This is a genomic window from Homoserinimonas sp. A447 (assembly GCF_054489325.1).
Map to the genome: position 1 here is coordinate 1,133,413 of NZ_JBTMWW010000001.1, position 909,329 is coordinate 2,042,741.

General features: G+C 65.3%; 878 protein-coding genes, 6 tRNA genes, 3 rRNA genes, 2 other RNA genes, 7 pseudogenes and 1 riboswitch (2 of these 897 only partly in view). Of the genes and pseudogenes, 346 read left to right on the forward strand and 550 right to left on the reverse strand.

Features of this window, described 5'->3' with window-relative positions:
- From ACX3O0_RS05480 to ACX3O0_RS05495, 4 genes are all read right to left on the reverse strand, one after another.
- Window positions 1–528, reverse strand: partial view of a MerR family transcriptional regulator gene (locus ACX3O0_RS05480; protein ID WP_459092231.1) — the 5' portion only. Its footprint begins 21 nt before the window's first position; only the first 528 of its 549 coding nucleotides appear in the window; the start codon lies at window positions 526–528; its stop codon lies beyond the left edge, outside the window.
- Window positions 529–698: 170 nt separating this feature from the next.
- Window positions 699–1,400: a transcriptional regulator FtsR gene (ftsR, locus tag ACX3O0_RS05485; RefSeq protein WP_459092229.1), complete on the reverse strand. Its 702-nt coding sequence runs from the start codon at window positions 1,398–1,400 to the stop codon at window positions 699–701.
- Complete coding sequence (locus ACX3O0_RS05490; protein WP_459092227.1) at window positions 1,400–1,891, reverse strand: FHA domain-containing protein; 492 nt, start codon at window positions 1,889–1,891, stop codon at window positions 1,400–1,402. The genes ftsR and ACX3O0_RS05490 overlap by 1 nt, the downstream gene beginning before the upstream one ends.
- Before the next feature lie 41 nt (window positions 1,892–1,932).
- Window positions 1,933–2,529, reverse strand: coding sequence for a CDP-alcohol phosphatidyltransferase family protein (locus ACX3O0_RS05495; protein ID WP_459092225.1), 597 nt, complete (start codon window positions 2,527–2,529; stop codon window positions 1,933–1,935).
- Between the two features lie 116 nt (window positions 2,530–2,645).
- On the opposite strand from ACX3O0_RS05495, the gene ACX3O0_RS05500 reads away from it, so the two are divergent.
- Both ACX3O0_RS05500 and ACX3O0_RS05505 read left to right on the forward strand, forming a co-directional pair.
- The gene (locus tag ACX3O0_RS05500) at window positions 2,646–3,089 is read left to right on the forward strand and encodes a hypothetical protein (RefSeq protein ID WP_459107042.1); all 444 of its coding nucleotides are present in this window, start codon (window positions 2,646–2,648) and stop codon (window positions 3,087–3,089) included.
- 64 nt (window positions 3,090–3,153) lie between these two features.
- Window positions 3,154–3,828 (forward strand): Pr6Pr family membrane protein, encoded by a 675-nt coding sequence (locus ACX3O0_RS05505; protein ID WP_459092221.1) that lies wholly within the window; start codon window positions 3,154–3,156, stop codon window positions 3,826–3,828.
- A gap of 2 nt (window positions 3,829–3,830) precedes the next feature.
- On the opposite strand, the gene ACX3O0_RS05510 is transcribed toward ACX3O0_RS05505, so the two are convergent.
- The gene (locus ACX3O0_RS05510) at window positions 3,831–5,267 is read right to left on the reverse strand and encodes a flavin monoamine oxidase family protein (RefSeq protein ID WP_459107043.1); all 1,437 of its coding nucleotides are present in this window, start codon (window positions 5,265–5,267) and stop codon (window positions 3,831–3,833) included.
- A 402-nt stretch (window positions 5,268–5,669) separates the two neighbouring features.
- Here ACX3O0_RS05510 and ACX3O0_RS05515 point away from each other — a divergent pair, with 402 nt between their 5' ends.
- The 4 genes from ACX3O0_RS05515 to ACX3O0_RS05530 all read left to right on the forward strand — a co-directional run bounded on the left by ACX3O0_RS05515 (window position 5,670) and on the right by ACX3O0_RS05530 (window position 9,421).
- The gene (locus tag ACX3O0_RS05515) at window positions 5,670–7,232 is read left to right on the forward strand and encodes a sugar transferase (RefSeq protein ID WP_459092217.1); all 1,563 of its coding nucleotides are present in this window, start codon (window positions 5,670–5,672) and stop codon (window positions 7,230–7,232) included.
- Between the two features lie 73 nt (window positions 7,233–7,305).
- Window positions 7,306–7,674, forward strand: a complete 369-nt coding sequence (locus ACX3O0_RS05520) for an RNA-binding S4 domain-containing protein (RefSeq protein WP_459107044.1) — start codon at window positions 7,306–7,308, stop codon at window positions 7,672–7,674.
- A gap of 34 nt (window positions 7,675–7,708) precedes the next feature.
- The gene (locus ACX3O0_RS05525) at window positions 7,709–8,203 is read left to right on the forward strand and encodes a cation:proton antiporter regulatory subunit (RefSeq protein ID WP_459092213.1); all 495 of its coding nucleotides are present in this window, start codon (window positions 7,709–7,711) and stop codon (window positions 8,201–8,203) included.
- A 12-nt stretch (window positions 8,204–8,215) separates the two neighbouring features.
- Window positions 8,216–9,421: a cation:proton antiporter gene (locus ACX3O0_RS05530; protein WP_459092211.1), complete on the forward strand. Its 1,206-nt coding sequence runs from the start codon at window positions 8,216–8,218 to the stop codon at window positions 9,419–9,421.
- A gap of 42 nt (window positions 9,422–9,463) precedes the next feature.
- Here ACX3O0_RS05530 and ACX3O0_RS05535 read toward each other — a convergent pair whose 3' ends face one another.
- The 7 genes from ACX3O0_RS05535 to ACX3O0_RS05565 all read right to left on the reverse strand — a co-directional run bounded on the left by ACX3O0_RS05535 (window position 9,464) and on the right by ACX3O0_RS05565 (window position 20,285).
- The gene (locus tag ACX3O0_RS05535; protein ID WP_459107045.1) at window positions 9,464–10,918 is read right to left on the reverse strand and encodes a glyceraldehyde-3-phosphate dehydrogenase; all 1,455 of its coding nucleotides are present in this window, start codon (window positions 10,916–10,918) and stop codon (window positions 9,464–9,466) included.
- A 119-nt stretch (window positions 10,919–11,037) separates the two neighbouring features.
- Window positions 11,038–12,747 carry a malto-oligosyltrehalose trehalohydrolase gene (gene treZ / locus ACX3O0_RS05540; protein WP_459108450.1) on the reverse strand — a complete coding sequence of 570 codons (1,710 nt, stop codon included), beginning with the start codon at window positions 12,745–12,747 and terminating at the stop codon, window positions 11,038–11,040.
- A 49-nt stretch (window positions 12,748–12,796) separates the two neighbouring features.
- Window positions 12,797–15,103, reverse strand: a complete 2,307-nt coding sequence (treY, locus tag ACX3O0_RS05545) for a malto-oligosyltrehalose synthase (protein ID WP_459107046.1) — start codon at window positions 15,101–15,103, stop codon at window positions 12,797–12,799.
- Entirely contained in the window at window positions 15,100–17,262 is a 2,163-nt protein-coding gene (gene glgX, locus ACX3O0_RS05550; protein ID WP_459107047.1) for a glycogen debranching protein GlgX, read from the reverse strand. Before glgX ends, treY begins: the two co-directional genes overlap by 4 nt.
- Window positions 17,263–17,396: 134 nt before the next feature.
- On the reverse strand, window positions 17,397–18,092 hold the full coding sequence (locus ACX3O0_RS05555; RefSeq protein ID WP_459107048.1) for a zeta toxin family protein: 696 nt from the start codon (window positions 18,090–18,092) through the stop codon (window positions 17,397–17,399).
- A 142-nt stretch (window positions 18,093–18,234) separates the two neighbouring features.
- Window positions 18,235–18,462 (reverse strand): hypothetical protein, encoded by a 228-nt coding sequence (locus tag ACX3O0_RS05560; protein WP_459107049.1) that lies wholly within the window; start codon window positions 18,460–18,462, stop codon window positions 18,235–18,237.
- A gap of 200 nt (window positions 18,463–18,662) precedes the next feature.
- Window positions 18,663–20,285, reverse strand: a complete 1,623-nt coding sequence (locus ACX3O0_RS05565; protein WP_459107050.1) for an acyl-CoA dehydrogenase family protein — start codon at window positions 20,283–20,285, stop codon at window positions 18,663–18,665.
- A 97-nt stretch (window positions 20,286–20,382) separates the two neighbouring features.
- Here ACX3O0_RS05565 and ACX3O0_RS05570 point away from each other — a divergent pair, with 97 nt between their 5' ends.
- Both ACX3O0_RS05570 and ACX3O0_RS05575 read left to right on the forward strand, forming a co-directional pair.
- Complete coding sequence (locus ACX3O0_RS05570; protein ID WP_459092201.1) at window positions 20,383–20,829, forward strand: SRPBCC family protein; 447 nt, start codon at window positions 20,383–20,385, stop codon at window positions 20,827–20,829.
- A gap of 216 nt (window positions 20,830–21,045) precedes the next feature.
- Entirely contained in the window at window positions 21,046–22,002 is a 957-nt protein-coding gene (locus tag ACX3O0_RS05575) for a carbon-nitrogen hydrolase family protein (protein WP_459107051.1), read from the forward strand.
- A 93-nt stretch (window positions 22,003–22,095) separates the two neighbouring features.
- On the opposite strand, the gene ACX3O0_RS05580 is transcribed toward ACX3O0_RS05575, so the two are convergent.
- Entirely contained in the window at window positions 22,096–22,914 is an 819-nt protein-coding gene (locus ACX3O0_RS05580) for a CPBP family intramembrane glutamic endopeptidase (protein ID WP_459107052.1), read from the reverse strand.
- A gap of 326 nt (window positions 22,915–23,240) precedes the next feature.
- Between ACX3O0_RS05580 and ACX3O0_RS05585 the strand changes: the two genes are divergently transcribed.
- The 8 genes from ACX3O0_RS05585 (at window position 23,241) to ACX3O0_RS05620 (ending at window position 33,848) form a co-directional block, all read left to right on the forward strand.
- On the forward strand, window positions 23,241–23,918 hold the full coding sequence (locus ACX3O0_RS05585) for a hypothetical protein (protein ID WP_459107053.1): 678 nt from the start codon (window positions 23,241–23,243) through the stop codon (window positions 23,916–23,918).
- A gap of 12 nt (window positions 23,919–23,930) precedes the next feature.
- Window positions 23,931–25,520 carry a DNA polymerase Y family protein gene (locus ACX3O0_RS05590; protein WP_459107054.1) on the forward strand — a complete coding sequence of 530 codons (1,590 nt, stop codon included), beginning with the start codon at window positions 23,931–23,933 and terminating at the stop codon, window positions 25,518–25,520.
- A gap of 32 nt (window positions 25,521–25,552) precedes the next feature.
- Window positions 25,553–28,933 (forward strand): error-prone DNA polymerase, encoded by a 3,381-nt coding sequence (locus ACX3O0_RS05595; RefSeq protein ID WP_459092191.1) that lies wholly within the window; start codon window positions 25,553–25,555, stop codon window positions 28,931–28,933.
- Window positions 28,934–29,131: 198 nt separating this feature from the next.
- Entirely contained in the window at window positions 29,132–29,689 is a 558-nt protein-coding gene (locus ACX3O0_RS05600) for a carboxymuconolactone decarboxylase family protein (protein WP_459092189.1), read from the forward strand.
- Window positions 29,686–30,594 carry an RNA polymerase sigma factor SigJ gene (gene sigJ, locus ACX3O0_RS05605; RefSeq protein WP_459107055.1) on the forward strand — a complete coding sequence of 303 codons (909 nt, stop codon included), beginning with the start codon at window positions 29,686–29,688 and terminating at the stop codon, window positions 30,592–30,594. Before ACX3O0_RS05600 ends, sigJ begins: the two co-directional genes overlap by 4 nt.
- A gap of 74 nt (window positions 30,595–30,668) precedes the next feature.
- Window positions 30,669–31,160, forward strand: coding sequence for a pyridoxamine 5'-phosphate oxidase family protein (locus ACX3O0_RS05610; RefSeq protein WP_459092185.1), 492 nt, complete (start codon window positions 30,669–30,671; stop codon window positions 31,158–31,160).
- 21 nt (window positions 31,161–31,181) lie between these two features.
- On the forward strand, window positions 31,182–32,249 hold the full coding sequence (locus ACX3O0_RS05615; RefSeq protein ID WP_459107056.1) for an FUSC family protein: 1,068 nt from the start codon (window positions 31,182–31,184) through the stop codon (window positions 32,247–32,249).
- 99 nt (window positions 32,250–32,348) lie between these two features.
- Window positions 32,349–33,848, forward strand: a complete 1,500-nt coding sequence (locus ACX3O0_RS05620) for an MDR family MFS transporter (RefSeq protein WP_459107057.1) — start codon at window positions 32,349–32,351, stop codon at window positions 33,846–33,848.
- Between the two features lie 213 nt (window positions 33,849–34,061).
- On the opposite strand, the gene ACX3O0_RS05625 is transcribed toward ACX3O0_RS05620, so the two are convergent.
- Window positions 34,062–34,364, reverse strand: coding sequence for a thiamine-binding protein (locus ACX3O0_RS05625; protein WP_459107058.1), 303 nt, complete (start codon window positions 34,362–34,364; stop codon window positions 34,062–34,064).
- A gap of 149 nt (window positions 34,365–34,513) precedes the next feature.
- Here ACX3O0_RS05625 and ACX3O0_RS05630 point away from each other — a divergent pair, with 149 nt between their 5' ends.
- Genes ACX3O0_RS05630 through ACX3O0_RS05640 form a run of 3 tightly spaced genes read left to right on the forward strand, consistent with a single transcriptional unit; the run spans window position 34,514 to window position 37,261 of the window.
- On the forward strand, window positions 34,514–36,805 hold the full coding sequence (locus tag ACX3O0_RS05630) for a carbon starvation CstA family protein (protein WP_459107059.1): 2,292 nt from the start codon (window positions 34,514–34,516) through the stop codon (window positions 36,803–36,805).
- A gap of 14 nt (window positions 36,806–36,819) precedes the next feature.
- Window positions 36,820–37,026, forward strand: coding sequence for a YbdD/YjiX family protein (locus ACX3O0_RS05635; RefSeq protein WP_459108451.1), 207 nt, complete (start codon window positions 36,820–36,822; stop codon window positions 37,024–37,026).
- Window positions 37,027–37,048: 22 nt separating this feature from the next.
- Window positions 37,049–37,261, forward strand: coding sequence for a KTSC domain-containing protein (locus ACX3O0_RS05640; RefSeq protein ID WP_459107060.1), 213 nt, complete (start codon window positions 37,049–37,051; stop codon window positions 37,259–37,261).
- 164 nt (window positions 37,262–37,425) lie between these two features.
- On the opposite strand, the gene ACX3O0_RS05645 is transcribed toward ACX3O0_RS05640, so the two are convergent.
- Entirely contained in the window at window positions 37,426–38,862 is a 1,437-nt protein-coding gene (locus ACX3O0_RS05645; RefSeq protein ID WP_459107061.1) for an HNH endonuclease signature motif containing protein, read from the reverse strand.
- Window positions 38,863–39,163: 301 nt separating this feature from the next.
- On the opposite strand from ACX3O0_RS05645, the gene ACX3O0_RS05650 reads away from it, so the two are divergent.
- On the forward strand, window positions 39,164–40,216 hold the full coding sequence (locus ACX3O0_RS05650; RefSeq protein ID WP_459107062.1) for an ATP-dependent DNA ligase: 1,053 nt from the start codon (window positions 39,164–39,166) through the stop codon (window positions 40,214–40,216).
- Between the two features lie 7 nt (window positions 40,217–40,223).
- On the opposite strand, the gene ACX3O0_RS05655 is transcribed toward ACX3O0_RS05650, so the two are convergent.
- From ACX3O0_RS05655 to ACX3O0_RS05675, 5 genes are all read right to left on the reverse strand, one after another.
- Window positions 40,224–40,403 (reverse strand): hypothetical protein, encoded by a 180-nt coding sequence (locus ACX3O0_RS05655; RefSeq protein WP_459092175.1) that lies wholly within the window; start codon window positions 40,401–40,403, stop codon window positions 40,224–40,226.
- A 70-nt stretch (window positions 40,404–40,473) separates the two neighbouring features.
- The gene (ligD, locus tag ACX3O0_RS05660; protein ID WP_459107063.1) at window positions 40,474–41,493 is read right to left on the reverse strand and encodes a non-homologous end-joining DNA ligase; all 1,020 of its coding nucleotides are present in this window, start codon (window positions 41,491–41,493) and stop codon (window positions 40,474–40,476) included.
- Window positions 41,494–41,502: 9 nt separating this feature from the next.
- Window positions 41,503–42,414: an NAD-dependent epimerase/dehydratase family protein gene (locus ACX3O0_RS05665; RefSeq protein ID WP_459107064.1), complete on the reverse strand. Its 912-nt coding sequence runs from the start codon at window positions 42,412–42,414 to the stop codon at window positions 41,503–41,505.
- Complete coding sequence (locus ACX3O0_RS05670; protein ID WP_459107065.1) at window positions 42,411–43,082, reverse strand: MerR family transcriptional regulator; 672 nt, start codon at window positions 43,080–43,082, stop codon at window positions 42,411–42,413. The genes ACX3O0_RS05665 and ACX3O0_RS05670 overlap by 4 nt, the downstream gene beginning before the upstream one ends.
- 165 nt (window positions 43,083–43,247) lie before the next feature.
- Entirely contained in the window at window positions 43,248–44,225 is a 978-nt protein-coding gene (locus tag ACX3O0_RS05675; RefSeq protein WP_459107066.1) for an NAD(P)H-quinone oxidoreductase, read from the reverse strand.
- Between the two features lie 98 nt (window positions 44,226–44,323).
- Here ACX3O0_RS05675 and ACX3O0_RS05680 point away from each other — a divergent pair, with 98 nt between their 5' ends.
- Together ACX3O0_RS05680 and ACX3O0_RS05685 are read left to right on the forward strand one after the other, a co-directional pair.
- Window positions 44,324–45,841, forward strand: a complete 1,518-nt coding sequence (locus ACX3O0_RS05680) for a sensor histidine kinase (RefSeq protein WP_459107067.1) — start codon at window positions 44,324–44,326, stop codon at window positions 45,839–45,841.
- Window positions 45,838–46,494 (forward strand): response regulator transcription factor, encoded by a 657-nt coding sequence (locus ACX3O0_RS05685; protein ID WP_459092163.1) that lies wholly within the window; start codon window positions 45,838–45,840, stop codon window positions 46,492–46,494. The genes ACX3O0_RS05680 and ACX3O0_RS05685 overlap by 4 nt, the downstream gene beginning before the upstream one ends.
- Window positions 46,495–46,592: 98 nt before the next feature.
- On the opposite strand, the gene ACX3O0_RS05690 is transcribed toward ACX3O0_RS05685, so the two are convergent.
- The gene (locus tag ACX3O0_RS05690; RefSeq protein WP_459092161.1) at window positions 46,593–47,057 is read right to left on the reverse strand and encodes a hypothetical protein; all 465 of its coding nucleotides are present in this window, start codon (window positions 47,055–47,057) and stop codon (window positions 46,593–46,595) included.
- A 151-nt stretch (window positions 47,058–47,208) separates the two neighbouring features.
- On the opposite strand from ACX3O0_RS05690, the gene ACX3O0_RS05695 reads away from it, so the two are divergent.
- The 10 genes from ACX3O0_RS05695 (at window position 47,209) to ACX3O0_RS05740 (ending at window position 57,647) form a co-directional block, all read left to right on the forward strand.
- A complete protein-coding gene (locus tag ACX3O0_RS05695; protein ID WP_459107068.1) occupies window positions 47,209–49,812 on the forward strand; it encodes an ATP-binding protein in 2,604 nt (867 codons plus the stop codon).
- 67 nt (window positions 49,813–49,879) lie between these two features.
- Window positions 49,880–50,155 carry a DUF4242 domain-containing protein gene (locus ACX3O0_RS05700; RefSeq protein WP_459107069.1) on the forward strand — a complete coding sequence of 92 codons (276 nt, stop codon included), beginning with the start codon at window positions 49,880–49,882 and terminating at the stop codon, window positions 50,153–50,155.
- Window positions 50,156–50,218: 63 nt separating this feature from the next.
- The gene (locus ACX3O0_RS05705; RefSeq protein ID WP_459092155.1) at window positions 50,219–51,763 is read left to right on the forward strand and encodes a deoxyguanosinetriphosphate triphosphohydrolase family protein; all 1,545 of its coding nucleotides are present in this window, start codon (window positions 50,219–50,221) and stop codon (window positions 51,761–51,763) included.
- A gap of 176 nt (window positions 51,764–51,939) precedes the next feature.
- On the forward strand, window positions 51,940–52,662 hold the full coding sequence (locus ACX3O0_RS05710) for a hypothetical protein (RefSeq protein ID WP_459107070.1): 723 nt from the start codon (window positions 51,940–51,942) through the stop codon (window positions 52,660–52,662).
- A 70-nt stretch (window positions 52,663–52,732) separates the two neighbouring features.
- Window positions 52,733–54,751: a sensor histidine kinase gene (locus ACX3O0_RS05715; protein ID WP_459107071.1), complete on the forward strand. Its 2,019-nt coding sequence runs from the start codon at window positions 52,733–52,735 to the stop codon at window positions 54,749–54,751.
- Entirely contained in the window at window positions 54,748–55,404 is a 657-nt protein-coding gene (locus ACX3O0_RS05720) for a response regulator (RefSeq protein WP_459092149.1), read from the forward strand. Before ACX3O0_RS05715 ends, ACX3O0_RS05720 begins: the two co-directional genes overlap by 4 nt.
- A gap of 59 nt (window positions 55,405–55,463) precedes the next feature.
- Window positions 55,464–55,958, forward strand: a complete 495-nt coding sequence (locus ACX3O0_RS05725) for an RNA polymerase sigma factor (protein WP_459092147.1) — start codon at window positions 55,464–55,466, stop codon at window positions 55,956–55,958.
- Window positions 55,955–56,599, forward strand: coding sequence for a methylated-DNA--[protein]-cysteine S-methyltransferase (locus ACX3O0_RS05730; RefSeq protein ID WP_459107072.1), 645 nt, complete (start codon window positions 55,955–55,957; stop codon window positions 56,597–56,599). Before ACX3O0_RS05725 ends, ACX3O0_RS05730 begins: the two co-directional genes overlap by 4 nt.
- Entirely contained in the window at window positions 56,596–57,207 is a 612-nt protein-coding gene (locus ACX3O0_RS05735) for a DNA-3-methyladenine glycosylase I (protein WP_459092143.1), read from the forward strand. Before ACX3O0_RS05730 ends, ACX3O0_RS05735 begins: the two co-directional genes overlap by 4 nt.
- Window positions 57,204–57,647, forward strand: coding sequence for a nitroreductase family deazaflavin-dependent oxidoreductase (locus ACX3O0_RS05740; RefSeq protein WP_459107073.1), 444 nt, complete (start codon window positions 57,204–57,206; stop codon window positions 57,645–57,647). Before ACX3O0_RS05735 ends, ACX3O0_RS05740 begins: the two co-directional genes overlap by 4 nt.
- Window positions 57,648–57,687: 40 nt before the next feature.
- Here ACX3O0_RS05740 and ACX3O0_RS05745 read toward each other — a convergent pair whose 3' ends face one another.
- Window positions 57,688–58,386 carry a hypothetical protein gene (locus tag ACX3O0_RS05745; protein ID WP_459092139.1) on the reverse strand — a complete coding sequence of 233 codons (699 nt, stop codon included), beginning with the start codon at window positions 58,384–58,386 and terminating at the stop codon, window positions 57,688–57,690.
- Between the two features lie 183 nt (window positions 58,387–58,569).
- Between ACX3O0_RS05745 and ACX3O0_RS05750 the strand changes: the two genes are divergently transcribed.
- The 3 genes from ACX3O0_RS05750 to ACX3O0_RS05760 are packed head-to-tail and all read left to right on the forward strand — an operon-like array spanning window position 58,570 to window position 61,816.
- A complete protein-coding gene (locus ACX3O0_RS05750) occupies window positions 58,570–60,561 on the forward strand; it encodes a sensor histidine kinase (protein WP_459092137.1) in 1,992 nt (663 codons plus the stop codon).
- Window positions 60,558–61,244, forward strand: a complete 687-nt coding sequence (locus ACX3O0_RS05755) for a response regulator (RefSeq protein ID WP_459107074.1) — start codon at window positions 60,558–60,560, stop codon at window positions 61,242–61,244. The genes ACX3O0_RS05750 and ACX3O0_RS05755 overlap by 4 nt, the downstream gene beginning before the upstream one ends.
- A gap of 47 nt (window positions 61,245–61,291) precedes the next feature.
- Window positions 61,292–61,816, forward strand: a complete 525-nt coding sequence (locus ACX3O0_RS05760; protein ID WP_459092133.1) for a hypothetical protein — start codon at window positions 61,292–61,294, stop codon at window positions 61,814–61,816.
- A gap of 93 nt (window positions 61,817–61,909) precedes the next feature.
- Here the strand turns inward: ACX3O0_RS05760 and ACX3O0_RS05765 are convergent, their stop codons facing one another.
- From ACX3O0_RS05765 to ACX3O0_RS05780, 4 genes are all read right to left on the reverse strand, one after another.
- Complete coding sequence (locus ACX3O0_RS05765; RefSeq protein WP_459107075.1) at window positions 61,910–64,912, reverse strand: alpha-mannosidase; 3,003 nt, start codon at window positions 64,910–64,912, stop codon at window positions 61,910–61,912.
- A 36-nt stretch (window positions 64,913–64,948) separates the two neighbouring features.
- Window positions 64,949–65,770, reverse strand: a complete 822-nt coding sequence (locus ACX3O0_RS05770; RefSeq protein WP_459107076.1) for a carbohydrate ABC transporter permease — start codon at window positions 65,768–65,770, stop codon at window positions 64,949–64,951.
- Window positions 65,767–66,687 carry a carbohydrate ABC transporter permease gene (locus ACX3O0_RS05775; protein WP_459107077.1) on the reverse strand — a complete coding sequence of 307 codons (921 nt, stop codon included), beginning with the start codon at window positions 66,685–66,687 and terminating at the stop codon, window positions 65,767–65,769. The genes ACX3O0_RS05770 and ACX3O0_RS05775 overlap by 4 nt, the downstream gene beginning before the upstream one ends.
- An 88-nt stretch (window positions 66,688–66,775) precedes the next feature.
- Window positions 66,776–68,026, reverse strand: a complete 1,251-nt coding sequence (locus ACX3O0_RS05780) for an ABC transporter substrate-binding protein (protein WP_459107078.1) — start codon at window positions 68,024–68,026, stop codon at window positions 66,776–66,778.
- Between the two features lie 182 nt (window positions 68,027–68,208).
- On the opposite strand from ACX3O0_RS05780, the gene ACX3O0_RS05785 reads away from it, so the two are divergent.
- Entirely contained in the window at window positions 68,209–69,423 is a 1,215-nt protein-coding gene (locus ACX3O0_RS05785; RefSeq protein ID WP_459092123.1) for a Gfo/Idh/MocA family protein, read from the forward strand.
- 60 nt (window positions 69,424–69,483) lie between these two features.
- Entirely contained in the window at window positions 69,484–70,518 is a 1,035-nt protein-coding gene (locus tag ACX3O0_RS05790; protein WP_459092121.1) for a LacI family DNA-binding transcriptional regulator, read from the forward strand.
- Window positions 70,519–70,524: 6 nt separating this feature from the next.
- On the opposite strand, the gene ACX3O0_RS05795 is transcribed toward ACX3O0_RS05790, so the two are convergent.
- Together ACX3O0_RS05795 and ACX3O0_RS05800 are read right to left on the reverse strand one after the other, a co-directional pair.
- A complete protein-coding gene (locus tag ACX3O0_RS05795; protein WP_459092119.1) occupies window positions 70,525–71,169 on the reverse strand; it encodes a response regulator in 645 nt (214 codons plus the stop codon).
- A complete protein-coding gene (locus ACX3O0_RS05800; RefSeq protein WP_459092117.1) occupies window positions 71,166–73,187 on the reverse strand; it encodes a sensor histidine kinase in 2,022 nt (673 codons plus the stop codon). The genes ACX3O0_RS05795 and ACX3O0_RS05800 overlap by 4 nt, the downstream gene beginning before the upstream one ends.
- 110 nt (window positions 73,188–73,297) lie before the next feature.
- On the opposite strand from ACX3O0_RS05800, the gene ACX3O0_RS05805 reads away from it, so the two are divergent.
- A complete protein-coding gene (locus ACX3O0_RS05805) occupies window positions 73,298–73,720 on the forward strand; it encodes a hypothetical protein (protein WP_459092115.1) in 423 nt (140 codons plus the stop codon).
- Here ACX3O0_RS05805 and ACX3O0_RS05810 read toward each other — a convergent pair.
- The 3 genes from ACX3O0_RS05810 to ACX3O0_RS05820 are packed head-to-tail and all read right to left on the reverse strand — an operon-like array spanning window position 73,695 to window position 76,953.
- Window positions 73,695–74,318, reverse strand: a complete 624-nt coding sequence (locus ACX3O0_RS05810) for a HutD/Ves family protein (RefSeq protein WP_459107079.1) — start codon at window positions 74,316–74,318, stop codon at window positions 73,695–73,697. The two genes, ACX3O0_RS05805 and ACX3O0_RS05810, sit on opposite strands and share 26 nt — an antisense overlap.
- Entirely contained in the window at window positions 74,318–75,688 is a 1,371-nt protein-coding gene (locus ACX3O0_RS05815) for a formimidoylglutamate deiminase (protein WP_459107080.1), read from the reverse strand. The genes ACX3O0_RS05810 and ACX3O0_RS05815 overlap by 1 nt, the downstream gene beginning before the upstream one ends.
- On the reverse strand, window positions 75,685–76,953 hold the full coding sequence (locus tag ACX3O0_RS05820) for an allantoate amidohydrolase (RefSeq protein ID WP_459107081.1): 1,269 nt from the start codon (window positions 76,951–76,953) through the stop codon (window positions 75,685–75,687). The genes ACX3O0_RS05815 and ACX3O0_RS05820 overlap by 4 nt, the downstream gene beginning before the upstream one ends.
- A gap of 86 nt (window positions 76,954–77,039) precedes the next feature.
- Here ACX3O0_RS05820 and ACX3O0_RS05825 point away from each other — a divergent pair, with 86 nt between their 5' ends.
- Complete coding sequence (locus ACX3O0_RS05825) at window positions 77,040–77,921, forward strand: MurR/RpiR family transcriptional regulator (protein WP_459107082.1); 882 nt, start codon at window positions 77,040–77,042, stop codon at window positions 77,919–77,921.
- A 40-nt stretch (window positions 77,922–77,961) separates the two neighbouring features.
- On the opposite strand, the gene ACX3O0_RS05830 is transcribed toward ACX3O0_RS05825, so the two are convergent.
- Both ACX3O0_RS05830 and ACX3O0_RS05835 read right to left on the reverse strand, forming a co-directional pair.
- Window positions 77,962–78,738: a thioesterase family protein gene (locus tag ACX3O0_RS05830; RefSeq protein ID WP_459107083.1), complete on the reverse strand. Its 777-nt coding sequence runs from the start codon at window positions 78,736–78,738 to the stop codon at window positions 77,962–77,964.
- A 9-nt stretch (window positions 78,739–78,747) separates the two neighbouring features.
- Window positions 78,748–79,425, reverse strand: coding sequence for a CG0192-related protein (locus tag ACX3O0_RS05835; RefSeq protein WP_459107084.1), 678 nt, complete (start codon window positions 79,423–79,425; stop codon window positions 78,748–78,750).
- A 92-nt stretch (window positions 79,426–79,517) separates the two neighbouring features.
- On the opposite strand from ACX3O0_RS05835, the gene ACX3O0_RS05840 reads away from it, so the two are divergent.
- The 3 genes from ACX3O0_RS05840 (at window position 79,518) to ACX3O0_RS05850 (ending at window position 81,747) form a co-directional block, all read left to right on the forward strand.
- Window positions 79,518–80,522 (forward strand): PHP domain-containing protein, encoded by a 1,005-nt coding sequence (locus ACX3O0_RS05840; protein WP_459107085.1) that lies wholly within the window; start codon window positions 79,518–79,520, stop codon window positions 80,520–80,522.
- A gap of 136 nt (window positions 80,523–80,658) precedes the next feature.
- Window positions 80,659–81,435, forward strand: a complete 777-nt coding sequence (locus ACX3O0_RS05845; protein WP_459107086.1) for an SDR family NAD(P)-dependent oxidoreductase — start codon at window positions 80,659–80,661, stop codon at window positions 81,433–81,435.
- Between the two features lie 45 nt (window positions 81,436–81,480).
- On the forward strand, window positions 81,481–81,747 hold the full coding sequence (locus tag ACX3O0_RS05850; RefSeq protein WP_459107087.1) for a hypothetical protein: 267 nt from the start codon (window positions 81,481–81,483) through the stop codon (window positions 81,745–81,747).
- 4 nt (window positions 81,748–81,751) lie between these two features.
- Here the strand turns inward: ACX3O0_RS05850 and ACX3O0_RS05855 are convergent, their stop codons facing one another.
- From ACX3O0_RS05855 to ACX3O0_RS05865, 3 genes are all read right to left on the reverse strand, one after another.
- Window positions 81,752–82,246: an SRPBCC family protein gene (locus ACX3O0_RS05855; protein ID WP_459107088.1), complete on the reverse strand. Its 495-nt coding sequence runs from the start codon at window positions 82,244–82,246 to the stop codon at window positions 81,752–81,754.
- 13 nt (window positions 82,247–82,259) lie between these two features.
- Window positions 82,260–82,592 (reverse strand): ArsR/SmtB family transcription factor, encoded by a 333-nt coding sequence (locus ACX3O0_RS05860; RefSeq protein WP_459092094.1) that lies wholly within the window; start codon window positions 82,590–82,592, stop codon window positions 82,260–82,262.
- Between the two features lie 157 nt (window positions 82,593–82,749).
- Complete coding sequence (locus ACX3O0_RS05865) at window positions 82,750–82,893, reverse strand: GPGG-motif small membrane protein (protein ID WP_459092092.1); 144 nt, start codon at window positions 82,891–82,893, stop codon at window positions 82,750–82,752.
- Window positions 82,894–83,074: 181 nt separating this feature from the next.
- On the opposite strand from ACX3O0_RS05865, the gene ACX3O0_RS05870 reads away from it, so the two are divergent.
- The 3 genes from ACX3O0_RS05870 (at window position 83,075) to ACX3O0_RS05880 (ending at window position 85,933) form a co-directional block, all read left to right on the forward strand.
- Window positions 83,075–83,431 carry a hypothetical protein gene (locus tag ACX3O0_RS05870; protein ID WP_459107089.1) on the forward strand — a complete coding sequence of 119 codons (357 nt, stop codon included), beginning with the start codon at window positions 83,075–83,077 and terminating at the stop codon, window positions 83,429–83,431.
- Between the two features lie 88 nt (window positions 83,432–83,519).
- Window positions 83,520–84,146, forward strand: a complete 627-nt coding sequence (locus ACX3O0_RS05875) for a GNAT family N-acetyltransferase (protein ID WP_459107090.1) — start codon at window positions 83,520–83,522, stop codon at window positions 84,144–84,146.
- Between the two features lie 38 nt (window positions 84,147–84,184).
- The gene (locus ACX3O0_RS05880; RefSeq protein ID WP_459107091.1) at window positions 84,185–85,933 is read left to right on the forward strand and encodes a DEAD/DEAH box helicase; all 1,749 of its coding nucleotides are present in this window, start codon (window positions 84,185–84,187) and stop codon (window positions 85,931–85,933) included.
- 90 nt (window positions 85,934–86,023) lie between these two features.
- On the opposite strand, the gene ACX3O0_RS05885 is transcribed toward ACX3O0_RS05880, so the two are convergent.
- From ACX3O0_RS05885 to ACX3O0_RS05900, 4 genes are all read right to left on the reverse strand, one after another.
- Window positions 86,024–86,383, reverse strand: coding sequence for a DoxX family protein (locus ACX3O0_RS05885; protein WP_459107092.1), 360 nt, complete (start codon window positions 86,381–86,383; stop codon window positions 86,024–86,026).
- Between the two features lie 55 nt (window positions 86,384–86,438).
- A complete protein-coding gene (locus ACX3O0_RS05890) occupies window positions 86,439–87,002 on the reverse strand; it encodes a TetR/AcrR family transcriptional regulator (protein WP_459107093.1) in 564 nt (187 codons plus the stop codon).
- 47 nt (window positions 87,003–87,049) lie between these two features.
- On the reverse strand, window positions 87,050–87,508 hold the full coding sequence (locus ACX3O0_RS05895; protein WP_459107094.1) for a hypothetical protein: 459 nt from the start codon (window positions 87,506–87,508) through the stop codon (window positions 87,050–87,052).
- 166 nt (window positions 87,509–87,674) lie between these two features.
- Window positions 87,675–88,703 carry an NAD(P)-dependent alcohol dehydrogenase gene (locus ACX3O0_RS05900; protein ID WP_459107095.1) on the reverse strand — a complete coding sequence of 343 codons (1,029 nt, stop codon included), beginning with the start codon at window positions 88,701–88,703 and terminating at the stop codon, window positions 87,675–87,677.
- 108 nt (window positions 88,704–88,811) lie between these two features.
- Here ACX3O0_RS05900 and ACX3O0_RS05905 point away from each other — a divergent pair, with 108 nt between their 5' ends.
- Window positions 88,812–89,534 (forward strand): TetR/AcrR family transcriptional regulator, encoded by a 723-nt coding sequence (locus ACX3O0_RS05905; RefSeq protein WP_459107096.1) that lies wholly within the window; start codon window positions 88,812–88,814, stop codon window positions 89,532–89,534.
- 10 nt (window positions 89,535–89,544) lie between these two features.
- Here ACX3O0_RS05905 and ACX3O0_RS05910 read toward each other — a convergent pair whose 3' ends face one another.
- Window positions 89,545–90,135: a helix-turn-helix domain-containing protein gene (locus tag ACX3O0_RS05910; protein WP_459107097.1), complete on the reverse strand. Its 591-nt coding sequence runs from the start codon at window positions 90,133–90,135 to the stop codon at window positions 89,545–89,547.
- Window positions 90,136–90,225: 90 nt separating this feature from the next.
- Between ACX3O0_RS05910 and ACX3O0_RS05915 the strand changes: the two genes are divergently transcribed.
- Both ACX3O0_RS05915 and ACX3O0_RS05920 read left to right on the forward strand, forming a co-directional pair.
- Window positions 90,226–91,170 (forward strand): NAD(P)/FAD-dependent oxidoreductase, encoded by a 945-nt coding sequence (locus tag ACX3O0_RS05915; RefSeq protein ID WP_459107098.1) that lies wholly within the window; start codon window positions 90,226–90,228, stop codon window positions 91,168–91,170.
- Window positions 91,171–91,197: 27 nt separating this feature from the next.
- Window positions 91,198–91,464: a hypothetical protein gene (locus ACX3O0_RS05920; protein WP_459092074.1), complete on the forward strand. Its 267-nt coding sequence runs from the start codon at window positions 91,198–91,200 to the stop codon at window positions 91,462–91,464.
- A gap of 23 nt (window positions 91,465–91,487) precedes the next feature.
- On the opposite strand, the gene ACX3O0_RS05925 is transcribed toward ACX3O0_RS05920, so the two are convergent.
- Both ACX3O0_RS05925 and ACX3O0_RS05930 read right to left on the reverse strand, forming a co-directional pair.
- Window positions 91,488–91,889, reverse strand: coding sequence for an MmcQ/YjbR family DNA-binding protein (locus ACX3O0_RS05925; protein WP_459092072.1), 402 nt, complete (start codon window positions 91,887–91,889; stop codon window positions 91,488–91,490).
- 42 nt (window positions 91,890–91,931) lie between these two features.
- The gene (locus ACX3O0_RS05930) at window positions 91,932–92,258 is read right to left on the reverse strand and encodes an ArsR/SmtB family transcription factor (protein WP_459092070.1); all 327 of its coding nucleotides are present in this window, start codon (window positions 92,256–92,258) and stop codon (window positions 91,932–91,934) included.
- A gap of 16 nt (window positions 92,259–92,274) precedes the next feature.
- Between ACX3O0_RS05930 and ACX3O0_RS05935 the strand changes: the two genes are divergently transcribed.
- The gene (locus tag ACX3O0_RS05935; protein ID WP_459107099.1) at window positions 92,275–92,751 is read left to right on the forward strand and encodes an SRPBCC domain-containing protein; all 477 of its coding nucleotides are present in this window, start codon (window positions 92,275–92,277) and stop codon (window positions 92,749–92,751) included.
- A 12-nt stretch (window positions 92,752–92,763) separates the two neighbouring features.
- Window positions 92,764–93,615 carry an alpha/beta fold hydrolase gene (locus tag ACX3O0_RS05940; RefSeq protein ID WP_459107100.1) on the forward strand — a complete coding sequence of 284 codons (852 nt, stop codon included), beginning with the start codon at window positions 92,764–92,766 and terminating at the stop codon, window positions 93,613–93,615.
- Between the two features lie 9 nt (window positions 93,616–93,624).
- Here the strand turns inward: ACX3O0_RS05940 and ACX3O0_RS05945 are convergent, their stop codons facing one another.
- Together ACX3O0_RS05945 and ACX3O0_RS05950 are read right to left on the reverse strand one after the other, a co-directional pair.
- Complete coding sequence (locus ACX3O0_RS05945) at window positions 93,625–93,966, reverse strand: hypothetical protein (RefSeq protein WP_459107101.1); 342 nt, start codon at window positions 93,964–93,966, stop codon at window positions 93,625–93,627.
- 146 nt (window positions 93,967–94,112) lie between these two features.
- Window positions 94,113–94,550 (reverse strand): cupin domain-containing protein, encoded by a 438-nt coding sequence (locus ACX3O0_RS05950; protein WP_459107102.1) that lies wholly within the window; start codon window positions 94,548–94,550, stop codon window positions 94,113–94,115.
- 647 nt (window positions 94,551–95,197) lie between these two features.
- Between ACX3O0_RS05950 and ACX3O0_RS05955 the strand changes: the two genes are divergently transcribed.
- On the forward strand, window positions 95,198–97,366 hold the full coding sequence (locus ACX3O0_RS05955) for an elongation factor G-like protein EF-G2 (RefSeq protein ID WP_459092058.1): 2,169 nt from the start codon (window positions 95,198–95,200) through the stop codon (window positions 97,364–97,366).
- A 24-nt stretch (window positions 97,367–97,390) separates the two neighbouring features.
- Here the strand turns inward: ACX3O0_RS05955 and ACX3O0_RS05960 are convergent, their stop codons facing one another.
- Both ACX3O0_RS05960 and msrA (ACX3O0_RS05965) read right to left on the reverse strand, forming a co-directional pair.
- Entirely contained in the window at window positions 97,391–98,671 is a 1,281-nt protein-coding gene (locus tag ACX3O0_RS05960) for an MFS transporter (protein ID WP_459107103.1), read from the reverse strand.
- A 64-nt stretch (window positions 98,672–98,735) separates the two neighbouring features.
- Window positions 98,736–99,260, reverse strand: coding sequence for a peptide-methionine (S)-S-oxide reductase MsrA (gene msrA, locus ACX3O0_RS05965; protein ID WP_459092054.1), 525 nt, complete (start codon window positions 99,258–99,260; stop codon window positions 98,736–98,738).
- 241 nt (window positions 99,261–99,501) lie between these two features.
- Here msrA (ACX3O0_RS05965) and ACX3O0_RS05970 point away from each other — a divergent pair, with 241 nt between their 5' ends.
- The 9 genes from ACX3O0_RS05970 (at window position 99,502) to ACX3O0_RS06010 (ending at window position 107,664) form a co-directional block, all read left to right on the forward strand.
- On the forward strand, window positions 99,502–100,203 hold the full coding sequence (locus tag ACX3O0_RS05970; RefSeq protein WP_459107104.1) for a hypothetical protein: 702 nt from the start codon (window positions 99,502–99,504) through the stop codon (window positions 100,201–100,203).
- On the forward strand, window positions 100,200–100,742 hold the full coding sequence (locus tag ACX3O0_RS05975) for a GNAT family N-acetyltransferase (RefSeq protein ID WP_459107105.1): 543 nt from the start codon (window positions 100,200–100,202) through the stop codon (window positions 100,740–100,742). The genes ACX3O0_RS05970 and ACX3O0_RS05975 overlap by 4 nt, the downstream gene beginning before the upstream one ends.
- Window positions 100,743–100,913: 171 nt before the next feature.
- The gene (locus ACX3O0_RS05980; RefSeq protein WP_459107106.1) at window positions 100,914–101,843 is read left to right on the forward strand and encodes an ABC transporter ATP-binding protein; all 930 of its coding nucleotides are present in this window, start codon (window positions 100,914–100,916) and stop codon (window positions 101,841–101,843) included.
- 23 nt (window positions 101,844–101,866) lie between these two features.
- Complete coding sequence (locus ACX3O0_RS05985) at window positions 101,867–102,697, forward strand: hypothetical protein (protein WP_459107107.1); 831 nt, start codon at window positions 101,867–101,869, stop codon at window positions 102,695–102,697.
- A gap of 5 nt (window positions 102,698–102,702) precedes the next feature.
- Complete coding sequence (locus tag ACX3O0_RS05990; RefSeq protein WP_459107108.1) at window positions 102,703–103,989, forward strand: sensor histidine kinase; 1,287 nt, start codon at window positions 102,703–102,705, stop codon at window positions 103,987–103,989.
- Window positions 103,982–104,695, forward strand: a complete 714-nt coding sequence (locus tag ACX3O0_RS05995) for a response regulator (protein WP_459092042.1) — start codon at window positions 103,982–103,984, stop codon at window positions 104,693–104,695. The genes ACX3O0_RS05990 and ACX3O0_RS05995 overlap by 8 nt, the downstream gene beginning before the upstream one ends.
- On the forward strand, window positions 104,679–105,314 hold the full coding sequence (locus tag ACX3O0_RS06000; protein ID WP_459107109.1) for a VOC family protein: 636 nt from the start codon (window positions 104,679–104,681) through the stop codon (window positions 105,312–105,314). Before ACX3O0_RS05995 ends, ACX3O0_RS06000 begins: the two co-directional genes overlap by 17 nt.
- Window positions 105,304–106,086 (forward strand): SDR family NAD(P)-dependent oxidoreductase, encoded by a 783-nt coding sequence (locus ACX3O0_RS06005; RefSeq protein WP_459092038.1) that lies wholly within the window; start codon window positions 105,304–105,306, stop codon window positions 106,084–106,086. The genes ACX3O0_RS06000 and ACX3O0_RS06005 overlap by 11 nt, the downstream gene beginning before the upstream one ends.
- A gap of 144 nt (window positions 106,087–106,230) precedes the next feature.
- Window positions 106,231–107,664, forward strand: coding sequence for an MFS transporter (locus ACX3O0_RS06010; RefSeq protein ID WP_459107110.1), 1,434 nt, complete (start codon window positions 106,231–106,233; stop codon window positions 107,662–107,664).
- A gap of 61 nt (window positions 107,665–107,725) precedes the next feature.
- Here the strand turns inward: ACX3O0_RS06010 and ACX3O0_RS06015 are convergent, their stop codons facing one another.
- From ACX3O0_RS06015 to ACX3O0_RS06025, 3 genes are read right to left on the reverse strand one after another with little or no spacing between them, the layout of a single operon-like run.
- A complete protein-coding gene (locus ACX3O0_RS06015; RefSeq protein ID WP_459107111.1) occupies window positions 107,726–108,397 on the reverse strand; it encodes an NUDIX hydrolase in 672 nt (223 codons plus the stop codon).
- 39 nt (window positions 108,398–108,436) lie between these two features.
- The gene (locus ACX3O0_RS06020; protein ID WP_459107112.1) at window positions 108,437–108,817 is read right to left on the reverse strand and encodes a nuclear transport factor 2 family protein; all 381 of its coding nucleotides are present in this window, start codon (window positions 108,815–108,817) and stop codon (window positions 108,437–108,439) included.
- A gap of 21 nt (window positions 108,818–108,838) precedes the next feature.
- Complete coding sequence (locus ACX3O0_RS06025; protein WP_459107113.1) at window positions 108,839–109,300, reverse strand: SRPBCC family protein; 462 nt, start codon at window positions 109,298–109,300, stop codon at window positions 108,839–108,841.
- A 75-nt stretch (window positions 109,301–109,375) separates the two neighbouring features.
- On the opposite strand from ACX3O0_RS06025, the gene ACX3O0_RS06030 reads away from it, so the two are divergent.
- Together ACX3O0_RS06030 and ACX3O0_RS06035 are read left to right on the forward strand one after the other, a co-directional pair.
- Window positions 109,376–110,071 carry an NADPH-dependent F420 reductase gene (locus ACX3O0_RS06030; protein WP_459107114.1) on the forward strand — a complete coding sequence of 232 codons (696 nt, stop codon included), beginning with the start codon at window positions 109,376–109,378 and terminating at the stop codon, window positions 110,069–110,071.
- 51 nt (window positions 110,072–110,122) lie between these two features.
- Window positions 110,123–110,740 (forward strand): hypothetical protein, encoded by a 618-nt coding sequence (locus ACX3O0_RS06035; RefSeq protein WP_459107115.1) that lies wholly within the window; start codon window positions 110,123–110,125, stop codon window positions 110,738–110,740.
- Here the strand turns inward: ACX3O0_RS06035 and ACX3O0_RS06040 are convergent.
- The 5 genes from ACX3O0_RS06040 to ACX3O0_RS06060 all read right to left on the reverse strand — a co-directional run bounded on the left by ACX3O0_RS06040 (window position 110,669) and on the right by ACX3O0_RS06060 (window position 119,787).
- Window positions 110,669–112,201, reverse strand: a complete 1,533-nt coding sequence (locus ACX3O0_RS06040) for a dynamin family protein (protein ID WP_459107116.1) — start codon at window positions 112,199–112,201, stop codon at window positions 110,669–110,671. The two genes, ACX3O0_RS06035 and ACX3O0_RS06040, sit on opposite strands and share 72 nt — an antisense overlap.
- Before the next feature lie 5 nt (window positions 112,202–112,206).
- Window positions 112,207–114,069: a dynamin family protein gene (locus ACX3O0_RS06045; RefSeq protein ID WP_459092023.1), complete on the reverse strand. Its 1,863-nt coding sequence runs from the start codon at window positions 114,067–114,069 to the stop codon at window positions 112,207–112,209.
- Window positions 114,070–114,155: 86 nt separating this feature from the next.
- Window positions 114,156–115,466, reverse strand: coding sequence for an IniB N-terminal domain-containing protein (locus tag ACX3O0_RS06050; RefSeq protein WP_459107117.1), 1,311 nt, complete (start codon window positions 115,464–115,466; stop codon window positions 114,156–114,158).
- Window positions 115,467–115,640: 174 nt separating this feature from the next.
- Window positions 115,641–117,854 carry a LuxR C-terminal-related transcriptional regulator gene (locus ACX3O0_RS06055; protein ID WP_459107118.1) on the reverse strand — a complete coding sequence of 738 codons (2,214 nt, stop codon included), beginning with the start codon at window positions 117,852–117,854 and terminating at the stop codon, window positions 115,641–115,643.
- Between the two features lie 43 nt (window positions 117,855–117,897).
- The gene (locus ACX3O0_RS06060; protein WP_459107119.1) at window positions 117,898–119,787 is read right to left on the reverse strand and encodes an Hsp70 family protein; all 1,890 of its coding nucleotides are present in this window, start codon (window positions 119,785–119,787) and stop codon (window positions 117,898–117,900) included.
- A 256-nt stretch (window positions 119,788–120,043) separates the two neighbouring features.
- On the opposite strand from ACX3O0_RS06060, the gene ACX3O0_RS06065 reads away from it, so the two are divergent.
- Complete coding sequence (locus tag ACX3O0_RS06065) at window positions 120,044–122,992, forward strand: PKD domain-containing protein (RefSeq protein WP_459107120.1); 2,949 nt, start codon at window positions 120,044–120,046, stop codon at window positions 122,990–122,992.
- A 10-nt stretch (window positions 122,993–123,002) separates the two neighbouring features.
- Here ACX3O0_RS06065 and ACX3O0_RS06070 read toward each other — a convergent pair whose 3' ends face one another.
- Together ACX3O0_RS06070 and ACX3O0_RS06075 are read right to left on the reverse strand one after the other, a co-directional pair.
- The gene (locus ACX3O0_RS06070) at window positions 123,003–123,479 is read right to left on the reverse strand and encodes a nucleoside deaminase (protein WP_459092014.1); all 477 of its coding nucleotides are present in this window, start codon (window positions 123,477–123,479) and stop codon (window positions 123,003–123,005) included.
- 77 nt (window positions 123,480–123,556) lie between these two features.
- Window positions 123,557–124,330 (reverse strand): hypothetical protein, encoded by a 774-nt coding sequence (locus tag ACX3O0_RS06075; RefSeq protein WP_459092012.1) that lies wholly within the window; start codon window positions 124,328–124,330, stop codon window positions 123,557–123,559.
- A gap of 122 nt (window positions 124,331–124,452) precedes the next feature.
- Here ACX3O0_RS06075 and ACX3O0_RS06080 point away from each other — a divergent pair, with 122 nt between their 5' ends.
- Window positions 124,453–126,474 carry a DUF262 domain-containing protein gene (locus ACX3O0_RS06080; protein WP_459107121.1) on the forward strand — a complete coding sequence of 674 codons (2,022 nt, stop codon included), beginning with the start codon at window positions 124,453–124,455 and terminating at the stop codon, window positions 126,472–126,474.
- 73 nt (window positions 126,475–126,547) lie between these two features.
- Here the strand turns inward: ACX3O0_RS06080 and ACX3O0_RS06085 are convergent, their stop codons facing one another.
- The 6 genes from ACX3O0_RS06085 to ACX3O0_RS06110 form a co-directional block, all read right to left on the reverse strand.
- The gene (locus tag ACX3O0_RS06085) at window positions 126,548–127,798 is read right to left on the reverse strand and encodes an ABC transporter substrate-binding protein (RefSeq protein WP_459092008.1); all 1,251 of its coding nucleotides are present in this window, start codon (window positions 127,796–127,798) and stop codon (window positions 126,548–126,550) included.
- Entirely contained in the window at window positions 127,795–128,883 is a 1,089-nt protein-coding gene (locus tag ACX3O0_RS06090) for a branched-chain amino acid ABC transporter permease (protein ID WP_459092006.1), read from the reverse strand. Before ACX3O0_RS06090 ends, ACX3O0_RS06085 begins: the two co-directional genes overlap by 4 nt.
- Window positions 128,883–129,764 carry a branched-chain amino acid ABC transporter permease gene (locus tag ACX3O0_RS06095; RefSeq protein WP_459107122.1) on the reverse strand — a complete coding sequence of 294 codons (882 nt, stop codon included), beginning with the start codon at window positions 129,762–129,764 and terminating at the stop codon, window positions 128,883–128,885. The genes ACX3O0_RS06090 and ACX3O0_RS06095 overlap by 1 nt, the downstream gene beginning before the upstream one ends.
- A gap of 2 nt (window positions 129,765–129,766) precedes the next feature.
- Window positions 129,767–130,477, reverse strand: a complete 711-nt coding sequence (locus ACX3O0_RS06100) for an ABC transporter ATP-binding protein (RefSeq protein ID WP_459092002.1) — start codon at window positions 130,475–130,477, stop codon at window positions 129,767–129,769.
- The gene (locus tag ACX3O0_RS06105; protein ID WP_459107123.1) at window positions 130,464–131,246 is read right to left on the reverse strand and encodes an ABC transporter ATP-binding protein; all 783 of its coding nucleotides are present in this window, start codon (window positions 131,244–131,246) and stop codon (window positions 130,464–130,466) included. The genes ACX3O0_RS06100 and ACX3O0_RS06105 overlap by 14 nt, the downstream gene beginning before the upstream one ends.
- Window positions 131,247–131,386: 140 nt before the next feature.
- Window positions 131,387–132,757 (reverse strand): aminomethyl transferase family protein, encoded by a 1,371-nt coding sequence (locus ACX3O0_RS06110; RefSeq protein ID WP_459107124.1) that lies wholly within the window; start codon window positions 132,755–132,757, stop codon window positions 131,387–131,389.
- Window positions 132,758–132,946: 189 nt separating this feature from the next.
- Between ACX3O0_RS06110 and ACX3O0_RS06115 the strand changes: the two genes are divergently transcribed.
- Complete coding sequence (locus ACX3O0_RS06115; protein WP_459107125.1) at window positions 132,947–133,798, forward strand: IclR family transcriptional regulator; 852 nt, start codon at window positions 132,947–132,949, stop codon at window positions 133,796–133,798.
- On the opposite strand, the gene ACX3O0_RS06120 is transcribed toward ACX3O0_RS06115, so the two are convergent.
- Window positions 133,789–134,586 carry an NAD(P)-dependent oxidoreductase gene (locus ACX3O0_RS06120; protein ID WP_459107126.1) on the reverse strand — a complete coding sequence of 266 codons (798 nt, stop codon included), beginning with the start codon at window positions 134,584–134,586 and terminating at the stop codon, window positions 133,789–133,791. The genes ACX3O0_RS06115 and ACX3O0_RS06120 overlap by 10 nt on opposite strands.
- 107 nt (window positions 134,587–134,693) lie before the next feature.
- On the opposite strand from ACX3O0_RS06120, the gene ACX3O0_RS06125 reads away from it, so the two are divergent.
- The gene (locus tag ACX3O0_RS06125; protein ID WP_459107127.1) at window positions 134,694–135,374 is read left to right on the forward strand and encodes a GntR family transcriptional regulator; all 681 of its coding nucleotides are present in this window, start codon (window positions 134,694–134,696) and stop codon (window positions 135,372–135,374) included.
- Between the two features lie 40 nt (window positions 135,375–135,414).
- Here the strand turns inward: ACX3O0_RS06125 and ligM (ACX3O0_RS06130) are convergent, their stop codons facing one another.
- Together ligM (ACX3O0_RS06130) and ACX3O0_RS06135 are read right to left on the reverse strand one after the other, a co-directional pair.
- A complete protein-coding gene (ligM, locus tag ACX3O0_RS06130; protein WP_459107128.1) occupies window positions 135,415–136,821 on the reverse strand; it encodes a vanillate/3-O-methylgallate O-demethylase in 1,407 nt (468 codons plus the stop codon).
- Window positions 136,822–136,859: 38 nt separating this feature from the next.
- Window positions 136,860–138,254 (reverse strand): aminomethyl transferase family protein, encoded by a 1,395-nt coding sequence (locus ACX3O0_RS06135; protein WP_459107129.1) that lies wholly within the window; start codon window positions 138,252–138,254, stop codon window positions 136,860–136,862.
- A gap of 170 nt (window positions 138,255–138,424) precedes the next feature.
- Between ACX3O0_RS06135 and ACX3O0_RS06140 the strand changes: the two genes are divergently transcribed.
- From ACX3O0_RS06140 to ACX3O0_RS06185, 10 genes are all read left to right on the forward strand, one after another.
- Entirely contained in the window at window positions 138,425–139,129 is a 705-nt protein-coding gene (locus tag ACX3O0_RS06140; RefSeq protein WP_459107130.1) for a PIG-L deacetylase family protein, read from the forward strand.
- Complete coding sequence (locus ACX3O0_RS06145; protein ID WP_459107131.1) at window positions 139,126–139,836, forward strand: 4-carboxy-4-hydroxy-2-oxoadipate aldolase/oxaloacetate decarboxylase; 711 nt, start codon at window positions 139,126–139,128, stop codon at window positions 139,834–139,836. The genes ACX3O0_RS06140 and ACX3O0_RS06145 overlap by 4 nt, the downstream gene beginning before the upstream one ends.
- Window positions 139,823–140,902, forward strand: coding sequence for a 4-oxalomesaconate tautomerase (locus ACX3O0_RS06150; RefSeq protein WP_459107132.1), 1,080 nt, complete (start codon window positions 139,823–139,825; stop codon window positions 140,900–140,902). The genes ACX3O0_RS06145 and ACX3O0_RS06150 overlap by 14 nt, the downstream gene beginning before the upstream one ends.
- A 30-nt stretch (window positions 140,903–140,932) precedes the next feature.
- A complete protein-coding gene (locus tag ACX3O0_RS06155) occupies window positions 140,933–141,913 on the forward strand; it encodes a VOC family protein (protein ID WP_459107133.1) in 981 nt (326 codons plus the stop codon).
- 109 nt (window positions 141,914–142,022) lie between these two features.
- Complete coding sequence (locus ACX3O0_RS06160) at window positions 142,023–143,522, forward strand: aldehyde dehydrogenase family protein (protein ID WP_459107134.1); 1,500 nt, start codon at window positions 142,023–142,025, stop codon at window positions 143,520–143,522.
- Between the two features lie 81 nt (window positions 143,523–143,603).
- The gene (locus tag ACX3O0_RS06165) at window positions 143,604–144,812 is read left to right on the forward strand and encodes an MFS transporter (RefSeq protein WP_459107135.1); all 1,209 of its coding nucleotides are present in this window, start codon (window positions 143,604–143,606) and stop codon (window positions 144,810–144,812) included.
- Window positions 144,813–144,929: 117 nt separating this feature from the next.
- Complete coding sequence (locus ACX3O0_RS06170) at window positions 144,930–145,787, forward strand: methylenetetrahydrofolate reductase (protein ID WP_459107136.1); 858 nt, start codon at window positions 144,930–144,932, stop codon at window positions 145,785–145,787.
- A 7-nt stretch (window positions 145,788–145,794) separates the two neighbouring features.
- Window positions 145,795–146,670 (forward strand): formyltetrahydrofolate deformylase, encoded by an 876-nt coding sequence (purU, locus tag ACX3O0_RS06175; RefSeq protein ID WP_459091974.1) that lies wholly within the window; start codon window positions 145,795–145,797, stop codon window positions 146,668–146,670.
- Window positions 146,671–146,719: 49 nt separating this feature from the next.
- A complete protein-coding gene (ligM, locus tag ACX3O0_RS06180) occupies window positions 146,720–148,126 on the forward strand; it encodes a vanillate/3-O-methylgallate O-demethylase (protein WP_459107137.1) in 1,407 nt (468 codons plus the stop codon).
- An 82-nt stretch (window positions 148,127–148,208) separates the two neighbouring features.
- Window positions 148,209–148,802, forward strand: a complete 594-nt coding sequence (locus tag ACX3O0_RS06185; protein WP_459107138.1) for a PadR family transcriptional regulator — start codon at window positions 148,209–148,211, stop codon at window positions 148,800–148,802.
- Here the strand turns inward: ACX3O0_RS06185 and ACX3O0_RS06190 are convergent.
- A complete protein-coding gene (locus ACX3O0_RS06190) occupies window positions 148,799–149,035 on the reverse strand; it encodes a hypothetical protein (protein ID WP_459107139.1) in 237 nt (78 codons plus the stop codon). The genes ACX3O0_RS06185 and ACX3O0_RS06190 overlap by 4 nt on opposite strands.
- 15 nt (window positions 149,036–149,050) lie before the next feature.
- Here ACX3O0_RS06190 and ACX3O0_RS06195 point away from each other — a divergent pair, with 15 nt between their 5' ends.
- From ACX3O0_RS06195 to ACX3O0_RS06205, 3 genes are read left to right on the forward strand one after another with little or no spacing between them, the layout of a single operon-like run.
- Complete coding sequence (locus tag ACX3O0_RS06195) at window positions 149,051–150,463, forward strand: flavin-containing monooxygenase (protein WP_459107140.1); 1,413 nt, start codon at window positions 149,051–149,053, stop codon at window positions 150,461–150,463.
- Window positions 150,460–151,290, forward strand: coding sequence for an SDR family oxidoreductase (locus ACX3O0_RS06200; RefSeq protein WP_459091946.1), 831 nt, complete (start codon window positions 150,460–150,462; stop codon window positions 151,288–151,290). The genes ACX3O0_RS06195 and ACX3O0_RS06200 overlap by 4 nt, the downstream gene beginning before the upstream one ends.
- 43 nt (window positions 151,291–151,333) lie before the next feature.
- Complete coding sequence (locus tag ACX3O0_RS06205) at window positions 151,334–151,999, forward strand: DNA alkylation repair protein (RefSeq protein ID WP_459107141.1); 666 nt, start codon at window positions 151,334–151,336, stop codon at window positions 151,997–151,999.
- Window positions 152,000–152,004: 5 nt separating this feature from the next.
- On the opposite strand, the gene ACX3O0_RS06210 is transcribed toward ACX3O0_RS06205, so the two are convergent.
- Together ACX3O0_RS06210 and ACX3O0_RS06215 are read right to left on the reverse strand one after the other, a co-directional pair.
- Window positions 152,005–153,024, reverse strand: coding sequence for an NAD(P)-dependent alcohol dehydrogenase (locus ACX3O0_RS06210; protein WP_459107142.1), 1,020 nt, complete (start codon window positions 153,022–153,024; stop codon window positions 152,005–152,007).
- A 26-nt stretch (window positions 153,025–153,050) separates the two neighbouring features.
- Window positions 153,051–153,752 (reverse strand): DUF4386 domain-containing protein, encoded by a 702-nt coding sequence (locus ACX3O0_RS06215; protein WP_459091940.1) that lies wholly within the window; start codon window positions 153,750–153,752, stop codon window positions 153,051–153,053.
- Between the two features lie 89 nt (window positions 153,753–153,841).
- Between ACX3O0_RS06215 and ACX3O0_RS06220 the strand changes: the two genes are divergently transcribed.
- Complete coding sequence (locus ACX3O0_RS06220) at window positions 153,842–154,555, forward strand: TetR/AcrR family transcriptional regulator C-terminal domain-containing protein (RefSeq protein ID WP_459107143.1); 714 nt, start codon at window positions 153,842–153,844, stop codon at window positions 154,553–154,555.
- Entirely contained in the window at window positions 154,552–155,502 is a 951-nt protein-coding gene (locus tag ACX3O0_RS06225; RefSeq protein WP_459107144.1) for an NAD(P)-dependent alcohol dehydrogenase, read from the forward strand. The genes ACX3O0_RS06220 and ACX3O0_RS06225 overlap by 4 nt, the downstream gene beginning before the upstream one ends.
- On the opposite strand, the gene ACX3O0_RS06230 is transcribed toward ACX3O0_RS06225, so the two are convergent.
- Window positions 155,492–156,070 carry a dihydrofolate reductase family protein gene (locus ACX3O0_RS06230; RefSeq protein ID WP_459091934.1) on the reverse strand — a complete coding sequence of 193 codons (579 nt, stop codon included), beginning with the start codon at window positions 156,068–156,070 and terminating at the stop codon, window positions 155,492–155,494. The two genes, ACX3O0_RS06225 and ACX3O0_RS06230, sit on opposite strands and share 11 nt — an antisense overlap.
- Window positions 156,071–156,219: 149 nt before the next feature.
- Here ACX3O0_RS06230 and ACX3O0_RS06235 point away from each other — a divergent pair, with 149 nt between their 5' ends.
- Complete coding sequence (locus tag ACX3O0_RS06235; RefSeq protein ID WP_459107145.1) at window positions 156,220–157,011, forward strand: alpha/beta fold hydrolase; 792 nt, start codon at window positions 156,220–156,222, stop codon at window positions 157,009–157,011.
- A 6-nt stretch (window positions 157,012–157,017) separates the two neighbouring features.
- Here the strand turns inward: ACX3O0_RS06235 and ACX3O0_RS06240 are convergent, their stop codons facing one another.
- Both ACX3O0_RS06240 and ACX3O0_RS06245 read right to left on the reverse strand, forming a co-directional pair.
- Window positions 157,018–157,719 (reverse strand): spermidine synthase, encoded by a 702-nt coding sequence (locus ACX3O0_RS06240; RefSeq protein ID WP_459091930.1) that lies wholly within the window; start codon window positions 157,717–157,719, stop codon window positions 157,018–157,020.
- Between the two features lie 106 nt (window positions 157,720–157,825).
- Complete coding sequence (locus ACX3O0_RS06245) at window positions 157,826–158,986, reverse strand: epoxide hydrolase family protein (protein WP_459107146.1); 1,161 nt, start codon at window positions 158,984–158,986, stop codon at window positions 157,826–157,828.
- Window positions 158,987–159,152: 166 nt separating this feature from the next.
- Here ACX3O0_RS06245 and ACX3O0_RS06250 point away from each other — a divergent pair, with 166 nt between their 5' ends.
- Window positions 159,153–159,782 carry a ClpP family protease gene (locus ACX3O0_RS06250; RefSeq protein WP_459107147.1) on the forward strand — a complete coding sequence of 210 codons (630 nt, stop codon included), beginning with the start codon at window positions 159,153–159,155 and terminating at the stop codon, window positions 159,780–159,782.
- Window positions 159,779–160,366: a ClpP family protease gene (locus ACX3O0_RS06255; RefSeq protein WP_459091924.1), complete on the forward strand. Its 588-nt coding sequence runs from the start codon at window positions 159,779–159,781 to the stop codon at window positions 160,364–160,366. The genes ACX3O0_RS06250 and ACX3O0_RS06255 overlap by 4 nt, the downstream gene beginning before the upstream one ends.
- Window positions 160,367–160,380: 14 nt before the next feature.
- On the opposite strand, the gene ACX3O0_RS06260 is transcribed toward ACX3O0_RS06255, so the two are convergent.
- The 5 genes from ACX3O0_RS06260 to ACX3O0_RS06280 form a co-directional block, all read right to left on the reverse strand.
- On the reverse strand, window positions 160,381–160,755 hold the full coding sequence (locus ACX3O0_RS06260; protein WP_459107148.1) for a helix-turn-helix domain-containing protein: 375 nt from the start codon (window positions 160,753–160,755) through the stop codon (window positions 160,381–160,383).
- Between the two features lie 62 nt (window positions 160,756–160,817).
- Window positions 160,818–161,660 carry an SDR family NAD(P)-dependent oxidoreductase gene (locus tag ACX3O0_RS06265; RefSeq protein ID WP_459107149.1) on the reverse strand — a complete coding sequence of 281 codons (843 nt, stop codon included), beginning with the start codon at window positions 161,658–161,660 and terminating at the stop codon, window positions 160,818–160,820.
- Window positions 161,657–162,397, reverse strand: coding sequence for an SDR family NAD(P)-dependent oxidoreductase (locus tag ACX3O0_RS06270; protein WP_459107150.1), 741 nt, complete (start codon window positions 162,395–162,397; stop codon window positions 161,657–161,659). The genes ACX3O0_RS06265 and ACX3O0_RS06270 overlap by 4 nt, the downstream gene beginning before the upstream one ends.
- 2 nt (window positions 162,398–162,399) lie before the next feature.
- Window positions 162,400–163,734, reverse strand: a complete 1,335-nt coding sequence (locus ACX3O0_RS06275; RefSeq protein WP_459107151.1) for an MFS transporter — start codon at window positions 163,732–163,734, stop codon at window positions 162,400–162,402.
- A 44-nt stretch (window positions 163,735–163,778) separates the two neighbouring features.
- Window positions 163,779–164,714, reverse strand: coding sequence for an alpha/beta hydrolase (locus ACX3O0_RS06280; protein ID WP_459107152.1), 936 nt, complete (start codon window positions 164,712–164,714; stop codon window positions 163,779–163,781).
- Window positions 164,715–164,847: 133 nt separating this feature from the next.
- On the opposite strand from ACX3O0_RS06280, the gene ACX3O0_RS06285 reads away from it, so the two are divergent.
- On the forward strand, window positions 164,848–165,777 hold the full coding sequence (locus ACX3O0_RS06285; RefSeq protein WP_459091912.1) for a LysR family transcriptional regulator: 930 nt from the start codon (window positions 164,848–164,850) through the stop codon (window positions 165,775–165,777).
- Between the two features lie 43 nt (window positions 165,778–165,820).
- Here the strand turns inward: ACX3O0_RS06285 and ACX3O0_RS06290 are convergent, their stop codons facing one another.
- From ACX3O0_RS06290 to ACX3O0_RS06310, 5 genes are all read right to left on the reverse strand, one after another.
- Window positions 165,821–168,073, reverse strand: coding sequence for a heavy metal translocating P-type ATPase (locus ACX3O0_RS06290; RefSeq protein WP_459107153.1), 2,253 nt, complete (start codon window positions 168,071–168,073; stop codon window positions 165,821–165,823).
- A 1-nt stretch (window position 168,074) separates the two neighbouring features.
- Entirely contained in the window at window positions 168,075–168,299 is a 225-nt protein-coding gene (locus tag ACX3O0_RS06295) for a heavy-metal-associated domain-containing protein (protein WP_459107154.1), read from the reverse strand.
- 39 nt (window positions 168,300–168,338) lie between these two features.
- Window positions 168,339–168,632 (reverse strand): metal-sensitive transcriptional regulator, encoded by a 294-nt coding sequence (locus tag ACX3O0_RS06300; protein ID WP_459091907.1) that lies wholly within the window; start codon window positions 168,630–168,632, stop codon window positions 168,339–168,341.
- An 85-nt stretch (window positions 168,633–168,717) separates the two neighbouring features.
- Complete coding sequence (locus ACX3O0_RS06305) at window positions 168,718–169,635, reverse strand: 5'-3' exonuclease (protein WP_459108452.1); 918 nt, start codon at window positions 169,633–169,635, stop codon at window positions 168,718–168,720.
- An 80-nt stretch (window positions 169,636–169,715) separates the two neighbouring features.
- Entirely contained in the window at window positions 169,716–170,285 is a 570-nt protein-coding gene (locus tag ACX3O0_RS06310) for a TetR/AcrR family transcriptional regulator (protein WP_459107155.1), read from the reverse strand.
- 84 nt (window positions 170,286–170,369) lie between these two features.
- Between ACX3O0_RS06310 and ACX3O0_RS06315 the strand changes: the two genes are divergently transcribed.
- The 3 genes from ACX3O0_RS06315 to ACX3O0_RS06325 all read left to right on the forward strand — a co-directional run bounded on the left by ACX3O0_RS06315 (window position 170,370) and on the right by ACX3O0_RS06325 (window position 171,656).
- Window positions 170,370–170,549, forward strand: a complete 180-nt coding sequence (locus tag ACX3O0_RS06315) for a hypothetical protein (RefSeq protein WP_459091903.1) — start codon at window positions 170,370–170,372, stop codon at window positions 170,547–170,549.
- Between the two features lie 2 nt (window positions 170,550–170,551).
- Entirely contained in the window at window positions 170,552–171,082 is a 531-nt protein-coding gene (locus tag ACX3O0_RS06320; RefSeq protein ID WP_459107156.1) for a DUF2269 domain-containing protein, read from the forward strand.
- Window positions 171,083–171,200: 118 nt separating this feature from the next.
- Window positions 171,201–171,656, forward strand: a complete 456-nt coding sequence (locus ACX3O0_RS06325; RefSeq protein WP_459107157.1) for an iron chaperone — start codon at window positions 171,201–171,203, stop codon at window positions 171,654–171,656.
- 4 nt (window positions 171,657–171,660) lie between these two features.
- On the opposite strand, the gene ACX3O0_RS06330 is transcribed toward ACX3O0_RS06325, so the two are convergent.
- Window positions 171,661–172,107, reverse strand: a complete 447-nt coding sequence (locus ACX3O0_RS06330) for a sigma-70 family RNA polymerase sigma factor family protein (RefSeq protein WP_459107158.1) — start codon at window positions 172,105–172,107, stop codon at window positions 171,661–171,663.
- A 152-nt stretch (window positions 172,108–172,259) separates the two neighbouring features.
- On the opposite strand from ACX3O0_RS06330, the gene ACX3O0_RS06335 reads away from it, so the two are divergent.
- Window positions 172,260–173,348 carry a nitronate monooxygenase gene (locus tag ACX3O0_RS06335; protein WP_459107159.1) on the forward strand — a complete coding sequence of 363 codons (1,089 nt, stop codon included), beginning with the start codon at window positions 172,260–172,262 and terminating at the stop codon, window positions 173,346–173,348.
- A 175-nt stretch (window positions 173,349–173,523) separates the two neighbouring features.
- Here ACX3O0_RS06335 and ACX3O0_RS06340 read toward each other — a convergent pair whose 3' ends face one another.
- On the reverse strand, window positions 173,524–173,721 hold the full coding sequence (locus tag ACX3O0_RS06340; RefSeq protein ID WP_459091893.1) for a hypothetical protein: 198 nt from the start codon (window positions 173,719–173,721) through the stop codon (window positions 173,524–173,526).
- 115 nt (window positions 173,722–173,836) lie between these two features.
- Here ACX3O0_RS06340 and ACX3O0_RS06345 point away from each other — a divergent pair, with 115 nt between their 5' ends.
- From ACX3O0_RS06345 to ACX3O0_RS06365, 5 genes are all read left to right on the forward strand, one after another.
- Window positions 173,837–174,559, forward strand: a complete 723-nt coding sequence (locus ACX3O0_RS06345) for a DUF4386 domain-containing protein (RefSeq protein ID WP_459107160.1) — start codon at window positions 173,837–173,839, stop codon at window positions 174,557–174,559.
- Window positions 174,556–175,470, forward strand: a complete 915-nt coding sequence (locus ACX3O0_RS06350) for an oxidoreductase (protein ID WP_459107161.1) — start codon at window positions 174,556–174,558, stop codon at window positions 175,468–175,470. Before ACX3O0_RS06345 ends, ACX3O0_RS06350 begins: the two co-directional genes overlap by 4 nt.
- 108 nt (window positions 175,471–175,578) lie before the next feature.
- Window positions 175,579–176,193: a dihydrofolate reductase family protein gene (locus ACX3O0_RS06355; RefSeq protein WP_459107162.1), complete on the forward strand. Its 615-nt coding sequence runs from the start codon at window positions 175,579–175,581 to the stop codon at window positions 176,191–176,193.
- Between the two features lie 16 nt (window positions 176,194–176,209).
- Window positions 176,210–176,878 carry a peroxiredoxin-like family protein gene (locus ACX3O0_RS06360; protein ID WP_459091885.1) on the forward strand — a complete coding sequence of 223 codons (669 nt, stop codon included), beginning with the start codon at window positions 176,210–176,212 and terminating at the stop codon, window positions 176,876–176,878.
- Window positions 176,879–176,940: 62 nt separating this feature from the next.
- Window positions 176,941–177,288 (forward strand): hypothetical protein, encoded by a 348-nt coding sequence (locus ACX3O0_RS06365; protein WP_459091883.1) that lies wholly within the window; start codon window positions 176,941–176,943, stop codon window positions 177,286–177,288.
- A 113-nt stretch (window positions 177,289–177,401) separates the two neighbouring features.
- Here the strand turns inward: ACX3O0_RS06365 and ACX3O0_RS06370 are convergent, their stop codons facing one another.
- The 9 genes from ACX3O0_RS06370 to ACX3O0_RS06410 all read right to left on the reverse strand — a co-directional run bounded on the left by ACX3O0_RS06370 (window position 177,402) and on the right by ACX3O0_RS06410 (window position 184,133).
- Window positions 177,402–177,971: a DapH/DapD/GlmU-related protein gene (locus ACX3O0_RS06370; protein ID WP_459091881.1), complete on the reverse strand. Its 570-nt coding sequence runs from the start codon at window positions 177,969–177,971 to the stop codon at window positions 177,402–177,404.
- Window positions 177,972–178,013: 42 nt separating this feature from the next.
- Window positions 178,014–178,892 carry an LLM class flavin-dependent oxidoreductase gene (locus ACX3O0_RS06375; RefSeq protein WP_459107163.1) on the reverse strand — a complete coding sequence of 293 codons (879 nt, stop codon included), beginning with the start codon at window positions 178,890–178,892 and terminating at the stop codon, window positions 178,014–178,016.
- 78 nt (window positions 178,893–178,970) lie between these two features.
- Complete coding sequence (locus ACX3O0_RS06380) at window positions 178,971–179,519, reverse strand: hypothetical protein (RefSeq protein ID WP_459107164.1); 549 nt, start codon at window positions 179,517–179,519, stop codon at window positions 178,971–178,973.
- Complete coding sequence (locus tag ACX3O0_RS06385; RefSeq protein ID WP_459091875.1) at window positions 179,516–180,100, reverse strand: hypothetical protein; 585 nt, start codon at window positions 180,098–180,100, stop codon at window positions 179,516–179,518. Before ACX3O0_RS06385 ends, ACX3O0_RS06380 begins: the two co-directional genes overlap by 4 nt.
- A complete protein-coding gene (locus tag ACX3O0_RS06390; RefSeq protein WP_459091873.1) occupies window positions 180,097–180,585 on the reverse strand; it encodes a hypothetical protein in 489 nt (162 codons plus the stop codon). Before ACX3O0_RS06390 ends, ACX3O0_RS06385 begins: the two co-directional genes overlap by 4 nt.
- Window positions 180,582–181,691 (reverse strand): ABC transporter permease, encoded by a 1,110-nt coding sequence (locus ACX3O0_RS06395; protein ID WP_459091871.1) that lies wholly within the window; start codon window positions 181,689–181,691, stop codon window positions 180,582–180,584. The genes ACX3O0_RS06390 and ACX3O0_RS06395 overlap by 4 nt, the downstream gene beginning before the upstream one ends.
- Complete coding sequence (locus ACX3O0_RS06400) at window positions 181,688–182,332, reverse strand: ABC transporter ATP-binding protein (protein ID WP_459107165.1); 645 nt, start codon at window positions 182,330–182,332, stop codon at window positions 181,688–181,690. The genes ACX3O0_RS06395 and ACX3O0_RS06400 overlap by 4 nt, the downstream gene beginning before the upstream one ends.
- Before the next feature lie 5 nt (window positions 182,333–182,337).
- Window positions 182,338–183,423 (reverse strand): peptidoglycan-binding protein, encoded by a 1,086-nt coding sequence (locus ACX3O0_RS06405; protein ID WP_459107166.1) that lies wholly within the window; start codon window positions 183,421–183,423, stop codon window positions 182,338–182,340.
- Window positions 183,424–183,470: 47 nt separating this feature from the next.
- Window positions 183,471–184,133 carry a hypothetical protein gene (locus tag ACX3O0_RS06410; protein ID WP_459107167.1) on the reverse strand — a complete coding sequence of 221 codons (663 nt, stop codon included), beginning with the start codon at window positions 184,131–184,133 and terminating at the stop codon, window positions 183,471–183,473.
- 274 nt (window positions 184,134–184,407) lie between these two features.
- Between ACX3O0_RS06410 and ACX3O0_RS06415 the strand changes: the two genes are divergently transcribed.
- Both ACX3O0_RS06415 and ACX3O0_RS06420 read left to right on the forward strand, forming a co-directional pair.
- Entirely contained in the window at window positions 184,408–185,067 is a 660-nt protein-coding gene (locus ACX3O0_RS06415; RefSeq protein WP_459107168.1) for a ScbR family autoregulator-binding transcription factor, read from the forward strand.
- Window positions 185,068–185,141: 74 nt separating this feature from the next.
- Window positions 185,142–185,666, forward strand: coding sequence for a methyltransferase family protein (locus ACX3O0_RS06420; protein WP_459107169.1), 525 nt, complete (start codon window positions 185,142–185,144; stop codon window positions 185,664–185,666).
- An 85-nt stretch (window positions 185,667–185,751) separates the two neighbouring features.
- Here ACX3O0_RS06420 and ACX3O0_RS06425 read toward each other — a convergent pair whose 3' ends face one another.
- Complete coding sequence (locus ACX3O0_RS06425) at window positions 185,752–187,071, reverse strand: ferredoxin reductase domain-containing protein (protein ID WP_459091859.1); 1,320 nt, start codon at window positions 187,069–187,071, stop codon at window positions 185,752–185,754.
- 111 nt (window positions 187,072–187,182) lie between these two features.
- A complete protein-coding gene (locus tag ACX3O0_RS06430; RefSeq protein WP_459107170.1) occupies window positions 187,183–187,881 on the reverse strand; it encodes a hypothetical protein in 699 nt (232 codons plus the stop codon).
- A 228-nt stretch (window positions 187,882–188,109) separates the two neighbouring features.
- Here ACX3O0_RS06430 and ACX3O0_RS06435 point away from each other — a divergent pair, with 228 nt between their 5' ends.
- Window positions 188,110–189,189, forward strand: a complete 1,080-nt coding sequence (locus ACX3O0_RS06435; protein ID WP_459107171.1) for a DNA polymerase IV — start codon at window positions 188,110–188,112, stop codon at window positions 189,187–189,189.
- A 68-nt stretch (window positions 189,190–189,257) separates the two neighbouring features.
- Entirely contained in the window at window positions 189,258–189,857 is a 600-nt protein-coding gene (locus ACX3O0_RS06440; RefSeq protein WP_459107172.1) for a dihydrofolate reductase family protein, read from the forward strand.
- Between the two features lie 72 nt (window positions 189,858–189,929).
- Here ACX3O0_RS06440 and ACX3O0_RS06445 read toward each other — a convergent pair whose 3' ends face one another.
- From ACX3O0_RS06445 to ACX3O0_RS06485, 9 genes are all read right to left on the reverse strand, one after another.
- A complete protein-coding gene (locus tag ACX3O0_RS06445) occupies window positions 189,930–190,118 on the reverse strand; it encodes a Flp family type IVb pilin (RefSeq protein WP_459107173.1) in 189 nt (62 codons plus the stop codon).
- A gap of 190 nt (window positions 190,119–190,308) precedes the next feature.
- A complete protein-coding gene (locus ACX3O0_RS06450; RefSeq protein ID WP_459107174.1) occupies window positions 190,309–191,172 on the reverse strand; it encodes a type II secretion system F family protein in 864 nt (287 codons plus the stop codon).
- Window positions 191,173–191,181: 9 nt separating this feature from the next.
- Complete coding sequence (locus ACX3O0_RS06455; RefSeq protein WP_459107175.1) at window positions 191,182–192,138, reverse strand: type II secretion system F family protein; 957 nt, start codon at window positions 192,136–192,138, stop codon at window positions 191,182–191,184.
- Window positions 192,135–193,640: a CpaF family protein gene (locus ACX3O0_RS06460; protein WP_459107176.1), complete on the reverse strand. Its 1,506-nt coding sequence runs from the start codon at window positions 193,638–193,640 to the stop codon at window positions 192,135–192,137. Before ACX3O0_RS06460 ends, ACX3O0_RS06455 begins: the two co-directional genes overlap by 4 nt.
- Window positions 193,637–195,019, reverse strand: coding sequence for an AAA family ATPase (locus ACX3O0_RS06465; protein ID WP_459107177.1), 1,383 nt, complete (start codon window positions 195,017–195,019; stop codon window positions 193,637–193,639). The genes ACX3O0_RS06460 and ACX3O0_RS06465 overlap by 4 nt, the downstream gene beginning before the upstream one ends.
- On the reverse strand, window positions 195,016–195,756 hold the full coding sequence (cpaB, locus tag ACX3O0_RS06470; RefSeq protein ID WP_459107178.1) for a Flp pilus assembly protein CpaB: 741 nt from the start codon (window positions 195,754–195,756) through the stop codon (window positions 195,016–195,018). Before cpaB ends, ACX3O0_RS06465 begins: the two co-directional genes overlap by 4 nt.
- 8 nt (window positions 195,757–195,764) lie before the next feature.
- Window positions 195,765–196,733, reverse strand: coding sequence for a TadE/TadG family type IV pilus assembly protein (locus ACX3O0_RS06475; RefSeq protein ID WP_459107179.1), 969 nt, complete (start codon window positions 196,731–196,733; stop codon window positions 195,765–195,767).
- Window positions 196,721–197,110 carry a TadE/TadG family type IV pilus assembly protein gene (locus tag ACX3O0_RS06480; protein ID WP_459107180.1) on the reverse strand — a complete coding sequence of 130 codons (390 nt, stop codon included), beginning with the start codon at window positions 197,108–197,110 and terminating at the stop codon, window positions 196,721–196,723. The genes ACX3O0_RS06475 and ACX3O0_RS06480 overlap by 13 nt, the downstream gene beginning before the upstream one ends.
- A 113-nt stretch (window positions 197,111–197,223) precedes the next feature.
- Window positions 197,224–197,406: a Flp family type IVb pilin gene (locus tag ACX3O0_RS06485; RefSeq protein ID WP_459107181.1), complete on the reverse strand. Its 183-nt coding sequence runs from the start codon at window positions 197,404–197,406 to the stop codon at window positions 197,224–197,226.
- Between the two features lie 155 nt (window positions 197,407–197,561).
- Between ACX3O0_RS06485 and ACX3O0_RS06490 the strand changes: the two genes are divergently transcribed.
- Together ACX3O0_RS06490 and ACX3O0_RS06495 are read left to right on the forward strand one after the other, a co-directional pair.
- A complete protein-coding gene (locus ACX3O0_RS06490; RefSeq protein ID WP_459107182.1) occupies window positions 197,562–198,266 on the forward strand; it encodes a prepilin peptidase in 705 nt (234 codons plus the stop codon).
- Between the two features lie 94 nt (window positions 198,267–198,360).
- The gene (locus ACX3O0_RS06495) at window positions 198,361–199,869 is read left to right on the forward strand and encodes a PxKF domain-containing protein (RefSeq protein WP_459107183.1); all 1,509 of its coding nucleotides are present in this window, start codon (window positions 198,361–198,363) and stop codon (window positions 199,867–199,869) included.
- A gap of 8 nt (window positions 199,870–199,877) precedes the next feature.
- On the opposite strand, the gene ACX3O0_RS06500 is transcribed toward ACX3O0_RS06495, so the two are convergent.
- The gene (locus tag ACX3O0_RS06500; protein WP_459107184.1) at window positions 199,878–200,525 is read right to left on the reverse strand and encodes a response regulator; all 648 of its coding nucleotides are present in this window, start codon (window positions 200,523–200,525) and stop codon (window positions 199,878–199,880) included.
- Window positions 200,519–201,850, reverse strand: a complete 1,332-nt coding sequence (locus ACX3O0_RS06505; RefSeq protein ID WP_459107185.1) for a sensor histidine kinase — start codon at window positions 201,848–201,850, stop codon at window positions 200,519–200,521. The genes ACX3O0_RS06500 and ACX3O0_RS06505 overlap by 7 nt, the downstream gene beginning before the upstream one ends.
- A gap of 368 nt (window positions 201,851–202,218) precedes the next feature.
- On the opposite strand from ACX3O0_RS06505, the gene ACX3O0_RS06510 reads away from it, so the two are divergent.
- A complete protein-coding gene (locus ACX3O0_RS06510; protein ID WP_459107186.1) occupies window positions 202,219–203,175 on the forward strand; it encodes an NAD-dependent epimerase/dehydratase family protein in 957 nt (318 codons plus the stop codon).
- 63 nt (window positions 203,176–203,238) lie between these two features.
- On the opposite strand, the gene ACX3O0_RS06515 is transcribed toward ACX3O0_RS06510, so the two are convergent.
- On the reverse strand, window positions 203,239–204,081 hold the full coding sequence (locus ACX3O0_RS06515; RefSeq protein ID WP_459107187.1) for a PhzF family phenazine biosynthesis protein: 843 nt from the start codon (window positions 204,079–204,081) through the stop codon (window positions 203,239–203,241).
- Between the two features lie 84 nt (window positions 204,082–204,165).
- On the opposite strand from ACX3O0_RS06515, the gene ACX3O0_RS06520 reads away from it, so the two are divergent.
- From ACX3O0_RS06520 to ACX3O0_RS06530, 3 genes are read left to right on the forward strand one after another with little or no spacing between them, the layout of a single operon-like run.
- Complete coding sequence (locus tag ACX3O0_RS06520; RefSeq protein ID WP_459107188.1) at window positions 204,166–205,461, forward strand: aminotransferase class I/II-fold pyridoxal phosphate-dependent enzyme; 1,296 nt, start codon at window positions 204,166–204,168, stop codon at window positions 205,459–205,461.
- Between the two features lie 15 nt (window positions 205,462–205,476).
- Window positions 205,477–206,703, forward strand: a complete 1,227-nt coding sequence (locus tag ACX3O0_RS06525) for a trans-sulfuration enzyme family protein (RefSeq protein WP_459107189.1) — start codon at window positions 205,477–205,479, stop codon at window positions 206,701–206,703.
- Window positions 206,704–206,712: 9 nt separating this feature from the next.
- Entirely contained in the window at window positions 206,713–207,606 is an 894-nt protein-coding gene (locus tag ACX3O0_RS06530; RefSeq protein ID WP_459107190.1) for a dihydrodipicolinate synthase family protein, read from the forward strand.
- A 70-nt stretch (window positions 207,607–207,676) separates the two neighbouring features.
- On the opposite strand, the gene ACX3O0_RS06535 is transcribed toward ACX3O0_RS06530, so the two are convergent.
- Window positions 207,677–207,985 carry a hypothetical protein gene (locus tag ACX3O0_RS06535; RefSeq protein ID WP_459091815.1) on the reverse strand — a complete coding sequence of 103 codons (309 nt, stop codon included), beginning with the start codon at window positions 207,983–207,985 and terminating at the stop codon, window positions 207,677–207,679.
- Between the two features lie 163 nt (window positions 207,986–208,148).
- The gene (locus ACX3O0_RS06540; protein ID WP_459107191.1) at window positions 208,149–209,435 is read right to left on the reverse strand and encodes a hypothetical protein; all 1,287 of its coding nucleotides are present in this window, start codon (window positions 209,433–209,435) and stop codon (window positions 208,149–208,151) included.
- A 643-nt stretch (window positions 209,436–210,078) separates the two neighbouring features.
- Here ACX3O0_RS06540 and ACX3O0_RS06545 point away from each other — a divergent pair.
- The 4 genes from ACX3O0_RS06545 to ACX3O0_RS06560 all read left to right on the forward strand — a co-directional run bounded on the left by ACX3O0_RS06545 (window position 210,079) and on the right by ACX3O0_RS06560 (window position 214,634).
- A complete protein-coding gene (locus tag ACX3O0_RS06545) occupies window positions 210,079–210,879 on the forward strand; it encodes an N-formylglutamate amidohydrolase (protein ID WP_459107192.1) in 801 nt (266 codons plus the stop codon).
- Window positions 210,876–212,192 (forward strand): flavohemoglobin expression-modulating QEGLA motif protein, encoded by a 1,317-nt coding sequence (locus tag ACX3O0_RS06550; RefSeq protein WP_459107193.1) that lies wholly within the window; start codon window positions 210,876–210,878, stop codon window positions 212,190–212,192. The genes ACX3O0_RS06545 and ACX3O0_RS06550 overlap by 4 nt, the downstream gene beginning before the upstream one ends.
- A gap of 58 nt (window positions 212,193–212,250) precedes the next feature.
- The gene (locus tag ACX3O0_RS06555) at window positions 212,251–213,294 is read left to right on the forward strand and encodes a glutathione synthetase (RefSeq protein ID WP_459107194.1); all 1,044 of its coding nucleotides are present in this window, start codon (window positions 212,251–212,253) and stop codon (window positions 213,292–213,294) included.
- A gap of 185 nt (window positions 213,295–213,479) precedes the next feature.
- Window positions 213,480–214,634 (forward strand): IS481 family transposase, encoded by a 1,155-nt coding sequence (locus ACX3O0_RS06560; protein WP_459107195.1) that lies wholly within the window; start codon window positions 213,480–213,482, stop codon window positions 214,632–214,634.
- 271 nt (window positions 214,635–214,905) lie between these two features.
- On the opposite strand, the gene ACX3O0_RS06565 is transcribed toward ACX3O0_RS06560, so the two are convergent.
- Window positions 214,906–217,269, reverse strand: coding sequence for a penicillin acylase family protein (locus ACX3O0_RS06565; protein WP_459107196.1), 2,364 nt, complete (start codon window positions 217,267–217,269; stop codon window positions 214,906–214,908).
- 185 nt (window positions 217,270–217,454) lie between these two features.
- On the reverse strand, window positions 217,455–218,033 hold the full coding sequence (locus ACX3O0_RS06570; RefSeq protein ID WP_459107197.1) for a uracil-DNA glycosylase family protein: 579 nt from the start codon (window positions 218,031–218,033) through the stop codon (window positions 217,455–217,457).
- A gap of 213 nt (window positions 218,034–218,246) precedes the next feature.
- On the opposite strand from ACX3O0_RS06570, the gene ACX3O0_RS06575 reads away from it, so the two are divergent.
- Complete coding sequence (locus ACX3O0_RS06575) at window positions 218,247–218,696, forward strand: hypothetical protein (protein ID WP_459107198.1); 450 nt, start codon at window positions 218,247–218,249, stop codon at window positions 218,694–218,696.
- Window positions 218,697–218,720: 24 nt separating this feature from the next.
- A complete protein-coding gene (locus ACX3O0_RS06580) occupies window positions 218,721–219,347 on the forward strand; it encodes a TetR/AcrR family transcriptional regulator (protein ID WP_459092396.1) in 627 nt (208 codons plus the stop codon).
- Window positions 219,348–219,462: 115 nt separating this feature from the next.
- On the opposite strand, the gene msrA (ACX3O0_RS06585) is transcribed toward ACX3O0_RS06580, so the two are convergent.
- From msrA (ACX3O0_RS06585) to ACX3O0_RS06595, 3 genes are all read right to left on the reverse strand, one after another.
- Window positions 219,463–220,017: a peptide-methionine (S)-S-oxide reductase MsrA gene (gene msrA / locus ACX3O0_RS06585; protein ID WP_459091801.1), complete on the reverse strand. Its 555-nt coding sequence runs from the start codon at window positions 220,015–220,017 to the stop codon at window positions 219,463–219,465.
- The gene (gene msrB / locus ACX3O0_RS06590) at window positions 220,014–220,493 is read right to left on the reverse strand and encodes a peptide-methionine (R)-S-oxide reductase MsrB (protein WP_459107199.1); all 480 of its coding nucleotides are present in this window, start codon (window positions 220,491–220,493) and stop codon (window positions 220,014–220,016) included. The genes msrA (ACX3O0_RS06585) and msrB overlap by 4 nt, the downstream gene beginning before the upstream one ends.
- Before the next feature lie 315 nt (window positions 220,494–220,808).
- Window positions 220,809–221,510 carry a sigma-70 family RNA polymerase sigma factor gene (locus tag ACX3O0_RS06595; RefSeq protein ID WP_459091797.1) on the reverse strand — a complete coding sequence of 234 codons (702 nt, stop codon included), beginning with the start codon at window positions 221,508–221,510 and terminating at the stop codon, window positions 220,809–220,811.
- A gap of 408 nt (window positions 221,511–221,918) precedes the next feature.
- Between ACX3O0_RS06595 and ACX3O0_RS06600 the strand changes: the two genes are divergently transcribed.
- The 7 genes from ACX3O0_RS06600 to ACX3O0_RS06630 all read left to right on the forward strand — a co-directional run bounded on the left by ACX3O0_RS06600 (window position 221,919) and on the right by ACX3O0_RS06630 (window position 226,549).
- Window positions 221,919–222,839, forward strand: a complete 921-nt coding sequence (locus tag ACX3O0_RS06600; RefSeq protein WP_459107200.1) for a ferritin-like domain-containing protein — start codon at window positions 221,919–221,921, stop codon at window positions 222,837–222,839.
- 79 nt (window positions 222,840–222,918) lie between these two features.
- On the forward strand, window positions 222,919–223,257 hold the full coding sequence (locus ACX3O0_RS06605) for a hypothetical protein (RefSeq protein ID WP_459091793.1): 339 nt from the start codon (window positions 222,919–222,921) through the stop codon (window positions 223,255–223,257).
- A gap of 169 nt (window positions 223,258–223,426) precedes the next feature.
- A complete protein-coding gene (locus ACX3O0_RS06610; RefSeq protein ID WP_459107201.1) occupies window positions 223,427–224,008 on the forward strand; it encodes a sulfite oxidase-like oxidoreductase in 582 nt (193 codons plus the stop codon).
- Window positions 224,009–224,043: 35 nt separating this feature from the next.
- Complete coding sequence (locus ACX3O0_RS06615; RefSeq protein ID WP_459108453.1) at window positions 224,044–224,730, forward strand: ferredoxin reductase; 687 nt, start codon at window positions 224,044–224,046, stop codon at window positions 224,728–224,730.
- Window positions 224,730–225,017, forward strand: coding sequence for a DUF6510 family protein (locus tag ACX3O0_RS06620; protein ID WP_459091787.1), 288 nt, complete (start codon window positions 224,730–224,732; stop codon window positions 225,015–225,017). The genes ACX3O0_RS06615 and ACX3O0_RS06620 overlap by 1 nt, the downstream gene beginning before the upstream one ends.
- A 30-nt stretch (window positions 225,018–225,047) precedes the next feature.
- Entirely contained in the window at window positions 225,048–225,386 is a 339-nt protein-coding gene (locus ACX3O0_RS06625) for a hypothetical protein (RefSeq protein ID WP_459107202.1), read from the forward strand.
- Between the two features lie 95 nt (window positions 225,387–225,481).
- Window positions 225,482–226,549 (forward strand): sodium:calcium antiporter, encoded by a 1,068-nt coding sequence (locus tag ACX3O0_RS06630; protein ID WP_459091783.1) that lies wholly within the window; start codon window positions 225,482–225,484, stop codon window positions 226,547–226,549.
- A 59-nt stretch (window positions 226,550–226,608) separates the two neighbouring features.
- On the opposite strand, the gene ACX3O0_RS06635 is transcribed toward ACX3O0_RS06630, so the two are convergent.
- From ACX3O0_RS06635 to ACX3O0_RS06650, 4 genes are all read right to left on the reverse strand, one after another.
- Complete coding sequence (locus tag ACX3O0_RS06635; protein WP_459107203.1) at window positions 226,609–227,106, reverse strand: carboxymuconolactone decarboxylase family protein; 498 nt, start codon at window positions 227,104–227,106, stop codon at window positions 226,609–226,611.
- Between the two features lie 527 nt (window positions 227,107–227,633).
- Complete coding sequence (gene trxA / locus ACX3O0_RS06640) at window positions 227,634–228,014, reverse strand: thioredoxin (RefSeq protein ID WP_459091781.1); 381 nt, start codon at window positions 228,012–228,014, stop codon at window positions 227,634–227,636.
- Between the two features lie 74 nt (window positions 228,015–228,088).
- Window positions 228,089–228,499, reverse strand: coding sequence for a GNAT family N-acetyltransferase (locus tag ACX3O0_RS06645; protein ID WP_459107204.1), 411 nt, complete (start codon window positions 228,497–228,499; stop codon window positions 228,089–228,091).
- Window positions 228,500–228,566: 67 nt separating this feature from the next.
- On the reverse strand, window positions 228,567–229,349 hold the full coding sequence (locus tag ACX3O0_RS06650) for an SDR family NAD(P)-dependent oxidoreductase (protein ID WP_459107205.1): 783 nt from the start codon (window positions 229,347–229,349) through the stop codon (window positions 228,567–228,569).
- 265 nt (window positions 229,350–229,614) lie between these two features.
- Here ACX3O0_RS06650 and ACX3O0_RS06655 point away from each other — a divergent pair, with 265 nt between their 5' ends.
- From ACX3O0_RS06655 to ACX3O0_RS06680, 6 genes are all read left to right on the forward strand, one after another.
- On the forward strand, window positions 229,615–230,070 hold the full coding sequence (locus tag ACX3O0_RS06655; RefSeq protein ID WP_459091775.1) for a DUF5709 domain-containing protein: 456 nt from the start codon (window positions 229,615–229,617) through the stop codon (window positions 230,068–230,070).
- Between the two features lie 151 nt (window positions 230,071–230,221).
- Window positions 230,222–230,707, forward strand: a complete 486-nt coding sequence (locus ACX3O0_RS06660; RefSeq protein WP_459091773.1) for a redoxin domain-containing protein — start codon at window positions 230,222–230,224, stop codon at window positions 230,705–230,707.
- Between the two features lie 248 nt (window positions 230,708–230,955).
- Complete coding sequence (locus ACX3O0_RS06665; protein WP_459107206.1) at window positions 230,956–231,873, forward strand: NADP-dependent oxidoreductase; 918 nt, start codon at window positions 230,956–230,958, stop codon at window positions 231,871–231,873.
- 40 nt (window positions 231,874–231,913) lie between these two features.
- Window positions 231,914–232,372, forward strand: coding sequence for a GNAT family N-acetyltransferase (locus ACX3O0_RS06670; RefSeq protein WP_459107207.1), 459 nt, complete (start codon window positions 231,914–231,916; stop codon window positions 232,370–232,372).
- Window positions 232,373–232,806: 434 nt separating this feature from the next.
- Window positions 232,807–233,433 carry a hypothetical protein gene (locus ACX3O0_RS06675; protein ID WP_459091745.1) on the forward strand — a complete coding sequence of 209 codons (627 nt, stop codon included), beginning with the start codon at window positions 232,807–232,809 and terminating at the stop codon, window positions 233,431–233,433.
- 517 nt (window positions 233,434–233,950) lie between these two features.
- Entirely contained in the window at window positions 233,951–235,327 is a 1,377-nt protein-coding gene (locus tag ACX3O0_RS06680) for a hypothetical protein (protein ID WP_459091743.1), read from the forward strand.
- A 49-nt stretch (window positions 235,328–235,376) separates the two neighbouring features.
- On the opposite strand, the gene ACX3O0_RS06685 is transcribed toward ACX3O0_RS06680, so the two are convergent.
- Window positions 235,377–236,033 (reverse strand): HNH endonuclease, encoded by a 657-nt coding sequence (locus ACX3O0_RS06685; RefSeq protein ID WP_459108454.1) that lies wholly within the window; start codon window positions 236,031–236,033, stop codon window positions 235,377–235,379.
- A 71-nt stretch (window positions 236,034–236,104) separates the two neighbouring features.
- Here ACX3O0_RS06685 and ACX3O0_RS06690 point away from each other — a divergent pair, with 71 nt between their 5' ends.
- The 4 genes from ACX3O0_RS06690 (at window position 236,105) to ACX3O0_RS06705 (ending at window position 240,041) form a co-directional block, all read left to right on the forward strand.
- Complete coding sequence (locus tag ACX3O0_RS06690) at window positions 236,105–237,208, forward strand: PD-(D/E)XK nuclease family protein (RefSeq protein ID WP_459091739.1); 1,104 nt, start codon at window positions 236,105–236,107, stop codon at window positions 237,206–237,208.
- 221 nt (window positions 237,209–237,429) lie between these two features.
- Window positions 237,430–238,158 (forward strand): DUF6994 family protein, encoded by a 729-nt coding sequence (locus ACX3O0_RS06695; RefSeq protein WP_459091737.1) that lies wholly within the window; start codon window positions 237,430–237,432, stop codon window positions 238,156–238,158.
- Between the two features lie 235 nt (window positions 238,159–238,393).
- Complete coding sequence (locus tag ACX3O0_RS06700) at window positions 238,394–238,870, forward strand: hypothetical protein (RefSeq protein ID WP_459107208.1); 477 nt, start codon at window positions 238,394–238,396, stop codon at window positions 238,868–238,870.
- A gap of 334 nt (window positions 238,871–239,204) precedes the next feature.
- Window positions 239,205–240,041, forward strand: a complete 837-nt coding sequence (locus ACX3O0_RS06705; protein ID WP_459091733.1) for a restriction endonuclease — start codon at window positions 239,205–239,207, stop codon at window positions 240,039–240,041.
- A gap of 174 nt (window positions 240,042–240,215) precedes the next feature.
- On the opposite strand, the gene ACX3O0_RS06710 is transcribed toward ACX3O0_RS06705, so the two are convergent.
- Window positions 240,216–240,686 carry a hypothetical protein gene (locus ACX3O0_RS06710; RefSeq protein WP_459107209.1) on the reverse strand — a complete coding sequence of 157 codons (471 nt, stop codon included), beginning with the start codon at window positions 240,684–240,686 and terminating at the stop codon, window positions 240,216–240,218.
- A 271-nt stretch (window positions 240,687–240,957) separates the two neighbouring features.
- On the opposite strand from ACX3O0_RS06710, the gene ACX3O0_RS06715 reads away from it, so the two are divergent.
- On the forward strand, window positions 240,958–241,602 hold the full coding sequence (locus tag ACX3O0_RS06715; RefSeq protein WP_459091729.1) for a hypothetical protein: 645 nt from the start codon (window positions 240,958–240,960) through the stop codon (window positions 241,600–241,602).
- 161 nt (window positions 241,603–241,763) lie between these two features.
- On the forward strand, window positions 241,764–242,420 hold the full coding sequence (locus tag ACX3O0_RS06720) for a hypothetical protein (protein WP_459107210.1): 657 nt from the start codon (window positions 241,764–241,766) through the stop codon (window positions 242,418–242,420).
- Between the two features lie 73 nt (window positions 242,421–242,493).
- On the opposite strand, the gene ACX3O0_RS06725 is transcribed toward ACX3O0_RS06720, so the two are convergent.
- Complete coding sequence (locus tag ACX3O0_RS06725; protein ID WP_459091725.1) at window positions 242,494–242,652, reverse strand: hypothetical protein; 159 nt, start codon at window positions 242,650–242,652, stop codon at window positions 242,494–242,496.
- A gap of 260 nt (window positions 242,653–242,912) precedes the next feature.
- Here ACX3O0_RS06725 and ACX3O0_RS06730 point away from each other — a divergent pair, with 260 nt between their 5' ends.
- Window positions 242,913–243,044 carry a hypothetical protein gene (locus ACX3O0_RS06730; RefSeq protein ID WP_459091723.1) on the forward strand — a complete coding sequence of 44 codons (132 nt, stop codon included), beginning with the start codon at window positions 242,913–242,915 and terminating at the stop codon, window positions 243,042–243,044.
- A gap of 336 nt (window positions 243,045–243,380) precedes the next feature.
- Here the strand turns inward: ACX3O0_RS06730 and ACX3O0_RS06735 are convergent, their stop codons facing one another.
- The 4 genes from ACX3O0_RS06735 to ACX3O0_RS06750 form a co-directional block, all read right to left on the reverse strand.
- Complete coding sequence (locus tag ACX3O0_RS06735) at window positions 243,381–243,827, reverse strand: hypothetical protein (RefSeq protein WP_459091721.1); 447 nt, start codon at window positions 243,825–243,827, stop codon at window positions 243,381–243,383.
- A gap of 280 nt (window positions 243,828–244,107) precedes the next feature.
- On the reverse strand, window positions 244,108–244,644 hold the full coding sequence (locus tag ACX3O0_RS06740; RefSeq protein ID WP_459091719.1) for a hypothetical protein: 537 nt from the start codon (window positions 244,642–244,644) through the stop codon (window positions 244,108–244,110).
- Between the two features lie 24 nt (window positions 244,645–244,668).
- Complete coding sequence (locus ACX3O0_RS06745) at window positions 244,669–245,199, reverse strand: hypothetical protein (RefSeq protein WP_459091717.1); 531 nt, start codon at window positions 245,197–245,199, stop codon at window positions 244,669–244,671.
- Window positions 245,200–245,226: 27 nt separating this feature from the next.
- Window positions 245,227–245,592 (reverse strand): hypothetical protein, encoded by a 366-nt coding sequence (locus tag ACX3O0_RS06750; RefSeq protein WP_459091715.1) that lies wholly within the window; start codon window positions 245,590–245,592, stop codon window positions 245,227–245,229.
- A gap of 180 nt (window positions 245,593–245,772) precedes the next feature.
- Here ACX3O0_RS06750 and ACX3O0_RS06755 point away from each other — a divergent pair, with 180 nt between their 5' ends.
- Together ACX3O0_RS06755 and ACX3O0_RS06760 are read left to right on the forward strand one after the other, a co-directional pair.
- Window positions 245,773–246,219, forward strand: coding sequence for a hypothetical protein (locus tag ACX3O0_RS06755; RefSeq protein WP_459091713.1), 447 nt, complete (start codon window positions 245,773–245,775; stop codon window positions 246,217–246,219).
- Window positions 246,220–246,965: 746 nt separating this feature from the next.
- Window positions 246,966–248,174 (forward strand): tyrosine-type recombinase/integrase, encoded by a 1,209-nt coding sequence (locus ACX3O0_RS06760; RefSeq protein WP_459107211.1) that lies wholly within the window; start codon window positions 246,966–246,968, stop codon window positions 248,172–248,174.
- A gap of 30 nt (window positions 248,175–248,204) precedes the next feature.
- On the opposite strand, the gene ACX3O0_RS06765 is transcribed toward ACX3O0_RS06760, so the two are convergent.
- The 5 genes from ACX3O0_RS06765 to ACX3O0_RS06785 all read right to left on the reverse strand — a co-directional run bounded on the left by ACX3O0_RS06765 (window position 248,205) and on the right by ACX3O0_RS06785 (window position 252,966).
- Window positions 248,205–248,278 (reverse strand) — tRNA-Pro (locus ACX3O0_RS06765).
- 135 nt (window positions 248,279–248,413) lie between these two features.
- A complete protein-coding gene (locus ACX3O0_RS06770) occupies window positions 248,414–248,959 on the reverse strand; it encodes an LURP-one-related/scramblase family protein (RefSeq protein WP_459107212.1) in 546 nt (181 codons plus the stop codon).
- 67 nt (window positions 248,960–249,026) lie between these two features.
- The gene (locus ACX3O0_RS06775) at window positions 249,027–251,246 is read right to left on the reverse strand and encodes a 3-hydroxyacyl-CoA dehydrogenase NAD-binding domain-containing protein (protein ID WP_459107213.1); all 2,220 of its coding nucleotides are present in this window, start codon (window positions 251,244–251,246) and stop codon (window positions 249,027–249,029) included.
- On the reverse strand, window positions 251,246–252,463 hold the full coding sequence (locus tag ACX3O0_RS06780; RefSeq protein WP_459107214.1) for an acetyl-CoA C-acetyltransferase: 1,218 nt from the start codon (window positions 252,461–252,463) through the stop codon (window positions 251,246–251,248). Before ACX3O0_RS06780 ends, ACX3O0_RS06775 begins: the two co-directional genes overlap by 1 nt.
- 119 nt (window positions 252,464–252,582) lie before the next feature.
- On the reverse strand, window positions 252,583–252,966 hold the full coding sequence (locus ACX3O0_RS06785) for a hypothetical protein (RefSeq protein ID WP_459107215.1): 384 nt from the start codon (window positions 252,964–252,966) through the stop codon (window positions 252,583–252,585).
- Between the two features lie 233 nt (window positions 252,967–253,199).
- Between ACX3O0_RS06785 and ACX3O0_RS06790 the strand changes: the two genes are divergently transcribed.
- Window positions 253,200–254,669, forward strand: a complete 1,470-nt coding sequence (locus tag ACX3O0_RS06790) for an HNH endonuclease signature motif containing protein (RefSeq protein ID WP_459107216.1) — start codon at window positions 253,200–253,202, stop codon at window positions 254,667–254,669.
- A 68-nt stretch (window positions 254,670–254,737) separates the two neighbouring features.
- Here ACX3O0_RS06790 and ACX3O0_RS06795 read toward each other — a convergent pair whose 3' ends face one another.
- The 23 genes from ACX3O0_RS06795 to tyrS form a co-directional block, all read right to left on the reverse strand.
- A complete protein-coding gene (locus ACX3O0_RS06795; RefSeq protein ID WP_459107217.1) occupies window positions 254,738–255,208 on the reverse strand; it encodes an NUDIX domain-containing protein in 471 nt (156 codons plus the stop codon).
- 37 nt (window positions 255,209–255,245) lie between these two features.
- Window positions 255,246–256,310, reverse strand: coding sequence for an LLM class flavin-dependent oxidoreductase (locus ACX3O0_RS06800; protein WP_459107218.1), 1,065 nt, complete (start codon window positions 256,308–256,310; stop codon window positions 255,246–255,248).
- Window positions 256,311–256,451: 141 nt separating this feature from the next.
- Window positions 256,452–257,957 (reverse strand): ribosome biogenesis GTPase Der, encoded by a 1,506-nt coding sequence (gene der / locus ACX3O0_RS06805; protein ID WP_459091695.1) that lies wholly within the window; start codon window positions 257,955–257,957, stop codon window positions 256,452–256,454.
- Window positions 257,958–257,979: 22 nt separating this feature from the next.
- Entirely contained in the window at window positions 257,980–258,648 is a 669-nt protein-coding gene (gene cmk / locus ACX3O0_RS06810; RefSeq protein ID WP_459107219.1) for a (d)CMP kinase, read from the reverse strand.
- A complete protein-coding gene (locus ACX3O0_RS06815; protein ID WP_459091691.1) occupies window positions 258,645–259,736 on the reverse strand; it encodes a prephenate dehydrogenase in 1,092 nt (363 codons plus the stop codon). The genes cmk and ACX3O0_RS06815 overlap by 4 nt, the downstream gene beginning before the upstream one ends.
- A complete protein-coding gene (locus tag ACX3O0_RS06820) occupies window positions 259,736–260,539 on the reverse strand; it encodes a pseudouridine synthase (RefSeq protein ID WP_459107220.1) in 804 nt (267 codons plus the stop codon). The genes ACX3O0_RS06815 and ACX3O0_RS06820 overlap by 1 nt, the downstream gene beginning before the upstream one ends.
- A 4-nt stretch (window positions 260,540–260,543) precedes the next feature.
- The gene (scpB, locus tag ACX3O0_RS06825; protein ID WP_459107221.1) at window positions 260,544–261,167 is read right to left on the reverse strand and encodes an SMC-Scp complex subunit ScpB; all 624 of its coding nucleotides are present in this window, start codon (window positions 261,165–261,167) and stop codon (window positions 260,544–260,546) included.
- Window positions 261,157–262,026, reverse strand: coding sequence for a segregation and condensation protein A (locus tag ACX3O0_RS06830; protein ID WP_459107222.1), 870 nt, complete (start codon window positions 262,024–262,026; stop codon window positions 261,157–261,159). Before ACX3O0_RS06830 ends, scpB begins: the two co-directional genes overlap by 11 nt.
- Window positions 262,010–262,909, reverse strand: coding sequence for a ParA family protein (locus ACX3O0_RS06835; protein WP_459107223.1), 900 nt, complete (start codon window positions 262,907–262,909; stop codon window positions 262,010–262,012). Before ACX3O0_RS06835 ends, ACX3O0_RS06830 begins: the two co-directional genes overlap by 17 nt.
- Before the next feature lie 85 nt (window positions 262,910–262,994).
- The gene (gene xerD, locus ACX3O0_RS06840; RefSeq protein ID WP_459107224.1) at window positions 262,995–263,951 is read right to left on the reverse strand and encodes a site-specific tyrosine recombinase XerD; all 957 of its coding nucleotides are present in this window, start codon (window positions 263,949–263,951) and stop codon (window positions 262,995–262,997) included.
- Between the two features lie 5 nt (window positions 263,952–263,956).
- Window positions 263,957–264,625 (reverse strand): NUDIX domain-containing protein, encoded by a 669-nt coding sequence (locus tag ACX3O0_RS06845; RefSeq protein WP_459107225.1) that lies wholly within the window; start codon window positions 264,623–264,625, stop codon window positions 263,957–263,959.
- 1 nt (window position 264,626) lies between these two features.
- The gene (locus ACX3O0_RS06850) at window positions 264,627–266,375 is read right to left on the reverse strand and encodes a CTP synthase (protein ID WP_459108455.1); all 1,749 of its coding nucleotides are present in this window, start codon (window positions 266,373–266,375) and stop codon (window positions 264,627–264,629) included.
- 171 nt (window positions 266,376–266,546) lie between these two features.
- On the reverse strand, window positions 266,547–268,256 hold the full coding sequence (recN, locus tag ACX3O0_RS06855; protein ID WP_459107226.1) for a DNA repair protein RecN: 1,710 nt from the start codon (window positions 268,254–268,256) through the stop codon (window positions 266,547–266,549).
- Window positions 268,253–269,185: an NAD kinase gene (locus ACX3O0_RS06860; protein ID WP_459108456.1), complete on the reverse strand. Its 933-nt coding sequence runs from the start codon at window positions 269,183–269,185 to the stop codon at window positions 268,253–268,255. The genes recN and ACX3O0_RS06860 overlap by 4 nt, the downstream gene beginning before the upstream one ends.
- 111 nt (window positions 269,186–269,296) lie before the next feature.
- Window positions 269,297–270,136 (reverse strand): TlyA family RNA methyltransferase, encoded by an 840-nt coding sequence (locus ACX3O0_RS06865; protein WP_459091675.1) that lies wholly within the window; start codon window positions 270,134–270,136, stop codon window positions 269,297–269,299.
- On the reverse strand, window positions 270,129–270,293 hold the full coding sequence (locus tag ACX3O0_RS06870) for a hypothetical protein (RefSeq protein WP_459091673.1): 165 nt from the start codon (window positions 270,291–270,293) through the stop codon (window positions 270,129–270,131). The genes ACX3O0_RS06865 and ACX3O0_RS06870 overlap by 8 nt, the downstream gene beginning before the upstream one ends.
- A gap of 61 nt (window positions 270,294–270,354) precedes the next feature.
- Complete coding sequence (locus ACX3O0_RS06875) at window positions 270,355–271,410, reverse strand: HAD-IIA family hydrolase (RefSeq protein WP_459107227.1); 1,056 nt, start codon at window positions 271,408–271,410, stop codon at window positions 270,355–270,357.
- Entirely contained in the window at window positions 271,400–272,509 is a 1,110-nt protein-coding gene (locus ACX3O0_RS06880) for a hypothetical protein (protein WP_459107228.1), read from the reverse strand. The genes ACX3O0_RS06875 and ACX3O0_RS06880 overlap by 11 nt, the downstream gene beginning before the upstream one ends.
- Before the next feature lie 212 nt (window positions 272,510–272,721).
- Window positions 272,722–272,838, reverse strand: a 5S ribosomal RNA gene (gene rrf, locus ACX3O0_RS06885).
- Window positions 272,839–272,977: 139 nt separating this feature from the next.
- Window positions 272,978–276,101 (reverse strand): 23S ribosomal RNA (locus ACX3O0_RS06890).
- 481 nt (window positions 276,102–276,582) lie between these two features.
- Window positions 276,583–278,105 (reverse strand): 16S ribosomal RNA (locus tag ACX3O0_RS06895).
- The 16S, 23S and 5S rRNA genes sit together here, the layout of an rRNA operon.
- Before the next feature lie 616 nt (window positions 278,106–278,721).
- A complete protein-coding gene (locus ACX3O0_RS06900) occupies window positions 278,722–279,969 on the reverse strand; it encodes a DUF4190 domain-containing protein (RefSeq protein ID WP_459107229.1) in 1,248 nt (415 codons plus the stop codon).
- 48 nt (window positions 279,970–280,017) lie between these two features.
- Window positions 280,018–281,325 (reverse strand): tyrosine--tRNA ligase, encoded by a 1,308-nt coding sequence (gene tyrS / locus ACX3O0_RS06905; protein WP_459107230.1) that lies wholly within the window; start codon window positions 281,323–281,325, stop codon window positions 280,018–280,020.
- A 167-nt stretch (window positions 281,326–281,492) separates the two neighbouring features.
- Between tyrS and ACX3O0_RS06910 the strand changes: the two genes are divergently transcribed.
- From ACX3O0_RS06910 to ACX3O0_RS06920, 3 genes are all read left to right on the forward strand, one after another.
- Window positions 281,493–282,137, forward strand: coding sequence for a DNA-binding protein (locus ACX3O0_RS06910; protein ID WP_459107231.1), 645 nt, complete (start codon window positions 281,493–281,495; stop codon window positions 282,135–282,137).
- Window positions 282,134–282,688, forward strand: coding sequence for a hypothetical protein (locus tag ACX3O0_RS06915; protein WP_459107232.1), 555 nt, complete (start codon window positions 282,134–282,136; stop codon window positions 282,686–282,688). The genes ACX3O0_RS06910 and ACX3O0_RS06915 overlap by 4 nt, the downstream gene beginning before the upstream one ends.
- Window positions 282,689–282,753: 65 nt before the next feature.
- Window positions 282,754–284,862, forward strand: a complete 2,109-nt coding sequence (locus ACX3O0_RS06920) for a RecQ family ATP-dependent DNA helicase (RefSeq protein WP_459107233.1) — start codon at window positions 282,754–282,756, stop codon at window positions 284,860–284,862.
- Window positions 284,863–284,868: 6 nt separating this feature from the next.
- Here ACX3O0_RS06920 and ACX3O0_RS06925 read toward each other — a convergent pair whose 3' ends face one another.
- Window positions 284,869–285,240: a DNA-3-methyladenine glycosylase gene (locus tag ACX3O0_RS06925; protein ID WP_459108457.1), complete on the reverse strand. Its 372-nt coding sequence runs from the start codon at window positions 285,238–285,240 to the stop codon at window positions 284,869–284,871.
- A gap of 46 nt (window positions 285,241–285,286) precedes the next feature.
- Here ACX3O0_RS06925 and ACX3O0_RS06930 point away from each other — a divergent pair, with 46 nt between their 5' ends.
- Window positions 285,287–286,651, forward strand: coding sequence for a recombinase family protein (locus tag ACX3O0_RS06930; RefSeq protein WP_459107234.1), 1,365 nt, complete (start codon window positions 285,287–285,289; stop codon window positions 286,649–286,651).
- Between the two features lie 152 nt (window positions 286,652–286,803).
- Here the strand turns inward: ACX3O0_RS06930 and ACX3O0_RS06935 are convergent, their stop codons facing one another.
- Window positions 286,804–290,460 (reverse strand): hypothetical protein, encoded by a 3,657-nt coding sequence (locus ACX3O0_RS06935; protein WP_459107235.1) that lies wholly within the window; start codon window positions 290,458–290,460, stop codon window positions 286,804–286,806.
- A 914-nt stretch (window positions 290,461–291,374) separates the two neighbouring features.
- On the opposite strand from ACX3O0_RS06935, the gene ACX3O0_RS06940 reads away from it, so the two are divergent.
- Complete coding sequence (locus ACX3O0_RS06940; RefSeq protein ID WP_459107236.1) at window positions 291,375–291,977, forward strand: NYN domain-containing protein; 603 nt, start codon at window positions 291,375–291,377, stop codon at window positions 291,975–291,977.
- On the opposite strand, the gene ACX3O0_RS06945 is transcribed toward ACX3O0_RS06940, so the two are convergent.
- Complete coding sequence (locus ACX3O0_RS06945) at window positions 291,946–292,191, reverse strand: hypothetical protein (RefSeq protein ID WP_459107237.1); 246 nt, start codon at window positions 292,189–292,191, stop codon at window positions 291,946–291,948. The genes ACX3O0_RS06940 and ACX3O0_RS06945 overlap by 32 nt on opposite strands.
- Before the next feature lie 22 nt (window positions 292,192–292,213).
- On the opposite strand from ACX3O0_RS06945, the gene ACX3O0_RS06950 reads away from it, so the two are divergent.
- Entirely contained in the window at window positions 292,214–293,413 is a 1,200-nt protein-coding gene (locus ACX3O0_RS06950) for a hypothetical protein (protein ID WP_459107238.1), read from the forward strand.
- Between the two features lie 122 nt (window positions 293,414–293,535).
- On the opposite strand, the gene ACX3O0_RS06955 is transcribed toward ACX3O0_RS06950, so the two are convergent.
- The 4 genes from ACX3O0_RS06955 to ACX3O0_RS06970 form a co-directional block, all read right to left on the reverse strand.
- Window positions 293,536–294,093 carry a recombinase family protein gene (locus ACX3O0_RS06955; RefSeq protein ID WP_459108458.1) on the reverse strand — a complete coding sequence of 186 codons (558 nt, stop codon included), beginning with the start codon at window positions 294,091–294,093 and terminating at the stop codon, window positions 293,536–293,538.
- Window positions 294,094–294,216: 123 nt separating this feature from the next.
- A complete protein-coding gene (locus tag ACX3O0_RS06960) occupies window positions 294,217–295,071 on the reverse strand; it encodes a hypothetical protein (protein ID WP_459107239.1) in 855 nt (284 codons plus the stop codon).
- Window positions 295,072–295,118: 47 nt separating this feature from the next.
- The gene (locus tag ACX3O0_RS06965; protein ID WP_459107240.1) at window positions 295,119–299,885 is read right to left on the reverse strand and encodes a DEAD/DEAH box helicase; all 4,767 of its coding nucleotides are present in this window, start codon (window positions 299,883–299,885) and stop codon (window positions 295,119–295,121) included.
- Window positions 299,886–299,935: 50 nt separating this feature from the next.
- Window positions 299,936–300,433, reverse strand: coding sequence for a helix-turn-helix domain-containing protein (locus tag ACX3O0_RS06970; protein WP_459107241.1), 498 nt, complete (start codon window positions 300,431–300,433; stop codon window positions 299,936–299,938).
- A 389-nt stretch (window positions 300,434–300,822) separates the two neighbouring features.
- Here ACX3O0_RS06970 and ACX3O0_RS06975 point away from each other — a divergent pair, with 389 nt between their 5' ends.
- Window positions 300,823–300,984 (forward strand): hypothetical protein, encoded by a 162-nt coding sequence (locus tag ACX3O0_RS06975; protein ID WP_459107242.1) that lies wholly within the window; start codon window positions 300,823–300,825, stop codon window positions 300,982–300,984.
- Between the two features lie 68 nt (window positions 300,985–301,052).
- Window positions 301,053–301,385 carry a hypothetical protein gene (locus ACX3O0_RS06980; protein ID WP_459107243.1) on the forward strand — a complete coding sequence of 111 codons (333 nt, stop codon included), beginning with the start codon at window positions 301,053–301,055 and terminating at the stop codon, window positions 301,383–301,385.
- On the opposite strand, the gene ACX3O0_RS06985 is transcribed toward ACX3O0_RS06980, so the two are convergent.
- From ACX3O0_RS06985 to ACX3O0_RS07000, 4 genes are all read right to left on the reverse strand, one after another.
- A complete protein-coding gene (locus tag ACX3O0_RS06985; protein WP_459107244.1) occupies window positions 301,382–302,080 on the reverse strand; it encodes an SOS response-associated peptidase in 699 nt (232 codons plus the stop codon). The two genes, ACX3O0_RS06980 and ACX3O0_RS06985, sit on opposite strands and share 4 nt — an antisense overlap.
- Entirely contained in the window at window positions 302,080–302,271 is a 192-nt protein-coding gene (locus ACX3O0_RS06990; RefSeq protein ID WP_459107245.1) for a hypothetical protein, read from the reverse strand. The genes ACX3O0_RS06985 and ACX3O0_RS06990 overlap by 1 nt, the downstream gene beginning before the upstream one ends.
- 379 nt (window positions 302,272–302,650) lie before the next feature.
- Window positions 302,651–303,286, reverse strand: a complete 636-nt coding sequence (locus ACX3O0_RS06995; RefSeq protein WP_459107246.1) for a hypothetical protein — start codon at window positions 303,284–303,286, stop codon at window positions 302,651–302,653.
- Between the two features lie 15 nt (window positions 303,287–303,301).
- Window positions 303,302–304,693, reverse strand: a complete 1,392-nt coding sequence (locus tag ACX3O0_RS07000) for a NucA/NucB deoxyribonuclease domain-containing protein (RefSeq protein ID WP_459107247.1) — start codon at window positions 304,691–304,693, stop codon at window positions 303,302–303,304.
- Window positions 304,694–305,038: 345 nt separating this feature from the next.
- On the opposite strand from ACX3O0_RS07000, the gene ACX3O0_RS07005 reads away from it, so the two are divergent.
- A complete protein-coding gene (locus tag ACX3O0_RS07005; RefSeq protein ID WP_459107248.1) occupies window positions 305,039–305,326 on the forward strand; it encodes a helix-turn-helix transcriptional regulator in 288 nt (95 codons plus the stop codon).
- Between the two features lie 114 nt (window positions 305,327–305,440).
- Here the strand turns inward: ACX3O0_RS07005 and ACX3O0_RS07010 are convergent, their stop codons facing one another.
- Both ACX3O0_RS07010 and ACX3O0_RS07015 read right to left on the reverse strand, forming a co-directional pair.
- A complete protein-coding gene (locus ACX3O0_RS07010) occupies window positions 305,441–306,082 on the reverse strand; it encodes a hypothetical protein (protein ID WP_459107249.1) in 642 nt (213 codons plus the stop codon).
- A 570-nt stretch (window positions 306,083–306,652) separates the two neighbouring features.
- Window positions 306,653–309,826, reverse strand: a complete 3,174-nt coding sequence (locus ACX3O0_RS07015) for a toprim domain-containing protein (protein ID WP_459107250.1) — start codon at window positions 309,824–309,826, stop codon at window positions 306,653–306,655.
- Between the two features lie 1,187 nt (window positions 309,827–311,013).
- Here ACX3O0_RS07015 and ACX3O0_RS07020 point away from each other — a divergent pair.
- Window positions 311,014–312,315 carry a hypothetical protein gene (locus tag ACX3O0_RS07020; RefSeq protein ID WP_459107251.1) on the forward strand — a complete coding sequence of 434 codons (1,302 nt, stop codon included), beginning with the start codon at window positions 311,014–311,016 and terminating at the stop codon, window positions 312,313–312,315.
- Window positions 312,316–312,385: 70 nt separating this feature from the next.
- On the opposite strand, the gene ACX3O0_RS07025 is transcribed toward ACX3O0_RS07020, so the two are convergent.
- Entirely contained in the window at window positions 312,386–313,822 is a 1,437-nt protein-coding gene (locus ACX3O0_RS07025; protein WP_459107252.1) for a competence protein CoiA family protein, read from the reverse strand.
- A 135-nt stretch (window positions 313,823–313,957) separates the two neighbouring features.
- Between ACX3O0_RS07025 and ACX3O0_RS07030 the strand changes: the two genes are divergently transcribed.
- Entirely contained in the window at window positions 313,958–314,572 is a 615-nt protein-coding gene (locus ACX3O0_RS07030) for a GIY-YIG nuclease family protein (protein ID WP_459107253.1), read from the forward strand.
- 52 nt (window positions 314,573–314,624) lie between these two features.
- Here ACX3O0_RS07030 and ACX3O0_RS07035 read toward each other — a convergent pair whose 3' ends face one another.
- The 3 genes from ACX3O0_RS07035 to ACX3O0_RS07045 form a co-directional block, all read right to left on the reverse strand.
- Window positions 314,625–315,398 (reverse strand): hypothetical protein, encoded by a 774-nt coding sequence (locus tag ACX3O0_RS07035; protein WP_459107254.1) that lies wholly within the window; start codon window positions 315,396–315,398, stop codon window positions 314,625–314,627.
- 130 nt (window positions 315,399–315,528) lie between these two features.
- Window positions 315,529–316,308: a hypothetical protein gene (locus ACX3O0_RS07040; protein ID WP_459107255.1), complete on the reverse strand. Its 780-nt coding sequence runs from the start codon at window positions 316,306–316,308 to the stop codon at window positions 315,529–315,531.
- 98 nt (window positions 316,309–316,406) lie between these two features.
- On the reverse strand, window positions 316,407–316,541 hold the full coding sequence (locus ACX3O0_RS07045) for a hypothetical protein (protein WP_459107256.1): 135 nt from the start codon (window positions 316,539–316,541) through the stop codon (window positions 316,407–316,409).
- Window positions 316,542–316,758: 217 nt separating this feature from the next.
- Between ACX3O0_RS07045 and ACX3O0_RS07050 the strand changes: the two genes are divergently transcribed.
- Window positions 316,759–317,097: a helix-turn-helix transcriptional regulator gene (locus ACX3O0_RS07050; RefSeq protein ID WP_459107257.1), complete on the forward strand. Its 339-nt coding sequence runs from the start codon at window positions 316,759–316,761 to the stop codon at window positions 317,095–317,097.
- Between the two features lie 37 nt (window positions 317,098–317,134).
- Here ACX3O0_RS07050 and ACX3O0_RS07055 read toward each other — a convergent pair whose 3' ends face one another.
- From ACX3O0_RS07055 to infC, 23 genes and pseudogenes are all read right to left on the reverse strand, one after another.
- Window positions 317,135–317,353, reverse strand: a complete 219-nt coding sequence (locus ACX3O0_RS07055) for a hypothetical protein (RefSeq protein ID WP_459107258.1) — start codon at window positions 317,351–317,353, stop codon at window positions 317,135–317,137.
- Between the two features lie 653 nt (window positions 317,354–318,006).
- Complete coding sequence (locus ACX3O0_RS07060; protein ID WP_459107259.1) at window positions 318,007–318,627, reverse strand: RES family NAD+ phosphorylase; 621 nt, start codon at window positions 318,625–318,627, stop codon at window positions 318,007–318,009.
- Window positions 318,624–319,220, reverse strand: coding sequence for a hypothetical protein (locus tag ACX3O0_RS07065; RefSeq protein WP_459107260.1), 597 nt, complete (start codon window positions 319,218–319,220; stop codon window positions 318,624–318,626). Before ACX3O0_RS07065 ends, ACX3O0_RS07060 begins: the two co-directional genes overlap by 4 nt.
- Window positions 319,221–319,517: 297 nt before the next feature.
- A complete protein-coding gene (locus tag ACX3O0_RS07070) occupies window positions 319,518–320,006 on the reverse strand; it encodes a hypothetical protein (RefSeq protein WP_459107261.1) in 489 nt (162 codons plus the stop codon).
- Window positions 320,007–320,237: a hypothetical protein gene (locus tag ACX3O0_RS07075; protein ID WP_459107262.1), complete on the reverse strand. Its 231-nt coding sequence runs from the start codon at window positions 320,235–320,237 to the stop codon at window positions 320,007–320,009.
- A 163-nt stretch (window positions 320,238–320,400) separates the two neighbouring features.
- A complete protein-coding gene (locus tag ACX3O0_RS07080; RefSeq protein WP_459107263.1) occupies window positions 320,401–320,997 on the reverse strand; it encodes a DNA-3-methyladenine glycosylase in 597 nt (198 codons plus the stop codon).
- Window positions 320,998–321,043: 46 nt separating this feature from the next.
- Window positions 321,044–321,277: pseudogene (locus ACX3O0_RS07085) on the reverse strand (DNA-3-methyladenine glycosylase); the annotation flags it as partial.
- Window positions 321,278–321,284: 7 nt separating this feature from the next.
- Complete coding sequence (gene argH / locus ACX3O0_RS07090) at window positions 321,285–322,706, reverse strand: argininosuccinate lyase (protein ID WP_459107264.1); 1,422 nt, start codon at window positions 322,704–322,706, stop codon at window positions 321,285–321,287.
- On the reverse strand, window positions 322,699–323,715 hold the full coding sequence (gene argF / locus ACX3O0_RS07095; protein WP_459108459.1) for an ornithine carbamoyltransferase: 1,017 nt from the start codon (window positions 323,713–323,715) through the stop codon (window positions 322,699–322,701). The genes argH and argF overlap by 8 nt, the downstream gene beginning before the upstream one ends.
- Before the next feature lie 41 nt (window positions 323,716–323,756).
- Entirely contained in the window at window positions 323,757–324,953 is a 1,197-nt protein-coding gene (locus ACX3O0_RS07100; RefSeq protein WP_459107265.1) for an acetylornithine transaminase, read from the reverse strand.
- The gene (gene argB / locus ACX3O0_RS07105) at window positions 324,950–325,906 is read right to left on the reverse strand and encodes an acetylglutamate kinase (RefSeq protein ID WP_459107266.1); all 957 of its coding nucleotides are present in this window, start codon (window positions 325,904–325,906) and stop codon (window positions 324,950–324,952) included. The genes ACX3O0_RS07100 and argB overlap by 4 nt, the downstream gene beginning before the upstream one ends.
- Window positions 325,906–327,057: a bifunctional glutamate N-acetyltransferase/amino-acid acetyltransferase ArgJ gene (gene argJ, locus ACX3O0_RS07110; protein ID WP_459107267.1), complete on the reverse strand. Its 1,152-nt coding sequence runs from the start codon at window positions 327,055–327,057 to the stop codon at window positions 325,906–325,908. The genes argB and argJ overlap by 1 nt, the downstream gene beginning before the upstream one ends.
- The gene (gene argC / locus ACX3O0_RS07115; protein WP_459107268.1) at window positions 327,054–328,100 is read right to left on the reverse strand and encodes an N-acetyl-gamma-glutamyl-phosphate reductase; all 1,047 of its coding nucleotides are present in this window, start codon (window positions 328,098–328,100) and stop codon (window positions 327,054–327,056) included. Before argC ends, argJ begins: the two co-directional genes overlap by 4 nt.
- A 252-nt stretch (window positions 328,101–328,352) precedes the next feature.
- Window positions 328,353–330,848, reverse strand: coding sequence for a phenylalanine--tRNA ligase subunit beta (gene pheT / locus ACX3O0_RS07120; RefSeq protein WP_459107269.1), 2,496 nt, complete (start codon window positions 330,846–330,848; stop codon window positions 328,353–328,355).
- Window positions 330,848–331,888, reverse strand: a complete 1,041-nt coding sequence (pheS, locus tag ACX3O0_RS07125) for a phenylalanine--tRNA ligase subunit alpha (RefSeq protein WP_459091643.1) — start codon at window positions 331,886–331,888, stop codon at window positions 330,848–330,850. The genes pheT and pheS overlap by 1 nt, the downstream gene beginning before the upstream one ends.
- A gap of 21 nt (window positions 331,889–331,909) precedes the next feature.
- Window positions 331,910–332,845 (reverse strand): amino acid ABC transporter permease, encoded by a 936-nt coding sequence (locus ACX3O0_RS07130; RefSeq protein WP_459091641.1) that lies wholly within the window; start codon window positions 332,843–332,845, stop codon window positions 331,910–331,912.
- The gene (locus ACX3O0_RS07135) at window positions 332,842–333,489 is read right to left on the reverse strand and encodes an amino acid ABC transporter permease (protein WP_459091639.1); all 648 of its coding nucleotides are present in this window, start codon (window positions 333,487–333,489) and stop codon (window positions 332,842–332,844) included. Before ACX3O0_RS07135 ends, ACX3O0_RS07130 begins: the two co-directional genes overlap by 4 nt.
- An 84-nt stretch (window positions 333,490–333,573) precedes the next feature.
- A complete protein-coding gene (locus ACX3O0_RS07140; RefSeq protein ID WP_459091637.1) occupies window positions 333,574–334,443 on the reverse strand; it encodes a glutamate ABC transporter substrate-binding protein in 870 nt (289 codons plus the stop codon).
- 53 nt (window positions 334,444–334,496) lie between these two features.
- Window positions 334,497–335,252, reverse strand: a complete 756-nt coding sequence (locus ACX3O0_RS07145; protein WP_459091635.1) for an amino acid ABC transporter ATP-binding protein — start codon at window positions 335,250–335,252, stop codon at window positions 334,497–334,499.
- 78 nt (window positions 335,253–335,330) lie between these two features.
- On the reverse strand, window positions 335,331–336,146 hold the full coding sequence (locus ACX3O0_RS07150; protein ID WP_459107270.1) for a TrmH family RNA methyltransferase: 816 nt from the start codon (window positions 336,144–336,146) through the stop codon (window positions 335,331–335,333).
- A 15-nt stretch (window positions 336,147–336,161) separates the two neighbouring features.
- The gene (gene rplT / locus ACX3O0_RS07155) at window positions 336,162–336,548 is read right to left on the reverse strand and encodes a 50S ribosomal protein L20 (protein WP_459091631.1); all 387 of its coding nucleotides are present in this window, start codon (window positions 336,546–336,548) and stop codon (window positions 336,162–336,164) included.
- A 28-nt stretch (window positions 336,549–336,576) separates the two neighbouring features.
- Window positions 336,577–336,771, reverse strand: coding sequence for a 50S ribosomal protein L35 (gene rpmI / locus ACX3O0_RS07160; RefSeq protein ID WP_459091629.1), 195 nt, complete (start codon window positions 336,769–336,771; stop codon window positions 336,577–336,579).
- 67 nt (window positions 336,772–336,838) lie between these two features.
- Window positions 336,839–337,582, reverse strand: coding sequence for a translation initiation factor IF-3 (infC, locus tag ACX3O0_RS07165; protein ID WP_459092388.1), 744 nt, complete (start codon window positions 337,580–337,582; stop codon window positions 336,839–336,841).
- Between the two features lie 279 nt (window positions 337,583–337,861).
- On the opposite strand from infC, the gene ACX3O0_RS07170 reads away from it, so the two are divergent.
- Window positions 337,862–338,233 (forward strand): DUF1844 domain-containing protein, encoded by a 372-nt coding sequence (locus ACX3O0_RS07170; protein WP_459091627.1) that lies wholly within the window; start codon window positions 337,862–337,864, stop codon window positions 338,231–338,233.
- Here ACX3O0_RS07170 and ACX3O0_RS07175 read toward each other — a convergent pair.
- From ACX3O0_RS07175 to ACX3O0_RS07200, 6 genes are all read right to left on the reverse strand, one after another.
- Window positions 338,226–338,996, reverse strand: coding sequence for an SseB family protein (locus ACX3O0_RS07175; protein ID WP_459107271.1), 771 nt, complete (start codon window positions 338,994–338,996; stop codon window positions 338,226–338,228). The two genes, ACX3O0_RS07170 and ACX3O0_RS07175, sit on opposite strands and share 8 nt — an antisense overlap.
- Entirely contained in the window at window positions 338,996–339,745 is a 750-nt protein-coding gene (gene priA, locus ACX3O0_RS07180; RefSeq protein WP_459107272.1) for a bifunctional 1-(5-phosphoribosyl)-5-((5-phosphoribosylamino)methylideneamino)imidazole-4-carboxamide isomerase/phosphoribosylanthranilate isomerase PriA, read from the reverse strand. Before priA ends, ACX3O0_RS07175 begins: the two co-directional genes overlap by 1 nt.
- Before the next feature lie 105 nt (window positions 339,746–339,850).
- A complete protein-coding gene (gene hisH, locus ACX3O0_RS07185) occupies window positions 339,851–340,483 on the reverse strand; it encodes an imidazole glycerol phosphate synthase subunit HisH (RefSeq protein WP_459107273.1) in 633 nt (210 codons plus the stop codon).
- A gap of 33 nt (window positions 340,484–340,516) precedes the next feature.
- Window positions 340,517–341,125 carry an imidazoleglycerol-phosphate dehydratase HisB gene (gene hisB / locus ACX3O0_RS07190; RefSeq protein WP_459107274.1) on the reverse strand — a complete coding sequence of 203 codons (609 nt, stop codon included), beginning with the start codon at window positions 341,123–341,125 and terminating at the stop codon, window positions 340,517–340,519.
- A gap of 48 nt (window positions 341,126–341,173) precedes the next feature.
- On the reverse strand, window positions 341,174–342,265 hold the full coding sequence (locus ACX3O0_RS07195) for a histidinol-phosphate transaminase (RefSeq protein ID WP_459107275.1): 1,092 nt from the start codon (window positions 342,263–342,265) through the stop codon (window positions 341,174–341,176).
- Between the two features lie 114 nt (window positions 342,266–342,379).
- On the reverse strand, window positions 342,380–342,724 hold the full coding sequence (locus tag ACX3O0_RS07200; RefSeq protein ID WP_459107276.1) for a LysM peptidoglycan-binding domain-containing protein: 345 nt from the start codon (window positions 342,722–342,724) through the stop codon (window positions 342,380–342,382).
- A gap of 314 nt (window positions 342,725–343,038) precedes the next feature.
- On the opposite strand from ACX3O0_RS07200, the gene lexA reads away from it, so the two are divergent.
- A complete protein-coding gene (gene lexA / locus ACX3O0_RS07205) occupies window positions 343,039–343,734 on the forward strand; it encodes a transcriptional repressor LexA (protein ID WP_459091613.1) in 696 nt (231 codons plus the stop codon).
- Here the strand turns inward: lexA and hflX are convergent.
- Complete coding sequence (gene hflX / locus ACX3O0_RS07210) at window positions 343,712–345,244, reverse strand: GTPase HflX (protein ID WP_459091611.1); 1,533 nt, start codon at window positions 345,242–345,244, stop codon at window positions 343,712–343,714. The genes lexA and hflX overlap by 23 nt on opposite strands.
- A gap of 42 nt (window positions 345,245–345,286) precedes the next feature.
- On the opposite strand from hflX, the gene ACX3O0_RS07215 reads away from it, so the two are divergent.
- Complete coding sequence (locus tag ACX3O0_RS07215) at window positions 345,287–345,895, forward strand: class I SAM-dependent methyltransferase (protein WP_459091609.1); 609 nt, start codon at window positions 345,287–345,289, stop codon at window positions 345,893–345,895.
- Window positions 345,896–345,933: 38 nt separating this feature from the next.
- Here the strand turns inward: ACX3O0_RS07215 and dapF are convergent, their stop codons facing one another.
- From dapF to ACX3O0_RS07265, 10 genes are all read right to left on the reverse strand, one after another.
- The gene (dapF, locus tag ACX3O0_RS07220; protein WP_459091607.1) at window positions 345,934–346,812 is read right to left on the reverse strand and encodes a diaminopimelate epimerase; all 879 of its coding nucleotides are present in this window, start codon (window positions 346,810–346,812) and stop codon (window positions 345,934–345,936) included.
- A gap of 4 nt (window positions 346,813–346,816) precedes the next feature.
- A complete protein-coding gene (gene miaA, locus ACX3O0_RS07225; protein WP_459107277.1) occupies window positions 346,817–347,779 on the reverse strand; it encodes a tRNA (adenosine(37)-N6)-dimethylallyltransferase MiaA in 963 nt (320 codons plus the stop codon).
- Complete coding sequence (miaB, locus tag ACX3O0_RS07230; protein WP_459107278.1) at window positions 347,769–349,343, reverse strand: tRNA (N6-isopentenyl adenosine(37)-C2)-methylthiotransferase MiaB; 1,575 nt, start codon at window positions 349,341–349,343, stop codon at window positions 347,769–347,771. Before miaB ends, miaA begins: the two co-directional genes overlap by 11 nt.
- A 23-nt stretch (window positions 349,344–349,366) precedes the next feature.
- The gene (locus ACX3O0_RS07235) at window positions 349,367–350,062 is read right to left on the reverse strand and encodes a regulatory protein RecX (RefSeq protein ID WP_459091601.1); all 696 of its coding nucleotides are present in this window, start codon (window positions 350,060–350,062) and stop codon (window positions 349,367–349,369) included.
- A 2-nt stretch (window positions 350,063–350,064) separates the two neighbouring features.
- The gene (gene recA, locus ACX3O0_RS07240) at window positions 350,065–351,192 is read right to left on the reverse strand and encodes a recombinase RecA (RefSeq protein WP_459091599.1); all 1,128 of its coding nucleotides are present in this window, start codon (window positions 351,190–351,192) and stop codon (window positions 350,065–350,067) included.
- A 287-nt stretch (window positions 351,193–351,479) separates the two neighbouring features.
- Window positions 351,480–351,701 carry a DUF3046 domain-containing protein gene (locus ACX3O0_RS07245; protein ID WP_459107279.1) on the reverse strand — a complete coding sequence of 74 codons (222 nt, stop codon included), beginning with the start codon at window positions 351,699–351,701 and terminating at the stop codon, window positions 351,480–351,482.
- A gap of 3 nt (window positions 351,702–351,704) precedes the next feature.
- On the reverse strand, window positions 351,705–352,028 hold the full coding sequence (locus ACX3O0_RS07250) for a helix-turn-helix domain-containing protein (protein ID WP_459091595.1): 324 nt from the start codon (window positions 352,026–352,028) through the stop codon (window positions 351,705–351,707).
- 114 nt (window positions 352,029–352,142) lie between these two features.
- Complete coding sequence (locus ACX3O0_RS07255) at window positions 352,143–353,687, reverse strand: tripartite tricarboxylate transporter permease (RefSeq protein ID WP_459108460.1); 1,545 nt, start codon at window positions 353,685–353,687, stop codon at window positions 352,143–352,145.
- The gene (locus ACX3O0_RS07260) at window positions 353,687–354,259 is read right to left on the reverse strand and encodes a tripartite tricarboxylate transporter TctB family protein (protein WP_459091593.1); all 573 of its coding nucleotides are present in this window, start codon (window positions 354,257–354,259) and stop codon (window positions 353,687–353,689) included. Before ACX3O0_RS07260 ends, ACX3O0_RS07255 begins: the two co-directional genes overlap by 1 nt.
- 3 nt (window positions 354,260–354,262) lie before the next feature.
- Window positions 354,263–355,300: a Bug family tripartite tricarboxylate transporter substrate binding protein gene (locus ACX3O0_RS07265; RefSeq protein ID WP_459107280.1), complete on the reverse strand. Its 1,038-nt coding sequence runs from the start codon at window positions 355,298–355,300 to the stop codon at window positions 354,263–354,265.
- A gap of 203 nt (window positions 355,301–355,503) precedes the next feature.
- Here ACX3O0_RS07265 and ACX3O0_RS07270 point away from each other — a divergent pair, with 203 nt between their 5' ends.
- Both ACX3O0_RS07270 and ACX3O0_RS07275 read left to right on the forward strand, forming a co-directional pair.
- The gene (locus tag ACX3O0_RS07270; RefSeq protein ID WP_459107281.1) at window positions 355,504–357,126 is read left to right on the forward strand and encodes an ATP-binding protein; all 1,623 of its coding nucleotides are present in this window, start codon (window positions 355,504–355,506) and stop codon (window positions 357,124–357,126) included.
- A complete protein-coding gene (locus ACX3O0_RS07275; protein WP_459091587.1) occupies window positions 357,123–357,812 on the forward strand; it encodes a response regulator in 690 nt (229 codons plus the stop codon). The genes ACX3O0_RS07270 and ACX3O0_RS07275 overlap by 4 nt, the downstream gene beginning before the upstream one ends.
- A 21-nt stretch (window positions 357,813–357,833) precedes the next feature.
- On the opposite strand, the gene ACX3O0_RS07280 is transcribed toward ACX3O0_RS07275, so the two are convergent.
- The 6 genes from ACX3O0_RS07280 to ACX3O0_RS07305 all read right to left on the reverse strand — a co-directional run bounded on the left by ACX3O0_RS07280 (window position 357,834) and on the right by ACX3O0_RS07305 (window position 364,652).
- On the reverse strand, window positions 357,834–358,319 hold the full coding sequence (locus ACX3O0_RS07280; protein ID WP_459107282.1) for a CinA family protein: 486 nt from the start codon (window positions 358,317–358,319) through the stop codon (window positions 357,834–357,836).
- A complete protein-coding gene (gene pgsA, locus ACX3O0_RS07285; protein WP_459091583.1) occupies window positions 358,316–358,930 on the reverse strand; it encodes a CDP-diacylglycerol--glycerol-3-phosphate 3-phosphatidyltransferase in 615 nt (204 codons plus the stop codon). The genes ACX3O0_RS07280 and pgsA overlap by 4 nt, the downstream gene beginning before the upstream one ends.
- A gap of 2 nt (window positions 358,931–358,932) precedes the next feature.
- A complete protein-coding gene (locus ACX3O0_RS07290) occupies window positions 358,933–361,668 on the reverse strand; it encodes an FtsK/SpoIIIE family DNA translocase (protein WP_459107283.1) in 2,736 nt (911 codons plus the stop codon).
- A gap of 64 nt (window positions 361,669–361,732) precedes the next feature.
- Entirely contained in the window at window positions 361,733–362,950 is a 1,218-nt protein-coding gene (locus ACX3O0_RS07295; protein WP_459107284.1) for an ABC transporter permease, read from the reverse strand.
- The gene (locus tag ACX3O0_RS07300; RefSeq protein WP_459107285.1) at window positions 362,950–363,675 is read right to left on the reverse strand and encodes an ABC transporter ATP-binding protein; all 726 of its coding nucleotides are present in this window, start codon (window positions 363,673–363,675) and stop codon (window positions 362,950–362,952) included. The genes ACX3O0_RS07295 and ACX3O0_RS07300 overlap by 1 nt, the downstream gene beginning before the upstream one ends.
- Window positions 363,672–364,652 (reverse strand): efflux RND transporter periplasmic adaptor subunit, encoded by a 981-nt coding sequence (locus ACX3O0_RS07305; RefSeq protein WP_459107286.1) that lies wholly within the window; start codon window positions 364,650–364,652, stop codon window positions 363,672–363,674. Before ACX3O0_RS07305 ends, ACX3O0_RS07300 begins: the two co-directional genes overlap by 4 nt.
- 121 nt (window positions 364,653–364,773) lie before the next feature.
- Here ACX3O0_RS07305 and ACX3O0_RS07310 point away from each other — a divergent pair, with 121 nt between their 5' ends.
- Window positions 364,774–365,358, forward strand: a complete 585-nt coding sequence (locus tag ACX3O0_RS07310; RefSeq protein WP_459091574.1) for a hypothetical protein — start codon at window positions 364,774–364,776, stop codon at window positions 365,356–365,358.
- Window positions 365,355–366,191: an SDR family NAD(P)-dependent oxidoreductase gene (locus ACX3O0_RS07315; RefSeq protein WP_459091572.1), complete on the forward strand. Its 837-nt coding sequence runs from the start codon at window positions 365,355–365,357 to the stop codon at window positions 366,189–366,191. Before ACX3O0_RS07310 ends, ACX3O0_RS07315 begins: the two co-directional genes overlap by 4 nt.
- An 88-nt stretch (window positions 366,192–366,279) precedes the next feature.
- Here the strand turns inward: ACX3O0_RS07315 and ACX3O0_RS07320 are convergent, their stop codons facing one another.
- From ACX3O0_RS07320 to ACX3O0_RS07360, 9 genes are all read right to left on the reverse strand, one after another.
- Window positions 366,280–367,956 carry a ribonuclease J gene (locus ACX3O0_RS07320; protein ID WP_459091570.1) on the reverse strand — a complete coding sequence of 559 codons (1,677 nt, stop codon included), beginning with the start codon at window positions 367,954–367,956 and terminating at the stop codon, window positions 366,280–366,282.
- A gap of 91 nt (window positions 367,957–368,047) precedes the next feature.
- Entirely contained in the window at window positions 368,048–369,028 is a 981-nt protein-coding gene (dapA, locus tag ACX3O0_RS07325) for a 4-hydroxy-tetrahydrodipicolinate synthase (RefSeq protein WP_459107287.1), read from the reverse strand.
- Window positions 369,029–369,057: 29 nt separating this feature from the next.
- Window positions 369,058–369,354 carry a hypothetical protein gene (locus ACX3O0_RS07330; RefSeq protein WP_459107288.1) on the reverse strand — a complete coding sequence of 99 codons (297 nt, stop codon included), beginning with the start codon at window positions 369,352–369,354 and terminating at the stop codon, window positions 369,058–369,060.
- A gap of 12 nt (window positions 369,355–369,366) precedes the next feature.
- The gene (locus ACX3O0_RS07335) at window positions 369,367–369,882 is read right to left on the reverse strand and encodes a dihydrofolate reductase (RefSeq protein ID WP_459107289.1); all 516 of its coding nucleotides are present in this window, start codon (window positions 369,880–369,882) and stop codon (window positions 369,367–369,369) included.
- On the reverse strand, window positions 369,879–370,682 hold the full coding sequence (locus ACX3O0_RS07340) for a thymidylate synthase (RefSeq protein WP_459107290.1): 804 nt from the start codon (window positions 370,680–370,682) through the stop codon (window positions 369,879–369,881). Before ACX3O0_RS07340 ends, ACX3O0_RS07335 begins: the two co-directional genes overlap by 4 nt.
- 61 nt (window positions 370,683–370,743) lie before the next feature.
- Window positions 370,744–371,190 (reverse strand): hypothetical protein, encoded by a 447-nt coding sequence (locus ACX3O0_RS07345; RefSeq protein ID WP_459107291.1) that lies wholly within the window; start codon window positions 371,188–371,190, stop codon window positions 370,744–370,746.
- The gene (dapB, locus tag ACX3O0_RS07350; protein ID WP_459107292.1) at window positions 371,187–371,939 is read right to left on the reverse strand and encodes a 4-hydroxy-tetrahydrodipicolinate reductase; all 753 of its coding nucleotides are present in this window, start codon (window positions 371,937–371,939) and stop codon (window positions 371,187–371,189) included. The genes ACX3O0_RS07345 and dapB overlap by 4 nt, the downstream gene beginning before the upstream one ends.
- Window positions 371,940–371,975: 36 nt before the next feature.
- Complete coding sequence (locus ACX3O0_RS07355; protein WP_459091556.1) at window positions 371,976–372,578, reverse strand: histidine phosphatase family protein; 603 nt, start codon at window positions 372,576–372,578, stop codon at window positions 371,976–371,978.
- 13 nt (window positions 372,579–372,591) lie between these two features.
- The gene (locus ACX3O0_RS07360) at window positions 372,592–373,932 is read right to left on the reverse strand and encodes a M16 family metallopeptidase (protein ID WP_459091554.1); all 1,341 of its coding nucleotides are present in this window, start codon (window positions 373,930–373,932) and stop codon (window positions 372,592–372,594) included.
- Between the two features lie 340 nt (window positions 373,933–374,272).
- Here ACX3O0_RS07360 and ACX3O0_RS07365 point away from each other — a divergent pair, with 340 nt between their 5' ends.
- On the forward strand, window positions 374,273–374,947 hold the full coding sequence (locus ACX3O0_RS07365) for a TetR/AcrR family transcriptional regulator (protein WP_459107293.1): 675 nt from the start codon (window positions 374,273–374,275) through the stop codon (window positions 374,945–374,947).
- Between the two features lie 12 nt (window positions 374,948–374,959).
- Here the strand turns inward: ACX3O0_RS07365 and ACX3O0_RS07370 are convergent, their stop codons facing one another.
- The 4 genes from ACX3O0_RS07370 to ACX3O0_RS07385 all read right to left on the reverse strand — a co-directional run bounded on the left by ACX3O0_RS07370 (window position 374,960) and on the right by ACX3O0_RS07385 (window position 379,093).
- Window positions 374,960–375,991, reverse strand: a complete 1,032-nt coding sequence (locus ACX3O0_RS07370; protein WP_459107294.1) for an aldo/keto reductase — start codon at window positions 375,989–375,991, stop codon at window positions 374,960–374,962.
- 169 nt (window positions 375,992–376,160) lie between these two features.
- Window positions 376,161–377,090, reverse strand: coding sequence for an aldo/keto reductase (locus ACX3O0_RS07375; RefSeq protein ID WP_459107295.1), 930 nt, complete (start codon window positions 377,088–377,090; stop codon window positions 376,161–376,163).
- Window positions 377,091–377,093: 3 nt separating this feature from the next.
- On the reverse strand, window positions 377,094–378,746 hold the full coding sequence (locus ACX3O0_RS07380) for a SulP family inorganic anion transporter (RefSeq protein ID WP_459107296.1): 1,653 nt from the start codon (window positions 378,744–378,746) through the stop codon (window positions 377,094–377,096).
- On the reverse strand, window positions 378,743–379,093 hold the full coding sequence (locus tag ACX3O0_RS07385) for an ArsR/SmtB family transcription factor (RefSeq protein ID WP_459091544.1): 351 nt from the start codon (window positions 379,091–379,093) through the stop codon (window positions 378,743–378,745). The genes ACX3O0_RS07380 and ACX3O0_RS07385 overlap by 4 nt, the downstream gene beginning before the upstream one ends.
- A gap of 88 nt (window positions 379,094–379,181) precedes the next feature.
- On the opposite strand from ACX3O0_RS07385, the gene ACX3O0_RS07390 reads away from it, so the two are divergent.
- Window positions 379,182–379,487, forward strand: coding sequence for a hypothetical protein (locus ACX3O0_RS07390; protein WP_459107297.1), 306 nt, complete (start codon window positions 379,182–379,184; stop codon window positions 379,485–379,487).
- Window positions 379,488–379,589: 102 nt separating this feature from the next.
- Here the strand turns inward: ACX3O0_RS07390 and ACX3O0_RS07395 are convergent, their stop codons facing one another.
- On the reverse strand, window positions 379,590–381,884 hold the full coding sequence (locus ACX3O0_RS07395) for a polyribonucleotide nucleotidyltransferase (RefSeq protein WP_459107298.1): 2,295 nt from the start codon (window positions 381,882–381,884) through the stop codon (window positions 379,590–379,592).
- Between the two features lie 382 nt (window positions 381,885–382,266).
- On the reverse strand, window positions 382,267–382,935 hold the full coding sequence (locus tag ACX3O0_RS07400; RefSeq protein WP_459107299.1) for a hypothetical protein: 669 nt from the start codon (window positions 382,933–382,935) through the stop codon (window positions 382,267–382,269).
- 213 nt (window positions 382,936–383,148) lie between these two features.
- Between ACX3O0_RS07400 and ACX3O0_RS07405 the strand changes: the two genes are divergently transcribed.
- The 5 genes from ACX3O0_RS07405 (at window position 383,149) to ACX3O0_RS07425 (ending at window position 388,889) form a co-directional block, all read left to right on the forward strand.
- Window positions 383,149–385,125 (forward strand): sensor histidine kinase, encoded by a 1,977-nt coding sequence (locus tag ACX3O0_RS07405; protein ID WP_459107300.1) that lies wholly within the window; start codon window positions 383,149–383,151, stop codon window positions 385,123–385,125.
- Complete coding sequence (locus tag ACX3O0_RS07410; RefSeq protein WP_459107301.1) at window positions 385,122–385,793, forward strand: response regulator; 672 nt, start codon at window positions 385,122–385,124, stop codon at window positions 385,791–385,793. The genes ACX3O0_RS07405 and ACX3O0_RS07410 overlap by 4 nt, the downstream gene beginning before the upstream one ends.
- Before the next feature lie 266 nt (window positions 385,794–386,059).
- Window positions 386,060–387,205, forward strand: coding sequence for a Re/Si-specific NAD(P)(+) transhydrogenase subunit alpha (locus ACX3O0_RS07415; protein ID WP_459107302.1), 1,146 nt, complete (start codon window positions 386,060–386,062; stop codon window positions 387,203–387,205).
- Window positions 387,205–387,519, forward strand: a complete 315-nt coding sequence (locus ACX3O0_RS07420; protein ID WP_459091530.1) for an NAD(P) transhydrogenase subunit alpha part 2 — start codon at window positions 387,205–387,207, stop codon at window positions 387,517–387,519. The genes ACX3O0_RS07415 and ACX3O0_RS07420 overlap by 1 nt, the downstream gene beginning before the upstream one ends.
- On the forward strand, window positions 387,516–388,889 hold the full coding sequence (locus ACX3O0_RS07425; RefSeq protein ID WP_459091528.1) for an NAD(P)(+) transhydrogenase (Re/Si-specific) subunit beta: 1,374 nt from the start codon (window positions 387,516–387,518) through the stop codon (window positions 388,887–388,889). Before ACX3O0_RS07420 ends, ACX3O0_RS07425 begins: the two co-directional genes overlap by 4 nt.
- A 4-nt stretch (window positions 388,890–388,893) precedes the next feature.
- On the opposite strand, the gene ACX3O0_RS07430 is transcribed toward ACX3O0_RS07425, so the two are convergent.
- Both ACX3O0_RS07430 and ACX3O0_RS07435 read right to left on the reverse strand, forming a co-directional pair.
- Window positions 388,894–389,532 (reverse strand): FMN reductase, encoded by a 639-nt coding sequence (locus ACX3O0_RS07430; RefSeq protein WP_459107303.1) that lies wholly within the window; start codon window positions 389,530–389,532, stop codon window positions 388,894–388,896.
- Complete coding sequence (locus tag ACX3O0_RS07435) at window positions 389,532–390,647, reverse strand: LLM class flavin-dependent oxidoreductase (RefSeq protein WP_459092384.1); 1,116 nt, start codon at window positions 390,645–390,647, stop codon at window positions 389,532–389,534. The genes ACX3O0_RS07430 and ACX3O0_RS07435 overlap by 1 nt, the downstream gene beginning before the upstream one ends.
- 182 nt (window positions 390,648–390,829) lie before the next feature.
- Between ACX3O0_RS07435 and ACX3O0_RS07440 the strand changes: the two genes are divergently transcribed.
- The gene (locus ACX3O0_RS07440) at window positions 390,830–391,945 is read left to right on the forward strand and encodes a baeRF11 domain-containing protein (protein WP_459107304.1); all 1,116 of its coding nucleotides are present in this window, start codon (window positions 390,830–390,832) and stop codon (window positions 391,943–391,945) included.
- Window positions 391,946–391,960: 15 nt separating this feature from the next.
- Here the strand turns inward: ACX3O0_RS07440 and ACX3O0_RS07445 are convergent, their stop codons facing one another.
- Window positions 391,961–392,488, reverse strand: coding sequence for an adenine phosphoribosyltransferase (locus ACX3O0_RS07445; protein WP_459091521.1), 528 nt, complete (start codon window positions 392,486–392,488; stop codon window positions 391,961–391,963).
- A gap of 104 nt (window positions 392,489–392,592) precedes the next feature.
- Between ACX3O0_RS07445 and ACX3O0_RS07450 the strand changes: the two genes are divergently transcribed.
- The gene (locus ACX3O0_RS07450; protein WP_459107305.1) at window positions 392,593–393,708 is read left to right on the forward strand and encodes a baeRF11 domain-containing protein; all 1,116 of its coding nucleotides are present in this window, start codon (window positions 392,593–392,595) and stop codon (window positions 393,706–393,708) included.
- 75 nt (window positions 393,709–393,783) lie between these two features.
- Here the strand turns inward: ACX3O0_RS07450 and rpsO are convergent, their stop codons facing one another.
- Window positions 393,784–394,053 (reverse strand): 30S ribosomal protein S15, encoded by a 270-nt coding sequence (gene rpsO / locus ACX3O0_RS07455; protein WP_459091517.1) that lies wholly within the window; start codon window positions 394,051–394,053, stop codon window positions 393,784–393,786.
- 272 nt (window positions 394,054–394,325) lie between these two features.
- Between rpsO and ACX3O0_RS07460 the strand changes: the two genes are divergently transcribed.
- From ACX3O0_RS07460 to ACX3O0_RS07475, 4 genes are read left to right on the forward strand one after another with little or no spacing between them, the layout of a single operon-like run.
- Entirely contained in the window at window positions 394,326–394,502 is a 177-nt protein-coding gene (locus ACX3O0_RS07460; RefSeq protein WP_459091515.1) for a hypothetical protein, read from the forward strand.
- A 47-nt stretch (window positions 394,503–394,549) separates the two neighbouring features.
- Window positions 394,550–395,578: a M4 family metallopeptidase gene (locus tag ACX3O0_RS07465; protein ID WP_459107306.1), complete on the forward strand. Its 1,029-nt coding sequence runs from the start codon at window positions 394,550–394,552 to the stop codon at window positions 395,576–395,578.
- A complete protein-coding gene (locus tag ACX3O0_RS07470) occupies window positions 395,578–395,883 on the forward strand; it encodes a protealysin inhibitor emfourin (protein ID WP_459107307.1) in 306 nt (101 codons plus the stop codon). The genes ACX3O0_RS07465 and ACX3O0_RS07470 overlap by 1 nt, the downstream gene beginning before the upstream one ends.
- A 9-nt stretch (window positions 395,884–395,892) precedes the next feature.
- Window positions 395,893–396,651: an SDR family NAD(P)-dependent oxidoreductase gene (locus ACX3O0_RS07475; RefSeq protein ID WP_459107308.1), complete on the forward strand. Its 759-nt coding sequence runs from the start codon at window positions 395,893–395,895 to the stop codon at window positions 396,649–396,651.
- 30 nt (window positions 396,652–396,681) lie between these two features.
- On the opposite strand, the gene ACX3O0_RS07480 is transcribed toward ACX3O0_RS07475, so the two are convergent.
- The 3 genes from ACX3O0_RS07480 to ACX3O0_RS07490 form a co-directional block, all read right to left on the reverse strand.
- Entirely contained in the window at window positions 396,682–397,563 is an 882-nt protein-coding gene (locus tag ACX3O0_RS07480; protein ID WP_459107309.1) for a hypothetical protein, read from the reverse strand.
- 208 nt (window positions 397,564–397,771) lie between these two features.
- Window positions 397,772–398,416 carry an alpha/beta hydrolase gene (locus ACX3O0_RS07485; protein ID WP_459107310.1) on the reverse strand — a complete coding sequence of 215 codons (645 nt, stop codon included), beginning with the start codon at window positions 398,414–398,416 and terminating at the stop codon, window positions 397,772–397,774.
- Window position 398,417: 1 nt separating this feature from the next.
- Complete coding sequence (locus ACX3O0_RS07490; protein ID WP_459107311.1) at window positions 398,418–399,593, reverse strand: acyl-CoA dehydrogenase family protein; 1,176 nt, start codon at window positions 399,591–399,593, stop codon at window positions 398,418–398,420.
- Between the two features lie 51 nt (window positions 399,594–399,644).
- Here ACX3O0_RS07490 and ACX3O0_RS07495 point away from each other — a divergent pair, with 51 nt between their 5' ends.
- Window positions 399,645–400,694: a hypothetical protein gene (locus ACX3O0_RS07495; RefSeq protein WP_459107312.1), complete on the forward strand. Its 1,050-nt coding sequence runs from the start codon at window positions 399,645–399,647 to the stop codon at window positions 400,692–400,694.
- Window positions 400,695–400,751: 57 nt separating this feature from the next.
- On the opposite strand, the gene ACX3O0_RS07500 is transcribed toward ACX3O0_RS07495, so the two are convergent.
- The 3 genes from ACX3O0_RS07500 to ACX3O0_RS07510 form a co-directional block, all read right to left on the reverse strand.
- The gene (locus ACX3O0_RS07500) at window positions 400,752–402,980 is read right to left on the reverse strand and encodes a HelD family protein (RefSeq protein ID WP_459107313.1); all 2,229 of its coding nucleotides are present in this window, start codon (window positions 402,978–402,980) and stop codon (window positions 400,752–400,754) included.
- A 112-nt stretch (window positions 402,981–403,092) separates the two neighbouring features.
- Window positions 403,093–403,905 carry a hypothetical protein gene (locus ACX3O0_RS07505; protein ID WP_459091496.1) on the reverse strand — a complete coding sequence of 271 codons (813 nt, stop codon included), beginning with the start codon at window positions 403,903–403,905 and terminating at the stop codon, window positions 403,093–403,095.
- Window positions 403,902–404,816 (reverse strand): ribokinase, encoded by a 915-nt coding sequence (locus tag ACX3O0_RS07510; RefSeq protein ID WP_459107314.1) that lies wholly within the window; start codon window positions 404,814–404,816, stop codon window positions 403,902–403,904. Before ACX3O0_RS07510 ends, ACX3O0_RS07505 begins: the two co-directional genes overlap by 4 nt.
- Before the next feature lie 31 nt (window positions 404,817–404,847).
- On the opposite strand from ACX3O0_RS07510, the gene ACX3O0_RS07515 reads away from it, so the two are divergent.
- Window positions 404,848–405,360, forward strand: a complete 513-nt coding sequence (locus ACX3O0_RS07515) for a DUF6328 family protein (RefSeq protein WP_459107315.1) — start codon at window positions 404,848–404,850, stop codon at window positions 405,358–405,360.
- Between the two features lie 35 nt (window positions 405,361–405,395).
- Here the strand turns inward: ACX3O0_RS07515 and ACX3O0_RS07520 are convergent, their stop codons facing one another.
- The gene (locus tag ACX3O0_RS07520) at window positions 405,396–406,898 is read right to left on the reverse strand and encodes an aspartate ammonia-lyase (protein ID WP_459107316.1); all 1,503 of its coding nucleotides are present in this window, start codon (window positions 406,896–406,898) and stop codon (window positions 405,396–405,398) included.
- Between the two features lie 540 nt (window positions 406,899–407,438).
- Between ACX3O0_RS07520 and ACX3O0_RS07525 the strand changes: the two genes are divergently transcribed.
- Together ACX3O0_RS07525 and ACX3O0_RS07530 are read left to right on the forward strand one after the other, a co-directional pair.
- Window positions 407,439–408,887, forward strand: coding sequence for a DUF2510 domain-containing protein (locus ACX3O0_RS07525; protein WP_459107317.1), 1,449 nt, complete (start codon window positions 407,439–407,441; stop codon window positions 408,885–408,887).
- An 81-nt stretch (window positions 408,888–408,968) separates the two neighbouring features.
- Window positions 408,969–410,447, forward strand: coding sequence for an MFS transporter (locus ACX3O0_RS07530; protein WP_459107318.1), 1,479 nt, complete (start codon window positions 408,969–408,971; stop codon window positions 410,445–410,447).
- A 249-nt stretch (window positions 410,448–410,696) separates the two neighbouring features.
- Here the strand turns inward: ACX3O0_RS07530 and ACX3O0_RS07535 are convergent, their stop codons facing one another.
- The 3 genes from ACX3O0_RS07535 to ACX3O0_RS07545 all read right to left on the reverse strand — a co-directional run bounded on the left by ACX3O0_RS07535 (window position 410,697) and on the right by ACX3O0_RS07545 (window position 415,109).
- Entirely contained in the window at window positions 410,697–412,877 is a 2,181-nt protein-coding gene (locus tag ACX3O0_RS07535; protein WP_459107319.1) for a DEAD/DEAH box helicase, read from the reverse strand.
- Window positions 412,878–413,169: 292 nt separating this feature from the next.
- Window positions 413,170–414,699: an FAD-dependent oxidoreductase gene (locus ACX3O0_RS07540; RefSeq protein ID WP_459107320.1), complete on the reverse strand. Its 1,530-nt coding sequence runs from the start codon at window positions 414,697–414,699 to the stop codon at window positions 413,170–413,172.
- A 74-nt stretch (window positions 414,700–414,773) separates the two neighbouring features.
- The gene (locus ACX3O0_RS07545) at window positions 414,774–415,109 is read right to left on the reverse strand and encodes a DUF6804 family protein (protein WP_459107321.1); all 336 of its coding nucleotides are present in this window, start codon (window positions 415,107–415,109) and stop codon (window positions 414,774–414,776) included.
- A 41-nt stretch (window positions 415,110–415,150) separates the two neighbouring features.
- Here ACX3O0_RS07545 and ACX3O0_RS07550 point away from each other — a divergent pair, with 41 nt between their 5' ends.
- Window positions 415,151–416,503: a M20/M25/M40 family metallo-hydrolase gene (locus ACX3O0_RS07550; protein ID WP_459107322.1), complete on the forward strand. Its 1,353-nt coding sequence runs from the start codon at window positions 415,151–415,153 to the stop codon at window positions 416,501–416,503.
- A gap of 62 nt (window positions 416,504–416,565) precedes the next feature.
- On the opposite strand, the gene ACX3O0_RS07555 is transcribed toward ACX3O0_RS07550, so the two are convergent.
- The 14 genes from ACX3O0_RS07555 to ACX3O0_RS07620 all read right to left on the reverse strand — a co-directional run bounded on the left by ACX3O0_RS07555 (window position 416,566) and on the right by ACX3O0_RS07620 (window position 430,710).
- A complete protein-coding gene (locus ACX3O0_RS07555) occupies window positions 416,566–418,089 on the reverse strand; it encodes an HNH endonuclease signature motif containing protein (RefSeq protein WP_459107323.1) in 1,524 nt (507 codons plus the stop codon).
- Window positions 418,090–418,251: 162 nt separating this feature from the next.
- A complete protein-coding gene (locus ACX3O0_RS07560) occupies window positions 418,252–418,689 on the reverse strand; it encodes a VOC family protein (RefSeq protein ID WP_459093608.1) in 438 nt (145 codons plus the stop codon).
- Window positions 418,690–418,753: 64 nt separating this feature from the next.
- Window positions 418,754–419,356 (reverse strand): GDSL-type esterase/lipase family protein, encoded by a 603-nt coding sequence (locus tag ACX3O0_RS07565; protein WP_459093607.1) that lies wholly within the window; start codon window positions 419,354–419,356, stop codon window positions 418,754–418,756.
- Between the two features lie 81 nt (window positions 419,357–419,437).
- The gene (locus ACX3O0_RS07570) at window positions 419,438–420,352 is read right to left on the reverse strand and encodes a glycerophosphodiester phosphodiesterase (RefSeq protein WP_459107324.1); all 915 of its coding nucleotides are present in this window, start codon (window positions 420,350–420,352) and stop codon (window positions 419,438–419,440) included.
- Window positions 420,353–420,460: 108 nt separating this feature from the next.
- Window positions 420,461–421,330, reverse strand: coding sequence for a CAP domain-containing protein (locus ACX3O0_RS07575; RefSeq protein WP_459107325.1), 870 nt, complete (start codon window positions 421,328–421,330; stop codon window positions 420,461–420,463).
- A gap of 46 nt (window positions 421,331–421,376) precedes the next feature.
- Window positions 421,377–421,613, reverse strand: a complete 237-nt coding sequence (locus ACX3O0_RS07580; RefSeq protein WP_459093604.1) for a hypothetical protein — start codon at window positions 421,611–421,613, stop codon at window positions 421,377–421,379.
- A 4-nt stretch (window positions 421,614–421,617) separates the two neighbouring features.
- Window positions 421,618–422,472 carry an aldehyde dehydrogenase family protein gene (locus ACX3O0_RS07585; protein ID WP_459107326.1) on the reverse strand — a complete coding sequence of 285 codons (855 nt, stop codon included), beginning with the start codon at window positions 422,470–422,472 and terminating at the stop codon, window positions 421,618–421,620.
- Window positions 422,469–423,998 (reverse strand): aldehyde dehydrogenase family protein, encoded by a 1,530-nt coding sequence (locus ACX3O0_RS07590; RefSeq protein WP_459093602.1) that lies wholly within the window; start codon window positions 423,996–423,998, stop codon window positions 422,469–422,471. The genes ACX3O0_RS07585 and ACX3O0_RS07590 overlap by 4 nt, the downstream gene beginning before the upstream one ends.
- Window positions 423,999–424,062: 64 nt before the next feature.
- Window positions 424,063–425,079, reverse strand: coding sequence for a deoxyribose-phosphate aldolase (gene deoC / locus ACX3O0_RS07595; protein WP_459093601.1), 1,017 nt, complete (start codon window positions 425,077–425,079; stop codon window positions 424,063–424,065).
- Window positions 425,076–426,035, reverse strand: coding sequence for a sugar-binding transcriptional regulator (locus ACX3O0_RS07600; RefSeq protein ID WP_459093600.1), 960 nt, complete (start codon window positions 426,033–426,035; stop codon window positions 425,076–425,078). Before ACX3O0_RS07600 ends, deoC begins: the two co-directional genes overlap by 4 nt.
- Window positions 426,036–426,120: 85 nt before the next feature.
- Entirely contained in the window at window positions 426,121–426,834 is a 714-nt protein-coding gene (locus tag ACX3O0_RS07605) for an ABC transporter ATP-binding protein (protein WP_459093599.1), read from the reverse strand.
- On the reverse strand, window positions 426,831–428,579 hold the full coding sequence (locus tag ACX3O0_RS07610) for a branched-chain amino acid ABC transporter ATP-binding protein/permease (protein WP_459107327.1): 1,749 nt from the start codon (window positions 428,577–428,579) through the stop codon (window positions 426,831–426,833). Before ACX3O0_RS07610 ends, ACX3O0_RS07605 begins: the two co-directional genes overlap by 4 nt.
- 2 nt (window positions 428,580–428,581) lie before the next feature.
- Window positions 428,582–429,457 (reverse strand): branched-chain amino acid ABC transporter permease, encoded by an 876-nt coding sequence (locus ACX3O0_RS07615; RefSeq protein ID WP_459107328.1) that lies wholly within the window; start codon window positions 429,455–429,457, stop codon window positions 428,582–428,584.
- Between the two features lie 77 nt (window positions 429,458–429,534).
- Window positions 429,535–430,710 carry an ABC transporter substrate-binding protein gene (locus tag ACX3O0_RS07620; RefSeq protein WP_459107329.1) on the reverse strand — a complete coding sequence of 392 codons (1,176 nt, stop codon included), beginning with the start codon at window positions 430,708–430,710 and terminating at the stop codon, window positions 429,535–429,537.
- A gap of 110 nt (window positions 430,711–430,820) precedes the next feature.
- On the opposite strand from ACX3O0_RS07620, the gene ACX3O0_RS07625 reads away from it, so the two are divergent.
- Window positions 430,821–431,744 (forward strand): ROK family protein, encoded by a 924-nt coding sequence (locus tag ACX3O0_RS07625; RefSeq protein WP_459107330.1) that lies wholly within the window; start codon window positions 430,821–430,823, stop codon window positions 431,742–431,744.
- A 45-nt stretch (window positions 431,745–431,789) separates the two neighbouring features.
- Here ACX3O0_RS07625 and ACX3O0_RS07630 read toward each other — a convergent pair whose 3' ends face one another.
- Window positions 431,790–432,233 carry a MarR family winged helix-turn-helix transcriptional regulator gene (locus tag ACX3O0_RS07630; RefSeq protein WP_459107331.1) on the reverse strand — a complete coding sequence of 148 codons (444 nt, stop codon included), beginning with the start codon at window positions 432,231–432,233 and terminating at the stop codon, window positions 431,790–431,792.
- Window positions 432,234–432,375: 142 nt separating this feature from the next.
- On the opposite strand from ACX3O0_RS07630, the gene ACX3O0_RS07635 reads away from it, so the two are divergent.
- On the forward strand, window positions 432,376–433,320 hold the full coding sequence (locus ACX3O0_RS07635; RefSeq protein ID WP_459107332.1) for an EamA family transporter: 945 nt from the start codon (window positions 432,376–432,378) through the stop codon (window positions 433,318–433,320).
- Window positions 433,317–433,952 (forward strand): NAD(P)-dependent oxidoreductase, encoded by a 636-nt coding sequence (locus ACX3O0_RS07640; RefSeq protein ID WP_459107333.1) that lies wholly within the window; start codon window positions 433,317–433,319, stop codon window positions 433,950–433,952. The genes ACX3O0_RS07635 and ACX3O0_RS07640 overlap by 4 nt, the downstream gene beginning before the upstream one ends.
- A gap of 28 nt (window positions 433,953–433,980) precedes the next feature.
- Here ACX3O0_RS07640 and ACX3O0_RS07645 read toward each other — a convergent pair whose 3' ends face one another.
- The 6 genes from ACX3O0_RS07645 to ACX3O0_RS07670 are packed head-to-tail and all read right to left on the reverse strand — an operon-like array spanning window position 433,981 to window position 438,652.
- Window positions 433,981–435,231, reverse strand: a complete 1,251-nt coding sequence (locus ACX3O0_RS07645; RefSeq protein ID WP_459107334.1) for an MFS transporter — start codon at window positions 435,229–435,231, stop codon at window positions 433,981–433,983.
- Window positions 435,232–435,258: 27 nt separating this feature from the next.
- Window positions 435,259–436,194, reverse strand: a complete 936-nt coding sequence (locus tag ACX3O0_RS07650; RefSeq protein WP_459107335.1) for a bifunctional riboflavin kinase/FAD synthetase — start codon at window positions 436,192–436,194, stop codon at window positions 435,259–435,261.
- Window positions 436,195–436,202: 8 nt separating this feature from the next.
- Window positions 436,203–436,646: a hypothetical protein gene (locus tag ACX3O0_RS07655; RefSeq protein WP_459093591.1), complete on the reverse strand. Its 444-nt coding sequence runs from the start codon at window positions 436,644–436,646 to the stop codon at window positions 436,203–436,205.
- A gap of 30 nt (window positions 436,647–436,676) precedes the next feature.
- Window positions 436,677–437,045 (reverse strand): hypothetical protein, encoded by a 369-nt coding sequence (locus ACX3O0_RS07660; protein WP_459093590.1) that lies wholly within the window; start codon window positions 437,043–437,045, stop codon window positions 436,677–436,679.
- Window positions 437,046–437,088: 43 nt separating this feature from the next.
- Window positions 437,089–438,039 (reverse strand): tRNA pseudouridine(55) synthase TruB, encoded by a 951-nt coding sequence (truB, locus tag ACX3O0_RS07665; protein WP_459107336.1) that lies wholly within the window; start codon window positions 438,037–438,039, stop codon window positions 437,089–437,091.
- 40 nt (window positions 438,040–438,079) lie between these two features.
- The gene (locus ACX3O0_RS07670; protein WP_459107337.1) at window positions 438,080–438,652 is read right to left on the reverse strand and encodes a dienelactone hydrolase family protein; all 573 of its coding nucleotides are present in this window, start codon (window positions 438,650–438,652) and stop codon (window positions 438,080–438,082) included.
- A 142-nt stretch (window positions 438,653–438,794) separates the two neighbouring features.
- Between ACX3O0_RS07670 and ACX3O0_RS07675 the strand changes: the two genes are divergently transcribed.
- Entirely contained in the window at window positions 438,795–439,787 is a 993-nt protein-coding gene (locus ACX3O0_RS07675; RefSeq protein WP_459107338.1) for a ketopantoate reductase family protein, read from the forward strand.
- Between the two features lie 38 nt (window positions 439,788–439,825).
- Here the strand turns inward: ACX3O0_RS07675 and ACX3O0_RS07680 are convergent, their stop codons facing one another.
- On the reverse strand, window positions 439,826–440,413 hold the full coding sequence (locus ACX3O0_RS07680) for a nucleoside/nucleotide kinase family protein (protein WP_459107339.1): 588 nt from the start codon (window positions 440,411–440,413) through the stop codon (window positions 439,826–439,828).
- A gap of 34 nt (window positions 440,414–440,447) precedes the next feature.
- On the opposite strand from ACX3O0_RS07680, the gene ACX3O0_RS07685 reads away from it, so the two are divergent.
- Together ACX3O0_RS07685 and ACX3O0_RS07690 are read left to right on the forward strand one after the other, a co-directional pair.
- Complete coding sequence (locus tag ACX3O0_RS07685) at window positions 440,448–441,317, forward strand: HhH-GPD family protein (RefSeq protein WP_459107340.1); 870 nt, start codon at window positions 440,448–440,450, stop codon at window positions 441,315–441,317.
- A 12-nt stretch (window positions 441,318–441,329) separates the two neighbouring features.
- Window positions 441,330–441,917 (forward strand): phosphoribosylanthranilate isomerase, encoded by a 588-nt coding sequence (locus ACX3O0_RS07690; RefSeq protein ID WP_459107341.1) that lies wholly within the window; start codon window positions 441,330–441,332, stop codon window positions 441,915–441,917.
- A gap of 17 nt (window positions 441,918–441,934) precedes the next feature.
- Here the strand turns inward: ACX3O0_RS07690 and rbfA are convergent, their stop codons facing one another.
- The 5 genes from rbfA to ACX3O0_RS07715 form a co-directional block, all read right to left on the reverse strand.
- A complete protein-coding gene (rbfA, locus tag ACX3O0_RS07695; protein WP_459107342.1) occupies window positions 441,935–442,426 on the reverse strand; it encodes a 30S ribosome-binding factor RbfA in 492 nt (163 codons plus the stop codon).
- 229 nt (window positions 442,427–442,655) lie between these two features.
- The gene (gene infB, locus ACX3O0_RS07700; RefSeq protein ID WP_459093582.1) at window positions 442,656–445,331 is read right to left on the reverse strand and encodes a translation initiation factor IF-2; all 2,676 of its coding nucleotides are present in this window, start codon (window positions 445,329–445,331) and stop codon (window positions 442,656–442,658) included.
- Between the two features lie 141 nt (window positions 445,332–445,472).
- Window positions 445,473–445,742, reverse strand: coding sequence for a YlxR family protein (locus ACX3O0_RS07705; protein WP_459093581.1), 270 nt, complete (start codon window positions 445,740–445,742; stop codon window positions 445,473–445,475).
- Window positions 445,743–445,761: 19 nt separating this feature from the next.
- Window positions 445,762–446,772, reverse strand: a complete 1,011-nt coding sequence (nusA, locus tag ACX3O0_RS07710) for a transcription termination factor NusA (protein WP_459107343.1) — start codon at window positions 446,770–446,772, stop codon at window positions 445,762–445,764.
- 96 nt (window positions 446,773–446,868) lie between these two features.
- Window positions 446,869–448,656 (reverse strand): proline--tRNA ligase, encoded by a 1,788-nt coding sequence (locus tag ACX3O0_RS07715; protein ID WP_459093579.1) that lies wholly within the window; start codon window positions 448,654–448,656, stop codon window positions 446,869–446,871.
- 65 nt (window positions 448,657–448,721) lie between these two features.
- Here ACX3O0_RS07715 and ACX3O0_RS07720 point away from each other — a divergent pair, with 65 nt between their 5' ends.
- The 4 genes from ACX3O0_RS07720 (at window position 448,722) to ACX3O0_RS07735 (ending at window position 452,760) form a co-directional block, all read left to right on the forward strand.
- Entirely contained in the window at window positions 448,722–449,204 is a 483-nt protein-coding gene (locus tag ACX3O0_RS07720) for an Lrp/AsnC family transcriptional regulator (protein ID WP_459093578.1), read from the forward strand.
- A 108-nt stretch (window positions 449,205–449,312) separates the two neighbouring features.
- Window positions 449,313–450,425, forward strand: a complete 1,113-nt coding sequence (locus ACX3O0_RS07725) for a thiamine pyrophosphate-dependent enzyme (RefSeq protein WP_459107344.1) — start codon at window positions 449,313–449,315, stop codon at window positions 450,423–450,425.
- A complete protein-coding gene (locus tag ACX3O0_RS07730) occupies window positions 450,422–451,414 on the forward strand; it encodes an alpha-ketoacid dehydrogenase subunit beta (protein WP_459093576.1) in 993 nt (330 codons plus the stop codon). Before ACX3O0_RS07725 ends, ACX3O0_RS07730 begins: the two co-directional genes overlap by 4 nt.
- Window positions 451,414–452,760: a dihydrolipoamide acetyltransferase family protein gene (locus tag ACX3O0_RS07735; protein ID WP_459107345.1), complete on the forward strand. Its 1,347-nt coding sequence runs from the start codon at window positions 451,414–451,416 to the stop codon at window positions 452,758–452,760. The genes ACX3O0_RS07730 and ACX3O0_RS07735 overlap by 1 nt, the downstream gene beginning before the upstream one ends.
- Before the next feature lie 176 nt (window positions 452,761–452,936).
- On the opposite strand, the gene ACX3O0_RS07740 is transcribed toward ACX3O0_RS07735, so the two are convergent.
- Genes ACX3O0_RS07740 through paaA form a run of 6 tightly spaced genes read right to left on the reverse strand, consistent with a single transcriptional unit; the run spans window position 452,937 to window position 457,459 of the window.
- The gene (locus ACX3O0_RS07740) at window positions 452,937–453,707 is read right to left on the reverse strand and encodes an enoyl-CoA hydratase/isomerase family protein (protein WP_459107346.1); all 771 of its coding nucleotides are present in this window, start codon (window positions 453,705–453,707) and stop codon (window positions 452,937–452,939) included.
- 9 nt (window positions 453,708–453,716) lie between these two features.
- Window positions 453,717–454,841 (reverse strand): 1,2-phenylacetyl-CoA epoxidase subunit PaaE, encoded by a 1,125-nt coding sequence (paaE, locus tag ACX3O0_RS07745; protein WP_459107347.1) that lies wholly within the window; start codon window positions 454,839–454,841, stop codon window positions 453,717–453,719.
- Entirely contained in the window at window positions 454,841–455,365 is a 525-nt protein-coding gene (gene paaD / locus ACX3O0_RS07750; RefSeq protein WP_459093572.1) for a 1,2-phenylacetyl-CoA epoxidase subunit PaaD, read from the reverse strand. Before paaD ends, paaE begins: the two co-directional genes overlap by 1 nt.
- 5 nt (window positions 455,366–455,370) lie before the next feature.
- Window positions 455,371–456,186 carry a 1,2-phenylacetyl-CoA epoxidase subunit PaaC gene (gene paaC, locus ACX3O0_RS07755; RefSeq protein WP_459107348.1) on the reverse strand — a complete coding sequence of 272 codons (816 nt, stop codon included), beginning with the start codon at window positions 456,184–456,186 and terminating at the stop codon, window positions 455,371–455,373.
- Window positions 456,183–456,488, reverse strand: a complete 306-nt coding sequence (gene paaB, locus ACX3O0_RS07760) for a 1,2-phenylacetyl-CoA epoxidase subunit PaaB (protein ID WP_459093570.1) — start codon at window positions 456,486–456,488, stop codon at window positions 456,183–456,185. The genes paaC and paaB overlap by 4 nt, the downstream gene beginning before the upstream one ends.
- Window positions 456,485–457,459, reverse strand: a complete 975-nt coding sequence (gene paaA / locus ACX3O0_RS07765; protein ID WP_459093569.1) for a 1,2-phenylacetyl-CoA epoxidase subunit PaaA — start codon at window positions 457,457–457,459, stop codon at window positions 456,485–456,487. Before paaA ends, paaB begins: the two co-directional genes overlap by 4 nt.
- A gap of 112 nt (window positions 457,460–457,571) precedes the next feature.
- Here paaA and paaI point away from each other — a divergent pair, with 112 nt between their 5' ends.
- Both paaI and ACX3O0_RS07775 read left to right on the forward strand, forming a co-directional pair.
- Entirely contained in the window at window positions 457,572–458,006 is a 435-nt protein-coding gene (gene paaI, locus ACX3O0_RS07770) for a hydroxyphenylacetyl-CoA thioesterase PaaI (protein ID WP_459107349.1), read from the forward strand.
- Window positions 457,999–458,607 (forward strand): TetR/AcrR family transcriptional regulator, encoded by a 609-nt coding sequence (locus ACX3O0_RS07775; RefSeq protein ID WP_459107350.1) that lies wholly within the window; start codon window positions 457,999–458,001, stop codon window positions 458,605–458,607. Before paaI ends, ACX3O0_RS07775 begins: the two co-directional genes overlap by 8 nt.
- On the opposite strand, the gene ACX3O0_RS07780 is transcribed toward ACX3O0_RS07775, so the two are convergent.
- The 4 genes from ACX3O0_RS07780 to ACX3O0_RS07795 are packed head-to-tail and all read right to left on the reverse strand — an operon-like array spanning window position 458,604 to window position 463,279.
- Window positions 458,604–459,314 (reverse strand): ABC transporter ATP-binding protein, encoded by a 711-nt coding sequence (locus ACX3O0_RS07780; protein ID WP_459107351.1) that lies wholly within the window; start codon window positions 459,312–459,314, stop codon window positions 458,604–458,606. The two genes, ACX3O0_RS07775 and ACX3O0_RS07780, sit on opposite strands and share 4 nt — an antisense overlap.
- Window positions 459,311–461,206, reverse strand: a complete 1,896-nt coding sequence (locus ACX3O0_RS07785; RefSeq protein ID WP_459107352.1) for a branched-chain amino acid ABC transporter ATP-binding protein/permease — start codon at window positions 461,204–461,206, stop codon at window positions 459,311–459,313. Before ACX3O0_RS07785 ends, ACX3O0_RS07780 begins: the two co-directional genes overlap by 4 nt.
- A complete protein-coding gene (locus ACX3O0_RS07790; protein WP_459093564.1) occupies window positions 461,203–462,084 on the reverse strand; it encodes a branched-chain amino acid ABC transporter permease in 882 nt (293 codons plus the stop codon). Before ACX3O0_RS07790 ends, ACX3O0_RS07785 begins: the two co-directional genes overlap by 4 nt.
- Before the next feature lie 4 nt (window positions 462,085–462,088).
- Window positions 462,089–463,279 (reverse strand): ABC transporter substrate-binding protein, encoded by a 1,191-nt coding sequence (locus ACX3O0_RS07795; protein WP_459093563.1) that lies wholly within the window; start codon window positions 463,277–463,279, stop codon window positions 462,089–462,091.
- Between the two features lie 173 nt (window positions 463,280–463,452).
- Here ACX3O0_RS07795 and paaK point away from each other — a divergent pair, with 173 nt between their 5' ends.
- On the forward strand, window positions 463,453–464,772 hold the full coding sequence (paaK, locus tag ACX3O0_RS07800) for a phenylacetate--CoA ligase PaaK (RefSeq protein ID WP_459093562.1): 1,320 nt from the start codon (window positions 463,453–463,455) through the stop codon (window positions 464,770–464,772).
- 4 nt (window positions 464,773–464,776) lie between these two features.
- Here paaK and paaZ read toward each other — a convergent pair whose 3' ends face one another.
- From paaZ to ACX3O0_RS07885, 17 genes are all read right to left on the reverse strand, one after another.
- Window positions 464,777–466,834, reverse strand: a complete 2,058-nt coding sequence (gene paaZ / locus ACX3O0_RS07805; RefSeq protein WP_459093561.1) for a phenylacetic acid degradation bifunctional protein PaaZ — start codon at window positions 466,832–466,834, stop codon at window positions 464,777–464,779.
- Entirely contained in the window at window positions 466,831–467,727 is an 897-nt protein-coding gene (locus tag ACX3O0_RS07810; protein ID WP_459093560.1) for a 3-hydroxyacyl-CoA dehydrogenase family protein, read from the reverse strand. Before ACX3O0_RS07810 ends, paaZ begins: the two co-directional genes overlap by 4 nt.
- Entirely contained in the window at window positions 467,724–468,470 is a 747-nt protein-coding gene (locus ACX3O0_RS07815; protein WP_459093559.1) for an enoyl-CoA hydratase/isomerase family protein, read from the reverse strand. Before ACX3O0_RS07815 ends, ACX3O0_RS07810 begins: the two co-directional genes overlap by 4 nt.
- Window positions 468,470–469,654, reverse strand: coding sequence for an acetyl-CoA C-acyltransferase (locus ACX3O0_RS07820; protein WP_459093558.1), 1,185 nt, complete (start codon window positions 469,652–469,654; stop codon window positions 468,470–468,472). The genes ACX3O0_RS07815 and ACX3O0_RS07820 overlap by 1 nt, the downstream gene beginning before the upstream one ends.
- 98 nt (window positions 469,655–469,752) lie before the next feature.
- Window positions 469,753–470,901, reverse strand: coding sequence for a flavodoxin-dependent (E)-4-hydroxy-3-methylbut-2-enyl-diphosphate synthase (ispG, locus tag ACX3O0_RS07825; protein WP_459093557.1), 1,149 nt, complete (start codon window positions 470,899–470,901; stop codon window positions 469,753–469,755).
- Between the two features lie 42 nt (window positions 470,902–470,943).
- The gene (locus ACX3O0_RS07830; RefSeq protein ID WP_459107353.1) at window positions 470,944–471,996 is read right to left on the reverse strand and encodes an alpha/beta fold hydrolase; all 1,053 of its coding nucleotides are present in this window, start codon (window positions 471,994–471,996) and stop codon (window positions 470,944–470,946) included.
- The gene (locus ACX3O0_RS07835) at window positions 471,993–472,634 is read right to left on the reverse strand and encodes a CoA transferase subunit B (RefSeq protein ID WP_459107354.1); all 642 of its coding nucleotides are present in this window, start codon (window positions 472,632–472,634) and stop codon (window positions 471,993–471,995) included. The genes ACX3O0_RS07830 and ACX3O0_RS07835 overlap by 4 nt, the downstream gene beginning before the upstream one ends.
- A gap of 2 nt (window positions 472,635–472,636) precedes the next feature.
- Window positions 472,637–473,410, reverse strand: coding sequence for a CoA transferase subunit A (locus ACX3O0_RS07840; RefSeq protein WP_459093554.1), 774 nt, complete (start codon window positions 473,408–473,410; stop codon window positions 472,637–472,639).
- A 51-nt stretch (window positions 473,411–473,461) separates the two neighbouring features.
- Complete coding sequence (locus ACX3O0_RS07845; protein WP_459107355.1) at window positions 473,462–474,382, reverse strand: alpha/beta fold hydrolase; 921 nt, start codon at window positions 474,380–474,382, stop codon at window positions 473,462–473,464.
- Window positions 474,379–475,128, reverse strand: a complete 750-nt coding sequence (locus ACX3O0_RS07850) for a 3-hydroxybutyrate dehydrogenase (RefSeq protein WP_459107356.1) — start codon at window positions 475,126–475,128, stop codon at window positions 474,379–474,381. Before ACX3O0_RS07850 ends, ACX3O0_RS07845 begins: the two co-directional genes overlap by 4 nt.
- Window positions 475,125–475,787 (reverse strand): TetR/AcrR family transcriptional regulator, encoded by a 663-nt coding sequence (locus tag ACX3O0_RS07855; protein ID WP_459093551.1) that lies wholly within the window; start codon window positions 475,785–475,787, stop codon window positions 475,125–475,127. The genes ACX3O0_RS07850 and ACX3O0_RS07855 overlap by 4 nt, the downstream gene beginning before the upstream one ends.
- Window positions 475,784–477,358, reverse strand: coding sequence for an AMP-binding protein (locus ACX3O0_RS07860; protein ID WP_459107357.1), 1,575 nt, complete (start codon window positions 477,356–477,358; stop codon window positions 475,784–475,786). Before ACX3O0_RS07860 ends, ACX3O0_RS07855 begins: the two co-directional genes overlap by 4 nt.
- Entirely contained in the window at window positions 477,358–478,443 is a 1,086-nt protein-coding gene (locus ACX3O0_RS07865; RefSeq protein ID WP_459093549.1) for a branched-chain amino acid ABC transporter permease, read from the reverse strand. Before ACX3O0_RS07865 ends, ACX3O0_RS07860 begins: the two co-directional genes overlap by 1 nt.
- The gene (locus ACX3O0_RS07870) at window positions 478,440–479,315 is read right to left on the reverse strand and encodes a branched-chain amino acid ABC transporter permease (protein ID WP_459107358.1); all 876 of its coding nucleotides are present in this window, start codon (window positions 479,313–479,315) and stop codon (window positions 478,440–478,442) included. Before ACX3O0_RS07870 ends, ACX3O0_RS07865 begins: the two co-directional genes overlap by 4 nt.
- Entirely contained in the window at window positions 479,312–480,079 is a 768-nt protein-coding gene (locus ACX3O0_RS07875) for an ABC transporter ATP-binding protein (protein WP_459107359.1), read from the reverse strand. Before ACX3O0_RS07875 ends, ACX3O0_RS07870 begins: the two co-directional genes overlap by 4 nt.
- Window positions 480,076–480,831 carry an ABC transporter ATP-binding protein gene (locus tag ACX3O0_RS07880; RefSeq protein WP_459107360.1) on the reverse strand — a complete coding sequence of 252 codons (756 nt, stop codon included), beginning with the start codon at window positions 480,829–480,831 and terminating at the stop codon, window positions 480,076–480,078. The genes ACX3O0_RS07875 and ACX3O0_RS07880 overlap by 4 nt, the downstream gene beginning before the upstream one ends.
- A 22-nt stretch (window positions 480,832–480,853) precedes the next feature.
- A complete protein-coding gene (locus tag ACX3O0_RS07885) occupies window positions 480,854–482,044 on the reverse strand; it encodes a substrate-binding domain-containing protein (RefSeq protein WP_459107361.1) in 1,191 nt (396 codons plus the stop codon).
- Between the two features lie 144 nt (window positions 482,045–482,188).
- Between ACX3O0_RS07885 and ACX3O0_RS07890 the strand changes: the two genes are divergently transcribed.
- From ACX3O0_RS07890 to ACX3O0_RS07900, 3 genes are all read left to right on the forward strand, one after another.
- The gene (locus tag ACX3O0_RS07890; protein WP_459107362.1) at window positions 482,189–483,370 is read left to right on the forward strand and encodes an acetyl-CoA C-acetyltransferase; all 1,182 of its coding nucleotides are present in this window, start codon (window positions 482,189–482,191) and stop codon (window positions 483,368–483,370) included.
- Window positions 483,371–483,567: 197 nt separating this feature from the next.
- Window positions 483,568–484,191 carry a hypothetical protein gene (locus tag ACX3O0_RS07895; protein ID WP_459107363.1) on the forward strand — a complete coding sequence of 208 codons (624 nt, stop codon included), beginning with the start codon at window positions 483,568–483,570 and terminating at the stop codon, window positions 484,189–484,191.
- Window positions 484,192–484,229: 38 nt separating this feature from the next.
- Window positions 484,230–484,769 carry an RNA polymerase sigma factor gene (locus ACX3O0_RS07900; protein ID WP_459093542.1) on the forward strand — a complete coding sequence of 180 codons (540 nt, stop codon included), beginning with the start codon at window positions 484,230–484,232 and terminating at the stop codon, window positions 484,767–484,769.
- Window positions 484,770–484,909: 140 nt separating this feature from the next.
- On the opposite strand, the gene ACX3O0_RS07905 is transcribed toward ACX3O0_RS07900, so the two are convergent.
- A complete protein-coding gene (locus tag ACX3O0_RS07905; RefSeq protein ID WP_459107364.1) occupies window positions 484,910–486,238 on the reverse strand; it encodes a M50 family metallopeptidase in 1,329 nt (442 codons plus the stop codon).
- A gap of 159 nt (window positions 486,239–486,397) precedes the next feature.
- Between ACX3O0_RS07905 and ACX3O0_RS07910 the strand changes: the two genes are divergently transcribed.
- Both ACX3O0_RS07910 and ACX3O0_RS07915 read left to right on the forward strand, forming a co-directional pair.
- Window positions 486,398–487,528 (forward strand): serine/threonine-protein kinase, encoded by a 1,131-nt coding sequence (locus ACX3O0_RS07910; RefSeq protein ID WP_459107365.1) that lies wholly within the window; start codon window positions 486,398–486,400, stop codon window positions 487,526–487,528.
- Window positions 487,525–487,968 (forward strand): hypothetical protein, encoded by a 444-nt coding sequence (locus ACX3O0_RS07915; RefSeq protein ID WP_459107366.1) that lies wholly within the window; start codon window positions 487,525–487,527, stop codon window positions 487,966–487,968. Before ACX3O0_RS07910 ends, ACX3O0_RS07915 begins: the two co-directional genes overlap by 4 nt.
- A gap of 8 nt (window positions 487,969–487,976) precedes the next feature.
- Here the strand turns inward: ACX3O0_RS07915 and ACX3O0_RS07920 are convergent, their stop codons facing one another.
- From ACX3O0_RS07920 to ACX3O0_RS07930, 3 genes are read right to left on the reverse strand one after another with little or no spacing between them, the layout of a single operon-like run.
- Window positions 487,977–489,056 carry a 1-deoxy-D-xylulose-5-phosphate reductoisomerase gene (locus ACX3O0_RS07920; RefSeq protein WP_459107367.1) on the reverse strand — a complete coding sequence of 360 codons (1,080 nt, stop codon included), beginning with the start codon at window positions 489,054–489,056 and terminating at the stop codon, window positions 487,977–487,979.
- Window positions 489,057–489,061: 5 nt separating this feature from the next.
- A complete protein-coding gene (locus ACX3O0_RS07925) occupies window positions 489,062–490,057 on the reverse strand; it encodes an FKBP-type peptidyl-prolyl cis-trans isomerase (protein ID WP_459107368.1) in 996 nt (331 codons plus the stop codon).
- 30 nt (window positions 490,058–490,087) lie between these two features.
- Window positions 490,088–490,564: an OsmC family protein gene (locus ACX3O0_RS07930; RefSeq protein WP_459093537.1), complete on the reverse strand. Its 477-nt coding sequence runs from the start codon at window positions 490,562–490,564 to the stop codon at window positions 490,088–490,090.
- A 36-nt stretch (window positions 490,565–490,600) separates the two neighbouring features.
- On the opposite strand from ACX3O0_RS07930, the gene ACX3O0_RS07935 reads away from it, so the two are divergent.
- Complete coding sequence (locus tag ACX3O0_RS07935; RefSeq protein ID WP_459107369.1) at window positions 490,601–491,569, forward strand: asparaginase; 969 nt, start codon at window positions 490,601–490,603, stop codon at window positions 491,567–491,569.
- Here ACX3O0_RS07935 and ACX3O0_RS07940 read toward each other — a convergent pair whose 3' ends face one another.
- From ACX3O0_RS07940 to ACX3O0_RS08005, 14 genes are all read right to left on the reverse strand, one after another.
- Window positions 491,570–492,370 carry an ABC transporter permease gene (locus ACX3O0_RS07940; protein ID WP_459093535.1) on the reverse strand — a complete coding sequence of 267 codons (801 nt, stop codon included), beginning with the start codon at window positions 492,368–492,370 and terminating at the stop codon, window positions 491,570–491,572.
- Window positions 492,367–493,278 (reverse strand): ABC transporter permease, encoded by a 912-nt coding sequence (locus ACX3O0_RS07945; protein ID WP_459093534.1) that lies wholly within the window; start codon window positions 493,276–493,278, stop codon window positions 492,367–492,369. The genes ACX3O0_RS07940 and ACX3O0_RS07945 overlap by 4 nt, the downstream gene beginning before the upstream one ends.
- 2 nt (window positions 493,279–493,280) lie before the next feature.
- The gene (locus tag ACX3O0_RS07950) at window positions 493,281–494,477 is read right to left on the reverse strand and encodes an ABC transporter ATP-binding protein (RefSeq protein WP_459093533.1); all 1,197 of its coding nucleotides are present in this window, start codon (window positions 494,475–494,477) and stop codon (window positions 493,281–493,283) included.
- Window positions 494,478–494,479: 2 nt separating this feature from the next.
- Complete coding sequence (locus tag ACX3O0_RS07955; RefSeq protein WP_459093532.1) at window positions 494,480–495,688, reverse strand: ABC transporter substrate-binding protein; 1,209 nt, start codon at window positions 495,686–495,688, stop codon at window positions 494,480–494,482.
- Window positions 495,689–495,919: 231 nt separating this feature from the next.
- On the reverse strand, window positions 495,920–498,856 hold the full coding sequence (locus tag ACX3O0_RS07960) for an FtsK/SpoIIIE domain-containing protein (protein ID WP_459107370.1): 2,937 nt from the start codon (window positions 498,854–498,856) through the stop codon (window positions 495,920–495,922).
- Between the two features lie 93 nt (window positions 498,857–498,949).
- Window positions 498,950–500,056 carry a double zinc ribbon domain-containing protein gene (locus ACX3O0_RS07965; RefSeq protein ID WP_459107371.1) on the reverse strand — a complete coding sequence of 369 codons (1,107 nt, stop codon included), beginning with the start codon at window positions 500,054–500,056 and terminating at the stop codon, window positions 498,950–498,952.
- Window positions 500,053–502,398, reverse strand: a complete 2,346-nt coding sequence (locus tag ACX3O0_RS07970) for a transglutaminase domain-containing protein (protein ID WP_459093529.1) — start codon at window positions 502,396–502,398, stop codon at window positions 500,053–500,055. The genes ACX3O0_RS07965 and ACX3O0_RS07970 overlap by 4 nt, the downstream gene beginning before the upstream one ends.
- A complete protein-coding gene (locus ACX3O0_RS07975; protein ID WP_459093528.1) occupies window positions 502,398–503,750 on the reverse strand; it encodes a DUF58 domain-containing protein in 1,353 nt (450 codons plus the stop codon). The genes ACX3O0_RS07970 and ACX3O0_RS07975 overlap by 1 nt, the downstream gene beginning before the upstream one ends.
- A 59-nt stretch (window positions 503,751–503,809) precedes the next feature.
- On the reverse strand, window positions 503,810–504,781 hold the full coding sequence (locus ACX3O0_RS07980; protein ID WP_459107372.1) for an AAA family ATPase: 972 nt from the start codon (window positions 504,779–504,781) through the stop codon (window positions 503,810–503,812).
- 28 nt (window positions 504,782–504,809) lie between these two features.
- Complete coding sequence (locus ACX3O0_RS07985) at window positions 504,810–510,641, reverse strand: Ig-like domain-containing protein (protein WP_459107373.1); 5,832 nt, start codon at window positions 510,639–510,641, stop codon at window positions 504,810–504,812.
- A gap of 42 nt (window positions 510,642–510,683) precedes the next feature.
- Window positions 510,684–512,102 carry a serine/threonine-protein kinase gene (locus tag ACX3O0_RS07990; protein ID WP_459107374.1) on the reverse strand — a complete coding sequence of 473 codons (1,419 nt, stop codon included), beginning with the start codon at window positions 512,100–512,102 and terminating at the stop codon, window positions 510,684–510,686.
- A 195-nt stretch (window positions 512,103–512,297) separates the two neighbouring features.
- A complete protein-coding gene (locus tag ACX3O0_RS07995; RefSeq protein ID WP_459093524.1) occupies window positions 512,298–513,089 on the reverse strand; it encodes a PP2C family protein-serine/threonine phosphatase in 792 nt (263 codons plus the stop codon).
- 2 nt (window positions 513,090–513,091) lie between these two features.
- Window positions 513,092–513,631 (reverse strand): FHA domain-containing protein, encoded by a 540-nt coding sequence (locus ACX3O0_RS08000; protein WP_459093523.1) that lies wholly within the window; start codon window positions 513,629–513,631, stop codon window positions 513,092–513,094.
- A gap of 39 nt (window positions 513,632–513,670) precedes the next feature.
- Complete coding sequence (locus ACX3O0_RS08005; protein WP_459107375.1) at window positions 513,671–515,107, reverse strand: gamma-aminobutyraldehyde dehydrogenase; 1,437 nt, start codon at window positions 515,105–515,107, stop codon at window positions 513,671–513,673.
- A gap of 121 nt (window positions 515,108–515,228) precedes the next feature.
- Between ACX3O0_RS08005 and ACX3O0_RS08010 the strand changes: the two genes are divergently transcribed.
- The 4 genes from ACX3O0_RS08010 to ACX3O0_RS08025 all read left to right on the forward strand — a co-directional run bounded on the left by ACX3O0_RS08010 (window position 515,229) and on the right by ACX3O0_RS08025 (window position 519,626).
- On the forward strand, window positions 515,229–515,702 hold the full coding sequence (locus ACX3O0_RS08010; RefSeq protein WP_459093521.1) for an Lrp/AsnC family transcriptional regulator: 474 nt from the start codon (window positions 515,229–515,231) through the stop codon (window positions 515,700–515,702).
- A 2-nt stretch (window positions 515,703–515,704) separates the two neighbouring features.
- Window positions 515,705–517,135: an aspartate aminotransferase family protein gene (locus ACX3O0_RS08015; RefSeq protein WP_459107376.1), complete on the forward strand. Its 1,431-nt coding sequence runs from the start codon at window positions 515,705–515,707 to the stop codon at window positions 517,133–517,135.
- A 14-nt stretch (window positions 517,136–517,149) separates the two neighbouring features.
- The gene (locus tag ACX3O0_RS08020; protein WP_459107377.1) at window positions 517,150–518,487 is read left to right on the forward strand and encodes an NAD(P)/FAD-dependent oxidoreductase; all 1,338 of its coding nucleotides are present in this window, start codon (window positions 517,150–517,152) and stop codon (window positions 518,485–518,487) included.
- A gap of 74 nt (window positions 518,488–518,561) precedes the next feature.
- On the forward strand, window positions 518,562–519,626 hold the full coding sequence (locus ACX3O0_RS08025) for a hypothetical protein (protein WP_459107378.1): 1,065 nt from the start codon (window positions 518,562–518,564) through the stop codon (window positions 519,624–519,626).
- A 189-nt stretch (window positions 519,627–519,815) separates the two neighbouring features.
- Here the strand turns inward: ACX3O0_RS08025 and ACX3O0_RS08030 are convergent, their stop codons facing one another.
- From ACX3O0_RS08030 to ACX3O0_RS08040, 3 genes are read right to left on the reverse strand one after another with little or no spacing between them, the layout of a single operon-like run.
- Window positions 519,816–521,813, reverse strand: a complete 1,998-nt coding sequence (locus ACX3O0_RS08030; protein WP_459093517.1) for an ABC transporter ATP-binding protein — start codon at window positions 521,811–521,813, stop codon at window positions 519,816–519,818.
- Window positions 521,810–523,543 (reverse strand): ABC transporter ATP-binding protein, encoded by a 1,734-nt coding sequence (locus ACX3O0_RS08035; RefSeq protein ID WP_459107379.1) that lies wholly within the window; start codon window positions 523,541–523,543, stop codon window positions 521,810–521,812. The genes ACX3O0_RS08030 and ACX3O0_RS08035 overlap by 4 nt, the downstream gene beginning before the upstream one ends.
- Window positions 523,543–524,148, reverse strand: coding sequence for a TetR/AcrR family transcriptional regulator (locus ACX3O0_RS08040; protein ID WP_459093515.1), 606 nt, complete (start codon window positions 524,146–524,148; stop codon window positions 523,543–523,545). The genes ACX3O0_RS08035 and ACX3O0_RS08040 overlap by 1 nt, the downstream gene beginning before the upstream one ends.
- A gap of 95 nt (window positions 524,149–524,243) precedes the next feature.
- Between ACX3O0_RS08040 and ACX3O0_RS08045 the strand changes: the two genes are divergently transcribed.
- Complete coding sequence (locus tag ACX3O0_RS08045) at window positions 524,244–525,143, forward strand: NADP-dependent oxidoreductase (RefSeq protein WP_459107380.1); 900 nt, start codon at window positions 524,244–524,246, stop codon at window positions 525,141–525,143.
- A gap of 31 nt (window positions 525,144–525,174) precedes the next feature.
- Here the strand turns inward: ACX3O0_RS08045 and ACX3O0_RS08050 are convergent, their stop codons facing one another.
- On the reverse strand, window positions 525,175–526,149 hold the full coding sequence (locus ACX3O0_RS08050; protein WP_459107381.1) for an aldo/keto reductase: 975 nt from the start codon (window positions 526,147–526,149) through the stop codon (window positions 525,175–525,177).
- A gap of 156 nt (window positions 526,150–526,305) precedes the next feature.
- Here ACX3O0_RS08050 and ACX3O0_RS08055 point away from each other — a divergent pair, with 156 nt between their 5' ends.
- On the forward strand, window positions 526,306–526,809 hold the full coding sequence (locus ACX3O0_RS08055) for a methylated-DNA--[protein]-cysteine S-methyltransferase (protein ID WP_459107382.1): 504 nt from the start codon (window positions 526,306–526,308) through the stop codon (window positions 526,807–526,809).
- Window positions 526,810–526,897: 88 nt separating this feature from the next.
- On the opposite strand, the gene ACX3O0_RS08060 is transcribed toward ACX3O0_RS08055, so the two are convergent.
- From ACX3O0_RS08060 to ACX3O0_RS08115, 12 genes are all read right to left on the reverse strand, one after another.
- Window positions 526,898–527,662 (reverse strand): YaaA family protein, encoded by a 765-nt coding sequence (locus ACX3O0_RS08060; protein ID WP_459107383.1) that lies wholly within the window; start codon window positions 527,660–527,662, stop codon window positions 526,898–526,900.
- A gap of 37 nt (window positions 527,663–527,699) precedes the next feature.
- Complete coding sequence (locus ACX3O0_RS08065; protein WP_459107384.1) at window positions 527,700–527,966, reverse strand: F0F1 ATP synthase subunit epsilon; 267 nt, start codon at window positions 527,964–527,966, stop codon at window positions 527,700–527,702.
- 2 nt (window positions 527,967–527,968) lie between these two features.
- On the reverse strand, window positions 527,969–529,477 hold the full coding sequence (gene atpD, locus ACX3O0_RS08070; protein ID WP_459093509.1) for a F0F1 ATP synthase subunit beta: 1,509 nt from the start codon (window positions 529,475–529,477) through the stop codon (window positions 527,969–527,971).
- A 25-nt stretch (window positions 529,478–529,502) separates the two neighbouring features.
- Complete coding sequence (locus ACX3O0_RS08075) at window positions 529,503–530,402, reverse strand: F0F1 ATP synthase subunit gamma (RefSeq protein WP_459093508.1); 900 nt, start codon at window positions 530,400–530,402, stop codon at window positions 529,503–529,505.
- Between the two features lie 34 nt (window positions 530,403–530,436).
- Window positions 530,437–532,074, reverse strand: coding sequence for a F0F1 ATP synthase subunit alpha (gene atpA / locus ACX3O0_RS08080; RefSeq protein WP_459093507.1), 1,638 nt, complete (start codon window positions 532,072–532,074; stop codon window positions 530,437–530,439).
- Between the two features lie 52 nt (window positions 532,075–532,126).
- Window positions 532,127–532,924, reverse strand: a complete 798-nt coding sequence (locus ACX3O0_RS08085) for a F0F1 ATP synthase subunit delta (RefSeq protein WP_459093506.1) — start codon at window positions 532,922–532,924, stop codon at window positions 532,127–532,129.
- A gap of 2 nt (window positions 532,925–532,926) precedes the next feature.
- Window positions 532,927–533,511, reverse strand: coding sequence for a F0F1 ATP synthase subunit B (locus ACX3O0_RS08090; RefSeq protein ID WP_459093505.1), 585 nt, complete (start codon window positions 533,509–533,511; stop codon window positions 532,927–532,929).
- A 9-nt stretch (window positions 533,512–533,520) separates the two neighbouring features.
- A complete protein-coding gene (gene atpE / locus ACX3O0_RS08095; protein ID WP_459093504.1) occupies window positions 533,521–533,754 on the reverse strand; it encodes an ATP synthase F0 subunit C in 234 nt (77 codons plus the stop codon).
- A gap of 46 nt (window positions 533,755–533,800) precedes the next feature.
- On the reverse strand, window positions 533,801–534,631 hold the full coding sequence (gene atpB, locus ACX3O0_RS08100) for a F0F1 ATP synthase subunit A (protein ID WP_459093611.1): 831 nt from the start codon (window positions 534,629–534,631) through the stop codon (window positions 533,801–533,803).
- A 94-nt stretch (window positions 534,632–534,725) separates the two neighbouring features.
- Window positions 534,726–535,163 carry a hypothetical protein gene (locus ACX3O0_RS08105; RefSeq protein WP_459107385.1) on the reverse strand — a complete coding sequence of 146 codons (438 nt, stop codon included), beginning with the start codon at window positions 535,161–535,163 and terminating at the stop codon, window positions 534,726–534,728.
- Window positions 535,160–536,383, reverse strand: coding sequence for an MraY family glycosyltransferase (locus tag ACX3O0_RS08110; RefSeq protein ID WP_459108461.1), 1,224 nt, complete (start codon window positions 536,381–536,383; stop codon window positions 535,160–535,162). Before ACX3O0_RS08110 ends, ACX3O0_RS08105 begins: the two co-directional genes overlap by 4 nt.
- 2 nt (window positions 536,384–536,385) lie before the next feature.
- Complete coding sequence (locus tag ACX3O0_RS08115; RefSeq protein WP_459107386.1) at window positions 536,386–537,039, reverse strand: L-threonylcarbamoyladenylate synthase; 654 nt, start codon at window positions 537,037–537,039, stop codon at window positions 536,386–536,388.
- A gap of 161 nt (window positions 537,040–537,200) precedes the next feature.
- On the opposite strand from ACX3O0_RS08115, the gene ACX3O0_RS08120 reads away from it, so the two are divergent.
- Window positions 537,201–538,577, forward strand: a complete 1,377-nt coding sequence (locus ACX3O0_RS08120; RefSeq protein ID WP_459107387.1) for an L-serine ammonia-lyase — start codon at window positions 537,201–537,203, stop codon at window positions 538,575–538,577.
- A gap of 114 nt (window positions 538,578–538,691) precedes the next feature.
- Here ACX3O0_RS08120 and prmC read toward each other — a convergent pair whose 3' ends face one another.
- From prmC to argS, 9 genes are all read right to left on the reverse strand, one after another.
- Window positions 538,692–539,576 (reverse strand): peptide chain release factor N(5)-glutamine methyltransferase, encoded by an 885-nt coding sequence (gene prmC, locus ACX3O0_RS08125; RefSeq protein ID WP_459107388.1) that lies wholly within the window; start codon window positions 539,574–539,576, stop codon window positions 538,692–538,694.
- Between the two features lie 85 nt (window positions 539,577–539,661).
- On the reverse strand, window positions 539,662–540,741 hold the full coding sequence (gene prfA, locus ACX3O0_RS08130) for a peptide chain release factor 1 (RefSeq protein ID WP_459093498.1): 1,080 nt from the start codon (window positions 540,739–540,741) through the stop codon (window positions 539,662–539,664).
- 2 nt (window positions 540,742–540,743) lie between these two features.
- Entirely contained in the window at window positions 540,744–542,984 is a 2,241-nt protein-coding gene (gene rho / locus ACX3O0_RS08135; RefSeq protein ID WP_459107389.1) for a transcription termination factor Rho, read from the reverse strand.
- A gap of 189 nt (window positions 542,985–543,173) precedes the next feature.
- Window positions 543,174–544,121: a homoserine kinase gene (thrB, locus tag ACX3O0_RS08140; RefSeq protein WP_459093497.1), complete on the reverse strand. Its 948-nt coding sequence runs from the start codon at window positions 544,119–544,121 to the stop codon at window positions 543,174–543,176.
- Window positions 544,118–545,200 (reverse strand): threonine synthase, encoded by a 1,083-nt coding sequence (thrC, locus tag ACX3O0_RS08145; RefSeq protein ID WP_459093496.1) that lies wholly within the window; start codon window positions 545,198–545,200, stop codon window positions 544,118–544,120. Before thrC ends, thrB begins: the two co-directional genes overlap by 4 nt.
- The gene (locus ACX3O0_RS08150) at window positions 545,200–546,519 is read right to left on the reverse strand and encodes a homoserine dehydrogenase (protein WP_459093495.1); all 1,320 of its coding nucleotides are present in this window, start codon (window positions 546,517–546,519) and stop codon (window positions 545,200–545,202) included. Before ACX3O0_RS08150 ends, thrC begins: the two co-directional genes overlap by 1 nt.
- Complete coding sequence (lysA, locus tag ACX3O0_RS08155; RefSeq protein ID WP_459108462.1) at window positions 546,516–547,928, reverse strand: diaminopimelate decarboxylase; 1,413 nt, start codon at window positions 547,926–547,928, stop codon at window positions 546,516–546,518. The genes ACX3O0_RS08150 and lysA overlap by 4 nt, the downstream gene beginning before the upstream one ends.
- 121 nt (window positions 547,929–548,049) lie before the next feature.
- Window positions 548,050–548,766 carry an LmeA family phospholipid-binding protein gene (locus ACX3O0_RS08160; RefSeq protein ID WP_459093494.1) on the reverse strand — a complete coding sequence of 239 codons (717 nt, stop codon included), beginning with the start codon at window positions 548,764–548,766 and terminating at the stop codon, window positions 548,050–548,052.
- A 2-nt stretch (window positions 548,767–548,768) separates the two neighbouring features.
- Window positions 548,769–550,418 (reverse strand): arginine--tRNA ligase, encoded by a 1,650-nt coding sequence (gene argS / locus ACX3O0_RS08165; protein WP_459093493.1) that lies wholly within the window; start codon window positions 550,416–550,418, stop codon window positions 548,769–548,771.
- 66 nt (window positions 550,419–550,484) lie between these two features.
- On the opposite strand from argS, the gene ACX3O0_RS08170 reads away from it, so the two are divergent.
- Entirely contained in the window at window positions 550,485–551,087 is a 603-nt protein-coding gene (locus ACX3O0_RS08170) for a hypothetical protein (RefSeq protein ID WP_459107390.1), read from the forward strand.
- Window positions 551,088–551,090: 3 nt separating this feature from the next.
- Here the strand turns inward: ACX3O0_RS08170 and mgtE are convergent, their stop codons facing one another.
- A complete protein-coding gene (mgtE, locus tag ACX3O0_RS08175; RefSeq protein WP_459107391.1) occupies window positions 551,091–552,428 on the reverse strand; it encodes a magnesium transporter in 1,338 nt (445 codons plus the stop codon).
- 81 nt (window positions 552,429–552,509) lie between these two features.
- On the opposite strand from mgtE, the gene ACX3O0_RS08180 reads away from it, so the two are divergent.
- A tRNA-Arg gene (locus ACX3O0_RS08180) sits at window positions 552,510–552,582 on the forward strand.
- A gap of 813 nt (window positions 552,583–553,395) precedes the next feature.
- Here the strand turns inward: ACX3O0_RS08180 and ACX3O0_RS08185 are convergent.
- Entirely contained in the window at window positions 553,396–553,812 is a 417-nt protein-coding gene (locus ACX3O0_RS08185) for a hypothetical protein (RefSeq protein ID WP_459093490.1), read from the reverse strand.
- A 203-nt stretch (window positions 553,813–554,015) separates the two neighbouring features.
- Here ACX3O0_RS08185 and ACX3O0_RS08190 point away from each other — a divergent pair, with 203 nt between their 5' ends.
- Window positions 554,016–554,558: a hypothetical protein gene (locus ACX3O0_RS08190; protein WP_459107392.1), complete on the forward strand. Its 543-nt coding sequence runs from the start codon at window positions 554,016–554,018 to the stop codon at window positions 554,556–554,558.
- A gap of 62 nt (window positions 554,559–554,620) precedes the next feature.
- Here the strand turns inward: ACX3O0_RS08190 and ACX3O0_RS08195 are convergent, their stop codons facing one another.
- On the reverse strand, window positions 554,621–555,067 hold the full coding sequence (locus ACX3O0_RS08195) for a hypothetical protein (RefSeq protein WP_459107393.1): 447 nt from the start codon (window positions 555,065–555,067) through the stop codon (window positions 554,621–554,623).
- Between ACX3O0_RS08195 and ACX3O0_RS08200 the strand changes: the two are divergent.
- Window positions 554,957–555,820: pseudogene (locus ACX3O0_RS08200) on the forward strand (NADPH:quinone reductase); the annotation flags it as partial. The gene ACX3O0_RS08195 and the pseudogene ACX3O0_RS08200 overlap by 111 nt on opposite strands.
- A gap of 59 nt (window positions 555,821–555,879) precedes the next feature.
- Here the strand turns inward: ACX3O0_RS08200 and ACX3O0_RS08205 are convergent.
- Window positions 555,880–556,491: a TetR/AcrR family transcriptional regulator gene (locus tag ACX3O0_RS08205; protein WP_459093190.1), complete on the reverse strand. Its 612-nt coding sequence runs from the start codon at window positions 556,489–556,491 to the stop codon at window positions 555,880–555,882.
- A gap of 333 nt (window positions 556,492–556,824) precedes the next feature.
- Window positions 556,825–556,971 (reverse strand): hypothetical protein, encoded by a 147-nt coding sequence (locus ACX3O0_RS08210; RefSeq protein ID WP_459093191.1) that lies wholly within the window; start codon window positions 556,969–556,971, stop codon window positions 556,825–556,827.
- A gap of 78 nt (window positions 556,972–557,049) precedes the next feature.
- On the opposite strand from ACX3O0_RS08210, the gene ACX3O0_RS08215 reads away from it, so the two are divergent.
- Window positions 557,050–558,063 (forward strand): fumarylacetoacetate hydrolase family protein, encoded by a 1,014-nt coding sequence (locus ACX3O0_RS08215; protein WP_459093192.1) that lies wholly within the window; start codon window positions 557,050–557,052, stop codon window positions 558,061–558,063.
- 193 nt (window positions 558,064–558,256) lie between these two features.
- On the opposite strand, the gene ACX3O0_RS08220 is transcribed toward ACX3O0_RS08215, so the two are convergent.
- Window positions 558,257–558,748: a hypothetical protein gene (locus ACX3O0_RS08220; RefSeq protein WP_459107394.1), complete on the reverse strand. Its 492-nt coding sequence runs from the start codon at window positions 558,746–558,748 to the stop codon at window positions 558,257–558,259.
- Window positions 558,749–558,946: 198 nt separating this feature from the next.
- Here ACX3O0_RS08220 and ACX3O0_RS08225 point away from each other — a divergent pair, with 198 nt between their 5' ends.
- The 3 genes from ACX3O0_RS08225 (at window position 558,947) to ACX3O0_RS08235 (ending at window position 562,934) form a co-directional block, all read left to right on the forward strand.
- Entirely contained in the window at window positions 558,947–559,987 is a 1,041-nt protein-coding gene (locus ACX3O0_RS08225) for a hypothetical protein (protein ID WP_459093194.1), read from the forward strand.
- 214 nt (window positions 559,988–560,201) lie between these two features.
- A complete protein-coding gene (locus tag ACX3O0_RS08230; RefSeq protein ID WP_459093195.1) occupies window positions 560,202–562,334 on the forward strand; it encodes a hypothetical protein in 2,133 nt (710 codons plus the stop codon).
- A gap of 63 nt (window positions 562,335–562,397) precedes the next feature.
- On the forward strand, window positions 562,398–562,934 hold the full coding sequence (locus tag ACX3O0_RS08235; protein ID WP_459107395.1) for a GNAT family N-acetyltransferase: 537 nt from the start codon (window positions 562,398–562,400) through the stop codon (window positions 562,932–562,934).
- 6 nt (window positions 562,935–562,940) lie between these two features.
- Here ACX3O0_RS08235 and ACX3O0_RS08240 read toward each other — a convergent pair whose 3' ends face one another.
- On the reverse strand, window positions 562,941–563,897 hold the full coding sequence (locus ACX3O0_RS08240; RefSeq protein ID WP_459093197.1) for an EamA family transporter: 957 nt from the start codon (window positions 563,895–563,897) through the stop codon (window positions 562,941–562,943).
- A 72-nt stretch (window positions 563,898–563,969) separates the two neighbouring features.
- On the opposite strand from ACX3O0_RS08240, the gene ACX3O0_RS08245 reads away from it, so the two are divergent.
- Window positions 563,970–564,536, forward strand: a complete 567-nt coding sequence (locus ACX3O0_RS08245; protein ID WP_459093198.1) for a CGNR zinc finger domain-containing protein — start codon at window positions 563,970–563,972, stop codon at window positions 564,534–564,536.
- Here the strand turns inward: ACX3O0_RS08245 and ACX3O0_RS08250 are convergent.
- Entirely contained in the window at window positions 564,533–565,927 is a 1,395-nt protein-coding gene (locus tag ACX3O0_RS08250; RefSeq protein WP_459107396.1) for a D-alanyl-D-alanine carboxypeptidase family protein, read from the reverse strand. The genes ACX3O0_RS08245 and ACX3O0_RS08250 overlap by 4 nt on opposite strands.
- 44 nt (window positions 565,928–565,971) lie before the next feature.
- The gene (locus ACX3O0_RS08255) at window positions 565,972–566,988 is read right to left on the reverse strand and encodes a magnesium and cobalt transport protein CorA (protein ID WP_459093200.1); all 1,017 of its coding nucleotides are present in this window, start codon (window positions 566,986–566,988) and stop codon (window positions 565,972–565,974) included.
- 115 nt (window positions 566,989–567,103) lie between these two features.
- Here ACX3O0_RS08255 and ACX3O0_RS08260 point away from each other — a divergent pair, with 115 nt between their 5' ends.
- Complete coding sequence (locus tag ACX3O0_RS08260; protein ID WP_459107397.1) at window positions 567,104–568,198, forward strand: glycerate kinase; 1,095 nt, start codon at window positions 567,104–567,106, stop codon at window positions 568,196–568,198.
- Between the two features lie 5 nt (window positions 568,199–568,203).
- Here the strand turns inward: ACX3O0_RS08260 and ACX3O0_RS08265 are convergent, their stop codons facing one another.
- Complete coding sequence (locus ACX3O0_RS08265) at window positions 568,204–569,640, reverse strand: helix-turn-helix domain-containing protein (protein WP_459107398.1); 1,437 nt, start codon at window positions 569,638–569,640, stop codon at window positions 568,204–568,206.
- A gap of 132 nt (window positions 569,641–569,772) precedes the next feature.
- Between ACX3O0_RS08265 and ACX3O0_RS08270 the strand changes: the two genes are divergently transcribed.
- The 7 genes from ACX3O0_RS08270 to ACX3O0_RS08300 all read left to right on the forward strand — a co-directional run bounded on the left by ACX3O0_RS08270 (window position 569,773) and on the right by ACX3O0_RS08300 (window position 576,587).
- Window positions 569,773–571,674 carry a phosphoenolpyruvate carboxykinase (GTP) gene (locus tag ACX3O0_RS08270; protein WP_459107399.1) on the forward strand — a complete coding sequence of 634 codons (1,902 nt, stop codon included), beginning with the start codon at window positions 569,773–569,775 and terminating at the stop codon, window positions 571,672–571,674.
- A gap of 115 nt (window positions 571,675–571,789) precedes the next feature.
- Window positions 571,790–572,329, forward strand: coding sequence for a SigE family RNA polymerase sigma factor (locus tag ACX3O0_RS08275; protein WP_459093204.1), 540 nt, complete (start codon window positions 571,790–571,792; stop codon window positions 572,327–572,329).
- Window positions 572,319–573,062, forward strand: coding sequence for a hypothetical protein (locus ACX3O0_RS08280; protein ID WP_459107400.1), 744 nt, complete (start codon window positions 572,319–572,321; stop codon window positions 573,060–573,062). The genes ACX3O0_RS08275 and ACX3O0_RS08280 overlap by 11 nt, the downstream gene beginning before the upstream one ends.
- 74 nt (window positions 573,063–573,136) lie before the next feature.
- Window positions 573,137–573,880 carry a PspA/IM30 family protein gene (locus tag ACX3O0_RS08285; protein ID WP_459093206.1) on the forward strand — a complete coding sequence of 248 codons (744 nt, stop codon included), beginning with the start codon at window positions 573,137–573,139 and terminating at the stop codon, window positions 573,878–573,880.
- A gap of 4 nt (window positions 573,881–573,884) precedes the next feature.
- On the forward strand, window positions 573,885–574,913 hold the full coding sequence (locus tag ACX3O0_RS08290) for a DUF418 domain-containing protein (RefSeq protein ID WP_459107401.1): 1,029 nt from the start codon (window positions 573,885–573,887) through the stop codon (window positions 574,911–574,913).
- Between the two features lie 21 nt (window positions 574,914–574,934).
- A complete protein-coding gene (locus tag ACX3O0_RS08295; RefSeq protein ID WP_459107402.1) occupies window positions 574,935–575,798 on the forward strand; it encodes an arginase family protein in 864 nt (287 codons plus the stop codon).
- Between the two features lie 9 nt (window positions 575,799–575,807).
- Complete coding sequence (locus ACX3O0_RS08300) at window positions 575,808–576,587, forward strand: crotonase/enoyl-CoA hydratase family protein (protein ID WP_459107403.1); 780 nt, start codon at window positions 575,808–575,810, stop codon at window positions 576,585–576,587.
- Window positions 576,588–576,686: 99 nt separating this feature from the next.
- On the opposite strand, the gene ACX3O0_RS08305 is transcribed toward ACX3O0_RS08300, so the two are convergent.
- Window positions 576,687–577,919 (reverse strand): glycosyltransferase, encoded by a 1,233-nt coding sequence (locus ACX3O0_RS08305; protein WP_459107404.1) that lies wholly within the window; start codon window positions 577,917–577,919, stop codon window positions 576,687–576,689.
- Between the two features lie 75 nt (window positions 577,920–577,994).
- Between ACX3O0_RS08305 and ACX3O0_RS08310 the strand changes: the two genes are divergently transcribed.
- Window positions 577,995–578,459, forward strand: a complete 465-nt coding sequence (locus ACX3O0_RS08310; RefSeq protein WP_459107405.1) for a hypothetical protein — start codon at window positions 577,995–577,997, stop codon at window positions 578,457–578,459.
- A 91-nt stretch (window positions 578,460–578,550) separates the two neighbouring features.
- A complete protein-coding gene (locus tag ACX3O0_RS08315; protein WP_459093212.1) occupies window positions 578,551–579,129 on the forward strand; it encodes a hypothetical protein in 579 nt (192 codons plus the stop codon).
- Window positions 579,130–579,139: 10 nt separating this feature from the next.
- Here the strand turns inward: ACX3O0_RS08315 and ACX3O0_RS08320 are convergent, their stop codons facing one another.
- Window positions 579,140–580,555, reverse strand: a complete 1,416-nt coding sequence (locus tag ACX3O0_RS08320; protein ID WP_459107406.1) for an amidase — start codon at window positions 580,553–580,555, stop codon at window positions 579,140–579,142.
- A 98-nt stretch (window positions 580,556–580,653) separates the two neighbouring features.
- Here ACX3O0_RS08320 and ACX3O0_RS08325 point away from each other — a divergent pair, with 98 nt between their 5' ends.
- Genes ACX3O0_RS08325 through ACX3O0_RS08335 form a run of 3 tightly spaced genes read left to right on the forward strand, consistent with a single transcriptional unit; the run spans window position 580,654 to window position 582,670 of the window.
- Window positions 580,654–581,010, forward strand: coding sequence for a GntR family transcriptional regulator (locus ACX3O0_RS08325; protein WP_459107407.1), 357 nt, complete (start codon window positions 580,654–580,656; stop codon window positions 581,008–581,010).
- Window positions 581,007–581,897, forward strand: coding sequence for an ABC transporter ATP-binding protein (locus ACX3O0_RS08330; RefSeq protein ID WP_459107408.1), 891 nt, complete (start codon window positions 581,007–581,009; stop codon window positions 581,895–581,897). The genes ACX3O0_RS08325 and ACX3O0_RS08330 overlap by 4 nt, the downstream gene beginning before the upstream one ends.
- Window positions 581,894–582,670: an ABC transporter permease gene (locus tag ACX3O0_RS08335; RefSeq protein ID WP_459093216.1), complete on the forward strand. Its 777-nt coding sequence runs from the start codon at window positions 581,894–581,896 to the stop codon at window positions 582,668–582,670. The genes ACX3O0_RS08330 and ACX3O0_RS08335 overlap by 4 nt, the downstream gene beginning before the upstream one ends.
- Before the next feature lie 15 nt (window positions 582,671–582,685).
- Here ACX3O0_RS08335 and ACX3O0_RS08340 read toward each other — a convergent pair whose 3' ends face one another.
- Genes ACX3O0_RS08340 through ACX3O0_RS08365 form a run of 6 tightly spaced genes read right to left on the reverse strand, consistent with a single transcriptional unit; the run spans window position 582,686 to window position 586,975 of the window.
- Entirely contained in the window at window positions 582,686–583,051 is a 366-nt protein-coding gene (locus ACX3O0_RS08340; RefSeq protein WP_459093217.1) for a hypothetical protein, read from the reverse strand.
- 39 nt (window positions 583,052–583,090) lie between these two features.
- Entirely contained in the window at window positions 583,091–583,609 is a 519-nt protein-coding gene (locus tag ACX3O0_RS08345) for a GNAT family N-acetyltransferase (protein WP_459093218.1), read from the reverse strand.
- A 16-nt stretch (window positions 583,610–583,625) separates the two neighbouring features.
- Complete coding sequence (locus ACX3O0_RS08350; protein ID WP_459093219.1) at window positions 583,626–584,453, reverse strand: ABC transporter permease subunit; 828 nt, start codon at window positions 584,451–584,453, stop codon at window positions 583,626–583,628.
- Window positions 584,450–585,346 carry an ABC transporter ATP-binding protein gene (locus ACX3O0_RS08355; RefSeq protein WP_459107409.1) on the reverse strand — a complete coding sequence of 299 codons (897 nt, stop codon included), beginning with the start codon at window positions 585,344–585,346 and terminating at the stop codon, window positions 584,450–584,452. Before ACX3O0_RS08355 ends, ACX3O0_RS08350 begins: the two co-directional genes overlap by 4 nt.
- A 33-nt stretch (window positions 585,347–585,379) precedes the next feature.
- Window positions 585,380–586,060 (reverse strand): uracil-DNA glycosylase, encoded by a 681-nt coding sequence (locus tag ACX3O0_RS08360; protein WP_459093221.1) that lies wholly within the window; start codon window positions 586,058–586,060, stop codon window positions 585,380–585,382.
- A gap of 27 nt (window positions 586,061–586,087) precedes the next feature.
- Window positions 586,088–586,975: an alpha/beta hydrolase family protein gene (locus ACX3O0_RS08365; RefSeq protein ID WP_459107410.1), complete on the reverse strand. Its 888-nt coding sequence runs from the start codon at window positions 586,973–586,975 to the stop codon at window positions 586,088–586,090.
- Between the two features lie 41 nt (window positions 586,976–587,016).
- Between ACX3O0_RS08365 and ACX3O0_RS08370 the strand changes: the two genes are divergently transcribed.
- From ACX3O0_RS08370 to ACX3O0_RS08380, 3 genes are all read left to right on the forward strand, one after another.
- The gene (locus ACX3O0_RS08370) at window positions 587,017–587,583 is read left to right on the forward strand and encodes a TetR/AcrR family transcriptional regulator (protein ID WP_459107411.1); all 567 of its coding nucleotides are present in this window, start codon (window positions 587,017–587,019) and stop codon (window positions 587,581–587,583) included.
- A 103-nt stretch (window positions 587,584–587,686) separates the two neighbouring features.
- Window positions 587,687–589,222: an HNH endonuclease signature motif containing protein gene (locus ACX3O0_RS08375; RefSeq protein ID WP_459107412.1), complete on the forward strand. Its 1,536-nt coding sequence runs from the start codon at window positions 587,687–587,689 to the stop codon at window positions 589,220–589,222.
- A gap of 114 nt (window positions 589,223–589,336) precedes the next feature.
- Window positions 589,337–590,854, forward strand: a complete 1,518-nt coding sequence (locus ACX3O0_RS08380; RefSeq protein WP_459107413.1) for an MFS transporter — start codon at window positions 589,337–589,339, stop codon at window positions 590,852–590,854.
- Between the two features lie 3 nt (window positions 590,855–590,857).
- Here the strand turns inward: ACX3O0_RS08380 and ACX3O0_RS08385 are convergent, their stop codons facing one another.
- Window positions 590,858–591,649 carry an SDR family oxidoreductase gene (locus tag ACX3O0_RS08385; RefSeq protein WP_459093226.1) on the reverse strand — a complete coding sequence of 264 codons (792 nt, stop codon included), beginning with the start codon at window positions 591,647–591,649 and terminating at the stop codon, window positions 590,858–590,860.
- Window positions 591,650–591,709: 60 nt separating this feature from the next.
- Here ACX3O0_RS08385 and ACX3O0_RS08390 point away from each other — a divergent pair, with 60 nt between their 5' ends.
- The 8 genes from ACX3O0_RS08390 (at window position 591,710) to ACX3O0_RS08425 (ending at window position 600,570) form a co-directional block, all read left to right on the forward strand.
- Window positions 591,710–592,819 carry an acyltransferase family protein gene (locus ACX3O0_RS08390; protein WP_459093227.1) on the forward strand — a complete coding sequence of 370 codons (1,110 nt, stop codon included), beginning with the start codon at window positions 591,710–591,712 and terminating at the stop codon, window positions 592,817–592,819.
- 97 nt (window positions 592,820–592,916) lie between these two features.
- On the forward strand, window positions 592,917–594,245 hold the full coding sequence (locus ACX3O0_RS08395; RefSeq protein ID WP_459107414.1) for a bifunctional o-acetylhomoserine/o-acetylserine sulfhydrylase: 1,329 nt from the start codon (window positions 592,917–592,919) through the stop codon (window positions 594,243–594,245).
- Window positions 594,246–594,391: 146 nt separating this feature from the next.
- Window positions 594,392–595,597 (forward strand): homoserine O-acetyltransferase MetX, encoded by a 1,206-nt coding sequence (gene metX, locus ACX3O0_RS08400; RefSeq protein WP_459107415.1) that lies wholly within the window; start codon window positions 594,392–594,394, stop codon window positions 595,595–595,597.
- A gap of 71 nt (window positions 595,598–595,668) precedes the next feature.
- Window positions 595,669–596,328 (forward strand): response regulator transcription factor, encoded by a 660-nt coding sequence (locus ACX3O0_RS08405; RefSeq protein WP_459107416.1) that lies wholly within the window; start codon window positions 595,669–595,671, stop codon window positions 596,326–596,328.
- Window positions 596,329–596,364: 36 nt separating this feature from the next.
- On the forward strand, window positions 596,365–597,237 hold the full coding sequence (locus ACX3O0_RS08410; protein ID WP_459107417.1) for a hypothetical protein: 873 nt from the start codon (window positions 596,365–596,367) through the stop codon (window positions 597,235–597,237).
- A 221-nt stretch (window positions 597,238–597,458) separates the two neighbouring features.
- On the forward strand, window positions 597,459–598,622 hold the full coding sequence (locus tag ACX3O0_RS08415; RefSeq protein WP_459107418.1) for a sensor histidine kinase: 1,164 nt from the start codon (window positions 597,459–597,461) through the stop codon (window positions 598,620–598,622).
- Window positions 598,619–599,866: a hypothetical protein gene (locus ACX3O0_RS08420; protein WP_459107419.1), complete on the forward strand. Its 1,248-nt coding sequence runs from the start codon at window positions 598,619–598,621 to the stop codon at window positions 599,864–599,866. Before ACX3O0_RS08415 ends, ACX3O0_RS08420 begins: the two co-directional genes overlap by 4 nt.
- 29 nt (window positions 599,867–599,895) lie before the next feature.
- Window positions 599,896–600,570, forward strand: a complete 675-nt coding sequence (locus ACX3O0_RS08425; protein WP_459093234.1) for a response regulator — start codon at window positions 599,896–599,898, stop codon at window positions 600,568–600,570.
- A gap of 7 nt (window positions 600,571–600,577) precedes the next feature.
- Here the strand turns inward: ACX3O0_RS08425 and ACX3O0_RS08430 are convergent, their stop codons facing one another.
- A complete protein-coding gene (locus ACX3O0_RS08430) occupies window positions 600,578–601,405 on the reverse strand; it encodes an ADP-dependent NAD(P)H-hydrate dehydratase (RefSeq protein WP_459107420.1) in 828 nt (275 codons plus the stop codon).
- Window positions 601,406–601,427: 22 nt separating this feature from the next.
- Here ACX3O0_RS08430 and ACX3O0_RS08435 point away from each other — a divergent pair, with 22 nt between their 5' ends.
- Entirely contained in the window at window positions 601,428–602,516 is a 1,089-nt protein-coding gene (locus ACX3O0_RS08435) for an NADH:flavin oxidoreductase/NADH oxidase (protein WP_459107421.1), read from the forward strand.
- Window positions 602,517–602,537: 21 nt separating this feature from the next.
- Here ACX3O0_RS08435 and ACX3O0_RS08440 read toward each other — a convergent pair whose 3' ends face one another.
- Together ACX3O0_RS08440 and ACX3O0_RS08445 are read right to left on the reverse strand one after the other, a co-directional pair.
- Entirely contained in the window at window positions 602,538–603,578 is a 1,041-nt protein-coding gene (locus ACX3O0_RS08440) for a hemolysin family protein (protein WP_459093237.1), read from the reverse strand.
- Entirely contained in the window at window positions 603,578–604,897 is a 1,320-nt protein-coding gene (locus tag ACX3O0_RS08445) for a hemolysin family protein (protein WP_459093333.1), read from the reverse strand. Before ACX3O0_RS08445 ends, ACX3O0_RS08440 begins: the two co-directional genes overlap by 1 nt.
- Window positions 604,898–605,236: 339 nt before the next feature.
- Between ACX3O0_RS08445 and ACX3O0_RS08450 the strand changes: the two genes are divergently transcribed.
- Window positions 605,237–606,235, forward strand: coding sequence for a hypothetical protein (locus tag ACX3O0_RS08450; RefSeq protein ID WP_459107422.1), 999 nt, complete (start codon window positions 605,237–605,239; stop codon window positions 606,233–606,235).
- Window positions 606,236–606,336: 101 nt separating this feature from the next.
- Here the strand turns inward: ACX3O0_RS08450 and guaB1 are convergent, their stop codons facing one another.
- Complete coding sequence (gene guaB1, locus ACX3O0_RS08455) at window positions 606,337–607,776, reverse strand: GMP reductase (RefSeq protein ID WP_459107423.1); 1,440 nt, start codon at window positions 607,774–607,776, stop codon at window positions 606,337–606,339.
- Between the two features lie 202 nt (window positions 607,777–607,978).
- On the opposite strand from guaB1, the gene ACX3O0_RS08460 reads away from it, so the two are divergent.
- Window positions 607,979–611,815: a multifunctional oxoglutarate decarboxylase/oxoglutarate dehydrogenase thiamine pyrophosphate-binding subunit/dihydrolipoyllysine-residue succinyltransferase subunit gene (locus ACX3O0_RS08460; RefSeq protein WP_459108463.1), complete on the forward strand. Its 3,837-nt coding sequence runs from the start codon at window positions 607,979–607,981 to the stop codon at window positions 611,813–611,815.
- Here the strand turns inward: ACX3O0_RS08460 and ACX3O0_RS08465 are convergent.
- Complete coding sequence (locus ACX3O0_RS08465) at window positions 611,812–612,315, reverse strand: MarR family winged helix-turn-helix transcriptional regulator (RefSeq protein WP_459093239.1); 504 nt, start codon at window positions 612,313–612,315, stop codon at window positions 611,812–611,814. The two genes, ACX3O0_RS08460 and ACX3O0_RS08465, sit on opposite strands and share 4 nt — an antisense overlap.
- 91 nt (window positions 612,316–612,406) lie before the next feature.
- Between ACX3O0_RS08465 and ACX3O0_RS08470 the strand changes: the two genes are divergently transcribed.
- Window positions 612,407–613,030 carry an NADPH-dependent F420 reductase gene (locus ACX3O0_RS08470; RefSeq protein ID WP_459093240.1) on the forward strand — a complete coding sequence of 208 codons (624 nt, stop codon included), beginning with the start codon at window positions 612,407–612,409 and terminating at the stop codon, window positions 613,028–613,030.
- A 112-nt stretch (window positions 613,031–613,142) separates the two neighbouring features.
- Here ACX3O0_RS08470 and ACX3O0_RS08475 read toward each other — a convergent pair whose 3' ends face one another.
- Both ACX3O0_RS08475 and ACX3O0_RS08480 read right to left on the reverse strand, forming a co-directional pair.
- Window positions 613,143–613,382, reverse strand: a complete 240-nt coding sequence (locus tag ACX3O0_RS08475; protein WP_459107424.1) for an alpha-ketoglutarate decarboxylase — start codon at window positions 613,380–613,382, stop codon at window positions 613,143–613,145.
- On the reverse strand, window positions 613,379–614,053 hold the full coding sequence (locus ACX3O0_RS08480; RefSeq protein ID WP_459093242.1) for a sigma-70 family RNA polymerase sigma factor: 675 nt from the start codon (window positions 614,051–614,053) through the stop codon (window positions 613,379–613,381). Before ACX3O0_RS08480 ends, ACX3O0_RS08475 begins: the two co-directional genes overlap by 4 nt.
- A gap of 113 nt (window positions 614,054–614,166) precedes the next feature.
- Here ACX3O0_RS08480 and aroA point away from each other — a divergent pair, with 113 nt between their 5' ends.
- From aroA to ACX3O0_RS08500, 4 genes are all read left to right on the forward strand, one after another.
- Complete coding sequence (gene aroA / locus ACX3O0_RS08485) at window positions 614,167–615,573, forward strand: 3-phosphoshikimate 1-carboxyvinyltransferase (RefSeq protein WP_459093243.1); 1,407 nt, start codon at window positions 614,167–614,169, stop codon at window positions 615,571–615,573.
- A gap of 9 nt (window positions 615,574–615,582) precedes the next feature.
- Window positions 615,583–616,605 carry a ribosome small subunit-dependent GTPase A gene (gene rsgA / locus ACX3O0_RS08490; protein WP_459093244.1) on the forward strand — a complete coding sequence of 341 codons (1,023 nt, stop codon included), beginning with the start codon at window positions 615,583–615,585 and terminating at the stop codon, window positions 616,603–616,605.
- Between the two features lie 73 nt (window positions 616,606–616,678).
- Window positions 616,679–617,467: a histidinol-phosphatase gene (hisN, locus tag ACX3O0_RS08495; RefSeq protein ID WP_459107425.1), complete on the forward strand. Its 789-nt coding sequence runs from the start codon at window positions 616,679–616,681 to the stop codon at window positions 617,465–617,467.
- Window positions 617,468–617,537: 70 nt separating this feature from the next.
- Window positions 617,538–618,080 carry a septum formation family protein gene (locus ACX3O0_RS08500; protein WP_459107426.1) on the forward strand — a complete coding sequence of 181 codons (543 nt, stop codon included), beginning with the start codon at window positions 617,538–617,540 and terminating at the stop codon, window positions 618,078–618,080.
- Here the strand turns inward: ACX3O0_RS08500 and ACX3O0_RS08505 are convergent.
- Entirely contained in the window at window positions 618,077–619,537 is a 1,461-nt protein-coding gene (locus ACX3O0_RS08505; protein ID WP_459107427.1) for an MFS transporter, read from the reverse strand. The genes ACX3O0_RS08500 and ACX3O0_RS08505 overlap by 4 nt on opposite strands.
- An 80-nt stretch (window positions 619,538–619,617) precedes the next feature.
- Between ACX3O0_RS08505 and ACX3O0_RS08510 the strand changes: the two genes are divergently transcribed.
- The 6 genes from ACX3O0_RS08510 to ACX3O0_RS08535 all read left to right on the forward strand — a co-directional run bounded on the left by ACX3O0_RS08510 (window position 619,618) and on the right by ACX3O0_RS08535 (window position 623,973).
- Window positions 619,618–620,253: a TetR/AcrR family transcriptional regulator gene (locus tag ACX3O0_RS08510; protein WP_459107428.1), complete on the forward strand. Its 636-nt coding sequence runs from the start codon at window positions 619,618–619,620 to the stop codon at window positions 620,251–620,253.
- Window positions 620,250–621,878 (forward strand): MDR family MFS transporter, encoded by a 1,629-nt coding sequence (locus tag ACX3O0_RS08515; RefSeq protein ID WP_459107429.1) that lies wholly within the window; start codon window positions 620,250–620,252, stop codon window positions 621,876–621,878. Before ACX3O0_RS08510 ends, ACX3O0_RS08515 begins: the two co-directional genes overlap by 4 nt.
- Window positions 621,879–621,882: 4 nt before the next feature.
- Window positions 621,883–622,533: an IMPACT family protein gene (locus tag ACX3O0_RS08520; protein WP_459093250.1), complete on the forward strand. Its 651-nt coding sequence runs from the start codon at window positions 621,883–621,885 to the stop codon at window positions 622,531–622,533.
- A 5-nt stretch (window positions 622,534–622,538) separates the two neighbouring features.
- Entirely contained in the window at window positions 622,539–622,778 is a 240-nt protein-coding gene (locus tag ACX3O0_RS08525; protein ID WP_459107430.1) for a hypothetical protein, read from the forward strand.
- 104 nt (window positions 622,779–622,882) lie between these two features.
- On the forward strand, window positions 622,883–623,686 hold the full coding sequence (locus tag ACX3O0_RS08530) for a hypothetical protein (protein ID WP_459107431.1): 804 nt from the start codon (window positions 622,883–622,885) through the stop codon (window positions 623,684–623,686).
- Window positions 623,683–623,973: a hypothetical protein gene (locus ACX3O0_RS08535; protein WP_459093253.1), complete on the forward strand. Its 291-nt coding sequence runs from the start codon at window positions 623,683–623,685 to the stop codon at window positions 623,971–623,973. Before ACX3O0_RS08530 ends, ACX3O0_RS08535 begins: the two co-directional genes overlap by 4 nt.
- Before the next feature lie 31 nt (window positions 623,974–624,004).
- Here ACX3O0_RS08535 and ssrA read toward each other — a convergent pair.
- Window positions 624,005–624,379: a transfer-messenger RNA gene (ssrA, locus tag ACX3O0_RS08540) on the reverse strand.
- 223 nt (window positions 624,380–624,602) lie between these two features.
- Between ssrA and ACX3O0_RS08545 the strand changes: the two genes are divergently transcribed.
- Both ACX3O0_RS08545 and ACX3O0_RS08550 read left to right on the forward strand, forming a co-directional pair.
- Window positions 624,603–625,970 (forward strand): NAD-dependent succinate-semialdehyde dehydrogenase, encoded by a 1,368-nt coding sequence (locus ACX3O0_RS08545; RefSeq protein WP_459107432.1) that lies wholly within the window; start codon window positions 624,603–624,605, stop codon window positions 625,968–625,970.
- An 88-nt stretch (window positions 625,971–626,058) separates the two neighbouring features.
- A complete protein-coding gene (locus tag ACX3O0_RS08550) occupies window positions 626,059–626,550 on the forward strand; it encodes a septum formation family protein (protein ID WP_459108464.1) in 492 nt (163 codons plus the stop codon).
- A gap of 3 nt (window positions 626,551–626,553) precedes the next feature.
- On the opposite strand, the gene smpB is transcribed toward ACX3O0_RS08550, so the two are convergent.
- From smpB to prfB, 6 genes are all read right to left on the reverse strand, one after another.
- Window positions 626,554–627,030, reverse strand: a complete 477-nt coding sequence (gene smpB / locus ACX3O0_RS08555; RefSeq protein WP_459093256.1) for an SsrA-binding protein SmpB — start codon at window positions 627,028–627,030, stop codon at window positions 626,554–626,556.
- Window positions 627,031–627,096: 66 nt separating this feature from the next.
- Window positions 627,097–627,816, reverse strand: coding sequence for an ABC transporter ATP-binding protein (locus ACX3O0_RS08560; protein WP_459107433.1), 720 nt, complete (start codon window positions 627,814–627,816; stop codon window positions 627,097–627,099).
- On the reverse strand, window positions 627,813–630,680 hold the full coding sequence (locus ACX3O0_RS08565; protein WP_459107434.1) for a hypothetical protein: 2,868 nt from the start codon (window positions 630,678–630,680) through the stop codon (window positions 627,813–627,815). The genes ACX3O0_RS08560 and ACX3O0_RS08565 overlap by 4 nt, the downstream gene beginning before the upstream one ends.
- Before the next feature lie 59 nt (window positions 630,681–630,739).
- Window positions 630,740–631,651 (reverse strand): permease-like cell division protein FtsX, encoded by a 912-nt coding sequence (ftsX, locus tag ACX3O0_RS08570; RefSeq protein ID WP_459107435.1) that lies wholly within the window; start codon window positions 631,649–631,651, stop codon window positions 630,740–630,742.
- Window positions 631,648–632,403: a cell division ATP-binding protein FtsE gene (gene ftsE, locus ACX3O0_RS08575; protein ID WP_459093260.1), complete on the reverse strand. Its 756-nt coding sequence runs from the start codon at window positions 632,401–632,403 to the stop codon at window positions 631,648–631,650. Before ftsE ends, ftsX begins: the two co-directional genes overlap by 4 nt.
- Before the next feature lie 56 nt (window positions 632,404–632,459).
- Window positions 632,460–633,566: a peptide chain release factor 2 gene (prfB, locus tag ACX3O0_RS08580; RefSeq protein ID WP_459107436.1), complete on the reverse strand. Its 1,107-nt coding sequence runs from the start codon at window positions 633,564–633,566 to the stop codon at window positions 632,460–632,462.
- A 67-nt stretch (window positions 633,567–633,633) separates the two neighbouring features.
- Between prfB and ACX3O0_RS08585 the strand changes: the two genes are divergently transcribed.
- Both ACX3O0_RS08585 and ACX3O0_RS08590 read left to right on the forward strand, forming a co-directional pair.
- Window positions 633,634–634,893, forward strand: coding sequence for an MFS transporter (locus ACX3O0_RS08585; protein WP_459093262.1), 1,260 nt, complete (start codon window positions 633,634–633,636; stop codon window positions 634,891–634,893).
- Between the two features lie 8 nt (window positions 634,894–634,901).
- On the forward strand, window positions 634,902–635,546 hold the full coding sequence (locus ACX3O0_RS08590) for a LysE family translocator (protein WP_459107437.1): 645 nt from the start codon (window positions 634,902–634,904) through the stop codon (window positions 635,544–635,546).
- Between the two features lie 170 nt (window positions 635,547–635,716).
- On the opposite strand, the gene ACX3O0_RS08595 is transcribed toward ACX3O0_RS08590, so the two are convergent.
- From ACX3O0_RS08595 to ACX3O0_RS08625, 7 genes are read right to left on the reverse strand one after another with little or no spacing between them, the layout of a single operon-like run.
- Window positions 635,717–636,154, reverse strand: coding sequence for a pilus assembly protein TadG-related protein (locus ACX3O0_RS08595; RefSeq protein WP_459107438.1), 438 nt, complete (start codon window positions 636,152–636,154; stop codon window positions 635,717–635,719).
- Window positions 636,151–636,684, reverse strand: a complete 534-nt coding sequence (locus ACX3O0_RS08600) for a hypothetical protein (RefSeq protein ID WP_459107439.1) — start codon at window positions 636,682–636,684, stop codon at window positions 636,151–636,153. The genes ACX3O0_RS08595 and ACX3O0_RS08600 overlap by 4 nt, the downstream gene beginning before the upstream one ends.
- Complete coding sequence (locus ACX3O0_RS08605; protein ID WP_459107440.1) at window positions 636,659–637,051, reverse strand: TadE/TadG family type IV pilus assembly protein; 393 nt, start codon at window positions 637,049–637,051, stop codon at window positions 636,659–636,661. Before ACX3O0_RS08605 ends, ACX3O0_RS08600 begins: the two co-directional genes overlap by 26 nt.
- Window positions 637,052–637,058: 7 nt before the next feature.
- Window positions 637,059–637,253: a hypothetical protein gene (locus tag ACX3O0_RS08610; RefSeq protein WP_459093267.1), complete on the reverse strand. Its 195-nt coding sequence runs from the start codon at window positions 637,251–637,253 to the stop codon at window positions 637,059–637,061.
- 27 nt (window positions 637,254–637,280) lie between these two features.
- Window positions 637,281–638,219: a type II secretion system F family protein gene (locus ACX3O0_RS08615; protein ID WP_459107441.1), complete on the reverse strand. Its 939-nt coding sequence runs from the start codon at window positions 638,217–638,219 to the stop codon at window positions 637,281–637,283.
- The gene (locus ACX3O0_RS08620; protein ID WP_459107442.1) at window positions 638,216–639,079 is read right to left on the reverse strand and encodes a type II secretion system F family protein; all 864 of its coding nucleotides are present in this window, start codon (window positions 639,077–639,079) and stop codon (window positions 638,216–638,218) included. The genes ACX3O0_RS08615 and ACX3O0_RS08620 overlap by 4 nt, the downstream gene beginning before the upstream one ends.
- Window positions 639,076–640,308: a CpaF family protein gene (locus tag ACX3O0_RS08625; RefSeq protein ID WP_459107443.1), complete on the reverse strand. Its 1,233-nt coding sequence runs from the start codon at window positions 640,306–640,308 to the stop codon at window positions 639,076–639,078. The genes ACX3O0_RS08620 and ACX3O0_RS08625 overlap by 4 nt, the downstream gene beginning before the upstream one ends.
- Window positions 640,309–640,505: 197 nt before the next feature.
- Between ACX3O0_RS08625 and ACX3O0_RS08630 the strand changes: the two genes are divergently transcribed.
- Window positions 640,506–642,164: an FAD-dependent monooxygenase gene (locus tag ACX3O0_RS08630; RefSeq protein ID WP_459107444.1), complete on the forward strand. Its 1,659-nt coding sequence runs from the start codon at window positions 640,506–640,508 to the stop codon at window positions 642,162–642,164.
- A 4-nt stretch (window positions 642,165–642,168) separates the two neighbouring features.
- On the opposite strand, the gene ACX3O0_RS08635 is transcribed toward ACX3O0_RS08630, so the two are convergent.
- Entirely contained in the window at window positions 642,169–643,788 is a 1,620-nt protein-coding gene (locus tag ACX3O0_RS08635) for a helix-turn-helix transcriptional regulator (protein WP_459107445.1), read from the reverse strand.
- 37 nt (window positions 643,789–643,825) lie between these two features.
- Complete coding sequence (locus ACX3O0_RS08640; protein WP_459107446.1) at window positions 643,826–644,050, reverse strand: tautomerase family protein; 225 nt, start codon at window positions 644,048–644,050, stop codon at window positions 643,826–643,828.
- Between the two features lie 237 nt (window positions 644,051–644,287).
- Between ACX3O0_RS08640 and ACX3O0_RS08645 the strand changes: the two genes are divergently transcribed.
- From ACX3O0_RS08645 to ACX3O0_RS08655, 3 genes are all read left to right on the forward strand, one after another.
- A complete protein-coding gene (locus tag ACX3O0_RS08645) occupies window positions 644,288–644,746 on the forward strand; it encodes a hypothetical protein (protein ID WP_459107447.1) in 459 nt (152 codons plus the stop codon).
- A 31-nt stretch (window positions 644,747–644,777) separates the two neighbouring features.
- Window positions 644,778–644,859 (forward strand) — tRNA-Leu (locus tag ACX3O0_RS08650).
- A gap of 97 nt (window positions 644,860–644,956) precedes the next feature.
- On the forward strand, window positions 644,957–645,691 hold the full coding sequence (locus ACX3O0_RS08655) for a DedA family protein (protein WP_459107448.1): 735 nt from the start codon (window positions 644,957–644,959) through the stop codon (window positions 645,689–645,691).
- Between the two features lie 18 nt (window positions 645,692–645,709).
- On the opposite strand, the gene ACX3O0_RS08660 is transcribed toward ACX3O0_RS08655, so the two are convergent.
- The 8 genes from ACX3O0_RS08660 to murI are packed head-to-tail and all read right to left on the reverse strand — an operon-like array spanning window position 645,710 to window position 651,587.
- Complete coding sequence (locus tag ACX3O0_RS08660) at window positions 645,710–646,225, reverse strand: HEAT repeat domain-containing protein (protein ID WP_459107449.1); 516 nt, start codon at window positions 646,223–646,225, stop codon at window positions 645,710–645,712.
- Between the two features lie 13 nt (window positions 646,226–646,238).
- On the reverse strand, window positions 646,239–646,892 hold the full coding sequence (locus tag ACX3O0_RS08665) for a metal-dependent transcriptional regulator (protein ID WP_459093277.1): 654 nt from the start codon (window positions 646,890–646,892) through the stop codon (window positions 646,239–646,241).
- The gene (locus ACX3O0_RS08670) at window positions 646,889–647,758 is read right to left on the reverse strand and encodes a metal ABC transporter permease (RefSeq protein ID WP_459107450.1); all 870 of its coding nucleotides are present in this window, start codon (window positions 647,756–647,758) and stop codon (window positions 646,889–646,891) included. The genes ACX3O0_RS08665 and ACX3O0_RS08670 overlap by 4 nt, the downstream gene beginning before the upstream one ends.
- The gene (locus ACX3O0_RS08675) at window positions 647,740–648,468 is read right to left on the reverse strand and encodes a metal ABC transporter ATP-binding protein (protein ID WP_459107451.1); all 729 of its coding nucleotides are present in this window, start codon (window positions 648,466–648,468) and stop codon (window positions 647,740–647,742) included. The genes ACX3O0_RS08670 and ACX3O0_RS08675 overlap by 19 nt, the downstream gene beginning before the upstream one ends.
- Complete coding sequence (locus tag ACX3O0_RS08680) at window positions 648,465–649,388, reverse strand: metal ABC transporter substrate-binding protein (RefSeq protein ID WP_459107452.1); 924 nt, start codon at window positions 649,386–649,388, stop codon at window positions 648,465–648,467. Before ACX3O0_RS08680 ends, ACX3O0_RS08675 begins: the two co-directional genes overlap by 4 nt.
- A 15-nt stretch (window positions 649,389–649,403) precedes the next feature.
- Window positions 649,404–649,994, reverse strand: coding sequence for an RdgB/HAM1 family non-canonical purine NTP pyrophosphatase (gene rdgB, locus ACX3O0_RS08685; RefSeq protein WP_459107453.1), 591 nt, complete (start codon window positions 649,992–649,994; stop codon window positions 649,404–649,406).
- Window positions 649,991–650,722, reverse strand: coding sequence for a ribonuclease PH (gene rph / locus ACX3O0_RS08690; RefSeq protein ID WP_459107454.1), 732 nt, complete (start codon window positions 650,720–650,722; stop codon window positions 649,991–649,993). The genes rdgB and rph overlap by 4 nt, the downstream gene beginning before the upstream one ends.
- A gap of 28 nt (window positions 650,723–650,750) precedes the next feature.
- Window positions 650,751–651,587 carry a glutamate racemase gene (gene murI, locus ACX3O0_RS08695; protein ID WP_459107455.1) on the reverse strand — a complete coding sequence of 279 codons (837 nt, stop codon included), beginning with the start codon at window positions 651,585–651,587 and terminating at the stop codon, window positions 650,751–650,753.
- Between the two features lie 94 nt (window positions 651,588–651,681).
- On the opposite strand from murI, the gene ACX3O0_RS08700 reads away from it, so the two are divergent.
- Window positions 651,682–652,929 carry a nicotinate phosphoribosyltransferase gene (locus ACX3O0_RS08700; RefSeq protein ID WP_459093335.1) on the forward strand — a complete coding sequence of 416 codons (1,248 nt, stop codon included), beginning with the start codon at window positions 651,682–651,684 and terminating at the stop codon, window positions 652,927–652,929.
- 187 nt (window positions 652,930–653,116) lie between these two features.
- Here ACX3O0_RS08700 and ACX3O0_RS08705 read toward each other — a convergent pair whose 3' ends face one another.
- The 3 genes from ACX3O0_RS08705 to ACX3O0_RS08715 all read right to left on the reverse strand — a co-directional run bounded on the left by ACX3O0_RS08705 (window position 653,117) and on the right by ACX3O0_RS08715 (window position 655,987).
- Complete coding sequence (locus ACX3O0_RS08705; RefSeq protein WP_459093284.1) at window positions 653,117–653,374, reverse strand: DUF3039 domain-containing protein; 258 nt, start codon at window positions 653,372–653,374, stop codon at window positions 653,117–653,119.
- Window positions 653,375–653,483: 109 nt separating this feature from the next.
- On the reverse strand, window positions 653,484–655,052 hold the full coding sequence (locus ACX3O0_RS08710) for an ABC transporter permease (RefSeq protein ID WP_459107456.1): 1,569 nt from the start codon (window positions 655,050–655,052) through the stop codon (window positions 653,484–653,486).
- Window positions 655,028–655,987, reverse strand: a complete 960-nt coding sequence (locus tag ACX3O0_RS08715; RefSeq protein ID WP_459107457.1) for an ABC transporter ATP-binding protein — start codon at window positions 655,985–655,987, stop codon at window positions 655,028–655,030. The genes ACX3O0_RS08710 and ACX3O0_RS08715 overlap by 25 nt, the downstream gene beginning before the upstream one ends.
- 216 nt (window positions 655,988–656,203) lie before the next feature.
- On the opposite strand from ACX3O0_RS08715, the gene ACX3O0_RS08720 reads away from it, so the two are divergent.
- The 4 genes from ACX3O0_RS08720 to ACX3O0_RS08735 all read left to right on the forward strand — a co-directional run bounded on the left by ACX3O0_RS08720 (window position 656,204) and on the right by ACX3O0_RS08735 (window position 659,773).
- On the forward strand, window positions 656,204–656,896 hold the full coding sequence (locus ACX3O0_RS08720; RefSeq protein ID WP_459107458.1) for a phosphocholine cytidylyltransferase family protein: 693 nt from the start codon (window positions 656,204–656,206) through the stop codon (window positions 656,894–656,896).
- A gap of 126 nt (window positions 656,897–657,022) precedes the next feature.
- The gene (locus ACX3O0_RS08725) at window positions 657,023–657,823 is read left to right on the forward strand and encodes an ABC transporter permease (protein ID WP_459107459.1); all 801 of its coding nucleotides are present in this window, start codon (window positions 657,023–657,025) and stop codon (window positions 657,821–657,823) included.
- Window positions 657,823–658,593: an ABC transporter ATP-binding protein gene (locus ACX3O0_RS08730; RefSeq protein WP_459093289.1), complete on the forward strand. Its 771-nt coding sequence runs from the start codon at window positions 657,823–657,825 to the stop codon at window positions 658,591–658,593. The genes ACX3O0_RS08725 and ACX3O0_RS08730 overlap by 1 nt, the downstream gene beginning before the upstream one ends.
- 370 nt (window positions 658,594–658,963) lie before the next feature.
- Entirely contained in the window at window positions 658,964–659,773 is an 810-nt protein-coding gene (locus ACX3O0_RS08735) for a hypothetical protein (protein ID WP_459107460.1), read from the forward strand.
- Between the two features lie 60 nt (window positions 659,774–659,833).
- Here the strand turns inward: ACX3O0_RS08735 and ACX3O0_RS08740 are convergent, their stop codons facing one another.
- The 8 genes from ACX3O0_RS08740 to ACX3O0_RS08775 all read right to left on the reverse strand — a co-directional run bounded on the left by ACX3O0_RS08740 (window position 659,834) and on the right by ACX3O0_RS08775 (window position 668,561).
- Window positions 659,834–661,132 carry a CDP-glycerol glycerophosphotransferase family protein gene (locus ACX3O0_RS08740; RefSeq protein WP_459107461.1) on the reverse strand — a complete coding sequence of 433 codons (1,299 nt, stop codon included), beginning with the start codon at window positions 661,130–661,132 and terminating at the stop codon, window positions 659,834–659,836.
- 92 nt (window positions 661,133–661,224) lie between these two features.
- Window positions 661,225–662,529 carry a CDP-glycerol glycerophosphotransferase family protein gene (locus ACX3O0_RS08745; protein WP_459107462.1) on the reverse strand — a complete coding sequence of 435 codons (1,305 nt, stop codon included), beginning with the start codon at window positions 662,527–662,529 and terminating at the stop codon, window positions 661,225–661,227.
- A gap of 4 nt (window positions 662,530–662,533) precedes the next feature.
- On the reverse strand, window positions 662,534–663,436 hold the full coding sequence (locus ACX3O0_RS08750) for a glycosyltransferase family 2 protein (RefSeq protein WP_459093337.1): 903 nt from the start codon (window positions 663,434–663,436) through the stop codon (window positions 662,534–662,536).
- A 38-nt stretch (window positions 663,437–663,474) separates the two neighbouring features.
- Window positions 663,475–664,287 (reverse strand): CDP-alcohol phosphatidyltransferase family protein, encoded by an 813-nt coding sequence (locus ACX3O0_RS08755; protein WP_459107463.1) that lies wholly within the window; start codon window positions 664,285–664,287, stop codon window positions 663,475–663,477.
- A 3-nt stretch (window positions 664,288–664,290) separates the two neighbouring features.
- Complete coding sequence (locus tag ACX3O0_RS08760) at window positions 664,291–665,274, reverse strand: glycosyltransferase family 2 protein (protein ID WP_459108465.1); 984 nt, start codon at window positions 665,272–665,274, stop codon at window positions 664,291–664,293.
- A 242-nt stretch (window positions 665,275–665,516) separates the two neighbouring features.
- Complete coding sequence (locus tag ACX3O0_RS08765) at window positions 665,517–667,085, reverse strand: S1C family serine protease (RefSeq protein ID WP_459107464.1); 1,569 nt, start codon at window positions 667,083–667,085, stop codon at window positions 665,517–665,519.
- Window positions 667,086–667,236: 151 nt separating this feature from the next.
- On the reverse strand, window positions 667,237–667,854 hold the full coding sequence (locus ACX3O0_RS08770; protein ID WP_459107465.1) for a PKD domain-containing protein: 618 nt from the start codon (window positions 667,852–667,854) through the stop codon (window positions 667,237–667,239).
- 155 nt (window positions 667,855–668,009) lie between these two features.
- A complete protein-coding gene (locus ACX3O0_RS08775; protein ID WP_459107466.1) occupies window positions 668,010–668,561 on the reverse strand; it encodes a hypothetical protein in 552 nt (183 codons plus the stop codon).
- A 274-nt stretch (window positions 668,562–668,835) separates the two neighbouring features.
- Here ACX3O0_RS08775 and ACX3O0_RS08780 point away from each other — a divergent pair, with 274 nt between their 5' ends.
- The gene (locus ACX3O0_RS08780; RefSeq protein ID WP_459107467.1) at window positions 668,836–670,038 is read left to right on the forward strand and encodes an aminotransferase class I/II-fold pyridoxal phosphate-dependent enzyme; all 1,203 of its coding nucleotides are present in this window, start codon (window positions 668,836–668,838) and stop codon (window positions 670,036–670,038) included.
- A gap of 108 nt (window positions 670,039–670,146) precedes the next feature.
- Here the strand turns inward: ACX3O0_RS08780 and ACX3O0_RS08785 are convergent, their stop codons facing one another.
- From ACX3O0_RS08785 to ACX3O0_RS08810, 6 genes are all read right to left on the reverse strand, one after another.
- The gene (locus ACX3O0_RS08785) at window positions 670,147–671,904 is read right to left on the reverse strand and encodes a sensor histidine kinase (protein WP_459093297.1); all 1,758 of its coding nucleotides are present in this window, start codon (window positions 671,902–671,904) and stop codon (window positions 670,147–670,149) included.
- Window positions 671,901–672,983, reverse strand: a complete 1,083-nt coding sequence (locus ACX3O0_RS08790; protein WP_459107468.1) for a response regulator — start codon at window positions 672,981–672,983, stop codon at window positions 671,901–671,903. The genes ACX3O0_RS08785 and ACX3O0_RS08790 overlap by 4 nt, the downstream gene beginning before the upstream one ends.
- 60 nt (window positions 672,984–673,043) lie before the next feature.
- On the reverse strand, window positions 673,044–673,859 hold the full coding sequence (locus ACX3O0_RS08795; RefSeq protein WP_459107469.1) for a carbon-nitrogen hydrolase family protein: 816 nt from the start codon (window positions 673,857–673,859) through the stop codon (window positions 673,044–673,046).
- 82 nt (window positions 673,860–673,941) lie between these two features.
- Window positions 673,942–674,018, reverse strand: a tRNA-Met gene (locus ACX3O0_RS08800).
- 118 nt (window positions 674,019–674,136) lie between these two features.
- Window positions 674,137–677,028, reverse strand: a complete 2,892-nt coding sequence (locus ACX3O0_RS08805; protein ID WP_459107470.1) for a UPF0182 family membrane protein — start codon at window positions 677,026–677,028, stop codon at window positions 674,137–674,139.
- Window positions 677,029–677,109: 81 nt separating this feature from the next.
- The gene (locus ACX3O0_RS08810; protein ID WP_459107471.1) at window positions 677,110–678,216 is read right to left on the reverse strand and encodes a YlbL family protein; all 1,107 of its coding nucleotides are present in this window, start codon (window positions 678,214–678,216) and stop codon (window positions 677,110–677,112) included.
- Window positions 678,217–678,359: 143 nt separating this feature from the next.
- Between ACX3O0_RS08810 and ACX3O0_RS08815 the strand changes: the two genes are divergently transcribed.
- Both ACX3O0_RS08815 and ACX3O0_RS08820 read left to right on the forward strand, forming a co-directional pair.
- Window positions 678,360–679,745: a zinc-dependent metalloprotease gene (locus tag ACX3O0_RS08815; RefSeq protein WP_459107472.1), complete on the forward strand. Its 1,386-nt coding sequence runs from the start codon at window positions 678,360–678,362 to the stop codon at window positions 679,743–679,745.
- A gap of 472 nt (window positions 679,746–680,217) precedes the next feature.
- Window positions 680,218–680,646: pseudogene (locus ACX3O0_RS08820) on the forward strand (TOMM precursor leader peptide-binding protein); the annotation flags it as partial.
- Here ACX3O0_RS08820 and ACX3O0_RS08825 read toward each other — a convergent pair.
- Window positions 680,594–682,315: an ATP-dependent helicase gene (locus ACX3O0_RS08825; RefSeq protein ID WP_459107473.1), complete on the reverse strand. Its 1,722-nt coding sequence runs from the start codon at window positions 682,313–682,315 to the stop codon at window positions 680,594–680,596. The pseudogene ACX3O0_RS08820 and the gene ACX3O0_RS08825 sit on opposite strands and share 53 nt — an antisense overlap.
- The gene (gene nudC, locus ACX3O0_RS08830) at window positions 682,312–683,286 is read right to left on the reverse strand and encodes an NAD(+) diphosphatase (protein WP_459107474.1); all 975 of its coding nucleotides are present in this window, start codon (window positions 683,284–683,286) and stop codon (window positions 682,312–682,314) included. Before nudC ends, ACX3O0_RS08825 begins: the two co-directional genes overlap by 4 nt.
- Before the next feature lie 80 nt (window positions 683,287–683,366).
- On the opposite strand from nudC, the gene ACX3O0_RS08835 reads away from it, so the two are divergent.
- Window positions 683,367–684,374 (forward strand): phosphotransferase, encoded by a 1,008-nt coding sequence (locus ACX3O0_RS08835; protein ID WP_459107475.1) that lies wholly within the window; start codon window positions 683,367–683,369, stop codon window positions 684,372–684,374.
- Window positions 684,375–684,492: 118 nt separating this feature from the next.
- Window positions 684,493–684,894 (forward strand): hypothetical protein, encoded by a 402-nt coding sequence (locus tag ACX3O0_RS08840; protein WP_459093316.1) that lies wholly within the window; start codon window positions 684,493–684,495, stop codon window positions 684,892–684,894.
- Between the two features lie 107 nt (window positions 684,895–685,001).
- On the opposite strand, the gene ACX3O0_RS08845 is transcribed toward ACX3O0_RS08840, so the two are convergent.
- Window positions 685,002–688,220 carry an ATP-dependent helicase gene (locus ACX3O0_RS08845; protein WP_459107476.1) on the reverse strand — a complete coding sequence of 1,073 codons (3,219 nt, stop codon included), beginning with the start codon at window positions 688,218–688,220 and terminating at the stop codon, window positions 685,002–685,004.
- Between the two features lie 37 nt (window positions 688,221–688,257).
- Entirely contained in the window at window positions 688,258–691,365 is a 3,108-nt protein-coding gene (locus ACX3O0_RS08850; RefSeq protein WP_459107477.1) for a PD-(D/E)XK nuclease family protein, read from the reverse strand.
- 98 nt (window positions 691,366–691,463) lie between these two features.
- On the opposite strand from ACX3O0_RS08850, the gene ACX3O0_RS08855 reads away from it, so the two are divergent.
- Window positions 691,464–691,688: a DUF3107 domain-containing protein gene (locus tag ACX3O0_RS08855; RefSeq protein WP_459093319.1), complete on the forward strand. Its 225-nt coding sequence runs from the start codon at window positions 691,464–691,466 to the stop codon at window positions 691,686–691,688.
- Complete coding sequence (locus ACX3O0_RS08860; protein WP_459107478.1) at window positions 691,685–691,981, forward strand: hypothetical protein; 297 nt, start codon at window positions 691,685–691,687, stop codon at window positions 691,979–691,981. Before ACX3O0_RS08855 ends, ACX3O0_RS08860 begins: the two co-directional genes overlap by 4 nt.
- Window positions 691,982–691,984: 3 nt before the next feature.
- Here the strand turns inward: ACX3O0_RS08860 and ACX3O0_RS08865 are convergent, their stop codons facing one another.
- Window positions 691,985–692,191 carry a hypothetical protein gene (locus ACX3O0_RS08865; RefSeq protein WP_459107479.1) on the reverse strand — a complete coding sequence of 69 codons (207 nt, stop codon included), beginning with the start codon at window positions 692,189–692,191 and terminating at the stop codon, window positions 691,985–691,987.
- Window positions 692,192–692,296: 105 nt separating this feature from the next.
- Between ACX3O0_RS08865 and ACX3O0_RS08870 the strand changes: the two genes are divergently transcribed.
- Both ACX3O0_RS08870 and surE read left to right on the forward strand, forming a co-directional pair.
- Window positions 692,297–693,274 carry a 1-phosphofructokinase family hexose kinase gene (locus tag ACX3O0_RS08870; RefSeq protein ID WP_459107480.1) on the forward strand — a complete coding sequence of 326 codons (978 nt, stop codon included), beginning with the start codon at window positions 692,297–692,299 and terminating at the stop codon, window positions 693,272–693,274.
- Window positions 693,271–694,014 (forward strand): 5'/3'-nucleotidase SurE, encoded by a 744-nt coding sequence (surE, locus tag ACX3O0_RS08875; protein WP_459107481.1) that lies wholly within the window; start codon window positions 693,271–693,273, stop codon window positions 694,012–694,014. Before ACX3O0_RS08870 ends, surE begins: the two co-directional genes overlap by 4 nt.
- Before the next feature lie 5 nt (window positions 694,015–694,019).
- On the opposite strand, the gene ACX3O0_RS08880 is transcribed toward surE, so the two are convergent.
- The 4 genes from ACX3O0_RS08880 to ACX3O0_RS08895 all read right to left on the reverse strand — a co-directional run bounded on the left by ACX3O0_RS08880 (window position 694,020) and on the right by ACX3O0_RS08895 (window position 698,445).
- Window positions 694,020–694,235 (reverse strand): hypothetical protein, encoded by a 216-nt coding sequence (locus ACX3O0_RS08880; RefSeq protein WP_459107482.1) that lies wholly within the window; start codon window positions 694,233–694,235, stop codon window positions 694,020–694,022.
- 15 nt (window positions 694,236–694,250) lie between these two features.
- Complete coding sequence (locus tag ACX3O0_RS08885; protein ID WP_459107483.1) at window positions 694,251–694,463, reverse strand: hypothetical protein; 213 nt, start codon at window positions 694,461–694,463, stop codon at window positions 694,251–694,253.
- Between the two features lie 86 nt (window positions 694,464–694,549).
- Window positions 694,550–695,065, reverse strand: coding sequence for a hypothetical protein (locus ACX3O0_RS08890; protein WP_459107484.1), 516 nt, complete (start codon window positions 695,063–695,065; stop codon window positions 694,550–694,552).
- 5 nt (window positions 695,066–695,070) lie between these two features.
- Window positions 695,071–698,445 (reverse strand): DEAD/DEAH box helicase family protein, encoded by a 3,375-nt coding sequence (locus ACX3O0_RS08895; protein WP_459107485.1) that lies wholly within the window; start codon window positions 698,443–698,445, stop codon window positions 695,071–695,073.
- Between the two features lie 249 nt (window positions 698,446–698,694).
- On the opposite strand from ACX3O0_RS08895, the gene ACX3O0_RS08900 reads away from it, so the two are divergent.
- The 4 genes from ACX3O0_RS08900 (at window position 698,695) to ACX3O0_RS08915 (ending at window position 700,505) form a co-directional block, all read left to right on the forward strand.
- Window positions 698,695–699,054 carry a hypothetical protein gene (locus tag ACX3O0_RS08900; protein WP_459107486.1) on the forward strand — a complete coding sequence of 120 codons (360 nt, stop codon included), beginning with the start codon at window positions 698,695–698,697 and terminating at the stop codon, window positions 699,052–699,054.
- A gap of 39 nt (window positions 699,055–699,093) precedes the next feature.
- On the forward strand, window positions 699,094–699,696 hold the full coding sequence (locus ACX3O0_RS08905; protein WP_459107487.1) for a hypothetical protein: 603 nt from the start codon (window positions 699,094–699,096) through the stop codon (window positions 699,694–699,696).
- Between the two features lie 128 nt (window positions 699,697–699,824).
- The gene (locus tag ACX3O0_RS08910) at window positions 699,825–700,070 is read left to right on the forward strand and encodes a hypothetical protein (protein WP_459107488.1); all 246 of its coding nucleotides are present in this window, start codon (window positions 699,825–699,827) and stop codon (window positions 700,068–700,070) included.
- 3 nt (window positions 700,071–700,073) lie between these two features.
- Window positions 700,074–700,505 carry a type II toxin-antitoxin system VapC family toxin gene (locus tag ACX3O0_RS08915; protein ID WP_459107489.1) on the forward strand — a complete coding sequence of 144 codons (432 nt, stop codon included), beginning with the start codon at window positions 700,074–700,076 and terminating at the stop codon, window positions 700,503–700,505.
- A gap of 31 nt (window positions 700,506–700,536) precedes the next feature.
- Here ACX3O0_RS08915 and ACX3O0_RS08920 read toward each other — a convergent pair whose 3' ends face one another.
- The 3 genes from ACX3O0_RS08920 to ACX3O0_RS08930 are packed head-to-tail and all read right to left on the reverse strand — an operon-like array spanning window position 700,537 to window position 704,089.
- Window positions 700,537–701,367, reverse strand: a complete 831-nt coding sequence (locus ACX3O0_RS08920; RefSeq protein ID WP_459107490.1) for a hypothetical protein — start codon at window positions 701,365–701,367, stop codon at window positions 700,537–700,539.
- 11 nt (window positions 701,368–701,378) lie between these two features.
- The gene (locus tag ACX3O0_RS08925; protein WP_459107491.1) at window positions 701,379–702,578 is read right to left on the reverse strand and encodes a restriction endonuclease subunit S; all 1,200 of its coding nucleotides are present in this window, start codon (window positions 702,576–702,578) and stop codon (window positions 701,379–701,381) included.
- Window positions 702,575–704,089: a type I restriction-modification system subunit M gene (locus ACX3O0_RS08930; protein WP_459107492.1), complete on the reverse strand. Its 1,515-nt coding sequence runs from the start codon at window positions 704,087–704,089 to the stop codon at window positions 702,575–702,577. The genes ACX3O0_RS08925 and ACX3O0_RS08930 overlap by 4 nt, the downstream gene beginning before the upstream one ends.
- Window positions 704,090–704,310: 221 nt before the next feature.
- On the opposite strand from ACX3O0_RS08930, the gene ACX3O0_RS08935 reads away from it, so the two are divergent.
- The 5 genes from ACX3O0_RS08935 to ACX3O0_RS08955 all read left to right on the forward strand — a co-directional run bounded on the left by ACX3O0_RS08935 (window position 704,311) and on the right by ACX3O0_RS08955 (window position 708,714).
- Window positions 704,311–705,246: a hypothetical protein gene (locus ACX3O0_RS08935; RefSeq protein WP_459107493.1), complete on the forward strand. Its 936-nt coding sequence runs from the start codon at window positions 704,311–704,313 to the stop codon at window positions 705,244–705,246.
- Window positions 705,236–705,766 (forward strand): hypothetical protein, encoded by a 531-nt coding sequence (locus ACX3O0_RS08940; RefSeq protein ID WP_459107494.1) that lies wholly within the window; start codon window positions 705,236–705,238, stop codon window positions 705,764–705,766. Before ACX3O0_RS08935 ends, ACX3O0_RS08940 begins: the two co-directional genes overlap by 11 nt.
- A complete protein-coding gene (locus tag ACX3O0_RS08945) occupies window positions 705,763–707,850 on the forward strand; it encodes an ATP-binding protein (protein ID WP_459107495.1) in 2,088 nt (695 codons plus the stop codon). Before ACX3O0_RS08940 ends, ACX3O0_RS08945 begins: the two co-directional genes overlap by 4 nt.
- A 71-nt stretch (window positions 707,851–707,921) precedes the next feature.
- A complete protein-coding gene (locus ACX3O0_RS08950; protein WP_459107496.1) occupies window positions 707,922–708,158 on the forward strand; it encodes a hypothetical protein in 237 nt (78 codons plus the stop codon).
- 22 nt (window positions 708,159–708,180) lie between these two features.
- Window positions 708,181–708,714, forward strand: coding sequence for an O-acetyl-ADP-ribose deacetylase (locus tag ACX3O0_RS08955; protein ID WP_459108466.1), 534 nt, complete (start codon window positions 708,181–708,183; stop codon window positions 708,712–708,714).
- A 65-nt stretch (window positions 708,715–708,779) separates the two neighbouring features.
- On the opposite strand, the gene ACX3O0_RS08960 is transcribed toward ACX3O0_RS08955, so the two are convergent.
- Window positions 708,780–709,724, reverse strand: a complete 945-nt coding sequence (locus tag ACX3O0_RS08960) for an FKBP-type peptidyl-prolyl cis-trans isomerase (RefSeq protein ID WP_459107497.1) — start codon at window positions 709,722–709,724, stop codon at window positions 708,780–708,782.
- 123 nt (window positions 709,725–709,847) lie between these two features.
- Here ACX3O0_RS08960 and ACX3O0_RS08965 point away from each other — a divergent pair, with 123 nt between their 5' ends.
- A complete protein-coding gene (locus ACX3O0_RS08965; protein ID WP_459107498.1) occupies window positions 709,848–710,300 on the forward strand; it encodes a hypothetical protein in 453 nt (150 codons plus the stop codon).
- Between the two features lie 16 nt (window positions 710,301–710,316).
- On the opposite strand, the gene ACX3O0_RS08970 is transcribed toward ACX3O0_RS08965, so the two are convergent.
- Genes ACX3O0_RS08970 through ACX3O0_RS08980 form a run of 3 tightly spaced genes read right to left on the reverse strand, consistent with a single transcriptional unit; the run spans window position 710,317 to window position 712,235 of the window.
- On the reverse strand, window positions 710,317–711,345 hold the full coding sequence (locus ACX3O0_RS08970) for a zinc-dependent alcohol dehydrogenase family protein (RefSeq protein WP_459107499.1): 1,029 nt from the start codon (window positions 711,343–711,345) through the stop codon (window positions 710,317–710,319).
- A 38-nt stretch (window positions 711,346–711,383) separates the two neighbouring features.
- The gene (locus ACX3O0_RS08975) at window positions 711,384–711,839 is read right to left on the reverse strand and encodes a VanZ family protein (protein WP_459107500.1); all 456 of its coding nucleotides are present in this window, start codon (window positions 711,837–711,839) and stop codon (window positions 711,384–711,386) included.
- 3 nt (window positions 711,840–711,842) lie between these two features.
- Window positions 711,843–712,235, reverse strand: coding sequence for a nuclear transport factor 2 family protein (locus tag ACX3O0_RS08980; protein ID WP_459107501.1), 393 nt, complete (start codon window positions 712,233–712,235; stop codon window positions 711,843–711,845).
- A 281-nt stretch (window positions 712,236–712,516) separates the two neighbouring features.
- On the opposite strand from ACX3O0_RS08980, the gene ACX3O0_RS08985 reads away from it, so the two are divergent.
- Window positions 712,517–713,359: a hypothetical protein gene (locus ACX3O0_RS08985; protein WP_459107502.1), complete on the forward strand. Its 843-nt coding sequence runs from the start codon at window positions 712,517–712,519 to the stop codon at window positions 713,357–713,359.
- Here ACX3O0_RS08985 and ACX3O0_RS08990 read toward each other — a convergent pair.
- Window positions 713,269–714,057, reverse strand: a pseudogene (locus tag ACX3O0_RS08990) (IS256 family transposase); the annotation flags it as partial. The gene ACX3O0_RS08985 and the pseudogene ACX3O0_RS08990 overlap by 91 nt on opposite strands.
- Window positions 714,058–714,389: 332 nt before the next feature.
- Between ACX3O0_RS08990 and ACX3O0_RS08995 the strand changes: the two are divergent.
- The 7 genes from ACX3O0_RS08995 (at window position 714,390) to ACX3O0_RS09025 (ending at window position 723,177) form a co-directional block, all read left to right on the forward strand.
- Complete coding sequence (locus ACX3O0_RS08995) at window positions 714,390–715,418, forward strand: thiamine pyrophosphate-dependent dehydrogenase E1 component subunit alpha (protein ID WP_459107503.1); 1,029 nt, start codon at window positions 714,390–714,392, stop codon at window positions 715,416–715,418.
- Window positions 715,396–716,373 (forward strand): alpha-ketoacid dehydrogenase subunit beta, encoded by a 978-nt coding sequence (locus ACX3O0_RS09000; protein WP_459107504.1) that lies wholly within the window; start codon window positions 715,396–715,398, stop codon window positions 716,371–716,373. Before ACX3O0_RS08995 ends, ACX3O0_RS09000 begins: the two co-directional genes overlap by 23 nt.
- A gap of 229 nt (window positions 716,374–716,602) precedes the next feature.
- Complete coding sequence (locus ACX3O0_RS09005; RefSeq protein ID WP_459107505.1) at window positions 716,603–717,589, forward strand: NAD(P)H-quinone oxidoreductase; 987 nt, start codon at window positions 716,603–716,605, stop codon at window positions 717,587–717,589.
- Between the two features lie 197 nt (window positions 717,590–717,786).
- Entirely contained in the window at window positions 717,787–718,572 is a 786-nt protein-coding gene (locus ACX3O0_RS09010) for an IclR family transcriptional regulator (protein WP_459107506.1), read from the forward strand.
- Window positions 718,573–719,017: 445 nt separating this feature from the next.
- Window positions 719,018–720,244, forward strand: a complete 1,227-nt coding sequence (locus ACX3O0_RS09015; protein ID WP_459107507.1) for an ABC transporter substrate-binding protein — start codon at window positions 719,018–719,020, stop codon at window positions 720,242–720,244.
- A 68-nt stretch (window positions 720,245–720,312) separates the two neighbouring features.
- A complete protein-coding gene (locus ACX3O0_RS09020; RefSeq protein WP_459107508.1) occupies window positions 720,313–721,974 on the forward strand; it encodes an ABC transporter permease in 1,662 nt (553 codons plus the stop codon).
- A 39-nt stretch (window positions 721,975–722,013) separates the two neighbouring features.
- A complete protein-coding gene (locus ACX3O0_RS09025) occupies window positions 722,014–723,177 on the forward strand; it encodes an ABC transporter ATP-binding protein (protein WP_459107509.1) in 1,164 nt (387 codons plus the stop codon).
- A 66-nt stretch (window positions 723,178–723,243) separates the two neighbouring features.
- On the opposite strand, the pseudogene ACX3O0_RS09030 reads toward ACX3O0_RS09025, so the two are convergent.
- Window positions 723,244–723,699, reverse strand: a pseudogene (locus ACX3O0_RS09030) (transposase); the annotation flags it as partial.
- A 41-nt stretch (window positions 723,700–723,740) separates the two neighbouring features.
- Between ACX3O0_RS09030 and ACX3O0_RS09035 the strand changes: the two are divergent.
- Complete coding sequence (locus tag ACX3O0_RS09035; RefSeq protein WP_459108467.1) at window positions 723,741–724,514, forward strand: HNH endonuclease signature motif containing protein; 774 nt, start codon at window positions 723,741–723,743, stop codon at window positions 724,512–724,514.
- A gap of 419 nt (window positions 724,515–724,933) precedes the next feature.
- On the opposite strand, the gene ACX3O0_RS09040 is transcribed toward ACX3O0_RS09035, so the two are convergent.
- From ACX3O0_RS09040 to ACX3O0_RS09050, 3 genes are all read right to left on the reverse strand, one after another.
- Window positions 724,934–726,004, reverse strand: a complete 1,071-nt coding sequence (locus ACX3O0_RS09040; protein WP_459107510.1) for a DUF4062 domain-containing protein — start codon at window positions 726,002–726,004, stop codon at window positions 724,934–724,936.
- Window positions 725,914–726,420, reverse strand: a complete 507-nt coding sequence (locus tag ACX3O0_RS09045) for a recombinase family protein (RefSeq protein ID WP_459107511.1) — start codon at window positions 726,418–726,420, stop codon at window positions 725,914–725,916. The genes ACX3O0_RS09040 and ACX3O0_RS09045 overlap by 91 nt, the downstream gene beginning before the upstream one ends.
- A gap of 530 nt (window positions 726,421–726,950) precedes the next feature.
- On the reverse strand, window positions 726,951–727,778 hold the full coding sequence (locus tag ACX3O0_RS09050) for an aldo/keto reductase (protein ID WP_459107512.1): 828 nt from the start codon (window positions 727,776–727,778) through the stop codon (window positions 726,951–726,953).
- A 76-nt stretch (window positions 727,779–727,854) separates the two neighbouring features.
- Between ACX3O0_RS09050 and ACX3O0_RS09055 the strand changes: the two genes are divergently transcribed.
- Genes ACX3O0_RS09055 through ACX3O0_RS09065 form a run of 3 tightly spaced genes read left to right on the forward strand, consistent with a single transcriptional unit; the run spans window position 727,855 to window position 730,248 of the window.
- Window positions 727,855–728,535 carry a TetR family transcriptional regulator gene (locus ACX3O0_RS09055; protein ID WP_459107513.1) on the forward strand — a complete coding sequence of 227 codons (681 nt, stop codon included), beginning with the start codon at window positions 727,855–727,857 and terminating at the stop codon, window positions 728,533–728,535.
- Window positions 728,532–729,458 carry an ABC transporter ATP-binding protein gene (locus tag ACX3O0_RS09060; RefSeq protein ID WP_459088093.1) on the forward strand — a complete coding sequence of 309 codons (927 nt, stop codon included), beginning with the start codon at window positions 728,532–728,534 and terminating at the stop codon, window positions 729,456–729,458. Before ACX3O0_RS09055 ends, ACX3O0_RS09060 begins: the two co-directional genes overlap by 4 nt.
- The gene (locus tag ACX3O0_RS09065) at window positions 729,451–730,248 is read left to right on the forward strand and encodes an ABC transporter permease subunit (protein WP_459088095.1); all 798 of its coding nucleotides are present in this window, start codon (window positions 729,451–729,453) and stop codon (window positions 730,246–730,248) included. Before ACX3O0_RS09060 ends, ACX3O0_RS09065 begins: the two co-directional genes overlap by 8 nt.
- On the opposite strand, the gene ACX3O0_RS09070 is transcribed toward ACX3O0_RS09065, so the two are convergent.
- A complete protein-coding gene (locus ACX3O0_RS09070) occupies window positions 730,245–730,970 on the reverse strand; it encodes a ferritin-like fold-containing protein (RefSeq protein ID WP_459107514.1) in 726 nt (241 codons plus the stop codon). The two genes, ACX3O0_RS09065 and ACX3O0_RS09070, sit on opposite strands and share 4 nt — an antisense overlap.
- 248 nt (window positions 730,971–731,218) lie before the next feature.
- Between ACX3O0_RS09070 and ACX3O0_RS09075 the strand changes: the two genes are divergently transcribed.
- Window positions 731,219–732,661: a DEAD/DEAH box helicase gene (locus ACX3O0_RS09075; protein WP_459108468.1), complete on the forward strand. Its 1,443-nt coding sequence runs from the start codon at window positions 731,219–731,221 to the stop codon at window positions 732,659–732,661.
- Window positions 732,662–732,676: 15 nt separating this feature from the next.
- The gene (locus ACX3O0_RS09080; RefSeq protein WP_459088099.1) at window positions 732,677–733,438 is read left to right on the forward strand and encodes a lysophospholipid acyltransferase family protein; all 762 of its coding nucleotides are present in this window, start codon (window positions 732,677–732,679) and stop codon (window positions 733,436–733,438) included.
- Window positions 733,439–733,578: 140 nt separating this feature from the next.
- Here ACX3O0_RS09080 and ACX3O0_RS09085 read toward each other — a convergent pair whose 3' ends face one another.
- On the reverse strand, window positions 733,579–734,430 hold the full coding sequence (locus tag ACX3O0_RS09085) for a PHP domain-containing protein (protein ID WP_459107515.1): 852 nt from the start codon (window positions 734,428–734,430) through the stop codon (window positions 733,579–733,581).
- Between the two features lie 52 nt (window positions 734,431–734,482).
- Between ACX3O0_RS09085 and ACX3O0_RS09090 the strand changes: the two genes are divergently transcribed.
- Window positions 734,483–735,505, forward strand: a complete 1,023-nt coding sequence (locus ACX3O0_RS09090; RefSeq protein ID WP_459107516.1) for an endonuclease/exonuclease/phosphatase family protein — start codon at window positions 734,483–734,485, stop codon at window positions 735,503–735,505.
- 155 nt (window positions 735,506–735,660) lie between these two features.
- The gene (locus ACX3O0_RS09095; RefSeq protein WP_459107517.1) at window positions 735,661–737,148 is read left to right on the forward strand and encodes an aminopeptidase P family protein; all 1,488 of its coding nucleotides are present in this window, start codon (window positions 735,661–735,663) and stop codon (window positions 737,146–737,148) included.
- 152 nt (window positions 737,149–737,300) lie between these two features.
- Here ACX3O0_RS09095 and ACX3O0_RS09100 read toward each other — a convergent pair whose 3' ends face one another.
- The 4 genes from ACX3O0_RS09100 to ACX3O0_RS09115 all read right to left on the reverse strand — a co-directional run bounded on the left by ACX3O0_RS09100 (window position 737,301) and on the right by ACX3O0_RS09115 (window position 738,981).
- The gene (locus tag ACX3O0_RS09100; RefSeq protein ID WP_459107518.1) at window positions 737,301–737,735 is read right to left on the reverse strand and encodes a type II toxin-antitoxin system VapC family toxin; all 435 of its coding nucleotides are present in this window, start codon (window positions 737,733–737,735) and stop codon (window positions 737,301–737,303) included.
- Complete coding sequence (locus ACX3O0_RS09105; protein WP_459088109.1) at window positions 737,732–738,031, reverse strand: hypothetical protein; 300 nt, start codon at window positions 738,029–738,031, stop codon at window positions 737,732–737,734. Before ACX3O0_RS09105 ends, ACX3O0_RS09100 begins: the two co-directional genes overlap by 4 nt.
- Before the next feature lie 72 nt (window positions 738,032–738,103).
- On the reverse strand, window positions 738,104–738,439 hold the full coding sequence (locus ACX3O0_RS09110; RefSeq protein WP_459088111.1) for a carboxymuconolactone decarboxylase family protein: 336 nt from the start codon (window positions 738,437–738,439) through the stop codon (window positions 738,104–738,106).
- 44 nt (window positions 738,440–738,483) lie between these two features.
- Entirely contained in the window at window positions 738,484–738,981 is a 498-nt protein-coding gene (locus ACX3O0_RS09115) for a general stress protein (protein WP_459088113.1), read from the reverse strand.
- 37 nt (window positions 738,982–739,018) lie between these two features.
- Between ACX3O0_RS09115 and ACX3O0_RS09120 the strand changes: the two genes are divergently transcribed.
- The 3 genes from ACX3O0_RS09120 to ACX3O0_RS09130 are packed head-to-tail and all read left to right on the forward strand — an operon-like array spanning window position 739,019 to window position 741,942.
- Entirely contained in the window at window positions 739,019–740,344 is a 1,326-nt protein-coding gene (locus tag ACX3O0_RS09120; RefSeq protein WP_459088115.1) for a magnesium transporter MgtE N-terminal domain-containing protein, read from the forward strand.
- Window positions 740,328–740,843, forward strand: a complete 516-nt coding sequence (locus ACX3O0_RS09125; protein ID WP_459107519.1) for a DUF1003 domain-containing protein — start codon at window positions 740,328–740,330, stop codon at window positions 740,841–740,843. The genes ACX3O0_RS09120 and ACX3O0_RS09125 overlap by 17 nt, the downstream gene beginning before the upstream one ends.
- Window positions 740,809–741,942: an Mrp/NBP35 family ATP-binding protein gene (locus ACX3O0_RS09130; protein ID WP_459107520.1), complete on the forward strand. Its 1,134-nt coding sequence runs from the start codon at window positions 740,809–740,811 to the stop codon at window positions 741,940–741,942. The genes ACX3O0_RS09125 and ACX3O0_RS09130 overlap by 35 nt, the downstream gene beginning before the upstream one ends.
- 126 nt (window positions 741,943–742,068) lie before the next feature.
- On the opposite strand, the gene ACX3O0_RS09135 is transcribed toward ACX3O0_RS09130, so the two are convergent.
- On the reverse strand, window positions 742,069–743,460 hold the full coding sequence (locus ACX3O0_RS09135; protein WP_459107521.1) for an MFS transporter: 1,392 nt from the start codon (window positions 743,458–743,460) through the stop codon (window positions 742,069–742,071).
- Between the two features lie 83 nt (window positions 743,461–743,543).
- Between ACX3O0_RS09135 and ACX3O0_RS09140 the strand changes: the two genes are divergently transcribed.
- Both ACX3O0_RS09140 and ACX3O0_RS09145 read left to right on the forward strand, forming a co-directional pair.
- Window positions 743,544–745,094: a succinic semialdehyde dehydrogenase gene (locus ACX3O0_RS09140; RefSeq protein ID WP_459107522.1), complete on the forward strand. Its 1,551-nt coding sequence runs from the start codon at window positions 743,544–743,546 to the stop codon at window positions 745,092–745,094.
- Between the two features lie 46 nt (window positions 745,095–745,140).
- Window positions 745,141–745,704, forward strand: a complete 564-nt coding sequence (locus ACX3O0_RS09145) for a hypothetical protein (protein WP_459107523.1) — start codon at window positions 745,141–745,143, stop codon at window positions 745,702–745,704.
- Between the two features lie 9 nt (window positions 745,705–745,713).
- Here ACX3O0_RS09145 and ACX3O0_RS09150 read toward each other — a convergent pair whose 3' ends face one another.
- Window positions 745,714–746,067 carry a sec-independent translocase gene (locus ACX3O0_RS09150; RefSeq protein WP_459088127.1) on the reverse strand — a complete coding sequence of 118 codons (354 nt, stop codon included), beginning with the start codon at window positions 746,065–746,067 and terminating at the stop codon, window positions 745,714–745,716.
- Between the two features lie 64 nt (window positions 746,068–746,131).
- On the opposite strand from ACX3O0_RS09150, the gene ACX3O0_RS09155 reads away from it, so the two are divergent.
- Window positions 746,132–746,758 carry an O-methyltransferase gene (locus ACX3O0_RS09155; protein WP_459088129.1) on the forward strand — a complete coding sequence of 209 codons (627 nt, stop codon included), beginning with the start codon at window positions 746,132–746,134 and terminating at the stop codon, window positions 746,756–746,758.
- Window positions 746,759–746,844: 86 nt separating this feature from the next.
- Here ACX3O0_RS09155 and ACX3O0_RS09160 read toward each other — a convergent pair whose 3' ends face one another.
- The 6 genes from ACX3O0_RS09160 to dapE all read right to left on the reverse strand — a co-directional run bounded on the left by ACX3O0_RS09160 (window position 746,845) and on the right by dapE (window position 752,345).
- The gene (locus tag ACX3O0_RS09160; protein WP_459107524.1) at window positions 746,845–747,693 is read right to left on the reverse strand and encodes a DUF4097 family beta strand repeat-containing protein; all 849 of its coding nucleotides are present in this window, start codon (window positions 747,691–747,693) and stop codon (window positions 746,845–746,847) included.
- A gap of 38 nt (window positions 747,694–747,731) precedes the next feature.
- A complete protein-coding gene (locus tag ACX3O0_RS09165) occupies window positions 747,732–748,391 on the reverse strand; it encodes a LuxR C-terminal-related transcriptional regulator (protein ID WP_459107525.1) in 660 nt (219 codons plus the stop codon).
- Window positions 748,379–749,590: a sensor histidine kinase gene (locus tag ACX3O0_RS09170; RefSeq protein ID WP_459107526.1), complete on the reverse strand. Its 1,212-nt coding sequence runs from the start codon at window positions 749,588–749,590 to the stop codon at window positions 748,379–748,381. The genes ACX3O0_RS09165 and ACX3O0_RS09170 overlap by 13 nt, the downstream gene beginning before the upstream one ends.
- A gap of 87 nt (window positions 749,591–749,677) precedes the next feature.
- Window positions 749,678–749,851 (reverse strand): DUF3117 domain-containing protein, encoded by a 174-nt coding sequence (locus ACX3O0_RS09175; RefSeq protein ID WP_459088137.1) that lies wholly within the window; start codon window positions 749,849–749,851, stop codon window positions 749,678–749,680.
- A gap of 82 nt (window positions 749,852–749,933) precedes the next feature.
- Window positions 749,934–751,145, reverse strand: a complete 1,212-nt coding sequence (locus ACX3O0_RS09180) for a hypothetical protein (RefSeq protein ID WP_459107527.1) — start codon at window positions 751,143–751,145, stop codon at window positions 749,934–749,936.
- A 117-nt stretch (window positions 751,146–751,262) separates the two neighbouring features.
- A complete protein-coding gene (gene dapE / locus ACX3O0_RS09185) occupies window positions 751,263–752,345 on the reverse strand; it encodes a succinyl-diaminopimelate desuccinylase (protein ID WP_459107528.1) in 1,083 nt (360 codons plus the stop codon).
- Window positions 752,346–752,377: 32 nt separating this feature from the next.
- On the opposite strand from dapE, the gene dapD reads away from it, so the two are divergent.
- A complete protein-coding gene (dapD, locus tag ACX3O0_RS09190) occupies window positions 752,378–753,331 on the forward strand; it encodes a 2,3,4,5-tetrahydropyridine-2,6-dicarboxylate N-succinyltransferase (RefSeq protein ID WP_459107529.1) in 954 nt (317 codons plus the stop codon).
- Window positions 753,332–753,685: 354 nt separating this feature from the next.
- Here the strand turns inward: dapD and ACX3O0_RS09195 are convergent, their stop codons facing one another.
- The 10 genes from ACX3O0_RS09195 to ACX3O0_RS09240 form a co-directional block, all read right to left on the reverse strand.
- Entirely contained in the window at window positions 753,686–754,987 is a 1,302-nt protein-coding gene (locus ACX3O0_RS09195) for a citrate synthase (RefSeq protein ID WP_459107530.1), read from the reverse strand.
- A 143-nt stretch (window positions 754,988–755,130) separates the two neighbouring features.
- Window positions 755,131–755,463, reverse strand: a complete 333-nt coding sequence (fdxA, locus tag ACX3O0_RS09200; RefSeq protein WP_459088147.1) for a ferredoxin — start codon at window positions 755,461–755,463, stop codon at window positions 755,131–755,133.
- A gap of 39 nt (window positions 755,464–755,502) precedes the next feature.
- Window positions 755,503–756,636, reverse strand: coding sequence for a PIG-L family deacetylase (locus tag ACX3O0_RS09205; RefSeq protein WP_459107531.1), 1,134 nt, complete (start codon window positions 756,634–756,636; stop codon window positions 755,503–755,505).
- Between the two features lie 9 nt (window positions 756,637–756,645).
- A complete protein-coding gene (locus ACX3O0_RS09210) occupies window positions 756,646–757,122 on the reverse strand; it encodes a hypothetical protein (RefSeq protein WP_459088151.1) in 477 nt (158 codons plus the stop codon).
- 87 nt (window positions 757,123–757,209) lie between these two features.
- Window positions 757,210–759,117 (reverse strand): translational GTPase TypA, encoded by a 1,908-nt coding sequence (typA, locus tag ACX3O0_RS09215; protein ID WP_459088153.1) that lies wholly within the window; start codon window positions 759,115–759,117, stop codon window positions 757,210–757,212.
- 117 nt (window positions 759,118–759,234) lie between these two features.
- Window positions 759,235–761,022: an ABC transporter family substrate-binding protein gene (locus ACX3O0_RS09220; protein WP_459107532.1), complete on the reverse strand. Its 1,788-nt coding sequence runs from the start codon at window positions 761,020–761,022 to the stop codon at window positions 759,235–759,237.
- 41 nt (window positions 761,023–761,063) lie between these two features.
- Window positions 761,064–762,815 carry a dipeptide ABC transporter ATP-binding protein gene (locus ACX3O0_RS09225; protein WP_459088157.1) on the reverse strand — a complete coding sequence of 584 codons (1,752 nt, stop codon included), beginning with the start codon at window positions 762,813–762,815 and terminating at the stop codon, window positions 761,064–761,066.
- Window positions 762,812–763,795 carry an ABC transporter permease gene (locus ACX3O0_RS09230; protein WP_459088159.1) on the reverse strand — a complete coding sequence of 328 codons (984 nt, stop codon included), beginning with the start codon at window positions 763,793–763,795 and terminating at the stop codon, window positions 762,812–762,814. The genes ACX3O0_RS09225 and ACX3O0_RS09230 overlap by 4 nt, the downstream gene beginning before the upstream one ends.
- Entirely contained in the window at window positions 763,785–764,714 is a 930-nt protein-coding gene (locus ACX3O0_RS09235) for an ABC transporter permease (protein WP_459088161.1), read from the reverse strand. Before ACX3O0_RS09235 ends, ACX3O0_RS09230 begins: the two co-directional genes overlap by 11 nt.
- A gap of 137 nt (window positions 764,715–764,851) precedes the next feature.
- Window positions 764,852–766,465 carry a peptide ABC transporter substrate-binding protein gene (locus ACX3O0_RS09240; protein ID WP_459088163.1) on the reverse strand — a complete coding sequence of 538 codons (1,614 nt, stop codon included), beginning with the start codon at window positions 766,463–766,465 and terminating at the stop codon, window positions 764,852–764,854.
- A 290-nt stretch (window positions 766,466–766,755) separates the two neighbouring features.
- Here ACX3O0_RS09240 and ACX3O0_RS09245 point away from each other — a divergent pair, with 290 nt between their 5' ends.
- Window positions 766,756–767,511 carry a CPBP family intramembrane glutamic endopeptidase gene (locus ACX3O0_RS09245; RefSeq protein ID WP_459108469.1) on the forward strand — a complete coding sequence of 252 codons (756 nt, stop codon included), beginning with the start codon at window positions 766,756–766,758 and terminating at the stop codon, window positions 767,509–767,511.
- Window positions 767,512–767,603: 92 nt separating this feature from the next.
- Here ACX3O0_RS09245 and gcvP read toward each other — a convergent pair whose 3' ends face one another.
- The 6 genes from gcvP to ACX3O0_RS09275 form a co-directional block, all read right to left on the reverse strand.
- The gene (gene gcvP / locus ACX3O0_RS09250; protein ID WP_459107533.1) at window positions 767,604–770,525 is read right to left on the reverse strand and encodes an aminomethyl-transferring glycine dehydrogenase; all 2,922 of its coding nucleotides are present in this window, start codon (window positions 770,523–770,525) and stop codon (window positions 767,604–767,606) included.
- Complete coding sequence (gcvH, locus tag ACX3O0_RS09255; RefSeq protein WP_459088167.1) at window positions 770,525–770,902, reverse strand: glycine cleavage system protein GcvH; 378 nt, start codon at window positions 770,900–770,902, stop codon at window positions 770,525–770,527. The genes gcvP and gcvH overlap by 1 nt, the downstream gene beginning before the upstream one ends.
- Complete coding sequence (gcvT, locus tag ACX3O0_RS09260; protein WP_459107534.1) at window positions 770,899–772,038, reverse strand: glycine cleavage system aminomethyltransferase GcvT; 1,140 nt, start codon at window positions 772,036–772,038, stop codon at window positions 770,899–770,901. The genes gcvH and gcvT overlap by 4 nt, the downstream gene beginning before the upstream one ends.
- Window positions 772,039–772,221: 183 nt before the next feature.
- Window positions 772,222–772,315: riboswitch (glycine riboswitch) on the reverse strand.
- A 59-nt stretch (window positions 772,316–772,374) separates the two neighbouring features.
- The gene (locus ACX3O0_RS09265) at window positions 772,375–772,515 is read right to left on the reverse strand and encodes a hypothetical protein (RefSeq protein ID WP_459088171.1); all 141 of its coding nucleotides are present in this window, start codon (window positions 772,513–772,515) and stop codon (window positions 772,375–772,377) included.
- The gene (locus ACX3O0_RS09270; protein WP_459088173.1) at window positions 772,515–772,670 is read right to left on the reverse strand and encodes a hypothetical protein; all 156 of its coding nucleotides are present in this window, start codon (window positions 772,668–772,670) and stop codon (window positions 772,515–772,517) included. The genes ACX3O0_RS09265 and ACX3O0_RS09270 overlap by 1 nt, the downstream gene beginning before the upstream one ends.
- A 9-nt stretch (window positions 772,671–772,679) precedes the next feature.
- Window positions 772,680–773,264: a GNAT family N-acetyltransferase gene (locus tag ACX3O0_RS09275; protein WP_459107535.1), complete on the reverse strand. Its 585-nt coding sequence runs from the start codon at window positions 773,262–773,264 to the stop codon at window positions 772,680–772,682.
- A 143-nt stretch (window positions 773,265–773,407) separates the two neighbouring features.
- Between ACX3O0_RS09275 and ACX3O0_RS09280 the strand changes: the two genes are divergently transcribed.
- On the forward strand, window positions 773,408–775,159 hold the full coding sequence (locus ACX3O0_RS09280) for an acyl-CoA dehydrogenase (protein ID WP_459107536.1): 1,752 nt from the start codon (window positions 773,408–773,410) through the stop codon (window positions 775,157–775,159).
- Here the strand turns inward: ACX3O0_RS09280 and ACX3O0_RS09285 are convergent.
- Both ACX3O0_RS09285 and ACX3O0_RS09290 read right to left on the reverse strand, forming a co-directional pair.
- Window positions 775,156–775,848 (reverse strand): TOPRIM nucleotidyl transferase/hydrolase domain-containing protein, encoded by a 693-nt coding sequence (locus tag ACX3O0_RS09285; protein ID WP_459107537.1) that lies wholly within the window; start codon window positions 775,846–775,848, stop codon window positions 775,156–775,158. The two genes, ACX3O0_RS09280 and ACX3O0_RS09285, sit on opposite strands and share 4 nt — an antisense overlap.
- 22 nt (window positions 775,849–775,870) lie before the next feature.
- A complete protein-coding gene (locus ACX3O0_RS09290; RefSeq protein ID WP_459088182.1) occupies window positions 775,871–776,437 on the reverse strand; it encodes a hypothetical protein in 567 nt (188 codons plus the stop codon).
- 209 nt (window positions 776,438–776,646) lie between these two features.
- On the opposite strand from ACX3O0_RS09290, the gene ACX3O0_RS09295 reads away from it, so the two are divergent.
- On the forward strand, window positions 776,647–777,069 hold the full coding sequence (locus tag ACX3O0_RS09295; RefSeq protein WP_459088184.1) for a type II toxin-antitoxin system VapC family toxin: 423 nt from the start codon (window positions 776,647–776,649) through the stop codon (window positions 777,067–777,069).
- 17 nt (window positions 777,070–777,086) lie between these two features.
- Window positions 777,087–777,650: a GNAT family N-acetyltransferase gene (locus ACX3O0_RS09300; RefSeq protein ID WP_459088186.1), complete on the forward strand. Its 564-nt coding sequence runs from the start codon at window positions 777,087–777,089 to the stop codon at window positions 777,648–777,650.
- 83 nt (window positions 777,651–777,733) lie between these two features.
- Here the strand turns inward: ACX3O0_RS09300 and ACX3O0_RS09305 are convergent, their stop codons facing one another.
- The 5 genes from ACX3O0_RS09305 to ACX3O0_RS09325 all read right to left on the reverse strand — a co-directional run bounded on the left by ACX3O0_RS09305 (window position 777,734) and on the right by ACX3O0_RS09325 (window position 781,312).
- Window positions 777,734–777,919 (reverse strand): hypothetical protein, encoded by a 186-nt coding sequence (locus ACX3O0_RS09305; protein ID WP_459107538.1) that lies wholly within the window; start codon window positions 777,917–777,919, stop codon window positions 777,734–777,736.
- 80 nt (window positions 777,920–777,999) lie between these two features.
- The gene (locus ACX3O0_RS09310; protein ID WP_459107539.1) at window positions 778,000–779,337 is read right to left on the reverse strand and encodes a permease prefix domain 1-containing protein; all 1,338 of its coding nucleotides are present in this window, start codon (window positions 779,335–779,337) and stop codon (window positions 778,000–778,002) included.
- Entirely contained in the window at window positions 779,334–779,687 is a 354-nt protein-coding gene (locus ACX3O0_RS09315) for a PadR family transcriptional regulator (protein ID WP_459088192.1), read from the reverse strand. The genes ACX3O0_RS09310 and ACX3O0_RS09315 overlap by 4 nt, the downstream gene beginning before the upstream one ends.
- Before the next feature lie 85 nt (window positions 779,688–779,772).
- Window positions 779,773–780,684, reverse strand: a complete 912-nt coding sequence (locus ACX3O0_RS09320; protein ID WP_459107540.1) for an arginase family protein — start codon at window positions 780,682–780,684, stop codon at window positions 779,773–779,775.
- Between the two features lie 4 nt (window positions 780,685–780,688).
- Window positions 780,689–781,312, reverse strand: coding sequence for a dihydrofolate reductase family protein (locus tag ACX3O0_RS09325; protein ID WP_459088196.1), 624 nt, complete (start codon window positions 781,310–781,312; stop codon window positions 780,689–780,691).
- A 164-nt stretch (window positions 781,313–781,476) separates the two neighbouring features.
- Here ACX3O0_RS09325 and ligD (ACX3O0_RS09330) point away from each other — a divergent pair, with 164 nt between their 5' ends.
- Window positions 781,477–782,715, forward strand: a complete 1,239-nt coding sequence (gene ligD, locus ACX3O0_RS09330) for a non-homologous end-joining DNA ligase (RefSeq protein ID WP_459107541.1) — start codon at window positions 781,477–781,479, stop codon at window positions 782,713–782,715.
- A gap of 14 nt (window positions 782,716–782,729) precedes the next feature.
- On the opposite strand, the gene ACX3O0_RS09335 is transcribed toward ligD (ACX3O0_RS09330), so the two are convergent.
- Complete coding sequence (locus ACX3O0_RS09335) at window positions 782,730–783,170, reverse strand: RpiB/LacA/LacB family sugar-phosphate isomerase (RefSeq protein ID WP_459107542.1); 441 nt, start codon at window positions 783,168–783,170, stop codon at window positions 782,730–782,732.
- Between the two features lie 376 nt (window positions 783,171–783,546).
- On the opposite strand from ACX3O0_RS09335, the gene ACX3O0_RS09340 reads away from it, so the two are divergent.
- Window positions 783,547–784,074: a GNAT family N-acetyltransferase gene (locus tag ACX3O0_RS09340; RefSeq protein ID WP_459088202.1), complete on the forward strand. Its 528-nt coding sequence runs from the start codon at window positions 783,547–783,549 to the stop codon at window positions 784,072–784,074.
- A gap of 52 nt (window positions 784,075–784,126) precedes the next feature.
- Here ACX3O0_RS09340 and ACX3O0_RS09345 read toward each other — a convergent pair whose 3' ends face one another.
- Entirely contained in the window at window positions 784,127–784,489 is a 363-nt protein-coding gene (locus tag ACX3O0_RS09345) for a zinc ribbon domain-containing protein YjdM (protein ID WP_459088204.1), read from the reverse strand.
- Window positions 784,482–785,558, reverse strand: a complete 1,077-nt coding sequence (gene ychF, locus ACX3O0_RS09350; RefSeq protein WP_459088206.1) for a redox-regulated ATPase YchF — start codon at window positions 785,556–785,558, stop codon at window positions 784,482–784,484. The genes ACX3O0_RS09345 and ychF overlap by 8 nt, the downstream gene beginning before the upstream one ends.
- Before the next feature lie 135 nt (window positions 785,559–785,693).
- On the opposite strand from ychF, the gene ACX3O0_RS09355 reads away from it, so the two are divergent.
- Together ACX3O0_RS09355 and ACX3O0_RS09360 are read left to right on the forward strand one after the other, a co-directional pair.
- Window positions 785,694–786,296 carry an exonuclease domain-containing protein gene (locus ACX3O0_RS09355; protein ID WP_459088208.1) on the forward strand — a complete coding sequence of 201 codons (603 nt, stop codon included), beginning with the start codon at window positions 785,694–785,696 and terminating at the stop codon, window positions 786,294–786,296.
- Between the two features lie 65 nt (window positions 786,297–786,361).
- Window positions 786,362–787,795: a DNA recombination protein RmuC gene (locus tag ACX3O0_RS09360; protein WP_459088210.1), complete on the forward strand. Its 1,434-nt coding sequence runs from the start codon at window positions 786,362–786,364 to the stop codon at window positions 787,793–787,795.
- A gap of 3 nt (window positions 787,796–787,798) precedes the next feature.
- Here the strand turns inward: ACX3O0_RS09360 and glpX are convergent, their stop codons facing one another.
- On the reverse strand, window positions 787,799–788,767 hold the full coding sequence (glpX, locus tag ACX3O0_RS09365; protein ID WP_459089800.1) for a class II fructose-bisphosphatase: 969 nt from the start codon (window positions 788,765–788,767) through the stop codon (window positions 787,799–787,801).
- A 191-nt stretch (window positions 788,768–788,958) separates the two neighbouring features.
- Here glpX and fbaA point away from each other — a divergent pair, with 191 nt between their 5' ends.
- Window positions 788,959–789,984: a class II fructose-bisphosphate aldolase gene (gene fbaA, locus ACX3O0_RS09370; protein WP_459107543.1), complete on the forward strand. Its 1,026-nt coding sequence runs from the start codon at window positions 788,959–788,961 to the stop codon at window positions 789,982–789,984.
- On the opposite strand, the gene ACX3O0_RS09375 is transcribed toward fbaA, so the two are convergent.
- Genes ACX3O0_RS09375 through ACX3O0_RS09390 form a run of 4 tightly spaced genes read right to left on the reverse strand, consistent with a single transcriptional unit; the run spans window position 789,981 to window position 794,101 of the window.
- Window positions 789,981–791,138 carry a hypothetical protein gene (locus ACX3O0_RS09375; RefSeq protein WP_459107544.1) on the reverse strand — a complete coding sequence of 386 codons (1,158 nt, stop codon included), beginning with the start codon at window positions 791,136–791,138 and terminating at the stop codon, window positions 789,981–789,983. The two genes, fbaA and ACX3O0_RS09375, sit on opposite strands and share 4 nt — an antisense overlap.
- Entirely contained in the window at window positions 791,128–792,354 is a 1,227-nt protein-coding gene (locus ACX3O0_RS09380; protein WP_459107545.1) for an ATP-binding protein, read from the reverse strand. Before ACX3O0_RS09380 ends, ACX3O0_RS09375 begins: the two co-directional genes overlap by 11 nt.
- Window positions 792,355–792,410: 56 nt before the next feature.
- Window positions 792,411–793,007 (reverse strand): DUF6264 family protein, encoded by a 597-nt coding sequence (locus ACX3O0_RS09385; protein ID WP_459088218.1) that lies wholly within the window; start codon window positions 793,005–793,007, stop codon window positions 792,411–792,413.
- Complete coding sequence (locus ACX3O0_RS09390) at window positions 793,007–794,101, reverse strand: 4-hydroxy-3-methylbut-2-enyl diphosphate reductase (RefSeq protein ID WP_459088220.1); 1,095 nt, start codon at window positions 794,099–794,101, stop codon at window positions 793,007–793,009. The genes ACX3O0_RS09385 and ACX3O0_RS09390 overlap by 1 nt, the downstream gene beginning before the upstream one ends.
- A gap of 84 nt (window positions 794,102–794,185) precedes the next feature.
- Here ACX3O0_RS09390 and xseA point away from each other — a divergent pair, with 84 nt between their 5' ends.
- The 5 genes from xseA to ACX3O0_RS09415 are packed head-to-tail and all read left to right on the forward strand — an operon-like array spanning window position 794,186 to window position 798,392.
- Complete coding sequence (gene xseA, locus ACX3O0_RS09395) at window positions 794,186–795,412, forward strand: exodeoxyribonuclease VII large subunit (RefSeq protein ID WP_459088222.1); 1,227 nt, start codon at window positions 794,186–794,188, stop codon at window positions 795,410–795,412.
- Window positions 795,327–795,653 (forward strand): exodeoxyribonuclease VII small subunit, encoded by a 327-nt coding sequence (locus tag ACX3O0_RS09400; protein WP_459088224.1) that lies wholly within the window; start codon window positions 795,327–795,329, stop codon window positions 795,651–795,653. Before xseA ends, ACX3O0_RS09400 begins: the two co-directional genes overlap by 86 nt.
- The gene (locus ACX3O0_RS09405; RefSeq protein WP_459107546.1) at window positions 795,653–796,306 is read left to right on the forward strand and encodes a DUF4245 domain-containing protein; all 654 of its coding nucleotides are present in this window, start codon (window positions 795,653–795,655) and stop codon (window positions 796,304–796,306) included. The genes ACX3O0_RS09400 and ACX3O0_RS09405 overlap by 1 nt, the downstream gene beginning before the upstream one ends.
- A gap of 14 nt (window positions 796,307–796,320) precedes the next feature.
- Window positions 796,321–796,992 carry a carbonic anhydrase gene (locus ACX3O0_RS09410; RefSeq protein ID WP_459089802.1) on the forward strand — a complete coding sequence of 224 codons (672 nt, stop codon included), beginning with the start codon at window positions 796,321–796,323 and terminating at the stop codon, window positions 796,990–796,992.
- The gene (locus ACX3O0_RS09415; protein WP_459088228.1) at window positions 796,989–798,392 is read left to right on the forward strand and encodes a class II fumarate hydratase; all 1,404 of its coding nucleotides are present in this window, start codon (window positions 796,989–796,991) and stop codon (window positions 798,390–798,392) included. Before ACX3O0_RS09410 ends, ACX3O0_RS09415 begins: the two co-directional genes overlap by 4 nt.
- A 57-nt stretch (window positions 798,393–798,449) precedes the next feature.
- Here the strand turns inward: ACX3O0_RS09415 and ACX3O0_RS09420 are convergent, their stop codons facing one another.
- The 4 genes from ACX3O0_RS09420 to ACX3O0_RS09435 form a co-directional block, all read right to left on the reverse strand.
- The gene (locus ACX3O0_RS09420; protein ID WP_459088230.1) at window positions 798,450–799,214 is read right to left on the reverse strand and encodes a cytochrome c oxidase subunit II; all 765 of its coding nucleotides are present in this window, start codon (window positions 799,212–799,214) and stop codon (window positions 798,450–798,452) included.
- A 64-nt stretch (window positions 799,215–799,278) separates the two neighbouring features.
- On the reverse strand, window positions 799,279–800,613 hold the full coding sequence (locus tag ACX3O0_RS09425) for a PhoH family protein (RefSeq protein ID WP_459089804.1): 1,335 nt from the start codon (window positions 800,611–800,613) through the stop codon (window positions 799,279–799,281).
- Between the two features lie 206 nt (window positions 800,614–800,819).
- Complete coding sequence (locus tag ACX3O0_RS09430) at window positions 800,820–801,950, reverse strand: aminotransferase class V-fold PLP-dependent enzyme (RefSeq protein ID WP_459107547.1); 1,131 nt, start codon at window positions 801,948–801,950, stop codon at window positions 800,820–800,822.
- Window positions 801,947–802,732, reverse strand: a complete 786-nt coding sequence (locus ACX3O0_RS09435) for an isoprenyl transferase (RefSeq protein ID WP_459107548.1) — start codon at window positions 802,730–802,732, stop codon at window positions 801,947–801,949. Before ACX3O0_RS09435 ends, ACX3O0_RS09430 begins: the two co-directional genes overlap by 4 nt.
- 75 nt (window positions 802,733–802,807) lie before the next feature.
- Between ACX3O0_RS09435 and trhA the strand changes: the two genes are divergently transcribed.
- Window positions 802,808–803,551 carry a PAQR family membrane homeostasis protein TrhA gene (trhA, locus tag ACX3O0_RS09440; RefSeq protein ID WP_459107549.1) on the forward strand — a complete coding sequence of 248 codons (744 nt, stop codon included), beginning with the start codon at window positions 802,808–802,810 and terminating at the stop codon, window positions 803,549–803,551.
- A 72-nt stretch (window positions 803,552–803,623) separates the two neighbouring features.
- Here the strand turns inward: trhA and ACX3O0_RS09445 are convergent, their stop codons facing one another.
- Complete coding sequence (locus ACX3O0_RS09445) at window positions 803,624–803,923, reverse strand: hypothetical protein (protein WP_459107550.1); 300 nt, start codon at window positions 803,921–803,923, stop codon at window positions 803,624–803,626.
- Window positions 803,920–804,798 (reverse strand): mycothiol conjugate amidase Mca, encoded by an 879-nt coding sequence (gene mca, locus ACX3O0_RS09450; RefSeq protein ID WP_459088240.1) that lies wholly within the window; start codon window positions 804,796–804,798, stop codon window positions 803,920–803,922. The genes ACX3O0_RS09445 and mca overlap by 4 nt, the downstream gene beginning before the upstream one ends.
- Before the next feature lie 55 nt (window positions 804,799–804,853).
- Between mca and ACX3O0_RS09455 the strand changes: the two genes are divergently transcribed.
- Together ACX3O0_RS09455 and greA are read left to right on the forward strand one after the other, a co-directional pair.
- Window positions 804,854–805,285 carry a DUF4307 domain-containing protein gene (locus ACX3O0_RS09455; protein WP_459088242.1) on the forward strand — a complete coding sequence of 144 codons (432 nt, stop codon included), beginning with the start codon at window positions 804,854–804,856 and terminating at the stop codon, window positions 805,283–805,285.
- Between the two features lie 124 nt (window positions 805,286–805,409).
- Complete coding sequence (gene greA, locus ACX3O0_RS09460) at window positions 805,410–805,907, forward strand: transcription elongation factor GreA (RefSeq protein ID WP_459088244.1); 498 nt, start codon at window positions 805,410–805,412, stop codon at window positions 805,905–805,907.
- A 6-nt stretch (window positions 805,908–805,913) separates the two neighbouring features.
- On the opposite strand, the gene ilvA is transcribed toward greA, so the two are convergent.
- Complete coding sequence (gene ilvA, locus ACX3O0_RS09465; protein ID WP_459107551.1) at window positions 805,914–807,170, reverse strand: threonine ammonia-lyase; 1,257 nt, start codon at window positions 807,168–807,170, stop codon at window positions 805,914–805,916.
- Window positions 807,163–808,320, reverse strand: coding sequence for an AI-2E family transporter (locus ACX3O0_RS09470; RefSeq protein WP_459107552.1), 1,158 nt, complete (start codon window positions 808,318–808,320; stop codon window positions 807,163–807,165). Before ACX3O0_RS09470 ends, ilvA begins: the two co-directional genes overlap by 8 nt.
- A 164-nt stretch (window positions 808,321–808,484) precedes the next feature.
- Here ACX3O0_RS09470 and ACX3O0_RS09475 point away from each other — a divergent pair, with 164 nt between their 5' ends.
- Window positions 808,485–809,711 (forward strand): winged helix-turn-helix domain-containing protein, encoded by a 1,227-nt coding sequence (locus tag ACX3O0_RS09475; RefSeq protein ID WP_459107553.1) that lies wholly within the window; start codon window positions 808,485–808,487, stop codon window positions 809,709–809,711.
- A 22-nt stretch (window positions 809,712–809,733) separates the two neighbouring features.
- On the opposite strand, the gene ACX3O0_RS09480 is transcribed toward ACX3O0_RS09475, so the two are convergent.
- Together ACX3O0_RS09480 and ACX3O0_RS09485 are read right to left on the reverse strand one after the other, a co-directional pair.
- Window positions 809,734–810,621, reverse strand: coding sequence for a M48 family metalloprotease (locus ACX3O0_RS09480; protein ID WP_459107554.1), 888 nt, complete (start codon window positions 810,619–810,621; stop codon window positions 809,734–809,736).
- Between the two features lie 51 nt (window positions 810,622–810,672).
- On the reverse strand, window positions 810,673–811,239 hold the full coding sequence (locus tag ACX3O0_RS09485) for a LemA family protein (RefSeq protein WP_459088253.1): 567 nt from the start codon (window positions 811,237–811,239) through the stop codon (window positions 810,673–810,675).
- A 155-nt stretch (window positions 811,240–811,394) separates the two neighbouring features.
- Between ACX3O0_RS09485 and ACX3O0_RS09490 the strand changes: the two genes are divergently transcribed.
- The 3 genes and pseudogenes from ACX3O0_RS09490 (at window position 811,395) to ACX3O0_RS09500 (ending at window position 813,543) form a co-directional block, all read left to right on the forward strand.
- Window positions 811,395–812,048, forward strand: coding sequence for a TetR/AcrR family transcriptional regulator (locus ACX3O0_RS09490; protein ID WP_459107555.1), 654 nt, complete (start codon window positions 811,395–811,397; stop codon window positions 812,046–812,048).
- A gap of 11 nt (window positions 812,049–812,059) precedes the next feature.
- Window positions 812,060–812,552, forward strand: a pseudogene (locus ACX3O0_RS09495) (ABC transporter ATP-binding protein); the annotation flags it as partial.
- 256 nt (window positions 812,553–812,808) lie between these two features.
- Window positions 812,809–813,543, forward strand: coding sequence for an ABC transporter permease (locus ACX3O0_RS09500; RefSeq protein WP_459088255.1), 735 nt, complete (start codon window positions 812,809–812,811; stop codon window positions 813,541–813,543).
- 65 nt (window positions 813,544–813,608) lie between these two features.
- Here the strand turns inward: ACX3O0_RS09500 and ACX3O0_RS09505 are convergent, their stop codons facing one another.
- The 4 genes from ACX3O0_RS09505 to ACX3O0_RS09520 are packed head-to-tail and all read right to left on the reverse strand — an operon-like array spanning window position 813,609 to window position 818,057.
- Window positions 813,609–814,943, reverse strand: a complete 1,335-nt coding sequence (locus ACX3O0_RS09505) for a D-arabinono-1,4-lactone oxidase (protein WP_459107556.1) — start codon at window positions 814,941–814,943, stop codon at window positions 813,609–813,611.
- Window positions 814,940–816,175: an amino acid deaminase/aldolase gene (locus ACX3O0_RS09510; RefSeq protein ID WP_459107557.1), complete on the reverse strand. Its 1,236-nt coding sequence runs from the start codon at window positions 816,173–816,175 to the stop codon at window positions 814,940–814,942. The genes ACX3O0_RS09505 and ACX3O0_RS09510 overlap by 4 nt, the downstream gene beginning before the upstream one ends.
- Window positions 816,175–817,449: an MFS transporter gene (locus ACX3O0_RS09515; protein WP_459107558.1), complete on the reverse strand. Its 1,275-nt coding sequence runs from the start codon at window positions 817,447–817,449 to the stop codon at window positions 816,175–816,177. Before ACX3O0_RS09515 ends, ACX3O0_RS09510 begins: the two co-directional genes overlap by 1 nt.
- Window positions 817,446–818,057: a TetR/AcrR family transcriptional regulator gene (locus ACX3O0_RS09520; protein ID WP_459107559.1), complete on the reverse strand. Its 612-nt coding sequence runs from the start codon at window positions 818,055–818,057 to the stop codon at window positions 817,446–817,448. Before ACX3O0_RS09520 ends, ACX3O0_RS09515 begins: the two co-directional genes overlap by 4 nt.
- Window positions 818,058–818,212: 155 nt before the next feature.
- On the opposite strand from ACX3O0_RS09520, the gene ACX3O0_RS09525 reads away from it, so the two are divergent.
- Window positions 818,213–819,277, forward strand: coding sequence for a hypothetical protein (locus ACX3O0_RS09525; RefSeq protein WP_459107560.1), 1,065 nt, complete (start codon window positions 818,213–818,215; stop codon window positions 819,275–819,277).
- Between the two features lie 173 nt (window positions 819,278–819,450).
- Window positions 819,451–821,268 (forward strand): hypothetical protein, encoded by a 1,818-nt coding sequence (locus tag ACX3O0_RS09530; protein ID WP_459107561.1) that lies wholly within the window; start codon window positions 819,451–819,453, stop codon window positions 821,266–821,268.
- Between the two features lie 45 nt (window positions 821,269–821,313).
- On the opposite strand, the gene ACX3O0_RS09535 is transcribed toward ACX3O0_RS09530, so the two are convergent.
- The 7 genes from ACX3O0_RS09535 to hisS all read right to left on the reverse strand — a co-directional run bounded on the left by ACX3O0_RS09535 (window position 821,314) and on the right by hisS (window position 828,078).
- Window positions 821,314–821,387, reverse strand: a tRNA-Leu gene (locus tag ACX3O0_RS09535).
- 95 nt (window positions 821,388–821,482) lie between these two features.
- Complete coding sequence (locus tag ACX3O0_RS09540) at window positions 821,483–822,877, reverse strand: NAD(P)/FAD-dependent oxidoreductase (RefSeq protein ID WP_459107562.1); 1,395 nt, start codon at window positions 822,875–822,877, stop codon at window positions 821,483–821,485.
- A 10-nt stretch (window positions 822,878–822,887) separates the two neighbouring features.
- The gene (locus tag ACX3O0_RS09545; protein ID WP_459107563.1) at window positions 822,888–824,135 is read right to left on the reverse strand and encodes a S8 family peptidase; all 1,248 of its coding nucleotides are present in this window, start codon (window positions 824,133–824,135) and stop codon (window positions 822,888–822,890) included.
- Window positions 824,132–824,683, reverse strand: coding sequence for a DUF501 domain-containing protein (locus ACX3O0_RS09550; RefSeq protein ID WP_459107564.1), 552 nt, complete (start codon window positions 824,681–824,683; stop codon window positions 824,132–824,134). The genes ACX3O0_RS09545 and ACX3O0_RS09550 overlap by 4 nt, the downstream gene beginning before the upstream one ends.
- Window positions 824,684–824,726: 43 nt before the next feature.
- Window positions 824,727–825,230 (reverse strand): FtsB family cell division protein, encoded by a 504-nt coding sequence (locus tag ACX3O0_RS09555; RefSeq protein ID WP_459088274.1) that lies wholly within the window; start codon window positions 825,228–825,230, stop codon window positions 824,727–824,729.
- Window positions 825,231–825,421: 191 nt separating this feature from the next.
- Window positions 825,422–826,702: a phosphopyruvate hydratase gene (gene eno / locus ACX3O0_RS09560; RefSeq protein WP_459107565.1), complete on the reverse strand. Its 1,281-nt coding sequence runs from the start codon at window positions 826,700–826,702 to the stop codon at window positions 825,422–825,424.
- Window positions 826,703–826,848: 146 nt separating this feature from the next.
- The gene (hisS, locus tag ACX3O0_RS09565; protein WP_459107566.1) at window positions 826,849–828,078 is read right to left on the reverse strand and encodes a histidine--tRNA ligase; all 1,230 of its coding nucleotides are present in this window, start codon (window positions 828,076–828,078) and stop codon (window positions 826,849–826,851) included.
- Between the two features lie 170 nt (window positions 828,079–828,248).
- Here hisS and ACX3O0_RS09570 point away from each other — a divergent pair, with 170 nt between their 5' ends.
- Window positions 828,249–829,160, forward strand: coding sequence for an arginine deiminase-related protein (locus ACX3O0_RS09570; protein WP_459107567.1), 912 nt, complete (start codon window positions 828,249–828,251; stop codon window positions 829,158–829,160).
- A 113-nt stretch (window positions 829,161–829,273) separates the two neighbouring features.
- Here the strand turns inward: ACX3O0_RS09570 and ACX3O0_RS09575 are convergent, their stop codons facing one another.
- The 3 genes from ACX3O0_RS09575 to ACX3O0_RS09585 form a co-directional block, all read right to left on the reverse strand.
- Complete coding sequence (locus ACX3O0_RS09575; protein WP_459107568.1) at window positions 829,274–829,879, reverse strand: TetR/AcrR family transcriptional regulator; 606 nt, start codon at window positions 829,877–829,879, stop codon at window positions 829,274–829,276.
- 95 nt (window positions 829,880–829,974) lie between these two features.
- Window positions 829,975–830,505 carry a ferritin gene (locus tag ACX3O0_RS09580; protein ID WP_459107569.1) on the reverse strand — a complete coding sequence of 177 codons (531 nt, stop codon included), beginning with the start codon at window positions 830,503–830,505 and terminating at the stop codon, window positions 829,975–829,977.
- Between the two features lie 321 nt (window positions 830,506–830,826).
- Window positions 830,827–831,534, reverse strand: coding sequence for a MazG family protein (locus ACX3O0_RS09585; RefSeq protein WP_459107570.1), 708 nt, complete (start codon window positions 831,532–831,534; stop codon window positions 830,827–830,829).
- A 24-nt stretch (window positions 831,535–831,558) separates the two neighbouring features.
- Between ACX3O0_RS09585 and ACX3O0_RS09590 the strand changes: the two genes are divergently transcribed.
- On the forward strand, window positions 831,559–832,464 hold the full coding sequence (locus ACX3O0_RS09590) for a CPBP family intramembrane glutamic endopeptidase (protein WP_459107571.1): 906 nt from the start codon (window positions 831,559–831,561) through the stop codon (window positions 832,462–832,464).
- Between the two features lie 20 nt (window positions 832,465–832,484).
- Here the strand turns inward: ACX3O0_RS09590 and mfd are convergent, their stop codons facing one another.
- The 9 genes from mfd to ACX3O0_RS09635 all read right to left on the reverse strand — a co-directional run bounded on the left by mfd (window position 832,485) and on the right by ACX3O0_RS09635 (window position 844,677).
- A complete protein-coding gene (gene mfd, locus ACX3O0_RS09595) occupies window positions 832,485–836,060 on the reverse strand; it encodes a transcription-repair coupling factor (protein ID WP_459107572.1) in 3,576 nt (1,191 codons plus the stop codon).
- Between the two features lie 180 nt (window positions 836,061–836,240).
- Window positions 836,241–837,686: a glycosyltransferase gene (locus ACX3O0_RS09600; RefSeq protein WP_459107573.1), complete on the reverse strand. Its 1,446-nt coding sequence runs from the start codon at window positions 837,684–837,686 to the stop codon at window positions 836,241–836,243.
- Window positions 837,686–838,702 carry a UDP-glucose 4-epimerase GalE gene (gene galE / locus ACX3O0_RS09605; protein ID WP_459107574.1) on the reverse strand — a complete coding sequence of 339 codons (1,017 nt, stop codon included), beginning with the start codon at window positions 838,700–838,702 and terminating at the stop codon, window positions 837,686–837,688. The genes ACX3O0_RS09600 and galE overlap by 1 nt, the downstream gene beginning before the upstream one ends.
- Window positions 838,702–839,367, reverse strand: a complete 666-nt coding sequence (locus ACX3O0_RS09610) for a thymidine kinase (protein WP_459107575.1) — start codon at window positions 839,365–839,367, stop codon at window positions 838,702–838,704. Before ACX3O0_RS09610 ends, galE begins: the two co-directional genes overlap by 1 nt.
- Window positions 839,367–840,062: a DNA-binding response regulator gene (locus ACX3O0_RS09615; RefSeq protein WP_459088298.1), complete on the reverse strand. Its 696-nt coding sequence runs from the start codon at window positions 840,060–840,062 to the stop codon at window positions 839,367–839,369. Before ACX3O0_RS09615 ends, ACX3O0_RS09610 begins: the two co-directional genes overlap by 1 nt.
- Entirely contained in the window at window positions 840,049–841,212 is a 1,164-nt protein-coding gene (locus tag ACX3O0_RS09620) for a hypothetical protein (protein ID WP_459088300.1), read from the reverse strand. Before ACX3O0_RS09620 ends, ACX3O0_RS09615 begins: the two co-directional genes overlap by 14 nt.
- Entirely contained in the window at window positions 841,209–842,537 is a 1,329-nt protein-coding gene (locus ACX3O0_RS09625) for a sensor histidine kinase (RefSeq protein ID WP_459107576.1), read from the reverse strand. Before ACX3O0_RS09625 ends, ACX3O0_RS09620 begins: the two co-directional genes overlap by 4 nt.
- A 218-nt stretch (window positions 842,538–842,755) precedes the next feature.
- Entirely contained in the window at window positions 842,756–844,234 is a 1,479-nt protein-coding gene (locus ACX3O0_RS09630; protein WP_459107577.1) for a malate:quinone oxidoreductase, read from the reverse strand.
- A 20-nt stretch (window positions 844,235–844,254) separates the two neighbouring features.
- Window positions 844,255–844,677 (reverse strand): hypothetical protein, encoded by a 423-nt coding sequence (locus tag ACX3O0_RS09635; protein ID WP_459088306.1) that lies wholly within the window; start codon window positions 844,675–844,677, stop codon window positions 844,255–844,257.
- A 46-nt stretch (window positions 844,678–844,723) separates the two neighbouring features.
- Here ACX3O0_RS09635 and ACX3O0_RS09640 point away from each other — a divergent pair, with 46 nt between their 5' ends.
- Window positions 844,724–845,338, forward strand: a complete 615-nt coding sequence (locus ACX3O0_RS09640; protein ID WP_459107578.1) for a MerR family transcriptional regulator — start codon at window positions 844,724–844,726, stop codon at window positions 845,336–845,338.
- A gap of 12 nt (window positions 845,339–845,350) precedes the next feature.
- On the opposite strand, the gene ACX3O0_RS09645 is transcribed toward ACX3O0_RS09640, so the two are convergent.
- From ACX3O0_RS09645 to ffs, 10 genes are all read right to left on the reverse strand, one after another.
- On the reverse strand, window positions 845,351–846,403 hold the full coding sequence (locus tag ACX3O0_RS09645) for an aspartate-semialdehyde dehydrogenase (protein ID WP_459088310.1): 1,053 nt from the start codon (window positions 846,401–846,403) through the stop codon (window positions 845,351–845,353).
- The gene (locus tag ACX3O0_RS09650) at window positions 846,400–847,665 is read right to left on the reverse strand and encodes an aspartate kinase (protein ID WP_459088312.1); all 1,266 of its coding nucleotides are present in this window, start codon (window positions 847,663–847,665) and stop codon (window positions 846,400–846,402) included. The genes ACX3O0_RS09645 and ACX3O0_RS09650 overlap by 4 nt, the downstream gene beginning before the upstream one ends.
- Window positions 847,666–847,766: 101 nt before the next feature.
- Window positions 847,767–848,366, reverse strand: coding sequence for a recombination mediator RecR (gene recR, locus ACX3O0_RS09655; protein WP_459088314.1), 600 nt, complete (start codon window positions 848,364–848,366; stop codon window positions 847,767–847,769).
- A gap of 3 nt (window positions 848,367–848,369) precedes the next feature.
- Window positions 848,370–850,460 carry a DNA polymerase III subunit gamma and tau gene (locus ACX3O0_RS09660; RefSeq protein ID WP_459107579.1) on the reverse strand — a complete coding sequence of 697 codons (2,091 nt, stop codon included), beginning with the start codon at window positions 850,458–850,460 and terminating at the stop codon, window positions 848,370–848,372.
- 72 nt (window positions 850,461–850,532) lie between these two features.
- Complete coding sequence (locus ACX3O0_RS09665; RefSeq protein ID WP_459108470.1) at window positions 850,533–851,660, reverse strand: acetate/propionate family kinase; 1,128 nt, start codon at window positions 851,658–851,660, stop codon at window positions 850,533–850,535.
- A complete protein-coding gene (gene pta, locus ACX3O0_RS09670; RefSeq protein ID WP_459107580.1) occupies window positions 851,654–853,747 on the reverse strand; it encodes a phosphate acetyltransferase in 2,094 nt (697 codons plus the stop codon). The genes ACX3O0_RS09665 and pta overlap by 7 nt, the downstream gene beginning before the upstream one ends.
- 9 nt (window positions 853,748–853,756) lie before the next feature.
- On the reverse strand, window positions 853,757–855,034 hold the full coding sequence (locus ACX3O0_RS09675) for an MFS transporter (RefSeq protein WP_459107581.1): 1,278 nt from the start codon (window positions 855,032–855,034) through the stop codon (window positions 853,757–853,759).
- A complete protein-coding gene (locus ACX3O0_RS09680) occupies window positions 855,031–855,591 on the reverse strand; it encodes a winged helix-turn-helix domain-containing protein (RefSeq protein ID WP_459088322.1) in 561 nt (186 codons plus the stop codon). Before ACX3O0_RS09680 ends, ACX3O0_RS09675 begins: the two co-directional genes overlap by 4 nt.
- 124 nt (window positions 855,592–855,715) lie before the next feature.
- The gene (locus ACX3O0_RS09685; RefSeq protein WP_459107582.1) at window positions 855,716–856,741 is read right to left on the reverse strand and encodes a tellurite resistance/C4-dicarboxylate transporter family protein; all 1,026 of its coding nucleotides are present in this window, start codon (window positions 856,739–856,741) and stop codon (window positions 855,716–855,718) included.
- Window positions 856,742–856,763: 22 nt separating this feature from the next.
- An RNA gene (gene ffs / locus ACX3O0_RS09690) (signal recognition particle sRNA small type) lies at window positions 856,764–856,860 on the reverse strand.
- Window positions 856,861–856,966: 106 nt separating this feature from the next.
- Here ffs and ACX3O0_RS09695 point away from each other — a divergent pair.
- A pseudogene (locus tag ACX3O0_RS09695) lies at window positions 856,967–857,086 on the forward strand (helix-turn-helix domain-containing protein); the annotation flags it as partial.
- 42 nt (window positions 857,087–857,128) lie between these two features.
- Here the strand turns inward: ACX3O0_RS09695 and ACX3O0_RS09700 are convergent.
- Window positions 857,129–857,335 carry a hypothetical protein gene (locus tag ACX3O0_RS09700; protein ID WP_459108495.1) on the reverse strand — a complete coding sequence of 69 codons (207 nt, stop codon included), beginning with the start codon at window positions 857,333–857,335 and terminating at the stop codon, window positions 857,129–857,131.
- On the opposite strand from ACX3O0_RS09700, the gene ACX3O0_RS09705 reads away from it, so the two are divergent.
- Entirely contained in the window at window positions 857,249–857,878 is a 630-nt protein-coding gene (locus ACX3O0_RS09705; RefSeq protein ID WP_459108471.1) for a LysR family substrate-binding domain-containing protein, read from the forward strand. The two genes, ACX3O0_RS09700 and ACX3O0_RS09705, sit on opposite strands and share 87 nt — an antisense overlap.
- A gap of 342 nt (window positions 857,879–858,220) precedes the next feature.
- On the opposite strand, the gene ACX3O0_RS09710 is transcribed toward ACX3O0_RS09705, so the two are convergent.
- The 5 genes from ACX3O0_RS09710 to pdhA all read right to left on the reverse strand — a co-directional run bounded on the left by ACX3O0_RS09710 (window position 858,221) and on the right by pdhA (window position 863,862).
- The gene (locus ACX3O0_RS09710; protein WP_459107583.1) at window positions 858,221–858,832 is read right to left on the reverse strand and encodes a DUF1989 domain-containing protein; all 612 of its coding nucleotides are present in this window, start codon (window positions 858,830–858,832) and stop codon (window positions 858,221–858,223) included.
- Window positions 858,833–858,843: 11 nt separating this feature from the next.
- Window positions 858,844–860,307 (reverse strand): APC family permease, encoded by a 1,464-nt coding sequence (locus ACX3O0_RS09715; protein ID WP_459107584.1) that lies wholly within the window; start codon window positions 860,305–860,307, stop codon window positions 858,844–858,846.
- A 123-nt stretch (window positions 860,308–860,430) separates the two neighbouring features.
- Complete coding sequence (locus tag ACX3O0_RS09720; protein ID WP_459107585.1) at window positions 860,431–861,771, reverse strand: dihydrolipoamide acetyltransferase family protein; 1,341 nt, start codon at window positions 861,769–861,771, stop codon at window positions 860,431–860,433.
- Between the two features lie 25 nt (window positions 861,772–861,796).
- Window positions 861,797–862,798 (reverse strand): alpha-ketoacid dehydrogenase subunit beta, encoded by a 1,002-nt coding sequence (locus tag ACX3O0_RS09725; protein ID WP_459107586.1) that lies wholly within the window; start codon window positions 862,796–862,798, stop codon window positions 861,797–861,799.
- Entirely contained in the window at window positions 862,795–863,862 is a 1,068-nt protein-coding gene (pdhA, locus tag ACX3O0_RS09730; protein WP_459107587.1) for a pyruvate dehydrogenase (acetyl-transferring) E1 component subunit alpha, read from the reverse strand. Before pdhA ends, ACX3O0_RS09725 begins: the two co-directional genes overlap by 4 nt.
- A gap of 136 nt (window positions 863,863–863,998) precedes the next feature.
- Between pdhA and ACX3O0_RS09735 the strand changes: the two genes are divergently transcribed.
- Complete coding sequence (locus ACX3O0_RS09735; protein ID WP_459107588.1) at window positions 863,999–865,150, forward strand: ThiF family adenylyltransferase; 1,152 nt, start codon at window positions 863,999–864,001, stop codon at window positions 865,148–865,150.
- A gap of 8 nt (window positions 865,151–865,158) precedes the next feature.
- Window positions 865,159–865,572, forward strand: a complete 414-nt coding sequence (locus ACX3O0_RS09740; protein ID WP_459088334.1) for a molybdenum cofactor biosynthesis protein MoaE — start codon at window positions 865,159–865,161, stop codon at window positions 865,570–865,572.
- A gap of 2 nt (window positions 865,573–865,574) precedes the next feature.
- Here ACX3O0_RS09740 and ACX3O0_RS09745 read toward each other — a convergent pair whose 3' ends face one another.
- On the reverse strand, window positions 865,575–865,841 hold the full coding sequence (locus ACX3O0_RS09745; protein WP_459088336.1) for a MoaD/ThiS family protein: 267 nt from the start codon (window positions 865,839–865,841) through the stop codon (window positions 865,575–865,577).
- A 38-nt stretch (window positions 865,842–865,879) separates the two neighbouring features.
- Between ACX3O0_RS09745 and ACX3O0_RS09750 the strand changes: the two genes are divergently transcribed.
- The 4 genes from ACX3O0_RS09750 (at window position 865,880) to ACX3O0_RS09765 (ending at window position 869,311) form a co-directional block, all read left to right on the forward strand.
- The gene (locus ACX3O0_RS09750; RefSeq protein ID WP_459107589.1) at window positions 865,880–866,551 is read left to right on the forward strand and encodes a Crp/Fnr family transcriptional regulator; all 672 of its coding nucleotides are present in this window, start codon (window positions 865,880–865,882) and stop codon (window positions 866,549–866,551) included.
- 86 nt (window positions 866,552–866,637) lie between these two features.
- On the forward strand, window positions 866,638–866,886 hold the full coding sequence (locus tag ACX3O0_RS09755) for a heavy-metal-associated domain-containing protein (protein WP_459088340.1): 249 nt from the start codon (window positions 866,638–866,640) through the stop codon (window positions 866,884–866,886).
- A gap of 57 nt (window positions 866,887–866,943) precedes the next feature.
- Window positions 866,944–868,992, forward strand: coding sequence for a heavy metal translocating P-type ATPase (locus tag ACX3O0_RS09760; protein ID WP_459108472.1), 2,049 nt, complete (start codon window positions 866,944–866,946; stop codon window positions 868,990–868,992).
- Window positions 868,937–869,311: a cupin domain-containing protein gene (locus ACX3O0_RS09765; RefSeq protein ID WP_459088342.1), complete on the forward strand. Its 375-nt coding sequence runs from the start codon at window positions 868,937–868,939 to the stop codon at window positions 869,309–869,311. The genes ACX3O0_RS09760 and ACX3O0_RS09765 overlap by 56 nt, the downstream gene beginning before the upstream one ends.
- A 6-nt stretch (window positions 869,312–869,317) precedes the next feature.
- Here ACX3O0_RS09765 and acnA read toward each other — a convergent pair whose 3' ends face one another.
- The 6 genes from acnA to ACX3O0_RS09795 all read right to left on the reverse strand — a co-directional run bounded on the left by acnA (window position 869,318) and on the right by ACX3O0_RS09795 (window position 875,591).
- Window positions 869,318–872,107, reverse strand: a complete 2,790-nt coding sequence (gene acnA / locus ACX3O0_RS09770) for an aconitate hydratase AcnA (RefSeq protein WP_459107590.1) — start codon at window positions 872,105–872,107, stop codon at window positions 869,318–869,320.
- A gap of 133 nt (window positions 872,108–872,240) precedes the next feature.
- Window positions 872,241–873,065, reverse strand: a complete 825-nt coding sequence (locus ACX3O0_RS09775; RefSeq protein ID WP_459107591.1) for an ABC transporter ATP-binding protein — start codon at window positions 873,063–873,065, stop codon at window positions 872,241–872,243.
- A complete protein-coding gene (locus ACX3O0_RS09780; RefSeq protein WP_459107592.1) occupies window positions 873,062–873,865 on the reverse strand; it encodes an ABC transporter permease in 804 nt (267 codons plus the stop codon). The genes ACX3O0_RS09775 and ACX3O0_RS09780 overlap by 4 nt, the downstream gene beginning before the upstream one ends.
- Window positions 873,862–874,611: a molybdate ABC transporter substrate-binding protein gene (modA, locus tag ACX3O0_RS09785; protein ID WP_459107593.1), complete on the reverse strand. Its 750-nt coding sequence runs from the start codon at window positions 874,609–874,611 to the stop codon at window positions 873,862–873,864. The genes ACX3O0_RS09780 and modA overlap by 4 nt, the downstream gene beginning before the upstream one ends.
- Window positions 874,608–875,012 carry a TOBE domain-containing protein gene (locus ACX3O0_RS09790; RefSeq protein ID WP_459107594.1) on the reverse strand — a complete coding sequence of 135 codons (405 nt, stop codon included), beginning with the start codon at window positions 875,010–875,012 and terminating at the stop codon, window positions 874,608–874,610. Before ACX3O0_RS09790 ends, modA begins: the two co-directional genes overlap by 4 nt.
- Window positions 875,013–875,069: 57 nt before the next feature.
- Window positions 875,070–875,591, reverse strand: a complete 522-nt coding sequence (locus ACX3O0_RS09795; protein WP_459107595.1) for a MogA/MoaB family molybdenum cofactor biosynthesis protein — start codon at window positions 875,589–875,591, stop codon at window positions 875,070–875,072.
- Window positions 875,592–875,625: 34 nt separating this feature from the next.
- On the opposite strand from ACX3O0_RS09795, the gene ACX3O0_RS09800 reads away from it, so the two are divergent.
- Window positions 875,626–875,946 carry a DUF2249 domain-containing protein gene (locus ACX3O0_RS09800; RefSeq protein WP_459107596.1) on the forward strand — a complete coding sequence of 107 codons (321 nt, stop codon included), beginning with the start codon at window positions 875,626–875,628 and terminating at the stop codon, window positions 875,944–875,946.
- A 17-nt stretch (window positions 875,947–875,963) separates the two neighbouring features.
- On the opposite strand, the gene ACX3O0_RS09805 is transcribed toward ACX3O0_RS09800, so the two are convergent.
- The 3 genes from ACX3O0_RS09805 to ACX3O0_RS09815 form a co-directional block, all read right to left on the reverse strand.
- Entirely contained in the window at window positions 875,964–876,353 is a 390-nt protein-coding gene (locus tag ACX3O0_RS09805; protein ID WP_459088360.1) for a carboxymuconolactone decarboxylase family protein, read from the reverse strand.
- 79 nt (window positions 876,354–876,432) lie between these two features.
- Window positions 876,433–877,275, reverse strand: coding sequence for a formate dehydrogenase accessory sulfurtransferase FdhD (gene fdhD / locus ACX3O0_RS09810; protein ID WP_459107597.1), 843 nt, complete (start codon window positions 877,273–877,275; stop codon window positions 876,433–876,435).
- On the reverse strand, window positions 877,272–879,587 hold the full coding sequence (locus tag ACX3O0_RS09815) for an FdhF/YdeP family oxidoreductase (protein WP_459107598.1): 2,316 nt from the start codon (window positions 879,585–879,587) through the stop codon (window positions 877,272–877,274). The genes fdhD and ACX3O0_RS09815 overlap by 4 nt, the downstream gene beginning before the upstream one ends.
- Window positions 879,588–879,664: 77 nt before the next feature.
- On the opposite strand from ACX3O0_RS09815, the gene mobA reads away from it, so the two are divergent.
- Together mobA and ACX3O0_RS09825 are read left to right on the forward strand one after the other, a co-directional pair.
- On the forward strand, window positions 879,665–880,273 hold the full coding sequence (gene mobA / locus ACX3O0_RS09820) for a molybdenum cofactor guanylyltransferase (protein ID WP_459107599.1): 609 nt from the start codon (window positions 879,665–879,667) through the stop codon (window positions 880,271–880,273).
- Window positions 880,270–880,557 carry a DUF6457 domain-containing protein gene (locus ACX3O0_RS09825; RefSeq protein WP_459107600.1) on the forward strand — a complete coding sequence of 96 codons (288 nt, stop codon included), beginning with the start codon at window positions 880,270–880,272 and terminating at the stop codon, window positions 880,555–880,557. Before mobA ends, ACX3O0_RS09825 begins: the two co-directional genes overlap by 4 nt.
- On the opposite strand, the gene moaA is transcribed toward ACX3O0_RS09825, so the two are convergent.
- Entirely contained in the window at window positions 880,542–881,591 is a 1,050-nt protein-coding gene (moaA, locus tag ACX3O0_RS09830) for a GTP 3',8-cyclase MoaA (protein ID WP_459107601.1), read from the reverse strand. The genes ACX3O0_RS09825 and moaA overlap by 16 nt on opposite strands.
- A 65-nt stretch (window positions 881,592–881,656) precedes the next feature.
- On the opposite strand from moaA, the gene ACX3O0_RS09835 reads away from it, so the two are divergent.
- Both ACX3O0_RS09835 and moaC read left to right on the forward strand, forming a co-directional pair.
- A complete protein-coding gene (locus ACX3O0_RS09835) occupies window positions 881,657–882,943 on the forward strand; it encodes a molybdopterin molybdotransferase MoeA (protein WP_459107602.1) in 1,287 nt (428 codons plus the stop codon).
- Window positions 882,940–883,419: a cyclic pyranopterin monophosphate synthase MoaC gene (moaC, locus tag ACX3O0_RS09840; RefSeq protein ID WP_459107603.1), complete on the forward strand. Its 480-nt coding sequence runs from the start codon at window positions 882,940–882,942 to the stop codon at window positions 883,417–883,419. The genes ACX3O0_RS09835 and moaC overlap by 4 nt, the downstream gene beginning before the upstream one ends.
- Window positions 883,420–883,501: 82 nt before the next feature.
- On the opposite strand, the gene ACX3O0_RS09845 is transcribed toward moaC, so the two are convergent.
- Together ACX3O0_RS09845 and ACX3O0_RS09850 are read right to left on the reverse strand one after the other, a co-directional pair.
- Complete coding sequence (locus ACX3O0_RS09845; RefSeq protein ID WP_459107604.1) at window positions 883,502–886,117, reverse strand: multicopper oxidase domain-containing protein; 2,616 nt, start codon at window positions 886,115–886,117, stop codon at window positions 883,502–883,504.
- Window positions 886,114–887,277 carry a hypothetical protein gene (locus ACX3O0_RS09850; protein ID WP_459107605.1) on the reverse strand — a complete coding sequence of 388 codons (1,164 nt, stop codon included), beginning with the start codon at window positions 887,275–887,277 and terminating at the stop codon, window positions 886,114–886,116. The genes ACX3O0_RS09845 and ACX3O0_RS09850 overlap by 4 nt, the downstream gene beginning before the upstream one ends.
- Window positions 887,278–887,365: 88 nt before the next feature.
- On the opposite strand from ACX3O0_RS09850, the gene ACX3O0_RS09855 reads away from it, so the two are divergent.
- A tRNA-Ser gene (locus ACX3O0_RS09855) sits at window positions 887,366–887,453 on the forward strand.
- A 153-nt stretch (window positions 887,454–887,606) separates the two neighbouring features.
- Here the strand turns inward: ACX3O0_RS09855 and ACX3O0_RS09860 are convergent.
- From ACX3O0_RS09860 to ACX3O0_RS09875, 4 genes are all read right to left on the reverse strand, one after another.
- Window positions 887,607–888,194, reverse strand: coding sequence for a GNAT family N-acetyltransferase (locus ACX3O0_RS09860; protein ID WP_459089810.1), 588 nt, complete (start codon window positions 888,192–888,194; stop codon window positions 887,607–887,609).
- Window positions 888,195–888,206: 12 nt separating this feature from the next.
- Window positions 888,207–889,940, reverse strand: a complete 1,734-nt coding sequence (locus ACX3O0_RS09865) for a helicase HerA-like domain-containing protein (protein ID WP_459088380.1) — start codon at window positions 889,938–889,940, stop codon at window positions 888,207–888,209.
- Window positions 889,941–890,051: 111 nt separating this feature from the next.
- Window positions 890,052–891,332: a saccharopine dehydrogenase family protein gene (locus tag ACX3O0_RS09870; protein ID WP_459107606.1), complete on the reverse strand. Its 1,281-nt coding sequence runs from the start codon at window positions 891,330–891,332 to the stop codon at window positions 890,052–890,054.
- Between the two features lie 45 nt (window positions 891,333–891,377).
- Window positions 891,378–892,022 (reverse strand): phosphatase PAP2 family protein, encoded by a 645-nt coding sequence (locus ACX3O0_RS09875; RefSeq protein ID WP_459088384.1) that lies wholly within the window; start codon window positions 892,020–892,022, stop codon window positions 891,378–891,380.
- An 89-nt stretch (window positions 892,023–892,111) separates the two neighbouring features.
- Between ACX3O0_RS09875 and ACX3O0_RS09880 the strand changes: the two genes are divergently transcribed.
- From ACX3O0_RS09880 to ACX3O0_RS09895, 4 genes are all read left to right on the forward strand, one after another.
- On the forward strand, window positions 892,112–893,155 hold the full coding sequence (locus ACX3O0_RS09880) for a LacI family DNA-binding transcriptional regulator (protein WP_459107607.1): 1,044 nt from the start codon (window positions 892,112–892,114) through the stop codon (window positions 893,153–893,155).
- 134 nt (window positions 893,156–893,289) lie between these two features.
- Window positions 893,290–894,564 carry an ABC transporter substrate-binding protein gene (locus ACX3O0_RS09885; RefSeq protein WP_459088388.1) on the forward strand — a complete coding sequence of 425 codons (1,275 nt, stop codon included), beginning with the start codon at window positions 893,290–893,292 and terminating at the stop codon, window positions 894,562–894,564.
- A 101-nt stretch (window positions 894,565–894,665) separates the two neighbouring features.
- Window positions 894,666–895,556, forward strand: coding sequence for a carbohydrate ABC transporter permease (locus ACX3O0_RS09890; protein ID WP_459088390.1), 891 nt, complete (start codon window positions 894,666–894,668; stop codon window positions 895,554–895,556).
- Window positions 895,553–896,470 carry a carbohydrate ABC transporter permease gene (locus ACX3O0_RS09895; RefSeq protein ID WP_459088392.1) on the forward strand — a complete coding sequence of 306 codons (918 nt, stop codon included), beginning with the start codon at window positions 895,553–895,555 and terminating at the stop codon, window positions 896,468–896,470. The genes ACX3O0_RS09890 and ACX3O0_RS09895 overlap by 4 nt, the downstream gene beginning before the upstream one ends.
- On the opposite strand, the gene ACX3O0_RS09900 is transcribed toward ACX3O0_RS09895, so the two are convergent.
- Window positions 896,467–897,780 carry an APC family permease gene (locus tag ACX3O0_RS09900; protein ID WP_459107608.1) on the reverse strand — a complete coding sequence of 438 codons (1,314 nt, stop codon included), beginning with the start codon at window positions 897,778–897,780 and terminating at the stop codon, window positions 896,467–896,469. The two genes, ACX3O0_RS09895 and ACX3O0_RS09900, sit on opposite strands and share 4 nt — an antisense overlap.
- 130 nt (window positions 897,781–897,910) lie before the next feature.
- Between ACX3O0_RS09900 and ACX3O0_RS09905 the strand changes: the two genes are divergently transcribed.
- A complete protein-coding gene (locus ACX3O0_RS09905) occupies window positions 897,911–898,795 on the forward strand; it encodes an EamA family transporter (protein WP_459107609.1) in 885 nt (294 codons plus the stop codon).
- 42 nt (window positions 898,796–898,837) lie between these two features.
- Here ACX3O0_RS09905 and ACX3O0_RS09910 read toward each other — a convergent pair whose 3' ends face one another.
- Window positions 898,838–899,989: a cystathionine gamma-synthase gene (locus ACX3O0_RS09910; RefSeq protein WP_459107610.1), complete on the reverse strand. Its 1,152-nt coding sequence runs from the start codon at window positions 899,987–899,989 to the stop codon at window positions 898,838–898,840.
- Between the two features lie 29 nt (window positions 899,990–900,018).
- Window positions 900,019–901,374, reverse strand: a complete 1,356-nt coding sequence (locus ACX3O0_RS09915; RefSeq protein WP_459107611.1) for a cystathionine beta-synthase — start codon at window positions 901,372–901,374, stop codon at window positions 900,019–900,021.
- A gap of 142 nt (window positions 901,375–901,516) precedes the next feature.
- Here ACX3O0_RS09915 and ACX3O0_RS09920 point away from each other — a divergent pair, with 142 nt between their 5' ends.
- Window positions 901,517–902,218, forward strand: a complete 702-nt coding sequence (locus ACX3O0_RS09920; RefSeq protein WP_459088402.1) for a DUF3105 domain-containing protein — start codon at window positions 901,517–901,519, stop codon at window positions 902,216–902,218.
- Window positions 902,196–902,867 (forward strand): DUF305 domain-containing protein, encoded by a 672-nt coding sequence (locus ACX3O0_RS09925; protein WP_459107612.1) that lies wholly within the window; start codon window positions 902,196–902,198, stop codon window positions 902,865–902,867. Before ACX3O0_RS09920 ends, ACX3O0_RS09925 begins: the two co-directional genes overlap by 23 nt.
- 8 nt (window positions 902,868–902,875) lie before the next feature.
- On the opposite strand, the gene ACX3O0_RS09930 is transcribed toward ACX3O0_RS09925, so the two are convergent.
- The 5 genes from ACX3O0_RS09930 to ACX3O0_RS09950 form a co-directional block, all read right to left on the reverse strand.
- The gene (locus tag ACX3O0_RS09930; protein WP_459107613.1) at window positions 902,876–903,139 is read right to left on the reverse strand and encodes a hypothetical protein; all 264 of its coding nucleotides are present in this window, start codon (window positions 903,137–903,139) and stop codon (window positions 902,876–902,878) included.
- Between the two features lie 160 nt (window positions 903,140–903,299).
- Window positions 903,300–905,183, reverse strand: coding sequence for an ABC transporter ATP-binding protein (locus ACX3O0_RS09935; RefSeq protein WP_459107614.1), 1,884 nt, complete (start codon window positions 905,181–905,183; stop codon window positions 903,300–903,302).
- A 31-nt stretch (window positions 905,184–905,214) separates the two neighbouring features.
- Window positions 905,215–906,180: a carbohydrate ABC transporter permease gene (locus ACX3O0_RS09940; RefSeq protein WP_459088410.1), complete on the reverse strand. Its 966-nt coding sequence runs from the start codon at window positions 906,178–906,180 to the stop codon at window positions 905,215–905,217.
- Entirely contained in the window at window positions 906,177–907,307 is a 1,131-nt protein-coding gene (locus ACX3O0_RS09945) for a carbohydrate ABC transporter permease (RefSeq protein WP_459088412.1), read from the reverse strand. The genes ACX3O0_RS09940 and ACX3O0_RS09945 overlap by 4 nt, the downstream gene beginning before the upstream one ends.
- A 136-nt stretch (window positions 907,308–907,443) precedes the next feature.
- Window positions 907,444–908,781: an ABC transporter substrate-binding protein gene (locus ACX3O0_RS09950; protein ID WP_459088414.1), complete on the reverse strand. Its 1,338-nt coding sequence runs from the start codon at window positions 908,779–908,781 to the stop codon at window positions 907,444–907,446.
- A gap of 275 nt (window positions 908,782–909,056) precedes the next feature.
- Between ACX3O0_RS09950 and ACX3O0_RS09955 the strand changes: the two genes are divergently transcribed.
- Window positions 909,057–909,329: the beginning of a helix-turn-helix transcriptional regulator gene (locus tag ACX3O0_RS09955; protein ID WP_459107615.1), read on the forward strand. The gene runs 1,332 nt beyond the window's last position; 273 of the gene's 1,605 nt are visible here — the first part of the coding sequence; the start codon lies at window positions 909,057–909,059; its stop codon lies beyond the right edge, outside the window.

Here is a 909,329-nt window from a genome sequence, read left to right on the forward strand (position 1 = left end):
ACGAGCGGCAAGCTCGTCCATGGCATCCGGCTGCTGCGAGTCCAGCTCGACCAGGCTGCTCTCCACTTCGCGCAGCACCTTGCCGACGGCAATACCGAACACGCCCTGCCCCCGGCTCACCAGGTCGATGACCTCGTCGTTCGAGGTGCACAGGTAGACGCTGGCTCCGTCGCTCATCAGCGTGGTCTGGGCGAGGTCGCTGACGCCGGCCTCACGCAATTGGTTGACGGCCGTGCGGATCTGCTGCAGGGAGATTCCGGTGTCGAGCAGGCGCTTGACCAGCTTGAGAACGAGGATGTCGCGGAAACCGTAGAGACGTTGCGAGCCTGATCCGGCAGCACCACGGACGGTCGGCTCGACCAGTTCGGTGCGAGCCCAGTAGTCCAGCTGGCGGTAAGTGATGCCGGCCGCCCGCGCGGCAACAGCGCCGCGATAGCCGGAAGTGTCATCGAGGTCCGGAAGGCCGTCGGTGAACAGAAGCCCGAGGTCGTAACGAGATTCCTCGTTACGGCTGATGAGTTCACTCATTCAATACGCCTTCCCACCGAACGGCTTTGCGAAGCTGAACGTTCAATGTGTGGTTGATACTTTCGTCTTGTTCCAAAGGTACGAGTGGAATGCCGCTTCGGGTGGCATTGGCGGGTCGGACGTCGGCGTGTCGTGCCAGGTCGTCTTCCCGCGTCGGGGTGACCCCTAGCTTACGGGTCGAGACGGGACAGCGCAGAGCGGATCAGGCTGCTCCGCACGATCTCCAGCTGTCCCGCAATCTCGCGCGCAAGTTCGCTCGCCTTGGCCCGGCTGGACGCGTCTTTCCTGCGTGCAACAGGAATCAGCGCACTTTCGATGAGCCCGAGTTCCCGCTCAGCAGCACCCCGGAAACCGCGGAGGTGCCGAGGTTCGATTCCCGAGCGCTGCAATTCGACCAGTGCCCGCAGCACCAGCAGGGTGTCTTCGCCGTACGCGTCGCTCGGGAGCACCAGCGACGATGAAACGGCGTCGTTCAGCAGCTGCGGGGTCGCTCCGGCTTCTCGGATGAGCTCATCCCGGTGATAGCGGCGGTCGCTCGACAACATCGACGGCGGCGCCAGCGTTCCACTGCCCGGCAGGTCGGGCTGCCGGCCGGCGTCGAGGTCGTCGAGATACCCCCGGATGACCTTGAGCGGCAGGTAGTGATCGCGCTGCATCGTCAGGACGAACCGCAGGCGCTCCAGGTCCGCTGGGGAGAACTTGCGATACCCGGATTCAGTACGAGCAGGGCTGATGAGGTGGCGTTCCTCGAGAAAGCGGAGCTTGGACGGCGTAAGGTCAGGGAATTCTGCGGTGAGCCGAGCCAGCACCTGACCGATGCTCAACAGGTTCGGCCCTGCCGCGCCCCTCTCCTGGGCTGCTGCGCGAGGCACTACTCGCTCGCCTGGTGGGCCAGGTCAAGTCGTGACGCGTAGAAGGTCAGCCGGAACTTCCCGACCTGCACCTCGGCGCCGTCGGCCAGCATGGCCGACTCGATGCGGACGCCGTCGTAATAGGTTCCGTTGAGCGAGCCCAGGTCCCTGATCTCGAAGGCGGTGCCGTGGCGGAGGAACTCCGTGTGACGGCGAGACACCGTCACGTCATCGAGGAAGATGTCGGCATCCGGATGCCGTCCGGCAGTCGTGACGTCGGCGTCCAGCAGGAAGCGCGCACCGGTGTTCGGACCGCGACGGACCACCAGAAGCGCGGAACCGGACGGCAGCGCGCCGATGGCATCCTGCTCTTCAGTAGAGACCTCGCCATCGAGTGCGGCAAGCTGCTGCTCGAAATCCTTGCTGTGGTGTGCGGTCGTGTCGGTGAGGCGCGCATCAGTCGAGCGAGCACTGTCCGGGGGCGTTCTGTCCCGATTACCAGAACTATCCATCGCGAACCTCCAAGCTGCTGTTAGCGTCCCAGCGTATCGGATTAGTCACTCACTGCGGATAGCGGAATTTTGACCATCCGTACGGCCTGCGCGATGTAACGCCCACCGGCCCACCAGTAGAGGAACGCCCCCCACAGGGCACAGGCCCAGCCGATCGGATCGGTCGCCCAGGCCACGACAGGGAAGGCTTCGCCCACCATCAGGATCGGCAGGGCGTAGAACAGGGCGGCGGTCGCCAGCTTGCCGAGCTGGTGCACAGGGATCGGTCCGAACCGGTGACCTGCGAGAACGATCCCGAGGACGACCAGCATCACGTCACGCCCGACGATCACCGCGACCAGCCACCAGGGGACGATCCCCCGGACCGCGAGGCCGATGAGGGTGGCGAAGATGAACAGCCGATCGGCGGCCGGATCGAGAAGCTGGCCGAGCCTGGTGACCTGGCCAAGCCTCCTCGCGAGCATCCCATCGAGGAAGTCGGTCGCACTGGCGATCACCAGCACGACCAGCGCGAACACGTCTTCGCCGGCAATGACCAGCATGAGGAAGACCGGAACCATGGCGAGCCGGAACAGGCTCAACAGGTTCGGGATCGTGATGATGCGGGAACTCACCACGGCGGGAGGGGTCTGGTCCACGTTGGCATTCTAATGACCCTGACCGCCAGCACCCCGGCAGCGGAGGAAGCAGCGTGAACCTTGCCGACACGCGCCCGGGTCTGCACCGTCGCCGGAAGGCGGAGTACGGTCGAAGCATGTCGTGCATACGTTTCAACACCCCGGCGGAGCGGCAGGCCATGCGCGAGTTCGCTCCCAGCATGCTGACCGCGGAGGAAGCGGCGAAGCTTCATCCCGCTCCCCCCGTCACGGAAAGCAAGCTGCGAAGGCTGCGCATCCTGGCCGCCGACAACAACCCGAAGATCCGCGAGAGCGCGGCGAGCAGCTATCACACGCCCGCCGACGTGTTCGAGGCGCTTGCGCGCGATGCGGATGCCGGAGTCCGCGGCTGTGTCGCGCGGAACGAGGCAACGCCGTGCGACGTCCTCCGTTTTCTTGCGCACGATGAGTCCGAGCAGGTGAGGGGCTGGGTTGCCGTCAACTACTTCGTACCGGCTGACGTCATGGAGGAACTCTCCACCGACGAAAGCGAGACAGTGCGCGCCCTCGTCAGGTGGAAGGGCGCACTGGTCGACGCGTAGGGCATTCCCAGCCCTGCGTTCCTACACTCGGACGATGGGTCGATATACGCGATCGGTGTCCTGAGTGCGCAGGGTCTTCGGTGTTGCACGAATCCTGGTGGCCGTCACCGGAATCACGGCGCTGGTCGGGGACTTCAACTACTCGCTCGGGTCCAACCCGCTGGCGATCGGCAACTTCTTCAGCTACTTCACGGTGCAGAGTGCCTTGATCGCGGTGACCGTCTTCGTGCTCGGTGCCGCCTTCGGCCTGCGCAACCAGCTGGATCCGCTCTGGCTCGAAATGGTCCGAATGCTGACGACGGTGTGGATCATCGTATCGGGGATCGTTTTCGCCGTGATCCTGGTCGAAGGTTCGTTACGAGGGGTCCCGGTGTGGGCTCCATGGTCGAGCCAGCTCCTGCATTTCTGGATACCCGCATACGCCATCATCGACTGGCTCATCGCGCCCGGCCGGGACGTGCCGTGGCGTACCGTCGGGTACATCCTGATCTTCCCGCTGGCCTGGGTGATCTTCACCATGATCCGCGGTTCCCAGGTGCATTGGTATCCGTACTTCTTCCTCGACCCGCTCCTCGTCGACTTTCCGCTCGAGTTCGTGCTCTACCTGCTGATCGTGGTGGTCATCTTCACGGGTGTGGCCGCAGGAGTCGTCGCCATCAGCCGATTGCCGCGGTTGGAGCACCTCCGCCAGCGGTGGGGCCGCAGCACGCCACGGACGTCCAGGTTCGGGCTCGGCTGACCTCAGCTGTCGGTGTCTTCATCCGTTACCAGCTCCGGGTCCATGAACGGCTCAAGGCTGGCCAGGGCGGCCTCCAGCAGCTCCGCATCGGTCGCAGCGGACAGTCGGTCGGCGCTATCACCGCCGAACAACGCAACCAGCACCGGCTCCCCGGTCAGGGGCTCGAGGTTCAGCCAGAGCGGGAAGTCGGTGTCGGTCCCGACAATGTCCCACCGGGTGGCCGATGTCGACCAGAACGGCTCCTCGAACCTGAGCACCAGCTTGTCCTGCCGACCCATACCGAGGGAGTCGATCGCTCCACGGTGCGAGAACGGCAACGGCGGGTCGAATTGGATGGTTCCGGCCTTCAACACCCCCAGCGGAACGGTGACGATCACGCGGTCAGCCGACAGCGACTCTCCGCGAGCCAGTCGGAGGCTGACGCCGCGGTCGGTGTTCTGTACGGCAACCACCGTGCTGGACGGCAGGATGTCGAGGTCTTCGAGAGCGTCGACGACGAGCCGCTGGAACCCCCCGACCACCAGCAGTCCGTCTCCTTCCTCGCCGTCTTCGACCGGAGGCTCGGCGAACCAGGCCGAGAGGTCGTCGGGGTCTGCCGCGCGCCGGATCGCGATCTCCGTCTGCAGGTAGTGTTCCAGCCGCTCCGCTTCGGAGACACCACTCTCGCCGCCCTGCGAGTCCAGGTCGGTCGCGCCAGACTCGCGGAGGGCATCCGCCAAAGAGGTGTCGGACGGCTGCGAGGCCGCCCAGTCGATGGCCTCGGCCAGGGCGGTCTCTCCAACCGGTGCCGGTTCGAGAACGCTACCGGTGGCGGTGCGTTGTTCTGGATCGGCCGGAGCCGCGACGGTGTCGATGCCCAGCCGCTCCAGCTCGGATTCGATCGTGGATCCCGGCCCCTGCACCAGTGCGGCACCCAATTCGACGGGGAACGGCCACTCATCGCCGGAGAGAGAGTGGATGCGCCCTCCCGCGCGTTCCTTGCCTTCGACGACGACGACATCGAAACCATCGTCTTTCAGGCGCCTCGCCGCAGTGGCACCGGCGATGCCGGCCCCGATCACGGTCACCCTCTCCCCCGGTGACGCCACCTGTCCTATCTCGACTGCAGCGCGCAGGCCGGACACCCTCGCGCCGTAGACCGTGCCGGGGTTGGCGTCCGACGTCGCCTCGCCGGCAAAGAAGATCCGCCCGTCGACCGGCTGACGCATCGCGACGCGGTCTTGCGGTCCTGAGCCGACCGCGGCGTAGCTGAAGGCACCGTAACTGAACGGGTCGGCAGTCCAGTTCGTCCGTTCCACTGCGATCGGCCTGGGAACCAGCGCTGGGACGTTCGGAACCGTGGGCGTCGGCTCGGGCGCATCGGGGGTGCACGCCGATACGGCAAGAAGCGAAAGGCCCGAAACCGAGCCGATCAGAAATGTTCGCCGCTTGATCCTCATCCCTCGGTCACTGTAGCCGGGGGCCATGAGAACCACCAGTGGAGCGCATCCGGTACACCGCGGCGCCGCTTCAATTTGAGCTATAGCCATATCCCCCAAACGGGGGTATATTTCTCGCCACGGCGGAAACGTTACGCCGCACCAGCACCACCCGCCCCGATAAACCGACAGCCGAACCCGACGGAATTACCCGCCTCAGATCCTCAGTTGTCGGGATTGCGGCGATCGCCGACTCCCTAGTCGTCGACGATCGCCGCAGTCGCCCCGCGAGGTTGCGGGCACGCCCGCTGTCGCCTCGTACTGCAGACCCACAACCTCAGGCCCTAGCATGTACCAGACAGCGAAGACGAACCCGACCCGACTGACCCGCCCCCTGCCCGCCCGCCACCATGTGAGCGCGGCATGAGTATCAACCAGCCGGCCGACCCCGATCACGAACCAGCCGCAGACGGCGTCCGAAACGACGCCAGTCCCTCTCGCCCCGAATTGAGGCTGATCGACACCACCGGGCAAGAGCGCAGGCGGCCTCCGGTTCAGTCCTTCCCCGGCTCGTCCTGGGCCAGGCGCTACCGCTCATACCTGATCACCACAGATCTCGCCATCATCGTCGCCGCCGTTCTGGCGGCACCGGCGGCCCAACTGGGAGCGGATGCGAGCGTCAGCCAGTCGTTGAGGTCGGGAATGTTCTGGCTGGATGCAGCCCTGATGATCGCCGTCTGGGCGGCACTCCTCGGCGGCTACCACACCAGGGACCCCAGGGTGGTCGGGGTCGGTGTTGCCGAGTACAAGGGGGTTGTGCATGCGACAACCCTGGTCTTCGGGCTTTTTGCGGTCGCATTCGCGGTGCTCGGGGCAGGCATCCCGCGCGGGCACTTCGTGGTGGCATTGCCGCTCGGAGTCATCGGCCTGGTGCTGTCTCGCTGGCTGTGGCGGAAATGGCTTACCCGGCAGCGCACCTTCGGCCACTACCTTTCGCACGCCATTGTCGTCGGCGACCGCCGGGACGTTGAGTACGTCATCGGGCAGATCGACCAGAACACCGGTGCGGCCTACCTGATTGTCGGCGCCGTGCTGGAGCGGGACGACCGCAATCCGATCCAGGTCGGCTATCGGGATGTTCCCGTCGTGTGTGACATTGACCACGTTGCCCCGGCAGCCGGCGCGCTCGGTGTCGACACGGTGATCGTGGCGGGTCAACCCAAGGAGCGCACGCAGTTCATCCGCGACCTGAGCTGGGCTTTGGAGGGAACGGCGGCAGACCTGGTGCTCGCCAACCGCCTGACCAACGTCGCCGGTCCGCGCATCCATTTCCGGCCGGTCGAGGGACTCCCCCTCATGCACGTCGAGTTGCCGCAATACGCGGGCGGCAAACACATCCTCAAGCGGATGTTCGACATGACGGCATCCGCGTGTGCCCTGGTGCTGCTCCTTCCCCTGCTCGTCACCGTTGCCGTGCTGATCCGTATCGACAGTCCAGGTCCGACCCTGTTCCGCCAGGAACGGGTGGGCCGCGGCGGCCAGGCGTTCGGCATGCTGAAATTCCGCTCAATGGTTGTCGGCGCAGAAGACCAATTGGCGGGACTCCTCGATCAGAACGAGGGAGCCGGCGTGTTGTTCAAGATGAAGAACGACCCGCGGGTGACCCGGTTCGGCAGGGTGATGCGCAAATACTCTCTCGATGAACTGCCCCAATTGTGGAACGTATTGATCGGGCAGATGAGCCTGGTGGGCCCGCGGCCTCCGCTGGCCCGCGAGGTGGCCAAGTACGAGAGCCACGTGAATCGGCGGCTGTACATCAAGCCAGGCCTTACCGGCATGTGGCAGGTGAATGGACGCTCGAACCTGGACTGGGATGAGAGCGTGCGGCTCGACCTCTACTACGTGGAGAATTGGTCGCTCACCGGCGACCTGATGATCCTGTGGCGCACGCTCAAGGTGCTCAAGGAACACTCCGGCGCTTATTGACAGGGCGAGCCGAAACTCTCCGCCGATTCACACCTGACCGGACTCGCCGAAAGTCCTGGCTTAGAGTCATTGCATGGATGCCGGCAATGCTCGCGTTGACAGCTGGACCTGGGCGGTCCGCCTGTACAAGACGCGCTCCCAGGCGACCGCGGGGTGCCGTGCCGGCCATGTGCGGGTGAACGGTGAGCGCGCGAAAGCCGCGCAACCGGTGCGCGTGGGCGATGAGGTGAGGGTGCGCAGCGGAGGCTTCGATCGCATCCTGGTTGTCAAGAAGCTCATCACCAAGCGGGTGGGGGCACCGGATGCTGCACTCGCCTACACGGACCTCACACCCCCACCGCCGCCACGCACCGAGGCTGCCATGGCACCGGTTCGGGATCGCGGAGCCGGACGGCCCACCAAACGGGAGCGACGGGACCTGGAACGGCTGAGGGGCCGCTGAACAAGAAGCGTCCTTAAGCGTGTACCTTTACCGGGTGGGTGTACGCATAGAGAAGACCGAACTGCCCGGAATCGGGGTTCGCCACGACGTCCTGACCGGCGCCGGGCGCCGCATCAGCGTGGTGTCGCAACGCGACGGAGAACGGAACCTGGCGCTGTACGACATCGAAGATCCGGACTCCTGCCGCGACTCCATCGTGATGACCGATGACGAGGCGACTGCGCTGGCCGACCTGCTCGGCGGCTCTGTCATCCTGAGCCGGTTGTCTGGATTGACCGACGAGACTGAGGGCGTCTATACGGAGCAATTGCAGTTGCCTGCGGCTTCCCCGTTCATCAACCGGCCGCTCGGCGACACCAGGACACGCACCAAGACCGGTGTGTCAATCGTGGCCATCGTGCGGGGCACCGAGGTCATCCCGTCGCCCACCCCGGCCGAAGTGCTCAACCCGGGCGACACCATCGTCGCTGTCGGAACCCGCGAGGGCCTGGCCGCACTGGGGCAGTTGCTCGCGAGCGACACCCAATAAACTGGCGAAACCATGCATGACACCACCCTGCTTCTGATTGAAGTGGGTGGCCTGCTCCTGGGTCTCAGCCTGCTCGGCCGACTGGCCGCCCGGTTCGGCATCTCGCCGATTCCCCTGTACCTGGTCGCCGGACTGGCGTTCGGAACCGGTGGCATCTTTCCGCTGCGGGCAAGCGACGAGTTCTTCGTCATCGGCTCCGAAATCGGCGTGATCCTGCTGCTGGCGATGCTTGGGCTCGAGTATTCGGCACAGGAACTGGTCGACAACCTCAAGAAGTCGAAAACGGCCGGCGCCTGGGACGCCGCACTCAATGCGCTTCCGGGCGCCCTGTTCGCGCTCATTCTCGGTTGGGGTCCAGTGGCCGCAGTAGCGATGGCCGGAGTCACCTGGGTTTCATCCTCCGGCGTCATTGCCAAGATGTTGCGCGACCTGGGCCGCCTGGGGAACCGGGAGACCCCGACCATCCTCGCCATCGTGGTGCTGGAAGACCTCGCGATGGCCTTCTACCTGCCGGTGTTGTCGACCCTCGTCATCGGGGCCGCCCTGATGGAGGGCGCCGTGAGCCTGGCAGTCGCCGTGGGAGCCGTGCTGGTCATCCTGTATCTCGCCCTGCAGCACGGGCCGAAAATCTCCCGGATCTTCTCGGCCGACCATGCCGAATCATTGCTGCTCGGGGTGCTCGGCCTCACGATGCTCGTCGCCGGGCTGGCGGCGACAGTTCACGTGTCGACGGCGGTGGGCGCGTTCCTGGTCGGCATCGCGATCTCCGGCCCGATCGCCCACGTGGCGGCTCGTACCCTCACGCCGCTGCGTGACCTCTTCGCTGCCGTCTTCTTCGTGTTCTTCGGGCTGTCGACGAACCCCGGCGACATGGTGCCGGTGCTGCTTCCTGCATTCACCCTGGCGGTCGTGACCATGGGCACGAAGGTGCTCACCGGTTATCTGGCCGCGAAGCGGGCCGGGATTGCCGTGCCCGGGCGCTGGCGCACCGGGTTCACCCTCACCCCGCGTGGCGAGTTCTCCATCGTCATCGCCGGGTTGGCCGTCGCCGCCGGCGTGGAACCCGAACTGGCCGCCGTCGCCACCGCATACGTGCTCATGACCGTGATCGCCGGCCCGTTCCTGACCCGGATACCGGACACCAGGCGGTTCAAGGCGCTGGTGCGTGCACACACCCAACGGGTTGCCGCGCGATCAGCCGAACCCACAGCCGCCTGACGCCCAGTTGTCTGAGGCACAGCCGCCTGACGGCAGACCCCCTCAGGCGGTGACCGGAGTACGCGTCGGGAAGACGTGCGGGTGGTTGCCTGCCATGGTCTCCAGAACGCGAATCACCTGGCGGCTGTAGCCGAACTCGTTGTCGTACCAGACGTAGAGGATCAGGTTCTTGTCCGTGCTGATGGTCGCCAGCCCGTCGACGATCCCCGCGCGGGAGGTTCCAACGAAGTCGCTCGAGACGATCTCGGCGGAGTCGACATAGTCGATCTGCTGCCGGAGCACCGAGTTCAGTGAGAGTTCGCGCAGGTAGGCGTTGACCTCATCCTTCGTCGTGCCGTTGGCGAGGTTCAGGTTCAGGATGGCCATCGACACGTTGGGCGTCGGCACACGGATGGCGTTGCCGGTGAGCTTGCCCGCAAGCTCGGGCAGCGCCTTTGCGACTGCCTTCGCCGCACCGGTTTCGGTGATGACCATGTTCAGCGCAGCCGACCGGCCGCGTCGGTCGCCGGAGTGGAAGTTGTCGATCAGGTTCTGGTCGTTGGTGAACGAGTGAACCGTCTCCACATGGCCGTGCTGGATGCCATAGGCGTCATTGATCGCCTTCAACACCGGGGTGATCGCGTTCGTGGTGCAGGATGCCGCCGACAGGATGCGGTCATCATCCGTGATCGTCTCGTGGTTGATGCCGTGGACGATGTTCTTGAGGTCGCCCTTGCCTGGCGCCGTCAGCAGGACGCGCGAGACGCCTGGCCTGCCCAGGTGCTGCGAAAGCCCTTCGGCGTCTCGCCACCGGCCGGTGTTGTCGACCACGATCGCGTTGTCGATGCCGTACTCGGTGTAGTCGACCTCGGCCGGACTGTTCGAGTAGATGACCTGGATCAGCGTGCCGTTGGCGAGGATGGTGTTGTTCTCCTCATCGACGGAGATCGTTCCCTCGAACGGGCCGTGCACGGAGTCCCGCCGCAGCAGGCTCGCACGCTTGACCAGGTCGTTGGCCGACCCCTTGCGCACGACGATGGCGCGCAAACGGAGTCCGTCCCCGTTTGCTGCGTGGGCGATCAGGATGCGCGCGAGCAGTCGCCCGATGCGACCGAAACCGTAGAGGACGACGTCGACGCTGCGAGCAGGCCCGCCGTTCTTCGCATCGACGACCGGTGCCAGTTCTTCACGCAGGAACTCCGTGAGGTCCTTGTCGCTGTGCTTGTGGAGCTCAAGCAGGCTCGCAACGTCGATCGAGGCGGGCCCAAGGTTCAGGGTCGAGAGCGCCTGCAGCACGGGCAGGGTCTCTTCGACAGCCAACTCGTGATCTGCGCCCTGCCTGCTGAGGCGGTGGGCCTTGAGCACGCCGATGGCCGACTTGTTGATGAGGCGCCGCCCATGGATGGAGGTCACCACCTGGTGGTCGCGATAGAGGCTACCGATCAACGGGATCATCGCCTCGGCCACAGCCTCACGGTTGATCCAGCGGTCCAGCTTGCTGTCGGACTCGTGGCCCATCGACATCCCTTCGAGAGTGAATTCAGGCAGCGGCAGGCACGTCGGAATGGTGTTCCGGCGGAGGCCGAGCGGCTGGGTGGCGGAAACCGCGGCAGGAGGCAGCTGGTTCCAGTCCCATCTTAGCCGAGCGTGCCGGGAGCCTCACTGACAGCCACCGAGTGGGCGGAGAGCCGGACAAGGGTGTCCTCCGCGGTCGCAGATCCTGCCGGGAAGGCGAGGATGACCTGACCGGGTGGTGCAGGCATCCGCACGTCTGAGTCCCCCAGGTTCACCAGGAGTCTCAGCGTTCCGCGGCGGAGGATCAGCCACCGCTGTTCCTCATCGATTTCCGCGCTCGTGTTAATGAGGCGCGGGTCGGTCACGTCGGGATATTCGCGACGGATGTCCGCCAGCCCACGATAGAACCCGAGCAGGGATGCGTGCGCCGGCTCGGCCAGCTCCTCCCAGCGCAGAACCGAGCGCTCGAAGGTGGCCGGATCCTGCGGGTCGGGAACGACAGCCGGGTCCCAGCCCATCCTGGCGAACTCGGCGATGCGACCCTGCGCTGTCGCCTCACCGAGCTCAGGTTCTGGGTGGGAGGTGAAGAACTGCCACGGCGTCGTCGCACCCCACTCCTCCCCCATGAAGAGCATCGGCGTGAACGGGCCGAGCATGGTGAGCGCTGCCGCGATCGCCAACTGGCCGTCGTCGAGCGTCGCGGAGAGCCGGTCGCCCACAGCCCGGTTACCGACCTGGTCGTGGTTCTGGGATGCGACGACCAGGCGCCAGGCCGGCATCCGCTCGACGTCGATCGGCCGACCGTGATGGCGTCCCCGAAAGCTCGAGAAGGTCCCGTCGTGGAAGAATCCGCGCTCCAGAACCTTCTTCAGCGCAGAGAGCGGGACGAAGTCCGCGTAATAGCCGTCGGTCTCACCGGTGAGGGCAACGTGCACCGCGTGGTGGAAGTCATCGCTCCACTGGGCGTCCAGGCCGTAGCCTCCAGCCGGCAGCGGGGTAATGAGCTTCGGGTCGTTCAGGTCGGACTCGGCGATCAGGCTGAGGGGGCGGCCGACGGATGCGCTGAGCGCCGCGACCTCGGTGGCCAGTTCCTCCAGGATGTGGGTCGCCCGGCTGTCGACGAGGGCGTGCACTGCATCCAGCCTCAGACCGTCGACCCGGTAGTCGCGGAGCCACATCAGCGCGTTGTCGATCACGAAGCGCCGAACCTCATCGGAGCCTGGGCCGTCGAAGTTGACCGAGGTTCCCCAGGTGTTCGCCCGGCCGACGCTCAGGTAAGGCCCGAAGCGGGGAAGGTAGTTGCCGCTCGGCCCGAGGTGGTTGTAGACGACATCCTGGATGACCGCGAGACCGTGTCCGTGACAAGCGTCCACGAAGCGCTGGTAGGCAGCCGGACCGCCGTACGCCTCATGCACCGCATACCAGAGCACGCCGTCGTAGCCCCAGTTGCGCACCCCGCTGAACGCATTCACCGGCAGCAGCTCCACGAAGTCGACACCCAGCTCGACGAGGTGGTCGAACTTGCCGACAGCTGCGTCGAGGGTACCCTCCGGTGTGAAGGTGCCGATGTGCAATTCGTAGATCACCGAACCCGCCAACGGGCGGCCGGTCCAGTGCGGGTTCTTCCACGCGTAGGAGGCCCGGTCGAATCTCCGGGACAGTTCGTGCACGCCGTTCGGCTGCCACCGCGACCGTGGGTCGGGGAACGGGCCGTCACCGTCCACGCGAAAGCCGTAATCCGTTACCGACTCCCCCACTTCGGTGCACCACCAACCTCCGTTGCCTCGCTCCAGGGGAACCGTGTTCGTTGCTCCGAACACCAGCTCGACCATGGACGCGTTCGGCGCCCACACTTCGAAGAGTCCGGGCGTCGTGCCAGGCTCAGGCACGATCCGCCGCCCGCAACAAGGCAACCGGATACGGATGCAACAACTCTTCGAGCGGAAGTCGCGGACCCTCCACGACGGTTCCCGTCAGCTCATCCACCCAGCGGCGTGCCGGAATGGTCAGCGCCGTGTCACGCCATCCGCCGGCGGCCGCCAGCCCGACCGGCAGCCGGGTCGCGATCACAATGGCTTCGCCGCGGTCCACCGCGATCACGTGGGCGGCCGCCTCGCCGGTGACCGGAACGGGTAAGTAGCGGGAGAACCATTCCGGCCGGTCGCGACGCAGCCGCAGCGCCCGCGAGGTGACCAGCAGTTTGGCCGCGCCACTGTCGTCAACCGCTGGACGCCATCCGGAGTCCAACTGTGCCAGGAGGCGCCTGCGCTGCGCGAAGTCCACCGGCCGGCGATTGTCGGGGTCGACCAGGGAGAAGTCCCACAACTCGCTGCCCTGGTAGACGTCCGGAACGCCAGGCATGGTCAGCTGCAGCAGCTTCGCCGAGAGGGAATTGGACCAGCCCGGCTCCCTGACGAGGTCGACGAAGTCGGTGACCAGCCGGTTCACCTCCGGATCGTCGAACGCTGAGTCGACCATGGCGTGCATGGCCCGCTCGAAACCCGCATCCGGGTCGCTCCAGGACGTGGAGTTGCCTGCCTCGCGCGCCGCCTTCTCGGCATAAGCGTGGAGGCGCTCCCGACTGAGCGGCCAGGCGCCGATCACCGCCTGCCAGAGCAGGTTCGCCAGCGGCGGGTCGTCCAGAGACGACCGCAGTCGGAGGGCGAACAGCGTTGACGCCCACTGCATCGGCAGTTCCGACAGTGTGTTCAGGCGGGCGCGCACATCTTCGCTGCGCTTGGTGTCGTGCGTCGACAGCGTGGTCATCGAGGCCGGCAGCGTCGCCTGCCGCTGTTGCTGCCGGTCGTGGAACTCACTGACCGGGATCGAGAACTCGCCGGGGTCGGCGCCGACCTCGTTCAGGGAGGTGAGTCTGCTGAAACGGTAGAAGGCGGTGTCTTCCACACCCTTCGCCATGACCATTCCGGAGGTCTGCTGGAATCGCACGGCAGCAGGATGCGATGGGTCGGCGAGCACTGCGGCGACGGCATCCAGCTCGGCGCCCAACTCCGGTCGCCGCTGCCCCGCTTGCCGCAGGGCGGCGTGCAGGTGTTCGATGCCGAACGGCAGGTAGCTGCGATACACCGGGAAGCAGGCGAGCAGCTCGGCGATGGCATCCGCCCTGCTGTGCAGACTGTCGGCTGGCTCATCAGCGATGCCCGGCACGAGCCGTGCGACCCGGAGCACTTCGGACCGCAGGATGCCGTCGGCGATCGCCCGCTTGCCGTCGTGCACCAGCTCCGACCACGGGGCCACTCTGCCGTGGAGTTCCTTCTCCAGGGAGTCGAGGGGCCGCTGCCCATCCGGGTCCACCAGTACGCGGTCGATGTCGGCGAGCGCGTCATACCCGGTGGTGCCGGCCACCGGCCAGTGCGGCGGTAATTGCTCCCGGCCCTCGAGGATCTTCTCGACCACCACGTAGGCGCCGGCGGTCTCGTGGTGCAGCGTGCTGAGGTACCCGCCGGGGTCGGCGAGTCCATCCGGGTGGTCGATGCGGAGGCCGTGCACCTGGCCGGACTTCACCCAGCGCAGGATCTCCCGGTGCGACTCCTCGAACACCCAGGGAACTTCGACGCGAACCGCGGCCAGCGTGTTGACCGCGAAGAAGCGGCGATAGTTGAGTTCGGAGTCCGCGCGGCGCCAATGCACCAGTTCGTAGTGCTGAGCGGCATGCACCTGGGCTGGGCCGTCTCCGGCGGTGCCGGGAGCCAGCGGGAACCGGTGCTCGTGGTAGCGCAGTTCACCCCCAACCACCTGGAGGGCGTCGACGCCGTCGTCGCCAAGAACCGGCAATCGGATGCGCCCAGCTCCGGCCTCCCAGTCCACATCGAACGCCTCGGCGTAACGGGATGCCTGCCCGTGGGTGAGAACGTCCCACCACCAGGCGTTCGCACGCGGGCTCGCCACGCCCACGTGGTTGGGCACCACGTCGACCAGCACGCCCCGCCCGGCCACCGTGGCAGCGGCCGAGAACCGGTCGAGGCCAGCCAGGCCTCCCCTGGCGGGGTCGATCGCCGAAGAATCCACCACGTCGTAGCCGTGATCCGAGCCCTCCTCGGCGGTGAGCAGCGGCGAGAGGTACAGCCAGTCGGCGCCCAGGAGCGTCAGGTAGTCGACCACGGCAGCCGCGGCGTCCAGGTCGAACGATGCGCGAATCTGCAGGCGGTAGGTGGAACGGGGCAGCATCACTGCGCTCCCGACTGTGCCGCGAGCGAGGCCGCCACCGAATGGTCGTCATTCGCCTGAGCCTGGAACGCCCGCAACACGACCACCGATCGGCCGGCGATGGTGATCATCGCGTCAGCGTTTCGCGGGCCCTGGTCGGCGTCCAGGCCGGCCGTGTCGACCACCACCTCCCAGCGCTCCGAGAACTCGGCGGCCGGCAGGCGGCAGTCGATGGCATCCGGATCGGCGTTGAAATAGAGCAGGAAGTTGACGTCGATGATCCGCTGGCCACGCGCATCCCGCTCCCTGATGCCCTCACCGTTGAAGAACACGCCGACGGTGCGCGTCAGGCGCTCCTCCCAGTCGTCGGGCTGCATCGCCTCGCCCGCCTCCGTCAACCAGACCAGGTCGGGCAGCGGTTCGCCCTCACCGCGCTTGACCTGGCGCCCGTCGAAGAACCGGCTGCGCCTGAACAGCGGATGCTCGCGCCGGAGCCGCGACACGGCCGCCGTGAACTCCACCAGCGGCAGGTCGGCATCGTCCCAGTGCACCCAGGTCAGTTCGGAGTCCTGGGCGTAACCGTTGTTGTTGCCCTGCTGGGTGCGGCCCAGTTCGTCGCCGTGAGAAACCATCGGTACCCCCTGGGACAGCAGCAGTGTCGCCAGGAAGTTGCGCTGCTGGCGTGCCCTCAGCGCAAGCGCCTCCGGGTCATCGGTCGGCCCCTCCACCCCGCTGTTCCACGAGCGGTTGTGCGACTCGCCGTCCCTGCCGCCCTCACCGTTCGCCTCATTGTGCTTCTCGTTGTATGACACCAGGTCGGCCAGGGTGAACCCATCGTGGGCGGTGACGAAGTTGATGGAGGCCACCGGCCGTCGGCCGGAATGCTCGTACAGGTCGGCCGACCCGGTCAGCCGGGCGGCGAACTCCCCCAGCGTCGCCGGCTCTCCGCGCCAGAAATCGCGCACGGTGTCGCGGTACTGCCCGTTCCACTCCGTCCACTGCGGAGGGAAGTTGCCGACCTGATACCCGCCGGGGCCGATGTCCCAGGGCTCGGCGATGAGCTTCACCTGGGAGACCACGGGGTCCTGCTGCACCAGCTCGAAGAAAGACGACAGGCGGTCGACGTCGTAGAACTCGCGGGCGAGCGTCGCAGCAAGGTCGAAGCGGAACCCGTCAACGTGCATCTCGGTCACCCAATAGCGGAGGGAATCCATGATCAGTTGCAGCGAGTGCGGCTGGCGAACGTTGAGGCTGTTCCCCGTGCCGGTGTAGTCGGTGTAGTGCCGCTGGTTCTCCTCCAGCCGGTAGTAGGTGCGGTTGTCGATGCCGCGGAAGCTCAGCGTCGGCCCGAGATTGTTTCCCTCCGCGGTGTGGTTGTAGACGACATCGAGAATCACCTCGATTCCGGCAGCGTGCAGGTCGCGCACCATGGCCTTGAACTCAGGAACCTGGCCACCGGCATCCGCGTTCCTGGAATAGGCGGCATGCGGGGCGAAGAAGCCGATGGTGTTGTAACCCCAATAGTTGCTCAGGCCCTTCTCCTGCAGGGTCGCATCATTGATGAATTGGTGAACCGGCATGAGCTCGATAGCGGTGACACCCAGCTTCCGCAGGTGGTCGATGACCGCTGGATGGGCGACCGCGGCATAGCTTCCCCGCTGCTCCTCGGGAATGGCGGGGTGCAACCTGGTGAGGCCCTTGACGTGGGCTTCGTAGATGAGCGTTTCGCTGTACGGCGTCTTCGGCGCCCGGTCGCCGCCCCAGTCGAAATAGGGGTTGGTGACAACGCTGAGCATGGTGTGCGGCGCGGAATCCTCATCGTTGCGGGAGTCTGGGTCGCCGAAATTGTATGAGAAGAGCGGCTGGCCCCAGCGGATGTCGCCACTGGTCGCCTTCGTATACGGGTCGAGTAGCAGCTTGTTGGGGTTGAAACGCAGGCCATTCGCGGGATCCCAGGGACCGTGCATCCGGTAGCCGTAACGCTGACCGGGCTGAACCTGCGGCAGATAGCAGTGCCAGGTGAAAGCGTCGACCTCGGAGACCTCGACGCGGGTTTCCCCGCCAGCGCTGTCGAACCGGCAGAGTTCGACCCGCTCGGCCGCTTCACTGAAGATGGCGAAGTTGGTGCCGCTCCCGTCGTAAGTGGCACCGAGCGGGTGGGCAGAGCCGGGCCAGGAATCCATGGCCTCCACGGTATGCAGTCACGGTGCCCGGCGCCTCCCCTTGTGGGCAGTTTCTCGGCTGGCAGTCTGCCCGCCGCTATGCGGCGATTCAGCGGCTGGGGGGCCTGCGCCAAGAACATCATTCCGCCCGGGTGCTATGGCGGGTCTTGCGTCGTACGCATTTCACCGGTCAAGCCGTCAACGTGGACGACGTGAACCTGGCCCGGGTACTGGTGCTCGGCGTGACGGGCGTTAATTGCCGGCCAGCTCTTTCCGTTGGAGAGCCACGCCCGGTCTACTGCGTCATCGGGCACGAGGCGACCGCCGAACTTGGCATGCTCCGTCTCATAGTCGAAGCGTTCACGAATCCTCCGCTTAGCCACGTCCCGATCGATCATGACATTGACAATGGTCACTTGGTAGCTCGCCAAGACGAGCTTTTCGATGAGCTGTTTGGAAGACTCTGACGAGATCAGTGTGCCGTGCATGAGGATGGGTAGCTCCGCCTCAACCGCACGATCGAAGACGGCTTCCGCGACGACGAGGGACTCCTCATGCCAGAGGCCGATATAGTTCATCGGCAACCAACCCATGCTCGGAGTGGCAGGTACTGCTGCCACCACACGGTCAAACGCTCCGGAGCTCATGTCTCGCCGCAGGAGCTCTATTTTCGCCTTGTCCGAGTCGACGACGACCCATTCGCCAGGACCTACGTCGAACTGGCCTAACACGGCAGACTGGACGGTTGATTTTCCAGCACCTGGTGGACCTGCCATCACCACGGCGTGTGGGCGCCGCTCCTGGCTTTCCCTCCGCGAGCCAAACAGCAAGTCGCCAACCTCGGCAAGCACTTCCGCTCGCTCCAACGTGGGCTGACCGCGATCCCAGAGCACTCGGAACGTCGCGTTGGGACCCCACGGGTCGAGCGGGCCGCCCTCGCGACCCATGATGGAAAGAAGCTCTGTCCGCGCGCTCTCTAACCGCCGTCGGCGGTCAGCTGACACGCTCGCGGATCCGGCTGTATGCGGTTAGGGGAATCGCGCGTCGCAAGTACGCAGCCGTCACCTCATCGAACGTCCCTACCTCGGGGTGTCGCACGTCGGCGTCTTTGTCGTCTCGGCGGTCCATGCGCGGCGTGGCGTAGGTGCGCTGTGTGAGCTCACGGACGAGTTCATCCTGGTCGATCCGGTGAGCACGGTACGCATCGACAATCGCAGCCACCGAGTCAGTGTCCGGTGTGGGCTGTGAGCGCGCAGAGTTCTCCTTGACAGCACGACGTCGAGTGCTGCCGACCAATCGGAATGATCCGCGCATTTCCATATACTCAGTCTACGCTCAGCGCGGTGCCGTGGCCAGAGCAGGCGCGCTCCGGCGCGGTAGCGATGTGCTCGACTAGGAACGCTCACATTAGCGTTGGCCTGTCAGTGCCGAGCGAGAATGGCCGTCAAGTCCAGCCCGGTGGGAAGCGCTCCGTAGAGGGAGCCGCGGTTCTCCCCCAGCCGCGCGGCGATGAAGGCGTCGGAAACCGCGGGCGGCGCGGTTCGCACCAGGAGGGAAGCCTGGAGGGCGATGGCGAGCGATTCGACAAGTTGGCGTGCCTGCGCAGCGGCGTCCGAAACATCCGCCCCACGCAAAGAGGTGAGCAGGCCGCGAGTGGCCGCCACCTGCTGGTCGAGCAGCGGATGCGCGCCACTGGTCAGCGACACCTCGGCTTCGAACGCGTCGACGCTCTCCGGCTCGCGGGTGATCGCCCGCAGAACGTCGAGGGCGATGACGTTGCCGGAGCCCTCCCAGATGGCCATGACCGGCTGCTCGCGGTACCGGCGGGCTAGCGGGAAACTCTCGATGTAGCCGTTGCCGCCGAGGCATTCCAGCGCCTCCACCGCGTGCCCCGAACCGCGCTTGCACACGTAGTACTTCGACACGGCGGTCGCCAACCGGCGGAAAGCCCGTTCCTGGTCGTCGGCATCGTCGTCGTGCGCCCTCGCCAGGCGCATCGCCGTCGCCGTCGCCGCCTCAGCCTCGAGCGCGAGGTCTGCGACCACGGCGGTCATCGCAGGCTGGTCGACCAGCACGTTGCCGAAAGCCCGGCGATGGCGAACGTGCCAGAGCGCCTCGGCCACGCCCTGACGCATCCCGGCGGCTGTGCCCAGCACGCAGTCCAGCCTGGTGCGCGCCACCATGTCGATGATGGTGCGGACCCCGCGTCCCTCCTCGCCGAGGAGGAAGCCGACGGTGCGCTCGAACTCCACCTCTGCCGAAGCGTTGGAACGATTGCCGAGCTTGTCCTTGAGCCGCTGGAGGCGGAAGACGTTCCTGCTGCCGTCGTCAAGGACACGAGGGACCAGGAAACAGCTCAGGCCGCCGGATGCCTGGGCGAGCACCAGGAAGGCGTCAGACATGGGGGCGCTGCAGAACCACTTGTGCCCGGTCAGTTCGTAGCGGCCATCCCCCATGGCGACGGCCGTCGTGGTGTTGGCCCGGACATCCGACCCGCCCTGCTTCTCGGTCATCGCCATGCCGATCAGCGCTGACGACTTGCCGGCGGTGAGGGAGCCGTCGTAGTCGCGGCTCAACAGCCGAGGGAGCCACTGCTCCAGCAGCTCCGGCGTGCCTGCGAGGGCCGGCACGGCGGCATGGGTCATCGAGATAGGGCAGGCGTGGCCGGGCTCGACCTGCGCGAACAGCATGAAGCTCGCCGCCCTGGCCACATTCGCACCGGGGCGCGGATCGGCCCAGGCTGCCGTGTGGGCGCCATTCCGGGTGGCTGCGGCGATGATGCGGTGATAGGACGGGTAGTACTCGACCTCGTCGACCCGGTTGCCGTAGCGGTCGAACGCCTTCAGCGCCGGAGGGTTCGTGTTCGCCAGCTCCGCGTCATGCTGGAAATCGGCCGAACCGACCAGGGCACCGACCAGCTCCAGCTCCGGGGCCGCCCACCCGGCGTCGTAGTGCTGCACGGCATCCGTCAACGGTTCATTGCTGGTGAATTCGTTGATGTCCACCCGCAGCGGCGGCTGGTTGACGACGTCATGCGTGTTCATGCGTGCCTCCGTGCCCGGACGATGTCGCCGGGCATGATCAGTGGTCGGCTGTGACGGTTCACGGTAGCGTACAAAGCACCAACGGAAGGCGGGGGACGTGACCGAATCGACCATGGAATTGCTCATCGAACGGGCGTTCGACGCGCCGGCGGAGCGGGTATTCCGCGCCTTCACCGACCGCGCCCAGCTGGCCGAATGGATCGCTCCCGGCGGTTACCGCGTTCAGGCGGACAGCATCGACGTCGACGCGAGCGTCGGAGGACACCAGCGACTTACGCTGGTGGCCGAGGACGGGTCGACCTCCGTAGTCAACCTGACATACACGTCGGTGGTGGCGAACGAGCTGCTGGTCGGCGAAGAGCTGGTCGCTGCCACGCCGGATCGCGAAGAATACGTGTTGTCGTGGCGGGTCGAGTTCCAGGATGGCGGGGAGCAGACTCAGGTGGTGCTGCGGCAGGGCCCGTTCAGCAAGGAGTCCGGAGCCGAAGCACGCACGAACTGGGAGTCCGCGTTCGCGAAGCTGGATGCGCTGCTGGCTGGCTAGCTACATCCCCAGCTCCGCGTAAACACGCTGCAAGTCGTTCCACACGGCACCGAGCACACAGCAGCACTGAGCACACAGCAGCACTGAGACGACGCCGATGGTGAACCAGGGTCATGAAGCCCTGTGCCACGCCGACGCCCGCGACAACTGTGGCAGAACCTGCTCCTCACGGATAGTTAGTACGCTAACGAATAAGCACTGAGAGAGGACTCCCCTATGACGAGAGTGGCCGTAGCCCAGGTCGGTTCCCGCGTATTCGACACCCCGGCAACCATGCAGCGACTGCGGGACCTGGTGGCGGATGCGACGGCACAGCAGGTCGAGTTCCTGGTCTTCCCCGAAGCGTTCATCGGCGGTTATCCGAAAGGACTCGATTTCGGCGCTGTCGTCGGCTCGCGCACACCCGAAGGGCGGGACGACTACCGACGCTACTTCGACTCGGCCGTGACAGTGCCCGGCCCGGAGACCGAGGAGATCGGCGAGCTGGCTGCTGCGGCGGGCATGACCATCGTCGTCGGAGTCATCGAGCGCGACGGCGGAACGCTGTACTGCACCGCCGTCTACCTCGGTGCCGACGGGTCGCTGGTGGGAAAGCACCGCAAGCTCATGCCCACCGCCAGCGAGCGACTCATCTGGGGCCAGGGCGACGGCTCGACGCTCGAGGTTTTCGACTCGCCCGCCGGCCGGTACGCCGCCACCATCTGCTGGGAGAACTACATGCCGCAGCTGCGGCTGGCCACCTACGAGCAGGGCATCCAGTTGTGGTGCGCCCCCACCGTGGACGACCGTGAAATCTGGCAGTCGAGCATGCGCCACATTGCCTACGAGGGGCGGATGTTCGTGCTGAGCGCCTGCCAGTACCTCACCCGCGCAGACTGCCCCGACGACTACGACGCCGTGCAGGGGAACGACCCGGAGACCGAGCTGATTCGCGGGGGCAGCGTCATCGTCTCCCCCCTCGGCGAGGTCCTGGCCGGGCCGGTCTACGGGAAGAGCACGCTGCTCGTCGCCGACATCGACCTCGCCGACCAGGTTCGCGGCAAGTACGACCTCGATGTGACCGGCCACTACTCCCGGCCCGACGTCTTCCAGCTGTCCGTGAATACCGAGCCCCGGGCGTCCGTTCGCCGCGTCGCCGGTGTCCCGGCGGCCGACAGCCCCGTCAGCTCCTGACCACCTCGCGAGTCGGGTCGTTCTGCGAGTGACCCTCGCGCGAACCCGCAGAATGACCCGACTCGGGATCAGTGCTGGGAGCTCGAGCCGGCTCTAGTAGATGAAGATCGGCAGGAAGTCGCGGTTGTGTGCGTGCACCAGCGCCAGGAACAGCACCAGGTCGAACAGCAGGTGTACCGAGACGACGTAGGTGAGCGACTTGGTCAGCTTGAAGGTGTAGCCCTGCAGCATCGCGAACGGGAAAGTGAGCAGCGGGCCCCACGCCTCGTAACCGATCTCCCACAGGAACGAGCAGAAGATCACCGCCTGCAGGATGTTCGCCTGCCAGTCCGGAAAATGCCTGCGCAGCAGGGTGAAGGCCGTACAGATGAAGAACAGTTCGTCCCAGATGCCAACCGTGTTCACCCCCAGGAAGAGGCGCCAGAAGATGGTCGGATCCGAAGCATCCGGCCAGTTCTGGTAGACGCCCGTGCTGATCAGGTAGACCGGCAGGATGAAGTAGCCGAGCGCCACCACGCCCAGCAGGTAGAGCTTCGCGGTCAGCGACCACTTGCGTCCGGTGGCGATCGGGAAGCGGATGATGTTCTCGCGGTAGACGAACCGGCCCACCAGCCACGGAACCAGCACCGCCAGGGCCAGCGCGCCGCCCATGAGCGCCATGTGCTGGATGCTGAGGTCGGCATTCAGCGGAACCAGGCTGATGATGACCATTCCCGCGGCGATGAGCGCCAGGTGTCGCAGCAACTCGCGGTCGATGAACGCCGCCGTGACGAGGGCTGCAGCCAGCACCGGGTAACCGAGGTCGCTCTCGAAGACGAACAGGGGTACGGCGGATGCCGACAGCAGCGCAGCGGGCAGCAGCTTCCAGCTGAGGGCGGCGCGGACGGGGTCGGCGGTGGTCTGCTGCGTCACCGTCTAAGCATATGGATGAGCGTCGTCGGGCGCTGACTCGATGAGAATGCTAAAAGTCACCGATAGGGCGGGTCTTCGGTGACTTTTCGCCTTCTCGTGCTGGGTGAGCGGGAAGGTGTCCCTCGGGAAACCAGGCCGAGGGGAGAGAAGCTGCCCCACCAGGGCGCCGGATGGGGCAACTTGTCGGAACTCGGCAGCCTCTCACGTCGACGACCTTTGCAAGACTCGACGGGGTCGACGGATGATGCCCGAGCGGCCTGCGAATGAGCATGCCAAGACACGCCGTACCAGGTTGATTAACTCGAACACATGTTCGAACATAGGGGATGCCCGCGCTCGCTTCCACCGCTCCGTCTTCCGTGAGGGAAGACCTGCAGGCGCGCATCCAGAACATGCAGGCTACCCGCCTGGACGAGCGTTCGCTACCAACACTGCCTGCGCTGCGGACGTTGTTGCCCGGCGGACTGCGCCAGGGTGCTGCATACTCCGTGACCGGGTCGACCACGCTCGCCATGGCCATGCTCGCCGGCCCGTCGGCGCAGGGTGCCTGGTGCGGTGTGCTCGGGATGCCGGACTTCGGCATCGAGGCCGCCTCCCGGCTCGGCATCGACCTGGAGCGGCTGGTGCTGGTGCCGACCCCCGCAGGCCAGTGGCTCACCGTCGCAGCGGCGATGACGGATGTTCTGAGCGTGGTCGTCGCGCGCTCCCCCGCCCGCGTTGCCCCGGCCGAGACCTCCCGGCTGGGCGCGCGGCTGAGGCAACGGGGGTCGACCCTCGTCGTGCTGGGTGACTGGCCGGGGGCCGACGCCACGCTGACCGTGGTGGGTAACTCCTGGCGGGGGCTCGGCGCAGGCCACGGCTACCTGTCGACGCGCCGGCTCGAGGTCGAGGTCAGCGGCCGGAACGGGATGCACCAGGCGCGGCGCAGGGAGTTGACGTTCCCCCTGGAGGAGAGTCGCTTCCACGAGTTCGATAACGATGCTGCGGACAGCCGGGCGGGTTAGAAGATGTCGAGCGTGAACCCGCTCCGGGTGCTGGTGGTGTGGTGTCCCGATTGGCCGGTGGTGGCAGCGGTGGCAGCGGGCTCGCTGCCCGCGGATGCCCCAGGAGCGTTGATCGACCGTGGCGAGGTGGTGGCCTGCTCAGCCGAAGCGCGGCGTGACGGGGTGCGGCGTGGGCTGCGGCTGCGGGAGGCGCAGGCACGCTGCCCGGAGTTGGTGACCGTCGCCTACGACCCGGTTGCGGATGCCCGCGCCTTCGACCCGGTCGCCCAGGTCATCGAGGAGCGCGTGCCGGGCGTTCAGGTGCTGCGGCCCGGCCTTGCCACCGTGCGGGCCCGCGGTGCCGCCCGCTACTACCGCGGGGAGGACCGCGCCGCCAGCGAACTGCTGGGCGTCCTCGGCCGGTTCACCCCCGACGCCGACGCTCGCATCGGCATCGCCGACGGCATCTTCGCCGCCGAGCAGGCCGCCTACCGCACCGCGCAGCACCAGCGCACCCTGATCGTTCCGACCGGCGCGTCACCGCAATTCCTCGGTCCGCTGCCCATCGATGCCTTGAGTGAGCCGAAGCTGGTTCCCCTCCTGAAGAGGCTGGGGGCAGGCACCCTGGGCGACTTCGCGGCATTGAACGAAACGGATGTCCGTGCCCGCTTCGGTGAGGACGGCGCCCGCGCCCACGCGCAGGCCGCCGGCCGGGACCCCAGGCCGGTGACAGCACGTGTCACGGAGAAGGACTTCGACCAGGTGGCCCTGTTCGAGCCGCCGCTCGACCGGATCGAGACGGTCGCGTTCGCGTTCCGCTCGGCAGCTGACTCATTCGTGGCCGGCATCACCGCGGCGAAGCTGGTCTGCACGGCCATCCGGGTGGTGGTCGACACCGAGTCCGGCGCATCCTCGGAGCGGGAGTGGGCGCATCCGCGACACTTCACCGCGGCCGAGGTCCTCGACCGGGTGCGCTGGCAATTGCAGGGCGCGGGCGGCGAACTCGCCTCCCCGGTGACCCGGGTGCGGGTCTCCCCCGTACGAGTCGACGCGATCGGCAACCACGAGGCCGGGCTGTGGGGGCACGCTCCGGACGAACGCATCCATCACGGCCTGTCGCGCATCCAGAGCATGCTCGGCCATGATGCTGTGCTCACCGCGGTGGCCGGGGGCGGGCGGATGCTCGCCGAGCGTCGCGTGCTGGTGCCCTGGGGCGACGCTCCGCCGGCCTCAGCGGTAGCGACGGCAACACGTCCCTGGCCGGGCAGCCTGCCCGACCCACCCCCGGCCACCGTGTTCGAGCAGCTGCAGCCCGTTCAGGTGCTGGATGCCGCGGGCACCGTGGTCGAAGTCGATGCGCGGGGAACGGTCAGCGCTCCCCCGGCGTGGCTGTGCCAGTCGATATTGGGCCAGTCGGTATCGGGCCAGTCGGTATCGGGCCAGGCCGGCGGGGACCGGCGGGCCGTCACCCATTGGGCCGGGCCGTGGCCGCTGCAGCAGCGCTGGTGGGATGCCGCCCGCAGCAGGCGGGCCACCCGGTTCCAGCTGGTGGACGAACGGGGCGAGGCCTGGCTGGTGCTGCGGGAGAACGACCGCTGGTGGGCGGAAGCCCGGTACGACTAACCGTCGGAACCAACTACTGAAAGGGACCTGAGATGGGCTGGAACAACCCGCCGGTCAGCTGGGCGCAGCTCGAGCGCGCCCTCTCCGGTTCTCCCCTGCCCGAGGTGTGGAAGCAGCGGGAGGCGCCGGCACTCCCTGAACGCCCCACCGGGCCGGTGGTCCCCTACGCCGAGCTGCACGTGCACTCCCACTACAGCTTCCTCGACGGCGCATCCTCGCCGGAGCAACTGGTGGCCGAAGCCACCAGGCTGGGCCTGCACGGCATCGGACTCACCGACCACGACGGCCTCTACGGCATCGTACGGATGGCCGAAGCGACAGAAGTATCCACCCTGAAAACGGTGTTCGGAGCGGAGCTGTCGCTCGGGCTCAGCAAGCCGCAGAACGGGGAGCCAGACCCGCAAGGGCACCACCTGGTGGTGCTGGCCCGCCGCGAGGATGGGTACCACCGGCTGGCCGGCGCCATCACCACCGCGCAGTTGGCCGCCGACGCCGAGAAGGGGCGACCGGTTTATGACCTGGATGCGCTGGCGACTGCGGCATCCGGTCACTGGCTGGTGCTGACCGGATGCCGCAAGGGTGCGGTGCGAAGGGCCCTGGCCAGTGAGGGGGCGGATGCTGCGGCACGGGAGGTCGACCGACTGGTCGATCGCTTCGGCAGGGACAACGTGGTGGTCGAGCTGTTCGACCAGGGCAACCCGCTGGACACCACGCACAACGACGCGCTGGCCGGCATCGCCGCACGGGCCGGCCTGCCCTACCTGGCCACCAATGTCGCCCACTACGCCAGCCCGGCGGATGCTCCGCTCGCCGCAGCCCTGGCCGCCGTTCGCGCGCACCGGAGCCTGGACGAACTGGACGGCTGGCTGCCGGCATCCGATGGCGCCCACCTGCGCAGCGGAGCGGAGATGGCCGCCCGCTTCGCCCGCTACCCGGGAGCCGTGGAGCGCACGGTTGAGGTAGCCGATGACCTGTCGTTCCAGCTGCGCGCGGTGCGACCGAAACTGCCGAAGCAGGAGGTGCCGGCCGGACACACCTCGATGTCGTGGCTGCGGGAACTGGTCTGGAGGGGGGTGGACAAGCACTACCCGAACGCGGCGCCCAGTGTGCACGAGCGCATCGAGAAAGAGCTCGCGGTGATCGAGGCGAAGGACTTCCCCGGCTACTTCCTGATCGTGCACGACATCGTGCAGTTCGCCCGTGGCCGCGGCATCCTCTGCCAGGGTCGCGGCTCGGCCGCGAACTCGGCCGTCTGCTACGCGCTGGACATCACCGCGGTCGACTCGATCTTCTATGACCTGCCGTTCGAGCGGTTCCTGTCCAGCCTGCGTGAGGAGGAGCCCGATATCGACGTCGACTTCGACTCCGACCGGCGGGAGGAGGTCATCCAGTACGTCTACGAGAAGTACGGTCGCCGCAACGCCGCCCAGGTGGCGAACGTGATCAGCTACCGGCCGAAGAATGCCGTTCGGGACATGGCCAAGGCTCTCGGGTTCAGTCCGGGGCAGCAGGATGCCTGGTCGAAGCAGATCGACTCGTGGACCGACGTGTCAGCGGAGGGCACCGACATCCCCCAGCCAGTGGTCGACCTGGCCAGGCAGGTGCTGCGTTTTCCGCGGCATCTGGGCATCCACTCCGGCGGCATGGTACTCACCGATCGCCCAGTCGGCGAAGTATGCCCGATCGAGCATGCACGCATGGAGAACCGCACGGTGCTGCAGTGGGACAAGGACGATTGCGCCTGGATGGGCCTGGTCAAGTTCGACCTGCTCGGCCTCGGCATGCTCGCCGCCCTGCAATATGCCTTCGACCTCATCGACGAGTCCCTGGGCGAGCGATGGACCATCGGCAGCATCCCCCGGGAGGAGCAAGGGGTCTACGACATGCTCTGCCGGGCGGATGCGATCGGCGTCTTCCAGGTGGAGAGCCGGGCCCAGATGGCTACCCTCCCCCGGCTGAAGCCGCGCCGCTACTACGACCTGGTGGTCGAGATCGCGCTCATCCGCCCCGGCCCGATCCAGGGCGGGGCGGTGCACCCGTACATCCGCCGGCGCACCGGCGAGGAGGCGGTGAGCTATCCGCATCCGCTGCTCGAACCGGTGCTGGAGCGCACGCTGGGCGTTCCGCTGTTCCAGGAGCAGCTCATGCAGATGGCGGTGGCGGTCGGTGGTTGCACCCCCGAGGACGCCGACCTGCTGCGGCGGGCGATGGGGTCCAAGCGCGGCATCGAGAAGATCGAGACCCTCAGGGCGAAGCTCTACGAGGGGATGGCGTCCAATGGCATCACCGGCGAGGTGGCCGACAACATCTACTCGCGCATCCAGGCATTCGCCAACTTCGGGTTCGCCGAATCCCACTCGCTGAGTTTCGCGGTGCTGGTCTACGCCAGTTCGTGGATCAAGCTGCACTACCCTGCGGTGTTCCTCGCCGCCCTGCTGCGCGCCCAGCCGATGGGGTTCTACTCGCCGGCAACGCTGGTGGCGGATGCTCGCAGGCACGGTGTCGAGGTGCGTCGCCCCGACATCCAGCACTCCACGGCGGAGGCGCAACTCGAGCCCGTAAAGCGGGTCGAGCTTGTCGAGACCGGTCGAGCTTGCCGAGGCAGCGACCCAACCGGCACCCCCGCCTGCCTCGACTTCGAGCAACCCCCCATCGGCCCGTTCGACCGCAAGGCCAGCGATCCCCGCGACCACCGCCGCGATGGCGGCTACGCCGTGCGGCTGGGACTCGCCGCTGTAACCAGCATCGGAAAGGACCTGGCCGAGCGCATCGTCAGCGAACGGGACGAGTGCGGCCCGTTCCGCGACCTGGCCGACCTCTCCCGCAGGGTCGGGCTCAACACCGACCAGCTGGAGGCACTGGCATCCGCCGGGGCGTTCGACTCCCTCGGGGTGAACCGGCGGGAGGCGCTCTGGGAGGCAGGCTCCGCCGCGCTGGAGAAGCCGGACTTCCTCGAGGGCACCCGGGTCACGGTGCAGCCTCCACTGCTGCCCATCCTCACGGCGGCCGAGCAGATGGCCTACGACCTGTGGGCGACCGGTATCTCGACGGATGACCACCCCATCCGTCACGTCCGCTCCTCCCTGGCCGGGCGCGGTGCCCTCAGCATCGAGCAGCTGGAGTCGGCGGAGACCGGCCGGCGCATCGAGGTGGGCGGGGTGGTCACCCACCGGCAGCGCCCGCAGACGGCGAGCGGGATGACTTTCCTGAACCTGGAGGATGAGACGGGCATCCTGAACGTGATCGCCAGCGTCGGTGTGTGGAACCGCTACCGTCGGGTTGCCCGGGAGGCACCGGCCATGGTGATCCGAGGCATCCTGGAGCGCTCCCCCGACGGGGTGACCAACCTGATCGCCGACCGGTTCGAAACCCTCAGCATCGGCGCCAGAACCACCTCCCGCGACTTCCGCTGAGCCGACACTCCTGCATAACGCCGCCGCGCGCCCTTTTCGGTGACGCGCGCCCGAAATCATGCCCGCGAACCACTGGAGACACCGCGCGGCGGGATGGAAGAGGCACTCGTGTCACTTAAACCGAGCGAGCGGTGTCTCCCCTTGTAGCAGCCAATACTGCAGACCAGCACTTCGCTGGGTTCGTCGAAAGGAACAACCATGCCCCGCATCCCGCTCACCCACCCCCGCACACTGAAGACGCGCGTCATGGAGTGGTACAGCCGCCGCAACTACGGCGACGTGCTGGAGCCTGGGCTGGTCGCGTTCCACAACCCGAAGGTGCTCGCCACGATGATCCGGCACGAGTCGAGCGTCGCGAAGTGGAACACGCTCGACCCGACGCTGAAGGCCCTGGCCACCATGGCATCCGCAGCCGAGATCGGCTGCAGTTGGTGCCTCGACTTCGGGTTCTGGGAAGCGCACAACCACGGAGTCGACCAAGCCAAGCTGCGAGCGATCAGCTCCGGCGCGGACAGCCCCGCCTACTCGCCGCTGGAAAAGGCGGTCATCGAATACGCTGTGGCCATGACCCAGACTCCGCCCGCCGTCACCGACGATATGGTCGCCGGGCTGCGCGAGCAGTTGAGCGACGCGGAACTGGTGGAACTCACCGCCATCATCGCGCTCGAGAACCAGCGTTCCCGCACCAACGCCGCCATGGGCCTCACCAGCCAGGGCTTCAAGGACCAGTGCGAGCTGGACACCAGCCGCGCGTGAGCGACACCACCAGCAAGGCCGCCACCGGCAAAGCCATCGCCAGCAACGCTGCCCTGTTCGCCGAGCATCGCCGCGAGTTGGTGGCGGCCGCCTACCGGGTGCTGGGCAGCATCTCCGATGCCGAAGACGTCGTGCAGGAGACCTGGCTCCGCTGGGCCGAGGTGGATACCGGCAGCATCGAGCACCCGCGGGCCTACCTCCTCAAGGCCACCACCCGGCAGGCGCTGAACCACCTGAGGCATCACGCGCGCCTGCGCGAGACGTACATCGGACCGTGGCTGCCTGAGCCGCTCAGTTCCCACCACGATCCGGCAGCGGATGCCACGGTGGAGGTCGCCGAATCCGTCTCGCTCGCGATGCTCGTGGTGCTGGAAACCCTGTCCCCAGCCGAGCGGGCGACTTTCGTGCTGCACGATGTTTTCGGGCTGCCGTTTGCGGAGGTGGCGAGCGCGCTCGACCGCAGCCAGGCATCCGTTCGCCAACTCGCGCATCGCGCTCGTGAGCACGTGGAGGCTCGGGCGCCGAGGCATCCGGTCGACCACTCCACCCATCGGCAGGTCACCGAACGCTTCCTGAAGGCTGCCGTCGGCGGATCGCTGGAGTCCCTGCTCTCGCTGCTCGCCCCGGACGTGGTGATGTACAACGATGGCGGCGGCCTGCGCAAGGCAGCCCTGAAACCGGTGCGCACGCCCGAGCACGCACTCCGTTTCACGCTCGGAGTGATGACCAAACCGGATGCCCCGACCCGCTACGAACTGGCCGAAGTCAACGGGCATGCCGCCATCGTCGGCTACACCGATGCCGGGGTGGACACATTGATCTCCCTGGTGCTCGACGGCGGGGTCGTCACCGAGATCTACGTGGTGAGGAATCCGGAGAAGCTGAGACGGGTCGCTTCCGGCTGAAGCTCGGAGCCGGTTTTCAGTGTGCGCGGTTATCGTGCGCCACGACGCGAGAGTCGCGCCGACGGGAGGCCCAGATGACCCATCTTGCATCCGATGAGGAACTGAAGACGATTGCCGAGCTCATCAAGGCGTCGAAGATCGCCCTGGTGACCACACGCTCAGAGCACGGCGACCTGCACAGCCGGCCGCTGGCCACCCAGGAGGCCGAGTTCTCCGGCGAACTGTGGTTCTTCACCCAGGACCCGAGCGAGAAGGTCACCGACATCCTGGTGAACCCCCAGGTGAACGCCGCATTCGAATCGGGAAAGGGCTACCTGTCGATCGCCGGTAATGCGGAGATCGTGCACGACCGGGAGAAGGTCGACGAGTACTGGTCACCGGCCGTTGAAGCCTGGTTTCCGGAAGGGAAGGACGACCCGACCGTCGCCCTGATCCGGGTGCGTCCGGTTTCGGCCGAGTTCTGGGCACGAGACACGCCCGGCGTGGTCGCGGTCTTCAAGATGGCCAAGGCCGCTCTCACCGGCGGGCAGCCCGACGTCGGCGACAACCGCGCGGTCGACCTGTAACCACTCCCGATGATGGAGCGGATGCTTGGTACCATCCGTCGCACCCTCGCGCCCAGCATCCGCCCGGCCAGGCTGCTGCTCGCACTGAAGACGGCGATCGCCGCCGGGCTCGCCTGGCCGATCGCCCAGCTGCTGCCGGGAACGGTCGACGAGTACTCCTACTACGCCCCTCTCGGTGCGCTGATCAGCATGATGCCGACACTGATGGGGTCACTGCGAGCGAGCCTGCAGACGGTGCTGGGGCTCGCGATCGGCATCGGGTTGGCCTGGGCTGTGATCCAAAGCCCGTTGTCCGGCGTGGCGAGCGTGCCGCTGGCCGTCGGACTCGGTGTGCTGCTCGGCGGACTCCGGGGGCTGGGCGCCGGACGCGACTATGTGCCGATCGCCGCGCTCTTCGTGCTCATCATCGGCGGCGCCCAGGCCGACGACTACTCGCTGGGTTACGTGGTGCAGATGGGTGTGGGGATGGCGATCGGGATCGTCGTCAACCTGGTCATCGTCCCGCCGCTGAGAATGCGGGAGTCGGCGAACGAGATCATCGGGCTGCGACAGGACATCGCCGACAACCTTGACAGCATGGCAGGCGCCCTCATGGAGCGGTGGCCGCCCGAACATCAGGACTGGCTCGACGGGGTGACGTCGCTGGAGTCCTCCCTCCGGGCAGCCGAGCCCGTCATTGAGGATGCTCGAGAAAGCCGACGGATCAATCCGAGGGTCTGGTGGCATCGATACGACCTGCAGGAGGACTACGACGACCTTGCCGCCCTCGGGACACTCGGGCGTCACACTCGCGAGCTCAGCGAGACGATGACCGCCGCAATCTGGGCGGACCCGGTGCCGGCCCAGCTTCCCGAGGAGCTGCGGGAACCACTGAGCATCGGGCTCGCCCGGATGGCCGAGCTGGTGCGAGCCTGGAACGAGCGCCTCGGGGAAGCGGAGGCCGCGCAGGCAGCCGAGACGGCCATCGACAACCTGGACAGGAGGGAACAGCCGCCATCCGCTCCGTACGCCGTATTCGGAAGCACCACCTTCACCCTGAGGCGGATGCTCGCGGTGATTCGGGCGCGGATCGCTCCGCCGTCAGCGTAAGCACCGCCCGTGGCGGCTCCAGTGTCGGTGGAATAAGGCAGACTACTGGAGGCGTTTCCATAGTGCGCCCATTCACCCCCCTTCTCGACAGGACCGCTCTTGCCTGAAACATCCTCCTCTCCGGTCCTGGGCTCGACAGGCGCCGCCTCGACAGGAGCCGCGGAGGCCGCGCGCATCGCCTCACGGAACAAGCTGGTGATCGGCCTGCTGCTGATCTCCGCCTTCGTCGTCATCCTCAACGAGACCATCATGAGCGTTGCCGTGCCGGTGCTCATGGCCGACCTCGGCATCGCGGCGAGCTCCGCCCAGTGGCTGACCACGGCGTTCATGCTCACCATGGCGGTCGTCATCCCCATCACCGGATTCCTGCTGCAGCGTTTCCACACCCGCAGCATCTTCCTGGCGGCAATGACGTTCTTCAGCCTCGGCACGCTCATCTCGGCACTTGCTCCCGGCTTCGAGGTGCTGGTCGCCGGGCGCGTGGTGCAGGCAACCGGTACCGCCATCATGATGCCGCTGCTGATGACCACCGTGATGACGCTGGTTCCTCCGGCGTCCCGCGGCAAGACGATGGGGAACATCTCGATCGTCATGTCGGTCGCCCCGGCGATCGGCCCGACCATTTCCGGTCTCATCCTCAGCGTGCTGGACTGGCGCTGGATGTTCTGGCTGGTGCTCCCGATCGCGATTGGTGCCCTCATCCTGGGAGCGACACGCATCCAGAACGTGACCGAGCCGCGGCGTATCCCGATCGACCGGCTCTCCGTCGTGCTGTCGGCGTTCGCCTTCGGCGGGCTGATCTACGGGCTGAGCAGCCTGGGCGAGGCTGCCCGCGGCGAGGTCATGATGCCGGTGTGGATCCCGCTCGCCATCGGAGGCGTCTCACTCGCGCTGTTCACCATCCGGCAGCTGAAGCTGCAGCGCACCGATAGCGCCCTGCTCGACCTGCGCACCTTCACCTCGAAGACGTTCACCATTTCGACGTCGATGCTCGTGATCAGCATGCTGGCACTGTTCGGCACCATCATCGTGCTGCCGATCTACGTGCAGAACGTTCTCGGCCTGGAGCCGCTGGTCACCGGCCTGCTCCTGCTGCCGGGTGGCCTGCTGATGGGTCTCCTCGGCCCGGTCGTCGGCCGCATCTACGACAAGCACGGCCCCACCGTGCTGGTGGTTCCGGGCTCGATCATCGTCAGCGTCGTGTTCTGGGGAATGACCCTCCTCGATGAGGGCACGCCGTTCATCTTCGTGTTGATCGCACACCTCGGGTTGAGCGTCGGCCTCGCCGGGCTGTTCACGCCGGTCTTCACGTCTGCCCTCGGGTCGCTCCAGCCGCACCTGTACTCGCACGGCAGCGCCATCATCGGCACCGTGCAGCAATTGGCCGGTGCGGCCGGCACCGCGCTGTTCATCACCGTGATGACGGCACAATCCGTCGCCTTGAGCGCCGGTGAGACTCCGGATGTCGCGGCGACAGCCAGCGGCATCCAGGCCGCCTTCCTCTCCGGTGCGATCCTGTCGCTGGTGGCTGTCGCCGTCTCGTTCTTCGTGCGGAAGCCCGCCGATGCCCTGGAGGAGAGCCCAGCCCCGGTCCACTAGTAGCTAGAGATCAGGGCTCGACGGGCGGTCGGATCAGGCGAATACTGAGGGAATGGAACTGTACCTCTGGATCGGCTTGATCAGCTTCTTCATCGTCGGCCTGGTGCTCGGCCTGCTCGCCCTGATCGCCATGGTGCGAAACTCCGGCCGCCACTGAGCCCACCGTCACTGAGCCCACCGCTACTGACCTCTGAGCGAAGGGCGCTGCAGCCGCTAGTCCCCGAGCGCCTCGTTCAGTCGCTCCACCTTGCCGGTGAGCTCCCCGGTGTGTCCGGGGCGGATGTCTGCCTTCAGTACCAGCGAAACCCGCGACCCGAACTGGCCGACAGCATCCGTCGCCCGCTTGATGACGGCGAACACCTCGTCCCATTCGCCTTCGATCGTGGTGAACATGGAATCGGTCTCGTTGGGCAGCCCTGACTCGCGAACGATCTTGACCGCGGCGGCCACCGCATCATGAACTGAATCATCGGCACGACCGGTCCCGCTGGGGGCTACTGAGAATGCGACGAGCATCATTCCTCCTCTGATCAACGCCCAGTCTAGGCATCGCCTAACCGCGCAGAACCGTCGCCACAGAATTCTGCGCGACCGTGGCCTGCGGGATTCAACCGGCCTACTCTGTCGGTGAGCACGACCACCGACCACCGCTCAAGGGAGAGATCATGGCCTCCACGTCCCGCTACTCCGAGGGAAATTACCCCGCCGACCCGGTGCTCGAACAGGATCCGAGTCTCCCGCCGGTGGCAGTCGATCCGGAGGTTCTCGCAGCAGAAGAGCGGCGCTGGACCCCGGCGAAAATCGTGATCTGGGCCGCCATCGCCCTGCTCGGTAGTGTCAGCTGGGCAGTACTGGCCATCTCCCGCGGGGAAACGATCAACGCGATCTGGTTCGTGTTCGCGGCGGTCTGCACCTACTTCATCTTCTACCGCTTCTATTCGAAATTCATCGAGACCCGGGTGACGAGACCGGATGACCGACGCGCGACTCCGGCAGAGTACAAGGCGGATGGCAAGGACTACGTCGCCACCGACCGCCGAGTGCTCTATGGACACCATTTCGCCGCCATCGCAGGAGCCGGGCCGCTGGTGGGGCCGGTGCTCGCCGCTCAGATGGGCTACCTCCCCGGCACACTCTGGATCATCGTCGGCGTGGTGCTCGCCGGTGCAGTGCAGGACTACCTGGTGCTGTTCTTCTCGATGCGCCGCGGCGGACGCTCACTCGGCCAGATGGCGCGGGATGAGTTGGGAACCGTCGGTGGGATCGCCGCCATCGTCGCCACCCTCGCCATCATGGTGATCATTGTGGCCATTCTCGCGCTGGTGGTGGTCAACGCCCTGGCGGAGAGCCCCTGGGGCGTCTTCTCGGTGTCCATGACCATCCCGATCGCACTCTTCATGGGGGTGTACCTACGGTTCCTCCGGCCCGGCAAGGTCATCGAGGTGTCGATCATCGGCTTCATCCTGCTGCTTGCCGCCATCATCGGCGGAGGCGCGGTCGCCGGCACGGAGTGGGGGGCCGAGCTCTTCCACCTGGAGCCGCTGACCATCGCCATCGGCATCGTCATCTACGGGTTCGTCGCGGCCATCCTGCCGGTCTGGCTGCTGCTCGCCCCCCGCGACTACCTGTCGACGTTCATGAAGATCGGCACCATCGTGATGCTGGCCGTCGCGATCATCATCGTGCGACCTGAACTGGATGTTCCAGCTTTCACCGAGTTCGCGTCCACCGGCGAAGGGCCTGTCGTCGCCGGGCCGCTCTGGCCGTTCCTGTTCGTCACCATCGCCTGTGGCGCCCTCTCCGGTTTTCACGCGCTCATCTCATCCGGGACCACCCCGAAGCTGGTGGAGAAGGAGCGCCAAACCCGGATGATCGGCTACGGCGGGATGCTGATGGAGTCGTTCGTCGCGATCATGGCTTTGGTCGCCGCGATGTCGATCGATCAGGGAATCTACTTCGCGATGAACTCGTCGGCCGCAGCCACCGGAGGCACCGTAGAGGGCGCGGTGGCGTTCGTCAACAACCTGGGAATCACCGGCGTCGAGATCGACGAGGCCGCGCTGCTACAGACCGCGAAGGATGTCGGTGAGGAGAGCATCGTCTCGCGTACCGGCGGAGCACCGACCCTGTCCGTCGGTCTCGCGCATATCATGCAGCAACTGACCGGCGGCGGTCTGATGGCGTTCTGGTATCACTTCGCGATCATGTTCGAGGCGCTGTTCATCCTCACGGCGGTGGATGCCGGCACCCGGGTCGCGCGGTTCATGCTGCAGGACAGCATCGGCAACTTCGTCCCCCGCTTCAAGGACACCTCGTGGCGTGCGGGTGCCTGGTCGACGACGGCGATCATGGTGGCCGCCTGGGGCGCGATCCTGGTGCTTGGAGTGACCGACCCGCTGGGCGGCATCAACACGTTCTTCCCGCTGTTCGGCATCGCCAACCAGCTGTTGGCGGCGATCGCGCTGGCGATCTGCCTGGCGATCATGGCTAAGCGCGGCCTGTTCAAGTACCTGTGGGTGGCCATCCTGCCGCTCGGGTTCGCATCCGTGATCACCGTGTGGGCATCGATCCTGAAGATCTTCTCGCCGATCCCGGCGATCGGGTACTTTGCCCAGAACGCGGCCTTCTCTGAAGCACTCGCCAGTGGCGAGACGAGTTTCGGCACCGCCGACGGGGTGCAGGCGATGGAGGCGGTCATCCGCAACACCATGGTGCAGGGCATCCTCTCCGTGCTCTTCGTGGTGCTGTCGATCATCGTGATCGTGGCGGCGTCGTGGGCGACCTGGCGGTCGTACCGCACCCGCGAGCTTGGCACCAGTGAGGATGCGGCTGTTCCGTCGCGGATCTTCGGGCCGGCGAGCTTCATCCCGACCAGGGCGGAGCGCGCGATCCAGGCCCAGTGGGACGCCCGGCCGACGGTGAGGACGACTCTCGGTTCGAAGAAGGCGGGTCACTGATGGAGGCCAACACGATGGGCGGTGGTTCGACGCTGCGCAGCACACTGGGAAAGCTTCGCTGGTTCCTTCGGGGGGTGATGGGCGCGGATGCCTACGAGAAGTACCTGGCGTTCTACGAGTCCGCGCATGGCCCGGACGATCATCCGCCGATGACGGAGCGCGAGTTCTGGCGGGATCGCGACGACCGCCAGGACAGCAACCCGCAGGGCCGCTGCTGTTGAGAACGTCGTCGGGAGCTGACAGGTGCACCTGGATCCGATCGACTCCGACGCCCTCGATGGCGTCTCGTACGATGCTGCGTCTCGCACCCTGACGGTCAAGTTCGAGTCTGGCGGGGTGTACGAGTACTTCGACGTGGAGCAATCGCTCTTCGACGAGCTGCAACGCTCCCAGCCGCACCCCTGGTCGGTGGTGGGCGACACGGTGAAGGCGCACCGTTTCCGCCGACTCGCCTAGTCACGCACTGATCTCGCGCTCTCGTCTCGCATTCCAGGTCACGCGATCCTGGTTGCACGCTCCGGTTCACGCGATCCTGGTTGCACGCTCCGGTTCACGCGATCCTGGTTGCACGCTCCGGTTCACGCGATCCTGGTTGCACGCTCCGGTTCACGCACTCCGGTTCACGCACTCCGCCGTTGCTCCCTGCCTGCGAGGAGGTCTTTCAGTGCTGCACTCTTGTGCGGCATCGGTCGCGGCGCCTGCGCGGGGTCGATGGTCCGCGGCGGAGTCAGCCAATAGTTGCCGCCCTCGCGGTAGATCTCCCAATGGTTGTCGTGCAGCAGCAGGTGGTGATGTCGGCAGAGCAGTATCCCGTTGGCCAGATCGGTCGGTCCGTGGTCGCGTTTCCAGTGCTCAACATGATGGGCTTCCGTCCAGCTCGGCGGTCTGCCGCAACCCGGCCAGCGGCATCCGCCGTCGCGGGCCGCCAACGCCACCTTCTGTCGGCGAGTGAACAACCGCTGTTCTCGCCCCACATCGATGGCTTGTCCATGCTGGTCGAAGATGACAGGCACAGTTCCGGACGTGCAGGCGATACGCTCCACCGTCTCGATCGAGACTGGGTTCGGGTGACTTTCAATCCGGCCATGCCCGCTGCGGTCGGTCAAGCTGTCGGCGGATACCAGCACGCGGACTGCCGGCTGGGCACGCCCGATGATCTGGCTCGGGTCGGTACCGACCGCGATGGTCACGAGTTGCAGCAGACCGTCGGAGGCCAACTGGTCGGTGGTACGTGGATCCTGCTCCACCGCGGCGGCGCGTGCTTGTTCGGTTTCATCTACCATGCGCGGTCCTCCGCGACGCGGAGAGGTGAGCTGGTCGTAAACGCCGTCGACGACAGCCGCACCTTCCGGGTCGAGCTCCCAGATGTAGCGGGTCATCCCGTCGGGCTTGCGCCACCGGCGCAGGCAGCGTTGCTCGCGTTGTGCCTTCTCTCGGGCGGCGATGCCCGCTTCGTCCAAGTCATCCCGCGCGTTGCGCGCGAGTCGGTACAGTTCGTCGACATCCAGCCCCAACGCGGCGGCGGCGATGGCCGCAGCCGCCTGCGCCAACTGGTCGGCACTCACCCCGGCGTCCGGGACACCCAGCCCGGCACGGATCGCTTCTGCCCCGGCGACCAACAGCAGCCCGGCCGCGACCTCGACCCCGATTGCAGTCAACCACGGCCGGTCGGAGACCGGAGTGGCCGAACCAGAAGCAGTGTCAGTGCCGTCACCCACACTGGCGTCATGAAGCAACGCTCCAACCCGCACCAGGGTGACCGCTTCCCGCCCCGTGGACCCGGTGAGGGTGCGGACCAACGCCTCTGGTGTTCGGAACCCTTCCTTCTGCGCCAACCCGGACAGCCCCGCCTCGCGACTGGAACGTACGGCAGTTTCACCAGCCAGTCGGGCGGCGGCAGCATCCAGATTGCGACGTGCCGAGGACAGCGACCGCTGTGACTGGAGCAACGTCTCGTCCGGGAGTTGGCCAGCGGAAGCAGCTGCCTCGTTCAGTTCGGCGGTCGCAGACAGCACGGCATCGACGGATGCGGTGAAGGTGTCTACGAATGTTGGCATACACCTAGTACGCCGCCTTCGCAAGTGATTTCGAGAGAATCCCAGGATCTGTGGAAAGCTCCGCGAATATGCGGGCTGTGGAGGGAGTCCGGCGAGGAAAAGTCCAGCAGCGGCGTACGGGATGGCTACCGCGGTCTGACACAAGGTCCTTCACCATATAGAAATTCGTCATCCCGACCCCACCGGCGAGCGGATGCTGCTCAGTCTCGACGACGAAACCGTGCGCCTCGAAGAATGGTCGCGCAGAGGTGCGAAGCCCACTACCGATGCAATTTCAACGGCAGACGGGCATGATCGACCCATGGAACTCTCGGCTGCCGACCCCATCGCTCCCATGCTTGCCAAGGCACTGGACGCTGTTCCCGAACCGGAGTCCGTGACCGGCGGCCTCAACTACGAGCCGAAATGGGACGGCTTCCGCGCGATCGTCTATTTCGACGGCACCAACACCGAGATCGGTAGCCGCGGTTCCAAGATGCTGACGCGTTATTTTCCGGAACTGACGGATGCTTTTGCCCGCCTCCTTCCCGGCCCTTGCGTTCTCGATGGCGAGATCATCGTGCGCATGGGCGAGCCTGGCAACGAAAGGCTCGACTGGGAGGCGCTCTCCCAGCGGATCCACCCGGCGGAGAGCCGCGTCCGCAAGCTGGCTGTCGAGACCCCGGCCGCGTTCGTCGCCTTCGACTTGCTCGGGTTGGGGGCGGACAGCCTCCTCGACCGGCCGTTCGCCGAGCGCCGTGAGGCACTCGAAAAGCTCGCGATGGCACTGCCGGCGCCCATCCACCTTTCCCAGACGACGACGGATGTCGACCTTGCCCGCCGCTGGCTGGTCGAGTTCGAGGGCGCTGGGCTCGACGGGGTGGTGGCCAAGCCTCTGGCCGCACCGTATTTCCCCGGAAAGCGCGTCATGCTGAAGGTGAAGCACCGGCGCACTGCAGACGTTGTTCTTCTCGGCTACCGGGTGCACAAGAGTGGCCAGGGCGTCGGATCGCTACTGCTCGGGCTGTACGACGGCGAAGGCGTTCTCAGGAACGTCGGCGGAGCATCCGCCTTCAGCGATCAGAAGCGCCTGGAGCTGGTAGATGAGCTGGAACCACTGGTGACGCGCGACGAGTCGGGTGCTGTGTTGACGGGGGCGACCGATCGCAGCCGGTTCTCGTCGGGTAAGGACGTGTCGTTCGTGAAGCTCGAGCCGTCGAGGGTGTTGGAGGTTCGCTACGACCAGATGGAGGGCTCCCGGTTCCGTCACACCGTGCAGTTCGACCGTTGGCGGCCCGACCGCGAACCAACATCGTGCACCTTCGAGCAACTCGAGATCCCGGTCGCGTACGACCTGAACGAAGTGCTGGTCTAACTCAGCTCTAGGCCGCGACTGCCACTGCCGGCGTCAGTTCGGCCCAGTACTCGGCGGCGACACCAACCCAGCCGCAACCCTCGCCCTGGCATTCGAACACGATCATCGGCTCGTCCGCGTCCGCCCACAGTGCAAGCCCGCCGCTCGCGGTCTCTGCGGCGCATTCCGGGCAATTCGTGATCTCCATGCCACAAGGGTAAATCGAGGGTCCGACATCGCCGCGCAACCAGCCGGGCGCGTCACTCAGTTCGCAGGTGTCAATCCTTTTTCGCCCGGCTCGGCTGCACGCGGGGCGGCTCCCCCGGCATCTTCGGATAGTCGGGCGGGAAGGGAAGTTCTCCGAGGCCGGATGCCAGGTCCCGCTCCCACCAGCCCAGCAGCGTGTCGATCTTTCCGGGACTCTCGTGCAACTGCGCCCACGGGTCGCCAACGGTTCTCAGCCGCTCCGGCATGGTCAGGATCGTGTAGTCGGTCGGGTCCGCATTCTCCAGTTCTTCCCAGTTCACCGGGCATGACACCGGGGCGTGCGGCAGCGCCCGTGGGCTGTAGGCGCCGGCCATGGTGCGGTCCCGGTTGGCCTGGTTGAAGTCGGCGAAGATCCGCTCCCCGCGTTCCTCCTTCCACCAATTGGTGGTGACCGCCTCCGGCATCCGTCGCTCCAACTCCCTCGAGGCGGCAATGACGGCGTGGCGCACGTCGAGGAATTCGTGGGTCGGCTCGATAGGAGCGAAGACGTGCAGGCCGCGGTTGCCGGATGTCTTCACCCAGGCGACCAGGCCGGCCTCCTCAAGGACCTTCCTCAGTTCGATGGCCGCGGGGATGGCGTCATCGAAATCGGTTCCCGGCTGCGGGTCGAGGTCGATGCGCAGCTGGTCGGGGTTGTCGGAGTTCCCTGCGCGCGACGGCCAGGGGTGGAACACGATCGTGTTCATCTGCACCGCCCACACTGCGGCTGCCGGTTCATCGATGACGAGCTGCGGATGCGTCCGCGCGCTGGGGTAGACCACCATCACCGAACGCACATAGTCTGGCGCCCCCTTCGGCGGGTTCTTGGAGAAGAACTGTTCACCGTCGACGCCCTCGGGGAATCGCTGGAGGGAGAGCGGCCTGTCGCCGTTGGCGGCCACGAAAGGCTCACCGACCTCGATCAGGTAGTTGGCCAGGTCGCGCTTGGTGATCCCGAGGTCTGGCCACAGCACCCGGTCGGGGCTGGAGAGCCGCACCTCCCTGGTGCCGTTCGGTCCGTCGACGGTGAGCATCTCTGCAGCGCTGGCCATAGCGATAAGTTACCCGCGAATGGAGTCCAGCGTCTGGGTTATCGCTTCCGGGTACGGGGTCGGCGAGACGCCGAACGTCGCCTCATAGCGGGAGGAGTCGAACACGTACGGTGATGAGTTCTGGTAGCTCAGCTCCAGCGACTCTCGGGCGATCGGGACGAAGAGGGCGCCGAAGCGCATCGTTGCCAGCGACATGACGCGGTGTCGCAGGGCCCGCCCGCTGGCCATGGCGAGGTACTCCTCTCCGGTGCGGGCCGGGGCGGTCGGCAGGTGCCACACCCGGCCGCGGGCCCGCTCATCCGTGCCCAGCTTGGCAAGTGCCGGTCCGATGTCACGCGTGTAGGTCATGGAGTGCGGTTGATCGCTGTCGATGAGCCAGGTCGGTTCCTGCCCCGCAGCGACCCGGTCGAGCGCCATCGTGTTGAACGAACTGGTGCTGGCACCCGGCCCATAAAAGTCGGCACTACGACCGATGGTGAACTCGAGTCCGCGCTCCCTGCCTGCATCGAGCATCCGCAGCAGCTCAGCGCGCAGCTGGCCTTTGGCGCTGCTCGGCCTGATCGGGGTCTCTTCGGTCATCGGGCCGTCCACGCGTCCGTAGGCGTAAACGTTGTCGAAGTACACCAGGTGAGTCGTGTGCTGAATGGCAGCCGCGATGGCGTTGCGCATGATGGTCGGCCAGTCCCGGCGCCAGACTCGGGTTCGGTAGGGCAACCCGACCGTGAGATAGGCCACCTCTGCCCCTTCGACCGCGCGCCTGGTCGCATCCGGGTCGCGCAGGTCGGCCAGGATCGATGTCACCTCGCTGTTCGGATTGGGCGCGCGGCCGACGGATGCGACCTCTTCCCCTTGCGCGCGCAGGGCTGTGATGGTTTCCGCGCCGACAACGCCGTTGCCGCCGAGTATGACGTGCCTGGTCATGAGCGTTCTCCTTCGTCATCCGTGGTCGTTCCCTCGGCCGTGGGGGCAGGGAAGATCGCTGCCGTCTCGTGTTCCTGAGCCAGCCTTCGAAGGCCCGCCATCAGGGCGTCCCCCATGACCGTGCCGACGACCATGAGTTCAGCAACCAACGCCGGGCTGCTGCGCTCGGCCAGTGCCGCAAGGTCGGCCCGCGCGATGAAGCTCGCCGCCTCCGCATAGGCCTCCAGGTAGTCCGGGGAGGGCGCAAAGCCTATGGTGGCCAGGCCATCGAGCGCCCGTGCCACCAGTTCGTTCCCTGGGTTGTGTGCGCTCACCGCCCACGAACGACCGGCAACCAGGTCGGTCACGGACTGTCGTGATTCTTCGGATGCCGGCTGCGCGCTTATCGACCGCCCGGCACCCATGGCGTGCTGGGCTGCATCGAACACATGAGCGAGCGACCCCTGGTGCGTGTCGAGCACGCCGAGCACCTGGCGAGCGTCGGCGATGCTCAGCGCACCAACATCGATGAGCGCCCTGGCCAGTTTCGCGCGCTGCAGGTGCGTGTCGTTGTACTCGGTCTGGTTGCTGCTGGTGCGCCGGCCCTCTGGCACGAGCCCTTCCCTGACGTAGTACTTCAACGTGGACTGGGTTATCCCGGCCGATTCGCAGAGTTCGGAGATCTTCACCTGCTGATAGTAATACTATCGATAGCAGGAGTGCCACCAAGATCACGCTCATCGAAGACAATTGGCATGACAGCGACGAGAGTGTGAGCATCGCCATGCTCACCGGCGGAGCAGCCTCAGTGGCGTCCTGTGGTCTGACCTGGCGCGCTGAGCCATGGATGCGCGTCAGCCGACCTGCAGCAGGATCTTCCCGATGTGAGCGGATGACTCCATCCGCTGGTGCGCTGCCGTGGCATCCGCCAGTTCGAACACGGAGTCGATGATCGGCTTCACCGTTCCGGCCTCCACCAGCGGCCAGACGTGCTCCTGCACCCCGGCGACGATCTCCTGCCGCTCAGCGAGGGGGCGGGCGCGGATCGTGGCCGCGAAAATATGCCCGCGCTTCCTCATCAGGGCGCCGACGGAGAAAGTGCTCCGCTCACCGCTGCGATTGGCGATGCAGGTGATGCGGCCGTTCACCGCCAGGCAGTCCAGGTTGCGGGACAGGTAGTCGCCGCCGACCATGTCCAGGATGACATCCGCGCCGTGACCGTCCGTGCTCTCCATCACGATGTCGACGAAGTCCTGCGTCCGGTAGTTCACGCCGATGGCCCCCAGATTGTCGACGAATGCGACCTTCTCTGCTGTCCCAGCCGTGGCGATCACCCGGGAGCCGAGCGCGACGGCCAACTGGATCGCCATGGTGCCGATGCCGCTGGATCCGCCGTGCACGAGCAGGGTCTCCCCCGGCTTCAGCGCGCCCATCATGAAGACGTTCGACCAGACGGTTGCGGCGGCCTCGGGCAGCGCTGCGGCGTCGAGCACAGACACGCCAGCCGGCACGGGGAGCACCAACCCGGCGTCGACGACGACGTCCTCCGCGTATCCGCCGCCGAGCAGCAGTGCGCACACCTCGTCGCCGACGGTGATGCCGGTCACCTTTGATCCGACTTCCGTCACGACACCGGATGCCTCCAGGCCCGGCCAGGCCGGCGCACCCTCCGGTGGCGGGTAGCTGCCTTCCCGCTGGCCAATGTCTGCCCCATTGATGCCGGCACCCACAACGGTGAAGCGGATGTCGCCGGGCCCCAGCACTGGCGCCTGGACCTCCGTGAGCTCGAGAACCTCCGCCGGCCCGAACCGGGGAATCGTAATGGCCTTCATGCCATCCCACTGTAGGAGGTTCCGGTCTCGACCACCGGATGAGAACTCTCTCATCGCCTGCATTCGCCTGGCCCGGGCCCGCAGGCGATACTGGGAAGATGGCCTCTTTGCGCGTGCGAAAGCGACGAGAGCATTCTGAGCGTCGCCCTCGCCGCTCATTGTCGGTGCGTACGCGAATCCTGCTGTCGATTCTCGCCACGACGGCCTTGGGATTGCTGGCCGCCGGCGTCGCCTCCTACCTGGTACAGGGGGAACGCGTGCGCGGGGCCGTCGATGAGCGTCTGTTGCACTCCGTGTCAGAGCTCAAGGCGATTGCCGAGGGGCAGACCGCCGAGACGGCTCCGGCCACGGTGGAGGATTTGCTCAAGCTGGCGATCCAGCAGTTGGTCCCGGCAACGAACGAGGGCGTCGTCGGCTTCATCAACGGGACGCCGGCGCTCGTTCCGGCGACCAACCTGTCATTCCGCATCGAGCACGATGCTGCCCTGGTGGAGCGGGTCGTGGACGAGGCGCATCCCAGCAACGTCGTCATGGGGACGGCGAAAGCGGATGCGGGTACGCTTCGCTATGCGATCGTGCCGGTACGCGTCGCAGGCGATCCGGACACCGGGCTGTATGTTGCCGCCTACAACCTGGATGCCGAGCTCGGGGCAGTGGCGCTGTCCTTTCGCACCTACATCGTGGTGGCGATCCTCGCGCTGATCCTGGTGGGCGCGGTCGCCTGGATCGTAGCCGGCAGACTGCTCCGACCGATCAGGCTCCTTCGCGAGGCGGCTGCGGGCAGCAGCACGGCGGCTGACCTGACGGAGCGCGTTCCCAGTTCGGGGCGCGACGACGTGTCCGAGCTGGCTGAGGCGATTAACGGGATGTTCGATCGGCTGCAGGACTCGTCGCAGAGCCAGCGGCGCCTGCTTGATGACGTCAGGCACGAACTGAAGACGCCGATCACCATCATTCGCGGCCATCTGGAGCTCCTCGATTCGCAGAATGCGGCAGACGTCGAGGCCACCAGGCTCCTGACCATTGACGAGCTCGACCGGATGAGCACCTTGGTTTCGGATATCGCGCTCCTGGCGGAGACCGGAAACCCGCAGTTCATCGAGCCGGAAGAGGTCGATCTCGCGACTTTAACTGCCAGCGTCGGAGCGAAGGCGTCTGTCCTCGCTCCCGAACGCGCCTGGAATCTGGTGTCCGCCGACGGTCTGGCCGTGTTCGATCCCCGACGCCTGACCCAGGCGTGGCTCCAACTCGCGGAGAACGCAGTCAAATATTCGAGCCCAGGACAGCCCATCACCCTGGCCAGCGAAGTTGTTCAGGCCAGGACGGATGCCTGGCTGGAGTTCTCGGTGCGGGACAGCGGTCCCGGTATCCCGGAATCGGAGCGGATGCGCATTTTCGAACGGTTCCAGCGGCTGGAGGCACACGGTGCCGTGGGCGGGGCCGGACTGGGCCTGACAATCGTGTCTGCCATTGCGGACGCGCACGGGGGCGCAGTGAGGCTCGACCATTCCGCGGAGGGCGGTGCTGTCTTTGTCATTCGCATCCCATTCGTCTCCCACCCTGCCGTGGACGACGCAACGACAGGGATGCCAGAAGCAGTGAGCGCAGCGGAATGAGCACGATTCTCATCGCAGAGGACGAAACCAGGATTTCGGCTTTCATCGAGAAGGGCCTGAAGGCTGCCGGTTTCACTGTCGCGGTCGCCGTCGATGGGGCAAGGGCACTCGCCGAAGCGCAGTCCGGCAAATACGATCTGATGATCCTCGATGTCGGCCTTCCGACGCTGGACGGCTTCAGCGTCCTGGCGGCCCTGCGCGGCACAGGGAATCCACTCGCCGTCATCGTGCTCACGGCGAGGGACTCGGCCACCGACACGGTCCGCGGCCTGGAAGGTGGAGCCAATGATTACATGTCGAAACCGTTCCGCTTCGACGAGTTGTTGGCACGGGTTCGCCTGAGGCTGAAGGACACCCGCTCAGAGTCGGTTGGCACACTCGCGGCGCACAGCCTCGAGCTGGATCTGAAGACCCGCAGGATCACCGTCGAGGGTGTGGCCCACGATCTCTCGGCTCGGGAGTTTGCGCTCGCCGAGGAGTTCATCCGACACCCCGACCAGGTGCTCAGTCGCGAACAGCTGCTCAGTCGGGTCTGGGGCCTTGACTTCGACCCGGGGTCGAACGTCGTCGAGGTCTATGTTCGCTACCTGCGCGGCAAGATCGGTGCCGCCCGAATTGAGACGGTACGCGGCATGGGCTACCGCCTCAAATGAGGAACAGAAAACGGCCGGGAATGCGCAACCCGAATGCGCATTCCCGGCCGTCGGCCGGCGCCGGGGCGCCAGCGGTCCGGGACCGAGTGGCCCGGAGCTTAGCCGCGACCGTTGGCGGATGCGTCGACGCCTACTGAGACGTCCACAGATACGGCGGCGGCCGGGTCAACAGCTTCGACAGCATCCTTCTCGTGCGCCCAGGCGGAGACCGACTGGCCGGTCTCGCTGCCCTTCACCGTCGAAGCGTTCTCAGCGGCGACGCGCGGCTCGACTGGAGCTACCGTCGGCTCGACGGTCGCGTCAGCGTCGGCCTCTACTGTCGCCTCAGCATCAGCCGAAACATCACTGCCGAAAAGCCCCTTCGCGTTGGCGTCCGCATTCGCCATGGCGGTTTCACTGGCGTGAGCCGACGCCGGCCCGACTCCGCTGACCTTCAACACCTGGCCGGGCGCATCCGCCACCGTCAACGAACCGGTTGCGGCGTAGGCCGCTCCCCCGGCCAATGCGACACCGAGGATGCTCGCTGCGGCGGTGGTGATCAGCTTGGTGGATGACTTCAACACGTTATAACCCTACTTTCCAGCGCACCGTTCGGGGCGCTGGTAATACTCTCCCGCCCGGGAATGAGCTGATTGCGTGACGCGGATGAGTAAGTTCTCATCTGGCCGGATGCCAACCCCTCGATGTGCCGTTCCGGAGGCATACGATCATCCCGTGAGACTGCTCGAGCGCGCACACCTCCTCGCCACCCTCGACGAGGAGCTGGCCGCGGCCCTCGCCGGCTCCGGCCGACTCGTCCTGGTCACCGGCGAAGCCGGTATCGGCAAGACCGCGCTCGTGTCGGCCTTCCGTCAGGAACGCTCGGGCGACATCCGCTTCCTCTGGGGACAGTGCGACCCGGTTGCCGCCCCCAGTCCGTTGGCTCCCATCCGCGAGATCGCCACGGAGTTGAGCGCCGACTTCGAGGAACTGCTGTCCACCGGTGCTGATTCCTATCTCCTGGCCACCAGGTTCTCGTCGCTGGTCTCCGAACAACCGACGGTGCTGGTCCTGGAAGACCTGCACTGGGCGGACGGCGCGACCCTCGACCTGCTCGTCTACCTGGGCAGGAGGCTGGCCGATGCACCGCTGATCGTGCTGGCGACGTTCCGCTCCGATGAGGTGACGGCCGGGCATCCGCTCCAGGGCGCCCTCGGCCGGCTCGCCGGGTCGCCGCAACGCCGGGTTCCGGTGCCGCCCCTCACCCTGGCTGCGGTGACCGAGCTGGCAGCCGGAAGCGAAGTCGACGCCGAGCGATTGCTGCGGGTGACCGGCGGCAACGCGTTCTACGTGACGGAGGCACTGGCCGCCGGCCTCGAGAACATCCCGGGGACAGTCGTCGACAGCGTCCTCGGCCGCGCTGCCCGATTGGGCCCGGCAGCACACGCAGCGCTCGAGTTCGTCTCCGTATTTCCGAGCGGATGCGAGCTGGCCATCGTAGACGCGGAGTCGGCGACGATCGGCATCGACGAATGCGTAGCCGCCGGCCTGCTGCACGCCACCAGCCGACGGGTCGTCTTCCGGCACGAGCTGGCACGCCGCGCGATCGAACAGTCGATCCGTCCCGCCCACGCCCGCCGCCTGCATGCTCGCGTGCTGGAATTGCTCGAAGGCGCGCCCGAGGCCGATCCAGCCCAGCTCGCGTTGCACGCAGGGGGCGCCGGAAACGGAGCAGCGGTCATCCGCTACGGGATGCTGGCCGGAAGGCACGCAGCCCAGTTGGGGGCGAATCGTGCAGCGGTCGAACACTTCGCCGCCGTGGTCGAGCATGTCGGCAACTCCTCCGCCACGATGCGGGCCGAAGCGCTGGAGCGCCTGGGCGAGGCGAAGTCGAGCCTTGCCGAGCCGGAAGCCGCCCTGGTCGCTGTCACCGAGGCTGCGCAGTTGTGGGAAGCTGCCCAGCTGCCGCTGAAGGCGAGCAACGCGAGAGTGCGTGCGGCGGAGCACCTCTGGTCCGCCGGTCGCGGACCGGAAGCCAGGGAGCTGGCAGACCAGGTGGTGGCCAGTCTGGAAAGTGTCGGCGGCCAGCCGCTCGCCCACGCCCTCGCGGAGCAGGCCCGGCTGCAGATGCTCACACGCGATCTGACTGGGGCAGTCCGCACCGGCCAGCGCGCCATCGCCCTCGCTGAACCGTTCGGCGATCATGCGAGCATGTCGCGTGCCTACAACGCGGTGGGCTCCTCGCTCTGGTTCCTGCGTCCGGCGGAGGCGGAGCCGAACCTCCTGGCCAGCCGTCGCCACGCCGAGCTCGCCCAGGAGCCGGAACTGGTGGCCAGCGCCCTCACCAACCTGGGTTCGGGCGCTGGCGAAGTGCGGCTCTACGACACCGCGAACCGCTGGCTCGACGAGGTCATCGAGTGGTGCGAACCGCGCGATCTCGACGCGATCGGCGACTATGCCACGGCCTGGCGCGCCCGAACCGCACTGGAGCAGGGCGAGTGGGCGAAGGCCGCCCAGCTGGCCGGGCGATCAATGGCCCGCATGCCGGTGCCCATCACCCGGATTGTCGCCTTGACGGTGCTCGGTCTGCTGCGCTCTCGACGCGGAGACCCCGGCGCGGAGAACGCCCTCGACGAAGCCTGGCGCCTGTCGGTACAGAGCGGCGACCTGCAGAGGCTCTGGCCGGTAGCCGCAGCGCGGGCCGAGTCCAGGATGTGGCTTCACGGCGAGGTTGGCGGGGTGGATGAGCTCGGCGAGGCGATGCGACTTGCCAGGACCCACCGGCACGGCTGGGCGATCGGCGAACTCGGCACGTGGCTGCTGCGTGCAGGCGAGCACGTCGATAGCGAAGCGGCGGATGACTCCGCAGGCCCCTATGCGAGCTGGCTCCGTGGTAATTCTGCGGTGACGATCGCCGGCTGGCAGTCGCTCGACTGCGCATTCGACGAACTGCTGGTCCACTGGGACGACGCGACCGAGCCGTCACTGAGGGCAGGCCTGCTGATCGCTGAGACCTTCGGCGCAACGGCAGTTGCGGCACGCTTCCGCCAGGGGCTGCGAATGCTCGGCGTCAGCAGTATCCCGCGGGGTGCACGGAAGGCCACTGCCGAGCATCCGGCCGGCCTGACCGCACGCGAGTCGGAAGTGATCGGACTTATGGCTGACGGGCTGAGCAACAGCGATATCGCGGACCGGCTGGTGATCTCCACTCGCACGGTCGATCATCATGTGTCCTCGATCCTGCGCAAACTCGGCGTCACCTCCCGTCGGGAAGCGGTGAAGGCGCTTCCCACCGTGGGCGGCGGCACCGCCCAAGATAGGCAACCATCACCCATGTGACCGATGCCGCCCTGGTCGCAGACTGCTGGATGCCGGCATCTCGGCCGGCACGCGAATGGAGGTCATCATGCCCCGCTATCTCATCGAACGGACGTTCCCCGACGGCCTGGCCATCCCCATGGATGACGCCGGTGCCGGCGTCGTCGCATCCGTGGTCGGGAACAACAGCACCGAGAACGTCACCTGGGTGCACTCCTATGTGGCCAAGGACAACGGCAGCACGTTCTGCATCTACGACGCGCCGGGCCCGGAAGCGATCCGTGAAGTGGCCGGGCTGAACTCGCTTCCGGTCAACGCCATCACCGAGGTGCGGGTACTCGATCCGTACTTCTACCAGCCCTGACGTCCACGCGGCACCACGCTCGCCTCCTGCCGAATTGGGCGCGAGCGTGGTGAACTGGGGGTGATGGACGATTCAGAGCAGACGACCGCCGCCCCCGGTACCCAGGTCCGGAAGATCCCGGAGACCACTTCGGACACGGTCGAAAACGACTTCCGCATCGACCTGGAGCGGATCCGGTTCTCGCCGTACTTCTCGCGGCTGTCCGCCGTCACCCAGGTCATCCCCCAGGCGGGCTCTGGCACGGTCATCCACAACCGGCTCACGCACTCCCTGAAGGTCACGGCGGTCGCCCGTTCCATCGCGGTCAGCCTGCGCGACGGTGCCGATGAGCAGACCGCGAAGACGATCGCTGAGCTGGGCGGATGCGATCACATCGTTGCGCAGGCCGCGGCGGCCGCGCACGACCTGGGGCACCCGCCGTTCGGCCACCTGGGCGAGCAGGTCCTGGACCGCGTCGCCCGCAACCGGCTGGGACTGAGTGACGGGTTCGAGGGGAACGCGCAGACGTTCCGCATCCTCACGACGCTCGACAACGGTGACGCGACGGATCAGGGACTGAACCTGACCGCTGCGGTCCGCGCCGCCGTTCTCAAGTATCCGTGGACCCGCCACGAGTGGCGCGATGTCGAGGCGGCGGCGCCCGTGCTCCCGCGCGGGGTCGGCGTCGATCGCGCCGATGGAGCGCTGAAGTACTCGAGCTACCTGTTGAACGCCGCCGAAATGGCAGCGGTGAAGGCGCGGTATCCGAACGTCGAGCGGTATCAGCAGACGGTGGAATGCTCGGTGATGGATGTCGCCGACGACATCGCTTATTCGGTGCACGACCTCGACGACTTCTATCGTGCCGGGGTGCTGCAGCACACCACGGTTGCCGCCGAACTGGAGAACTGGCTCGCCCACCAGCACTCGCTGGCGAGCCTCGATCAGGAGACGCTGGAGACTTCGCTGCGCACGCCGGGGCACTCGCTCGAACTGGCCTGGCGCCGCACCAGCGAGAAGGATCGCTGGATCGCGCACGAGGATGCGTTCCGTGACGCCGTCATCCGGGTGCAGGACGGCCTGGTCGAGGGGCTGCTCGCCATCCCCTTCGACGGCGGTGTCGCGGCCGAGCGCCGGGTGGCCGCATTCACCCGGTTCTGGATCGACCGGCTGAAGGCCTCCATTGCGGTGGACGGGACGCCGAATGTTCGCAGCGGCCACGTGCGCCTGACCCAGGATGCCTGGCACGACGTCGTCGTGCTGAAGTTCGTGCACAACCGCTTCGTTCTCGACCGCCCGGACCTGACCATCTACCAGCGAGGCCAGGCGCGGGTACTCGAATCCCTTGTCGAGGGCTTCCACGACTGGCTCAACGATGCGGATGATGCCCTGCGGGCACCGCGCAGGCTCATCGACTCCGTCGAGTCGACCACTCAGTCGTATGTCGAACTGCGGGCATCCGGCACTCCACTCGCAGTCGACTGGCGCGACGCCGACATCATCCGCCTGGGCAGGGCCCGTGCGGTCATCGACTACGTGGCATCGTTCACGGACGCCCAGGCCGTGTCGGCGGCAGCCCTGCTGGGTGGGACCTCCGACCGCCACTGGAACGACGGCCGGAGCCTGTAAGCAGTCGCCTGAGCGGCTCAGATCCGGAATTTGGTGCTGCCAGGGCGGTGGAAGCGCCAAGTTCCGGATCTCAGTGGCGAGAACCGCGTCGACCATGGGTCAGATGCACCATGTGTCACACCCGGCGCATGAAGCACCCTCGAAGGACCAACAACCCTTCGAAAGGACGTTCCGAAATGGTTACCGTCGACACCACATCCCCTGGCTCGTTCGCCCCCGGCACGTCGCCAGCACCGTTGTCCCGCCTGGTGAGAATCACCGCCGGGGTGAGCCTGGCGTTGGCCGGGCTGCTCAACGGCCTGCCGGCTTACCTATCCCAACTCTTCGCCGGCGACCTGGAATACAGCGACTATCTCCTGTGGGGTGCATCGAACCCGGAGCTGGCCCAAGTTGAGCAGATCGCCTACGTGGTGAGCATGCTGTTCGCACCGATCGGCCTGTTGGCGGTCGCCCAGGTGACCCGTTGGCGTGCACCGGTACTCACGGCAATCGCCGCTCCGCTCGTCATTTGGGGCATGTGGGGGTTCCAGAACATCCTGAGCTTCGGGTACCTGACGGTGTCGACAGCGACACGATCGATCGGCGCGGATGCTGCTGTTGGCTTGAACGATGGCCTCGCCGCCGACGCACCCGGCCTTCTGATCTCGTTGCTGCCGCACCTGGTCGGATCGTTCCTCGGACTCGTCCTGCTGAGCATCGCCTGCTGGAAGAGTCGCGCGTTCTCACGAATCCCGCTCATCCTGATGGTCGCGTTCCTGATCTGGGATTTCCTGCTTCCGTCTGCCGGGATGCTGGAACCCCACGTCCTGCTCGTCGTCGCCTGGGTCTGGATGGGCATCGACCTCATCAGGATGCCCGGAGCGGTGTGGCGCGGCGAATTCCCCGCACGCCGGAAGTGAGCGCATCCGCTGGGAACGGTCACCACTCGCCGACCTTTCTGGCCGGCGGGTGGATGGCCATACTGTAACCATGCGACGCAATGCGGCGAGGCTGCAGAGTGCCGGGCCGCTGCTGGCCTGGAGCATCGGCGCGATCATCCTCACCGTGTCGGGTCTGACAGCAGGTCTCGCGACTGGTGCGACCGCCGAGGTGCCGTGGAAGCTGCTGATCATCGGGGTCGTGTGGGCGGTTCCCGGCGTCCTGATCTCTGCCGGGCGCCCGCAGATCGCTGTCGGCTGGCTCATCCTCGCGGCAGCCCTGGTTTTCGCTGCTGCGGCGGCCTCGAACGCCTGGGTCGCATTCGCCATCGAATCGGGAGTCGACGACGGGGTGGCGTGGACAGCCTGGTTCGCGGACCGGTTCTCTGCCGTGCTCGTGCCGCTCACGTTTCTGGCCGTCATCCTGCTGCCCGATGGCCGGTTGCCATTCGCCCGCTGGAAGCCGGTCGTTGTCCTGGTGAGCGCGTTGCAGGTGGCTACGGTCGTCGCCTGGGCGCTGGTCAGCGGCCCGGCCGGAGCACGGGATTCCGACCTTCCCCCGACCGCTCGCCAATTCGTGAACCCGGTGGGTATTCTTCCGGAGCCCGTGGAGCACGTACTCGCCGCGGTCGAGCCCTTTGTCCTCCAAGTGCCGTTGCTGTTGGCCCCGATCGTCTTCGCCGTTCGCCTGTGGAGGGCCAAGGGCTCCGAACACACCCGCATCGCCACCATCCTGCTGGCTGCCACGGTTTTCGTGCTGATGCTGGTCGTCGGCCGTGGCCTCTGGCCGGGAGCCGCCGAGGTTCTCGACATCGCGGCTGGCGTCTTTCTGGCCGCCGTGGTCACGACGGCGGTGCTCAGGCGGCGCCTGGCTGGTGTCGACGTCGTTGTCCACCACGCGGTGCTCTTCACCGTGCTCACCACCGTGATCGCAGGCGCATACACTCTCGCGGTAGCCGTGGCCGCGTTGTCCAGCCAGACGCTGCCGCCATTCGGAGTGGGGTTCATCGCGGCGCTGGTCGCGGTGGCGGCCCTTCCCCTGCGAGGGTGGCTTCAGCTGCTGGTGGATCGGCTGCTCTACGGTGACCGTCGAAAACCGTACGAGGCTCTACGCCGGCTCGCCGCCAGAACGCACGGCGCCGTAACACTCGGCGAACTCCTCGACGAGCTCGCCGCGTCGATTGCCGCCTCGCTCAGGGTTCCCTGGGTGCAGGTGGAGGTGAATGGGACCGAGGCGAGCACCGGCATCCGGCCGCTGGAAGCGACTGTGGCCCAGGCGCCGCTGGTATCCCAGGGACTTCAGCTTGGCACCATCACGGCAGCGGCCGGTCCCGGTCGCGCCCTGGGACAACGGGACTCTGCGCTGCTGGCTGTGCTCGGCGAGTTCGGCGGCATGGCGGTGCAGACCATGATCCTGGCGGAGGCCGTCACGGCCAGCCGACAGCGTCTTGTCGCCGGTAGCGAGGAGGAGCGCCGTGCCCTGTCGCGCGACCTGCACGACGAGCTGGGTCCGACGATGGCCAGTATTTCGATGCAATTGGGAACCCTGCGCCGGATTGTTCTCACCGACCCGCAGACGGCCGAACAACGCTTGGGACAACTCGAACTGGCAGCGCAGGAAGCGTTGAACAGTGTGCGGTCACTGGCGAGGGGCCTGCGTCCCACGGTGTTGGACGAGCGAGGGCTGGCCGAAGCAGTACGCAGAGCCGCAGAGAGCCTGGGACTCGACGTACGGATGACCGTGGCCGAATTGCCGGAGCTGTCCGCAGCCGTCGAGGTGGCCGCCTATCGGATCGCTGTCGAGGCGCTCACCAATGTCGCCCGGCATTCCGGCGCCCGATCGGCACAGGTTGCCGCGTCGGTAGCGGCGGATTCCCTGGTGCTGGAGGTGACGGACGCGGGCGCCGGCTTCGGGGACGGCACAACCCCAACGGGAGTGGGCATGATCGGAATGGGCGAGCGAGCCGAGGAGCTCGGCGGCACACTGGTTGCCATTTCCGGCGAACACGGTACGACAGTGACCGCGACACTTCCCTTGCACCAGGCACCAGCCAGAATGCCGCTCCCATGACCGAACGGGAACTCACCGTACTGCTCGCAGACGATCACCGGCTCTTTCGTGACGGCCTGCGCTTCACCCTCTCGCAGGAGAGTGGCATCACGGTGGTGGGTGAAGCCGGTGACGGCGCATCCGCTATCGAATTGGCAACAGCCCTGACACCGGACGTTGTGCTCATGGACATCAACATGCCGGTGCTGGATGGTGTCGCAGCCGCCGAGGCACTCACTGCCAACGGAGTGAGGTCACGAATTGTCATGTTGACCATGTCGGATGACGATGAAAGCGTGTTCGCCGCACTCAAGGCCGGCGCGAGCGGTTACGTCGTCAAGGGCTCGTCGCCGGAGCAATTACTGGCGGTGGTGCGGGCCGTGGCGGCCGGTCATGCGGTGTTCGGCGCGGGCGTGGCCTCCCGGATGCTCGATCACCTCGCTGCCCGGACTGCGAACTCAGCCGACACCTTCCCTGAGCTCACCGATCGGGAGCGGGAGGTGCTGAGACTCGTCGGCGACGGCCTCAGCAATCAGGAGATCGCCGACCGGCTGTTCATTTCGCGCATCACGGTGCGGAACCACGTGAGCAGCATCCTCCTGAAACTTCAGCTGTCGAACCGCCGTGAGGCGATCATCCGGATTCGTGACGGCGCGCGGCCCGCAGTCGACTGACCGTATTGTGGGATCGACCTCACAAACGGTGGGGCTGGCGCGTCTTCCCGGTGATGATGATGAAACAACCATTCGAGCAGGCGGTTTCCGCGCACGGGGCAACCGTGCTGCGGGTCTGCCGGGCGGTTCTCGGGCCGCACACCGACGCCGACGACGCCTGGTCGGAAACCTTCCTTGCGGCACTCGAGGCGTGGCCGAAGCTGGCGGATGACGCCAACGTCGAAGCCTGGCTGGTCACCATCGCGCATCGCAAGGCGCTCGATGTCATCCGCCGGAGGAGCCGCCAGGCGATCCCGGTCGGCGAGGTGCCGGACCGCGTGTCGACCATCGGAGTGCCAGAAGCGACCGACCACGACCTGTGGGCGGCCCTCGCCAGGCTCCCGGACAAACAGCGACAAGCCGTCGCCTACCACCACCTCACCGGCCTGCCCTATGCGGAGGTTGCGGAAATTCTGGGCGGTACGGCGGATGCCGCGCGCCGGGCAGCATCGGACGGCATCCAGGCCCTGCGCACCGCCTATGCGAACCAGGAATTGAGAGGATCACTGAGATGAACACCACCCTTGACGACCGCACTGCTGACGACCACACCGGCGCGGTTGTGACCGACCTTCGGGACCTGACAGCGCCCACGGTTAACGACCTGGACAGCCTCCACCAGCGCCTGGAGGGGCTGGCGAATGAGCGCGACCTGCTCGATGTCGCGTACACCACCGTCGACTCCCCTGTCGGCAGCCTGCTGCTTGCGGCAACCCCAGCCGGCCTGGTGCGCGTGGCCTTCGAGCGCGAAGACCACGACCTCGTGCTGGAGTCGCTGGCCGGTCGGGTGAGCCCCCGCATCCTGAAGTCCGCCGGCCGGCTGGATGCCGTCGCGCGGCAACTCGACGAGTATTTTGCCGGGCGTCGCACCGACTTCGACCTGGCGCTCGACTACCGGCTGTCCAGCGGGTTCCGCCAACTGGTGCAGCAATACCTCCCGCACATCGGCTACGGGCACACCCAGTCGTACCGCGAAGTCGCCGAATTCGTCGGCAACCCGAAGGCCGTGCGGGCGGTGGGCAGCGCCTGCGCCACCAACCCGCTGCCGGTGGTGGTGCCCTGCCACCGGGTGCTCCGTACTGACGGAACGCTCGGCGGCTACATCGGCGGCCTCGAGGCCAAGAGCGCGCTCCTCAGCCTGGAGCACGCCGCGTGAGCGATCCGATTCGCGCAGACGTGGTTGTGGGAGAGGACGGCCTGGCCCGCCCGGCATGGGCGGCCACCGACCCGATGTTGCAGCGCTACTACGACACCGAGTGGGGAATGCCGATCACCGACGAGCACGGACTGTATGAGCGCATCAGCCTGGAGGCCTTCCAGGCGGGGCTGTCCTGGGCGATCATCCTGCGCAAGCGAGAAGGCTTCCGCGCGGCATTTCATGATTTCCATCCGGAAACTGTCGCCGCGTTCACTGCGGCGGACGTCGAACGCCTGATGGAAGACACCGGCATCGTGCGCAACCGGATGAAGATCACCGCGGCAATCACCAACGCGAAGGCGACGATCGCCCTACGGAGCGATGGCGGGCTGGCCGACTTCGTCTGGTCGTTCAAACCCGTCGATACACCGCGCCCTCGTTCGTATGCGGAGGTTCCGACAACATCACCGGAATCCATTGCCCTGTCCAAAGCGCTCCGCAAGAAGGGCTTCGCATTCGTTGGACCCACCACGATGTTCGCCCTGATGGAGGCGATCGGCATGGTGGACACCCACCTGCTCACCAGCCACCGTCGCGGCACCTCTGGCGTCTGGCCGCACCCGTGAGCGCAGGCAATCGGCGGTCAGACGCGCTGATGAAGGCGATGAACCTGCTCCACCGCGCGGTGCTGAAGCTCAGCGGCGGCCGAGTCGGCTGGAAGCTCGGGCAGATGACCGCGGTCGAGTTGCACACCATCGGGCGCACGAGCGGCCGCCGGCGGTCGACCATGCTGAGTGCGCCGATCAGTGACCGCGACCGTATCGTGCTGGTCGCGTCCAAGGGAGGCGACGACCGGCATCCGCAGTGGTATCTCAATCTGGTTGCCCATCCCGAGGTCGAGCTGACTATTCGGGACGAGACCCTCCGGATGCGTGCCCGCACCGCCACTGCCGACGAGAAGGCGGAGCTGTGGCCCACCATTGTGAAGGTGAATCCCGGCTACGCGGGCTACCAGCGCAGGACCGACCGGGACATCCCGGTGGTCATCTGCGAGCCGATGGGCTGACTGGGGCCCGGCTACCGGCGGACCCCATCCCAGAGGATGATCAGACGGATGCTTTCGAGGCTTCGAGCGCGCCTTTCCTGCCGCGATGGATGGCGCCGCCCAGCCATTCGTCGTCCGTGAGACGGGCAACGCGCAGCGCTGCCAGCCCTAGCCCCACAACGAGCAGAACGGTGGAGGCGAATTCCATCACCGGATGCAGGTTGACCAACAACCCGACAATGGCGACCATGATGGCGATCGGCGCGACCATCGGCACGATGCGTGAACGCAGCATGGCGACCGCGACCACCAGAAGTCCCACGAACAGTGCAACGACGTGGACAGTCTCGAAGACTATGAGGGTAGTCGAGCCTTCGACGCTCTCGACGAGCGCTACCTGCTGCTCCTCCGGGATGTTGCTGCCGGCGAGCGGAGCGAGGTAGAGGCCCGCAGCATCGATCGGCAGAATGGCCAGCCCACCGAGCATTACGAGAAGGCCAGCCCAGCGACCGAAGAGCGTGCGGTCACCGAACAAGCGCATCAGGGCGAGCCCCGCAGGCAGCCAGGCAACCGCGGAGAGCAGGAAAAGGGTCTGTCCGAGCGCCCACGCGTCCGGTTGCCCTGAGATGAGCGAAAGCAGTTCCTGAGTGCCTTCCGCGTCCGGGGTAATGTCACGCAACATTGCTGCTGCCAGCAACAACGGGGCTGCCAGCAGCGAAGCGGTGTAGACGGTACGGGTGACTGATCGTGAACCTGACATGGTGAACCTCCTGTGGATGGTTGAACGTGACTCCAGAATCTCGCCACGTCCCGCTGCCTGTCGTCCTTCGCGTCGTCGGAATTGGTGACGGACAGGACGACGCCCACGTCATCCGCAAGGATGACGAATGGGGTCATCCTCGAGCAGGGTGTCGGTTGTCCCACCATCGAATATGGTGAACTCGTGCGATCACGGAGAGCACCTCTCGAGACCACCGGACCCGATGTCGTGCTCGGTGTGGCCCTCGGCGCGGTCGGAGTCGCCGAGACCTTCGTGGTGCTCGGTGGTTCCCAGTCGCAATTCGCCGTGGTGGCTCTTTCGATGGCCGCTCCAATCATTTGGCGGCGCGCCCACCCCTATATCGTTTCGAGCGTTTTGGTCCTTGCGCTCGTCGCCCAGCTGGCGTTCGCGAGCATTCGGGTTTTCGACCAGACCTTCACTGGGTACGTGTGCATCGTCATCGCAATGTATTCGGTGGGCCGCCACGGGGGCGACCGCAGGCCCGGCGTCATCGGCCTGTGCGTTCTGACGACTGGGGTCACGATCGCCCTGCACGATGCAAGTCTGGTATCAGGCATGCTGGCGCTGATCCTCACGCTCGTACCTGCGTTGCTAGGGGCTGCCATTCAGGCTCGGATCAGAATCACATCTGTTCTGGAGGAGCAATCCGCCTTGCTGGCCGCATCGGCCGAGGTCGTGGCGGCGGCCGAGGCGACAACCGTACGCTCACAGCTTGCGGCCCAGGTCCAGATGGTGGTGAACCACGAGGTGCTCCTGATGACTGTCCAGGCGGAGGAGGCGAAGCACCTCGCCTCCAGCGACCCGATCGGCGCAGCCGAGTTGATCGCCGCCGTGGAGCATCGCGGCCGCAGAGCGTTGACCGACTTGCGCCGACTTGTCGGCATCATGCGGGAAGGAGATGACGGTGCCACACTTCCTCCTGCTGATTCATCTGGGTCCTCGGGGGCTCCAGAGATCGACCGGACGCCGACATCCGCTGCGACCTCGCGGCCGGAGCGGCACGGGATCGCTCCGGCCGCGCGCTGGGTTTCCACTGCAGGCGCGATGATCCTCGTCGCAATAGCCGCCGCTGAATCAGGGTTTCTCGCTGGCGGGCGATCGGAACCGGTGGCTATTGCATCGCTGACCGGTGCGTTGATCGCCGCACCACTCCTGATGCGGCGGGCCTACCCACTCGGAGCCTCGGTTGCCTGCTGGGTCATCGCCGGCGGACTCGCAGCTTTCCTCCCTGTGCCTTTCTTTTCCCTCTCGCTCATCGCCGTCCTGCTGGCGTACTCAGTTGGTGCGTTCTCGGCGGGGCTACGAAGTGTGATGGGTGTGACGATCGGGCTGTGCGGCGTCATCGCGGTGAACGTTCTGTCGGGAATTGAGCAGTGGGGCGATTATGCGTTTCCGGCCGCCCTGGTCGCGGCTGCCTGGTTCGCCGGAAAGATGGTTGCCAAGCAGGGGCGCCTGACTGCCGCAGCAGTCGATCGAGCAGAAGAGGTCAAGCGTCTCCGGGATCTGCGAGCGGCCACGGCCGCTATGAGCGAGCGGCTCCTCATCGCACGAGAGCTGCACGACGTCGTCGCGCACACTCTGATGGTCATGGTGGTGCAGTGCGGTGCGGCCAGACGCACCCTGGAAGCAGGCAGGGCCGGTTGGCCGGAAGCTCTCGACATCGTCATGAGCACAGGCGCCTCGGCCTCCGCCGAACTGGACCGTCTGATGTCGGTCGATCCGGGCACCCCGGGAATTGCGGGCGTCCCTGGGCTCGATCAGGTGCCGTCTCTCGCGGAGCGAATCCGAACGGCGGGGTGCGAAGTCGAACTGCGAATCGGTGCCGACACAACCGCGCTTGGCAACGACCTGCAGTCGACCGTGTACCGAATCGTGCAGGAGGCCCTCACCAACGTCCTCCGGCACTCCGGCCCGACCCACGTTCTGGTGCTCATCGAGCGTCGAGCGGAGCACCTCGTCGTGGTGGTCAGCGACGCAGGTTCCAGAATGCCGCGATCCGACCGGCCCGATGGTAACGGCAACGGCATCGCCGGAATGCAGGAACGCGCACGCCTTCACGGCGGACAATTGAGTGCTCATCCACTGGCCGGCGGTGGATTCGTCGTGCGGGCGACGCTACCCACAAGTGTGATGGCGCAAGAGCAACCAGCATGATGCCTGATCCGAAGGGAATCGTGCGTGTGGTGATCGCGGACGATCAGGCGCTGGTTCGCACCGGACTTCGCCTCATCCTCGAGGCGGAACCCGACATCGAGGTGGTAGGTGAAGCGGAAGACGGCGCCGAGGCCGTCGAATTGGTCGCCAGATTGAAGCCGCGCGTCGCCCTACTGGACATCCAGATGCCAGTTCTTGACGGTCTTGAGGCGGCCAAGCAGATCCTGGGAGTTGCGCAACAGGAAACGGTTCGCGTCCTCATGCTCACAACCTTTGATCACCGCGAGTACGTTTACGAAGCCTTGCGCCTCGGTGCGAGCGGCTTCCTGCTCAAAGACACTCCAGCGGAGCACCTTGCCGCTGGGGTTCGTTCAGTGGCGCGTGGCGAGGCATTGCTCGCGCCGACGATCACGCGCCAACTGATCGAAGCATTCATCAGCCAGCCGTCGCCGGGAGAACACCCAACGTCGGTGATTCTCGATAGCCTCACCGTTCGGGAGCGTCAGATCTTCACGCTCCTGTCCCGGGGCCTCTCCAACCAGGAAATCGCACGAGACCTCTTCCTCGGCGAGACCACCGTCAAGACCCACGTCACACGAATACTCACCAAGCTGAACCTGCGGGACCGGATCCAGGCCGTGATCCTTGCTTATGAAGTCGGGGTTGCCAGGCCCCGGGCGTAAAGCCTGGATCCGCCTGTGCCGTTTCACGCAGTCTTAGACTCAGGACCGTGGACGATGCAGAGACCAGCGGCAGCATCCGCCGAACCATTACGACCGCGGTAGAGCGACTGCGGGCTGCGGATGCCCGTGATGAGGCCCTCGCGATCCTCGTCCCCCGCAGGCGCGTGATGCTGTTCATGAAGGAGGCGTCGTTCATACCGCTCGACCGGGTCTGGCGGCTCGGGGTGTTCCTGCTAGACCACGAGGCGACACTCTTCCGAGCCGGATCGACGACTCGCGCGGTGGCACCCGGCTATCCGGGCTTCCAGTCGAACTCAGCCGAGGAGCGTCGCGGCTATCGTGCCGCAGCGTTCAAGGGGCCCTTCTCCCCCGGCGAGACCGTGAACTTCGGTGCCGAGGTGATCGACCTCGATGTCGACGCCCTCCGCGATTCCCCTGGCCCGTTGTTCGTCGCGGACGGCAAGCCACTGGTGCGCTGGAACCCGTCAGCGACCGTCGAGACCTCGGTCCCCTTCGACGCCTACCTCGCCGAGCGGGTCGGCCTGCTCCTCGAACCGCCCGAGGGGGCCTGACCGCGCGATTGTTCCCGTGTGTCACAGTTGTGCCTGTTCGCCCTGACACGGTAGTGACAAGCGGGCACAATCGTCCCACGGGACCGACACGACTCAGCCTCGCCGAAATCGCAATGTCACCAGTTGGAACGGACGCAACTCCAGTCGCACCGGGCCGTTGGCATCCACGACCGCCCGACGTGGCGATCCGCGTTCGAGCAGATCCGTCTCGGTAACGTCACCATGGTCGAAATCCACAGTGAGCGTCGCTCGGGTGCGCGACCCGAACGCTTCATAGAGCCGCACAATGACGTCCCCGCTGCCGTCCTCCGCCAGCTTGACCGCCTCCACGACGGCACCGTCGCCCTCGACGCTGAACAGTGGCGCCAGAGAATCGGACGCCACATTGTCCACCCGCCTGAGCGGAACATGCAGTCGGTAGCCCTCGCGGACGGCATCCGCAATTCCCGATCCCGGTCGTAACGAAAATCCGAACACATGCCGACCGCGGTCAGACTCCGGGTCAGGATACCGAGGGGCGCGAGCAAGCGAAACACGTACGGTCGCGTTGGGCACACCATCTACGACATCCCTCGTCACGTCGTAGCCGTACGTGGCTTCGTTCGCCAGCGCGACTCCATACCCGCCCTCATCCAGCTGGAGCCAACGATGGGCTACCGTCTCGAAGCGGGCGGCATCCCACGACGTATTCGTGTGAATGTCGCGATACAAGTGTCCGTACTGAATCTCAGATGCCGCTCGTGTGGCATGGAGGTCGAGCGGAAACGCGAGTTTGAGGATTTTCTCGTCCTCGTGCCAATCGAGGTCCACTGCGACGTCGAGGGTAGGTGAGCCCGGCCTCAGTCGATAGGTGATAGCGATATTGGACCGGCCGAAAGCCCTGCTCACCTGCACGCCATCCGAAAGGAGCACGATAGATTCCACCGCAAGGATGTCCTCCACGCTGCGTCGGTAGCTCTCGTCGAGGTCCCAGGCGTTCCACTGTGTTGGAGTGTCCCGGTGAAGCTGGAGAAGGCCGGCGACCATCCGGTGCGGCACCAGTTCCCGACCAGCCGCATCGTCAACAAAGGAAGCGATGTTTCCATCAGTGTCGATTCGGACGCGGGACAGGCCGTTCTCAACGATCGTTCCCTCAGCATCAGACGTGACGGTGACCTGACCAACAGGGGCCACCGCAGCCGCCGCCGCGAATGCTGGTACAGCATCAACCGGGTACGGGCCGGCGTTCAGGTCTACGGCAAACTCCCCGTCCCCTAGCGCAGCCCTGGCGGCCGTGTCTATCAACGCCTCAAGTTCGGCGTGCACCTTGCGGTAACTCTCCTCCGCTTCCCTATGAACCCAGCGGATCGAGGTACCGGGAAGGATGTCATGGAACTGCAACAGCAGCACCTCGCGCCACAATCGCTGAAGCTCGGCGGTCGGGTAGTCGAATCCGGCAGTCACCGCAGCGTGGGTCGACCAGTACTCGGCCTGACGCAGCAGGCTCTCGCTCAGCCGGTTGCCACGCTTGAGCTCGATCTGGGTCGTCGCTACCCCGCGATGGAACTCCAGGTAGAGCTCCCCCACCCATACGGGAGGTTTCTCATACTCGGCAGAGGCCTCCTCGAAGAACCGCTGTGGGGTTGACAGTTCGACTCGAGGCGACCCCTCCAGATCAGCAAATCTTCTGGCGGAGGCGAGCATCTCGCGGGTCGGCCCGCCACCGCCATCGCCCCAGCCGAACGGAAGCAGGGAGACTTTGCTGGCGCCCTTGTCACGGAACTGGCGTTCAGCGCGGTGCAACTCCTCGGCCGACACCATCGAGTTGTAAGTGTCGGCCGGCGGGAAGTGCGTGAATATTCTGCTGCCGTCGATGCCCTCCCAGAGGAAGGTGTGGTGCGGAAAGACGTTGGTGTCGTTCCAGGAGATCTTCTGGGTCAGAAAGTAGTCGGCACCACCGGCAATCGCGATCTGCGGGAGGGCGCCGCTGTATCCGAACGAGTCGGGCAGCCACACCTCGCGCGGCTCGACCCCGAACTCCTCGGCAAAGAACTTCTTGCCCTCGACGAATTGGCGCGCGAGCGACTCGCCACTCGGCAGATTCGAGTCGGGCTCCACCCACTGTCCGCCAACGGGAACGAAGCGCCCGCCCGCCACGGCGGCCACGACGCGCGCGAAGAGTTCCGGATAGTCCTGTTTGATCCACGCGAACTGCTGGGCGGAGCCGGCAGCGAAGATGAAGTCCGGATGCTGTTCCTGCAACCGCAGAACATTGCTGAAGGTGCGGGCAACCTTGCGTCGCGTCTCACGTAACGGCCACAGCCAGGCGCTGTCGATGTGGGCGTGCCCGACCGCGTGAACACGGTGGGCGGAGGTCACGGCGGGACTTGCGAGCACTGTAGAGAGTGCGTCTCGCCCGGCATCGGCGGTTCCGTGAAGATCGACCGGGTCGAGAACGTCCAGCGCCTGGTCGATGGCCCGCAACACCTCGGCCAAGCGTGGTGACGCTGCTGGCAGTTCCTGCGCCAGCGAGCCCAGCGCGCGAAAGTCCTGCAACAGCTCCCACACGGCTAGGTCCAGCACGGCGATTCGCACGTCGCGCAGAACGTAGAGCGGACCCGGCTGCGCAGTGGCCTTGTCGCCGTTGGGGGTCTCACGAAATGTGAACCCCTGTGCCACGTCCGGGTTGCTCGCCGCTTCGAGGTAGAACTCGAACGGTTCGCCTGCCTGGACGGATACGGCAACCGAGCGATTGAGCGGTTCGAGGGCGCTCACGACCGAACCGTCCGGGTCGAAGACCAGAGCCTCGGACTGGAATCCGGGAATGCCGGGCGTGAAACCGAGGTCGACAACAAGCTCAAGGCGGTCTTCCGCCCCGATCAGCCACTCGGCGGGCACCGTCCCGTTCACCCGGAACCAGGTGGTCCCCCATGCGTGACCCCACGGCGTGCCAACCGCGAACTGCCGGAACTGCTGTCTGGCTGCTTCGGTGAACGGCACCGGCTCATCCGGCGCTTTCCAGCTGTGCACCTCGACCGGCGCAGTTGCGCGGTATTGCGCCGGCTCGAGGCGCTCGATCAGGAACCGCTGGAGGCGCGGCAGGATGTGTTTCGACATATCGTGCATAGTGTTTTCTCTCCCCGGTCGATTGCCCTACTTCTCGGAGCCGGCGACCATGCCCTTGATGAAGTACCGCTGCAACACGAGGTAGGCGATCAGCACCGGCAGCACCGAAAGCAGGGCCGCTGCGGCGGCAGCGCCCAAGTTGCTGCCCTGGCTGGCGAAGAAGGTGCCGATGGTCGGTGCGATCGTTCGAACGGCCGGGTCGCGCAACACGAAGACGCTCAGCGCATACTCGTTCCACACGGTCACGCTGGTGAGGATGATCACGGTTGCGGTCACCGGCTTCAGCATCGGGAAGACCACCCGGAAGAGCAATTGCAGCAGGTTGGCCCCGTCAACGGTCGCGGCCTCCTCGATTGAGATCGGAAGGCTGCGCATGAAGGCCGTGTAAAGGAACACCGCGAGCGGCAGCTGGGAGGTGACCATGATGACGATTGCGCCCCAGTAGGTGTTGGTCCCACCGATCTGGTTGAGCAGCGTGTACAGCGGAACCAGAATGCTCAGCGGCGGCACCATGATGAGCGCGACAATCCCACCCAGCACGATCTTGTTGCCGAGGGTCGGCCGCCGGGCCAGCGGGTATGCGGCGAGAGCACCGAGAATGCAGATGAGCGCAGTGCTGACCACAGTGATGATCGCGCTGTTTCCGATGGCGCGCAGGATGCCGCCATCCTCGATCGCCACCGTGAAGTTCTCCCAGAAGATGCCCTCGACCGGCGGCAACCATTGCGAACTGAGGTTGCTGCGCGGCTTGAGTGCCGTCGTCAGCGCGATGTAAAACGGCAGCAACTGGATGGTGATCGCGACCAGCAAACCGACCGCGATGCCGGCACGGATGAGGATACGCTTCACTGCGCCTCCAGCCGCTTGCGGTTCAACAGGAAGTTGAAGATCAGCGTGAATAGCGCGATGACCAGGAACAGCACTATGCCCATGGCAGAGGCATAGCCTGCCGCCTGATTGTCGAAGTACACCGCGCTGATCAGGGTCGAGACGGATTCCGTCGAGTACCCGGGACCACCGCCGGTGAGCACCTGAATCACATCGAACAGCTTCAGTCCGCCGATCAGGTTCAAAACGATGCTGGTGGCGAATGCCGGTTGCAGCAAAGGCAGGGTGATGCTCTTGAATTGCTGCCAGGCGTTGGCGCCGTCGATGCGGGCTGCCTCGAAATATTCGGTGGGGATCGATTGCAGACCCGCCAGGTAGATCACCATGGAGATCCCGACGAACTGGGCGGAGTTGACCAATACGATGATCGCTATGGCCGCCCCGGAGTCGCTGAGCCAGGCGACGCGCTCACCGCCGAACGCGATCACGAGGTCGTTGAGTCCGCCGTAGTTGTAGGAGAAGAACAGGTAGTACATCGTTCCCATGACCACTGGGGAGACAAGCACAGGCAGGTAGATGATTGCGCGTGCCAGATTTCGCCCACGCACGGCACGGTCGAGGGCGAGTGCCAGGGCGAGGCCGATCACCTGCTGAATCAGCGTGCTGCCGAAGCCGTAGATGAAGGTATTCACCAGGGAGGTGTGGAACACCTCATCGGTGAAGAGCCGCTCATAGTTCGCCGCTCCGACGAAACTGCGCGACGCGCTGTACCCGTTCCAGTTGGAGAGCGAAAGGATGACGCCGTTGATGAGCGGATACAGCGTGAATGCGCCGAAGAGGATGAGTGCGGGCAGGTAGAAGAAGTTGACTCGACGGGACGCGAGCGGAGTGCCGGGCTTGGACTTCCGGCGCTTCGCCTGGGTCGCGGTGCTCGTCATCGTCACATCCTTGTTGTCACTCTCCCGGGGCTGCGTCAGCAATCTGGATCGGGTGCGGATTTGCTAGCCATCCGCACCCGATCCCGATCTATTTGGCGCTGAGCGTCGCGTACTGGTTCTCCACCTGCTTCACCGCAGTTGGAACGTCCGACTGCCCGGTGATGATCGCATCCGTTGTCGTCACCATGGTGTCCCACATTCCGCCCGGAAGGTAGACACGGTCGAAGTACGGTTCGAGGCGGAAGTCGCCTCCCTCGACGAACTGCTCATAGCTGGCGGTGAGCGGCCCGAGGTCGGCCGTGGCGTTGGTCAGGCCTGGGATGCCGCCGATTGCGGTCGCCAGGGTTGATGCGTTGTCGGGCTCGGCGAGGAATGCCAGGTAGTCAAGGGCGACATCCTTGTGGTCGGAAGTGCGCGACACACCGTAAGCGTGGCCTTCACCGCCGATGAGGTAAGGCTCGGTGACGAATCCCGGAACGGGGAAGTAGCCCAGCTGCGCATCCGGGTTGAACCCGAGGGCACTTGCGACGAGGTAGTTCTGCACGAAAACGAAGCCGGTGGTGCCGTCAGCGAGGGAGCGTGCGATGTCGTCCTGGCTCGCTGAGGAGTAGTCGGCATTGAAGTAGCCGCTGTCCGACCAGCTCTTGACCTTCTCAAGGAAGGTGCTGTAGCCATCTGCCTGGAACTCACCGTCGGCGAGGCTCGACAGCTCATCTTCCGTGTAGGCACCCGAGGCGAGGAAGTCTGCCACATTGCCTGCGAACCAGCTGTCCTTTCCGGAGGCAGTGATCGGTGTGACCCCTGCCGCCTTCAGCGTCGCAGCCGCCTCATCGAAGGCCTCCCACGTCGTCAGCGTGGCAGGATCGATTCCTGCTTCATCCAGCACCGTCTTGTTGTAGACGATGCCCGCCACATCCGTCACCGCGGGAAACGCGAAGAACTGTCCGTCAGCGTTGCTCATGGCCGGTTCGAGCGCTTCATTGAAGTGCTCTGCCCAGGGCTGTGTGTCGAGGGGTTCGAGGAATTCGCTGTAGCGCAGCAGTGACCAGCCGTGGGTCGCCCAGATATCGGGAATGTCGTTGCTCGACAGTCGCACGGTCATGTCGGCTTCGTAGGTGTTCGTCATCGGAACCAGATCGATCGTGACACCGGGGTTGGCGTCCTGGAACGCTTCGGTGATCGTGGTCAGCTCGGTGAGGATTGGGTCGCTGGTGCCGAGTCCGGTCTGGAACTCGAGAGTGACGTCGCCATCACCACCTTCACCTGCGCTACACCCGGTAAGGGCGAGGGCGGATGCCACGACGAGCGCCGCAGCTCTTGCATAGGACTTCTTTGTCATGTCGTACTCCTGGTGTCGAGAGTGCTCCGGTGTGGAAGGGCTGTCCGGACGTGCTTAATCTACCCGCGTAGACTACTCGATGCAACAATCGTTAACTACTATCAGTTCCCGTGAGTTGACGCGCGTAGAATGGGCGTTGGCACTCACGTGCTGCGCCGACTTGAACGAGAAAGGGCACGACGATGAAGTTTTCGCTCGGATTCGTGGGCGCCGGTCAATTCGCCGGGCAGTTCGCGACATTGTTCCAGCATCATCCGGGCATTTCGAACGTCTACGCAACCGACCTGCTGCCTGAGCGCGCAGACAGCATGGTGACCGAGCTGGGCCTCGCCGGCACCTTCGACAGCTTCGACCAGATGATCGCCTCCCCCGACATCGATGCCGTGGCGATATTCACCCAGCGCTGGACTCACGGGCGCCTCGTCGTCAAAGCCCTTCGTGCGGGAAAGCACGTGTACTCGGCGGTCCCGATGGCGATCTCGGAAACAGAGATCCGCGACATCATCACCGCGGTGCGTGAAACCGGACTGGTCTACATGATGGGTGAGACCAGTTTCTACAATCCTGCAACCGTCTACGCCAGGCAGCGAATCGCCGATGGCGGCTTCGGACGTCTCTTCTACGCCGAAGGTGACTACGTGCATGACATGGACCTCGGATTCTATGAGGCCTACCGCTATAGCGGGGGCGACGGCTGGCGCGCGACCGCAAGTTACCCACCCATGCTTTACCCGACCCACTCCATCGGCGGCGTGCTCGGAGCCTGGGATACTCATGCGACGGCTGTCAGCTGCGTCGGAGTGGTCGATCGCCGAGGCGATGGAGTCTTCGACCGCGAGATCAGCCAATTCGGAAACGATTTCTCCAACGCGACCGCGTTGTTCGAACTTGCCGCTGGCGGCTCGATGCGCATTAACGAGTTTCGCCGGGTCGGATATCCGTCCCACCTGAGGGAGTCGCGGTTCCGCTTTTTCGGCACCGAGGGAAGCTTCGAACAACTGGCTACCGTGACCTTCTGGCAAACGAAAGACGGCGTCGAAGACATCTCCCCGCTGGTGGAGTCGACAGCTTCACTGCCCCTGGACGACCCTTCCCTGGTCCATGTCGACCCAGCACTGCGCGAGGGCTTCGTTTCGGGATACGCCCCGGTGCACGACTCCACCCGCATTCCCTCTGCCGTTCGCAGTCTTCCCAACGGGCACGAGGGCAGCCATCATTTTCTCGCGGACGACTTCGTGACGGCTGTCGTATCGAATTCGCTTCCACCTGTGAACGCCTGGGTTGCCGCACGTTTCACCCTGCCCGGCATCGTGGCCCACGAGTCTGCCATGCGTGGGGGCGAACGGCTCGCCATCCCCGACCTGGGCAACCCTCCGTCACCGCACAACGTGCGGTAGCGTGAGTCAATTCAGACGCACAAAGGCGAGAGCACCGGACGAACGATGGCTGGCATAGAAGTGAGCAACCCGGAAATTCCGCCGCAGTCGCGCTCGCACGAGTCACGACGCATCACGCGCACCGATGTTGCCCGGTACGCCGGTGTCAGTAGTGCCGTGGTGAGCTATGTGCTCAATGGCGGGCCTAAGCCGGTGGCAGCAGCCACCCGTCTTCGAGTTCTCGACGCCATCACAGTGCTGGGATACCGCCCGAATGCCGCCGCGCGCGCGCTCAGCCGCGGTGTCGCGGACATGATCGGCATGATCGTGCCCGACAGCCGAAACCCGTACTTCGCCGAACTGGTGCATTCGGTCGACGGTGCAGCGCAGCAGCACGGATGCACATTGCTGGTGATCAATTCCGACAGCAGGCGGTCTACGACGTCAGACCACATTGCAGGGCTCGCCTCGCACCAATTGGACGGCTTAGTCGTCGCCGATACTCTCTCGCCTGCTGAGCGCCGAGTCATCGACTCTCTTGGTGTTCCTGTTGTTCTGGTCAACCAGTTCAGCGCCGACACCACCGTCGCCGCCTTCGGCGTCGACTATTCCGAGGGCGCCCGTGCCGGCGTCGAACACCTCATCGAGCACGGGCATCAGCGGATCGCTTTCATTGGCGGCGATCCGGCGATAGACCAGCGCGAGCGGGGTTGGATGGACGCCCTCACTGCCGCTGGGCTGCCACTCGGGCCCCGCTACCGCGTGGGGTTCAGCCTGGCATCCGGGTATCGCGCGGGCCGCGAGCTCGCAGACGAGGCCGAACGGCCGACCGCAGTCTTCGTTGCATCCGACCAACTTGCGTTCGCGGCTGTGTCCGCACTGCAGGAACGCGGCCTGCGCATCCCTGAGGATGTTGCAGTCGTGTCGTTCGACGGATCAGCCGAGTCGACCTATGTCTGGCCACCCCTCACCACCGTCGCGCAGCCGATCGAACGGATGGCGAAGGCCGCGATATCGAGGCTGCTTTCAGGCGAGACCGACGCCGTTTTCGAAACGTATCCGACGCACCTCATTGTGCGCCGCTCGTGTGGTTGCGAATTCGCGAACGCGCAATAGCCGAAACTACCCGGCGCCCATCCCGACATCGCGTGCCCGGGCCACAGCCTCCGCACGGCCGGTGACGTGAAGCTTGGAGAAGACGTTCGACACGTGGTTGCGCACGGTCTTGTCGCTGACGAAGAGGCGACGGGCCACCTCCGCGTTGGTGAGCCCACGTGCGACGAGGTCGAGCACCTCATGCTCGCGCGCGGTGAGTGCCGCGAACGGCCCGGAGTCCCGGCCTCCCCTGCCGGCGAAGAAAGACAGCACCCGCTCGGCGATCGCAGACGAGAACACGACCTCCCCGCGCGCGGCGGCATTCACCGAGCGCTCGATCTCTGACCGGTCTGCCCCCTTCAGCAGGTAGCCACGGGCCCCGGCTCGCAGGGCGGCGAAGATGGAGTCATCCGCCTCGAGCATCGTGAGGACCAGCACCGCCACGTCCGGCGACGCCTGGGTGATCTGCCTCGTCGCCTCCACCCCGCTCAGAACCGGCAGGTTCAAGTCCATGATGACGACGTCGGGACGAAGCTCACCGGCAAGGCGCACCGCCTCTGCGCCGTCGGCCGCTTCGCCCACCAGCTGGGTGTCCTCCATGGTGCCGATCACCGCCACCAGGCCCTCGCGATAGAGCGGATGATCGTCGACGACCAGTACGCGCACGGTCACGACAGGACCACCTCTGGACCGCCTACCAGCGCGGGCGCGGATGCCGTTCCGGGCACCGCAACGGGGATGCGCGCCACGACGCTGGTGCCTCGCCCGGTTGTCGAGAAACGCAGCTCTCCGCCGAGTTCTTCGGCGCGCAGCCTCATGGACGTGAGTCCCAACCCCTGCACCGGGTCAGTGGGCAGCCCGCATCCGTCGTCCGCGACCTCGATCACGAGGCTGTCGTCAGTCACCTTGAGGCTCACCGCGACGACGGATGCTTCGGCATGGCGTACGGCGTTGGTCACCGCTTCAGCGACGATCCGGTACGCGGCGACGTCGAGGGCGGCTGACAGCTCGGGGAGGTCGTTGACATCCGCCAGAACCGAGACCTCCGCGGTCGTCATGCGGAAGGTGAGTTCCCGAACGGATGCTGCGAGCCCGAGTTCATCGAGGGTCGGCGGGCGCAGTTCATGCACCAGCGCGCGCACAGTGTCGACCGTCGCGTTCAGTCGCGGCACGAGACGGGCGACCAGGGCAGCCGAGGCACCCGGATCATCCGGAGCCAGCGTCAATGCGGCCTCGGCCTGCAGTGCAAGCGCAGCGAGCGCCGGCCCGATGTCGTCGTGAAGGTCCCGGCGAAGCCTCCGACGCTCTTCCTCGCGCGCCACGACCACCGCCTCACGGGCCCGCTGCACCTGGTGCGCCAGCAATACCGTGTGCGCCGCCACCGCCGCCTGGGTCGCGAGCCGGGCGAGCACGCTCCGGTCGGCAGCGTCCAGTCCTCCTGCACGTTGCACCACCAGTTCCCCGCTGTGCACGCCCCCGTAGGTGAGCGATACGCGCGTGACGCTGTCCGGGGCATCCGCCTCGATCAGGCTGCCGAACACCGCGATGGTGCCATCGATCAGGGTGAGTTCGGCGCCGGATGCGCGCAGCGACCTCGTCACCTGCTCCACGACAGCGGGCAGCACGCGGGTCGACAACTCCTCCGGGTCGGATGCAGCGGCCAGCCGGTCACCGAGACGGGCCAGCGCAACATGCGGCTCCTCGACATCGCCGTGCACACGCAGGTTCGCCCATCGCTGCAGGCGGGCGTGCAACGGCAGGGCGACGAGGGCGGCCAGCGCGGTCGCAATCACCGGTGCGCCGGTCCAATCGCCCAGGATGCTGCCCAACAGCCATACGGCGGCCAGGTAGACGCCGATCACCGCCACCGACAGGGCTGCGTAGGTGATCGAGCGGGAGATGACGACATCGATCTCCCACAATCCGTGTCGCAGAACAGCGATCCCCAGGGCGATCGGCACCGGCAGCATGGCCACGCCGGCGATTACCTCGGTAGGTCCGGCGGGAAAGACGCGAGCGAGTGCCGCGAGCACCAGCGTCGCCGCCACCCCGAGCAGAATCCATTTGAGTTGCTGGCGCGCGAGGCCCGTGGAGCGACGCCAGCGCACGGCGAGTGACGCGATGGCCAGCGCAGTGGAGACGACGAGCAGAATCCCGACGACAGCGACGGTGGCCGGATGCGTCGCGAGCGGATGCCCGATCGGGTTGACCAGGTCGCGCAATTGCAGCGGGAAGTCCTGCTGGTCGTACGGCGTGATCGCCCACACTGCGGATGCCAGAATCAGCGTCCCGAACGAGAGCCACAATGCCGCACTCCAGCGCGACGATGCAACCTCGCCGCGAGGCAGCACCTGTGGCAGCACCGAGAGGATGGCGACGTAGGAGACCACCCACAGCCAGGACCCGATCCACAGCCCGAGACCGGCCAGAGGAACGTCGCCGAGCCAGGCCCACTCCATGGCCAGGAGCGCAACACCGGCGGACAGCCCAATGAGTGCCGTCAGGCGGCGAACCCACACCGCGTCGCTGCGACGCACCATCACCGACACGGCACCGTAGGCGACCGCTGTCGCCAGTCCCATGAACCAGAATGACGGCGTGTGCACGCGGTCGGATGCCGCGTTGACGGCGTGAAGAAGCGCACCGAGCATGCCGGTGACGACGGCGACGATGCCTCCTACTGCTCCCATTCGCTCATTATGGCGGCCATCGCCTCCATCGGCACGGGACAGGAAGTCCCAATCGAAGTCAGGCCCAGCTCCCCTGCCTGACGGGACTCGTCCGGCGGCACGGTTGTGCCATGACAACCCACACCACACCAGACCACCTGCCCACCACCGCACCGACGACCCCGCGGCGCCCACCGGCGACGGTGATCATCGCCACCATTCTCACCATCCTCCTTGCCTCGGTCGGCACCTACGGTGCGATCTATTTCTCCGGACTCGACGGTTATGGTCCAGTGGATGCGACGTTCCTCTCGATGTACGGCTATCTCTCGCTCATCGGCATCGTGTCGGTGATCGCCCAGTTGCGCGGCAGAGCCATCGGTCAGGCCGGCACCATCGCCTGGGCCGGTTTCATGGCATTGTTCACCCTCGTCAAGCTGGTCACCATCCAGGAGACCGAGGCGATCAGCTTCGGCGTGATCGCGCTCATCGTCATCGCGCTCGAACTGGCCGGCCCGACGCGCCGGTTCATCCGTTCGCGGAGGTCGGCGTAAGCACGACGCTCACACCCGAACCGGTGGAGGTCGCGATGCCGTGCAGCGGCGTCGTGACCTCCTCGATCATGACGGCGTCATATCCCGCCAGGGCGAGGTCGAGGCCCAACTGCTCGACCTCAAGGTGCGCTCCCGTTGCCGGGGCCACCACGATGACCGTGCTCGGTGATCCGGTCGTCTCGCCCGGCACCGTGAAGCAGCCCTGCCCGGCCGGTATCCGCTGGGTATCGGCGGTGAACTCGCCACGCCTGACCATCACGTTGAAGTCGGTGACAGCGGATGTTCGGAGCGCGCCATGGGTCTCGGCCGCACCGTCGAAGGTGAACGGTTCGGCGCCGAGGCACACCCGGGATCCGGCAACGTCCAACTCCATCTCGTCGCCGTCCATCACCAGGATGGTCCGGGTGACACCGGGAAACACCGAGAACGGGCCATCCGCCTCCACCCGCGCCATGCTGAGGCGCCACAACCACCCATCCGGGCCGGTCAACGCGGCGATCTGGCGGGTTGACCCGCCGCCGTTGCGCCACGGCTCGTCCGTGCGCTCGGCTGCGGGCAGCAGCGTGACGCGTGGCCCACCGGTCGAGTTGACTGTCATTACGGTGCGTCCACGGTCACCGCGCTGATCGACTCCCGCAGATCTGTGCTGACGTTGGGGTAGGCGAGGTGAACGCCACCCTCGACGACGATCCGGCCATCCACCACCACCTGGGTGACATCGGTCGACGCGGCAGCGAAGACCGCGGTCTCCAGGATGCTGTCGGCACCGAACCCTGCCGTTCGCACCGAATCGAGCGTCACGGTCACAAAGTCGGCGAGGGACCCGACCGAGAGGGTTCCCAGGTCGTCCCAACCGAGCGACACTGCACCGTTCGTCGTCGCAGTTTCCAGCAGTTGCGCTGCCGAGAAGTGCCCCCGGCGGTTGGTCGCCAGGCGCTGGCCCAACTCCAGCCAGCGCGCTTCGCCGAGGATGTCGATGACGGCCTGGCTGTCAGTGCCCACGGTGATGCGCACCGACCTGTCCGCCAGGTCGATGGCCGGTCCGATGCCGTCAGCCAGGTCGGCCTCCGTAGTCATGCAGAAGCAGGCGAAGGCAGTCCGGCTGGCGAGCGCGTCGATGTCGTTCTGGGTCAGGTGGGTGGCGTGCACCGCGGTGGCCAGGTGATCGAGCACGCCGAATTCTGCCAGGTGCTCGGTCGGTGTCTTCCCGTAAACCCGGAGGCAATCGTCGACTTCGGCCGGCTGTTCGGAGACGTGGGCGTGGATGGGGGCGTTGTTGCGGTGCGCCCACTCGGCCACCGTGGCCAGTTGGTCGGCTGGGACCGCCCGCACCGAATGCACGGCTGCACCGACCTTGATCGTCGCACCGGTCAGGCGCTCCCGGGTGCGGGTGGCGCGCACGGCCCACCGTTCGGCCGTCTGGTCGCTGAATCGTTGCTGGGCGGGCGATGGTGCAGTGTGCGGCTCAGCTCCCGATCCAAAGCCACCGGCCAGATAGCAGGTGTCGAGGAAGGTCAGGCGGATGCCGGCATCCGCTGCCGCCGCCGCGATCGCCTCGGCCATGGCCGTCGGTTCCTCATACGGAACGCCGTCGGTGTCGTGGTGGAGGTAATGGAACTCCCCGACGGTAGTGATGCCTGCCAGCAGCATCTCGGTGAAGGTGGCGCGTGCCAGTCGGTAGTAGCTGTCCGGTTGCAGTCGTGCTGCGACGGCGTACATCCGCTCCCGCCAGGTCCAGAAGCTTCCGGATTCCGCCTGAGTCGCGCCGCGAAGCGCCCGGTGGAAGGCGTGCGAGTGCGAGTTGACCAACCCCGGGAGGGTCAGCCCAGGCAGCCTGCTTGCCCCGCTGGGAGGCTCGGCAACGCCGGTCTGCACGCCCACGATCCGGTTTCGGTCCGTCTCCAGCAGCACACCGGCTTCAGCGCGATCTCCCCCCAGCCAGGCGTATTGCGCCCACCACTGTGTCATCGGGAGACCACCTCCAGCGGGCCGGTGAGCAGATCCTGCAGCACCGCCGTGAGGGCGGTGACACCCTCAACGCAGTCGCTCGCTTCGGCGTGCTCGTGCGGACTGTGGCTCACACCGGTGGGGTTGCGCACGAACAGCATCGCTGTGGGAACCTTTGACGACAGGATGCCGGCGTCGTGCCCGGCGGCGGTCGGCAGCACGGGAACGCTGGTGCCGTCCGCGCCAAGCGACAGCAGCAGGCGATCCCGGAGGGACGCGTCGAAGTCGACGACCGGTGTCCACGATTCCCGGGTGACAGCGAGCTCGACACCATGGCGGGCAGCGGCTTCGGCACCGGCCGCCTCAAGGGCGCGGATGACCTGGGTCACCGTGTCTTCTTCGGCACCACGGGCATCCAGCCAGGAATCGACCTGGGCCGGGATGGCGTTGGTGCCGTTCGGGTCGACTCGCACCCTCCCGAAGGTGGCCACTGCACCGTTGTCTTCGGCGATCCGGCGGGCGGCTGCGATCACCTCGGCGAACGGCAGCATCGGGTCGCGCCGGTCCACCAGCCTGGTGGTGCCGGCATGGTTGCCCTCACCGGCGAAGCAGAAATGCCAGCGGCCGTGCGGCCAGATCGAGCTGGCGATCCCCACCGCGTCGTTGCTCAGCACCAGGTGCCTGCCCTGTTCGACGTGCAGCTCGACGAATACCCCGATGCGCTCCAGGGCGACCGGGTCGGCTCCCACGAACCGGGCGTCCAGGCCGGCGCCGGTCATGGCTTCGGCCAGTGTGGTGCCGGTATCGTCCTTCAGCGCCCGTGCCGTGTCGGCATCCGTCGTTCCGGTCATGAGCCGTGATCCCAGGCAGGCGAGCCCGAATCTGGCTCCCTCCTCTTCGAAGAAGTTCACAATGGCCAGCGACCGTTCCGGCACGAGCCCGCGTGCCTGCAGCGCGTCGACGGCGAGGAACGCGCTGACGATGCCGAGCGGCCCGTCGAAGGTGCCTCCGCCCGGAACACTGTCGAGGTGGCTGCCGGTGACCACCGAACCGGCCTGCGGCTCGCCCCACCACGCCCATTGGTTGCCGTTACGATCGATTTCGACGGTGAGCCCCCGCTTGACGCTCTCGGCGGTGAACCATTCCCGAAGCCCCAGGTCGACACCGGTCCAGGCGAATCGGTTGTAGCCGCCGGTTCGCGCATCGCGACCGAGCGGCTCAATGACAGACCAGGTGTGGTCGAAGGCGCGGCGGATGCTCTCGGCATCACTGAGGTCGGTGCTCACGGGGACAAACCCTCCTGTTGAACGCGATTGTGAATCAAACCATACAGGTTTCAAATCTGTGAGTCATACTATTCAGTATGGGGATAGTGAGCAACCGGGACACGAGCCGGGCGCCTGGCGGACAGCAGCCGACGGACCGGGCGCAGAACTGGCTGATCGACCTTGTGCACCAGCACCGGATCTCGCCGACACAGCGCCGCGTCGTTCAATACATGCTGACGTCACTTCCCGAGGTCGCGTTCGCATCCACCATCGAAGTCGCCGAGGCGGCCGGCGTCAGCCAGCCGACCGTCACCCGGCTGGGCACCGCTCTCGGCTACGCCGGCTACCCCGAGTTCCGAAGCGCCCTGAGGGAGGCTCTCCTGTCGACGACGGTCGACGGAGACCGGCTGGGGCGCGGCAACGTGCAGGCGACAGCACTCGCATCGGAGCACGCGAATCTCTCTGCCCTGGAACGCACGCTGGGAAGCGAGCGGATGGCCGAGGCCGTCGAACTGCTGAGCGGCACCCGGCCGCTGGGGATCATCGGCCTGCGCGCCTCCGCCGCTCTCGCCGACTACCTGGGCTACTTCGCCAGGAGGGTGCTGCCGGACGTGCACGTGCTGACCGATGCCGCGTCGATGGACGACTCCATCATGCAGTTGCACCGCAATGGCGCGACCGCGGTGCTGGCGTTCGCGATGCCTCGGTACCCGGCAGCAACCGTCGACGCACTGGCCTACGCCCGTCGGCTGGGCATGTCGACGATCGCCATCGTGGACACCCCGGTGGTGCCGTTCGCGGTTGATGTCGATGTGCTCCTGGTGGCACCGGTCGGCACCGATCTCGTCTTCGACTCCCACGCCGCAGCCGTGATGTTGTCGATCGCACTGCTCGACGCGCTGGGGAGCCGCAACCCTCGCCGCACCCAGGAGCTCCTTGAAGCCCACGAAGAGCTGGTCGATCGCTGGGTGCATCCGGCGCGCTGATGCGGGCGCGGTGCCAAAGCCCGCCCGCCTGGGTTTTTGGTCAGGACGGCCGAATGGTGAGGATCTGCTCCGCCCGACCGAACGGCCCGGCCTCGTCGTGCAGCACGGTGGAGGTCAGCCCGATGCCGTCCGGGCCGAAGCTGACCGAGTTCGCGAGGCCGAGCCACTCCCCGGCCGGCTCCCGGTACAGGTGCACCTGAAGGTCGACGTTCGGGAACAAGTAGCTGCCTGGCCCCGGCTTCACTCGGGTGGCGATTCCGTTGCTGGTGTCGATGAGACCGACCAGGCGGGAGACATCGGAGAATGCTGCTCCGTCGATGAGCGGATGCCTGGTTCGCACCCATGCGCGCCCGTGCCCTGCCGCGTGGCCCGGTGCCGGGTGCACGTCGATCGACACGATGTACCCACCGGGCCACTCCGAGAGGTCGAGGGGCGGCACCGACTCGTCGGGAGCCGGCATCCGCTCGTCCTCGATCACCGCAACGGAACTGGTGTCCGACCGCTGCAGCCTCCACGCTGTCGCCCGCACCGCGGTGCGCCCGGCGGAGACCAGTTCGGCCTGGATCAGCTCGATCGTGCGACCGGGGCGCAGCATGGTGGTGCGCACCTCGAACTCGCCATCCGGGATCAGCCCGAGGATGTCGTAGCTGATGCGCGCCATCCGAAGCTCGGGCCTGGGCTGGAACTGTTCGAGGCAGTGAGCGAGGATTCCGGAGACCGGGGCCATGTGCTGTTCGTGCGCATTCCAGGCGCCCTGCGCGTGAATCGTCGACTCGAACCGGCGATCACCGCGTGCGAAGTAGTAGGGCTCAGTCACCCCCACAGCCTACTGAGCCGGAGTCTGCCGGCCAGACGCGACTACCAGCACCTGAGGTTCCGGCTGATCCGTCCAGGTCCCGCTGAGGACGCCGGTCGCCGCGTCGCGCGATTCGCCGCCGCGTTCGTAGTCGCCGTCGAGCACCCGCCGCACGGCGAGAGTCAGCCCGCCCGACTCGACCACGCTCATTCCGCCATCGGAGCCGACCGAAAGCTCATCGACTGTCGGAAGGGCGGGCAACGACACGCCTTCCATCCCACTGCCGGACACCTTGGCCGTCGGGTCGCGGTGCATCTGCTGCCCGTTGATGTCGACATACAGTTCGGCCTGGCCGCCGCCGGTGATGATGACGGATGCCGCAGTAAGGAAGTAGACCGGGTCGCCGACGCCGTCGTACACCCAGCGCGTGCCGAGCACCGAGTGCTCGAGTGTGCCGATCAGCCATTCGTCGGCGTCGACCAGCGGCACCCCGCGGTAGGTAAGGGGCAGCTGCATGACCGGTCCGTCGCCGGCCTTCACCAGCAGAGTCTCGACGCCGACCTCCCCTGCCGGGTCGTCGAAGCGGTAGCTGGCCACGCTGGCCAGGCCCCCGCTGGCGTGACCGGCGAACCACGGCTGGGACGGCGCCCATCCGCCCACGAGCTCGAGCTTTGTCGGCCTGAGTTCGGCCTGATAGAGGAGTGCCATGCCTTCATGTTAACCATGGGCGTGACGCAGCAGGCCATCCGCCTCGCGCCCGGCGGTGGCATCCCGGCCGTGGCAGAGGGGATCATTGGTGCATGGATGCCACGGATGCCCTGAACGAGATCGCCTTCTGGCTGGAACGTGAGCTCGCTCCGACCTTCAAGGTGAAGGCGTTTCGCAAGGCGGCGGTGACCATCGCCGAGTTGGGCCCCGACGAGCTCGCCGCCCGCGCACGGGATGGGCGCCTGGGGTCGATGAAGGGCATCGGCAACCGCAGTCACGAGGTGATCCAGCAGGCGTTGGCCGGTCAGGTGCCCGACTACCTCGCCAGGCTGCGGGAGACCGGAGCAGCGCCGCTCGCCGTCGGCGGCGAAAGCCTCCAGCTCCGCGGGGACCTGCACAGCCACACCGACTGGTCGGATGGCGGCTCCCCGATCGAGCTCATGGTGGAAGCGGCCAGGCTGTTGGGCCGGGAGTACTTCGCCATCACCGACCACTCCCCCAACCTCACCATCGCGAACGGCCTGACCGCGGAACGGCTCACCCAGCAGTTGGCGGTGATCGACCAGCTGGGCGACGCCAGCGGCATCCGCGTGTTGAAGGGCATCGAGGTGGACATCCTCGAAAGCGGCGAACTCGACCAGACACCGGAGATGCTCGCGCAACTCGACGTGGTGGTCGCCAGTGTCCACTCGAAGCTGCGGGCGGACGAGGCGACGATGACCAGGCGGATGCTCGGAGCGATCACCAACCCGCGCACCAACGTGCTCGGCCACTGCACCGGTCGCATGGTGCAAGGCTCCCGCGGTACCCGCCCGCCATCCGACTTCGACGCCTACGCGGTGTTCGCCGCCTGCGCAGAGAACAAGGTTGCCGTGGAGATCAACTCGCGCCCGGAGCGTCAGGACCCGCCGGACGAGTTGATCCAGCTCGCGCTGGAGGCCGGGTGCCTGTTCAGCATCGACAGTGACGCTCACGCCCCAGGTCAGCTCGACTTCCTGCAGTATGGAGCGGCGAGAGCCGTCGCCAATGGTGTGCCGCCCGAGCGGATCATCACGACCTGGCCGGTCGAGCAATTGCTCGACTGGACGGCGACCTAGGCTTTAGCCATGTGCCCGTCCCGTCGGCGCGTTATTCGTCCGGGATGCGATACCGCAGGCGCAGCAGGCACTGTAAAGCTAGTCGCGCGGCTCGGTTGGGACGCCGCTCCCAGAATTGGGACCTAGCGTCGGGACCATGGATATCACCGATTACAAGATCATCGTCACCGGCTCGGCGAGCGGAATGGGCGCGGCCACGGTGCGCACCTATGTCGCCGCTGGAGCCCACGTCGTCGGCATGGACGTCGACGAGGAGAACGGCGTTACCGTCGCGGCGGATGCCAACAATCAGGGCCCGGGGACGGCCAGCTTCATGAAGGTCGACGTTTCCGACGAGGCGGATGTCACCCAGGCGTTCGATGCGGCGGTCGAGAAGCTCGGCGGCCTCGACGTTCTGGCACATCCGGCTGCCATCCAGCGCGCTGGAGCGCCGTCTGAAGTCACCGTCGAAGACTGGGATCTCATGTTCGCCATTAACGTTCGCGGAACCATGCTGGCCAACAATGCGGCCTACCGCCATATGAAGGCGAACGATCGCGGCTCCATCATCAACTTCGGGTCCGTCTCCGGGCTGCGCCCGGAGCCAGTCGCTCCCGCCTACTCGGCGTCCAAGGGAGCCGTGCATTCGTGGACGCGCACGGCCGCCGCGGAATTCGGCGAGAACGGTGTGCGTGTCAACGCTATCCTGCCTGCCATTGCCACGCCGATGTACGAGACTGCGAAAGACCGGATGACCCGGGAGCAGCAGACCGCGCATTACTGGCAGAACGAGAACTCGATTGCCATGGGACATGCGTATGGAGATGCGGACCGCGACCTCGGACCGGTCATGGTGTTCCTCGCCTCCGAGGGCTCACGGTTCATCACCGGGCAACTGCTTCCGGTTGACGGCGGGCAGACCTCAGTGCGTTGAGCCTCGTCGACGCGGAGTTGGAAAGCACGCCACAATAGGTACGCGATGAAGACGACGGAAGAAGTCACCGAGTGGCTCAAGGAGTTGAAGGCGGAACGTCGCGACTCCGTCACCAAGCAGATGCTGTTCGGCAACACCGGTGCAACTAATGCGTTGAAGTGGGTGCTCGCCACTTCGCCAGACGATGACGCGGTGCGGATGAAGATCAACGAGCTGCAGGTCAGCCTGGGCGAGGCGATGACCGATGAACTCGCCACCGTCGCCTACGGCGCCATGATCGAGGCGCTGAAGTGGGTGCTGCGTCAGGACTGACCGCTCAGGCGGGCACTTCCGTGAGAATCGCCTCGATCTGCCTGAGAGCTTCGCGGAGGCCTTCCTCCATGCCCATTTCGACCATCTTTTCGAGCTGGTCGGTGCTCGCGAAGTTCGACACGAGGGTCATGCGCGTCTTGCCGCCCGCGGGTTCGATCGTCACCACCGCGTGAGTGGTACCCAGTTCGTCCATCGGCATTCCCTCGTTGTCGGCAAAACCGTCGTCGAACTCCAAACGCGTGGGTGAGTCGATCGCGGTGAACTGCCACCAGCCTCCGGCTTTCTCACCGTCAGGGCCGGTCATGTAGTAGTCGGACCGGCCGCCCACCTCGAATTCGTGACGGGTGAAGGTGGCTGGCCAGGTCGGCGGGCCCCACCAACGCTCCAGCTTCCTGGGGTCCTCCCAGAGCTGCCACACCCGTTCGACCGAGGCGTCGAACTCCGCCACGAACGTCATCGTCAGGGCTTCCACGTCTTTGTCTTCGCTGACTACTGGCATCTTTCCGTTCCCTTCACTCTTCATTGAGGATCTGGTTCATGCGATCGGTCCGCGCGCGCCAAATCTGCTGATAGGCATCGAGCAACTGCGTGGCCCTCTGAAGCGTCGCCGGGTCACCATGCACCAGCTGCTCGCGGCCGCGCCGGACCTTGCTGATCAGACGTGCGCGCTCGAGCACCGCCACATGCTTCTGGACGGCGGCGAAACTCATCGCATACTCACGCGCGAGAGTGGAGACCGACTGCTCTCCTGCCATCACGCGCGACACGATGTCGCGGCGGGTCGCATCCGCCAGGGCCTGGAAGATGCGATCCACTTCAGCGTCACTCAAACTTTGTACAACCATTTGGTTGCATGTTACGCAGAGCCGTTGAGCGAGCGCAAGACCCAATTCTGATCCGCGCGGGCGGCACCAGACGGCAATGGGCCGTCAGGGAGCATGCCCTGGCGGCGCATTGCTGAATGTTGCGCGTGACGCGCTCACGGCACTACGGCCGCGTAGGTCAAGTGAAGAGGCTCACACCACCGGGTCCGACGAGCAATCCGAGGATGATCAATACGACGCCCCACAGAATCTGGCGGCGGAAGAGTGCCACAATTCCGGCAATAACGAGGATTACCGCGATGATCCATAGGAGTGTTGCCATGATGTTGCTCCGTTCAGGTCGGCGCCCGCAAGCAATCGCTCGCCTAGGCGTTTCGGATCTGTTATTCAGAACGTAACCGCGCCCGTCGCATCCGACCACCCGTGGGATGTCCAGAATCTCGTGTTATGAGAGAATCTTCCGTGTCCGTTCTCGCCCACGGTGGCTCCAGTAGGCTCGGCCCATGCTCTTCGTCGCTGCGTCGTTGATGGCCGCTCTGGGAATAGCCCACTCGATTCTGGGTGAGCGCTACATCATCACCTGGTTGCTGAGGCACGACCTCCCGAAGCTTTTCGGCGGCAGCGACTTCGCGGCCGGAACCATCCGCTTCGCCTGGCACATCACGACGGTTCTCGCGCTCGGCTTTGCTGCGGTACTCGCGCTAATTGCACTTCACGCATCCGAGTCGGCGATCCTCGCTGCCGTCGGCTGGACGCTGATCGCATGCGGGTTGCTCCCGATCTACTTCACCCGCGGACGGCACCTATCGTGGATCGTCTTCTTCGCCGCCGGCGCGCTGTGCCTGCTGGCGACCCTCTGACGGTCAGCTCGGTTAGCCTTACCAACCGGATGCGACGAGAGTAGACCCGAATTGTCCGCTCGGTACACCTCGCGATGGGAGCTCACCCGTGACAGCGGCTGGAGGACGTGCCATCGATCAGGGGATCGCCGTCGTCCCGGCAAACCAGGCCTCCTGGGACGACCTGCAGGCGGTTTTCGGCACGAGAGGCACTCCGTCGACGTGCCAATGCCAATGGTTCAAGATTTCCCACGCGGATTGGCGATCGGTTCCGGTTGATGAACTCCGAACCGGCCTGCGGGACCAGACCAATTGCGGAAACCCGGCCGCCCGGACCACCAGCGGGCTGGTCGCCTACCTCGATGGGGAGCCGGTCGGATGGTGCGCGGTCGAGCCGCGCACAGCGTACCTGCGCCTGCTTCGCTCCCGCGTGCCGTGGACGGGACGGGACGAGGACAAAGAGGACGATGGCGTGTGGGCGGTGACCTGCTTCGTCACCCGCGCCGGGTATCGCAAACGCGGGGTGAGCCGGGCTCTCGCCGCGGCCACCGTCGAATTTGCGCGCGAGCGCGGTGCCCGCGCGGTGGAAGGATACCCGTTGATCAATGAGCCGGGGAAGGAATTCATCTGGGGTGAGCTCTACGTCGGCAGCCGCAGCATCTTCGCCGACGCCGGCTACAGCGAAGTCAGCCGGCCGACCGTCAGGCGGGCCGTGATGCGGATCGACTTCGACTAGCGTTTCCGGTCGGTGGTTGAGCGACTACCGTTTAGACCATGACGCCTCACGATTCGACCACCACCACCGAGGCACCCGCTGCCGACGCACCGACCATGACCTTCTCCGACCTGGGACTCAGCGATGCGGTGCTGAAAGCAGTGAAGGATGTCGGCTACGAGACCCCATCCGCCATTCAGGCCGCGACGATCCCGCCGCTCCTTGCCGGCCGCGACGTCGTCGGCCTCGCCCAGACCGGAACCGGCAAGACGGCCGCGTTCGCGCTGCCGATCCTGTCCCGGCTCGACGTGACCCAGAAGAAACCACAGGCGCTGGTGCTCTCCCCCACCCGTGAACTCGCCCTTCAGGTGTGCGAGGCGTTCGAGCAGTATGCCGCCCACCTTCGTGGTGTCCACGTGCTTCCGGTCTACGGCGGCCAGGCGTACGGCGTGCAACTGTCTGCGCTGCGGCGCGGCGTGCACGTTGTGGTCGGCACTCCTGGCCGCATCATGGACCACCTGGCCAAGGGAACGCTCGACCTCTCCGAACTGAAGTACCTGGTGCTCGATGAGGCTGACGAGATGCTGAAGATGGGGTTCGCCGAGGACGTCGAGACGATCCTTGCCGACACTCCGGAGGACAAGCAGGTCGCGCTGTTCTCGGCCACCATGCCTCCGCAGATCCGCCGTATCTCCAAGAAGTACCTGAACGATGCCGAAGAGATCACGGTCAAGAACAAGACCACGACTTCGGCGAACACCACCCAGCGCTACCTGATGGTGTCGTACCCGCAGAAGGTCGACGCACTCACCCGCATCCTCGAGGTGGAGAACTTCGAGGGCATGATCGTGTTCGTCCGCACCAAGAACGAGACGGAGGCCCTGGCCGAGAAGCTGCGGGCGCGCGGCTACTCCGCGGCGGCGATCAGCGGCGACGTCGCGCAGGTGCAACGTGAGCGTACGGTGAACCAATTGAAGTCCGGCAAGCTGGACATCCTGGTGGCAACGGATGTCGCGGCTCGCGGTCTCGACGTCGACCGCATCAGCCACGTGGTCAACTACGACATCCCCATCGATACCGAGTCGTATGTTCACCGCATCGGTCGCACCGGTCGTGCCGGGCGTAGCGGGGCTGCGATCAGCTTCGTCACCCCGCGGGAGCGTCGCCTGCTCGACGCGATCGAGCGGGCCACCCGTCAGCCGCTGACCCAGATGCAGCTGCCGTCGGTGGAAGACGTCAACGTCACCCGCCTGGCGCGGTTCGATGACGCCATCACCGAGGCCCTGAACCAGGAGAGCCGGATCTCGGCGTTCCGCGACATCGTGGGCCACTACGTCAAGCACCACGATGTGCCTGAACAGGATGTCGCCGCCGCGCTCGCCGTTGTCGCGCAGGGCGAGACACCGTTGCTGCTTTCAGCGGATGATGCCCGATACCAGCGCCAGGAGCGGGAAGACCGTGGCGCGCGCGTGCCTGCCGGTGAACGGGCGGAGCGACGCGGTCGGTCGACCAAGCCCATGTCGCCGTACCGCATCGAGGTCGGCAAGCGGCACCGGGTGGAGCCGCGCCAGATCGTTGGTGCACTCGCCAACGAGGGCGGCCTGAGCCGGGACGATTTCGGCCACATCCAGATTCGCCCCGACTTCTCCATCGTCGAACTCCCGGCCGATATGCCCGGTAACGTGCTGGCGAAGCTCAGGGACACCCGCATCAGCGGCAAGCTGATCGAGATCAAGCCCGACCGTCGTGCCGCGCCTCGCCGTGGTGACCGGGAGGGTCGGCCGGCGCGCCAGCCGCATCGCGACTAGCCTGGAGTCGCCCTCAGCAGGACGGACTCGCCGGCGCGGCGGTGGCACGGCCATCCGGCGCGGAGTGTTCCGAATCCACCCTGTTGACGGTCAGGCGAGGAAGCAGAACACTCCGGTTGCCACGCAGATGACCAACATGCCGGTGGCGTTCACGAAGAGGTTGCGGCCGAAGTCATGGGCAGCGATGTGCATGCCGATGGCGACCAGGAAGTAGGCGATCAGCGCCGCGCAGGTCAGGGCACCCAGATAGGGAATCCAGACGCCCGCGATCAGCCCCGCCGCAGCCGCGAATTTGATCGGCGGCATCATCCACCAGTACTTTCGCGGCCACTTCACGCCCTCGAAGCACTCCGCGATGAACGGAACCGGCTTGATGCACAACAGCGCGTCCACCAATTGGATGAGTGCGAGAACGATGACCGGCCAGACCGGGTCGGGCAACGCTGACATGGGTCCTCCTCACAGACTGTGAAATGCCATTCCATACTATACCGTATGGTACTAATCAGTCTCCGAGGACCTCAGGGACGAGCGGCAAGAGGATCCGATACACGTCCTGAAGCTCCTGTGCCTCCACCGGAGGAACGATGACAGTCGCCCCCACTCCGATCAGATAGGGCAACAACGCGGCCGCGCGCGCTGCATCGTCACTATCGACGTGCGGTCTCCAGACACGCTGAAGAGCTCCCAGCCGAGCGGCATCGATCCGGGCCTGCACCGCTCCGACCTCCGCGTCCCAGGTGGCCCAGGCCCTTACGGCAACTTCCAGCCTCGGCCGATAGAACCCGCTGCTCGGGCGCACCAGCTCGGTGAGGTGACTCAGTATCCCGCGAGCATCACCCGGGTCGCCAGCTTCGCTGATGGCGCTTTCCAGCGTTTCGATGGTGAGCCGCTCGAAGTGGGCGAGCAGGTCTCGCTTGAAGCCATCGGCACCCTGGAAGTGATGGTGGAAGGACCCCTTGGATAGCCCGAGCCGGGCGGCGATGCGGTCGATGCGGACGCCGGCTGCGCCATCCGCTTCCAGCACCGTAAGGCCCTCGTCCAGCCATCGGTCACGCGCGTCACTCACACGAGCGACCATACCAGTCGGTATGTTCCGGCCGCGCGAATGCGTCGCTACGCGAGGATGGGAATCGAGCTCGTCGGCGTCTTGTCGCCCACCGCCACCGAAGTTTCGGTGGAGATGATCGGGATGGACGCGGTAGCCACCTCGACGACCGACGCCTCGATCGTCGCACCCGCTGAGAGCGGTTCGTCCATGGCGATAATCGACACCGACCTCACCGTCGGTGCAAGGCGCCTGCCCCGGTGAATCAGGATGATCGTCGCGAGAGCCAACGGCATGCTGACGGCGCTTGGCGCAGCCACCCAGTACGACTCGATCAGCAAGCCGTACGCACCCCACAGGAGGTAGCCGATGAGGAGCAGCCACTGCGTCGCTTCCGAGATTCCAGCGAGTCGCAGCGGGTCGTTCCGGTTCTGCCAGGTCGTCCTCGCCTGAGGAACCCACATCATGAAGGAGAAGGCTGTCGCGGCGAATCCGAGCGCATTCAGGAGTAGTACGTCGATGTCCATACGGGTCGTTCTGTTCTTTCTGACGGTCCGCGGGAGAACCCCATTTGGACGGCATTTTGCGAGGGCATCAACGATGTCACAGAGATCATAAGCATGCCGGATGCCATCCGTCGAACGTTGATGTCACATTGCCCGAACTGGGGTGGTGAGGCGCATCCTGGGGCTGTCACCCGACCGTGATGACGATCTTCCCGCGCGCGTGCTTCTCGACCAGGTGACGGATGGCATCCGGCACCTCGCTCAACGGAAAGCTGCGTTCGATCGCCGGCGTGACGCTGCCTGATTCGATCAGGTCTCGCAGTTGGTCGAGGGCTTCCGTGCCGAGGACGGCCGGGAAGACGCCGAGTGTCTGGCTGACGAACGGCGACACCACCATGGCCTTCAGGATGCTGCCCATCGGGCCGAAAACGGCACTTCCGGTTCCGCTCGACAGCACGAGGATCCCGTCGCGGGCCAGCGACCTCCGCAGCCGCTTCAACGAGTGGTTCCCGATCAGGTCGAGGATCACGTCGTAGCGCCCCTCAGCCTCCGTGAAGTCCTCCGCGGTGTAGTCGATGACATGATCGGCACCGAGGGAACGGACCAGGTCGGCGTTCCTCGTGCTGCACACGGCAGTCACCTCGGCGCCCATAGCCTTCGCGATCTGCACGGCGTAGCTGCCCACTCCCCCGGATGCACCGTTGACGAGCACCTTGTCGCCGGCCTTCACCTTGCCGCCGTCACGAAGTGACTGCAGGGCGGTTCGCGCGGAGAGAGGCACTGTGGCCGCCTGGGCGAAGGTGAGGTTCTTCGGCTTGCGACCGACGAGTTTCTCCGGAATCGCAACGTACTCGGCGAACGAGCCAGCAACCACTTCGGCATACACCTCATCTCCGACCCGGAAACCGGTGACATCCGCCCCCACAGCGGCGACCACGCCTGCGACATCCTTGCCGCGCACCGGATCCTTCGGTTTGGCCATCCCGAACGCGAGCCGGGCGATGAGCGGACGGCCGCTCACGTACACCCAGTCGGCGTGGTTGACTGCTGCTGCCTGCACCTGCACGAGCACGTCGTCGGCAGAGATCTCCGGCCTCGGGACTTCTTCGTAACCCAGCACGTCGGCCGAGCCGTACGCATGCTGCACGACTGCCATCATGGTGGCGGTCGTCGGCCTCCTGCTGGCGATGCTGGTGGAGCCTGATGCTTCGTTCACTGACGTTGCCCTTCCTGGCGAGTGCGATGGGTTAGATAACCGTACGATGTAAGGTCACGAGAGCAATGTACCATACGACGTAAGGCAACACCAGAGAATTGGAGTCACGTGGCACCGTCAAAGTCCACTCAGGCGAAAAACCCCCAGTCGAAAACCACGCAGGCAAAGACCACCACATCGAGGAAACCGGTTACCCGGGGTCGCGCGGTGCAGCGGGCCATTGCCATCGCGGATGCCGGTGGAATCGCGGCACTCAGCATGCGCAAGCTCGCAGCCGACCTCGACGTGGAGGCGATGTCGCTCTACTATCACTTCATCAGCAAGGACGACCTGATCGACGGAATGATCGGTGCCGTCGTCGGCGAGATCGCCTTGCCGTCCGCCGCCATGAAGGCGCGCGAAGCGCTCCGTGAACGCGCCGAGTCGTCCCGGGAAGTGCTGGTCAGGCATCCGTGGGCCATCGCCCTGCTGGATGCCCGCACGACGCAGGCGACGCTTCGCCACCACGATGCGATGATCGCCACCCTGCGGGATGCCGGCTATTCGATGCCGATGGTCGGGCATGCCCTCTCGATCGTGGACAGCTATGTGCGCGGGTTCGCGATGCAGGAGGTTTCGCTTCCGCTCGACGAGGCAGGCGACATCGGTGCGGCGACCGAAGACATCATGGCCGGCCAGCAGCGGATGGCCGAGGATTTCCCCCACCTGACCGAAATGGCCATGACCCTGGTGCTCCAGCCCGGATACGCCTACGGAAACGAGTTCGCGTTCGGGCTCCAGCTCATCCTCGACGGCCTGGATTCGGCTCACTCCGCCGAGCGGGATTCGTAGTCGACCCCTGTCACGAGGTGGACGGCTTGGGTCGAGCACGAAGGTGGATGCGCTCACCCTGCTTGCCGAACATACTCAGGATCTCGACCGGTGCTGCACCTGCCGCCCCGAACCAATGCGGGTTGCGAGTGTCGAACTCGGCAGCCTCGCCCGCTGCCAGCACGATGTCGTGTTCCCCGATGACCATCCGCAACCGACCAGAGAGCACGAAAAGCCATTCGTACCCGGTGTGGGTGCGCAGTTCGGGGTCACGCTCGGTCGCCGGGATGGTCACCTTGAACGCCTGCGGTTCCCCCTGATGACGCGATAGCGGTGTCAGGATTCGGCCGTCGCGACGCGTCGAGTTCTGCGGCACACGAGGGTCTTCGACGCGCGGAGCGGTGACGATCTCGTCCAGCGGAATGGTGAGGGCCGCCACGATGGGGAGCAGCAACTCGAGGCTCGGTTTCCGTTGCCCGGATTCCAGCCGGGACAGTGTGCTGGTGGAGATGCCGGTTGCCTTCGCCAGGTCGGCCAGCGTGAAATCCTTCTTCTCGCGCGCCCGGCGAAGCCGCGGAGCGATCTGACTCAACGCGCTCTCAATCCTGGGTGTGGCCGTCATAGCACCATCGAACCAAGTTGTCCCGGTTTTGGCAACAAAGTTCCCACAATCGGCGCCGCTGGTGACACCGTATTCGTGGAGGTGGTGACGATGACAAGCACAACGCACCATGACGTGATCATTATCGGCGCAGGAGCCGCCGGCCTGAGTGCCGGTCTCGTGCTGGCGCGGGCACAGGCACAGGTGCTCGTGATCGATGCCGGGGAGCCGCGCAACGCGCCGGCATCGCACATGCACGGGTTCCTGTCGCGGGACGGCATGTCGCCCGCAGAGCTTCTGGCCGTGGGCCGGAGGGAGGTCACTGGATACGGCGGCGTGATCGCATCCGCCACCGTGTCTGCGGTCAAGCGCCGGGCGGATGACCGATTCGAGGTGACCCTCGACAGCGGCGAAGTCGAGGTTGCCAGGGCTCTCCTGGTGGCGACCGGCCTGCGAGACGAGTTGCCCGATCTCCCCGGCATCCGTGAGCGGTGGGGCTCGCAGGTGCACCACTGCCCGTACTGCCACGGGTTCGAGGTGAGCGGCCAGGCGATCGTCGTCATCGGCGGCCCGGCACCGGCGCTCTCGCTCAAGCAGGCGGGCCTCCTCCTTCGCTACAGCGACCGGGTCACCTTCGTCACCAATGGCATCATGCTGACGCCGCCGGACCGCCATCGTCTGGAGGCATTCGGCGCTCGCGTCATCGACGGCACCGCTTCCGGCTTCGTCGGGAAGGACGGTTCGCTGGCCGGCGTCGCCCTGACCGACGGGTCGACCGTCGCCTGTGAGGCAGTTTTCGTGGCGCCGCGTCCTCACCCGGCCGACGGCATCCTGCACTCGCTCGGCTGCGAGACCGACCCGGCCACCGGGTTCATCGCCGTCGATGCGGCGGGCCAGACGAGCGTGCCTGGCATCTGGGCGGCTGGCAACGTCGTCAACGCGAACGCCCAGGTCATCACGGCTGCCGGGGCTGGCAGCTCCAGCGCCATGGCGATCAACGGATGGCTGCTGCAGCTCGATATGGACGCCGCATCCACCGACCACTCCCCCGAATAACACCTTCATCAACCGAACGGAACGTCAATGCAAACCATTCACCCCACTCCCACACCAGAGCCCGCACGCGTCACCAACGCGCCACCCTCGGTACACGTCAGGGCGGTGATCACCTGGATCGCCATCTTTCCGCTGGTCGCCCTGGGAATGCTCGCGATCGCCCCGTTCTCGGGCGACTGGCATCCGATTCTGCGCGCCCTGGTTCTGTCGGTGCTCATCGTGCCGGTCGCGGTGTACCTGGTGGTACCCCAGCTGATGCGAATCTACGGAAAGCTCCGCGCTCGGAGCCTGTGAGCTGACGCCGGCTCTTCGAACCCCTATGGGCCTCGTGGGAGATCGAGCAGGGCGACGAGCCTGGCGGGCGCGGTCACCCGATACGACTCCTCGATCAACTCGGTCACCTCGTCCCAGTCGCTGCCGCCATCCAGGTCAACACCCGTCCAGCCGGCCACACCGAGATAGGCCGGCACATACGATCCGGGCATCCGGCGCAGGACCTCGCGCTCTGCGGTATCGGCCTGGACGACCAGCGACTGTGGATGCTGCACCCACTCGCCATCGACCTTGAGCGATCCGCTGTAGTAGGCGAACACCTTGTGGGTAAAGAATGCCGGGCGCCCGTGCGAAATCTTCTCCTGGGCCTCCGGCAGCGCCAGCGCGATGCTGCGCACCCGGGCCAGCACAGGGTCGTCGTCCTCGAACATGAGTTCATGGGTCATCGTGAGCTCCCCGCTCTCTCAGCACTATTGTGCACGCTGCCCTCAGCCGCGGTCGAGGCGATCCAGCAGCTCGACCGCGGCATGGGCGTACTCCCCGATCCAGCGGTCGTGGATCCGCTTGATCGGCAACGGCGCCAGGCTGAGCTGGCGTTCCCGCCCGACCTTGCGGCCGGTCACCAACTCGGCCCTCTCCAGTACCCGCAGGTGCTGCAACACCGTCGTGCGGTCAAGCTCCGGGAGCTGGGCGCACAGTGCACCCGTCGAGCGCGGAGCGTCTTTCAGCACATCGAGCATCCGCCGTCGGGTGCTCGAGGCGAGAGCCTTGAAAACCAGGTCATCTCCCGAAGCCTTGTTTCCCGCATCCAACATGTTGTAAAATTACCACATGAATAGCGACCATTCACTCAAAGAACTCAGCTTCAACGTCTCCGGCCGCATCGGGCGGCCCTGCGCCGAGGTGTACGAGGCTGTCGCCGACCCGGAGCAACTGTCGAAGTACTTCACCACCGGTGGCGCGCGCGGCCGGTTGGAGTCCGGTACCGAAGTCAGTTGGGACTTCCACGACTTCCCCGGACGATTCCCGGTCACCGTCCTCGAAGCGGACCCGCCCCGGCGGATCGTGATCCAGTGGCGCGGAACGGAAACCACCAGCGAGGACGACAAGACCACGACGACCTTCGAGTTCGAACCCATCGATGACGGCGCTCGAACCCTCGTGACCATCACCGAGTCGTCCTGGAAGCCGACCACCGATGGTGCGGCTACCGCTTTCGGCAACTGCGAAGGCTGGACCGGCATGCTCGCCGCCATGAAGGCCTGGCTGGAACACGGCATCAACCTCCGCGAGGGCTTCTACCAGTAGCCGGAGGCGATGATGGCATCAGTCAGAGCCACGCTGCATGACGGCTCGCTCATCGACGTGGTCGTGCGCGGTGAGGGACCCGCGGTGTTGATCCCGACGCGGACGACCCCGGTGGAGCCCGAGACGGCAGAGAAGATGCGGGCGTGGGGCGCGGAACCCGACGCCGGTGAGGTGGTCGCCGACGGGCTCGCCGATTCCGGTTTCCGGGTGATCACCGCGGACCTTGAGGCGCATCGGATGGCGCACCCCGCCGAGAGGACGCTCACTCCCGACGCCCTAAGCAACGACCTTCTGTCCATCGCCGACGCCGGCGGTGCGGGTCAGTTCGCCTATGCCGGGTACTCCTGGCTCGGGCTGTGTGGCCTGCAGCTTGCCCTGCGCACCCAGCGGCTGTGGGCCCTCGTCATGGGCGGCTACCCACCGGTTGACGGGCCGTACCGCGAGATGCTCGCCGTCACGCGGGCCGCCCACGCCTTATCGACGGCTCCCAAGCAGCCCGGGAACGACCAGGTGGCGGTCGAGCCGGGCGACTGGGACTCCGTGCAAATCCAGACGGATGCCGCGCAAACCGGCCAGTTCGTCACCCTGTACGAGGCGTTGCAGGGGTTCGACGACAACGAGGCGGCGCGCGGGTTGACCGTCCCGCGCCTCGCCTATGCCGGCGCCGATGACGAGATCGCCTACGGCGCGAACTGGGGCGACGTCACCGTCCGCATCGCCGCTCCGCTCCTTGAGCACCGGGCACAACTAGAGGCGGAAGGGTGGAGCGTGGAACTGTTCCCCGACCGCGACCACCTGACCGCGATGCACAGCGATGTCGTGCTGCCACTCCTCAGAACCTGGCTCCACTCCGTTCGGACCTAAGCACGTCCGTCACGAGGCTTTCGGGCTTCCCAGCGTGCGCATGAAACCTGCCAGCTCCTCGGCCATGGAGTCCGGCTGCCAGGTGTGCTGCGCACCTGCTGTGCGCCTCCAGCTGGCAGCATGGGGAACCGATTCCGCCCACGCCAGTGATTCCGCGTCCGGCCGGAGGCTTCCGGCCTGCTCGATCATGGGAGGGAAACTCTGCACGGCTTCCAGGATCTCCGGCGGCATGTCCTTCAGGTAGAGCTTCAGTGCACCGGCACGGTCACCGGCATCGATGAGGCGCTCGACCTCATCCGCCCATTCGCGTGCGCCACTCGGTTCCGGGCTGAGCGGAGCCTCCCATGACACCCGTCGACAGGCAGACCCTTCGCGGTCGCGTAGCGATGCCGCCTAACACGGCAGCGGGGCACGGATGCCAAGCCGACGGTCATCGCCGGACTGCGCGATGCAGGGATTTCTCGGGTAGGGCGGCGACGCGAATTCAGCCGACCGGCTCAGCGAGGCGCCGCCCAAACGGATGCTCCCTGCCAGTCCACGACGACGACCGTTTCGTCGCCGACCACCCAGGCATCATGCCCCGGTGGTAGCGAGATGACATCTCCCGGCCCCGCCTCCATCTCCGTTCCATCCTTCATCTTCACGTGGACGCGTCCGGCGATGTGGTACTCCTGATGGGGTGCTTCGCATAGCTCCGTCCCGGCCACCGGTTTGACGTCCGTTGACCATCTCCAGCCAGGCTGCAGCGTGAGCCTGCCGACCTGAGCGCCGCCCGCCAGGTTGACTAGTTCGAGGCGCCAATTCGCCCCCTCCCGTACATCATCAGGTTTCTCAAACGATCCTGTTTCCAGCGGTTGCGCCACGATCACCACTCCTCGATATCGGACGTCGATGACCGACCCGGATGGCCCGGTCGCCTGCAGATTAAGCCTCATTGTCTAGTGCCAGGAGGTCTTCGGAGGATACTCACAGCACGACGTGATGGATCTCCGTTTCGGCTTCCAACGCGGGTATGCAGACAAATGTGAAAAGCTTGAACGACATGGTTGAGAACAAGGCGTTCCTTCGTGACTCCCGGGTGGTGAAGGCGTTCAACCACATGGGTTACCACGATCTGGATGACGAGGCTCGTCCGGCCGGTGAGCCCGGGCGCAAGGCCCTGGCCATCGCCGGGGATGACCCGGCCGACTTGGCAACGGTTGCCGCCCTGGTCGATGCACTCCGCTTCGACCCCGTGATCGCAGGACCCCTCGCTGAAGGAATCCGTCTGGAACCGCACACCGAACTGTTCGGCGCGGATGTCGACGCCGCCGAAGTTCGGGCCATGCTCGAGCGCTTCCCCAACTCGGCTCGCGGACGGGTGGTCGCCCGCGCCCCGCCCCGACCATGGCGGCGCCGCCGCGTAGCGGTTCCAGGGACAGCGTCCAAAGACATCCGCGATCGTGTCCTCGGCGACGCGCTTCTGCTCGTTCTGCGTCGGCAATGGCCGCGGTTGGCGGGCCGTGTGCCCCTTGCCGCCGGGTCGCCCCAGGGTGTCAAATCTACTCATACGATCCAGCGGTTGGCGGCGCAGGGAGTCCTCATGTCGGCGAAAGGTGCGAACGGCACGACGAAGGGTTCGGGCCGGGACAGTTCGGAGCTTCATCGAGTCGAAGCGTTGCCGGGGGTCTGGGCGAACCATACGGAGCAGATCCGCAATATCGCGCTCGTTGGGCGTTCGGGTTCCGGGAAGACGATGCTCGCCGAAGCGCTGCTCGCCGCCGCGGGCGTTATCACGCGCATGGGGTCAATCGTGGACGGCACCACGATGAGCGACTCCGACCCGTCCGAGGTGCACCAGCAGCGCTCCGTTGCGCTGTCAGTTCTGCCGTTCGCAGTCAACGAGATCAAGGTGAACCTGCTGGACACTCCCGGCTACGCGGATTTCATCGGCGACTTGCGTGCCGGGTTGCGTGCAGCGGATGCGGCGCTGTTCGTCGTGTCCTCCGTCGACGGCGTCGATGCTGCAACCACGGCCCTGTGGGCCGAATGCGATCGCGTCGGGATGCCGCGCGCTGTCGTCATCAGCCGGACCGATCACCCGCGAGCCAGCTACGAGGCGGTCCTGGCCGCGTGCCAGGAAGCCTTCGGGGCTTCCGTGCTCCCTCTCCACCTTCCCATCCGTACGGCGGGGGCGATCACCGGATTGCTCGGACTGCTGTCCGGCACAGTGTCGGACTACGCGGATAGCCGCCGGCCCGCCACCCGACCGGCGAGCTCCGCCGAACTCGCCGATTCCGAGGCGGCACGGGGCACGCTCATCGAGGGCATCATCGCCGAGAGCGAGGATGAAACGTTGATGGACCGTTACCTGGGCGGGGAGGAGATCGGTCCAGAAATCCTGATCAGTGACCTGGAGACCGCGGTCGCCGGTGGGGCGTTCTTCCCGGTGCTGGCGACATCCGCCGACACCGGTGTGGGCGTCTCGGAATTGCTGGAGGTGATGACCGGGGCGTTCCCGTCTCCGGTCGAACGGACAGTTCCGCCGGTAACGGATCTCAGTGGCACGCCGGTGCCACCGCTCAACTGTGACCCAACCGGGCCGCTGGTCGGTGAGGTGGTGCGCACCACCATCGATTCGTTCCTGGGCCGGGTCTGCATCGTGCGGGTGTTCTCCGGCACACTGCGCGAGAACTCAGCTGTGCACATCGGCGGACACGGGCTGGCGGATCGGGGCCATCAGGACCACGACAGCGACGAACGGGTCACGCACCTGCAATCACCGCTCGGCTCCAGCCTGCGGGCGGTGCCGCATTGCGTGGCGGGCGACATCTGCGCCCTCACCAAGCTGGGCAGCATCGAGACCGGCGACACCGTGTCGGACCGGGATCGGCCGCTCCTGGTGGAGGCGTGGGACATGCCAGAGCCGCTGATGCCGATGGCGGTTCGCGGGGCGTCGCACGGCGATGAAGACGCCCTGGCCAGGAGCATGGGCAAGATCGCGGCGGTCGACCCGACACTGCGGGTTGAACGCAACCCCGAAACCCATCAACTGATCCTCTGGTGCATGGGTGAAGCCCACGCCGAAGTGGTGTTGGACCGACTGCGCAGCCAGGGGGTGAAGGTGCAGACGGTGGAGGTGATTACGCCATTACGGGAGACTTTCACAGCGCCGGCATCCGCCCGTGGACGGTACATCAAACAGTCCGGCGGCCACGGCCAGTTTGCCGTCTGCGACATCGAGGTCGAACCGCTCATTCGCGGGGCCGGGTTCGAGTTCGTCGACAAAGTCGTCGGCGGGGTGGTCCCCGGCCAGTACATCGGGTCAGTCGAGAAGGGCGTACGGGAGCAAATGCAGAGAGGGGTGTCCGCCGGATTCCCGGTGGTGGACATCCGCGTGACGCTCGTCGGCGGCAAGGCGCACAGCGTCGACTCGTCGGACGCCGCGTTCCAGGCCGCGGGAGCGCTGGCCCTGCGCGAGGCTGCATCCCAGGCCCGCATCCAGTTGCTGGAACCGGTCTCGGTGGTCACGATCGGCGTGCCGGACGGCTATGTCGGCGCCGTCATGACCGACCTGTCCTCCCGTCGCGGCCGCCTGACCGGAACGTCCTCGACCGGCGGCGAGCGCACCGAGATCAGCGCCGAGGTTCCGGATGCCGAACTCCTGCATTATGCGCCTGAGCTTCGCGCCCTGACCGCCGGCACCGGCGGCTTCCGCCGCAGCCACCTGCGACACGAACCGGTGCCGTCCAAGGCCAACGTGCATCCGTGAGTTCCAGGCTTGGCCTACGCCACGTCACGGCGCCTCAGGCGCGGCCGGGAGGGCATCGGTGCCAGCCCTGTTCATGTCAGCGGGTTCGTGCTGTCGGCGACTGGCGAACAACAGCGGGATCCCGATCAGCTCGACCGCGCCACCAATCACCAGCGACGTCCCGTAGCCCCAGAGGTCGGCAGCGCGGCCGAGGGCGGGTTGGATGCCCACTCCGCCGAGGCTGCCGAACAGCGAGTCGAACGAGAGCACGGTCGCACGCTGCCTGGACGGGATCATGTCGTTGAGGTAGGCCGCCCGAACCGGCTCGGCGACCGTGGCCACGAACCCCCAGACCACCAGCGCAACGATGGCAAACCAGAAGAGGTCGTTCAAGCCGAGGACCACGAGCGCTGCGACGCTGGCGAGGGACGCACCGATCACCGTGGTCGTCCGTTTGGCGAACAGACCACGGATCCGGGGCGCCAGCACTCCGCCGGCCACCTGCGACAGGGACAGCACCGCCGCGGCCAGGCCGGCAATGGAGTATGCCGATTCGTCCCCGTACAGCTCCAGCAGGTAGGGCTGGAGGGCGTAGAAGGCGTAAAAGGCGACCCCGGAGGCGAAGGGTGCCGCAAGAATCACGTAACGCACCGAGCGCCTCCGGAGCCCGTGCTCAAGCGATTGCTTCAGCACGTCCCGTGTCGCCGTGAGCGGCCCCTGCGAGCGGTCTGGCGTGAAGCCGAGATCCCTCATGGCAAGGAACGCGAACACGAACATGAAGACGAGCACTCCGGCGCGCACCAGGAAGGGAACCCCGAGATTGGTCGCTTGGGCGATCACGCCGCCCAGCACCGATCCGGTGAACATCGCGATGCCGGTCACGACGAGACCGCGGCCGAACACCGTCTCCAGGCTGCCGGTGTATTCGTGAAACGTCAGCGCGTCAACGAGCCAGGCCTCCACCGCTCCAGAGAAGAAGGTGAAGCCGAGACCGAGCAGCACGGACACGATCGCCCACCAGACGAACGGGGCATGCCAGACCCACAGCATCCAGTAGAGAGCGGTGGTGACCGACAGCGTGATCGTCCCCAGCAGGTAAGACGCCTTCCGTCCGACCGTGTCGGCCACGACACCGGTCGGGATCTCGAAGATGACCATGCCAGCGGTGAAGAAGGCGTTCGCCGCAAACGCTTCGAAGTTCGACAAGCCTGCATCGAGCAGAAAAAGAGTGTTGATACCCCAGATGAAGGACGCCGCGAGCGTGTTGCCCAACAGAAGGGTCAAGTAGATGCGCTGGACGCGCCGCGCCGCCGAGCGATCGCTCATACTCGACGGTAAACCGGGTCAGGCCGCCCGTGGCTGCGTATCTACTGCGAACCCGCGCACCGGGTCAGCTCGCCGCGGCTTCACTTTCCCGATGCGGAAGCTTCCAGCCTGGCCGCACGTAGTGGCAGTTGTAGCCCTCGGGGTACTTCTGCAGGTAGTCCTGGTGCTCGTCCTCAGCCTCCCAGAACGGACCGGCGGCAGTTACTTCGGTGACAACCGGTCCGGGCCACAAGCCTGACGCGTCGACATCCGCGATCGTGTTCTCGGCGACCCGCTTCTGCTCATCGTTGCTGTAGAAGATGGCGGAACGGTAACTCATGCCGACATCGTTGCCCTGACGGTTCTTTGTCGTCGGGTCGTGGATCTGGAAGAAGAACTCGAGGATGTCGCGGTACGAGATCTGGGCAGGGTCGAACACGATCTCAACCGATTCGGCGTGGGTGCCGTGGTTGCGGTACGTGGCATTCGGCGTGTCTCCGCCGGAGTATCCGACGCGGGTGGAGATGACCCCCGGACGCTCACGGAGCAGTTGCTGAGCGCCCCAGAAGCATCCGCCGGCCAGGATTGCGGTTTCGGTTGTTGCAGCCATCGTCTTCTCCTCTGTACCAAATGCTCTGTGACACCGACGCTAGTGAGAACAGCGTATGCCTCTCTGCTGTTCCCGAGCTGATCAAACCTGTCTAGCACCGGGGTACGAGCCGGGTCACAAAGTCGGTACCACACTCCGATTCTGACGAGGGCAAAGCTTCCTAAGTTCAGACCTGCGGTTCCGCATCCGGTTCCGAAAGAAACGAAGGAAGAGTAACCCGTTGATTGATGTAACTGCACGAATGAGAAGCGCCTGGGTCGTTTCCGGCCTGTTGGCCCTGCCTGCCTATGGCGTGCTGACCGCCTGGTCATCCCTCCACCCCCAACCCGACCAAACCACCGATCCTGGAGCCTGGGCCCAGTTCGTCAGCACGGACTCGTACCTGGTGAGCCACCTGCTCGGCAGCACCGGCGGCACAATCCTCGCCATCCTGGGGTTCTTCGCCCTGGGCGTGTACCTCGCCAGGAGTCGTGTGCGTGGGCTGGCCCTGACTGCCATGATTCTCACCGTCGCCGGGCAAGCCCTGCTTCTGATCCCAGCCGCGATCTCCACTTTCGTCACCCCGGCAATCGGTCAGCTGTACCTGAATGGGGTCACGGATGTCATGCAGCTCCAGTTTCCAGATTCCATGACCGTCGCCTTCATGGTCGGCCTGCTTCTGGCATTCGTGGGGAACATCCTGTTCGGTGTCGCCATGTTGCGCTCGCGAACGGTCGCCAAGTCGGCGGGTGCGGTGTGGATGATCGGCACAGTGACGTTCTACGTCCTGGGCGTCGTCCTGGGGCAGGCCACGACGGGCAGCAGCCTGCCAACGCAGTCCGCCGGCGCACTACTGTTCGCGCTGGTCGCCGGGTGGATCGTCTGGGGAGCTGTGCGCCAGCGTCCCGGCAACGGCAATAACTCTCACGCGCAGCCGTTCGCGGATGCGAAGATAAACGCATGACGGTCACCGCCGAGCCGTGGGTATCCGCGGCGTCCAGCCCCCTGCAACTCCAGCTCGCGCGAATTCCGGCCGCCGTTTTGCGTGCGCTCGGTGGCGACGAGCCGCAGACAGCACCCGCACTGTCCAGCATCACGTTGTCTCCCTACCTGCTGAGTGACAATTGCCTCTGGCTTTGGCGGATTCGAAGCGAGCAGGTTGTTGCCAAGCCTGCAGATGCCGACTGGATCACCCGAATCGTCATCGACACGAAGACGAATACGGCGGTCGGCGCGGCCGGCTTCCATGGCGCACCGGATGATCGGGGCATGGTCGAGCTCGGGTACCAGGTCGACCCAGCCCACCGCCGCCGCGGTTACGCCCGTGCCGCCCTCGAAATCCTCCTCGAGACGGCGAAGAACGACCCACGAGTGAACGTTGTCCGAGCCACGATCAGCCCGGACAATGCGGCATCGCTGGCGCTGATCGAGCAATTCGAGTTCGCGGAAGTGGGCGAACAATGGGATGACGACGACGGTCTCGAGATCATCTTCGAGAAGTAGCGAGACGCCCGCCCTTCGAGGCGGGCGTTTCGTCTTTCCGGCGATCTAGTACCTCGGTACGAGGCCAGGAAAAAGCCGGTACCAGGCTCCGATTCCCTCAACCTCCATGATTTCTAGATTCGTTTCTGCGGTTCCGAAACCGGTTCCGAAAGACACGAAAGCAGAACTCAGATGATTGAAGTAACCGCCCTGACGAAGAAATTCGGGGCCACCACCGCCGTGGACGACATCTCGTTCACGGTCCAGCCCGGCCGGGTGACCGGCTTCCTCGGCCCGAACGGCGCCGGCAAGACCACAACGCTTCGCTCGATCGCGGGCCTCGACCGACCAACCGCCGGCTCCGCCCGAATCAACGGTAAGGCGTTTGCCGAGCACGCTGCCCCGCTGCACGAACTGGGGCTGCTGCTCGACGCAGGCAACCTGCAGCCGGGCCGGAATGCGCGGGCACACTTGCGGGCCATCGCCGCCACTCACGACCTGCCGCGCACCCGCGTCGAGGAGGTCATGGAGCTGACCGGCATCACCGAGGTGGCTCGCCGACGGGCGGGGTCCTTCTCGCTCGGCATGAGACAGCGCCTGGGCATCGCCGCAGCGCTGCTCGGCGACCCCAAGACGCTCATCCTGGACGAACCCATCAACGGGCTCGACCCGGATGGCGTCATCTGGGTGCGGAAACTGCTGCGACACCTCGCGGCGGAAGGCCGAACGGTCTTCCTCTCCTCGCACCTGATGAGCGAAATGTCGCTCACCGCCGACCACCTGATCATCATCGGCCGGGGCCAGTTGATTGCGGATGCGCCGCTGGACGAGATCCTGGCAGCTACCAGCGACGCCAGGGTCACCGTGCGCACCCCGGATGCCACACGTTTGGCATCCGAGATCGCCGCCCCTGACGTCACGGTGACGACCGTCGCATCCGATCACCTCGAAGTCGTCGGACTAGAGGCGCCAGAGATCGCCAGCGCCGCCAGCCGGATCGGAGCCCGGCTCTATGAGCTCACCACTCACACGACCTCGTTGGAAGAGGCGTACCTCTCGCTCACCGAATCCTCGGTGCAGTACCGCGCGGCATCCGTCGCCCAAACCGCTTCATCCCACTAGAGCTCACGAAAAGGAAAACAAGAATGTCAACTGCAACACTCACCGATTACCCCGCAACGGAGCGCGTGCGCTTTCGCGGCCTGATGCGATCGGAATGGATCAAAGCAACGTCCGTACGCGCCCCGATCTGGACAGCCATCCCCACGGTCGGCGCCGCCGCCCTGTTCGCCGGAACCGTCCCGCTCATCGCCCTGGTCTCGCCGCTGGAAGGCGCCGACCCACGGGCGCTGATCGTCGAAAACTTTGGCGAGCAGCCCAGCCTCCAGGTGTTGATGTTCGTCTTCATCCTGGTTCAATCGCTCATCGCCCTGATGGGCGTGCTCCTGGTCAGCGGCGAGCGCGGATCGGGCCTGATCAACGTCACGCTGGCGGCTGTGCCCAGCCGCACGCCCGTTCTCGTCGCCAAGCTCCTGCTCAGCGGCGTGGTCGGGTTCGCCGTTGGGCTCGCCAGCGGCCTCGGTGCCATCCTGGTCGCACAGCCGGCCCTCGCGGCACTGGGTATGGGTGATTCGCTGTGGACGGTAGCCGGTCTGCAGGTCATCGCCGGCGGCGCACTGTCCCTGGCCCTGATTGCTGTCGTCGCCACCGCGTTGGCGTCGCTGTTCTCCAACACCGCGGCGGCTGCCGGAGTAGTCCTTTCCCTGGTACTCATCGCTCCCAGCGTGATCGGACTCATCCCGGTAATCGGTGTCCCGCTTTCCCAAATGCTGCCGAGTTCTGCCGCTATGCTCATGATCCAGCCCGCCGACGTGGTCGGGTCGGGCACGGTCGTGAGCGGTCTGCTGATCCTTCTTGGATGGGTCGCGGTCACCAGTGTGATCGCCGGACTGCGGTGGAAGAGACGAGACGTCTAGTGCGGATGCCAGGCAGTGACCGCCGTCGGGAAGGTTCCACATCTCCCGCGGCGGTCGCCGCTGGTGTGGAGTGGGAGCCGAGGCGTTCCTTCTTCGAATCCCACCCCTGGCTAGTCGACTGGGCCGTCGCCGGGATCTACACGGTGTCGCTCGTTCTCAGCCGGGTCTACGGCCTCATGCTGGGCGACCCGAACTCGACCGTCTGGCACATTGTCGTCGCGGTTCTCACCGGAGCGGCCCTGCTCTTCCGCCGCTATCGGCCACTCGGGATACTGGTCGCTGTCGCGATTCTCACGACCGTTGTCACCTGGTCCCTGGACGCCAACAACGACATCCTGGCTGTGCCGATCGCGCTGTACTCCGTTGCGGCGTTCCGCAAGCCACGGACCGCGTGGCTCAGCGGCATCGGCGCGCTGGCCCTCGCTGCTGCCGGCCTGGCCGTCTGGTTTCCGCTGCAGGCTGCAGGTGGCGAATACGACTACTCGAATCTGCTGCTCATCTTCGCGCTGCTCTCCCTCATTGCCATCCTCTTCGGATCTCTCACTTACGCCCGACGGGACCGGCTGCGCGGCCTCGAGCAGCGCGCCGAGCAGTTGGTCCGGGAACGGGACAGCCAGGCCACGATCGCAACTCTCGCCGAGCGCTCCCGTATTGCCCGCGAGATGCACGACATCGTCGCGCACAGCGTGTCGATTATGGTCGCGCTGTCCGATGGCGCGATCGCCGCAGTCGACCGGGACCCGACGGTTACCAAGCAGGCACTCCAGCAACTCAGCGAGACGGGCCGTTCAGCACTCGCTGACATGCGGAGCGTTCTCAGCGTGCTGCCAGAGACCTCAGCGCCGGATGATCAGCGTCGACCGGCGCCGGGCAGTCGCGATCTGCCCGATCTCATCGATCGTTTCCGCGCGGCCGATCTCCCGATCAGGTTCACCGTCAGCGGCGTGGCTCCCGACGACCCTGCCCTCGAGTTGACGGCCTACCGGATCGTGCAGGAGTCCCTCACCAACGTGCTGCGCTACGCGGTGAATGCGACCAGTGTCGACGTGACGATCGTGCACTCCGATGACACAACGACAGTGTCCGTGATAGACAACGGCCATCATCGCGATGCCGGGCTCGCAGAGAAGCACGGCTCAGGTCGCGGCATCATCGGCATGACGGAACGAGCAGTCATGCTCGGCGGCCACGTCGAGACGGGCGCGCGTCCCCTCGGTGGATGGGAAGTGCTCGCCACTCTCCCCCACCCGGGCACCCACCACGACGTTCAACAAGGAGAGCGACATGACTGACGACCCGACGGGCATTACGGTGCTTCTGGTCGATGACCAACCGCTCATCCGCCTTGGTTTTCGCATGGTTATCGAGGGTGATACGGGATTCACCGTTGTCGGCGAGGCGGACGACGGGGCCTCGGCTGTGCGCGCAGTCGCCGCCCTCGCGCCAGATGTGGTGGTTATGGACGTGCGGATGCCCGGGGTCGACGGTATCCAGGCGACCGCCCTGATCACCGAGCGGCATCCAGACACACGGGTGCTGATCCTGACCACCTACGACATCGACGAGTACGCCTTCGCGGGCCTGCGCGCCGGTGCCAGCGGCTTTCTGCTGAAGAATGCCCGTCCCGCAGAACTCATCGACGCGATTCGCACGGTCGCGAGTGGCGATGCCGTCGTCGAACCGCGAGTCACCCGGCGGCTGCTCGACCTGTTCGGCGATCAGCTTCCCGACGGGTCGGCCACCGATAGGAGACCGGCACAGAGTCGGGCGCTCGACTCACTGACCGAACGGGAGCGGGAGGTGTTCACCGCCATCGCGCGTGGGCTCACCAACACCGAGATCTCCCGCAGTTTCCACCTCTCCGAGTCCACGGTGAAGACGCACGTCGGACACATCCTGTTGAAGCTCGGACTACGAGATCGGATCCACGCCGTCATCCTCGGCTACGAAAGCGGAGTGGTAACCGCCGCGGAGGGTGAGCATGATTCACAGGCCTGATACTGACGCAAACGAACGGAAAGAGACAACCGTCATGCAGCAATCACTCACTTTTGATCGAGCCGGACTGGAAGCCGCAGCGGTGGAGTTCTTCGACGAACAAGTGGAGAAATGCACTCACATCGGGATCGATACCTCGACATTCTCGATCAGCCATCTGGCGGTGAGGACGGCAACGTGGCGCGAGTACGTTGAAGCGCGAAGGGAAATCGAAACCTACGCGACCGCGAACCTCGAAAACGTCTGGAATGGGAGGCCCATCTCCAAGATCGTGCTGAAAGACCCCCTCCGCGTCACCGCAGACCGAAGTATCCCCCTCATCGAACTCATCCCGCCATACCATCAGCGTGTCTACCGAATGGGCCTGGAACACCTGGGCTTTACCGTCGGCGCGGGTTTCGCTGAATTCGTGGAGGAACACCGCGAAGCACTGACCGGACAGCAGTTCCAGAGCAGGTTTTGCATGCCCGTCTACAAGCTCTTCTCCGACTACACGCACGTGAAGTTCTACGAGCGATCGCTGGGCGATGTCTGCCTCCTGGAAGGGATGACTTTCGAAGGGTTTCAGCACGCGGAGTGGACACCCGGCGACCCGGAGTCTGGTCCATATGAGCTCTGAAGACGACAGCACAGCAAAGCCTCTGGCGGGACGCACCGCCCTGATCACGGGTGCCGGGGGCGGGCTCGGTGCCCAACTGGCGCGCGCGCTGGCCGACGCTGGCGCAGACCTGGTGCTCCACGGGCGCCAGAAATCCGCTTCGCTGAAGATGCTGGCCACATCGCTACACGCTGCCTTCGGGACGACCGTCACCACGGCGTTCGCCGACTTGGCGGATGAAGCATCGATCGACGCGATGTTCGAACCGGGCGGGCCGGCATTCACGGCGAACCTGCTTGTGAACAACGCCGGAATCTACCCGACGCGCGACTTCGCGGATCTCGACCTCAGCGACTGGGAGGACGTGATGATAATCAACGTTTACGCGGCGGCGCGCTGCATCCAGCTGATCACGCCGGCCATGATCCGCTCGGGCGGCGGTAGCGTCGTGTCCATCGGCTCAATTGCCGCGCAGCGGTCGCCGAGCGACCAGATCCACTATGCCGCTTCGAAGGCGGCACTCGGTGCGCTCAGCCGAGGCGCGGCCGTCGCGTTAGCCCCTCACCGCATCCGCGTCAATATGGTTTCCCCTGGCTTGCTCTCCCGCCCCGGAATTGGGGAGTCATGGCCGGACGGCGTTACTCGGTGGCGCAACGCTTCTCCGCTCGGAGAACTCATCTCGCCGGATGCTGTCGCGCGTGCCTGCCTGTTCCTCCTGTCCGATGCGAGCGAGTCGATGACCGGGCAAGAACTGATTGTCGATGGCGGACTTTCCGCGACATCCGACTATTGACCAACTGCCAAGCAGCAAGCGGATATCCGCCCGTCCACAACCCGGACTGGTTGGATCAAATCTCTTCTTGACGGGGATACCCCCTAGGGGTATATATTGATACCCCCACCGGGTATGGTGTCCGGTCTTGATCAAGGAGCAGAAATGAGTTCGCTAACAGACCGCAGTAGCGGGCGGCGATGGTTGGGCCTGGCCCTCATCGCCGCCGCGCAGTTCGTGGTCATCATGGACACGTCGATCATCGGCGTTGCCCTACCGGACATCCAGCGCGAACTCGGGTTCACCCCCGAGTCCCTGTCCTGGGTGTTCAACGCTTACGTGGTGGCCTTCGGGGGACTGCTACTACTCGGAGGCCGGCTATCCGACCTCTTCGGCGCACGAAGGATCTTCATCAGCGGTTGGGCGGCTTTGCTCGTCGGTTCCGTGCTCGCCGGAGCGGCGAGCACGGTGGCGGTGGAGATCGCCGGCCGGGCCGTGCAAGGCGTGGGTGCCGCCATGATCGCCCCGGCCGCACTGACCTTGCTGATGACCCTCTTCGGCGGAACACGTGACCTGCCGAAGGCATTCGCCATCTACGGAGCGGCCGCACCGATTGGTGGAACCGCGGGCGTCTTCCTCGGCGGAGTGCTCACCGAGTACGCCAGCTGGCCGTGGGTGTTCTACATCACGATCCCCATCGCCCTGCTGGTGATGGTTGCGACCCCCTTCGCCCTGCCGGCCATACCGGCGGCGCGCACCGGATCGATCGACGTTGCTGGAGCAGTAACCGGCACGACCGGCCTCACCGCCCTGGTCTACGGTGTCGTTCGTGCGCCCGAAGTCGGGTGGATGGCGACGGAAACGTTGGCCGCTCTCATCGCGGGCGTCGCACTGCTACTCCTGTTCTTCGCCATCCAGGCGCGTAGCCGGCAGCCTCTCCTTCGCCTCGGCATCTTCAAGGCGCCGCAACTCGGGGCAGCGAACCTGGCCCAACTGCTCCTCGGTGCAGCATGGATTCCCATGTGGTTCTTCCTGAACCTATATCTTCAGCAGGTCCTCGGAGCAGGAGCTTTCGCATCCGGAGCCGCCCTGCTGCCGATGACCGCGCTGATCGTGGTCGGCATGATCGCCCTGGCCCCCAGGCTCCAAGCCCGATTCGGGGCCAAGCCGATGATCGTCAGCGGCCTCCTCCTGTTGAGCGCCGGCCTGGTCTGGCTGGCATTCGCGCGACCGGACGGCAACTATGCGGTCGACGTACTTCCAGCGTCACTGCTCGCGGCACTCGGAATGGCCCTGGCCTTCGTACCGTCACTAGGAACCGCCATCTCCAGCGCACGACCGGAGGAAACCGGCGTCGCAGCCGGATTGGTGAACACCAGCTACCAGATCGGATCAGCAATTGGTCTCGCCGCCCTCACCGCAGTAGCAGCCATCTTCACCGGCCCAGCCGGTGATGCGCCCGCGCTCACCGACGGCTACTCCGCAGCCTTCGTCGGCGCAGCCATCATCGCCCTAACCGGAGCCGCAGTAGTGGCGGTAGCCCTCAAAACTATCGCCGTCGCAGCGCCAGAACCAGCCAGATCGGAAGTCGCGGCCTAACTGAGCAGTGGGGCACCGCGAATCCCGCCGTGCCCCACTGACTCTGTTCAGGGCTCGTCGCCTACTGAAGTTCAATCGTTCTATGGTCGTCCCATGGCACCGTCCACTCCAGCGCCGTGAACATCCGGTCCAGCACCAGCGCCGTGAACCCCCACACCAGGATGTCGCCGACCTGGAAGGCCGGCGAGTTGAACACCTCGCGGTCGTTGTGCAGTACCAGCGTCACCCGGTTGGCTGGTGCGAGCAGGTCAGCCACGGGCATCCGGAATACCTCTACTGCCTCCCGATGGTCGACTGCTGCGACTTCCGAGACACGTTCCCACCATGCCAGCACTGGCGTGACCAGGTTGTTGCTGACCGGGATCCCGAGTACCGGGAGGGTTCCGAGCACTTCGACCCCGGTGGGGTCGAGTCCGGTCTCTTCAACGGTTTCGCGCAATGCTGTTGCCGTGGCATCGACGTCGGACGGCTCAACCCCTCCGCCGGGGAACGAGATCTGCCCCGGGTGGTGTCCCATGGTGGCTGCGCGGCGCTGAAGCAGCACGTCCAGGTCGGCTGGCACCCGTCCGGGCGACGCTGCAGGCACCGAATCGAGCACGCCGAACAACACCAGCACAGCTGCCTGTCTGGCTCCGCCCAGGGCATCGCGGTCGCGTTCCGGCGCATCCCAGTCGAGGCCGCGTTTCGTCAACGCGAGCAGCTCGGCGCGGGCGTCCAAGCGGGAACGGGCCATGCCTGCCAGCATATTCACCGGAGGCGCGACCCCGCCGCTTCACTCGAGGATCTTCCAGAATGAGTCTTTGCGTATGATCTTGCCGTGTTGGTCGAACTCCAGGAGGTCGACCCCGCGCACCTCGATCTGCTGGCCCGAGGCGGCGGTACCGGTGAGCGTCCACTCGGAGACACCGAGATCGTCGCCGCAGAACCAGTGCTGGTCGTTCCCATAGTGCACGTCGGGGATGCCCTGGAACCGTTTCGCGAGACCAGCGCGAACCTCTGCCTTACCCCGATACTGATCACCGCGAGGCTTCGCACCCCTCGGCATGTAGAACACGCAATCGTCCGCGAAGTAGCCCATGATGGCATCCAGGTCGTGGTCGTTGAAGGCCTTCAGAAACCCCTCGAGAACTGCACGCGTCGGTTTCTCGTCCATGCCGCCACCAATCTCCGAACGTTACTGGGCTTCTGCAGCCTTCTTGATGGCGGCGATGGTGTCGTGGATGCCGCTGCGCGCCGTGTCCGCACGCTGCTGGACCTCCGCCTCGGCATCCGCCCCGAAGCGTTCCTGGAAGTACTCCTCACCGGCCGGGAGAATCTCCCACGACTCGGTCAGCCGCGTTTCGTCACCCGTCGGCTCAAAGGTGTAGCCCCAGCGGGTTCGGTTGCCGCCGACCACGAAGGCGAACTCGCGGCCTGGCTCGTCCGCCACCACCTGGGACCGTGTCTCCCAGGTTTTCCCGGGCATTTCGTTGCGACCGGTGAACCACGCCCCGACACCACGGGTGTCATCGTCCCACCAGCACCCGGTGCAGACCGGACTCCACTCCCCCATGCGTGTCACGTCGGAGACGAGGGCGTAAAGCTCCTCCGCCGGGCGTGACACCATGATCGATTCAGAATGCTTCCAGCTGCCCATGTCCGAAGTCTAGTGACGCAGCCGACGAGCGCTACGGATGCCTGCTTCCAGCCAAATGTGAAAAACTGGGCTGACATGGTTGAGATCACGACGATTGGCATCCTCGGCGCCGGCAAGGTCGGCACCGTGCTGGCCCGTCTCGCCGTCGCGGCGGGATACCACGTGCTGATCGCCGGATCGCGTGACCCGGCGAGGATTGCGCTCACCGTCGACGTTCTCAGCGAAGGGGCCGTCGCGAGCACCGCTGCGGATGTCGCCACCAACGCCGACGTGGTCATCCTCGCGCTCCCCCTCGGCAAGTACCGCACCGTCCCCGCCGAACTGTTGCGCGGAAAACTGGTCATCGACGCAATGAACTACTGGTGGGAAGTCGACGGTATCCGCGACGAGTTCACCAACGCACGAACCTCCTCCAGCGAAATCGTGCAGGAGTTCCTTCCTGACTCGCGGGTCGTCAAGGCGTTCAACCACATGGGGTACCACGACCTGGAAGACGAGGCCCGCACGGCCGGCGAGCCCGGGCGCAAGGCGCTGGCCATCGCCGGGGATGACCCGGCCGAGCTGGAGACCGTCGCGGCATTGGTCGATTCCCTGGGTTTCGACCCGGTGATCGCAGGACCACTCGCCGAAGGCATCCGCATGGAGCCGCACACCGAATTGTTCGGCGCCGATGTCGACGCTCCTGAGGTGCGTGCGATGCTCGAGCGCTTCCCGACCTCCGCCCGCGGGCAGGTGGTCGCGCGTGCCCGCGCCAACGGCGCCGCAGCGTAGCGCTCGCGGCACGCTGCCCGGCATGACCCGAGTCGGGGGTACATTGCCTGCATGCCTCCACAAACGGATGCCACCGAGCCCAACGAAGACGGCTTGCCTTTGACGCGGGCCGGCGTGCCATTGGACAAGCCGCCGAGACCGGAAATGTCGGACCGCACGCCGGCGCCGGTACTCCAGCCGATCGTTCCGACCCGTCAGGTGAAGGCGGCGCGCACATTGTGGCTGGTCAGCTTCGCTGCCGGTTTCATCGTGATCCTCTTCACCTTTGTCTCCCGGGATGACCAATTGGAGCGCTTGCGTGAGTTGGTCACCGACCTTGCCCCGGAGCGGGACTCCGAAACGCTCACCGCGCTCGCATCACTCGTGTTCTGGGGAACGCTGGGCCTGCTCGTGCTGGTGATCGTTATCGAGGCGATTGCCTTGCGGGCGATGATGCGCGGGCACGGTGGGGCGCGGTGGGCGCTCATGCTCATCCTGTTCGCCAACGCCGGCGTCCTGCTCATCGCCGATGCGCTGCTGATTGCCCCCGGCGAGGAGGGCCTCTACCTCCGAATCAGCCTGGTGGCAGAGCTGGCGCTCGCCGGCGCCGGGCTGGTGCTAAGCCTCTTCCCGGGCGCCAGCACCTGGTTCCGCGCCCAGAAGAAGAGACGTCGTCGCTGGCACACCTGAGCCGTCGCCGGGCTGGACCAGGATGCCCTCGCAACTTCTCACCACTATTCGGCACAGTTCTGCCGTGGCTCGGTCAGTCAGCGGGCTCTCCGATCTGGCCCTCCAACGGTGTACCTCGGACAGCGCACGGGAGTGCACTTCGGCCGGGGGCGCATCCGGCTCCAGTCCCAGCCTCTCCACCGGGGAGAGTCCCTGGCTGCCGGCGAGTCGAAGCATCTCGGCAGTGAGTTCGGGCGGCAGCGCAATGCCGGAGGTGTGGGCGGTGGCCATCAGCCGCAGCTCACGGAACTCGTGGGTCTCCGCCAGGATGCGTTCGATGGTCGTTGCGAGCGAATCGGTACCGGGACGCGGATGCTGGTGCAACAGGTTCTCCACGCCGACGATGGCCGCCCGGGCCTTCAGCTGGGCGTCGCGCACCCGGAATTGGGTGGCAATCAGGCTTACCAGGTCATCGAGTCCGCTGCGGCGGGCCAATTCGCGTGCCAGTGATTCGGGCTCGGAGAAGCCGCTGTGGATGAGCACGGTGGCCAGCCGGATCCCGAACAGCCCGAAACGGTCGAGCAGGGCACGTCTTTCCTCCATGGTTCCGACCGCTGCGCCCTGTGCCTGCACGAACCGGCCGGCCGAGATCAGCATCCGCTCGCGTGTCTTCCGGTCAAGGGCGGCAAGCTCGGCCAAGACCTCCACCTCGGGCTGCTGCAACGTTCGCGCCGTCTGTGCGAGCCTGCCCGCGACCGGCAGCACGCCGATCGCCAGGGAGCGCAGGGTCTCGTCATTCCGGTAGCGCTTGACGATGTCGCGGGCGGCGAGAAGGGAGTCTATTCGGCCGGCCCCGATCTCGTCGGCCCGCGACAGCACTGCGAGGGCGTTGACCGCACCGGATTGGGTGCCGGCGGCTTCGCGAAGCGACTTCAGGAAGGTCAGGTCGGCCTGATGCAGGTGCCGCAGCACGTAGATGATCGCGTCAGCCTCCGACGACCCGTTTTCCGGGATGAAGAAGCGGTTCGAGCGTTCCGAGATCTCCCCGGACAACGAGGCGATCCCGGGAGTGTCGATGAGAATCAGGTTGCGCAGGCTCTCGGCCGGCCACTCGACCACGATTCGGCGCACGTCCGCTGGGCGGATGCCGGTGAGGTCGAATGTCGGCCGCCCGTCGACCTGCTGGATGGGCAAGTCCTCCGGTTCGCCGACAATCGGATGAACGGATGCGCGGGGCCCGTCGCCGTAGCGAAACCACATCACGGTCGTGGTGCACTCCCCCGCATCGGTCGGTGCCAGCTCCTCCCCCAGCACCGCATTGATCAACGTCGACTTGCCCGCCTTCACCATGCCGGCGACAGCGATGCGCAGCGGTTCCTCCAGCCGGCGCACGTGTCCCTCGAGCAGGCGCACGGCGATCGGATCGTCCTGGTAAACCTCGATCGCATCCCGAATCAGGCGGAAAACCGCTTCACGCAGCATCCGGCTCACGGTTGCACCGCGCTCACCGGCTTCGGGTCCAGCGCGAGCGCGCTCTTGCGCAGCTCGACTGTTCTGGCCAGCTCCGCCTTGATCTCCTTGACGCGCTGGTCGCTCTCCTGGTTGAACGTGGTGGCCGCCTTCTGCGCGGCGATGACGGATGCCCCGAGCGAGCGGTGGTGCTCCTCCGCGATCTCGCTGAAATGGTCACGCGTGCCACGCTGTACGAGTCTCAGGCGGTCCTTCAGCTGCTTGCCGACCTGGAAGATGACGTCATCGATGTGGCTGCGCACGAGAGCCTTCGCCTCGACCCTGCGGCGCTTGAGTCGGGCATCCTGCTCGTCCTTGTACACCTTTGCCCCGATCAGGATTCCTGCGCCGATGGAGATCGGGTTGATCAGTGACATGCCGGCGAGACCGGTCAGCAGGCCGAACATCAGCACGCCGCCGTAGGAACCGCGCATGCCGATGAAAAGCTTCTGCACCACGCTGAGCTTCCCCGAGTCGAGCGTGTCGACCGGCTGCACCGGGTCGAGCACGTCTTCTGTGCTGTCGATGTGCAACAGCCGGGGCAACTGCACTTCGTCGCGATTGAAATGATCGGCGACCTGTTCCGACAGCCACTGTGCCCGCTCGTTCGTCCACACGAAGGTGTCGGAAACCGCCGCCGCAACTCGCTGGTCCAGCCATTCGACGGTCTCCTGCCAGATCGGGCCGGGATCGGCTCCGTCAATGGCGCGCTCCGCGTCCCGCTGGATGCGACGCATCCGGTCGCGGAGGTCGTATTCCATGTCGGAGATCAGGTCGGACACACCGTCGTTGAGCGTGGTCTGCCACCGCGATGATCGGCGCCGGAGCTCATCCGCCCGTTCCTTGGCGGTCTCCAGCTCCGCGATCATCTGCGGCATGCTCTCCGGATGTTCGATCGCGGCCAGCTCTGACTGCAGCGAGAGTTGAAGATGCTCGGTGATCGAGCGCAGGTCGAGCGCGACCGACCGGCGCTGCAACCGCTCCGCCTGGCCGAGGATGCCGGCCCGGAGATACCTGATCAGGGGAAGGAACCCCGACTCGGTGTTGAGCTCCTCGTCCTCGAGCCGGGCGGCCTGCAACCGCAACTCTGAGGAGACCGCGAACAGCGGGATGTCCGGGTCCACGTCGTCCAGGTGCTTGCGGTCCAGCTTCGCGACCTCTTCCCAACGTGGGTAGAGATCGATCTTCGACAGCACACACGCCACGTTCGGTGAGATGCGCATCGCCTGGCGCAGGAATTGGATCTCAGGTTCGGTGTATTCCTGCGACGCGTCGGAGACCAGCAGCATGGCATCCGCTGTCGGCAGCGTGGTGAGGGTGGTCAGCGAGTGCACGGAGTCGAGCCCGCCCAGGCCGGGAGTGTCAACGAGCGAGAGCCCGCCCGAGAGGATCTCACGTGGGAGGTAGACCTCGGCGGCCACCAGGTTGTCGCGGTTTCCGGGGTTCCCCTTCTCCGACACATGCTCAGCGACCGTCTCGATAGGGATCACCTCGCTTTCCAGCGACTGCTCCCCACCGGCTGGCGAACCACCGCCTTTAGCGAACATGATGGCGGCGGATGGCACGGTGCCGTGCCTGACCACGGTGGGCACGGATGTCGCGATGTCGTCATCGACCGGGCACACCGGCGCATTCACCAGGGCGTTGATCAACAAACTCTTGCCCTGCTTGAACTCGCCGACGACCACAACGCGGGTGCTCGGGTCGAGGAGGCGTCGCCTGGTCTGCTCCAGGCGCCGTCGCAGATCCGGTCGTTCCCCCGCGCTGACAAGTTCGATGCCTTTGTCCACCAACTTGACAAGCTCAACCACGAGGCTTCCTTCAGGTTCTGACCCCTCCATCAGACCACACACAACCGCCCAGTAGGAAGCGAATGCTCCTACTGGGCGGGTGTCGGGTAATTGCCAGGTGTTACTTTTCTCGCAGGTTAGGACATGGGATCCATATCGGGCACGATCACCACGTTGTCTTCGACATCAAGCGAATTGTCGGTCGAGTGGTCGTCGTTGAACGACTCATCGAACTCCACGTCGATGTCCGTCTCGAACTCGGTTTCCGTCTCGGTCGAGTTGTCGTTGAGCGAATCGTTGAGGGTGACGCCGATGTCGTCATCCGTCGAGTTGTCGGAGTTGTCCGAGTTGTCCGAGTTGTCGGAGTTGTCCGAGTTGTCGTTCAGCGAGTCTGCCAGGGCGACATCGACATCAACGTCGTCGTCGGTCGAGTTATCGACGGAGTTGTCCGAGTTATCCGAATTGTCGGAGTTGTCGGAGTTGTCGTTCAGCGAATCCGTCAGGTCGACATCAACATCGATATCGTCATCCGTCGAATTGTCGACAGAGTTGTCCGAGTTGTCGGAGTTGTCCGAGCTGTCATTCAGCGAGTCCGTCAGCGTGACACCGATGTCGTCATCCGTCGAATTATCGGAGTTGTCCGAATTGTCGTTCAGCGAATCCGCCAAGGCGACATTGGTGGAGTTGTCGCTGTTGTCGGAGTTGTCTGAATTGTCTGAGTTGTCCGAGTTGTCGGTGGAATTGTCCGAACTGTCGTTCAGCGAGTCCGCCAGGTCGATGTCCATGTGCACCGAGTTGTCCGAATTGTCCGAGTTGTCCACCGAGTTGTCCGAGTTATCGGAATTGTCAGAGTTGTCAGAGTTGTCAGAGTTGTCGGAGTTGTCCGAGCTATCGGAATTGTCGGTGTTCCCGATCGCGACGTTGGCTCCTTCTCCGGCAGTGACGTTCGTCGAGTTGTCGGTGGAGTCGTCGGTCGAGTTGTCGACCATCGCGTCTTCACCGGCAGCGGCCGCTCCGTGTCCGGAGGCGATCATCGCGTCGTTGTCGAACATCTGGGTCACGTCGCCGTCAGTCCAAATATTCTGGTTGACCGACAGGTCAGTGATGGTGTCGTTGTAGGAGTAGTTGTTGACGATGTGGGTCAACTGCTGGACCGCGTTGGCGTTGTCCTGCAGGGCGCCGACTCCAGCACCGCCACCGCCGCCGCTGGCGCCGCCGGTGTTGCCGGTGCCGTCACCGCCGGTGTTGTATTCGCGGTCGAACGAGCTGTTGATGGTGGATGAGTCGAGCACGATGGGAATCACCGCGTCGACGTCATCGCCGGTAATGTCGCCCAGCCCGGCGTCTTCGAGGGCTCCTTCGGGATCGTCGAGGAAGTCGGCCGCTGCTTCGGGATCCCCGAGCAGGCTCAACAGGAAGTCGAGCAACATGGTGGTTATGGCGGTCATGAGGATTTCCTTCAGTTTGAAATTCACGGGTGCCGAGCAGAATTACCCGGCTTCTGCACCAGAAGGTATTCGCCACAGAGCAAAGGAGACATCGGGGACCGACCCCCTGCCGCCGACGCACTGCTGCGGGCTGGCGCCGCGTCGCGTTAGGGGATTGGGCGGACCCGATAGGGGTTAGGCCCCGTCTTCGCCCAGCACGACACGCAGTTCGGCAAGCATTTCCGACCGAGTGGCGACACCCAGCTGCCGGCGGATCCGGGCAACGTGGTGCTCAACGGTGCGCGGTGAAATGAAGATCGTTTCGCCGATCTCCTCATACGTGTTTCCTTCCAGGACAAGCCGCGCGACCTCGCGCTCACGGGCGCTCAACCCGGCCTTGTCCCGCGACCCTGCAACCCCAGCGGCAGTTGTTCCGACGGATTGGTGCGGTTGCGCAGAAGCGCTCATTGTCGCGGTGCTCGGACGAAGGCTTCGCGCACAAGCCAGCAGTCGTGCCATGTCCTTGCGTTCCGCCGTGCGAGCTGCCGCGTGCCCGGCCAGCCTGGAACCGTCCCAGGTGAGTCCGACGGATGCCAGACCCCGGGCCGCTTCTTCCACAGCTGCGACCTCGAATTGACCGGCGCGGACGGCCACCCACGCTCGGCCGGCAGCGGCGAGCACCGAGGCAAGATGGCTGTCGGCGGATGCCCGAACCAGGGCAGCGGCGTGAGGCACAAGTTCCTTAGGCCGGTCGGCCAGGATCGCGGACTGCACAGCAGACCAGTGCAGCGGAACCGACCACAGTGGCGGGTTGCCCAGCCGGTCGAGGAGAGCCCACGCCTCCGCCAACGGCGCCTGAAGCCAGGCGGAGTCTCGCAGCCGGGTGGCGGTCACCATCAGCTCGCCAAGCGGCATCAGGCTGAACAGGTCGATCGGCACATGCAGGAGGCTCTCCCTTGCCCGCTGCCATGCGCGCACCAGCGCAGGCGCATCATCCGCCCGTCGCGCCAGCCCCACCTCCAGCGCCCGGAAGAGCAGCTCGTTGCGGGGGGTGAGTCTCCGGGCATCCGCCATTGCCTGATCGATACCGGCCCGCGCCAGCTCAGAGCGATCCGCATTCATCGCGACCCAGGACCGCAGCAACTGCAGCCGTTGCCGCGCGGCAGACCCCCCCTGCTCCCCGGCGAGTGCGCGCTCCAGGATCGAGTCGGCGACTGGTAGTTCGCCACTGTGCAGGGCGACCAACGTGGCCAGTGCTGCTGGCAGCTCGGGAACCGGCGTCACCACCCCAGAAGCCGTCATCATGTCGGAGGCACGGATCAGCGCCGGAAGCGCGGCGTCGACCGAACCGCTCACCGAACTGCGCAGCCCCTGCCCCATGAGCGAGACCGCTACCGAGACCAGTGTGGGTGAGCTGCTGGTGGGCGCCGCAGCCAGCATCGCGTCGGCTCCTTCCGGATCTCCGACACCGATCATGGCGACTGCGGCGAGGGGTGCGGAGGAGCCGATCCGGTCGGGACCGAGCCAGCCGTATATCTCCGCGCTTCGCTGCAGCATCCCTCGCTGCGCCCATACGGCAGCCGCGACATCGACAGCCCTGATGAGGTCTGGCGCATTCTCGCGGGTCAGGAGGTCGTCGAGAATCCGCGCGGCAAGGTCCAGGTCGCCCAGGGCGGATGCTGCCTGCGCACGCCGCGCCGCGATGGATAGTTCGTCGCAGCCGGCCGCCCCGGCCTCGTCGTACAGCGTGAACGCGACCGCGGGCCTGGTGCTCAGCGCGCTGTCGCCCGCCCGCTCCAGCGTGGTCGCGACTCTCGGGTCCCTTAGGCCGGCACGCGCCAGGGCCTCAGCGACATCCCCCAGGGGGCGTCCCTCAGCGAGCACCGCGTCCACCAACGCCAGCTGGAGCGAACGCACCCGATAGGCCGGGGTGGTCTCCAGCAGGGCTTGACGCACGAGGGGAACCAGCCGTCCGTGCGCCAGCACCAGCCCCGCAGCCCGCGCCCTCGTCATCAAGTCGTCGACTCTGCCACCGTCGCCCTCGAGATTCGGAGGCAGCCGGCCGGAGAGGTCGAAGCCGACCGCGAGGGCGAGAAGCAGTTCCCGGAGTTCGCCGTATGCTGTGTCGAGCTCGTAGCCGAGCATGCCGATCAGGCCAGGCGAGGCAGCCTGCTTCGAATGGACTTCGATGCCATCGTCCACTGCCGAACCGAGTACCAGCTGTACCAGCCAGGGCACGCCACCGGTCATATCGGCAACGTGGTCGATGAACGCCTGCGGCACCGGTCGGCGCAACGAGGCCTCGGCGGCGGCGGCGATCTCAACTCGGGAGTGGAGGCCGATGGTAGCCGCCGATTCGTGCTCCTCGCCTTGCGCGGATGCCCCTGCGTTGGCGGCGGTTCCGCGCACCGATCGCAGTGACCTTACGCGTGATGGTTCGGCAGCCATGTTTTCACACCACCGGGTCTGCCGGGGGTTCGATGACAGGGGCCGGTTCAGGATCCGGGTCAGGAACGGGTTCAGGAACGGGTTCAGGAACGGGTTCAGGATCCGGGTCAGGAACCGGCTCCGGCACGGGCTCAGGAACGGGCTCGGGCTCTGGTGCCGGATCCGGATCAGGGTCAGGCACTGGGTCCGGTGGCGGGTCGGGAACCGGATCTGGTACAGGTCCGGGCTCCGGCTCCGGAGGCGGCGCTGGCGTGGTGTCCGCCGTTGTTGTCGGAGGGGGCTGGGTTCTGGGCTTCGTGACAGTCGGTTGTGGCAACGACGCCCGCGTGGCTTCATCGGTTGCCTGTTGTCGGCTCCTGGACGGCGCGCGCTTCGCCTGGGGGCCAGGCTCGGCGGCGCCGGCTTGAGGTGGCGGGGTGAGGAACGGCGTGGCATCCGTTTTCTCGTCGGGCTCGCCGGTACCGACCCCGAACGGGAATCCCGGGATTCCGTCCGCTCTGAGCGACTCCGGCTTGAACCATTCGCCAGCACCCATGTCTGGCCGTCCGTTCTGCCCCTGGGACAGCGCGCTGAACCCGGCACCCTGGGCTGCGACCACCGTCAGGATCAAACCCGCGACAACTGCCGCTGCTCCGACCGGAACCGCTCTCGCGGTAGCCCGTGCAGCCCTGGGCCCGAGGCGGAATGGGTGCGGCACGGCGGCCGCCACTTGACGGCGCACGCCATGGCGCACCTTCTTGCTGGGTGACGGATGTTCAACCGGGACAGGGGGCTGCTGGTTGAGCTTTGATTCAGCAGCGCGGGCGGCGAGCATGCTTATTGCACCTGTCTGCGCGGCACCGAGGGCGAGTGCGGCGGCCGGGTCGGAGTCGGTGATGACCGGCCTGTCGAGTTGGCCGGAAAGCTGTCGGGCGACGAATGGAGTGTGGGATGCGCCGCCGACGAGGAGAACCGAACCGATATCTTCGGCTGCAAGCCCGGTTGCCTCGAGTGCCTGGTCGAACAGGTCGATGCTCTCGCGGACGGCGCCATCGATCATGGTCTCGAACTCCGAGCGCATTAATCGCACTGCGGTCCGAATGCCCGGAAGGGCGACCGGGACGGTCGCTTCCGTCCGGAATGAGAGCGTCTCCCTCGCCCGGGTGCACGCCCGGCGAACGTCTCGGAAGGCCTGCAGCGCATCCTCGTCTGCGGGGTCGATCTCGGTGGGCGCGAAGCATGCCCTTTCGGAGACACGACGGAATACCAGCTCATCGAAATCGGTGCCTCCGAGCCGTTCGACATGGCCCGGATCTCCGAGCACACGGCAACTGCCCGAGGCGCCCTCCTCCAGAATGGTGACGTCGCAGGTGCTCCCGCCCAGGTCATAGACCGCGACGACGCCGCCCGGCCCGTCCGCCTGACGAGTGGAATGCCTGAGAACCGCGGCCTCGGCTTCGCTGACGAGGCTGACATCCGTCAGTCCGACGTCGGCAAGCGCGCCGCGCACTTGCTCGGTCCTGTAGTCACCCCAGCCCGTCGGATGGGTGATGCTGATGGCATTCGGCGGCGCACCTTCGCGTTCCTCGGTGCGGCCGACCACCCAGACCACCACGAGCGCGAATACCTGTTCCGCGACCACGCGAAGCTCATCGACGGCGATGGGTACCGGGTCGCCAACCCGCTGGCGAAAATCGCGAACCAGGCGTTCTGGTCGGTTGAGACCGGCTTCCTCTGCCGCCTCGCCGATGAGCACCAGTCCGTCGTCCGTTACGAAGGCAACCGACGGAACCGGGTCACTCGTCAGCCCGAGTTGGACCGGATGCGCGGCGAACAGCTGATTGTCCGTGTTGAAGTGGGCGGTGGCCGCAGTGGTGAAACTGTTGCCGACATCAACGCCAAGAACGTAGGGCATCGTTCCTCATAGCAAATGATCATTCAACGTCAGCAGCGCTAATAGGGGCAACGCTGCGTGAGTTACACGTCAACAACCTTCTGCGCACTCGGAGAAAATGTCAATGCTTTTGACCCCCGTTCGGGGGTACGAAGCTGGGGCTGTTCGTTTCACTTCGAGAGGTGTAGCATTCGGCTCACTATTCGCGGTTCAATGACGATCCGCGGAGAAACCCGAGGCCTCCCCCATGCCACGATTTTCGAATGAACCCGCCCGCATGCCCTTGCGGGTGGGTGCCGGGGTCGCGCTGACAGCGTTGATCGCCGGACTACTCGTTGTCGGCACACCGGCCGCCTATGCGGCCCCCGCGAACACTCCCACCCTGGTGGCTCCCGCCACGAACTCGACCGTCGCGGGCGATTCAGCAGAACTCCGCGTGGTCGCGAGCGACCCCGACACGTCAACGCTCTCCGTCGGCTTCTACGGAAGGGAACGCGGGGCGACTGTGGTCGTGCCCTCGAACGAGCCCGATTTCACCTTCGCCGTGATCCCCGACACCCAGAACTACACCTGGTCGACCTTCCAGGAGACGATCCGCGCCCAGGCCGACTGGATCGTCGCGAATCGCAGTGCCCTCAACATTGAGTTCGTGAGCCAGCTGGGCGACCTCGTGAGCGAATACACCAGCACGATCCAGTGGCAGCGGGTGTCGGAACGGCTGGCGGTGCTCGACGACGCGGGGGTGCCCAACAGCGTGTTGCCAGGCAACCACGATCTCAACGTCACCACGGGCGAGTCTCCGCTCTACCACCAGTACTTCCCGCCCAGTCGTTATGCCAACGCCGACTGGACGCCCGCTTCCGCACAGTACGGCGGCTACCTCGGACAAGACCTGTTCGGCACCGATCCGGTCGACCGTGGCAACATGAACAGCTTCTCCCTCTTCACCGCGGGCGGAGCGGACTACCTGGTACTCTCCCTCGAGTTCGGCACGCCGAACTACACCGTCGATTGGGCGCGAAAGGTGCTCGCCGCGCATCCGGATCGCAAGGTCATCCTGGTGACGCACTCGTTCATCAACTACAACTCGAACCGGCCCACGGCCATCGAGCGCCCCGGGGGAATGTCGCCTCAACAGCTCTGGACCGATTTGGTCTTCCCGAACTGCAACATCGTCATGGTGCTGAACGGCCACTTCAACAACGGGGACGCCGGCGAAGGGCGGCGCCTCGATCCGAACAGCTGCGGTACGCCGGTTCCGCAGATGCTTTCCGATTACCAGAGCCGAGCAAATGGCGGCAACGGCTGGATGCGCTACTACACCTTCAAGCCGAGCCAGAACCTGGTGCAGGCCGTTACCTACTCGCCTACCCTCAACCAATACGAGACGGATGCCGACTCCTCCTTCACGGTGCCGTTCACCATGAGCGCCACCCAGCCGGCCCCCTTCACGCTCCTCGGCACTGACTCGGTCGCCTCCGGTGGCACCGCATCCGTAACCTTCGACGGCCTGGAAACCGACACCGAGTACGAGTGGTACGCGGTGGTGCGGGACGGCACGGATGCGACAACGGGGCCGACCTGGCAATTCACCAGCGCACCCCCGTCGAGCTATGCCAGTGACGAGTTCTCCCGCACCGTCGCATCCGGCTGGGGCACGGCAGACTCCGGCCAGGCATGGTCACCGTCCGCTGGCACCGGTTACGCCGTGTCCAGCGGCGCAGGCCGTTTGACATCTCCAACAGGAGTCACCCGAACGATGACGCTACCCTCGGTGACCGTCGATGATGTCAGCGTGGGCTCCCGCTTCTCCATCGACAAGGCCGGCACCGGATCCGGTACCTACCTGTCGTTCCTGGCCAAACAGGTGAACCAGGACAGCTACCGGGCGAAGGCCCGCTACGTCCCCGGCGGCGCCGTCAACCTGAGTCTCATCCGCTACCAGAATCGCACGGATGTCTCCCTTGCCAACCTGACAATCCCTGGTCTGAGCGTGGTTCCGGGCGACTCGCTGAGCATCCGCGTCGAGGCGGAGGGCACCAATCCGACGAGCCTCCGGGCGAGATTGTGGCGTTCGGGCCAGCCAGAGCCGACAACCTGGATGGTGACGGCCAGCGACTCCGCGCCGGTGCTGCAGAGCTCGGGCGTGCCGGGCGTCAGCCTCTATGTTTCCGGAAGCGCCACCGCGGTGCCGGTGACGGCGGCGATCGATGAGTTGACGTTCGGCCGGATCGGGGCGGTGCAGCCTCCCCCTCCACCACCGCCGCCACCGCCGCCACCGCCACCGCCCGAAAATGCCGCACCGGTCGCGGTCATCACCACACCAACGATCACCGAGCGCAGTCTGCAGGTGAGCGGCACCGGGTCAAGCGACTCCGATGGCACCATCGCCGGCTACTCCTGGGATTTCGGCGACGGCACTCCTGCAGTCACCGGCCCGACCGCCAACCACCTGTATGGTGCGGATGGCACCTACACGATCACACTTACGGTGACCGACGATGACTCTGCCACGGCAACTGCCACCCGGGTCGTGACGGTGGCGGCAACACCGCCACCACCGCCTCCACCTCCGCCTCCGCCGCCACCTCCTACCAGCGCAGCTTCGGATGACTACGAACGCACGGTGGCTTCTGGCTGGGGTACCGCCGACATCGGCGGCGCCTGGACCACCCATACGTCGAGCAGTCGCTTCTCAGTGGGTTCCGGGGTCGGGGCGGTCCGGGCGACACCGGGAGCCACAGCGGAGGTAAGCCTCCCAGGGGTGCAGTCCAGCAGTACCGAACTGCGGGCGCGATTCTCCTTCGACTCACTGGCGACAGGGGGCAGTCTGTACGTCTCATTCGAAGGTCGGCGGGTCGACAACTCGAACGATTACCGGGCGAAGGCGATCATGGAGACGAACGGCAGGATCCAGCTACAGCTTGTGCGGCGGGCCGGTGGAGAAACGGTGATCGCCAACGTCTTCCTGCCGGCGAGCTTCACGCATAGCGTGGGGAACAGCTATGAGATCGCGATGCAGGCGGTAGGAAGCAGTCCGACGACCCTGAGAGCCAAGATCTGGCGAACCGGAACCACCGAGCCCGATTGGCAGCTCACCGCGACCGACTCGACTGCGTCCCTCCAGCGAACCGGCTCCCCCGGCTTGCTCTATTACGCTTCCCGCAGCTTCACCGGCGCCGCGGCCACGCTGAGCGTCGACGCACTCAGGGTTACCACTCCGTAACCGCGCATCGTCATAAAGAGCGGCGGCGGTGAAGCTCTCGAATCTCCGCAGTCAGTTCCGGCACCGGTCCGGCGATGGGGATGCCGGGCGCGACAACGCTGATCGCTAGCGGTGCGACCGGCCCGGGCGGAAGCTGCCACTCGGCACGCCACTCAGTCAATTGGGAACTCGAGGCTGCGTACACGATCGGTCCGAGCCCCACCCAGGCGTGGGCAGCAGCGCACATCGGGCAGTGCTCACCGGAGGTGTAGACAGTCGCTGACGCGCGCTGCTCCACAGTCAGGTTGGCGGCCGCCCAGCGTGCGATTTCGAACTCCGGATGGCGAGTCTCGTCACCGCCACTGGTGCGGTTGCGGTCCTCGAACCGCACGACCCCGTCGCCATCGACAAGAAGCGACCCGAATGGGTCATTGTCGGACTCGAGGGCTTCGCGAGCCAGTTCGACACAGCGGCGAAGGTGGGCGAGATCGGTGGAGGTGATGTGCATAGCCTGATTCTGCTACACGAGGCGACGGATGCCCCGGTCGCGGGACCAGGGCATCCGCTGCGAAAGCTAGCTGAGGATCAGGCTTCGCTCATCGCGGTGGTCTCCGCCTTGCCCTTGGCCGCGTAGTAGGCGGCACGCGCGGCAAGGCGACGCGTCTGCTCGGCCTGGCCGGCATCCAGAACGTCCTGCGGAACCTCAACGTTCGGCACCCGGCTCTTGCCGTTGTACTTGGCGATGTAGGCGTCGAGCTCTGGGCCGGACTCCCACGACGTGATCAGGCAGTAGCGCGGCGTCTCACTGTTGTGGGTGGTCGCGTGCCACAGGCGCTGGGTGTCGACGATCAGCTGGGCGCCGGCAGGCAGGGCGATGCGGTACTCGACGCTCGGGTCGGTGCGGTTGTCGCGCAGCACGAAGTAGCTGTCCTTGTCGTCGGTCAGGTTGAAGAAACCGCGCACGATCCAGCCGGTGCCGTCCGGGTTGAGGCGGTTGTTGTCGTCCTGGTGAAGGTTGTAGAGGCAGTCCGCGTAGTCGTTCGGCATCAACTCGATAGTGCGGCAGCGACCGACGTTCGCGCCTGGCTCTTTCGCCCGGGCGGTGAGGGTGGGGGCCTTCTCAGTCTGCGAGTCGATCCAGACGCCGTCCTTGTCGGTGCGCGGCGGCTTGTGGTTCCAGAAGCCGTTCACCTCGATCTCACCCTTGGCGCTGGCGAGCGGTGCGAAGCGGGTCTCACCAGACGACTTCCAGTCCACATATTCGATGTCGAGCCATTCCTTCGGGTCGATCGGCTCGTTGTAGCGGTCCAGCACGACATAGCCGGTCTCTTCAAGGGCGGCAGACTTGATGTAACCCATAATGCGGTGGTGCCTTTCGTTCAGGGGCCAGCACGTTTTAACAGGCCCTGGTAAGGCCACCCTAACATTGGGCATCCCCGTAAACTGGGAAGTCCGGCGGCGCTAAGGAGCGAATCACTCAGATGGTCAGAGCCACGAATATCGATGCGACGGCAGTCAACACGATCCGCTGGCTCTCCACCACCGACGCGACCATCGTGGTTCCCGTCTACCAGCGCCAGTACCGTTGGGACATCGGCGGATGCGAGCAGTTGCTTGCCGACATCCGTGCCGCCGCCGACTCCGAGCACCGGTACACCCACTTCATCGGGTCGATCCTGTCCAGCGCCAGCGCGGACAGCACGAACGCCGAAATCGAGGCCCGGGAACTGGTGCTGATCGACGGCCAGCAGCGCATCACGACGCTGATGCTCCTGGTGGCCGCCCTGCACCACACCGTGAAGGATGCCGACCCCTCCCTGGCCGCGGAACTGCAGAGAGTGCTGGTGTCCTCGGACGAGCCCGATCGCACAAAACTGCGACCGCACCGCGCTTGGGCGGACGTGTTCGAGAAGGTCGTGCTGGACCGGCGAAACGGTGGCGAACCCCGCGATTCACGGTTCGACGACAACTACGCCTTCTTCCGCAGCCAGGTGCCGGCCGAGGAGGTGCCGCAGGTCTGGCAAGGCCTGCAGCGCCTGGAGCATGTCTCGATCACGCTCGGCGGCGATGCGAACGCCCAGCAGATCTTCGAGAGCCTGAACTCGACCGGTGAACCGTTGCGCGACCACGAGTTGATCCACAACTACGTGTTGATGGGCCTCACCCGTGCCGAGCAGGGCGAGATCGAGGACACGTTCTGGCTGCCGATCGAGCAGAACACGGGCGAATCGATCGCCAGCTTCTGGCGGCACTACCTGGTGATGACGACCGGACGCGGCATCGACGTTGTCGGCGGACGCGGGGTGTACGACGCGTTCCGGCACGAGTTTCCGCGGCTTCACCTTGACTCCCTGCGCAACCTGGCAACAGAGTGGCGCGACTTCTCGGCGATCTACCGCACCCTGATGGAACCCTCGCGGGAGAGGGATACCGAGATCGCAAAGCACCTCGGTCACCTGAACACGTTCGGCCAGACCATGTACCCGCTGGTCATGCGGGCTTACCGCGACTTCCAGCGCGGCGAATTGTCGAAGGATGCCCTGCTCGCTGAGCTGGCGAACCTCCAGTCGCTGCTCATCCGCCGAACGGTGGTCGGGCTCAGCAATGACCACCTGGTGGCCAGGCTCTGCCGCGCCCGCGCCGATGGCTCCGACCCTCTGGTATCGGCGATGGCGCGAATCATGCCGTCCGACGAGCGGGTGCGGATCGCCCTCAAATACGGGGAACTCCCCCACCCGGCGTATGTGCTGGGCAGGCTGGCGGATGTCACGAACCTGGCCGAACTGGACATCGAGGCAGTCTTCCCGCTCGCGCCGGGCGACGCCTGGAGTGGCGACGGCCAGCGCCAGTGGGCCGACTTCAGCGAGGACGAGCAGAACAGCCACCGTGCTCTCGCACAGACGCTGGGCAACCTGACGCTGCTCGAGGAGCACCTGGCCGAGCGCGCCGCCGACGCGTCATTCTCGGTGAAGCGGGCATCCGTCTACCCAAAGAGCGCCGTGGCCTTGACCCGGGAACTGGCCGAAGCGTCATCCTGGGGAACCGCCGAGATTTCGGAGCGCACCGCCCGACTGACTACCGAGTTCCTTGGCATCTGGGCGAAACCGGTGACGGTCGGCATTGACGACGACGGGCTCACCCCGATCCTCGACGCGAAGCGCCGACCGGGCTGGCCACGAGGCTGGCAGCGCGAGTTCGAGTACGTCGAGTACCGCGGCGAGCACTGGGAGGTCTACGACGTCAAGTCGCTCTTCAACCGCATCTTCAAACGGCTGTGGGCGGACTCCCGAGCGGATGTCGTCACCTTCAGTTCGCACCGCGGCGGTCCCATCTTCCAGGCGCAGGCGTGGAACGGGCACTGGGACCAGCTGGACGACTCCAACTTCCTCTACATGGGCTGGGACTCCAAGTACATGCTCACCGCGGTGCAGGGCGTGCTCGAAGAGTCTGGCCTGGCATCCGAGGTGTTCGTGAAGTATTCCTACATCGGCGAGGCGATGTAGCGACGCACCGCGTCGGCATGCGAAAGGGCCGGGATGGCCTGTCAACAGGTCACCCCGGCCCTTCCAGCTCAACTCACTCGAATGATTCGGCCGGCGCGTAACCAGCGCCGTTGTACTTCACCACCTGCACGGTGGAGACTGCCGCCTGGCCGTCCTTGGCCGTGTCGATCGGGATGCCATCCAGTCCGAGCGGCGCATCGAACCCGGAGATGGTGCGCAGCTGCTCCATGAAATTTGCCCGGGTCGGCTCGGTCATCTTCTGGAAGACCTGGTCGAGCGTGGCACCCACCATGTAGCTCCAGACGCAGTGCGGGAACGATGGAACCTCATCGATACCCGCGTACTCCGACATGTCCGCGAAGAACTTGACCATGTCCTCGTCCTCGGCGGTTGCTGGGCTCGCCGCGGACTTGGAGAACACCGTCGTGTAGACGCCGGGGTAAGTGACGGCATTGCCCGGGCCGAGGATGGCTGGGCTTGACGTGTTCGACGGCAGGAACCAGTTCGGCAGCCAGCCGATCTCCTGCGCCTTCAGCAGTGATTGACCGACGAGGTTCGTCTGCGAGTTCGCGCTGACGAAGACGTCGGCATCGGTTCCGGCAAGCTCAGTGATCTGCGCGTCGATGTTCGTGTCGCTCGCCTCGTAGGTCAACTCGCCGACGACCTCAATGTTGTCGGACCCTGAAATGGCCTCCTTGAAGCCTTCCACGTAGCCCGCACCGAAGTCATCGTTCTGCGACAGGATGGCGACCTTGTGGTCCCCTCCGGACGCCGCCAGGAGTTCACCGAATGCAAAGCCCTCGGTCTGGTAGACCGGGACGAAGCCGAGTTGCCATGGGCTCTCGTCCTCATCACTGAAGATCGGGTCACCCGTCATGATGAGCACCTGAGGCACCTCGTCCTCGATGGCCGCCTCACGGAACGCCCGGTTGGTGGGTGTGCCCAGGCCTGAGGTGATCGCGAAGACGCTGTCCTTCAGCGACTGATAGTTCGACAACGACTTCTGCGGGTCATAGGTGTCGTCCATCGCCTCGATCTCGACCGTGCGGGTCTTCCCGTCAGCGAACTCGATCCCACCGTCGGCGTTGGCTGCGCCGAAGTAGGCCGTGAGCCCGTCGACCGTGCAATTGCCAGGTCCTGCGGTTGGTCCGCTCAGTGGGGTGATGACTCCCAGGGTGATCGTGGTGTCGGTGATTCCGGGGCTCGCCGAAGCTTCGCCGGGACCGGCCTCCCCGCCTCGGGCACAGCCCGTCACGGTAAGGGCGGCGACCGACGCAACGGCGACGATTCCGATGATGCCCCCTGTTCTCCTTCGAATGTTCATGCTTGACCTTGCCTCTCTGTCTTGGCTGTCTCTTCGGGCCGCTCCACTGCGGAGTCCAGGGTGGGATTCGGTGGTGGAGGGGTCTGTGGGGAACTGTCGGTTCCCGGCGAAGGTCGACCTCGCAGTCGCCTCGCCATCCGCTTGATGGTGCGAGGAAGGGTCACGAGCCCGCCGGGGAGCAGGAAGAGGACGGCGAGCAGGACGACGCCCTGGATGATCGCCGTGAGGTTCGGGTTGATGGCGTTCGTGATTTGCGGAACGAACACATAGTAGGCACCGCCGATCAGTGAGCCGGCGATGCTGGCAGCGCCACCGATGACCATCGCAACCACGAGGTTGATGGAATGGATGAAATGCAGCGTCTCGGGTGAGGTGTATTGCACCGCGACGAGGTAAAGAAAGCCGCTCGCTCCTCCGAATACGGAAGCGATTGTGAATGCCATGACCTTGTAGCGGTACGGCGAGATGCCGGTCGCGGCGGCGACGGCCTGGTTGTCGCGAACCACGGCCAACGCCCGACCGAATTTGCCGCGCACGAGGTTGTAGGCGAGCAGGAACGCGATGATGGCGATCACCGCGACGATATAGAACTGCCACTGATCGTCAGCGAGGCCCGTCCAATCCGGAGCGCCCGAGAACCGCGCCGACGTGCCTTGGGACCCGCCGGTGAATTCCGAGAGTCGCTTTGCCAGGGGAACTCCGACGATCGGCAGCGCGATCGTCACCATCGCGATGGCCAGCCCTCCAAGGCGGGCGGCGGCCAATGACACGAACAACCCGGCCAAACCAGGAACCACACAGCTGAGCACGAAGACGAGCAGGATGTTCCAGTCGTTCGCGATGCCATACGCGGCCACATACGCCCCGAGGCCGAGGAAGAAGATTTGACCCAGGTGGATCTGCCCGCTGTATCCCATTGCGATGTTGAGACCGAGTACCGCCACCGCGTACACGCCCACCTTGGTCAGTGTCTGGTTGGCGAACACGGGAAGCACGAGTGGCGCGATGAGCAGGATGGCGGCCAGCACGATCCACGTGGCGACAAGCACCCACTTGTTGCGGAACAGCGCCTTTGTCGTGGCCATCAGACTCGCACCACGTCTTTCCGGCCGAACAACCCTTGAGGGCGCAGGAACAGGATCACGAAGATCAGGATGAACGGCACGGCGATTTTCAGGTCATGGCCGATGAACGGCACGTAAACCGCGGCGAGGTTTTCGAGCACCCCGATCGACCAGGCCGCCACCGCCGTCCCGAGGGGACTGTCGAGACCACCGAGGATGACAGCGGCGAGCGCGTACACCAGAGCACCGTCGAGCATGCTCGGCATCAGGGTGAGCTGCGGCGCCACGAGTGATCCGGCGATGGCCCCGAGTACGGCGGCCAGGCCCCAGCCAACCATGAGGAGCCTGCCGACCGGCAGACCGGAGAAGGCAGCAGACTGGGGGTTGATGGCAACGGCTCGAAGTGCCAGCCCGAGCTTGGTCCGCTGGAACATCAACTGCAGGAGCAGCATGATCGTGATGATCGTGAGCGTTGTGCTGATCGATTTCACGCTCACGGTGGCTCCGAACAACGAGATGGTGTCGGACGGGAAAAGCGAGGGGAAATTGTAGAAATTGTAGCTCCAGAACCAACCACACAGACCGGTGATGAGGGTCAGCAAGCCGATGGTCACAACCACGGCGGTATCGGGGTCGCCCCCTTCGAATCGGCGCATGATGAATCGTTCGATCAGCGCCCCGATGATGAACGACGCGACGATGGCGAGGAGGATGGCCAGGATCAATGGCATTCCGAGCCCGAAGAATGCGAAAGCGATGTAAGCCGCCAGTACAGCCATGGCCCCCTGGGAAAAGTTGATCAGGCCAGTGGCCTGGTACACCAGCACGATCGCGAGCGCCAGCGCAGCGTAGATCGAACCCGCCGCCAGGCCGTCGATCACCAGCTGTATGAAGGTCCCCATGGTCATCCTCCCAGGTAGGCGCGTCGGATCTCGTCCATGCCCATGAGCTCGTCCGAGGTGCCAGTCAATGCGTTGCGACCTGTCTCGAGAACCGTCGCAGTGTCGACGAGGGTGAAGGCAAGATTGGCGTTCTGCTCGACAACCAGCATGGCGATGCCCGATTCACGACGCAGCCTCTTGATCGCTTCGAAGACGTTTTTCGCGGTGCTGGGCGCGAGCCCGAGGGATGCTTCATCGAGTAGGAGCAGTCGCGGCTTTGCCATGAACGCCCGAGCGACCGCGAGCATCTGCTGCTCACCACCGGACAGAGCGGAACTGCTCGACTTGATTCTGTCCTTCAGCTGAGGGAAGAGTTCGAGGCAGTACTCGATGTCGGTGCTGATCGCTTTGCGGTCCTTCCGCAGGTACGCCCCGACCAGCAGGTTCTCCTGTACCGTGAGTCGCCCGAGTGTGCCCCGGCCTTCCGGTACGTGGGCAATTCCGAGCGCGGCGACCTGGTCAGGACGCAGGCCGAGGATGTCGCGCCCGTCGAAGACGATGCTCCCCCGCGCCCGCACGGTTCCGCTGATGGCACGCAGTGTCGTGGTCTTGCCTGCGCCGTTCGCGCCCAGTATGCCGACAGCGCCACCGTCTGGCACGCTGAGCGAGACGCCGTCCAGCACTTGCACAGGACCGTAGGAGGCAGTCACGTCGCTGAGCTCAAGCAGCGTCATCGGCGGCATCCTTCCCGAGATAGGCCTCGATGACCTGTGGGTTGGACTGGGCTTCGGCAGCGGTCCCCTCCATGAGCTTCCGACCGTGATTCAGCACAACGACTCGATCCGTGAGGGCGGAGATGAGTCCCATGTGGTGTTCGACGATGACGACGGTGATGTCTTCCTCTGTCCGCAGTCGCTTGATGGCTTCGATGAACTGGCTGACCTCCCCGTGGGAGAGGCCGGCGGCAGGTTCGTCAAGCAACAGCAGCGTGGGGTTCGAGAGGAGTGCCCGGCAGAGTTCGACTCCCTTGTGGAGACCATGGGAGAGCTCATCGACCGGGAGGTGGGCAGCCCAGCCGAGTCCGTTGCGTTCGAGAAGCTCGAGGGCGTCTGCTCGCAGTGCACGCTCTGCGCGCACAGTGAACGGCAGTCGAAGCGACCAGGCGAGGGCGTCGCCTGGCAGCCGGGTATGCCCGCCGAGCAGGACGTTCTCAAGCACGGTTGACGTGAGCTGCAGCGCCGGGTGCTGGAACGTGCGCGCCAGGCCGTAGCGGGCGAGGCCTGATGCCCGCGTGCCGAGCACCTCGGTTCCGTCGATCGTGATGGAGCCTGCACTGGGCTTGTAGTGCCCGCTGATGCAGTTGAACAGCGAGGTCTTGCCAGCCCCGTTCGGGCCGACAAGACCGAAGATCTCCCCCGGCTCGACGTCGAAGCTCACCTCTTCGAGCACCTTGACACCCCCGAAGCGGAGGCTGACGTTTTGCAGGCTCAGACGTGCGGCCATCCTGTACCTTCCTGGTCGCATCGTTGCTATCGAAGGGCTAAAGCGTTGCTCGTCGTGCGTGTGATCTGCTTTGACTCACGAGAAGGATGTTACGGATCGCCACCGAGATTGTCAACGATTTTGGAACGAGTCTTCCTTTTTTATGGCTGGGTGGGTGAGGAGGCGCGGTACCCTCCGCGCGCATAGTCGTAGTACGGGGCGGGGGCGACGGTTGCACGGATTTCGACCTGTCGATGCGGTTCGACCTGCGCCTTCCGGGAGACCGGATCCTCACCCCAGACGACGGTGACCTCGGTTCCCGTCGCCGCGAACTCCTTGGCGATCGTGGCGAGGGACAGGAACACGCGCTCGTTCGCAAGGTAGCCGACGTCAAGAGAGAGACCGACCAACTGGCCGTCCTTCAGCACTTGATCGGTTTGGTAGAGCGCGTAGCGCGACTTGGGCAACTCGATGTACTTCGCCGGAAGCTCGTCATCGCCGAGGACAGAGCCGAGGGCACGCGTGACGTCGTCATCGTTCCAGACCAGCGTCACCTTGGTACGACGCTGGTTCTCAGCGTGCTGCTGCAACGCCTCCTTACCAAGGAACTCGTGGTCGAACGACACCGACCGTCCGAGGCCGATGTCGTATGGGGTCAGGTAGTAGTCGCTGATGTCACTCGAGAAGAAGCTGCCGCCGAGCGAACCCGCCTTTGACAGTTCGAGCCACTCACGGTACGGCTTCAGCTCCGGCTGGAAGATCGCCGGCGGCGGCGATGGCACCCACCCAGAACCCAGGTTGGCGGAGGAGTAGCCTTTCGCCCCGACCTGGGTGATCCCGAACTCCGCGCCATCCGCCAGGAGTGCCGCATGCACGGTTGCTGCCTGCGCCCACGGCCCCCACAGTTCGAAGCCGGGCTGCCCAGCCATGCCGTGCCGCAGCACGCCGACTTTCCCGCCCGCGATCTCGACCTCACCCATATGGAAGAACTTCAGCTCCGGCGCCGGCTGGCCGGTGACCTTTTCGATGATCTTCAGCGCGTTCGGTCCCTGCAGCTCGTAGCGAAACAGCTTCGGATCGCCCTTGCGGATCAGGGAATGGTCGTCGCGCTCCAGGCTGACGTCCCAATCGCCAGTGCGTATGTTGTACTCCACCCAGTCGCTCAACATTGGCAGGGCGACCAGATCGAACGAGTTCTCGCCGAGATGGAACAGGATGCCGTCGCCGATGACAAACCCGTCGTGGTTGACCGCGACAAGCTGCTTGGCGCGCCCCACCTGGTAGGCGGACGCCGAGTTCGTACCGATCCAGGTGAAGAATTTCGTGGCATCCGGCCCGCTGACGAACAGGTCGGCCATGTGATGCGACTGGTCGAGGAGAGCGCAGGAGTCTTTCCACGACGCCTGCTCGCTGCGCCAGTTGGTGAATTCCGGGGTGACCGGGAAGGTGAACGGCCGCGATGTCGCGTTCCGCAGCACTTCAACGGGATTCCCGGTCTTCTCGATCGCGGCCTGCAGGTTCTGAGTTGTCATGTCGCTTCCTTCTGGAGGGGCGGCGGCACAGGGTTGAAGCCGTGAACGCCGTCGTTCTGCTCGTGCGGAAAACACTACGTCCCGCGGGTCGCCCTCGGATGCCCAATTTCCGTTCAATAGAAATTAGCGAGGGTAGGCTGTCGGCAACAGCCACGACACAGGCAGCCACTCTGAGCAGGAAGCGGCACAATGGCACGAGCATCCGCGGGCGAATCCGTGCTCAGCAAACATCTTCGAGTTCTCGGCTCGTTCGAGGCGGCCGTGCCGTTCCTCACCCTGTCCGAGCTGTCGGCCAAGGCGAAGCTTTCGCCGTCGACTGCCCACCGGATCGTCGGGGAGCTGGAACGAGAGGGACTCCTGGAGCGACTGCCCGATCGCAGCTACCGGCTCGGCGTGCGGCTGTGGGAGCTCTCCTGCCGAACCCCTGGCGCACTGGGACTGCGTGAACTTGCGCGCCCCTACCTGGAGCAGGTGCACGCGCGGGTCAACCAGCATGCCCAACTCGGGGTCCTCAGCGGCACGGAGGTGTTGTTCCTCGACCGGCTGTCGGCACGGGACGCCGTCGTCAACGCCACCCTGATCGGCGGGCGCATCCCGCTCCACGCCTCGTCGAGCGGTCTCGTGCTGCTTGCGCACGCTGGGCAGGGCCTCGTCGACGAGGTGCTCGCGGCGGGCCTGCGACGCTACACCGACCAGACGATTCAGACCGAGGACGAGTTGCGCTCGGCGCTGCGGAGTGCGCGCGCCGATGGCTGGGCGGTTTGCGACGGCCATATCTACGAAGCGTCGCGGGGCATTGCGGTGCCGGTCTACGGGGCACACCGCGACGTCATCGCCGCAATCGGTGTCGTCGTGCCCAACGATGAGACGTCACCACTCAGATACATCGAACCGCTCGTGCACGCCGCCAGCCAGATCTCGGCGGCGATGCGCTCCGCCTATCTTCCGGCTGGGCATCCCGCTGCGGCGCCGGGAGGGCGGCTCCGGCCGCTCGTCAACTCCTCAGTGCATTCGATGGAGTACCTCGCGGCTCAGCTCTGACTGGCGGTGGTGTGAAGGGAGTCACGCCGCCCGGCAAGCTCATGGAGCCACTCGATGGTGCTTACGGTCATCCAGGTGGGTGACCCCAGAGATTCGAGGTATTCCAAGGCATCGCGCATCTCGGCCTCCCTGCGCACCGCATGGACCGGTGTGCCCTCTACCAGCCGTTGCACGAGCTCGCCCCCGGTAGGCCCCAACTCCGAAGCGAGTTGCTGCTGCACCCAGTCCCGTGCTCCGGCGGACTCCGCCGCGCTCAGGCTTTCGAACACCAGCGCAGCCAAGCCCTTCATGAAGACGCTGCGCAAGAGTTTCATCCCGGCCGAAACGCCCGCCTCAACACCGACGTCAGTCGCGGAAACCCCGAGCGTCTCCAAGCGCGACAACAGCTGCGCTGCCCCGGGGCCGCTCAGCAACAGCGGCGTCGCGATCCGCGCGCGCGGTACGGGAGCCAGGATGGCGACATCGACGAAGGCGATCCCCTGCGCCTCGCAGCGCGCGGACATCATCCGCTTCGCTTCGGGCCCGCCAGTGTTCATGTCCGCGAAAATAGCGGAGGCTGCCAGCTCCGGCAGGGCATCTTCAAGCACAGACGCAGCTGCACCCGCGCCAACCAGGCTCAGCACGACATCCGCCCCGCGCACCGCCTCAGCCACGCTCGGGACCAGTGACGCACCGTCTGGTGAGTCGGCGACGAGCGGGTCTGTGGCCACCACTGTTGCCCCGCGCTGCACCAGATCGGCGGCATAAATGCCGCCTGCCTCCCCTAGACCGAGCACGGCGACCCGCATAGTAGACTCCCAAAAGTCAATACATCCGATAATATTGTAGACGATACTGGATCGAGTCCTACGCCGATCGAACGCCCCACGGCGTCCAAGAGAGTGATCTTATGTCGATGACCGTGAAATCGCCCCTCCTCCCCGCCGAAGCCGAAGGCGGTGATCCGCGTCAAACCCACGTCAGGCAGGTCATCGACGTCATCCGCAGCGCCATCGTGCGAGGGGACTACGCAACCCACCAACGCCTGATCGAGGTCGACCTGAGCACCACCTTCTCGGCGAGCAGGGCCACGGTGCGAACTGCCTTGCTCGAGTTGGCGAGCGAGGGGCTCGTCGAACGGCTCCCGAACCGTGGATCACGCGTGCGGGCGATCTCGGTCGACGAGGCCATCGAAATCATCGAGGTACGGATCGGAGTCGAGGCCCTGTGCACAGCGAAAGCGGCGCAGGCTGTGGGCGACGAACAGGTAGAAGAACTCCTGCGCCTGCGCGATGCAATGCTCGTCTCAGTCGCCGAGGGTGACCTGGTCGAGTATTCACACCTGAACCAGCTCCTCGATCAGCGCATCCGGGAGATGAGCGGCCACGCCACCGCAGCTGACGTGCTTTCCCGGCTCCACGCCCAGAGCATGCGGCACCAGTTCAAGCTCTCGTCACGGCCGCAGCGAGCCAAGGTCTCTGTTCTCGAGCACGCCGAGATCATTGACGCGATCGTTGCCAGGGACCCCGAGCGGGCTGAGCGAGCGGTGCGCACCCACCTGTTGAACGTTATGGATGCACTCCGCGAGATCGCCTGAACACCGCCCGGCACCGCTCGGGTGCCGGACGGCAATCAGCTCACGCCGTAGATGCGGTGCGCCAGCCTCCGTGATACTCCGTGCGTGCGGTCACCGCGTACGGCACCGGGCTGACCACGGCACGCACGCTGAACTGTTCGTGCGGCTGCACCGTTGTCTTGCGCGAGCCACCGTCAGGCTCACCCCAGATCACCTTCACCTCGGTCCCGACCTCGACGTCCTGGCTGACGGTGGCCAGTGAGAGGCCGCGCCGCTCGTTCGCGCTCACGCCGGTGAACAGCGACAGGCCGACAGTCGTGCCGTCCGCGTCGACGACGGCATCGAAGTTGGATGAGCCGTAGTTCGCGTTCGGCAAGTCGAAGAACTGGTATCCGGGGCGGTCCCGGTCGAGGAATGACGTCATGACCTTGCCCAGATCTTCGTCGTTCCAGGCCAAGGTGACCTTCTTGCGCTGCGTCGCCGGATCGATCTTCTCGAGCGCGTCGCGGCCGATGAAGTCGTGGTCGAACTTGACGAACGAGCCGTATCCGAGCTCCCACGGGTTGAGGTAGTAGTCCTCGATGTTGTCGGACACGAAGCTGCCGGCGATCGCGTTGATCGCCTCATAGCTGTCCGGAGCCAGCCATTCGCGGTAGCCGCGGAGGTCTTCGCCGGTATAAATCGCGGGCAACGGCGACGGGATCCAGCCCGACTCCAGCGTGTTCGACGAGTACGCACGTGAGCCGCACGGCTCGATGCCGAACTCGGCACCCGCCTCGAGGATGGCGTCGCGGATCTTGCCGTGCTGTTCGTAGGGTCCCCAGATCTCGAGCCCTGGCGCTCCCGCCATCCCGTGACGGAGCGTGCGGACACTCTCGCCTGCGATGGTCGTGTGCCCCATCCGGAAGAATTTCACCGGCTCGACCGGTCCGCCCGCGAGTTTCTGGATGATGTCCCACGCACGCGGTCCCTGGATTTGGAACCGGTATACCTCGCGCGAGACGGCCTTGCCATATGGACGCGAGGGCGAGCGGTCGTCGTAACGAAGCTCGACGTCGTAGCCACCGGTCTCGGCCTGGTACTGCAGCCAGTTGGCTGCGGGAGCGCGCCCGACGTAGACGAACTCGAGTTCGGAGAGGTGGAAGAGGATGCCGTCACCGATAACACCGCCGTTCGGCGCGGTGGGAACGAACTGCTTCGCCGTGTCGACCGGGAAAGTCGCGAAACTGTTGATGCCCGTGTCGGAGAGGAGCTTCAGCGCCCCAGGGCCGGTGATGAACAGGTTCACCATGTGGTGCGTCTGGTCGTACAGCACAGCGGTTTCGCGCCACGCGCGCTGCTCGCGACGCCAGTTGGTGAACTCGGCCGGCACGACCGGATAGATGTATGCGCCGAGTTTCGAGTTCCGCAGGAGCTCGACAGTGTCTCCGGCCTGATCGAGCACTTCTTGCAGGTTCTTTGCTGGCATGGCTGTATCTCCTTCTTATTGGATGGGTGCTGCGATGGCTAGGTGGTGCGGTAGCTTTCCCTGGCGAACTGGACGAACGGGGCAGGCGCCACGGTTGCGCGCACTTCAACCTGACGATGGGGCTCCACCTGGGGCTTCGTGGAGTTGGGACTCTCACCCCACAGAACGGTGACTTCGTCGCCAATCCGGACGCTGCCGGCTTCGAGTGTCGCCAGGGACACGAACGACTGCTCGTTGGCGAGGTAGCCGCAGTCGAACGATTGGCCGATTGGCCTGCCGTCGCGGAGCACCTGGTCGACCTGGTACAAGGCGTAACGGGCCTTGGGCAGGTCCAGGTACTTGGCGGGCAAACCTGGTTCGACCAGAGAGCCGAGAACGCTCTTTACGTCGTCGGGATTCCAGACGAGCGTCATTTTGGCGCGGTGGGATGAAGCCGCCAGCTTCTCCAGCGCCTCGCGGCCCACGAAATCATGGTCGAATGCCACGGACCGACCGTAGTCGAGGTCGTACGGCGTCAGGTAATAGTCCTCGATGTTCGGCAAGTCGAAGCTCCCGCCGAGCGAACCGGCGCTGGTGGCAGGGAGCCACTGGCGATAGGGACGGGTCGCCTCGCCCGAGAAGATCGCCGGCACCGGCGATGGAACCCAGCCGGATTCGAGGTTTGCCGTTGAGTACCCCTTGGCTCCGACCGGTGTCAGCCCGTACTCTGCGCCTGCCTCGAGCAGGGCATCGCGTACCCGACCACTGTCCGCCCAGGGGCCGAACAATTCATAGCCGGGCTGGCCGGCCATGCCGTGGCGAATGGCCCGGACCTCGAGCCCCGCCATGGGAAACCGACCCATGTGGAAGAACCCGATCGCCGGCACCGGACCGCCGATGAGCTTCTCGACGATGGCGGGGGCGGTCGGACCCTGCAACTCGTACCGGTACAGCGTGGGGTCACCGGCCCGCACGATCGAGTTGCCGTCACGCTCGAACTCGACATCGAAGCCACCGGTCTCGGCATGGAACTGTACCCAATCGATGACCATTGGGTGCCCGACGAGGTCGTAGTAGTCGCTGTCGAGGTGGGCAAGAATGGCGTCGCCGATGAGGTGGCCGTCGTCGTTGACGGCGATGAACTGCTTTGCCCGGTCGACCGGGAAGTTCGCGAAGCTGTTGACCGCAAGCCCTCGCAGCAGCTTTTCGGCGTCAGGGCCTCGCAGGAACAGATCGGTCATGTGATGCGATTGATCGAGCAGGGCGCAGGAGCTCCGCCACGAATGCTGCTCGGAGCGCCAGTTGCTGAACTCCGGCGTGACCGGGAACACGTGGGGGCGAGCTTGCGAATTTCGCAAGAGGCCAACGGCTGAACCCGCCAAATCAATGGCCTGCTGAAGTGAAATCGGCACGGTGAACTCCCTCGTCCTGTTTGCCTGGCTGCATGGCGCCACCGCTGGCGTGCAACCGATATTGGTGACAATAATGTATCGTACACCTTGACCATAAGACTAGACCGTGATTGTCTGGCATCGTCCACAGCCTGAATACCGGATGTGACGACAGCGACATCCGCCCGGAGAGGACCCACATCATGACGAGTGCAGAACGATCAGTTTTGGTTGTGAGCGCGCACGCAGGAGACTTCGTCTGGCGTGCGGGAGGGGCGATCGCCGCAGCCGTCGCCAGAGGCGAGCGCGTCGTAATCATCTGCCTCACCTACGGGGAGCGAGGCGAATCAGCCAGCCAGTGGCTCGCAGGCAAGAGCCTGGACGAGATCAAGGCGATCCGCCGCGAAGAGGCTGAAGCGGCGGCAGCGGCGCTCGGAGCCGAGATCGAATTCCTCGACGCCGGCGACTACCCGCTCATCCAGACTCGTGAGTTGCTCGACCAGCTCGTGCAGGTATATCGGCGCGTTCAGCCCACCGTGGTGTTGACGCACCCGCTGCTCGATCCATACAACGGCGACCACGCTGCCGCCGCGCGCATCGCGATCGAGGCACGCATCCTCGCCCAGGCGATCGGCTACGACGCTCCAGGCGAAGTGCTGGGTGCGCCACCCGTATTCTTTTTCGAGCCGCACCAGCCGGAACAATGCGACTTCAAGCCGGACGTGCTGCTCGACATCACCGACTCCTTCCCCGCCAAACAGCGTGCGATGGAATGCCTGCCCGCCCAACGGCACATGTGGGAGTACTACACGTCGCTCGCCGTACGTCGCGGTGTTCAACTCAAACGCAACGCGGGGCCGAATCTCGGCCTGCCCGTCGACACCATGGGCGAGGCGTACATGCGCTACTACCCCCAGGTCACGGACGTCCTCCGATGAGCCCGGTCATCGTCACCGACATCACCCGGGCGGATGCGACGGTCATTGCGGCCCTCGGCGCGCACGGCGTCGCCACCGCCCACGAGGCGATGGGACGCACCGGGCTTGTCGGCACGTCGCTCCGGCCGATCCAGGACGGCACCCGCATTGCGGGCTCGGCGGTGACCGTGCTGTGCTGGCCGGGTGACAACCTTATGATCCATGCGGCGGTCGAGCAGTGCCAGGCCGGCGACATACTCGTCGTCACCACTGTCTCGCCGTCCCTCGACGGTTCCTTCGGTGAGCTCTTCGCCACTGCGCTGCAGCGGCGCGGTGTGCGCGGGCTCATCACCACTGGGGGCGTGCGGGACGTGGCGGACCTGCGCGCAATGGACTTTCCGGTGTGGGCCGGCGCGGCGAACGCGCAGGGCACCGTTAAGGCGACCCCGGGTTCGGTCAACGTGCCGGTTAGCGTCGGCGGGGCGATCGTGCGGCCCGGAGACGTGATCGTGGCCGACGATGACGGTGTGCTCTGCGTGCCACGTGCTGAGGCTTCCGCCGTCGTCGCGGCGTCCGACGCCAGGGTCGCCAAGGAGGCGGAGTCTCGTTCGGCATACCAGCGCGGCGAGTTGAGCCTCGATCGCAACAAGTTGCGGCCGGTGCTGGAGGGACTTGGAGTCGTGTACGTCACCGAGGCGGACTATGAGGCGGAGCATGGTTCCCGGTAGCGGCATCCCTTGCCTCCACCTGCGGGGTGGAACGTCGAAGGGGGCGTACTTTCTCGCATCAGACCTGCCCTCCGATCCCGCAGAACGGGATGACTTGCTGATGCGCATCATGGGCACCCCTGATGCGCGACAGATCGACGGCCTGGGTGGAGCGCATCCGCTGACCAGCAAGGTGGCCGTCGTGTCGCCGTCGGACTCCCCCGGCATCGACGTCGACTACCTCTTCCTGCAACTCGGCGTCGACGAGGCGTTCGTCACCGACCGCCAGAATTGCGGCAATATCCTCGCCGGCATCGGACCATTCGCGGTCGAGCGCGGGCTCGTCACCCCGACAGGCGACCGCACCAGCGTGCGCATCAACATGACCAACACCGGCAGCACCGCGACCGCGACGTTCGCGACGCCGGGAGGTGTCGTGGACTACGACGGCGACCTCGCGATCGACGGCGTGCCCGGAACCGCCGGCGCGATCGCCCTCGACTTCGACGGCACGGCAGGGTCGTCGACCGGTTCGCTGTTTCCCACCGGACACCTGGTGGACGAGGCCGACGGCATTCAGGTGACCTGCGTCGACAACGGGATGCCCAGCGTGCTCATTCGAGCCCAGGATCTCGGCGTGACCGGCACGGAGCCGCCAGCCGACCTCGAGAACGATGCGGCGCTCACCTCACGACTCGAACGGATCCGGTTCGCCGCCGCGGAACTCATGGGCATGGGAGACGTCTCGGAGGCGACCGTACCGAAACTGGTGCTGCTCTCCGCACCCAGCGCGGGAGGCGCCATCTCCACGCGCAGCTTCCTGCCGCATCGGGTGCACAGCTCGATCGGAGTGCTGGGCGCCCTCACGGTCGCCGCCGGCATCATCCCGGAAGGAACCGTGGGGCACACGCTGGCAGCGCTGCCCACAGCGGGCGAACCGTTCTCGATCGAGCATCCGACCGGCCACTTCGACGTGGATGTCACAGTCGAGGCATCCGGCGGCAGCTGGACGGTCACGCGCTCAGCAGCCCTGCGCACGGCGCGCAAGATCTTTGACGGTCTCGTCTTTCCCCGCCCCAGGCTCTAACACCGATCCGCATTTTCGAGAGGACCGCGCATGACCCACCACACATCATTCGATATCGCCCACCTCGGCAACGTCGAGTTGTTCACACCCACCTTCGATGAGAGCCTCTGGTTCTTTCGAGACCTGCTCGCCATGCGCGTGGTCGCCGAAGACGGCGACTCCGTCTTCCTGCGCTGCTGGGACGAGTACCAGCGCTACACGATCAAGCTCACCGCTTCCGACAAGGCCGGCGTCGGCCGACTCACCTTCCGTACCACGAACCAGGAGTCACTCGAGCGCCGAGTCGCAGAGATCGAGGCGACCGGGTTCGGGCTCGGCTGGCGTGACGGCGAGCAGGGGGTTGGCCCCAGCTACGCCTTCACCGATCCTGACGGCCACCCGATGGAGATCTACTACGAGACCGAGCGGTACGTCGCCACCGACGACAAGCCGGCGCTGAAGAACCAGGCGTCGCGCTACCCGGGGGTCGGCGTGAACGCACGACGCCTCGACCACATCAACTACCTCGCCCAGAACGTCGAGGCGAACGGCGAATTCGTCCGTGACGCGCTCGTCGGACGCGAGAGCGAACGGATCCGCCTGGACTCCGGCCGGTACGCGGCGTGGTGGTTCCACTTCAACAACAAGTCGTACGACATCGTCTACTCGGGCGACTGGACCGGAAGCAGTGGGCGCCTCCACCACATCGCGTTCGCGACAGACACCCGTGAGGACATACTGAAGGCCGCCGACATCTTCCTCGAGAACGGGATCCATATCGAATCCGGCCCTCACAAGCACGCCATCAACCAGACCTTCTTCCTCTATGTGTGGGAGCCGGGAGGCAACCGGATCGAGTTCACCAACTCGGGCGCCCGCCTGCTGCTCGACCCCGACTCTCCGGTCGTGGAGTGGAGCGAGGAGGAGCGCAAGAAGGGCCAGGCCTGGGGCATGAAAACCATCGAGACATTCCACACCCACGGCACACCGGCGGTCGACGGCAGCGACCAAATTGCTACTCCTCGCCCCTGAAGGCCCTGCCAACATCACCGTGAATGGTGGTTGGATGGTCTCGACCCAGGTCTGAACACGACCCGTTCGGAGTCCAAGACAACTCGAAGAGCACAGAGAGGTGTGAGAGATGACTGACACATTGAGCACAACCGCCCCGGTCACCACCGGCTTGTACATCGGGGGCGAGGCCAGGAACACGGCCGAGACCCTTGCGGTGGCTGATCCTGGAAAACCGGGCCTGGTGGTCGGGCATGCCGCAGCGGCCAGCGCGGCGGACGTCGATGATGCGATCGCTGCGGCCAAGGATGCGTACCCGGCCTGGTCGGCGCTGACCGCCCAGGAGCGAGCCGCTGCAATGCGGACCGCCATCGAGGGCATCGCCGACCTGCGCGACGAGGACGCCGCCATCCTGTCCCAGGAGAATGGGAAGGTGCGGATGGAGGCGTGGATCGACGCGCTGGTGTTCGAGATCCGCTGGAACCTGGCCCTGATGCACACCGACGAGGTGGATGCCACGCAGGTGCTGGAGTCGGCGCCCGGGATCCCGGTGACCACCACGGTCCAATACCAGTCGTTGGGGCCGGTGACGATCATCGTCCCGTACAACTGGCCGATCGCGATCCTGGGTGCTTCCCTGCCGCATGCGTTGCTGGCCGGCAACACCACGATCGTCAAACCACCGCCCACCACCCCGCTTGCCACCACCCGCGTGGTGCAGCGCATCGCCGAGAAGCTACCGCCGGGCGTGCTGAACGTCATCACCGGCAAGGACGAGAACATGTCACAGCTGATCACCAGCAGGGACATTGCGAAGGTGTGCTTCACCGGCAGCGTCGGCGGCGGCAAGCGGATGATGGAGATGGCATCGAAGTCGTTGTCCCGGATCACCCTGGAGCTTGGCGGGAACGATGCGGCCGTGATCCTTGAGGATGCCATCCTCGACGACGCGCACCTGGACCGCCTGTACGCCGGGATCTACGACACCACCGGGCAGATCTGCATGAACGCGAAACGCGTCTATGTGCACCGTTCCCGGCTGGACGAACTGGTTGCCGGCCTCACCGAGCGACTGGAGAAGGTCGTGATCGGTTACGGCCTCGACGAGAGCACCACCATGGGACCGCTGCACGCGCCTGCGCAGAAAGCCTTCGTGACAGACATCATCGAGGAGGCTAAAGCCGCAGGCGCCGACGTGCGCGAGTTCGGCGAGCTGCCGAGCGACCCGGACCTTCAGGGCGGAAACTTCCTCCGCCCCGCCATGGTGATCGATCCCGACCCGCAACTGCGGGTCGTCACCCAGGAGCAGTTCGGACCCGTCATCCCGATCATCCCCTTCGACACCGAGGAGGAGGCGGTCGCCTGGGCCAACGACACCTGGAGTGGGCTGTGCGGATCCGTCTGGACCGCCGATGCCGACGCGGCGAACCGCGTCGGAAGCCAACTCGTATGCGGTTACGTCTGGGTCAACGACCACGGCGCACCGCGCCTCGACCTGCGCGCGCCGTTCGGCGGCATGAAGCAGTCCGGCATGGGTCGCGAACAGGGCATCCACGGAATTCGTGCCTTCCAGGACACCCGTTCCATCTCCCACCTGGATCTCGAGGCCCTGGCGGCACAGGCGCACTGAGGACTTAGGTCCGCTTCGGATGGGCTCCCGCTCGATTGAGTGGGAGCCCATTCCTTCATAACTTCAGTCCAGGGGGCGCAGGTGGAGAGGACGGCTCGAAGCGATCCCCGGCCGACGGTCTTCCTCTTCCTGGCGGTGTGCGTCATCGCTGCCAACATGCGGGCGACGATCACCGGTATCGGCCCATTACTCGAACAGATCAGTGTCGGCCTCGGCACAGACATGGCAACGTTGGGCCTCCTGGTCGCGGTGCCACTGATCGCGTGGGCGCTGGTGTCACCCTTTGCCCACGACCTGAGTCAGCGGTTCGGCCTGTCCCGGGTCATCCTCTGGTCCCTGCTGATTCTCGCGCTCGGAACCATCTGGCGCTCTGTCGCCGGCCCGGCCGCCAACGTCTGGATCGGCACGGTGCTCATCGGCGTTGCGCTCGCCATCGCGAACGTGCTGATGCCCGCCGTGGTGAAGCAGGGATTTCCCGGGCGCGTTCCGGCGGTGATGGCGATCTACACCGCCCTGCTCGGCGGCGTCGGGGCAATCGCCTCCGGCGTGGTCGTGCCGATCTCGCACGTCGATGTGGGTGGGCAGACGTGGGGGTGGCGCACCGCACTGGTGGCAACAGGCATCCTGCTGCCCCTCGCAGTCGTGTTGTGGGCCTGGGCGAGTCGTCGTGGTGGTGAGAACCCGAAGACGGGGCTGACGTCGGGCCGTCGTCAACGCACCGGAATCTGGTCGGACGCCCTCGCCTGGCAGATCGCCGTTTACACGGGGCTGCAGTCTTCAGCGTTCTACATGCTGGTCACTTGGCTCGCCACTCTCTCGACATCCGTTGGTCGCAGCGAGACCGTCGCGGGATTCGACGTCATGATGTTCCAGATCATGAGCGTCGTCGGAGCGCTCGCAGTCCCGTTCATTCTCCGCGGGAGGGCGATTCGGTGGGTGCCGATCTTCCTCCCGACGCTCGCCATCATCGGAACCCTGGGCTTCATTCTCGCCCCGCACGGCCTACTCATCTGGGCCTGCCTGTCTGGTCTGTCAAGCGGGTCGTCCCTCGGCATGACGCTGACGCTGATGGCCCAGCGCGCTCGCACGCAGGCTCTTGCGTCAGCGTTATCCGGGATGGCCCAGTCAATCGGGTACGTCATCGCAGCGATGGGTCCATTCGCATTCGGCTGGTTGCTCTCGCTTTCAGGCGGATGGAGCGCCCCACTCCTCCTGCTGCTTGCGGCGCTGCTCGGCCAGGCCGGAGTCGGCTGGTTCGTTGGGCGCGAGCGCTATGTCCTGGAGCGTTGAACGAGTTTCCCGAATTAACTATGAACATAGGTACTCGACAATACCTATGTACATAGGTATTGTCGGAGGTGGGACACACCGCGGTGGCCCAGGCTGAGAGCGGAAGGACCTCGATCAGTGACATCAACAACTCCCCCAACGCTTGCTCTGCTCCCGGACTACTCCCTGGAGATGACAGGGAAAGACGTTCCCGGGCTCGAAGAAGCCGAGAGCCGAATCCCATCAGGAGCCCGGATCAACGTCACCTTCTTGGGCAACGAAGACCTCGACATGCGCGTCGGGGCGTCCCGCGCTGTGCGTCAAGCTGGATTCGTGCCGGTGCCTCACATCTCGGCACGCCGCCTGACCTCGCAGGCCCAACTTGAGGAGTTCCTCCAGCGGTTGCAGGAAGTGGATGCCACCGAGAGCGTCTTCGTCGTCGGCGGCGACCCGCACACGCCGGAGGGGCCATACGCCGACTCCTTCCAGGTCATCCGCACCGGCATCCTGCAGCGGTACGGCGTGAAGCATGTCAGCATCAGCGGCTACCCGGAAGGGCACCCCGATATCGCGAACGACGTGCTCTGGAAGGCCCTCGACGACAAGTCGGCATCGATCCGGGAACAGGGACTCACTGGGACGATCATCACCCAGTTCGGGTTCGACACCGCTCCGGTGATCGAGTGGATCACGGCGGTGCGCGAGCGCGGCATCGACTTCCCGATCCGAGTCGGCGTGCCCGGCCCGGCCGGCATCAAGCGGCTGCTCGGCTATGCGCGACGGTTCGGCGTGGCATCCAGTGCCGGAATCGTGCAGAAATACGGGTTCTCGCTGACCAACCTGCTGGGTACTGCCGGTCCAGACAAGTTCGTCGCCGACCTTACCCAGCAGCTCGAGGGCGCCGACCTCGGAACCGTCAAGCTGCACTTCTACACGTTCGGCGGCCTGCGCGCGACTGCCGATTGGGCCACCGAATTCAGCCGGCGCGAAGGTTGAAGATCCGATGACTCACCCCGAAATCACGCTTCCTCTGGACCATGCCAGCCTGATCGTGCACGGTAGCGACCAACCGGGCATCGTCGCAGCTGTCACAGCCCTGATCACCCGGCAGCGCGGCAACATCGTCTCTCTCGACCAGTACACCGACGACCCCACCGGCGGCGCGTTCTTTCAGCGAGTCGTGTTCCACCGTGCGGACCTCAGCGTCGCGATCCCCGAGATCGAGGCCGACCTTGAGAAGACACTGGGCGCGTTCCAGTTGCAGTGGACCCTGCGCGACATGTCGACGCCGAAGCGGATGGCGATCCTCGCCTCCACGTCCGACCACTGCCTGCTCGACCTGCTCTGGCGTCACCGTCGCGGCGAGTTGCCAGTCACCATCCCCATGGTGATTTCCAACCACATCAACGCGGCCGAGGATGTTCGCAGCTTCGGCATCCCGTTCTTCCACATCCCCTCCCAGAGTTCCGACAAGTCCGCGGCCGAAACCGAGATCCTCAAATTGCTGATCGGCAACGTCGACTTCGTCGTGCTTGCCAGATACATGCAGATTCTCTCCAATGACTTCCTGGAGCAGGTCGGGGTTCCCGTGATCAACATCCACCACTCGTTCCTCCCCGCATTCATCGGCGCCGGTCCCTACCGAAAGGCGAAGGAACGCGGCGTGAAGCTGATCGGCGCGACGTCCCACTACGTCACCCAGGAGCTCGACGAGGGCCCGATCATCGAACAGGATGTCGCCCGCGTCACCCATGCCGACACGGTCACCGACCTGCAGCTCCGTGGCGCAGATGTCGAACGCGCCGTCTTGTCTCGAGCGGTGCTCTGGCACGCCCAGGATCGCGTCATCCGTCACGGCTCCCAGACCGTCGTGTTCTAGCCCATCCGTACACCGCCACACCACAACACCGAAAGAAAAGAGGTTCCTCGTGACACCAAAGAATCTGCAGGAAGTGCTGGACGGGGCGTCCCCCGTCGAGCTCCTGCGTAACTCGCAGATCGGCTCGTACATCTACCCTGTCGTGCCGGCCGACTTCCAGAACTGGATCAAGGAGCAGACCGCCTGGCGTCAAACCGCGGTGCTCTACGACCAGTCGCATCACATGGACAACCTCTTCATGAAGGGGTCGGACGCCATCAAGCTGATCTCCGACACGGCGATCAACTCGACCGCAGTCTTCCCGGTCGACAAGGCGAAGCAGTACGTTCCGACAACCGCCTCCGGACACGTCATTGGCGACGGCATCCTGTTCCGCGAAGCGGAGGACGAATACGTCTACGTTGGTCGCTCACCAGCGGCGAACTGGCTCCTGTTCCACGGCGAAACCGGCGGATACTCGAACCTCGACATCACGGTGGACCGTCGCTCCCCCTCCCGCCCGTACGGGCACTCGGTCTCGCGCCAGTACTACCGCTTCCAGATTCAGGGACCAAGCGCGTGGGCCGTCATCGAGAAGCTTAACGGCGGACCACTTGAGCAGCTGAAGTTCTTCAACATGTCGACCATGACCATCGACGGGATGACGGTTCGCACCCTTCGTCACGGGATGGCTGGGGCGCCTGGCCTGGAGATCTGGGGCCCGTACGCCGACCACGACCGCATCCGCGACGCCATTGTGGACGCCGGAGCCGAATTCGGGCTGGTTCCCGTCGGCTCCCGTGCCTACCCGTCCAACACGCTGGAGTCCGGCTGGATCCCATCACCGTTGCCTGCCATCTACACCGGCGAGGAAGAGCGGGCCTACCGCGAGTGGCTTCCCGCCGACGGCTACGAGGCGACCGGAACGCTCGCCGGTTCCTTCGTCTCCGACAACATCGAGGACTACTACCTCACCCCGTGGGAGCTCGGATACGGCACATTCGTCAAGTTCGACCACGACTTCATCGGCCGCGACGCGCTTGAGAAGGTCGACCCCACGACGCAACGCAAGAAGGTCACCCTGGCCTGGGAGGGCGAGGACGTCACGAAGATCTTCGCCTCGCTGTTCGACGCCGAAGGCGAGAGCTACAAGTTCTTCGACCTGCCGCTTGCGAACTACGGCTCGGCGAACTACGACTCTGTCGTGGACGCCGAAGGCACTGTGGTCGGCTTCTCGATGTTCACCGGTTACAGCGCCAACGAGCGCCGCGCGCTCTCCCTCGCGACGGTCGACCCGAACGTGCCGGAGGGCACCGAGCTCAAGGTCGTGTGGGGCGAGCCGAACGGCGGCACCAAGAAGGCCGCCGTGGAGCCGCACAAGCAGCTCGAGGTTCGCGCGGTCGTCAGTCCGGTCCCGTACTCGTCGGTTGCGCGCGCAACCTACAAGGGCGGATGGCGCACCGGCTACGACTCCTAGGCCAGCATCCTGGTCGGAGGGGGCCCGAGCCGATGCCTGGCCCCCTCCATCCTTTCCACCGACCGACAGCTAGGAGGTCCTCGTGAGCCTGCGGTACGCGCTCCTCGCCCTGCTCCGCGCCGGCCCGCTGTCGGGGTATGAGCTCAAGAAGCAGTTCTCGCTCTCGGTCGGCCATGTCTGGCATGCCCCCGATTCTCAGATCTACCCGGAACTGCGGAAGATGGAGAGCGAGGGGCTCGTCGAAGCTGAGGTACAGGCTCGAGGCGAACGCGGCATCCGGCGGTTGTATCACCAGACGAATGACGGGGAGCGTGCCTTCCTCGACTGGATGCAATCCCCGCTGGAGTACTCGCGCGTCCGCGACCCAGCCCATCTTCGTGCGGCCTACCTGGAGGCGACCACCCCGGATGCCGCGCGATCGTTCCTCAAGGCGCACGTCGAGCAGTGGGAATACGAACTGGAGCAGTGGGAGAGCGAGTTGGTTCGCATCGACGCCCGCGACAATCCAATGCTCGCGCGCCGCTTGTCGGCCACACCTGAGTCAGAGCAAGAGCGCACGGTCGCGTACAAGCGGTTCACCTACGAGGGGCTGGTCGAACGTGCAAAGGGCGAGATCGAATGGGCGCGGCGCGGGCTGATGCTCGTCGACCGGCTGGAGGGCGACGGCGCTCACTAGGTCGTGCCCGGATCCTCCGGCCGGTTCAGTACGATGTCGGGAGCCTCACCTATTCCGGCATCCCGCGCTTTGGCGACGGCCTCGGCGCGGGAGGTGACGCCGAGTTTGAACAGGTCGCCAAGTTGAACCGTCGCGAGCGCACGCTCAATGTCGTCATGGCCCGCGCCCTTGAGCAGGTAGCCGCGCGCACCGCCGCCCACATAGTCGTGGCGTCGCAGTGGAGCAGTTTTCACTGTGATAATGCCCCCATGGCCTATTTGGTGAAGCCCGAACACCTCGCTGACGCGGTGACGGCGCCCATTCCCGTGAACCCGTCCCTGCCTCGCGCCTGCATCATCGGCGCGGGCTCGTCAGGGATCGCCGCGGCCAAAGCACTTTCCCTCGCCGGTGTGCCATTCGATTGCTTCGAACGCGGCAGCGCCATCGGCGGCAACTGGCTCTTCGACAACCCGAACGGCCTGTCGGCCTGCTACGAGACGTTGGAGATCAACACCTCCTGCCCCAGGATGGCGTTCTCCGACTTTCCGATGCCCGACGACTATCCGGCCTATGCCCGGCACGACCAGGTGCACGCCTACTTCGAGAACTATGTCGACCACTTCGGTTTTCGGCACGCCATCACCTTCGACACCCAGGTCGAGGAGGTCACCCGCGACTCCGACGGCAGCTGGCTGGTGCGCATCAGCGGACCACACGGTGAACGGGTCGAAAGGTACGATGCGGTGCTCGTCGCGAACGGGCATCACTGGGACCCACGGTGGCCCGACCCGAGCTACCCCGGCACGTTCGACGGCGAACAGCTCCACGCCCACGACTACCGGTCGGGCGACCAACTGGACGGTCGCGACGTTGTCGTCGTCGGCGCGGGCAACTCCGCCATGGACATAGCGGTCGAGGGTTCCCACCGCGCGAACAGCGTGGCTCTCTCCATTCGGCGTGGCCAGTGGGTGCTGCGCAAGTTCCTTCTCGGGTTTCCCAGCGACCAGGTCGCACTGCCCGGATGGATGCCGTGGTGGGTGACGGCGTTGCGGCTGCGCATCGGGGCGCTCACCTCGGGCAGCCTTCGCAACTACGAGTTGCCGAAGCCGCAGCACAAACCCGGCCAATCGCATCCGGTTCAATCGGATCACATCCGCGCACGGATCGCTGCCGGCCGAGTCGCCGTACGACCTGGTATCGAGCGCTTCGACGGTGACGGTGTGGTGTTCGTCGACGGCACCCGCGCGAAGGCCGACCTGATCGTGTGGGCGACGGGATACAAGGTGACGTTCCCGTTCCTTGATCCGGCCCTGGTCGCCGCGGAGGACAACGAGCTGCCGCTGTGGAAGCGGACCGTGCACCCGGACCTTCCCGGCCTGTTCTTCATCGGGCTGGTGCAGCCGGTCGGCGCGGTGATGCCGCTGGCAGAGGCGCAGGGAGCGTGGGTAGCCGAAATGCTGAGCGGGCAGTACGTCGCCCCGTCCGACGACGAGATCCGCGAACAACTGGCCACAGACCACGAGCGCAACAAGCGCCAGTTCTACACGTCGCCGCGGCACACCATGGAGGTCGACTTCGACCGCTACCTCTGGGACCTGGCACGAGAACGGGGTCGAGGCCGAAAGCGATCCGTCGCTCACTCCGCTACGACCGAGCGTGCAGTCGCCAGGGAGAACGGATGACCCGCCCGGCGGACCTCACCGGCACAGTGGTCGCCGTAACCGGGGGCGCGAACGGAATCGGCCGCGAAATCGCGAGCCTCCTGGCCTCGGCCGGCGCCAGGGTCGCGATCGGGGACCTCGACGGCACCGCGGTGAGGCGCACGGCGGACGAACTCGACGGCATCCTGCTCGGCCTCGAGCTGGACGTCACCGACACGGAGTCTTTCGCCGACTTCCTGACCACCGTCGAAGCAGCCTGGGGCCCGATCGACGTGCTGGTCAACAACGCGGGCGTCATGTGGGTCGGTCCCTTCGACGCTGAACCGGATGCCGCGGCGGAGCGGCAGGTCGCGGTGAACCTTCTCGGGGTGATCCGCGGCGTGAAACTCGCGGCACCCGCGATGGTGGCCCGTGGTTCGGGGCACATCATCACCATCGCTTCCGCCGCCTCGATCCTGACCACCCCGGGCGAGGCGAGCTATGCGGCGAGCAAGCACGGCGTTCTCGGTTACCTCAAAGCCGTGCGCGCGGAATTGCACCGCTCCCCCATCCGCTTCTCCGTGATCATGCCCGCCGTGGTCGACACAGCCCTCGCAACAGGAACGGCCACGGGCGCCGCCAAGTTGCTCCTGCCAGCGGATGTTGCTGCCGCCGTGCTGCGCACCATCATCCGCCCGCGCTTCGAGGTCACGCTCCCCGGCTACATCGGCCCGGTGCTGCGCTGGGTCAACGTGCTGCCCGGATGGATGCGCGACCCACTGCTGCGCCGGCTCGTTCCCGACCAGGTTCGCCAGGCCGACCGCGGCGCCCGCGCCGGATATGAGGCCCAGTTCGGCGACCGGAAGTAGGCTGGGGCGATAGCCCATCCACCGAGTTGAGACGCGAGGGCTCATGTCAGACACACGTACGGCCGAGCTTCTGGCGGAATTGGCTGGGCTCGAAGACCCCAGAATGCGCGAGGTCAACGAGAGGCATGGCGACGACCACGGCGTGAACCTCAGCAAGCTGCGGCTTGTGGCGAAGCGACTGAAGACGCAGCACGATCTGGCTGGCGAGCTCTGGGCGACGGGTGACACGGCGGCGCGATTGCTCGCGCTTCTCGTGTGCCGCCCCAAGCTGTATTCGACAGGCGAGCTGGACGGGATGCTGCGGGTCGCCCAGGCACCGAAGGTGCAGGACTGGCTGGTGAACTACGTCGTGAAGAAGAATCCGCATGCCGAGGAGTTGCGGCTGAAGTGGTTCTCCGATCCGAATCCGATCGTGGCGAGTGCCGGCTGGGCGCTGACCTCGGAGCGGGTGGCGAAGAGCCCGGAAGGGCTGGACCTTGCTGGGCTGCTGGACATCATTGAGTCGCAGATGAAGGATGCGCCGGACCGATTGCAGTGGGCGATGAACACCTGCCTGGCGATGATCGGTATCAACAACCCTGACCTGCGCACCCGGGCGATCGACATCGGCGAACGGCTGGAAGTGCTGAAGGACTACCCGACTCCGCCGAACTGCACCTCGCCGTTTGCGCCGATCTGGATCACGGAGATCGTGCGCCGGCAGGGGTAGCTGGCTCAGATCGTGATGACGGCACTGCCCGTCTTGTGCCCGGTGTCGACCAGGCGGTGTGCTTCGGCCGCTTGCTCGATCGAATGCGTTGCCCCGATCACCGGGACGTACTGACCTGTTTCGGCCAGCCCGGCGATGAAGGCGAGGTTTTTCGCCAACTCGGCCGGTTTGGCCAACCCGGTGAACGCGATTGCCGCCTTCTTGCGGCCGAACCGCGAGGTCCAGAGCATCTGAAACAGGATGGCGGGCGACGGCTCGGTGGTCAGGTAGATGCCGCCGCGCTTCAGAGTCCTCCGGCTCCTCCAGAACGAGCTGGCGGCGACCGCGTCGAAGATAACGTCGTAGGAGTCGAGATTTCGGGTGAAATCGTCCGTCGTGTAGTCGATCACGGCATCCGCCCCCAGCGTGCGCACCAGCTCGAGGTTCGCGGTGCTGCACACGGCGGTGACGGTGGCGCCGAGGTGTTTGGCAAGCTGGATCGCCGCCGTACCCACAGCGCCGGATGCACCGATGACCAGGATGGACTGGCCCGCCTGAAGCCTGGCGGTATCCCGCAGGAACGGCAGGGCCGTGACCGCGCCATCGAAGACGGCTACCGTCTGCGCGTCGCTCAGGCCGGCCGGCTTCGGGACGATCGCGCCGGCATCCGCTACCACCAGGTACTCGGCGTGGGCACCGAAGTTCGTGGCGTTGGTTCCGGCGACACGGTCACCGACCTTGAAGCGTGTTTCGGCACTCCCTACGGCCTCGACCACCCCGGAGAAGTTGGTGCCGAGGATGGGCCACTTCGGTTTTCTGAGGCCAAAGTACAGCCGGGTCGACAGGTCGGCGCCGACCCGGGCGTGGCACAGGGCGGCGGTGACGACGGAGGCGTGGTTTCGGATCAGCAGCTCCCCCGCCTTCGGAACAGGCTTGGCCACCTGTTCGATCGCCAGGACCTCGGGCCCGCCATAGCGCCGGGAGACCAGGGCTTTCATGGTGGCGATGTTCCGGATGCTGGAGGTTTCGATCGCGGGGATGGTCATCAGGTCTGCTCCTTCAGCTTCGGGTGTCAGTTGGCGGGAAGGCGGCGGCCGCGAATGAGCAGCCAGAAGATGATGGCCACCTCACCCACGAACAGGAACTGGGCGAAGACGGCCGTGAAGCCGGGGATGAAGGCCATGCCGAAAGAATCCGCCAGGTATCCGACACCCGCGACGGCGAGCAGGATGCCGAACACCTTCGCGATGAAACCGGAACGGAAGGCAAGGTAGCCGATCAACAGCAGGGAGACGCCGAACAGGCCGAGGCTGATAACCCAGATGGTGTTGAACGACACCAGCACCGGGAGGGCGGCTTCCGGATCGCCGAGCATCGTGTACCCGAGCACGAGTTGGCTGACGGCGCCCAGCAGAAGCACTGCGTAGATGGTTCTCATCCAGGCGGCTGCCGCTGAGAGCCGGCGGCTGACCGGCTTGAACAATGTGTACAGGGCACCCGCAACGATGACGTCGAGGATGGCAATGACGACGAAGCCGGCGACGCCCGCCAGGAACAGGATCGGCGAGCCGGTGATGTTGTCCGCAGTGTGGGTCGCGTCGCCCGGGGCAATCAGCGGAACGAGCGCCCCGAAGTTGGCAAAGCCTCCTAACGCTGCCATGACGGCGAGGGAGACTCCGGCGACGAGCGCCGATGTGCGTTGCGACCAGTTGGTGAAGCGAAGCGGATGCCGAGGGGCAGCGGTCCTGGTCGAGGCGAGCATGTTCGGGTTCATGGGGGTTCCATTCCTTACGTTGTAAACTTATGATGTAAGCAAGTTACAGATACATGGTAAGGTTGTCAATAGATCCGACGGGGGAAAATATGGCGAGACCATCAGGCAAAGCAGGCAAAGCAGGCACAGCGACACGGAGCCGGCTGAATCGCGACCGAGTACTGAGCACCGCGATCGCGCTTGCCGACACGGCAGGCATCGAATCGCTGACCATGCGCAGGCTCGGGGAAGAGCTCGGCGTGGAAGCGATGTCGCTGTACAACCACGTCGCGAACAAGGAGGACCTGCTGAACGGCATGGTCGATGCCGTTTTCAGTGAGATCGAGTTGCCGTCGCACAGCGATGACTGGATGACGGCAATGCGCAAGCGGTCGGTGTCGTTCCGCGAGGTGCTGTCGCGGCATCCGTGGGCCACCACCCTCAAGGACTCGGGGACGAACCCCGGGCCCGGAACCCTGCGGCATCACGACCGGGTGATCGGCACGCTCCGCAATGCCGGTTTTTCCATCGCGATGGCTGCCCACGCGTTCTCAGCGCTGGACAGCTACATCTACGGCTTTGCCATGCAGGAGAAGAGCCTGCCCTTCACGACCGAGGAGGAGACCGCCGCGATGGCGCATGTGATGCTCGCGCAGCTCCCGGCGAACGAGTACCCGTACCTCGCTGAACTGACCACGGACCATGTTCTTCAACCGGGCTACAACTACGGCGACGAGTTTCCGCTCGGCCTCGACCTCATCCTGGACGGCCTCGAGCGCTGGCTGGAGCGCCACCGGCTGGAAGATGAGCCAGGCACCCGATGAGGGCCATCGTCTACGACCGCTACGGCCAGCCCGACGTGTTGCGGATGGCGAAGCTGCCGACGCCGTCGCCGCGCGCCGGCCAGGTGCTTGTCGAGGTCGCCGCGACATCCGTCAACCTCACTGACTGGGAGGGACTGACCGGAACTCCGGGGTACGCGCGCCTGGGCGGGCTGCGCTCCCCCAGGCGCCGGGTGCTCGGTTCCGACATTGCCGGACGCGTCGCTGCGGTCGGCTCCGGCGTCACTCGGTTCACGGTCGGCGATGAGGTGTACGGCGACAACCTGGAGCTGATGGGCGGCTTCGCCGAGTTCGCGGTGGCCCCGGTGAAAGCGCTCGCGCACAAACCGTCCGGGTTGACGTTCGCCGAGGCCTCGACGCTGCCCCAGGCGGGCGCAATAGCTTTTCAGGGGACGGCTCACGCACGTCACGGGCAGCGCGTGTTGATCAATGGCGCAGGGGGTGGCGCGGGTACGTTCGCGATCCAGCTCGCCAAGCTCTCCGGAGCGCACGTGACCGGAGTCGACAATGCGGGCAAACTCGACTACCTGCGCCAGCTCGGAGCGGATGACGTGGTCGACTACCGCAACGAGGACTTCACCAGGCGAGAACCGTTCGACCTGGTGCTCGATCTCGTGGCGCACCGATCTGTATTCGCCTACCGGCGTGCGCTGGCACCAGGCGGACGCTACCTCTGCGTCGGCGGAACCGTGCGAACACTGCTGCGGGTGGTGACTGCCGGTGCCGCGCTCGGCCTGCTCAGCGGGCGCCGGCTGGGCATTCTGGTGGCACGACAGGGGCCACCATACTTCGAGCCGGTCGCCGAGCGTTGCGTCGCCGGAGATCTGCGCATCCACATCGACCGCACGTTCTCGCTCGACGAGGTACCGCAAGCGCTCGCCTACGTGGGTGCGGGGCGCGCCCTCGGCAAGGTGGTCGTCACGCCGTAGGAGCCGGTGCGCTCGTGACGCCGTAGCGCAGATACACCAGGCCGCTGCCGAGTCGGTGGTCATCCAACAGTTCCAGGTTCGCCGAAACGTCGTCGGGGAAGAACCGCTTGCCGCCCCCGGCGATCACCGGGCTGACGTACACCTGGTACTCGTCGACCAGTCCGGCGCGGATGGCCTGTGCAGCGAGGGTCGGCCCGTCGATAGTCAGGTCAAGATCGGATTCCGCCTTGAGCTTGCGCACGGCATCCGCATCGAAGGTGCGCTCGATCCTGGTGCGCTTGCTGGAGACCTCGCTCAACGTCGTTGAGTAGACGACCTTGTCCGCCGCCTGCCACGCCAGGGCGAAGTCAACGACGTACCGCGGCTGGTCCGGCTCCAGGTGCGCGGTCTCCCAGTAGACCATGAGCTCGTACAGGCGGCGGCCGTTCAGATAGGTGCCGACGGATGCCATCCGCTCGGTCACGAAGTCGTGCAGCTCTTCGTCTGCGCCACCCCAGTCGAAGCTGCCGTCCGGCCCGCTCACGTAGCCGTCGAGTGACGTGATCATCGAGTAGATCAGCTTGCCCATGGGTGGACCTCCTATTGGATGAGGTACACGATAAGGCGATTCGTCCGGATAGTGCCAGCAGTTTTAGTGGCTGAACCCGTTGGCTCCGTCACTAAACCCGTGGATAAGCTCGAAACAACGCTGACCAGCAACCTCTGAAGGGAAATCAGATGCCTGAAGTCGTCTCTCAGGATGGAACGTCGATCTCGTACGAGACCGTTGGATCCGGTCCCGCCGTGATTCTCGTCGACGGTGCGATGTGCTTCCGCGGCGCCGGACCCACGCGAAGCATTGCTGAAGAGCTCGCCGCAGAGTTCACGGTGTATCTCTACGATCGCCGCGGACGAGGGGCGAGCGGCGACACCCTGCCGTTCGCCGTTGAGCGGGAGATCGAGGACATCGGCGCGCTGGTGGCGCAGGCCGGAGGCAGCGCTGCGGTGTTCGGCATATCTTCGGGCGCTGCTCTCGTTCTCAGGGCGGCCGCGAGCATCGGTCCGCAGCGCCTTTCCCGCATCGCCCTCTATGAGCCGCCCTACATGCCGGAGCCGGCGCTTTCTTCGGCGGAGCAATACACGAACCAACTGACCAGCTTGCTGGCCAGCGGCAGGCGAGCGGATGCCGTCGAGCTGTTCATGCGCCGGGTGGGAGTTCCCGAGGTGGCCATCGAGGGAATGAAGGCCTCACCTAGTTGGGCGGCAACGGAGGCGCTCGCGCCCACCCTCGCCTACGATGATGCGGCGATGGGCGACAGTAGAGTACCGGTTGCGCTCGCTTCGCAGCTAACGGTACCCACGCTTACGCTGGCGGGCGAGTTGAGCCCGGATTTCCTGCGCTACGGGGCGGAGGAAGTCGCGGCGGCCGTCCCCGGGGCCCGGTTCGAGATCATCGAGGGACAGACCCATGATATTTCCGCCGAGCCGCTCGCAGCGCACCTGGTGAAGTTCTTCGCTGTCCAGGTGTGATCTTCGTCAATCACGAGCGACGTACACGCTGTTCGAAGACGTGCCGCCCGTCACCGGGTTCGCGAACTCGACCACGTGGGCAACCGCCTCGGAGAAAACGGCCGACAGCACGGACATGAACTCGTCGTCCGGCGGATCATCCGACCACAGCGCGAATACCCCTTCGCTGTTCAGGTGAGACTTGAGGGCTTGCAGCCCGGAGACAGTGTAGAGATCAGCGTGGCTGGGGTCGAGAGAATGGCGGGGCGAATGGTCGACATCGAGCAGGATGACGTCGTAGCGCTGAGCGCCCGCGACATGGACTTGTCGCATCACTGCGAAGAAATCGCCATGCACGAGGTTCGTTCGCTGATCAGCGGTCAGGTCCGCTGACACAGGCAACAGGCCACGCTTGTGCCAGTCGATCACGGCGGGTAGTGCATCGATCACGGAGAGAGCGCGAACCCTGGGGTCACGCAACGCAGCGGCAGCGGTGTACCCGAGTCCGAGCCCCCCGACAAGAACATCCAGGCCGGGTTTCTCGGTGGCTGCGAGCCCGAGGGTTGCCAGTTCCTCTTCGGCGACCGTGAAGAGGCTCGACATCAGGTACTCCTCCCCCAACTTCACCTCGAACACCTCACGCCCGACTGAGGGTTCGAGCCGACGGCGCAGCGTGAGTTCCCCCATCGCCGTCTGCTGCCAGTCCAGCTCCTCGAATCGCATGCTCATTGCTCTCTCACCCTCCGGCGCCGCACCAAGACCAGCCGACGCCGGCAGGTGCCAACACCGAGGGTACTGGTCCTGTGGAGCTCACGTTGCGGTCAGGAAACAGACGCTACGGCGATGGGTGGAGCAGTTCCGTGAAGAATGCGCGTATGTCGTCGCTGAGGATCGCAGACTGTTCGATGGGTGCGAAGTGCCCGCCAGCGGCCAGCTTCGTGTAGCGCCGGACGTTGTGGCTGCGCTCAGCCCAAGCTCTCGGAGGCTGCTGCAAGTCGGCGGGGAACAGCGCCAGCGCGGTAGGCACGGTGACGTACTCGTGAGGGGAAAGTGCCTCGTAATAAGGACGGAAGGACGTTCCGATCGTGTTGGTGAACCAGTAGAGGCTCGCCTGCGTGAGCAGGAAATCATCGGTCAGCCCGAACGCCTGGCCTGAGCTGCGGTCGCTCCAGGTTCGGTACTTCTCGAGGATCCACGCGAGAAGGCCGACCGGCGAATCCGAAAGCCCGAATGCCAGGGAGAGGGGACGGGTGCGGTGTTGGTGCATGTAGGCGCCTTCCTCACGGTTCCATACCTCGATGCGCGCCAGGTGTGCGCGCTCCTCGTCGGCCAACGAGGCCTCATCCCATTCCCGGGGCATTCCCACCGACATCACGTGGATCCCGATCAGAGCTTCCGGATGCCCGGCCGCAAGCCGCGATGTAATCCCGTTGCCCAGATCTCCGCCATGCGCAAAGTACTGGTTGAACCCGAGACCCAGCATCAATCGATGCCACAGCTCGTGAGTCGGTATTCGCGGCGGCGAGGTGGCTGAGGCGTCGGAAAAGGTGAAACCGGGCAGTGAAGGAACGACCGCGGTGAAGGACGGGCCTGTCTCCCCGTACGTGGAGGGAGAGGACAGCCGTCGCGCAAGCTCCACCATCTCGAAGAAGGTGCTCGGCCAGCCGTTGGTCAGCACAACCGCTGGTGCATCCTGGTCTTCAGCGTCGAAACGGAGGAAATGAACTTTCTGCCCCTCGAACTCCGCAACGTAGGAGGGAAGCGCGTTGATCTGCGCCTCGTGAACGCGCCAGTCGTATCCGTCGCCCCAGTAGTCAGCCAGGCGCCGCACTTCCTCGACATCGCTCCCGGCTGTCCATGGCTCGACCGGCCAGGACTGTGGCCACTTGGTTGTGAAGATACGATTCTGCAACTCATCCACATCCCGTTGATGAACTGAGATCAGCGGGTCACTCTTCACGGCAAAGCTTCTTGACCGTCCCGACATCTGAACCATCCTCCCGAGCAAACAATCAAATAAGCGCGAACCGTAGAGCGTTCGACGTCAAGTAAACATCAACGTCAGGGCCCACGTCATCCGTTGCTTTCTCCTCTGCTGAGGGCTGCTCTGCTGTCGGCAGATTCGCTCGCATCACCCCGAAGAGCGGGCGCAGGGTGGGTACATGAGCGATTCCCCGAAGCAACCACTGTTCACCGAAACGATCCGACGCGAGTTCTATGAGCGGCGCGTGCTCGTGCTGGATGGACCTCTCGACGACGACAACGGAACCTTGCTGGCCACTCAGCTCATCGCGTTGGCCACGGAAGATCCATCCGCCGACATCTCCTTGTGGATCCACTCCCCTGGCGGCTCAGTGCCGTCGATGCTCGCGATCCGGGACGTGATGCGGACGATTCCCAACGACGTCTCGACCCTCGTGTTCGGCATCGCGTACAGCGCCGGGCAATTCCTGCTCTCCGCCGGGACGAAAGGGAAACGCAAAGCTCTCCCGAACGCTCGCGTGCTGATGCACCAGGGGTCAGCGGGAATCGGAGGCAGCGCTGTCGACATCGAGTTACAGGCGGATGATCTTCGCTACACCCGAGACACGGTGCTGCGATTGATCGCGGAGGACACCGGACAGCCGATCGAGCGGATCTTCGAAGACTCCCTGCACGACCACTGGTACACCGCCGAGGAGGCCCTCGAGTATGGCTTCGTCGACGCTATCGTCGACTCCTTTGACGACTTCAGGCCGCGAGACCGCGTCAGCACTGGATTCAGCGTTGCGATTGATGGGAGCGTCCGATGAGCAGTTACACCATTCCGAACGTCTTCTCGCAGCACCCTCGCGGAGATCGAGTGACGGATGTCTACTCGCACCTGTTGACCCAGCGGATCGTCTACCTGGGAACAGCCATCGACGCCGGCGTCGCTAACGCCCTGATCGCCCAATTGCTGTACCTGGAGTCGGACAACGCGGAGGGCGACATCCAGCTGTACATCAATTGCGAGGGTGGCGACCCCGGGGCGATGCTGGCCATCTACGACACCATGCGATACATCCGCCCGCAGGTCGCCACCACTGTCGTTGGCGAGGCGGTTGCGGTCGGCGCCGTCCTCCTCGCCGCCGGTGCCGAGGGAAAGCGGGCTGCGCTCCCCCACGCCCGGATCGTGCTTCACCAGCCTGCCGCTCAGGGTCGGGGAGCCATCCCTGACCTCATCCTGCAGGCTGACGAGGTGGTGCGGATCCGCTCGGACATCGAGTCGGTCCTATCCCGGCACACCGGGCAGAGCGTCGCGACGCTGCGCGCCGATACCAACCACGACCGGATCTTCACCGCGGCCACCGCACGGGACTATGGCCTGCTCGATCACGTCATCGAGGAGAGATGACAACGATGCCGCAGCTACGCGGCCAACGCGAAGTTGGACCGGTTGGCCGAGAGTTGCGTGGTGGGATGCTCCCGCGCGGCGATCAGGCGCTCGGCGATGTCGAGCGTCAGGTCGACCAGGGTGGTGTCCAGAGCTCTGGTCACGGCCGCGATCATCTCGCTCGACGGCTCCTTGCGCCCTCGCTCGATTTCGGACAGGTATTGGGGAGAGACGCCGGCACGGGTCGCGGTCTTACCCAGGGTCTCGCCGCGCTCGTGCCGGAGCCTGCGCAGTTGATCACCGACCAGGTGTCGCCACAAGGGCTCGCGGGGCCTCTGAGTCTGAGGGGTAGCCTCCGCGGGCTGCTCGCCAGCGCTCTGAGAGTTCAGGGATACGACGATATCGGCCATGCTTGATCGTAAAGCGTGACCCAGGGCTGGGGGCCCGATTCTGCTCACAGCAGACATGGCCCTCAGCCCCTGGCTGCCTGCTCAGGGATGGTTCCTGCCCGCTGTCCCACATAGGTGTAAATGCCGGCCCCGATCATGCCGCCATCGACGGCGAGATCGGTGCCGGTGATGAACGACGAATGCGGCCCCAGCAAGAACAGGGTGGCGTCCGCAAGTTCGTCGGGTGATGCACCCCGCCCCAGCGGCGTCATCTCCCGATTGCCCTCATACCAGCCCTTGATCTGGTCGGCGTCGTGGCCCGGCTTGACTGTCAGCGCCATAGGGGTGTCGACCAGCCCAGGGCAGATCGTATTCACCCGGATGCCGCGGGGTGCGAGCTCGATCGCTGCCGCCTTCGCGAGCCCCCGCACGGCCCACTTGCTTGCCGTGTACGCGGCCGAGAAGTAGCCGGTGAGGCCGGCGGTGGACGAGACGTTCACAATTGCACCGCCCTCCGCCATGGCATCCGCCAGCCGACGGATGCCCATGAAGCTGCCGGTGAGGTTGACCCGGATGAGGTTCTCCCACTCCGCAAGCGAGGTCTGGGTCACCGTCTTGCGCAGGGTGATCCCGGCGTTGTTGACCAGCCCGGCAAGGGGGCGACCGAGCCCGGCAACCGCCTCGAGAACGCGATCCCAGGTCGCGTCCTCGACGATGTCGCCGGAGACTGTCACCAGGCGCAGGTTGGCGTCGACCGACTCGCGGAGCGCCGCCCACTCTGGAGCGTCGTCCGGGAGCCTGTCGATCGCCACCACGGAGGCACCGAGCGCGATCAGGCTCCGCACTTCTGCAGCACCCTGTCCGCCTGCGCCGCCCGTAACGACGCAGGTGCGCGTGCTCCAATAATCTCTCTCGCGGTCGCTCATGACTTGGCGAACCCTCCGTCGACGAGCATGACCTGGCCGGTCACATACGAGGAGTCGTCCGACGCAAGGTAGGCGATGGTTTTCGCCACTTCGCTCGTCTCACCGAGTCGTCCGAGCGGAGAACGACCCTTGAACCATGCCATCTGCTCTTTGTCGGCGTGCATCCAGGCGCTCATCGGGGTGTCGATATAGCCGGGGGCGACGCCATTCACGCGGATGCCCAGGGGACCCCATTCGAGTGCGAGGCACTCGGTGAGATGAGCGACACCGGCCTTGGCCGAGGCGTAGTCGGCGCAGTTCGGGCGGGCTTTAAGCCCGGCGTAGCTCGACAGGTTGATGATCGTCCCCTTGCCCCGCTTCGCCATGTGGCGCGCAGCGGCCTGTGCGCCGAAGAATGTCGCGGTGAGGTTGACGTTCAGTGTCTGATTCCAGGCATCCTCTTCGAGGTCCAATGATGGACTTCGACCGAGCATGCCCGCGTTGTTCACCCACACGTCGATGTGCCCGTACCGTTCGACGATTTCGTCTGCGATGGCACGCACCCCGGCAATGTCGGTGACATCGACAGTGCGGCGGTCGACCCCCTCAGCGGTGGAACCTTCTGGGAAGGCGCGGTCCAGCCCGATGACCGTCGCCCCCCGCAGTAGAAACTCTTCGCACGTTGCCGAGCCGATACCGCCAGCGGCACCGGTCACGACGACCACAAGGTTTGCGGAAACTTTCGAAGTGCCGGCCACGATCAACGCGTCTCCGCCGCCGTGTGGATGTCGTTGAGCGGAACACCCTTCGTCTCCTTGATGATGAACGAGGCGATCACGGCGAGGAGTCCCAGTAATCCGACCCACACCGAGAACACCCATGAAGCTCCGATGGAGGTCAGCCAGGTGTTCAGATACGGGGCGGTTCCGCCGAAGATCGCAACAGAGAGCGAGCTGAGGAAACCGACACCGAACGCGCGCTGCTTGGTCGGGACCTGCTCAGCGACGATCGCCGGGTAGATCGATGCGATGATCGCCCACACCGCCAGGCCGAGGCCCTGGGAGAGGAACAGCGTCCAGGGCTGGTCGGACAGGATCATGTTGATGGGGAACACGACAACCATCACCAGGACGCCGTAGACCAGAACCATGGGTTTGCGTCCGAAGCGGTCGGCGAGGTGCCCGAAGAACGGAAGCAGGAACAGTACGACCACCTGGGCGAGGATGCTCGCCGTGAATGCTCCATTCGGGTCCATTCCGTGACCGGAGATCGCGAAGCTGGGCGCGAAGGTGACCCAGGTGTAGTACGCGGCGTTGGATGCTGCGGACAGGAGAACAACCTTGGCGACGATCGTCCACACCTGGCGTGCGGAGAGCTTGCTGGGGGCGGCGGCTTCAGACTTCTCACCGGCCTCCTCGAAGACCGGGGACTCGTCGGCGGCACGGCGCAGGTACAGCGCATAGATGCCGAGCAGGGCACCGAAGACGAAGCCGATGCGCCATCCGAAAGCCATCATGTCGGTTTCGGTGAACAGGGCGGTGAGCAGGATGCCGACGAAGGTGGCACCCATCACGCCGATCGTCACGCTGATGAACACCGAGCTCGACCAGAGGCCGCGGTGCTTCGGCGGTGCCAGTTCGGCGACGTAAGTGTAGGAGACACCCGATTCACCGCCGTGTGCCAGTCCCTGCAGCAGTCGCGCCGCAAGCAGCAGCACAGAAGCCCAGACCCCGATCGTCTCGTAGCTCGGGATGATCGCGATGATGAGGCTTGCTGTGGCCATCGTGATCATGGTCGCCACGAGCGTGGTCTTGCGGCCGATCCGGTCGCCCAACTTGCCGAAGATGATGCCGCCGATGGGGCGGGCGACGAACCCGACGGCGAACACTGCGAGTGTTGCGAGGAGCGCGGATGTCGGGTCACCGGCCTCGAAGAAGTTCGCGGCCAGGTAAACGGCGAAGGTCGCGTAGAGGGTCCAGTCGAACCACTCCAGCACGTTGCCCATGACGGCGGCGCGAAGGGACCGCAGTCTGGATTTCAGCTCGGGTCTGGTGAGTTTCTGGTCAGTAGTCAATTCGGGGGCAATGGTACTCAATGTGTTGTCACTCCTTTGTGGTGGGGTTTCGAGGGTCTTGCGGTCTATGAGTTGGTGGATTCGAGGTGTGTGCTGAACCAGTCGGCAGCGGCCACGCTCGTTGTGTCGAAGTGCTCTTGGTAAGCCGAGTAATGGCCACCAGGAAGCAACATGAGTTCCTTGGGGTGACGAGCCTTCGCGTAAGCCTCAAGTTGCATGTCTGACGGGGTGGTCAAATCGCCGGTGGCGACAATCATGAGAAGGGGCTTGGGTGCGATCCTGTCTATCCAGGTGCCCGGCTCGTAGGCGCGGGCAGCGTCAAGGGACCGAAGCGTGACCTCGTTGCGCCACTCCGGCACGATCTTGCCTTGGCCCGACATGTAGTCGTAGGAGTCGGCTCCCGGATAGGCGACGTTGGTCTCATCCGGTGTGCCGACGGTCTGGATCATTCCTGGTGCCTCGCCGTTCAGGCGAGCAAGCCGGTCGGCATGGAACACTTCGCGCAAAGCATCGAGCTTTTCAGGGTGGGTCTTTCGAAGTCCCGCCTCGTAGCCGCTGATGGTGGGAACCTGTGAAACCACAGCTTTCACCCGGCTGTCAGTCGCGGCGACGATCAGGACGTGCCCGCCGCTATAGCTGCTGCCCCAGATGCCGATGTTCCGTGAAGCGACCTCGGGCCGTGCGCTGAGCCAGGTGATCGCCGTGCGGTAGTCCTCGACCTGCCAGTACGGGTCGATGTCTTGTCGGGGCAGGCCGTCGCTCTTGCCGAGTCGACGAAAGTCGAAGGTGAGCGCAGCGATGCCCCGCTCAACAATGGCCCGCGCATAATCCTCGAGGTCACCACCTGCGCACATACCCCAGCCGTGGCCGAGCACCACGCCGGGAATTTCGCCATCGGCATCCGCCGGCAGGTAAAGCGTGCCGCGGAGCCGCTCTCCCGGGGCACCGAACTCCACAGCTTCGCTGGTGAATGGTACCGGGGACGGTTGGTGCGCTGACACTGTGCTCTCCTTTGAGGTTGCCGTTCTGGCGCATAATCCCTTGCGCGTACCGATAGCCTCACCCAGATGATCTCTGGCGATCAACGAGCATTCGGTCGGCTATCATTCGGCTTATCCGATTGATGGGAGTGGGATGGAAACGCGAAAGCTTGAGATCTTCGTCGAGGTGGCTCGTGAATTGCATTTCGGGCGTGCTGCCGAACGCCTGTACATGAACCAGTCGACCGTCTCGGAAGCTGTCCGTTCGCTTGAAAAGGAACTCGGTAACGCCCTGTTTGAACGCACCAGTAGGAGGGTGACGCTCACTCCGCTCGGAGAGACCCTGGTCAGGGAGGTCGAACCCACCCTCATCGCACTGAATGCAACCCTTGATGCCGCGCGCAAGCAGGCGCGTGGCGAGCGCAGTGAGCTCCTCATCGGATACCTGGGCGGCGGCTTCTACGAGTTCACCGCGCCACTGCGGGCAGAGTTCGAGCGACTCCGCCCCGACGTGAACATGACCCTGGTCGAGCTCACCTACATCGACCAGATCGAAGCGGTGCGCAACGGCTCCGTCGATATCGCCTTAGTGAGGTTGCCGGTGGGGCTGCCCGAGTTGCGGCGCGGGGCGATCCTCTTTCAGGACCAGCGGATGCTCGCACTACCAGACGGTCATCGGCTCAGTCAGAGCGCCCTGGTCGACCCGGAAGAGTTGCGAGAGGAACGCATGGTGCGGCTGCCACCTGGTGTGGCGCCACCCGCATGGCTCGCGTACCACTTCCCACCGGCAACACCGGCTGGGGCCCCGATCGCCGAGGGTCCGACCATCCACACGGTGCGCGAGGGACTTGCTGTGGTCGCCGCCGGCCAGGCTGTCATGACGATCACGGCCCGCGCCCAGGACTACTTTCGGCATCCGGGTGTCACCTTCGTCGAGATCGACCTGCCCCCGATCCAGAGCGCGCTGGTTTCTCGGGTGTCCGACCACCGTCAGGTCATTCGAGACATCGAGGCGGCTGGGCGAAAGGTTGCCACACGCATGGGAGTACTGGTGTCCCAGCCTGAGCATTTCGTTCCGGCATAGCTCGCTGCGCCGTCCACCGGGCTATTAGGGAGTGTTGTTGAACTCAGCCAGTCGAAACCTGGGTCTGCTCCCGCTTGAACCCCCGCAACCGCAGGCTGTTCGTCACCACGAACACCGACGAGAACGCCATCGCCGCCCCCGCCAGCAACGGGTTCAGCAGGCCGAGCATCGCCACCGGGATGGCCGCTGTGTTGTAGGCGAACGCCCAGAACAGGTTGCCCTTGATGGTGCCGAGCGTGCGCCGGGCCAGCCGGATCGCATCCGACACCACCAGCAGGTCCCCACTCATCACCGTGAGATCACTCGCCGCGATCGCCGCGTCAGTGCCTGCACCCATCGCAATGCCCAGGTCGGCTGCCGCCAAGGCTGCCGCGTCATTGACACCATCGCCAACCATCGCGACCACACGACCGGATGCCTGCAACGAGCGGATGGCCTCCAGCTTGCCGGCCGGGGTCACACCGGCACGAACGTCCTCAATGCCCACGCTCGCTGCCACATTGGCCGCAGCACCGGCATTGTCGCCGGTCAGCAACACCGGCGTCAGTCCAAGCTTGCGGAACCGGGCAATCGCCTCTGCACTGGTCGGCTTGATCGAGTCGCCCACGATCAGCAGGCCGCGCACGGCACCATCCCAGCCGACCACCACGGCCGTGTTACCGGCCGCCTCCGCAGCATCGAAAGAAGCACGCAGCGCCGCGGGCAACGGCAGCGCCCAGTCACGTTCGATCCAGTCCGCCTTGCCCACCGCCACGGCACGGTCGCCGACCGTCGCCGCCACACCCTGCCCCTGGTGCGACGTGAACGACGCGGCGTCCGCCAGACCGATCCCCTTGGCCACGGCGCCGGCAACGATGGCTCGGCCGATCGGATGCTCAGAGCTATGCTCCACCGCGGCAGCCACCTCCAGAACCTCAGCCACTGTCTCGCCGTTTGCGACGACCACCTCGTGCAGGCGCATCTCGCCGGTGGTGACCGTGCCGGTCTTGTCCAGCACGATCGTGTCGACGCGGCGAGTTGACTCGAGGGTCTGCGGTCCGCGAATCAGGATGCCCAGCTGTGAGCCGCGGCCGGTGCCGACCAGCAGCGCGGTCGGCGTGGCCAGCCCCAGCGCACAGGGGCAGGCGATAATGAGCGTCGCAACCGCGGCCGTGAACGCCGCCTCCACCGACCCGCCCAGCAGCAGCCAGGCGACCAGGGTCAGGATCGACAGCACGATGACAACCGGGACGAAGATTGCGGAGACCCGGTCGGCCAGGCGCTGCACCTCGGCCTTACCGGTCTGTGCATCCTCGACCAGGCGACCCAACCGAGCCAGCTCGGTGTCGGCCCCGACGCGAGTGACCTCCACGATCAACCGCCCGCCCACGTTGACGGTTGATCCGACAACGCGGTCGCCCGGTGCGACCTCGACCGGAACCGACTCGCCGGTCAGCATGCTGAGGTCCACGGCGGATGCGCCATCCGTCACCAACCCGTCGGTGGCGATCTTCTCCCCCGGTCGCACGACGAACAGGTTGCCCGGTTTCAGTGCGCTGACGGGGACAGAAACCTCGGCACCGTCGTGCAGCACGTTGGCGTCCTTCGCGCCGAGCTCCAGCAACGCACGCATCGCGGCTCCCGATTGCCGTTTGGTGCGAGCTTCGATGTACCGTCCGCCGAGGATGAATACCGCCACCGCCGCCGCGACCTCGAGGTAGATCTCGCTCGCGCCGGAACCCGGTTCGGCGAACCAGGTGAAACTCATCTGCATGCCGGGCATGCCGGCGGTGCCGAAGAACAGCGCGTACAGCGACCAGGCCAGCGCAGCCAGCACGCCAACGCTGACCAGAGTGTCCATGGTGGCCGCCCCGTGGCGCGCGTTCACGAACGCCGCCCGGTGGAACGGCATCGCGCCCCACACCGCGACCGGGGCCGCGAGGGTCAGGGCGAGCCATTGCCAGTTGGTGAACTGCAGCGCCGGAATCATCGACAACAACAACACCGGCACGGTCAGCACGGCTGAGATGATCAGCCGCTGCCGCAGTTCGGAAAGCCCATCGGATGCCGGCACGCTGACGCCGGGCGACTCCTCGACCGGCGGCGCCGGCAGCTCGGCGGTGTAACCAGCCGACTCCACCGCAGCGATCAGCTGCTCGGCGGTCATGCCCTCCGGAGCGCTCACCCGCGCCTTCTCGGTGGCATAGTTCACCGAGGCTTCGACCCCGGGCAGCTTATTCAGCTTCCGCTCGACACGGTTGGCGCAGGAAGCGCAGGTCATCCCGCCAATGTCGAGTTCGACATCCGTCACCGACAACTCAGACCTCCGTGAGCGAGTAGCCTGCCTCGTCGACGGCGGCACGAATGGCTGCCGGGTCGAGGGCGGATGTGCTGGCGACCGTGACCGTGGACACGCCGCCAACATTGAGTTGCACGTCGACCGACTCCACGCCGCCGAGGGCGCTGAGCTCTTCGGTGACGCTGGACACGCAGTGGCCGCAGGTCATCCCGGTCACGCCGAGTGTGTTGATTGCGTTGGACATGGGTGTCTCCTCTTGTTGTGCGTGGTCAGGAAATGAGAGTCAGGAACGGACGAGGCGCGCGATGGCGGCGGATGCTTCGCGAATCTTCTCGTCGGCAACCTCACCGCCCTGCTGGGCAGCCTCGGCGACGCAGTGGCTGAGGTGGTCGTCCAGCAATTGCAGGGCGACGGTTTCGAGGGCCTTAGTCGCGGCGGAAACCTGGGTGAGGATGTCGATGCAGTAGACGTCCTCGTCGACCATCCGCGCGATGCCGCGCACCTGGCCCTCGGCACGGCGGAGCCGCTTGAGTAGCTCCTCTTTGTCGTTCACGTAACCGTGTGCTGTGTGGTCCATGGGTTCTCCTCGATGCGCTTACATACCCTGTAGGGGTATAAGTATTACCCCTAGGGGGTATGTGCGTCAAGCCGCAAGCGCAAAACTAGGCCAGCGAGCCGAGAGCCGCCCGCGCCCTCTTCAGGGACGAGCCGAGACCCCACTCGTCGGATAGCCGCTCCAGCTCGACCGTCTGCTCGGACGTGCTCGGGCGAATGCGAGCGTCAAACTCGGGCAACTCGAGGTCACGCACAACCTTCACGACCGTCGGGGCTACCACCAGGTAGTCGGCGGCGGCACCGATTTTCGCGCGCATGGGCGCCGCCATTGCAGATGCGGGGTCCGCGGCAGCCGCGATGATTCCGTCGAGGTCACCGTAGGCCGACAGCAGCGTGACCGCCGTCTTCTCCCCCACGCCGGCGACACCCGGCAGCCCGTCAGAAGCGTCCCCGCGCATGGCCGCGAAGTCTGCATACTGCGATGGTGCGACTCCGTATTTGGCCTGCAGCGTGGCATCCGTCAGAATCTCCAGCTTCGACATGCCGCGACCGGTATAGATCACCCGCACCTCGCGGGAATCGTCGACCAGCTGAAACAGGTCACGATCGCCGGTCACCACGTCTATGGGCATCGGCGAGTGCGATGCCAGCGTGCCGATCACGTCGTCCGCCTCATGATTCGGTGCACCGACCACCGGTATCCCGAGCGCGCCCAGCACATCACGGATGATCGGAACCTGGGGTGTCAGCGAGTCGGGGACCACCTCGATGGAGGCGGAAGCATCCGTCGGCTCCACCGCGACCCGGTGAGCCTTGTAGGTGGGGATCAGATCCACCCGCCACTGCGGTCGCCAGTCGTCATCCCAACAGGCCACGATCTCGGTCGGCTTGAACTCGGAGGTCAGCCTGGCGATGATGTCGAGCAGCCCGCGGACCGCGTTCACCGGCATCCCATTCGGCGCCTGCACCGTGTCTGGCAGCGCGTAGAACGCCCGGAAATACAGCGCGGCGGTGTCCAGGAGCATCCGGCACTCACGTTTATCGTTCACGGCGGCATCCTGCCACATCGACCCTCAGACCGGCGCTGATTAGAGGGAGACTCCGATCATTCGTTGCCGCGCAAGCCGTCCAGGGTCACCGCGACGAGTCGGCGGACAGCCTCATGCGACGTCAACCCACTCGCGGCCGAAAGCGCGTGAAGGCAGTAGATCGCCAACTCCTCGGGTGCCACATCCTTACGAATCGCGCCAGACGTTGCGCCGCCAGCCAGAAGATCCCGCACGAAATCGGAGAGTTGCTGCAGCGCCCGATTCACGTGTTCGCCCTGATGCAAGAGGGAGGCTGCTTCCATGCCGTGGCGGTGATGTGACATGAACGCATACGCCATAAGCACGGCCTCCAGCCGCCCGATAGCATCGCCCGCCGAGTCTCTTATCTCGTGCAGCTGGCGAAGGTGGCCGGCGATCAGGCGCTCATGCCAAGCCGCTATGACCGCATCGACATCTGCGAAGTATTTGTACAGCGTCGCCCGGCCGATACCAGCGTCTTCCGCCACCTGCGACATGGTCACTGCCGCGAACCCCCTGCGTGCCACGAGGCTGTCAGTCGCGTCCAATGCGGCGTCTCGAACAGCCTGACGGTGCGCTTCGATCGATTCGCTCCACAGCTTCGGCATGCCATCAGATTACATGATGCCGCTCCTATCAACACATTGCGCACTACGATGACATACTGTATTGATAAACGATGGGAGATGGTCATGGCAGGTTCACACGAAACCTCACCGGGATCCGACCGCGATTCCGGCACCGGAAGGGATAATGAGTCGGCAACGGGCACCCCTCGCTGGGTGATTGTGTCCGGGATCATCGTGCTCGTGCTCATCGTGGCGTTCGCCGCGCTCCACTTTGCGGGCGGCGGCTTCGTCGGGCACCTATGATGATGTCGCTCGGGATCCGCCGGCTCGCCCTTACTGCGCACGTCGCCGTCTCCGTCGGCTGGCTTGGTGCCGTCGCGGGATTCCTCGCCCTGGCCATTGTCGGGCTCACCAGCCCGGACGAGAAAACTGCGCTGGCCGCCTACCTCGCAACGGACCTTGTCACCTGGTGGGTCATCGTGCCGCTGAGCCTCGCTTCACTCGCCACCGGCATCGTCCAGTCGCTGGGAACGCGGTGGGGGCTGTTCCGGCACTATTGGGTGCTCGCGAAGCTGCTGTTGACTGTTGTCGCCACCGCGTTGCTGCTGCTGCACACCGGGCCGATCGGCCATCTGGCGAAGGTTGCTGCGGAAGGCGCCCCATTCGACAGCGCTCTGGACGGGCTCCGAATTCAATTGATAGCGGATGCCGGCGGCGGCATCCTCGTACTTCTCCTCGTCGTAGCTCTCTCGGTATTCAAACCACGGGGCATGACACCGTACGGGCAACGTAAACAGCGTGAGCGGCGCGCGAAGCTCGCGCGGAGGGACCCCTGAAACGGGCGCCCATTCTTCCATTCCGGCGAAACCGGCTCGCACATCGATCAGTTTTCAAGAAGCCGTCAACGTGTCGGGCTACTAATGTCGACCCCATTGATGAGAAAGGAAACCCCCGATGAACGACAAGGTGAAGTCGACCAAGGCTAAGAGCAAGGCACCACAATTCTCGGATGATGAAAAGGCCGCCATGAAGGAGCGTGCCAAGGAGCTGAAGACAGAGGCGGCCCGCGGGAAGGACGCGGACGCAGAAAAGGACCTGCTCGCGAAGATCGCCGAGATGCCGGAAGCGGACCGCGTGATGGGCGAGCGAATTCATGCCATCGTCAAGGCCAGTGCGCCGGAGCTCAAGGCGAAGCTCTGGTACGGGATGCCCGCCTACGCCAAGGACGGCAAGCTCATCTGCTTCTTCAAGGCTGCATCGAAGTTCCAAACCAGGCACGCCACTTTCGGCTTCGAGGAGGCAGCAAACCTCGATGAGGGAAGCATGTGGCCGACCTCCTACGCCATCACGAAGCTGACGTCCGCCGATGAGAAGGAGCTCGGCGAGCTGGTGAAGAAAGCGGTCAGCTAGCGGGTCACACCGTGTTCCAGCGGCGCACCAGCTCGGGCTGCAACTGAATCCACACCATGCTGATCCGTCGCCCGGTGAAGTCCAGGTTGATGGCCGCCGTGACTTCTCCACCACGGCTGAGCGTCAGGCCTGCCTGACCGTTGATTGCGCCCTCTGCAATCTCGAGGCCAGGCTGGGCGCCCATCCCGTGCACCAGTAACGGGATCGCGTCAAAGGTTCCGTGTACCACCCTGATTGTTTGGTGTTCCGTATCTCCGGAGTCGACGACCACCGCAACGCCGGGATCCAGGAGCGCCTCCAACCGAGCCCCGTCGCGCCGTTCAGCCGCAATGCGGAAGTCATGTACCGCCCGGTGATGGATGGGCCGCGTCAGCCATTTCCGGCCGGCAGCCCACAGTGACGCGGCGTCCGCCCGCTCTGTCCGCGCCTTCCCTGTCGATGTGGTCGGCATAGTGCGCCTCCGCTCCGTCTCGATTTCCCCGGCGGCAGCTCGCAGCCGGGTCTACACGTTAAGACTCGACAGGCAGACGTTTTGTGACACAGCGGGACAGTCCACACCGGTCGGTAAGATGCGAAGGTCGAGAGTTGTGGCTGGCGAACAGTATGCGACTGCTCGGCGCCGAAGCGGCTCAGACCGCCAATGACGGAGGAGTGACGCTGGTGGGTTTGCTACTCGATGACCTCGGCATCACGCTCCCGGTGCTTGCCGCTCCGATGGCCGGTGGTCCGACGACGCCCGCGATGGCGATCGCCGCATCAGCTGCGGGCAGCTTCGGCTTCGTTGCCGCCGGCTACAAGTCGGCGGATGCCGTTGCGGATGAGATCCGTACAGTACGGGAGACGACCCCACGTTTCGGGGTGAACCTCTTTGCGCCGAACCCGATCGCCGTCAACCCGACCGAGTATGCCGAATACCGCCGCAGCATGCAGCGGGAGGCGGAACGATTCGGGTTCTCGATCGAGCTCACCGAACCGATCGAAGATGACGACGCCTGGCAGCAGAAACTGGATGCGCTCATCGGCGATCCGGTGCCTGTCGTGAGCTTCACGTTCGGCATCCCCGACGCCGCCGCGATGCGCGCGCTGAAAACGGCGGGAAGCGTGATCCTGCTGACGGTGACGTCGGCGGATGAGGCGAGCGCCGCCATTGAAGCCGGAGCCGACGCCCTCATCGTGCAAGCCTCAGCTGCAGGCGGGCATTCCGCGACGCTCACACCGCGTGTCACGCCGCCAGTGGTTCCCATTGGGGAACTGCTGCAGGGCATCCGCTCGGTGACTTCGCTCCCCCTCATCGCCGCCGGCGGGATCTCCACTCCGGAAGAGGTCACCAGCGCATTAGCGGCAGGGGCGGATGCTGCCACCGTAGGAACTGCGCTGCTCCGGTCTGCAGAGAGCGGGGCATCCGAAACGCACCAGAACGCGCTGGCGGACCCCAGCTTTTCGCGGACCGTCATCACGCGCGCGTTCACCGGTCGGCCCGCTCGCGCGCTCAGCAACGACTTCACCGACCGCCACGATGCGTCCGCGCCATCCGGCTATCCCGCGGTACATCACCTGACCAAGGCCATTCGACGCGCTGCCGCAGCCGCCGGAGATCCGCAGTCGCTTCACCTCTGGGCGGGCACCGGATATCGCGCGGCTACCACCGGCGCTACAGGGCAGATTCTCACCCGACTGGCTTCTTGGGTGTAGAACGCCTTTGTCAACGAGCGGGGCGCAGCTCCTCCGGAGCCGGAAATGGGACTGAAACCGTCGGCCTCCGGTACGATCCAGCCCACCAATTCGCGGTCCCCGCGGCGGTGTTCGATCCAGTTCTCAGGCAGCACGGTTAGCGACGCTAGCTAGAAAGGCGCTGCCCGGTGAGCCGTTAGGCGCCGATCAGCCGCAATACGTGGAAGACCACGTAGACGGGCCACACGATCGCCTGGAGCAGCCCCAGGATCACGCCCCAGAACGTGCCGTTCGACTCGGTGATGAAGTAGATGGCTGCTCCGACGTAGGCCAACAGGAAGATGAAGCCCCATTGCCCGTCCCGCACGATGCGTGCCTGACCGTTCCTAGCCATCTGAGCCACCGTCTCCGCTTGTCATTCTGATCGCTTCTGCGAACGAGGCTACAGGTTTCGGGACGATCACCGGCGTTAGAGCGTACGATGCACATCACGAACGAGGCGGGATCGCATGACAGAGAATATTGACCCTGCCCTGACCGCGACCGCGGGCATCCTGCTCATCGCGATTCCGGTGGCCTTCAACGCAGCGTTCGCAGCCCTGGCCGCCACCTTCGATTATCCCGACATTCTTCGCCGCCCAACCGCCGAGATTCTGGAGAAGTTCAGGCAAGGCGGGTCGCGCCTCGTCCTGCTCTGGTGGGGTTTCGCCATGACGGCGGTGTTACTCACCCCGCTTGCCATCCTCGTGGCAGCATCGCTTGAGGGAGTGCACCAGTGGCTCACCCTGGCCGGAGCGATCACTGGAGTCATCGCGAGCGTCGTCCAGTTCCTTGGTCTGATCCGCTGGCCCTTCCTGGTGCCCTACCTGGCGCGTGAGTCAGCGGATGCCGTTTCACCGGCCCGCAAGGACGCCATCGACATCACATTCCAGGCCTTCAACCGCTACCTCGGTGTCGCGGTCGGTGAGCACCTCGGCTTCCTGCTCACCGGGGGCTGGAGCATCCTCGTCGGTGTCGGAATCCTCCAGAGTTCCAATGTGCCGGGCTGGCTTGGCATCGTCGGCATCGTCATCGGTGGCGCATTGGCGTTGTGCTCGCTGGAGTTCGTCGGACCCTTCGAGCCGAAGGGCTGGCGTGTCGCAGCATCCGCTACCCCCATCGTCTACATCGTGTGGTCGCTGTGGTTGATCGCCACCGGCATCGCTCTCCTCCTACAGCCAGGACAACCATGAAGACCGTGACCCGGACCACCGACTGGACAACGGCCCAGATTCCGGACCTCACGGGCAAAACCGTGGTGGTGACCGGGGCGAACAGCGGCATCGGCCTGGAAGCTGCCCGCGGATTCGCGGCCCACGGCGCTCACGTGGTGCTCGCGGTGCGCGACGCGCACAGAGGGCGCACGGCCGCAGCAGGCATCGATGGCTCCACCGAGGTTCGGACGCTCGACCTCTCCGACCTCGCGTCGGTGCAGCAACTTGCCGCCGACTGGCGCGGCGGCATCCACGTACTCATCAACAACGCCGGCGTGATGATCCCTCCGCTCGGCCGGACCGCAGACGGCTTCGAGCTCCAGTTCGGGATAAACCACCTCGGCCACTTCGCCCTCACCAACCTCCTGCTGCCCTTCATCAGCGGGAGAATCGTGACGGTGGCGAGCGGAGCGCATCGCTCCGGCACCATCGACTTCGACGACCTCAATTGGGAGAGCCGCAAGTACGGCAACGGCTCAGGCGGGTACGCACAGTCCAAGCTCGCCAACCTCCTGTTCACTCTCGAGCTGCAGCGGCGTCTGAAGGAATCCGGCTCGGCGGTTCTCGCCATGGCGGCGCATCCGGGGATGGCAGCAACGAACCTGGGATCCCACTCCGGCAGCGCCATCATGACCTTCCTGGCGGAGGCCATCGTGCCGTTCTTCGCGCAGAACGCAACGGCTGGCGCAGCCCCCACGCTCTTCGCGGCCACCGCTGACATCCCCGGCGGAAGCTATGCCGGACCACGGAAGCGCCGCGAGTTGGTCGGCTCCCCCATCCTCGTCGGTCGCTCGAACGCGGCGAGCGACGTAGCGGCTGCCCGGCGTCTGTGGATCGCATCGGAGGAGCTCACTGGCGTCAGCTTCCCGGCGGCTCTCGAAGACGTGTAGCCGCCGGGGCTGGTCCACGCGATCCGGTTGTTCGGCAAGGGGCGGAGTGGCAGGCTTGACGTGATCCTGTCGCCGGATTGACGATGGGCGACCGAAGTGGAGCACGCCATGGGACTCATCCACATCGACCTGTTCACGACGCTCGATGGCGTCGCTCAGGCGCCGGGCGCACCCGACGAGGACACTGACAGCGGTTTCGCGTTTGGTGGCTGGCAAGCGCCTCTCATCGATGAGGTGGTCGGCGAGCAGGTGGACTCCGAGATGGCGGGGATGGACGCGCTGCTGCTCGGGCGCCGAACCTACGACATCTTCGCCGCGTATTGGCCGCACGCGAGCGGGCACATCGCCCAGCTGTTCAACCGTCTCCCGAAATACGTGGCTTCGCGCCACACGCCGACCCTCGAGTGGGCCGGCTCCAGTCTGCTCGGTCCTGATGTCGCATCCGCCGTCCAAGAACTGCGCGACCGGCACGCCGACACCCACGTCATCGGCAGCCTCGACTTCGTGCAGACCCTGTTCGCGGAGCGGCTCTTCGATCGGCTCACGCTCTGGGTGTACCCGATTCTCCTCGGAGAAGGAAAGAAGGTTTTCGCCGACGGGGTGGTCCCGACGAACCTCAGACTCATCGAGCCAGTCGTCGCATCCCCGCACGGCGCGGTGATGCAGCGCTACGCGCTCGCCGACGGCACGCCCGGTGTCGGCGACATGTCGACGGCCACCTAACTACAACCAGAAGGCCGTGAGAACCATAATGGGCATCGTCGAAGAACAGCAAGCGGCCGAGCAGGAATGGCTCGACGCCTGGCACCGCGGTCCACAACGGATGCGATGGGACCGTGTGCCACTGCAGGTCGGCGACGCAACACCGGATCTGGAACTACCGGATCACACTGGCGAAATGGTGCGACTGTCGTCCTTGTGGGCTGACTCCCCTGCTTTGATCCTGTTCTGGCGTCACTTCGGCTGCAGTTGCGGGAATGACCGTGCCGCCCGACTCAAGGCCGAGTACTCGCAATACACCGACGCCGGGGCTTCAGTCGTGGTGATCGGGCAGGGCGAACCCGCCCGCTCAGCGCAATACCGAGAGCACACCGGTATCCCGTGCCGCGTGTTGTGCGACCCGGATCGAACTGTGTACCAAGCATTCGACCTGCTTGAGGGCACGGCCGCCCAGGTGCTTTTCGATGCGCCAGACGAGTTTCTTCGTTGCGAAGCGGTTGCCGGTGAGTCGCTTGCCGCTTCCCGGCACGGCACTGACCGTGCGGCCGTGGATAGTCCGTGGCAACTTCCCGGGGAGTTCGTGATCGACCGCGGTGGCATCGTGCAACTCGCCTATCGATACCAGTACTGCGAAGACTGGCCCGATCCCCGCGTGCTCACCGCGGCCATCCGCTTCGGTGGCGTTTAGGGCTAAAGGAGGCCTAACCCAGAATTCCCCTGAAGACTGATCAGGTGTGAGAAGCTTTCAACATGTTCCTTCTGATCTGGCGCCGATGGGGATGGATAGCCATCCTGTTTCCTGTGTTCGGCTTCGTGTTGTGGCTCGCTATCGGCGCAGGAATCCGGTCCGCAATGCACATAGACGCTATTCAAGGCGTCTGGAATCTGATCGCTCTCGTTATCGGATTCGGTATTGCCGGGATCGCAAGTTGGGTAGTCGCGGTGCGCTTCATCGAACCGGTACTCGACGACCCGAGCAAGAATCTTCCACGCTCGACGTTGTTCTTCCTGCCCGTCCGATACTGGGCCTTCGTGACTGTTGCAGTAGGGCTAGCGCTCCTCGTCCCGAACGCCATCGAGATCTTCACCACCACCTGATCATCCCGTGCTACTCACCAGATAACTCGGATGGTGACCCAGAACACGACGCGTCCATTTTGCTCCTGAAGTTCGCGTTCGTCCGATCCATAGAGGATGGACCGAGCGCCGGTTCAATCGGCCAGTGAGCGCAGCACCCGTGCCGGCGAGCCGACAACGATCGTGTTTTCCGGTACGTCCTTCGTCACCACGGATGCAGCCGCCACGACCGCGTTGTCGCCAATCGTCACGCCGGACAGAACTGTCACGTTCGCCCCGATCCAGACGTTGCGGCCGATGACGACGGGAGACGGATGCATGTCAGCGCGCCGAGTCGGGTCCAGGTCGTGGTTGAGTGTGGCAATCACCACGTTGTGCCCGATCAGGCAGTCATCGCCAATGGTGACACCGCCCTGGTCCTGGAACTTGCATCCGGAATTGATGAAAATCCGCTTCCCGAGGGTGATGTTCTTACCGAAGTCTGAGTAGAACGGCGGGAATACCGTCACCGTCTCGTCGACAGGTTTTCCGGTCAGCTGAGCCAGTAATCCCCGCACCCGTGGAGGTTCGTGGTATCCGCCGTTGAGTTCACCGGTGATGCGCAGGGCGTCCTGGCTAACTCGGTGCATGACCTGGTGCAACGGCGAGGCCCCCGTGATGGTACGGCCGGCATCCAACGCTTCCAGCAGATCTTCGAGTTCCATGGTGACCTTTCAGAGAGTGAGCAGCACTGTGGTGGCCGGGCGTCACGCGACGATCCGCGCGACCTCTCCAACCGCGCGAAAGAATTCGGCCAGATCGGGTTCTCCCGCTGCGGGAAGGAGCACCACGTCATCGATGCCCACGGCCGCGAACCGCTTCACGGCCGCCGCAACAGCGTCAGCATCGCCCCACACCGCACGGTCGCCATCGATTCCGCTGTCACCTAGATCCGCCCGCACCCGCGCTTCGGCACCGTCGCCAAAAGCGGCGGTCACGTACGCAATGATCTTGGCTGAGTCTCCATGGGTCGCGCGAGAGCGGCCCTCGTTGACTGCACGGATCTGGTCACTGAATTCGGCCGGAGTGCGCCCGGCAACGAGAATCGTGCCGTCTGCGACCTCACCGGTCAGGCCGAGAGTCTTCGGCCCCTCCCCCGCGGCGTAGACCGGCGGAGCATTCTCCGGCGGATACTCGAGTCGCACCCGATCGAAAGTCACATACCGCCCCGAAACCGTTACCTCGTCACCGGCCAGAAGCGAACGGAGAGCTGGGATGTATTCACGCATCAACGTGAGCGGTGAAGCGACTCGCGCACCCACCTGCGCCATCCACGGCAGCACGCCATGCCCTATCCCCGGGTAGAGGCGACCCGGGAACATCCGCTCAATCGTCGCGATCTCCATCGCGGTGACCGCAACGTTGCGCAGGGGCATCGGCGAAATACCGATACCGATGCGTAGCCGGTCCGTCCAGGCGAGGGCGGCGGATGCTGTAGCGAACGCTGACTGGCGGAAGCAGTCCTCCCAGAGCCACAACTCCGGCACCCCGGCCTCCTCAGCCGCCTCCACTGCCGCCCGGAATGCCTCCGGCGCGTTCTGGTACGGGCTGAAGACCGCGCCGACGCGGATCCTCGGTTTGTCCATGGTCCGACGATAGTCGAGAGCCCAGACAGCCGCTCCCCGCGCGGCTCGCTAGGGCGCAGTCGGCGGAGCCATGCCGTGTTAGTCAATCGGCCGGTCGTAGAGCATCGACGCCGGCTTGCAGGTGCTATCGGCTTCCTCCGTGTCCTGACGCGACCCGACCTGCGGCACGATCTGGGTGTGCGGGAGCAGGAAGCCTTCGCCCTCCGCTGCGGAGTAATAGGTGTCGATGTACACCTGTTTGGTCGGCAACTCGATGACGTAGCCGAGGCCTTCGAGACACTCTTTCACCTGCAGTTCGAAGTGATATTGCTCGCCGAGTTCTTCATCCGTCATCTTCGTCATCTTGTCGAATCCGTAGCGCGCCTGGCACTCGACGTTCGCCGCATGGTATTTGTCGGCCTGCTCAGCCGGGACACCCACGACGATCCCATTCCCCTGGATGTCTCCCTCGAACCCGAACTCGCTGAGGCATTCGGCCATCAGCGTGCCAAAGTCCCCGGTTGATGGGGAGCGGTCTGTTTCTTCGGGCTCGCTAGAGGTGCACCCGGCGACTGTTGCCGCACAAAGAAACACGAGCAGGGTCTTCGCAACCAGAGCCCTCATGGTGATGTGGTATCTGGTCGTCATGGTGCGTAGTACCTCGCGCTTGGATCAGGGCACTTCAGTTTGAGTGCAGCCAAGTCGGCCCTGCTGATGTGGGTTTCAGTGATGACTTCCCAGTAGGGGCTCCACAGCCCGACCGTAGTGCCGTTCACCCACTCAACCCAGGTTTGTTCTGACGGAGGCTCGCTGATGTCGTAGCCCTGCGCGATCAGGCACTCTCGTAACTCCAGCTCGTAGCCGTACTGCTCGCGGAGGGCTCGATCGGTCGGTGGTGTGATCGGATAGGCTTCCTCCCCTTGAGCTCGGCATTCCGCTTCATCGGCCTTCCACTGGTCTTCCTGCTCTGGGGGAACATTCCACCCGCCAGTCTCCAGTTCGGGCCAGCCGGCGTCTTCCATGCAGCGGGTATGGGCCTCGTTGATCAGGTCATAGACGCTCTTGCCGTCGATCAGGCCATCGGGGCCAACCTGTTCTACCCATGCAGGCGGGCCCGATGCATCAGGTGAATCGGATCCGCCAGGCGGGTCAGCTCCCGGGCTCGTGCAGGCGGCCAGCAGCCCGATCACGAAGATGGCACCAACTGTCGCCAGCTGGACGGGCTTCATGCGCCGAACGTCAATGCGAAAAGGGCCAGGGAAGCCACCCCGACGGCAGAGGCCAGGCACATGGAGATCCGAATGAGCCACACCTGGTGTATGACGATCTCGATGACGACGGAGACCACGAGCACCGCAGGCAGGAGGAAGGCCGAACCAACAACTACTGAATAGAGCACGTAGCCGTCACTATCGGTGAGCGACCCTACTAACGCGATGAAGGCAAGCCCGGCGACGCAAATCGCCACATCCGTCAGAACGACGATCGCCGGGTTCTCCGTGCGCCTCCGGAGCAAGCCACTCAGCCCTCGAACCGCTGCCGCCGCGGTGAACACCACGGCCACCCCGGCTGCGATATCTCCGAGGGCATCCTGCGGCGGTCGTGCCGAGATCCAGAAAACGGCGGTGGTTATTGCCCACAACACGACCGCGACGCAACCGGCGATCATCGCCCGGGCTGCAATGGAGGTCGGCAGCTGGTTCTGTTCAGTCATGGGACTCTCAACTCCTTGAGCGGGTCGCGGCGGGCGGCGGCGAGGGCGGGGATGAGGGCGGCGGCGAGTCCGGTGATGATCGCGAGAATGCCGACGGCGGTGAAGAAGTCCCAGCCGGGCAACGGGTCACCGGTAGCGACGAGGCCGATCGCTGCTCCCGCGCTGCCGACGACGGCACCAACCGTGCTGAGCACCACCATCTGGGTGAGGAGAAGTCCAACAATGAGGCTTTGGGATGCTCCGAGGGCGCGGCGGCGGCCGAAGTCCTTGCGGCGGAGCATGACCAGGCCGTAGAGGATGGCGGCGACCAGCACAGCGGTCAGGGCGAAGATCACCACGACCAGATTCCGGCCGAAACTGCCGAGCTGGCCCTCCACCAGCGCCCGCAGTTGGGCGAGGGATTCGCTGGTGGACAGCTTGACCTTGCTGGGGTCATCGACGGCGAGCACCGATTGCACCGCCTGGGAGACGGGGGCGACCAGGTCGGGCCGGGCCGCAATCACCACCAGCACGCTGACCGGCGCTGGCGTCGCATCCGCCGCCTCGGTTTGCGGAACGACGACCAGGGGTTCCAGGAAGCGCAGGTAGTCGGGCACGTCGATGCGGCCGGTGATGGCGTAGTCGGCGCCGGTATCGGAGAGCACTCCCCCGGCCTGATCGGGCATGCCGAGCTGCTGCAGCGCGATCGCGGAGGCCAAGGCTGACCCGTTGGGCACGGGGAGGTTGCCGGTCAGCCGGCGGATGTCGTCACCGTAGGCCAGGCGCACCGGCACGCGGGTGCCGTCGCCGAAGGCAGCGTTCTGCACGTCGTGGGCGGTGCCGAACGCGCCGGCCCATTCGATGCCATCCACGTTGGCAAGGCGCTGCAGAACGGCGGTGTTCAGCCCGGCGCCGGCCTCGGCGCGAACCACGACGGCGCGGGTGCCGGCGGAGTCGATGCTGCCCAGCACCGCCTGTTCCGCGCCGACGGTGCGGCCGGTGGTCAGCAGCACAGTCGCACACATTCCAGCGACCATGATGATCGAGACAACGGATGCCACCGGCTGGCTCCGCGCGGATGCCATCGCCTCCCGCACCACAGCCAGCACCCGGCGCAACGCGTTCATAGGGTGATCACCCGGTCGCAGCGGGCGACCAGGGCCGGGTCGTGGGTGGCGACAACGACGGTGCCGCCGCCGTGGGCCTGGGCGCGCATGGCGTCGACCACGATGGTGGCCGAGTCCGGGTCCAGGTTCCCAGTCGGCTCATCCGCGAGCAGGATGCGCGGGTCGTTCAGCAACGCCCGGCAGAGTGCGATCCGCTGCGCCTGCCCACCGGAGACCTGCCCGGGCTTGTGGTTTGCCCGCAGGTCGACCCCGAACTGGCTCATCAACTCCAGGGCGCGCCGCTTCGCCGGCTCGCGCGGCTCGCCGCGGTAGAGGGCGGTCTCGATCACGTTGTCCAGCACCGTGCGGGTGGCATCCAGCGCCGCATCCTGGAACACGAACCCGAACCGGGAGGCCCGCATACGTGCCCGGCGCGCATCCGCCAGCCCCGCAGCATCCGCCCCATCGACCAGCACGCGACCGGCGCCCGGTTTCAGCATGAGGCCGAGCAGGTAGAGCAGGGTGGACTTGCCGCGGCCGGAGGGGCCGGTGATCGCCACCACCTCCCCGGCTGAGAAGGTCGCATCCCAGCCGGTGAGGATTTCGGCGCTGTGCCCATAGCCGAAAGTGATCCCGCGGGCTTCCAGCAGTACGGTTCCCATGGGTATTACTCGCCGGAGGCGGGCACCCGCACGCGGGTTCCGCCCGGCACCCCCTCGATCACCGACATGCCCCGGGCGCTGGTGACCACCGTCACCGGATGCGACACCGCCTCCGCATCGGTGACCGTGACCCTTCCGTCGGCGGAGCTGAGCAGTGCCGCGGACGGCACCACCAACCCGGCCACCGTCTCCACCGTGACAATCCGCGACTGCAGCAGCGTCTGCCCGGTCACCGGAATCGTTGCGCACTCCTCACCGCAGATGACCGCACCATCCTGGCCGGCGAGGATGATCGTGGTGCCGGCCATCTCATCCGTCACCTGGTCCACGACTACCGCCTCCCACTTCGCGTCACCATTGGTGATTTCCACCCGGGTGCCGTTCGGCATCATCGAGGTCTGCGATTCGGTCACCGGGATGACGAACGTCGGTGCCGCGGGCAGGCCCTTCACCACCGCCTCCCCGCCGGTGACGATGGCGCCGCGCTTGATCACCTCGATGTCCAGCGCCAGCCGGGTCGGCAACGTGGGGACGAACACCAGGTCCCCCGGCTGCACCACCCCATCCTGCGGAACACCCAGGCTCTTCTGCCACGACTTCACTGCCCGCTCGGTCGCGGAACCGAATTCTCCATCCGGTGTCGCCCTGAAGTGTCCGAGGGCGGCCAGCATCGCCTGCACCTGCGTCACATCCGCACCCTTGGAACCACGGGCCAGCGGCTGGAACGACGGGATCGAGCCCTGCGCGACGACCACCGGCCGCAGGTTCACCGTGTACAGCACCGTCCCGTGAGTCACCTCATCGCCGGCAGCAACGTTCACCGTCGTGACGGTGCCGGATGCCTGATTCGTCCCGACCGGAACCGGTGTCCACTCCGCCACCGTGTTCAGGTTGATGCTGGAGCCGACCTCACCGTCCACCACCTCGACGAAGGTGAACGCCGTCGAATCCAGTACGTCCTTTGCCGGGGTCAACACCGTCGCACCAGCCCACCCGACACCAGCGCCGACCAACAAGGTGACCAGAGCAAGCCCGACCCACATAAGCCACCGGCGTCGAGCAGGAAGATCTGAGGCATCAGCTTGTGGCATATCGAGATACTTTCAGACTTGGGCGGCGAACGGGTGCCATTGCGCGCTCAGCCATAGATTCCATCCGGTATCTGCGGGCACTTCTTGTTCAGGTCGATCCAGTCCAACTTGCCCTGCGAGGGCGTACGGCCAAGGGAATCGTAGGGGCTCCACGGATGCGTGTAATACTCCTCGACGAAGGTGGCCCGGCTGGGCGCGGGGTCGACGCTGATGCCCTCGCCCTCCAGGCATGGGGTCAAGGTGTCTACGAAGTAGTCGTAAAGGAATTCCAGCTGGGCGTCGTTCAGCGGCTGGGTGTATTTCGGATGCGACGGGTATTGGATCCGGCAGGTCAGGCTCGCAACGGTGTATGGCACTATCTGTTCCTCCGTGTACGAGCCGCCGTACCCACCGTCCTCGCTCACGGTCGTCTCGAACCCGAGCCGGGTCATGCACTCCGCCATCGCCTTCGGGAGCTCTTCCGGCGACACGAAGCGGATGCGCTTGATTGCGTCCACGTCCACGGTGCGGTCGGTGTTCCGCAGGTTTGCCCGGACCTCCTCCATTTCGAGATCCGACAGGCGGAATGCCTCCGCCTCCGACATCTCGGGGATGCCGAACCTGTTCTCGGTGCCTTCGGCATCCGGGGAGGACGCGCATCCGCTCATCAAAAGAGTCAGCATGACAGTCGCACCGATCACGCCCAGGCGAATCGGACGTGAACTAGTCAACGGATGGCACCGATTCTGCTTCCCCGCCGTCTGGTGGTGTCAAGTTCATCGACGAGGTGATGTCCACCGATCGGGTGGCCGGAAGCGTGAGGGATTCTGGTGATATTCGTGCCGCCGCGCTCTTCGAGTCCATCTCATTCCTTCCGGTTGAGGGTGACGCTATAGGAGCCTCGAGGAATGCACAATAGAAACATAGTGGACAGTTGGTTTTCGTTATAAGATCGCAGAACTGGTCTTCCGCTGCATCCGTGCGGCCAACTAGGCAGGGAGTTTCATGGTCAGGCAGGCTCGAGCCGAGGTGACACGCGAGGCGCTCATCCGTTCGGCTGGAGCTGTTTTCTCCAGGACCACCTACGCCAGCGCAACTCTCGCCGACGTGATCTCCGAGGCCGGAGTGACTCAAGGGGCGCTGTATTTCCACTTCGAGTCGAAGCACGCTCTCGCCCTTGAAGTCATCCGCCGCCAGCACGAAACCTCGATTAACTCCGGTCGGATCTTTCTCGAAGGCGAGGTGCGTGGCCTTGAGGCGATGGTGCTGCTCTCAGTGGAACTCGCTCGCCAGATCACCACCGACCCGATCGTTCGTGGGGGGTTGAGGCTCAGTACGGAATCGGCTGAGTTGTTCGGCGAGCACGCGAGTGGGCCCTACACCGACTGGATCGCCGCCGCCGACCTGTTCCTGAGGCAGGCCGCGGATGACGGGGACGTGGACCAGTCGACGGACTTTCCGGCTGTCGCCCGTTTCGTCATCTCCGCATTCACTGGAGTCCAGGTCGTCTCGCAGGCGACGACGGGCTGGGCAGACCTCAATGAGCGGCTGGAGGAGATGTGGGCGATTGTGTTGCCCGCGATCGCGCGCCCGGAAAAGCGAGGCGGCCTGGAGCGACTTCCAGCGCTGGTGAGACCGGACAGAGCAGAGCAGATCTCCGTTTAGTTCTTGACTTTGAACCCACGGGACCCCAAAAATCCCAGTCGCGCGGTGCGGAGATTCGGGCTAGCCTGACGCGCATGGCCCAGGCCGCCTCGCTCGCACGTGCGTGGATCGGAACGATCGTCTTCCTCTTCCTCGCGCCCGGCGTCGTCGCCGTCCTGATTCCATGGTTCATCTCCGGCTGGCGGGTTCACGACTGGGGTGCCGCGACCTGGGTCGTCGTGCCGATCGCGGGGGTCGCGATTGCTGTCGGCGCATTCTTCCTCCTTCACGCCTTCGCCCTGTTCGCCCTGCACAGTGGAACGCCTGCGCCGATTGCCCCTACCAAGACGCTCGTCGTGACAGGGGTCTATCGGTTCGTGCGCAATCCGATGTACCTCGCGGTGCTCGCGATCATCTTCGGCCAGGCGCTGCTGTTCGGAAGTTGGTGGCTCGTGCTCTATGCCGTGATCGCCTTCGTTGCGGTCTTCGCCTTCGTGAAGGGCTATGAGGAGCCGACCCTCACCGGCACCTACGGCGATCAGTACCTCGACTACAAGCGCCACGTTCCCGGGTGGTGGCCACGGTTCACTCCGTGGCGCGGTGACATCACGCGAGGGTGAGCACGACGTGACCGCGCTCTCCACGCCAAGGTGACGGTAGGCATCCGCGCTCCGTGCACGCGGGTGGGTCACGTCGAGGGGCGAGTCAGGAGTCCCAAATCGGCCCGAATGCTGGAACGCCGCGGCGTTCGAATTCGCCCACGACCCGCCCGGTAACGGACTTATTCGAGACGCAGATGACGGCATCCGCCCCGGAGGCGAAATACGCGTCATAGGCGAGCCCGAACACATCGGGTTTCCCCTTCTCGGACGTGTTCCAGATCACGGCTTCGGGTTGCGCCGCGGTCACCTCGGCGAGGAGTCCGTTGCCGTAAGTCTCTCGCGGCGCCTTGGTGACCCACACGAGCCGGGCACCCTGCGTGTCCGTGAGGAGGTGGCCGAGAACAGGCCCGATTCCGCTTCCGGTAACGACATACAACACCCGGGAAAAGAGCCGCTTCGCGTTCGCGACGCCGGCGGTAGGGATGCCCCTGACCCACACATGCGTGGGCGGGTGGTCGATGAACCGTGACGTCCAGCCTCCGGCCCGAGATACCACCATCCGATATCCGGACTCCCCCGCGGTCGCCGGCACGCAGGCGAAAGGGTGCCAACCGAACAGCGGATGCCGGCTGATCGCCCGCGTCGTACCCACCGGCGGGACGTAACCATAATCCAGCCGTACGATCGCCGCGTGGTCGGAAGGACGCTCGACCGTGATTGCCACTCTGCGCAGCAACAGCCAGGGCCATACCGCCAGCACGGTCGACACCACGAGCATCCAGAAGATCGGCGATGTCACGAGTGCCTCGCCAAACGTACGGGCAGCCGTCTGCAACTGGGCGAGAATCAAGGCGTTGACCCAGGCCAGAGCGAACACGACCCAGGTGCCGAAACGATGCGACGCCTCGAACACGTCGTGGTGGAGGGTGCGAAACCTTGGTGCCGCCAAGGCGCAGATGGCAAGTAACACGATCACGATGAGGAGCGCCAGGAGCACTGAAATGTCGTCGTATCCTGTTACCCCGTCAGCCCATGCGGGGATGAGAAGTACGACATACACGACGTACCAGACGGTACCGGCGATGGCGCCGCCCACGTGCAGTCCGCCTACGTGGTAATACTGTGCGAGCCGCCAGCGCAGGCCTAGGGGCCAGGAGGTGGGTGCCCGTGTCGCCAGCCAGGAAATGAGGTTCACGATCCAGTGCTGGCGCGGCAGAATCGCGAAGAGAAGGTTCAGCTGGGAGATCGCCGCGATGACCTGCAGGCTGAGTGCGCGAGGCTGCCACCATCCGGCCGCCATCCCCCAGATGAAGACCCCCGCGTTCACGGCGAGCACGCCAACAATGAGAACCAGGTAAAGCACGACGCGGGCGCGGCCACGTGGACGCGGGTCGGCGGCCGGAGTCTCGTCCATTCGATTCATGAGCCACAGTCTGGCGAACAGTAGCGTTTTCGGCAATTCCTCATCATTGGTCGACCCAAGTCATCGAACCAAATCGACGCTTGACGGTGGCCCGCCGTTTCACGATTCGGCTTATCCAGCCGACGTATGGGTCCGGCCCGGGCGCTGCACCGAGTCCTCGCTCATCAACGCGGACGGGCGGATGATGATCAGGACTCCGGCGATTATCGCCCACAAGCCGAGAAGCAACGACACCGTGTCCGCGACCTCGAAGAGGAGACCCACAAGGGAGGCGAACTGGACCAGACCGAGAACGATCGCCGCCCACGCCAGCCAGCGTGGGAGCATCCGCGCCTGAAGCAGCAGCGCACCGAGCACGACGAACATGACTCCGAAGGCGAGCATGTCGAGCCAGTGCAGCCCGATCCGCAGGTTGTTGAAGAGAACGACAACCGAAGCAGGCAGTTCCTCGGCAGCGCCGCTGCGCGCGAGCGCCACGAGCGGAGCGATCCCAGCCGCGGCGATGGCCGCTGATGCTGCGGCCAGGGCGACAGCCAGAGTGCCGAACCAATCCGCGACGCTGGTCGTCCGGCGGGCCACCGATGCGACCCTGGCGACGAATGCGAGCAGGCACAGGAACGATGTAGCTTCTATGGCTTCGCCGACCCAGGCTCGCTCCTGGCCCACAGTCGCGTAGAACTCGACCGTCTCACTCTCCGGGTCGCTGATGCCTGGCGAGAACCCGACGATCAGTCCGAAGCCGATGAGGAGCAACGGCAGCCACAGCACGGCGAGCGCTCCAGCGAGGCGATTGGCGGTCAAATCCTTCATCAGGTCCTCCAAAAACGCGTCGCACACTCAAGTGGCGAACACGTGAAATACAAGGTACTCGGGGATGGTGCGCTGGTAAATAGCTAAAGCGATGAAAAATCGGGACTGCAGGCGGACCGGCCCCATCGATGAACACTGGAGAATCCACGACGACCGCATCGACAAAGTTGGCGCCATGAATAACGGTCGACGCTTTGCACAGCGAGATGCGGGCGTCAGACTGGTCGCGTGGACCAAGGGCGGAACTCCTGGGTGCTGCACGTCGATCTCGACCAGTTCGTCGCGGCGGTCGAGGTGCTGCGGCGGCCAGAGCTCGCGGGCAAACCGGTGATCGTCGGCGGTCGAGGCGACCCGACTGAGCGGGCAGTGGTGTCCACCGCGTCGTATGAGGCCCGCGAGTTCGGTGTCGGTTCCGGGATGCCTCTGCGCATCGCCGCGCGCAAGGCACCGGATGCGGTGATCCTGCCGGTGGACGCCGAGGCCTACACCGCGGCATCCGAACAGGTCATGGCGACTCTGCGAGCGCAGCCCGGTGCGACCGTGCAAGTGCTCGGCTGGGACGAGGCGTTCATCGGCGTACACACAGCGGATCCGGAAGGCTATGCCCGGCAGGTGCAGCAGGCCGTACTGGAACGGACCCGGCTGCACTGCAGTGTCGGAATCGGCGACACGCTGGTCCGTGCCAAGGTCGCGACGGGGTTCGGCAAACCTGGCGGGGTGTTTCGACTCACGGCGGACAACTGGCTGGACGTCATGGGTGACCGGCCGACGATCGACTTATGGGGCGTCGGAACGAAGATCTCGCGTCGGCTAGCCGAGTGCGGCATCACCACGGTCGCCGAGCTTGCCGCCGCCGAACCGGACAGCCTGGTTGCCGAGTTCGGGCCGAAAATGGGTCCGTGGTACGTCCAGCTCGGGCGCGGCGATGGCGAACGGGTCGTGGATGACACGCCCTGGGTGGCCCGCGGCCACAGCAGGGAGACGACGTTCCAGCGCGATCTGACCGAACCGGCGCAGATCGAGGAGGCGGTACGCGAGCTGGCCGACCGGGTGCTGGCGGATGTCGCGGCTGAGGGCCGGCCGGTGGTCGGGTTGACACTCAAGGTGCGGTACGCGCCGTTCGTTACCAAGGTCCTCACCAAGCGGGTCGCCGAGACTTTCGACCGAGAGACCGTGCTGGCTGCGATTCTGGGACTGGTCGGACGGATCGAACCGAACCGGCCCATCCGGCTGTTGGGGCTGAGGGCGGAGATGCCGATGCCGGAGGATGCACGGGAGGGGCACACTCCCACGCGCAGCGGCTGGTGACTTGCTTTGTCTGGCGGTGACCACGGTCCCTCTGAATAACACCAATCGCGAACTAAAGGAGTAACACCATGAGCACCACCTTCACAGTCGACTTCTTCTGCAGCCTCGATGGCTACGGCTCGGCCAAAGGATGGCCCGGATATTGGGGAAAGGAAGGCCCCGAGGTCCGCGAGGACCGGGTGCGCACGTTCGCGCAGGACCAAGTGCTCGTCTTCGGCGCGACGACGTTCCGGCAGTTTCGGAAGTTCGTCGCCGAGTACGACGAGCCCTACTACGACCGCATGAACGAGCTGCCGAAGATCGTCTTCTCGAGCACGCTCGAGGAGCCGCTCGGCTGGCAGAACTCGACACTGACCAACGAGGACGCGGTGACGGCCATCGAGCGCCTCAAGCGCACCACCGATGTCCCGATGCGCTCGCACGGCAGCATCTCGCTGAACCGCGCTCTGCTCGCCGCCGGCCTCGTCGACCGGCTCGAGGTCATGGTCTTCCCCGCCATCACCGGCAAGAGCGGCTATGCCTCGCTCTTCCATGACGGGGCGGAGTTCGACCTGGAGCTCATCGAGTCGACCGTGCTCGACGGCCGGACGATTAAGCTCGTGTACGCCCCGCACCTGCACGAGGGCATCCCGGAAGGCGTCGGGCCGAAGCCCCGCGCGGCGGGCTAGTCGAGTTCAACGACAAGCTCCGCGCCGGCGGCCATTGCGTTTCGTCTTGCGGCTGTTCTTTGAAGCATCGTCCTACGGCCCCGTTACAATCGCGGCGCCGACCCCGTCGTACATGAGGTCGAGGTTCGTTCCGATGAGGGCGACGGCGGTGATGATGACGACCGCGATCAGCGAGACCATCAGTCCGTACTCGACGGCGGTCGCGCCGTCTTCGGCGCGCATGCTGTTGAGACGAGCCTGAATTCGGGTGTAGAGGTTCATTTTCTTTCCGTTTCGGTAGCGGCTGGCCAGGGGGTTGACCGAGCGAGTGCCCGTAAAGCTACGCTTGGTCGCCACCACCCCGGCGTTCAAACCCCTGAACTTTCGGGGCGATCGGTGTTTGAATGCCTAAACGAGAACAATCCGGCGTGAACGCCTGCGGAGGACCCAGAGGGTGGGGCTTCCTTGCTGCTTAGGTGAAAGCCTCGATCATGCTGAGCACTGCGGGGGTGAGCAACACGATGAACAGCACCGGGAGAATGCAAAAGATGAGCGGGAACAGTACCTTCACCGGGATTTTCATCGCTGCCTCTTCGGCGCGCTGCCTGCGCCTGAGGCGCATCTCCCCTGCTTGCACCCTCAGCACCGCGGCGATGGCGATGCCGTAGGTGTCTGCCTGCACGACGGAGCGGGTGAACCGGCGCAGATCTGCGGAGGATGTGCGGTCGCCGAACGCGAGGTACGCATCCTTTCGCGTGCGGCCGATGCTCATGTCTTGGAGGGTGCGGATAAACTCCTCGGCGAGCGGTCCCTTCCCGTTCGTCGCCGCCTTTGCCATCGCCGCCTCGAAGCCGAGTCCGGCTTCCACTGAGATCGTCATTTGGTCCAGGGTGTCGGCGAGGGCATCCTGCATCTTCTGCTGCCGTTCCTGACCGCGGCTGATCAACAGCAGGTCGGGGACGAAGAAGCAGAGCACGATGAGCGCCATCCCGAGAAGGAATCGCACGGCTCCTGGGTCGGTGCTGATCCACCAGACAGCGAGCATGCCACCACCAGCAGCCATGACCGGCTTTGCGACGAGGATCTTATCGATCGTCCAGGTGGGCGGTCGCCCGGCGAGCGCGAGCCGGCGGTCCAGCATGCCCAGGTAACCCTTGGGGACTCGTTCCCGGATGCGCTCGACGAGGGTGGTGTCGTTGGTAGCGGCACGGGCGGAATCGGGGATGCCTGGCAGCCCGGACGGCTGGGACGTCCGGCCCGACACCAGGATGCCGATGAGCGCACCGAAGCCACCGGCGATCGCAATTGACGCGAGGAGGGCAATCATGGATGGCATTCGGTTCTCCTAGAACTTGACCTTGACGACGGCCATCATCCACAGTGAGCCGGCGACGAGCAGCACGGCAGAGACAATGAGCGCGATGATGCCCCAGATGTTGGTGGTGAATCCGCTCAGGTACGACCTTTGGGTCAGGATGAGGAAAGTGAACACGCCCACCGGAAGCAAGATGAGAATCCAGGCGGATAGTTTGCCTTCGGCGGCGAGTGATTTCACCTGGCGGCGGATCTCGTTGCGTTCCCGGATAGTGTGGGCCACCTGATCGAGCACTCCCGACAGGCTGCCGCCGACTTCACGGTTGATCGCGATTGCCTGGGCTACCCACTGGAAGTCGTCACTGTGCATCCGCCCCGCGGTGTTGTCGAGGGCATCCCCGAGGTCGCGACCGATTCGGGTCTCGTTCACGACCCGGGCGAATTCGTCCGCGGTTGGCGACTCGGATTCCTGTGCGGCGGCATCGATTGCTCGTAGCAGGCTGTGACCCGCGCGGAGCCCGCCGGAGAGGAGCCCGAGTGATTCGTCGAGCTGGTCTGCGAACTTCGCCCGTCGGCGACTGGTGCGGACGTTGAGCAGGATCCTTGCGCCGAGTGGGGCGAGCAGGGCGAAAGCGATCATGAGGGGGATGGTCCAGGGTGACCCGCCGCCGAGCAGCAAACCGGCCAGGGCAAGTACCAAGGCGGCGGCGATGACCATGAGCACGAACGCCGGCGGTTGCATCCGTATTTTCGCCTGCTCGAGCTGATCGGAGTTGAACGGCGCGCGGCCGCGGCGACGGATACCGCTCTCAATGGCACCGAGGGTGCGATCCGTCAGCTTGGTGAGCGTGGACGGGGTGGACTCCCCCGGTGCCCGCCGCCTCTCCAGCGGAACTTTCACCGCTGGAGGTGAGATGACCAGGAACACGATGACCAGCAGCGCGAGCAGTCCCGCAGCACTTCCCAGGTAGAGCACGATGTCGTTCATCGCTTGTCCCGGGTGACGAGCTGGGACTGGAAAACGCTGGGCGGGAGTGGGATGCCGAGGTCGCCGAATCGGTCAGCGAAGCGCGGCCTGACCCCCGTTGCGATGGCGTGGCCGAGGTGTCGGCCGTCCGCGTCGACACCCGCTGCGTAGTCGAAGACGAACGCATCCTGCAGGGTGACGATTTCGCCTTCCATCCCCTGTACTTCGGTCACATGCGTGATCCGGCGGGTGCCGTCTTTCATCCGGCTGATTTGAACGATGATATCGATGGCGGAGGCGATCTGTTCCCTGACTGCCCGCAGCGGCAGGTCGATTCCGGCCATCAGCACGAGGGTCTCCAGGCGGGCAATCGCGTCTCTCGGCGAATTGGAATGCACCGTGGAGATGGATCCCTCGTGGCCGGTGTTCATTGCCTGCAGCATGTCGAGGGTTTCGCCGCCGCGGCATTCACCGATGACAATGCGATCCGGACGCATCCGGAGCGAGTTGCGTACGAGGTCGCGAATGGTGATCTCGCCCTTACCCTCGATGTTGGACGGACGTGATTCGAGACGGATGACGTGTTCCTGCTGGAGTTGCAATTCGACGGCATCCTCGATGGTGATGATGCGTTCTTCTGCTGGTATGTAACCGGACAGCACATTCAGCAATGTCGTCTTTCCGGTGCCGGTACCGCCGGACACGATGATGTTGAGCCGTGCTTTCACGCACGCGTCGAACACTGCGCCCATGTCTTCGGTTAGTGTCCCGAACCGGATCAGGTCGCTGGCCGTGTACGGTTCTCGGGCGAATTTGCGGATCGTCAGCGAAGACCCGTCCACGGCGAGCGGGGGGATGATCGCGTTCACGCGCGACCCGTCTGCCAGCCGGGCGTCGACCAGGGGCGACGACTCGTCGATGCGGCGGCCGACCTTCGAGACAATGCGCTCAATCACCCGCCGAAGCTGGGCTTCACTGGTGAACCGGGCATCGTCACGACGTAAGACCCCGGCGCGCTCGACGAAGATCTGATCTGGTCCGTTCACCATGATCTCCGTCACGGCGTCCTCCGCGAGTAGCGCCTCCAGCGGGCCAAGTCCGAGAACATCGGCTCCAATTTCGGTGATGAGCCTGGTACGTTCCTCTGTGGTCAGCGGCACCTTCTCCGCGGTGACGATGGTGGCCAGTTCGGCACGGGCATACGCGTGCAGTTGCTCCTCGGAGAGACTGGGGTCGTTCAGCCGGAACCCGATCTTCTCGAACAGGTCCTGGGCCGCCCGCTCCTTGAGGTCCGCTAGGGGATCGGCCTCGACGACCGCCGCGGGCGGCTGTGCCTTGACCGTCTTGGGAACCTGAGGTGCCTCTTTGCTGGGCAAGGCGGATTCTGGTCCACGCACCTCTTGTACGACGGGTTGGGGTGTGGCTGCAACGACGGGCGGTCTGGGGGCAACCGTTGACGTCTTCTGAAGTAGGTGCTGGGGCCCATCGCGGTGTGTCGCATCGACCCGCTCGGTGAGTTTCACTTCAGCACGACCCTTCGGTGACGCCAGTTCCGCTGCTTTCTGGCGGCGGGATCGAAACGCTGCACAAGGGCGGCGAACGCTTTCGATGTGGGGTTCTTGGCCGTGTTCTCAAGGATCGGGTGCCCCAGATTCGTCGAGAGCACAACGAGGTTCGACCTCGGGATCGCGATATCGACGGGCTGTCCGGTTATCGCCTCGACATCTCGGATCGACATTCCACTGTTCCGGTCTGCGAAGTTGAGCACCAGGTGCCGTGACGGCGGCGTCAGTCCGATGCTCTGAATTGCGGCAAGGTGGGTGCGTAAGCCGCGGGTGCTGGTGACCGACATGCCGCAGACGAAGACCACGTCGGTCGACTGTTCGATTGCGGCGAGAGTGTGCTCACCGAGCCCTGGCGTCGTGTCGACGATGACGTATCGGAACTCGTCGCGGAGTTGCGCGATCAGGGCACCCAGTTGGTCGCCCGTGACGCGGTCGCCGTCGATCGGTGATGCGGCTCCGCAGACGGCGTAGAAATTGGCATCATGGGCGGTGAGATACGTCTTCAACACCATCGTGTCGCCGGCCGCCGCCTCCGACACTGCATCGGGGAGCGTGTAGGCCGGCTGAAGGGCCAGCGCCGTCGCGACATCTCCGAATTGCACATCGCCGTCGATGAGCACAACGGATTTTGGTGCAAGGCCGGCCAGGCCGACGGCGAGGTTGGTAGCCACCGTCGTCTTGCCCATTCCGCCCTTCGGCGACACCACGGCAATCACCCGTCCGGACCATGCGGGCAGCTCACTGGAGTGTCGGGCGGGCGCCTGTTCGGGCTTGGCCGACTCGGTCGCGGGAGGTTCGGCCGACGGCACCGGTTCCGCCACGATTTCGCGTTCGGATTCGGATTCGGGCTCGGGCTCGAGCTCGACGTCCGCCACTGTTTCGGACTCGGGTGCCGGCGCCACCGAAGCAACTTCCGGCTCGAGTGGCCGCACGAGTGGCACCTGTCTGGTCCGCCGGCGTGGAGGGTCGTGTCGTCTGCCGAGCTTCTCCACCGCCTTCAGCAGGGAGGCGTCGTCCAGGCTCGGACTGGCGACCGCGTCAACCTTCATGTCGGACACCCATTTGTCCATGGTGCGACCTCGCTCCATCACGAGCATGATTCCGGCCTTCGGATAGAGAGCGGACAGCCCGGCGGACAGTTCATAAGTCTGCGCATGGGAGAGGGACGGGCCGAGCAGCGCGATGTCCGGACGGTCCTCTGCGTTCAGGTTCGCGAGCACCGCTGAGGAGCCCCTGGCCAGGGAGGTTCCCATGATCGTCTGGAAGTCGTAGTCGAGCAGCGACCGCAGCCGGGACTCGAACTTGCGGCTGCGACTGATCAACAGCAGCCGGCTCATTCGAACACCATCCCGCCATTGACGGCCCGCGAGCCGGATTCGTCGGCGCCGTCGGGCTCGATGGTCAGCCAGATCGAGCCGAATTCCTGACCCCACACGATCTTCTCGATATCGGGCGTCGTGCGGGCCAGCGTAACCATGACGGCGCTGACTGGTTCGCTCGGCGCATCCGAGTCGTCCTTGTTCGGACGCGTGGTGGTTCCTTCCTGTACGGCTGTCACCAGCACCTTGTGGAAGACCTGCTTGCTCAGCGATACCTCGGTGCCTCCGGCTGTGTCTTTCAGCGTTGAGGAGATCACGATCCCCACGGTGTCGCCTGCCGCCACGGTTCCACCGACCACATGTTCGACCGGCAAGGCGATGGTCAACGACTGCATGCCATCCGGCACCGGGACATCGCCCCGCGCGGCGCGCGTTGTGGGGTCGACCCATCGGGATTCGAGCAGCAGCTCGCCGGGCATGAGAGCCACGTCGGCCACCCGCCCGGCGAGATCGGCCAGATCGGTGACCCGGCCCTCGGCCACCGCCATGGCGGGCAACTGTCGTTCGGCGATGAGCTTCTCGATGTCCTTCGCGGCTGTGCCGGCCGGGATTTCTCCGGCGACGACATAGACGCTGACCATTTCTGCCCCTGCAGAAGCGCGGGCATCCGCGCCCCTCACGTAGGCGGTCAGCGCGACGGTGCCGGCGAGGGCCAAGACGATGGCGAGAATAGCGCCGATGAGTCGGGTTTTCATGAGATCTCCTAGTCGATGAGTCTGACGATGGTCGCGCCCAGGTTCGGGCCGCCGAGCTCTGTTGCCGCGTCCTCAACGGAGACCCAGCGCTCGAAGAAGCCCTGGATGCCCCGGCAGTTGCCGTTGCAATTGGGCGCAGCGGAGTCGATGTTCACTGCCGGGAAGGTCTGACCACCTGAGAACTTCCAGCCCGTGATCGTGAACGCGGCGAATCCATAGATGTGGTACGCGGCGTCAACACCGTTGGTCACCAGCGCGCTGTCGAAGATGGGGACCAGAATGGTCTGGCCTTCCATGTCGGTCAGCGTGTCGTCGCAGATTCCGGGATAAGAGTTACCGGGTTCATTCGGCATCGATTCTTCATTCAGGTCGAGGTAGGCGGCGCATTGGTCCTCAAGCCTCTCTATCCAGCCGAAGCCGCCGGGAATCGGCTGGCCGTCAGGCCCCTCGCACTCGCGTTCCTCGTCATACCGGATCAGCACGAGAGTTCCGTCCAGGGCAGGGGTGAACTCGCAGTAGGAGATGGCAAGCGGAAGGGTCACCATGGCAGCAAGGGGTGCGCCCCATTCAGCCGTGGCGACAGCGCCGACGCTGCTCGAACTCGTGCCGATGAGGGCAGCGAATGGGTGGCTGATGGCGTCTGCGTTGGTGCCCGCCACGCGAGTGGTCGCGGTGACGGTCACGCTTGTTGCGGTGGGAAAGGTTGGCGTGAGCACGCTGGCGGCACCATCGTTGGCATTCTGATCGGCGAATGCCGCAGCGCGGGCCGAAGGATCGTCGCACGTACCGTCCGCACAGTCCTGGGCGATGGCGAGTGCCGCGGCATCCGCCCCATTCTGGAGTTGCGCGCGCTCGGCGTAGAGAGCACCGACATCGAGCGCGATGGCCAGGAAACCGATGAGCGGGATGATGAGGATTGCCATCATCACCGCGCTTGCTCCGCGTTCTTCGCGAAGCTTTGCGTTTATCCACCGCATAGCATGACTCCTCTGCCTTCCAGGGGTAACGTGACGCCGAAGAATCCGGTCAGGAGACCGGCGTTGTAATTGATGGTCACGGTCACGGTGGTCCCGGCCGTGCAATCTGTTGGGGTGATGGTGATGTCGCCTGCAGCAATAGCCGGGTTGACGGACGGTGCGGCGTTGATTGTTGCCGCCTGCGCCACCGCTGGGTCATTGTGGATCGCCATGGTGCGTGCGCCCTCGCGGGCGGCTTGTGTCAGCGAGATCTGGGTGTTGAAGAGCAGGCTGAATTCGATGAGCCCCATCAACAGAAGGATGAGAACGGGCAGGATGAGCGCGAACTCGACTGCTGCCGCGCCGCTGTCATCTGCGGCCTTCTGCGAAGCCGTCATCGGAATGCCCTTCTGGATCAACGGGGGACAGAACGACGGTGGTGCCTGGGTATCGGCGACCACCGTCGCTCACGAGTTCGGCGGACAGGTGCCAGCCGGTTTGTGACAACTGCTTACGGTGCGAGCTCGAGGCCGACCACGTCGAACATGAGGTCGAGGTTCGTTCCGATGAGGGCGACGGCGGTGATGATGACGACCGCGATGAGCGAGACCATGAGTCCGTACTCGACGGCGGTTGCGCCGTCTTCGTCGCGCATGCTGTTGAGACGAGCCTGGATTCGGGTGTAGAGGTTCATTTTCGTTCCGTTTCGGTAGCGGCTGGCCAGGGGGTTGACCGAGCGAGTGACCGTAAAGTTACGCCGGGTCGGCACCACCCCGGCGTTCAAACCCCTAAACACCACGGCCGGTGGCGTTTGATTTCCTAAACGGCGAGCCCGAACCGCCTGCGGTAGTGTCACGGCATGCGCGTGCGCCGGATGACACTGAGGATGGCCACCGGGATGCCACCGTGCTAGCCCCATGGCTGCCCTTGATCGCCGCGGTGGCGGGGGCCGCGCTCGGAATCCCGCTCAGCCTGATTGCCGAGCGGATGCTGCATCGGAGACGGCGCTTCGCCTGGCCGGCGCGAACGGGGGCATCCGCTGCCACCGCTGCACTCTTCGCCGTCGTGGCCGGTGTGTTCGGGCTGGTGTGGGAGTTGCCGGCGTACCTCTGCCTCGCCGCTGCCGCGGTGATTCTCGGCACCGTCGACCTAGCCGAGAAACGCCTGCCGAACGCGGTCGTTTATCCGACGCTGCTCGTGATGGTGCTGCTGCTCACCGGCGCCGCCGCGATGAGCGGCGCCTGGCCGGCATTGCTCGGTGCAGGAGCTGGCGCGGTCGGCCTGTTCGCGGTGTATTTCGTGCTGGCCCTGATCTCGCCCGCCGGCATCGGAATGGGCGACGTCAAGCTCGCCGCCGTGATCGGACTTGCGCTCGGCTATCTCGGCTGGGCGACGTTCCTCGTCGGCGCGACGGCCGGCTTCATCGTCGGCGGTGGGATGTCCGCCGTCGCCCTACTCACCGGCCGGGTGAACATTAAGGGGTCTACCCCGTTCGGCCCAGCCATGCTCGCCGGGGCATTTCTCGCGCTCGCCCTGTACCGTTTAGACCTTTGAACACCGGGCCCGGGTGCAAACCGCATCCCGGGCAATACAGTCATCGCATGGCAGCCCACCCGAGAGCTGCCCCTTAAGCGCGAAGGCGAAGAACATGACTCGAATCTGGAAGCGGACCGGCACGGTAACCGCCATCACCCTCCTCACCACCCTCGCCGTGGTCGCCACCGGCGGCATCGCGCACGCGGACAACATTCAAGACACCATCGCGGACACCGGCACCGGCGTCACGCTGGTCGCCGGAGCCGCCACCGGCGCCAGCGCCGGTATCCGCCTGATCGGAAACAACTCGGGCGGCGACACGGATCCAGGGTGCAACATCGACCTGGGCGAAGCGCCACTCGTTCTCGACATCGTGACTCCCGCCGGCGTCACCGCCAACCCCGACCCACTGTCGATCACCGCGTGTGGCACCGAGTTCCCAGTGACATTCACTGCCAGCAGCAGCGCCCTGAGCGGCAACGCAACCGTCAGCATCGTATCCGGCCCTGCCGGATCCGGCAGCTACTTCAACCAGGTGCTGATCCCTATCGCGGTCACCCAGCCAACGCCCACCAACACGAAGCCATCCGTCGCGGTGACTGGCGTTGTTGACGGCGCAAGCTACGAGATCGGTGTCGTTCCCGACGCGACGTGCGCTGTGACGGATGCCGAAGACGGCGCCAGCTCGACGGCAGCGGTACTCAACGGAACCCTGTTCCACGGTCTCGGTGCGCTGGTCGCCACCTGCGACGCCATCGACACCGGCGGCCTTTCGGCCGACACGGCTTCGGCCACGTTCACGATCGTGGACACCGGAAGCCCGACGATCGACCATGCGCTCCTCCCCGCCGCCCCGAATGGCGAGAACGGCTGGTACACCACCGACGTGGCGGTCAGCTTCTCCTGCTCCGACTCCGGTTCCGGCGTCGACAGCTGCGTCGGCGACACCACCCTCGGCGAGGGGGCCGGCCAGTCGGTGACCGGTACGGCGACGGACTGGGCCGGCAACACGCAAACCGATACCGTCACCGGCATCAACGTCGACAAGACGGCGCCGACAGTTGGCTTCGTCGGCGGGCCCGACGCCAGCTATTACTTCGGAGCTGACCCTGCCGCGCCGACCTGCAACGCGTCCGATGCTCTCTCCGGCCTGGCATCCTGCCTAGTCACCGGAGGCGGCACCACCGTCGGCGCCCACTCGTACGTCGCAACCGCGACAGACAACGCCGGCAACACGAACATCGCAACGCTCGGATACACGGTCCTGGCCTGGACCCCGATCGGCTTCTACTCCCCCGTCGACATGGGCTCGGTGTGGAACACGGTTAAGGGCGGCAGCACGGTGCCGCTCAAGTTCGAGGTGTTCGTCGGCACCACCGAGTTGACCAACACGTCGGCGGTGGACACGTTCCGGGCCACCCCGGTCGTCTGCCCCGGTGCGGCGGCCGCGTCCGATGCGATCGAATTCCTCACCACCGGCGGCACCAGCCTTCGCTACGACGCAACGGCCGGCCAGTTCATCCAGAACTGGGCGACACCGAAGAAGCCCGGCGCATGCTTCGTCGTCACGATGACCACCGACGACGCTTCCAGCATCTCCGCCAACTTCATCCTGAAGTAGCGGGAACGCTACTCCTCACGAAGCAGCCGGAAGGCGCTCTCGCGGTCCTTCACAGCAAGTTTGCGGAGGACCGCGGAGACGTGCACCCGCACCGTCGTCGGGGAGACGAACAGGCGGCGTCCGACCTCTTCAGTGGCTTCGCCATGGCTGAGCAGTTCCATCACTTCCCATTCGCGGGCGCTGAGCACGGTCGCGACGGCGGATTTGCGTACGAAATGCGGTCGCGACGGGGCGCGGAATTCTTCCAGGATCCGCTGCACCACGCGGGGCGGCAGAGCGGGCTCTCCTGCCAGTACGCCGCGGAGCATGCCGGGCAGAGCGGCCGGATCCGTGTCTTTGAGCAGGTATCCAGCGGCGCCGGCACGTAGGGAGTCGAACAGGTCGTCGTGTTCCTTGGACTGCGTGAGCATCACGATCGCGACCAGCGGCATGCTCCTGCTGATCTGCTGGGCGGCATAGATGCCGTTGCCGGGCATGTGGATGTCGAGCAGCACCACATCGGGCCGCAGCTCGGCAACCAGCTGGATTGCATGTTCGGAGTCGCCTGCCTCGCCGCAAACTTCGCAGCCATCCGCCTCCAACGCCGTCCGGAGTAGTGCGCGCATCGGAACGTGATCGTCCGCCAGGACGACTCGGATGCTCTCGTTCACTACCATTTGACCGTCACCACGCTTCCCGCACCTGTCGCAGCTTCCACGCTGAATGATCCGGGCAGTGTGCGTGCCCGCTCCCGCATACTGATCAACCCGTACCCCGCGTTTCTCGAGACGGTCTCGGCAACGTCGAACCCGTCGCCATCATCGTGGATGGCGAGCAGTCGATGGCTGCCGTCCTTCATCAGCCGAAGGCGCACGTTTCTCGCTTTGCCGTGGTGCACCGCGTTGGAAACGGCCTCCCTGGTTATCCTCATCAGCGCATGCTGTTGATCCGGCTCGACGTAGACGGTTCCGTCGAGCTCGACCTCAAGGTCCACCTCATACCGCGCTGCGAGTTCCCGGGCCACCCGGTTCAGCATCGCGCCCAACGGCTCATCGCTCGGTCGGCCGAGCGCCTGGATTGCGGAGCGCACTTCGTCGAGCGCGCGGTCGCAGGCGGCGATGATTCGGGAGGCGGATGCGGCATCCACTGGTATGGAATGGCTCACGGAGCGGATGTACACCAGTTCCTGAACGACCCCATCATGGAATTCCCGGGCTAGCCGGCGCCGGTCATCCTGCACGGCCGCGCGGGCGCGGGTGCTCCAGAACTGGCGTATTTCGCGGGTCGCCCCGATCATCAGTAAAAGGTAGCCTCCGCTGCGGAGAAGGTCACCGGTGGCAATCCAGTCGGCAAACAGCAACGGGGAAAGCACCATGTTCACACTGGCGAAACCTACGAGCGCGAACGCCGGGGCGAGCCAGCGGAGAAGTTCGTTGTCGCGGCGTTTCATCTGGGAGGCGAACGCGATTGACGCGACCAGGAACCCGAGCGCCGCCAGCCCCTGCATGATCATGGGCACGGGCTGGCTGAGGAACAGGTTCTGTACTGTCACCGGAACCTGGTCCTCGATCGACTCTGCTGACGGCCCGGCCGTCCAGAGGGCGAGGAAAACCACAGTGATCACGGCCACCGGTGCCAGAATCCACACCTGCCGCGTGGCGGGTTGTCTGGCGGGTCGCTGATTAGCCAGGGCCGCCCGGGCGATCAAGGCCGCTCCCGCCAGGCGGAGCGCGAGTAACAGCCAGGCTTCCGGGGCACCAGTGCTGATGACGCCCAGGATGTCAATCACATAGGTGAGGCCAATTCCCGAGACGGCCAGCAGCACGAGGCCATATGTCAGCAGTAGATCCTGCAGGGCGCCATGACGGATGTATCGTCCGTGAACCAGATACGCGACCAGGAGCGCGGCGCCGGCGTCAATGGACGCCAGCACCAGATGTGCTAACGGGTTGTGGTACGCATAGGCCAGGTAGGGGCTCCACAGAATCAGCGCGGTGATCACGGCGCCCACGGTCCACGCGGCGATGGTCAGCCCTGAGTTGAACGGCTTAGTCTGCGTGGATGCCCGGCCCGCATGTACTTGACTGACATTGTCACTGCGGCGCCAGTTCCATCTCGCAGCGTACAGGGCCAGTGCGCGAGCACTCTTGGTTCTAAGATCCCCCATGATGCCTGAGTTCGGGTCGTGAGCAACTGTCGGGTCAGGCGCTCGAGTGTGGGCGAGTATACACCGTCCACGCCCATCGGCGATACTGTCTCAGGTCTTCTGATCAGACGGATCATGGCGTTATCCCCTTTGCGGTACTACCGGGACTGGTCGGCCGGATCGAGCCGGACCGCCCTATCCGCGTGCTGGGGCTGAGGGCGGAGATGCCGAAGCCGGAGGATGCGCGGGAAGGGCACGTGACGAGGGATCGCGGTTTACGCCATAGTCGGATGATGAGAGTAGCAATTACTGGTGGAACCGGATTTGTCGGCAGCCACCTGGCGAAGCGTTACCCGGCGACGGATGTGGCGGTTGTGTCGCGCCGGTCGGGCACGCCCGTTGACGACGTGGACGCGCTGACGCGGGCGTTTGAGGGCTGTGAGTCGGTAGCGCACTGCGCAGGCATCAACCGCGAAATTGGTGAGCAGACTTTCGACCGAGTCCACGTTCGGGGCACGGCTGCGGTGATCGAGGCGGCCCGAGCCGCGGGCGTCCGCAAGATTGTCATGCTCAGCTTCCTGCGCGCCCGCCCAGGGTCGGGCTCGCCCTACCACGAGTCGAAATGGGTGGCCGAAGAGATGATTCGCTCTTCCGGTCTGGAGTACACGATCGTGAAAGCCGGGATGATCTACGGCCCTGGCGACCACCTCGTCGATCACCTGAGCCGTACTATTCAGACGGTCCCGCTCTTCGCCTCCGTGGGACTTCGTGAGAAAACCATCAGCCCGATCCCTGTAGATGAATTGGTCGACGTCCTGGTCGCCGCCCTCGGCGACCGCCTCCCCAATCAAACCGTGGCCGTCCGCGGCGGCGAAACCTTGCTCTTGAGCGAAGCCGCTCGTCGAGTCGCGCGAGTCCTCGACCGCCGCCTGATCGTCATCCCTGCACCCGTTGCATTCCACCAGATCCTCGCCCAGTTTGCCGAATGGACGATGAAGGTACCCCTCCTGGCAAAAGCTCAAGCGAGGATGCTGGCCGAAGGAGTCACGGATGCCGCTACGCCGGCCACAGAGCTACCTGATGATCTTCGCCCCAAGCTTCCTTTCGACGACAGCCAGATCCGCAGTGCGCTACCCGAATCGGGGGCGTTCGGCTGGCGTGACTTGCGAATAAGCCGGTAACGCTAACGCTGTTGCGCGGTTTCCTCACCGCGCCATTGCTCAAGAACGATGCGGGTCGGATCGCTACAGGTCGGCCGATCCCGAGAGGATGACCTCGGCCCGTCCACCGACCCACAGCTGGTCGTCCTCGTCGCTGACATAGATTCTCCCCTGGCGACCCATAGCGGTGCCCTGGGCCGCGACATACGGTGCCTGAACACGTCCGGTCTGGATAAGCCATTCCGCGGCTGCGGCGTTCAGGCTCCCCGTCACGGGATCTTCGCGCAGAGGCTCCTCGCCCTCGGTGAAAAAGGCCCGCAACTCGAACGCCGCCTCTGACCCCGAATCGTGGGCGCCGACCACGCCGATGTCCCACCGGCCGGGATGCGCCGACACGTCCGGGCGCAGAGCAAGCACCGTGCGAGCGCTATCGAGTAGCAGGCCGACCCAGCCGGGACCGTTGTCCAGCCACTCGGCATCAACGACCTGCTCGGGTTCAATGCCGAGGATTTCGACCAGCGTGGCTACAGTGTCGGCATCTACCGGGCCGGTGCGCAGCCGCGGAGGTGCGGCGAATGCGAGCCGATTGTCTTCGATGCGCACGGGAACCAGCCCGGCCCCGCATTCCTGCACCACCACGCCCGGTGTCGCTGGGACGCCGCCGGCATCCAGCCACGCTCGGGCTGTTCCGAGAGTTGGATGCCCGGCGAACGGCAACTCGGTGTTCAGGTTGAAGATTCGAACCCGATAATCCGCACCGGGCTCCGTCGGAGGCAACACGAATGTGCACTCGGAGAGATTCGACCAGACCGAGAACCTCCGCAGCGTCTCATCGTCGAGCCCGTCCGCGTCAAGCACCACCGCGACCGGATTCCCCGTGCAAGAACCTTCCCCGAACACGTCCACCTGACGAAAACGACGACTCATGTCCCGAACCATATCCACTGCCCTCCCACTTGACCTTGCCACTCTACAACTCTAAGTTATGTCCTAGGACATAGAAAGGACACCGTGAACATCGAGGGCAGCAGCGCGGAGGAGCTGACGCTGTCCGTGCGCGCTCACGTCGATTCCGGCAGCCTCTTGCCAGGGACCTCTTTGCCGTCGATTCGAGCGCTGGCTGAGGAGCTCGGCTTGAACCGGAACACGGTCGCCGCTGCCTACGCGCAACTGGCGGCTGCCGGCGTCGTCGAGTCCCGGCGACGCGGCGGCACGATCGTCCTCGGGGCGCCGGCAGTGGACGGCGAGGGGCGCACCGCGGGCACCGAGCTGATCAACCTCGCCAGCGGGAATCCCGATCCCGAGCTGCTGCCGAGCCTGACCCGCCGCTCCGACGAGGCCTACACACCCTTGCTCTACGGGGCAGCTCCGATCAGTCCGCGGGTTCAGGAATGGGCGGATGCGCACCTCAGCACCGATGTAGGCGAACCACACCGCCTGGTGCTGACCCATGGGGCGATGGATGGCATCCAGCGTCTGCTGACCGCACACCTGACGCGAGGCGACCGGGTCGCCGTTGAGGACCCCTGTTTTCTCACCAGCCTGGGCCTGCTCAAAGTCGACGGATACCGTGGCGTCCCGGTTCCCGTCGATGCGGAGGGCATGACCGTCGCCGGTCTGCGGGCAGCGTTGGAGTCGGGGGCTCGCGCCGTCGTGTGCACGCCGCGGGCGCACAACCCCACCGGGGCAAGTCTCACCGCCGAGCGCGCGATGCAGTTGCGCAGCCTGCTGGCCGGGCATCCCAGCGTGCTCGTCATCGAGGACGACCACTTCTCGGCCATCTCCGCTGAGCCCTACCGACGCATCACCCCGGAGGGGTCGCGACACTGGGCACTCGTGCGGTCGGTCTCGAAGTTTCTCGGACCTGACCTGCGGCTCGCATTCGTGCTCACCACGCCCGACACGGCGAGCAGGCTGGAGAGCAGACTCAGCGCGGCATCGACCTGGGTCAGCCACATCCTTCAGAACCTCGTCATCGACACCCTTACCGACACCAGCACCGCGGCGCTCCTCGAGGGTGCCGGCACCGCCTATCAGGAACGGAACCAATCGCTGCGGACAGCGCTGGATGCGCACGGGATCGCCACCTGGGGGCGCAGCGACGGACTGAACGTGTGGGTGCCCGACCTCACCGACCCGGTGGCGACGGCCGCCGACCTTGCCGAACTGGGATGGGCGGTACGAACCGGCGAGAGCTTCGCCGTCACCGGGCATCCGCCTTCTGCCATCCGCGTCACGACATCCACCCTCACCCCAGACCAGGCGACCCGGTTCGCCTCCGACCTCGCCGCGGCGCTCGGCGCATAACGAAAGACCACGACAATGACCCACACACGTCCTGACAAGCACGACCCCACCTCGGTGTGCGACACAACCTGGGCAGTACACGGCGGCAACCGGGTCGACCCCGGAACGGGTGCGCTGCGCACTCCGGTGGTGATGGCGAACTCGTACCTGCTCCCCGAAGACCCGTCGGCGATGAACTGGTCCTCACCCGAGCAACTGGTCTACACCCGCAACGGCGCCGTGAACCAGCAAGCATTGGAGACCAAGCTCGCGGCATCGGACGGCGGAGTCGGTGCGGCGGTGTTCGCCACCGGAGTGGCCGCGTTGCACGGCGTTTTCTTCACCCTGCTGCGTAGTGGGGATCACGTGATCGTCTCGGATGTCAGCTACGAGGCGGTGTGGCGCTTGTTCACCGAACTGCTCCCGCAGCGCTATGGCATCGAGGCGACCTTCGTGGACACCTCGGACCTCGACGCAGTTCGTGCCGCCGTCCGTCCGAGCACCCGACTGGTGCACGTGGAGAGCATCGCGAACCCCACCACTCGGGTGGCGGATATCGCCGGCCTGGCAGCGATCGCGCATGGCGCGGGCGCGCTGCTGAGCGTGGACAGCACCTTCACTCCCCCTCCGCTGTACCGCCCGCTCGATGACGGCGCCGACCTCGTCGTCCACTCGTTGACCAAGTACATCAACGGCCACGGCGATGCCATGGGCGGTGCCGTGATCGGCAGCGCCGAGCTGGTCGCTCGCATCCGCGGGGACGCGCTCATCGACGTCGGCGGAGTCATCTCGCCGTTCAACGCCTGGCTCATCATGCGCGGCTCGGTGACCCTGCCGCTGCGGATGCGCCAACTCCAGCCGAGCGCGCAGCTCATCGCCGAGTTTCTCGATGCCGATCCCAGGATCGCGTTCGTTGCCTACCCGGGTCTCGCCTCGCATCCGCAGCACGAACTGGCGACCCGCCAATTCGGCGGGCGCGGCTACGGGGGCGTACTCGCGTTCGCCCTCGATGGTGACCCGGACACGCAGAATCGCTTCGTCGACCAGCTGCGGCTGATCACCTCCGCGGTATCCCTCGGTCATGACGAGAGCCTGATCGTGCACACCGGTCCCCACAGCCGCGGGGGTGGCGAGAACTATCCGGAGCCGTTTCAGCGCTACGGCCACCTTCGGTTGTCGGTCGGGCTGGAAGACGGAGACGACCTGCTCGCCGACATCCGCGCCGCCCTGGACGCCGCGCTTCCATCCCACCACCAGCAATAGGAGCCACCCATGTTCACCGGCCACAGCGCCTTCCCCCTCACCCCGCTGTCAGAAGACAGCATCGATGAACCCGCCTTCGCGCGTCTGATCGAGCGCTTGGCGGATGCCCGCGTCGACTCGATCACCGCGCTGGGTTCCACCGGCTCCTACGCCTATCTGACCCGCGAACAGCGGGCCGGCGTCGCGTCGCTGGCCGTCGCGCATGCCGGTGACACCCCGGTCTTCGTCGGCATCGGCGCCCTACGCACCCGCCAGGTGCTGGAACTCGCCGAGGACGCCCAGGCCGCCGGCGCATCCGCGGTTCTGCTGCCGCCCGCCTCGTACCAGACCCTGACAGCGGATGACGTGTTCGGGCTGTTCGAGGACGTCACGCGCAACCTGTCGGTGCCGCTCATCGTCTACGACAACCCCGGCACCACGCATTTCACCTTCACCGACGACCTCTACGCGGCGATCAGCCGCCTGTCCCACGTTGCCTCGATCAAGATCCCCGGTGTGCCCACCGATCCGTCTGCGGCTGCGGCGCGCGTGCAGCAGCTGCGCGGTATCGTGCCGGCGGATGTGACGATCGGGATCTCCGGGGACAGCCTCGGCGCGACCGGGCTGAACGCGGGTTGCGAGGTCTGGTACTCCGTCGTTGGCGGCACCCTGCCCGAGCCCATCCAGGCGATCACCAATGCGGCCCGCTCCGACGACGCAACCACCGCTGTCGAGTTGTCGGACCGGCTGCAGCCGCTGTGGGACCTGTTCGCCCAGCACGGCAGCCTGCGGGTCACCGCGGCGATCGCCGAACAGTTCGGTCTCGCGCGCCGCTCTTGCCTGCCGTTGCCCATCCGCGGACTCGGCGACGCCGACCGCGCCACGGTCGCACAGACGCTGGAAGGGCTCGGGATCACCGCTTGACCCCGCACACTCGCCAGTCAGCCCCGGCGCATTGTGCTGGGGCTGACTGATTGTTCGAACAGTGGTTCAGTTACTCCTCGAACTCCAGGTTGCCGCGGCAAGCTTCGCCCGGTGAAGGAAAGGCGCTCTTCAACCCGTTGCTGACGTACATTCCGTAACTCTGTACGTGCCCGTTTGTGACAAAGTCGTCATCGAAACCGGGCGGGTTGCCCTCGATCGAGTCGGGCAGATCCTGCCCGGAGAAAGCGCATGCCGAATGGGCATTGTGTGCGCCGGGGATGGGATCACCATTTCCATTTGTCTCGCCCGCGAATGCCGTTCCGGCTCCGCCGAGGACGAGACCGAATGCAACAACGCATCCGATGATCGCTCGCTTCATAGTCGCCACCTCTCTGTGGTCTTTTACGGATTCGATATCGAAGCTTGCGACCGCACGAGGCGACCGTTGCGCCACCGACAGAGGCGAAGGTACCCTCCGGTTCAATCGATGGCAAGTGCCAGTTTTGATGGCGGGACGTACTGGCGCGCTCTTATCGCGAGACTCACACTTCGGCGCCGGCTTTGTGCCAACGCTCCATGTGGTGCTGGTGCGTGGGGAGGTAAGCGCCGGCCTGGTAATGGGCGTCGTAGAAGTCGGTGTCGAGGTGCACGGCCTGCACGTAGCCGGTGAGCACCATCGTCGTGAAAGTGTTCGGAAACTTTCCGTAGGTGTCGTAGATGTATTGAGCAGCCTCACTCAGACAGTCGATGAACTCGTCGGAGTAAGGCGTGACCCCGTGCTTGATTGCCTCGGCATCCTGCCATGCGCCGGGGGTGCTGGGATCGTAGGCGCCCTCGGAGCCGAACTTGCGGTGCACGAAGAGATTCACCGCCTCACGCATGTCGGAGACGTACGGCGGGCATAGGGCTTCGAAGTGACCGTCGAGCCCCACGGGGTTGGGCAGCACCCAGCGGGGGTCGTGGACGAATCGAAACCCGAGCCCCTTGACTCCGCTCTCGTTGAACGCGCCCAGGATGCTCCACCGGTTCAGCCCGGTGAAGTACAGCCCGCCCAGCCCCATGGCCTGCATGGTGAGCACGATGTTGTGGCCCATGAAGGCTAGTTCCGCGACGTTTGCCTCGTAGACCATCTGGTGCAGCACCGTCAACGGGACGCGCTTGTCCTCCTGCAGCAGGCCACTCCGGACGAAAGGCGCCAAGTTGCCGGCGAGGCGACCGGCCACATCGTCGACGAGCATGCTCCCATTCGCCAGCGCCATGGCCATGAAGCCGAGCATCTGCTCGCTGGAGTCCCCCACCGGCATGAACAAGGTCGAGCCCGCAGCGTTGGCCATCCACAGGTTTGGGTCAAGCATATGAGGTGGGGCTGCTGGGAGGTCGAGCCGCCGTTCGGACACCCGCACAGTGTGTGCGCGGACCGACTCGACCATGGCATCAAGGGCGCTGTCTCGGTTCCCGCTGGTCCCAACAGGGCGGGCGGGAAGGGCATCACGCGTATTGGTGAGATATGTGCCGGAGTCGTCGGTCGCGAACAACATCGGGGTGCCGATCCCAGAGGCGGTCGGTGCCGTGCGGCCCGTGAACCGCTGCGTGTAGTGGGCATGCTCTTGCGGGCGATCCGGGCCGTACGGCACTCCGAAACTCCACCCGGTTACGCCGGTGCCGGCGGCCACCAGGATCGACCGTTCAAGCTCCGACAGGGGCACGGGTTCAGCCTGGGACCGGAAGGCGAGGGGACCGTTCGGCAGCTCCATGCCCAGCCCGAAACGGCGGGAGCGGCGCCCCGCGATGGCATCGATGAGGGGAAACTCGGTGAAGTCTGTCTGCACAATGACTCCCAGGGCATGCGTCCATCACATGAGACACGCGATGTTACGCCTGAATCAGTCATCGGTCCACCAACCCCAACGAAAACACCCCCACCTGAATAGGTGAGGGTGTCCTTGATGTCTCGCGACATCTGTCCTCAATGACTGAAGACATCACACTGTTTTGTGGGCTGTTCCAAGAACTCAATGTGCCCTGTAAACACGGGACCCTTTTCTGTGCCTGAAATGCATTTTCCTCCTCGCCCCTCCGGATTTTCCTCTTTTTTGCGCGGGCTCCCGCCGTGACGGGCAACCGCATGGGTCGCAGCGGCGCCAATGGCGTTCCTGCTGTCAGCTGCGAAGGAACCGGATGAGAATCCAGATCAGCCAGAGCCCCGCCAGCGACGAGAACTACACAAAGTCGAGCACGAGGTGTGGAGTCGAGGAGTGCTTCTTCTTGACGCCCATGAAGAATTCTCCCCTTCTGATTCGCATGGTTTCATCGTCCACCAGGTCAGCACCCTCATGATCGCGCTGCTAGCCGTAATAGTTAATGACTCATTTCGGGACATGCTTTGACGAGTCTGCTTTCATCCGCCTCGCAGGAGTCGACGGCGCGGTCAACCTCCATGTATCTCTCATATGCGGCGGTAATAATGTCCCAATGCGTAAAATGGAGCTTCCCCCGTTCGAATTTCTCGGCAGCTGGGATCGACAATTCGTCGCCACCGCTATCCACAATGGGCACGACGTGCGCCCTGACTTCGCCGCGGAGCTGATTCTTCCCGAGCCGGACCGACTGCGGGAGGAGGACCCGCACACTGCCGAGATCGGGGCCCTCATCCCCGCCCGCGTCATCGTGCATCGGTCCCGATTCGAGGTGGATCTGAATCGCGAGCGCGAAGAGTCTGTCTACCGTTCCTCGGAGGAGGCGTGGGGGCTGGATGTCATCCGCAATCCTCCGCTCGACGATGCCGTCGTCGCCGACTCCCTCGACGTCTACGACGCCTTCTATGCGGAGCTCGGCCGGTATCTGGACGTGGTCGCTGAACGCGGACCGTTCGTGGTGTTCGACATCCACTCCTATAACCACCGCCGCGATGGAGCTGACGTCGCCGCGGGCCCGGATGAAGAGAACCCTGAGGTCAACGTGGGCACGGGCTCGCTGGATGACCGGTTCGCCCCTCTGGTGAACACCTTCATGGAGTCGCTGAGGGGCGCAGATACCTCGACCGGCGTTCTTGACGTGCGAGAGAACATCCGCTTCCGTGGTCGACAGCTCGCGGCCTGGACGCACGCCCGTTACCCGGGCCGCGGCATCGTGCTCGCGCTCGAGTTCAAGAAGACCTTCATGGATGAGTGGACCGGAGAGCCTGACCGCGACAGAATCGACGAACTTGCCCGCGCGCTGGCCGGCACTATCCCGGCGGTCGAGGAATCGCTGCGCGCGGTGGTGACGTCGTGAGTGCTGGCCCGGCTCCCCGCGGCAACGCCACGGATGCGTCTGACGCCCTCGATCCTGCGCGCCCGCGCGCCGATAACTCCCCGGTACCGTCCGCCGGCGCCGTCAAGCCGCCAGTTCGCCCGCACGATGCCGCCGCCCCGGAGACGAGCGCCATCGACGTGGGAGCTCTCACTCCCGAGGACCTCGCGGCGGACCATGCCATGGCCACCCTGGCGGGAAGCGTGCGGTTCCTGCTTGAAATGACCCCCGTGAACGCCGACGACGTTCGTGCGAAGTTCCTCGCGCATCCGGAGGTTGACCCGGTGTTCGAGTACCGCAAACTGGATGTTGACCCCAACGTGCTGGATGCGCAGGTGGCCGCGCTGCCGCTCGACGACGTCGCTGACGCCACCCTTGCCGCGTTGCTGCGCAACCGGCAGCGGGAGATGTCGCTGCGGATAGAGATGCTGCGGGCGCGAAACGCGCCAGACTTCCTTCAGTTGTCGATCGCCCAATACGGCGCGGTGCGACCCGCCCTGGTGAGCTGCGCCGAAGACTTGCTGCGCCGACTGCCGAGCGGCCGGCTCGAGTATGACTCCGTAAACGCAGAGACGTTCCTGGCTGCAGCGCAGGCCGAAATCGACTACTACCGATCGATTGACCCGGACGTCGGGATCCACGCGGAGATTCGCGATGACATCTCGGGCGTGCTCGTTGATGGCAACATGCTACTCATCTCGAACAACGCCGCGGTGGCCGCCCCCCGCGTCAACGCACTACTGCAGCACGAGGTGGGCACGCACCTGGTGACCCAGGTGAACGGCATGGCACAGCCGATCCGGATGTTGGGCTCGGGCCTCGCCCACTACGACGAGACGCAGGAAGGCCTCGCTGTGCTTGCGGAGATCGCGTGCGGCGGGCTCACCGCCACCCGGCTGCGCCAGCTCGCCGCGAGGGTGATTGCCGTGCAGTCGCTGGTGGGCGGCGCGACTTTCGTCGAGACGCACCGCCTGCTCACCGGTCATGGTCTGCCCGCCGGAAGCGCCTACGGCGTCGCGATGCGGGTGTACCGGGCCGGCGGCTTCACCAAAGATGCGATCTACCTGCGCGGACTACTCGCGTTACTGCAGTATGTGGCCGACGGTGGCGCGCTTGACCTGTTCTTTCTCGGCAAGTTCTCGCTGGAGGATTTGCCCCTCGTGGAGGATCTCGCCGCGCGCGGATTGCTCTCCGCGGCACGGGTCATGCCCCGGTACCTCTCCGACCCAGAGGCCGCCGCTAGGCTCCAGAATGCCGCCCGCGCGGAAGATCTGGTGACCCTCGTCAACGCGTAGATCGTTCGCCGCAGCCCAAACCTCCCCAACCACACACGACCATCCACTTAGGAGTCCCATGAAGATCGGTTTCGTCGTCAACGACATCGCCACCGAGAAGCCCGTGTACACGACCACGCGTCTCGCGATGACCGCCAATCGGCTCGGCCACGACGCCCGCCTCATGGGGTTGCGGGATTTCGGCTACGAGCCAGACGAGTCGCTCTCGGCGATTGTGGCATCCGTGAGCACTGGCAAAGCGTACCGCTCGCGGGAGCGGTATCTCGAAGACGTGCAGGCGGCCGACCGGGAGAGGGTTGCGCTCAACGACTTCGATGTAATCATGCTGCGCTCCGACCCGGCGATGGACGCTGAGGAGAGCCCGTGGGCGAACACGGCCGGCATCGCATTCGGCAAGCTGCTCGCCGACTCCGGCGTGCTCATCGTCAACGATCCTGGCTCCCTGGCCGACGCCACGTCGAAGGCATATTTTCAGCGCTTCCCCGAGGTGGTGCGGCCACGAACGTTGATCTCGCGAGATGAGGACCGCATCCGCCAGTTCATTGACGAGTTGGGCGGCCACGCCGTGCTCAAGCCCCTGCAAGGCTCAGGTGGCTCCGGCGTGTTCCTGGTCAACCTGAAGGAAGCGCCCAACATCTCCCAGATTGTGGAGGCGATCGCTCGTGACGGCTATGTGGTCACACAGGAATACCTGCCCAAAGCCAAGGACGGAGACGTGCGGATGTTCGTCATGAACGGCCGCGCTCTCGAGGTTGACGGCGTCTACGCCGCCTTCCGTCGGCGGCCCGGAGAGACCGACATCCGGTCCAACATGTCTGCCGGCGGCAGCGCCGAAGCGGTGAAGGTGACCGACGAGATGCTGCAGATCGTGGAGGCGGTGCGCCCCAAACTGCTCGCGGATGGTCTGTTCCTCGTCGGCCTGGACATTGTGGGCGACAAGCTGATGGAGGTCAACGTGTTCTCGCCCGGTGGCCTTGGCTCCAGCGAGGCGCTCTACGGCGTGGACTTCACGCCCGCCGTCATCGATGATCTGGAGCGTAAAGTCAGGCTCCGAGAGCACTACGGTGCGGAGCTCTCGAACATCAGGCTGGCAACAATCTAACGCCGCCAGCTCGAGAAGGTACGACTGGTCAGCTCACCGACGCGCCGCCCTTGCGGCTTCAGCCGGGCAATCCAGCGTCCGCGTTTGTTTTGTTTTGTTTTGTGTTCTGTTTTGTCGGGCTGACAGTGTCTGGTGTCAGGACATAGTGCGCTCATGTGTCGAGACATCGTGCACAGTCGGGTGCTGTGTCGAAGAATCGGGTCATCGTGTCCAGTGTCGTTCTCGAGGGCCGCTCGCCGAGCGTGGTTGCCGCCGATTACGGCGTCCAGCGACGATGGGTGCACACCCTCGTCAAGCGCTACCGGGAGGGCGGCTGGGACGCGATCGAGCCCCGCTCCCGAAGACCTCACACCAGCCCCACCCAACTGAGCCAGGCCCTCGAAGAGGAGATCGTGGCGCTGCGCACCGAGCTGGCCGTCCAGCGGCATGATGCCGGCGCCGAGACCATCGCCGCGCATCTGCACCACCGGCACGGGAGCACCCCGGCGACCTCGGCGATCTGGCGGGTACTGCGTCGCCACCAGCTGGTCACCCCACAACCGAAGAAACGCCCCCGCTCCTCCTACACCCGCTTCGAAGCCGACCTGCCCAACGAAACCTGGCAATCCGACTTCACCCACTGGCGGCTCAGCGGAGCCGGGATCGAGATCCTCACCTTCCTCGACGACCACTCCCGCCTCGCCCTGTCAATCACCTGCCAACCGGTCGTCACCGGGCTGACCGTCCTCCACGACTTCCGCAAGAACGTCGAGAACTACGGTCCGCCCGCGTCCACCCTGACCGACAACGGCCTCGTGTTCACCACTCGATCCCGCAAGGGCCGCAACAAGTTCGAGAACGAACTACGGCTGCTAAACATCACCCAGAAAAACGGGAGGCCCAACCACCCGCAAACCCAAGGCAAAGTCGAGCGGTTCCAGCAAACCCTGAAGAAATGGTTAGCCGCTCAACCGCCAGCCGACACCATCGAGGAACTTCAGACCCGGCTCGATCAGTTCCGGGACTACTACAACCAGATCCGCCCGCACCGGTCCCTGAACCGCAGGACCCCCGCACAGGCCTACACCGCCCGCACCAAGGTCGGCCCAGCCGGCACCGTCGGCGGCCACTGGCGAATCCGCGAAGACCACGTCGACGACTCCGGCGCCGTCACCGTCCGCTACCACTCACGCCTGCACCACATCGGCATCGGCCGCGCACACAAAGGCACCCGAGTGAAGATCCTCATCCACGACCAACACATCCGGATCATCGCCACAGAAACCGGCCAGCTCCTCCGCGCACTGATCCTCGACACCACCCGCGATTACCAACCCCAAACGAAAAACACCCCCACCTGAATAGGTGAGGGTGTCCTCGATGTCTCGCGACATCTTTCCTCAATGTCTGAAGACATCACAATTGTGGGCTGTTCCAAGAACTCAAGCAGCCGCGGAAAACTCTGGGCACTCTTCGACCCCCTATAGGCCTTTTCCTCCACGCCCCTCCGGATTTTCCTCTTTTTCGCCAGCGCACGCAGACTTCCGATGAATCCGCGCAGCGGCGACACATGGCCCCGCTAACGTGAGGGCAGCCTCGCAGGAAGTGTCGCAAGCTACCGCTGCACACTCTTTACTTATTGGCTGGAGGTGTGAGCTTGATGATGTGTTCGGCGGCGGCTTCGATACTCTCGCGCGCGTAGAGCAATGGAAACGCCTCCCCTCGCGCCCACACCTCGAACAAGTCGGTATAGTGCGGACTTTGCATGTTGCCAGACTGGCCCGGGGCGTTCATCGCAAGTGAAGCGTCCCAGTTGCCGACGTCGATAACAATGCGGAACGTTGATCCTGCGCTTTGAACGAAGTTCGGCCCGTACGCGGTGTTTCCCACAGTGTCGCCGCTTCCGCCGCGCGGCAGGGGGCCGGCCGTCAGTTTGCCCTTGTCAATGCCCTGCATGATCGCCTTCAGGGGATGAGATGCACGCGTCACGTGAAGGCGGCCCCACGCCCACCCGTTGCGGTCAGTCCCAAGCAGGTCCTCGACATCCGCGACCGCCGCCGGGAGCGTAACCTCCACTGTTGCCGCGAGGAATCCCGCCGCATCGGGCCCCAGCCGGCCCCCAGGCGTTTCCATCAGGTCTAGGTCGATACGAGCGTCTGCAAGCAGATCTTCGTTATTGGCAATCCTCCTCAGGACGTCGACCGTGTCGGTATCACCCGTGATTTCGCTGACCGCTCTTGCGAGCAGTGCGGGCCGCAAGTGACGCCGGTACCAGACTTCAAACAGAGCCGCAGCCGGCGAGTCCGCGCCGAGGACGTTGTTCCAGTTGAGAAGCAGGTCCAGACCATCTATATCGCCGGGATTCTTGATAGGCAGTTCCCTGACCACGTTGAGAATTCGACGAGCGGGAATGCTGAGGTGGTCGTTCTGGAGTGCGACCATGTCCCCAACACTCGCGGTCGTGGTCCGTTCCAGAACTTCATCAATGCGGTGTTTTCTGTACGGTGCATACCAGTCGTAGCTGATGTGGCGTTCGCGAGGATAGTCCTCTGGCAAATTCATTTCATTTGCCGTCGAAAGCCATCCGGTCGCGGGGTTGAAGTCACCAGGCAGTTGGTCAACGTCGTAAAAGCCTGCCCACTCGTACCGGCCGTCTCCCGGTACCGGAAGCGTGCCGTCCCAGTTCGGGCGAATTGGGGCAAGGCCACCCGTCTTCCAGCCAATGTTGCCATCGGTGTCTGCGTAAAGCTGATTTTCAGGAGGAGCTCCCCATCTGTTCATCGCCCCGAGGAACTCGTCCCAGTTCTTGGCGCGCATGTAGTCCATGCTTCCTAGGTAGGGGGCCATGCCGGGCTCCAGCCAAGCCGCTCGCACTGCGAAGGCGACCCCGGTTCTCTCATTGGAATGTATTAGCGGTCCGTGGCGGGTGAACACGAGTTCCACTTCAATGGCATCCCCATCCTTTACCTCGATCGTTTCGCGTTCCACGCGCATGGGTTCCCACCGGTCTTGGTAGCGGTACTCGCGGGGGTTTTCAGGGTTCAGCTCGTAAATGTAGAGTTCCTCTTGGTCGATCGCGAAGATCGTGAGTCCAAACGCGATCTGGCCGTTGTGCCCGATGCTGATCCCCGGGAGTCCCGGCTCTCCACCACCGACAACGTCAAGACCGGGGGTGCTGAGGTGAGCGAGGTAGCGAAGCCCCGGAAGGGCGGCAGCGGCTCGGTGGGGGTCATTGGCGAGCAGGGGCCGACCAGTCGCCGTCCTGCCGCCTGCCAGAACCCAGTTGTTGCTTCCCTCCGGAAGAACCTTGCCTTGGGCAGCGTCGGGGTCATCGGTAGCGAACGGCGGCGGGGTCGTTGCCAGATCATAGACGGCGAGAACGTCATCCGGAATCAGATCGATGTCCAGTCCCTCAGGAATCGTTAGGTCGTTGTGCGGCTGGCGTCTGCGCCGCAATTCCTCGACCGCCGGTCCATGATCGCGGATCGTAAGGGCGCGATTTACCTTCTCCCGCACGTTGTAGAAGAGGCCATGGCTGCGGATGCGAGAGACGTCTTCCGGTTCCCAGAATTCGGGTTCGTATCCGATCTCCTTGAACTCATCAGGCAGCAAGCTGGTGTCGTCGCGGGTCATTTGGATGAAGGCGTTGATCCCCTCAACAAAGGCTGTGGTTGCCCGCTTTGCATCTGAACCGTACGAGAGCCAGTCGTGATGCATGTCACCGCGGAACAGGAATAGCCGTGCCGCCCGATCCCTTTCGACATGACTGGTTCCGAACACCCTCGACAGCCGTCCCAGGCCGCGCCGTCGCCAAAAATCGATCTGCCACAGGCGATCGCGGGCTGCGTTGAAGCCCTGCACCCTGAAGGCATCGTACGTAGTTGCGGCGTAAATATGAGGCACGCCCCATTGGTCCACGATGATCTCCGCTAGCCCTGTTAGGCCCGGCAACACCATCGCCTCACTTGTTGTTTTCTTCTTTTCCGGCGACAACACCTGGAACTCCCGTCATGATCTCTGTTCACTCCACCGGAGGATGCATGTTCGGCACTAGCCTCGCTGGAACAAATCGAACGGCTCTACTCGATGCGCTACCGCAATTGAAGCAGAGACAAAACAAGCGGGCGGCTAGACGACCCGCCCCGTCCGGCACGCGCGTCTTCGCCGAGTGCAGACTGAGGTCAGGCAAGCGCGGCGACCACGTACTCTCGGACAACGGGCAATAAGTTGGTGACAAACCACGGGTTGCGGGCCTGCCACCGAAAATTCAGCGGAGACGGATGAACCAGCGGGATGATGCCCGGTAGATACTCGTCGAAGGCATGAACCGTTTCGGTGAGGTTCCGTTTGGTGCAGCCTGCGAGGTAGTGCTGTTGGGCGTACTGGCCGATCAGAATGGTCAGCCGGATCTCGGGCATCAAATCGAGGAGCGGCGCGTGCCAGCGACCGGCGAACTCCTTTCGGGGCGGCAAGTCGCCGGCGGCGCCTTTGCCGGGGTAGTAGAAGTCCATGGGAAGCAGTGCGAACAGGTCGGGATCACGGAACTGGGTCTCAGACACGCCGAGCCAGTCGAAGAGTTTGAATCCACTAGCGTCATTCCAGGCGATGCCGCTCTCCTGGGCCTTGCGGCCTGGCGCCTGGCCAATCACAGCGATTCTCGCGTCCGGCGCCGCCGCGTAGAGCGGCAGGTAGCCGAGCTCCCTCGCCCAGGTGTTCTCCGGATCGGTGATAATTCTGTCGTGAATCGTCTCGAAACTCACGGCTGCTCCTTCTGATCACGGCTGGGCGCAATGTTGCCTGGGCTCATCCACATACCCCTACAGATGAGTGAATTGTGGACCTTATAGTCTGTTCAGTGTCGGCACATAGCCCATGTCCTCGCCTCTGAAGCGCCATCTAAACCATACTATGGGACTATATAGTCCCATAGCATGGAAGAGTGCGTAAGCAGCGTGACCAGTTGGGAGGGTTTGATGAGTACACACTTCGCGGAAGTCTTGGCCAGCGAAGGTGCATACCTGACTGGAGTGACCGACGGAGCAATGCTGGCCTGCTGGCGCCACCGCATCGTCGAGGAGCTCATGACCCCGCAGTCGCCGTATTTTCTGGCAATGCAACAAACAGATGAGGTGTCCGAGCGAGCCGACTTCCTCGACCAGTGGCGCGAGCTCATCGCCGAGACGGTGGACCGGTTGCTCCAGTCCAGCACCACAGTTGACGCCCCCTGGTCCTCCGCCCTGGCCGCGAGCGCCGACGTCGATTCCCAGAAGACTGCCGTGCTGATTCTTGCGGCGCTTCATGGAGGCAGCACCCTGAGTCAGCTTGCACAAGACCCGCGGCCGCTCAACGCCGCGCTCGACCTCGCGCTCGCGCCTTTTGCTGCAAGCGAGGGTAACTGCCGCGTAAGGACGGCGATCGAGTAGCCCACTTAGTAGCATGGACCTGTGATGACGACCGCTGACTTGCACAATGGCAGACGCCTGACGTCGCGTGGTGCAAAGACACGGTCAAAGATCGTCGCCGCGGCAGCTGACCTAATGTACATCCGAGGAGTCGGGGGTACCACGCTCGACGATGTGATCGCGGCGAGTGGAGTGAGTAAGTCGCAGTTGTACCATCACTTCGACGGAAAGGACGCGCTCGTGCGGGCCGTCATCGACCTCGTAGGAGAACGCGTAATAGCTCGTGAGCGCGACGCCCTCGGTCATGTTTCGACGCTCGCAGGCCTGCGACGCTGGCGGGATGCGTTGGTACAGAACAACGCTCTACGGCACGGCGCTTACGGCTGCTCGCTCGGCACGTTGGCCTCCGAGGTTTCAGATAATGACGATCTCGCGCGCCAAACCCTGTCTCAACTTTTTGGCGAATGGCAAGAGCTCCTGGCAGGTGTGTTGCGCAAGCTTCAAGACAGTGGTGCGCTTCCGCCCGAAGCTTCGATCGACCAGCTTTCGACCGGGCTTATGGGTGCCGTCCAGGGCGGGTACGTCTTGGCCCAGACAGCGCGCGATGTCACGCCGATGGCAACATCGATTGACATGGCCCTTGCACATATCGAGAGCCTGTCTGCGAGTTAAGTTCGCCGCGGACCAAGCCACAGACTCCGGCCAGGGTGCAGCCATCGCCGTTCGTGACCAAACCGTTGAAGGCGCGTCCATCGCTTCCGCAGTGAACGCGCCCTCACAGTAGGCGTCAGGCGGTGGTTGCACTGCGCCGGGGAAGCACCCAATCCGGGCGCAGGAAGTGGCAGGTGTAGCCGTTCGGGTACGTAATCAGGTAGTCCTGGTGCTCGGGTTCGGCCTCCCAAAATAGCCCCGCCGGCTCGATAGTTGTGACCGCACTGCCCGGCCACAGCCCAGATGCATCGACATCCGCGATCGTGTCCCGGGCGACCCTCTCCTGTTCGAGGGTGAGCGGAAAGATTGCCGAACGGTAGCTGGTCCCAATGTCGTTGCCCTGGCGATTCAACGTTGACGGGTCGTGGATCTGGAAGAAGAACGCCAGAATGTCACGGTAGGTTGTCTGCGTCGGGTCGAAGACGATCTCGACGGCTTCGGCGTGGCCGGGGTGGTTGCGGTACGTTGCGTAATCGTTCTCGCCCCCGGTGTACCCGACGCGCGTGTCGAGCACTCCGGGCTGGCGGCGAATGAGGTCCTCCATACCCCAGAAGCATCCGCCGGCGAGAACGGCTGTCTCGGTGTCTGATGTGCGGGTGATCTGCCCGGTGTCGATAATTCCGCTGGTCATGATGCGTGCTCCTCTGCGTTGGTAGTTTCGGGTGTCTCGAATAGCGAGCGGTACTCGCCGTAGCCTTGTGCTTCGAGTTCGGAGGCTGGGATGAAGCGCAGCGCGGCCGAGTTCATGCAGTACCGCTGGCCGCCCGCGCCTGCGGGGCCGTCATCGAAAATGTGGCCGAGGTGACTGTCGGCCCCGGTAGACCGCACCTCTGTGCGGGTCATCCAAAGCGATTTGTCCGTCTTCGTTCGAACAGCATCCGCCACTATCGGTCTCGTGAAGCTCGGCCATCCGGTGCCGCTTTCGTACTTGTCGGTCGACGAGAACAGGGGCTGCCCGGAGACCACGTCCACGTAGATGCCGGGCTCATGGTTGTCCCAGTACTCGTTTCGGAATGCAGGCTCGGTCCCGTCCTTCTGAGTGACGCGGAACTGGCTGTCGGTGAGGCGACTGAGCGCCTCCGGAGTCTTGCTGTAGTCGTGTGACACGATTGCTCCTTTTCTAACTTCGCTGGCTGCGGTGTCACAGGGGATAACACCGCAGAAAGTCGTTTTGGTCCCAGAATCCTGAGAACCCGCTGTGACTGCGATCTGACGCGTCACGGGCAGCCTGATTGTCCGCCCCTCTAGAGATGCAGGTCATCGTCTTGCACAGCAGCCAATAGCCCGCGCACATCCTCAGCACACGATTCGCATGCAGCAAGATGCGCCGCCACTCCGGGATTGTGCTCCGCAGCATCGACTCCGGCCGCGAGTAGCTCGACATAGACATGCACAATAGCCCGCGCCCCATCGCACCCGACGTCACGCGAGTCGGCGGCTAGGAATCGCTCGACCCACCTCCACCACCCGGTCATGACCTTTCACCTCTACCTGTTGCTCAGTAGGCTGGGCAGCCGTCGATTCACCCTCCAGATATCCGTTAGCGGCCAGGTAGGAGCGGATCTTACGGCGTGCATCGAAAACGGTCTTGTAGATCGCGCCCCGATTCGATCCAGACTGAGACACCATCGCTTCTATCGGAACGCCGTTGACGACGATCGCGACGAAGAAATGGCGTTGGTGATCTGTCAACGTTTCGGTCATGGCTTGCCGCACGGCTTCGATCAGTTCCCGCTGCTGTGCCTGTGCGAGCGGGTCGGCAGCGAACCGTGCAGGGAGCCGTTCCCAATCCTCGGCGTCGAGCGACACGGATGGCTTGCGCCAAAAGTGGCGGCCGAGTTTGTTGGAGACCTCCAGCACCACGAAGCGATACGCCCAGGTCGTGAATCGGCTTTCTCCACGGAAGGTACTGAGCTTCCCGAGCAAAGAGACCATCGCATCGTTGGCAGCCTGATGCGCGAGGTCGTCGAGTTCCGGTCCGCCGATGCGGAAGATCGGTCCACGGCGATACGCCTCACGAACGGCCACCCTCAGCAACATCTCATGCAGTCGGGCCAAGGCCGCGTCCCGTTTGGTTCCGGCATCGTCGAGCGCGGTCAGCCACGCTGAGGAATCGATATCCATGCCGGTAAGTCCAATCCGGTGAGTGCGCCGACTTGTGTCGCGGATGATCCAGCATCAGCGCAGTCGGCTTTGTGGCTGATGGCTCCTGCGTTCTCCATTGACGAGCTTCGGCGCGTGTCCGGCCGGTGATCCTGGCCTGTCTGCCGATCAGTCGATCACGAAGTAACAGAACTATTTCGTCCAGAATACGATGCCGCGGTACGATCGGCAAGAGCGTGCCCTCCTTGGGTTGAGCTATCTGGTAATCGAGGGCGTGGCACGCCACACTTCACTGGCAACTCTCAGTCTTTAAATCTGGACGACAGGGTCCATTGTGGGGTAGAAAGATAGCAGTGTCTCGACAGCCGATTCGAGCACACGGCGGTCGGCCTTCGGCGTGGCCGGAATCATCGAACAGCAGGAGTCAGGATGTCTGAGAACCGCTTCATCAGTGATGCCATCAGCGCCAGCGCGGAGACAACAGCGGACCGCGTCAAGCTGACCGACATGGTCGCCGAAGCCGCGACCGGCGCACCGGCGGCTGCGACGGCCGAGGACGGGCCCAGCGATGCTTCGATCCTGAACTTTGCGCTCAACCTTGAATACCTGGAGGCCGAGTTCTATCTTCGTGGCTTAACAGGGCACGGGCTTCCCGATGACATGGTGGGAGGGACGGGGACGCCCGGTCAGGTATCCGGCGGCCGTCAGGTCGATTTCCGGAGTCCCTTGATCAAGAACATTGCCCGCGAGATTGCCATGGATGAGCGAGCCCACGTTGCATTCCTCCGCGACGCACTCGGTGACGCGGCTGTTTCACGCCCGCGGATCTCTCTCGATCACAGCTTCACCGCCGCGGCGACCGCAGCGGGTTTGATCAAGCCGGGAGAGATCTTCGATGCCTACGCGAACGACCGCAACTTCCTCTTCGCCGCCTTCCTCTTCGAAGACGTGGGAGTCACCGCTTTCAAGGGCGCGGCACCGTTCATCTCAAACAAGACCTACCTGGACGCAGCAGCGGGCTTGATGGCGACCGAGGCCTACCACGCCGGGATCGTGCGGGCCACACTTTTCAGCGAAGGGCTCGCAGACGACTCCGTGTTCGACGTCGTGCAGAAGATCTCCGCAGTTCGCAACTCAGTCAGTGGCCCCATCGACGATGATCAGGATCTCGGCACCAAGGACATGGCCAATCTCGTTCCCACCGACGCGTACGGTCGGACGTTTGGCCGGAGCGCAGCCGAGATCCTCAACATCGTCTACCTCGATCCCCAGGCGGGAGGCTCCGGTGGCTTCTATCCGGATGGGCTCAACGGCGACATCGTCCACGGCACCGGGGCGATCGCGAAGTGAATGCGTGCCGTCTGCCGATGACCGGAAATCCGTGTCGCTGCATACGTCCAGAGGGCACATCATCTGAAGGGAGCATGTCATGTCCAGAGCGGAGAGACCTGCGATCAAGAATGGCGACCGCATTGATGCAGGCGACATTGCTGAAGCGTTGACGAGAGCACCATTCACCTACGCCGACGGGGCAACTCAGGTGTTCACTCCTGACGGCCGAACTACCTACACCGAGAACGGGCGCCCTACCTTCGGAGAGTGGGGAGTGGACGCTCAGGGGCAGTTCTGGTCGTTCTGGCCACCGACCTATCGCGCCACCTATGACGTCACTTGGATCACCGACGCCGATGGTGCCGTTGGCGTCCGGTTCACCGACCCTTATCGTGGAGCGACTTCTGAGGGACGATACACCCCTGAGGACACCTAAGGACGTCGTCGCGTCGGGACGTGAACAAGGTAGAACCGGCCGGGGATCTCTGGAAGAAGAGGAGCACCGGGACTACCTTTAAAAGTTCCACCCCGACTATGCGCGAAACCCCGTCGACCGGCCGGCCGGCAAAGAGATCTGTATGCGAATTGTTTGAGGGAGAGAGAAGATGGCCACTTTCGGAGGTCGCCGGCGCGACGACAACCCTGCGCTCCCACCTGGGCAACATTTGACAGAGTCTTTTCCGGTGCTGTCGGCAGGCCCAACCCCCTCGATCGATACGAAGGACTGGGAGTTCTTCATCCGTACCGAAACCGGACAGACCCACCGGTGGACTTGGGACCAATTTCTCACTCTCCCATCCGAGGACATTACGGTCGACATCCATTGCGTGACTAGCTGGTCAAAGCTCGGCACCGGCTGGAGGGGAGTGTCATTAGACACCCTGTTCGCCGAAGTGGAGACAGGCTTCGAATTCGTGATGGCCCACTCCTACGGTGGTTACACCACGAACCTTCCGTTAGAGGAAATCCTCGACGGGCAGGCATGGATCGCCTACGAATACGACGGCGACGAGCTTGACCCGGAACACGGCGGCCCGGCACGCCTCCTTGTGCCCCACCTTTATTTCTGGAAGAGCGCCAAGTGGGTGCGGGGACTTGTCATGCAAGGCGAGGATAATCCGGGCTTCTGGGAAGAGAATGGCTACAATCTGCACGGCGACCCTTGGCGAGAAGAGCGCTACGCGTGACCCGCCCGGCCGTCGGTTGGCTCACCGGCAGGCTCGTGCGCGCAAACTCGCTAACCGCCTCGGCGCGGAGCATCACCTTCGCTGTGCCCAGCTGGCCAGGTAACGATGCCGGGCAGCATGTCGATGTCCGGCTCACCTCACCGGACGGGTATCAGGCTGTCCGGTCTTACTCCATCGCTAGCGCTGGCCCGGGTGAGGAGATCGAATTGGCAGTCGACCGACTACCGGATGGTGAGGTCTCCCCGTTCCTCGTCAATGACCTCGAACTCGGTGACACGGTCGAGCTCCGGGGCCCACTCGGTGGATGGTTTGTATGGCGGCCGGAACAGACCCCTCCCATCCAACTGATCGCCGGCGGCTCCGGTGTTGTCCCATTCGTCGCGATGATCCGCACACACGCCAACGCCTCCAGCCCCGTGCCGATGCAGCTGCTCTATTCGCTCCGCACAGCCGATGACGCGTTTTTCCGTGATGAACTCTCCCAGCCCTCCGCTACCGCTCGGACGACCTGGCACTACACCCGCACCGTTCCGCCGGGATGGTCTCGATCAGCCGGACGGCTCACAGCTGAAGACCTGAGGGGCGAGACGCTGCCACCGGAACAAGCACCGCTTACCTACGTTTGCGGCCCAACCGGTTTCGTTGAAACAGTCTCCCGCGCCCTCATCAGCCTCGGGCATGCACCGGACACCATCCGCACCGAACGCTTCGGAGGAACCTGATGGATCACCTCGATGGCAATGTTCTCGCTGGCCCGATCACCGAACTCTTCGTCTTCGAGCCGACGACGACGCAGGGCCAATGTCAGTCCTGTGGTGATATCGCAACGCTGGGTCAAGCCTTGGTGTATGGCCAGCCAATGGGTTTCGTCGCCCGCTGCCGCAACTGCGACGACGTCCTCATCGTCATCGTCGAACGCGCCGGACGGAAACTGCTCAATATGCGGGGCCTGCGTTGGCTGCAAGTCCTCGACTCCCTTGAGCGCGGCGACGACGAGATCCAACACTGAGAGTACAAATAGGAAGCTGGTGCAACGAACGTGAAGCAGAAGAAAGTACAGACATTTCCCGTGATGGACAGGGCTCTGGGTGCACCTCGCGAGGATCAAATCGCCGGCATTGTCCAGCGGGTGTGGGCGGACTCAAAAGTTCATCACGGCGATGTGGAGCCACTGCTGCGGGAGTGGCTGAGCGCAGTGGGTTGCGTGGTGAGCGACAACGAGTTTCAGGCCCTGCTCGCCAAGGCCCGTGGCGAGTTTGCTCGGGTGGCGTCGGCGTCGGACACCGACCCTGCTCCGCATTGCCCGGCGGGAACGTTGGTGGCATGCCTCTACTGGGATGTGCAGACACTTGAACGCGGCGGGACTCTTCAACCGTGACCATCCGCGGGCGGCCCAGCCACCTGGGTTGCCCGCTCGCTGCGAGGCAGCCGAGCCCGGCCACCTCATTCGGAAAGTGAAAGGGTGAAAAGCGGATGTTGTTGCTTCCGTTTTGGCTCCTTGTCCTGATCTTCGCCATTGCTGCCGGCGCAATCTGGGGCGCCGGCGTTCAACTTAGCCGCTACGCCGACGTTCTTGCCGAACGTTTACATCTCGGTGCGGCATTCGGCGGCCTGATCCTTCTCGCCATCACCACGAATCTTCCCGAGGTGGCAATCACCGTCAGTGCCGCAATCCAAGGAGATCTCTCGATCGCTGTCGGCAACATCCTCGGCGGCATCGCCATCCAGACGGCAGAGCTGGCACTTATTGACCTGATCGGGGTACGGGGCGCTAAATCGCTGAGCTATCGAGCCGGGTCGCTATCGATCATTGTCGAAGCAGCGATGGTGATCGCGATCCTTGCCGTCGTCATCGCAGGCAGCCAGATGCCGGCCGACCTCATACTCTTCCGTCTCACCCCGGACACCGTTCTCATTGCAGCGATCTGGGTTATCGGTCTCCTGCTGGTGAACCGCGCCGGGAAAGGCATGTCATGGCACGACGACGGCCAGGCCCCGGACTCCCAGCCTGAACCGATGGGCCACAGCCGTGCGATGCGGGAAGAAATCGCAACCTCAACCCGGACCAGCACCACCAAGGCAGTCGCCATCTTCACCGCCGCGGCACTCGTCACCCTCGTAGCAGGCATCGCGCTCGAACGCAGCGGAAGTGCCATGGCCGACCAGATGGGGCTTTCCGGCATCCTCTTCGGAGCCACTGTGCTGGCTCTTGCCACGTCCCTTCCCGAGATCTCGACTGGGCTTGCCGCAGTTAAGATGGGCGACTACAAACTAGCTGTCAGCGACATCTTCGGCGGAAACGCGTTCCTACCAGTGCTATTCCTCCTCGCGACCGTTATCTCAGGGAAGGCTGTCCTGCCCGCGGCGCAGGGCACCGATATCTACCTCACCGCGCTCGCCATTTTGCTCACACTCGTCTACCTGCTGGGGATCGCGTTTCGTCCCCGCCGGAAAGTCTTCGGCATGGGAATCGACTCGCTACTCGTCCTTATCCTTTACGCAGTTGGCATAGCGGGACTCTTCGCAATCAGCAGAGCTTAACGCGCCCTGCCGAAAGGGTAGAACCGGGTGGTGACAGCTCTGCGGATCGTTGAGGTCCGTCACCGACCGCTCCGGTCCGCGTCGTTCGGCCTTACTTCGTCCAGTACCGGCACTGCCCCTTGCGCAAGTTTCAGCCGAGTCCAGACATTCATGTTGATAACCACAGCAGCGATTTCAGCGACAGCGTTTTCGTCAAATAGTCGGGCGAGTCGCTCGTGATGTTCAGCGAAAGCGGACAGGTCGAAAACTGTGAGCGCCTCCGTGTATGCGAGAGCCGCAACCTCGTCCTCAGCGAACATAGTGCTCTCTCGCCAGCTCGCAAGGTGAGCGATCTTTGCCGGAATAAGACCCATGTCCAGCGCAGCGTCGGTATGCAAGATCAAGCAGTACGAGCACGGATTCAGCTGAGCGACACGAAGCCGCAGCAACTGCGCCAACCCAGCGTCCACAGAAAGCGTCGCCGTATAGCCAACTGCCGCGGCCATTTCTTGCGCAATCGCGTGAAATCCAGTCACATCGGGATCAAATCGCGTGTTTTCGAAGCGCACTTCGTCCATGCTTATTGCCTCTCACTCACAATCTCATGCGTTATATCTACAGTGGGAGATCTCACAGCAACGATGTTTGTCTTATATGCCCGGGTCGCACGTGACGGCATCGTCCAGACGCTAGATACCTGGCACGCCGATGCTCCCCGGTGCTATGCCGCTGCCGGGACGAAGCGGGAAGCCCGAGTTCGCTCATGCTGAGAATGTTGTCGCCGCAGCGCGTAGAAACTGCATAACCTTTTCCGCCGGCACCTCACAGGGCCTGAGAGTTGCGCCCTCAGACGTGAACCAAACGTTTGCCCCAAGCTGTTCGCTGTCGCCCAGGCGTTCCGCATCCACCGAGATTACGTTGCCCCCTGCACGAGTGACACGCGTTAACCCCCAGCTCCGGCCCGCTATGCGCACACGGGACCACCCCTCCGGGATAGCCCGTATCAGCGTGTCAAGCTCTTGATCCCGAGATCGGTCCATGTCTTCCATCCTCACCGTGAATCAGGCTCGAGCTGTGAAAGGAAGCGCATCTTCTCTCGAGTGCATCAGCGCTCTGACGCAGGCTTATCGTTTTGTGCTGCGATCTCTGTGCGGACCTCGCGCATGTCGAGGTTTCTGACGGACTCTACGACCTGTGCGAGAGCCGGGGCCGGCAGTGCGCCCGCCTGGTTGAAGACGAGGATACCCTCACGGAACGCCATCAGAGTCGGAATCGCAGTGATCCCTGCGGCCGCCGCAATGCGCTGCGCGGCCTCGGTGTCGAGCTTGCCGTGGACGACGTCGGGATTGTCTTCTGCAGATCGCTCGAAGATTGGGGCGAACTGATGGCAAGGGCCACACCACGTGGCCCAAAAATCAACGAGAACGATGTCGTTGTCGTTGATGGTGGTCTCGAAGTTGTCATCCGTGAGTTCGACGGTTGTCATGGTGTTCTTCTCCTCGATGCGGCGGTCATATAGTTTTCGTCACAAATTGTGGGCGTGAAATCGGGCGTATGCGGTCAATGTTTCCGCCTCGCAGTGGTGTTGCCCGGGATGGCCGAATCGCGAAAGTCGGCATACTCGGGATGGGCGCTGACGAATGCTGCTGCAAACGGACAGGTGATAGTTACGCTCTCCCCTTGCGCCCGCAGCCTGTCAAGGACGCCGCCGAGGAGCCTTGCAGCGATCCCCCTACCTCGAAACTCGGGGAACACCGATGTCGCCAGCAGGGTGATGTGGCTACCCGTCTTGCTGTAAACGACCCCAGCGACGGTCACACCTTTCAATGTGGCCTCGTAGATACCGACCTCGCTGTTTTCGGTGATGATCAGGCCTTCCATATCGGGCGTCGTCGGTGCCGACGGATCCGTGTCTGCACCGTCTTGATCCAGGCCGGTCAGGGTGACCATGCCCTCAGCGTTGTCTGCCATGCTGCCTCCTAATCGTTCGTCTGCCCGGCGGCCGGAAGCGCCCGAACAGCCGGATGAAGCGTTTCTTCTACGGGGTGACGGTGTCACCGAGGTCCCAGATGGCGCCCGTCTGAAGGGCGTCCGCGCCAAGGAGATGGCTGAGCAGGGCGTGGGCGGAGTCCTGCGCGGCGATCAGCCCACCGGAGTCGTACCTGCTGACAAAGCGGTCGCGCAGGCCGGCACCGATGCGTTCGGGATCCTGCTTGCGGATCCAGCCCTGCATGGCGGTGTCGACGCCCCCTGGCCGGTAGACGTTGACCGTCACACCCGTCCCGTCGAGTTCGGCGGCGAGATTACGACTATGGATTTCGAGAGCAGCTTTCGTCGCTGCGTAAGTATTGCCACCGATCATTGAGCCAGGGTGACGGACGACGCTTGACGAGACGTTAACGATGCGACCCCACCCAGCCTGCGCCATCCGTGGGGCGAGTGCAGCAGTAAGCGCTGCGGGAGCGATCACATTGAGCTCAAACGCCTGACGTAGCTGGTTTGGGCTGATTGTGCCACTGTCGCCGAGAGGTTCGACAGTGGCTGCATTGTTGATCAGAACATCAACTGGGCCGCCGGCCAGCAAGTCGTCGATGGCGGTGGCGCGTTTCGTGTCGTCGGCCAGATCGGCAGTTACTACGCGAACTTTAACAAGAGGTGCACTCGCCCTGATGGTGTTAGCGATCTCGTCGAGCTGGTCTGGGGTGCGGGCGAGAAGAATCACATCAGCTCCAGCCTTGGCCAGCTCAGTCGCAATCGCCGCGCCGATGCCCCGGCCAGCACCGGTGATAAGTGCCGTCTTGCCAACAAAACCAGCTCTCATGCTTGACGGTTCCTTTCACGGGGTATGGAGCACGCCCTCACCCAAGCCGCATGGCGCACCATGCGGTCCGAAGAGGAAAGGCACAGCAGATGTCACCTGCGCCCACTTAGTGAGCGTCGACCTTTCGCCCCGTCTTACCAAAGGACCTCAATCGCGTTCGTCCTCCCCGGGCCACAGGTACCACAACCCGTCCGATCAACTTTGTAAGACCTCGTGCTCTGGCGCCGCTAACGCTTCAACAAACGGAAATGAGAGGCGAACGGACATGACTAACACCGATGATGGCAACGGCTTCGAGAATCCGGCCGATGACTACGGCTTACTTCCACCCGACGAGAGCCTCGACACCGATGAACTCGGCGACGATATAGACGAAGCGGGATACTCACCGTTGGATTGGCGCCCAGCCGAACTCTCCTGGGGGTTCACACCGCGCGAGGCGCGGTCCCACGAGCCTCTATCCGCCCGCCTCGCCCGCGAGATCCCCGAGGAGACAGAAGAGATCATCGGAGATGGCATCGGAGACACCACTGACACGGACGGGGAGGTCATCGATGACCAGGTGGGTTCGGTCCGAGCTGGCCGTCTAGCCTGGGCTGCACCGGCCAGCTTCGACCCGGCCGCGGACTACTGGGCGAATGACGTCGGCATTGACGGAGGCGCTGCATCAGCGGAAGAAGCAGCGGTTCACATCGTCCTTGATCAGGACGACCTGGACTGACGTGAACATCCAACCAAGACCAAGTAGGGCACGGTCAAGATACACGTAGCAATCACAGTGCCCTTCGGCCCACTGAAGCATAGGAAATCGCGCCAATTCAAATCATCGGCCGCGTCCTGATTAAGTTCGCACAACCCGTAAGGAGACACTGATGCCGTTGCTCAACCCGGGGGACCCATTCCCAACTCTCACGATAAAGCAGCCAGGTGGACAGACACTTGCCCTTCCTGATGCCTTCGCTGGCAGCTTCGGTGTGGTGCTGTTCTATCGCGGATCGTGGTGCCGCTACTGCGTTGAGCAACTGCGTGCATTCCAACGATCCGCTGTCCGTCTCGCAAGAGCAGGTATCAAGGTAGTTGCACTGTCAGCAGATGACGAGAACACTACGAGAGAACTGATTGGTATGTACGGTTTGACCTATGCCATCGGTCACGGTGCCGATGCAATGGAAATTTCGGAGACAACGGGTGCATTCGTCAGCCTCGACCCTCCCTTCCTGCAGTCGACCGGGTTCGTGCTCGGCCCGTCTGGAAACGTCATAATCAGCGTCTATTCCTGCGGAGCAATCGGGCAGCTTATACCGGACGACGTACTCGAACTAGTCAGTGACCTAGCTGACCACCCGGAGCTACTCTGAGAGCCCGTTCGTCAGCGCTCATTTCTATGTGCCTGCGCCGTTGATCACAACTACTTCGCGCCGCGAAGCAATGGCGCAGACATGTCCAACACTCCAGGGCACGCTGTACTCGCAACGCCGCATCGCCCCGAGGAGGCACTTGACTACAACTCTTCCCCATCCGCGCGGTAAGACCCTGCGGCCTGGGGTCGCTAACGATCTGCAAACCTAAATGCCGTGCAGGCAGGACTGAAACCTGGAGGTGTCTGATGAAGGCAATTGTGGTTATGGATAAGGCCGCGGGAGCGGCCGGGATGGCGCTGGTGGAGCGCCCTGAGCCGTCGGCAGCGATAAACGACGTCATTGTCGAGATTCATGCATCGGGGTTCGTCCCCACTGAGGTCGAGTGGCCCTCGACCTGGACCGATCGCGCCGGCCGTGATCGAACACCGTCAATCATCGGGCACGAGTTGGCTGGTGTGGTGACCGCGCTCGGCTATGGCACGACGGGGTTGTCTGTGGGGCAGCGGGTGTTCGGTCTCTCAGACTGGCATCGCAACGGCACCCTGGCGGAGCGTGTGGCGATCGAGGCACGCAACCTCGCGCCGCTACCGGGTGATGTCGACTTCACGGTGGGCGCGAGTCTGCCCATCTCGGGTCTGACCGCGTGGCAGGGGTTGTTCGTCCACGGCCGCCTTCAGCCCGGGCAGACCGTCCTCGCACACGGCGCGGCCGGCGCAGTCGGATCGATGGTGACGCAGCTCGCCCGCGAGGCTGGCGCCTACATCATCGGCACCGGGCGCGGCCCCGACCGGCAAAAAGCACTCGACTTCGGCGCCCACGAGTTCGTCGACCTCGCCAACGACGAGCTCAAGGACGTCGGTGGAGTCGATCTGGTATTCGACGTGATCGGTGGTGACATCCAGAAGCAGTCCGCGGGCCTTATTCGAGCTGGAGGCACACTGGTGACAGTCATCGGACCACCCGAGGCGCGGCCTGCCGACGGCCTGGCGGTCGACTTCGTTGTCGAGTCTGATCGTGGACAACTGGGTGAGATCGTCCAGCGGGTGCGGGACGGAAGACTGCGCACAAACGTCGGCACTGTCTCGGCCCTCGACGACGCCGTCGCCGCCCTCAACCCCACCGAGCGCCGCGTAGGGAAGACGATCATCCGCGTTCGTCCTTGACGCGCGTATTCCGGACATGAAATCAACGTAGGGACACTTTATGAACAGCCCAACAGAACCGACCCGGTACACCTTCGAATACCCCGACGAGGCCGGATACCCAGACGGTAAAGGCACTCTCACTCAGGACCAGATAGTCCTCATCGACGAGTTGATCGATGATCCACATGCCCCCGCATTCGACTTCTACGTTGTGAAGGACGAGAAAACCAGCAGCTACGAGGCAATCGTCGGCGACGCCCAGATCGGTGGGCTGACCTACAACGTTGCCGACGACGACCGACTCGTACTGCTGGACACCTCGGTGTTTCCCCATTTCCGCAAACAGGGCATCGCCACCGAACTGATCCGACGCGTCCTGGACGATGTTCGCGTGCAAGGAAAGACGGTCACCATCATGTGTCCAATTGTGCGCACCTTCATCGAGCGCAACCCTGAATACGCCGACCTCATCGACCCCAAGCATCCGGGCGTGTCCATAGCATCACGCCGGTCCTAACCAACCGACTGATGCACTGACAGAAAGTACGATAATGACGACCAATATCGAGGCCGAGGCGCGGCGGTACTCGTTCATGTCCCCACGCTAGCCGCCACCACTCTCTTCAACGAGCAAGCTTCCAGCTCGTAGCAGAGACTTCATCGGAGTCACCCCGGGCTATTCGACCTATTTAATTGCACCGGCGAATCCGATAGCGATGTCGGCATGTCCGTCGACAGCGTTAGAGCGTCACGGTGGACATCGCCCCTCTCTCTTGTTCGGTGGGCGTCGGCTCGCAGCCGACTCAATGTCGGCGGGGCGCGCCAGACTCTGGTAGTTCTTGCTTACCTATATGGTTCGAGGGGACTTGACGCTGCGATCTATTGCGGCCGTTCCACACCGCAGAATTCCGAGGGCGTTTCGACGTCGAACAAACTGGAGACTGAATCGTCATGACGTTTTTCAAAGCAAGGGTTCTGCTCTGGCCTCTCCTGCTGGTCATCGTGCTGGTTGTCGCAGGAATGGGCGCAGCCTTCACGTTCGGTGGATTCAACGCCCTCGCTCTTGGCTCGCTGTTCTCCAGCAGCTCGAACGAACGAGATTCGCAGGTGATTCAGTCCGTCACACGCCAGCAAGAGGTTGCCCTGCTCAGCCTTCACATCCAGGGTGTCGATAGGCACGAAAACAATGGAGAGATTTTCGGCATCGCCGTGCCCGCGAGCGAAAAAACGACGCTGATCCAGTACAAGTTCGACGCAAAGCTAGGCATCGATGGGTCACAGGTGAAGATCAACCCAACCGGACCAGGGTCGTTTAGGGTGACTATCCCTGAATTTATTGGCATCGGCTACGACGATCCCGTGTTCGAGGACCCCATAGAGAGCAACAACCCGCTCAGCTGGCTGGCACCGCCAGCGGTTCAAACTCGCATCATCAACAACATTCTCAGCGACGAGAACAAGCAGAAATACATCACCCAAAACGAAGCAGCGCTGAAAGAGCAGGCCCAAGTGTTCTACTCCGGAATCATCAAGAGCATCGATCCCGAGATCACCATCGAGTTTGAGTTCGCAGGGTAAACGCCCGCAGCGCCCCATCTCGCCCCCTCCACTCGCGCGCAGCACAGGATCGGGCATCCCATTCGTGGTGTGACACCTATAAGGCATCCCGCAGACCAGTGCTTGAAAGCGGCAGGCTTGAAAGTCTTCCGGTTGACAGGCGGTTTCGAGCCGGATCGGTTCCAACCGGTATCGAGGCGCTATGAGGCGTCGGGATAGCAAAGCCTTCAGCCAAGGTGGGCTAGTTGTAGATCCAGAAAGACATCGTCAGTCGAGTTGCCGCTACCCGCGAGCGGGCCGCGGACACGCTGATTCGTGCCGGCATGTTGCGCCGCCTCGTTCCAAGCGATATCGCCACAAGGCCGAAGCGGGGTATCTGCTCCTACATATAAGGGGTGGCGAGGATGGCCCTCTTTGGTCAAGTCACCAAGAGACACCCGAGACGACGTCCAACAGATCAGTTGAGGACCATGCGCAGGCGACGGCGACGACGTGGGCCCTAAGGTGAGAGAGAACCCACGAGCGACTGGAGCGATGAATGGGCAACGAGATCGAATTGGTGAGCGACGGCGACGGTCTCGTGGCTCTTGGCGCTTCAGCCGACGTCGAACGGTTCTTGCTATCGACAGGACTGGACCAGGCTCCGACGCGGGAAATTGATCTTCATCGGCTCTGGTCATTCTCTGGCACAGGCGCGACGGCCGTCCAAGTCGGCGCGAATATCGCAGCGAATTCAGGACGTTGGGTGAAACTGACCGCTAGATCCGCCGAGGCCGTCAAGAAATACGGGTTGATGCCAACCAAGTCCCCGGGCGTCAGTCACGCAATGATCGGCGATCCCGGCGATATCAAGCAGTGGCTCCAGATCGTGCAAGCCCCGTCCATATTGCTTAGTGGACCGTTTGCCCTAACAGCGCTTTCCACGATGATGCAGCAACGCGCGATGCAGCAGCAGATGGATGAGATCGTCGAGTATCTCCAGGAGATCAATGAGAAGGTCGACGACATCCTGCGGAATCAGAAAGACGCCGTGCTGGCAGACATGATCGGGGTCGACCTGATCATCGACGACGCCCTGACGGTCCGTGACCACGTCGGTCGGGTCTCTGAAGTCACCTGGTCGAAGGTTCAAGCGACTGGGATGACACTCGCGCGCACGCAGGCATACGCGCTTCGCCAGCTCGACACGATCGCCGAAGAACTCAAGAAGAAAGCCGACCTCGGTGAGATCGCAAAGGCGACCGAGGAGGCCGAGCCGAGGATTCACGAATGGCTTGGAGTCCTCGCCCGCACGGTTCTGCTCCAGGACGGCGTCTCGATACTCGAACTTGATCGGGTGCTCGATGCCACACCTGATGACCTGGAAACCCACCGACTCGGTTTGAGCAGGGCCCGCCAGAATCGTCTTGAACTCATTGCTCGCAGCACGGCGCGCATTCTCTCCCAGATGAACGAGACCGTCCAGCGCGCGAACGCTGCGGTGCTTCTCAACCCGTTCGATTCCCCCGCCGCGGTAAAGTCGAGCAACCAAGTCGTGGTCGGCGTACTCGATTTTCGTGGACGGCTTGGGCTTGAGCTAGGTCACGAGCCCAAGGTCGCAAAGCGCTGGGGTCAGGCCGTTGCTGAGGTGCGTAATAAGGCTCTTGCTACGGCATCGGTAGGAGTCTCTGCCGCCGGGCGAGTTGGAGTCGAAACCTTCGATCGGGCTACAGAAGCGTTGCGCGCGGTCGATATTGACGGGGATGGTATCCCGGATATACAGCGGGCAGTGGTTGCTGCCGAGAATGCCAGCGCCGCGGTCAAGGGTGCCGCTTTTGGTGTTACTGGCTCGATTGGCTCGATGCTGAGTCGCAAGACAACCGAGAGGGCCTCCTCCGAGAAATCGACCTCAGAGACCACTTCTAGAGAGACTTGATCCTCCCCGGGACCCAGATGTTTGTCGAAAGCATCGGTCGCGAAGTGACCTACTCCGTAGAGACGGAATGCTCTTCCCACGCCTTCACGTACCGCCGCGACCAGTCGCGGTGATACCTATGGCGGGCATCTCCGGCACCAGCAGCGATGAGCGCGGGGTACGAAGAAACAAGACCGTCCCAGCCATCATCGTGTCGGCGAAGAGGTGACGGCCGCTGAACTTCGCCGTCCGATTTCCGCGTATTGCAGGCAGCGTGAAGCGTTGTGAGGTTTTCAAGCACGTTCAGACCGCCTCGGCTGTGCGCGACGACGTGGTCGGCTTCCGGAGCCATCGCCCAGAACACTGGGTGGATATGGCCACGCTTGTAGTGAATGTCGTAGGGCAGCTGCTCGGGAAACAGGTCGTGAATTGCGACCAAGATGCACCGCGGGACTGCCCGCCCGCCGCAGGCTGTGCACCGAAACCGATCGCGAACAAAAACCTGAGCGCGGAGCGTCTCGTTCCGCAACCGAGTGCCAGCGACCACTTCCCTGCCCGGCTGGGCACCGAGCACCCTCAGATTTCCCATCCAGATCTCACCGGCAATCGGCTCAAGCGCACCGGTAGCATCCTTCAATGATCCGGCTCGAACCGCAGCGACCGTGCTGCTGAGGCAAGTCGCGTACCGATCGATGTCGGAGTCGTCGAACCTGAAAATGTCCACCATAAGGCCGAGAATACAAGAGTCTCGCCTCACCACTCCGCGCCGCTCTTGGCACGTCCAGTACGGTGGGCGTTATGACGCTCGACTTGTCGTTCCTTGAGGTTTCGTTGTCGCCAGCACGGAGTGTCCCGCGGCCGGTCAATGTGTACGACATCCTCCGTGAGGGGTGGCGGGAGACCCGTGTCGATATGACAATGCAGTTCTTCCTTGACCCCACTGAGCGCCATGGCCTCGGATCCCTCGTCATAGACGCTCTTCTGCGCCTCCTCGACGGAGCACCAAGCATTGACCCTGGCGGTCACAGCAGCAAGAGGCTGATCGCAAAGGACGCGGAAGGCTCTGACGCGTGGGAGATCGCCGCACAGGTCGATTTCATCGACGTGTACGCGGCGAACCCGGATCTGGGGATTGCGCTCGTACTGGAGAACAAGATCGGCCACGTGCTGAATAACCCTCTGAGGAAGTACGCGGAGTTTGCCCGAAACGACGGTTTCGACACAGTACTTGTGGCGGTGCTCGCCCCCGAAGCGCGAGAGCACATCGACCCAGCACAGAAGAACTACTTGTCTAGGGCTGTTACATACGCCGAGCTAAGCGCTGAGATCAAGCGTGCACCAGAGTTGGTCGAGTTCCTGATGAGCCCCGGAGATCGGGACCAGCGGCGCAGCCTTGACCTCCTACAGCAGTTCATCGAAGCCCGACACGGGGAGACAGAAATGACAGACCTTGAAGATGAAGCACAGCGGCTCGATGAGTGGCGGCGCATCCTCGAAGAACACAGGCTCGCGATCACCGCGTTCGAGGAAGCGCGCAGCAGTATCGGCCGCCTCATTCGCGATCGAAGGAAGCGGATCGAACCTCTGATCGCCGATCGTCTCGAAGCGCTGGGCCTGGAGACCGGATGGGAAGCGCACGGTGGCATCCGAGAAGAAACCTGGAATGCATACCACTTTCAAGCCGCAGATTGGACTGTCGAGCTCAAGTTCTCAGCCGACCCGTCCCGCCCGATGATCTACGTCTATGACCGACGTGGACTCACCTACAAGGATTCCACCATAGAGCCGCTCGGCCTGACTTGGACTGACAGCGAGGAGAAGATCGCCGACGCCTTCATCGAACGTGTTGTTCAGATTCTCGATCAGGTGAAGGCTGGTACCCGCCTCGCACCCGGCGGGTGAGACGCGGTGCCACGGCAACTGAACGCGTCAACGAACACGTTCCCGTACTCCACGTCCGGGCACAAAGCTTCTCGTCAAGTTGGTGATCGAAAGGTACTGACACTTGGCACGGCGATGGATCGTCTCCCAGCCCAATTCCACTTCGTGTAGCGACATGATTAGAAGACCCGAAGCGGCTCGTCACCACGTCAATGACGTACCCCGCAGCTAGGGTTACCGCCATGAGCATCCGCCCGATTGATACTTCGTTCGATTTCAAGACGGAGCCAAACTGCAAGCTGGATCCAGACCGGCGCAGCCCTACGTTGCAGCGGTACCAGAGGCTCTTGTTCAGCAAACCACTTCCAACGGGTGCGATGTTTACTCTGTCGGAGAAGACCTCCGGCCTGGACCGAGTGCTCCGACATGAATCGGACTTGGGTGCCTTCGAACTGTCGAGCGACACGATCCTGAACTCCAACAAAGGACCCCTCAACTCCTTTTACGAGCAGATGCCAGCGGAGGTCAATAGTGCGTGGCATCGGAGCTCGATCGGTGCTCGGTTATTGTTCCCGAGCCTTCAAGTGGCTGGGAAGCGGACAATCAATCAAGAGCGAGGAATGAGCAGAGCAATTCGGGACCGCTTCGATCTCACCCTCGAAGCGATCCGTCGTCACTACTTGGGTGTGGCTTCGCCATTGGCCGACGTGCTGGCTCGGCACGGCGACTTCTTCACACTGTTCGAGACCTTCAAGGGCTACGTGCAGTTCTTTCTTCTCGACGACCTGGTCAGCCACCAAGGGGCGGTCCGCTTCTACCTTCCGTTCGATGGCTACGAAAAGCCGCCGCTGCCCGCAACCTTCGACGAGTATGTCGCCTTCAGAGAAGCGCAGCTCGATTTCCTCGCCGCGAGAACCACTCGCATTGAGGCCTACCATGCGGCCCATTTGATGCCTGCGGTGCCGGCATAGGCGGCGGCCCCAATACTGCGCGGATAGAGCCGCTTCCGTGGTGGCGCCGAGAACATCTCAAACGTCCGGGGCCAGCGCTCCGCGGTACGATTCCCCCGTCGTTTGCTGCCTGCGCCGCTGGCTTGGCGACCAGAAAATGGCACAGGTCCCCCGCTACGACCGCTTGCCGCTACCGGGTGCGCCGCCCTGTACGAAGCGCACCGCAATGTAAGTATTTATCGTCGAGCTCTTGCGCTTGAGCTTTTTGTCCTTGGCGATTCCCTTCGTCAGCTTCGTCCGTTGCTCTGGGGTCAGTTTTTTCAGCCAGTTGTTCGTGGGCTTCTTAGGCGCGTATGAACTCCGGGCCGCCCGTGATGTGAAAGCCGCGGCCGAGACTGCGGCCAACCGGGTCAAGATCGAGGCGTTCCGCGCCGAGAAGGCGCTGCGCCTGGACCAGACACGCGAGGTGGGCAGGCTGTTCCGCGCCGCGTTCCGCTTCGAGACCGGGGTACTCGGTCCTATCCCGCGCGACGCCGCGGCGCTCACCGCCTGGACGTCTAAGGCGGCCCAGTACTGGAATGCAGGTGCGGGGCAGCCAGAGGTAGGGCCAGATCTGGTAGAGGCGGCGCGGGATCTGCTTCAGCGCAATGTCGTGGCAGCGGGGCACCCGGTAGAGGCGTCGGCCAAGGTAGCTGCCTTCGTATTCCGCGAACCTGTCGTCGTCGCAGCGTAGCTCCGGCCTCGCAAGCTCGGCCCCGCGCTCTCCACGCCATCCGCGCCGCTGTCTGCCTGCTGACGTCCCGGCTGCACGGTGCTGCTCGCTCGCCCCAGCGCCTGCGCAGCGACCCCTGCCCTCGCCAGGCTCGGGCCCGCTGGCGCAACGCCGACCGTTCCGCGGGCGGCCCGCCTTCGTCACGGTCCTACGTTGCTGATTGTTTGCTCGCCGGCCGCTGGACGGGCCCCGCCCCCGCTGGTGCTCGGCCCCGCTGATGAAAGACCAATCACCTCACCGAGAGCAAGCGTCACGTGTCGGGTAGAAAGTCGTGCCCCTCCGCCATACTGATCCCATGATTGATGAGCCGAGCGCAGAACCACCACTACTTTCTTCTTGGTACGAAGCCGAGTTACTTGCCGGTGTTCACATGCGACAGCTCGGGTTTTCTGACGCATTGACCACTGCGGGCGGTGCTGACGGTGGAATAGATGTAGTTGCTACGGGAGCGGTCGCTCAGGTAAAGCACTATTCGAGTGCCCCTATCGGGTCCCCCGCCATACAGCGACTACACGGTGCTGCGTTGGGGAGGCGGGCGATCTTCTACTCGTTGATCGGGTACACCATGGCGGCAAAGCGGTTTGCGACGGAGGCTGAGGTGACGCTCTTCTCCTATGACCTCATGGGCGTGGTCCGACCGGAGAACGACTCGGCAGAGCTATTAGTCGAGCACCATCATGTGCCGGTTGATGTGAGCATGGCTAGTGAGTCGCGGCTCCAATTCATCGCCGAACTTTCCCGGTTCGGCCAGGGTGTGATTGATTCCGGGACTGTGGTGCTGAACGTCATGCAAAACCTGATGATGACCGATCTGGAGACAATCCAGAACGGCCAGGAGGGGCAATACGTCAGGCCCGAGAATCTGCCAGAGATAACGGCCGAGATATTTGCGCTTCAAGAGTCGATGCAGGAAGTGGGGCAGGACGAAATGCCCATTTCCCAGGCAGTCCAGGCGATTATCCGGCTTGAGGGACGCGTCCAAGCACTGTCGCAACGTTTCGGACTGTCCTACGAGGACATGGCGCGAGTGGGCGCCTCGTTGAGGGCTGAGGGCATTCTCGGATCTGATGCAGTCGACCTCGAAACAATCGTCATGCAGCGGATATCAGAGCAACGCGATATCGAGGAGTGAAGAGCGGGCAGTCTTAGCGATTAGCCCCGTTGCGGGAGCCGGGACGGGACCGTTGTGGCGGCCGACTCCCCGTCGGCTGGCAGCTGGCGAGGCGTGGCTGGCGCAGGCACCGGTGTTGCCCAGGGACGCTGGACGTGGTGACTCACACCGGTGGTTGCTGTTTCTTCTCGTCCTTTAGTGCCGTGCTGCCGTATTCACCCGGGCCGCAAATTTCCGGGCCTCTGCGCCCTTCTTCGGGTTGACGTCGACGGCCCACGCGTATTCGCTGCCTTCGACGATCAGGTAGAGCTCTCTCTCGTCGATGCTCCCTTTGACAAGCGCTCCGATGATGGCGCCGACCGGACCGAATAGCAGCCCACCGGCTACCGTCTGGGTGAGAGACGTGCGCTCTCGAATCTGCCCCGCCGTCTCGACTGTGGCACGTGTGCTGCTCACTGCCTGCATCTCCACGCCGTACGTGATGTTGCCGTTGCGCACGCTGACGCCGGCGAAACGGAATGAGTCTGAGGAACTGCCGGTTGTCGCCGGGCGTGCCTCATATTGCGCGGATGCCTGCCCGGCCTCCCGGGCGAATCTTTGAAGAGCTCGGCTCGGCGTTTCACCCTCTGCGACGATCACCTCCTGGCCGGTCTTCGGGTCGACCACTCTTGGGCGATTGTCCGGAGCTTCCGGCTCGTCGGCCGGACCATGCGGCGCGGACCATCGACGCCGCTCATGCGCTTCAAGTGCTTGGCGCCGGGCCTTCGTCGAAGTGCGGGAGCTCCACAGGAGCAGAGCGACGACAGCGACGACCGCAGCTAGCAGCAGAAATTCCATTGGTTCTCCGAGCGGTCGATTAGCTTGACCGTATCGCAACGGCGTAGAGCACAAGGGTTAACTCGTCGCCAGAGTGACGCGTCGCGATAGTGTGGCGCCCATGTTAATCGCTGGCTCCGTGGACCTCGCTGAAGTGCTTGCCAAGTTGTCAGAACGGCGCCCAGTGTTCCACTCCGAACGCGACTTCCAGTTCGCGTTCGCCTGGCAGGTTCAGCTGACCGGACCGGAGATCGAGGTTCACCTTGAAGTCCCGCAGCGACCGGGAGTTCACCTCGATCTTGAGTTCGTTTCTCCCGACCGGAAACGCACCACGGGGATCGAATTGAAGTACCGCAAGGGGTTCTGGGCAGGTCCGGTTGGCGGCCAGCAGTTCCGCCTGACCGCTCAGAGCGCTCACGACCAGGGCCGGTACGGGGTCGTAAAGGACATCTCTCGCATCGAAGAGTTTGTGCGCGATCGCCCAGGGTCCAACGGCGCCGTCATCGCGTTGACCAACGACAAGACTTACTGGAACCACTTTCCGGACTCGACAGCGATCGACCACGACTTCCACATCCACCACGGTGCGGTACTGAACGGCGACCGTAGGTGGAACCGTCCACCGGCAAGCGATGAGCACGCGACGGACTTGCGGCTCATGGGCACTTACGAAATGAACTGGTCGGAGTTCTCCACCTTTGGCGAGGATGGTCGATTGCGGGCACTTGTCGTGGAAATTGCTAGCGCTCCCGCTGGCGCCAATTAGCCCGCAGGTGGCGGTGAGTCACCTCGGCGATCACGCGCCGCTGCCGGGGCAGTGCGCAGGCCCCCAGCATTGGGGCGCTCGTCTGGTCGGTGCAGGTGTGCCAGGGCGATAGCCTCTGGGTTGGATTACCGACTGCGTCACCTGTGGAGGAGTAGGAACTGATGAAGCTCTACGACAGGGGAACTGGCACGTGCTTCAACCCGCCGATGTCCACTACCGCGGCACATGCCCTGGAATTCTGGTCAAGCGTCGAGATCCCAGACGCGACTATTGCCAAGGCCCGGCGCTTGTTCAACGAGCAGCAACGCAAAGACTTCCTCGACCACTTCCAGGCACTGACCGAGCAGCATCTCAACGCATGGACGACGGCGAACCCCCGCCCCAAACACAGCGACACCAAGCAAATGAAGTGGGAAGCGGACCGCGAGGCGGAGAAAACCAGATTCACCGAAGCCGAAGTGGCCGCTCATTCAGAAGGCAACAAGTTTTTCCACAGCGAGAACCCTCAAACCATGGGCTCTATCGACGCGCAGCAGGTGGTTCGTGCTTGGTTCATGCTCAGAAATGGACCCCATCCCGATCGATTCCCCGACGAATCAGCGAAGTTGGACGATCACCTGATCGAGATCTACGACGGCAGCGAGAAGGCTCTTCCGCTCGTCAAGAAGTACCGCCTGTACAGGTTCGCCGATGAAATCAAGAGCGTTCCGAACCCTGCAGCCGACGCCATCCACCAGATGCATGATGCTCTGGCCGAGCTACTGATCGGCCTGTCGCAGGACATTGACCGCTTGGCTGAGGTCGTCGAATCGGACTAGCCCTCCGGGCTTTGCGACCGTTGCGACGTCGATGCGGGCATCCGGCGGTTCGCCCACTTTGAGCGAAAGAGATCTAGCCGAGGCCGTCGAGCCCATTCAACAGGTTGTCGACGTCTGTGCTGATGGCGTCGTCGGCGATGCGGTCGCGCTCCGCCTCGATGCGGCGCTGAAGGTCCGCCTCCGATTCGCCAGGGATGGCTGGGACTTTGAATTCACTGGGCAGGTTCGTCATGCGGGGCTCCTTTGCCTTGGTTGCCGAAGCCTAGCGAGTGGACGCTCGCTACCTGGGCCGTGCGCTTGAACGGTATCCGCGCAAGCTCTAGTATCGAACATATGTTCGATCAAGGTTTGGAGTGAGAACTATGCCCCACGTAGTCGATGCCGTCGCAATCAGCCTCTCCCCCACAGGTGTTCCACGTTCTATCGGATGGCAAGGGCGCGAATATCTCGTATCAGATATGCCGACACAGCTGGAGATAAATACCGCGGCCCATGAGGCATTTAACGCACCCGCCGACGGCTGTCACCGGCTGGCGCTTCCAGGCTACGTCCGACTCGGACACGCTGGTGTTCGATGTCGTACGCGATCGGGACGGGTGGACGTTGCTCGATGTCTACGTCTAGTGCCGCCTGAGCATGGGCCAAAATAATCGCTACCCGGGGCATGGCTTAGACCGTGCGATAGAGGCAGTAGTCGTGCGCGCCAAGCCGATCAGTCTCAGTGACGCCGAGCTTGACTTAGAGAACCACCCGCCGCGTCGCGCCGCCCAACCGATTCCGGTCCGCGCTTGTTTCTGCTTATGATTTCGATAACTCAGACAAGAACAGGGTCGGGGAAGACCTCATCGAAGAAATCATTATTCCGGGCAATCTGGCGACGCCGACCTTTACGTTTGTCGTCGAGAACGGCAAGGTAAAACTCGCCGACGTCATTCGCGGCGGAACCTAACGAGGCGGGACCTATCCGCCTAGCAGCGTCCGTTTCGCCGCAGCGAACTCGGCGTCGTCGAGAGCCCCCTCACGGTGCAGTCGGCTGAGTTCCGTGATCTGGCTAGCTATCGATGTAAAGGGCGCAGGCTCTGCGGCCGCCTGTTGATTTCGGCCGTTCCGACGCACAAGCAGGATGACTCCGCCCACGATCGCAGCCACACCGATCACCATCAAGACGATGGCCAGTGCTCTAAGCGTTCCAACCGCCGCAGAGCAGTCGCCGAGCACGTCGAACCATACGTCGCGCGGTATGAAGGCAGAGCCGCAGGGCTCCCGCTCGAAGAAACCTGCACCAACGCCCAAGAAAAGTGCGACGCCACCACTAGCGATCAGAATTAGAGACGGTGCTGGACCCGGACCCGGGGTGGAGAGTGCGTCGCGGACAGGCATCGAGCCGTCGTTATCAAAGAGGGTCATGGCGCGAGCTTAGCGGCGACCGTTGGTGTGGCAGGCGTTCTGGCCGGCTGCGGGTTAGGTAGGCGCATTGGGCGGCCAGGAGACGTCCCGGGATGCGACATGAAGCGGGCTGCAGGAAGCGGGTCGGGGTTTCGGGACGGGGCGGGCCGCTGGTCGGCGAGGCGATCAGAGCGCCGCCTCTGAGCTGACGGGGAAACTGCGGCTAAGTAGGTGGCGGGGCATCCGGGGCCGGTAGCCGTGGTAGGACCACTCCGGAGGTCCCGGGTAGTTGCGAACGCCCTTAGAGGAAGATCGGCGCCACACCCTTTCGCGGTGGGCCGGTGTTCGCGTAAGGAGCCCGATTCATCGTCTCCATGAATCCGAGAATCAGCGCGCTCTCGATCAGATTGGCCTCACCTTCGGGAACTGCCTTCCATGCAACCAGCAGACTCTCGACGTCGTCGACCTGCCAGATGAGTTTGCCGCCGTGGTGGTTCGAACCTCCGGCCAGCCCGTGGCGCCGATATTCATCGATCCGCTGGGCGAGACCTTTTCGCTTGCCCGACTTCGACGGTTTGCGCAGCGGGGCCTTGCCGAAATAGAGGAGCTGACAGTTCTCGACCCAAAGCTCGGTCGCCTCGGCTGCGGTTCGGGCCAGGCGGTGCGGAACCGGGCGCACGTCATCGGTGAAGGTCGGGGTGGCCGTTGACTCGCGGACTATCGCATAGATGCCCTCGACGTCGTCCCCTGTGCCGATGACATCGGACTTAGTCCAGGTTGAGAGCGGGACGAACCCGACGAATCCGAAGCGGCGCAGGTCGCTGATCGAGTAGGGCATGGGCGGAGCTTAGCGAAGCGCGGTCTACGAGCGAATGACCATCTTCGTGTCGTCCGAGAACTCCTGTGTGCTGTCGTCTTCGTTCCAGACGACTCTGAACGCCGGTGTCGGACCGTTACCAGTCGCAAGAGCGACGAACTCAAGGTAGTCCCCAGGACGAACATCTCGCGGTGTCGATGACTCTGGTTGGATGAAGCCTGCGGGTTCTGTGATGTCCACGAGAACCGCTGAGCGGGCGACTTTCGTGCCCCTATTGTGAAGGACCCACTGCACGCCCCGGACGTTCTCGTACATCCATGAAACTTCCGGTTCGGGCACCAGTGACAGTGCAATCTCGTTCGCTTTCTCCTGCGCCTCCGCTTGCCTGACGAACGCCAGATTTGCCTCCTTGCTTAGCCGGACCGCTTCGTCGCGGGCTGTGCGGGACTCATCGCGGGCAGCCTCCGAGTCAGCCTTCGCGGCGGTTGCGATTCGCGCCTGGACGACCGTGGCCACGGCGGCTGCGCCCGAGACAATCAAGACACCCAAGGAAATGATCAGCGCGGCAAGTTCCATGGCCGAAGCCTAGCGATACACCGGACGCTAGCTTCCGTCCTCGGGACCAATCCCCTGCTGCATCAGCTCTTCTTGAGCGGTCTTCGTCAACTGGCGAACAAGCGGCACATAACCTTCCACTTGGCGTAGTCCAACGCTGCCACTGACCGCAATGCTCCCCAGCATGACTTTCCAAAGCACCTCCAATTCGGCGGCGGATAGCGGGCCGAAGCGATCCACGAGATCTTGGCCGAGTTGCTCCATGCGTTCGGCGCGCTCCTCATAGGCAGCCTGCTCCGCGGCGGCGGCGCGGCGCTGATCTCGGCGTTCGATGGCGTTGGAGATTAGCCACCAGGGCAGTACGAGGAACACCACGACGAGCACCCCGATGAGGCCGATTCTTTCGAAGTCCATAGTCGGAGCCTAGTGGTGAGGCATGTTCGATTCGAGGTGCACCTGCTGGTCCGGGGACACCGATGCGTGATATGCGCAGGCGCCGCGCTCATAACGTCTGTAGCCGCATTGCGGCTGCCACCCGACAAAGCGTTTCGTTCTGCCCGGGTGCACTCCCAGTAGAAAAAGGTAATACCCGTAATGAATATCTCCAAGCTCTCCCTCCGCGCCGCCGCAGCTCGTCAGAAGTTCGCATCTGCCAAGGCCCGCGGTTTCAAGGCCACAGCCGCAGAGACCGGTGCCATCGACCTCGCATCCATCATGGTCGGTGTACTCGTCATCGGAATCGTTGGCGGCGTGATCGCCGCGACCGTATTCGCGGTCATCCCCTGGTCGCAGGATCAGGCAGCACAGCAGGCGCTCTCAGCGGTGAGCACGAGCCAGTCAGTCGGCTACGCCGGCTCCAGCTCTGAGGGCCTCGGCGCCTACCTCGACAAGGCTGGGCTCGTGAACAGCACAGGGACCAGCATCGCCGCCGACGGCCTGCAGGCCCGTCGGTCTCGTACCGGTCTCGGACCGCAGCGGATTCGTTTTCCATGCCAGCGAGCCTCGTGTCTTCGAGTTTCGTGTCACCGTTTTTGGCGGTGATGGGTACCGGGTCTCGGTCTCGGACGTGACCGTCGTGACCGCCGGGGCTGCTGAGGCGGAGCCGGAGGCGTTCGGTCCTTCCGATGACCGGTTCAGAATAGACGCGCTCGGCATCGATGCGGAGCTCAAAGCAATGTCGGTGAACTCGGAAGGGCGGGTCAACCCGCCCACGGCCATAGACGTCTATGCCATCCGCGGCTATGGAGACCCTCGCGTTCTCGACTCAGGCACGATTTATCTGGCTGTGCATAGTGGCCGTGGAGGTGTCGTGGGCAACAAGCTCGTCGATGCCGCGGGCGCGGCAATTGCCGTCGAGCCGGGAACGCGGGTCATCGTTGCAGGGGCGCCGTTTGTCGTCACGGGGTCGGCTGTGGTCGACAAGAACGGGCTTACCTCAGATGACGAGATGTGGTCGGGCAAGCACGACCTCATCATCTTCACCTGCCTTCCAAGCGGCTCCAAGAGCGTCGACAACGTGGTCATCGTCGCCCAGCGGGCGTCGCACGGTCCACGGTTTACAACTGGCGGACAAGCCCTGGCACCGGCCCAAAGGGTTACCGGGTCGGCGGGTACATCCGGTACCGGCGCTCGGTCGTTGACCTGTGGCTCGAAGGGGAGGCCTCCTAGTGGCGCGCCAATCACTCGGCCTCGGTGCTGTCCGACACGGAAAAATCAGTACCCGCCCCAACCGGCGCAGGGGCGGTTTCGTCGCCCAGTGCCGGGTCAACGGAGGCAAGGGCACCCAGGTGGTTACTGCCCAGGGGCAATCGGAGCTCGAAGCCGAGGACGCTCTCCTCACCAAGCTCAACACCTGGGTTCCGCCGAAGAAGCGGCGGGCGGAGAAGGTCGGGCCAGATGGTGAGATTCTCGGCCCCGAGGTAGACGTCGACATCGAGGAGAGCGTGGCATCGACCACGCTCGGCGAGGCCACCCGGCTGTGGCTCGCGGAGGTCTCCGCCGACACGGACCGGAAACGTCAGACGCGCGACTACTGGCGTCGAGTAGCCAGGCAAACGGTACTCAAGGACGAGAAGCTGGCGTCGACCGCTCTCTCTGATGTCACCGCCGGGCAGCTGAACCGATACCTCAACAAGGTGAAGATGAAGACTCCGTCGCAGGCGAAGAAAGCCAAGATGCTTGTCCGCCAGGTGCTCGAAGCCGCAGTCCTCGACAACGCAGTGCCCTACAACGTTGCGCACAACATTCCGAAACCCAGAAGGAAGGCAAGGGCGGAGCGACGTGAGAAGGTCAAGGCCCTGACCCTCGGCCAGTACTACGAGTTCGCTGACGCCCTGGAGCGCTGGGTTGAGGAACCGAAGAAGCACCGTAAGGGCGGTGCGCCGAGGGACGCGTCTTATCTTGTGCGCGACGACACTGCTGTGTTCGCCGGCACTGGGCTACGGCACAACGAGGCCCTGGGCCTTCGCCCGCAGGACGTGGACCTACAGTCGGAGCCCCCGACGATTACCGTTCGTGGAACCCTCGTCGAAATCCGGGGCTACCCGATTGCCTACCAGGAGGAACCGAAGACCGCGGCGGGTGAGCGGGTCATCACCATCCCGGCCACAGTGGCCGCGGCGCTGCGCCGCCAGATGGAGATTAACCAGTCTCCCGACTTCGTGTTCACAACCGGCCCGGAGAAGCCGGTGTCGGAAAGCCACATCACGCGCACCTACCGAAAGGTCCGGCCGGAGCATCTGGACTTCCTCACCCCGCAGACGTTCCGGCGCTCCGTCGCTACGTGGTTGAAGCAGGCTGACTCCACGGCAGCGGCTACCGCGCAACTCGGCCACGAGGATGAGAGCACCACCGAGGAGTTCTACATCCAGCAGCAGGAAGAAAGGGTTGGTCGACAATTCGGCGACCTTGGAAGGCATCCTCAGAGGCACAGAGCCAGGGGCCTAAGCGGCGACCAAAACGGCGACCGGCCAAAAACAGAGCAAAAGCCCTGGTGAGAATTCAGTCTCCCATCAGGGTTTTTCGTGTCGGGCTGACAGGATTTGAACCTGCGACCCCGTGACCCCCAGTCACGTGCGCTACCAAGCTGCGCCACAGCCCGTGGCTTGTTGCTGGAGTTTCACTTGGTCTCGGCAAGCTCGACTGGTCTCGACAAGCTCGACCCGCCTAACCGACCACCTCGCGGCTCTCTGGCAACTGGACAAGCTTACCTAATGAAGCGAGCCCTCCGCGCGCGCTACCGCTGCAGCAGGGCGTCGAGCCCGACCGCCATGGCGGCGGCCAGCCGGAAGTCGAGCCGGGCATCCGGAACCGTCACCGTGTAGCGGTCGCGCAGCGAGAACTGGCGCTCACTCGACATGACGACCGCACCTGTCTGCTTGTCCGTGAAGTCGAAGTGAAACGCCAGCGGAACCTCAACGAAGCGGCGGATGATCGCCACCGCCTGGTTGCGCTCCTGGCCGCGCGCCTCGATGCCCGGCCCGCCAAGGTTGAAGGTCGAACGCAGCAGGCTCGCACCGAAATCCTTCTGGAACCAGCCCAGCGACTGGCCGGCACCATCCGTCACGTCGTAGACGGCTGCCAGATCGAGCGCCTGCCGAGCCTTGAACGAGAACACCGCCTGCGTGACCTGCTCCTTGAACGCCATCCGCTTCTGCTGGGCGATCGCCACGATCCCACCCTCAGACCCATCGGCATTCGCCTCACGAATCTCGTAGCGGTTCACCATCATGGTGATCCGCTGCTTGACGAAGAAACGGTCGCGGTGCTGGACGTCGGTCATGCGGTGGTGCCGCAAATGAGAACGATTCGGGTTGTCATGCTCGTCAGAGTAGCGGAACGGACGCCGCCTACTTGAACGACTCCCCAGCTGCAGCCATCGCCACCAGCGATGCCGGCGGCTCGAAGTGCGGGCCGTACGACTCCGCCAGTTCGCGCGCACGCGCCACGAAGCCCGGCAGCCCTCCCTCGTACTGGTTGATGTACTGCAGTACACCGCCCGTCCACGCGGGGAAACCGATTCCGAGAATCGAGCCGATATTGGCATCCGCTGCGGATGTCAGCACGCCGTCAACCACGCACCGCACCGTCTCCAGGGCCTCAGCGAACAGCATCCGCTCCTGCAGGTCGATCAACGGAACGTCGACAGAACCCGCGTTGAAAGCGTTGCGCAGCTCCGGCCACAGTCCGAGCCGCCGCCCGTTCTCGTCGTAGTCGTAGAAGCCCGCGTGGCTGGAGCGTCCCTTGCGGTCGAGTTCGAGCATCCGGTCGACCACGGTGGCAAACGGATGCGCCACCCAGTTGGCGCCGGACGCCTCCGCCGCATGCTGCGCTTCCCTGGTCAGCTTCTGGCCGAGGGTCAGCGTCAATTCGTCGAGCAGCTGCAGCGCGCCCACCGGGTAGCCGGCCTGCGTCGCCGCCTGCTCCACCGTCGCCGGCTCGACGCCCTCGCCGACGGCCGCAACGGCCTCCGCAATGAACGTCATGATGACGCGGGTCGTGAAGAACCCGTGCCCGTCACCCACCACGATCGGCGTCTTGCGGATCTGCAGCACGAAATCGAACACCTTCGCCAGCACTTCGTCGGAGGTGTTGCGTCCACGCACGATCTCCACCAGCGGCATCTTGTCCACCGGCGAAAAGAAGTGGATGCCGATGAAATCTGCCGGGCGGCTGACACCCTCAGACAGTAGCGTGATCGGCAGGCTGGACGTGTTCGAGCCCAGCACGGCATCCGGCTGCACCACGTCCTGGATCTCGCGGAACACCTGCTGCTTCACCTCCACGCCCTCGAACACGGCCTCGATCACGATGTCGACACCCTCGAAGTCCGCTGCGTCGGCGGTGGGGCGGATGCGTGACAGCAGGGCTTCAGACCTCTCCGCCGTCGTCTTTCCACGCTCGAGTGTCTTGCGCTCCAGCCCTTCGGAGTACGCCTTGCCCTTTTGTGCCGCCTCCAGCGTCACATCCTTCAGCACGACGTCGATGCCGGCCTTCGCGCAGACGTAGGCGATAGCGGCGCCCATCATGCCGGCGCCCAGAATGCCCACCTTCGTGGCCTGCCACTTGGGCTGGTCCTTCGGTCGGCTGCCTCCGGAATTGATTTTCTGCATGTCGAAGAAGAACGCGCTCGTCATGTTCTTCGACACCTGCCCGATCAGAAGGTGAACGAAGTAGCGGGTCTCGATCAGGCTCGCGGTGTCGAAATCGACGTGCGCACCCTCGACTGCGGCCGCCATTGCGGCACGCGGAGCCTGCAGTGGCGCACCCTTCACCTGCTTGCGCAGGTTCGCCGGGAACGCCGGCAGGTTCGCCGCCAGCGATGGGCTCGTCGGGGAACCGCCGGGGATGCGGAAGCCCTTTTCGTCCCACGGCTTCACCGGCGTGGGGTTGGCCTTGATCCATTCTTTCGCGCGATCGGTCAGCTCCTCCACAGAGTCGACGACCTCATCGATCAGCCCGAGTTGCTGCGCGTCATCCGCGCCGTACTTGGTGCCAGACAGGATCAGTTTCGTGAGCGCATCCTGGAGCCCGATCATCCGCACCGTGCGGGTGATGCCTCCCGCGCCCGGAAGCAGGCCGAGGGTGATCTCAGGGAAGCCGAGTTGCATGTTCTTCGCCCGCAACGCGATGCGGTGGTGACAGGCGAGTGCCACCTCCAGCCCGCCGCCGAGAGCCGCCCCGTTGATCGCGGCGACCACCGGGATGCCCAGCTTCTCGATGCGGCGGAACTGGTCCTTGATCTCGGTGAACTCTTTTGTGAGGCGTTCCACGTCTTCGCGTTGGCTCTGGATGAGCAGCGCCAGGTCGCCGCCGGCGAAGAAGCTGCGCTTCGCGCTGGTCAGGATCACGCCGGCGATCGAATCGCGCTCTGCTTCCAGGCGGTCGAGGGTCTCCCCCATGTCCCTGGCGTAGCGGTGGTTCAGGGTGTTGACGGATGCGCCAGGGTCGTCCATGGTCAGCGTCACGATGCCATCGGCATCCTGCTGCCAGGCGAACATGTTCGTGTCGTTCTCGATCAAGCTGTCGCCCTTGTCCTCGCTCAAGCTGTCGTTCATGCTGTTGCCCATCAGGAGTCCAGCCTTTCGATGATGGTGGCGATGCCCATGCCGGCGCCGACACAGAGGGTGGCCAGTCCGTAGCGCTGGTCGCGACGCTCCAGCTCGTCGAGGAGCGTGCCGAGGATCATCCCGCCGGTCGCGCCGAGCGGGTGCCCCATGGCGATCGCTCCCCCGTTCACGTTCACCTTCTCCTCCGGAATGCTGAGGTCGCGCATCCACTTCATGACCACCGCGGCGAACGCCTCGTTCAGCTCGAACAGGTCGATGTCGTCCACCGTGAGGCCCGCCTTGGCGAGCACTTTCTCAGTGACCGGGGTGGGGCCGGTGAGCATGATGGTCGGCTCGCTTCCGACCACCGCGGTAGCGACGATGCGGGCGCGCGGACGCTGCCCCATCGCCTCGCCGGCTTCACGGCTGCCGATCAGGAGAGCGGATGCGCCGTCCACGATCCCGGACGAGTTGCCACCCGTGTGCACATGGTTGATGTGCTCGATCCAGTGGTACTTCTGCAGCGCAACAGCGTCGAATCCAGCCTGCTCCCCCATGGCGGCGAAGGCCGGCTTGAGACCCGCGAGGGACTCGACGGTCGTGCCGGGACGGCGGTGCTCGTCGTTGTCGAGCAGGAGCAGCCCGTTGATATCGCGAACCGGAACCACGGAGCGATCAAAGTGGCCCTTTTGCCAGGCGGCGTCGGCCTTCTCCTGCGAGGCGACGGCGAACTCGTCGACATCCGCTCGGGTGAAGCCCTCGACGGTGGCGATCAGGTCGGCGCTGATCCCCTGCGGAACGAAGTAAGTGTCGTAGGCGGTGGTCGGATCCTGTGCGAACGCCCCGCCGTCGGAACCGATCGGCACCCGCGACATCGATTCCACCCCTCCGGCGACTATGAGCGAATCCCAGCCGGATGCCACCTTCGCCGCTGCCATATTGACCGCCTCCAGACCGGATGCGCAGAAGCGGTTCACCTGCACGCCGGCAACCGACTCCGGCAGCCCAGCGACCATGGCGGCGGTGCGGGCGATATCGCCGCCCTGCTCGCCGACCGGGGAAACCACACCGAGGATCACGTCGTCGATCAGGTTCGGGTCCAGGTTGGGGTTTCTCTGCTGAAGCTCGGTAAGCAGGCCAGCAGCGAGGTCGACCGGCTTCACGCTGTGCAGCGAGCCGCCCCTGTTTTTGCCGCGCGGAGTGCGCAGCGCATCAAAGATGTACGCGTCATTGGGCATGCCACCAGCTTATGGGTGGACTCTGGGAGTGCTGGCCTGCGCTGGTCCGGCTTTGCACTTGCCTGCCCGTTGAGCGTCCCGAATGCCGCCCGCGAGCTGACCCTATTCAGCAACGCCAGTCAAATGGCGGATGATCGAATCCGCGAGCTCTCTCGCCTTTCCATTGGATCGGCGCCGCGCCCCCCGCTCATCAGGTCCCCACCTGGGGTCGTCGGAATTCGATTCGCCACAGCCGCCCACCGGCGCAATTGTTCCACGATGAAGACCCAGGTGCTCGGGTCGAGCGTGATTTCGAGGTAATCGTCAAGGGGCGGCCAGCTGCCCCACCCGTCGGCCTTCCGTGGGTGTCGACGAGCCTGCGCACCACCCGCCTGACGGATTCCACGTCCGAGCTGCACGACGTTGGTGTCGCCACCGACGGCTTCCATCGCAATCGTGTTGTCGATGGTGGCATCAATTATCAGCCAGTCCCGAACCTGCATCGTTATCTGAGTCCCTGGCACGGGTTCACAGTAGCAACGTGGCATTTACCACGTGCCCCTATTGTCATGACGCCAACACCAACCAGGGCACGGTGCCGTCACAATGGCTCCCCTCAGCCAACGTTCGATAGCGTGCGCTCATCGCGCGTCTTCTCCTCCCCAACCCCACTGGTTCCCTTTATCCACAGCAAATCTGTGGAGAAGAAGTACTCAAAAACACTAGAATAAACCTTCGAATGTGGGAGAATAAGAGCATGTCCCAGTTCACCGATTCCCTCAGCAGCATCGCGGCCGCCGCCGCCCTGCTGCCCCGGGATTCGGTAACGCTGGCCGGCCTGCCCGAGGACGAGTTGTTGGCCATTCCGGCCTTGTTCGCGAACATCACCCGCCAGCTGGAACCATCGATCGCCGCCACCGCCGGGGAGATCGCCCGCCGCTCCAGTTTCGAGTTGGGCTATGCCGGTCTGGCGCAGAAGACCGGGTTCCGCACGGCGGAGAAACTGGTGCAGCATTTGACCGGGTCGACCAGCCGGGAGGCGGTCAAGCTGGTGCGCACCGGGGGGATCATCCACGAGGCGGAGATCCTGACCGAGGCCGAACGCACCGGGGAGGTTTCTCCGGAGTTGACCGAGCCGTGGCTGGCACCGGTCGGCCGGGCGGTCGCCGCCGGCACCCTGTCGTTGGATGCGGCCGAGGCGATCCGGGTCGGCCTGGGCACCCCCACCGACGACATCACGGCGAACCTGCTCGCCGAAGCCGCCTCCCACCTGGTCGATCTTGCCAACCCCAACCCGGACCCGTCCGACCCGGATGCCCCGGTCTCGGATCCGTTGAATGCCGACCAACTATTGAAGCGGGCCCGCGCCGTGCGGGATGAACTGGATGAGGCGGGGATCGCCGACCGGGAGAAGGCCCGGCACCAGGCCCGCTCGTTCAAACGGTACCTGCGCGGCGATGGGATGACCGTCTACACGTTGCTGGCGGATCCGGAGAACGCCGCCTATGTGGACGGCATCTACGACGCGTTGACCTCACCCCGCCGCGGCGGTCCGCGGATGGTCGACCTGAACGATAAGACCCGGGCTGAGGCGATCGAGACCGACCCGCGGAGCACCGAGCAGCTTGCCTTCGACGGGGTGATGGCGGTGTTGCGGATCGGCGCCGACACCGACGCGAAAACCGCCACCCGCTCCGTCCTCGGCACCCGGCGGCCCGCCGTCCGAGTCCTGGTCACCCAGACGAGCCTGCAGTCGGGCACCGGGCACGGCCGGATCGAAGGCCAGACCGCCCCGGTATCGATCGAAACGGTCGAACGCCACCTCTGTGAGTCCGGGATGGTACCGGTCAGCTTCGACCGTAACGGCCAATGCATCGACCTCGGCCGGGAACAACGCCTCTACAGTGCCCTGCAACGCATCGGCCTCGCCGCCAGGGACGGCGGCTGCCGGTGGCCCGGCTGCGACCGCCCCGCCTCCTACACAGAGGCCCACCACATCAACCACTGGGCCCGAGACCACGGCAAAACCGACCTCGCGGACGGGATCCTGCTCTGCCGGCACCACCACATGCTCCTGCACAACAACCACTGGGACATCACCCGTGACGGCGGAACCTACTGGCTGCACCCACCCGCCAGCATCGACCCGACCCGAACACCCAGGCTCATGCCCCACAAATCCGCCGCCCTGGGCGACCTCCAACGAGAACACCGGCGCACAGGGTAGAGCTCTGCCCAACGGGAGGCCATGGACGCAGGTTTCGGCAAGCTCAACCGGCAGGGTGCGTTGAACACTCAGAGCTGGGACCGCAGCTGCGGCCACGACTCCTCAAATCGCGGATGCAGCGGCAACCTGTCCACCTCGCTGAGCGACACCCACTGCAGGTCGAGGCTCTCCGGGTCGGCGATCACCGGCTCGAAGGTCCGCACCGCCCGCACCACGACCGTCGTGTACGACCAGTAGCCCAGGTCGAGCACGGTCTCGAACAGCAACTCGCAGGCATCCGCCGGAACCGACGCCTCCTCCCCCGCCTCGCGCAAGGCCGCTTCAACCGCGGATTCGTGCTCGTGGCGGGCACCGCCGGGAAGGCCCCAGGTTCCGCCGAAGTGGCTCCACACTGCCCGATGCTGCAACAGGATGCCACGGTCAGCGTCGTGAACGAGAAGGCCGGCAGCACCGAACCTGCCCCAATACTTCGACCCATCCGGACCGTGAACCCAGGCATCCCCGGAGTCGCGCGGCACGATCGGCGGCTTTCGGGTCATGCCTCCAGCTTGTCACGCGATTCCGCGTGTCGAGCGGTCACGCCAGCAATTGCCCAGCAAGAAGCTCCAACGCCTTCACCCGCGCCGGTGCCGAAGCCCTATCGTCAGACTCATGGGCGGACAGCCCAGGAACAACCATCACCTCGTCGACACCGAAGGACTCGGCAAGCGAGCGGATGCGCATAGCGGCGGCAACCGGCTCGTCGATCACCCAGCGCTCCAGCATCCCGTCGACCAGCTGTTGCTGGGCTGGCGGCAGAACGTTCGCCGCCGCCTCCTCGATGGTGGCGAGCGGTCCGAGCGGCAGACCACTGCGCAAGCGCGCCATCTGCTGCAGTTGCGGCAGGGCAGCCGCGGTCGCCTCGGCGACGGTGTCGGCTACGGAGACGTTGAGGGTGAGGAAGGTGCGTGGTTCCTTCAGCGCGGTGCCTGTCAGCTGCGTCGACGGCACGAATCCATCGCGGTAGAGGGCGAGGATGCGCGCGGTGCCCTCCCCGGAGAAGTGGTGGGCAAAGACATACGGCAGCCCGAGCGACGCGGCCAGGCGTGCCGAGTACTCGCTGGAACCGAGCAGCCAGAGGTCGGCGGTCGATCCCGCCTGCGGGGTAGCGCGCAGGCCGTAGACCTGACCGGAAGGCAGACGCAGGTTCGCACCCGCGGGGTCGATCAGGGCGGCGATGTCCTGCACGTTCTGCGGGAAGGCGTCCACATCACTGGTGGTGCCGGTCATCCGCAGGAACGAGGTGATCACCGGGTCGCTGCCCGGCGCGCGACCTATCCCCAAATCGATGCGACCGGGGAAGGCCGCCTCGAGGATGGCGAACTGCTCTGCCACCACCAGGGGCGCATGGTTCGGCAGCATGACACCGCCCGAACCCACCCGAATGCGCTGGGTCTTCGCGGCGAGAATGCCGATCAGCACGGCTGGATTCGTTGATGCCACTGCGGGCATATTGTGATGCTCCGCCACCCAGTAGCGCCGGAACCCCAGTTCGTCCGCGCGCTTCGCCAGGGTGATGGATGCCGCAAGCGCGTCCGCCGAGGACTGGTTGCTGCGAACGGGGATCAGGTCGAGCACGGAGAGGCTCAGCGGAGTAGTCATCGGTTAAGCCAACCACGGACGAGCACAGGTATTCCGGGTCCCAGCTTTAGCCTGTCGACGCGACATGCAATCCGTGGGGGTTTCGACAAGCTCAACCAGCTCAACTTAAGTTGGTCGAGCTTGTCGAGACCACAGAGGTGGTTAGCGCTTTCGCTTCTCCCGCACTCGCATGTTCACGTTGATGGGGCTGCCCTCGAAGCCGAAGATCTCGCGCAGGCGCCTGGTGATGAACCGGCGGTACTGCGGGTCGAGGAAGCCGGTCGTGAACAACACGAATGTCGGCGGGCGACTGGTCGCCTGCGTCCCGAACAGCACACGCGGCTGCTTGCCGCCGCGCACCGGGTGCGGGTGCTCCATGGTGAGTTCGGCGAGCAGGGCGTTGAACTTACCGGTCGGAATCCGGGTGTCCCACGACTCCAGCGCCAGCTCGAGCGCGGGCACCAGCTTCTCCAGGTGTCGCCCGGTCTTCGCCGACATGTTGACCCGTGGAGCCCAGGCGACGTGCGAGAGGTCCCGCTCGATCTCCTTCTCCAGGTAGATGCGGCGTTCCTCGTCGAGCAGGTCCCACTTGTTGAACGCGAGCACCAGCGCACGACCGGATTCGAGCACCAGGTCGATGATCTTGAGGTCCTGCACGCTGACCGGTTCGGTCACATCGAGTACGACGATGGCCACTTCGGCCTTCTCCAGCGCGGCACTGGTGCGCAGCGAGGAGTAGAAATCGGCACCCTGGGACAGGTGCACACGACGACGGATGCCGGCGGTGTCGACAAAGAGCCACACCTTGCCGCCGATCTCGACCTGCTCGTCGACTGGGTCACGCGTGGTTCCGGCGAGTTCATTGACGACAACGCGTTCCTCACCGGCCGCGCGGTTCAGCAAGCTCGACTTACCGACGTTCGGTCGCCCAAGGATGGCGACACGGCGGGGTCCGCCGACCTCATCCTTGGCAACGGCAGACACTTCGGGAAGCACGTCCAGCACGTGGTCCAGCAGGTCGGCGACACCACGCCCGTGCACGGCGGACACCGGCCACGGCTGGCCGAGCCCCAGGCTCCACAGCACGGTGGCGTTCGGCTCCTGCCTGACGTCGTCCACCTTGTTGGCGACCAGGATGACCGGTTTCTTCGTCTGGCGCAGCATCCGCACCACGTGCTCGTCGGTTGAGGTGGCGCCGACGTTGGCGTCGACGATGAAGAGCACGGCATCCGCCAGTTCGACGGCGACCTCCGCCTGCATGGCGACGGATGCGTCGATGCCCTTGGCGTCCGGCTCCCACCCGCCGGTGTCCATCAGCGTGAAGCGGCGCTCGTTCCACTCGGCCTTGTAGGCGACCCGGTCGCGCGTGACACCGGGGGTGTCCTCCACGACGGCTTCGCGGCGGCCCAGGATGCGGTTGACCAGTGCGGACTTGCCGACGTTCGGCCGACCGACAATCGCCAGCACCGGCATCGCCGGCAGGTAGATGACCGCATCCGGGTCCTCGTCGACAGACTCGAGGATGTCGAGGTCTTCGTCCTCGAGGTCGTAGTCGCTGAGCCCGGCCCGCAGCGCGGAAGTGCGGATCTCCGCATCCTCCTCGTTGATGGCGGCGATGCGCTCGGCGAGCTTCTCATCGAGGGCGGGGAAATCGTCCTGGTCTGACATGGGGAAGGTCCTTTGCGGGGGTTCAACCAGCGGTTGAACGGATGAGGTCGACCACCGCCTGGATGGTCGCGTCGAAGTCGAGGTTTGTTGAGTCGATGGTGGTGACACCATTCGCGGCGTTCATGAAGTCGATGACCCGGGAATCCTGGTTGTCCCGGGAAGTCATCTCCCGGCCGGCATCCTGGGCCGACTGGCCGACGATCTCGGCGGCACGCCTGGCTATTCTAGCTTCCTCGCTGGCTGTGAGCAGAATCCGCACCGGGGCATCCGGTGCCACCACCGTGGTGATGTCCCGCCCCTCGGTGATCACGCCGGGGCGGGCGCCGGATGCGATGACGTCACGGAACAGCTGCACCATCCACGATCGCACTTCGGGCACCCGGGCGATGTTGCTGACCACGGCCGTGACCCGCGGTTCGCGGATGGCCTTCTCAACGTCGGTGTCGCCCACCCGCACGTAGTAATCGTCGGGGTCGATTCCCAGGTGATAGTCGAATTCCGGAAGCAGGCGGATGATCGCGTCGGGGTCTGTCGTGTCAATTCCGTGCTCCAGCGCGAGCCACGCGAGGGCACGGTATGCAGCACCGGTGTCCTGGTAGTCGTAGCCGAGGGCGCGGGCGGCCGCCCGGCTGACGCTCGACTTGCCGCTGCCCGCCGGCCCGTCGATGGCGACGGCGATGCGCCCGGTCACAGGTAGGCTCCGGCGATCTTCCAACCCCGCTGCTCGAGTTCGGCGACCAGCTTCTCTTCGGCTTCCGGCAGCACCGAGATCTCGGCCAGGCCGATCTGCGCGCCCGGGGAGTGCTCGAGCCGCAGGTCCTCCATGTTGACCCCGGCCTCGCCGATCTCGGTGAGCAGTCTGCCCAGCTCGCCCGGGGTGTCGTCCACCTTCACCACCAGCTGGGCGAACTTGCGGTCCTGCCCGTGCTTGCCCGGAAGGCGGAGAGCGCCGGTGTTGCCTGCGGACATGGTGTCGGCGATCGCCCTCCTGGATCCGGTCGCGGTGGGGTTTTCCAGCGCGGCGATCACGCCGTCCAGGTCGCTGCGGAACTCCTTGAGGATGCCCACGACTGGTGACGCGTTCGCGCCAAGGATCTGCACCCAGAGTGACGGGTCGCTGGAGGCGATCCTGGTCACATCCCGCAAGCCCTGGCCGGTGAGGGCCAGGGCGGCGTTGCTGCCGTCGCGCAGCCGCACGGCCATGAGCGTTGAGATCATCTGGGGAACGTGCGACACCAGCGCGACACTTTCGTCATGGCTTTCCGCAGTCATCTCCACGGGTACAGCACCCAGGTCGAGGATCATGTCCTCGATCGGCGCCGCCCGCTGGTAGCTGATGTCGTCGTGCCCGGCGATCACCCATGGTCGGCCGATGAACAGGTCGGCGCGGGCGGCGATCGGGCCACCGCGTTCGCGGCCGGCCATCGGATGCGTTCCCAGGTAGCGGCTGAGGTCGGCCCCCAGGTCGCGCAGGTCGGCGAGCGGTGCCGACTTGACGCTCGCGACATCCGTCACCAGCGCATCCGGGTAACGGGCCAACTCGCGGGCGACCACCTGAGCGGTGACATCGGGGGGCACGCAGACGACGATGAGTCCTGGTGCATCGTCGATGCCCGGCAGTCGCCCGGCACCGTAGTCGATGGCCAGTTGCAGGGCGGAAGGCGACGCGTCATCGAGGATGACGTCGACACCGTGCTCGCGCAGCCCGAGCCCGATGCTGGTTCCGAGCAGGCCGCTTCCGACCACCCGCACCTGTTCCTTCAGCCGTCGCTCAGGCATCACGAGTCCTCCGTGTCAGTGTTCGGCTCGCCGCCGGATGGCGTGCCGCCCGCCTGCGCGTTGCGCGAGATGGTGAGCAGCTCCCCGAGCTCCGCCTTGGTCAGGTCACGGATTTCGCCGGGCGCCAGGGTGCCCAGGTGCAGCGGGCCGAACTGCCTGCGGACGAGGTCGATCACCGGGTGGCCGACCTCCTCCAGCATCCGCCGCACGATGCGGTTGCGTCCGGAGTGCAGGGTGACCTCGACCATGGTCTCGGTCTTGCCTGCGCTGAGGATGCGCGCCTTGTCGGCGGTGATCGAGCCGTCCTCGAGCTCGACACCGGTGGTCAGGCGGCCGACGGTCTGCGCGGACATCCGCCCCTGAACCTTGGCGATGTAGGTCTTCATGACACCGAACGACGGATGCGCCAGAACGTGCGCCAGTTCGCCGTCGTTGGTGAGGATCAGCAGGCCGGAGGTCTGCGCATCCAGCCGCCCCACGTTGAACAGCCGCTCCTCATACTTCGACACATAGCGCTGCAAGTCGGGGCGACCGCGCTCATCCTGGAGCGACGACACGATGCCGACCGGCTTGTTCAGCATCAGGTAGCGACGGCTGGTGTCCAGCTGGATGGCGACGCCGTCGACCGAGACCAGGTCGCTCTCCTGCACGCGGCGGCCCAGCTCGGTCACCACCTCGCCGTTCACCTCGACGCGCCCGGCGCTGATCAGGTCTTCGCTCACCCGGCGTGAGGCGACACCGGCGGCGGCCATCAGCTTCTGCAGGCGGATGCCGTCCGGCTGGTCTGCATCATTGGAGGACATGTGTTTAGAGGACATCGTCGAACCCGTCCGAACCGTCGGTCAGCAGCGGCGAGATCTTCGGCAGCTCGTCGATCGAGTTGATGCCCAGCTGCACCAGCATGAGGTCGGTGGTGGCGTAGTGGATCGCCCCGGTCTCACTGTCGGTGTACGCCTCGGTGATCAGGCCGCGGCCGAGCAGGGTGCGCACGACGGAGTCGACGTTGACAGCGCGGATCGACGCCACAGCACCACGACTGATCGGCTGCTTGTAGGCGATAACCGCCAGCGTCTCGAGGGCGGCCTGCGACAGCCGGGTCGGGTTCTGGGTGAGCACGAAATCGGCGACAGCCTCATCGTGCTCTGGACGCACATAGATGCGCCATCCGCCCCCCACCTCCCGAAGCTCGAAGCCGCGGCGGATGCTGCCGTCGACACCATCGAAGTCGGCGACCAGCGCCTCGATGGCGCGGGTGACTTCCTTCACCGGCGCGGACAACACCGTGGCCAGGCCGATGACGCCCTGCGGCTCGTCGGCCACCATGAGGATCGCCTCCAGGCGCCGCTCGATATCGCTCCCCGCTACAGCCGGCACCGCGGCCCCTGCATCGGTGAGGGTGGAGTCCTCGGTCTTCACAGTCTCAGTTCCCATAGTCCGTTCCCAGATTAGCGAGGCTCTCCTCTGACCACTGTTCGGCCGTCCAGCGTACGGTCAGCTCCCCCAGCGGTTCCAGCTGCTCGAAGGCCAGGTAGTCGCCGCGATACAGCTCGAGGATGGCCAGGAATCGCGCGACGACGACACCCTTCACGTCGACGCCGGCGACCAGTTGCCGGAAAGTCAGCGGCTCACCGCGGCGCAGTTGCGACACGACATGTGCCGCCTGTTCGCGGATGCTGACCAACGGTGCGTGCAAATGGCCGAGCCCAACGCTCGGCAGCGCCCGCGGCGCCATGGCGAGGGCCGCGAGGGCAGCGAAGTCGTCCAGGGAGAGGGTCCACACGAGCTCCGGAGTCTGCCTGCGGTATTTCTCCTCCAGGCGCACCGAGCGCACATGCCTCGTCGACTCTGTGGACATCCGGTCGCCGAACCAGCCCGACGCCTCCTTGAAGGCGCGGTACTGCAGCAGGCGTGCGAACAGCAGGTCCCGCGCCTCCAGCAGTGCGACATCCTCAGCATCGACCAGCTCACCCTGCGGCAGGAGGCCGGCCACCTTGAGGTCGAGCAGCGTGGCGGCGACCACCAGGAACTCGCTGGCCTGGTCGAGCTCCTCGTGACTGTCCAGTCCGCGCAGGTAGGAGATGAATTCGGTGGTCACGATGCTCAGTGACACCTCGGTGATGTCCAGCTCGTGCTTGGAGATCAGGGAGAGCAGCAGGTCGAACGGCCCGTCGAAGTTGCCCAGCGTGACCGAGAACTTGACTGCCTCCGGTACGGCCGGGGCTGTCTCTTCGGCGGATGATGCTGCCTGGGTCGGTTCGGCTGCCGTCACGGCCCTAGGCGACTGCGCCACGGACGATCAACTCTCGAGCGAGCTGACGGTAGGCCTCCGCCGACGGGTGCTCCGGGGCGAACTGGGTGATCGGGGCGGCTGCCACCGAGGCATCCGGGAACTTCACGGTGCGGCCGATCACAGTCTCGAAAACCTGATCGCCGAAGGTTTCGACAACACGCTCCAGCACTTCGCGGGAGTGGAGAGTGCGGGAGTCGTACATGGTGGCCAGGATGCCGTCGAGCTTCAGCACCGGGTTCAGCCGGTCGGTGACCTTCTCGATGGTCTCCACCAACAGGGCGACACCGCGCAGGGCGAAGTATTCGCACTCCAGCGGGATCAGCACGCCGTGGCTGGCGGTGAGGGCGTTGACCGTGAGCAGGCCGAGTGACGGCTGGCAGTCGATCAGGATCACGTCGTAATCGCTGCTGACCTTCCGCAGCACGCGGGAGAGGATCTGCTCGCGGGCGACCTCGTTGACCAGGTGCACTTCGGCGGCGGACAGGTCGATGTTGGCCGGGATCACGTCGAATCCGGGCGTCGAGGTGTGCTGGATGGCTTCCGCCGGGTCTTTCACCGTGCCGAGCAGCAGGTCGTAGATGTTCGGTACGTCGTGCGTGGGAACGCCCAGCCCGGCTGACAACGCGCCCTGGGGGTCGAAGTCGATGGCAAGAACCCGGCGACCGTAGTCGGCCAGCGCTGCGCCCAGGCTGATGGTGGTTGTCGTCTTGCCGACGCCGCCCTTCTGGTTGCAGAGGGCGATGATCCGCGCCGGACCGTGACCCTTCAGCGGCTTCGGTTCCGGGAAGACGGTGCGCGGGCGGCCGGTCGGACCGTTGGGTACGGTAACGGTCTCAGCGTCGAACCCTTCGAGTTCTACTGTGTCCTCGCGCTTCGTGCCCATGCGCAAGATTCTATCCGCGCTCTCCTGATCGCCATTTCACCACGCGCGTGCCGAAATCAGGTCACTTCGACCACAGGTTGAAGGTTCAGCTGCGACGGGCGCGCGGGTGCGCCTGCGTGTACATGTCGCGCAGGGTGTCCGCCGTCACGAGTGTGTAGATCTGGGTCGTCGCAACGGACGAGTGGCCGAGCAGTTCCTGGACGACACGCACATCCGCCCCGCCCTCCAGCAGGTGGGTCGCGAACGAGTGGCGGAAGGTGTGCGGAGAAATCTCCAAGCCGATCCCCGAGCGTTCGGCCGCCGCCTTGATGATCAGCCAGGCATTCTGCCGTGACAACCGCTGGCCGCGCATTCCGAGGAACAGCGCAGGGGTTGCTGCTCCGCGAACCGAGAACGCGGGCCGAGCACGCACCAGGTAGGCGTCGAGAGCTGTTCGAGCGAAGCTGCCGACCGGAACCAACCGCTGCTTGCTGCCCTTGCCGAGCAGGCGGACCACATCGGATGCCCCATCCTCGGTACCGAGCACGTCGTCCACGTTCAGCGCGACCACCTCGGAGACGCGTGCGCCGGTGGCGTAGAGGAGTTCGAGCAGTGCCTTGTCGCGCAGGGATTGCAGGTCGTCGCCGCCGGTCGCATCCAGCACCCGGCCCATCTGCTCCACCGTGATCGCCTTGGGCAGCCGCTGCGCCAGCTTGGGAGGCTTCGTGTCGGCAGCGACATTCGCCTCGACAAGGTTCTCGTCGACCAGGAACCGGTGGAAGCCGCGCACCGTCGAGAGCATCCTGGCCATCGAGGATGCCGTCAGCGCGCCCTCAGGGCGGCTGCGCAGGTCGGCGCCGAAAGCCGTGACATCCGCCTCGCTGATGCCTTCCGGTGTCGAAACCTCGCGTTCGGCCAGCAGCCTGGCGTACGCGGTCAGGTCGCGTCGATAGGCGGCAACCGTGTTTGCCGAGAGCCCGCGCTCGATGGTCACATGCCGCAGGTAGTTGCTGACCGCCCGCTCCAGCGCAGTGGTCCCGGTGGGTATCGGACTGCCGTCCACGAGGTTCAGTCCCGGAGCTTCGGATGCCGTGGCCAGGGGGCGTCAGCGCTGCCGTCCGGGCCAACACCGCTTGAATCAGCATTGCCGAGCCCGACGCACCCGCGGCCCCGCATGGCGTGCGCCGTGAGCAGTGCGATGCAGGTGATCGCGTTGCCGATGCGACGGTCGAGCACCGCCTCGACTGCTTCATCGAGGCTGACCCAGTGAAGCTCGATGTCTGCTTCCTCGCTGTGGCGGGCGAAGGTGGGCGTCGCGCTCAGCCCACGCGCCAGGTACACCGTGATCGCTTCACTGCTGCCGCCGGGCGAGGTGTAGAACTCGGTGAGCAACGCCCACTCGGAGGCTTCGAGGTCGACCTCCTCGGCCAGCTCGCGTTGCGCGGCTACCAACAGGCTCTCCCCGTGGATGTCGAGCAGCCCGGCCGGAAGCTCCAGGTCGCGCATCCCGATCGGGTGGCGGTACTGCCTGATCAGCAGCACGCGATCCTGGTCGTCGACAGCGAGCACCGCGACGGCGCCCGGGTGGTCGACGAACTCGCGAACCAATTCGCCAGCGCCGTATTCGTCAGTGCCGTACTCGAAACGTTCCCGCTTGACGTTCCAAACCTTGCCTTCGAAGGCGGCTTCACTCGAGAGCACCGGTGCCGCGAAGGGCTGGTCTTCGAGCGTTGTCACCCTAGAAACCGGCCGGCTCGGCGAACTCGGCGGCGTTCAGCTCAGCGCTGCTCGGCCGACCGCCCTGAGACCCGGCGCCATCCACCTCGAACAGGCGACTGGCCTCCTGCCGTGCAAGCGCGGCCGAGATAAGCCCCCGGAACAGCGGATGCGCACGGTTCGGCCGTGACCGCAGTTCCGGATGCGCCTGGGTGCCGACATAGAACGGGTGAACGTCGCGCGGAAGCTCGACGTATTCGACCAGTGTGCCGTCGGGCGAGGTTCCGGAGAAGGCCATCCCGGCATCCGCGATCTGAGCGCGGTACACATTGCTGACCTCGTAGCGGTGCCGGTGGCGTTCGGAGATTTCGGATGCCCCGTACAACTCTTCGACGATCGAGCCCGGTACCAGCGCGGCTTCGTACAGCCCCAGGCGCATGGTGCCGCCAAGGTCTCCCCCGGCGATGATGTCGACCTGCTCGGCCATGGTGGCGATCACCGGGAACTCGGTCTCCGGGTCGAACTCGGATGACGACGCTCCGGCCAGGCCGACAACGTTGCGTGCGTACTCGATCACCATGCATTGCAGGCCGAGGCAGAGCCCCAACACCGGAATGGCGTTCTCCCGGGCGAACTTCAGGGCACCCAGTTTGCCTTCGATGCCGCGAACGCCGAACCCGCCGGGAACGCAGATGCCGTCCAGGCCGGAAAGGTTGTGTGCGGCGCCGGTGGGGGTCTCACAGCTGTCCGAGGGAACCCAGCGGATCTTCACCTTCGCCTGCTGGGCGAATCCGCCGGCCTTCAGTGCCTCGGTGACCGAGAGGTAGGCATCCGGCAGGTCGATGTACTTGCCGACCAGCCCGATGGTGACCTCGTGGCGCGGCTCGTGCACCGCTTCGAGCAGCTGCTCCCAGCCGGACCAGTCGACGCCGTTGGCCGACAGGCCGAAGTGCTCGATGATGTAGGCGTCCAGCCCCTGCGAGTGCAGCAGCGTCGGGATGTCGTAGATGCTCGCCACGTCGGGGCAGTTCACCACGGCCTCCGGGTCGACGTCGCACATGAGCGCGATCTTGCGGTTCATCGCCTCGGGGACCGGTCGGTCGCTGCGCAGCACGATCGCATCCGGCTGGATACCGATCGAGCGCAGTGCTGCGACGGAGTGCTGGGTCGGTTTGGTCTTCTGCTCGCCGGCAGCGCTCAGGTACGGAACCAGGGAGACGTGGACGAAGAAGCAGTTGGCCCGGCCGATCTCGTGGCGCACCTGGCGTGCGGCTTCCAGGAACGGCAACGACTCGATGTCGCCGACGGTGCCGCCGACCTCGGTGATGATGACGTCTGGACGCTCACCGGTCTCATCCGTCTCGGTGGCCTGCAGGCGCATCCGCCGCTTGATCTCGTCGGTGATGTGCGGGATGACCTGCACGGTGTCGCCCAGGTACTCACCGCGACGCTCACGCGCAATCACCGTCGAATAGATCTGACCGGTGGTCACGTTGGCCGCCTGGCTGAGGTTGATGTCGAGGAAGCGTTCGTAGTGCCCGATGTCGAGGTCGGTCTCTGCACCATCGTCGGTGACGAACACTTCACCGTGCTGGAACGGGTTCATGGTGCCCGGATCGACGTTCAGGTACGGATCCAGCTTCTGCATGGCGACTCTCACGCCGCGCGCCGTGAGCAGATTGCCCAGACTGGCTGCGGTGAGCCCCTTGCCCAGAGACGATACGACGCCCCCGGTGACGAAAATGTGCTTTGTTATGCCCGTCTGAGAAATGTCCACCACGGGATTGCAGTCTATCACCGGGTTTCGCGCGAACGTGAGGCGCGGCGCGCTGGGGTTATCCGACCAGTTGAACGCCTCGGCAAGCTCGGCTGGTCACTTCGACGGGCTCAGTACAACGCTCGACGAGCTCGACCCGCTTAAGGGGTTCGACCCGCCTGAGGATTAGGAGACTCGCAGCTCCAGCAGTTCGCGGGCGTGCGCGAGTCCGCTTTCGGAGTCCGGCAGCCCGGAGAGCAGCCTGGCCATCTCGGCCACCCGCTCCTCCCCGTCCAGCCGGCGGACGCTGCTCGCGGTCACCTGCCCGTCGCTGTCTTTCACGACGCTGAGGTGGTTGTTCGAGAACGCCGCGACCTGGGCGAGGTGGGTGACGACGATCACCTGCGCCGTCTCGGCCAGCCGGGCCAGTCGCCTGCCGATCTCGATGGCGGATGCGCCGCCCACGCCGGCATCCACTTCGTCGAAGATGAAGGTGGGCACCGGGTCGCTGGCGGCGATGACGACTTCGATCGCCAGCATCACGCGCGACAGTTCGCCGCCGGATGCCCCGCGACCCAACGGGCGCGCCTCAGCCCCCGGGTGCGGCTGCAGCAGGATCGCCACCCGGTCACGCCCGCTGAGCGAATAGTCGTCCCGAGGGTCGACCTCCACCACCAGGCGGGCGTCCGGCATGGCGAGGGCGGCCAGTTCGGCACTCACCTGTTCGGCGAGGTCGGTCGCATAACGGCGGCGGATGCCACTGAGCTGCTCCCCGAGTTCGGCGATCCTCGTTCGGTCGGCCTCCACCTCGGCGCGCAGCAGCTCGATGCGGTCGGAGTCGTTGTCCAGTTCGAGCAGCCGCCGGCTGCCGGTGTCGAGCAGTTCGATGGCGTCGTCGATGCTCGGACCGTACTTGCGCGCCAGGGTCGCCAGTTGTGCCCTGCGCTCCTGGACCAGTTCCAGTTCCCGTCCGCCGTCGGCGTCGAGCCCGGAGAGGTAACTGGAGAGCTGCACGGCCAGGTCGGACACCACGAACGAGGCGTTCGCGACCGACTCAGCGATCGGAGCCAGGCTGCTGTCGTGCGAGGCGACGCGCTCGAGTTGGCGTCGTGCCGCATCGAGCAGGCCGACGACATCCGCTCCGCCGGCATCGTCCACGGTGTCTGCTGAGATCAGGCTGTGGGCCTGGGCGGCAGCCATCCGCAGGTCTTCCAGGTTGCTCAGCCGGTCGGAGCGGCCGGCGAGCTCCTCGTCTTCGCCCCGCCCGGGCGCAACCGCCTCGATCTCCTCGATGGCGGCGCGAAGTTCCTCCGCCTCCCGCGAGCGACGGTCCTGTTCGGCGATCAGGACATCCAGTTCGCCCTGGTTGGACTGCCAGCGGCGGTACACGGCCTGGTAGTCGCCGAGCACCCCGGCGAGTTCCGCGCCGGCGAATCGGTCGAGCGCGTCACGCTGAGCGGTCGCACTGCGCAGCCGGATCTGGTCGGACTGACCGTGTACGACCACCAGGTGCTCACCGATCTCGCTGAGGACGCCGATCGGGGCGCTCCGTCCACCGACGACGGCACGGCTGCGGCCCTCAGCGGAGATGGAGCGTCCGAGAATGAGTTCTGCACCTGCTGCGCCGGCCTCGTCCAGCCCGCCGCCCGCTTCGACGACACGGTCGGCAACGGCGCCCTCCGCTGAGACCAGCCAGCGGCCTTCAACGTCGGCACCGCCGCTCCCCTGGCGAACGACAGCGCTGTCCGCGCGGCTGCCCAGCAGTAGCCCCAGGGCGGTGACCACCATGGTCTTGCCCGCACCGGTTTCACCCGTCAGCGCGGTGAAGCCCGGGCCCAGCGGCAATACGGCATGCTCGATCACCCCGAGATTGCGTATCGAGAGCTCTTCGATCATGGGCGGGGTGCCTGAGTCTCGTCGAGGGCGGACTCTTCCGGCCCGACGGGCCCACGCCAGCCGGTCACCGGAAGGTGGAACTTGTTGACCAGCCGGTCGGTGAACGGTGCCTGGTGCAGGCGGGCGAGCCGCACCGGGATGGGCGAACGACGCACAACCACGCGGGCACCGCGCGGCAGGTCACTGGTGCGCCGGCCATCGCACCACAGGACACCGCTGCCCTGCGTACGGTCGAGCACTTCGACGGCGAACACGGAGTCTGGCCCGACCACCAGCGGCCGGGCGAACAGCGCGTGCGCGCTCAGCGGCACCAGCAGCATGGCGTCGAGGCTGGGCCAGACCACCGGACCGCCGGCGGAGAACGAGTACGCAGTGGATCCTGTCGGGGTCGACATCACCACCCCATCGCAGCCGAACGACGACAGTGGACGGTGGTCGACCTCGATGACGACCTCAAGCATCCGCTCGCGACTGGCCTTCTCGACCGTCGCCTCATTGAGCGCCCAGGTGGAGAACACGACTTCAGCGTTCACCTTCACCCGCACGTCGAGCGTCATCCGCTCTTCGACCAGGTAGTCGCGCGCGACGGCACTCTGAACCGTCTCGGCGAGCCCGGCGCGCTCACTCTCGGCGAGGAACCCGACGTGGCCGAGGTTGACGCCGAGCAGGGGGGCGGATGAGCCGCGGGCGAGCTCTGCCGCGCGAAGAATGGTGCCGTCTCCACCCAGCACGATGACCAGTTCGAGGTCGCCGAGCCTGACCGGATCGTCGAGCACCGCAATGGAGTTGAGCTCAGGTGCCTGGGCGAGGATGTCCATCCGCTCGGCGGCAGTGGTGACCGGGATGACGCCAGCAGCCACCAATTGGCGGCAGACCGTGGCGGCGGCGAGCAGCGAGTCGTGCCGTCCGGTGTGCGATACGACCAGCATGTGGCGCGCACCGTCGGGTGCGGGCGACGGCAGGTTCTGCGCTGCTGGCACGTGGCTCCTCCTGCTGATTTGTCGAACGGTGGCGGGGCGCGGCAACACTGGTGAGCCGGCTCAGCGGCACAGTTCGGTGACGCGGTCTAACCATTCTGTCGGATTGCTCCCGGCAGCGGCACTCAGCCAGACCAGATACTCGCGGTTACCCGCCGTTCCGGCGATTGGTGAGGGGATGACCCCGGCGGTGGGAAGGTCGAGGTCCCAGGCCGCCCAGAGCACGCCGGTGACGGCATCCGTTCGCAGGCCTGGGTCGTGAACGATGCCTTCGCGGATGCCGGTGCGCCCGACCTCGAACTGCGGTTTCACCAGCAGCACGTAGTCGGCGGTCAGGCCGACGGTCGCCACGACGGCCGGCAGCACGATCGGCAACGAGATGAAGGAGAGGTCGGCGACGACCAGCTGGACGTCAAGCGGATGCCCGGCAGCAGCCTGCAGCGCGTCGGGTGTCAGCTCCCGGGCATTGAACCCCTCGATCACGCTCACCCGGTCGTCGCGGCCGATCAGCGGGTCGAGTTGCCCGTGTCCGACGTCCAGTGCCACGACCGACCGGGCGCCGCGCTCCAGCAGCACCTGGGTGAACCCTCCGGTGGACGCTCCGACATCCAGCGCCTGCCGACCGTCGACCTGTACCGGGAAGGCGTCCAGCGCCGCGCTCAGCTTGTGCGCCGCCCGGCTGACGTAGTGGTCGATGCCGACGACGGCGAGCGACTGGTCGTCACGGACCGGGGTGGATGCCTTCACGACGGGCGCTCCGTCGAGCGTGACGAGCCCGTCCGCGATCAGCCGTGCGGCCTGCGTGCGCGAGCGCGCCAGCCCGCGAGCGGCCAGGGCGGCATCCGCTCGCTGGGTCTCGGCCGGCTCGGCCTTGGCGTGTGCGCTTCCCCAGCCGTCAGGCATGGCGTTGTGGACTGTCTCCGCCTTCGAGGGTCGACCGCAGCCGGTCGTGGATCTGGGTGAACGCCGACGCCCGGGCGTCCAGCGGCTGGTCCTCGATCACGCGCAGCTGTGAGACGAGGCCGTCGACCTGGTCGATTTCGTTGCCTTCAGCGCTCATACCGCCACGTTACCCGACAGTGAGAGCAGGTCCGCGATGGCGTTCCGTGATCTGCACGCTGTCACTCGTAGAGGCCGGGCTCGACGTCGAGCACGTGGATGGAGCGTCCCGAACCCCAGATTGCGGCAGCGCCGGCCCGCAGAAGGTCGATGCGCCGGTTGCCGGCGCGTTCGATCCGCACGGTCGTCTCGGACATCCGCACCCTGGATTTTCCGACGGTGACCAGTCTTGATCCTGAGCGGTCCACCGTCTCGGTGACCTCCGGGTATGGTTCGTGCAGTTGGCGCAGGTCGTCCACCACGAAGGTGGGGCGGGACTTGGCGTCGGCCGCGAGTACCTGCTTAGGACCATCGACGCCGGTGAGGACCAGCACGGATGCGATTCCCGCCCGATTCGCGCCGAGGATATCGGTGTCGAGGCGGTCACCGATGAACAGCGGATGCGATGCACCGAACCTCATCGCCGCCTCCTCGAAGATCGGCGTCTCCGGCTTGCCGGCAACCACCGGCAGGCGCCCCACGGCGAGGTGGACGGCGGAAACGAGCGTGCCGTTACCCGGTGCCAGCCCTCGCTCCTGCGGCAGGGTCCAATCGGTGTTGGTCGCCACCCAGGGGATCCCGGCACCCGCGCTGCCGCGGGCGCCGTTGCTGCTTGTGCTGCCACTGCCCAGTGCGAAGGACGCCTCAGCCAGGTGCTTCCAGCCGACGTCCGGCGAGAACCCCTGAATCACGGCCGCCGGGTTGTCCAGGGCGGAGTCGGTGACCGCGAAACCGGCTCCGGACACCGCTGTGGTGAGGCCCTCTCCCCCGACCACCAGGATGGTCGACCCGGCCGGAACCAGGTCCACGAGCAGCCGCACGGCAGCCTGCGGCGAGGTGACGACGTCTTCCGGGGCGACGGTGAGGCCGTAGCCGTTCAATTGGTCGGCAACGGATGCCGGTACTCGGGAGGCGTTGTTGGTCACGTAACCGACGCGCATCCGTTCGGCCGCCCGGTTGATGCTGTCCACCGCGAACGGCACTGCGCTCGAGCCGGTGTAGACGACGCCGTCCAGGTCCACCAGCAGAGCGTCAACACCGTCCAGCGGGGTGCCGCTGAGCGAGCCCTTACGCCTCATCGGGCGTGGTGTCTTCGGTGTCCGGTTCGGAATCCTGTTGAACCGCTGCCGGCTTCTCTTCAGCAGGGGAATCCTCGAGCTCCTCCTCGAACACCTCTACCGAGTCGTCTTCCTCGTCCGGGTTCCACGCCTCGGCAGCGACATCCGCCCGGCGGTACCAGTCTTCGGCGTCAGCGGCACGGCCCAGGTCTTCCAGTACGGCGGCGTACGCGGCGAACAGGGCGGCACTGTAGGAGTACGCGGTGTTGGGGTCGAGCTGAGGGATCTGCAGCTCGGTCAGTGCCGAATCCGTCTGGCCGAGATCGAGCCGAGCGCCGGACATGGCGATGGCCAATTCGACCTGTACGTCAACGGGCAGTGTCTCCCGCGGCACGGAGCGACCGAGCTCGAGTGCCTTGTCGGGTCGGCCAAGCCCGCGTTCGCTGTCCACCATCATGGGGAGTTGGTCATTCAGCCCGGAGATCCGGCGGTAGGTGCGCAATTCGCGCAGCGCCATGGCGAAGTCGCCGATCGTGTACGCGGCAATGGCCAGGGTTTCCCGCACCACCGCGATTCGGCCGGCGCGACGGGCAGCCGATACCGCGTGCTCGTAGGCGAGCTTCGGGTCGGTGTCGATCAGGCGGGCAACCATCACCAGGTGATTGGCCACGCCCTCGGCGTTGTCCTTGCTCAGGGTCTTCAGCTGGGCCCGGGCAACCCGGTCCAGCTGGTTCGGAGTGACGTCTTCCGGGATATCCGGGTCATCGTGACGTGACCGCACCGACTTGGTGCCGTAGGGGTCGCGATCCTCAGGAGTCTCCCGCTGGCTCGCCGACCGGTCGCCGCGTGCCGGTTTCCCGTCGCGGGTCCAGACGCGCTTCTCGTCGGCACCCTTCTCACCTGGACGGCCACGGCCGGCTCCGCCACGCTCAGGACGTCCACGGTCTGCTCCACCGCGGTCGGGACGCCCGCGATCAACTCCACCGCGGTCGGGTCGATCCCCGTCGCGCCGTGGACCCCGGTCGCCCTGGGGCGCTCCACGAGCGGGACCCTTGCGGTCAGGGCGCTGTCCGTCCGGCTTGCCGCCTGGACGGCGGTCGCGGTCACCTGAATCGGTCACGGTTGCTCCTGTTGAGTTTGTTGTGCGGTGCTGGTCGTGCGGGTTCCGGTAAATGAGCGTGACCCGTGGGGTCTCGATGCTTCGACAAGCTCAGCACAGGCCTCGCTTCGCTCGCGCGACCAGCCTAAGGCTCGACCCGCGGAACACTCGTTAAAAGCGAAATGGCCACCCGCTGCGTTCAATAAACACAGTGGTGGCCATTTCTAAATATTGTCCGGCGGTGTCCTACTCTCCCACAGGGTCCCCCCTGCAGTACCATCGGCGCAGAGAGTCTTAGCTTCCGGGTTCGGAATGTAACCGGGCGTTTCCCTCTCGCTATGGCCGCCGAAACTCTATTGATTTATCAATCAGTTCGCGGACAATGCGCTCAGCCCTGGGCTGAGGATTGTCAGCAGTTCCCGACCGTAAATCGGGAACCACAAAGTGGACGCAAGCACGCAAATCGTTCGTATTCACGAAGAATAAGTTGTTATCAAGTTATCGGCTTATTAGTACGGGTCAGCTCCATGCGTCGTTAGTCCGCACTTCCACACCCCGCCTATCAACCCAGTAGTCTAGCTGGGAGCCTCTCGACCTAAGTCATGGAAATCTCATCTTGAAGCTGGCTTCCCGCTTAGATGCTTTCAGCGGTTATCCATTCCGAACGTAGCTAATCAGCGGTGCTCCTGGCGGAACAACTGACACACCAGAGGTTCGTCCATCCCGGTCCTCTCGTACTAGGGATAGATCTTCTCAAATTTCCTGCGCGCGCAGAGGATAGGGACCGAACTGTCTCACGACGTTCTAAACCCAGCTCGCGTACCGCTTTAATGGGCGAACAGCCCAACCCTTGGGACCTACTCCAGCCCCAGGATGCGACGAGCCGACATCGAGGTGCCAAACCATGCCGTCGATATGGACTCTTGGGCAAGATCAGCCTGTTATCCCCGAGGTACCTTTTATCCGTTGAGCGACAGCGCTTCCACAAGCCACTGCCGGATCACTAGTCCCGACTTTCGTCCCTGCTCGACTTGTCAGTCTCACAGTCAAGCTCCCTTGTGCACTTACACTCGACATCTGATTGCCAACCAGATTGAGGGAACCTTTGGGCGCCTCCGTTACTTTTTAGGAGGCAACCGCCCCAGTTAAACTACCCACCAGGCACTGTCCCTGATCCGGATTACGGATCTAAGTTAGATATCCAATATGACCAGAGTGGTATTTCAACAATGACTCCACCGACACTAGCGTGCCAGCTTCACAGTCTCCCACCTATCCTACACAAGCCACACCGAACACCAATACCAAGCTGTAGTAAAGGTCACGGGGTCTTTCCGTCCTTCTGCGCGTAACGAGCATCTTTACTCGTAGTGCAATTTCGCCGAGTTCGCGGTTGAGACAGCTGGGAAGTCGTTACGCCATTCGTGCAGGTCGGAACTTACCCGACAAGGAATTTCGCTACCTTAGGATGGTTATAGTTACCACCGCCGTTTACTGGGGCTTAAATTCTCAGCTTCGCCTTGCGGCTAACCGTTCCTCTTAACCTTCCAGCACCGGGCAGGCGTCAGTCCGTATACATCGTCTTGCGACTTGGCACGGACCTGTGTTTTTAGTAAACAGTCGCTTCCCACTGGTCTCTGCGGCCATACGGCGCTCCGGGAGTAAATCCCTTCACGCTTCAGGCCCCCCTTCTCCCGAAGTTACGGGGGCATTTTGCCGAGTTCCTTAACCACGATTCTCTCGATCTCCTTGGTATTCTCTACCTGAACACCTGAGTCGGTTTGGGGTACGGGTGACTAAAACCTCGCGTCGATGCTTTTCTTGGCAGCATAGGATCACTGATTTCCCCCTTGCGGGGTACGCATCGTGCCTGGGCCTTATATGGGGGACGGATTTGCCTATCCCCCGGCTTACACACTTACACCGGGACAACCATCGCCCGGCTCAGCTACCTTCCTGCGTCACACCTGTTAATACGCTAACCGCACCAGAACGGGGTCGAGCGTTAGGCCGGAAGCTTCACCCCGAAGGGATCCGTCATCCGGATTAGGACTCTTAGCACTACTGGATTGGTTTGGGCGGTTTTTCGTCAGTACGGGAATATCAACCCGTTGTCCATCGACTACGCCTGTCGGCCTCGCCTTAGGTCCCGACTTACCCAGGGCGGATTAACCTGGCCCTGGAACCCTTGTTCATTCGGAGGACGGGTTTCTCACCCGTCTTTCGCTACTCATGCCTGCATTCTCACTCGTGTGGCCTCCACGGCTGGTTTACACCGCCGCTTCGCTGGCCACACGACGCTCTCCTACCACTCCGTGCGCCTGGACACCCTTGCGGATGCCTAGCTAATACACGAAATCTACAACTTCGGTGGTGTGCTTGAGCCCCGTTACATTGTCGGCGCGGAACCACTTGACCAGTGAGCTATTACGCACTCTTTCAAGGGTGGCTGCTTCTAAGCCAACCTCCTGGTTGTCTATGCAGCTCCACATCCTTTTCCACTTAGCACACGCTTTGGGACCTTAGTTGGTAGTCTGGGTTGTTTCCCTCTCGACGATGAAGCTTATCCCCCACCGTCTCACTGCTGCGCTCTCACTTACCGGCATTCGGAGTTTGGCTGACGTCAGTAACCTTTTAGGGCCCATCGGCCATCCAGTAGCTCTACCTCCGGCAAGAAACACGCAACGCTGCACCTAAATGCATTTCGGAGAGAACCAGCTATCACGAAGTTTGATTGGCCTTTCACCCCTATCCACAGCTCATCCCCTCCATTTTCAACTGAAGTGGGTTCGGTCCTCCACGCGCTCTTACACGCGCTTCAACCTGGCCATGGATAGATCACTTCGCTTCGGGTCTAGGACATGCGACTGAATCGCCCTATTCAGACTCGCTTTCGCTACGGCTTCCCCACTCGGGTTAACCTCGCCACATATCACTAACTCGCAGGCTCATTCTTCAAAAGGCACGCTGTCACCCCTACTAAGGAGGCTCCAACGGTTTGTAAGCAAACGGTTTCAGGTACTATTTCACTCCCCTCCCGGGGTACTTTTCACCTTTCCCTCACGGTACTTGTCCGCTATCGGTCTTCTGGGAGTATTTAGGCTTATCAGGTGGTCCTGACAGATTCACACGGGATTTCTCGGGCCCCGTGATACTTGGGATACTTCTCGCGCCATTGGAACATTTCGACTACGGGGTTGGCACCCTCTATGACTGGCCTTTCAATACCATTCGTCTATATTCCTTTGTAACGCTTGCAGTACGGCAGTAACTGCTGAAAAGTCCCGCAACCCCGACCATGCAACGCCTGCCGGCTATCACACATGATCGGTTTGGCCTCTTCCGATTTCGCTCGCCACTACTCACGGAATCACTGTTGTTTTCTCTTCCTGTGGGTACTGAGATGTTTCACTTCCCCACGTTCCCTCTACCCGCCCTATATATTCAGGCGGGAGTCACTGGGTCACATTGCTGTGCCCAGCGGGGTTTCCCCATTCGGAAATCCTCGGATCAAAGCTCTATTATCAGCTCCCCGAGGCTTATCGCAGATTTATACGTCCTTCTTCGGCTCCAGAAGCCAAGGCATTCACCGTTTGCCCTTAAAAACTTGATGACAAAATTTGCACAAAGACCCAGCAGTTGCATTGAATAAACAATGCAATTTTGCTAGATCATTGAATAGACATCACAAAGTCACCCAGGACAAGTCCTGAGTTCGTTTGCGAGTCTAAGATGCTCGCGTCCACTGTGTAGTTCTCAAATTACGGGCGGTACCCCTTCGTCGTCGCAAACGTGCGACTCAGACCAGGGTCCGAAGACCGTGACACCCGAAGATGTCGTCGGTCCCGAGATTCCAGTCAGCCCGAGGTTCCCCTCGTGCCGGCCCGGTCCCTCAGGACCCAACAGCGTGCAGAAGACCAGGCTCGCATCCGCTTCCGTTCCAGTCATCCGAAGATGACGTACTGAGAGGCAAGATCCTTACCTGGTCACAATGTCAATGTTCCACCCATGAGCGCCACCGGAGAACGTATGTCTCCGAAATGGCTACGAGGTCAATAGCGCTGTATACAGACGCATCCTCGAGTGCTCCTTAGAAAGGAGGTGATCCAGCCGCACCTTCCGGTACGGCTACCTTGTTACGACTTAGTCCTAATTACCAATCCCACCTTCGACAGCTCCCTCCTTGCGGTTGGGCCACTGGCTTCGGGTGTTACCGACTTTCATGACTTGACGGGCGGTGTGTACAAGGCCCGGGAACGTATTCACCGCAGCGTTGCTGATCTGCGATTACTAGCGACTCCGACTTCATGAGGTCGAGTTGCAGACCTCAATCCGAACTGAGACCGGCTTTTTGGGATTCGCTCCACCTTACGGTATTGCAGCCCTTTGTACCGGCCATTGTAGCATGCGTGAAGCCCAAGACATAAGGGGCATGATGATTTGACGTCATCCCCACCTTCCTCCGAGTTGACCCCGGCAGTCTCCTTTGAGTTCCCACCATTACGTGCTGGCAACAAAGAACGAGGGTTGCGCTCGTTGCGGGACTTAACCCAACATCTCACGACACGAGCTGACGACAACCATGCACCACCTGTATACCGACCTTGCGGGGCGACTGTTTCCAGCCGTTTCCGGTATATGTCAAGCCTTGGTAAGGTTCTTCGCGTTGCATCGAATTAATCCGCATGCTCCGCCGCTTGTGCGGGCCCCCGTCAATTCCTTTGAGTTTTAGCCTTGCGGCCGTACTCCCCAGGCGGGGAACTTAATGCGTTAGCTGCGACACAGAATCCGTGGAATGGACCCTACATCTAGTTCCCAACGTTTACGGCATGGACTACCAGGGTATCTAATCCTGTTCGCTCCCCATGCTTTCGCTCCTCAGCGTCAGTTACGGCCCAGAGATCTGCCTTCGCCATCGGTGTTCCTCCTGATATCTGCGCATTCCACCGCTACACCAGGAATTCCAATCTCCCCTACCGCACTCTAGTCTGCCCGTACCCACTGCAGGCTGGAGGTTGAGCCTCCAGTTTTCACAGCAGACGTGACAAACCGCCTACGAGCTCTTTACGCCCAATAATTCCGGATAACGCTTGCACCCTACGTATTACCGCGGCTGCTGGCACGTAGTTAGCCGGTGCTTTTTCTGCAGGTACCGTCACTTTCGCTTCTTCCCTACTAAAAGAGGTTTACAACCCGAAGGCCGTCGTCCCTCACGCGGCGTTGCTGCATCAGGCTTGCGCCCATTGTGCAATATTCCCCACTGCTGCCTCCCGTAGGAGTCTGGGCCGTGTCTCAGTCCCAGTGTGGCCGGTCACCCTCTCAGGCCGGCTACCCGTCGTCGGCTTGGTGAGCCGTTACCTCACCAACTACCTGATAGGCCGCGAGTCCATCCCAGACCGAAATTCTTTCCAGCTCCTAGCCATGCGGCTGAAGCTCGTATCCGGTATTAGACACCGTTTCCAGTGCTTATCCCAGAGTCTGGGGCAGGTTACTCACGTGTTACTCACCCGTTCGCCACTAATCCAGCCAGAGCAAGCTCCGGCTTTCATCGTTCGACTTGCATGTGTTAAGCACGCCGCCAGCGTTCATCCTGAGCCAGGATCAAACTCTCCGTAAATGTTTGATTGCACACTCCACACGCTAAAGATTGCTCCCTAGCAGCGCAGTGGCACATCTAGTGTGTCAAGCCGCCGGAATGGGCGGACATGGCACAAGTTTGAAACTGACAAGAACAAATCATTACTGACTTGCTTGTTTTGTTTATATCTTTTCCAAAGGAATCTCCTGCATTTCGCCTAGCTAGAAACTAGGTTCAATGCACGAGGTTTTTGGCATTTGACATTGTGCACGCTGTTGAGTTCTCAAGGATCGGACGCTCCTGGTGCTTTACCTTGCGGTTCGGCTGCCAGGGCAACTTCTCTAACTTACCACTCTGAATCTCAGTGTCAAATCGACCCGCCGGCTTCTTTCGAAGCCGCCGATCGGTCGCCTGACCGAGCCCCAGACAGCGCAAATTATCTATCTCGAACTGTTTGGGAGAGTGGGGTATTCATCCTATGCCTAGATTCACGCTCATTCAAGATGAGATGTGGATCAGACCGGATTTAGTCCCTCTTGAGGCCGGTAAGCTCTTCCGCTTTCCGCACCTTTGGGGTGACAAGTAAGAACTTTACGCGGCGGGCCGGGGCGTGGCAAATCTGCCGCCATCCCGGGCGTGTCGCCGCCCGCTTTCCTTATTCCACGGGGGTTTCGGGCGCAGGGACCTCGGGTACGTCGCAGTACTCGACGTACCAGGACTCCACCGTGGCGAGGTCGTTCTGCGCGTGCAGCCCCAACAGGTCACCCGCGCGGTTACTGGCGCCCAGGGCGTTGGCGATGTTGACCACTCCTGCCACTCGGGCGGAAATCGCTGCGGTCTCTTCGGCGATGCCTTCGGGTGCCACGGCGGCGAGCTCTGCCCAAACGGCAGCGTAGTTCGCGATGGCGGCGTTGTAGCCTTCCGGCGCATCCACTGCCGGCCACCCGTAGTCCGGGTCTGCCGTCGCGTAGATCGTGGGGTGTGCAGCGAGTACGCCGCAGAACGGTTCGCTGGCGACCTCGACGAGCTGATGTGCCCGCTGATCGGCCTTCAACGCGGCCAGCTGCTCCGCCTTCTCTGTCTCGGACGCCCAGACATACGCGCCAACGCCGGCGAAAACCACCGTCATGACCAGGGACACACTGATCGCCGCGCGAGCCAGGTCGGACCCCCATCCGCGTAGCTGCTTGCCGCGGACCAGGGCGACGATCGCGGTGATCAAGCCGATCGGCGGAAGGATGACCGCCATGACCAGCGCGGCGACATCGAGGCCGGCCAGCCCGGAATGCCGTGCAGGCGGCATCGGAGCCAGCGGGCCGAGCCGCGGATGGCCGGGACCGGAGAAACCACCGGGCGGCACATAAGGCTGGGCCGGGACGGGAGCGCGCACTGCCGCGGCGACGTCAACCGGACCCTCAGAGGATTGCCTGGACCTCCGGGAATTGCCGAAGCTCAGGAAACGCCTGGCCCGATGCGCCTCGTTGGACGGCTCCGCGTCATCCGTATTCGGGTCGTCGTGGTCGGGCGCATCCGTTCGGGGCGCATCCGTTCGGGGTGTTATCGGGTCCAGGCTCGCGGGTGCTGCGCTCATCGGTACCGAGTTCGTCGGTACATGGTGCATCGGTACCGAACCCAGAGGTTCCGGCGAGATGGTCGACGCCGGCATGGCCTGCGCCGGAAGGGAAGCCGTCCAGGCTCCGGCGAACAACTCTTCCACCGGCGTCAGTTCCGGCTCACGCAACTCCTCGACGGGAACGCTCGAGCGCGCGGCAGGAGGTTCGGTCGGGGCAGTGGACCGCTCGGGCGGCGGCTCCGAGCTGCGGAGGCGCTTGCGGTCGCGTTTGAGGGGTACGTCGAGACCTGGGCCTGAGCCCGGCGTCTCACCGCGTGTCTGATCGTCCACGAACTCCCCTAGATCTTCCAGCCCACATCATAGTGATCGAACTCAGCGTCACCTGACAGTGACCCCCGCCAACGTCTTCTTGCCTCGCCGCAGCACGGCGGTCCGGCCGTGCAGGAGGCTGCCCTCCAGCGTTTCCGCGGCACTGGCCACCTTTCGGTTGTTGAGGTAGACGCCACCCTGCTCGATCGCGCGGCGCGACTCCCCCAGGCTCGCGGTCAACCCGGTGTCGACCAGCAGCTGCGCGACAGTGGCGTGCAAGCCAGCCTCGACCGTGGGCAATTCCGAAATCGCAGCGTCCAGGGTCGGCTCATCCAGCGTGGTGAGGTCGCCCTGCCCGAACAGCGCCTGGGCAGCGGCAACAGCGGCAGAGGTCGCCTCCTCACCGTGAACGAGAGTGGTCACTTCGTGCGCCAGGGTGCGCTGGGCCTCGCGCTTGAACGGCTCGGAGACCACAGCATCCGCCAGCCGTTCGATCTCCGCCCGGCTGAGGAAGGTGAACACCTTGAGGCGGTCGATCACATCGGCGTCGTCCGTGTTCAGCCAGAACTGGTACAGGGCGTACGGGCTGGTCAGGTTCGGGTCCAGCCAGATGGCGTTGCCTTCGCTCTTCCCGAACTTGGTGCCATCCGAATTGGTGACCAGCGGAGTGCCGATGGCGTGGGCGGTGCCGCCATCCGCCTTATGAATGAGATCAGTCCCACTAATCAGGTTGCCCCATTGATCTGACCCACCGGTCTGCAGCACGCAACCGTATTGGCGGTTGAGCTGGAGGAAATCGAAGCCCTGCAGGATCTGGTAGCTGAACTCGGTGTAGCTGATGCCCTCGCTCGAGTTCAGCCTGGCGCTGACCGCATCCTTCTTCAGCATGGTGCCGACCCGGAAGTACTTGCCGACGTCTCGCAGGAAGTCGATCGCGCTGAGGGAAGCGGTCCAGTCGAGGTTGTTCACCAGGCGAGCCGCGTTGCCCCCCTCGAAACTGAGGAACCGGGACACCTGCCCCTGCAGGTAGCCGACCCACTCGGCGACCGTGTTCGCGTCGTTGAGAGTGCGCTCTGCGGTGGGCTTGGGGTCGCCGATCAGGCCGGTCGATCCTCCCACCAACCCGAGCGGCTTGTGTCCGGCCAACTGGAGGCGCCGCATGACCAGGAGTTGCACCAGGTTGCCGAGGTGCAGGCTCGGCGCGGTGGGGTCGAACCCGCAGTAGTAGACGATGGGCGGCCCGGCGAGCAGTTTCTTCAGTTCGGACTCATTGGTCGAGACATGAACATGGCCACGCCAGACGAGTTCATCCCAGACGTCGGCAAAGGACTCGTCGTTGCGTTGATGGGCAAGGGCAGCGGATGGGGGTGTCGACACGGGTTACAGGGTATCCGAGGTTGTCCGAGTACCGTCTTCACGCTGCCATCGATCAAGGATGGAGGCTTACTTCACGAAGGTTAGGCTTTAAGGCTTGATTTGACGACGTTAGGGATGTAGCCTTGTTTAGCCGCAGTACGATGTGCAGGCTTGATGCTGGAGGTTCCATGTTCGTCATCTCAGCCGACCAGAAGTCGAGTCGGACCACTAAAGACCTCGTCGGCCATTGGCGTGAAGTCCTCAACGACGACTACTCGGAAACCCTCACCCTGCCGGCCGACCGCAACGCCGGTGACGAGATACAGGTGCTTACCGACGACGCCGACACCGTGCTGCAGATCGCCCTCCGGCTCGCCCGCAGCGGAAACTGGAGCGTCGGGATCGGGGTGGGCGCTGTGCGCCGCCCCTTGCCCGCCGAGACGCGCGAGGCATCCGGACCCGCGTTCAACGCTGCCCGGGATGCGGTGAGCGAGGCCAAAAAGCGTCCCACCCGCTTCGCGGTTCGTGCCGACGCCGCCGGCGAAACCGCTGACGCCTGGCCGAACTCCCGGGATGTGCAGAGCGTGATCGACCTGCTGCTGGAGGTCCGCAAGAAGAGGAGTCAGCAAGGATGGGAGCTCCACGACACGTTGGAGACCACGAGCACCCAGGCAGAGGCCGCGCGCGTTCTGGGGATCACCCCGGCCGCGGCCAGTGCCCGTGCATCCGCCGCCGCGCTAAAAATCGAACGGCAGGCGTTGCCGACCATTGTTAGGCTCCTCCACAACCTCGACCGGGTAACCGGGCCAACCGAAACCAAGGAGCACCCATGACGACATGGCTGGCGATCCTCTACTGGGTGGCCCTGTTCCTGTTCACCGGGGTGTCCCTGACCCTGGCCATCCTGGCGTGGAACGCGAAATCGCACTGGCTGATCGGCGGAGCCGCGGCCGCCCTCCTGGCTGCGATCATCGTGGCTGCCCTTCCCGGCCCTGGCAGTACACCCATCCTCTCGGTCCTCCTGAGCCTCGCGGGAGTCGCTCTGGCCGTCGTCGGCGGTGGTCCGGCCGCGACCACCAGCCTGAGGCTCGCCACCAGGGGCAGCGTGCCGAACGGCCCGCACGGCGGAATCCTGGTCGAATCCGAGCCTCGAGAGGTGTTGCGCGGGGGTCTCGCGATCGGGCTGCTCGAACGCCTGGCCGTTGCGAGCACCATCGTCGCCGGACTCCCGGCTGCGCTCGCCGTCATCGTGGCCGTCAAGGGCGTCGGGCGGTTCACCGAACTGGATGCCGCAGAAGCCAGGGAGCGTTTCATCATCGGCAGCTTCGTCAGCTTGATCTGGGCAAGCGCGAGTGCCGCGGTCGTCGTACTCGCCCTGAGCTAGCTGGGTCGCCGTCGCCTGCGGCATCGACAACACCCGTTGTCAGGGGACGCTGACAGGGTGGGTACATGACCGACGCGACCCGAGCATCCGCCCTGACCATCCTGCGACGGCTCGTCGGGTCGGATACCGCCGACTTCCATGACGGGCAGTACGAGGCAATCTCGACGCTGGTCGACGACCACCGCCGGGCCCTCGTCGTGCAGCGCACCGGCTGGGGCAAGTCTGCCGTGTACTTCGTCGCAACCCTGCTGATGCGCCAGCGCGGCGCGGGACCGACCGTGCTGGTCTCGCCCCTCCTCGCACTCATGAGGGACCAGATCGAGGCGGCCGGCCGCGCAGGGGTTCGCGCGGTGGCCATCAACTCCACCAACGCCCACGAGTGGGCTGATGTGGTGCGACAGCTGGACCAGGACGAGGTCGATGTGCTCCTGGTCTCGCCGGAGCGGCTCAACAACCCGCAGTTCCGGGAGCAGCAGCTTCCGGCGCTGGTCGCACGAATGGGCATGCTCGTCGTCGACGAAGCACATTGCATCAGCGACTGGGGCCACGACTTTCGGCCGGATTACCGGCGGTTGCGCGACCTCATCGGCCAGCTGCCTCCTGGCATCCCCGTGCTCGCCACGACGGCGACAGCCAACAGCCGGGTAGTGGCGGATGTCGCCGACCAGCTGGGAGCTGATGGAACTCACGTCGTCACCATCCGCGGCCCCCTTGCTCGCGCATCGCTGCGCCTCGGCGTGCTGCGCCTACCGGACTCGAAGACACGCCTCGGCTGGCTGCTCAGCCACCTCGACCAGCTGCCAGGATCCGGCATCATCTACACCCTCACCGTGAGTGCGGCGGAAGACACCGCACGCCTGTTGCGCGACGCGGGCCATGCCGTGCGTGCCTACACCGGGAAGACCGACACGGGCGAGCGTGAGGAGTCCGAGGGCATGCTCAAGCGCAACGAGGTGAAAGCACTCGTCGCCACCAGCGCGCTCGGGATGGGTTTCGACAAGCCGGACCTCGGTTTCGTACTGCATCTGGGCGCACCCTCATCACCGGTCGCCTACTACCAGCAGGTGGGACGCGCCGGCCGGGCAACCGACAACGCCGACGTGCTCCTGCTTCCCGGAAGCGAAGACCCCGAGATCTGGCGCTACTTCGCCACGGCCTCGATGCCGGACCGCGAACGGGCGGAACGGGTCATCGCCGCACTGGACCGGCAATCAGCCACCTCGACGCCGGCGCTGGAAGCCCGCGTGAACATCCGTCGCACACCGCTCGAGCTCCTGCTCAAAGTGCTCGATGTCGACGGCGCCGTGCAACGGGTTCAGGGCGGCTGGATCTCCACCGGGCAGCCATGGACCTACGACGCCGAACGCTACGAGCGGATCGCCGCAGAGCGCGTTGCCGAGCAACGTCACATGGTCGACTACGAACGAGGCGACGGTTGCCGGATGGAGTACCTGCAGCGATCACTCGACGACGAGACCGCGGCACCGTGCGGGCGTTGCGACAACTGCGCCGGAGCCTGGTACCCGACGTCCGTCGAGCCGACCGCCGCCGCTTCGGCAAGCGCCTCCCTGGACAAGGTCGGCGTACCACTTGAACCGAGGGCGCAGTGGCCCACGGGTGCGGATCGGCTCGGTGTACCGGTGAAGGGCCGGATCAACGCTGATGAGCGGATGCTGGAGGGCCGGGTGCTCGCCCGGCTCACCGACCTCGGCTGGGGCGGCACCATGCGGGAACTCTTCGCCGCGGGCGCGGTCGATACCGCCGCTTCCCCCGCCATGATCGACGCCTGCGTGCGGGTGCTGGCGGAGTGGGGGTGGGCGGAGCGCCCGGGTGCCATCGTCACGGTGCCCTCCCGTACGCATCCGCTCCTCATCGAATCAGTGGCTGCCGGCTTGTCAGCGGCGGGGCGGTTGCCCCACCTCGGCTCCCTCGAACACGCGGGCGGCGGGCCGAGCGGTGAGCCGGGCGGCAACAGCGCGTACCGCCTGGCTGCCGTGTGGGACCGGTTCGCTGTCCCCCAGGACCTGGCGGACGACATCCGGACCCTGGAGCGGCCCGTCCTGCTGATCGACGACCTGGTGGACAGCCGGTGGACCATGACGGTCGCGGCTCGTACGCTGCTCCAGGCCGGCGCGCCGGCGGTGCTCCCGTTCGCCCTGGCAGTGCGCGGGTGACCGCGGCTACCGCAGCTTCGGCGAGTGCCGCTTGTACGGCGAGACGCTCTTCTTCCCGGGAACCCAGAAGCGCCACGGGTAGTCGTCTCCCCCGCCCGGCCCGGACAGCCCGGTGCGGGGGCCGGTGAGGAAGTCGCTCTCCTCGTCGGCCAGCTGAAGCCGGATGCGACCCGTCTCCAGGTCCACTCCCCCGTCTCTCAGCACAATCCCCATGGCGACCGTGAGCCTGGCCGGCCCGCGTGCGAGGTCTGCATCGTTGCGCGTCGTCAGCCGTCGGCTGCGGGCCAGTTCGATGCCCTCCACCACCTCACCGGCACGCAGCAGGAGGCCGGAAGCCGTCCCGTCCGGTGAGCAGACCACGTTCGCGCAGGTGTGCATGCCCAAGGATGCATACTTAATGCCAATGTCGGGATACGCTCGCTAGATGTCCAAAACGAAGGCCCCTGTCCAGGCTGCGATCTACCTCAGAATCAGCCTAGACCGGAGCGGGGAAGGCGCTGGAGTCGACCGGCAACGGGAAGCCTGCATGAAGTACCTCTCTTATAAGGGGTGGGAACTTGCCGGGGAATACGTCGACAACTCTGTCAGCGCGACCGCGAAGAAGCCGCGCCCCGAATACCAGCGTTTGATCGAGGACGTGAAGAACGGCTACCTCGACGCTGTCGTCGTGTGGAAGATCGACCGGCTCACCAGGCGGCCGATAGAGATCGAAGACTGGATCAACCTTCATGACGAGCACGGGGTGATCCTCACCACCACCGACGGTGACCTCGACCTGTCCTCAGCCGCCGGACAGATCACTGCGGGGGTCTTGGCGAGTGTCGCTCGCGGCGAAATGAAAATGAAGAGTGACCGGCAAAAGGCCGCCCACGACCAGCGGGCCAAAGCCGGCAGACCATGGGCGAACACTCGCGCATTCGGATTCGAACGCGACGCCATCACTCACCACCCGACAGAGGCGGACCTCCTCAGGGAGGCGTACCGCATGCTCATCGCGGGATCGAACCAGTCACAGATTGCCCGGTGGCTCACCGAGCGAGCACCGACAACAGCCGGCAACCCGTGGCGTCAGACGACAGTTCGAACCATGCTCTTGAATCCGCGGAACGCCGGACTGATCGCACACCACGGAGAGATCATCGGTAAGGCGATTTGGGAGCCGATCGTCGAAGAGAGCAAGTGGCTGGTAGCGAAGAGGATGCTCACCTCAGGCGCCCACCCGGGAGGCGGCGCCCGCAAGCACCTGCTCGTCGGCGTCACGTTCTGTGGTGTTTGCGAAGGACCGGCTCGCACTGCCTACACCAGCCGGAAGGTGCGCATGTACGCGTGCAAGCCAGCCCAGCATGTCGGCCGGAATGCTGAGCAGCTGGAGGAGTACGTCGTGCAGGCGGTCATTGCCCGGCTCACACGAGAGGACACCCTCGCGGCTGCCCAGGAGAAGCCGGTCGAGACAGCCGGGCTTACAGAGGAAGCAACAGTCCTTCGGGCCCGCCTCGCCGGACTCGGTGCCGACTACGGCCTGGGAGGCATGACCCTCGTGCAGGTCCGCGCCGCCAACGAGGCCATTCTGGGCCGGCTCGACGCCATCGAGCTGGAACTGGTCAAGGCAGAGGGGAGCCGTGTTGTAGCACCGCTCCTGGCCGCTGCCAATGTGACGGAGGCGTGGGGCCGGTTGACCACCCCAGCGCGACGGGCGGCGATCCTCTCACTGCTCACCGTTGGCATCCACCCGACCGGGCGAGGCAACCGGTTCAACCCAGAAGCGATCGAGCTTCGGTGGAAAGCCTGAGCACCCGGTAGAGGGTGGATCGCCCACGGCTCGTTCGGCAGACAAGAAAACGAGCAAACGCACGTCGAGGAGTGACCCGTCCACATCGAAGAGCACCGCACGACTGCCTGGCGCCTCCTCACCTGACTGAATGCCAACCTCACCGCTTCTGATTAGGGCAGTCCAAACAGTGTCGGAGCGGTATCGCGATCGATATCCCACTCCAGTGCCATGAGCCGCACGGTCGCCAGTGCGATCGTCAGTTCCGTCTGATGGCCTTGTGTCACCATTCGCAGCAGCTGGCTAGCGATGTCCCCGCCGACGGATTCGCCGGCCTCCTCGCTCGTAAGCGCCTCTTCAAGTGCGTCGAGAAACAAAGCGATTTGCTCGGTTATCGAGTCCGTGGGCGCTTGTTCAACTTTCCGCCTAGATCGGGCGAATCCCTGCTTCGCGTCTCCCAAGACCTTAGCGACAGCACTGTGTGTTCGCTGTAACTCAGGCAGCGCCAAGACCCCCGACGCGACTTGAACTGAAGTTACCGTCTCATCGAGCGCTTCGGTCAATGGAGTCTCATGCGGTTGGGCCAGATTGGTCGCCCAGTGCCCGAGCGCCCCGGCTGGTATCAGCGAAGCGATCAAGGTCATCGCAAGTGACTCGACAGGCTTCCCATTGCGGATCGGAACAAGAACGAACTTCTCTTCCGGCGCTCCCGCGTTCTGGAGGGCCACGCCAATCTCTGCAAGGGCATTGCTCCAGTCAATGAGTGACGGAACGTCGAGGGTTATGAGTCGCTCGGGGACGAGCTGATAGCGATCTTCCTTTGGCATGTGGACTCGGAATCGCCAACCAGTCTCCTTGCCGACTTGCTCTAGTTCAGCTTTCCTGGTTTGCAGTCTGCGCCTCGTGAAGCCACGGGCGGCATCCGCGGCTCTGGCAAGTGAGCCCTCACGCCGTCCAGCGCGTGCCGCGCGCACGAGAGCCGTGTTTGATGCTGGGTCGGCGGCAAGTGCGGCGACGACGGCGAGGAGACTATGTAGATCGGTTTCGAGAGTCGCAAGGCTGTCCGGGAATGTGTCGTAGCCGAGCAGGTGCCACGGCTCTTCTTGCGCGCGGTGGAGTGATTTCGCGATCACATGATCGCTGAGGTGCGCTGCGAGTGCCGCAGGGTTGTCTAGGTTCGTGAGCCGTGGGAATATGTTGCCTGTGAGGTCCGTGACAAGGCCCGAGAGTGGATCTGCGATCAACGACGCAGACTCTTTACCCCCGTCGATGTCGGACCCCCGTGGACGTCCATTGAGGCGTGGTCCGATCTGATTGGCTCGCTCGCCCAGCGCGTTGATCTCATCCGCAAGCTGATTCGTGTCGACATTTCGAACATCGGCAGCGGTGAAAGCGCCACTGACGATGCGAGTGAGTCGGGATGCGGCCTCGATGAGGGGAAGCGCGGCAGCGAGACGTTCCGTGTCAGTGGCACCGAGGACTGTGTTGGTTACGCGTATGCGTTCTTGGTTCCATGCCACCTTTAGTTCGGAGTGGTCATACTCTCGGCGGAGGTTGGTGGAACCAAGTTGGTGCTGACCGATTTGGTAGTCGTGTCCTCCTGGGAGCACCAGCTTGACGTCAACATGCGTGGTTCTGGGAAAGCAGCGCAGGAGGAGTCGCCCGAGTGCAATCACTCGATCGTGCGGGTCGCCGTGGATGGCATCGGCGACATGAAGGACACGAGCGTAGGCGACCGCCTCGTTGCCAGATTCGTCAATCCTGAGGTCGATGATCCATGGGTCAGCACTCTTGATCTTGGCCTCTATTGCGGATTCCCCTCCGCACGACTCTATGAGTGTCTGGGTGAGGTCCGGGTCAAGAGAATTCGTCGTCGCCAGGATGTTTGCGACTTGCTCTATCGGCGCGTGTTGCATCGCTTCGGCGAGGAGGCTGGAAGCCGAGAGCGCGGATCGGCATTCAGTTGCGATGTCGATCTCGCTTCCTTGGAGTTCGAACAGCAATTCATTCGCGAGATCGACATCGTCCGCTGTGACGAGCGCCTCGGCGAGTCGCCGAGCACCGATCGCGGCGATCAGCGCTGATCCTCGTGAAGCCTCGGGCGCGGCAGCCATTTCCGACACAGCCCGGTTGAACTCCTCCGGAAAGAAGTCAGGAAGGACGGTACCTGTGATCGCGCACAGTTGAGCCATGGGCTGATTCGCGGGCGGGATTCCATGCCGTTCAGCTATGCCGGTCCAGTTGACCGCCCGCTCGTAGAAGTCGAAGAGACGTAGTCCTCGAAGATACGCGGTCAGCTTGACGGCATCGCTGCATTCGTGCAGCGCGGCGTCGTGAATCAGCTGGTCTAGCTGAGGCTCGTCTCTGAGTGCATTGGGGATGAACCGTCTGACTTGTTCAGGTGCGAGAGCAGGGAGCAGCCGACTGATCGTGTGGTCGAGGGTCGGGGGCGGTTGGTCATGGATTGCGTTCGAGATAGCGGTCGATCGCAGTTGATGCACGCCCGAGATCGTGCCGTTGCGCTCAACTAGAAGGTGCTCCTCCGCCAAGCGCGCAAGCGGTTCCCGGAGTTCGAGTTGCGATACTCCGCAAGCTTCCGCGGCTTTGTCGACGGGCAGCGTGGCAGACCATCGGTCTGCTGTTGCGGAAAGACTCAAGAGGTCGAGTTCGACGTTGCGTCGCTCAGAGACGCGCCGACGCACTTGGTCACCAATCACAGAGCTGAGGCGTTCTCCACGCGTGAGAATGTGGGTGAACTCAAGGGTAAGTCCCTCGGCCTGTTCGAATGCTTCCTTCCAATGGGGCGAGTCGGTGGCGTTTCGATCGCGCAGACCGTTGAAGATCGCCTCGGCAGCGTCTTCATCCAAGGCCACGGTGATGGTCGTGCATCCCGACAGATCGCCGAGCGACATGAGGTCTTCGTGCCGAGCGGTTGAGATGATGAAGAGCCCTGGGGTCGAGGCCGCTTCCTCGCGTAGCTGAGACCACCCTCTGAACTGTCCTGTGCCAGCTGCGTCGATGAGGAGACCAATGGGGCTCGTGTCGGAAACCCGGTGGGAGCGACACAGCCGTAGTACCTCTGGGACGTCAGCGGGAGATAGACGATTCACACGGAACCACAAGACGCCGGGTAGGGCATGCGGAACCGACCAGAGTAGGGCGCTTTTTCCCACACCAGATGGTCCGGTCAAAATGACGGACGAAGTCTCCCGAACACCGGTTACTGCTTCGCCCATCAGGTCTGCCCGAGGTACGACCAGGCCGGCAGCGACGTGCCCCGGCTGTGTCGCAACACCCTCGTAAAAGCGATCATCGTGTAGCGCCTCGGTGAGAGACAAAGGTGAACAGATGCCGAGGGCGATAGCTCTTTCGAGTGCGTCCAGGTCCACTTGCTCGATGAAGTGCTGGCTGCGCAGTATCAGCTCACTCCGGGCAAGAGACTGTCTGCCCAGGTAATCGACTGGTGCGTTCAACCTGGCTGTCTCCGCTACGACAGTACGAAGCTCGCGTGCGAGATAGTTGAGGGCCGCTGGCTGTAACCTCTCGAAGGCCGTCCCAAGTAGCGTTCTGCTGCTCTCATCGAGAGAGGCCCAGGAGACTCCGAAGACGGCTGTACGATCAAGCAACTCTTGAAGGTCACCTTCACCGAGACCTTGCTTGTTGGCCGTGGCGGCGATGCTTGCCTTTAGCACCGAGTCCTGCCCCAGGGATTCGCTGAGTGGTCTGTCGAATTCTCCCAGTCCGGTTTCGCCTTCGACACCGCGCTCCAACACGATGGTGAGGCTGTCCGACTCACCGCCGCGTTCGCTGTGTCGGAGCCATGCGTCCACGATGTGTCCGCTCGCCTTCCCCGCAGGGAAAGCTCCTAAATGCTCGCCTCGTGACTTGATCTGGACATGCCGAGAAGTCTCTGACTCGATAGTGACGTCCTCGAATCCCTCGGGAACAAGCGCTTGAGCTTGAAGATCGCCGGCAATCAGCCGGACGGCAAGCCAAGCTGCGACTGTGTGTTGAAAGTCGAAGCCCCTACTCGCCCAGGCTCCGCTTCTTGTTCCACTCCACTCATCAATGAGGCGAGCCGACGTATCCGGATCGTTAGATACTGCTAGCGATATCGAAGACGCAGTCGAAGTCGGACGGAGGTGCTGTGGTCTCGGCTTCCCACGTTTCGATTTCTTCTTTCTAGGCACGCCACGATCCTCTCAGGTGGCGCCGACAGACACATCGAATACATCGTAGATTCGCTTGCTCGGGTGATCGGCCAACTGCGAACACGGGGTTAAAACAACGGTGTTGAGTCTCTCGAAGTGGACACAAGCGAGATCGAACTAATGAGATCCACGGTGTAAACGTGTTGGCCGTAGGAGCAGTTGCGGTCGATCTCGCGGTTCCTCAAGCGATTCATGGGCGACGATAGCCTTGCCGTTCTTGCAATTCGCCGCAATTGGGGGCAGTTTGTGAACCTTCACCGGCACCACACCGGCACGCAAACGCGAGGGGGCCGCCATTGTGCCGAGGGCGCATCAGTCCTGACTGCGGCTTAGGTGACTAGGAAATCGTCGCCGAGCGTCCGCCGAAAACGCAATCGTAGAACTTGTGACCCCAGATGTGGGGAGTAACTTTCATCTATTTGTTCCTTCTTAGTGAGACGTGTATTGCGTTCACATACGGTTGTGCTACTTTCAAGCCATAGCTCCCCACCGTCCTCCGGGCCTGGTGGGGCTTTTTCTTACCCGGGACGACAATGACTGAATCTGCAACGGCGCACCTCTTCATCGATTATCAAAACCTGCATTTGTCGGGCCACGAAAGCTTCGGTGGTCTCCAGGCGCCGCTTCATAGTTCGTTAATTCACCCGGGACTTTTCGCGAACGAACTCCAGCTCTTGCGCAATAGCAAGGTGCATCAGCTGGCTCGGATTACTGAGATACATGTGTATCGGGGAGAGCCGAGTAGCCAACAGGACGCGGTTGCTGCAGCAAGGAACAAGGCCCAAGCAGCGGAGTGGACGCGCGACCGCCGGGTTAACGTGCACACTCGCACGCTTCGCTATTCGCGCGATGGTGGTCCTCCGCGCGAGAAGGGAGTGGACGTGATGCTTGCGGTCGACCTCGTGCGGTGCTCAATCAGCAAGTCCGCCGACGTCATCATTCTGGCGTCCCGTGACACTGACCTACTTCCAGCGCTCGAGACCGCATATGACTCCGACGGCGCAATCGTCGAAGTCGCTGGATGGCATGGCCAGAGCCGCCTCAGATTCAAAAACAATGAGGGACGTCGTCCGCTGTGGATGACCTCGCTCCATGCCGACGAATTCAATCGCTGCCGGGATCCTCGCGAATATTAGCGGCATTCTGGTCCCCGTCTGATTCAGCCCGTTTCGCCTCGGCCTTCTCGTCCAGCCATGCTGCGTCGAACTTGCCCTCGCTCTGTTTGCGGATCATGGCATCCGCGTTCATGACCACCTCTAAGAACTTCTGTTCTTCAGCTGGAGTCGCTGCATTCCCCGTTTCATAAGGACTCATCCCGCCAATCGCTCGTAGTTCCTTGCGCACGTACATGCTTTGACTGCTAAGAAGCATCATGGTTAAAGTGATCGATCCTGAAAAATTTGCAAGGGTGCGGCAAGCGACCCCTGCTATCGGCCCAGAAACGGCAAGGTCTAACGCTTTAGACGACACCGTCTACAAGGCGCACTCATTCAGTCTCACCTCGCAGGATCTGCCTCTTCCGTCCATCGCGAGGGCGACGCTAATCGGCCTCGGTTGCAAGGACGTCGGACGCGCAGAGAAGATCGCCTGGCGTGTGTATTTTGAATTCGAGGGCATCCGGTGTTTTCTTGAAGATCGGAAATTCGGACCGCGGTTTCAGATCTGGCTGCCCGACGTCTGCACTGAAGTGGAAGCAGCAAAGGTGAAGGTCCGATTCCTTCGCGTACTCATGTCGGCGATCAAGTTGTCCGAGACCCATGTCTTCGGCCCGGCCATCAAGGGGGAAGTTGATGTAGGCCGAGTCGGTATGCGAAACCTGGCTGGCACGCTTAGATCCACCTACCTGTATTTCCGCGAATCAGCCCGGCTATCGTTCGCAGGTGAAGGACGACTGTTCCCGAAACCTCCTGCCCCATCTGACTCGGAGGAAGAATACCGGCGGCAGAATTTCATGTTCGATTACAACGCTCAATGCGCCCGCATCCGGGAAGGTTCCGTGAACGCGTCCGCGATGGTCAACGCGTACTTCAGCTACCTCGAGCACTACCTTATGCTTGCCCTTCCTTTCACCGACGTTGACCTTCGGCTAGTCGATTTACGACGCTTATTCGGAGACCGGTGGGGGGCCAAGTTCAAGACCGTGTTGCAGATCGGTCAGCCCGGTCACGGAGAGGCGAAGGTCCTTTATGATCGGCTGCTGCACATTTCAGAGACCTACCGGAATCCGATGGCTCATGGAGGTCACGACAAACAAGGCTCGATTGTCAGCGTTTTTTTCGACGACGTCGGCCGGATACCACTCATGCTGTCGGGTATCGAGAAGACAGCGTCGTTCAAAATGGACCCGTACGAAATGGAGACATTCGACCAGGTCATCGGTGTGTTTGACCGGGTCGACGACCTGCTCGAGGGTCCAGCGCTCGGGAACGCCCGAACCTGGATAGGGAACGGGTTCGACGTCAAGTTCGATAGTAAAAGTCGGGTGAGCTATCGCATGCTCGGTACAAAGTTCGATCGGTTCGTGGAACGAGAGATAGAGGAATGGGAGCGCGCAGTGAACATGGATTGGTAGAGAGTCGACCCGCGGCGCACCCACGAAAAATCATCAGATTTAGGGTTTCTTGACCCCTACCGCTCTGGTTCCAAGACGGCCCTGCGCCACCGCGATGGTGCCCCGTTCAAGCGCGATCGAACTCAACCTGAAGAGGTGAGCGCCCGGTAGATAGTCGACCGGCCAACTCCGAGTTCGGCGGCAACTTCACCTGGCCGACGTCCGGCAGCGATCATCGTCCGTGCGACTTCCACCATCGCTGGCGTGAGTGCTGGGGGCCTACCGCCTACCCTCCCCCGCTCACGAGCTGCGGCGAGCCCCGCCATAGTACGCTCGCGTGAAACGTCAGCTTCAAGTTGGGCGAAGGCGGCGATGATTGTGATCATTGCGCGACCCATCGGCCCGCCCGTGTCGATCGATTCAGTCAAGGAGCGAAATCCGATGCCCCGCGCATCGAGCTGATGCAGGAGCTCGAGCGTATGCCTAGTTGAACGACCCAACCGATCGAGCCGATACACAGCCAAGGTGTCCCCCTCGCGGAGGAAGTCCAGACAGGCATCGAGCCCCGGGCGGGAAGCAAGCCGCCCGCTCACTCCATGGTCCTCGAACACTCGCTCGACGTTGACTGCGGCGAAGGCATCTCGCTGGAGGTTCAACGACTGCTCGCTAGTGCTTACGCGAGCGTACCCAATAATCCCGATGACTTCCCCGTCTCATTGCCATGACCGAAAGCTGCACCTACTGGTCACGAGTTATGACCCGATTTTGAGGCCTACCAGTGACATTGACGAGGCCGTCCCCCAATCCGTCGATTGTGGGATCGGTCACGGGGCGATCAGATCGCGTTTCCTCAGCAGAATCCCTTTCGCCAAGAACAGGGCTGGCGTGCGCTCACGGACGTACTCGACCAACTCTGGGGTTTCGCCACCGTCCCCTCCCCAGAGCCATTCCTCGGACAGCGCAAGCGGTGAGGTCATCCAAGGCAACGGTTCCACCCCACGCGTCACTAGGGCAAAACAGAACGCTGTGGCGATAAGCACGTCGTAGCGTCTGTCCCCTGTGGTGCTCGGCTCTGCAACCGCCTTGTCCGGGATCTCCCCGTGCGACATGACGATGCGACTGACCGCTTCGGTGATGACCCGGTCAGCTGGCTCAACCTTCCCCACCTCAAGGGATGCTCTCACCCAAGATGCTGCAGCTCGAGCCGTGATCAGGCGACCCTCAGCCGATTGGATCACGATGCGGCCCTGCGCGTCAGCTTCAGTCCAAGACCGGCCCTCCATGATGAGCCCTGCCTCCAGGTTCAAATCCGCGCGTCGCGATTCCAGCTGCTTTTGCCAATTTTTACGAACCGCCGCCTGCTCCCCATCGGAAAGGTCGTCGTAGCCACGCTCGCGCTCCCCAGCGAGTACCCAGCCGAGCAGTTCCTCGTCCGTCGAGTCTTCGACCAGAGCTACGATGTCACCGTTGCCGGCATGACTAGGCGTCGAAGAGATCCGGGACCAATCTTGCGCGTACTCACGGAGGGCATTGATCAGATCGATGAGTACAGCGTCACGACTGGAGGCATCGCAGGTGATTGGCGGCCGGTCTAGCGTGGCGCCCCAGTGGCCACGCTTCTGGAACAATTCCAAGTGAGGTGACGAAGCAGATGCCGCACGGCGAAACTCCTCATTCATGCGACCATCTTCCCACCGGTGTGGGTCGCCACGTTCACTGCAACGGGCTAGTCGATGATGTCCAGCGGCGGCAGCGACTTCACGATCTTCACCGTCTCGACGCTGACAGTAACGATGCGCGCGAGCAGATCGAGGATGTAGCGCGGGTTCCCCTGTTCCTCAGCCCAGTCGTTGGGGTCATTGACGATTCCCGACGCCTTGTCGGTCTTGACCTGATAACGCTCGAGGATCCAGTCGATCGCCGAGCGAGAGCCGAGCATGTACTCGTGCGCTTCTTCCGGGATGCCAGAGACGGTGATTCCGCTGTTGTAGACGATGGTCGATTTGTCGGTCATCCGCCCAGTCTTTGCGTACCTCATCTTTTCGACTCGGTAACTCGAGTTCACCGTCCGCTGCTCGTCAAGCGGATACAACTCTGTTTTCTCATAGCTAAGGTGCAACTCGGAAAGCTTTCGCCCAGCATCGCTGAACGTACGAAACGCCTTCACCTTCGGGATGCGGGGAAGCATCTTCTTGAGATCGTCCTCGAACTGCTCGCGGTAGTCGGCGCTATGAAGCAGGCCATAGAGGTAGAAGTAGACGTCATCCTTCGTGACATCGGAGCCGAAACTGCCTTGATAGTCCGCCAAGATTTCGTCGGTGACATTGTCGATACGAGCGTATCCTTCGGTATTTGTGTCGCCGAACAGGTCAAGTTGGCTCTCGTCAGCCCGACGCTTTTCGTATGTGTAACGCGGGAAAAACTGGACAGCGTATATGAAAGCCGCCAGGTCTGGCATCGAGTCCGTCATGAGCACCGCGAAGTTTGCCACTGGCCGTGGGGCCATGACGGTAATGCCGAAGTTTTCTAACGTTGGAGTCGGGAAAGCGCGATCAATTTGGTAGATCATGTCGTTAAGTTTTCGATTGAAATAGACATGCTCACGGTTGAAGGGTCGATAGGTGGCTAGCCGGTACGAGTCTTCCTCTACGGAGTACCTGACGCCACGTCCGACGCGCGAGAAATCGGCTCTGTTCCAAGACATTTGCTTTGGGTCGAGGTTCGGCTTGAATGCAGCACCGTGCTCTTCTGCAACGTCTACCTGAGAGTTGTAGAAGTCGACCATCCGATCGACATTCTCTTCCAATTGCTTGCTGGAGAAGTTGTAGAGCCAAGCGTCGCGAGCGGTCGCCAACCCTCGGGAATACTTGGAAAAGAAGCGCATTCCACCCGTATCGTCCGTGTCCTTCGATGCGATCATCGTGAACGAGCCGAAATCTGCGCTTCGTTGATCAACCCAGTCGCCTGCGTCGTTGGGGGTGATCGACACCCACTCCATTCCGGTATGGCTGCCAGATTCCCGGACGATGTCAAGCTTCTCCTCGCGGGTGAGGTAGCCGCCGATGTCGCGATAGAAGACCTTGCCCAAAGCTGGGTCGTCAGGGTTCTTGATTAGGAGATAGATTGCCACCGTTGCACGACTGCCGCTGCCAAAGACCTTGCCGCCCTCCATGCGGGATTTTTCGCCTGCGGTGCGCTGGTTTCCTCGGAGGTTGAAGATGTAGATGCTGCTGAACTCGGTAGCAAAAGTCTTGCGCAGGCCGTCGGCGGTGTTGCCGTCGATGAATCCGCCGTTGGAGACGAAGGAGACGATGCCGCGGTCCCCAATGCGGTCGGAGGCCCACCGGATGGCGCGGATGTAGGAGTCGTAGAGGCTGTTCTTGTTCTGCGCGGTTGATCGGGCGGCATAGGTTTCGGCGATCTTCGCATCAAGGGATGGGTACCTCACATTCTGCTGATCGTCATTGCCCGATTCCTGTCCTTTGGAATATGGGGGGTTGCCGATCACTACCCGGATGTCGAGCGCCTTCTGTGCTTCGGCACGTTCGTTATTCTCCGGAAAGACGCCGTGGTTATCCAGTTCGTCGTCGGCTTCGTTCATTTGGAATGTGTCGGTCAGGACGATGCCTTCGAACGGCACATAATCGCCGCCTGCGAGGTCGTGGTATGTCTCTTCGATGTTGATTGCGGCAACGTAATAGGCGAGGAGCACGAGTTCGTTGGCATGGAGTTCGTACCGGTATTTGTAGGCGAGGTCTTCCGGTTTGATGAGGCCGGATTGGAGGAGCCGGACGATGAACGTGCCGGTGCCGGTGAAGGGGTCCAACACATGAACGCCCTTGTCGGAGAGGCTGGCCCCGAACTCGGCTTTGAGCGCGGCATCCACAGAGTGGATAATGAAGTCGACGATTTCATTCGGGGTGTAGACGATGCCGAGACGGTCACTGGTTCCCGAGAACGCGGTCTGGAAGAACTTCTCGTACAGTTCCTTGACGATCTGCTGCTTTGCCGCAGCATCCGTAATGCCGGCAGCGCGGGTGCGGACCGAGTCGTAGAATTTGTCGAGCTTCTCGGTTTCCTTCTCCAGGTTCTGTTCTTGGAGGGCGTCGATCATGCGCTGCATGACCTGGGAGACGGGGTTGTGGTCGCTGAACGCGTATCCCACGAAGAGGGCATCGAAGACCGGCTTAGTGATGAGGTGCTGGGAGAGCATTTCGATGGCGTCGTGTTCGGTGATGAACGGGTTGAGGTTGTCCTGCAGTCCCTTGAGGAATCGAGCGAACTCGTCGCGCAGGGTGGGGTCTGAGCCGTCAACGAGTGCCTTGATGCGGGTCATGTGGTCGGAGGCGATCCCGGCGACGTCTTTGGCCCAGTTCTCCCAATAGCGACGCTCGCCGACCTTCTGGACGATCTTGGCGAGGATCGCGTCTCGCCACTGGTCGAGGGCAGGAAAATCGAGGGTGACTGAGCCGTAGTCTTTCGCGTCGCCGTCCCGGTCCTTGCCTCCGCCACCAACGCCGATGACGGAGAGTTTGCCTTCGGTTGACTTGGTGAGGTCGATCTTGTTGACCATGGCGTCGAAGCGTTCATCGTGTGCGCGGAGGGCCTGAAGCACCTGCCAGACGACCTTGTATTTTTTGTTGTCGTTCAGCGCGGTCGCGGGATCCATGTCGGCGGGGACCCCGATGGGCAGGATAACGTAGCCGTATTTCTTGCCTTCGAGCTTGCGCATTACCCGGCCGACTGACTGCACGACGTCGACGACGGAGTCGCGGGGGTTGAGGAACATCACGGCATCCAGTGCAGGTACGTCCACGCCCTCGGAGAGGACTTTTGCGTTGGTGAGGATTCGAGCGTTGCCGGCGCCTGGATCTTGTTTCAACCAGTCGAGTTCTTTGTTGCGGTCGAGGACGTTGTAGGTGCCGTCGACGTGGTGCACCTCGACATCGAGCAAATCCGAGGCGGTCTCGTCGGTCTCGCGGTCGATTGCCTCGATCTCTGCCTCGACGACCCTCTCGAACAGGTTCGCGATCTTCTTTGACTCGGCGATGTTCCGGGCGAAAGCGACAGCACGTTTCATCGGTTCCGGGTCGAGCGCGAACTCCTCAGGACTTAGGGATCGCTTAGAGAGCCCGTTCCAGCAGCCGACAATCTTGGCGGCATCGTCCAGAGTGAGCTCGTTGTTCTCGTCGGCCAAAAGGCGCTGGAAGCGAGTGGATACATAGGACTCGTCCACGGCCAAGACCAAGACCTTATAATCGGTGAGCCGCCCCATGGAAACTGCTTCGCCGAAGCCGAGCCGGTGGAACTCTTCGCCATAGAACTCGGGGCTGTCCATGTCGGTAAGTACCGCACCGGCCTCTTCGGCTTTCGACCGGCTGGCATCCGCGTAGATGCGAGGCGTAGCCGTCATGTAGAGCCGCTTCTTGCCCTTGACATAGTCCTGGTTGTGCACCCGCACAAAAGCGGATTCCTCTTCGCCTGCGAGCGTTACACCGGTGGTGCGGTGCGCTTCATCGCAAACGATCAGGTCGAACTCGGGGATGCCCTTGCCTTGCGCCTGCGCAACAACATCGATGGACTGGTAAGTGGAGAACACCACGGTGATTCCGCCGAACCCCTCCGGGATCTCGGAAAACTTGGCAACGAGCTTGGATGTGTTCGTGGTCGCCGGGTAGGCGAGATCAGTGACCGGGATGTCTTCATCGTTCTTGCGCTTGCCCACCGACACGTCCGAACACACCGCGAATGCCCGCAGCGGCACGGCCGACTCGATAGTCCACTCCTTCAGCGTCTGCGCCAATAGCGAGATGGACGGTACCAGGAAGAGCACCGTGCCGCCGAGAGGCACCATCTCCTCAACCAGCTTCAGCGAGGTGAAGGTCTTGCCGGTGCCACACGCCATGATCAACTTGCCCCGGTCGGCGGACTGGAAGCCCTCAACGACCCGAGAAATCGCTTTCACCTGGTGCGGGAATGGCTCCTTCGCCGGCTTCCGCGTCAACTCGCCGGGATTATTCAGCGAAAACTGCGACCAGTCGATCGAGGAGTCATCGAGGTCCTGCACCCGCAATCGCTGGACTGGCGGGTTCTGGTTCTCAACCGCGTCTTCCGCGTTCCCACCCCAGTTGTCGCTGGTGGAGATCACCATGCGGCCGGCGAATTCGGGTCTGCCGTCCAAGTTCTTGCTGGAGGCAGCCAGGAAGGAATCCAGCATCGGCTTGGTGACCTGGGTGGAAGGGTCGTAGAACTTGCACTGGATTGCCACCCGCTCACCACTGTGTGACTGGGCCACCAGGTCGATACCGGTGTCGGTGCGACTTCCCCGGTTCGGGTAGTCCTTCCACATCCACACATCGCTGTACTCGTCCGCGTACATCGGCTCAATCGTCAGATACGCCTGCATCAAACGCTCAAAGCGTGTGCCCTTGTCATGCTCGTCGTAAGCGACCGACCGCAGCTCGCTCAGGATGTCGTGGATGCTCGCAGCCATGGTGCCTCTCGGGTGATGCGCAATGATTGAACCAAGCTATCGGTAATCAGTCAGTGAGCCCGCTCGATCGCGGCGAGCCGCTCATCCTGGGTGAGAGCACCAGCGAACGGAGAGTTCTGTCGAAGCTCCCGTCCTTGTGGGGTGTCGGCGAGCATGCCGGCGATGAGCACGTCGAGCGGGCTGTTGATCAGTTCGGCCCATCGGTTCACCCATGACTGACCGATCGGGGAGGTTAGCCTTGTGCGGAGGCGGTCCAAGTTTTTCGGTGCTACCGCGAGAACTCGTTGCGGATCCTCGCGGAGCTTTCGTGCGAGCTCCCGGTGCAACTCCATCGTTACCCGTTCCTCTCGGCGGTTGTTGAAGACCTCGATGTGGGGGCTGCGTCCCATAATGTTCAGGGCACGCTGGAGCGTTCCAAGTTGGATCCGGCCGTCCCGTTCGGACTGCTCCATGCGGGTGACGGTGCTCGGAGCCACACCCAGGTTCTCCGCGAGTTCACGCACGGTCCACCCCACTGCGCGGCGGGTGTCCGCGATCGTTGTCGACATCTTCACATCCTTTGTTGCATCGTAGTGCAACAAGTTCGATCGTGCCCAGATTCCGTGTCGGCTCACAGAGAACCTCCGTGTGGCACTTCGACGAACCGGCGGACGGTTGTCGCGGGCTGGTGCGCAACGTACATTCAAGTCATGGAGGACCTAGATACCCCCAACTGTCCGCAGTGCCTGACCCGATGCGAGCCGCACGGCGAAGACATCCTGGCCTGGTGGTGCCCTCTGTGTAAAATCGTGCGCTCGGTGTAGTCATGGATCCGGTCATCGAACTCGCCTTCATCGCCCCCTGGGTGAGCGGTGGCCTGCTCGTCCTGACCACGATTACAGCGGTCCTGGCCGCGATACTTCGCCGAAAGCACCTGTGATGCCGGGAGAATAGGGTCATGAACCTTGTCGCCGCAATCGCCCCGAAACTGCACGAGCCTGACGGCACACGGGAGATGCGGGAGATCCCGTCGGTGGGTGCCGACTACGACTCGGCGAAGGCAGGCCTTGATTCGCAGGTGCCCGAGGGGTGGCTGCTGCTCTACATCCGTCAAGCATGATGTCGGCCTGACGGCCTACACTTTCTAATCGCAGAGGCCGGCTGCTCGAGCGGAAGGAACCGAGCATCATGGCCATGCACCACTCCCAGCAGGATGCTGTCGGCGCTGCAGCGCGACGAAGGCTCGACCCCCGCCCGGCATGGCACCCAATCCTCGCCGCACGCGAAACAGAACCCGGCGTCTGGTACCTAGTCGACACCCTGGAGAAGTGCTATGGCATCATCAGGATTATCCGCCGTGGTGGTGAAGTCGGCTACCGGGCCGTGACGTGGGCACCAGAACCGGCCGACCGTCAGTTGATCGGCTGCTACCGGTCGTTGCGGGGCGCATGCGAGGCAACACACCATCGGTTCCTGCGTGCCGGCCAGCCGGGTCGACACCCCAACGGATTGGCGGGCTAGTCCAGGTCGATCGGCTCCACCAGCTGGGGCCCGTCGTTCTTCACGCCATTTACCGCTTTCGACACCGGGTAGTAGGCGAGCCTGTGAGCCATCTCCAGCGACGCCTGGTCGAGCATCGCCAACCGGTCCCCGTTGTCGAGGTGGTCACCCAGCCAGTCGTCGAAACTGTCCGGGGTGAGGCACGCCGGCATCCGGTCGTGCACCTCCCCAGGGGCGACGTGGGCGTCTCGGGTGATGATCGCCATCGACAACCGCCACCGGTCTGGATCATCCTCCGCCTTACTGCGGTCCCGCCACGGCCGGATGATCCCGGCCATTGCCAAATCGTCGCCCGGTTCATGAATGAAATAGGGCTGCTTGCCACCGTTCTGCAGCTGCCACTCGTAATAGCCGAGAGCGGGCACGATGCACCGGTGCGAGGTGAATGGGTCCCGGAACAGTCCGTTGGTGGCCACCGTCTCCATGCGAGCGTTGATGATCGGCTTCCCGCCGCCGAACGTGGGTGACGAAGGGGAGACGATGCCCCATCGCACCATGGCCACCTCCCGCTGACCGTCGCGCTGCCGGATCACCGGCACCTGATCGGTCGGGGCGATATTCCAGGCCGGCCGCCAATCCCGGAAATCGCCACCGCGGGCCACGTACTCCTGGATGAGGTCATCGACCTCCTTGTTCATTGCGAAACGACCGCACATCAGGGTGTCTCCAGCCCGCCCGGCAGGTATGGGATATCCCGAGCGCCTTGGTTAACGAGTTGGTCGCGTACAGATCGCAGGGATGGCAGCATGCTGTCTGTCCACCGGTCTACCTCGCCCATCAGGATTTGTGAGTCCATCAGGGCGAGGACGTCGACGGCTTCCTGCTCTGTGATGTTGATCTGGATCATTCCCCCATCCTCTACCACGGCCACCTCCGCGAGGTATCACGAATGAGAGACAGGTCCACGATTTCAATGAGATGAACTGCTAGCCAACATCGCGTTGACTACCCGCTCATAAGCCGGGCCCATGGATCAGACCTGACCCATGAGCGTCCTCCAGTCCGGACACTGGGCCACGGTTTCGTCTGATTGCGTCGAACCAGGGAGCATCTGGCAGTGATGTTTCCTTGACCGGCGGGTATGCGACGCCGGCGCGAATGAACTCGTGGGCCCGACACCCGTTCGAATGTTTGGCCGCATCTGGTGCGCGGTGGCATGCAGCGTCGGCGCGTGGCGGCGGCGTAGACGTCTGATACAGAGGAGGCATAGTTTAAGTCGCCGTGACTCAGTGGCCGTTTGTGCTGTCTGTGCCCTCTTCTTTGTCGTACCGTATGACTGCGTGTAGCGGCGGGCTGGGCGGCCCGATGGGTACTGGCCGCGCTGGCGTGAGGTGGCCACTTGCCCCATCGAGCATTGATCGCACTTTCTCTTCAGAGAGGATCACCCCCTTACCCACCTGCGACACCTGGGATATCAGTGATGGAGGACTTTCCTTTTCCAGCCAGCTGACGAGCAGATACTCTTCCGTCGCTTCCGACACTGCACCGTCGTAGGCGACGTCTCGACCGCGAGCGTGCACCCGGACCCGGTAGGTGCCGGGGCCGAAACCGTCGAGCCGAGGCCAGTCCGGCATCGGTTTCTCCCAGATTCCGCAGAGAACCAGTGGACCGTCGTCGACGATGACCGAGAACTCCGCTACGTCTTCCCACGACGCTTCGACCGCCTCCGGACGACTTGGCCGGCACTCGACCGTGACGCCAATGGGTCCGGACCACACGCCGGTGACGAGTTCCAAGTACTCCACCCAATCGCGGACGAGACCTGTTTTCTCGACGCCTGAACCAAGGGGAGGCAGAGGCAGCTCACAGTTCAGAAATCGCACACTATGCCATTGAGCCTGAACTTCGATTCGCTTGCTCACCTCTGCCTCCCTCTCTCAGCCTGTGACAGTGACGTAGAATTGGTCGCGGTCGATTATCCGATAGGGCAGGAAGACTTTGCTTTGCAGGTCGGACCCTGCCTTGCTGTTCTCAGCAGCGTTGATCATACAGACGCTGTACCCCAACGCGCCGGTAGAGGATTCACCTGGCAGCGTGATTTGACACCAGTCGAACGTTCTCGCGGTGCCCCCGCCTGTATAAGCCCCTTGGTAAGTAGAAGCAAACGGGTATTCATCGCAGTTCGTGTTGATGTCCGGCCGAGGCATGCTGCCGTCTAGCGGACATGCGGTGTCCCGGTTCAATTGTTGCAACGCGGGATTGACCATTCTGTACAGCGGATTTGGATATTCCCCTGGAAGCCCGGACGCTTGGGCCGCAGCGACGTGCGCGCCGAACGTCGGGAATTGCGACATTGAGTAGTAGCCGGTGCCGGTTACGTAGCCGGGGACTGCGCATCCGGCCGGCCCGCCCGGGAGAGCGTCGTCGCAACGTACGTAAGCTGGGTCACCGGTGCGGATGATGGTCGAGTAACCGACTGCGGAATCGAAGTAGAGACTCCATTGGGGTTTGACCTTTGTCACTTCGTCGGGCCCGCCGAGCCAGGTGTAGTAGGACTCGCCGTACGCACTCGTTGTTAGCGTTGGCTGTTGCGGCAGAAACGTGGTGCCGGGAAGCATATTAGAGCAGGACCAGACGCAAGCGGCGGACCCTGATACGGTCATTCCCGCTGCTGTCCCGGTGATGCTCCATGGCGAAATTTCTATCTGATTTCCCCATGTGGTGTTGTCCCTCACGGTGTAGATGTAGTTGTACATCACGAAATCCATCCTGCCAGTGGTCCTCCATTTCGTCTTGTTGACTCGTTCCTGCACTTCGACGAAACCTCCGAAAGCACCGCACTGCTCGAAGCGGTTCACCCAGTACGTGTTGTCTACCCCGTGACTTTTGCACCAGCTCGGGAGCGGAAGGACCGACGAGGTGGTCATGTCCCCCTCAGATCTCATGGAATTGTCGTCGTTTGGTCTGACCTGCGCTCTAGGATCCGGCGTTCCTATTCCGACGCAGATGGAAATTCCATCTCTGTCGGCGGGAGTGCAATCTCTCGTGGGCTGGGACTGCAACTCCTCGATCCGGACCGGCTGGCCGGGCTCAAGCACCTGGCCACTACTAACACTCACCGCGTCGACGGTGAAACCGTCGTTCGGGTCGAGGTCCGAGGGCACGGTCGGGAACACTGGAGGGGCGGTGTTGTCGGCCTGGGACACCATCGCGCTCGGGGCGGTGCTGTCAGCGGTTGCGGGAAGCGAGGCAGCGCCGATTGCCGTGAATGTTAGCGCGGTGATCCCGATAATGCTCAGTAGTGCGCGTGGTTTATTGAGGGTGTTCAACGTTCCTCCCAGTCACTTCAGGTTGAGACCTGAATAGGCCTCACACTCGTGACCGTAGCGTGACCCTGCCGTGGACGGCAATACCCCACTTTTAATCCATCCTCACGTTCGGACGCAGAGCCCTTCCGTGCCACCTAGGACATCGACGAGACGTTTGCTCGCTGAGGATTCCAGTCACACAAGTGCGGTCCGTTTTCGTCAAAGTGCATCTCACTGAAATCGTGTGCCCGATGAGAGATAGCATGCGGTAGTCCGCGAGGCACGACGCGATACGCGGGATCATGCCTGCATTTCCACTCAATAGGGCAAGATAGACGGATAATGACTGGAATTCCAATCCCTCGAATGAGGACCTCAGAGTGGGAAGCGTCCATTGGCGAGACGCTCAGGCAGCTGCGCATCGAAAACGAGTTCACCCAAGCGCAGCTGGCTGAGCGAGCCAACCTCTCGCGCTCCGCAGTCCAAGGGCTTGAGCTCGGCTCCGGATCAAGGTTGCACACGCTTATTGCAGTTCTGAGAGCGCTCGACCGTCTCGACCTGCTTCTCCAACTCCTGCCCGAGGAAGGCCCGTCGCCAATGGAACTACTCAGGCTCGCCAAGAAGACGCATCCGGAGCGCTATCGATCCAGGTAGAAGCCGAACCTCCGAGTCGTGCATCACGTAGACCAACCATGAACACTGAGAGGCGCGCCACGCTCGACTGGAACTCAGCTTCCGCACGGGTTGCTACTTGCGGTCGATTGCTAATCAATGGTCGGCGCACTCCGTGTCATCACACACGCACGAGCGAGCTGAATTTGTTAGCGCCTTGTACTGGCCCCCGGCAGCAGCGGCACCGGTGCGAAGGCGAATCATCCGAGCCTCATCGAACGGCACACCGTTGACGATCTTGGTGGTCCGGTCTGCCCAGGTCTTCGCCGCTAACGGGAAGAAACCGTCACCGTCCAGCGCGTATGCCTGGCGGCGCAACAGTGCCCACCGGGTGGCGTCTTCAGCTGCCTCGAAGACGTCCTGGTGGAGGTCCTCGGTCTTGTTTCGGAGGCTCAGCACTTCCAAGTAGTCGCGGGTTCGCTCCCAAGAGTGGGACGCGCGAAAGAAGATCTCCACGGACTCGTCCGAGAGCGGCTCCGTCATCGGTGCGAGGGAGATGTCACGTCCGATGTCGGAATGGGATGCAGGCATCATGTCGGTTGCGTTGTGCCAGGACCCGAACGCTTCCCCTCCGGGGGTGCGGATGGCGCCGGTGCTGTCGCGGTTCATGCGCCGGAACGGGTCGTCGTCGTCGAGGGTTGAAATGACATCGTGGAGTAGGCCGGCCATCAGGACGGAGTGGTACTCGGGCATTCGCCGGGCGAAGGTGCGCATCTCCGTGTCGATCTCTTTGCGCATGCGCAGGGAGTAGAGAGGAGTGGTTAGTGCGATCGCCCAGCGTTGAACCCAGTCTTTCGGGCCGAATGTTGAGGTTGATGGGGTTTCATGGATGTTCACACTTGAACTGTCACCGGAGCCGTGGCGAGAGTGTGTCGCCGTCTACCTGAAAGAGCTTTCCGGCCCCGGCAACGATGTCAGGACTCGATGAAGCCCCTAGCGCTGTTCCCTCCTCCCCGATTTCCACCGGTTTCAACCGCGGCATCGAAGGTTTCCACCAACTGGTGGATGGCGATATCCCAATCGAATAAAGGCAAGCAAGGTTAGTGGAATACCTATTTCAACCATTTCAACCAACTTTTCTACTACTTACATAAAGACTCAGTGAGTGTGTGTCTACTGACGTGACACTGTCTTGTCTTCCTATGTAGGAGTGCTTTTGTTGGTCGAAATGGTTGAAATGACGCTTCGAGGTGCCCACATCCCAGCATTGGCGGGGCTGCAGCAATCCACCTGCCGGTAGAAACGGAAGGGAAACGGGTGGAAAGGCGGTGGATTTCCGAGCGCGGGAAGCCCGCCGGTCAGCTCAGTTCAGTTCTGGTCGTCGCCGAGGTCGTCGCTGGTCTCGTCGCCCTGCTTCAGCAGGTCCTTGACGGCGACAGGAACGCCAGATACTTCCTGAAATCTCCAGGTGTTGAGCGCGGGTTTGCCTTCTGGCGTGCGCCGCGTGAGTCCCTCCGGCGTGAGCCCTTCGTCCCAGACGCTGTTCCAGGCGCCTGTCTGCTGCTGACCGTGCTGGATCATCTCCGGGTAAGCGTCCTGGGCGGCGTTGAATGCCACGGGGTAGAACAGGATTACGTGCCCGAACTTGGGTGAGTTGACCACCCGGCCGATGCACTCTCCGTTCGGCTTCAGCCCGCCCTCGATGCCGGTGTTCTTCACCCAACCGAGCGACATGTTGATCAGGGTGTTCTCCGACAAGTCGTCGGTCACTGGTGGGATCAACGGCGCCGCAGCGTTGATGACGTGGGCGCGACCGGACTCCAGGAGGGCTGCGACGGCACGCAGCGTGGAGCGTCCCGGAGAGTACTGCTGGTTGTCCATATGGGCGTTGTGGACGCCGTCGACGAGGTCTTTCACCAGGCCCTTGTCGGTCAGCATCGATATGGTCTTCGCGTCCGCTCCGACCGTGATCGCGAGCTTGTGCAGGAGTGAGATGCTGAGGATGATGTCCGCAGCGAGGCTGGAGACACGCTTCAGAGATCCGGGCGGGGTGCCCAGTTCCTTCATCATGATTTGGACCTTGTTCTGGGTGCTGAGGACCCGGTCCTGCATCTCTTCGATGTAGGCCAGCCATCCGCCATCCATGCGGCTTGAGGTGTAGATCACGTACTTGATCAGGTGCGCGGTCAGGCGTGCGGGGGTGCCATCCTCGAACGCGATCCGCTCCAGCTCATCCGTTGGTTCGCGCGACTCGTTCAGCTTGCCCGGGCCGAGGAACGCCGGGATCAGACGTTCCTTCACAGACGGGGTGGTGAGGGTGTGCTCCGCTGTGATCACGAACTGTGCGATCGGCTTGTTCGACTTCCGGGAGGTCATGTTCGCGTTCATGCGACCCTTAGCGGCGTTGTTGAAGATGTTCCGAGTCAGGTCAGCAAGCTTCGCGTTCTCAGCCTCAGCCTGAGCCTTCACCGCGGACGGCGCCATGTCATCTGCGACCCAGATCGGGGTGCGTGCGACACAGTGCTCGATGAAGGTGATCGTGTCCTTTGCGGAGCCGGGCAGCTGGTCAACCCAGCAGTGCTTGTTCCGTGCCCAGAACGCCATCATCCGCTGCGCGCCGAAGCTCTTACCAGAGCCCTTCGGGCCCCACAGGAAGATGGTCGCCTTCGGGCGGAGTGGCACGACCGGGCGGAGCGCCCCGCCGAGGATGAGCGCGGTGGTTGACGCTTCCGTGAACGGCTTGTTTCGGACGTACGCGTCGAGGACAGCCTCGAGATCCACCCGGACCTTCTCCCGGTACTTCGGGTCGTCGTAGTCGCCGACTGGGAGCTTCTCCCCGACACCGTACTTCGAAGCCACGTTCAGCTCGCGGTTATCGACTCCTCCGATAGCAGCGCCCCCAGCGGCATCGCCGACGACCTGGTCGCCGATGAGGAACACGGGGTGGCCTCCCGGTACCGGCACCCATCCCATCTGCATCCAGCGGGTGCGCTTGACGATTTCGTCGTCGCGGTGGCTTTTCATTGCCTTCAGCCACTTCTCAGCGTCCCTGTTGGTTGGTGGCCATTCCGGGAGGTGGAATACTGCCGATGGGATGCTGACCTCACTCTTACGGGCCCACTCTCGGGGAAACTCGTTCAAGACCACGCTCTCCGGTCCGGTGATCGTCGCTGTTTCCACCCGGCCGTCGGCGTTGAGCCAGGCGATTTCGACCTCGGTTTGGGTGTCTTCGATCTCATGGGCACGGACGTTGTTGTCGAACTCTCCGGTGCGCAGTTCGTCGTCGGTGGGCTGGCGGCGCTGTTCGCTGATTGAGATGCGACCGCCGAAGTTCAGCACCCTTTTCCAGTGGTAGGCGGTGACTTCGCCGTTCGGGCCGCCCTTGATCGGAACGCACTCCTCGGTGGACAGACCGTCCTTAGAGATCCGCCAGGCGCCGGGGATGTCTTCTGCGTGGACGACGGGCGCGTCGGGGAGCCCGCTGGTCATGTGCTCGAGCAGATCATCCCAGGTGCCGACCTTGGCGAGGAAGTCGTCGATGCCGGCCTTCTCGATTCCGGCGCTCAGAGCCACCATGGGTGACAACAGTCGGACCCGGTCGACGTTCTCCCGGGCCTCGAGGTTCTCCCACAGCTTTGCCGCCGCTCTCCAGACGTGGATGTTCGAGTCGAGGTCAGCGTCGAAGGCGATCCATGCTTCACGTCCCCGGAGCTTGATGTGCCGCCAGTCTGCCGGGTTCTGTCCGGTGTTGTTGATCCCGGCGATGGAGACGATGAGGATGCGCTCGGCTTCCGGGATGTTCCTCAGCAGCTGGAGGAGGCGCTCGCTTGCGCCTTCGCTGCCGTCGCTGAGTTCCGCCCAGGTGGCACCGTACTTGTGCAGGTAGGCGGTGAGAGCGGAGTCTCCCTTGAGAAGGCCTTCTGTGATCATCACGACCGGTGTTGTGTCGATCCAGGAGGCCGGCACGGTTGGGTGGGCATCGAGGGGCGTACCGCTGCCGGCGATGAACTCGTACTTCACGGGCTTGCCATAGTCGTTGTTCTCTGGCCGGCCGGGGCGCACCTGGAAGGTGAACGGGATCGCCGGCTCACCGGTCTTGTCGGCGTCCTGAATGTCGGCCAGGGAGTACCACGGCATCTGCATGCCGTTGCCTCGACCGTTCAAGATTCGCTTCAGCCGCATGCCCTGCTTGGTTGCGCCCTGCACTCCCATCAGGCGCATCTCCGGGGCGAAGTTCGACGAGTCGAGCCTCTTGTAGCCGCGGGCGGCTGCTACCAGCGGAGCCACCCCGGAGTCAGCGAGCTTCTCCGCGCCGGACCCGGTGATGAAGGCGGAATAGTCGGCTGCCACGAACGGGGGCAGGTCGACCTCCACAGCCGGTTCCAGGAGCGGAACAGCCGAAGCGGTGTTGGCCGCGTCCAGCTCCGGCTCTGCGCGCGTCACCTCAGCTGGACCGGCGATTGGGTTCACCGGCTCATCGGGCCGCGGTGCACGAGCAGCCTCGTCCGAGTCGTGGTCCTGTGCTGATTCTTGGTTGGACAATTTGTCCCTCTCTGCCACTGCACGAAGCGAGTGGTCGGCGTGTAGAGGATCGACTGGTGTCGATCCCTCGCCGTGAGACCTATGCGCAATGTTTGAGGAGGTGGGAGTTTCGAAACCCGGCAGTCAAATACAGGCTTCGAGTGCGCCCTTTCCGGCTCCTGCCAGCTTGGGCGGAGCACCCGGCGATGACCGACCCATGCCGCGGTCGAGTCGGCGGTAGCCGCTGACACACTCCATTCGAATCGTTAACATCAAGCAAGTGGCAACAGGGTGCTACTAAGAGGGGTACTACTAGAAGTGCAGTGCCGCTGCGCAGCGCGACACCCTCTCGACAGTGGACTCTTCCCTGGTGGTGACCACTGCCGCCCAAGCCCGGCCGGGACTCAACCTTCGAAGGCGTCGCTAGTGCGAGGTCGCGGGACAGTGCACCTCGCGAGAGCATTCTCGAATCGCAAAGCGCGCCACCAGTCAACGGCACGTCTCAGGGGCTCGGCGACCGTGACGGTGACGGAACGGTCAGGCTGACCGTGCGCGACATCGTCAGTGGTAGTACCACCTGATGACAGCTCAGCGGTGATGGGTCAGCGCTCGACGCATCAGACTCGATGCTCTCCGCACGACCTTGTGTGTCGCCAGCGACTATCAGCCTGAACGGGTCGGCCTCTCAAGAACAGGGTGCTGCGATGCGAAAGCGCGGGGTCCGTCTCCCAACCGTTGGCGGAATCAGACCGGCCGAGGGAGACGGGGCCAAGGCAGGATGCTCCAGACTGGCGTCGCCTGGTTGTCCACCGTGGAAGGTCTGTTTTTGTAGGGAAGACGCAACTCTCCCCTTCCCATCTCCTCAGGGGATTTACGGCATCTCTGGAACCTCGGTCCATGTTCCTAAGTGGCCGTATATCCCGAAGCTTCGGCGAACCGCCGGAGGTCGCCCGAATCTACGCATGCTGGGTTATATGACCGATCAAAGTCCTCGTCTCTCTCCCGGCTCTGCTCAGGATGCCGCCGCACCCACCGGCACTCAGGAGTCCTCACTTCCCCCTTCGACGGTGCATGAGGATTGTGTGCCCAAGGCTGTCCCGAGTCTTGCAGCAACCCGCCGAGGACCATCCTCGAGCGCCCGCCCTATGCCTGCTGTTCATGCCTCGAAAGTCCCCACGCGTAATGGCTCGATTCACTCCACCACCGCGATGCGGCGCGACCCGTACTGGGACGGTTTGTGGGCCCCGGGAGCGCAGGCACATTGGTCGACGCGGGCGTCGCTGGAGCGGCGGGCAGAGATCGATGGCGCCCGGGTGAACCGCAGGTTTCTCCTCAACGAAAAGGAAGCCATAGAGGTTCTCACGTCCCCACGAAATCGACGGGAACGCCTCGCCTTCTGGGGCGTTCTGGACTCCTGGCGCACGGTCACCGCACAGCAGGCTGCTGCCTTCACCGGATGCGATGCCCTTGATACACCAACCACCAAAATGGTGGCTGCATCGTTCAGTCTCGGCGTCATCGACATCGCAACTTTCCCGGCCGCGCTAACAGCACAGCCCGGCTTCGACGGACGCTCCCTGTTCCGGCCCAGCGCCACCGACGCGTACAAGCGTCTGATCGCTCCGACCTTGACGTGGCCAGAGCGTGTTCAAGTGACCGCCGGCTATCCGTGGGCGACCGGTGGTCAACACGATCGCCACAACGTTCTCGCCGCAGAGCTCGCACTGCGCGCCACGGAGCACTTGCACATCGCCGGTACCCTCGGCGAGAAGCTGGCCAGCGTCGACCTCCTCGCTGGATCCGGGCTTGGCAAGAGGCTGAGCAGACCCGACAACCGGCGTGCGGATGGTGTACTTATCCGCCCAGACGGAATGCGTATCGTCCTTGAGGTCACCGCATCGGCATCGAAGGCACTCAAGGAAAAGGTTCGCCGATGGGCCAAGCTACTCTCCGAACGGCCACTCGAAACTTCCGGACTCGTTGTGGCCTTCGTCGCCGCCCCCCACCCGGAACGACTCCGCACCGGCCGCGACCCCCGCTCTGAGTTGATAACGGCGATCGCGGAAGTACTCCGTGAGTTTCCGGGCACCGGCCGGGACTCGGCCGCGGCGCGGATCGGTGTCGTCTCCTGGGACAAATGGTTCCCCGGCCGCCACCTCATGTCGAAGGAGTTCTTCGAGCTGCGGTGCGACTTCGCGTTGAAACCTGAGGTGCACGGTGCCGGCAAGTGGGTGTCTCGGTCGCTGCTGAACGAGTATCCGTTCGAGCCCTGGCGCACCTTCAACCCGATCGCGGTGCTGCAGAATCAGGCGCTGCTTGGTGCAACCCCGTTCTGGTTCCGGAAGGGCGACCACACGCACCTGATCGGCACCCCAGCGCAGCGCGAAGGATTACGAATCCCGCAACCCACCCCAGCCCGAGCATACCGAGCGGGCACTGGTGTCGCCGGCCAGCCCCGTGGTGCTGTCGGCAAGGTCACTCTGCCGGAACGGCTGCGGATCGTGTTCTAAACATTGCCGCACATCGAGCTTGAACCGACGAGCCACCTTCACCGCGACCGGCCGTCCCGGGGTCTGTTTTTTACGGCCGCAGCTGAGTCGGCGGCAGCAGCGGCGGCGTCTCGTCGTCCCGGAACCGGGTGAACCCGTAGTACCCGAGCCGTTTGATGAGGACGCCGGCAGCGTGCTGGTGCCATTCCTTGACCGCCCAGCGGAGCGTTCGGAGATCCAGCGGTGCGGCTCCTGGCAGCTCCTCCCCCGCGAACTCCGTCAGGAGTTCGCTGATCACCGCTTCCTCATTCATAAGCGTGCCTGGCGGACAAGTCAGCACGAACCGTTCGTAGATTAATCCCTGCCACTGGTGGGTCGGCAAAGGGAGAAGGACCGGCCACATTGGAAGCCCGGCGGGCCAGACACCACCGAGCCGCATGGTCATAGCTTGGCCATTCGGAGTCTCGAGCCATCGGAGTCCAGCCTCGTGAGCGCGGTTCCGAGACTCGGCTGAGTCCGGCCACGCTCCTGCGCTCCCACTGTCGCGCCGCTCCGACATGTGCAACGCGCCACGAGACGCTGTAGAGGTTGACTTTGGCTGGGCCTTCAGTGCTTTGTCCCACGCGTTCTGCTGCACCGCGGCGTTGATCGGGATGGTCGGCGCCGTTTCCGCCCAGGAGAACTCCTCCGACGCCGGCTTCTCAGCCTCTTCGACAAGAGTAGCCCTTCGTTTCTCTGTCTCTCGGATCAGTTCAGTCAACTGAGCATGGCAGCGGTCGATGTCGGGATGGGTGAGCCCTTCCTTGGTGAGCTCACACTCGTCGACCGGGATCAGCAGCAGCCGGCCGCGGATCGGTTCCGTGCCGTTCCAGCGCCGCATCACCGACACATCGATCGTCGCCACCTGCTCCTGCTGCGGGTTAATCCACAGTATCGGCCTGGTGCGGGACGCGGCGAGTTGCACAGCGTTCAACTTCACGATGCCTTCGGCGCCGGAAGTTCTGAGCTGACTGCCGCCATGCCCAAACAGCCAGACGTCCGGAATCCGATTCTTCTCGTACCAGTCGTGACGCTCAGTCCAGTTGTCGATGGTGACGTTCGAGTACTGTGGCTCGAACGCGACCTGAGAGCCGTCTGGCCACTCGACAAGGATGTCGGTGCGCCGCGCCCGGGTCCCGTCAGGGTCTCGCTCCAGCCTGGCCACAACTGTGGCGTCCTGCGCGGCCGCCCAGCGCTGGATAACCCCTTTCGCAGCGATGTGGAACTCGGACTCTGGTCCGTGGTTGCCGGCACCGTTGGTCTTGTGCGCAAACCCTTGCCGCTTCGTTCTTCGGGCGATCACGATAAGGTCCGCGTCAGCACAGTCCGCAACCGCGCATTTCAGTGCCGTCCTCGTGAAATCGCGGATGGCCTCCGCGGTGCCGTTCTCAATGAAGTAAAGGTCCTGCCGGCCGTCCCGGTATGCAGCGAACAGGTGCCGGCGCTCACCGCGTCGGAACTGTTGGATCTCTTCGACTGTGTGGGTCATGTTCGGATGCTACCGGCCAGCCATGACATTCCCTCAGCGGTCTGTGCGACGAAGCCCGGACCCGGTCGCCAACGGGTTGGCGAAAACGAATCGGAACCCTCACAAATTCTTGATGAGATCGGTTAGCCTCCGGGCATGGATGTGGACGCCCTATTCGACGCCGCGATCGCCAGCTTGTCTGGCCGCAAGTTCTGTATTGCCTATGCCCCGGCCATCGTGCCGTCGAAGCCGGGTCTGTATGCGATCTACGCGCCTGAAGCTGTGTGGACAACCCTGGGCGTGACCTCCAGCGTGGATGATGGGCCTCTCTATGTCGGCAAGTCCGAAGACGACCTTCTCGGGCGCGAGGTATTCACTCATTTTAACGCGACCGCTACCCGCAAACCTGCCACCGGTTCGTCGACGGTGCGCCGCTCGTTTGCTGCCCTCCTCCGTGCCGAACTGCACCTGAAATCGCAGGCCAGGAATCCGGAGAAACCAGCTGACTTCGCCAGTTACGGCCTCGTCGGCGATGGAGACCGCAACCTCACAGCCTGGATGGCCGAGAACTTGGAACTCGCCATCTGGGAGAAGCCCGCCATTACAGATCTTGCGCTCAGAGATATTGAGACCCAGGTCATCCGCCATTGGGATCCGCCAGTCAACATCCACAAAGCCCCCACAAGCCGACACCAGCTGAAAGCCCTTCGGGCGCTGCTCGCACGCGAGGCACGTGAACGGGCGAACCTCGCCGAAGTGTTCAATACCTGAAGTCGAATATCTTTGCGCGCAGGCGAGATGGTGCGCAGCACGGTCAATCGTTCTAGAGCACTACGCCCCTGCGTGGCTCTTTGTCCATCCAGGCTTCTCCGAGCTGCCTGTCTCCGTTGGCGTCGGACCACCGCAGGACGAACTTGACGCCGAACGACTTGCCGTTGCGCATGCGCTCGCCCTCGAACTCGATATTCTCCTCGAACTCACCGGGCCAATACTTCGGTCCATTGAACTGAAAATCACCGAGCGGCGCTTCCATTGATAGGTCGCGAACGACGACGCCGGGCTGTGTGTTGCTCAACGTGTACACATCGTTCGAACGTACGGCGTCGATCCTCCACGCAGGTCGCGGTAGCGGCACGCTGCGCTCAGCGTCAATGCGTGCCTGTATCTCCTCGCGGCCTTCGGCCAGGCCGGCAGCGTACCCCCGCTGATAGGCATCAAGGTCAGCGGCGGCGACCCGCTGAGAAACAAGCGTGTTCAGCGCCTCGACCTCTTCGCGCGCCGCTGCAAGATTAGCTGCCGCAAGGTTGCGGTCACTCTCTGTGTCCCTCTGGAGTCGGACAATCTCCTCGACGGCCGTTCCACTAATGCGCACGGCGTCAGCGCGGGCGGCAACGAGCTCGTCCCGAGATGCGCGTTGCTTCCCTGTTGTCGTTGGGCGCACGGTCGCCAGCCAACGGAACGGACGCAGGATCGGGCGCCAGAACTTCTTTCGCACGGTGTCACTGAAGACCGCTAAAACACCAGCCAGAACCAACCCGCCCACGACTACGACGCCAAGAGGCAGCCACCAGAGCCTGAGCCAGTCGTCAGCAGTCACGATCCAAGGATACCGATGAGCAACGAGGAAGATTCGGACGCTGACTCAGACCGTCCTTCGCACTGACCTCCCGAGGAGCACGATAGTTCGGGCGATGTCTCCGCTCGGTGGAGTCGCGGGAAGTCAGGTGTCAGGTTTCGGGGTTCGTGTCCTCGCCTGGAAAGCGTCGTCGGTCGTCGGTGAGGTGCGTGTCGAGACGCCACGGAACGTGCAGCCGCACGGACATTTCCTTTAGCCGAATTACCTCGGCGTCGTCGCCCTCAAGCCTGGCGTGCAGCCAAGCGACCAACATGCAGAACCCGGTGAGCGCGTACATCACCTCGGCGTGGTTTTCAGCCTCGGGTTGTTTTCGGAGGCGCACGACCCCTTCCGTCTCGACAATGAAGTCCAGTGGTGCTTGATGGGTCACGTGCCCGACCTGGGAAAGCACTCGATAGCTCACGGCGAGAAAGCTAATGGAGTCGAGCGCGGCCATGATGCCATCCGTGCCGGTGAACTTCGGAAGCCCCGGGCCGGGAGGGATGGCGTCGCGGAGTTGCCGCTCACGAGTGACCCATTCGGGGTCCTTTGAGTAGCTGGTCATGCCGCTGGCGAGGTCAGCCTGGGCTCGTGCGAGCGTGACGTGCAGCCGATCGACACCGCCAGGAGTGAGGTAAGCCCACTGCGCGGTCACAGCATGCTCGAGCGCCGCGCGGACTAGGGCGCTCGCCTCGTTGCCAAACCCCGCACTGTCTAGTCGGAGGTAGGCCTGCGCGAGCCGCCTAACCCTTTGCACTAACCCAAACAGCACAAGAAACTCGCGCTCGTTGTCGGTCGGGACTGTAATCAACTCTCGATGCCTCGCGTCCTGAATGAACCGGAGCAAGAAGGCACGCATTTCGACGTCAGACGGCAGCGCGGGATCGGTCACCCGACAAATATCCCACGAGGCGGGCACGGCTGTCCCGTGCACGGACAATACACCTCACAACACCTCGCCGCTCCAAGGGACGCGGCGACGGCGTTAGGTCAGTTGGCCAGCGTGATCCCGAACTGCTCCATCAGCGGCTCAAGCGGGGTGGCAGGACCAGCAGCGGTGCGTTCACGCACGAGCTTCGCGATTTCGAGATCCTCAAGGAACGCTTCGAGCCGGTCATCATCCATGTGGTGGTTCTAAGCGCGCCGAGCGCGCGACGATAGGGAGTTCCCGAGAGGCCAAGACGTGGTTACGCGCGATAAGCCGGAATCCATCCTTGAGGCCATCGGCGCGCCTGGGGAGCGCCGATGGCAAGATAGGCCCGCTACAAGCGCGGTGCGGCCGATCCGACGTTATACTTTGCGGGTAGGTCGCTTATACTCGTAAAGTAAGAAGGCCCCGTTCATGGGACGTCAACAGATTCAACTGAGCCGCGCAGCCGCTGATGCCGCAGCGATCCTTGGCCAGCAGGTGCGGCTCGCCCGCCATGAGCGCAAATGGACTGCTGCGGAGTTGGCTGACCGCGCAGGTGTCTCAGCCCGTACTGTCACCGCTATGGAGAAAGGCTCCTCCGCCGTGTCGCTGGGGAACGCTCTGAACCTTGCAGTCACCGTGGGCGTCCCGCTATTTGGAGACCGGTCAGATGTCATTGCTGAGCGCCGCCTCGGTGCCGCGAAGCTCGCACTCATGCCATCCCGCGTCTACCGCCCGCGAAGCGATCCAGCCGTCGACCTCGATTTCTAAGCCGACGCAGGCGGAAGAGGTAATGCTCCCGCCGCTGTCAGCTCGGTGCCAAGGGCTGCTTCTCGTCGCGTCGATCACGGACGGTCGTCTCTGCGAGGGCGAGAACCGCTGGGGCACTCATGCCTAGCGCATGGCAAATGTCGACGAACTGCTCAACGCCCATGCGTCTCTCCGCCGCGAGGAGCCGCGCCAACTGTCGGAGGGAGATGCCCGTCATGTCGGCCAGCGTCACCTTGGCGATTCGTTGCCGAGCCATTCGTTCGCGAATGCTGGCCGCGATCTCAATTGAGAGAGCGGCTGGCTCTGATCTCGGCTCCCCTGACATGCTCACATACTGGCAGACCATAGCGGCTCTTCGGGATGCCGGCGCCAGCACGAACCACGGAAGAGGAACGGTCGGCCGCATTTTAGGCACACCACCCGACGCACAGTCAGGCTCCGTACCTCACTAGTGACCCACCTTGAGCCTTGACCGAAGGACCCATCAGCGCCCTCCAGCCAACCTGACTCTCCCAAAGTAAAGGTGAACCCTCTCTGCATCTCTGCTCGTCCTGGCCAATCAAACGACGACTCGGCAGAGCCGGCTCCTCGCCATCGACGAGCCATCGGCCTTCGCCACCGGTTGCTGTCATCGGTGATTCGGATGACGGTCTCCCCCGCGGTTCGGATCGTGATGACACCCTGCACGCCCATTCCGGCCATAATCTCGACCACAGGCTCCGCAGGACCGAGACGGACGTGAAAGAGCACCCCGGCCAAAGCGCAACGCACACCGTCAAGGACTTCACGGCCGAGTTCCATCAGGTCCTGTCGATGCATGCTTGATCTTTGCACCGACCGCCGACAGGGCAGAACTTGGCTCCTTTATTTGGAGGCCATCACCGGTTGCCGGCTGAGGGCGTGCGTGATTTAGAAAGGCAGCCGGATCTGGACCCGGAGTTGCCCGGCCAGTGTGATCAGCTTGGCGATGCCGTCGACGTCATCGAAGGACCACCAGTACGACGTGTCGACGCTGAGATCAGAACGGTCGACCCGGTCACCGAATAGTACGTGCGCTTCGCGGGCGCTAGCTTTAGTCGATGGGTAGACGAGTCCGTCAAATCCTGCGGTGTGTGCTGCTTCAGCCCAACGGACTGTTTCCGGGTAGGCGTCGGCTCCGGTGGAGCAGGCGTCGGCGGCGGCGACCCCGAGTGCCCGGTCGTCGACGCTTACCAGGGATGCCAGGGACAACTCCCGGCCGACCACGAGCCGGGAGCAAGATCTGTTTCTGTAAGTTTTCGATTCGAGCGCACCTCCAGCCTTCGGCAGGTCATGGAGGATGCTTTCGGCGAGGGCGGCTTCCTCGTCGCCTGCCGTGTAGAAGACAGGAACGGGCGGGGCGCCGATGAACGCGAACCTGGTGGGGGCGCTCGGCCCCGGGTTGTCCTCGTTCGGCTCGAACCGGTTCGAGTGAACCCGGTAGATCGTCGTCCCGATAGAGAGGACCCTTGTCCGTGCCGTGAAAGGCGACGGCGAGGTCGGAACTGTCACCAGTCTGCTCCCCAAGTTCTCACTGCTGCGTCAGCCACAGCTTCTGGATCATTTAGGTGATCCACCGGCCGGCCCTGGTCAGCGAAGTGCGTCCGCGAGGAGCACAGCCAGTAGATGAGGTCTTTCTCGGAGACTTCGTGGTTCGCGGCGATCTGGGTCAGCTGCTTGACGACAGGACGAACCGCACCCCCGTCGAACTGAAACCCTGGGTAGAGAAACTTGTTCAGGCGCTCTACCGCGATGAGCCTGCCTGCTTTCCGCGCGTCGGAGGCGTAGGATCGACCGGCCTTGGAACCCACCATCTCAGCGACTTGAGTACTGGTAAGCAGTCCGAACTCCGCCTCAATATCGCGCCAGAACTGCTCAGTCTGTGCCAGAGCCAAAGCGATCTCCGGCCTCACTGGAACCGCTGAGCGCTCCAGTACTCGCCTGAAGTTGTCCGCGCTGGCAATGCTGCGCACTTGTTTGGCGATGTACATCTGGAACTCGGCTAGTTGACCGGGCTCAGATTTCGTCATCTCGCGAAGGGCTTTGGCGAGGTCTGGGTGCAACTGGTCCTCTAGCTGCTTTGTCGCTTTATTTTTCACAGTCATCTACGGGCCTCGTTTCCTACAACCCGAGCATACTGTGGGGTTCGTGGGATAGGGGCCGGCACCCGATGCCGAAAAGGGCTCACGCTGACCGAGGCGATCGCCTGGGCGACAAAGCAGTCCAGGTTCGGTGGACGGGTTACGAAACGAGGTATTCACCGCTTGGGTGTAGGCCAGTGCGGTTGAGCGAAGAGAGCCGCGAACGAGGTAGCCGATGGGCCTCCAGCGCATCCTGCCGAGCTTTTCGAAGCGGTCGACAGACGCGTCACTCCAGTTGCCAGCGTCACTCGTCCCAGCCAGCTAGTACGAGCAGCATGCCGTGTCGCACCCGTCGGAGTGCGCATGTGGCCAACCGGGGTGATGGTAGCCATGTGGGCAGGTCGGGTGCTGTCCGTCGAGTATGTCCGAGTCGGCGTCGTGGCGGGCCCCGACGACCTCACGAATTTCGGTCTGCTGGTTGTTGACAGTGTGGCGGGCCCGCTGCAGCTCGGGGAATGAATCCTCCCAATGTGAAATACAGCGTGCGGGGAGGACCAGGTCTGGCCACGCCTCGATGAGGCTGTCTCGGTTCAGCCACTCCACTTGCTGGGCCACAGTCCCCATCCGTACGAGTGCCTGATACATCCGCCGGATATCCACCGGGTCGGCTAGGTCGACGGTCTCTTCTGGTCCCCAGTAGATGATTCTGGGCAAGTTGATCACACCGGTGGATGGACCTGTGAGATCTGCCAGTGAGCCTGGCACTTCGTAGGTCACCGCATTCCGGTACACAAACTTCTTCGGGTCCACCTATGACTCTCCTCCATCGTCCAGCCATTCGATCGGCTGCCCCACGAGGCCCTCGGCGTAGGCCTGAGCGGTAGCCCGCCAACCTCGCATCAGGCCAAGGATCTCTGTCGCGAACGCGTTGAGATCAGACTGGCTCAGTGCTGCAGCCCATGGGAACTCCTCGATGATTTGGGCGGATGAGATCGCAGTGCCATCAGCGGCAGCTTCGAGCAGTGTCGGGGTGTGGCTCATTGGATCAAAGTACACCTGACCACCTCGCGGGACACCTTGCATAGGTCCCGGGCATGAGTATCCTCACCCCCGCCGTCCTCGCCCATATCGAGCGTGAAGTCGACAAAGCGCCACCCGCGACGGCCGACCAGCTGGCCGCGATCCGCACGGTGTTCGCCGGCGCTTACGCCTGACGCTTCTTCGGAACGTGCGCCTTGTACGGCGACACCGAATGCTCTCCGGGCACCCAGAACCGCCACGGGTAGTCTGACCCACCCCCGGCACCGGATACCCCCGTGCGGGGTCCTGTCTCGAACGGCTCCGATGACGCTGGCAACTCCAGCCGCACGCGCCCTGACTCGAGATCCTGCCCGAGATCATCCAGTTGGATTCCAAGCGCCACGGTTAACCGCGCCGGTCCGCGCGCCAGGTCGTGATCACTCCGACTGGTGACCCGCCGCGCCCGCGCGATCTCCACCCCTTCGACAACCTCACCAGCACGCATGAGCACGCCCTGGGCGGTTCCCTCTGGCCCTGTCACCACGTTCGAGCAAGTGTGCATTCCGTACGTGAAATAGCAGTAGAGGTGCCCAGCCTCGCCGAACATGACGCTGTTTCGCGTGGTCCGTCCACGGTACGCGTGCGATCCGGGATCATCCGCGCCCAGATACGCTTCGACCTCTGTGAGCCGTACCGACACGCCCTCACAGGATAGGACCGCACCAAGAAGAAGCGGTGCCACCTCCAGGGCGGATTGACCCAGCAGACCCCTGTCAAACAAAGGGATGCGCCTTCGGATCCAACGTTGGCATTTGACGCATCTCCTTGCCGTAGGTGAAATACGTGTACAGGTGCCCGGGCTCGCCGAACATCACCGCGTTCCGGTTCGTCTTGCCGCGGAAGGCGTGCGAGCCCGGATCCTGCGCCCCGAGATACGCCTCGACCTCGGTGATTCGAATGGCCACCCGGCCCTCCGGCGAGTCAGCGGTGAGAGTTGAACCAAGGATGCGCGGGGCCACCTCCAGGGGAGAACGCGCCAGGAAGTCACGATCGAACGACATGCCGGCCCTACTGCCCCTGGACCAGGACGCGAACCCGTTCGGTGAGCGCAGCGAGCTGCTCACTCACGCGCTCCGGGGCGGTACCGCCTGCCCCGGTTCGGGACGCAATGGACCCGGCCACCGTCAGCACCGAACGCACGTCAGGCGTGAGTAGCGGTGAGACCTGGGCGAGTTGTTCGTCACTCGGCTCGTGCAGTTCCAGCCCGTTGGCCTCACAGAACGAGACCAGCGCACCGCTGATCTCGTGCGCCTGGCGGAACGGGACCCGCTGGGTGACGAGCCATTCCGCCACGTCAGTGGCCAGCGAAAAGCCCTGCGGCGCCAATTCGGCCATCCGTTCGACATTGAACCTGAGCGTTGCCACCATGCCGGTGAAGGCGGGAAGGAGCACTTCCAGGGTCTCCACCGAGTCGAAGACCGGCTCCTTGTCCTCCTGGAGGTCGCGGTTGTAAGCCAGCGGGAGGCCCTTCAGCGTGGTCAGGAGGCCGGTCAGGTTACCGACGAGCCGACCGGACTTCCCGCGAGCGAGCTCAGCGATGTCGGGATTCTTCTTCTGCGGCATGATCGATGATCCGGTCGAGTAGCCGTCATCCAGGGTCACGTAGCCGAACTCGCGGGTGTTCCAGATGATGAGCTCTTCGGCCAGGCGAGAAAGATTGATGCCGATCATCGAGGCGATGAAGGCGAACTCAGCGACCACGTCGCGGCTGGCCGTCGCGTCGATCGAGTTCTCGGTGACACCGCTGAGGCCCAGGTCGGCTGCCACCAGTTCCGGGTCGAGGCCGAGCGAGCTGCCGGCCAGCGCACCAGCGCCGTACGGCGACAGCGAGGCCCGACCACGCCAATCACGCAGCCGTTCGAGATCCCGCACCAGCGGCCAGGCGTGGGCGAGAAGATGATGGGACAACAGCACCGGTTGGGCGTGCTGAAGGTGCGTGCGGCCCGGCATTGCAGCGTTCGGATGCGCATCAGCCTGGGCGGCGATCGCGTCGATCAGGTCAACCACCAGGTGACCGATCGTCGACGCATGGTCGAGCAGGTAGAGGCGGATGAGCGTGGCAATCTGGTCGTTGCGGCTGCGGCCGGCCCGCAGCTTTCCACCCAGTTCCGCGCCGGCGATGGCGATCAGGTGCCGCTCCAGCGCCCCGTGGACATCCTCGTCGGACTCCTCGGCCGTGATACTGCCATCGTCGATAGCCGCGGCGAGGGTGTTCAGCGCTGCGAGCATCCGCTCCTGTTCCTCGCCGGTCAGGTAGCCGGCGGCCGCCAGCGCTGTCGCGTGGGCGCGGGAGCCGGCGATGTCGTACGGCGCCAGTTGCCAGTCGAAGTGCGTCGACTTGCTGAGCCTGGCGAGCTCGGGAGACGGACCGCCGGAGAAACGTGCGCCCCAAAGGGAGCCGGCGTTGGTGGTGTGGTTGGAGTCACTCATGTGTTGATTCTTGTCCTGTCTCGGCAAGCTCGACTGGTCTCGATACTTCGACAAGCTCAGCACAGGCCTCGCTCCGCTCGCTCGACCCGCTCTTCTCCAGGAGCCAGAGCAGGAGGGCCTTCTGGGCGTGAAGGCGGTTCTCCGCCTCATCCCAGATAACACTCTGCGGCCCGTCGATGACGTCTGCCGTGACCTCGAACCCGCGGTCGGCGGGCAGGCAATGCAGGAACAGCGCGCCGGGGTTGGCCAGCGACATCAATTGCTGGTTGACCTGGTACTCGCCGAGCAGGGCGACGCGTTCGGCCTTCTCCGACTCCTTGCCCATCGACACCCAGGTGTCGGTGACGACGACATCCGCCCCGGAAACCGCCTTCACCGGGTCTGTGTAGAGCGTGACGGATGCGCCGGTCTTCTCGGCGGCCTTCCTTGCCGAGGCGATGACGGCCTCCGTCGGTGCGTAGCCTTCCGGCGACGCGACCCGCACGTGCATCCCCGCGGTCGCACCGGCGAGCAGGTAGGACTGCGCCATGTTGCAGGCGCCATCCCCGAGGAATGCGACGGTGAGCCCGGCGAGCGTTCCACGGTGCTCCCGGATGGTGAGCAGGTCGGCGAGCAGCTGGCACGGGTGGAAGTCGTCGGACAACGCGTTGATGACGGGCACCGTGGTGCCTGCCGCCATCTCCTCGAGCCCGCTCTGTGCGAAGGTACGCCAGACGATGGCCGCGACCTGGCGCTCGAGCACCCGCGCCGTGTCCGACGGGGTCTCCTTGCCGCCGAGCTGACTGCTCTCGATGCCGAAGATCAGTGGAACCCCGCCGAGGTCGGCAATCCCGGTGGCGAAGGACACCCGGGTGCGCGTGGACGACTTGTCGAAGATGACGGCAACCGTCTGTGGCCCGGCGAGTGGCTTCTGTGAGAAGCGGTCGGCCTTCAGCTCCGTAGCCAACTCGAGGATCTCGGTCTGCTCTGCCTGGGTGAGGTCGTCGTCCCGAAGGAAGTGCCGGGTCACGGTGTTTGTTTTCACTGTGTTCGTTTTCCCTGTGTTTGTCTTCATTGGGCCGCCTCCAGGGTCGCGGCGAACAGTTCCAGGAACTCCGCCACTTCGTCGTCACCGACGATGAGGGGCGGCGCCAGGCGGATGCTCGACTCGTTGGCCGCGTTGATGATCAGCCCTCGCTCCAGGGCCGCCGCCGACAGCTGCTTCGCGATCGGGTCGACCAGGCCGATGCCGATGAGGAGTCCTTGACCGCGCACCTCGGTGACCAGAGGCGAGCCGAGAGCCCGGATACCGTCGCTCAACTGCTTGCCGCGACGCTCAGAGTTGCCGATCAGGTCAGCACGTTCGATCTCGTCGAGTACGGCGAGCGCGGCGGCGGTGACCAGCGGGTTCCCCCCGAAAGTGCTGCCGTGGTGGCCTGCCTGGTACAACCCGGATGCACGGCCGAAGGTGACCAGCGCACCGATCGGAACACCGCCACCCAGCCCCTTGGCCATGGCAACCGCATCCGGAACAATGCCGTGCTTCTGGTAGGCGAACCAGGCGCCGGTGCGCGCGATTCCGGTCTGGATCTCGTCGATGATAAGCAGGGCACCATGCTGACTGGTCAGTTCGCGCGCCCGGGTGATGAAGCCCTCCGGCAGGTCGACCACCCCTGCTTCGCCCTTGATCGGCTCGAAGATGAGGGCGGCGACGGTGTCGTCGATCGTGGCCTCGAGAGCCTCGAGGGTGCTGTCGATGTGCTCAACACCGCCGGGCATCGGACCGAATGGGTCCTGCAGCGCCGGCTTTCCGGTCAACGCGAGGGAACCCATGGTGCGGCCGTGGAACGAGTTGGTCAACGAGATGATCCTGGTGCGCTTGCCGCTGCTGTTGAGCCTGGCGAGCTTGAAGGCGGCTTCCATCGCCTCAGCCCCGGAGTTGCCGAAGTAGGCCCGCCCTTCCACTCCGGCCCCGGTGATCTGCTGAAGCCTGGCGGCCAGGCCGATCTGCGGCGGGGTCGCGAAGTAGTTGGAAACGTGCGAGAGCGTCGCGATCTGGTGGGACACGGCCGCCACCAGCACCGGATGCGCGTACCCGAGTGAGTTCACTGCGATCCCACCCAGGAAATCGAGGTACCGCTTGCCGTCAACATCCCAGACGTGGCAGCCCTCACCACGCTCCAGCACCGCGAGCGGGCGCGAGTATGAGCCCATCATGACGTCGGCATAGCTATCCCGGTAGGCGTCGCTGGTGACGGGCAGGCTCATGAATTGCTCTCTTCTGCTGATGGGGACTGTGCTGGTCTACTGAACTGGTCTGTACCTGCCTGGTCGGGCACGACTTCGGTGCCGACGCCTCGGTCGCTGAAAATCTCCACCAGGGTGGAATGGGGAACGCGGCCGTCGATTATGGCGGCCTTCGCCACTCCCCCGACGACAGCATCCAGGCAGGCGGTCATCTTCGGGATCATCCCCGCTTCCAGACTCGGAAGCAGCTCGGTGAGTTCTGAGACAGTGATCTGGGAGACCAGGGAGTCGCGGTCGGGCCAGTCACGATACAAGCCGGCGACATCCGTCAGCATGATGAGCTTCTGAGCGCCCAGGGCGACGGCGAGCGATGCGGCCGCTGAATCCGCGTTGACGTTGAGCGCCTGGCCGGGCTGGTCGGCGTCCGGAGCGATGGACGACACAACGGGAATCTTGCCCGCCGCGATCAACTCGCGCACAACATCGGGGTCGACAGCGTCGACATCGCCGACGAGTCCGAGGTCGACCGGCTTGCCATCGACCACCGTTCCCCTCCTCCGCCCGGAGAACAACCCGGAAGTCTCTCCGGACACTGGCACAGCGAAGTCCCCGTGCTGGTTGATCGCCTCAGCGAGCTGGTGGCTGACCTGGCCGGCAAGGACGTCCCGGACTACGTCGATCGCCTCCGGGCTGGTCACCCGCAGGCCGCCGCGGAACTCACTGGCGATGCCGCGACGATCCAACTCGGCCGAGATCTGCGGGCCACCACCATGGATGACGACAGGGTGGATGCCGACGTGGTGCAGGTACACCATGTCCTCAGCGAACGCCCGCTCCAGCTCGCGGTCGACCATCGCGTTTCCGCCGAACTTGATGACGATGACCTGGCCGTGGAAGTGCTTCAGCCAGGGAAGTGACTCCACGAGGGTTTGCGCCCTCGCGGTGATCTCCTGGCTGTTCGGTGAGCCGGCCATCAGCTGGAGTACGCGCTGTTCTCATGCACGTAATCGTGCGTGAGGTCGTTGGTCAGGATGGTGGCCGTCTCATTGCCGGCGTTCAAAGCGATCTCGAGATGAACCGCTCGGGGGGTGAGGTCGACGAGTTCGCGGGGCTGGTCCGGTTCCCCGGCGTGGCACACCCGGACCCCGTTCATCGTCACATCGACGGTGTACGGGTCGAACTCTGCCGACGTGGTGCCGATGGCGGCGAGCACCCGTCCCCAGTTCGCGTCGTTACCGAACATGGCCGCCTTGAACAGGTTGTTCCTGGCCACCGACCGGCCGACCTCGATGGCGTCGTTCTCGGTGACCGCCCCGGTCACCTCGATGGTGATCTCGTGGCTGGCCCCCTCGGCATCCGCCATTAACTGCTGTGCGAGGTCGGTGCACACCTGGTCCAGCGCGCTCTGGAACTCGTCGAGGGGTGGGCGGATGCCCGAAGCGCCGGATGCCATCAGGGTCACCTGGTCGTTGGTGGACATGCAGCCGTCTGAATCAAGCCGGTCGAAGCTGAGCCGGGTGGCCGCCCGCAGTGCCGTGTCGAGGTCGTTCGCCTCGAGCACGGCGTCGGTGGTGATGACGACCAGCATGGTTGCCAGTCCGGGGGCGAGCATGCCTGCACCCTTGGCCATGCCGCCGATCGACCAGCCGCTGCCCGACGAGACGGACATCTTGGGGTGGGTGTCGGTCGTCATGATGGCCGTGGCGGCATCCGTTCCGCCGTCAGCGCTGGCGGCGGCCGCTGCAGCGCGCACGCCGCCCAGGATCTTCTCGCGGTCCAGTTGCAGTCCGATGAGCCCGGTCGAGCACACCAGCACGTCGCCGGCCGACACGCCCAAGGCTGTCGCAGTCTCCTCGGCGGTGGCGTGCGTCACCTGGAAGCCTGCGGTTCCGGTGAAGCAGTTGGCCCCGCCGGAGTTGAGCACGATGGCCGAGGCGACGCCGTCACCGATCACCTGCTGCGACCACAGGATCGGGTTCGCCTTGGCCCGGTTCAGCGTGAACACGGCGGCGGCGGCGTTCAGCGGACCCTGGTTGACGACGAGGGCGACATCGAGCCCACCGGAGGATTTCAGTCCGGCGGCAACTCCGGCGGCGGTGAAACCCCGGGCTGCGGTGACGCTCACGGTGCGACCCCGTTCGTGGAAAGCCCTGCCGTCTCGACCAGCCCGAGCGCCACGTTCATCGACTGGACCGCAGCACCGGCTGTGCCCTTGACCAGGTTGTCGATGGCCGAGACCACGATCACCCGGCCGACCGCTTCGTCGACCGCCAGGCCGATGATGGCGGTGTTGGCGCCGAGCACGTCAGCGGTCTTGGGAAACTGGCCCTCTGGGAGCACGTGCACGAACGGTTCATCGGCGTAGGCAGACTCCCAGGCCTCGCGTACCGCCGCGGCGCTGACGCCTGGGGCGAGCTTCGCGGTGGAGGTGGCGAGAATGCCGCGGGACATGGGCACCAGCACCGGGGTGAAGGAAACCGTGACATCAGAGCCGCCGGCCGCGACCAGGTTCTGGATGATCTCCGGAGTGTGCCGATGCGTGCCGCCGACGGCATAGGGCGCTGCTGAACCGTGGATCTCACTGGCCAGCAGGTGCGGCTTCAGGGCCTTCCCTGCACCGGAGGTGCCGACTGCGAGAACCGAGACCAGGTCATCCGCCTGGATCACACCCGAGCGGATGCCCGGGGCGAGCGCCAGCGTGATGGCTGTGACGTTGCAGCCGGGGACCGCGATCTGGCCGGCCCCCACCAGCTTGCCGCGCTGGGTGCCGCCATCCGCCAGCAACAATTCGGGAAGGCCATAAGCCCAGGCGCCGTAGTAGTCGCCGCCGTAGAACGCCGCCCAATCATGCTCGCTGGTCAGCCGGTGATCGGCGCCGCAGTCGATGACCAGGGTGTTCTCGCCGAGCTCGGCGGTCAGCTCCCCGGACAATCCGTGCGGCAGCGCCACGAAGACCACGTCGTGGCCGGCAAGGTTCTCCGGCGTGGTATCGACGAGGTTCAGGTGGCTCAGCGACCGCAGGTGCGGCTGCACCTGGATGAGCGGCTGGCCGGCGTTCGAGTGCGCGGTGACAGTGGTGACGGTGACGTCGGGGTGGCCTGCAAGAAGTCTCAGGACCTCCCCGCCCGCGTAGCCGCTAGCGCCGGCGACGGCGACGGAAAGAGACATTTCTCAACCTTAATGCGAGTGAATGGACAGTCGGCCGGAGGCGGCGACGCTGCGTGACCTGCTGACGGGAATAGTCAGCGGCGCGGCGTCGCCGAAAGTCGGCGCGCACGCAGAACAGCTGGGCGACGGTTGCCCATAATCGTTCCGCGAAGGTTGTCCACGGGTTCAGATTAGCGGCAGCCGTACGCAATTACGAAATCCGCGTGTGGATCAGCACGCATGGATCAGCACGCGTGAATGAGCACAGTGAGATCACTCTCGCAGAGTCGCCCCGAAGCGTTCGGTCGCCAGGGCAACACCGGCCAACTTGGCTTCGGTTGCCTCGGCGGCTGTCAGCGTGCGATCCCCGGCTCGGAATCGCAGGGCGAAGGTGAGCGACTTGTGGTCGCCATCGACGCCGGACCCGCGGTAGTCGTCGACCAGCCTTACCTCTTCCAGCAGGTCGCCCGCTCCCTCCGCGACGGCCGCTTGCACGGTGCTGGCGGGGATGTCGCGTGACACCACGAGGGAGAGGTCCTGGGTGGCCGCCGGGTACGACGAGATCGGCTTCGTCGCCACCTCGCGCATCCCGCTGTCGATCAGCACGTCAAGGTCGAGCTCGAGAACAGCGACCACGCGCGGGAGGTCGAGCTCGTCGGCGATGGACGGCAGCAGTTCCCCGGCGATTCCCACCACGGTGTCACCGGCATACAGTTCGGCGGTGCGGCCGGGGTGCATTGCCGGGTGATTCCCTTGCTCGACCCGCAGGCTGGCGCCCACAGCGGCAGCGAGTTGGTGTGCCGCCGCAACAGCATCCGCGACGGATGACGGGACCGGGCTGAGCGCCGGCTGCTTGGATACCCGGTCGCCGAGGAACAGCGCGCCGGCGTGCCACGGCTGGGGTGGAATTCCATCGTTCAACTCGGACAGGCGTTCGTCACCCGGATGCTGGTTGCCCACCGGCAACCGACCGCTGCCGTAACGACGATCGGCCTCTGGGAGGAACACCATCCCGACCTCGAACAGCGCCAGGTCGGTGAGGCCCCTGGACAGGTTGCGGCGGGCGGCGTCGAGCAGGCCGGGAAGAACGGTCCGGCGAAGCAGCGCCACCTCGGCGTCGAGCGGGTTGGCCAGCTTCATCGCCGGGGCGTCGCCACTGAACATCCGGTGCGTGGATTCGGACAGGAACGGGTACGGCTGCACCTCGGTCAGTCCGTTCGCCGCCAGCATGTTCGCCACCGACCGGCGCAATCGCTGCGACCGGGTCAAACCGCGCCCGGGAGGGGCGACCGGGAGTACGGAGGGGATGCGGTCGTAGCCGACGATCCGGGCGACCTCTTCGGCAAGGGTGGGCTCATCGGTGAGGTCCGGGCGCCAGCTCGGCGGTGTCGCCTGCAGCCCGCCGTCCACGTCTTCCAGCTGGGCGCCGATCGCCTCGAGCGCCGAGCCGATCTCCTGGTCTGTGTAGTCGACCCCGACGAGGGCTGAAACGAAGCCGTCGCGGAGCACGATCGGCGTGGGCGCCGACGCCTCGAACAACGATGACCCGACAGCGTCGATGGTTCCGCCTGCCAGTTCGACCAGCAGCTCGGCGACGCGGGCGGCTGCGACGGCAGCGACCTTCGGGTCGACGCCGCGCTCGAAGCGCTTGGAGGCCTCACTCGGAAGCTTGTGGCGCCGCGCGGAGCGGGCGATCGAGATCGGGTCGAAGTTCGCGGCTTCGATGAGCACCGACGTCGTCGTGTCGGAGATCTCCGTGTCGGCACCGCCCATGACTCCGGCCAGGCCGATCGGGCCGGACCCGTCGGTGATCAGCAGGTCTTCTTCGTGCAGCTTTCGGGTCTGGTCGTCGAGGGTGACCAGTGTCTCCCCGGCGTTCGCCCGGCGCACGGTGATGCCGCCGGTGAGCTTGTCCAGGTCGTAGGCGTGCGTCGGCTGGCCCAGTTCGAACATCACGTAGTTGGTCACGTCGACCGGCAGGGAGATGGACCGGATGCCGGCCAGGCGCAGCCTGGACGCCATCCACGACGGCGTCGGCCTGGTCGGGTCGATGCCGCGCACGACGCGGGTCATGAACACCGAGCAGCCAACCTGGCCGCGCATCGGGGCGTTGTCTTCCACGGTGACGGTGAATCCGGTTGCTGGGGTTCCGGCAAGCTCTACAAGCGAAGTCCGCAGGGCGGGGTCGTGGAACGCTGCTCCGGTCGAGTTGGAGTATTCACGCGCAACGCCTCGCATCGACAGGGCGTAGCCGCGGTCCGGGGTGACGTTGATCTCGACCGAGTAATCGTCCAGTCCCAGGAGGCTGATGGCGTCTAAGCCGACCTGAGGATCAAGTCCGAGCTCGGTCAGGCGCAGGATGCCATCGTGCTCATCGCCGATGCCGAGCTCCTTGACGGAGGCGATCATCCCGTCGCTCACGTGACCGTACGTCTTGCGGGGGAGAATCGGGAACGGTCCGGGCAGCACAGAGCCCGGAAGCGTCACCACGACCTTGTCGCCGGCGAAGAAGTTGTGGGCGCCGCAGACGATTCCCCTGATGTCGCCCTGGCCCACGTCAACCTGGCACCAGCGAATGGTCTTGCCGTTGGCCTGCGGCTCGTCGACGAACTCGACGACCTGCCCGACCACGATCGGACCGACCAGTTCACTGCGGTGGATCGCTTCTTCTTCCAGGCCGACGCGAACGAGCGCCGCCTGGATGTCTTCGGCCGTGGCATCCGCCGGAATCTCGACGAATTCACGCAGCCAGGAGATCGGGACGCGCATCAGACCACCATTCCGAACTGCTGGGAGAAGCGGATATCGCCCTCGACCATGTCGCGCATGTCATTCATGTCGTTGCGGAACTGCAGGGTGCGCTCGATGCCCATTCCGAAGGCGAAGCCCTGGTAGACCTCGGGGTCGATGCCGGCCGCTCGAAGCACGTTCCGGTTGACCATGCCGCACCCGCCCCACTCCACCCAGCGGGCGCCGCCCTTGGCGTTCGGCTGCCAGACGTCCATCTCGGCGCTCGGCTCGGTGAACGGGAAGTAGTTGGGGCGCAGACGGATCATCGCCTCGTCACCGAACATGGCGCGGGCCAGGTGTTCGAGGGTGCCGCGCAGGTGGGCCATGGTGAGGCCCTTGTCGATGGCGAGGCCCTCGATCTGGCGGAAGACCGGGGTGTGCGTGGCGTCGAGCTCGTCGGTGCGGTAAGTGCGTCCGGGCGCAACGACGTAGACCGGCAGCGGGCGCTCCAGCAACGAGCGGATCTGCACCGGTGATGTGTGCGTGCGCAGCACCAGGTGCGCGTCGACCGGCTCGACGAAGAAGGTGTCCTGCATGGCGCGGGCCGGGTGGTCCTCGTCGAAGTTCATGGCATCGAAGTTGAACCACTCGTTCTCGAGCTCCGGCCCTTCCGCGATCTCCCAGCCCATGCCGATGAACACGTCGCTCATCTGCTCCTGCAGCAGGGTGAGCGGATGGCGGGCTCCCGGCGTCCAGCGGCTGGCCAGCGCCGTCACGTCCACGGCCTCGGCGGCGAGCTTCTCGGTCTCCTCCGCGGCCAGGATCGCGGCTTCCCGCTCGGAGAACGCCTGATTCACCCGCCCGCGGGCCGTGCCGATCAGCTGGCCTGTGGCCGCCTTCTCGTCCTTCGGCACCTCGCGCATCAGCGCGTTCAGGCGCGACAGCTCGGATGCCTCGCCGAGGTGAGCGGAACGCACCGCCTTCAATGCGGCGGAGTCGGTCGCCGTATCGATGGCCTCGAGGGCTGCGGCAACCGCGGCGCCGACGTTCTCTTCAGTAATAAGTGGGGATGCAGACACGAGGCCCAAGTTTAGCTGGGACTAGACGCCCGCTCCGCCGCCCGCATATCCGCTTCCCGGCCCGTCCCCCCGCAGCGGGAGGATGAGCGCCTGAGTGCCATCCGCTCCGGGAACCTTTGGTCCGACGGTCGTGCTGCCGAGCTTGGGCCCGCTGCGACGTGCAACGAACCGTGCGATCCACGACACCGTGAGGTTGATCGCCAGGTACATGGCCAGGCCGATGATGAACAGGGTGAACAGGTAATTGTTGCCCAGGAAGTTCTGCAGGTTCTTGATGGTGCGCGACAGTTCGCTGTAGGCGACGACGTAGGCCAGGGAGGTGTCCTTCAGCAGCACAACCATTTGAGCGATGATGATCGGAAGCATCTGGCGGAACGCCTGCGGGAACTCGATGAACACGCGAGTCTGCACCGGGGTCAGTCCGACCGCCAGGCCGGACTCCCGCTGCCCGCGCGGCAGGGACGCGATTCCGGCACGCAGCGCCTCACCGATGAGGGCTCCGTTGTAGATCGCCAACGCGGTGACGCCGGCCCAGTACGCCCCGGTCGAGAAGACCAGGAAGATGAACAGGATCATCAACAGCAGGGGCATGCCGCGGAAGAATTCGAGCAGGATCGCAGTGGGAACTCGGACCCACCGGGACCGGGCGGTGCGTGCGAACGAGAAGGCGATGCCAACGACCATGGCGAAGAATGCCGCCACAGCAGCCATCCGCAGGGTGTTCACCACTCCCTCGAGGAATTGCTGCCAGAGGAGCGGCTCTGAAACGATGTCCCAGCGCGACGGGGCGAACATGCCCGGCGTCTCGTTGCCGTTCGCCGAAATCCGCGGTGCGGCCAGCGTCAGGATGATCCAGGCGAGCAGGGCGACGATGAGAACGGCCCCGACAATGGAGAAGATCCGGTTGCGGCGACGAGCCTTGGGCCCCGGCGCGTCGTAGAGAACACTGGCACTCATCGCAGCACCGCAACTTTCTTCTCGATGCGTCCTGCTATCTGTCCGAGCGGGATCGTAATGAGGAGGTAGAGGGCTGCGGCGTACAGAAGAACCGGAATGACAGCGTCACTCTGGTCCCGTGCCGCACGGTTTGCTGCCCCGAACAGCTCCACGACGAAGAAGATCCCCGCCACCGAAGTGTTCTTGGTGAGCGCAATGAAGACGTTGATGAGGGGTGGCACGACCATCCGCACGGCCTGCGGAAGCACCACCAGGGAGACTGTTTGGCCGAAGTTCAGCCCGATGCTGCGCGCGGCCTCAGCCTGTCCGATAGGCACGCCGTTCACTCCCGAACGGACCGCTTCGGCGACGAATGGCGAGGTGTATGCCGTCAGCCCGATGCAGGCGAGGACGAAGAAGTCGAGGTCGACCCCCAGGATCGGGAGGACGAACGCACAGAAGAATAGAACCAGCAGGAGCGGGATATTGCGCAGGATCTCCGTGTACACGGTGGCGAAGGTCCGCAGTGTCGGAATTGGCGAAATCCGCATCGCCGCGATGAGTACCCCGACGACGAAGGCCCCGATGCCGGAGATGATGAGCAACTGGAGCGTCGCGAGAAGTCCCTCAAGGTAGAGCGGCGTGCTCTCGATAATGGCGTCCATCAATCACTTCCTGGTGGGCAATACGGTGGTGCGGTATGCCGACCCACACGGGTTTCCCCGGTGGGTCGGCATCCCGACAACTAACTAGTAGCGGTTGACAGCCGGCGGCTCAGGGGTCTTCAGGACCGTGCCAGCGGTCTTCTCCCAAGCCTCAGCCCAACGGCCGTCCTCGTAGATCTCCTCGAGGACATCGTTGATCCAGTTGCGGAACTCGGTGTCATCGTGAGCGAGGCCGATACCGTACGGCTCCTCGGTGAACGGGTTGCTCAGAACCTCGAACTCGCCGGGGTTCTGGTCAGCCAGTCCGGCCAGGATGACGTTGTCGGTCGTCACGGCCACCACCTGGCCCGAGCGCAGCGGCTCGAGGCAGTTGGAGTAGGTGTCGGTCGTGATCAGTTCGACGCCGTACTCGAGGATGTTCTTCTCGGAGGTGGAACCGGCGACGGAGCAGACCGGCTGGCCTTCGAGGTCCTCAGGACCCTTGATGCCCTCGGGGTTGCCCTCGAGAACCAGGATGTCCTGGCCTGCGTTGTAGTACGGTCCGGCGAAGGAAACGACTTCCTTGCGCTTGTCGTTGATCGTGTAGGTCGCGATGACGATGTCAACCTCGCCGTTCTCGATGAACGGCTCGCGGTTGGCCGAAACGGTCTCAACCCACTCGATGTTGCCTTCATCGATCCCCAGCTCTGAGGCGATGATCTTGCCGATCTCGACGTCGAACCCGACCGGGTTGCCATCGAGGCCCTTGAGACCGAACAGCGGCTGGTCGAACTTGGTGCCGATGGTGATGCTTCCGGCTTCGTTCAGATCGGCCATCGTCGTGCCGGCCTCGAACTCGATCGTCTCTTCCGGCGCCGCGGGAGTTTCCTCCGCTCCGCCGCCCGCACACGCGCCGAGAGCGAGGATGCTCGCGGTGGCGATGGCGGAAATCATTAGACCCTTTTTCAGTCTCATGGTTATCTCCTAGATTGCTGGTGCTCTTGCTGTGGCAGTCCTTACCCGCTGGGTTAGTGGGTAAGTATTTTCGAGAGGAAGTCTTTTGCTCTCGGCGTTTGGGGGTTGGTGAAGAACTGTTCCGGTGTCGCCTCTTCGACGATCTCACCGTCGGCCATGAACAGCACGCGATTGGCGGCCTTGCGCGCGAAGCCCATCTCATGGGTGACGACGACCATGGTCATGCCGTCATGTGCCAGCTGCACCATGACATCCAGCACCTCACTGATCATCTCCGGGTCGAGGGCGGAGGTCGGCTCGTCGAGCAGGATCAGCTTCGGCTCCATGGCGAGAGCACGGGCGATCGCCACGCGCTGCTGCTGGCCGCCGGACAGCTGGGACGGCATCTTCGATGCCTGGTTGGCCACGCCGACTCGGTCCAGCAGCTCCATGGCCCGTTTGTCGGCGGCTGCCTTGGATGTCCCGCGAACCTTGCGCGGGCCGAGAGTGACGTTCTCGAGAACGGTCTTGTGTGCGAAGAGGTTGAACGACTGGAAGACCATGCCGACGTCGGCGCGCAGCCTGGCAAGGCCCTTGCCCTCCTCCGGCAGCACGTTGCCGTCGATGGTGATGCTGCCGCTGTCGATGGTCTCGAGCCGGTTGATCGCCCGGCAAAGGGTCGACTTGCCGGATCCGCTCGGCCCGATAACCACGACAACCTCGCCCTTGGCGACGGTTGTGGAGATTTCTTTCAGCACATGCAGGTCGCCGTAGTGCTTGTTGATGCGGTCAATGACCACCAGGGCGTCACCGCTGTGTGAGGGCTGCATTCCGCAAGCATAACCACAATGCGAACACCGCAGCCAACCGACCCGGACGCCGTAATCGACCTGTGATGAGGCCTGGTGTTAAGAACGCTGGGCGAACGCCGATTCGTAGAGGCAGACGGATGCTGCGGTCGCCAGGTTCATCGATTCCGCCTTGCCGTAGATGGGCACCGTGATGGCCAGGTCGGCGGCGGCAAAGTGTTCGTCACTGAGCCCGCGGGCCTCGTTTCCGAACACCCAGGCGGTCGGCCGTGAAAGCACTCCATCGTGGCGGGCCTGCAGCAGGTCGGAGCCCTTGATGTCGGCGGCCAGCACCTGCAGGCCGGCGCCCCGGGCACGCTCCAGCACCGTTTCGAGTTCCACCCCGGTGGCGACCGGCAGGTGGAAGATCGACCCGGTCGTGGCACGCACCACCTTCGGGTTGTAAAGGTCGACGCTGCGACCGGTGAGGATCACCCCATCGGCCCCGGCAGCATCCGCGGCCCGGATGATCGTGCCGGCGTTCCCGGGGTCCCGGACCTCCTCGAGAATGACCACCAGCTTCGGGCCCTCGCCGTCGGCATCCGCCCGCAGGATGTCCTTCACGGAGACCGGGAACTGTCGGCACACCGCGATCACCCCCTGCGGCGTCACCGTGTTCGCCATCGAGTCGATGACCTGCTCGGTGCAGAACTCCACCTCGAGCCCGGCGGCAACCGCGGCGTCGGACAGCTCCGAGTAACGCTCCAGCGCGGTCGGGGTCGCGAAAAGCTCGACCAGCAACTCCGGGCGGAACGCGAGCGCTTCGGCGACAGCCTGGGGGCCCTCCAAAAGAAAGTGCCCGGTCTCAGACCGGGCATCTCTCTTGGCGAGCTTGGCCACGCCGCGGACACGAGGTGAACGCGGGTTGTCAAGCAATATCGTGCTCCAAACTCAGGCGGAAACCCTCGGTGCTGAGGTGTCAGCGGGAAGGGCGGCCTTGGCCGTGGCAACCAATGCCGCAAACGTCTTCGGCTCGGTGATGGCCAGGTCGGCAAGGATGCGACGGTCAACCTCGACGCCGGCCAGGTTCAAGCCCTGGATGAAGCGGTTGTAGGTGAGGCCGTTCGCGCGGGATGCGGCGTTGATGCGCTGGATCCACAGGCGACGGAAGTCGCCCTTGCGGCTGCGGCGGTCGCGGTAGGCGTAGACGAGCGAGTGGATGACCTGCTCTTTGGCCTTGCGGTACAGGCGCGAACGCTGGCCGCGGTAACCCTTGGCGCGCTCGAGGATGACCCTGCGCTTCTTGTGGGCGTTGACAGCCCTCTTGACTCTTGCCATGTTCGTATTCCTCTTAGTTCCGGTCGGCTTACTTGCCGAGAAGCTTCTTGATGACCTTGGCGTCGGCCTTGGCCAGCACCTGGTCGGTGTTCAGGCGACGCTTGCGCTGCCCGGACTTGACCTCCAGGTTGTGGCGCATACCGGCCTGCTGCTTCATGATCTTGCCGCTACCGGTGACCTTGAAACGCTTCTTGGACCCGGAGTGGGTCTTCTGCTTGGGCATTTCTCTCCTTGTTTACTGTCGTACTGGTCATCGTCATGGCACCGAGAGGGCCGACGAAATTCGTGGGTCAGCTTGCCGCTGTGGCCTGGTCTGCCGACTCTTCGCCGGCATCCGTCGCAGGCTTGGCGGCCTTGGCGGGCTTGTCGGCCTTCTCGGGCTTGTCCGTCTTCTCGGCTGGCGCATTCGGCTTCTCGGCTGGCGCATCCGGTTCGCCGGAGGAGTTCCTGGACTTGCTCGGCGCCTTCTTGGCATCCGTCTCAGCCTTGACGTCGGCCTTGGTCTTGAGCGGGCCGATCACCATGACCATGTTTCGGCCATCGATCATCGGAGTGGACTCGACCGAGCCGAACTCGGCGACGTCCTCTGCGAACTTCTGCAGCAGGCGCACGCCCTGCTCGGGGCGGGACTGCTCGCGGCCACGGAACAGGATCATCGCCTTGACCTTGTCACCGCCCTTGAGGAAACCCTCGGCACGCTTGCGCTTGGTCTCGTAGTCGTGCTTGTCGATCTTGAGACGGAACCGCACCTCTTTGAGGATGGTGTTGGTCTGGTTGCGCTTGGCCTCTTTCGCCTTCTGCGCGGTTTCGTACTTGAACTTGCCGAAGTCCATGATCTTCGCGACGGGCGGCTTGGAGTTGGGAGCAACCTCAACCAAATCCAGGTCGGCCGCTTGGGCAAGGCGAAGGGCCTCCTCGATGCGGACGACGCCAACCTGCTCGCCCTGTGGGCCAACGAGACGAACCTCCGGGACGCGGATTCGGTCATTCGTTCTGGGATCGCTGATGCGTTTCTCCTCGTACTGTGGCTTCACTGTGGCCGAACTGCCGACGGATGCCGACAGGCGACGAGAGGAGAGAATTTGTGCGGGCAATCACTGCCGGCACAGCACCCTGGTCTACCTCAGCGCACTTGCGTGCACGTCGGCGGGGTGCCAACTACCCGGTAACCTTGAGGTGTTGATCAACACGTGTTGGTGAACGTGTGTTGATGAACAACGCAGGCGGTCAAGCGCGGGTGGGAGAATCTCCACTTGTCGTTCCGAAACCTTTGACGGCCTCGGAGCCCGCACGAGTCTAACAGAGGAAGCTCCATGAGTGATACCGGGTACGCACACGCACATTCGGACGATGAGTCTCGCGAGAACGAGGCCGCCCGCGACATTGCGGACGTGCCGGCGATCGAAATCATCAACACCGCGGCGGTGCACCTGCTCAGTGCCGCAGCCATCAAGTGCGGCCTCGCCGACGACCCGGAGAACCAGCTCGACCTCGACGAGGCGCGCAAGCTGATCAATGCGCTGGCCGGCCTGATCACGGCGGCCTCCCCAGACCTCTCCGACTCGCACGCGCGGCCGCTGCGTGATGGGTTGCGCTCGGTGCAGCTGGCGTTCCGCGAGGCGTCGTCTATTCCGGATGCGCCTGGCAAGGGTCCCGGGGAGAAGTTCACCGGCCCGGTCAGCTAGCCGCAACCAGCTTTACGGCCAAGGAGTCAACGCGGGCGGCGATCAGGTCGCTGGCAGCCCAGCGCGACTGCAGGCGTTCCAGCAGACCGGTGAGCGCCGACTGGTCCAGGCCCGGCTGAAGCGCCAACTGGACGATCAATTCAGGACCCCGCAGTGTCGCATCCGGATCCCCCGCCGCCAGCCTGATGGCGACGACGGCGGGCTCGCTGCTCACACTGCGCTCGAACTCGGCAGCGACCTCGGCATCACCGTGGCTCGGAGCCCACGGCACTGATTGCGCGATCGCCCAGAGTGCCGGCCGGCGGATGACGAACTCGGTCTCCGAGGTGGGGTCGAGCACGACCAGGTCGGTCCCCTCATCCGCTGCCGCGAGCGCGACCCGGATTCCGTCGGCCGGGACGGGTCGCGCAGCCGGATTCCAGTGCTGCATGGCCGCGACAGAGCTGAACACCGGCAGGACATTCCGGCCGTCGGGGCCGGAAACCGTCACGATCGACAATTCGGCACTCTTATCGACAGTGACACCGTGGTCGTTGACGCCGGACTCCCCCAGCGTTGCCATCAGGGGAATGAGGAGCCTGACGGTCCGCACGGCATCCACGACGACCGACTCATCGTCGTCGCGCCCACGAAACCGCTGCAGCGCCTCAACCAGCGTGGGCGGAGCCGAGCCGTCATCGTCCGCGAAGGCGGTCTCCCCGAACGAGCGGCCCTCCCAGGGCTGGCCCGCAGAGTCGGTGGCCCTGCCGTGCCGGTCGTGCATCAATCGCCGGCGACGTCGAGCGCCTCAGCCAGCGTGAACGCCTTGTTGTAGAGCGCCTTGCCGACGATGGCACCTTCCAGGCCGAGGGGAACGAGCTCACGCAGCGCAGCGATGTCATCGAGATTCGAGATGCCGCCGGAGGCGATCACCGGCTTGTGCGTGTGGTCCATCACCTGGCGGAGCAGGTCGACGTTCGGGCCCTGCATGGTGCCGTCCTTGGTGACATCCGTCACGACGTAGCGGGCGCATCCGGCCTCTTCCAGACGGTCCATCACCGTCCACAGGTCGCCGCCGTCTTTCGTCCAGCCGCGCGCGGCCAGGGCGGTGCCCCTGACGTCGAGGCCGACGGCGATCGCCTCGCCGTATTCGGCGATGACGTGCGCGGACCACTCCGGATTCTCCAGCGCGGCGGTGCCCAGGTTGATCCGCTTGGCCCCGGTCGCCAGGGCCGCTTCCAGGGACTCGTCGTCGCGGATGCCACCGGAGAGTTCGATGTTGACGTTGTTGCCGACCTGGCGAATCACCTTCCTCACCAGGCCGTGGTTGTTCCCGCGGCCGAAGGCGGCATCGAGGTCGACCAGGTGGATCCACTCGGCACCCTGGTTCGCCCAATCGGATGCCGCAGCAACCGGATCGCCGTAGCTGGTCTCGGTGCCGGCCGCCCCCTGGGTGAGACGTACCGCCTTGCCGTCGGAGATGTCGACCGCCGGGAGCAGGGTCAAACGCGGGGTTGTGCTGAACTCAGACATGAGTCGCCTTCTGAAACCGATGGGTCATGCGCGATGTGCGGGCAGCATATGCTCCGCGCGCTGGACAAGCTATAGATACTACTCATAGTTGTGGGCGTCGGGAACTCACAGGTTGTCGATCCAGTTCTTCAGCAGGCGGATGCCCGGCTCCCCCGACTTCTCCGGGTGGAACTGCGTGGCGGCCAGCGGTCCGTTCTCGACCGCGGCGAGGAAGCGTGTTCCATGCTCCGCCCACGCCAGCTTGGGCTGGGGGAACGGTGCGGAGACCTCCAACCGCCAATCGTGAGCGGCGTAGGAATGCACGAAGTAGAAGCGCTCACGCTCCAACCCGGAGAACAGTACCGAGCCCTCATCCGGGTGTACGAGGTTCCATCCCATGTGGGGCACCACCGGTGCCTCCAATGGCGCGACCGTGCCCGGCCACTCGCCGAGGCCTTCGGTCGTGACCCCCCGCTCGACCCCCTGCTCGAACATGACCTGCATGCCGACACAGATGCCCAGCACAGGACGACCGCCGGCAATCCGGCGCTCGATCAGCTCGGGCCCGCCAACGGACTGGAGCGCCGCCATGACGGCGGAGAATGCGCCGACCCCCGGGACGAACAGGCCATCGGCCTCCGCGACCTTCCGGCGGTCAGCCGTGAGTTCGACGCTGGCACCGGCCAGCTCCAGGGCCTTGATGGCGGAGTGGATGTTGCCACTGCCGTAGTCCAGGACCACAACGGAAGGAGTAGACAATCGAATCCGATCAGCTGGTGAAGCGGACGCCGGTCAGAGGGCGCCCTTGGTGGATGGCACGCCGGAAACTCGCGCATCCGGCGTGATCGCCTGACGGAACGCGCGGGCGAAGGCCTTGAACTCCGCTTCGGCGATGTGGTGCGGGTCGCGGCCGGCCAGCACCGTCAGGTGCACGGTGATGCCGGCGTGGAAAGTGATCGCCTCGAAGACGTGACGAACCATGGACCCGGTGAAGTGCCCGCCGATGAGGTGGAATTCGAACCCGGCAGGCTCACCGGAGTGCACCAGGTAGGGACGCCCGGATACATCGACGACCGCCTGCACCAACGCTTCGTCCAGCGGCACCAGGGCGTCCCCATAGCGGGAGATCCCTGCCTTGTCGCCGAGTGCAGAGCTGATCGCCTTGCCGAGGACGATTCCCACGTCTTCCACGGTGTGATGGACGTCGATTTCGACGTCACCACTGGCGCGGACGGTGAGGTCGACCAGCGAATGCTTGGCGAACGCCGTGAGCATGTGGTCGAAAAACGGCACTGAGGTGGAGATGCTGGAGGCGCCGGTGCCGTCGAGGTTGAGCGAGAGGTCGATGCTCGACTCGCTCGTCTCCCGCGAAAGCTGGGCGGTTCTGGTCGGTTCACCCATTCGGCTGTCCTCTTTTCACTATGCAAGTCTAACCAGCGTGCGCGTGTGTTACTCCCTGCCGACAGCGGCGCCGAGTCCTTCGATGGCGTTCAGGAAGGCGCTGGTCTCCGCCTCGGTCCCCGCCGTCACCCTGAGGTGGTGCGGGATGCCGAGGTCACGGATGAGGATGTCCTGCTCGAGCAGGGCGGTGAACACCGCGTGCGGGTTGGCGACGCCACCGAAGAGCACGAAGTTCGCGTCGCTCGGCCACACCGTGAACCCCAGCTTCGGAAGCTCTTCGAGGAGGCGATCGCGTTGGCGCTTGATGTCGTCGACCATCGCGAGCATCTCGCCGGTGTGCGCCAGGGCGGCGACCGCGGCCGCCTGCGTGAGGGCAGAGAGGTGATAGGGAAGGCGAACCAGGCGGATGGCATCCGTCACCGCCGGGTCGGCGGCCAGGTATCCGACGCGGGCCCCTGCGAAGGCGAACGCCTTGCTCATGGTGCGCGACACGATCAGCCGCTCACGGCCGGGAAGGAGGCTGAGTGCCGTTGGGCGCTCGGCCGGGGCGAACTCGACGTACGCCTCGTCCACGACGACCACGCCCTCGGTCGCCTCATAGGCCGCCTCGATCGTCTCCAGGGACAACGGCGTTCCGGTCGGGTTGTTGGGGGCGCAGAAGAAGACAACGTCGGGCCGGTGCTCCTCGATGGAAGCGACGGCGAGGGCCGGTGAGATCTCGAAGTCGGCTGCACGCTCGACGGAGATCCACCTGGTGTCGGTTCCGGCGGCAATGATCGAGTGCATCGAATAGGTGGGCGGGAAACCCAGGACACTGCGACCCGGCCCGCCGAACGCCTGGAGGAGCTGCTGGAGAACCTCGTTCGACCCGTTCGCCGCCCAGATGTTGTCGCGGGTCAGGCCGTGGCCGAGGTATCCGGCAAGGCTGTCCCGCAGGGCAGTGAACTCGCGATCGGGATAGCGGTTGATGCCGAGCACTGCGCCGGCCAGGGCCGTGACGATGTCGTGAGCAACCGCCTCAGGAATCGCGTGGGTGTTCTCGTTGACGTTGAGAGCCGTACGAACCGCCTTCTGCGGTGCACCGTACGGCCTCAGGCCGCGGAGGTTGTCGCGGATGGGGAGATCATCAAGGGAAGCCACCCTGCCATGTTAACTGTGACCGGGAGCGCCTTTCGTCGTGCCGGGTCGGGCGGCTCGCCAGTGGTACGTACTCAGCAGTACGTCCTCAGCGGTACATGCTCAGCAGTACGTAGCTCAGCGGTACTGGTTCGGCAGCGCCAATTGCTGTCCGGGGAAGATTTCCGCACTCTCCAGCGCGTTCACTCGCAGCAGCTGGGCAACCACTTCGCGAACATCCTCGCCCGGCGCCACCTCTTCCGCGAGTTGCCAGAGCGACTGGCCTGCCTCCACAGTGACGTAGGTCGTCGACCCCTCTTCCATGGTCGCGGTCGCAATCCCACCGTTCAGCGCGAAGACGAGAGCGGCGAGGACGAGAGGCGTCGCCGCAAGCGTGGTGAGCACGGTGCGCCCCCTGCGGGTCAACCGAAGCCGGGAAACCGGAGTGGCGCGGGTCGTGCCGGCGTGGAGGGTATCGCTCATCATCGTGGCCTTCCTGTTACGCATTCGGGTAGTTGTTACGCGTTCGGGTGCTGTTACACATTCGGTGGAGCGGGGCTGAACTTCGGCATCCGGTGCTCGGCCGGGAGCACCGGATGCGAAGCTGTGTTCCGAACATACATTCGATTTCTCCCACTTTCAAGCCCCAGTTTCGATATCCGACCAAAGAACCCGCCGACACACTCGAACAAACCTTTGCTTATCCGCCAGATCGCGGATACAGTTTCGATTGTCTGAACACCACACAAGCAGCAGCCACTGACATTCAGATCGAACCGTCGACAGAGGAGCCCCAGATGGACGACAGCACACCCCGCGCAGTACCGGCCCCCCGGGGAACGACCCGTCGCCGAAAGAGCCTGAGCGAGAAGCAGAAGGCCATCCTCGAGTTCATCCAGCGAGCAGTGGCCGGACGGGGATATCCGCCGAGCATGCGTGAGATCGGCGACGCCGTCGGCCTGTCCTCCCTGTCGAGCGTGACCCACCAGTTGAACCAGCTGGAACTGAGCGGCTACCTTCGCCGGGATCCCAATCGGCCCAGGGCGCTCGAAGTGCTGATCGACCTTCCCGGCCGCGACGCGGGCGCCGTCGAGTCAGATCACCCCACGCCGATCGGTGACGCCGCCATGGTGCCACTCGTCGGCCGCATCGCTGCCGGCATCCCGATCACGGCTGAACAGCAGATCGAAGAAGTCTTTCCGCTGCCACGGCAGCTGGTCGGCAAGGGCGACCTGTTCATGCTCAAGGTCGTCGGAGACTCCATGATCGACGCCGCCATCTGCGACGGTGACTGGGTCGTCGTACGCCAGCAAAAGACCGCAGAGAACGGCGACATCGTTGCCGCCATGCTCGATGACGAAGCCACCGTCAAGGTGTTCCGTCAGCGCGACGGGCACACCTGGCTGCTGCCGCGCAACAGTGCTTTCGAGCCGATCGTCGGCGACTATGCCGAGGTGCTCGGCAAGGTCGTTACGGTGCTGCGGTCCCTGTAGCCGAGACGGTGAACTCGCGCAGCAGCGAGGCGTCGGCCGCGTTCACGAGCACCCGAACCCGGGTACCGGCTTCCTCGTAGTCCGTCGACAGGACGACAGCGCGATCGTGCATTGACGACACCACGTCGCCGCGTTCGTACGGCACGAGGAGCGTCAGCTCGATGGACGGGGATGGTAGTTCTTCGCCGATCCGCTCGAGGAGTTCATCGATACCCTCGCCGGTGCGCGCCGAGACGAATACCGCACGCGGTTCCAGCCCGCGCAGCAGCAGCCGCTGGTCGTCGTCAGCCAGGTCGCTCTTGTTGAAGGCGACGATCTCCGGGATGTGACGTGCGCCGACCTCCCCGATGACATCACGCACGGTCGCCAGCTGGCTCGCCGGATCGGGGTGCGAGGCGTCGACAACGTGCACGATCACATCCGCATCTCCCACCTCTTCCAGCGTGGAGCGGAACGCCTCGACCAATTGGTGCGGAAGGTTTCGAACGAAACCGACCGTGTCGGTGAGGGTGTAGCCGCGTCCGTCCGCGGTCGTGTTCCGGCGAACGGCAGTGTCCAGGGTGGCGAACAACGCGTTCTCCACCAGCGCCCCCGCGCTGGTGATCCGGTTCAGCAGCGAAGACTTGCCGGCGTTGGTATAGCCGGTGATGGCGACCGACGGAACCTCGTGGCGGTTGCGGTTGGCGCGTTTGGCCTCCCGCGCCGGAGCGAACCCCTTGATCTGCTTCCTCAGGCGCGCCATGCGGGTGTGGATGCGACGACGGTCGAGCTCGATCTTGGTCTCACCTGGACCACGGCTGCCCATTCCCGCCCCGGCACCACCCACCTGGCCACCGGCCTGCCTGGACATCGATTCACCCCAGCCGCGCAGGCGGGGAAGCAGGTACTCGAGTTGGGCCAGTTCGACCTGCGCCTTGCCCTCCCGGCTCTTCGCGTGCTGGCTGAAGATGTCGAGGATGACTGCAGTCCGATCGATCACCTTGACCCTGATGACGTCTTCGAGCGCACGCCGCTGGCTGGGTGCCAGTTCACCGTCAACGATCACCGTGTCAGCACCGACGGCCGCCACGACATCGCGAAGCTCGATCGCTTTGCCTTTACCGAAGAACGTGCTCGGGTCGGGGGTCGCGCGCTTCTGCAGCAACCCGTCGAGCACGACCGCGCCGGCCGTCTCGGCAAGCGCGAAGAGTTCCCGCATCGAGTTCTCGGCCTCCTGCGCGTTGCCCTGCGAGTAGATCCCGATAAGCACGACTTTTTCCAGGCGGAGTTGCCGGTACTCGACTTCGGTGACGTCTTCCAGCTCAGTGGACAGGCCGGCGACGCGACGCAGCGCCTGGCGGTCCTCCCGGTCGAATTGGTCGCCATCGGCAGAAAATGGCTCCGCTTCGGCATCCGCCTGCAACGCCTGGGCGCCGGAGGTGAAAATGGCGTAACCGGACGAGCGCGAACCCGCGTGGGCAAGCACCCGGTCGATCACATCCTGACTCTCGTCTGGTTCTACTTCAGTCATCGGGTTAACCCTAGCTCCTGGTATTTCGATAAGTTTGCCTTCATGTCCAATGAGCATTACTTCTCCTCCACCCCGGAGAGTGAGCTCAAGCTCCGCCACATTTCGGTCGTCCTCGCTGGGCGGCCGGTTGAGGTGACGACGGCCGGGGGAATCTTCTCGCCGGAGCGAATCGATGCCGGTACCCAGGTGTTGCTGGCCAACACCCCGCCCCCGCCACCCGGCGGAGACCTGCTGGATCTCGGCTGCGGCTGGGGCCCCATTTCGTTGAGCCTGGCCATCGACTCGCCGCGCGCCACGGTGTGGGCGGTTGACGTGAATGAGCGGGCACTGGACCTGGTGCGCCGCAACGCCGAGAAGCTCGGCCTCACCAACGTCAACGCTGTACGGCCCGAGGATGTTCCCGCCGACATCGGGTTCATGTCGATCCGCTCCAACCCGCCGATTCGAGTGGGCAAAGCCGAACTGCACAAGATGTTGAGCTTCTGGCTCCCCCGGCTGGAGGTTGAAGCGGATGCCTGGCTGGTGGTGCAGCGCAACCTCGGCTCGGACTCCCTGCAGCGCTGGCTGGAAGGCGCCCTTCCGGAGGGTTTCCCGGTGTCGCGGGCGGCGACACACAAGGGATATCGAGTGCTGAAGGTGCGACGGCGCTGAAAGCCGCTTGCCGGGCGCTTTGACAGGCTCGGTGACCGTCAGGCGAGGCTGAGGTCGCCCTCATAGACGAGCACGGCTGGACCGCTCAACGAGACGTGCTCGCCGTCTTCGGCAGCCCACATCCGCACGCCGAGGGTGCCTCCCGGTACGTGCACCTTCCACTGGTTGGGCGCCCCGCTGCCCGCCCAATGGCGGGTGGCCAGCGCTGCGGCAGCCGCCCCGGTGCCGCACGAAAGGGTCTCCCCGCTCCCGCGCTCATGCACCCGCATAGTGATCGTGCCGACGCCGTCCTTCACCATCGGGTCAGCCGGGACGACGAACTCGACGTTCGCCCCCTCGGCTGGTTCCGGGTCGAGTTTGGGAATGTAGGAAAGGTCGGCGGATGCCAGCTCCTCCTCACTGGACAAGGCCACCACCACGTGGGGGTTGCCGACGTTGATGCCGAGCCCAGGGCGGGCGACACTGAGGTTCCTGGCACGCACCAGGGCATCCCCGCCGTCAAGGGACCAGCGCCCCAGGTCGACCTGGAAGCCTTTCAGGTTGCGCTGCAGGTCGCGAACTCCCCCGCGAGTGCCGATCGACAACGTGTCGGTCGGATCGAGTTCGACCAGCCCGTTCTCGACCAGGTATTGGGCGTAGACGCGGATGCCGTTTCCGCACATCTCCGACGGTGTTCCGTCTGCGTTGTGGTAGTCCATGAACCATTCGGCGGTGTCGTCTTCGGCCAGGGAGGCCTCACCCTCCGGGAGGCTTCGTGACCGTACCGCCCGGATCACCCCGTCGGCTCCGACCCCGAAGTGGCGATCGGCGATGGCAGCCAGCTGGGCCGGCGTGAGGTTCAGTTCACCGTCCGGGTCGCTGAACAGCACGAAGTCGTTGCCGGTGCCGTGGCCCTTGGTGAAGTGGATGTCTGGCATGCGCCTAAGGATACTGGTGGGTGGGGGCAGCGACGGCGGCGAAGGCCTGCTCGACGCGTGCCGGGTCATCATGTTCCAGCCAGGTCGTGTTCGAGTATCGCTTGAACCAGCTCACCTGGCGGCGCGCGTATTTGCGGGTCAGGGCGGCCGTCTGCTCGATCGCCTGGGTTTCGCTCATTCCACCGGCGAGCTGTTCCATGGCCTGGGCGTACCCGATTGCCCGCCTCGCGGTGATCCCGCGTTCCAGTCCGAGCGGGATGAGGCTTTCGACTTCGTCGAGCAGGCCGGCGTCCCACATGTGCCGCACCCGCGCATCCAGCCGTGTCACCAATTCCGGTCGCGGTGCGCTTAGCCCCAGCACGATGGTGTTCGGGTGCCAATGTGCGTTTTCGTCCGGCAGGCCGGAGCCGAACGGCTCGCCGGTCAGCTCGATCACCTCGATGGCGCGGACGATCCGCCGGCCGTTGTGCGGCCCGATGGCCTCTGCCGCCTGCGGGTCCAGGGTGCGGAGTCGCTGGTAGAGCATGCCGGGTCCGTGCTCCGCCAATTCGCTTTCCAGCCGAGCCCGCACGACCGAGTCGGTTCCCGGGAACTGGAAGTCGTAGATGACCGCCGAGACGTACAGCCCGGACCCTCCCACGAGGATCGGGGTATTCCCACGCTCGATCACGCGTGCAATGGCGGCACGGGCATCCGCCTGGTACCCGGCGACGCTCGCCTCCTCGGTGACGTCGAGCACGTCGAGGAGGTGGTGCGGAATTCCGCGGCGCTCGTCGAGCGGCAACTTGGCGGTGCCCACGTCCATTCCGCGGTACAGCTGCATCGCGTCGGCGTTGACGATCTCGGCCGTGCGCCCACTGGCCGCAAGGTGTCCGGCCAGGTCGAGGGAAAGCTCCGACTTGCCGGTGCCGGTTGCTCCGACGACGACAACGAGTGGAGTCGCGGGGTCCGGCTCCCTAACGCTCACCGTCGGCCGAGTCGTAGATCGGGGTTGTCGCCACGCGCAGGGTCGGAAGGCCGAGCGACACCCGCCCCGAAGTGGAACTCTGTGGCGATGCAGCCGGAACGGCGCAGGAGGCGGCCTGGGCGCGGTCCCAGGCGTCTCCGGCTGTGGTGCGGCGAGTGTGGAGCGATGTGCCGTCGACCGGGTCGGCGATGAGATAGAACGGCTTGGCATCCGTGACGGTCACCGTGACCACGTCGCCTGGCCGTGGGGCTGCGCTCCCGTCTGGCACGGAGAAATGCACCAGCCGGCTGTCTTCGGCACGCCCGCTCAGCCGGTGGGTTGCGGCATCCTTGCTGCCCTCGACCGAGACCATAACGTTGACGGTGGTGCCGACAAGCTTCTGATTCTCTTCCCAGGAGATGCGGTCCTGGAGGGCCACCAGCCGCTCGTAGCGTTCCTGGACGACGGCCTTTGGCACCTGGTCGGGCATGGTGGCGGCCGGGGTGCCCTCGCGGATGGAGTACTGGAAGGTGAAGGCGGAGGCGAACCGTGCCCGCTCGACGACGTTCAGGGTGTCCTGGAAGTCCTCCTCGGTCTCACCGGGGAAGCCGACGATGATGTCGGTGGAGATGGCCGCGTTCGGGATCTTCGCGCGGACGCGGTCCAGGATCCCCAGGAACCTGGTCGACCGATAGCTGCGGCGCATGGCCTTCAGCACGCGGTCGGAGCCAGATTGCAGCGGCATGTGCAGCTGGGGCATGACGGTGGGGGTTTCGGCCATCGCGTCGATCACGTCATCCGTGAAGGCTGCCGGGTGCGGGCTGGTGAAGCGGATTCGCTCGATGCCCTGGATCTGGCCGGCCGCGCGGAGGAGCTTGCTGAAAGCCTGGCGGTCTCCGAATTCGACGCCGTAGGAGTTGACGTTCTGCCCGAGGAGGGTGATTTCGATGGCACCGTCGTCGGCGAGTGCCTGGATCTCGGTGAGGATGTCACCCGGGCGACGGTCTTTCTCCTTGCCGCGGAGGGTCGGGACGATGCAGAAGGTGCAGGTGTTGTTGCAGCCGACCGAGATGGATACCCAGCCGCTGTGCGTCGACTCCCGTCGGGTGGGCAGCGTGGACGGGAACGTTTCGAGGGATTCCAGGATTTCGAGCTGGGCTTCACCGTTGTGCCTGGCGCGTTCGAGGAGGGCCGGCAGCGATCCCATGTTGTGGGTGCCGAAGACCACGTCGACCCAGGGGGCCCTGGCCAGGATGACGCCCTTGTCTTTCTGGGCGAGGCAGCCTCCGACGGCGATCTGCATGCCTTCGTGTTCCCGCTTCACGGAGGCGAGGATCCCCAGGTTGCCGTAAAGCTTGTTGTCGGCGTTCTCCCGTACGGCGCAGGTGTTGATGACGACGACATCGGCCTGCCCGCGCTCAGCGCGGACATACCCTGCCGCTTCCAGCGAACCGCTCAGTCGCTCGGAGTCGTGCACGTTCATCTGACAGCCGTACGTGCGCACCTCGTAGGTTCGGGGTGCGTCCAGGGCACCGGCTGATACCCGGGATAGTTGTGCGCTGGGGACTGGGGCTAACTGCGTCATGATGCGCCAAGCCTAACTTGCGGCTACCGGAACTGGACGCCGCTGCCGCGCTCCCCCAGGGCGACCGCGGCAGCGGCCTGCACCACTGAGGACGAGTACCCCTTGCGCATGAGGAAGCCGGTAAGCCGGCGTTTCGCGGTCGCCTGGTCGTAGGACGACAACGCCCGCGCCTTCTTCACCGCCAGCTCGTTGGCTCGTTCCTGTTCGGCGTCGTCGTCGCTGTCTTCGGTCTGGAGGGCGGCGTCGATGAGGTCCTGGTCGATGTGGCGGCGGCGGAGTTCTGCGATCAGCGCCTGCCGCCCATGCCCCTTGCGCTCACGACGAGTGCGCACAAGAGTCTCGGCAAGCGCCGCATCGTCGATCAACCCGACGCCCTCGAGCCGCTCTACCTCTGCTGCGATGACCTCTTCGGAGAGGTCGCGCGAGGTCAGCAGCTTCTCGATCTCCCAGCGGGACATATTGCGCCTGGTCAAGCCGTTCAGGCTCACGTTCTCGGCGCGACGACTCGCCCGCTCGGAACCCTGGGGCGCCTGGGGGGGCTGCCCATCGGCGCCGTGAGGCGTGGACTCCTCCGCCGACGGTGCGAACGCTGCGGTGCCTTGGTCGTATGTGCTTTGGTCGCTTGTGCCCTGGCCAACTCGGGGGCTGGTCCCGAAGAGATAGGTCACCGGAGCGATCGTCTCACCGTCAGCGTTGCCACCATCAGCGGAGGTTGTCACGCTCAGGCGCCCTTGCGGTCTGCCAGCTTCGCGGCGATCGGGCTGACCCCGCCACCTTCCAGCGCGGCGGCCTTCGCCTCGGCTTTTGCCGCGGCATCCGTTGCAGCCTGCGCAGCCTTGGCGGCCTTCGCTTCGGGGGTGAGCCCCAGCTTGGTGAGGATCTTGTCTTCGATCTCCTTGGCGACTTCCGGGTTCTCAGACAGGTAGCGGCGCGAGTTCTCCTTGCCCTGGCCCAACTGGTCGCCGTCGTAGGTGTACCAGGCGCCGGACTTGCGGACGATCTCGTGCTCGACCCCGAAGTCGATCAGGCTGCCTTCGCGCGAGATGCCGATTCCATAAAGGATGTCGAACTCGGCCTGCTTGAACGGCGGAGCCATCTTGTTCTTGACCACCTTGACCCTGGTGCGGTTACCGACCGCGTCGGTACCTTCCTTGAGAGTCTCGATCCGGCGGATATCGAGGCGTACGGACGCGTAGAACTTGAGAGCCTTGCCTCCCGCTGTGGTCTCCGGACTGCCGAAGAACACGCCGATCTTCTCACGCAGCTGGTTGATGAAGATCATGGTGGTGCCGGTCTGGCTGAGGCCACCGGTGAGCTTGCGAAGCGCCTGCGACATGAGGCGCGCCTGGAGGCCGACGTGGGAGTCACCCATCTCACCCTCGATTTCCGCGCGGGGCACAAGGGCGGCGACGGAGTCGATCACGATGAGGTCGATGGAGCCGGACCGCACCAGCATGTCCGCGATCTCCAGGGCCTGCTCACCCGTGTCGGGCTGCGACACCAGGAGGGCGTCGATGTCGACACCCAGCTTCTTGGCGTACTCCGGGTCGAGGGCGTGCTCCGCGTCGATGAAGGCGGCGATACCGCCGGCTCGCTGGGCGTTCGCAATCGCATGGAGGGTCAGCGTGGTCTTACCCGATGACTCCGGACCATAGATCTCCACGATGCGCCCACGCGGAAGCCCGCCGATGCCGAGCGCGACGTCGAGCGCCACCGAGCCGGTCGGGATGACGGCGACGGGGGCGCGCTCATCACTTCCCAGGCGCATGACGGATCCTTTGCCGAATTGCCGGTCGATCTGTGCGAGTGCGGTGTCGAGCGCCTTCTCGCGATCAGTTGCTGATGCCATTTCTTCTGCTCCCTGGGAGTCGTGGTTGGTCCGCCTATAGGCTGCCGCTGGCACTGACCGACCGGTGAAGCAAGGTCAATCAGCGTGTGCGACAAGGCATTGTTGGCAGTGTCGCTAACGGATCCGACAGTACGCTCGGCGTCCGACATTGAGGCGGATCGACGTGCCGACTGTGCACAACTCGTTTTCGACTGCTGCTAGGAGGGAGCCTAGCGAACATCCGAAGCCATGTTCGAACATCCGCTCACGGCGTGTCGAAGCGGCTGATTGCGGATATCGGCGCGAGGTCAGCCGGGTGGAGTCGTGAGCCGACCGTGCCAGCGCTGGGCGGGCACATCGGAAGCACGGCACAGCGCAACCCAGATCTCGCGCGGCGCCTTGCCCGCGCGGATCGCCTGGTCGGCGGTCAGCCCACCCAATTCGGTCAACACGAGGTCCTGCGTCAGCGTACGGCCGTAGGCAGCGCCGAACTCATCGTCAACGGCAGCCCGGAACTCGCTGAGCCGCACCGGCTAGCGGGTCAACACGTCGGCCGCGAAGCCCGACGCCGTATAGCCCGAGAGCAGGTCATCCGGAACGCTGTCCGGAATGACATCGAGGCCCTCGAGAACTGCGAGGCGGTCTCCTACCTCGCGCATGATGACAGAAATGGGGGTGTCCAGTGCATCGGCCACCGAGGCGAGGATCTCGGAGCTGGCTTCTTTCTGCCCGCGCTCCACCTCGCTGAGGTAACCCAGCGCAACGCTTGCCTTGCCTGCGACCTGACGGAGGGTGCGCCCCTTCTGCAGGCGGAAGTCCCGGAGTACGTCCCCGATTTCTTGACGAACGAGAACCATTGGACCCTCCCCAAATGTTCAGTGACTGAAAAGCATACCGTTTCGAAAACTCTAGCCAGTACAGTCTGTGCGGACCTTGTGAATACATAGGCTGTAACACGATCGTAGTGAGGTCTATTCCCGGGCCGCCGCCGCTGCCGAGGAGTCGGCGAGCTGCTTCTCCACCTGGGCCTGCCGGCGCTTGAGCCACAGTCCGACGCCGAGGAGGACGATGAGTGCGACGTAGGACACCGCCGCGAATGGGCTGGTCACCAGCGCGGTCAGATCACCCTGGCTGATGGCGAGCGTCTTGCGCAATTGGGTCTCGGCCATCGGCCCGAGGATGCCACCGATCACCATGGGCGCAACCGGGTAGCCGTACCGCCTCATCAGGAAGCCGACCAGGCCGATCACCAGCAGGATGAGCACGTCCAGATAGTTGAAGTTCATGGCGAACGAGCCCAGCGCAGCGAAGAGCATGATTCCGGCGTACAGGTATGGCCGTGGCACCTGGAGGACCTTCACCCAGATGCCGACCAGGGGAAGGTTGAGCACGAGCAGCATGACGTTGCCGATGTAGAGGCTCGCGATCAGTGCCCAAACCAGCGCGCTCTGGTTCTGGAAGAGCAGCGGGCCGGGCTGGATGCCGTACGACTGGAACGCGGAGAGGATGATCGCGGCCGTCGCGGTCGTCGGCAGCCCCAGCGTGAGCAGCGGTACCAGCACGCCGGCGGCCGCAGCGTTGTTCGCCGCCTCGGGACCTGCAACGCCTTCGATCGCGCCCTTGCCGAACTGGGCCTTGCGCGCCCCCTTCGCGAGGCGTTTCTCCGCGGCGTAGGACAGGAAGGTTGCGACGTCGGCACCACCGGCCGGGATGGTTCCAATCGGGAAGCCGATGGCGGTGCCACGAAGCCAGGGCCGCCAGGAGAAGTTCCAGTCCTCCTTCGTCATCCAGTTGCGCCACCCTTTGCTCACCGGGATCACCGCGATGGCACCGCCCTTGAGCCGGGATGCGACATAGAGCGACTCTCCGACCGCGAACAGTCCGACGGCGATCAGCACGACGTCGATGCCATCGGCAAGAACCGGCAGGCCGCCGGTGAAGCGTTGCTGCCCGGTGAGGACCTCGGTACCCACCAGCCCGAGGAACAGGCCGAGCGCCAGCGAAACCATACCCCTGGAAACCGAGCTGCCCAGAAGGGCGCCCACCGTCATGAACGCGACGATCATCAGCGCGAAATAGTCGGGTGGGCCGAGCGTCACGGCCCACCGCGCCAGGAAGGGCGCCAACAGGGTCAGCCCCACGGTGGCAACGCTGGCGGCGACGAACGAGCCGATCGCAGCGGTCGCCAGCGCGGATGCGCCTCTCCCCTTCCTTGCCATCTTGTTGCCTTCGAGGGCGGTGACGATCGAGGCCGACTCCCCCGGTGTGTTCAACAGGATCGAAGTCGTCGACCCGCCGTACATCCCCCCGTAGTAGATGCCGGCGAAAACGATGAGGGCGGCCGCCGGGTCCAGCGTGTAGGTGATCGGCAGCAGCAGCGCCACCGTCATCGCCGGACCGATCCCCGGCAGGACGCCGACCGCTGTGCCGACGAGCACGCCGAAGAACGCGTAGAGGAGGTATTCCGGCTGGATCGCGGTCGCGAAGCCGGCTAGTAGTGCGCCGAAGTTGTCCATCAGAGGAATGGCATCCAATCGAGGAGTGGCCCGGCAGGCAGGGACAGGCCCAGCAGGCTGCCGAAGATGACGTGGATGGTGAAGCCGAGCGCCAGGCCGATGAGGGCAGCGCGCCACAGCTTGCGCGCGCCAAGCGCCCAGGCTGACCCGGTGAACAGCAGCGCGGCGGCGAGCGGCCACCCGATGATCCCGATGAGGTAGGCGTGGATGGTGAAGAATGCGACCAGCTTGCCGACCGTCACCCAATCGGTCGGAACGGTGCCGTCGACGTCTTCACCCTCCTCGGCCTCACCCAGGCGGCCGCGGCTCACGCCGATGACTACGGCGACTGCCGCGATGATCAGGATCGCCCCCACCAGATAGGGGAACGCGCGTGGGCCCAGGGTGTTGCTTGAAACCGGGACACGGATGAAGCCGGCCGCCACCACGACGTAGATGCCAAGCGCGGCACACACCAGGGAGAACAGGTACTCGCCGACCGGCAGCGACGGTCGTTCACCGGTGGCGGGAGCAGGGTACCGCTCGTCCGGCGGCAGGATGCCACCGGACGAGCGGGAGGACAGCGGATTCATCAGCTAGCCGATCAAGCCGATGTCCTTGAGCACGGCCGTGACGTCCGTGATGTTCTCATCGAGATAGGCGTCGAACTCGTCTCCGCCGAGGAAGGCGTCAGCCCAGCCCTTGGTCTCGAGGATGTCCTTCCAGGCCTGGGTCGCCGTCAGTTCGGTGACGAAGGCCACCAGCTTCTCGCGGTCGGCGTCGCTGATGTTCCCGGGTGCGATGACACCGCGCCAGTTGGTGATCTCCAGGTCATAGCCGGACTCGATGATCGTCGGCACGTCGGGGAGCAGATCGCTCGGCTCCGCACTCGATACGGCGAGCGCCCTCAGCTCCCCAGCCTTGACCTGCTCGGCGAACTCGCTGATGCCGGAAATTCCCGCGGACACCTTGTCGCCGAGCAGCAGCGTCACCGCTTCTCCACCGCCGGAGTTGGGGATGTAGTTGAGCTTGTCGTTGATGTCGGCTGCGCTCTGGCCCGCCTCCTTGAGCAATTGTGCGGCGAGGATGTGGTCGACACCGCCGGCCGAACCGCCGGTGATGGTGACTTCCTTCCCGTTCTCGATCATGTCGTTGACCAGGTCTTCCAGCGTCTCGTAGGGAGAACCGGCAGGCACGACGATCACGCCGGCCTCCTCAGTGAGCCTGGCGATCGGGGTGGTGTCCTCGAGCCGCACCTGGGAGCCGTTGGTCTCCACCGCGCCGACCATGACGAAGCCAGTCAGCATCAGGGTGAGCGGATCGGTCTCATTGGCAAGGGATGACAAGCCGATGGTGCCACCGGCTCCGCCGATATTGGTGACAGGCGCCGATGAGACGAAGCCTTCCTGCACGGCCACCTCGGCGAGCGCGCGACCGGTCTGGTCCCAGCCGCCTCCGGGATCAGCCGGCACGATGATCCCGAGGGAGCTGATCCCTTCTGCTTCAGCCTCGCTCCCGGCATCCGGATCCGCTGCTCCTGCGGCGCAACCGGCCAGGAGCAGCACGGACGCGCCCGCCGCTGCGGCGAGCACCCCTTTCCTGCCGCGGTGCTGTGATGTGGTGAAAACTCGCATTGCTCCTCCTCGAGCTGATGTGCGCTGCCTCCCCGGGGACCCGGGATGCGCAATGGCGACGTTCGACAGGCTAGGGATCGCCCGCCCAGCGGGGAACGATGCGGAAGTACTGGTTGTTTTGGTCGTTCTGGACACAGATCACCCATGGCCGGATATCGCGCACCACCCGCCGCGTCCGTCACACTTGTCAGGTGATCCGGTCGATGAAGCTGCGCACGCAACTGCTGTTGCTGCAGCTGGCGATCGTGCTGGTCACTGTTCTCGGCACCGGCCTGGTGGCCAGTTGGCTGCAGGAGCAGCAATTGCGCGACTCGTACCGGGACCGGATGATCGCGGTCGCCCAGTCCGTCGCAACGCTGCCGGCCATCATCGACGCGCTCGACGACGCGGAGCCGAGCGAGACCATCCAGCCGATCGCCGAAGTGGTCCGCGAAGCATCCGATGTCACCTACGTCGTGGTGACCGACGATGCCGGGATCCGCTACTCGCATCCGAATGCCAGCCGGATCGGCGAACGGGTGTCGACTGATCCGTCGATCGCCCTGAGCGGGCAGATCTACGTCGGCACGCAGACCGGCACCCTGGGGGAATCGTGGCGGGTCAAAGTGCCCATCATCGCCGGGGACAGCGTGGTCGGAGTCGTGTCGGTCGGAATCCTGGAGTCGGACCTCCGCAGCGACTACCTCGGAAACGCCACCTGGCTCTTCATCACCATCGGGGTCGCCGCCGCGTTCGGCGTGATCGGCGCGGCCTGGGTGAGCTCCATCATCCGCCGCCGCATCTACGGGCTCGAACCGGATGAGATCGTCGGACTGCTCGAGGCTCGCGAAGCCATGCTCCACGGTGTGCGTGAGGGGCTGGTCGCGCTCGACGAGCGGGGCCGGATCGCGCTGGTGAACGATGCCGGTGCCCGGCTCCTGGGACTCGACAGCCAGCAGGACGTCGTCGGTCGCGCTGCCGAAGAAGTACTCGACGCCGAATTGGTGCGGATGCTCAACGAGGAGGATTCCCAGCAGCGCCTGGTTCTCTCCGGCGAGCGGGTACTGCTGGTGCAGCGCGATACCGCCCGCATCGACGATCGCACCATCGGCTCCGTGTTCATCCTGCGGGACAACACCGAACTGCACGCCCTCATGCGTGACCTCGACGGAGCGCAGAGCCTCGCCGACGGGCTCCGCGCCCAGGCGCACGGGTTCGCCAACAAGCTGCACGTGATCAGCGGGCTGCTCGAGCTCGGTCACATCAACGATGCCGTCGCATTCATCGAGCGGGTCGGAGAGGGCGGCACGCTGTCCAGCGTGACCAGCGCCACCGGCATCCGCGACCTGGAGATCGCCGCCCTGCTGCTGGTCAAGCAGACCAGGGCGCACGAACTCGGCATCGGTGTGGAAATCGCCCAGGATTCCGTGCTTGCACCGCTTACCTCCCACGGCGACTCGGACCGGATTCGTGACGACGTGCTGACGGTCGTCGGCAACCTCGTCGACAACGCGGTGGAGGCGTGCTCCAGCGGTGCCACCATCACGGTCGCCATCATCGAATCCGAGGACGGCATCCTGATCCGTGTCACCGACACCGGACCGGGAATCCCGGCGCGCCTGCGCGAGCGAGTGTTCAGCCCTGGCTTCTCGTCGAAACCGCCCGGGCCAGGACGGCTGTCGACGGCCCGCGGAATCGGATTGACGCTGGTGCGCCGCATCGCCCGACGACACGGCGGTGACGCCGTCGTCGCCGGCTCGCCGTCGGGAGGCACCGACATCACGGTCCACCTGCCGTTCCAGGTCGACTCCCGAACCCGGGTGCCGTTGCTGGAGGGACGTCCATGAGCGCTCCCCTGCGAACGCTCATCGTCGATGATGATTTCGCCGTGGCACGGATTCATCGCCAATTCGTGGATGCCCATTCCGGGTTCCAGGCGGTTGGCGAGGCCCACAGTGGCGCGGCCGCGCTGGAGGCGATCGAGACTCTCGACCCAGACCTCGTGCTCCTCGATGTCTACCTGCCGGACTTCTCCGGCCTCGAGGTGCTGAGCCGATTGCGGCTGGAGAGGGCCAGGTACATCGAAGTCATCGCCGTGACGGCCGCGCGCGACCTGGCCAGTGTGCGTGAAGCCCGTGCGAACGGCGTGCGCCATTACCTGGTCAAGCCGTTCACCGCGTCAGCGCTGCGTGAGCGGCTGGACGACGTTGCCCTCCAGCACGCGAAACTGCACAGCACCAGGCGTGGTGAACCGCTGGACCAGCACACCGTCGACGACATCCTGAGCGGGGTGCCGGCCCGGCGTCCTTTGCCGCCGAAAGGGCTGTCTGCTGCCACGCTGGAGTTCGTCACCGACACGCTGCAAGCAGCATCCGGCGACCTGTCAGCGACCGAGGTGGCGGAGATGATCGGAATGTCCCGGGTCGGCGCGCGCCGCTATCTCGAGCACCTGGCACACACCGGCGTCGCAACGGTGGAGCCTCGTTACGGCACGGCCGGCAGGCCGGAACACCGCTACCGCGCGAAGCCCTGACGGCGGGTCAGTGCTCGCTGATCAGTGCTCGCTAACCCTCGCGTAGACCTCGTTGATGGCGAACTCGACCACCTGGCGCCTGATCGATTCGCGGTCCCCCTTGAGGGTCAGCGGCAACACGCGCACATCGCCGGTGATGGACACCCCGATGAACACGGTGCCGGCCGGATGCCCATCCTGCGGGTCCGGACCTGCAACACCGGTCGTCGAGACGCCGACATCCGCTGCCACCCCACCGACCGCGAGCACCTCCCGAACGTGCGTGGCCATCTGCATGGCAACGTCCGGGTGCACGGCGCCGTGAACGTTCAGCACGGCGGTGTCGACCCCCAGCAGGGTCTTCTTGAGTTCGGTGTTGTAGGCGACAACGCCACCGAGCACGGCGGCGGATGCGCCGGGAGTGTTGATGAGTTCGGCGACGAGGAGTCCACCGGTCAGCGACTCGGCCACCGCTATCGTCATCCGCCGCTCGAGGAGCAGCCGGATCAGGTCACGTCCTGAGGTCACTGCGCCTGTCTTCCGTGGCGCACGGCCTTGACCAGGTAGTCGATACCGCTGAGCACGGTGGCGATGACCGCAGCCGTCATCAGGGCGCCATTGACCCAGTGCATCCAGTCACCCAGGAAGGTCCACAGCGGGGTGAGGAAGAACGCGATGGCCACGGCCTGCAGGATCGTCTTCAGCTTCCCCCCGCGCGAGGCGGGAATAACCCGGTTGCGCAGCACGGCCATCCGGTAGGCGGTGATGCCCAATTCGCGCACCAGGATGAGCGCCGTCACCCACCATGCCAGCTCGCCGAGGATCGACAGGCAGACCAGCGCGCCCCCGGTCAGCAGCTTGTCGGCGATCGGGTCGAGGATCTTGCCGAGGTCGGTCACCAGGTTCTGCCGCCTGGCCAGGATGCCGTCAACGCTGTCGGTGGCGATGGCCAGCACGAACAGCGCGGCCGCCGCGTAACGGATGAGACCGAGCTCTCCGTCATCGAGGAACAGCAGCCAGAAGAACAGCGGTGCGAGGAGGATGCGGATGACCGTGATCAGGTTGGCGAGATTGCCGTTGCTGGCTGGCGTCTCCCCCGAGCGCACGAACCGGCCCCGCAGGGCTTTGGGAGCTTCCACGATCAATCCCTGTCGGTCAGGTTCCAGGCGTCCTCGTCGGAAGAAACCTCCACCTCATCGTACCCGCTGGTCGATTCGGCGACCGCGTCGGCACCGTAACGGTCGGCTGGTGGCTGCGCGGCTGGCGGGGCGGTGGCGGGGGCGGACGGCGCAGTGCCGACGTCCCCCCGGAGCCTGGCCAGGACATCCGCCAGCTGCTCCGGTGCGACCAGCACGTCCCTGGCCTTCGAGCCCTCCGACGGCCCGACGATCTCGCGGGACTCGAGAAGGTCCATGAGCCGACCGGCCTTGGCGAATCCGACCCGGAGCTTGCGCTGCAGCATCGAGGTGGAACCGAACTGCGTGCTGACGACGAGTTCTGCCGCTGCAAGCAACACCTCGAGGTCGTCGCCGATGTCGGCGTCGATGTGCTTCTGCTCTGCTGCCACTGCGACGTCCTGGCGGTACTCCGGCCGCGCCTGCCTGGTCACGTGCTTCACGACAGCGCTGACCTCGGCCTCGGTCACCCAGGCGCCCTGCACCCGGATGGCCTTCGAAGCACCCATCGGCAGGAACAGGGCATCGCCCTGGCCGATCAACTTGTCGGCCCCCGGCTGGTCCAGGATGACGCGGGAGTCGGTCATGCTGCTGACCGCGAACGCGAGGCGGCTGGGCACATTCGCCTTGATCAACCCGGTCACCACGTCGACGCTGGGGCGCTGGGTCGCCAGCACCAGGTGAATTCCGGATGCCCGGGCGAGCTGCGTGATGCGGACGATGGAGTCCTCGACATCGCGCGGGGCGACCATCATCAGGTCGGCCAGCTCGTCGACCACCACGAGGAGGTACGGGTAGGCCTTGAGCTTGCGCTCGCTTCCGGTCGGCAGCACGATCTCGTTCGCGATGACGGCGGCATTGAAGTCGTCGATGTGACGGAATCCGAAGCTGGCGAGGTCGTCGTACCTCATGTCCATCTCCTTGACCACCCAGGCGAGCGCCTCGGCGGCCTTCTTCGGATTGGTGATGATCGGCGTGATGAGGTGGGGAACGCCGGCGTACCCGGCCAGCTCGACCCGCTTCGGGTCGATCAGCACCATCCGCACTTCCGATGGCTTCGCCCGCATCAGCAGCGAGGTGATCATGGAGTTCACGAAGCTGGACTTGCCGGAACCGGTCGAGCCTGCCACCAGGAGGTGGGGCATCTTGGCGAGGTTCGCCACGACGAAGCCGCCCTCGACGTCCTTGCCCAGCCCGATCGTCATCGGGTGGTGGCTGGAGGTACTGGCCTTGGAGCGCAGCACATCGCCCAGCGACACGATCTCGCGGTCGGTGTTCGGAATCTCGATGCCGATGGCGCTCTTGCCGGGGATCGGCGACAGGATGCGCACCTCGTTGCTGGCGACGGCGTAGGAGAGGTTCTTGCTGAGAGCGGTGACGCGCTCCACCTTGACCCCGCGGCCGAGCTCGATCTCGTACCTGGTGACGGTGGGGCCGCGGCTGAAACCGGTGACCTTGGCATCCACCTGGAACTGCTTCAGCACCTCGGTGATGGAGGCGACGACATCGTCATTGACCTGCGACCTGGCCTTCGGCGGGGTCCCTGGAGCCAGGGTGGATGCTGCCGGCAAGCGGTAGGGCGCGCTCGGCTGCTCAGCGGCGGCGGCAGCCGCAGCGTCGAAGTCGCCGTGCCCGCCCTTGACCGATGCCTTGTCGGAGAAGCCGGGGAGCAGTTCCTCCTCCGGTCCCCCATCGTCACGGATGCCGGTCGGACCTGCGGTCTCGACCTCGCCGGTGAACTTCTTGACGGCGTCCTCGGCCTTGATGAGGTCTTCGATCAGTTCGACCCCGAAGTGTTCGCCGTCCCGGCTGATCACATCCGTCCGGTCACTGTCGCGGCCGATCACCGGGCTGTCGAATGCCGGGTCGGTCTCGCGCTGGGACTTGTTCCTCCGCCACCAGGGAAGGGTTGCGGCCTCCTCCGGATCGATGCCGAGGTCGCCGAAGGTTCCGAAGGTGCCAGTCTCGGCGTCGGTTGCCTTCTTCGCCGCCCGCTCATCGGCATCCGGAAGCTGGGCGCCGAACAGGTAGTTGTACAGCTCGCGCAGGCGGTCGCCGATGCGGTTCGGCGGGGTCTTGGTGATGATGAACAGCGAGAGCAGCAGCCCCAGGATGAAGACTGCAGCAGCACCGGGCGCGGTCAGCACGGTGATCAGCGAGTTACCGAGGATCCAGCCGATGATGCCGCCGCCAAGGGCCAGCGCCCCGCCCGGCTGGGGTTGCCCGCCGAAGACGTGGCACAGGCCGCTCACCGAGACCAGCAGCAGGCTGAGCCCCACGCCGATGCGCCCGTTGTCGTCGACGGACGACGGATGCCGGAACAGCCAGATCGCGAACAGCAGCATGATGACCGGGAGCGCGAAGGCCAGCCGGCCGAACAGGCCGCCGAAGGTCCAGGCATCCAGCGCGATGGCAACCGGGTCGCTCGGGTTGAACCACTCGACGAACGCTCCGGCAACGGCGAGCAGGAAGATGAAGAACGGGACGCCGTCGCGGCGCTCATCCTTCGACAGGGTTTCGCGGCCGAACAGCCGTGCCGTGGCACCGACGGTGTGGGCCAGGCCCAGCCAGGCGACCGTGAGCAGCCCCGGCTCCGCCGCCGGAGGTGTCTTCTTCGCCGGTGAGCGGCGCGCCGGAGTCTTGGAGCCGCGGCGCGCAGTCGTGCTGCGGGCACGCGAGTTCGAAGTGGTGCGCGTAGCCATGGGCTCCACGGTACCGGGGTGCGCCGTCACCGGCCGGTTACTCGGTAGCGTGTCTGTGCTCAGGTCAGAAGCGGATGGCGTCGATCACCTTCACCCGCACGGCCACGATTGCCGGGAGCAGCCCGGCGAGCGCTCCAACCGCGGTCGCCGCACCCAGCCCGATCAACGCCGCCTCGATCGGGAACGGCGGAATGTCCATGAGCCCCTGCGCCAATTGCTGCAGTACCCAGGGGTTGGTCACGATGAGGATCGCCGCAATCACCCCGATCACTCCGGCCGCGAATGATGCGACCACGCTTTCCATCATCACCGAGAAGAAGACCCGCCCGGCCGTCGCGCCGAAACTGCGGCGGATGCCGATCTCCCGAATGCGCTGCCGGACGGTCACGAGCGAGATGTTGACCAGGCCGAGTGCTCCCAGCAGCAGTACGAGCGCCGCAATCCCGCCGATCAGCAACTTCATCGGAAGCAGCGGGTCCTCGCCGCCCCACGCCGCGTAGTCGTGGCGGTTGACGTCGACCTGGAACCCTTCGCCCAGGGCGCCGGCGACATCCCGCTGGATCAGCGGTGTCAGTTGGTCGGACAGCTCCGGCGGAACCCACATTTCGTAGTTCGGCGGGTTCGCGGCGACGACCGCCGGCGTTGTCACCCGTTCGTATGCCGAGTTGAGGATGTACCCGCGGGCAGCGTCGTACTGCGACGACGGGATGACGCCGATGATCACCGCGGTCACGGCGGTGTCGCCCACGAGCTCGATGGTGGGGTGCGTGCTCAGCTCCGGAGACCCCAACCGCTCCATCAGCAATGAGTTGACCACCAGCGCAGGCGCGAGCCGATTCTCATCCCGGTCGGTGAACCACTCGCCGTCACTCAGCTGGACGCGGTGCATCGTTCCATAGGAGACATCGACCCCCTGCACCTCGAGCGGGCCAACGCCGTCGACGAATTGCGCGCTCAGCTGCATCCAGCGGTTCGCCCCGGCATGCCCGATCTCATAACGCTCGACCACCGTCTCGAACGCGTCCCGAAGCTCCGGTCCGCCGGCCGGCATGCCACTCTCGGGGTTGAACGCGGAGATGTTCAGGGTCGCTGGGCGACCGCTGCCGCGCTCCATGCTCTCCGTAGTCGACTGCTGCACCATCCCGCCGAGTCCCACCACCGTGGTGATCGCGGTGACGGCGACACCGACACCGATGAGGCTCAGCAGCACCCTCGTCTTGTGGATGCGCAACTCTGCCCAGGCCTCGTCAACGGCGCCGACCAGGCCGGTGAGCATCCGCATCACAGCGAAACCTCCGGGGCGGCCATGGCCAGCACGCGGCTGACGTCGACAGGTGCGAGCACTCCCTGATCGAGACGGTAGTGGCGCCGCGCCAGGGCGGCGACGTTGGCGTCGTGGGTGATGGTGATGAGTGCGGCACCCGATTGCTCGGCCACCTCGTCGACCAGTGCCATGATGGACGCTCCGGTTTCGATGTCCAGGGCGCCGGTCGGCTCATCCGCCAGGATCAGGCGTGGCCCGCGCACCAACGCACGGGCGATCGCCACCCGTTGCTGCTCTCCCCCCGACAGCTTCTCGGGCATGGAGGTCATGCGCTCCCCCAGCCCAACGCGCTCCAGCATCTCCGCCGCCAGTTGGCGACGCCGCCAGAACTGCCTGCCCGTCGCATAGAGGAGCGGAGTGACCACATTCTCGAGGGCGGTGCGTCCTGGCAGCAGGTTGAACTGCTGGAAGATGAAGCCGATGTCGGTGCCGCGGGCCCGGTCGCGGGCCCTGGCCCCCAGCGAGGAGACCGGCTTGTCGTCGAAGATGATCCGCCCCGACGTCGGGGTGTCGAGCAACCCGAGAAGGTTCAGCAGCGTGGTCTTGCCTGAGCCGCTTCGCCCGACGATCGAGACGTGGTCGCCGACGGCCACCTCCAGGTCGACTCCCTTGAGGATGTGGAGGTCGGGGGCATCCGGAAGCTCGACCGACCGGGTCACCGCCTCGAGGTGGAGGAGGCTCATCCGCCCATCCCGCAGGCCATCCCCCCGGGAATCGAGTAGCAGCCCTCCTCCATGCCACCGGGAACCTCCACGGCGCCCGGCACGAATTGCAGGATGAGGTCGCCCTCAACCACGCCCTCCTTGATCTCGACTGAAATCCCGTCGTTGAGCCCCAGGGCCACCGGGCGCAGTTCGGTCGCTCCATCGGGGAGCACGACATAGACGTTGCCGGTCTCACTGGTGCCCTCGACCGCGGTGATCGGTGCGGTGAGCACGTTCTCCGCGATGCCACCGGCGATGGTGACCTCGGCCCCGAGGCCCGAGAAGACGCGAACCTCGGCGGGCACCGCACAGCGGAGCGTGGTACCGGAGGCGGTATCCCCGCCAGCTGAGACTGCACCGGCAAGCGCGCTCGAGATGGTCAGGCCCGTACAGGTGAATGGTGCCGGGCCGCCGAGCACCTGCACCTGGGCTTCGGTCGGCTGGTTGAGGAGGCGATACTGCTGTTCCGGTGCCAGCGTTGCCGAAATGTGGAAACTGGGCGGTGCGATCTTGGCAATCGCCTCACCGATCGTGGTGGATTGCCCGACGATCATCGTCACGGAGGAGAGGGTGCCGGACACGGGCGCCGCCACCTTGATATCGCGTAGCCAGGATGTGCCGTCGTCACGCATCACCTGCTCACGGATGACGAAGAGTTCGGCACCGGCTTCAACCCAGGCGCCCGCCCCGGCGTTGATGGTTCGCAGCACGCCGGGAGCCGTCGCCTTGACCTCAACGGCCTCATCCGCCGCAACGGTGCCCTTGAGCACGACGTCGTTCTGGATGGTGCCGAGGGCGATCGGGATCTGCGGCTCGGTGATGGTCGCCGTGGGCACTTCCGGATCGCTGGTCTGGGCAACATCACCGAAGAACGCGATCTTCACCAACGCTGCAGCGATGGCCGCAAAAATAATGATCCGGATGATCGGAAAGATCCATTTGCGCCACACGCCCACAGGTGCCCCTCTTGTCGGTTTAGGAGAACCCTATCGGCGCACCGGACACATCCTCATCAACCTGGAGGATGAGTTGCCGTTCACAAGTGGCAGTTTCTGCCACTTTTGATACACTTGAGCCATGGTGACTCAACGACAGGCCGCGGCGGCCCTCCGGGCATCCGAAGACTGTGCGCAGTTATACATCCAGTTCGGCAGCACCGACCTGGTGGCCGCGGAGATCGCCAAGCGGATCGGGACTGCCGAGCGCACGTTCTATCGGCTCTTCCCGCGCAAGCGGGACACCATCCGGCCGCTGCTCGACCGGGCCGGCGCGGTGATGGCCGCGAGCATCCGCGAATCAGTGGACCTGTCAGTCGAGCAATCGCTGGAGCAAGCATTCCGCGAAGCGTTCGGTGGAGCGCGGGAGGAGCAGACCCGCAAGCTGTTCCCGCTCATCTTCCGTGATCAGGGCATGTGGGCGGTTGTACTCCAGTCCGTACACGACGGCGAGGCCACCACGCGACCGGCGATCGCCGACCGGCTCGCGGTTCCGGCCGACAGCATCCAGGCGAGGGCGGCAGCCACCATCTTCGTCTCGTCGATGCTCATCAGCCTCGAAATCATGGTGCAGCACGGAGCCGATCCATTCGCAACATTCTCTTCAGTTCTCGCCGCGGCAACAAGCAACCCGCTGCGGCAATCAAAGAAAGGCAGGACCCCATGAATAAGCTCACGGACAAAGTCGCGATCATCACCGGCGGAACCAGCGGAATCGGACTGGCAAGCGCCGAGCTCTTCGTAGCCGAGGGCGCGAGGGTCGTGGTCGGCGACATTCAGGACGACCTGGGCGCAGCGCTCGAGAACAAGCATCAGGGCAATCTGGTCTACATCCACACGGATGTCACGGACGACGCGGCGGTCGAGAAATTGGTCGCCACCGCGGTCGAGAAGTTCGGCAAGCTCGACGTCATGTTCAACAACGCCGGCGCGGCGGGCGATCCTGCCTCTCTGGTGGACCTGAGCGCTGACGGGTTCGACAAGACGCTCGGACTCCTGACCCGGTCGGTCGTCTCCGGGCACAAACATGCCGCGCGGCAGTTCCAGAAGCAGGGCACGGGCGGATCCATCATTTCCACGGCGAGCGCCGCAGCCATCCAGGGTGGCTGGTCGTCGGCCGGCTACACCATCGCCAAGCATGCGGTGGTCGGGGTCGTGCGCCAGGCGACAGTAGAGCTGGCTCCGCTGGGCATCCGCTCGAACGCCATCGCGCCCGGGATAATCATGACCCCGATTATGGCGCGCTCGTTCGGGATTCCTGCGGAGAACGCCGAGGAGTTCGAAGCACTGCTCAGTGAGCGCCTGGCGGACAGCCAGCCGATTGGCCGAGTGGGCCGGCCGGAGGATATCGCGGAGGCCGCTGTGTTCCTCGCCAGCGACTCGTCATCGTTCATCACCGGCGTGACGCTGTCGGTGGACGGCGGCGCAACTGCGGTCACCCAGAGCGGCTTCGCCGGGATCGCAGCCCAAGCGGCGACCGACTTCCAGGCGCGCAGCTAGCCTTCCGCGGTGATGGGCTGTCGCAGGGAAACCTGCGACAGCCCCTCTGCTCTGTGGCTAGTTCGCTCCGCGGCTCATTGTTCTGCGGCTACGCTTCGATCACGACTGGCACGATCATCGGACGACGCCGGTGCTGCGTGTTCACCCAGCGCCCGACAGTGCGTCGGATCACCTGGCTGAAGGCGTGCGTGTCGCTGGTGCCGTTCTCGGCCGCCTCGGTCAGTGCCTTGATGATCATCGGCTTGACCGCCTCGAATACCTGCTCGTCCTCGGCGAACCCGCGTGCCTGCACCTCCGGACCGACGATCACCCTTCCGGTCTGGGCGTCGATGGCGACGAAGATGGAGATGAAGCCCTCCTCGGCGAGGATACGGCGATCCTTCAGGTCGGCATCCGTGATCTCGCCGACAGTCGAGCCGTCCACGTAGACGAAGCCGAGGTCCAGCTGGCCCACGACGGTGGCCTGACCATCACGCAGGTCGATGACGGTACCATCTTCGGCGATGATGGTGTTCTCTTCCGGAACGCCCGTCTGGATCGCCAATTGCTGGTTGGCGACGAGGTGGCGGTATTCACCGTGCACCGGCAGCACGTTCTTCGGCTTCAGGATGTTGTAGCAGTACAGGAGCTCGCCGGCGCTGGCGTGACCGGAGACATGCACCTTCGCGTTGCCCTTGTGAACGACATTGGCGCCCAGCTTGGTCAGTCCGTTGATCACGCGGTACACCGCGTTCTCGTTGCCGGGGATCAGGCTTGAGGCGAGGATGACGGTGTCGCCCTTGCCGACCTCGATCTGGTGCTCCCCATTCGCCATGCGGGCGAGGACGGCCATCGGCTCGCCCTGCGAACCGGTGCTCATGTAGACGATGCGGTCATCCGGCAGGTCGGCGGCCTTCTTGGCGTCGATGAGGATGCCCACCGGCACCTTCAGGTAGCCGAGGTCGGCGGCGATTCCCATATTACGGACCATCGAGCGGCCCATGAAGGCGACGCGGCGGCCATTTGCCTGCGCGGCATCCAGCACCTGTTGTACCCGGTGAACGTGGCTGGAGAAGCTGGCGACGATGACGCGACGCGGAGCCTTGGCGATCACGGCTTCGAGTACCGGGCCGATGTTCCGCTCGGGCGAGGTGAAGCCCGGAACGTCGGCGTTGGTGGAGTCCGGCAGGAACAGGTCGACGCCGGCCTCCCCCAGCCTGGCGAATGCGCGCAGGTCGGTGATGCGGTCGTCCAGCGGCAGCTGGTCCATCTTGAAGTCACCGGTGTGCAGGACCAGGCCGGCAGTGGTCTTCACCGCGACGGCCAGGGCATCCGGGATCGAGTGGTTGACCGCGACGAATTCGAGGTCGAACGGGCCGAGCTTCTCGTGCTGGCCCTCTTTCACGCTCAGCGTATACGGGGTGATGCGGTGTTCCTTCAGCTTCGCCTCGATGAGCGCGAGCGTGAGGTTGGAGCCGATCAGCGGGATGTCCTGGCGGAGCCTCAGCAGGTAGGGCACAGCCCCGATGTGGTCTTCATGTCCGTGGGTGAGCACGATGCCCACCACGTCGTCCAGGCGGTCCCTGATCGGCGAGAAGTCGGGGAGGATCAGGTCGACGCCGGGCTGGGTCTCTTCAGGGAAGAGCACGCCGCAGTCGATGATCAGGATCTTGCCATCGATCTCGTACGACGTCATGTTGCGCCCGATCTCGCCGAGGCCGCCGATCGGGATGACGCGGAGGGTTCCGGGGAGCAGCGGGGCTGGATCGAAAATAGGAGAGTTCATGGCATCCTGTGCTGTTTCGGCCGGGTGGCCGTATTGGTAGGGCCGTTAGCCCTCGGTTTAAGTTGTAGTCCGCACTGTGCCCACTCGGGACTCAGCGGGTGGTGCCGGCGATCTTCGGCAGCGCCCCGCCCGCAGCGGCGTTGCGATCCGGGCGGAAGTTGCTGAGGTCGAGTCCTGCGATGTCACCGACGAGGGCGAGCTCGTCTTCGATCATCGCCGCTTCGGCGTCTTCCGGGCCGACCAGGGGAAGCCGTACGCGCGGTGATCCGATCCTGCCGAGCCCGTGGAGGATGTACTTCGCCGCGACCGTGCCGGGCACGTGGGTCATGACCGCGCGCACCAGGGGTTCGAGCGCCTGGTGAGCCGCCGTCGCGGTGGCCAGGTCGCCGGCGTTGACCGCATCGACGATGTGCCGGTACGGGGTCGCCGCGATGTTCGCCGTGACTCCGACCAGGCCACTTGCACCGATTGCGAGGTGGGGCAGCACGTTGGCGTCGTCGCCGGAGAAATAGAGGAGGTCGGTCTGGTTGAGCACGCGGCTGACCTCGCTGAAGTCGCCCTTCGCATCCTTCACCGCGCGGATGTTCGGATGCTTGGCCGCACGCAGGATCGTCTCGTACTTGATCGGGATCCCGGTGCGGCCGGGGATGTCGTACAGGATGACCGGAAGGTCCGTGGCATCCGCAATCATGCGGAAGTGGGTGAGAACGCCGGCCTGGGTCGGCTTGTTGTAGTAGGGCGTAACGATCATGACGCCGTCGGCGCCGGCCTTCTCGCTCGCCTGGTAGAGCTCGATCGCGTGGGCGGTCTCGTTCGATCCGCCCCCGGTGATGACCTTGGCCCGCCCGGCGGCGACAGATACAGCGACCTCGACGAGCTTGAGCTTCTCCGGGTCGGTCAGCGTGCTGGTCTCGCCGGTGGTACCGGTGACAACGATGCCGTCGGCGCCGGCGTTGATCACGTCATCGATGTGCTTCTCGACGTCTGCCCAGTCGACTTCGCCGTCAGCGGAAAAAGGCGTGACCAGGGCGACAAGCACCTGGCCGAATGGATTCTCGCGACTCGACACCATTACAGGTTACCGGTCGCCGTAAGCGCGTACTACCTGCTCCGCCTTCGGCGGAATGCAGCGTTACCCCGCAAGCCGACCGACATCAGGGTGGCACCTGCCATCCCCAGGAGCGTCAGGATCATGAGCATTGCGGAAAACCCAACAGGGGAAGCCGACTCGGATCCCAGGATCACGACTATCAGGACCTCTCCGCTCACCACCCTTTCGCCATCGAGCAGAAGAACGACGATGCCGAACACCGCCACGAGGAGCCACGTGGCGGAGAAGGCGAAACCGATGTACGGGTTACGAGGACGGACCTGGGCCGCCGTGGGCTGGTCATTCATTTGTGGGGGCCACTACCGCCGGGCGTAGCTGAGGTAGCGGTACTGGATCCCGGTTCGGGAGGCGTGCCATCCGCTTTCCGGCTCAGTCGAGACCTGGCGCCAGGACTCGTCGATGGCTGGGGCCGTCGTGTCGCCGTCGAACCAGTCGCGAATCTGCGTCACCTCGAGGCGGTCTGCCCGGTCGATCGCGGACGCGAAGACCTGAGCGCCGCCGATCACCCAGACCGTGCCTGCTTCGGGCTCCCCCGCTGCCAGCGTGATGGCCTGCTCGACCGAGTACGCGACCTCGGCGCCATCCGCTCGCCAGTCCGGGTTTCGGGTGACCACGATGTTGCGCCTGCCCGGCAGCGGCCGGAACCGCTCGGGGAGGGCGTCCCACGACTTGCGCCCCATGACCACGGGACTGCCGAGTGTCAGTTCCTTGAAATGTGCCAGGTCTTCCGGCACGTGCCAGGGCAGGGCGCCATCGCTGCCGATGATCCCGCCCTCGGACTCGGCCCAGATCAGGCCTACGCCCGGCTGCGTCATACGGCTACGGCGGCGCGGATGGCCGGATGATGCTGGTAACCCTCGACCTGGAAGTCCTCGAAGGTGTAGTCGAAGATGCTGTCGCGCTCCGTAGTGATGCGCAGCGTCGGAGCCGGGTATGGCGTGCGGGTGAGCTGCTCGGTGACCTGCTCGACGTGGTTGTCGTAGATGTGGCAGTCTCCGCCGGTCCACACGAAGTCGCCGACCTCGAGCCCGGTCTGGGCTGCGACCAGATGGGTCAGCAGGGCGTAGCTGGCGATGTTGAACGGGACCCCGAGGAAGAGGTCGGCGCTGCGCTGGTAGAGCTGGCAGGACAGCTTGCCGTCCGCGACATAGAACTGGAAGAACGCATGGCACGGAGCGAGCGCCATGTTCGGGATGTCTGCCGGGTTCCAGGCCGAAACGATAAGGCGACGCGAGTCCGGTGTCTGCTTGATGGCCTCGATGACCTCGCTGACCTGGTCGATCTGCTCGCCGCTCGGGGTCGGCCAGGATCTCCACTGCACGCCGTACACGGGGCCCAACTCGCCAGCGGCATCCGCCCACTCGTCCCAGATGGTGACGCCGTTCTCGCGCAACCAGCCGACGTTGCTCTCACCGCGCAGGAACCACAACAGCTCATAGGCGATCGACTTGAAGTGCACCCGCTTCGTGGTGATCAGCGGGAAACCCTCAGCGAGGTTGAAGCGCAGCTGGCGGCCGAAGACGCTCCTCGTGCCGGTTCCGGTGCGGTCGGACTTCTGCACTCCGTTGGCCAGCGTGTCACGGAGGAGGTCTTCATAAGGCGTCGCAATGGTCACAGGTCCCACATTACCGCCGGGCCGCCGACGAAGAGCCCAGCGGCGCCGGGCCCGACCGCGATCAGCTCCGGCTCTGCCGTTCCAACGCGATCGCCCGCCGGATCGAATGCCGAGCACGACGGCGATCACCGCTGGCATCGTAGGCCAGCCCGAGCCTGAACCAGGCACGCCAATCATCCGGATGCTCTTCGACCTCGCTGCGGTAATGCGGGAATTCGGCGTCGGCGGCCGCACGCTCCGGGCGACCGCTGCTGCGCTTGGGCAGGTCGTCGACGGGCAGTTCGCCCTCGTCACCCAGCCGGTCCGCCAGCTTCTCGCTGCGCAACCCGAACGCCAGTTCTGCAACCATCGCCCAGGCGCCGATCAGGGGAAGCACCAGCAGCGCAACGCCGACGCTCCTGGCCAGCAGGTCGTCCGCCGAGATCAGGCTGAAGGACAACTGCGCAACCGCCACCAGGTAGAGCAATAACAGCGCGGACATGACGATGACGCCCAGCTTGGTGCTCATCGGTCGCTGGTCCGTCCTGGGGTCAGGTCGATCAGCGATTCCAGCCCGACAACCACCCCGCGTGCGTCCCTTGCTGCGGCCAGGCCGAGAAGGATTCCGGCTTCATACGACTGCGGCGACGTGGTCTCGTGGCGCAGGGTTACGAGCTCTCCGGCGGCGCCGAACATGACGTCCTGCCTGGCGATCACCCCGCTCATCCGCACGCTGTGGATCGGAACGCTCGACACCTGCTGGCCGCGAGCGCGCTGGTCGGTGTGCGGCGCGGCTACCGGGCCGAGCGATGCGCGGGCGAGCCCGATGAGTTCAGCGGTGCGCACGGCTGTGCCGGACGGCGAATCGACCTTGCCTGCGTGGTGTGCCTCGATGATCTCGATCGAGTCGTAGAAGCGGGCGGCCATTGCGGAGAACGCGCTGACCAGCGCAGAACCCAGGGAGAAGTTCGGGATGATGACCACGCCGACCTCCGGAGAGCCCTCGAGCGTTCGGCGGAGCGAGACGATGCGCTCGCTGGACCAGCCAGAGGTGCCCACGAGCACATTCATGCCCGCGGTGATGGCATGCTCGACAACCCGCGGGCTGACCGCAGGATGCGTGAAGTCGACGACGAGGTCGGCGCCGTCCAGGTCACTGAGCTCACTGGTGGACGACAGCGACGCGACCACCTCGAAGTCCGCTGAATCGCCGATGAGCCTCGACGCCAGCCTGCCCATGGTTCCTGTCGCGCCGGCGACGGCGACCGTGGTTGTCATGGGCTCCAATCTACCAAGGGCAGGGCGCGGCTCGGGTCAATAGGGCTGGTCGACCGGCATGCCCGTTCGGAGTTCGACCGGAAGGTGTCCGAGGTCGTTGTGGGTCACCAGCTCCGGTGACTTGACCGACCGGACGCGGATGATCGTGAGGCCGCAGTTCGCCTGGTTGATGCCCATCCAGCGCCAGGCCGGTGCCTCGAAGACCTCCCGGACGAACCAGCCGATCACGAAATTGTGCGTGATCAGCAGGGAGTGCCGGTCTTCGATCGATGGTGTCATCCACTCGGAGACCGCATCCGTCATCTGGGCCTTGCCAGCCTCGATCTGAGCCTCGGTCACCGACCCGAAGAAGGACTGGAAACCGGCAGGCATGTCGGGCGTCGGGCCGGAGGGGATGCAGTCGAAGAGAAGGGCCGACGGAATGGATTGCACAGCCGTGAGGCTCTCGGTGACGATACCCGCGGTGGCAGCGGCGCGCTGCAGGGGCGAGTGCCACACACCAGTGAAGGGGACGCCGCTCAGCCGATCCGCGATCAGCTTCGCCTGCCGGGTTCCCCGCGGTGAAAGCGGGCCGTCCGGCAAGCCGTGTTGGGCGTCCTGCTGCTCGCCGTGGCGAACCAAGTAAAGGAAATGAGACATCGTTGTCCTGGTTTCAGCCGCTGAACGCGGCAAGGGTGCTTTCCTCGACGCTACCAACTGCTGCCATCGAGATCGGGTGGGCGGCCAACTCGGTGGCCAGGTCCTGCACTTCGCGGGCTGTCACCAGGGACAGCCGACGGAGGGTTTCATCGAGGTCGATGAATTCGCCGAGGGTGATCTCGGCGCGCCCCAGCCGGGACATGCGGGTGTCCGAGTCTTCCAGGGCGAGGGCGGATGCTCCTCCCATCTGCCCGACGGCGCGCTTCATCTCGTCGTCGCTGACGCCGTGCTTGCCGAGGCGGCGGAACTCGTCGATCATGAGCTCGGCGACCTGGGCGGCCTTTGACGGCGAGCATCCGGCATACATGCCGAACATCCCGGCATCCGAGTAGCTGGGCGAGAACGAGTAGACGGAGTATGCGAGCCCGCGCCGCTCGCGGATCTCCTGGAAGAGGCGGGAGGACATCCCGCCGCCGAGGATCGAGTTGAGCACCGACAGGGTGTTGCGCCGGGAGTCTGTCGCGGCCAGTCCCGGGACGCCGATCAGGAGGTTCGCCTGCTCGATGGGCCGCTGGACGACCACCAGGTCGCCGCCCTGACTGAACAGGTCCTGCCCGGCTTCGCGGCGGGCGACCGGCGACGCTTCCACCGAGAGGTCCCACCCTGCGCTCAGCAGTGACCGCTCGACCTGCGCGACGATGGCGTCGTGTTCCACCGCGCCGGCCACCGTGATCACGAGGTCCTGGGCGCGATAGTTCTCCCGATAGTGCGCCCAGACGGCGTCCCGCGACACGGCATTGATTGTTGTCGGGTTCCCGCCGATGGGGCGACCGAGCGGATGCGCTCCGAACACCACTTCATAAAGGCGCTCGTTCGCGACATCGGTGGGGTCGTCATCCGCCATCGCCAGCTCTTCCAGGATGACGCCGCGCTCGTTCTCGAATTCGTCCCGATCGAGCAGGGATGAGGTGACCATGTCGGAGAGCACCTCGACCGCCATCGCCACGTCTTTGTCCTGCACTTTGGCGTAGTAGCAGGTGTACTCCTTCGCCGTCATGGCGTTGTGCTCACCACCGACGGCGTCGAAGCTGACCGCGATGTCGAGGGCGCTGCGGCTGGCCGTGCCCTTGAACAGCAGGTGCTCCAGGAAATGGGTCGAACCGTAGGTGTCCGGATGCTCGTCGCGCGAGCCGACCGCGACCCAGTAACCGATGGTCGCGCTGCGTGCGCCCGGGACCTGTTCGGTGAGGATGCGGACCCCGCTGGGGAGCACGGTTCGACGAACGAGCGAGTCCCCGGATGCCGTGAAAGAGAGTTCTGGAGTGTCGAGGGGGAGCTTCGGTGCGCCGTTCATCAGACCGAGCCTAGGGCACCCGAAGTGTGCTCCTGGTCGGGTCAGAACACCCGCGAGAGCCTCGTTGACCCCAAATTGTCCCCCGTTTATGAGGACAAACAACTCTGTCTGTCCCCCAAGCGAATGCTAAAGTTCTAACCGTTGAGCAATCAACTCCACCACCCGAAGGTGGATGCACCAGCCCGAGTCGGATACCCCTCCGAACCGGGCGCACAACCCGAAAAGTACAACAAATCGCGAACCCGAATCGCGCAGGTGCCTGGAACGGTATGCCCGTACCGAACCGACACCGACAAACGGCTCGAGAACACCTAGCCGAACTGCCCAAGGGAGTCACGCTGTGACGGTTATCGACAATGTCACCGCACAGCGTGACCCCGCAGCATCCGGAGGCCACTCCCCGAGTACATCCGGGGGCGCACCTGACGCCGCTCCCCACGGTGGGGTGGGCGCCAAAGACCGGATCATGGCGACCGCGAACGAGTTGTTCTATCACGAGGGCATCCGCGCGGTGGGCGTCGACCGCCTGATCAGCGAATCGCGGGTCACCAAGGCGACGTTCTACAAGCACTTCGGCGCCAAGGAGACCCTGGTCGTCGGCTACGTCAATGCTCGGCACGACACCGCGCGTGAGCTGCTCGGCGAGCTGGTCGCCTCCTCGGCCACCACCGAGGACGCCATCCACGCCATCGTCGACAACATCGTCGACCAGGTGCGCAGCCGCCGATTCCGCGGGTGCGCGTTCATCAACGCCGCCACTGAATTCCCGGACGGCCACCATGTGGTCCGCGAGGTCGTCGCCGCACACCGGGACTGGTACACGGCATTCGTGGCAGACCTGCTCCGGCGTCTGGGCCATCCCATGCCGGGTGACGCGGCAGACGAATTCATGCTGCTTCGCGACGGCACCATGTCGGGCGGATACGCCAGCGACCCGATCGCGGCAACCGCAGCCCTGCAACGGTGCGTCAGCCGCCTGCTGCGTGAATCAGGTGCACGCGAAACAGGCAACTGATCTGAGCGTGCCTCACCGCGAAAGGCGGTCGAGTTCCGATGTCTGCTGCCGGGTGAGTTGAAGCCTGACGGCTGCCATGACGTCGTCCACCTGGTCCGGGCTACTCACGCTGACGATCGGCGCCGTCACATTCGGCCTGGTCAATAACCAGGCCACCGCGACCGCTGGCATCGTCACGCCCAGTTCTGCGCCGATGCTCCCCAGCGCGGTGATCAGTGCCGGCCAGCGCTTCGGTGGCAGGGAAGTCTCGATGCCCTGCCTCCTCAGTCGAGCCACCTCGTGCTTGGTGTGCGGCCTCCCGGCAAGTACACCACCAGACAGCGGCTGGCGCGGCATGAACCCGGTCTGCTGAAGGGCCGCGATGCGCGCGACCTCGGGCTCGTACAGCGCGCGATGGGTAAGGCTGTACCCGCCCTGGATCGCCACCAGCGGCGATATCTCCGACTGTGCGGCGATAACGCGGGCCTCGATCAACTGGTCTGCCGTTGGGGCGGAGGCTGCGGCGTAACGCACCTTGCCTGCCCGGACGAGGTCGTCGACTGCAACCAGCACCTCGTCAGCCGGCGAGCGCGCATCCAGCCGAATGGACAAGAGGTCCAGATGATCCGCCTTCAGCCGGATGAGTGATGCATCCACTTCCTGAACAATGGTCCGCGTCGGGTCCTGGGACAGATCCTGGTGGTCCCCGACAGTCGTCCCGACCATCACCCCGGTGTGCCGACTCCGTCTTCTCTTCCAGTTGCCCACCGCACGTTCCGCTCGTGCGTCTTCGTGCGAACCCGTTGCATCGATGAAGTTGCCACCCAGGTCGATGAACCGTTCGATGACGCTTGCTGCGCCGCGATCATCCACCGACCGACCGAAAGTTCCGGACCCCAGGGCGAGCGGGAACAGGTGCAGCGCCGACTGCCCCAGGCGCCTGCCCCACAAGTCGAGCCCGTGCGGCGACTGCGAGGCCGGGAGTACGGCGTTCGGCAGCAGCGGTGTTGGTGCGGTCAGTGTGCTGACCGCCTGCAGGCGCGGTTCGGTCGGCTTTGAATCCACAGCACCCTCGCTTCGTTATCTAGCAGAGTGCCCGGGGTAACCGTCGGGTGGCCATTCGCTGGACTGGCACGACGATCGCTTCGGGTGAGCACTCGTCATTAATGGCGAGAGTAGTCCGCGGTACCGCGTTGTGTACGCGGAATTGGCGAATCGTTACTTTTCTCGAGGCTCAGCGCTCGGAGGCGCGGTCGAGGATGGAAACCTGGTGGCGGGTGAGAGCGATCTCGCCCTGCCCGGCCAGCTCGAGCAGCTGCTCAGCGCTCTTCACCTGGATCGCCGTCGCCATCACCGCGGGTTTCGTCAGGGCCCAGGCGATCGCGATGCGCCCAGCGGACTCATCCTGCTCGGTCGCCACCTCGTCGATCGCATGCAGCACCCTCGTGCCCACCTTGCCGACGTGGTCCAGTGCTGCTTCGAAGAGCGGGGACGACGGCTGGTCCTCCTTGGTTCGGAAACCGCCGGAGAGGAAACCGCCCGCCAGTGGAAGCCTGGCCACGACGCCGATGCCGAGCTCATCGACGACGGGTGCCAATTCGCCTTCGAACTCTGTGCGCTGCATCAGGTTGTACGCGACCGAGATCAGCCTGACCGGTGGGTAAACGGCGGTGTCGGCAAGTTCATTGATGTCGCGAAGCCTGGCCGCCGGATACCTGCTCACCGCCAAGTACCGCACCTTGCCGGAGCGCCGGAGCATGTCAATCGCCTCGAGCGTCTCATCTATCGGCGTCGCCTCATCGATCCCATCCAGCGTCAGGAAGTCGACGTAGTCGGTCTCCAGCCGCTGCAGTGACGCTTCCGTCGCGCGCACCACATTCCGGGCGGACAGCCCGGGTGAATCCGGGTGCCGGCCGATCTTCGTGGAGAGCACCACTCGACTGCGGTCGGATAGACCAGCGAGCCAGGCGCCGATCATGACTTCGCTGCGGCCCCCCGCATAGTGGTCGGCTGTGCTCACCAGGTTGCCGCCATAGCCCGCCATCGCGTCGAGGATTCTGGCAGTCTCCTCGACGCCGGACGCCCACCCGAAAACGCTGCCATCGACGGCGAATGGGTGCACTGCGATGTCGGTCCCCGGTACCTTGCGCAGTCGGACGTTCACCGATCACCGACCTCGGTCGATGCTGCGAGCATGTGCAATGGCTTCCGGTGTGTCACTGAAAACCCTCCCCGCGTTCTCCAGCCGGCTCAGCGCGCCGAGTGCTGTCAATACCCGCCCATGACCGGGACGGATACCGGAGAGTAGCACGATGATCCCCCGCCGTTCGAGACGCGAAATGGCATCATCGAGCATGGCCGCGCCGGTGGCGTCGATAGTACTCACGCGACTCATTCTCAGGATGATGACCGAGACATCCGTCACCTGGGTGAGTTCCAGAAGGAAGCGATGGGCTGCCCCGAAGAACAGCGGCCCGTCCAGGCGGAATGCGATGATGTCGCGCTCGAGCGGCTCACCCGCCCTGCCCCCTTCATCCAACGGCACCTGCTCCAGGTAGGCCGCCCGCGACACCGACCGGAGGGCCAGGAGGGCAGCGACGATGAGACCGACCACCACCGCCGTCACCAGGTCGATCGCCACGGTCACGCCGAAGGTGAGCACCAGCACAATGGCGTCACCTCGCGTCGATCCGAGGATGCTGCGGATCGCGCCCACCTGCACCATCTGGATGGTCACCGCCAGCAGCACCCCGCCGAGCGCCGCCATCGGGATGGCGCCGACCACCGGAGCTGCCACCATGACGAACACCAGGAGGATAACCGAGTGGCTGACGGATGCGAGCCTCGACCGCGCCCCGCTCCGCACGTTGACCGCAGTCCTGGCGATCGCCGCCGTGGCCGGGACCCCGCCGAAGAATGGGACGACCAGGTTCGCCAGCCCCTGCCCGAGCAACTCGCGGTCGGGGTTGTGGTGCTCACCCACCGTCATTCCATCGGCGACCGTCGCGCTCAGGAGGCTCTCGAGGGCTGCCAGGGCCGCAATCGCGAATGCCGACGGCAGGAGCGCGGCCAGGAGGTTCGGGTCGAAGAAGCCCGCATCCGCCGCCGGGATCCCAGCCGGAAGGTTTCCGATGATCTCGAGATCGAAATTCAACCACTGTGTCAGCGCCGTGGCGATCGCCACCGCGACCAGTGAGAGCGGAATTGATGGCTTCCATCTGGCACCCAGGAGGATAACCGCTGCAACGCCGAGCGCGATGAGCAGTGGCACCGGATCCGGGTCGGCCAGGTAGCGGATGACCGCGTCGGCCGCCACTGCCCACACCTGGGCCTGGTCGCCAGCAGCAACGCCGAGCATGTTCGGTACCTGTTGCAGGGCGATGACCACGGCGATGCCCGCGGTGAACCCCTCCACCAGAGAGGTCGGCAGGTACCGCACGTACCGTCCGAGTCGTGAGACGGAGAGCCCGATCAGGATCACGCCGGCCATCAGCCCCACCTGCAACAGTCCGGCCGCGCCGAACTGGTGCACCACCGGGATGAGCACGACAGTCATCGCACCGGTTGGCCCGGAGATCTGCACATTGCTGCCGCCGAAAACGGCGGCGATGATGCCGGCGATCACCGCTGTGGTGATGCCCGCCTGGGCACTGAGCCCGGATGCCGCTCCGAATGCGAGGGCAAGTGGTAGCGCGACGATGGCGACGGTGAGGCCGGCAAGGAGGTCTCGCCCCGGCGCCTGACGCGCTCGCGCGAAGTCCGCCTTCCCCGGCAGCAGGCCGACGAGAAAATGTGCCTGGGCCCCGAGTCGTCGTCTCACTGCTTCTGCTCTTCGCCGACCTCGAGTGCGGCAAGGAGGGAACTCGAGGTCTGAAGTGAAGCAACGATCAACTCGCGTGCGGTGGCCAGCAGTGCGGCGATGCCGGGGTTCTGCACCGAGTAGTAGATCGTGTTGCCGTCGCGCCGGGTGACCACGACGTCGGATCGACGCAATACGGCGAGCTGCTGAGACAAGTGCGAGAGGTCGACGTCGAGCGCCGCCGCCAACTCCCCGACCGACCGCTCGGCCTGCACCAACAGCTCAAGCGCCCTCACGCGGACCGGGTGGGCAAGCGCCCGGAACAGTTCAGCCTTGACCTGCGCGATGGGAAGGGACGATTCGACCATCCTCCAACTATATAACTATTCCTATAATTTGTTAAATAGTCGAGAAGACCCGCTGGCATTGCCGGGTCGATAGTGGCACGGTTGAAGGGTGTCCGAATCGCAGAAGGTAACCAAGCAACCGGCCCTGACCACGGCATCCGGAGGCATCTGGCTGGTCGTGGCGGGGATCATCGCGTTGTTGAGCCTGATCCTGCTGTGGCTCATGCGGGACCTGGAGCCTCTCGGCGCATCCGTCACCGGCATGGTGATCATCGTCGTTGCCTACCTGGCCATGCTGGCCATCAGGTACGGCGTGCGGGCGCCACGGGTACGGCTGTGGAGCCTCGCCATCCTCACCATCGGCATTGCCATCACGTTCATGACGGTCGCCATCATCATGGTTTACGCGGCCTGACGCGCAGCGGTCCAGGCAAGCAAAAGGGCCCACCCCCGAGGGGAATGGGCCCTTTCGTCTTACCCGCGGCCTGGCGAGAGGCTACGGGCAGACCTGGCGCTCCTAGCCTTCGGCCGGAGCCTGAGCGTGCTCGCCGGTTGCCGCCGAGCTGTCGGTGTCCGCCGCTTCGGTCTCATCCTGGACCGGGGCCAGCGACAGCTTGCCGCGGTCATCGATCTTGGTGATCTCGACCTGGATCTTCTGGCCGACACCGAGCACGTCTTCGACGTTCTCGACGCGCTTTCCACCGGCAAGCTTGCGCACCTCGGAGATGTGCAGCAGGCCGTCACGGCCGGGCATGAGCGAGACGAACGCACCGAAGGTGGCGATCTTCACGACCGTGCCCAGGAACCGCTCCCCCACCTCGGGGTTCAGCGGGTTCGCGATGGCGTTGACCGCCATGCGGGCGGCCTCAGCAGATGGGCCGTCAACCGCACCGATGTACACCGTTCCGTCATCCTCGATTGAGATGTCGGCTCCGGTGTCATCCTGGATCTGGTTGATGTTCTTGCCCTTCGGGCCGATCAGCTCGCCGATCTTGTCGATCGGGATCTGCACGCTGATGACGCGCGGCGCGGTCGGCGCCATCTCGTCAGGAGCGTCGATCGCGGCGTTGATCACCGAGAGGATCGCCGTGCGGGCTTCCTTGGCCTGCTTCAGCGCGCCATCGAGCACCGACGACGGGAGCCCCGCGAGCTTGGTGTCGAGCTGGATCGCGGTGATGAACTCGCTCGTACCGGCGACCTTGAAGTCCATGTCGCCGAGGGCGTCCTCCGCACCCAGGATGTCGGTCAGCGCCGCGTAGCGGGTTTCGCCGTCAACCGTGTCGGAGACGAGGCCCATGGCGATGCCGGCAACCGGGGCGCGCAGCGGCACACCGGCATTGAGCAGGGACAGGGTGGACGCGCAGACGGAGCCCATCGACGTCGAACCGTTGGAGCCGAGAGCCTCGGACACCTGGCGGATCGCGTACGGGAACTCCTCGCGGCCCGGCAGCACCGGCACGAGGGCGCGCTCGGCGAGGAAGCCGTGCCCGATCTCGCGACGCTTCGGAGAACCAACCCGGCCGGTCTCACCGGTCGAGTACGGCGGGAAGTTGTAGTGGTGCAGGTAGCGCTTCTTGGTGATCGGGCTCAGCGAGTCGATCTGCTGCTCCATCTTCAGCATGTTCAGCGTGGTGACACCCAGGATCTGGGTCTCGCCGCGCTGGAAGATCGCTGAACCGTGAACGCGCGGGATGACCTGAACTTCAGCATCCAGCGGGCGGATGTCGGCCAGGCCGCGGCCGTCCATGCGGACGCCCTCGGTGAGGATGCGGTCGCGAACGATCTTCTTGGTGACCGACTTGTAGGCGGCAGACACCTGTCCGTTGGCAGCCTCCGGCAGTTCCCCGGCGGTGACCTTGGCCGCGATGGCGGCCTTGACCTCGTCCTTGAGCGCGTCATCCGCGTCCTGGCGTTCGGTCTTCGCGGCGATCTGGTAAACGTCCTTCAGGCGGTCGTAGGCGAGACCGGCGACGGCGTCGTAGGTCTCCTGGTCGTACGCGGTGAAGACCGGGAAGTCCTGGATCTCCTTGGCCGACTGGGCAGCCATCTCGGACTGCGCCTTGGCCAGCTGCATGAGGAACGGCTTGGACGCCTCCAGACCCTGGGCGACGACTGTCTCGTCGGGCTTGGTGGCGCCGGCCTTGATCAGGTTCCAGGAACCCTCCGTGGCCTCGGCCTCGACCATCATGATCGCGATGTCCTCGACGCCATTGGCGTCGGTAACGATGCGACCGGCGACGGTCAGGTCGAAGACCGCGTCTTCAAGCTGCGTGACGTTCGGGAAGGCGACCCACTGGTCTGCGCCGTTCGAGTTCGGGATGAGCGCCATGCGGATGCCGGCAATCGGGCCGCTGAAGGGCAGGCCGGAGATCTGGGTCGACGCGGAAGCCGCGTTGATGGCCAGTGCGTCGTAGAACTCGCCGGGGGCGATGCTCAGGACGGTGATGACGATCTGCACCTCGTTGCGCAGGCCGTCGACGAACGACGGGCGCAGGGGGCGGTCGATGAGACGGCAGACCAGGATGGCTTCCGTCGATGGGCGGCCTTCGCGGCGGAAGAACGATCCGGGGATCTTTCCGGCTGCGTACGAACGCTCTTCGACGTCGACGGTGAGCGGGAAGAAGTCGAAGCCCTCACGCGGGTGCTTTCCGGCGCTGGTGGCGCTGAGCAGCATGGTTTCTTCGTCAAGATAGGCAGCGACGGCACCCTGTGCCTGCTGGGCGAGGCGGCCGGTCTCAAAACGGACCGTACGCTTGCCGAACTTGCCGTTATCGAGAACGGCTTCGGCGAATTTGATTTCTGGACCCTCCATAAAGGGTGTCTCCTTTGTTTTACGTCGCAACCCCGTATTGGGCCGCGACTCATCAAGGAGCAGGAGCGGGTTCGATGACACGTAGTCCTGGACAGGCGTCCGGCTGTGTACGTGCGAAGGTCCCTAGAGTGGGGCGCATGTCTGGCCAACAGTAGAAATCCGCCAGACCTCATGTCTGGAAAATCACCACCGGTGACCAGCGTCTTGCCGGCCTGCTCCATAGGTTGCTCAGTATTAAATTGTGCTCAGTTCAATGTGACTGAGCGGATGCCCTTGGGCAACCTCGTAGAGCTTACCAGTCTCCCCTTGTAGCGCCTAGCGTCATCGCGGCGCGCCGTCCTGGTCGGGACAGCGACACCGCGACAACGTCAGCGACCACCGCTCAGCGGCGGCGAAACAGAACCGCGATCGAGATGGCCAGCGGCCAAAGCGCGAACGCGAAGATTCCTGCGTAGAACAAGGGGTCGACCGCCAGTGCGGCCCAGGTCAGGGCGCCGAACGCGAGCCCCAGCCATCCCACCCAGGCAGCGAGGGCGCGGGTACGGAGAATCACCAGCGACGCCGCAACCATCACCGCGCCCTTGACGACGAAAGCAGCTGTACCCACCATGTCTCCAACTGCGCCGAGTCCCCAATACGAGATAAGGAGGGTGTCATCGAGTGCGGCGAAGTCGCTGAAGGCCAGCGAGCCGGTGAAGCCGGCGGCGATAAGCAGCCAGGCCGCGCAGAGCACTCCGCCACCGAACACGAAATCGGCACCATAGCCGGTGTCGGCGGATGCCCGGCGCAGCACACCTCGAAGGTGGGCACTGAAGAACGCGACGGCCGTCGCGGCGACCGCAAGCAGGAGGGAGTAGACCTGCAGCGCGTCACCGGATGCCTCCAGGTACTCGCGTAGACCGGCGGGCGAGGTGTCCGTCGCGGGGTCCGGGGCCCAGGCGGCGAACAGCAGGGCGGTGACGAGTGCGCCGCTGAATGCGCCGAAGGTGATTCGTCGCTTCGATCGTGGGTACGTCGGCCGATCGGCCTGGGTTTCAGCAGGGACTGACATGGGTTCTCCGTTCTGCACGGTCACGGTGGCCGCACCCTTCGAGACTCGCCCCTGGCGTCGGGTGGCCGCGAGTGGCATCCGTCCTCATCGCGTCCTCATCAGCCCGACGGCTGTCCCGGGTAACCGGCGGCGAAGTCGGGACGAACGTCCCCTGTGCCGGGCGAGGTTCACTCATAGACTGACGCGAAACCACCGGACCACGCCGAGGATCACATGCGACAACGCGTTCGACACGCTCCGCTCACTGCGTTCGCGATCACTGGCGCCCTCATCACCACCCTGATCGCCGTCGGTCTCGCCGAAGGGGAAACGCAGCTCTCCGACCTGATCTGGCTCAGCAGCTTCGCGGTGCTCGCGCTGATCGGCTCGGTGATCGTCGCAGCCAGGGCACGCAACGCCATCGGCTGGGTTTTCGTCGGCTCAGGCGCGGCCACCATGCTCGCCGCGATCATGGGTGAGCTTGCGAGTGATGGCTGGGTGCTGCTGGCATCTCTCGCGCTGTTCGGCATCGCCTGGGTCACCCTCACGACGCTGCCGCTTCTACTGTTCCCGGATGGGCGCATCCGAGACCGGTTGGGACGGTGTCTGACTTGGGCGGTCGCTGTGCTCGTGCTGGCTCTCCTGGTGCTGGTCGCGGTGAATCCGGATGAGCTGGTACCGGGCATCGCATCCCCACTGGCCGTTCCGGCGTTTGCCGGCATCGCGAGCGCCGGCATCGACCTCCTCCTGGTGGCCAGTGCACTCGTCACCCTGACAGCCGCAACCGCGCTGGTGCTGCGCTGGCGCGGCGCAGCAGGCCAGTCGCGCAGACAGCTCTCCTGGTTGGGCCTTGCGGCACTGCTCATCATCGCCCTGGTGGTCGTCGGATTCTCGCTTGGACTGGCATTCCCGTCGCTGGACCCGGCCGTTGGTGCCGTTCTCGAAGGATTGCAGGTCGTCGCTCTCCCGCTCGCCACCGCCGCGGCGGTGCTGGATGCCAGGTTGTTCGACATCGACGTGGTGTTCAAGCGGTCGGCGGTGTACGCCGTCGTGACTTCGGCCGTGGTCGTCGTGTACGCAGGGGTGCTCTGGGGAGCGACCAGCCTGATCGGGTTCGAGGCATCGGCCGTGGCCACTCTGGCGGCGAGCGCCATCGTCGCTGTCGGGATATCGCCGCTCAAGGATGCCGTCACCTCGCTGGTTGAAAGGCGGCTGTTCCGGGACCGGAGAAACCCCCAGCGCGCCTTGACGGCTGTGGCGACCGGCGTCGGAGCTGCCCACGAACCGGACGAACTCGTTGCCGCCGCGGTGGCGCAGATCGGGGAGAGTCTCCACCTCGGATACGTCGGGATCGAGTTGGATGGCAAGCCCGGATCGCACTGGGGTGACAGCACGGCGGAACGCGCAGGGTTCGATCTCATCGCGTTCGGCACCCAGTTGGGCCGGCTCACCGTCGCTCCACGAAATCGCGGTGACTCGCTGACGCCGGCAGATCTCGCGGTCGTTGCCGCCCTCACCCAGCAGCTTGCGCTTGTCGCGCACGCGGCCACGATGAGCGAGTCCCTGCAGGCGTCACGCGCGGCCCTGGTCGTTGCGCGTGAAGAGGAGCGGCTGCGACTGCGCCGAGACTTGCACGACGGGCTCGGGCCAACGCTTGCCGGCATGACACTGCAGGTGGATGCCCTCGTGGACTCGGTCGCGGCCGACGCCGAAGCCGCCGCCGACCTCGCCCGGCGGGTGAAGCAGTCGCTGCAGGGTGTCATCGCCAGCCTTCGCCGGAACCTGGACGGCCTTCGCCCAGCAGAGCTGGACCAGCTCGGTCTCGCCGAATCCCTGGCCGAGCATGCTCGTTCGCTCTCCGCCGGCGGGCTGCCGGTCGAGTTGGTCTTCGCCCCGCTGCCGAGAATTCCCCCAGCCGCCGAGGTTGCCGCCTATCGGATCGCGACTGAAGCGCTCGCGAACGTCGTTCGCCACGCCGGTGCGACCACGTGCACGGTTCGAGCACACGTCCTCGAGGGCATCCTGGTCATCCGCGTCGACGATGACGGTCGCGGGATCGACACTGCGGGAAACGCGTCCAGGGAGGGGGTCGGAGTGCCATCGATGAGAGCACGCGCGGAGGAGATCGGTGGTCGCCTGCGCATCACCGAGCGTTCCGGGGGCGGAACGACGGTGACGGCGGAACTGCCGCTGGCGGTGATCGTGCAGTGATCACCGTCCTCGTCGTCGACGACCATCCGATCGTCCGTGATGGTGTGAGCGCCGCGCTGGCCAGAAGCGAACTGCGAGTCGTCGCTGAGGCCGCAACTGCGGGCGAGGCCGTCCGCCTGGCCGTCGAACACCGGCCGACTGTGGTGTTGATGGACCTCTCCCTGCCCGACTTCTCCGGCATCGAGGCGACCCGGCAAATCCTTGAGAAGGTGCCGGACACCGCAGTCGTCGCATTCACCATGTCGGATGACGACGCATCCGTTTTCGCAGCGCTTCGGGCAGGCGCGATGGGTTACCTGGTCAAGGGCGTCGGTAAGGAAGAACTCGTGCGCGGAATCGAGGCGGTTGCTGGAGGCGAGGTACTTCTGCTCGGGCAGGGAGTCGCCAAGCGCGTGCAGGCGCACTTCGCCGGCCTGCCGGGCAGCAATACTGCCGTCGACGCCGACGATGGTGTTCTGGATGCGGCAGGGCTGACGCCGCGCGAGCGGGATGTGCTGGGTTTGATGGCCGAGGGATGGGGTAACCAGACCATCGCTGCCCGCCTGTTCCTCTCGCCCAAGACGGTGCGTAATCACGTGTCGACCATCATCGGAAAGCTGCAGGCGACCGATCGTGGCGAAGCGGTGGTGCGGGCTCGCAAACTTGGCTTCGGCACTGCCCGCGCCTGATGCCCCCTGGATGATCGCGGTCTCAGCTCACCGCATCGAACGCCTCCCTCCGCCAGGCGACCACCTCGTCGTCGATGTCATCGACCGTGGACAACTCGAGGTGGTGCCACCACACCTGGTCGCTGGCCTGCGCGCATGGGCCCGAAACATCCAGTGGTGGACACCGTGGACGAAATTTCGACGTTTCTTTCGCGGCGGACGCGCGTCATATCGCCGGACAGCCGCCTCGCTGTCGATACGCTGATGCGCGTCAGAGAGGACTTCGAATGCGAGTTGGAATAGTGCGGGAGAGCCGCGCAGGAGAACGACGGGTGGCGGCTACGCCGGAAACCGTCGCGACATTGGCGGCGCTCGACCTGGAGGTCATCGTCGAATCCGGTGCCGGCGTGGAATCCGGGTACGCGGACGGAGCGTACGAGGCTGCCGGGGCATCCGTCGTCCCGAAGCTCGAGTTGGGGACGCTCGATGTCTACTGCCATGTTCGCGCGTTGTCTCCAGCGGATGCCGCCCGGCTGAAGGAACAGGCGGTGACGATCGGGCTCGCCTCCCCGGCATCCGAACTCCCCACCGTCAGTGCTCTCGCGGCACGAAACGTGACGTCGTTCGCGCTGGAGCTGCTCCCCCGCATCTCCCGCGCCCAATCGATGGACGCGCTCAGCTCCCAAGCCCTGGTGGCCGGCTACCGCGCCGTGCTGGAGGCGGCCACCCGGTTCCCGCGCTTCTTCCCCCTGTACATGACCGCCGCCGGAACCATTCCCCCGGCCAAGGTTCTCGTGCTGGGCGCCGGCGTCGCCGGGCTCCAGGCCATCGGCACCGCCAAGCGGCTGGGTGCCCGGGTCTCAGCCAACGACATCCGCCCGGCATCCGCCGACGAGGTGAAGTCGATGGGCGGCACCTTCATCAACCTCGATCTCGACGCGGCTGAGAGCGCCGGCACCGGCGGCTACGCCCGAGCGTTGAGCGACGACCGCGCGGAGCGCCAGCGTCAGCTGCTCGCACCCCACGTCGCTGCTGCAGACATCCTGATCACCACGGCTGCCATCCCCGGCCGGGCCGCCCCCCTGCTGGTCACCGCCGACATGGTGGCCGGGATGCGCGCCGGATCCGTGGTGGTGGATCTGGCCGCCGAGAGCGGCGGAAACGTCGAGGGCGTCGTCGCAGGCAGTGACGTGAAGGTCGCCGTCGACGGTGGTCACGTGACCCTCGTCGGCCTGGCGGATGCGCCGTCGGCCATCCCGACGGACGCCTCGCGCCTCTACGCGAAGAACGTTTCCAACCTGCTCACCCTCATGATCGCCGACGGTCAGCTGGCGCTGGATTTCGATGACGAGGTCATCGCCGGCGCCTGCCTCACCCACGAAGGCACCGTGCGCCACGCACCGACCGCCGAAGCCCTGGAAGGACAGAAATAATGGATGCTGTCACGCTCTTGACGGTGGTTGTGCTTGCCGTCTTCGTCGGCTTCGAGGTGGTCTCCAAGGTGACCAGCAAGCTGCACACGCCGCTGATGTCCGGTGCCAATGCCATCCACGGCATCATCCTGATCGGTGCGATCATCGTCGCCGGCCAGACCGGCGATCCCCTGCTGCTCACGGTTGCGCTGATCGCCGTGGTGCTCGCAACAGCGAACCTGGTCGGCGGCTTCGTGGTCACCGACCGGATGCTCGAAATGTTCCGTGGCCGTAAGAAACCGGCTTCTGCCTCGTCGGAAGGTGACGCCAAGTGAACATCCTCGCTCCCGAGATCACCGCGCTCGCCTACCTGGTGGCCGCAGTCTGCTTCATCCTCGCCCTCAAGGGGCTCAGCTCGCCGCAAAGCGCACGTCGCGGAAACCTGATCGGGGCCGCCGGCGCCGTACTGGCCGTCGTCACGGTGTTCCTGTCGATGGAACTCGACAACGTGGTGCTCATCATCGCGGCCATCCTGGTGGGCTCGGCGATCGCCGTTCCCATCGCCCGCAAGGTGCAGATGACCCAGATGCCGCAACTGGTTGCGCTGTTCAACGGTGTCGGCGGCGGCGCGGCCGCACTGGTCGCGGTGCTTGAGCTCGGGCACAACGAGGACCTCTGGGTTCGGGTCGCAATCGTGTTCACGATGCTGGTCGGTGCGGTGTCCTTCGCGGGCTCAGCAGTGACGGTGTTGAAGTTGCAGGAACTCATCACCACCCGCCCGATCCTCTTTCCGGGGCTCGCCTGGGTCATGTCGATCGTGTTGCTCGCCTCGCTCGCCGCCGGCACACTCGTGGTCATCACCGGGGCCTGGTCCTGGGCCGTCGGGCTCCTGCTGCTCGGGCTGGTTGCCGGAGTTCTCCTGGTTCTGCCGGTCGGCGGGGCGGATGTGCCGATCGTCATCTCGCTGCTGAACGCCTTCACCGGTCTCGCCGTCGCGGCATCCGGTGTCGTGCTCGGCAACGTGCTGCTGCTCGTCGCGGGAACTCTCGTGGGTGCCAGCGGAACCATCCTGACCCAGGCGATGGCGAAAGCCATGGGCCGAAGCGTCAGTGGGATCATGTTCGGCGCCTTCCGCGGCGGTTCCACTGCCGGGTCCACAACCGTCAGCGACCGACCGGTCCGGTCCTCGTCCGCTGAGGACGTCGCTGTTCAGCTCGGCTATGCGCAGCGAGTGGTCATCGTTCCCGGCTACGGCCTGGCCGTTGCACAGGGCCAGCACACCATCGCTGAGCTGGCCGAAGCGCTGGAGGAGCGCGGCATCGACGTGACGTTCGGCATCCACCCGGTGGCCGGCCGGATGCCCGGCCACATGAACGTGTTGCTTGCCGAGGCGAACGTGCCGTACGAACTGCTCAAGGAACTGGATGAGGTGAACGCCGAGTTCGCCCACACCGATGTGGTGCTGGTCGTTGGCGCCAACGATGTGGTCAACCCCGCGGCGAAGACCAGTGCGGGATCCCCCATCTACGGCATGCCGATCCTTGAGGTCGGACAGGCCGGCCAGGTGGTGTTCCTCAAGAGGTCGATGCGGCCAGGGTTCGCCGGAATCGAGAACGAGTTGCTCTACGACCCGAAAACCGCGCTGCTGTTCGGCGACGCCAAGGCGTCGCTCACGCAGGTACTCGGTGCGGTGAAGGCGTTGTAACGCGTCAGTCGATCACGTAGGAGCCGGTCGGGCTGAACGAGGCGTCGAGCGCGAACGGGTCACGGACTTCGCTGGAGCGGGTGGACGCCTCGACCAAAGAGGCAAGCTCTCCGGCAGCGCGCTCCACCCGGTCGTGCAATGTTTTGACCTTGTCGGCACCGCTGCCCCAATCGGATGATGCGGCGAATACCCCGGTCGGTGCGACGATCGCGTGCAGGTAGGTGAACAGCGGGCGCAGGGCATAGTCGAGCACCAGCGAGTGCCTGGCCGTTCCCGCGGTGGCCCCGATCAGCACCGGCATGTCGACCAGTGCCTGGTTGTCGATCACGTCAAAGAACGACTTGAACAGGCCGTTGTAGCTGGTCGTGAAGATCGGAGTCACCACGATGAGCCCGTCGGCAGTGGTCACCTTGTCGATGACCTCCTCCAGCGCTGGGCTGGGGAACCCGGTCAACATGTTGTTGGTCACGTCCTGCGCAGTGTCCCGCAACTCGAAGGTCTCGACGGTGACGTCGTAACCCTTCTCGACCAGCCGGGACACGACTGCGTCGGCCAGGCGGTCGGCCAGCATCCGCGTGGATGACGGCTTGCTGAGCCCGGCGGAGACGACGGCGATCCGGCGCTTTTCCTTGACAGCGCCCATTACTTCACCCCTACGTTCTTCTCGGCGGCCGCGACGGCTGCTGCCGCATTCGCTGCCTTCACTGATTCGTGGGTCGGAGCATCCGGAACCTCGGCCGGGCGGTTCTTGGCCATCTCCTTGCGCAGCACCGGAACCACCTCGCCGCCGAGAAGGTCGAGCTGCTCGAGCACGGTCTTCAGCGGAAGTCCGGCGTGGTCCATCAGCCAGAGCTGGCGCTGGTAGTCGCCGACGTAGTCGCGGAAACTGAGCGTGCGGTCGATGACCTGCTGCGGGCTGCCGACGGTCAGCGGCGTCTGCGAGGTGAACTCCTCCAGGCTGGGGCCGTTTCCGTAGACGGGTGCCTGGTCGAAGTACGGGCGGAACTCGTTCACCGCGTCCTGCGAATTCTTTCGCATGAACGCCTGGCCGCCGAGGCCGACGATCGCCTGCGCTGCCGTGCCGTGGCCGTGGTGCTCGAACCGCTGGCGGTAGAAGCCGACCATCTTGGCGGTGTGGCTGCCCGGCCAGAAGATGTGGTTCGAGAAGAATCCGTCACCATAGAACGCGGCCTGCTCGGCGATTTCGGGGCTGCGGATGCTGCCGTGCCAGACGAAGGGCGGCGTTCCGTCGAGGGGGCGCGGCGTTGACTGGAAGCCTTGCAGCGGCGTGCGGAACTGGCCTTCCCAGTCGACGTAGTCTTCGCGCCAGAGCTTGCGCAGCAGGGCGTATTTCTCGAGCGCGAGCGGGATGCCCTGGCGGATGTCCTCGCCGAACCACGGGTACACCGGTCCGGTGTTGCCGCGGCCCAGCGTGAGGTCCATTCGTCCACCGGAGAGGTGTTGCAGCATGGCGTAGTCCTCCGCCAGGCGCACCGGGTCGTTGGTGGTGATGAGCGTGGTCGCGGTCGACAGGATGATGCGGTTGGTCTTGGCGGCCAGCCAGCTGTTGATCGCCACCGGGCTCGAAGGGAAGAACGGCGGGTTGTGATGCTCCCCCATCGCGAAGACGTCGAGGCCGACCTCTTCGGCGTGCTGCGCGATGGTGAGGACGTCCTGCAGACGCGATGCATCGGTAGGTGTCTTGCCGGTGGTGGGGTCGGTGGTGATGTCACCGACGCTGAAGATTCCGAACTGCATCTGCCGATTGCCGGCAGCGGGTGTGGCGTTCATACGCTCAAGCCTTTCTATGCGTTTGCATATACATTGTATGCCAACCCGGTCGCATCCGAAACTATTCCCTTCATTTCCCCCAGCACACTCCCAGCCCTCGTCCCACACGACTCAGGAGCTTCACCGCTCACCTGCGTATGGTCGGATTCATGCGCCTTACGCTTCCCACCCCTGCTGATCTGTCCGAGCTGACCGACCACCGCGATGAGCCCAGTGTCAGCATCTACCTGCCGTCGTCGCCGTTGCCGACCGAGACCGATGCGGTCAAGATCGCTCTCAAGAATGCCATCAATGATGCCGAGGCCCAGCTGGCCGAGATCGGTATGCCGAAACCGCGGATCACGGCGTTGGGCGACACCCTGCGCGCCCTCGAATCGGACCGGGAATTCTGGCAGAACCAATCCCGCGCAATCGCCGTCTTCGCCGCCCCCGGCGTGATGCACGCGTTCCGGTTGGCGAACGATCTCCAGAGCCAGGTCAGCGTCGGGGACCGCTTCGACATCGGCACCCTGCTGCGGTCAGTGACTTTTCCCCACGGCGGTTTCGTGCTCTCGGTGACGGAGGGCGATGTGCACTTGCTGGAGCTGTCGGCCAACCAGCACCCCGTCGAACTCGACCTTCCCGGGCTGCCCGCCGACCTCCACACGGTGCTCGAGTACACGACGACGAGCGGTCGGTTCGACCGCGAAAGCGCCGACGGCGCAACCGGGCAGAGGATCGAGCAGCAGCGCTACTGTCGATTGGTGCAGGACGCCGTGCTGGACCGCATCGGGGACACAGCCTTACCGCTCGTCCTGGCAGCAAGTCGTGCGCTGGAGCCGGCATATCGGGAAATCAACAGCTATCCAGGGCTGCTCGATCGCGGAATCCAGGCGAACCCCGAGTCGTTGACGATCGACGAACTGGATGCCCGCACGCGGGAGATCCTCGACGGACACTATGCCGCTGAATTGAGCCAATGGCGGGAACTCTTCGGGACGCAACGCAGCAACGGCCTCGCGACCAGTCAGCTCAGCGAAGTGGCCAGGGCGGCCACCGTGGGAGCCGTAGACGGGCTGCTGTTCGATATCGATTCCACGCTGGAGGGAACCATCGACGACGTCGGGGTGGTCCATTCCGCTGACGCGCCTGGGCCGATGACCTACGGCATCGTCGACGAGGTTGCCGCACGGGTACTGCGCAGTGGCGGCACCGTCAAGGCCGTGCGCGCGGGTGATCTCCCGGACGACTCGCCGGTGGCCGCGAGCCTGCGCTACGCGCTCTAACGACCAGGCACAGCCCTACAAGCTGAGAATTGAGTGCAATCGGAGGTCGCCGACCCGTTCTCGGCCGCCCAGGCCCTCCAGCTCGAGAACAACGCCGACGCCGGCGATCGTGCAGTCGGCCCGCTGCAACAGCCGGGCAGTGGCGTTGACGCTTCCGCCGGTGGCCAGCACGTCGTCCAGGATGAGCACGCGGCACCCCGTCGGCACATGCCCTGGCTCGATCTCGAGAGCAGCCTCGCCGTACTCCAGCGAATACCGCTCGGTGATGACCGGCCCGGGAAGCTTGCCTGCCTTGCGCACGGCAATCACGCCCGTGCCAGCGCGATAGGCGACGGCGGACGCCAGAAGGAAACCTCTGGCCTCCACCCCGGCGACGGCGTCGAATTGCCCGGCAAAGGCATCGCCGAGGTTGTCGACCACCGCGGCAAAGCTCCGAGCATCCGCCAGCACCGGCGTGAGATCACGGAACAGGACCCCCTTCTCGGGGAAGTCGGGAACAGTGGACAGGCGGGAGGTCACAGCCGAAGCGGCAGATTCTGGCACAAGACAACGTTACCGAACGCTCGACGGGGCGCCCGCCTCCGCGCAAACCTTGAAGATCCATGAACTTGGCTGCACCTTCAGGGCCTCCGGCGTAGCGTGAATGCATGATCCCCGCAACGATTCCGTCCACGACTCAATTGACCGAACTGACAGATCACCGGGATGACGCAAGCGTCAGCATTTACCTGCCATCGTCCCCCCTCCCCACCGAGAACCAGGCGATGCGCCTGGCGTTGAAGAATGCAGCACGGCAGGCCGGCACACGACTTGAAAGCCAGCAGGTGGACAAGGTCGTCATCGACCGTGTCCTTGACCTGGTCTCGGAGCTGGACGATGACCCGGAGTTCTGGCAGAACCAAGCGGAGGGCCTCGGCATACTCGTCGCGCCGGATGCCCTGCACGCTTTCCGGCTGCTCTACCGCGTGCCGGAGACGGTGGTCGTCGGCGACCGTTTCCGGGTCGGACCCCTGTTGCGCTCCCTGGGAACGGCGAATGCCGGTTATGTGCTCGCCGTGACGGAAGGTGACGTCTGCTTCTACGGGATTGCCGCCGGGAGCCGGCCGATCAAGCTCGACCTGGCGCTGCCGTCAGATCTTCACAGCGTGCTCGAGCATGCCGACAACGATGGGCAGGCCGACCGCGGTCGCGCGATGGGGTCCCACGGCCAGCGCATCGAGCAGCAACGGTACTGCCGCATCATCCAGGACGCGGTTCTCGAGCAGATCGGCGACAATCGGCTCCCGCTGATCCTCGCTGCGTCGAACGACTTCGGGCCAAGCTATCGCTCCGTGAACACTTACCCGGCACTGCTTCCCGAGGGCATCGAGGTGCATCCGGACTCGCTGAGCCGGGACGAGCTCGACACGAAGGCGAAGGCCATCCTGGAACAGCACTACCGTCGGGAGCTGGTGCAGTGGAAGGAGTCCTTCGGCACCAAGCGGAGCCAGGGACTTGCCACCAGCAGGTTCGACGACGTCGCCCGCGCGGCAACCTCTGCCGCGATAGCCACGCTCCATTTCGATGTGGAGTCCAGTATCCAGGGAACGATTGACGACCAAGGTCAGGTGACAAAGGCGAGCAAACAGGGCCCAGACACCTACCCGCTGGTCGATGAGATCGCATCGCGAGTGCTGCGCTCCGGTGGCGCCGTGATGGCGGTACGGAACAAGGACCTCACCGATGGGTCGCCCGTCGCCGCGGTCCTGCGCTATCCCCTCTGAACGGGAACGGGTTGAATAGAGAACGGGCCGCCACCCGAAGGTGACGGCCCGTCCTTAAGAAGGCAAGAGTTCTTGCTAGCGGCGCAGTCCGAGACGCTCGATGAGCGAGCGGTAACGGTTGATGTCCACGTCGGACAGGTAGCCGAGCAGACGGCGGCGCTGGCCAACCAGCAGAAGCAGGCCACGACGTGAGTGGTGGTCGTGCTTGTGCTCCTTGAGGTGCTCGGTGAGATCCTTGATGCGCTGGGTCAGCATTGCGACCTGCACTTCGGGGGATCCGGTGTCACCGGGCTGGGTTGCGTACTCTTCGATGATCGCCTTCTTGACATCTGGTTCGAGTGCCATAAATTGATCCCCTTTTCTCTCGTTGCGCGGTGCTGGTCGCCGAATGCGCCAGCTCTCTTTATCCGCGGCCGTTGAAACGGCAACCTTGAGAGTTTAGCACCACCGGGGCGGGGGCTGGAGCTGGACGGTTGGACACGAACTTGGGCAACTCCCGCGTGTCGTACCGGGTTATCTCAAGCTGAGGTTGAACCTTAGTTCACCACTAGTAACACCAGTACCATGCGCACCATTCTGTGAAGAGTCTGCAACGGTCGGATCTGAGAGGCGACACCATGGCCAGGCACCGCGAGATCACCACCTGGAAATTCTCCCGCGCCCGCCACCGCGCCCCGGGATCGGTGGAGCAATTCGTTCAGCGGGGCCGCCACGCCCTCATCGTCTCCCTCGCCTCGGTCGTGCTCGCCACCGCGCTGGTGACGTGGGACCCCGCCTTCGAACAGCACATCTAGGCGCGCGCTCCCTCGACCCGGGACGCACGGCGTGACAGGATCGAGGCATGGGTTGCACCATCGTTCCTCCTTACCTCCTGCTGCGGATCGCCGAGACGAAGGAACCCCACCTCGCCGAGGCGGCAGCTGCAGCGCGCCGGGCGTTACTGCACGACATTCCCTTTCGCAGCATCCGCCGAGTCGCGCCGAACGTGCCGCCGACGGGTTCAGGCGCGGGGCTTCAGCGCACCATCTCGACCGCCGACCACGCTGAGACGCTGCCCGGCCGGGTCGTTCGCCGGGAAGGCGAAGAACCGACCGGGGATCCTGCGGCCGACGAGGCGTACGCCGGCCTCGGCCACACCTACGACCTTTTCAGCACGCAGTACCAGCGCAGCTCCATCGACGACCGCGGCCATCCGCTGAACGCCACGGTGCACTACGGCGACGGGTACGACAACGCCTTCTGGAACGGCGAGCGCATGGTGTTCGGTGACGGCGACGGGCAGGTATTCACCCGGTTCACATCATCCCTGAGCGTCATCGGGCACGAGCTCGCCCACGGGGTGACGCAGTACACCACCAACCTCATCTACGAGGGGCAGTCGGGCGCGCTCAACGAGTCGGTGTCTGATGTCTTCGGCGCCCTCGTCGAGCAGTATGCGAAAAAGCAGATGGCGGATGCCGCGAGCTGGCTCATCGGGGAGGGCCTGTTCACCGAGCTGGTGCAGGGCAGCGCGATCAGGTCGCTCAAGGCACCGGGGACGGCCTACGACGACGACGTGCTCGGCAAGGACCCGCAGCCGGACAACATGAGCGGCTACATCGAGACGTTGGATGACAACGGCGGAGTGCACCTGAACTCGGGCATCCCGAATCACGCCTTCTACCTGGTTGCCGCCGAACTCGGCGGGTTCGCCTGGGAACGGGCAGGCTCCATCTGGTACGACACCATCACCGCAGGAACACTTCCGGCGGACGCGGACTTCAGCCGATTCGCACAGGCGACGAAGGATGCCTCTGTCGCACGCTTCGGCGACGGGTCAGCCGAGCATTCAGCGGTGGAATCCGCCTGGGAAACGGTCGGGGTGGCCTGATGCGCATCACCGTCATCCGAAGCGGGGGCTTTGCCGGACTCAGTCGCCAGTGGAGCGTACGCGTGGAAGAGCAGCCGGACGAGGAGCAGTGGCGAGAGCTGATCGACCGCCTGCCCTGGGACCGGGAGACGGCAGCGCCCGATGAGCCCGACCGGTACGTCTACCGCGTGCGGTGTGCCAGGCGGGAGACGGTGATTCCCGAGCGCCGGCTCGACGGCCCGTGGCGCGAACTGGTCGAGAAGGTGAAGGATGCCGGTGCGGCGGAGGCCCCCGGTTCGCACGAGGACGACGCTCCGGCCGGATAACGTGGGGACATGACACGCATTGCCCTCATCACCGGAGCGACCGCCGGGCTCGGCGCAGAATTCGCCAGGCAGCTCGCCGCACAACGCTGTTCGCTGGTCCTGGTCGCACGTGATCGCGATCGCCTGCAGGCAACGGCTGCCCAGCTGACCGAGGAGTTCGGCGTGACGGTGGAGCTGTTGCCGGCCGACCTGGTCACGGCGGCTGGACTCGCTGCAGTCTCCGCCCGATTGGCGGACCCCGTGCAGCCGGTCGACGTGCTGGTCAACAACGCCGGCTTCGGTCTCGTCACCACCTTCCACGAGAGCCCGATTCAGGATGAGAACCGTCACCTCGACCTGCTCGTCGCAGCGCCGATGCGGCTTGCCCACGCGGCCCTCGGCCAGATGGTTCCCCGCCGTACCGGCACCATCATCAATGTCGCGAGCGTCGCCGGCTACACGCCCCGGGGCACCTATGGTGCGGCCAAGGCCTGGGTGCTCAGCTTCAGCCGCTGGGCGAATATCCACTACCGCCGCAGCGGCGTCACGGTGACGGCGGTCGCGCCCGGCTTCGTTCGCACCGAGTTCCACCAGCGGATGAAGGCCAGGACCGACAACATCCCGGAAGCCCTGTGGCTCACCCCCGAGCGCGTGGTCGCCGACGCCCTCCGCGGTGCAGCGAGGGGCAAGGCGGTGACCGTGCCCAGTTTCCGGTACAAGGTCATCGTGGCGCTCAGCCGGGTGCTCCCGTCACGGTTGGTGGCGGCGGGCGCCCTGCGCGGGCGATAGCAGGAGGCGGTCGCCGGCACCGGGCAGTCGCTAGAGCGGCGCGTTCGTCACCAATTGCAGGATGCCGATGGCGACCAGCGTGCCGGTCAGCGCAACGGTGGCTCCGATCGCCCAGACGGCGCGGATGATGCGCGCTATCGTCACGTCACGGCGAACCTGCTCGAACTCGGCCCGCTCCTGCTCGCTGACCTCGACGGCGGCAGCCACTGGCACGTCCGGCCACGTGCTCTCGAGTCGTGCGTACCCGGCCAGTTCGGCGACCATCGCCGGGTCCAGCTCACACTCCCTGGTCTTCAGCCAGGTGGCGATGGATGCCGCGGCGACGACGAACACATCCTTCGGCAGGCTGCGCACGTCAAGCGATCCCGGGTCGATGACGGCGATGATGGTGCTGGCCCGCACGCCCCGGCCGGCAGCCGCCTCCAGCATCCGCTCGACGTGGCCGACCACTGCCTCCGCCTGGCGGATGTGCTGCACCCGATGGCCGTCGACGACGAAGGCTCGACGGCTGACCCAGACGTTCTGCCTGGTGTGGTCGTGAATCGCAACCGAGAAGACCCCGGCTGGTCCGATGATGAGGTGGTCGACGGTTGAAGCGCCGGACGAGAGCCCGGCTGCTGTTGACGACTCAGCCTCGTCGGCCGGCGCCGGCGCCGGCCCTGGCAGTCCGTGCAGCACGCACCACTCCGGCCCCAGCCGGTGAAGCCCGGCCACGACCTCCAGCTCGCCGACGGCAGCCCAGAACCAGTGCGCGCCCGACGCCGAAATCGGGCTCTCCCCGAACAGCCGGGAACGGATGCCGCGGGGTGGAAGCGTGCGATGCACGTGCAGGAACTCGCGGATGGCGACCTGCGCGGGCGCCCGCAGGGCTACCGGGGCGCGCGAGTCCTCGCGGGATCCATCGAATGTCATGGGCAAAGGTCCTTGAAAGGGCCGCGACAGTGCGGGGCGCGACCGCATCCACCGTATTGCTCCGCCGGCCGGTGGGGACATCCCCACAACGGGGCAGCACGAAACCGCAGACGGTCTTGATTTTCGCGGACGACAGGCGCAGGCTGGAGGTAGATCAACTCATCGCCCGGAAGAGCCGCACCAAGTGCCGCACCGGGCGATGAGTCTCTTAAGACTCGTTCAACGTGGCGCGGAGGAACTGCGCGACATCATCGACTTCTTCGGCCGAGATGGAATGGCCGATACCCGGGTAGGTACGGGCGGTCAATCGCGACCGCGACGGTAACCATTGTTCGGCGCGGGCCATCGCGGACTGCGGGATCACCGGGTCGGCCGGGTCCCTCCCCCAGAACACCGGCGGCAACAGCTCGGGCAAGCGCGAGTCTGCCGGTGCATCGCCGGGCACGATGAAGCCGGCCAGGTTGACGTAGCAGGCGAATCGGTCGGGGTCGTGCCGCATGAGGTTGGTGGCCATCGCGCCGCCCTGGGAGAAGCCGGCTGCAGCGACCGGTCCGGTCGGCGCGACCCGATCGAGCCATTCCAATACGGCGATCGCGGCAGCGTCGACGCTGGCGACCGGCGGCTCCCCCGGAGCACCCGCCGCGAACCAGGTGTGGCCGCCACCGTCGAACCGCAGCGGCGCACGCAGCGAGGCGTAGGCGTACTCACCCGGCAGGAGCGGGATGAGGCCGGCGAGGTCCTGTTCGTGTGAACCGCGCCCGTGCATGAGCACCACCAACGGTCGGTCGGCCAGCTCTTCCCGGGGAAGAGACCAGACGACGAGCGAGTCATCGATGGTCACGGTTTCAGTCATGTCACGCCTCCAGGGGTCCGAGCAACGCTGTCGCCACGGTTTGATGAACGGAATCCTCGTTGCTCGGGTGGAAGCCTCCGGCCAGCACATCCCGATACAGCCGGCCGAGCTCGCTGGCGGTGAAATAGCTGGAGCCGCCAGAGACTCGAATCGCCTGGTCGACCACGAAACGCGCGTTCTCGGTCGCCCGCAGTTTCAGCCCGGTCAGCTTGCGGAACCACTGGGTGCCGTGGTCGACCACGTCGTCGACGTCGCGGGCGATCGTCTCCAACTGGGGCACCAACCCGTCGAGGGCGATCGCAGCATCGGCGACCTTCCAGCGCGTGTCCGGGTTCTGCGCCCCGGTCAGCCCGGTCTTCCTTGATCGCCTGCCCGACGCGTTCTCGACCGCGAGCTGCAGTGCGCGCTGGGCGATGCCGGTGTACACCGAGGACAGGAGGATCTCGAAGTTCGCGAAGATGGCGAAGACCAGCGGGTCGGCACTGGGTCCAGGGTCGCGGAACCCGAACACCCGCTCCGGAGAGGCGATCGCGCCGTCGAGGCGCGTGGTGTTGCTCTGGGTGGCTCTCATGCCGAGAGTGTCCCAGTCATCGAGGATGGTGACGCCGGGCGCCGCGCGGTCGAGGAAGGCGTGAACGAGTTGCGGATGCTCGGCATCCGCGGCGTCGAGGCCGAAGACCCCCAGCCGGGTCCAGACCGGCGAGAGGCTGGTGAAGATCTTCGTGCCGGTGAAGGCGTAGCCGCCGTCCGGCTGCCGCCGGGCATCCGTCGCACTGTCGAACAGCACCAGGTCGTTCCCCGGCTCACTGATGCCGAACCCGAAGACCTCCCCCGACGCCGCCTCGGTGAGCACGTAGTCGAGGCTGTTGTCGCCGCGATCCCTCAACGCCTTCGCGATACCGGTCCAGATGAGGTGCATGTTGACCGCCAACGCGGTCGCCGGTGCTGCGGCGGCCAGGCGCGCCTGCTCCCGGGTGACCTCGAGCAGGCTGAGGCCCGCGCCGCCGAGCTCGGTGGGAACCAGCGCCGCCAGGTAGCCGGCAGCAGCCAACGCCCGAAGGTCCTCGGTCGGGAACTCGTTGTCCCGGTCGTAGCCGGACGCCCTGGCATGGATGCGGTCGAGGAGGTCATCGCCCAGCAGCGACTGGCCGGGCGTTGCGGTGAGGGAGGAATTCACCCCTCCAGCATGTCATGCCGGCCAGGCGAGCCTCTACGACAGAATGAGCGGGTGAGTGTTGACTACCGACCGCTGTTCGCCCCGGTGAGCCGCGACGAGGTCGCGCAGTTCAAGCAGATGTCGCGCGCCACCGGCCAACCGTGGGCGCACGCGACCTCCGCCGCGACCATCCTCACCGTGGTGATCGGTGTCGTCGCAGCCGTGGTGGTCTTCGGCGTGTTCGCCACGTCGCCTCCGGTCGCCGTCGCCTCGTTCAGCTCCGCCGGCGCGGTTTCCCTGCCATTCCTCATCGCCCCGGTCGTCCTGGTGGCGATCGGGGGCTACACGGGGTATCGGTACTTCCGTCAGGCATCCGGGCGCTGGGAAAGCCTGCTCCGCCGCACCCGATTCGCGTCACTGAACCAGCTGGCCTATTCCACCGGAACCCGGAACCCTTCTTATCCCGGCCTCATCTTCTCCCTCGGTGACGCTCGGCAGACGTCGGACAATTACCACTCCCTCACCCGGCCGCAATTCGATCTCGGAAACTACCGCTACACGACCGGGTCAGGGAAGGAGAAGACAACCCACACCTGGGGGTACCTCGCGGTACGTCTCGATCGGAAGCTTCCGCACATGGTGCTCGACGCGAAAGGGAACAACAGCATCCTCGGTGGGAGCACACTGCCCACCAGTTTCCGCCGCGACCAGAAACTCTCCCTGGAGGGAGACTTCGACAGGCACTTCACCCTGTACTGCCCGCGCGAGTACGAACGGGACGCCCTCTACGTGTTCACGCCCGACCTGATGGCCCTCCTGATCGATGAGAGCGCGGCCTTCGATGTCGAGATCGTCGACGACTGGATGTTCATCTATTCGGTGCAGCCGTTCGCCCTCGATCAGGCAGGACCGGTGCACCGGATGTTCCGGATCATCGACACGGTCGGCGCCAAGACGCTGCGCCAGACCGACCGCTACGCGGACGAGAGAATCGGCGACAGCACAATCGACCTGGTCGCTCCCCTCGGCCAGAGGCTCAAGAAGAGCACCACTGTTGCCAGTGTCGGCTTCCTCATCGTCTTCGCCTGGATCACGTTCAGCTTCGTCCGCGCCTGGCTGTAGACCGGCCTGCCCTAGACCGGCCTGCTCTAGACCGGCCTGCTCTAGACCGGCTCGGCTCTAGACAGGTTCGGCTTCAGGCAGCTCGCCGACCAGCGTGAGCCTCTGCGTCGGCCTCGTCATCGACACGTACAGGGCACCGGCCCCACGCTCGCTCTCGGCGACGATCCCCGCCGGGTCCTGAATGACCACGGAGTCGAATTCCAGGCCCTTCGCCTCCTGCGGGCTGAGCACCGTGATGGGCGTCATCAGGCTGTCCGAGCCGAGCGCCACCTGATCCCCATACTCCTCGCGGAGCCGGTCGTGGGTTGCCCCGATCTCGGCGACCGGTGCGATCACGGCCAGGGTGCCAGTGGCATCCAGCTTCCGATCGATACGCACCGCCTCCACCACGTCATCGGCCTGCATGATCGGCCACTCGCTCTCGCGGACCGACCTGGATCGCGTGACGGGCAGCCCGTGCTCGATCGCCCATCGTTCCGCAGCATCCGCGATCTGGCTCGGGGTGCGGTAGTTCACGGTCAGTTCCTCCAGGCGCCACCGGTCGGCCTCGGGTGAGCGGCCCAGCAGCGGGCGCAACGCTTTCTCCCAGCTGGGGGCGGCGGATGCTGCGGCGGCCTGGGCAATGTCGCCGACGATAGTGAACGACCGCAGCGGGCTCCGCCGCAACAGTACTCGCCACTGCATGGGCGACAACTCCTGCGCCTCATCGACCACGATGTGGCCGTAGGTCCAGCTGCGGTCACCGGATGCCCGCTCCGAGGTGGTCGCGGTGATGCTGGACTCCGCGAAGTTGGCCGCGAGGTCTTTCGCGTTGACCATCCCGCCGACCTGCATGTTGGCGATGGCGGCCTCGGCGTTCTCGATGTCGCGCCCCCGCTGCAACTTCTCCTCGCGCTTGTGGGCGGCATCCACCACGTCGTATTCACCGAGGTGCTCTGCCGCCTCATCGAGCAACGGCACGTCGTCGATGGTGAAGGGTGCGCTGCGATCGCGTCGAAGCAGGGCGCGCTGCTCGTCGCTCCAGCGTGGGGTCAGCTCGGCCAGCCAGTGCGGCCGTGCGTAGAGGTCCTGCAGCAGCTTCTGCGGGGTCAGCGGCAACCACGCAGTGTTGAGCGCCACCCGCACATCGTGTGAGGTGCGCAGGTCTTCGCGGAGCATCGGATAGTCGCTCTCATCGATCGAGTTGCCCTGCGCCTTCAACTGCTCGGCCCACTGCCTGGTCAACTGATTCAGAGCGCTCTTGACGAAGGCGACTCTCGCCTCGTTGTGCGGCTTGTGAGAGTTGCGCGCCTTCGCGATCGCCTGCTCGATCGTTTGCGGCTGCAATACCACTGTGTCTCCGCTGACCTCCAGCGACTGCGGCCCCGCCGGTACCCGCTGCCGCGAGCGAACCGCCCTCGACACCAGGTCGGCCATCATGGTGCGCCCCTTCAGCAATGAGACCTGCGGGACATCCTGCACCGTCGCATCCACTTCCGGGAACAGCTGGCCGACGCTGGCCAGCACCACCCCGGTCTCACCGAGGGAGGGCAGCACGGCTTCGATGTAGTTGAGGAACGAACGGGATGGGCCGACGATGAGCACCCCGGAGTTCCGCAGCCGTTCGCGATGCGTATAGAGAAGGAAGGCGGCGCGATGCAGGGCGACAGCCGTCTTACCGGTGCCCGGCCCGCCCTGGACCACCAGGATGCCCTTCAGTTCCGAGCGGATGATGCGGTCCTGTTCGGCCTGGATGGTCGACACGATGTCGGACATCCGCCCGGTGCGCTCAGCGCTCAGCGCCGCCAACAGGGCTGACTCACCCTGCAGGTGTTCTACGCCATCGCGGTCGAGCAGGCTGGGGTCGAAGATCTCGTCTTCGATGCGCACCACATCCTTGCCCTGGGAGATCAGGTGGCGCCTGGCGCGGATCCCGAGCGGCGTCGCTGCGGTCGCCTGGTAGAACGCGCTGGCCTGCGGCACCCGCCAGTCGAGCAGGACCGGCCGCTGGTCCTCGTCGCGCAAGCCGATGCGTCCGATGTAGTGGTGTGTCGCGCCGTCTTCGTCACCATCGTTCAATTCGATCCGGCCGAATGCCAGGCGTTCGGTGACCTCCCTCAACTGGACGATGCGGTCCTCGTAGAGGCGGGCAAAAGTATCGCGCTCGCTCCTGGCCTGGTGGTGACCGCCGACGTTGAGCGCCCGCACCGCCTCCAGCTGCCGTTGAGCTTCGCCTTGAAGCTGACCCAGCCGCGCATAAAGCCTGCGCACGTAACGTTGCTCGTGCTCCAGATCGTTGTCGATCACTAAACCGCCCTCGAAAAATTCCAGCACACTAGCTTAGCTGTGCTTGCCGAACGGTGGCCGCGGACAGCGCTTCACCGTCCGTGACGCCGGTTCAGTCAGTGGCGGATGCCGGTCAGAGCTGCTGTTCGCGAAGAATCTGCAACGCGCGGTTGACCCGGTCGCTGAGACCGGCCACCCCGCGGCTCGTGCGTCTCTCGAGCTCGTCCAGGGTCTTCACCACTTCGGCGCGCTGCTTGCCGTTCACCAGCGCCCACGACGCCCGCGCCCGCAGTGAGATCCGGGCACTCCGGATGGCGAGGAAGATGCTGGCAGCAGGAATGAGCACGGCGGCGAATCCCATGACCATCGCGCCCCACGCGTTCTCCGCGTCACCCAGGCCGGTGATGATGGCCACCCAGATCGCGGCGAGCGCCAACACCGCCAGCGCGATCGGAATGATGCGCAGGAGCCGGGCGATCTTCTCGTGCCGCACCGCCTCGCGCTCATCGATGACCCGCAGCTCTGAGCGCCAGGCGTCGACATCGGCCTTGGTGAGTTTCCTCGCCTGGGCGTCACCGATTGCGAACCTGAGCAGGGCGTACGACTGGATGTCCCTGGTCAGCAGGGCAACGGTGGCGACAACGGTGACCGACACGACGAGGACGACGACGGCGAGCGCGAGCAGGATGCCCACCACCACCAGCACGTCGCGGTCGAAGACGAGGCTGGCAGCCAGGTCGATGCCGAGGGCGAGCGCCAACGCCAGCAACGCCGCGGTGGGTGCCACCCAGAACAGTTCGTGGGCACGCCGCCTGGCCAGCTGTCCGGTGCTGGTCCTCGCGTTGCGCAGGTCGAACCAGGCTGTTCCCACGTCGGCGATCTGGAACAGCAGCCCGCCGAGCCACAGCGCCACCAGCCACAATGCGATCTCCCAGGCCATCGTCACCAGCGTTCCTCCAATATGGCCTCGATCTTCGCTCGGGGCGGTATGGACGATACGGCACCCAGCTGTTCGACGGACAGAGCCGAGGCCGCGGTCGCGAAACGGACGGCGTCCGGAAGGTCCCGGCCTTCGGCCACCGCAGCGGCGAATGCGCCGCAAAACGTGTCGCCGGCGCCGGTCGTGTCCACCGCGTCGACTGGCGGTGGGGTGACGGTTGCCACCAGCGCACCGGCCTGGAAAAGCTGCGCGCCACGGGCGCCCAGCGTGACGATCACGGTGTCCACTTGCGCTGCAAGCGCCGATGATGCGACTGCCAGGTCGTCGCTGCCGCCGATGAGGCAGGCTTCGTGCTCGTTGACGATCAGGTAGTCGAGCAGCTCGATCAGCTCGTCGCTGAGGGCGGCCGCCGGTGCGGCGTTCAGCATGACGGCGCAGCCGGCCGCCTGCGCGGCGGATGCCGCCTGCACCACCAATGGGACAGGCAATTCGAGCTGCATGAGGAGCACCCGCGCGGAGGTGATCGCGTCCCGCTCCGGCCCGGTGAGTTCGGTCATGGTCGCGTTGGCACCGGATGCGACGACGATCAGGTTCTCTGCGGCCCGATCGACCAGGATGAAGGCCTGGCCGGTGTCCCGGTCGGTGCGGCGGACAAGCCCACTCGACACGCCCGAGGCTGCCATGGCATCCGCCAAAGAGTCGCCGAAGATGTCGGTGCCGAGCGCTCCGATGAAAGTGGTGGGCGCTCCGGAGCGCGCCGCCGCGACCGCCTGGTTGAGTCCCTTGCCGCCCGGGTGGCGCTGGGCGCTCTCGGCCAGGAGGGTCTCGCCGGGGGCCGGCATCCGCTCGAGCGTGAAGACGACGTCCATATTGGCGCTGCCGACGATCACGACGCGTGCAGGATGCTCGGAGCTCATGTCAACGAGGATACCGGCGTACCATCTCGGCATGACCCGAACCAGTCAGCACGGCAAGGCCTATGAGCGCGAAGAGACCGAGAGCGAGCGGCTGGATCGCAACTGGAACGAGATCCTGCAGGAACTCCGGGTCACCCAGACCGGAACGCAGATCCTCACCGGGTTCCTGCTGACTGTCGCCTTCCAGAACCGCTTCACCGAGTTGGACGGCGTTCAGGTCACGCTCTACCTTGCGCTGGTCGCGGGCGCGATCATGACGACCGCGCTCGGCCTGGCCCCGGTGAGCCTGCATCGGCAGCTCTTCCGGAAACGGGCCAAGGACGAGATCGTGAAGATCGCCAACAGCAGCCTGCAGTTGACGCTCTTCGGCATCGCCCTGGTGCTCAGTGGTACAGCCGCGCTGATCTTCGATGTCGTCGTCGGCAGGGCTGCCGGGATCATCGTCGGCGCGGTGACCCTCCTCATCGTGCTGGTGCTGTGGCTCGTCGTCCCGATGGTGCGCCGCCTGCGTCGCGAGCGGCGCAACACCGGGGTCGAGAGCTAGGTGACATCTACTGCTGGCCGTCTACTGAGGGTCGGCTACGGCTGTGGAGCGGCATCCTCGATGACATCGATGACACCGGTCACCGGAACCAGTCCGCTGAGACGCTCCGGCCGCAGCACCCGCTTGACCTCTTCCTCCGTCATCAGGCCGTTCTCTACAACGAGTTCCGCGATCGACGCGTTCGTGGTGAGTGCGGTGTGCGCCAGCGTGGCTGAGGCCGTGTAGCCGATGTACGGGGTGAGAGCGGTCACGACGCCGACGGATGACTCCACCTGGGCAGCCAGACGCTTCTCGTTCGGCGTGATGCCGTCGATGCAGTTCACCCGCAGCGTGTAGCAACCATTGGTGAGCCAGGCCAGAGACTGGAGGATGCTGTGGGCGATGACCGGCTCGAAGGCGTTCAGCTGCAGCTGTCCAGCCTCCGCAGCGGCCGTCACGGTCGCGTCGGCTCCGATAATGCTGAAGGCGACCTGGTTGACGACCTCAGGAATGACCGGGTTGACCTTGCCCGGCATGATCGACGACCCCGCTTGCTTGGCTGGGAGGTTGATCTCGCCAAACCCGGCCTGGGGACCAGAACTCAGGAGACGCAGGTCGTTGCAGATCTTGGAGAGCTTGACGGCCGCCCTCTTCAGGTTGCCGCTCACCGTCATGAACACGCCAACATCGGAGGTGGCTTCGATGAGGTCCATTGCGGTGACGGTCTTCACGCCGCTCACCTCCGCAAGGTGGCGGCAGACGGCCTCCGCGTACCGGTGGTCGGTGGTGATACCGGTGCCGATCGCCGTTGCACCCATGTTGATCTCGCTGAGCAGTGGCATGACCTCGGTCAGGCGGTCGTAGTCCTCGGCGAGGGTGTGCGAGAAACCGGTGAACTCCTGCCCCAGGGTCATCGGGACGGCATCCTGCATCTGGGTACGGCCGACCTTGAGGATTCCCGCGAACTCCTTGCCCTTCGCTGCGAACGATCCGGCGAGGAGGGCGTGTTCCTTCAGCAGTCGCTGGATGCTGAGGATCATCGCCAGCTTGATCGATGTCGGGTAGACATCGTTGGTGCTCTGGCTCCGGTTGATGTCGTCGATCGGGTGCATGTGCTCGTACTCGCCGTGCTCCTTGCCGAGCAGCTCGAGTGCACGGTTGGCGATCACCTCGTTCACGTTCATATTGGTCGAGGTGCCTGCACCGCCCTGGATCACGCCGACCAGGAACTGGTCGTGGTGCTTGCCTGCGATGAGCTCATCGCACACCTGGTCGATGACGTCGGCCTTCGCCGCATCGAGAACGCCGAGCTCCTTGTTCGCGCGGGCGGCAGCCTGCTTGACCTGGGCGAGGGCCACGATCAGGTCCGTGTAGACAGAGATCGGCCGACGGGTGACCGGAAAGTTCTTCAGCGCCCGTGCCGTGTGGATGCCCCAGAGGGCGTCGCGGGGAACCTCCATCGATCCCAGGGAGTCGCGTTCGACCCTCGTTGGACCTCCCCCAGTTGTAGGGACACCCTTGACCGGTTCCGATTCCGAATAGGGCTCTGTTGTGTTCACGTTGATTGGCTCCGTCGCCTGCTTGGTGGTGGGTAAATGACCCCACCAGCCTACCAACCCCGGATGCGTCACCAACCGCAGGAGATTCACCGAGAGCCCGCAGTCAGACGCCAGAAAACTGCGTATAGCCACGCAATTCCGCGGTAATTCAACGCCAGACGGTGTTTCTGTTGCGATCGCGCCGGAGGCGGTCCGCGGTCTGGGTGCCGTGATCGGTTGTACCCCGCCACGTCGACCCTGCTTCGTGCTCGGGCTGCCCGCCCGTCGGCCAGACCTCGAAGACCGTCCGGAAGCAGCCCTCCAGCCGACGCCCCCTGTGCGGGGGCGTCACCCGGACCGGGGGCAGATATTCCTGCCGAAAACTACCGGCCAGCCGTTACTATTCGATAGTTGCAGTTGTATTCCTCTCGTTTTTTGTTACGGGAGTGAATGTGCTGCACAGCGGCATTCCACGTGGGGATGGATTGTGAGCGGCTCGCCAATATGGATGAGTCGCCGGGACGAGAGGTCAAAGCCTTGCTAGACGACGACATTGTGACGGTGCCCGCAGGTTGGTACCCGGACCCGATGGGGCTGCCGCAGCTTCGCTGGTGGGACAACTACGCCTGGACCGAGTTCACGTCCGCGGCACGCACCCCGCTGATCATGCAGGACGAGCCCAAGCTCGCCTACGCCGACGACGACCTTCCGTCGCGCCGGTCCCAGCGCGAGCAGCGCCAGCAGGACGGCAACCGCCAGCAGAGCGGTAACCCGGCGGACCTGGCCACCACCCTGCGCCAGCTCGAGCCGCCAAAGCCGCAGAACATCGAGCTGAGCCAGCCGGCGCCGAACATCGCCGACACCTCCGTGCCGGCCGGCCCCACTGCAGAACAGCTCCACGAAGAGCAGCGTCAGGAGCAGTATCGCCAGGAGCAGTACCGGCGCGAACAGCAGCAGGAGCAGCAGCGCCAGCAACAGGAGCAGCAGCGCCAGCAACAGCAGTACCAGCAACAGCAGTATCGTGCGCCCGAGCCCGAGGTCGACCCGTTCGCCGAGTTCCTGAACGAGCCTTCCGCACCCCGCGACACCAGAACCCATGGCAGCTACCCCGAGCAGCCACAGTTCGGTGCCGACGCCTTCACCGAGCCCGCATTCGACCAGTCGCTCTACGCCGACCAGGCCACCTCAGCGGGCTACGGGCAGCAGCAGCAGCCTGCCGCCCAGTTCGCGCCGCACTCGGCCAGATTCGGAAACGAGCACGACGCATCCGCCCAGTTCGGATACGGACAGCAGCGTCTCGGCGTTCACGCGCCGCTCGCGTACACGCCGTTCGTCTGGATCATCGCGATGATCCCGCTCATTCAGCTGGTGGGCATCCTGCTCGTCGTCTCCGCTGTCGACGTGGCCATGGCGCTTCCCTTCCTGGTTGCCATCGGCGTCGGCCCGTACATTGCAGGCATCCCGCTGGCCCTCGCGGACCAGCGACAGCTGATGCGCATGGGACACCAGCGGCCGGCGCACTGGGCCTGGTCGATCCTGACCTCCCCCGCCTACCTGGTGGCTCGTGCCATCGCGGCCAGCCGCGAGCACGGCAAGGGATTGACCCCGCTGTTGGTCTGGGCCTCGCTCAGCCTGCTGCAGGTCGCATCCATCATCGCGGTACCCGGCATCCTCATCTCAGCCATGCCCGCCGTCTTCAGCGCCGAGGTCGAGGAATCCATCGAGGCGGACTCCGCCATCGCGGGACGCGAACTCGCAGTCGATTGCCCGGCCACGCCGCCGGTCCAGATCGGCGGAACGTTCAACTGCACGGGCGTCCTCGCCTCGACCGGCGAAGAAGTCGGCATTGTCGTGCGACTGCAGCGTGCCAACGGCTGGATCGACTGGCGCGTGTACGGAATGGTGTGGGAGAACGCCACCCCGGCGGGCGCCAGCCCGGATGCCACCGAAGACGCGCCGACCGATTCACTCGAGGGCGACGCTGTTGAGGGTGAAGCCGTCGAAGGCTGACCAGAACCGCGCTACTGAGCAACGTGAAGAAGGCCATCCCGCTGGGGTGGCCTTCTTCACGTCACGGCTACAGTAGGGACGGTGGATGGCGAAACCGGTGCGTGGCTGAGCGATCGGGAACGCCGAAGGCTGACCCGGCTCCCCAGTGATCGCGCCAAGGTGGCCACCCTGGCCAGTACCGGCCTCATCGCCGCGTTCATGCAGACGCTTGTCACCCCGATCTACCCGCACCTGCCCGCCTTCCTGGACACCACTCCAGCGGATGCGTCGTGGGTGCTCACCTCGACGCTGTTGGCAGCCGCAATCGCGACCCCCATCGCCGGCCGCCTCGGCGACATGTTCGGCAAGCGTCGCCTGATCCTGACCCTGCTCCTCATCATGACCGCCGGGTCGATCATCGCGGCGCTCTCCAACACGCTCATCCCGATGGTGATCGGGAGGTCACTTCAGGGAGTCGGGCTGGGAGTGATCGCTCTCGGCATCAGCGTGCTGCGTGACATCCTTCACCCCAAGCGGCTGGGTGCCGCAATCGCGCTGGTCAGCGCCACCCTCGGGGTTGGAGGTGCCGTCGGCCTGCCGATCGCCGCCGTCATCGCCGAGAACTTCGACTACCACTACCTGTTCTGGCTGGCAACGCTTCTCAGTCTGGGGGCGTTCGCCCTGGTGCTGGCCATCATCCCGGTGAGTACGCTGCGCACGGGTGGGAGGTTCGACTTCGTGGGGGCGGTGGGCTTCGGCATCGGACTCGTCGCCATCCTGCTCGCTATCGCGAAGGGCAACGAGTGGGGCTGGCTGAGCCCCGTGACCCTCGCTCTGCTCGGCGGCGGAGTCGTGGTGTTCATCGCGTGGACGTTCTACGAGCTGCGGACAACGGATGCGCTGGTCGACCTGCGGGTGGCCGCCCGCCGGCCGGTGCTGCTGACCAACCTGGCCTCCATCTCGGTCGGGTTCGCCTTCTTCGTCACGGCGGCCTCCCTGCCGATCCTGCTCGAAGCCCCGGCGTCGACCGGTGTGGGGCTCGGCCAGAGCCTGCTGGTCGCCAGCCTGTGCCTGATGCCGAGCGGGTTGGTCATGTTCTTCATCTCGGGCACCGCCGCCCGGCTGTCGGCCGCGCGGGGGCCGCGCACGAGCCTGGTGCTGGGCGGCATCATCCTGACGGTGAGCTTTCTCGTGGGCTCATGGCTGATGACGGAGCTGTGGCACGTGATCCTGCTGTCCACCATGGTCGGCTTCGGAACGGGATTCGCGTACGCCGCCATGCCGACCCTGATCATGCACTCCGTACCGCCCACGGAGACGGCCGCGGCGAACGGGCTCAACTCGGTCATGCGCACGCTCGGGTCGACGGCGGCCGCGACGATCGTCGGAATCATCCTGTCCACCCAGGTACAGGTGGTCGGCGGCATCTCGGTGCCGACGCACGAGGCGTTCCGCCTGACCTTCCTGCTCGCAGCGGGCGTCTCGCTGGTCGGGTCGCTGATCGCCGCGTTCATCCCGCGACGGGAGATCCGCTACGAGGACACGGCGAGTATCCCCGTCCAGCGCAGGCCTGAACCCTGATACCGGATCCGGCGCTGACGCCACCGGGCAGGAATGGCCCGTTAAACGGGCCTGGGTGGCGGGGCCGAAAGCGGTGATCGCCGATCTGCGGATATACCCCCGTACTCCGCGACCGACTCTCGCCTAGCCACCGCCACCCAGCTGCCCCCGTGTTGCGTGATAGTCACAGTAGCCCCGTGCGCCCCAGAGGTTCTGCCCCCAAAACGCGGGTCAGCTATATAGGGGACACTGCGGAGGCTCGATTCCGCCCTATTCTGCGGCGTCCATCGCCTGCTCCAGCAGGCTGACCAGTGCATCCAGCTGCACGTTCGACGCGTCGACCACGTCCTCGTCCGAACCGTCGAGTGCGCGTGCCGCGAGGCCCGCCTTGCTGTCGATGAGCTCGGCGATCTTCGCATCGATGGTCTGGGAGGCGATAATCCGCCACGCGGTCACCGGCTCGGCCTGACCGATGCGGTGGACCCGGTCGATGGCCTGGGTCTGCTCAGCCGACGTCCAGCTCAGTTCGGCCAGGACGACGTTGGATGCCGCCTGCAGGTTCAGGCCGACCCCTGCTGCGGTGAGCGACGCCACCACGACGGAGACTTCCGGGTCGTTGTTGAAGGCGTCGACCTGGGTCTGGCGGAACTTCGCGGTCTGGTCGCCCCGGATCGACACGGTCTTGAGCCCTCGTTTGGCCAGGACCTCTTCTGCCGTGTCCATCACGTCGATGTGCTTGGCGAAGAAGACCACCTTGCCGACCGAGCGGGCGAGCTGCGCGGTGTAGTCCGCGGCGAGCACAGCCTTGGCCTGTCCGATCTTGCGGACCATGGTGAAGACGTTCTCCCCCGTCTTGGCAGCCTTCGACTCGTCGAGTTCCGCCCGCGCCACCATTCGCATGAGTTCCGGGTGCCGGTCGCTGTCCCCGGCTTCACGGCTGAGGTTCGGCGACGACTTGACGAGAGCGTTGTACCTGGCGAGCAGGCGCTGCCCCAGTTCGAACTCGGCCTGGCGGATGCTGCGCCCCAGGTCGTCGTCGAGCTCCACCGGCAGGTCGGCGATGCGCTTGGCCGGCAGGTTGGCGGCAACGTCCAGCTTCTTGCGCCGGACGATTCCCATATCGATGACCGTCTGGCGTGCTTCGGCGAAGAAACCGAAGTCGGCTGGGGTCAGCCCGTTCTCTTCCAGTGCTTCCATCAGCGCGGCGGTCGGCTTCTCGCCGTCGATCCAGCCGAGGAACTGCCAGATGGCCCTGAAGTCCTCGATCGTGTTGATCAGCGGGGTTCCGGTCAACGCGATCATCAGCGCGTTGCGACGCGACTTGCGGATGCTGTCGGCCAGCGACAGCACGTGCTTCGAGCGCTGGGACTCGCGGTTCTTGATGAAATGGGCCTCATCGACCACCATGCCCTTGAACCCGAGGGTCTTCAACCAGCCGACGTGTCGATCGAGTACGTCGTAGTTGACGATGACGACGTCGGCATAGGCGTCAAGGTCCTCACCGGAGCCGTGGATGACCGTCGCGGTCTTATTGGGCGTCCACAGCTGCACCTCGCGGGCCCAGTTCATCTTGACCACGTTGGGCACGACCACCAGCAGGGGGTAGGAGCCCGTTACCGAGGCGGCGAGCAGCGCCTGGGCGGTCTTGCCGAGTCCTGGCTCATCCGCCAGCAGGTAGGTGCGGTGGCCCTCCCGGGCGCTGGCCACGAACGCCGCCTGATGGTTGAACAACGTGAGGTCGTCTGGCACGGCCCGGTCGGCCGGCGCAGGCTCCGGAAGGCCCATGCTGGCGACGTTGCCGCCTGAGCCGTACTCGAAGGCCCGGAACAGCGGCTCGAGCAGCTCCCAGTTGGCCAGGCGCCTGGCCACCGGCTTCTGCTTGACCGGCTGGCTGAAGTCGGGCGCCAGGAACGGGTTGCTCAGCTGGCGGGAGATCACCGATTGCGGGACGACCTGCTTCTCGGCGGCCACCGTGGGTTCAGGGGCCTCGGATGCGATGATCAGCTCGTCGGGGCTGAGTTCGGCACCCGAGGCCATCAACATGTCACGACGGAGTTTGCGTGCGGCGTCGGAGATGGTGGCGTCCTCCGCGAGGAGGGCGATCAGGGAGGTGTCCCGCGCTGCCGTCTTGGCGAGGATCGTGGCAACACCGTCGAGGCGCTTGAGGGTCTCCACCCGCTCCGCGTCGGTGAGGGAGCTGTCGTTTTTGGCGTGCGCGCGCTCCTCGCGCATGAGCAGCGCGATGACCTGGAACTTGGTGCGGTTGGACGGCCCGACCTTGCCGCGCTCGGCGGCACCCTCGATCTCGCGAACGGCGCGCGCGAGCACCGGGATGAGTCCCACGTCGTCTCCCGGACGGGAACGACGATGCGGCGCCTTGCGTGAGCTTGAACGACGCTGGGTCGTCTTGCCTGACGCGGCGTTGCCGTGTGATTGGCCGGAGCGGGCCATGATCCTCCTGAATCAAGTGGTGTCACTGCCCCCTGGCAATGACAGCGCCGCATCCAGTGGATGCGCTCGATCGGCCTGACACTGCACAACAAGATCAGCGGCCTGCCGATGGGCGGCGATTCTAGACTCAAGCAGCGCGTGAACCCAGACTGTGTAATCGTTTGAGAGCGAATACAGCCTGTGCAATACGGTCGAGACGGTGATCGGAATCGTCAGCGCCCACCCAGTTTAGGGCATCCGCGCCGGAATTGCTTGAATGCGTCGGCGTGGTCACCAGGCGAGTTGCCGCGCTCTAGCCCAGGCGCTTCAGGTCGCGCAACGCTGGGCCCTCCAGCCGGGCACCGGTCGCGGTGAACCGCGAGCCGTGCAGCGGGCAGTCCCAGCTGAGCTCAGCGTCGTTCCAGGAGAGCACGCCGCCCAGGTGCGGGCAGACGGCAGACACCCGATGCACTGCCCCATCGACCCGGCAGGTGCCGACCGGGCGAATTCCGTCGTGGGTGACGGCACCGGTCGCCTCAGGCAGCACGGGAGGAAGGTCACAGGTCCAGGCCTTCCAGTAGCCGCGGGCGAAGTGAACGGCGACCGAGGCGTTCGCCCCCAGGAAGGATCCGACATCCGCAGCGCTGGTGACTCGATGGTGGAGGGTGCGCGCCCACGGCAGGTGCCCACCCAGGATGTCCGCCGAAAGCGTCAGGGCTGCCGCCACCGCGTTGGCCATGCCCCACTTGTCGTAGCCGGTGGCGAGGAAGATGCGTCCACGGCCGCGGGGCAGCCAGCCGACGTATGGGATGCGCCCGACCGGCTCGTAATCCTGGGCGGACCAGGAGTGCGTGCGCTCGGCCCCGGGAAAGTTCTGGAGGGTCCAGCGGTGCAGGTCGCTCACCGCCGCCTTCGGCGACGGTGACCGCCCGACAATGTGGCCGTTGCCTCCGACAATCAAGTGTTGCCCGCTTTCCACCGGCACGGCGCGCAGTGACCGGCCCGGGGAGTCCACCGAGACGTACATGCCGGCGGGAACCGGTCCCGGCACAGTGAAGGCGAGCGCGTAAGAACGCTGAGGGACGACCTTCGCGAAATAGAGCCCGCGGTCCAGCACCGGAATGCCGGTCGCCAGGATGATCTTGCCGGCAAGCAGGTCACCCCGGCTGGTGCCGACCACGGTGGGGTCGCCCGCTCTGGCGCGAGTCAACCTGGTGTGTTCGTGGATCACGCCGCCGCGGGCTTGCACGTCGTTCGCCAACTCGGCAAGCACATCCATCGGATTGATCTGCGCCTGGTCCGCCAGGCGCACGGCGCAGTAGGTCCGGTAGGGCAGCTCATCTGCAGCGGCCATGGTCGCGTCGAGTCCGAGGCGACGTGCCGCTCGCAACTCGCGTTCGACCACTCGAGCGCCATCCGGGGTTCCCGCGTAGCTGTACGCGTCGCGACGCTGCGTCGGAATTCCGTGGTCGTCGCAATAGCGGAGCAACCACTCCATGCCCTCGCGATTGGCCTCCACGTAGGCACGGCCGACGCGAAGGCTCTGGTGGCGCAGGATGGAGCTCAGGCGGGTTCCGTGCAGCAGGCTGACCTTCGCTGTTGTGTTGCCGGTGGTGACCGCGCCAACCTCCCGTGCCTCGATCACGGCAACCGAGAGACCCGAGCGTGCGAACAGGAGTGCAGTGGTGAGGCCGGTCAGGCCGGCGCCCGCCACCACCACATCGAAGCGTCGACCCGCCTCGAACGGGTTGCTGACCACCTCCGGCCGCTGGTGGCCCGGCGTGGTTTGGGTCGGGTCGAGCCACAGCGACGTCATCGTCGACGATTCAGTTGTGCTTGTCATGCTGCACACGGTAATGCGCCGCGGTGCGTCAAGCATCCGCTTTCAGCGTTCTTTGACGTCGCCCCTGCGGGGTGTCAGCTGTCTTTGCGGGGAACCTTGATGAACACGCCGGATGCGATGAGCACGAGTGCCGCGACGAACTGGAGGGCGACCCAGCCCTGCCCGCTCAACTCGATCACCCAGGCGGGGTTCCAGATGACGGCGATCGGCCCCAACCCGATGAGCCACCACCAGGCGCCAGACTGCCACGCGTAGACGGCGACGATCACCGACAGGATGCAGACACCGAACCGGATGAAGAGGTAGGCGTCCGACTCCAGGAGCGCGAGACCAGCGAACAGCACCAGGGCGGCGAGGATGCCCGGCGCCAGGGCCGGTCGGGTGAAGTTCGGCGTCGTGGCGGTAGGCATGCCACAAGGCTATGGCAGATGGCGTCCCCTAGAGTCGGCATGTGACCGCGAACCAAACCGCAGCCGACTCCCGGGCGATCGCCCATCTTCAGGAACTCGTGCGCATTCCCACGGTGTCCCAACTCGATGAGACCACCACCGATTGGACCCAGTTCAGCCGCTTCATCGAGACGTTGCCGACGTTGTACCCGCTCGTCCACGAAAGCCTGGAGCGCGAAGTGGTTGGCGGATACTCGCTGCTCTATCGGTGGCCCGGACGCACCGCAGGTAGTGCGTCCGTGTTGATGGCCCACTACGACGTGGTGCCGGCCACCGCCGACGGCTGGACGCATCCGCCGTTCTCCGGTGAGTTGACGAACGACGACGCCGGCACGCCGGTGATCTGGGGACGCGGAACGCTGGACGACAAGGGGTCGCTGGTGGTGACGCTCGAGGCCGTCGAGGCGCTGCTCGGCGACGGCTTCATACCGGAGCACGACGTGTACCTGAGTTTCGGGCACAACGAGGAGACGGCGGGAGACGGCGCCCAGGAGATCGTTGACCTGCTGGATGCGCGCGGGGTCGTTCCCGCTTTCGTCCTGGACGAGGGCGGTGCCGTCGTGGAGGGTATCTTCCCCGGTGTCGATGACCCGATCGCGGTCATCGGTGTGGCAGAGAAGGGCATTCTGACCCTGACCATGACGGTCGACCAGAACGGTGGGCACGCGTCCACCCCGCCGAAAATGACGGCGACCGCTCGGCTGGCGAAGGCGATCGTCGCCTTGAACCGCAAGCCGTTCCGGGCGGGGTTTTCCGTCACCAACCTGGAGATGATCCGGACGCTGGGTGCGCACGCTCGCCAACCCTTGCGGTTCGCGTTCACCCGGCTGTGGCTGACCCGCGGGCTGCTGCTCTGGCTGTTCCGGCGCCTCGGCGATGAGACCAGCGCGATCGTGCGCACCACGCAGGCAGTCACCCAGCTCTCCGGAAGCCAGGCGTCGAACGCGCTGGCCGAGCGCGCGGTGGCGACCGTGAACATCCGCGTTGCCGTCGGGTCGTCGGTGGCGGATGCCGTCGAGCATGTTCGCCGCGCGGTGGCAGACCCGGCTGTGCGCCTCGAAACCCATCAGCCGTCGGAGCCTTCACCGGTCTCCCCCACCACCGGCCCGGCGTGGGAGCGACTGCGGGGCGCGGTGGAGGCCACCTACCCCGGCACGATCGTGACGCCGTACGTCATGCTCGGTGCCAGTGACAGCAGGCACTTCACCCGCATCAGCGAACACGTCTACCGCTTCAGCCCGTTCGAGATGTCGAAAGACGAGCGGGGCACGCTGCACGCGATGAACGAGCGCATCACCGTGTCGACGTTCCTGCGTGGGATCGAGTTCTACCGGAGGCTGATCGGCGGGCTCTGAGTTCTCGCTCGGTGGTCTCGATACACGTTCTCGCTTCGCTCGCCCGCACTCGACCCGCAGAACTATGATTTTTCACGTTTGCTGTCGCGTTTTCGTTGTTTCTGTTTTAGTCGTTCGACGTGCCGGGTGGGTGATCGGCTGGCGGGGTGCCAGAGTCCGTCGCCGCGCAGCCAGGCGGGTGCTTTCACGTGGGGGGTCTTGTTGATCATCTTGATGTGCCAGCCGGAGGTCGCGATGGTGCGGTGGTGGTACCAGCAGAGCAGGACGCCATTATCTGTGTGGGTGGGTCCGTTTTCGCTGTCGGGGGTGACGTGGTGGATTTCGGTGGCGGCGGCGGGGATGGTGCAGCCGGGGATGATGCAGCCGCCATCGCGGAGGGTGATGGCGCGGCGTTGGTTCGGGGTGAAGCAGCGTTGTTCGGAGCCGAGCTGGATGATGGCGCCGTTTCGGTCGAGGGTGACCTGTTGGGTGCCGCCGGTGCAGATCATCTGGTGGACGGCCCGCAGGGAGAGGGGGACGGTTTGACCGCCGAGTCCGCCGAGGGAGACGAATCCGGCGCCGTGCCCGGAGTGCAGGGTGTCGGCGGTGACGGAGACCAGAACGGTGGGGGATGCTCCGCCGATGGTGGGGGCGGTGCCGGAGCGGGCGAATCCGTCGATCATCGCAGCGAACACGTCGTGACGTTGCTGATCCGGGGTGCGCGGGTCGACCGGGCCGGGTACAGCCTCGGTCGAGACGCCCCCAGTCGCGACGCCCCCGGTCGAGCTGCCGTCTTCGGTGTCTGGCGGGGTCCCGTCGGGGAGGAAGGCTGGTCCGGTTTTGGGGGTGAGGCAGGCGTCGAAGATTTTCCCGAGCCGGGCGTGCACTTCGGGCATCAGCGCGTACCGGCCGTGGACCAGGCCATCGGCGCTGTTATAGCTGCCCGGGGAAAACATCCGCCGGCCCATCGCCTTTTCTTCGGTGGGGAGGGTGCCGTCCTGGTCGAGGAATACCCGCCACACCGATGCTTGGCCGCGGATCTCTTCCGCCGTGCACGGCACCGGGGAGTCCGGGCTGGTGCCGGTGGCGGCGGCGACCAGTTCGGCTTCGGCTCGCTGCACGGCGGCGACGTCGGCGCGGACCAGGGTCGGGGATAGTTCGGTGACGATCGCGCTGGCCGCGTCGACGCCGAGGGTGCCGTCGTGGAGGGCGGTGGCGATGTGCGGGAACCGGGGCGGGAACAGGTCTCCGGATAGGGCTTCCTGCACCCGGGTTTCGGTGCCGAGCTTCAGCCGCCGCCGCACCGTGCCGGTGGAGGCGAGGGTGACCCGGCGGAGCAACTCGACCGCATCTCGGCAGCCCTTGCGCACGGCGAGGGAAGCGGAACCGAGGGTGGGGCGGGACCGGTGCTGGAGTTCTCCGGCGGCTTCCACCCGGCGGGCATCCACCACCCGGCCGAGGCGTTCCAAATGCCCGGTGGTGACCAGCAACGTGTCATCCGAGACCGGGCGCAGCGCCCCGGTCGGCAGCACCGTCTCCAACGAGGTGACGAGAGTGTCGATCAGCTGATCGACCTCGTCTTCGAAGATAGCAACGGAACTGGACATGCATCTATCCTCCCACTTTCGCACCTGTATCTGAAGGAGATTCAGCAATCTGTGGAGAACAAATCCACCGACAACTGGGGAGGAGAAGAGCCGGCGAGGGCTGGCCCGGGCGGACTTGCTTACAGTGCTGCGAAATTCGCGTGCTAATCGGACAACGGCCCGTCAGTTTTTCTGCAGCTCCTCGGCGAGCATCACGATGATGCCGCTGGGGCCGCGGACGTAGGTGAGCTTGTAAACGTCCCGATAGGTCGCCACTCCGCGAAGCGGGTAGCATCCGTGCCTCGCGGCTATCTCAAGGGCTGTGTCGATGTCGTCGACCGAGAAGGCGACGCGGTGCATGCCAATCTCGTTGGGACGAGTGGGCTCCGACTCGATCGCCTCGGGGTGGATGTACTCGAAGAGCTCAATACGGCCATGACCGTCTGGCGTCTGGAGCATCGCAATGTTTGCGCGGTTGCCGTCAAGGCCGACCGCCGTGTCGGTCCATTCGCCACTGACCGTGTCGCGGCCGACGACAGTCAGACCGAGGTCGGTGAAAAAGGAGATCGTTGCGTCCAGGTCGCGAACGGCGATGCCGACGTTCTCGAGCTTGATTGTCATACCCTGCATGCTACGAGCCCAGCCGGCTACATGCACCGCCCCCGGGCAGCTGAAAGCACACGCGCTAAGCCGGGCGGGAGTACTCGTCTTTTCGGATGACCCTGATCGGGCTGGTCATCGGAGGACGTTCGCGCAGGCGCTCAAGTGCTGGCAACAACTCGGCAAGCCACGCCTGGTAGCCCTCGGCGTTCAGGTGCAACTGGTCGTCCGAGTATTGCGGGTTGATGCTGCCATCTTCCAGGGCCAGCGCCGGCCACAGGTCGAGGTACTGGGCGCGCACGGTCGCGCTGAACTGGCGCAGGTGGATGTTGGCGTCCTTGATGCTGCGGGCGAACTCGCGTCCGCGCGGCAAGATCGAGTGCACCAGCACACGTGACTCAGGCAGCGCGCGACGCAACTCGATGAGCATCGACTCGATGTTGCGCACCAGGTGCTCAACCGTTTGCCTGGTGCCCAGGTCGTTGGTGCCGATCAGGAGCAGCACCTCATCCGGCCGGGTCTCGATAACGGAATCGAGCCTCGCCAGGGCGTCATCAGTGGTATCTCCGCTGACACCGAAGTTGTGAACCGTGTTGCCACCGATCCAGTCGGCCCAGTCGCCCTCGCGAACCAGAGAATCGCCCACAAAGGCAATTGTGTGCGCTTCTGCGGAGTCTGTCGTTGCCATGTCGGCACCTCCCGGATCGCACTGTCGTCGCTCCATCATGTGCGGTGTGGCTGGGAAACGCCAGTGTACCCGGGTCGAACGTTACGTTCCCGGTGCCGTTGCGGCCAGCCAGGAGTCGAGGGCGCTCGGCTGGTCGGTGATGATCCCGTCAACGCCGAGGGCGAGCGCTGACCGCCAGCTCTGCTTCTGGTTGAGCGTGTACAACAGGATGCCGAATCCGTCCTGATGGATGCGGTCGACCACCGTGGCATCTGCCTCCACCGACGGCGGCGAGGTCACCACGCCGATGGCACCGAACTCCCGGATGAGCGCGACAGGGTCCGCGGGCAGGTCGCGGATGATGATCATGCGCGGCAGGTCGGGAACCACCTCCTGCAGCCTGGTCAGCGTGTCGGTGTTGAAGCTGGCCACCACAACCCGGCGCGCCAGGCCGTGGGACTCGACGAGGGTGCTGACCGCGATCAGGGCCTCTTCGGTCCAGTCTCCCTTGAGCTCGAGCATCGCCTTCTTGTTCGACTCGGCCAGTAACCCGAGGAACGATTCCAGGGTCGGAATCTGCAGGCCGGCGAACACCTTCGCAAACCAGGACCCGGCATCCAGCTGCTGCAGTTCCGCCAGAGTCAACTCGGACACCCGCCCGCTCCCGTTGGTGGTGCGGTCAACCGTGGCGTCGTGGATCAGCACCGGCACGCCGTCGGAGCTCAGGCGGATGTCGGTCTCCACGTAGACCATGGTGCCGTCCAGCGCGCTCTGGAGCGCTGGGATGGTGTTCTCCGGCGCGGCGGATCGGTCGCCGCGATGCCCTGCGATCAGCGCGGAGTCGCCCGGCTCACGCAGCGTCCCGAACATGCTGGTCGCATGGCTCTTGTTGGCGGACGGCCCGAGAACGAGCACAAGCACGAAGGAGAGCGTGAGCGCCGAGGCCACTATCAGCCTGAGCATCGGGCCGGTCATCGGGGTACCGGACACCGGGTGGAACGCTGTCGCCATTGACATCGATCTTCCGTGGGTCGCTAGGGCCCGCGGATGCGGGTGAAGCCACTCTAGTGGAAGCCGTTACCTTTTCGTTACCTAACTCCTTGCCCCCGAAAGAGGGTCAGCAACTCAGCGAGCGTGGCTGAACCGGAACCATCCTGAAACGGCGACGATGAGGGCGCCGACAAGGCCGGCTCCGAGCGACAGCTTGGTGGCGATGGATCCGGATGCTGCTGCCGCCGAGTCGCCCTGGGCACGTTCGGCGTGGCGCTCGGCCCGCTTTTCTGCACGCTTGTCGTCAGCAGCGGATGCTTCGCCATCAGTTTCCGACAGGAACGCCGAGACCTCTGCCGGCGCCTTTGCACTTCGCTGTGGCACGGCCGCCGCGTCGGATGCCTCCGGAGCGGCGGGAGCCGGCTGGGCGGCGTCAGCGGCGGGCACCGGTGCGGGGGCGGGGGCAGCTGCCTGTGGTGGTGGTGGCGCCGGCGCCGGAGCCGGGACGCTCGCACCGTACTTGGCGAACACCTGAACGGACCACGTCGTTCCCCCGGACGAGACATGGGCGATGCCGATGTCGGTGAAATCGCCCATGATGTTGGCGCGGTGACCCGCCGAGTTCATCCACCCCTGGTGCACTGCCGAGCCGCTGGGGTAACCCTGGGCCACGTTCTCAGCGGCCTTGCTCCAGCCGCCCGGAATCTGGCTGGAGTAATTGGGGTTGTGGCTCATCGTCCCGTTTGCCGCCATCTGGTTGGCCCAATTGGCTGCTACCTGGCTGAGAGACGCGTTGAGGGTGAGCGGGCCGAGCCCGCCCGCCGCGCGGCTCTGGTTCGCCAGTGAGTGAATGGTTCCCTCATCGAAAGCCGCGGCCGCCGTCGGCGTGCCGAGTGCGCCGAACAGCCCCAGCGCGAGAGCGCCGACCAGCACCAGCAGTCCACGCAGGCTCCGACGGGCGACGGCAGGTTCGTGGGCAGGGGCAGCGGCAAGGCGTTCAGGCATCGGAACAGAGTAGCCACCGACCCTGAGACCGGTTCTCAGGATTTGCTTAGCGCTCGTTGCCCTGCTTGTAGTTACCGGTCGCCTTCGCCAGCAGCAATTGCTCACCGGCCTCATCGGCCTTGGCGAGCGACTTCAGGAGGGCGGCCGCCCGCTTTCCTCCGAGGGTCACCACCACCCGCCCGCCTCGCGAGATCATCAGCTCCCCGGCCTTGGTCTCGCGATAGTCGAACGGGTCAGACTCCAGCCGGCCGCGGGCATCCGTCTCACCTCGTTTGCGGGCCATCTGCTCAGATCAGCGCCTTAGTGTGCCAGACAGTCTTCGTCTCGGTGAAGAAGGTCACCCGCTGCACGGAAGGCGCAGGAACGCCGGGCTCCGGCGGCAACACCCGCTTGAGCGTGTCGGCCGCGGCAATCTGAAGGTCGACCCAGTCCGTGTCCCCCGCGCCCGCCAGGTCGATCGCGTTCACGTCAGCGTGGCCGGCCAGCCAGGGGGCAAGCTCCGCCGCCGAGCCGGTGAGCACGTTGACCACCCCGCCCGGAACGTCGCTCGTCGCCATGACCTCACTGAGGCTGATGGCGCTGAGCGGCGACTTCTCGCTGGCGACGACGACCACCGTGTTCCCGCTGACCAGGGCGGGCGCGACGACGCTGACGAAACCGAGCAGCGACGACTCCTGGGGGGCGATGATCGCGACCACACCGGTCGGCTCGGGCGTTGAGATGTTGAAGTACGGACCGCTGACCGGGTTGCCGTTGCCGGCCACCTGCACGTACTTATCGGCCCAGCCGGCGTACCAGACCCACACGTCGATGGCGGCGTCGACCTGCTGGCCGGCCTCCTGGGCTGAGACGCCCTCCGACTGCACGATCTCGTCGACGAATTGGGCACGGCGCCCTTCGAGCAGTTCCGCGATGCGGTAGAGCACCTGCCCGCGGTTGTAGCCGGCGGCTCCGGACCAGCCGGCGACCGCCGACCGTGCAGCACGCACCGCATCCCGGGCATCCTTGCGCGACGCCTTCGCGACGTTCGCGAGGAAGGTTCCGGATGCCGACACCAGGTCGTACACGCGGCCGGACTCACTGCGCGGGAACTTGCCACCGATGTAGAGCTTGTACGTCTTGGGGACGGCGAGGCGGGTCATTTCTTGGCTCCCTTTGCCGGCTTCTTGGAGGGTTTCTTGGTTTCGATACGCTCGCTGCGCTCGCTACTCAACCCACGGGTTTCTGAGAGCGTGGCGGATTGAAGGTAGGCGGCCAAGCCGTGGCGTCCGCCCTCGCGGCCGTAGCCGGACTCCTTGTACCCGCCGAACGGGCTGGCCGGGTCGAACCGGTTGAAGGTGTTCGCCCAGACAACGCCCGCACGCAACTGGTCGGCGACGGCGAGGATCTTGCTCCCCTTGTCGCTCCAGATCCCGGCGGAAAGCCCGTAGGGCGTGTTGTTCGCCTTGGCGATCGCCTCGGCCGGGGTGCGGAAGGTCAGCACAGAAAGCACCGGACCGAAAACCTCTTCCCGGGCGATGCGGTGGCTGGTCGACACGTTGGTGAAGATGGTCGGCGCGAACCAGAAACCCTTGTCGGGGATCACGCAGTCGGCCGTCCAGCGGTCAGCCCCCTCCTGCTCGCCGACATTGCTGAGCTCGCGGATGCGTTCCAGCTGCTCCTTCGAGTTGATGGCTCCGATGTCGGTGTTCTTGTCGAGCGGGTCGCCCAAGCGCAGGGTGGACAGCCGCTGCTTCAGCCGGTCGATGACCTCGTCGTGCACGTTCTCCTGCACCAGCAGCCGGGAGCCGGCACAGCAGACGTGACCCTGGTTGAAGAAGATCCCGTTGACGATCCCCTCGATGGCCTGGTCCATCGGCGCATCGTCGAAGACGATGTTGGCCGCTTTGCCGCCGAGCTCCAGGGTGATCTTCTTGCCGGTTCCCGCGGTCGACTTGGCGATGGCCCGTCCAACGGCGGTCGAGCCGGTGAAGGCGACCTTGTTGACGTCGGGGTGGTTGACCAGGGCAGCCCCAGTGTCGCCGGCGCCCGTGATGATGTTGACGACGCCATCCGGAAGGCCGGCTTGCTGCAGGATCTCGGCGAAGATCAGCGCGCTGAGCGGGGTGGTCTCGGCGGGCTTGAGCACCACGGTGTTCCCGGCGGCGAGCGCCGGAGCGATCTTCCAGGCCAGCATCAGCAGCGGGAAGTTCCACGGGATGACCTGCGCCGCCACCCCGAGTGCCCGGGGGTTTGCACCAAGGCCGGCGTAGTCGAGCTTGTCAGCCCAGCCGGCGTAGTAGAAGAACCAGGCCGCGACCAGGGGCACGTCGACGTCCCTGCTCTCCTTGATCGGCTTGCCATTGTCCAGGCTCTCGGCGACGGCAAGTTCGCGGGCGCGCTCCTGCACCAGGCGGGCGATCCGGAACAGGTACTTTCCGCGGTCCGCTCCGCTGAGGCGGGACCACACTGTGTCATAGGCGCGGCGGGCCGTGGCGACCGCGAGGTCGACGTCTGCGGAGTTCGCGTTCGCGACCTCGGCGATCAGCGATTCGTCCGCCGGCGAGATCGTCTGGAACGGTGTGCCGTTGCCGTCGACGAACTCCCCGCCGATGAAGAGCCCGTAGCTCTTCTTCAGGTTCAGGATCGCCTTCGACTCTGGGGCCGGGGCGTATTCGAGGAAACTCATGGGGTGCTCCTTAGGGCGCTTCGACCCTTCGACAAGCTCAGGGGAACCAAGCATAAAATGATTGTTAGTCGATGGTGACGTAGTCGGGGCCGGAGTAGCGGCCGGTGGTCAGTTTCTGGCGCTGCAGCAGCACGTCGTTGAGGAGACTGGAGGCCCCGAACCGGAAGAGGTGCGGCTGCAGCCACTCCTCGCCCACCGTCTCGGCGACCGTCACCAGGTACTTGATGGCGTCCTTGGAGGTGCGGATGCCGCCGGCCGGCTTCACGCCGATCTTCTCGCCAGTGAGGCGGTGCCAATCGTTCACGACCTGCAGCATGAGGAGGGTGACCGGAAGGGTTGCGGCCGGCGACACTTTTCCGGTTGAGGTCTTGATGAAATCGCCTCCGGCGAGGATCGACAGCCAGGACGCGCGCCGCACGTTGTCGTAGGTGTTCAGCTCACCCGTCTCCAGGATCACCTTGAGGTGGGCGAAGCTGCCATCGGCGCGACGGCAGGCATCTTTGACGGCAACGATCTGGTCGAAGACGAGTCCATAGCGCCCGGACAGGAACGCACCCCGGTCGATGACCATGTCGATCTCGTCCGCACCGTTCGCGACAGCATCCCTGGTGTCGGCGAGCTTCACCGACAGGGAGGCGCGACCGCTGGGGAATGCCGTGGCGACCGCGGCGATGTTGATGCCGCCCCCTGGCTGGTCGAGGCCCTTCAACGTTCCGAGCGCTTCGGCCGCAACCGGGACCATGTCGCCGTACACGCACACTGCTGCGGGCCGCGGGCAACTCGGGTCACTGGCATCCGGTGTGATCGCCTTGGCGACCAGTGAGCGCACCTTGCCCGGCGTATCCGCACCCTCGAGCGTTGTGAGGTCGATCAGCGAGATGATCTTGTCGAGCGCCCAGGCCTTCGAGGTCGTCTTGATCGAGCGCGTGCCGAGTCCGGCGGCGCGGGCCTCCAGCCCGACCGCGTCGACTCCGGTGAGTCCGTCCAGGTGCAGCTTGAGACTCTTCTCGGTGAGGTCGGAGCCGATCAACTGGATCGCTCGCTCGGCCGGGGCGAGGGCGATGGCCTGTTCTACAGTCATTTCGTGCCTTCCACTGGTGACCGCGTCTCAAGTAATGAGTGGGCGGTCGCTTCGTCTGTCACGATCACGGTGCACAGTCCGGTCGAAACGACAGCCCTGGCCACGGGGTGTTTCGCCTCCCCTGCCACTACGAAGATCGCGGTCTGTGCTGCTCGCAGCTGGTCGTGTCCCAAGCCAACGGTACGCTCATTGAGCTCGGCGTCAACGGTGTCTCCAGCGGCGTCGATGAACCGCCCGACAACGTCGCCGACGGCTCCCTGGTTGCGGAGTTCGGCGACCTCGTCGGCGGTCAGGTAGCCGCTGTCGACGAGCACCGAATCCTCGGTCGCGACGCCGGCGCTGTACAGGTAGGCGGATGCCGTGGCGGCCATGCTGAGCACGCCGGCAACCGTGCGGTCGGCTTCGATCGCACGCTTCGTCTCCAGGCGCTCGAGGATGGCCGGGCTTGGCAGGATGACCGCCTGGCCGGCGGCCTTGTTCGCAATGGTCATCGCCGTGTCGGCCGCGGTACCGGCCTGCCGGTTGACGCTGACCCCACCATTGATCTGCACGACGGTGACGCCCTGCGACCACCCGCGGGGAAGCCTCTCGGCCAGCTCCCCAAGAGTGCGTCCCCACGAGACGCCGAGGGTGCGCGGCACCGGACGCAGTGCGGTGAGGTAGTCGGCGGCGGCCCGCGCGACATTCGCGTTCAGGTCTTCGGCGTCCGGGGCGGGGATGACCACAGCATCCTTCAGCCCGAACCGGGCGCAGAGCTCACGCTCCAGGCCGAGCCTGCGTGCGCTGGGGTGAACGATGTCGATGCGAACGATGCCGGACTGTCTGGCCTGGGTGAGCAGGCGCCCGACCTTCCAGCGGGTGATTCCGAGGAGGGCGCCGATCTCATCCTGAGTCTTGTTGTCGTCGTAGTAGAGCTCGGCAGCTCGCACCATGAGCAATTCGTTGTCGTCGGACATGCGTCTCCCCTCCGCCATCCCATGCTCGCATCCGCGGAAGGCAAGTGCAACATCCGTTGGCATCAGTGCTCAGATGAGCAGCCGCTCAGCTCAGGCCGAGGTACGCCTCGATCACCCGCTCGTCATTCAGCAAGTCGCCGGCAACCCCCGAGTGCGTGATCTCCCCCGACTCGAGCACGTAGCCGACATCCGCTGCGGCGAGCGCCCTGCGCGCGTTCTGCTCGACCAGGACGACCGTCGTTCCGCCTTCGCGGATCTCGGCGATCACGGAGAACACCTCGTCGACGATCTTCGGCGCGAGCCCCATCGACGGTTCATCCAGCAGCAGCACTTCCGGCTCGGCGATCAGCGCCCTGGCAATAGCGAGCATCTGCTGCTCCCCACCGGACAGCGCGCCGGCCTGCAGCTTCCGACGCTCGTGGAGCACCGGAAACCTCTCGTACACCTTGTCGATGTTCGCGCCGAGCGTGCCAGAGCGGTGCCAGCCGCCGAGACTCAGGTTCTCGGCAACCGTCAGGGTGCCGAGGATCTCCCGTCCCTCAGGCACCTGCACCAGCCCGGCCTTCACCAGGCGGTGGGCCGGCCACTTGGTCACGTCCTCGCCCTTGTAGCGGATGGTGCCGCGTCGCGGCCGCAGCAGGCCGGATACCGCGCCCAGAATGGAGGTCTTTCCTGCGCCATTGGCTCCGACGAGTGCGACGAGCGACCCGGGTGCGACCGCGAAGGTCACGTCGCGAACCGCTTCCACCCTTCCGTAGCTGACGTGCAGCGACTCGACGCTGAGAATCGGTTCAGTCATCGGCCGGCCTCCGGGTTGGCGTCGTGCCCTTCGATGGCGGCCTCGGCAAGGCCCTCGACGAGTTCGGCAGAGCTGTCGTCGCCGGTGGCCGCCGAGCCGAGGTAGGCCTCCAGCACCGCCGGGTCGCGGGCGATCTCGGCCGGCTTGCCCTCGGCGATCACCTCACCGAAGTTGAGCACCATGATCCGGTCGCAGGTGGAGAGCATCATGCGCACGTTGTGCTCGATCACGAGCACTGTGACCCCATCGGCGGCGAGGGAGCGAATCAGCGCCGACAGCCGATCGGCCTCCACATGGTTCATTCCGGCGGCAGGCTCATCGAGCACCAGCAACGAAGGGTGCGAGGCGAGCGCTCGCGCAATCTCCAGCCTGCGCTGGTCGCCGTAGGAGAGGTCACCGGCAGGGGTTGCCGCCTTCTCCCCGAGGCCGACCCTGATCAATTGGGCGGATGCCATCGCCACCGCCCGACGTTCGGCCCGCCGCGCAGACGGGAGGAAGAACATCCGCCTCAGCAGCGTGTCTTCGGTGATCCGGAATCCGCCGACCAGCACATTCTCCAACGCCGACAGCCGGTTGAACAGCTTGATCTGCTGGAAGGTGCGCGCCACTCCCCTGTTCGCCAGCTTGTGGGCCCTGGTCCGAACCGTGAGGGGGGTCCCAAGGACGCGCCCGCTTCCGGTGGTCGCCGGCGTCAGCCCGGTGACCATGTTGACCAGGGTGGTCTTGCCTGCGCCATTCGGCCCGATCAGGCCGAGCACCTCCCCGGCCGCTATCGTCAGGTCGATCTGGCGAACCGCGTGCACACCGCCATACGACTTCCCGAGCCCCTGGAGGTTCACCAGTTCCGTGCCAGGTGCCGGCAGGGCGGGCAGCTCAGGCAACTCGGCCGGGTCGTCGATCAGCCGAGCGGATTTTCGCCGCGGGATGAGGCCGGAGAGGCCGCCCGGAAGGAACAGGATGACGACCAGCAGCAGCACTCCGGCGATCGTGGGGCGAATCCAGCCGGCATCGATTCCGAGTGTGCGCTGGAGTTCCGGGAGCACCGAGAGGAATACCGAGCCGAGGATCGGCCCGAGGAACATGGTCATCCCACCGACGACGGCCGTCACCAGGCCGTCGACAGCCGCGACGAAGGAGAACTCGTTGGGGTCGGCGAACCGGGAGAAGTACGCCAGCATCACGCCGTAGAGGCCGGAGATGGCTCCGGCGATGACGAAGGATGTCATGCGATACCGCGCGACATCGATTCCCATCGTGCTGGCGGCAAGTTCGTCCTCACGAATCGCGTCCAGGGCCCGGCCCGTTCTCGATCCCGCGAACCGCCAGAACCAGAATGCGACGACGACCAGTGCACCAACGGCGATCCACGGCCCGACCAGTTTCGGAAAGCTCAGGCCCTGTGCGCCGTTGGTCCAGGTCTGGTTGATCAGGAAGATCCGGACCATCTCGGCGAAGGCCAGCGTGGCGATCGCGAGGAAGACCCCACGAAGCCGGATGACCGGCAGGCCGAGGATGAAAGCGGCGATCATGCCGACGAGCATTCCGAACACGATCGCAACCACCAGGGGTGGAATGAAGCCGAACAGCGGGTCTTCGGGAACGACGAGCGATGAGGTGAACGCCGCGAGCGAGGCGAGTCCGAGTTGCGCCAGGCTCAGCTGGCCTGCCAGCAGCACGGCATAGAAGCTGTAGGCGAGGATCGCCGTCAGTGCGACCAGGGTGATCAGTGCCGAGTATTCGCCCATGCTCAGACCTCCCTCGCCTTTTTCGCGCCGAACAGGCCTTGCGGGCGAAGGATGAGGATGAGGAAGAGCAGGCCGAACGCCACCATGTCCCGCCACGAGCTGCCCACGGTGTTGACCGCGTACACCTCGGCCAGGCCGAGGAGCAGCCCGCCGACCAGCGCTCCGGGGAGTGACCCCATACCCCCGACGATGATGACGGCCAGCGCCTTCAGCTCGACGGCATGGCCGACACCCAGGCTGGCGGCGTTCACATTGAGGGCGAACAGCACGCCGGCCACCGACCCGAGCGCCGAGGAAATCGCGAAGGTGGTGCTGCTGATCCGCCCGACGTTCAGGCCGAGAACCGCTGCGGCATGCGGGTTCTCGGCGATGGTGCGCATTCCGCGTCCCAGTTTCGTGCGGGCGACCAGCCAGGTCAGCACCACCATCAGCCCGATGCTGATGACCAGGATGATCAGCTGGAGCAGCGAAATCGTGGCTCCCAGGAATTCGATGCGCGTGGTGGGGAACGCATCCGGTGGGAACCGCCTGGTGTCCGGTCCGTAGAACGCCAGCAGCACCGAGAGGATGATCGCGCCGAATGCGATCGACGAGATCAGGCCCGCGAAGTGGGCGTCGTGTCGACCGCCGAGCGGTCGGAAGGCAATGCGCTCGATCAGGATGCCGAGCACCGCCCCGAGAATGAGCACCAGCGGGATTGCCAGCCAGATGGAGATGCCGAATCGGCTGACCACCTCGATGCCGACCAGGGCTCCAGCCGAGAACACGGCGGCGTGCGCGAGGTTCAGCCGGTCCAGGATGCCGAACACCAGCGTGAACCCGATCGCGAACAGCGCGTAGATCGAACCGAGGAAGATCCCGTCCATGAAGATTTGCACAGTAAGTCCTTGACTCGGGGTCGTGCGCCGCCTTTCGGCGGCGCACGAGATCGGTTGGCAGTCTGCTGCGGCCGTTATTACTTCAGAATGGCGAACTTCCCGTCTTCGACGACCTGGACGAGAGCCTCGTGGACCGCGTCGCGGTTCTCGTTCAGGCTCACATCTCCCAGGACGGTGGGTACGTCGGTCACATCGCCGAAGTTCTCCTTGATGTCCTCGCGCTCGCCAGAGCATCCGGCTCGAACCGCGTAATCGATGATCTGCATTCCTGCATACGCCTGAGCCGAGAACTGATCGGGAGCAGCGTCATAGGCTGCGGTGTAGTCCTCGATGAACGCGACGTTCTGGTCGTTGTCCGAAGCCGAGTTCCAGGCGGCACCGACGATGACGCCTTCGGCGGCGTCACCTGCGCCGGAGATCAACGCAGGTGAGTTGAACCCGTTGCCTCCGATGATCGGGACGTCGATACCGATGTCGCGAGCCTGGGTCACCAGCGGAACGGCTGCATCGATCAGCGCCGAAACGACGATCGCGTCAGCGTCCGAGCTCTTGACCTTGTCCAGGAGTGCGCGGAAGTCGGTGTCCGCCTTGGAGAACGTGATCGTCTCGGCGACCTCGACGCCTTCCTCATCGAGCGCCGCGGCGAACGCCTGGTAGCCGGATTCGGTGAAGGCATCGTCATTGCTGTACATGACAACCACCTTCTCAATGCCGAGACTCGACACGGCGGCCTTCACCGTCTGCGGGATGACGGCGTCCTCGGTGAGCGAGTCGCGGAAGATGTAATCACCGATCTCGGTGATCCCCGCTGCCGTGTTGGAGACACCGAGTACCGGAGTCTGGGCATCCTGCGCGACGGGGTCGGTCTGCTTCGCCGTGTTGGACAGCGTCGGTCCGATGATGATGCTCGCACCGTCGTTGATGAAGCCTTCGAACACCTGGATGGCCTGCTTGGGGTCGGTCTCGTCGTCCTCGACGGTGAGCGCGTAGGTGACGCCGCCGACTTCGTTCAGGTTCTCGACCGCGAGTTCCAGCGCGTTCTTCTGGCTGGCACCGTATTGTGCTGCCGGGCCGGTGAGGCTGAAGGCGGCCGCGACGGGGATCTCGGCGGAAATCGTGCAATCCGCACCGGAGCCCGTACCGGTCAGCCCTTCGCCGTCCGGGGAATCGCCGCCGCCAGGTGAGGCGCAGGCCGCGAGCGTGAGGAGCAATGCCGATCCGCACGCGGTGGCAACAAGCAGTTTTCTGTTCATGTGATTCTCTCCCTGGGCTGGTGCGTGATCATTCGAATGTACTCCGGCCAGCCCCGCCCGCGCGCCCACGCCGTGAGGTATTTGCCGTCGGACGCAACTACGCTTGCCTCATGTCCGTTGCCCTCGCCGTCGATCTGGGCGGCACGAAAGTCGAAGCGGCACTGGTCGACAGCGACGGAAAACTGCTGCCGGCAAGCCGCTTTCGCGAAACAACCGGCCGGGCCGCGACGTCTGAGGAATTGGTGACTGCCGTCACCGGCGCGGTCACGCGAGCCCTGGCATCGCTGCCGATAGGCGCGTCGCTGGCCGGCGTGGGCATCGGAGCCGCGGGACCGGTCGTCGAGGACGCCGGCCTGGTCTCCCCGCTGAACCTTCCAGCCTGGCGAAACTACCCGCTGCGTCAGCTCGTGACTTCCCTGGTGCCGGATGTTCCCGCAAAGCTGCGCATGGACGGCCTGTGCATCACGCTGGCGGAGCATTGGGTAGGTGTGGCGCGCGGCTACAACAACGTCATGGGAATGGTGGTGTCGACCGGCATTGGCGGCGGGCTGATCCTGCACGGCAACACGGTCTCCGGCCCTACCGGGAACGCCGGCCACATCGGTCATGTGGAGGTCGCCGGCTTCGACGACCCGTGCGCCTGCGGTGGTACAGGCTGCCTGGAGGCGATCGCATCCGGCCCCCGGACCGTCGCCTGGGCGGGGGCGCAGGGCTGGACGGGCACCACTGGCGAAGAGCTCTCGGCCGGCTACCACTCCGGCGACCCGATCGCCAGGCGAGCGGTCGAGCGCTCCGGAATGGCCATCGGCCAGGCGATCGCATCCGCAACCTCCCTGGTGGACCTCGAACTCGTTGCGATCGGCGGCGGGTTCTCACAGGTGACGCCGGACCTGTTCGACTACATTCGCGCCGGCATCGCCCGGCGTCGGTTCGCGTTCGTCACCAAAGTGCTTGTCGTGCCATCCGGCCTCTCCGCAGATGGCCCGCTGATCGGCGCGGCCGCGCTCGTGCACCGCGCCGGCATCATCGCCTGAGCCGATCATGAGACTCGGGAGCGAAGCGAGTCGTCGGTCGTCGCGCTAGGCGTGGCTCTCCTGGTTGTGGAGGAGTGCACGCAGAAGCTCTTCCAGCTGCTCACGCTGCGCACCTGTCAAAGCGCCGAGCAGGCGCTCTTCATTGGCGACATGGTCTTGCAGGGCGGCATCGATAATTTCTTTCCCGCTCGGTGTGAGCGCAACGCGAATGGCGCGACGGCTGTGCGGGTCCGTCTCTCGGGTGACGAACCCCTTGGCGACGAGCCGGTCAAGCCTGTTCGTGATCGCGCCCGAGGTCACCATGGAGCTGATCGTGAGCTCACCCGCGGTAAGACCGTGCCCTTCGATGTCAGCGCGTCGCAGCGTCGCGAGGATGTCGAACTCTCCTGGTTGCAGACCGTGTTGAGAGAACACCGTTTGTAGCTCGCGTTCGAAGAGAAGCGTGAGACGGGAGAGCCGGCCGAGCACACCCATCGGGCTGACGTCCACGTCTGGCCGCGCCTTCGCCCACTGACCGATGATGCGGTCAACACTGTCCTCCATGGAACCTCTCAACCTTGAACTGTTTGACGCTCGCCAGCATATCACCTACATTCTTTAACGTTGAATAGTTTGATGCTAAGGAGTTGCAATGAGCAGGCTGCGAACAATATTGCTGACGGCGATCGTGCCAGCAGTGTGGGGAACGACGTACATCGTGACGACGGAATTGCTACCACCAGGGCATCCACTGTTCGCGTCGCTGGTGCGAGCGCTGCCCGCGGGACTGATCGCAATCGCACTGACCCGCGTGCTGCCTACAGGCGCGTGGTGGTGGAAGGCCGCCGTGCTCGGCGTACTGAACATCGGAGCATTCTTCCCGCTGCTCTTCGTCGCCGCGTACCACCTGCCCGGTGGTGTTGCCGCGACCCTGGGAGCGGCGCAACCACTTGTCGTCGCCATCCTCGTCGTCGTCATCCTGCACGAGCGGTTATCCGCATGGCGGTTGGTCTGGGGTGGCGTTGGGGTCATCGGTGTCGCCCTGGTGGTGCTGCGTTCGACCGCGACGCTCGATTCGGTTGGCATCAGCGCCGGACTGCTGAGCGCAGTATCGATGGCGTTTGGTGTCACGCTTACCAAGAGATGGGGTCGACCCGCCGGGATCCCGGCGATGGGTTTCGCCGGATGGCAGCTCACCGCCGGCGGCCTGTTCCTTCTGCCCATCACGCTGATCGTCGAGGGCACTCCCACGAACATCGACGCCACAGCCCTGGCCGGCTATGCCTGGCTCGGGCTCATCGGCGGGCTCGTCGCCTACACCCTCTGGTTCAGCGGCATCGGCCGCCTCCCGGTTGCATCGGTCGCCGTGCTCGGGCTGCTGTCACCGCTGGTAGCTGCAGCGTTGGGCGCGCTCCTGCTCGGCCAGAACCTCGGCGCCGTGCAATTGCTCGGCTTCGCGCTGGCATTGACCGCGATTGCCGCCGGCCAGATCACCCCGAGTCTGAAACAGGGAAAGACCACCGATCTCAGCATGGCCATCGATTCTGACGCGACTGGGCCGGCGATGGCCGCCACAATGACACGGAGCGCATCATGAGGATCGCTGTTATCGGGGCAACCGGAATGGCTGGCTCTCGCATTGCTGCCGAAGCAGCCCGTCGAGGACACAGCGTCACAGGAATTGCTCGTTCAGTCAACGACGCACGAACTCCGCCGAGTCTGACCTCATTTCCTGCCGATGCGACCAACTCGGACGCCATGCGCCGCATCGCGGCCGGGCACGACGCCATCGTGCTGGCCACCCGGCCGGCGCCCGAGGCAGACGACGATGTCAGGCTTCCCGTGACCACTGTTCTCGACGCAGCCCTGCACTTCGGGCGTCGGGTCATCGTGATTGGCGGTGCTGGCCCGCTTAGGAGCCCCGACCGCCCAGATCGACTGGTGATAGACGATCAGCGCTTCGTCCCCAGCCAGTGGCGCAGCATTGCGCAGGCCAGCGTCGACCAGTTTGCCGCCTGTGTGGGACATCAGGCGAACTGGACCTATCTGAGCCCTCCCGCACACTTCGCACCTGGCACGCGCACAGGAACCTACCGAAGCGGAGGAAACCGACTCCTCGTCGGCGCGGACGGCGCCTCGCGGATATCCGCCGAAGACCTGGCCGTCGCGACCGTGGACGAACTCGAGGGTCCCCGACGGGCTCAGCGGCATTTCACCGTGGCGTACTAGGCCTGATGCGTTCCGGGGCCGGCATGGATCAGGGCCGGACCGGCTTCTGCGCGATCCTGGCCAACTCGTCCTCGATGAACTTCGGCCGCCGCAGCGCGATCGCCGGGCCGATGCAGGCAGCGGTGACGACCAGCACCATCAGCATGGGCAGCGTCCATCCTCCGCTGAGGTCGTGAAGTACACCGACCAGCAGCGGGATGGCTGCGGCAATTGCATAGCCGAAACCCTGAACGAACCCACTGAGCGCCACCGAGCCCTGATGAGTGCGGGAGCGGAGATTGATCAGGACCAGCGAGACCGGGAAGATCAGGTTTCCGGTGCCGACGAACACTGCCCACAGGATCGGTGCGGCCGCCGGGGCCAGCAACAGCCCCAGGTATCCCAGGATGAAGAACAGCAGCCCGAAGAGCACCATCCAGCTGACGTTCCTCATCCTCGCGGCGAGAATCGGCACGATCAGCGCCGTCGGAACGCCCACCAGGGTGAAGATCGCCAGGATGCCACCCGCTTCGAACGCGTTGACTCCGGCGGTATCCACCAGAAGTTCGGGGAACCAGGCCGCAGCCGTATAGAAGTGGACGGAGGAGATCGCGAAGACAACAGCCAGCATCCAGGCCATCCTGGAATGCCAGATACGGCCGAGGACCGACGTGTCGACTGCCGCCAATTCCGGTGCGACATCTGCATTCGCCGCAATCCGGCGATGCTGCGCCAGGACCACAACCCAGGGAAGGAAGCTCAGCAGGGCCAGCACCGACCACATGCCGATGGATACCTGCCAGCCGACGGCATCCGCCACCGGCACTGCCAGGGCTGCCGGGAGTGCGGCGCTGATCGCCAGCAGCAGGGCGTACAGGCCGGTGAGGAGTCCGATCCGGTCGGGGAAGTAGCGCTTGACCAGCGGAGGAAGCAACACGTTGCCGATACCGGCCGCGCCGAGAGAGACGATGGTTCCGATGAAGAACACCGGGTAGGAGCCCGAGAAGGCCCGGATCAGGTGGCCGATGACCATCGCGACGATGGACAGGGCAACCAGCTGCTCCAGTCCGATCTTCTTCGCCGCCGCCGCACCGAAGAATGCGGACAGGGAGAAAGCCACCGCGGGCACCGCTGCGATCAGGCCGATGCGGACGCCGTCCAGCGGGATATCCGCCTGGATGTGCCCGATGATCGGCGAGAACGCGACCGCAGCAGTGCGGAGGTTGATGGCCAGCAGCAGCACGCCGATGAAGGCCATCGCCCGACCCGCCCACAGTGGGAGTGTGGGCGTTTCAGGCATTGTCCCAGCCTAGCTGCGTGACGACGTTCAGTTGATGCCGAGCGCCGCCCTGGTTTGCCGCACGTCATTGCCAAGCTGTTCGATCAAGCCTTCGACGGAGTCGAACTTCACCATGCCGCGCAGGTGATCGGCGAACGCCACCTCCACAGTCTTGCCGTAGAGGTCGAAATCCTCATCGAGAACGTAGGCCTCCACCTGCCGGGCAGGGACACCCTCGAAGGTCGGATTGTTGCCGACAGAGATCGCGGCGGCGTAAGTCTGCGAGTCGACCGTCAACCAGCCTGCGTAGACACCGTCGGCGGGGATCATGCCCTCCGGCCCCGGCTTGAGGTTCGCGGTGGGGAACCCGAGCTCCCTCCCTCTCTTCTCTCCCGGAACAACGACGGATCGAATGGTGGGTGCGTAACCCAGAATCTCACCAGCCTCGCGAACCTTGCCTGCGGCGAGCGCTTCACGCACCCAGCTCGAGGATGCCCGGCGACCCGGCACGGTCACCACGTCGTCAACCAAACGCACCTCGAAACCGTTGTCGGCCCCGGATTCCATCAGCGTCTCCAGGTTTCCGCTGCCTCGCACGCCGTATCGGAAGTCGCTCCCCACCAGCACGAGTCGCGTGTTCAGCGCCTCGACCAGTACCTTCGAGACGAAGTCTTCCGGCGAGCTCTGGCTGAACGCCCGGTCGAACGGGATCACCAGGGTTGCTTCCACCCCGGCTTCCTCCAGCTTCTCCAGCTTCTGCTGCGGGCTGAGGAGGCTTTCCGGGCAACGCTCCGGATCGAGCACGGCGAGCGGATGCCGGTCGAAGGTGATCGCGGTGGCTGTCAGGCTCTGCTCGCGCGCGAGCATCCGCAATTCGTCGATGACGGCCCGGTGGCCGGTGTGGACGCCGTCGAACTTCCCGATGGTGACGGCGCTCGGCCCGAAACCGGCCGGGACCTCGGCCACTGACGTGAACACCTGCATGGCCGGGCTCACCGCTGAGCCGCGGACCGGCCGGTGGTGACGGGGTGCGTCGCCGATGGCCTGCGGGAGTACAGCCAGATCAGGCCGAGAACGGGAATGACCAGGGGGACAAAGAGGTACCCGCGACCGAAGAAGGACCAGACGGATGCGTGGGCGAACAACTCGGGGTGGGTGATGCTGAGAGTACCGACCACCAGGACTCCGGCCAGCTCGAAGCAGATGGTGATCCAGGCGACCAGGTACCAGGCGCGACCCGGCGCGATCAGGGCAACGGTGGCGACGATGTAGACCACCGCGGAGAGGGCCGACAGCGAATAGGCGACCGGTGCCTCCTCGAAGCGCTCTACGATCTGCACGAAGGAGCGCGCTGTCGCCCCGAGGGCCAGAATGCCGTACACGGCGATCAGCAGGCGGCCGATGCCGACCGCGCGTGAAGAAGTGTTTGTAGCCATCCGCTTAAGACTATGGGTTACGGCGAGGCGCTAAGCCAACGCGAAAAGCCAGATCTCGTTCATCCGGTACACCATGATGGCGACGGCGAGGCAGGCGACACCGAGGATCACCGTGCTCCACCGGTTGCGCTCCATCAACGCCCAGACCCCAGCCAATGGGAGCAACAGGATGGCCGACACCAGGTACAGGTAGAACTCGAGCACGCTGCCGGTCGGATTGTTGCCAAACGCCGGCGCCGCCAGCGAGACGACCAGTTGCACCACCAGCAGCACCTCGACAAGCAGTGCTGCACCCATCGTCAGATCCTGCGGTGCACGTCCCAGCAGCCCGAGCACAGCACAGATCAGTCCAGCCACGACGGCTATTCCCACCTGGGCATATGTGAACCACTCGATCATCCGGGCTCTGCTCTTTCCACTGCTTCTGTTGTGCGCCGAGGGCCTAATGCCCGCGATCGACCGGGAAGTTCACGAGCACTCTGGCCTGGTGGCCGATCGGCTCGATCAATCCAACCAGACGACCGTCAGGAGCTATCGCAGCGACAGGCCCCGAATAGCCAGCTGTCGCCTTCGCGGCCAGAGCCGGAGTATCGATCCTTTTCCCATGCTCCAGGTCTATCGCCTGCTGCGCGTCCAGCGCATGGCTGGGGAACAGGGTGGTTGCAACGGAGGCCGGCGACAGCAGTTCGGCGACCGGCAGGTCTTCGACACTGGTTGCCTGCTCGAGACCGAAAGGGCCCACCCGCGTGCGCCTGAGCGCGGTGAGGTGCCCGCCGACACCGAGCGCACGACCGAGGTCACGGGCCAGTGCCCGGATGTAGGTTCCGGAGGAGCACTCAACGCGCACCGAGACATCCCAGTACTGCCGCGGGCCGGATGCCGTGTGCTCTGCGACGAGCTCGTTCCCGATGATCTCGAAGGCGGAGACCGTGACGGTGCGGGGCGCGAGTTCGACGACTTCGCCATCCCTGGCGCGGGCATAGGCTCGCTTGCCGTCGACCTTGATGGCACTCACGCTGCTCGGGATCTGCTGGATCACCCCGGTCAGCGCGCTGATGGCAAGTTCCAGATCCAGCGGGATGAGGGCGTCCACCGCTTCAGGATCAGCGATCTCGGTGAACTCGCCTTCGGCATCATCCGTGTCGGTCGCTGCCCCCAGGCGGATGGTGGCCAGGTACTCCTTGTCAAGGCCGACCAGGTAGGTGAGCAACCTGGTCGAACTGTTCACGCCGAGCACCAGGAGGCCGGTAGCCATCGGGTCGAGCGTTCCGGCATGCCCGACCTTGCGGGTGCCGATGGCACGCCTGGTACGGGCGACCACGTCGTGGCTGGTCACGCCCTGCGGCTTGTCGACCAGCAGAATGCCGCTGCGGGAACCATCGAAGCCAGTCACGCTAAGACGGTACCCCACCGCGGCACGCCCGGCTCGCCCGCTACGCGGCGAGAAAGGCGAGAACTCGCTCGAGGACCAGGGCTGTGGCATCCGGATCGTAGGACGGCAGCGAAGAATCCAGGAACAGGTGTTGCTCTCCCGGATACAGGAACAGCTCGGCTTCGGTCACCCCTCGAACCAGTTCACGCGCGGCTTCCAGGTCTCCTTCGGTGGCAAAGAACGGATCTGCATCCTTACCGTGCACCTGCACCCGAACGCCGGGCGGCCAGGTTTCGCTGAATTCGGACACCGGGAGACAAGCGCTGAAGAACAGGGCACCAGCGGCACCGGCCCGCGTCTGGGCCAACTGCTGGGCGGGCATGACGCCGAGCGAGAATCCGGCGTAGACAATGTGCTGCGGCAGCTCTTCGGCTGCGGCCAGGCCACGCTGGGTGACCACGCCGAAACCGGTGTCGCGCGCGAAACCGAGCCCCTCATCCAGGGTGTCGAAGGTGTGCCCGCCGTACAGGTCTGGAACGTGCACCGTGTGACCAGCGGCACGCAACTCCTCGGCGAACACCTGGACGCCGCTCGTCAGCCCGTGGGCGTGGTGGAACAGCAGAACTTCAGCCATCATTCCTCCATCAATCCATAACTCTCAAACGTCTGATCATGTTAGTGTGAGCGCCGCACGCGCTGACGGCCAGAGCTGACGCGATGCTGAAGCTGACCACCGCAGCCCGGCACCCCAGCCAGCCACATCTAGGCTTGCCGGTATGGACGTAGCTGTGATCGGTGCCGGCGCTATCGGCGGAACGATCGCCGCCCTCCTCGATCGGTCGGGCCACAGCGTGGAGATCACGGCCAGGGGTAAGCACCTGCATGCCATCAGCACCCGCGGGCTCCGGCTCAGCGGAGCCTGGGGCGAGCACACCGCGAAGCCGGCCGCCGGCGAGACGCTGCGGACCAGACCAGGCCTTGCGGTGCTGTCGACCAAGGCGATGGACGCCCCCGCAGCGGCAACTGCCAACCACGCGATGCTTGCCGGCGTCCCGGTCGTGGTGGTGCAGAACGGCCTTGGCGGCCTCGAGTCCGTCGCCACGACGTTGACGGAGTCCCCGATCATCGGCGCCTTGAGCCTGATCGCCGCATCATTGACCGCCCCCGGCGAGATCGAGGTGACGACTGCCGCATCGACCTGGCTGGGAATGGTGGATACCGGGGTCGGCGACGAGCCTGCCAGGTTCGCCGCCGACATCCTGAACCAGGCCATTCCCTGCGAGGTGGTAACGAACTTCGAGGGAGCCCGCTGGACGAAGCTGATCATCAACCAGGTGAACGCGCTGCCAGCCGTCACCGGGCTCAGCGTGCAGGACGTGATAAATCATGCGGGCCTCCGCCGCCTGATGACCGAGAGCATGCGTGAGGCGGTGGGCATCGCCCTCGCGCGCGGCGTGCACTTCGAGGAGGTCAACCGGGTCAGCCACGATTCCCTGCTGCGACTGGTCAGGGCGGATGCGGCTGAAGCGGAGTTCCTGACCCTTCAATTGCGCGACTACCTGGGGGACGTACCGAATCCCGGTTCGACGCTGCAGAGCATCCGTCGGGGCCAGTCGAGCGAGATCGACTACCTCAACGGGGCGGTGGTGCAGGCGGCGGCCGAGCGGGGGCTAGATGCGCCGGTGAACGCTCGACTGACCGAGTTGGTGCACGAAGTAGAGGCCACCGGCAGGCACCTGACCCCCGAGGAGACACTCACCCGATTCTGAAGTCTCAGCAGGAGCCTGATGTCAGCAGGAGCCTGACCTCAGCAGGAATCAGCGAAGATGCGGCGCGGATGCTCGGGGTCGCTGTTGTCGTAGATGGCCGTCGCCCGCGCGCTGGGGGTCTCCGCAGCGAGGTAGACGGCGTCGGACTCGTCTTCCGTTGACGGGTCTTCGAGCCAGAGCGAGTAGTTCCAGATGCCGGACAGTTCCGGCCGGTTCAGGAAGACACCGCTGACGATGAGCACAGCGTCGAGCCCTGCGCTCTTCCACTTCGGCTGGAACACCGGCTCGTCACGGTCGGCGTCGAACCCCTTCAACGCGAATCCCGTGCTGCCCGCAGTGCGGAACGGGTCGATGAGCACCCGCCTGAGCAGCGAATAGTCGTAGCCGTCCGTGTAGACCCCGCGCTGGCGCTCCGACCGTGGGCGTTGGAAGTCCTCGATCGACGCGTGGAACACTGCACGATCATCACCGTGCAGGGCAACCGCAAGGTCGTCACCGAATCGGTGCATCCCACTTGCCCGTCGGCCATCGACCGCGACGATCGCGCGGCCATGCCCGTAGTTGTGGAGGATCTCGGTGGCGAGCGCCTCCATGGTGTCTTTCTTCTCTGGTGCCCATCTGGCCATGAACCCAGAGTATCCCTGCGGCCGTTAGGGTGACGTGGTGAGCATCGCAGAACCGGTCATTGCCTGGTTCGGGGCGCACGGCCGTGACCTGCCGTGGCGGCGTCCCGGATTCACCGCCTGGGGAACCCTGGTGAGCGAGTTCATGCTGCAGCAGACACCGGTCGTCCGCGTCATCCCGCGGCTCGAGGAGTGGCTCGCCAGGTGGCCGGCACCCTCCGATCTCGCCGCCGTTCCGGTCAGCGAGGCGCTTCGCGCCTGGGACCGGCTCGGCTATCCCCGTCGGGCCCTGCACCTGCACGCCTGCGCCGTGGCCATCACCGAACAGCATGGCGGCGTCGTGCCCGAATCCGTCACCGACCTGCTCGCACTTCCCGGCGTTGGTGAATACACCGCGCGTGCCGTGGCGGCCTTCGCCTACGGTCACCGGCATCCGGTGGTCGACACCAACGTGCGGCGGGTGCTCGCCCGGGCGGTCGGCGGTCAGGCGGAGGCCGGTCCGCCGTCGACCAGGCGGGACCTGGCTGCGATGGAGTCGGTGCTCCCGGAGTCGCTGGCGGATGCCCGGCTCACGAACGCCGCCGTCATGGAGCTGGGCGCAATGGTGTGCACGGCGCGCTCGCCCCGCTGCGACGCCTGCCCGATCGCGGACCGCTGCGCCTGGCGAATGGCCGGCTATCCGGCCTATCAAGGTCGGCCGGCCGCCGTGCAGAAGAAGTTCGAGGGCTCCGACCGCCAGGTTCGCGGCCTGATCATGGCTGAGCTGCGGGCATCCGACGTGCCGGTCGACCTGGCCTCGCTTGAACGTGTGTGGCCGGATGGCGTGCAGTTCGCACGCGCGCTGGCCGCTTTGCTTCGCGACGGCCTTGCCGTCGCCGACCCTGGCGGTTACGCCCTGCCGGAGTGAAAGACTGGAGCCATGGTCTTCGTGAAAATCTGCGGGCTGCGGCAGCCGGAACACGTCGATGCTGCGCTCGAGGCGGGGGCGGATGCGATCGGCCTGGTGCTGACGGCAAGCCCCCGTTTCATCGAAGCGGCTTCAGCCCGGGTGCTGGTGGATCGCGTCGGAACCCGCGCCATGACCGTGGGCGTCTTCCGCGGAGAGGCAGTCGATGAGGTCGAGCGGCTCGCAGCCGAGTCCGGCGTCTCCTGCATCCAGTTGCACGGCAACTACAGTCCTGAGGATGTCACCAGGCTGTCAGGCCTGGGCCTTCCGGTGATTCGTGCCGTGTCGTTCACCGAGCCCGGCGATCAGCTCGGTGCGGACATGCTGCTGGTGGATGCTCCCCGTGCCGGCTCGGGCGAGGAGTGGGACTACGCGGTGATGGTGGAGCGGGGTTTGACCGGCCGCTGGCTGCTGGCCGGTGGGCTCACTCCGGGCAACGTTTCCGCGGCGATCGCGGCGGCTTCACCGTGGGGCGTCGACGTGTCGAGCGGCGTAGAGACGGCACCGGGCCAGAAGGACAGCGCCCTCATCCGCGCCTTTCTTGTCAGGGCAAAAGGCTAGCCTGCTGGCCGCGAAGGCTAGCGCCCGGAGGCGCCTTCTTCGTCGTCGAGCTCATCATCGTCGACGTCATCGGCCTCGTCGGTTCCGATGACGCGCGGCTTGACGTACGGGTCGGCGTCGCCGGCGTACTGCGCGGTGGCGGCCTGGTTCTCGGTCGCGTTGTCGCGTTCGCGGGCCTCGGCGAGCAGCGATTCGATGTGCTTGGCGTTCTCGGGGATGGCGTCCGCGAAGAACTCGAGTGACGGCGTGAGGCGGGAGGTGATGTTCTTACCCACCTCGCTCCGCAGCATGCCGGTGGCCGACTTGAGGGCGGCGGCGGTGTCGCTGCGCTCCTCGTCGCTCCCGTAGACGGTGTAGAAGACGGATGCGTGCTGCAGGTCGCCGGTCACCTTCACGTCGGTGATGGTGACGAACCCCAGCCGCGGGTCCTTGAGCCCGCGCTCGAGCGTCTTGGCGACGATCACCTTGATGCGGTCGGCCATCTTGGCCGCGCGTGCTGGATCAGCCATGGTGCTGCCCTGCCCTTCTACTTCAGTGTGCGTTCCAGTCTCGACAAGCTCGATTGGTCTCGACAAGCTCGACCCGCTTTTTCGCCGTTCCTTGCAGTCGGCGATCGAACTCCGGCTGCTGCCTTACGGGAACTCAAGGCTCAGGATGCCGGTATCCGGCTAAGGAACCTCGGGGTCGGGGCCCCGCAAAGTTCCGTGCCGGATGCCGGCATCCTGAGCCAATCACGAGTTACACGCGCGGCTTCTCCTTGAGTTCGATCGTCTCGATCTCGTCCCCAACCTGGATGTCGTTGAACTTGCCGAGGCCGATACCAGCCTCGAAGTCCGTACGCACCTCGGTGACGTCGTCCTTGAAGCGGCGAAGCGACTCGATCGCCAGGTTGTCCCCCACCACGACGCCTTCGCGGATGACCCGCGCCTTGGCGTTCCTGGTGATGGTTCCGGAGCGGACGATGACACCTGCGACGTTGCCGAACTTGGAGGAGCGGAACACCTCGCGGATCTCGGCGACACCGGACTGCACTTCTTCGTACTCGGGCTTGAGCATGCCCTTGAGTGCGTTCTCGACGTCTTCCAGCGCGTTGTAGATGACCGAGTAGAACCGCACATCCACGCCTTCCCTGGCCGCGCGATCGCGGGCCTTCGGGTCGGGGCGCACGTTGAAGCCGATGATGATGGCGTTGTCGACCGTGGCGAGGTTGATGTCGCTCTCGGTGACCGCACCCACACCACGGTGGATGATGCGCAGCTGAACCGAGTCGTCGACATCGATCTTGAGCAGCGACTCTTCGAGAGCCTCGACGGCACCGGAGACGTCACCCTTGATGATGAGGTTGAGCGATTCGACCTTGCCGTCTTCGAGGGCCTTGGTGAAGTCCTCGAGGCTGATGCGCTTGCGGCTGCGGGCGAGCAGGGCGTTGCGCTCTGCTGCCTCACGCTTTTCGGCGATCTGGCGGGCGGTGCGGTCGTCGTCGGTGACCAGGAACGTGTCACCAGCGCGGGGCACCGAGGTCAGGCCGAGCACGGCCACCGGACGAGCCGGGGTCGCCTTCTCGACGGATTCGCCGTTCTCATCGAACATCGCACGAACGCGGCCGTGGGCCGTTCCGGCGACGATCGGGTCTCCGACTTCGAGGGTTCCCGACTGGATGAGCACGGTCGCAACCGCACCACGGCCCTTGTCGAGCTTGGCCTCGATGGCCACGCCGCGCGCATCCTTGTTGGGGTTTGCGCGCAGGTCGAGTCCGGCATCCGCTGTCAGCAGTACCGCGTCGAGCAGTTCCGGGATTCCGATCTTGTTCAGCGCTGACACGTCGATGAACATGGTGTCACCACCGTATTCTTCGGCGACGAGGCCGAATTCGGTCAGCTGCTGGCGCACCTTGGCCGGGTTGGCGTCTGGCTTGTCGATCTTGTTGACCGCGACCACGATGGGCACGTTCGCCGCCTGGGCGTGGTTCAGGGCCTCAACCGTCTGCGGCATGATGCCGTCGTCGGCTGCGACCACCAGGATGGCGATGTCGGTCACCTGCGCACCACGGGCGCGCATGGCGGTGAACGCCTCGTGACCCGGGGTGTCGATGAAGGTGATCTTGCGGTCGACGCCTTCATGCTGCGCCATCACCTGGTAGGCACCGATGTGCTGGGTGATGCCGCCGGCCTCGCCTGCACCGACCTCCGCGTTGCGGATGGCGTCGAGCAGCCTGGTCTTACCGTGGTCGACGTGACCCATGACGGTGACGACCGGCGGGCGTGCCGCCAGGTCTTCGTCGTCTTCGTCTTCGAGTTCCTGGTCGAGGTCGAGGTCGAAGCCGGCGAGCAGCTCGCGGTCCTCGTCCTCCGGAGAGACCATCTGGATCTTGAAGCCGAGCTCTTCGCCGAGGATGTCGAAGGTGGCCTCGTCGAGGGACTCCGTCGCCGTCGCCATCTGGCCGAGGTGGAACAGCACCGTGACCAGGTTGCCTGGGCTGGTGTCGATCTTGTCGGCGAAGTCGGTGATCGATGCGCCACGACGCAGGCGGATGACCTGCTTGCCGTCACCGCGGGGAACGCTCACGCCTCCCAGCGATGGGGCCTCGCGCAGCTCGAACTCTGCCCGCTTCGTACGCTTCGACTTGCGGGCCTTGCTCTTGCCGCCTCCGCGGCCGAACGCTCCAGCGGTTCCACCGCCGGGGCCACGGCCACGGCCGCCACCACCGGCTGGGCGGTTCGGGCCGAAGTTGGATCCTGGTGCACCGGCCGGTGCTCCGCCTGGGCGGAAGCCGCCACCGGCTGGGCGTGCTCCGCCTGGGGCTCCCGGACGGAAGCCACCGGCGCCTGGACGGCCTGCACCTGCGGGGCGCGGAGCCCCTGGGCGCGGGCTGCCCGGACGCGGTGCCGCCGGACGCGGGATCCCGCTCGGCGACGGCGTCGGACGGGTGTTCATGCCCTGGGCGCTCGCATACGGGTTGTTGCCCGGGCGGGGCGCGCCCGGGCGCTGCATGCCCTGCGTGCTCGCGTACGGGTTGTTGCCAGGACGCGCGGCGCCCGGGCGGGGAATGGATGATGGGGTGGTGCCGGGCGTCGGGGCGTCGCCAGGAGCATCCGCTGCCTTCTCGGCTTCCTGCGCTTGCGGCGCGGCCTCCTGGGGTGCCTCAGCCTTCGGGGCAGGCGCCGGAGCTTCAGCGGCTACCGGGGCGGCCGGTGCCGGCTTCGCCGGTGCCTTGGGGGCAGCCTTGGGCTCCTCCTTGACGGGGGCCTTGACGCCGTCTGCTTCCAGCGCAGCGCGAAGCTTGCGAGCCACTGGCGGCTCGATGCTGGACGACGGTCCCTTGACGAACTCGCCCATTTCCTTGAGTTTCTCAAGGGCCTGCTTTGATTCAATGCCGAGTTCTGCTGCGATCTCGTGCACGCGTGGTTTTGCCACTGTTCTCCTGTCTCGGGCCCACTCCGGACAGGAGTAAGCCGTTAATTACGGACGGGTCTCATTTCGAGCCGCTCATTAGTTGTCCATAGGTCAATCAGCCTGTTCTTCATGGAACTCCGGACGGAGCTCCGACTGGTGGTGCTATTGGTGGGGCGAATTGCCTGCCTGAGACGCGATGTGCAGTCTCAGCTTGCGCGTGTCGAGTGAGTCGGCGACTTTCAGCGCCCGCCCGAAGGCTCGGCGTCTGATGGAGCTGTCAACGCATTCGAGGGTGGGATGCACCCACGCACCTCGACCAGGAAGGGCTCCGGAAGCATCCGGTACCACTTCACCGTCTTGCGCCACACACCTCAATAGAGTTGAGGCGGCGGCCCGCTGTCGGCAGCCAAGGCAGGTTCTTACGGGGACCATCCTACACGCCTAGCTGGGACTAGGCCGGGTCCTCGAGGATGCTGTCCGGCTGGATGTCTATGCGCGCGCCCGTCAGCTTCGCGGCGAGGCGGGCGTTCTGGCCCTCCTTGCCGATCGCCAGGGACAGCTGGTAGTCGGGCACCAGTGCCCGAACCGCCTTCGTCGACTGGTCGATCACGAACGCCGAACTCACCTTTGCCGGGGACAGCGCGTTGGCGACGAAGGTCGCGAGGTCTTCGGAGTAGTCGACGATGTCGATCTTCTCGTTGTTCAGTTCCGCCGTCACGGCTCGAACCCGCTGGCCCAGCTCGCCGATGCACGCGCCCTTGGCGTTGATGCCCGGCTCGTTGGCGCGCACCGCGATCTTGGTGCGGTGGCCGGCCTCGCGCGCCAGGGAGATGATCTCCACCGCGCCGCTGGCGATCTCCGGAACCTCGAGGGCGAAGAGCTTGCGCACGAGTGACGGATGCGTGCGTGACACTGTGATCTGCGGGCCCTTGACCCCCTTGCTCACACCGGTCACGTAGACCCGGATGCGCGAACCGTGGGAGTACTCCTCGCCGGCGACCTGCTCTTCCGGAGGCAGGATGGCCTCCACCGAGCCGAGGTCGACGTGGATCATCCGCGGGTTCGGCCCCTGCTGGATCTGCCCCGCGACGATGTCGCCCTCGCGACCGCGGAACTCGCCGAGGACGGCGTCATCCGCTATATCGCGCAGCCGCTGGTTGATGACCTGTTTCGCCGCGAACGCCGCGATACGGCCGAAGTCGCTGGGGCTGTCCTCGGACTCGCCGACGACGTTGCCCTCCTCATCCAGCTCAGGAACGAACACCGAGACGTGACCGGTCTTGCGGTCCAGCACGACGCGGGCCTGTGGTTCTTCATCCGCGCTGTGCTTGTGGTGGTCATCAGGGGCGGTGTGCTTGAGGTAGGCCGTCAGGATGGCCTGCTCGATGATCTGCACGAGTTCCTCGAACGGAATCTCGCGCTCGCTCTCCATGAGCCGCAGCACTCTGAGGTCAATGTCCACGGAGGGCCTCCACTATTCAGGTCTGAACGCCGGGGAAGTCTTCTCCCGCAGTCGTCCTTCTACGGTACCCGAGTCGCGCTGGGCTGGCGTACCGCCCTACTGGTCGAGGGCGAGGTACGCCTCGACCAGGCCGTCGAGTGCGACCGGTGTCTTCACACCGGTGCGGCGGTCCCAGAGCTCGACCATGCCGTCGGCTGCGCCCTTGCCGACGATCACGATGATGGGCACGCCAATCAGCTCGGCATCGCCGAACTTCACACCCGGTGACACCTTGCGGCGGTCGTCGAACAGCACGTCGGCGCCACGTGCCTCCAGGTCGGCGACCAGCTTCTCGGCCGCCTCGTAGACGACTTCCTCCTTGGTCGCCGCGACAACGTGCACGTCGAACGGGCTGACGTTTCGCGGCCAGATGAGCCCGCGCTCGTCATTGTTGGTCTCGGCGATCACGGCCATTGCGCGGGTGACACCGATGCCGTACGACCCCATGGTCACGGTGACCAGCTTGCCGTTCTCATCGAGCACCTTGAGGCCCAGGGCATCCGCATATTTGCGTCCCAGCTGGAAGACGTGGCCGATCTCCATGCCTCGTGCGGTCTCCAGCGGCCCTGAACCGTCGGGCGCCGGGTCGCCTGCGCGAACATCCGACACCTCGACGACGCCGTCGCCGACGAAGTCACGCCCGACGACCAGGCCGAGCACATGCTTCTGGTCGACGTTCGCGCCGGTGATCCACCGGGTTCCGTCCACGATGCGGGGATCGAGAAGGTAGCGGATGCCGGTGGCTGACGCCGGGCGGTCATCGGACGCTCCGAGCACTGCGCCCGCCGGCGACCACGGCCCGATGTAGCCCTTCACCAGCCCGGGGTTCCTGGCGATGTCGGCCTCCGTCGCGGTCTCCACCTGCGCGGGCCCGAAGGCTGCCTCTGCGCGCTTGAGGTCGACGTCACGGTCGCCGGGGAGCCCCACGACGACGAGCTCACGCGTGCCATCGGGCGACACCAGGGTGAGCACGACGTTCTTGAGGGTGTCAGCGGCGGTCCACTCGCGATCCGGGCGCGGATGCTCGGCGTTGACCAGCGCGACCAGCGTGTCGATCGTCGGAGTGTTTGGCGAGTCGAAGACCTGCGCCTCGGGCAGCCCGTCGATCGGAAGCGCATCCGGCACCGGCGTGACGTACGCCTCAACATTGGCAGCGTACCCACCGGCGGTGCGCACGAAGGTGTCTTCGCCGACCGGGGTGGGGTGCAGGAACTCCTCGCTGCGCGAGCCACCCATGGCACCGGCATCCGCCTTCACAATGACGTACTCCAGGCCGAGGCGCTGGAAGATCCGCTCGTAGGCATCACGCTGCGCCTGGTAGCTGGCGTCCAGGCCGGCGTCGGTGTAGTCGAAGGAGTATGCGTCCTTCATCGAGAACTCACGGCCCCGAAGAAGTCCGGCGCGAGGACGAAACTCATCGCGGTACTTGTCCTGGATCTGGTAGATCGACAGCGGCAGGTCCTTGTATGAGGAGTACAAGTCCTTCACCAGCAGGGTGAACACTTCCTCGTGGGTCGGCGCGAGAAGATAGTCGGCCCCGTGGCGGTCCTGGAGGCGGAACAGCGCGTCACCGTATTCGGTCCAGCGGCCGGTCTGCTCGTAGGGCTCCCTGGGCAACATCGCCGGGAAATGGACTTCCTGTGCACCAGCAGTGGCCATCTCCTCGCGGATGACCTGCTCAACCTTGCGGCGCACCCTGAGTCCCAGCGGCAGCCAGGCGAAGATGCCCGGAGCCTGGCGGCGGATGTAGCCCGCGCGTACCAGCAGCCGGTGGCTGGTCACTTCTGCGTCAGCCGGGTCGTCACGGAGCGTGCGGACAAAGAGTTGCGAAAGGCGAGTGGTCACAACAGGTGATTCTACCGGCGCGAGGCGAGCGGCCCCGGCGCGGTGCCGCCGGTACGCTGTGGAGCATGGAGCGCACCCGCAAACACGAGGTTGACGCGATCGACCGGCGGATCATCGCCGAACTCGGCCGCGACGCCCGGCTGTCGGTGCGTGCACTCGCCGAACGGGTGCACATCTCCCGCACCGCGGTGAACACCCGGCTGAACACGCTCATCGAGCACGGCGTGATCACCGGCTTCACCGCCACCGTCGACCGGCAGGCGCTGGGCCTCGGCGTTTCAGCGATCGTCATCGTCAAGGTGGACGCCGACTGGCCGACCGTGTCCGCAGCGCTCGCCTCACTGCCCTTCGTGGAGAAGGCACAGGCGCTCAGCGGCGACATCGACATCCTGCTCACCGTGAGCGCCCCCACCCAGGAACAACTGTCCGACACCATCCTGCGTCGCATTCACAACATGCCAGGCGTTGCCTCGACCAGGTCGTACATCGTTCTGGAAGAACTGGCCGGAACCGCCCCCGAGCAGTCGACGGACAGTTGGGAGCTTTAGGCCCGGAAATCCGGACGAATGGCACACTTAGGTACAAGTAACGAGCCACTCGTGCTGACCTGATTTTCCGGGTTGGCACCAGCCGTGACGGCGACCGACTATGGGGTTATGAGCCTCAAAGTAGAGACCCCGGATTCGGTGACGCTTCCGAGCGCAGAGCCGCTTCGCCTGATCGATGATTCCGGCCACGCAGCGCCCGCCGCGCAGTCCGGCGGCTTCGTGCTGCCCGACCCGCAAGCGCTGATGAACCTCTACCGACGCATGGTCATCGCGCGCCGCTGGGACATTCAGGTGAGTGCCCTCACCCGCCAGGGACGCCTGGCGACCTATCCTTCGGCGCTCGGCCAGGAGGCATCCGAAATCGGTGCCGTGCTGGCCATGGAGCAGACCGACTGGCTGTTCCCCACCTACCGCGACTCCATCGCCGTGATGACGCGCGGGGTTGCTCCCGGCGAGATCCTGCAGGCGTTCCGCGGCGACTGGCACTGCGCCTTCGATCCGCACGAGCACCGCACCATGCCCCAGTCCACCCCGCTGGCGACTCAGGCCCTGCACGCGGTGGGCCTCGCCACCGCCGCCAGGCTGCGCAAGGACCCGGTCGCCGCCCTGACTTTCGTCGGTGACGGCGCCACCAGTGAAGGCGACACCCACGAGGCGTTCAACTTCGCCGGCGTCTGGCAGGCTCCCGTCGTCTTCCTGGTGCAGAACAACCAGTTCGCCATCAGTGTGCCCATTTCCAAGCAGACCAGGGCTCGTGCGCTGTCCGACCGCGCGATCGGCTACGGCGTGCCGGGGTACTACGTCGACGGCAACGATGCGGCAGCCGTGTACGCCGTCGTCTCGGCGGCCATGCAGCGTGCACGCAGCGGAGGCGGCCCCAGCATCGTCGAATGCCTCACCTATCGCATCGAAGCACACACCAACTCGGATGACCCGAGCCGGTACCGGGGCAAGGAAGAGGTCGACGTCTGGAAGGGGCGCGACCCGATCGAGCGCCTCGAGAAGTACCTGCTGAGCGAAGAGATCCTCTGCCAGGAAGACCGGGACTCCATTGCAGCGGAGGGCGAGGAACTCGCATCCGCCACCCGCGACGCCATGAACGTGGAAGCGGTCGTCGACCCGATGGAACTGTTCGCCAACGTCTACGGGGCACCGCGCTCCAACCTGGCCGAGCAGCGCGCGCTGCTGGAGCAGGAACTGTCTGAGGTGGGCGCCGAATGACTACCCAGGCAACCGCATCCGTCACCATGACCGCCGCGCTGAACACCGCGTTGCGCGACGCCATGGCCGAGGACGAGAGCGTCGTCGTCTTCGGTGAGGACGTCGGTCCGCTCGGCGGGGTGTTCCGCATCACCGACGGCCTGCAGGCGCAGTTCGGCGAGGAGCGCATCTGGGACTCGCCGCTGGCGGAATCCGGGATCGTCGGAACCGCGATCGGCATGGCCATCTACGGCCTGCGCCCGGTCGTCGAGATGCAGTTCGACGCCTTCAGCTACCCCGCGTTCGAGCAGATCGTCTCCCACCTGGCCAAGATGCGGAACCGCACGCGGGGCCGCGTCACGCTGCCCATCGTCATCCGCATCCCGTGTGCCGGCGACATCGGCGGGGTGGAGCACCACTCGGACTCCTCCGAGGCCTACTGGGCGCACACCCCTGGGCTCACCGTCGTCACGCCGTCGAATCCGGCTGATGCCTACTCGATGCTGCGCGAAGCCATCCGCTCCGACGATCCAGTCATCTTCATGGAGCCGAAGAGCCGTTACTGGTCGAAGCAGGAACTGACGCTGCCGGTCACCACCGAGCCGATGAACACCGCGGTGGTGCGCCGCGAGGGCACGGATGTCACGCTGATCGCCTACGGGCCGACCGTCAAGACCGCGCTGGAGACCGCAGAACTCGCCGAGGAGGAGGGACTCTCCGTCGAGGTCGTCGACCTGCGCAGCCTCTCCCCCTTCGATGACGCGACGGTCGGAGCATCCGTTCGCAAGACGTCGCGCGCCGCCGTGCTGCACGAGGCAGCCCAGTTCGGCGGCTACGGCGCCGAGGTGGCCGCCCGGGTGACCGAACGCGAGTTCTACCACCTGGCGGCGCCGATCCTGCGGATCACCGGCTTCGACATCCCCTACCCCTCGCCGAAGCTGGAGAAGTACTACCTGCCGACGCCGGAGCGGATCCTGAACGCGCTCAACACCTGGGTCTGGGAGGCGTGATGGGCAAGCAGTTCATCCTGCCCGACCTCGGCGAGGGCCTGACCGAGGCGGAGATCGTCAGCTGGCTGGTTGCGCCTGGCGACACGATCAGCATCGACCAGCCGGTCGTCGAGGTCGAGTCGGCCAAATCGGTCGTCGAGCTGCCGAGCCCGTTCGGCGGCGTGGTCGAGACGCTTCACGCCGAGGCGGGCACCACCGTGCATGCCGGACAGCCGCTGCTCACCATGGCCGGGAACGCCGAAGAGGCAGGGGCACCGGACGTCGTGCCCGGTACGGCGGTGCGTGAGGTGGCGGATGCTGCGGAAGAAGGCTCCGGCGCGGTGCTCATCGGCTACGGGACGCAGGCGCGGAAGCGCGGGCCCAGCAAGGCCGGGTCGGGGCGGTTCGGTGCGCGAACGGCCGTGGCATCGGAAGCACCGACATCTGTCCCAACCGTTGGGACAACTGAGCAAGCGACCTCCGGCCCCTCCCCCGTCGTCTCCCCGCTGGTGCGCAAGCTCGCCCGCGACCACGGCTTCAATGCCAGTGACCTCGCCGGCAGCGGCCCGAACTCGCTGGTCATGCGGGCCGATGTCGAGGCCCGCATCGCGGAAGGTGACGCGCCTGCTGTGGTGCCGACACCATCCGTTGACCAGGGCCTGCCACTGCTGGGGCTGGCTGACCGGAGGATTCCGATCAGCGGCCTGCGGAAGATCGTGTCGGAGCGGTTGTCGACGTCGCGGCGGGAGATCCCGGAAGCGACCATCTGGCTCGACGTGGACGCCACCGCGCTGATCGAGGCGAAAGACGCCCTGCAGCGCAGCACCGGGGAACGGTTCAGCCTGAACGCGCTCATCGCCCGCTTCGTCGTCGCCGGGCTGAAGCAGTACCCGATCCTCAACTCCTCGGTCGACACCGAAGCGGGCGAGATCGTGCAGCACGGACAGATCAACCTCGGCCTGGCGGCGCAGACTGCCCGCGGCCTCATGGTGCCGGTAGTGCACGACGCCGGTTCGCTCACCACTCGGCAATTGAGGGACAGTATCGGCGAGCTCGTTTCCACGGCGGAGACCGGTTCGTTCAGCGGTCCACAGCTCAGTGGCGGAACCTTCACGCTCAACAACTACGGCGGGTTCGGGGTTGACGGTTCGGCCGCGATCATCAACCACCCGGAGGTCGCCATCCTCGGCATCGGACGGATCATCGACCGCCCCTGGGTGGTCGACGGGCAGGTGGTGGTGCGCAAGGTCGTGGTGCTCTCACTCGTGTTCGACCACCGGGTCTGCGACGGCGACGTGCCGTCGCAATTCATCACCTTCGTGGCGAGCTGCATCGAGAACCCGATCTCGCTGCTCGCCGAGCTGTAGCCACCGCAGGTGTCACGCGACGCCTTCAGCAGTTGAACCCTGAAGTTCGTTACTGAGCACTTCGTGGCCTAGTTGGCTTCCCAGGAGCCAACGCTCGGCTTCCGATACGGAAACTGGCCCTTCCAACCCTCTGGAGCCGCCAATTTCCGGATCTCAGCAGAACGGGCACGCGAGATTCAGCGGCCGATGAACGTCGGCTTGCGCTTCTCCTGGAACGAACGGAAGCCCTCCGCGTAGTCCGAGGTGCGACCGAGATCGCCCTGCGCCGCGTTTTCCGCCTCGACGGATGCCCAGAGACCGACCCGTTCGTCGCGCAACTGGGCGATCATCCGCTTGCTGGCGAGAAACGCCTGCGTGGCACCGGATGCTGCTGCCCGCGCCTTCCCCCGCGTGAACTCGAGGAGCTCGTCATCCGGAACCGCGCGGCTGAAGAGCCCAGCGTCCACCGCATCCGCACCACTCATCATCTCGCCCGTGTAAATCAGGTCAAGCGCGCGGTGGGCACCGAGCCGCTCGAAGAACAGCGCATGCCCGCCGGAGTCGAGGGCGGCGCCGAGGGACGCGAAGGGAGAACCGAACATCGACTTCTCCCCCACGTAGACCACGTCGGTGGCGATCGCCAGCCCCAGGCCGACCCCGAGGCATCCGCCCTGAACGGCTGCGAAGGTTGGTGCAGGGAACGCAGCAATAGTGCGCAACACCGGGGTAACGATGTCGCGCAGGAACGCCGTACCGTCATCGTTTGCGGCGTCGACCTGGGAAATGTCACGGCCGGCACAAAACGCGCGGCCCTCACCGCGCAGCACGAGCGCGCGAACATCGGCATCCGCTGCCTCAAGATAGGCGGCACCGAGCTGGTCGAGGTCGTCAGCATCCAGCGAGTTGAGCTTCTTCGGGGCGTTCAGCGTGATCTCGGCCAGGCCGTCGGTGATGGTGAGGTCGATCAAGCGGGCTCCCTAGCTGTCGTAGTTCACGGTCACGGTTTCGCTGGTGGGGTGGGACTGGCAGGTGAGGATGTACCCGCGCTCCAGCTCTTCCGGCTCGAGCGCGTAGTTCTCCGCCATGTCGACCGTACCGGTGACCAGCTTCGCGCGACAGGTGCCGCAGACACCGCCAGCACAGGCGAACGGCACATCGGACCGCAGTCGGAGGGCGGCGTTCAGGATGCTCTCCTGACCGTGAACCGGAGTGGTGACGGATGCCGTGCGCCCGTCGAGCGTGAAGGTGATGGTGTGCACTCCCGCACCGTCATCGACCGGGGCGGAGCGGCCGTGCGACCCGGACGGGCGGTCGGGGCGATCCGTGGTGAAGAGCTCGAAGTGCACCTGACTGCGTGGTGCGCCCGCTGCCTCGAGGGTGTCCCGGACCAGCTGCACCAGGTCGAATGGGCCGCAGATGAACCACTCATCCACATCCGCGGGCCGCACCAGGTGCTCGAGGAAGGTCGCAAGCCTCTCCTCGTCGACGCGGCCGGACAGCAGCTCGGAGTTGCGGTGCTCGCGTGTGAGCACATGGAACAGGGCGAACCGGTCGGGGTAACGGTCCTTCAGGTCGGCGAGCTCTTCGAGGAACATGACGTCCTGAGCCGTGCGGTTGGAGTAGACCAGGCTGAACCTGGCTCCCGGGGATGCCGCGAGCGCGCTCCGCGCCAGGGACATGATCGGGGTGATCCCGGAACCGGCGACGATCGCGGCGAAGTGCTTCCCAGTGCCGAGCTCGGTGGTGAATGTACCCTGCGGGCTCATCACGTCGAGCACCTCGCCCGGCTTCAGCGACTCATTCGCCCAGGTGGAAAATTCGCCGCCGAGGTCCCGCTTGATCGCAACCCGGATCTCCCCCGCCGTCGGAACGGCGCAGATCGAGTAACTTCGCCTCAGCTCCCGTCCGTCGAACTTCTTGCGAAGCGCCACATACTGGCCGGGCAGGTAGTCGTAGTGGCCGGACAACTCCTCCGGAACCTCGAACGCGACCTCGATGGAGTCCTCGGTCAGCCGTCGTACGTCGCTGACCGCCAGCGGGTGGAACTCGGCACGCTTCCGCGTGCGGATGGGATCGTTAGCCAGCACAGGGGTATCCGTCATCAGATCACCTTGAAGTAGTCGAACGGCTCCTGGCAGGCCTGGCAGGCGTAGAGCGCCTTGCAGGAGGTGGAGCCGAATCGCGACAACTCCCTGGTGTCGAGGGACCCGCACTGTGGGCACTTGACGGACATTCGCACCCTGATCGGTCCGCTGTGCGCTGCTTTTCCGGTCGGCGCGGCGATGCCGTACTCGGCCAGCTTGCGCTTGCCGTCTTCTGACATCCAGTCGGTGGTCCAGGCCGGGGACAGCACGATGCGTACCCGAGCCTCCTCGAAGCCGGCGGCCTTCAGGGCGCTCACCACGTCGTCGCGGATGGCGTCCATGGCCGGGCACCCGGAGTAGGTGGGGGTGATCGTCACCTCGGCAACACCGTCGACCACCTCGGCCGAACGCAGCACGCCCAGGTCTTCGATGGTCAGCACCGGCACCTCGGGGTCGGGAACCGTCGCGGCGATCTCCCATACCCGGAGAGCCTCACCCTCGGCGGGCTTGGGTCGGGCGGTTCTCTCAAGCGTGCTGTCCATGGCGATCACCAGGTGGCTTCCGGATGCGCGCGGGCCAGCACCTGCAGCTCCGCCAGCAGCGGCCCGAGGTGCTCGGTGTGGTTGCCGATACGGCCGCCACCGCGGGCGACGAACCCGGTCGGGACCTCCAGGTCGGCTTCGGTCAGCACAGTGCCGACGAGTCGGTCGAAGTCTTCGCGCAGTTCAGACGGCCGAACAGCGACGCCAGCCAGTTCGTCGATGAGCGCGTCGTCGCGGAACAGTTCGTCGACGTACGGCCAGGTGTCCGCGAGCGCCACCGTCATCCGGCGGCGGGACTCGTCGGTGCCGAGCGCCAGGCGCAAGACCCACTGCCCGGCGTGGTCGCGGTGGTAGTCGACCTCTTTGACGGCCTTCGCCGCAATGGCGGCGAGCGTGGCATCCGTCGACTCCGTCAGGCGGCGGTAGAGCTCGTATTGGTAGAACGAGGCGACGAAGCTCCGGGCGATGGTGCGGGCGAAGTCACCGTTCGGCTGCTCGAACAGCCAGGCACTGCGGAACTCGTGCTCGTCGCGGAAGTAGGCCAAATGATCTTCGGTCTTGCCCCAGGCTTTCGCGGCGTAACTCAGGAATGACCGCGCGTGCCCGAGTTGGTCGAGGGCGATGTTGCCGAGGGCGACATCCTCTTCGAGTTCGGGCGCGCGGGCGATCCACCCGCCGAGGCGCTGAGCGAGGATCAGCGCGTCGTCGCCGAGGCGGAGGGCGTACTGGGCGACAGCATCCGTCGGCACTTCGCTCGACTCGATGACATCTTCCGGCCGCAGCCCGGTGCCGGGGGTGATGCGGGTGGCGGTCTCGCTCACAGGTGCTTCACCCCTTCAGACTCCTTGTAGTAGGTGGCGTGGCGGTAGTCCTTGCCCTGCGGCGACTCGAAGAACGCGCCGCGGGCATCCGGATCTGACGCCGTGATGTCGCTGGCCGCGACCACCCAGATCGACACGCCCTCGTTGCGGCGGGTGTACAGGTCGCGGGCGTTGCGCACCGCCATTTCGGCGTCTGGGGCGTGCAGGGAGCCGGCGTGCACGTGCGACAGCCCGCGGGAGGAACGGATGAACACTTCCCAGAGGGGCCATTGTTCTGCAGCGGATGCGCCGGGGCTGGTCATGAGGCGATCCTCTCGGTGCGCGCGGCCATTTTCGACGCATAGGCTGCTGCGGCTTCCCGAACCCAGGAGCCGTCCTCGTGGGCGGTACGGCGGCGCTCCAGGCGCACCGCGTTCATCGGCCCGCGGCCCTTCAACACCTCGGTGAACTCGTCCCAGTCGAGCTGGCCGTAGTCGTAGTGGCCGCGCTTCTCGTTCCACTTCAGGTCGGGGTCGGGCAGGGTCACACCGAGCACCTCCGCCTGGGGAACCAGCATGTCGACGAAACGCTGGCGCAGGTCGTCGTTGCTGAAGCGCTTGATGTTCCAGGCCATGCTCTGGGCGGAGTTCGGGGAGTCGCCATCCGGCGGGCCGAACATCATCAGTGCCGGTGCGTACCAGCGGTTCACTGATTCCTGGGCCATCTGGCGCTGGGCATCCGTGCCCCGCATCAGGTGCAGCAGGATCTCGAATCCCTGGCGCTGGTGGAACGATTCCTCTTTGCAGATGCGCACCATGGCGCGACCGTATGGTCCATAGGACGCCCGGCAGAGCGGCACCTGGTTGCAGATTGCCGCCCCGTCGACCAGCCAGCCGATGGAGCCCATGTCGGCCCAGGTCGGGGACGGGTAGTTGAAGATCGAGGAGTACTTCGCCTTGCCGCTGATCAGGTCGGCGGTCATCTGCTCCCGCGGGGTGCCGAGGGTCTGCGCGGCCGAGTAGAGGTAGAGTCCGTGGCCGGCCTCATCCTGCACCTTGGCCATCAGGATGGCTTTGCGCTTCAGGCTCGGGGCACGGGTGATCCAGTTGCCCTCCGGCTGCATACCGATGATCTCGGAGTGCGCGTGCTGGGAGATCTGACGCACCAGGGTGCGGCGATAGTCGTCAGGCATCCAGTCGGTCGGTTCCACTCGCTTGTCGGCCGCAATCAATTCGTTGAACCGGGCCTCGCCCGCTTCGTCGACCTCGGCGGTCACAGTGTTGTCCGTCGCCATGGGAAATCACCTTCGATCGTGGCCCGGCCGGATCAATGCTAGGCAACTGACCGACCGTTCGTTTAGGCTTGTGGTGGCTTTAGGCTAACACCGAAGAGATAGGCGGTCAACGATGAGCGACACACGGTCGGATTACACCCCACCAGACACCATGCTGCGCGACGATCGCGCATCCACCGAGCTGCTGGGCATGGAGGTCGTCGAGATGGCGGAGGGGCACGCGGTCGTGACCATGACCGTCCGCGACGACATGCTGAACGGTCATCGGATCGCGCACGGCGGCCTGGTGTTCACGCTGGCGGACACCGCATTCGCCATAGCCTGCAACGAGGAGGGCAGCGTCACCGTGTCATCCGGCGCCGAGATCACCTACCTCGCTCCGAGCCTCCCCGGCCAGACGCTCACCGCGACAGCCAAGCTGAGGTCGAAACGGGGCCGCAGCGGAATCTACGACGTTGACGTGCGCTCGGAGACCGGGCTGGTCGCCGAGTTTCGTGGTCACAGCCGCACCATGCGACCCGCCTCCAATGCAACCGACAATGGTTGACGTACCGGTCGCCAGGCGCAGCAGATCGCCGCGGCCCAGCTACGACCAGGAATCGATCCTCACGGTCGCCGTCGAGGTGTTCAACCGGCACGGCTACGAGGCGACCTCGATGGGCGTGCTCGCCGAGAACCTCGGCATCACCAAGTCGGCCATCTACCACCACGTGCCCAGCAAGGAGTACCTGCTGGAGCTTGCTCTCGAGCAGGCTCTAGGCGCCCTGGAGGCGATCCTCGCCGATGATCGGGCGGCGAATGGGGCAGCGGATGCCCGGCTCGAGTTCGTGCTCCGCTCCGCTGTCGCCGTGCTCACCGAAAGGCTCCCTTTCGTCACCCTGCTGCTGCGGCTCCGCGGCAACACCGAGATCGAGCGAACCGCCCTGGAGCGTCGCCGTGCGTTCGACCGCGCGGTGTCCGCGCTCGTCGACCAGGCCCGCAGCGACGGCACCCTGCGAAGCGACATCGACGCCAGGACCACCACCCGGCTGCTGTTCGGCATGATCAATTCGATCGTCGAATGGTTCAACCCGACCGGACCGCTCACCGCCCAGAAGCTGGCGGACGACGTGGTGAAGGTCGCGTTCGGTGGGTTGCGAACTCCCTAAGAAACGACGGGGTTGCCCAGGTACGCATTCCGCACCTCGGGCAGCTCGACCAGTTCGGCCGGAGGGCCGCTCAGCGCCACCTTCCCGCGCTGCATGACGACTGCCCGGTCGGCGATCTTGAATGCCGCCCGAACGTTCTGTTCGACCAGCAGCACGGCCAACTGGTTCTCGGTGCGCAGCCGGCCGAGAACCTCCATGATCTCCGCGACGATCTTCGGGGCGAGACCGATCGACGGTTCATCGAGCAGGATGGCGGTCGGTTCTGCCATCAATCCGCGACCGATGGCCACCATCTGCTGCTCCCCGCCCGACAGCGTTCCGGCAAGCTGGCCCAGCCGGGGTTTCAGCCGGGGGAAGAGTTCCAGCACCGGGTCGAGGTTGCCGCTTGCCTTCTTCGTCCACGCTCCAAGCGCGAGGTTGTCGCGCACCGACAGGGTGGGGAAGCAGAGTCGGTTCTCGGGCACGTGGGTGAGTCCGAGCGCTGCCATCTTCTCGGCGGGACGCCCAGTAATGTTCCGCCCGTCCAGGGTCACCGTCCCGGCGCTCGGCCTGATCAACCCGCTGACCGCCCGGAGCAGGGTGCTCTTCCCCGCGCCGTTCGATCCGACCACCGCGAGGATTTCCCCGGCGCCCACTTCCAGCGAGACGTCGTGCAGCACCTCGAGCTGGCCGTAGCCGGCATCGAGTCCCGCGACGACGAGGCTCACGAGTGCTCCTCCAGTTCGATCAGTTCGGACTCGGCTTCATCGCGGTCGGTGCCGAGGTAGGCGACCACGACCGCTGGATCGTTTCGCACAGCTTCGGGCAGGCCCATGGCGATCAGCACACCGTCATCGAGCACGGCGACCTCGTCGGCGAGAGACATGACCTGCGCCACATCGTGCTCGACGAGCACGATGGTGAGCCCCGCATCCCGCAACCGCCTCAGCAGCGCTGCCAGCGCGTCCCGTTCCGCCCCGCTCAGCCCGGCCATTGGCTCATCCAGGAGCAACAGGGCAGGCTCGGTCGCCAGCGCCCGGCACACCTCCATCATCCGTTGCCGGCCGAACGGCAGCGAGACGGCGGCGAAGTCCGCGACATCCGTCAACTCCATCGATTTCAGGATGTCGCGGGCGATGGCACGGTTTCGGTTCTGTTCCGCTCCCTGCAGACCCAGCATCCCGCGAACGATCCCGGACCGGCCCTTCCGGTACCGGCCCATGTAGACGTTGCCCAGGACATCCGTCGAGGTGAACACCTGCAGGTTCTGGAAGGTACGGGTCAACCCATGTTCGGCGGCTACGTGCGGCTTTCTCCCCTGTATCTGCTTCCCGAGGAAGGTAACGGTGCCCTCGGTCGGCGCCAGGGCGCCGGAGATGATGTTGAAGCAGGTCGTCTTGCCTGCACCGTTTGGTCCGATGAGGCCGAGGATCCTGCCGGCGGGAACGGTGAAGCTGACGTTGTCCAGGGCGACCACCCCGCCATAGCGCTTGGTCAGGCCGGAGACTTCGAGCATCGGTTCACCGACAGCGAGGGGCACGCTCACCGCCGGAAGGGGAACGTCTTCCCCCTCAGCGCCGGAATCCGCTGCGACAGCCGGCCGCTGCCTGCGAATCAGCCGCCATACTGTCGTTGCCGCCTGGTGGAGCCCACCAGGCAGAAGGAGGATGACCAGGATCAGCACGAGGCCGTAGCCGAGCAGCTGCACTTCGCCGGTCGCGCCGGGGATGAGGGTCGGAATCAGTTCGCGCAGGCCGTCCCCCAGCAGTGTGATCAGGAACGCGCCGGCAAGCGCCCCCCACACCGAGCCGAGGCCGCCGATGACCACCATCAGCAGCATCTCGACGGAGAGTTCGAAATGGGCGATCTCCGGAGAGACGATTGCCACCTGGTAGGCGTAGAACACGCCGCCGATGCCAGCGAATCCGGCGGACAAGACGAACACCTTGAGCCGGAGCGCATAGGTGCTCACGCCGAGTGATTCCGCCGCGAGCTCTGAATCATTGATCGCGGACAGCGCCCGTCCGGCCCGGCTGCGGGTGAGGTTAAGCGCCAGGATGATGCCGATGATCACGAACGGGGCGACGAACCAGAAGAAGAACCCGTTGTTGCTGATCGTGATTCCGAAGATTTCCGGCCGCTGGATGCCATAGATGCCGGTGGTGCGACCGGTGAAGTCCCACTCGCGCACCGCGATGGTCACGATGAAGCCGAGGCCGAGTGTCGCCAGGGCGAGATAGTGCCCACGGAGGCGCATGAGCGGGAGCCCGACGAGCAGTGCCACGAGCATCGCCGCAACGATCCCGGCGATCGCGGCAAGGACCCCTGGCACGTCGAACTTGGTCAACAGGATCGCGTGGGTGTATCCACCGACCGCGAAGAATGCCGCCTGGCCGAGGCTGACCTGCCCGCCCAGCCCCATCAGCAGGTTCAAGCCGATCGCCGGGAGGGCGAAGATCATCGCGAACACCGCAATGCTCATCATCGACGTGCTTGCGGTGAACGGAATCGCGATGATCACCGCGAGGAAGATCCCGCAGCCGATGATGGTGCCGCGGTTGATCGCCCAGAAGCTGCTTGCCGCCGCTTCCCCGCGAATCAGGCCCGGTGCCACCGTCATGACGCCACCTTCCGGCGGTCGCGCGGCTTCAGCACGAGACCTTCGGTGCGGAAGACCAGCACCGCGATCAGGATGAAGAATGCGACCGCGTCCCGGTAGCCGGAGTGGAGGTATGCCGCCACGTAGGACTCGAGGACCCCGAGCAGCAGCGCCCCGACGATCGCCGCCCGGAAGGACGTCAGCCCGCCAAGCACGGCGGCCACGAAGCCCTTGAGCCCCAGCAGCAGGCCACCAGACCAGATGGTGAGGTAGATCGGCGAGTAGACGACTCCGGCAACCGCGCCGACCAGCCCGGCGATGGCAAACGCGATGACGGATGCCATCACCGGCGAGATCCCGACGATCCGGGCCGCCACCGGCTGCTCCGCGCAGGCGCGCAGCGCCTTGCCCCAGCGCGACTTCTCGTAGAAGAGCACGATACCGCCGCCGACAACGACCAGCGCTCCGACCATCCACAGGTCCTGGGAACGGATGCTCACGCCACCGATGAGCATGTCTTCACCCGGCAAGGCCGGCAGCCGCCGGGCCTCGGGCCCCCAGATGACGAGCATCGTCGCCTCGAGCAGGATCGACACGCCGAGCGTGACGATGAGCGATACCAGCACCGTCATGTTCTTCACGCGCGCGATCACCAGTCGCTCCACCAGGATCGAGACGAGGATGACCGACAGGATGGCCACCAGGATTGACAGCAGCAACGGCATGCCTGCGACGGTCAGCCAGATCGCGCCGAAACCGGCGAGGGTTGCGTAGTCACCTTGCGCAATGTTGATCACATTGCGCACGGTGTACACCGCGATAAGGCCGACCGCGAGCAGGGCGTACACAGTTCCCTGCGACAGCCCTGCCACCGTCAACTGCAGGAAGTCGGTGAGCACCGGGTCAGTCCTTGTACAGGTTCCAGCGACCGTCCTTCGCTTCGGCGAGGATCAGGGCGGACGCATCCAGTCCGGAGTGGTCCTCTGGCGTCATGGTGAAGATCCCGGAGATCCCGACAAAACCGTCGGTCTTCTCGATGGCGTCGCGGAGTTCATCCGGGTCGGTGCCCACCTCGGAGATCGCGTTGATCGCGATGTGCCAGGCATCGTAAGCGTGTCCAGCGAAGCTCGACGGCTGCTCGCCGAACTCGGCACTGTAGTCGGCCTTGAACTGCTCGATGACCTCGCGCTGCGGGTCGTCGGACGGGAGTTGGTCAACCACGAGCAATCGGCCCATCGGCGCGATCGCACCGGTTGCCGCGTCCCCGGCCGCGTCGAAGAACGCCGCGTTGGCGACGCCGTGCGACTGGTACACCGGCTTGTTCACGCTGAGCTTCATATACGCCGCTTGCGCGAGTCCGGCCGACGGGGTGATGCCCCAAATGAGGACGGCGTCGGCATCCGAACCGCGGACACTCGTCATCTGCGGGGTGAAGTCCGTCGCGCTCGGCTCGAAGGCCTCGGTCATGACCAGTTCGACGCCGTGGTCTGCGCCAAGCTCGGTGATGGTGTCGGCAACGCCCTCACCGAATCCGGTGGCGTCACGAATCAGCGCCAGCTTGGTATAGCCCATCTCCTCGGCGTCGGCGAGGATCCGCTCAAGCACGATGACATCGTTCTGCGCTGTCTTGAACACCCACTCGGAACCCTCGACGATCGCCACGTTGGCCGCGATCGAGATCATCGGGATCTCGGCGGATTCCGCGATCGGGCGCATCGCGATGCTCGGGCCGGTGCGGGAGGCACCGATGATCAGGTCGACATCGTCGCCTTCAATGAGCTTGGTCGTCGCCCGTGCGGCCCCGTCCTCCGTCGACTGGTTGTCTTCGATGATGAGCTCGACTTCGCGTCCGTCGAGGCCGCCATCCTCGTTGAGCTGGTCGGCGAGCATGTTCAGCGTGTTCTGCTCCGGAACGCCGAGGCTGGCACCGACACCCGTGATGTCGAGCACAGCGCCGATCCTGATCGGGCCGTCATCGGAAGTCGCGTCGTCGTCGCCACCACCCAGGTTGGAGGCACCGCACCCGGTGAGCGCGAGGGCGACGGATGCCATGACGGCGATGGGAACGAATGAACGATTACGAGACTTCTTCATTGGAATCTCTTTCCTTGACGACAGCGATCGAGGAACCCGAACGCCCGAGCTTTCATTATGCCCGCGATCTGGCCCCCACGGCACCAATTCGGGGGACAGCCTGACGGTTTGACGAACATGCCGGTTGCAGGAATAGAGTCGCCATAGAAACGATCGAACCAATGGAGGTATCGATGACAGGCACTGAGAAGTCCCGACTCAGGGCTCCCGAGCGAGAAGAGCTGGACCCGGAGGAGAGACTCTCCCGTGACGAACTCGAGGCACTCCAGTTACGTCGTCTGCAGCAGACTGTCCGGTCCGCGTATGAGAATGTCCCGCTCTACACCGCAAAGTTCGATGAGGCTGGAGTGCATCCGGATGACATCCGGGAACTGAAGGATGTCGAGAAGTTGCCCTTCACCACGAAGGAGGACCTGCGCCAAACGTACCCCTTCGGCATGTTCGCGCTGCCGAGGAACCAGATCGCGCGCATCCACGCCTCCTCCGGCACCACCGGCCGGCCCACCGTCGTGGGGTACAGCGCCAACGATCTGAAGAACTGGGCGATGCTGATTGCCCGCAGCCTGAAAGCGAGCGGGGTGCGCCCGGGAATGATGGTGCACAACGCCTACGGCTATGGGCTCTTCACCGGCGGGCTTGGCCTCCACGGCGGCATCGAGGCGCTCGGCGCGACCGTCGTCCCGATGTCCGGAGGACAGACCGCCAAGCAGGTGCAACTGATCCGCGACTTCGAGCCGGATGTGATCCTCTGCACCCCCAGCTATCTCCTGACCATCGCGGATGCCATGGAGGAGGCGGGCATGGACTCCCGCTCATCGAGCCTCAAGGTCGGGGTGCTCGGCGCTGAGCCCTGGACGAACCAGATGCGGCAGGAACTCGAGGACCGCCTCGACATCGACGCACTGGACATCTATGGCCTGAGTGAGGTGATGGGGCCCGGCGTCGGCAACGAGTGCATCGAGACGAAGGACGGACCTCACCTCTGGGAGGACCAGTTCCTCCCCGAAGTCATCGCCGAGGACGGAACGACCGTTCCGGACGGCGTGCGCGGCGAGTTGGTCTTCACCACTCTGGCCAGGGAGGCGATGCCGGTCATCCGCTATCGGACACGCGACCTGACCAGGTTGCTGCCAGGGACGGCCAGGCCGAACATGCGGCGCATGGAGAAGATCACCGGCCGAAACGACGACATGATCATCCTTCGCGGCGTGAACCTGTTCCCCACCCAGATCGAGGAGATCGTGCTCGCAGTCAGGTCCCTCTCGCCGCATTTCGTGCTGGAGTTGACTCGGGTGCGGCACCTGGACGAGTTGACCGTGCGGGTCGAACGGCGCGACGGTGGACAGGAGGCCGAAGGGGTCGCCGGTGGTCGGGAACTGGCTCACCGGGTGAAGACACTGATCGGCTGCAGCGTCCAGGTGGTCGTGGTGGCACCGCGATCACTCGAGCGGAGCGCCGGCAAGCTGAAGCGCCTCTACGACCTGCGGGAGTAGGCGCCTAGTTGTGCTTCGCGACGAGGGTCAGCACGTCGTAGGTGGCGACGATCTCGTCGTTCTGGTTGTGGATGATGGCGTCCCAGCAGACCTCGCCGTACTCATCCGTCTCCCTCGGCGTGATCTTCTTGGCGGTGAGCGTCACGCGGATGCTGTCGCCGGGCGAGACCGGCGTGATGAACCGCAGGTTCTCCAGGCCGTAGTTTGCCAGGACCGGCCCAGGCTCGGCGTCAACGAACAGCCCTGCGGCCCACGACACCAGCAGGTAGCCGTGCGCCACGATGCCGGGGAAGAACGGGTTCGCAGCCGCCGCCTCCGCGTTGGTGTGGGCGTAGAACTTGTCTCCGGTCTCCTCGGCGAACGCGCTCACGTCGTCGAGGGTGACCTCGCGCAGGCCGGACTCCAGGGAATCCCCCACCCGCAACTCGGCGAGGGACTTGCGGAAGGGATGCACACCGTCGGCGCGCCTGGCGGAACCGTTGACCCACTGCCCGGTGATGGCCGTCAGCATGTCAGGCGAACCCTGCACGGCGGTACGCTGCATGTGGTGCATGACCGAGCGGATGCCGCCCAGTTCCTCCCCGCCACCGGCACGCCCCGGGCCACCGTGAACGAGATGCGGCACGGGCGAACCGTGGCCGGTGCTCGACCGGGCGTCATCGCGGTCGAGCACCAGGGTGCGTCCGTGGTGGGCGGCGATGCCGATGACGAGCTGGCGTGCGACGTCCTGGTCGTGGGTGGCGACGGTCGCCACCAGTGATCCACCGCCGAGCGCGGCCAGTTCGATGGCTTCGTCCACACTGCGGTAGCCGATCACCGACGACACCGGTCCGAATGCCTCGATCTCGTGGACGGCGGGGGTGCGGGCATCCGCGAACTTCAGCAGGATCGGTTCGAGGAACGCACCATCCGGGGCGACTCCGGTCGACCCGTCCGCGAGGCGGACTTCCGGAGCGTCCAGGGAACCGACGGCGAGTTCTCCCCCGGCCGCCAGCAGCTCGCGAACCCGCGCGACGACCTCGTCACGCTGGCCGCGGCTGACCAGGGCACCCATGGTGACCCCATCGGCCCGCGGGTCGCCGACCACCACGCGACTGGCGATGCGGTCGCGAACGGCGGCGATCACGTCATCCACCGACTCGGCAGGCACGATGGCGCGGCGGATGCTCGTGCACTTCTGCCCGGCCTTGACGGTCATCTCGGTGACCAGTGACTTGACGAAGGCGTCGAACTCCGGGGTGTCCGGTGTTGCATCCGGCCCCAGGATGGCGGCATTCAGCGAGTCGGTCTCCGCGGTGAAGCGCACTCCCCCGGTGACGACGCTGGCATGCGCCTTCAGCGTGTTGGCGGTCGATGCCGAGCCGGTGAAGCCGACCAGGTCGCGGTAGTCGAGGAAGTCCAGCAAGCCACGGGCAGGCCCTGCGACCAGCTGGATGGAGCCTTCGGGCAGGATCCCCGACGCGAGAATGTGGCGGACAGCGGCCTCGGCCAGGTACACGGTCGGCGTGGCCGGCTTGACGATGGTGGGGACACCGGCGAGGAATGCGGGTGCGAACTTCTCCAACATGCCCCAGACCGGGAAGTTGAAGGCGTTGATCTGCACCGCGACACCGGGGATGCGCGTGAAAATATGCTGCCCGAGGAATGAACCATCCTTGGACAGGATCTCGGCCGGCCCGTCGATGACGATCTGCGAGTTCGGCAGCTCCCTGCGACCCTTGGAGCCATAGGCGAACAGCACGCCGATACCGCCGTCGATGTCGACCATCGAGTCGATCTTCGTGGCACCAGTCTGGGCGGAGACCTCATACAACTCGTCCCGCACGCCGTTCAGGTACAGGGCGAGCTCCTTGAGCTTGAGCGCTCGCTGGTGGAAGGTCAGCTTCCCGAGGCCCGCCTGCCCGACACTGCGGCCGTACTCGACGGCCGCGAACAGGTCGATGCCGTCGACACTGACCGACGCGAGCGACGCGCCAGTGCTGGCGTCGAGCAGCTCGGTCGCATCCGCTGCATGGCTGGGGGTCCACCACGAACCGCTCACGTGGCTGGCAACTAGCGTCATGACTTGTCTCCTTCGTTCCAGGTGTAGAAACCTTGGCCGGACTTGCGCCCGAGTTCTCCGCGCGCGACTTTGGCGCGCAAGACTTCCGGTGGGCTGAACCGCTCGCCGAGCGACTCCTCCAGGTACTCGGCGATACCGAGGCGCACGTCGAGGCCCACAACATCGGTGAGCTTCAACGGGCCCATCGGATGCCCGTAGCCGAGCACCATTGCAGCGTCGATGTCTTCAGCGCTGGCCACGCCGTCCTCGAGCATGCGCATTGCCTCCAGGGACAGCGCAACGCCCAGGCGAGAGCTCGCGAATCCGGGCACATCTCGCGCCACGATCGGCGTCTTGCCGAGTGCGGCGACCCAGCCCCGCGCCTGGGAGATCAGCTCGTCAGCACTCGACTCGCCGACGACGATCTCGACCAGCTTCGATGCCGGCACCGGGTTGAAGAAGTGCAGTCCGCAGAACCGCTCAGGGCGGGACAGGTTGGTCGCCAGCGAGGTGATCGAGATCGATGAGGTGTTGCTGGCCAGCCAGGCGTCAGGTGAGATGACCGCCTCGACGCCCGCGAGCGCGGGGAGCTTCAGCTCCAGCGACTCCGGAACAGCCTCGACGACCAGCCCGGCCGGGGCGAAGTCGGCGTAGTCGGTCGAGTAGCGCATGCGGGCGTTCAGCGCATCCGCGCTCTCCTGGGTGCTGCCGCGCTTCACGCTGGCGGCAATGGACGCTTCAACGCGCTCCCGAGCCTGGTCGCTGCTGGCCGCATCACGTTCCACCACGGTGACGGATGCTCCGGCCAGGCAGAAGGCGTGCGCAACCCCGGCGCCCATCCGCCCGCCGCCCAGCACGCCGACATTCCTCGGGACAGTGCTGCCTGGGACGGCGCTGTTGGGGACCCCGGTCATTTCTTTCGCTCCAGGAATGCGGTCATCCGCTCGTACTTGGCGTCGGATTCGAACAGGATGGACTGCTCCTCGAGGTCGATGGCCGGGTGCGCCGACCGCGGTGCGGCCAGGGCGCGCTTGGTGGCCTGCAGCGCTGCGGGGTCGCCGCGCAGGATCCGGTCGGCCAGCGCATCCGCTGCCTGCAGCAACTCGTCGGCCTCATGGATCTCGGTCACCAGGTGCAGCGCGAGCGCCTCATCGGCGGTGAGCACGCGCCCGGCAAGCAGGATCTGTTTGGCAACGGGTTCCCCCACCAGCTCAGCCAGGCGCCAGGTGGCGCCGGCTGCCGCGATGATGCCGAGGGAGACTTCCGGGTTGCCGATCTTCAGGCTCGGTGTCGCAATCCGGAAGTCGGCCGCGTAGGCCAGCTCAGCGCCGCCGCCCAGCGCATACCCGTCGACGGCGGCGATCACCGGCATCGGCAGCGCAGCGATCCGGGAGAACAGGGTGGTGTTGATACCGGCCAGCGCGTCATCACGGCGACGATCGCGCAATTGGCGGATGTCCGCGCCCGAGGCGAAGATGCCGCCGCCGCCCGAGATGACGAGCACCTTCGGCTCGCGCTCCAGCCGCCCGCACACCTCGTGGAGTTCGTCGACCATCGCCTGGTCGATCGCGTTGCGAGCGTCCGGGCGGTTGAGGGTGACGAACAGGCGGTCCGGCCGCTCATCAACGATCAGGGTCTTGCCGGGCTCAGCGGCCATCAGGCGCGCTCCACCGCGAGGGCGGCACCCTGGCCGACACCGACGCACATGGTGGCGAGTCCAACGTTGGCACTCTCACGGTCCATCCTGCCCAGCAGGGTGACCAGGATGCGGGTGCCGGATGCGCCGAGCGGGTGCCCGAGGGCGATCGCGCCGCCGTCCTGATTCACCAGGTCCGGGTCGAGGCCGAGCCGGCGGATGCAGGCCAGCGACTGGGTGGCGAACGCCTCATTGAGCTCGATGGCGTCGAGGTCGTCAATCGAGAGACCCAGTCGTGCGAGCAGCTTCTGGGTGGCTGGGACCGGGCCGAGGCCCATGATCTCCGGTGCGATTCCCGCGCTGGCGCCGCCGAGAACCCGAGCCCGCGGTGTGAGTCCGTAACGCTCGACCGCTTCGGCGCTGGCGACGAGGATCGCGGCAGCTCCGTCGTTGAGCGAGCTCGCGTTGCCCGCCGTGACCACGCCGTTCGATCCGACGACCGAGCGCAACCCGGCCAAAGTCTCCAGGCTGGTATCCCGACGCGGCCCCTCGTCTGTGCTGACGTCGCCCTTCGCCGTGGGCACGGCCACGATCTCGTCGGCGAACCGGCCGGCATCAATGGCCGCGACCGCCCGCTGGTGGGACGCCAATGCGAACTCGTCGGCATCCGCCCTCGTAACCTGGTCGACTGTGGCGACTTCTTCTGCCGTCTGCGGCATGGAGTAGGTCGCCTTGTCGCGGTTCGCGAATCGCGGATTGGTGAAGCGCCAGCCGATCGAGGTGTCAAACTGCTCTCCCGGCTTGGCGAACGCCTTCTCGGGCTTGGCCTGGACCCAGGGAGCACGGGTCATTGACTCGACACCGCCGGCCAGGATGAGGTCTGCCTCGCCGGCCTTGATCGCCTGCGCGGCCATGGTCACCGACTGGAGACCGGATGCGCACAGCTGGTTGACCGTCACGCCCGCGATGTGGTCGGGGAGCCCCGCGAGCAGGGTGGCCATGCGGGCCACGTTGCGGTTGTCCTCGCCTGCCTGGTTCGCAGCGCCGAACAGCACCTGGTCAATGGCGTCGGGGTCGACACCGGTGCGGTTCACGACCTCACGGAGCACCAGCGCGGCCAGATCGTCGGGCCGGACGCCGGCCAATACGCCGCCGTAGCGGCCGATCGGGGTTCGTACGCCGCCTACCAGGAATGCTTCAGCCATCTGTCCGCCTTCACCGCCGGATTGGGCCAGCAACTGACTGACCGTTCGTTCTGTAAAGGATGTCATGCCGTTCGACGCCGGTCAACCAGCGTGCGGCATCAGCCCCGGGTTACTACCGGCTCGCCTACCGGGGCATCCGGCATGGAGGCGGCGATGCGGTTCGCCTCCTCGATCAATGTCGCGACGATGTCGGCCTCCGGAACGGTCTTGATGACCTCACCCTTGACGAAGATCTGGCCCTTGCCGTTACCGGATGCGACGCCCAGGTCGGCCTCGCGAGCCTCACCGGGACCGTTCACCACGCAGCCCATCACGGCTACCCGCAGCGGAACGCTCATACCCTCCAGGCCCTTGGTGACCTGATCGGCGAGCGTGTAGACATCCACCTGGGCGCGCCCGCAGCTGGGGCAGGAGACGATCTCGAGCTTGCGCTCACGCAGGTTCAGCGATTGCAGGATCTGCAGGCCGACCTTGACCTCCTCGACCGGCGGAGCGCTCAGGGAGACCCGGATGGTGTCCCCGATCCCCTCCGAGAGCAGGATGCCGAAAGCGGTCGCCGACTTGATGGTGCCCTGGAACGCCGGCCCGGCCTCCGTGACGCCGAGGTGCAGCGGCCAGTCGCCGCGCTCGGCGAGCTGCCGGTACGCCTTCACCATGACGATCGGGTCGTTGTGCTTGACCGAGATCTTGAAGTCATGGAAGTCGTGCTCCTCGAACAGGCTCGCCTCCCAGACGGCGCTCTCAACGAGCGCCTCCGCCGTCGCCTTGCCGTACTTCTGCAGGAGCGACGGTTCCAGCGAACCGGCATTCACGCCGATGCGGATGCTCACCCCGGCGGCCTTCGCCGCCTTCGCGATCGCCCCGACCTGGTCATCGAACTTGCGGATGTTCCCCGGGTTGACCCGCACGGCGCCGACCCCGGCGTCGATCGCCGAGAACACGTAGCGCGGCTGGAAGTGGATGTCGGCGATCACCGGGATCTGGCTCTTCGCCGCGATGATGTGCAGCACGTCGGCGTCGTCCTGGTGCGGGACAGCGACACGCACGATGTCGCATCCGGATGCCGTCAGCTCGGCGATCTGCTGCAACGTGGCGTTGATGTTGGTGGTCTGCGTCGTCGTCATCGACTGCACGCTGATCTGGGAGTCGCTGCCGACGGCGACCTTGCCGACCATGATCTGGCGCGTCTTGCGACGGGGAGCCAGTACGGGAGGGGTTGTCGGGATACCTAAGTTGATTGCAGCCACGGTCCCAGCTTACTTCGCGGCGCTGGAGGGATTGCTGGACGGTCAGGCGATGTGGGCGTGGAACGCCTCCGCGAACGCGGTCGGGTGCTCGAGGTGCGGCGAGTGACCGCACTCGGCGAGTTCGACCTCGCGGTACTCCCCGCCGTTCGCCTGATAGCGGTCGAGCACCGCCCTCGTCTGCGCCTTCATCGGCTGCGGTGGCGCTACCTTTTCGCCGGGCCAGCCGGGGATGGCTCCGAGCTGACCCAGGTAGTTGAGGTCGAAGAACGAGGTGTCTGAGGCGATCGCGTCATCGGTGCCGTGGATCCACAGGATGGGTGGTTTCGCTGCGGCATCGGCAATGCGGGAAACGTTGAAGCGGGTGGGCGCCATGGTGTTGAGTACCCCGGAATTGCCGGGGGCGAACCCTGGCCAGCTTTCCGACGGAGTCGAGTTGCCCGGGTAGTTGCCGTCGCCGGTCTTCGTCGACAGCATCGACTGCACCCACACGTCCTCGAAGGGCAGGCTCTCGCCGTTCTTCACATACGCCGAACGAAGAACCGAACGGGGCGACGTCGGCTCGTCCGCCGAGGTGTCTCCTGCGGCCAGCCGCGCCACGAAGTCGGGGTTCGCCCCACCACCACCGGTTCCGGCGCCGTCGGCGGTGAGCATCCGCCCGTCCGGCCCGGTGGTGCCGCCGAATCCGTAAGGGGACACCGGCGCCACCAGGGTGAGGGTCGCGAACAGCTCCGGCCGGTCGAGCAGCAGCTGCATTGCGACGCCACCACCCATGCTCCAGCCGACCAGGTGTGCCGAGCGGATGCCCAGCTCGTCGAGCACGGACGCAACGTCGTCCGCGTAGTCGCCGAGGCCCCGCGCGGCATCCACCGGCAGCGTCTCGCTGTCACCGAAACCGCGAAGGTCCACGGCAAGCGCGCGAACATCATCCGGCAGCGCCAGCATGGTGGGCTGCCAGAACAGCGAGGACGACACGTTGCCGTGAATGAACAAGACAGTCTTCTGCAGCGCAGTCGACGGACGCTCCAGAACGGATGCCCGGAGGCGCGGGGTTCGCACCTCGTGCTGGGTGATCCCGTCGAAGATCGTGTCGGTCATGCGCTGAGGGCGACGGTCAGCGGCGGCTCGGTCGCTGCGATGACTTCCTCCACGGTCACTCCCGGAGCCAGCTCGGTGAGCACCAGTCCCTCAGGGGTGACGTCGATGACGGCCAGGTCGGTGATGATCCGGTCGACGACCCCCCTGCCGGTCAGCGGCAGCGAGCAGTCGTTCACGATCTTCGCCGAGCCGTCTTTGGCCACGTGCTCCATGAGGATGATGACCCGCCGGGCTCCGTGCACCAGGTCCATCGCGCCGCCCGGGCCCTTCACCATCTTTCCCGGGATCATCCAATTGGCCAGGTCGCCGGATGCCGACACCTGCATCGCGCCGAGGATGGCCGCGTCGATCTTGCCGCCGCGGATCATCCCGAAGCTCATTGATGAGTCGAAGAACGCCGAACCGGGAAGGACGGTGACCGTCTCCTTGCCCGCGTTGATCAGGTCGGGGTCCACCGCATCCTCTGTCGGGTATGGCCCGACTCCGAGGATGCCGTTCTCCGACTGCAGCACGACGGTCAGGTCGTCCGGAACGTAGTTGGGCACCAGGGTCGGAAGCCCGATGCCGAGGTTCACGTAGGAGCCGTCGGTGAGCTCAAGCGCCGCGCGGGCCGCCATCTCGTTTCGTGTCAAAGCCATGGTTACTTTCCTTCCCTGACCGTGCGGCGTTCGATGCGCTTCTCGATGTCGCTGCCGACCTCGACAACGCGGTGGACGTAGATCCCGGGAAGGTGCACCTGATCGGGGTCGATGGCGCCGGCGTCCACCAGCTCTTCGACCTGGGCGATGCAGACCTTGCCTGCCATGGCGGCCAGGGTCGCGAAGTTGCGCGTCGCCTTGTTGAACACCAGGTTGCCGTGGCGGTCGCCGCGAAGGGCGTGCACCAGGGCGAAGTCGGTGGTGATCGACGTCTCCAGCACGAAATCGTGCTCCTCGCCGCGGTACTCGTAACTGCGCACTTCCTTGGGTTCGGATGCCAGCGCAACGCCTCCTGATCCGTCGTACCGAACCGGCAGCCCGCCTTCCGCCATCTGCGTTCCCACTCCGGTCTGCGTGAAGAACGCAGCGATCCCGGAGCCTCCGGCCCTCAGCTTCTCGGCCAGCGTGCCCTGCGGGGTCAACTCGACCTCGAGCTCGCCAGACAGGAACTGCCGTTCGAACTCCTTGTTCTCCCCCACATAGGACGAAGTCATCTTGCGGATGCGACGCGCTGCCAGCAGCACGCCGAGGCCCCAGTCGTCGACACCGCAATTGTTGCTGACGATGCGCAAGTCTTCGGCGCCTTGTTCGAGCAGCGCGTTGATCAGCACCATCGGGTTCCCGGAGAGCCCGAATCCGCCTACCGCTATGGATGCTCCGGACGGGATGTCCGCTACCGCCTCCAGGGCCGAGCCAACCTCTTTGTTGATCGTCATTCATGCCTCCATGGTTCTGATGTGGGGTGCGGCTTTCGCATCGTCGCTCGGTTAGCGGGCCCGGGTGTCGGCGTCCTGTGTCGCCCGTGCCAGTGCATCCGTGACAAAGGTGCCGAGCTGGTCGGCTCCTCGCCTCGACATCACGATGGTGTAGTGATTGACGTCGGCGATGTCATAGGCGGTCAGGCTCGGTACGCGAGCCTCCCACTCTTCGACAGTACTCGCCGAGTAGAGCGCCTGTGGCTCATTGAGCAGGCCGCGGGGCGCCCGCAGGAAGCTGATGCGCACCGGGGTGGCCGCGAGCGCATCCGCGTATCCGACATCTCCGCTGAGCTGCAGGGTGTCTTCGAGCACCGCTTGGTAGCTGGCTGACGGGGACATTTCCGGGGCTGTGCCGCGCAGGTCGTAGTCGATGTAAGCCTCGATGGCGGGCGACCAGTCGGGGCTCAGTGCCGGATGATTGCGCCAGAAAGCGCGATACGCCTCCGGACTCTCGAAGGTCATCGACAGGCGTTCTGCTGCTGGCCCGATCAGCGCCTTCGGCAGGTCCTCAGCCGACACCCCGACTGGAGCGGGAATGGGAAGCCCGCCGTCGACCAGGATCACTTCTGACACGGTGGAGGGATAGCGCCGGGCGAGCGTCGACGCCACGAAGGCGCCCATCGAGTGGCCGAGCACGACGGTGCGTGCAACGCCGAGCTCGTCCAGCACGGCCTTCATGTCATCAGCGTGGGACGGCATGCCCCACGGGCCGGGAAGCTCACTGCTTCGGCCGCGCCCCCGAAGGTCCGGGGCGATGATGCGAAGGTGCGGCATGACCTCCGCCAGCGTCTGCCAGGCCTTGTGTGTCGCCGTGATGCCGTGGATGGCCAGGATGGCTGGGCCGGTGTCCGGCCCCCACAGGCCCACCGCGAGCATCCCGCCGCGAACCGGCACCTGCACCGTGCGATAGCTGATGTCCGTATTGCTCATCGTGCGCTCCATCCGCCGTCCATCATGTATGAGGCTCCGGTCACCATGCCGGCGTTATCGCCGCTCAACCACAGCACCAGGTCGGCGACCTCGCTGGGCTCCAACAGGCGCTTGATCGCGCTTTCGGTGAGCATCACCTTCTCGACCACTTCCGATTCGGGTATGCCGTGCAGCGCCGCCTGGTCGGCGATCTGCTTCTCGACCAGCGGGGTGCGAACGTAACCGGGGTTGACGCAATTGCTGGTCACGCCGTGCTCACCGCCTTCGAGCGCGGCGACCTTGGACAGCCCTTCCAAACCGTGCTTCGCCGCGACATAGGCGGACTTGAACTCGCTGGCCCGCACCCCGTGCACCGAACTGATGTTGACGATGCGGCCGAAGCGGTTGCGGTACATGTGCGGGAGCGCCGCGCGGACCAGCAGGAACGGCGCCTCGAGCATCAGCGTCATGATCAGATGGAACTTCGCCGGATCGAATTTCTCGATCGGGCTCACATGCTGGATTCCTGCGTTGTTGACCAGGATGTCCACGTCGAGTTCCAGGGACACGAGGGCGCTCGTGTCTGCCAGGTCCACCTGCCAGGCCTCCCCGCCGATCTCCGACGCCACCGACCTGGCAGCATCCCCGTCCAGGTCGGCGATCACGACGTGGGCCCCTGCCGCGGCTAGTGTGCGCGCGCAGGCGGCCCCGATGCCGCTGGCCGCACCGGTGACGAGCGCCTTCTTGCCGCTCAGATCGATTGTCATCGCCCAGTCTCCTCTTCCTGCCCGGCGGCTGAAGTCCCCAGCCCGCCCCGAATGAACCGCATCATCTCTTCGAGCACGGCCGGGGGGACCGCGCTGGTGCCGCTCGCCGACGGGTCACTTCCGTCGCCCTCGACGGATCCGTCACCCCACAGCACCCACCGCATGCCGATCATCTCGCCGATGCCCATCAGCATCCAGGCGGCGACGGTCGGGTCGATGCTGCTGATCTCGCCGGAATCCCTGGCCTTGCCGAGCGCCTCGATGTAGCCCTCCACGATGCGCGTGTAGTGCAATCGGAGCGCTCGTGGGGACACCCACTCCGCTTCGCGCACGATCCGGTAGAGGGCAGGATGCTCGGCGGTGAATTCGAAGAAGCCCAGGAACCCGAGGCGTTCGGCCTCCAGCCGGGTGGTTCCGCGGGACGCCGCCTCGGACATGGAGTGGCGCACCCGGCGGTTCAGGTCTTCGACCAGCTCCTCGAACACCTGCAGCTTGCTCTCGAAGTACAGGTAGAACGTGCCTTGCCCGACGCCGGCCTCTTCGGTGATGCGCACGATCGACGCCTCGGTATAGCCGAGCCGTGCGAAGACTGTCTCTGCTGCGGCAAGGATCTTCGCCCGGGTGGCGGTGCCCCTGGCGGTTCTGGGCGTGCGGTTCATCGGATGACCTCGTTCTCGGCCGGCTGCTCGGCGCTCCACCGCTGCAGTAGTTCGCGTCTCAGTACCTTTGCCGAGGATGATCGGGGAATCTCCGCGACGAAGCGGATGTACCTGGGCACCTTGAACCTGGCGAGTTGACTCTCACACCAGGCGATGAGTTCCTGCTCGTCGGTGGCGACACCTTTCCGCGCGACGATGTATGCCGCACCGGTTTCTCCCCACCGGTCGTCAGGAACACCGATGACGGCTGCGTCGGCGACGCCCGGGTGTGCGAACAACACCGACTCGACTTCGGCAGGGGCGACGCCCTCTCCACCCGAAATGAAGATGTCCTTGATGCGATCGACCACCTGGTAGTAGCCCTCGGCATCGCGGATCACCAGGTCGCCGGTGTGCAGCCATCCGCCTCGGAGCGCTGCGTCGGTGAGTTCGGGCTCACGGAAGTACCCGGCGAAGACACTCGGGCCGCGCACCAGGAGTTCACCCTCCGCTGCGCCATCCACGTGTTCCCCGGTGACCGGGTCGGCGACCGCGACCTCGACGTGCGGGTACGGCTTCCCGGCCAGGCCGATCTTGGTGCGGGCGTCCTCGTCCGGCAGGCAGAGCACGTTCGGGGAGGCCTCCGTGAGCCCGTATCCCTGGGTGAGGGCGACGCCGCGCGAGTGCCACGTGCGAAGCAACGGTTCCGGCATGGGTGCGCCGCCGACGACCGCGTGCTTGAGGCTGGTCAGGTCGGCAGCCTGGAAGGACGGATGCTCGGCGAGGAACAGGTAGTTGGCCGGCACGCCCATGGTGGTCGTGATCCGGCGTTCCTGGATGAGTTGCAGGATGCGACCGGGGTCGAAGGTGCGCTCCAGCACCACGGTCGCGCCGGTCCACCAGGCGAGCAGGGGTTGAACGTTCCAGCCGCCGACGTGGTACTGCGGCATGACAGCCAGGACAACGTCGACGCTGGTGATCTCGACCGTGCGCGACAACGCCAGGTTGGTCCAGAAGCAATTGGCGTGGGTCAGGATCGCGCCCTTGGGCCGATCGAGCGTTCCCGAGGTGAAGACGATGATCAGCGGGTCGTCATCCTGCACCGGGCGGCGGATGAGCGCGGCATCCAGTTTGCGGCTCGGTGCCGGCACGCTTCGCTCGATGCCGTGTGCTCCGGGGCTGGAGACCGCAAGGGTCTGGGGCAGCCTGCGGTAGGCGGCGCTTGCCAGGGAGGAGAACTCTTCCTCCACCAGCAGGAGGGCGGGGTCCGCGGTGTCCAGTTGTATCGCCAATTCGCGCGGCGAGAGGCGCCAGGACAGGGGAACGAGCACCAGTCCGGCCTTCGCACAGGCGAAGAACACCACGACGTGGTCTGAGCTGTTGCCGGTTACGGTTGCCACCCGGTCGCCTACCCCGTAACCGGCGTCGAGCAGGGCTGCGGCGAGCCGGGAGGCGCGCGCGTCGAGCTCGGCGTAGGTCACCACGACCCCGCGGTCGTCGACGGCGACCCGGCTGGGGGTTGCGAGCGCGCGGTCCGCCGTCCAGCGGCCCAGGGTGTGCAGGCCGTCGCTGCTGCTGTCGTACTGGGGCATCAGACGACCTCTTCCAGTGCATCACGGTCAGCCGTCGTGTTCCGGCGCGGGTTGCCGGCTCTCCTGGCCAGGCCGGCAAGACCTCCTGGGAGGAACAGAACGACCAGGATAAACAGGGTACCGAGGATGAACAGCGGCTCGGACAGCGGGATCCGCAGCACCGCGGGAAGCCCTTCGATGAAGTCGGAGCTGGCCAGCGTGGTCAGGCGCTGGTCGAGGATCGTGTAGACGATGCCGCCGACGACAGCGCCCCAGCGCGACCCGACCCCGCCGAGCACGACGATCACCAGGATGGTCAGCGTGAAGTCTGCCGACGTTGCTCGCGGTGTCGCCCCGCTCTGCAGCAGCATGTAGACCATTCCGACGAGCGCGGCGAGCGCTGATGCGATCACGAAGGTGATCAGTTTCACCACGAATGGGCGGATGCCGATCACGCGTACCCGCAATTCGTTCTCCCGGCTGGCGGTGACGACGTGGCCCGCCCTGGAACGTTCGAACCAGGTGACGATCAGGAACACGACGACGACGAGGACGAGCGCCACCCAGTAGAGGTTGCGGGTGTTGAGCACCCCGACGAGGAAGTCCGGAACGTTGTCGGTGTTGAGGGTCAATCCCTCCTCACCGCCGGTCACCTGCGGGTTGCGTCGCACCAGCACCGAGCCGGCCTGCGCGAATGCGAGAGTCACCATGGCGAACGAGATTCCGGTGACGCGAAGGCTGACCGCTCCGAGTAGGTATGCCACGATGACCACCCCGGCCAGGGTCAGCCCCATGGCGGGCACGAGGCCCAGGTCGGTGTTCTTCAGCAGGATTCCGAGGCCGTACGCGCCGGCAGCGAAGTAGAGGGCATGGCCGAACGACAGCAGGCCGGCTGTTCCGAAGAGCAGGTGGTAGCTGAGCGCGAGCGACGCGAACAGCAGGCTGAGCGCCAGGAGCTGCAGGGTGCCCGGCAGGTATGTCGGCCCTGGCAGCACTCCCGGTATCGACACGTTCAGGAACGGGATGATCGCGAACAGGGCAACCAGGGCACCACCGACGATCCAAGGGGTGTAGCGGCTTTCCATCAGCGTGCGGACCTTGTTCATGCTTTGCTCCCCAGTAGTCCGGAGGGTTTGATCAGCAGCACCACGGCGAGCAGCAGGACGACTACCAGGTCACCGGTTCCGGCGAGGTAGAAGTTGGCGAACTGCTGCAGGATGGCGACGACGACGGATGCGATGGCAGCCCCGGCGAGGGAGCCAAGACCACCGATCACGGTGACGATGAAGGCGAAGATCAGCAGCGATCCGCCGATGTGTGGTGAGACGTAGCCGAAGTAGTGCGACGCCAGCACACCGCCGAGCCCGGCTGCGGCACCACCGATGGCGAACATCAGCGTGAAGGCGCGGCGCACGTCGATGCCGAGGGCCGTCACCATCGAACGGTTCTCCACGCCGGCTCGGATGATGAGCCCGTACCTGGTGAACTTGAGGAACAGCACGAGCGCGAGCAGCACCAGGACCGCGGCGATGATGAGCACGAAGCGGTCGTTCGGTATGAGCGCCCCGAGCACGTTCGTGGTCTGCCCGAACCACTCGGGTCCGGTGACGTAGATGGGGTCGACTCCCCAGATGCCCTCGAACAGGGCGACGGTGGCGAGCGCGAGCCCGACCGTCACCAGCACCTGCTCGATGTGGCGCAGGTACAGGGGCCGGATGAGGAAGAACTCGGTCGCGGCGGCGATCAATGCGCCGACGATGGCTCCGACCGTGATCGAGACGAGGAAGCTCGCCCAGCTGCCGTCACCCATTCGGCGGGCGACCTCCCAGCCGGCGAAGGCGCCGAGGGTGAGGAAGGAGCCGTGGGCGAAGTTCAGCACGCCCATCAGTCCGTAGATGAGCGAGAGGCCGGATGCGACCAGGAAGTAGAGCGCTCCCAGGCCGAGTCCGGTGATCAGAAGAAGGATGACGGTGCTCATCGGGTGGCCTCGCCATCGGACCGCGCGCTGCGCGGATCGCTCGGTGTGGCATCCGCAGTGCTGGAGTGCACGCCGAGCAGTCTCCTGGTGAGTTCGTCGTCGTCCAGTAGTTCGCTGGCGAGCCCGGTGAACGCGACCCTGCCGCCTTCGATGACCACCACCGTGCTTGCAAGCTGCCGCACCACCTGGAGATTCTGTTCCACCAGCAGGATCGGTGCCGTTTCGGCCGCTTTCGCCAGGGCGACTGCTACGTCCTGAACGATGAGCGGGGCGAGGCCCTTGGTCGGTTCATCGACCAGCAGAAGCCGGTTCGCATTGAGCAGCGCCCTGGCCAGGGAGACCATCTGCTGCTGTCCGCCGGAGAGCGTGCCTGCGGCCTGTGCCGCGCGCTGGGTGAGGTCGGGGAAGAGTTCGGCGACAAGCGCGCGCCCGGGCGCGCCGTCCCGCTCCGCCAGGCGGAGATTCTCAGCCACGGTCAGCTTGGAGAAGACCTCCCGGTCTTCAGGGACGTAGCCGACACCGCGCCTGACGATCCGGTGAGTCGGCTCGGAATCTATGCGGTCGCCCGCGAAGTGCACCATCCCCTTGCGCTCGATGAGGCCGAGGATGGCCTTGATCGTCGACGTCTTGCCGACGCCGTTCCTCCCGAGGAGTGCGGTTACGCCGATGGCTGGCACTTCGAAGCTCACATCTTCAACCACCTGCTGACCGGCGACCCGGGCGCTCAGGTTCTTCACGCTCAGGATGGGCGCGGTGGTGCTCATACGGTCTCCCCCAGGTAAGCGCTCTGCACGGCCGGGTTGGCCATGATGGCGCTCGGTGTGTCGATGGCCAGCAGCTGGCCGTGGTGCATGACGGCGACCCGGTCGACCAGGCCGAGCACGACATCCATGTGGTGTTCGACCATGAGTACCGTTCGACCGGACCGGTGCACCTGGCGGATGACCGCCACCAGCCCCGGCACGTCAGCCGAACCGACGCCGGCCATCGGCTCGTCGAGCAGGATCACCTGAGGCTCCGTTGCCAGCAGCATCGCGATCTCCAACTTGCGCTTGTCGCCGTGCGAGAGAACGCCGGCATCGGTGGCGTGGTGGTGGGCGAGCCCCACCTCATCGAGCCGCTCCCTGGCAACGCGGGTGGCATCATCCGTCGATCGCGGGAAGCGGATGACAGACACCTCGTTGCCGAGGGCGACCTGCGCCGCCAGTCTCACGTTCTCCAGCGCGCTGAGCGCCGGGAACAGGCTGGAGGTCTGGAAGGTGCGGCCCAGGCCAGCCCGTGCGCGCCGGTGGATCGGTTCGGCGGTGACATCCCTGCCCTGCAGCTTCACGGTGCCCTCTGTGGGGATGAGCACTCCGGAAATCAGGTTGAACAGGGTTGTCTTGCCTGCCCCATTGGGGCCGATCACTCCGAGCAGCTCGCCTTGCGTCACGGCGATCGACACGTCATCCATGATGCGTGCGCCACCGATCTGCAGTCCGAGATGGTCGACGGCGAGCACGGGCTGGTTGGTCATTGCCTATTCCTAGCTGAGGTGATTACTTGACAATGGCCGGCGCCACGGTTTCGGCGTCGACTACCTCGACCAGTTCAGGCTTCCAGGTGTCACCGTCGGCGACAAGCTTTGCCTGGTACATCGGCTGGATCATGGCGTGGTCTTCCGCCCGGATGGTGGTCTCACCCTTGGGCCCGGTGAAGCTCCAGCCCTCGAGCGATTCGATCATCTTGTCGACATCCTCGCCGCCGCCCTCTGAGATGGCACGCACGATCATGAGCGCCGCGTTGAAGCCGTCCGGTGAGAACAGGTCGGCCTGGTGACCGTTCGCCTCGAGGTACTCGATCATCGCCTGGTTCTCGGCGTTGTCGCTGGCGCCTGCGAAGTAGTGGTTGAGGAAGCTGATCTTGTCGCTGGCCTCACCGTAGGCTCCGAAAGTGGAGATGTCGCCGAGTCCGGTCACTACCGGCATGGCATCGAAGACGCCCTGCTGCGACAGCGACTGCCACATTGCACCGGATGTTGCGCCAGCCCAGGCGACGAACACCAGGTCCGCGTCGGACTGCAGCACCTGCTGGGCGAACGGGGTGAATTCCGTCGCGTCCTCCGGAACCAGCACGCTGGAAACAGTCGCGCCCTTGGCACCGAGAACGGCGTCAACACCGGCGACGTTGCCCTGCCCGAATGCGTTGTCCTGGGCGAAGACGACGATGTTCTTGCCGGACGGGTCGCCGACGAACGTTCCGGCAGTTGCCACATCCTGCTGGGTCTGGCGGCCGGAACGGAAGGTGTACTCATTGATGCCGGTGATGGCATCCGCTGCCGCCGGCCCTGAGATGTAGAGAATCTTGTTCTGCTCCGCCTGCTCGGCGACCGCGAGCGCGATGCCGGACGATGCCGTGCCCGCGATGATCTTGAAACCCTGGCCGATGTAGTCCTTGACCAGGCTGACGGCCTTGTCGGCGTCGCCGGCGTCATCCGCCCGCTCGATGTTCAGTTCGCGGCCGTCGACCTCTCCGGTGCCCTCTGTTGCGTAGTCGAGGCCGGCTTCGAAGCCGTTGATGTAGGCCTCGCCGTAGGCGGCGAGTGGTCCGCTCTGCGAGTAGACCATGGCGATGTTGACTGGGGCGAGGTCGTCGGTGATTGCTTCGGGGGTGGTCGGGGCGCAGCCGGCCAGCGCAATGCCGGCCGTCGCGATGATTGCCGGTATCAGGTACTTCTTTGTAGCCCTCATGGAGGTAGCCTTTCCTGCTGTCATTGAAGGAGTCGGTGCTAACCTGACAGTTGATTCAGGTTTCAGTAAAGATAGGTCCGCTAGGGCGGTACTGTCAAATAGGTTCACTAGAATTGCCGTGGATCACAGGCAAAGGAGCTCACCATGTCGAACGACGTAGTCATTGTCGCAGCAGCGCGAACCCCCCAGGGGCGAATCCTCGGGCAATTGGCACCCCTCTCCGCAGTGCAGCTGGGAGCCATCGCCATTTCGGGCGCGCTCGAGCGCTCCGGTGTGGCCGCGGGCGAGGTGCAGGCGGTCATCATGGGCCACGTGCTGCAGGCCGGCGCCGGGCAGAACCCCGCCAGGCAGGCTTCGATCGCGGCCGGCATCGGCTGGAATGTGCCGACGGTCACCATCAACAAGGTGTGCCTGTCCGGGCTCGCGGCCGTCATCGACGCTGCCCGCATGATCCGCGGCGGTGAAGCGGATGTCGTGGTGGCCGGCGGTATGGAGTCGATGACCAATGCGCCGCACGTGCTTCCCGGCTCACGCAAGGGCTGGAACTATGGAGCCATCTCCGCCGTCGACTCCGTCGCGCACGACGGACTGACGGATGCCTTCGACAACGAGTCGATGGGAAGCTCAACAGAGAAGTACAACGAGAAGCTCTCCATCAGCCGCACCGAGCAGGACGAGGTGGCGGCGGCGTCGCACCAGCGCGCCGCGAAGGCGATCGCGGACGGCGTGTTCGACGCCGAGATCGCCCCCGTGGAGATCACCGACCGGAAGGGCGACAAGACGACCATCACGGCGGACGAGGGCATCCGGGCCGAGAGCACCGTCGACACGCTCGCGAAGCTGCGCCCGGCGTTCAGCCCGGACGGTGCGATCACGGCAGGAAACTCGTCGCCGCTCAGCGACGGCGCATCGGCGCTGGTCCTGACCAGCCGTGACTACGCCGAGAAGAACGGGCTCACCATTCTCGCGGTGGTGGAGGCGTCAGGCCAGGTTGCGGGGCCGGACAACTCGCTGCACTCGCAGCCGTCGAACGCGATCAACTCCGCGCTGACCCGAGCCGGCTGGTCGGTGTCCGACCTCGACTTCATCGAGATCAACGAGGCCTTCGCCTCCGTCGCCATCCAGTCGACCAGGGATTTGGGCGTCTCCCACGACCTGGTCAACATTCATGGTGGTGCGATCGCCATCGGGCACCCGATCGGGGCATCCGGTGCCCGCCTGGCCGTTCACGCGGCGCACGAACTCGCCCGGCGAGGTTCGGGTCGTGCAGCCGTCGCACTCTGCGGCGGTGGAGGCCAGGGCGAGGCGCTCCTGCTCTCCCTCTAGCTCAAGCTGCAGGTTGAGGGGCGCGAGCTCGTCGAGATCCAACGATGACGGCCTCTGTCGTCGATGACGGTGTTTCAACTCGCGTCATCGACGACAAAGGCCGTCATCGTCAGCGTGCAGTGGTGGAGGGTGGGACGTTTTCGGCTTAGCCGGACATGAACAGGGGTAATAGCCTGATTCACCGGCAAGGAGAGCCCATGGACAGCAAACGCGACGATCTCGATGCGCTACTCGCGCTCAGCGCGGACAGCAGCGTTGACGAGGATCCGGCCCTTGCAGTCCGGGTGCGGGAAATGGCGCTCGGCGTTGAAGCCGAGCAGCGGAAGCGCACTGAACTTCCGTTCTGGAGGAGGCGACGCGTTATTCTCGCCGCTGCTGGCATCCTGGCTCTGGGAACCACGGCTGGAACGGTGATCCCGCAGTTGAACCTGGACGGCTGGACTTCGGACGGCGTACCGATCGAGGCGGATGCCGTCATTCCGATCAACTATCAGACGGCTTCCGGGGTGGTCGTCTCCTGCAGCTACGCCATTGCTGTCCCGCCGCAGGACAACCCGGGCGACGTAGCGGAACTCAGTGCGTTCCTCGGTGAACACGACTGGACCGGCATAGGACAGGAGATCTATGAGGAGGCGGTCCGCAATCCCTTCGTCCCGGGCCCGAATGACCACGGTTTCGAGAATGCGTCGCAAGAAGTCTTCGACTCCTTCTCGTACCGCAGCGCCGAGTCCAGGGTCATCTACGGGGAGATTCCCGAAGAATTGACGCCAGCCGGTACCTCCAGCGCCGGGACGAGCGACTGCACGGGCCAGTTGAGGTGAGTGCCTCGTCGAGTCAGGAGACAATAATTCACGCCACTGTGGCGCGCACGGCGCCCAGAACCAGTGCCGAGCGAGTCACCGCAGCTGTCGAACTGAACGCCACGGCCCTACTTCGATTCTTCTCACGGCGGGTCGAGCAGCCGGAAGATGCCGCCGACCTGCTCGGCGAGACGCTGCTTGCTGTCTGGCGGCGCGCCAGGTCGATCCCGGGCGATGACGCAGGTGCGCGAATGTGGATGTACGGCATAGCCAACAACGTGCTCGCCAATCACCGGCGCAGCCGGGTGCGTCAATTCGCGCTTGCCGACAAGCTCCGATCCGACCTAGCCCACCGCGTGGGCGGAGGAGATGGTCAAGCGGGCGGCGCTGAGGCTGATCTCCTTGAGCACGTCCGCGGACTGATCGCAGACCTCGACCCGAGAGAGCGTGACCTGGTGTCGCTTGTGCACTGGGAGGGGTTCAGCATCATCGAGGCCGCCAAGATCTTGCAACTCAACCCCTCGACCGCACGAACCAGATATTCGCGAGCACGAGCACGACTCAGAGACGCGCTTCGCGAATCAGGAGACGTGGGGTAGCGAGGCAGTCGAGCTCTTCGAGCCCAAACGATGACGGCCTTTGTCGTCGATGACGGTGTTTCAACTCGCGTCATCGACGACAAAGGCCGTCATCATCGAGCGGGAATCCAGAGACGCGGGGTAGCAGGAATGCGCCGCGACTACAGGATGCTGATCGGCTTCACGATGTCGGCGTAGATGAGCAGCAGGCTCATGCCGCCAAGCAGGATCACCACCGTGAACGTCAGCGGGATCAGCTTCGCCGCATCTACGGGTCCAGGGTCGCGCCGCTTGAACAGTTTGGCGAAGAAGCGCCGGATCCCCTCCCACAGCGCCCCGGCGACATGGCCACCGTCGAGTGGCATGAGCGGGATGAGGTTGAACACGAGCAGCGCGATGTTGACCGATCCGATGAGCCCGATCAGGTAACTGGCCCGTTCGGCGATCGGAATCGTGTCGATGCTCGAGATCTCGCCGGCGATGCGGCCGACACCGACCACGCTGAGCGGACCGTTCGGGTCGCGTTCCTCCGGCCCGAAGGCCGCCTCCGCCACGTCGATCAGCCGCTGCGGCAGGTTCAGGATGATGTTGAAAACCGATGCAATGTTGTCACCGACCGCAGGCAGCACCGCCGTCACCGGCTGGGGCGCAAGCTCCCAGGCGCCGGTGATCCCGAGCATGCCGACTTCTTCGGTGACCGGGTCTCCCGCAGCATCCGTCTTGATTCCGCCGTCATCGGCCGCGACGTAGCGCTCGGTGAGGAACGGCGTCGCGGTCAGGGTCTCCTGGGAGCCATCGCGCTCCACGACGATGGTCAGCGGCTGGCCTGGAGAGGTGCGGATGAATTCGGTTGCCTGCTCCCACGAGGTCACCTCCGCGCCGTTCACCCTGAGCAGGGTGTCCCCCGGCTTGAGTCCGGCTTCCGCTCCCGGCGCCATGGGGTCGCCCGGTGCGCACTCCTGCCGCTCGCTGGTCGCAGGCAGAAGGCACTCGTTGACGCTCCCCACCGTGGTGCTCACCTGCTGCACGCCGAACCCGCAGAGCACGACGGCGAACAGAACGACCGCGATGACGAGGTTCATGAATGGCCCGCCGAGCATGATGACGACGCGCTTCCAGATGGGGAGGCGGTAGAAGGTCCGCTCCTCCTCGCCCGCCAGGATGGTCTCTGCATTGGCGGAACGCGCATCCTGCACCAGGGTCTGGAAGAACCCGGTGCTCGCCGTCCTGCCGTTGCCGCCTGAGTCGACCGGAGGGTACATGCCGGCCATCGAGATGTAGCCGCCCAGCGGGATCGCCTTCACGCCGTACTCGGTCTCACCGCGCTTCTTCGACCACAGTGTCGGCCCGAACCCGACCATGTACTGCCCGACCCGCACTCCGAAGAGCTTCGCCGGAACCAGGTGCCCCACCTCGTGCAGCGCGATCGACACCGCGAGGCCGACGAAGACGACCAGGATGCCGAAGATATAGAGCAGGGCCGTTTCCACCTGCACAGACTACCTTCGGCTCGCTCGGAACTTGCTGCCAGGCGGCGCGGCGATTCGAGTGCGACGCCGTGACCGGCGCGTAACGGCGCACGCAGAAGACCGCGCGGGCACGATCCAGCGAGGGTGGGTAACCTGAAAGGACAACATCGTGAGGTGCGAATGACCGGAACAGATGTAGACAACCTGATCGGCAGCCTGCTGGCGGGACGTTTCAGGATCTCGGCCCTCCTCGGCCGGGGCGGTATGGCAACGGTGTACCTTGCCGACGACGAGGCGTTGGGGCGAGCGGTGGCCGTCAAGGTATTCCGCCGCGACCTGGCCGACGGGGACGACCTGCAAAGACAGAACGATGAGATCCAGCTGCTGGCGGCGCTCAACCATCCGAGCCTGGTCACCCTGTTCGATGCGTCGACCGATGAAACCGGAAACGCCTTTCTGGTGATGGAGCTGGTCGACGGCACGGACCTTCATTCACGCCTGCGCGAAGGCGCGCTCGAGCGCGTGCTGGTGGCGACCATCGGCGCGAACCTGGCGGACGCCCTCGTCTATGTGCACGCCAACGGGGTGATCCACCGAGACATCAAGCCGGGAAACATCCTGCTTCCCGATCCTGATGCCGACCACAGCGGCCCGAGCGCGAAGCTCGCCGACTTCGGAATTGCACGGATCGTCGACGGCGCCCGGCTGACTGCCACCGGGAAGATCCTCGGCACCGCCACGTACTTCTCTCCAGAGCAGGCGCTCGGCGATCCGCTCACTCCGGCGAGCGACGTTTACTCTCTCGGTCTGGTGCTGCTCGAGTGCCTGACCGGCGAGAAGGCCTTTGCCGGGTCCGCCGTCGAGTCGATGATGGCGCGGCTCGCGCGCGACCCTGAGGTGCCGGCCGAACTGGGCGACAGCTGGGTCGGCCTGCTGAAGGGGATGACCCACCGGGCACCGGAAGCCCGCCCCACCGCGCGCGATGTTGCCGGCGTGCTCGGACGCCTCGCCGACACCGGTGCGCCGACCGAGGTTTTCGCGGCGACGGATGCTCCGACGAAGGCATACGCCCCGGTGGAGGACCCGCTCATGCCGAAGATGGCGAAGAACCCGCTGCCGCGCCGCCCGCGGCGCCGCACGGTGCTGATCGTGGCAGCGGTCGTCGCAGCCCTGCTGCTGGTGTGGCCGGCCACCCTCGCCGTCTCGTCGATGTTCCCGCCGACCGAACCTGACACCGGGGTCGAGTACCCGCCCGTGGACGGCACGCTGGGTACCCACCTAGAACAACTGCAGAGGAGCGTTGAACCATGACGCCCACCACGATGCTGCGCGGAATGCTGACAGCCGTCGTTTTCGTGGTCGCCGTCGCGCTGACCGGATGCGCGCCGCAGCAGTCCGGCTACGGCGCGGACACGGCAGAGCTCCTGCAGGGTGAGGTGCTTGAAATCTCGGAGCTGTCGGCAGGCTCCGACTTTGCGGCGGCGTTGCTCGCACTGAGCGAACTGGAGGTGTCGCTGAAGGATGCGCGTGCGCGTGGGTTGCTCACCGAGGAACGCTTTGAGAGCATCACGGCCGCCCTGGCACTGGTGAAGGCCGACCTCGAAGCTGCGATTGCGGCTCAGGCGCCGCCCCCGGCCCCTGAACCAGAGCCTGAGGAGGGCGGCGACGGTGGCGACGACGAGGGCGAGGGCAATAGCGGTAAGGGGAATGGAGACAAGGGCAAGGGCAACGACAACGGAGACGACGACTGACCCGGTTGTCAGTTGCCGGCAATGATCCGGTCCGCCGTCTCCCGCGCCCAGCGTTCGGCTTCAATGATCCCCGGAAGGCTGACGTCGCCTCCGTCGTGGGCGTCCACCACTTCTGCGACGGTGTCGACGATGCCCAGGTAGCCGACGCCGCCGGCGTGGAACGCCTTCACAGCCTGCTCGTTCGCGGCGTTGAACACGGCAGGGTAGGTCCCGCCAGCGCGACCGACGGCCTTGGCCAGCTCGACCGAAGGGAAGGCCGCAGCATCCAACGGCTCGAAGGTCCAGCTGTGCGACGCCGTCCAGTCCAGCGGTCGCCCGACCCCGGCCACCCGGTTCGGCCAGTCGAGTCCGAGAGAGATGGGCAGGCGCATGTCGGGCGGCGACGCCTGTGCGATGGTGGACCCGTCGACGAACTCCACCATGGAGTGCACGACGGATTGCGGATGCACCGTGACCTCGATGCGGTCGTATGGCACGTCGAAGAGCAGGTGCGCCTCGATCACCTCGAGCCCCTTGTTCACCAGGGTTGCCGAGTTGGTGGTGATCACCAGCCCCATGTCCCAGGTCGGGTGGGCGAGGGCCTCACGAGGGGTGACGTCGATGAGGCTCTCGCGGCTCCTGCCCCGGAACGGGCCACCGGATGCGGTCAGTATCAGGCGGCGAACCTCGGCTTCCGTGCCGCTGCGTAGTGCCTGCGCGATCGCCGAGTGCTCCGAGTCGACCGGCACGAGCTGGCCCGGGGCCGCCGCACGTTTCACCAGGTCCCCGCCACAGATCAGGCTCTCCTTGTTGGCGAGCGCCAGCGTGGCATCCGTCGCCAATACGGCCAGGGTGCAGCCCAGGCCGATCGACCCCGTGATGGCGTTGAGCACGACGTCGGCCTGTACCGAGCTGACCAGTCGTTCGGACTCCCCCGCCCCGATGGCCGTGTCGGCCACACCGAACGCGGCGGCCTGCTCGGCCAGCAACTCCCGGTTGGAGCCGGCGCTGAGGCCGACCACCTCGAAACGATCGCGGTTTGCGCCGATCACGTCGAGCGCCTGCACGCCGATCGACCCGGTGGAGCCGAGGATGATGACGCGTCGCACGCGGTTCACTCCCCTTCCCCAGGAGTAATCGGCGCAGGCGTAATCGGCTGCACCACGGCCAGGATGTCGATCACGTAGACCATGGTGTCAGCCGCGTCGATGCCGAACTCGCGGCTGCCCTCGTCACCGAACCCCAACGCCGGCGGGATGATGGCGAGCACCTGGGATCCGACCGTGTTCCCCACGATTGCATCCCCGAACGCCTTCATGAAGCTCGATGTGGGCATTCGGACGGGATCGTCCCGCTGCCAGCTGGAGTCGAAGGTCCTGCCGCTCGCCCAGACAACCCCGCGGTACTCCACGGTCACAGTGGCGCCCTCGGTGACCACCAGCCCTTCGCCCTTCTTCAGCACGGTGGCCGAGAATGCGGTCGGTGGCGACTTCGGGGGGATCGTGACCTGCGGCTCGCCGGTTGCCCCGACGTGCACCTGCGGAAGGCTGTCCATCACGGGCTGGCGCTCACCCAGGGCGCGGTCAGCGGCAATGGAGACGACATCGACGATGAGCACGACAGAGTCGGATGCTGCGATGCCGTGCTTCTCGCTCCCGGCGTCGCCGAACGCTTCCTCCGGAGGAACCACGGCGGCGATCCGGGAGCCCTCGGCCGAACACCGGAGCGCGTCTTCCAACCCGGACACCATCGACCTGCCGTCGAGGACGACCTGTGCGTGCGGGGTGCCATACCCGACGGCGTCGATGACGTCGCCGGTCGCCGCATCGAACGCGGCGTAGGCGAATGTCACCTGCGACCCAGGCTCGGCCAGCCTGCCCTCACCGGGATTCACCACGGTGCGCTGCGTTCTGGCGGGTGCGAGCGCTTCCTCGAAGCGCACGCTCGGCACGGCATCGGCACCGCCCAGCACCACTACTGCGTCGGAGGCGGTGCCGGGCGCGGTCGGCTGGCAGGAGAGGTCGCCGACGAGGTCGCTCGGCGCGCTCTGGCATCCCGCGAGCAACAGCGCCATGCTGGCGATTGCCACGAGGGCGAAGGGTTTCTGCACGGTTGTTGCTCTCCGGATCGGGTTGAGTAATCAGCCTACGGCCACAGTCACCCGCGGCTCGTGACCCACCGGAAAGTTCACCGACGCCGCGATGAAGCACTTCTGTGCCGCATCGTGGTGCAGTGCCGTGGCCCGTTCTGCCATGTCGGCGCTGGCGACGGTCACCACGGGGCGGAGCGTCACCGAGGTGAAATGGCCGCCGCCATCCGCGCCCTGCTCCATGACCCCGACCGGCTCGTCGCGGTAGTCGGTCACCACCACGCCGGCGGATGCGGCAACGTGGAGATAGCTGAGCAGGTGACACTGGCTGAGGGCGGCGAGCAACATCTCTTCGGGATTCCAGCGGTCGGCGTCACCGTGGAATGGGCGGTCGCTCGACCCGGCGATGTCATGCTTCCCCGCCGACGACAGCACGTGGTCCCGACCGTACGCCTTGTAGTTGCTGGTTCCCGTTCCGCGGTTGCCGGTCCAGACCAAGCCGATTGCGTAGTGATGTTCCAACCCCATAGGGGCAGGTTACACCGGCGCTAGGCTCGGAAGATCATGACCTCCCAACCACTCACCACACGCGACACCGTCGAACTGGCCGTCCTCGAACGCAGCGGAATGATCGAGTCCCGCCACCTGGGCGCAGCCATCGTGCTGTCCCCGGATGGCGAAGAACTGCGGATGCTCGGCAACGCTGATGCGCTCATCTACCCGCGGTCCTCCCTCAAGCCGCTCCAGGCCGTCGCGGTGCTGCGCTCTGGCGTCGATCTCGACGGAGAGCAGCTCGCCCTGGCGACCGCCAGCCACTCCGGTACCGCCGCCCACCAGCGCGTCGCGGGCGAGATGCTGGCCAGGGCCGGGCTGGGCGAAAACGACCTGGGCTGCCTTGAGGACTGGCCATCGGACCCGGCGGCCGAGGCGACGGCACGGACCTCCGGCGGGCCACGACGACTGGCCATGAACTGTTCGGGTAAGCACGCCGCGTTCCTCCTGGCCTGCGCGCACAACGGGTGGTCGATCGACGACTACCTCGATCCGCTGCATCCGCTGCAGAGGCGCATCCAGGCTGTGGTCGAAGAATTCACCGGAGCACCGATTGCCCACTTCGGCACGGACGGGTGCGGCGCACCGCTTTTCGGCATCAGCCTGCGTGCCCTGGCGATCGCCCTGTCGCGGGTGGCCCGCGGCACGGAGGACGCCACCGCCCGCCTGGTGTCGGCGCTCCTGCAGCACCCCTGGGCGATCGACGGTCCAGGCAGGTCGAACACCATCGTGATCGAGGAACTAGGGCTGGTCGCCAAGCTGGGTGCTGAAGGGGTCAACGTCATGGCTGCCAGGGACGGCACATCGGTCGCCGTGAAGATGCTGGACGGCAATGGACGAGCGACCACCATGGTGGCGCTCGAGTTGCTGGCCTCCGTCGGCGCGGTGGACGCCGCGCAGGCAAGGCGCGTCGCCGAACTCGCCACGGAGCGGGTGCTCGGTGGCGGAGAGCCGGTCGGCGAGCTGCGCGTGGCGTTCTAGCTACCTGGACCGCATGCGCTTCGCCCGCAGGGCGGAGGTCACCTGCTGGCTGACGACCAGGATGATCGCGAGCAGGAACACTGCCGACGCGATCACGTTCGCCTCAGCCGGGATCCCGCGAGCGGCCGCCGTATAGACGAACTTGGGGAACGTCGTCGCCGAGCCCGAGTTGAAGCTGGTGATGATGAAGTCGTCGAAGCTCAGGGCAAACGACAGCAATGCCGCTGCGACGATGCCGGGAAGCAGGAGCGGGAAGGTGATGCGCCAGAAAACCTGGCGTGGGGAGCCGTACAGGTCGCGTCCGGCCTCCTCCAGCGCCGGGTCGAGGCTGGCCACCCTCGCCTTCACCGTTACCACCACGAAGCTGATGCAGAACATGGTGTGCGCGATGATGATCGTCACGATGCCCTTCTGCATGCCCACCATGAGGAACTCGGCTGCGAGTCCGGCACCGAGCACGACCTCCGGGGTCGCCATCGGCAGGAACAGCAGCAGGCTGATCGAGGAGCGGAACCTGAACCGATACCGCACCAGGGCGATGGCGATCATCGTGCCGAGCGCTGTCGCGATGACAGTGGCGGTGACTCCGACCAGGAGGCTGTTTCCGAACGCCTCGCAGACATCCTGTTTGTTGCAGACGTTCAGCCAGTTCTCCCAGGTGAAACCGCGCCAGGCGATGTTCGACTTGATCGAATCGTTGAACGAGAACACGAAGGTGTAGACGATCGGAACGAGCAGGAACGCGAGCGCCAGCACGGCGTAGATCGGCAGTAGCCACTTGCCGAAGGAGAACCGGTTCACAGCAGGTCCTCCGTTCCACTTCGCTTCACATAGGCGACGACCATCACCAGGATCGCCGCCATCAGGATGATCGAAAGTGAAGCCGCCGCCGGATAGTTGAGCACGATCAGGAAGTTGCTCTCGATCACGTTGCCCACCATCGCCGTACCCGAGCCGCCGAGGAACGCCGAACTGGCGTTGATGTAGTCGCCGGCCGCCGGGATGAACGTCAGCAGCACGCCTGCGACGATGCCGGGCATCGACAGGGGCACCGTCACCGTGAAGAAGGTGGTGGCCGGCTTCGCATACAGGTCGCTTCCGGCCTCCAGGTAGCGGGTGTCGAGGCGCTCGAGCGATGCGTAGATCGGCAGCGTCATGAAGGGGATGAAGTTGTAGGTCAGGCCGAACACCACCGAGAACGCGGTACCGGTGACATGGGCGTCCGCCGGCAGGATCGTCAGGTTCTTCAGGATGCCGACGAGCGGCGATTCATCGGACAGCAGCTGCTTCCAGGCGAGCGTACGAAGCAGGAAGCTGATGAAGAACGGGGCGATCACCAGCACCAGCGCGAGCTTCTGCACCAGCGGCCACGGGCGGGCGACCACACCGATGAAGTAGGCGAGCGGGTAGCTGAAGAGCAGGGCGAAGATCGTCGCGAGGATCGCGTAGACGAACGAGCGGATGATGTGCTCGCCGTAGAGGCCGATGACGGTCTGGTAGTTCTCCCACCGGAAGGCCGTCTCGTACTCGCCGATGTCGCCGAACTCCGCAGGAGCCTGCAGCGAGGTGATCAACAGGGAGACCAGCGGTACCAGGTAGAACAGCGCCAGGTAGAGGATGCCCGGCAACAGCAGCAGGAGCGCGATCTTGCTGAATCTCCGTGGCTTCTGCTCTACCTCGACGCCGGACGCGAATGCACCGAATGCCATGCTCAGGCTTCCCCGAGCTCCGAGGCGAGCGCACGCTTGCGCTCGGTGGCGATGGTGGCCGTGTCGGCATCCGCCGGGAAACGGGGAGCGGCCTCCGGTTCGTCTTCCAGTCCGAAACCGTGCTCCACCTGCCACGACACCCAGACCTCGGCGCCCTCGTTCACCGTCGGCCCGAAGGCCATGTTCTGGGCGAAGACGACGACCCTGCCCGCCCCGGGGACCTCGATCAGGTACTGGGTGCTCACGCCGCTGAACGAGACGTCGATCACGCGGCCGGGGCCGAGCGAGTTGCGGCTGGCGGATGCGGCTGGTTCGGTTTCGTGGAGGCTCAGCTTCTCAGGTCGCACTCCGACGGTCACGTCCCCGGTGTGGCGGTGGGCCCTGGACTTCGGTACCACGATCTTGCCGCCGGCGACCGCGACGGTGATGCTGTCAGCCGTGGTGGCGACCACCTCCCCGCCGAACAGGTTCGACTGGCCGAGGAAGTTGGCGACGAAGGCGGTCCGCGGCAGCTCGTACAGCAGCTCAGGTGCACCAAGCTGCTCGATGCGGCCCTTGTTCATGACCGCAACCGTGTCAGCCATGGTCATGGCCTCCTCCTGGTCGTGGGTGACATGCAGGAAGGTGAGGCCGACCTCCTCCTGGATCGACTTCAGCTCCAGCTGCATCTGCCTGCGCAACTTCAGGTCGAGGGCGCCGAGCGGCTCGTCCAGCAGCAGCAGGGCTGGGCGGTTCACCACGGCCCTGGCCAGGGCGACCCGCTGTTGCTGCCCGCCGGACAACTGGGAAGGCTTCCGGCCGGCCAGGTGATCGAGTTCCACCAGGCGCAGCGCCTCGTGGGCCTTGGCAACGGCATCCGCGATCTTCCGTCGCTTCAACCCGAACGCGACGTTCTCGAGAATGGTCATGTGCGGGAAGAGTGCATAGCTCTGGAACACGGTGTTGACCGGACGCTGGAACGGCTTGGTCCTGGTGACGTCCTTCCCACCGATCAGGATCTTGCCTGCGGTCGCGTCCTCGAGCCCGGCGACCAGGCGGAGGGTCGTGGTCTTGCCACAACCGGACGGCCCGAGAAGCGCGAAGAAGGACCCGGCCGGGATCTTCAGGTCGAGTTCCTCGATCGCGGTGAACCCGGGAAAGCGCTTGTGGATGCCGATCAGTTCCAGGTCGGCGCCGGCCTCAGCGAATGAACCAACCATGATCAGGAGCCCAGGAGCACAGCCTGGAATGCCGCGCCGTATTCGCTCTCTTCTGAGCCGTCCAGCGTCTTGAACATCTTGGTGGTTGCCAGCGTTTCGTCGCTCGGGAAGATCAGCTGGTTGTCGGCCAGCTCAGGGTCGATCGCGATGGCTGCCTCCTTCGCACCGACGACCGGGGGAATGTAGTTCACCCAGGCGGCAACCTCGGCGGCGACCTCCGGCTCGTAGTAGTAGTTGATCAGCGCTTCAGCGTTGGCCTTGCGCGTCGAACCGATGGGAACGACGAAGTTGTCGTTCCACAGGGTTCCTCCCCCGGAGGGGATGGCGAACTCCCACTTGTCGCCGGCCTCGGCATTGATAATGGTGATGTCACCGGACCACACGATGGCGGCCAGGGTGTCTTCGCTCTTCAGGTCTTCCAGGTAGGCGTTGCCCTTGATGTTGCGGATCTGGCCGTTCTCCACCTGCTCCTTGAAGGTGTCCAGTGCGGCGTAAAATTCGTCGCCACCCCAGTCGCTGCTGATGTCGACGCCGTTCTCGGCCATCAGCACGCCCATGGTGTCGCGCATCTCGGAGAGCACGCCGACTCGCCCCTTGAGCGAGGGATCCCAGAGGTCGGACACCGACTTCAGGCCATCCGGCAGTTTCTCCTTGTTCCAGGCGATGCCGGCGAAGCCGCCCTGCCACGGAATGGACTTCTTGCGTCCAGGGTCGAAGTCCGGGTTCTCCAGGTCAGGGACAAGGTTCTTGATGTTCGGGATGTTGCTGTGGTTGAGGTCCTGGACATACCCGAAGCGGATCAGGCGGCTGATCATCCAGTCGGTCAGGCAGACCACGTCCGCACCGATGTCCTGGCCGAGCGCGAGCTGGTCCTTGACCTTGCCGTAGTAGGTGTTGTTGTCGTCTACCGCGACGTCGTAGGTGACCTTGATCCCGGTCTGTTCCTCGAACTTCATGATTGTCGGGTAGTCGCCATTGTCGTCTTCGTCAATGTAGGCGGCCCAGTTCGCCCAGGTGAGGGTCTTGTCGTTGGCGGAGTTGTCCTTCGCGGCGCTCGGTGCCTCGTCTCCACCGGTGGAGCACGCGGCGAGCGCCAGCGCGGTCGCTCCAGCACCGGCACCGGCGAGTACCGTGCGGCGGGAGAGTTGGGCCCGGCGTGCTTGCCTGATCAGCTCGCGGATCATCGGGTCTTCTGGCAGTTGCCTCGTCATGGCTGCTCCTTCTCGACGTGCTGCTGACCTACTCAGCGCCGGGTAGCGGAACTGCAGTGTTCCGTGTCTGTCGATACTGGCACAACCGCGGGGAGAGTTGTACCCGAAAACTTCGGAAACATCCTCGATACCTTGAATTTCTAACGAAATCAGCAGAGTTGGGACGGTTTTGATGCGGAATCAATTGCGATCGAGGAGGTTCAGCATGCGCCGGTGCGGAAATGTCATCCACTAGGGCAATTGTGCGCGGATGACGGACCCGTCACGTCCCAGGACCCACGCGGCCCCGGGGGCGGAACCCAGCGGCGGCGGTAGTTGCCTGGTACCGACCAGCGTGCGGAATTCCGCGACAGTGCAGCCGACGAACACGACGGGGCCGGTGGACCTCGCCGTTGCGAAAAGGCCCCATTGCGACTGCCAGTCCCCCGGGTTGGCCGCCAGAATGAGCGCCTGCGCACCCCTGTCAGCGGTGATCTGGAGGCTTCGATCAGGCTGGCCTGACACGTCGATGACCGTGAGCGCTGCCGGCTCCGGATGGTGCGCGGACCGAATCCGCTCGGCGGTCGCCGCTGGAGCCGGGGCGACCAGCGCGAAACCCTGCTCGCGTTGTAACGGCCATTCGGCCCTGGCCGAGCCGGCGGATGGCGATCGCAGCGGCTCGGCAGGGCCCAGGGCGACCTGCATCCGGTGACCGCGCCATACGCCCGCCCCCGGCGCCGACTCGACGTTGAACAGTGCCGCATCGGCGCCGGCCAGCAGGTGCTCCTGGCGGTTCTGCATTCGCAGGATGAGCCGGGTGTCGCAGCCCGCCACCACCGACTGGATGCTGGAGGTCACCCTGCCGGCGCTCAGCACCGTCGCGCGTCCCCGGCCCGCGCCTTCTCGCATCAGGCGGGTCAGCAGGTCGATGAACGCCGATTGGTGATCGACGCCGAACCGCCCGACCAGCGTGTCGACGTCGTCGAGCAGGTACAGCCTGGGGGCTCCCGCGGCCACGCCCAGCTCATCGACGGCGCCGAGCTCATCGACGGCGGCAGCGACTGTGTCCCATGCGCCCTCGACGTCGGACGGGATGAGCACCGTGTTCAGGGATCGCACCCGGCACGCCTCCTGAAGGGTCGACAGGGTTCCGGTCTTCCCCGAGCCCAGCGCGCCCAGAACGACCAGGTTGCCGTCCTTCTCCGGGTCGTAGACGGCAGGAGGCTGGCTCTGCGCCTCCGGAACGTCTGCCAGGCCGAACGGCAGTCCGGGTCCGGTGTACCCGGCGAGGACGACGTCGAGCGGAAGGACCGGCGGCAACGGCTCGCACCACGGCCGGCGCACCGGATGCCGGTCGGCACGGTGTCGATCAGCGGCGTGTCGTTCGGAGGCGTGTCGTTCGGAGGCCTCGGCGACATCGTCGCCTGTGGCGAGCGCGACCTGGATCGCAACCGGCGGCCCTCCGCCGATACTGACCAGGCAGCGGCCGGCCGGGTGCACCGGAAGCTCGGCAGCATGTGGTGTCCCGACAACGGCAGTGCTGTCCGCGCCGTTGTTCACCCGCAGCGACAGGCGCAGCGAGCAGTTGGCGAGAACGGAGTCGCGAACGACACCTGCTGGACGCTGCGTGCACAGGATGAGGTGGATTCCGAGCGAGCGCCCCCGGCTGGCCAGATCGGCGAAGAGCGCCTGGAGCTCGGGAAACTCGCTCACCACGACGGCGAACTCGTCCACCATGATGACCAGCCGTGGCATCCGTTCGTCACCGGTGAGCTCGTCGAGCGACCGGGCGCCTGCTGCTGCGAGCACCCGTTCGCGGTGGCGCAGTTCGGCCCGGAGACTTGACAGCGCACGCTCGGCTGCAGCCTGGTCGAGGTCGGTGAGCAGCCCAACGGTGTGCGGGAGTCGGCTGACCGCCGCAAACGACGAGCCCCCCTTGAAGTCGACGAGCAAGAAATTCACCTCCGCCGGAGATGCGACCCGCGCCAACGCCAGCAGCCAGGACACCAGCAGTTCGCTCTTGCCGCTGCCGGTCGTTCCGCCGATGATGGCGTGCGGGCCGTCGCGCACAATGTCGATCGCCATCGCACCGCCCGCCCCGATACCGAAGACGGCGGGGAGCGCACCGTCCGCTGCGGCTGCGGGGGTGAGGTCGGCGAATTCGACCGAAGCTGGCAACGCATCGGCAGTCGTGAAGCCTGCGGATGCTGCGCAGGCCATCGCGTGCGCAGCCAGCGCCCTGGCCTCGGGTTCGGAGGTGAACCAGGGGCGAAATCCCGGGATCGGCACACCGGAGGGATTTCGCTCGACCGAGGCGAAGCCGCTCGCGGACAGGCGCACGACCACCCGGCAGGCGCGCGGCAGCCCACCGTCATAATCCGCAACGACGCAGCTGGCCTCGACGCGGGCCGGCTCCGATCCGCTGCTGAGCGGAGCGAATCCGACGCGATGGCCTCCGCTGGCCCGGGTGGCAACCGGATGCGGAAGGCCGCGTACCCAGTCAAGGCCCCCGCCAGCATCCGCAGTGATTTCAGAGTCCGCCGGGGACAGCCGGAAGGCGAGCTGAGCGACGATCGCCCGTGCCAGCGCGAAGGCGGTCACCGGCGGCCCGATGATGCCAATGCCATCCCTCGCATCGACGCACACCGGTGCGTCCACCAGCGTGCCGGCTGCAGCCCTCAGCCCGGCGTACGCCTCGGCAACCAGCGGATCCGCAATCGCGTCTGCCGCCTCCAGCTCCACGCTGCTGGGAATGGCGCCGGTCCCGAGGCAGATGGGAACAGGAAGGCTCCAGTCCTGGCGCCACCACTCGGGGTCCCTCGCGGAGCTCCCCTGGAGCTGGTGCGGCGACAGCGCCACCTCGGAAAGCGCGTCCCGCTCACGCAGGTGGGCGGCGTCGATCGCGCGAAACGCAGCCTCGACGTCAGCGCGGAACCGAACCCCCTCGGCCCTGGCGTTGCGCCTGGACTGCCGGCCATCGTCGATCAGGCTGCCGACGGCGACCACCGGCCCGAGAAAGGCGAACACCAGGGCGAACGGTGACCCGGTGACCGCCCACATCACCAGGGAACCCACCACCGGTGCAGCGGTGGCAAGCAGGGGAAACTCCCGGCGGCGGCGCTTCTCGGGCGGGGTTGGGAGGGTGATGCGATCGGGCTTGTAGCCGGAGGAGTGGTACAGGGCAGCCATGCGGCCAGCCAAGCAGGAGCGCTGGGGCGGCTTCGCGGCCGCGACGAAGATGGCGGAGTGTGGCGCGCGGCCCGCTGTCGGGGGGAGGAGTGCTCAGCTGACCACGAAGAATTGTTCGCCGATGTCGATCCTGGTACCCCGGATCACGCGGTAGCGACGGTCGGACTCCGCCCTCCTGGCGCTGATGTCGGGCTCCCGGATGATGGTGCCGTTACCGGAGAACCTGTCTTTCACCCAGAAGGCTCCCCCCTCCTGGCCGAACTCGAGGTGGGTCTTGGACACGGACTTGCCGGTGTCGAGCACCCTAACGAGATGCTCGAAGAATTCGCCCGGTTCCGGCTGGGGGTTGCGTCCGATCAGGCCGCTGCCGTGGACGGTGAAACTCTCCCCCGTGCTGAACTGGAGCACGAAACGGTCGCCGGACACCCGGCTGACGATGCGGGTGGCCTCGAGGTCGTCGTACTCGCCGGCGACGTCATACTCGCCAGTGTCACGGAACCGCTGCCGCGCTGCCGCCGGCGGAGCGGGTGGTGCCGTCGGCGCCGGCGGGGTGCTGGGCACAGCCGGCCGCAATGACGCCGGCGGAACGACCAGCTCGGGCCGGCTGGCTGCCCACAGTGGTCTCGGCTCTGGCTTGGCCTCCTGTGTCGGCTCAGGCCCAGGGTCCGACTCGTGGTCCGCTGGTTCTGGTTCTGGTTCTGGCGCCGGCTCGAGCTCCGACTCCGACTCCGACTCCGGCTCCGGAAGGAACTCCCGCACCCGCTCGATCGAGGGCTCACGGGTCATCGGTGACAGGTCGAGTTGCCGGGTCTCGCCGGTGAAGTCCGACACCGAGAACGCGCGGGTGATCGATCGTGAGACGAAACCGCATTCGCCACAGAAGATGTCGTCGCTGCTCATGACGTTCTGGCACTGCTCGCAGCGAAGGTCGCCGGCCGAGAGCTCGACATCGATCTCATCCGCGTCATCCGTCAAGGAGTCGCCGGTGACCGGGTCCTCAACCCAGCGCGCCGGGGTCGTCTGCCGAACCTCGGCTGACCTCCGCTCGACCGAATTCGCGGGAGCCGACCTGAGCACCGGATGTGACTGGCCGCCTGCATCCGTCACGGCGGTTCTCGGTGCACTGGCGACCGACCGACCGCACTCTCCGCAAAAGAGCGCGCCGGGGGGCAGCGTTGTGCCGCAATGCGTGCAATTCACCTGCGCCCCCTGACGTTCAGCCGCGAATCCTTGCGCCTGAACAGGCTCTTGACACTATATCCACCCAGTGATCGCACCGACACGAGCGCCTTGATGCGCTGCCATCGGGTGCGCCCCTGCCCGAGCGCCTGCCGCAGCTCATCGACGGCCCGCCACACCTTCTCCGCCTCGGAGTCCTCGGTCGAATCCGGCGAGAAGACGGCGCGATCCGCAACGGATGCCAACACCAGGGAACGGGTTCCGCCCACCGTTCGTGCGACCTCGGCCCTGGTGGGCATCGGCGGGGGGTTGTAGCCGTGGTCGAGAACCGCGTCCTCGAACTCCTGCCATCCGCCGGCCACCCGGGTGATCGGTGACGTCGCACGCCTTCGCAACGACCTTCTGCGCAGCTTGGCCACCGCCACGGCCAGGAACGGCGACATCAGGATGGCGGCACCGAGGAGGACCATCCCGGTGACCTGCGCAATCGCCAGCAGGATCGCGAGGACCTCGTTCGGCAACTCCGGGTCCTCCTGCGAGCTGTCCGGCTGCACCTGCTCCACGGTGAAGTCGGGCTCGGTGGGCGGTGGCTGCACCGGCGACTGCGGGCGTGCGACCTGGGTCGGGTCTTCCGGCTCCTCTTCCGGGATCTCCCGCGGATCCGGATTCGGGTTGATCGCCACCCAGCCATGCCTCGAGGTGTTGACCTCGATCCATGCGGACACGTCTTCGCCCAGTACCGTCACCACAGAATCACTGTCCTGGTGATCGGGAGCGAACCCGAGCACCACCCGGGCGGGGAAACCCAATTGGCCGGCCATCAGGGCTGCCGTCACCGCATACTGCTCCGCATCGCCGATCATCCGCTGACCGGTCAGCAACTGGGTGATCCGGTCGGCGGCATGACCGGACCTGCTGGCCGGCTCATCCTCATCGACGCCGTGACTGATGTAGCCGTCGGCACGCAACCCGTCGATCATGGCCTGGAGCCGGGCACCGGCTGTCTCGGCTTCGCCGACGTAGCCGCTGAGGGCCAGTGCCAGCTCATCCGGCAATTGTGCCGGCTGCGGAACGGTGGCACTTCCCGGTTCGAGTGCGGCCAGCTGCCCGGGGGTCGGCGACGACGGTACCACTGCCTGGAAACGGTAGGAGTCCCCTTCAGAGAGCCCTTCGACGACTACCGCTGTGCCGCTGTTGTCGTTGTAGAAGAATGAGCCGCGCAGGTCGGCGGCGTCCGGCCCTGCGAAGGTGACGCTCTCGAGCTTGCCGATGGACGGCATCCAGATGCCCTGATACTGGTCGACCGTGACCTGCACCGAAATCTCATCGCCGGCAACCCCTGACTGGTCGAAGGTGGTGGGAACCCTGACGAACGAGCCGGACAGGCTGCTCACCTGGTCGCTGCCGACCGAGTAGACGATCCCGTCATAGGTGTCGAGAGCCGCGACCCGGAGCATTGCGCCCTCGGGAAGCCCCTCCACCATGAACATCGGCCGGTTGGCCGACTGCACCTGGTGGTAGGCACGGAACCCGCTGAGCGGACTGGCATGATCTCGGGGATCGAACGGCTCCTCGACGGCCGCACGCAGCACCTGCCGCCCGGTGTCGACCGGGAACAACCAGACGCCACCGAGTGCGATGCCAACGGCCAGCGTCATCGTGAGGGCAGAACCCAGAAGGGCGCGAAAGCCGAGTCGGGTGTCCCGGGACTCGACGGCCCTCCCCTTACCTGAGGCGGGCTGTCCGACCAGGAGGCGAATCGACGCCCGCCTCCGATACCACCGGGCCCAGATCAGCCAGACCAGGATGAGAACGAGCAACGCGAGCGTCAGCGGCATCGGCCAGTCGGTCGACTCGGGGCCGAAAGTCACGGCAAGAACCAGGATGATGGCGGGAACGATGACCGCGACCTCGCCGTACCGGGCGCGAAGGGCGATGCTCAGTCCGATCACCGTGCCGAAGAGCATGAGCAGCAGAGCCGGGACCAGGAGCGCTTCGAAACTGCCGACCGGCAGGGTGATGGTGAGCAGCTGCTTCCAGCCCACCGCGGACCCGGCGAGCAGGTCGACCATTCCACCGAGGCTGGGAAGGACGCCGTAGAGTGCCTGATCGGGCACTGCGAGTGGCACCCCCAGAAGCAGGTAGGACGCGATGGCCACCAGCATCACCACGATGCTCGACCAGCGATAGACGGCCCCGAGGATGGCAATCGCAGACCCGGCAATGAGCGAGGCGGCGATCAGGATGATCAGGCGCTCAGACTGGTAGATGGGCCACAGCGTCGCTCCGGCGACCGCGAACGTCGCCCACACCATCACGGTGTTGATGGCGATGAACCCGGGAGAAACTGTGGACCTGGCCATCAGGCGGCTGCTGCCTTGGCGAGGCTCTTCTGGAGGTCTTCGAGGTACCCGATGGTCAGCACGCTGAGGCCGGATACCTGGCGGAGGCCCGGAACTGTCTCTGGATCGCACACGATGGCGACGACCTCGACCCCCACCGAGAACTGGGTCGATGCAGAACGGAGCTGGCCAGGCGTCGGAAGTGAGCCGCAGACCAGGAAGGCGACCGAGATTCCGGTGACCTGCTCCGCCGTCACCCGCGCGACATCCGTTATGGCCAACGCGGACTGCGAGTGCCCGACGACGGCCAGGTCGTCAAGCAGCCTCGCCCTGGTGAGCGTACTGAGCTGCCGGACCGCGAGGGTCTTACGCTTGGCGAATTCCGGAGTCTCGGCGCTCGCGACGACAGAGACGTTTCTCACATCCCGGATGGCGCGCACGCCGAGGGACCCGGCGACGCTGACCGCAAGCTCGAACTCCTCGTCGCCCGCGTAGTCGCCCGACGCGAGGCTGAGCGCGACGACCAGGTGGCTGCGCCTGGTCTCCTCGAATTGGCGCACCATGTACGTACCGGTCTTGGCCGTGCTTTTCCAGTGGATGTAACGACGTTCATCCCCCGGCATGTACTCACGGAGTGCGTGGAATGCAACATCGCTGTTCGTCAGGTCGCGGGTGGCGTTTCCCTCCAGGTCGCGAATGAGCCCAGTGCTGGTGCTCGGGATCGCTATCGTTCGCGGGTGGACGACGAGTTCTGCAACGTCGGTCCAGACGAGTTCGCGTCGCACCAGGCCGATCGGGTCTGCACGCACGGTTCGTACCGGACCGACCTGGTAGACCCCTCGCCTGGTCGTCGGCACCGAGAATTCCTGCTCGAAGGAGGAGCCGCGCGCCACGCTCGGCAGGACGATTTCAGTCAGGCCCCGTCCCACCGGGATCTCGACCTTCACACCGAGAACCCGTCTCCTGGTTGGGTTCACCACCGAGACGATCCCACTCGCGTCGTCGCCGATCACCACGCGTCGGTGGGGAAGGTCGAGGGTGAGGGTGAAGGAACTGCGACCGATCAGGTAGACGGCGGCGATCAGGATCATGACACCGCCGGCAAATCCGACGGCAACCAGCTCTGTCCATCCGAACCGGTAACCCGCCAGCAGGCTCACCGGCACGATAACCAGCATCGCCCAGCCGAGAGGCGTGATGACGGTGGCCATGCGCCCGGTCCAGATTGCGACGCGGGCTCCGGCGGTGCGCGTGAACCGCACCAAGGACACGATGGCATCGGCAAGGATGCCCTCGCGATAGCCCACGATACGGGTGCGCGCGTTGGTGAGGCCGCGAGTCTCGGTGCTGGTGTGTTCCGCTCGCCCGGTCAAAGCCGTTCGGCTGTGAGCGGATAGGGCCTGTCGCGCCTGTGGCGATCCTGTGTTCGGTGTCAAACCGCCTGCCTCTCGCTGGGCGGGGAGGTCTCCATCAGGATCTGCGCAATGATGCTCGACGAGGTGACACCGTCGAACTCTGCTTCAGGGTCGAGCACCAGGCGGTGGGCAAGCACCGGCTCGGCGAGGGCCTTGACGTCGTCCGGCACGACGTAGTGCCTGCCGCTGGCAGCAGCGAGTGTCTTCGCCGTGCGAATCAGGGCGAGCGCCCCTCGCACGCTGACGCCGAGGCGCACCTCGGTTGCGCTCCTGGTGGACTCAACCAGCCGGGAGACGTAGTCGTTGATGGTGGGGTCGACGTGAACTGTGCGCGCGATCGCCGCCATCTCGGTGACGACCTCCGCGGTGATGATCGGCGCCAATTCGGTCTCGTGCGCTCGCACTCCGGCACCCTCGAGGATGCGCAGTGTTGACGCGTGATCGGGGTAGCCGATCGATGCCTTCATGATGAACCGATCGAGCTGCGCCTCGGGGAGACGATAGGTTCCAGCCTGCTCGATCGGGTTCTGGGTGGCGATCACCATGAAAGGCACCCCGGCCGGGTGCGTCACGCCGTCGACGGTGACCTGCCCCTCCTCCATCACCTCCAATAGTGCGGCCTGGGTCTTCGGGCTCGCCCGGTTGATTTCGTCGGCCAGCACGATGTTCGCGAAGATCGGCCCGGCATGGAACTCGAAGGACCCCGACTTCTGGTCGTACACGCTCACCCCGGTGATGTCACCGGGCAGCAGGTCGGGGGTGAACTGGATGCGGCTGGACGTGCCTTCAACGCTCTCGGCGATTGCGCGCGCGAGTGACGTCTTGCCGGTGCCCGGAAAGTCCTCCAGCAGCAGGTGTCCTTCGCTGAGCAGCGCGGTGAACGACAGCCGGATGACGAACGTCTTGCCCAGGAGGACCTGGTCGACGTTGGCCACCAGACGGTTGAAGATGTCAGCGAACCAGCTGGCCTGCTCAGGGGTCATGCTCATTGTGTTGCCTTTCCGGCGCTTGTCGGTGTCATGGAGTCGGGCATCGCGACTCGGCGAAGTCGGGGTCGGTGCGGGTGGTTCCGTCGATGGTCACGGTCGCTTTGACCCGGATTCCCGTGGCGTCCCAAGGTACCGTTTCGCCCGGGTCAGGAGTTCTGAAGGCGCCCCACAGAAGTCCGAGGTGCTCATAGGACACTTGGTAGGTCACTGTGCTGGCGCTCGCCCCGGGGTTGAGCGGAAGGATGACGATTCCCTCAAGCGGGGCTCCGGAGGCACAGCTCGCGACATCAGCCCGCGTTGCCATGGGCATCGCGGAATACACACTCGATGACGCTCCGCAGTAGCTTGCCGACGCGTCGCGGCAACCTCTGAATTGCACGTTTACCGTTGACCCGTACAGAGACCCGGGAACGGAGATGAATGCGCCGACGGTCGCATTGTGCCATACGCCATCACCCAGCGAGTACTCGTACCGAACAGCGGTCCCGGATGCCACCGAGAGCGATGTGATTGCAACATCATGGAATCCGCCGCCCCTATGCGCCACCGCGACACTTCCGCTCGCCTGGCCGGGGGGCCGCTTGCTCTCGACCGGTCCGGAAACCGTGGGTGTGCAATACATTCCGTTGTCCGCATAGACGATGTAGACATACTGGTCGCCGTCGTTGACGTGGGTGTCCACCCAGCCGCTGGACGCGGGGCTCACTCCCTTATTGAGGCCGGTACCGTCGCAGCTGGTGGGAACCGGGTCACCGACGTCGACCCTACCGATCGAGTAGGTACCTGAGACTGCGCCGTTCCAGGAAGCCGGCGCCCACTCCACCCTGATATTGCCCGAGGTGTCGTGCACGACGGCAGCGAGCCCTGGCACGGCAGAAGGCGGACCGACCGTCGTGACGGTGACCGCCGGGTTACGGTTCCACTGGGCATCAGAAGCCTGCGCGCTGTTTCGCGCATAGACGGTCACCGAGTACTGCTGATTCGCAACCAGCTGGCCGCCGGCCGTGGTGTCGACCAGGGAGTTGGCGCCCGGCCCGACGTTGATGGCCGCATCGACGTTGCTGCCGGTGATCCTGACGGTGTAGCCGGAGACCGCGGTTCCCGGGTTGGGGTCGGCTACCCGGTTCCAGTTGACGGTGATCGCCCCGCCGGCGGGCGCGGCGTTGGTGGCAACAGCGGTGATACCTCCGACTGGGGCAGGCAGGTAGTCGGCGCTGACCGGGGTACTCGCCGGGCTCGGCTCAGAGTCGCCGATCCCGTTGGTGGCGATCACGCGGAACTCGTACATCGCACCGATCGTGAGGTCAGTCAGGTCACAGCGGAGCTGAAGCCCGCAATCCTTGCTGTAGCCGCCGTTGTTGGTGCTGACGACGCGATAGCCGGTGATCGGGGAGTTGTTGAATGCTGGAGCCGTGATCCTCAGGGTGACGACGCCTCCGACATACTCCGCGACCGCGCGGGTCGGCGCGATCGGTGCGTCGGGCACATCCTGCACCGACAGGGTTACCGTCCCCCAGACGCGGCGGTCCGGGTCGCTGGTGGCGTCTGCGACCTGGTACTGCAACGAGGTGTCGATTGGGAGGGCACCATCCGAGACGGTGACCGTCAGACGGCTCCGATCGGCGCTCGGCACGACCGTGACACCGTCAGGCAGGCTTCCACCGCCCAGCCCGCGGATGTCGACCACCTTCAGTGCCCGGCCGGGGAACGGGTTGGTCGCTTCGTCGTTCGCCAGCACATTGACGACGGTGGTCTCTCCACGCTTCACGATCGCGGTATCCGGCGCCGGTGAAGCGAGGGGCCGGCTCGACGCCACCACGTTCAGCTGGATCCGACCCGGTTGGCCAACGCTCAGGTCGTCCCGAACTCCGAGGGTGAGCCCGGTACTCGCTCCCTTGCTGGCGTCGGCGTTCGCGCGCAGAGTCAGGGTGTTCTCACTCAGTGAATAGCTGAAACCGACCGGCAGGGGTTCGATGACCGTGTAGGCGAGTTCATCGATGTCGTCCTCGTAGGGATAGTTGGTCAGCTTGACCAGGTCGAGCACCTTCTCTTCTGCAGGTTCGAAGTCGATGACCCCGCCGGTGAACACCGGTGCCTGGTTCTCGCGCGGCGTTACCGTGATCGGCAGCACCAGCGTCGCCTTCCGCCCGTTCGGATCGGAAGCGGATGTGCCGTCCGTCACCTCGAACGAGATGGAGGCCGGGCCGAAATACTTGTCTGCCGAGGTGAACTTCAGTGTGTTCTCGTCGACGACCAGGTCCCCGCCGTCGGAGTGTGTCGCCCGCACGGTCGCGCTGTCGGTCAGGCGCACGGCTTGCCCACCGATCGTGATCACCCGCTTGCCAAGCTCGATGATCAGTTCGGACTCGCTCTCCACCGTGAGCGGGTTGGCACGCCGGTCGAGCTGTGGCAGTGCGTCGTCGTAGCCAGGCACCCATACGAAGGCATAGGAGACGATGTCGGGGTCCTCTGGGTGAGCGACCGAGAACGGGATGATCTGGCTGGCATCCTCGACCGTGACCTGCATGCGCTTGTCAGCGGTGATGACCGCGGAACTCCGGTAACCGGCGAGCAGGCCGAGGCGGAGTGCCGAGGAGTTGCCATCCGCGAAGAAGACATTGCGAAGCACGTCCACATCGATGACTTCACGGTCGAGGATGTCGGTGAGAGTGAGCACGGTGTCCAACGCGACCGGGTACGCCAATGGCGCGACCGGGTCGACCTCGACCGTGATGAAGTTGGAGCTGGTGCCGCCGAACTCATTCTCGATCGTGTAGACGAGACCATAGCGAGCCGGCTCCTCCGGCGGCGTGATGGTGACGATGTTGTCCTCGATCACGGCGACGATGTCTGGCGAGTTCGGCTCGACGCCGGTCACCGTCAGCGGCGACCCGCCTGGATCCGAGTCATTGGCGAGCACCAGTACCGACACAGTGCCCCCTGGCCGCACCCGCACAACATCGGGGTTCGCCACCGGGTTGCGGGGTCCGCTGGTGACGGGGCTGATTCCGACCCGTACCGTTCCGATGGACCGGGCACCCAGGCCATCCATCACGGTGTAGGTGAAGGTGTCGGTTCCAGCCGAGTAGCCACCGGCCTCGTACGCGATGAAGTCGGCTCCGACCTGGCTGACGGCGCCTTTCTCCGGGTTCGATTCCTGCCCAATCAACTGGACGGAGTCCCCGTCCGGGTCGATACCGGTGAGCGGGATCCGGATGCTGACCTTCTCCCCTGCCAGCACCCGCGCCGTCACCACTTGTGGCACGGGCGCGGTGTTGGTTGCCTCGATGGCCTCCCGCACGGCGATACGCACCTGCGCCTGCGCTACCTGCCCGTCGGGCCCTGCGACTTCATAAACCGCAGTGAAGTTGCCGGTCTGTTTCGGCGCCAGGTAACGCAGCTTGTTCCCGGATGCGAACAGCAGTCCGGAACCCTGCTTCAGCCCTGAGACCAGTTCGGGGTTGAGCGTCAGTTCTTCGCCATCCGGGTGCACGTCATTGGCCAGCACCGGGATGTCGATAGCGTCACCCAGCCGCACGGAGACGGTGTCATCCGTCGCCACCGGCGCTTGTGCCCGCACCGGCTGTGGCAGTTCGACCACCGTGACCACGCCCTCAGACTCGGCGAGGCCGTTGCTGACCCGGTATCCGAAGCTCAGCGTGCCGGCGTCGAGCGGCGCGGTCAGCGTCACCCGGATGGCCCGCTGCTCGAGCACCTCCGCCCGCACTCCGGATGCCACGCCCAGGTCGTCGACTCCGGTCACCATGAGCACGCCGCCGGCCGGATCGATATCGGTGGCAGCCACGCGGATGGTCTCGCTGCTCAGCGTCTTCACGAAAATCGTCTTCGGGATGGTGATCGGCTTCGAGTTGGCGTCTGGTGGCGCTGCCACATCGATTCGTACCAGTCCCGTGGCGGTCTGGTCGCCATCCGTCACCACGTATTCGATGTAGTGCGTGCGGATCTGGTCGCTGGTGAATCGGAACGTGCCCGTCTCGACACTCGATTCGATGGTCGCCCCGGTCTTCGCCGGGACGCCGCTCAGCCGGATGACGCCGGTTCCGCCGCGCACATGGTTCAGCGGTTCTACCGTGGCTTCTCGGCCCGCGTAGGTCTGGACTACGAAGGGGTCGGCGATGATCGGCACATCGCCGGCGGCACGAACGGTGACCGACATAGATCCGGAGCCCAGCGCCGACCCGTCTGACACGGTCAGCGCGATCGAGCGAAGCTGACCCGCTGCACCGCCCTCCTGGAAGACGACGGTTCCCTCCGGCTTGTGGCTGACCTGGTCGGGAAGGGATCCACCCGCGTCGGCCAGGTAGAACGCATCGCCGTCCGGGTCGAGCCAGTCGCCGAGCACGGGGGTGGACACCCTGCCGTTCTGGGCGACGGATGCCTTCGTCGGCCGGACCTGCACCGGTGGCGAATTCTCTTCAGGGCTGCGGATGGTGACGGTTGCTGTGGCCTGCGCGACCCCACCGCGTCCGTCGCTGATCGTGTAGCCGAACGAGATCTCGCCGCTTGCGCCGGGCGCGAGACTGAGCTGTGCCTGCTGACTGTTGTTGATCACGTCGATGCGGCCGAGGTTCGGATCGATGGGGACGACCTCGGTGATGACCAGCACGTCGCCGTTGGGGTCGTAGTCGTTGAGCAGCAGTGGAAGCACGCTGGTTCGCCCGGGGCGGGCGCCGAATGCGTCGTCGATGGCGACCGGTGGTACCTGGTCCTTCTCGAACTCCGGCGGCGTGTCCTCTTCGATCTCCTCTACCTCGCGCTGGTCTTCCTCCGCGAGGATCAGTTCATCCCAGTTCGCAATGAGTTCACCGCCCTGCTGCACCGCCCAGGCGTTGCCACTGGCCGGATCGCTCAGCACGACGCGATCACCGTTGACCGCGAACGTCGTCCGCCTGCTTCCCGCCTCCAGCCCGATCAGCGCCAGTGTCGTTCCTTCAGCGCCGGCGCACTGGCGCCAGGCGTTCCCGCCGGTCCAGGCTGCGAAGCTGCAGCCGTCGACGATGACGGGCGCAATGGCGTTGCCGGACTGCCCGGAGACGAGTTCGCGAATCGTTCCGCCGTCCAGGGGTACGGACAACAGGGCCGGCCCGGTCGCCACCAGTACGGAATCGTCGGCTGGCGACGGGCGTTGGATGGCAGCATCTTCCGTGGACGGGGCTGCGTCGGCAAGATCGATGGTTCGTTCCTGGGTCACCAACTCGCGAGTGGTCTGGTTGAACAGCACCCAGGCATCCCCGACCGAGGTGATCTCGAAGTCGTCGCCCGGAGCCGAAACATCGACATCCTGGCTCTGGCTGACGACGGCGGGCGCGGTCGCGTCGACCCGGTAGACCTTGCTGGTGTCTGCCGAGAATGCGAAGACCACACCCTGGTCGGACACCGTGGCGATGGAGTCTTCACCGAAGTTCAGGGTCGGCTCCGTTGCCGCGTCAAAGTTGGCCAACTCGGTGTACGGGAGAATCCAGACCGCTCCCGTCCTGGTGGCGTGGATGACGACGTTGTTGCCGGCCAGGTAGACCTCGGGAGAATCGGTCGGCATTGGCGCACTGTCTTCAATCGTGGATGTCGCAGGGTCGACGATATCGACGGTGTTGTTCTCGCGGTCGAAGAGCAGCACCTCGGTGCCGCGCTGCACCACCTCGATCTCATTGCCGGCGGCCTGCACGACGGTGTTGAGTTCCAGCACCGCGGTGTTGGCGCGACCGATCACCTGCTCTGTGCCGTTCGCGACCCACACCGACGAGTCGTTCAGGTCCATGCGCTGCGACGCATAGCCGGTGGAGATCACCGCAATGGTCGCGATCAGCGATGCGATCACGAACCCGCTGGCCACCGTGGACACCAGTGACCTGTGCCGTGCGGCCCACCTTCTAAACATCGTCGGTCACTCCGAGAAGATGACGCACTTTTGGCTGCTCGCGGGACCCGTCGTACCTGAACGGTTGACACTGACGGTGATGCAGACACGTTCTCCCGGCTGCGCGTCGACCACGAAGGATGGCGCCTTCTGCGGACTGAGCGTGCCATCCGGCGTCGTGATCTGGTACAGGTCGTCCGCGGCGATTCCCGGGTCCTCCCAGGTGAACTCGATCGAATCCTCCGACTGACTGGCCTGAATGCCCTGCACAGTCGGAATCGTCGAGGTCCCGGACTGGATGAGCACGAACGTCGCCGTGATGCCGAGAGCGAGCACCAGGAGCGCGATGACCACCATGCCCCAGGCCAGGAGCTTGATGCCCTTCGGGTGCGTGGCGATACGGGATACGGTGCTTGCCCCGCCCTCCGTCGGACGGTGAACGGTTCCGATGGGCGCGAAACTCGCATCCTGGCGCGATCGACGGCGCCGGCGCTTGCCGCTTCCTGTCACTGCCCCGGCAACCCCGCGAACCCGAGTGCGGTCTTCCAGGTCGGCGACGGTCGCGAGCGCCCAATCGTCCATCGCGACCTCGATCGGTGTCTGCGCGAGCCCGAGTTCCGTCTCGATCGACTGCAGCTCGCGCACCACCTCCAGCACGCTGTCCGGTCGGGAGGCCGGGTTCCGCGACATGGCCCTCTTGAGGATGCGCTCGATGCTGGCGGGAACATCCGGTCGGCCGATCGGTTGCATCTTCGCCTGGCTGATCCGATTGATGAGGTCGGCCGACTTGTTCGGTGACCCCGGCACCTCGAACGGCGATCGGCCAGCCAGCAACGAGTACACGGTCGCCGCGAAAGACCAGACTTCGCTCTGGACCGTCCCTGGCGTCTCATCCAGCAGCACCTCGGGGGCGGTCCACGGTATGGACATCCCCACCGACTCCTGGTTCTCGGCCTCGCTCAGCGTCGCTGCGATGCCGAAGTCGGACAACACCGGATGCCCGTAGGCGGTCAGGAGAATATTGGACGGCTTGATGTCGCGATGGAGCACCCCGGCGCGATGAGCGGTCTCGACCGCGCTTCCGATCTTGACCGCGATCTTCAGCACTTCGGGAACCGGAACCCGCTCTCGGCGATAGCGCTCGCTCAGGGCGGAAGAGCACATCTCCATCACCAGGTACGGGCGTCCGTCCGATGAGACGCTCGCCTGGTACACCGTGAGGATGGAGGGATGAGCGCTCAACTGGGCCATCAGGTTCGCTTCGGCCTGGAACATCTGGCGCACCTGGTCGTTGACGATCTCGCTGAGCATCACCTTGACTGCCACCTGGCGCCTGGGCATGTTCTGCTCGTACAGGAAGACGTCGGCGAATCCGCCGGATCCGAGAATGTGGATGTGCGAGAACCCGGGCAACACGGGAGGCTGCGACGGCAGTCTTCTGACCATGTTCCCCCCAGAGTTACTCTCTCGTTCCGGCCGCCTCAACAGACAGCGCGATTGACGCTGTGCAATCGCCCCCGTCGCCCTTCATTCTAAGCATCGCGCATCGCCATATAGCGGATGTTCACCAACACCGCAGGGTATCCCTCACCCCCCAATCTGGGGACATGGACATCCGGAATCATGCCAGCAAAGAGTGGGTCACTCGTCGTCGCCGGTCGGACCTTCGACCACATCGACGATGAGCACCGTCACATTATCGCGACCGCCGGCAGCCAGGGCGGCGTCGACGAGCAGCGACGCGGTCCGGTCCGGGGGGTGTCCAGCCGCCAGGTGCTGTTCCAATTGCTCGAAGGCAACCTCTTTGGTCAAGCCGTCGGAGCACAGAAGCAACCGCATGCCCTTGCGCAGCGGGATCAGCCAGTAATCGGTGACCGGATCGGCGTTGAACCCGACCGCACGCGTGATGATGTTGCTGTCGGGATGCTGTTCAGCCTCGCCCGCGCTGATCATGCCCGCATCGACGAGTTCCTGGACGACCGAGTGATCCACGGTCACCTGGTTCAGCTTCCGGTTCTCACTGAGATAGACCCGGGAGTCGCCGACGTTGAAGATGGCCCAGTGCGGCACTCCCCCCTTCGCCATCAGCGCCGCGCCGGTCACTGTCGTGCCAACGCCGAGGTGCGAATGATCGGCTGCGAGGGAGATGTCGCCGGTGGCGGCTTTCAGCGCAGCGTCGATGATCTCTGCGGTGGTGACCTCACCCTCCGCAGCCTCGCCGAGCCGCGTGACAACCGCCTTGCTTGCCACGTCTCCGGCTGAGTGGCCCCCCATACCGTCGGCGACGGCGAAGATCGGCGGCTTCGCCACCAGGCTGTCCTCGTTGTGCCTGCGCCGGTAGCCGGTGTGGGTGTCGAGCCCCCAGGACAGCACCGCCGGACGCTCTGCACCCGGCACCTTGACGGTGTGGTTGGTCGTACTCTGTCCGATCACGGTCACGAGTGTGTTGCTCCAGGGTGGGGATCGGGCGGGTAGGACCGCCTCAGTGAATGGATTTCGATCACGTTGCCATCGCCGATTTCTATCACGGACCCCGGAGTGACGACGACGGATTCGCTTTGGCGTAACCGGATCGGTGCTGAGCCCGGCTGCCGCACCTGGGTTCCGTTCGTCGACCCCAGGTCGGTCGCGATCACCACGGTACCCACCTGGCGCAGTTCGAGGTGGGTGCTGGAAACCTCGCCGAGCGGTGACGGGACGCGCACCAGGCGCGGAGTGCTGCCGGTCGTGATCCGCGGAGCGCTCGGCTTGCGGCCAAGGTACGCCGGCCGGTCGAGTCCGATCGGCTGGTGCGAATTGACGACGAAGCCGTAATCGGCCGAACCGTGCCGTGGCTCTGAGCCGAGAGACGAGGATCGGTCGACCCCCTCCTGGGCGGGATGTCGCATCCGCACAAAGGTGTCGCTCTCGTCGGGAAGGCGATGGTCCAGCGGGCGCGGTGGCTTGATGACGGTGTCATCAAGATCTTGCTCCACAGGGCAAGCCTAGCGACAGTGCCGGAGTATCCGGCCGGATTATGCCCCGATGAACGACATGACGTGCTTGATGCGGGTGTAGTCCTCGAAGCCGTATTGGGACAGGTCCTTGCCGTAACCCGAATGCTTGAACCCACCGTGGGGCATTTCGGCAACGATGGGGATATGGGTGTTGATCCACACGCATCCGAAGTCCAGGTTCTTGGCGCAGCGCATGGCACGACCGTGGTCGCGGGTCCAGACCGACGACGCCAATCCGTATTGAACGTCGTTCGCCCAGGCGAGCGCTTGTGCTTCGTCGCTGAACTTCTGCACGGTGATCACCGGCCCGAAGATCTCGTTCTGCACTGCGTTGTCGTCCTGCCGCAGGTTGGAGACGATGGTGGCCTCCAGGTAGTACCCGTTCGTGCCCTGTCGTTTTCCGCCCAGCTCCAGGTTGGCGTGGTCGGGAAGGGCGTCGATCATTCCGGAGACCCGCTCGAATTGCCCGGCATTGTTGAGTGGACCGAACAGAATGCCGGAGTCACCGGGCGCCCCGGTCTTCGCGTTGTCACGCGCGTAGGCAGCGAGCGCCGCCACGAACTCATCGTGGATGCCCTCCTGCACGAGCAGCCGGGTTGCCGCGGTGCAGTCCTGCCCGGCGTTGAAGTATCCGGCCGCCGTGATGCCTTCCACAGCCTTCTGGATGTCGGCATCGTCGAAGACGATGACCGGAGCCTTGCCTCCCAGCTCAAGATGCACCCTTTTCAGGTCGGCCGACGCCGCCCTCGCCACCTCCATGCCGGCTCGCACGGAGCCCGTGATCGAAACCAGCTGCGGCGTCTTGTGCTCGATCATCGCGGCACCGGTCGTGCGGTCGCCGGTGATCACGTTCAGCACGCCTGGCGGCAGGAACTCGGCGGCGACCTCGGCGAGCAGCAGAGTGGACAGCGGGGTGGTGTCGCTCGGCTTGAGCACGGTGGTATTCCCGGCCGCGAGCGCGGGGGCGAACTTCCATACGGCCATGTTCAGCGGATAGTTCCAGGGGGTCACCTGCCCGACAACACCGATCGGTTCTCGCCGGATGAAGGAGGTGTGGTCTTTCAGGTACTCACCGGCGGACTTGCCCTCGAGGTTGCGCGCCGCCCCGGCGAAGAAGCGGATCTGGTCGACCGACAGCATGATCTCGTCGTCGACCAGGGTGGCGCGTGGCTTCCCGGTGTCCTGGGATTCGGCATCCGCGAATTCCTCTGCGCGGGCCTGGATCGCATCCGCTATCCGGAACAGGGCGAGCTGGCGCTCGGAAGGCGTGGTCTCGCGCCACCCGTCGAATGCCGCCTCAGCGGCACGGTAGGCGTTGTCGACGTCGGCGGCATTCGACACCGGCGAGGACGCATAGACCTGCTCGGTGGCCGGATCGATGACGGGGAAAGAAGAATCGGACGTGGAATCGACGTAGTCGCCGCCCACGAAGTTCTGGAGTTCGCGTTCGCTCATCCATCCACGATAGCCAGCTTGTACTCGCGGCGCACTACCGCGACCACTGATTTCGTTGAATATCAGCTGTGAGCGTGCGGAATCACTTGTCTGAATATCATTTCACTGACACAATCGGAATATGACACCGGTTCCCAAGGCCAAGCACAATCAGCTGGACGATATCTCGAAAGCGATCATCGAACAGCTGCAGGTGGATGGCCGACGGTCGTACGCCGAAATCGGCAAGGCGGTCGGGCTGAGCGAAGCCGCCGTACGCCAACGCGTGCAGCGACTCACCGAATCCGGGGTCATGCAGGTGGTCGCGGTAACCGACCCGATGCAGCTGGGCTTCTATCGACAGGCGATGGTCGGCATCCGCGTATCCGGAGACACGACCGACGTCATCGAACGCCTGGCACGCATCCCGGCGGTGGACTACCTGGTGATGACGGCAGGCAACTTCGACGTCCTCGCCGAGGTGGTGTGCGAAGACGACGAGCACCTCATTGACCTGCTCAACAAGGAAATCCGCGGGATACCGGGCGTGCAATCGACCGAAACGTTCGTTTACCTGAAACTCGAGAAACAGTTCTACAACTGGGGAACACGATAACCATGACAATCACAGAACAAGCAGTCACCCCGTCCGGTAGCGACGCCACGGATGCGGTACTCCAGCAGAAGGCGAAAGACCACCTCTGGATGGCAATGTCCAGGCAGTCCGTCATGGAAGACGGCCACGGCGTTCCCATCATCGTGCGCGGTGAAGGCCACCACGTCTGGGACAGCCGGGGCAAGAAGTACTTCGACGGGCTCAGCGGCCTCTTCGTCGTCAACGTGGGACATGGCCGCAAACGCCTCGCCGAGGCGGCAGCCAGGCAGGCGGAGCAGCTGGCGTTCTTCCCCACCTGGTCGTACGCGCATCCGACCGCCATCGAACTCGCCGACCGGTTGGCCGCGGAGGCCCCCGGCGACCTGAACCGCGTGTTCTTCTCCTCGGGCGGCGGTGAAGCCAACGAGACCGCGTTCAAGCTGGCGAAGTACTTCTGGAAGCTCCAGGGCAGGCCCACCAAGCACAAGGTCATCTCCCGCGCGATCGCCTATCACGGCACGCCACAGGGAGCGCTGGCGATCACCGGCATTCCCGGGATGAAGGAGATGTTCGAACCGGTTACCCCCGGAGGCTTCCGGGTGCCGAACACGAACTACTACCGCGCCGATGAGATGGGGTTCGACACCTCGAGTGACAAGGGCTCGCTCGAGCACTTCGGGCTGTGGGCGGCCAACCGCATCGAAGAGATGATCCTGTTCGAAGGCCCGGAGACGGTCGCCGCGGTGTTCCTGGAGCCGGTGCAGAACAGCGGCGGATGCTTCCCACCGCCCCCCGGCTACTTCCAGCGCGTTCGCGAGATCTGCGACAAGTACGACGTGCTGCTCGTCGCTGACGAGGTCATCACCGGGTTCGGCCGCATCGGCAACACGTTCGCGTCGACGACCTACGGGTTCGTTCCGGACATGATCACCTGCGCGAAGGGACTCACCAGCGGCTACTCCCCCGCCGGCGCGACCATCATCAATGAGCGGATCTACGAGCCGTTCAAGCACGGCGACACGACGTTCTACCACGGCTACACCTGGGGCGGGCATCCGGTGTCGTCTGCCGTCGCGCTCGAGAACCTCGACATCATGGCCGAGGAAAAGCTGAACGAACGGGTTCGCGAGAACTCGCCGATCTTCCGGGCGACCCTCGAGAAGCTGCTCGACCTGCCGATCGTCGGAGACGTGCGCGGTGACGGTTACTTCTTCGGTATCGAACTCGTCAAGGACAAGGCGACCAAGGAGACCTTCACCGACGAGGAATCGGAGCGCCTGCTCCGCGGCTTCCTGTCGAAGGCCCTCTACGACGCCGGCCTGTACTGCCGGGCGGATGACCGTGGAGACCCCGTGATCCAGCTGGCGCCACCACTGACCATCGGGCCGGCCGAATTCGACGAGATCGAAGGCATCCTGCGCGGTGTGCTGACCGAGGCGTGGTCCCGGCTCTGACCGAGGCACGCAGCGTGGGTGACCAGTACCGGTCACTGTCGTATTGGCATGACACCGTGCCGGGCGACCTGTCGCCGCGCACCCCGTTACCTGGTGACCTCACCGCCGACATAGCGATCGTCGGCGGTGGGCTCACCGGGCTGTGGACCGCCTACTACCTGGCCAGGCGTGACCCATCGCTGAACATCGTCATCCTGGAGAAGGAGATCGCCGGTTTCGGGGCGTCCGGCCGCAACGGCGGTTGGTGTTCCGCGCTGTTCCCGACCTCGACAACGGGACTGGAACGCCGCCACGGCCGAGACGCTGCCATCCGAATGCGGCGGGCGATGGTGGAGACGGTCGATGAGGTCGGCCGGGTCACCGCCGAGAACGGCATCGACTGCGACTTCGCCCGAGGTGGCACGCTGACCTTCGTGCACTCGGACGCCCAGCGCACCCGCGCCGAGGCCGACATCGCGGAAGCATCTGCGTATGGCGTCGACCTGCTCAGCTGGTCCGAAAACCGCGACTACGTGCTCGACCCAGCCTGTGCACGCCTGCACCCCGCCAAACTCGTCCGCGGCCTCGCGAGCGTGGTCGAACGGCTCGGCGTGACCATCTACGAGCAGACCGAAGTACTCGACTACTCACCGCGCGCGGTGGTCACCACCCGGGGAACTGTTCGCTGCACTACGGTCGTGATCGCAACCGAAGGCTACGGCGCCTCCCTTCCCAAGACACACCGACGGGTACTGCCGCTCTACTCGCTGATGATCGCGACTGAACCCCTGACCGACGAGGCCTGGTCTGAGATCGGAATCGAACACGGCCAGACCTTCGCCGACTATCGGCACCTGCTGGTCTACGGGCAGCGCACGGCCGACAACCGGTTCGCCTTCGGTGGGAGGGGTGCCCGGTACCACTGGGGCAGCAGCATCCGCCCGGAATACGACCGGGCACCCCGGGTCTTCGAACACCTGCGGAAGACGCTTATCGAGTTCTTCCCGCAGACGGCGGATGCTGCGATCACCCACACCTGGGGCGGCCCCCTGGGAGTACCACGTGACTGGCATGCCACCGTCGGCTACGAGCCGGAACGGGGACTCGCCTGGGCGGGCGGCTACGTCGGGGACGGGCTCAGCACCACGAACCTGGCCGGGCGCACCCTGGCAGACCTCATCACCGAAACAGAGTCCGACCTCACCCGACTGCCCTGGGTCGGCCACAACTCACCAGCGTGGGAACCGGAGCCGCTGCGCTTCATCGGCTCCAACCTCGGCCTGCTCGCCATGACCATCGCCGACACCGAAGAGAGGCTGACCAGGCGGCCATCCATCGCCGCGATGGTCATGGCGCCTCTCACCGGGCATTGAGCGCGCCCGTCGTGCTCGCCCGGCGTCGGTGCGGCTTGGTATCCTGTAAATCGGCGTAGAGGCGAGGGGCACCGGTGACACTGTTCGAGTCCGAGCCGTTGCTTCCTGTGCGGAAAGGTCGCCGCAAGCGTGCCCGGCGCGCCATGGTCGCCAGCGGGCTCTCCACCGTACTGGCGATCGCTGTGGTGTTCGGCGGAATCTACCTGGTGCAGCATCCGCAACCCATCATCGACCAGGTGACCGTCTGGCAGTATGAGCCGACCCCGGTCGTCGAAGGGCACGTCGAGCGCCTCGGACTCACCGAGCACGGCACATTCCTCTACTACGCCAGCAGGCCGAGCATCGAGTCATCGATGGCGTTCGCCGAGTCCTGCCCAACGCACGAGGGCGAAGACGGTTTCGGCATTCTCGGCTGTTACCTGCCGTCGAACAAGACCATCTACCTCTACGACGTCACCGATGAGCGACTGGACGGCACGGAGGAGATCACGGCAGCGCACGAGATGCTCCATGCCGCCTGGGACCGGATGGGAGCCGACGAACGAGCACGGCTCGGCGCACTCCTCGAGGCGGAGTATGAGAAGCACAGCAGCAACGCGGCCTTCAGCGAGCGGATGGCGATCTATGCGCGGATCGAGCCGGGCGAACACGCCAACGAGTTGCATTCCATCCTGGGAACGGAAGTCGCCGAGCTCGGAACTGAGTTGGAGGAGTATTACGCCCAGTACTTCACCGACCGCGCAGCCGTGACCGCGCTGCACGCGTCGGCCAATGCGGTATTCGTCGAGCTGAAGGCGCGCACCGACCAGCTGGTCGCCGAAATGGATGCGCTCCGCGCCGAAATCGAGGCCGACTACGCCAGGTATACAGCCGGCACCGATGACCTGAACCGGGACGTGGAGGATTTCAACTCGCGCACGCGGGCGAACAGCCCGGAAGAGTTCCGGCAGTTGCAGGCAGAACGCGAGGAGTTGATGCGCCGGAAAGCCGAGCTGGACAGCCTTTACGCCTCGGTACAGGAACGCTCCGACCGGTTCGACGCCACGATGATCGAACTTGAGGGCTTGAATGAGGTGAGCGCCGACCTGCAGCGGGGCCTCAACATCGGCGGCGAGGCCAGCGTGGAAGAGGCCGGCTAGGGCGCGCCCGCCCCGAAAGCGGCGCGTCGCATCCGCTCGCGCAGGGTGCGCGCACCGATCGGTGGGCCGCTAGCAGATATGCACCGGCGCCCCGCGGATCGGACCGCGCCGCTTTCCACGCGCCGCGGATCCGTACGCGCGCCAGCGATGCGTGCGCACCAGCAACCGCTGAGCCTCCCCTGAAAACAGCTACACCTCGTCGGTCACCGGCCCCGCGAACTGGGCCTCGTAGAGGCGTGCGTACGCGCCATCCGCCTCCAGCAGTTCCGTGTGGGTGCCCTGCTCGACGATCTGCCCGGCCTCCATCACCAGGATCAGGTCCGAGTCACGAATAGTCGACAACCGGTGAGCGATCACGAAACTGGTGCGATCGGACCTCAGCGCCGACATGGCCCGCTGCACCAGCACCTCGGTGCGGGTGTCCACCGAACTGGTCGCCTCATCCAGGATGAGCACACTCGGCTTCGCCAGGAACGCCCGTGCAATCGTGAGCAACTGCTTCTCGCCGGCGCTCACATTCGAGGCCTCCTCGTCGAGCACCGTGTCGTAGCCGTCCGGCAGGGAGTGCACGAACCGGTCGACATAGGTGGCCCTCGCCGCGTCCAGGATCTCCTCCTCCGTGGCATCCGTGCGACCGTAGGCGATGTTGTCCCTGATCGTCCCACCGAACAGCCAGGTGTCCTGCAGCACCATTCCCATGCGCGACCGCAGGTCGTCACGGGTCATCGACGCCACGTCGACGCCATCGAGGGTGATGCGCCCGGAGTCGAGCTCGTAGAAGCGCATCATCAGGTTCACCAGCGTGGTCTTGCCCGCGCCGGTCGGACCGACGATGGCGATGGTCTGACCGGGCTCCGCCACCAGGTTCACCGACTCGATCAACGGGACATCCGGCTGGTACCGGAACGACACGTCCTCGAAGACCAGCCGTCCGCGCGTCACGCCGACTGACTGGGCGGGCGAGACATCCGGTGACTGCTCCTCGGCATCCATCAGGTCGAAGACACGCTCAGCGGATGCGACACCAGACTGCACCAGGTTGGCCATGCTTCCCAGCTGGGTGAGCGGCTGCGTGAACTGCCGGGAGTACTGGATGAACGCCTGCACGTCACCGAGCCGCATCGAACCATTCGCGACCTGCAGGCCGCCGACCACGGCAATCGCAACGTAAACCAGGTTTCCGACGAACATCATCGCCGGCATGATGATGCCGGACACGAACTGGGCACCGAAACTGGCCGCGAAGAGTTCCTCGTTCTTGTCCGCGAACACCTTCGACACTTCCCGCTGGCGACCGAACACCTTCACCAGGGCGTGCCCGGTGAAATTCTCCTCGATCTGCGAGTTCAGTTCGCCGGTGTGCTTCCACTGCGCCACGAACAGTTTCTGCGAACGCTTGGCGATCAGCCCGGTGATGAGCACGGTGAGCGGAATCGTGACCAGGGCGATCACCGTCAGCAATGGAGACACGATGAACATCATCACGATGACACCGATCACCGTCAGCAGCGACGTCAGCATCTGACTCAGTGTCTGCTGCAGGCTCTGGGCGACGTTGTCGATGTCGTTGGTGACCCGGCTCAGCAGCTCACCCCGCTGCATCCGGTCGAAGTAGCCGAGCGGCAGCCGGTTGATCTTCGCCTCGATGTCTTCACGCAGTCGATACACGGTCCGCTGAACCACGAAGTTGAGGACGTACGCCTGCAGCCAACCGAAAACGGACGCCAGGATGTAGAGGGCGAGCACCCAGAAGAGCACGGTGCTGAGCGCCATGAAGTCGATCCCAACGCCGGGCGTGAGCTCCATCCCAGCCAGCAGGTCGGCCATCTGGTTGTCGCCCTGGGCGCGCAGGCCCTCCACGATCTGCTGCTGGCTCAGGCCATCCGGCAGACCGGCAGAAATCGCGCCCTCGAAGATGAGCGTGGTCCCCTCGCCGAGGAGCTTCGGGCCGATGACCGTGAACACCACGCTGGCGACCGTGAGCAGGAACACCCAGGCCAGTGAGAGCCACTCGGGCGCCAGCTTGGAGAGCAGCCTCTTCGCCGACGGCCAGAAGTTCAGCGGCTTCTCCGGCGGGAGCATCCCGTGCGGTCCCTGCCCGCGGGCCACAGCCGGGCCACGAGTGCTCGAAACGTCGGCCTCCGGCTCTTTCCCGGAAGGAGTCTCTTCTACAGCTGTCTGGCTCATAGGGCTTCCTCGGCGCTCAATTGCGACGACACGATCTCCGCATAGGTTTCATTGCCATCAAGCAGCTCCTGATGGGTTCCGCGACCGACGATCGCACCATCGTCGAGCACCACGATCTGGTCCGCGTCCACGATGGTTGACACGCGCTGCGCGACGATGATCATGGTGGCATCGGCAACGTTGACGCGCAGGGCCTGCCTGAGCCGGGCATCCGTCGCCGAATCCAGCGCCGAGAACGAATCATCGAAGACATAGGTCTCTGCGCGTTTCACCAGCGCGCGTGCTATCGCCAGGCGCTGGCGCTGCCCGCCGGAGACGTTGGTTCCGCCCTGGGCAATGGCAGCGTCAAGTCCGCCGTCCATGGCCTCGACGAAGCTTTTCGCCTGCGCGATCTCGAGCGCCTCCCAGAGTTCGTCGTCCGTGGCATCCGGATTCCCGTAGCGGAGGTTGGTCGCAACCGTGCCGGAGAAGAGGTAAGGCTTCTGCGGTACCAGACCGATCCGGCTCCACAGCAGGTCGGGGTCCAGGTCGCGCACGTCGACACCGTCCACCAGTACCTGCCCGCCGGTCGCATCGAACAGCCGTGGCAAGAGGTTCACCAGGGAGGTCTTACCGGCGCCGGTGCTGCCGATGATGGCAACCGTCTGACCGCCGTCCACCTTGAGGTTCAGGTCGTGCAGCACCGGCTTTTCTGCGCCGGGGTAGGCGAACGATGCCCCCACCAACTCAACAGTCCCGTGTTCGACCAGCTCCGTCACCGGGTTCGCCGGCGGAACGACCGAGGTCTCGGTCTCCAGCACTTCGCCGATACGCTCGGCGCTCACCGCAGCGCGCGGGAGCATCACGGCCATGAAGGTGGCCATCATGACCGCCATCAGGATCTGCATCAGGTATTGCAGGAAGGCCATCAGCGTCCCCACCTCGATGTCGCCTTCGGCGACGCGAAGGCCGCCGAACCAGATGACGGCCACGCTGGACACGTTCATCACCAGCATCACCACCGGGAACATCAGCGCGAACAGCTTCCCGACCCCGAGGGCGACATCCGTCAATTCGCGGTTCGCGGTGGCGAACCGTGCCGTCTCGTGCTTCTCCCGGACGAACGCCCGCACAACGCGAATGCCGATGAGTTGCTCCCGCAGCACCCGGTTCACCGTGTCGATGCGCTCCTGCATGATGCGGAACATCGGCACCATGCGGATGATGATGCCCCCGATCGAGAGCAACAGCACCGGAATACTGACGGCCATCAGCCAGGACAGGCCGACATCCTGCTGAAGCGCCATGATCACCCCGCCGATCGCCAGGATCGGCGCGGAAACGAAGAGCGTGCAGGTCATCAAGACGACCATCTGTACCTGCTGCACGTCGTTGGTGGTGCGGGTGATGAGCGATGGCGCCCCGAACAGCGACACCTCACGCTCGGAGAATTCGCTTACTCTCGCGAACACCGACGACCGCAGGTCACGCCCCAGCAGCATGGCAACCCGTGCGCCGAAATAGACGGCGGCGATGGCACAGGCCACCTGCAGCAGCGTGACTCCGAGCATCATGCCGCCGACGGCGATGATGTAGCCGATATCGCCCTTGGCGACACCCTGGTCGATCACGTCGGCGTTCAGGCTGGGCAGGTAGAGCGAGGCCAGCGACTGTGCCAGCTGCAGCACCCCGACCGCGACGAGCAACTGCCCATAGGGCTTCAGGTGGTTGCGGAGTATGCGAAGGAGCATCAGTTGCTTTCTGTGTGGGCGCAGGGCGCGCTTCCGGCGACGCCGTACAAGACGATCGCGCTGAGTTGCTCCGTCGTGAACTCCACCCCGTCGTTGAGTTGTGGGAACGCGGCGGAGAAGGTGATGAGGCGGATGACGTGGCCCACCTGTTCTGGCGGCCAGTTCAGCCGGGCAAGGTCCGGGGCGAGGCATTGCCCGATGATCTCGGAGTAGACCTTTCGCTGGCTTGGCATCGGCGGCCGCTCCGCACCCAGGACCGCCATGATGCGGAACACCAGGTTGAATCGCTCTCGCAGCACGTGGACGATGGCGAAGATCTTGGTCTCCAGCGGCAGGTCCGGGTCGATCGCGCGCAACGAGAACCGCATCGGCTCCGGGTCGAGGTAGTGCGCGATCGCCGCCTCGATAAGCGATTCCTTGTCGCCGAACGCCCGGTAGATCGTGCCCTCGGCAATACCGGCGGCTTCGGCCAGCTGGCGGGAGGTCACGTCACGTCCGTGCGTCAGCAGCAACGGCGTGATCGCGTGAATGATCATCGCCCTGCGTTCATCGACCGGAAGCGGGCGGGCCCTGCCGGAGGGTGCCATCGACGTCGCAAGGTTCACCCGCCGAGTCTAACTGAGTGAGCGCTCACTCCCAAGTCGAGCCTTCTGCGGCGCCGTAAACTGGTGTTTCAGTACCGAACAGTGGGGGTCGCAGGATGTCGTTAGCCGTCAAGTATGCCGAGCATGGCGATGTCGGGGTGCTCCAGGTCGTCGATGTTCCGGAACCGCAAGCGGATGCCGGACAGGTCCGGGTCGCCGTCAAGGCAGCCGGCCTCAACCCCTACGATTCCAAAGCCCGTCGCGCGGTCTATGGGGAGCGAAAACTGCCCAGTGGACAGGGGGCAGAGTTCTCCGGAATCGTCGACCAGGTCGGCGACGATGTGACGGGCGTTTCGGTGGGTGATGAAGTACTGGGCTGGACCTCCTTCGCGGCCCAGGCCGAGTACGTCGTCGTCAAGGGCGAGAGGGTCGCCCCCAAGCCGGCAACGCTCGATTGGGCAGTCGCCGGTGGGATCGGACTGGTCGGCAATACTGCACTGCGCTCCAGCCACTCCCTCGGCCTCGGTCCGAAAGACACGGTTCTCATCTCGGCTGCAGCCGGGGGCGTCGGCTTGCTTGCCGTGCAGTTCGCCAAGGCCACCGGGGCAACCGTGATCGCCACGGCCAGTCCCTCGAACCATGAGTTCCTCCGAAGCATCGGCGCCATTCCGGTCGCCTATGGTGAGGGCGAGCTGCAGCGCCTTCGTGATGCCTCGCCGCACGGTTACACCGCCATGCTCGACAACCACGGGCGCAGCAGTGTGCTTCTCGGTCTCGAGTTGGGCATCCGCCCGGAGCGCATCAACTCGATCGCTGATTCTGGTGAACTAGGCATCCAGACGGTGGGGGGCGGCGGGAAAACTGCAGAGGAACTCGCCTGGCTGGCGAACAGTGCGGCAAGCGGTGAACTGCAATTCCCCATCCTCGCAACGTTCCCGCTCTCCGAGGTGCAGGATGCCTACCGGCTGCTCGAAACCGGCCACGGTCTGGGGAAGATCGTTCTCACCGTCCCATAACCCGCACTCTGGCCTCGGCTACGCGAGTTCGCTAATCGGCCGCCGCGTCGAAGAAGCCGCCGATCTGCTCGACCTCATCGGCGTCGGGTGTCCACGCGGTCCCGGCTGCCGCATTCTGGGTGACCTGCTCGCGGCTGGTCGCACCGGCGATCACGCTGGTGAGGTTCGGCTGGGCGAGCAGCCAGGCGAAGGTCGCCTCGACCATCGTGATTCCCCGCTCCGCGCAGAAGGCCTCGTAGGCCTCCAGTGCGTCCCAGGGGGCATCCTCCAGGAGGTGGGCCTTCTGAGCGGTGATGCGAGCATCCGCCGGCTGGGAGTCACGCCGGTACTTGCCGGTGAGCAATCCATTGTAGAGGGGGAAGAACGGCAGGAAGCCGAGCCCGTACGCGCGAACGGCCGGTAGCAGGTCGAGTTCCGCATCCCGGACGATCAGGCTGTACTCGTTCTGGGCGGAGATGAACTTCGGATGCCCGTTCAGCTGGGCGGTGAACTCGGCCTCTGCAACCTGCCAGCCGGCGAGATTGGAGTGGCCGATGTAGCGGACCTTCCCCTCGGTGATGAGGTCGTCGAGTGTCGCCAGGGTCTCTTCGATCGGGGTGAGCGGGTCGGGCTGATGCAGTTGGTACAGGTCGATCCAGTCGGTCTGGAGCCGCCGCAGGGAAGCCTCAACGGCACGCCGGATGTACCGGCGGGAGCCGCGCGCCTCCCATTCCGGGCCGGCGAGCCCGTCCATCTCCATGCCGAACTTGGTGGCCAGCACCACGTCATCCCGCCTGCCGGCCAGGGAGTTGCCCATGAGCGTTTCGCTGAGCCCGCGTTCGGCGCCATAGATGTCCGCCGTATCGAAGAAGGTCACGCCGGCGTCGATGGCGGCGCTGATCACCTCATCCGTTCCCTCCTGGGTCTCGGTTCGCGTCTTCGCGCGACCGAAGTTGTTGCATCCCAGCCCGATCGTCGACACGACGAGCCCTGAGTTTCCGAGTCTGCGGTACGCCATATCAGCCATGAACCCACTCTATTCCGCCCGAAGCATCCACTACCTGCCCCCCGCCGACGCGCTCCACTGTCGCACCCCTCCTCCCCACTGTCGCCACCGGAAACTCTCTCCCCGGCCGCACCGCTCCGGCGAATCGCCGGCTGCTGCCGGCGTTAGCCTCGAGCCATGGCACAGCTCACCTCCCCCACGTACATCCGTCGAGTCGACAGCCCGATCGGGCGCCTTGAACTCACCAGCGACGGCAAGTCGATTACCTCGCTGACCATCGAGCGGAAAGGCCACCTTCCGCTGGAAGAGCTCGACGAGAACAGCAACGGCGTGCTCGATCGCGCGGTGAAGCAGTTGTCGCAGTACTTCGCCGGTAAGCGTCACACCTTTGCCCTGCCGACAGCTCCGCGTGGCACGGAGTTCCAGCGCCAGATCTGGAGTGGGCTGACAGAGGTCCCCTGGGGTGAGGCCACCACGTATGGGCAACTGGGTGCCGCAACCGGGAGGGCGACGGCCGGCCGCGCCGTCGGTGGCGCTGTCGGCGCGAACCCGTTGCCGATCATCGTGCCCTGCCATCGCGTACTCGCGTCGAACGGGAAGATCACCGGCTACAGCGGAGGGAACGGTGTGCCGACCAAGGTTTGGCTCCTCGACCACGAGGGCATCGTCCACCGGTCTTAGGCCCGCACGCAGACAGGGCAACCGCCCGGAAACCAGCCCAGGCGCAACAGGAATGGGAACGCGTGGTGCAGGCCTGTTCGGACCGGGCTCAACCGGCCAGCGAGTTCACGACTTCGAGCTGCAGTTCGCCGGGTTTGCCGGGGCCCAGAGCGTGGCCGGAGGACGTCGCCCAGTCGAGGAGCGAATCGACGTGCGGATGATCGACACCGGACAGCAGCACGGAGCGGACAAACTCGCCCTTGCCCTTCTTGTTGAAATGGTTGAGCGCCCGCTTGGCGCCGTCGCTCCCCTCAGCGACCACCCGCAGGTAGAAGGAGCGTGGCCCGGACGGTGCCGGCCCCAGCGCCACGTAGGCCTCAGACCGCAGGTCGAGAATCAAGCCCTCGTAGCCGTCCAGCACCCGGGACACCGGCTCACGCCACACCTTTTTCAACGACAATGTCGGCATGCGCGAGTCGTGGGACAACCGGTACGCGGGTATCGGGTCGTCAGCGGCAACCAGCCCGAACAGGGCGGAGTGGATGGCGACATGACCGCTCGCGAAGTCCCGGGCATCCGCCGGCAACGATGAGGCGCCCAGAGCGTCGTAGAGCACACCGGTGTAGCGATCGATCGCCGGCATGGTCGGCGACGTGCGCACCACGCGATTGCGCAGAAGCTCATCACGCTGGCCGGCGCCCACCTTCAGCGCCGCCGCCATCGTGGTCAGGTTGCCCGATAGCTTGCGCAGCTCGACACTGACCGCCCGACGAGCAGCCCCGAGCTCGGGAAAGGCCAGGGACGCCAGCTCAAGAGCGGTGCCTTCCACTCCCCCGTCCCGCTTGGTCTCGGACGGGGGCAGCAGAATAAGCATCAGTCGTGCAGAGAAGGCGGAAAGCCGCCGGAGGCGCTTAGTGCTCTACCAGTGCAGCGTGACGCGCCACAATGGTGACGGTGTCGTGCTCCACCGACAGGAAGCCGTCATCGGCGTTAGCCGTCACGGTCGTGCCATCGCCCAGGGTCAGGCGGACCTCACCGGTCGACAGGATGCCCAGCATCGGTTCGTGGCCGGGAAGGATCCCGATCTCGCCCTCAGTGGTACGGGCGACGACCATCTTCACCTCGCCCGACCACACTTCGTGGTCGGCCGAGACGAGACTGACGTTGAGACCGGCCATTGCTAGCCGTTCTCCTTCTGGATCTGAGCCCACTTCTCTTCGACGTCGGAGATGGAACCGACGTTGAAGAATGCCTGCTCTGCGACGGTGTCGAAGTCACCACGGGTGATCGCGTCGAACGACTCGATGGTGTCCTTGAGCGGAACGGTCGAACCCTCGACACCGGTGAACTTCTTCGCCATGTAGGTGTTCTGCGACAGGAATTGCTGGATGCGACGTGCACGGGCAACCGTGATCTTGTCTTCCTCGGAAAGCTCATCGACACCGAGGATGGCGATGATCTCCTGGAGTTCCTTGTTCTTCTGCAGGATCTGCTTGACGTTGGTCGCCACACGGTAGTGGTCCTCACCCAGGTAGCGCGGGTCGAGGATGCGCGAGGTCGAGGTCAACGGGTCGACGGCCGGGTACAGGCCCTTCGACGCGATCTCACGGCTGAGCTCAGTCGTGGCGTCGAGGTGGGCGAAGGTGGTCGCCGGGGCCGGGTCGGTGTAGTCGTCAGCAGGAACGTAGATCGCCTGCAGCGAGGTGATCGAGTGGCCACGCGTCGAGGTGATGCGCTCCTGGAGGATACCCATCTCATCCGCCAGGTTCGGCTGGTAACCAACAGCAGAAGGCATGCGGCCCAGCAGGGTCGACACTTCGGAGCCGGCCTGCGTGAAGCGGAAGATGTTGTCGATGAAGAGCAGGACGTCCTGCTTCTGCACGTCACGGAAGTACTCAGCCATGGTCAGTGCAGACAGGGCGACGCGAAGACGCGTTCCCGGCGGCTCGTCCATCTGGCCGAACACGAGGGCTGTCTTGTCGAAGACGCCCGCCTCTTCCATCTCGTGGATGAGGTCGTTGCCCTCACGGGTACGCTCACCGACACCGGCGAACACCGACACACCACCGTGGTTCTGGGCGACGCGCTGGATCATCTCCTGGATGAGCACGGTCTTGCCGACACCTGCACCACCGAACAGGCCGATCTTTCCACCCTGCACGTACGGGGTGAGGAGGTCGATGACCTTGATGCCGGTCTCGAACAGTTCGGTCTTCGACTCGAGCTGGTCGAACGCCGGGGGCTTGCGGTGGATCGGCCAGCGCTCGGTGATCTCGATCTTCTCGCCGGGCTTAGCGTTCAGGATCTCGCCGATGACGTTGAATACCTTGCCCTTGGTGACATCACCGACCGGGACGGTGATCTGCTCGCCGGTGTCGCGCACTTCCTGGCCACGGACGACGCCGTCGGTCGGGTTCAGTGCGATGGCACGAACCAGGTCGTCACCGAGGTGCTGTGCGACCTCAAGGGTGATCTCGTGCGATTCGCCGGCGATGGTGATCGTCAACTTCAGCGCGTTGTAGATACCGGGGATCTCATCGTGTGCGAACTCGATGTCGACGACCGGGCCGTTGACTCGGGCGACGCGACCGATTGCGGCCGGGGCAACCGGCTTCGCGGGCACAGCGGCCTTTTTGGCCGGCGCCTTGCGGGTTGCCGGCTTCTTTGAAGCTGGGGTTGTAGTAGTCATAGGGCTTCCCTGTTTCTCCTGATACTTACTTCGAGCTTGAAAGGGCGTCTGCTCCGCCCACGATTTCTGAAATCTGCTGCGTGATCTCGGACTGGCGGGCGTTGTTTCCGAGGCGCGTGTAGTCCGTGATGAGCTTGTCAGCATTGTCGCTGGCCGACTTCATCGCCTTCTGGGTGGCGGCGTGCTTGGCCGTCGCCGACTGCAGCATGGCGTTGAAGATACGGCTCTCGATGTACACCGGCAGGAGTGCGTCGAGCACATCGCCGACCTCCGGTTCGAACTCGTACAGCGGGAAGATCTCGTTGCCTTCAGGCTCCTCGATCCCCTCGACCACTTCGAGCGGAAGCAGCCGCACGACTTCCGGCGTCTGCGTGAGCATGCTGACGAAGCGGTTGTAGACGATATGGATCTCGTCGACACCACCCTCGGCCGCCGGAGTCACGAAGGACGACACCAGGGCGTCACCGATCTCCTTCGCCGTATCGAACTCCGGGTTGTCTGTTCCACCGACCCAGTTGTCGACCGATGCGCGCTTGCGGAAGTTGAAGTACCCGACCGCCTTGCGCCCGACCAGGTAGTAGACGACGTCTTTGCCCTGGCTGCGCAGCAGTGTCGACAGCTCCTCAGCCTCACGCAGCACGTTCGCGTTGAACGCGCCGGCCAGTCCGCGGTCGGACGAGAAGATGACGACAGCTGCCCGTTCGACCGTTTCCGGCTCGGTGGTGAGCACGTGGTCGACGTTCGAGAAGGTGGCGACAGCGGATACCGCGCGCGTGATGGCGCGCGAATATGGAGCGGATGCTGCCATCCGGGCCTTCGCCTTGTTGATGCGCGATGCTGCGATCAACTCCATGGCTCGGGTGATCTTCTTGGTCGTCTGGGCAGAACGAATCTTCTGCCGGTAGACCCGAAGTTGCGATCCCATGTTTCTCTCTCTGTCCTGGTTCTGCGGTCAGCGCTTAGCGCTTGCCCTTGACGATGCGCTCCTGGTTGACGTCTTCTTCTTCAAGCTCTTCGAAGACCTCCTTGCCGGCTGAGGCAAGCGGCTTGCCCTCACCGGTCTGGAACTCCAGCTTGAACTTGTCGACGGCGGCATCCAGGTCGGCGACGGTCTCGTCGGTGAGGACGTTCGTCTCACGCAGCGTGTCGAGCACCTTGGTGTTGCGACCCAGGTAGTCGAGCAGCTCGCGCTCGAAACGCAGGATGTCTTCCACCGGAACCTCATCCAGCTTGCCGTTGGTGCCGGCCCAGATGGCGACGACCTGGTCTTCGACCGGATACGGCGAGTACTGCGGCTGGCGGAGCAGCTCGGTGAGTCGCTCACCGCGTGCAAGCTGGCGGCGGCTGGCCGCATCCAGGTCGGACGCGAACAGCGCGAACGCCTGCAGCGAGCGGTACTGGGCCAACTCGAGCTTCAGGGTTCCGGAGACCTTCTTGATCGACTTCACCTGCGCGTCACCACCGACACGGGAAACCGAGATTCCCACGTCGACCGCTGGACGCTGGTTGGCGTTGAACAGGTCGGACTGGAGGAAGATCTGGCCGTCGGTGATCGAGATCACGTTGGTCGGGATGTAGGCGGACACGTCGTTCGCCTTGGTCTCGATGAGCGGCAGGCCGGTCATCGACCCGGCACCGAGCTCGTCGGACAGCTTGGCGCAACGCTCGAGCAGGCGGGAGTGCAGGTAGAAGACGTCACCCGGGTAGGCTTCACGGCCCGGCGGACGACGCAGCAGCAACGACACGGCACGGTAGGCCTCGGCCTGCTTGGACAGGTCATCGAAGACGATGAGCACGTGCTTGCTGTCGTACATCCAGTGCTGGCCGATGGCCGAACCGGTGTACGGGGCGAGGTACTTGAAGCCGGCCGGGTCGGAGGCCGGCGAGGCGACGATGGTGGTGTACTCCATGGCGCCTGCGGCCTCGAGCGCACCGCGGACGGCGGCGATCGTCGAGCCCTTCTGGCCGATGGCGACGTAGATGCAGCGAACCTGCTTGTTGGTGTCGCCTGACTCCCAGTTGGCCTTCTGGTTGATGATCGTGTCGATCGCCAGGGCGGTCTTTCCGGTCTGGCGGTCACCGATGATCAGCTGGCGCTGTCCGCGGCCGATCGGGATCATCGCGTCGATCGCCTTGATGCCGGTCTGCATCGGCTCGTGCACCGACTTGCGGGCCATGACGCCCGGGGCCTGGAGCTCGAGCGCACGGCGCTCGGTGGTCTTGATCTCGCCGAGGCCGTCGATCGGGTTGCCGAGCGGGTCGACCACGCGGCCCAGGTAGCTGTCGCCGACCGGCACGGAGAGAACCTCACCGGTGCGGGTGACTTCCTGGCCGGCCTCGACGCCGCTGAACTCACCGAGGATGACGACACCGATCTCGCTCTCGTCGAGGCTCAGGGCGAGGCCCAGCGTGCCGTCGGCGAACTTGATGAGCTCGTTGGCCATCACGCCGGGAAGGCCCTCGACGTGGGCGATGCCGTCCGCGGCATCCACCACATACCCGACCTCGGTCTTGGTTGCCTTGGTGGGGTCGTAGGACTTGACGAAGTCCTTCAGAGCATCGCGGATCTCGTCCGGGCTGATCGTTACGTCTGCCATTTGCGTTTCCTTGTCTTCGCGGTGCAATCCAGCACCGACGGATGTGGCGCTGTTAGCCAGCGAGTTGAAGTCTGAGTTCCTTGAGCCTGGATGCGACGCTGCCGTCGATGACGTCGTCACCGATCTGCACACGGACGCCGCCGACCAGGGACGGGTCCACGACCAGGTTGACCCTCAGCTGACGGCCGTAGCTGGCCGAGAGGCCGGACTGCAGCCGTGCGAGCTGATCTGCAGCAATGGGCGTTGCCGTGGTGACGGTGGCGATGGCGTGACCGGTCTGGTCCGCCACGATTGCCGCTGCGTTGCGCACCAGCGAGTTGATGCGACGGCCTCGGGGCTGGCGTACCAGGTGGCGCAGGATGGTCAACGACTGCGGGGACACCTTGCCCGAGAGCAAGCGGTCGATCAACGTGACCTTGGAGGTCGCGTCGCCGAGCTTGCTGCTGATGGCCAACTCGAGTTCCGCGCTGGAGGCGACCGTCTTGCCGAACGCGAAGAGCTCGCCCTCGATGTCGGTGCCCGCCTCAGCGGAGTCCGCCGCCGCACGCAGTCCGAGTTCCTCGATGCCGGCCAGCAGGTCATCCTCTGACGACCAGCGGTTTGCCGCCACCGTGCCGAGAATCCCGAAAACCGGTGAGCTGATGGACGATCCGAAGACGGCCTTCAACGCAGCGACCTTTGTGTCTGGCTCGGTGGCCGGGTCGCTCAGGACCGATTGGAGCTGGCTGGAGTCCCCGATGATGCGACCGGCGGACAGGAGTTGTTCCGCGATGGCCAGATCTACCGTGCCGCTGATCGCGGCCAGAGCCGCTTTCGACGCGGCAAGAGCGTCCCTGGTCGTTGATCCCATTACTACTTGCTCACCTTGCTCGTCGAGGATGAACTCACTGCACGCCTGTCGGACGACTCAAGGTCGGCCAGGAAGCTGTCAACGAGCTTCGATGCCTTCTTGTCGTCGGACAGGCTCTGCCCGATCACGCCGGAGGCGAGGTCGAGAGCAAGACTGCCCACTTCGGCTCGGAGGGAGACGAGGGCTGCCTGACGTTCCGCCTCGATCTGCGCAACTGCTGACGAGGTGATGCGGGCAGCCTCAGCGGATGCCTGCTCTTTCAGTTCGCTCAGGATCTTGGTGCCGTCAAGGCGCGCCTGCTCGCGGATCTTGCCTGCTTCGGAGCGAGCTTCCTTGAGGAGTTCGTTGTACTTCTCCAGTTGCTCGGCGGCCTCGGCCTGGGCGTTCTCAGCCCTGGCGATGCCGCCCTCGATGACCTCGGCACGCTCATCCAGCAGCTTCTTCAGCGCCGGCAGCACCTTCCACCAGAAGACGCCGAGGATCAGCAGGAAGCAGATCGCCGACCAGAAGATGTCATAGGCCGCAGGGAACAGCGGGTTGGGCGCCGCCTCCCCTTCGGCTGCGGCGTGAATCAGTGCGTGAAGCATAGAGATTCCTTAGTTGGTGAAGATGAAGTACGTCGCGATACCGATGAACGCCAGCGCCTCGGTAAAGGCGATACCGATGTACATGAGCACCGTGAGGCGACCCTGCAGTTCTGGCTGGCGTGCGACGGACTCGATGGTCTTGCCGACGACGATGCCGATACCGATACCGGGGCCGACAGCGGCGAGACCGTAACCGACCGTCGCGATATTGCCGGACAGTTCAGCGATGTTAGTTACATCCACGTTGGGTGTTTCCTTCCGTAATGAGCAGATTCGACGGGTGCCGGATCTAGTGTTCTTCGAGCACTGCCAACTGAATGTAGACGGCAGTGAGAAGGGTGAAGATGTATGCCTGCAGCACGATGATCAGGATCTCGAACAACGTGAATGCCAGGCCGAAGGCGAAGGTGCCGATGCCGAAGAGGGAATACCAGCCCCCCGCCGTGAAGATGAAGAACTGCGTGGCAGCGAAGAACAGCACCAGCAGGAGGTGTCCGACCACCATGTTCATCAAAAGTCGAAGGGTGAGCGTAATCGGTCGCAGGATGAAGGTCGAGATGAATTCGATCACGGCGATCAGCGGCATCAGGGCTTTGGGAACCCCGGGCGGGACCAGGGAGTTGCGGATGAACGCCTTCGGGTTCTGCTTGAGGCCCGCGTAGATGAACACGCCATAGGCGATCACGGCCAGGAGCAGGGGAATGCCGATGACGGATGTACCGGCAATGTTCAATCCCGGGATGATTCCGGTGAGGTTCATCCCAAGTACCATGAAGAAAATGGTCGTCAGGACCGGCAGGAAGCGGTCGCCGGTTTTTTCACCCAGCAGGTCGTGAGCGATGCTCTTGCGCACGAAGGAGAGCCCCATCTCCACCAGAGACTGGCCGCGGCCGGGCACCAGGGTCATCTTGCGGGTGCCGAGCCAGAAGAGCACGCAGATGAGGACGGCGACCAGCAAGCGCATCATCATGATGCGGTTCATGGCGAAGATCGTGCCGTCGAAGAGCACCACGTCGGGGAAGAACTCCATGATCGTGGGTGGGTGGAAGCCACCATCCTCGTGACCGCCATCGGTGGCGAACGGGATCAATGCGGTGAGAGCGTTTACTAGCAGCTCTATCTCCAAGATCGGGGCGTGCAACCACGCGGCGAGAGAATGGGTGGGATGTCCGTTAGAAACTCTATCAAGAGATTTCGGCGCCCATGAACGGTCGTCAGCCCCGCTGTGCCGGCTTGTCGTCGCCCGGCAGTTCGATGTCGCTGACGTACGACATCCGCGACCTGGCCACGACCACGACGTCAACGACGAGCGTCCCGACGACTGCTGCGACGATGCTCAGGAACATGACCTGGGCGTTGAGCCACGGCTGGTCTTTGAGGATGAAGATGAGCACGAGGAACAGCACGAACTTGAGCAACCAGGCACCCATGACGATGCCGAAGAAGGCCCCCAGGCTGTACTTCCCCGCCACCAGGATGCTCAGCGCGGTGATGGCGAGGAAGACGACCGCCATCACGGTGCCGATCAATGCGCTGGAGATCCCGACCGATCCGACGGTCACGTAGCCGACGATCGAACCGATCACGGCAATGGCGACGGCGAGGATGGCGCCGTAGAGGAGCACCTTCTTCAGGATGGGGGCGGCGGTCATGGGGTCTCCTGGTCGGAAGGGGTAGAGGAATTGGCGGATGCGGCATCCAGTGGGTCGAGCTGGGCGGCGATCATCGAACCAGGCTGGTCGGCACTCATCGACTGGACGTCGAGTTCCTGCCGTTTGCGCTTGGTCATCGGTGCGACGGTGAACCAGGCACTGACAATGAACCCGACGGCGATGAAGCCGATCGCCACCCCGTTGTGGACGTTCGGGACGAACACGAACAGCAGGGTGCCGATAGCGAAGACGGCCGTCCAGCTATAGAAGATGAGTACCGCCTGGAAGTGGGTGTGGCCCATGTCAAGCAGGCGATGGTGGAGGTGCTTGCGGTCGGCGGAGAACGGCGACTTGCCTGCACGCAGTCGGCGGCTGACCGCCAGGGAGAAGTCGAGCAGCGGCATCACCAGGATCGCCAGTGGCAGGAGGATCGGGATGAATGCGGGAAGCAGCTGCCGCGAAGAGACGAGGGTGAATGGGTCGACCGACCCGGTCACCGAGATCGCCGACGCTGCCATCATGAGCCCGACGAGTAGGGCGCCGGCGTCCCCCATGAAGATCTTCGCCGGATGCCAGTTGAGCGGCAGGAAGCCGACGCACGCACCAATCAGGACCGCGGTGATCAGGGATGCGATGTTGAAGTACTCCGACTCGCCGATGCTGGTGGTGAGGATGTAGCAGTAGACGAAGAACACGATGTTGGCGATGATCGCGACACCGGCGACGAGGCCGTCGAGGCCGTCGATGAAGTTGACCGCGTTCATCACCAGCACGACCGCGAACACCGTCACGACGAGGCCGATCACCGGGGGCACCACGGTGACTCCGCCGATGGGCACCGTCACGAGCTGAACGCCCTGCCAGGCGAGGATGCCCGCAGCGAGAATCTGGCCGGTGAGCTTGGTGAGCCAGTCGAGGTCCCAGAGGTCGTCGGCCACACCGATGATCACGATCAGTGCCGCGGAAGCCAGGATGGCCAGGACCGGACCCGGGTTGGCGAAGACCACCTGGAATTGCGGGAGCTGGGACGCCACACCGAACGCGACCAGGATGCCGAGGAACATCGCCACTCCACCCAGCCTCGGAGTCGGGCTGGTGTGGACGTCGCGTTCCCGGATCTTGGGGTAGAGGCGGTACCGGTTGCTCAGCTTGTAGATGGCGATGGCAAGGCTGAAGGTCACGATGGCGGAGATTCCGCCGGCGAGCGCGTAGAAGACGATTCTCATTCGTCCGCCCTGCCGATGACCTCCGAAATGGCTTCGTCCGAGATGACGCCGTGGCGCACGATCGTCAGCTCGCCACCCTCCTTGAGCAGGCCGGTCGCGTCGACGATGGTCGAGCCGGCCGCTCCCCCGGCACCGCCGTCGAGGTAGACGGCGACGGAGTCGCCCAGCATCGCCTGCGCCGCTGCGGCGGTCGTTGCAGCCAGCTCGCCGGTGAGGTTGGCGGAGGAGACGGCGAGCGGGCCGGTCTCCGAGAGCAGTTCGAGCGCGACACGATTGTCGGGCATCCGCAACGCCACCGTGCCACCGGTCTCGCCGAGGTCCCATTGCAACGAGTCCCTGGCGGGGAGGATGACCGTCAGGCCGCCCGGCCAGAACGCGGCAACCAGGGCACGCACCTGGTCCGGCACCTCGCTGGCCAGGGCATCCAGGGTCGGAATGCCCGGAATCAGCACCGGCGGCGGGGACTGCCTGGTGCGCCCCTTCGCGTCGAGAAGGCGCTGGACAGCGGCCGGGTTGAAGGCGTCGGCTGCAACACCGTAGACCGTGTCGGTCGGCAGTACCACGAGCTCCCCGCGACCGATCGCCACTCTGGCGAGCCGCATGCCGGTGAGGAGCTCGTCGGGGTTCGAGCAGTCGTGAATGGTCGCCATGTCGGTAGCCATCCTACTTGGCCGCCGAGAACGCGACCCTGAGCCCGCGGGCGTTGCCAGTGTCGAAGGCACGGACGATAAACGTCGGAAAATCGGTCGTCACGCAAGAAACCGCCATCCCAGCAAGAAAACCGCAATGGCAGCCGCCGTACGATACAGCCATGACCGCGTATGTCTCTGCCCTCGACCTGTTCTCCATCGGGATCGGTCCATCCAGCTCCCACACGGTGGGCCCGATGAGGGCGGCGCGAGCGTTTGCCGAGAACCTGGTCGCCACCGGCAACCTCCAGTCCGTAACGCGAGTCACCTGCTCCCTCTACGGTTCCCTGGGCGCGACCGGGCTGGGGCATGGCACCCCGGATGCCGTGCTGGCCGGCCTCGCCGGATTCCGCCCCGAAAGTTGCGAGCCGGATGACGTGCGAGGAGCGTGGATGAACCTCGCGGAGGGCGCCACCCTCAAGATCGCCGGAGTCCACGAAATCGCCATCAGCAAGGACGACGTGTCGCTCGTCCCGCGCACCCGGCTGCCGGGCCACCCCAACGCCCTGACCTTGTCGGCCTGGAGCGAGGCGGATGCGCTCCCCATCTACGAGGAGACCTATTACTCCATCGGAGGCGGCTTCATCCGCCGCGACGGGGACCCCACCACCACCGAGTCGCCCATCTCCCAGCCCTACCCCTATTCTTCCGGTGCCGAACTGCTCGCGCTCTGCCGCGAGACCGGACTGAGCATCAGCGGTATCGCCAGGGCGAACGAGGAAGCCGTTCACGGCGCCGAGAAGCTGAACGCCGGGCTGGACGCCATCTGGGCGGCCATGCACACCTGTGTCGAGGCCGGGCTGAATGCCGACGGCACACTCCCGGGCGGACTCGGGGTTAAACGGCGGGCCGGCGCGGTGCGCGCCACCCTGGACCTCTACGACAAGCTGCCGCAGCGCGAACGGGACACTTCCACCGAGTGGCTCCACGCGTTCGCGCTGGCGGTCAATGAGGAAAACGCCGCGGGCGGGCGAGTCGTCACGGCACCCACCAATGGGGCCGCCGGGATCATCCCCGCTGTCGGCCACTATTACCTTCGGTTCGTTCCAGGGGCAGACGCGGAAGGCATCCGCAACTACCTGCTCACCGCTGTTGCAATCGGGTCGCTGGCCAAGGCGAACGCCTCGATTTCCGGTGCGGAGGGCGGATGTCAGGCCGAGGTCGGCTCCGCCTGCGCGATGGCATCCGCTGGCCTCTGTGCGGTGCTCGGCGGAACGCCTGAGCAGGTCGAGAATGCCGCCGAAATCGCCATGGAGCACCACCTGGGGCTGACCTGCGACCCGGTCAGCGGACTCGTCCAGATCCCCTGCATCGAACGGAACGCGATCGCATCCTCCACTGCGGTATCGGCGGCAAGGCTCGCACTGCACGGCGACGGGACCCACATCGTCTCCCTCGATATGGTCATCGAGACCATGCGCCAGACCGGGGTGGACATGATGACCAAATACAAGGAGACCAGCGAGGGCGGACTCGCCGTCAACGTCGTCGAGTGCTGAGTCGCTCTTTCGCCTGGCGCAATTGAGGGCTCTTTTGCGAAGACCTCAGCGAAAGAGGGAACTTTTTCCCAGGTCGGTGACGTTTTCCCTCCTTGGCACGAGCGGCAGATCGACTCAACGCTGCGAGGGAGTCGCGGCTCGGCGGAGGGCGGTCGCGGCGCGGTCGCGACCGAGCAGGTCGCGGTGTGAAGCGACGGCAGCCCAGCCGTCGGCGCGCAGCAGTGCGGCGATTTCCGCAGCCTGAAGCTCGCCATGCTCGATCACCAGGGTGCCACCGCTGTGCAGGAGTCGGAGTCCGGTCTGTGACACCTTGCGCACAGCATCCAGACCATCGGCTCCCCCGTAGAGGGCGTGCTCCGGATCGAACAGTCGAACCTCCGGGTCGCGCGGAATCGCCTCGGCAGGGATGTAGGGAGGGTTGGAGATGACAACGTCGACGGTTCCATCGAGTTCTGGGAAGGCATCCGCAAGGTCAGCGAACACGAGGTGTGCGTTCACTGCGCCGGTCTCCTCGAAGTTTCTGGACGTCCACGGGAACGCCTCCGGGGAGTTCTCCGCTGCGTAGACAACGGAGTGCGGAACCTCCGTCGCCATGGCCAACGCGATCGCCCCGCTGCCAGAACCGAGGTCGACAGCGATCGGATGCTCGGACGGGATCGCCCACAGCGCATCGATCGCGAACTGCACGACCTGCTCGGTCTCGGGCCGGGGCACGAAGACGCCGGGACCGACCGCCAGTTCGAGGTTGCGGAACGGCGCACGCCCGGTGATGTGCTGCAGCGGTTCGCGTGCCTCGCGACGGGCCACCAGCATCCGGATGTTCGCTGCGTCCTCAGCGGAGACGGCCGCCCCGGTCACCGCTTTCGCCTGCACCTCGCCGCGACTGACGCCCAGCGCGTGGCCGATCAGCAGCTCGGCATCAACGTCAGCGGATTCGATGCCGGCGATGGCGAGCTGCTCGAGCGCCTCGGTGCGGAGTACGGCGATGGTGGTAGTCACAGGCTGATTCTCCTTGGCCGCGGGTCTCGACAAGCTCGACCAGCCTTTCGGATCGACCAGCCTGAGTTGCCTGACCGATGCTCGGTCAGGACTGATCGCCGATGTCGGCCAGGCGTGCTTCCTCATCGAACTGGATACACGACTGGATGACCGGCTCAAGAGCGCCGTCCATCACGGTGTCGAGGTTGTACGCCTTGTACCCGGTGCGGTGGTCCGCGATGCGGTTCTCCGGGAAGTTGTAGGTGCGGATGCGCTCGGACCGGTCCATGGTGCGGATCTGGCTCTTGCGCGCGACGCTGTCGAGGGCCGCCTGGTCTTCCTGCTGCTTGGCCAGGATGCGCGCACGGAGGACCCGCATGCCGGCTTCACGGTTCTGCAGCTGGCTCTTCTCGTTCTGCATGGCGACGACGATGCCGGTCGGAAGGTGGGTGATCCGCACGGCGGAGTCCGTGGTGTTGACTGATTGCCCACCGGGACCGCTGGAGCGGTAGACGTCGATCTTCAGGTCGTTCTGACTGATCTCGACCTCCTCCGGGGCGTCCACTTCGGGAAACACCAGAACGCCAGTGGTGGAGGTGTGGATACGCCCCTGCGACTCCGTGGCAGGCACCCGTTGCACACGGTGAACGCCGCCCTCGTACTTGAGGTGCGCCCACACGCCCTGCGAGGGGTCAGAGGCGTTCGACTTGATCGCGACCTGAACATCCTTGTAGCCACCGAGGTCACTCTCGGTGCGCTCCAGCAGTTCCGTCTTCCACCCCTTCGACTCCGCGTAGTGCAGGTACATGCGCAGCAGGTCGGCGGCGAACAACGCACTCTCGGCGCCGCCCTCGCCACCCTTGATCTCCATGATCACGTCGCGACCGTCGTCTGGGTCACGCGGGATGAGCAGGCGGCGCAGTTTCTCCTGCGTAGTCACCAGCAACTCTTCCATGGCCGGGATCTCGGCGGCGAAAGCGTCGTCCTCCTTCGCCAGTTCCCGCGCTGCCGCGAGGTCGTCGGCCGCCTGCAGCCAATGCTCGTGCGCTGCCTTGATCTGGCTCAGTTCGGCATACCGCCGGTTGATCTTCTTGGCCCTGGCCGCGTCCGCGTGAACGGCGGGATCCGACAGCTGCGTCTGCAGATCCTCATGCTCGGCCAGCAGCACCGCTACTGACTCGAACACGGTTAGTCGTCCTTGCCCGCGCTCGCGGCGCCCGGGAGGGACTTCTGGATCTGCATGAGGAACTCGACGTTGGAGTTGGTCTCCTTGAGCTTGCCGAGAACGATCTCGAGCGCCTGCTGCTGCTCGAGGCCGGCAAGTGCGCGCCGCAGCTTCCAGGTGACCTTGACCTCGTCGACGCCCATGAGCATCTCCTCGCGGCGGGTTCCGGATGCGTTCACGTCCACAGCAGGGAAGATGCGCTTGTCGGCCAGCTGGCGCGACAGGCGGAGCTCCATGTTGCCGGTGCCCTTGAACTCCTCGAAGATGACCTCGTCCATCTTGGAGCCGGTCTCGACCAGCGCGGTGGCGAGGATGGTGAGCGAGCCACCGTCTTCGATGTTGCGCGCGGCACCGAAGAAACGCTTCGGCGGGTAGAGGGCCGCAGAGTCGACGCCACCGGAGAGGATGCGACCGGATGCCGGCGCGACCAGGTTGTATGCACGCCCCAGTCGGGTGATCGAGTCGAGCAGCACGACAACGTCGTGGCCGAGCTCGACGAGGCGCTTGGCACGCTCGATGGCGAGCTCGGCGACCATGGTGTGGTCTTCTGCCGGACGGTCGAAGGTGGATGCGATGACCTCACCCTTGACGGTGCGCTGCATGTCCGTGACTTCTTCTGGACGCTCATCCACCAGCACGACCATGAGGTGCACCTCGGGGTTGTTCTTGGCGATGGCGTTGGCGATCGCCTGCAGCACGAGCGTCTTGCCCGCCTTCGGGGGCGACACGATGAGTCCGCGCTGGCCCTTGCCGATCGGCGACACCAGGTCGATGATGCGGGTGGTCAGCTTCTGGTGCTCGGTCTCGAGGCGCAGGCGCTCCGACGGGTAGAGCGGTGTGAGCTTGCCGAATTCGACCCGCTCACCGGCCTGCTCGATTGGGAGTCCGTTGATCGAGTCGATCTTGACGATCGCGTTGTACTTCTGGCGACCGCTGTTCTCGTTGTCGCGCGGCTGGCGGATGGCGCCGACGACGGCGTCACCCTTGCGCAGGTTGTACTTCTTGACCTGGCCGAGCGAGACGTAGACATCGTTGTTTCCGGGCAGGTAGCCACTGGTGCGCACGAAGGCGTAGTTGTCGAGGACGTCGAGGATGCCGGCCACCGGGATGAGCACGTCATCTTCGGTGATCTCCGGCTCGAACTCGTCGCCGCCGCCCTGGCCGCGCCGCTTGCGGTCGCGGTAGCGTCCGCGGCCTCCGCGCTCGTCGCCATCCTGGCGGTCACGGTCACCCTGGCGGTCACGGTCACCCTGCTGGCGATCAGCCTGCTGACGGTCACCCTGCTGACGACGCTGACGGCCGCCCTCGCCCTGCTGGTCGTCGCCATCCGACTTCTGGCGGTCGCCACCGTTGCGGCCACGGCCGCGTCCACGGGAGTTGCGCGAAGGACGATCGGAACCGTCCTCATCGCCGTGGCTGTCGCCGTTCTGGTTAGCACCGTTCTGGTTAGCACCGTCATCTTCGGACAAGTCGCGCGAGCCGGCCTCATCGGAGACCTGGTCGTCGTGCTTGGCCTGCTTCGAGTCTTTCTTCGCCGAATCGCGCTTGTCCTGGCCGGCCCCCTGCTTGGTGCCCTGCTTGGTGCCCTGCTTGGCGTCGTCGTGCTTGGCTTCGTTCAACGACGCTGCCTGGCCGGCTGTGTCGTCGGCAGACTCCGAGCCGCTGGCGGCAACCGGGGTCGGGGCGGCGGTCTCGCCACCGTTGGCGTGCTCTGCGGCCCGCTTCGGCGCGACCTTGCGGGTGCGCTTGGGCGCAGCGTCGGCGGTATCGGTCGCTGCCGGCTCGTCGCCGGCCGGCGCCTGTGCCGGTGCAGGCGACTGAGCCGCCTCGGACGGCTGCGCTGACTCGACAGGCTGTGCCGACTCGGCAGGCTGGGCCTTCGTTGGCTGCACTGTCGTGGTCACGACACCAGCGGTCGCCGTGGCGCGGCGCGGTGCACGCTTCGTGGCCGGCGCAGCGGATGCTGCCGGAGCCTGCTGCGGGTCTGCAGTGGTGGTGGTGCCTGCTGAATCGGCGGCGCTTGCTGCGCCATCCGTCGGGGTGTTCTGGTTCTCGTCGATTGCGTTCACGAGGTCTCCTTTACGAAGTTTGGATGCGCCGGTGATACCGCGTTCTGCAGCCAGAGCCTGAAGCTCAGGAAGGCGCAGGGCAGCCAGGTCGGCGCGTGAACTCGGCCTCATGGCACGAGCAGTGGGATCAGTCACTAAGAGGATTCCTTTCTCCGAGCTTTCCGCCAGCGTGAACAATGAACGCGCGGGGGGATTTGTCGGAGAGCTAGACGCCCATCGCGGCTACTGGTCTGTGCGGATGCGCAGGGTAAGCGACAGATGAGGCGATGCTAGTGATTGTGCAACCCTGGGCCTGGCCAGTTGGCTGTTGCCCGCTGGCCGCGACTAGCCGGATTCGGCTGGGTGCAAATTCACTGTAGCACCTTTGAAGTCGACGGCCAGCATGAGCGGTTGCCAGCGCGCTGCGGTGTGTTGCCGCACCATTTCGGCCGCCTGAAGGCGCTGGGCAGGGTCGCTGCACAGCACCAGGATGGACGGGCCTGAGCCGGAAACCACGGCCGCGTGACCGGCCGACCGCAACTCGTCGATCAGGGCAGCCGTATCGGGCATGGCGCTGGCCCGGTAGCTCTGGTGGAGTTTGTCCTCGGTCGCCGCGTGCAGCAGTTCCGGGCTCTGGATCAGTGCAGCGATCAGCAGTGCCGAGCGCGAGACATTGAAGATCGCATCCTCGTGCGGGACGGATGCCGGGCGCAGGCTCCTGGCGAGAGCGGTCGACATCGTGCTCTCCGGCACGCAGATCAGTGGTGAGACACCACGGTGCACCATCAGCTTCTTGTGCTGTGGCCGATCATCCGCTGTCCACACGATGGTGAGCCCACCGAACAGGGCCGGGGCGACGTTGTCTGGATGCCCCTCGAGTTCGCTGGCGATCGCGAGCAGCGTTTCGGCATCCAACTCCACGATGCCGTCGAGGAGGCCCTTGGCCGCCATGACGCCGGAGACGATGGCGGCACCGGATGACCCGAGTCCCCGCCCATGCGGAATCGAATTGGTGGCCACGACGTCGAGGCCGGGGAGCTCCTGGCCGAACCTGGCCAGTGTGGCTCCGATCGACTGCACGACGAGGTTGGTCTCGTCGGTCGGCACCTCACCCTCGCCGACACCGCTCACCCGAACCAGGACGCCCGGCTGTTCGCGAACCGTCACGGTCAGCTCGTCGTACAAGGACAGGGCGAGGCCGAGGGTGTCGAACCCTGGACCGAGGTTGGCTGTGGTTGCCGGGACTTTCACCGTGACCGTTCGCCCAATGAGCGACGAAACGGTGGTGGTCATGCGCTGTTCTTCGCCAAGCCGAGCACGCCGGCGATCTCGTCCGTGTCGACCGGCACGATCGTCGGCGTGACGTCGGAGCCGTCTGCTGTACGCAACGCCCACTGCGGGTCTTTCAACCCGTGCCCGGTGACGGTGAGCACGACGGTCGCTCCCTGCGGAATCTCGCCTGCAGCCGACCGCTCCAGGAGGCCGGCGACGCTGATCGCGGAGGCCGGCTCCACGAAGATGCCGACCTCGGCGGAGAGGATGCGGTGTGCTTCCAGGATCAGCTTGTCGGAGATGGCGCCGAAGTAGCCATTGCTGGTCTCATGTGCCTGGATCGCCAACTGCCAGGATGCCGGGTTTCCGATGCGGATGGCGCTGGCGATGGTGTCGGGCTCGGTGACGATGTGGCCCAGTACGATCGGTGCGCTGCCCTCGGCCTGGAATCCGAACATCCGTGGCAGCCTGGTGGTGCGTCCGCGCTCGAGTTCTTCGCTGTAACCGCGGAAGTATGCGCTGTAGTTGCCCGCGTTCCCGACCGGCACGATGTGGAAGTCCGGAGCGTCATCCAACACTTCGACGACCTCGAATGCCGCCGTCTTCTGCCCCTCGATGCGGTCATTGTTGACCGAGTTGACCAGGTGCACCGGGTAGTTGTCCGCCAGCTCGCGGGCGATCTCGAGGCAGTCGTCGAAGTTGCCCTGCACCTGCAGCAATTGTGCGTTGTGGGCGATGGCCTGAGCCAGCTTGCCCATCGCGATCTTGCCTTCCGGCACCAGGACGGCAGAGGTGATGCCGGCGTGGGTGGCGTAGGCGGCGGCCGATGCCGAGGTGTTTCCGGTCGACGCGCAGATGACCGCGCGGGCACCGGCCTCTACGGCTTTCGACACCGCCATGGTCATGCCACGATCCTTGAACGACCCGGTCGGGTTCATGCCCTCGTACTTGACGAAGACCTTCGCGCCGGTGCGCGCGGACAGCGCGGGTGCCGGGATGAGCGGTGTGCCGCCCTCCCCCAGCGAGACGATCGGCGTGGCATCCGTCACATCGAGACGATCGGCATACTCGCGGAGGACTCCGCGCCACTGGTGGGCCATTACAAACCTTCCACTCGCAAAACAGAAGTGATAGAGCTGACAACGTCGTTGCGCTCGAGACCTTCGACTGTGGCCGACAGGTCTGCTTCGGATGCCTCGTGAGTACCGATTACAAGGGTAGCGGTGGCCGCGGCCTCTCCACGACCGACCGGGCGAACCGATTGCGCCACCGTCTCCACCGAGACCCCATGGTCGCTGAACAGCGCGGCGATGCGGGAGAGCACTCCGGGCTGGTCGATCACCTCGAGGGTGATCTGGTAGCGCGTGGTGACGCTGGAGATCGGGAGCACTGCCAGGTTGGCATGGGTCGACTCTGCGACGCCTGGGCCACCGACCACGTGACGACGGGCGGCGGAGACCAGGTCGCCGAGAACCGCGGATGCGGTCTCCTTGCCGCCGGCGCCCGCGCCGTAGAACATCAGGTCGCCAGCCGATTCCGCCTCGATGAACACCGCATTCTTCGCCTCACGCACGTTGCCGAGCGGGTGGGAGCGGGGAACCAGCGCCGGGTACACCCGCGCGCTCACGCCCTCGGTGCCGCTCGCATCCGTCAGCCGCTCGCAGATGGCGAGGAGCTTGATGACGTAACCGGCGCTGCGGGCGGCCGCGACCTGGTCGGCCGTCACCGAGGTGATTCCCTCCCGGTGGACGCTCTCGATCGGCACAGTCGTGTGGAACGCCAGACTGGCGAGGATGGCCGCCTTCTGCGCGGCGTCATAGCCCTCCACGTCTGCGGTCGGGTCGGCCTCGGCATAGCCGAGCTCGGTCGCAGCAGCCAGTGCGGCCTCCATGCTGTCGCCCTCCGAGTCCATCCGGTCAAGAATGAAGTTGGTCGTGCCGTTGACGATGCCGAGGATGCGCTTGACCCGGTCGCCGGCCAGGCTGTCACGCAGCGGGCGGATGATCGGAATGGCACCGGCAACTGCTGCCTCGTAGTAGATCTGCGCGCCGACCTGCTCGGCGGCCGCGAACAGTTCAGGGCCGTGGGTGGCGATGAGCGCCTTGTTGGCGGTGATGACATCCGCCCCGGAATTGAGCGCCTGCAGGATGTGGCTGCGGGCCGGCTCGATGCCGCCCATCAGTTCGATGACCACGTCGGCTCCGAGGATCAGCGACTCGGCGTCGGTGGTCAGCAGGTCGCGCGGGATGTCCGCGGTGCGGGGCGCGTCGAGGTTGCGCACCGCGACGCCGACCAGCTCCAGCCCGGCACCGGCGCGACCGGCAAGGTCGTCACCCTGCTCGAGCAGCAGGCGCACCACCTGAGCGCCGACCGCACCTGCTCCCAAGACGGCGATTCGCAGGTTCCGGTACTCGATCATGTGGTCATTCCGTTCGGGGTTGGGGTCGATAGTCCGGCGTCGCGGGCCAGCAGATCGGATTCGGTCTCGCCGCGCACGATCACGCGAGCGGATCCGTCGCGGACCGCGACGACCGCGGGCCGGGTGAGGTAGTTGTAGTTGCTCGCCAGGGAGAAGCAGTACGCACCGGTCGCCGGGACTGCCAGCAGGTCGCCTGGTGTGACGTCGGCCGGCAGGTACTCGGCGTCGACCACAATGTCGCCGCTCTCGCAGTGCTTGCCGACCACGCGCGACAAGGCAGGTGCGGCATCCGACACCCGGTTGGCGATGCGCGCCGAGTAGTCGGCGCCGTAGAGGGCGGTTCGTGCGTTGTCGCTCATGCCGCCGTCGATGCTGACATACCGCCTGACGGCCGAGCCATCGACGAGCACGTCCTTGATGGTGCCGACTTCGTACAGCGTGAAACCGGCGGGGCCGATGATCGCCCGGCCGGGTTCCACGGCGACGACCGGCACCGGCACGCCGAGGCGCTCGGCCTCCGCCGCGACCATGTTCGCCAGGGCTGCGGCGATCTCGTCGAAAGACAGGGCCGCATCAGAGTTCGTGTAGGCGATACCGAAACCACCGCCCAGGTTGAGCTCCGGAACCGGCCCGTCCTGCAGAAGTTGGGCGTGCACGGCCATGAGCCGCCTGGCCGACTCGGCGAATCCGTCGGTCTCGAAGATCTGGGAGCCGATGTGGCAGTGGAGCCCGAGGAATTCCAGTTCGCTGTGGGCGCGGATGATCGCCACCGCATCCGGGGCATCCGTCAGCGCGATCCCGAACTTCTGGTCTTCCCGCGCGGTGGCCAGGTATTCGTGGGTGTGGGCGTGCACGCCGCTGTTGACCCGGAGGCGAACGGGCTGGTGCCTGCCATGGTGCCGTGCGGCATCCGCGATCCGCTCGATCTCGATGAGGCTGTCGATGATGATCACGCCGACACCGGATGCCACGGCGCGGTCGATCTCGGCGACCGACTTGTTGTTGCCGTGAAGCCCGATCAGGCTCGGGTCCACACCGGCGGCCAGGGCGACGGCCAGCTCTCCCCCGCTGGCGACATCCAGGTGCAGTCCCGCCTCAGTCACCCAGCGGGCGACCTCGGATGAGAGGAACGCCTTACCCGCGTAGTAGACGCGGGCGGCGCTGCCGACGCGGGCGAACTCCCGGTCGAACGCGGTGCGAGCGTGAAGGGCGCGGGCACGGGCATCCGCTTCGTCGATGACGTAGAGCGGCGTGCCGAACTGCCTGGCCAGCTCGACTGCCGAAACGCCGGCGACGTCGATCGCGCCCACCCCGTTGCGGGCGGCGTTCCGTGACCACACAGCCGGTGCCAACGCGTTCGGGTCCGACGGAACCTGAAGCCACTGGGGGGCAAGGGGGTTGCCGTGCAGCAAGTCTTCGGACAAAAGGGGAACCTCGAAGCTGTCGCGGTTTGTTGTGGTGAACCGGGCGTGGTTCCTGACCCTATGAATTGTATGGGCTGGAGCCGTGCCCGGGTTAGCTGGGGCGGGGTTATTCGCAGCTGCCGCGCGTGCGCAGCTCGGACAGGTTGACCGGAACCTCCTGGCCGGACACCGCGAAGTGCAGCTCGGAGCCGACAACCTCGACGCTGGTCAGGTCCAGGCTTTCCGGCAGGCGGCTGGCGGCACAGGCACGGACGGTGAGCGCACTCAGGTCGATGAGCTGGCTGAGGTCGACTGAGGCGTTATCGGCGTTCGCTTCGACCGCGGTCGGTGTCAGCACGATCGCTCCTCCCTCGACGCTGGGTTCCAGTGTGACCGTGTACCCGATCTCGAGTCCGAGGAACGCAACCGTGCCCACCTTGGTCATGACACCGTCGGCGAACTGCAACCCTGACGCCGCGTCAGTTCCGCCGGCGAGCGCGAGGATGGATTCCGCGTCGAGCGAGAACGATACGTCGAGTTCGTCCAGGGTGCCGGAGAAGAACTGCGGTAAGAAGGCAAATCCGCCGATCGTCGCCTGCGTGGGCCCGGCGCTAGCCGGAAGACGGTCTGCAAGCTCCGATGCGACCACGTCTTCCGCAGCAGCCCTGGCCGCACCGTCCGCCCAGACCGCTATACCCGCCAGGATGGCGAGGATCACGACGACGACTATCGCGGTCACACCACGTCGCTTGCGCGACACTCGCACGTCCGACTCGACGAACAGTCCGCCGAAGTCACCGTCGTCGACAGCACTGCCGCTTCTGCCGCCGGCCCTTTCGCTCACAGTCACATCCGCTCCGGTGCACTGACGCCGAGCAGGCGGAGACCGTTCCTCAGCACCTGACCGGTGGCGTCGTTGACCCACAGTCGGGTGCGGTGCAGGTCGCTGACCGCCTCGTCACCCAGTGGCGTAACGCGGCAGACGTCGTACCAGCGGTGGTAGGCGGCAGCGAGCTCTTCGCTGTAACGGGCGATCCGATGCGGTTCGCGCAGCTCCGCCGCCTGGGCGACGACGCGCGGGAACCCGGCCAGGATGCCTACCAGGTTGTTCTCGGTCTCGTGGGTGAGCTGTTCAGGGACGAACACCGAACGGTCAACGCCGAGCGACGCCGCATTCTTCGAGACCGAATGGGTGCGCGCGTGAGCGTACTGCACGTAGAAGACCGGGTTGTCGTTGGTGCGCTTGCGCAGCAGTTCGGGGTCGAGGGTGAGGGGAGAGTCCGCCGGGTAGCGTCCGAGCGAGTAGCGCAGGGCATCCGTGCCCAGCCACTCCCGCAGGTCGTTCAGCTCGATGACGTTTCCGGCGCGCTTCGACAGGCGCGCCCCGTTGATGCTCACCAGCTGCCCGATGAGAATCTCGACGTCGGTTTCCGGGTCATCCCCGGCAGCACCGGCGAGCGCCTTGAGGCGGTGCACGTAGCCGTGGTGGTCGGCGCCGAGCAGGTAGATCTTGTGCGCGAAGCCGCGGTCGCCCTTGTCCAGGTAATAGGCGGCGTCCGAGGCGAAGTAGGTGTAGACGCCGTTGGCGCGGCGGATCACCCGGTCTTTGTCGTCGCCGAATTCGGTGGTGCGAACCCAGACCGCACCGTCCTTGTCGTAGACGTGGCCCTGTGCACGCAACCGTTTGACGGCGGACTGCACCGGGCTGGGATCGCCTTCGTGCAGGCTGCGCTCGCTGAACCAGACGTGGAAGTTCACGTTGAACCGCTCAAGGGATTCACGGATCTCGGCCAGTTGAAGCTGGTAGCCGGTTTCGCGCGCGATGGCGAGTGCGTCATCCGCCGGCAGTTCCAGGATGTTCGGGTGCAGTTCGCTGACCTTCGCGGCCAGGTCGGCGATGTACTGGCCCGGGTAGCCGTTCTCGGGGGTCGGCTCCCCCTTCAGCGCCGCGGTGATGGATGCTCCGAAGTTGTCCATCTGGTTGCCGGCGTCGTTGATGTAGAACTCGCTGACCATGCGGGCACCGGATGCGGTCAGCACGCGGGCGATCGAATCGCCGAGGGCGGCCCAGCGGGTGTGCCCGATGTGCAGCGGCCCGGTCGGGTTCGCGGACACGAACTCGAGGTTGATGGTCTGGCCGGCGAGTGCGTCGTTGTTGCCGTAGCTGTCGCCAGCCTCCACGATCGCCTTCGCGACGGCACCTGCCGCAGCGGCATCCAGCGTGATGTTGATGAAACCGGGGCCCGCGACGTCGACGGATGCGACGGCATCGATGGTGCGGATGCCTTCAGCGAACTCAGCGGCGAGCTCGCGCGGGTTGATCCCGAGGCGACCGGCAAGCTTCATCGCGATGTTGGAGGCCCAGTCGCCGTGGTCGCGGTTCTTGGGCCGCTCCAGCAGCACGTCGTCGATGGCTATGGTGATCGAGTCGTCACGGGCTGCGACCGCGGGGGCCACGATGCGGAGGATTGCGGCGGAAAGTTCGGCTGGAGTCACTTCAGAATTCTACCGGGAGGCGTTTCGGCATCCGGACCCTGCCGATAATCGGCAAGGATGGACCCCATGCGTTCACTCCCCGCCACCCTCACCGTTGCCGCCGTCCTGGTCCTGGGGCTCTCGGGGTGCGTCCCGCAGGGAGCGCCGGAACCCGTTGATTCCTCTGGTCCGGCCGAGTACGAGCGGCCCACGCCACCAGCGGATACACCAGAACCGGCGGTAACCGAGGTGCCGGCGGATGGCTTCAGCTCTACGCCGGTGACGATCGACTGCAACGAGCTGGTGTCGCCGCAGGCCGTGTACGACTACAACCCGAACTACGGTCACCAGCCGGCGTTCACGGCGCCCGCCAATACGGATGTCGCCACCATCGTGGCGAACCAGGGTGTTGCCTGCAACTGGGTGAACCAGACGAGTGGGGTGACCTTCGTCGTCGCGGTCGCCCAACTGGCGGCAGATGACCTGGCAACCGTCGAGGCAGACGTGGCTGCTGGGAGTACCGCTGTCTCGGGGATCGGCGACGCCGCCTATTTCACGACATCCGGTGGTGTCGGCGTGGCCCAGGTCTTCGACGGGCCGTATTGGGTGGTCGCTACGTCCGCCGCGTTCTACGAGGTAGCCGAGCCGAAGCCGCTGGTGGAAGCCGCATTGGCTGCATTTGCGGGCTAACGGTCAGATGCCGAGCACGGCCCGCGCGATCAGGAAGTAGATCACCAGACCGGATGCGTCGACCAGCGTGCTGATGAACGGTGCAGACACGATCGCCGGGTCCACCCTCGCGGCGCGTGCTGCAAGCGGGATCGCACCACCGGCTGTGGCGGCCACGGCGCCGATGCACGTCACCGTCAAGAGCAGCACCAGCGCGATCTCCGGCCCGACCAGGATTGCGGCCGGGATGCAGCCGAGGAGTCCCAGGGTGGCGCCGAGCAGCACTCCAACCCGGAGTTCCCGGAATGCCACGCGTGCCAGATCCCGCGGCCGTACTTCGTGGAGGGCGAGCGCCCGCGTGAGTGTTGTTGCTGCCTGAGAGCCGATGTTCCCGCCGGTGCCGATCAGCATCGGGATGAACAACGCGAGCGCGAGCGACTTCTCCAGTGTGGGGGCGAACACGTCCTGCACCGCGACAGTGAGGGTCGACGTCGCCACCAGGACCAGCAGCCACACAGCTCGGGAGCGCACCAGGTCCAGCACTCGTGCGGCCAGGTAGGGACGACGCAGCGGTTCGGATGCGCCGGTGCGAGCGGCGTCCTCAGCCTCGGCGCGCCCCAGGATCGCAGCCGCGTCATCGAAAGTGAACAGGCCGACCAGCAGGCCCTCAGAGTCGACTACTGCGGTGGCGATGACGTTCGCCTCGATGACCAGGCGCGCGGCATCCTCTTCCGGGTCGTCGGCACGGATCAGGATGGGCTCGTGCATGAGGTCGCCGACGATGGCAGCCGGCTCGGCGAGGAGAAGATCCCGCAACTCGATGGCGCCGACCACCTGCCGGTTGTCCCCGGCGACCGGAAGGAAGTAGATAGTCTCCGCTTCAGCGCCGGTCGCCCTAATGTGGTCGAGCGCCTCACCGGCGGTCATCGACTCCAGCACCTTGACGTACTCCTGGCTCATGCGCCTCCCGACGCTTCCGACCGGGTACCCGAGCAGGGCAGCGGTGAGCTCGTGCTCTCGGGGTGAGAGCCCCAGCAGGAGCCTGCCGGCCACGTTCGCGGGCAGCTCGTCCAGCAGGAGCACGCGATCATCCGGATCGAGGCGCTCGATCAGCTGGCCGACCCGTTCGTCCTTGAGTTCGGTGAGGAGCGCGGAGGCGAGCCGGGCGTCCAGTGACTCGAAGACCGCAAAGGCCCGCGCCTTCGGCAACAGCCGGAAGAGCAGCGCGCGTCGTTTGGCGGACACCCGCCCCAGCAGCGACACGATCTCGCTGGTGCGAAGTTCTTCCAGCGCCCGGGACTGCGCGAGCAGATCGCGCCCGGAGTTGTCGCTGAGAATCTTGAGTGCGTCATCCGCGACCATGGCAGCCTCCCCTGTGACAGGGTAGCCGGGTGAATGGCCACTGTGCCGGGTCAGTGCTGGTAACCTGTTCAGGCACTCCTGGCCCCCATAGCTCAGGGGATAGAGCGTCTGCCTCCGGAGCAGAAGGCCGCAGGTTCAAATCCTGCTGGGGGCACCTTGTGTCACGTGTCGGGCTAGTTCGGACTTTTGCCACCTAGTTCGGACAATTGGGCGTTCATCCGTCGCTCAACGGAAGTTCGCGGTTGCGGGCGTCCATGAGTCGATCACTGGGCAGTACTGGAACAACGCGAGGCTCGCGAGTTTTGGGACGAGGTTCGGTGGGACTCATGTCGGCGGCAGGTTCCTGCCACATCTCGATGAACCGGGGCAGGCTTTTCCCGCTTTGTGATTGCGAGGAAAGAACTGACACGGGTGCTTGCGGTTCTTTCCAGAACTGGACGAGGTGCCCGCTCAACGGGCGATTCCACAACCCCGTCCCATGCTACGTCCCGGCCGCTGGCGTGGAGTCGCGCACGATAGCTGCCCTTCTCATCACCCATGATGGTCCCGACGTCCTTCCTCTCGAAGCTTGCCGACCGGTTGAAGTAGGCACGTCCCTCCGGAAGCATCAGCGACAACTCGTGGATGTCTTCCCACTCTGGCGCGGTTGCCTCCGGCCTCGCGTCGAGGACCTCGACAGTCAAATAGATGGGACCTGAATATACGCCCGTGAAAACCAACGGCACCATCAGCGCAGACTCGTGCATGTCGCCGCGTATCGACGCCTGCAGGGCAGCTACCGGGTCTGCCGGAGGAAAGGGCGCTATGACGAAGTCAACGACATGGTGCCATGCACTAATCACGAAGGTTGCGGATTCGATCACGGCGCTGCCTCTCTGGCAAAGCCGAGGTGGAACGTGCGTGCTTCACCGTCCCGCAAGAGGTCGGAGAACCAATGCAGCGCAGCATGGGGACCCGCTTGCCCGCCCTACGAAGTGGCCCGAGGGTCGCCGGCAGCGTGCAGTTGGATGTATTCCGGAGTGACGATTCCGTATTCGTCGTCGTCTGCTCCGAAGCCGTGCCACAACCGGGCTTTTAGATTGTGAGCCAAGCGCACAAGATCGCTCAGGATTTCCCGGATCTGTTCTGCGCCAGCATTAGATTGGATGTGTAAGTCTCCGGTCAGCACGCGGGCCTTGCCGTCCTCGGTGCGCATGATTGTGAAGTCCCAAAATACGGAGGCCCTATCCATGATGCCCTCGTCGCCCTGGGAGTCGTACAGACGGACCCCCAGTTCGGACGCAAGTCTGTTCAGCTGACGCTCGTTCAGGGCCGGAATCTTGCTGAGATCTCCTTCAAAAAACCGATGGAATGGGCCTCGAAGCACTGAAAACTGCTGTGCCATTTCACCTACCAGCCTTTCGCTCGATACGGCAAGTGTGGCGCTTCCGCCTACATTGAACAATGACAGCCGCTCACACAAGTGGGAGAACCGATCGTTACAACCGTTCAGGGGCCGAGGCGTGGAAGCGAGATTCGCGCTACGGGATCAACGCGTGACCGTTGATCCATCGTTCAAAGTTTTGCTCAACGCTGTACCGTGAGCAAATGAAGTACCTGACGTACGCCTCCTCGGAGGAGATCGATGAGTACAACCGAAGCTACCTTCAGCAGTTACCAATCGCGCTCGATCGGTTGCGGGAGAAAATAGGCAATCGGCCCGAGGTACGGCTCGATGGAAGCTTGGCAAGCCTCAAGCCGCTTGGCGAATGGTTCGTTGATCAGTTGCTCGCAAGCAAGGAAGATGGCCACAATGACGTGCCGGTCTGGTGGGACCCTCAGTTCCCGCCCGCCGGTACCGGCTCCGATCGGGACGGTCCGTTCACAGCACAGCAGCTGCGGCTGATCGACGAAGTACACGCCTACATGGCCGATGTTCTTCTGAGCGAGTCTCCCCATGCCCGCTGGGCCATCTATCAAGGGGAAGCGCGAGACTACCGCAACGGCAAAACGCTGCTAGTACTTGAGGATCCGGATTGGCCTGCCAACCCCTTAGGCACGCTCTACGCGGCCACTATGAATATTTTCGAAGGAGAAAAACCTGAACCTGCATGGCTGCAGGACTTGATCCTCAGAATGCTGGGGAAGTAACGCTCTGCGCTGTAGGTCCACCTCGCTGGAGGAACGACCTTGTCGCCTGCAATTCTGATTGGTCATGTCGATAGATCCAGATGTTCCTGCACCGCGATGGTGAAGAAGTCTGAGTCGGATTTAACGTCTATCAGTGCTCTCATGCAGTTCTGGGGGACGAGCGAAGCCGCTAGAAGCAGGCTGTCTAGTCTTAGGAAGACCTTGTCCGAAGTAGGTTGGCAAGATTCCGAGAGGGGCGATGCTTCAAATCCCCGGTTCTTCAGTTGTCCGAGATTGGCAAATTGTCCGAACCCCGCGGTCACGCGACACCTTGTGTCGCGTGACCCGCTATTCCGGACTTCTGCCTTGTAGTTCGGACAACCAGCCCTCATCGGCTGTCGTGGTTCAAGCCCGTCGAGTTCGGAGAGGTTGTCCCGAACCAGGATGGCGCCGGCGTCGTCGATGCTGTCGGCTCGGATGTCGAGGATCTGAGGATCGGCGACCGCGTATGGATCTTCCTCGCCGCCCACCAGCGTCCGACGGGGACAGCGCAGGAGTTCACGGTCGTGCCGGCTAGCCGCGTCGTCCGTCTGCCCGACGGTATCGGGTTCGACGTCGCCGCCAGCCTGGGCGTTCCCGCGATGACCGCCCACCGTGCGCTCACCGTGCACGAGTTCGGCCCGGCGCGTCTCGCACCCGGCACCCTCGACGGCCGTGTGGTGCTGGTGCAGGGCGGAGCAGGGGCCGTCGGGCACGCCGCGATCCAACTGGCGGTATGGGCGGGTGCGACCGTGATCGCCACGGTCAGCAACGACGACAAGGCAGCACTCGCCCGCGCAGCGGGCGCGCATCACGTTTTTCAATACCCGGATGGCGAGCTCTCGGCCAAGGTGTATTCCGTCGCTCCAAGCGGCGTCGACCACATTGTCGAAGTCGCGCCCGCTCAGAACGCCGCGCTCGATGTAGAGGTGCTCGCCAACCACGGCAGCATCGCGTACTACGCGAACAACAACGGCGACGAGTTCACCGCTCCGATCGTGACTAGCTTTGCGAAGAACGTTCGCTGGCAGGGACTGCTGCTCTACACCGTCGGGCGGGAGGCACTCGCCGTCGCCGCGGAAGACATCACTGCCGCGCTCGAGGCGGGTGCTCTTCCCGTGGGCGCAGAAGCCGGGCTGCCGCTGACGTGGTTCTCACTCGAGGACACGGCATCCGCTCACGATGCCGTTGAAGACGGAGTCACCGGAAAGGTGCTCATCAGCGTCGCGGACGACCTACGCTGAAGGATCCCCACGCACGGTAACCGAGGACCACGCGGCTCGGGTGCACCCTGGTTTCGCTGTCATTGACCGGTTGACACGTCGGACGGGTCGTCAACCATGGCCGCGATCTTGTTTAGCGACCGTTTCAGGAGGGCTTCCACAGTCTGCCGGTCGAGGCTCTCATCGTTGACCCATTCCAAGCAGATAGTGATGACGAAACCTGTCCAGCCGCGTATGGCCAATCGGGTCACGGGATCTGAGTGCGGGGTGCGAAGAAGGCTTAGCACGGTCCGTTCGATGTGGGTTCGACTCTCCGCGATCAAGTCTCGGACTTCGCTATCGAGACGAAGTGCGCCTTCGTGCAGTAAGCGGTAGCCATGGGGATGGGACTCGACGTAATCGAGATAGGCAGCCAGCGCAGCAGATAGCTCTTGTCCTTCGATCGCTTCGCGCAGGGCAGTCGCCTCATGCGCGACAACCGCTCGCACAAGTTCTTGTTTGGACGAGAAATAGTGGTAAAGCAGGGCCCGTGAAGCACCGGCATGCTTGGCGATCTCATCAATCGAGACCTCATCGTCGGGTCGGGTGCCCAATAGATGGGCGGCGGCAGTGATCAATTCCTCGCGCCGCCGCGCGGTCGTCAACCGTCGACGCATTGCGGAAGGTGCTGGTCGCTCAATTTTATTAGACATCAGTTCAATAGTGTACGCTCAGTCTTATTGAACACGGCATCTAATAGTGGAGGTCAGCATGTCCGAGAGAAAAAGGTACAGGCAAACGACCGCCGCTCTTTTCGCGGTGTATACGGTGTCCCAGGTGAACATCGCAAGGTTGCTCTTGCCGCTGGGTCGTGATGTCGCTCGATTGCAAAGCACCGCCGACGCCGCGGTTTTCCGCGAGATTATGGGTGGCTGGACGCCCGCGCAACGTGAGCAATATCGACGCCATCTGGGTCCCGATACTGTGCACCCACTGCTGTATGCCGCAGCGTTGATCGCGGCGGGGCGTACAGTTCAGCACCCCGCTCAGTCGCGATGGGTGAAGACGACTTTGATCGTGGCGCCGGCGATCTCGGCTCTCTGCGACTTGATCGAGAATGCCTTCCACGCGCGGTTTTGTGCCAGCCCACAGGAGATCACACCGCGTGCCGCGGCCTTATCCGGTGCCGCCACACGTACGAAGTGGGTACTCGCTTTAGGCAGCGCAATCTGGATTAGTGCCCAAGCTGCGCAGGGGCGACGGAGACGTTCATGAAGCTCGTAACCTATCGACTTGCCCGCACCGGTCGACCTTCTGAGATCGCCTTCGGTGCCGTGCGCGGTACCGAGGTCGTCCGGTTCACGTCCGCTCTCGATCATGATATTCGTGGCCTGGAATCTGTAGAGGCTTATCTCGCCGGTCTCCCAGGTACTTTCGACCGCGCCGCGGCCATCGTTGGCGACCCGTCCCTGCCCGCACTGCCGCTCACCGAGGTCCAACTTCTTGCACCGGTGCCGAACCCGGCGGGGCTACTGGACTGCGGCCTCAGCCCGAAGCATCTGCGCGCATCAACCCGGACGCTGCTGCGCCGCAGTCTGCCCTCCGGGCTCGGGCGACCACTCGGCGCGATTCTCGGACGCGTGGCGTCACGATCCCGCACGGTGCGATTCTACAAAGGGAATCACCACTCCATCAGCGGTCCCGGCGACACGATCACCTGGCCCGACTACACCGCCTACCTCGACATCGAACCCGAGCTGGCCATCGTCACCGCTTCTGAGCAACAACAACACTCTGACTGGGTTGAGCCTGCCGGTTACGTCATCTACAACGATGCCAGTGCCCGAGACGTGCAACTAGGCGAGATGCTATTCACCGGACCCTCCACCAGCAAAGACTTCGATACCGGTAACGGCATCGGCCCCTACCTTGTCACCCCCGATGAGATACCCGACCCGCTCGATCTTGCCGTGACAGTGACGTTCAACGATCGCCCCGACTGGACCGGGACCACCAACGACTATCTACTCCACCCCGCTCAGCTACTCGCCCACATCCTGCGCCGTCGCTCGCTCCCGGCAGGCACGCTCATTGGCATGGGGGCCATCCCAGGCTGCTGCGGACTGGACCGCGACGAATGGCTAGAACCGGGCGAAGAGTACACCATCGCGATCGACAATCTTGGCAGTCTCACTCAACGATTCGGCACTCCCACCACCTTGCCGCTCACCGGCTGGGGCACCCGTGTTTCCGCGGGCGGTCGAGGCACGCAGGGGTTCTCCTGACAAGGAACGGGTGAACGGGTACCGGTCAGCTGCGCGCCAAGATCAGAGGGAACAGCTTGCCCGACCTCCTCGCGTGAAAACTCCCGTCCCGATTCCCGCGCAGTTGGCGTGTCCGGACTTGGCAATATGTCCGAACTGGCCTGTCACGCGACAAGCCGAGGCTCGCATGCTACGGGGCGTGGTTCGGTGTGGTTCATGCCGGTGGGAGCTCCTGCCACATCTCGATGAAACGGGGCCGGCTCTTGCCGCTCTGTGAGCGCGAGGAGAGAACAGACAAGGGTGTTGGCGGTTCCTTCCAGAACTGGACGAGGTGCCGCTCGACGGGCGACTCCACAACCCCGTCATATGCTGCGTCCCGGCCGCTGGCGTGGAGCCGCGCACGATAGCTGCCCTTTTCATGACCCGTGATGGTCCCGACATCCTTCCTTTCGAAGCTTTCCGGCCGGTTGAAATAGGCCTGTCCTTCCGGGAGCATCAGGGACAGCTCGTGGATGTCTTCCCACTCTGGCGCGGGTGCGTCCGGCCTCGCGTCGAGGACCTCGACAGTCAAATCAATGGGACCGGAATATACGCCTGTGAAAACCAACGGCACTATCAGCGCAGACTCCTTCATCTCGCCGCGCATCGCCGCCTGCAGGGCAGCTACGGGGTCTGCCCGCGGAAAGGGCGCTATGACGAAGTCCACGACATGGTGCCATGCACCAATCACGAAAGTTGCGGACTCGATCACAGGCGCTGCCTCTCTAGAAAAATCGAGATGGAACGTGCGTGCTTCGACTACTACAGCATTGGAACACAAAGTACGGCGGCCAGCACAGAGCAAACTCCGGGCGTCACGGGACACCATTTTTCCTGAGAGTTTCTCGGCCGATAGTCTCGTGCCGTGAGCGACGATGAATTCGGCGACGGCCTCCTGAGCGGTCCGCGGGGGCGCCGTTTCTGCCTGAGCCTGCTGACGTCGGCTGAACCGTCATTGTGGACGCTTACGTTCCACGCGGCGAGAACTCCAGCGAACACAGAATTGGTGACCGATCTCGCCGATCACATCGCAAAGTTCGCACCGCCGGAAGTATGGACTGATGCCGCGCTCATGGATGCTCTCGTTGCCAGTACTGGTGCCGCGCGGTACTGGCAGGAACCCGACGAAGAGGACGTGCTGCTGCAGGATCCACAGCTCCGCGCTGCGCTCGAACCCGTTTCGCTCCAGGTCAGTAGCCAGCCCGCGACACAGTGGTGGTCGTCGCCGATGGCAGCAGCTAACCAACACTTCGTGCAATGGACCGATCAGTCGCCGCTTGACTCACCACCCGAGCTGACCGGTGCGGCCGTTCGCCTTGACCGGTGGAAAGCGGGTGCTCTCGAGAACGAGCGATTAGCAGCGATGCGCCCGAAGCCGGTCACGGCCAACCTCAGCGGCGAGTGGTGGTCGACGCCGGCGATTGTCGGCCTGGTCATGACCACGCGGAGCCTGCCGGGGCTGGCTGCGGTGAAGCTGATGCTCGTGGAAGATGGCTTCGGCTGGACCACGGCAGACGTCTGGCCGATGAAACCTGCTGACGACTGCCGGGTTTACGAGATCACCGGGCCTCGCGCCTGGGTCGAGCTGGTTGCCCAGTATCCGATGGACGTGACATTCTCACGCCGCCAGGACTGGTGGCGGTCGGGCGGTCACGACGGCTCCTGGCTGCTTCCCGACTGGTCTGCTGTCGCATCCGATTTCGATGCCGTTCACCTGAGCGTGACCGGCTACCTGACCACAGCAGGAAGGGCGCTGCCGGTTGGCGAGTCCCGAACCATGCTGGCCGGTTGGAATGCAGATGAGACGTACTGGTTGAGTGATGTTCTGGAACAGAACGGGGACCCGGTGCTGTGGGAACGGGACACCTCCCAGTCGAGCGACGGAAACTGGCACGCTGCCCGTTGAGTGACACGCGGCAACGGATGCTGGCGCGCAGCACCGAAAACACGGCGCAATGCCGGAGGCGGCATCTGCCACCAATTTCGATCCGGCCTTCCGGCGAAGGCACTTTGGGTGTGTACTGGCAACCATCGGCAGGCATTCGTCTGCCCCTCATCGGTCCCACCCTGCGGAGATCACGAGTTGCCGACGGTTGGGACCTTCATCAGGAGGTACAACTGTGCATAAGCCCCGCGCACGCGCACTCGGTGTTTCACTGGGTTGCGCGTTAGCTTTCACCCTCGTCGCCACGGCGACGGTTCCGGCGGTCGCCGACGACCACGAGAACCTGCCAGGCGAGCCGAGCATCACCCTGCCGATCAACGACAGTGAGGCCGGCGGCACCTACGATCAGGACTTCGACCGCGCCTACGCCGGCACGACTCCTGACGGCACCCCGGTCTACATCTACGTTCCGGAAGGCACGCCACTCGACGGGTCAGAGCCGACCGGCGTCGCCAGCCTCGATCCGGCGTTCGACCACAACCCGGCAGACGAGTTCGCTCCGTGTGCTGACCACGCGGCATCCGAATACGTGCTCACGCAGGCGCAGATCGACTATATGGGCAACCAGCTTTCCAGCCAGATCGTGGCCGTCGATGAGGAACACTTCGGCCCGATGGATGCGGCGGATGCGGACGTGCCGGCCAGCGATTCGCTGGTGATGGTCGTCTACAACGTGCAGGATGCGAACTACTACGACTGCGCGGAGACCACCTACACGGCGGGATACTTCGCCCCGGACTTCATCGAATCGGCCGGCATGAACGTGATCGTCATCGATGCCTTCGACTGGGCGAACCGCGTGGGGCCGGATGACTCCGAGTGGCGGGACGACAACCCGGACAACGACCAGGCGACGCTGTACGAGGGTGTCATCGCCCATGAGCTCGAGCACCTGCTGCACAACTACAGCGACCCGGGCGAACTGTCATGGGTGGATGAGGGGCTCGCCGACTTCGCAGTGTTCCTCAACGGCTACGACGTTGGCGGCTCGCATCTGACCTATCACCAGGTGTTCTACGCCGAGACATCGCTCACCCGCTGGGGTGGCGGCCTCGAGAACTACGGCGCCGCGTACACCTTCTTCCAGTACGTCTGGGAGCAGGCAGGCGGCAACGGTGACGGCACGTTCACCCCAGACCTCCAGAACGACGGAGCCGCTGGTGACCTGCTGATCCAGCGGATCTTCGAGAACCAGGCCGACGGTATGGACGGTGTCCAGGCGGCGATCGACGCGTTCAACGCGGAGACCGGCGCCGACCTGCGCTCTGCCGAGGAGCTGTTCCAGGACTGGGCAGTCACCGTCTACCTCGACGATGAGGAGTCGGAGCTCTTCGACATCAAGGCTGTCGACTTCGGCGACCCGGCGTTCACGACGTGGACGATCGACATCGCCGACGACCAGTTCTGGGGTGACCGTGGGAACAGCCAGGGCGCCCAGCCTTCGCCGAAGTGGGACAAGCGCACCAACGCCCAGTCGCCGACGGCACTGCCGTACGGGCTGCAGGTCGAGCGGTTCCGCAACCCGGGTCCGAATGTGACGGTCTCGCTTGACGGTGAGGACACCACGCAGGTCGCGCCCCACTCCGGGGACACCCACTGGTATGCGGGTTATGAGAGCCAGTCCGACAACGTGCTCGACGTCGAGGTGACCGGGGAAGCGACGACCCTCGACTTCTGGACCTGGCACTTCATCGAGGAGGGCTGGGATTACGGTTTCGCTGAAGCCCTCGTCGGTGGCGAGTGGGTCACCGTTCCCCTGGTGAACGACGCGGGAACCGTCGTCACCAGCAACGACGACCCGCACGGCAACAACACCGAGGGCAATGGCCTCACCGGAACCTCCGGCGGCGCCTACTTCGTCGACGAGCCGGTCTACGTGCACTACACGGCGCAGCTTCCCGAGGGGGCAACGGATGTTCGCTTCCGCTACTCCACGGACGCGGCCTACCTGGACACCGGCTGGTTCATCGATGACGTGCTTGTCAACGGAGCAGCTGCAGCGGTGAGTTCGGCCGAGGGCGAGTGGTTCGAAACGACGGGGCTCCAGGACAACAACTGGACGCTGCAGGTCGTGGCGAGCTGCGACCTGACTCCCGGCACCGACTCCGACTTCGAGATCACGGATGGCGCGGGCAACTACGTCTACAGGCTCGAGGGCGATGCCATCAGCCAGCCTTTCAACACGATGTGTGCGAACGGCCCGAACCGGGACTTCGCAACCCTGGTGTCGAACCTTCCCACCGGTGACCTGATGTTCCTCGACGCGGAGTACACGCTCACCGTGAAGAACACCGGGAACGCCAAGTAGTAACAGGGCCATTGTGGGCCCCTCCACCAGGTGGGGCCCACACTGGCTTGCGAAGGAGGGCGGATGCTGAAGGGCACGTCGATCGTGCTGCGTCCGGTCAGGGAAACCGACCTCGACGAGCTCTACGCGTTCCACGTCGACATCGACAACCGCGGCGAATTCTTTCCCCGCAACATCACGTCGCACGCAGCGTTCCGTAAGCAGTTCGACGAGGACGGCTGCTGGAGCCGGGACGAAGGCATGCTGGTCATCGCTTCCCCGGACGACAAGGTCCTCGGCCATATCGAGTTCTTCAAGACGGTCAACTACCTGGATGAGTTCGAGTTGTCCTACCAGGTCTACGACCCTGAACAACGCGGCAAGGGCATAGCCACCCAGGCGGTGAAGCTGCTGACGCGCTACCTATTCGAGACCAAACGGGTCAATCGCATCCGTCTGGTTATTCACCCGGACAACGCACCCTCCCGAAAACTCGCCGTCACCTGCGGCTTCCGGCACGAGGGCACCTCGCGCGGCGCCTGGTACAACGGCGGACGGCACCACGACGTGGAAATCTACGCCATCCTTCACGACGAGGTCATCCGCCCCGACGCTTCCTGAGCTTCGTCAGGCGGCGCGCTCCAGCGTGATCGGCCCGGTAGGGGTGAGCAGGTCGGCATCCGCCTTCTCTGAGCGCACAAAACCGATGCCAATGAGAATGAGCAGCCCGCCGATGAGCTGCAGCACGGTCATCTGTTCGCCCAGGAGGAGCCACGCGTAGAAGGTGGCAGCGACAACCTCGAGTAAGCCGGCGAAGGACGCTAGTCGAGACCCGAGCAACTGGCTCGCCTTGATGCTGGTGGCATAGGCGATTCCGGTGGCCAGAACCGCGACGATCAGCATGGGAATCCACCAGGCCGTCGAGCCGCCGAAGAGCTGGACGGTGCCGAACGTCGCCGTGAACGGCATCAGGCCGGTCAGTCCGACGAGCCCGATCGCGATGCCTCCGAGAACCAGGCTGACGGATGCCACGGCGACCGGATGCAGGTCGTCGTCGACCCTCGCCGCAGCGACGAAGTAGACGGCGCATCCGACCGTCGCAGCCGCAGCGAAGGCGAGGCCGAGCATGTCGATGCTGCCGTCGCCTCCCGGCGACACCACCATTCCGAGCCCGAACAACGCGAATACCGAGCCGAAGAGAACGACGAGCTTCGGCGCCTTCCGCGTGCGGGCCCACACGAACGCGACCAGCAGCAGCGGCGCCATGAACTCGATGAGGATGCCGGTGCCGACCGAGATCCTCTCGATCGCGGCGAAATAGGCCAGTTGCGTTGCCGCGACGCCGATCAGGCCGATCGCCAGGATGCGGGAGCGTGCCCGCCACAGTGCAATCCAGCGTCCGCGCAACGCGATGAGGGCGAATGGGGCGAGCACCAGGCCGCCGACGAGCGCACGAACGGTCACAGCGGCACCCGGACTCCAGCCCGCCTCGAGGAGCGGCTTGACGAACGGGCCGGACATTCCGAAGGCGAGGGCTGCGGCCACGGCGATACTGAGGCCGGTGAAAGTTGAGGAGCGTGACATGGTGCGGCCTTCAGGACGTGGTTTGACTGTTCAGGATCACCACGTTAGTGTGCAGATCGGTAAGGAGTCAATTTGCATTTTGCCCCTGACACGGTCGACACTCTGGCGTTCACCGTCGCGCTCGCGAATACGGTTCCTGGAGCGTCCCGGAGCGGCGAGGACGAACTCGCCACCCCGCCCCAGTTGACCGCCCTGCTGACCGAGCATTCCTACAGTGGCCGTTTCGATCGTGACCTCACAGAGCTCGCCGAAGTGACCGAGACCCGGGAGTTGTTGCGGCACATCTGGACACACAGCCGGGACGAGGCGGTCCCCGTCGTGAACCGGATGCTGCAGGAGGCGAATGCGCTCCCGCACCTGGTGAAGCACGACGGACTCGACTGGCACCTGCACGCCACGGAGGACGCCGCGCCGCTGGCCGAACGCATCCGCGTCGAGGTGGCCTTCGCCCTCATCGACGTTATCCGCGCGCGCGAATGGGAGCGCCTTCGCTACTGCGCCGCCGGTGATTGCACCGGGCTGTTCGTCGACCTCTCGCGCAACGGGTCCAAACGGTTCTGCAGCATCCGCTGCGGAAATCGGATGAACATGGTCGAGCACCGGGCGCGCGCCGCCTCGGGCGACCCGCAGCAGGCCTAGCCGCCGAGCAGCTCGGCCGGGTGGGTCAGGCGCCACCAGTCGTCCGGCCCGACGATATCGCCGTCCAGTTCGAGCGGGACCTTCACGAAGTACTCCCCCGAGACGAAACGGGCCGAGCCGACCACGCTTCCGGAGCGGGCCGTCGACACGTCATCGACGGTGACGGCGGAACTGACCGGCATGTCGGACCAGGTGAACACGGATGCGTCCTCCGCAGCGACGACGGACGCCTCCTCACCCCACGGCGTCGAGTACGAGCCCAGCTTCTGCCCCTTCGTCAAGACCGGCACCTCGTGGAATCCGCCCCGCACGCTGCCCAGCATGGCGCGCACCGCGTTGTCGACCTGATAGTGGTTGTCCCCGCCGAGCACCACCCCGACGACCGTGAGCTGCACGCCATGCCCGACGTCGATCACGGCGGAGAACAGCAGGCACGCCCCGGACTCGTCGAGTGTTCCGGTCTTGATCCCGTTCACGCCGTCGACACCGAGCAGGTCGTTGGTGTTCGCCCCCGCCCTGCCGTCGGCGCCGGCAACGGATCGCGTGCCGACGATCTCAGCCAGCACCGGGTTGGCCATCGCCAGTTTCCCGATCGCGATCAGGTCGGTCGGCGTGCTGAGGTTCCTCGGGTCGAGTCCGGTCGGTTCGACGATGGTGGTGCCGGTGAAGCCGTTCGCATCGAGCCAGGTGCGTGCTGCACTGCGGAAGTTGGCCGGCGACCCGAACGCCCAGCTGCTGACGGCATCCGCATAATTCGTGGCCGAAATCACCAGCATCACCTGCAGCGCATCGCGCAGCGGCATGCTCGAGCCGGACTTCATCGGCCAGATGCTGGTCTGCTTCACGTAATACTGGTCGTAGAGGGCGGCGTCGGCCTTGCTGAAGGTGATCATCGGCCCCGACTCGGTTGGCCCGATCGGCTTGGCGTCGAGGATGACGAGCGCGGTGACGATCTTGGTGATGCTCGCTATCGGTCGGGGATCGTTGCCGCCAGTGGCCGCCAGGATGCCGTCAACGCCTGCGACCCCCGGGAAATCGTCGGCTCCAGCGATGCTGATCGCGCTGGCACCCACCTCCGGGAGAACCACGGTCGCTGGGTCCGGAAGGTCGACGCTCACCGCCTCCCTGATCGCCGACGAAACGGTGACGGGGGCCAGGAGGGTGAGCGGGATGTAGGTGCCGACCATAGCCGCGATGACCAGCACGATGGACCCGGTGATGATGAACCTGCGCCGGCGACGTCTGGTGCGCGCCGCGACAACCTCGGGCATCAGCTCGTTCTCACGCTGCCGTTCGGCGCTTTCTTCGGCCCGCTCGATCAGCCCGGACAACTCCAGGAACTCCTCGGGAACGGTGTCGTTCACAAGTGAACGATCGTCAGGGGCGCGCACAGCATCATGCTAGTGGCACCCAATGACGCACCGTGCGACTGGGTTCAGAGCCACTTCCGGGATTTGAACACCAGGTAAAGCGACACGCCCATCGCCACCATCAACGCCATGGCGAACGGATAACCCCACGGCCAGTGGAGTTCCGGCATGACGTCGAAGTTCATCCCGTAGACCGTGCCGATCAGGGTCGGCGCGAACAGTATCGCGGCCCAGGATGAGATCTTCTTGATCTCCTCGTTCTGGGTCAGGTTGAATTCCGTCATCCGCTGCACCTCGTCGTTCTGGCGCTGGGCGACCAGAGTGGAATGCACGATCAGGGCGTTGTCGAGCAGGGCGCGGAAGCCGTCCGCCCGCTCGCCCACCCGAAGCACGTGGTCATGGACGTCGCGCAGCAACCGCTGAAGCTCGAGTTCGAGCTGGTATTTTTCAGCTCCGCCCAGCAGTGCCTCCAGCATCGTCGCCAACGGATGTGCCGCGCGTTGAAACCTGATGACCTCGCGGGAGAGCTCATAAATGCGTCTGGAGACATCCGGATCCCCGCCGAACAGCTCATCCTCGATCTCGTCGATGTCGTTCTCAAGCCCGGCGATGACCGGACCGTACTCGTCGACCACCTCGTCGAGGATCGCGTAGAGCACCGCATCCGGCCCCATCGCCAGCAATCCTGGACTGCCCTCCATTCTGTGACGAACCCGGGCAAGATCCGGCGACTCCGCATGGCGAATGGTGACGACGAAATCGGGACCGGCAAAGATGTGCAGTTCGCCGAATTCCACGCGCTCGTCGGCATCGAGATAGCGAGCGGGACGAAGGACGATGAAGAGGGTGTCCCCGTAGCGTTCCAGCTTCGAGCGCTGATGGCCGGCCAGCGCATCCTCCACCGCCAGGCTGTGCAGGCCGAACTCGTCAGCGATCGACCGGATTTCCTGTTCGTTCGGACGGTAGAGCCCGATCCAAGCCATGCCGTTCCGCTCGCGCATGACCTCGAAGGTCTCCTCGAGGCTTTTCGGGTCTTCGGTGCGGTGGCCAGCCACATACACGCCGTTGTCGATCATGGGCATGACATGACGGTATCCCGAGATCCCTCCGATGGAACGGTGCGAATTGCGGGTGTCCCGGCTCCGCGACCCGCCATTCGCACCGTCCGGCCCGCTGGGCGGGACCTACAGTGTCGGCATGGGCCTTTCAGTAGTCATCGCACCGGACTCGTTCAAGGGGTCACTGCCGGCCGACGCGGCAGCATCCGCCATTGCAGCGGGGTGGCGCGAGGTCCGGTCATTGGACGACGTGCTCCTGCTGCCGCAGGCTGATGGCGGCGAGGGCACCCTGGACGCCATAGCGGCTGCGGTTCCGGATGCCAGGAGACACCTGGCGCGCCAGGTCACCGGGCCGGATGGCCGGCCCGTCGACGCGGCCTGGCTGGAGTTGCCCGGCGGTATCGCCGTCGTGGAGCTTGCCGAGTCGAGCGGTCTTCCGCTGATGGCAGCACCGGATGCCCTCGGTGCCACGACCCGCGGCCTCGGCCAGGTCATCCGGCTGGCGCTTGAGGCCGGCGCCGACTCCCTGGTGATCGCCCTCGGCGGCTCGGCCAGCACCGACGGTGGGGCGGGCGCGTTGCAGGCACTCGGCCTGCGCGTACTTCATGAGGACGGTTCGGAGGTCGCCCATGGCGGCGGCGGGCTCTCCCGCGTGCACAGCATCGACACCGGCACCCTGCTCCGACCCCCGCCTGGTGGCGTCACAGTGCTGACCGATGTCACCGCTCCCCTGCTCGGCATGACCGGCGCTGCCGCCGTGTTCGGTCCGCAGAAAGGCGCGACCCCCGACGACGTGCGGCACTTGGAAACCGCTCTCACCAGGTACGCCGAACTGCTCGGCGGCGATCCGGGTGTGCCGGGTGCCGGTGCTGCCGGGGGCACCGCCTACGGTTTCATCGCGGCCTGGGGTGCGACGGTCAAGCCCGGCGCCGACTGGATCGCGGAGGCGACCGCACTCACCCGAGCGATCGGGGCAGCGGATGTCGTGATCACCGGCGAGGGACGGTTCGACTCCACCTCACTCACCGGCAAGGTCGTCGGCAACGTCATCCGGTTGGCGGGCGCTGCCCGTGTGGGCGTTGCGGCCGGCTCGGTCGCGATCGAGCACGACGCGTGGACGGTGAGCCTCACCGAACTGGCCGGCTCAGCGGAGGCCGCGATGGCCGAGCCGGAGCACTGGCTGAGGGCGGCCGGCCGCAGCGCCGCGCTCCACTTCGGCCACTCCGACCCCTGAATGGGTTAGTCGGCCTCGCCGGAATGGGCGTCGAGAAAGGCGTACAGCTCGGAGTCGTCGACGCCGGGAAACGTTCCCTGGGGCAGCGGCGACAGGATGTGGGCGTGCAGCTTGGCGCTGGCCCAGGCCCGGTGTCGCCACCGCTCGGTCAGCTCCGTGCCCGGGCGTCGGCAACAATTGGCATCCGGGCACTTGGAGGCCTGCCGGTTCTTGGTGTCGCGTCCGCGGAACCACTTCGCGTCGGCGAACGGAACACCAAAGGTGATCGAGAACTCTTCGGCAGACGCGGTACCGGTCTGGGTGGAACACCAGTAGGTTCCGGTCGGGGTGTCGGTGTACTGGTAGAACTCGGTGGTGCGGTTGGTGCGCAGGAACGCCGTACGGGCGCTCCAATGGCGACACACCGGCTGCCCCTCCGTCGAACCAGTGATGTCGGTGGGTAGGCGCAGGCCGTCGTTCTCGTACCCCTTGTACAGGGCACCGTCGTCGCCGACGCGAAGGAAGTGCACCGTCATCCCCAGGTGGCTGGTGGCCAGGTTGGTGAACCGCAGGGCGGCAGCTTCGTGCGTGACGCCGAACGCATCGCGGAAATCCTCGACGGCAAGGTTTCGGTCTTCTTTCGCCCCCGCGAGGAATTCGACGGACTGCTGGAGCGGCATCAGGCAGGCGGCGGCGTAGTAGTTGATCTCGAGTCGCTGACGAAGGAACTCCGCGTAACTCTCCGGCTCGTGGTGGTCCAGCAACCGGTGCGCCATCGCCTGCAACGCCATCGAGCGCAGGCCGTGCCCGCCGGGAATGGATGCCGGCGGCAGGTAGATGCGCCCGTTCTCCAGGTCGGTGACCGACCGGGTGGAGTGCGGCAGGTCGTCGACGTGGATGAGGTCGAAACCGAGTCGTTTCGCCATCAGGTTGACCTCGCGGTGGGTGAGTGCGCCCGTCGTGTGGCCGACCCCACGGAGGGATTCCTCGGCAAGCTCCTCGATCTCCGGCAGGTAGTTGTCCTGGGTGCGCATGTACTGACGCAGTTCGGTGTTCGCCCGCCTCGCCTCCTCTGGCGTTGCGATCGCCTGCCTGGCGCGCCTGGCCAGTTCCTTGTGGAGCCCGACGAGGGCCTCCAGTGTTTCGTCCGGTGTCGACCGGAGCGCCTTCACGGTGGGAAGGCCGAGTCCGGCGTAGACGGGGCTGCGCTGCATCCGGTCGAGTTCGATTTCGAGCGCCGCCCGTTTCGTTGGGGGTTCCTCACTCAGCAGGTCGGAGACCTGCACGTTCAGGTTCCCTGCGATCGTCTGGAGCAGAGACAGTCGGGGTTCGCGCCTCCCGTTCTCCATCAGGGAGAGCTGGCTACCGGCGATTCCGACCTGCGCGCCGAGTTGGTCCAGTGTCATTCCGGCACCGGTGCGGTAGTGGCGGATGCGCTGGCCCAGGGTGGCAAGGTCGGTCATGATCTTTATCGTAGCGAAAGAAGCGCACTTCTTTATGCCTCATTAGGGGTGGGAATGGTCAATTCGGGGCGCAGAATGGAATGAGACGCCATTTCTTACGGTGGCGGCGGAATCGAACGGACGGACAAGCTCATGACACTCACCCCCACGAGGCCAGCGACAGCAGACGACCAGATTTCGCAAGCCGAACCGTACGGCGTCCGGCCGGCCGGCACAACGAAGAAGGTCGCCGATTGGGTTGATTCGATCGCGGCCCTCACCAAGCCGGAGCAGGTCGTCTGGTGTGACGGCTCCCCCCAGGAGTGGGATCGTGTCACCCGCGAGATGGTCGCCGCCGGAACCCTCACCAGGCTGAACCCGGAGTTCCGCCCGTACAGCTTCCTGGCGCGCAGCAACCCGGAAGACGTCGCACGGGTCGAATCGCGTACCTTCATCTGCTCCGAGAACGAGGCGGATGCCGGCCCCACCAACAACTGGGCCGACCCCGCCGAGATGCGCACCACGTTGAACGGGCTTTTCGAGGGCAGCATGCGCGGGCGCACCATGTACGTCATCCCGTTCTCGATGGGTCCGCTCGGCAGCCCACTGGCGAAGCTGGGCATCCAGGTGACCGATTCGCCCTACGTGGTCGCCAGCATGGGCATCATGACCCGCATGGGCAGTGCCGCCCTATCCCTGATCAACGCCGGTGAAGACTGGGTTCCGGCCGTCCACAGCGTCGGCGCCCCCTTGTTCGACGCTGAAGGCAATCACCTGGACGAGAATGACGTCTCCTGGCCGTGCAACTCGAAGCACAAATACATCACCCACTTCCCGGAGACCCGCGAGATCTGGTCGTTCGGCTCCGCCTATGGTGGCAACGCCCTGCTGGCGAAGAAGTCCTTCGCCCTGCGGATCGCATCCGTCATCGCCAGGGAGGAGGGCTGGCTCGCCGAGCACATGCTCATCCTGAAAATGACCAACGAGGCCGGACGGGTCTTCCACCTGGCCGCGGCGTTCCCCTCCGCCTGCGGCAAGACCAACCTCGCCATGCTCCGCCCGACCCTTCCCGGATGGAAGGTGGAGACAATCGGCGACGACATCGCCTGGCTGCGTCCCGGTGCGGATGGCCGCCTGCGCGCCATCAACCCGGAAGCCGGCTTCTTCGGCGTCGCGCCCGGCACCAGCCCCAAGACCAACGCCACCGCTGTCGAAACGCTGTGGGGCAACACCATCTTCACCAACGTCGCCCTGCGCGAGGACGGCGACGTGTGGTGGGAGGGCCTGACCGACCGCGCCCCGGACAACCTCACCGACTGGAAGGGCAACCTCTGGGACCCGAACTCCGGTGAGCCGGCCGCCCACCCGAACTCCCGCTTCACGGTGGCCGCCCACCAGGCCCCGTCGATCGCCGACAGCTGGGACGACCCGGAAGGTGTCGTGCTCGATGCCATCATCTTCGGTGGTCGTCGCGCCCACAACGTGCCGCTCGTGGTTGAGGCGCGCGACTGGGAGCACGGTGTGTTCCTCGGTTCGACCGTGTCGTCTGAACGCACCGCTGCTGCGGAAGGAAAGGTCGGCGAGTTGCGCCGGGACCCGTTCGCGATGATGCCGTTCTGCGGTTACAACATGGCCGACCACTGGTCGCACTGGCTGAGCGTGGGCGAGAACCTGCGCAAGTCGGGCAGCATGCCGCGGATCTTCCAGGTGAACTGGTTCCGCAAGGGCGAGGACGGCAAGTTCCTCTGGCCCGGCTTCGCCGAGAACGCCCGCGTTCTGGAGTGGATCCTGAACCGCGTTGACGGCCAGACCCCGGCAGCGGAGACCCCCCTTGGTCTCTCCCCGATCGCCGGCGGCATCAACGTCGACGGCCTGGACCTGGACGACGGCGATTGGGACCAACTGTTCGCTGTCGACCCGGATGCCTGGCTCGCGGAGCTCGATGACACGGAAGGCTTCTACGCCAAGTTCGGCGACCGCCTCCCGGAGACCCTGACCAGGCAGCTCGCGGACATCCGCCAGCGCCTGGAGAAGGCGAAGGAAGCTGGCGCGTAGCCCTCGCCGGGTCCATTTCACAACGTTTTCGGCATGTCGTTCGTCTAACCCAGTAGACGTGCGACTCTGGTCACATACCGATGACCTGCACGCGTGAAACGAAGAGGACTGATTCTTGGCAGGGGCCGACTGGGAGAACGTCGTCACCACGCTGGTGGCTGAGCGTGGTGACGCGCTGACCCGTTACGCCTACCTGATCAGCGGGAGCCGAGACGATGCGGCCGACCTGGTTCAGGATGCCCTGGTGAAGACGTTCGGACGCCTCCGCAACGGCTTCACGGTGCGCAGTGCCGAGGCGTACGTGCGCCGGGCGATCCTCAACACGTACCTGGACGGCGGCCGGCGCACCAGCCGGTGGCGCAAGATCTCGCACCTCACGGCGGTTCCCGAAACGGTCGAGTCGACCGCGCCGGCCACGGAGAGCCGCATCGACCTCAGCGGCGAGCTGATGAAGCTGGCCCCACGCGAACGCGCCTGCCTGGTGCTCCGCTACTACGAAGACCTCAAGGTGGCCGACATCGCCCAGACGCTCGACATCAGCGACGGTGCCGTGAAGCGTTACCTCAGTGATGGTCTCGCCAAGCTGTCGAACTCGATGGCCGACCAGAAGGATGCCGTTCCCGAGCTTTCCGAAGGAGCACACCATGCCCACTGACGCCGAACTGCGCAGCCTGTTCCACGACGCAGCCTTCCATAACGCTGCGGCACCGGTCGCGTCCCTCGATGCTGCCGCGATCATCCGCCGCAGCAAGCGCCGCCGGCTCCCCCAGCAGGTGGGTGCTGGCAGCGTGCTGACGCTGGCCGTCGCGGGTATCGGGGTGGCGAGCCTCAATGGCCTGCAGGGGCTGGCACCGATGGGCGCCTCCCAGACGATGGCGGATGCCCCGGCGAGTGAGTCCTCGGAAGAATCCGGGCAGGGGGCAGACGGTGCGGTTCCATGGATGGACAGCGGGACGTCACTCCGCCAGACCTCGTGCGACGTACCGGTCGCCGACGGTCGGGTCGATGAGGCCCTCGAGATCACGCCGGTGTTTTCGACGGTCGCGCCAACCGGGGAGGCGGTTGTCGGCACCCTCAACCTGACAAACACCGGTTCTCTGCGGATTGTGGGCGTTGCCGCCAACCCGACAGTGACGCTGGTGCGGCACGGCGAGCGCATCCTGTACAGCGACCGTGGGGCAACTGAAACCCGTGTCGACCTGGCTCCGGGCGAGTCGATCTCCCTCTCCTTCTCATTCGACGCCTTCCAGTGCGATGCGGAGGGCGGAGCGACCGGTGCGGCGCTCGAAGCGGGCGCCTACACGCTGTCGGCTGAGGTCGAGTTGCGTCCGGATGCCGGACCGTCCAGATTGGTCAGCGGACCGGTATCCGCCATCACCTTGCGCTAGCCGACTCCCTTCGCAGCCACAGGCCAGTCCAGTACAGTCGGTTCCGGCAACAGAACTCACCGAAAGGACGACGCATGGCTAAGCAATCGATCTTTGGACGTATCGCCCAATTGGCGAAAGCCAACATCAACGCGCTCCTGGATTCCGCGGAGGATCCTGCCAAGATGCTCGACCAGATGGTTCGCGACTACTCGAACAGCATCGCCGAGGCTGAGAGCGCGATCGCGCAGACCATCGGCAACCTGCGCCTGCTCGAGCAGGACCACGCCGAAGACGTGGCCAACGCCGAGGACTGGGGCCGCAAGGCCATCGCAGCCAGCCGCAAGGGTGACGAACTCCGCGCGGCAGGCAACTCGGCAGACGCCGACAAGTTCGACAACCTCGCCAAGGTTGCGCTCGGACGCCAGCTGGCAGCCGAAAAGGAGGCCAAGGACGCTGAGCCGACCATCTCGTCGCAGACCGCCGTCGTCGACCAGCTCAAGCGCGGCCTCGACGCCATGCGCGGCAAGCTCGGGGAGCTGTCTGCCAAGCGCGACCAGCTCATCGCGCGCGCGAAGACGGCCGAGACGCAGGCGCAGGTGATGGATGCCATGAAGAGCATCGACCTGCTCGACCCGACCAGCGAGATCAGCCGGTTCGAGGAGAAGGTGCGCCGCGAGGAAGCCAGGGTGGTGGGGGCCCAGGAGCTGGCGGCATCGAGCCTTGACGCACAGTTCGAGCAGCTGGATGCCTCGGATGAGTCGGTCGAGCTGGAGGCGCGGCTGGCCGCGTTGAAGGCCGGCTCCGGCGGGCCCAGGGCGCTCCCCTCTGGCCAGTAATCGGATGAGAGTTCGGGCCCCGCGCATTGTCGGCATCGACGTTGCGCGGGGCCTTGCCGTTCTCGGCATGTTCGTGGCTCACACCTTCCCGCAGGAGACCGACCAGGAGCTGATCGTCGATGGCCGCTCGGCCATCCTGTTCGCCACGCTGGCCGGGGTGTCGCTCGGGCTGCTGACCGGCGGGGAGAACCCCGACCGCTCCTGGCGCAGGGCCGCCCGCCGCGGCGTCACCATCCGGGCACTCTTCCTCTTCCTGCTGGGGATAGCACTCACGATGCTCCCCAGCCACATCGCGATCATCCTGGACTACTACGGCGTCATGTTCGCGCTGATGATCCCGGCCCTCTTCCTGCCGCGGATCGCCCTCGCAGTACTTGCGGCGCTCCTGGCCGTGGCCGCGCCGCTCGCGGCGGCCGCGGTGACGGATGCCGGCCAGCAGACCGGCTGGGCGGGTGTCGGGGCGGAGTACTTCCTGGTCGGCAACTACCCGGCGCTGGTGTGGTTGCCCTTCCTGCTCATCGGGTTGTTGTGCACCCGCTCCGGCCTGACCAGTCCGGTGACACAGCGCTGGATGGTGCTGGGCGGTGTCACTGCCATGGTGGTCGGGTACGGCAGCGCTCTGGCGCTGCCTGCCGTCTCCGCCGAGGCCCACTCCGGCAGCACCGCCGAGATCGTCGGTTCCGGAGGCTTCGCGATCGCCCTCATCGGCGTGCTGCTCTGGCTCGACCGCTTTCGGGCGAGCCGTCTCGTACTTCAGCCGATCGCGGCGACAGGGTCGATGCCGCTCACCATCTATACCCTGCAGATCCTGCTGCTGGCCGGCCTGGTCGCCTTCGCCGACAGCGCCGCCTGGATCCCCGAGTACCCGAGCCTGCCGCTGATGTTCGGCCTGATCATCGCCTCCATCGTCTTCAGCCTGGTGTGGCGCCGGTTCCTGGGGGCAGGACCGCTCGAGCGGATGCTTCGCCGCCTGGCCGGGTTCGACCGGGTCCCAGAGCGCAGAGGGCCGAGGACGAACATCCGGCGGCCCTGATCGACGCGTCATACTGGTCGGATGGCCTCCAGCTTCTTTGTCGTCCCCCAATGGCAGGGTTCCAGCTCCTCCCGGGCGATGCAGCTCGTCGAAGGCGCAACAGCGATCGGCGGCGACCTTCCGTTGTCGCGCACGGTCGTTGTTCCCATTCCTCCCGGAGCGGGCAGCGACCAGGGCAGTGGCGTGAGGCGCCTGTCCTCCGTCGAGACCGTGCGCGACGAACTTCGCACGGCGTTGGCTAAGGCGAACGGCACCCCGATCGTCATCGGCGGCGACTGCGGGGTCGAGCTCGCAGCCATCGCCCATGCGGCGGGTACGCACAAGCTCGCGGTCGTGTGGTTCGACGCCCACGCCGATCTGAACAACACGCAGACCTCGCCGTCCGGCGCGTTCCACGGCATGGTGTTGCGCACCCTCCTGGGAGATGGCCCGGCCACCCTGGTGCCGGAGACCGCGCTGGATCCGGCGCGGGTCGTCCTCGCCGGGACCCGCGCGCTCGATAGCGGAGAGCTGGACTTCATAGCCGACAGCGGCATCCGCTCATTGCCACCGGGCGAGCTGACCCCGGCAGCCCTGGCCGAAGCCCTGCGCGATTCCGGCGCCGACGCGGTGTACCTGCACATCGACCTTGACGTGCTCGACCCCGGCGAGTTCGGGGCGCTCGATTTCCCAGAACCGTTCGGCGTCTCGGTCACCGAACTCATCGAACTCATCCGCACAGCGAAGGCGACCCTCCCGCTCGCCGGGGCCGGACTCACCGAGTTCTCACCGCGATCACCTGCGCAGGCGGATGACGAGCTGCCGACGATCCTCCGCATCATCGGGGCGCTGACCTCTGCCTCGGCGGGCTCGTCCAACAACGGTCGGTCCAACAACACCGTCTAGCATCGGGGCATGACACCACGAATCACCGTCGAGCGTGACGGCCACCTGCTGCTGATCGGTTTCAACCGCCCCGAGAAACGCAATGCCGCAGACTTCCAGCTGCTCCAGGAGCTCTCCCTCGCGTACGGCGAACTCGAGCGGAACCCGGAGCTGCGTGCCGGGCTGGTGTTCGCGCACGGCGACCACTTCACCGGCGGACTGGACCTGGCCGATGTCGCACCGCGCATCGGTGCTGACGGCCTGAATATCGTGCCGGATGGCGGAATCGACCCGTGGCAGGTGTCGGGCTCACCGCGAACCAAGCCCGTCGTCATCGCGGTGCAAGGCACCTGCCTGACCCTCGGGATCGAGCTGATGCTGGCCAGCGACATCGCAGTCGCCGCGGCCGGGACGACGTTCGGGCAGATCGAGGTGGCCCGGGGGATCCTGCCGTTCGGTGGCGCGACGCTGCGGTTCCCCCGGGCGGTCGGCTGGGGTAACGCCATGCGCTGGATCCTCACCGGTGACACCTTCGACGCACAGGAGGCGCACCGCATCGGGCTGGTGCAGGAGGTTGTGGCGGATGGCGAGCAATACGCTCGCGGCCTGGAACTGGCCCGCCGCGTTGCAGCGCAGGCACCGCTCGCCGTGCAGGCGACTCTGGCGAACGCCAGGACGGCGATCTCGGATCAGGCCGCGGCCGCTGCTGCGCTGCAGCCGGAGCTCGTGCGCCTCGCTCGGAGCGAAGACGCGCGCATCGGAATGGAGTCCTTCGCGACGCGCACGCCTGCAGAGTTCGTCGGGCGCTAGCAACCCGCGACAAACCGCTGCGCAATAGTGCCCGTTCCGGCGGATTGTGACCGTTCCGCGGGGCACATCCGTCCGGAACGGGCACTGTGAGGAGGGTTGTTAGCCGACGAGGCTGGTGTAGACCCCGAGCAGTGCGGTGGCCGTCGCGGCCCAGGTGTAGCCGAGCGCGTGCTCGCGTGCCGTCTCCGCCAGGCGCGAGCGCGCTGTCGGGTCGTCGAGCAGTGCGACCATGGCGCGCGCCCAGGCGTCCGGTTCCCGCGAGTCGATGAGCACCCCGCTCCGGCCTTCCGCGATCGATTCGACCAGCCCGGTGCCGCGGTAACCGATGACAGCGGTGCCGCTCGCCGCGGACTCGAGCGCCACCAGCCCGAACGTCTCGGAGTGGGAGGGCACCAGGGTGATGGATGCGACGGCGAGCAGGTCAGCCAGTTCGTCACGTCCCAGGGCGCCGGCGAACCGCACCTCGTCGCCCACTCCCAGCTGCGCCGCAAGGGTGCGCAGTGATGCAAGATAACCCTCGTCCCCCGGTGTCGACTCCCCCGCGATGACCAGAACGGGCGCCCAGCCACGTAACGCGTTGAGTGCCCCCAGCGCCCGCACGCCCAGCTCCTGGTCCTTCAGTGGCTGTACGCGGCCGACGACCGCAACGATCGGGCGACCCGGTTCGATGCTGAACCGCTCGCGAATCCGTTCGGCAGCTCCGCCGCGGTTCGGTCGGAACAGGTCGACGTCCACCCCGGGTGGGATCACCCAGATTCGATCGGCCGGCGCCCCGACCTGATCGATCAGGCTCGTCACTTCAGACGCCGAGGATGCCACGACCGCGTTCGCCTGGTTGGCCAGATAGCGTTCGGCCAGCAAACGGCCGGCCGGCTCCGGCTCCTGCCCGGGAGCCAGGTGGCTGTTCTTCATGGCGCCCAGGGTGTGGAAGCTCTGCACCAGCGGGGTGCCGAGCTCGATGGCCACCGGCAGCGTAGCCAGGCCGCTGAGCCAATAGTGCGCGTGTATGAGGTCGTACCGGGATCCGGGGCGACCTGCCACCCTGGCCACGGCCTCACCGAACTCATCAGCCACCCCCGGCAGTTCGGACTTGTCGAGCACGGTCGGCGGCCCGGCCGCCAGTTCCCGGAGAACCACCCCATCGCTGAGTTGCGTGGTTTGCGGAACGGAGGTTGCCCTGGTGAGCAGGTCGACTTCGACCCCTCGGGCGGCAAGTTCCGTCGCGGTCGACATCAGCGACACGTTCAGGCCGCCGGAGTCCCCCGTGCCAGCCTGTTCCGCTGGTGACGTGTGCATTGAGACGAGGGCAACTCGCTTCACGCTCCCGGCCATGCAGCCAACTGTATGCTGCCGCGCGGTGATCCAGGTGCAACGCTGATCGCCGATTTCGCGTGCTACAAACGTGTTATGGCTCCAGCGTTCTCCCGGCTCGAATCCGGCGTTCGCCGGGTGACGGTCGCTGTCGCCCGCGTCCGGTGGCTGCGAGCCGTGCTGCTGCATCCGGTCGTTGTCCGGCCAGGGTACTGGTTCGCGACCTGTGCCGCCGTGGTGTGGGGAACCATACTGAGCCTGGGGCGGCTCAGCAGGCATGACGGGCTCATCGTTGCGCGAAAGTGCCCGCGGTGGGCCTTCGGCCGGGGCGGCACGACGATCGGCGCGGTCTACCTGACGCACGATCGCCTCACGCCGTGTGTGCTGGAGCACGAAGAGGTGCACCGAGCGCAGTGGCGTCGCTACGGGCTGGCATTCATCCTGCTCTACGTTGCGGCAGGGCAGGACCCCTTCGGCAACCGCTTCGAAATCGAGGCCGGCCTGGCCAGGGCGGGCTACACGAGACCACAATCTCGTAACGGGTCTGACGGCAAACGCTGATGGCGCGAGCGCGTGTAATACCCTCACGGTAGACCGATTGTTCGCGATGGTCTGCCTTCGCTGTCACTCAGCGATGACACCAAGGAGAAGGATGAGCAAGAGGTTCGCCGGGGCCGTGACCGCCCTGGCATTGGTGTCCATGGTCATCACCGGCTGCGCGGCCTCGCCAGAACTGGAAGCGGAAGCACCAGAGGCCACCAAGGCGCCGTCCTCCGAAACCCCGACACCCACGCCAACGCCGACGCCCTTCGTTCCCGACTGCCTGACCATCATCAGTGAGGACACCCTGGCGACGCTGCAGGCCGAGGGATTCGTGCTGATCGAGGAGCACGAGCACAAGCTCGCGGTGGAACAGCGGGTCGAGACCATGTTCTTCGACAATGGAGGCGTCGACTGCCTGTGGGGTATCGCCGGTGGTGGAGACAGCCTGGTCGCGTTCGGATACTCCGAGATCTCACCAGCTGACGCCGCTATCGCGCAGGACAGACTGGCCGCAGACGGTTATCTCCGCACCGAAGAGGGCGCTGACGTCATCCTCAGCGTCGACCCGGAAACGGGACCGATGGGAGTCGGGGATGTCTTCCTCTTCACCGCCAGCGAGTGGTTTCACTCGACAACGCGTGAGGCGGTCGACCAGATCCGCCTGAACATCGAAGAGGTCGCGCGCTAACTGCTCGCTTTCACCACTGCGGCGGATGGCGGTGCTGCCAGGCGAGCTTCCGCTCCAGCTGCGCACCGAGCGACAACAGCGTCGCCTCGCCGCCCGGCCGGCCGATCAACTGCACGCCCATCGGCAATCCCTCCTCAGTTTGGTGAACCGGGAGCGTGATTGCCGGAAGCCCGCTCACGTTCACGAACGAGGTGAACGGCGTGTACTGGACCTGCTGGGCGAAGTTGCGTTCACCATCCGCTGCGTCGTACCAGCCGAGCGGCCGGGGGGTCATCGCGAGCGCCGGGGTGAGCACGACATCCATTCGGGAGAATTGGCGGATGACCGAACGCTCGAACAGCGCGAGGCCGCCCAGCGCCTCGGCCAGCGTCCTGGCACTCAGCTCGCGGCCCCTCGCCACCAGCCACTGTGTGAGCGGTTCGAGCAGCTCCACCTGGTCACCCTCGGCGGCGATACCGGCCGCCCCGGCCTGCCAGATGGTACGGAAGTTGGGTGCGTAGTTCTCGTCCGGCTCCAGGGCGAACTGCTCGATGCCGTGACCCAGGCCATCCAGTTCACGCAATGCAATCTCCAGCGCCGCGGTGGCTTCAGGAGCGATACGGATGTCATACGCGTCATCCCAGGGCGAGGTCGTCATGACTCCCACCTGGAAGCGTCCCTCGCCGCGGATTGCTGCGTTCAGCAACCGTCCGCCATCCCACCGGGGCGCCCGCAGGGTGTACGGGAAATCGTCATCGCCGATCATTGCATCGAGCAGCATTGCGGCGTCCGTCACCGTGCGGGCGATCGGACCGGCAACCGACAGGCCGCCCAGGCCGGCGTTCCCTGATCCACCGGGCACCAGGCCCCGGGACGGCTTCAGCCCAACGAGCCCGGTGGCTGCTGCCGGTATGCGGATGGAACCTCCACCGTCTGAGCCAGGTGCGAACGGCAGCAGCCCGGCCGCCACGGCGACCGCAGCGCCACCGCTGGAGCCTCCAGCTCCGCGGCTGGTGTCCCATGGGGTGCGGGCCGGCGGGCCGACCATCGTCTCGGTGTACGACGGAAGCCCGAACTCCGGCGTGTTCGTCTTGCCGAGGCTGATTCCCCCGGCGGCGTCGAGGGCGGCTGGCAGTTCATCCGTCAGGTCCGGAACGAAGTCCGCCATGAGTCGTGACCCGTACCGGGTGGGCACTCCGGCGCGCTGATACAGGTCCTTGTCGGCGAACGGGAGTCCCCAGAGCATGGCAGTCCGGTCGTCACCATCCGCCAGACTGCGGGCACGGTCCCTGGCAGCATCCGCCGTCACCGTGACGAACGCCCCCAACTCCGAGTCCAGCCGCTCGATCCTGGCGAGGTAGTGGTCGGTCAGCTCGGCGGGCGTAATCTCGCCGCGCTGCAGCCAATCCCATTGCTCCTGGGCCGTGAGGTGGTGAAGTTCGAACACCCTCCGAGCCTATGCCAGCCCACCACTTGACCTGCGGCCGGTTAGGTGGTTAGTTAGTTCAGTAGCTAACCAATAAACAAAGGAAGGAGGAAGGCGCAGTGGATGAAACCAGGCCGATCTTCCTTCAAATCGCTGAGCAGATCGAGAACGACATCATCAGCGGTGCCCTTCCGGAGGAAACCCAGGTGCCGTCGACCAACGAGTTCGCCGCGTTCTACCGCATCAACCCCGCCACGGCCGGGAAGGGCGTGAACCTGCTCGTCGACGCGGGAATCCTGTACAAGAAAAGAGGAATCGGCATGTTCGTCGCTGAAGGCGCACGATCCACCATCATTGCCACGCGCCGCGACCAGTTTCAGCGCGAGTACGTGCAACCACTCGTCGCGGAGGCCGCCAAGCTCGGCATCACCCACACGCAGCTCGCCGACATGATCAAGAGAGAAGGAACGCGATGACCGCAATAGTCGAGGTCACCGGCCTCACCAAAACCTTCGGCACGCTGAACGCTGTCGGCAATGTCAGCTTTTCGATCGAGGAGAACAAGATCTACGGGCTCCTCGGCCGCAACGGCGCCGGGAAGACCACGCTCATGCAACTGCTCACCGGGCAGGACTTCCCGACCAGCGGCAGCATCAAGGTCTTCGGCGAGAATCCGGTTGAGACAGCCAGAGTGCTGCAGAACGTCTCATTCATCAAGGAGAGCCAGAAGTACCCGGACGACTTCCAGGTGAAGCACGTGCTGAAGAGCGCCCCCTGGTTCTTCCGCAATTGGGACGCCGACTACGCCGACCGCCTGGTGGCAGACTTCCGCCTGCCGGTGAAGCGCCGGATCAAGAAGCTTTCCCGCGGACAATTGTCGGCGGTCGGTGTCATCGTCGGCCTGGCCTCGCGCGCGCCACTCACCTTCTTCGACGAGCCGTACCTGGGGCTGGATGCGGTTGCACGCCAGATCTTCTACGACCGCCTCCTCGAGGACTACGCCGAGCATCCGCGCACCGTCGTGCTGTCCACCCACCTGATCGACGAGGTCAGCAACCTGCTGGAGCACGTGCTGGTCATCGACGATGGCCGCATCATCATCGATGAAGATGCCGAGGATGTTCGCGGGTCAGCCACCACGGTGGTCGGCACGCGTACCGCCGTCGACGCCTTCGTCGGGCGCCGCGAAGTGCTGCACCGCGAAGGCATCGGCGGCCTGGCATCCGTCACCATCGGCTCACTGAGCCCCGCCGAGCGACAGGATGCTTCAGCCGCAGGGCTGGAACTGTCGCCGGTGTCCCTCCAGCAACTCATTGTCCGCAAGACGAACACGTCGAACACAGAATTCGAGCAGAGCGCATGACAACGACAACCACACCAGGAACCGAGGCACAACGCTCCGGCGGAGAGCTTCAGCGAATCCTGAACGTCACCCGCCTCCACCTGACCAATAAGTTCCCGATGATGGTGCTCCCCCTGCTGATCCTGGGGTTCATCTTCCTGGTGAACCTGACGATCTGGTGGCTGATCTTCTCGGCGGTCGGCACCGACGATGCCGCCGACGCATCGCAGGGAATGCAGTTCAGCGGGGCATCCACCTTCATCTTCGTGTACATGATGGTGGTGGCTGTGCAGGCGGTGAACCTCACGTTCCCGTTCGCGCTCGGCTACAGCGTCACCAGGCGGGACTTCTATCTCGGCTCGTCCCTGATGTTCGTGCTGCTGAGCGTGTACTACGCCGCCATCATGACCATCATGGCGACCATCGAGCGGGCGACGGACGGCTGGGGCTTCGGCGGAGCCATGTTCGACGTGATCTACTTCAGCGCCGAGAATCCACTGCAACAGTTCGTCCTCTTCTTGCTGGTGTTCCTCTTCTTCTTCTTCGTGGGGGCCGCAACAGCATCCGTCTACGTGAGATGGCGGGCCAATGGGATGTACGTTTTCTTCGCGGCGCTGACCATCATCCTGGTCGGGCTGGTCGCGCTGACCACGTTCACCGAGAGCTGGCCGCTGGTCGGTGAGTGGTTCCTTGCCAACGGCGCCATGGGTGTCGCGCTGTGGAGCCTGATCCCGACCGCGCTCGCGGCGCTCACCGGATTCAGGTTATTGCGGAAGGCGACGCCGAAGAACTGAACTGCGCCTCTGCGCTCATTCCAGCTCGAGACGCAGTTGCCGCAACAGCTTGGCGAACTCGACCGGTGCGTCCGCGATGACCTTCCGTCCGGTCCAGGCGCCCAGTTTGTGACCCCTCTGGGCGACGTTGAGGATGACGTGCTCGACGTGGGAGCCATGGTCATCCGGCACCACCCGGTACTCGCCGCGATACCACCAGCCGCCCTGCGCGATTACCAGGTAGGCCCGCGGATCGGCGGTGAAGTAGCTGCCCGAACCACTTCCGGGGTCGAGCCGCCGGGCGATCGCGTCGAACACGTCGCGCGGCCGCGCTTTCACGTGGCCGCTGAACGAGTGGAGCAGGGTGTAATTCTCGGGGCGCTCCCGGGGTGCTTCGGGCATACACCGATGGTAGCCACGTCCCGCGCCGCCCGACTCGGGTCAGTCGGCGTGCAGCGATTTCTGCATGAGGATGGTTCCCAGCCAGCGCTCGAACTTGTAGCCGACCGTCGTGAGATGCCCGATCTCGCGGAACCCGAGCTTCCGGTGGAGGGCGACCGACGCCTCAGCGCCTTCGTCGGCAATCACGGCGATGAGCTCCCGGATGCCCGCCGTCCGGCTCCGCTCGATCAGCTCCGTGAGCAGCGCACGTCCGAGGCCACGACCGGTGGAATCGGCCGCCAGGTAGATCGAGCATTCCGCCGTGTGCCGGTACGCCGCCTTGGGCCTCCACCCGGACGCGTAGGCGTACCCGAGAACGTCGCCACGGGCATCCGTCGCCACGATGAAGGGAAGGCGACGCTCCAGCACCTGGTCCACCTTGGCCTGGAAGGCGGTGGGTGACAGCGGATGCTCGTCGAAGGTCACCGTCGACGTGGCCACGTAGTGGTTGTAGATCGCGAGCACCTGCGGGAGATCCTCATCACGGAGCTCCCGCAGGCGGGGCGATTCGCCAGTCATCGCCGGGCGTACGGCATCAGGTGACGTCCCGGCGCCAGGCGACCAGGTAGCCGACGACGGTGGTGACGAGGGCGTACGCCAACAGGAGCAGTCCGCCATGCCACCACTCCAGCGCCGGTGTCTCTCCGGTACTCATCCCGAGCGCCGTGAAGATGCTCGCGCCGGCCAGCGTGTCGCCGGCCGCTCCCGGAAGGTAGTTGCCGATGGTGGCCGCCCAGTCGACGACGGCTGCCACGGTGCGGAGAATCGGCTCGATGAACTGTGTGAACGCGAGCACCACCACGATGGCGGCGACCTGGTTGGGGATCAACGCGCCGACACCGACACCGATGATCGCCCACAGCGCCATGGCGAGCACGATCCTTGCGAACATCGACCAGAGGTCACCATCATCGAGCCCGGTGACCCCATCATCGATCGAGAGGATTGCGGCGCCGGGACCGACTGCCGCGATTACGGCGACCACCCCGTACAGCGCGCCGAAGAGCGCCATCACCACGAGTTTCGCGGCCAGCACCCTCCCCCGCCTTGGCGTGGCCAGGAAGGTCGGCGTGAGGGTCTGGTGCCGGAATTCACCGGTCACGGCGAGCGTCCCCAGCAGCAGCGGGAAGACGTAGCCGATCGAATGGGCGATGCTGTAGATGATCGGTGGGAGGGCATCCGCCGGCAGTTGCGGTGCGCCCTGGCTGGGCATTCCACCGGCGTCTGCGGAGGTCGTGCCGGAGCTGAAGGCGAAGGCCAGGATGGTGGCGGTGAACGCGACGTAGGCCAGCAGCACGACGAGCAGTATCCACCACATCTTGGTGGTCACCAGTTTCACGAATTCTGCGCGGATGGCGTTCATGGCTGGCTCCCTTCTCCGACGAGATCGAGGAAGGCCTTCTCAAGCCCGCCCTGCTGGGTGTGAAGCAGGCTCAGTTGCACGCCGGCACGGTGTGCGATGGCCCCGACCTCGAGTGCAGTGAGGGCAGAAACCATGACTCCGCTCGCTGATGATTCGATCTCGGCGCCGGCTGCCAGCAGCGCGGCGTCGAGCATGCCGCGGTCTGGCGAGTCTGCGATCACGCGGGTCTCGGTGTCGAGGCCGGCCAGGCCGCCCTCGTAGACGAGCTTGCCCTTCGAGATGACGACCAGGCGGTCGACGCTTTGCTGTACTTCGCTGAGCAGGTGGGACGAGACCAGCACGGTGCGCCCTTCTGCCGCCAGTTCGCGCAGGAAGGTCCGGATCCAGCGGATGCCCTCAGGGTCGAGTCCGTTGACCGGCTCGTCGAGCACCAGCACCTGCGGGTCGCCGAGCAGTGCCATCGCCAGGCCGAGGCGCTGCCTCATCCCCAGCGAGTATCCGCCGACGCGACGGTCGCCGTAGGCGCCGAGGCCGACCGTCTCGAGCACGGTTCCGACCCGGGCACGCGGGATGCCTGCGGCAGCCGCGTACACCGCGAGGTGGTTGCGCGCTGTGCGGCCGGGGTGGAAGCTTGCCGCCTCCAGGGCGGTGCCCACCGTGGCGATGGGCCGACCCAGGTCGCGGTAACTGGTGCCGCCGATCGTGGCGGTTCCCTCGGTGGGTCGCACCAGCCCGAGCAGCATCCGCAGCGTGGTCGTCTTGCCTGCACCGTTGGGGCCGAGGAAGCCGGTGACGGTGCCGGGTTCCACCCTGAAGGTGAGGTCGGAGACGGCCTCCACAGCACCGAACCGTTTCGATAGTCGGTTGATCTCTATTGTTGTTCTAGTTGGCATATAACAACTATAACCATTCTGCGAGCGTCGCGCTCACTCGAGTCTCCAGTCGATCGGGTTGGCACCCTGTTCCACCAAAAGCCTATTGGCCCGGCTGAACGGACGGGAACCGAAGAATCCCCGGGAGGCTGACAGCGGGCTGGGATGGGCGGACGCGACGACAGGCGTGCTGCCGAGCAGGGGCTGCATGCGTGCCGCGTCGTTGCCCCACAGGATGGCGACCAGCGGGGCGTCTCGTTCGACGAGGGCGCGGATGGCTGCCTCCGTGACAGCCTCCCAGCCCATGCCCCGGTGCGAGCCCGAAGCACCGGGCTGCACCGTCAGCACCCGGTTGAGCAGCACCACGCCGTTCTCGGCCCAGCGGCTGAGGTCACCGTGCTGCGGAACCTCGATGCCCAGATCGTCGTACAACTCGCGGTAGATGTTCTGCAGGCTCCGCGGAACGGGTCGCACTGCCCGGTCGACGGAGAACGCGAGCCCCACGGCGTGGCCGGGGGTCGGGTACGGATCCTGTCCGACGATCAGGAGCCGGGCATCCGCCATCGGATAGGTGAACGCGCGCAGCACGTTGGGCCCGGCGGGAAGGTAGCCGCGACCTTCCGCAACCTCGGCGCGGAGGAAGTCGCCCAGCCGCGCCACATCGTCGGCAACGGGTTCAAGCGCCTCGGCCCACTGCGGGTCGACAAGCTCCCGCAATGGGCTAGCTGGCACCATGCGTCGAGCCTAATGTTGAGTGAGTGATCATGCCGACCGCACCCACTGGGATGTCCAGTCACGTAACTCGGAGACCACGACGTCGGGCTGACGCGCCCAGCCGAAGTGGGGCGACTTCTCCGTGTGCACCGCCACGTGGCGGCGGGTAACCTGAGCGCTCGGCAGGAGCGCCGCCAGTCCGTCGGCGGCCCGCTGGGGGGCAAGGGTGTCGCCCTCAAGGGAGAGAAGCAGCACCGGGAGCTCCAGGCCGGCTAGCGCATGACCGGCGTCAGCGGGAGGGCGGCCATAGCTGAGGCGGCCGGAACGCGCCAAGCGAGCCCAGTCTCGCATCACACCGCGCGCCTCCCGACCAGCGAAGCCAAGAAGCTGCCCAGGGAAATATCCGACGATCGTGGAGAGGACAACGAACAGCTGAGTGATGAGGAGATAGCGGCGCGGCCACAGTCGCCAGTACACCGACCCAGCAGCGACGAATGCCAGTGCGTCAACCGCACTATGCCCGCGTGCCACGCTCACGCACGCCACATGGGCACCCAGGCTATGACCCGTGACCACGATAGGAGAATCGGGTGCGCGTACACGCACCTCATCTATCGCGGCGTCGAGGTCATCCGCCAGATCCGCATAGCCGAAGTCACGCCGACGTCCCGGGATCGACGGGTGAACCTCTTCGTGCCCCCGCTGCTCCGTGACGGCAACACCGCAACCGCTGCCAGCAAGCGCAGTTGCGAACGGTCGATAGAAACGCGCTCCGACTCCCATGGCCGGTACCACGAGGTAGACCGGTGCTCGCGGTGTTGGTGGCGGCCACCACTGGAAAGAAAACCTTGAACCATCTGGGCGCGAAGTGCGCACGCTCTCTTGTTCGATCATTGCATTTCCCTTGTCGCAGCTGAGGGGTTGATGTGGAATCATTCATTCAACACACGTTCAATGAATTGGTCAAGGAGGGCACCATGGCTCGCTCTGTCGACTGGCAGCGGCGCGACGAGTTGCTTAATGGCGCGGTGGACCACGCCGTGTCAGTGGGTCTGGGCGATCTCAGTCTGCGAGCAATCGCTCGGGCAGTCGGGGTCGACCCATCGCTGCTGACCCATCATTTCGGTGGGAAGCAGCAGTTGCTCTCCCTGGTGATGAACCGCGTCCGCGACCGATTGAGGAGTATCGCGGACGAGGGCGGTGTGCCAGCGACCCCCGCGACACCGGGCGAGATGCTGGATCGAGTGTGGCGATGGGCTACGGACCCTGCGCACCGGACTCTCTACGTCTTGTTCTTCGAGGTGTATGGGACAGCCCTCCGAAGGCCGCAGGAGTACGCACTGTTTCTCGACTCAGTGGTGTCTGATTGGCTCCCACCCCTCGAAGGCGCTTACCGGCGTGCGAACCTGCCAGAGGGCATGGCTAGATCACGAGCAACTCTAGCGATCGCTATCGTGCGGGGCCTATTGCTGGATTTGCTGGCTACTAATGACCGCGAGCGTGTGGAAGCCGCTCTGCTCGAAGCACGGTCGATGCTGCATTGAGACGCGACTCGCCGTCTTCTCCTCCCCAGTTGTCGGTGGATTTGTTCTCCACAGATTGCTGAATCTCCTTCAAATACAGGTGCGAAGGTAGGAGAATAGACGCATGTCCAGTTCCGTTACTACCTTCGAAGACGAGGTCGATCAACTGATCGACACTCTCGTCACCTCGTTGGAGACGGTGCTGCCGACCGGAGTCCTCCGCCCGGTCTCGGATGACACGTTGCTGGTCACCACCGGGCATTTGGAACGCCTCGGCCGGGTGGTGGACGCCCGCCGGGTGGAAGCCGCCGGAGAACTCCACCACCGGTCCCGCCCCACCCTCGGTTCCGCGTCACTGGCGGTGCGCAAAGGCTGCCGCGATGCGGTCGAACTGCTCCGCCGGGTCACCCTGGGCTCGACCGCCACGGTCCGCCGCCGGGTGAAACTCGGCGCCGAAACCCGGGTGCAGGTCGCCCTGTCCGGTGACCTGTTCCCGCCCCGGTTCCCGCACATCGCCACCGCCCTCCACGACGGAACCCTAGGCGTCGACGCGGCCAGCGCGATCGTCACCGAACTATCCCCGACGCTGGTCCGCGCCGACGTCGCCGACGTGCAGCGGGCCGAAGCCGAACTGGTCGCCGCGGCCACCGGCACCGGCCCGGACTCCCCGGTGCCGTGCACGGCCGAAGAGATCCGCGGCCAGGCATCGGTGTGGCGGGTGTTTCTCGACCAGGACGGCACCCTCCCCACCGAAGAAAAGGCCATGGGCAGGCGGATGTTTTCCCCAGGCAGCTATAACAGCGCCGATGGCCTGGTCCACGGCCGGTACGCGCTGATGCCCGAAGTGCACGGCCGGCTCGGGAAAGTCTTCGACGCCTGCCTCACCCCCAAAACCGCACCCGCCTTCCTCCCCGAAGGGCACCAGCCTGTGGAAGAGGGTGCCTCGACTGGGGGCATCACCACCGGAGATGTATCCACCGAGCCGGCGCCCGGGCCGGTGGATACCCGCACCCCGGATCAGCAACGCCACGACGTGTTCGCTGCCATGATCGACGGATTCGCCCGCTCCGGGGCGGCGCCCACCATCGGCGGCGCCTCACCCACCGTCCTCGTCCAGGTCACCGCCGACACCCTGGAATCCGGGCACGGCGCCGGCTTCGTCTCCCTCGGCGGACTCGGCGGTCAAACCATCCCCATCTCCCTGCGGGCCGTCCACCAGATGATCTGCACCGGCGGCACCCAACAGGTCACCCTCGACCGAAACGGCGCGATCATCGAACTCGGCTCCGAACAACGCTGCTTCACCCCGAACCAACGCCGCGCCATCACCCTGCGCGATGGCGGGTGCATCATCCCCGGCTGCACCATCCCCGCCGCCTCCACCGAAATTCACCACGTCACCCCCGACAGTGAAGGCGGCCCCACCCACACAGATAATGGCGTCCTGCTCTGCTGGTACCACCACCGCACCATCACCACCTCCGGCTGGCACATCAAGATGATCAACAAGACCCCCCCACCTGAAAGCACCCGCCTGGCTGCGCGGCGACGGCCAATGGCACCCCGCCAGCCGATCACCCACCCGGCAAGTCGAACGACTCAAACAAGAACAACGAGAGCGCTACAGCAAACGAGAACAACAACAGCGCGTGAAGAGTGAACGCGAACAACAAGCGCAGTCAGAGCCCGACCCACCCAAGCGCGACGAGCCCGAGCAACCGCAAGACAACGCCGCCTAACCGGTTGTACGGTGCAGAACCACTAGCATCCGTACATGACTTCACAGGTGAAGGGCGAGTCACTCGTCGCCAGGGCGTTCCGTGGAAAAGCCGGAGCAGTCACTGCAGCGCTCATCGGCTACCTCTTCTTCGTTGAGATCGTCAGCGGAATGCTGCAGGGGTACTACGTGCCCCTCATCCCGGACCTGGTGAACCACCTGGACCTCGACAACGACGCCGACTTCAACATCTTCGAAGGCACACAACTGCTGCTCTCGGCGATCGTCGTGCCGGTGCTGGCCAAGCTCGGCGACATGTACGGGCACAAGCGCATCCTGCTGGTCTCCACCGCCCTCACCGCGGGAGCGACCTGGTGGCTCGCATTCTCCGGCGACTTCACCAGCTTCCTCATCGCCTGGACCCTCCAGGGCTTCTACACCGTCTGGCTCCCCCTCGAAGTGGCGCTCATCTTCGACCGCGGGCGCACCACCGGAACCGGCGCATCCCAGACCAGAAAGGCGGCAGGACTCCTCGTCGTGGGCCTGGAAACCGGTGCCATTCTGGGCGCCCTCGGCGGCGGCATGGTTTTCGACCTCTTCGGTGGTGCGGATGCCCTGTCCACGGCCATCGTGCCCACCATGGTCGTCCCGGCCATCGCCGTCACCCTGGTGTTCTTCGTCATCCTGTTTGGGGTACCGGAGTCCACCCCGCTGCCGGACCGCAGCCTCGACTGGGTCGGATTCAGCATCCTCACCGTCGGACTGCTGATGATCACCTCAGGCCTCAGCCTGCTGAAGATCAACCCGATCGACACCTGGTGGGTGTGGGTGTTGATCATCGCCGGCGTACTCGCATTCATTCCGTTCACCCGCTACGAACTGCGGCAGAAAGACCCGGCCATCGACCTGCGCGTCCTCGCGCAGCCCACCATGTGGCCGGTGCAGCTGACCGCCGGACTCATCGGCATCAGCCTTCTCGGAGCCCAGGCCCCGCTCGCCGCCTACGCCGGGACCGACCCGGAGTTCAACGGCTACGGCCTCGGGCTCAGCACCAGCCAGCGCTCCATCCTGATCGGTGTCTACCTGATCTCGATGATCATCGGCGCGCTGATCTTCCCCTGGCTGTCCAGGAAGACCTCGCCACGGGTGGCGTTGATCATCGCGGCGTTCCTCGTTGCAGCCGGATACTTCCTCTTCATCCCGTTCCACCTCGAAACCTGGCAGGTCTTTACCAACATGTTCATCGCCGGCCTCGGCTCCGGGGTGCTGGTCGGCGCCATGCCCGCCGCCGCGGCCGCTGCGGCACCGCGCGGCCAGACCGGCATCTCGGCTGCGCTCACCAACACGACCAAGACCATCGGAGGTTCGTTCGCCTCATCCGTGTTCGCCATTGTGCTGGTGATCGGTGCCGTCCAGGTCGCCGGAAGCACAGCATCCAGCCTGTTCGGGTACATGCTCGTCTGGATCATCTGCGGCAGCGGGGCCCTCGTCGCAGCGCTGCTGCTCTTCGTGGTGCCGAAGCTGGCGTTCGCCGATGTGGCTGACGAGCTGGAGGATGAGCCGGCCACGGTCTAGCGGTCAGAGGCGGGGGGACAACTCACCACGGATGACCTTGTGGGGTGCCGCCTGCGCCACCGGCTTGATGGTCACCACATCGAGGTTGACATGCCCTGGCAGTTCGACCGCGTGCACGATGGCGGATGCGACGTCCTCGGCATAGAGGGGATTCGGCACGTTGTCGTAGACGGCGTCGGCCTTGGCACGATCACCGCCGAGTCGCACCAGGGAGAACTCCTCCGTCTTCACCATTCCCGGAGCGATCTCGATCACTCGGATCGGCTCGCCCGCCAGCTCGAGACGCAGCACGCCCATCAGCGAGTGGGAGGCGAACTTGGCGGCGTTGTACCCGCCGCCACCCTCGTAGGCCACGTGCCCGGCGATCGAGGTGACGGTAACGATGTCGGCGTGAGCGACGCCGTCAGCATCCGGTTCAGCCGCGGCGCGCCTCAGAAGCGGAAGCAGGGCACTCGTCACCCGCTTGACCGCGACCACGTTGACGTCGAACATGCGAGTCCAGTCCTCCGGATCGCTGTGTTCGACGGATGCGACACCGAGGGCGCCGCCCGCGTTGTTGACGAGCGCGTGAACCGGGCCCAGTGATTCCAGGTAACCCCGCAGGGCATCCACCTGGGACTGATCGGTCAGATCTGCGGTGAAAACGTCTGCACCGGTCTGGGCGGCAAGCTCCTTCAGCCGCTCGGTTCGGCGGGCGACCCCGACGACCTGCCAGCCGCGCTCACGGAACAGGCGGACCGTCGCCGCACCAATTCCGGAACTCGCTCCGGTCACCACCACACGCCTGTTGCTCATCGCATCCCCTCAGAGTCCGGACTCCCAGCCTTCCACAACGAAGCGGGTTACGGTGGGCAGGTGACGGATACGGGGACCGGTCAGGTAGCGGCGAGAAAGAAGCGTGTCCCGGTGTGGGATAACGCCCGATTCCTCTGCGTGACTCTCGTCGTCGTCGGCCACGGCATCCAGCGGATCACCTACGACGATGACTATGCCCTCATTCTGTACCTGTTCATCTACGCGTTCCACATGCCGGCATTCGCGATGATCAGCGGCTACTTCTCTCGGCCGGGACCGCCCAGCGCGCGCCAGATGAAGAAGGTGCTCACCGACATCCTGCTGCCCTACTTCATCATGGAGACGATCTGGACGCTCGTGCAGTTCCTGGTCGAAGGCAAGCGCGAGTTCAACCCGTCGCAACCGTCGTGGACGCTGTGGTTCCTGCTCGCGCTCGGAATTTTCCGGCTCATCCTGCCCTACCTCGCCCTGCTCCGCCTGCCACTGGTCTGGGCCCTGGTGTTCTCAGTCGGGGTCGGCTACCTGACCAACGTCGACAGCACCTTCTCCCTCTCCCGCGCGATCGGGATCCTTCCGTTCTTCGTGCTCGGCTGGAAGCTCAAGGAGTGGGGGCTGGTCGACAAGTGGCGGTTCGCCGAACGGCCAACGTGGTGGGTGCGGACGGGCGCCCTGGTGGTGTTCGCCGCCTGGCTCGTCGTCGTCTGGGTCTTCATCGACACGTGGCGCACCATCGACCTCCGGTTCTGGTTCTTCTACGACGACTCCTATGTCGGACTCGGCGAGGACAGTTGGTATGCCGGCCTCATCCGCCTTGGCCTGATCGTGCTCGCCACGCTCCTCAGCGCCGCATTCTTCGTACTGGTTCCCCGCAACAAGACCTGGCTGACCCAGTTCGGCCAGGCGACCATGTACATCTACCTGCTGCACAGCTTCGTGCTCTACCCGCTGAGGGAGACCGGCGTGCTGCGCGGCGACCACCCCACCTTCCCCTGGCTCGGCGGCATGATCGTCGTCTGCATCCTGATCAGTTTCGCGCTCGCCTCCAGGCCGGTACGCAGGCTGTTCCGGCCGCTGATCGAACCGAAGCCGCACTGGCTCTTCCTGGCGCCCGACGACCGCCAGCCCGCCGCGTCCCGGGTCGACCCCACCGGATCCCGCCGCGACCGCTAAGGCAATGGTTACGTCATGTTTCGCCCGGCGTTGACCCGGCACTCGGCGGTTCTTAGGCTCGCTGCACGAGACTTGCAGACAATCTAAGGAGCACCCGATGAGCGACACCTCAGCGAACTGGCAGTTCGAGACCAAGCAAATCCATTCCGGTGCGCAGCCGGACCCGACGACCAACTCGCGGGCGACACCGATCTACCAGACCACCGCCTACGTCTTCAACAACGCCGAGCACGCGAAGAACCTGTTCGCACTGGCCGAGTTCGGCAACATCTACACGCGCATCCAGAATCCGACGCAGGACGTCGTCGAGCAGCGCGTCGCGGCGCTCGAGGGAGGCACCGCGGCACTCCTGCTCGCCTCCGGCCAATCGGCGACGACCCTCGCCGTGCTCAATATCGCCCAGGCCGGCGACCACATCGTCTCGTCGTCCTCCATCTACGGCGGCACTTACAACCTGTTCAAGTACACGCTGGTCAAGCTCGGCATCGAGACCACGTTCGTGGAGAACCAGGACGACCCGGAAGAGTGGCGCCGTGCCGTTCGCCCGAACACCAAGCTGTTCTTCGCCGAGACGATCGGCAACCCGCGGATCAACGTGCTCGACATCCGTGCGGTTGCGGATGTCGCCCACGCCAGCGGGGTCCCGCTGATCGCCGACAACACGATTGCGACACCGTTCCTGATCCGCCCGCTGGAGCACGGGGCGGACATCGTCGTGCACTCCGCCACCAAGTTCCTCGGCGGCCACGGAACCGTCATGGGCGGCGTGATCGTCGATGGCGGAAAGTTCGAGTGGTCGAAGAACGTCGAGAAGTTCCCCGGCCTGACCGAACCGGACCCGTCGTACCACGGCGCCAGCTACACCACCGTGCTCGGCGACGCGATCGCCTACATCATCAAGGCCCGCGTGCAGCTGCTCCGCGACCTCGGCCCGGCGATCGCTCCGGCGAGCGCCTGGCAGCTCATCCAGGGTCTGGAAACGCTGAGCCTGCGGGTCGAGCGTCACGTGCAGAACGCCCAGGAGATTGCCGAGTGGCTGGATGCTCGTGATGACGTCGACACCGTGTACTACGCCGGCCTGCCGTCGAGCCCCTGGTACAAGCAGGCGAACGAGTACGCGCCGAAGGGCGTTGGGGCCGTGCTGTCGTTCGAGCTGAAGGGCGGTGTGGATGCCGGGCGCGCGCTCGTCGATGGCGTCAGCCTGTTCAGCCACGTCGCCAACATCGGGGATGTTCGCAGCCTCATCATCCACCCGGCATCGACCACCCACTCGCAGCTCACGCCGGAGCAGCAACTCACCGCCGGCGTCACGCCTGGGCTGGTGCGCCTGTCGGTGGGACTCGAGAACATCGCGGACATCAAGGCCGACCTCGAGGCCGGCCTGGCCGCAGCACGTGGCGTCGTGGAGCTGGCACGCAACGCGTAAACAGCAGGTACGCGGATCCGTCCGTCATCACGAGAACGCGAAAAGTCACCCACAACTCTGTGTTTGGGTGACTTTTTGCGTTCTCGCGGCGGAAGCGATGTAACAAATTCCTGCGAGCGGCGCACACCGGCGATACTGGCTAAGACATGGATTGGCAGACCCCAGAAGACAGCGTTCCGCTCAGCTTCGTCACCGAGGCGAACAGCCGAGCGCTGCTCGGGAAGCCCCCGGCGACCGGAGCCTGGCGCGACGGCGACCCACCCGGAGACCGCAAGTTCGTCGGAATCGGCGCCCTCGACCTGGAGCGCGGCGGTCACCTCCCGTTCGTGCGCATCGCCTGGGAGTCCTGGGGCGACCTCAATGAGGATGGCACCAACGCCGTCCTCGTGCTGCACGCCCTCACCGGCGACAGCCACCTGATCGGGCCAGCCGGCACCGGGCACCCGACTGCCGGCTGGTGGTCGGGCATTATCGGTCCGGGCAAGTACCTCGACACCGACAAGTGGTTCGTCGTGGCACCGAACATCCTCGGAGGGTGCCAGGGCAGCACCGGGCCCGCATCGCACACCGTCGACGGCTTCGAGTGGGGCTCGCGGTTCCCGTACGTCACCATTCGCGACCAGGTTGAGGCGCAGGCGCGATTCTCGACGAACATCGGCATCGACCGCTGGGCCGCCGTGGTCGGCGGTTCGATGGGCGGCATGCACGCCCTCGAGTGGGCCGTCGGACATCCGGAGCGAGTCGAACGGGTTGCCGTCCTCTCCGCCCCGCCGCTGGCATCCGCCGACCAGCTCGCCCTCAACTCGGTGCAACTCGAGGCGATCCAGATGGACCCCGCCTTCCACGGCGGCGAATACTACGAAGCCGCAGACGGCGACGGCCCGCACCGCGGCCTCGCACTGGCCAGGCGCATGGCCCTGCTCAACTACCGCTCCCCCGCCGAACTGAACAACCGTTTCCAGCGCAGCTGGCAGAGCGGCATCGACCCGCTCGGCGGCGGCGGCAAGTTCGCCGTGGAGAGCTACCTCGACTTCCACGGCAACAAGTTCAGCCGGCGGTTCGACGCCAACAGCTACATCGTGCTGGTGAATGCGATGAACTCGCACGATATCGGCAGGGACCGCGGCGGGGTGGCCGCCGCACTCGCAGCGGTGACAGCGAAGAGCCTGGTGCTCGGCATCGACAGCGACCGACTGTTCCCCGTCGAAGGACAGACCGAGATCGCCCGGCACCTCGGCAACAACATCGACGGCGGCAATGCCGTGGTGATCCACTCCGATTTCGGCCACGACGGATTCCTGATCGAAGAAGACATTGTCGGCACCGAATTGCTGCGGCTTCTCGCCAGTTGATATTAGAGTGACCCTCAGTGAGTAGGTCGTGACCCTGCCAGCGGGTCGCCAGCTCGTGAGGGGGCACCGTCGTGGGTAGCGAACCGGCCCGGGAGTCCGCCATCCGCGTCGCGGTGGTGGACGATCACGCGCTGGTCCTCGAGGGCATCACCGCCCGGCTGGCGAACCAGGCCGGCATCCGCGTCGTCGCCAGTGAGGCCACCTGGGTCGGCCTCCTGTGCCATGCGGAGTTCCCGGTGGACGTGGTCGTGCTCGACCTGCACCTGCGCGACCAGCTCTCGATCGGCACCAAGCTGAAGACGCTGACGGCTGCGGGTTCGCACGCCGTGGTGATGAGCCGTCACGCCGACGCGGCGACGATCTTCACCGCGATCGGCTACGGCGCCAAGGGCTTCATCCCGAAGAGCGAGTCGACCGACGAGTTGGTGAAGGCGATCGAGTGCGCGGCGGCCGGTCGCCAATACGGGAACCGGCCGATGGCGGAGGCGCTCGCCACTGTCGGCGACGCTTCGACGCCTCGGCTCGGAAACCAGGAGCGGCGCGCGCTCATGCTCTACGCGGCCGGCCGGCCGGTGAAGGAGGTCGCCGTCGCGATGGGCACCACTGAGGACACCGTCAAGTCGTACATCAAGCGCGGCCGCCGCAAGTACCGGGCTGCCGGAATCGATATCGGCACCCGGATTCTCCTCCGGCGCCAGGCAACCGTTGAGGGCTGGCTGAGCCCCGAATAGCTGCTGCGGGCCAAGCCGCGGCTCTACCATGTGTGCATGCCTGTTCGGATGCTGCGGACCGCCGTTGTGCCGCTGCTCGCCGTCGCCCTGTGCCCGCTGTTCGGATGCTCGCCGAGTGCCCAGGCGAGCCTGCCTTCCGGCGTGCAGGTCAGCGTGCACCAGAACCGACCGGATACTGAAGACCGTCGCCTACAGGTGCGGATCGTCAACGGGACGGATGCCCCGCTCACCGTGACCGCGATGGCGTTCTCCTCTCCCCGTTTCGCCGAGCCAGCGCGCTACGCCAAGGCACCAAGCACGGTCAGGGCCGGCGGCACGCTGGACCTGCCGGTCTCCCTGACCGCGCCGGTGTGCGACAGCAGCGAGGGAGCAACTGAAGTGCGCCTCGACTTCGAACTCGAGTCTGGCCGCGCCGGAAGCATCGCGGTGGTGCCGGACGACCCGCTGGACCAATTGGATGGCGTGACCGAGCGCGACTGCCTCCAGCACTCGATGGACGAGGTCGCCACCCTGGCCGAACCCGACCAGCTCAGAGTCGAGTCGGTCGACGGCCGGTTGGTCGCTTTCGTCGACCTGACGGTGACCCCGACAGGCGCACCAGGCTCCTTCACCATCGAATCGGTCGACGACACCGTGCTGTTCGGGCTTTTCGACCCGGCGAGCGCGACACCGCGGGACTCGCTGCCGGTCGACCTGATGGTCGACGGAACGGACGCGCCAATGCGGCTCACCGTCCCGCTCGTGCCTGCCCGTTGTGACGCCCACGCTGTCGCCGAGGACAAACGGGGCACGCTGCTCCCCTTGAGGGTGGCAATCGGGGATGCCACCGGCATCCGCTATTTCGCACTTTCCGATGACCGCAAGGGCGAGCTGTACTCGTACCTGGGCGACGCCTGCACCGATCGCTGAACAAGAGGGTCGCGGGAACGGCAAGAGGGTCGCGGTTTCCCGCGACCCTCTTCGCAACGTGCGCCAACAACCCGCAGGCTGTTTCGCACCCCATTTGGCCCTACTGTGACGGTCGGTTACCCGACCTGCCCCTCTTGTACGAATTGACTGTACGCGCTTGCAATGCCCGTATGGACGGCGTTGCACCCCCAGTTGAGGTCACAGTATGTGACTATTGCACGGTGGAAACCCTTGCCAAGGAACGGGATCGGCTCCTGCAGCGGTCTTCACGGATGGTTGGCATGAGCTTCAGCATCGTCTCCTTGGCGATCTTCCTCGTGCCCGGCGTTGTCGAGCCGGGGCGTCTCGTCGCAATCGTCCCCCTGTTCATCGCCCTGCTGGCCAGTCTCTACTTCGTGGCCGCGACCAGGGCGCTGCCGCTGGTGCTCGGGGGTATCGCCGCCGGGCTCGGCATCGTGGCCGCCACCCTCTACCCGTTCACCGAACCGGCAAGCTCCGCAACCCTGACCGCGATCATCCCGCTCACCGGCGGGGGCGTGGCAGCGTTCGCGATGGTCCTTCTCGACACCCGGATCCGGATGCTGGCACTCCTTGTCGCGGTGGCAGCGACGACCGCCGTGGTCTCCTGGACGGCAACCGGGGAGACGCTGGGCCGCGTCTGGTTCATCACCATGGTCGGCTGGGCGATGGTCGCCATAGTCGCCTATTGGCTGAGTTCGAGTATTCCGCTGGCCGCCCGCCGCATCTACAGCATCGGCCGCGCCCACCGGGCCGAGCGCCGTGCCAGCGAGACTGAGGCGCAACGCCGCCAGTCGGCCCGCCTGCTCCACGACACTGTGCTGGCAACGCTCACCCTTCTCGCGCACTCCGGTGTCGGGGTCGCCCCGGAGGCCATGCGGCAGCAGGCGGCAGACGACGCACGGCTCCTGCGCCAGTTGAGACTGGGGACGGTGCCGATGCCGTCCGCATCCGGCGACTACAACCTCGAACCGGTCGAGGAGACGGCGCTCGGAACCACCCTCGAATCGGTGAAGCAGCGTTTCGGGCGGATGGGGCTCGAGGTGAGCTGGCACGGCACCGGGCAGGTGTTGCTGCCGAGCGACGTGCTCGACGCCTTCCTGCTCGCTCTCGCGGAATGCCTGGAGAACGTCAGGCGTCACTCCGGGGTGACGGATGCCCATGTCACCATCACCGACGACGACACCATGATCCGCGCCATGGTCACCGATTCCGGGGTGGGGTTCGACATCAAAGACGTCGACGAGGCGAGACTCGGCCTGAAGGACTCTGTTGTCGGGCGGCTCAAGGAAGTCGGCGGCAGCGCCCGGCTGTTCTCGGCCGCCGGTGCCGGCACCACCGTCGTGCTGGAGGTACCACGCGCGTGAGCTACACAGAAGAGAACACCCTCGGCGTGATCGTCGGGCGCCGACGCGGCCGTAACGGGCAGGGCGGCACCACGACCACGCGGGCCATGCGCCAGGCCAAGGCGATGGGAGCCAGGCTCGGCACCGGACGGCTCGGCATCGGGACCGGCATCGTCGCAGGACTCCTGGTGCTGATCGGCCTCGCCCGGTTCGCCTGGTCCTACGACCACTACCCGGACATCCTCCTCGTCTCCGTCGCCTGGTTGTTGCTCATCTCGTCACTCGGTACCGTCGCGGTCACCATCGCCGCCCGTGGCGAAAACCTTCCGGGCTGGATGTATGCGGGCATCCTGGTCATGATCGCCGTCGTCATCGCACTGGACTTCATCGCCATCTGGCCGCTCGGGAACGTCGCCGCCTGGTCGTCAGCATCCGCTGCCGCCGGGGCCGGGCTCCTGATCGCCGTCACGTTGCGGTCGACCAGGGACATCCTCATCCCGACGGTCGCGCTCGTCGCCGTGTTCGCCGTCGCGTTCCCGCTCAGCTCGCCCCCATCGGTCGAGACCCTCCCCTCCCAGCTGGCCGTCGTCGCCCTGGCCGCCGTGCCTCCACTGATCGGGGTGTACATGGTGCGGATGTTCCGCCACCTGGTGCAGACCGAGCTGGACCGGGTACTCGTTCAGAGCACCGTGTCTGCCCCGAGATTCGCGGTGGGCATGCTCGCATCCGAGGAACTGGCCAGGCTCGACCTCGCGGCAGAAGAGCTGCTCGATTCTGTCGCGACGGGACGCACCAAGCTTCCGCTGACGCCGAAGATCGCCTCGACCGCGGCGTCGCTCGCCACCGAGTTGCGCCTGCACCTGATCGAAGGCCGTCGGGAGACCTGGCTGTACCACGCGGTCACGGAATCCGAGACGCTCGGGAAGTCGGTGGTGCTTACCGATCCCGGCAGCCTCGCCGGCCTGCTGAACCCCGGTCAGCGTGACGGATTGTTCGCTGCCATCTGGTTGCTGGTGAGCGAGAAGCGCAAGTCCCCAGCAAACATCAAGCTCACCCTTGGCCCGGCGAACGCGGCTGTGCCCGGAATCCCGATGGGCAAGATCTGCGTTCCCGTCGTCGTCAGCACCACCGGGGTGGCACGGAATCGGGTGGGACCCGCAGTATGGGAAGCACTCAGCCGCGTTGGCGACTTTAACGATGGCGTCGAGTCGTCCAGCCTGCGTGTCGACATCCAGTGCATCGTGGAAAACCCGGCAGACCAATAGCATGCCTGTAGTGAAGAGATAGGAATCCCTTGTTCCCAGCATCCAACCCCATCCGGCTCGCCATAGTCGACGACCACAAGATGCTGCTCAGCGCCTTGACGGAGTGGGTCCGCACTGCGACGGACGATCTCACCATGGTGGCAGCAGTCTCCAGCTGGCCGGAACTGCTCACTCATCCGGAGTTCCCGGTCGACGTCGTGCTTCTCGACCTCGACCTCAAGGACAACATCCCGATCTCGCTGAAGATCTCGACCCTGAAGACCACCGGTGTCAAGACCGTGCTGATGAGCACGTACTCAGACCCGAACGTGGTGCGGGAGGCCCTCGCGGCCGGTGCACTGGGTTACCTGGTGAAGAGCGAGGATGCGACGATGATCGTCGAGGCGATCCGCGCTGCGGCCAAGGGCGAGTCGTTCGTCTCGGCCGAGCTCGACCTCGCGCTCAATTCTGGTGACATCGGTGGCTCACCGAAGCTCAGCGCACAGGAGCGACGCGTCATGGCGCTGTACGGGGGCGGTGAGCCGGTCAAGGCCGTCGCCTACCAGCTGGGCATCTCGGAAGAGACCGCGAAGTCGTACCTGAAGCGCATCCGCGAGAAGTACCGCATTGCCGGAATCGATGTCGGCACCAAGGTGGGGCTGCGCAAGCAGGCCATCACCGACGGCATCCTGCTGAGCAGCGACCTCCCGCGGTCGGACTTCTAGCAGCCACTCACTGTGGCGGATGCGTCCGCAACAGGTGCGCCACGACCTCCGGCAGGGCGTCGGCGACGTCCAAGGCAGCCAACGGTCCGCCGGCGCTCGCCAACTCCGCCGCAGCGGCATGAAGGTGGGCGGCGGATGCGGCCAGCCTGGGCAGCAGCTCCGGACGCGCCAACACGGCTTCGGAGTGCGTCGCCAGCAGAGCGCCCAGCACCCCGCCGAGCACGTCCCCGGTCCCCGCGCTGGCCAGCCAGCCGGTCGCCGGGCCGGCCACCAGCCGGGAACCGTCCGGGCCGGCGACCCGGGTGTAGGTGCCCTTGAGCAGCACGGTGACGCCGAGTCGGTCTGACGCCTGCGAACACCAGAGTGCGGGATCAGCGGCGACCTCGCCGGCATCCGCCCCCAGCACGCCGGCCAGCTCCCGGAAGTGCGGGGTGATCACGGTCGGGCCGGTCACCCGGTCGATCAGGTCGAGGGCCCCGGAATCGATGACGGTCGGCAGGCCCTCCGCGATTGCGGACAGCAGTTGATCGGTTGTCTCCCGGTCCCGGTCACCGGAGTCGATCCCCGATCCGAGCAGCCAGGCCTGCACGCGCCCGGGAACGATGACGGCCTCCGGACGACGCTGAAGCACCAGGTCGGCGGCGGCGCCCAGGTAACGGACCATGCCGACACCGGTGCCAATCGCCGCCTCCACACCGAGCACCGCGGCACCCGGATACCGCTCCGAGCCGGTGACAATGCCGAGCACGCCGCGCGAATACTTGTCTGCGTCCGGGCCGGGCACCGCGATCAGCGCCGCCGACTCCGCATCCGTCCACTGCCGGTAACCGGTCATGGTGACACGATAGTTTGATCGGGTGACTTCCGGCCTCTTCTCGCCCTACGGCATCCGCTCGACCACCTTTCGAAACCGCCTGTGGGTGTCGCCGATGTGCCAGTACTCGGTCGACCGCGAAGACGGCGTTCCCACCGATTGGCACCTGGTGCACCTCGGCTCATTCGCGCGCGGGGGTGCCGGACTGGTCATGACCGAGGCCACCGCGGTCACCGCGGAGGGACGCATCTCCGCCGAGGACACCGGAATCTACACGGATGCTCAACGCGACGCCTGGACCCGCATCGTCGCCTTCATCCACTCGCAGGGCGCTCAGGCGGGCATCCAGTTGGCGCACGCCGGGCGAAAGGCGTCAGTCTGGCGCGAGTGGGGCCCGCGCAAGGGGACCCGCCCGGTCGCCGATGGCGGCTGGCAGACCATCGCACCCTCCCCCGCACCGTTCGCCACCCTCGACCTTCCGCGGGAACTCGACGCCGCGGAACTCCCCGCGATTGTCACAGCTTTCGCGGATGCCGCCCGCCGCGCCGTCGCCGCCGGGTTCGATGTCGTCGAGGTGCACGCCGCGCACGGCTACCTCCTCCACCAATTCCTCTCGCCGCTGTCGAACACCCGCACCGATGACTACGGTGGCACGCTGGAGAACCGGGCCGGGCTGCTGATCGACGTGGTCTCTGCAGTTCGCGCCGCAGTCGGCGAGACCGTACCCGTGTTCGTGCGCCTGTCGGCGACCGACTGGGCGCCAGAGGACAAGAATGGCTGGGACCCGGAACAGACGGCGCGTGTCGCGCGTTGGGCGGCGGATGCTGGAGCCGACCTCTTCGACGTGTCCTCCGGTGGGATCCTGGGCCGTGCGAACATCCCGCTCGGGCCCGGCTACCAGGTGCCACTCGCCGAATACGTGCGGGAGCAGGCATCCGTTCCGGTGAGCACCGTCGGCCTGATCACCGAGGCGAAACAGGCCGACGCGATCATCGCCGAAGGCCGGGCCGACGCGGTCATGATGGGTCGGGAACTGCTGCGCGACCCACACTTCCCGTTGCTGGCAGCGCACGAACTGGGAGCCGAGATCGACTATGCACCGCGGCAGTACCACCGGGCGCACCGGGGCTAGATCCGACGCGTAGCGTCCTGCCTAAATGCGACGCGTTGCGTCCTGGACCTCGCCGACCAGCTCTTCGATGATGTCCTCGAGGAAGAGCACGCCGGTCGTTGCACCGTCCTCATCGAACACCCGCGCCAGGTGCACGCCTGAGCGTCGCATGGCCGCCAGGGCGTCCTCCAGGTCGGTCTCGCGGAAAATCGTGATCAGCTGGCGGATGCGCTTCGGTGGCACCGGTTCGTGGAACTCGCCGGCGTCCTCCAGGTCGATGACGTCCTTCAGGTGGAGGTAGCCGCTGGGCTCACCGTCGTCGCCGACCAGCACGTAACGCGAGAAGCCGTGCTGCGCCACAGCCCGCTCCACCTCGGCCGGAGTCGCCGCCTCAGACAGGCTGACGAGGTTCGCCATGCCGACAGCGACGTCCTTCGCCTTCTTCTCGGAGAATTCGAAGGCCGCCGACAGCGCACCGGTGTTGTCGGTCAGTACCCCCTCGCGGGTGGAGTGGGCAACGATGTTGGCGACCTCATCGAAGGTGTAGGTGCTGGTCGCCTCGTTCTTGGGCTCGACGCCGAACAACCTCAGCACGCCGTTCGCCGTCGCGTTGAGGCTGAAGATTACCGGCCGGAACAGGGTGGCGAAGGCGACCAGCGGCGGCGCCAGAATCAGCGCCATCCGGTCGGGAAGCGAGAAGGACAGGTTCTTAGGAACCATCTCGCCGAGCACCACGTGCAGGAAGGAGACGATCGCCAGAGCGATTCCGAAGGCGACGCCACCGATGACATCCTCGTGCCAGCCGGTCAGGGCCAGCGGCGCCTCCAGGATGTGGTGGATGGCAGGCTCAGACACGTTGAGGATCAACAGCGAGCAGATCGTGATGCCCAACTGGCTGGTGGCGAGCATGAGGGTCGCGTGCTCCATCGCGAACAGGGTGGTCTTCGCTGCGCGACTACCAGCCTCAGCCCTCGGCTCGATCTGCGACCGCCGGGCCGAGATCACGGCGAACTCAGCGCCGACGAAGAACGCGTTCACCACGAGCAGGATGACCAGCCAGGCGATACCCCACCAATCCGACATCAGCCCTCACCCGCTTCAGGATCGGGTTCGACCGTCGGGGTGAACCGAACGCGGTCGATCCTCCGGCCCTCGAGACGCTCAACCCGGAACTCGCCGGCATCCGTTGTCACCGTGTCCCCGACCACCGGAAGCCTGCCCAACTCGCTCATGATGAACCCGGCGACCGTCTCATACGGGCCGTCCTCCGGAACCACGACATCGGCGCGCTCGCGCAGCTCATCCGGGCGGAGAATCCCGGGGAAAGTCAGCCAGTTGCGGGAGCGCACCACGCCCGCCCTGGTGCGGTCGTGCTCGTCGGACACCTCGCCGACCAGCTCTTCGACGAGGTCCTCGAGGGTCGCAACGCCAGCCGTGCCGCCGTACTCGTCGACCACGATCGACATCTGGTAGCCGCGCTGACGCAGCTCGGCCAGCAGGGTGTCGAGCTTCATCGTCTCGGGCACCCGCAGCGCATCCGTCTGCAAAGCGGATGCCGGCACCTCCGCCCGCTTCTCCCTCGGCACCGCGACGGCCTGCTTGACGTGCACCAGGCCGACAACCTCGTCAATGCTGTCGTCGATCACCGGGAAGCGGGACAGTCCGGTGCGCTTGGCCAGGTCGATGACCACCTGCGCCGAATCGCTGCGGTCGACGCTGGCCACTCGCGGGCGTGGGGTCATCACATCCGACGCGGTGTGGTCGCTGAAGATCAGCGTTCTGGCCAGCAGTGTCGCAGTGTCGCGTTCGAGCGTGCCCTCCTTCGCCGACCGGCTCAGGAGCGAGGTGAGTTCCTCCGCCGTGCGAGCGGACGACAGCTCCTCCTTCGGCTCGATTCCGATCGACCGCAGGATGACGTTGGCCGTGTCGTTGAGCAGCACGACGGCCGGGCGGAACACCCAGGTGAACGCCACCTGGAACGGGATGACCAGCTTTGCCGTGCCCAGCGGCAGCGCGAGGGCGAAATTCTTGGGGACCAGCTCACCGATGATCATCGACAGCAATGTGGCGATGACGATCGCGATGATGGACGCCACCACCGAGACCGCTCCGGCTTGCAGGCCCAGGCCGGACAACGGCCCCCGAAGCATGCTGCTGAAGGCGGGCTCCAGCGTGTAGCCGGTGAGCAGCGTGGTGAGCGTGATGCCCAGCTGCGCGCTGGAGAGGTGGGTCGAGGTGATCTTCAGGGCGGCGATCGTCATCGCCAGCCTGGTCTCCCCGCGAGCCTGTCGCGCTTCGAGGTCGTGGCGGTCGAGGTTGACCAGCGCGAACTCGGAGGCGACGAAAAGTCCGGTGCCGATGGTGAGGATCAGACCCGCGCCCAGCATGAGCAACTCATACATCGCGGCCACCGGCACAGTAACTAGAGGGGGGGTCGTCCATTATTCGACTGAGTATATCCGGATGCGCCGCGCGGAGCGCCCTGCGGCCGTCGCCCGCCCGATCCGACCGCCCCCTCCCGTCACCTCCCGCCGGTCCCCACCCGCCGGTCCCCACCCGTCGGTCCCCACCCCTCGGCGCTCCCCACCCGTCAGTTACGGACACGGCTGTACACGCACCCTGAGCGGGTGAGTCCGTAGCTGACGGGTGAACTCGTCCCGCACAAGTGGGGCAACCAAGATGCACCCACGAAAGGGCTTGCTTCGACGAGCAGCTGGCATAAGTTCCACCATGCTGGCGCCATGCATCCCGTTGCCGTCCCTCGACAAGGTGTCCTCCTCGCATCCGATCTGCGGCGGCTCGGCTACGACACTCGGAGCCTCTCGCGCGAAGTGGGCAAAGGAACCATGCGTCGCCTGTTGCGAGGCGCCTATGCCGAGAGTGCCGTCTGGGCAGAGGCGGATGCTCGTGAACGGCACATCCTTCGACTGCGGGCCATCGATGGAACCCGCGCGGTACAACCGGTTTTCAGCCACGCGTCGGCAGCTGCCTTGCATGAGCTTCCCGTTCTCGGCGCGTGGCCCAGAAACGGTCACGTATCCGCAGACCCTCCTGGCCGATCGCGAAATGGCGTTTCATACCACCAGGCGCTTGCCGGCAGGACTCCAGCCTTGATCGGCGGACTCGCCTGCACCTCACTCGCCGACACGCTGGTAGATGTGGCCCTCAGCTCAGGCTTCAGGTCAGCGACGATGAGCATCGACCACGCCCTGCGTAGCGTCGCTCTGGCGGCGAATCACGGGGTGCGCAGTAAGTCCCTCGTGTCGCCGGAAGCCACCCAGGCTGCGGCAGAGTTCAAGGACCTGCTGATGGATGCGCTGCACCAGGTCGCGCCCGTGCGCAATCTGCGGCGTGCGGAGAAGGCAATCGCGTTCGCGACCCACCTTTCCGAGTCGCCGGGAGAATCGTTGAGTCGCTGCGGATTCCACCTCCTCGGCTTTCCTGCGCCTGAGCTTCAGCACGAGTTCTACGACCGGCAGGGATTCATCGGGCGCGGAGACTTCTGGTGGCCGGGCATCCGCCTTCTGGGTGAATTCGACGGAGAGGACAAGTACAAGAACCCCGTATTCCTCGGTGGCCGAACACCGCACCAGGCCTTCATGGATGAGAAGCGGCGAGAGGACCGCATCCGGGCGACCAAGGTCGACGTTTCACGCTGGGACTGGATGACGGCGCTTGAGCTTCCCCGGCTGTACGCACTGCTGTTCGCGGCTGGTTTGCGCCCCACGAACCACCGCTAACCCGTCAGTTGCGGACACGCTCGTACACGCGCCGCGTGCAGTTGTGTCGGCAACTGACGGGTGAACGCTGATGGTGGCGCGGGAAGGCAGCGCCGGCGGGCCTACCAGGAAACGGGGAGCGCCTTGCCCTCCTCGTAGCCGGCAGCAGACTGGATGCCGACCAGCGCGTTCTCGTGGAACTCCGCCACCGAGCGGGCGCCCGCGTAGGTGAACGAGCTGCGCAGGCCGGAGGTGATCATGTCGAGCAGATCCTCCACCGACGGCCGCAGCGGGTCGAGGTAGATCTTCGAGCTCGAGATTCCTTCGGCGAACAGCTCCTTGCGGGCGAGCTCGTACGGGTCGAGCCGCTCGAACCGCTGCTGCACCGCCTTGGTGGATGCCATGCCCCAGCTTTCCTTGTAGAGGCGCCCCTGCGCATCCGTCTGCAGCCTCCCCGGAGCCTCGATGGTGCCAGCGAACCACGACCCGATCATGATGGATGCCGCCCCGGCTGCCAGCGCGAGCGCCACATCGCGGGGGTACCGCACACCGCCGTCAGCCCAGACGTGGGCTCCGGTGGCGCGGGCCGCCTCAGCGGTCTCCAGCACGGCGGAGAATTGTGGCCGACCGACGGCGGTCATCATGCGCGTCGTGCACATGGCTCCCGGTCCGACTCCCACCTTGACGATGGTTGCGCCTGCGGCGACCAGGTCGTCCACCGCATCCGCCGAGACCACATTGCCCGCCACAATGGGCAGCCCGAGCTCCAACGCGGCAACCTCCCGCACGGCTCGGACCATGGCCTCCTGGTGGCCGTGGGCGGTGTCGAGGACGAGAACGTCGACGCCGGCCGATGCGAGGGCCTTCGCCTTCACCCCCACGTCGCCATTGATGCCGACCGCCGCCGCCACCCGAAGCCGCCCTGAGCCGTCGACGTTCGGCTGGTACAGGGTGCCGCGGAGGGCGCTGCGGCGACTGAGGGTTCCGATCACCTTGCCGTGGTGGAGCACGGGCGCGAACTCGAGTTCGGCGGCCACCATCAGGTCGAAAGCGGCGCGATCATCCGTCACGTCGTCGGCGTCGATGGCGGCGAGCTGCCCGTGGATCAGGTCACCGAGCCGGGCATCCTCGAGGGCGGTACCCAGCCTGGAGGCCGGAATGCAGCCGAGGTACTCCCCGTCGCCGTCGCTCACCACGATGCCGTGCCCGGCAACGGCGGGGAGAAGATCGAGCGCGTCGGCCACCGTCTGGTCGGCTGCCAGGTGCACCGGTGTGTCGAAGGCGGCCGGCTGTTCCTTCACCCAGCGGATGGCGGCATCCAGTTCCTGCAGCGGCATGTCCTGGGGCAGCACGGATAGTCCGCCGCGACGGGCCAGCGATGCCGCCAGTCGTGGCCCGGTGACCGAGTTCATGTTGGCCGACACGATGGGGATGGTGGCGCCGGTGCCGTCGCCGGTGGCGAGGGAGACGTCGAGGCGACTGGTGACATCCGATCGGCTGGGTACCAGGAACACGTCGGAGTAGGTCAGGTCGTGGGTCGGCGCCGCCTCGTAAAACTTCATGTTTTTAAGGGTAGCCCCCGCGGCGGCGGGTCGGCGGGCCCACAGTAAAACGATTACGCTTGAACAGGCGTGTTGGCAGCTTTTCGCCGCATGCATGACATAGACACTGACAACGGAGAGTGGGCGGTCGGCTGTGCCTAGCCTAGAGACTCCAGAGGGCGAGACCTCGGAGTTCGGAGCCAACGAGTGGCTCGTTGACGAGATGTACGAACGCTTCAAGGTCGACAGGAATTCTGTGGACAAGTCGTGGTGGCCGATCCTCGAGAACTATCACCAGTCGAAAGTGTCGACGGATGCCCCGGCGGGCACCCAGCAGGAGGCAGCGACTCCGCGCGAACCGGCCGAGCAGCAAGCACCCGCCGGCACCGCCGGTGCCGAGCCGACCGCTGCGCAGACGGCGGAGGTCACCGCAGAGGAGCCCATCTCCGAGTCACCGGAACCCGCCGCTGAGGCCGTGAAGGACGCCCCGGCACAGGAGCCGCAGGCACCTCGCGCCGTCACCGGTGAGAACGGCACCAGCGAGACCAGCGCCGCAGCTGAAACGGCTTCCACGAACGGGTCGCAGCCGGTTGCGAAGACCACATCCATCCAGGCCAGGCCGCAGCCGATCCCGGCTGAGGCGCCCGCCAGCGCACCGCAGGCGGCGGACGAGCCTGAAGAGCCGCAAGACAAGGTAACCCCGCTTCGCGGCGCCGCCAAGTCCATCGCCAGCAACATGGATGTCAGCCTCACCGTGCCGACCGCGACCAGCGTGCGCACCATGCCGGCCAAGTTGATGGTCGACAACCGCATCGTGATCAACAACCACATGAAGCGGGCCCGCGGTGGGAAGATCTCGTTCACGCACCTGATCGCCTGGGCCATGATCCAGACGCTGAAAGAGTTCCCGAGCCAGAACGTCTACTACGACGAGATCGACGGCAAGCCGTCGGTGGTCTCGCCTGCGCACATCAACCTCGGCATCGCAATCGACCTGCCGAAGCCGGATGGCACCCGCAGCCTCGTGGTTCCGGGCATCAAGCGCACGGAGTCCATGGGCTTCGGCGAGTTCCTCGGAGCCTACGAGGATGTCGTCAAGCGCGCGCGTGAGAACAAGCTCACCATGGCGGACTACCAGGGCAACACCATCTCGCTGACCAACCCCGGCGGCATCGGCACCGAGCACTCGGTGCCTCGTCTGATGAAGGGGGCAGGCTGCATCATCGGCGCCGGAGCCCTCGAGTACCCGGCAGAGTTCCAGGGCACGTCGCCGAGGACGCTGGCGAACCTGGGCATCGGCAAGACGGTCACCCTGACCTCCACCTACGACCACCGGGTCATCCAGGGGGCGGGCTCGGGCGAGTTCCTGAAGATGGTGCACGAGCGCCTGATCGGCCAGCACGGCTTCTACGAGGAGATCTTCGCCTCCCTGCGCATCCCGTACGAGCCGATTCGCTGGGCCGCGGACATCCACGTCGACCTCGCGTCGGCCGTCGACAAGACGGCGCGCGTGCAGGAGCTCATCAACTCCTTCCGGGTGCGCGGTCACCTGATGGCCGACATCGACCCGCTCGAGTATGTGCAGCGCTCGCACCCCGACCTCGACATCGCCACCCACGGGCTCAGCTTCTGGGACCTTGACCGGGAGTTCATCACCGGTGGTTTCGGCGGCAAGCGCACTGCGCTGCTGCGCGACATCCTCGGAATGCTGCGCGACGCCTACTGCCGTACCGTCGGCGTCGAGTACATGCACATCCAGAATCCGGATGAACGCAAGTGGCTTCAGGACCGCCTGGAACGGCCGTACACCAAGCCGACCCACGACGAGCAGATGCGCATCCTGGCCAAGCTCAACGAGGCTGAAGCGTTCGAAACCTTCCTACAGACCAAGTACGTCGGCCAGAAGCGGTTCAGCCTCGAGGGCAGTGAGTCGATCATCGCGATGCTCGACCGCATCCTTCAGGGCGCTGCAGAAGCCAACCTCGAAGAGGTCGCCATCGGCATGGCCCATCGCGGTCGCCTCAACGTGCTGACGAACATCGCCGGTAAGACCTACGGCCAGATCTTCCGAGAGTTCGAGGGTACGCAAGACCCGAGGACCGTGCAGGGGTCCGGCGACGTCAAGTATCACCTGGGCACCGAAGGCACCTTCACCGGCGCGACCGGCGACCAGATTCCGGTGTACCTTGCCGCCAACCCGTCCCACCTCGAGGCTGTCGACGGTGTGCTCGAAGGCATTGTGCGGGCAAAGCAGGACCGTAAGCCGATCGGCACCTTCCAGGTCGTACCGATCATGATTCATGGTGACGCCGCCATGGCCGGCCAGGGAATCGTGCTCGAGATCCTGCAGATGTCGCAGCTGCGCGGCTACCGCACCGGCGGAACCATTCACCTGGTGGTCAACAACCAGGTCGGATTCACCACCCCGCCGGAGGAGGGCCGAAGCTCGGTCTACTCCACCGATGTCGCCAAGACCATCCAGTCGCCGATCTTCCATGTGAACGGCGACGACCCTGAAGCTGTCCTGCGCGTGGCCGAGCTCGCGCTCGAGTTCCGCCAGGAGTTCCACAAGGATGTCGTGGTCGACCTGCTCTGCTACCGCCGCCGAGGCCACAACGAGGGTGACGACCCCTCGATGACGCAGCCGCTGATGTACAACCTGATCGAGGCGAAGCGCTCAGTGCGAACGCTGTACGGTGAGGCGCTGGTCGGTCGCGGCGACATCACCGAAGCGGAGTACGCCGGGGCGCAGGCCGACTTCCAGGATCGTCTGGAGCGCGCTTTCGCGGAGACCCACGCGGCACAGACGAATTCGACGCCAATCGTCATCCAGGATGATTCCGCGATGTCCGACCTCGAACGGCCGGACTCCCAGAGGGATGACAGTGCAGGCGAGCCGGAGACTACCGGCGTTGCCGAAGGCGTCATCACCACCATCGGTGACGCCCACGACAACCCGCCCGCAGGCTTCACCGTTCATTCGAAGCTGCAGCAGTTGCTCAAGAAGCGGGTCGACATGAGCCGCAACGGCGGGGTCGACTGGGGCTTCGGCGAGCTGCTGGCACTCGGATCCCTGCTGCTGGAGGGCACCCCGGTGCGGATGGCTGGCCAGGACAGCCGTCGTGGAACGTTCGTGCAGCGGCACGCTGTTCTCCACGACCGCGAGAACGGCCAGGAGTGGCTGCCGCTGCTCAACCTGAGCGACAACCAGGCCCGCTTCTGGATCTACGACTCGCTGCTCAGCGAGTATGCGGCGATGGGCTTCGAGTACGGCTACTCGGTGGAGCGAGCGGATGCGCTGGTGCTCTGGGAGGCCCAGTTCGGGGACTTCTCCAACGGTGCGCAGATCGTCATTGACGAGTTCATCGCCAGTGCCGAGCAGAAGTGGGGCCAGCGTTCCAGCGTCGTGCTGTTGCTCCCGCACGGTTACGAGGGCCAGGGCCCGGACCACTCGTCCGCCCGCATCGAGCGTTTCCTGCAGCTGTGCGCCGAGAACAACATGACGGTCGCGCGTCCGTCGACCCCGGCGTCATACTTCCACCTCCTGCGCAGGCAGGCTTACGCCCGTCCGCGCCGCCCCCTCGTGGTGTTCACCCCGAAGGCGATGCTTCGCCTTCGCGGTGCCACCAGCGACATCGCGGCGTTCACCTCAGGCAAGTTCGAGCCGGTGATCGACGACGCGTCCATCACCGACAAGGCGGCAGTGAAGCGGATCGTGCTGCACGCCGGCAAGCTGCACTATGACCTGCTGGCGGAGCGCGACAAGCGCGGCCAGACGGATGTGGCGCTGGTACGCGTGGAGCAGTACTACCCGCTCCCGCTGCGCGAGCTGGTCTCGGTCGTTCAGCAGTACCCGAACGCCGAGCTGCTGTGGGCACAGGAAGAGCCGGAGAACCAGGGCGCCTGGCCGTTCATCTGCATGGAGCTGTTGCGCAACCTGAAGAACCTGGAGCTGAAGGTGGCGTCACGCCCGGCATCCGCCTCACCGGCGACCGGTTCGACGAAGCGCAGCGCGCAGGAGCAGGTTGACCTGATCAACCGCGCCTTGACGATCGACTAGTGACGGGGCCGCAGGATCTCGCCCGGGTCCGTCCCGGGCGAGACTGCGCCGAGGATCGCTGCTGAGATCTCGTAGAGCTGTTCGACCTGTTCTTCACTCAGCCGGTCGAAGACGTTGTCAACGACGGTTGTGACGTGGGCGGGGGCAGCATCCGTGAGCACCCGCAGGCCCTCCTCCGTCAGGCAGGCGTAAGTCACCCGGCCGTCGGCGGGGTCGGCATCCCGGCGGATCCACCCGGCTTCTTCCAGCTTCCGCACGGCGTGCGAAAGTCGGGAGACGGATGATTTCAGCACTTGGGCGAGTTCGGTCATCCTGATCCCGTGCCCCGGGGCCTCCGACAGCATGGCGAGGATCATGTAGTACGTGTGCGGCATGCCGCTCTGTGCCTGGAGGTCGCGATCAAGTACTTCCTGCAGGCGGCTGCTGGCCACCAGGTAGGCGCGCCAAGCCCGCTGCTCGCGGTCGTCCAGCCAGCGAAAAGGCTTCGTCTCTTCGGTCATGTGACCATTCTAGTCATTTACTTGAACATTCAACTAGATCAGGCTAGGGTCGGATTAGTTGAACATTCAACTAAACACCCTGGAGGAGAACATGAGCACCATCAGCATCGTCGGAGCAGGAAACGTCGCCCGCGGAATCGCCACTCGCGCCATCGCAGCAGGCGACGACGTCCAGCTCATCGTCCGCGATCAGACCAAGGGCGAGGCCCTCGCCGCAGAGCTCGGCGGTTCCGTCACCGTCTCGGCCATCGGATCCTCCGTCTCCGGAGACCTTGTCTTCCTCGCCATCCCCTACCTGGTCGCCTCCGAAGTCGTCCCGGCCCTGGGCGACCTGGCCGGCAAGACCCTCGTCGACGCCACCAACCCGCTGAACGAGGAGTTCACCGGCCTGGCCACTGCCCCCGACACTTCGGGCGCCGAGACCATCGCCGCCCTCGCGCCGAATGCGAACGTCGTCAAGGCGTTCAACACCGTCTTCGCGACCAACGTCATCGCCGGCAACAAGAACGGCCAGCCGCTCGACCTGCTGGTGGCAGCGGATGATGCTGGAGCCAAGGCAGCGCTCGTCGCCTTCGCCGAGAAGGCCGGCTTCCGCGTCATCGACACCGGTGCCCTCGGCCAAGCCGCCACCCTCGAGGCCATTGCCTGGCTGCACATGCAGCTGCAGTTCACGCGCGGAACGAACTTCGCCTCCGCCATCGTGATCGTCGACTAGTCCTCTGCCGGCGAATCCCCGCCGCGAGAAGGCGAAAAGTCACCCAACCGAGCGTGGTTGGGTGACTTTTTGCATTCTCATCGGATTCAGGCGATCGAACCCCGGCTGGAGCTCAGTGGGTCTGGATCTGCCTCAGCTTGAGCAGAACCTGAGCACGCAGGTCTTCCGGCGCAGTCTCGCGGCACGCCCGCTGCACGGCGAGCGTGAGCACCTTGCCGACCTCCGCCTCGCTTGAGCACTCGATGCAGTTCTTCATGTGGTCGGCGATGTCTGCGGCGTCTTCTTTACGCAACTCGTTGTGCAGGTACTCTTCGAGTTCGGCTTTCGCTTTCTCGCAACCGCAATCGGTCATTTCTTCACTCCGGAACTCGGCGCGGATGCCACGCCGCGACTTTGTGCATATTCAGCCAGCAGGCCGCGCAGGAGTCGTCTGCCACGATGCAGGCGGCTCATGACGGTTCCCACCGGCGTTTTCATGATGTCGGCTATCTCCTGGTAGGAGAAGCCCTCGACGTCCGCGAAGTAAACCGCGAGACGGAAGTCTTCCGGGATCGCCTGCAGGGCATCCTTCACCGCACTGTCCGGCAGGTGGTCGATCGCCTCAGCCTCGGCAGACCTGGTCGACCTGGTCGACGACGATGTCGCCGACTCCGCTCCGCCCAGCTGCCAGTCCTCGAGCTCATCGATGGTGCCCTGGTACGGGTCGCGCTGCTTCTTGCGGTACGTGTTGATGAAGGTGTTGGTCTGGATGCGGTACAGCCAGGCCTTCAGGTTGGTCCCCTGCGTGTACTGGCGGAAGGCGGCGAAGGCCTTGATGAAGGTCTCCTGCACCAGGTCGGCTGCGTCTGATGGGTTGCGGGTCATCCGCATGGCAGCGGCATACAGCTGGTCCATGTACGGGAGCGCCTGCTCTTCGAAGAGGGCGCGCAACTCGTCGGCGGAAGGCTCCGGAAGGGCAGCCCCCTCGGCTTCGACATCCGCCAGAGCGTCACCGGACTGCGGGTCTTCAGGCGTGTTCGTCATCGCCGACCAGCTTAGTTGCCCGCGGTGGGGAGCGACTGTGGGTGCATGCTCCAAGACGATCACGAACAACTCTCCTGCCTGACAGCGGCCGACTGCCGATACTCTGGTAACCAATGTTGATCTCCAGATATTCCAACCCCGAGTTCGACCCGTACGAGAATGACGACCTGGTCGAGGTCATCGCCGACGGGCCGTGGGCCGCGCCGACCGCATCCGGCCCCATTGCCGCTGAGCTGTCGCTTCCGGGCTCGAAGTCCCTGACCAACCGGGAGTTGGTGCTTGCCGCGCTGGCGGGCGAGACGACGATCCTCCGGTCTCCGCTGCACTCGAGGGACACCGCGCTCATGATGCAGGCGCTGCGCGCGCTCGGCGTCATCATCGAGGAAACCGGCCAGGGACCGTACGGTCCTGACCTTCTCGTCACCCCGGGAGAGCTCGAAGGGGGAACCTTCATCGACTGCGGTCTCGCCGGCACCGTCATGCGATTCATCCCCCCGGTCGCTGCCCTCGCGCTGGGTCCGGTGGCTTTCGACGGTGACGAGTCGGCTCGCCGCCGCCCGATGCGCCCCACCATCGATTCGCTGAGGGCGCTCGGCGTCGACGTCAACGACGACGGCCGGGGCAAGCTCCCGTTCAGCCTCTACGGCACCGGCAGCGTTGCCGGCGGGGCAATCGAGGTCGACGCCTCCCAGTCGAGCCAGTTCGTGTCCGGACTGCTCCTGGCCGGTGCCCGGTTCGAGAACGGCCTGCAGCTGACTCACACGGGCGACACCCTCCCGAGCCTGCCCCACATCGAGATGACCATCGCCACGCTTGCCGGTCGTGGAGTCACCGTCGTCAACCCCGCCCCCGGCCAGTGGACCATCGCGGCTGGCCCGATTGCCGGCGGCTCGATCGACATCGAGCCCGACCTGTCGAATGCCGCCCCTTTCCTGGCCGCCGCTCTGGTCACCGGCGGAACGGTGACCATCACGGGCTGGCCGGATGCGACAACGCAGGTCGGTGCGCACCTCGAGCACCTGCTCCCCCTCTTCGGTGCGACGGTGACCAGGGCCGACGGCAACTTCACGGTGGATGGCGGGGTGGGGCTCGCCGGCGGCGGGCGCATCCGCGGTGTCGAACTGGACCTCAGCCTGGGCGGAGAACTCGCGCCCGCCCTGGTCGCCCTGGCCGCCCTGGCGGACGGCCCCAGCCGCATCACCGGAATCGGCCACCTGCGCGGCCACGAAACCGATCGCCTGGCAGCGCTGACCGCTGAGCTGAACGCCCTGGGCGGTTCGGTCACCGAACTCGATGACGGCCTCGCCATCGACCCGAAGCCGCTGACCGGCGGCCTCTGGCACAGCTACGAAGACCACCGGATGGCAACAGCCGGCGCGATCATCGGCCTCGCTGTTCCGGGCCTGGAGATCGATGACATTGCCACCACCGCGAAGACGCTGCCACAGTTCCCTGAACTCTGGCAGCGCTCCCTCCTGGGCATCGGCGCAGAGCCCACTGACCCGTTGAACCTCATCTGATCCCTCCCCATGAGCTGGCTCACCGATGAGGACGATGAGGACGACAAGTACGCCGACTATGAGGCGCGGAATCGCCCCAACCCGAAGGGCAACAAGCCCCGCACGAAGATCCGCCCGGAGCACAGCGACGCCGTGACCGGGCGGGTGCTCACGGTCGACCGCGGGCGCTACACGGTCCTCATCGATGAGGACGGCGCGGATGAGCGCGAGGCCACCGCGTCCAGAGCCTCCGAGCTGCGCAAGAAGGCGATCGTCACCGGCGACCGCGTCGACCTGGTCGGCGACACCTCCGGCTCCGAGGGAAGCCTCTCCCGGATTGTGCGCATCCAGCCGCGCACCACGGTGCTGAGACGGAGCGCCGATGACTCCGACGAGGTGGAGCGCATCATCGTGGCGAACGCCGACCAGATGCTGATCGTCGTCGCGGCCGCAGACCCGGAGCCGCGCCCCCGACTGGTCGACCGGTACCTGGTCGCCGCGTTCGACGCCGGCATCTCCCCCATCCTCTGTGTGACCAAGACCGACCTGAAGGATCCGACCGAGTTCCTCGCGAATTTCGCCGCACTCGACGTGAAGGTTGTCACGAGCGGGCACGGCGCGATGCCCACCGAGGAGATCAAGAAGCTGCTCACCGGCCACACCACCGTCGCGGTCGGCCATTCCGGCGTCGGCAAGTCGACCCTGGTGAATGCGCTCGTCCCGGATGCCCACCGGGCGATCGGCCGGGTGAACCTGGTGACCGGTCGCGGGCGGCACACCTCGTCATCGACGGTGTCGTACCGGGTGGCAGGCGGATGGATCGTCGACACGCCAGGCGTGCGCTCATTCGGCCTGGGGCACGTCGACGCCGCGAACATCCTGAAGTCGTTCACCGACCTGGCCGCCATCGCCGAGGACTGCCCGCGCGGCTGCACCCATCTGGCGGATGCGCCGGACTGCGAGCTGAACGAGAGGGTCGGGGGCGGTGAGCTGGGTGAGACCGGCAAGCTCAGGCTGGACTCGTTCCAGCGGCTCCTCGCGTCCCTCGCCTGAGCAGGCGCGAATTCTGCGGGCTGAGTGGGCGCGAAGCGCCGTATCGAAACGAGGCTGGCGATAGCCTTGGCAGGTGCCTGAATATTCCCTCGCCGACGACCTCGCCCTCGCCCACGAATTGGCCGACGCGGCCGACGAGATCTCGGCCACCCGCTTTCGCGCTCTCGACCTGGAAGTGACCACGAAGCCCGACCGCACGCCGGTCACGGATGCGGACCGCGCCGTCGAGCACGCCATCCGGGGCCGGCTTGCCGCCGACCGCGCGGACGATTCGATCCTCGGCGAGGAGTTCGGCACCGAAGGTTCCTCGTCACGCCAGTGGATCATCGACCCGATCGACGGCACCGCGAACTATCTTCGCGGGGTGCCGGTCTGGGCGACCCTGATCGCCCTCGCCATCGACGGCACCCCGACCGTCGGCGTCGTCAGCGCGCCGGCGCTCGGCAAGCGCTGGTGGGCCGCGGCGGGGAGCGGCGCCTGGGTCCGCGACGTCGACGGCGAGCGGCGGATGCGCGTGTCAGCCGTCTCGCGGCTGGCCGACGCGTCCATCAGCTACAACAGCATCCAGCAATGGGACGCGCACGGGCACCTGGACCAGTTGGTCGCCCTTACCCGCCAGGTGTGGCGCACTCGTGCCTACGGCGACATGTGGTCATACATGATGCTGGCGGAGGGCCTCATCGATGTCGCCGGGGAGTACGACCTGCAACCGTACGACATGGCGGCCCTGGTGCCGATCGTCGAGGAGGCCGGTGGCCGGTTCACGTCGATGGCGGGCAGGCCGGGCCCGTGGCACGGATCGGCCCTCGCGACCAACACCCTGCTGCACGACGCCGTTCTGCAGGTCGTCTCGGCCGGTTGACACGAAAGTCGCCGAAACCTCAATAGGATGTAGCCGTCCGTTCGAGTGCCAGCAGAAAGCAGAGTCCCTCTTGACCTTCTCCCTGCGCTTCGCCCGGCCGGTGGCTCTCGTCAGCGTACTGCTGGCATCCGTCGCCCTCACCGGATGCAGCCAGGTGTCCGCTGTCGTCGAACAGGTCCTGCCCGAGCGCATCGGCGCCCACACACTGGTGGTCGGCGAATGCTTCAACAACACCGTGAGCATCCTGACCGCAGAGGACGCCGTAGTGGATGTTCCGCGCGAGAACTGCACGCTCGATCACGACAACGAGGCCATCGCCAGCATCCAATTGGATGCCGAGAAGTTTCCCGGCGACGACACCGTGACCCTGCAGAGCACCGCGGACTGCCTCGTTGAGTTCGAGAAGTTCATCGGGGTGCCGCTCGCGGAGGCCGGCACCCTGACGTTCGACTTCTTCGCACCTAGTGCCGCCAGTTGGAAACTGGGCGACCGCGAGGTGCTCTGTTATGTCTACGATTCGGCGGCGCAAACCACGTACAGCCTCAAGGGCAAGGGTGCCGAACGTGCAGCCGCGGTGGTACCGGTTGAAGGCGAGCCAGCGGGCGACTCCTAGCGAATTTCGACGCCCGCAGCCGGCTTCTTCAGGTCGAGCAGGCTGAACACCAGCGCCACCACCACCAGCCCCAGCGCGACATACAGCCCGTTGTGGAAAGCATCCGCGTACACGGCGATCGCTGGTGCGCCGGGCTCGCCGTAAATGGTGGCGAAGTAGGTGGACGTGGCAGCCGCGACACCGATCGCAGTTCCAGCCCGTTGCCCCACCTGCGCCACCGAGCCGGCGACACCTCCCTGCACGACAGGCACGTCCTGCAGGGTGAGGGTCTGGTTCGGTGAGATGACCAGTCCGCCACCGGCACCGGAGACGATCATCGCGGCCGACAGCAGCCAGGGCACCAATTCGTTCGGGGCATACGCGGAGATCGGGAGGGCCAGCCCGAACCCGGTGATGACCAGGCCCAGTCCGGCGAGCACGAGCCACCGTCCGAATTTGTTCACCAGCCGCCCGCCGATCCACGAGGTGTACGCCGAGACGAGCGCGAAGGGGATGGTGACCATCCCGGCGAAGACAGCGGCCAGCCCGAGCCCCTGCTGGAGGTACAGGGTGGTGAGCAGGAAGATGGCGGGCATTGCCGCGAAATACGCGGTGGCGACCAGGATGCCGTTCCGGTACGACTGCAGGCCCAGCAGGCTGAAGCGAATCACCGGCGACTTTCCCCGAGCCAGGAAGTTCTTCTCCCAGAGCACGAAGGCGACGCCCGCCACCACGAAACCGATCAGCCAGTACCAGCGGTTCGGGTCGTCGTCGGGCCCTCCGGTGGTGAGCACGAACGGCAGCATGAGGCTGAAGATCGCAGCACCGAGGAGCAGGATGCCGACCACATCGAGCTCCGTCTTCAGCGACTCGTGCTGCTGCTGGGCTGGCAACAGCCGGATGGCGAAGATCAGGGCAAGGATTCCCAGCGGTACGTTCATCCAGAACATCAGCCGCCAGCCGTCCACTTCCCCACCGATCGCGATGAGGAGACCGCCGAGTGTCGGCCCGAACGCGGTGGAAAGCCCAATGATCGCGCCGAACAGCCCGAACGCCTTGCCCCGCTCGTGCCCTTGGAACAGCTGCTGGATGAGCCCGAGCACCTGCGGCATCTGGATGCCGGCTGCCACCCCTTGCAGGATGCGCCCGATGACGAGGACCTGGATGTTCGGCGCCAGCGCGCACAGCACGCTCGCCAGGGTGAACGAGACCAGGCCGATGACGAACATGGCCTTGCGGGATCCGACGTCTCCGAGCCGGCCGGCCGGCACCAGCGCGAGGCCGAATGCGAGGGCGTAGCCGGCAACGATCAGTTGCAGTTCGGTTGGCCCGCCGCCGAGGGAGAGCTCGATGGTCGGCAGGCCGACGTTGATCTTGGACAGGTCCATGATGGTGAGCGAAGCGACGGCCGCGCAGACGGCAAATGCCTCCCAGCGGACCCTGTCCGCATGCCTGGATTCTGGGCCGTCGTCTCTCATCAAGGGGCAATCCTATGCTGGACACCTTCTGTAGATAATTGCAGTTGTGCAAAATTGCACACTATGCAAGAATTGGTCGAATGACCGTGACGGATGATGGCCTGCGAGCGCGCAAGCAGCGCACCACCCGAGAGGCCATCCATCGCATTGCGGTACGGCGCGCGCTGGCCGACGGGCCACAGAGCGTGACCGCTGCGGAGATCAGCGCTGAAGCCGGCGTATCGGCTCGCACCTTCTTCAACTACTTCCCCAGCAAGGAAGACGCCATGCTCGGCTTCCACGAGGCTCTGCCGACCGACGATGAACTCGAAGAGTTCACGGCATCTACTGGGACCGACCTGTTGCATGAGCTCGTGCTGCTGATGCGGAACGTGTTCTCGTCGTCTCCCACCGACCATCACATCATGCGCGACCGACGGGAGTTGCTGCGCCAGCATCCGGAACTCCTGCAGCGCCAGATGGCACGGGTCTTCGCGGTCGAGCAGAGAATCGTGCCCGTCGTCGCACAGCGGATGCGCACGCTCGCCACCTTCGCGGACGTGACCGATCACGAGGCTTCCGCCCAGATGCTGGTCATGCTCGCGACCAGCAGCATCCGTATCGCCATTCGAAATGTCACCCAATCCCCCGACCTGTCCTCGACCGACGCTGACGACGATCGCGCGCTCGAGGCATCACTTTCCACTCTCCGAGAGGTAGCTGCACGCATCCAATGAGCGCCACCACCACCAAAGGTCCACCAGCCCGATCGCACGAATCCAGGCGCGGCCTCATCCTGCTGTTCATCGGCCTCATGCTGTCTATGCTTCTGGCCTCCCTCAGCCAGACCGTCCTCAGCGCCGCCATGCCGACCATGGTCGGCGAGCTCAACGGCGTCGACAACATGCTCTGGATCATGACCGCCTACATCCTGGCGTCCACCATCACGATGCCCATCTACGGCAAGCTCGGTGACCTGATCGGCCGCAAGAGCCTGCTGATCGCGGCGATCCTGCTGTTCATGGCCGGGTCCGTCGTCGGCGGGCTGGCCGGTGACATGAACGTGCTCATCATCGGTCGCGTTGTTCAGGGGCTCGGGGGCGGAGGACTGCTGATCCTCTCGCAGGCGATCATCGCCGACGTCGTGCCCGCCAGGGAGCGCGGCAAGTACATGGGCGTGATGGGCGCGGTCTTCGCCGTCTCATCCGTCGCTGGACCGCTGCTCGGCGGCTGGTTCACCGAGGGCATCGGCTGGCGCTGGACCTTCTGGATCAACATTCCGCTGGGCATCCTGGCTCTCTTCGCCGCCGTCTACTTCCTGCACCTGCCGAAGCGTGCCCCGGGCAAGGTGCGGATCGACGGCTGGGGCATGGCCCTGCTCGCCGTGGCGACGACCGCCCTGGTGCTGGTCGCCTCGTGGGGCGGAAAGGATTACGCCTGGGACTCGATCACCATCATCGGCCTCGCGGTGCTGACCGTTGTCGCCGCGATTGCCTTCGTGCTGGTCGAGCGCAAGACCGCGGAGCCGATCATCCCGCTCCACCTGTTCAGGGACCGCAACTTCAACCTGACCACCATCGCCGGGCTGCTCACCGGTGTGGCCATGTTCGGCGCGATCGGCTACCTCCCCACCTACCTGCAGATGACCTTCAGCGCGGATGCCACCCAGGCCGGCCTCCTGATGATCCCGATGATGGGTGCGCTGCTGATCACCTCGGTCGGCACGGGTGCACTGGTGAGCAAGTACGGACGGTACAAGTGGATGCCCATCGTCGGCTCCCTCGTGGTCGCCGTCGGTATGGGGCTGCTGGGCACGCTGACTCCGGACACGCCGCTCTGGTTGTTCTGCACCTACATCGCGATCATGGGTATGGGCCTCGGCACGAGTATGCAGATCCTGGTGCTGATCGTGCAGAACTCGTTCCCGAACAGCCAGGTCGGAACGGCGACCGCCTCGAACAACTTCTTCCGCCAGATCGGCGCGTCCCTGGGAAGCGCCGTGGTGGGGAGCCTCTTCGCCACCCGGCTCAGCGACCTGCTGATCGAGCGGCTGCCCGCCGGCGGGCCATCCGCTGTCGGCGGCATCAACTCGCTGACGCCCGGTGCGGTGAAGGAGCTTCCTGGCCCACTGCGGGAGGTCATCGACCTGGCCTACAACGACGCGCTGGCTCCCCTGTTCCTGTACATGGTGCCGCTCGCGCTCGCGGCGTTCGTGCTGCTGCTCTTCGTCAAGGAGGTCCCACTGGCGACCACCATCGAGCGCGACATCATGCCGGAGTCGGTTGCGGAGGGCCAGTTGCTGATCACTTCGGACAACCCGGTCGCCACCCCCTCGGACCGGAGCGGCAGTACGCGAGAATAGCCGCATGGCGGACGTGACGTTGCGCGGCGGGGTCGGCGTCCGCGTCGACTCCGAAATCGAGGTCAAGCGATCGCGATTCCTCTGCCGGCTGGTCAGGGTCGAAACGGAGGAGGCAGCGCGCTCGGTTATCGATGACGCCCGTCGCGAGCATTTCGCCGCGAGGCATCACTGCTCAGCGTTCGTGCTCGGCCCGGCATCCGCCCCCACCCAGGTGCGGCGCTCGAACGACGACGGCGAACCGTCCGGAACGGCCGGTCGGCCGATGCTCGAAGTACTCAGCGGCCGAGGCTTCATCGACACCGTTGCCGTGGTGACACGGTACTTCGGCGGAACCCTGCTGGGTGCCGGCGGCCTGGCGCGTGCGTACTCCGACGCAGTGCTCAGCAGCATCGACGACGCCATCGTCGCCGGCCTCGTTGTACAACGCCAGCGGCGCGAACTCTTCAGCCTCTCGCTGGCCCACGCGGATGCCGGACGCGTCGAGGCTGAGCTTCGCCAGCGCGGCGTCACCGTCCTCGGCACGGACTATGGGCGAACGGCGATGTTACGGATGACGGCAGGCGACCGCGTTGACCTCGCATCGCTGGTTTCCGGTATCACCTCAGGCGCGGGCACCGTCGAGCCGGCGGGCGAAGAGTGGGTCGACGTAGGCTGATGGCCATGGCAAATCCGGCCGAGTTCATCAGGAATGCGCCGCTGGGAACGCGGATGACGGTGCGCAAACGCATCGAGGACGGATTCACCGACGCAGTCGGTTACCTCCGCGAACGCAGCGACCACGAATGCACCATCGAAACGCGCCGCGGGATGGTCACCATAACGCTGAGCGAGGTCACCGCGGCCAAGGCTGTACCGCCTCCTCCACCGCGACGAGCGCCTCGATTCTCCCCGATCGATTGATCGAGCCGGGATGAGCGTCCGCCGCGCGGACCGATCGGTCTGTCCCCAGGTGCGGTACGCGCCCAAGACTGCTACGCTCCGAATATTCTTCGTTTGGGGGCATCGTGAAATCGTGGGGAATTCTTCGGCCGGCCGGGATGGCGTTGGCCCTGGTGGTCGGTTCAGTAGCACTTGGCGCGGCACCGGCGAACGCGGCCACCGAGCAAGATGTCGCCGCCTGGATCACTGAGTCGACGCTGGAGAACCTGAACGTCACCGCCCCGGACGCAGACCTGGCTGCGGCCCTGCAGGCCGCCATTTCCGCCGCGCTCGAAGCCGGCGTGATCTCACTCAGCGTGGAAGAGCTGGCCGAACAGGCCATCGATGACCCGGAGTCCGTTGACAAGGGCGAGATCGAGGAAGCACTCGCCGAAGAACTCGGCGAACAGGGCGACGCCTGGGACGAAGTCGCGACTGCCTGGCACGCCGCCTTCGACACCATCAAAGCCGACTTCGCCGAGTGCCGCGAAGCTGCGGAAGCCGGAGCCAACCTGTGTGCGCACCAGTTTCGCTACGAGATGCAGGTGAACCACGTCACCGCCTGGCTGGCCAGACACGCGGCAAAGGTCGGCGACATCACCGCACTGCCGGAAGACGAGCAGGCCGCAGCCCTGGCCAAACTTGAGCGTCAGGGCGAGCACGCCGCCGCTCGCCTGGACCGTGCTCGCGTCCAGCTCGAGAAGAAGACCGGCGAACCGCTCGAGGATGCTCCGATCTCGCTGGACGGGATGTCCGACGACGTGACCGACACCAAGCCAGGCAAGGCGGATAGGGCGCACAAGCCTGACAAGGCAGACAAGCCTGACAAGACAGACAGGGGCAACGGAAACGGCAACAAGGGTTCCGGGAACGGCAAGAGCGGACGATGAGTCGGCCGCGCCCCACCGGCGCCATGGTCGCTATTATGCTGGCGACCGCCCTGGCCCTGACCGGCTGCGGTCCAGGCGGGACAGCCGCATCCGTTCTCCCGGTCAGCGACACGGTGAGCGCTGAAGGCGTCGTGCTTGCAGCCGTACTGCTGTCGACCGCCGACATCGAGGCATCCGTCGCGGAAGGGCTGGTCACGCCCGACGAAGTCGATGAGGCTCGACGCGCAATTGAAGACGGCACGCTCGATGAATGGCGCGAACTGGCCGAGCAGGCTCCAGCGGGATAGGTGACTCGAACAGCGCGCGATAGCAATCCCATGGTGGAGATGCGGGGAATTGAACCCCGGTCCACTGCTGTGGTCATGTGCCTTCTACGGGTGTAGTCAGTGAAATCGTTCTACTCGGCTCCGGAATTTGCCACTAACAGCCAAACCGACAAGCCCAGTCAGAGTTCAAGTCCCTCGTAGCCCTCTGACGACTCTACGAAGCAATCTCTCTAGATAACGCCAGGACCCGGGTAGAGAGCATTCCCGGACTGACGGACTTCTTTAGTGCGCTCGCTTAGGCAGCGAGGGCGAAGTCAGTGCGTGATTTATTGGCACTTATAGTTTGCAGGCATCGTTTACGAGATAAGCCGGCATCCTCGACCCGCTTCTCACAATTGCGCAGGCAATGTCGAAACCGATCATCCCCATGCAACCCTGTGAAGAGTTAGTCACTATCGCGCGCTGTTGAGTTGTCAAGCCGCCGACGCTTCAGTGTGCCCCGGGCAGCCCTCTAGTCTACGTCATCGGGACCGGATGCGCCACTGGCCCGCCAGGTCGACATCCGCTGTCCCCACCGGCTCCGCAGACATGATTAGCTCATACAGAAGGATTTCGGGTAGTGCTGCCCGAGACGTGAAAGGAGATGGCTCGTGAGCCGTTATGCCGTTGTCAACCCCGCCACCGGGGACACTGTCCAGACGTTCCCGCAGATCACGGATGACCAACTCGAGCAAGTGATTGCCACCGCCCATGACGCCCACCGCACCTGGTCCCGCAACTCGTCCATCGACGATCGCGCCGCCATGCTGCGGAAGGTCGGCGACCTGCACGAGGAGCGCCGCGACGAGCTCGCGGCGATCATCGTGCGCGAGATGGGCAAGCCGGTCGACCAGGCACTCGGCGAAGTCGACTTCTCGGCCGACATCTACCGCTACTACGCCGACAACGCGCAGGAGTTCCTGAAGGATGAGCCGATCACCCTGCTGGGCGGGGAGGGTTCGGCGTTCATGCGCACCAACTCCCTCGGCGTGCTGCTGGGGGTCATGCCGTGGAACTTCCCGTACTACCAGGTGGCCCGCTTCGCCGGCCCCAACCTGATGATCGGCAACACGATCATCCTGAAGCATGCCTCCCAGTGCCCGGAATCAGCTGCTGCCATCGAACAGGTCTTCCGGGACGCCGGATTCCCGGAAGGCGCGTACACGAACGTCTACGCCGACAGCAAGCAGGTCGCGAAGGCCATCGCCGACCCGCGGCTGGCCGGCGTCTCCCTCACCGGTTCGGAGGCCGCCGGCGCCGCCGTCGCCGAGGTTGCTGGCCGTCACCTCAAGAAGGTGGTGCTGGAGCTGGGCGGCTCCGACCCGTTCATCCTTCTCAGCACCGATGACATGGACGCCACGGTGGAGGCAGCCATCGCCGGTCGCCTCGACAACAGTGGCCAGTCGTGCAACGCGGCGAAGCGATTCATCGTGCTCGACGAGCTGTTCGACGAGTTCCGCGACAAGTTCACCGCGGCCCTCCTGGACAGCACCCCGAGTGACCCCACCGTCGATGGTGCCGACTACGGGCCGCTGTCGTCGCTGGATGCCGCAGAGCACCTCGAAGAGCAGGTGAAGCGGGCGGAGGCGCAGGGCGCCACTGTCGCCGTCAAGGGTGAGCGCAATGGCGCCTTCTACCCGGCAACCGTGCTCACCGATGTGACGCGCGACAACGACGCATTCCACGAGGAGTTCTTCGGCCCGGTCGCCACCCTCTACCGGGCGGCATCAGAGGAGGACGCTGTCGAGCTCGCCAACGACACCCCGTTCGGGCTCGGCTCCTACCTGTTCACCACTGACGAGGAGCAGGCTCTTCGGGTCGCCGACCGCATCGAAGCCGGCATGGTTTACGTGAACGTCGTCGGCGCGGACAGCGCAGAGCTGCCGTTCGGCGGGGTGAAGCGCAGTGGAATGGGCCGCGAGCTGGGTCGTTTCGGTGCTGCCGAATTCGTCAACAAGAAGCTGATCCGCATCGGCTGATACGGTGAGGGGTCGTCAGCTCCCTTGCGGAGTTGCGTCGACCCCTCATCACGACTGACCAACCCCGAAAGGCATGCCCGTGCCGAAAATGCTGCTCGCTACCGCCACCACCGGTGCAATTCTGGCTTTCGGCCTGACCGGGTGTGCCTTGGTCACCCAGGTGACGGATGCCGCCCAGGGCAAGAAGGATGTGTTCAGCATCCAGGTCGGTGACTGCATGAACGATGACGACAGCGAAGCGACCGAAGTGACTGCGGTCAGGGACGCGTCCTGCGACGACCTTCATGACAACGAGGTGTACCTGACCTGGGAGTTCGACGCCGATGAGTTCCCCGCCGGTACCGCATATCCCGGCGACGAAACGGTTTCCGGTGATGCCGACAACGGGTGCTTCGCGGACTTCGGGAGCTGGATCGGCGCACCATACGAAGAGACGTCACTGAACTACTTCCCGTACTACCCGAGTGAGCAGAGCTGGGATCAGGGCGACCGTGAGGTGGTCTGCCTGGCATTCGACATGAACGGCCCGGTCACCGGCTCACTCGAGGGCAAAGGCGCCGAGTACCCCTACCTCGGATAGGCCTTACTCGCCGAGATTACGGCGGGCCGACATGGCCCTCTGCGCCTCGCGGGTGTCCTGCCGCTCACGCAGCGCCTGGCGCTTGTCGTACTCGCGCTTGCCCTTCGCGACGGCGATCTCCACCTTGGCGCGGCCGTCGCTGAAGTACAGCGAGAGCGGCACCAGCGTGTATCCACCCTCCTTGACCTTGTTGTGGATCTTCAGGATCTGCGCCTTGTGCAGCAGCAGCTTGCGCTTGCGCCGCGGCGGGTGATTGTTCCAGGTGCCGCCGGTGTATTCGGGAATGTGAACGGCATCCAGCCACGCCTCCCCGCCATCGATGAACGCGTAACCGTCGACCAGGCTCGCCCGACCGGCACGCAGCGACTTCACCTCGGTGCCCGTCAAGACCAGGCCGGCCTCATAGGTGTCTTCGATGGTGTAGTCGTGGCGTGCTTTGCGGTTCGACGCGACAACTTTCTGTCCACGTTCCCTGGGCACGATTCACTCCTGGTTGGTTGATGCTGCGTTCGGCAGCCCATCAGTCTAACGCCCTGCTCGTGCCCCTCAGGCAAGCCTGGTCGTGCTGTCGGCCGCCGCGATCAGGTTCTCATCGTGGGCGGAGACCAGCACGGTGATGCCATCCGCCGACAGTTCTTTCAGCAGTCGGATGACCGAGTCGGCACTTGCCCGGTCGAGACTGGCCGTCGGCTCATCCACCATGAGCACCCGTGGGCTGAGCAGCAGCGATCGGGCGAAAGCCACCCGCTGCCGCTCCCCGCCACTGAGCTGGTCCGGCCGGTTCCTGGCCTGCCCGCCGATTCCGAGCACATCGAGCAGGTCGAGGGCGACGGATGCCAGTTCGCGGGTTCGCCGCGCGGCGACAGCAGGCAGCAGCACATTCTCGATCGCGCTGAGGCCGGGAATCAGGGTCCCGTTCTGGTCGAGGTAGCCGACGAAATCGCGTCGCAGGGCGGTGATCCTGGCGTTGCCGAGCGCGGCGATGCTGTCGCCGTTCCAGCGCACCTCCCCGGTGGTCGGCGCGGCGAGGCCGGCTGCCACTCGCAGGATGCTGGTCTTGCCCGAACCACTCCGCCCGGCCAGGCAGTGCATCTCACCGCGTACCAGCCGCAGGTCGTAGTTGGTCACAATGTCCAGCGGATGCCCGTCAGCCCTTGGGTAACGGATGGTCACCCCCGCCAGTTCGACGACCGGGGCACTGGTCGCCGACGACACCGACTGCCTCCGTGTCGACTGCAGCGGACCTGCCTGGGCCTGATCCGTCATCGTTTCTCCCTCCAGCCGGCCAGCACGAGCGCGACCGTCAATACTCCTGCCGCACCGGCGGCAACCGGCAGGCTCAGCTCGCGGAACTCGATGGCAACGGCTCCGACATAGATCCAGGCAGTGGCGCCGGCCAGGGCGAGCGACGGCAGCCCGGCCAGGAGACCTTCGGCCAGCTGCACCATCCGAAGCTGGCCAGCGCTGAACCCCATCGCGCTCATCGTCGCCCACTGTTCACGCCTGCGTGTCAGCCCGATGCGGCGGGCGATCACCGCAAGGACGATTCCGGCAATCAGGGCGAGGAGCCCAAGGCCGGCCTGCGAGACGAAAGCCTGGGTGAATGCGAACTCGCCGAGGACCGAGTCTCCGGCTGCCCTGCGACCCTCCAGCACCGTCACAGCCACCGCAGCTGCGGATGCCCCGACAACGACGGTCGCGAGCAGTTGGACAATGGCGCTCGTCGGATGCACCACCAACTGGCGCACCGCGAAGCGTGGGCTCGACGTCACCCACGCGTCCAGCTCGCCTTCCCCTCGGACGCGCGCACCGCGTTGCCACCACCGGGAACCCTCCGTCGTCGGGCGCGCTCCGAGCGCAACGGCAAGCGCTGAGGTGAGCACCAGCACCGCCGTCGAGGCGCCGACCACGAGACCCACGCTCGGTCGCATGCCCGACACGACAAGCGCGGCAATACCGGCCAGTGCTATCAGCGCGAGTGAAACCAGCTCTTCGGCCGCCATCCAGCGGAACACCTGCCTGCGGTCCCAGCCGATGGTACGCATGACGGATGCCTGCGCCCGGCGACCAGGAACCGACGCCAGCAACAGCGCGGATGCCGCGAGCGCCACGGCGAGTACGCCGAAACTCGAGAAGGAGACGGCCAGGTCGACGCGGGATGCCGCACCCAGTTCCGACCACCGCTGGGTGACCGCGCCCAGATACCCGATCTCCTGCTCGTCATCGGCACTGGTCACACCGAACGCGTAGTCGTCGACGTGCAGCGTCACATCCGTCGGCGACGATCCAGCCACAATGGTGGCCACGAACCCGAGATCCTGCAACTCCTGCGCGACGGTGGCAATGGTTCCGAACCCGGCGACGGAGGGTGCGTCCACGTCCGCGACCCGCACCCGCACCGCATTGATCGGCGAAAGCTGGCCCATTGCGACCGCGGAATCGACGGATGCGATCGCCACGGTATCGGCGCTGACCAGCCCCAGGCCGGAAACGCTCGGGTTCAGCTCCACTGTGCTGGTTCCGCCGCGTGGTGTCTCGAGCGCGACCGTCGACCCCAGGGCGTGGTAGGCACCGAGCGGAACGTGGCCCAGTTCGGTCTGCAGGTCGGCGATGCCGTCGAGGGAGAAACCGCCGACCGGGACGGCCGCGAACCCGTAGCCGGAGGTGATCGCCCTGGCCCGGAGCTCTGAGATGAAGGTACTCTCCACCCCGGCCACCGTGCCGTCCTCCTGCAGGGGGACCATATTATTCGGGTCATGCATCGACAGGAGGGGGGCCAGGTATCCGCTCGATCGCACGTCGACTTCGACGCCGTCCTTCTCGTCGCTGGTCACCCGGTAGTTCGGGGGCTTAGCGCTGCCCAAGGCATAGATGTTCATTCCGTACGGTGAGAGTCGCCCCTCCCCCACCTCCGTCGAAGTGCCGGGCCACGGGATCCGGACTTCCCGGTCATTGAACGGGTTGAGGAGGGCCGACGCGTCCACTGTGGTGGATCCGATCGGTCTTCCCGGGTCGCCCGCTTCCAGCGCCGCGGGGAGTTCGAACAGCTGTGACGCGAATGGGGCTGGCGGCCCTGACGCGATCGCCGGGCCGAACGCCTCCACCGTGATGGTGACCGTCAGCGGAGCCGGCCCGGTCTTCCGCACCACCAGCGGGATGTATTCCGCCTCAGAGGACTCGAAGTCGATGGTCGAACCGTTGTCCTCATAGAGTTGTTTCAGTTCAGCAAGCCAGCGGTAGTGCCCGCTCTGCAGGGCATCCAGCGCCTCCTTCTGCTGTGCAAACGCCCGGGTGAAGTCGTTGTCGACCGATGCGCTCCAGGCTTCGACCGCGGCCGTCGACGCTGGCCCGTCTCCCGAGAGCGCCTCGAGCGGCTTCAGGAAGTCGCCGGCCTCGCCGAGCAGTGCACGCTCGGCGACCGGGTCGACGAGGGTGACCCGGGTGCTGGCGTTGACGGCGCTGCCCAGCGTGAACAACACCTGGTCACCGTCGATCTCACCGCCACTCGCCCAGCCACCGCCAATCGGATAGGAGACGGTCGCCTCAGGCGTGCGGTTTCCGCAGCTGGCTGCCAGCAGCGGATACTTCTCCGGGTCGACTTCGAAGTCGTCGAAGACACAGGGCGGCCACTCCTGCTCTGGATGATCGGTCTCATCGACCACCAGCGGATACACCTCGGCGGAGACCAGGCGCTCACCCAGTCCGTCATCCGTGTGGCGGGTCACCGTCAGGCGGAACGCCTGAGGTACCTGATTAGCCCCGGCAGCACCCCGGGGCAGCACAAACCTCTCCTGCCGCGACGCGAGCGCCGGGATGATGACTTCTCCGATCGGCGCCGCAACGTCGATTCCGGCGACAGAACGGATGCTCGCGAGGTCTTCCAGCGTCATGGTTTCGGAGCCCCCGGCCAGCGCGTTGGGCGCCAGCAGTCCAGCCACCTCGCTGCCCTCTGCGGTCACCAGGATGTCGTAGGCACCCCGCCAGTTCTCATCGAGCAGAGATTGAAGACGGTCGGCGGCGGTGACGTTGATCCCGGCTGCCGCAAGGCTCACCAGCGCGAGAATGGCGACCGCAATGACACGCGCGCGATTGCGCACCACCCTGCGAACAGGGCCGGGGACGACCGCCATGCAGCTCCCCCTTTAGCCGAACATCACTCAGCACGCTATCGGGAAAGAACCGCCCGCCGCTAGACCTTCAGGTAGCGGCTGATCGCCACATTCGCCGAAACGGCCGCGAGCACCGCGCCGATACCCAGCAGGATCGGCACCACCACGAACGCCTCCGACAACCCGACGAACGAAGTGGACACCATCAGCGAACCGAGATAGCCCTGCACGAAGAAGTGCACGATACCCACCGTGGCCGCACCGGCCAGCACGGACCCGATCAGCGCGGCGATCACCCCCTCGAGGATGAATGGCGTCTGGATGAACCGGTTGGATGCGCCGACCAACCGCATGATGCCGAGTTCCCGGCGGCGACTGAACGCACTGAGGCGGATGGTCGTGGCGATGAGCAGCACGGCGGCAACAAGCATCAATGACGCAATGCCGATCGCGGTGAAGCTGGCGGCGTTCAGCGCGTCGAAGATCGGGTCGAGGTATTTGCGCTGGTCGACGACCTCTTCGACACCGGGTTGACCGGAGAGGGTCTCCACCAGCACGTCGGATTGGGTCGGGTCGACCAGGTTGACCCAGAACGCTTCGGCCATCAGTTCCGGGGTGATGAAGTCGGCGTCGCCGGCATCCGTGAACTGAAGATACCTGGCGTACGCCTCATCATGGTTCTCGAACTCGTAGTGGTCGATGAGCGGCGCCAGCTGCGGCGATTTCAGCACGCCGGCCACAGCATCCTTCTCCGCCTGTGTCGCCTCGGTCAGATTGCAGGCTTCGGATCCGGTCGTCGCCGTGCACAGGTAGACCGCCACCTGCGCCTTGTCGTACCAGTAACCCTTCAGCTCGCCGATCTGCATCTGCAGCAGGATCGCGGCGCCGACGAAGGTGAGCGAGATGAAGGTGACGAGCACAACGGAGATCACCATGGACACGTTGCGTCGCAGGCCGTTGCCGACCTCCGACATGATCAGGCTGAACCTCACAGTGCTGCCCCCGACTGTGCTGGACCAGCCTTTGTTGTCCCTGTACCGAAGCCCTGGATCGGAACTGCCTGCGTCTGGTAACCGCCATGGCGCTCATCGCGTACCACCTGCCCGCTCACCAGCTCGATGACGCGACGCTTCATCTGGTCGACGATGCCGGCATCGTGGGTGGCCATGATGACGGTGGTGCCACTCTGGCTGATGCGCTCCAGCAGGGTCATGATGCCGGCGCTGGTGGAAGGGTCGAGGTTACCGGTCGGCTCGTCAGCGAGCAGGATGGCCGGCCGGTTGACGATGGCGCGGGCAATGGCAACGCGTTGCTGCTCACCGCCGGAAAGCTCGTGCGGGAGCCGACCGGCCTTGCCTGCCAGGCCGACCATCTTGAGCACGTCGGGAACGGCCTCCTGGATGAAGCCCTTGCTCTTGCCGATCACCTGCAGCGAGAACGCCACGTTGTCGAAGACCGTCTTCTGCGGCAGCAGGCGGAAGTCCTGGAACACCACACCCAGGTTGCGGCGGAAGTACGGCACTTTGCGGCTGGACAGCGAGCCGAGGTTCTGGCCGAGCACATGGATCTGCCCCTTGCTCGGGTTCTCCTCCTTCAGCACCAGGCGGAGGAAGCTGGACTTCCCGCTGCCGGATGCGCCGACCAGGAAGACGAACTCCCCGCGGAGGATCTCGAGGGTGACGCTGTTGAGAGCGGGTCTCGTGTTACCCCGGTACAGCTTGGTGACGTTGTCAAGGCGAATCATGGCTCTACGAGCCTAGGCAAGCATCCGCCTTTCGCCCGGAGCGACAGGCCGCGCTACTACCCCTTGTCGCGCTTTCTCCACTTGATACCGGCGTTGATGAACCCATCGAGGTCTCCGTCGAACACATTGGACGGGTTGTTCACCTCGAACTCGGTACGCAGGTCCTTCACCATCTGGTACGGCGCGAGCACGTAGCTGCGCATCTGATCGCCCCAGCTGGCGGTGATGATGCCGGCCAGTTCCTTCTTGGTTGCGGCCTCCTGCTCGTGCTGCAACACCAGCAGCCGGGACTGCAGCACTCGCATGGCCGCCGCGCGGTTCTGAATCTGGCTCTTCTCGTTCTGCATGGAGACGACGGTGCCGGTCGGGATGTGGGTGAGGCGCACAGCAGAGTCTGTGGTGTTCACCGACTGGCCACCCGGTCCGCTGGAGCGGAAGACGTCGACCCGGATGTCGTTCTCCGGGATCTCGATCGCCTCCTTCTCCTCCATCAGCGGGATCACCTCGACGGCTGCGAACGACGTCTGGCGCTTGCCTGCCGAGTTGAACGGACTCATCCGCACCAGGCGATGGGTTCCGGCCTCGACGCTGAGCGTGCCGAACGCGTACGGGGCATCCACTTCGATGGTGGTCGACTTGATGCCGGCCTCCTCCGCGTAGCTGGTGTCGAGCACCCGGGTCGGGTGGCCGTGCTGTTCGGCCCAGCGCAGGTACATCCGCTGCAGCATTTCGGCGAAGTCAGCGGCGTCGACTCCACCGGCTCCCGCGCGGATGGTGATGACGGCCGGGCGCGAGTCCCACTCGCCGTTGAGCAGTGTTTGCACCTCCAGGTCACCGAGGATCTTCTGGATGCTGGTCAGCTCGGTCCGCGCTTCGGCGGCCGCGTCGGAGTCGCCCTCCTCGTTGGCCAGCTCGACCATGATCTCAAGGTCGTCGAGGCGGCCGGCGATGCTGGTGATCTTGGCCAGTTCCGCCTGCCGGTGACTGAGGTCGCTGGTAACTTTCTGCGCCTTGTCGGTGTCGTCCCAGAGGTCGGGCTCGCCCGCCTCGGCACTCAGCCTGACGATCTCCGCCTCGAGGCGCTCAACACCCACCACCGAACGGATGTCGTTGAAGGTCGCGCGGAGGGCGGCGATCTGCCCGGAAAGATCTAGCTCGTCCATGTCGAGACAAGCCTACCGGCCAGCACCACGGCGTTGATCGCGGGTTGATCGCGCCTAGTGTTGATCCGTGAGCACCGCGCCGGACCCGTCATTCCGCTGGCGGTCCATCGCGCTACCCGCCCTGGTGCCAACCCTGCTGTTCTCGATCGGCGAGGGCGCGATCATCCCGATCATCCCGCTGTTCGCCGAGAACCTGGGGGCGACGCTGGCGGTCGCGGGCCTGGTGGGCGGCATCCTGATGATCGGGGAGCTGGTCGGCGACATTCCGAGCGGCTGGCTGGTCAGCCGCATCGGCGAGCGCCCGGCGATGATCGGCGCGGCGTTCCTCAGCGTGATCGGCCTGGTGATCTGCCTGCTCTCGGCCAGCGCGGTCGCCCTCAGCTTCGGTGTCTTCCTGGTCGGCCTGGCCACAGCCGTGTTCGCCCTCGCCCGCCACGCCTTCATGACCAGCTTCGTGCCGATCACCCACCGCGCCCGTGCCCTCTCGAGCCTGGGCGGCATCTTCCGGTTCGGGTATTTCATCGGGCCCTTCATCACGGCTGGCGCCATCCACCTGTTCGGCACCGTGGCATCCGCTTTCTGGATCCACATCGTCGCCTGCCTGGCCGCGGCCGCCGTGCTGATCCTGGTGCGGGACCCGACCGCCGCGTTCGGCACGCTGAACACGGTGCGCGCCGAAGACGGAAAGCGGATGCGCGAGGGTGAGGCGCTGGTCGCCGGCGAAGCGCGCGGGCTGTTCCGTACCATCTATGCGAACCGCGCTGTTCTCACCAAGCTGGGCTCCGGGGCCGCCCTCATCGGCGCGCTGCGGGCCAGTCGGGCGGTCATCCTGCCGCTGTGGGCGGTCAGCATCGGCATCGGGGACGCCAACACCGCCCTCATCATCGGGATCGCCGGCGCGGCAGACTTCGCCCTGTTCTACGCCAGCGGCCAGATCATGGACCGCTGGGGCCGCCTGTTCACCGCCCTCCCGTCGATGGTCGGGCTCGGCCTCGGCCACCTCGTGCTCTCGCTCACCCACGACCTCCCCCAGAACGTGGAGTGGTTCATCGCCGCGGCCATGTTCCTGTCGCTGGCGAACGGCATCGGGAGCGGCATCCTGATGACACTGGGGGCGGATCTGGCCGACAAGCGGAACCCGGCGCCGTTCCTGGGCGCCTGGCGCTTCACCGGCGGGATCGGCTCCGCGGGAGCCCCGCTCGCCATCGCCGGAATCACCGCTCTCGCGTCGCTCCCGTTCGCTGCGGCGACCATGGGAGTGCTGGGGTTCGTGGGCGCTGGAATCCTGCTGCGCTACGTGCCGAAATACGTGCCGCACCGGCGTTAGCATTGCTTATGATTCCTGCCGCCAACCTCATCGCGTTCGGCTTGGCATCCATCCCGTTGATCATCATTCCGGGGCCGAGCGTGCTGTTCACCATCGGTCGTTCCCTGTCCCTCGGGCGCGTGGGCGGGCTGCTCACCGTGGTCGGCAACTCGATCGGTGCGTTCATCATCACGGTGGCGATCGCATTCGGGCTGGGCGCGATCCTCGAGGATTCCGTCGCGCTGTTCACCATCGTCAAGGTGCTCGGAGCCGCCTACATCGCCTTCCTCGGCGTGCAGGCGATCCGGCATCGCAACCAGAAGGCGGACGCCGCCACCACCATCGCGGCTCGGCGCGGGCCGGTACTCACCCTCTGGGAGGGTTTCGTGGTCGGGGTCACCAACGTGAAGACGATCATCTTCCTGGTCGCCGTTCTTCCGCTGTTCGTGGACCATTCGAGCGGCGGCATCCCCGGGCAGATCATGCTGCTGGGGGCCGTGTTCGTCGCAGTCGCGCTCACCAGTGACAGCATCTGGGCGTTGGTCGCCGGTTCCGCCCGCGAATGGTTCGGCAGGTCACCGAACCGGATGGCCGGGCTCAGCGCGACCGGTGGCGTCATGATGATCGGGCTGGGCGCATCCGTTCTCTTCCTCGGGCACGGCAAGGCCGCCTGAAGCAGCTTGCGTTCAGCGTGGGAGCGCCCATGCATCGCAGGCACACGTACGAATCCGCGGCGGGTCACACCACGGCGCGCACGGATCGGTGGCGGGCGGGTGCATATCCACCGGCGATCCACCGATCGGTGCGCGTGGACCCACGAAGCGGGTGCCGTGGTCCCAGGCAGCTACGAGAAGACTGAGCGGGCGACAGCGGTGACGTCGATGCGGATGCCGTCCGGCACCAACAGGGACACCATCGGTGGACGCCAATCCGCGGAGAGTTGCACGGTGGCGCTGCGCCCGTCGACGGTCTCAGCCCTCTCGACCGCGAGGTTCTGGAACGCGTGCGGCGCGATGGAGAGATACCCGCTCACCGCGTCCGTGACATCCGGCGAGCGAAGCAGCGGGCGCGGCCCGTCGGGAGTCATGGTGACACTGTCGAGCTCGAACGCCTCCGCGCCGGCAAGGGCGGCACCATCGGCCAGCGTGAACAAGCGCTTGCGTTCGAGGTAGAGCGAGGTGGCCGCGACGACGAGCAGCACCAGCACGAGTGCGAGGAACCCGTAAAAGATGGTGAGCAGCAGCGTGGAGCCGGACTCGTCGGAGAAGTCGGTGCGTTTCATCGTCCGCTCCAGAAACGGGAGACCTGCTGGGTCGCAGTCGCCTCCAGCGGAACGGCGAGCGGCACGTCGAGGGTGAGGCCAGGAGGCACCAGCGGCAGGGTCACCTCGACGCCGACGTTGACGGTCACTGTTCCCAGCCGGGTGAGGCACTGGGAGGGGTTCGGTGCGCAGTTGACCGCCACCGTCGCATCCGCCGCGTCCAGCCCGTAGTCGGCGAGCGCGAACTGGATGGCCCGCTCGGCTTGTGCGGTCGCACTCGCCACGGTGTCACCCTGCACGAACACGCGCGCAGCCTGCCGCGCTGCACCTTCAACCGCGAGCGCCCCGGCCTGCAGGGCGGACATGACCAGCACCAGGTAGACGAGCGGCAGCAACAGCAGCATGCCGGCGGTGATGAACTCGAGCGACGCCGATCCTTCTTCGCTGCGATAGTGCCCGTTCCGGAGGGATGTGCCCCGCGGAACGGGTGCATCTCTCCGGAACGGGCACTTCGGCGAGACGGGTTCAGTCGAGGGTTTCGATCGCCGCATGGCCGACCACCTCCAAACCGCCGTCGATGCCGACCAATCCGATCAGCGGCAGCGGCGTGCGCACCGTGACCGCGGCCGCCGGATGCCCGAGATAGCTTCCGGTGGACGCCGTCACGTCGGCGGCATAGTCGGGCCCGAGCGCGACGCTGATCAGGTCACGGGTTCGGGCGACGCCATCCGCCAACTCGTTGTCGGCGAGCGCGGCGAACCGAGCACCCTCGGCCGCAGCATCCAGCACCGTGTTGCGGATGTGCAGGGCGAGCCCCAGCTGGATCACCGACAAGGTGAGGATGGTGAGCAGGGCACTGACCATGACGAACTCGGCCACCGCGGTGCCGGTGTCATCTGCAAGCCTGCCCCACCGCACGGTGGCTTCAGAATCCGGTGACGCGTTCGATGGCCTGCTGGAACACACTGCTCAGCGCCGGCCCGGCCAGGCTCCAGATGATCACGACCAAACCAGCAGTCATGAGTGTAATGAGAACCCAGCCGGGAACATCCCCGCGTTCTTCGGCGAGCAATCGGTCAGGGTTCAGCGCCAGCGCGTTCTCTGGGACGAGATCGTTCATCACGGGGTTCCTTTCGGGTTGACGGGTTCAGAATCCGACCTGGAGCACGAGGATCCCAGGGAAGATGGCGAAGATGATGGTGGTGGGCAGAATGAGGAAGACCAGCGGAATGAGCATGGCGACCTCCTTCTTCCCGGCGATCTCGATCAGTTGCCGTTTGGCATCCTCGCGAGAGTCCTGCGCCTGAGCCCGGAACACTTCGGCCAGCGGCGTCCCCCGCTCCAGTGCCCCGGTGATCTGCTCGACGGATCGGGTCAGGGCGGGGAGTTGCACGCCGGCCGCCATCCGGGTCAACGATTCGGAGAGCGGAAGCCCGGTATTCACCTCGGAGATGACCCGGCCCAATTCGGAGGCGAGTTCGCCGCGGCTGATGCGGGACACCCGGCGGATGGCGTCGAGCACTCCCTCTCCGGCCGACATGCTCAGCGTGAGGAACTCGAGAACGGTGGGAAGCTCGCTCGCCATCCGGGCCAAGCGGGCGGAGGCGGCCCGCTGCAGCACATGGTCGCGGCCCACGAGACCCGCAGCGGCGAACACGACAACAACCAGGACATGGGCGATGAGTGGCAACGATTGGCTGCGACTCAACGCGAAAGCCGCGAGCACACCAACAGCACCACCGGCGAGTGCCCAGGCCAATTGCCGTGACCGGAACGCATCGACGCCCAGCGTCGACCCGGATTGGCGCAGCCGCAGCGCGATGGTCGCGTTGCCACCGAGCACCTGCGAGAGCGCGCTCCGCGCACGGTCGACCCCGGGCGAGAACAGCGCACCAATGATCGGCAACGGGTCCACCGTGCGCCTCCCCAGCATGGCCCTCGCCCCGTCGGAGAAGTCGGCGACATACGGGGCAACCCGACTGGCCAGGCTCGGCCGGCCGAGCCTGGGAACCAGGCTCACGAGGGACCACAAGCCGAGACCGAGCATGGCCCCGAGCAGCACGCCCCACCCGATGAGTGGGTTCATTGGAACCACCGCCGTTCCTCCGGCAACCTGCCCAGCGCGACCATCACCCGGTAGGCCACAAACGTCACGGCCGCGCCGGACGCTATGAGCACCGCCCCGGCCGCCGTGTTGTAGGCGGCCGCAGCCTCAGGCCGCGTCGCCAGCAGGAGGAGGATCACCCACGGTGCGGCGATACCGAGCCGCGCCGCATTCAGCACCCACGACTGGCGGGCCTCCACCTCGGTGCGGATGGCGGTCTCCTGCCGGAGGTAGGCAGAGAGGTTGCGCAGGACCGTGGTGAGTTCGCTTCCGCCAACCTCACGGGACATCCGCAGCGTTTCCAGGATGCGATCGGCGACCGGGTCGGCCAGCCGCGCCTTGGCGTTGTCAAGGCAGGCACCGAAGTTGGCTGTGGCGCGGTAGTCCCGCTCGAAGGCAGCGAATGCCTCGCGAGTTGGCGCCGGCCCGCTGTGCGCCAGGGTGACGACACTGTCGGGCAGCGCGAGGCCCGAGCGCACCGCGGAGACCAAGTGATCGACCAGGTCGGGCCAGAGAATCCGATTCGCCCGGCGGTGGGCTGCCGCCCGCCAATTGACGATGGCCGCCGGCGCCAGGGAAACCACGATTCCGGCGGCAACGGCGAGGGCGAGCACCGGCACCAGGGCAAGCGTCGCAGCGCCAGCCGCCAGGCCGAGCACCATCGAAACCGCAATGAGCCCTGGCACGCTGACCGCGTGCAAACCTGCCAGCGCGATGCGCTGCTCGAGCGCGCCGACCTTGCGGGGGTGCAGCCGGACGCGGCGATCCCGGTTCGGCCACAGGAATGGTGACGCGGCCAGGAGCAGCCCGAGACCGAGCGCGCATCCGATCAGGAGGGTCACGATGCCGCCCGCGCCAAGACCGTGATCGGATCGAGCCCGGATGCCCGGAACTTCGACGTTCGCACCGGGTAGCTGCCGGTCGGCTCCAGCACGCCGTCCTGCAGGGTGAAGATCGTGCTGGTTTCGATCACCGACCCGCTGACCTGACCGCTCGGCGCGACGACCTCGGTGATCCTTCGCTTGCCGCTGCGCTCCAACTCGCAGTGCACCACCATGTCGATGGTTGAGGCGACGGTCGGGACGACGAAGGACGAGTCGATGTTGCGCCCGGCCAGGAGCGGCAGGGTCGACAGCTTCGACAGGGCGTCCCTCGCCCCGTTCGCGTGGATGCTGCACATGCCGGGCAGGCCGGAGTTCAGCGCGATGAGCAGGTCGAGTGATTCCGCCTCACGCACCTCGCCGACGACCAAGCGGTCGGGGCGCATCCGCAGCGCTTCCTTGATGAGCCGGCGCAGCGTGATCTCACCGGTGCCCTCCAGGCTCGGCTGGCGGCACTGCATCGACACGACATCTCGCGCGGAGAGGTCGAGCTCGAAGGTCTCTTCCACGGTGACGATGCGCTCGGTCGGGCGGGAGGAGGAGAGAAGCGCATTCAGCAGGGTCGTCTTGCCGCTCTGCGTCGCACCGGAGACGAGGATGTTCTGCCCCGACAGCACGCACATCCGCAGGAATTGGGCGGCCGGCACCGTCAGCGAACCGAGTTCCACCAGGTGCTGCAGGTCTTTGATGCGCTGGGTGAACTTGCGGATGTTCACCGCCCAATGCTTCTGCGTCACATCCGGAATCACCACGTGAAGTCGGGAACCGTCCGGAAGCGAGGCGTCCACGAACGGCGATGACAGGTCGACGCGGCGCCCGGTGGACTGCAGCATCCGCTCGACTAGGTCCCGCACCGCGGAGTCGGTCAGTTCGATGGGCGTCTGCTCCGGGATGCCGTTGCGCGCCACGAACACCTTGCTGGGCCCGTTGATCCAGATCTCCTCGATCTCCGGGTCGTCGAAGAGCGGCTGGAGTACGCCGAACCCGGCGATCGCCGCGACGACGTCGCGGGCGGCCTGCTGCTCATCGACCAATAGCGGCAGTGAGCCTCCGAGGGCGTGCTCGCTGTAACGCTGCACCTCGTCGTGCACGTAGCGACCGGCGAGCGTGCGGTCCGCAGCGAGGTCGACCCCGTCCAGGCGGATGCGCTCGCGCACGCGGTCAGTAATGATCGCCACGGCCTTGGACATGCGGCAATCATGGTGCAAACCCGGAACCGCCCGTGCCAGTTATCCACAGCCCAGAATGTCTGCTATTGCTGATGTTTGTACAGTGTCACTTGACAGCGAGCGCTCGGCGATCCCATAATTCAACTACTCCCCCGCCTCGGCCCAAGGCCCCGCACAGCGGACGCGAGCACCTCTTGAGAAGACAACGGAGTCACAAGATGAGCGACACTGCAACCACAGCGGACCAGGAAGTACCCGTACTCATAGTCGGAGGAAGCCTGGTCGGGCTGACCACCTCCCTGCTGCTCTCCAAGTACGGGGTGCCGAACCTGGTGGTGGAAAAACACCGCGGAACGGCAATCCACCCCCGAGCGGCGTCATTCCACCAGGGGACCATGGAAGTGTTCCGCCACGCCGGCGTGCAGGACGTCGTCGAAGAGGCGGCCGCGAAAGAGTTCGTGCAGAACGGCGCGATCGTCGCCGTCGAGAGCCTCTGCGGTAAAGAGCTGCAGTACTTCTACAAGTCCTGGAACGAGGGCGTCGAAGACCTCAGCGCCACGTCGCGGCTGTTCATCACCCAGGTCGGCCTGGAACCGGTGCTGCAGAAGGCCGCCGGCGATCACGGAGCGTCCCATGCCTTCGGCACCGAACTGGTCTCGCTGGAGCAGGAGGACAACGGCGTCACCGCGGTCGTCAAGGATCGGGATTCAGAGGCGACCAGCACCATCCGATCCCAATACCTGGTGGCGGCGGATGGCGCCCACAGCTCGATCAGGGAACAGCTGGGTATCGCGATGCAGGGGCACGGAAGCTCCGAGTGCATCACCATCTACTTCAAGGCCGACCTCACCGAGATGATCGGCGACCGCAACCTGAGCGTGATCTACGTACTCAACCCGAACCTGCTCGGTTTCTTCCGGTTCTCCTTTGACCGCGGTTCCGGGTTCCTCTCCGTATTCTCGGCGAACGACCCTACGACCGGCGAGAAGAAAGACCTCATCGCCGACCTGAGCGATGAGACCTGCGCCAGCTATGTGCGAACCGCCCTCGGCTGCGCAGACGACACACCGGTCGACATCGAGAGCGTGCAGCGCTGGGAGGCGTCGGCGACCTCAGCCGAGCGTTACAGCGACGGCCGCGTGTTCCTGGCCGGTGATGCAGCCCACACCATGCCACCGACCGGCGGCTGGGGCGGCAACACCGGGGTGGCGGATGCCCACAACCTGGCCTGGAAGTTGGCCATGGTGCTGAACGGCCACGCCGACCCCTCACTGCTCGACAGCTACGACGCCGAGCGTCGCCCGGCCGGCCTGATGACCATGGAGCAGGCCTACGCGATCTACGCGGGCCGCTATGCGGAGAGGGCAACCGACGACACCAAGCCGTTGGCCACCCCTCGCGCAGCCGAAGCGGTCGAGTTGGGAAGCGTGTACCGCTCATCGGCGGTCATCGACCCGAGCGGCGGCCCGGTCGACCCGGACCGCGAATCCGCAACAGTGCACCCGCGCGAACCGCTGACCGAGGTCGGTGCACGGGCCCCCCACCTGACCTTGCGGCAGGGTGGTGCCGACGTGCCGATTCACGACCTGTTCACCGATTCCTTCGTGCTGCTGGCAGCATCCGCCGGACAGGCGTGGTCGGATGCTGCGGCCGCCGTCCAGACGAAAAGCTCGGTGCCGCTGCGCTCCTACCGCGTCGGCGACGGCGCGGATCTCCTGGCTGAAGCGGACACCTTCGAACTGGCGTACGGCTTGTCCCCTTCGGGGGCAGTCATTGTGCGACCGGACGGAGTCGTGGCCTGGCGCTCACAGGGCGAGGGAACGAATCCCGAACAGCAGCTCGAGAAGGCGATGGCACAATTGCTAGGAGCTTCGTAGCCACTCAGATAATCCTCCGGTTGACCGCGTACGCGGCGGCGGCGGCGCGGGAACCGAGGTCGAGTGCACTGTAAATGTTTGCGATGTGACGGTGCACGGTGTGTTCGCTGAGGTGCAGCGCCGCGGCGATCTCGACATTGGACAGTCCGCGCGCGACCAGGCGGAGAACTTCGGTCTGGCGCCCGGTGAGCGGGCCGGCATTGTGTTGGCCGAGCAGGCGTCGTGCGCGATCAATGGCCTGGCCCGCCTGGAGCGGCAGAAGCACGTCAAGGGCGAGCGCGGCGTGCTCCCGGGAACCGGTTCGGTCACCCAGGGCAAGCATCACCTCGGCGAGTTCGAGTCGGCAATCGGCTTCGTCGAAGGGCAGTCTCGCGGCGTTGAGCCGCCGGACCGAGACCTGCCAGAGCACCACTGCCTGCTCTGGTTCGCTCAACCGAGCCTCAGCCGCCGCGGCCGCTCCGACGAGGAAATCGGTGCGAATCCGCTCTGCGATGGCTCGTAGTTCCCGGGCGGCATCCTGTGCCTCAGCGGTATGCCCGGCTGTCACTCCGATCTCGACGGCCGCGGCCAACGGGTCAACCCGCTCCAGTTGCTGCTCCGGGGGCACGGAACGGAGCAGCTCGCTGATGATCGACCAGGCGCTTGCCGCGTCTCCCTGGGCGAGCTTGACCTGGGCCAGGCCGGTCATGGCACGCGTGTCGAACCCGCCCTGTCTCAGGAGCGATTCGGCATCTGCGAGCCGGCCCTGGCGACGGCGGAGCTCCCCCAGTTGGACGACCGCATCCAGTCGTCCGACCCGACGGGAATGCTCAAGCAGGGCCAGCACGTCGACCAGCTTCTCCTCCGCCTCCGCGTATTCCCCCTGGGCGACGAGAACTGAGGCGTAGAGCGTGCGACACGCGGCGAACAGCGGTGCGAGTTCCTGTCGGGTACAGAGTTCATCGACCCGGGCGCACCACTGCGTGGCACGGTCCACATCATGAGTCTCCTGACAGGCGCTGATCAGCCAGCAGCAGATCTTGCCGATCCACATGATGTCATCGACATCACCGGAAGTCGCCGCAGTGGCGGCCGCATCCAGCAGCGGCATACCCGCGGACACGTCACCGAGCCTGACCAGGGAGAGCCCGGCAAGAGCCTGCCCGACCACGACCAGGTCGTCGTCGTCGGTGCCGCGGCCGACCCGTTGCGCCGACGTTGCCGCCGCGAGCGCCTCGGTGGCGTTGTGGTCTATCGCGAGTGCGACTTCGGCCTTCCTGACAGCAAGCCACCCTGCCTCAACCAGGTCTGAGCGTCCGTCGAGCAGGTCCGCCGCCCGGCTCAGCCATCCGCGCCCGACCGCGATGCCCATGCTGAAGAGCATGGAGTCGTAGCCGAGGGTGGCGGCGGTCCGCACCGCGTCACGATCCTTGCCGATCGCTCGAAAACCGCGGTATGCCGCCTCCCGAGCCTGGAGGGTCGTCTCTGAGTCGTCAAGCCACCAGCTTGCCTGAGCGAGACCGTCATGGGCGCTCGGATCGTCGGTCGCTACCGCGAGCGCTGAGTACGCGGCCGCAGCCTCTGGCCAGCGACCCGCTCTCAGGGCGGCCTTGGCGGCAGCCACGTCCTCGGGTGTTACGGACACCCCGCAATGGTGTCACCGGGGCCCGGCTGCCACAAGCTCAGACTCCTACTCCGGCAGCGAGGGCTTTCACGTCGTCAGTGGTGAGTGCATTGCCCGCGATTCCCCAATCGCCGCTCGCCACTTCGCGAACGACACACCAGGTGACCGGGCGCATGTTCTCGCCCTCGATTCCGACCATTGCATTGGTGAGGTTGGTGATGATCTCCCGCTTCTGCTCAGGGGTGAAGACATCCTTGATCACATTGACTTCGATGAACGGCATGAGCCGGTCCTTTCTGAATTGACGTTCCCGGATGGGGACGACTGCATCTAGTGTCCGCGGCGTTGCCCATTGCCTGCTTCGCCAGCACGGGCCATTTCAGCTGACGGCGGCGGATGGCCCGAACAGGCCACTCTGCCCGCAGCACAGACCCGTTCTGGGGCCCCCCAAGCGCTGACACGGCATCCGCCCTCCCCTAGGCTGTAACCCCGGTCTTGTCGGAAAGCAGGGGGAACGACGTTGAAAAAAATCTCACTCGCGGCGGTCGCCGTGCTCGCACTGACCGTCACCGGATGCGCGAGCGGCGCCAGCGAAGGCGGCAGCGACCAGTACCTTGAAGCGGTCTGCCCGTCCGAGCTCGCGCTCACCGAATACCAGGCAGCCCTCGACGCCCAGGACCTGGCGGCGGCCACCACGAAGGCCGGGCTCCTTGCCACAGCGCTGGAGACGACCATCGCCGACCTCTCCTCGAGCGCCACCTGGGCCGAGGGGATCGACCCCGCAGACGTGGCAACCCTCCACGATGCCTACGCCCAGGACCTGAAGAAACTGCAGGCCCTGGCCGCACCGGGCACCATCGGGGACAAGCCGTTCGTCTTCGCCTACCCGGGATCGGATGAGGCGACCTGGCGCATCCACAAGACGCTGGAACTGCCGAAGACGCTGGCGGATGCCTGCAGCGCCGCCGACGCATCCTGAGCGGTAGCCGCCCGCTAAACTGGATTCTCCCGCGGGAGTGGTGAAATTGGTATACACGCCAGATTTAGGTTCTGGTGCCGAAAGGCGTGAGGGTTCAAGTCCCTTCTCCCGTACTGAAGCCCAGGGTTAACCCCGAGGTGGTTCCGACCATCGTGCCGTTACCCTTGAACCACCCGCGTTCCACCAGCTCACCGACTGGAGTCCCCCCGCTTGTTGCCTTACGCACTCATTCCCTGGCTTGACCCTGAGCAGCTGATCAACGGGTTCGGCGCATTCGCCCTGATCGGGGTCTGCGCCATCGTGTTCTCCGAGACCGGCCTCCTCGTCGGTTTCCTGCTGCCGGGTGACACCCTCCTGGTCATCACCGGCCTGCTCACCTTCGCCGGCGTCATCGAAATCGACATCTGGTGGGTGTGCCTGGCCATCGGAGTGGCCGCTTTCCTGGGCGGTGAGGTCGGCTACCTGATCGGGCACAAGTTCGGCCCCAAGGTCTTCGAACGCAAGGAGAGCGGCCTGTTCAGCCGCAAGAACGTCGAACGCACGAACGCCTTCTTCGTGCGCTTCGGCGGACTCGCCGTCATCCTGGCCCGCTTCGTTCCCATCCTGCGCACCTTCGTTCCGGTCGCCGCCGGCGTCGGGCACATGAACTACAAGAAGTACTCGCTGTACAACCTCATCGGCGCGATGATCTGGGGCGCCGGGCTCACCTTCTTCGGTTACCTCCTCGGTTACATCCCGCCGGTCGCCGACTTCGTGCGCGAATACATCGACGTCATCCTTCTCGGTGCGGTCACCATCACGCTGATCCCGACCGTCTGGCACTACGTGCAGTCGACGATGAAGGCTCGGAAGGCGGTGCGCGACGGCGTGCAGCCCCTCACCGCGGAAGAGGTCGTGCTCGACCCCGCCCTCTTCGACCAGGACCGCCGCAACGACCCGAAGTAGCGAGACGATCCGAAGCGGTCAGGCCAGCGCCTTGAGCGCCTCGCCGGCTGCCCGCCGCACGTCTTTGTCGGGGTCGCGAAGCAGGGGTTCGAGCAGGGGACTGTCATCCGTCGTTCCCACCGCAGCGAGCGCATGCGCTGCAGAAGCCCGAACCCGCGCGTTCTCGTCCGTCAGGCGACGCTTCAGCAGCCCGGCATCACCGAGCTTTCGCACCGCACACACCTTCAGGCACATCTCGCGGACCCGCCACGCCTGATTCTGCACACTCTCCAGCACCGCGAATGCTGCGGAGTCGTCCCAGACGTGGAGCAGCGCCCGCGCACCCCACACTTCCGGCCAGTACAGCGCGGGTGCACCGTCCAGGATCCCTCGAGCATGCCGGCCACCAAGGTAGAGGAGGGTCTCCTCCCCCTCGTTGCGGCCCCGGAGCAGGCCGATCGCGTGCTTCACCAATGCGTCCTCCCCGAACCGTTCGACGGCGAGCGCGATGCGGGTGGCGAGGGGGGCTTCGAGGTTGATCTCATTGTCATTCATGGCACCCTCAACGCTAGTCGAGCGAAATCCAGATGGCCGCCGCAGCCTCGTGACCCACGTCGTGCGCGGACTCGTCGACCCGGACCGCGAGAGCACCACCGAACGGCTTTCGCCCGACGACCTCTACCGAAGAATCCAGGCGGATGCCCTCCGCCTCCAGGTAGCGCAACAGTCCGGGGTCACGGTCGCTGATCCGTACCACCCTGCCCCGCCGGCCGTCCGCGGCAATTGCCAGCTGCACGGCATCCGGTCGCACCACCACGCCATCCGCCGACGGAATCGGGTCCCCGTGCGGGTCGCGAACCGGGTGCCCGAGCTGGTCCGCGATCGCCTCGAGCAACCGGTCCGACAACGCGTGCTCCAGCACCTCCGCCTCGTCGTGCACCTCATCCCAGCTGTACCCGAACGAGTCGACCAGCCAGGTCTCGATCAGCCGGTGCCTTCGCAGCATCCGGAGGGCGAGCATCCGGCCGCTCTCGGTCAGGGTGACAGCCCCATACGGCACGTGCGTGACCAGGCCGGATGCCGCCAGCTTCTTCACCATCTCCGTCACCGACGAGGCGGCCAGCCCCAGCCTCGCGGCCAACTCCGACGGGGTGATCGGGTCATCCTGCCACTCGGTGTGCGAGTAGATGGTCTTGACGTAGTCCTCGATCACGATATTCATGTCGCCAGGGCCTTCCGCTCGCGCACCAACGTCGTCACCACTCCGCCCCGCGCTCCGAACAGGTAGGCGAGCATGAACGCCGCGGCCTGCGCGATGACCACCGCACCACCGGTGGAAACATCCAGGTAGTAGCTTCCGTACACGCCGAGCACCGAGGCGATCGCCGTCACCGCGATGGCCAGCCAGAGCATCCGGTCGAACCGTTTGGTCAGCAGGTAGGCCGTCGCGCCGGGGGTGATCAGCATCGCGACGACGAGCACGATGCCCACCGCCTGCAGGGCGACCACCACGGTCAGTGCCAGCAGGCCGAGCATCACGACTGACAACCAGCGGGTGCTGATGCCGATCGCGTTGGCGTGCGCCGAGTCGAATGCGAACAGCGTGAAGTCGCGCCGCTTCACCAGCAGCACGGCGATCACGACGGCGCCGATCACGACCACCTGCCAGATGTCGCTGTCGCTCACCCCGAGCACGTTGCCGAAGAGGATGTGCATCAGGTCGGTCTGGCTGGGTGTGGCCGAGATGATCACCAGGCCGAGCGCGAACAGGCTGGTGAAGACCACGCCGATCGCAGCATCCGACTTGATCTTCGTGGTGGCCCGCACCCCGCCGATCAGGGCGACCGCGCCGGCACCGAAAATGAAGGCGCCGACCGCGAACGGCCAGCCCAGGATGTAGCTGATCGCGACCCCGGGCAGCACCGCATGCGAGACTGCGTCGCCCATCAGCGACCAGCCGATCTGCACCAGCCAGCAGGACAGCAGCGCGCAGGTCACCGCGGCGACGACCGTGACCAGCAGAGCGCGGGTCATGAACTCGAATTGCAGCGGTTCCAGAATCCAGTCGATCATGTCGTCGGCTCCCATCCGAACGCCATCGCCAGCCGCTCCGCGTTCAACGCCTCCTCCGGCGGTCCGTGGAAGAGCACCCGGTTCTTCAGGAGGACCACCTCATCGCAGAGCTCAGGCACTCCCGCCAGGTCGTGGGTGGAGATCAGGATGCCACGGCCCTCGTCGGCGAGGGCTCGCAAGAGCTGGATGATGGTGTGTTCTGATCCCTTGTCGACGCCGGCGAACGGCTCATCCAGCAGCATCAGGGACGCCTCCTGCGCGATGCCGCGGGCGACGAACACCCGCTTGCGCTGTCCGCCGCTCAACTCGCCGATCTGCCGGTCGGCGAACTCGCTGAGGCCGACGCGTTCGATCGCCTTGGCGACCGCGTCGCGGTCACCGGCACGCGGCCGCCTGGTCACGCCGAGCCGGCCATAGCGGCCGGTCATGACGACGTCGGAAACGGAGATCGGGAAGTCCCAGTCCACCGCCTCGGACTGGGGAACGTACGACACCAGGTTGTTGCGGCGCGCCTTGGCGGGGTCTCCCCCGAACAACCGGACCGTGCCACCGGCCACCTTCACCGTGCCCATGATCGACGCGAACAGCGTGGACTTGCCAGAGCCGTTCATTCCGATGACGCCGATGATGCGCCCAGGCAGCAGCTCAAGAGACACGTCGCTGAGCGCCTGCACGGTGCCGTAGCGAACGGCGAGGCCGGTGACAGAAATGATCGGCCCGGTCATTGGGACAGCCCCTCTGCGATCAGCTCCACATCGAAGCGCAGCAGGTCCAGGTAGCTGGGCACCGGCCCGCCCGGCTCGCTGAGCGAGTCGACATAGAGCTTGCCGCCAAACTCAGCGCCAGACTCCCTGGCCACCTGGAGTTGGGACTCGTCACTCACCGTTGTCTCGCAGAAGACCGCCGGGACATCCGCTTCCCGCACCAGCTCGATCGCCGCCTTGATCTGCTGCGGCGTGCCCTGTGTGTCGCTGTTGACCGGCCACAGGTAGCCCTCGGTGAGGCCGATGTCCCGAGCCAGGTAGCTGAACGCGCCCTCGCAGGTCACCAGCACCCGCTGCCGCGTCGGCATGGCATCCACCGCTGCTTTCAGCTCATCGGCGAGGGACTGCAACTGGGCCTTGTAAGCATCCGCGTTGGCGGTGAAGGTCGCCGCGTGCTCTGGCACCAGTTCGCTCAGCGCCTCGGCGATGTTGTCGACGTAGCGCTGTCCGGCCAGTGGCGACATCCAGGCGTGCGGGTTCGGGCGACCGGCATAGTCGCCCACCTCGATGTCGATCGGCTCGATGCCATCGGTGAGCACGGCGTGCGGAACGTCCAGCCGTTCGACGAATGACTCGAACCAGCGTTCCAGCCCGAAACCGTTGTCGAGAATGAGGTCTGCGGATGCCGCGCGCTTCAGGTCGGAGGGCGTCGGCTCGTAGCCGTGGATCTCTGCCCCCACCTTGGTGATGGACTGGACGTCGACGATATCTCCCCCGACGACGGATGCCATGTCAGCGATCACCGTGAAGGTCGTCAGCACGACCGGTTTGCCGGTGTCCTGCGCTGCCGGCGTGGCCACCGGTGCACACGCCGTAAGCACCCCCGTCAGCACTACGACGGTGAACAGGTTTCGGCTGACACCGGACCAAAGTTTCGGCATACCGAAACTTTAGCGCTATCGGGAGAGCAACCGCTCGCGTACCACCGGCAGCAGCGCCGCGAATGCACGCGAACGATGGCTGATCGCGTTCTTCTCGTCGGCCGTCAACTCCGCAGAAGCCACCTCGAGCCCGGCCGGCTGGAAGATCGGGTCGTAACCGAAGCCTCCGGACCCCGCCGGTTCGAGCAGCACGGTCCCCGGCCAGACGCCGAGTTCGACATGCTCGAAGTCGCCATCGACGAACGCGGCGGCGCACATGAAGTCGGCGTCACGGTTGGTGCTCTCACCCAGGTTCTTGAGGAGCAGCCGGTAGTTGTCTGCGTCGTCCCGCGTGCCCGCGTAACGGGCGGAGTGCACGCCCGGTGCGCCGCCCAGCACGTAGACGCTGATCCCGGAGTCGTCGGCGATCGCCGGCAACCCGGTGTGAGCGGATGCTGCGCGGGCCTTGATCAGCGCGTTCGCCTCGAAAGTCTCGCCATCCTCGACCGGCTCAGGTCCGTCGTAGCCCACCAGGTCCAACCCGGCGAGCTGCTCCCCCAGGATCCTGCGCAGTTCAACGACCTTGTGCGCATTGTGCGTCGCGAGAACCACCTTCACACCGGTCACGATTGCAGGGACGCCTTCTGGAACTCGGTGAGCACGGTGGTGCCTGCCAACGCCAGGTCGAGCAGCGCATCCAGTTCGGTGCGGTCGAACGGCGCACCCTCGGCTGTGCCCTGCACCTCGATGAACAGCCCGCGGCCGGTCGTCACCACGTTCATGTCCGTTTCGGCGCGGACGTCCTCGGTGTATGCCAGATCGAGCATGGGCGTGCCGGCGATGATCCCGACCGATACTGCGGCGACACTGTCGATCAAGGGGGTGGCCCTCTGGGCGATGAACTTGTTCGCGCGGCCCCAGTCGAGGGCATCCGCCAAAGCGACATACGCACCCGTGATGGCGGCCGTGCGGGTGCCGCCATCCGCCTGCAGAACGTCGCAGTCGATGACGATGGTGTTCTCCCCGAGTGCCTTCATGTCGACGACGGCGCGCAGCGAACGGCCGATCAGGCGGGAGATCTCGTGGGTGCGGCCACCGATCTTGCCCTTCACGGACTCACGGCCCATCCGCTCGTTGGTGGAACGCGGCAGCATCGCGTACTCGGCCGTGACCCAGCCCTTGCCCTTGCCAGCCATCCAGCGCGGTACGCCGTTGGTGAAGGATGCCGTGCAGAGCACCTTGGTGCGGCCGAACGAGATCAGCGCCGAGCCTTCCGCCTGGTCGCTCCAGCCTCGTTCGATCGTGATGTCCCGCAGGGCGTCGTTGGTGCGGCCGTCGGCGCGGAGTTCTGTCATGGGTGGCGTCTGCTCTCAGGTTGGTGTTCTAGTTCGTGACGGGAAGGTGGATGGCGCCGGTCTGCACCAGGTCGACGGTAGAAACCTCGGGGCCGAGGAACCGCCTCGCCAGGGAGGTGAACTCGCTCTTGCTCTCCCCGGTGGCCTCGAAAGTGTAGGTCGGGGGCTCCGGGGCTGTGCGCTGGAGCCCGTGCTTGACCAGCTTGCGGTAGACGTCGTAGGCGGTCTCCTCCGCACTGGAGACCAGGGTCACGTCACGCCCCATCACGTACTGGATGGCGGCTGACATGAGTGGATAGTGCGTGCAGCCGAGAACCAGGGTGTCCACCTCGGCATCGACGAGCGGCTTCAGGTACTCGCGGGCGACCGCGAACAGCTCGTCGCCCGAGGTGACGCCGGCTTCGACGAACTCCACGAAACGGGGGCAGGCCTGGGTGAAGATCTGCAGGTCGGGAGCTGCGGCGAAAGCATCCTCGTACGCCTTCGACTTGATGGTGCTGTGGGTGCCGATGACACCGACGCGCTGGTTGCGGGTCTGGCGCACGGCGGCGCGCACGGCCGGCTGGATGACCTCGACCACCGGGATGCCGTGGGCCTCGGTGAACCGCTCGCGGGCGTCACGGAGCATGGCAGCGGATGCCGTGTTGCAGGCGATGACCAGCAGCTTGACACCCTGCGCGACCAGGTCGTCCATCAGCTCAAGCGCGTAGCCACGCACTTCGGCGATCGGCTTCGGCCCGTACGGGGAATGGGCGGTGTCGCCGACGTACAGGATCGACTCGCCGGGAAGCTGGTCGATGATCGCCCGGGCGACGGTCAGCCCGCCGACCCCGGAATCGAAAATGCCGATCGGCGCGTCAGTCACGCGCTCCAGTTTAGTGTTCGCCCGTGAGTAGGCTTGCCGAGTGACCAGCGCGAACAGTGTTTCCTCACTTTTGACCGACCGGTATGAGCTCACCATGGTGGATGCCGCCATCCGCGCCGGCACCCATGAACGCCAGTGCGTCTTCGAGGCGTTCGCGCGGCGCCTGCCGGGCGGACGCCGCTACGGGATCGTTGCCGGCACCGGCCGACTTCTGGACCTCATTGACCGGTTCCGGTTCACGGATGCCGAAATCGGCTGGCTGCGCGACAACGGCGTGCTGCACGACAAGGCCGCGGACTGGCTGGCCGACTACCGCTTCACCGGCGACATCTGGGGTTACCAGGAGGGCGACGTCTACTTTCCCGGTTCGCCATTGCTCATCGTCGAGGGCACCTTCGCCGAAGCCGTGGTGCTCGAGACCCTGGCACTCAGCGTGTTCAACTACGATTCCTCGGTCGCCAGCGCGGCCGCCCGCATGGTGAGCGCCGCGAACGGGCGCCCCCTCGCCGAGATGGGTTCTCGCCGCACCGGCGAGCACAGCGCGGTAGCCGCCGCCCGGGCTGCGTACATCGCCGGCTTCAGCGCCACCAGCAACCTGGAGGCCGGCCGCACCTGGGGTGTTCCGACGATGGGCACGGCCGCCCACTCGTTCACCCTCCTCCACGACAGCGAAGAGGATGCCTTCCGCGCCCAGGTCGCAGCCCTCGGCGCCGGGACCACGCTGCTGATCGACACCTACGACGTCACCACCGCGGTCGACCTGGCCGTCAAGGTCGCCGGGACGGGGCTCGGCGCCGTCCGGATCGACAGCGGCGACCTCCCCGGTCAGGTCGCAGCGGTTCGCAAGCAGCTCGACGGCCTGGGAGCCACCGGAACGAAGATCACCGTGACCAACGACCTCGACGAGTTCACCATCGCTGCCCTGCGTGCGGCGCCGGTCGACTCTTACGGCGTCGGGACATCCGTCGTCACCGGGTCCGGATCCCCCGCCGCCGGGATGGTCTACAAGCTGGTGGCCCGCCAGGGTTCGGACGGCGAATGGGTGGCCGTCGCCAAGAAGTCGGCGAACAAGATCTCCGTCGGCGGCCGCAAGTTTCCCGTGCGCACTCTCGAGGGCGGTGTAGCAGTCGAGGAGACCATCCACGTCGGCAAACGCGACGATCATGGCGGGCGCCCGCTGCTGGTGCCGCTGGTGACCGGTGGGGTGGCGGATGATCGCTACCGCGGGCCGGCCGGAACGGTGCTCGCCCGCGAGCACCGGGCATCTGCCATCGCCGAGCTCCCCCCGGAGGCCTTCCGGCTGGGCCGCGGTGAGCCGGTCATCCCCACCGTCTACGCGTAGCCCGCGCGCGTCGCTCGCGGCTCGAGCCTGCCCAGATCTTCAGCAGCACGCACCGATCCGTGGCTCGCTTGCGCATATCCTTGCGCGGCTCATCGGTCAGACCGCGCCACCTGTTCCGGCCTCACGCATTCGTTCGCACCACGGAAGCGTGCGCGCCAAGCATCTCTCAGGGAGAAGCTCGCCCGGGCTACTTTTTCAGGCCCTCGTAGATCTCTTTGCAGGTGGGGCAGACGGGGAACTTCTGCGGGTCGCGGCCGGGAGTCCACACCTTGCCGCACAGCGCGATGACCGGCTTGCCGCTCAGCGCCGACTTGAGGATCTTCTCCTTCTGCACGTAGTGCGAGTAGCGCTCGTGGTCGCCATCGTCCACCTGCTCCTGCTTGAGGAGCTCCTCGAGCTCGCGGTCGATGGTGGTGGTGCCGCCTCCGGGTTCGGTGTCACTCATGGCATCCAGTCTAGGCACGGCTGCACCGAGAAGGTATCGGTTGCCAACTGGCACAGGCGCGCCAGCACGTGCACGAGCTGGTGCATCAGAAATGCGCGAGACGCCGCGGTCAGTTGCGCAGGTTGAAGGCGAGCAGTTCGGGGGCGCGCTTGGCGAACGTCCGCGCCCCGATACTCACCCCGAGGGTGTAGCTGCCGACGCCGATGGCGAGCCCCGCAATGAGCGCCAGCCGGTTCCAGTCCTCACCGACGCCCAGCCCGAGGCCGGCGAGCACCAGCACGGGCGAGGTGACCAGGATGGTGCCGAAGAATGAGAGCGCCTGCCCGGGCGACGACGCAGTCGACTGCGGTTGCGCGAACGGGCTGTCCCCTGGGCGCACCGTGGGGTACGGATGCCGGGCAGACACGACACTGGAGATTCCCAGCCCGGCCAGCAGCAGGCAGACGCTGACTCCGAAAACGGCTGGCAGGACATCCGGAACCCCGTAGAGCCGCGCGGTGATCGGCGCTCCGATGGCGATGAGCGGGATGCCCAACAGCAGCGGGGGGACGGTTCGGCCGATACGGTCGGCCCAGCCTGAGGTCTCGGTCGCCAGGTGCAGCCAGAGGGCCGTGTTGTCGGTGGAGATGTCGTTGTGGATCATCCAGCCCAGGAAGAGACACATCACCGGAAGGGGAATCAGGGCGAGGTTCTGCCACCAGACCCCCGCGATAAGCAACGGGACGATCAGCAGGATCGGGACGACGGGGACGACCAGCAGGGCAAGCCGGTACCGGCCGTCGCGCATCCAGTAGCTGAGGCTGCGGGCGGCGATCGCGCCGAGCGGATTGCCCGGCATCACGGCGAACCAGCCGAGCCCGGTCGCGCGAATCACCGTCTCCGGCCGGTGGGGGGTGACCAGCATCCGTGCGACCAGGAGTTGCCAGAGAATCCACAGCACCAGGAGAACGACCACCCCGTACAGGAGCAGCAGCCAGGCTCCCTCCGAGTCGCCGCCGGCAGCCAGTGCCGGAGCCGCCCACGGCGCGCCGAGGGGTGTCTCGCTGAGCGTCTGCGCGACATCCGCCAGCCTCGACCGCGCGTCGCGAGTCGACCAGTCGGTCGACGCGATGGCGATCAGGCCGGGGCTGACCACCAGCAGCATGCCGGTCACGATCAGCCCGACGATCTCGCGGGCCCGCCTGCCGTGCAGCCAGAACGCGGCGATCGACCGGGTGAGCCTGGCACCGAGCACCCCGGTAGCGACGATGACGATGGCAGCGACGACGGCGACGACCACGGCATCCGGATGCTCCAGCCAGGCACGGACCTGCGAACCAGCCAGAACTGCCAGCAGCAGCGCCGGGACGCTGAGAAGCGCAGAAACGGCCAGTCCGGTGGCGATCTGCCGCGGCTGCAACCCGCTGGTCGCGCAGGCGCGCGGGTCTGCCGGGTCGTCAGACCCGAAGAACAGTGGGATGAAGAGGAACAGGAAGATGGTCAGTGAGCCGCAGACGACGATCACGCTTGCCGCGAAGTCGGTGTCGGCCATGCGCAAGTCGTCAACAGCGCCCAGAGCGGTCATGGTGCCGGCGATGGCGTAGCCGAGCAGCACGGCGAGTCCGAGCAGGTGCACCGGCGGACGACGCAGCGAGTTCGCGAGTTGCGCGAGCCTCAGTCGGAGAAAGACCGCAACCACTCCAGGTCCTCCCCCGCATTGTTCGTCTTGACCAGGTCGACGAACCGCTCCTCCAGCGACTGGTCACCACGAACATCCGCCACCGTGCCGGTCGCCAGGATGCGTCCGTCGACGATCACCGCGACCGCATCGCAGATGCGCTCGATCAGGTCCATGCTGTGGCTGGACAGAATGACCGTTCCGCCCGCAGCGACGTAGCGGTTCAGGATGTCGATGATGCGCTCAGCGGAAACCGTATCGACTGACTCGAACGGCTCATCGAGCACCAGCAGGCGCGGGGCGTGGATCATCGCCGCAGCGAGCGCCACCTTCTTCGTCATGCCCGCCGAGTAGTCGGTGACCAGGCGGTGCTGCGCCTCGTCCAGGCCGATGGTGGAGACCAGGTCGGCGGTGCGCGCCTTCACCGTCTTCGTGTCCATCCCGTGAAGCAGGCCGGCATAGTGCAGCAGCTGGCGGCCGGTCAGGCGGTCGAACAGGATGAGGCGGTCGGGCAGAATGCCCATCTCCCGTTTCGCTCGCGAGGCATCCGCCCACACGTCGGCGCCGGCCAGCTTGATCTCGCCGGCATCCGGGCGCAGCAGCCCGGTGACCATCGACAGCGTCGTGGTCTTGCCCGCACCGTTCGGGCCGACGATGCCGAAGATCGTTCCGGGACGCACGTCGAGGTCGATGCGGTCGACGGCGACAGTGTCGCCGAACGACTTCACCAGGCCGCTCACCTGCAACACCAACTCGCCGGTGGGGCGCTTCGCCGGCCTCGTGACCGGGGCGCGCTCCTCGATGACGGGCTCAGTGGCATCCGCCTGCAGTTCATCGACCTCGTCGGTGACGGCATCATCCGTGGCCGACGACAGCTGATCGATGAGGGTGTCGAAGCGGGCCAGCGCATCCTCCAGCGAATACCGGGTCTCGGATGCGATCGGTTCGGTGGCCACACAGCAACCGTACCAACGCGGCCGGGCATCGGGAGCCACGCTGACGGGCTCATCACAAATTGACTACAAGCACCTGTGAATCCTGTGAGAACGGTGAATCCGCCGGTAACGTACTTAGAGCACAACGAGGTGTCTAGTCAACAGTCGCGCCCCCAACAATCGGTGAACCCCACGGATTGCCGAGTGCGGCAGGTCACAGACATTGAGGAGAAACTCGTGAGCACGCAGATCGTCATCCTGGCAGCCGGAATGGGCAGCCGTCTCGGTCGTTCGCTGCCCAAGCCCCTGACTGAACTCAGCGACGGCCGCACCATCATGCAGCAGCAGTTCGACAACATCCGTTACGCGTTCGGAAACAACGCGAAGGTGACGATCGTCGTCGGCTACAAGCTCGAGCACATCATCGAGGCGTTCCCCGAGGCAAACTTCGTCTACAACGAGCAGTACGACCAGACGAACACGTCCAAGTCCCTGATGCGCGCGCTGCGGGCATCCGCCCCCGGTGGCGTGCTGTGGATGAACGGTGACGTCGTCTTCGACCCCGAGACCCTGGAGCGTGCCGCCAAGCTGGTCGCCCGCGACCAGTCGTTCATCTCCGTCAACACCTCACGGGTGGCGGATGAAGAGGTCAAGTACACGACGGATGCTGAGGGCTACATCCGCGAACTGTCCAAGACCGTCAAGGGCGGGCTGGGCGAGGCCGTAGGAATCAACTACGTTTCACGCGACGACAAGGCCGTGCTGCTCCGCCAGCTGGGCCGGGTCGGCGGTCAGGACTACTTCGAGCGCGGCATCGAGCTGGCGATCGAGCAGAACGGCCTGCGCTTCGAGCCGGTCGACATCTCCGACCTGTACGCGGTCGAGGTGGACTTCCAGGAAGACCTGGAGCGCGCGAACCTCTTCGTGTAACCCGCATTCCTCATGCGGGTCGAGTAGCGCCTGAGCGCAGCGAAGACGCGTATCGAGACCTCGGTTTCGATACGGTCGCTAAGCGACTTACTCAACCCGCATGCGCGAGACCATACGATAGTGGTCGTGTCCGCACTCGCCCCAACCCGACCAGCGTGGTCGCCGTTCGAACGGTATCGCCATTCCCTCTGGCTGCTGACCGTTCGCGACCTCCGGGTGCGGTATTCGACATCCGCCCTTGGCTATGTCTGGTCGATCCTCGACCCGCTGGTCATGGCCGGGATCTACTGGTTCGTGTTCACGCAGGTGTTCGAACGCCCGGTGGGCGAAGAGCCGTACATCGTGTTCCTGCTCACCGCGTTGCTGCCGTGGATGTGGTTCAACGGCGCCGTCTCCGACAGTACGCGTGCCTTCCTGCGCGAGGCGAAGCTGGTACGCTCCACCAAGATCCCACGCACGATCTGGGTGAATCGCCTGGTGCTGTCGAAGGGCATCGAGTTCATCGCCAGCATCCCGGTGCTCGTCGTGTTCGCGGTCTTCTCCCCCGGGGCCCAGCTGCACTGGCAGGTCGTGTTCTTCCCGCTCGCGCTGCTGTTGCAGGCGATGCTGGTGACCGGCATCGGCCTGATCGTCGCACCGCTGGTGGTCTTCTTCCGCGACCTGGAGCGCGCCACCAAGCTGGCGTTGCGGTTCCTCTTCTATGCCTCGCCGATCATCTACGGCGTCGTCGACCTTCCGGAGGACCTGCGCTTCTGGGCGTCCTTCAACCCGCTGGCCGGCATCTTCAGCCTGTACCGCGCGGCGTTCTTCCCCGACCAGCTCGACTGGCTGACCGTCGGCATCGGGGGGGCGATGTGCGTGCTGTTCCTGGTGTTGGGCCTCATGATCTTCAAACGCACCGAGCGTGCCGTGCTGAAGGAGATCTGATGTCCACCACGGTCAGCGAGCACGTCGAAGGGGCGCCGGTCATCACGGTGGCGGATGCCGGCATCCGCTTCAAGAGGAATCGTCGCGCCCGCCGCTCGTTCAAGGACCTGTTCGCCGGCAGCAGGCGGCGCAGCCGGCCCGGCGAGTTCTGGGCGCTGCGCGATGTGGACTTCACGGTGGCCGCCGGCGAGGCTATCGGCGTGGTCGGGCGCAACGGCCAGGGCAAGTCGACGTTGCTGAAGCTGGTCGCCGAGGTGATCCTGCCCGACGAGGGTTCGGTGAGCGTGCACGGCGGTGTTGCGCCGCTGATCGAGATCACCGGCGGTTTCGTCGATGACCTCACCGTGCGCGACAACGTGTTCCTCACTGCCGGGCTGCACGGCATGAAGCGGCACGAGATCGAGGCCCGCTTCGACGAGATCATCGACTTCGCCGAGATCGGCGACTTCCTGGACACCCCGTACAAGCACCTGTCGAGCGGGATGAAGGTGCGCATCGCGTTCGCCGTGATCTCCCGGCTGGAGGAGCCGATCATCCTCGTCGACGAGGTGCTGGCGGTCGGCGACAAGGCCTTCCGCGAGAAGTGCTACCGCCGCATCGAGGAACTGCTCACCGGTGGTCGCACCCTGTTCTTCGTGTCCCACAACGAGAAAGACCTGAAGCGGTTCTGCACCCGCGGCCTGTACCTGGACAAGGGGGCGCTCGTGCTGGATTCCTCGATCGGCGAGGTGCTCGACCGCTACAACGCCGATTACGGCGAGCCCGCGTAACTTCAGTTCGTCGAGGCTCACAAGCGAGTCGTCTGACGATGACGGTGTTTGTCGACGATGCGCCTGTTCTAAACACCGTCATCGACGACAAACCTCGTCATCGTTACGATCAAAAGTCGGCTGCGACGCACTCCCACAGTTCGTCTTCTCCGGACTGCTCCCATTCAGCCCAGGCAGCGGAGTAGGAGTCGGTAAGCGATTGGGGATTCATGGTGTCACCACGGTAGTCGCTGAAGCGTGCCCTCGCTTGTCTTCGATGAACCCGGCATAACCTCTCATCGATGAAAGGCCGGTCATCGTTGGCAAGTGGGGGCAACCGACAACCCATCAGCGCGGCGACTTATGATGGTGAACCCAGCGAGAGGATGCCATGCAGGTCGTTGACCCGAACCAGATCAACCCTGAGCACGTCGCCGAGCATCCGATGGCGGTGCGCGGCTTCGACCGGCTGCTCACCACACAGCGGCCGGCCGTGCTTGCGCATGTACGCAACGTTCGCCGGCGGCATCCGGATGCCTCGCCCGAGCAGATCATCCGTATCCTGGAGCGCCACTTCCTCACCGCGGTGACGGCCGGCGGTGCCGGAGTTGGGGCATCCGCCGTCATCCCTGGAGTCGGAACCGGCATCGGGCTCGCGCTCACCGGGGTCGAGACCGCAGTATTCCTGGAGGCGAGCGCCCTGTTCGCGCAGTCGGTGACCGAGATCCACGGCATCGCCGTCACCGACCCCGACCGCGCACGCACGATCGTCATGGCCATGATGCTCGGAACGTCTGGCGCCGACCTGGTGCGCAACCTGGCTGCACAGGCCACGGGTCAGGCCGTGCCGCGCACGCGTTTCTGGGGCGACGTGATCGGCCGGAACGTGCCGCAAGCGTTCATGGGGCCGATCGCCGACCGGGTCAAGCGCGCGTTCCTCGCCCGGTTCGCACGGACCACCACCACCAACGCGATCGGACGTCTGCTTCCGTTCGGCATCGGCGCCGTCATCGGCGGAGTGGGCAGCAACATCCTGGGGCGCAAGATCGTGCAGAGCTCGCGGCAGGCGTTCGGCCCTGCACCGGCCGGGTTCCCGGCAAACCTTGAGCCGCGGGTGAGGGTACTGCGGGAACCCGGCGCGAAGCGACGGATGCGTGTGGTGCCGTTGCGGAAGCAGTTGCCGCCTGGGACGAACGGGTAGTCCGAAGCGCGGTTTCGATACGCCCGCTTCGCGGACTACTCAACCCACAGGGGCGTGGGGCTAGGTGGCGGGGAGGCCCTCCTCGTGCTCGGCGTCCTCCACGAAGGGGTCGGGCTCACGGGTTCGCGGGTCGTCCACGTGCAGCCTCGCGTGCCGCTCCCACTCGGCGACCAGCCGGGCGACGGCGTCGTGCAGGCGCTGGGTTGCCACTCCAGAGGTGGTGTCGCCGAAGTACCGTTCCACCCAGAACTGCAACCGCTCTCGAGCATCCGGATTGTTCAGCACCGCGTGCACCTGGGAGATCACGTCCCGCGCCCCGTCGACGGTGAGCCATTCGCACGCACCCAGGTAGCCGGAGTCGTCGATCTCGGCGTCCGGCGACACCGGCCGGGTGATCAGGATCGGCTTTCCCGTCGCCAGTCGGTCGTAAACCATCGCCGAGACATCCGAAATAGCGACATCCGCCACCACCAACTGCCAGCCGATCGCGCCGCCGTCGTCGTACACGTGGTGGGCATCCGGGTCGGTCGCATTCGCCTTGCGGATGGCTGCGATGATCTGCTCGTTGGCGCGGCCATACTCACGGTCGACGACCCCGCTGCGCGGGTGTGGCCGGTAGATGAGGCGATAATTCGGGTCGGCCAGCAGCGAGCTGGTCAGCTCCACGCCGTGCGACGCGACGGACCCGTAGTTCATCGACGATCGGTCGCCCTCCCAGGTCGGCGCGTACAGCACCACCGTTCGGCCGTCTGGCGGGAAGGGCGGCTCCCCGGCAAAATAGTCCGCCTGGGGCCGCCCGATCATAAACGTGCGAGCGTCGACGTCGTAGTTCCATAGGGCGTGGCGCAGGCGGTCACTTGCGGCCTGCCCTGCAATGAAGGCGTAGTCGTACGACTTGTACTGGTTGCTCGACATGTAGGCCTTGTCGCTCTCACCGTGGTTGATGAAAACGTGCCACATGCGCCCGTACCGGAACATCTGAAGATTGCGGGCGTTCTGGTTGACGTACAGCACCGCCGCCAGGTTCTGCTCGAGCACGAAATTCTCGAGGTCCACGATCTTGCGGAGGTAGACGACCGGGAGCGGGCACTCCTCGAGCAGGCGCAGCATCGCCCCCGGGGACCGGGCGATGACCACCACTGGCCAGGTCTTCGACAGCTCCAGCAGCGGCGCGTACCACTGCCTCACTTGGTAGAGGTTGACGTTGCTGTCCGAATAGTAGACCGCGATTCGTACGGAATTGGGGGGCGGATGCTCCAACGCACCCGGCATTGCGGCCAGCCGGTTTCGCGATCGCATAGACCGCCAGCCGTTGCGCAGGACCCGCTGTGCGGCGCGCACATCGTCTGCGAATGACATTGTTCGAGCGTAGGAGCCGAAGCTGAGAAGGAGTTCAGCGTTGGGGCCTCGGCGTGGGCCAGGGTCTCGACGAGCTCGAGCAGCCTTGGTGCTCAGTCGGCGGAGGGGCTGTCGTCTTCCTGATCGGCGTCGGCGTCGAACGGGTCGGACTCCCGAACCCGCTTCTCCCCGACGTGCAGCGCGGCGTTGCGGTGCCACTCGGTCACGAGTCGCTCGACCGCCGCATGGAACCGGGCGGTGGTTACGCCGGGCGTCGTGTCGCCGAAGTGGCGTTCCACCCAGTACTCGAGACGCCGTTGCGCCTCGTCACTGGTACGCACACGCTCGATCAGGTCGATGATGTCACCGGCCTGGTCTGCGTTCAGCCACTCCGCTGCGCCCAGATACCCGCTCTCATCGATTTCGGCAGTCTCCGATACCGGGCGCGCGACCAGGAGCGGTTTGCCGGTGGCGAGGCGATCGTAGACCATGGCCGAGACATCCGTTATCGCGACGTCCGCGGCGGCCAGCTGCCAGCCGAGAGTCGGGCCGTCGTCGTACACGTGCTGGGCCTGGGGGTCGCGGGCGTTAGCCGCCGCGATGGCCGCGATGATCTGCTCGTTCGCCCGCTTGAAGCCCGGGTCGAGCACGCCGCTGCGGGGGTGCGGACGGTAGATGACCCGGTGCTTGCCGGAAGCCAGCAGCTTGCCCATCAGGGTCACGCCGTGCGACTGCACCGAGCCGTAGGCCGCGGCCTCGCGGTCACCTTCCCAGGTGGGGGCGTAGAGCACGACGATGCGATCATCCGGTGTGTATGGAAACTCGCCGGCGAAATGGTCGGCCTGTGGCCGGCCGATCTTGATGGTTCGCCCGTCGACGTCGAAATCCCAGAGCTTGCGACGCAGCCGCTCCACTGCGGCATCGCCGGCAACCAGGCTGTAGTCGTATGCCTTGAACTGGTTGGTGGTCATGTACATCTTGTCGCTTTCACCGTGGTTGATGAAAACGTGCCACATGCGCCCGTACCGGAACATCTGGAAGTTGCGCGCGTTCTGGTTCACGTAGAACACGATCTTGAGATCCTGCTCGTTGACGAAGCTCTCCAGGTCGGCCACCTTGCGCAGATACAGAGTGGGAACCGGAGCCTCATCGATGAGGCGGAGTGCCGCGCTGGGCGAGCGGGAGATGATGGCGACCGGCCAGCTCTTCGACAGCTCGGCGAGCGGCGCGTACCACTGCCGCAACTGGTAGAGGTTCACCTTGGTGTCGGCGAAGTAGACGGCGATCTGGATGCTGCCCGGGCTCTGGGGGGCGAAGCTGTCACGACGGTTGGCCAGCTCCCGGCGCGTCCGCCGCGATCGCAGCAGGTTGCGGGCGACCCGCGTCGCGGTCTTCACATCGTGGATCAAGGGCACCATGACATTAAATCAACGGGGGGCGACCGGCGAGCGTCATCCGCCAAACCGTTACCCACCCGATGCTCCGTCGCTCGCCTGCGCTCTCCCGCCAGCCGGCCGCCCAGCCGCCGAACCAGGCCTTCAGCGCGGCGGGCCTGCGCGCCCAGCGGATGACCTGCACACCGGTCCAGCATCCGACATACAGCGGCACGAACACCGCTGGCAGGTTCCGTTTCGCCAGCCACACGCGGTTACGCGCGTTCAACCGGTAGTAGTAGCTGTGCCTGGTGGGCTCGATCGCCGGATGATGCGCCACCAGCTCGCCCGCGTACCAGGCCCGCAGTCCCTGGTCCCACACCCGCCAGGCCAGTTCTATGCCTTCGTGGGCATAGAAGAACGGCTCGGCCCAGCCTCCGGTGGCGTCGAATACCGCGCGCGGCAACAGCACCGCGCCCTCCCACACCGAGAAGACGTTGCTGGAGTGGGTGGCCTCCCCCTTGCGGATGCGCGGAACCCAGCGCCGCGGGTTGGTGACGCCAGACGGGTCAACCACGCGCGGCTGCACCAGGCCGATGCCCGGGTCCGCTTCGATCAGGCCGATCGCATCCGTCAGGAAAGTCGGCGACGGAACGTTCGCGTCATCGTCGAGAAAGAAGATGTAGTCGCCGCTCACCTGGGCGACGCCGCGGTTGCGGCCAGCCGGAATGCCCAGGTTCTCGTCGAGGGCGAGGGCTTTCACCCCTTTGGGGAGTCCGGTCGGCTGCCATCCGTTGCCCACCACCACCACGTCGAGGGCCACCCCGGTCTGGGCGAGCACGCTGCGGATGCCCGTTGCGAGGTCATCCGGACGCGTCCCCTGGGTGAGTACCACCACCCCGACACTGCGATTGTGCCCGTTCCGGAGAGATGTGCCCGGCGGAACGGGCACATCTCTCCGGAACGGCAACTCTGGGTGGTTCTCAGCGGTCACGCGCGCACCCGACGCGACGCCATGATGGCGACGAAGTGCCCGAGCAGCGCAAGCAGCGCGAGGGGAACCAGCACGAGCAACAGGGCCCGGTCGGCCACCTCGGCGCCGACGAAGAGGCCGACGATGGCGGCCAGGAACGCGAGCATGGTCAACTCGACCGAGTGGTACAGGCGGTGGAAGGGCACGAAGCGGGCCGCGCGACGAAGCTTCGCGATCATCCGCTGGCTGGGTTCCGCCTCCCCCTTGCGGTCGGCCAGTTTCGGCAGCCCGGCGTTGGCGCGGGCGACGTGCACCATGTCGTTGAGCGCCTTGTTGAGGATGATGAACACCGCCAGGGCGAAACCGAGGGTGGTCCAGAAGAAGTCGTCGGGGGCCTCGAAGGGGTAGCCGGCGGCGCGGATGCCGATCACGATCGGGATCAGCGCCTCCGTCGTGTAATGCCCGACCTTGTCGAGGAAAACCCCCGCTGGCGAACTGGTGCCGCGCCAGCGTGCCACCTCGCCGTCGCAGCAGTCCACCAGCATCTGCAGCTGGCCCATCACCAGCGCCAGGGCGGCACCGGCGATCCCCGGCACGAGCAGCGAGAGTGCGGTCGCCCAGCCGACCAGGATCATCAGCCCGGTGACGCCATTCGCCGAGATCGACGTTCTCAGCAACAGCCAGGTGAGGTACGGCGACACATCACGCAGGTAAAGCGATGCGGTCCAGTGCTCGGCGTTCGCACGCGAGCGCACCTCGGGCGGCTGCGACACTTCACGCAGTTGCGCGATGGACGTGGGGCGGGCGGTGCCGCCGGCGGATGACGTCAATTGTCACCTTCCCGTGTGTGCCGTGATGTTGCGCGTGAGCTTGAGGAACCCGAGGATGAAACCGGTTCCCCACCCGAAGTGTATGCAGGGCAGCACCACCAGGTACCACGCAGCGGTGCGGATGCCATGGGCGGTCAGCACGGGGATGGTCGCCGCCAGCACGAAGAGGCCGTAGACCACCGGCGGGATGAACGCGAGCGTGAGCCAGTTGTTGTTCACGACCCCGACAATCCCAAGCACGATCCCGGTCAGCACCGTGAGCACCATCGCCGGCGGGATGAAGTAGCGGATGCCGTTCTCCCGAGCGAAACGCCTCGCCAGTTCGCCGCGCCAGATGCCGGTCGCGACGAATTGCCGCACCAGCTTCGACAGGCTCGACCTGGGCCGGTAGACGACGACCAGTTCGGGCGTGAACCAGACGGTCCCGCCGCTAGCCCGGAGCCGCCGGTTCAGTTCCCAGTCCTGTCCGCGCTTGATGCCCTCATCGAAGAGGCCGACCTCGACCAGGCGGTGCCGCTGGAAGATGCCCAGGTAAGCGGTATCCGCCGGCCCTTCTTTCCCGCCGACGTGGTGCGGCGTGCCCCCCAGGCCCGCCTTCGCCCCGTAGGCGTGGGCGACCGCCTTCTCGAACGGGGTCACCCCTTCGGCCTTCATGATGCCGCCAACGTTGTCTGCACCACTGCGAAGGAGTGTGGCAACGCCGAGCCGCGTGTAGTCGCGCGGAAGCACGGAGTGCGCATCCACCCTGACCACGACCGGGTAGCTGGATGCCCGGATGGCCGCGTTCAGTCCGCCCGGTGTCGAACCTAATTCGTTGGGGATGCTGCGGATGCGCGGGTCGGCTTTCGCCAGTTCGTCGATGACCTGGTTGGTTCCGTCGACGCTGGGGCCGAGCGCCAGCACGACCTCGAACGGTCCGGCATAGTCCTGGTCGACGAGGCTGAGCACGGCGGCCTCGATGTGCTCCACCTCGTTGAGCACGGGCATCACGTAGGACACTCCGGGCAAGGTGTCGGGGTCGGCGGGCCCGTCAGCGTGAGGTGTCCCGGCGTTGTCGGGATGCTCAGGGGTTCCGCGCGTCATTCTGTCCAGTCGTCGCCTTGTCATGGGTGGCCCGGCAGGTGGGCCAGGCTAAGCCTAGTATTCCGTACCTCGGTGATTCCGGTACGTGAACACGACCGTGCCGCCCACCGAAGCGGGCGGCACGTCGCTGTCTGGCTGGTGCGTTTCTACAGTTCGCCGAGGGTCACGGTGACCGTCTCGGTGCGGTCGCCGCGCACGTAGACGAGTTCAGCATCCGCCCCGCCAGGAAGCACGCGCACCTGTGCGGTGAGGTCGGTGCTGCTGGTGATCGGCATACCGTTGAACTGCGTCACGATGTCGCCAGGCTGCAGCCCCGCGGCATCCGCAGCGCCACCGGGCGTGACCTGCTTGATGACAGAGCCGACGGTGGCGCTGATGCTTGACGCCTCCTGGTCGTCGGAGACGCTGAGCACGCTCGCGCCCAGCAGGCCGTGGCTCGCGGTTCCGTCTTCGATCAGTTCCTCCGCGACGCGTTCGGCTAGGTTGGAGGGGATCGCGAACCCGAGGCCGATGTTGCCGGATGCCTGCTGCGAGCCTCCCGCGCTGGCGATGGCCACGTTGATGCCGATCACGTTGCCGTCAGAGTCGAGCAGCGCACCACCGGAGTTGCCGGGGTTGATGGCGGCATCCGTCTGGATCACCGGGAGGGCGATCGTGGCGGTGGGCGCCGGGCGCTCCGCCGAATCGTCGTCGAACTCCCAGAAATCGAACGGGCCGTTGTTGTTGCCGTCATCCTCGGGCGGCGGCGCCGAGTCTTCGGTCTCCTCCGGAACGGCGGACGACGAGACGGTGATGCTGCGGTTCAGCGCGCTGATGATCCCGCTGGTGACCGTATTGGGGAGGCCGAGCGGGGCGCCCAGTGCGACCACCGTGTCACCGACGTTGAGGTGGGACGAGTCGGCGAACTTCGCCGGCTTGAACTCGACCCCTTCCGCGTCGATCTTCACCACGGCGAGGTCGGCGATCGGGTCGCTGCCGACAAGCTTTGCGTCGTAGAGGTGGCCGTCAGAGGTCTGCACCTTCAGCGCAGGGTCGGCCGTCGCGCCACTCAGGGTGGCGACGTGGGCGTTGGTCAGAACGTAACCGTCATCGCTCAGGAACACGCCGGAACCGCTTCCGGATGCTCCTTCGCCGCGAACCGAGATCGTCACGACTGACTGGGCGGCTTCCGCAGCCACCGCAGTGATGGTGGTCGCGTTGCCCGGGTCGTTGACGGTGATGTTGGTGTCGGTCGGGCTGATCGTGGAGCTTTGGCCGCCATTGTTGTTGAAGGCGATGGCGGTCACGCCGGCCCCGGACACACCACCGATCAGGGCACCGACGGCGAGCGCGGCGATCACGCCGACGTTGCCGTTGCGCTTCTCGGCTGGCGCCGTTTGTGGCGCTGACGCCGATTGTGCCGGCGACGGGTGTGCCGTGGACTGGTGTGTCGCGGACGCTTGCTGCGGGTGCGACCCGGTCGGCGGTACTGGCGGAGCGGGGGGTGCCGGTGGCGCCCCGGGGCTCGGTGCCGGCGTGGTCGGCGTGGTGGGGTCTGGTGCGCTCGGGTTGCTGGGTTCCCTACGCGGGGCGTCGGGCTCAGTGCTCGGCGTTGTTTGCGGAGTCTCGGGCTCGGTCGGGTCCGGGTTCGGGTTCGGAATGCTCGGGTCGGTGTTCGGTTCGGTGCTCGGGGTCTCGGACTCGGGCTTCGGCTGCGACGGTGTGTTGTCGGACATCGGGTGCTCCTTTCAGGCGGCGCAGCCAGCTTTCACCGGCAACCTGAGCATTCTATTTGCGCACACTGAGAGCGCGCCGCTCGTTGGTTGAACGGCGGCGCGGGCAGGGGCATTTTCGCCAGCTGCGCTCGTTCGAGGGCGGATCGGGTTGTCAGCAGCCGGGACCGGTCGGGTTGAGCGTGCACTCGTGCTCGACCAGCACCGTCTTGGCTCCGCCGGCGGTGGCGACCAGCCGGTTCGCCGGCACCGGGATGGTTCCGGCGATGGTGGTCCAGCCGCCCCCGGCCCACCGGTATTCGGCTGCGAAGTCGATGGTGAGATCGATGTAGTAGGTGCCGGATGACGTGTAAACGTGGCTGGTCGGCGTCGGATCGAACTCATCGACTCCCAGAGCGCGCCAGGTCGTGCCTGGCATCGAGCGTGATGCTCGCGTGCCGTCGCCGTAGGTCCAGTGGTAGCGCACCGGGGTGAAACGAACGGATGCCGGCTCCCCCAACAGCAGACCGTCCTGCACCTGCACGGCGGACCTGGCATAGAAGTTGGTGTCGAGGCCGACGATCATCCAACCGTTGGGCTCCATATGGTCGACGCCCGGCGCAGGCCGGAAGTTCACCAGGTCACTCAGCGTCACCGGACCGGTCACCGTGGGGGCGCCGCGATCGCTGCCCGGCAGCCATTGGCCCGGTTGCGGCGGGGCGACAACCGGGGTCGTGCTTCCGGTACCCCCGGGGCCGTTGCCGCCACCGTTGCCGGATCCAGGGACTGCCACCTCACCGCCCAGCTCCACGCCACCGTCAACGATCTCTCCGCCGACCGTGGGACAAATCCCTGCGTAGGATTCACCCAGCGAGCAGCCAGACGGCTCTGCAACGACTGGAGACGCGCCGAACACCAGAACCAATGCAGAACAAAAAACCAGCCAAGTTAACAACCGTCTTCGCGGACCCATGGATCATTCCCTGCTAATAGAAGATGGTCAGCAGCCGGATCTACTTCGAACGTGACCTCAGATTTCCACGGATCGGCAAGGGCCGGAGGGGTCACGTCCATTCCCGAACTGTCGAAGATCCGAACGCCTGTCGCGTCGTGACACACGTACACGGTGACTGCCTTGTAATCGATCGTGTCCTCAACGTGCTGAAGCGTTACGTCCTCAAACGCTGATGCGCCCACTTGATGCCGTGTCGAGTTCGAAATTGCACTGAAGCCAGTCAATTCGCGTTCCAACCACTCCTCAGTCACATACGGGGCAATGCGCTCCGGGTTCACCCCACCCTCCTGCGCTATCAGGTCTGACATCGCCAGGTACGCCGCATAGGCATCCGTCGCGGCGGCGAGCGCCTCCTCGTCGGAGGCGAAGATCGGCTCGGTGCTGGGCTCGGGTGGTGGCGTGACCTCAGGGTCTACCGGAACGCATCCGCTCAGAAGCACCGCAACCGCGATGGTGACGGCCGCGAGTGGCAGGGCTGAGCGCATAGGAACGAGGGTAGGGGGTGCGGCGTTGACTGCGCGCGAATTTTCCACAGGGGCCGAGAAGGGGTCGGGTTGCCCGTGGGGGTTTCGACAAGCTCAACCAGCGAAACGCAACGGGCTCGAACGGCGGCCGCGATAGGTTGGTCTCGACAAGCTCGACCAGCGAAAACAAGCTCGACCTGCGGAAAACAAGCTCGACCTGCGGAAGTCAGGTTCGACCAGCGAAACACAGGTCGGCGAGCAACGCACAACAACGGCAGACAGCGAAGGGGCGACAGTGACGGTTGCAGGGGCGTGGGCACGGACGGCCCGCGGGGCGATGCTCCTCAGTGACGACGGCGAGTTGAAGCCGACCATCTTCGCGGAGATGTCGGCGCTGGCCCACACCACGGGCGCCATCAACCTCGGCCAGGGTTTTCCCGACGAGGACGGCCCCAGCGAGGTGCTCGAGGCTGCCCGCCAGGCGATCAGCGACGGGATCAACCAGTACCCGCCTGGCGTCGGGCTCCCCGTGTTGCGTCACGCCATCTCCGACCACCAGCGACGCTTCTACAACCTCGAGATCGACCCCGACACCGATGTGCTGGTCACTGCGGGCGCGACGGAGGCGCTGGCAGCGACGATCCTCGCCCTCACCGATGAGGGCGACGAAGTAGTCACGCTCGAGCCGTTCTACGACTCCTACGCCGCGGTGATCGCGCTCAACAAGGCCGTGCACCGCACCGTGCAGTTGCGGGCGCCGCACTTCCAGCCGGACCACGACGACCTGCGGGCCGCCGTGAACGACAACACCCGGCTCATCCTGCTGAACAGTCCGCACAACCCGACCGGCGCCGTGCTCCCCCTCGAAACGCTCGAGCTGGTCGTCGAGCTCGCCCACAAGCACGACGCGATCATCGTCACCGACGAGGTGTACGAGCACCTCACCTTCGGCGTTCCGCACATCCCGATCGCCACGCTGCCTGGAGCGCGTGAGCGCACCGTCACCATCTCCAGCGGCGGGAAGACATTCAACACGACCGGGTGGAAGATCGGCTGGCTCACCGCCCCGGCCGAACTGCTGCAGCCGATTCTCGCCGTGAAGCAGTACCTGACGTTCGTGAACGGAGCCCCATTCCAGCCGGCGATGGCGGTCGGACTCGGCCTGCCAGACAGCTACTTCCACGGTGTTGCCGACGACCTGCGCGCCAAGCGCGACATTCTCGCCGACGGCCTGAGGCAGGCCGGCTTCACCATCTCACTCCCGGATGCCGGCTACTTCATCGTTGCGGATGCCGCGCCGCTGGGCGTGACGGATGCTGCGGACTTCAGTCGCAGACTTCCGGGCCTGGCCGGCGTGGTCGGCATTCCGGTCACCGCTTTCGTACGCCCGGGAACGCGGGAGTCGTTCAACACGCACCTGCGGTTCGCGTTCTGCAAGAAGCGGGAACTGCTGGAACGCGCATCCGCTCAGCTCGCCGAGCTTCCACCCGTCAGCTGAGGACACACCCGGCGCGGGCGCCTGTACGAGCGTGTCCGTAGCTGACGGGTGGGCTGCGGGACCTCAGGACGAGCAACATCAAGACGCGCAACACCAGGCTGCACGGGGTCAGGCCGCGTGCTCCTCGTCGGCCATGCGAATCGGCAGCACCACCCGGAACGTCGTGCCGACGCCGACCTCGCTCTCCACGTCCAGCTGGCCGCGATGCGAGGTGACGATCGCCTTGGTGATCGACATGCCGAGGCCGACGCCCTGAACGGCGTTCCTGGTGGCGGTGGACGCCCGGAAGAAACGTGAGGCGAGCAGCGAGAGCTCGTCAGCCGGGATCCCCATACCGGTGTCCTTCACCGAGATGGTGACCGTGTCATCCGCCTGGTCCAGCTTGACGGTGACCGTGCCCCCACGGGGGGTGAACTTGATGGCATTCGACAGCAGGTTGTCGACGGCCTGGCCGAGCCTGACCACGTCCCCGCGAATCATGATCGGTTCCGGAGCCTCCTTATAGAGGAGAAGAACGTTCGAAGCCTGCGACGACGGGCGCGCGGTGTCGATGGATGCCCCGATCACCGCACAGAGGTCGACGTCGGCGATCTCGATCGGGAACTTGTCGGATGCCACCTGCGCCGTGAACAGCAGGTCGCCGACCAGGTGCAGCAACCGCTGCGCGTTGCGCTCGGCCACCGCCAGGTACTGCTTTTGCACGTCGGACAGCGGCTCGGTGGCGTCATCGCGCAACAACTCGAGGTAGCCGAGGATCGACGTGAGAGGCGTTCGGAGTTCGTGCGACACCAGGCCGACGAAGTCGTCCTGCAGCTTGGCGACCTCCTTGTGCTCAGTGATGTCGGTGCCCAGGAAGATGTAGCCGACGACCTTGCCTTCTTCGTCCAAGCGCGGGGTGACAGCGACCTCGACCGGGAAAGGTGTGCCATCCGCCCTGATCCAGGTCCACTCGTGCTGTTCGGCGCCGCCCAGCCTTGCCTTCTCGACCAGCGCAGAGAACCCGGGGTTCAGCACCGTCGCACCAGCCGGGTAGTTCAGTTCGCGCGCACGCGCCTCCAGCTCATCCGGATCGTGGAAGTCGGAGATGTGCCGCTTGAACTTCACAGCGGCAGCCTCAAGTCCGAACATCGACTCTGCACCGTCGTTGAACGCATCGATCAGGCCGGTCAGGTTGGTGGCGATGACCGCCTGCAGCGTGACGGAGTCCAGGATGCTGCGGGTGAACTGTTCCGCCTCCTCCAGCCGCCGCTCGTTCTCGCGAAGCCGGCGAACGTACTCGACTGCCTGGGCGAGCATCGTTTCACGCTGCTCCATCAGTATTCGGTTCGCCTTGATGCGTTTGCGGCTCTGACGGGCGATCTCGTTGATGACCAGCGCGGCGAGACCGAACACCAACGGCGTGAAGATCGTGCTGGCAAGGTCGCTATCGGTCGGGGTCTCGCCATGCCAGGTGGTTTCCAGCGAAAGCGACGCGGCGGTGGCGACGATGGCGAGCACCACCCAACGACGGCCCTCCTCGGAGGCGATCCAGACTAGCGGGAGGATGGCGACGACGGAGAACAGTCCGCCTGCACCAGCGCGCAGCACGCCGATTGCCATCAGCGAGATCACCGGGATGATGATCGTCCAGTGCGTTTTCGACTTGGTAGTCGAGAAGGCCACCGAGAACGCGACGGCGAGCACCATCAGGCCAATGGACGCCCAGATGCTGAACCAGTCGGTGATCTCATACCCAGGCACCGTGAACACGATGTAGAGCGCGAATGCGAACGCGAGGGTGGTCGCAGCCTGCTTGATGACCGGGGAGACGTCTTCCGGCGTGAACGCCTGCGCCAGCCGACGGAATTTCATGCGAGGTGCGGTCACTGCGGGAGTTGACGGAGCCGGCCCTGGGCAAGCCGGTGCTGCTTCAGGGCCTGGGCGACATCCTGGGTGCCAGCCGAGACATCCGTCGAGTCGCGAACGATCTCGAGCGGTTCGCAGTAGTCGCCGTCGCCGAAACGGGACCAGTAGCGGGCGGTGGCCGTGACGAAGTCGAGCGCGTAGTAGCGGCTGGTCTCCACCTGCGACTTGTGGCATCCGACGAGTTCGGCCTTAGCCTCGATGAAACCGTCGACATTCATGAACCGGTTGGGGCGGAAGTCGGCGGTCGATGACGCGCTCTGGTAGCAGGAGACCGTCCGCACTCCGCGCGTGGCGAGCAGAGTTGCTGCGTGCACGGCACGGTGGTCCTGGTGCAGATCGCGGTCGCTGTGCACGTAGACGATCGTCGGGTTGACCTCTCGCACGGCCTTGTCGATCAGGCCGACGGTGGGCTCGGCGCTACTGATTTCGGTGTCGACCAGGTCTTCGAGAATGAGCCTGGCACCGAGCAACTCTGCCGACATGAACGCCTCGTTCTGCCGGGAGCCCACGTTTCCCTTGCGTCCGCCGCGGGACATGATCAGCAGGTTGATGTTGTCGCCGGCCGCCTTGTGTGCAGCCAGGATGCCGCCGACACCGACCTCGATATCGCTCGGGTGGGCGCCGATCGCCAGTACGGTTTCGGGCTCGGTCATGGTGCCCTTCGCGGCGCGGAACTCCTCAGCCAGGCGGGACACGATGGAGATGAGCTCGGCGGATGCGATCGGCTTGGTCAGGAATTCATCGGCGTTGTTGCGCAGCGCCTCAATGGCATAGTCGGCTGATGCGTGGGCCGTCATCACGACCACGGGGGTTCCCGGCCGGACCAGGCGTACCAGGTTGATCAGTTCCAGGCCGCTGATGCCGGGCATCTCGATGTCGGTGATGACAACATCCGGTTCATACAACCTCATCGCCTGCTGGGCGAACGCTGGGTCTACGAACGTCTGGACGATGCATCCGTTCTTCGTCAACACGGTCTTGATGTAGAACGCGACGTCGGGGTCATCCTCGACAACGATGACCCGATAAGGCTCAACCACGATCAAACTCCCCCTGCCACCCCTCGAGTGCCTCTACCGAGACTATCGGCAGCAGGTCGTCTACAGTTCGGAAATTCTGAACCTTCTTAGGTTGAGGGCGGGGTTGACTCGCCGCACCTCAGCCAATCGGGAGGTTGACACCTTGGTGACTGCGACATCCGTGGTGTCGCCGATAGTCACCAACTCGACGCCCATCGGGTCGACCACCATGCTGTTTCCGACGCCGACCGGTGGGGCGTGGTCGGCCGCCAGCACGTAGATGGTGTTCTCGAGCGCGCGCGCGATGACCAGTGTTCGCCAGTGGTGCTCCTTGAGCGGCCCGCGCACCCACTCGCTCGGCACGGCAACCACGTCTGCCCCGGCGTCGACCAGCCGCCTGGTCACCTCCGGAAAGCGGAGGTCGTAGCAGGTCTGCATTCCGACGGTCACGCCTTCCACGTCGAACGTCTCGGGCGCCTCGATCTCGCCGGGCACCACCCAGTCCGACTCCTTCTGGCCGAAGGCGTCGTAGAGGTGCATTTTGCGATACTTGGCGACCCGCTCCCCCTGCGGGTTGACGGCGATGACAGTGTTCGAGACGCGGTCAGCGGATGAGGCCTCCTCGAGCAGGCCGGCGACGATGTGAATGCCGAGCACCTTGGCGAGGGCGCCCAGTGCCGTGGCGAACGGACCGTCGATCGGCTCGGCGGCTGTGACTGAGTCCGGTCCCAGCGCCGGGATGAAGTGGGAGGAGTACTCGGGAAACACCACCAGCTTCGCGCCCAGCTGGGCGGCTTCGGTCGCGAGGTCCCTCACCGCGACGAGGTTGGCTTCCTTGTCTGCGCCGGGGGCGAATTGCGCAACGGCGACGGCAAGCTTGTGCGAGGTGTCAGGCATACGACCAGCCTACGGTGGCGTGCTCGGTGCACGAAAAAGGCCCGGAATCACGGGGATTCCGGGCCTTCTCTGTACTGCGTTTTGGTTGCGGGGGCAGGATTTGAACCTACGACCTCTGGGTTATGAGCCCAGCGAGCTACCGAACTGCTCCACCCCGCGGCACAAGAATCAATCTTAGCACAGGGTTTCGGACGAGGTTTCGATACGCCGGCTCGCTGCGCTCGCCAGCTACTCAACCCGCAGAGCGCACCCTGCGGGTCGAGTAGGTCGCTCGGGGCTAGCTGGACGCTGCGAACAGGCGCTCGAGGGCATCCTGCAGGCGCTCATCCGCCTGCGCCGCCGCCACCCGGTCGTTGGCCGCGTACGCTGCCTCACGATCCTGGAGTGCCTTCTTCGCGTCGGCCAGAGCCGCGTCGAACTCCGGCGTGGTCTCGCCGCCCGGCTCGGTCGGCTCGGTGGGTGTCGTCGGGTCTTCTGGCAGTTCCTCGCCCGGCTCGACCGGCGTGGCCGGAACATCCTCATCGCCGGCGTTCGCACCGGAGTCGCCACCGAAGATCACGTCGAGCGCGGCATCCAGTGTCGACTCGAAGGCGATCTCATCACCGAACGAGACGAGCACCTTCTGCAGCACCGGATAGCTCGTCTCACCCGTCGACTGCACGTAGACCGGCTGCACGTAGAGCAGACCGCCGCCGACAGGCAGGGTGAGCAGGTTGCCCTTGCGCACGGTGGTGGAGCCCTGGTCGAGCAGGTTCAACTCGGTGGAGACCACCGGGTCGGCGTTGAAGTCGTTCTGCACCTGGCCCGGGCCACGCACGGTCGTCTGCTTCGGCAGCGCCAGCAGCGTGAACTTTCCGTAGTTCTCGCCCGGATCCGCATTCACCGACAGGTACCCGGTGAGCACGTTACGCGTGCCCTCACCGAGGGAACGCGGGATGTAGGTGGAGTACAGCTGGAACGCCGACTGCTCCTGGCCGGGGAGCCTCATCGTCAGGTAGTACGGCGGCTGCGACTTGGCCGTAGCAGCCGGCTGGGTCGGGTCGACCGGTGCCACCCACGCGTCGTCACCGGAGTAGAACGAGTTCGTGTTGGTGACGTGGTACTTGCCCAGGATGGTGCGCTGCACCTTGAACAGGTCGGCCGGGTAGCGCACGTGGTCGAGAAGCTCGTCACTCATCTCGCTCATCGGCTCCAGCGTGGTCGGGAAGATCTTCTGCCAGGTCTGCAGGATCGGATCCTCCTTGTCCCAGGCGTACAACGTCACCTCACCGCTGAACGCGTCGACCGTGGCCTTCACCGAGTTGCGGATGTAGTTGATGTTGTCGAGCGCGAGACCAGTCTCCTGGGTGTGCGTGTCGGCAATGGCCGAAGACAGCGACTGGATGTCCGAGTACGGGTAGTTCGCACTCGTGGTGTAACCGTCTACGATCCAGACCACCCGCTCATCGACGATGGCCGGGTAGGCGTCACTGTCGAGCTGGAGGTACGGCGCGGCCTTCTGTACGCGGGTACGGGGGTCGCGGTCGAAGAGGATCTGCGACTCCTCGTTCACGAAGTTCGACAGCACGATCTGCTCGGACTGGAACTTGATGGCGAAGATCAGCTGCTTGAAGAAGTTGTCGAGCTTCGGCCCGCCATCGCCCTCGTACGTCGTGGTGGCGTTCTGGCTGTCTTCCTCATCGCCTGACGGGAAGTCCAGCTCGACGGGAGTGCTGCCTGCCGGGGCGCCGACTATCGAGTACGGCGGGGAGTTCTCCCCGAAGTAGATACGCGGTTCGTATTCTCCGAGGACACCGGTGCTGGGGATACCCGACTCGAGGAACGATGGCAGGCCGTCGGCCGTGCGCTCGTTGCCCGCGGCAGCCACGACGCCGTAGCCGTGCGTGTACACGACGGTGTCGTTGTCCCAGGTGGCGGCCGCACCGGTGTTGTTCACGTTCAGTTCGCGCACCGCGATGATGGTGTCCTGGATTCGCCCGTCGATGTCGTAGCGGTCGACATCGAGGTGGTCTGCGAAGTCGTAGTACTGCTTGATCTGCTCGAGCTGGGCGAAGGTGTCAGACACCAGGGCCGGGTCGAGGATGCGGATGTTGGTGGTCGTCTCGGCGTCGTCCCTCAGTTGGCCGGGCTCGGCATCCGTCGTCGCCGCATACGGTGTCTCGACTACGTCGGCGATCCCATAGGCGACGCGGGTGGCCTCGATGTTGCGCTCCAGGAATGGGGCCTCGTACGAGCGCGCGCTCGGGTCGACCTGGAAGCGCTGCACGATCCAGGGGTAGGCCGTACCCAGCAGCAGGGCAACAACGATGAGCAGCGCGGTGCCGACGATCGGCAGGCGCCAGCGGCCGACAATCGCCGTGACGATGAAGAGGATGGCGACGAACGCCGCGGCGCCGGCCAGGATGGCGCGGGTGGGGATGGTCGCGTTGACGTCGGCGTAAGAGGCTCCGACCAGGAGGCCACTGCTGCTCGTCGTGAGGGTCGCGTACTGGTCGAACCAGATGCTGGCACCCTGCAGAAGCAGGTAGATCGCGCCGGTGATGGCGAACTGGATGCGCGCAGTCTTCGAGATGCGAACCTCACGGCCGTTGAAGCGGAGGGCACCGTACAGGTAGCTGGTGGCGACGGCCGCGATGGCGGAGAGCAGCACAACGGCCGAAGCGAAGGCGAGTACCGCCTGGTAGAAGGGCAGCTCGAACAGGTAGAACGAGATGTCCAGCCCGAACTGCGGATCGGTCTTGCCCGATGGAGTGCGGTGCAGCCAGGTCAGCGCCAGCTCCCAGGACGACGCCGAAGCGACACCGGCGAAGAAGCCGAGCACGGCCGGGATGCCGAGCATCGCCAGGCGACGAAGCGGTTCGATGACCTGCTGGTAGCGGTCAAGCTGCGAGTTGAGCTTCGCGTAGACCGGTCGGAAGCGGAACGCCACATCGATGCTGATCCAGACCGGGATCGCCATGGCAAGGAACCCGACCAGGAACATCACCGCACCGGCGATCCACTCAGTAGCGAGCACGCTCTGGAAGCCGAGCTGCTCATACCAGAGCCAGTCGGTGTAGAGGCCGGCGAAGATGAAGAATGCGATGACGAACGCGGCGATGATGATGGCCGCGATGACCAGTGTTCCCCGGGATCGGGGCGCTGGCTGCTGTGATGCTGTTGACGACAAGCGGATGCTCCTGGCACGAGAGGACGGGGTTCACCCATCTTAAGGGGGACGTGCTGGTAAATAGTGCCTGTGGGTTTCGCCCTAAGCTGATCGGCCCTCGTCGGCGCAGGTCGACAGCGCACTCGTGTCGTCCTCACTGATCGCCTCGACCGCAGTGATCGCCTCTTCGAGGGTCGCGACAGAGAACACCGTCAGTCCGTCGGGAATGTGGCCGATCACCTCGTCGCAGTTCTGCTCTGGCGCCAGGAACCAGCCGGAGCCGGCGTTCACTGCACCGTACAGTTTCTGGCGGATGCCGCCGATCGGCCCCACCTGCCCGCTCGCAGTGAGCGTTCCGGTTCCGGCAATCTCCTCGCCACCGGTCAGCGCACCCGGCGTCAACTTGTCGACGATGCCGAGCGCGAACATCATGCCGGCGGATGGCCCGCCAACGTCGTCGAGCTGGATGTTCACCTCGAAGGGGAAGTCGTAGCTGGTCTCCACCGAGACGCCGATGATCGGGTGCGGGGCGAAACCCTCGGCTGGGGTGAGTGCGAGCTGCAGCTCCTGGCCGTCGCGGATCAGCGTGAGTTCGATGTCCTCACCTGGCACGCTCTCCGCGACCTCCGCCTGCAGGGTGGCGGCATCCATCAGCTCGACACCGTTGGCGCTGACGATCTGGTCGCCCTCAAGAACTGCGCCATCCGCTGGTGAATCCGGCACAACGGAGCGCACGGTCAGTACCGTCTGGATGTCGTGCCCGAGTTCCACCAGCGCGGCGGCAGCAGCCGCCTGCTGCGACTCGTTCATGAGCAGCTCGTTCTCCTCGTTCGACTGCTCGACGGTCTGGCCCATCGGGTAGGCGACATCCACTGGGATGACCGCCTTGCTGGGGTCGAACCACGCCCTCACGATGTCGAGCCACGGAATCGGTGTCCGGCGGCTCCCGACGACGCCGACCGTCAGTAACCGCAGCGAGCCATCGGTCGGGTAGACGGTCTGGCCGGGGACCTCGATCAGCTCGACCTCTTCGTCGTCGATGGTCACCGAACCGAGGGTGTCGAAGGTCGTACCGGGTTGCTGGATCACATACGACGATGGCATCCACGCCAGCGTCGTGGCGCCCAGGATGGCGACCAGCAGCAGGGTCCAGCCAACCCGCACGCTGCGCCGGCGTGGGCGCGGCTCATCATCGAAGAAGAAAGCCACCGCCGTCCTTTCGCTGCAGCCCGAGGTTGATCGGAGCGGTTTGCACTATCGTGTCGGGCTGTTCGCCACAGGCGCACATTCTCGCCGCTACAGCCTAGGTCAAACTCAGCAAAGCGAGCCTCACAGCGGCTAGCGTGGATGACATGCCAGACGATGACAAGCAGGAGCCGGATGAGGACTTTCTCGCCATGCTGCGGGAGATGTTGTCCAACCAGTCCGGGCTTGACCCGCAACAGCTCGCCAGCGCCGCCGGCCTGCCGAACGACCCTGAGCTGATCGCCCAGCTGATCGGGCAATTGCAGAGCGCCCTGCAGAACAGCGGCGATGGCATCAATTGGGGCCTTGCCCTGGAGCAGGCGAAGGCTCGCGCCGCCATGGAGCCGGCTGCGGCAGTCGACGACAGCGGCCAGCTGGAACAGGCTTTCAACGTGGCCGCCCTGTGGCTGAGCGAAGCAACCTCCATCTCGGAACTGACGGCGACGCCCCAGCTGTTGAGCCGCGCCCAGTGGGTCGAAGCGACCATGCCGGTCTGGATCCAGTTGGCTGAGCCTGTCGCATCCAGCATTGCGGATGCCATCACCGACGTTCTCGAGGAGCAGGCGTCTGAGGAGATGTCGAGCATGATCTCTGGCGCGAGCAGTGTTGTGCGCAATGTCGGCGGCACGCTGTTCGCGATGCAGCTCGGCCAGGTGGTCGGCCAGCTCGCCGCCGAGGTGGTTTCGGGCGGGGACATCGGCATACCACTGCTCGACGCGGGCGCGGCATCCGACACCCAGGCGGCGATCGTGCCGCAGAACCTGGCCGTTTTCGGCGCCGGGCTCGACATCCCCAGCGACCAGGTGCAGCTTTACATCGCTGTACGCGAGCTCGCTCACGCGCGGCTGTTCCGGCACGCCAAGTGGCTGCGGCTCCAGTTCATGACCTCGATCACGAAGTCGGCCAGCGGCATCGGCATCGATACCGCCCGCCTGGAGGAGTTGGCCAGCGACTTCGACCCGAACAACGCGGCCGACCTGCAGCAGGCAATGGCGAGCGGTGCCCTCATCCGCCCCAAGTCCGACGAGCAACTGGCTGCGCTGGAGCGGCTGGAGACCACACTCGCGCTGGTCGAGGGCTGGGTCGACGTCGTGACCGCCCAGGCGACCTCACGCCTTCCCAAGGCGGTTGCCGTCGCCGAGACGGTCCGCCGCCGCCGTGCTGCCGGCGGGCCGGCCGAGTCCGCCTTCGCGACCCTGGTGGGCCTGGAGCTTCGCCCGCGCCGCCTTCGTGAGGCGGCTGCCATGTGGCAGGCGGTGACGGATGCCGTGGGCGCCGAACAGCGCGATGCCCTGTGGTCCCACCCCGACCTGGTTCCCACGCAAGCGGACATCGACGACCCGCAGGCGCTCATCGTCAGGCTGACCGCCGGGGAGCCCGAGCTGGACGACATCGACCGCGCGATCGAGGACCTCCTCGGCGACGACCGCGGCGACCGCCCCCGCGAAGGCAGCAACGGCGCGGCAGAGGATCCGCCGCCGCCCGTCGTGTAGCCGCCGCGCTGCCCTTTCGGTGGAACGCCGTCGCATCCGTGGCCGCGTTCCACTGAAAACGGCGCGCGGCTGAGGGAGGCGGGCTGGCTGTGGAAGGTTTGCTCGCGGCATCCGTCGTTCCGGCATCCTCGGGGGCATGGTCCTGCAACTGAATCCCCGTTTTCCCCTCGTCTGGCGCAGCCCGAACAGCCTGCAGTTCGGGGTCGAGTCGCCGCCCGTGCGCATCGACCAGGTCACCAACGCGCAGGAGCGGCTCATCGCCGCATTGGTCAGCGGCGCCACGCGCCCCGGCCTTGACCTGATCGCCACGACAGCGCAACTCGGAGAGGCCGAGCTGGCCGAATTGCTCACGCTGCTCGACCCGGTGCTCGGCAAGACTCCGCCGCCGCCGAAGGGGCACGTCTCGGTGATCGGCACCACTGCGACCGCTGCGCGCCTCCGCTCCTCCGTCGCCTCACTCGGGTTGACGCTGATGCCGCCGGATGCCCACGCCGACCTGGGAATCCTGGTCAGCCACTACGTGGTGGAACCGGAGTTGTTCGGCTACTGGCTGAGCCGCGACGTGCCGCATCTGCCGATCGTCTACTCCGACACCGGCGTGCATGTTGGGCCGTTCATCGAGCCGGGCAATGGCCCGTGCCTGTACTGCCTGGAACGCCACCGAACTGATGCCGACCCGGCCTGGCCGGCGATCGCCGCCCAACTCTGGGGCAGAACCAGTGCGGTGGAGAGTGCGCTGGCCGTCTCCGAGGTTGCTGCGCTGGTCATGCGGATGATTGTTCAGAGGCTGGCCGGCGCGGCTGCAGATGTGGCGACATCCGCTTTCCTGGATGCGGCCTCAGGTCAGGTCACGCACCACGAGTGGGTGCAGCACCCGGATTGCGGTTGCGCAGCTCTTCCAGAAAACGGCTCGGCGCCCGGTCGCCGGAACGCCCCTGACCGGCCTGCGACCAGGAGAGGTGCAGTTCTTTCCGTGCCCGCGTGATGCCGACGTAGAGCAGGCGACGCTCCTCGTCGATGGCCTCGAACGTCTTGGCGTAGGTGATCGGCACCAGCCCCTCGCTGAGGCCGACCAGGTAGACCGTGTCCCACTCCAGGCCTTTCGCGGAGTGCAGCGTGGCGAGGGTTACCGCCTCCATCGTCGGTTCGTGCTGGGCGGATGCCCGCTCGTACAGGTCCTCGACGAATTGGCGCAGCGTGGTTTCGCGCGGCGCTGACTCGGCGAGGCCCATGACCGCGTTCAGCGACTCCCAGCGATCGCGCACCGCGCCTCGGGTCTCTGGTGCGTCCTGGGTCCAGCCGAGTGAGCGCAGCACGTCGCTCACCGTCTTGAACAGCGGCTCACCGACGGATGCGATGACAGCACCCTTCAGCATCATCAGCGCCTGCTTGACCTCGGGAAGTTCGAAGAAGCGCCGGCCGCCCCGCAGCTGGTAGCTCACCCCGGCATCGTTCAACGCGGTCTCGAGAGCTGCCCCCTGGACGTTGATGCGGTAGAGAACGGCGATGTCCTGCGGACGTACCCCGGCGGCGAGCTGCTCGGTGATGCGGCCGGCGACCGCGCGTGCCTCCGCGCTGTCGGTCGGGTAGGAGCGCACCTCCGGTTCGACACCTCGCGTTGACTCGGCAGCGCTCAGCACCAGCGCACCGGGGCGGTCGCGCATCAGGCGGTTGGCTGTCGCGACGATCGCCGGCGTCGACCGGTAGTTGGACTCCAGCCTCACCACCGTCGCGTTCTGGTAGCGGCTGCCGAACCCGAGCAGGAACGACGACGAGGCACCGGCGAACGAGTAGATGGTCTGGCTGGCATCGCCGACAACGCACAGGTCCTGCCGATCTCCCAGCCAGAGGTCGAGCAGGTGCTGTTGCAGGGGCGAGACGTCCTGGTACTCGTCGACCACGAAGAAGCGGTACTGCTCGCGCACCTGCTGCGCGACCCACGGCTCCGACTCGATCATGCCCGCCGTCGCCAGCAGCACATCCTCGAAGTCGAGCTGCCTCCTGGCATCCTTCGCCGCCTCATAGGCCTGATGCAGCGCGATCATCTTGTCGGCATCCAGCGCCGCCGGAATGGTGCGCCCGGGCAGGGCGGCGGCGTACTGGCCGAGGGTGAGCATCGACACCTTGCGCCACTCGATCTCGGCTGCGAGGTCGCGAAGGGTGGCGGTGTCGAGCTTCAGGCTCACCGAATCGGCCGCCTGGGCGATGACTCGCGCCTTGCTGTCGAGGATGCTGGGCATGGTTCCGCCGACCACCTGAGGCCAGAAGTAGCCGAGCTGGGAGAGGGCGGATGCGTGGAAGGTGCGGGCTGCGACACCGGTCGTGCCGAGCATCCGCAACCGTCCGCGGAGTTCCGCCGCCGCCCGGGCGGTGAAGGTCAGGGCCATCACCCGGCTGGGCGGGTAGACGCCGGTGGCGACGCCATAAGCGATGCGGTGGGTGATGGCCGTCGTCTTGCCGGTGCCGGCTCCAGCGAGCAGGCAGACCGGGCCGAGGGTGGCTTCGGCGGCCAGCCGCTGGTCGGTGTCCAGCCTGCCCAGCAGCGATTCGGCGCCTGCGGCAATCGTCATGCCCGCTCACCGTCCTCGATCGGGCCGCCGTACCACTGCTCAAGAATGGCGCGGGCAATCGAGCTGTGGCCGGGGAGGGTGATCTCGCCGAGGGCTGCACGCAATTCGTCCCGGCTGAACCAGCGCAGCTCGAGTATCTCGTCGCCGTCGGGGGCAAGCGTCGACTCCCGGTCGGGGTCGACGCGGGCGGCGAAACCCAGCATGAGCGACGCCGGGAACGGCCAGGGCTGCGATCCGAGGTACACCGGGTCGACCACGCGGATGCCCGACTCCTCGAACACCTCGCGGGCGACGGCAGCCTCCAGGGACTCGCCCGCCTCAACGAAGCCGGCCAGCAGCGAGTACCGGTTCGCCTCCCACTGCGAGTTGGAGCCGAGCAGGATGCGGTCGTCGTCGTCGATGACCGCCACGATCACAGCCGGGTCGGTGCGCGGGAAGACCTCACCGCGCGAGTCGGTTCGCGCCCAGCCGCCCTGCGCCACGATAAGCGGCTCACCGGTCTGCGGGGAGAAGCGGTGCGAGTCGTGCCAGTTCGCCATGGCGACCGCCTGGGTGAGCAGGCCGGCATCCCGGTCGCCCAGACTTCCAGCAATCTTGCGGAGGTCACCCCAGGATTCCGGACCGTCATCGAGAAGGCCGGCGACAGCATCCGTCACCACCGCCGCAACAATCGGCGTGCCCTCCGGCAGGTCGGCGGAATCGGTGATCGTGCGCCCAAGGTAGACGAGCACCTCAGCGGTGCGGGTGGTTTTCGGCGGCAGGTCGCCGACCGACAAGAGTGCCAGCGAACCACCGGCCATCAGCGCCTTGCGCTTCCACAGCGGCAGCACCCGGGTTTCGGACTGGGCCATCAGGACCTCGAACAGGTCGGCGCGACTGCGGGACAGGTAGTCGCGGTCGAGCTCGTTGCGGGAGAGCGGAAGCTGCGAGGTTGCCAGCGCGTGAAGCCGCGGAGGGAACCGGTCTTCCATGGGCGGCCAATCTCGTGAAGGGAGCGGGAACAGCGTGGCGTTGGACCCCGGGCGGCAGATGTCGACCTACCCTGTCAGGTATGGCCAGATCCCATCTCACTCTAGCCGCGTTGGCCACCTCCGCTGTAGACGGGTTGGACGCCCAGGGCGCCAGCCGGTTCGGCTCCGGCGCGAACAGCGACTTCGATTCTGCGCTGGTCACCGGCACTGACGGCCGGCACTGGATTGTGCGCGTGCCCAACTCCGAGCGGGCGGAAGCCGAGCAGTCTGCGGACCTGCAGGCGCTGCGTGCACTCAGCCAGGGTATCCGCACCCGCCTCCCGTTCTCGGTGTCGTCGTACGCCGGCCAGGCGCCGGTCGACAACACCCGAGCCGTCGTCTACGAGTTCGTGTACGGCACCAAGCTGAGCCTTGCAGCGCTGCGTCCGGATGGTCTCGCCGCCTCCGTGGGGCGGGCGATCGCCGCAATCCACCTGCTGCCGACCAGCTTCGTGGCGGATGCCGGACTCCCGGTTCTCGCCCCGCACGACATATTGCGGAGCACCGTAACCATCATGGACCGCGCGTCGGCCACCAACCTGGTTCCCACCACCCTGCTCGGCCGCTGGGAGAAGGCTGCCGACGACTCCGCCCTCTGGCAATTCGCGCCGACCACCGTGAACGGCGAACTGACCGCCGACTCGTTCCTGCACGCCGACGGTGAGGTGAGCGGGGTACTCGGCTGGCACGGGCTCAGTGTCGGTGACCCGGCCCGCGACCTGTGCTGGCTGCTCGGCTCCCCCGACGAGGCCGTGATCGACACGGCGATCGACGCGTACACCCAGGTGCGCGGCGGTACCGACCGGCAACTCAGCAAGCGCGCCAGGCTCTACGCCGAACTGGAGATCGCCAAGTGGCTGCTGCACGGAACGCAGGAGCGCAACACCGAGATCGTGGACGATGCGGTTCGGATGCTGCACGGCCTGGTCGACCGCGTGGACGGCAACCTCGACCAGACGATCAGCCACAACACCATGCCGGTGATGACGGTGGACGAGGTCGAGTCGATGCTCGACGAGCGTCAGCGCGCCGCCGGTTCAGCGGAGTAGTCGTTCCGAGGGTCAGCGGGTCTCGCTCCCCACCGCACGGCCGCCCGATGCTGGCGCATCGTGCGGAACCGGCGGCGTGGGCCCAAGCTCGACCAGCTTTAGTGAATAAGATCACTCCGTGACCAGCGCGCAGGAAGTCCTCGGGATCGCTGCGGAGTTGTTCATCTGGTTGGGTCTGGGCGGCGCAGCGCTCTGCTTCCTGATCCTGTTGTTCGTGCGGGCGTTCCAGGGAAAGTCGGTTTCGTCGGAGGGCGTGCTCGCCGAGTCGGAGGACGGCACGCAACTCCGCTGGCTGGCCGACGACGGACTACTGCGCAGTCGCCCGCTTACCGAGGCTGAACGCGCCGAGATCGGCGACCCCGACGAGCTGCTCGTCTACTATCGGCGCCACTCCCCCGACACCGTCGACCTGCAGCCGGTGGACCACGCTGAAGGGGTGCTGCGGATGCTCGGGCTGATCCTGCTCGGAGTCGGGGTGTTGGCGTTTCTGGTGTCGTTTGTCGCGTTGCTGCTTCCGTAACGGTCACTTCGACAAGCTCAGTACGGCGCTCGACAAGCTCGAACGGTCACTTCGACAAGCTCAGTACGGCGCTCGACAAGCTCGACCCGCCTAAGGGCTCGACCCCCTTACGGGCGGGAGGCGCGCCAGAGGGACACCAGCTCGGCGCGACTGAAGATGCGTTCCGGGCGGATGATCGCATCATCCGCCACGTAGTAGAAGACGGCGTCGATGCGCTCCGGGTCAATGCCCTTCCACTCGGCGTACGCCTGGCGGTACAGCGCCAACTGCAGCTGCTTGTCCTGCAGGTCCTGCGCATCCTTCGGAGCCTTGCCCGTCTTCCAGTCGACCACCTGGTACCGGCCGTCCTCCAGTCGATACACGGCGTCGAGCTTGCAGATGATGATGCGGTCATCCAGCGGCAGGTGAATTTCACGTTCGACGTCGACCGGGCTGAGCGTCGCCCAGGGTGACCGTTCGAAGGTGGCCTGCAGCAGTTGCAACTGTTCCTGCTCGAGCGGCACCTCGTCGGCGTCGAGTTCACCATCGAAGGCGTCGAGCGCCTCGATGCTGCCGTGCACGCCGTAGCGGTTCTCCACCCAATCGTGGAACAGGGTGCCGAGGCGGGTGGCCCGGTAAGGTCGCTCCGGCATGGGGCGACGAAGGGCGGCGGCAACGGATGCCGGGTCGGTCACGTAGTCCTTGAAGCGGGAGGCGGGCACCCGGCTGGGCACCTCCACCTCGTCGCTCTCCGTCAGCCGGCGACGCCGTTCCTCGAGCAGCAGGTCGAGATCCTGCTCCCAGCGCCCGGCGTTCCCCGGTACGGCGGCGCGCACCAGTTCCGCCGAGCGCTCGACGGCCTCCCGGCGGTGACCGAGCGGGTCCATCGGCCAGGTGAACAGGTTCACATCCTCCCCCAGCGGGTTCGCTTCGTGCTCAGTGGAGTCGGGCATCGGCCCAATGACTCCCGCTTCGGAGAGGGCACGCAGGAACGGGCTCGGCACCCGCGGCTTGGTCTGCGTGGCCCAGAATGACCCGGTCAGCAGCAGCGAGTGCCTGGCCCTGGTGACGGCGACATAGGCGAGCCGCCGTTCCTCGCGCCCGAAGTGCTCGCCAACCTGTAGCTTGAAGGTCTCGAAATTGTCCAGCAGCTCCTTGCGGGTCTGCACGTTCTGCCAGTCGAATTCGGGGAGCTCCGCCGCATCCCCGCGGAACTGGTACGGCAGCTCACCGAGCGTCAGCCACGCCTTCGTGCCCCCGTTGGGTTTGCTCGGCAGCTCGTCGGCGACCATCCGCGGCACGACGACGAAGTCCCACTCGAGCCCCTTCGAGCCGTGAATGGTGAGCAGCTGAACCGTTCCCGGTTCAGCGTCTTCCGGCCGGGGCGACAGCCCGTCACGCCACTCCGCCTCCTTCAACCAGCCGAGGAACCCTCCCAGGCTCGCGTTGTCATCCACCGCGAGGTAGCCGGTCAGCGCGTCGAAGAAGGCCTCGATGTTCGCCATGCCGAGCACCCGGGACTCGTTGGCGGCAACCTCGATGTCGAGCAGCAACTCCTGTTCGACCACCGTCACGAAGTCGAGCAGGTCGAGGCCTGCGCGGGAACGCAACCGTGCCAGCGTCTGGCCGGCTTCGCGCATCCGCTCGAGGCCCACATCGCTGAACAGGGGACGCAAGCCGAATAGGTTGTGGTCTTCGCGCATACCGCCGATGAAGTCGAGTGCGTCGACGACGGAGCCGCCCTCCCCGTCGGTGACGGTTTCGCGCATCCGCTTCTTCAGGTCGTCTTCGAGTGGGCGGTGGGCATAGTCCCTGTCGCGAAGAACGGATGCGAGCCGGCTGAGCGCGCGCAGGTCTTTCGCACCGATGCGCCACCGCGAACCGGCGAGCAGACGCACCAGTTCCGAGCCGGCGGCCGGGTCGTTCAGCACGGTGAGCGCGCTCACCAGGTCGGCGATCTCCGGTTCGCTCATCAGCCCACCGATGCCGAGAACGTGGAATGGTACGTCGTGCTTGCGCAGCGCTTCGATGAACACCGTCTGGGTCTTGCGCGCCCGGAACAGCATGGCTGCCGTCGGCTTGGCCTGTGCCTGTGCCTGTTGGGAGAGCTTCGCCTCGGCCGGCCCGGCCAGCTTCGCCTTCAGCCACAGGGCGGCAGCCTCCGCCTCCTCGGGAAGGGTCTCCTCGACGACAACGTCGATCGGGAGGTTCGATGCGTTCGGCCCCGCCCCGAGCGTCTCCACGCGCACCCGGGTCTGGGCCATCAGCGGTTCGACCAGGGTGTTGGCGGCGGCGAGAACCTGGTGGCCGTTGCGCCAACTGGTCGAGAGGGTGAAGTTCTGCACCGAACCCCCACCGAATTGCGTTGCGAAGTCCTCCAGGTTGGCTGCGCTGGCCCCGCGCCACCCGTAGATCGACTGGTTGGGGTCGCCGACCGCCATGACCGGATGCCCGGCGAACATCTCCGAGAGCAACCAGGTCTGCACCACTGAGGTGTCCTGGTACTCGTCGAGCAGGACCACCTTGTACTTGCTGCGAAAGTCTTCCGCGACCTGGGGCACCCGCCGCACGATCTGGAGGGCGAGCGCCACCTGGTCGGCGTACTCGACGAAACCGCGCCTGGCCTTCATGCCCGAGAACTCCTCGGCCAACTCGAGCAGCAGCGGGAGGGCGCCGACGGTGCGGGCGAGTTCGACCGCCTGCTCCCGGGCGTGACGATCGCCCGACGGCAAGTCCTCCAGCTGGGCAAACCTGGTGGCCATGGCGGCGACCTCCGAAGCATCCGCCACGTTCTCGCTGAGGGCGTGGCTCAGCTGCAGCACCGCCCTGGTGACCACGTCGACGCTCTTGCCGAGCTCGGGCAGGCGCGGGTCACTGCTGGCCACCACGATCTTGCGGGCGAGCTGCCAGGCGGAGGCTTCCCCCAGCACCGCGCCGTCGCTCTCCCGCCCGAGCAGGATGGCGTGGTCACGGAAGATCGTGTTCGCGAAGGAGTTGTAGGTGGCGACAGCGGGCGGGTCGAACTCGTCGTAGCCGCCGGGAATCAGCCCTTGGTGTGCGAGTTGGGCGACACGCTGACGGATGCGTTCCGCCAGTTCACCGGCCGCCTTGCGGGTGAAGGTGAGCCCGAGAATCTCACCCGGCTTCACGTGCCCGTTGGCTAGCAGCCAGAGCACGCGCCCCGCCATCGTCTCGGTCTTGCCGCTGCCCGCACCCGCGACGACGAGGGCAGGTGACAGGTCGGCCTCGATGACGGCCCGCTGCTGCTCGGTCGGGCGGAACATGCCGAGGGCATCCGCAATCTCGTTCGCGCCGATCGTGACCGGCAACGCTGTCTGCTCAGTCACTGCCTGCTCGGTCACCGCCTCAATCACTGCACTGTGCTCAACCACTGCTTACTGCCCCCACCCGGTGCAGCATCCGTGCTGCCGTGTTGAATCCGCCCCAGGCGTCCAGGTCGGCGACGCCGGTGAACTCGGCGGCGGCCATCGCCATCGCCGCCTGCCGGATGCGACGGCGGAATCCCTCCAGGTGCTCGTCGTCGAGTCGGGCCTGCACGCCTTCGCGGTAACTCTTTCCGCGAATGCCTTTCTTCACGTAGAGCAATTTCGCCCCACCGCTGTGGTGTTCGCCGAGCTCGTCGAGGAACGGGTCGAGCACCCCCTCCGCGTAGGCGAGCTGGTAGGCGCCGAGCTGCGGATGCTCGTTGATGGCATCCTGCCGGGTGATTGCCGACCCGGTCTTCAGGTCGACGATGACGACCGAGCCGTCTGGCGCACGTTCAACGCGGTCGATCGACCCGTTGACCTTGGCGGTGCCGATCTCCAGCTCGAAGCGCTTCTCCGCCCCGACCAGCGCCTTGCCGTCCCGTTCGAAGTCGCCCAGGTATTCGGCGACGCCGGCGGCCAGGATGCGCGCCGCCCGCTTCTGCTGCTCACCCACCCAGGGGGCCTCGAAGAGCAGTTCGTCCCAGCGGCTCTCGATGTTCTGCCAGACGGTATCGACGCTGGGGTCGGTGGCATGCTCCATCGCCCAGTGAACGATAGTGCCGATACCCATCGCGGTGCTGCTCTGCGTGCCGGACACCGAATCAATGAACCAGTCGACCGGCGAATCCTCGAACGCCTCCAGGCGCGACGGGGAGACCGGCACTGTGTCTTCCTCGCCGAAAATGGGTCCGGTCGTGGACGGTTCGATGAGCCCATGCCACTCGTCAGGGCTGGCCCCTGGCACGCGTTCGGAGGCGAGTCGGGAGAGGGCGGATGCCGCCGCCTCCCGCTCGTACAGCAACCTGGCCCTGGTCGCCTCGCGTCGCAACCGGCCGGTGAGCCCGCGCAGCGAGCGCGGCATCAGGCTCGCGGTATCGGCAAGAGTGGCGCCTGGAGGCACCAGCGAGAACAGCACGCTGGGTGCTTCGTCATCGCTGGCGACGGCGGAAAGAATGACCCGGTATCTCGCGCGGGAGACGGCGAGCGTGAACATCCGCAATTCGTCGTCACGCACCTGGGCGCGGGCGTCGACGTCAGCGGACAGCCCGGTTATGGCATCCACCAGCTGCTGGGGTGCGAGCAGTGAACCGCGGATGCGCAGGTTCGGCCAGACCCCCTCCTGGAGGGCGGAGACGACGACGGTGTCGAACTCGAGGCCGACCACCCCGGACGGCGTGGTGACCAGCACGGCGTCGCCACGCGCCTGGGGCGAGAGTGTGTCTTCTGGCACTTCGGCGTCGAGTACCGCTTCGAGGAAGTTGCGGGCCGGCGCCCCCGGCGTGCGCTCGACGAAGCGCTTCGCCGCGGAGAAGAGGGCGAGCACGCCGTCGAGGTTGCGGTTCGCCTCGGCTGCGGCGATTCCTGCCGTGAGGGAGGCGTCGAACCAGGTGCGGGCCAGGCCGCTGCGTTCCCAGACCAGCCAGAGCAGTTCTTCGATCGTCGCCCCGCTGTCGGCGGCCTCGCGCAGCGCCGCAAGCGTCGCCGCCAGCTTCTCGGCCTGACGCCCGACGCGATGATCGATGGTGGCGAACCGCCCGGGTGCGGAGAGCGCCTCGACCACCAGTTCGTCGGCCGGCCGGTTGTTGTCGCCTGCGAGTTCCTCGGCACGCAGGGCGAGGCGCAACCGGCGGAGGCCAAGGCGGTCGAGCCCCCCGAACGGCCCGAGCAGCAGGCCGGATGCCAGTTCTGCGTTCAGCGGCGTGCGCCCCATCCCGACATCGACCATGGTCAGCAACGCGCGCGCAGCGTGATCGTCACGCAACGCGCGTGCCCCGACGGAGGTTCGGGTCGGCACTTCGGCGAGCGCGAGAGCGCGGGCGATCGCCGGCACCTGCGCCCCACTGCGCACCACGACGGCCATGTCGTTCCAGCCGACGTTGTCGATCAGGTGGCGCTCGCGCAGAAGGCTGGAAACGGACGCCCACTCCCGGGCCTGCGTCGTCGCCTGCACGATGGTCACCGACCCGTCGCCGGTCGCGGATGCGGTTGCCTTTCGTTGCGTGCCCGCGGCTGCCGTGCCGACGCGGTCGGTTACCCGGCTGATCAGCGCGCGGAGCTGGCTGCTGTGCCGGTGGACGGTGGACAGGGTGAGAGTCTGCACCGGGATGCCCAGGTGCGTTGCCAGCCGGCCAGGCGCATCCGGTTCGCCACCACGGAACGCGTTGGCGGCGATATCCGGGTCGCCGAATCCGATCACGGTGACGCCGCGGGCGGCCAGCGCTTGAAGCAGGGACAGCGTGGACTGCGTGACCTCCTGCAGGTCGTCGACCATGACCAGCTTCAGGCGCGATACAGTCTCGCTGAGGACGCCGTCGGCAACGATGTCGATGGCCTGCTGCACGAGCTCGGTGGAGTCGAGCTGGTCGGGGCGCAGCCGCTCGAGCACCTGCCGGTATTCGGCGATGAAGCTGCCTGCTGCGACCCACTCCGGCCGGTCGAGCTGCTTGCCGAGTTCGGCCAGGCGGCGCGGGGTGACTCCGAACTCTGTCGCGCGCATCATCAGCTCGCGCAGCTCGGTGCGGAAGCCGCGCAAGCGGCGAACCTCCGGGCCGAGGTGCACGGGCCAGGCCGGCCCGGTGCCGTCCTCCAGGTGGCCACCGAGCAGCTCGGCCACGTCGCTGTCCTGCTCGCCACCGGTGATCAGCCGCGGAGGGGTGCGGCCGGCCTCGCGGGCCGCGTGCCCGACCAGGTCGAACGCGAGGGAGTTCACGGTGCGGGCGAGCGGGCCGGTGCTCGGCCGCGCCAGCCGCAGAGCGAGCCGGTCGCGAAGTCTCGTGGCGGCAAGGCGGCCCGTGGTGAGCACCAGGAGTTCGTTCGGCGCCCAGCCGCGGTTCAGCACGCGGTCGGCAGCCAACTCGACGAGGGTGGTGGTCTTGCCGGTGCCCGGCGCCCCGATGACGGTGGCGGATGCGACATCGGCCAGCTCGATCACGGCACGCTGGCTGGCGTCGAGGGTTGGCACATCCTGCAGGGCGGCGTGCGCGTCGTCAGGAAGGGTGGCCATGGCCTCCAAGCTATCGCCTCGCTACGACATCCCCGGTTGGCGTTCCGCCGCGGGCGAACGTGTGCCGGGCATCCGCCGGATTGTCGTAATCTGGGGTCGTGGACATAAGCATCGGTATCGCCAACAGCCCGCGTGAGCTCAGCTTCGAGACGGAGCAGACCGCTGCGGAGGTTCAAAAGATCGTCACGACCGCCCTCGAGTCCGGCGCGAAGTTCTTCACGCTGACCGATTCGAAGGGTCGCGTCTTCGTCGTCCCCACCGAATCCTTCACCTACATGGAGGTCGGTTCGGAGATGTCCCGCAAGGTCGGCTTCGTCGCGTGAGCATGGAACTGCTGTTCGTCGTGCTCCTGGCGACATGCCTCTCCCTCGCGGTGCGTTACATCTTCCGCGCGCGTGAGACCTTCGGCGAGGCGATGTTCCCGGCGGTCGGTGCGGCCGTCGCAGCCGTCGTCTGGGCCGGGCTCACCTGGCTCGGGTGGCCGTTCGACGGCGGCTGGATCTGGGTCGTTTCGCTCATCGCCGGCCCCGTGGTGTGCGTGCTCATCGGCCTGTTCCTCCCGAAGCGGCGGAAGAAGGCGGATGCCGCCATGCTCGACTCGCTCAGCAAGGCCTGACATTTAGAAGGGCCAGCCGGCCATTCGGGCCGGCTCTGTCTCCCGCTGTGCCGCGCGTGCCGCCTGCTGCTTGTCGTTGAAGCTCGCACCCCAGGAGTAGCCCAGTCTGGATCCGAGCCTTCGGTCGCGGTGCTCACGCCAGGCCAGGCGCACGGTAATGAACACCACCACCACGGCGGTGCCGACGATCAGCGCGAGGAATGCGTCCACGATGCGGTTCTCCGATGTAAATTTTACGCTCCGGTTCCCCGTTCTGAACTTGCGAGTTGGCCGAATATTCAGCGCCCGCTGTCAGCCTCGACCTAGCCTCTCGGTATGACTGAGGTAGTGATTTTCGCCCCCTCCCCGGTTCTGACGGTCACCGTTGAGGACCAGCCGGACGGCCCGGATCTGCACCTTCACGCGGGCGGCCAGGGCGTCTGGCAAGCCAGGATGCTGCTGCGGATGGGCATCGACGTGGCCATGTGCTGCGTGCTGTCCGGTGAGAGCGGGACGGTGCTTCGCCACCTTCTCGCCGATGAGGGTATCCGCGTCGTCGCGGTGGAGCGCGACGCCCGCAGCGGCGCCTACGTGCACGACCGCCGGGGTGGCGAGCGGGTGAGCATCGTGGAAATCGACGGCGATCCGATCTCCCGCCACGACTTCGACGAGCTCTACGGTGTGACCCTCCGCGAGGGTCTGGATGCGGGGCTGGTGATCCTGAGTGGCCCGGCCGGTGACGACACGGTGCCGGCGGATGTCTACCGACGCCTGGCAGCGGATCTTCGCGCGGGCAAACCGAAAGTCGTCGTGGACCTCTCCGGCGAACGCCTGACGGCGGCGTTGGCCGGCGGCGTGACGCTGGCGAAGGTGAGTGATGAGGAGTTGCTCGCGGACGGGCGGATCAAGGAGAACACCACCGAGCGCATCCTCGCCGCCATTCACGCGATCGCCGAGGAGGGCGCCGAGTCGGTCATCATCACTCGGGGGGACAAGCCGATCCTCATGCTGTCCGACGGGGTGGTGAGCGAGGTGACCACGCCGACGCTGGAGGTCGCCGACACGAAAGGCGCCGGGGACTCCCTGACCGCCGGCGTATCGGCGGCCCTCGCGAACGGCGCCACCATGCAGGAGGCGATCACGCTCGGCGCTGCGGCCGGGGCGCTCAACGTCACTCGCCACGGGCTGGGCACGGGCGACCCGGAGGCGATCGAGAAGCTCCGTGCGTTGGTCACCGTGCGTCGGTACGGGGAGTCCGAGGCATCCGCCAGCTTCACACCGGATGAACTGGCGGCCAGGGCGGTGGAGGAATGACGACCGCACTGATCACGAACGATGACGGCATCGAGTCGCCCGGTCTGCTGAGCCTGGCACGGATGGCCATGGCTGCCGGACTGGACGTGACCATCGCCGCCCCCGCTGCCCAGTCCAGCGGCAGCAGCGCATCCATTCTGGGCACCGAGGCCGACGGCCGTGTGCCCTTCGAGCACCGGAAATTGGAGGGCTTCGACATCCCCGTGTTCGCCGTGCACGCGGCCCCGGCGCTCATCTCCCTGGTGGCCGCGCACGGTGCGTTCGGCACCGCGCCGGACATCGTGTTCTCAGGGGTGAATCGCGGCGCGAACGTGGGCCGGGCGATCCTCCACTCCGGTACGGTCGGCGCTGCGCTCACCGCGGGCGTGAACGGCGCCCGCGGGCTGGCGGTGTCGCTTGACGTCGGCATGGATCCGGACGTCTGCCACTGGGACGTCGCCGCGCCCTTCATCGAGCAGCTCGTCCCCGCGCTCCTCAAGCAGCCAGCCGGAACGGTGTTCAACCTCAACGTGCCCAATGTCACCACCCCGCTCGAGTTGCGGGAGGGACCGCTGGCATCCTTCGGTATCGTGCAGACGCTGATGGCGCAGGCCGGCGATCAGCACGTGCGCCTGTCCGTCTCGGACACGCCAACCGACCAGGACGTGGGAACGGATGCCGCACTGCTGCAGGAGGGCTACGCCACCGTCACGAACATCACCTCGGTCAGCGAGTCGCGGGTGCCGGTGTTCTCGAGTTGAGGACTCTAGGCGCCGAGGTGCATCCAGCTGGCCTTGCGCACCTTGTCGATCACCTGGGCGGAGTCATCCGCCGCTTCCTGCCGGGCCTGATCGCTGGACGCCCAGGCGTGCCCGCTTCGCGCTTCCGCGCGTTGGTTACGGCGACCCTGCCAGGCGAGAACGAGGGTGATCACGATCACGGGGATGGTAGTGAATCCGACGAGCAAGAGAAACTCGGTCACTGTTCTGTCCCTTCCCTAGTAGCCCAGGCTGTTGCCACCGCGGGAGATGTACGCCGCGTAAGCGGCCGCCCTAGCCTCGATGTTGCCGTCCAGGTGCTCGGCGGCGCCGGCCGGACCGGCATGGCTCTCGATGCGGCGGTCGCGGGCTTCACGGCGGAACTGCACGACGACGGCAGCGATCACCCCGGCTACCGGTATGCCGACCAAGATCATCAACAGAAAATCCATGAGGAGTCCTTCCGTTAGGGGAAAGGGTACCGCTTAAGGCGCTATGTCTGCCTAGCCGCATGCGTCGACCCATATAGCGAGCGCCCTTATGCGAGGTCGCGGAGATCCGAATCAGCCATGGCTAGGAAGTACTTCTTGTGCAAGCGCCGATCGACCTTCCTGAGCTTTGACTGGAATGAGGACCATGCGGTTTCGTCCATGATGCCGAGCTTCTCGCCGTAGAGATTTCGAATCACGATTATGTTGTTCACAACCTCGTCAAGGTTCCAGCGCAAGAACTTGTCAGAAGTAGATGGCAGGTAGAAACCCATCGCAAGCTTGAGGTTACCTACGCGTTCAACAGCGAAAAGGAGCACGAAGTAAGCGCGAATAACGTCTTCGGATTCGAACTTCTTCAGTCCGTGCTTTCCGTACAACACTGTTCCAATTACATGCCGGGCGTATTCCACCTCTCCGGTTGTCAGGTCCCTGTGAATCTGCGCAAGAGCCTGCCTGCGCTCACGACCGTGCAGCCCCGCACCGATGATGATTCCCGCTGCAGCAGTACCTACTGCAGCGATTGAGCCGACCCAAGTTGCCCAATCTCCGATGTCTGCAACCAACAGCATCAGGATGCCTCAGCAGATTCCCGAAGTCGCTTCAGCGTCGCGATCAGCGCGATCACTTGCGCCCCGGTGAAGAGGCCTTCCGGCCCGGTAGGCGCAACCGCGGTGAAGGGCGCTTCGTACAGCAGTCCGGGGTCCACGTCACCGCTACGGGTCAACTGGTCGACAATGAGGTTTACGAATGTGAGCTGATTCCCGCTGAGTGTCGTTCCAGCGGCGAATGCGCTCAGAGCCACCGTGGCAGCGGTACGGTCCATACCGATCAGCGAACGCACGAAGCGACCGAGTCCGTGCGCCTCGGCAACAGCGGATGCGAGTTCGTCCGGACGGAAATCGCCGCTGGCGAGCATGATGCGTTCGAGTTCTTCCAGATCGACGGCGGTCAGCTGGCGGCCCATCCGAAGTTTCGCGAGCACCACATGGTCTTCGTGGGCGCGGAGGAACGCCAACGCCTTGTCCCGAAAGCGCGCCCGATCAACACCCACCGCGACATCCTTGATGGCAACCTCCGTCGGCGAGGCGGCGGTGTCCTCGAAGTTCGTGTAAACGATGGCTCGCTTCTTCGAATCGATCAGGTAGACGAGTCCGCGCAGCCGAATACGCATCATCTCTAGCATCGGTACTGTGATGTCGTCCCACCATTCTTCGCTGGCGACGGCCGCAATCAGGGTGAGGTTGTCAGCGATCTTCGGGATGCTCTTCTGCTCCGCCAGCGCGTTGGCGATTGCCTGGATGCGGGCTTTCGCCGCGGCATAGCCGGGGTCGCCGAGAAGAATGCCGAGCTGGGTTCGAAGCGCGAACAGGTCGAACCGTTTTGCCTGTTCGTCGGTGTCGAGGACATCCGCTGCCGATGGCAGCCCGGCCAGCCCGGCTGCTTGCTCGTAGTCCTCGCCGCTCATATCCAGCCAAACGGCGGGGTCTGAAAACCGCTCGACTGCCCGCCGCCTGGGCCGCACGACGAAGTTGTCGAGGCTCATGCCTGCGACGTTGCCGTGCATGCGGGCGGCAAGTCCCTCACGGAGCGCCGTTAACTCTGCGTCCCCATCGTTCGAATCGATTCCGGCCAGCAGTGCCAGACGCGAGGTGAAGAGTCGGTGGCCGAGGGACTCACCAGCCGAGGTTTCTGCCGATGGGTAGTCCTCATTGAAATATTCGATGTTCTGGCAGACATCGAAGATGATGAAGTCTTTCTTGTGCTCGCCCGGGCCGTAGAGATCCTTCCGCAACCGCGTGCCACGCCCGACCATCTGCCAGTACTTGGTCTTGGAGTGCACCGGCTTGAAAAACACCAGGTTGACGATGTCTGGCACGTCGATGCCGGTGTCGAGCATGTCCACTGATATCGCGATCTGGGGCAGCTTGTCGGTGAGCGAGAAGTCGTCGATGAGGCTCTGGGCGTACGGGAGACCGCTGACGATGATTCGCGCGAAGTGCCCTGCGTATTCCGGGTAGCTCGCGTTAAAGCGCCGTTCGATGAACTCCGCGTGTTTGACGTTCTTGGCGAAGATGATGGTCTTGCCGAGGCGGTCTCCCCCGGCGACCTTGCGGCCATCCGTCATCAGCGTCGCCAACACTTTGTCGACCGTGTCTGCGTTGAACAGCCAGGTGTTCATGGCGCTGGAGTCGACCTCATCCGGAACGACGTTATCGTCCCAGTCGAGGAGGTCCCACGCCTCCTTCTCCTCGTCGCTGAGGTCCGCGTAGCGGATGCCTTCCCGCACGAATTGGGTGGCGACCGAGCGTCCGACCGGAGGCACCAGGTAGCCCTCGGCGATGGCATCCGTCAGGTCGTATGAGTCGGTCGGCACTCCGTCTTCGAGGTTGAACAGGCCGTACGTGTTGTGGTCGATCTCGTTCTTCGGCGTTGCGGTGAGGCCGACCAGTAACGAGTCGAAGTAGTCGAAGATGGCGCCGTACTTCTGGTACACCGACCGGTGGGCTTCGTCGACGACGATCAGGTCGAAGTAGCCTGGCCCGAACCGGCGCAGGCCGTCCTCACCAGAGTCGATGAGCCCCATCATGGTCGGGTAGGTGGACAGGTAGATCCGCCCCTCGGTGTCTTTTTCGGTAACGAGGTTCACCGGCGGAGCGTCGGGCAGCAGGCTCTTGAATGCGCCGGTCGCCTGGTTGACCAGCGCAACGCGGTCGGCCAGGAACAGGATGCGTTTGGCCCGGTTGGCGCGGATCAGCAGATCTGTGAGCGCAATCACCGTGCGGGTCTTGCCACTGCCGGTCGCCATCACCAGCAGGGCGCGGCGTTCTTTCTGCTCGAAAGCTTCAGCGACTTTCCGAACCGCTCGCTGCTGGTAGTGCCGGTCGGCGATCTTCTCGTTGATGGTGAGTGACGCGAGCGGCTTCTGCGCGCTGCGCCGCTGGATGAGCAGGGCGAGCTGGTCGCGCGTGTAGAACCCGTGAACCTGACGCGGCGGGTAGGTGCTGTCGTCCCAGATCCAGTGTTCGTAGCCGTTGGTGTAGAAGATGACCGGCCGCTGCTGGTACCTGGCCTCCAGGGCATCAGCGTAAAGCTTGGCCTGCTGCTGGCCGACGTTCGCGTCTTTGCGGGTGCGCTTGGCCTCAACGATGCCGAGCGGCAAGCCGTCGTCGCCCCACAGCACGTAGTCGATGTAACCGTCGCCGCTGTTGTTTGGCATGCCGACGACAGGGAACTCGCGATCGCGTTCGTCGCCAAGCGCCCAGCCTGCCTCGCGCAGCAGGAGGTCGATGAAGAGGTCGCGCGTCTCATCCTCGCGGTAGTCGTGGGTGTCGGGAATGACCGCGTTCTGCGCCTTGGCGAGGGCAACCTCCGCCTGGAGGGCGCTGAGTTCGGCGGCCAGCTTGGCGTTCTGGTCCTGCGCCGCGACGAGGGCTTCGTCCTTGGCCTTCAGTTCGGCCGCGAGCTCCTGAAGCTGCGCCATGGTCCTGGCCGCGGCTCCAGGTTGCGGCCTGGGAATGGCAGATGCGTCGAACGGCTGGCCTGGCTGCGGCCGTTCCACCGTGCTGCTCGCATAGCGTGAGGCCAGCCAGATGAGCACGTGGAACAGTTCGCGAACGATGGGCAGACTGTCCGATGACGTGACCGGCGTGGTGCGGTGCACGGCGTGGTTGCCGCGTTTGCGGATCAGGTCGAGCTTCGTGAGGATGCTTGGGCCGACCAGCTGTTTGAAGGTGGGCTCGTACAGCAGGCTGACCAGGTCGTCTTTGTATGGCGGCGTCAGCGTGGCATCCGCCCGGTACAGCCAGTGGACCATCAACTCGGCCGTACGCCGGGCGTAGAAGACGGACGATCGCGGGTCGCCGTGAGTGTACAACTCGGCTCGGAGCGCTTCCTCGGCGATCTCCGGCCAGCCGGCGCGCACGAAGTCGAAGTTGCTGGGCACAGGCTTCTCCTTCGACGCTCGCTGCTTCCACAGTCAGACTATCCGGCAGGTTCGGTCGAAGGCGATGGTGCGCGGGTTCGTTGTCGTGGCCACACCCCCAGAACGAGGGTGAGGAGCTGTGATTCACTCAGCAATGTCGGTGGCTGCTGGTCAACTGCTCTACTTGCCTCCGATCGGGCGGCAGGTGACGCGAGCGCAACGCTGGCGCCCCACGCTTCCGGCTCCCGGGAGCCGTTCGAAGGAGTAACCATGTCAACCAATAACGACGAGAACCCGGAGGGCCAGCCGGCGGAAGCGGGCAAGTCGACGACCGTCGTGACGGAACCGGCGGTACCTGCGGCCGCTCCCGCCGCAAAGGTGAAGAGCCCGCTGGCAACATCCGCCATGGTGGTCGGAATCGTGGCAATGGTGTGCGCCGTGATCCCTGGCCTCAGTTTCGTTGCCTTCCTTCCGGCGATCACTGCCGTGGTTTTGGGCATCATTGCCCTCGCGACGAAGAAGCCTCGGCGCGGCCGTGCGCTGACCGGAGTGATCCTCGGCCCGATCGCCCTCTTGGTGGCGATCATTGTGAGCGTCGCCGCGATCTCCGCTGGTGTGAACAGTGCCTAGGACGCCGACACTGCTGGCGATACTGCGATCGGCGAGCCGGTGGACGAACCGGTCGAAGAAGTCGAAGAGCCGGAGGAAGTCACAGAGCCTGAGCCGGTGGTTGTTCCGGCCGACGCCGTCTATAGCGGCACCGGCGACTCGATTCTCCCGATCACGCTGCCGGATGGCGTGGACAGCGCTGCGGCCGCCACAATCTCGCATGTCGGTTCGAGCAACTTCGCCATCTGGTCGCTCGATGCCGCCATGAACCAGGACGACCTCATGGTGAACACGATTGGCAATTACAACGGAACCGTGCTGTTCAACAACAGTTCGGGAGTCGACATTTCGTCTCTGGAGATCAGTGCGGACGGCGCGTGGACGGTGACGGTTCGCTCGCTGCTGTCGCTGCGCGAGTTCGACGGTGCTGCAGTCACCGGTGTCGGAGACGACGTCGTCATCTATCGGGGCGGCGCGGGCGCAGCCAGCATCACGCACGACGGTGCCAGCAACTTCGCCGTGTGGACCTATGGCGATGGAAGCGATCTCGTGGTGAACGAGATCGGCGCATACACGGGCACCACGCGCTGGATGGCCGGACGTCGCTGGTCGTCGTCTCTGCTGATGGGAATTGGAGCATCACGGTGGGATAGCTCCTCATGAGCGAGGGGTCGTCGAACCCGAATCGGCGGCCCCTCTTATCCCTCCCACCGCTGCCATTCGTCGACTCTTCACCCATCCCGATCGACGGTAAGAATACTGCTAGCAGTATCGGATGATAAAGTGTGGCCATGAAAACGACGTTCGACCTGCCGGAGTCGCTGGTGCGTGCTGTCAAGAAGATCGCGCGCGACCGCGGAACTACTGCCCGGGCGATCGTTCAGCAGGCATTGACTCGTGTGGTCGAGGAGCAGCACAATGTGACGCCGTTCCAGTTGGCGGATGCGAGTACCGCCGGTTGGCAGTCGATGAACCCGGAGGTGCGCAATACCTCCTTGCACGACCTGGTGCTTCGCTCGTACGACGAGCGGCCGTAGCCCATGAGGGCCGTCGACACCAACGTGCTGATCTACGCCTTCTTCGCCGACTCCCCGTTCCACGAACCGGCGAGCAAGGTCGTCACTGAGCTCGCTGAAGGTCCAGCACCATGGGCGATTCCGTGGCCGTGTGTCCACGAGTTCTACGCCGTGGCCACGAACCCAAAGATCTTCACCACCCGGGGACTACCCGCGAGGGCACGCCGCCAGGTGGATGCCTGGCAGGCCTCACCGTCACTGCAATTACTCGGCGAGACTGCAGACCACTGGATGGCTCTCAAGAGACTGCTCGCGGATGCGAAGATCGCCGGCCCAGCCGTTCACGACGCTCGGATCGCCGCCATCTGCCTCAGCCATCGGGTCACCGAGTTGATCACTCTGGATCGAGACTTCAGCCGGTTCCCTGAGCTGAAGGTGCGCAGCATCCTCGTTTAGATCCCGTATCACGGTCGCGCCAGTCACGGGTTTACTGGGGCGGCACCAGCCGCGCCGTGGTCAATTCGAGCGCATCTGCGAACATTGCCTGGGCAGCCGCGAGCGCGTGCAAGGTTGTCGACGCACTGGGCAATCGGGCAGACAGCACAGAGCCGTCTTCCATCTCCTGCAGCGGGTGATGTATTGAATGGCTATTGAACCTGCTCGTGTACGGATGGGCGAGGCCACTGATGAGGCGCCAAACGGTGACAGTGTGACCGATGTCGTCACCGGTGTGCCTGGCCCCATCGCGGACGATCTCGGAATAGCTGAGCTGAACCTTCTCATATTCTTTGAGCGCGATATCCAGGCGATCGGCGATGGCGGCTCGGGCTGCACGTTCTGCGTCAGCTCTCTTCTTGCCAAGCTCATCGAGTCGGGCAGGAACGCCCGGGATGGCCCCGTACAAGACTTCGTCGTGCCTGCTTTCGGCATGGCGGGCCCGCAAATTTCGGATGACTCGCAGCCTTCGGTCGTCTGGTCCTAGTAGCCAAAGCACCTGGGTGGACGCCTCAATGACCGCTCTCAAGAGCGGGTATTGCGCGAATGAGTAGAGGAAGATGCCGTCGTCCTCGACGAGCAGCAACTCAATTGCCATCAGGCAATCGGCTGCCGCGACGAGGCACGTCTCGACCAGCTGGCTCGCCGGCAGCGGAGCAAGCACCGCGTCGTCTTCGGCGAGTTCCGAACCGAGTCCCGGCTTCAATGGCGCGAGCTTGGCGTAGTCCTCAATTTGGTCCGGGAGCTTGGCCAGCAACTTACTGATCGAGTTTGCGGCGTCTTGCTCGTCTCTGCTCGGCTCGTAGTCTTCGATGGACGACATGCTTCTGTCCGCTACAGCTGGCCGGTGAATGCACGGCGTTGAAGCGAGGCGAAGAGTTCGTCGAGCTTGGCCAGGTGCGCTGCGTGGTGTTGGCGAACGCTAGAGATCTCGCGCAGTTGAGCTTCGTGCTGATGTTGAAGCCACAGTGGCGGCAGAGCAATTTCCGTTTGCTTTAGGTGGCTCGGGCCGAAGTTTTGCTGCGCCGACCCAGTAACAAGACGCGAAATTTGCACCCGGAACGACTTCGAAGACAACCAGCTTCGCAAGTAAGCGAGAGTCGAAACGCCCTGTTTGGCCTTGAACCGGATGGTGCTTGTGTTCATACACAGAGGTAGGTCCGCGCCCGTTACAAACGCGCCTCGGGTGCGCAAGAGACCATCGTCGTCGAAGCTGATGCCGGAACTAGCAACAACAAAGTCACCCGCATCAACCAAGAAGTGCTTGTACTTGCCGTGGGCTTCGAAGTCCGAGACATGCTTGTTCGTTCGAGACAGATCGAGTTGGCCGGACTTCAATATGTTTCCGACATTAAGAAGCTTGACTCCGGAATCGGTGAACTGCCATTTTCGAATCCCGGGTCCTTCTTGGAACCAGTAAGCATCCGAAAGGGACATGGTTCGCCAGTCGCTTGTGGGGACCCGCTCTGGTAGCCCCTGAAAGATTGACCCTTCCAGCTCCTCGAGGATTTTGAAAGTCCGGCGTCGCTTGGCGCGGAGGTCGTCGGCCTGATCGAGGATTGCGGCGATTCGGCGCTGCTCGGGAAGTGGCGGAAGGGGCACGCGAACTCCGGCAACGATTGACTTCGACACCTCCTTGAATGTGGCGCCGACTCCCAGCCCCTGCAGGTACTCTTTGTTCGACTTCAGCCACCAATAAAGGAATTTTGCGTCGAGCTTGTCGCGATCCGGTACGAAACTCTTGAAGCCTTGGTTCGTCGCCATTGGCACGCCCGTTATAGCAACATGTCCGATGGGAGCGCGTGAACTAAACAGCACAGAGTTGACCGGCAGCAGCCGCGCACCGCAACTAGCCAATCCCGACTTTGTGAGTTTGCGAGGGGTGTCGTCTATCGTCTGGCTATTCAGTTTGGTCAGGTCGGCCGGCGTGACCCAAGGAATTTGGCCGTCCCAATAATCCGGAGTTCCCGTTTTCGGTGTCGAACCACTGACGATTTCGGCCACGTCACCGAGCGTGGCACTGCTCCACCTCACTTTGACGAACTCAAGGAGCGGGTCAGGGCAGCCGTCGCCTCCGCTATTTCCTGCTCGAGGGCAGCGAGGTCGGCAAGGATCTCGGCGGGGGCTCGGTGCTCCACTTCCTCGTGCTCGACCTCCTTGTAGCGGTTGAGGCTGAGGTCGTAACCCTGGGCGGCGATCTCCTCCTTGGGGACGAGGAAGGATTGGGCAGTGCGGGTGCGCGCGTGTTCCGGGGACGTCTCGACAAGCTCGACCAGCGAACGCCAGCGCGTCAGCACATAGGGAAGATCGTTGGAGTCTGTGGGAGTGCGCTTGTCATCGAGGGTGAAGCCGTCTGCCTGCACGTCGTAGAACCAGACGTTGTCGGTTCCGCCCGAGCTTGTCTTGGTGAAGAACAGGATCGCGGTCGAGACTCCGGTGTACGGCTTGAATGTTCCGCTTGGCAGTTTGACGACGGCGTCGAGTTTGTGGTCTTCCACGAGCATCCGCCGCAGGTCCTTGTGCGCCTTCGACGAGCCGAAAAGCACGCCGTCGGGGACGATGACGGCGGCACGCCCTCCGTTCTTGAGCAACCGAAGCATCAACGCCAGGAACAGCAGCTCCGTTTTCTTCGTCTTGACGATCGCGAGCAGGTCTTTGGCCGTGGTCTCATAATCGAGACTGCCAGCGAACGGCGGATTGGCGAGCACGAGCGTGTACTTGCCCTCGGCATCCGTGTGTTCCTCGGCAAGGGAGTCGCGGCGCTCAATCGTCGGGTTCTCGACTCCGTGGAGCTGCATGTTCATGCTGGCGATGCGGCTCATAGCAGCATCCGAATCGAAGCCGGTGAACAGGGTGCTGTTGAAGTGGTCGCGCAGCTTCGCATCGGCCCACAGCTCGGGGTGGTGCTCGTGCAGATACTCTCCTGCCGCCACCAGGAAGCCCGCGGTGCCCGCCGCCGGATCAATAATCGTGTCCTGCGGTGTGGGCGCGACCATGTCGACCATGAGTTTGATGATGTGGCGAGACGTGCGGAACTGCCCGTTCTGCCCAGACGTCGCCAGTTTGCCGAGCATGTACTCGTAGATGTCGCCCTTGGTGTCGCGATCCTCCATCGGGATGTCCTCGAGCAGGTCGGCAACCTTAGACAGGAGCGCCGCGGTGGGGATGGTGAAGCGGGCGTCCTTCATGTTGGTCGCGAAGCTGGAACCGGCCTCGCCCAGGCTGCGGATGAACGGGAAGACGTTCTGGTCAACGACTTCGTACATCTCCTGCGGGGAAAAGTGCTTGAAATGAGACCACCGCAGGTCGGCGTAGGGGCGCGGTCGACGTCCAGTGTCGTCCATACCCTCGGGGAAGACCGGCTTCTCGATCGGCTTGCCCAGCGTGTTCGCCTTGTTCTCCGCGAGCGTATGCAACTCATCGAGGCGCTTGATGAAGAGGAGGTAGGTGATCTGCTCGATCACCTCAAGCGGGTTGGCAATGCCGCCGGACCAGAAGGCGTTCCAGACTTTGTCGACCTGGGATCGTAGTTCGCCTGTTACCAAAACATTCCCTTCATCAATCGACCTGTGTTTGCCGCGAGGCCGCTATGAGTCTGACAGAGGCATGATGCTCGTATTGATCAGGCACGCACACTCCGCTGAGCCCCAATGTGATTAATCAAACTGAAGACATGCAATCATCAGCTATGGGGCTGATACGCGAAGTCGGTGTAGGGATCGTTGCGCGGGGTCCGGCAAGTTCGAGTGTTGGATAGGAGGTTTAGATGAGCGGGCGGCTATCCGGATTCGAAACACTCAGCGGGGATGAATGGCAGAGTCTTTGCCTCAGGATTTTGCGCCAACATCACGGTCCCGGGAATCTCATCGAGATCCCGGATATGGATCGCGGGGACGGCGGCCTAGAAGCCTTCGGTAGTAACGGTCATGCATACCAGTGCTACGCACCGGAAATGGAGCCCTTGTCAGTCAGTTCTAGGCGGAAGAAACACCTGACAAAACTCAACGATGACACTCAGAAATTCATCACCAACCGGGCGCTACTTAGCAGAATCATTACTCCTGGGTTAGTAATCGAACGCTGGATTCTCCTGGTGCCTTTCCTGAGCAGCAAGGCTGTCACCGTCAAATGCAATGAACTGACTGAGAAAATACGAAACGCGGCACTTCCATACGCCTCACCAAGCATCACAGTCACTGCGTTGACTCTAGATTCATTCGAGTTGGCCAGGCGCGCCGTGCTCGACAACGCACTTTCGCGGATGAATCTCCCGCTCGCACCAAAGGTCTCTTTCGCCGACCTTGGCGACCCGAGGAGTGAGACGATGGCAGGAAAGCTGGCAAACACATCGATTTTCAGTGACAAGGTTCGCCGAGGAGAGATGGTTTCCCGCTTGCTTGAGAATCATCTGGCTGGCCGAACGCACAGGGAGTTCATCCTCGACCAATACACCGAGGTCGGGGATGCGCTTGAGTCGGAGTTCCGAGACCTCGAGCAACGACTGTCCTTGCAATACTCCCTCCTAAACAACGGAAATGATGCGCTACTCTCCACAATCCTCGAAGACACCGAAGCGATCATTCGCTCCACGGCCAACGTTGCACCAGATCAGGCACGAATAATTGCAGAAGGGCAAGTTGCCGAATGGCTGATGAATTGCCCGTTGGACTTCGTTCAGAATGGCGACGAAGATGGTCATTGACGAACCTGTGGAAAGCTCGCCCTACTGGTTGGAGAATGCCCGGCCGATATTGGAAGAGGGCGACGGAGCAAGCCTCCAAGTTCAATTTCGGCAGCAACGTCGAATTCTGCCAGCGCGCAATCGAATAACGCACCGGACAGCACTACTAGTTGTTGTACTGAACGCCTTCTCCCGCAAAACGGCGAAAGTGGCCAACCTCCATATTTTCTTATGGGCCCTGAGATCAGCAAGAACACGCCGAATTTTCGTTAACTGGTGGACTAAACCCAATTCGATCGATTTGGTGACCCAGCGTATTGACCCACTTCTCGATTCAAGCATCCGCCTTTCCCTCGCCGACGGGCTCGTGACACTCGCTGGATCTCGACGCGATCGCCTCAAGTTGACTGTCAGTGGTCAAGAGTTGGCTAAAGCCGTGGAGGGAGCAGACTCCCTTCTCAGGATTGAAAAGCAATTTCTCCTAGGCCTCGGGGCAATAAGCGACTCGGGCATTGACCGAAGAATGGACCGGCTCTCATGACCTCAGTCACTATCGAAGCCATAGAGATCTTTGTGGCTACACCCACACGCAACCTCGGCACCACCGTTGAACTGCGGAGCGGTCTGAATGTCATCCGAGCGTCGAACAATCGCGGCAAGACTCAAATTATCCAGGCTCTCATTTACGGGCTTGGGATGGAGCGGATGCTAAACGCACGCGCAAACGCACCCATGGGTAGCGCTGTGACAAACGAAATCGCAATTAATGGTTCAGAAACCACAGAGGCAGTCGTGGAGAGCTGGGTGGTCATCCAACTGCGAAACGACCGCAACGAATTCCTCACGGTTCAGAGGATGGTTGCCGGCGAAAACATCGAGCGAAACTTGGTCCGGTTCTGGCGGAGCCAACAGATCACTGGGACGTCCCGTCTTGAAGACGGTGAATATGCATTCCTCCATGCACCTGGAAGCGCATCCCATGACGCTGGGTTTCACACAATCCTCGAGCGATTTTTCGGATGGGATACGCCGAACGTCGACACCTTTTCATCGCGAGACATCAAGCTTTATATGGATACGATTTTTCCGTTTCTTATCGTCGATCAACAAGCTTGGAATGGGGTTGCGCCCAGGAAAGTAAGTAGATACCAGATCAGGGACGTTCACCGCAAGGCTGCTGAATTCCTGCTATCACTCGATGGACCAATCGCGGAACGCCAGGTAAGCAAGCTTGAGAGAAAGATCGCAGAGGAGACCGCGAGTTGGAACGCGAGCGTTAGCGCGCTCAACGCGATCACCCGCGCAGTTGGGGGGCGCGTCTCTGGTTTACCTTCGAGTCCGGCAGGGTCAAGAAGATCGAGGACGACGGTATCCGCGACGCACTTAGAGGGGATAACAATTCAAACCCTCATGGGTGACGAGTGGGTCGATGCGGACGTTGAGCTTGAAAATCTAAACTCCGAGCTATCGAGAATCGAAGCGGACGAGCGGTTGGCCACAACCGAATCGTTGGACGGAGCTTCCGCAGCGAGGTTTTCCGAATTGCAGGGAACCTTAAGAGAGATCCAGTCCGCAACGCAACTTGTGCAGCAGAACCTCGACTTGAACCAGGCAAGGCTCTCGGCCCTCGACGGCCGTTTGGTCTCCCTGCAAGAAGAACGCAACCGAAATGTTGATCTTCGAACCCTAGAAAGGCTCGGAGCGGAAATCAAGGCTGAACACCTAATGCACCATAGTTGCCCAACTTGCAGTCAGTCGCTGGACAATCTTGAGTCAATCGATCCAGATTCAGTCTTGACGGTGGGGGACACTGTCCAACTACTGAATGCACAAATACTGACAACTCAGCGTATGCATGAACGTTCAATTCATGCGGTGGACGAGTACGTAAGCCTCGAAGCCGCGCTTACAGAGCGGGCGAGCGGCCTGACTATCGAACTTGCCGCTCTGCGGCGGGATACGCTTAATGGTTCGTCTCTGGAGTCGAATGTTGCCCGAAAAGTACGCCTCAAATACAGGGTGAATGACCTAGGTCGAGCGCTCCTTTCCGCACAGGAGCTACTGTCTTCCCTTCAGTTGGCGGCGGCCGCAATCGCAGAGAGCCGAAACGAAGTGATCGCGCTGGAGATCACGACACCACCGAGCGATCAGGCTCGACTGGGTGCCCTTTCCGCGCGAGTGCAGCAGTTACTTGCGGGTTGGGGGTTCGGTAGCTATGGGTCGGACAGGATCCAAATCGATCCGGACAGCTTGGTACCGTCGCGCGAAGGGTTCGACCTCAATACTGATGTCAGCGCTAGTGACATCGTGAGAGTGAAACTCGCGTACCTAGAAGCACTCCGGGAGCTTGCATCAACTGTTGGGAACCACCCTGGAGTTCTTGTCCTCGATGAGCCGAGGCAACAGGACATGGAAGCATCCGACTTTGAGGCACTCATGCAACATTTCCTGGAGGTCGGCGCGGCGTATGGGCAAGTGATCGTAACGACGTCGTCGCCAACAGCCGAGTTCTTCCCGTCGGACAGTCACGATGCGCGCGTAATCGATTTCGGCGATCATAGAGTCCTGAGAGAATTGGCAGGCGCTTCGCGATTTGGACCAGTTACCGGAAGCGCCTTCATCTGACAACATCAGACGTCCTGTCGCGTCGAAGCCCGAACTTCCGGATCTCAGTGAGCCCGACGTAGCCTTGCGGCATGGAATTCCTGATCGTCATCGCGGCCGCGGTTGCCATCGCGTACGTCGCCGTGGTGTCCGAGCGCCGAGCCCGCGCCAAGGGCAAGCGCCGGCGTGGCGGGCTGGCTGGGGCGTTCGGAGCGCTCGATGAGGCGTTCCGCCCGGCCACCGCTGAGGCCAGCACCATCCAGGAAGCCGAAACGCGGATGCCTGCGCCGGCTCCGCTCGCCGGCGATCCCGCTCCGGGTGAGAAATAGGCACGGGAACGATTGCATGGCCGTGGACATCCGCTTGCATCGCGGTGACCTGACCCGCTTCGAGGCGGATGCGATAGTTAACGCGGCCAACAGCTCCCTGCTCGGCGGGGGCGGGGTCGACGGTGCCATCCACCGGGTGGGCGGGCCGAGCATCCTGCGGGAGTGCCGGGCGCTGCGGGAGACGACGCTTCCCGACGGGCTGCCGGCCGGCCAGGCGGTCGCCACCGGTGCCGGAGACCTGCCCGCACGCTGGGTGATCCACACCGTCGGGCCGGTCTACAGCCGCAGCGAAGACCGCAGCGCGACCCTCAGCTCGTGCTACACCTCAGCGCTGGCCGTCGCCGACGAGCTGGGCGCGAGAACTATCGCGTTCCCCGCCGTCAGCGCCGGGGTCTACGGCTGGCCGATGGCGGATGCCGCCCGCATCGCGATCAGCACGGTTCGCGACGCGGACACCGCTGTCGAACTGGTCACCGTCGAGCTGGTCACCTTCGTACTCTTCAGCGACGAGTCGTACGGGGCATTCGAGAGCGCGCTGCGTTCATCCGTCAGCTAGCGACACGCAGGTACCCGCAACGCGGTCGGGTGTGTCCGCAGCTGACGGGTGGGCGCGGCATCCGTCTAGCCGACGCCGGTGATCTCGATCAGGAAGACCAGGCTCTGGCCACCCAGCTCGTGGGCGGCGGGGTCCGGGCCGTAGGCGTGCTCGGCCGGGATCGTCACCAGCAGCGTCGAACCGACCTTCTGGCCGACGAGCGCCGCAGTGAAGCCTTTCACGAAGCCGTTCGCCTGCAGGGTGATGGGCTCCTTGCCGTAGCTCTGGTCGAACACCTCGCGGGTCTCCCAGCTGGTGCCCTGGTAGTCCAGCGTGACCGGGTCAGTCGCCTCGACAACCTCGCCGTCGCCCTCCTCCAGCACCGCCAGCAGCAGCTCGGCAGGAGCGTCGCCCTCAGGAAGGGTCACCACCGGCGCATCACCCAACTCGACCTCGGGAACGTTGTCCGCCCAGGTTGCAGGCGTCAGCGGCGGAACGATGCTGACGACATCCGCCACCATCACCACGCTGTCGGTGCCCTCGATGCCGAGGTCGGCGTAGCCCTGCTCGCCCCACATCTCAGCCGGCGGGATGACCGAAATCACGCGCGAACCGACGGTCGAGCACTGGAGCGTGCTGACCAGGCCCTCGAGGATCGAGTCGGTGCTGACCGTCAACTCGGCGGCCTGGCCCTCGGCGATGCTGTTCGAGATCTCCTCGCCGGTCGTGGCGTTGTACATGGCGAAACCGGTGGAGATCACGTCGCCGGCCGAAACGACGTCGCCGTCGCCCTCCAGCAGAACGGTGCGCTCAGTCTTCTTCACCTGAACCGGGAAGTCGAACTTGACCGTCGGGCTGGCACCGAACTCGCCGTCGACCTTCACCGCTTCGGAGCTGGCGCCGCTGGCTGCCAGGCAATCGGATGCGCCAACAGCGGCATCCTTCTTCTCCGGAGCCTCCTCCGGTGCGCTGCACGCGGTCAGCCCGGCGACCAGGCCGAGAACGACGAAAAGTGTGGCAGATTTGCGCACAGGGGACCTCACAAAGAAAGAAACGGGATGCGTCCAGTCTGGGGTACAGGCGCTCCACTCCTCGACCGCAGCGGTCGATTCTTATGACATTCACGGGAATCGCGACCCAGTATGTTGAGAAACATGGCCCGTTCCCCTGAACAGTTTTTCCGCATCCTTGGTGCAGGTTGGGTGATCGCCGGCGGCCTGGTCGCCGCGGTGACCGGTCCGCTGCAACTGGAGAACGGATCCTGGGCGGCGGCGTTCTGCGTGCTCGTGGCGGGCGTCGCCCAGTACGCCATCGGTGTTGTGCAGGCAGCGCTGGCATCGAAGCAACCGACCCGGCGCGTGGTTGTCGCTCAGCTGGCGACCTGGAACGGCGGATGCGCGGCCGTCATCCTCGGTACCGTCCTGACCATGCTGGCACTGGTGCACGTCGGCGGCCTGCTGCTCATCACCGCCCTCGTTCTTCTGATCGTGACCGTGCGGGGCAACGCCAAACCGCGTTGGGCCCTGGTCACCTACCGCGCGCTGCTGGTCATCATCCTGGCCAGCATCCCGATTGGGCTGGCCATCGCCCACGTGCGCGCTGGATAGCACCCGCCGACTGCGGCTACGACAGCTCGATGACCGTCATGCCGGGGTGCGCGCCGTCCATTCCGGCGAGCGCGGAGGGCGCCTCGTCCAGGCTGATCGTGCGGCCGACGAGCAGCTGCGGGTCGATGCGGCCGGAGGCGATCGCGTCCAGCATCTGCGGATACTCGTGCGCCGCCATCCCGTGGCTGCCGAGGATCTCGAGTTCGTTGGCCACGACCAGGTCCATCGGCACGGGCGGCGACGAGTGCTCCCCAAGCATCAGCCCCACCTGCACATGGCGCCCGCGCTTGCGCAGGCTGCGGATCGAGTTCACCGCCGTCGCGGTGCTCCCGTAGGCGTCCAGCGAAAGGTGGGCACCGCCATCCGTCAACTCCCGGACAGCGGATGCCACGTCACCGGCGCCGGCAATCGTCTCGGCTCCCAGCCGCGCCGCCAGCTCCAGGGCCGCCGTCGAGATGTCGATGCCGACAACGTGTGCGCCAGCAGCGACGGCGATCATGATCGCTGACAGGCCGACACCGCCGCATCCGTGCACCGCCACCCACTCCCCGGGCTGCACCCTGCCCTGCGTCATCACCGCGCGGTAGGCGGTCGCGAACCGGCAGCCGAGAGCCGCCGCCGAGACGAAGTCGATGGCATCCGGCAGTGCGATCAGGTTGACGTCAGCCTCGGCGATGGCCACCGACTCGGCGAAAGAGCCCCAGTGGGTGAAACCGGGCTGCTCCTGGTGGTCGCATACCTGGTGGTTTCCGGTGGTGCACTGCTCGCACCGGCCGCAGGCGCAGATGAAGGGGACGGTCACCCGGTCGCCGACCTTCCAGCGGGTCACGGCAGAGCCGACCGCCTCCACCACGCCGGCCAGCTCATGACCCGGAACATGGGGCAGACGGATGCCGTCATCATGACCCATCCAGCCGTGCCAGTCGCTGCGGCACAGCCCGGTCGCCTTCACCGCGATGACGGCACCGGATGCCCGGGCCTCAGGCTTCGGAACGTCGACCAATTCGGGCACACCACCGAACTCACGGAACATGACAGCACGCATGCCATCAAGCTACTAGTCGACAGCCGCCGGTCAGGCCGTCAGCCGACGAGCGTGCGCTCCGCAGCATCCGCTCGGACAGAACCCCTGGACCTCAGCACAGTGACCATGAGCACCAGTACCACCCCGATACCGGCTCCGATCGAGTTGGAGATGAGATCGCGCGGGTCGGTCACCCGGTCCGGCAGGAACAGCTGCACGAACTCGATGGATGCCGTCAATGCGAAGCCCAGCAACGCTGCCAGCCACCAGAGACGCCAACCGAGAAGCAGCACGAAAAGCACGCCGACGGGCACGAACAGAACCACGTTGGCGGTGAACTCGACGAGGGCGTAGGTGATCCAGTCGAGCGTGTTCTCACCGCTCAGATAGCGGATGATGCGGTGCAGCAGCCCCCGGCCGTTGGCGTCCAGCGGTTGGGGTCCCAGCGTCAACCAGCCGACCCACGCCAGATAGCAGGCGGTCGCCACGGCGAGCAGAGGTCGGCGAAGACGCATCCGTCAATTCTCTGCCGGATCCTCGCTGGTGGGATTCTGCGCCATCCACCACTCGGTGAAGCTGGTCGCCCGCCCATCGTTCGCGAAACGGATCACCCAGACGTTGTGGTAGGTCGCGCGGCCGGTGTACGGAGTGATGGCGCGAATCACCCCGGTGTCGCCGTCGACCGCGACGACTTCCCAGCTGAAGGTGGTGTCGCCCGGCTCGTCCCTTGCCTTCAGCCACTGGGCGACGATGTCATCGTGTCCGCGCCACGGCTGCTCCCACGGTTCGGTGAAGTACTCGGCGTCCTCCGTGAACAAGGCGCGGATGTCGTCCGGCTCGTTCGACTCCCAGGCCCGCCGATAAGCCTCCACCCACCGGGTGAGCGTGCCCCGATTCGTTGTGTCAGTCATGCGAAAGGTCTACACCTGTGTGCTGTGAAAGGAAAGGCAGGTGCTTGGCGCGCTCGGCGCTTCGGCTCCGTGCGTGCCGGCTCCTGAGCGTGCCCGCGTATTCAGGGTTGCTTCGGCTGGTCGAGCCTGGCTTCGCTGGTTGAGCTTGTCGAAACCCGCCGAGGTTCGCATCTCGTCTTCTCCTCCACAACCCGCTCGCTTCCCTTTATCCACAGCAAATCTGTGGAGAAGAAGTACTCACATTCACTAGAATAAACCTTCGAATGTGAGAGAATAGTGGCATGTCCCAGTTCACCGATTCCCTCAGCAGCATCGCGGCCGCCGCCGCCTCGCTGCCGCGGGATTCGGTAACCCTGGCCGGCCTGCCCGAAGAGGAACTGTTGGCCATCCCGGCCCTGTTCGCGAACATCACCCGGCAACTGGAGCCCTCCCTCGCCGCCACCGCCGGGGAGATCGCCCGCCGCTCCACCTACGACTTGGGCTACCAGGGTTTGGCGCAGAAGGGTGGGTTTCGCACTCCGGAGAAACTGGTGCAGCATTTGACCGGGTCTACCTCCCGGGAGGCGGCGAAGCTGGTGCGCACCGGCGGGATCATCCACGAAGCCGAACTGATCACCGAAGCCGAACGCACCGGCAAAGTCTCCGCCGAGCTCACCCAACCGTGGCTGGCCCCGGTGGGTCGGGCGGTGGCCGCCGGGGTGTTGTCGATTGAGGCGGGCGAGGCGATCCGGGTCGGCCTGGGGGTCCCGACGGAGGACATCACCGCCGAGCTGCTGGCCGAAGCGGCCGCCCAACTCGTTGAATTGGCCAGCCCCAGCGGTCTCGACTCGTCGGACCCGGATGACCCGGAGCAGGCAACCGCGGGTCCGTTGAATGCCGACCAGTTGCTGGATCGGGCGAGGAGCCTGCGGGATGAGTTGGATGAGGCGGGCATCGCCGACCGGGAACGCGCCCGCCACCAGGCCCGCTCCTTCAAACGGTACCGGCGCGGTGATGGGATGACCGTCTACACGATGCTGGCGGATCCGGAGAATGAGAGCACGTTGCGCATGAAGTGCACCCGGCAACGCTGCCAGGACGCCCCTTGGGACACGGTGGCGATCGCCTTCTTCAATCCGCTGTGAGCGTCGGACATTACCAGCTTCACCCCATCAAGTCTGCGGGTCTTCATCGACCGCAGGAACGCCGTCCAGAAGGCCTCATTCTCGGTGTCGCCGACATCGAAGCCGAGGACCTCGCGGCGCCCGTCGGCGGCGACTCCAACAGCGACAACGACCGCCTGAGACACCACTCGATGATTCACCCGCGCCTTGCAGTAGGTCGCATCGAGGAACACATACGGGTAGTCCAGCGCTGCCAAGTCGCGGTCACGGAACACCGCGATCTCCTCGTCCAGCCCCGCGCAGATGCGCGAGACTTCGGACTTAGAAATACCGGACTCGGCACCGAGCGCCTTGACCAGGTCATCGACCTTCCGCGTCGAGACGCCGTGCAGGTAAGCCTCCATCACTACCGCGAACAGCGCCTGGTCGACGCGGCGGCGCCGCTCCAGTAGGGCTGGGAAGAATGATCCGGCCCGCAGCTTGGGGATCTTCAAGTCCAGATCTCCTGCGGTCGTGGTCAACACCCGCGGGCGGGTGCCGTTGCGCTGCGCGGTGCGGTCGCTGGAGCGCTCGAACGGGGCGGCGCCGATGAACGCGGTCGCCTCGGCACCGATCAGCTCCTGATAGAGCTTCTCGGTCGCGACCCGGATCCTGTCGGTGACATCGGTGAGTTTCAACTCCGCAAGCAAGTTGAGCAGGGCAGACTGGTCTAGAGCCATCGTGTGTTTGTGTCTTTCTGTGAGTGACTTTGATCGGTTCTCACTGACCATCGCACGATGGCTCGCTACGTCGACGACGCGACGCTCACCAGCCGAGATTTACACCACCCCACGGGACGCGACCCCGATCACATGAGTGGTACGCACTGCCGGAGTTCCCCATCCGCTGGATGTCGAAGCAAAAATCAAAGGAGATTCCCTACGGCGTTCTGTCGCCGTTCATGGGGTGACAAGTCGCAGTGCGACTCATTTGCTCGCATGGTGATCGTAGTATGTAAACTACGAGCACACGTATGCGCTGTGTGAACAAGCAAGAGTTACGGGAGACAATGGTGACTACTGATGCAGAGATGGCGTCCGAGACGTCGACGCCAACTGAACTCGGACAAGTTCGGCGAGATCTTTATCGCATGATGATTCTTATCCGTGGCGTGGAGAACGGTATCGAACGGTCTCATCGCTCCGCGAAAATTGACGGGTCATTCCACTCGTCACTTGGGCAAGAGAGCTGTGCGGCAGGTGTCTGCTCAGCGCTTCGCTTGCGAGATATTGTGACGAGCACCCACCGAGGACACGGTCACGCGCTCGCCAAAGGCGTGCCGCCTGAAATGTTGATGGCTGAGCTGTTCAAACGCGTGGAGGGAACAAGCGGTGGTCGCGGCGCTTCGATGCACCTGCACCACCGCGAAAGCGGGTTCTACGGAGAGACCGCCATAGTAGGAGGAGGCCTGCCGTGGGGTGCGGGGGCAGCTTGGGCTCGGCGTCGCTTGACCGGAAGCGATGACATTGCGGTCGCCTTTGCCGGAGATGGCGCATTCGCACATGGGGTCTTCAGTGAGACTATTCGCACAGCACGGCTGTGGGAGGCCCCAGTTCTCTTCGTATGCGAGAACAATGGCTGGGCCCACTCGATGCAAGCTGAACGGATGTTCGGACCGCCCGGGTCGATCGCGAAGTCGGTGAAAGCGATGGGCATTCGAGCTGAATATGTCGATGGACGCGATGCCATGGCGGTGCGTGAGGCTTCCCTCGAACTTGTCGAGTATGTGAGAGGCGGCCGCCCCGCATTCCTGGAATGTGCCGTCTACCGTGTTCGAGCCCACAGCCTTAACGATGCCGATTACCGCTACCGCGCAAAGACCGACGGAGCGGATTGGCTAGCAGCAAACGACCCAGTTGCTTCCCTTCGACTCTCACTTGCGCCACAAGAAGCCGACAAAATTGACTCCGAGGTAGCAGGCATCGTCGCGGAGTCCATTGAGCTGGCCGAGTCCGGCTCGCATCCCCCAATTGACTCAATCTATAACCACATTTACACCAACGAGGAGCTGAACCGCCGTGCCCGAGCTGAAATTCGCTGAAGCAATTCGCCAAGCTCTGAATGATGAAATGGAGATCGACCCCACGGTAGTCGTCATGGGCCAGGAGGTCGGCACACTAGGGGGAGTCTTCACCGTGACCAAAGGGCTACTTGAAAGCTTCGGTCCCGAGCGCGTGTTTGACTCAGCGCTTGCCGAGGGTGCACTCGCGGGGTTCGCCGCCGGAGCGGCAGCCGAAGGAATGCGTCCTGTGGTTGAGATCATGTTTAGTGACTTCGTAACCTTGGCGATGGATCAGCTCGTCAACTTTGCGGCCAAAGCGCGATATATGAGTAACGGTCAGTTCAGCATGCCTCTCGTCGTGCGACTTCCGGGCGGTGCTGGCACGAACCACGGCCCTCAACACTCCCAGAGTTTTGAGACGTGGTTTGCTGGCATTCCCGGGATTGTGGTTGCGATGCCGAGCAATCCGGCAGATGCATATTGGATGATGCGAAATGCTATTCGACTTGATGACCTAGTGGTCTTCTTCGAAAACAAGGCATTGTATTTGGCGACGAAGGGCGAAGTCGACTTCTCAGATGAACGTATCGGCTTTGACGCGAGAATTGCTCGTCACGGCACAGATATCACAGTGGTAAGCGCCGGGCGCATGGTGGGGCGCACGTTAGAGGCCGCGGAGCTGCTCGAGGCCGAGGGAATCTCGATCGAGGTTGTAGACCTCCGCTACCTGTGGCCGCTTGACCGGGACACGATTGCCACATCATTGGCTCGAACGAGCCGACTCGCCATAGTGCACGAGGCTGTTAGTTTCGCCGGATGGGGCGGGGAAGTAGCCGCCTGGGCGGCCGACGAGCGATTCACTGACCTCGATGCGCCGATAATTCGAATTGGTGCCGCCCGCGTGCCTATCCCAGCCGGAAGCCGTTTGGAAGAAGGCATCATCCCGACCGTAGATCGCATAGTGCGCGAACTTCGCGAACTTTCAATCTTCTAGGAATGGAAGCGGCCCGATGCAACCGAATATCCCGTCTGGCTGAGGCGACCCCGTCAATGGGGGAACTGGTTTCCCACGCCCGCGTCAGATTGAACCTGGAAAGCCCTCCTCTTGATCAGCATCGAGTGTTAACGCGGCAGAAGATTATGAAATCTTAAGAAAGTGGTATTTGCTTTCGCTTACTTCGGACTAGAGGTACACGCCTTTGTCCAGATGAAAGGAGATCATCATGAAGGCAATTGTGTGTTTAGAGCGGACTTCACAAATGAGCTGGGTTGAAGTCGAAGACCCAGAGCCGCAAGACGACGAGGTCGTCATCGAAGTTGCTGCGACGGCGCTTAATCGAGCAGACCTCGCCCAAAGGAAAGGCAACTATCCCGTGCCAGCGGGGGCCAGCCCCATCCTCGGACTTGAATGCTCCGGCATCATCTCCGAGGTCGGGAGCGCGGTGACGGAGTTTCGCGTTGGGGATCGAGTTATGGCGCTGCTAACGGGCGGTGGATATGCTCAGCGCGTCGCTGTTCCTCGAGGACAGGTCATGCACGTGCCCGCAAACATCGACATGGTGACCGCTGCTGCCTTTCCGGAGGCCGCATGCACTGTCTATTCCAACCTAATTGTGGACGGTGGGTTAGCCGAGGGTCGAACTGTTCTGATCCACGGTGGCGGTTCAGGCATAGGGACGATGGCGATCAGCGTTGCGAAGGCATTCGGGGCGAAAACGATAGTGACAGCGGGATCTGACCAACGAGTGGAGCTTTGTCGCAATCACGGCGCCGATCTGGCGGTCAACTACAACTCCGTCGACTTTGTAAGTGAAGCGCGTTCCTTCACTGGCGGTCGTGGCGTGGATATGGTCCTAGATTGCGTTGGCGCGGACTACCTTGAGCGAAACCTCAGCGCGACCGCTGACGACGGGACCGTACTGGTGATTGGGCTTCAGGGCGGGGCTGAGTCGGCGATCGACCTTTCGCCACTTATGCGTCGTCGGTTGACGCTGCGGGGCTCCACGATACGGGCACGCAGCGTAAGCGACAAAGCGCGCATCGTCGATGGCACCCGTTCAACCATCGTGCCCCTACTTGTGTCGGGAGAGGTGAGCCCGGTCATTGACTCTTCGTATGAAATCGAAGCAGTAGCGGAGGCCCACCAGTACATGGAACAACGTCGAAACTTCGGCAAGATGGTGCTCCTCGTTAACGTGTCGATCGAGTGATGTTTGAGCTGGAACCTCCATGTGGTGTGGAAGTGGCCTTCGATGGTTCCGCCTCCGGCAACGCCGCGAGATCAACTATCCCCGACCTGGCTTACTTACACCTAGCCAAGCACTACTAGACAACCCACGATGGCGGTCTGAGAGGATTTGGACAGGACAAGATATAATGCAGGCTGGCGAGCCAGAGGGGGCCACGAATGGGTGAAGAGCCAAGTTGGCTGATTCAGTCCGTCGAGAGGGCAGCCGCAATACTCGGCCTTTACTCAATTGATAAGGCCTCATGGACAGAGCAGGAGATCGTTGCTGCGACGGGTCTCACTCGGGGTACCGTTTATCGGCAAACGCAGACGCTTCGTAGACTTGGGTATCTAGTCGCAAGCGGCTCTGGCCGTTATCGACTTGGCCTTCGAGCTGTCACGCTGGGCCAAGTCGCGCTGCGCAGCCTTGATGTTGCAGAGTTGGCAACGCCGGCGCTGATAAAGCTTCGCGATGAGACAGGCTACACGGTGAGTCTCACGACGCTCGACGACAAGGACATCGTTTACGTTGCGCAAGTACGGGGCACGAGTCTGATGGACTTGCGGGCCGAGGTGGGTAGTCGACGACCCGCCTTCTGCACGTCAATGGGGCGCGCGATGTTGTCGTGTTTGAGCGATAGCGAAATAGAGTCATTTCTAAACGCCACAACATACGAGGCATTTACTGTGAGGACAGTGACCGACCGCGAAGAGTTGCGTGAGGCGATAATGCGAGTGCGCGACAACGGGTATGCAGTCAATGACGGGGAGCTTGAACTCGGTCTGCGCGGCATCGCTGCTCCAATTCGCTACATAAACAATCGGCCTGCCGCCGCGGTGAATGTGGCGCTCAGCAGCCAGGCACCGGTGCGCGAATTCGAAGAGCGAGTGGCACCGCTAGTGCTAAAGGCTGCGGCGTCCGTGACGCAAATTCTCGCTGACTCCGCGAGTTCAACGGTTTACTAACACCCATAAGTTGAGTTCGCCGAAAACGTTTTCTTGGCTTTTGGTCGAATAAGGGCGCGTGGTCAAGTGAATTCCTTCCAGTCCTCAGATGTGTACTGAGATACTCATACTTGTAGTTGACTGAAGGTCACGTCCCGTGGAGTGGTGTAAATCTCGGCTGGTGAGCGTCGCGTCGTCGACGTAGCGAGCCATCGTGCGATGGTCAGTGAGAACCGATCAAAGTCACTCACAGAAAGACACAAACACACGATGGCTCTAGACCAGTCTGCCCTGCTCAACTTGCTTGCGGAGTTGAAACTCACCGATGTCACCGACAGGATCCGGGTCGCGACCGAGAAGCTCTATCAGGAGCTGATCTAGATCCACCTTGGTTGGTGTCCTATAAGGGTGGTCGTGGTCGGCTCTCGCGGGCCTCCCCTTGACGGCTTCCCTCGGCGGCGGGTCGATGGCTGAAACCCCGGAACTCACATCTCCAACAGAGGGCAATCAGTTGAAAGTGCTCGCAGTACGGTATAGGTTCGAGAATTACGAGCTATTGGTGAACCAGCGTCGTCTCAGCAAAGGCGCTGATTTAGCAATGCATCCCCTGCCTCGACAAGAAGAGTGGAGCAAGTTCATGAGAGCAAATAAACCAAATCGGCCCCGACTGTTTGGGCTGATCGCGACCGTAGCGATTGGCACGCTGGGACTCACCGGGTGCGCTGGCGGTACCGAACCGGATGCGCCCGCCAATGTTGGATCGTCAGGGTGGGATGCGGTCGTCGATGCTGCCAACAAAGAAGGCGCGGTGACTGTGTACTCCTCGCAGGCCGGTAGCGACGAGATCTTCAAGCAGTTCGAAGACGACTACCCCGGGATCAAGGTGACGGTTCTGAGGCAACCCGCTGGGGCCCTCGTTGCACAAGTTGATCAGGAGCTAGACGCAGGTGTTGCAAGCGCAGACGTGATTTTCCACAGCCAAGTTCCCTGGTACGCCCAACGCGGTGAGCAAGGGTTGCTCGCGCCGATCGTCGTAGCGCCGGAGAATGAGGAGGCTTACCGTGCATATTCTGGCGACTTCCGCGCACCTATCGTGCGGTACCCCTTCCTGATCGCGTACAACACGAGCACAGGAAAGGCAGTAAAAAACTTGGAGGACCTTGCGGATGCGGCATCCGAGACGGGCGGGACTATCGGTTATCTGAGTGCAGAATCATCCATCGCCACCAAGAACCAGTTCTATACGTGGGAGGAGGCCTATCCTGCGCTGTTCGACAGGCTGATGAGTCTGCCGCATGCAGTATTCGGAAGTTCGGTGCCGATGGGACAAAGCCTCGCCTCCGGTGAGATTGCTTACGCTGTCGCACTGATCCCTGGTGTCATTCCCCCATTGACCGAGCAAGGAGCCCCGGTCGCCGAGGTCGTCCCCAACGAAGCAGTGACCGGAGTCGAACTCGGTGCCGGTGTGCCTGCTAACGCTCCCCACCCGAGCGCTGCGCAAGTGTTTGCCAACTGGCTAATGAAGCCAGCTTCCCAGCAGGTATTCTCCAATGTATGGGCCCCAATGGCAGGCTTCCTCGTACCTTCAGGGGATCTCGCCTTCGAAGACATCGAAGTCTACGATTCCGCAGATTGGCCACAAGATCGTCAGGATCAATTTATGGCTGACTGGAATGTTATGTTTCAAGAGTAATGATCACTTTAGCTGAAGGGTCGTCCCCCACCAGTACGGAGTTCACTACTGGTGGGGGCCGGGGAGTCATGCGCCGATTCGCGAGAACACCTGCTTGGTATTTGACCGCGATAGCGGTCGGGGGATTTGTTCTAGTACCGATCGTCATTTACTTCGTGCAGGCGTTCGCAGACGGTGCCGCAGGATTCAAAGCCATGATGGCTTTGCCGAATCTTGCGCAGATCATTGTCAACACCCTCGTTATTGCCTTGGGATCGACATTGGTTGCGACAATTGCTGCCATTGCCCTTGCGAAAGCCGTTCTACATATTCCCCGGCGCTTGCAGGGGCTCGCGACGTTTATTCCCCTCCTCCCTTTGGTGGCCCCACCTATAGCCATCGTGATCGGTTGGGTCTTTCTGTTCTCGCCAACGGTTGGGTATGCCAACGTACTACTGCGCAGTTTGCCGTGGCTATCGGACATGGCGGAGGGGCCAATCGACATATACACGCTTCCCGCCATCATCATTGTGACCGGGTTCGATATGACTGGAATCGTGTTCCTACTTGTGTCGGCACGGCTCATGGAGATACGTGGACCGTTGGAAGCCGCAGCTCGGCTGGCTGGGGCGAGCGCGACAAAGAGCTTCCTCACCATTACGCTCCCACTCTTGAAGCCTTCGGTGATTGCAGGAGCAGTCCTAGTGTTCCTCATGGGGTTAGGGCAATTTACCGCGCCACTACTCTTAGGTAGCAGACAGGGTATCGATGTCGTCACGACGACCATCTTTTTCATGCGCGAATCGTTCCCAATTCCTTACGCGACAACTGCAGCCTTGGGCTTTCCGCTTCTCCTGCTCGGTGCTGGAGCAGTTCTACTCCAGCGTCGAATTATTGGAGACCAACGTAAGTATGTGACCCAGACCGGCGCTGGTGGCGGAGCTGCTGAGAAGTCGTCGGTGTGGGCATTTATTGTGGTGGCGACATATGCGCTTTTTGCTGTCGTCTTGCCATTCGCGGCAATCGTCCTTGTCGCTTTCTCGCCGTACTGGTCTGGGGACCTAAGTTCCATTGACTTCACGCTCAGTCATTTCGCAACCACGATGGCAAATGCAGGTGTATGGGACTCGGTCGCGACAACGCTAGTCACGTCACTGATTGCTGTCGCAATTGCGCTACCTATCGGATTCATTGCGGCCTTGGCGACAACTGGTCCGTTCCGTGCCCCGCGTCTCGCTCAGATGATGTTCGAGTTCGCGTTTCAGTCGCCCCTTGCGATACCGCGTGCAATTCTGGGTATGGCGATCCTCTTTGTGTTCCTCCGGCCACCGTTTTCTATGTATGGCACTATCTGGCTTTTTGTCATTGGGTACGTGTTCGTCATCCTGCCGTTCATGCTTCGAGCACAACAAGGCAGTCTCGTTGGGCTTAGTCCTTCGCTCTTCGAGTCTGCGCGTGTCTCAGGGGCGAGCTCGGTGCGAGCCGTGTTCGACATCGCTTTGCCACTTGTGCGGCGCGGCATGGCGTCCGGAGCAACACTAGGTTTAATGCTCCTTTCTCACGACTTTGCCGTTTCTGTGATGGTTCGTTCCCCCGGAAAACATGTAATGGGCACAAAACTTTATGAGTTTTGGGAGAACGGGGTATACCCAGAGGTCGCCGTAATGTCGGTGATCATGACAGCTGTGACTGGAGTCATCCTCGCTGCATCTCTCTGGGCCGGTGGCCGATCGGCACTAAAAAATCTTTGACTCAAACTTTGGAGAATCATGACTAATAGTCTTACGCAGTTGGATCGTGTTGACGGACATGGACGTTCGCCATCCATCGCAATCGCAGCCTCGATTGAAGGCGTTGACAAGACGTTCCAATCCAAGAATCGATCGGTGGCGGCACTAAGCGGGATCGATCTTTCTGTACGCTCCGGTGAGTATGTCGTGATCCTGGGTCCAAGTGGTTGTGGAAAAACTACTTTGATTCGGACAATCGCCGGCTTGGAGAGCCCCACCGCGGGCCGTGTGGTATTGCAGGGGAAGACGGTTTTCGACCGCGGGACGTCGGTTGATTTGGCGCCTGACAAGCGAAACGTGGGACTAGTGTTTCAAAACTATGCGCTATGGCCGCATATGACGGTAGAACGAAATGTTGGCTATCCATTGCGCATGCGCAAGGTTCCGCGCAACCAGCGACCGGAGCGTGTCGAGACGGTGCTGGGGGCTGTTGACTGCCTTCAATTGGCTAAACGGCTTCCCTCTGAACTCAGTGGAGGCCAACAGCAACGTATTGCGCTCGCACGAGCTCTTGTGTCCGAGCCGGGGATCCTCCTATTAGACGAGCCATTGAGCAACCTTGACGCATTATTGCGCGTCTCATTGCGCGCAGAACTTCTTCGCCTACACCGGAAAATTGGATTCACTGCAATCCACATCACTCATGATCAGGAGGAGGCCTTGGAAATGGGTGACCGGGTGGTGCTCATGCGGGAAGGACGTATTGAGCAGATCGGGCACCCCGCTGAGGTGTACGCGCGACCGGTGTCGCCGTACGCCGCGACTTTCCTTGGCGTTCGGGATCGCCTTGATCTAGTCGTTGGTGACGGACTTGAGTACCAGGGCGGCCGAATTTGGGGTGCATTCTCGGGAGTGAGTCTCGTCAAGGGTGAACGCCTCACTCTGTTTGCGCGCGATCAAGACGTCACTATCGGCCGGGAGTCAGGACTCATGCCTAAACCGGGCTGGCTGACGTTAACGGGTGAATTGACCCAGATAGTGCTGGGTTCTGGCGGGAGGCCTAGGTACATCGTCGACGTCGGAGGCACGTTATGGTTTGCGGACAATGCTTCGGCGGACTCTCTCGTCCCCGGCGAGCGTGTCTTCGTCACCGTACCCGCCGAGCGCTGCTTGCTGTACCGCGGTGATGAACTCATTTCCTCTCGCGAAAGTGACTCACTCTGACGGACACAAGGGTCACGTCCCGCTGAGTGGTGGAGTTTCTCGACACCGTGCGGTCAGTTGTTTTGATTATGCCGCAAGGAGTTCGGGGATGGGCGTCACCTCCTCGATCAACTCGCTGACCGGGGCGGTCATAGCCTGCAGCTCGAGCATGGAGGCCTTGGAGAAGTAGCGGCGGTCGCCGGCTTCCTATTCGTCGTGTTGCTCGACCAGGACGGCTCCAGCGAGCCGCAGCGGGGCGGCCGGGTTCGGGAACACGCCCACGACGTCGGTGCGGCGTTTGATCTCCTTGTTGACCCGCTCCAGCGGGTTCGTGGACCAGATCTGACGCCAGTGCCGCTGCGGGAACCCGGCGAAAGCAAGGAGATCGTCGCGGGCTTCATCGAGCATGGCGGCAACCTTGGGGTGGGAGCGGTGCAGCATGCGGGTGACCTCGGCGAACTGGGCCTGGACGTGCTCGGCGTCGGGCTGGGCGAAGATCGTGCGGATGATCGAGGCGACCATGTCCTGAGAGCCTTTCGGCACGACCGAAGAATGCCGCCTACCTGGACTCCATCTACGATTCCCTGACCTCGCCCCGCCGGGGAGGTCCCCGGATGGTGGATGTCACCGCGAAAGCCCACGATGAGGCGATCGAGGCCGACCCGCGCAGCATCGAACAACTCTCCTTCGACGGGTTCATGGCCGTGCTGCGGATCGGGGCCGACACCGACGCGAAAACCGCCACCCGCAGTGTGCTCGGCGCCCGCCGGCCCGCCGTCCGCGTCCTGGTCACCAAGGACACCCTGGATGCCGCCGGCGAACCCGCCGAACCCAGCGACGACGGCACCGCTGACAGTCTCGGCACTGGCCGCACCGCCGGTACTGGCGGCGCTGGCCGTCGCGGGCATGGCCGGATCGAAGGCCAGACCGCCCCGGTGTCGATCGAAACGGTCGAGAGGCACCTGTGTGAATCCGGGATGGTGCCGGTCACCTTCGACCGGGACGGGCAATGCATCGATTTGGGGCGGGAGCAACGCCTCTACAGTGCCCTGCAACGCATCGGCCTGGCCGCTCGGGACGGTGGCTGCCGGTGGCCCGGCTGCACCAGTCCCGCCTCCTGGGCAGAAGCCCACCACATCCACCACTGGAAACGCGACCACGGCACAACCGATATGGCTGACGGGACAAGTTCTAAGTACGTCCTCGCCTACTTCTCATCAGAAGCGTCGCTCCAAGGCACGGCGAAATCCTTGTCGCTCCATCCCGCTGTGCGGATAAGCGCTCTTACATGCGGTCCGGATATTTGTTGCTCCGTTGAGAGCGCGAGCTTGGCGTTGCCCTTTCGCCAAATCGTGTAGCCGTTCAGATTTCGATCCTTGATCCACTTTCCTTCGATGAGCTTCGCCTCAATCACATCGCGGGGTTGAGCGATCCACTTCGAGCCAAGTTTCTGACCGTAGTCCTTGAAGAACTCCTCGCGCTCGGATGACCGCTCCATTCGCTGTATGACGGCATAATCGTCTGCCTGCCGCACTAGCCGCTGACCGATAGAACGTTCGGCCACGAGAATCGGGACCAGTAGCAGGGCCACTGTTCCCAACTGGAGAAGCACGTCCTGGAGGTAGGAATCCTCGAGAAAGGCACCACCAACAACGACCACCAGTCCAACTACCCCCAGTATCCAACTCCAAACAGGAATCATTCTCATGGCTACTTCCTATTCTGCTTGCGGCCGGTCAGTTGACGCGGCGCACTCCCCCGAAGCACCTCTGCGTTGCTAGTTGCGCCTGATTGCCCGTAGCTTCATCATCTGGTCTTGGCCAAGGTTGGTCAGGGCCCAGTACTTGCCCTTATCGCTCACCGTTCGCTTCTTCACTCCGCGAGAGATCACATCAAGGGCATAGAACTGGACGAGGACATCCTCAACCACACTGCTCGACACAACGAGCGCCCCTTTTTGCTTCGCCATCGCCTTCGAGTGAACCTCCGGATTCTCCTTCCACTTCTGACTTAGCCATGTCTGGAAGAACCGGGTCAGTTCTGGCTCGCTCGCCTCGTGCAAGAGAGTCGGGCCCACTGCCTGGAGTAGCTCGTTCCACGTCACCGAGATATACGACGTCCAGGTGAATGAAGGCGCGTCCCAGGCCGTACTGCCATCCGCAAAGACGGCATCCTCCTTGTAACCACTCGCCTTCACTTGCGCCCTGTAAATATCCTCTCCTTGCGCGAGGTCCGAAGTATCGTCGAAACTCTTTGATGATCGAGATTCCGCCTCGTGAGTAAGCTCGGCCACCAGTGCCCGAAGCTCTGCGATCTCCGTCTTCTGTTCAGGAGTCATCGCCTGACCGGCCCGTACCCAGCCTTCTGCTGGGTACTGCTCACGCGTCTCCATCATCGAGAGGGCGACATGGCCCGGCAACTCCGCCGGATTGGTCCAGTAGCGGACCACGCGACCCGCTTCGACCTTCCTTCGGAATGCGTCGAGCTTCTCTCGCCTGAGGGTCTCCAGCTCCAGCTGATCTCCCTTGAGTAGCCCGGGCTCGCCATGCAAGAACGCCATGATAGGCATCCCAATCGACTCGGCGAATTCGTACTCCATTTCGGTGTAACTCAAGTCCGTCGTTGGGTCGATCGACCCGTACTTTCCACCGATGACGAGGACGTAGTAATCGCATTCGCTGATCACTCTTTGGATCAGGCGCCACTTCTCATCATTTCCGGCGACGAATAGCTCCATGCCTGCGGGTATGCAACCTGCTATGAGAAGCGCCTGGATGACGGATTGTCGCTCGTCCCTGAGGTCGAGGTAGGTCGAACTAACGAATACTTGTTCACGACGGCCAGCCACGGGATGAGCTTAGCTCGGCGCACGGATCGAGCGAGGATGCGGGCCATGAACATGCCGTCGTCGTTTCCGAGGTCGATGTCGGCGGTGACGGTGGCGAATTGTCGGACTCCTGCGGTCTCGCAGATTCCGACGAACTGTTCCAACTCGATTGGGCGGCGGGTCAGTCGGTCGGTGTTGTAGACGACGACCGCGTCTCGTCGACCGGCGGTGATGTCCTCGAGCATGCGCTCGTAACCCTCGCGGCGCTTTCCACGATAGGCCGAGATGTCGTTGTCGACGTACTCCTCGGCCACTGTCCACCCTCGAGCGTGGGCCAGTTTTCGGCAGTCAGCGAGTTGCCGCTCGACGCCCATTCCCTCGCCAGTAACGTCACGAGAAATACGCGCATAGATGGCAGCCGCTTCGCCTTCGCTCATGAGGTCACACTAACGACTAACCGCCGATGGAATCCTGCTCTGCCGCCACCACCACATGCTCCTGCACAACAACCACTGGGAAATCACCCGTGACGGCGGCACCTACTGGTTACACCCACCGGCCAGCATCGACCCCACCCGCACCCCCCGGCTGATGCCGCACAAATCCGCCGCCCTCGCCGACCTCCAACGAGAACAACAAGAACGGCAAGAGCGAGACGGGCGAGAACGAGAACGGATCCCGCTCACCGGGTAGGACTCTGCCCCACACTCTGCCCACCATGCGGAACCCCGAAGGCTCAGCAGGTTTCGACACTTCGACAAGTTCAGTACACCGCAAGCTCAACCAGCGAGGGCGGGGTTCCGATGAGCTCAACCAGCAGCGGCCGGGTTTCGATGAGCTCAACCAGCAGCGGCCGGGTATCGACGAGCTCAACCAGCGGAGCGCATTGACCCCGTTCAACACGGCGGGTTTCGACAATTCGACAAGCTCAGTGCATCTCACGCTCAGCGAGCGAGAGGGAGGTACCTCAGAACTCCTCGTTCGTCTCCGGGTCCCCATCCCACAGGCGACCCGACTCGAGCGACGAGATCGACGCGATCTCGGCGTGCGACAGCTCGAACCCGAACACATCGAAGTTCTCCCGCTGCCGTTCCGGCGTCGAGGATTTCGGGATTGGCACCGCCCCCAACTGCACGTGCCACCTCAAGACCACCTGCGTCGGGGTGACCCCGTGCGCTTCCGCGATCGCGGTCACAACCGGCTCCTCCCGCACATCGTTCCCGCGGGCGAGAGGGCTCCAGCTCTCGGTGACAATGTTGTGCCGAGCGTGGAACTCGCGAAGATGGCCCTGCGGGAAGCGGGGGTGCAGTTCGATCTGGTTGACCGCCGGAGTGACCCCGGTCTCATCGATGACCCGGGTCAGGAACGCCTCGGTGAAGTTGCTGACGCCCACCGAACGCACCAGCCCCTCCTCCCGCAGCTCGATCATCGCGCCAAACGTCTCCACATACTTGTCAACGCGGGGAAGCGGCCAATGGATCAGGTACAGGTCGACGTAGTCGAGCCCCAGGTTCATCCGCGACTCCTCGAAACTGAGCAGCGTCTCATCGAAACCGTGGTGACGTCCAGGCAGCTTCGTGGTGACAAAGATCTCCTCGCGAGGGATACCCGAACGCCTGACCGCCTCCCCCACCTCGTGCTCGTTCTCGTAGTTGAGCGCAGTGTCGAGCAGGCGGTAACCGGTCTCCAGCGCCGAAACGATCGCGTCGATCCCCTCATCGCCGCGCAGCTTGTAGGTGCCGAAACCGAGGGCCGGCAGCTGGTGTCCGTCGTTGAGCGTCTTCATCGGGATCATGCTTCAATCCTGCCCCGCATTGCGATGCAAGCACACCATCTTGACCCAGGCTGAACAAGTGTTTAGTATTCTGAACATGCGTTCAATGCCGGCAGCGGATGCGACCACCCGGTCGCGAATCAGGGATGCCGCCATCGGGCTATTCGGCCACAACGGCTACACGCCCACGAGCATCCGCGCCATCGCCGTTCAGGCCCAGGTGAGTCCCGGACTGGTCATCCACCACTTCGGGTCCAAAGAGAACCTCCGTCAGGAGTGTGACCAGCACGTGGTCACCGAGATCTTCGGACGCACCACCGACCTCGACCCCGACCCCGACCAGAGCAGCGACGCGCTGGCCTCCACCATGCAGCGCTGGCTCGCCGACGTCGACACCCACCGGGTCACACTCGACTACCTGACGCGGATGTTGACCGACGGTTCCGCGCTCGGCGACCAGCTATTCGACCTGCTCGTCGACCGCACCGAAAAGATGATCGGCGACGAAGTGGAACTCGGGCGGATGCACGCCAGCAGTGACCCTCGCATGACCGCGGTGCTCGTCGCCAGTCAGAGCCTCGTGCCGCTCCTCCTCGAGCGCCACATCGGCCGGGTGCTCGGCGCTGAGGGACAACCCAGGCAGGTCATCAAGCGGATGACCGTCCCCACCCTCGAGCTCTACACTCACGGCCTCTACACCGATGACACCTTCCTGAACGCCGCGCGTGCCGCATTCGACAGCACCGAAGACAACACAGAACAGGGGAACACGGCATGAGCCTCGCCATAGAGACAAGCCAACTGGCCAAGCACTACGGCAAGCATCCCGCCCTGTACGGGCTAGACCTGTCCGTCGAGGAGGGCACCGTGTTCGGTGTGATCGGGCCGAACGGCGCCGGGAAGACCACGACCATGCGGTTGCTGCTCGACATCATCCGCCCGACCTCAGGGTCGGCGCAGGTACTCGGGAAGGACCCCCGGCGGGCCGGCCCCGCCATGCGTCGCCAGATCGGCTTCCTTCCCGGCGAACTGCGGCTGGAGGGACGCGTCACCGGTCGCCAGTTACTGCGCCACTACGCCGACATCAGCGGGCCGGTCGCACCACGGGCGGTGGACGCGCTGGCCGACCGCCTCGGCCTCGACCTCGGCCGCCAGGTGCGCACCCTGTCGAAAGGCAACAAACAGAAGCTGGGCCTGGTGCAGGCGTTCATGCATCGACCCAAGCTGCTGATCCTCGACGAACCGACCAGCGGGCTCGACCCGCTGGTGCAGCAAGAGTTCCTGGCCATGCTGCGGGAGGCACGCGCCGAGGGCCAAACCGTGTTCCTCAGTTCGCACGTGCTCAGCGAGATCCAGCAGGCGGCAGACACCGTGGCAATCCTCCGCGCCGGGCGGGTTGTCAGCGTCAGCGACGTCGAATCACTGCGATTGACCGCCATCCGCCGGGTGAGGGTGGGGGTGGTGGATGCCACGGCGCAAGCCGTGCACGCCGCCATCGCCCCGCTCGCTGGAGTAACCGACCTGCGGGTGACGAACGGTGACGGAGCCAGGGTCAGCGCCACCATCGAGGGCGACATCGACCCGTTCATCAAGGCGGTCGCCCGTTTCCACGTCAACGACCTCGTGGTCGAGGAACCGGACCTGGAGGAGTCGGTCCTGCGCCTGTACGGGCCGACGGAAGAGGAGTCCGGCAATGAGTAGCCTCCCCCTGTTCCGGCGCACCCTGGCCGACACGTGGCGTTCGCTGATCGCCTGGAGCCTCGGCGTCGTCGCGGCCATCATGCTGTACCTGCCGCTGTTCCCCTCCCTCGGGGGCAACCCGGACATGCAGGAGCTGCTGAACAGCCTTCCTCCAGAGCTGGTGAACGCGCTCGGTTACGACCAGATCTCCACCGGTTCCGGCTATGCGCAGTCCACCTTTTATGGGCTGATCGGCTTTGTGCTGCTGACCATAGCCGCGACGTCCTGGGGCACCGCCGCTGTCGCCGGAGACGAAGAGACCGGCTCCCTTGAGTTGACCCTCGCCCATGGCGTCAGCCGAACCCAGGTGGTCCTTGAACGCAGTGCCGCCCTGGTCATCCGCCTGGCGTGGCTCGGCGTGCTGAGCGCCCTGCTCGTGATTGCGATGAACGAAACGGCACAACTGGACATCTTGCCTGTGAACGCTTTCGCCGGCGCCGCAGCAATCGTGGGGCTCACCCTGCTCTCCGGAACGACCGCCGTCGCCGTCGGTGCCCTGACCGGGCGGCGCCTGTACGCCACAGCCGCCGGCGCCGGCATTGCGGTGCTCGGCTACGCCATCAACGCTGTGGCGAACCAGAGCGAAGAACTTGAGGCGCTGCATACCTGGTCGCCCTACCACTGGGCATTCGGCGAATCCCCCCTGGCCAATGGCGCTGACTGGGGCGGGCTGGCCTTGCTGTACGGTCTGGCCGCAGTGCTGGTCCTGATTGCCGTGGTGGCGCTGAATCGCCGGGACTTGAAGAGCTAGGCGGTCAGCCCGAGGTCATCCATCCGGCGGGTGTGTGCTGCGATGAGTTCGGTGAAGACCGGCTCGAGGCGGGCCTCATCCGGGTGCTGGTCCTCGGGAACGGCCAGCGCCGACCGAGCGATGAGCAGCGTGTCGCCGACCAGCCTCCGCCCCCACAATGCCAGGCGGGACGCGAGTCGCGGGTTGGTGGCAGTCGAAGCACTCAACTGCTCCACGATGATGCGGCTACCCTCATTGCCGGACAGAAGGGTGCGGATGCGCGTGGCCGGGCCATCCGGAAGCCCCTCGGCCAGCGCGATGAAGAAGTCGTCCAGGATGCCGGCGGTCACGTAGCTGGTGACCAGCCCCTCGTACCAGTCACCGCCCTGCGTCGCCTGCTGGAAGCTCTCGATGCGGGGTGCAAACGGCTCCAGGTAGCCGGCGGCGGTTCCCCCGGCGACTTCGATCTCGGTGACCAGTCCCTCGTACTTCTCCAGCGACAGGGAGGCCACCCTGGCCAGCGCGGTCTTGTTCTCCAACGTGGGCGCCGAAGCGATGAGTCCGGTCAGGTTCTCGAAATTGAGGAGCTGCAGGCAGGTCGCCTGGCCCAGGTAACGCGAGAGCACCGGGGTGAGTTCGGCCAGCGCAACGCGGTTCACGCTGACCGCAGCGACCGCCGACGTACGCGGTTTCAGCTTGGGTGCAACGACCGCTTTTCTGGGCCGACCGAATAGCTTGAACACGTGCACTAGCGTAGCGGGGCAGGCCCGTACCCCTTTAATGTCGGCTCATTCAGGTACTTCGACTAAACTGGCCGCAACGCCTCCCATTTCTGGTGGAGGCTTCTACGCCCCAGGTGAAAGCGGGCGTACTCGCTGTTAGACAGGGCACAATCACTTTGACTTTTTCAGAAACCACCATTCCCGCCGACCTGCCGCTGGACGAACCGGTCGAATCCAGCTCCTTCTCCGACCTGGGGATCGAACAGGACATGGTCGACGCATTGGCGACCAAGGGCATCCTTTCGCCGTTCCCGATCCAGACCCAGACCATTCCGATGGGGCTCGCCGGGCAGGACATCATCGGCCAGGCGAAGACCGGAACCGGCAAGACGCTCGGGTTCGGTCTCCCCCTCCTCCAGTCCCTCGGGCTGAACCCCGAACCGGGCGTGAAGGCGCTCGTCGTCGTTCCGACCCGCGAGCTGTGCGTGCAGGTTGCGGAAGACCTCGTCCTCGCCGCATCCAACCGTGGCACCCAGGTCGCGGCCATCTACGGCGGCAAGGCGTACGAGGGCCAGGTTGAGCAGCTCAAGGCCGGCGCCCAGGTGGTCGTCGGCACCCCGGGTCGTCTTCTTGACCTCGCCAGCCAGCGGATGCTGTCGCTGAAAGACGTGAAGGTCATGGTTCTCGACGAGGCCGACAAGATGCTCGACCTCGGGTTCCTCTCCGACATCGAGAAGCTGTTCGCCCAAACCTCCCCGACCCGCCACACCATGCTGTTCTCGGCCACCATGCCCGGGCCGATCGTGGCCCTCGCGCGCCGCTTCATGAACAAGCCGATCCACATCCGCGCCACCGACCCCAATGAGGGCCTGACGCAGGCGAACATCAAGCACGTCATCTACCGCGCGCACAACATGGACAAGGACGAGATCATCGCCCGCATCCTGCAGGCCGAGGGCCGCGGGAAGACCGTGGTCTTCACCCGCACCAAGCGCGCCGCCGCCAAGCTGGTCGAGGAGCTCAACGACCGCGGTTTCAACGCCGCCGCCGTGCACGGTGACCTCAACCAGGAGCAGCGCGAGCGCGCCATGGCCGCCTTCAAGGCGGGCAAGAAGGACATCCTGATCGCAACGGATGTCGCGGCTCGCGGTATCGACGTCAACGACGTCACCCACGTGATCAACCACACCATCCCGGATGATCACGACACCTACCTGCACCGCGCGGGCCGCACCGGGCGCGCCGGGAAGACCGGCATCGCGGTCACCTTCGTCGACTGGGACGACCTGCACAAGTGGGTCCAGATCAACAAGGCGCTCGACTTCGGCCAGCCGGAGCCGGTGGAGACCTACTCGTCGTCACCGCACCTCTTCACCGACCTGGACATCCCGGAGGGAACCAAGGGCCGCCTCAAGACGGCCGGTCCAGCTCGCGAGCGCGAGCCGCGTTCTGCCACGGCTGGCGTGTCCCGCGGCGGACGCGACGGCAACCGCGGTCGACGTCCGGAGGCCGGACGTTCAGAAGGCGTCCGCTCAGAGGGTGGCCGCCAGCGCAGCCGCACCCGCACCGGGTCGGCGGATGCGCCCCGCTCGGAAGGCGGAGAGCGCCCAGAGGGCTCGGGCACCCACGACGGAGCCGGCCCAGCGCGCCGTCGCCGCAACCGCACGCGCCGCCCGAGCACCGGAAACACGCCGCCACCACCAGCCGCGTAACCGATTGACCCGACCATGAAACGCCGCCGCGAGCCCATCTACACCGCTGCGATTGTGGCCGGGCGCGCGCTGTTCGGCTTCTGGCGCGTCAAGCGCGTGGTGACCGGAGCGGAGAACATTCCTGCCTCCGGCGGGGCGGTCGTCGCCATGACGCATTTCGGCTACCTCGACTTCGCGTTGGTCGAGTGGGCGACCTGGCTGCACAACAAGCGTCGCATCCGCTTCATGGCGAAGAAGAGCGTGTTCGACAAGCCGGTCGTCGGTTGGTTGATGCGGGGAATGCGGCACATCCCGGTCGACATGAAGGCGGGCGCTGACGCGTACCGAGCAGCAGTCGACGCGTTGCGTTCCGGCGAGCTGATCGGGGTCTTCCCGGAGGCCGGAGTGAGCGCATCCTTCTCCGTCCGCGACCTGAAATCGGGGGCGGTCCGCCTCGCTGCTGAAGCCGGCGTCCCGATCGTTCCGGTCGCCATCTGGGGTGGCCACCGGCTGATGACGAAGAACCGCAAGATTCGGTTCGGCGAGCGGTTCGGCATGCCGGTCAGCTTCGCGTTCGGCGGGGCCATCCGCGTGGAGCCTGGGGCGGATGTCCGCGAGGCCACCAGCGTGCTCAGGGATGGACTGCAGCACCTGACCGACGAGTGCCAGCGCGCCTACCCGGTCGACGGCACCGGCCAGTGGTGGCAGCCTCGCGACCTCGGCGGCACAGCGCCGACACCTGCCGAGGCCGCGGCGGCGGATGCCGAGCGCGACCGGCGGCGCGACGCCGAGCGCTAGCAGGTTGCGTCTGGGAATGGACGGCTTGCTCCTCAGCTCAGACATTGAACGATTGGGGCAGCCGAAAAGCGTGGCCGCCCCAATCGTTCAAAACTCGACACCCCGCAACCCATCCACACCCAGCCGCTCGGGGCTGACACCTACGGCAGGAACGGCTTCGAACCGGTGCCCTCGGCGATGATCTGCTCCAGCACCTCGGGCGCTGTGGTGTTCTCGCCGAGCACGTTCGGCTTGCCTGCGCCGTGGTAGTCGCTCGATCCGGTAACGGCCAGGCCGAACCGGTCGGCCAGTTGCCGCAGCCGCTTCTTGCCGTCCTCGGTGTTCTCGCGATGCTCGATCTCCAGGCCGAACAACCCGGCGTCCACCAGCTGGGACAGGCGTCCCTCTGGGATCACCCCTGAACGCCCGTGCGTTGCCGGGTGGGCGAGCACCGGCACGCCACCGGCTGCCCGCACCAGCTTGACAGCCGTCAGCGGGTCGGGTGCGTAGTGCGGTTCGAAGTACCCAGTGCTCGGGTGAAGGATGCTCGCGAACGCGGCGCTCCGCGTCGGCACGTGCCCCTTGGCCACCAGGGCATCCGCAATGTGCGGCCGCCCGACGGTCGCCCCATTCGCTGTCTGGGCGAGCACGTCCTCCCAGGTGAGGTCGTAGTCGGCTGCGATCCGCCCCACGATGCTCTCCGCCCGGGACAGCCTGGCCGCGCGAATCCGCGCCGTCTCCGCAATCAGGTCGGCGTTCATCGGGTCGAGCAGGTAGGCGAGCAGGTGAACGCTCTGCCAGCCGTACCGGGTGCTGAGTTCCATCCCGGGAATCACCGTGAGACCGGTTCCGGATGCTTCCGCCGCCGCCTCGTGCCATCCCGCCGTCGAGTCGTGATCGGTGATCGCTATCGTGCCGAGCCTCGCCGCGAGAGCGGCCCGCACCAATTGCGCGGGCGTTTCCGTTCCGTCCGACACACTCGAGTGAGTGTGAAGGTCGATTGCTCCAGGCATGATGCAACTCTAGGCGGAAGCTCGGGGGCTCACCGGTTAGGGTTGCTAGGCCATGATTCGTCGTCTCCTTGCCGCAGTGTTCATCCTCGGTGTGGCCGCGGTGCTGCTCGTGGCGGCCTGGCCCCAATTACTCGGGCTGCAGCGAACACCGCTGGTCGCGCATGCCGTCTCGTTTCGCGCCATGGCGTCCTGTGTGGCAATAGGGTTTCTGCTTCTTGTGGTGGTGGGCGCGACACTCGGCCGCGGGTTCCGCAGTATGGCGGCATCCCTGGCGGTGATGTTGATCGCGTTCGTGCTGGTCAACGCCGCGGTGCTCTCCACGCGGGGCTTCGGAGGAGACCAGCCGGTGAGCGGCCAGGCTTCCGACAGCGCGGAGCTCACCGTGCTGTCCTGGAACACGCTCGGTCCGGCTACCACCCCTGAGGTCATTGCGGAACTTGCACTCGACACCGGGGCCGACGTCGTGGTGCTGCCCGAGACGATCCTCGAGAACGCGACCCAGGTGGCCGTGCTGATGCGAGAGGGAGGTAGCCCGATGTGGGCACACACACTCGCCTACGACCAGATCTCCCCCGCCCGGTCCACGTCGGTGCTCACCAGTGCTGCCCTGGGCGAATACGACTACGACAGCCTCGCCGAGACCACTGCCGTGCTGCCAACGGTCGTCGCAACTCCCCGCGACGGCAACGGCCCCACCATCGTGGCCGTTCACGCGGTCGCACCCCTGGTCGAACAGTTCGACAATTGGCGGACCGACCTCGAACTGCTTGCCGGGTTCTGCAGCGGTCCCAACGTGATCATGGCCGGCGACTTCAACGCCACCATCGACCACATGACCGGCCTCGGCGCCGAACCGGGCAAGACGTTGGGCGAGTGCACGGATGCTGCCATGGTCACCGGCAATGGCGCCCTGGGAACGTGGCCGACCCGGTTGCCCGCCATCCTGGGCGCGCCGATCGATCACGTGATGGCAACATCCGATTGGACCGTGAGCGACATGGAGGTCATCCAGTCGCTGGATGACAACGGCAGCGACCACCGGCCGGTGGTGGCCCAGCTGACCAGGCGGGACTAGCTTTCGGTTCAGCCGGCGTCGCGGAACTGCTGGATGAGCATCCGCGCCATGGCTTTCGCACGCGCATGCACATTTCTGGCCAGCCCCATCCGCTCGTACTGCCGGCGAGAAAGAGGAGTGGAACATTGCCCAGCGATCAGGGGGACAATAGAGGCATGTCTTCCACCGACCTCCCCACCGAAGCTCCCCGCGCCACCTCGAACCGGTCCACCACCCCGGCGTCCGAGCAGTTCAAGGACTACATCGGATCGAATTGGGCCGAGCGAACGGACGTCGTCCCCGAGACCCGTGAACACGCCCGGTTTGCGGCCGACCGGCGGGCAAAGCTGTCCGCGCTTCACACCGGCCAGCGGTTGATCATCCCGGCCGGCTCGGCGAAGGTGCGCTCCAACGACACCGATTACCCGTTCCGCGCGCACTCCGGCTTCGCCCACCTCACCGGCTGGGGCTCGGACTCCGAGCCAGGTGCGGTGCTCGTGATGGAGCCGAGCGCCGATGGCCACGAGGCGACGGTGTACTTCCGCGAGCGCGCCGGTCGCGACTCGGAGGAGTTCTACGCCAACCCGGAGATCGGTGAGTTCTGGATCGGAGCCCGCCCGTCGCTCGCTCAGGTGGCCGGCGACCTGGGCCTGGCCACCCGGGGGATCGCAGAGCTGGAGAGCGAACTTTCCTCCACCGATCTGAACACGCTCATCGTGCGCGACGCCGACCGCAACGTGACCGAGCAGGTCGACAGCGCCCGCCTCATCGCCAGCGACAGGGAAACCACTACCTTCGACGACCACGCCGGCGATGCCGAGCTCAGCCGCAACCTCTCCGAGCTCCGTCTCGTCAAGGACACCTACGAGATCGAGCAGATGCGTCAGGCGGTGGATGCCACGAAGAAGGGCTTCGACGACGTCATCGCCGACCGGCCGGCCATCGTCGCGCATCCGCGGGGTGAGCGACTCGTTGAGGGCACCTTCAACCGGCGAGCACGCGCCGACGGCAACACGGTCGGCTACGACACGATTGCGGCGAGCGGGCCGAACGCCTGCGTGCTGCACTGGACCCGCAACGACGGACCGGTGCGTGACGGTGACATGATCCTGCTCGACGCCGGCATCGAACTCGACAGCTACTACACCGCAGACATCACCCGCACACTGCCCATCAGCGGAACCTTCACCCCGATCCAGCGGAAGATCTACGAGGCCGTGCTGGAGGCGGCGGATGCGGCGTTCGCGATCGTGCGTCCTGGCATCCGGTTCCGCGAAGTGCACGCTGAGGCGATGCGGGTCATCGCGGAGAAGACAGCCGAGTGGGGCATCCTGCCGGTGTCGGCCGAGGAGTCGCTCAAGCCGGACAACCAGTACCACCGCCGCTACATGGTGCACGGTACCAGCCACCACCTCGGCATCGACGTGCACGACTGCGCCCAGGCGCGTCGCGAGTTGTACATCGACGGGGTGGTCGAAGAGGGAATGGTGTTCACCATCGAGCCAGGGCTGTACTTCCAGCCCGACGACCTGACCGTGCCGGAGGAGTACCGCGGTATCGGCGTGCGCATCGAAGACGACATCCTGGTGACGGCGGATGGCGCCGAGAACCTGTCGGTCGGCATTCCCCGCACCGCCGACGACGTGGAGGCCTGGCTGCGCTGACCGGTTCGCGCTTCTTGGCGGGTCGAGCCCCTAGGCGGGTCGAGCTTGTCGAGCGTTGTACTGAGCCTGTCGAAGTGACCAGGCGAGCTTGTCGAGCCTCGGCCCAAGGACCAGCACCGATCGGCGGTGTCGGAAGGGAGCGAGCGCTGCGTTCACGGCAGCAGCGTGAAGCCGCTCTGCGCGGCAGCAGTTCGCAATTGGTCGTCGAAAGCGGCAACTACTGAGCACTCGGGATCAGCGTCTCTGGCTGCGTGCGCGCTCGCGAGTTGCACCGCGTCGTAAGCGCGCAACCCAGTGCTGGCCAGCAGTCGGGTTGCACCAACGATGATGTCACTGGTGACGGCTACCGGGAGAAGCAGTGTGCCGGTCAAGGCGTGTCCGGCGAAGTCTCCCTCGAACAGGCGCACAAGGGTGCCGACCGACCCGAGTGACAGTTCTCCCATTCGATGTTTACGCCAGAAGGCGGCGCACACTTCGACTCGCGCGATCTCGGAGACAGCGAACACTGTGCGGGCTCGGATGGTCTCCGAACCTTCTTCGTCGGCGTATAGCTTCACCAGCGCCGACGAGTCGGCGTAGACACTCACCGGCGATCGTGCGAGACCAGGTCGGAGAGTGCAGTACCCGAGCCGGCCTCCTTACGGGCGGCTTCGACCTCCGCGGCGCTGGGAACAACCTGGTCCCAGTGCATTGGCACGACGAGTAGCCCGGCGCGCTCCAACCGCCCCCGCAGGCGGACCTCCTCAGGATCCACAGCGTCGGGAGACGTAGCGACCTCGAGAACCTGCGTGATGAAATCGTTCATGCTGCGCTTTTGGGCGGCAGCCGTCTTCTGCACCCGCTCCACAAGTGCATCCGCTGCTCGCCAACTGACCTGACCCATGCAAGCATGCTAGCACTCATGCTAGCGCTTCAGCAAAATCAGAGCTTGCCGCGGCTCAGTGTTTGCGGAGGCTCAGTGTTCGTGCGGCACGAGCTTGAACGCCTGCCTGCCGTGCGTGTACGACGACCCTGCGCCGATAGCCGACGCGACCCAGATGGCCTCGGCGACCTCCTTCTCGGTCGCGCCAGCCTTCACCGCGGCCTTGGTGTGCGCTTCGATGCAGTACGGGCACTGCATGGAGATCGAGACGGACACGGCCATCAGCTCGCGGTACTTCTTGGGGATTTCGCGCCCATCCTCCGCGAACACCGCGCCGCTGAAGTCGGTGTATGCCTTGAGCAGGTCCGGGCTGGCCGTCTTGTAGTTGCGCATGTATTGGCGGTCGGATGGTTCGATGTTGTCGCTCATCGTTGCTCCTTCAGTTGAAGCACAGCCGCCCCGGTGGCGGCCGGCTACTCGGTGGGCGCCGGGCGGGCCAGCAGTTCCTGCGCCCGCACCAGCTGGCCCGGATCGATGATGATCTGATAGTTGCTGGCCAGCACCTGGTGGATCGAGGTGAAGTCCCGGCGACGACGGCTCATCGTGTAGCTGACGATGCCGAAGATCATTCCGAAACCGGCACCGATAAGCACCGCAGCCCCGACGAACGCGAGGGAGTTCGGGTTGCTGGTGAACAGGAACAGGATGAGCCCGAAGAAGAGGCCGAACCAGGCGCCGCTGGCGGCACCCGCCCCTGCCGCGCGTGCATAGGTCAGCTTGCCGGTGACCCGTTCGACCGTCTTCAGGTCGTTGCCGACGATCGCCAGTTGCTTGACCGGGAACTCGGCCTTCGACAACCGGTCGACGACCGCCTGCGCCTCGAGGTAGGTGTCGTAGGTTCCCAGCACCTCACCCTTGGGGAGGCTCGGAAATACCTGACCACGACGCGAAAAAGGACTCTGGTTGCTCACCAGGCCATTCTCCCATGCGGCGGCTAGGGTTGTTAGTGTGAGCGCGACCAGAGTCTTCGTCGCCCGCTTGGCCGGGTGCTCCGTTTTCGACCCCGCCGGCGACAAGGTCGGCCGGGTACGCGATGTCCTGGTCGTCTACCGCGCCAAACAGTCGCCTCGCGTTGTCGGATTGATCGTCGAGGTTTCCGGTCGCCGCCACGTGTTCCTGTCCATCGGACGGGTCACCAGCATCGGCTCAGGCCAGATCATCACGACCGGCCTGATCAACCTGCGCCGTTTCGAGCAGCGCGGCGGCGAGGTGCGCGTGATCGCGGAGGTTCTCGGCCGCAAGGTGAGCCTGGTCGACGGCTCCGGCACGGCCACCATCGAGGACGTCGCCATCGAGCAGAACGGCCCTGGCGAGTGGCAGGTGTCCGAGCTGTTCCTCCGCCGGCCCAAGACCAGCGCCTCCCCCTTCGCGAAAGGCCACACCATGTTCGCCCGGTGGGCATCCGTTCGGGAGGACACCGCAGGTGGCGAGGCCCAGTCGGCCGCCCAACTGCTGGCCACCTACGAAGACCTGCTTCCCGCCGACCTCGCCAACACCCTGCTCGACCTGCCGGAGCAGCGGATGCTGGAGGTCGCAGAAGAGCTGAGCGACGAGCGCCTGGCCGACGTCCTGGAGGAGATGCCCGAAATCGAGCAGGTGGGCATCCTGAACCAGCTCGAAGACGACCGCGCCGCCGACGTGCTCGACCAGATGCAGCCGGATGACGCGGCCGACCTGATCGCCCAGCTTTCCCAGGAGCGCCGGGAGGCCCTGCTCGAGCTGATGCAGCCCAAAGAGGCCGAAGACGTGCGGATGCTGCTGCTCTACGAGCCGGACACCGCCGGCGGCCTGATGACCACCGACCCGATCATCGTCTCCGCCGACGCGACGGTGGCCGAGGGCCTCGCCCTGATCCGCCGCCACGAGACCGCGCCGGCGCTGGGCGCTGCTATCTGCGTCACCCTCCCGCCGTACGAGCCACCGACCGGCCGATTCCTCGGCATGGTGCATTTCCAGCGGATGCTGCGGTACCCGCCGAACGAACGCCTGGGCACGCTGCTCGACCTCAAGCTCGAACCGGTCCAGGATGACGCCTCAGCGGCCGAGGTCGCGCGCATCCTCGCCACCTACGACCTGGTGTCCGTCCCGGTCGTCGACGAGAACCACCGACTGGTCGGGGTGGTGACAATTGACGATGTCCTCGATTATCTGCTGCCAGACGACTGGCGAAGTCACGACGATGAACCCGGCGTTGTGACGGTTTCAGCCGACACCCGCCCGCAGCCGATAATCATCCCCACCGGAAGGAGGAACGTCAGTGGCACGCCGAACTGATCGAGGACTGGATTCGCCCAAGGGCCTGAGGACGTCGTTCGTCCCGTTCCTCGGTGGGCGCAAGGACCGCATGGGCCGCTTCTCGGAGGCGTTCGCCCGCGGGATGGGCACGCCGTGGTTCCTGGTCGGCATGACCCTGTTCTGCGTCGCCTGGCTGACCTACAACACGTGGGCGCCCGAAGAGGCGCAGTTCGACCCGCGCGCGCTCAACTACACGCTGCTCACCCTCATCCTGTCGCTTCAGGCGTCGTATGCGGCCCCGATGATCCTGCTCGCGCAGAACCGGCAGGACGACCGCGACCGGGTGCAGATCGAACAGGATCGCCAGCGTGCCGAACGCAACCTGAACGACACCGAGTACCTGGCCCGCGAGGTGGTGGCGCTGCGCCTGGCGATGAAGGATGTCGCCAGCAAGGACTTCATCCGCGCTGAACTTCGGGCACTGCTCGAAGAGCTGAACAGGGATGACGCCGACAAGGACCCTGATCGGGTTGACTGACCAGGATCTACCCACGCTCATCCACCGCGCCCTCACCCGCGTCATCGACCCGGAGATCCGCAAGCCGATCACCGACCTCGACATGGTGGGCTCCATCGCGGTCGGCGCGGACGGTGCCGCCACGGTGGGTATCAAGCTGACGATCATCGGATGCCCCGCGGCGGACACCATCGAACGGGACGTCCTGGATGCTGTCGCCGGCGTGCCCGGCGTCACGAGCACCGCGGTCGACGTGACCATCATGACCAAGGAGGAGCGCCGCGCCCTCACCGAGAAGCTGCGCGGCACCGGGCGGGTGATGCAGTTCGGGCCGGACTCGCTCACCCACATCTTCACGGTCACCAGCGGCAAGGGTGGTGTCGGCAAGTCCACCCTCACCGCCAACCTGGCGGTCGCGCTGGCGGCGCGGGGCCTGAAGGTCGGGCTCATCGACGCTGATGTCTTCGGGTTCTCGATTCCGGGCATCCTGGGCATACCGGATGCGAAGCCCACCCGTGTGGGCGAGATGATCCTGCCGCCGATCGCCCACGAGGTGAAGGTGATCTCGATCGGCATGTTCGTGGAGGAGCGCACGGCGGTGTCGTGGCGCGGGCCGATGCTGCACCGCACCATCGAGCAGTTCCTGACCGATGTGTACTTCGGCGACCTCGACGTGCTGCTGCTCGACCTGCCTCCCGGCACCGGGGACGTGGCGATCTCGGTCGGCCAGCTGCTGCCGCAGGCCGAGGTCATCGTGGTGACGACACCGCAGGCGGCCGCCGCGGAGGTCGCCGAACGAAGCGGGCTGGTCGCCCGGCAGACTGGCCAGCAGGTGCTCGGCATCGTGGAGAACATGGCCGGACTGGTTCAGGATGACGGCACGGTGCTCGACCTGTTCGGCACCGGCGGCGGCGAGGAGGTTGCCAGGCGGCTCGGGGTTCCGGTACTCGGTTCGGTTCCCCTGAGCGTCGCGTTACGCGAGGGCGGAGACTCCGGACGGCCGGTCGTGCTCGAGCGGCCCACGGATGCTGCGGCTGTCGCCATCGACGCGATCGCCGCCCAGCTGGCCACCCGCGGTCGGGGCCTGGCCGGGCGCAAGCTGCCGCTCACGCTGCGGTGATCAGGCCCGTACTGCGGGTTGAGTAGCGCGCCCGCGCGTATCGAAACCTTGCACGCCGACGGTTTCGACCCTTCGATACGGGCGCTAAGCGCCCACTCAGGGGAACTACGGCCCTGGCGGGCCTACTCAACCCACAGAAAGCGAATCGTCGATGTCGGCTCGCCGCAAGCGATAGCGTGCCAGTGACAGCAAGCTCCCGCCGATCAGCACCGCCGGCACCACGCTGAAGCTCACGACGATGCCTGCGACCGCAGCGGCGGGCTGCTCCACCAACTCGCTGCCGGTCGTCGCCACGTACCCGGTGACGGCGAGCACGACGGTTAGCGCAGTCGCACCGAGCGCCATCCCGGTGGTCTCGCCCGCCGTCCACACCCCGCCGAAAATGCCGGCCTGGCCGTCCCCGTGGCTGGCGGCATCGTGGGAGATGACGTCCGGCAGCATTGCCATCGGAAGCGACTGCATGCCGGCGTAGGCGGCCCCGGCAACAGCGACCGGCAGGTAGACCCACTCCCCCGGCGCCCAGATCAGTGCCGTCATCGACAGGGCAGCGAGAGCAAACACGGCGGATGCGAGGGCGAACCCGCGCTCTTTGCCCGCCCTGCGCGAGACGGCCTGCCACACCGGTGCGAAGAACACTGCGGGCGCGATCAGCGCGAGGAACAGGAAGGTGACAGCGCCCTGGCTGTGCAGCACGTACTTGGCAACGTATTGGGCACCGGCCAGCATCATCCCGGTCGCCAGCCCCTGAAGCACGAAGGTCAGCAGCAGTGCGCGGAAGGCGGCGCTCCGCTTCAGGATGCGTGCACCATCCGCGTACTGCGCGGCGATGGAAGCGCGAGCCACCGGGGCGCCGGCCGGAGCGCCGATCTTCGGTGCGGAAAAACTCGAGCCGAGCATCCCGGCACCGATTGCAAGCCCGGCGACGACCGCCATCAGCAGGTAGCCGAGGTTCTCGTCAGCCGTGATGTCGCGCAGGGCCGGACCTCCGGCGCCGAACAGCAGGATCGCGACCGTGAGCACGACGACGCGCCAGGTCAGCAGGCGGGTGCGCTGGTCGTACCCGACGGCGATCTCGGCGGGGAGGGCGATGTACGGCACCTGGAACAGGCTGAACGCCGTCGCGGTCAGCAGGAACGCCACCAGCACCCACAGGCCGGAGAGCAGCGGCCCGATCCCAGCAGGCACGGCGAAGGTCAGGATGAAGAAGACCGGCAGCAGCAACGAGCCGAGCACCATTCCCCGGCGACGAGTGCCGGTGGTCGCCTGAGCGTGATCGCTTCGACTCCCCAGGATCGGGTCGATCACCACATCCCAGACCTTGGCGGCAGTGACGATGAGGCCGGCGGCCAGCGCCGCGACCCCGAGGGTGTCTGTCAGGTAGAACACCAGCACCAGCCCCGGCAGTGTGGCGAAACCGCCGGTGCCGAGTGAGCCGAGCGCGTAGCGCGCGACAGTGGTCCGGGTGAGCGGCTCGGGCGCCGGCCGGGTCGGATCGAGGGTGGGGTCCGCATTGACCATTTCGTGAGCGTAGCGCACGTCATGCAGCTGCCGGAGCCGACGCTCCCGGAGCGCCGGGGCACGCTGCACCTAGGATGAGCACCATGTCCGGTTCCCTTATCCCGCCTGCCATCGCCGATGACCTCGACCGTGACCTGACGGCGTCGAGCGGCACAACAGCATCCGTCGTCGCCCCCTTCACCGGTGAGGTGCTGCACGACCTCCCACTGAGCACAGTTCGCGATGTAGAGGATGCCGCGGCGCGCGCCCGACTCGCCCAGCTTGCGTGGCACCATGCCGGCTTCGCGCATCGCCGGGCGGTGCTGCTGAAAGCGCACGACCTGCTGCTGGAGCGGCGCGAACTGCTGCTGGATGCGGTGCAGTCCGAGACGGGGAAGACCCGCGGGCAGGCCTTCGAGGAGGTCTTCCAGGCCGCGAACGCGACCCGTTACTACGCGGTGAAGGCGCGCGGAACCCTGCGCACTCGCCGTCGTCGCGCCGGCATCCCGTTCGTCATCCAGACCAGGGTCGGCTATCGGCCGAAGGGCCTGGTCGGCGTCATCACCCCGTGGAACTTCCCCCTCAGCCTGTCCGTCATGGATGTCATCCCCGCCCTCGCCGCGGGCAACGCCGTCGTGCAGAAGGCCGACCATCAGGGTGCGCTCACCATCCTGGCCTCACGGCGCGCGTTCATTGAGGCCGGGGTGCCCGAGGGGGTCTGGGCGGTCGTCACGGGAGATGGTGCCGTCATCGGCACTGCGGTCAATGATGTCTCCGACTACGTCTGCTTCACCGGGTCGACGGCGACCGGTCGCTCGGTTGCCGAGCGCGCAGCATCCGCCCTGCGCGGGGCATCGCTCGAGCTGGGCGGTAAGAACCCGATGATCGTGCTGGACGACGTCGACCCTCGCAAGGCTGCCCGCAGCGCGGTGTACGCGAGCTTCGCCGCCCTCGGCCAGCTGTGCGTCTCGATGGAGCGCATCTACGTTCAGCGCACGGTGGCGGATGCCTTCATCCGCGAGTTCGTTGCCGCAACAGACGCGCTCGTGCAGGGGGGCGCGTTCGACCACTCGACAGACGTGGGCTCCCTCACACTGGCGAGCCAAATGGACAACGTGAATCGCCATATCGACGACGCCGTCACCAAGGGCGCGACCGTACTCACCGGCGGCAAACCGCGCCCAGACCTCGGGCCGCTGTTCTTCCAGCCGACGGTGCTCACCGGAGTGACCGACGACATGGACTGCGCACGCGGTGAGACGTTCGGGCCACTGGTCGCCATCACGATCGTCGACACCGAAGAGGAGGCCATCATTGCGGCGAACGATTCCGACTTCGGGTTGAACGCATCCGTCTTCAGTGCCTCCAGGAAGCGGGCACGACGCGTCGCATCAGCGCTCGCCGCCGGCAGTGTCAACATCAACGAGGGTTACCGGGCCAGCTTCTCCTCCATCGATGCGCCGATGGGCGGAATGAAGCAGTCGGGCCTCGGACGCCGCAACGGACCGGAAGGCCTGCTGCGTTTCGTCGACTCACGCACCATCGCCGAGGCCACCGGATTGGTGCAATTGCCGAGGTTCGGAAAAGAGTTTGCGACCCTAACTGGGGTAATGATCGCGCTGCTTTTCGCACTTAAGTTGTTCCGTCGCGGTTAAACTCTGCTCACCCAAGTCTTTCTGCCCGAAGGAAAGGACACCCGACATGAGCAAGCTGGTTCGCGCGGGACTGGAAGCCGTCGTCACGATAACCGCCACCTTGGCCGTCATCATCGGTGCGTTCTCCGCCCTCCTCGGCATGGACAGCCTGATGGCCCTGAGCGGCATCTACTACGCGATCTGGGCGGGAACCATCCTGCTGATCCACCTCGCCTTCGCCAGGCGCCGCCGCCACTACCGGCTGAGCCTCAGCGTCGGCGCGAGCGTCGCCGTCATGGGTGCACACCTGGTGATGTTCTTCACCGGGAACATTCCCGTGGAAATGAGCCTGGTGCCGGTCATCATGCACGACTTCGGCCTCGCGCTGGTCGCCCTCGTGGTGCTCAACGTTGTGCACCTGGTGCTCTTCCGCCGTCGTCGTCCGACGCAGGCTGCCGCCCCGGCGGCACCAGCGGCACCGGACTTCTCCGAGCGCGTCGATGACATCCCGGCGCCTACGGCCGCCACGCAGCCGCCGGTCGACGCTGAGCCGACAGCCGCAGGCTCGACAGCGGCAGAAGAAGCCGAAGCCGACAGCGAGCCGGAACCGCAGCACGCCACGACGGCCTGACCGAACCGGTCAGGTCGCCTCGGAGTCGAACGGGGTCGGCGCGCCTTCGGCCAACTGCCGCTTGCGCCTGGCGTACGCCGATTCGATCACCGGCCTCACCACCGGCTCCGGCTCATCGACCAAGGCCTCGCGGATGATGCGCCTCGGGTCGTATTGCCGGGGGTCCAGCTTCTTCCAGTCGACGTCGTCGAAGTCGGGGCCGAGCTCGTCGCGCATCCGGTCTTTGGCGCCGTTCGCCATGTCGCGCAGCGACCTGGTCAGCCTCGCCAGTTGCGCGGCGTAGTGCGGAAGCCGATCCGGGCCGAGCAGGAAGACGGCAATGACTCCGATCAGGAGGATCTTGTCGATAGTCAGGCCGAACACTCGTTCATGCTAACCGGTAAGACAGGTCATCACCTCTATCGTTGAGGGGAACAAGGAGTTGCCCGTGCCTGACAAGGAATCCGCCTGGAAGTACGCCGAAGAGTTCGTCTCCGAGAGCGATGCCATCTCGGCTGCCCGCGCGCAGTCGATCGAGTTCGGGGTCGAAGCGGTCTCCCCTGCGACAGGTGCCGCGATTGCCGTGCTGGCCGCCGCATCCGCAGCCGGCAATGTGATCGAGATCGGTACCGGCGTCGGGGTCAGCGCGCTGTGGCTGTTCGCCGGAGCACCGCAGGCCACGCTGACCTCCATCGACATCGAGCCCGACTTCCAGCAGGCTGCCCGCAAGTCGTTCGGCGACGCCGGCGTGCCCGCGAATCGCGTGCGGCTGATCACCGGTCGCACGCACGATGTTCTCCCGCGCATGAACGAGCAGTCCTACGACCTCGTCCTGGTCGATGCCGACCCGTTGTCGGTCATCGAGAACGTCGAACACGGTCTTCGCCTCGCGCGACCGGGCGGCACCGTGCTGGTGCCGCACGTGCTGTGGCGCGACCGCGTCGCCGACCCGGTGAAACGCGACGATGTGGTCACCGGCTTCCGCACCCTGTTGAACGAGGTGGCGGCATCGGATGCCGTGCTCAGCTCGCTCTCACCGGTCGGCGACGGCCTGCTTCAGCTGGTGAAGCGCTAGCCGCAAGTGGCGCGCGGTTTCGATACGGTCGCTTCGCGACCTACTCAACCCACAGAAGTTGCGGGTTGAGTAGCTCGCATCCGCGGCTAACGCTCGTTCAACTCGATGTTGCCGGCCGTGGTTTCGAAGCGGTAGACGCGGTCGGAGTTCTGGTCGCTCGACACGTTCTGCCGCACCTCGCCGGCCGTGGTGTCCGTCTCGATGCGGTAGCTGCCGCTCGGCAGCGCCACCCGAACGTCACCGGCAGTGGAGGTGACCTCCATGCTGTCGGGCAGCGAACGGAACTCGAAGGTGCCGTCGCCCGCGGTGCTCTCACTGCGGAACGACCCGTTCACCGCGACATCGTCCAGCCGTACGTCGCCGGCCGTCGTGGAGATCTGCAGGTCGTCGGTTGCCCCGGACATCCGCAGGTTGCCCGCCGTCGAATCCACCGTCACATCGCCGTAGTCGCCGGACAGGTTCAGGTCGCCGGCGGTGGTCTCGATGGCCAGTTGGATGCCGTCGCGTTCCATCGCGGCCGGGAGGGAGATGTTCACCTTCGCGTCGTCGTTCCAGCCCCAGCCGTCGAAGCCCCAGCCCCACCAGCCCCAGCCGGGGTGGCCGACGCGAACGTTCAATACGCCGTCGGAGACCTCGTAGTCGAGCCTCAGGTTCGTCCCGCCCTGGTCGAAGCGGATCTGCGGCTCGTCGACGTCGGTGTACTGCACCTTGACGTCGGCCGCGCTGGTACGGAGCTCGACCGTGTCAAAGGCGTCCTCGACCGCGAAGGTGCCGGAGGTGTCATCGCGGTTCAGTGAGAACGCCACCCGAGCAACCGTGCCGACGAGGATGATCGCCAGCACGATGGATCCGACCACCAGCAGCACGGTGCGGAGGGTGTTCGGCTGCCGGGGAGCGGGTGCCGGGGAGGGCGCGGTCTGGTCTTGCGTAGTCATGTTCTGTCCTTGGTCTGTGAGTTGGGGATTCGGGTAGGTCAGGTGCGGTCGGGCTGGCTGTTCAGGTAGCGCAGCACCGCCAGCACGCGGCGGTTGCCGCTGTCTTCGATCGGGAGGCCGAGTTTGGCGAAGATGGCCGAGATGTGCTTCTCGACCGAGCCCTCGGCGATGAACAGTTCTTTGGCGATGGCACTGTTGGAGCGTCCCTCAGCCATCAGCTGCAGCACGCCTCGCTCCCGGGTGGTCAGCGCGCCCAGGTCATCGCCCCGCCGGGAGCGGATGACGATCTGGGCTACCACCTCTGGATCGAGAACGGTTCCACCTGCGCCCACCTCAGCGACCGCTGCCAAAAACTCGTCGACGTCGGCCACCCGGTCCTTCAGCAGGTAGCCGAGCCCGCTCGAGTTGTCGGCGATCAGCTCGCCGGCGTAGCGCTCCTCGACGTATTGCGAGAGAACCAACACGGCGACCGCGGCACTCTGGGCGCGGATGAGTACCGCCGCACGGATGCCCTCATCGGTGTACGTGGGCGGCATCCGCACGTCGACGATGGCGAGGTCTGGTGAGAACTCGGTGACCGCTTGAAGCAGGTCCTCCGCGTTCTCGACCGCCGCCACCACCTGGTGGCCGGCGTCGCTGAGCAGCCGCTCGATCCCCGCCTTCAGCAGTACGGAGTCTTCGGCAATTACGATGCGCATGGCACCTCCACGGTGATGAGGGTCGGTCCGCCGTTCGGAGACTCGATGAGCATGGTTCCGCCGGCAGCTCGCACCCGGTCGCGCATGCCGGCCAGGCCACCCTGGCCGAGACCGTCGCCCAGGTGGGCACCGCCGACTCCGTTGTCGCGGATGCGGGCGATCAGCCGGCAGTCCTCGGCATCCGCCCCCTCCTGCACGACGGTGACCGTGCACTCGGATGCCGCGGAATGCTTGGCGACGTTGGTGAGCGCCTCAGCGACGGCGAAGTAGATGACCGCCTCGGCCTCGGGCGCCGCACGCCCGGGAACGGTGACTGAGATGGTGGTGGGGACCAGGCAGCGGGAGGCGACGGCCGACAGGGCGGCGTCCAGCCCGCGATCGGTGAGCACGGCCGGGTGGATGCCCCTGGCCAGTTGGCGCAGTTCGGTGATCGACGCCTTCGCCTCGGTGTGTGCCTGCTCGAGGAGTGCTTTGGCCGCTTCAGGATCGGAGTCGAACTTGCTGCGCGCCATGCCCAGGGTGAGCGCGACGGAGACAAGTTGCGGTTGCACGCCGTCATGCAGATTGCGCTCGATGCGCTGACGCTCGATACTGGCCGCGTCGACAGCGCCCTGACGGGCATCCGCGAGGGTGTCCACCTTCTCGAGCAGCACGGCGTTGGAGCTGGGGCCGAGCAACGCCACCGACATCCGCCGGTCGAGCCGGCCGGCCCAGTAGATGTAGCCGAGCAGGACGGCCAGGAAGGCCAGTCCGACGAGCCAGGCGAAGCCGCCCTCCGTGATCGTGACCAGGCGGATGCCGAGCCCCCACAGCGCGACCATCAACGACCCGAGCAGCATGCTGAGGAAGTGGTGCAGCACGGTACGCCAGGTCACCGGGTCGACGAGGTCGACGAACGCCTGGGCCACATAGCGGATGCCACCGGTCTGCCTGGTCTGCCGGCGAACCGGCGGCGCGATGGTCACCTCGTAGAGTGCCATCGCCCGGTGCCGCTCCACCCAGCCGCTGGCCCTGGTCAGCGCGCTGGCCGCGAGCAGCAGGATGATGCCGATGCCAAGTGCCGGCACGGTGAAGATCCCGGTGGTGATCAGCGTGATGATGACGGTGAACCACAGCGTTGCGAGCACCGAGTCGATCAGGAGGTCGATCGTCGATGCCCACAAGAACGCAGCGTGGTTTCGGATTGGCTTATTTCTCACAGGTTCACCGTACGGGCATCCGTACCAGCCGGGTGAGCCGGTCAGCAGTCGATTCTGGCGGGGGTTAACCCCCGCATCGGTCGGGGGTTACCTGCCCGCGACGACTCCTGCGAGCGCGTCGTGAAGCTCTTTCGCCTCTGCGTCGTTCACCGACACGACCAGGCGGCCACCGCCTTCGAGCGGAACACGCACAATAATGAGCCGACCCTCCTTAACAGCCTCCATTGGTCCGTCGCCGGTCCTCGGTTTCATGGCCGCCATGAGTGGTCCCCTTTCGTGGATGTCCTTCCATTATCCCGTATGCGAGCCAATCCCATAAATCGTGATGATTTCTGGTATCCGCTTACGGCGGCGTCCAGTCGTATCCGTCGACCCACCAGCACCAGTGCAGCCACAGCACCTGGCCGGCAACCGAGGCGATCACCAGGGCGATCCGGAAGATTCGGGACCGCGGTACGGCGAGCGCTCCCAGCAGCGGGAAGATCGGCATCAGCAGCCGGAAGGTGCTGGATTGTGGGAAGAACACGGCTGCGAGGTACAGCACGTAGCTGATCACCCAGGCCCGCAGGTCGAAGCCGAGCCGGCGCACCCACGGGGTGACCATGAACAGGATGAATCCGACGGCGACGATACCCAGCACGATCGGCCCGAGAGCGCCGCCGAACCAGAATGCCGCCCCCTGCGGCCACGCGGTGAACGGGATGAGCTCCTGGTAGCCGATGTATGGTGCACGCCAGGCCAGTTCTGTGTCGGTGTACGCGGTGGGCGAGCCGGTGACCGCCCAGGCGATCAGCAGCCAGGCGAGCCCCATCAATCCGCTGAAGAAGGCGAGGCCGACGGATGCCCAGCGCTGGCGCATCGGGAACGGGTCACGATCCCGGGTGAACCAGCGATACCCGACGTGCAGGGCGAGGGCGAGGGCGAAAGCCAGTCCGGTGGGACGGGTGAGCGCCATGATGGCGACGACAGGGAACAGCGTCCAGTACCGGCGCTTGAGCAGCAGGTAGAGCGAGGCCGTCAGCAGGAACGCGTGCATCGACTCGGCATACGCCACCTGGGTGATCGGTGTCAGCGGGGCGACGCAGAGCAGCACGACCGCGAAGAGGGAGTTGCCTTCAGGCAGTACCTGCCGCATCAGTTTGTAGAAGACGATCGCGGTCGCGAGCGAGAAGGCGAACGACACGATCACCGCCATCTCGTGCCAGGAGAATCCGGTCACGAACATCAGCCCACGGACGAACATCGGGTAGACCGGCATGAACGCCCAGGCGTTCTCGGCGATGTGCCCGTCTGCGGTGACCGGCAACTCCGACGGGTACCCGGAGACGGCGATGACGTAGTACCAGGTGCCGTCCCAGAGGGAGGCGAACGAGAAGTAGTCCGGCTGGGCATCCGTCCAGGCGTTGTTCGCCTGGTGGCTGGCGAGCCACAGCAGCAGGCCGGTGGTGACGATGCGGGACGCCACCCAGATGGCGATCACCCGCACCCACCAGGGGGTGAGCCGGTACCAGACGGTGAGGGAGACCGGCCGTCTCAGCAGCCCGTCGCTCACCATGCGACCAGCCTAAGGGACCCGCTGCCGTACCTCAGGTCCCGCGAAAGTGCCCGTTCCGGAGAGAAGTGCCTGTTCCGCCGGGCACTTCTCTCCGGAACGGGCACTATTGCAACTCGGTCAGGCGGTCAGCCAGGCACGCAGGCCGCGCTCGCAATCGGTGATCTGGGTCAGCTCGACGCGTTCGTCATCGGCGTGTGCCTTCAGGGGGTCGCCCGGTCCGTAGTTGACCGCCGGGACGCCCAGCGCAGAGAAGCGGGCGACATCCGTCCACCCGTACTTCGGCTTGGCCACCCCGCCGACCGCTTCCAGGAATCCTGCCGCCAGCGGGGCTGTGAGGCCCGGCCTCGCGCCCTCCGCCTTGTCGACGACCGTGACGTCGTAGCCGTCGAAAACCTCCCGCAGGTAGCGCTCGGCGTCATCCGCCGTCTTGTTCGGGGCGAAACGGTAATTGATATGCACCATGCACTCGTCCGGGATGATGTTGCCGGCGATGCCCCCGGAGATGCCGACCGCATTGAGCCCCTCGCGGTAGACGAGGCCATCGACCTCCACCTCCAGCGGCTGGTAGTCGGCCAGGAGCCCGAGGATCGGCGCCACATCGTGGATGGCGTTGTGCCCGACCCACGCCCTGGCCGAATGCGCCCGCAGGCCGAAGGTGCGCACCTCGACGCGCAGGTTGCCGTTGCATCCGCCCTCGATCTCCGACCGCGTGGGCTCCCCCAGAATGGCGAAGTCGCCCAGCATCAGGTCGGGCCGGTTCAGGGCGACGCGGCCGAGGCCGTTCTCCCACTCGGCGACCTCCTCGTGGTCGTACCAGATCCAGGTCACGTCGACGGATGGCGCCGTCAGCTCGGCGGCGAGCTTCAGCTGCACTGCGACGCCGGCTTTCATGTCCACGGTTCCGCGGCCCCAGAGGTAGTCGATGCCGTCGATGGTCTCGAAGCGCGTCGGCAGGTTGTTGTTGAGCGGAACGGTGTCGATGTGGCCGGCGATCACCACCCGCTGCGCCCGGCCCAGGTTGGTGCGGGCGATCACCGCATCATCGTCGCGGATGACCTCCAGGTGCGCGCATCCGGCAAGGCTGGCCTCAATCGCATCCGCTATCCCGGTCTCGTTGCCGGACACCGACTCGATGTCGCACAGCTGACGGGTGAGGTCGATGGATGACCCGGCGAGGTCGAGAGGCGCGGTGGGAGACATCCCCCGAGTTTATTCGTCGGTAGCCTTGAGGCATGACTTCACCCGCCTGGGGCCAGGGACTGGCCACCACCGCCGCCGACGGTACCGTGCTCGACACCTGGTTTCCTGCTCCGCAACTGGGCGCCCGGCCGACGACCATCGACCCGTGGATCGCGCCGGCCGAGCTGGAGTCCCTGACGGGGGCGGATGATCGGCGAAACGTGACCGTCGAATTCGTGACCGTCGACATCGACCTGGATGTGGCGCCAGCCTCCACCCCGGATGCCTACCTGCGGCTCCACCTGCTCAGCCACCTGCTGGTGAAGCCGAACACCATCAATCTGGACGGGGTCTTCGGCCAGCTGGCGAACGTGGCCTGGACGAACGCCGGCCCGGTGCTGGCCGCCGACTTCGAGCGACTGCGCCCGACCCTGCAGCGCGCCGGAATCGTCGCCCACAGCGTCGACAAGTTCCCGCGGCTGGTCGACTACGTCGTCCCTGCCGGTGTGCGGATCGGCGACGCCTCCCGCGTGCGACTCGGCGCGCATCTCTCTCCCGGCACGACGGTGATGCACGAGGGCTTCGTCAACTTCAACGCCGGCACGCTCGGCTCCTCCATGGTGGAGGGTCGCATCTCCCAGGGTGTCGTGGTCGGTGACGGCGCGGACATCGGAGGCGGAGCATCCATCATGGGCACGCTCAGTGGCGGAGGTACGCAGCGGGTGGCGATCGGGGCTCGCGCCCTGCTCGGCGCCAACTCCGGCGTCGGCATTTCGATCGGCGACGACTCGGTCGTCGAGGCCGGCCTGTACGTGACGGCCGGCACGAAGGTCGTCGTCATCGGCGGTGCTGATGGTCAAGAAGGGGCGGATGCCCGCACCACCGTCAAGGCGGAGGCGCTGTCCGGTGTGCCGAACCTGCTCTTCCGCCGCAACTCGCAGACGGGTGCCGTCGAGGTGCTCCCGCGCTCCGGCTCGGGTGCCGAGCTCAACGCCGCGCTGCACTAGCCCGCCGCTGCACAAACCGCACTGCACACACCGCACTGCTAGCCGCTCTGCACTCCGCGCCGAGACGAATCCACCCCGCTGCGCGGCCTTTTCAGGGGATCGCGGGGACGGATGCGGCAGCGTTCCGCTGAAAGCACAGCGCTGCAGCAGGAGGCCGAGAAGCAGGCGCGGCGCGTCTGGCCGCGGGGGCCGGGCCAGACGCGCCCTCCGCGGGGGCGGCGGAGCGTCATGCGCGGCGAACCGCGCACAACTGTGGTGCAACTATGCCAGTCCGCGCAATCCGCAGAAAGACCGAAGGCCGATTTGTGCCCACAATTGGGGTACAAGACCGACCTCATAACGGGGGACGCCCGGTTAGCGGCCGGTCGGCCACTCCCTTGCCGGTGCACCGACATAAAGCTGTTGAGGCCGGCCGAGCTTAGTCGTAGAATCCTCATTCATCTCGCGCCAATGGGCGATCCAGCCCGGAAGGCGGCCGATCGCGAACAGGACCGTGAACATCCGCGTCGGGAAGCCCATGGCCTTGTAGATCACGCCGGTGTAGAAATCGACGTTGGGGTACAGCTTCCGTTCAATGAAATAGTCGTCGGCGAGTGCGACTGCTTCGAGCTCCTGCGCGAGGTCGAGCAGGTCGTCCTTGATACCGAGCGCGGCGAGCACCTCGTGCGCGCTCTCCTTCACCAGGGTCGCGCGCGGGTCGAAGTTCTTGTAGACCCGGTGGCCGAAGCCCATCAGGCGGATACCGTCTTCCTTGTTCTTCACCCGCTCCACGAAGCGTTCGACGCCCTCGCCGGAGTCGCGGATCTTGGCCAGCATCGTCAGCACGGCCTCGTTCGCCCCGCCGTGCAGCGGACCGTAGAGGGCATTGATGCCGGCGGAAACGGATGCGAACAGGTTCGCCTCGGTCGACCCCACCAAGCGCACGGTGGACGTCGACGCATTCTGCTCGTGGTCCTCGTGCAGGATGAGCAAGCGGTCGAGCGCGGAGGCGAGGATCGGGTCGACCTCGTACGGTTCCGCCATGTTGCCGAAGTTCATCTTCAGGAAGTTCTCGGAGAAGCTCAGGCTGTTGTCCGGATACAGGAACGCGTGACCGAGGCTCTTCTTGTGTGCGTACGCGGCAATGGTCGGCAGCTTGGCGAGAAGGCGGATGGTCGAAATCTCCACCTGCTCCGGATCGTGCACGTCGAGCGAGTCCTCGTAATAGGTCGAGAGCGCAGACACCGCGCTGGACAACACAGACATCGGGTGCGCGTCGTGCGGCAGTGCGGAGAAGAAACTACGCAGGTCTTCGTGCAGCAGGGTGTGGCGACGCACCTTCTCTTCGAATTCCGCCAACTCGGATGCTGTGGGCAACTCACCGTGGATCAGCAGCCAGGCCGACTCGAGGTAGGTGGACTTCTTGGCGATGTCTTCTATCGCGTAGCCGCGGTAGCGCAGGATGCCCTTGTCGCCATCGATAAATGTGATCGCACTCTTCGTCGAAGCGGTGTTCACAAAGCCGTTGTCCAGTGCCGTGTAGCCGGTCTGCCTGGTCAGCGACGACAGGTCGATACTGTCCGCCCCGTCGGTTCCCCTCAGGATGGGGAAGTCGGCGGAGCCACCGGGAAACGTGAGGGTGGCCTTGTCGGCAGAGGAGTTGGCAGCGTCGTTCACCTCTACAGCCTAATTGGGGGAAAGGGTCATCGACGCAACCGCCAAAGGATGCCACCAGTTGTTGGGGCAAACCTCTAACGGTTTCGACACGCTCGCTGAGCGAGCTACTCAACCCACAGAACTAGCTACCCACCGCGAAGAGCTCAGGGGGTTGCGGGAGTCAACTGCGGCGGCAGTGCCGCGACGATGGGATGGTCCTTGTGGATGATGCCCACCTTGGCTGCCCCACCCGGGGAGCCCACGTCGTCGAAGAACTCCACGTTCGCCTTGTAATACTCCGCCCACACCTCAGGGGTGTCATCTTCGTAGAAGATCGCCTCGACCGGGCACACCGGTTCGCACGCGCCGCAGTCGACGCATTCGTCCGGATGGATGTACAGCATCCGGTCGCCTTCGTAAATGCAGTCGACCGGACACTCGTCGACACAGGCACGGTCCTTGACATCGACGCACGGCAGCGCAATGACGTAGGTCACGAGGAGGTTCCTTCCACAACGGGTCTCTGGAGTCCCAGCTTAGCCGCCCGGCCGAACGTGGAGCCTGGGCCACACGATCACCAGCGCCGCGATGAGCGGAACGCCGAACGTCCAGAGGTAGCCCGGCACGTTCGCCGGGATCAGGACGGAACCGCCGGGGCCGGGCTGGGCGAAAACCAGCAGCACCCCGACCAGGCCGAGTGCGGCGAACGTCGATGGGGCCCGGCTGCCGAACACCAGGCGCAAACCCACCATCAATGCGGCAACCACGACCATCGCTGCAACAAGGCCGGTGGGCAGGTCCGCACCAGCCACCGTGATCGTCGCCGGATGGGTGACGGTGCCGAGCAGTCCCACGCCGAGGCCGAGCACCAGCGACACGACACAGGCCAGCACCCGCGAGCCCAGGGACTGCTGCCTGAACGGCACCACGGATGCCTCGACCCGACGGTACGACTCCTCGGCCGGTATCGTCATGCTGGGGCCGCTCGACAGCGCGTAGTGGCCGCCGTCGACCGTGATCTGGGTGTGGTGCGCCTGCAGTGCCCGGGTCTTCCGGTCGAGCACGGCGCTCACGTCGACACTGAAGCCTCCTGGCCGCGCCCCAGCGGCCGGCGACTCGATCTGGAAGAACGGGACCGCCATGGCGGCGGCGGCCTCCCTGGCGGCGTCGTGCGCCCTCACGTGATCGGGATGCCCGTAGCCGCCGTTCGCGTCATAGCTCACCACTGCGCTCGGCTGCACGTCGGCGATGACGGATGCGATGTCGCCCACCACTTCGTCCAGCGGCGCCGCGCAGAGGGACTCCTCATCGGGATCCGTGACCGGTTCCGGCCCGGCCTCGCCCCAGACCATGCCCGAGTCGAGGTACCGGCGCGGTTCCAGTTCGAGAAGCCGGGCATCCGGCTCCCCCAGGTAGCGCTGGTCGGTGACGCCGAGCACCCGCATCGCGTCGGCCAGCTCGCCGACACGGTGCTCGGCCAGGCTCGGTCCATCACCCTCGAGGTGTGCCAGGTGCGGCGGGATCACTTCGCCTCGTTCACCCCTGGTGCAGGTGAGCACCGTCACACCGATGCCGGCATCGACCAGCGTCGCGATGGTTCCGCCGGTGGCGATGGTCTCATCATCCGGATGCGCATGCACGAACAGTACGTGCCGGGAAATGCTGCGCATCCGGCAAGACTATTCGACGGCCGGCGTCACCGTGTACGCGGCAGCCCACCCGCCGTTGCCGTCTTCCGCGACCACGACGAGCACCGCGTAGTTGCCGTTCGAGTACATGCCACCGGTGATTCCGCCGACCGCCGCATCATCGACGTCATTGGTGAACCCGGCACCCTCCAGTTGGGTCTTGATCGTGTCCAGGGCGGATGCGTCCGGCACCTTGATGGTGACGTTCCAGATCTTCTCCGGTGCCTTTCCGACAGCGAACGCAGCGGCGACTTCACCCTCGATTAGAGGAATCTCGGACGGGAAGTCATCCGGCACAGAAGTACCTCCGACGTCGACGTTGCCCCCGGTGACCCCTTCGATTGCCGACTCGAGGGGGTTGAACGAGCATCCGCTGACCGCTGGGGCGATCAACACGGATGCCGCGATGACGGCAGCCCAGACGCGCCTGCGGCGCACCGGCGAATGGGCGTCAAGGGTGCGATTCATCACGGCTCTCCGATCGTGGATATGCAGGGGTGGTCACACTCTAGCGACGTTCCGCGCACCCGAAAAGGTTGACGGGACTTAGCGCTGCTAAGCGTTCTGCTTCTTCAGGCGCGAGGTCTTGCGGGCGCGGGCGTTCGCATCCAGCTCCACCTTGCGGATCCGGATGAACTCCGGGGTGACCTCGACGCACTCGTCTTCACGGGCGAACTCGAGGCACTCCTCCAGGGTCAGCTTGCGCGACGGCGTCATCCGCTCGAAGGTGTCGGAAGTCGACTGGCGCATGTTGGTCAGCTGCTTCTCCTTCGTGATGTTGACGTCCATGTCGTCGGCGCGGGAGTTCTCGCCGACCACCATGCCCTCGTAGACCTCCTGGGTGGGTTCGACGAAGAACGACATGCGCTCCTGCAGCGCGACCATGGCGAACGGCGTTGCCGAGCCGGCGCGGTCGGCGACGATCGAGCCGTTGGTGCGCGTCACGATCTCGCCGGCCCACTGCTCGTAGCCGTGCGAGACGGCGTTGGCGATGCCGGAGCCGCGGGTGATGGTCATGAACTCGGTGCGGAAGCCGATCAGGCCACGCGACGGAACGATGAACTCCATGCGTACCCAGCCGGTGCCGTGGTTGGCCATGCCCTCCATGCGGCCCTTGCGAGCAGCGAGAAGCTGGGTGATCGCGCCGAGGTACTCCTCCGGAGCATCGATCGTCAGGTGCTCGTACGGCTCGTGGACCTTGCCGTTGACCTGCTTGACGACAACCTGCGGCTTGCCGACGGTCAGCTCGAAGCCTTCGCGGCGCATCTGCTCGACCAGGATGGCCAGTGCCAATTCGCCGCGGCCCTGCACCTCCCAGGCGTCCGGGCGGCCCACGTCGACCAGTTTGAGCGAGACGTTGCCGACCAGTTCGCGGTCGAGGCGGTCCTTGACCATTCTCGCGGTCAGCTTGTGGCCCTTGACCTTGCCGATCAGCGGCGACGTGTTGGTTCCGATGGTCATCGAGATAGCCGGGTCGTCGACCTTGATGGTCGGGAGCGGGCGCACGTCGTTGGGGTCGGCGAGGGTCTCGCCGATGGTGATGTCCTCGAAACCGGCAACGGCGACGATGTCACCGGGGCCGGCGCTGTCGGTCGGGTAGCGGTCGAGTGCCTTGGTGATCAGCAGCTCGGTCACGCGAACGTTGCTCACGCTTCCGTCGTACTTGACCCAGGCGACGGTCTGGCCCTTCTTAATCGTGCCGTTGAAGACACGGAGGAGGGCGAGGCGGCCGAGGAACGGCGAGGCGTCGAGGTTGGTGACGTGTGCCTGAAGCGGATGCTCGTCATCGAAGGTGGGCGCCGGAATGTGCTTGAGGATGGCGTCGAAGAGCGGCTCGAGGTCGTCATTGTCGGGGAGGGAGCCGTTCTCGGGCTTGTTCCAGCTGGCGGCACCGTTGCGGCCGGAGGCGTACACCACCGGAACGTCGAGAATCAGGTCGAGGTCGAGGTCGGGCACGTCGTCGGCCATGTCGCTGGCGAGGCCGAGGAGCAGGTCCTGGCTTTCCGAGACGACCTCGTCGATGCGGGCATCCGGCCGGTCCGTCTTGTTGACCAGGAGGATCACCGGGAGCTTCGCCTCGAGTGCCTTGCGCAGAACGAACCGGGTCTGCGGCAGCGGGCCCTCACTGGCGTCGACCAGGAGCACGACGCCGTCGACCATGCTCAGCCCACGCTCGACCTCGCCGCCGAAGTCGGCGTGGCCCGGGGTGTCGATCACGTTGATGGTGATCGGAGAATCGCCGGCGTGGATGCCGTTGTACGAGACCGCCGTGTTCTTGGCGAGAATCGTGATGCCCTTCTCGCGCTCGAGGTCGTTGGAGTCCATCGCGCGCTCTTCGAGGTGTTCGTGGGCGCTGAAAGAGTTCGTCTGGCGGAGCATGGCGTCGACCAGGGTGGTCTTGCCATGGTCAACGTGGGCGACGATAGCCACATTTCGCAGGTCGTTACGGGTGGCAATTGCCATAGGGATAGTGTCCTTGCACAGAAATGGGGAGTGTGAGAAAGGTCACGTCAATGGTGCCCTTACACGTCAAGTGTACTCTTCGCGGAAACCGGGCCCGTTCAGCCGGCTCCCATGCGATCAGTCGGCCTGGACCGGCTCCCACCGCCACGGGCTCCACAGTGCTGTTCCGGCGAACGGCGAGCGAATGACGCCGGCCACCTGGCCGCTCGTCACGGTCAGCGTCGGGAACTGGTAGAGCGGGAGCCCTGCGGCGTCCTCCCAGAGCTGTCGATCGAGTTCGACCAGCAGGTCCCGGCGTTCTGCAGCACTGGCCGGCGCCGTGGCATCCGCCAGCAGGGAGTCCGCGACGGGATTCGCGTAACGGGCGTTGTTGTTGAGTTCCGAGTCGCTGGCGAAACTCGCCCGGGTGGCCGAAACGGCGAGGTTCGTCTCCCGTAGTGCGTAGAGGGAGGCGTCGTAGCTGTGCGGAGTTCCCAGCAGGTTGCGCCAGTCTGGGCTGGAGCAATTGGTGACGGTGATGGCGGCCATCGCCGCCGACTCCTGGATGAGCTGGAACTCGGCCACCCTCCGCGGGTTTGCCGGGTCGAACAGCAGGCACACCGTCGGTGTCGCCAGGGCGGGCGCGAGCTTTGCGGCCTCGGCCAGCATCCGCTTCGCCTCATCGATGTCGACATCGGCATAGTCGCTCGAGCCGTTCTCCTCGATCGCGTCGGTATAGCCCTTCGCGCCGGGCAGGAAGATGTGGGAGTCGCGGAGTTCGGCATCCGGGCTGATCGGGCGGATGAGCGTGTCCAGGATGCGTTCCCGCGGCACCGTGTGCAGGAACGCCTGGCGCACCAGTTGGTTTTCGACGTAGCCGTTCTTGCTCTGCGCGAATTGCACATCGAGCCTCTCCCAGGTGCCGGAGAAACCGTGCTCTACCCCTGCGCCATCCAGCTCATCGAGGGCGGTCAGCACATCCGCGGTCGTCTGCGGCGCGATCACGTCGACCTCGCCGGCCTCAAGCGCCGTGACCGCCTGCAGCGGGTCGCTGATGAAGGTGACGATCACTTCCTCGAAGTGCGGCAACTGCTCGCCCCGGTACTGCGGGTTCGCGGTGAGTGTCACGTGCTCCCCCGGCTCCACCGCGCTGATCACGTATGGTCCGCTGCCCACCAGCAGGTCTTCGTCTATCCCGTCTTCTGAGAGGTTGAAACCGGAGTTCCAGAACCGGGAGATCGCCGCCAGATCCGCGCGGTTTCCGCCTTCTATGGCGGCAAGCAACGCATCCTTCGCCTCCTGCGGTTCGTCGATCCGCAGGGCATTCCCGGCCACCACGTGAGCCGGCAGCCCCAGGTCGAACACCAGTTCCCAGTCGGCGAAGTACTCGTCGAAGGTCATGGTGATCGAGCGGCCGTCCTCGCCGACGGCCGGGGTCTGCGTGACCAGTTGCAGTCCGTTGCCGGTGAACCCGTCGAAGTAGACCACGTCGCGCGGGAACTCGTCGGAGAACCTGCCGCTGTCCCGGTCGATGAACCCGGCCGGGTCGAACTCCGGGTCGTTCAGGCTGGTCGAGTTCGCGGCCCAGGCCAACAGCAGGTCGGCCGCATCGATGGGCGTGCCGTCAGACCAGCGGATGCCGTCGGCAACCGTGTAGGTGACCACCAGAGGCTCCGTGCTCACCACCTCGTAGCTGCCGAACGACGTGTCCTTGGTCAATTTCGGCACGTCGTCGTACGAGGCGAACGACGAGTTGGTCGCGGCGAAGACGCTCGCGTTGGTCGCTGTCGCACTGCCGAACCCGGTATTGGGGTTGTACGACGTCATTCCCTGGTCGACGGCGACTGTCACCGACGTCCCCTCGACCACCTCGGACAGCGGGGTGCAGCCGGCCAGCGCCAGCATGGCCGCCAGTGCGGCGACCATGCCGACGCGGATGGGACGGGAGGCAAGACTCAGAACGACGGTTACCGCCCGAAGACGAAGTTTCCGCCGGGGATGGCTTCGAGCAGCTCCTGCGTGTAACGCTCGCGGGGGTTGTCGAACACTTCGTCGGTCGTGGCGGCCTCGACGACCTTGCCACGCTGCATGACGCAGACGTTGTCCGCCACCAGTCGCACCACCGCGAGGTCGTGCGTGATGAACAGGTAGGTGAGGTCGAGTTCGGTCTGCAGCTCGGTGAGCAGGTTGAGAATCTGTCCCTGCACCAGCACGTCGAGCGCGGATACCGCCTCATCGAGCACGAGCACGTCAGGCTTCAGCGCGAGCGCTCGCGCAATGGCGATGCGTTGGCGCTGCCCACCGGACAGCTCGCTCGGGTACCGATACCGGGTGGCAGAAGGAAGCGAAACCTGATCGAGCAGTTCGGTCACCCGCGCGAAGCGTTCCTTGGCATTGCCGACGCCGTGCGCCACGAGTGGCTCGGCGATGGTGTTGCCCACGCTGTACTGCGGGTCGAGCGATCCGTACGGGTCCTGGAATACCGGCTGAACCCGGCGACGGAACTTCAGCAGCTCCGCGCCCTTCAACCCCGCGACGTCCTTGCCGTCGAAGGCGATCGAACCGCTGGTGATGCTCTCCAATTGCAGGATGAGCTTCGCCACCGTCGACTTGCCGGAACCGGACTCCCCCACCAGCGCGGTGGTGGTGCCCTTCTTGACGTCGAAAGAGATGTCGTTGACGGCGAGCAGCTCGTCGTACTTGAACCCCTGCTTGCGGATGCGGTACTTCTTCGTGATGTTCTTCACGGAGATGAGGTTTCCGGTATCGGCAGTCTCCCGCTCACTCGCCCGGGCGATCAACTTGTCGTCGATCGAGCCGCCGGAGTAGATCGCTGCATCGTCATCTTCGGGCTTTGCCGTCTTCGCCGCCTGAATGCGCCGCGAGGCGAGGCTCGGTGCTGCCGCGACCAGACGCTGGGTGTACGGATGCCGCGGGTTGGCCAGGATCTCCTGCGAGGGCCCGGACTCCACCACCTTGCCCTTGTACATGACGACCAGCTGTTCTGCCCGCTCGGCAGCAAGGCCGAGGTCGTGCGTGATGAACAGTACTGAGGTGCCGTAGTCACGCGTGAGGGTGCCCAGGTGGTCGAGGATGGTGCGCTGCACGGTCACGTCGAGGGCTGAGGTCGGCTCATCGGCGATCAGCAGCTTCGGCCTGGCCGACAGGCCGATCCCAATGAGAACCCGCTGGCGCATACCGCCGGAGAACTGGTGCGGGTACTGCTTGAGTCGGTCTCCCGCATCGCTGAGCCCGGCCTCCTGCAGTACCTGGATGGTGCGCTTGCGCGCCTCCTTGCCCTGGGCCACGTTGTTGGCCTTGATCGCCTCCTCGACCTGGAAACCAATGCTCCAGACCGGGTTGAGGTTCGACATCGGGTCTTGCGGGACATACCCAATCAGGTTGCCACGGACATCCTGGATAGCCTTCGCCGAAAGCTTGGTCAGGTCGCGGCCCCCGAACAGGATCTCCCCGGCCGTGACCTTTCCCGTGCCCGGCAGCAGGTCGATGACCGCCTGTGCAGTCGTCGTCTTGCCGGACCCGGACTCCCCGACGATGGCGAGGGTCTGGCCCGCATACAACGTCAGGTCGACGCCGCGTACTGCCGGAATCAAACCCCGCTGGGTTTCGAAGGCGACCTCGAGGCCGCGGATCTGCAGCAGCGGAGCGTTATCGTTCAGAGTGTTCTGGTTCACAGTCTCCGTAGTGGCCTGGCTCATCGGCGTGCCCTCGCTTCCGGGTCGAGGGCGTCACGCACGACGTCGCCCAGCATGAGGAACGACAGCACCGTCATTGACAGGGCGGCCGACGGGTAGAGCAGCACCTGAGGCTCAGTCCGCAGCGACGTGCGTGCCTGACTGATGTCGTTGCCCCAGGACATGACGTTGGTGGGCAACCCGATACCCAGGAATGACAGTGTCGCCTCGGCGACGATGAAGATTCCGAGGGACACGGTGGCGATGACGATCACCGGGGCGATCGCGTTCGGAATCACGTGGCGGATCAGGATCTTGAACTTCGAGACCCCGAGCGCGATGGATGCCGTCACATAGTCGGAGTTCCGCGCGGTCAGCACGGCTCCGCGCATGATCCTGGCGATCTGCGGCCAGGCGAACAGCGACAACACCAGGGCGACGGTCGCGGCGCTGCGAACCGGAAGTACCGACATCAACACGATGGCACCGAGAACGGTGGGAACCGCGAAGAAGATGTCGCCGATGCGGGAGACGAGTGCGTCGAAGAATCCACCGTAGAACCCGGCGAGGGCGCCGACGATTCCACCGAACAGGGAAACCAGCACTGTGGTCAGCACACCGACCGTGACGGATGCCTGGGTGCCGAAGATCAGGCGGGAGTAGATGTCGCAGCCCTGGCGGGTGAAGCCCAGCGGATGGCCGGCCTGCGGCCCGCCGTTGCTGTTGGACAGGAAGCACTCCGAGTTCGGCGGGGCCCAGGCGAACCAGGACGGGAACGCTGCGACGACGAGGATGATCAGGATCATCACCGAGGAGATCCAGAACATGGGGCGACGGCGCATCGAGTCCCAGGCATCCGCCCAGGTGCTGCGGGCCTTGCCGGTCTCATCCAGCTTGTCGATCGCCGCGACCGGAGTCTCCTCCAGTGGGGCGATGTAGTGCTCCTGACCGGTGCGCGTTCGCCCAGCGGTTCTGTTGTTGGCTATCGGCGTGTTATTTGGCATAGCGGATCCTTGGGTCGAGCGCGGCGTAGAGCAGGTCGACGAGCAGGTTGGCCAACACGAAGATGATGACCATGACGGCCACGAAGGATACGACGGTCGGCCCCTCACCGAGGTTGATTGCCCGGTAGACCGTTCCACCGACACCGTTGATGTTGAAGATGCCCTCCGTCACGATGGCGCCGACCATGAGCGCCCCGACATCGACGCCGAGGTAGGTGACGACCGGCACGAGCGAGTTGCGCAGCACGTGCACCGTGACCACACGGCGCCGTGACAGCCCCTTTGCTGTCGCAGTTCGAACGAAGTCGGCGTTCAGGTTCTCGGCGACGCTTGCCCGGGTCAACCGCACGATGTAGGCGAACGAGACGGATGCCAGCACCAGCGCGGGCAGGATGAGTTCGTTCCACGGGGCGGCGCCACTCACGGTGGTTCGCGCCCAGCCCAGCTGGACGCCGAACACGAGTTGTGCGACGAAGCCGATGACGAAAGTCGGCACCGAGATGAGCAGCAGGCTGACCACCAGGGCACTGGTGTCGAACAGCTTTCCCCTGCGGAGTCCGGCGATGAGACCGACCACGATGCCGGCGATCGCCTCGAAGGCGAGGGCCAGCATGGCCAGGCGGAAGGTGATCGGGAAGGCCTGGGCCATAACGTCTGCGACCGGCCGGCCCGAGTAGGTGGTTCCGAAGTCGCCCTGGAACAGTCCGCCGATGTAAAGCAGGTACTGGATGATGAACGGCTTGTCCAGGTTGTATTCGGCCCGGACAAGTTCAATGACGCCCGGTGCCGGAGGGCGGTCTCCGTAGAGTGCCGCGATCGGATCGCCCGGTAGCAGGAAGACCATGGCGTAGATCAGGAATGTCGCCCCGATGAAGACGGGGATCATCTGGAGGACGCGCCTGCCTGTGTACCACAGCATCAGGTTGTTCCCTCATTGGAACGAATAAGCATAAAAATCACAATCGCTAAGTGTGCCTACTCAGTGTAATGTCCGGGGCATTTCCATGCCCCGGACATCACACATTGAGTTGATCCTTCTGGGTTAGTCGGTTACGACTACTCCTTGGTGATCGCGTGGTACAGCGGGACGGAGTCCCAGCCGAATACCACGTTGTCAACGGTCTCGGCGGACACGCCGGTCACGTTGGAGTACCACAGCGGGATGGACGGAAGGTCCTTCAGCAGGAGTTCCTGTGCTTCCTGGTACTTGGCAGTTGCCTCTTCGACCGAAGGCGCACTGGCGCCCTCGGCAAGCAGTGCCTCGAACTCGGCGCTTGCATAGCCTTCCTTGTTGGAACCGGCACCCTCAACGTAGAGCGGGCCGAGGAAGTTGTACAGCGACGGGTAGTCCGCCTGCCATCCAGCACGAACCGCGCCGGTCAGCACCTTGTTGTCACGGTCGTCCAGTGACGCGGCGAACGTGGGGTAGGACTTTCCGACTGCCTGGATGCCCAGGGTGTTGGCGATGCTGTTCGCAACAGCGTCGACCCAGGCCTGGTGGCCGCCGTCGGCGTTGTACGCGATGTCGAACACGGTGTCACCGAACGGTGAGATCGCGTCGGCCTCAGCCCACAGTGCCACGGCTTCTTCCGGGTTGAAATCGAGGACTTCAGAGCCCTCGAGGTCATCGGAGTGACCAGCGATAACCGGCGACGTGAAGTCTGTTGCCGGCGTGCGGGTGCCCTGGAAGATCACGTCAGTGATCTCCTGGCGGTCGATCGACATCGAGATGGCGGCGCGACGCAGTTCGCCTTCCTCGCCACTCCAGTGCTCGAGGTAGTACGGCATGTTGAACGCCTGGAAGATGGCTGCCGGCTGGTTCACAGCGCGGTCACCGAAGTCGGCCTCGAAGGTCTCGAACGCGGAGTCCGGGACAGCATCGAGAACGTCAAGGTTTCCAGCCTGGGCATCCGCGTATGCAGCATCCTGTGTGGCGTAGAACGTGAAGGTCAGGCCACCGTTGACCGGCTTGCGATTTCCGTCGTAGTCAGGATTGGTGATGAGGTCGATACCCTGGTCGTGAACCCAGGCGCCCTCTTCGGCCAGCATGTACGGGCCGTTGCCGATCGGGTTCTCGCCGAAGGCATCCATGTCTTCCCAGGCGGCCTCGGGCAGCGGCATGAACGCCGTGTAACCGAGACGCAGCGGGAAGTCTGCCTCAGGAGTCTTCAAGGCGACCGTGAAGGTCTTCTCGTCGACGACCTCGAGGCCGGTCAGTTCAGACTCTTCGTCGTAGCTGAAGCCCTCGATGTTGTCGAAGAAGTAGGAGGAGCTCTGAGCGTTGCTCAGGAGTCCGCCGAACTGCCACGCCTTCACGAATGACTCGGAGGTGACGGGCTCGCCATTGGTGAACTCCCAGCCCTCTTCGAGGGTGACGGTCCAGTTCTGGGCGTCGTCAGACTCCAGGGACTCCGCGACCTCGTTGTGGATGTCGCCGTTCTCGTCGTATGACACCAATCCGGCGAAGATCGAGGTGAGGATCTTGCCACCACCGGTCTCAGTCGTGTTGGTCGGAATCAGCAGCTGCTGTGGCTCGCTGCCGTTCGCCGTGATGATGGCGGCGCTGTCGCCGCCTGCAGGCTCATCGGCACCAGGCGCGCAGCCGGTGAGCGCGAGTGCGCTTGCCGACACGAGCGCAAGGGCACCAACGCCAATGCGTGATCTCTTCAATTTTCCTCCTGTGCAAGTGGAATACATGGCGGGACCGGATTGAGTCTCGTCATGTGTGTATCTGTACCCTAAACAGGGCCCAACCCGCTCACCAAATCAATTGGCCGAATAGTTACCGAGCGGCAACAAAAGTGGACAAAAGTTTGTGTGAAGGTGCGTAATCGTGCGCTGTGAGAGTGCGGCTGCAACTATACGCCGCTCCGACGCACTTTGTGGACCCGGGCAACACTTGCTCATCCGCGTAGCATGGGGTGGTGATTCGTGCCCCGGGGACCACTGCGCTGACTGCGATGGCTGCGCCGCCTCGAACGATCCGCGTCGAGATCGCCATCGTGCTCGGGCTGTCACTCGGAGCATCCGCTGTCTACTCCGTCGTTGCCATCGCCAACCGGCTCACGCGGGAGCAGGCACTCCGGGAGCAAACTGCGACGCTGAACCCGTCGCTCAGCGAGCGCCCGGTGTTCGACCTCATCTACCAATTCCTCGCAATCTTCTTCGACCTGGTACCCGTCGTCCTGATCGCCTACCTGCTCTGGAGTGCCTCGCGCCCGCACCTGGGACGACTCGGGATCGACTTCCGGCGCCCGGGGAAGGATGCGCTCTGGGCGCTGGGGCTGGCGCTCGTGATCGGGCTGCCCGGGCTTGCCCTGTACTTCGGCGGTCGCGCATGGGGGGTGACGGTCAACGTGGTACCCACGGCCCTCGACGCTGCATGGTGGACGATCCCCATCCTGCTGCTGTCCGCAGTGCGCGCCGGGGTCACCGAAGAGGTCATCGTGGTCGGCTACCTGTTCGCCCGCCTGAGGGACCTCGGCTGGGGGCGCTGGCAGATCATCCTCAGCGCAGCGCTGCTCCGCGGCACCTACCACCTGTACCAGGGGTTCGGCGCGTTCGTCGGGAACGTGGCCATGGGCATCCTGTTCGGCTGGTTGTACGACCGTTACGGCAGGCTGCTGCCGCTCGTGATCGCGCACGTGCTGATCGACGCCGTCATCTTCATCGGGTACCCGTGGGCGTACACCGCTTTCCCCGCCCTGTTCGCCTGATTGCAGGTCGCTTGTTCCCCTGCGATAGTTCCCGTTCCGGCGGATAGTTCCCGTTCCGCGGGGCACTATCCGCCGAAACGGGCACTATTGGCTTACTCGAAGGCCTCGGGCGGCGGGCAGGAGCAGACCAGGTTGCGGTCGCCGAACGCATTGTCGATGCGACGCACCGGCGGCCAGTACTTGTTCCGCAGCACGCCGGGCAGCGGGTAGACCGCCTGTTCGCGGGTGTACGAGTGCTCCCACTCCCCCACAATCGCCGAGCGTGCGGTGTGCGGCGCGTTCCGCAGCGGGTTGTCGTCGGTCGGCCAGGTTCCGGATGCCACAGCATCCGCCTCCACCTTGATCGCGATCATCGCGTCGATGAAGCGGTCGATCTCGACGAGGTCCTCGCTCTCGGTCGGCTCCACCATGAGAGTTCCCACCACTGGGAAGCTCATCGTCGGTGCGTGGAACCCGTAGTCGATGAGCCGCTTGGCGACATCGTCGACGGTGACGCCGGTTGCTGCGGTCAGCGGCCTGAGGTCGAGGATGCACTCGTGGGCGACCAGCCCGTTATCACCCGAGTAGAGCACCGGGAAGTGGTCGCGCAGCCGAACAGCGACATAGTTCGCCGCGAGCACGGCCGCACCGGTGGCTTGCTTGAGACCCTCGGACCCCATCATGCGGATGTACGCCCAGGTGATCGGCAGGATGCCCGGGCTTCCGTACGGCGCGGCCGAGACGGCATTCTTGTGCGACGGACCCTGGACCGGGAACGGGTTGGGGCGCTGCGCGAGCGGATGGCCGGGCAGGTAGGGCGCCAGGTGCGCCTTGGCCGCCACCGGACCGACGCCGGGACCACCACCGCCGTGAGGGATGCAGAACGTCTTGTGCAGGTTGAGGTGTGACACGTCGCCGCCGAACTCGCCGAACCGCGCGTAGCCGAGCAACGCGTTGAGGTTGGCCCCATCGACGTAGACCTGCCCGCCGGCGTCGTGCACCGCCTGGCAGATGTCGGTGACCTCGTGCTCGTACACCCCGTGGGTGGACGGATAGGTGATCATCAGGGCGGACAGCTGGTCGCGGTGCTGCTCGATCTTCGCGTGCAGGTCGTCGAGGTCGACGTTGCCCAGCTCGTTGGTCGCCACGACGACGACCTTCATGCCGGCCAGCACCGCGCTGGCGGCGTTGGTGCCGTGGGCGCTCGACGGGATCAGGCAGACCGTGCGCTCGGTGGCGCCGTTGGCCCGGTGGTAACCCCTGATCGCCAGCAGGCCGGCCAGTTCGCCCTGGCTGCCGGCGTTCGGCTGCAGCGAGACCGTGTCGTACCCGGTGACCTCGGCCAGCCACGTCTGCAGCTGGTCGATGAGGCCCAGGTAACCAGTCGCATCCGCTTCAGGCGCGAACGGGTGCAGCCCAGCGAACTCGGGCCAGGTCACGGATTCCATCTCGGTGGCCGCGTTGAGCTTCATGGTGCAGGAGCCGAGCGGGATCATGCCGCGATCGAGCGCGTAGTCCTTGTCGGCCAGGTATTTGAGGTACCGCATCATGCTGGTCTCTGAACGGTGCGTGTTGAACACCGGATGCGTCAGGTAGTCGGAGGTGCGCAGGATCCGCTCCGGGATCCAGGCGCTGATCTCCTCCCGTGCGGCATACTCGCGCTCCGCCCCGAGCACCTTGGCGATGGCGGCCACGTCGTCGTCGCTGGTTGTCTCATCGACGGAGAACTGAATGCGATTGTCGTCGACCTTGTGCATGAGGAAGCCGGCACGGTACGCATCCGCGATCAGGCGGTCGGCGTCGCGGTCGGTCTCCAGGGTCACGGTGTCGAAGTAGTTGCCACAGACGACGGTGTGACCGCCGTCTGTTGCCGCTTCGGCCAGGTAACGGGCACGGCGAGTGGTCTCTTCGGCGATGCGCTTCAGCCCGACTGGCCCGTGGTAGACGGCATACATGCTCGCCATGATGGCGAGCAGCACCTGCGCGGTGCAGATGTTGCTGGTGGCCTTCTCCCGGCGGATGTGCTGCTCGCGCACCTGCAGGGTGAGGCGGTAGGCGGCGTGCCCGTCGGCATCCTTCGACACTCCGACCAGACGGCCGGGGAGCTGCCGCTCCAGGCCGGCACGCACCGCCATATAGCCGGCGTGAGGGCCGCCGAAGCCCATGGGGACGCCGAAGCGCTGGCTGGTGCCGACGGCGACATCCGCTCCCAGCTCGCCGGGGCTCTGGATGAGGGTGAGTGCCAGCAGGTCGGCCGCGACGACGGCGACGGCGCCGGCATCCTTCGCTGTGGCGATGACCTTGGCCGGATTCCAGACACAGCCGGAAGACCCGGGGTACTGCACGAAGATACCGAAGGCTGCGGGGAGCTCACCCGGGTTCTCGGCGAGGTCCGCCAGGGGCAACTCGACCAGGTCAATGCCCACCGCCTCGGCGCGGTTGTACAGCAGCGCCTTCGTCTGCGGCAGGGAGTCGGCGTCGACGATGAAGACGTTCGACTCGGACTTCGATGCCCGACGGGCGAGCAGCATGCCTTCGACGACAGCGGTGCCCTCGTCCAGCATCGATGCATTGGCAGTCGTCAGCCCAGTGAGGTCGGAGACCATGGTCTGGAAATTGATCAGCGCCTCAAGGCGGCCCTGGGAGATCTCCGGCTGGTACGGCGTGTAGGCGGTGTACCAACTCGGGTTCTCGAGCACATTGCGCTTGATGACTGCCGGCGTGATCGTGTCGTAATAGCCGAGACCGATCAGGGAACGGTTGACCTTGTTCTGCCGTGCGAAAGCACGAAGCTCTGCGAGCGCCTCTCGCTCGGTCGCTGCCGGCGGCAAGGAGGATTCGGCGAGCTTCTGGGCGCGGATGGAGCTGGGTACAGCCGCCTCCACCAATTGCTCGGTCGAGGTATAGCCGATCGCGTCGAGCATCGTCCTCTGGGCATCCGCCTCGGTGCCGATGTGCCGGCTCGCGAAAGAAGACGGGTCGAACAGCGGTGCGGTCTTCGAGCGCGGTGTTGTCGACGTTGGGGCGTTGGCCATTACTCGCCGACCAGTGCGTTGTACGCCTCGACGGTGAGGAATCCGTCACCCTCGAGCACGGCAACGTCGGCCACCTCGACCTTGAACAACCAGCCCTTCTCGAGCGGGGAGTCGTTGATGAAGTCGGGGTTGTCGGTGACGTCGTTATTGACCTCGGTGATCGTGCCGGAGACGGGGGCGAACACCTCGCCGACCGACTTGGTCGACTCCACTTCAGCGACGACCTTCCCGGTTTCCACGCTCGCACCAACGGCGGGGAGCTCAGCGAAGACGATCTCACCCAGCTTGTCCGCGGCATACGCGGTGATTCCCACGGTCAGCACATTGCCTTCGACGCGGATCCACTCGTGGTCCGCGGTGTATTTGAGCTCGGTCATTCTGAGGCCTTTCGCTTGTAGAAGGGGAGAGCGGTGACGGATGCCGGAATTCTCTTCCCGCGTACGTCGATGAACAATTCGGTGCCGGGTTCTGTGAGTGACGGGTCAACGTAGGCCATCGCAATGGGGTGACCGAGCGTCGGGCTGAGGGCGCCACTGGTGATCATGCCGACTTCGGTGTCGCCATCCGACTCGCCTGCGAAGATCGGATAATCGGCCCTGCCGGCGCGACGACCCTCCGAGGTGAGGCCGACGAGAACACGGGCACCCTCCGGCGGGCCGATCTCGCTGGCGGCGCGACCGACGAAATCGCCTTCCTTCTTCAGCGCGACGACGCGGCCGAGACCCGCCTGGGCCGGGAAGATGTCGACGGACAGTTCATGCCCGTACAGCGGCATGCCCGCCTCGAGGCGGAGTGTGTCGCGGCAGGCGAGCCCGGCAGGCACCAGGCCGTGATCGGCGCCCACCGTCATCAGGTTGTTCCAGAGCGCGACGGCCTGGCTCGCCAGCACATAAAGCTCGAAGCCGTCCTCGCCGGTGTAGCCGGTGCGGGCCACCAACACCTCACCGCCGTTGTACTCTCCGAGCACGCTCCAGTAGTACTTCAGCTCTGCGAGGGGGCTGGGCAGCTCGAGCCCGGGGAGGGCTTCCAGGATGGCCCGGGAGCCCGGGCCCTGCACGGCGATGAGGGCGAGTTGGTCGCTCTCATCCACGACCGTGGTATCGAAGTTCGCCGACCTGCTGGCCAGAGCCCCGGCGGCCTGGAACCGGTTGCCGGCGTTGGCGACCACCCCGTAGCGGTTCTCGTGGGTGCGGTAGACGATGACATCATCGATGATCCCGCCCTCTTCGGACAGCAGGAGGCTGTACTTCGCCTGGCCGATCGCGATGGCAGAGATCTTGCCGCAGAGCGCGTAATCGAGAAAGGCGGCGGATTGCGCGCCGGTGACGATGATCTCAGCCATGTGCGAGAGGTCGAAGAGGCCGGCCGTGTTGCGAACGGCGTGGTGCTCCTCCAACTCGCTGCTGTAGCGGACGGGCATCTGCCAGCCGGCGAAGTCGGTGAAGCTGGCACCGGCATCCACGTGCACCTGGTGCAGCGGGCTGAATCTGGCGGGTACGGCGTTGTCAGTCAAGAGTTCTCCAAATGGGCGTCGTCGACGCGGGAACTCTCCCTCTGTCATGGAGCCTGAGAGTTTCGTCGACCGGTAGGTCGGCTTTCACCATGGGCGGACTCTGCCTTCGTTGCTCGAATCGAGTGCCAAATGATTTCGACGAGCTCAATCCGATTCGCGAAGCGAATCGCTTTTCAGAGTGGCCTCATCGATGCGGTACGCGTACCTGAGAGATTGGTGGAGAGAATTGCTCCTTCGGTGCCCGACTGTCTTCGTCAGGCTCTCCCGCATCGCCTCTGCGGCCGTATTCGGTTGTCCGCTCAGCCTAGCAAGAACGGCGCCGGCTTATCGCTGGGTTCAGTCGTCGCGGTGGTCCCTGAAGTAACGCACCGCCTGCCAGACGATCACCACGAACACGGTGATCGCGGCGAGGCCGAAGACCACGTTGATCCAGGGCGGCGTTCCCGGCGGTGCCGGAATCGGGAACAGCGGAAGCACTACCGGTGGTCCAGCTCTTCGGGGGGTAGCGAGCCGCCCTCGTCCTCCCAGCGATCGATCTGCTTCTTCGGTACCGTCGGCTTACGTCGAGGCCAGTGAAGCGACTTCCCCATTTTGTTGGCGAACTTGCGGACGCCATCAGCGACTTTGCCCATGTGGACAGCCTACGCGAGGGCGCCTCGTCCTGCTGGTCCGACAACATCGCGCCACTCCGAGCAGAGCATCGCAAAAACGAGTTCGGTCGCCCGTTGCCCCTCGCGCAGGTCGCTTTCGACCAGACGCGCTTCCTGTCTCATCCCGAGCCGTTCCGCGACCCGCGCTGACCCGGTGTTCTCTTCGTCGATGCGGGCGAAGATGCGATGGAAGCCATACGTCTCGAAGCCGAGCCGGAGCATCGCGCGCGTTGCCTCCGTCGCGTACCCGCGACCGGATGCCCATGGTGCGAGCGTGTAGCCGACCTCACCCTGGTCGGCAGCCCGGTTGGCAAGCTTGAGCACGGCCTCCCCGAGGAGGGCTCGATCATCCGCTCCCTCAATGGCAAGAGCGAGGACCTGGCCGTCTTCTTCGAAGGCGAGCGTCGCCGCCTGCTCCACGACCTCCCGGCATTTGTCACGCGTGTGCGGTGCCCGGTACAGGTAGCGGGCGACCTCCGGCAGTTGCTGATACGCGTAATAGGCATCCGTGTCGTCAACGCTGAACGCCCGGAGGACGAGGCGCTCGGTCACGATCGGGAGGGTGAGTTCGGCCATGGTGGAACCATTGTCCTCGGTGCAGCATCATCCACAACAAAAACCTGACCGTGGCGTGCATCTGCTGAGGTTCGGAACAACGCCCTTCAGACCCGACAGCGGCTGACACTACGCTGGCGAGCGTGACTGACTACCGACCCCCCATGAATGACATCCTGTTCTCCCTCGAGCACGTCGTCGGCTACCCCGGCGTCGCCGAGCTTCCCGGGTTCGAGCACGCCGACCTCGACACCGTTCGCGAAGTGCTCGCCGAGTGCGCCGATTTCATGTCGGAAGTCGTCGCCCCCACCAACCGCGACGGCGACCAGGTGGGCGCGCAGCGCCAGCCGGACGGCACCGTGACGACGCCGGACTCGTTCAAGAGCGCGTACCAGGGCTACGTCGATGCGGGCTGGGGCGGCGTGCCACTGCCTGAGGCGTTCGGCGGTGGCGGGTTCCCGCGCACGGTGGGGCTCGTCATCCAGGAGATGATGACATCCGCCAACATGGCCTTCGCGTTGTGTCCGCTACTCACCCAGGGCGCGATCGAGGCGCTTCTCCACTACGGCGACGATGAGCAGAAGCAGCGCTACCTGCCGAAGATGGTCACCGGCGAATGGACCGGCACCATGAACCTGACCGAGCCGCATGCCGGTTCGGATGTCGGCGCACTCACCACCCGCGCCGTGCCGCAGGACGACGGCAGCTACAGGATCACCGGCCAGAAGATCTTCATCACCTTCGGCGAGCACGACCTGAGTGAGCAGATCGTTCACCTGGTGTTGGCTCGCACCCCCGGCGCACCCGCCGGAACGAAGGGCATCTCCTGCTTCATCGTGCCGAAACGCCTGGCGAAGGAGGACGGCTCGCTCGGCGAGCGCAACGCCGTCGAGTGCCTCTCCATTGAGGAGAAACTGGGCATCCACGGCTCCCCCACCTGCGTGATGAGCTACGAGGATGCGACCGGTTACCTGATCGGCGAAGAGAACAAGGGCATGCGCATCATGTTCGTCATGATGAACAGTGCCCGGCTCTCCGTCGGCATGCAGGGTCTCGCCGTTGGTGAGCGCGCCTACCAGCAGTCGCTCGCGTTCGCGCAGGAGCGCCGGCAGGGCCTGGCGATCGGCGCATCCGGCAAGGACTCGGCGATCATCGACCACCCGGACGTGCGCCGGATGCTGATGACCCAGAAGGCCTACCTGGCGGCGCTCCGCCACCTCATGCTGCTCAACGCCATCTATGTCGACCACAGCACCAACGCCACCGACGAAGCGGAGCGCACCCGCGCCGACGAGATCGTCGGCCTGCTCACCCCGATCTGCAAGGCGTTCGGCACCGACCTCGGCAACGAGCTCACCTCCATCGCGCTGCAGATCCACGGCGGCATGGGCTTCGTCGAGGAGACCGGCGCCGCCCAGCACTACCGCGACGTGCGGATCGCCGCCATTTACGAGGGCACCAACGGCATCCAGGCCGCTGACCTGGTCGGTCGCAAGCTGGGGGTGCGCATGGGCTCGTCCTTCAGTGAGTTCATTGCCCAGATGCGCGAGATCGACGGCGAGTTGGCGGATGCCGGCGACGAGTTCTCGAGCATCCGCACCGAACTTGCCACCCAGCTCGACGCACTCGAAGACGCGACGATCTACATGCTGCGCACTGGGATGCAGGATCCGGACGCCGTGTTGTCCGGCTCAGTGCCCTACCTGCGGATGTGGGGCCTCTGCCTGGGCGGCTGGCTGCTTGCCAAGGCCGCGGTTGCGGGCGCCGCAAGCGGCGACGCTGCGGTGGCAGAGGAGAAGCTGGTGACGGCGCGGTTCTACGCCGAGCAACTACTTCCCGCGAGCGGCGGTCTGCTGGGCGCGGCAACCGCCGGCTCACGGGACCTTTTCGCTCTCGACGCGGCGGCGCTCGGCTAGCGGCCGACGCCTCGCGGACGATCACCGCTTCCGAGATGTTCGACGAGTAGCTCCAGCGGTCGCGGCGCAGGGTTGTCGCCGAGTGCTGTCATGAGGGCCCTCGCATAGCGCGCCTTCCGTCCTCCGATGGAACCCATGAAGCGTCGAAGGTGCTGGTCGACCGTCCACCCGCGCTGGGCCGGCTGCCGTTGCAGGGTGCGCAGTGACCTGAGGTCGCCCTGTTCTTCGATCACCCTCTGCACAGCGTCGACGCCGAGGCAGCGGATGAGTTCGTCTTCAAGGTCTGTATCGCAGACGAAGAACCCGAGTTGCTGCAGGTCGGCCCGCGTAAGCCCCTTACCCAGCCCCACGCGCTCGAGGCCTCGGATGAAGTGGCGCTCCTCGCCGACATCACACAGCCCGGCCAGGTCGATGCCCAGCCCCGGCGGACCGACGATGTCGAGAAACCTGCCAACACTCGTGGCGCCGCCAAGAGGCAGAACGGCGATCCCCCGCGCGGCGAGGTCAACGCCACGGCGACCTGCCAGGGTTTCCACCGCGACCTGGTCACTGACCCCCTCCACCAGGACGACGAGACGGACGGGCAGGTCGGCCGCGATGGCCCGCGCGCTCGCCTCGGCTCCGGGCGCCCCAGGGCCGCCTGCCGCCCACTCGAGCACGGCGGTACGGAACTTCGTCAAACCATCCACGGCATCCGCTATCGCATCGCGCTCACTCGGCGGAGTTGGCGGCCAGCCTGGCCAGGTCCCTTGAGACTTGGCGCATCCGCCTGGCACGTTCCTTCAGGTAGTTCTCGTCGACGACGATGGTCGAACGGTCCAGGGAGTCCCCCATGGCGCGGGCGATGTCGCTCCAGGCGTCCTGCCGCGCCGACTCGACCAGGTTGAGAAGATACGCGTCATCGTCGCGGCGGGTGCGGAGGGCGCCAACCAGGGAGTCGAGCACGGCCTCGCGGTGCCGAAGGTTGGCCGCATCGCCCGACCGATAGTCGTGGGCGTGCACGGCACTGCCTCGCAGGTGGGCGATCGAGGAGATCTCCTTGGAGATGCGCTCGGCGGCACCCGCGAATTCCGAGGCCAGGTGCTCCAGGGCATCCGCCGCCGCCCCGACGTAATCGCCGGAGTTGTAGGCGTCGCGCCGGGTGAGCACGCCGACGATGATCTCGTTCTTCACCCGCATGCGACTCGCGTACTCGGCGAGCATCAGGCCCTCAGAGGTGGACTCCTCCACGGTTGCCGGTGCCGCCGATGGCAGCGTCGACTCGTCGAACGGCGTCATCCTGCGCCGCCGCTTCGTGCGACGAAAGAGCTTCACTCTGCGCTCACAAACTCCCTGTCCGTGGCCGGAGCGCGACGGTGCATCGCGCCCCATCGAGCCTAGCGGGGCGCGGCCGTTCAGCCGAGGCTGAGGCCGTGCTCCTCGAGCGCTTCCTGCAGGATGCGCAGTGCTCGTACACTGAGGCGCACCCGCACAGGAGGAGGTCGCGGATGACCAGGTACGGCATCGATGCAGGCGTGGCGATCCGGTTAGCCCAGGACGATGTCACTATCCCCGCCGAGCACGACCTCGTCGCACCGGCGCTTCTGCGGTCGCAGGCACTGTCGGCGCTTCACGAGGCGGCGATGCGCGGTGAGCTGACCGAAGCTGAGGCGCAGGGCCTGCTCGCGCGCATCAGGACCATGAACATCCGCCTGCTCGGCGACCGGGTGCTGCAGAGCGTCGCCTGGAAAATCGCCGACCAGCTAGGCTGGACCGAGACGTTCGACGCGGAGTACATCGCGGTGACGAAGCTTCAGGCGGATGCCCTCATCACCCTCGACGAGAAGCTCGCCGCGAGCGCGCGGGAGCTCGTCGACGTGGCACCCATCGAGGTGCTCTACCGCGGTAGCAGAGCCGGCAGCAGAGGGTAGGCGAATTGGCGATCCAGGTGAAACCAGCACACGATTTCGACGACCTGGCGACCATGTTCGCGCCGAAGAAACCGGAGTCTTCGGTGTGCTGGTGCCTGTCCTGGAGATTGAGTTCGAAGGAGAACCGGGAGCTCACGGGCACAGGGCGGGCAGACAAGGTTCGGGATCTCGCGGCTCGGGACCACGCTCCCGGTGTGCTCGCCTACCTGGACGGCGAGGTGGCCGGGTGGGCGGGCGTTTCTCCGCGCGCTGAGCTCTATCCGATTGCGAACTCGAGGAAGATCCCGCAGGTCGATGGCCTGCCGGTGTGGTCGATCTGGTGCGTGCGCGTGCGGCCCGGGTACCGCAAGCGAGGAATAACGAGTGCGCTCATCGACGGCGCGGTCGAGTACGCGCGTGCGTGCGGTGCTCCGGCCGTCGAGAGCTACCCGGTGGACAACGGCGACCAGCGGGTCGACATGACGATGGCGTTCGTCGGCACCCGTGCCATGTTCGAGCGGGCAGGTTTCACGAAGGTGGCCGATACCGACTCGGTCTCCGGCGGCATCCCGCGAATCCTGATGCGGCGGATGCTCGGCTGACTATCTGCGACGATGACGGGGTTTGTCGATGATGAGCCCGATCCAAACGGCATCATCGTTGACGAACTTGGTCATCGTTGAAGTCAGTCGCCGTCGAGCCCGGCGCCGATGTCGCCGGTCTCCGCCGCGGTCGGCTCCCAGTCGTCGACGATGGTTGCTGTTGAGATGCCGAGCGAATCTCCGGCGCGGAGGTTCGCGGCTTCAAGCGCACGCTCAATGGCCAGGTCGAGGTCCGACCCCGGCTCAACACCCTGATCCTTGACTGTCACGCTGCCTCCCATTCGGTGTCATGCCAACAGTAAGAGCCGGCGTTCCCTTACGTCCAGCCCTGTCGCATCCGCTGCCTCGATCAGGCGAAGCCGAACAGCGGAGGCAATGCAAGCACCACGAGCAGAACCCAGACGGCGAACACCGGGAGGTAGCCGGTCTGCCAGCGCTCGAGGCGGATCGCCGGGGACCGGCCGGCCAGCATCCGCGCGATGAGCCAGGCCGCCACGGCCAGATTCACCAGGAGGAGGACGTTCAGTCCGAGAGCGGCAACCCGGTTGGGTGTGAAACCGAACTCGCCGACGCGAGCGAACATCGAGGCGAGCACGAGCAGGTCCAGGATGATCGCCGCACCGACGGCGACCAGGCGGAGGGCATCCGCCAGCCCGGCCTGCCGGGTACGGTCGCGCGCGGAGATGCCGTAAACGACGAGGCCGAGGACCACGAGAAGAAGCACGTCGAACACGATCAGCAGGTCGCGGTCGAACTCGCGCCCAATCCCACCGATCGTGTAGACGACGGCGGACACCAGCAGCATGACCGCGAACAGCGGGGTGAAGATTGCCGTCAACACTGGTGCAAGGTTCTCGATGATGCTCTTCTTCGCCTCGACCAGCCAGGCCGCGACGATCACGGCTCCTGCGGCGCCGGAGGGCAGCACCCAGAGGAACACCTCCTCTACTGCTTCAGGTGCGATGGGTGCGAGCACCAGTCCGGTCAGCCCGAGCAGCACACCACCGCCGAGCGCGATCAGCGCGTAGTAGATCAGCCACTCCCCGGTGAATCGGATGAAATTCATGCGGGCAGCGGATGATCGGACGTCGCCGCCTACGTAGGCGGCGCCCACCACGAACCAGAGCACAACGGGGAGGTGGATGGCCACCAGCAGGTCGGTGCTCGACCCGGGTGGGAAGGGAAACAGGTTGACGGCGAGCGCCAGCACGGCGACGACGCCGGTGAGCGCGAGAGAACGCGACAACGACAGGCGCCTGACGATGGCGAAGTAGGCGGCGAGCACCGGAAGCACGAACAAGGTGACATCGCGCATGAACCAGGGGCTGCTCACCTCAGGGACTCCGGCCAGAAGTCGCGCCACCTGCACGAGCACCGCGGTCAGCACAGCGAACCCGAGCATCAACAGAACTGGACGAGGCCGATCATCCGCCTGATGGGTCATTGCCAGCTGCTTCCACAACCGGTCGCTGTGTTCGCGGGCGAACTCGGCGGTGATGAGGTCTACCTGCCCCAGGCGCCGGACCGCGATCAGGAACGCCTCATCGTCGGCCAGCCCGGACGACTCGAGGTCGGCGATCTGCTCGCGCAGGTGGCCCTCGAGTTCATCGGCATCCGCCTCATCGACGGCACCCCCGCGCAGGATGGCGGCGCGCCACTGGCCGATCTGGGCCTCGAGGGTACTCATGCTGGTGCTCCTGCCGTCGTTGGGGCCATGCCCCACAGTCCGCCGAGGGTTCGGTTGGCGGTCTCCCATTGCTTGCGTTGCTCGGCTAGCTGGCCGCGTCCGGCATCCGTGACCTCGTAGTACTTACGGCGGCGTCCTTCAGGGGAGACTCCCCACTCGGCGCGGATGTATCCCAGTCGCTCCAAGCGGTGGAGGAGCGGATAGAGCATGCCGTCGGTCCATTCCAGGTCGCCCCCGGACAGCTCGCGGACGCGCTTGAGGATGGCATAGCCGTAGCTGGTGCCCTCCACCAGGATCGCCAGCACCAGCGGCGTCGCCATGGCGGCGACCAGGTCTTTGTCGATGTTCATGGGACCTCCTCGGAGGTCCAGTGTATACCTAACAGTTCTAGGTACATTGCACTGCTAGGTGTTGTTCAGGAGATCGACGCTAGCTTCACCCGGCCAGCGCCTGGGCGAACTGGCTAACCAAGGCGTTGATCGTGCGCACACACGTCTGGTCAACGTCCTGGGCGGGGTCGTAGATGGCAATGCTGAGGCCGATGAGCCCGGGATGCTGGCCGGCGGATGCCAAGGCCGTACCAAGTTGGTCAGGAGTGAGACCGCCTGGCTCATCGGGTACGTCGGGGAGCCCCTGAGCAGGGAAATATTCGGGATCGAGCACATCGAGGTCGATGTGCAGCCACCAGCTCCGATTCGTGTGGGTGACGGATGCGACCGCTTCGCGCGAAACCCGTTTGGGATCCGAGGACGCGGCGGATGCGTCACGAACGTAGGCACCGAGACCGGCGACCGAGGCGACATTGAACCGCTGCCGCCACGCGTCATCTCGAGGTCCGATGATGGCGAGACTCTCCGGCGAAATGGTTCGCAGCAAGGCAGGTAGCGGACCCTGCATGGATCTCCCAGTCACACCCAGGAGCAGTCCGATCTCCGTGTTGGCAGCTTCGCCATCCTCCGAAGCGTCCAACGGGATGCTGTCCTCGTGCCCGTCGAACGCCACCAGCCCGACTCCGCCCGGATGGTCCCGTGCCCCCGCCATGATGCCGAGCAACGAAGAACAATCGCCGCCGATCACACAGGCGAAAGCACCGGATGCCACGGCTTCAGCGACCCGGACAGAGAGGTCCTGAGTCATGGCAATGATGGCTGCCTCGTTCATGAGGGTGGTGTCCCTCCCGCGCTCGGAGGTTTGCGCGGGAAGCAGCACGTCTTCATCCGAAACCACGTGCAGCGGAGACCAGGCATCCGCAATGCCGGCGTCCCTCATCGCCTGCGCGGCCGAGGCCTGATGCCCCGGGCGGCCGTAGCCGTCAAAGGGGACTCCGATGATCGCCACTTGCCTCATGGCATCAGGATGTTGATGTCAGTGGCGGGCCGTCGATCGGGGTGGGCACGTACTCGAGCAACTGCAGCCGACCGTCGAAGGTACGTGCCTCGACGAGGTCGAGTGCGTAATCCTGGTAGCCGTCATAAATCCGTTCGCTCCCGGATTTGCCGGTGATCACGGGGAAGAGGACCACGCGGAACCGGTCCACCAACCCGGCCGCCATCAGTGAGCGGCACAAGCTCAGGCTGCCGATGGTACGCAACGATTTGGTGCCGCTCCGTTTCAACTCGGCGACGGCATCCACCGCATCTCCGCCAATGACCTCCGTGTTGGGCCAGGCATACGGTGGCTGCAGGGTGGAGGAGAAGACCACCTTGTCAGACTTGGCCAGGCCGTCGATGCTGGCTTCCTCCTCCGAGGTGAACCCGGAATCCGCCTTGTCGAGTTGTGCGCTGAAGCCAGACATCTGTCGATAGGTATTCGCCCCCATCAGGATGGTGTACTCGTTCTCGGGTTGCTCATCGAGCCAGCGCAGGTACTCCGGCCCCTGGAGCCCCCACCAACCTGGCCAGCCTTCGCCGGATGCGTATCCATCGAGCGTGATGATGAAATCCACCAGCAGTTCTGGTGTAGTTTTCTCCGGCATTCGCTGTTCCTCGTTCTCTGTTCGGAGATCGTTCGGGAGTTGTGGGAGCCCAGCATACGACCCGCCCATCCCGTTGGGAATGGCTCGGCGAACCGTTCCGGCGCATCATCGGACGGGTGGCCGTAGACCTGTCGGTCGAACGTTGACACGGTTACGTTGTGAGCATGAGCCCCACTGCGAGTAAGGCCGAGGTGCTGGAGATCGATGGGCGCGAGGTGCGGATCTCCAGCCCGGACAAAGTGGTGTTCCCTGAGCCGGGCATCACGAAGCTCGAACTTGTGCAGTACTACCTAGCCGTCGCGGACGGCGCTCTCCGAGGTGTCGCGGGTCGTCCGATGGTGCTGAAGCGCTTCGTAAAAGGCATTGAGGAGGAGGCGTTCTTCCAGAAGCGCGCACCCGAGAAGCGGCCAGAGTGGATCGATACCGCCACACTGCACTACGCATCGGGCAACTCCGCCGAGGAGGTTGTCGTGCGGGATGCCGCGGCGCTGGCCTGGGTCGTGAACCTCGGATGCATTGACCTCAACCCGCATCCGGTCCGCGCCGACGACCTCGACCACCCGGACGAACTCCGGGTGGATCTCGACCCCATGCCGGGCGTCGACTGGCGACAGATCGTGGATGTGGCAATGATCGCCCGCGACGTGCTGACTGACCATGGCCTGGTCGGCTGGCCGAAGACATCCGGCTCTCGTGGCATCCACATCTACGCACGAATCGAACCTCGCTGGAAGTACCGGGAGGTGCGCCTCGCCGCCGAAACGCTCGCCAGAGAAGTCGAACGGCGAGCGCCAGGCCTGGCAACCGCAAGGTGGTGGAAGGAAGAACGCGGCGAAAGCGTTTTCGTCGACTTCAATCAGAACGCGAAGGACCGCACCGTGGCATCCGCCTACTCGGTGCGTCCGCTTCCGGATGCCCGCGTGTCGACGCCGCTCGACTGGGAGGAGATGCCGAAATGCCGGCCGGAGGAGTTCACCGTGCGCACTGTCCTGGAGCGATTCGCGGAACGGGGCGACCCGGCATCCGGAATCGATGACGCCGTCGGCAGCCTGGATGCGCTGCTCGCCCTGGCCGACGACCTCGGCCCGGCCGAGAAACCACCGAAATCATCGGACGGATCAGGAAGACGGGCGTCAACGATGCCCCTCATCGAGATCGCCAGGGCGAAGACCAAGCCGGAGGCTCTCGAGGCGCTTGAACGGTGGAAGTCGAAACACCCGAAGGTCGTGAAGCTGCTCGAGCCGGCCGACGTGCTGGTCGACGGGATGCGCGGTTCCAGTTCGCTCTGGTATCGCATCCGGGTGAACCTTCAGCATGTGCCCGAAGATGAGCGACCCGAACAGGCGGAACTAGAGGCCGACTACGACCCGTGGGCGGGGAAGAACCAGGGGCAGCCTTCTTAACGCCAGTGGCTACTTCAGCGCGATTCGTAAGCAGTGATTTCTGCGAGTTTCTGCCCGTAGGCGCTCGACGGGTCGTGGCGCAGGTCCAGCCACACATCAACGAGCGCCTTGGCTGCAGCGGGAGCGATCACGTTCTCACCCATGCAGAGAACCTGGGCATCGTAGTTCTCGACCGCACCGCGGACCGTGATGAGGTCATGAGCTGTCGCGGCCCGAACACCCGTGACCTTGCTCGCTGCGATCGCCGAACCGACGCCGGTGCCGCAGACGAGGAGCCCACGGTCGGCCTTCCCGTCGCGGATGGCCTCTGCCACCTGGAAAGACACGTCGGGATAGGTGATTTCCGCGGTCGATAGGTCCACCACGCCACTGACTCGGGGGTCTGCCTCGAGCAGCGACTTCAGCTCGTCTTTCAACGCCGCACCATTGCCGGGAGCCCCAATTATGATCCGCACGTCTACCCCATCCCTGCCGACATCCAGTCTATGCGCCGACTCTCTCGAGCCGCATCAACGCTGCCCGGGCGACGGCGCGCTGATCTGCGCTTGGATCTCCCGGATCGTCATGCCGAGGATGCCACGTGACAGGAGGCCGGCGCCACGGCTCGTGCCGCGGCAGCACCGGCCGACGTGGTGACGGCGTTCGCTGCCTTCACCGCAACGAGCCGCTTGCTGATCTCATCTGCGGCGTTTCCCGCACCGGCGCTGTATGCACCCCATTGAACCGGAACCTGACTACACGTTGAAGCGAAACTCGACTGAGCTACGGCGCCGAGTAATCATGATGGATCCCCCAGCTAGTCATCCTCTCGACGCGAGATAGCATGCTGACGTGCGAGCCGAATCCCAAGCCAAGACGACGATAGAAATGCTGGACACGGTAGCCCTCGCCGAACTTCTCCAATTCGAGCGAGAGAATCGCGACTACTTCGCTGAGTGGGTACCTGACCGCGGGGACGACTACTTCACGCAATTCCAAACGCGCAATCAGGCGCTCTTGGACGAACAATCGGCGGAAGGGTCATTCTTCTTCGTCGTCCGCGACGAATCCAACCAACTAGTCGGCCGGGTGAATCTGGTGGACGCCACGCACAGGTCCGCCTCACTTGGCTACCGCATCGCACAGAAAGCCACCGGCGTCGGCCACGCTGGCCGCGCAGTGAAACTCGCGACCGTTTTTGCCCGGGACTACGGACTAGAGATGATCACAGCTATGACCACACTCACCAATGTCGGATCTCGGAGGGTGTTGGAACGGTCGGGGTTCGTCGAAATCGCCGGGCGCCCAGCATCCGTTTTGCAGAACGGCGCCGAGCAGGAAACAGTGCACTACGCGCTCGATCTGGGATCTCTCGTCTGAGGGTTGCTCGGAAGGAAGCCCTATGAGCACGCGCGATGCCAGCGCCGACCGCTCAGAGAACCTTTTTCACCACGCTGGACTTCAATTGCATCCGCCCAAACCCGGGAACGGTGGCGTCAATGTCGTGGTCGCCCACGCCATCCTCGATGAGCCGGATGCCGCGCACTTTCGTGCCGACCTTTACGACGCCGCCGCCCGCGCCTTTGACCTTGAGATCCTTGGCAATCGTGATGGTGTCACCATCAGCGAGCACATTACCGACGGAATCCTTGATCTGACTCGCGTCGGACGCACTCTCGTCCGGAGCCGAGCCGGAGGTCCACTCGTGGCCGCACATGGGGCACACCAGCAGCGCACCCTGCTCGTAGGTGAACGCCTCCTGGCATTCAGGGCAGGCCGGCAGCGCGTCAGACATTGAAGCGGAACTCCACCACGTCGCCGTCCTGCATGACGTAGTCCTTGCCCTCGACGCGGGCCTTGCCCTTGGCGCGCGCCTCCGCAATGGAGCCGGTCGTGACCAGGTCGTCGAAGCCGATCACCTCGGCTTTGATGAAGCCCTTCTCGAAGTCGGTGTGGATGACACCCGCCGCCTGCGGCGCCTTGGCCCCCTTCGGGATCGTCCATGCCCGCGACTCTTTCGGGCCGGCGGTCAGGTAGGTCTGCAGGCCAAGGGTGTCGAACCCGATGCGGGCGAGCTGGTCGAGACCGCTCTCCTCCTGGCCGGTGCTGGCCAGCAGCTCCGCAGCATCCGCCTCATCCAGCTCGATCAGCTCGGACTCGAGCTTCGCGTCCAGGAACACGGCCTTCGCCGGCGACACCAGAGCGGCGAGCGCCGCGAGCTTGGCGGAGTTGCCGAGAACGTCCTCATCGACGTTGAACACGTAGATGAACGGCTTCGCGGTGAGCAGCCCTAACTCACGAATCGGCTCCAGGTCGAGCTTCGAATTCGAGGAGAGCGGATGCCCGTCGTTCAGCCAGGCGACGGCAGCCTTCGCGGTCTCCAGCACGATCGGCTCTGCCCGCTTCGTCTTGACCTCTTTCTCATACCGCTCGACCGCCTTCTCGAGGGTCTGCAGGTCGGCGAGGATGAGCTCGGTGTTGATGGTCTCCATGTCGCTGGCCGGGTTGACCTCGCCATCGACGTGAACCACATCCGCATCGCTGAATCCGCGGATGACCTGAGCGATCGCATCCGCCTCACGGATGTTCGCCAGGAACTTGTTGCCGAGTCCCTCGCCCACACTCGCGCCCTTGACGATTCCGGCGATGTCGACGAACGAGACCGGGGCGGGCAGGATGCGCTCACTCCCGAAGATCTCAGCCAGCTTCCCCAGTCGCGGGTCGGGAAGGTTCACCACGCCGACGTTCGGCTCGATCGTCGCGAACGGGTAGTTCGCGGCGAGCACCGAGTTCTTGGTCAGGGCGTTGAAGAGGGTGGACTTGCCCACATTGGGGAGTCCGACGATTGCGATAGTGAGAGCCACGAGAGTCAAGGGTACCGTGCGCGGTGGAACGCGATCCGCGACGCCGGCGCGGCGACCAGTTCGAGGTCGTCCCGTTTCGCAACAGACCGGGCGCGCTCCGATCTGGCGTCGGATGTGCGTGAGACGATGCGACGCATGGCACTGAACTTCACCGCGATCGACTTCGAGACAGCCAACTCCTCCAGCGCCTCGGCGTGCTCGGTCGGCCTGGTGAAAGTGCGCGATGGTGCCGTCGTTGACAAGGCGAGCTGGTTCATCCGCCCGCCGCTCGGTCACGACGCGTTCACCGAATGGAATACGCGCATCCACGGCATCATGGCGGCGGATGTCGCGGACGCCCTGCTCTGGAGCGAACAACTTCCCGACCTGGTCGCCTTCGCCGACGGCGACCACCTTGTCGCCCACAACGCCGGATTCGACATGGGAGTGATCTCCGGAGCGTGCGCCGCGAGCTTCATCGAGACCCCCAACTTCAACTACCTGTGCAGCCTCCAGGTCGCCCGCAAGACGTACCACCTGGACTCCTACCGACTGCCGGTCGCCGCCATGGCCGCCGGTTTCGAGGACTTCAACCACCACGACGCGCTCGCCGACTCCGAGGCCTGCGCGGCGATCATGGTTCACGCGGCACGGCGGCACGCGGCCGACTCACTGGAGCACCTCGCCACCATCCTCGGTCTGAGGGTCGGCGCGATCGGCGCTGCGGCGGCGGATGCTCGCGCGATGGCGCTCGGCTAGCCTCACTCCCCGCGCGGGCGGCGCGTGCGCGACGGGATGTCTGCGGTCGCTGCGACACTGGATGCATGGACCCGTTCATCGCACTGCTCATCGGCCTTTTCGTCGGCGTCGCCCTCGGCGGCATCATCGGCATGCTCGTCGCCCGAAGCCGCAAGACAGCAGTCGATGGCGTCGACCCGGCGGTGCTCGAGGCACGCCACCAGGTCGCGCTCAGCGAGGTTCGGGCACTCGAACAAGCCGCCAGGTCGGAGCTCGCTGCGGAACTCTCTGCCGTGCAGGCGACCGAATCGAGCCTTCGGGAGCGGCTGGCCGAGCTACAGGAACAGAACCGTGGCCTGATCGAGCGTCAGCGAGCTGAGCAGGTGGCCCTGACTGAGCGGGAGCGCGCAGAAAGCAAAGTACTCCAGGCCCTCACGCCCGTGCAGGAAAGTCTTCGCACCATGCAGCACAAGGTGACCGAGTTGGAGAAGGATCGAGCGACCCAGTACGGCTCGATTGCCGAGCAGTTGAAACAGGCGCAAGTGTCCGACGAGCAATTGCGTGCAACTACCGAATCACTTGCAAGCGCCCTCCGATCCAACAGCACACGCGGTGTCTGGGGGGAGACGCAGCTGCGCCGGGTGGTTGAGGCGGCCGGGCTGGCCCAGTATGTGGACTTCGACACCCAGACGAGCATCTCCACCGATGCCGGGGCGGGACGGCCCGACATGGTGATCAGGCTTCCTGGTCGCAAATCCATCGCGATCGACGCGAAAGTGCCTCTCGAGCACTACATCGAGGCCAGCCAAATTCCGCTCTCCGCCACCGGCGAAGAGGGATCTCGGCGGACGGCACTCATCGATCGCCATGTGAAAGCCGTGCGGAGCCACATCGATGCCCTGGCCAAGAAGACCTACTGGGAGGGACTGGATGCGAGCCCTGAGTTCGTCATCGCCTTCATCCCCAGTGAGTCGCTACTGTCTTCGGCGCTGGAGGCCGATCCTTCCCTCCTCGAGTACGCGTTCAGCAAGCGCGTCGCTCTGGCCTCGCCGGTGAATCTGTGGGCGGTGCTGAAGACAGTCGCCTTCACGTGGCAGCAGCAGGCCGTGACCGACGAAGCCAAGAAGCTCTTCGATCTAGGTAACACGCTCTATCAGCGTCTGGGAACCCTCGCCGGACACGCTGAGGGAATGCGCAAGGCCATCGAGCGCACTGTTGACAGTTACAACAAGTTCGCCAACTCGCTGGAGACTCGCGTGCTGGTGACTGCCCGGCAGTTCCCAGGGATCGACGAAACCAAGATCGCGCTCATGACCGAACCCGCCGCTATTCACGACACCCCGCGCAAACTGACGTCGGCTGAGATGACGGAGGATGGCGACTCTAACGGCTCGACGGAATCCAACGAGCCGCTTGAACTACACGAGTTGCGCGAACTGACGGAACTCAACAGCGCCTTCGATGATCAAATGACCGACGGCCAGCTGCTCGACGACGAAGCGTTCGCCGGGCGAGAATAGCGGCTACTCGTCGAGCCACTTCTCGATGAGGTGATCCGCCGAGACGCGACGGATCGTGCCGGAACGAGAGCGCAGCACAATACTCTCGGTGCGGATGATCGGGCCCTTGCGTCGCACGCCGGCAACCATCTCGCCATCCGTCACCCCGGTGGCGACGAAGAACGTGTTGTCGCCGCTGACCAGGTCGTTGGCCTCATACACGTGGTCGAACTTGAGCCCGGCGTCAATCCCGCGCTGCTTCTCCTCATCTGAGCCAGGCGCCAGCCTGCCCTGGAAGAACCCGCCCAACGCTTTCAGCGCCGCAGCAGTGGCAACACCCTCCGGGCTGCCGCCGATGCCGACACACATGTCGATGCGGCTCTCGTAGCGGGCGGCGTTGATCCCGCCGGCCACGTCGCCGTCGAGCATGAGCCTGGTCCCAGCGCCGGCCGCGCGAATGTCGTCGATCAATTGCGCGTGGCGCGGCCGATCGAGCACGGCGACGCGAAGGTCGGTCACATCCTTGCCCGACGCCTTGGCCAGCGCCCGCAGGTTCTCACCGATCGGCTTGCGGATGTCGACCACTCCTACGCCCTCCGGACCGGTCACCAGCTTGTCCATGTAGAAGACGGATGACGCGTCCAGCATCGAGCCGCGATCGGAGACCGAGATCATCGAGATCGCGTTCTGCCGGCCGGCGGCGGTGAGCGACGTGCCATCGATCGGGTCCACGGCGATATCGCACGACGGGCCGTGGCCGTTGCCGACGTGCTCGCCGTTGTAGAGCATCGGCGCCTTGTCCTTCTCGCCCTCACCGATGACGACCACCCCGTCGAAGTCGACGGTTCCCAGGAACTTGCGCATGGCATCCACCGCCGCCTTGTCGGCCGCGTTCTTGTCGCCACGGCCGATGAACGGGTAGGCACGGATGGCGGCTGCCTCCGTGGCGCGCACCAACTCCATCGCCAGGTTGCGGTCGGGTTGCAGGTACATGGATGCGGTGTCAGTGGTGACCACGAGTCGTCCTTCGTTGGAGGTTGGCCGGGCGGGGATGCACTCCCGAAAGCCGGGGCATCCGGGCTCAATCCTATCGGCGGGCGGCTCCGTCACACTGGCCCGGCCTCTCGGTAGACTGACCACAAGCCCCCGCACGAAGTACGAGAAGAACCGCCAGAGGAGACGACATGCCCATCGCAACCCCCGAGCAGTACGCCGAAATGCTGGACAAGGCCAAGCGTGAAGGCTTTGCATACCCCGCGATCAACGTGTCGTCGTCGCAGACCGTGAACGCCACCCTGCAGGGCCTGGCCGAGGCCGGATCAGACGGCATCATCCAGGTCTCCACCGGCGGTGCAGACTACTTCGCCGGGCAGAGCGTCAAGGCGCGGGCATCCGGCGCCCTCGCCTTCGCGGCGTTCGCTACGGAGGCCGCCAAGAACTACGGCGTCACGGTTGCGCTGCACACCGACCACTGCCCGAAGGACGCCCTCGACGGTTTCGTCATCCCCCTCATCGAAGCCTCCGAGGCTGAGGTGAAGGCGGGGCGTGGACCCATCTTCCAGTCGCACATGTGGGACGGCTCAGCGGTTCCCCTCGACGAGAACCTGGAGATTGCAAAGACCCTTCTCCCCCGAATGAAGGCCATCCACTCGATCCTCGAAGTGGAGATCGGCGTGGTCGGCGGCGAGGAAGACGGCGTCAGCCACGACATCAACGAGCACCTGTACACGACTCTCGAAGACGCGATCGCCACCGTCGAGGCGCTCGGCTTCGGAGAGAACGGCCGCTACATGGCTGCACTCACCTTCGGCAACGTGCACGGCGTCTACAAGCCGGGCAATGTCAAGCTGCGCCCGGAGCTGCTGCAGGAGATCCAGGATGGGCTGGCCGCCAAGTACGGCACCGACCCGCGGCCCCTCGACCTGGTCTTCCACGGCGGGTCAGGATCGAGTGACCAGGAGATCGCCACCGCGGTCGCCAACGGCGTTGTCAAGATGAACGTCGACACCGACACCCAGTACGCCTTCACACGCAACATCGCTGACACCATGTTCAAGAACTACGACTCGGTGCTGAAAGTCGACGGCGAGGTCGGCAACAAGAAGGTCTACGACCCGCGCTCCTGGGGTAAGAAGGCCGAGACGGCGATGGCCGCGCGCGTCGTCGAGGCAGCCACCCAGCTGGGCTCCGCTGGCAAGTCGATCGGCTAGTCCTGGTTGCGATCCGGCGCGGGAATCCGGAATCGCATGCTCAGCTCGTCGCGATCATCCCAGGTCAGGTCATCGACCGTTGCGCGCAGGGTGAGGTAATACGGAGCCAGCAACATCATCCGCTTGCCTTCCGGCAAGTCCAGGCGCATGGTCAACCCGACGGCGACCCCACCCTCGGGGCTGTCACGAAGCTCGATGGACAGCGTGTCCGGAATGAGTGCCGCACTGTCGAGCACGGCAACGATGAGACTTCGCACGGCGCCACGCTGCGCCTGGGTCAGGCGACCCGCACGATTGCCCGGATCCACCACCCGCAGCCCGTGCTCTGAGGCGAGCGACTCCAGCCAACTGCGGTCCACTGTCTCCAGCAACGCGTCTCGAACCTCCCGGCCCAACTCCGCGGCGAGGGTACGGTCACGCGCGGCGATGAACCCGTCGTGCGCCATCTGTTCGAGGAACGGGATCACCCGGTCGCTGAGCAGCTTCAACTCACCGCGGCCGGCATTCCACTGCGAGAAGTCGAACGTGCGATTGGTCGACAGTTCGGCCTGGATCGGCAACGTCGACCAGCGCACCACCCGTTCGACGACGAACGCGCTGAACATCGCGGTCGCGGTCGTGGCCTGCACCGGAACCAGCGCGGCGATCACGACGATCGAGACCAGCGACTTGGCGTCGGCGCTCGGATGGAAGGCCATCACCCCTACAACGGAGCAGACCACTGTGCTCAGCAGGCCGAATACGGTCAGAAGCACAGCGGAGTTGAAGGGCGCCAGGGCAGCCAACACCAGCGCCATCCCGAGCGGCGCCCACCACCGCCCGACATCGCCAGAGCCCACCCCCAGCCCGGAAGTGACAACACCCAGCCACGCCAGCGCCAGCGGCAACGCGGCATGTCGAATCAGGAACGGATTCAGCCTGGGCTTCGCCGGACGATGGATCGTCAGGCAGGCCAGCACAAAGCACAGCACGGCGGTGAGCTGAAGCACCGGACTATCGAACTCCCGCGCGGTGCCGAGGACGAAGACGCCACCGGAGACCGCCATCGCCAGCGCGAACGTCACCGGGAGGAATGGCCTGATGAACCAGCTGAGGGGATCCACCGATTGCGGCGATCGCGTGATGGTGGTCAGCAGCGGCCGGTCAGATGCCATGACTGTCTCGCGTTCCCTGACTCCTCGGTATTCCCTGACTGCTCGGTGGCGTTTTCGGCAGTGACAGCAGCACCGACGTTCCAATACCCGGCCTGGACCACAGGGTCGCTCGCCCGCCGGAGTCCTCGATACGCTTCACGATCGAGAGCCGCAGGCCCAGGCGGTCGTCACCGACAGCATCCGTTTCGAAGCCGTTGCCCTGGTCGACGACCATGATCATCACCTCGTCGGCGTTGTCGTCGATGAACACGTCGGCCGACGTGGTGCCGGCATGCACGAGCACGTTCTCCAGGGCTGCGCTGATCGCACTGAGGGCGGCGGAACGGCTGGGCGCATCCAGCAACGACAGGGCGGAACCGGAACCACTGATCTCGACAGTGAGGCCCCGCCACCGCAGGTCGCTCACCACACCGAGCAGCTCGAGATCGACCCGGCCGGACGCCGTCGGCTCGGTGGTACCCGCCATCGCCGAGGTGAGCCGCTGGATGTTGTCACGCAGGTGCCTGCGGTCATGGGCGGTGAGCACCACCCGGCCGTGGACGATCGCGGCCAGGTCGCTCAGCACGGTGTCGTGGACGATCGCCGCGGCCCTCGCCTCAGCGTCGCGCTCCTCGTCGAGCCGCTTCGTCTCCTCGTCGATGCTGCGGCCGTCCGGCATCCGCGCCGCCTGGTTGGTGGCACTGCGCCGAAGCCACAGCATCAGGATGACGATCAGGAGGGCGGCCAGCAGCGGTCCGATACCCAATTCGACGCGAAGACCGAGGGCGAGCTGCACCAGGGCGCTCGTCGCCTCTCCTGCCAGCAACGCGCCGGTCGTCCACTGGATGCCGCCGATCGGCCTGGCCGTGACGGCCCCGATGACGCAGAGCGCGACGATCGGGCGGTTGAGGAGGTATTGGTACGTCTCCCCGATCGTGGGGTCGGCCGTGAGCAGGGCCCATTGGTATCCGGCGATGCCTACAACGCTGGTCACCACGTAGATGATCGCGGTGCGCGGCCGGGGCCGCAGGAACAGCAGGATCAGCGCGGCAAGCTGGGCCGAGATGAACCCGATCGGCGCGATCACCGCCAGGCCGAGGCCCCGGTTCGTGAATTCGTCCGCCACCAGCACGACCGTGGCCACCAGCAGCACCGCCGCAGCAGCCCACCCGGCCTTTGTGATGGCACGCAGGATGACCAACGACGCAACGTCTCGTGGTGGTACCTGCAGGCGCACACTGCGAGGCTACGGGCTGGACGCCGGGGCGCGACGAGCCACGCTGTGAGCAGGAATCAGAACGAGCTCTGCGGCAGGTTCTCCGACGAAACGTTGTCGATGAAGCCCGGGTCGGCGAACAGGGCGACCGACACGATGACCATCATGGCGATGAAGGCCAGAACTCCCCCGAGGAGCGCGATCCACCACGCCAAACGTCCCCGCTTCATGGCGAACCAGGCGGATGCCGCGGTGGCGACCCAGATAACCACCTGCACCACCAGGGCGGTTATGCCCAGGCTGGCCGCAACATCCGCTGCGGGGTAGGTTCCGGCACCCAATTGGTCGTAAACGGTTTGCATGGCCTCGGGCATCGCCAGGTAGCCGGGGATGCTGTTCAGTACCAGGAACAGCCCGACGGCGAGGAGTACCAGGGTCACGACACGGTCCACCGGGTGCGCGGAGCCGGTAGCGGCCGGGCGCGCGGCAGGCTCGGCGCCTCGCGAGTCGCTGTCCCAAACCGGGGCGGGTGCGGGTGCTGCCGCTTCGGCAGGCCGCGGCTGAACGGCCTCGCTCGACGGCTCGGGCAGACCGCGTGCACGCTGCTGCTCCTCCGGAGTCGCGTACTCGCCGTACTGCGCGCGGGGGCGGGGCGTTTCGGCGGCGCCGGCCATTACTGGAGCTGCCAGTCGAGCTTGCGGTTCCGGCCGCCGAGGGCGCGTTCGTCCTGGTTGCCGTTCACGTCCTTGCGCAGTTCCTTCGGCAGCGAGAACATGAGGTCCTCCTCCGCGGTGACGACCGGCGAGACATCCGTGTAGCCGGCGTCGGCGAGGTCGGCCAGGACTTCCTGCACCAGAACCTCGGGAACGGATGCCCCGGAGGTCACCCCGACCGTGGCGACGCCGTCGAGCCACTCCTGCTGGATCTCGCTGGCATAGTCGACCCGGTAGGCGGCCTTCGCACCGTTCTCCAGAGCGACATCCACCAGGCGAACCGTGTTGGAACTGTTGGCGGAACCGACCACGATCACTAGGTCGGCCTCGGCGGCCACCTTCTTGATCGCCACCTGCCGGTTCTGGGTGGCGTAGCAGATGTCATCGCTGGGCGGATCCTGCAGGTTGGGGAAGCGCTCGCGAAGTCGGCGAACCGTCTCCATGGTCTCGTCGACGCTCAGCGTGGTCTGGGAGAGCCAGACCAGGTTGTCCGGGTCTGTGACCACGATGGTATCGACATCATCCGGACTGTTGACCAGGGTCGTGCGTTCCGGGGCGTGCCCCATGGTGCCTTCGACCTCTTCATGACCGGCGTGGCCGATGAGCAGGATCTGGTAGTCGTTCCTGGCGAATCTCACCGCTTCCCGGTGAACCTTGGTGACCAGGGGGCAGGTCGCGTCGATGGCCTGCAGGTCGCGATCTGCAGCTCCCTGGACAACGGCTGGCGAAACCCCGTGGGCGGAGAAGACCACGTGCGAGCCGCGCGGCACCTCCTCGACATCATCGACGAAGATGGCACCCTTCTTCTCCAGCGTCGACACGACGTGGATGTTGTGCACGATCTGCTTGCGCACGTACACCGGCGCCCCGTAGTGCTCGAGCGCTTTCTCGACGGCGATGACCGCGCGGTCCACTCCTGCACAGTAGCCGCGGGGCGCGGCAAGGAGCACACGCTTGTGCCCGGCGACGGGGGTATCCGTTAGCCTGTTTCGCACGGCTGGAATTCGGGGCGTCTCGACGTGCACTGCGAGAGCGCCGTTGGTGATGTTGCTCACATACCCGATTCTAGGCTGACCCGGCTGGTCGAGTGCTGGGCACGAACGTCGGCAGCACATTTCCACGAGGCAGGGAGCCAGCAGATGACGAACACGGATGCCCCGCCCACGGTTGACACGCCATGGCCGGTCGCCCTGCTGTCGGCCAAGATCAAGGGCTGGATCGACCGCCTGGGCTCTGTCTGGGTGGAGGGCGAGATCGCCCAATGGGGGGTCTCCGGCGGCAACATCTACGGCAAGCTCAAAGACCTCGAGGCTGACGCGACGGTCGGCTTCACCGTGTGGTCGTCGGTGCGGGCCAAACTGCCCGCCGACCTGAAACAGGGTGACCGTGTCGTCGCGCTGGTGAAACCCAACTACTGGGTCAAGGGCGGAACCCTCACCATGCAGGTGTTCGAGATGCGCCATGTCGGCCTCGGCGACCTGCTGGAACGACTGGAACGCCTGCGGCAGAAACTCAAGGCGGAGGGCCTGTTCGATTCCGGTCGCAAGCGCGCCCTGCCCTTCCTCCCTGCCGTGATCGGCCTGGTCACGGGGAAGGACTCCGACGCGGAGAAAGACGTACTCCGCAACGCACAACTGCGCTGGCCCGCGGTCGAGTTCCGGATGGCGTACGCGTCTGTGCAGGGCGACCGTGCCGTCGGCGAGGTGATCGCCGCCATCCGCCGACTGGATGCCGACCCGGACGTCGAGGTGATCATTGTCGCCCGAGGCGGGGGCGACTTCCAGAACCTGCTGGTCTTCAGCGATGAGGCGCTCGTTCGCGCGGCGGCAGAGGCAGTGACCCCACTGGTGAGCGCGATCGGGCACGAGGCCGACCGGCCACTGCTCGACGATGTCGCCGACCTGCGGGCGTCCACCCCCACGGATGCCGCGAAACGAGTCGTGCCCGATGTCGCGGAAGAGCTGAACAACGTGCGCCAGGCCCGAGCCAGGATCGGCACGCGGATGACAGGGATGATCTCCACCGAGATCGACCGGCTGGAGCAGCTGCGCTCCCGCCCGGTGCTGGCCGGGAGCGCCTGGCTGGTGGACTCGCGCGCGGAGGAGCTCTCGCGCTACGTGGGCCGCGGGCAGGAACTCATCGACCTGATGATCGAGCGGTCGGTCGCACGGGTCGACGACCTCCGATCCCAGCTGAGGGCACTGTCACCACAGGGCACCCTGAATCGCGGCTATTCGATCGCCCAACTCCCCGATGGCAGCGTGCTCAGACGGCAAGCGGATGCCCCGGGCGGCACCCGTCTGCTCCTCACCCTTGCCGACGGTTCAGTGCATTCCACCGTTGAGGCGCGCAGCGAATCCGTCTAGGGCGGCGCGGTACAGTGGAGGGGTGGCAGCGAACCCGGTAGACGTAGAAACCCTCAGCTACGAACAGGCGCGAGACGAGCTTGTTCGCGTTGTGGCAGAGCTGGAGCAGGGTTCGTCGACTCTCGAGCAGTCGCTCGCATTGTGGGAGCGGGGTGAGGCACTTGCGAAACGCTGCGAGGAGTGGCTCATCGGGGCGAAGGCCCGGCTGGATGCGGCACGCAGCGCCGCCAGCGGGCAGTAATGTCCCGAGGGAATGACCGAGCGCCCGAGAGGCCGATCGTCGCAGAACTGGGTCGCCCGGAGACCCCGCAGGAGACGGCGGACCGGAAGGCCGAGAGGTCCCGGCTGCACCGCTCGAACCAGACCGCACTGAACCTGGTTGCCGCACTCATCGTCTGCCTGGTGGTCGTGCTCCTGATCGTGCTCGTTGTGGTGCGGCCCGACCCCGAACCGCGGGAGCCAATCGATTACGCGGCGGCCGCGGAGCAGGCCCAGCCGACCGTCTCGGCACCCCTGCTCAGGCCTGAGCTGCCGGACGCCTGGGCCGCCAACTCGGCAGAGTTGAAAACCTCGTCAGGCGTGACCAGCTGGTACATCGGCCTGATCACCCCGAGCACCCAGTTCATCGGGATTCGCCAGGGCATCGACGCCAATGAGACATGGCTGGCCGCACAACTCGAGTTTGCGCGGGTGACGGGTGAAGCAACGATCGACGGAATCACCTGGCAGCTCTACGACAACCGCGACGCACGAGACGACCCGGGAAACCTGGCGTACGTCATGACGACAGAGCACGGCGAGAGCACGGTAGTCCTCTTCGGAACCGCGCCGACTGGCGAGTTCGAAACCCTGGCGGCATCCGTGTCGGCTGAATTGAAGGAAGGCGAGCAGTGATCGAAAGAACCGTCATGGGACCAACCACCCCGGCAAGAGCCTGGGAAGAGATGGTGGAGGGCAACCAGCGTTTCGTCGCAGGTGAGCCGCGGCATCCGCGTCAAGACGTCGACCGGCGCAGCAAGCTCATGCAACAGTTCCCGCACGCCGCCCTCTTCGGGTGCAGCGACTCGCGACTGGCCGCAGAAATCATCTTCGACAAGGGGCTGGGCGACCTGTTCGTCATCCGCAACGCCGGCCAGGTCATCTCTGACTCCGCGCTCGGTTCACTGGAGTACGCCGTCGAGCTGTTGCACGTGCCGTTGATCGTCGTACTCGGGCACGACGAGTGTGGCGCCGTCGCTGCCGCTGTGCAGTTGAGCCAGCCGGATCCCCCATCACTGCCCCCGCACATCCGCAGGCTCGTCGACTGCATCGCCCCAGCGGTGACGCGGGTGAAAGGACGACTGGTGGAGGGCGCCCCAATCGACCCGCTCGAAGTCGGCCGCGAGCACCTGCGCGATACCGTCGCCGACATGCTCACCGGCTCCGAGCTGATCAGCGCCGCCGTGGCCGCGGGTACGCTGGCTATCGTGGGCGCGAACTACCGCCTGCTCGAAGGAGTGGTGGTGCCTGACGTCGTCGTCGGAGACATCGAAGCCCCCAACCCCACATCCGTCTTGATAGAAGAGAGCGCAGCGCCGTGAGCAGCACCCCCGAATACCGCATCGAACACGACACCATGGGAGAGGTACGCGTTCCCGCGAATGCGCTCTACAGCGCGCAGACCCAGCGCGCGGTGGAGAATTTCCCGATCTCTGGCGCAGGCCTCGAGCCCGCCCAGATCGTGGCGCTTGCGCGGATCAAGCGCTCCGCTGCCGTCGCCAATGCCGAGCTCGGCAAGCTGGAGCAGAAGCTGGCGGATGCGATCGTCGCCGCCGCAGACACCATCATCTCGGGCGAGCACCACGACCAGTTCCCCATCGACGTCTACCAGACCGGTAGCGGCACCTCGTCGAACATGAACATGAACGAGGTGCTGTCCACACTCGCCACCCGCATCGCCGGTGAGAACGTGCACCCGAACGACCACGTCAACGCGTCCCAGTCGTCGAACGACGTGTTCCCGACATCGGTTCACCTGGCAGTCACCGGTGCACTGCTGAACGATCTCGTACCGGCCCTCGACCACCTGGCAGGCGAGCTCGAGGCGAAGGCCGACGAATGGAAGACGGTCGTCAAGGCCGGCCGCACACACCTGATGGACGCCACCCCGGTCACCCTCGGCCAGGAATTCGCCGGCTACGCCGCCCAGGTGCGCTACGGCATCGAGCGTGTGCAGTCGTCGATCCCCCGGGTTGCCGAGGTTCCGCTGGGCGGGACCGCGGTCGGCACCGGCATCAACACCCCGGCCGGCTTCTCCCAGCGGGTCATCGAGTTGCTGGCCTCGGACTCCGGCCTGCCCATCACCGAGGCACGCGACCACTTCGAGGCGCAAGGCGCACGTGACGGGCTGGTGGAGGCATCCGGTGCCCTTCGCGTGCTCGCCGTCAGCCTCACCAAGATCGTCAACGACCTGCGCTGGATGGGTTCCGGCCCCAACACCGGTCTCGCTGAGATCGCCATTCCCGACCTGCAGCCCGGCTCTTCGATCATGCCGGGCAAGGTCAACCCGGTCGTTCCGGAAGCGGTCGCCATGGTGTGTGCCCGTGTCATCGGCAACGACGCCACCATCGCCTGGGGCGGAGCATCCGGCTCGTTCGAGCTGAACGTCGCCATCCCGGTGATGGGTACCGCGCTGCTCGAGTCGATCCGCCTGCTGGCCAACTCGTCGCGCGTGCTGGCCGACAAGACGGTCAACGGGCTGGTAGCCAACGTGGAGCGCGCTCGCGCACTGGCGGAATCCTCCCCCTCGATCGTGACCCCGCTCAACCGGGTGATCGGCTACGAGGCAGCGGCCAAGGTGGCCAAGAACGCGGTCGCCAAGGGGATCACCATCCGCGAGTCGGTCATCGACCTCGGCTTCGTCGAGCGCGGCGAAGTCTCCGAGGAGCAACTCGACACCTACCTTGACGTGCTCAGCATGACAGTGCCGCCGAAGGCGTAAGCCGGGCTGGTTTCGATACGCTCGCTGCGCGAGCACTCAACCCACGACTTCGTCGCGCTACTGGCGGATTTCCTTCACCTCGGGGATCGGCGTCCCATCGAGGGTCTGCACTTCCCGGTCGCCAACCTCCGCGGCCAGGTCGATCGGCATCAGCAGTGAGTTCTGCACGAATGCCGGTCGGTCACACGCCAGGTGATCGACCGGGATGTCGTCCTGCCGGTTCGACATCCCCACGTAGAAGCCGACCTGCACGGTCGTCTCGGTTTCAATAACCACGGCATCACGCGGAATGCAGTCGCCCCAGGTGCGGATGTTGACCACCAGTTCTGCGCTGTCCAACGCCGGGAAGTCCTCCCCCGGTGTAACGCCGACCATGCCGCTTCGGGCAAAGTCGCCGGGCTCGAAACGCTTCAGCAGGTGCAGGTAGCGGGGCTGGTGCTCCTCGTTCTCGACCAGCTGGTATCCGCCGATCGGTGCCTCCACCAGTCCGGCGGGAACCGCATCCTCAGCCACGACGATGCGGTTGACCACCTGCGGCTCCGGCGCGACGCCCCACATCTGCTGCAGGGCGGTGAGCGGTGGCCGTGGCGGTGGAAGCTCCGCCAGGTACTGCACGACGCCGACGGCACCGATAGCGCCGAAGAAGATGACGCCGATGCCGGAAATCACTCGTTGGACAGCGAACGCGAACGAGCTCGGCTCGTCCGCCTGGGGGTTGCGGTAGCTCCACGCTGCGAGCACCTTCCACTGGCTGCGCGGCGAGAACAGTCCCCAGAGGAACACGAACACGACGCTCGCGATCACCACTGCCCAGAACCCCACACATCGAGACTAGGCGGTGCCGCGGGGTGCGCTGCGCCCCGCGGCACGTTTTGCGCCCAATCGGTCAGGCCAATTCGTTGGACTCCAGCATTTCGGTCACCAGGGCGGCGATCGCACTCCGCTCCGAGCGGGTGAGGGTGACGTGTCCGAACAGCGAGTGGCCCTTGAGGGTTTCGATCACTGAGGCGACACCGTCATGGCGTCCCACGCGGAGGTTGTCGCGCTGGGCGACATCGTGGGTGAGCACCACCCGCGAGTTCTGGCCGATCCGGCTGAGCACCGTGAGCAGCACGTTCCGCTCCAGCGACTGCGCCTCGTCGACGATAACGAAGGCATCGTGCAGGGAGCGACCACGGATGTGCGTGAGCGGCAGCACCTCGAGAAGTCCCCGGTCGATCACCTCGTCGAGCACGTTCTGCGAGACCACGGAGCCGAGGGTGTCGAACACTGCCTGCGCCCACGGGTTCATCTTCTCGCCGGCGTCCCCGGGGAGGAACCCGAGTTCCTGGCCGCCGACCGCGTACAGCGGACGGAACACCATGATCTTGCGGTGCTGCTGGCGTTCCAGCACGGCGTCCAGGCCGGCGCAGAGCGCCAACGCCGACTTGCCCGTTCCGGCCCGCCCACCGAGCGAAACGATTCCGAGCTCCGGGTCGAGCAGCAGGTCGATGGCGAGCCGTTGCTCGGCGGAGCGCCCGTGCAGGCCGAAGATGTCGCGGTCGCCGCGCACCAGCCGCAACTCGCCGCGAGCGGTGACCCGCCCGAGGGCGGAGCCGCGGTCGGAGTGGATGACCAGCCCTGTGTTGATCGGCAGGTCCCCCACGGCGCGGGTGCTGAGCTTCTCATCCTCGTACAGGGAGGCCATCTGGTCGGAGCCGAGGTCGATCTCCGCCATCCCCGACCATCCGGAGTCCGGAGCCTGCTCAGCCTTGTACTCCTCCGCTGCCAGCCCGATCGACGCCGCCTTCACCCGAAGCGGGAGGTCCTTCGAGACCACGGTGACGGCCAGGCCGTCGTTGGAGAGGTTGAGTGCGACGGCGAGGATGCGCGAATCGTTGTCGCCCAACTGCAGGCCGGACGGAAGCACCGCCATGCTGGAGTGGTTGAGTTCGACCCGCAGCGACCCTCCGCTGCCGACGGAGATCGGGAAGTCGAGGCGCTCGTGTTTCACCCGCAACTCGTCGAGGTTTCGCAGGGCCTGTCGGGCGAAGTACCCGATCTCGGGGTCGTGGCGTTTCGCCTCGAGTTCGCTGATGACCACCACCGGCAGCACCACGGCATGTTCGGCGAACCGGAAGATCGCGCGCGGATCGGAAAGCAGAACGGAGGTGTCCAGCACATAGGTGCGCTCGGCCTGCTTGGCCGGTGACGACGCCTTGGGCGACTTCTGCTTCTGGATTGCTGACTCGGTCACGTGCGCTCCATCCCCGGGGCACTCAGGCCGCGGTAACAGTTTGCAAAGGGCCACAATCAACGCGAAACGAGCTTATGTGGCCGCTTCGACCAGGCGCCATACCTGATGACTTGAAACTACGTGCAGGCCGCGGACAGCCCAGCAGCGACACGCCAGAATCAGCGAGCACTCCCCTTTTGGGGGCAAGCGCATCAGGCGCTGGCCGCGCTGAGGTAGCTGGCGAATGCGCTGCGCAGCAATTGCAGCGTCTCGTCGTCGGTGCTGGCGTGCACACTCAGGCGGACCGTGCCGGAACGCGCAGTGACCGTCACACCGTGGTTGTACAGTGACGCGCTCAGCACCGTCGAATGGTCGTTGTCCGGCGCGAGCACCACGATCCCGGCACGCTCGGCGGCGCTCCGCGGCGAGACGACCGGAATGGCGAACTCGTCTGCGAGGGCGATCACCTGATCCACACCGGCGGCCACCGCCGCGCTGATCGTATCGACCCCCACCGCGGCGACCTCCTCCAGCGCCGCGGCGAAACAGGCCTGGTCGCGCGGGCTCGGGTGGGTGATCCGGAACGCCGCCGCCCCGCGAACCACGTCACGAACCTCATCGAGTGGCATATCGCCATCGTCGGCGACCCACCCGGGGAGCACCGGATCCAGCTGCTCGGCCGCTCGCTCGCTGAGCGCGAGGAAGCCAGTGCCGTGGCCGGCGCGAGCCCACTTCTGACCACCGGAGACGACGACATCCGCCACCGCCCAGGCAGCCTCGGTGACCGTGAAACCCTGCACGGCGTCGACAATCAACATCCGGTCGCCGATCACCTGCCGGATGCCTTCGAGGTCGGCCAGGTAGCCGGTGCGGAAATCGACCAGGCTCACCGCGACCGCGGTCACGTCATCGCTCAGCTGGTCGCGCACCGTTCCGGGCGTGACGCGGCCGTACTCGGTCTCCAGCCAGCGGATCTCGAGGCGCCCAAGGGCGTCGGATGCCCTGGTCGCCGCATACGGAAGGCTCGGGAACTCGGCGGGAGACATGGCGACAACGCCGCTCAACCCGAACATGGCGTGGACCAGCCCGCTGCTGGTGTTGGGCTGGAATGACACTTGGGTCTCGGGGAAGCCGATCAGGCGGGCCACGGCCACCCGCACCCGGGAATCCTGGTTGAACGCCACATCGAGGCTTCCGAACCTCGCGCGGCTCAACGCCTCCGTCTGCGCGTGCTGCTCCGCGATGACGGCGTTGCCGAGCGGGCCGAAACGGGCGAAGTCGAGGTAGCCGGGTTCTTCAGAGAACCCGCCGATGTAGTCGTCAATCGTGCGGGAGCCGATCATCCGCCGAACCGCCGCTCGCGGGTGGCATACGCGCGCAGCGCGCGCAGGAAGTCCACCTCACGCAGGTCAGGGCCCAGTGCCTCGACGAAGTATAACTCGCTGTGAGCGCTCTGCCAGAGCATGAAGTCGCTCAGCCGCTGTTCACCCGACGTGCGGATGACCAGGTCGGGGTCCGGCTGGCCGCCGGTGTACAGGTGCTCGGCGATCATTTCCGGGGTGAGCACCTCAGCCAGGGCATCGAGGGTGCCACCCTTCTGCTCGTGCTCATTTACGATGCTGCGCATCGCATCCGCGATCTCCCGGCGCCCGCCGTAGCCGACAGCCAGGTTCACGTGAAGGCCCTTGTTGCCGACCGTCCGGCGCTGCGCCGACTCGAGCACGTGCACCAGCGGCTCGGGAAGCCCCTCCGTGGAACCCACGTGCTGCACCTTCCAGTCGCGGTAGTGCGAGAGGTCTTCGGCGAGGTCGGCGATGATCTCGAACAATCCGTCGAGCTCGTCGGTGGTGCGGCCGGTGAGGTTGTCGGTGGACAGCAGGTACAGGGTGGCGACCGAGATGTCGAGGTCATCGCACCAGACCAGGAACTCGCGGAACTTCGCCGCCCCGGCGCGATGACCGTGCGCGGCAGTGTCCAGCGAACGCTGCCTGGCCCAGCGACGATTGCCGTCGAGGATCATCGCCACGTGCCTGGGGAGCTCCTGCTTGCTCAACCACCGACGGATACGATTCTGGTACAGGCCATAGAGGATGCCGCGGCCTGACGGAACTTCCTGCTTTCGCACAGGCCTACGCTAGTCCACTCCCGGGCCGGGCGGTGTGCAGCACATTCCGCACCCCGCTGGAATAGGATCGCACCCATGGCAGCTGGGGACGCACGCACCGGAAACGACTCGGTCAGCACGGAGCCGGGCAGCGACCTGCCGAACGTTCCGCTCGTTGAAGACGAGGTGGCGCATGCGGAGGCGAAACCGACTTGGCGCGGCTGGATCCACGCCGGCACCTTCCCGATCGCCATCGTGCTCGGCGCCGTGCTCATCATGCTGGCGGATGGCGCTGCCGCCAAGGTGAGCTCGGCGATCTTCGTCGCGTCTTCCCTCCTGCTGTTCGGGGTTTCCGCGCTCTACCACCGGCTCAACTGGAGCGACAGATCGCGGCGCGTCCTCAAGCGCCTCGACCACGCCAACATCTTCCTGCTGATCGCCGGCTCGTACACCCCGATCACCGTGCTCAGCCTCCCGCAAGAGAAAGCCGTGCTGCTGCTGTGCCTGGTGTGGGGCGGCGCCCTGGTCGGCATCGGTTTCCGCGTGTTCTGGATCGGGGCACCGCGCTGGCTCTACGTGCCGTTGTACGTGCTGCTCGGCTGGGCAGCCGTCATGTTCATCGTCGACTTCTTCAACGCCAACCCGCTGATGATGACGCTGATCATCGCCGGTGGGCTCTTCTACACGCTCGGCGCGGTGTTCTACGGCCTGAAGCGCCCGAACCCGTTCCCCGGAAAGTTCGGGTTCCACGAGATCTTCCACACGCTGACCCTGCTGGCGTTCCTCTGCCACTGGACGGCGATCCTGCTGGTCGCCATCAACCCCCCGGTACTCTCTTGAGCCCGCTTCCACGATGACGGTGCTCGTCTTCGATGAGCCTGTTTATTGCGGCGTCATCGACGACAACAAGCGTCAACGTTCGGGTGTATCGGCGTCCGGCCCATCGGCGGGGCGGTCCTGCGTGCCATTCTCCTGGTCGAACAGGGCGGCGGCCTCGGCATCCAGCCTCTCGTTGACCTCCGCACGGTACTGGGTGCGCCGGATCCGCCGCACCATGTCGGTCACCAGCAGCACGACCAACGCGATGACGAGGAACGTCGCCACGAAGCCGATCACGCCCGGGGTCACCGAGTTCGGGTCGAACTTCGGCTTCTCCTCCGCCCAGAGGACCGACGTCGGCAGGAGCGCGAAAAAGCTGTTGAGCAAGGTCATACCGTGCCATTCTCGGGGTCAGTGATCCCGGCGAAGAGATCGTTTTCGGGTATGGGCGACTCCACCAGTGTTGTCACCAATTCGTAGTCCTCAAACGGCCACGCCTTCCGCTGCAGGTCGTTCGGCCAGAAGAAGAACGAGCTGTCCGGGGACACCTGGCTGGCATGGGCGCGGAGGGCGCGGTCGCGATGCTCGAAGAAGTCGCCGCACGGCACCTGCGTCGTCGCCAGGTACGGCCGGTCTCGCATCCAGCCCCGCATCTCCTCGAACTCGGCGATCAGCGGCGACTGCGGGTCGTGGGCGACCAGAGCCTCATACATGGCTTCCATGCGCCTGGTGCTGAAGATGCGGTCGTAGTACAGCTTCGACACCCGCCAGGCCGGCCCCGCCTCGGGGTAGCGACTCGGGTCGGCAGCCGCGGCGAACGCCTCCACCGACACCTCATGCGTGCGGATGTGGTCGGGGTGCGGATAGCCGCCGTTCTCGTCGTAGGTCACCAGCACCTGCGGCCGGAACTCGCGAATCACCTTCACCAGCGGTGCGGCAGAGTGCTCGAGCGGGATAAGGGCGAAGCAATCCGGCGGCAGCGGGTCGCCCTCGTCAGGAAGCCCGGAATCGAAGTAGCCGAGCCAACGGTGCTGGATGCCCATGGCATCCTGTGCCGTTGCCATCTCACCGCGACGAAAACCACCCATGTCGCGGTCGGCCGCAGCGCGATTGGCCAGCCCCTCGTTCAGCACGTCGCCGCGCTCGCCACCGGTGCAGGAGACGACCATCACCTCGACGCCGCGCGCGGCATAGTAAGCGTAGGTTGCGGCACCCTTGCTCGACTCGTCGTCCGGATGCGCGTGCACGGCAAGCAAACGCAGTGTCACCTGAGGTCCTCCAATGCGAATAGCCTTGATACAAGAGTAGAGGGACGAGACGACAGTGACGGGCCACCCGACGACATCCGCCGCCCCGGCAGGCGACGGCGGCCTGGACGCGCGCTACGGGCGCACCAGGCAGAAGAGCCGCCGCGACCGCACCATCGCCTGGGTCGGGGCCATCGCCTTCGTGCTCGTGTTCACCGCCTGGGTGGTGTGGGTCGCGTTCGACGGCACTGGCGACACCATCGGCTCGCGCGACATCGGCCACAAGGTGATCGACGACCGCACGGTGAGCATCAGCTACGACGTCAGCATGCCGCCAGGCACCAGCGCCAGGTGCGCACTCCAGGTGCAGAACGAGAGCCACAACATCGTCGGCTGGAAAGTGGTCGATATTGCCGCCTCAGACAGCTACACGCAGGCGTTCACCGACATGGTACGCACGACGCAGTTGGGCGTCACCGGCTTGATCTACCGGTGTTGGCTGCCCTAGACTGACGTATTCGATCCGGAGATCGGCCAATGGGCCGGTCTCATTTGTTTATCCTGTCTTCGTACAGGCCCGTGGACCGTACCGCAACCAGCGCAGACGGTCCCTTTTCTTTTAGGAGTGCACTATGTCTCAAGAGCTCACCGAAACCTGGTTGACCACCGAGGCCTTCGAACGTCGCACTGCCGAGCTTGAGCGCCTCACCGGCCAAGGCCGTTCTGAGATTGCGAAAAAGATCGAGGCGGCCCGTGAAGAGGGTGACCTGAAGGAGAACGGTGGCTACCACGCCGCCAAGGAGGAGCAGGGCAAGATCGAAGCCCGCATCCGCGTCCTCACCGAGCTGCTGCGCCACGCCAAGGTTGGCGACGCCCCCGAGAACTCGGATGTCGTCGCATCCGGAACCGTGATCACCGCCAAGATCCAGGGCGACAAAGAGGTGTTCCTGATCGGCAGCCGCGAGATCGTCGACGAGAACGACGACGACGACCTCGACGTCTGGAGCGAGGGCAGCCCGCTGGGCGAAGCCATCATGGGGCTGAAGGTCGGGGACAAGACCACCTACATCGCGCCGAATGGCAAAGAGATCAAGGTCGAGATCATCGCGGTCAAGCCTTACCGCGTGTAACTCTCCCTAGGTGTCGACGCGCGGGTCGTAGCCCGCTTCCTGAAGCCGTTCCAGCACCCGCTGGGCGTGCTCGGATCCGCGCGTCTCGACACTCAGCTCAATCTCGACCTGGCTGATCAACGAGTTGCGCCCACGACGGGTGTGCAGCACCTCGACCACGTTCGCGTTCGCCTCCGACACCAGTTCGGCGACGCGCGCCAACTGGCCGGGGCGGTCGGGGAGCTTGATCCTGATCTTCAGGTGGCGATCGGATGCCGCCAGCCCCAGCGAGATCACCCGCTCCATCATCTGCGGGTCGATGTTCCCGCCGCTGAGGATGACAACCGTGTCGCCGTCCGCCTTCACCTGCCCACTGAGGATTGCGGCGACGCCCGCCGCACCGGCCGGCTCGACCACCAGCTTGGCGCGCTCCAACAGGATCAGCAGTGCCCGGGCGATGTCGTCATCGCTGACCGTGACGACGTCATCGACCATGTGCTTGATGATGTCGAAGTTCAGGATGCCCGGCTTTGCCACGGCGATACCGTCGGCAATGGTGGGGTGCAGCTTGACCTCGGTCGGGACGCCGTTCGCGAGCGACGGTGGGTATGGGGCGGCGCCTTCCGCCTGCACGCCGACGATGCGCACGGTACGTCCGGTCTGGGCGAGCTTCTGCTTGACCGCGCTGGCAACCCCGGAGAGGAGCCCGCCGCCACCGATCGGCACGACCAGGGTCTTCACCGTCGGAAGCTGGTCGAGGATTTCCAGCCCGAGTGTCCCCTGCCCCGCGACGACATCTGCGTGGTCGAACGGCGGGATGAGAACGGCACCGCTCGACTGGGCGAACTCGGCGGCCGCCCGCAGCGGCTCAGTGACACTGTGGCCGCGCAGCACGACCTCCGCGCCGTAGTGTTTCGTCGCCTGCAGCTTGGGCAGGGCGACACCCACCGGCATGAAGATGGTCGCCTTGATGCCGAGCTCGCGGGCCGCCAGCGCTACACCCTGGGCATGGTTTCCGGCCGACGCCGCGACGACCCCGCGCTCGCGCTCCTCGCCAGTCAGCTGGGAGATGCGGTTGTAGGCGCCGCGGATCTTGTACGAGCCGGTGCGCTGGAGGTTCTCGCACTTGAGGAAGACCGGCACGCCCGCCACCTCGGAGAGGAACTGCGAACTCTCCATAGGGGTCACCTTGGCGACCTGTGCCACCCGCACCCGGGCAGCCTCGAACTCGGGCAGGGTGGGTCCGGCCACGACCGGGCGCTCCGGCATCCGCTCATCAAGCATGGCGATCGCCATCCCTCGTGGTGATGACGACCTTGCGGATCGGCGGCGCATCCGATCGCCAGGTTCCCCGCGCGATGTACAGGACCATCGCGTTCAGGGTGGCCACGAACGGCACGGCGAACAGCGCGCCCGGAATCCCGGCGATGTAGCTGCCAGCCGCGACGGCGAGAACGACGGCGACCGGATGCACCTTCACGGCGTTGCCCATCACCAACGGCTGCAGTACGTGGCTCTCAACCTGCTGCACCACGAGCACGATCGCCAGCATGAGAAGCGCGATGAACAGGTCCTTGTAGACGAGAGCAACGAAGACCGCAAGCGCCCCGGTGAACACGGCGCCGACGATCGGGATGAACGACCCCAGGAAGACGGCAATAGAGATCGGGATGACCAGGGGAAGCCCCAGGAAGAAGGCCCCGATACCGATGCCGACCGCATCCACCGCCGCAACAAAGATCTGCACCTTCACGAACTGGGTCAGGGTGCGCCAGCCGGCGTCGCCCGAGCCGCTGATGGCCGGCCGTGCCCGGCGAGGGAGCAGGCGGACGATCCAGGCCCAGATCCGGTCGCCGTCGATGAGCATGAAGAGTGTGATGAACAGGACGAGGAGAACGCCGGCGAGCAGGTGCCCCGCGGTCGAGCCGAAAGACAGGGCGCCACTGATCCACACCTCGCTGTCGCGCTGGATCGCCTCCCAGAGCTGGTCGCCGTAGGCGTTGAGCTGCTCGCCGGTCAGATGCAGTGGTGACTCGAGAAGGAATTGCTTGAAATCATCCCAGGCCTGAAGCGACTGCTCCTGGAGATCGGGAATGCCGGTGCGGACCTGCCACACCACCAGGTAGACGAGTCCGGTGACGATGCCGATCAGGCCGAGTTCGGTGACGATAACGGCGAGCCACTTCGGCCAGCGGTGGCGCTGCAGGAATTGCACCAGCGGAACCAGCAACGCGGCCAGGAGAAGCGACACGAGAAGGGGGATGAGGATGAGGCGCAGCTGGATGACCAGGTACACGAACAATACTGCGACGCCGGCAATCGCCAGGATCCGCCAGGACCAGGCGCCGGCGATGAGCATCCCGCGGGGCACCAGCTCTTCCGGGGCAGACTGGCGCGCAGCGCGAGCCTCGCTTCTCCTTCTGCCTATCAGCACCGGTTCAGTCTAAACGTGCCCGGCATACCGAGACAGGCATATACAGCGCGCTGGAGCTCAGGGGAAGGCCATTTCTGGCCTTTCCGCGACGCCAGCGCGACGGTCGCCCCGACCGTCGGCCACGATAGCCCCATTGTCGGCACCCCTCGCTATTCTCGGAGGTGATGCACGAGACAATTTCCGCAGCACAGGCGCGGCGCATCGCGCTGGGCGCCCAAGGCCTGGGCCGACCGCGCCCGCCCCAGCCGGGCACCCGCCAGTTGAACAGCCTGATCGAGCGGCTCGGGCTATTGCAGCTCGACTCGGTCAACGTGTTCGAGCGGAGCCACTACCTGCCGGCGTTCGCCAGGCTCGGTGCCTACGACAAGGCCACCCTCGACCGGTTGACCTTCACGAAGAAGAGTCCGTACATCGAGTATTGGGCGCACGAGGCCGCGGTGATCCCCGTCGACAACTGGCCGCTCATGCGCTGGCGGATGGACGACTATCGGCAGCGCATTGCCGACGACGACAGCCACTGGGCACACGACAACCGTCAGATGATCGGCTGGCTCAAGGCCGAGCTTGCTGACAAGGGTCCGTTACCGGCCAGCGCGATCGAGCACGACGCCAACAAGCGCAGTGGCCCATGGTGGGGGTGGTCTGATGTGAAGCGTGGCCTCGAGGTGCTGTTTGCCTGGGGCGAGCTGGTGAGCGGTGGCCGCACCCGCTTCGAGCGCACCTATGCCCTGCCAGAGCAGGTTCTGCCGACGCGTGTGCTGAACACTCAGGTGCTGAGGGCGGATGCGGTCAGGCGCCTGGTCGAGCATGCCGCACGCGCGCACGGCATCGGGACCGCGAGCGACTTCGGCGACTACTTCCGTCTGAAGTCCAGGGACGCCCTGCCTGCCCTGCAGGACCTGGAGGACGCTGGCATCCTGTTGCCGGTCACCGTTCGAGGGTGGGAGCGAGCCGGTCGCCCGGCGCGTGCCTGGTTGCATCGGGACGCGCGAATCCCTCGCCGCATCGAGGCGACCGCACTGCTGTCCCCGTTCGACCCGGTGGTGTGGGAGCGAGCCCGGGCAGAACGGATGTTCGGCTTCCGCTACCGCATCGAGATCTACACACCGCAACCGAAACGGGTCTACGGCTACTACGTGCTGCCGCTCCTCATCGATGACCGGCTGGTCGGTCGCATCGACCTGAAGAGCGATCGGCAGAACAGCCTGTTACGAGTGCAGGCCTCCTGGACGGAGCCGGATGCCCCGGCGGACGCTGCGGCCCGCCTGGCACCGCTGCTGCGGGAAATCGCCGCCTGGCAGGGACTCGAGCGGGTCGAGGTGATGGCGCGGGGCGACCTCGCCGGTGCGGTCGCCGCCGAACTCGGCCAGCGGGCGCTGCTGCCCGACTGATACTGCTGGAACACCGAGCTGGCTAAAACTTGGTCGCGTTGTCCAGCAGGCGACGGATGCGATCGGGCAGCGGCGGGTGCGTGCTGAACATCCTGTCGATGATGCCCGGCTTCGTCGGGTCGCTGATCCACATGTGGGCCATGGTGGAGTTCTGCCGCTTCATCGGCCGCCCGTACTCGCCGAGCTTGTGCAGGGCGCTGGCCAGCGCTTCAGGATGCCGCGTGGTCAAGGCCCCTGTCGCATCCGCCAGGTACTCGCGCTGCCTCGACACCGAGGCCTGCACCACGGTGGCGACCAGCGGTGCAATGATCATTGCGGCGAGGCCGAGGACCAGCATGATCGGATTGCTGTTGTTGTTATTCCGGTTGCCGCCGCCGAACCACATCATCCGCAGCAGGATGTCGGCAATCAAACCGATCGCCACGACCAGGCCGAACACGATCATGGTCACGCGGATGTCGTAGTTCTTGACGTGGCCCATCTCGTGGGCCATCACGCCTTCCAGTTCGGAGTCGGTCATCAGGTCGAGCAGACCGGTGGTGGCCGCGACGATGGCGTGCTCCGGGTCACGTCCGGTGGCGAACGCGTTCGGTGCCGGGTCATCGATGATGTACACCTTCGGCATCGGCATGCCGGTGGTGATGGCGAGGTTCTCGACGGTCCGGTACAGGCGCGGGTTGTCCGCCTTCTGGATCTGCTTCGCACCACTCATCGCCACAGCCTGGCGGCCGGCGGCGAAGTACTGGATGAGCGCGTAGACGCCGGCGCCGATGATGGTCCCGATGGTGATGAACCAGGGGTCGCCACCGAGCATGACGGATGCCGCCCAGCCGAGAACGCCGATGATCACCACGAACAGCAGGATGATGAAGATCGTGTTGCGCTTGTTCTTGGCTATGGCGCTATACATCTAGGCCTCTTGTATCGCATCGCGAGGTCTCGACAAGCTCGACCAGCGGTTTCAGAACTGAACTCTCGGCGGCTCGGCGATGGCCGCAGAGTCGGAGACCTCGAAGAACTCGCGCTCCGAGAAGCCGAGGCCGCGAACGAACAGGGTGTTCGGGAAGACCTTGATCTTCGTGTTCAGCTCGCGCACTCCACCGTTGTAGAACCGGCGGGATGCCTGGATCTTGTCTTCGGTGTCGACCAGCTCGCCCTGCAGCTGCAGGTAGTTCTGGCTGGCCTGCAGTTGGGGGTACGCCTCAGCGACGGCGAAAATGCTCTTGAGGGCCTGCTGCATGTGGTTCTCGGCGACGCCGGCCTCGGCCGGTGTGCCCGCGGTGAGCGACTCGGCGCGCGCCTTGGTCACTGCCTCGAAGACGCCCTTCTCGTGCGCCGCATAACCCTTGACGGTCTCGATCAGGTTGGGGATCAGGTCAGCACGCCGCTTCAGCTGCACCGTGATGTCGCTCCACGCTTCATCCACTCGCACATTCAGGGTGACCAGTCCGTTGTACGTCGTCCACAGGTACACGCCGACAATCACGACGAGTAGGACGATGATGCCTACGACGATTAGTAGTTCCATTACTGAAAGCTCCTCTGTGCTGCGTTCCCCGTGCGCTGCACGGACCTGCTTCGGGTGGGCGCGCTTCGCTGCACGCTGAGAATAACTATAACGAGCCTGAACCGCTATTCGACTGTGAAAGCATCCGCGCCCTCGGCAGAAGCTAGGCTCGCAGCGTGACGGTGGAGAAGGATGGCGCGAAGCCGGCCCGTCCTCGCGGTCGGCGGGGCGGCGGCACTGATTCGCGTGCCGAGATCGTTGCGGCCGCGAGCAGGGAGTTCATCGACCACGGCTACGACGCCACGTCTTTCCGCGGTATCGCCCGTCGTGCAGGCGTCGACGCGGCGCTGGTTCACCATTACTTCGCAGACAAGGCCGAGCTCTTCACCGAGACGGTTCAGGCGCCCATCCGGCCCGACAAGATCGTCTCGCAAATCCTCCAGGGCCCGCGCGACCAGGTCGGCGACAGCCTGGTGCGGATGCTGTTGTCGACCATGGAGGCACCCAAGACCCGTGACCGCGTGATCGGCCTCATCCGCACCGCCCTCGGCCACGACTTCGCCGCCACCATGCTGCGGCAGTTCCTGTTCCGGGAGGTGTTCCACCGCATCGCGGAGGGGCTCGGCGTTCCGGACGGCGAGCTTCGGGCCACCCTCGCGGCCACCCAGATCGTGGGCCTCATGGTGGTGCGGTACGGGGTCAGGGCCGAGCCGCTGGCATCCGAGTCGGTCGACGAGGTGGCCAGACGGGTCGGACCGGTGATCCAGTGGCACCTCACGGGGTACCCGGGCGACCTTTCCATTGACAATCCGGCTGGTCACGCAGAATAATTCATCGCATGATGAATTCAGTGGATGCGGCCGTCGACATTCAGGGGCTTCGGGTTCGCCGCGGGAAGAATGAGGTGCTTCACGGCATCGACGTTCGCGTCCCGCGCGGAAGCCTGGTCGGCCTGCTCGGCCCCAGCGGCTGTGGGAAGACCACCCTGATGCGCGCCATCGTCGGGGTGCAGCGCGCGGTGACCGGCCGGGTGACGGTGCTCGGCTCACCCGCCGGCGAGGCGTCGCTGCGGCATCGCGTCGGGTACATGACCCAGGAGGTGAGTCTGTATGACGACCTCACCGTGCGCCAGAACGTCGCCTACTTCAGCTCGATCCTCGGCTCGGACCGGGCGGATGTCGACCGCGTGATCGAGGCGACCGACCTTACTCCGCAGGCGAACCAGTTGGTGGCGACGCTCTCCGGAGGAGAGCGCAGTCGCGCCTCCCTCGCCGGGGCGCTGCTCGGCTCCCCTGAATTGCTCGTGCTCGATGAGCCCACCGTCGGTCTCGACCCGGTGTTGCGGGTCGAGCTGTGGACCATCTTCCACCGGCTGGCCGAGCAGGGTGCAACACTGCTGGTGTCCAGCCACGTCATGGACGAGGCGACGCGCTGCGACCGCCTGCTCCTCATGCGTGACGGGGACATCCTCGCCGACGACACACTCGACGGCCTGCGCGACAAGACCGGGGCGGCCGACGCCGAGGGGGCGTTCCTCGCCCTGATCAGGAGCCATCCGAAGCACGCGGCGGCCAGCCAGGAGGAGGCATCATGAACGTCATCCGAACATTCGCCACCGCCGGGCGCGTGCTCGGGCAGATCCGCCACGACCCGCGCACCGTCATGTTGCTGCTGGTGGTCCCCAGCCTGCTGATCGGGCTGATGGCCTGGCTGTTCGACGACACCCCGGTGTTCGCGCAGGTAGGCCCGGCGATGCTCGCACTGTTCCCGTTCATCATCATGTTCCTGATCACCAGCATCTCGACGCTTCGAGAGCGGCGGAACGGCACGCTGGAACGGTTGCTCGCACTGCCGCTCGGCAAGCTCGACTTCATCCTCGGCTACACGCTGGCGTTCGGCCTGCTCGCCATCCTGCAGGCTTCGATCGCCGTCGGATTCGCCGTCTGGGTGTGCGGCCTCGAGATCGAAGGGTCGCTCTGGTTGCTGCTGGCGGTCGCTCTGGCGGATGCCGTGCTCGGCACCACGCTCGGCCTGCTGGCGAGCGCGTTCGCGCAGACCGAGTTCCAGGTGGTGCAGTTCATGCCGGCGCTGGTGTTCCCCCAGGTGTTACTGGGCGGCGTGTTCCTCCCCCGCGATCAGATGCCGGATGTGCTGTATGCGATCTCGGACTGGCTGCCGCTCTCGCACGCGATCGACGCCCTCAACGCGGTGTCGCGCGGCAGCGAGGATGACGCGTATATCGGCGGCAAGCTGCTCATCATCGCGGCGTTCGCGGTGGGGGCCGTCGTGCTCGGGTCGATCACGCTGCGCCGCCGCACCCCCTAGCCCTCATAGTGCCCGTTCCGGATGGATGTGCCCGGCAGAACGGGCACATCCATCCGGAACGGGCACTATGAGGGGCCGAGGATGCGGGCCAGGTGCGGGTTGGCGAAGACGCGATCGGGGTCGAGGCGATCCCGCAGGGTGACGAAGTCGCGGTGGTGCGGATACAGCTCCCCGAGCGTCGTCGAGTTCAGCGTGTGGATCTTCCCCCAGTGCGGCCTGCCGCCGAACTGCCGCATGATCCGCTCCACCGCGGCGAAGTACTCCCGGTAGTCCTCGCGCCAATACCGGTGCACCGCAACGTACCCGGTCGCACGCCCATAAGCGGTCGACATCCACAGGTTGTCGGATGCCGCCGCCCGCACCTCGATCGGGAACGAGACCTTCCAGCCGCGACTGTTGATCAGCTGGCGGATGTCCCGCACAGCCTGCGGCACGGCGGCCAGGGGCAGCGCGTACTCCATCTCTCGGAACCGCACGCTGCGCTGGGTGGTGAACACCGACGTCGACAGGTCGGTGAATTCGCGGTTGCCGGTGAGCCGTGTCGCCACGCGGTTGATGGCCGGCACAGTGATCGGGGCTGCCCGCCCCACGGCGCAGGTCACGGCGAAGACCCCGTTGGCGAGCAGGCGGTCATCAATCCAGCGGCGGGTCGCCCCCAGCGGCTGGCGCACAGCATCCGCCGGTAACCGGGTGTTGGTCTTGGTCAGCACTGTTTCGGTGTGCGGGAACCAGTAGAACTCGAAGTGGTCGACCGCAGCGGCGCGTGCCTCGAAGTTGTCGACGACGGATGCCAGCGGTTCCGGCTTCTCGACGGCGTGCAGCAGGAAGGCGGGCACGCACTGCACCGTCACGTCCACGATCACGCCGAGAGCCCCGAGGCCGAGCCGCACCGCCGGGAGCAGCTCGGCGTTCTCCGTCTCGCTGACCGTGAGCACAGAGCCATCCGCCGTCACCAGGGTGACGGCGACGAGTTGCGCGGCCAGCCCGCGGAAGCCGGCCCCGGTGCCGTGGGTACCGGTGGAGGTCGCCCCGGCGATGGTCTGCGTGTCGATGTCGCCCAGGTTCTCCATGGCGAGCCGGTGCGGGGCGAGCAGGGCAGGAAGCTGGTGCAGGTTGGTGCCGGCAGCGATCCTGACGCGACCGGTCGCCGCGTCGACGTCGAGCAGGCCGTCGAGCCCTGCGAGATCGAGTTGCAGGCCGGGTGCTGCGGCGATGGACGTGAAGCTGTGCCCGGCACCGACCGCTTTCACCGGCAGGCCGAGGTCGCGTGCGAAGAGGATGGCGGCCTGCACCTCGCCGACGTTCGTCGGCTGGACGACGTACTGCGGCACAATGCTCTCGCTGCGGCCCCAGTTCTGCCAGCGCGTGCCCGGCGTCGCGGTGATCCCGGTCGTCGTCATGCGAATGCCTTCCCTTCACCGCGGTAGGTGGGAAGCATGGCGACGACCTCGCCGCCGTCGACCAGCGCGAACTCGTTCAGGTGCTCGGACAGCTCCCCGGCCTTGGTGTGGCGCCACCACACCCGATCGCCGACCTGCAGGCGGCCGGCCGCATCACCGATCACCGGCGTCTGCACCTCGCCGGTCATCTCCCTCGCCACCAGGCGAAGACCCTCCGGCCACACCGGGCGGGGCAAACGGTCGGATGACGGCGGCCCGGATGCGATCCAGCCTCCCCCGAGAATGGTCGCCTTGTCAGGTGCCGGCTTCCGCACCACCGGGAGCGCGAAAGCGGCCGCTGGTGCCGGGCGAAAGCGCGTGTAGTTGTCGAAGAGGTGCGGACCGAACAGGCCGCTTCCGGCCGCGATCTCGGTCACCGCCTCCTCGGCGCTGGTGGTCTCCAGCGAGCCGGTTCCTCCGCCGTTGACGAACTCGAGCTGTGCAAGCTCCCGTACGGCGGCCACGGCAAGCGCACGACGCTCGGCCAATTCGCGAACCGATTGACGCTGGATCCAGCGGACGGCAGCACCCATCACCGGCTTGCCCGCGGGGCGATCGGCCAGCCCGGCGACCTGCCCCTCGTACGCCATCATCCCGACCAGGGAGAAGCCGGGTCGCGTCACGATCCGGGAGGCGAGCGCACGGGCATCCGCTGCCGAGTGCACCGGGGACCGCCAGGTGCCGACGTGACCGAGCAGGCGCGAGTTCCAGGATGCGTCGAGCTCGAGGCAGACGCGGATCGGGTTGCGTGCGTTCGGCGCGATCACGGAGTCGATGAGGTCGAGCTGGTCGAGCGAGTCGACCATGAGGGTGACCCTGGACGCGAGGGTCTCGTCGCGGGCCAGCGCAGCGATGGCAGTGCGGTCGGCGGTCGGGTAGCCGACAACCACGTCGGCGATGCTCCCTCCCGCCAGCCAGAGCGCCTCCGGGAGCGTGTAGGCGAGCACGCCGCGGTAACCGGGCAGAGCGAGCACCGCGTCAAGGACCTGCCGCACCCGCACCGACTTGCTGGCGACCCGGATGGTGGTTCCGCTCGCCCGGTCGAGCATCGAGTGGGCGTTGTGGGCGAGCGCGGCGAGCGAGATCACCCCGAACGGCGGATCCAGCTCAGTGGTGGCCGCCTCCAGCGCCGGCCAGTAGTCGGCCGGACGCTCCCACGGTGTCGCTGTTGGGCGTTCGAGTGGGAACGACATCAGCGCACGCCCTTGATCGGGAGCACGGCGAGGGCCCCGAGCAGCGCGACAGCGGCGGCCAGCAGGAACAGCCCCTGGAAGCCGGCCAACGCGGCAACGATGAATGCACCCAGCAGCGGCGCGATGGCTTGAGGCACGGCGGATGCGATGTTCATGATCCCGAGGTCTTTCCCGCGGCTCTGCGCATCCGGCAGCACCTGGGTGGCCAGCGCCTGGTCGACCGACAGGAAGGTGCCGTAGCCGAGGCCCAGGATGCCGGCGGCCACCATGGCTACGGTGAGGTCAGGAACCAGGGCGAGCAGCAGGGCGGCGACCGCCTGCAGGGCTCCGGCGAGGAAGACGAACATCTTGCGCCGCCCGAGCTTGTCGCTGAGCCGGCCGAAAATGAGCGACGACGCGATGACGAACACCATGTAGATCAGGGTCAGCACGATCAGGCTGCCCTCGGCATCCGCTATTCCCAGGTCGAGCCCGTAGGCGAGGAAGTAGAGCAGCAGGGAGGTGCCGAACGCGTTGCCGAAGTTGACCAGGATGCGGCTCGCGAGGGTCCAGCCGAAGTCGGGGAATCGGGTCGGGCTGATCCAGAACCCCTGGATCAGGGTGCGGAGGGTGAGCTCGGTGCGGTACTCCAGCGGGAGCACTTCGTCCTTGATCCTCAGCAGGAATGGGAGAACCAGCAGCACCAGGAGGGCCGCCATGACCGCGTACCCGAGGAACTGCCCGACGAAGAGCTCGGTGACCAGGATCAGCCCCAGGATGGTGCCGACCGCTTGAGGTGCGGAGATCCAGCCGGAGATGAAGCCACGCTGGTTCACCGGAACCTGGTCGGAGATGGTGGCGGTGAGCGCCGCCGTCAGCATGCAGAACCCGATCAGCGCGAGCGACCAGAACAGCCCGATGCCGAACATGGACTTCTGGGTGCCGAGGGCGAGCAGGGCGAACGCGAACAGCAGCGCTCCCCCGAGAATCCAGGGCCGGCGCCTTCCGAACCGGGACACGGTGCGGTCGGACAGCGCGCCGGTGAGCGGGTAGGCGACCAGTGCACACAGCCCGGCGATTCCGGAGATGATGCCGAACGCCACGACGTTGTCCACCCAATAGTTGGAGCCGAGCTGCGCCTCCACCTGCACCGGCAACAGCAACTGCACCGGGGTGAGTTGTGCCATCCAGATTCCGAGCCAGGCGGTCGCGAACAGGGCGATCCACCCGCCCGTCACTGCCCTGGTCGGTTCAGCGAACGGGGCCGGTGCGACGTCAACGTTGACGGTCATCATGGGGTCTCCTTGCGGTCGGGTACGGCGAGGGCGGTGATGGCGGTTGTGGCGAGGTCCAGGGTGCGGGAGGCGGCATCCGCGTCCCGATCGGCCAGCCAGGCGAGGGTCACGCCGTCGGTGAAGACGACGACGAGCCGGGCGACATCGTCGACCGGTATGGCCCAGCGCATCCCGGTGAGCTGGGCTCCCACCTCTAGCACCTCGCGAACGGTGGCGTGGTAGCTCTCGTACTGGGCCCGCGGGAGGTCGGCGAGGTCGTCGGTGCGAAGGCTGTAGTGGAACAGTTCGAACATCGCCTGCTCGTGGGCCGGCCGCGCGACCACCAGGTCGAAGTAGGCCTGAAGACCGGCGCGCACCGTGGTGCCGAGGTCGGCTCCGGGCTCGAGGGAGTCGACGGCGGCGGCCCTCTCCCCTTCGACGACGGATGCCACGACCTCGCGAATCAGCTCGTCCCGAGACCGGAAGGCATAGTGGAAGCTCGCGAGCGGCATGCCGGCCTCGGCGACGATGGCACGGGTGCTGGCGGCGTGCACGCCGTCGCGGTCGATCACCCTCAAGGCGGCTTGCACGAGCGCAGCGCGCCGGTCGGCGGATGACACGCGTGCCATGGCTTCCCTTCGTCGCGGCGGTGCGAACAGGACTTGCCTGCAAACTGGGTCAGTCGTCCAAGACGGTCGACCGAGTTGGTTCATAATGGCGTGGCACGGGTTGTGCTGTCAACCGGCCGGCCGCTCGCATCCGTCGTCTGATCATGAGACAGCCGATGAGAACCGTGAACTTTCCGGGTGCCGCGCTGGTGCTCGGATGCCTGCTGCTGGCCGGATGCGCATCCGCACCCACCGAAGGCCCGCCGTCGATACCGGATGGCGAGACTGCTGCCGAGACTGCCATCGGCCCGGTTCCACTCCTTTCCATCGGCTGCGAAGAGCTGATCGAACTGACGGCCGTGCAGGAGGCCCTCGGTTCGGTGGAGCCGGGCACCGACCCGGTGCGGGTGCCGGGCGGTTCCTGGGCGCTCAGCCAACTCGGTATCGCCCAGGCGGGAGCGCTCGAATGCTATTGGGGCGATGACGCCGCACCGCAGGGCGAGTACGCGCGCTACCTGATCGTGACCGTGCTGCCCGGTGCCGCGCAGGCGTGGCAAGCCCAGCAGTCCGAACTCGCGTCGTGGAGCCAGCCGTTCGCCGGGCACGGCGATGCCGGGTTCGCCGATTGCGACGGAAGTGCGAACTACCGCTCCTGCACATATGACGTACTGGTCGGAGCGAACTGGCTGCACGCGGAAGTGATGAACCTGGACGCCCTGGAAGACGCCGCCCCGATCATCCGCATCCTGACCGACTCGGTAGCCGCTGCCGACCCGGTGGAGGCGACCTGGTCCGCGACCACGATATTGCCGACGGCCTGCGGCGACTGGTTGACCGCCGAAGAGATCAACACTGCCCTTGGTATGGAAGGAATCGCTGAGAGGGACTACCCGCTGTCGATGCCGATCATCCTGAACGAGGGGCTCAGCGGAGGCCTCGCATGCTCATGGAGCAACTCGTACTCGTCAGTCCAGGCCATGCCGGTCGGTGCCGCAGCGCTACCCGATGCAGAGTGGGCATGGGACGCCGCCTGGGCGAAACCGCGACCCGACCGCAACCCGGCGACGCCGCTGGGCGGCATAGGCGACCAGGCCTACTCCGGATGCGCGACAGACGAGAATGTCTGCTTCGTCGACGTGCTGTCGAATGGCACCTGGATCACCGTGCACGGGAACAAGGAGGCCGGAATCGATGGCCTGACGCAGATCGCGGCGTTGGCACTGGCGAACCTCGGCGGTTGACCCCTACGTATCGATTCCTCATCCTTTAGATGGATTCGCCGCCCAGCGGCACTATCGCTGGCTGCTGTCAGTTTCGCTCATTAGATTGAATGACAGTGCCCCTTCACACAGCAGCCAGGTCAGCGCGTCCCGTTTGCCGCCGCAGACGTCACGCCAGACTTCGCAGTGCCCGGATGCTCATGGCCACCCTGGCCCTCACGGTCGCCTTCGGCGGAGTGGGCGCGTCCGCGACATGGGCAGACGAGACCCCTCCACCGACGTCCACACCGTCAGCCACCCCGCCTCCGGAAGAGCTCCAGCCTGCACCCGCTGTGACCATCACCTCGCATGCCGATGACGACTTCCTGCCGAGCAACGCAGCCACCGTCAGCGGGAAGAAGTCCGCTGGAGGCAGCGTTGTCGTGACCGCCGGCGGGAACACCTTCTGCAGCACGCCGGTGACCGATCCGGCGAGCACCGACTGGGGCTGCTCCGGGACTCTTCCCAACGGGTCAGACCTCACCCTCACAGCGACCGAAACCCTCGCCGACGACAGCACCAGCCAGGCAACGGTGACCGTGCACGTACTGGGCCCGCCCACCCTGACTCCGACATCCCCCCAGGAGACACGCGGTGTTGCCTCCGGTATGGGATATCCGGGATCGGCCATCACGCTGTTCGTGAACGGGGCAGCTCAGAGTTGTAATGCCCTGGTTGCCCCCAACGGCAAATGGATCTGCACCATCGCTGGCGGCCCGGGAGAATACGACGTCCAGGCAGAACAGACCACGATGATGGGTGGTTTCGGCAGGACTTCGAACCCGAGCAGTCAGGTGACCATCGTGGTGAACCCGGGGCCGCCCACCGCGACCCCGGCCCCGGTGATCCCGCCGCCGGCACCCATCCGCCCCCCGCCTGCACCGGTGGTCCCGGAAGAGCCGGCTCCCACGCCCACACCGTCACAGACCCCTGACGAGCGGGCGGATTCCGGAACCCTTCCCTGGCTCGACCGCCCCATCTTCCCGGGGCCGGGTGGGGAGGGGCCAACGGCCAGAGAGGCATTGACCAATTGGGGCACGTCGACCGGTTTCGGGTCGCGCCTCCCCACCCCGCAGGAGACGGTCACAACTGGCAATTGGTTGTGGGCGCCACTGCTCGCCATCGCCTTCATCGGGCTCATCGCCCTGCCCCTCCGCCTGCTGGCAACTACGCTCCGCGGAAGGTTCACCTTCCGCAAACCGCAGTTCGCCGGACGCAATCGGGGAGCAGTGGTCGCTGAAGAGCCGGTTCCACGCAATCCGTGGCTGATGGGAGCCGTGCCGCTCGCCGCCACGGCCGGGCTGATCGTGCTCGCCCAGGGGCTCAACGGAGAGGTGCGCTACCTGAGGCTGCTCTTCGCCGTCGGCGCGGGGCTGGCAATCCTCAACGTCGTCGGTGTCGCGATCGCCACGAGATTCGCCTCCCGAGGCCAGGGGGTGACCGGCCGGCTGCGGTTCCTCCCGCTCCTCCTGCTCATCGCAGCAATCGCCACCGTGCTGGCCCGCGTCACCGGAATGGAAACGCCGCTGGTCGGCGGCGTGCTGATCGGCGTCGGCTTCGCGCTCTCGGTGCCGGCCAGACCGCGTGCCCTCGTCAACCTCGCCCAGGTGGGTGGGGTGCTTGCGCTGGCAATGGTGGCGTGGCCGTTGCACAGCCTGATGGGCACAGTCGAAGGATTCTGGGCATCCGTTCTCTACGAAATGTTGGCGACCGTGAGCCTTGCCGGACTCGGATCCGCGCTGATCCTCATGCTCCCGATCGGCGCACTACCCGGCCGGGTGGTGCTCGAGTGGTCGCCGAAGGCGTGGTTCGCCGCCACACTCGTGGTCGGCACGGTAGCCGCAGCCGTACTGTTGGGCGGCATCCAGCCGACCTTCCCGATGCTCGCAACGCTGCTGACCGTCATCGGGTTCGCTGCAGTGTGCGTGGCCGTCTGGGCCTGGACCAACTACGTCGAAGTGTCCCGCGTCTGACACTGCGGCGCCGAGCGAGTACACCGAGCCAGTGCTCCGTGCGAGTACCCCCAGTGGGACTCGAACCCACACTTGGACGATTTTAAGTCGTCTGCCTCTGCCAATTGGGCTATGGGGGCCCGCGACCAGCCTGCCCTGCAGATTACGGCAGCTGCAGACTACAGCGGCCTGGACTTACAGCAGTTGCAGACTACAGCGGCTCAGACTACGGCTGCTACCTGCCGGCCGAAACCTTCTCCTTGGCGGATGCCGCCGGCCCCGCGGGTGCCGCCTTCTTGGCCGGGGCCGCCTTCGGGCGCGCGGCGAACTCCTCGAAGGAGGCACGAGGATAGCGGCGAGCCTCCAGGGAGACGATGTCGCGGCGCAGGAAGAAGTTGAGGAACCAGACCACGAAGACGCGGATCTTGCGCTCCCAGGTGGGGATGGCGAGGCCGTGGTAACCGCGGTGCATGAGCCAGGCGATCAGGCCCTTGATGGCCAGGTTGCCAGCCTGGAAGACACCCTCACCCAGGCCAATGCCGGCAACGGCACCCTGGTTCTTGTGGAAGTAGTCCTTGGGCTCGTCGCCGCGGAGGGTGGCCACGATGTTCTTGGCCATCAGCTTGCCCTGGCGCACCGCGTGCTGGGCGTTGGGAACGCAGAAGCCGCCAACGCCGCCACCCGACAGGTCGGGTACCGCGCTGACATCACCGGCGCCCCAGGCATCCGGAACCACCTCGCCGTCTTCGGTCACGACGCGCAGGTCGGTGCCGACGCGCAGGCGCCCACGCTCCTCCACCGGAAGATCGGTGTTGCGCACGACCGGGTTGGCCATGACGCCTGCGGTCCAGACGATAGTGTCCGACTCGAACGATTCACCGGTCGACATTTCGATGACACCGTCGACGGCAGACGTGAGCTGCGTTTCGAGGTGCACGTCAACACCGCGCGACTCGAGGTTCTTGATCACCCAGTGGCTGGTCTCCAGCGACACCTCCGGCATGATGCGCCCCATGGCCTCGATGAGGTGGAAGTGCGTGTCGTCGAACGACAGCGTCGGGTAGTAGCGCAGCAGTGAACTGGCCAGGCTGCGCATCTCGCCGATCGCCTCGATACCTGCGAATCCGCCACCGACCACCACGAAGGTGAGCAGGCGGTCACGCTCGGGGCCGGCCGGGAGGTTGGATGCCTTCTGGAAGTTGGTGAGGATGCGGTCGCGGATCTCGACGGCCTCCTCGATGTTCTTGAGGCCGATCGCCTCGTCGGCGACACCCGGAATCGGGAAGGTGCGGCTCACAGCGCCTGCGGTCACGACGATCACGTCGTACTGCTGCTGCCACGGCTCGCCCACCTCGGGGGTGATGGTCGCCGTCTTGTTGGCGTGGTCGATCGCGGTGACCTTCGCGGTCACGACCTCGGCCGACTTCGAGAGGTGCCTGCGCAGCGGAACCACGGCGTGACGCGGCTCGATCGACCCGGCAGCCACCTCAGGGAGGAACGGCTGGTAGGTCATGTAGGGCAGAGGGTCGACCACCGTGACTTCCGCTTCACCGCGGCGAAGCCACTTGTCAAGCTTCAGGGCAGTGTAGAAACCGGCATAGCCGCCGCCGACAATCAGGATTTTAGGCACGACCTATAGCTTACCGCCTGTCGCGAACCCGCCTGAACGAGCGAACGGCGGCCACAGCGGATGCCGTCAGCAGCCCCCCGAAGGTGCCGTAGACCAGGAGCGGCACGCCAACCGTCCTCAGCGAATCCACCGTCGGCAGTAGCGTGCCCAGCGGATTCTCCGGCCCGGCAATCGGAGCCGGGGCGGGCGTCGGCGTGGGAGTGACGGTTTCCGTGGGCACGTCGGAAGGCTGCGAGTCTGCGCGCCGGTAGAGGCGGATCCATTCCTCCAACTGGTCGGCAGGGTTGTCAGTGACCGGCGCGACATTGGCAAGCACGGCGGCGGCGGCATTGATGCGGCCGTGCCCGTAGATCGGGCTCACTTTTTCGCCGCCGACCTGCGTCGCGGTGGCGGTGATGCGGTTGATCACGTTGCCGGCATCCAGCTCCGGATGCGCCGAGCGCACCAGGGCGACCAGGCCGGCCACCAGCGGGGTCGCCCCACTGGTCCCGTTCCACAGCACGTACTCGCCGCCCGGCACGGCACCCACCAGTTCCTCGCTCGGCGCCGCAACCGAGATGGTGATCCCCTGGGATGATGCGTCGAAGCTGGCCGAACCGTTCCGGTCGACACCGGCAACCGTCAGCACGCCGGGCATGGTGGCCGGGGCGCCGACCTGCGTCGTCCCACTCCCCCGGTTGCCGGCGGCCGCGACGATCACAACGTCGTGCTGCATCGCGTAGAGGAACGCGTCGTCCCAGCTCTCCGGCCACTCCAGCGTGTTGCGGGTGAGGGACATGTTGATGACATCCGCACCGTTGTCGACCGCCCACCGCACCGCCGTCGCGATCTGGTCGTCAGAGCTGACGTTTCCCGCACCGAACCCCATCGAGATCGCCAGCAACTTCGCCTCCGGCGCGACGCCGATGACGCCGGCCCCGTTGCCGTGACCGTGCCCGGCGAGCAGTGAGGCAACCATGGTCCCGTGGTTGCTGGACTCGCCGACCGGGGCCTGGCCGTTCGCTGCCCCGACGCCCGAGACATCCGTTCCGGCAATGACCTGACCGGTCAGGTCCGGGTGGCTTCCGTCGATACCGGTGTCGATCACCGCGACCGTGACGCCGGCACCCCGGGTGGTGTTCCACGCCTGGCTGATGCCGTACTGGTCCAGCCAGTATTGGCGGTCGCGGATGGAGTCGGCCGCCGCCGGGGAGGCAATCACCAGCACCGAGGCGACGATGCCCAACGAGGCCAGCGCTGCCAGCCAACGCCTCATCATCCGGCGCTGCTGTCCGGCTCAGCTGTTGAATGGCCTGTTGCCTTCGCCGAATAGTCGGCGCACTCGCAGACGCTCGGTGACCAGGCGCAACGCTCGAGCGCGAGGTCGCCGATCGGGTTCACCCCGGGGCCGGCCGCGAGGGAGTGCCCGACCAGCGCGTGCAGGCACTTGACCCGGCTGGGCATTCCGCCGGCGGAGATGCCGGCGATCTCCGCAACATCCTCGATGCTGGCGCGGTCGGCGAGGTACGCCTGGTGCGCGGCCTCGTACGCCACCGCCGTTTCGCCCTCGAGCAGTGCAGCCAGCTCAGGCATCACCCCCGTCGCCTCCAGGGTGGAGACGGCTGCAGTCGCCGCCGGGTGGCTCAAGTAGTAGAGGGTCGGGAACGGTGTTCCGTCGTCGAGGCGCGGCTTCGTGGCAACGACCGTCGGGGCGCCGCACACACAGCGCGCCGCGATACCGATCACGTTGCGCGCGGGACGGCCCAGTTGGTGCGACACCGTGGCGATGTCGGCATCCGTCGGAGCGTCGAAGGGTGGCGTGGTCACGAAAAGTCCTGTCTCGGCGTTCTTGTTCTCTCTGGTTCTATTCTCACTGCGCACCCTGGATGACCGGGGCGATGATCTCATCCGGAGCAGCCTCGGTCAGCCCGGCTGTGAGAACCGACGACAGCATGGTCTTCACCCAGTCCACCTCGGTCGTCTGCAGCTCGTCGCTGATCGGAACACCGTTCGGGGTGACGACGGTCGCGCCGTCATCGATCACCAGGTAGCTGAACTCCCCCGGCTTCACGTAGTAGAGACGTTCGCGGGCCTGGGTTTCGACGTAGCTGGGGTCATCCCAGCGGGCGCGCTGGTCTTCGAGCTCGTCGAGTGCGTCCTCCGCAGCCTGCACCTGCGCCTCGAGGGCGGCGATCTCCTGCCGCTGGTCGACCCAGATGCGCAGCGACGGTGCCAGCACCACGATGAACAACACGATGATGGCGAGGGTCATGATCGTGAAACCGGACAGGCGGATGCCACGCAGCCAGTTCGCGCTCGCCCCGGGTGCGGGCATGGCTACGGCAACCTTCTGGGTACGCGGCCGCCTGGTCATGCGAAAAGCCTAACTTGCGGCAGCCGGGAGACCGCCGCTGACCCGCCCCTTACCCGGCTGACGACCGCAGGACAGCGGGTCGAGCTTGTCGAGCGTTGCACTGAGCTTGTCGAAGTGACCAATCGAGCTTGCCGAGATGTGGTGCGAGGCTTCGGCAGGCTCAGGTGGTCTGGGCAAGCTGAAACCGAACGTCAGCCCTTGAAGCGCGGGAAGGCGCTGCGTCCCGCGTAGACCGCGGCAGCGTCGAGTTCCTCCTCGATGCGCAGCAGCTGGTTGTACTTGGCCACCCGCTCAGAACGTGCCGGTGCACCGGTCTTGATCTGGCCGCAGTCGGTGGCGACGGCGAGGTCGGCGATGGTGGTGTCCTCCGTCTCACCAGACCGGTGGGACAGGATCGCGGTGTAACCGCTGCGCTGGGCGAGCCGAACGGCATCCAGGGTCTCAGTCAGCGTGCCGATCTGGTTGACCTTCACCAGGATCGAGTTCGCCGTACCCTTCTCGATGCCGGTCGCCAGACGCTCCGGGTTGGTGACGAAGAGGTCGTCACCGACGATCTGGGTCTTGTCGCCGAGCTCGCTGGTCAGCTGCGCCCAGCCCTCCCAGTCGTCTTCGGCCAGCGGGTCTTCAATCGACACCAGCGGGTAGGAGGCGACGAGGTCGGCGTAGTATGCGCTGAGGTCGGCAGCCGTGAGCTGCTTGCCCTCGAAGGTGTACTTGCCCTTCTCGAAGAACTCGGTGGCGGCCACGTCGAGGCCGAGTGCGATGTCCGTGCCGACCGTGAAGCCGGCCTTGGTGATCGCTTCGACCAGCAGGTCGAGCGCGTCGCGGTTGCTGCCGAGGTTCGGGGCGAAGCCGCCCTCGTCGCCGAGACCGGTGCTGAGCCCCTTGCCGTGCAGGATGCTCTTCAGGGCGTGGTACGTCTCGACGCCCCAGCGCAGACCTTCGCTGAACGTCTCGGCACCGATCGGCAGGATCATGAACTCCTGGATGTCGACGTTGCTGTCGGCGTGCGATCCACCGTTGATGACATTGAGCATCGGCACTGGGAGGGTGTGGGCGTTCGGTCCGCCGAGGTAGCGGAACAGCGGGAGGTCGGCGGAGTCGGCCGCGGCTTTCGCCACCGCCAGGCTCACCCCGAGGATGGCGTTGGCGCCGAGTGCCTTCTTGTTGTCTGTGCCGTCCAGTTCGATCAGCGCAGCATCCACCAGTCGCTGGTCGGCGGCGTCGAAGCCTTCGAGCTCCGGGCCGATCACGTCGATGACCGCGTCGACCGCTTTCTGCACGCCCTTGCCGAGGTAGCGCTTCTTGTCGCCGTCGCGCAGCTCGTACGCTTCGAACGCCCCGGTGGAGGCCCCGGAGGGGACGGCGGCGCGGGAAACCGTGCCGTCTTCGAGCAGTACCTCGACTTCGACGGTCGGGTTACCCCGGGAGTCCAGGATTTCGCGAGCTTCGACGGCCTCGATCAACGACACAGGAGTTCTCCTTCAACGCAGTGGGGGTGGATGCCCCTAATCCTAACCGCGCGGCTGGAGCTCGAGACCGCAGCTTCGGCCCGAAAACAGGCGGGGGTGGGGCCGTTTCTGCGGTCTCGCGGGATGGAACGGGAGGGGACGGCGGGCTAGGCGAGGGGGCGCGGCTCCAGTGTGTCGGGGGTGGTCGCATCCGTCACGGTTGCGAAGTGGGTGTAGCCGGATGCTGCCAGCTGGTCGAGCAGAACCCGCAGGTTCTTGACGCGCGGCTCCAGGCGCACGCGCTTGCCGTCGGCGATCAGCGACTGCTTCAGCGCGACCAGGGCGGCGGGGTCGGCGTCGCGGTCGTGCAGGAGGGCTATCGACGCAACGTCTTCCGTCGAGTCGAGCGTGACCAGGTCGACCAGGCGCTCGAAGCCGAGCGAGAAGCCGGTGGCGGGAACATCCGTTCCGAGGAATCGCCCGATCATGCCGTCATAGCGGCCACCTCCACCGAGCGAGTAGCCGAGCGACGGATGCGCGACCTCGAAAATGGTGCCGGTGTAGTAGCCCATACCCCGCACCAGGGTGGGGTCGAACTCTAGCGTTGAGCCGGGAACGGCTGCGCGCAGGTCCAGCAATTGCCGGTAGGCGTCACGGTCGAGCCACTTGAGTTCGCCCTCCAACAAGTCCCAGCCACCGACCTCGAGCGCGTCGGAGAGCCCGTCGGTGTTGATGCCGAGCTCGGCCAGTTCCGCGGCGACCCCGCCTGCCCCGATCTTGTCCAGCTTGTCGATGGTGATGAGCGCGCGCTCCTGCAGGTCGGTCGGCACTGCCCAGTGGTTCAGAAGCCCGGTGAGGATGCGGCGGTCGTTGATGCGGATGCTGCAGTCGCCGAGTCCAAGCGCGGTCAGTGCTGCCTGGGTCGCCGTGATCAGCTCGACTTCCGCCAGCGATCCCGCCTCGCCGATTATGTCGATGTCGCACTGCACGAACTGCCGGAAGCGCCCCTTCTGCGGTCGTTCCGCCCGCCAGACCGAGCCGATCTGGATGGAGCGGAACACGCTGGGGAGCTCCGCACGGTGGGTGGCGTAGAACCGGGCGAGCGGCACGGTGAGGTCGAACCGGAGCCCCAGGTCGGCCAATTGCAGGGCATCCGTCGCAGCGTGGAGGTCTTCGGGAGTCAAACCTCGCTTCAGCACACCGAACGCCAGTTTCTCGTTGTCGCCGCCGAGACCGGCGTGCAGTCGTGAGGAGTCCTCCATGACCGGGGTTTCGATCTCGTCGAAGCCGTGGGCGCGGTAGACGTCCCGGATGACGCCCAGCACCCGTTCGCGTCGTTCTTTGTCTGCTGGCAGGAAGTCGCGCATGCCGCGAGGCGGGTTTACCGGGGAGGCCATGAGCCCATTCTGGCAGGTGCGGCGGGCCGGTCCACCGCGACTCCGGATGCGCCTTCTGACACCCGTTCTGCTGGGTTGCGGGCCGAGGGGGTCGTCGCCGGGCCGATTGACGCAAGATTGTTGCTTCGATCATCACTTTTTCGCGCGTTCGGCTCTCTATGATCAGCGGTGTGATTACCCGCGATTCTGCGGCGTTCCTTGAGTTCGCCCGCACACTCGACACCGACTTCGGTCCGGCGACTGCCCGCGCCGCGTTCCTGGTCTCCCCCGACGGTTTTGTCCGTACCGATGAGTCCGCCGAGGACAACCGCTACATGGCCGAGGCGGATGCCTATGACCCGGCACGCGCGGCTCGCCAGCATCGCGAGTTGCACCGTGCCCTGACTGCGGTGATCCCGACCATCACCTTCGCCGGTGACCCGGTGACGCCCGATGCGGTGTTCCCGAACAACGTGTTTGCGACGGCGGCCGGTCGTTACGTCGTGGGTCGAATGCATCACCCGGTGCGGCGCGCCGAGGCGGATCGCACGGACATCCGTGACTTCTTCGGTGATGTGCTGGGCTACCAGGAGGTCGACCTGTCGACTCAGCCGCACGCGTGTGAGCTCACCGGTGCTCTCGTGGTGGACCGTGCCCGCGGTATCGGTTTCGTCGGCCTTTCGGAGCGTTGCGACGAGGAGGGCGCCCGGCTCATGCACGAGGCGTTCGGCCTGCGTGCGACGCTGATGTTCGACCTCTCCCCGGAGGAATACCACACGAATGTCGTGCTTGCGGTGCTGGCCGGGCGGGCTGTGATCATCGGTCCGCACGCGTTCGCCGATCCGGCCGTGGTGGATGCGATCGCGTCGTTGTACGCGCCTCACACGATCATCCTGGAGCCGGAGGAGCACCTGGCCTTTGTCGGTAACTCCATCTCGCTGAATGAGACGCAAGTTTGGATGAGCGCTGGTGCGGATGCTGCACTCACCGACCAGCACCGTGCCGACCTGGCGGATGCCGGCTTCCGCGTCGAGTCGGTGGAGTTGGACGGCATCGAGGTGGCCGGCGGGTCCCTGCGTTGCTGTGTTGCGGAGATCTTCTAGCTCGGTCGTTCGCTGGTCCAGCTGGTCCTGCCTGGCACCGACGATGACGTCACTTGTCTTCGATGAGCCTGTTGCAAGCGGCGTCATCGAAGACGAACTGCCGCAACGTATGGTCAGGCCGAGGAGCCCGGCTGCGCAAGCAGTACGTCGACCCTGGTACGAACGGCAGCCATCATGTGGCGGAACGCGGCGGTGGCCCGCTCCACATCCTGGTTGACCACCAGGTCGTACTGGATGCCGAAGACGGTGTCGATGAGCAGCCGCGATTCCAATTCGGCATCCGCTTCGCTCAGCCCCAGGCTGCGTAGCGCTTGGGTGCTGATCGCCAGCCAGTCCGCATGCAACTCTCGGGAGAAGGTGTGATCGGGATCCAGCACCTCCATCATGGAGGCCTCGAACTGCAGCCGCTGAAGTTTCTGATTGCGGGGCTCCACCGACCACTCCCACGATCGCTCCAGCCTCTTGAAGTAGGCGTCAACCGTGCCGTAGTCCTCGCGAAGTGCCGGCTCGATGTCCTGCTCGCTCTCCGCGATTGCAGCCACTATGTCGCTCAGCAATTGGGCGCGCGAACCGAAGTGGTACACGAGGGTGAACGTGCTGACGTCCAGTGCCTTGGCAACGGTGCGGAAGGAGAGCGTGGCGAGCGGCTTGTCGAGCAGGTAGTCCAGGATCTGGGCGAGCAGCACTGGCTTGCGTGAGGCATCCGCTTCTCTGGTCACGCGGTTAACATAACAGTCGTTTGCCACGAAGTGTGACTATTAGTCACCATCATTGGCGCGGAGACAGCCCCAGTTCGGGGCGGATGCTGGACGGGCTAGATTGCTCCGCCGGCAGCCTGCGGCGCATCCGCTTCCATTCGGCCGTTGCCGACGTTCTCGCGCACCAGGTAGTTCTCGACGTCGAACAGGTTGCCGGCGCGCTCGATGATGGTGAGGAGCGTCGCCATGGAGGCGACCTCTTCGACCTGTTCCTTCAGGAACCAGAGCATGAACTGCTCGCCCAACGCGTCGTTCTCCGCGCGGGCCGCAGCGAACAGGCCCTCGATCTGCGCGGTGACGCGCTTCTCCTGCTCGAGGGCGAGAGCGATCGGCTCACGCTCCGAGGCGAAGTCGTTGCGCACCGCGGGAACCGCCGGAATGACGATGCCCATGTCGCGGTCGAGGCGGTACTGAACCAGCATCATCGCGTGATTCCGCTCCTCCAGCGACTGCTGGTAGAAGTGCTTGGCGAGCTGCGGCAGGTCGCGGTTGTCGTACCAGACGGCGATGGCGATGTACTGCTGGGACGCCTCGAACTCATTGCCGATCTGATCCGCGAGTAGTTGGTCGAAGGTGGAATTCGTCATGGCTAGACGGTACCTTCTCGCGGGATGCGTCGCATCCGCCCAATGCTCAGGACTCCCGGTGAGCTCGCCATAACGGTCGTTTGCACTAACGGTCGTTATGTTATTCTTGCTTCGCGCCGCACCGCTCTCGTTGACGTGTCCGAGTCGAACTGGCACACAATCCCTGAAAGAACGTCGCCGTCCTTTCATTCAAACATGGCCGGTGATCGGGTAAATCGCCGGCCAGAGCCGGGGCCAGACGTTTGTTGTGAAATTTCCAGCAAAATGAGGCCCGGGCTGGGTGCCCTCTCCATTCGGGTTGGAGAGGGCACCTCACTTTAATCAGCCGACCGTCCCGATCAACCCGGCGTCGAACGGGTCGCCAGTTTCTGCTTCACGAATCTCGTCCTGCAACCCGCGCAGCGTCCTACGCAGCGCTCGCTCGGCATCGAGCCCCTGGCTGCGGGCGGATGCGACGATCGCCAGCAACAGTCCGCCCAGTTCGTCTTCAGACGCCACCGGAACGGATGCCCCGGCATCCGCGCCGAGAACGCCCAGCTTCTCGGCCCGGCCGACCACCTTGTCGGCGAGCGCCAGCGCCGGCATGCCCTGCGGAATCCCGTCGAGCACGCTGGTTCGCGCCGGCTTCTCTGAGGCCTTCAGCCCATCCCAGGCGGCGACCACATCATCCGCCGACCGGATGTTCATCTCAGCCTGCACCGTCTCATCGCCGAAGACGTGCGGATGCCTGCCGATCATCTTCTTCGTCATGTGGGCCGCGACATCCTCAAGCGTGAAGTCCTCGCCCGGGGTGTGTGCGGCAATATCGGAGTGGAAGATGACCTGGTAGAGCACGTCGCCGAGTTCCTCGATCATCTCGTCGCGGTTGCCGCTCTCGATCGCGTCGATCAGCTCGTAGGTCTCCTCGACCAGGTACTTAACCAGGGATTCGTGCGTCTGCTCACGGTCCCACGCGCATCCGCCGGGTGCCCGCAGCTTGTGCAGCACCGCGATCAGTTCCTCAAGCCTGGGGTGTGCAGTGTCAGTCATGGCATCCATCATTCCATCCGTTCGGTGGCTGCAAACCGCGGCACGTTGCCGCTTGAACGTCATGGACCCGGCAATGTGACGCAGGTGGGCGTCGGAGCCGGCCTGCCCGGGCTGAAAGAATGGAGCGTGCTCTCCCCCAGCCTCGCCGCCACTCCCGCCATCGCCGCGGCCGTGCTGGCGGTGCTGCTGGCCTGGCTGATGGTGCGCGCGATTCGGAAGGACCGCCGCGAGTACGGCAGGTTCAAGCGCTACCGCACGACGAAGCGTCGCCAGGCGCTCTACCGCAAGTGGGTGTTCGAGTCGTTCCTGGTCTTCGGCGGCAGCGCGCTGGTGGTGACGGTGCTGGTCTGGCAGCACATCCCGCTGTTCTTCGACGAGTTCTACGCGCTGCCCAGTATCGTGGAGTTCGGGCACCTGGTCTCCGACACCGGCGGGCTCATCCCCGGCCTGGCCATTGGCCTCACGGTCACTCTCATCGTCGGCAGTGTCGTCGGCATCTACCTGGCCCGCCACAGCGACGAGGTGCCGGCGATCGGCGACATCGCCGCGCTCCTGCCCCGCAACCGGATGGAGCTGCGCTACGGCGCCCTACTGTCGGTGAATGCCGGCGTGGTCGAGGAGCTGCTGTTCCGGCTGGCCTTCCCGGTGCTCATTTTCGCCGCAACGGGCAACGCCGCCGTTGCGGTCGCCGCGAGCATCGCCCTCTTCGGGCTCCTGCACATCTACCAGGGCGTCTGGGGCGTGATCGGGTCACTGGTGATCGGCACGCTGCTGATGGCCGTCTTCCTGGCGACCGGCAGCATCCTGATCGCTGTACTGCTGCACGCGCTCATCGACCTGCGCTCGCTCGTGCTGATTCCGGTGGTCGTCTACCGCGTGCACCGCGTCACCGTTGGAGCACACCGAACGACAGCACCGGCGGCGCGATAACGATCGCCACCAGCGCGACGTTAGTCGACGGGAGCGACGACGACGGATGCCGGCGCAGGCTCGAAGATCGCGGTCAGCAATTCGCCGGCCCAGGCGATCAGTGCCGAATCCTCCAGCCGCTCGCCGTGCAGTGACGGAAGCGGCACCAGCACCGAACGGGTCTGGGCCAGGTAGCGGGCTCCGGCGAACATCCGCTTCAGCCGCACCTGTCGGGAGTCGGGCAGTTCGGCACCGACTACGCGCAGGTTCGGTCCGACCGCGATCACTTCGCTCAGCCCGCACTTCTGGGCGAGCAGGCGAAGGCGGGACACGGCCAGCAGGTTGAGCACCTGCTGCGGTGGCTCGCCGTAGCGGTCGGTGAGTTCCTCGAGAACGTGGTCGATGGCATCCGGGGCTGCCGCCGGCGATGACGCCGTTGACAGTTTCTGATACGCCTCCAGGCGCAATCGTTCGCTGTCGACATACTGCTCGGGAATTCGGGCGTCGACCGGGAGCTCCAGCCGCAGCTCGGTCTGCCCCTCCGCCACCTCGCCGCGGAACGTGCTGACCGCCTCGCCGATCATCCGCAGGTACAGGTCGAAGCCGACACCGGCGATGTGGCCGGACTGCTCTCCGCCGAGCAGGTTGCCCGCGCCGCGGATCTCCAGGTCCTTCAACGCCACCTGCATGCCGGCGCCCAGCTCGTTGTTCGCGGCAATCGTTGCCAGCCGGTCGTGCGCCACCTCACCGAGCGGCTTGTCGCCGTCGTACAGGAAGTACGCGTACGCGCGCTCGCGCCCACGCCCGACTCGGCCGCGCAACTGGTGCAGCTGCGACAGCCCGTACTTGTCTGCCCGGTCGATGATGAGCGTGTTCGCGTTGGTGACGTCCAGCCCCGTCTCGATGATGGTGGTGCTCACCAGGACGTCGAATTTGCGCTCCCAGAAGTCGACCATTACCTGCTCGAGCACACCCTCCGGCAGCTTTCCGTGGGCCACCGCGATGCGCGCCTCCGGAACCAGCTCCGCGATCTGGGCGGCCACCCGGTTGATGCTGGACACCCGGTTGTGCACGAAGAAGACCTGCCCTTCGCGCAGCAGCTCCCGCCGGATTGCCGCACCGACCTGCTTCTCGTTGTACGGCCCAACGAAGGTGAGGATCGGATGCCTGTCCTCCGGTGGCGTCGCCAGCGTGGACATCTCACGGATGCCGGTGACCGCCATCTCCAGCGTGCGCGGGATCGGCGTGGCGCTCATCGCCAGGATGTCGACGTTGGTCTTCAGCTTCTTGAGGGCGTCCTTGTGCTCGACGCCAAAGCGCTGCTCCTCATCAATGATTACCAGCCCGAGGTTCTTGATGACGATGCCCTTCGACAGCAGCCGGTGGGTTCCGATGACCACGTCGACCGTGCCATCCGCCAGCCCGTCGATGACCTCCTTCGACTCCTTCTCGGTGTTGAACCGGCTGAGCCCGCGCAGGTGCACCGGGAAGCCGGCGAACCGCTCGGAGAAGGTCTCGAGGTGCTGCTTCACCAACAGTGTCGTCGGCACCAGCATGACCACCTGCTTGCCATCCTGGATCGCCTTGAACGCTGCGCGAACCGCGACCTCCGTCTTGCCGTAGCCGACGTCTCCCGAGATGAGCCGGTCCATCGGGATCGGCCGCTCCATGTCGGCCTTCACCTCGTCGATGGTGGTCAACTGGTCATGGGTCTCGGCAAACGGGAAGGCTTCCTCCAGTTCGCGCTGCCACGGGGTGTCCGGCCCGAAGGCGTGGCCCTTGCTCGCCATCCGCGCCGAGTACAGCTTGACCAGTTCGACCGCGATGTCGCGCACCGCCTTGCGGGCGCGACCCTTCGCCGCCGCCCAGTCGCTGCCGCCCATCTTGCTGAGGGCCGGCGCCTCGCCGCCCACGTAGCGCGAGATCAGGTCGAGCTGGTCCGTGGGCACGTACAGCTTGTCACCCGGGTAGCCGCGCTTGGACGGCGCGTATTCGATCAGCAGGAATTCGCGTTCGGTCTTGACCGGATTCCGCCCACCCGAACTCACTTCGCGGCGCACCAGTTCCACGAATTTTCCGATGCCGTGGGTCTGGTGAACGATGAAGTCGCCGGCCTTCAGCTGCAGCGGGTCGACGACGTTGCGGCGGCGGGATGCCAGCTTCTTCACCTGCCGCGCATCGTGACCGACCGCGCGTCCGTAGAACTCCGACTCGCTGAGCACGGCCAGTTTCAGCTCGGCAGACTCGAAGCCGGATTCAACGGATGCCTGCAGCAGGTACGCGACGCCGGCATCCACCTGCGCGGGGAACGCTTCGACGTTTCGGGCAGCCAGCCCTCGTTCGCTCAACGCCTCAGCTGCGCGTTCGACCAGGCCGGTGCCCTGCGCCGTAACGGCGACTGTCCAGCCTTCGGACAGCCGCTGGGCGACGTGCTCGATGGCACCGTCGGCGTGACCGGTGAAGCTCGGCACGGTGGTCGCATCGATGCGGATGTAGTCGTCGTCGTCAGCGGCACCGGAGTCGAAGGAGCTGAGGGTCCACCAGGCGCGGTCTCCCGCCGCGTCCTTCAGCGCGCTCACCGACAGGAAGTCGCCGGCGTCCAGGTCGATCGGCGCCTCGGCGCCGGCGGTCGCCGCGTTCCAGGCGGCACCGAGGAACTCCCGGTTGGTCTCCACCAGGCTGAGGGCTCGGCTCGCCACCCGCTCAGGTGCGACGACCGCGATGGCCGCATCCGCCGGCAGGTAGTGCGTGATCGGAACCAGCCGGTCGACCAGCGCAGGCGCGAGGGACTCCATGCCGTCGACCGGGATGCCCTCCGCGATCTTGGTCAGCAGCTGCGACAGGCTCGGGAATTCGTGCTGCATCTCGCGGGCACGCTGTCGCACCTGCGGGCTGAGCAGCATCTCGCGGCAGGCCGGCAGGTCGAGCTGGGGCAGGTCGTCGCCGATGCTGCGCTGGTCGGAGACGGAGAAGAACCGCATGCTCTCCACTTCGTCGCCGAAGAAGTCGGCCCGCACCGGGTGCTCGGCGATCGGAGAAAACACGTCGAGAATGCCGCCGCGCACAGCGAACTCGCCACGGCGGGTGACCATGTCGACTCGCGTATAGGCGAGGTCGACCAGCTGGGCGGACAACTCTGCCAGGTTGTAGCCCCGCCCGCCGGCGATCAGGCTGATCGGCTGGAGCGAAGTCAGGTTGTCGGCCAGTGGCTGCAGCGCGGCGCGCACACTCGCCACGACGATGACCGGATGCTGCGGCTCGACCGCTTCGCGTTCCGACCACGCTTGCAGGCGGCGCAGCGCATCGATGCGCTTGCCGACCGTCTCGGTGCTGGGGCTCAGGCGCTCGTGCGGAAGGGTCTCCCAGGCCGGGAACTCGATGACCTCGGCGGTGGGTGCGACGCACGCCAATGCTTCCCGCAGCGACTCGGATTCGCGGCCGGTCGCGACGATCGCGAGCAGCGCCTTCGCCTTCGCCCTCCGGCCGAGCAACCCCGCGAGGAGCGGCGCTCGCAAGCCCTCGACCAGGGAGAAGTCCGCGTCACGCGACGAGTAGGAAAGGGAATCCTCGAACGTTTGGGCGCGCGAAAGGGCAGCGATTAAACCTTCGAGTATCACCGCACAAGTCTATGTTGCTCGTCTGGGAGCAACTCGACGTGTGTGCGCGAGCAGGCGGCTGGGTGTGGATGGGTTGCGGGGCGCCGAGTTTTGAGTGATTGGGGCGGACACGCTTTTTCGTCCGCCCCAATCGCTCAATGTCTGAGCTGAGGAGCAAGCCGTCCATTCCCAGACGCGGCCTCAACGGCGACGCGGTTGCGACACGACTGCCGAGAACAACTCCGCCATCCGCCGCATCGAGTGCTCCGGCGTGTGTTGGGGCGCGGATGCCAGTGCGCCGACCGACAGCGCGGCCCCCCGCTCCGGGTCCCCGAGCACAGACCCGATGGCACCGGCCAGCGCGTCGACGTCGGCGTTCGGCACCAGGATGCCGTTCTCGCCGTCTACCAGCATGTCGGACGGACCATAGTTGACGTCGTAGGCCACCACCGGGCATCCGCGGGCCAGGGCCTCCAGGATCACCAGCGGCTGGCCCTCGTAGGTTCCGGTGAGGACCAGCGCGGCGGCCTCGTTCAGCGCGTCGGCGGCGTTCGGCTGGTGCCCGCGGAATTCGACGGACTCCTGGATGCCCAGCTCTTCGGCGAGCGCCCGCAACCGCGGCTCATCCGGGCCTTCGCCGTAGAGGGCGAGGCGAGCGTCCGGGTTCGCCTGCAACACCGTGTGAAGCGCTCTGAGGGCGTGATCCAGCCGTTTGAGCGGCACCAGCCGGCCGATCATCACAGCCAGGTGGGGATCGCGCTGAACCCCCGGGCGCGCCTCGACGTCGACGGCGTGCGGCACCACCCAGAAGTTGTCTCGCGCGCCGAAACGCCGTTCGACCGCGCGCCGCTGCGTCTCGGTCAGCCAGATGACGGCCTCGAACCGGTGGATCACGTCGAACCAGCTGGCCCACAGGCCGTCGACCGGGGAGTCCCATTGGTACGGGGCGGAGGTGTGCGCGTTGTGCACCGTGTGCACGATCCGCAGTTCGTCGGCCGGGAGGTCGACGAGCAACTCCCCCACCTGCCGCGACTCGCACACCACCACGGATGGCCGACCACCCGGGCTGGTGTCGATCACATGCTGCATCCAGGTGCGGTACAGCTCGCCGAAACCGTCGAGGGAGCCGGCCGGGTTCCCGTCCTCACCGAAGACGACGATGCGGATGGGGGCCTGGTGCCAGTCGGCGCGTCCGGTGACGTAGGGCACCCGCAGCACGACGCGACCGCGCACATCAAAGAAGTCGGTGTGGACGATGGTGCCGCTCTGCGCATCCGTCGCGATAACCCGCCAGGGCCTCCCCTGCGAGTCGAGTTCCGGGTCGCCGAGCACCACATTCCCGGCTTCGGATGCTGGAATCTCGCCGGTGGCCGCCCGCGCGCGCAGGAAGGACGGCGTCTCGCGCGCATCCTGCAGCAGGTTGCGCACCACGGTGTCTCCGCTCATCAACCCGATGGCCGTGAACTCGTCGACCACCCGGTCGTAGTCTGGCCAGAAATCGAAAGTCAGCAGCACCGGGTTCACCCCGGCGTGCTCGGCGAACTGTTGCGCGCGGCGCAGGGTGGAGACGGTGTAGCCACCGTCCATCCCGGGGCGAAGACGGCTCGACGCGATGAAGTAGTTGGCGCCCGGAAAGCGGATGCCCATCAGCGCTTTTCGTAGCCGTGCGGGTTCGATGACTGCCAGTTCCAGGAGTCGACGCAGGCGTCGTCGATGGTTCGGGTCGCTGACCAGTCGAGTTCGCGCTTGGCGAGGGACGCGTCGGCGAAGGTTGCGGGGTCGTCGCCGGGGCGACGACCAACGATTTCGAACGGGATCTCCCGGCCGACGGCACGACTGTAGGCGGCAATGAGCTCAAGAACGGATGTCGCGGTACCCGATCCCAGGTTGTAGAGGCGCGCTCCGGGCGACAGGTGTTCCAGTGCTGCCACATGCCCCACCGCGACGTCCATGACGTGGATGTAATCGCGAAGACCTGTGCCATCCGGGGTTGGGTAGTCGTTGCCGAACACCTGCACGCGGTCCCGGCGCCCGACAGCGACCTGCAGGATGAACGGCGCCAGGTTGTTCGGCTTTTGGGCAGGGTCTTCTCCGATGCGCCCACTGGGGTGGGCGCCAATCGGGTTGAAGTAGCGCAACAGGCTTACCTCGAGGCGGTCATCCGCCACCGACAGGTCACGCAGGATCTGCTCGATCATGTACTTGGTCTTGCCGTAGGGGTGTGAGATGTCCAGGCCGCCGGGGTTTGACTCCACGAATGGAGGATCGACCTTCGTCCCGTACGCTGTCGCGGTCGAACTGAACACGATCTTGCGCACACCGCGGTCCCTCATCACTGTCGCGAGCGTGAGCGTGGATTCCAGGTTGACCCGGTAGTACTCCAGGGGGTTGGCAACAGAGTCGCCCACCGCCTTCAACCCGGCAAGGTGAATGACCGCCTCAGGGTGCTCAGTCTCGAAGACCGCACGGAGCCCGGCTTCATCGCGAAGGTCGACTGGGTGGAATGGCAGTTCCGAACCGGTCAACTCGCGAACGCGCCGCACGGCTTCCTCGCTCGCGTTGACCAGGTTGTCGACGATGATCGGGGTATGGCCGGCCGTCGCCAGTTCGATCGCGACGTGACTGCCGATGAAACCGGCTCCCCCGGTGAGGAGTACCCGCATCAGGTGAAGTCCGGGTCGGGAGCCGAGTCGTAGACGAAGTCTGCCTTCGCCCGGCGACCATTGTTCAGCACGCCGTTGCTCTCCTCCAGATAGCATGCGCCGCACAGCGACTCGTAGCCGACGTGAACGCCATCGATAGCCACCTGGTCGCCATCGAAGACGAACTGCCCGTCGATGGTGCGGGCGTTGAAGACCGCCTTGCGACCGCAGCGACAGATCGTCTTGAGCTCTTCCAGGGAGTGCGACACCTCGAGCAACCGCCGACTTCCAGGGAAGGCGACCGTCTGGAAATCGGTGCGGATGCCGTAGGCGATCACCGGAACATCCTCCTGGATGGCGATCCGCAGCAGGTCATCGACCTGGCTCTCCGTCAGGAACTGCGCCTCGTCCACCAGCAGGCAGCTGACATCCTTGCCGGTGCGCTGCTTCACCTTCGCCCGGTGCGTTTCGAACGCGAAGTAAATGTCTTCATCCGGTGCCACCGTGAAGTCGACCGGACGCCGCACGCCCAGGCGCGACACGATGTCACTGTCACCCCTGGTGTCGATCTGCGGCTTGACCAGGAGCACCTCCTGGCCGCGCTCCTCATAGTTGTACGCGGCCTGGAGCATCGCCGTGCTCTTGCCGCTGTTCATCGCCCCGTACCGGAAATAAAGCTTGGCCACTACTGCAGGTATCCATCCTCGGCAGCGCGGCGGATCAGTTCCGCCTTCTTGCTGGCCGGTCGATTCGCCTTGGCGTACTTCTCACGCACGCGGCGAAGGTAGGTTTTCGCGGTCTCATACTGGACGTTCATCTGGTTGGCCACCTCAGTGGTGCTGTAGCCGGAGACATAGAGCTTGAACGCCTCCACCTCGCCGTTGCTCAGCTTGGGGCGCGAGTGGTTGGTCGCACCGACCGGAAGTGGTCGCCAGTCCTTCTGCAGGTGACCGCTGCGCTCGACGCCCATGACGCTGCGTGCGGTATCCATGACCTCGTGCATCGGCAGCGATTTCGACAGGAATGCGGCGGCACCGGCATCCAGTGCCCGCTCCCTCGCCTCCCGGGTGTCGAGGCTGGTCAGCACGATGACCTTCGCGCCGGCCGCACGGCAGGTGCGAACCCGTGCCTCGATCGACACCGGCTCCTTCAACTGGAAGTCGATGAAGACCAGGTCGGTCGGGAATTGGTCGCTGTGCACGAGCTGGAGCCAGGTGTGCGCACTGAGCACCAGGTCGAAGTCGGTGGCGTTCGCGTTGATCCAGCTGCTGAGGCTGTCAAGCAGCACTTCGTGGTCGTCCAACAGGGCAAGCCTGACCCGTCGGGCCAGGGCGTGATCGCCCGATGCGGGTGTCCCGTCGCTCTCGTTAGCGCTGCTCATACGAAAAGCTTAGTGTGAGCACCCCGTGCAGGTACTCGAGGCGCAGGTCGGTGAACATCACACGGAGTACCGCGAAGTACGGTGCGAAGCGCGATCTGATGGCGTAGTCGGCAATCTCCAGCTCGGCGATCATGACCGCTCGGAACACCGCGCCGTCCCGGAACAGCTCGATCTTCATGAAACCGGCCCGGTGCGCAGAGCCTTCGTGGAGGGCAACGATGAAGGCGCGGAGCGCTGTGCGCTGGTCGTACGACATCTGGTTGGCGACGTGATCGTCGTCGCGCACCAGCGGTTCTGCGCTCACCCCTCCACCGACCCGGTCGGATGCTGTCAATTGGTCGACGGCGTGCTCCAGCCAGCTGCGGTCGACCTCGGCGACCATGACCTTCCTGATCGAGGATGCAATGTCGCGGGCGCGTTCGCGGTCCCCATTGGAGACCGCCGGTTTCTCGATGATCTCCAGGAAGAAGGGCAGCACCTCGCGGTTCAGGATGGTCACGCGGTCTTGCTGCACCGAGCGGGCGATGCCGTCCTCATCGTCCCTCGACACGACCCGGCCGGGTCTCATCAGCTTGCGCTGCCAGCGCTCCAACCCGTCAACGACGGCCTTCGAATGGGCCGCCGCAGCGAACGCGAAGGCGAGAATCGGCATGATCGTCACCGCGACCATGGCGAGCACCGGAGCCCGCCCATCGGACGAGCCGGAGTGCACGACGGTCAGGAACCCGAAGAAGGTCGCAGCGATGGATCCGGCCGCCACGAGTTCCCGGGCCGGCCGATACGGTCCCATGGCAAGCAGCAGGAGCCCGAGCGCGATGGGTCCCCATCCGTTCACGGTGCGCGCTTCGTCCCACTCCGACGCGAGCTCGAACCCGCAGGCGAGGAGGCAGGTGAGCAGGATGATCGTCATGGTTCGCCTGGTGAACGGTGCACGGATCGGGTTGGAGGCGAATACCAGGTGGGTGCAGCTCACCCCGAGCAGCAGCAGGGCGACTATCGCCAGTGGCGGGGTGCTTATCCGGTCGAAGCCGTTGGAAACCATCGTGGCGGCGATAGCGAACGCGCTCATGGTGAACAGGGCGGTCGCCAGGTTATTGCCGAAAGTGCCGATCGGGTCGAGTTGCTGCCGGCTTCGCTCCTGAGTGCTCATCCGCGTTCCTCGGCGGGCTCTGCCGTATCGAGCGAGACGACATCGTCCGCGCCGTCTGCGAGCGGGACGACATCGCCCGCGCCGTCTGTGAGCGGGACGACATCGCCCGCGCCGTCTGCGACCGGTGCGGCGGCTCCCGGCTTCGGCGCAGCGACCGGCACGCGGATGAGCACGGAGGTTCCGTTGCCTGGCGTCGACCACACCTGCACCGTTCCGCCTACGGTCTCGATGCGCCGGCGAACGGATGCCCGCAGCCCGAGCCGGTCCGACCCAACCGCGGTCACCTCGAAACCCCGGCCCTCATCAACGATCATGACCGAGACTTCGGCGTCGGAACCGTACACCGCGATTTCAGCCTTCATCGTTCCTGAGTGCTTGATGACGTTGGCCAGGCACTGCTTGGCGGCAAGCCCGAGCGCGTTGGAGCGCGCGCGGTCGAGGCGCGACACCGCGGCGATGTCGCCGGTTCCGTCCACCACGAGACCCTGGAGCTTCGCATCCTGGACCGCGAGGAACAGCGGTGACTTCCGCCAGTCGGCGGCGGCTGGTGCAGGTTGCTCGACCTCGCGCAGCCACTCCTCCCCGACGAGTACCTCCAGGTCGCGGCGGATCTGTTCGGCCAGTTCCGGCGTCAGCTCCGTTTTCGGCGTGTTCGCGATCGCTGCCAGGTGGCTGAGCACTGTGTCGTGCAACAGCGCGGCCGCCTTCAACTCCATGCCGGACCGGAGCGCGGCAATGCGTTCGTCGCGGGCCGCCCGGTGAAGCAACGGCTGCGCCTTGCGGGCCCGGGACCGGGAGAAGACGGACAACACAATCGCCACCAGCGCAATCACGGTGGCGGTGAAGGTGTAGCTGTCCAGCCCGGTGCGTGCACCGGCCTGTGCGGCCGAGACCAGGGCGAGCGTTTCTGCCGTGGCGTACCCGGTGACCGCCCAGGCGATCGCCGACCAGGCGCTGACTCCGGCGCCGGCGACCATGACCAGGGCGATTTTCGGCAAGGCGAGCCACACTGTGTCGGCGGCGACGGCATCCGGCAGCTGCGTATAGAAGGTCATGCAGTACCAGTAGATCCCTGCCGCGCCAACCGCCACATAACTGACGTCGAAGAGCACCGACTCGAACCGGTCGTTGAGCCACAGCGCGATCGCCATGCCGACCACGGCAGCCAGCGCCGGCCAGAGCGTCAGATCCGGCCGGTCCGCCATGTAGGCGACCACGACCAGTCCGGCGCACAGCAAAGAGGCGAATGCGACCGCGTGGAACGCCTTCTGGAAGGCGATCGACAGCGTGACGCGTGCCAGGTGGCTGGGTAGACCGAGTGACAAGTACTCCACCTCTCCAGCTCGGGTAACTGGATTGAGTATGACAGGACAATCGCTCATCGACGTACCCCGAATTCGCGGGTATTCGAGAGTTAGATCGGGCGTTCTCGACATCTTGTACCCCGAAACAGCGGGATTCAGCTTTTCGGCGTGTCCTGCCGTGAGATGTCGCACCAGAGCCTAGCGAAAAGCCGGCCGCCCGGGGGATCCCTTGTGGATTACTAGCCGATTGCGAGAGACTTCGCCGTGCTCGAGAGGAGCTTCGCGGCGAGCTTGGGGTTGTCAGACAGGCGAGTGCCGTACGTCGGGATCATCTTCGAGATCTTCGGACGCCACGATTCGATCTGCTCCGGGAAGCACCGCTCGATCAGGGCCAGCATGATCGGCACCGCGGTCGAGGCGCCCGGGGACGCTCCGAGAAGGCCGGCGATGCTGCCATCAGCGGATGCCACCACCTCGGTCCCGAACTGAAGCACGCCACCCTTGGCTGCATCCTTCTTCATCACCTGCACGCGTTGTCCGGCGGTGATCTGGTACCAGTCGTCGGGGTTCGCATTCGGCATGAACGCCTTCAGGGCATCCAGCTTCTTGCTGCGGGTCGCCAGCACCTCCCCGACCAGGTAGCTGACCAGGTCGAGGTTGTCTTTCGCAACTGCGAGCATCGTCACGATGTTGCCCGGCCGGATGGAGAACGGCAGGTCGAGGATGGAACCGGTCTTCAGGAACTTGGTGCTGAACCCGGCGTACGGCCCGAACATCAGGCTCGGCTTGCCGTCGACCACACGCGTGTCGAGGTGCGGCACCGACATGGGGGGAGCACCCACCGACGCCTTGCCGTAGACCTTCGCCGTGTGCCTGGCAACGACCGCCGGGTTGTCGGTGCGGAGGAACTGGCCACTGATCGGGAAACCCGCGTAGCCGCGGATCTCCTTGATGCCGGATTTCTGCAGCAGGCTGAGCGCGCCACCACCGGCGCCAACGAAGACGAAGCGGGCGCGGTAGATCGCCGGAGTGTGGCCAACCGTGTGGCGGGCCTTGATGCGCCACAGGCCGGAGCGCTCCCTGGCGAGGCCGACCACCTTGTGCTCGGTCTTCAGCTTCACGCCGTTGTCAGTCAGGTAGGAGACGAGGTTGCGGGTCAGGGCGCCGAAGTCGATGTCGGTGCCTGCGGTCATCCGCGTGGCTGCGATCTTCTGGGCCTTCTTGCGTCCCGGCAGCAGAACCGGTGTCCAGGAGCGGATGACCTTCGGGTCATCGCTGAACTCGAGGCCGGCGAACAGTGGATGATCTTTCAACGCGTCATAGCGACGGCGCAGGTAGTCGACATTCTCGTCTCCCCAGACGAAGCTCATGTGCGGCACGGGGGTGATGAAACTCTGCGGGTCGGGGATGACGCCGGCGCTCACCAGGTGCGCCCAGAATTGGCGGGAGACCTGGAACTGCTCGTTGACGGTGACCGCGCTCGAGATGTCGAAGGTGCCGTCCGGCTGCTCTTTCGTATAGTTCAGTTCGCAGAGCGCCGAGTGGCCTGTGCCGGCGTTGTTCCACGGGTTCGAGCTCTCCAGCGCGACATCCGACAGCGTCTCGAAGATCTGGATCGACCAGTCCGGCTGCAGCTGCTTGATGATGGCACCCAGGGTGGCACTCATGATGCCCCCACCGATCAGGGCGACGTCAATGGGTGCGGTAGATGAACTCACACCCACCAGTTTAGGCGAGGCTAGAGGGCGTCGATGCCCGCGACCAGGATGCCGAGCCCCGAGGCCAGCAGTCCGACCGTCAGGGTGGCCGCGCCGAGCCAGAGCAGGATGATGAGCCGGTTGGGCTTCTGTGGGTCCTTGCCGATCACAGAGAGGAAGAAGCCGGCCGGCATCAGGATGGCCGAGATGAGCACGAGGTTGCGGGCGGCGAACTGCCAGAGTCCGCTCAGTGCTGTCTGGTCGATCACCATGAGGATGACGATGCCGAGGATGAGGAGCACCGCCGCGTGCGCGTGTCCGGCGCGGTAGAAGTTCTTCTGCAGGGCGTTGGTCGGAACGTGCCCGCGCACCACCTTGGTGAGGAAGTAGCCGCCCGATTCGACCGTGACCAGGGCGAGGAGCAGGATGCCGATGGTGATGAGAGTCTGTGGTTGGATAGTCATAGTGTCTAATATTAGATAGTTTTCATATCTAGTGTCAAGGGGTGTCATGCGCATTTCAGAACTGGTGAGGCGCTCCGGCGTACCGCTCGCGACAATCAAGTACTACATCCGGGAGGGGTTGCTGATGTCCGGGGCGACGACCAGCGCCACGCAAGCCGACTACGGCGATGAGCACCTGCGCCGGCTCCACCTGATCCGGGCGCTGACGGATGTCGCCGGCCTCCCCCTGCAGAAGGCCGGCATCGTGATCGGCCTGATCGAGCATCCGCAACCCCATCTCTTCGACACCCTCGGCAAGGCCGTCGCAGCACTGCCTCCCTACGCCGAGGCGAACGAGGACGCGGAGTACCCGCGGGCGAAAGCGGCGCTGGAGAAACTCGGTCAGGTGTACGACCCGGAGTACGCGGCGGTCGCCCAATTCGAGCGTGCGCTGGCAGCGGCCGAAGCGGTCGGGCTGCCGATGAGCGACGAGCGGCTGCTCGGCTACGGTCGTCACATCATGGGCATCGCCGAACTCGACATCGACCAGGTGCCGACCAGCAGCGTGCTCGACGCCGTCGAGCACTCAGTGCTGGGAACCGCCCTCTACGAGCCGGTCATCCTGGCGATGCGCCGGCTCGCCCACCAGGATCTGGCGGCGCGGCGGTTCGGGGCAAGCTGACTCGGAGCGCTGCTACGCGGCGAGCACTCGCGCCGCCACGATCTCGGCAATCTGCACAGCGTTGAGCGCGGCGCCCTTGCGGAGGTTGTCGTTGCTGATGAACAGCGCCAGCCCGCGACCATCCGGAACACCCTCGTCCTGGCGGATGCGCCCGACGAAGCTCGGATCCTTCCCGGCTGCCTCCAGCGGAGTCGGGACGTCCGCCAGCGAGACGCCGGGAGCATCCGCCAGCAACTCCGTCGCGCGCGCCGCAGACAGCGGCGACGAGAACTCGGCGTTGATCGACAGTGAGTGCCCTGTGAACACCGGAACGCGCACACAGGTGCCGCTCACCAGCAGGCCCGGAAGCTCAAGGATCTTGCGGCTCTCGTTGCGCAGCTTCTTCTCCTCGTCGGTCTCGTTCATACCGTCGTCGACGATGGACCCGGCGAGCGGAATGACATCGAAGGCGATCGGTGCTACGAACTTCTCGGGCGCAGGCATGGTGACGGCCGAACCGTCGTGAACCAGGCCGATGGCATCCTGCTCGACAGCCGCCCTGGTCTGCGACAGCAGTTCCTCGCCACCTGCCAGCCCCGCGCCGGACACCGCCTGGTAGGTGCTGACGATCAACCGGGTCAGGCCCGCCTCGGCGTGGAGCGCCTTCAACACCGGCATGGCGGCCATGGTGGTGCAGTTCGGGTTCGCGATGATCCCCTTGACCGCCTGATCGATGGCGTGCGGGTTGACCTCGCTGACCACGAGTGGCACGTCGGGGTCCATCCGGAAGCCGGACGAGTTGTCGATCACGGTGACTCCGGCAGCGGCGAATCGCGGGGCCTGCGCCTTCGACGTCGTCGCCCCAGCCGAGAAGATGGCCATGTCCAGGCCGCTCGGATCGGCAGTCGAGGCGTCTTCGATGACGATCTCTTCGCCCTTCCACGGCAGCGTCGAACCGGCCGACCGCGCAGACGCGAAGAAGCGGATGCTTGCCACCGGGAAGTCGCGCTCCTCCAGCAGCCGGCGCACCACCATGCCGACCTGACCGGTCGCGCCGACCACGCCGATGTTCACGCCGGGGGTCATCGTCCGGTCCCTGCGTAGACGACGGCCTCGATATCGGCGTCCAGGTCGAACGCCTTGTGGACGATACGCACGGCCTCGTTGATGATGTCGGACCGCATGACAACGCTGATGCGGATCTCGCTGGTGGAGATCATCTCGATGTTGATGCCCGCCTCATACAGTGCCGTGAACAGCTTCGCTGAGACACCGGTGTTGGTGCGCATGCCCGCCCCCACCAGGGCCAGCTTGCCGATCTGGTCGTCGTGGATGAGGGTCTCGAAACCGATCTGCTCCTTGGCGCCGTTCAGCGCGTCGAGCGCCGCCTGCGACTGGAACTGCGGGAGCGTGAACGAGATGTCGGTCCTGCCGGTGGCGGCACTGGACACGTTCTGCACGATCATGTCGATGTTGGCATTCGTCTTCGCCACGATGGTGAAGATCTGGGCCGCCTTGCCTGGAATGTCCGGCACTCCGGCGACGGTGATCTTGTCTTCACTCAGGTCGGCCGCGATGCCCGTGATCATCGGTTCTTCCATGGGGTCTCCATCCCTTGAGCTGACGACGAGGGTTCCCTCGTTATGACTGAACGACGAGCGGACGTGGAGCACGACACCGTGCCTCCTCGCATATTCCACTGCGCGAATATAAAGGACCTTGGCACCGGCTGCCGCCAACTCCAGCATCTCTTCGCTGGTGACGACATCGACTTTACGGGCCGTCGGAACGACTCGGGGGTCCGCTGTGTAGATGCCATCGACATCCGTGTAGATCTCGCAGACATCCGCCCCCAGCGCTGCGGCCAGCGCCACCGCGGTGGTGTCCGATCCGCCGCGACCGAGCGTGGTGATGTCGCCCGTGATGCGGTTGAACCCCTGGAAGCCGGCGACGATCGCCACCGCTCCGTGGTCGAGCGCCGCGCGGACGCGTCCCGGCGTCACCTCGACGATGCGCGCGCTGCCGTGCTTTTCGTCGGTGATCATGCCGGCCTGGCTGCCGGTGTAGGAGCGGGCCTCATCGCCCAGACGCTTGATCGCCATCGCCAGGAGCGCCATCGAAATGCGTTCGCCAGCGGTCAGCAGCATGTCGAGCTCGCGACCGGTCGGGGTTTCGGTGACACCGTGCGCCAGGTCGAGCAGTTCGTCGGTGGTATCGCCCATGGCCGAGACCACGACTACGACCTCGTTGCCCGCGCGGTGCGTCTCCACGATGCGCGCGGCCACCCGCTTGATGCTCTCCGCATCCGCTACGGATGAGCCACCGTACTTCTGCACGATCAGGGCCACGCGAAACTCCCAGCACTAGTGAAAGGGTGATCCGATCGCCAGCTGGTCATTGGTAGCGGTCGAGAAACCGATTCTACCGGCTGCCGTGCGCTGGTTACGTGTCAGCCCTCAACGAGTCGCCTGCCCTCGAAGGCACGGCCGAGGGTGACCTCATCCGCATACTCGAGGTCGCCGCCCACCGGAAGCCCGGACGCCAGGCGGGTGACCCGCAGTTCCAGGTGCATGAGCAGCCGGGAAAGGTAGGTGGCTGTCGCCTCCCCCTCGAGGTTCGGGTCGGTGGCGATGATGACCTCCGTCACCGTGCCATCGGCGAGTCTCTGCATCAATTGGCGGATGCGCAGATCGTCCGGTCCGATCCCGTCGATGGGGCTGATGGCGCCGCCGAGCACGTGGTACAGGCCGCGGAACTCCCGGGTGCGTTCGATGGCGACAACGTCTTTGGCCTCTTCGACAACACAAATAGTTGCAGGAGAGCGCCGCGGATCGCGGCACACGGCACAGGTGTCCTGTTCGCTGACGTTTCCGCAGATTTCGCAGAAACGCACCTTCTCGCGTACCTCGGTCAGTACCGCGGCAAGCCGCGAGACGTCGAAGGATTCCGTTTGAAGAATATGGAACGCGATGCGCTGCGCCGACTTGGGCCCGATGCCGGGCAGGCGCCCCAGCTCATCGATGAGCTCCTGGATGATTCCCTCGTACACGGCTTAGTTCGCTCCCGGAATCACCCGAGGGCTGTGCGGCTGCTCCTCGATGAAGCTCGCCCCGAGGATCTCGCGGACGACAGCTTCGCCGTACCGTGCGCGGGATCCCCCGCCACCGCTCGATGCCTGCGGCGGGCGGCTGCTTGTCTTGTTCGACTTACTGCCTTGCGGTGAACTCTGCGGTGCGCTCTGGGCCGGTGCGTCTGTTGCGGGCGCAGCGCTGTTCCGTGCTGCCGGTGGCTCTTCGGCCGGCGGTTCGTCCGGTGGCGGGGCGTCCTCGTCCCGCGGCTCGGAGCCGGGGATGGCGACGGTGGCCCAGCCGGCAGCATCCGTCGCCGGTGTCGCAGTCGACTGAGGCGTCGTGGCCACTTGCGCAGGGGCGGCGGGTGCGGTCGCTCCGGCATCGACGCTCGCGAGGAGCAGCGGCGTGAAGCCGAGAATTTCGGCAACGGCCTTCTTGAGGAAGTCGGCTGTGCCCTTGCCCGGGTTGGAGCGGTCCTTCAGGTCGTCCACATCGCGCTGGCTCGGCAGCGTGAGCACCAGGATCTTCCCGTCGCGGAGGTCGCGCACCTGGGCGGTGGCCAGCACCATCCACGCGCTGCGCTTCAACTTCTCAAGGGTCTCGAGGATCTGCGGCCAGGAATCCTTCACCTGTTGCAGCGTGACCGGAACGGCCTGGGTCGGTGCTGCGACGGGGATCGGCTTCTCAGCGGCAGCAGGAACTGGTTCAGCGGCGGGCGTACGGGCATCCGCTGGTGGCAACGGAGCTTCCGTCTTCAACGCAGGAACCTCAGTTGCGGGCGCCGGCTTCGAAGGCGCGGGTCTCGTTGGCGCTGTTTCCGCTGGCATTGCAGCGGCGGGTGTACTCACTGCGGGAGCTGCGGGAACTGCGGGAACTGCCGGAGCCGCCGCAGCACCCTCAACCCCGACCCGGCGTTCGAGCCGCTCCACGCGAGCCAGGGTGCCTCGCTCACTCTCGTCGGATGCCGGAACCAGGATGCGGGCGATCATGAGTTCGAGGTGCAGTCGGGGGGACGTCGCGCCGGTCATGTCCGTGAGGGCCGCACCGATGACATCCGCTGCCCTGCTGAGCTCCGCGGAGCCGAACCTGGCCGCCTGCTGCGCCATCTGGTCGAGTTCGTCCTGCTGCACGCCGCGCAGCACAGCCGCCGCCTGCGAGCTTGCACCTTGCGGGAATGCCGCCACGATGACCAGGTCGCGGAGGCGCTCGAGCAGGTCTTCGACGAAACGGCGTGGGTCCTGACCGGTCTGGATGACGCGGTCGACCGAGGAGAAGGCGGCAGCGGCGTCCCGAGCGGCGATCGCATCGATGACCTCGCTGAGCAGCGAGCCGTGCGTGTAACCGAGCAGCGCGACGGCGCGCTCGTACAGCACCTTCGCGCTGTCGGAGCCGGCGATCAGCTGGTCGAGGAGCGACAGGGTGTCGCGCACGGAGCCGCCCCCGGCACGAACGACGAGCGGCAGCACGCCGGCCTCGACTTCGACTTTCTCGCTCTCGGAGAGCTGGGTCACGTACTCGAGCATCTGGGCGGGCGGCACCAGCCGGAACGGATAGTGGTGCGTGCGCGACCGGATGGTGCCGATCACCTTTTCGGGTTCGGTCGTTGCGAAGATGAACTTGATGTGCTCCGGCGGCTCTTCGACGATCTTCAGCAGGGCGTTGAACCCCTGCGGCGTCACCATGTGCGCCTCGTCGAGGATGAAGATCTTGTAGCGATCGCGGGCCGGCGCGAACACGGCGCGCTCGCGCAGGTCGCGGGCGTCGTCGACACCGTTGTGGCTGGCCGCGTCGATCTCGACGACGTCGAGGGATCCGCCGCCGTCGCGACTCAACTCGACGCAACTCGGGCAGACACCGCACGGGGTGTCGGTCGGGCCTTCCGCACAGTTGAGGCAGCGGGCGAGGATGCGTGCGGACGTCGTCTTGCCGCATCCGCGTGGCCCGCTGAACAGGTAGGCATGGTTGACCCGGTTGGTGCGCAAGGCCGTCATCAGCGGATCGGTCACCTGAGCCTGCCCGATCAGCTCGGAAAAGTTCTCTGGCCGATAACGGCGATACAGGGCGGTAACCACCCCCTCAGGATAGTCGGCGCCGCTGACCTTCCGCTCGGCTGCTCCACAGCACGTTCTTCACGGTGAGCGGGGTCAGGCTGGGGCGAAGGCGGCGGCCTGCCTGGCGATTTCGAGTTCCTCGTTGGTGGGGATGACCAGCACCGCGACGGATGCCCCGTCGGGCGAGATGAGGCGCGCCACCTTCGACTGCAACTCGTTGCGGTCGTCGTCGACTTCGATGCCGAGAAACTCCAGCCCGGCCAGCGCGCGCCGCCGCAGCAGCGCGTTGTTCTCGCCGATCCCGGCGGTGAAGACCAGCGCGTCGAGGCCGCCGAGCGTCGCAATGTAGGCACCGATGTAGTGGCGGATGCGATGACGCCAGACCGCAAGCGCGGCAAGAGCCGCCTCGTCACCGCGGGCGGCGGCCTCCTGCACGTCGCGCATGTCGCCGGTTCCGGTCAGGCCGAGCAGGCCGCTGCGCCGGTTGAGCAACTTGTCGATCTCGTCGATGCTCATTCCGGCGACCCGGGAAAGGTGGAAGATGATCCCCGGGTCGATATCGCCGGAGCGCGTGCCCATCACCAGGCCCTCCAGCGGGGTGAGGCCCATCGACGTGTCGACCGAGCGTCCGCCGTCTACAGCGGTGACGGATGCGCCGTTGCCCAGGTGCAGCACGATCGTCTTCAGCGACTCCAGAGGGCGGCCGAGGAAGACAGCGGCCTGCTCCGAGACGTATTGGTGTGACGTTCCGTGGAACCCGTAGCGGCGCACCTGGTACTTCTCGGCGACCTCGGCGTCGATGGCGTACGTGTAGGCATCCGCTGGCAGCGTCTGGTGGAACGCGGTGTCGAAGATGGCGACGTGCGGGAGGTCGGGCAGCGCCGCCCTGGCCGCACGGATGCCGAGCACATTCGCCGGGTTGTGCAGCGGCGCCAGGTCGGAAAGCTCGTCGATCTCACGCTCGACATCGTCGGTGATCAGCGTGGCCTCGGTGAACCGGGGGCCGCCGTGGACGACCCGGTGGCCGACCGCCGCGAACGAGTGGTCGCTGCCCAGGTCGTCGAGCACCAGCTTCATGCCGGCGGTGTGGTCGGATGCCTCACCGCCCGGCTCACCGATGCGCTCGATCAGCCCGCTGACCGTCGCCTCACCCGTGTCGAGGTCGACGAGCTGGTACTTGATCGAGGAGGAGCCGGAGTTGACGACGAAGACTTTCACGATGTCGCCTCCAGTGCCTGAGCCTGGATGGCGGTGATCGCGACCGTGTTGACGATGTCCTGCACGAGGGCCCCGCGCGAGAGGTCGTTGATCGGTTTGCGCAGACCCTGCAGCACCGGTCCGATGGCCACAGCACCGGCACTGCGCTGCACCGCCTTGTAGGTGTTGTTGCCGGTGTTCAGGTCGGGGAAGATGAACACGGTTGCCCGGCCCGCCACTTCTGAGCCCGGCAGCTTCGACTTGCCGACCGCAGCGTCCACTGCCGCGTCGTACTGGATGGGGCCGTCCACCGCGAGGTCCGGCCGCCGCGACCGCACCAGCTCGGTCGCCTGACGCACCTTGTCGACGTCGGCGCCGCTTCCTGATGCCCCTGTCGAGTACGACAGCATCGCGATGCGCTGCTCGATGTCGAATTGCGCTGCGGTCGCCGCCGACGACACCGCGATGTCGGCCAGTTGCTCCGCGTTCGGGTCGGGGTTGACCGCGCAGTCGCCGTAGACGAGCACCCGATCCTCCAGGCACATCAGGAAGACGCTGGAGACGATCGACACCCCCGGCTCGGTCTTGATGATCTCGAAGCCGGGTCGGATGGTGTGCGCCGTGGTGTGCATCGCCCCGGACACCATGCCGTCGGCCAGCCCCAGGTGCACCATCATGGTGCCGAAGTAGGAGACGTCGGTGACGGTCTCGCGCGCAACCTCATGGGTCATCCCCTTGTGTTCCCGCAGCTTTGTGTACTCGGCCGCGAAACGGTCGCGCAGCTCCTCGTCGAGGGGGCTCAGGATGCGCGCAGCTGAGATGTCGAGGCCGAGCTCGGTCGCGCGGGCGCGGATCTCCGCCTCCTCGCCGAGGATGGTCAGCTCGGCAACACCCCGGCGCAGCAGTGTGCTGGAGGCACGGAGAATTCGATCGTCCCTGCCCTCCGGCAGCACGATGTGCTGCGGATCCTTGCGCGCGCGGTCGAGGAGGTCGTACTCGAACATCAGCGGGGTCACGACGTCCGAGCGAGAGACGTCGAGCCTCTCCAGCAGCAGCTCGCCGTCGACATGCTGCTCGAACAGGGCGAGAGCGGTGTCGAACTTGCGGGGCGAGTCCGCCGCCAGTCTGCCCCGCGTACGGGTGATGATGCGGGCCGTGTCGTAGGTGCCGAGTTTGGTGCGGATGATCGGGAGCGACGAGTCCAAGCCGTCAATGAGCAGCTCGATCTGCGGCAGCAGGTCGAACCCGCCGTTCAGGATGATGCCGGCCAGCGACGGGAACGTCTCAGCCGAGTGCGCCATCAGCATGGCGAGCAGCACGTCGGAACGGTCTCCGGCGACGACCACCACCGACCCCTCGATCAGCCGGGTGAGCACGTTCTCCATCGACATGCCCGCCATCACCACGCCGAGTGCTTCGCGGAGCAGGAGGTCGGGGTCGCCCTTCAGCAGCTCGCCATCGACCGCCTCCAGCAGTGCGCCCATGCTGGGGGCGATGAGGAACGGGTCTTCCGGGATCGCCCAGACCGGCACGTCCTCGCCAACCGCTACTGCCAGGTCGGCGACGATCTCAGCGAGGTTGTCGGGATCCGACCGGTTGGCGATGACCCCCAGCAGGTGGGCGTGGGCCGCATCCAGTTCCTGGCGGGCCAAACCGTAGACCTGGGCGAGATCATCTGCTGTTCGGCTGCCGGCCTCAACCTGCCCGCCCAGCACCAGCAGCACCGGGGCGCCCAGGTTGGCGGCGATGCGGGCGTTATATGAAAGCTCGGTCGGGCTGCCCACATCCGTGTAGTCGGATCCGACGATCACCACGACATCGCACCGGGCCTCGACCGCCTTGAACCGCTCGATGATCAGGCTGAGCGCGGCATCCGGATCATCGTGAACCTCGTCATAGCCGACCCCGACACAGTCCTCATACGGCAGGTCGACGCCGTCGTGGGCGAGCAGCAGCTCGAGTACGTAGTCGCGCTCGTGGCTGGTCCGGGCGACCGGGCGGAAAACGCCGAGTCGCTCCGTTTCGTGGCTGAGGGTGTCGAGCATGCCCAGGGCGACGGTGGACTTCCCCGCGTGCCCCTCGATCGAGGTGATGTAGATGTTGCGAGCCACCTGTCCAGCCTATGTCGCGGGGCGCGCATCGAGGCCTTTCCACGATTTTCCGACCAGCGGCGCCAGCGTCACGATCCCGTAGGCGACCGCGATGAAGACGAGCACTGGAACCAGCGAAAACGCCTCGACTGCAGCACCGCCGAGCAGGGCGCCGAGCGGCATCCCGGCCGTGACACCCGTGGTCAGCGCGCCGAGCACGCGAGCCCGCATGGCCCTCGGCAGCTGCTCGAACAGCACCGTGTCGAGCAACGGGTTGATCGAGCCGGCCAGCAGTCCCGAGAAGGCGAAGGTGGCGAGCAGCAGCGGCACCGGAACGTCCAGGGCCATGGCGATGTATGGCGGCGGGCCGCACAGCACGAAGCAGACGACGAGGGTGCCCCGGCGGGGAAGGCGGTGGCCGAACCAGCCGAACAGTCCGGCTCCGGATAGCGCCCCGAAGGCGAAGCAGGCCAGCATGATCCCGAAGATCTCTCCGTCCGGCGTGATCGTTTTCGCGTAAACAGGCTTCAGCACCAGGATCCCGGCCGCATCGAAACAGTTGGTGATCACCACCATCAGCACGACGTTGCGGATGATGGGCGTGCGTGCCAGATAGCGGATGCCGTCCTGGAACTCCCGCCAGAATCCCGCCGCGGATTCGGCGAGGTCTTCATCCGCCGTTCCCTTGACCTCCCGTGACACTCCGCCCCAGATGAGTGCCGCGGAGATGGCGAAGGTTGCGGCATCCAACAGCAGCGCGTTGAGCGGCCCCAGCCAGACGACGGCGAGCGCGGCGACGGATGCGCCCACCATCATGGCGCTGCGGGAGATGGCGCCGGCGGCACCGGTCGCGCGGGTGAGTTTCACCTCGCAGAGTTCGGCCAGGTCGGGCACGAGTGCGGCTTTCGCCGTGTTGCCGGGGGTGTCGAGCAGCCCACTGAGGAAGACCAGTGACAGCAACGCCCAGAACGGCAGGCCGACGGTGGCGGCGAGCACCGGGATGGCCAGAACGGTGACCCCGCTGGCGAGGTCTGCCGCGATCGCCGCACGCCGGAAGCCGAGGCGGTCGACGACCACACCGCCGAGCGCTCCCCCGACGATCATCGGCACGGTGGCGAACACTCCGGCCACGCCAGTGGCGAAGACCGAACCGGTGTCGTGCAGGACGTAAAGCGGCACCACGACCATGGTGATTGCGTTGCCGGCGAGCGATAACCCGTGGGCGGACAGCAAAGCCACCAGCGGAAGCAGGCGAATTCGCGGCTTGACCGGTGTGATCGTGGCGCCCGGCGTTGTTGGGGTACTCATGGCATCCGCACCGCGTGGGCGATCAACTGCACGACCTCGGCGCCTTCCCTGTTGCGGTCGCTGCGGGCGTGCCACTTCTGCAGCACCGCCAGGAGTTCGTCGCTCGCCTTGGCGAACTCCTCGGCGGTGAGATATGCAGCGATATCGAAGGAGCCGGATGGCTTCGCCCATTCCGGCGGCAAGGTCGCCTCGGCGTCCACGGCCCGGTGAAGGGTTGCCGAATAGGTGTCGATGACTTGGTGCAGCACGACAGTGATGGCCAGGCGTTCGTCGGCCGGGGCATCCGGTTCGACCGTGATGTTGGTGAACTCGTGGACCGCCCGCCACCACCGTTCGCGACGGTCGGTGGTCAGTTCGGGAGCTTCTTCGACGAAGCCGAATTCGGCCAGCTTGCCCAGGTGGTAGCTCAGCGTGCCCGGCGCCTCGTCGAAGACGTCGCACAGGCCGCCAACCGTGCGTGGCCCGTTGATGCGCAGTTCGCCGAGCACGCGCATCCGCAGCGGGTGGGCCAGGGCGCGCATCTGCTTGGCGCTGGTGAGGTTGATGGCGCTTTCCATGCGCCAACGATAACTCCACAAGGACTCTTGTGCAATACCTCTTGTGTAATTTAACCCATCGTCGACCTGAGAGCTGTTGCCCCACAGATTGGCCTCATGGGGCAACCGTCCTCAGCTCGACCGGCTAGCGGGGCTGAACCATCCGTCGGAGGGAGAGAACCATGGCCGCGGCCACCACCAGCCACGCGACACCGGCGATCCAAACCCCGACCTCCCCCATGGTGACAATCAGTGGCAGGCCAGTTTCAGCGCCGAAGTGGATGCTCGCCACCGAGTACATGCCCAGCGGGAACACGATGCTCCAGAGTTCCGATTCGTAGCGGAGCGGAACCCGCCGAACCGCGTGCCGCCAGACGCCGAAGATCACCAGCAGCGGCACCCACCACACGCCGAACGCCCACAGCACGAAGGTCAGGCCCGACACGATTCCGGAGGTGGCGGCCATGATCGGAAGATCATCGGAGAGCACCAGGATGCGCGAACCGGCCAGCACCGTGATGGCCGTCGCGCCCATGTAGATCCAGTACGACGCACCGAGGGTCAGCGGGTCGCTGCGCACCGTGAGCAGGCGCAGGGTGACCAGGGTGGCAAGGATCACGTAGAGCATCACGCCGATCCCCCACAGCGCGACGGCGATGGCGGCGAGCGCCTGGTTGCCGGAGATGGGCGCGATCGCGGCGGCTGCCGTGGCCAGCGACTGCGTTCCCACAACCCACAGGAACCAGCCGCCATTGACTTCGGATGCGGCCGACTTCTCGCTGGAGCGCAGCATCAGCGCCGCCGGCACACCGTAGGTGAGCACCAACCACAACGGCACGCTGATGATCGCGAGGATGATCGTGGCGAGCGGAGCTTCTGGGGTGAAAAGCCTGACGCCGACCACGTTGATGCCCGCGACGATCGTGAAGTAGCCGAACGCCTTGGCCGGGTTGACGGCGTCAGCGAGCACTGCCTGACGGTGTGCGACGAGCCGCCATCCGGTTGCCACGGTCAGCACGACAAGACCGCCCAGGGCGATCACCAGCAGGACGACGGATGCCGGTTCCCACCCGACGGCGAGGAACGCAGTGGACACGATCCCGGTCGCCATGACGAACGCGAAGGAGCCCGGCGGCAGCGTGCGCACCGCGTCTGCGAGTCTGGAGTTCACCCCACCCATGATGCCCGGAAAATGTAGCAGCCCCCCACGCACCCGCCAGAGCCCGGTTACCCTTGCTACGTTTCCGTCCTGGGGGAGTTGGCCTGGATGGCGCCACGTGGGGAGCCGTTCCCTAGTTTACAGACCGCGGAAGCAAATGGGTTCCGCACCCGGATGGTGAGTACCTGAACTTGCCCTTGCGCGGTGAAGGCCAACGGATAAGCTCCGGTGATGGAGATGAGGCAGCTTCGCTACGCAGTGTTGTTGGCCGAGGAGCGTCACTTCGGCAGGGCCGCCAAACGTGCGTTCATAACCCAGTCGGCATTCAGCCAGCAAATTGGCCACCTCGAGAGCGCTCTGGAGTTGCGTCTCTTCGATCGCAAGTCGAAGGGGGTTGATCTAACCTCTGCGGGCGAACGCTTCGTAGCGCATGCGCAGGGCATCCTCGCCGGCCTCCTCGCCCTCGAAGGCGACCTCCATTCGATCGCTCGCGGATTCACAGGCCTGCTCCGCATCGGCATGTTCGGGGCGGGAGCGGGTGAGTTGACCCCGCTGCTGATCGGGGAATTCCGCCGCGCCCTCCCAGAGATAGAACTCGAGTTCCACGAACTGTCAATGACAGACCAGTTCGATCAGCTCCGGTCCGGGCGGGTCGACGTCGCGATACTCCACCCCCTCTACGACAATGACGACATCGATCTATCGGTGCTATTCGAGGAGCCGCGGTGCGCTGCCGTACCAATCCATCATGAAATGGCGGATGCCTACACCCTGTCAGTGAGCGACCTGGCGGCGGAGCCATTCGTTACGGCCCGCGCCGGTACCCCGGTTTCGTGGAGACAGTTCTGGTCGCTCGGGGAGGCGGGCGATTCCACCCATCCGAATAGGGCAGAAATGAACTCCGTGAACGAGGGTCTCGCAGCTGTAGCCTTCCTCAACGTCGTCGATACCATGCCATTGACAGCGACCCGATACCACCAGCACCCGGGCGTCAAGTTCGTGCCACTCGCCGACGCAAGCTTCTCGTCAGTCGCTTCGGCGCGTCGCCGAGGAGACTCGCGGCCAGCAGTGGAAGCGTTTCTGGAACTTGCGAGCCGCCTATCAGAATCTCACTACGGCGTAGTTCCCGGAGCTGGCAGACCGTCGTGACGGCGCAGCTCCTCTTCGACCTCGACAGAGGTCACGACGCGCCCAAAGAACGTGCCAATCGCGCGCTTTGTTGCCGCCTCCGGTACAAATGCGACCTTGTAGTCGCGCATGAACGCCGCTGCGGGCCGTCGACTCGCAGCACACCTCAGTGAGAGTGCCTGTGATGATGACGGTGTCAATCGCGTTGAGCCCACGGATCGACCGCACGTCGACGACAGCTCTCGGATGCCTGTGATCGCGTCGCGCGCAGCTGGCCCCTCCATCGGCCGGCCCTCGAGCACGAAGTCGTTTTGCATGTCGATCACAAGCTGAGCCGTGCTTGCAGTATGGATTCACCACATGCTATTCGTCCAGTCTCCGCGATATCTCCAACCGGATGCTCGTGAGTTTGCCCCCGTTGCAATCGTTAGTGTCTCCAGCGCACGCCGACACTGCGACGATTAGGTCTCGCTCGGCGCGCAAGTCAATGTGGTCGCCTGCGCTGCTCGTCGGCAGCAGAATCGTCATCTTCTTGTCATCCCCGATGCGCGTGTTCATAAACACGTTGAATGGATCAGTGACTTGATAGAAGCCGATGCCATGCTCCGACAATGCCTCCGCCAGGTGCTCTCGACACCCCGTCTTGCCGACGACCCCGAACACTCGCTCGTACATGACGGTGTTGCACGGTGGGAAAACGATGTCGTGCACCCCGACGGTGTCATCAACGATCGTGAGCAGCGGATTGTTGTGGTTCGAGAACAAGCTGTCCCCGACCCGCATGTCTACCCGGTCGAGGAGCAGCCGTGTGAAACCTTGCGAGAAGTGCTCCTGGGTGTCCTCAGCGTCGAAAGCGACGAGATCCGCGACCTGGCTTCCCTCTACGTCGATCACCCGAAGGATGTCTCCGCGCCTCAGCGTCAACGCTCGACCAGAGGCCGGAAGAATGTCGATGGCTTCGATCGTGATGCCCATGTTCTAGTCTCCTATCCCACTTCTTCTGATGCTCGTGTCCGCTCTGGCGTTATGCCCATTGCTATGGGCGCGTCAACCATCCAGGCCGGCTCTGGTCCGCGCTTCCATGCGAGGCCGACAATCGCCGCCACAAGCAGCAGAACCGGCAGGTAGGGCACCAGCCCGCCTGCGTCCATTGTCTGCAGGCCCCAGTTGGCGATCAGCAGCACAACCTCAGCGCCGAGCGCGAGCGCCGCCAGAACAGGGGCTACGACCACGATCCATGGATTCGTCTCGCGCCGGCTGCGTACGAAGTAGACGACAACCGCGACCGAAGTGATGGCCATGAGAGCAATGAGCCCGAGTCCACCCAGGGCGATTAGCCACGTGAACATCTGCTCATAGGGATGCGCGCCCGCGAAGAAAAAGATGAGAACGACGACGGCGGCTATCACTGTCTGCACCATGCTCGCAATGAATGGCGACTGAGATTTCGGGTGGACGCGCTCGAGCACTCGCGGTGCCCAGCCGTCACGCGCCAGGGAGAACTGGTATCGGGCGATTGCATTGTGAAAGCCGAGGTTGGTCGCGAAAGTGCTGATAATGAACAGCACGAGCATCACCGCTACACTCCACTCGCCCAGATACGTTGCCGCAGCTCCAAAAATGAAGTTCCCGGGATCGTCCATAGCGATGCCTGCGGCCTCCTGCACACCCCACGCCATCGATAGCGACCATGACGTGAACATGTAGAAGCCAGCAATGACGAGCACGGCGATGATGGCCGCGCGGGGAATCGTCTTGCGGGGTTCGCGGGCCTCTTCCGCGTAGATCGCTGTTGCCTCGAATCCGATAAACAGCATGAGTGCGAACATGAGGCCGATGGCGGGGTTGCCGACGAGTAATTCTCCGATTGAGAAGGGTTCTGCGCTCAGACCCTTCGCACCGCCCTGGATCACAATCGCGAAGTTCATCGCAAGAATCATGCCGATTTCCAGGACTACAGCGACACCGAGCACCTTGGCGCTGACATCGATCTCGGAGTATCCGAGGATGCCCATTGCAACGATGCCCAGGAGGACCCACACGATCCACGGGAGCTCGAAGCCAAAGTATTCGGCGGTGAAGATGTTGCAGAAGAAGCCGAAGGTGCCCCAGATCGCCACCTGGAAGACGTTGTACGAGAAGAACGCGACGTATCCCGCAGCACGGCCCATGCGCATCCCGAGCCCCTTGCCGATATAGACGTAGAAACCCCCGGCGCTAGAGATGTGGCGGCTCATGGCCATGTAGCCCACGGTAAACAGGATCAGTACAACAGCAACTATGCCGAATGCTGCGGCAGTGCCCGAACCCGTGCCAAGCCCGAAAGCCAACGGAAGGGCGCCGATCGTTCCCGACATCGGAGCGACGGTTGCGATGATGAGGAACACGATCGCGGCAAGTCCGATTGAGTTCGGACGCAGCGCTCGCTTCTTAGGAAGTGTGTCAGCCATAAGCCCAGCATGGCGTCGACGGCATCGCCGAGCTATCGCCATTCTCCGATAGCTCGATTAGCTGAGCTAATCGCGTGGACAGCTGATGGGCCCACATAGCGGTTCAGGAATAGACCAGATGGGTCACACCAGGATGCGCAGCGGCTGCTCCAGGATGCCCTTCAGGTCGCGCAGGAACGCCGCACCGGTCGCCCCGTCCATCGCGCGGTGGTCGACGGTGAGGGTGATCTTCATCTTCTGCACTTCCACCAGTTCGCCGTCCCGCAGCATGGGCACCGGGCTGGCCGCTCCGATCGCGAGGATGCCCGCTTCGGGTGGGTTGAGCATGGCGGTGAACTCGTCGATGCCGAACATGCCCAGGTTGCTGACCGAGAACGTCCCGCCGCTCATGTTGTCGAGGCCCAGCTTGCCGTCACGGGCCTTGCCTGCGAGCTCGACGATCTCCGCGCCGATCTCGCTCAGCGACTTGCGGTCGGCACCTTTCACGACGGGCACCAGGAGTCCGGCATCCGTGGCCACCGCGACCCCGACGTTGACCTGACCGCGACGGATGATGCTGTCGCCATTGAAGGACGCGTTGGCTTCCGGGTGCAGCCGCAACGCGATGGCGACGGCCTTCACGATGAAGTCGTTGAGGCTCACCTTGATCCCCTGGTCGGCGAGTCCCTGGTTGACGTCGGCCCGGAGTGCGATCAGCCGATCGACCTCGACCACGTTGGTGAGGAAGAAGTGCGGTACTGCCTGGCTTTCGGTGAGCCTCTTGGCGGTGACCTTGCGGATCCTGTTGAGCGGGACGACCTCATCCTCTTCGCTCGCAGACGGGCCGGCTGCCGCACCTGCCGCAGCCGGCTCCGCGGACGGCTTCTCGCCCTTGGCCTGGATGGCGGCCTCGATGTCGGCACGGATGATCCGGCCTTCCGGCCCGGTCCCCTTCAGGGAGCCCAGGTCGATGTCGTTGTCATGCGCGAGTTTGCGGGCGAGTGGCGACATCCGCAGCTTGTCGGCGCTGGAAGGCGCCTTGTCGGCATCCGCCGGTTCACGGGCATCCGCTGTTTCTTCCGGCTGCGCCGCTTCAGCTGGCTGCCCAGGCTCTTCGAGGTCTCCTTCTTCACGCGCGCTCGACTCGGTCTCGCCCTCCGCTTCAGCAGCGACGGTGTCCTTGTCCTTTGAGGACTCACCAGCGGCATCCTCAGCGGGCTCGTCGGCAGAAGGCTCAGCCCCGCTCGAGCTGCCATCTCCGATCACGGCGACGGCCTGGCCGATCGGCACGACGGTGCCCTCCTCGACCAGTTGCTTCTCCAGCACGCCGCTCTCGAAAGCCTCAAGGTCCATGGTCGCCTTGTCGGTCTCGATCTCGGCGATCACGTCGCCCTTCTCGACCATGTCGCCGACGTTCTTCAGCCAGCGCGCGAGTTCACCCTCCTCCATGGTGTCGGAGAGCCTGGGCATCGTCACTTCTGACATGGTCGCCTCCTTTTGCTTGAATCAGCTACTGCGTGAACCGCGTGGCGTCGAGGGTTTCCTGCACGACCCTGAACAGGTCTTCGGCGTGCGGCATGGCCGCCGTCTCCAGCGGCTTCGCGTAGGGCAGCGGGACTTCGGATGCCGCCACCCGGCGTACCGGGGCATCCAGCCAGTCGAATGCTCCTTCGCCGATGGTCGCCGAGATTTCCGCGCCGATCCCATAGCTGAGCATGTCGTCCTCGAAGATGACGGCCCGGCTGGTCTTGCGAACGGATGCGCAGATCGTCTCGCGGTCGAGCGGGCGCAGGCTGCGCAGGTCGACGACCTCCACCGAGACGCCCTTCTCCTCGAACTCTGCTGCCACCTCAAGCGCTGTGACCATGCCGCGGGAGTAGCTGACGATGGTCAGGTCGGTTCCCTCTCTGACGACGGCGGCCTTGCCGATCTCCGCGACCTGCTCGCCATCCGGTACTTCGCCCTTGAGGTTGTACAGGGCGAGGTTCTCGAGGAAGATCACCGGGTCGTCGTCGCGGATGGCGGCAGTGAGCATCGCCTTCGCCTCCGCCGGCGTCGACGGTGCCAGCACCTTCAGCCCGGGAATGTGGGCGTACCAGACCTCCAGGTTCTGCGAGTGGGTGGCCGCCAGCTGCTGGCCGCCACCACCCGGGAAGCGGATGACCATCGGCACCTTCACCTGCTGGCCGAACATGGCGTGCATCTTCGCCGCGTGGTTCACGATCTGGTCAATGGCGACCAGGCTGAAGTTCAGCGTCATGATCTCGACGACCGGGCGGAGGCCCAGCATGGCGGCGCCGATGGCGGCGCCGACGAAGCCTTCCTCCGAGATCGGGGTGTCGACGACCCGCTTCGGCCCGAAGTCCTTGAGCAGGCCGGCCGTGATCTTGTACGACCCCTCGAACACGCCGATCTCCTCACCGATGAGGAAGACGTTCTCGTCGCGCTCCAGCTCAGCCCGCAGCGTCTCATTGAGCGCCTGCCGGTAGGTGATGATCCTCGGTTCGCTCATGAGTTCACCATCAACGGCTGACCGGGGAACAATGCCGGTGCGTTGGCGACCGGGCTGGCGTAGACGCCGGCGAAGAGCTCGTCGACGTCCGGGTCCGGGCTCTCGTCGGCGAAGGCGACCGCCTCGGTGACGACGGTGTCGGCTTTCTCGTCGATGGCATCCGCATCATCTTCGGTGAGCACCCCGTCGGCGATGAGTTTCGCGCGGAAGGCGGGCACCGGGTCGTTGCTCTTCGCCTCGTCGGTGTCTTCCTTGGAGCGGTAGCGCGAAGGGTCGACGACCGAGTGGCCCTTCAGCCGGTAGCTCATCAGCTCGAGCAGCCCCGGCTTCCGTTCTTCGCGGGCCGTCTTGAGTGCGGCGCGGGCGGCGTCCCGAACGGCGACGGGGTCGTCCCCATCCACTCGCACGCCCTCGATGCGGTAGGCGCATCCGCGCTTGTACAGATCGGGTTCAGCGGATGCCGCATCCACTGTCGTTCCCATGCCGAGCCGGTTGTTGACGATGACGTAGACGATGGGAAGGTCCCAGATGCCGGCGAGGTTGAGCGACTCGTGGAAGGCCCCGATGTTGGTGGTGCCGTCGCCGAGCAGGCACATGACGGCCTCCGACTCCGGCCCGGCCTCGCTGCGGTAGCTGATCGCGAGAGCCGCGCCGGTTGCCGGCGGAATCTGCCCCCCGACGATGCCATAGCCGCCGAGCATCCGCTTCTCGTAATCGAACATGTGCATGGACCCGCCCCAGCCGCCGACCACACCGGTCGCCTTGCCGAACAGTTCGGCCATCACAGCTGACGGTTCCATGCCGCGCAGGATGGCATAGCCGTGGTCGCGGTAGGTCGTGTAGAGGTAGTCGCGGTCTTCGAGCGCCTCCATGAGGCCGACGACCGTGGCCTCCTCACCGAGGTTGAGGTGGCAGTATCCACCGATCTTGGCGCGGGCGTACATCTCACTGGCACGCAGTTCGAAGGCGCGCACGAGGGACATGCGTTCGTAGTAGCTGCGCAGTTCTTCGGCAGTTCCGCCGGTGCTCGCAGGTTTTTTCCTGGTACGACTTGTGGTCGCCATGACAGTCTCACTTTCAACGAGATGCTCCATCCAGACTATGCCTCTTGACGGGGAAGGCCACCGGACAGGTTCCTTCACACACGCAGCCGGTAGATTCGATACGTACAACCGCGGCCGGCTCGGCCGCGAGAGGGAGATGTCCGTGCCACAGCCACTCGTCGAGCCAGGCGCTCCCCTGAGCGCCGCCCAGTCGGCGCGCTACAGCAGGCAACTGCGCCTTCCCGGTTTCGGGGAAGACGCCCAGCGGCGCCTCGCGAACGCGCGCGTGCTCGTCGTGGGCGCTGGCGGGCTGGGCAGCGCCACCGTGCCGTACCTCGCATCCGCCGGCGTCGGCACGATCGGCATCGTCGACACGGATGTCGTCGAATTGTCGAACCTGCACCGGCAGGTCGCGCACGGTATGGACGACCTCGGCCAGTCGAAGACCGCGTCACTGGCGGCAGCCGTCGCAGCGAGCAACCCCGAGACGACGGTGATCCGGCACGAGGTGTGGCTCGACTCCACGAACATCCTCGACCTGCTGGCCGACTACGACCTGGTGCTCGACGGCAGCGACAACTTTGCGACGCGGTACCTGGTGAACGACGCCGCGGCCATCGCGCACAAGCCGCTGGTGTGGGGCGCCATCCTGCAGTACTCCGGGCAGGTCGGCGTGGCGTGGGCCGACCACGGCCCGACCTATCGCGACCTGTTCCCGACACCTCCAGACCCCGGCTCCGTCGTCAACTGTGCCGACGGTGGCGTGCTGCCCGGTGTGTGCGCAGCCATCGGAGCGATCATGGGATCCGAGACCGTGAAGCTCGTCACCGGAATCGGCCGTCCGCTGATCGGACGAGTAACGGTGTACGACGCGCTGGATGGCACGTTCCGCGAGGTCGAGTACCAGCCGTCACCGGATGCGGATGCGATCACCGGCCTGATCGACTACGAAGCCTTCTGCGGCACCCCGGCCATCGAGGCCGAAGAGCTGATCGGAGACGAGATCGGGCCTGTCGAACTCGCCGAGCGCCTTCGCACCGGTCGCGTGCAGTTGATCGATGTCCGCGAGCCCTGGGAGGCCTCCATCGCCAGCATCGAGGGCGCCCAGCTGATCCCGCTCGGAATGCTGGGCCAGTCGTTCGAGAGCCTGGATCGAGATGCTCCTCTCGTGCTCTACTGCCACCACGGTTCGCGCTCTGCCCGCGCACTCGAACTGCTCCGGCGCAGCGGATTCACCAAAGCCACCCACCTGAGCGGCGGCATCGACTCCTTCGCCACGAAGGTCGACCCGTCGCTCGCCCGCTACTGAGGACTCCGATGCACACACCGTTCGCCACCATCACGACCGAAGCGATCAACGAGTCGTCGGTCAGGGACGCGGTCAGCGCGCCAGAGTCGGGTGCCGTTGCCATCTTCGTCGGGGTTGTCCGCAACCATGACGGGGGACACCGTGTCAACTCCCTCGAATACGAGGCCCACCCGGAGGCCGAGAACATGCTCGCCGAGTGTTGCCGCTCCGTGGCGGAGGAGACCGGCCTGATGGTGGCAGCTGCTCACCGTGTTGGCCACCTGACGATCGGTGACGTCGCCCTCTACGCCGCCGCATCCGCCGCCCACCGCAAGGAGGCGTTCGCCGCCTGCGAGCTCCTGGTCGAACGGATCAAGGCGACCGTGCCGATCTGGAAGCGGCAGTTCCTGGCCGACGGCGCGACCGAATGGGTCGGGTTGTAGGGCTAGCCCCCGGCGAACGGCGGCAGGACGTCCACGCGTTCGGACAGCGGATGACCGGCGTCCCGGCGCACGACCTTGTCGACCAGGAATGAGCCAGAGCGGAGCACCCGGGCCATCGGTTCCCCGTAGCGCTCCTCGAGCGTGTGCTTGAGGTCGCCCAGCGTCGACCCGGGGGCGAACCCGAGATATTCCTCCTGGCGCCCGGCCGCTTCCGCCGCAGCGGCGAAGTAGCGCACGGTGACACGCAGCTCAGTCAATACAGTGTCCATCGACAGCAGCTTAGATGGTCCCCTGATTCAATGGTGGCATGCACCAGCACACCCTCGAGCACCTCGTCTCTCAGGTTCCGATCTTCAGCCAGCTGAACGCGGAGGAACTGCACGAGGTCGCGACACGGGTGCGTCCGCGACAGCAACCGAGCGGCACGCAACTCTTCGGTGCCGGCGACGACAACCCGAACCTGATGATCATCCACAGCGGCTGGGTGAAGGTGTACCGGCTCGCCGAGTCCGGACATGAGCAGGTGGTGCGGGTGCTCGGTGTCGGAGACTTCCTCGGTGAGGCGACGTTCATGAGCGACCGCACCGCGGACAACTTCGCGGTGACGCTGCAGGATTCCGAGATCTGTTCGCTGCATCGCGACGACATGCGTGACTACCTGCTGCGCTCCCCTGGTGTAGCCGTCAAGATGCTGGAAACCCTCAGCGCCCGACTGGAGAGCACCGAGAGCCAGCTGAGTTCTGTCACCGGCGAGGAGGCCGGGCACCGCGTCGCCGGCTACCTGGTGCGGCTTGCCGAGGAGTCGGGCACCAGGAGGGTGACGCTGCCGATCTCGAAGAAGGATGTCGCCTCCTACCTCGGCATGACGCCGGAGACGTTGAGCCGACGGCTGGCCGCCTTCGAAGAAGCGGGATGGCTGCGCCTGGTGGGCAACCGGCGCATCGACCTCCTGAACGAGCAGGCACTCGCGAAAGCGTGATTCCTCCCGCTTGACCTGGGTCAAGGAACTGTTTCGCCTGCTCGCCTGTAATTGGGGTATCAGTTCAATCACAGGAGGTAGTTCACATGCAAACCACCACATTCAACACCGAACCGCTCATCCACACCACCCTGCGTGCCGAAGGCTTTTCCTGCCCCTCCTGCGTGTCGAAGATCGAGAAGCAGGTCGGGCGCGTGGAAGGCGTCTCCGCCGTCAAGGTCCACTTCGCGTCCGCCCGCGTCGAGGTCGACCACGACCCGACGGTCGTGAGCGTCGATGATCTGATTGCAGCTGTCGCGAAGGCCGGCTACACGTCACGCCCGGCCACCTTCTGACGGTCTACACCCGGCGTTACCAGAGAGGCAAGTACCGTGAGCCCGCTACGCAGCTGGATGAATAACCCGTGGGCAATCCCGGTCAGTTCCGGGTTCCTGATCATTGCCGCGCTGGTGGTCCTTCAGGTATCTCGTATTGATACTGTCGGCAACCTCGTCATGGTGGCCGCCGCAATCGTGGCCGGCACCCGCATCGTGATAAGTGCTGTACGCGCGCTCGGCGCGAAGATCGTCGGTATCGACCTGCTGGTCTCCGTTGCGGCCATCGGTGCAGTGATCATCGGCGAATATTGGGAAGCCGCCGCGGTGACTTTCCTCTTCGCGATCGGTCACGCTCTCGAGGCAGCAACACTGAACAAGACTCGATCCGCTCTGGCCGCGCTGGTCGCGGTTGCACCCGACGTCGCCGTCGTTCTGCGGGACGGCGAGCAGGTGGAGGTTTCTGCCGGCGCCGTGATCATGGGCGAGACCGTCCTCGTCAAGAACGGTGCCAAGGTACCGGTCGATGGCGAAGTCTCCGGCGGCACCGGTGCCGTCGATGAAGCATCCATTACCGGTGAATCCATGCCGGTAGAGAAGGTGATCGGTGACCGGGTTTTCGCCGGCACCATCTCGCGGAGTGGCTTCCTGCAGGTGAGTGCCACCGGTGTTGGCGCAGACACCACCCTGGCCAGGATCATCCACCGCGTCGAGGACGCACAAGACGCCAAGGCCAAAACACAAGTGTTCATGGACCGCTTCTCGGCCTGGTACACACCCGCGATCATGATCCTGGCGCTCGTCGTCGGTGTTCTGGCCAATGACGTTGTCCTGGCGCTGACACTGCTGGTCATCGGCTGCCCGGGAGCGCTCGTCATCTCCATCCCCGTCTCGATCGTCGCCGGCATCGGCCGTGCCGCGAAAGACGGCATCCTGATCAAGGGTGGGGAGTTCCTGGAGACCTCCGCGAAAATCACAGTCGTTGCGGTGGACAAGACGGGCACGCTGACCATGGGCCGCCCCCGCGTGACCGACGTGATCGTCCTGGATCAGGACATGACCCGCGAGCAGGTATTGACCTGGGCGGGACGCGCCGAAGCCGGCTCCGAGCATCCGCTGGCCCGCGCAATTCTGGATGCCGCAGTAAGCGAAGGCCTCAGCGTCACCGGTCTGCCAGAGTCGACCGAACCTGTCCCGGGGAAGGGCATCGCGGTCACCACCGCAGGCCACCGAATTCTGATCGGCAACCTGGCCCTGCTTGAGCAGTACCAGATGGCCGACACCGTTGCCGCCTCTCGCGCTGCGGACGAGCTGGCCCAGGCAGGCCGCACGCCGATGATCGTCGCAGTCGATGACGCCGTCGCCGGCGTGGTCGGCGTCGCTGACGAAGTTCGGCCTGATGCCGCCCAGATGGTGACGAACCTGCACGCCGCCGGCGTCCACAAAGTCATCATGCTCACCGGCGATTCACCACTGGTGGCCAGCGCCATCGGGTCGATCACCGGAGTCGACGAGATCCGGGCCTCACTGCTGCCCGAAGACAAGCTCGACATTGTCAGCGCACTTCAGGCTGACGGCCACGTCGTGGCAATGGTGGGAGACGGCGTCAACGACGCTCCCGCCCTGGCTACGGCGGATATCGGGGTCGCGATGGGTGCGGCCGGCTCTGCCGTGGCGGTGGAGACGGCTGACATCGCCCTCATGGGAGACAACCTTCTCAAGCTCCCCGAAGCGATCTGCCTCGCCCGGCGCACGGTGAACAATATGCGTCAGAACATCACAATCGCCGTGGTCACCGTCTCCGTGCTTCTGCTCGGCGTACTCCTCGGCGGAGTGACAATGTCGGTTGGCATGCTCGTGCACGAAGCGTCAGTCCTGATCGTCATCGCTAACGCCATGCGCCTGTTGCGCCGCAGCCGGCAGGACACCACTGGCATACCGGCCAGTTCCCTGGCTCCCTTGGCTTGGAGCTCAGCCGCGCGGTTCCCGCTCAAACGCGCAGGAGAAGCCATCGCCGCCGTCGACAGCGGCACGCCACCGGCACGGTCATCGTCGCCCGTACACTGTCCGCATGACGAAGATCTCGATCAAGGCGCTCGCACTCCAACAACTCCAGGCTGCGTCTGATGCGGACGGCGGGCGTGCTGCAGACACTGTTTTTGGCGGCCACGAGAAGTCGCTGCGCCAAACCGTTATCGCGATGGTGAAAGGCACCACTCTGGGTGAACACGACAATCAGGACGACGCCACCGTCTATGTGCTCCAGGGTCGAGTTCGGCTACGAGTGGGCGAGGATTCGTGGAAGGCCCGCGCCGGCAGCCTCCTCATCGTGCCCCACGCCCGTCATAGTTTCGAAGCGCTCGAAGACTCCGCTGTGCTCATGAGCGTAGCCAAGCGCCCCTATCCACCTGGCCAATTCCTACCGGAGCCCGTGGGCCACATCTGACGACCGTCAGCTCGCAAGCAGTTGCCGCAGCACATACTGCAGGATGCCGCCGTGCTGGAAGTATGCAGCCTCGGCTGGGGTATCGATTCGCACGATCGCCTCGAATTGCCGAGCCTCACCTTGGTGCTCCACGTTCACCATGACACGCTTCGGAATCTCCTCCACTCCTTCAAGACCAACGATCGAGTAGACCTCTTCGCCGGTCAGTCCGAGCGAGGCGGCTGATTCTTCGGGCAGAAACTGCAGCGGAAGGACGCCCATACCGATCAGGTTCGAGCGGTGAATCCGTTCAAACGACGTGGCGAGTACGGCCTTAACACCCAGCAGAAGAGTGCCTTTGGCCGCCCAGTCCCGTGAAGAACCGGAGCCGTACTCCGACCCGGCGATGACGATCAGGGGCACGCCGTCCTCTGCATAAGCCGTCGAAGCGTCAAAGATGCTCATCTGCTCGTCACCGGGGAGATGCCGGGTGAAGCCTCCCTCGACACCCGGGACGAGTTGATTGCGGAGGCGGATGTTGGCGAACGTGCCACGGATCATCACCTCATGGTTGCCGCGTCTCGACCCGTAGGAGTTGAAGTCCCCGAACGCGACGCCGTGGTCTGTCAGGTACCGGCCCGCCGGCGAATCGCGTTTGATGGCTCCGGCCGGTGAAATGTGGTCGGTCGTCACCGAGTCCCCGAGTAGAGCGAGCACTCGCGCGCCAGAAATATCGCGCAGTGGCTGGGGATCGCGCGGCATTCCCTCAAAATAGGGCGCCCGGCGCACATAAGTGGATGTCTCGTCCCAGCCGAAAATGTCGCCGGCTGGAATGTCGAGGCCGCGCCAATTATCATCGCCGTCGAAAACATTCGCGTATCCGTCGGCGAACATCTCCGCCTCGAGCACCTCACCGATGATCTTGTCGACCTCTTGGGTGCTGGGCCAAATATCGCGAAGGTACACCGGTTCGCCCGCCCCATCGTGCCCGAGCGGGTCACTGAGCAGGTCGATATTCATTGTTCCGGCCAGGGCATAGGCGATGACCAGGGGCGGGGAGGCAAGAAAGTTCATCTCGGTTTCAGCATGGATGCGACCCTCGAAGTTGCGATTGCCGCTGAGCACGGATGCCACGGTGAGGTCGTTGTCGGCGACGGCTTTGCTCACTGCGGGGATGAGCGGGCCCGAGTTTCCAATGCAGGTCGTGCAGCCGTAACCGACCAGATCGAAGCCGAGCTGGTTGAGGTAAGGGGTGAGCCCGGCTCGGTCGTAGTAGTCGGTGACGACGCGCGAACCCGGAGCCAGTGTGGTCTTGACCCACGGCTGGGAAGTCAGTCCGCGTTCTACCGCTTTCTTCGCCATCAGCCCGGCTCCGATCATCACAGACGGGTTGGAGGTGTTGGTGCACGAGGTGATCGCGGCGATGACGACATGACCGTTGTCCACGCTGGTATCCCGACCATCCGGAAGCTCGACGCTCGCAGGATTCGACCGCCACTCGCGCTCCAGCCCCGGCCTGGACCGATCCACCGGCTTCTGCCCCTGGCCGAGTTTGTCGAATTCAATGGGATCGCTGGCCGGGAAGGAATCGGCTGAGGCCTGATCGAGACCGCTGAGTTCTTCCGGCGCACGCGAGCCGTCGGCCAGGATTTCGCTGACCACGCTCCGGGCGTTGACCAGTGGGACGCGGTCTTGCGGACGCTTCGGCCCGGCAATCGATGGTTCGACATCGGCCAGGTCGAGTTCAACCGTCAACGAGTATTCAGCTTCATGCTCCGGATCGTGCCAGAGCCCCTGCGCTTTGGCATACGCTTCGACAAGCTGCACCTGCTTCTCGGGCCGGGCAGTCAATCGGAGATAATCCAACGTCACGTCATCGATCGGGAAGATGGCGCAGGTCGACCCGTATTCCGGGCTCATGTTGCCCAGCGTCGCGCGGTTGGCCAGCGGGACGTTGGCAACGCCCGGACCGTAGAACTCGACGAATTTGCCCACGACGCCGGTTTGCCGGAGCATCTGGGCAACAGTGAGCACCATGTCGGTCGCAGTCACGCCCTCTCGCAGCTCGCCGCTGAGCTTGAAACCGACCACTGGTGGAACGAGCATGCTCATTGGCTGGCCCAGCATGGCCGCCTCGGCTTCGATGCCGCCTACCCCCCAGCCAAGGACTCCCAGTCCGTTGACCATCGGCGTGTGCGAGTCGGTGCCGACCAGCGTGTCGGGATAAGCCTGGGTGACCCCCTCGCGCTCTCTTGTAAAGACGACACGGGACAGATACTCCAGGTTGACCTGGTGGCAGATGCCCGTGTCCGGCGGAACAACGAGGAAATCGTCGAACGCTTGTTGCGCCCAGCGCAAGAGTTGATAGCGCTCCTGATTGCGTTGGAACTCCAGGTCGGCATTGATCCGGAACGCGCTCTGGGTGCCGAACGCGTCGGCGATGACCGAATGGTCGATCACCAGTTCTGAGGGGATGAGCGGATTGATTTTCTGCGGATCACCGCCGAACGACAGCATGGCGTCGCGCATCGCGACCAGGTCGACAACGCAGGGGACACCGGTGAAATCCTGAAGCAGCACCCGGGCTGGCGTGTACTGGATCTCTGCGCCGTGCTCGGCTGCGGGATCCCAGTCGGCGACAGCGCGTATCTGGTCGGAGGTGACCAGCCGGCCGTCCTCGTTGCGCAACAGGTTCTCCAGTAGCACCTTGAGGCTGTATGGCAATCGCGTCGAACCGTCCACCGCGTCGAGCCGGTAGATCTCGTAGCCGGCGCCATCGACTGCGAGCGTTGCACGGGCGCCGAAAGAATCCGTCATGACAGGCCTCCACCGGCTTTCGCCGGGCTTGTTAGCGAAGATGCGCTATCACCCCATCGTTGCCGCGCCCTCGCAAACTGTCAACGAAGTCGAGCGTGCTGGGGGTCATCCTGAACGCGTTGCGACTGGTTCGCTATCGCGACAGGATGTCGATCCAGACGCGTTCACCCGGTTCGGCCCCGACCTCCAGGCGCACGGAACCGTCCGCGCCGGCGATGGCGGAGACTGGGCCGGTACCGACGAGATCGCGCGCGAACTGAGTCACCGGCGCATCGACCAGCCGGCCGGTGTCGCCTTCCTCCACGATTCGCCCCTCATCGAGGATGGCGACCCGGTCCGCCAGCACGATCGCGTCGAGCACGTTGTGGGAGACCAGTACGGCTGGTATTCCGGTATCGGCAAGCCGCTCCTTCAGCAGGGCCCGGATCGCGGCGGCGGTCTGGACGTCAAGGGCGGCCATCGGCTCATCCAGCAACAGCACCGCGGGGCGAGCGGCCAGCACGCGGGCGATCGCCACTCGCTGCTGCTGCCCTCCGGACAGCGCGTCCGGCTTGCGATTCTCGAGACCTTCGAGTCCGACTGCGGCCAGCCACTGCTCGGCCGCTGCCAGCGCTTGGGCGGGGCGGATGCCCTGCGCTCGCACACTGAATGCGACATTCTGGGCGGCGCTGAGGTGGGGGAAGAGCAACGGGTCCTGCCCGAGGAGCCCCACTCCGCGGTGCCGGGGTGGCACGAACACCGGTGTGGAGGAGCCCCGCCTGGTGAGGGTTCGTCCGGCGACGGCGACTTCACCGCGTTCGGGGATCAGCAGCCCGGCGACGACCTGCAGCAAGGTTGACTTGCCTGCTCCGTTGGGCCCCAACAGGGCCAGTACCTCGCCCGGGGCGACGTTGATGGAAGCGTCCAGCAAAAAAGTGCCCCTGCGCGCGATCACCCTGGCCGACAGTTCGCCGTTCATCGCGGCAACTCCGTCCGCCAGCTGCGCATGAGCAGCAGGATGACGATGGCGACAACGACCAGCAGCAGGGAGAGCGCGATCGCCGAGTCCTGCGTCACGCCGGCGCCGTTGAACGCGGTGTAGATCGCGAGCGGCATGGTCCTGGTCACGCCCTGCGCGTTTCCGGCGAAGAGGGCCGTTGCCCCGAACTCGCCCAGCGCCCGAGCGAAGCAGAGCACTGTTCCGGCGAGAAGGCCGGGCCAGACCAGCGGCAGGGTGATGCGGTGGAACACCGTCCAGCGCCCCGCTCCCAGCGTCGCTGCGACAGTCTCGAACCGGGTACCCGCGGTGCGCAGCGACCCCTCGAGCGAGATCACCAGGAACGGCAGCGCCACGAACGATTGCGCGATGACCACGGCCAGCGTGGTGAACGGGATGCTCACCCCCCAGGCCGCCAGGGACTGGCCGGCCAGGCCGTTCCTGCCCAGCAGGGAGAGCAGCGCGATGCCCCCGACCATGGGCGGCATTACCAGCGGCAACGTTGTCAGGGCCCTCAGGAGGCCTGCGATGCGCGGCCCGGATCGCGCCATCACCACGGCCAGCGGGATCCCGAGCACCAGGCAGAGCCCGGTGGCCGCGAACCCGGTGCGCAGGGACAGCCACAGGGCGTCCATGGCTTCCGGGGAGGTCAGTGCGGCGGGGACCGTTTCCCAGTCGACCCGGGCAACGAGTCCGACGATCGGCAGGGTGAGCAAGGCGAGACCGACCACGGCCGGCAGGTAGAGCATCCGCGGCACAGTGCCGGGGACCGAGCGCGTCATGGCTGTCCGAACCCGTACCTGGCGAGGATCGACTGCCCTTCACTCGACTGGACCCAGTCGACGAACAGCCCTGCCGCGTCCGTGTGCCCGGATTCGATGACGCCGATCGTGTACCGGTTGACTGCCGACTCGGCACCCGGAATGGCTATGCCATCCAGTTCGCCGTCTACGCCGCGGATGTCCGTGGCGTAGACCAGGCCGGCGTCGGCTTCACCCAGCCGCACCTTGGTGACGACTGCGGTGACGTTCTGCTCCTCGCTGACCGGCACCACGTGGCCATCGACGCCGGACAGGAGCTCGCCCGCGGCAACACCGCAGGGGACTTCCGGCGCGCAGAGGACAACAGCGATCTGCGGGTCGGCCAGGTCGGCCAGCGAATCGATGCCGAGCGGATTTCCCGGTGCGACCGCGATCTGCAGGATGTTGGTGGCGAACACCTGCGGTTGACCGTGGATGAGCCCGGCATGCTGGACCTTCGCCATCGTCTCCTGATCGGCGGAGGCGAACACGTCCGCCGGTGCGCCCTCGATCACCTGGGTGGCGAGGGTGGATGATCCGTCGGACACGATTGGGAGCACCTCGACCTGCGGGTTCGCCTCCGCGAAAGCACCGGCCAGCTCGGTGAATGATGCGGTGAGGGATGCCGCGGCGTAGATCGTCAACGGGGGGCGGGCCGCCTGCTGCACACCGCATCCGCTCACCAGTGCTGCCACAACAAGGGCGACCGCTCCCCAGCGCAGCCTCATCGCCGGTCCGCGGGGACCTCGACGATGACCGTCGTCGCCTTCACCACGGCGACGGCGAGCGAGCCCACTTCCAGCCCCAGGTCACGCACCGCCTCCGTCGACATGAGGGAGACCACCCGATTCCGGCCGCATTGAAGCTCGACCTGCGACATCACGGTGTCGCTGGTGACTTTCGTGACCAGGCCGGTGAACCGGTTCCGAGCGCTGCTGCCGATTCCGGTGGGATCGTCGGGCGGTGACGCGATCCGCGCGGCCTCCGCAGCGAGGTCGGCTCCGTCGACGACCTGACGGCCGGCGGCATCCTGCGTCACGTCCAGCGCGCCGGCCGCGACCCATCGCCGCACCGTGTCGTCGCTCACGCCGAGGAGCTCAGCCGCCTCGCTGATCCGATAATGCGCCATGTTTGGCAGGTTATCACCGCAAATACGGCAACACCAACGGTTCGAAGACGTCTGCGGTTAGTGGTCTCCGCCGCGCAACTGATCCAGGATGTGCCCAGTGACCGGCAGCAGCACGGCCAGCCCCTCCTCCACCGCCGCGACAGAGCCAGGCAGGTTCACGATGAGCACCCGAGCGTTCCCTGCGGTGACGCCGGCGAGCCCGCGGCTGATCACGGCCATCGGATTGTGGAGTGCACCTTCGCGCCGCAGCAGCTCGGCGATGCCGGGAAGCTCCTGGGCGATCACGGGACGGGTTCCCTCAGGCGTCAGGTCTCGCGGGCCGAGCCCGGTTCCGCCGGTGGTGATCACGAGACTCGCCCCGGAGCGGATGCCGTCAGCCAGCGCCTGCTGCACACTCTCCACGCCGTCCGGTACCACTGCGGAGTCGACGTCGAACCCTGCTGCGCTGAGAAGTTCGACAGCGCGGGGACCGGAGCGATCGGCGCGTTCCCCGCGGGCGCTTCGATCGGAGACCGTGATGACCCGAGCCGTCATGCGAGTCGAGGTGTGCGCGTGGTGCCCGTGCTCGTGGTCGTCCATGAATGCAACGCTACGACAGGTCTATGGTGAAGTCATGGCTGTTGAACCGATCGAATTGCACACCTCCGCTCAGGCTGCCCAGCATCCGTCACCGACAGGCAGCAGTTGCGCCTGCGGTCACGAGGATGAATCCGAGATCGTGCTGGACACCCGCACGATCCCGCACGCCATCCGTCACGCCACGATTTTCGGGGCACTCGGTGCCATCGCACCGAGTTTCAGCCTCGACCTGGTGGCGAACCACAATCCGCTCCCCCTGATCGCACAGCTCGAGGCGAAACAGCCGGGCGACTTCACCGTGACCTACCTCAGCGATGGCCCGGATGAGTGGAAGCTCCGCTTCACCCGCTCCTGACCCGCCGAATTCCGTAGCTAGTGCGCGGCGGCCTGATGGGCGCCAGTCCCATGAGCGCCCGGCTGATGCGTGGCGGGCTGATCCTCGCCGAGCGCGTGCAGCGCGAGGATCGAGTGTGCGTAGGCGCCGCCCGCTCGCATTTCTGCGGCCACCCAGATGGACTCCATGACCTCTTCACTGGTCGCCCCCTTGCGCTTAGCCAGCTTCGTGTGGCCGTCGATGCAATACGGGCATTGGGTCACATGCGCCACCGCAACCGCGATCAGTTGCTTCGTCTTCTCATCGAGCGCGCCCTCGGAAAAAACCTGTCGACTGAACGCCTCGAATGCTTCATGCGTTTCGGGTGCAAGCTCCTTGCGGCGAGCAACGAGCTGCGGCGAACGGGCGGGATAGACGGATTCAGACACGAAGACACTCCTTGGGCGTTAGCGCTCGGCGACGACCGCCGGCTCCTCCACCATATTCCCGAGGGTCCTTCGACCTGTCTCAGGCACGCACCGGCAAGCCGACGATGCGCTCGGCCCCGGCATAGGCGACCATCGACGTTCCGCGCAGGAACCCGACCAGGGTCATCCCGGATTCGGTCGCGAGCTCCGCGGCCAGCGATGATGGCGCCGAGACGGCGGCGAGAATCGGGATTCCCGCCATCAGCGCCTTCTGGGTCAGCTCGAAGCTGGCCCGGCCGGAGACCATGAGCACGGTGCGGGCCAGCGGCAATCGGCCATCCTTCAAGGCCCAGCCGACGACTTTGTCGACGGCGTTGTGCCGCCCGACGTCTTCGCGCAGCACGAGCATCCGCCCGCTCGCCGCGTCGAACAATGCTGCGGCGTGCAATCCGCCGGTCTTCTCGAACACCGCCTGCTCAGCGCGGAGCACGTCCGGAAACCCGGTGAGGGCGGATGCATCGATGGTCACGTCATCGTCGCGCACCTGGAACGCCGACTGTGTTTTCACCGCGTCGATGCTCGCCTTGCCGCACAAGCCGCAGGAGCTCGTGGTGTAGAACGACCGCTCCAGGCTGGGGTCGGGTGGAGCGACGCCCGGTGCGAGCGACACATCGAGCACGTTGTAGGTGTTCAGCCCCTCCTCCGTCGCACCGGCGCAATACCGGGCGGCACTGAAGTGGTCGGAACTGGAGATGACGCCCTCGGAGACCAGGAAGCCTGCGGCCAGGTCGAAGTCGTGGCCGGGGGTGCGCATGGTGACTGCGAGCGGACGGCCGCCGACGCGGATCTCCAGCGGTTCCTCGACGGTCAGCACGTCCTCCAGCACGACCGGCGCAGAACCGACGGTGATGCGGGTGACCTTGCGCCTGGCGGTGATCCTCACTCTGAGGCCACCGGCTCTTCCGCCCGCGGGACGAACCGCACCGCCATCGCCTTATAACCGGGCGTGTTCGACTCGCGTGCGATCAGCTCACGGTGGACGAGTGCATTGGCCTCGGGGAAATAGGCCGCCGCGCATCCGCGAGCCGTCGGATACTCCACGAGCCGGAAGCTGTCCGCCCGACGCTCCGCCCCCTGGAAGGTGCTGATGACGTCGACCAGGTCGCGGTCCTTGAAGCCCAGCTCGGCCAGGTCGTCCGGGTGGACGAGGATGACCCGCCTGCCGTTGGAGATGCCGCGGTACCGGTCATCCTGGCCGTAGAAGGTGGTGTTGTACTGGTCGTGGCTCCGCATGGTCTGCAGGATGAGATGCCCGGGCGGCGGTGTCAGGTACTCGAGCGGGCTCACCGTGAAGCGGCCCCTGCCGATGTCGGTGGCGAACGAGCGGGTGTCGCGCGGCGGGTTCGGCAACACGAATCCGTCCCGTCCGCGCAGGCGGCGGTTGAAGTCATGGAAGCCCGGGATGACGCGCGAGATGTGGTCCCGGACCACGTCGTAGTCCTCGGCCATCGCACGCCAGTCGACGGGGTGATCCTCGCCGAGGGTGGCGACCGCCATCCGCGCGATGATGACGGGTTCGGCCAGCAGGTGTTCGGACACCGGCGCCAGTCGGCCCTGGGTCGACCGGACGACAGACATCGAGTCCTCGACCGAGAGGATCTGGCGCCCACCAGGATGCTTGTCGTCGGTGTCGGTGCGACCGAGCGTCGGAAGGATCAGCGAGGTGCGGCCGTGCACGACGTGGGAACGGTTCGGCTTGGTCGACACGTGTACCGTCAGGCCCGCGCGCTGCATGGCGGCCTCGATCGCACCCGTGTCCGGGCAGGCGAGGGCGAAGTTGCCGCCCATCGAGACGAAGACATCGACCTGGTCGTTCTCGAACGCTTCGACCGCCTCCACCGAGTCGTAGCCCTGTTCGCGCGGTGAGCGGATGCCGAACTCGGCATCCAGGGCGTTCAGCATCGACTCCTGTGGCTTCTCCCACACACCCATGGTGCGGTCACCCTGCACGTTCGAGTGCCCGCGCACCGGGCAGGCGCCGGCACCAGGCTTCCCGAAGTTGCCCTGAAGCAGCAGGATGTTGATGATCTCTTTCAGGGTGTTGACCGAGTGCGGTTGCTGGGTGAGGCCGAGCGCCCAGCAGATGATCGTCGCCTTCGACTCGATCAGCATCCCAGCGACCTTCGTGATCTCGTCCCTCGCGAGGCCGGTCGCTGTTTCGACTTCGGCCCAGTCCAGCTCTGCTCGGGCCGCACGATAGGCCGCGATGCCATCGGTCTGGGACTCGATGAAGTCGTGGTCGAGCACGCTTCCCGGTGCTGCTGCTTCCGCCTCGAGCAGCAGGTGTCCGAGCGCCTGGAACAGGGCGAGGTCGCCTCCGACCTTGATCTGCAGGAACTCGTCGGCGATGGCGGTGCCGTTACGGAGCACGCCCGACACGGTCTGCGGATCCTTGAACCCGAGAAGGCCAGCTTCCGGCAGCGGGTTGACGGCGACGATCCGACCGCCGCCGGCCTTGCACTCCGCGAGGGCTGAAAGCATCCGTGGGTGATTCGTCCCGGGGTTCTGCCCCACCACGAAGATCAGCTCCGCGGCGTGGATGTCTTCGAGGGAGACGGTGCCCTTGCCGATCCCGATGGTGGGATTCAACGCTGTTCCGGACGATTCGTGGCACATGTTCGAGCAGTCGGGGAGGTTGTTGGTCCCCAATGACCTGGCGAACAACTGGTACATGAACGCGGTCTCATTGGCAGTGCGGCCGGACGTGTAGAAGACGCAGCGGTCGGAGGTGGTCTGGCGAATCCGTTCACCGATCAGGGAGAAGGCATCCGTCCAGCTGATCGGAGAGTAGTGGGTGTCGCCCGGCCGGATGACGACCGGTTCGGTGATTCTCCCCTGGTTGCCCAGCCAATACTCGGTCTTCCCGGCCAGGTCGGCGATGGAATGCTCGGCCCAGAACTGAGGCGTCACCGTGCGAGTGGTGCTCTCCTCGGCGACCGCCTTCGCGCCGTTCTCGCAGAACTCGGCCGGCTTGCGGCGGCCGGTGATCGACTCGGGCCAGGCACATCCGGGGCAATCGGTTCCACCTCGCTGATTGAGCCGCAACAACGAGCGGGCGGTGCGGGTCACACCTGCCTGGGCCACCCCACGATCCAGCGCGACCATGACGGCCTCGACTCCGGCCGCCGTGGTCTTGGGAGGCTTAACCTTCAGGTCATCTTCATTGATGTCGTTGACGGGCGCTGCACGCTTCATGGTCCCATCTTGCCGTGAAACAGCGAGCCGGACTATCGACGCGCCTCCCGGGAGCGCGCGCTGGCTAGGGTGGGACCGTGTTCATCGACGCGATCGTGCTGGCCGGGGGTCGCTCCAGCCGCCTCGGAGAAGTGCCGAAGGCTGGGCTGGCCTATCGGCAGCAGACCCTCCTGGAGCACACGGTCGGCGCAACGCGATTCGCCCGCACCACGGTGATCGTCGGCGACCCCGCAGGAATCCGCATTCCCGGTGTTCTCATTGCGCGGGAAGAACCTGCTTTCGGTGGCCCTGCTGCCGCCGTCGCCGCCGGCATAAACCGGCTCGCGCAGGACCAGGCGGCACCCAGCGAGTTCACCTTCGTGCTGGCCTGCGACATGCCTGGCATCTCCACCGCCACTGCCGCCATCCGCGAAGCACTGGGCAGCGGCGTCACGTCGGACGGCCTCATCGCGATCGATGCCGACGAGCATCCGCAGCCCCTCGCCGCCGTGTACCGCACCGCCAGCCTCGCCTCGGCCATCACGGCACACGGTCGGCACCTGGAGGGGTTGTCGATGTTCCGGTTGATCGCCGGACTTCAGCTCACCGACATCGCGGTTCCGCCCGGATCAACGGATGATGTGGATACCTGGGACGACGCGGCCCGCTTCGGCATCACCCGACCGGAAACAATGGAGGAACCATGAGCGAGCAGGCCGACAGAGAAACCCTCCTGGCGAGCTGGGCGGAGACGCTCACCGCCGCACTCGATGTTCAGGGCCTCACCGTCGATGTATCCGGCGTGCTGTCGTTGGCGGCGGATGCGGCGCATTCCGTCGTCCGCCCGGCGGCACCGTTGACGACATTCGTCGTCGGGTACGCGGCCGGCCTGGCGGCAGCGGGTGGCACGACACCGGAAGCCGCGGTCCAGGCGGCGAGCGAGGTCGCGCGGCGCCTGTGCGGCGAGCGTGCCGGTCAGCCGCCGATGTAGGACATCTCGATCCGCTTACCGGCGGCCCGCAACCCTCCCGTGCTGGCGCTGCGCAGCTCTGAGTAGCGATCGGTGCGGGTGCGCCAGATCGACGCCATCATCGCCGACAGTTGTTCGTCGGAGCCGCCTTCGCGCATCAACGCCCTCAGGTCATGGCCTTCGCTGGCGAACAAGCAGGTGTACAGCTTGCCGTCGACCGAGATTCGCGCGCGGGAACAGGAGTGGCAGAAGGATTCGGTGACGCTGGAGATCACGCCGATCTCGCCGCTGCCGTCGGCGTAGCGCCAGCGCTTCGACGTCTCGCCCGGGTAGGTGGGGGCTACTGGCACGAGCGGGAACACCGCGTCGACCCGCTGGATCACCTCGCTGGATGACACCACTTCGTCCAGTTTCCAGCCGTTGGTGGTCCCCACGTCCATGAACTCGATGAACCGCAGCACGAACGGAGTCCCCTTGAAATGCCTGGCCATGGCGACAATGTCGTGGTCGTTCTGGCCCTTCTTGACGACCATGTTGATCTTGACCGGTCCGAGGCCCGCCTGGTGCGCCGCCTCAATTCCCGCCAGCACTTTGGCGACCGGGAAGCGGATGTCGTTCATCGCCTGGAACGTCGCCTCGTCCAGCGAGTCGAGCGAGACGGTCACGCGGTTCAACCCGGCGTCCTTCAGTGCCGGGGCAAGGAGGGCGAGCGCAGAACCGTTCGTGGTCAGGGCAATATCGAGCGGATGCCCGGCGAGAGTCCGCACGGTGCCGAGCATCTCGATCAGCTTGGGCAGTTCCCGGCGCAGCAGCGGCTCACCACCGGTGAGCCGGATCTTCTCCACCCCGTGGGCTGCGGCGATTGTCGCGATCCGCGTGATCTCTTCGAAACTGAGCAGCTCCTCGCGGGGCATGAAGGCGTAGTCGCGGCCGAAGACCTCTTTGGGCATGCAGTAGACGCACCGGAAGTTGCAGCGGTCGGTCACCGAGATCCGCAGGTCATGGAGCGGGCGGCCCCTGGTGTCGGTGAGCGGCGCATCCGCCGTTGTGGTCATACCGCCAGCCTATGTGGTCCACCGGGGCGAGTCCTCGGTGGAGCGTCCGTCGCTAGAGTTGGGTCATGGCCCAGGCGTCGGAGAGTCCTCAGAGCAGCAGCGTTGAGGAACACCTGAACCGCATCCTCGGTTTCGTGAAACCGCTCTCCCCCGTGGCAACGCCGCTCGCCGCGGCACTCGGGCGCACGCTGGCTGCCGATGTCGTTGCCCACGTTGACGTGCCGGGGTTCGACAACTCCGCGATGGACGGGTATGCCGTCCGGCGCTCCGACGTTCTCGAGATCCGCGAAGGGGCTGCCCTCCAGCTGCGAGTGGTTGGCGATGTTCCGGCCGGGTCCGGCTCCAACCCCCGGCTGCTGCCGGGCGAGGCCGTGAGGATCATGACCGGCGCACCCCTCCCCGACGACGCCGACGCCGTCGTCCCGGTGGAGCACACCGATGCCGGCACCCACACCGTACTGATCTCGCACACCCCGGAACCGGCAGCCCACATTCGCCGGGCCGGCACCGACATCCGCCGTGGGGAGCTGGTGCTGCCGGCCGGGCGAGTGCTCCGCGCCACCGACCTCGCAGCGGCGGCCGCAGCCGGCGTCGCCGAACTGGTGGTGCACCCGGCGCCTCGCGTCGGGGTGCTGTCGACCGGAGACGAGCTGAAGGCACCGGGTGCGGCACTGGCCAGGGGAGAGATCCATGACTCGAACTCGCTGCTGCTCGCCGCAGCAGTCATCGAGGCCGGCGGTATCCCAGTGCAGCTCGGTGCGGTCTCCGACGACAACGCGCTGCTGCACCAGACCTTCGCACGCCACGCGTCGGAGGTTGACGCGTTCGTCACCTCCGGCGGGGTGAGTGTCGGTGCTTACGACGTCGTCAAGGCGGTACTCGCCCCTCTCGGCGTCTGGTTCGGACCGGTGCGGATGCAGCCGGGCAAGCCCCAGGGCGTTGGCACCTGGCTGGATGGCACCCCGATCTTCACGCTGCCGGGCAACCCGGTGAGCGTCTTCGTCTCGTTCGAGGCGTTCGTCCGCCCCGCGTTGCTCGCCCTCCAAGGGCGCACGGACGTTCGTCGCCCGCTCGCCAGGGCGGTCGTGAGCAGCGGCTGGAATAGTCCGCGGGGTCGCGCCCAGTACATGCCGGCGGAGGCGAGCAGGTCTGCCGACGGGCTGCGGGTGCGACCGGCGAGTAGCGGCGGCTCCGGCTCCTACCTGGTGACGAGCCTGGCGCACGCCAACGCCCTGGCGATCACCGCCGAGGACCAGGCCGAGGTGGTCGAAGGCGAAACCGTCGACGTTCTGCTCTTCGGCGAGGTTCCATTCGAGGCACCACCAGCATCCGCACCCTGGGGAGAACCATGACTGACCAGCCGTTCACGCACCTGAACTCGGCCGGCGAAGCGCGCATGGTCGACGTGACCGCCAAGACGCCGACCGTTCGCGAGGCGACCGCCGTCGGCTTCGTCCGGTGCAGCGATCAGGTCGTCGCCACTTTGCGGTCGGGGACCGCCCCTAAGGGCGACGTTCTGGCCGTCGCCAGGATCGCCGGCATCCAGGGCGCCAAGCGCACGGCCGAACTCCTACCGCTCGCCCATGTGATCGGCGTGCACGGCGCCGTGGTCGACCTTGCCGTACAGGATGACGGGGTGCGGGTCGAGGCAACAGTCCGCACCGCCGACCGCACCGGCGTGGAGATGGAGGCGATGACCGCGGTGTCGGTCGCCGCGCTCGCCATCGTCGACATGGTCAAGGGCATCGACCGCACTGTGGAGATCAGCAGCGTCAAGATCGTCGCCAAGTCCGGCGGCCGGTCAGGCGACTGGCGCCGACCGGAATAACCCGTCGCCATAGTGCCCGTTCCGGAGAGATGTGCCCCGCGAAACAGGCACTATCCTCCGGAACGGGCACTATCAATGCGGGCTAGCCGGTGACGCGGACGATTCCGGATGCCCCGCGCTCGGCGTCCGCCATCGCGTGCGTGACGAAGGGGTAGTTGCCCGCTTCGGGAAAGACCAGCTCGACGAACCCGCCCTGCGCCGGGTGCAGCCCGAGCGTCTGCGACCCGCCGGTTCCGGTGCTGCCGCCGTTCCTCAGCCGGTAGTCGCCCTCGCTGTAGACGGTGTCGAACTGCCCGCCGATGACGTGGAATGAGCTCGCCAGGTTGGGCCCGGCATCCAGTACCCACAGCCGCACCCGCTCGCCGACCTTCACCACCAGCGGGTCGTGCTGGTACTGGTTCGCGTACCCGTTGAAGACGACCAGGTCAGGCGTTTTCGCCATCACTTTGGCGGCATCCGCCGGCTCTCCCTGCGGACCCAGGTAGTACTCGGACTGCACCATCAGGTATTCGCGGTCGACCTCATCCAACCCTGGTGGGTCGATGATCACGGCGCCGAACATCCCGTTGGCGACGTGCACCGACATGGGCATTGTCGAGCAGTGGTAGAGCCAGATGCCGGACCGGTTCGCGGTGAAACTGAAGCTGAGGCTCTCGCCAGGATCGATGGTTCGCATCGGCTGGTCGGGGGCCAGCGACCCGGCGTGGAAGTCGATCGAGTGGCCGATCCCGCCATCGTTCACCAGGGTCACGTTGAACCGGTCGCCGACCTTGCCGCGCAGGGTCGGCCCCGGGGCTGTGCCGTTGAAAGTCCACAGCGTCTGCGTGACGCCGGGCGACACCTCCACGTCGACGTCCTCAGCCGAGAGTGTCACGTCATGGACGGTGGCGGATGCCGCCGGCGGCAGAACGGCATCCCGCGCTTTGAACCCTGGCTCGGGTTCTGCCATCAAGTCGAGGTCTTCAGCGGCTGAGGGCTCATCCGAGTCACCGTGGTCGTGTGCAGACGGAGGCACATCATCGCCCGCGGTGCTGCCGGTCACGATGACGGTCAGCACCATGCCCATCAGGCGGTGGCCGGCGATCGAGCACCAGCCGTCCAGGTTGCCGGCGATCACGCCAGCATCCACAGTGACCGCCTCTCCGGCCGGTACACGACCCGAGGTCGTACCGTTCTGAAGCACGAGGTCGTGCACCTGGTCGTCGACGTTCGCCAGCTCGATCACCAGGCGGTCGCCAACCGGCACTTCGATGACATCCGGTGTGAAGCGCATGTCCTTCATGGACACTTCGACGGTGGTGGTGTCACCGGTCGGTTCCACGACGGCTGAACTTACCGCCGTCGACAGACCCGCGGACGCCGGGTCCAGTGCCACGCCCACCGTTGTCGCCAGGATGAGGGTGCTCACCGTCATCAGCACGGCCCCGCTGTGCCGCTTCGGTGCCGCCTTCGTTCCGGCCGCGTTCTTGCGAGTGGCGGCATCCGCTGGAATGGTCGGACCGCCCCTCGACTTCCTGCCCGCCAGCACCGAGCGCACCGCGAACACCAGGAACGACAGCAGCACGGTGTACACGACGAACGAGATGACAACCTTGACCAGGCTCGGCACCGGCAGCAGGTAGACGGCGATACCGGCATTGATGACGAGCACCCGGAAGAGCGCACCGCGGTCGAGTTCGGCCGCCGACGCCCTGGCCGCGAACGGCCCACCACCGAGAACGACCGGCAGCAGGTAGCTGAGCGCTCCCAACACGATCTGGGCGGCGAATCCGACGGCGAACGGCGCCACCAGCCAGTCGAGGCCGTCGACCGCTGCCTCCCAGCCGTCCGCGAACAGCACGATCACGCCGAGGGCCATCGTGCACACCAGCAACCAGCCGGCCGCCGCCGCGATGCTCCAACCGGCGTAGGTGGTTGCCGGCGCAGCACGCCAGGAGCGGATGCCCTCGGCAACCACCAGTCCGAAGCCGGCCAGGTAGCTGAGCACCGCGGCGGCGACCACCAGCGGTACGCCCATCAGGCTGCCGGCGATGAAGACCACCACCCCGACAAGGAGAAGCGGCAGGGCGCGCCTCGCCGAAGCATCCGTCGTCTCGCTCACCCGGGTGTGCAGCACGGTCGGCCATAACAGGATGACCGTGCCGATGACAGTCAACCCGACCCAGCCGAGGAGGTTGGCGCCCAGGTGGGCGACCACGAAACGCTCATGGAGTTCGGGCGGGAGCGACGCGCGAGCCAGGATGACACCGAGCGTCACCCCGGCGGCCAGGCTGAGGCTGGCGAACACGTAGTAGCGAACCAGCGGGGCGAAGCGGGCAGGCAGCCCACCGCGCCCCTGCACGAGAAGGCTTCCGGCATGCACCAGGGCGTTCAGGCCGATCAGGATGCCGCCGGCGAGAACCACAGGCCAGGCATCCGCCACGATTCCCGCGACCACGGCAGCCGCACCGACCGTGTGGGCGGCCAGCCGCACGCCGTGGAAGGCGCGGCCGCCCCAGGCGGTGCGCCTCAGCAGGGTGTCGGCGAAATGCTGGCTCCAGACCAGGATGGCCGTGCTGACGGCGCCGAGCAGCAGCAGGTGCAGCATCAGCCAGCCGCCTGCCGGAACGAACCGGTGGACGATCACGACCACCGCGGCGGCAACCAGCCACAGCGCGATCAGCGAGTTCATCGCCAGGTACCAGGTGCGACGGTTCACGGTGCACCCTCGCGTTCGGCCCTGGGCGCTGCCTTGGGCGCTCCGGCGATTGCGGATGCTACCGCGAGCACCACGAAGAGCAGCACGGCTACGACGTTCAGCGCCCCGCCCCACTGCACCACTTCGGCAATACCGCGACCGTCCCCGACGAGCACGCGAATGGCAAGCGACACGTGCAGCAGCCCGACCGGCAGGTAGAGGAACCACCGGTACGGCAGCGGGCGGCGGATGACCGCGGGCAGGATCACCGGGGCGTGCGCCATGATCATCGACATCACGAAGCCGAGGAAGACCGAGTGCAGCACGGCATCGTAGGCGGCGCCGGAGGTCACCGGCCCCCCGACCAGCCAGATGCCTCCCGCTACCAGCAGCCAGGCGTAACCGAGGAGCAGGCACACCGCCATGTAGCGGGCAAGCCCGGTGGAGCGCACCAGCCGCGTTGCGACGTCGTGACGGAACAACCAGACGACCAGGGCCAACATGGCGACACCGAACAACGGGTAACCGACCGAGGGCCAGAGCGGCGCGGCGAGCGCTGTCACCGCCATGGCGATGCCGCAGGCGAACGCGGAACGCTCCACCTGCGCGTTCACGGTCGGCGAGACGCGAGCCAGTTCGAGGCGTTCACCGACGATGGTGAGAACCAGGAACGCGGTCATCGACGGTGTGAGCAGTGGGATGACGACGCCGGAAAGCCACAAAATGGCGGATGCCAATCCGGCCACTGCGCCGAGCGACTGGATGGCGATGGCCATGCTCGGCTGGCGCGCCCAGACCACCCGGTAGACGGCAAGCAGCGCAACGAACCCGACCACGAAACCGGCCTGCCCGACGGCCAGCGGCAGTGGCGAGAGCAGCGCGAGACCGCCGAAGCCGAGCGCTGCCGGTGCGAAGAAGCCCCACCAGCGGCGGGCGGCGACAGCCCGTTCGAGCACCACCAGGGTTCCGATGAAGGCGAACACCATCAGCGGTGCATGGATCAGCGGAAGACGCTCGGTGGTGAAGGGGGCCGGCAGGCCGAGAAGCAGCAGCGCGGCATCCAGCCCGCCGATGAGGGCGACCCCGCCCGGGATCAGGAAAAGAAGCCGACGGGCGACAAGAGTCCGTTCGGGCGCACGTGTACTGCCAGGGCGACCGGTCGGTCGCAGAACCGAACTCACGGTCCCATGCTAGCCGCAGCTGAAACTGCTCTCGCGGTTATCCCGTATGCTGTGGGAGGTCGAAAAGCGCGCGAGCGCACGACTGCCAGGAGAATTCGCCTAGTGGCCTATGGCGCACGCTTGGAAAGCGTGTTGGGTGCAAGCCCTCGGGGGTTCGAATCCCCCATTCTCCGCCAAGAACCAGCGTGTTGGGTGCAAGCACAGCGCCCACAGCCCGAGTTCATATCCCCACTCCGCTATCTTCTCCGCTATCTGCGAGCCTGTTTGTCATCCGCGCGGCGCCTTGTTCCCCTCGCGGTCAACAAACCGAGGCGCCGTCGGCTGGGCGCTCAGATTGCGATGCCGAGCACCAGTTCCGTTGGCGTGCTCGACGGCAACTCCCGGAAGCCGAGCCGGTCGTAGAATGCACGCGCCGACCGGTTGGCCGGGTCCATGCCCAGGTGAAGACCGCGGATGCCGCGCTCGCGCAGTGCGGAAAGCAGGGTGCGCAACAACTCACGCCCCAACCCCTGCCCCTGCAACTCAGGCAGCAGGTCGATGTGCAGGTGGGCCGGAAAGTCGTCGACCTCAGGGATGAGCATCCGCTCGGGGCGGTAGCCCAGGTCGACGATGGCGTCCTCCGGCGTCAGCGGCGGGCTGACGTGCTCGAATCGGGACAGCCGCGGCAGCCACTGAAGGCGGTACCACTCGACGAACGCCCTGGTATCCGAAGTGGCGAGCACGTACCCGGACACCCGCTGGCCGGTGTCGACGACTAACGCCAGCTCCGGCTCGAACTCCAGGTACGGCCCGGCGAAGATATCCGGCATGAGGTCGTCGTCCGTGTAGTTGCCGGTGGCGTCGTTCCCGGCATCCGCCGTCCTTCGGCACACCTCGTAGACATCCGTCCGGTCGGTCGGGCGATAGCTGCGGATCATGCTCACGGAAGTTCAGCGACGCTTCAAGGTGCCGAAGATCCCTCTGACCACAGCGCCAACGATCGACCTACCCTCGCGCGATCCGAGAAAGTCGGTCAACGGGTTGTCCGGCGCCCGAGTGGACGTGCGGCGATTCGGCGCCGGTTGCGGTCGGTTCGCCCGCTGCTGCTTCTCGAATTCCCGCTGCATGCGGTCATACTCCGCCTGCGCCCTGGCCGCATCCTTAGCCTGTGACTCCGCCTGGGCGCGGGCGGCCGCAGCGTTCATCTTCGCCGCCAACATCTCGTGGGCGGACTCGCGGTCGACGACCGTACCGTACTTCGGCAGCAACGGGGACGCCTTCACCGTCGCATCGACCACGGCGTCCTCACTCGGCGACATAGAGCCCTGTGGCGCTCGCAGGCGCGTCCAGGCAACCGGGGTCGGCGCGCCCTTCTCGTTCATGACCGTGACGATCGCCTCGCCGGTTCCGAGCTGGGTGAGCACTTCCTCCAGGTCGTAGCCGGAGTGCGGATAGGTCGACACCGTCGCCCGCAATGCCTTCGCGGCATCCGGAGTGTGCGCACGAAGCTGGTGCTGGATGCGTGAGCCCAGCTGTTCGAGCACCTCCCCCGGCACATCCTTCGGCGTCTGCGTGACGAAGACGATGCCGACACCCTTGGAACGGATGAGCCGCACCGTCTGGGTGATCGAGTCGACGAACTCCTTCGAGGCACCGTTGAACAGCAAGTGTGCCTCATCGAAGAAGAACACCAGCTTGGGCTTGTCGAGGTCGCCCACCTCTGGCAGGTCATTGAACAGGTCGGCGAGCAGCCACATCAGGAAGGTGGAGAATAACGCAGGCTTGTCCTGCACGCTCGGCACCTCGAGCAGGCTGATCACGCCCTTGCCGTCCACGGTGGAGCGGATGAAGTCGGCCGTGTCGATCTCCGGCTCGCCGAAGAAGACATCCGCCCCCTGATCGCCGAAGGTGATCAGCTCCCGCAGGATCACCCCGACCGTCGCCGACGACAGGCCGCCCAGGTTCTTCAACTCGACCTTGCCATCATCCGTTGTCAGGTACTGCAGCACCGAGCGCAGGTCGGCCAGATCGACCAATGGATAGCCGGCGTTCGTGGCGTAATGGAAGACCAGCCCGAGCGAGGACTCCTGCGTGGCGTTCAGGCCGAGCACCTTGGAGAGCAGCAGGGGACCGAAGCCGGAAATGGTCGCCCGGATCGGCACCCCGTGGCCGAGACCACCCAGGCTGAAATACTCGGTGGGGAAGGATGCCGGCACCCAGTCCTGTCCGATGCCCTCCGTTCGCCTCAGCAGCTTCTCGCTCGACGGACCGGGTGTGGCGACCCCGGTCAGGTCTCCCTTGATATCGGCGGCGAACACCGGCACACCCTGCGTCGACAGTTGCTCCAGCATCACCTGCAGGGTACGGGTCTTGCCGGTGCCGGTCGCACCGGCCACCAGGCCGTGGCGGTTGAGCATGGCGATCGGGATGCGCACCGGCACGTCGGCGAGCGCCTCACCATTGACCAGTGCCCCCACTTCGATGGCGTGGCCCTCGATGGCGTAGCCGGCCCGGATGGCGTTCACTGCTGTCGCATCGAGCGGGCCGGAGTCGGCTTCCGCCGGTTCTTCCTTCCCGGGCTCGGCTGCGGCCTGTTCGGCCTGCGCCTGGGCTTTCACTAACGCCGCCTCCGCGTCCGCCAGAGCCTTCTTCGCTGCCTCAACCTGTGCCGCTGCATCCGTCATAGCGAAAGCCTATGTCCAGCCCGTTACCGCGCGCGAGGCGTTTTCGGTCAGGTGCCTGCACAGCGGCGGACTCGCCGTGCCGAGAACGGCTCGCGGCCATACGACCCGTCGCTAGCGATCGGCTGCCAGGCGATCTTCCATGCCCCACTGCTGGCCGTAACCGCCCTGCGACTCCGGTCTGGCCATGAGCTCGAGGAATGCGGTGGCGTCGAACGCCTCCGGGCCGAGTACGCCGTGCCCGGTCCACGCCCCGGAGGAGAGCAGCTCGAGCGCGATGACCGGGTTCAGCGCCGTCTGCCAGACGACGCACTGCGACTCGTACTCCGCCATCGTCCACTCGTTGTCGCTCACGTGGTACAGGTATACCTCCCGCGGATGCCCGTCGACTCCAGTCCCGGTGACCCACACTCCGGCACAGGTCTTGCCGGTCATCCGTGGCCCGATCGTGGCCGGGTCGGGCAAACCTGCCGCGACGACGTCACGCGGTGAAACCATGACGGGACCATCGGCCGAGCGCACCTGCACCGGCTCGGTCTTGTCGAGCCCCAGCTGGTTCACGGTCTTCAGGATCCCGATGAAGTGGTCCCCGAGTCCGTACTTGAAGGTGACCCGTTTCGCGTCCAGCCACCGCGGCATCAAGAGCACCTCTTCGTGCTCGACGTTGACGCACTCGACCGGGCCGATCCCCTCCGGGAACTCGAAGATCTCCGGCTCGCTGAACGGCGGAGTCGTGTACCAGCCGCGGTGCTTCTCCCACACCACCGGAGGGTTGAGGCACTCCTCGATGGTGGTCCAGATGCTGAAGGATGGCGCGAAGATCTCATTGCCCGCCTCATCGCGAACGACCAGGTTCGCCCCGTCGCGGGTGCCGAGCTCATCGATATCGCTGAACAGGTGGTCGGCGGCGTAGCGGGCGAAGACGTCACTCAGGCCGGGCTCGACCCCCATCCCGACCAGGGCCAGGCGACCGGCCTTCTCCCAGTCCGGTGCCTGGGCGAACTGGTCGTCGCCGAGCTTGATGCCGGTCTCCTCGTGGGGGTTGGTCGGGTGCGGCTCAGACAGGCTCATTGCCATGTCGAGGTAGTCCGCGCCTGCGGCGAGGGCGCCGGCGAAGATGGTCGGCACGAATTTCGGCTCGACCGCGTTCATGACGTGCGTGACGCCGTGGTCCCTGACCAGTGCCGCCACATTGTCGGGGTCGGATGCGTCCAGGCGGGCGGCGATGAAACGCTCGCCCCGGTCGGGATGCTTCTGCTCGATCCAGGCGATCGTGGCCTCCGCCCGAGCCAGGTCGTAGTCGCTTACCACCATGAGATCGAAGAAGTCTCGTCGTGCGGCAATCTTGGCGATCGCGTTGCCGACGCCGCCGGCACCGACCAGGAGGATTCTCATGTCGGCCACGCTATCGGCTCCGGTCGGACTGGTCGAGGCCTGCTGCTACCGCCGCCTGGGTCGCTCCCGATCCAGGCGATAGGCGAACGGTGCCCACACGATCACGGCGATCCCGGCGCCGATCAGCGCACCGGCAGCGGTGTCGCTAACCCAATGGGCCCCGAGGTAGGTGCGACTGAGCGCCATCAGCACGACGTACCCGATGCCGACGAACCAGACCCACCAGCGGTTCACGATGATCGCGACCACGACCGCCAGGGTCGCCGCGTTGGCGACGTGCCCGGACGGGAACGAACCGGCATCCGTCGCCACCAGAAGCTCTTCAGGGCGCGGCCGGTCGAGCACCGCCTTCAGCAACTGAACCAGTCCAACACTGAGCACGGCCGCGATCGCGTAGTACGCCGCCCCCCAGAACCGGCGAGCCAGGCACAGCACCACCACGATGCCGAGCGGCACCACGAGAATGCCGACCGGGCCGCCACCCAGCCAGTCCATCACGCGGGCCGGTACGTCAAGCCAGATAGAGCGCTCGTCGAGCACCTCTTCCATCCAGCCGGTGTCGAATTCGAATGGCAGGTTGCCGGCGCGCTGCGCGATCAGCACGCCGAGCGCTGCGGCAAGAACGACGGCCACAATTCCGCTCACCAGCGGCCAGCGGCGGGACACTTTCCGGGAGTCGCGCAGGTTCATCCGCTCCACGTTAGTCGCCGGTTTCCGGCTGGAACGGATTCATTTGGTAACGTTTCCAAGAAATCACGGCAACTCGCGAAAAAGGTGACATGACGAAGGACAGCATCACGTCGTCTCCCGGCGGCGTTCGCGGTGGCCAGCGAGCGACCATGCGCGATGTCGCCCGGCGGGCCGGAGTCGGCCTCTCCACGGTCTCGCGTGTCGTCAACGGCGACGGCAGCGTGAGCCCGAAACGCACGCAGGCGGTCGAAGCCGCCATCATCGAGCTCGGCTTCCGTCGCAACGACTTCGCCCGGCACCTTCGAATGGGCGCCGCAGCCAGCATCGGCCTCCTCATCGAGAGCGTCGCCGACCCGTTCTTCTCCCTGCTCACCCAGGCAGTGGAGGAGGTGGTGCTCGGGCGCGATTCCCTGCTGCTGTCCGCGTCGTCGCACCAGGACGCCGAGCGGGCGAAGAAGCTGGTCCTCGCATTCGGTTCACGGCGGGTGGACGGCCTGATCATCACGCCGTCCGACTCCCAGGACGTCAGCTACCTGCGCACGGAACTGGCCGCCGGCGTTCAGATGGTGTTCGTCGACCGCCCGGTGCCCGGCATCGACGCGGACACCGTGCTCACCGACAACGTTGGCGGTGCTCGCACCGGGGTCGAGCACCTCATCGCGCACGGCCACCGGCGGATCGGTTTCTTCAGCGACCGGGCGAGCCTGTACACGACCGTCCATCGGCGGGGAGGCTACGCCCAGGCGCTCGAGCACGCCGGCATCCCGCTCGACCCGTCCCTGGTGCACTCGAGCGAGGACGGCCTCTACGACTTCACCGCGCCCCTCGCCACAATGCTCGCCCTGCCTAATCCGCCGACCGCCTTGTTCTGCAGCAACAACCGGTCGACCGTGGGGATCCTCCGCGAGCTGGCCAAGCTGCCGCAGCGGCCCGCCCTGGTGGGCTTCGACGACTTCGAATTGGCGGATGCCATGACACCGGGCATCACGGTTGTCGCCCAGGACGCATTGGCCATGGGCCGCACGGCGGCCGAACTTCTCTTCGCTCGGCTCGATGGCGCCACCGGGCCGACGCAGACAATCAGCCTCGGCACCACGCTGATCCCGCGCGGATCCGGCGAGACGCATCCCTGACGAAGTCACAGTCCCGCATCTTTTTGGCCCCCATCCGAGTGACAAACTTGTTATGGGAACGTTTCCATTGTTGAATGGCAGAACCTGGTTCGTTCGTGGACCCGGCACACAGCAATCCAACGGAGGAATTGCCCATGCGAAAGTCATTGTCAATAATCGCTGGAGCTGCCGCACTCGGCCTCGCTCTGGCCGGATGCGCGGGCGATAGCGGCTCGCCGGATCCCGAGAATGCCGACCAGGTCGAGGTCTTCACCTGGTGGGCCTCCGGTTCTGAGAAGGTCGGTCTCGACGCCCTGGTCGAAGTCTTCGGGGAGCAAAACTCGGACGTGGAGTTCATCAACGCATCCGTCGCCGGTGGTGCCGGCTCGAATGCCAAGGCAGCACTCGCATCACGCCTCGAGGCCAACGACCCGCCGGACACGTTCCAGGCGCACGCCGGAGCCGAACTCACCGACTACATCAATGCCGGCCAGCTGCAGGACCTCAGCTCGTTCTACGACGAGCAGGGACTGACCGACGTCTTCCCGGAGAGCCTCATCGAGCGCTTGACGGTCGACGGTGCGATCTACTCTGTGCCCAGCAATATCCACCGCGCCAACGTGGTCTGGGTGAACACTGCGGTGCTTGAGGAGGCAGGACTCGATCCGAGTGAGGCACCAGCCGACATGGATGCCTGGATCGATGACCTGCAGACCCTCAAGGACGCCGGCGTGGAGTCGCCGCTCTCGCTCGGAACCGAGTGGACCCAGATGCAGCTGCTCGAAAACGTCCTGCTCGCCGACCTCGGCGCCGAAGGTTACTCCGGCCTCTGGACCGGCGACACCGCCTGGGACAGTGACGGCGTCAAGACGGCTGTCGAGCACTACGGGGAGCTGCTGAACTTCGTGAACAGCGACTATGCCGGGCTCGAGTGGGATGCGGCGACGCAAATCCTGATCGACGGGAACGCCGGTTACAACCTGATGGGCGACTGGGCTGAGGCCGCGTTCGCCCAGGCCGGAATGACCTACGACCAGGAGTACACGACCTGGCCGACACCCGGCACGGATGGCGTCTTCGACTTCCTGGCGGACTCGTTCACGCTGACAGTGGGCGCACCGCACGAGGAGGCCACCAAGGCCTGGCTGACCACCATCAGCTCGGCTGACGGGCAGAAGGCGTTCAACTTGGCCAAGGGTTCCATCCCGGCTCGCACCGATGCTGACGCCGGCGATTACCCGGCGTACCAGCAGACCGCGATCCAGTCGTTCGCTGAGGACACCGTGGTGAGCTCGCTCGCCCACGGAGCGGCCGCCAGCATCTCCTGGTCTGGTGATATCTCGTCCGCGGTGGGCAAGTTCGCCACGGACAAGGATGCGAATTCACTGGTCAGCGCGCTGGTCGCAGCGGCAGAAAAGGCCCTCGGCTAAGCAGTACCGAAGGTAGACAATGGTGGGTGGGAGTGCCGGTTGCTCCCACCCATCATTACGCGGGCGAGCACCGTCAGCCAGACACGAGGAAGTGAGTAAGCGTGCGTAAGGGAATCCGCAACTGGGGGCCGCCGCTCCTCCTCGTCTCGCCGACGATCATCATTCTCGGCGTGTTCGTCTACGGTCTGATCGGCGCCAACATCTCGGTGTCGATGAGCGACCGCCACAGCCTGCAGCCGGCCGAGAACTTCGTCGGCATCGAGAACTACATCCGGCTGTTGACCGAGGACCGCTTCCTCCACTCCCTGTACAACCTGGGCATCTTCACCGTCTTCTTCATCGCCGGAACCATGGTCTTCGGCTTCCTCTGGGCCTGGATGCTCGACAAGGGGGTGAGCGCGGAGGGCGTGTTCCGCTCCGTCTACCTGTTCCCGATGGCGATCTCCTTCGTCGCATCCGGTGTCGTCTGGCGCTGGCTGCTGAACAGCGCAGAGGGCGACCGGGCATCCGGCCTCAACCGCATCTTCGAAAGCCTGGGGCTCGGGTTCCTGCAGAACCCCTGGTGGAGCGACCCGACCTGGGGCATGGCTGCGATCGCCCTTCCGGCGATCTGGCAGCTCTCCGGCTACGTCATGGCCCTCTTCCTCTCCGGCTTCCGCGGGATTCCGGAAGAGTTGCGCGAGGCCGCGCGCATGGACGGCGCCTCAGAGTGGAAGCTGTACCGGCACGTGATCTTCCCGCAGCTGAGCCCGGTGGCACTGTCGGCCCTCATCATCGTCGGCCACATGTCGCTCAAGGTCTTCGACCTGATCATGGCGATCACCAAGGCCATCTACCAGACCGAGGTTCCGGCCACCTACCTGTGGATCGCGCTGACCGCCAACGACTACGCGAAGTCGGCGACGATCGCCACCATCCTGCTGCTGCTCGTCGCGGTGCTCATCGTGCCGTACCTGATCTACACCGCGCGCGCGGAGAAGGCGAACCGATGACGATCACGACGGGAATCGAGAAGAAGCCGACGGTCGCCGCGCCGCCCGCCGGCACCCGGGCGCGGTTCCGGCTGGGTCGCACCGGCAAGTACGTACTGCTGGTGCTGTTCCTCGTGGTGGTGCTGATGCCGGTCTACGTGCTGGTCGTGACCAGCCTGAAGCCGCCACAGGATGTCAACCCGGCCACCTCCTGGGGCCTGCCGGTTCGCTGGCCGTGGGAATCCGTCGCCGAGGGCGGGCCGACCGGCTTCGACAACTGGACCATCGCCTGGGACGCCCTGGGGCCGGCCATCGGCCGAACATTCGCGCTGGCGATCCCCGCCGCGCTGATCTCATCGTTCCTCGGCGCCATGAACGGGTTCGTGCTGTCACGCTGGCGGTTCCCGCGTGCGGACTGGGTCTTCACCTTCATCCTGTTCGGGATGTTCATCCCCTACCAGGCGATCATGACGCCGCTCGTGCAGATGAAGACCTCGCTCGGCCTTCCGAGCGGCATCAGCACCCTTCTGCTGGTGCACATCATCTACGGCCTGCCTATCTGCACGCTGATCTTCCGCAACTACTACGTCGGTATCCCGATCGAGCTGATGGAGGCCTCCCGCGTGGATGGTGCAGGCATGCTCCGTACTTTCCGCAGCGTCGTGCTGCCACTGTCGCTGCCCGGTTTCGTGGTGACCATCATCTGGCAGTTCACCTCAGCCTGGAACGACTTCCTGTTCGCGCTGTTCCTCTCGAACCAGCGCGAGGGCCCGGTGTCGCTCGCCCTGAACAACCTGGCCCAGGGTGCGCAGCTCGCCAACTACGGTGCGGCAATGGCCGGCGCGCTGCTGGCCTCGCTGCCGACTCTGGTGGTCTACATCGTGCTCGGCAAGTACTTCATCGGCGGGCTGATGAGCGGGTCGGTGAAGAGTTAGGCCGCTCGGCTCAGCGCCGTGCGCCGGCGCCACGCCCTCGCAAGAGTGACCACGGTCGCCGCGGCACCAAGAGCCACCGGGACCAGCAGATTCGCCCCGGCGAGCACGACCAGCCCGGCAACCAGCACGACGGAGATCACCGCCAGCCACCAGCCGACCGTCCAGCGTTCGAGCAGCCGCACAGCGGCGATCATCCCGAGCACGTAGATCGCGATCATGCAACTGGTGTGCACGAGGATGAACGGCGTCAGATTCAGCCCGAACGCGACCAGCGCACCAAGGTAGATCGCCACCACGCCCGCCACCACGGCCAGGCTGCGCCTCGGGATGCCCCCCGATTCTGCGCCGGCCGCCATCCACTGGGGCAGGTCCCCGTCGCGCCCGAGCGACGCACCGAGCTTCGCGAAGGCACCGAGGTAGAGGTTCAGCACGCCGAGGGCGACCACGGCGGCGATCACGGCCACGGCGACGGGTCCGACCCCGGGGGCTGCGGATGCCACGAGGTCGAGCAGCGGGACGGCGCTGTCGCCGGCCGCATCACCGAGCACGCCAACGGTGACCACTTGCAGGGCGAGGTAGGCCACGCCAACCGCGGCGATCGCGATCGCTGTCGCCAGCGGGATGGTGCGGCGCGGGTTCTTGAACTCTCCGGCGATGTGGGTGACCGCCTCCCAGCCGGCGAACGCCCAGACGAAGAGGCTGATCGCGGCGCCGACGCCCGCGAAGCCGTGCGGCAGGAATGGCTCGAAGTTCTCTGCTCGTGACTCAGGGGCGGCAACCAACACGACACCGACGACGATGACGACGAGAGCGCCGGTGAGCGCCAACTGCACCCAGCCGGCCATCCTGAGGCCATAGAAGTTGGAGACGAACGGCGGGACGAAGATCAGCGCCGCCACCAGGACGACGACCCAGAGCGGCCCGCCGAAGACATCCACGATGTAGGACGCGCCCAGCACGGCGACCACCGGCGCGCCGACCGCGACGCCGAAGAAGAACCAGTACCCGGCCATCCGTGCTGCCGTCTTACCGAGGGCCAGGCGAACGAACGTGGCAACGCCCCCGGCATCCGGATACCGCGCTGCCAGTGCCGCGAATGTGCCGGCGAGCGGGATCGAGAGCAGCAGCACGGCGGCGACGGCGAGAATGGATGCCGGACCGGCCGCGGTGACCGCGAGTGCCGGCAACACCAGGATGCCCGTTCCCAGCACCGACGCGATGTACAGGGCAGAACCCTGCAGCAGGCCGACGGTTCCCGCATCGTGCGCAGGGACTTCGACCGCGGTATCGGTGGTGAGGGCTTGCAACATGGCTCCATGGTCTCAATGGCAGGAATTCGGCGTCAATCGAAAAACGGTCAACTGGCGGCGAGAACACGCCATTCATCTCCTGCCAGCGTGATGGTGACCACTGACATCATCACACCCATAGAGTCGTCTGGTGAGTACCAAGCGAGACCGCACCATAGGAGCGGGCACCCAGATCTTCACCGAGTTCAGCATCAACTTCGGCTCGGCCCTCGCCGGACTGCTCATCCCCCTGGTCGGCGTGGTCGCCGTCGTCACTGCGCGCCAGCTCATGACAGCCATCTTCGTACTGCCGTTCTACCGGCCGAATCTGCGCAAACTGTCGCTGAAGGTGCTGTGGCCGGCCATCGCCCTCGGCGTCGTGCTGGCCGTCATGAACTTCACCTTCTACGAATCGGTCGGGCGTCTCGGACTCGGCATCGCGGCCACCATCGAGTTCCTGGGCCCACTCACCCTCGCGCTGGCAGCGTCCCGCCGGCTGCTCGACATCGCCTGCGCTATCGCGGCGGGCGCCGGGGTGGTGCTCCTGACCGGCATGGAAGGCGAACTCGACCTGCTGGGCGTGGTCTTCGCGCTTATTGCCGCGGCATCCTGGGCCGCCTACATCCTGCTCACCCGTCGCGTCGCCATGCAGCTCCCCGGGCTGGAAGGGCTCTCCATCGCCACCATTGTTGCGTTGGCGATCCTGCTGCCGATCGCACTGTTCGTCGTCGATTGGTCGACGTTCAGCTGGTTCGCGATCGGCCTGCTGCTGGCGGGCGGCATCCTCTCGTCTGCGCTCCCCTACAGCCTCGACACCTTCATCCTGCGCCGCATCACGCCCCGCCTCTATGCGATCATCACCAGTTGCAGCCCGGCGATCGCGGCTCTCTTCGGAGTGCTCATCCTGCGCGAATCGCTTGGCCTGCTGCAGGTCCTCGGCATCGTCGCGGTGTGCGCTGCAGCCGGAGTCGCCATCGCCACCCAACGGGACCGGCCAACCAGCGAGCTGGAAGCATCCGCGCACACCATCACCTGAGCGCGTCGCCCCTCCCAACTACCCACCCGGTCGGATAGTGGGTTACGCGCGCGGGAGCGCCGCGAGCAGGTCGCCCAGCAGGTCGTCGACGCCCTCGATGCCGACCGAGAGCCGCACGAGGTTGTCAGGCACCTCGAGCGCGGTTCCGCGAACGGATGCGTGAGTCATTTCGTACGGATAGCTGATGAGCGACTCGACCCCACCGAGCGACTCGGCGAGATGGAACAGCTCTGTCGACTCCGTGAAGGTGCGCGCGGCATCCGCCCCACCGCGGAGTCCGACCGAGATCATGCCGCCGAATCCGCGCATCTGGCGGGCGGCCAGTTCGTGGCCGGGGTGATCCGGCAGGCCGGGGTAGTAGACGCGCTCGATCGCCGGATGCCCGACCAGGGCCTCGGCGATGTGCTGGGCGTTGGCGCTGTGGCGTTCGACGCGCACCGCGAGGGTCTTGATGCCCCTGGTGGTGAGCCAGGCATCCATCGGACCGGACACCGGGCCGACCGCGAACTGCAGAAATCCGACCTTCTCGGCCAGCTCGTCGTCGTTCAGGATGACCGCTCCGCCCAGCACGTCGGAGTGCCCACCCAGGTACTTGGTGGTCGAGTGCGTGACCACGTCCGCGCCGAGCGCCAGCGGGTTCTGAAGGTACGGCGAGGCGAAGGTGTTGTCGACGACGACGAGAACTCCGGCGGCGTGACCGATCTCGGCGAGCGCCGCGATGTCGCTGATCTTCATCAGCGGATTGCTCGGCGTCTCGACCCAGAGCACCTTCGTCGCCGGAGTGATGGCGGCGCGCACGGCATCCAGGTCGGTCATGTCGACGGTGTCGAGCCCGATCCCCCACGGCACGAACACTTTGTTGACCAGCCGGTGAGTGCCTCCGTAGACGTCGTTGCCCATGACGACGTGGTCGCCTGGCCTCAGAGCGGCACGCAGCAGGATGTCTTCACCGGCGAGCCCCGAAGAGAAGCTGTAGCCGTACTTTCCCCCCTCGAGCGACGCGAGCTGGGTTTCCAGCGAGCTGCGGGTCGGGTTGGTGCCGCGGGAGTACTCGTTGCCGTTCCGCAGCTTGCCGACCCCGTCCTGCACGAAGGTGGACGTCTGGTAGATCGGCTGGATGACTGCGCCGGTCGTCGCATCCGGTGTCAGCCCGGCGGTGATGGCGCGCGTGCTGAAGTCGAGGTTCTGGTTCATGGTTCGTCCGTTTCTGGGAGGCTCCGCGGTCAGCGGGAGAGGAACGCGAGCAGGTCGCGATGGGTGAGGATGCCGAGCGGCTTGCCGTCGCGGGCCACCATGACGGTGTCGACCTCGGAGAAGGCGTCGCGAAGGTCATCGACGGACTGGCCGGTTCCGACCAGGCGAATGGCGTCGTCCATGACGGATGCGACCGGGTCGCCGGGTCGCACTCGTCCGGAGGCAATCGCGTTGCTCAGCGACTCCTCGCTCACCGATCCCAGCACCTCTCCCATGACGACGGGGGGCTCGGCCGAGGTCACCGGCACCCGCGCCAGGCCGGATGCCGCCATCAGCTTCCCGGCATCGCGCACCGTCGTCTCCGGGCGAACGTGCACGAAGTCCCGAGCCGTTGCGGTGACAACCTCGGCGACGCTGGTGCCGGTCGCCGTGTTCGAGAAGCCGTGCGAAGCCATCCACTTGTCGCTGAAGACCTTGTTCAGGTAGCCGCGTCCGCCGTCCGGAAGCAGGATGACCATGACGGCGTCGGCCGGAAGGTCGCGGGCGACCTTGAGGGCGGATGCGACGGCCATCCCACTCGATCCGCCCACCAGCAATCCCTCCTCCCTGGCCAGCCGCAGGGTGAGGTCGAACGATTCTGCATCGGATGCTGCGACGATCTGGTCGACCACCGAGGGGTCGTAGGCGGTCGGCCAGAAGTCTTCGCCCACACCTTCGACGAGGTATGGCCGCCCGGAGCCGCCGGAGTAGACGGAGCCTTCGGGGTCTGCGCCGATGACCTGCACCGCGCCATCCGACACCTCTTTCAGGTAGCGGCCGGTTCCGCTGATGGTGCCGCCGGTTCCGACGCCCGCCACGAAGTGGGTGATCTTCCCGTCGGTGTCTCGCCAGATCTCCGGCCCGGTGGTCTCGTAGTGGCTGAGCGGCCCGTTCTGGTTGGCGTACTGGTTCGGCTTGAAGGCTCCTGGAATCTCGCGGGCCAGCCGGTCGGAGACGCTGTAATACGACTCCGGGCTCTCCGGAGCGACGGCCGTCGGCGTGACGACGATCTCGGCCCCGTACGCGGTGAGGGTGTTGCGCTTCTCCTCGCCGACCTTGTCCGGCAGCACGAAGACGCAGCGGTAGCCGCGCTGCTGGGCCACCAGGGCGAGCCCGATGCCGGTGTTGCCGGAGGTCGGCTCCACGATGGTGCCGCCGGGCTTCAGCTCGCCGGATGCTTCGGCAGCGTCGATGATGCGCGTGGCGATGCGGTCTTTCGACGAGCCGCCGGGGTTCAGGTACTCGACCTTGACCAGCACGGTCGCGGCAATGCCATCGGTCACGCTGTTCAATTTGACGAGAGGGGTGTTGCCGACCAGGTCGAGGATGGTGTTTGCAAACTTCATGGTTCGGCCAATCTACCAGCGGCGTCTGCAGCGTTACTTGGGGCTCTGGGGGAATACTTCGGGCCTCCCTGTACTTGGTTCCCAGTGACACTCGGTAGATTTGTCTCTTGACCCCTGCCCCCGATACGACAGGACCCTCCACGTGGCCCCCAGCGACACCCCAGAACCAGTGCTCCCCCCGTCGGCGAAGAAGCTGACCGTCAAGCAGGAGCGCGAAGCCCGCCGGCAGGCGAAGGTGGAGCAGTTCAAGAAGCAGCAGGCACGCGCCAAGCGCAACCGCATCGTCGCCATCACCCTCAGCTCCGTCGCCGCGCTGGCGGTCGTGGCGCTGATCGTGACCGTCGTCATCTCCAACGCCACCCCGAAGCGCGACCCCGCCTCGATCGAGATCGCCGGCATCGACACCTGGCCCGACATCGAGTTCGGCCACGTGGAGACCCGCGTCGACTACGAGGAACAGTACGGCACGAATCCACCAGCCGGCGGCGTGCATAACCCGGCCTGGCTGAACTGCGGCGTCTACACCGAGCCCCAGCAGAACGAGAACGCCGTGCACGCACTTGAGCATGGCGCGGTGTGGGTGACCTACGACGCCGACGAGTTGGACGAAGCGGATGTCGAGGAGCTGCGGTCCCAGCTTCCGGACAGCTACATCATCCTGTCCCCGTATCCCGACCTGGCCACGCCAGTGGTCGCATCTGCCTGGGGTGCACAGGTGAAGCTCAACGGTGTCGATGATGAGCGCCTCGGCGACTTCGTCGAGAAGTACTGGCAGTCACCGACCGTTCCGGAGCCGGGCGCCCTGTGCACCAGAGGAATCGATGGACCCGGAAAAGTCGCCTAAGCGCCCACTCAGCACTCGCCTGATCGTCGGGATGATCCTCGGCGCCACGGTTGTCGCCGCGACCGGTTTTGCGGTCGGGTTCATGGCGGCGCCGGTGACACCGGTCCCCGACTCCACCAGCGCTGAGGCCGGCTTCTCACGGGACATGCAGCACCACCACCTCCAGGCGGTCGAGATGTCGATGATCCTGCTCGACAGCACCGAAAGCCCGGAACTGCGGATGCTCGCAGAAGACATCGCGACCGCCCAGCAACACCAGGCGGGGCAGATGTATGCCTGGCTGAGCATCTGGGGCGTTCCGCAAGCGGCCCCCGAGCCATCGATGACCTGGATGACCCGCCCGACGCTCGAGGGCGCGGGCCACGACCACAGCGGCGAGAACAGCGAGGTCGCCCATGTGCCGGGCGAGCCGATGCCCGGGCTGGCCACCCCCGAGCAGATGCGAGAGCTGAAGTCCCTCGACGGGGTGCCGGCCGAGATTCTCTATCTCGAGCTGATGATCGCGCACCACGTCGGCGGCGTCGATATGGCGCAGGCGATCCTCGACCGCTCAACGAACCGGGCGGTCACCGACCTGGCCAAGGGCATGGTTGCGGTGCAGCAGAGCGAGATCGACTACATGAACGAGTTGCTCGACGCTCGCAGGTAAAGCGGAAGCTACGCGGCAGCGGTACCGGTGAAGAAGCTGCGTACGTAGGCGACGAGCCGCTCGACCAGGCTGGGAACGGGCCCAGGCTCCGGCACGAAGGCGACGGCGCCGCAGCTGTCGCACACGGCGATGTGGCGATGCACGGCGAGCCCGGTACCGAAGTACGGGTTCGGTGAGATGGTCATTGCCGTCGAAGTGCAGGTTTCGCACTCCAGGGTGACAGTGCGGTCGGATGTGGTGACCACGCGCGAGGGCATGATGGCTGTTGACATCGATGTGGCTCTTTCGGGTAAGCGCGATGTTACTTCTACGCGTCAAGCAGACTCGCTGGCGGGTGTGTCAGCGGCGCAGACAGTTGATCGGGTTATGGGTAATGCGGGTAGTGCCAACCATAGCGGCTGAGCGGCAATTGCATAAGAGGCGACACCCCCCTCAAAGTGGTGCGTCCTGGCGCCGGTACAACGAGGCGTAGACGCCGCCGGCGGCCAGCAGTTCGTCGTGCGACCCCTGCTCAGCAATGACTCCGCCGTCAACCACGAAGATGACGTCCGCGTCGACCACGGTCGACAGCCGGTGCGCGATCGCGATGGTGGTGCGGCCGTGTGATGCGGTGTCCAGGGCATCCTGCACCACGCGCTCCGACACCGAGTCGAGTGCACTGGTCGCCTCGTCGAGGATGAGCACCGGTGGATCCTTCAGCAGCACCCGGGCAATCGCCACCCGCTGCTTCTCGCCGCCACTCAGCCGGTAGCCTCGCTCCCCGACCACGGTGTCGTAGGCATCCGGGAACGACACGATGGTCTCGTGGATGTTCGCAGCCGTGGCCGCGGCCTCCAGCTCGGCCTGCGTGGCATCCGGTTTCGCGTAGCGCAGGTTCTCGGCGATGGTCGCGTGGAAGAGGTAGGTCTCCTGGCTGACAATGCCGATGTGGCGCATCAGGTCTTCGTGCTGCAGGTCCCGAACGTCGACTCCGGCGAAGCGCATGGCACCCGATGACGCGTCGTGAAGTCTCGGGATGAGGTACGAGACCGTGGTCTTGCCCGCGCCCGACGGCCCGACGAAGGCCGCGAACTGGCCGGGTTCGATCGTGAATGAGACCCCCTTGAGCGTCGCGGGCGAGTCTGCCGGCGCATCCGGGTAGCGGAAGACGACGTTGTCGAACTCAATGCGCCCGATAGCGGAGGTCGGTCCCTGAAGGCTCTCGATCTTCTTTGCCCCCGGCTTGTCCGAGATCGCCGGCTCCAGGTCGAGGTACTCGAAGATGCGCGCGAAGAGGGCGGATGATGTCTGCAGGTCGAGCGCAACCCGCATCAACCCCATCAGCGGCCAGGTGAGACGTGCCTGCACCGTCGTGAAGGCGACAATCGTGCCGGCCGTGACGGGCACCTCCCCGAGGATCAGCCACGCCGCGGCCAGGTAGATGATCGCCGGGATGATGGAGAGGAAAACCTGCACCGTGGCGAAGAACCACTGGCCGCTCATGGTCTGTTTCACCTGAAGCGACACCTGGGTCCGGTTCTCGTCACGGTAGCGGTCGACCTCGGCGCCCTGCTGGGTGAAGCTCTTGGCCAGCAGGATGCCGCTGACGCTCAACGACTCCTGGGTGATGGCGCTCAGGTTGCTGAGCGACTCCTGCGTCTTGGCTGCGATCCTGGCCCGCACCTGCCCGATGCGCCGTTGCGCGACCACGATGAGCGGGAGCAGGATGACCGCGACCACCGTGAGCTGCCAGCTCAGCACCAGCATGGAGACGAACGCGGCAATGACGGTCACCGTGTTCCCGATCACGCTGGCCACCGTGTTGCTGAGCACGCCGGCGACCCCTCCGACGTCATTCTGCAGCCGGGACTGGATCACGCCGGTCTTGGTCCGCGTGAAGAACGCGAGTTCCATCCGCTGCAGGTGGGCGAACATCCGCACCCTCAACTGCCCCATCACCTTGTTGCCGACGGTCGCTGTCAGCCAGGTCTGCCACACACCGAGGGCGGCGGATGCGATCCACAGCACCACCATGATGCTCACCAGCTGGATCAGCACCGGCATGTTCGGGGTTCCCTCGGGCGGGAAGAGTCCCCGGTCGAAGGCCTCTTTGGTCAGCAGCGGCGGCAGCACGCTGATGGCCGCGCCGATGAGCACCAGGCTGATGGTGACGATGATGGCGCGTTTGTGCGGTTCGAAAAGGTGGCGGATGCGCCGCAGCAGGTGCGGGATTTTGGGCGCCTCAGCGTTCTCCCGCTTCTGGGCTTCCCGGTCCTGACCGCTGATGCGGGTTCGAGCCTTGCCGTATCGCCCGACCTGTCCGCCCCCACCGCTCATGCCTTCAGCCTAAAGCCGGTTGAGGCACGGGCTAGCCCTTGGTGGATCCAGCGAGCAGCCCGCGCACGAAGTACCGCTGCAACGCGAAGAACACGATCAGCGGCACCAGGATGGCGATGAAGGCGCCGGCGGTGAGCAGATGCCAGTCCTGGCCACGACTTCCGGTGATCTCGGCCAGCAGCTTGGTGACCGGCGCCACGGCGCCGTCCGCGAAGACGAGGGCCACCAGCAGATCGTTCCACACCCAGAGGAACTGGAAGATGGCGAACGCCGCGATGGCCGGCATGGTGAGGGGCAGCACGATGCGGAAGAAGATCTGGCCGTGCCCGGCCCCGTCGACTCTTGCCGCCTCCACCAGCTCGCGCGGTATTTCGGAGACGAAATTGTGCAGCAGGAAGATGGCCAGCGGAAGGGCGAAGATGGTGTGCGCGATCCAGATCTGACCGTACGACCCGCTTGCGTTGAGGCCGGTGAACAGCTGCTCTCCTCCGACCCGCACTCCCCGCGAGAACAGGCTGAGCAGTGGCACCAACGCCATCTGGATGGGCACGATCTGCAGGGCGAAGACCCCGATGAACAGCCAGTCGCGGCCCTTGAAGTCGATCCAGGCGAAGGCGTAGGCCGCGAGGCTGGCGATCACCAGCGGGAACACCGTGGCCGGGATGGTGATGGCCAGCGAGTTCACGAAGGAGCCGGCCAGGTCGAGCGTGCCGTTCCCCGATTGCAGCACCTGGACATAGTTGTCCAGCGTGAAGCCCCAGTTCTCGAAGATGGTCCACCAACCGCTGGTGTTGACGAGCGCCGCCGGGCGTATCGACGAGACGAACAGGCCGAAGGTCGGGATGGTCCACAGCACGGCAATAAGAAGCGCTGCGAGCGTTGCCCACCTGTTGGTCAGTCGACGCTTGGTCCTTCTGGCCATCGACTGTTCGCCGCGTTCGAGTTGGTCCTCGGTGGCTCCGTCAATCGGAAGCTTGATCGGCGCAACGGAGCTCATCGGATCTCCTTCTGCTTCTTGAGTTGTCTCGCGTTGTAGATCACGATCGGCATGACCATCAGGAATAGCACGACGGCGAAAGCGGCCGAACGGCCCAGTTCGAAGGTCTTGAACTGGGTGTACATCTCGTTGGCGATGACGCTGGTCTCGTTGGCGCCGGCCGTCATGGTGCGCACGATGTCGAACACTTTCAGCGACACGATGGAGATGGTCGTCAGAACGACGATCAAAGCGTTCCGGATACCGGGGACGGTGACGTTGATAAAGCGCTGCCAGGCGTTGGTTCCGTCGAGTTCTGCCGCCTCCATCTGGTCGGCCGGCACGCCTTTGATAGCGGCGGACAGCACCACCATCGCGAATCCGGTCTGGATCCAGATCATCACGACGATCAGGAAGAAGGTGTTCAGTGGGGAGTTCTGCAGGAACTGCACCGGCTCGCCGCCGAACCAGACGACGAGCTGGTTGAGCAGGCCGATCTGCTCCTGGCCGGCCGGGCGCGCGGTGTAGACGAATCGCCAGATGATGCTCGCCCCGACGAAGGAGATGGCCATCGGCATGAAGACGAGGGCCTTGAACACCCGCTCCCCCCTGGACTTGTCGATGAACACCGCGTAGGCGAGGCCGACGATGGTGGACACCGTCGGCACGAACAGCACCCACACGACAGTGTTCAGCACCGTGCGGAGGGCGGCAGGCCTGGTGAAGATCCAGACGTAGTTCTCCAGGCCGATGAAGTTGCCCCGTCCCGAGTAGAAGGAGTCGAAGATCGTCTTGATCGACGGGTAGATCAATCCGATGGCAAGCAGGAGTATCGCCGGACCGAGGAATCCGAACAGCTGAAACAGGTACCCGGACCCCGACTTGGCGCGGTAGTCCAGGATGAAGAATACCCCGCCGAGCACGGCGGCCACGGCGGCGGCCCAGAGCACCGAGCCCAGCACCAGCATCACCAGGAGCGGGGTGATGATGCAGACGGCCAGGCGGATGCCGGTGTACCGTCTGCCCGGTCGGGGCGCGATCTCGACGAAGAAGAGCACGAGAGCCATGACGATGAGGAACGCCAGCACAACCAGGGGAATTTGCGCGATCGGGTTGAGTGTGGCGATCCAGTTCAGGAAATCAGACATGCGCGCCCTTTCCGGCGAGTGCGACGATGGACTCTGCTGGGTAGTGAAGGACGGGGTCGGATGGCGGTTGGTGCCATCCGACCCCGATCAACGCTGAGTCAACTCTGGCGTCTCAGCGTTCCTTATTCAACCCGCACTATTCGGACGGCCACGCACCGTCGATGAAGGCGAGCACTTCATCCGTTGATGCGCCGTTCACCCAGTTGCGCATGCCTTCGAAGAACGCCGCCGATCCGACCGCACCCGGCATGAGGTCGGATGCGTCGAAGCGGAACGTGGTCTCGGGGTCCTGCAGAATCTGGATTGCCTGCTGCAGGATCGGGCTGGACGCGCTCTCCGGGTCGAGACCCTTGTTGGCACTGATCACGCCGCCGAGGGAGACCCGGCTGTTCGCCCACTCCGGGCTGGAGAGGTACTCCTGCACCTTGATGGTGTCTGCATCGTTTGCGAAGGCGCCGATGATCTCGCCACCACCGGTGACCGCGTTTCCGCCGCCCTCGATGGACGGGGTGATGAAGGCCCAGATGTCAGCATCCGGCCCCACTGTGGCGTTCCCGTTGGCCGGGTCCTGGATGAACCCGTCATAGAAGGATGCCTGGTGGTGCAGTGCGCATTCTCCGGTGCCCAGCACGCGGGCGGCGTCACCGAACGGCGTCGAGTTGATGGACTTGACGTCACCCAGGCCGGCGTTGACGTACTCCGGGTTCAGGATGATGTCGCCGACCGCGTCGAACGCGCTCTTGATGGCCGGGTCGGTGAACGGCACCTCGTGGCTGACCCACTGGTCGTACACCTCGGGGCCGGACTGACGGAGGACGAGGTCTTCCACCCAGTCGGTTCCGGGCCAGCCGGTTGCCGCGTCAGATCCGAAGCCGACGCACCACGGCGGTCCGCCCAGGTCTGCCGCTGCCGTCTCCGTCAACGTCATCAGTTCATCCCAGGTGGTCGGGACTTCCCAACCCATTTCGGTGAACTGGCTCGGCGAATACCAGATGAACCCCTTGATGCTCGCCATCAGCGGCGCACCATACAGGGTGTCTTCGACCGTTCCGTAACCGGCCCAGTCTTCTGACCAGAACTCTTCGACGTTGGCCGCAACGCCTTCCGGCGCGGGCTGGATGAAGTCGCGGCTCGCGAGGTCCGCGAGGAGCCCGGGCTGCGGGAAGATGGCCAGGTCCGGGGCGTTACCGCCCTGGGCCCGAATGCCGATCTGGGCCTCGAACTCCTTGCTCGACTCGTATTGGATGTCGATCCCGTTCTCCTCTTCCCAGTCCGCCCAGGACTCGTTGAGAAGGTCGGCCTCGGTGTCGGCGATGGTGCCGTAGAGCGTAACGACGCCGTCGGCGTCGCCGTAATCGCCTGGTCCGCTGGCGCCGTCTCCTCCGCCATCGGCGGAGCATCCGGTCAGGACAAGGCCTGCTGCTGCGAGAAATGCGATGGGGACGGTTGCTTTGCGATGCAAGGTGGAACGCATGTAATCCTCCTCTATGAGGTCCCGCACGGCTGACGCGATACGGGGCTCTGCTGTGTGTGTGGAACCGCTCCTACGCCGTGAAAATCGCGGGAGTGGCTCCATGCATCAAGCTACGCAATAGCGCTGGGTACTGCAAGCGCTTACGGCGATTTTGCCCCCCATCCGGGGTAGACAGCGCAACCGATATACAGCTATCCTCACTTTCATAGCCGCATGCTTCCGTCGTGCTCCCCCGGCCGGCGGTCGCTTACCCCTTGCGACGTGAAGGCCCCACCGTGTACCCGCTTACCCGACCCGACCTGTCGTTCGACGAGACAGTGGAAGCCACTCTGACCACTGGCGATTTCACCCGCGCGCTCGAATTGATCTCGGCGGCCTGGCCCCTCCTTTCCAGCGACCGGGGCCCGCAATTGCGCGCCATGATCCGGCGGGTTCCGGAGCACCTGTGGAACGAGGATGCCTGGATCATCGCCGCCCTCGGTGCCAGCTACCGCTCGGTCGACTCGCTTGGCCAGGCGGCGGCCCTCCCCCACTTCGAGGTGGCCGAG

Coding starts and splice junctions, on each gene's coding strand:
- ACX3O0_RS06755 (WP_459091713.1), top strand. CDS start 245,773: ATGAATATCTCCAAGCTCTCCCTCCGCGCCGCCGCAGCTCGTCAGAAG.
- ACX3O0_RS06240 (WP_459091930.1), bottom strand. CDS start 157,719: ATGAGCATGCGATTCGAGGAGCTGGACTGGCAGCAGACGGCGATGGGG.
- ACX3O0_RS06930 (WP_459107234.1), top strand. CDS start 285,287: ATGTCCAAAACGAAGGCCCCTGTCCAGGCTGCGATCTACCTCAGAATC.
- ACX3O0_RS06020 (WP_459107112.1), bottom strand. CDS start 108,817: ATGGACGAGAAACCGACGCGTGCAGTTCTCGAGGGGTTTCTGAAGGCC.
- ACX3O0_RS07870 (WP_459107358.1), bottom strand. CDS start 479,315: ATGAGCACCGTCATCCTTCTTCTGATCACCGGACTCGGCCTGGGAGCG.
- ACX3O0_RS06620 (WP_459091787.1), top strand. CDS start 224,730: ATGGATCACCTCGATGGCAATGTTCTCGCTGGCCCGATCACCGAACTC.
- ACX3O0_RS07970 (WP_459093529.1), bottom strand. CDS start 502,398: ATGGCCAGGTCCACAGTTTCTCCCGGGTTCATCGCCATCAACACCGTG.
- ACX3O0_RS09085 (WP_459107515.1), bottom strand. CDS start 734,430: ATGCCTGGAGCAATCGACCTTCACACTCACTCGAGTGTGTCGGACGGA.
- ACX3O0_RS08375 (WP_459107412.1), top strand. CDS start 587,687: ATGTCCAGTTCCGTTACTACCTTCGAAGACGAGGTCGATCAACTGATC.
- ACX3O0_RS06735 (WP_459091721.1), bottom strand. CDS start 243,827: ATGACCCTCTTTGATAACGACGGCTCGATGCCTGTCCGCGACGCACTC.
- ACX3O0_RS06720 (WP_459107210.1), top strand. CDS start 241,764: ATGAAGCTCTACGACAGGGGAACTGGCACGTGCTTCAACCCGCCGATG.
- ACX3O0_RS08190 (WP_459107392.1), top strand. CDS start 554,016: ATGAAGTACCTGACGTACGCCTCCTCGGAGGAGATCGATGAGTACAAC.
- ACX3O0_RS05650 (WP_459107062.1), top strand. CDS start 39,164: ATGGAACTCTCGGCTGCCGACCCCATCGCTCCCATGCTTGCCAAGGCA.
- ACX3O0_RS09430 (WP_459107547.1), bottom strand. CDS start 801,950: ATGATCGGCTCCCGCACGATTGACGACTACATCGGCGGGTTCTCTGAA.
- ACX3O0_RS07145 (WP_459091635.1), bottom strand. CDS start 335,252: ATGCAGCCCTCACACAGCGGTGACGCCCTGGTGGTCATTGACCGCATC.
- ACX3O0_RS09795 (WP_459107595.1), bottom strand. CDS start 875,591: ATGGACGACCACGAGCACGGGCACCACGCGCACACCTCGACTCGCATG.
- ACX3O0_RS09875 (WP_459088384.1), bottom strand. CDS start 892,022: ATGAACCTGCGCGACTCCCGGAAAGTGTCCCGCCGCTGGCCGCTGGTG.
- ACX3O0_RS09295 (WP_459088184.1), top strand. CDS start 776,647: ATGACCAGGTACGGCATCGATGCAGGCGTGGCGATCCGGTTAGCCCAG.
- ACX3O0_RS09860 (WP_459089810.1), bottom strand. CDS start 888,194: ATGATCCGCAGCTATCGCCCGACCGACCGGACGGATGTCTACGAGGTG.
- ACX3O0_RS05665 (WP_459107064.1), bottom strand. CDS start 42,414: ATGACCAGGCACGTCATACTCGGCGGCAACGGCGTTGTCGGCGCGGAA.
- ACX3O0_RS05510 (WP_459107043.1), bottom strand. CDS start 5,267: ATGAGGATCAAGCGGCGAACATTTCTGATCGGCTCGGTTTCGGGCCTT.
- rplT (WP_459091631.1), bottom strand. CDS start 336,548: ATGGCAAGAGTCAAGAGGGCTGTCAACGCCCACAAGAAGCGCAGGGTC.
- paaE (WP_459107347.1), bottom strand. CDS start 454,841: ATGACGGATACCCCTGTGCTGGCTAACGATCCCATCCGCACGCGGAAG.
- ACX3O0_RS05575 (WP_459107051.1), top strand. CDS start 21,046: ATGACGAGAGTGGCCGTAGCCCAGGTCGGTTCCCGCGTATTCGACACC.
- ACX3O0_RS08940 (WP_459107494.1), top strand. CDS start 705,236: ATGGTCATTGACGAACCTGTGGAAAGCTCGCCCTACTGGTTGGAGAAT.
- ACX3O0_RS06495 (WP_459107183.1), top strand. CDS start 198,361: ATGACTCGAATCTGGAAGCGGACCGGCACGGTAACCGCCATCACCCTC.
- ACX3O0_RS08330 (WP_459107408.1), top strand. CDS start 581,007: ATGACCGCAATAGTCGAGGTCACCGGCCTCACCAAAACCTTCGGCACG.
- ACX3O0_RS07600 (WP_459093600.1), bottom strand. CDS start 426,035: ATGTCCGACGACAACGAATTGCTCATGGTGCGAGCTGCCGAGCTCTAC.
- ACX3O0_RS08445 (WP_459093333.1), bottom strand. CDS start 604,897: ATGTATGAGTTGCTCATGCTGGGCGCGGGTCTGATCCTCACCATCGGC.
- ACX3O0_RS09080 (WP_459088099.1), top strand. CDS start 732,677: ATGAAACGCCGCCGCGAGCCCATCTACACCGCTGCGATTGTGGCCGGG.
- ilvA (WP_459107551.1), bottom strand. CDS start 807,170: ATGCTTGATGAGCGGATGCCGGAGCGCCCGGTCGTGGCCGGACCCACC.
- ACX3O0_RS06045 (WP_459092023.1), bottom strand. CDS start 114,069: ATGGAGGGGTCAGAACCTGAAGGAAGCCTCGTGGTTGAGCTTGTCAAG.
- priA (WP_459107272.1), bottom strand. CDS start 339,745: ATGTCTGAGTTCAGCACAACCCCGCGTTTGACCCTGCTCCCGGCGGTC.
- ACX3O0_RS08900 (WP_459107486.1), top strand. CDS start 698,695: ATGTCAACCAATAACGACGAGAACCCGGAGGGCCAGCCGGCGGAAGCG.
- ACX3O0_RS06345 (WP_459107160.1), top strand. CDS start 173,837: ATGACAGAGAATATTGACCCTGCCCTGACCGCGACCGCGGGCATCCTG.
- hisS (WP_459107566.1), bottom strand. CDS start 828,078: ATGGCCTCCCCGGTAAACCCGCCTCGCGGCATGCGCGACTTCCTGCCA.
- ACX3O0_RS09060 (WP_459088093.1), top strand. CDS start 728,532: ATGAGCCTCGCCATAGAGACAAGCCAACTGGCCAAGCACTACGGCAAG.
- glgX (WP_459107047.1), bottom strand. CDS start 17,262: ATGGATTCCTGGCCCGGCTCTGCCCACCCGCTCGGTGCCACTTACGAC.
- ACX3O0_RS05960 (WP_459107103.1), bottom strand. CDS start 98,671: ATGAGCGATCGCTCGGCGGCGCGGCGCGTCCAGCGCATCTACTTGACC.
- ACX3O0_RS06580 (WP_459092396.1), top strand. CDS start 218,721: ATGACGACCGCTGACTTGCACAATGGCAGACGCCTGACGTCGCGTGGT.
- ACX3O0_RS09740 (WP_459088334.1), top strand. CDS start 865,159: ATGCACACACCGTTCGCCACCATCACGACCGAAGCGATCAACGAGTCG.
- ACX3O0_RS05935 (WP_459107099.1), top strand. CDS start 92,275: ATGAATAGCGACCATTCACTCAAAGAACTCAGCTTCAACGTCTCCGGC.
- ACX3O0_RS07635 (WP_459107332.1), top strand. CDS start 432,376: ATGAGCAGGCTGCGAACAATATTGCTGACGGCGATCGTGCCAGCAGTG.
- ACX3O0_RS08215 (WP_459093192.1), top strand. CDS start 557,050: ATGAAGCTCGTAACCTATCGACTTGCCCGCACCGGTCGACCTTCTGAG.
- ACX3O0_RS06245 (WP_459107146.1), bottom strand. CDS start 158,986: ATGGTTCAGATGTCGGGACGGTCAAGAAGCTTTGCCGTGAAGAGTGAC.
- ACX3O0_RS08295 (WP_459107402.1), top strand. CDS start 574,935: ATGGCCTCCAGCTTCTTTGTCGTCCCCCAATGGCAGGGTTCCAGCTCC.
- ACX3O0_RS08745 (WP_459107462.1), bottom strand. CDS start 662,529: ATGGTGCCCTTGATCCACGATGTGAAGACCGCGACGCGGGTCGCCCGC.
- ACX3O0_RS09880 (WP_459107607.1), top strand. CDS start 892,112: ATGACGAAGGACAGCATCACGTCGTCTCCCGGCGGCGTTCGCGGTGGC.
- ACX3O0_RS06430 (WP_459107170.1), bottom strand. CDS start 187,881: ATGAAGGATTTGACCGCCAATCGCCTCGCTGGAGCGCTCGCCGTGCTG.
- ACX3O0_RS09385 (WP_459088218.1), bottom strand. CDS start 793,007: ATGGCCGGCGCCGCCGAAACGCCCCGCCCCCGCGCGCAGTACGGCGAG.
- ACX3O0_RS07045 (WP_459107256.1), bottom strand. CDS start 316,541: ATGGATGATGACCGGCTCGAAGCGTTCCTTGAGGATCTCGAAATCGCG.
- ACX3O0_RS05870 (WP_459107089.1), top strand. CDS start 83,075: ATGCTCTTCGTCGCTGCGTCGTTGATGGCCGCTCTGGGAATAGCCCAC.
- ACX3O0_RS08340 (WP_459093217.1), bottom strand. CDS start 583,051: ATGCCCGAAGCACCCCGGGAGCGCCCCGAGAATTACACCCTGCTCCAC.
- ACX3O0_RS07130 (WP_459091641.1), bottom strand. CDS start 332,845: ATGAGTGCCAGTGTTCTCTACGACGCGCCGGGGCCCAAGGCTCGTCGC.
- ACX3O0_RS05600 (WP_459092189.1), top strand. CDS start 29,132: ATGCCCCGCATCCCGCTCACCCACCCCCGCACACTGAAGACGCGCGTC.
- ACX3O0_RS08885 (WP_459107483.1), bottom strand. CDS start 694,463: ATGGATTTTCTGTTGATGATCTTGGTCGGCATACCGGTAGCCGGGGTG.
- ACX3O0_RS06385 (WP_459091875.1), bottom strand. CDS start 180,100: ATGAAGCCCGTCCAGCTGGCGACAGTTGGTGCCATCTTCGTGATCGGG.
- ACX3O0_RS05850 (WP_459107087.1), top strand. CDS start 81,481: ATGAAGACGACGGAAGAAGTCACCGAGTGGCTCAAGGAGTTGAAGGCG.
- ACX3O0_RS06815 (WP_459091691.1), bottom strand. CDS start 259,736: ATGCCTGAGCGACGGCTGAAGGAACAGGTGCGGGTGGTCGGAAGCGGC.
- guaB1 (WP_459107423.1), bottom strand. CDS start 607,776: ATGAAGTTTTACGAGGCGGCGCCGACCCACGACCTGACCTACTCCGAC.
- ACX3O0_RS07275 (WP_459091587.1), top strand. CDS start 357,123: ATGAGCGCTCCCCTGCGAACGCTCATCGTCGATGATGATTTCGCCGTG.
- ACX3O0_RS05635 (WP_459108451.1), top strand. CDS start 36,820: ATGGGCGGTGGTTCGACGCTGCGCAGCACACTGGGAAAGCTTCGCTGG.
- ACX3O0_RS05990 (WP_459107108.1), top strand. CDS start 102,703: ATGCCAGGCAGTGACCGCCGTCGGGAAGGTTCCACATCTCCCGCGGCG.
- ACX3O0_RS05860 (WP_459092094.1), bottom strand. CDS start 82,592: ATGGTTGTACAAAGTTTGAGTGACGCTGAAGTGGATCGCATCTTCCAG.
- ACX3O0_RS07405 (WP_459107300.1), top strand. CDS start 383,149: ATGCGACAACGCGTTCGACACGCTCCGCTCACTGCGTTCGCGATCACT.
- ACX3O0_RS08205 (WP_459093190.1), bottom strand. CDS start 556,491: ATGTCTAATAAAATTGAGCGACCAGCACCTTCCGCAATGCGTCGACGG.
- ACX3O0_RS06715 (WP_459091729.1), top strand. CDS start 240,958: ATGTTAATCGCTGGCTCCGTGGACCTCGCTGAAGTGCTTGCCAAGTTG.
- ACX3O0_RS09910 (WP_459107610.1), bottom strand. CDS start 899,989: ATGAACCAGAACCTCGACTTCAGCACGCGCGCCATCACCGCCGGGCTG.
- ACX3O0_RS07315 (WP_459091572.1), top strand. CDS start 365,355: ATGAATAAGCTCACGGACAAAGTCGCGATCATCACCGGCGGAACCAGC.
- ACX3O0_RS07300 (WP_459107285.1), bottom strand. CDS start 363,675: ATGAGCCTCCTCCACCTCGAGGCGGTGACCCGGTCGGTCGAGCTTCCG.
- ACX3O0_RS05895 (WP_459107094.1), bottom strand. CDS start 87,508: ATGGACATCGACGTACTACTCCTGAATGCGCTCGGATTCGCCGCGACA.
- ACX3O0_RS07020 (WP_459107251.1), top strand. CDS start 311,014: ATGCGGCGCGACCCGTACTGGGACGGTTTGTGGGCCCCGGGAGCGCAG.
- ACX3O0_RS06960 (WP_459107239.1), bottom strand. CDS start 295,071: ATGAATGAGGAGTTTCGCCGTGCGGCATCTGCTTCGTCACCTCACTTG.
- recN (WP_459107226.1), bottom strand. CDS start 268,256: ATGATCGAAGAGCTCTCGATACGCAATCTCGGGGTGATCGAGCATGCC.
- ACX3O0_RS06670 (WP_459107207.1), top strand. CDS start 231,914: ATGAACAGCCCAACAGAACCGACCCGGTACACCTTCGAATACCCCGAC.
- ACX3O0_RS07250 (WP_459091595.1), bottom strand. CDS start 352,028: ATGGTTCTCGTTCGTCAAGAAATCGGGGACGTACTCCGGGACTTCCGC.
- ACX3O0_RS08235 (WP_459107395.1), top strand. CDS start 562,398: ATGCTGAAGGGCACGTCGATCGTGCTGCGTCCGGTCAGGGAAACCGAC.
- ACX3O0_RS09555 (WP_459088274.1), bottom strand. CDS start 825,230: ATGACCAGGCGGCCGCGTACCCAGAAGGTTGCCGTAGCCATGCCCGCA.
- ACX3O0_RS08075 (WP_459093508.1), bottom strand. CDS start 530,402: ATGGGATCGCAACTTCGGGTCTACCGGCAGAAGATTCGTTCTGCCCAG.
- ACX3O0_RS06260 (WP_459107148.1), bottom strand. CDS start 160,755: ATGGCCGATATCGTCGTATCCCTGAACTCTCAGAGCGCTGGCGAGCAG.
- ACX3O0_RS09180 (WP_459107527.1), bottom strand. CDS start 751,145: ATGGTGAGCGACGGGCTGCTGAGACGGCCGGTCTCCCTCACCGTCTGG.
- ACX3O0_RS07010 (WP_459107249.1), bottom strand. CDS start 306,082: ATGCGCAAAGAGATCGACACGGAGATGCGCACCTTCGCCCGGCGAATG.
- ACX3O0_RS08550 (WP_459108464.1), top strand. CDS start 626,059: ATGCTGCTCGCTACCGCCACCACCGGTGCAATTCTGGCTTTCGGCCTG.
- ACX3O0_RS08515 (WP_459107429.1), top strand. CDS start 620,250: ATGAGCGCCACCACCACCAAAGGTCCACCAGCCCGATCGCACGAATCC.
- ACX3O0_RS09065 (WP_459088095.1), top strand. CDS start 729,451: ATGAGTAGCCTCCCCCTGTTCCGGCGCACCCTGGCCGACACGTGGCGT.
- ACX3O0_RS07480 (WP_459107309.1), bottom strand. CDS start 397,563: ATGACATTCGATGGATCCCGCGAGGACTCGCGCGCCCCGGTAGCCCTG.
- ACX3O0_RS07255 (WP_459108460.1), bottom strand. CDS start 353,687: ATGGACAACTTCGGCGCACTACTAGCCGGCTTCGCGACCGCGATCCAG.
- ACX3O0_RS09480 (WP_459107554.1), bottom strand. CDS start 810,621: ATGTATAGCGCCATAGCCAAGAACAAGCGCAACACGATCTTCATCATC.
- ACX3O0_RS06920 (WP_459107233.1), top strand. CDS start 282,754: ATGACCGACGCGACCCGAGCATCCGCCCTGACCATCCTGCGACGGCTC.
- ACX3O0_RS06725 (WP_459091725.1), bottom strand. CDS start 242,652: ATGACGAACCTGCCCAGTGAATTCAAAGTCCCAGCCATCCCTGGCGAA.
- ACX3O0_RS08935 (WP_459107493.1), top strand. CDS start 704,311: ATGAGCGGGCGGCTATCCGGATTCGAAACACTCAGCGGGGATGAATGG.
- ACX3O0_RS07890 (WP_459107362.1), top strand. CDS start 482,189: ATGTCGAACGACGTAGTCATTGTCGCAGCAGCGCGAACCCCCCAGGGG.
- ACX3O0_RS06475 (WP_459107179.1), bottom strand. CDS start 196,733: ATGCGGTGGATAAACGCAAAGCTTCGCGAAGAACGCGGAGCAAGCGCG.
- ACX3O0_RS08565 (WP_459107434.1), bottom strand. CDS start 630,680: ATGGCGGTCGTCCCCGGCCCTGTTCGCAGGGTGGTGCGCAATCGCGCG.
- moaC (WP_459107603.1), top strand. CDS start 882,940: ATGACTGACCAGCCGTTCACGCACCTGAACTCGGCCGGCGAAGCGCGC.
- ACX3O0_RS09275 (WP_459107535.1), bottom strand. CDS start 773,264: ATGGCCGAACTCACCCTCCCGATCGTGACCGAGCGCCTCGTCCTCCGG.
- gcvP (WP_459107533.1), bottom strand. CDS start 770,525: ATGGCCAACGCCCCAACGTCGACAACACCGCGCTCGAAGACCGCACCG.
- hflX (WP_459091611.1), bottom strand. CDS start 345,244: ATGACTGAAGTAGAACCAGACGAGAGTCAGGATGTGATCGACCGGGTG.
- ACX3O0_RS09245 (WP_459108469.1), top strand. CDS start 766,756: ATGGCTGCGCCGCCTCGAACGATCCGCGTCGAGATCGCCATCGTGCTC.
- ACX3O0_RS08970 (WP_459107499.1), bottom strand. CDS start 711,345: ATGCGTGCTGTCATGTTCCGTGAGTTCGGTGGTGTGCCCGAATTGGTC.
- paaI (WP_459107349.1), top strand. CDS start 457,572: ATGAGCGACACACGGTCGGATTACACCCCACCAGACACCATGCTGCGC.
- ACX3O0_RS09950 (WP_459088414.1), bottom strand. CDS start 908,781: ATGCGTTCCACCTTGCATCGCAAAGCAACCGTCCCCATCGCATTTCTC.
- ACX3O0_RS07590 (WP_459093602.1), bottom strand. CDS start 423,998: ATGAGTTTCCTCGAATACGCCCCGGCCCCAGAGTCGAAGGCGATCCTG.
- ACX3O0_RS08740 (WP_459107461.1), bottom strand. CDS start 661,132: ATGTCATTCGCAGACGATGTGCGCGCCGCACAGCGGGTCCTGCGCAAC.
- ACX3O0_RS08505 (WP_459107427.1), bottom strand. CDS start 619,537: ATGAGAGACGACGGCCCAGAATCCAGGCATGCGGACAGGGTCCGCTGG.
- ACX3O0_RS09405 (WP_459107546.1), top strand. CDS start 795,653: ATGTCCCGAGGGAATGACCGAGCGCCCGAGAGGCCGATCGTCGCAGAA.
- ACX3O0_RS09010 (WP_459107506.1), top strand. CDS start 717,787: ATGGGTGAAGAGCCAAGTTGGCTGATTCAGTCCGTCGAGAGGGCAGCC.
- ACX3O0_RS05685 (WP_459092163.1), top strand. CDS start 45,838: ATGAGCACGATTCTCATCGCAGAGGACGAAACCAGGATTTCGGCTTTC.
- ACX3O0_RS06010 (WP_459107110.1), top strand. CDS start 106,231: ATGAGTTCGCTAACAGACCGCAGTAGCGGGCGGCGATGGTTGGGCCTG.
- ACX3O0_RS05775 (WP_459107077.1), bottom strand. CDS start 66,687: ATGACGAGCACCGCGACCCAGGCGAAGCGCCGGAAGTCCAAGCCCGGC.
- ACX3O0_RS06965 (WP_459107240.1), bottom strand. CDS start 299,885: ATGGCTGCGAGCATCCACGACATCCTGAGCGAGCTGCGGTCGGTCGCT.
- ACX3O0_RS06285 (WP_459091912.1), top strand. CDS start 164,848: ATGGAAACGCGAAAGCTTGAGATCTTCGTCGAGGTGGCTCGTGAATTG.
- ACX3O0_RS06770 (WP_459107212.1), bottom strand. CDS start 248,959: ATGACCGACGTCCAGCACCGCGACCGTTTCTTCGTCAAGCAGCGGATC.
- ACX3O0_RS09545 (WP_459107563.1), bottom strand. CDS start 824,135: ATGATGAGGCGTTGGCTGGCAGCGCTGGCCTCGTTGGGCATCGTCGCC.
- ACX3O0_RS06975 (WP_459107242.1), top strand. CDS start 300,823: ATGAACCTTGTCGCCGCAATCGCCCCGAAACTGCACGAGCCTGACGGC.
- paaD (WP_459093572.1), bottom strand. CDS start 455,365: ATGGACAGCACGCTTGAGAGAACCGCCCGACCCAAGCCCGCCGAGGGT.
- ACX3O0_RS05730 (WP_459107072.1), top strand. CDS start 55,955: ATGAACACCACCCTTGACGACCGCACTGCTGACGACCACACCGGCGCG.
- gcvH (WP_459088167.1), bottom strand. CDS start 770,902: ATGACCGAGCTCAAATACACCGCGGACCACGAGTGGATCCGCGTCGAA.
- ACX3O0_RS07730 (WP_459093576.1), top strand. CDS start 450,422: ATGACTACCCAGGCAACCGCATCCGTCACCATGACCGCCGCGCTGAAC.
- ACX3O0_RS08525 (WP_459107430.1), top strand. CDS start 622,539: ATGGCAAATCCGGCCGAGTTCATCAGGAATGCGCCGCTGGGAACGCGG.
- ACX3O0_RS07030 (WP_459107253.1), top strand. CDS start 313,958: ATGGATGTGGACGCCCTATTCGACGCCGCGATCGCCAGCTTGTCTGGC.
- ACX3O0_RS09760 (WP_459108472.1), top strand. CDS start 866,944: ATGAATAACCCGTGGGCAATCCCGGTCAGTTCCGGGTTCCTGATCATT.
- ACX3O0_RS08005 (WP_459107375.1), bottom strand. CDS start 515,107: ATGAGCGAACGCGAACTCCAGAACTTCGTGGGCGGCGACTACGTCGAT.
- ACX3O0_RS07270 (WP_459107281.1), top strand. CDS start 355,504: ATGAAGCTGCGCACGCAACTGCTGTTGCTGCAGCTGGCGATCGTGCTG.
- dapE (WP_459107528.1), bottom strand. CDS start 752,345: ATGTCTCCCACCGCGCCTCTCGACCTCGCCGGGTCATCCATCGACCTC.
- ACX3O0_RS07990 (WP_459107374.1), bottom strand. CDS start 512,102: ATGGTCAGAAGACTGCCGTCGCAGCCTCCCGTGTTGCCCGGGTTCTCG.
- ACX3O0_RS09020 (WP_459107508.1), top strand. CDS start 720,313: ATGCGCCGATTCGCGAGAACACCTGCTTGGTATTTGACCGCGATAGCG.
- ACX3O0_RS07655 (WP_459093591.1), bottom strand. CDS start 436,646: ATGGCTACAAACACTTCTTCACGCGCGGTCGGCATCGGCCGCCTGCTG.
- rph (WP_459107454.1), bottom strand. CDS start 650,722: ATGACAGAACTCCGCGCCGACGGCCGCACCAACGACGCCCTGCGGGAC.
- ACX3O0_RS07565 (WP_459093607.1), bottom strand. CDS start 419,356: ATGGCAACGACAGACTCCGCAGAAGCGCACACAATTGCCTTTGTGGGC.
- argC (WP_459107268.1), bottom strand. CDS start 328,100: ATGTCTCTTTCCGTCGCCGTCGCCGGCGCTAGCGGCTACGCGGGCGGG.
- ftsE (WP_459093260.1), bottom strand. CDS start 632,403: ATGATTCGCCTTGACAACGTCACCAAGCTGTACCGGGGTAACACGAGA.
- ACX3O0_RS09645 (WP_459088310.1), bottom strand. CDS start 846,403: ATGACCCCCGGCGTGAACATCGGCGTGGTCGGCGCGACCGGTCAGGTC.
- ligD (WP_459107541.1), top strand. CDS start 781,477: ATGAGCCCCACTGCGAGTAAGGCCGAGGTGCTGGAGATCGATGGGCGC.
- ACX3O0_RS08170 (WP_459107390.1), top strand. CDS start 550,485: ATGCGTTCACTCCCCGCCACCCTCACCGTTGCCGCCGTCCTGGTCCTG.
- ACX3O0_RS08285 (WP_459093206.1), top strand. CDS start 573,137: ATGGCTAAGCAATCGATCTTTGGACGTATCGCCCAATTGGCGAAAGCC.
- ACX3O0_RS08450 (WP_459107422.1), top strand. CDS start 605,237: ATGCATCCCGTTGCCGTCCCTCGACAAGGTGTCCTCCTCGCATCCGAT.
- ACX3O0_RS06340 (WP_459091893.1), bottom strand. CDS start 173,721: ATGGCTAGGAACGGTCAGGCACGCATCGTGCGGGACGGGCAATGGGGC.
- ACX3O0_RS07725 (WP_459107344.1), top strand. CDS start 449,313: ATGAGCCTCAAAGTAGAGACCCCGGATTCGGTGACGCTTCCGAGCGCA.
- ACX3O0_RS07690 (WP_459107341.1), top strand. CDS start 441,330: ATGGTCTTCGTGAAAATCTGCGGGCTGCGGCAGCCGGAACACGTCGAT.
- ACX3O0_RS06420 (WP_459107169.1), top strand. CDS start 185,142: ATGGCCCAGGCCGCCTCGCTCGCACGTGCGTGGATCGGAACGATCGTC.
- ACX3O0_RS09225 (WP_459088157.1), bottom strand. CDS start 762,815: ATGAGCCAGGCCACTACGGAGACTGTGAACCAGAACACTCTGAACGAT.
- ACX3O0_RS07885 (WP_459107361.1), bottom strand. CDS start 482,044: ATGAGGGCTACAAAGAAGTACCTGATACCGGCAATCATCGCGACGGCC.
- ACX3O0_RS06650 (WP_459107205.1), bottom strand. CDS start 229,349: ATGAGAGCTGGTTTTGTTGGCAAGACGGCACTTATCACCGGTGCTGGC.
- ACX3O0_RS06835 (WP_459107223.1), bottom strand. CDS start 262,909: ATGGGCACGAAGCGCGAGGACACAGTAGAACTCGAAGGGTTCGACGCT.
- ACX3O0_RS07775 (WP_459107350.1), top strand. CDS start 457,999: ATGGTTGACGTACCGGTCGCCAGGCGCAGCAGATCGCCGCGGCCCAGC.
- ACX3O0_RS09615 (WP_459088298.1), bottom strand. CDS start 840,062: ATGAGCAGCGCTAACGAGAGCGACGGGACACCCGCATCGGGCGATCAC.
- ACX3O0_RS09600 (WP_459107573.1), bottom strand. CDS start 837,686: ATGGGCATCCGCTTTCCGGGCGCCAACTACTTCATCGCGTCGAGCCGT.
- ACX3O0_RS08430 (WP_459107420.1), bottom strand. CDS start 601,405: ATGACCGGTTACCGGCAGTGGACGGATGCGGAGTCGGCGGCGCTGATC.
- ACX3O0_RS06800 (WP_459107218.1), bottom strand. CDS start 256,310: ATGACTACTCCGCTGAGCCTCTCCGTGCTCGACCTGATCCCCGTTCGC.
- ACX3O0_RS07065 (WP_459107260.1), bottom strand. CDS start 319,220: ATGACTGTGAAAAATAAAGCGACAAAGCAGCTAGAGGACCAGTTGCAC.
- ACX3O0_RS05845 (WP_459107086.1), top strand. CDS start 80,659: ATGGATATCACCGATTACAAGATCATCGTCACCGGCTCGGCGAGCGGA.
- ACX3O0_RS09620 (WP_459088300.1), bottom strand. CDS start 841,212: ATGAGCACTCAGGAGCGAAGCCGGCAGCAACTCGACCCGATCGGCACT.
- ACX3O0_RS09940 (WP_459088410.1), bottom strand. CDS start 906,180: ATGAGCTCCGTTGCGCCGATCAAGCTTCCGATTGACGGAGCCACCGAG.
- rpmI (WP_459091629.1), bottom strand. CDS start 336,771: ATGCCCAAGCAGAAGACCCACTCCGGGTCCAAGAAGCGTTTCAAGGTC.
- ACX3O0_RS09445 (WP_459107550.1), bottom strand. CDS start 803,923: ATGACCTTGCTCAACAGCTTTTTCGCGCTCCTGCCGACGTCGGTCCTC.
- ACX3O0_RS06080 (WP_459107121.1), top strand. CDS start 124,453: ATGGTCAGAGCCACGAATATCGATGCGACGGCAGTCAACACGATCCGC.
- ACX3O0_RS08015 (WP_459107376.1), top strand. CDS start 515,705: ATGACAATCACAGAACAAGCAGTCACCCCGTCCGGTAGCGACGCCACG.
- ACX3O0_RS09530 (WP_459107561.1), top strand. CDS start 819,451: ATGCTCATGGCCACCCTGGCCCTCACGGTCGCCTTCGGCGGAGTGGGC.
- ACX3O0_RS06705 (WP_459091733.1), top strand. CDS start 239,205: ATGATTGATGAGCCGAGCGCAGAACCACCACTACTTTCTTCTTGGTAC.
- ACX3O0_RS08260 (WP_459107397.1), top strand. CDS start 567,104: ATGGGCCTTTCAGTAGTCATCGCACCGGACTCGTTCAAGGGGTCACTG.
- ACX3O0_RS09485 (WP_459088253.1), bottom strand. CDS start 811,239: ATGGAACTACTAATCGTCGTAGGCATCATCGTCCTACTCGTCGTGATT.
- ACX3O0_RS07880 (WP_459107360.1), bottom strand. CDS start 480,831: ATGACCAACCAGCCCGTGCTCGCCGTCGACCATCTCGGACTGCAGATC.
- ACX3O0_RS09005 (WP_459107505.1), top strand. CDS start 716,603: ATGAAGGCAATTGTGTGTTTAGAGCGGACTTCACAAATGAGCTGGGTT.
- ACX3O0_RS06095 (WP_459107122.1), bottom strand. CDS start 129,764: ATGGGGACCTTCATACAGCTGGTGATCGACGGCCTGGCGGCGGGTTCG.
- ACX3O0_RS06635 (WP_459107203.1), bottom strand. CDS start 227,106: ATGGACGAAGTGCGCTTCGAAAACACGCGATTTGATCCCGATGTGACT.
- ACX3O0_RS09635 (WP_459088306.1), bottom strand. CDS start 844,677: ATGACTATCCAACCACAGACTCTCATCACCATCGGCATCCTGCTCCTC.
- ACX3O0_RS06075 (WP_459092012.1), bottom strand. CDS start 124,330: ATGGGTTACATCAAGTCTGCCGCCCTTGAAGAGACCGGCTATGTCGTG.
- ACX3O0_RS05865 (WP_459092092.1), bottom strand. CDS start 82,893: ATGGCAACACTCCTATGGATCATCGCGGTAATCCTCGTTATTGCCGGA.
- ACX3O0_RS06250 (WP_459107147.1), top strand. CDS start 159,153: ATGAGCGATTCCCCGAAGCAACCACTGTTCACCGAAACGATCCGACGC.
- ACX3O0_RS08700 (WP_459093335.1), top strand. CDS start 651,682: ATGGTGGATGCCGCCATCCGCGCCGGCACCCATGAACGCCAGTGCGTC.
- ACX3O0_RS06575 (WP_459107198.1), top strand. CDS start 218,247: ATGAGTACACACTTCGCGGAAGTCTTGGCCAGCGAAGGTGCATACCTG.
- recA (WP_459091599.1), bottom strand. CDS start 351,192: ATGGCATCAGCAACTGATCGCGAGAAGGCGCTCGACACCGCACTCGCA.
- ACX3O0_RS07850 (WP_459107356.1), bottom strand. CDS start 475,128: ATGACAATCGATCTGAGCGGCAAGAAGGCGCTCGTCACCGGTGCGGCC.
- ACX3O0_RS07330 (WP_459107288.1), bottom strand. CDS start 369,354: ATGAATGACCAGCCCACGGCGGCCCAGGTCCGTCCTCGTAACCCGTAC.
- ACX3O0_RS06555 (WP_459107194.1), top strand. CDS start 212,251: ATGAAGATCGGTTTCGTCGTCAACGACATCGCCACCGAGAAGCCCGTG.
- ACX3O0_RS07055 (WP_459107258.1), bottom strand. CDS start 317,353: ATGGCTCGGCAACGAATCGCCAAGGTGACGCTGGCCGACATGACGGGC.
- ACX3O0_RS06195 (WP_459107140.1), top strand. CDS start 149,051: ATGGCCTATTTGGTGAAGCCCGAACACCTCGCTGACGCGGTGACGGCG.
- miaB (WP_459107278.1), bottom strand. CDS start 349,343: ATGACGCAGTTAGCCCCAGTCCCCAGCGCACAACTATCCCGGGTATCA.
- ACX3O0_RS09755 (WP_459088340.1), top strand. CDS start 866,638: ATGCAAACCACCACATTCAACACCGAACCGCTCATCCACACCACCCTG.
- ACX3O0_RS07335 (WP_459107289.1), bottom strand. CDS start 369,882: ATGACGCAGCCGGGCGTAGGCCTGATCTGGGCCGAGTCCGAGGGCGGG.
- ACX3O0_RS08360 (WP_459093221.1), bottom strand. CDS start 586,060: ATGGTGCCAGCTAGCCCATTGCGGGAGCTTGTCGACCCGCAGTGGGCC.
- rsgA (WP_459093244.1), top strand. CDS start 615,583: ATGAGCTGGCTCACCGATGAGGACGATGAGGACGACAAGTACGCCGAC.
- ACX3O0_RS09765 (WP_459088342.1), top strand. CDS start 868,937: ATGACGAAGATCTCGATCAAGGCGCTCGCACTCCAACAACTCCAGGCT.
- ACX3O0_RS09915 (WP_459107611.1), bottom strand. CDS start 901,374: ATGAAGTTTGCAAACACCATCCTCGACCTGGTCGGCAACACCCCTCTC.
- ACX3O0_RS09360 (WP_459088210.1), top strand. CDS start 786,362: ATGGACCCGTTCATCGCACTGCTCATCGGCCTTTTCGTCGGCGTCGCC.
- ACX3O0_RS08520 (WP_459093250.1), top strand. CDS start 621,883: ATGGCGGACGTGACGTTGCGCGGCGGGGTCGGCGTCCGCGTCGACTCC.
- ACX3O0_RS06655 (WP_459091775.1), top strand. CDS start 229,615: ATGACTAACACCGATGATGGCAACGGCTTCGAGAATCCGGCCGATGAC.
- ACX3O0_RS07645 (WP_459107334.1), bottom strand. CDS start 435,231: ATGCCTGAAACGCCCACACTCCCACTGTGGGCGGGTCGGGCGATGGCC.
- ACX3O0_RS09160 (WP_459107524.1), bottom strand. CDS start 747,693: ATGACTACGCAAGACCAGACCGCGCCCTCCCCGGCACCCGCTCCCCGG.
- ACX3O0_RS07260 (WP_459091593.1), bottom strand. CDS start 354,259: ATGAATCCGCTGTCCTCCCGCTCGTCCGGTGGCATCCTGCCGCCGGAC.
- ACX3O0_RS06875 (WP_459107227.1), bottom strand. CDS start 271,410: ATGAGGCGTAAGGGCTCGCTCAGCGGCACCCCGCTGGACGGTGTTGAC.
- ACX3O0_RS07680 (WP_459107339.1), bottom strand. CDS start 440,413: ATGGCCAGATGGGCACCAGAGAAGAAAGACACCATGGAGGCGCTCGCC.
- ACX3O0_RS08985 (WP_459107502.1), top strand. CDS start 712,517: ATGTCCCAGTTCACCGATTCCCTCAGCAGCATCGCGGCCGCCGCCGCC.
- ACX3O0_RS08730 (WP_459093289.1), top strand. CDS start 657,823: ATGTCCACCACGGTCAGCGAGCACGTCGAAGGGGCGCCGGTCATCACG.
- greA (WP_459088244.1), top strand. CDS start 805,410: ATGTCTCAAGAGCTCACCGAAACCTGGTTGACCACCGAGGCCTTCGAA.
- ACX3O0_RS05700 (WP_459107069.1), top strand. CDS start 49,880: ATGCCCCGCTATCTCATCGAACGGACGTTCCCCGACGGCCTGGCCATC.
- ACX3O0_RS06160 (WP_459107134.1), top strand. CDS start 142,023: ATGACTGACACATTGAGCACAACCGCCCCGGTCACCACCGGCTTGTAC.
- trxA (WP_459091781.1), bottom strand. CDS start 228,014: ATGACAACCGTCGAACTCACGGATGACAACTTCGAGACCACCATCAAC.
- ACX3O0_RS06030 (WP_459107114.1), top strand. CDS start 109,376: ATGGTTGAGATCACGACGATTGGCATCCTCGGCGCCGGCAAGGTCGGC.
- ACX3O0_RS09745 (WP_459088336.1), bottom strand. CDS start 865,841: ATGGACACTGTATTGACTGAGCTGCGTGTCACCGTGCGCTACTTCGCC.
- pheT (WP_459107269.1), bottom strand. CDS start 330,848: ATGCGCGTCCCGATCTCCTGGCTGCGTGAATTCGTCGAGATTCCGGCG.
- ACX3O0_RS05955 (WP_459092058.1), top strand. CDS start 95,198: ATGTCGGCGAAAGGTGCGAACGGCACGACGAAGGGTTCGGGCCGGGAC.
- ACX3O0_RS06605 (WP_459091793.1), top strand. CDS start 222,919: ATGTCCAGAGCGGAGAGACCTGCGATCAAGAATGGCGACCGCATTGAT.
- ACX3O0_RS07830 (WP_459107353.1), bottom strand. CDS start 471,996: ATGACCGACACGATCTTCGACGGGATCACCCAGCACGAGGTGCGAACC.
- ACX3O0_RS08980 (WP_459107501.1), bottom strand. CDS start 712,235: ATGACTGACACAACGAATCGGGGCACGCTCACCCGGTGGGTGGAGGCT.
- paaK (WP_459093562.1), top strand. CDS start 463,453: ATGACAGGCACTGAGAAGTCCCGACTCAGGGCTCCCGAGCGAGAAGAG.
- ACX3O0_RS05970 (WP_459107104.1), top strand. CDS start 99,502: ATGAGAAGCGCCTGGGTCGTTTCCGGCCTGTTGGCCCTGCCTGCCTAT.
- ACX3O0_RS06395 (WP_459091871.1), bottom strand. CDS start 181,691: ATGAACGCGTTGCGCCGGGTGCTGGCTGTGGTGCGGGAGGCGATGGCA.
- ACX3O0_RS06380 (WP_459107164.1), bottom strand. CDS start 179,519: ATGACGACCAGATACCACATCACCATGAGGGCTCTGGTTGCGAAGACC.
- ACX3O0_RS06145 (WP_459107131.1), top strand. CDS start 139,126: ATGAGCCCGGTCATCGTCACCGACATCACCCGGGCGGATGCGACGGTC.
- ACX3O0_RS09705 (WP_459108471.1), top strand. CDS start 857,249: ATGTTCGGGGCGGGAGCGGGTGAGTTGACCCCGCTGCTGATCGGGGAA.
- paaZ (WP_459093561.1), bottom strand. CDS start 466,834: ATGACGCTAGTTGCCAGCCACGTGAGCGGTTCGTGGTGGACCCCCAGC.
- ACX3O0_RS06390 (WP_459091873.1), bottom strand. CDS start 180,585: ATGACTGAACAGAACCAGCTGCCGACCTCCATTGCAGCCCGGGCGATG.
- ACX3O0_RS07075 (WP_459107262.1), bottom strand. CDS start 320,237: ATGAGCCACACCCCGACACTGCTCGAAGCTGCCGCTGATGGCACTGCG.
- ACX3O0_RS06675 (WP_459091745.1), top strand. CDS start 232,807: ATGACGTTTTTCAAAGCAAGGGTTCTGCTCTGGCCTCTCCTGCTGGTC.
- ACX3O0_RS07415 (WP_459107302.1), top strand. CDS start 386,060: ATGCGAGTTGGAATAGTGCGGGAGAGCCGCGCAGGAGAACGACGGGTG.
- ACX3O0_RS09585 (WP_459107570.1), bottom strand. CDS start 831,534: ATGACTGACACTGCACACCCCAGGCTTGAGGAACTGATCGCGGTGCTG.
- ACX3O0_RS06740 (WP_459091719.1), bottom strand. CDS start 244,644: ATGCCCTACTCGATCAGCGACCTGCGCCGCTTCGGATTCGTCGGGTTC.
- ACX3O0_RS07810 (WP_459093560.1), bottom strand. CDS start 467,727: ATGACCGGGGTCCCCAACAGCGCCGTCCCAGGCAGCACTGTCCCGAGG.
- ACX3O0_RS08280 (WP_459107400.1), top strand. CDS start 572,319: ATGCCCACTGACGCCGAACTGCGCAGCCTGTTCCACGACGCAGCCTTC.
- ACX3O0_RS05720 (WP_459092149.1), top strand. CDS start 54,748: ATGACCGAACGGGAACTCACCGTACTGCTCGCAGACGATCACCGGCTC.
- ACX3O0_RS05925 (WP_459092072.1), bottom strand. CDS start 91,889: ATGACCCATGAACTCATGTTCGAGGACGACGACCCTGTGCTGGCCCGG.
- ACX3O0_RS06860 (WP_459108456.1), bottom strand. CDS start 269,185: ATGCTGGTCGTATCGCACACCGGACGGCACGACTCGCTGCTCGCCGCC.
- ACX3O0_RS06690 (WP_459091739.1), top strand. CDS start 236,105: ATGACGCTCGACTTGTCGTTCCTTGAGGTTTCGTTGTCGCCAGCACGG.
- ACX3O0_RS07535 (WP_459107319.1), bottom strand. CDS start 412,877: ATGGCCCGCTCCGGCCAATCACACGGCAACGCCGCGTCAGGCAAGACG.
- ACX3O0_RS08675 (WP_459107451.1), bottom strand. CDS start 648,468: ATGACCGGGCCGATCATTTCTGTCACCGGCCTCGCCGTTCGCTACGGC.
- ACX3O0_RS06115 (WP_459107125.1), top strand. CDS start 132,947: ATGGCACGAGCATCCGCGGGCGAATCCGTGCTCAGCAAACATCTTCGA.
- ACX3O0_RS06105 (WP_459107123.1), bottom strand. CDS start 131,246: ATGGCCGCACGTCTGAGCCTGCAAAACGTCAGCCTCCGCTTCGGGGGT.
- ACX3O0_RS06295 (WP_459107154.1), bottom strand. CDS start 168,299: ATGTCCAACGCAATCAACACACTCGGCGTGACCGGGATGACCTGCGGC.
- ACX3O0_RS09145 (WP_459107523.1), top strand. CDS start 745,141: ATGAGCAAGCTGGTTCGCGCGGGACTGGAAGCCGTCGTCACGATAACC.
- ACX3O0_RS05915 (WP_459107098.1), top strand. CDS start 90,226: ATGACAAGCACAACGCACCATGACGTGATCATTATCGGCGCAGGAGCC.
- ACX3O0_RS07860 (WP_459107357.1), bottom strand. CDS start 477,358: ATGCCCCAGTACGACAGCAGCAGCGACGGCCTGCACACCCTGGGCCGC.
- ACX3O0_RS08050 (WP_459107381.1), bottom strand. CDS start 526,149: ATGGCTGATATGGCGTACCGCAGACTCGGAAACTCAGGGCTCGTCGTG.
- ACX3O0_RS07265 (WP_459107280.1), bottom strand. CDS start 355,300: ATGCGAGTTTTCACCACATCACAGCACCGCGGCAGGAAAGGGGTGCTC.
- ACX3O0_RS08120 (WP_459107387.1), top strand. CDS start 537,201: ATGACCGCGTATGTCTCTGCCCTCGACCTGTTCTCCATCGGGATCGGT.
- ACX3O0_RS06325 (WP_459107157.1), top strand. CDS start 171,201: ATGAACGACAAGGTGAAGTCGACCAAGGCTAAGAGCAAGGCACCACAA.
- ACX3O0_RS07395 (WP_459107298.1), bottom strand. CDS start 381,884: ATGGAGGGTCCAGAAATCAAATTCGCCGAAGCCGTTCTCGATAACGGC.
- ACX3O0_RS06050 (WP_459107117.1), bottom strand. CDS start 115,466: ATGACCGCCATAACCACCATGTTGCTCGACTTCCTGTTGAGCCTGCTC.
- ACX3O0_RS09045 (WP_459107511.1), bottom strand. CDS start 726,420: ATGAGCGAAGGCGAAGCGGCTGCCATCTATGCGCGTATTTCTCGTGAC.
- ACX3O0_RS09825 (WP_459107600.1), top strand. CDS start 880,270: ATGAGCGAGCAGGCCGACAGAGAAACCCTCCTGGCGAGCTGGGCGGAG.
- argB (WP_459107266.1), bottom strand. CDS start 325,906: ATGGCCGGCTCACCGAACAGCCAGGAGATCACCGCGAGGGCGCAAACC.
- ACX3O0_RS09510 (WP_459107557.1), bottom strand. CDS start 816,175: ATGTCGTTCCCACTCGAACGCCCAACAGCGACACCGTGGGAGCGTCCG.
- ACX3O0_RS05630 (WP_459107059.1), top strand. CDS start 34,514: ATGGCCTCCACGTCCCGCTACTCCGAGGGAAATTACCCCGCCGACCCG.
- ACX3O0_RS06730 (WP_459091723.1), top strand. CDS start 242,913: ATGAGGCATTTAACGCACCCGCCGACGGCTGTCACCGGCTGGCGCTTC.
- ACX3O0_RS07840 (WP_459093554.1), bottom strand. CDS start 473,410: ATGACGATCAACAAAGAGGTTGGCTCGGCCCTGGAGGCGGTAGCGGAC.
- galE (WP_459107574.1), bottom strand. CDS start 838,702: ATGCGGGTACTCCTCACCGGGGGAGCCGGTTTCATCGGCAGTCACGTC.
- nudC (WP_459107474.1), bottom strand. CDS start 683,286: ATGGAAGACCGGTTCCCTCCGCGGCTTCACGCGCTGGCAACCTCGCAG.
- ACX3O0_RS09270 (WP_459088173.1), bottom strand. CDS start 772,670: ATGGGCAAAGTCGCTGATGGCGTCCGCAAGTTCGCCAACAAAATGGGG.
- ACX3O0_RS05645 (WP_459107061.1), bottom strand. CDS start 38,862: ATGCCAACATTCGTAGACACCTTCACCGCATCCGTCGATGCCGTGCTG.
- ACX3O0_RS07580 (WP_459093604.1), bottom strand. CDS start 421,613: ATGGCCCGCAAACGAGGTGAGACGGATGCCCGCGGCCGGCTGGAGTCT.
- ACX3O0_RS07560 (WP_459093608.1), bottom strand. CDS start 418,689: ATGACAATCAAGCTCGAGAACGTCGGCATCGCCGTTCGCGACCTGGAC.
- ACX3O0_RS06355 (WP_459107162.1), top strand. CDS start 175,579: ATGGGACTCATCCACATCGACCTGTTCACGACGCTCGATGGCGTCGCT.
- ACX3O0_RS05855 (WP_459107088.1), bottom strand. CDS start 82,246: ATGCCAGTAGTCAGCGAAGACAAAGACGTGGAAGCCCTGACGATGACG.
- ACX3O0_RS08765 (WP_459107464.1), bottom strand. CDS start 667,085: ATGTCCGACAACACACCGTCGCAGCCGAAGCCCGAGTCCGAGACCCCG.
- ACX3O0_RS06060 (WP_459107119.1), bottom strand. CDS start 119,787: ATGCCCTACGTTCTTGGCGTTGATGTCGGCAACAGTTTCACCACTGCG.
- der (WP_459091695.1), bottom strand. CDS start 257,957: ATGTCAGACCAGGACGATTTCCCCGCCCTCGATGAGAAGCTCGCCGAG.
- ACX3O0_RS09075 (WP_459108468.1), top strand. CDS start 731,219: ATGGTCGACGCATTGGCGACCAAGGGCATCCTTTCGCCGTTCCCGATC.
- ACX3O0_RS09205 (WP_459107531.1), bottom strand. CDS start 756,636: ATGCGCAGCATTTCCCGGCACGTACTGTTCGTGCATGCGCATCCGGAT.
- ACX3O0_RS05985 (WP_459107107.1), top strand. CDS start 101,867: ATGTCAACTGCAACACTCACCGATTACCCCGCAACGGAGCGCGTGCGC.
- ACX3O0_RS05975 (WP_459107105.1), top strand. CDS start 100,200: ATGACGGTCACCGCCGAGCCGTGGGTATCCGCGGCGTCCAGCCCCCTG.
- ACX3O0_RS08640 (WP_459107446.1), bottom strand. CDS start 644,050: ATGCCGTTCATCGAAGTCAATGTGATCAAGGATGTCTTCACCCCTGAG.
- ACX3O0_RS08670 (WP_459107450.1), bottom strand. CDS start 647,758: ATGGGAGCCGACGACATGATCGACTGGATTCTGGAACCGCTGCAATTC.
- ACX3O0_RS07795 (WP_459093563.1), bottom strand. CDS start 463,279: ATGAAGAAGTCTCGTAATCGTTCATTCGTTCCCATCGCCGTCATGGCA.
- ACX3O0_RS06500 (WP_459107184.1), bottom strand. CDS start 200,525: ATGGTAGTGAACGAGAGCATCCGAGTCGTCCTGGCGGACGATCACGTT.
- rpsO (WP_459091517.1), bottom strand. CDS start 394,053: ATGGCACTCGAACCAGATGTCAAGAAGGCGATCATCGAAGAGTACGCA.
- ACX3O0_RS08065 (WP_459107384.1), bottom strand. CDS start 527,966: ATGGCCGGTCTCAACGTCAGTCTCGTCTCGGCCGACCACGAAGTGTGG.
- ACX3O0_RS09230 (WP_459088159.1), bottom strand. CDS start 763,795: ATGCCAAATAACACGCCGATAGCCAACAACAGAACCGCTGGGCGAACG.
- ACX3O0_RS06300 (WP_459091907.1), bottom strand. CDS start 168,632: ATGGACCACACAGCACACGGTTACGTGAACGACAAAGAGGAGCTACTC.
- ACX3O0_RS08045 (WP_459107380.1), top strand. CDS start 524,244: ATGTCGTTAGCCGTCAAGTATGCCGAGCATGGCGATGTCGGGGTGCTC.
- ACX3O0_RS06750 (WP_459091715.1), bottom strand. CDS start 245,592: ATGGACTTCGAAAGAATCGGCCTCATCGGGGTGCTCGTCGTGGTGTTC.
- ACX3O0_RS06110 (WP_459107124.1), bottom strand. CDS start 132,757: ATGACAACTCAGAACCTGCAGGCCGCGATCGAGAAGACCGGGAATCCC.
- ACX3O0_RS08335 (WP_459093216.1), top strand. CDS start 581,894: ATGACAACGACAACCACACCAGGAACCGAGGCACAACGCTCCGGCGGA.
- ACX3O0_RS09900 (WP_459107608.1), bottom strand. CDS start 897,780: ATGTTGCAAGCCCTCACCACCGATACCGCGGTCGAAGTCCCTGCGCAC.
- ACX3O0_RS07570 (WP_459107324.1), bottom strand. CDS start 420,352: ATGTCAATGGCGACAGCGTTCCACCCGGTGTCCGGTACCCCGATGACC.
- ACX3O0_RS06600 (WP_459107200.1), top strand. CDS start 221,919: ATGTCTGAGAACCGCTTCATCAGTGATGCCATCAGCGCCAGCGCGGAG.
- ACX3O0_RS08795 (WP_459107469.1), bottom strand. CDS start 673,859: ATGCCTGACACCTCGCACAAGCTTGCCGTCGCCGTTGCGCAATTCGCC.
- ACX3O0_RS08625 (WP_459107443.1), bottom strand. CDS start 640,308: ATGTCCAAGGCCGTGGCGATCATTACTGACCGCGTGCGCGAGCGCATC.
- ACX3O0_RS07140 (WP_459091637.1), bottom strand. CDS start 334,443: ATGAGACTGAAAAAGGGTCTAATGATTTCCGCCATCGCCACCGCGAGC.
- ACX3O0_RS07025 (WP_459107252.1), bottom strand. CDS start 313,822: ATGACCCACACAGTCGAAGAGATCCAACAGTTCCGACGCGGTGAGCGC.
- ACX3O0_RS09815 (WP_459107598.1), bottom strand. CDS start 879,587: ATGAAGCGTGCAGCGCCCGTCAACGACATCAATGAAGATGACCTGAAG.
- ACX3O0_RS09715 (WP_459107584.1), bottom strand. CDS start 860,307: ATGGCTGACACACTTCCTAAGAAGCGAGCGCTGCGTCCGAACTCAATC.
- ACX3O0_RS08185 (WP_459093490.1), bottom strand. CDS start 553,812: ATGGCACAGCAGTTTTCAGTGCTTCGAGGCCCATTCCATCGGTTTTTT.
- ACX3O0_RS09130 (WP_459107520.1), top strand. CDS start 740,809: ATGACGCCGACAAGGACCCTGATCGGGTTGACTGACCAGGATCTACCC.
- ACX3O0_RS09110 (WP_459088111.1), bottom strand. CDS start 738,439: ATGAGCGACAACATCGAACCATCCGACCGCCAATACATGCGCAACTAC.
- pdhA (WP_459107587.1), bottom strand. CDS start 863,862: ATGGCGACCACAAGTCGTACCAGGAAAAAACCTGCGAGCACCGGCGGA.
- ACX3O0_RS07440 (WP_459107304.1), top strand. CDS start 390,830: ATGCGCCTTACGCTTCCCACCCCTGCTGATCTGTCCGAGCTGACCGAC.
- ACX3O0_RS05535 (WP_459107045.1), bottom strand. CDS start 10,918: ATGGGCCACGAGTCCGACAGCAAGCTGGACCGCTGGATCAACCGTGAG.
- fbaA (WP_459107543.1), top strand. CDS start 788,959: ATGCCCATCGCAACCCCCGAGCAGTACGCCGAAATGCTGGACAAGGCC.
- ACX3O0_RS06265 (WP_459107149.1), bottom strand. CDS start 161,660: ATGAGCGACCGCGAGAGAGATTATTGGAGCACGCGCACCTGCGTCGTT.
- ACX3O0_RS08975 (WP_459107500.1), bottom strand. CDS start 711,839: ATGCGTCTTCGCCGACCTCTGCTCGCCGTGGCGACCGCCTGCTATCTG.
- ACX3O0_RS06915 (WP_459107232.1), top strand. CDS start 282,134: ATGACGACATGGCTGGCGATCCTCTACTGGGTGGCCCTGTTCCTGTTC.
- ACX3O0_RS05710 (WP_459107070.1), top strand. CDS start 51,940: ATGGTTACCGTCGACACCACATCCCCTGGCTCGTTCGCCCCCGGCACG.
- ACX3O0_RS08290 (WP_459107401.1), top strand. CDS start 573,885: ATGAGAGTTCGGGCCCCGCGCATTGTCGGCATCGACGTTGCGCGGGGC.
- ACX3O0_RS09220 (WP_459107532.1), bottom strand. CDS start 761,022: ATGGTCGCCGCACTGGCGGCCATGCTGGCGCTGGCCGGCTGCACCCCG.
- ACX3O0_RS07605 (WP_459093599.1), bottom strand. CDS start 426,834: ATGACTGAACCGATTCTCAGCGTCGAGTCGCTGCACGTCAGCTACGGA.
- scpB (WP_459107221.1), bottom strand. CDS start 261,167: ATGGGAACTGAGACTGTGAAGACCGAGGACTCCACCCTCACCGATGCA.
- ACX3O0_RS06150 (WP_459107132.1), top strand. CDS start 139,823: ATGGTTCCCGGTAGCGGCATCCCTTGCCTCCACCTGCGGGGTGGAACG.
- ACX3O0_RS05675 (WP_459107066.1), bottom strand. CDS start 44,225: ATGAAGGCCATTACGATTCCCCGGTTCGGGCCGGCGGAGGTTCTCGAG.
- paaA (WP_459093569.1), bottom strand. CDS start 457,459: ATGGCGACGGACAACACTGTGACCGCCGAGGTCGACGAAGCGGGCGAG.
- ACX3O0_RS09175 (WP_459088137.1), bottom strand. CDS start 749,851: ATGGCGGCCATGAAACCGAGGACCGGCGACGGACCAATGGAGGCTGTT.
- ACX3O0_RS09165 (WP_459107525.1), bottom strand. CDS start 748,391: ATGCGCATCGTAATTGCCGAAGACTCCGTACTGCTGAAGGCGGGGATC.
- ACX3O0_RS08440 (WP_459093237.1), bottom strand. CDS start 603,578: ATGTCGGATTGGTGGGGTATCGCCTGGCTGGTCATCCTGCTCGTGGTG.
- ACX3O0_RS06035 (WP_459107115.1), top strand. CDS start 110,123: ATGCCTCCACAAACGGATGCCACCGAGCCCAACGAAGACGGCTTGCCT.
- ACX3O0_RS07510 (WP_459107314.1), bottom strand. CDS start 404,816: ATGAGCTCCGAGCATCCTGCACGCGTCGTGATCGTCGGCAGCGCCAAT.
- ligD (WP_459107063.1), bottom strand. CDS start 41,493: ATGGCCAGCGCTGCAGAGATGCTCACCGTCGACGGACCGAACGGCACC.
- ACX3O0_RS06485 (WP_459107181.1), bottom strand. CDS start 197,406: ATGAACCTCTACACCCGAATCCAGGCTCGTCTCAACAGCATGCGCGAC.
- treZ (WP_459108450.1), bottom strand. CDS start 12,747: ATGGTCGAGCTGGTGTTCGGAGCAACGAACACGGTTCCCCTGGAGCGA.
- ACX3O0_RS08590 (WP_459107437.1), top strand. CDS start 634,902: ATGATTCCTGCCGCCAACCTCATCGCGTTCGGCTTGGCATCCATCCCG.
- ACX3O0_RS05930 (WP_459092070.1), bottom strand. CDS start 92,258: ATGTTGGATGCGGGAAACAAGGCTTCGGGAGATGACCTGGTTTTCAAG.
- ACX3O0_RS06040 (WP_459107116.1), bottom strand. CDS start 112,201: ATGCTGCGTGAAGCGGTTTTCCGCCTGATTCGGGATGCGATCGAGGTT.
- ACX3O0_RS06950 (WP_459107238.1), top strand. CDS start 292,214: ATGGTTAAAGTGATCGATCCTGAAAAATTTGCAAGGGTGCGGCAAGCG.
- ACX3O0_RS08705 (WP_459093284.1), bottom strand. CDS start 653,374: ATGAGTGACACCGAACCCGGAGGCGGCACCACCACCATCGACCGCGAG.
- ACX3O0_RS06370 (WP_459091881.1), bottom strand. CDS start 177,971: ATGGAACTCGAAGATCTGCTGGAAGCGTTGGATGCCGGCCGTACCATC.
- msrA (WP_459092054.1), bottom strand. CDS start 99,260: ATGGCTGCAACAACCGAAACCGCAATCCTGGCCGGCGGATGCTTCTGG.
- ACX3O0_RS09870 (WP_459107606.1), bottom strand. CDS start 891,332: ATGAGAATCCTCCTGGTCGGTGCCGGCGGCGTCGGCAACGCGATCGCC.
- ACX3O0_RS06255 (WP_459091924.1), top strand. CDS start 159,779: ATGAGCAGTTACACCATTCCGAACGTCTTCTCGCAGCACCCTCGCGGA.
- ACX3O0_RS07345 (WP_459107291.1), bottom strand. CDS start 371,190: ATGAGCACCAAGCTGGGCGTCATCGTCATGTCCGCGCTGTTATTGCTC.
- ACX3O0_RS07135 (WP_459091639.1), bottom strand. CDS start 333,489: ATGGACGCCATTATCGAGAGCACGCCGCTCTACCTTGAGGGACTTCTC.
- ACX3O0_RS05755 (WP_459107074.1), top strand. CDS start 60,558: ATGATGCCTGATCCGAAGGGAATCGTGCGTGTGGTGATCGCGGACGAT.
- ACX3O0_RS05625 (WP_459107058.1), bottom strand. CDS start 34,364: ATGCTCGTCGCATTCTCAGTAGCCCCCAGCGGGACCGGTCGTGCCGAT.
- ACX3O0_RS08300 (WP_459107403.1), top strand. CDS start 575,808: ATGACACCACGAATCACCGTCGAGCGTGACGGCCACCTGCTGCTGATC.
- ACX3O0_RS07420 (WP_459091530.1), top strand. CDS start 387,205: ATGGATGCTGTCACGCTCTTGACGGTGGTTGTGCTTGCCGTCTTCGTC.
- ACX3O0_RS07005 (WP_459107248.1), top strand. CDS start 305,039: ATGAGGACCTCAGAGTGGGAAGCGTCCATTGGCGAGACGCTCAGGCAG.
- ACX3O0_RS06220 (WP_459107143.1), top strand. CDS start 153,842: ATGGCGAGACCATCAGGCAAAGCAGGCAAAGCAGGCACAGCGACACGG.
- acnA (WP_459107590.1), bottom strand. CDS start 872,107: ATGACGGATTCTTTCGGCGCCCGTGCAACGCTCGCAGTCGATGGCGCC.
- ACX3O0_RS07585 (WP_459107326.1), bottom strand. CDS start 422,472: ATGACCCGCCTCGCCGTCCCCAAGACGTACAAGCTCTACATCGGTGGC.
- deoC (WP_459093601.1), bottom strand. CDS start 425,079: ATGACTGTAGAACAGGCCATCGCCCTCGCCCCGGCCGAGCGAGCGATC.
- ACX3O0_RS06665 (WP_459107206.1), top strand. CDS start 230,956: ATGAAGGCAATTGTGGTTATGGATAAGGCCGCGGGAGCGGCCGGGATG.
- ACX3O0_RS09345 (WP_459088204.1), bottom strand. CDS start 784,489: ATGTCTGACGCGCTGCCGGCCTGCCCTGAATGCCAGGAGGCGTTCACC.
- ACX3O0_RS06305 (WP_459108452.1), bottom strand. CDS start 169,635: ATGCTCCTGGACACCGCCGCGCTGTATTTCCGGGCGTTCTACGCGCTG.
- ACX3O0_RS08270 (WP_459107399.1), top strand. CDS start 569,773: ATGACACTCACCCCCACGAGGCCAGCGACAGCAGACGACCAGATTTCG.
- ACX3O0_RS06940 (WP_459107236.1), top strand. CDS start 291,375: ATGACTGAATCTGCAACGGCGCACCTCTTCATCGATTATCAAAACCTG.
- cpaB (WP_459107178.1), bottom strand. CDS start 195,756: ATGAAAACCCGACTCATCGGCGCTATTCTCGCCATCGTCTTGGCCCTC.
- ACX3O0_RS09475 (WP_459107553.1), top strand. CDS start 808,485: ATGCACGAGACAATTTCCGCAGCACAGGCGCGGCGCATCGCGCTGGGC.
- ACX3O0_RS06120 (WP_459107126.1), bottom strand. CDS start 134,586: ATGCGGGTCGCCGTGCTCGGTCTAGGGGAGGCAGGCGGCATTTATGCC.
- ACX3O0_RS07785 (WP_459107352.1), bottom strand. CDS start 461,206: ATGACGGTGGCACCGGGCCTGATTCGCGGGGAAGCGGCGGCAAGCAGC.
- ACX3O0_RS06945 (WP_459107237.1), bottom strand. CDS start 292,191: ATGTACGTGCGCAAGGAACTACGAGCGATTGGCGGGATGAGTCCTTAT.
- ACX3O0_RS09790 (WP_459107594.1), bottom strand. CDS start 875,012: ATGGCGCATTATCGGATCAGCGAGGCGGCTGAGCTCCTCGGCGTGAGC.
- ACX3O0_RS05980 (WP_459107106.1), top strand. CDS start 100,914: ATGATTGAAGTAACCGCCCTGACGAAGAAATTCGGGGCCACCACCGCC.
- ACX3O0_RS06480 (WP_459107180.1), bottom strand. CDS start 197,110: ATGACGGCTTCGCAGAAGGCCGCAGATGACAGCGGCGCGGCAGCAGTC.
- ACX3O0_RS09865 (WP_459088380.1), bottom strand. CDS start 889,940: ATGACGGATGCAGCGGCACAGGTTGAGGCAGCGAAGAAGGCTCTGGCG.
- ACX3O0_RS07175 (WP_459107271.1), bottom strand. CDS start 338,996: ATGCACGACCGGCACGGCAGGGCCACCGACTCTGCGGGCCAGCCCTGG.
- ACX3O0_RS06910 (WP_459107231.1), top strand. CDS start 281,493: ATGTTCGTCATCTCAGCCGACCAGAAGTCGAGTCGGACCACTAAAGAC.
- ACX3O0_RS05995 (WP_459092042.1), top strand. CDS start 103,982: ATGACTGACGACCCGACGGGCATTACGGTGCTTCTGGTCGATGACCAA.
- ACX3O0_RS08510 (WP_459107428.1), top strand. CDS start 619,618: ATGACCGTGACGGATGATGGCCTGCGAGCGCGCAAGCAGCGCACCACC.
- ACX3O0_RS08255 (WP_459093200.1), bottom strand. CDS start 566,988: ATGCCCATGATCGACAACGGCGTGTATGTGGCTGGCCACCGCACCGAA.
- ACX3O0_RS08480 (WP_459093242.1), bottom strand. CDS start 614,053: ATGACGAACACGCCTGAAGACCCGCAGTCCGGTGACGCTCTGGCGGAT.
- ACX3O0_RS08030 (WP_459093517.1), bottom strand. CDS start 521,813: ATGAGCCAGACAGCTGTAGAAGAGACTCCTTCCGGGAAAGAGCCGGAG.
- ACX3O0_RS07855 (WP_459093551.1), bottom strand. CDS start 475,787: ATGAACCGCACGCCCAGAACCGCCAGGGGCACCGCCACCCGGGCGAAG.
- ACX3O0_RS07485 (WP_459107310.1), bottom strand. CDS start 398,416: ATGACTGAAACCGTGACCATCGATGACTCGCTCGTCGTCTGGTCTCTT.
- ACX3O0_RS08385 (WP_459093226.1), bottom strand. CDS start 591,649: ATGAGCAACAGGCGTGTGGTGGTGACCGGAGCGAGTTCCGGAATTGGT.
- ACX3O0_RS06425 (WP_459091859.1), bottom strand. CDS start 187,071: ATGAATCGAATGGACGAGACTCCGGCCGCCGACCCGCGTCCACGTGGC.
- ACX3O0_RS05515 (WP_459092217.1), top strand. CDS start 5,670: ATGAGTATCAACCAGCCGGCCGACCCCGATCACGAACCAGCCGCAGAC.
- ACX3O0_RS08060 (WP_459107383.1), bottom strand. CDS start 527,662: ATGCTTATTCTGCTGCCCCCGTCCGAGACCAAGCGGGACGGGGGAGTG.
- ACX3O0_RS07355 (WP_459091556.1), bottom strand. CDS start 372,578: ATGTCTCATTTCCTTTACTTGGTTCGCCACGGCGAGCAGCAGGACGCC.
- trhA (WP_459107549.1), top strand. CDS start 802,808: ATGGCAGCTGGGGACGCACGCACCGGAAACGACTCGGTCAGCACGGAG.
- ACX3O0_RS07215 (WP_459091609.1), top strand. CDS start 345,287: ATGTCCAATGAGCATTACTTCTCCTCCACCCCGGAGAGTGAGCTCAAG.
- ACX3O0_RS05500 (WP_459107042.1), top strand. CDS start 2,646: ATGTCGTGCATACGTTTCAACACCCCGGCGGAGCGGCAGGCCATGCGC.
- ACX3O0_RS06645 (WP_459107204.1), bottom strand. CDS start 228,499: ATGGCAGACAACGCTGAGGGCATGGTCACCCTGACCGGCCTGGATCAA.
- ACX3O0_RS06455 (WP_459107175.1), bottom strand. CDS start 192,138: ATGAACGACATCGTGCTCTACCTGGGAAGTGCTGCGGGACTGCTCGCG.
- ACX3O0_RS08115 (WP_459107386.1), bottom strand. CDS start 537,039: ATGGCGACCATTCACGACTGCTCGAACCCCGACGAGCTCCTCACCGGC.
- ACX3O0_RS08395 (WP_459107414.1), top strand. CDS start 592,917: ATGAGCGACACCTCAGCGAACTGGCAGTTCGAGACCAAGCAAATCCAT.
- ACX3O0_RS09520 (WP_459107559.1), bottom strand. CDS start 818,057: ATGGCACGCGTGTCATCCGCCGACCGGCGCGCTGCGCTCGTGCAAGCC.
- ACX3O0_RS08950 (WP_459107496.1), top strand. CDS start 707,922: ATGGAATTCCTGATCGTCATCGCGGCCGCGGTTGCCATCGCGTACGTC.
- ACX3O0_RS07610 (WP_459107327.1), bottom strand. CDS start 428,579: ATGGGCGAATACTCGGCACTGATCACCCTGGTCGCACTGACGGCGATC.
- ACX3O0_RS06545 (WP_459107192.1), top strand. CDS start 210,079: ATGCGTAAAATGGAGCTTCCCCCGTTCGAATTTCTCGGCAGCTGGGAT.
- ACX3O0_RS08600 (WP_459107439.1), bottom strand. CDS start 636,684: ATGCGGCGATCGAAACCCTCGACTGAACCCGTCTCGCCGAAGTGCCCG.
- ACX3O0_RS05920 (WP_459092074.1), top strand. CDS start 91,198: ATGCAAACCATTCACCCCACTCCCACACCAGAGCCCGCACGCGTCACC.
- ACX3O0_RS08105 (WP_459107385.1), bottom strand. CDS start 535,163: ATGACCGCCGCCCCCATCCTGAAGAAGGTGCTCCTCTACGGCGCCATC.
- ACX3O0_RS06000 (WP_459107109.1), top strand. CDS start 104,679: ATGATTCACAGGCCTGATACTGACGCAAACGAACGGAAAGAGACAACC.
- ACX3O0_RS05880 (WP_459107091.1), top strand. CDS start 84,185: ATGACGCCTCACGATTCGACCACCACCACCGAGGCACCCGCTGCCGAC.
- ACX3O0_RS05940 (WP_459107100.1), top strand. CDS start 92,764: ATGGCATCAGTCAGAGCCACGCTGCATGACGGCTCGCTCATCGACGTG.
- ACX3O0_RS06745 (WP_459091717.1), bottom strand. CDS start 245,199: ATGGAACTTGCCGCGCTGATCATTTCCTTGGGTGTCTTGATTGTCTCG.
- ACX3O0_RS08660 (WP_459107449.1), bottom strand. CDS start 646,225: ATGAATGACAATGAGATCAACCTCGAAGCCCCCCTCGCCACCCGCATC.
- thrB (WP_459093497.1), bottom strand. CDS start 544,121: ATGACCACCACCGTTTCGTCGCTCATTGGGCGAACGGTCACGGTGAAA.
- ACX3O0_RS08760 (WP_459108465.1), bottom strand. CDS start 665,274: ATGCCCGTGCTCAACGAGGTGGAGCACATCGAGGCCGCCGTGCTCAGC.
- ACX3O0_RS08380 (WP_459107413.1), top strand. CDS start 589,337: ATGACTTCACAGGTGAAGGGCGAGTCACTCGTCGCCAGGGCGTTCCGT.
- ACX3O0_RS07465 (WP_459107306.1), top strand. CDS start 394,550: ATGGGTTGCACCATCGTTCCTCCTTACCTCCTGCTGCGGATCGCCGAG.
- ACX3O0_RS06445 (WP_459107173.1), bottom strand. CDS start 190,118: ATGAACCTCTACACCCGAATTCAGGCTCGTCTCAACAGCATGCGCGCC.
- ACX3O0_RS07100 (WP_459107265.1), bottom strand. CDS start 324,953: ATGAGCCTGCCCGTCACCAGCGACGCCTACCGGGATAGCTATGCCGAC.
- ACX3O0_RS07935 (WP_459107369.1), top strand. CDS start 490,601: ATGACCTCCCAACCACTCACCACACGCGACACCGTCGAACTGGCCGTC.
- ACX3O0_RS08460 (WP_459108463.1), top strand. CDS start 607,979: ATGTACGAACGCTTCAAGGTCGACAGGAATTCTGTGGACAAGTCGTGG.
- xseA (WP_459088222.1), top strand. CDS start 794,186: ATGACGAACACGGATGCCCCGCCCACGGTTGACACGCCATGGCCGGTC.
- ACX3O0_RS06375 (WP_459107163.1), bottom strand. CDS start 178,892: ATGGACAAACCGAGGATCCGCGTCGGCGCGGTCTTCAGCCCGTACCAG.
- dapA (WP_459107287.1), bottom strand. CDS start 369,028: ATGGTGTCGAGTCGCGAGAATCCATTCGGCCAGGTGCTTGTCGCCCTG.
- ACX3O0_RS09720 (WP_459107585.1), bottom strand. CDS start 861,771: ATGTCAGAAGTGACGATGCCCAGGCTCTCCGACACCATGGAGGAGGGT.
- ACX3O0_RS08610 (WP_459093267.1), bottom strand. CDS start 637,253: ATGAACGATCTCGTCCCAGAGAACGCGCTGGCGCTGAACCCTGACCGA.
- ACX3O0_RS06215 (WP_459091940.1), bottom strand. CDS start 153,752: ATGAACCCGAACATGCTCGCCTCGACCAGGACCGCTGCCCCTCGGCAT.
- ACX3O0_RS06515 (WP_459107187.1), bottom strand. CDS start 204,081: ATGAGTCGTCGTTTTCGTCAGGTGGACGTGTTCGGGGAAGGTTCTTGC.
- paaB (WP_459093570.1), bottom strand. CDS start 456,488: ATGACCAGCCCCGGCGCATCCGCTGCAGAACAATGGCCCCTCTGGGAA.
- ACX3O0_RS05805 (WP_459092115.1), top strand. CDS start 73,298: ATGACAACCCACACCACACCAGACCACCTGCCCACCACCGCACCGACG.
- purU (WP_459091974.1), top strand. CDS start 145,795: ATGACTCACCCCGAAATCACGCTTCCTCTGGACCATGCCAGCCTGATC.
- ACX3O0_RS07360 (WP_459091554.1), bottom strand. CDS start 373,932: ATGAACGGCGCACCGAAGCTCCCCCTCGACACTCCAGAACTCTCTTTC.
- ACX3O0_RS07675 (WP_459107338.1), top strand. CDS start 438,795: ATGGACGTAGCTGTGATCGGTGCCGGCGCTATCGGCGGAACGATCGCC.
- ACX3O0_RS08850 (WP_459107477.1), bottom strand. CDS start 691,365: ATGGCCACCCTTCCTGACGACGCGCACGCCGCCCTGCAGGATGTGCCA.
- ACX3O0_RS05655 (WP_459092175.1), bottom strand. CDS start 40,403: ATGGAGATCACGAATTGCCCGGAATGCGCCGCAGAGACCGCGAGCGGC.
- ACX3O0_RS07460 (WP_459091515.1), top strand. CDS start 394,326: ATGGCCAGGCACCGCGAGATCACCACCTGGAAATTCTCCCGCGCCCGC.
- ACX3O0_RS05950 (WP_459107102.1), bottom strand. CDS start 94,550: ATGAGGCTTAATCTGCAGGCGACCGGGCCATCCGGGTCGGTCATCGAC.
- ACX3O0_RS07945 (WP_459093534.1), bottom strand. CDS start 493,278: ATGGCATTCGGTGCATTCGCGTCCGGCGTCGAGGTAGAGCAGAAGCCA.
- rbfA (WP_459107342.1), bottom strand. CDS start 442,426: ATGGCTGATCCAGCACGCGCGGCCAAGATGGCCGACCGCATCAAGGTG.
- ACX3O0_RS09400 (WP_459088224.1), top strand. CDS start 795,327: ATGCCCCGGGCGGCACCCGTCTGCTCCTCACCCTTGCCGACGGTTCAG.
- ACX3O0_RS06085 (WP_459092008.1), bottom strand. CDS start 127,798: ATGAACATTCGAAGGAGAACAGGGGGCATCATCGGAATCGTCGCCGTT.
- ACX3O0_RS06525 (WP_459107189.1), top strand. CDS start 205,477: ATGACCCACACACGTCCTGACAAGCACGACCCCACCTCGGTGTGCGAC.
- ACX3O0_RS07865 (WP_459093549.1), bottom strand. CDS start 478,443: ATGAACAAGGTCCGCACGCTGATGGAAAGCCGCTACACCCCTTGGATC.
- ACX3O0_RS07960 (WP_459107370.1), bottom strand. CDS start 498,856: ATGGCTGCCCTGTACCACTCCTCCGGCTACAAGCCCGATCGCATCACC.
- ACX3O0_RS06315 (WP_459091903.1), top strand. CDS start 170,370: ATGGCAGGTTCACACGAAACCTCACCGGGATCCGACCGCGATTCCGGC.
- ACX3O0_RS08315 (WP_459093212.1), top strand. CDS start 578,551: ATGAGCAAGAGGTTCGCCGGGGCCGTGACCGCCCTGGCATTGGTGTCC.
- ACX3O0_RS09885 (WP_459088388.1), top strand. CDS start 893,290: ATGCGAAAGTCATTGTCAATAATCGCTGGAGCTGCCGCACTCGGCCTC.
- ACX3O0_RS05910 (WP_459107097.1), bottom strand. CDS start 90,135: ATGACGGCCACACCCAGGATTGAGAGCGCGTTGAGTCAGATCGCTCCG.
- ACX3O0_RS09280 (WP_459107536.1), top strand. CDS start 773,408: ATGAATGACATCCTGTTCTCCCTCGAGCACGTCGTCGGCTACCCCGGC.
- ACX3O0_RS08815 (WP_459107472.1), top strand. CDS start 678,360: ATGCCAGACGATGACAAGCAGGAGCCGGATGAGGACTTTCTCGCCATG.
- ACX3O0_RS08825 (WP_459107473.1), bottom strand. CDS start 682,315: ATGACGATTGCCGCAGGCGCCGAATCGCTGCTGGGCAGGCTGGACACC.
- modA (WP_459107593.1), bottom strand. CDS start 874,611: ATGAGGCTGCGCTGGGGAGCGGTCGCCCTTGTTGTGGCAGCACTGGTG.
- ACX3O0_RS09735 (WP_459107588.1), top strand. CDS start 863,999: ATGTCCGTGCCACAGCCACTCGTCGAGCCAGGCGCTCCCCTGAGCGCC.
- ACX3O0_RS06210 (WP_459107142.1), bottom strand. CDS start 153,024: ATGACCATCCCCGCGATCGAAACCTCCAGCATCCGGAACATCGCCACC.
- ACX3O0_RS09310 (WP_459107539.1), bottom strand. CDS start 779,337: ATGAGTACCCTCGAGGCCCAGATCGGCCAGTGGCGCGCCGCCATCCTG.
- ACX3O0_RS07470 (WP_459107307.1), top strand. CDS start 395,578: ATGCGCATCACCGTCATCCGAAGCGGGGGCTTTGCCGGACTCAGTCGC.
- ACX3O0_RS07980 (WP_459107372.1), bottom strand. CDS start 504,781: ATGAGCATGACCCCTGAGCAGGCCAGCTGGTTCGCTGACATCTTCAAC.
- ACX3O0_RS08870 (WP_459107480.1), top strand. CDS start 692,297: ATGACTGAGGTAGTGATTTTCGCCCCCTCCCCGGTTCTGACGGTCACC.
- ACX3O0_RS06980 (WP_459107243.1), top strand. CDS start 301,053: ATGGCCATGCACCACTCCCAGCAGGATGCTGTCGGCGCTGCAGCGCGA.
- ACX3O0_RS06795 (WP_459107217.1), bottom strand. CDS start 255,208: ATGACCCGAAAGCCGCCGATCGTGCCGCGCGACTCCGGGGATGCCTGG.
- ACX3O0_RS09095 (WP_459107517.1), top strand. CDS start 735,661: ATGTCTTCCACCGACCTCCCCACCGAAGCTCCCCGCGCCACCTCGAAC.
- ACX3O0_RS07310 (WP_459091574.1), top strand. CDS start 364,774: ATGGTGACTCAACGACAGGCCGCGGCGGCCCTCCGGGCATCCGAAGAC.
- ACX3O0_RS06065 (WP_459107120.1), top strand. CDS start 120,044: ATGCCCTTGCGGGTGGGTGCCGGGGTCGCGCTGACAGCGTTGATCGCC.
- dapB (WP_459107292.1), bottom strand. CDS start 371,939: ATGACAACCACGGTCGCCGTCGCCGGCGCGACAGGAACCATGGGCAGG.
- atpD (WP_459093509.1), bottom strand. CDS start 529,477: ATGACTACTACAACCCCAGCTTCAAAGAAGCCGGCAACCCGCAAGGCG.
- ACX3O0_RS07815 (WP_459093559.1), bottom strand. CDS start 468,470: ATGGCCGCTGAGCCCGGCAAGACCCTGATCGTTGATGAGCGGCCGGAC.
- ACX3O0_RS08310 (WP_459107405.1), top strand. CDS start 577,995: ATGGCTCCAGCGTTCTCCCGGCTCGAATCCGGCGTTCGCCGGGTGACG.
- ACX3O0_RS06350 (WP_459107161.1), top strand. CDS start 174,556: ATGAAGACCGTGACCCGGACCACCGACTGGACAACGGCCCAGATTCCG.
- ACX3O0_RS08355 (WP_459107409.1), bottom strand. CDS start 585,346: ATGCCAACTAGAACAACAATAGAGATCAACCGACTATCGAAACGGTTC.
- hisB (WP_459107274.1), bottom strand. CDS start 341,125: ATGGGTGAACCGACCAGAACCGCCCAGCTTTCGCGGGAGACGAGCGAG.
- ACX3O0_RS09140 (WP_459107522.1), top strand. CDS start 743,544: ATGTCCGGTTCCCTTATCCCGCCTGCCATCGCCGATGACCTCGACCGT.
- ACX3O0_RS05520 (WP_459107044.1), top strand. CDS start 7,306: ATGGATGCCGGCAATGCTCGCGTTGACAGCTGGACCTGGGCGGTCCGC.
- ACX3O0_RS09375 (WP_459107544.1), bottom strand. CDS start 791,138: ATGGCATCTGACCGGCCGCTGCTGACCACCATCACGCGATCGCCGCAA.
- ACX3O0_RS06510 (WP_459107186.1), top strand. CDS start 202,219: ATGCCGAAGCCGGAGGATGCGCGGGAAGGGCACGTGACGAGGGATCGC.
- ACX3O0_RS08010 (WP_459093521.1), top strand. CDS start 515,229: ATGACACCGGTTCCCAAGGCCAAGCACAATCAGCTGGACGATATCTCG.
- ACX3O0_RS06365 (WP_459091883.1), top strand. CDS start 176,941: ATGTTCCTTCTGATCTGGCGCCGATGGGGATGGATAGCCATCCTGTTT.
- ACX3O0_RS08560 (WP_459107433.1), bottom strand. CDS start 627,816: ATGACGGATCAGGCCCAGGCAGGTCCGCTGCAGTCGACACGGAGGCAG.
- ACX3O0_RS09410 (WP_459089802.1), top strand. CDS start 796,321: ATGGGACCAACCACCCCGGCAAGAGCCTGGGAAGAGATGGTGGAGGGC.
- ACX3O0_RS07955 (WP_459093532.1), bottom strand. CDS start 495,688: ATGACGAGGCAACTGCCAGAAGACCCGATGATCCGCGAGCTGATCAGG.
- ACX3O0_RS07910 (WP_459107365.1), top strand. CDS start 486,398: ATGACCGGAACAGATGTAGACAACCTGATCGGCAGCCTGCTGGCGGGA.
- ACX3O0_RS07475 (WP_459107308.1), top strand. CDS start 395,893: ATGACACGCATTGCCCTCATCACCGGAGCGACCGCCGGGCTCGGCGCA.
- ACX3O0_RS09015 (WP_459107507.1), top strand. CDS start 719,018: ATGGCTGAAACCCCGGAACTCACATCTCCAACAGAGGGCAATCAGTTG.
- aroA (WP_459093243.1), top strand. CDS start 614,167: ATGTTGATCTCCAGATATTCCAACCCCGAGTTCGACCCGTACGAGAAT.
- ACX3O0_RS05610 (WP_459092185.1), top strand. CDS start 30,669: ATGACCCATCTTGCATCCGATGAGGAACTGAAGACGATTGCCGAGCTC.
- ACX3O0_RS06400 (WP_459107165.1), bottom strand. CDS start 182,332: ATGGGAACCGTACTGCTGGAAGCCCGCGGGATCACTTTCGGCTATGGG.
- ACX3O0_RS07650 (WP_459107335.1), bottom strand. CDS start 436,194: ATGCAGGTGTTCACGTCAGTGGCCGAGGTCCCGGCCGGTTTCGGGCCG.
- ACX3O0_RS09835 (WP_459107602.1), top strand. CDS start 881,657: ATGGCCCAGGCGTCGGAGAGTCCTCAGAGCAGCAGCGTTGAGGAACAC.
- ACX3O0_RS08665 (WP_459093277.1), bottom strand. CDS start 646,892: ATGAATATCGTGATCGAGGACTACGTCAAGACCATCTACTCGCACACC.
- ACX3O0_RS06320 (WP_459107156.1), top strand. CDS start 170,552: ATGTCGCTCGGGATCCGCCGGCTCGCCCTTACTGCGCACGTCGCCGTC.
- ACX3O0_RS09235 (WP_459088161.1), bottom strand. CDS start 764,714: ATGCTGTGGTACACAGGCAGGCGCGTCCTCCAGATGATCCCCGTCTTC.
- ACX3O0_RS07050 (WP_459107257.1), top strand. CDS start 316,759: ATGGGACGTCAACAGATTCAACTGAGCCGCGCAGCCGCTGATGCCGCA.
- ACX3O0_RS07320 (WP_459091570.1), bottom strand. CDS start 367,956: ATGAACTCTCCTATTTTCGATCCAGCCCCGCTGCTCCCCGGAACCCTC.
- ACX3O0_RS08835 (WP_459107475.1), top strand. CDS start 683,367: ATGGCCAGATCCCATCTCACTCTAGCCGCGTTGGCCACCTCCGCTGTA.
- ACX3O0_RS08470 (WP_459093240.1), top strand. CDS start 612,407: ATGAGCACCATCAGCATCGTCGGAGCAGGAAACGTCGCCCGCGGAATC.
- dapD (WP_459107529.1), top strand. CDS start 752,378: ATGACTTCACCCGCCTGGGGCCAGGGACTGGCCACCACCGCCGCCGAC.
- ACX3O0_RS06530 (WP_459107190.1), top strand. CDS start 206,713: ATGTTCACCGGCCACAGCGCCTTCCCCCTCACCCCGCTGTCAGAAGAC.
- ACX3O0_RS08090 (WP_459093505.1), bottom strand. CDS start 533,511: ATGCTTCACGCACTGATTCACGCCGCAGCCGAAGGGGAGGCGGCGCCC.
- ACX3O0_RS09135 (WP_459107521.1), bottom strand. CDS start 743,460: ATGGTCAATGCGGACCCCACCCTCGATCCGACCCGGCCGGCGCCCGAG.
- ACX3O0_RS06235 (WP_459107145.1), top strand. CDS start 156,220: ATGCCTGAAGTCGTCTCTCAGGATGGAACGTCGATCTCGTACGAGACC.
- ACX3O0_RS09725 (WP_459107586.1), bottom strand. CDS start 862,798: ATGAGCGAACCGAGGATCATCACCTACCGGCAGGCGCTCAATGAGACG.
- ACX3O0_RS09775 (WP_459107591.1), bottom strand. CDS start 873,065: ATGAACGGCGAACTGTCGGCCAGGGTGATCGCGCGCAGGGGCACTTTT.
- ACX3O0_RS06990 (WP_459107245.1), bottom strand. CDS start 302,271: ATGATCCAGATCAACATCACAGAGCAGGAAGCCGTCGACGTCCTCGCC.
- ACX3O0_RS09680 (WP_459088322.1), bottom strand. CDS start 855,591: ATGGAAAGCGCCATCAACCTCACCAGCGCCAAGCAGATGCGCGCCCTG.
- ACX3O0_RS07845 (WP_459107355.1), bottom strand. CDS start 474,382: ATGAGCAATACGGACATCAGCTATCGCACGGTGCAGGTGCCGGTTCGC.
- ACX3O0_RS07555 (WP_459107323.1), bottom strand. CDS start 418,089: ATGTCCAGTTCCGTTGCTATCTTCGAAGACGAGGTCGATCAGCTGATC.
- ACX3O0_RS08035 (WP_459107379.1), bottom strand. CDS start 523,543: ATGCTCCTTCGCATACTCCGCAACCACCTGAAGCCCTATGGGCAGTTG.
- ACX3O0_RS06335 (WP_459107159.1), top strand. CDS start 172,260: ATGCGACTGCTCGGCGCCGAAGCGGCTCAGACCGCCAATGACGGAGGA.
- ACX3O0_RS06330 (WP_459107158.1), bottom strand. CDS start 172,107: ATGCCGACCACATCGACAGGGAAGGCGCGGACAGAGCGGGCGGACGCC.
- ACX3O0_RS08410 (WP_459107417.1), top strand. CDS start 596,365: ATGCCTGTTCGGATGCTGCGGACCGCCGTTGTGCCGCTGCTCGCCGTC.
- ACX3O0_RS05715 (WP_459107071.1), top strand. CDS start 52,733: ATGCGACGCAATGCGGCGAGGCTGCAGAGTGCCGGGCCGCTGCTGGCC.
- ACX3O0_RS09895 (WP_459088392.1), top strand. CDS start 895,553: ATGACGATCACGACGGGAATCGAGAAGAAGCCGACGGTCGCCGCGCCG.
- ACX3O0_RS06775 (WP_459107213.1), bottom strand. CDS start 251,246: ATGGGCAACAGCATGAACGACAGCTTGAGCGAGGACAAGGGCGACAGC.
- ACX3O0_RS08150 (WP_459093495.1), bottom strand. CDS start 546,519: ATGATCGAGTACCGGAACCTGCGAATCGCCGTCTTGGGAGCAGGTGCG.
- ACX3O0_RS09320 (WP_459107540.1), bottom strand. CDS start 780,684: ATGAGGCAAGTGGCGATCATCGGAGTCCCCTTTGACGGCTACGGCCGC.
- ACX3O0_RS06695 (WP_459091737.1), top strand. CDS start 237,430: ATGAGCATCCGCCCGATTGATACTTCGTTCGATTTCAAGACGGAGCCA.
- thrC (WP_459093496.1), bottom strand. CDS start 545,200: ATGGCCCACCAGTGGCGCGGAGTCCTCCGCGAGTATGCCGATCGTCTC.
- ACX3O0_RS05840 (WP_459107085.1), top strand. CDS start 79,518: ATGGATGCCACGGATGCCCTGAACGAGATCGCCTTCTGGCTGGAACGT.
- ACX3O0_RS08945 (WP_459107495.1), top strand. CDS start 705,763: ATGACCTCAGTCACTATCGAAGCCATAGAGATCTTTGTGGCTACACCC.
- ACX3O0_RS05615 (WP_459107056.1), top strand. CDS start 31,182: ATGCTTGGTACCATCCGTCGCACCCTCGCGCCCAGCATCCGCCCGGCC.
- ACX3O0_RS09210 (WP_459088151.1), bottom strand. CDS start 757,122: ATGAATCGCACCCTTGACGCCCATTCGCCGGTGCGCCGCAGGCGCGTC.
- ACX3O0_RS06125 (WP_459107127.1), top strand. CDS start 134,694: ATGACCGTGAAATCGCCCCTCCTCCCCGCCGAAGCCGAAGGCGGTGAT.
- ACX3O0_RS07620 (WP_459107329.1), bottom strand. CDS start 430,710: ATGAACAGAAAACTGCTTGTTGCCACCGCGTGCGGATCGGCATTGCTC.
- ACX3O0_RS07515 (WP_459107315.1), top strand. CDS start 404,848: ATGACCCGAACCAGTCAGCACGGCAAGGCCTATGAGCGCGAAGAGACC.
- ACX3O0_RS06610 (WP_459107201.1), top strand. CDS start 223,427: ATGGCCACTTTCGGAGGTCGCCGGCGCGACGACAACCCTGCGCTCCCA.
- ACX3O0_RS06925 (WP_459108457.1), bottom strand. CDS start 285,240: ATGCACACCTGCGCGAACGTGGTCTGCTCACCGGACGGGACGGCTTCC.
- ACX3O0_RS09945 (WP_459088412.1), bottom strand. CDS start 907,307: ATGTCTGATTTCCTGAACTGGATCGCCACACTCAACCCGATCGCGCAA.
- ACX3O0_RS06405 (WP_459107166.1), bottom strand. CDS start 183,423: ATGCCACAAGCTGATGCCTCAGATCTTCCTGCTCGACGCCGGTGGCTT.
- mgtE (WP_459107391.1), bottom strand. CDS start 552,428: ATGGTCGCGGATGACGCACTCAAGATTCTCAGCGACAACTCCGGGCGC.
- ACX3O0_RS07435 (WP_459092384.1), bottom strand. CDS start 390,647: ATGCAGTTCGGAATCTTCAGCGTCGGTGACATCACCACCGACCCCACC.
- ACX3O0_RS05885 (WP_459107092.1), bottom strand. CDS start 86,383: ATGTCAGCGTTGCCCGACCCGGTCTGGCCGGTCATCGTTCTCGCACTC.
- moaA (WP_459107601.1), bottom strand. CDS start 881,591: ATGACCACAACGGCGGATGCGCCGCTCACCGACACCAGGGGCCGCCCG.
- ACX3O0_RS06660 (WP_459091773.1), top strand. CDS start 230,222: ATGCCGTTGCTCAACCCGGGGGACCCATTCCCAACTCTCACGATAAAG.
- ACX3O0_RS06440 (WP_459107172.1), top strand. CDS start 189,258: ATGAGCACCACCTTCACAGTCGACTTCTTCTGCAGCCTCGATGGCTAC.
- ACX3O0_RS05530 (WP_459092211.1), top strand. CDS start 8,216: ATGCATGACACCACCCTGCTTCTGATTGAAGTGGGTGGCCTGCTCCTG.
- dapF (WP_459091607.1), bottom strand. CDS start 346,812: ATGCCAGACATCCACTTCACCAAGGGCCACGGCACCGGCAACGACTTC.
- ACX3O0_RS07430 (WP_459107303.1), bottom strand. CDS start 389,532: ATGGGCGCTGTCAAGGAAAAGCGCCGGATCGCCGTCGTCTCCGCCGGG.
- ACX3O0_RS09580 (WP_459107569.1), bottom strand. CDS start 830,505: ATGACGAATTCCACCTTCGACCAACTACTCGCGGATCAGATCGGCAAT.
- ACX3O0_RS06820 (WP_459107220.1), bottom strand. CDS start 260,539: ATGTCCTCCAATGATGCAGACCAGCCGGACGGCATCCGCCTGCAGAAG.
- ACX3O0_RS09675 (WP_459107581.1), bottom strand. CDS start 855,034: ATGAGTACCCCAACAACGCCGGGCGCCACGATCACACCGGTCAAGCCG.
- ACX3O0_RS08775 (WP_459107466.1), bottom strand. CDS start 668,561: ATGCGCTCAGCCCTGCCACTCGCGGCCGTCACCATCGCGGTTGCGGTG.
- ACX3O0_RS09055 (WP_459107513.1), top strand. CDS start 727,855: ATGCGTTCAATGCCGGCAGCGGATGCGACCACCCGGTCGCGAATCAGG.
- ACX3O0_RS09355 (WP_459088208.1), top strand. CDS start 785,694: ATGGCACTGAACTTCACCGCGATCGACTTCGAGACAGCCAACTCCTCC.
- ACX3O0_RS09500 (WP_459088255.1), top strand. CDS start 812,809: ATGAACGTCATCCGAACATTCGCCACCGCCGGGCGCGTGCTCGGGCAG.
- lexA (WP_459091613.1), top strand. CDS start 343,039: ATGGACGACAGCACACCCCGCGCAGTACCGGCCCCCCGGGGAACGACC.
- ACX3O0_RS07930 (WP_459093537.1), bottom strand. CDS start 490,564: ATGGGGTTGGAACATCACTACGCAATCGGCTTGGTCTGGACCGGCAAC.
- ACX3O0_RS08920 (WP_459107490.1), bottom strand. CDS start 701,367: ATGTCGTCCATCGAAGACTACGAGCCGAGCAGAGACGAGCAAGACGCC.
- ACX3O0_RS07450 (WP_459107305.1), top strand. CDS start 392,593: ATGATCCCCGCAACGATTCCGTCCACGACTCAATTGACCGAACTGACA.
- ACX3O0_RS06090 (WP_459092006.1), bottom strand. CDS start 128,883: ATGGCCACGACAAAGGCGCTGTTCCGCAACAAGTGGGTGCTTGTCGCC.
- ACX3O0_RS07170 (WP_459091627.1), top strand. CDS start 337,862: ATGAGTGATACCGGGTACGCACACGCACATTCGGACGATGAGTCTCGC.
- ACX3O0_RS07915 (WP_459107366.1), top strand. CDS start 487,525: ATGACGCCCACCACGATGCTGCGCGGAATGCTGACAGCCGTCGTTTTC.
- ACX3O0_RS08465 (WP_459093239.1), bottom strand. CDS start 612,315: ATGACCGAAGAGACGAAGCCTTTTCGCTGGCTGGACGACCGCGAGCAG.
- ACX3O0_RS05780 (WP_459107078.1), bottom strand. CDS start 68,026: ATGACAAAGAAGTCCTATGCAAGAGCTGCGGCGCTCGTCGTGGCATCC.
- ACX3O0_RS08055 (WP_459107382.1), top strand. CDS start 526,306: ATGGCACAGCTCACCTCCCCCACGTACATCCGTCGAGTCGACAGCCCG.
- ACX3O0_RS07290 (WP_459107283.1), bottom strand. CDS start 361,668: ATGGCTACGCGCACCACTTCGAACTCGCGTGCCCGCAGCACGACTGCG.
- ACX3O0_RS05585 (WP_459107053.1), top strand. CDS start 23,241: ATGCCCGCGCTCGCTTCCACCGCTCCGTCTTCCGTGAGGGAAGACCTG.
- ACX3O0_RS09640 (WP_459107578.1), top strand. CDS start 844,724: ATGCGCATTTCAGAACTGGTGAGGCGCTCCGGCGTACCGCTCGCGACA.
- ACX3O0_RS05765 (WP_459107075.1), bottom strand. CDS start 64,912: ATGTCGAAACACATCCTGCCGCGCCTCCAGCGGTTCCTGATCGAGCGC.
- ACX3O0_RS08345 (WP_459093218.1), bottom strand. CDS start 583,609: ATGACTGGCGAATCGCCCCGCCTGCGGGAGCTCCGTGATGAGGATCTC.
- ACX3O0_RS08630 (WP_459107444.1), top strand. CDS start 640,506: ATGAGCGACACTGCAACCACAGCGGACCAGGAAGTACCCGTACTCATA.
- ACX3O0_RS05835 (WP_459107084.1), bottom strand. CDS start 79,425: ATGGCACTCCTCTATCAGGCCGAACTCAGGCCGACAAAGCTCGAGCTC.
- ACX3O0_RS06225 (WP_459107144.1), top strand. CDS start 154,552: ATGAGGGCCATCGTCTACGACCGCTACGGCCAGCCCGACGTGTTGCGG.
- ACX3O0_RS08965 (WP_459107498.1), top strand. CDS start 709,848: ATGGCCCGTTCCCCTGAACAGTTTTTCCGCATCCTTGGTGCAGGTTGG.
- ACX3O0_RS06685 (WP_459108454.1), bottom strand. CDS start 236,033: ATGGTGGACATTTTCAGGTTCGACGACTCCGACATCGATCGGTACGCG.
- ACX3O0_RS07720 (WP_459093578.1), top strand. CDS start 448,722: ATGGAGCGCACCCGCAAACACGAGGTTGACGCGATCGACCGGCGGATC.
- ACX3O0_RS06070 (WP_459092014.1), bottom strand. CDS start 123,479: ATGCACATCACCTCCACCGATCTCGCCCACCTTCGCCGCTGTGTCGAA.
- ACX3O0_RS09515 (WP_459107558.1), bottom strand. CDS start 817,449: ATGATGACCGTCAACGTTGACGTCGCACCGGCCCCGTTCGCTGAACCG.
- ACX3O0_RS07950 (WP_459093533.1), bottom strand. CDS start 494,477: ATGGTTGGTTCATTCGCTGAGGCCGGCGCCGACCTGGAACTGATCGGC.
- ACX3O0_RS06015 (WP_459107111.1), bottom strand. CDS start 108,397: ATGGCCCGTTCCCGCTTGGACGCCCGCGCCGAGCTGCTCGCGTTGACG.
- ACX3O0_RS09315 (WP_459088192.1), bottom strand. CDS start 779,687: ATGAACATCGACAAAGACCTGGTCGCCGCCATGGCGACGCCGCTGGTG.
- ACX3O0_RS07625 (WP_459107330.1), top strand. CDS start 430,821: ATGTCCGTTGCCCTCGCCGTCGATCTGGGCGGCACGAAAGTCGAAGCG.
- typA (WP_459088153.1), bottom strand. CDS start 759,117: ATGGCAATTGCCACCCGTAACGACCTGCGAAATGTGGCTATCGTCGCC.
- ACX3O0_RS05815 (WP_459107080.1), bottom strand. CDS start 75,688: ATGACACAGTGGTGGGCGCAATACGCCTGGCTGGGGGGAGATCGCGCT.
- ACX3O0_RS06985 (WP_459107244.1), bottom strand. CDS start 302,080: ATGTGCGGTCGTTTCGCAATGAACAAGGAGGTCGATGACCTCATCCAG.
- ACX3O0_RS09710 (WP_459107583.1), bottom strand. CDS start 858,832: ATGGGCATCACGATCGAAGCCATCGACATTCTTCCGGCCTCTGGTCGA.
- ACX3O0_RS06630 (WP_459091783.1), top strand. CDS start 225,482: ATGTTGTTGCTTCCGTTTTGGCTCCTTGTCCTGATCTTCGCCATTGCT.
- ACX3O0_RS06100 (WP_459092002.1), bottom strand. CDS start 130,477: ATGACGCTGCTTGAGCTCAGCGACGTGACTGCCTCCTACGGTCCTGTG.
- ACX3O0_RS06865 (WP_459091675.1), bottom strand. CDS start 270,136: ATGCCTGACGGCTGGGGAAGCGCACACGCCAAGGCCGAGCCGGCCGAG.
- ACX3O0_RS05785 (WP_459092123.1), top strand. CDS start 68,209: ATGAAGTTTTCGCTCGGATTCGTGGGCGCCGGTCAATTCGCCGGGCAG.
- ACX3O0_RS08910 (WP_459107488.1), top strand. CDS start 699,825: ATGAAAACGACGTTCGACCTGCCGGAGTCGCTGGTGCGTGCTGTCAAG.
- ACX3O0_RS09050 (WP_459107512.1), bottom strand. CDS start 727,778: ATGATCCCGATGAAGACGCTCAACGACGGACACCAGCTGCCGGCCCTC.
- ACX3O0_RS06680 (WP_459091743.1), top strand. CDS start 233,951: ATGGGCAACGAGATCGAATTGGTGAGCGACGGCGACGGTCTCGTGGCT.
- ACX3O0_RS09800 (WP_459107596.1), top strand. CDS start 875,626: ATGGCTGTTGAACCGATCGAATTGCACACCTCCGCTCAGGCTGCCCAG.
- ACX3O0_RS05745 (WP_459092139.1), bottom strand. CDS start 58,386: ATGTCAGGTTCACGATCAGTCACCCGTACCGTCTACACCGCTTCGCTG.
- ligM (WP_459107128.1), bottom strand. CDS start 136,821: ATGCCAGCAAAGAACCTGCAAGAAGTGCTCGATCAGGCCGGAGACACT.
- ACX3O0_RS07400 (WP_459107299.1), bottom strand. CDS start 382,935: ATGTCAGTCCCTGCTGAAACCCAGGCCGATCGGCCGACGTACCCACGA.
- ACX3O0_RS09925 (WP_459107612.1), top strand. CDS start 902,196: ATGGACCCGGAAAAGTCGCCTAAGCGCCCACTCAGCACTCGCCTGATC.
- ACX3O0_RS09290 (WP_459088182.1), bottom strand. CDS start 776,437: ATGACGCCGTTCGACGAGTCGACGCTGCCATCGGCGGCACCGGCAACC.
- ACX3O0_RS09525 (WP_459107560.1), top strand. CDS start 818,213: ATGAGAACCGTGAACTTTCCGGGTGCCGCGCTGGTGCTCGGATGCCTG.
- ACX3O0_RS08305 (WP_459107404.1), bottom strand. CDS start 577,919: ATGGCCGGGAGCGTGAAGCGAGTTGCCCTCGTCTCAATGCACACGTCA.
- ACX3O0_RS08915 (WP_459107489.1), top strand. CDS start 700,074: ATGAGGGCCGTCGACACCAACGTGCTGATCTACGCCTTCTTCGCCGAC.
- glpX (WP_459089800.1), bottom strand. CDS start 788,767: ATGTACCTGCAACCCGACCGCAACCTGGCGATGGAGTTGGTGCGCGCC.
- metX (WP_459107415.1), top strand. CDS start 594,392: ATGGATTGGCAGACCCCAGAAGACAGCGTTCCGCTCAGCTTCGTCACC.
- ACX3O0_RS06415 (WP_459107168.1), top strand. CDS start 184,408: ATGGTCAGGCAGGCTCGAGCCGAGGTGACACGCGAGGCGCTCATCCGT.
- ACX3O0_RS08085 (WP_459093506.1), bottom strand. CDS start 532,924: ATGGGATCAACGACCAGGGACGCTCTTGCCGCGTCGAAAGCGGCTCTG.
- ACX3O0_RS06870 (WP_459091673.1), bottom strand. CDS start 270,293: ATGAGCGCTGAAGGCAACGAAATCGACCAGGTCGACGGCCTCGTCTCA.
- ACX3O0_RS06970 (WP_459107241.1), bottom strand. CDS start 300,433: ATGTCGACAACGATCGCGGACACCCGCCGCGCAGTGGGGTGGACCGTG.
- ACX3O0_RS05705 (WP_459092155.1), top strand. CDS start 50,219: ATGGACGATTCAGAGCAGACGACCGCCGCCCCCGGTACCCAGGTCCGG.
- ACX3O0_RS07705 (WP_459093581.1), bottom strand. CDS start 445,742: ATGGTCCCCGTAAGAACCTGCCTTGGCTGCCGACAGCGGGCCGCCGCC.
- ACX3O0_RS07660 (WP_459093590.1), bottom strand. CDS start 437,045: ATGATCGAGTGGTTCACATATGCCCAGGTGGGAATAGCCGTCGTGGCT.
- ACX3O0_RS06535 (WP_459091815.1), bottom strand. CDS start 207,985: ATGAAGCGAGCGATCATCGGATGCGTTGTTGCATTCGGTCTCGTCCTC.
- ACX3O0_RS07385 (WP_459091544.1), bottom strand. CDS start 379,093: ATGGTCGAATCGTCCCTTCCCATCGCGCAGGTCAAGGCTGAACTGTTC.
- ACX3O0_RS05490 (WP_459092227.1), bottom strand. CDS start 1,891: ATGGATAGTTCTGGTAATCGGGACAGAACGCCCCCGGACAGTGCTCGC.
- ACX3O0_RS07295 (WP_459107284.1), bottom strand. CDS start 362,950: ATGCGGATGCTCACCGGCCTGGTCGGCGCCGTTGACGAGGCCTGGGCA.
- ACX3O0_RS08475 (WP_459107424.1), bottom strand. CDS start 613,382: ATGACCGATTGCGGTTGCGAGAAAGCGAAAGCCGAACTCGAAGAGTAC.
- ACX3O0_RS07895 (WP_459107363.1), top strand. CDS start 483,568: ATGGACAGCAAACGCGACGATCTCGATGCGCTACTCGCGCTCAGCGCG.
- ACX3O0_RS05595 (WP_459092191.1), top strand. CDS start 25,553: ATGGGCTGGAACAACCCGCCGGTCAGCTGGGCGCAGCTCGAGCGCGCC.
- ACX3O0_RS07735 (WP_459107345.1), top strand. CDS start 451,414: ATGGGCAAGCAGTTCATCCTGCCCGACCTCGGCGAGGGCCTGACCGAG.
- ACX3O0_RS08535 (WP_459093253.1), top strand. CDS start 623,683: ATGAGTCGGCCGCGCCCCACCGGCGCCATGGTCGCTATTATGCTGGCG.
- ACX3O0_RS09930 (WP_459107613.1), bottom strand. CDS start 903,139: ATGTCAACAGCCATCATGCCCTCGCGCGTGGTCACCACATCCGACCGC.
- ACX3O0_RS08735 (WP_459107460.1), top strand. CDS start 658,964: ATGCAGGTCGTTGACCCGAACCAGATCAACCCTGAGCACGTCGCCGAG.
- ACX3O0_RS07820 (WP_459093558.1), bottom strand. CDS start 469,654: ATGGCTGAAGCATTCCTGGTAGGCGGCGTACGAACCCCGATCGGCCGC.
- ACX3O0_RS08365 (WP_459107410.1), bottom strand. CDS start 586,975: ATGATTCCACATCAACCCCTCAGCTGCGACAAGGGAAATGCAATGATC.
- ACX3O0_RS08680 (WP_459107452.1), bottom strand. CDS start 649,388: ATGCCGAAACTTTGGTCCGGTGTCAGCCGAAACCTGTTCACCGTCGTA.
- ACX3O0_RS07670 (WP_459107337.1), bottom strand. CDS start 438,652: ATGGCTGAAGTTCTGCTGTTCCACCACGCCCACGGGCTGACGAGCGGC.
- ACX3O0_RS05565 (WP_459107050.1), bottom strand. CDS start 20,285: ATGAACACGCATGACGTCGTCAACCAGCCGCCGCTGCGGGTGGACATC.
- ACX3O0_RS08370 (WP_459107411.1), top strand. CDS start 587,017: ATGGCTCGCTCTGTCGACTGGCAGCGGCGCGACGAGTTGCTTAATGGC.
- ACX3O0_RS07875 (WP_459107359.1), bottom strand. CDS start 480,079: ATGAGCACCACCGCGCCCATCCTGAGCGTGAAGAACCTGAGCGCCCGG.
- ACX3O0_RS06205 (WP_459107141.1), top strand. CDS start 151,334: ATGTCAGACACACGTACGGCCGAGCTTCTGGCGGAATTGGCTGGGCTC.
- ACX3O0_RS05725 (WP_459092147.1), top strand. CDS start 55,464: ATGAAACAACCATTCGAGCAGGCGGTTTCCGCGCACGGGGCAACCGTG.
- ACX3O0_RS09325 (WP_459088196.1), bottom strand. CDS start 781,312: ATGCCGGAGAAAACTACACCAGAACTGCTGGTGGATTTCATCATCACG.
- ACX3O0_RS06310 (WP_459107155.1), bottom strand. CDS start 170,285: ATGCCGAAGCTGTGGAGCGAATCGATCGAAGCGCACCGTCAGGCTGTT.
- ACX3O0_RS08265 (WP_459107398.1), bottom strand. CDS start 569,640: ATGACCGACCTTGCCACCCTGGGCCAGCGCATCCGCCACTACCGCACC.
- ACX3O0_RS06780 (WP_459107214.1), bottom strand. CDS start 252,463: ATGCCCAATGACGCGTACATCTTTGATGCGCTGCGCACTCCGCGCGGC.
- ACX3O0_RS06200 (WP_459091946.1), top strand. CDS start 150,460: ATGACCCGCCCGGCGGACCTCACCGGCACAGTGGTCGCCGTAACCGGG.
- ACX3O0_RS07540 (WP_459107320.1), bottom strand. CDS start 414,699: ATGACAAGCACAACTGAATCGTCGACGATGACGTCGCTGTGGCTCGAC.
- ACX3O0_RS08615 (WP_459107441.1), bottom strand. CDS start 638,219: ATGAACCCACTCATCGGGTGGGGCGTGCTGCTCGGGGCCATGCTCGGT.
- ACX3O0_RS06465 (WP_459107177.1), bottom strand. CDS start 195,019: ATGAGCCGGCTGCTGTTGATCAGTCGCAGCCGCAAGTTCGAGTCCCGG.
- ACX3O0_RS09750 (WP_459107589.1), top strand. CDS start 865,880: ATGCACCAGCACACCCTCGAGCACCTCGTCTCTCAGGTTCCGATCTTC.
- ACX3O0_RS07545 (WP_459107321.1), bottom strand. CDS start 415,109: ATGCCTACCGCCACGACGCCGAACTTCACCCGACCGGCCCTGGCGCCG.
- ACX3O0_RS09090 (WP_459107516.1), top strand. CDS start 734,483: ATGATTCGTCGTCTCCTTGCCGCAGTGTTCATCCTCGGTGTGGCCGCG.
- ACX3O0_RS08240 (WP_459093197.1), bottom strand. CDS start 563,897: ATGTCACGCTCCTCAACTTTCACCGGCCTCAGTATCGCCGTGGCCGCA.
- ACX3O0_RS05680 (WP_459107067.1), top strand. CDS start 44,324: ATGGCCTCTTTGCGCGTGCGAAAGCGACGAGAGCATTCTGAGCGTCGC.
- ACX3O0_RS06005 (WP_459092038.1), top strand. CDS start 105,304: ATGAGCTCTGAAGACGACAGCACAGCAAAGCCTCTGGCGGGACGCACC.
- ACX3O0_RS06025 (WP_459107113.1), bottom strand. CDS start 109,300: ATGGGCAGCTGGAAGCATTCTGAATCGATCATGGTGTCACGCCCGGCG.
- ACX3O0_RS05810 (WP_459107079.1), bottom strand. CDS start 74,318: ATGACAGTCAACTCGACCGGTGGGCCACGCGTCACGCTGCTGCCCGCA.
- prfB (WP_459107436.1), bottom strand. CDS start 633,566: ATGGACGAGCTAGATCTTTCCGGGCAGATCGCCGCCCTCCGCGCGACC.
- ACX3O0_RS09935 (WP_459107614.1), bottom strand. CDS start 905,183: ATGAGCGGTGGGGGCGGACAGGTCGGGCGATACGGCAAGGCTCGAACC.
- ACX3O0_RS06230 (WP_459091934.1), bottom strand. CDS start 156,070: ATGGGCAAGCTGATCTACTCGATGATCACGTCACTCGACGGCTACGTG.
- ACX3O0_RS05800 (WP_459092117.1), bottom strand. CDS start 73,187: ATGGGAGCAGTAGGAGGCATCGTCGCCGTCGTCACCGGCATGCTCGGT.
- ACX3O0_RS07575 (WP_459107325.1), bottom strand. CDS start 421,330: ATGCCTGAACGCCTTGCCGCTGCCCCTGCCCACGAACCTGCCGTCGCC.
- ACX3O0_RS07640 (WP_459107333.1), top strand. CDS start 433,317: ATGAGGATCGCTGTTATCGGGGCAACCGGAATGGCTGGCTCTCGCATT.
- surE (WP_459107481.1), top strand. CDS start 693,271: ATGACGACCGCACTGATCACGAACGATGACGGCATCGAGTCGCCCGGT.
- ACX3O0_RS06155 (WP_459107133.1), top strand. CDS start 140,933: ATGACCCACCACACATCATTCGATATCGCCCACCTCGGCAACGTCGAG.
- ACX3O0_RS09780 (WP_459107592.1), bottom strand. CDS start 873,865: ATGACGCGCTCGGTCCCCGGCACTGTGCCGCGGATGCTCTACCTGCCG.
- ACX3O0_RS08595 (WP_459107438.1), bottom strand. CDS start 636,154: ATGAAACGCACCGACTTCTCCGACGAGTCCGGCTCCACGCTGCTGCTC.
- ACX3O0_RS06595 (WP_459091797.1), bottom strand. CDS start 221,510: ATGGATATCGATTCCTCAGCGTGGCTGACCGCGCTCGACGATGCCGGA.
- msrA (WP_459091801.1), bottom strand. CDS start 220,017: ATGACCAGCGGAATTATCGACACCGGGCAGATCACCCGCACATCAGAC.
- argH (WP_459107264.1), bottom strand. CDS start 322,706: ATGAGTGACTCCAACCACACCACCAACGCCGGCTCCCTTTGGGGCGCA.
- ACX3O0_RS06790 (WP_459107216.1), top strand. CDS start 253,200: ATGTCCCAGTTCACCGATTCCCTCAGCAGCATCGCGGCCGCCGCCGCC.
- ACX3O0_RS09505 (WP_459107556.1), bottom strand. CDS start 814,943: ATGACGACGACCGGGATCACCGCGACGCCGGGCACGCGCTGGCAGAAC.
- ACX3O0_RS06450 (WP_459107174.1), bottom strand. CDS start 191,172: ATGCCATCCATGATTGCCCTCCTCGCGTCAATTGCGATCGCCGGTGGC.
- ACX3O0_RS08350 (WP_459093219.1), bottom strand. CDS start 584,453: ATGAACGCCATCCGCGCAGAATTCGTGAAACTGGTGACCACCAAGATG.
- ACX3O0_RS07835 (WP_459107354.1), bottom strand. CDS start 472,634: ATGGCTTTGACACGAAACGAGATGGCGGCCCGCGCGGCGCTTGAGCTC.
- ACX3O0_RS09105 (WP_459088109.1), bottom strand. CDS start 738,031: ATGGGTCAGGTCAGTTGGCGAGCAGCGGATGCACTTGTGGAGCGGGTG.
- ACX3O0_RS07200 (WP_459107276.1), bottom strand. CDS start 342,724: ATGAGCGATACCCTCCACGCCGGCACGACCCGCGCCACTCCGGTTTCC.
- atpA (WP_459093507.1), bottom strand. CDS start 532,074: ATGGCAGACGTAACGATCAGCCCGGACGAGATCCGCGATGCTCTGAAG.